This is a genomic window from Coriobacteriaceae bacterium (assembly GCA_025757745.1).
In the GTDB taxonomy this organism is placed as follows: Bacteria; Actinomycetota; Coriobacteriia; order Coriobacteriales; family Coriobacteriaceae; genus Collinsella.
In genome coordinates, this window is the sequence record CP107217.1 from 691,572 (window position 1) to 1,614,317 (window position 922,746).

The following is a 922,746-nucleotide window of genomic DNA, read 5'->3' on the forward strand; positions in this document are numbered from 1 at the left end:
GATGCCGCCGTTGTTGGCGACGATCGATTTCATGGTGTACATAGGGCTCGTGCCGATGTCGCCATAGACGACGCCGAGCGTTACGAGCAGCATGCCAGCGGAGAGGGGGATGGCTCCGTGCCCGCCTTGCCCGCGCTGGTCTTGGAGGTTTGCCTCCAGTTTGTTGTGTGCCACGAGGACTCCCTTAGACATCCGGTTATCTGTCTAGGACAAAAAACTTTATGCCGTCTTTATACATACAAGAGCAGTTTGGCACATCGGGTTATTTTAGACAATAATCCTCAGCTGGGGATTATTTATCTACGCAGGTAGCATTTCAAAGCAGGGGCTTTTAAGCACGTGCTATCTGGGCGATGCCAGCCTTGGCGTTTGCGCGTTTGCCGGCGAGTTCGCAAAAGAGCGCGCCGCCGATGATAAGCGCGGCGCCCATCAGGCGAACCGGTGTTATGGCTTCACCCAAAAGGGCGGCCGAGAACACGACCGCCGAAAGCGGCTCGAGGTAGCCGACGACGGCGACGGTCTGGACGGGCAGCTTGGCGACGGCGCTAAAGTAGAGCAGGCAACCAATGCCGGTGTTGACGACGCCGAGCATAGCGACGGCGCGCCAATCAATACTGGCGGCGACGCCGGCGGACAGGAATGAGGGAGCGCCCTGCGTGATGAGCGTGAGGGCCAGCGCGGTCACAAAGGCGGCGCTCACCTGGAGCGTGGAGTTCTCGAGGCCTTCGATGTGTGGCGCACCCTTGCTAGCGATGACCATCAATGCGTAGCAGAAGGCCGAGACGATGCCGCAGGCAATACCCGCAATGGGCATATTGCCGCCTAGACCTTGTGCCGCAATGAGAAAAGCACCGCAGGCGACGGCGATAAAGCCGGCAATTTTGCTGCCGGTCAGCTTTTCGCCAAAAATGAGCGGGGAGAGGGCCATAACGATGATGGGGCCACAGTAATACAACAGCGAGGAGATACCAACGCCGATCGTCTGATAGGCGCGGAACAGGAAAATCCAGCTGGCGCCCAGCGCGGCGCCCGAGACGATGAGCGCTGCGGCCTCGCGGGGGCGAGACGGAGCCTGCAGGTTATGGCGCTTGGTTATGAAGAGGATGGCGGCAAGGGTGAGAGCGCCCAAAAACGTGCGCAACAGTACGATATCGGAGCTCGGCAGCGCGATGGCAGCGGCGATGATGCCGTTGGAGCCAAACAATAGCAATGCTGCTAAGTACGTAAACAATCCGTTGTTCATGTGCTGACATCCCCTCTATATCCGAGCATGTTCACTATGGGTGAACTGGCTTTAGAAGAAAAGCGAATATAATGCATGGCTGACATGACAAAATCTCATGCAAGGGTGGAGGACTGCCGTGGAAACGAATATTCAAAAGATGCAGGTGCTGCTCGAGACAGTGCGCGCCGGAAGCTTTACGCGCGCCGCCGAGCGCCTGAGCTATTCGCAATCGGGCGTGAGCCGCATGGTGGCCGATCTTGAGGCCGATTGGGGCTTTAAGGTGCTCGACCGCAGTCGCGAGGGCGTGGCTCTTTCTGCTGACGGGCGGCAGGTCATGCCGGCTGTCGAGGCGCTCTGCGAGGAATTCGTTCGCTTGCAGCGACGCGTGGATGAGATGCGTGGGCTCATGCGCGGCAAAATCTGCATCGGTACGTTTTCGAGCGTGGCGACCCACGTGCTGCCGCCGGTGATTGCTCGTTTTCGTGCCGATTATCCAGACATTGATTACGAGTTGCTGATGGGCGACTATTCAGAGATTGAACAATGGGTGGCAGAGGGCCGCTGCGATCTGGGCTTTATCCCGCATGAGCCCCGAGAAAATGGCATGACGTCGCGGTCTTTGGCGCGCGACGAGTTGATGGCGGTGGTGCCGACAGATTCGTTGCTTGCCACGGCGGAGTTCGTCTCTCTTGCCGATTTAGCCAACGAGCAGTTTATTCTGCTGGAACGGGGTACCGATGATGAGATTACGCCGCTATTCCGTCGGGCGGGGCTGGCGGTGCGCTCAAAACTGTCGACTTGGGATGACTATGCGATTATGGCTATGGTCGAGGATGGCCTGGGCGTGAGCATCCTTCCGGCGCTCATCTTGCGTCGCTGCCAGTTCGATGTTGCTGTGCGTCCGCTCGAAGGGCATCCCCATCGGCAGATCAACGCCATATATCGAACGGCCGATGTTTCGCTTGCCGCCGCTCGTTTCCTCGAATACCTCTAAATGCGTGCACGTCGTTATCGCCTTGGGATAAATCTCGAGGTCTTGCTCATTTTATTTTTGAAATTGAACTTTTCGAAATAGCACGGCGTTATACTGCTGCCTAAATTGAACTCAGGTTCAATTCGTGTTGTATAAATTGAACTTTGCCAGCAAGGAGGTTCTAGTGGCCCAAGAGACGTTTAGCGATCGTCTGCGACAGGCTATGTCCGATCGCGACGTTCGCCAGTCGGACGTGATCCGCGCATCGGAGATGCTCAGCAAAAAACTCGGCAAGAGTCAGATGAGCCAATATGTGAGCGGCAAGACGATCCCGCGGCGCGATGTGGCAGAGCTGCTCGCTCGTATTTTGGAGGTCGATGTTTCCTGGCTGCTCGCCGGTGACGCCGATCAAGGCGAGGAATCATCGCCTCGCAACGTACCCAAGCCCGAACCCCATCCCTCAGCTCAAATTCCAAGGAGCACCACCATGCGTACTTTTTCAAAATCCACCAAGCTCGATAACGTCCTGTATGACGTGCGCGGCCCCGTCGTCGACGAGGCCGCCCGTATGGAGGACGAGGGCGAGCGTATTCTCAAGCTCAACATCGGTAATCCGGCGCCCTTTGGCTTCCGCACGCCCGATGAGGTCATTAAGGACATGCGCCAGCAGCTGCCCGACTGCGAAGGCTATTCCAACTCGCGCGGCCTGTTCTCTGCGCGCAAGGCAATCATGCAGTACTCGCAGATCAAGGGCCTGCCCAACGTTCAGATGGAGCACATCTACACGGGCAACGGCGTGTCCGAACTCATTCAGCTTTCGATGAACGCGCTGCTCGACAATGGCGACGAGATTCTGATCCCCAGCCCCGACTATCCGCTCTGGACGGCGTGCGCAACCCTTGCCGGCGGTCATCCCGTTCACTATCTGTGTGATGAGCAAGCGGATTGGTATCCCGACCTGGAGGATATGGAGTCCAAGATCACGAGCGCGACCAAGGCCCTCGTCATCATCAACCCCAACAACCCCACGGGTTCGGTCTATCCGCGCGAGGTACTCGAGGGCATCGTTGAGATCGCGCGCAGGCACCAGCTCATGATTTTTGCCGATGAGATCTACGACCGCCTGTGCATGGACGGCTACGAGCACGTCTCGATTGCCTCGCTCGCTCCCGACCTGCCCTGCGTCACCTTTAGCGGCCTTTCCAAGTCGCACATGATCGCGGGCTATCGTATTGGCTGGATGGTGCTTTCGGGTAACCAGCGCTGCATGAGCGACTTTATTATGGGCATCAACATGCTCTCGAACATGCGCCTGTGCTCCAACGTGCCGGCTCAGTCAATCGTCCAGACGGCGCTCGGCGGCCATCAGTCTGTTAACAACTACATCCGCCCCGGCGGTCGTGTCTACGAGCAGCGCAACTTTGTGTATGAGGCACTCAACAAGATCGACGGCATCTCGGTGGTCAAGCCGCGTGCGGCGTTCTATATCTTCCCCAAGATGGATGTTAAAAAGTTCAACATCACCGATGACGAGCAGTTCGCTCTTGACCTGCTGCACGAGAAGAAGATCCTGATCACGCGCGGCGGCGGCTTCAACTGGGCTGAGCCTGACCACTTCCGCATCGTGTACCTGCCGCGCATGGAAGTGCTCAAAGAGTCGCTCGAAGACCTCGCCGACTTCTTCGATCACTACCGCCAGTCGTAGGGGATTAAGTATCTGGCGCCGTAAGAATCGAGGCGTCGCAGGATAGACATACGACAGCGAGCGAGCCGCATTTGCGCCAAGGTGACGTGAAATGAGAGGGCGCTGACCTTCTGGTCGCGCCCTCGAAATTGAACGTCAGATTGGCGTGAATGCGACTCGCGCAGCGTCAAGTGGTCCGCCGTTCGTTAGAACGGCGGAACGATATAACGTCACCTTGGCGCAAATGCGGCTCGCTCGCTGTCGTGTGCTCAACCTGCATCGTTGCCCTGGCTGTCTAAATAACAATCCCGTTGCAGTGGTCGATTTCGTGTTGGATGATCTCGGCGGTGTAGCCCGAGAAGTTTTTGATGCGGTGGACGAAATTCTCGTCCAAATACTCAACCTTAATGCGGCGATAGCGAGTACAGGGGCGCTCGCCGGAAAGCGAGAGACATCCTTCGCTCGTCTGATAGGAATTGACCTGCTCAAGAATTTGCGGGTTGTACATGAGCAGCGACTTGCTGCCGTCCTTTACGCAGATGATGCGTTTGCGCACGCCAATCATGTTGGCGGCAAGGCCCACGCACTCGTGCTCATGCTCATGGAGCGTATCCAGGAGGTCCTGCCCGGTCGCGGCATCGTCGGGTCCCGCGTCTTCGGAAGGCAGGCGCAAAAAGAACTCGGATTTCATGATGGGCTTAATCATGGAGGGCTCCTCATGTCTCATGCTTTCGTGGACTTTCAATAATAGCGCGGAAGGAAAGCTGCGCGTTCGCGTTACAATCTTTCGACGTTGGACCATGTTGCCAGACTCGTCGCGTGCGGCGTCTGGCGTAAGTCTAGGGCTCATCCTCGCCCTGGACTGTTCCTCTGGGGCGATACGACTGTCGTTCCAAGAGGAAGGAAATGCATGGGGAGCAAATCTCAGCAACAAGTTCAAGTAGCGCCATCGGCCACTTCGGCGTTTCTCGCCGTAATGTATATCGCGGCCTTTGTTGCCGCGTTTAACGAGAACATCATTAACGTGGCGTTGCACGACATCATGGCGGCCTTTTCGGTGAGTGCCATCACGGCGCAGTGGCTTGTTTCGGGCTACATGATCGTGACGTCGATCTTTACGGCCATCATGGCCTTTCTTTCCGGTCGCTTCTCGACGCGCAAGCTGCTGTTTTTCGCATGTGGATGCCTGGTCGCCGGAGAAGTCCTGTGCCTGGTCCCCCCAACGTTTACCGTCTTGCTGCCAAGTCGCATTTTGCAGGCTGCGGGATCGGGCATCTTGTTTCCGCTCATGATGAATGTGGTGCTATCTTGCGCTCCGCGCGAGAAGCTCGGTCTGTATCTGAGTCTGGGCGGTGCCTGCATTACGCTGGGGCCGGCGTTTGGACCTGTGGTCAGTGGTCTTATGTGCACGTTGTTTGGCTGGAGGGCGGTGTTCGTAGTGCCGCTGGTGGGCGGTGTCGTGGTTGCCGCGGCGGCAGCAAAGCTCGTTCGAAATGTTGGAGAGCGCTCGAACACTACGCTTGTTATTCTGTCGGTTGCTTTGCTTGCGGCCGGCATTACGGCGTTTGTGTATTCCGTAGGCGAGTTCTCGACCAATGTGATGACCGGTATCGTGACGCTTTTCGCCGCTGTGGTGCTGCTTGGCCTGTTTGCGGTCCGCCAGCTCAAGCTCGGACATCCGGTGCTCAACGTGCGCCCCATGGCAAGCGTTCGTTTTTGGCCTGCGTGCCTGCTTGTGGTGGTGTCGATGATGACGACGTTCTCGATGAGCGTTTTGCTGCCGCTCTATTTTGAGGGCGCATACGGCATGACCGCTCTTGTTGCGGGCTTGCTCATTTTGCCGACGATTGCCTGCAACGCCGTGACCTCGATTGTGGGCGGACGCGTGATGGACGCCCGTGGCGCATGGCCGCTGCTGCCGGTCGGCTTTGCCCTGATTGCTGTGGGGCAGACTGCCATTTCGATGACAGCGGCAAGCATGAATATCGGCGTCGTCGTGGCACTGACCATTGTGGTGTATGCTGGCGTCGGTTTGGTGCTGAGCCCCTCACAGACGGCCGGCCTGGAGACGCTGCCCGCCGCCGAGCATCCTCACGGAACGGCATTGCTCAACACGTGGAACATGATTGCCGCGTCGTTTGGTCCATCGCTGTTTATCGGCCTGCTCTCGAGTTCTGCGGCGACTGCCGGCGCCGCTGGCGTTGCGGCGGACGTTGCCCAGGCTATTGGATTTGCGGCTGCCGTGCGCGTGGCGGCTGTGATTGCCGTGGTCGGTTTCGTGGCGTCGCTGGTGTACGCTCGTCGCGAGTCGCACATGTCGCATTAATGTGTGTACATAGATTCTGCAGCTAGATTGAATGGCGACACCATAAACTAATGGACGTTTTGCCGAGAGGCATGAATGTAAAGCGCAAAGAGTGCGCGACGGGCCCCGCGAATGGGGCGATGATGCCCGAGAGGGCCAAGAAGGAGTCTCATGTCTGAGAACGAAGAGATCATGAACGAGACCGAGAACGAGACCATGGCTGCCGAGGTCGAGGCAGTCGAGACCGTGGAGACCGAAGCTGCCGAGGCTGAGGCTGCTGACGAGGTTTCCGCCGAGGAGGAGGCCGAGGTTGTCGAGGCCGCCGTTGATTACGATGACGAAGAGCTGATGGACAAGATGCAGAAGGCCGCCCGCCTGCTGCGTAGCCGTCGCTTTGCTATTTCTAAGGAGGAGGAGGCCAAGGCCGAGCGCATGGCGAACATCGAGCGCGCCATCAAGCTACTTGACCTCAAGCCCAAGATGGAGCAGAAGGAAATGTCCGACCTGCTGGGCATGCGCCTTCGTGAGCTCGATGGCCTGATGGCCGAGGCCGAGGCTGCCGATCTGGTCGGCCGCATCGACGACGCCGAGGGCGATATGCGCAAGATTGTTGTCTTCGCCGCCGAGGATGCCGCTGAGGGCCTGGTCGAGCTTGCCAACAAGAAGGAGAAGCTCCTGCCCGAGCTTTCTTACGAGGAGGCCACCGAGCTGATGGCCGCTCTCGATAAGGTCATCGCTCCGCTCGTCGCCATGGGCCTGGACGAGGACCGCGGTCCTCGCGGCGGCCGTGACGAGCGCGGTGGCCGTGGCGGCGACCGTGGCGGTCGCGGCGGCTTTGGCGATCGCGGTGGCCGTGGCGGTGACCGCGGCGGTCGCGGTGGCGATCGCGGTGGCCGTGGCGGCTTTGGTGACCGTGGCGGTGACCGTGGCGGTCGCGGCGGCTTTGGTGGCAACCGTGGTGGCTATGGCGATCGCGGTGGCAACCGTGGTGGCTTCGGCGGCAACCGTGGTAACGACCGCGGCGGTCGCGGTGGCGACCGTGGCGGCCGAAACGGTGGCGGCTTCCGCGGCAACCGTTTCTAGGGGTTACGCGGTTCTACGAACCGCGTAACTAGTTGACGCTGCAAACCCGCGAGAGCGGCAATCTGCCTTTCAACTTCGGCGGCATGACCAGAAGGTCAATGCCGCCTCGTTTCAAGGCACCTTGCTCGCTCTGGCGGGTTTTCGCTCATATGACCCAATCCACTGTCAAGAGCCACAATGGCCCCGCCGACCGCTTGCAATCGGTCGGCGGGGCCTGCCGTTAACCCGTCCCGGTCCGCCCCCGGCATGTCATCGACGCCTTCGGCTCAGTCTCATATCCGCGGATACCGTTCTGTCGGCCCGCACTCCATTCCTTCGGCGGGGTTCCCCAAGTCTGTCGGGGCGTATGCGGAGGGCTCCGCGCGCACAGCGAAATAGGGGGTGTCCCCGAAGGCCGCCCGGCTCGCCGGGACGGGGGCTATGTCTATTCCGCGCCCTCCCGGCACATCATGCCGAGGGCCCAGAGCCACCTCACGAGCTCGGCCGCGGTGGCCGCGTTGGCCTTCGCCTGGGGCATGCCGCGGGCGAGCATCTCCTCGCGCCGCCGCAGGAGCCGCTCGGACCCCTTCCTCCCGTGCATCCTTATCTCGAGGGGCACGCCCGTGTCCCTCGGCATGAGCTTCGGCTGGTGCCGCGCCGCGGCGTAGCACCATGAGCCCTCGACGGCCAGCTTCCTCACGAGCGCGTTGCCCGCACCGCTGATGCCTCCGAGCCGCACGGACTCGCCGCTCGACCTCTGGCTCGGCGCGAGGCCGAAGTAGGCCGTGACCTGCCTTCCGGAACGGAACCTCGTGAAGTCGCCGACCTCGGCCGAGAAGGCTGCGGCCAGCGCGAAGGCGCAGCCCTTGATCGACTGGAGGGCGGCCACCTCCGCGGCGATCGGGCTGGCATCCACGGCCGCCCTGTACTCGGAGAGCAGGTCCGCCCGGGCCTCCGCCGCGGCCTCGACCTCGTTCCTCAGGGCGGCGAGCGTCCGGATCCCGCCATCGTCCTCCGGCCTGACCTTGTCGAGCCACCTCAGGAAGTCGTAGGTCCAGTACTTCCTCGGGTTGCCGGCGGGCGTGGTGCCGCCGTAGGCGAACCCTCGCTTTGCGAGGAAGGCGAGCAGCCGCTGCTTGGCGGTCGCCAGGCGCGCGGTCGCCCCGTCGTAGGCGCCGGCGAGGTCCCTGATGCCCTCGACCTCGGGGGAGGGGACCCACACCGGGGAGATGTCGTGGGCGAGTATCGCCTTGGCCATCCTGGCGGCGTCGTTCCTGTCGTTCTTGGAGGCCGAGTCGGCGGCCGACCTGGGGATCTTCGAGACCGCGGCGACGACACACTCGACGCCGAGCCCGGCGAGCTCCCTTTGCGGGGCGAAGCCGAGGTAGCCGCTCTCGTAGGCGGCGAGCGACGGGCCGGGAAACCCGTCCATCCAGGCGGCGATCTCGCCCCAGGGGTTGCCGGGGAATCTCCTCGTCACGGCCTCGCCGGTGTCCGCGTCGAGGGCGCAGACGGTGGTCGACCTCAGGTGGACGTCCATCCCGAACGCGGTAGAATACTTTGGCATGGGAGCCTCCCAACCTCGTTGCGGCGCGGCTGCGCCTATGGCACTTCAACATCATTGTCGCAGCCCCGACCCGCGGTCACGAGCGGGGGCTCCTATCTATTTAGTGCCCTCGGATTGGGTCATAGTGTCTGTCGGTGCCAAAACATCGGCGTTGCCTTGATTCAAACCTGCCAAAAAGGGACAGGTTTATTTTGGTCGGTATTATCTGGGCAAACGTGGCCGTCTATCGCGATGTAGTCGTTGGGGACGTTCTTGTTTGACTAGTCGTTTAAGAACGTCCCCAACGACTACATGGCATGAGAGTGGATAATCTCCCGGTTTGAGCCTGCATTCAAGCTCAAAGTGGGAGATTATCCACTCTCATTTGTTCTGTGTCCGGAAATCCACGCTCGTTTCTACTCTGCCTACATTTGCAGGAACAGTTCGTGGAGGCGGGTGTCTTCGTCGAGTTCGGGGTGGAAGGTTACGCCGAGCTGGTTGCCCTGGCGGGCGGCGACGATGCGCCCGTCGACTTTCGCTAAGGCCTTGGCGTCGCCGTGGACCTCGACGATGCGGGGCGCGCGGATAAACGTCAGCGGCACCTCACCGTCGATACCGCCTACCTGCCCCTTGGTGCGAAAGCTGCCGAGCTGTCTGCCGTAAGCATTGCGCTCAACGAGCACATCCATGGTTGCCAAGCGCGGCGTCCCCTTATCGTCGTGGGCGGCAAGATCGCGCGCCAACAGAATCAAGCCGGCGCAGGTGCCCAGGACGGGCATGCCCTCAACAATGCGGGTGCGAAGCTCATCGAGCATACCAAGCTCGGCAAGTAACTTGCCCTGAACGGTGGACTCGCCGCCGGGGAGGACCAGGCGGTCAAAGTTCTGCTGCAAATCGGCCGCCTGCCTCAGCTCGATACAACGTGCGCCCAGCTCGGACAGTCTTGCCTCGTGCTCGGCAAAAGCGCCCTGGACCGCCAGCACGGCGACCGTTTGGTCTGCATAATCGCTCATGTGCGATCCTTTCTGCTGGACTAGCGCCCGCGCTCCTCCATGATGATCTCGATTTCGTCGGCGTTGATGCCCACCATGGCCTCGCCCAGGTCCTCCGAAAGCTCGGCGATGAGCTTGGCGTCGGTGAAGTTTGCCACGGCCTTGACGATGGCGGCGGCGCGCTTGGCGGGGTCGCCGCTCTTAAAGATACCCGAGCCAACAAAGACGCCCTCGGCGCCCAGCTGCATCATCAGCGCGGCGTCGGCGGGGGTCGCGACTCCGCCGGCGGCAAAGTTTACGACGGGGAGCTTGCCCGTGGCATGGACCTCGCGCACCAGCTCGACCGGAACCTGCAGCTGCTTGGCTGCCTCAAAGAGCTCGTCGTCGCGCAGGGCAACAACGTCGCGGATCTGCTTTTGGATCTTGCGCATATGGCGCACGGCCTGAACGACGTCGCCCGTGCCCGGCTCGCCCTTGGTGCGAATCATCGTGGCGCCCTCGGCAACACGGCGCAACGCCTCGCCCAGATCGCGGGCGCCGCAGACAAACGGCACGTCAAACTGGGTCTTGTCGATGTGGTAGACATCGTCGGCGGGGGAGAGAACCTCGGACTCGTCGATGTAATCGATCTCGATGGCCTGCAGGACCTGCGCCTCGACAATGTGGCCGATGCGGCACTTGGCCATAACGGGGATGGAGACGGCCTCCTGGATGCCCTTGATCATCTTGGGGTCGCTCATGCGCGAGACGCCGCCTGCGGCACGGATATCGGCCGGAATACGCTCGAGTGCCATGACGGCGCAGGCGCCCGCCTCCTCGGCGATGCGTGCCTGCTCGGGCGTGGTGACGTCCATGATGACGCCGCCCTTGAGCATCTGCGCGAGCTCGCGATTGAGTTTGACGCGATCGGCCTTGCTGGTCTGTTCTGCCATGGTTGCTCCCTTGGTTGGCATGTGCATTGCTTGACGGAACATCCTATCGGGGAGCTGGGTATGGCGAAATACTCAGTTTTCGAGATAATAATAAGGTCAGACTAATACCAGATTGAATGACTTAATAAGGTCAGGTGATAGGCTCATGCTTGACTACAATTTGGAAAAACGCGGCGAAGCATCGCTCTATGAGTATGTTTACCAGCAAATTCGAGATGATATCGTAGTTGGACGCATTGCGGCGGGGGAGCATCTTCCGTCTAAGCGCGCCTTTGCCAGTCATCTGGGAGTCAGTGTCATTACCATCGAGAATGCATATAGCCAGTTGCTTGCCGAGGGCTATATTTGCTCAATGCCGCGTCGTGGCTACTACGCTTGCGAACTTCCGGATGCACCGGTTTTGGCTTCGGCTGCGGAGGGCATCGACCGAGATGCCGTCTCTGTGGGCCCCAGCGCGTATGATGTCAACGGACAGGTCGAGCGATTCGATGCGCTCTCTCCTTCCGCTTTGGAGGCGGCGCGGCTTTGGCAAAGCGCGCTACGGGCGACGCTGGCATCCGAAGACGAACGCGAAATCTTTTCGACCGCGCCGGCACAGGGCACCGCTCGGCTACGACGCGCAATTGCTCACCATCTGCGCGGGACAAGGGGCATGAATGTCGACCCCGACAACATCGTTATCGGTGCGGGCGCCCAGCTGCTCGATACCATGTTGGTTCAGTTGCTTGGCGCGGACAAGGTGTATGCCGTCGAGGATCCAGGCTATTTGCGCTTGACGCGCATCTATCAGGTCATGGGTTGCGAAGTGCGGCATGTCCCGTTGGATGCTGAGGGCGTGGACTTGAGCGCGCTGCAGAAAACCGGGACCGATGTCCTTCACCTGATGCCGTCTCATCAGTATCCGACCGGTCTTGTGACGAGCATTGCGCGTCGCTATGCGCTGCTGAGCTGGGCCGCCGAGCGACCAGGTCGGTATCTCATCGAAGATGACTTTGATTGTGAGTTTCGCCTTGCCGGCAAGCCGATTCCCGCGCTCGCGTCGATCGATGCCGCCCAGTCGGTTATCTACACCAACACGTTTTCGAAGAGCCTTTCATCGGCGTTGCGTTTGGCGTACATGGTGCTGCCCGATGAGCTAATGGAGAGGTTTAAACGCAACCTTGGTTTCTACGCCTCGTCGGTAAGTTCTGTTGATCAGGTTGCCTTGGCGCGTTTGCTGGAATCGGGTGATTACGAGCGACATGTGAACCGCGTGCGCGTTCGTGCTCGCGAGGCGCGTGATGGCCTGGCGGCGCTTGTACGGAAAGCGTTTCCGGCAGGGGAAGTCTCGATCGAGTACGCGGACGCCGGCCTTTACTGCGTCGTGGCCGTGGAGCGTGACGCGGGCGGAAGCTCTTTTGCACGGGCCCTCACGCGCTCGAGCATCCCTTTTATCGATATCGGTGACTGTTTTTGGTGTGCCGATGGCGCATCTGTCCCTGAAAACTCAACTCAAATTCTTGTTCAGTATGACGATCTGAGTCCAAAAGTACTAACTACCTTGGAATTGCAGCTAATGGGGGGCATTCTGCAACCTAAGTGAGTAGACTTTTAGCACTTTGGCGACCAGGCAGTTTTGTAACAAGCTATCTACCTGCGGTTTTGAAAAGCAGGATGACCGGCCTGCTCGGGATGTTCAAAAAAGTCTACTCACTTGCCGCGCAAAGCTCCTGCATGAGAAAAAAATGGGGTTTTCAACAGGGCTTCGTCCAGCTCTCGGCAAGCTTTTGGCCAGTTGGGGAGGGCTGTTGAAAACTTGGCAGTCCGTTCGGCGCCATTTTTGGTGCGTTCGCGCCAATGCGTGACTGACTGGGTTGAAATTCGTGTTTTCCTGTGCCTATGAAGGATTTACTTTGTGACATATCAGCTTTTAGGTACTGGCGTTTGCCTCCTCAAGTCCGCGCTTTGTGTCCGCCGCTTCCACGACCGGAAGAAGACCGGCAGCGATATGATCTCGCCCGCAACCCGACGGCTGCGGTCGCGCTCGGTTTTCCGTTGTATACATTGGTTCGGTCGAGAAACAAACGGACTTGTCCTGCCAGCATTAGGCAGCGGCTGTTTCTTGGTGAGCTTCCCAGGGAATCCGTGCTGGAAACGGAGCATGGGGTTTTGATTACGTCTCCTCTACTGACGGCATTCATCATGTTGCGGCATCTGACGGATCTTCAGCTTCTTTTGGTATTGGCGGAGATGTGTGGCTTGTTTGCGGTGTGTGCCCTGCCGGCGGCACTTGAGGCGGAGCTTTCGCGTGCAATTGATTCGGGCGCGATTTCGACAACGTTCGGTTGGGTGCGCTGCCCGTCCGAGGACGGCACCGCCTCAAATTTATGGCGTCGAGACGCTTTGGTTTTGGGCGGAGACCTTGACCGTTTTTGTTCAGATGTTTGCGGGATGCGTTACGGCAATAGATTTATAGCGGTATCGCAACTCGTTCCATTGGGCGCCGCGTCGCCTTTTGAGGTCGAGGCGTATTTGCTACTTGCACTGCCGCGATCCCTGGGAGGCGAAGGTTTTTGCGGCATAGAGCTTAATGTTGAAGTGATGCTAAGCACAAGTGCTCGAGCGATTGTGGGAAAGTCCCGTGTATATATCGACCTACTTCTTTCTTCGCCGGACGGCAGGCGACAGGTGGCCATTGAATGTCAGGGAAAGGCCTCGCACGGACGCGCAGGGGATGGCTTGCGTGACGCTGACCGCATGACGGCCCTTCAGGCCATGGGCTACGATGTACTTCTCCTGACACACAGACAGATATCCGATGAGGGTAGATTCCACGCGATCGTTAAGGCCGTATGCAGGATGCTCGATGCTGAATATCGTGATAAAAGCTCAGATGAGCAAAGGGCTGAGACATTACTCCGGTCTGAACTATTCGTTGACTGGACAAAATTGGGAGTAATTGACGGAAAGATGCCCGTTAGACACAAAACAGCTCGATCGTGGACGGCTGCGGTTCTAAGTGAGTAGGCTTTTGGCACTTTGGCGACCAGGCCGTTTTGAAACAAGTCATTTACCTGCGACTTTATAAAGCAATACGGATGGTCTGCTCGGCAAGTTTCGAAAAGTCTACTCACTTAGTTTTTGACGAGAAACCGATGCCGAAGATAGCTCTATTTCAGGGCGTTAACGAGTCCTCGAGACACAAAAAGGCCCGAACCAATACGGTCCGGGCCTTCTTCGAGCTAGAGGTTATGTCTCAGGCAGTTGGCTTAGCCAAAGTAGCGCTTGAGCAGGCCAGCGAAAGCCTTGCCGTGGCGAGCCTCGTCGCGAGCCATCTCGTGCACGGTGTCGTGGATGGCATCGAGGCCAGCGGCCTTGGCGCGCTTGGCAAGATCGGTCTTGCCGGCGGTGGCGCCGTTCTCGGCCTCAACGCGCATCTCGAGGTTCTTCTTGGTGGAGTCGGTCACGACCTCGCCCAGAAGCTCGGCGAACTTGGCGGCGTGCTCGGCCTCCTCGTGGGCAGCCTTCTCCCAGTACAGGCCGATCTCGGGATAGCCCTCGCGATGGGCGACGCGAGCCATGGCCAGGTACATGCCGACCTCAGAGCACTCGCCCTCAAAGTTGGCGCGCAGGTCGGCAACGATGTCCTCGGAGACGCCCTCCATCTTGGCGACGCCCACGACGTGCTCGGCAGCCCACTCGAGCTGGCCCTCCTCCTGCTTCAGGAAGCGAGAGCCGGGAACGCCGCACTGGGGGCACTTGAAATCCTCGGGCAGCTGGTCGCCGTCGAACTCTTCCACATAACCGCAAACGGGGCAAACAAACTTCATGATTCGATCCTTTCGATCGATGGCGATGGTGCGCTCGTCCGGTCCCGTAAGGGCCCTCTCCGGACGTGCGTCTTGACGAGTTCTATTATCCATAAATGAGACCGAATGTGAAGCCTATTAGGAATGATTTTTAATAAAACAATTTAAGCATGTGTAGATGTTGATTGATTAACGATTGCTAGACCTCGTGCGACCTCCGATGAGTACAATCGGTCGAGCAAATGTTGACCAATCAACAAATGAAGGAGCTTCCTTTATGCATCTAGCCCGCCGCGCCTGGTGCCGAACGTATCAAACGGTTTTTCGCATCGCATTGCCGGTGCTGCCCTATACCGAGCCACGCATTTTAGAGCACGCTGAGGAAGTGCCCGCAGTGCTTCAAAAGCGTTCAATACACCATGTTCTTATCGTGACAGATCCCGGCATTGCCCGTCTGGGGCTCACGGCACCGCTCGAGACAGCGCTCGCGTCCAAGGGAATTAGCGCTGCGGTCTATGCCGAAACACGTGCGAACCCCACGGTCTCAAACGTGGAGGAAGCGGCATCTCTGTATCGAGAGAGCACCTGGCAGGCCATTATCGGCTTTGGCGGCGGTTCGGCCATGGACTGCGCCAAGGGCGTGGGCGCGCGCATCGCGCAGCCAAAGAAGCCCATCAACAAGATGCGCGGCCTGTTGCGTATCCATCGTCGCCTGCCGCCGCTCATCGCCGTTCCCACCACGGCGGGCACGGGAAGCGAGGTCACGCTTGCAGCGGTAATTACCGACGACGAGACGCACTACAAGTATCCCATTAACGACTTTGTGCTGATCCCGCGCTTTGCGGTGCACGACCCCGAGTTTACGCGCGGCCTGCCCGCCTCCATTACGGGGCAAACGGGCATGGACGCCCTGACGCATGCCGTCGAGGCCTTTATCGGGCGCAGCACCACGCCCTATACGCGCAAGATGGCGCGCCAGGCGGTGCAGCTCATCCACGACAATTTGCTCGAGGCCTATGAGTGCGGTGGCAACATGCGTGCGCGCCGCAATATGCTTTCGGCGGCGTATAAAGCGGGCGTTGCCTTTACGCGCTCTTATGTTGGATACGTCCATGCCATCGCGCACAGCCTGGGCGGGCGTTACGGGATTCCCCACGGCTTGGCCAACGCCATCATCCTGCCGCACATGCTTCGCGCCTATGGCGAAGCTGCTGCTCCCAAGCTCGCCGATCTCGCCCGCATGGCCGGCATTGCGCCGGCTAATGCGCTGGACAACGTGGCTGCTGAGGCCTTTATCGATTGGGTCGACCGCATGAACGCCGCCTTGGGCATACCCAAATATGTGACGGGCATTCGCCGCTCCGATATTCCACAAATGGCGGCCCATGCCGATGCCGAGGCCAATCCGCTATACCCCGTTCCGCTTCTAATGGACCGTTTGGAGCTCGAGCGTATGTACGAGGTCGTCGCGGGTGGTATGTTTGAGGGCGAGAATTAGGAGGGTCCATGAACACCGAGGAAATTGCGCGCATCGTCGGCGATCAGCGCGCCTACTTTAAGACACACGCCACGTTTGATGTCGATGCTCGACGTCGTGCGCTCGTGAGTTTACGCGATGCGGTGCGGGCCCACGAGGCCGATATTGCCCATGCGCTCAAGACCGATTTGGGAAAGTCGCATGACGAGGCGTATATGTGCGAGATCGGCACCTCGCTTTCCGAGATTCGTTATCAGATTGCGCATGTGGCTCGATGGAGTCGCTCGCGCCTGCGTCCGTGTGACCTCGCCAACGCCGTGAGTGTGTGCAAGACGCAGTCCGTGCCCTATGGCGTCACACTCATCATGGCTCCGTGGAACTACCCGTTTTTGCTAACGCTCGAGCCGCTTGCCGGCGCCCTTGCCGCGGGCAATACCGTGGTCATCAAGCCGAGTGCCTATGCTCCGGCATCGAGCGCGGTGCTCAGGCAGATTTGCGAGGAAGCATTTGATCCGCGCCTGGTGACGGTTGTAGAAGGCGGCCGTGCCGAGAACGAAGCACTGCTCGATGAGTGCTGGGACAAGATTTTCTTTACCGGTAGCGTTCCGGTCGGCAAGCTCGTCATGGAGCGCGCAAGTAAAAACCTGACGCCCGTGACGCTTGAGCTGGGCGGAAAGAGCCCCTGCATTGTGGATGCCACGGCAAACTTAAAAGTCGCGGCACGGCGCATCGCCTTTGGTAAATGGCTCAACGTGGGGCAGACCTGCGTGGCGCCCGACTACCTGCTGGTCGATACGCGCGTACACGATGAGCTGTTGGGCCTCATCAGGGAGGAGACCCGTCGCATGTTTGGCGAGCATCCGCTCGACAACGAGGATTACGGTCATATCGTCAACGCCAAGCATTTTGCGCGCGTGCGCGGGCTGATCGATCCCTATAAGGTTGTGCTTGGAGGTACCGCGCGCGAGTCGTCGCTCAAGATTGAGCCGACGATTCTAGACGGCGTGACCCCCGATGACGCCGTAATGCAGGAGGAGATTTTCGGCCCCATCTTGCCGGTGCTGACGTTTGAGAGCCTAGACGAGGCAGAGACGTTTATTGCGGATCGTCCGACGCCGCTAGCTCTGTATATCTTTAGCCAGGACCATGCGGCTCAGCAACGCTTTGTGCGTTACGTGCCCTTTGGCGGCGGCTGCGTCAACGACACGATCATGCATCTGGCTACGAGCCATATGGGCTTTGGCGGCATGGGCGCGAGCGGTATGGGGCAGTACCATGGCCGCGAGAGCTTCGATACGTTTAGTCACAAGAAGAGCATCGTGAACAAGGCAACCTGGCTCGACGTGCCATTCCGCTATGCTCCTTACGCAAGCTGGAAGCACAAGTTCGTGCGCATGTTTGTGCATTAGAATCAGATGACATAGGGATAAACAAAGTGGCCGTCCCCGCGTAAGCGAAGACGGCCATTTCTCACGATGAAAACGTGTATCGGAGTTGGCAAGACCCGCTGTCACGGGTGCCATCCGTGTTCCTATCTTATCTGCAAGCGTTCCGTTGCGCAAGCGTTGCGGCAAACGATTGAAAGACACGGACGGGGTGAATTTGTGTCCGCACGAACCCGTAGACTTCTCAACTATGTGGTGGATACTCGCTAATCGGTGATGGAGGCGGTCATGTTTGATGACGATGACCTGTTCAATCTGGTAGACGATCCGTTTGAGTGGGATTCGCTGCTCGATGACGATGAGTTGGAGCAGGACCGCAAAAAGCAAAAGGATAAGAACGCCCGGGGTAAAGGTTCGAATAAAAAGGACAAGCGCCGCCGAGGTCTGTTCGGTGGGCTCTTTGGGTAATTGTCGCATCGCTGCGTCTGTATACTAGACAGGTCTTATACGCGTTGCGAAATGAGGACAGAGACGATGATGTGGTTTACCGCCGACCTGCACCTGGGCGATACGAATATCCTGCACGACATGGATCGACCGTTTGACTCGGTCGAGGAGATGAACCGCCGTGTCATCGATGCCATCAACGAGTGCGTGGCTGTGGACGACCGCCTTTATGTCCTGGGAGACTTTACGTATCGATTGCCCATGGTGGAGGCGGTGCGCCTGCGCGAGCGCATCGAATGTCAGAACGTAACGCTCATCTGCGGTAACCATGACGGCGACTGGGAAGATCCAGACGCGCCGCACATTTGGGATGAGGTGCGCGATTATCTGGAGGTCGCCCCCGGTTACGCTAAGGGCCATCGCCTGGTAATGAGCCATTACCCCATGCTCAGCTGGAACGGCAAGGCGCGTGGCGCCATCATGTTGCACGGGCATATCCACAGCAGGGGAGACCGCACCAACGCGCGCAACCGCGATCGCGAGCGCCCCATCTTTCGCTATGATGTCGGCCTCGATGCCAACGAGTACAAGCCCGTAAGCCGTGACCAAATCCTAGGCTTCTTTGGACTGTAGCTGTAAGTGCAGGTAGAATGAACGCGCCGCGCGGATGGTCTGTGCGGCGCGTTTCAGTAGGAGCGATGAATCCATGAGGGCTATCCAGCGCATTAACCATAACGCTGCCATCTGCGAAGACGGCGCGGGGCGTCAGCTTATCGCGCTGGGTCGTGGTATCGGCTTTGGCGATATGTCGCATGAGGTCGACCTGGATGTCATCACGCGTACCTTTTACGGCATTGATTCAAAGTACCTGGCGTTTATCGATGAGGTCGATCCCGAGGTGCTGGAGTTTTCTGCTCAGCTGGCCGATATCGCGACCGGACAGCTTTCGTACGAATTGAGTCCTAACCTTCCCATTACATTGGCAGACCATATTCAGTTTGCCATTAAGCGTGCCCGCGAACACATGGTGGTGTCGTTGCCGCTTGAGCGCGATCTTGAGCAGCTGCATCCCATCGAATACCGCTTGGGCGAGCTGGCTGTTCGCGGTATCCAGAAGAGCTTTCATGTGCGCATGCCCCGAAGCGAGGCCGCGGGCATTGCCATGTCGATTGTCAACGCATCGGTTAAGCCGAGCGAGCGGCGCGTGCTTGCCGAGCAGCACGAGGAGCGACTGCTCGATATGACGGTCGCGATTATTCAAGAAGAGTTGGGTGTGACGGTCGATCGCTCGTCGTTCGCCTTTGCCCGCTTTGCCACTCATGTGCGCTATCTGCTCGACCGCGTGGCAAAGAAAGAGCCGATCGATACCGAGAACTCCGGTCTTTACGACGTGCTCGTGGAGCAGTATCCGGCGGCATCGCGTTGCGCTCACCGTGTCGACGATCTGATTCAAGAGACCTTTGGCGAGCCATTGGCCCAAGAGGAGCTCGTCTATCTGATCATGCATGTGAATCGCGTGACTTCTGTCCACTCGGATAAATAGGCTCTCTGGTATTTCCTTTCCGTCATGGCGACCGTTCGCGGGTCGTTTGCTACCGTTCGTCGGTAATCTGAGCCGCAACGAACGCATCTGCCGCATATACTCGCCGTGTGTTGGGTGTTACTCACGGCGCAGCTCCGAGAGGCACTACCGATTCTGCCGAGGCCATAATTGGGTCTCTGTCGGTTGTGCGCGGGGCTTTTTCATGTCGATCCACCCGGGAATCACATGCAAATCAATCTCTTGCCAACTGATGTCGCGCGCTGCGCAGGCGCGAGCGGAATTGTGCGTCTTGGTGCCGTGAAGTCCCACGGCCTTTAGTTGGAAGAGAAGGGATTCGACATGGCTGTCGATAACAAGAAGATTGCCGAGGACGTGCTTGCTGCCGTCGGCGGCGCCTCCAATGTGACGAACGCGACGCACTGCATGACCCGCCTGCGTCTGAACCTCAAGGATCAGTCCATTCCCAATGACGATGAAGTAAAGAAGATCAAGGGCGTGCTGGGTGCACAGTGGTCTGGCGGCCAGTATCAGGTCATCATTGGCCAGAACGTGCCGAAGGTCTATGACGCCGCCATTGCGCTGGGCGTCAAGGGCGAAGGCTCCATTGACGAGAACCTCGATGACGGCATCAAGGAGCCACTGACGGTCAAGACTGCAGGCAAGAAGGCCCTTAACTACCTGTCCAAGACAATGTGCATGACGATCCCCATTATCATGGGCGCCGCCATGTTCCGCACACTTGCCGTACTTTGCGGCGACGGCATGCTCGGTATCTGGTCTGCTGATTCCGACATCTACAACTTCTTCTACAACTGGATTTACAACGCAGGCTATTATTTCCTCCCTGTTTATCTGGGTTGGGCTGCCGCAAAGCAGCTCGGCTGCAGCCAGCCGCTCGGCATGATGCTCGGCGGCGTGCTCATTGCCCCTGAGTTCATGACGCTGGTCAACGCTGCGGCGGATTCGGGTGCTACGACCACGATGGTTTACGGCGTGCTCCCGGCTCAGCTGAACAACTATTCTGCGACCGTGCTCCCCATGCTGCTGTCTATGCCGGTGCTGATGGTCGTCGAGAAGTTCATGAAGAAGATCATCCCCGACATGCTCTCCACGGTGTTTGTGCCCGTGTGCACCATGGCTGTGATGACCCCCGTTTCCCTGTGCGCCCTAGCTCCGATTGGTTCCATTCTGGGCGACCTGGTCGGCAACTTTATGTTCGGCCTCGGAAACGCTGGCGGCATCGTCACGATCCTCTCCCTCGTCGCCATTGCTGCGCTTTGGGAGTTCCTGGTTATGACCGGTATGCACCAGGTTCTGATTGCCCTCGGCATTGTGCAGGTGCTCACCTCAGGGTCTGACTCCTGCGTTATGGTCGCGGGTGCTATCGCTCAGTTCGCCACGTGGGGCATGGCCTTCGGTGCCTTCCTGCGCCTTAAGGAGGTCGACGAAAAGGGCGCTATGCTTGGTTTCTCGCTCTCCGGCATTGTCGGTGGCGTGACGGAGCCCGCGCTGTATGGCTGCGGCTTTAAGTATACTCGCTGCCTGGGTGCCATGGTCGCGGGCGGCGCTATCGGCGGCCTGATCGCGGCTCTCACTAATGTGACCACGTATGTTTTGGGCGCAACTAATATCCTTGGTATTACAGGTTATGTTGCAGGCGGAACTGCTAATCTCGTATGGGGCTGCGTTGCATCGGGCACTGCATTTGTTGCCGCCGCTGCCATCGCCTACTTCTTTGGCTTTACCAAGGAGCAGCTCGACGAAGACGCTGCTGCCGCCAAAGCCTAAAGCATCCGTTCGGTAGGACAATTATCTGGGGCACTTGGCTGCGCTTCAAGTGTCCCTTTCCGTAGATGGGGGTCAATATGAAGCAATTGCTCATTCGTGCCGACGATATCGGTTATTCGTATGCCGTTAACCTGGGGATTGCCCGCAGTATCAATGAGGGCCTGGTGCGCTCGGCGGGACTTATGCCCAATATGCCCGAGGCCGAGCGTGGCTGGTCGCTCGTGGCGGATGTCGGCATTGCGGTGGGTCAGCACACCAACGTGTGCCTGGGCAAGCCGTGTGCCGACCCGGCGCTCATTCCGAGCATGCTCAACGAGAACGGCGAGTTCCATAGCAGCCGTACCTTCCGCGATCATTTTAAGCGCGGCGAGGAGTTGATAGACTTCGACGAGGCCTGCATCGAGATCCGCGCGCAGCATGACCGCTTTGTCGAGATCGTGGGCCGCGAGCCCGATTACTTTGAGGCCCATGCCGTCATGAGCAAAAACCTTAACCGGGCGATCTCGGCGGTTGCTCAGGAGCTGGGCCTTAAGGAGCAAAAGGCGAGCTTCGACCCCGCGGCTGTGGTGCATTGCGGAGATACTGATCTGCGCATGGTGATGCGCTCGATGGAGCCGGGCTACGAGCCCAAAGAGGCAATCATGCAGACGGTTCGCGAGATGGTGGACGGCGAGACGGTCGTCTTTGTGTGCCATCCGGGCTATCTCGATCGTTTTATCCTGGAGAACAGCTCGCTCACTACCGACCGCACCAAGGAAGTCGATGCGCTGATCGACCCCGAGCTTCGCACTTGGCTTGAGTCTCAACCTGATCTTCGCCTGATCGACTACCGCGACCTGTAAGGACCCAAGTCACCACAAAGGGGACAGTCGCCTTTGTGGTGGTTCTGGCGCCGTTGCCATTATGGCGGCGGCGTCTTTTTTGTCCGTGCGGCGCGGTAGAGTGTAGGCGGTTGAAATTTGCGTCCATCGAGGAGCTGCCATGAACGAGATCAAGTGCCCGCATTGCGGCGAAGTTTTTAAGGTCGATGCGTCCGGTTATGCGGATATCGTCAAGCAGGTGCGCGATGCCGAGTTCTCGCGCGACCTGGATGAGCGCGTGAAGGCGGTCCAGCGCGAGGGCGAGCAGGCACTGGAGCTTGAGCGCTCGCGCTCGACGGCTGCTTTGCAAAAGGCAGAGTCTCAGCGCGACGCTCAGCTTGTCGAGCAGAAGAACGCTGCAGCTCAGCAGCTGGCACAAGAGGTTGCCAAGCGCGACGCTGAGCTTGCCGAGCTGCGCGCCAAGCTCGAAGGCGCTGCCGCAGAGCGCGAGAGTGCAAGTCAGCGCGCGGCGGTTGAGGCCCGTTCCGATGCTCAAAAGGAGAATGCCGAGCTTCAGCGCGAGATCGACAATTTACGTGCGCAGTTGGAGCGCAAAGATGATGAAGCCAGGCTTGCCGAGGCGGCGGCACGCAATGCTGCTCAAAACGACCTGTCCGCGCGCGACGCTCAGATTGCCGAGCTGCAGGCCAGGATCGCCGCGGCGGACAAGGCCCAGGAGATGGCGCTTGCCGCCGCCGCGGCAGAGTCGCAGCGTGAGCTCGATGCCGCTCGCAGCGAGGCCGAGCGCGCGCTTACTGACTATCGCGCGAAGGTGCAAGAGAAGTTTTCCGCCGCAAAGGCTCAGTCCGAGCAAGAGGCCGAGGGCCTGCGTGCCCAGCTGCGCGAGCAGGAACTGATGGCAAAAATGAACCTGTCAGAGGCGGTCGCCGCGGCGGAGCGAGAGCGCGACGAGGCGCGTGCGAAACTGACGAGTGAGTTGGCAGTGCGCGATTCGCGCGAGGAGCAGGCCAAGGCGGCGCATGAGCTCGAGCTTGCTCAAGCCAAGCGCGCGAGCGATGAACTGATCCGCTACAAGGATGAAGAGATTGAGCGCCTTAAGGACATGAAGGTCCGCCTGTCCACCAAGATGGTGGGCGAGTCACTCGAGCAGCACTGCGAGACCGAGTTCAATCGCCTGCGCATGACGGCGTTTCCTAACGCGTACTTCGAGAAAGATAACGATGCGTCCGAGGGTACCAAGGGCGACTTTATCTTCCGCGAGTGCGACGCAAGCGGCAACGAGGTCATTTCGATTATGTTCGAGATGAAAAACGAGAACGACGAGACCGCGACCAAGCATAAAAACGAGGACTTCTTTAAGAAACTCGATCACGATCGTCGCCAGAAAGGCTGTGAGTACGCGGTGCTCTGCACGCTGCTCGAGCCCGAGAGCGAGCTTTACAACGCGGGAATCGTGGACGTGAGCTATCGCTACGAGAAGATGTACGTGATTCGCCCGCAGTTCTTTATTCCCATGATCACGCTGCTGCGCAACGCCGCCATGGGTTCGCTGCGCTATAAGCAGGAGCTGGCGGAGTACAAACAGCAGAATATCGACGTCACGAACTTCGAAGCCAAGATGGAAAAGTTCAAGGACGGCTTCTCGCGCAACTATAACCTGGCGAGTAAGCAATTCGAGTCGGCGATCAAGGAAATCGATGCCGCCATCAAGCAGCTCGAGAAGACCAAGGACGATTTGCGCCGCAGCACCGAGAATCTGCGCCTGGCCCACAACAAGGCCGATGAGCTTACCATTCGCAAGCTCACTTGGGGCAACAAAACCATGAAGGCAGCGTTTGATGAGGCACGCGAGACCGCGTCGGAGACAGGCGATGAGCCCGCCGAGGCGGATTCGTATGAGGTCGAGGATGCCGAGTAGAGGATAGCGTATCGCGCAAAAAGCGGGGCCGCTGGCGATGTTGCCAGCGGCCCCGTTTTATTCCGTTCCAGTTTGTTTGGCTAGTTCTCGAGCAGGTCCTCGATAAAGCCGACGCGGTAGTTTTTGAAGATGACCTCGCCGCCGTCTTGCGTGGCGTCCAGATCGACATCGCCCATGATGCCAAAATCGTGGTCGCCATCCTCGTCGGCAAAGATCTGGTGCACGTGCCACACGTGTGCAGTCTTCTCGTCGGACTCATCGATGGAAAACATTGCGGCGCTGCGGGCATCTCCGTCGGTGAGAATCTCCTCATGCTGCTCATGGTAGGCATCGAGCGCCTTTTGCCAGCGGATCTCGCTCATGCCCCAGTCGTCGTCGAGCTCGCCCAGGTCGCGCACGTGCTCGCGGGCGGCAAGGGTCACGCGGCGGAAGAGCGCGTTGCGCACCAGCAGCGTGCAGCCGCGGCGATCCGCCACGACCTCGTCGATGCCCTGCGGCGGCGCGGCGTCGAGGGCTGCCGGGTTGCCGGCGTTCTCCCACTCGTCCACCAGGCTCGAGTCGACCGAGCGCACCACAAAGCCGAGCCACGAAATGATGTCACGCAAGCGCTCATCGCGCTTCTCAATGGGCACGGTGCGATCGAGGGAACGGTAGGCCTCGGCTAGGTAGCGCAGCAGAATGCCCTCGGAGCGGGCGATGCCGAGCTTTTGGATATAGCCCTTAAAGTCACTCGCGCTTTCCAGCATGTCGCGCAGGACACTCTTGGGCGAGAGCTGGTAGTCGTTGGCCCAGGGTACTTCCTGGCAGTACTTGTCAAAGGCGGCGTCGAGCAAATCCTCGAGCGGTTTTTCGTACGTGACGTCCTGAATACGCTCCAGACGCTCCTCATACTCAATGCCGTCGGCCTTCATCTCGGCCATGGCGCGGTCGCGCGCGGCGCGCTCCTGTGCGCGCAATACCTGCTTGGGGTCCTCGAGCGTAGCCTCGACCATCGAGATGAGGTCCATGGTATAGGTCTCGCTCTCGGGATCGAGCAACTCCAGCGCGGCAAGCAAAAACGGCGAGAGCGGCTGGTCGAGCGCAAAGTCTTCGGGCAGGTCGACCGTCAGCGCGTAGTCGATGTCCGGCGCGGCGTCAGCCGGAGCGTCGGGTGCGGGCGGCACTTCGGTGCGAACGACGACGCCGGAATCGATGAGCGTGGCGAAGATCTCGTCGGCACGAACCTCGAGCTTTGCCTTTTCCTCAGGGGTCTGCAGACTCGTCTCGATGAGGTCGTGTACGCGGGCTCGGGCATCGCCGCCCTGCTCGACCACGCTAATCACCATGGAGTGTGTGATGCGCAGGCGCGGCTTGAGCGTTTCGGGCTGCGTCTCGATCAGGCGCTCAAAGGTCTGCTTGTTCCAGGTGACAAAGCCCTCGGGGGCCTTCTTCTTTTTAATCTTGCGGAGTTTTTTGGGGTCGTCGCCCGCCTTGGCCATGAGCTTGGCGTTCTCGATCTCGTGCTCGGGTGCCTCGGCAATCACCATGCCCTCGGTATCGAAGCCCGAGCGGCCGGCGCGACCGGCAATCTGATGGAACTCGCGGGCGCGCAGGCGACGCATCTTGTAGCCGTCGAACTTGGTGAGCGCGGTGAGGACCACGGTGTGGATGGGCACGTTGATGCCGACGCCGAGTGTGTCGGTGCCGCAAATGACGGGCAGTAGGCCCTGCTGCGCCAGGCGCTCGACCAGCAGGCGATAGCGCGGCAGCATACCGGCGTGGTGCACGCCGACGCCGCAGCCGAGCAGGCGTTTGAGAATCTTGCCAAAGGCCGTCGAGAAGCTCGTGCCCTTAGCCGCCTCCTTAATGGCCTCGCGCTGCTCCTTGCTGGCAATGCCAAAGTTGGCGAGCGACTGTGCCGTCGCAAGGGCGGCGTCCTGGCTAAAGTGCACGATGTAGAGCGGGGCCTCGCCGCGGCGCATCGCGAGCTCGACGGTGCCCTCGAGCGAGGTCGTCACATAGTCGTAGCTCAGCGGCACAGGGCGTGGGGCATCGACGACCAAGTCGCAGGTAGCGCCGGTGTGCTCCTCGAGTGAGGCGGCAATCGCGGTGACATCGCCGAGCGTGGCGCTCATGAGCATGAATTGCGTGTGAGGCAGGGTGAGCAGCGGCACCTGCCAGGCCCAGCCGCGGTCGGGGTCGGCAAAGTAGTGGAACTCGTCCATGGCCACGCAGCCCACATCGGCGTCCTCACCCTCGCGCAGTGCGTCGTTGGCAAGGATCTCTGCCGTGCAGCAGATGACGGGCGCCTTGGTATTGATATGCGTGTCGCCGGTAATCATACCGACGTTGTCGCGGCCGAGTACCTGCACCAGATCGAAGAACTTTTCGCTGACCAGGGCCTTGATGGGCGCCGTGTAATAACAGCGCTTGCCCTGTGCCATGCCCATAAAGAGCATGCCCAGCGCGACGAGCGATTTACCCGATCCGGTCGGTGTTCCCAAAATGACGTGATCGCCGGCAGCCAGGTCCATGAGGGCCTCTTCTTGGTGATCCCACAGCTCAATGCCGCGATCGCTTGTCCATTCAAAGAAGCGTTCGAAGGCTTGGTCGGGCGTGAGCCACGGTTCGGGCTCACTGCCGTCCTCGGGCTCCCACCAGGTGGGGGAGAGCGCACCGAGCGAACCGAACTCTGCCTCGGTTCCCGTGCCGCCCGAGAACGAGCTGGCGGCGCCGGCGCCGGAAACGGTGCTGGCGGCGGTATCTGTCGTGGTCTGTGCCATGTGTTTGCTTTCTCTCGCGATTGTCCGCCAACTATTATGGCGTAGCGGCGGCGCGGGGTGCCAGCGCGCGAGAAAATGCAGGAAATGGGCGTTCTGCCCAGCCGTTTGGTGCAGTTGCCGGCTAAGTGAGTAGACTTTTTGCAATATCGCGAGCACATGGCTTTTGCGCAAGGGATTTACCTGCGGTTTTAGTTTTCGTTATACGGGTTGTGCTTGGCTATTACAAAAAAGTCTACTCACTTTAGGTTTTGAGGGTTGTTTGTTGGCGCCTATTTGCGCTTGTTTGCTGACGCCGCGACCATCAGAAGCCCTTGGGACTCTTGCGGCAGGCGCTTCTTGCCTTTGCGGGCGCGGTTCCTAAAGTTCTCGACGGCCTCTTCCATGCCCAGAGGTACATAGGTGAGCTCATCGAGGTTATCGGGCAGGTAGCACGCAAGGCTTTGCTCCTGCGCGCGGCCCGCCGCGAGCTGCTCATCGCTGGGCTGCGCACCGGGTGTGGCGCAAATGCCATAGACGGCGGCGCCCATCTCGCGCGTGCGGCATTCATATTCGGTCTCGGGATGCTCGGGATGGACGCGGCGTACGTCGTCACTTACCCAAAGCGTGTCGTAGCCGGCCGCGGCAATCTGCCCTAGGGCGTAGTCGCGCAGTGGTTTGCTGTCAGTTCGCAGTGTGACGGTGGCGACGGCTGCAAGGAGCGGGCGGTAGAGCATCAAATGGTCGACATGGACGAGTCGTTTTTTGGCGTACTTGGCCTTGGGCTGCGGCGTGGGAAAGTTAATGGTGATGGCATCGAGCTCGCCTGCGGCAAACAGCCGCGGCAGCGATGTGGCGCCTCGGGGCAGGACGAGTGCGTTGGACAGCTCCTGCTCGCAGATTTTCTGCGCGGCATAGGCGATGCAGATGGGCTCCTGGTCTATGCCGATAAAGAGGGTGTCGGGCTCACGGCGAGCGCGCTCAACCAGATAGGTGCCTTTGCCGCAACCCAGATCCAGATGAAGGTATTCGAAGGGCTTGCTGCTAACTGGCGCACAGGCCTTGCGCCAATCTCCGGCATAGGCCTCGGGGTTCGTCTCAATCGCATCGGCGTAGCGCTCCAGGCGCTCCTCGAGCACAAAGTTCTTAGGCGTGCGAACGTGGACGGCTCCCATGAGGCTCCTTGGTCATAAGTGGGGAACGCATAGCCGCGCGTTCCGTCAATGGGTTGAAATAGGGCGGGCATAGTTTGCCCGAAAGATGTGGTGCGACTCGGCGAAGAGTCGTCGGTGCCTACAGGCGCTTGAGAATCACATAGCGGTTGAGCTCACCGCTGCGACCGTCGGCATGGAAGCGCTCAAGCTCGCGCACGGGGACCTCGCCGCTCTTGTAGAACGTACGGACGCCGCGCACCAAGTCGGTGATCTGCTGATCGTCAAAGTGATGGCAATAGCGGTAGGCGTGGCGGTCGTTTTGCCAGCCAATGAGGTGGTCACCGGCTTCAAACAGCGCGGAATCGTAACCCTCAAACGGCGGGGTGAGCTCGGCGCGGGCCTCGGCGCGAACAGCCTTGCGCGCCATGCGCTCGTCGTTCATAAACTCCCAAAAGCTGATGGCGATGATGCCGCCCGGGCGCGTCTGGCGTACCAGGGCGTCGAGCACGCGTACGCGGTACTCGCACGACGGCACGTGGTGCATAAAGCCAAAGCAGACCGAGATGTCGGCGAGCGGGGCGTCGAAAAGCACGTCGGGTGTCTCGGCGGGGTTGAGCTTCATGAGGGCGTCGAGCACATCGAGTTCCTGGAAGTGCAGGTTGGGAATGCGCAGGGCGTGTCCATGTGCATCGATAGCCAAATCTTGGCACGAGTCGACACCGTAGAACTCAAACGGGCAGCTGGCATCTGCCGAGGGGTTTGCGCCGTCGACGCCCTTGGCGGCAAGTGCGCCGCCGGCGGCAAAGTTCTCGAATCGCATGTTGCCGCAGGCAAGATCGAAGACACGGACGGGATGCTCGATCGTGGCGACGTCGAGCTGCCCGAGCGCGATATCCATGGTGCGCACCCAGCCGGGCCACGGGGCCTGGCGCGTATCGGAGAAGGAGGCGGAGTGCTCGCGATAGAACGTATTGTTGAGCTGGATGAGCGATGAGGCGAAATCGCGGTTCACGGCGCGGGGCTCCCTCCGTTGGCGGTGCGAAATAAACAGTACGACCATACTACCGTTAACGCCGCAACGGGGACAACCAAGCTACGGGTCATTGCTTTGTTTGGACACATTTCCGCAGCTCATATGCACCCGCAACCGCCGGTTGTCAAAAATCTCACTAGAATAGGTGGCATGCTTTTGGCGGTGGCGGATACATTTTTAACTGTGCAAGGCGCCTTAAGAACAAAAACGGTCCGGCGGCACGGCTGGCATCACATAGGAGGAACCATGAATGTAGAAACTGCGCAGCGGCTCGCCGACCTTCGTCGCAGCAAGGGTTTTAGCCAAGAAGGGCTTGCACGAAAGCTGGGACTGTCGCGCCAGGCGGTCAGTAAATGGGAGCGTGCGGAGAGCTCGCCCGATACCGAGAATCTGATCTCGCTTGCCAAACTCTATGGCGTGAGCCTGGACGAGCTGCTCAATCCGAGCGATGAGATCGAGGACGATATCGAGTTTGAGAACGAGGACCGCGCCCGTCAGCGCGAGGCCGAGGCGGCGGAGCGCGCCCGCACCCATGAGGCGGCGGCACGCGCCACGGAGGCAGCTACGCAGGCAAGTGATGCCGCGGCCAAGGCGGCGCAGGCGGCAAGCTGGAGTGCGCAGGCCGCCAATGCCGCTACGGCGCAGGCGACGAGTGGCACCGCGGTTGGCTCGACTCCGGTGAAGGGCCCGTTCCAGTCGTTCCCGTATTGGGCCGTGTGCTGGCTGCTGTTCTTTTTGCTGATGTTCCTGTTTGGTGCCGGCCCCTTTGCCGCGCTGATCTTCTTTACGATTCCCATCTATCACTGGGTGGCGCGTGCGCTCGATGGTGATTGGGCGCGCGGGGATATCCAGGTTGGTCCGGCGCCGGCGGTCGCTAGGACTAAGGGGGAGGACGTTTCCACAGCGGTTGACGCTGACATGGCTGCCGCGACCACCGCTGAGTCGAGCGCCAAAGAAGGTGATGAATGATGAAGCTCTCGCATGAGTCTAAGAGGCGCTTGGGCATTGGCATCGGAGCGTTTGTGCTCATCATCGGGCTTGTCGTTGGCACTTCGCGGACTTTGATTCATTTTGATGGACCGTGGAATCTCAACGATGTTGTATCCGGCTTGTCTGGTATGGACGATGCGTTTGACGAGGACGATGTTTTTGATGACGGTATTTACTCCGCTCAGTCTCAAAAGCTTTCGAGTGAAACCTTCGATGCCGACTCATTCCAGTCCCTTGACCTGGATGTGACGTCGGGTACGGTCGATATTAAGTACGTTTCCGATGGACCGGTGCGTGTCATCGAGAGTGGTCGCGTTGCAAAAGGAGTAACTGCTTACGATGCTGCCACGCAAAATCTGGCCGAGATTAGGGGCTCTACGCTCAAGATTAACCAGTTCGACTGCGATGACGAGCGTGCGCTTGACCGTACGGTCACCATCGAGCTGCCGCGCGAGCTTGCCGATAACATGATGGACATTTCGGCGAATGTGGGGTCGGGGGATCTGACGATTACGGACATTGCGTGCCACGACTTCGATTTGACGTTGGACTCGGGAGACGTCGAGTTTACGGGTACCGTGACCGATACCCTGAATGCCGAGGTCGGTTCGGGCGATGTGACGTTCGAGCTCTACCAGGCCCCCGCGAAGTCGATGGACGTGAGCGTGGGCTCGGGCGATGTGGAGATGACGGTTCCGAACTCGACGGGCTTTAAGGCGAGCCTCACCTTGGGCAGCGGCGACTTCGAGAGCGATTTCCTTCCGCTTGGCTACGACGGCGAGACCGTTTTGAATCTTGAATTCGATAACGGCGATAAGTCTGCCACGTATCGTTTTGAGGTCGGTTCGGGCGACATGTCGTTTGATTCGGAGTAGTGAGGCAGACGAAGGCCTAGGCGAAGATATAGACGCGCTGTTTGATGAAGGCGCCGGAGCCGTGACGGGCTCCGGCGCCTTTGCCTTTACAATGGGGGCATGGAACAGATTATCTTGAACATACTTGAGACCCTGCGTCGCGGCGAGACCGTGGACGACAAGGCGCTCGTCAAACTGATACATGCCGAGGCGCGCCGTGAGGGTGCCGACAAACGCGATTTGGCCAAGCGCCGTCTGCTGCCGTTCTACCAGCGGGTTAAACGTGAGGAGCCGGCTCGGTGGGCTGCGTGGAATGTCGATACCGAGCTGGAACGTCGACTGCTGCAGGTGCTGCGCATGAAGCCTCGTCGCACGGCTTCGGGCGTGGCGACCATTACCGTTATCACCAAGCCCTGGCCATGCTCGGGCGATTGCCTGTTTTGCCCCAATGACCTGCGCATGCCTAAAAGCTATCTGCACGCCGAGCCGGCATGCGCCCGTGCGGAGCAAAACTGCTTCGACCCGTATCTGCAGGTGAGCGCTCGCCTGACCGCGCTTTCGCAGATGGGTCATGTGACCGATAAGATCGAGCTCATCGTGCTCGGTGGCACCTGGAGCGACTATCCGCAAGGGTATCAAACGTGGTTTATGTCGGAGCTTTTCCGTGCGCTGAACGATGACGCCGTTGCTGGCGTGGCAGCTAACCCCATGTTGGCGCGTCCGGGCATCAGTCGTGCCGAGGCGGGGCGCCTGCTCGATGACGCGCCCGCCGATGCCCTGCCGCCGGTGGTAGCAGGGCGCCGCGAGCGCTATCGGGCTGCCGGCATTGCGACCGACGAGGCTGAGCTTGCTGCCGGCGTTGCCGACGAGCAGGAGCGTGTGGATGCTGCCGTGGGCGGCTATAACCGCGCGGTGCGTCGTCTGTACGGCCCCGGTACGCCGTGGGGCGAGGTCACCGAGTGGCAGACGGCAACGATGGTGGAGCTCGAGCGCCAGCAGCGCATCAACGAGACGGCGAAGCATCGCGTGGTGGGGCTCGTTATCGAGACACGCCCCGATGCCGTAACGCCGCAGGCCCTCACACTTATCCGCCGCTTGGGCTGCACCAAGATTCAGATGGGTATTCAGAGTCTTGACCAGCATCTACTCGATATCAACGAGCGCCGCATTTCGGTGGCGCAGATCGAGCGGGCGTTTTCGCTCGCGCGCCTGTTTGGCTTTAAGATCCACGCGCACTTTATGCTCAACTTGCTGGGCGCCACGCCTGATGGGGACAAGCGCGACTACGAGCGCTTTATGACCGAGGGCGCCTTTATGCCCGACGAGGTCAAGGTCTACCCGTGCGCGCTCATCGAGGGCTCGCGTCTGGTGGGCTGTTACGAGCGTGGCGAGTGGCGCCCCTATACCGAGGACGAGCTGCTCGATGTGTTGGCCGACGACATCGTGGTGACGCCGGCGTTCTGCCGCATCAGCCGCATGATCCGCGACTTTAGCTCCGATGACATCATGGTGGGCAACAAGAAACCCAACCTGCGCCAGCTCGTTGAGAACCGCCTGGCTGCTCGGGGTGACGGTGCGACGGTGCGTGAGATTCGCTATCGCGAGATCAGCACGGCGGGTGCCGACCTGGACGAGTTGACCCTTGACGAGGAAGTGGCGTACGAGACGCCGGTGACGCACGAGCGCTTTTTGCAGAGGGTGACACCGCAGGGCAAAATCGCGGGCTTTTTGCGCCTGTCGCTGCCCGACCGCGCGTTTGTTGCCGCGCATGCGGACGAGTTGCCGACGGTGTCGGACGAGGCGATGATTCGCGAGGTTCACGTGTATGGCATGGCGGCGCGCGTGGGCGATCAAGGCCAGGCGGCGCAGCATCACGGGTTGGGGCGTTTGCTCGTAGAGCGTGCGTGCGAGATTGCCCGGGATGCGGGTTATGCGCGTATCAACGTGATTAGCGCGATTGGCACACGTGAGTACTATCGTCATCTTGGATTTTATGACCATGGCCTTTATCTGCAAAAGGAGCTCTAGATGAACAAGCCGAGTGTTTCTGCCGGCGTCGTTGCCGGCGTTGCTCTGGGGGCCGCGGCGCTTGGCGCGGCCGCTGTCGCTGTCCGTGCTGCCTGTCTGCAGGTTGCGCGAACCCGCAATGGGTTGGCGCGTGTGAAACGCGTGCACGATGAGGGCGGCGACGAAGTCCGTGTATTGGTGCAAGGCGGCGTTTACCAAAGCGCAAGCTACGTTGGCGAGCGTTGGGCGGAGCCCGTCTTTGCGTACTATCGCGCGTTTGACGACGTGTTTGAGGCTGAGGACGCAATGCGTGATGCTTACGGGCATGGTATCGACCGTATGCTCATGCTGGGCGGCGGCGGGTTTGCCTATCCCAAGTTTGCACTGATGTCGCACGAGAGCTTGCGCATGGACGTCGTTGAGTACGATGCCGAGATTACGCGCCTGGCGCGCCGTTGGTTCTACCTGGACGAGCTGGAGCGCACGGTGGGCGATCGCCTGCGAGTGATTACCGCTGAGGCTCGCTCGTATCTGGGTGTGACGAGCGTGGGCCATCGTCGCTACGACGTGGTCGTGAGCGATTGCTTTGGCGGTGCCGAGCCCGTACGCGAGCTGGCGACGGTTGAGGCGTTGCGTTTGGTGCGAGGTAGCCTGAACCCCGGGGGCATCTATGTTGCCAATATCGTGAGTGCGAACAGGGGGAGCGACGTGACGTTCCTGCGCGATTGCGTCGCCACGGCACTCGAGGTATTCGCCCGCGCCTGGGTGGTCCCATGTGGCGATACAGAGTTCGGCAGCGAGGAGAACTACCTGCTCATCGCCAGCGACGGCGACTATGCCTTTGCCGAAGCCGTGCCTTTTGACGTCGACTTCCTCGGCACTGCCCTTCACGACAAGTAAGTCTCCCCGTCCCAAAAAGACTGGTTTTATGCGTGGTCGCGCCAGCTGAGGACGCGCTGCTTCATGCCCTCGATGTCGAGCACGCCTTCGGCGAAGCCTTTGCGCACGAGCTCCTCGGGAACGTACTCGTCATAGCGATCAAAATAAGGCACCTCGCCGGGATAGACGAGCTCAATGGGATCAAAGTCCTTCTCGGCCTCGGCGGCGAGCACCTCAAAGAACGTCTCCTCGTCGGCCTTCATCTTGAACTGCATAAAGTATGGACGCGACGGATCGAGCCCGCGAAGGCCCAGCTCCGCGGCGCATTTAATTTTGAGCATACGTTCGAGCGCCAGAAAGGCGTAGCTGCCCAACCAGGGGAAGAGCACCCAGGTGTCGCCACCCAGGTTGATGAGCGGCTTGGTTCCCGCGCCCGAAATCTCGGCCGTATGACGAGCCTGCGCCAAGCGGGCCCGTGCGTTACCCATAAGGTACGGATATGCTGTGTGCTCGTTGAGCGCCTTGCGCATACGCTCGAGTACATGTGTGTTGATGTCACCGGGGCAGTCGCCAAAGTAGGCCGGCACACGGCCCTTGACCTGCGTGGCAAAGACGGCATGACGCTTCCAGTCCACTTCCTCGACAATCCAGCAGTGTCCGGCGATGGCGATGCGCTCACCAGGCGGTGGCGGATTGACGATCGTGCCCAACTCGGCCGACTCGCTGCGAACGGTGAACTCCTCGTTTTCCTGGAACACGGCGTAAAACTTAAAGTTGTTAATGATGCGCTCGCCCGCGAGGCCCACAATGAGCCCACCGCCCTCGGTGACCTGAATATGGTCGATCTTGATGAGGTGGCGCAGCAACGCGCGATAGTCATCGGCCGAGACTCGATGGAAATAACTGAGCGTGAGTACGCGCTGGGCAAGCTCTGCCGGCGTGAGTTCGCCGGTGCTGGCAAGCGTCGACATGGTCTGGTGATAGAGCAGACTGTAGGGGAGTCGATCGAGCTCAGGCGGCTCGACCCACTTTTCCTCGCGATAGAGCTGTACGAGCGCGATGCCCTGCAGGAGCTTCCACGGAATGGTCTCGGGCATCATCGTGCGCGGCTCGGGCTCTTCCTCGCGCATGACGAACCACATCTCGGGTGGAAGATCGCGGCGTCCCGTGCGGCCCATACGCTGCAAAAAGGAGCTGACGGTAAACGGCGCATCGATCTGAAACGCACGTTCCAGACGGCCGATATCGATGCCGAGTTCCAGCGTGGAGGTGGTGACGGTTGTCTGCGCCTGCTCCTCATCGCGCATGAGTTCCTCGGCCGTCTCGCGCAGCGATGCCGAAAGATTGCCGTGGTGGATGAGAAAGCGGTCGGGCTCGTGTCGGCTCTCACAGTAGCTGCGCAGCATGGAGCATACGGCCTCTGCCTCCTCGCGCGAGTTGGCAAAGACCAGGCACTTGCGCCCGCGGGTGTGTTCGAAGATATAGCCCATGCCGGGATCGGCGTTTTCGGGCGCGATGTCGGTGGGGTTGAGGAGCGCCTGCTCAGCGGCCTGGGGAATATCGACTTCGCCCTCGGGGGCCGAGGAAGTTTGGCGGTCCTTGGGAGCGGCCTTGCCCCGTGCCCGCTCACGACGTTGACGGCGCTCCTCTTGTGTGAGTTGTCCGCTGTGGCGCATGTCTTGGGTGTCGGCCGGCAGTGCCGCGGATGCCGCCGCCTCGATGCGCTCGCACGCAAGCACTTCGGCCTCTTGAGGACCCATGCTCTCGAATCCTCGCTGCTGTGCCTGGGGGCCCGAGTTGTAGAAGTGCTCCATGGAGATGCGCCACACGCGGCGCGGTTCTTCAAAGCGGGGGATAACGCAGTCGCGCCCCGTTCCCTGTGAGAGAAAAGCGCCCGTGCGCTCGGGGTCGCCGATGGTAGCCGAAAGGCCAATGCGGCGAGGCCGCACGCCGGCCATGCGCGAGAGTCGCTCGATAAGGCAGAGCGTTTGCCCGCCACGGTCGCCGCGCATGAGCGAGTGGACCTCATCGATGACCACATAGCGCAGGTCGCAAAACATGCGCGGGATCGCCATGTGCTTATGGATTAAGAGCGCTTCGAGTGACTCGGGCGTAATCTGCAAGATGCCGCTCGGTTTTTTGATGAGCTTGGCCTTGTGCGACTGCGAGACATCGCCATGCCAGTGCCAGACGGGGATGTCGGCTTCTTCGCAGAGGTCGTTGAGGCGGACGAACTGATCATTGATGAGCGCCTTGAGGGGGCCAATATAGAGGGCGCCCACGCTTGCGGGCGGGTTCTCCCAAAACTCGGTCAGGATGGGAAAGAAGGCCGCTTCGGTTTTGCCCGAAGCCGTTGATGCCGTTAGGAGCACATTGTCTTGCGTGTTAAAGATGGCATCTGCCGCCGCAACCTGAATGGAGCGCAGACTCTCCCAATCGTGGGAGTAGATGAAGTCTTGGATAAACGGGGCGTAGCGGTCAAAGGCGTTCACGGGACCTCCTTTCAAAAACGAATCTCTCAACGCGGTGGTCAGTGGCTTGCTGCATGGCTGCTTCAACGTTTGCCCAGATAAAACCTGCCAAAATAAACCCGTCTCTTTTTGGCAGGTTAGATGGTGAATTCGGCGAAGTTGCGGTCGCCGTCTGCGGTGCCGGTGTCGCCTGTTGCGGCTGCCGGCGCCAGCGCGTCACCGCCGACGCTTTGCAGCAACTCAGCCACGTTTGCATCGGGATTCTGACACAGGATATCGAGCAGCTCGATAAAGTCACGGATGACCTCACGCGGCGTCAAGTGCGTATCGGCTCCCACGCGGCCAAACTCAATCTTGAGGAAGTCTACCAAGTCGTTCTCGGTAAGCGTGGGCGTCCAGCCAAAGTAGCCAGCATGGATCTGCATGAGTTTTTCGATCAGCACCAGCAACTCCTCATAGGTGAGTGGCTGCAGGCGGATGATGGGCGCGAGCATGTCCTTAAGATCCTCGCGTGCAAAGCGGCCTTGAGCGAGTCGGCTACGCAGGGCCTCGTAGGAGAACACGCCACGGCGGCGGTCTTCGATGGAGGTTGGCGTGCCACCCATGATCACGCCCAGGTACTGCGCCTTGCCCTGGAGCGTGTCGTTGTACATGGTCAGGATCTTCTCGTAGTTGTATTGGCGTGTGATGGCGTTGGGAATCTTATATAGATTCACGAGCTCGTCGATGAGCACCAGCATGCCCTTGTAGCCGCTGCAGACCAAAAAGCGCGCAATGAGCTTAACGTAGTCGTACCAGTCGTCATCGCTGATGATGGTCGAGGAGCCCAGCTCGGCGCGTGCCTCACTCTTGGTGCGGTACTCGCCACGAATCCATTTGGTCACGCGGCTCATAGCTTCTTCGTCGCCCTCGGATACGGCCGCGCGGTAGCGGCGGAGCATACGGGCGAAGTCGAAGCCGTGGACCATTTCCTCGAGCGGGGCCAGTTGGGCATTGACGGCAGACTCATCGGCATCGGCACACGAGGCGACCCAGCGATCCAGGATAAGGTTGAGCGCGCCGCCCTCGGGGCGCGTTTTAGTCGATATGTTGCGGATGAGCTCACGGTAGGTGGCAAGGCCCTGTCCCTGCCCGCCCTGCAAGCGGCGCTCAGGGGATAGGTCGGCATCGGCCACGACGAATCCCTCGCCCATGGCGTGCGTGCGGATGGTCTGGAGCAAAAAGCTCTTGCCGGCGCCGTAGCGACCGACTAGGAAACGGAAGCTTGCGCCGCCATCGGCGATGAGGCTCAGGTCGGTGAGCAGAGCACGGATCTCGACCTCGCGCCCCACGGTGATATAGGGAAGGCCGATGCGCGGGACCACGCCGCCCTTGAGCGAGTTGAGAATGACGGCGGCGACGCGCTTGGGCACGCGGGGTGCTGCGGATGCGGTATCACTCATGGTCTAGGTATCCTCTCACGTCTGCTTCGTAGTCCTCGATAATCTGCGGTCCTGCCGCTCCAAACTCGATAACGGTGTCACCCACCAGGTCAAAGAGCGCCTCGTTGATGCTGTCGACGAGCATATCCTCGCTCTGGCCCGACTGTGCCACCGCCAATGTGGCCTGCGCCGTGTTCCGCTCGAGGAGCGCGCGAAGGAAGGCATCTGCGGCGGGCGCGAGTTTGTTCGCAGCTTCGGCAGACGCGGGCGTTACGGGCGCGGGCACAGACACGAGGAGCGGTGCCACGACGCCAAACTCTTCGGTGGAGACAGTCGGCTCGTCGGGTTCGTCTTGCCGTGTGGCCATCTCGCCAGGTCCGGCGGTCATGCTGGGCGCAGACTCGGTGTTCGGTTGCTCGACAAGCGTCGCCTCGGCTTCCATAGGCACATCATCCTCGCGCTCCTCATCAATCAAAAGCGCTTCACGCGTTTGCGCGGCGGCGCTCCGAATGTGCCCCAGCTGACTCAAATCGATATCGATCTTGACAGGCTGGTGCGCGGCGTCCCACGAAAGCCATGCCACGATCTCGTCATCGATGATCTTGGCCAGATATTTGGGGACCTTCTCCTCCTTTAGGGGATGGGTGGGGTCTAGGGCCAGGCGCAGGCGTTGGTCGCAGGCGCGCATCATCTCACCGAGCTTGCTACTTTTTTGTCTGCTGCCGTGGATGCGCATGCATTCCCAAAAGCCATTTTGGCAGCGGTAGATGTGAATGGGGTCCAGGCGATATTCGCAGTCCTCGTGGCGCTCGGGCGCAAAGAACACGGCCGAGGCAAACATGGTGTAGGGCATGGCCGTCTCCTCCCCAAACAAGCTCGCTACGATGCCGGTCTTTCGGTGCGTGTCATAGTAGCGCGCCATACGGACATACACGGCGCATGCCACGTGGCGCAGGTCGCGATGGTGGGAACGGTCGAGCCGTGAGTTATTCAGGTTGTACGTGGAGAGGGCGTTGATGGCGGTCATGAGTCGCTCCTCGCCTGCCTCGTCGGGCGGAAGGGGGAGCGTGGGCTCGGAGGTCTTGCGACGCGCAGGCGCCAGGTCTGGCGGCGTTGGCGCGGGCGCAAGGTCTCGCGCCGCACGCCGCAGCTCGATAAGGGCGTTATCGAACATGACGGTTTTAGAGTCGCGAAGCAGCTTGGGGTCGAGTCTGTGGAACACGGCGTAGTCCTGCAGCCACACGCGTGCGAACCGGTCGATGCCGGGTTCAAAGGCGCGATAGGCATCCCAAAAGGCCTTGATTTTGTTAAAACCATCGAGTGGGTCATCTACGCCAATGCCGCAGATCAGCTCATAGAGATACAGAAAGGCAAAGGACGTAGACGTTTCCTCGACGGTTCCGCGGCGCACTTGGGTGCGCCAGGTAAAATAGCCACGCAGCTGCCGATCGCTCATGGCGTTATAGGTGGGAAAGTACGACTTGAATGTGCCGTTGTAGGGGCAGTCGTCCTCAAAGTCGGCCATCAGCAGGCCTTGGCGGTAGAAAAGCTCGGCTTCCGAAAGCCAACGTCCCGCGCCACCCTTGGGGTCTTCTTGCCAACGCGATATCTCACGCATTTTGCGGTACTGGTCGGGAAGGAAGTTCTGCATCTGACGACCGGTTTTGAGAATCGGCTCGTCAGCATAGACTTCGTTTGAGAAGCGAGCAGACTGATGGGTCCGGGCCTCGGCCATAATGCGCTCGATGAGCATCTTGACGTCCTGGTCGGCCACCGTTTCTCCTCTCCTAACGCAGCTTCGGTGACCTCATATCATAGCACAGCATCAAACAGGTGTTCGAGATACCGCTACGTAGATAGATTTAGAACAGGAGGGCGTAGATGACGGCTATGACAACGGAGGGGAGCATATTGGCCGTGCGGAAGGTCTGAGGACGGATGAGGTTGACGCCGACGCAGAAGATGAGTATAGAGCCCACGAGCGATAGACTGTCGAGGGCGGCGGCGGTCATGATGGGGGAGAGCGCGCCGGCAAACAGCGTAATCGTTCCCTGGAATACGGCAACGGGCAGGGCGGAGAAGATGCAGCCGCGGCCGAGCGAAGCCGTCATGGTGCAGACGATGATGCAGTCCAACGCGCCCTTGAGGGCAAGCGTGGACCAGTCGCCGAGCAAGCCGTCTTGGATTGATCCCACGATAGCCATGGCACCGATGCAGACGGTCAGCGATGTCGAGACAAAGGCATTGGTGAACTCGTTGTCTCCCTCGCTGCCGGTTTTGCGCTTGAGCCATTCGCCCAGGTTTTCGATGCCGGCTTCCAGGTTAACGGCCTCGCCGATGAGCGAGCCGAGGGCAAACGAGACGATGAGCATGGTGGTGCCGGTGGTCTCCAGCGCTTTCCCGTCAATGACGAGCATCTTTTGCATGGTGCCGCCCAGTCCGATAAACAAAACGCACAGCCCCGACGCCTTCATGAGCGTGTCTTGGATGCGGGGTGTGATAAAGCGTCCGCCTATAAGGCCCAGCAGTCCGCCCGCAATCAAAAGTGCGACGTTGATGACCGTTCCCAAACCCGGCATGAACCCTCCCATATTGATGCCAACCTGGCAATCGTAGCAGAACGGGCTGCAGGGTGCGTCATGCCTCATCCTATACGTTATATAAGTGGTATTAATGACGGCATTTGATGCCCGAGCCTCAGCCTCCCATCACGACATAGGGGCTGTAATCGAAGCACAGCGTCATGAGTCGCTGCGGGGACTCAATGGCCGCGGCGATGATATCGGCATCTCGAGCTCGGTCAAATCCCACGAGCTCAATTTGATACGAGACGTCTTCCATTTTATGGAGTATCCGGTTATTCAGGAGATTCTCACCGTCGAATTCCTCGGTTTTGCCTCCGTCCGAGGTTACGGCATACAGGTGCAGTTTTGCGGTGGTCGCAGGGTCGGCTACCGTGAGGTTGTCGATTTGGTTGGCCGTGCCCTTTGCCCCAAGCAAGGTGAGCAAGGTGGGGGCTACGACCTCGCCCGATGGCAGAAAAACAACTTCGACGGTTTTAGGGAATGCGATAATGGCTGCTTTGCGGACGGGCTTATCGGCAGCGGTGACCTCAATGCTCGCGGCGTCGACGGTTTCCGTGCGGTCGAGCGCGACCATCATGCAACAATTGCCCTCGTCGATGTCTGCCGGCATGGGACACCCCAAGTTTTCGCCAGCTTGCGTGCCGCCCACTGCGGTGGCTGTTTCGCTTGGCTCGCTGAAAGTGGCTGAAGGACCGCTCGATGGCGGTGTTATGCCGCCTGGTGCGCCATTGTCCCCAGGCGCTATTTCACCGCTGCTCTCGCTGGAGTCGCTTGCGATGTCACCTGTCGAGGGGGCGAGTCCGACCGCTCCTACTCCGCTCCATTCCATCTCGAGGAGCGCCGGATCGACAAGGACGTGATGCACATCTTGCGTTTCGGTACTGATATCGACAGGACCGGGATCTGCCCCTCGCGTCAGGCTGAGCGATCCGGTCCGCTGTTTGCCCCGAATCTCCTGGCTTTCTGTGCCGCTCGCGTAGAACATTAGAGCGATCTCGCCATTTGCCGTGGCGTCGGTGCCCGCCTTGGTCATTTTCAGCGATGCGGTGAATGAGATAGCGGGCTGCGTGCCATCGGCGCTCGAGGGGACGCAGCCCAGGCATACACCCCCTCCGTTTTCGAAAAACGTGCTGTCGAAGGCGACTGTTGCCCCGTCCGCCGAGTCATCGGACAGGGTGATGTCGAGGCACAGCTCCACGTCGCAGGAATCGCCATCGGCATCAGTTGCAGCTGCGCGCCATGTGCAGATAACGCATCCCGTTAGGGGGCCGTCCGCTGTGCTCGAGTGCTCGGTATCCACGACTATCGAGCTGTTCGTGCAGCGACGGAGGCACCCCGAGGCCGAAATGCTTGCCTGCGCAAGCGAGAAGCGTTGGCGCGCGATGGTGCTCATCTGGTTTGTGGCGAGACAGTTGACGGCAGGTAAGGGGGCGTCCACGGCGGGTGTCGCTAGAGCGGCAACGGGCATGCCGGTGGCAAGCGCACTACAGAGCGCGGCAACGGGCAAAAGGTTCTTTGATGCCATGGGTTCTCCTTACCTATGCTGGACGGTCTCGATTCGTGTGGCTACCGGCTGCGTTTGATGTGCAGGCCAAGGCCGATGGCGCTAGCGCCTGCCGTGGCGATTCCTGCTGCCAGGAGCTGTCGCGTGTCGCTCGTTTGCGCGAGGGGTTCATGTTGGCCACTGCGTTCGAGTTCCGATAGATCGACAGTTACCTGCGTGGCAGCCTGCGCCTGCTCTTGTTGGGCAAAGGCGGCGATCGGGGCAAACGTTGCAACGCCGATGATGACGGCAAGGACAATTGCCTTAGGCCGTGTGCGCACCGGGCTCGACCGTCCACGTAATGGTTGCGACCTGGTCGCCCGTGCCGGTCACATGGAAGATGTCTCGCGTGACGCGGGCGACAGCGCCGCTCGTCTTAAGCTTAATCTTGTCCGTACCATCGGCGATGCCCTGGTAGCCCATGTCGAAGGATGCATTTTTGGAAAGGTCGAGGCCCGCTTCCTGCGTCGCGGCGTGGGCGTCTTGGAGTGCCTTGTCTGGGCCGACCTTAAAATCGATGGAGTTCTGGGCGGTCCCCGTCTTGGCGTCGGCGACGATGCTCCAGGACTTCTGGGCGGCAATCTTCATGTTGGTAACGTGGATGCCATAGGCCGAAAGATTGTCGATGGTGGTTGTATTCTCGGAAGGGCCCTGGAGCGTGCCGTCTGCCTTAGCGACGAACGGAATGACGGTCGGGGCTTTGAACTTGATGTTGTCGATTTCGGTCCTGATGGTCACGTTGGTGGTTCCAGTGCGTCCCTCCGCCAGGGCGGTGGTCGGCGCGGCGCCCATTGCGAGTGCGAGCGCCAGCCCTGCGCCCACGACGAGCACCCTGGCCCCATTCAAGTTCCTGGTGATGTCCATAATCGTTCCTTTCTATTCGTCACGGACCGTTTCCGTGAGGGTTAGACGAAAGCGGCACGGGTGCGCATTTTCATAACAGGTGGCAGGTCTAGTCTTCTGTCTGCGCAACTCGCACCTTGACGCGCGTGGGATTGCCATGGACGTCGTAGGTCTTGGCGTCGAGCGCTTGAATCTCGATATACGCCTCGCCTTCTTTGATGTCGCCTGCAGGGCAGGTCTCAACGGTCTTGCCGGTCTCGACCACGCCCGATTCATAGATGGTCTCGTCGTTTTGGATCACGCGGAAACGCTGGGGAAACTTGTTATCCTGGACGTTTTGCACGTTGACGCGCAGCTTGCCGCCTTTTTGTAGCTGGGCGACCGGTGCGACCGAGATCGTCATCATGTTGTCGCGGACGATGGCATCGAGCTCGTCCTGGATTTCCTGACGCGACTTACCCTCTGCCGCTGTGACCGAGGCACCCGTCTCGGCGACAGGCTTTGACTGCCAAGCGTAAAGGCCGACGGCGATAAGGGCGCAGGCGATGGCCAAACAGACGGCGCCGAGCCTTTTTCGATGTTTTGACCCTAGGGGGCTCGACTGCTTCCTTACGCTCATGCGGCATCCTTAGTGGTATAGACGCGCGCGAACGTGGACGGATCGGCGCCAAAGAGCATGTGGAGCATGAGGCGTCGCGAGTAGATGAGCTCGTCGAAGTTTGGGTCGAGTTTGATGTCGTGGATGTGGGCGATGTGGTGGGCGAGTGCCGAAAACGATTCGGGATCGCAAATCACGTCGGTGGTGACGTGATAGACAGCCGCATCGGGAAATGCCTCCTCATCGAAGGGCAGAAGATATGGGTCATCGTCAACTTCGATGGCGATGCCGTACTGGGGCCAGTAATATGCCATGGGAACCTCCCTGTTTTTGGGCCAAACCTTCTATTGGTTTTGGCTGTCGATGCCGACCGTATCAGCCACAACTTGACCAATTTCTGACCAAATGCTTGACGGGTTTACATCGCCGCAGGTGAGAGACGCTAAAAAATATCTCAAGTTTTTTCGAGCGCCAATTGTGTGCGTGGCTGCGATGGAAAGGAGCGCGTTAAATAGAGCGCCTGCCGAGAAAACGCCGCCGCTCGCCGAATTGCGCAAACGTAAAATTCGCCAATTATGGAGACGGTCTCAGTCACGTCGACGAAACGATGCGGTAACATCTCCCTGCAAACACTGTAGTTAACTAAAGGGGGAGTTCGCGTGTCTGCAGCCATCAAACCCTTCGGCGACGAGTTCGAAGAATATGGTCGCGATGAATCTCGCACATCGGGCGAGGCGTCGAGCATCTCGTTTCCGACAACGGAGGACGAAGTCCGCGCCATTCTGCGAAAGCTCCATGCCGAGCATGTTCCGATAACGGTCCAGGGTGCTCGGACCGGTCTGGCTGCCGGTGCCGTGCCTCACGGCGGGCATATCCTCAACACTTCTCGTATGAATCGCTACCTGGGTCTCCGCCGCGACGAGCGAGGCCGTTTTCTGCTGCGCGTGGAGCCGGGCGTCGTGCTTTCGGAGTTGCGCAAGCAACTGGGTAAGAAGGCATTGCCGACCGCTGACTGGGATCAGGTATCGCTTGAGGCCTATGAGGAGTTCCAGGCAGCTCCTGAGCAGTTCTTTCCCACCGATCCCACCGAGGCATCTGCCTGCCTGGGCGGCATGGCGGCGTGCAATGCCTCCGGTGCCCGCAGTTACGCCTACGGCCCCATGCGCCCGCACGTTACGGGGCTTCACGTGGCACTGGCGGACGGCGACCTGCTTGAGCTTCATCGAGGTCAGGCGCACGCTGACGCACGCCACTTGTCGCTCGTGACAGCGGAAGGCCGCGCGCTCGAGCTGGATCTTCCTGGCTATACCATGCCCAAGACCAAAAACGCGTCGGGTTATTTCGTTTCGGACGATATGGACGCCGTCGACCTCTTTATCGGTGCGTGTGGCACACTCGGCGTCATTACCGAGCTCGAGATCGCCTTGCAGGCGGCACCTTCGGTCGTATGGGGTGTGAGCTGCTTTTTCGACAGCGAGGACAAGGCGGTGTCCTTTACCGATTCCGTGCGCCCCGTGCTGTCCCATGCCGCCGCTATTGAGTATTTCGATGCCGGCGCCTTGGATATCCTTCGCCGCCAGCGCGAGCAGTCGACCGCGTTTGCCTCGCTGCCGGCACTCGACGATGAGGCAAAGGTCTGTGTTTACGTGGAACTCGACTGCGACGACGAGGCGCAAGCGACCGAGGAGCTGTACCACCTGGGATGGGTTTTGGAGCTTGCGGGCGGCCACGACGACGCGACCTGGGTTGCACGCACCGAGGTCGATCGCGAATGCCAGCGGTTCTTCCGCCACGCCGTTCCCGAGAGCGTCAACATGCTCATCGACGAGCGCCGCCGCACCGACCCCACCATTACCAAGCTGGGGTCGGATATGTCGGTGCCCAACACGCGCCTGGCCGATGTCGTTGCCCTCTATCGCCGCACGCTGGCCGAAAGCGGGCTTGAGTCTGCCGCCTGGGGACATATCGGCAACAACCATCTGCATGTGAATATCCTGCCTCGCGATGCGCAAGACTACCGTCGCGGTGGCGAGCTGTTTGCCCAGTGGGCTGCGGAGGTAACGGCTATGGGCGGCGCCGTCTCTGCCGAGCACGGCGTCGGCAAGATCAAAGCGGGCTTTTTGGAGACGATGTACGGCCACGAGGCCATGGTTGAATCGGCTCGACTCAAGCTGCAGCTCGATCCTGCCGGGCAGCTGGGCCGTGGCAACCTATTTTCGGAGAAGCTCTTGGATGAACTCGTCCAGAAAGGGGGCGCGTGAAGATGAGTGATTTCCATATGGTGGTGTGCGTCAAGGCGGTGCCGGGAAGCACCGAGGTCAAGATGGACCCCAAAACCAATACCATCGTGCGCGATGGCAAGCAGGCGGTCATTAATCCCTTCGATGCAAGTGCCCTCGAATGTGCGTTGGCGCTCAAGGACGACTTTATCGGCTTTGGCATGGATGTGCGCGTGACGGTGGTATCGATGGGTATCCCTGCAACCGAATCGCTACTGCGCGACTGCATCGCCCGCGGCGCCGACGATGCATTGCTGCTCACCGACCGTGCTTTTGCGGGTGCGGACACGTTGGCGACCACCTATGCTCTCAAATGCGGCATCGAGGCGCTCGACGAGCACTTCGACCTGCTCATCTGCGGCAAGATGGCGGTGGATGGCGATACTGCCCAGATTGGCCCCGAACTGGCCGGCGCCTTCGAGATTCCCTGCGTGACCGATGTGAGCTGCGTACAGAGCGCGGGCTTTACGACGTGCGGCTCGCTGGCGCTTGTCCACGGCTGTGACGCCGGCGAGGAGACGGTCTATCTGGAGATGCCGTGCGCGATGACGACCGCCAAGGAGATCGGCCAGCTGCGCATGCCGAGCATCGCCGGCATTCGCGCGGCCGAAGATGCGGATGTGCGGGTGGTCTGTGCTGCCGATGTGCATGCCGACCCTTTGCGCTGCGGCCTTACCGGATCGCCGACGCAGGTCGTGCGCTCGTTTGTGCCCGACCGTGACCAAACGTGCGAGGCCATCGAGGGCACGCCGGTCGAACAGGCGGCAAAGCTTGCCAAGATTATCGAGGGGATGGCATAGATGAGCGGACTGATAATCGATAGCGAGGCATGCGTTGGCTGTGGCCGCTGCGTTCGCGCCTGTGCCTCGGGTGGCATTGTGGTGGAGGGCGAGCGCCCCAACCGCTGCGCCCATGTGACCGACGGCTGCATCTTGTGCGGCGGGTGCGTCGACGCCTGTCCCGTCAACGCCATTTCGATCGAGCGCGACGAGGCCGCCGGCGCGGTTGACCTCGATGCGTATCGAGACATTTGGGTATTCGTTCAGACCGACGAGCACGATGACGTGGCCCCGGTGGCCTACGAGCTCATGGGCAAGGGCCGCGAGCTTGCCGATGCACGCGGCTGTCGCCTGGTGGCGCTGGTCGGCATGGGCCCCGAGGGCTCGCTCGGGGACCTGGAGCATCTGGTTTGCGCCGGTGCGGACGAGGTCGCGGTTTGCCGCGACGAGCGACTGCGCCAAAACGATGCGGAGGTCTATGCTCGCTTGATTTGCGATTTGGTGGCCGAGCGCAGGCCCGAGGCCATTCTGTACGGCGCGACCGCCTTTGGCCGTGAGCTGGCGCCAGGTGTGGCCGTTCGCTTGCGGACGGGCCTTACGGCCGACTGCACCGTGCTTTCGATGGATACGGAGACGGGCCTGCTGCAGCAGACGCGTCCGGCGTTTGGCGGCAACTTGATGGCCACCATTATCTGCCCCAACCACCGTCCCCAGATGGCAACGGTGCGCCCCGGCATCTTTAAGGCGCCCGACTTTGACTATAGCCGCTCCGGAACGATTACCCAGGTATTACTTGCGGAAGACGCCAAGGCTCGTGTCGAGATTTCGATTCCCGCCGAGGAATGGGGCCAGCAGGCTTCGATTGCCGATGCCGAGCGTCTAGTTGTTGTGGGTCGCGGTATTGGCTCCAAGAAAAACCTACCCTTGATGCGAAAGCTCGCCGAAGCCCTGGGTGCCGAGCTCGGCTGCACGCGACCCGTCGTGGAGGCGGGCTGGCTGGAGTATCGCCACCAGATTGGCCAGACGGGCGTGTCGGTTTCACCCAAGCTCCTCGTGAGCATTGGTGTCTCGGGTGCCATCCAGCATCTTGCCGGCATCGGTGGGGCGGAGTGCATCATCGCCGTCAACGAGGACCCGGATGCTCCCATCTTTGGCGTCGCCCAGTACAAGGTCGTCGGCGACGCCGTCGAGGTCGTTGAGGAGCTGCTGGCCCAGCTTGAGTGCTAGGCACTTGCCAGCCAGCTGCGCAGCTCGTCCTTTAGGCGCTCCCAGGTCGCTTGCGTGGCGGGATCGGTGAAGGGGCGCGTGATACCAAAGGGTGCGTCGAGCAGGCGGTAGATATCGCCCTGCCCGCGCGCCAGCGCGCGGCTTGCCGGATAGACGAGCTCAAACATAAAGCAGATAAGCCCCACCAAGTAGTCCGCGGGCTCATTGCGCTCATCGCGCGTGACGCAGCGGTGCTCGTCAAAGGCGGCCAGCGTCGGTGCCGAGAAGTGGCTGGCAAGAAACGCGTCCTCATTCACTTTGAGGATGGTGTCGACGGTACTGTCGGCGATGGTGCGCATGATGTCGATCTTGTCGCCATCGCGCACGATATCGCAGAAGCGCCGCGTGCGCTCGCCGAGCTGCGCGGGCAGACGGAAATTGCTGTGATAGGCAATGCTCGCTCGAATGAGTTCGTCTTCTACCGGATCGTCGATAAAGTCGCGGATACTTGTTACCGCGGGCGCATCTGCAGGTGTTTTGCCAAAGAGGACCTCGACGCCCAACGCCGCATGGCTCACGCTTTCGGCATCCTTAAACGTATCCCAGCGTCGCAGCTGTTCAAAGCGACCCATATCGTGCAGCAGGCCGCAAAGCCACGCTAGGTCAATGTCCTGAGGTGACCAGCCCTGTTCGCGCGCCACGGCATCGCATGCCTCGGCAACGTGGTACGTATGCTCGATTTTAAGCGCGATACGCGGATTGGCGGCATCGTAGGCATCGGTGTAGGTCTTGAAGGCCGCGGCAGCCCGCGTTCGATCGATAGCTGTCATAATGACTTCCTAAAAAGTTGTGTCTTTCTGTGTCTTTCGATCCGGTGGCAATTGTAGGTGAACTCGGTTGCCATCGGGCGATGGTTCTGCCGCGTCGTTGAATGCGGCTCGGAAATCTTGTCGGGACGAGGAACGTTATGGTGCTCAAAATCGTTAAAACCGTCTGGCCGGTGATGCTTACCTATGTTGCGATAGCCGCGCCGTGCGGAATGATTATGGCGCAGACGGGAATGGAACCCTGGATGGTTTTTGCCCTGAGCAGCACGTTCGTGACGGGCAGCGGGCAGTTTATGGTCTGCAACCTGTGGCTGGCAGGTGTGCCTGCGGCATCGATTGTCGCAAGTGTGGCCGCAATCTCCTCGCGCTTTGCGCTTTACTCGGCATCGATCGCACCGCATTTGAGGGGTGCTTCGAAGCGTCAGACGCTGGCTGTTGCCGCGACACTTACCGAGGAGGCATACGGCATTTCGCTTGCCAAGTTGGTTAAAGGGGAGGATTGGGGTCCGCTCGAGTCCTTTGTGCTCAACGTGATCCTCATCGCAACATGGGGCGTTTCGTGTACGACGGGCGCCATCGTCGGCGCCGTTGTTGATGTTCCCACCGCTATTGCGGGTTTTGTCTGCACATCGCTCTTTATCTGCCTACTCTTTTCGCAGCGACTGTCGCGCGGCAATGTCGTAGCTGCCGGTTTGGCTGCGGTGTCCGTCGCCATATGCAAGTTCTTGGGGTGGACGAATATCGCCGTGCCGGCAAGTGTGCTCGTCGGCGTTGTCACGGCACTCGCGTGCGATGTCCTCGCCGAGGGAAGGGGCGCTCGCGATGCCCGTTAATGAGTTTTTGGTTCTATGGCTGTCGTCATGGGCGGCCATCGCGTTTTTCCGCATTGCCCCGGCGTTTGCCTTGCGCGGGAGAACGCTGTCGCCCCGCGTTACCGAGGCCTTGGGTTATATTCCGCCTGCCGCCTTTGCGGCGCTGGTCGCCAACGATTTGATAAGCCCTGGCGCTTTCGACGCCGGCTTGTGGCAGGGCTTGATTCCCTGGATTGCGGCCGCCGGCGTCGTGGCGGTGGCAATCAAGACAAAGTCGATGTTGTGGTGCTGCGTCTCGGGCATCGTGTTCTATATCGTTTTGAGCTTCATATAAGAGCGGAGCACGTTTAGCGTCCCGGCACACGTATCGAATTTCTCACCGAGCCGGTCTGCTTCTTCTGGTACCATGGTCAAACTTTACTGTAGCAAAGTATGACGTGGGCTTTTGTTCTGCGTCAGCGGAAATGGGGGTTTCATGGCACAGGAAGCGACCGCCAACGAGCAAAAGAAATTCAAAGTCCCGCGTATCCCGGGTGACATCATGATCTACCCGATGATCGTTGGCCTTTTGCTCAATACCTTCTGCCCGCAGGTCTTTGAGATCGGCGGCTTCTTTACCGCCGCCTGCCGCGGTGGTTCCAACACCATCGTTGCCGCGATCCTGCTGTTTGTGGGTGCCGGCATCAGCTTTAAGTCCACGCCGGGCGCCATCAAGACCGGCATCGTCGTGCTGATTCCTAAGCTTGTGGTGGCGGCTGCGCTGGGTCTGGGCGTTGCGTATTTCTTTAACGACAACCTTCTGGGCCTGAGCTCGGTTTCCATCATCGGCGGCATTACGTTTTGCAACATGGCGCTCTACACGGGCATCATGGGCGAGTTCGGCGACGAGTCCGAGCAGGGTGCCGTGGGCATCCTGTTTTTTACGGCCGGTCCCGCCGTCACCATGATCATCCTGGGCGTTTCGGGTCTTGCCAACATCCCGTTGGGCACCATCGTCGGCTCCATCCTGCCCCTTGTCATCGGTATGGTTCTGGGCAACCTCTTCCCGTTCATCAAGAACCTGCTGGTTCCCGGCGCCAATCCTGCGATTGCCGTTATCGGTTTTCAGCTCGGTGCGTCCATGAGTCTTTCGAGCTTTATCACCGGCGGCATTTCGGGCATCCTGCTGGGCCTCATCACGCTCTTTATCGTCGGTCCCATTACCTTTGCCTTCGAGCGCCTGTGCGGTGGTAACGGCAAGGCGGCCGTTGCCTGCTCCACTATCGCCGGCACGGCTATGACCACGCCGGTCGCCCTCGCCGAGGTCGCTCCGCGCTACGCCGAGCTTGCGCCCACCGCGTATGCGCAGATCGCCACCGCCGTCATCATCACGGCAATCATGGCCCCGATTCTGACCGGCTGGGTCGACAAGAAGTTTTGCCAGGGCAAGGAGGATCTGTCGCCTGCCGGTGTCGAGGCCATCGAGGAGGCCGTCGCGACCGACATCGATGGCGAATAGCAATCGCTACCCATCAATGATGCCGGAGTGCAATTCGCGCCGTTTGAGCGCCCGAACGATGACTGTTTTGCAGTGACGTTCGGGCGCTCTGCTATGATTCCCCTTACCCCTGCGGGTAGGGGGTGTTTGTTGCCCAGACCAGAATCGGGCGATTCTGACCACTTGAATATTGAATGGATGGCGTCTAGTGGTTAAGGCACTCAAAATTGAGATATTCCTGCTATGCATGATTGTTCTTATCGGGCTTGCCGCACGAAGCCGCCGCTCCTTGTTCTCGAGCACCCAGCAGCTTCTGTTTAGCATGCTGGGCTACACGTCTGCAGCCTACATTTTCTTCGATATGATCTGGACGCTCTCGGACGGCGTGAGCACTCCTGTAGGCATCACGGCCAACTGGATTTCCAACGCGGTCTCGTTTTCGCTGTTCGTCATCGCGTGCCTCATTTGGTTTTTCTATTCCGAGACAGTGCAGGGCTCACGCCTTTTGACCGCGCGCTATAGGGTGGCGCTCGTGACGTTGCCAACCGTATTGGTGGTCGTGCTGGCATTTACCAGCTACTGGACGCACACTATGTTCTATATCGATGCACAGGGCGTATATCGTCGCGGAGCGCTTTATATGATTCAGCCTATCGTTAGCTACTGCTACATCATATATACGTCTTTGCATGCCTTTATTCAGACTCGAAAAGTCGAAAGTCTGCAAAAGAAGGCCATTTATCGCACCCTCGCCTTTTTTGCGGTTCCCGCTCTGGTGGGCGGTACCTTCCAGGTTTTGTTTTCGGTACCGGGCCTTTGTGTCGGTATAACGCTGAGCATCCTGCTGCTCTACATCATCTACCAGGAGCAGCTGATCTCGACCGACCCGTTGACTGGCCTCAACAATCGCAACCGTTTTGAGACCTATATGCTGTCGCTCTTTTCAAATGTGGATCAGGCCGAAGATGTATATCTGCTTATGATGGACGCTGACGGCTTTAAGCAGATTAACGACCGGTATGGACATGTTGAGGGCGATCATGCCCTCCAGGTCATATCTGCTACGCTCAAAGAGGTCTGCTCGGCGTCTGGTGGCTTTATCGCACGTTATGGCGGCGATGAGTTTGTGGTGCTTCAAAAGGCGACGGCGGAGCAGGACATCATGTGTCTGTGCGCGGCAATCAGCGACGAGCTCGCGCGCGCCGAGGTCCCGTATCTGTTGCGGATGTCCATCGGCTACGCACGGGTTGGTGATGGCGTCGATACCTGGCAAGACTTGCTTCGCGCTGCCGACGCGGAGCTTTACCGCGTAAAGCGCGAGAAGAAGAAAGCCGGCGTCCAGATACGCTAGAAAAAAAGGGCGAACGCTGGCGTGCGTTGCGGCCCTCAGCTCACCGATGTACTCCATTAAGCTAAAGCATGTGAATCTCCTCTACTAAATAAGGGCGGTTCGCTAGGCTTTTTTGGGTTTGTTGACGATGATGATGCCGCCGCAGACCAACAGCAGGGCAACAAGTACGGTAACGGGGCTCGTGCCAGCGCCCTCGCCGAGCAGCAGTGCGCTCAACAGCACGCCAAAGACCGGGTTCATAAAGCCAAAGACCGAAACGCGGCTGACGGGGTTGACGGCGAGCAGGCGGGACCACAGCGAGTACGCGACGGCGGAAATGAGCGCCATATAAATGATGAGCGCGATGGCGGGGGCGATTTTGGTGGGGGAAAACGTGCCGCCCATCAAAAACCCGATTGCGGTAAGGACCACGCCACCGACTAAAAACTGCCAGCCGGCGAGCAAGACGCCGTCATGCTCGCGCGAGAAGATGCCAATGAGGCAGGTCGACAGGGCGCCCGCAACAGTGGAAGCCAAGATAAATCCCTCGCCGTCGAGCGTAAAGCCAAAGGTGCCATCCGCGCCCGAAAGGTTGACGAGCGCGACGCCTGCAAAGCCCAGCACACAGCCAAGCACCTTGGGCGTATTGAGCCTCTCGGTGTGAAATGCCAAGGCGGCAAAGAGAATTGCGAGGAAGTTGGCGCTGGCCTCGATGATGGAACTCGACATGGCGCTGGCGCGCGAGAGTCCTAGGTAGAAAAAGAAGTACTGCCCGATAGTCTGGAAGAGTGACAAGACAAAGATGGGCTTGATGTCACGAGCCTGCGGAATGAGGGGGCGGCGTTGGGCCGCACTCATCCCAACGATAACCAGGGCGCCGGCAAGCGTGAAGCGCAAGCCCGCAAAGAGCAGCTGTGAGGCGCTATCGTGCGCGGGGATGCCAAAGAGCCCGTAACCGATCTTGATGCAGGGGAAAGCCGACCCCCAGAGCGCACAGCAGACGAGGCAGCCCAGGATGAGCCCGGGTAGGGTGGCGAGATACGGCTTGCGGCTTTCCATGATGTCCTTCCTGTATGCGCGAAGCAAAAAAGAACCCGCCACCGGGTGTGCCGGTGGCGGGTGTTGTTACCCGAGGGGATTGTACCCGATGGGACGCATTAAGCGAAGTAGGCCACGCCGCTCTCAAAGATCGGCATGAACTTATCGCTGGGGACATGCTCGGGCACGTTGCGGTACAGGTTGTCGCCACGACGCTCGGCATGGCCCATCTTGCCCAGGACGCGGCCGTCGGGGCTCGTGATGCCCTCAATGGCGAGTGCGGAGCCGTTGGGGTTGACGGAAAGGTCCATGCTGGGCTTGCCGTCCTCGCCCACGTACTGCGTGGCGACCTGGCCGTTGGCGATGAGCTGGGCGAGCACCTCGTCGCTGGCGACAAAGCGGCCCTCGCCGTGGCTGATGGCGACGGTGTAGGGGTCGTCCAGGCTGCACTGCGATAGCCACGGGGACAGGTTGGACGAGATGCGGGTGCGCACCAGACGGCTCTGATGGCGACCGATGGTGTTGAACGTCAGCGTGGGCGCATCGGGCGTGGCGTCGACGATGTCGCCGTAGGGCACCAGACCGAGCTTGATCAGGGCCTGGAAGCCGTTGCAGATGCCCAGCATCAGGCCGTCGCGGGCCTTGAGCAGGTCGCGGACTGCCTCGGTGACCTCGGGAGCGCGGAAGAACGCCGTGATGAACTTGGCGGAGCCATCGGGCTCGTCGCCGCCCGAGAAGCCGCCGGGGATCATGACGATCTGGCTTGCACGGATGCGGCGGGCAAGCTCGTGGGTGCTTTCGGCGACGGCCTCGGGCGTGAGGTTGTTGATCACGAAGGTGTCGGCCTCGGCGCCGGCGGCGCGGAAAGCGCGGGCGCTATCGTACTCGCAGTTGTTGCCGGGGAACACGGGGATTACCACGCGCGGGCGGGCGATCTTGGCGCCGCTGTACACGTGGATATCCTTGGCACGGAAGTCGATGGTCTCGACCTTGGCAGTCTCGCCGGCGCTGCGGTAGGCAAAGACGCCCTCGATGCCGCTCTCCCAGGCCTCCTGGAGCTCGGAGAGCTCGATGACCTCGGAGCCGGTATCGATGACATAGCCCTCGACGGTGGTGCCCAGGGGCTCGACGACAACGCCGTCGGCGACCTCGGGCAGCTCGGCATCCTCGGCGAGCTCGACGATAAAGCTGCCGTAGAGCGGGGTGAAGAGGCTCTCCACGTCCACATCTTCGGCAAGCTCGATACCGATCTGGTTGCCGACGCACATCTTAAAGAGGCTCTCGGCGCCGCAGCCGTAGCCGGGCGTGGAGACGGCCAGGGCGTCGCCGGCGGCGGTGAGCGCCTCGACGGCGTCAAATGCGGCGAGCAGCTGCTGGGCGTCGGGGCGGTAGTCCTGGCCATAGGTGGCGGGGGCGATGCGGACGACGCGGTGCGTGAGGCCCTTGAACTCGGGGGAGACAGCGCGGGCCGCCTTGCCCACGGCCACGGCGAAGCTGATGAGGGTCGGCGGAACGTTGAGCTCGCCGGCCTCGTCCTCAAACGAGCCACTCATGGAATCCTTACCGCCGATGGCGCCGGCACCCAGGTCGACCTGGGCCATAAGGGCGCCCAAGACGGCTGCCATGGGCTTGCCCCAGCGCTCGGCCTCGGTGCGCAGACGCTCGAAGTACTCCTGGAAGGAGAGGTAGGCGCGCTTGTGCTCAAAGCCTGCGGCCACGAGCTTGGCGATGGACTCGACCACGGACAGGTAGGCGCCCGCAAACTGGTCGGCCTCCATCAGATAGGGGTTAAAGCCCCATGCCATAGCGCTCGCCGTGGTGGTCTCACCGTCCACGGGGAACTTGGCGACCATGGCAGAGCTCGGGGTGAGCTGCGTCTTGCCGCCAAAGGGCATGAGCACGGTCGCGGCGCCGATGGTGGAGTCGAAGCGCTCGGAAAGGCCCTTGTTGGAGGCGACGTTAAGATCGGTGACGAGCGAGGTCATGCGCTCGGCAAGCGTGGTGCCGGCCCAGCTGGGCTGCCACACGCTGCGGGCGCAGACGTGGGCGACCTGGTGCTTGGGCGCACCGTTGGAGTTGAGGAACTCGCGGGACAGATCGACGATGGCGACGCCATTCCATGCCATGCGCATGCGCGGCTCGGCGGTAACCTCGGCGATGACGGTTGCCTCCAGGTTCTCCTCGGCGGCGTAGCCCATGAACTCCTCGACGTCACCGTCGGCGACGGCGCAGGCCATGCGCTCCTGGGACTCAGAGATAGCGAGCTCGGTGCCGTCCAAGCCGTCGTACTTCTTGGTCACGGTATCAAGGTCGACATACAGGCCATCGGCAAGCTCGCCCACGGCGACCGAGACGCCGCCGGCGCCAAAGTCGTTGCAGCGCTTGATCAGACGGCAGGCATCGCCGCGGCGGAACAGACGCTGCAGCTTGCGCTCGACCGGGGCGTTGCCCTTCTGGACTTCGGCACCCGAGGTCTCGATTGACTCGGTGTTCTGGGTCTTGGAGGAGCCGGTGGCACCACCGATGCCGTCACGGCCGGTGCGGCCGCCCAGCAGGATGATCTTGTCGGTGGGGGCGGGGCACTCGCGGCGCACGTGGTTTGCCGGGGTAGCGCCCACAACGGCGCCGACTTCCATGCGCTTGGCCACGTAGCCGGGGTGATAGAGCTCGTTGACCTGGCCGGTGGCAAGGCCGATCTGGTTGCCGTAGCTGGAGTAGCCGGCGGCAGCGGTGGTTACGAGCTTGCGCTGCGGCAGCTTGCCCTCGAGCGTCTTGGACACGGGGACGGTGGGGTCTCCGGCGCCGGTGACGCGCATGGCCTGGTACACGTAGCTGCGGCCCGAGAGCGGGTCGCGGATGGCGCCGCCCACGCAGGTGGCGGCACCGCCGAAGGGCTCGATCTCGGTCGGGTGGTTGTGGGTCTCGTTCTTAAACAGGAACAACCAGTCCTGGTCCTCGCCGTCGACATCGACCTTCACCTTGACAGTGCAGGCGTTGATCTCCTCGGACTCGTCGACATCGGTCATGACGCCGGTCTTCTTAAGGTACTTGGCGCCGATGGTGCCCATGTCCATGAGGCAGACGGGCTTGGCGTCGCGACCGAGCTCATGGCGCATCTCCATGTAGCGGTCGAAGGCCTGCTGCACCACGGCGTCGTCGATCGTCACGTCATCTAGGACGGTGCCGAAGGTGGTGTGGCGGCAGTGGTCGGACCAGTAGGTGTCGATCACGCGGATCTCGGTGATGGTGGGGTCGCGGTCCTCATCGCGGAAGTACTGCTGGCAGAAGGCGATGTCCGCCTCGTCCATAGCAAGACCGCGATCGGCGATGAAGGCGGCAAGGCCGGCCTCATCGAGCTCGCGGAAGCCGTCGAGCACTTCGACGGGCTGGGGCTCGGGGGTCTCCATGTACAGCGTCTCGGGCAAGTCGAGCGAGGCGATGCGCGCCTCGACGGGGTTCACCACGTAGTGCTTGATGGCCTCGATGGCGGCTTCGTCCAGAGCGCCCGAGATCATATAGACCTTGGCGGAGCGCACGGCGGGGCGCTCGCCCTGGCTGATGAGCTGCACGCACTCGCTGGCGGAGTCGGCGCGCTGGTCAAACTGGCCAGGCAGGAATTCGACGGCAAAGACGGCGCCATCGCTTGCGGGGAGCTCGTCGTAGGTCACATCGACCTGGGGCTCGCTAAAGACGGTCGGCACGCAGGAGCGGAAAAGCTCCTCGTCGATGCCCTCGACGTCGTAGCGGTTGATGATCCTCAGGGCCTCGATGCCCTTGATGCCGAGAATCTCGGTCAGCTCGCCCTTGAGCTGCTGAGCCTCGACGTCGAACCCGGGTTTCTTCTCCACGTAGATACGAGAGACCATTGGTTCCTGCCTTCCTGATCGGTTGGGCGTACGGTACGGTATGCGGCAGCGGTCGGTTTGCGGGGTCTGCCCTGCGGTCGCCTTGAGCCACATGTTTGTAAACCTCACTATGATACGACAGCTCGCGGCGCGTTGAGGACGGCGAGGGTGCTACAGTGATGCGCAAACAAGAGAAAGGCATCACATGGCATTCGTTTCACTCGCCATCATCGCGCTCGTGGCCTTTGCAAGCCCCTTCATCGCCTCGGCGATTCCCGGAAAGCCCGTTCCCGAAACGGTCTTTTTGCTCGTGTTCGGCGCGGTGCTGGGACCCCATATGCTCGGCGTCATCCATGTAGATGCCGAGGTCTCGCTCGTGTCAGAGCTCGGTCTGGCATTTTTGTTCCTGCTTGCCGGCTTTGAGATCGATCCCAAGAACATCACGGGCGTCGAAGGCCGCTACGGTATGGCCACGTGGGCTGTCACATTTTGTATCGCCTGGCTTGCCGTGCGCTTTACCCCGTGGTTCTCGGTCAGCCATTTCGACGGTATCGCCGTGACGCTCACCTTGACCTCGACGGCGCTTGGGGCGCTCATGCCCATCTTGCGCGAGCGGTTGCTTGCCGGAACGCGCGTCGGTGATTCGATTCTTGCCTATGGTACGTGGGGCGAGCTCGGCCCCGTGCTCGCCATGTCGGTACTGCTGTCTGCCCGTACGGGCATCGAGACGCTGCTGATCTTGGGCTTATTTGCCGCCGTGTGCGTGCTGCTTGCCGTGGTCCCCAGCCGCTCCAAACGCGTCGGCAGCCGCTTCTTTGCGTTTGTCGAGGAGCGCGCCGATACCACGTCGCAGACGTTCGTACGCCTGACAGTGCTTATTTTGGTCACGCTCGTGGCGTTCTCGGCCATCTTTAGCCTCGATATCGTATTGGGCGCTTTTGCCGCCGGCTTTGTCCTGCGCTATATCATCCCCGAGGGCAACCATACGCTTGAGACCAAGCTCGACGGCCTGGCCTACGGCTTTTTGATCCCGGTGTTCTTTACCGTGTCGGGCGCTAAGATCGACCTGACGGCCGTGGTGTCGCGCCCCGGGCTGCTCGTGGGCTTTATCTTGGCGCTGCTGATCATTCGTGCCGTGCCCATTCTCATCTCTATGAGCATTTGTCCCGTGACGCGCGATGTGTCGGCGTATGGCCGCATTACCGTGGCGCTCTACTGCACCACGGCGCTGCCGATCATCGTTGCCGTAACGAGCGTGGCCGTCAACGCGGGCGCGCTGTCGCAAGATATTGCGTCGGTCATGGTTGCCGCCGGTGCCATCACGGTGTTCTTGATGCCATTGCTCGCGCAGCTCTTCTACCGCGTGGTCGACGCCGCGCCGGTCGCCGCCGTGGCAGAAGTCGCCGAGCATCCATCCGATGCGCTCGACATCCTGCGTGCCCATCATGATTTGGCGAGCCTGCTCGCACGCGAGCACGAGCTACTGACCTCGCATGGTCATGGTCGCGTATTCGAGGGCCTGCCTACGCTCGATACGATTGCCGAGCGTCTTTCCGCCGAGGCGGCGAGCGGCCACATCGATGCCCGCATCGTGGACGCGGCGCGTCTTCTTGCCGATAAGACCTATGGTGATGAGGTTGACCCGTCCGAGCTGACTCCGCGTGAGCGCCGCCGCCTTGAGCGCGCCAAGCTCGCCGTACACGAATACCGCCGCCGCATGCTGGAGCTCTATGCGCGCGATGAAGCCCAGGACGACGACGGTAAGTAGTAAGGAATACCGGGATACGGGTTCCGTCCAAATAATAGAAGGCGCGCTGCCTGCGGTTGATGCAGACAGCGCGCCTTTTGCGTTGGGCCTCGTTGAGGTTCGAAGTCGTGGCTTGCGACCTTTAGGAGCGGGCGGCTCCGTCGACGGGGAGCACGGCGCCCGTGACATAGGATGACATGTCGCTCGCTAGGAAAACAAAGGCGTTGGCGACGTCCTCGGGCTCGCCCATGCGGCCGAGCGGAATAGTGGCGATGATGGGCTTAATAACCTCTTCGGGCAGGTTGGCGACCATGTCGGTCTTAGTCACGCCAGGGGCAACGGCGTTGACGCGGATGCCCATGGGGGCGAGCTCGCGCGAGAGCGACTGGACCATGCCGTTGACGGCAAACTTGGACGTGGGGTAACCGACGCCGGAGGGCTGGCCGTACTTGGCGACCATCGAGCTCGTGGTAGTGATGGTGCCGCCGTGACCGGCCTCGGTCATAATCTTGGCGGCCGCCTGGTGACCGTTAAAGACAGCGACGACGTTGAGGTCCATGACTTTGGCGAACTCCTCGGCCGTGTAGTTCAAAAGGGGTGAGCGCTGGGAGATTCCGGCATTGTTGACGACCGTATCGAGACCGCCCATATCGGCTGCAGCCTGGGTAAAGGCCTCGGTCACGGCTTCGAGTGAGGTGAGGTCGCAGGAGCGACCCCAGACCTTGGCGTCGGGATAGACGGCTGTCAGCTTCTCAACGGCCGCATCGGCGGTCTCCTGACGCGAGCCAAAGACGGTGACGGTGGCACCCTCCTCGATAAAGCGGCAGGCGATGGCATAGCCGATACCGCGCGTGCCTCCGGTGATGATTGCTTTCTTGCCCTCGAGCAACATGGTGCCTCCATTCTTCGGGGGTGGACGTACGCAGCACAGGATAGCGGCGGACAAAAGCAAACATGTCTGCTTATCGGTGAGCGGTATCCCTGGTTCACACCGAACGGTCAAATTGTTCAAACGCGGATCGCGTCAATGCGCCCCGAGCGTGCAAATAAAAGGGCTCCCGTCCAAGACCAGACGGGAGCCCTTCGAGCAAATGCGTTGTGGGGTGTAAACCGAACTAGTTGGCCATGACGCCTTCGGTCCAGGCCCCGACGTCCTCGATGCGCAGGACGTTGGCGACCTCGGCCACGCAGTCGACGCTGGCAAGCTCCGCGGCGGCAGCCTGGACGTCCTTCTCGAGTGCGCGGTGCGTCAGGAAGATGACCGAGCAGGCATCGCTGACGCCCGACTTGCCGTCCTCGACCTGGTTGATGAGCGAAATCGAGATGTTGTGCTTGGCAAAGATGTCGACCGTCTCGGACAGGGCACCCACGCGGTCGGCGACCTTCAGGCGCACATAGTACTTGGTCTGGAGCTCGTCCATGGGCTTAAAGGCGAGGTTGTGGCCATAGGGCTCAATCTCGGGCAGCGGAGCCACGCCGCGGCTAATCTGCTCGGAGAGCGACAAGATATCGCCCACGACGGCGCTCGCGGTGGGGAAGGAGCCTGCGCCGGCACCGTAGAACATGGTCTCGCCTACGGCGTCGCCTACCACGTAGACAGCGTTCATGGCGCCGTTGACCTTGGCAAGCATGTGGTCGGCGGGGATCAGCGTGGGATGCACGCGGACGTCGACGCCGGCGTCGGTGTTGCGGGCGATGCCGAGCAGCTTAATGGTGTAGCCGAGCTCGCGGGCCTGGGCGATGTCCTCGGCGCCGATGGTACGGATACCCTGCTGGTACACATCGTCGGTGGTAACGCGGGTGCCAAAACCGATGGAGGCGAGGATTGCCGTCTTGCTGGCGGCATCGAAGCCGTCGACGTCGGCGGACGGGTCGGCCTCGGCATAGCCCTTGGCCTGCGCGTCGGCGAGCACGTCGGCGTAATCGGCGCCCTCGGCGTCCATGCGCGACAGGATATAGTTGGTGGTACCGTTGAGAATGCCTGCGATGGTCAGGATCTTGTTGCCCACCAGGTCGTGCTCGAGCGTGCTGACAATGGGGATGCCACCGCCGCAGCTGGCCTCGCACTTAATCTGCACGCCGCACGCGCGTGCCTTCTCGGCGAGCGTCTCGACATGACGGCCCAACAGGGCCTTGTTGGCAGAGACGACGTGCTTGCCGTTCTCGAAGGCGGTGGTGAAGATCTCGGTCGCGGGGTGCTCGCCGCCGATCAGCTCGACGACGATGTCGACGGCGGGGTCGGTGACGACGTCGTGCCAGTCACTCGTAAAGGCCTCACGCTCAATACCGGCTGCCTCGGCCTGCTCCCAGGCAAGCGCGCAGGCGCGGGTTAGCTTAAGGTCGATGCCGTAGGCGGCCAGGTACTCATCGTGGTGGCTCTTAATCAGACGGGCCACGCCGCCGCCGACGGTTCCCAGACCGATGAGGCCGACGTTCACGGTGCGCAGGGGTTCGCTCATAGATAGCTCCTTCGTGCATCTTATAGATTGATTGGTCAAGTAATGTTGAGTGCATTCTAGCGTGAACCGAGGGCGCGTGCTCGCCAGGCAACAGGAGTCGCACAAAACGGCACCCCCGAAACGCTGCGGAAACATTGGAAACATGCTCGCTACAAACGGAACTCCGTAACAAACTGTCAACGTTTGCACCATAAGGTTTGCTTTACCGACCCCACCATGGGCACGAGCGCCGCTAAGTATTTGGCCGAGAAGTACGCGGATGCCAAGACCGCCCTGTTCTACAACTCCGGCGATACGTATGGCTCGGGCGTTGCCGATGCCTTTGCCGGGCAGGCCAAGGCATCCAAGCTCGACATCGTCGATACCGAGACCTTTAAGGACGATTCCGCCACGTGCTTTACCAATCAGCTCACCAAGGCTATGCGCAAGATCAAGATCGAGGGCCTGACGGGCGAGCTCACGTGGAACGACGAGGGCCAGGTCGAAAAGCCCGCTACGGCCTATGTGATTCAGGACGGCAAGTACATCTCCGCCTAAGTGCATATAACGAGACCGGTGGGGTCGTTATATTCAGGGCAAGGGCGCTTGTAACAGAACAGAAACATTACTTTCACATAATAAAGTGGCTAAACTGCATAAATCGATAGGAATACGCACAAAGATGGATAAATGGACAAAACAAAAGAAAAGTTGAAATAATCGCCACTTTTCTCAACTAAAGCGTCTACTATTTTGCGAACGCCGAACACGGCGAAGGATGGCCTGTCGGGTAACCGAAACCCGACGAGATTTGAGAGGAGAGCCGCATGTCGAGCCTCACCGGTAAGTCATTGAACCCTGTTATGAATCGCAGGAGCGTTATCGCGAGCGCAGCAGGTCTAGGGGCGATGTCCATTCTAGCTGGCTGCTCCTCCAACGGCGGCGACAGCGGTTCCGCGTCGGCCGACGGTTCCTTTAAGATCGGCACCATCGGACCGCTGACCGGCGCCAACGCGTCCTACGGCAAGTCCGTTACCCAGGGCGTCGAGCTTGGCTGCAAGGATTTCTCGACCAAGGAGCTGCCGCTTGCCAGCAAGGCCGAAGATGACCAGGCCGATGGCGAGAAGGCCGTCAACGCCTTCAACACCCTGCTCGACTGGGGCATGCAGGCCCTCGTCGGCCCGACCACCACGGGTGCGTCGGTTGCCGTTGCCGCAGAGTGCGGTAACGACCCCAAGACGTTCATGATCACCCCGTCCGCGTCCTCCGAGGACGTCACCGACGGCAAGGATTGCGTCTTCCAGGTTTGCTTCACCGACCCCAACCAGGGTGTCAACGCTGCCAAGTTCCTGGCGCAGAAGTATGCGGACGAGAAGTTCGTGCTGTTCTATAACTCCGGCGACGCCTATTCTTCGGGCATCGCAGATTCCTTTAAGGCCCAGGCCGCTGAGTCCAAGCTCGAGATTGTCGACGAGGAGACCTTTAAGGACGACTCCGCCACGAGCTTTACCAACCAGCTGACCAAAGCCAAGCAGGCCGGCGCCACCATGATCTTTGCGCCGATCTACTACACGCCGGCGTCCGTCCTGCTCAAGAACGCCAAGGACATGGGCTACGACGTCAAGATGATGGGCTGCGACGGCATGGACGGCATCTTGGGCGTTGAGGGCTTCGACACCTCTCTTGCCGAGGGTCTGCTGCTCATGACCCCGTTCTCCGCCGACGACGAGAAGAACGCCGACTTCGTCAACGCCTACAAGGATAAGTACGGCGATACTCCCGACCAGTTTGCCGCCGACGCCTACGACGGCGTGCACGCGGTGGCCGAGGCCGTCAAGGAGGCCGGTCTTGGTGCCGACGCCGACCCGACCGAGGTCGCCGAGAAGCTGTCCAAGGCTATGCTCAAGATTACCGTTGACGGTCTGACCGGCAAGCTCACCTGGAACGATAAGGGCCAGGTCCAGAAGGAGCCCACGGCGTACGTCATCACCGACGGCAAGTACGTACAGGCCTAATAGGCCGCCTTACATAGAGCGGTTTTGATCCCAAGCAGGGGAGGTTTTGGCCTTCCCTGCTTGCTTGGTATCTAGGGACGATGTAACGTCCCTGTTTCATACATCAACTGGAAACCTATTCGAAAGGGGGATGTGGAACATGACGGTCTTTATCCAATACCTGGTCAACGGCCTGTCCATGGGCAGTGTCTACGCCATCATCGCGTTGGGCTACACCATGGTCTACGGTATCGCCAAGATGCTCAACTTCGCTCACGGCGATGTCATCATGGTCGGTGCCTATGTCTCGTTCTGCGCCACGTCGTATCTCGGCCTCCCGGGCTGGGCATCTGTAGTTCTCTCTTGTGTGGTCTGCACGGTTCTCGGTGTTCTCATCGAGGGCCTGGCATACAAGCCGCTGCGCCAGGCGGGTCCGCTGGCCGTTCTGATTACGGCTATCGGTGTGTCCTACTTCCTGCAGAATGCCGCACAGCTTCTGTGGGGCGCCACGCCCAAGAACTTCACTTCGCTCGTCACCTTCCAGGTGCCGGAGTTCTTGGCCAAGTTCAACGTAAGCGCCGTCTCGCTCGTTACCATCGTCGCCTGCTTGGTTATCATGGCCGGCTTGATGTTCTTTACAGGTAAGACCAAGATGGGCAAGGCCATGCGCGCCGTGTCCGAGGACAAGGCCGCCGCTCAGCTCATGGGCATCAACGTCAACCGCACCATCTCGATGACGTTCGCCATCGGCTCCGCCCTTGCCGCCATCGCCGGTGTGCTCCTGTGCTCCTACTCGCCGGTGCTGCAGCCTACGACGGGCGCCATGCCTGGCATCAAGGCCTTCGACGCCGCCGTCTTCGGTGGCATCGGCTCCATCCCCGGCGCCTTTGTCGGCGGCATTCTCATCGGCATCATCGAGGCGATGGCGCAGGCTTACATTTCCACGAGCCTTGCCAACTCCATCGTCTTTGGTGTTTTGATCATCGTCCTGCTCGTCAAGCCTGCCGGCCTCTTGGGCAAGTACGTCCCCGAGAAGGTGTAGGTGAGCGCTATGAAGTTTCTTAAAGACAAGCAGACGCGTCACGATTTTGTCACGTACGCCATGTGCCTTGTGGCGTTCGCCATTGTGTTCTTTATGCAGTCTAACCACATGATTCCGCGCATGATCGCCGGTCAGCTGGTTCCCATCACGGCCTATATCGTCATGGCCATTTCCCTTAACCTTGTCGTCGGCATCGCGGGCGACTTGTCGCTGGGCCACGCGGGCTTTATGAGCGTCGGTGCCTATACGGGCATCGTTACCGCGGTCGCCCTCGAGAGCGCCGTTCCCTCCGACCCGATGCGTCTTGTCATCAGCATTGTGGTCGGCGCTATCGCCGCTGCCATTCTGGGCTTCCTGATTGGTATCCCGGTCCTGCGCCTGAGCGGCGACTACCTGGCCATCGTGACCTTGGCCTTTGGCGAGATTATCAAAGAGATCGTCACCTGCCTCATTGTGGGCGTCGACTCCCGTGGCCTGCATGTGATCTTTAACATCACGGGTAACTCCACGATCGACGACCTGCACCTGCTCGAGGACGGCACCGCCATCATCAAGGGGGCCCAGGGCGCCTCGGGCGTGTCGACGTACTCGACCTTCCTTGCCGGTGCCATCTTGGTCATGGTCGCACTCGTGATCGTGCTTAACCTGGTTCGCAGCCGTACCGGCCGTGCCATTATGGCCGTGCGCGATAACAAGATTGCAGCCGAGTCCGTAGGCATCTCCGTCACCGAGTACCGCATGATCGCCTTCGTGGTTTCCGCGGCCCTCGCCGGTGCTGCCGGAGCTCTCTTCGGCGGCAACTTCTCGCAGCTCTCCGCCACCAAGTTCGACTTCAACACGTCCATCCTCATCCTGGTGTTCGTGGTCCTGGGTGGTCTGGGCAATATGCGCGGCTCCGTCATCGCGGCGGCGTTGCTCACGGTGCTTCCCGAGCTGCTCCGTCAGTTCTCGGACTACCGCATGCTCATCTACGCCATCGTGCTGATCCTGGTCATGATCTTTACCAACAACCCGCAGCTCAAGGCTTTCTTCGGTCGCGTCAAGGATCGCTTTGCTTCCAAGAAGGAGGTGGCAGCTGATGCCCAGTAAATTTGAGTTCAACAAGGGCAAGATGGTTCCGTATCCTTCTGGCGCCATCGTTCCCGACCGCGACCTGGGCGAGCGCCCGGCGCTCGAGTGCATCCACCTGGGTATTGAGTTCGGTGGCCTTAAGGCAGTCGATGACTTTAGCCTGACTATCGGCAAGACCGAGATCGCCGGTCTGATCGGCCCCAACGGTGCCGGCAAGACCACGGTCTTCAACCTGCTCACCAAGGTGTATCAGCCCACGCACGGTACCATCCTGCTCGACGGTGAGGACACCTCGGGCAAGTCGGTCTATCAGGTCAACCGCATGGGTATTGCCCGTACCTTCCAGAACATTCGCCTGTTCAACACCATGACGGTGGAGGACAACGTTAAGGTCGGTCTGCACAACCAGGAGCGCTACTCCGGTTTTGAGGGCGTGCTACGCCTGCCGACGTACTGGAAGCACGAGAAGGCCGCCCACGAGCGCGCCATGGAGTTGCTGTCCATCTTTGATATGGAGCACCTGGCAAACGAGCAGGCTGGCTCGCTGCCTTATGGCGCCCAGCGTCGTCTGGAGATCGTCCGCGCGCTTGCCACTAACCCCAAGCTGCTACTGCTCGACGAGCCTGCCGCCGGTATGAACCCGTCCGAGACCGCGGAGCTCATGGAGAACATCGTCAAGATTCGCGACACCTTTGGCATTGCCATCATGCTTATCGAGCATGACATGTCGCTCGTCATGAACATCTGCGAGGGCATCTGCGTGCTCAACTTTGGTAAGGTCATCGCCAAGGGCACGGCCGAGGAGATCCAGAACAACGACGCCGTTATCGAGGCGTATCTGGGCAAGCAGGATAAGGGGGAGAACTAAATGGCAGAGCCGATGCTTTCCGTCTACAACATCAACGTCTGGTACGGCGCCATCCACGCCATCAAGGACATCTCCTTTAACGTCAACGAGGGTGAGATCGTTGCCTTGATCGGTGCCAACGGCGCCGGTAAGTCCACGACGCTTAAAACCGTCTCGGGCCTGCTGCGTTCCAAGACCGGCTCCATCAAGTTTATGGGCGAGGACATTACCCATACGCCCGCCGACAAGCTGGTGGGCAAGGGCTTGGCCCAGGTGCCCGAGGGCCGTCGCGCCTTTTTGCAAATGACGGTCGAGGAGAACCTGGAGATGGGCGCCTATACACAGCCCAAGTCTACGGTGGCTCCGGGCCTCGAGCGCGTCTACGAGCAGTTCCCGCGCCTTAAGGAGCGCCGTCGCCAGGTCGCTGGCACCCTTTCGGGCGGCGAGCAGCAGATGCTCGTTATGGGTCGTGCCCTTATGAGCAACCCCAAGCTGCTCATGCTCGACGAGCCTTCCATGGGCCTGGCGCCGATTCTGATTGAGCAGATCTTCCAGATCGTCGAGGACCTGCACAAGGCCGGTACTACGGTGCTCCTGGTCGAGCAGAACGCGCAGATGGCGCTTTCGATTGCTACGCGCGGCTACGTGCTCGAGACCGGCAAGATCACCATGACCGGCACGGGCCAAGAACTCCTGCACGACGATAACGTCCGCAAGGCATATCTGGGCGGCTAGGAGGTTCCGCCGTTCTACCGAACGGCGGACCAGTCGACGCTGCGCGGGCACCAGAACGACAACTTATCATTCAAAGAGGACGGCATGACCAGAAGGTCTATGCCGTCCTCTTTTCATGCCAATTTATTCGCTCTGGTGCCGCTGTCCGTCCTCTGCCTGCGGCGTTGGGGTAGTCGTTGGGGACGTTCTTGAATGACTAGTCGTCTAAGAACGTCCCCAATGACTAGGTCAAAAGGCCCCGAGCGCGGCGTGCTCACGCCCGTCGTGGTGTGCCCGAAGGGGGATGGCTGCTACGAGCTCGATCATTTGCGAGGAGAAGACGAACCAGTCGTTGCAGATCCAATATGGATCTCGCCAACCTCGGCAAGCTGCTCGATGAGTGGAAGCCCTGCCGGGTCGTCTATTTCAACACCACCCAGAATGATGGTGTCATCGCGCAGGTCGATCTGTGTGTTGAACACAGCGAGGTTAAAGCCGGAGGCTACAAATCCGATAGCAGCCAGGACGAGCCCCGTGGCAACAAGCCCACCCGCTACGGCAAGGTAAATCTTTTTTACGCTGGACATGTCTGCACTCCTTCCTATGCCGTAAGCGGCGCCGCTTCAGCGCCCCTGCGGCTCTTATTGCCTCGATCTTTCCAGAAGGGCGAAACGGCTTTCTTCGCCCAAAGGGCAGAGAGGCGCGCGATCTGCTTGGACGCCGTCCAGGCACCGGCTCCCGCGAGGAGCGCCACACCGATGGAAGCGAATCCCATTCCCATCGAGGTTAAAACGTACGGAACATGCCCGATAATGATGCCGTCCACGGTGAACAGGAGCCCCACCACGCCCGCGCCCCCGAATGCCGCGGCCACGATCCACACGCAGAGCGCAAGAACCCAAATGCAGATGTAGACTGTAGCGGCAACGGCGACGAACGCGAGCAGCAGCGGAATCCATACCGGAGAACCCACGATGGCGAGCGCCCATAGAAGCGCCGTGCTCTTGCGCTTGGTCCTCGCAATTGCGCGCGGCACGGCGGGCAGTTCGTCGAGCGTTGCCTCGGCGACCTCATCGAGCGTGCCCATGGCGGCCACAGCCTCGGCCTCCGTCATGCCGTCCTCCATACGGTCGGCGATGACCTCCGCGTAGAACTCCTGCGTTTCCTTTACCTGATCTGCCGGCAGGCAGGCCAGAAGCTCGCCCAGCCGGTTCAAGAACTCATCGCGCGTCATGGTGCGCCCCCTTCACGTAACGGTAGATCTCCTGCACGGATGGCCATTCGGCTAGGAACTCGGCGATACGCTCATGCCCGGTGTCCGTGATGCGGTAGTACCTTCGCAGCCGCCCGTTGTGCTCGGCGGAGCGCGCCGTGATGCACCCCGCCTTCTCCAGGCGCTTGAGCAACGGATAGAGCGTGGACTCCGTGAGCCCCATGCTCGCGGGCACGTCCTTCACGATCTGATAGCCGTAGGATTCCTCGCCCGAGACGGCCGCGAGCACGCAGGCCTCGAGGAAGCCGCGCTTCATCTGTGCCTCCATCCGCACACCTCCTTTCGTAGTATACTGTGCAACACCTACTATATGACACATAGTATATGATGTCAACAGTTGTCGTAGTCGTTGGGGACGTTCTTGAATGACTAGTCGTTTAAGAACGTCCCCAACGACTACTTCTATACAGCAAAAAGGGGTGCTGACCATTTCGGTCGGCACCCCTTTAAGTTGCGGTGAAATAGGGACTAAATGAGGGCATCGGAGGTCAAAAGAGTCCCTATTCCACCGCAACTTCATGGGGGCATGCGACAATGCCATCGGAAAACGTTTGCCATCCTTGGGGGCCTATCTATGCTGTACGAGTTTTGTGCCGAGAACTTTGAGCGGGTGCCGGCGGCCATTGCGGCCGGTGCGGGACGCATTGAGCTGTGCGACAACCTTGCCGTCGGTGGTACCACGCCCTCGGCCGGCGCTATCAGCGCTACGACCAACTATGCCCACGAGCACGATGCACGGGTGATGTGCATGATCCGTCCGCGTGGCGGCGATTTTCACTACAACCAGGACGAGCTGCGCATGATGGAGATGGACTTGGGCCTTGCCGTAAGCGCCGGCGTTGACGGCTTGGTCTTTGGCTGCTGCAAACCCTGTGCTGGCGGATGGGCACTCGACGAGCTCATGCTTGGCGCCCTCGTGATGGCTGCGGGCTGCGCGACCGAGGAGTGCAAGCGCGAGCCTGTCGACATTACCTTCCATATGGCATTTGACCAGCTTTCGCCCGAGGCTCAGCTCGATGCCATCGACACGCTTGTCGAGTGCGGCGTTACGCGCATCCTGACGCACGGTGGTGCGGCCGGCACGCCGATTGAGGACAACCTGGAGCACCTGTCGCGTCTTGTCGAGTATGCGGGCGACCGCCTGACCATCCTTCCCGGCGGCGGCATTTCTACGGACAACCGCGATACCGTGGCGGCGGCATTGAGCGTCTCCGAGCTCCATGGCACCAAGATCGTGCCGCTGGAGGCGTAACCCGTGGCGCTGGTATTTGACGTTCAGCAGGCGAACGGTAAGCCCGACGACAACCGGCGCCCTGGCACCGCGTGCCCCTTTTGCGATACCGAGGAACTTGCCGATATCATCCAGCGCGACGGCGACTGCATCTGGCTCGAGAATAAGTTCAAAACCCTGCGCGCCACCCGTCAAACCGTGCTGATCGAGTCGGCCGACCACGACGCAGACCTGGCGACCTATGAGCCGGATGAACTCCACCATGTGATGCGGTTTGCCCTGGGTTGCTGGCAGCAAATGATCGATTCACAGCAGTATCGAAGCGTGCTCATGTACAAGAACAAGGGCCGGCTCTCGGGCGGTAGTCTCGTTCATCCTCACATGCAGATTGTGGGTTTGGAGCAGGAAGACGGCTATGCTTCGCTGACTTCTGCCAATTTTGAAGGCATCAATGTCTGGCAACAGGGGAGAATCTCGGTCAACATCTCAACCGAGCCAATCATGGGATTCTTCGAGGTCAACGTCTCGGCTCCGCAGGGAATCGCCGCCAGCGATGACACGAGAGACCAAGCCGAGACGGACCTCTTCGCCGATGCGATTCAGGTGGCCCTGCGCTATATCCTGAACGAGCACCATGGTGGTCGCGCAGAGTCGTACAACTTGTTTTTCTATCACTTGGGCGGTCGGACCATTGCCAAGGCGCTTCCGCGTTGGGTGGTTTCGCCTTACTTTGTCGGCTATCGTTTGGCCCAGGTCAATGCCGAGACCACGCTCGATATCGATGCCGAGCGCCTGCGCGCGCATCTGGAAACGCTCGTATAGCAAGACTAGCCCCGCGTAATGCGGACAGTCTAGCGCGCCATGGCGTCGCGGCCGGCCTCGACCCGCTTGCGCTGGGCGGCGCGCTCCTCGCCGGTCAGACGTTCAAAGAGATGTCCGATAACCGAGGCGAGCACCTGCTGAAACAGCGTGCCGCACATGACGGGGAACACGACCTCGCCGGGAAAATACTGTGTGGCGATGACGGCGCCCGAAGAGATATTGCGCATGCCGCAGGTAAAGCACATGGTGGTCGTCTCGCTATACGGCAGGTGCAACGCGCGGGCGACCAGAATGCCCACGACAAAACCGCTGATGGCGAACACCAGAATAAAGAGGGCGACTTCAAGGCGCACCGCGTTCATGTGTAGCACGTACTCGCTCATGGCGGTGGAGTTGGACGCGATGACGCCCATCATCATAAATTTGCAGGCGGGCGAGAGCGCGGGGGAGAGCTTATCGTGCCCCCATCCGCGCGTAAGTTCGTTGATTACAATGCCGAGGATGGCGGGGATGGCGATCATAAAGGCCATGTTCTGCATCATGCTCGGAACATCGATTACGACGGTGGCGCCCAGCAGGAGCTTGAGCGTGAGCGGAATCGTCACAGGCGAGATAACCGAAGACGTCAGGATGATGGTAAGTGCGAGCGGGCCGTTGCCGCCGAACATGCCAATCCACATAAAGGCAGTGACTGCCACGGGTACGCTGTACTCGAGCACGATGCCGCAGACAAGGTTGGGGTTGGAGCCAAAGAACAGCGAGCCCATGACATACGCCGCGATGGGGATGAGCACGGCCGAGACAAATAACGCCAACATCAGATGCAGGGGACGGCGGAACACCTCAGCTACCTGGTGGAAGGTGTTACTGAGCGCGCCTTGGAACGTCATAAAGGCAAACAGGGTGGGAACGATGGGCTTGAGGACGCCGATCTGCTGAGGAAAGAACACGCCGAGCGCCACGCAAATCGGAACGATGACCTGCATGTGCCCCGCGAGAAACTTGCCCAGTCCAACCCATTGCTTCATATGCTCTTGTGACTCCCTTTGCCCGTGAATCCGTTATGAATGGATATGCTAGACGCTCGCATGCGTCCGTGCGCCAGAAACGTTCGATTATTTCGAGGCTATTACTGCCCTCGTTTATCGAAACCACGGCGTGCTGGACGTTGTGCGTCCGCGCTGCACGGTATAATAAATCCGTTCAACAGATCTGCCTGCCGAAGCGGGCATACACAGAGGACTCATCGCTATGAACCGTGAGAGGTATCGCGGCGACCTGCCCCTATCGGGGGTGGGCGCCTATGTCATCGCTTAAGACGACGCATCGCTGGGCGGTCGCTCAGCAAAACCCCGAGCTCGAAAAGGAGCTTTCGACTGGCCTGGGCATACCCGGGCTGGTGGCGCGCATTATGGTTGCGCACGGCATTGCATCCATCGAAGAAGGCCAGCTGTTTTTGACGCCTTCGCTCAATCGCGACTGGGCCGACCCACTCATTATCCCGGGCATGGCGGTCGTTGCCGACCGCGTCGAGCGCGCTATTCGCAACCACGAGCACATCGCGGTCTTTGGCGATTTTGACGTCGACGGCATTACGTCGACTTGTCTGTTGACCGAGGCGCTACGTTCGTTTGGCGCCAACGTCACGCCGTTTATTCCGCATCGCTTTGACGAGGGCTACGGCCTGTCGCGTGCGGCGCTCGACCGCGTCAACGAGCTCGCCCAACCCAACCTGATCGTGACCGTCGATAACGGCATTGCCGCCAAGGAGGAGGTCTCCTATCTGGAGAGCCTGGGGATCGATTTGGTGGTCACGGACCATCACGAGCCGTCCGACCAGGTGCCGCAGGGCGTGCCCCTGACCGACCCCAAGCTCGAGGACGAGGGTCCCTCGCGCGAGCTTGCCGGTGCCGGTGTGGCGCTCAAGCTGGTGCAGGTCCTGGGCGAGCGTTTGGGCAAGCCGTCGTATTGGCGTTCGCTGATCGAGGTCGCGGCGCTGGGCACCGTGTCCGACATGATGCCGCTCACGCCCGAGAATCGCGCACTGGTCGCCGAGGGCATCCAACAGATGCGCGTGACGGCCCGTCCCGGCTATATCGCGCTTGCCGCACTTGCCAAGGCCGACCTTTCTACCATTACGGCCGACGGCCTGTCGTTTTCGCTCATCCCTCGTCTGAATGCTGCCGGCCGCATGGCTGATCCCAAGCTGGCGCTCGACCTGCTGCTTGCCCGCGATCCTATCGAGGCAAGTGCACTGGCAGCCGAGCTCGAGGAAATCAACCGTCAGCGCCGCGAGATCGAGGCGGAGCTCACACGCGACGCCATGGCAAAGGTCGAGGAGACCTATGACGGCGGTCGCGCAATCGTCGTGGGTGGCGAGGGCTGGCACGAGGGCGTCAAGGGTATCGTAGCGAGCCGCCTGACCAACCGTTATCACGTGCCGGCGCTGCTCTTCTCGATTGAGGACGGCGTTGCGCGCGGATCGGGTCGCTCGGTGGGCAAGGTCAACCTGTTCGACGCCGTCGAGCGTTGTTCCGACCTGCTGATTCGTCGCGGCGGACATGCCGGTGCGGTGGGTGTGACCATCGAGGCATCCAAGCTCGATGAGTTCCGCCGCCGCCTTTCCGCCGTGCTATCGGAGCTTCCCGCCGAGGACTTTGAAGACACCGACGAGGTCGCCGCCACCGTCGACCTTTCCGAGCTGAATATCGAGACCATCGAGCAGATCTCCCGTCTTGAGCCGTTTGGCCAGGGCAACAAGGTGCCGCTGCTGGCTGCCGAGGGCGTGACGATGTGCGACCGCGCCGTGGTGGGCAAAACCGGCGAGCACATGCGCTTTGTGGCGACCGATGGCGCCGCGAGTGTGCCGGCCATTATGTTCCGCGTGCCGCAAATCGATAAGCTCATCAACTGCGATAGCGCTGTCGACTTGGTGTTCGAGGCCGTTGCCGAGCATTGGCAGGGGCGTGTGAAGCCCAAGCTCATGATCAAGGATGTTCTGGTCCGCGATACCGCGCTGCCCAGCGTCGACGATCCGGCATGCGAGCTTCGTCGTGGCGTGCAGCCGGCGGATTCCGGCCTGCGCCTGGAGTCGCGTAAGCGCGAGACGCTCGCCCAGCTTTCCTATACCGAGCTCACGCGCTCGCTTATCCATAGCTTTATCGGATCGAACCAGCCGCACCGCGCGCAGGTTGAGGCGCTCGATGCCTTGGCCGACCACCAGAGCGTCTTGGCCGTTATGGGAACGGGCCGCGGCAAGTCTCTCATCTTCCATGTACATGCTGCGCGCGAGGCTGTCCTTCGCGGACGTGCGAGCATCTTTGTCTATCCGCTGCGTGCGCTTGTTGCCGACCAGGCCTATCACCTCTCGTCGACGATGGCAGCGCTTGGCATTGGCGTTGGCGTGCTGACCGGCGAGACCGTGGAGGCCGCACGCGATGATGTGTTCGCCGGCCTAGCTTCGGGCCGCACCGGTATCGTGCTCACGACGCCCGAGTTCCTATCTATCCACCGTGACCGCTTCGCGCGTTCGGGCCGCATCGGCTTTGTCGTTATCGATGAGGCGCACCACGCCGGCCTTGCCAAGGGCGGCGACCGCAGCGCCTATCTCGACATGCCCGATATCCTCAAAGCCCTGGGCGACCCGGTTGTTATGGCTGCGACGGCCACCGCGACGGCTCCGGTCGTGGCCGAGCTTGCCCGCATGCTGCCGATTACTCGCACGGTGGTCGACGAGACGGTGCGCGAGAACCTGCAGCTCGAGGACGACCGCGACCTTGCGAGCCGCGAGAACCGTTTGGTGTCGATCGTGGCGACGGGGGAGAAGACCGTCATTTACGTCAATTCGCGCGACCAGTCCGTGGCGCTCGCCAAGACGTTGCGCAAGCGTGTGCCCGATTGCGCAACCCATATCGCGTTCTATAACGCGGGGCTTGCGCGCTCCGATCGCCGCCGCGTGGAGGAAGCATTCCGAGACGGAAGCCTCAGCTGCATCGTCTCGACCTCTGCCTTTGGCGAGGGCGTCAACCTTCCCGATATTCGCCATGTCGTGCTCTATCACATGCCGTTTGGCGCGATTGAGTTTAACCAGATGAGTGGCCGCGCCGGTCGCGATGGACAGCCCGCCGTGATTCACCTGCTCTATTCGTCGCGCGACGCCCGCATTAACGAGCGCCTACTCGACTGCTATGCGCCCGAGCGCGACGAGCTCGTCACGCTCTATCGCGCGCTGCAAACCATGTGGCGCTCCAACCGCGGCAAGACCGGGGACGATTCCTTTAGCGCGAGCGATATCGACATCGCGCAGATGTGCCTTGCCATCGATGCCCGCACGCCGGTCGACGAGCGCTCGGTGGAAAGTGGCCTGGGAATCTTCGAAGAGCTTGGCTTCTGTCGCGTTTCGGGGTTTGACGACACCCGTCGCATCGCGATGGCCGAAAACCCCGGCCGTGTGCAATTGAGCAGGTCAATTCGCTATTTGGAGGGCTTGCGTTCGCGCATGGAGTTCTCGGCTTTCCGGAGTTGGGCGCTCGATTCGTGCGCTTCTGATATGCTAGCCAAAGTTAACCGCCCGATCGTACCGCGGGCCTAGGGGAAGGGGACCTCGATGGATGCCGCAGCCCGTACCGCCCATGATTCCGCCCTCCAGCCGTTCTCGGAGATGGAGCACTATAAGCATGCCGATGAGCTGCCGCCCGAGATTATGGCGGACAGCTACGACAAGCTGGAGCGCCTGTGCCTCAAATATATGAATGAGGACGACTTTTCTAAGGTGGAGCAGGCCTATTGCTTTGCTGCCGAGAAGCACTGCAACCAAAAGCGCCGCTCGGGTGAGATGTACATCAACCATCCCGTCGAGGTGGCCATCATTTTGGCCGATCTCAAGATGGACTGTGACGTGGTGTGCGCCGCGCTGCTACACGATACCGTCGAGGATACCGAGACCTCGCTTGCCGATGTTTCCGACCTGTTTGGCGATACGGTGGCCGAGCTCGTCGATGGCGTGACCAAGCTCACCAACATCGAAGTCGACAGCATGGACGAGAAACAGGCCCTCACGCTGCGCAAGATGTTCCTCGCCATGTCCAAGGACATCCGCGTCATCATCGTTAAGCTTGCCGACCGTCTGCACAACATGCGAACGCTGGCAGCCCTGCGCGAGGATCGTCGCCTGTTTAAGGCGCGCGAGACCATGGACGTGTACGCGCCCTTGGCCGACCGCCTGGGCATGAGCTCTATTAAGTGGGAACTCGAGGACCTGTCCTTCTTCTACCTGGAGCCCGATGCCTACCAGCGCATCGCGCGCATGGTGGCTGAGTCGCGCGAGGTCCGCGAGCGCTACCTTGCCGAGACCATCAAGACGCTTACCGATGAGCTCAACCGCATTGGTCTAGAGGACTTCCAGATCAACGGCCGTTCCAAGCACTATTGGTCCATCTACCAAAAGATGAAGCGCAAGGGCAAGGAATTCTCCGAGATCTACGACCTGGTGGCACTGCGCGTCATCACGCATTCGGTGCGCGATTGCTACTCCACGCTCGGTGCGGTGCATACGCTGTGGCACCCCATGCCCGGGCGCTTTAAAGACTATATCGCCATGCCCAAGGTCAATAACTACCAGTCGCTCCACACGACGGTTATCGGCCCCACGGCTCGTCCGCTCGAGATTCAGATTCGTACCTACGAGATGCACGAGCAGGCCGAGTACGGTATTGCCGCCCACTGGCTCTATAAGAAGTCGGGCGGATCGTCTGCGTCTAAGACCAATGATGCCCAGCGTCTGGACGACCAGATTAACTGGCTCAAACATTCGCTCGATTGGGCTGCGTCTGATGAGATCACCGACGCCAAGGAATACCTGCATTCGCTGAAGGTCGATCTGTTCGATCAGGAGATCTTCGTCTTTACGCCCAAGGGCGAGGTCATGGCGCTTCGTGCCGGCTCCACGCCGCTCGACTTTGCCTATGCCGTTCACACCGAGGTGGGCAACCACTGCGTCGGCGCTAAGATCAACGGTGCGGTGGCCCCGCTCACGCACGAGATCAAGACGGGCGATCGCGTTGAAATCCTGACCAACAAGAGTTCCAAGCCGTCGCGCGATTGGCTCAAGATCGTTAAGACACCTTCCGCCAAGTCAAAGATCCGCCGCTATTTTGCCGCTGCGACCAAGGACGACGACGCTGCTGCTGGTCGCGATATGCTGGCCAAGGACCTGCGTAAGCGCGGGTATGGCATTTCTACGCCGCGTTCGACGCGTGCGCTCAACGCCGTGGCGGAGCAGTTTAACTTCAAGCAGCTCGAGGACCTGTTTGCCGCCGTCGGCGCCGGCAAGGTTGCCCCGCGCGCTGTGGGCAATAAGGTCGAGCAAATCTTGGACCCCAAGCCCGAGGAAAAGCTCACCAAGGCCGAGGCTATCGCCGAGGTCGTGAAGCAGCCTGCTCGCGGCTCCAACCGCAAGCCGCAAAAGCGCGGCAAGAGCGCCAGTAACGGCATTATCGTCAAGGGCGAGAGCAACAGCGGCCTACTGGTCCGTCTGGCTCATTGCTGCAACCCCGTGACGGGCGACGACATCGTCGGCTTCATCACGCGCGGTCGTGGCGTTTCGGTGCATCGCGCCAACTGTCCCAACGTCAAGGGTCTTATGGAGCATCCCGAGCGCATGATCGACGTGGAGTGGGACGGCGCTGCCGACACCCTCTTCCAGGTCGAGATCGTGGTCGAGTGCCTGGACCGCATGGGCCTTCTCAAGGATGTCACCATTGCCATTGGCGATGCGGGCGGCAATATCCTTTCTGCCGCCACGTCGACCAACCGCGAGGGTATTGCGACCCTGCGCTTTATGGTCGAGATCTCGGACGCGAGTGGTCTGGATCCGCTGCTGGCCTCCATCAGCAGCGTTGACTCGGTCTACGACGCGCGCCGCCTGATGCCCGGTGAGGGTGGAGCCCAGCTTAAGCGCCGCGTTTAGTCGCGACGAACGTGCCACATTATCGATATTCGCTACGCTCGAGGCATCGTTTGATGCCTCGAGTTCTATAGAGAGGAGAGGGACATGAGTGCTGTGTCCTTGGATTTAACTCCCAAGGGATCGGTCGAGATTGAGACGCTCGTAAACGGTCCCATTCAGACCAATAGCTATGCTGTTATTTCGGACAATGAGTGCGTGATTATCGACCCCGCATGGGAAGGCGAGCGTTTGGTGGAACATATTCGAGCCGAGCATCCCGATGTGCAGGTGCTCGGCGCCATTTGCACGCACGGTCACGCCGACCATGTTGGCGGTGTCGCTGAAGTTCGGGCCGCCGTTGGCGCCGACGCCCTGTACGAGCTGTGTGGCAAGGACGCAGCAGTGCCGCATGCGAATATCGAGGAGCAGCGAGCGATGTGGGGCATCGAGACGCCCGATCCAGGTGAGCCGACGCGGCTGCTTGCCGAGGGCGACACCATTGAGCTGGGCGACATTTGCCTGCAGGTAATTGAGGTGCCCGGGCATACGCCGGGCGGGATCGTCTTGTTCGCCGCCACCGAGCAGGGGAACATTGCCTTTGTGGGCGACACCCTATTCCCGGGCAGCCACGGCCGCACCGATCTTGCCGGTGGCGACGAGGCAGCGATTCTGCGCTCGCTCTCCAAGCTCGCCCACATGCTTCCACCCGATACCGTTTGTTTGACTGGCCACGGTCCCTCGACCACTATGGCGCGTGAACTCATGTGCAACCCGTTCATGCGCTAGACAGTTTCCGTTTCCACCCAAGAGACTTCCGACTTCTGGGGAAATCGAGATTGTGGAACACCTTTCATAAACCTTGTATCTTTCTAATTGTCGGATAGATACGGGGAGGTGAAACGCTGGTGTTAGATTCACAGGTTCAAAAAGTACTTGACTACATAGAGGCTAATCACGATGTTTCGCCCGCTCGTCTTTGCGAAGAGTTTGGCGTGAGCGATCGCACGATTCGTACTTATGTCAAGAAGCTCAACGCTGTCCTCGAGCCTCAGGCCCATATCCATAAACACCGTGGCGGGGGTTATACCCTCAATATCAGCGATTGCGACGCATACCGCTCGATCAAGGACGATGCATCCAATGGGGGTCTCAAGTCAATTCCCTCTACGAGCGAGGGACGCGTTGAGTACTTGCTGAACGACCTGTTGAGTCGCGTCGACTGGATCACCCTGGACGATCTTTCGGAGATCCTCTATGTATCCCGCAATGCTATTTCAGGCGATCTCAAGCGGGTTGAGGCACAGCTGGCCAAGTTCGATCTCAAGCTTGAACGGCGTCCTCATTACGGGATTCGCGTGAGCGGCTCGGAGATGTCGCGTCGCCTCTGCTTGGCAAGCATTACGCTCGACAAGCTTGCAGAGCATCGTGAGAGCGATTCTCAGAACCAGGTGACCCTCGACACGATTGCCACCTGTGTGAATGAGGTCATTGCCGAGGAAGGCTTCCAAATCAACTCAGCGGCCTATCAAAACTTGCTGGTTCATATCGCGGTCGCCATTTGGCGAATCCGCGAGCAGTGCTACGTCCCGCTCGAAGCCGAACATATTGAGAAGCTGCGTACAGCGCGCGAGTTTGCGGTGGCCGGTTGTGTGGCTTTGCGTATCGAGAAAGCTTTCGACATTCGGCTCCCAGAGGAGGAGGTTGCCTACATCGCCATTCACCTTGCGGGAAAGCAATCTCTGTATGCTAGTTCCGACGGTGCAGATGAAGGTCTCGTAATTTCCGACGAGGTTTGGGATGTGGTCACTGAGATGCTCGAGTGCATCTGGGATTCCTATCACTTTGATTTTCGCGGCGATCTTGAGCTCCGCATGAACCTCGCGCGTCATATCGTTCCGCTTGCCGTGCGTCTCAAATATCGCATGCATATCGATAATCCGCTGCTTGCCGATATCAAGGAGAGATTCGCGCTCGCGTATTCGATGGCACTCGATTCGTCGGTCATCCTTGCCGAGCACTACGGTAGTCGTCTTTCGGATGACGAGATCGGCTATATCGCACTCGCCTTCGCCTTGGCGCTTGAGCGCCAGAAGAGCGAGGTCCCGCGTAAGAATATCCTCGTAGTGTGCGCGAGCGGACAGGGAAGCGCCAAGCTCCTTGAGTACCGATACCGCCAAGAGTTCGGTGCTCTCGTGGACAAGATTGTGACCTGCGATGCCTCCCATGTCGACAGTATTGATATGACGGGTATCGATTACGTTTTTACCACGGTGCCCCTGCATCGAGCGCTTCCGGTGCCCGTGCGCGAGGTGAGCTTCTTTCTCGATGCCGATGATATGCACGATGTTCGTGAGATTCTTGCCGGTGCAAATGTTACCGGTGACCTTGCACCTTATTTTTCGGCTGACCTTTTTGTCTCCGATATGGTCGCTGCAGACAAGAACGAGGTCATCTCAATTCTATGCGAGCAGGTCGCCGCCATGCGTAACGTGCCTGACGAGTTTAAGCAGCTGGTCATGCGTCGCGAGGAACTCGCGCAGACGAGTTTTGGCAATCAGGTCGCCATGCCCCATTCGGTCAAGGCCGTGACGGACGAGACGTTTGTTTGCGTTGGACTGCTGCGCGAGCCGGTCGAATGGAACGGGCAAGCGGTGCGGGCGGTCTTTCTAGTATCAGTCTCAAAGGCTAAGGACAAGAAGCTTGACCGTTTCTACCGCAGTATGGCCAAGATGCTTACCAGCAAAGAGGCTATCCAGGAGCTTGTCGACAACCAACGATGGGAGACCGTCGTCAAGCTTTTGAATATGTATGGAAAAACAGACAACAACGAGTAGAAGGAGACACCGATGGACGAGAGCAAATATGAAAATGCCCTTCAAATCATCCTGCATGCGGGCAACGCCAAGTCCGCCGCGCTCATGGCAATCGACGCCGCCCATGATGGCGATTTCGAAGAGGCCGAGAAACAGCTCGCCGAGGCGCAGTCCGAGATGAGCGCTGCCCACAAGATGCAGTTCGAGCTCACTCAGGCTGAAGCGAACGGCAATACCGTCGATATCAACATCATCTTGATCCATGCCGAAGACCATCTGACGATGGCCATCATGGCGAGTGATTTTGCCGAGCGCTTTATCGAGCTTTATCGCGATAAGTACGAGGGCAAGTAGCCCTAAAATACCGAGTTTGGTCAATCGGGCGCCCAAGATGAGCGCTTTTGAAAGGAGTCCGTTATGAACATCATGTTGGCTTGCTGTGCTGGTATGAGCACCTCGCTCGTTGTGAGCAAGATGGAGGAGGCCGCTAAGGCCCAGGGCAAGGATGATTACAAGATTTGGGCCGTCGAGCAAGGCCAGGTTGCCGAGGAACTCGGAAACTTTGACGTTTTGCTGCTTGGCCCGCAGGTCCGCCATCTTCAGCGCAAGCTCACCAAAGTCGTTGACGGCAAAGCTCCCGTTGCCGTAATCGATCCGGTTGCCTACGGCAGCTGCGATGGCGCCAAGGTCCTCAAGCAGGCGGAGGACCTGGTCGCCAAGGCATAAGGGCTCAATAGCCCAAAATCGCCGCTGTGCGACTAGCACTCGACAGCGGTCTACATCCGAAAGCACATCATTAACTTTCGAAAGCAGGTACATCATATGGCTTTCTCCGAGAAATTCGAAGATGTGATGATGGTTGTCGCAGAAAAAGTAGGCGACAACGTATATCTCTCCGCAATTAAGGATGCCTTTACCGCGTTTATGCCCTTCGTTATCGTGGGTTCTATGGGCACGCTGCTCAAGACGTTGGTCTCTTCCACCACGACGGGGCTTGCACAATGGGTGCCCGCGCTCGCGGGGCTTGAGCCGGCATTTTCCGCTATCAACTACTGCACCATGTCCTTCATGACGGTGCCCATCACCTTCCTGATTGGCCTTTACCTGGCCCGTGCCAAGAAGGCTCCGGAGTATCCGACGGCGCTCGTCTCCGTGGCGGCCTACATCTCCATGATTTGCACCTCCATCAAGGTCGACGGTGCCGGCACGGCTCTCGAGGCTCCGGTGTCTGGTCTTCTTACCACTCAGATGGGCGCTCAGGGTCTTTTTGTCGGCATGATCACGGCCGTTGTGTTCGGTTCGCTTTTCTGCTGGCTCTCTAAGATCGACCAGATCAAGATCAAGATGCCTCCTTCGGTTCCCTCTGGTATCTCCCAGTCCTTCAACGTTATGATCCCGGTCTTTATTGTCCTCGTCGTGAGCGCTATCTTCGGCCTTGGCTTCCAGGCCCTTACCGGCTCCTATATCAACGATTGGATCTACGGCCTTATGCAGGCTCCGCTCGAGGCGGCCTTCAAGACTCCGGCTGGCGTTGTCATCATCGTTGTCGTGTCCCAGCTCTTCTGGGTTCTCGGTATCCATGGCGGTCTCATTGTTTCCCCGGTGCGCAACCCCATGTTCAATGCTGCAATCGCCGCCAACACCGCCGCCCTTGCCGCTGGCACCATGCCCGATTCTCCGTTCACCATGGGTTTTTGGAACTGCTTCGTTGCTCCCGGTGGCGCCGGTATGACCCTCTGCCTCATCATCGCTATTTTCCTGTGCTCCAAGCGCGATGAGGAAAAGGCTATCGCCAAGCTCGGTTTCCTGCCTGGCATCTGCGGCATCTCCGAGCCCGTCGTCTTCGGTATCCCTCTGGTCTTGAACCCGATCTACGCGATTCCGTTTGCCTTTGGTTCCGGTATCTGCGTCGCCATCGCCATGTTCGCCACCTCTATCGGCTTCCTTCCCTGCAACACCGTTGACGTGCCCTTTGGTGTGCCCATCCTGCTTAATGCCTTTGTTGGCCATGGCTGGCAGGGTGTTGTGGTCCAGGTCGTCGAGCTCGTCGTGGGCGTCCTTATCTGGATCCCCTTCGTCCTCGCCAACAGCAAGCTGGCCAAGAAGGAGCAGGAAGAGGCTGCTCAGGCCTAATGGCTACACCTATCGGCTGTCCGATAATATGCCTGTAACTTCGAGGGGCGCGGTGCACGGGAGCGCCGTGCCCCTCTTTTTAACTAAGGAGATAACTATGAGCTACGTGTTCCCCGAAGGCTTTTTGTGGGGCGGTGCCACTGCCGCCAACCAGTGCGAGGGTGCTTGGGATGTGGATGGCAAGGGCCTTTCGGTCGCCGACTGCACCACCTATAAGCCCAAGGTCGACAAAAAGGACTACGCGGCCCTTCACGGCATCACTGACGAACAGATCAAGGAGGCCGAGGCTTCGACCGATATCCACGTGTACCCCAAGCGTCACGGCATCGACTTCTTTCATCGCTACAAGGAGGACATTGCGCTTTTCCAGGAGATGGGCTTCAAGACGCTGCGCGTATCCATCCAGTGGACTCGCCTGTTCCCCACGGGTACAGAGGAAGAGCCGCTCCAGGCCGGCATCGACTACTACCGCGACCTGTTCCGCACCATGAAGGATGCGGGCATTGAGCCACTTGTGACGCTTCACCACTACGAGATGCCGCTCTATTTGGCAAACCACTACGATGGTTGGGGCAAGCGCGAAGTCATCGACTTCTTCTTGCGCTTCTGCGAAGTCTGCTTCCGCGAGTTTGGAAAGTACGTTACCTATTGGCTCACATTCAATGAGATCGACTCTGTGTTCCGCCACCCCTGGACCACGATCGGCGTTTGCACCGAGCGTTATCCCGAGGATAAGCGCGAGGAGCTTATCTACCAGTGCGTGCACAATCAGTTTGTGGCGAGCGCCCTTGCCACCAAGATGCTGCACGAGATGGTTCCCGGTGCTCAGATGGGCTGCATGGTCACGCGCACCCTCACCTATCCCGAGAACTGCAATCCCAAAAACATGCTGCTTGCGCAGAAGGACAACCGCGATAACTACTTCTATAGCGATGTCCAGGTACTTGGCGAGTATCCGCAGCATGTGCTCAACTATTGGAAGCGCAAGGGCATCCACGTCGAGTTCGGCATGGGTGACGAGGCCATTCTCAAGCAGTATCCGGTCGACTTCGTCTCGTTTTCTTATTACATGTCGATGGTTGACTCCATTGATGCGGACAAGCGCGAGAAAGTCGGAGGAAACCTTGCTACCGGCGTCAAGAACCCCTTCCTGCCCATTTCTGACTGGGGTTGGCAGGTCGACCCCGATGGCCTCACCTACGCGTTGATCGATATGCAGGACCGCTACCATAAGCCGCTCTTTATCGTCGAGAACGGTCTTGGCGCCTACGATAAGGTCAACGAAGACGGCACGATTGACGATGACTATCGCATCGACTACTTCCGTGAGCACATTAAGGCCATCGGCGCTGCTATCGAGGAAGGTGTCGACGTGATGGGCTATACCCCGTGGGGGTGCATCGACCTGGTCTCGATGTCGACGTGCGAAATGGACAAACGGTACGGCTTTATCTATGTTGACCTCGACAATGAGGGCAACGGTACCTATGCACGCTCTAAGAAGAAGAGCTTCGATTGGTACCAGAAGGTTATCGCCACCAACGGTGCTGACCTCGACTAGCTTTCATTCAACAAGTGTGAGGGCCGTCGCGATGACGGCCCGTTTCCTATAGAAAAGAGGACGACCATGGGTGTTTTTCCAAAAGACTTTCTTTGGGGCGGCGCGACTGCTGCCAATCAGTTCGAGGGAGCCTGGGACGTAGACGGCAAGGGTCCGAGTTGCATGGATATGGCCACTAACGGCAACCATCACCACCCGCGCGAGATCACGCCCGAGCTCGACCCCAACAAGCTCTATCCCTGTCACGATGGTGTCGATTTCTACCATCACTACAAAGAGGACATCGCCTTGCTCGCCGAGATGGGATTCAAGGTCTTTCGTTTCTCGATGAACTGGCCTCGCGTCTTCCCAACGGGATTCGAAGATGAGCCCAACGCGGCTGGCCTTGCGTTTTACGATTGCGTGATGGACGAGTGCCATAAGTACGGCATCGAACCGCTCGTGACGCTGAGTCATTACGAGATGCCTTTTGCCATGTGCCAGAAAGTCGATGGCTGGGCTTCGCGCGAGGCTATTGACTGCTACGTGAAGTATGCCAAGACCGTCATGGAGCATTTCAAGGGCAAGTGTCGCTACTGGCTCACGTTCAACGAGATCAATTGCGGCATGATGTCCCTTGGCAACTACATGAGTCTCGGCATTCTGAATCCGGGCTCCTTTGACCTTCGCCATCAGAAAGATGACCCGCAGAAGCGTTTGCAGGCGCTGCACCATCAGTTTGTCGCAAGTGCTCTTGCGGTCAAGGCGGGGCACGAGATCGACCCCGACAACAAGATGGGTTGTATGATTGCCTACATGCTGGCCTATCCGCTCACGCCCAATCCTGCGGACGTCGAGCTTGCCCGCGAGCGTAACCAGTATCGCAACTACTACTGTTCAGATGTCCAAGTGCGCGGCGAGTACCCCTACTTTGCCCAGCGCATCTGGGACGAGGAGGGCGTGACGCTCGATATCACCGACGAGGACCGTAAGATTCTCAAAGAGGGTACGGTCGATTTCTATACGCACAGCTACTATCAGAGCCAGTGCGCAAGCACTGACCCTGCCGAGGAGACGAGCGGTAACCTTCTCGGGGGCGCCAAGAATCCTTACCTCAAGGAGACTGCATGGGAGTGGCCAATCGACCCTATGGGTCTGCGTATCATGCTCAACCAGGTGTACGAGCGCTATCAAATTCCCATTATGGTGGTTGAGAACGGCCTCGGCTGCTGCGACGAGGTCAATCCGGATGGATCCATCGACGACGACTATCGTATCGAGTACTTGCGCGATCACATCAAGGCCATGGCCGAGGCCATCAAGGATGGTGTTGAGGTCTGGGGCTACACGCCTTGGGGCTGCATCGACCTGGTGAGCAATGCCGATGGAGAGATGGCCAAGCGCTACGGGTTTGTTTATGTCGATAAGCACGATGACGGCACCGGTACTATGGAGCGCTCGCGTAAAAAGAGCTTCTACTGGTACAAGAAGGTTATTGAGACCAACGGCGAGGAGCTGTAATGGGAGGAGCGGTTGCCGCGCTTATCAGTCAGATCGTCATCATGTTTATCCTGATGGCGATCGGCTATTTTCTCTACCGCATGAAGATTATCGACCGCAAGGGCACGAGCCAGATGGCCAATGTGGTCATCTATGTGGCGTATCCCTGCATTACGCTGAGAACCCTTATGGTCGACTTCGAACCCAACATGATCCGCGACGCGGGATTTTGCTTTGTGCTTACCGTTGTGGTCACACTAATTTCGATTCCGCTCACGCGTCTGTTTTTTAAAAAGGAGGATGGTGTCGCCCGTTACGGTGCCATCTTCTCCAACAGCGGCTTTATCGGGGTTCCCATTGTTATGGGCGTGTTCGGGTCCGAGTACGTCTTCTACCTCTCCATCGGAGTCTCATGCCTCACGTTTTTCATTTGGACGTATGGCGTATGGTTGGTTTCGGGTGATAAGAGCCAGATGTCCTTTAAGAACTGCATTACTAACCCCAATCTCATCATGATCTTGATTGGTCTTGTTTGCTTTTTCTTTTCAATCCATCCGCCCGCGTTGATGGCGACGATTCTCGATGACCTGGGTGCGCTCAATACGGGCCTTGTGATGCTTGTGCTTGGTGCCTATTTGGCGCAGAGCGATATGCGCGCTGTCGTTACGAGCAAAAAGGCCTATCTCGTTAGCTTGGTGAGACTCGTCATCATCCCGGCGATCGTTGTTGGCATATTGGCGCTCTTCCCGTGGATTGATGCCAAGGTTCGCCTCACGATGCTTATCGCTCTCGGTGCACCTGTCGCATCGTTCGCGGCCATCTTGTCCGAGAAATACGGCGGCAACTATAAGTTTGGAATCGGTTTGGTGACGCTGTCCACGATTCTGTCGCTCGTCGCCATGCCCATCATGCTTGAGCTCGCGTCTTTGGTGATCGTATAGCTGGTTGGTATTTGGGGGGTTGACAATAACGTCAACCCCCCAAACTCGTCAACGGCCGTTCTGAGGCGGCAGGCGGTATAAAAAATCGCTAAAGTACCCATATTCGTGAACAAACGAACGTTTATCTTGGGTATGCCGTGGTAAAATCTCAGGCGTTATCGGAGCAACCTTACAGGAGGTTTCTTTTATGCTCGTCAACGCAGCAGACATGCTCAAGAAGGCCGAGGCCGGCAAGTACGCTCTCGGTGCCTTCAACACCAACAACCTCGAGTGGACCCTGGCTATTCTCCAGGCCGCCGAGGAGGCCAAGTCTCCGCTGATCCTTCAGTGCACCGCTGGTGCCGCTAAGTGGATGGGCGGTTTCAAGGTCTGCGCCGACATGGTCAAGGCTGCCGTCGAGGCCACGGGCGTTACCGTTCCCGTCGCCCTTCACCTCGATCACGGTTCTTACGAGGACTGCTTCAAGTGCATCGAGGCCGGCTTCACGTCCATCATGTATGACGGCTCTCACGAGGAGACCTTCCAGCTTAACCTCGACCGCACCAAGGAGCTCGTTGAGCTTGCCCACTCCAAGGGCATGTCCATCGAGGCCGAGGTTGGCGGCATCGGCGGCACCGAGGACGGCGTGACCTCCAGCGGCGAGCTCGCTGATCCTGCTGAGTGCAAGCAGATCGCTGACCTGGGCGTCGACTTCCTCGCCTGCGGCATCGGCAACATCCACGGCGTGTATCCCGCCGACTGGGCTGGCCTTTCCTTCGAGCGTCTGGGCGAGATCAAGGCTCAGACCGGCGACCTGCCCCTCGTCCTGCACGGTGGCACCGGCATCCCCGAGGATCAGATCAAGAAGGCCATTTCCCTGGGCATCTCCAAGATCAACGTCAACACCGACCTGCAGCTCGTCTTCGCCAAGGGCGTCCGCGAGTACATCGAGGCTGGCAAGGATCAGCAGGGCAAGGGCTTTGACCCCCGCAAGCTCCTCAAGCCTGGTCGCGACAACATCGTTGCCCGCACCAAGGAGCTCATGGAGGAGTTTGGCTCCGTCAACAAGGCGTAAGTAGCGGTTTAACGTTCCCGCCGGAGGCCCCGTTTCCCCTACGCTGTTTCCCTCGCGCTCACCTGGCTTCGCCAGAAGTCGCGCGACGGAATCAGCTCCGGGGAAACGGGGCCTCCTTTGTTAACTCGCTACAGGGTTACTGGGCTGAATTAAAATGGCTACTGGCTTCGCCAGAAGTCGCGCCAAGGAAACAGCTCCGGGGGACGGGGCTTCCTTCGTTTAACGCCGCAGGGTTACTGGGCTGAATTCATTTTTTATAGGCACCGTTTATCAGTGTTGGGGGCTCCTTAATTGGGGCTTTCTTTTTTATCTCGCTACAATGGGCTTCAAGCGTTCTAGTGACTTGGAGTTTTGGTATGGCTGTTATTAATGTGCTGCCTTCGGATGGGAAGGTTATTGACGAGGGTCCTGTTGGCTGCTCTGTTGATGTTTGCAGTGATGATTTTCGCCATCTCGATATTGGACTGCCACCCGAGATTCTTCGTCTTAAGGATGCCGGGTATTTGACGCAGGCTGTTGCTGCCTGCGATCGCCTTTTGGAGCAGAACCCTGAGCCTTCGCTGGCTGCTTGTGTTCGTGCAGAGCGGTATCGCATGCTCGAGACGCCGCTTCATTTTTCGGTGTCGCGTGATCGGGCCATTGCGATGATTCGCGAGGAGTGGCCTGAGTTTACCGAAGAGCAGTTTGATGACCTGATTAATCGTAAGCGAATTGACTGGCGCTTTATCGATGGCGAGCTGTTTGTTCTCGATAACTTCCTCGATTCGCTTCGCGTGTACCCCAGGGAGGTTCCGGGTCTGCGTCCCGATTCTACGGACGGAATTGCGCTTCGCAACCAGATGCTCAAGGAGATGGAGTCGCAAAACGGGTTGAGTCGCCTCATCACGCTTAAGGCGTCCGTGTCTGTCCCTGGGGCTCTGGAGGGAGAGACTGTTCGCGCGTGGCTGCCCGTTGCCGCCGCCTGTCGCCAACAGTCTCATGTCGAGGTTCTCGATATGACGTCGGAGGGCACTGTTGCCTCTGAGAACGTTTCGGCTCGTACTGTCTCCTGGACATCTTCGACTGAACATTCATTTTCGGTGACCTATCGTTATCACATCGATGCCGCCTATTGCGATATCTATGGTGGCGCGCTCCCATCGCATCCCTGTATGGACGCGCCCCTGCCCGAGGACACCTCCGAGGACCGTCCGCACATTGCGTTTACGCCGTATCTGCGACAGGTGACGGAGCGTGTTATTGACGGACTCGAGGATCCGCTCGATCGCGCCCGTGCTATCTATGATTACCTGACGCAGCATATCGACTATCGCTATCAGCCGCCGTACTTGCTTTTGGGATCTATTGCCGATGACTGCGCGCATTCGCTCCGCGGCGATTGCGGCGTTATGGCGCTCACGTTTATCACCATGTGCCGTATCGCGGGCGTGCCCGCCCGTTGGCAGAGCGGCCTGTACGTTGCGCCCGATTCGGTGGGGTCGCACGACTGGGCAGAGTTCTATACGCCGCAGACCGGTTGGCTCAACGCCGATGTGTCATTTGGATCTTCTGCTCGCAGGATGGGGGAGGAGTGGCGCCGCCGTCACTACTTTGGCAATCTCGACCCGTGGCGTATGGTGGCCAACAATCGATTCCAGGCAGAGTTTGAGCCCTCTTTCGACGGCATGCGCGAGGACCCTTACGATAACCAGATGGGTGAGGCTTCGGTCGGCGGTCGCGGATGCCGTCAGCGTGAGATGCTCCGCACGGTCGAACTCATCGAAATGCTCGAAGTTCCATTTTCGGACTAATCGGTAGAAAGCTGTGATAAACTAACTCACGCATTACGTGCCCGAGTGGCGGAATTGGCAGACGCAGTGGACTCAAAATCCACCGTTGGCAACAACGTGCGAGTTCGAGTCTCGCCTCGGGCACCATACATGCAAGTGAGCGTTCGAGGGGGTCAAGGCCCCCTTTTTCGTGCCGAACTCGCGTGAGCGCGCGGAGCGTTAGGCAAACAGGCCTGTGGCCTGTTTGTAGCGGAGCGTGGCGAGGGCGCCGTGCGCCCGAAGCCCGGGGCTTCGCGAAGCGAAGGCCCTTCGAGTCTCGCCTCGGGCACCATACATGCAAGTGAGCGTTCAAGGGGGTTGCGGCCCCCTTTTTCGTGTACGTAATGTGATAACGCGCTGCGCGTGTTATTATCCACAAGGCGTTGTTACCGCAATGCCCTAAAGAGGAACCCGAGGGTTCCCACCTTTTGGCGCCAATGAGCAGCTGACTGGTCATACAACTTAGATTCACTTCCTCAAATCGAGGATGTCTATGTGTACGACCTGGTTGCTGAGAAGCGCCGGGTTATTTTTTTATGAATGGAGGTAGGGAAAATAGCTAAGTCTGATGACACCCGCATCAACGACGAGATCACTGCATCTTCGTGCCGTTTGATTGGCGTCGATGGCTCTCAGCTCGGCCTGTTCGCCATCCGCGATGCCCAGCGCGTCGCCGACGATCAGGGTCTCGACCTGGTCGAGATCGCTCCCAACGCGGAGCCGCCGGTCTGCAAGGTCATGGACTACGGTAAGTTCAAGTACCAGCAGGCCATGAAGGCCAAGGCTGCTCGTAAGAACCAGTCCAAGGTCGAGGTCAAGGAAATGAAGTTCCGACCCAAGATCGACGTTGGCGATTACGAGACCAAGAAGGGCCACGTTCTGCGTTTCCTCAAGAAGGGCGCACGCGTTAAGATCACCATCATGTTCCGCGGCCGTGAGATGGCTCACCCGGAGCAGGGTCTTAACGTTCTCGAGCGTCTCGCCGAGGATCTCAAGCCTTACGCTACGGTCGAGTCCAAGCCTAAGATGGAAGGCCGTAACATGCTTATGCTGCTCGCCCCGATTAAGGGCGCCTTCGATGAGGATAAAGCGGCAAGCGATACCAAGTAACTAGTGTTCTGTAACCGATTAAGGAGTATTTCATGCCTAAGATGAAGTCCCACAGCGGCACCAAGAAGCGTTTCCGCAAGACTGGTACCGGCAAGCTTATGCGCGCCAAGGCTTTCAAGAGCCACATCCTGAGCAAGAAGTCCACCAAGCGTAAGCGTGGCTTCCGTCAGGAGACCGAGATCGCCGCTGCCGACCGCAAGGTCATCAAGTCGCGTCTCGCCTAAGTTCGCGTTCCCGTTTTTCGTTTTACCGTCTAGGAGTTGATAGAACATGGCACGTATTAAGCGCGCTGTTGCCGCCAAGAAGAAGCGCCGTACCGTTATGCACCGTGCGAAGGGTTACTACGGTGCCGCTTCGCGTACTTACAAGCATGCTAAAGAGCAGGTCCAGCACTCCCTGCAGTATCAGTATCGTGATCGCCGCAACAAGAAGCGCGAGATCCGCTCTCTCTGGATCACCCGCATCAACGCTGCCGCTCGCCTGAACGACATCTCTTACTCTCAGTTCATGCACGGCCTGAAGGTTGCCGGCATCGAGCTCGACCGCAAGGTCCTGGCTCAGATGGCCTACGAGGACATCGAGTCCTTCAACGAGCTGGCTGCCATTGCCAAGAAGGCTCTCGAGGCTTAATTGCTTCTTGCATCTTAAAGGGGCGCTTCCAATCCGGAAGCGCCCCTTTTTGATTGATTAGGGATGTGATCGATTTGGGACGTAGCCAAACCGATCAATTCGATAGCGTCCGAGTTGCAAGAAAGAGCAGGTAGCGTATGTGTCAAAGATTTTTGACACTCTAATCTGCGCGCAGCCATCCGTATGGGTTTGATTTTGGGATTACGCTTTGCTTGCCGGCTTCCGTTGTGTAGCCGCCCAATAAGAGTTGAGATGCATTCGAAGGGAACGCCATGCAGCTGCCAAAACACCTTAAACAGTATCGACTCGATGCTGGTTTGTCCCAGGAGGATCTTGCAAGGCGCATTTTTGTAACACGTCAGACCATCAGTAATTGGGAGCGCGGTAAAACGTACCCCGACATCCAGAGTCTCCTACTGCTGTCTGAACAACTGGATGTAACGATTGACGAGCTTGTTAAAGGCGACATTTCAATAATTAGAGAAAGGGTTGAACGCGATAGGGGCACGCTCTATCGCTTGGGTGCGGGGATGTTGGCTGGGCTTCTTGCGTTTACCGTCTCTATGGCCTGGCTCATGTGGCAACAAAACCACGGGTGGGGGATGGTCCAGTGCGTTCCGACGATGGTGTTGGCAGGCGTCTTTGGTGCTGGCACAATGTGCTGCGCGCTTGCAGCGGAACATATCAAGAAGAAGAATGATTTGGTGACGTATCAAGAGATATCCGACTTCTTGGACGGAAAGAAGGCGGACAGCGAAGAGACGAGGACGGGCTGGGCTTATGAGCATCCACAGCTTGCGAATGCCATCAAGTTTGCCGCAGCGGCTCTTATTGGACTAATCGTTTTTGAACTCGTTAACGCTGCTATGTCCCATTTCTAATGGGTATACAGCCATTAATGCGGCCGAAGCTTAACCGTTGGAAAACCGAAAGGCCGCTCTAATAGGGGGCCGCGGCCCTGTTCTTTCTAGGCTCTCACAGAGAGGGCCCCATCCTCATTTGTGTAGGAACCGTGGAGTCCCAGATTCCCGCCCCCGGGGCCCCCTCCGGTCTGGCAATATATCTCCTTGCCGCGCGGCCCGGTGAGACCGGATCAGCCGCGGGGCGTGCACCTTGAGAACCGGATACTGCGAGGATGGACACACCAGATGTGTCGCATCCGGGCAGACATCGAACCATTTGAAATGGTCTAACTTGGATTTGTTTTTCGCAAGGCCGCCGAGAGGCGGCCCCGAGAAATTCCTTTTCCTATACTAAAACCATATGAATCGAACGGAACCGATCAGCGAATGACTGAGAGGACCGGACGGGCTCGAAGCCCAACATATTTGGACGGAGAGTTCGATCCTGGCTCAGGATGAACGCTGGCGGCGCGCCTAACACATGCAAGTCGAACGGCACCTGCCTTCGGGCAGAAGCGAGTGGCGAACGGCTGAGTAACACGTGGAGAACCTGCCCCCTCCCCCGGGATAGCCGCCCGAAAGGACGGGTAATACCGGATACCCCGGGGTGCCGCATGGCACCCCGGCTAAAGCCCCGACGGGAGGGGATGGCTCCGCGGCCCATCAGGTAGACGGCGGGGTGACGGCCCACCGTGCCGACAACGGGTAGCCGGGTTGAGAGACCGACCGGCCAGATTGGGACTGAGACACGGCCCAGACTCCTACGGGAGGCAGCAGTGGGGAATCTTGCGCAATGGGGGGAACCCTGACGCAGCGACGCCGCGTGCGGGACGGAGGCCTTCGGGTCGTAAACCGCTTTCAGCAGGGAAGAGTCAAGACTGTACCTGCAGAAGAAGCCCCGGCTAACTACGTGCCAGCAGCCGCGGTAATACGTAGGGGGCGAGCGTTATCCGGATTCATTGGGCGTAAAGCGCGCGTAGGCGGCCCGGCAGGCCGGGGGTCGAAGCGGGGGGCTCAACCCCCCGAAGCCCCCGGAACCTCCGCGGCTTGGGTCCGGTAGGGGAGGGTGGAACACCCGGTGTAGCGGTGGAATGCGCAGATATCGGGTGGAACACCGGTGGCGAAGGCGGCCCTCTGGGCCGAGACCGACGCTGAGGCGCGAAAGCTGGGGGAGCGAACAGGATTAGATACCCTGGTAGTCCCAGCCGTAAACGATGGACGCTAGGTGTGGGGGGACGATCCCCCCGTGCCGCAGCCAACGCATTAAGCGTCCCGCCTGGGGAGTACGGCCGCAAGGCTAAAACTCAAAGGAATTGACGGGGGCCCGCACAAGCAGCGGAGCATGTGGCTTAATTCGAAGCAACGCGAAGAACCTTACCAGGGCTTGACATATGGGTGAAGCGGGGGAGACCCCGTGGCCGAGAGGAGCCCATACAGGTGGTGCATGGCTGTCGTCAGCTCGTGTCGTGAGATGTTGGGTTAAGTCCCGCAACGAGCGCAACCCCCGCCGCGTGTTGCCATCGGGTGATGCCGGGAACCCACGCGGGACCGCCGCCGTCAAGGCGGAGGAGGGCGGGGACGACGTCAAGTCATCATGCCCCTTATGCCCTGGGCTGCACACGTGCTACAATGGCCGGTACAGAGGGATGCCACCCCGCGAGGGGGAGCGGATCCCGGAAAGCCGGCCCCAGTTCGGATTGGGGGCTGCAACCCGCCCCCATGAAGTCGGAGTTGCTAGTAATCGCGGATCAGCATGCCGCGGTGAATGCGTTCCCGGGCCTTGTACACACCGCCCGTCACACCACCCGAGTCGTCTGCACCCGAAGTCGCCGGCCCAACCGCAAGGGGGGAGGCGCCGAAGGTGTGGAGGGTGAGGGGGGTGAAGTCGTAACAAGGTAGCCGTACCGGAAGGTGCGGCTGGATCACCTCCTTTCTAGGGAGATAAATCTTCTAGAGAGATCAACTTAACTCGAATAGAGGGCAGGAGCCCGTCCGGCAGATGTCTTCCCGGTACGTCCCCGCAGCACCCGGTCCCCGGGGTCGCACCCGCGTACCTTGAGAGCCGCATAGCGATAGGAGAGAGATGGAAGATCCAATTCTTCCAGACTCGATTCTTTTCTGCGATTTAAACAGAGAATGATAGCAATCATTCATCCGATCCAAACAAGAAGAATTCACTTATATATGAGTGAGGAGCATCTGATCGCGAGCACAGTACATACACTGTGCCGCGGTATGAGATACCCGAATTGCGACATACGAGCGCTATTCATGATATCGATTAATTAATTTTAGCGACACGTGGATATCCCGCGGGCCCGATGCGGTCCCGCAAGATACCACGGGCGCACGGCGGATGCCTTGGCACAGGGAGCCGATGAAGGACGCGGCAAGCTGCGATAATCCCCGGCGAGGAGCACACATCCTTCGACCCGGGGGTCTCCGAATGGGCGAACCCATCCACAGCAGTGTGGATATCCCCGCCCCGAACACATAGGGGCGGGGAGGACGACCCGGGGAACTGAAACATCTAAGTACCCGGAGGAGAGGAAATCAATCTCGAGACTCCCCGAGTAGCGGCGAGCGAAAGGGGACCGATGGCCAAACCGTCGAGCGGGCATACCCGGCAGGGGTTCCGCCGACGGGGTTGCAGGGCCGCGCATCCGGGGGCTGCCGCCCCCGGGCGCAGGTCCGGCTGGGGAGCGGAACGGCATGGGAGGGCCGGCCGCAGCGGGTGACAGCCCCGTACGCGAACCCAGACCGGACGGCGCGACGCGGTCCCTGAGTAGGGCCGGGCACGTGAAACCCGGTCCGAACCTGGGTGGACCACCATCCAAGCCTGAGTACTACCCTGTGACCGATAGCGCACCAGTACCGTGAGGGAAAGGTGAAAAGCACCCCGGGAGGGGAGTGAAACAGTACCTGAAACCGTGCGCCCACGAGCAGTCGGAGCACCCTTTTAGGGTGTGACGGCGTGCCTTTTGTAGAATGAGCCAGCGAGTCGCTGGCGCGGGGCGAGGTTAACCGAAAGGGAGCCGGAGCGAAAGCGAGCCTTAACAGGGCGACTTGAGTCCCGCGCCGCGGACGCGAAGCCGGGTGAGCTATCCGTGGGCAGGCTGAAGCGGGGGTAAGACCCCGTGGAGGGCCGAACGCACGTCGGTTGAAAACGGCGGCGATGACCTGCGGATAGGGGTGAAAGGCCAATCAAACCCGGAGATATCTCGTTCTCCCCGAAATAGCTTTAGGGCTAGCGTCGCGCGTTCACCGCCGGAGGTAGAGCACCGGATGGACGAGGGGGCTTCGCCGCCTACCGAATCCAACCGAACTCCGAATGCCGGCGGCCCAGAGCGCGGCAGTCAGAGCATGTGGGCTAAGCTGTGTGCTCGAGAGGGAAACAGCCCGGACCGCCCGCTAAGGTCCCCAAGTTCCAGCCGAGTGGCAAAGGATGTGCGTCCGCCCAGACAACCAGGATGTTGGCTTAGAAGCAGCCATGCATTCAAAGAGTGCGTAACAGCTCACTGGTCGAGTGGACATGCGCCGACAATACACGGGGCTAAGCTGGACACCGAAGCGGCGGGATTTTATTCATTAGAATCGGTAGGGGAGCTTCCCATGGGCGGAGAAGCCGTCAGGGCGACCGACGGTGGAGCGCATGGGAGTGAGAATGCTGGCATGAGTAGCGAGAGACGAGAGAGTAACTCGTCCGCCGTGAACCCGAGGTTTCCTGGGCAAGGCTAATCCTCCCAGGGTCAGTCGGGGGCTAAGGCGAGGCCGGGAGGCGTAGCCGACGCGCAGCAGGCAGACATTCCTGCACCGCGCACGCGGCGCTACGACCGACGGGGCGACGGATGGGGGTGGCTCGGCGGGGTTCTGGACGTCCCCGTGATGGAGCGCGGCCCGCGGACCAGGGAAATCCGGTCCGCACGAGGGCGAGGCTCCGGACGAAGCGACTGAGCGAAGCGAGTGAGCCCGAGGTCCCTAGAAAAACCCCTAGGCAGGCGCGTGCGCGCCCGTACCGCAAACCGACACAGGTGGGTGGGTAGAACATACCGAGGCGATCGGGTCAACCATGGTCAAGGAACTCGGCACAATGGCCCCGTAACTTCGGGAGAAGGGGTGCCCGCGCGTACGTGAACGGACTTGCTCCGGGAGCGGAGGCGGGCCGCAGTGGAGAGGCCCAAGCGACTGTTTACCAAAAACACAGGACTCTGCAGAAGCCGCAAGGCGACGTATAGGGTCTGACGCCTGCCCGGTGCCGGAAGGTCACGCGGAGGGGTTAGCCGTTAAGGCGAGGCCCCGAAGCCAAGCCCCGGTAAACGGCGGCCGTAACTATAACGGTCCTAAGGTAGCGAAATTCCTTGTCGGGTAAGTTCCGACCTGCACGAAAGGCGCAACGACTTGGGCGCTGTCTCGACCATGGACCCGGTGAAATTGCACTGGTCGTGAAGATGCGACTTACCCGCGGAAGGACGGAAAGACCCCGTGAACCTTCACTGCAGCTTGGCATTGGCCGCTGGTCCCGCGTGTAGAGGATAGGCAGGAGGCATCGATCCGGAGGCGCCAGCCCCCGGGGAGCCGCCCTTGGAATACTGCCCTCGCGCGACCGGCGTCCTAACCCGAGGCCGTCAACCGGCTCGGGGACCGTGCCAGGCGGGCAGTTTGACTGGGGCGGTCGCCTCCTAAAGGGTAACGGAGGCGCGCGAAGGTCCGCTCGGGACGGTCGGCAACCGTCCTTTTGAATGCAAGAGTACAAGCGGGCTTGACTGCGAGGCCCACAAGCCGAGCAGGTGCGAAAGCAGGCTCTAGTGATCCGGCGGCCCCGAGTGGGTGGGCCGTCGCTCAACGGATAAAAGGTACTCCGGGGATAACAGGCTGATCTTGCCCAAGAGTCCACATCGACGGCAAGGTTTGGCACCTCGATGTCGGCTCATCGCATCCTGGGGCTGGAGCAGGTCCCAAGGGTACGGCTGTTCGCCGTTTAAAGCGGTACGCGAGCTGGGTTCAGAACGTCGTGAGACAGTTCGGTCCCTATCCTCCGTGGGCGCAGGAGAATCGATGGAGGCTGCCCCCAGTACGAGAGGACCGGGGTGGACGCACCTCCGGTGAACCGGTTGTCGACCAACGGCACGGCCGGGTAGCCGCGTGCGGCGCGGATAACCGCTGAAGGCATCTAAGCGGGAAGCCGTTCCAGGGATTAGTTCTCCTTCCGGTAAGGGCCCAGGTAGACTACCTGGTCGATAGACGGCAGGTGCAAGGACGGCGACGTCCTCAGCCGAGCCGCACTAATCGCCCGAGCTCTTCCGGAACCGCACCTCGCGGCCCGCGGGACAAGCGCCCATGCGCGGTCCGGGCACGAGGATGCCCCCGAGTCACCTTTCCTATACGCCATGCGGCCCCCAGGGCACGTGAGTGGACACCGGACACCGTAACGGTGGGCGCCGCCCACCGGTCAGCGGCCAGAGCATGGGGGGCACGCCCGGTCCCGTTCCGAACCCGGAAGCTAAGCCCCATCGCGCCGAGAGTACTGCGGGGTCAGCCCGTGGGAGGCCAGGGCGCCGCTGACCGGTGGACGGCACCGAGCCGCCATTGGGAATGTAGAAGGGGGAGGCCTCGCGGCCTCCCCCTTTTTTCGTTTGATAGAGAGCTGTAATACAAGAACTCGCCTTCGTTTAGCTTGTCTTACTGTTTGGCTGTATTTTGAGTCCTTCTTTTGTATTTGCGCGATAATAACTCCCATTGGCGTTAGGGAGGACTTGATGTTTACCGTTTTTGTCTTGGGCAATATTGCTTCGGGTAAGTCGACCGCCTGTCGCTATCTTGAGTCTCGCGGCGCCATGCTCATTGATTTGGATGATCTCGCAAAATCGTTATATGTTCCGGGTTCTGATCTCGTTGGCGCACTCGCTGAGGAATTTGGCTGGGACATTCTTGACGAGGAGGGCGGCGTTCGTCGCAGCGTTTTAGCCTCTCGAGCTTTTGTTTCTCCTGATTCCGTCGCTCGGCTCAACGGTATTGTCCATCCGGTCCTTATCGATCAGTTGTCGCTGAGGATTCTTGATCCGGTTTGCTGCACGGTTTCGTCCCCCCGTTATCCCTTTGCGGTTGTCGAGGTTTCTGCCCCGACTGGTTTTGAGGATGCTTTTGGCCTGGCTGATGAAATTCTGGTTATCAGCGCTCCTTTAGCAGTTCGTCGCGAGCGTGCCATTCATCGTGGTATGGGGTCCTCTGATTTTGATGCTCGCTCTGCATGCCAACCTGATGAGGCTTCGCTTTGCAATCTCGCTACGACGGTAATCGATAATGCGGCAGGCGATAATTCGCTCTATGAACAACTGGACGCATGGCTTGCGCGCCATGGCTTCGGGGATGTAGCGGATAAGGAGGATGCCGATGCCTAAGACACGTTTCTTTGCGTGGTATCGCGTGGCGCCACTTGCCGTTGTGTTCGTCTTCGGCCTTATTTCGCTCGTCTACTCGTATGCTCCTGCCGCCTTCTTTAAGCCTTTGTATCCGATTGACTACGAGGCGTATGTAAAGCAATCGAGCATTTCGCACAATCTTGATCCGTATCTGGTGTGTGCTGTTATAAAGTCTGAATCGAATTGGGATCCCGAGGCTGAGTCGACTCAAGGCGCTCGGGGATTGATGCAGCTGATGCCTGAGACTGCCCAGGATATGATTGCCTTGGGTCTTGTCGATGGTAGTGAGTATTCAGCCGACAACCTTAACGATCCCGCTACGAACATCGAGTTTGGCTGTGCGTATTTTTCGTATCTTCTAACGTATTTTAACGGGTCGACGGACAGCGCTATTGCTGCATATAACGCCGGCATGGGTAATGTGGACGGTTGGGCGCAGCAGGACACATCGCTTCACAACGCGATCACCTTTCCCGAGACGCAGGCTTATCTGATTCGCGTCAATAATGCCTGGGTTCGCTATAAGACTCTCTATCCTGATCGGTTCGTATAGGACTAAGCCCACCGCCTGCATATACTGCAGATGTATGAGTTAGGAGTATCCATGGCGGAATTTGAAGTAGAACGCGTTGGCGGTGAACTTAAGCGCTTTGGCGTTGAGGGCGCTGAGGTGCCGTTTGAAGTCGTTTCTCCCTATGAGCCTGCCGGTTCCCAGCCCAAGGCCATTGAGTCGCTTGTGCAGGGTGTGAGGGACGGAGACCGCTATCAGGTTCTGCTGGGTGTGACTGGTTCGGGCAAGACCTTCACGATGGCAAAGACTATTGAGGCCCTGGGAAAGCCGACGCTGGTCATGGCTCCGAATAAAACGCTCGCCGCTCAGCTTGCAAGCGAGCTCAAAGAGTTCTTTCCCAATAATGCTGTGGTCTACTTCGTCTCGTATTACGACTACTATCAGCCCGAGGCGTATGTGCCGCAAAGCGATACATATATCGAGAAAGACTCCTCGATTAACGAAGAGGTCGAGATGCTGCGCCATCAGGCGACCGCGTCACTGCTCTCTCGACGCGATGTAATCGTTGTCGCATCGGTCTCGTGTATCTATGGCATTGGCTCTCCTGAGGACTATGCGGGTCTGGCTCCAAACGTCGACAAGAAGGTGCCGCTCGAGCGCGATGACTTTATCCATGCACTTATCGACATTCAATATGACCGCAATGACTATGACCTGGCACGCGGCACGTTCCGCGTGCGCGGCGATGTTGTCGACGTGTATCCGCCTTATGCCGAGCATCCGTTGCGGTTTGAGTTCTTTGGCGACGAGGTCGAGCTGATTGCCGAGATCGATGAGGTCACCGGTGAGATGCTTCGTGAGTACGAGGCCATCCCCGTATGGCCGGCATCGCACTACGTGACCGAGAAGCCGAAGGTCAAGGCGGCTCTGAAATCGATCAGCGAAGAGTGCGAGAAGCGCGTGGCGGAGCTCAAGGCGACCGACAAGTTGCTCGAGGCGCAGCGTCTGCAGCAGCGCACCGATTATGATCTTGAGATGCTCGAGACGATGGGCTTTTGCAACGGCATCGAGAACTACTCGCGTCATCTGGACGGTCGCAAGCCGGGTGAGCCGCCGTTTACCCTAATCGATTACTTTCCCAAGGATATGCTCTGCATCATCGACGAGAGTCATGTGACGGTGCCGCAGATCCGCGGCATGCACGAAGGCGACCGCTCGCGTAAGGTGACGCTGGTGGAGCATGGTTTTCGTCTGCCTTCGGCACTCGATAACCGCCCGCTTCGTTTTGATGAGTTTGAGGCGAGGATTCCCCAGTTCATCTACGTTTCGGCCACGCCGGGCGACTATGAGCTGCGGGTTAGCCAGAACGACGTTGAGCAGATTATTCGTCCGACCGGTCTGCTCGACCCCAAGATCGACGTTCGTCCGGTTCGTGGGCAGATTGACGATCTTGAGGACGAGATTCGCGAGCGCGTGGCGCGCAAGGAGCGCGTGCTGGTGACCACGCTCACCAAGCGCATGGCCGAGGACCTGACCGACCATCTGCTTGATGCCGGCATTAAGGTCAATTACATGCACTCCGATACGGCGACGATGGACCGTGTCGAGATCCTGCGAACGCTGCGCGAGGGAAAGATCGATGTTCTCGTTGGCATCAACCTGCTCCGCGAGGGACTAGACCTTCCTGAGGTCTCGCTGGTGGCAATTCTCGACGCTGACAAGGAAGGCTTCTTGCGCAATCGCCGTTCGTTGATTCAGACGATTGGCCGTGCGGCCCGTAATGCCGACGGCGAGGTCATCATGTATGCAGACGTTGTGACCGATTCGATGAAAGAAGCCATCGAGGAGACGCAGCGCCGTCGCGAGATTCAGATGGCATATAACGAAGAGCATGGCATTGTTCCCAAGACGGTCCGCAAGGCCATTAACGACATTTCGAGCTTTATTGCCGAGGCCGAAAAGACTGTGGGCTCGAAGGGACGCTCGAGAGGCGATTCGCTGGGTCACGGTGCGTTCTATACGCCTGACGAAAACGGCGAGGGCGCCGCGCCGGAGACGGTGGCGCCCGAGCAGACACTTGCGGAGCAGTTGGAAGAACTGCCGCATGACGAGCTTGTGCGGATCGTCGAAACCATGGAAGAGGATATGCGCAACGCTTCTGCCGCCATGGACTTTGAGGAGGCGGCGCGCCTGCGCGATGCTGTCGTTCAGATTCGGGCGATGCTCGAGGGTGCGTCTGAGGACGAGACGATCGAGCGCTTACGTTCGCAGGCCCGCAAGGGTTCCACGTTCGCATCGGGCAGAAAACGCCAGGGTGCACGGTTTAAGAAATAGCGAACAGGCCCCGAGTTCCCTGTGGAGCTCGGGGCCTGTGTCTTTTGCGTGCTGGAATTCGTGCGCTAGAGGTCTGCGATCAGGGCTTCGGCGCAACGGATGCCATCGGTAGCGGCGCTCATGATTCCTCCGGCATATCCGGCTCCCTCGCCGCAAGGGTAGAGCCCCGGGGTCGATACAGCATGGCATTGCCGGTCTCGAGTAACGGTGACCGGAGAGCTCGAGCGTGTTTCAACACCGGTGAGGACGGCATCGGGATGGTCGTAGCCACGCAGTTTTTTGCCGAGCAAGGGAATTCCCAGACGAAGCGACTCGATGATATGTTGCGGCAATGACTCATCGATTGCTGTCCAAGTCACGCCGAGCGGATAGGTGGGCTTTACCTTGCCGCATGTCGTGCTGGCGCGTTCTGCAAGGAAATCGCCGACGAGCTGTGCCGGTGCGTTCCAGTTGGAGCCGCCAAGGCGATAGGCAGCCCGCTCGCAAATGCGCTGGAGTTCTACGCCTGCAAGAGGATCATCGCTGGGGAGATCATCGGGCGTGACGTTAACGAGGAGAGCGGCGTTTGCGTTGCGGCCGGCGCGGGCGTTGAGACTGGCGCCGTTGACGCACAGATGGCCGGGCTCTGAAGAGGCGGCGACAACCTGTCCGCCGGGACACATGCAGAATGAGAACACACTGCGGCCGTTGGGAAGATGGGCAACGAGCTTATAGGGGGCTGCTCCGAGCGCGGGATGACCCGCTGCGGGGCCATATTGCGCCCGATCGATATCACGCTGCGGGTGTTCGATGCGAACGCCCATGGCAAACGTCTTTTGAGCGAGGGCGACATGATGGGTTTTGAGAACCTCGAATACGTCGCGGGCAGAATGACCGCAAGCAAGGATGAGATGCTTTGTGTTGATTGACTCGCTTGTCGCGTCGTGGGACGACTGGATGTCGATACCGACAATGGTGCCAGACGCGTCGATGCGAATGTCGACGAGCTTCGTTCGATAACGGACGACACCTCCGAGCTGCTCGATGCGCTGGGATATAGCGGTGACAACTGTGGGAAGGATGTCGGAGCCAATGTGCGGCTTGGCATCCCACAGAATATCGCGGGGCGCACCCGCCTCGACGAAGGTTTCGAGGATAAGGCGATGGGCGGGATTTTTTGTTCCCGTATTGAGCTTGCCGTCCGAGAAGGTCCCCGCGCCGCCCAGACCAAACTGGATATTACTCTCGGGGTCGAGGATGCGCTCCTTTAGAAAGAGGTCGATCGCATGCGAGCGGCGAAATGCCGGGTCGCCGCGCTCGATGAGCAAGGGCTTAAGACCTGCTTCGGCGAGCGTAAGCGCAGCGAAAAGGCCGGCGCATCCGGCGCCGACAACGACAGGGCGTTCTTGAGGTGCGTCGGAGACGGGGGTGGGGAATGAAGACCCATCGTCTTCTATCGCGCGTACGCGCGAGCGGTCACGCTCGGCAACGCTGTCGACCGCTTCTCGCTCGAGGTGGGGACTAGTCAGCTCAACACGAAAGCTTAGGATAAAATGGACGTCTCGTTTTTTGCGGGCGTCGATTGACTTGCGGTGGAGCTCGATGGACTTGATCTCGGAGTCCTTGCAACGTAGGACGCGCTTGGCGACTCGCTTGCCAACAATGAGGCAGGCATTTTCATCGCCGGCTTCATCGAGCGACGCGTTGACTTGGGTGATTTCGATCATCGAGGTCTCCTTAGAGGCAAGAAAGAGGCCGTCCGGTATCCCAGACGGCCCGAATGCGTTTTTGATTATAGACTGCGCGGCTACAGGCTGCTTGCAGCGCGAATGCCCGAGAGCCAGGCCCACGCAAGGTTAAAGCCTCCGCAATCGGCGTCGATGTCGAGCGCTTCTCCGCAGACGTAAAGCGGGGCGCCTGTGGTGCTGTTCACGTAAAGATTGGGTGTCGAGACGCACTCGATAGATATGCCGCCACGCGTGACCTGTGCTGAGCGCTCCTCTGCCGTCCCTTCGACGGACAGTTTAAAGTGCTTGAGGATTGAGACCAGGTGGATGACATCGCGCGAGCCGGGATGGCACCGCTCGAATGCCGTACAGACGACGTGTGAGAGCTGCGGGGCGAGCATGCCGTCAAGCCAGTGGGAGTTTCGGGGCGAAAAATCGCCGAGCACGTTGACACGCTGCTCGAGCGTATCGAGCAGCTCATCTTTGGAGAAATCTGGAAAGAAGTCGATCAGAACAGTGTCGCCCTGGTTGATACGGCGAGAGAGATTGAAGGCGGCGACGCCTGAGATGCCGAAGGCACGGAACAGCACTTCGCCATCTTCTCGCCAGAGCTCTTCGTGGCTGCGCGAGAGCGTTAAGCGGGCTCGGACGCGCAGACCATCCAGAGTTCCGAGTGCCGTCCGGTCGCCGACGACTGATGCCGATACGGGGCACAGGACGGGGCGCAGGGGCGTCAAGGGAAGGCTAAACACCTCGGCGATGCCGGTGGGGTTGCCGCCCGTAGCGATAACCACGGCCCTTGCCTGCAGGGCATCGCTCGTGCGAGGAGTATCGGCTAACGCCTTTCGAAGCGAACGGAGCTCCGTCTTTCGGTCGCCGTGCTTTTTGGGTTTGAGTACATGAGCGGGACGGTCGATCTGAAGCGTCCAGCCTTCGGAAGCCTTATGAGCCGCAATGACGTTAGTCCCGCAGCGTAGGGTGATGCCCAAACGCTCGCATGCATTGAGGAGTGCATCGCGAACCGACTCGGCGCGAAGGGAGCGCGGGTATAGGCGGCCTTCCTCACGGATCGTCATGATGCCCAGCGAGGAGAAAAAACTCTCGAGATCTTGCTCGGGTTGGGGGCCCATGATGGATTCGACAAAGGCGGGGTGGTTATATCGCCGAATGTCGATGGATTCGTTTGAGAGGTTGCAGCGGCCGTTTCCGGTTGCAAGCAGCTTGAGACCGCAGGCGACGTCGCGCTCGACGACGCAGACGCTTTTGTCGACACGCGCCGCCGTAATGGCGGCGGCGAGGCCCGAGGCCCCGCCGCCGATCACCAAGACGTCATAGAAGGCGCTTGCGTTCACTTAGGCCTCGTCTGTCTTGTGCGGGGCGATGGCCTCAACGGCGGAGACGGCTTGGGGCAGCATGCCGGCGGGCAGCGCGGTTTCGACTTCTCCCTTGTCGCAGGCTTCGGCGAGCGCGGGATCGATGGGCAGCTGACCAAGGATGTCGAGATGATAGGTCTCGGCGACCTCGGGAAGATTGCTCTTGCCGAAGACCTCGATCTTCTTACCGCAGTCGGGGCATTCGATATAGCTCATGTTCTCGACAATGCCCAGAATCGGAACGTTCATCTTCTCGGCCATGTTGACCGCCTTGGCGACAATCATCGAGACTAAGTCTTGCGGGCTCGTGACGATGACGATGCCATCGACGGGCAGTGACTGGAAGACGGTGAGTGCGACATCCCCCGTTCCCGGAGGCATATCGACCAGCAGATAGTCGATGGGGCCCCAAGAGGTTTCGCTCCAGAATTGCCTGATGGCGCCGGCGATGACCGGACCACGCCAGAGGACGGGATCGGTCTCGTTTTGAAGCAGCAGGTTGGAGCTCATGACCTTGACGCCGTGCTCGGAGATCTCGGGCAGCATGAGGTTGCCGAGGGCATGGACATGGCGTCCGCTCATGCCGAACATTTTGGGGATGGAGGGGCCGGTGATGTCGGCGTCGAGAATGCCAACCTTGTTGCCACGGCGGGCGAGCTCGGTTGCGATGGCGCCCGTCACAAACGACTTGCCGACGCCTCCCTTGCCGGAAAGCACAGCGATAACGCGCTTGACCTCCGACAGCGTATTCTCTTCAAATTGCGACGGCGTTGATTGTCCGCCGGCTGCTTGTGCGTGCTCGCAACCCATGTATGACTCCTTTGTATATGTTGGGGCCGGGGCCCCGCGATGTGACACGAGCGTCATTGTACCCTCGTTTGCGAGCGGGAGTCATTTGCGATGCATTTGGGCCGAGCGTGCTTGCAATACGATGGGTCCAAGCGAATGGGCGGGCTTATTGAACTTTGCTGGCGAACTCGAGGTATTGCATGCGCTGCAGCTTGTCGATCGTCGAGGCGTATGGGCTGTCTTCAGATTCCAAGTCGTAGCGCAGCCCGTCGGCACCAAGATAGCCGGCGACATTGATGGTGGGCACATCTGACCTTGTTGCAAGCAGGGCCTTTTGATAGTCAGTGAGCGGGGCGCCGATCTTATTAAGGGTAATAGCTGCAATCTCGTTTGCCCCGACGGTGTCGTAGACGTTGAGCTCGGTATTGCCGGCGATTTCATAGTTAGCCCAGACGAAATAGGTCGACTGATAGATACGGAAAGCGTGGCTTGCCGTATCTTCCTGAGGGTACAGCTCGTCGTTGAGAGTCGTTGCGGCGCTCGGCTGATGGTCGCCAAAAAAGACAAGAACAACCGGTCTGCCGATATTGCGGAGCTCGTTGATAAAGTACTCGAGGTCCCGGTCGGATGCATTGATGCAGGTGAGATAGGTATTGAGCGCGCTATTGGCGCCCTCGCTGGCTCCCTCGACCCAATAGTTTGTCAGCTCTTCGACGGGAACGGTGCCATAGTCGTAGCCGCCGTGATTTTGCATCGTGACGTCAAAGATGAACTGCGGGGCTTCGTCGGTTCTGAGCAGGTCGAGTATCTTGTCGTAGGTGGCGTAGTCGCATACGCCGGCATGGTAATAGGGCGCACCTTCGAAATCGCCGATTGATAGAAAGTCTCCAAAACCCAGCTGCTGATAGATTTTATCTCGATGGTAGTTGACGGGGTTTTGCGGGTGCATAGCGGTAGTGGTATACCCGAGCTCTTTAAGGTCCTTTGCCAGGCTGTTGACGCCATTCATCTGATACAGCTGATAGGGGATTTTGCCTAATCCGACAAAGGCCGTTGTCGCTCCGGTCAAAAATTCGAATTCGGAGTTCGCCGTTCCGCCACCGGTGACCGAAGCGAGCATGGTGCCGCGAACAAGTGTGTCGGGAAGCGAGTTGTAGAATGCGGGACCGGTGTACCCGGCCGCCTGGAGCTGCTCAAAGCACGAAAGGTCGCTAAAACTCTCGTTCATGACGGCAACAATCGTCGGCTTGATTTCATTGAACTGGGCAACGGCCGCCGCGCGCTGCTCGCTCGAGCCATACGTGCTGTCGTAGGCGGCGGCGAGCTCCTGCTCGATGCTCTGCGCCTCATCGGGCGTATAGTCTTCGGGCTTTTCAATGGGCAACTCGTTGACCATTTCGGTGAACGAAGTGATAAAACCCTGAGACGCATACGTGGTGATGGGCTGCCAACGGTCAAATCCAAAATCCAGCGACTGCTCCAAGTCGATGTTGGAAAAGCCCAAGAGCCCCACAACGGTCACTAGCAGAAAAGCGCAGAGGTTAGCGGCGATTGCGGGGAAGACATGGGCGGGCGTACGGAGCTTTCGCGGTCGGATAAGCGAAAGAAGCCCCAGGGAAATCTCCAGCAGGGCGAGTGAGGTTACGATTCCTGCAGTGAAGGTGAACTCATATCCCTCACTTACTTCCATTGCGGTGCCCAATGCCAAAATGTCGCTCGGCAGGATGGCCTCGCCTTTAAACGTTATGACGAAGTGCTCGGCAATGCCAAGGGTACAACAGACGACGGGCACGAGGGCCATGACTCCTCCATGACGCTGTCCCAGCAAATAAAGGGAGAGCAGAACCGTCGCGAGCAGCCCAACGGAAAACCCGAATGAGTTGGCGGGAATGCGATAGAACGTTTCGTTGCAGGCAATTTCGAGTGAAACGAACGAGAGCGCTGAAACAGCGGCGACGACAAGGATGTCGCGGCAAATACAGGCAACCGTTCCCGTCGCAAGATCGGTTTGGTCGATAAGTCCCGAAACCAAGGGCTCGACAAGAAGTATGACGGCGGCAGCACCGAGCGCCGAATAAGAAAGGACCCATAGGGAACAGTCCTCATTTACGAGCAATTGATTCGTAATCCATGCAGCTACCATGCCGAGCGGGATGAGGAGCATCGCGCACCAAAAGACGCGGGCAATGGGCGGTTTTTCGTTGTGTTTGATTGAAAAATACACGCGCACGACGACGGCGGCCACGATAAGGACGGCGATGAATATGGGCAGATTGGCCATGCCACTCGAAGTGATTTCAAGGGGGATATCTTCGGTCATGGACGTTCCTCTGTTACAGCAAATTAAGTTCAGTTTTAGATTACTCTAACCTTTCCACGGCATTTCGAGAAACAAAGCACCCGACACGCAAAGCAAAAGGTCTGCGAATCTTGTATTACGAACATCTGTGCGCGTTGAGTGCGTTAAACTCATCGACAGTGTGATTTGAGGTTATAGGAGGCAAGGAGCTTCCATGTCTGATTCTTCTATCGTTATCCGTGGTGCGCGCGAACACAACCTGCGCAATATCGATGTTTCCATCCCGCGCGACGAGCTCGTGGTCATTACCGGTCTTTCGGGCTCGGGCAAGAGCTCGCTGGCGTTTGACACGATCTATGCCGAGGGTCAGCGTCGCTACGTGGAGAGCCTGTCGAGTTATGCGCGCCAGTTTTTAGGCCAGATGGACAAGCCCGATCTAGACTCGATCGACGGCCTTTCGCCGGCCGTCTCGATCGATCAGAAGACGACGTCCAAGAATCCGCGCTCGACGGTGGGTACTGTAACTGAGATTTATGACTACCTTCGCTTGCTTTTTGCACGCGTGGGCACGCCGCACTGTCCCGAGTGCGGTCGCGTTATCGAGCGCCAGACCACCGACCAGGTCGCCGATAAGGTCCTGGCAGCGGGAGAGGGTCGTCGTGCGTTTGTGCTGGCACCGGTGGTGCGCGGGCGCAAAGGCGAGTACGCAAAATTGTTCGAGGATCTTCGGGCTGAGGGCTTTAGCCGCGTGCGTGTCGACGGCGAAGTACGCTCGCTCGACGACCCCATCGATCTGGACAAAAAGTTCAAGCACGATATCGAGGTCGTAGTCGACCGCATCGTGATTCGGGAAAACTCTCTGGGCCGTATCGCCGAGTCGGTTGAACAGGCGACTGCCTTGGCACACGGCAATGTGAACGTGTACATGCTGCCCGATCGCGATGCTCCCGAGGGAACCGAGGGCGAGCTGCTGGAGTATTCGTTGGCTCTGGCGTGCCCGGAGCACGGGCACTCCATCGACGACCTACAACCCCGCGACTTTTCGTTCAACGCGCCCTATGGTGCGTGTCCCGAGTGCGATGGTCTGGGCTTTAAGAAAACGGTCGATGCCGAGGCGCTGATTGAGGACCCGTCGAAGTCGATTGCCGATGGGGTCTTTGGAAGCCTGTTCGGCAATTCGAACTACTACCCCCAGATCTTCGCCGCGGTCTGTAAGCACTTTAAGGTGAGCGCGGATACACCGTGGGAAGACCTACCTCCGCGAGTGCGCCGTGCATTTTTGGATGGCATGGGCGACAAGAAGATTTCGGTGGACTATCAAAAGCTCGACGGTCGTCGCAGCCAGTGGGACACCAAGTTTTCGGGCGTGCGCAATATCCTGTACGAGCGCTATACCGAGACGACCAACGAGAACACTAAGGCGCGCCTGGAGAAGTACATTCGCGAGGAGCCGTGTTCGAGCTGCCATGGTGCTCGCCTGCGCCCCGAGATGCTCGCCGTCACCGTGGGCGGCAAGTCCATTTATGAGGTTTGTTGCCTGTCGTGCCGCGAGTCGCTCGAGTTTTTTGAGGACCTTGAGCTCACCGAGCGTCAACAATTCATCGGCGGTCGTATCGTCAAGGAAATCCTGGAACGCTTGCGTTTTCTGGTTGATGTCGGCCTTGATTATCTGACGCTCGATCGTGCTTCGGCGACGCTTTCCGGCGGTGAGGCGCAGCGCATTCGCCTGGCTACGCAGATCGGTGCGGGCCTCATGGGCGTTCTCTATATTCTGGACGAGCCTTCGATTGGTCTTCACCAGCGCGACAACGAGCGGCTGATTAAGACACTCGAGCGCCTGCGCGATATCGGCAACACCGTTATCGTCGTTGAACACGATGAGGACACGATTCGCGCTGCCGACTATGTGATCGATATGGGGCCAGGCGCGGGCGTCAACGGCGGGCACGTGGTCGCCGCGGGAACGCCTGCCGATATCATGGCGTGCCCCGATTCCATGACGGGTGCTTATTTGACCGGCAAGCGGATGATCCGCGTGCCAGACGAGCGCCGCAAGCCCGGCCGCGGCTGCCTTAAGATCACGGGCGCCCGCGCCAACAACCTCAAAAACGTTACCGCCAAGATTGAGTTCGGTACGCTCACAGTCGTTACCGGTGTTTCGGGATCGGGCAAGAGCTCCCTGGTCACCGATACGATTGCGCCCGCGCTTACGAATGCCATCCACCGTTCGACGCGTCCCGTGGGTCCGTACAAGAAGATTGAGGGCATCGAGTGCATCGATAAGGTGATCGACATTGACCAGTCGCCGATCGGTCGCACGCCGCGTTCGAACCCTGCGACCTATATTGGCCTGTGGGATGATCTGCGCGCGCTGTTTGCGAGCACGCCGGAGTCGAAGGCGCGTGGCTACTCGCCGGGACGCTTCTCCTTTAATGTGAGCGGCGGACGCTGCGAGGCGTGCAAGGGCGACGGCCAGATCAAGATTGAGATGCACTTTCTTCCCGATATTTATGTTCCCTGCGAGGCTTGTGGCGGCAAGCGCTATAACCGCGAGACGCTCGAGGTTACCTATCGTGGCAAGACTATCTCGGACGTACTTGACATGAGCGTGGCCGAGGCACTGGCTTTCTTTGGGAATATTCCGCAGATCAAGCGAAAGCTTCAAACCCTGTATGACGTCGGCCTAGGTTATGTGAGCTTGGGCCAGCCCGCCACGACGCTCTCGGGTGGTGAGGCGCAGCGCGTAAAGCTCGCCAAGGAGCTTCATCGCCGTCAGACGGGTAAGACGTTCTATATTTTGGACGAGCCTACGACCGGTCTTCATTTTGAGGACGTTCGCCAGTTACTTGATGTGTTGCAGCGTCTAGTCGATGCGGGCAATACGGTGTTGGTGATCGAGCACAACCTCGATGTCATCAAGGTCGCCGACCGTCTGATCGATATGGGTCCCGAGGGTGGCAACGGTGGCGGAACTGTCGTGGTCTCGGGTACGCCAGAGCAGGTTGCGGCATGCCCGCAGAGCTATACCGGCAAGTTCTTGGCGCCGTTGCTCAAACGCGATAAGGAGCGTCAAGCGCAACTCGATGCCTAATACATAGGTGTTTTTGAAACATGAGCGCCGCCGATTCCTTGCGATTCGGTGGCGCTCTCTTTGTCGAGATAGCGTATGCCGCGCAAATGGACATATACTTAAAAATTGCGTTCTTATATGAGGGAAAGGATATGCCATGCCGAAGGCCGTGAAGACGCCAAAGACCAACGCCATGCGCGAGCTGGAAAGCGCCGGCATCTCCTATGTTCTCCATACGTACGAAGACGATGGCGACGAATCGTCGGGGCTGGGCGTCGCGATTTCCGAGCAGCTTGGCGAGGAGCCCGGTCAGGGATTTAAGACCCTGGTCTGCACGACGCCGTCCAACGACCATGTCGTGTGCTGCATTCCCGTTGCCGACGAGCTCGACCTCAAGGCCGCCGCGCGCGCCGCAGGCGAAAAGTCGCTGACCATGATGCATGTCAAAGATTTGCTTGCCGCGACGGGGTATGTCCGCGGCGGTTGCAGTCCGGTCGGTATGAAAAAACGATTCCGGACGCTGATCGATGAGACATGCGTCCTTTGGGATACCATTTTTATCTCGGGTGGCAAGCGCGGCTATCAGCTTGAGCTTGCTCCCGATGACTTAGTTGCATTTTGCGGGGCGACGGTTGCCCCGATCACGAGAGAGGACTGAGCGATGCCGCAGGAAGAATCAAAGCGCGGAGCTCACTTTGCAAAAGGGTCGGCTCCTCAGACGCCCGCGCCCGAGGCCGCTTCGTTCGATAACGAGATTCGAAACGCCTGGTCCGCTGCCGCTGACCCGGGCGAGACGGCCGTGTACTTGCGTGCCGCCGGTGCCGGCACGGCACTTCCCCGTACGGTTCTTTCTTCGGCTCGTCCCGATGAGACGGCTGTCTTTTTGGCCGCCGCTCAATCGAGCGCCAGCGTGATGCCGATCGCCTCCGAGGCTCCTCGTGCGCCGCGTCCCGATGAGACGGCGGTGTTTTTGATGGCAGCCCAGGGAAAGAGCACACCGCAGAGCGCTCCTGCCGCTCGTTCCGCCAAGCCCACGGCTCATGATGATGGCGAACCGCTTCTTTCGGATGACGAATGGTCGCCGCTTGGTTCGACCGATCCCGTCGAGGGCGTGGCCATCGACGGTGATGACGACTGGGACCCTCTGTCGTTTTCTGCCCGAACCGTCGCCGCCAATGAAGTTGACACGGTGTTTGGCGACCATGCCATATTCGATGATGATGCCGTATCCGGTAACAACATGCCGAACAGCGATGACGCCGCACCTGCTGATGACGCCGTTTTGGTTGACGATCCCTTTGCGATGACCGGCTCCTTTGCCGTCGTGGACGATTTGCCGCCACAAGATGAGGTTTATGAGGACTCTCAGGACGACGTAGACGATATGGGTTCGTCGGACTACTCCACGGTTGGTCGTTCTGCTGGCCTTATGACCGTGCTGACCATCGTGTCGCGTGTCACCGGGTTTATCCGCACGTGGGCCATGGCGGCCGCCATCGGTATGTCGCTGCTCTCGTCCTCCTATCAGGTTGCCAACAACCTGCCCAACATGCTCTACGAGCTCGTGATGGGCGGCATGCTCGTTACGGCGTTTTTGCCGGTGTATATGGGTGTGAGGCGCGAGCAGGGTCGCGAGGCATCGAACGAGTATGTCGGCAACCTGCTTGGTATTCTGCTTCTGCTGCTGGGCGGTATCTCGCTGCTGGGCACCGTGTTTGCTCCCGGCTTTATTTGGACGCAGTCGTTCCTTTCGGGCGATGGCGGCAGCATGGATACCGCTGCGTTCATGTTCCGCTTCTTTGCTATTCAAATTCTGTTTTATGGCTTGGGCTCGGTGTTCTCGGGCGTTCTCAACGCACATCGCGACTATTTCTGGTCGACGTTTGCCCCGGTTCTCAACAATGTCATCGTCATCGCCAGCTTTATGGGCTTTGCTTCCGTGTCTGCACAATTTGGCGAGCAGGCCGGTATTATCTTGATCGCAGTTGGTACGACCCTCGGCGTCTTTGTCCAGATGGCCTGCCAGATTCCCGCGCTTGGCAAGCATGGCGTGCATCCTCATATCCATATCGACTTTAAGGATCCCGCGCTGCGACAGACGATCGCGCTTGGTATCCCGACGCTGCTCGCCACGGTGTGCATGTTTGTCTCGACCTCCATTACCAATGCCGCCGCGCTGGTGGTGCAGCCCGAGACCGGCCCTTCCGTCATCGCATATGCGCGCTTGTGGTACACATTGCCCTATGCGCTGATCGCCGCCTCGCTTTCGACGGCACTTTATACCGAACTCTCTCACGATGCGCAGGAGAAGGATTACGACAGCGTCCGCACGGGCATTTCGCGCGGTGTCGCCCAGATGCTCTTCTTCCTGATTCCGTTTGCGATGTATCTGATCGTCTTCGCCCGTCCGCTCAACATGATCTACTGCGCCGGCAAGTTCGATGAATCCGGTGTGGCGCTGGTGTCGGAGTTCCTTATCTATCTGGCACTTTCCCTGCCGCTCTACGGCGTGGTCGTGCTCATGCAGAAGAGCTTCTCGGCCTTGCTCGACATGAAGCCCTACGGTCGTTATTGCCTTTACTCTGCCATTGGACAGGCCGGTTCGGTGCTGCTGTTTGGCGTGGTGCTGGGCTACGGTATGCCGGCAATTGCGCTTTCGTACGTCGTTGACTACGTAGTCTTGGTCGGATGCTCACTGTGGTGGCTGCGCCGTCGTCTGCATGGCCTTCAGGTCAAGTCTATCCTGCATGGCGGTTTCTTCGGCCTACTGTTCGGTGGCTTGGGCGCTGCCGCGGGTGCCGGCGTCATGTGGGCACTTGAGCACTTTGTCGGAGCGCTTGGCAGTTCGATCCTAATTACCCTGGGCTACGTTTGTGTTGCAGGCGTCGTCTCGCTCGCTGTAACTTTTGGTCTCGCCTTCGTCTTTAAGATGCCCGAGGTCTCGGCGCTGCTTCGTCGCAAGTAGGTGCGCGTGGCAGGTCACGACAACATTCCAACACTTGCCGAGCAGGTTTCGCGCGTTCCCACGCAACCCGGCTGCTACCTTTGGAAAGATGCCAAGGGTGATGTCATCTATGTGGGCAAGGCAAAAAACCTGCGTGCCCGTATGCGTCAATACGTGACACTGCAGGACGAGCGTCAAAAGATCCCGCTCATGATGCAGCTGGTGGCGAGTTTCGACTATATCGTGGTGGAGACCGAGCACGAGGCATTGGTGCTCGAGCGCAATCTGATTGGCCAGTACCATCCGTACTTTAACGTCGATCTCAAAGACGATAAAAGCTATCCCTTTATCGCCATTACCAAGAGCGACTTGTTTCCGGCTATTAAATACACGCGAGAGCGTCATAAACCGGGAACGCGCTATTTTGGCCCCTATACCGATAGCCGTGCGGCGCGTGAGACCATCGATACGCTACGCAAGGTTATTCCTATTTGCTCGGCATCCTGTGCGGAATGGCGCCGCTGCCGCCGCATCGTCGAATCTCATAAGGGCGAAGAAGACATCGTCAATATGATTTGCGCGCAAAACGGGCGTCCCTGCTTTGACTACCATGTCGGGCGCGGGCCGGGCGCATGCGTCGGCGCGATTTCCCCTGCCGACTATGCCAAGAACGTCAAACGTGTCGAACGTTTCTTGTCGGGCCATCGCAAGGATGTCGTTGACGAGCTTACGTCCGAGATGACGGAGGCAGCCGAGACGCTCGATTTTGAGCGTGCGGCGCGCGTCAAGCGTCGCCTGGAAGTCATTAGGGGCCTGGACGATCGCCAACAGGTCGTTTTTCCATCGAGCGTCGATATCGACGTCATCGGCTTCTATCGCGAAGAGACTATCTCTGCCGCCTGTGTCTTTGTCGTTCGCGAGGGCCGAACGGTTCGAACTTGTGAGTTCATCCTCGATAAAGGCCTGGATGTCGACGAGGAAGAGCTTCAATCGGGCTTTCTTAAGCGCTATTACGACGAGACGGCTGATATTCCAGCCGAGATCAATCTCTCTGTCGAGCTTGAGGATGCCGAAGCGTTGGGGGAGTGGCTTGCGGGCAAGCGCGAACGCTCTTGCCATCTCCATAGGCCGCAGCGCGGCGAAAAGCACCGCCTGCTCGATATGGCTTCCAAAAATGCGCGCCATGCCCTCATGCGCTACATGATGCGCACGGGGTATGCTGACGATCGCACCAATCAAGCGCTCCTGGAGCTCGAAAGCGCGCTGGCGCTGCCTGCGCCGCCGTTGCGCATCGAGTGCTTCGATATCTCGACGTTGCACGGCACCTTTACCGTCGCTTCGATGGTGGTATTTACCAACGGCCGTGCCGACAAGGGCCAGTATCGTCGCTTTAAAATTCAGGCCGAATTGGACGAGGCGAACGACTTCGTATCGATGTCCGAGGTTCTGGGGCGTCGCTATGCTCCCGAGCGCATGGCGGACGAGCGCTTTGGCTCGCGCCCCGATTTGCTCGTTGTCGATGGCGGCAAACCGCAATTGACCGCTGCAATTAAGCAACTTGAGGCGCTTGGCCTCGATATACCAGTTTGTGGCTTGGCAAAGGCCGATGAGGAAGTTTTCGTGCCGTGGGACGAGACCCCCGTCGTGCTGCCGACCGGCTCCGCTTCGCTTTATCTGATCAAGCAGGTTCGCGATGAATCCCACCGATTTGCGATTACGTTCCATCGCGAGTTGCGCGATAAGGCTATGACGGTTTCGGTGCTTGACGACGTTCCGGGCGTGGGACCCGCCAGAAAACGTGCCATTATGCGCCATTTTGGCTCGATGAAGCGTTTGCGCGCGGCAAGCGAGCAGGAGATTGCGGAAGTTCGAGGCGTTCCGGCCGATGTCGCCAAAGCGGTCCACGAGGCACTTGTTGCATGGAATGCCGAGCGCGCCCAAGCATCGGCCAGCCGTTCCGAAAACTAAACGCGCTTCTAAACAACTGATATACATGATTGGCTGATTTTCAATCATTTATTTCGCGGCGATTACCTGCTGATTTCGGGTTTTATTAACGCTAAAACGTTTGACTAGCCATGGCGAATAACCCTGCTATCCTGCGGGTTGACGAAGACTGATATCTCACCTCGTCGATACATACTGTCTGTCGAATCGTTTGTCAATGAATTCGGTGAACGGTAGTAAATACCGTTCAAGCGTATGTATGTATCGGTCGCCGAGCGCGGCACCCAAGTTGGGTTTGTCGGTAAGTAAGGTATATATCGTCCGCAAGTTGCGCGGGGGCAAGTCTAGGTGCTCCCGGGTAAGATTCTCTATTGATAGGAGAAGACATGGCCATCATCAACAAGGGTATGTCCAGGCGTTCGTTCCTCGGCCTCACCGGCAGCGTCGCTGCTGTCGCAGGGCTTGGTCTCACCGGCTGCGGTGGCAGCTCTAGCGACGAGGGTTCCGCTTCCGGTTCCACCGATTCCGCCAACCGTGGCGGCGGCGTGATCACCGCTGGTTCCGCTTACGCTCCGTCCAGCTTCGACCCCGCCAGCACCGGCTCCGCTGTGGGCCTGGGTGCTAACTGGCACGTCGTCGAGGGCCTCTACGGCATCGATTACCACGACTACAGCACCTTCAACGAGCTCGCCACCGACGACCCCAAGTCTGTGGACGACACCACTTTCGAGGTTACCATCCGCAAGGGCGCCAAGTTCTCCGATGGCACCGAGGTCACCGCTGACGATGTCGTTGCCTCCTACACCGCTTGCGCCGCTTCCGCTACCTATGCTCCGTTCTTCCAGCCCTTCGAGTCCATCGAGGCTAAGGACGCCAGCACCGTGACGGTCAAGACCAAGGTCCCCAACTTCTCTCTGCTCAAGGATCGTCTTGCCATCATCCGCGTTACCCCGGCCACCCAGACCGAGGAGGATCGCGCCAAGCAGCCGATCGGCTCCGGCCCCTGGATGTACGACTCTATCTCCGATACCGAGATCACCCTGGTTCCCAACCCCGAGTACAACGGTGAGTATGCTGCCGAGGATAAGAAGATCCAGTACAGCATCCTGACCGACCCCACCGCTCGCGTTACCGCTCAGCAGGAGGGCTCCACGCTCGTTATGGAGCTCGTTACCGCTGACGCCGTCGACCAGCTCGAGAGCGCCGGCTGCAAGATCGATAACGTTCAGGGTTTCGGCACCCGCTTCATCATGTTCAACGTCGCCAAGGAGCCTTGGAACAACGTCAAGGTCCGTCAGGCTGTCATGTATGCGCTCGACACCGAGAAGATGGTCAGCAACACCTTTGCCGGCCTTGCCACCGCTGCCAGCTGCTACCTGCCCAAGAGCTTCACCAATTATCATGAGGCTTCCACGGTGTACAAGACCGACGCCAAGAAGGCTAAGAAGCTCATCGAGGAGTCCGGCATCACCCCGGGTGCCATCACCCTGCGCACCACCGACAACGAGCAGATCAAGGGCATGGCCGCCCAGGTCAAGAACGACCTCGACGCTCTCGGCTTTGAGGTGACCATCCAGACCGATACCTCGCCGGCCACCTACGCTGCCATCGACGGCGGCGAGGCCTACGATATCCTCCTTGCCCCTGGCGATCCTTCCTGCTTCGGCGCTGACCCCGACCTGCTGCTCAACTGGTGGTATGGCGACAACGTCTGGATGCAGACCCGTTGCCCGTGGAAGGAGTCCGCTGAGTGGCAGAAGCTTCACGGTCTCATGGACGAGGCTCTTGCCGCCGAGGGCGACGAGCAGCAGAAGAAGTGGAACGAGTGCTTCGACATCATCGCCGACAACGCCGTTCTGTACCCCGTTGTCCACGTCAAGACCGTCTCCGCTTCCTGGGACGATCCGTCCACCGCGCCCAACGGCGAGGCTCTCGACGGCTTCAAGGGCATCGGCACGACGAGCATGTCCTTCAGGGGCGTTGCGACCGTCAAGGCGTAAGACTCGCTTGAGTCTGTATGCAGGATGTCGGCCGTTGGGACCGTATCCTCATAGTTGAAACAAAGACCCGGGCGGCAACGATGTCGCTCGGGTCTTGTAATGAGTATCCGTACTCATATACCAGTTGGTCCTACCGACAAAAGAAAGGGGAGAGAACGTGAACAACTTGCTACGTTTGATTGGAAGGCGTCTTGTGGCGCTGCCGATCATGGCATTGGGCGTCACCGTCCTGGTGTTCTTCCTTATGTCGTTCTCCAAGACCGACCCCGCCTACACGGCGTTGGGTGACGGTGCCTCGCCCGAGGCGGTTGCCGAGTACCATGAGAAGTATGGTCTGGACGACCCCTGGCCTGTGCGCTACGTGCGCTATATGGGCGATTTGATTCATGGCGACATGGGTACCTACGGCGCTGCCCGCAACTCCGTTGCCAAGCGCATCTCCACGGCCCTGCCCGTCACGATGCAGCTGACCTTCATCGGTCTTGCCATCGGTGCGGTCGTTTCGTTTTTGCTCGGCGTCATCGCGGCACTGTATCGCGACAAATGGCCGGACCAAGTGATCCGCGTCTTTTCCATCGCCGGCTTGGCAACCCCGTCGTTCTGGCTTGCCGTTCTGTTGATCCTGCTGTTCTCTTCCTACCTTAAGGTGCTCCCGGCATCGGGTGCTCTGCCTCACTTCACCACGAATCCGGTTGGCTATCTGGGACGTATGATCATGCCCGCTATCGCCTTGGCATTTCCGCTGACGGGCCAGATGACTCGTATCGTGCGTACCGCCATGGTCGAGGAGCTCGACAAGGACTATGTCCGTATGGCTCGTGGCGCCGGCGTTCCCGAGAAGGTCGTCGTCGGCATCAACGTTCTTCGCAATGCGCTGATCACCCCGGTCACCACCCTCGGTCTTAAGATCGGCTACCTCATGGGCGGCGCCGTCGTCATCGAGGTTATCTTCAACCTCCCCGGCATGGGCACTGCGATTCTGCAGGGCGTTCAGGGCAACGAGGCGAACCTGGTTCAGGGCGTCGTTATCGTCGTTGCTCTTGCCTTCATCATCATCAACATCGTGGTTGACATGCTCTACCTGCTCATCAACCCGCGCATCAGGACGGTGTAGATTATGGTAAAGATTCGAGAGAAGCAAACCGAGCAGCTCGAGAAGGCTGCCTCCAAGGGGCTCAAGCTCGGTGGCTGGAAGAAGATGACGCTGTCTTCTAAGATTGCCGCCGTCGTGCTGGTGCTGGTCGCCCTGACTGCGATTTTGGCGCCCCTTCTTGCCCCCTATAGCCCGGTCGAGATCTTTACGGCTCGCCAGGCTCCCGGCAACGGATTTATCTTCGGTACCGACGATAAGGGTCGCGACATTCTGTCGCGCATGCTCTACGGCGGACGTTACTCGCTGATTATCGGCTTTGGTGCTACCGCCATGGCTTTGGTCTGTGGTTCCGTTGTCGGCGCTCTTGCAGCGGTTTCGCGCAAGTCTATCTCTGAGGCGATCATGCGTATCCTGGACATCATCATGTCCATCCCGGGTATCGCCCTCGCAGCCGTTTTCGTTTCCATCCTGGGCAATTCCGTGCCGTCGATCATCTTTGCGATCGGCTTTATGTACACCCCGCAGATCGCCCGTATCGTGCGCGCCAACATCGTGTCCGAGTACGGTGAGGACTATGTCCGCGCGGTCATCGTGTCCGGCGCCAAGGCTCCGTGGATTCTGATCAAGCATGTTCTGCGTAACTGCATCGCTCCGATTATGGTCTTCACCGTTACCCTGGTCGCCGACGCCATTATCTTCGAGGCCTCGCTGACCTTCATCGGCGCCGGCATCCAGGAGCCCACCGCTACCTGGGGCAACATTCTCGCCGACGCACGCGGTGGCGTGCTCGCTGGCCGTTGGTGGCAGGCACTGTTCCCGGGCCTGGCCATCATGATCACCTGCCTGGCGCTCAACATCCTCTCCGAGGGCATTACCGACGCCATGGCCGCTGCTCCCTCCGCCGCCCTGGATCCGACCGATTCCTCCAAGCGCCGCGAGGCCGACCTGCTGGTTTCCGACCCCGTTCGTGCCTACAAGGAGCAGGCTCAGTCCCTGTCCGCCCGTCTTGGCGCACTGCGCGATGTCGAGCTCAAGCGTAACGACCGCCATGTGCCCGATGAGTCCGTTGAGCCGATCCTTTCGGTCCGCGATTTCTGCATCCAGTTTGAGCACCACGGTGATATCAACGTCGTCGACCACGTTAACTTTGACGTCCGTCCCGGCCAGACCATGGGCCTGGTAGGCGAGTCCGGCTGCGGTAAGTCCATCACCACGCTGGCCATCATGGGCCTGACCGACGATGACGAGCATCTTTCCGGCGAGGTTCTCTGGGAGGGCCGCGACCTGCTCAAGATGAGCAAGAAGGAGTGGTTCGGCCTGCGCGGTACCGATATCGCCATGGTCTATCAGGACGCCCTGTCCTCGCTCAACCCCTCCATGCTCATCTCTGCCCAGATGAAGCAGCTCACCAAGCGCGGCGGCACCCGTAGCGCCGAGGAACTCCTGGAGCTCGTGGGCCTCGACCCCAAGCGTACGCTCGAGAGCTATCCGCACGAGCTTTCCGGTGGTCAGCGTCAGCGCGTTCTGATCGCTATGGCCCTTACCCGCGACCCCAAGCTGGTTATCTGCGACGAGCCCACGACCGCTCTGGACGTTACGGTCCAGAAGCAGGTCATCAAGCTGCTCAACGACCTTCAGGCCAAGCTCGGCTTTGCCATGATCTTCGTTTCGCACGACCTGGCGCTGGTCGCCGAGGTCGCCCACAACATCACGGTTATGTACGCCGGCCAGGTTATTGAGCAGGCGCCCACCAAGGAGCTGCTCACCAACCCGATTCACGAGTACACCCGCGGCCTTCTGGGTTCCGTCCTGTCCATCGAGAGCGGTTCGGGCCGCCTGCACCAGGTGCCCGGCGCCGTTCCGAGCCCGCGCGATTTCCCCAAGGGCGATCGCTTCGCGCCCCGCTCGAGCCATCCGCGCATTGGCCTGGACACCCGTCCGGTCTTCAAGCGCGTGCCCGGCACCGAGCACTTCTATTCCGAGCTCCCCGACGAGGTGCTCAAGGCAAATGGTTTGACCCCTCACGCGGAGGTGATGTAGATGAGCGAGACCGCAGTCAACGGCGTCGAGCCGATCATCTTCCTTGATGACGTCCACGTCACCTTTAGGACCCGTACCGGCTCGATTCTGCACCCCAACCTGGTTCACGCCGTCCAGGGTGTAACGATTAAGCTCATGCCCGGACAGACCATCGGCATCGTCGGCGAGTCCGGTTGCGGAAAGTCCACCACGGCTAACGTCATGTGCGGCCTGCAGGCCCCCACGAGCGGCAAGGTCTACTTTAAGGGCAAGGACGTCACCAAGCGTACCGCCGAGGACCGTCGCCACATGGGTCGCGTCATCTCGGTCGTGTTCCAGAACCCGGCCACGGCGCTCAACCCCCGCATGGTCGTTCGCGAGCAACTGCTCGACCCCATGCGCGTCCACAACCTGGGTACCGAGGCCGAGCAGGAGAAGCGCGTCAAGGAGCTCTTGGAGCTCACCGGTCTGCCCTCCTCCGCCGCCGAGGTTCTTCCCGGCCAGCTTTCGGGCGGCCAGCGCCAGCGCGTCGCAATTGCCCGTGCCCTGTCGCTGAACCCCGATGCCATCATCGCCGACGAGCCCACCTCGGCTCTGGACGTTTCGGTCCGCGCGCAGATTCTCAACCTGCTGACCGACCTTAAGAAGGAACTCGGCCTGGCTATGGTGTTCATCAGCCATGACATCCAGACGGTCCGCTATATTTCCGACGACATCATCGTCATGAATGGCGGCAAGATCGTCGAGCAGGGCGAGGCCAAGCAGGTTTTCCAGCATCCTCGAGACCCCTACACTAAGATGCTGCTCGGCGCTGCGCCGTCGCTGCTGCATCCCAAGCTCGGCGAGTAACTTCGCTTTCCCTCCCGTGCGCCCGGTTCCCTTGCCGGGCGCACCTCCGTTGCGATTTCGAAAGGTTGGGTTCACGAGCCATGCCAAGTGCTCAGGAGCTACAACATCAATTTGGTGAATATCGAGGCGCTATGTCCCGTCCATCAGATTTCGATCTCTTTTGGAAGGATCGCATGGCCGAGGCTGACGCCGTCGGGCTTGACTATGCGATCGAGGCGGCATCGGTCACCGATGCCGTGACCTGCCAGCTTTTCGATCTCTGGTATACCGGCATGTGCGGCGCTCGCCTGCACGCCAAGTACCTTAAACCTGTCTCGGACGAGCCCGTGCCATTGGTACTTCAGTTCCATGGGTATCCGGGTGCAAGCCGCAGCTGGTTTGAGCAGGCGTCGTTTGCGGGCATGGGCATGGCACTCATCGCCCTCGACTGCCCCGGCCAAGGAGGTCCCTCCGAGGACATTGGTGGATTTGAGGGCACGACGGTCGCGGGCCATATCGTCGCCGGTATCGACGGCGACTCGGCCAACCTCTACTATGTCCGCTTGCACCAAGATATCCGCATTCTTTGCCGTATTGTTCGTGAGCTCGAGGGCATCGATCTTGCCCGTGTATTTGTGAACGGCGCATCGCAGGGCGGCGGTTTGGGCATTGCGACCTGTGCGCTTAACAGCGAGCTTATCAATCGCGCCGCCATCCTCTATCCCTTCCTGTCGGATTTCCGCCTGGTCTGGGATTTGGATGCCGACGACATTGCCTACGAGGGTCTGCGCTATTGGTCTCGCTGGTTTGACGAGGACTCGACTCGTATTGACGAGGCCTATGCCAAGCTGGCGTACTTCGATTCCAAGAACTTTGCCCCCATAGTCAAATGCCCCGTGCTGTTTGGCACGGGCACAGCCGATATCGTCTGTCCTCCGGCGACGCAGTTTGCAGTCTACAACAACCTGACCTGTGAAAAGCGTCATGAGTTCTTTGAAGGCTTCGGTCACGAGGAGATTCAGGATTTTGACGATCTGATCATTCCATTTTTCTGCAAGGGAGGGGAGGCTCATGTCTAAGTGCGAGAGCAATATCGATGAGCTGATTGTCCCCGAGCTTGCGGGAATTGCTGGGACGGTTTCGTCAAGGCTCTCTGATTTCCGGGATTGGCGCGGCGATGCTTCTGCGGATGTTTCCGAGTTGGAGACAGCCGCTTCGGACCTTGAGGTTTGCGGGCTGACCGTTACGGCGATTGATTTCGCCAATCCGTGCGCGCGCTACTCCGAGGTTTCCTTTGAGCTCGGCGGGTATGTCGTGCACGGCCGTTTGATTGAGCCCTCTGGTTGCGCCCGAAGATCCGAGCTTGTTCCGCTGTGTCTGATGTTCCATGACATCGACCGACCCGTGCGGGGATGGCATCACATGACGCGGTTTGCCGCCATGGGATATGCCGTGCTTGCGCTGGACGATGAGACTATTGGATCCAGCGATCTGCAGCAGGGGATTACCTCGCCTGCTTTTGTCGAGCGTGTCCGTTGGGGCTGCGCGTTGGCGAAGGTTGCGCGCAACCTTGATGGCATGGATCCCGACCGCATCTTTGCATGGGGCGAGGGCCTTGGCGGCGGTGTCGCGCTGGCGGTTTCTGCTCTGGACGAGCGGGGCCTTGCCTGCACGGCGCTTGCCAATCCGCTTCCCAGCGGTCTCGAGACGCTTTCGCCTCGGGTTCGTGGCTCGGTGCTCATGGGCACATCGCTCATGGATACCGTGAGTGATCCCAAGGGCCAGTTTGCCGTATTCAACGGTCTTGAGTGTGACCGGAGGCATATCATCTATGCCAAATACGCTCACGAGCGCATCAATGCGTTCGAAAACGAAGTCGTCGACTTCTTTAACCAAACGTTCTATTCGTGTTCTTTGGCCTAGACGGCCTGGACACCGCCAACAAGAGTGGGCGGCATAGGGCTGCCCGCCAGACAACTAAGGAGATTCTTGTGGCAACTCAGAAATTCACCGGCGTTATCCCTCCCGTCGTTGTTCCCGATACCGAAGACCACCAGCTTGACGTTGCCTCCTTTGAGCGCAGCATCAACCGCATGATCGATGCCGGCGTCGATGGCCTGTTCTTCCTGGGCTCCTCGGGCGAGGTCGTCTTCTCCACCGACGAGCGCCGTCGCCAGATTGTCGCAGAGGCCGTCCGTATCGTCGACCACCGCGTTCCCGTTCTGGTCGGCATCATCGACACCGAGACCGAGCGCATGATCGAGCACGGCAAGGTCGCTCAGGAGCTGGGCGCCGATGCGCTCGTCGCCACCTGCCCGTTCTATGCCCTGCAGGGCATGACCGAGGTCGAGGAGCACTTCCGCATCCTTCACGAGGAACTCGACCTGCCCATCTTCGCCTACGACATCCCCGTGTGCGTCCACACCAAGCTCCCCTGGAAGCTCCTTGCTAAGCTCGGCGCCGAGGGCGTCCTGGCTGGCGTCAAGGATTCCTCGGGCGATGACATCTCGTTCCGCTACCTCATTCAGGAGAACGAGAAGAACGGCCATCCGATGAGCATCCTTACCGGCCATGAGGTCGTCGTCGACGGTGCCTATCTCGGTGGCGCCGACGGTTCCGTTCCGGGCCTCGCCAACGTTGAGCCCGAGGGCTACGTTCGTCAGTGGAAGGCCGCTCAGACTGGTGACTGGGCTACCGTCAAGGCCGAGCAGGATCGCCTCAATGAGATTTCGCACATCTGGGATGTCACCTCGGGCGTCCAGGGCTATGCCGGTGGCGTCGGCGCCTTCAAGACCGCTATGAACCTCATGGGCATCTTCGACAGCCCGACCATGCCGCGCCCGGTGAAGGCCATGACCGGTGAGAACGTCGAGGCGATTCGCAAGGTCCTCCAGGACAACGGTCTCCTTTAAAGCTTTCCCAGGCACCCGACCTCGCCGTTCAACCGTGCGGCCATGACCCATTAGGCCAATGGCCGCACGGTTTCTCGGCGATCTCGGGCACCTGGAAAACCTTTACCGCGCTGTGACGGCTAGCCTGACGGCGCATTTCCTGTAGTTGTTTTGTCTCCGAAGGAGAACGACATGGAGAACAAGTACGTCTGCTCTGTCGATATCGGCGGAACTAAGATCGCGACTGCCATCATGGAGTACCCGGCTGACGGCGGTGTGCCCCATCCCGTTTTTGAGGCTGAGGTTCCCACCGAGGCCCAGGAGGGTGGCGAAGCGGTCTTCCAGCGCATCGAGGCGTCTATCAAGGCAGCTCTTGAGGCAAATCCCGATGTCGAGGTCCTCGGAGTTGGCATCGGCGCTGCCGGTGTCGTCGACCCCAAGACGGGCGCCATCGCGTATGCCAATGAGATTATGCCCGGCTGGTCCGGCGTTCAGTTGGGGCCGCGTCTGCGCGAGGACCTCGGCCTTCCCGTTGCCGTTGTAGGCGACGTGCAGGCTCATGCTCTGGGCGAGGCCCACTGGGGCGTCGGCAAGGGCAAGTTCTCCGTCTTGTGTTTGGGCATCGGTACGGGCATCGGCGGCGCATATGTCGAGAACGGCCGCGTGATGCAGGGCTTCCATGGTGCTGCCGGCCATATGGGCCACATCGAGTGCTCGGCTGCCGCCGGCATTCCCTGCGCCTGCGGGCGTTCCGGCCATCTGGAGTCGGTTGCTTCCGGAACATCAATCGGGCGCATGTACGATGAGCGTTTTGGCCGCGTCGACCCCAGCCGTCCTTCGGTCGGCCGTGACGTGAACGACCTGTGCCGCGCAGGCGACGCAAAGGCGACCGAGGTCATTCATGACGCCGGCTTTGCGCTGGGCGCCAGCCTGGGCTCGCTCGCTAACATCCTGGACCCTGAGGTCATCGTGCTTTCGGGCGGCGTGATTCACCAAGGTCCCGATTGGCGTTCACAGACGTGGAAGGACTCGGTGCACGAGGGCTATGCCAGCCAGGCGCTCGACCCGCTTCAGGACACGCCGATTCTCATCGGCTCTCTGGAGGGCGACGCGCCGCTCATCGGTGCCGCCGAACACCTTCTTGCATCGTTGAAGTAAACATAACTACCAAGTGCGCCTTCTGAGGTGCCGCAGATTGACGTGAAAGAGGAGCGAAGCGTACTTCGGTACGCGAGCGACGGTTTGAACGTCAAGGTGCGGTGTCTCAGAAGGCTGTTTTGAGAAAGGTTGAGTCGAACATGACCGTTGATCCTTTGATCCAGTCCCTGAAGGGCAAGCTCGTCGTGAGCGTTCAGGCGTATATGGGCGAGCCGCTTCGTACGCCCGAGACCATGGCTCAAATGTCTCGCGCTTGCGAGCTTGGCGGCGCCGCCGCCATTCGCTGCCAGGGCCTTGCCGACATTGCCGCCATTAAGGGTCGCTGTGAGGTTCCCGTCATCGGTCTGTGGAAGGACGGGCACGAGGGCGTTTACATCACGCCGACGCTGCGTCACGCTCGTGCCTGCGTTGCTGCGGGTGCCGATATCGTGGCGATCGACGCCACCGATCGTCCGCGTCCCGATGGCAAGTCGGTCGAGGATACCTTCCGCCCGCTGCACGAGGAGGGTGTGCTCCTGATGGCGGATTGTGCCACCATCGAGGACATTCGCCGTGCGGTTGATATGGGCTTCGACCTGGTATCCACCACACTCTCTCACGGTGTCGCCGCCATCGACTGCACCATGGCCGATGGCCCCGACCTGCCGCTCCTGCGTCAGGCGACCGAGGAATTTCCCGGCCTTCCCATCATTTGCGAGGGTCGCGTGCATACGCCCGAGGAGGCTCGCGCTGCAATCGACGCCGGCGCGTGGGCCGTTGTCGTCGGCACCGCTATCACGCACCCCACGAGTATTACAAGTTGGTTCAAGGCTGCGCTTGAGGCGTAAGACGGGCCTTGTATCCGCTTGGGGCGGTATACTCAATAAAGGCAATTGATCGCGCGGGATCCGCTGGCCGGGTCCCGCGCTTATTTTAGGAGGCACACATGCAAAAGGGAGATGCCATGGATGCGGCGGAGCGCTCGGAGCGTATCCCCGATATCGTTATCATCACCGGAATGTCCGGCTCGGGCCGAACGCAAGCCATGCATGTGTTTGAGGACATGGGCTATTTTTGTATCGACAACCTGCCCCCACGCCTGATTGCCCAGCTTGCTGAGCTCGTTGGCATCAATACGGGCGTGGGCAGGCACCTTGCCGTTACCTGCGACCTGCGTAGCCAGGGCTTGTTCGATGAACTGCTCGATGCTGTTGCCGCACTGGAAGAGCGCGAGATGAGCTGCGACATTGTGTTTCTCGAGGCGTCTGACGAGGTGCTGATTCGCCGGTATAGCGAAAACCGTCGTCGCCATCCCATTGCAAAGCCGGGGGAGACCACGGCCGACGCTATTCAGCGTGAACGTCTGCAGCTGCAGGGCGTTCGCGATCGAGCCGATATGATTATCGACACGAGCCGCTTGCGCACTTCTGCCTTGCGCAACAAGCTGCGCATGGCTTTTTCCGAGCTGTCCGACCAGCAGCTTATGGATGTCCACGTGTTCTCGTTTGGCTTTAAGCATGGCATGCCCATCGAGGCGGATATCATGATCGATGTTCGCTTCTTGCCCAATCCTTTCTACGATCCCGAGATGCGCACCATGACCGGTCTCGATAAGAAGGTCTCCGATTTTGTCTTGGACCACCCCAAGACCCAGGAGTTCTGGAAGGCCTGGACTCAGCTGCTCGATACGGTCATGCCGGGTTATATCGCAGAGGGCAAGCCGCAGCTTTCCATTGCTATCGGCTGCACAGGCGGACAGCACCGTAGCGTCGCCATTGCCGAGGCCACGGCCCGCTACCTGGAGGGTGCTCAGTATCATGTGAGCATCTCCCACCGTGACCTGTCGCGTGCCAACACGAAGGCATAGGTTTACATGTCGTTTACCGCTGAGGTGCGTGACGAGCTTGCGCGCTGCGAACCAGAATGCGAATACTGCGATTTGTCGACGCTTGCTGCGCTAACGCGTGTGAGCGGCACGCTTTCGCTGGCGGGCTCGGGACGGTACCGCTTGACGGTCGCGACCGAGACGGGTGCTGTGGCGCGCACGATGATTGCGCTGACGCATCGTATCCTTAAGCTCAAGACCGAATTCACGGTTCGTAAGTCGGTCCTGCACAAGGTACGAAACTATCTCATCACCTTGCCCGATCAGCCCGATTTGGATAAGGCTCTGGTGCTGCTGGGCATTCTCGACCGTAGGGGAGGGCTCGTCGCGGGTGTGCCGCGCCACATCGTCGCCCGTCCTTGCTGCAGGCTCGCCTATATTCGCGGTGCGCTGATTGCCGGAGGCTTTGTTGCCGACCCGCGTGGCGATTTTCATTTGGAGATCGCGGTTCAGGGCGAGGAGTATGCAAAGGGACTTTGCGACCTTCTGGAGCAGATTGGAGTTCACGCCCGCGTCAATGCGCGTCGCGGCTCGTATGCCGTGTACATCAAGAGTGCCGAGGAGATTAAACGTCTGTTACAGCTGATTGGCGCCAAGCGCAGCGTTGCCGAGATTGAAGAGGCCCGCGCGGTTAAGCTGGTGAAGAACGACGTGAATCGTCGCGTGAACGCAGAGCTTGCCAACCAGACCAGAAGTGCCGGTGCCGCCCAACATCAGCTTGCGCTCATCGATGAGCTTGATCGGCGCGGTTTGCGCGAAACGCTGCCGGACGCTCTGGCAGTTTTTTGTGACTTACGCGAGCGTTACCCCGATCTCTCACTGCGAGATTTGGGGGAAATGGCCGACCCTCCTTTGTCGAAGTCGGCCTTGTATCACCGTGTTTTGCGCCTTGAAAAGCTCATTGAAGCAAGCGGGTAGTTTAACGCAATAGCTTTTATGGTGGTTTAACTGCTGTTTTATACGTTAAAGCGTTTTAACGCAAATTTGATTTTCAATTTCGAGCATTCTCGTGAAATTCAAGCCAAAAAAAAGGTATATTAGGCGAGTGGTTAGTTTGTGGGCCTCAACGGCAGGCGCTGTAGCTTGCGGGGGCCTTACGAAAGGAGACACAATGGCAGTAAAGGTTGCTATTAACGGCTTCGGTCGCATCGGTCGTCTGGCCTTCCGCCAGATGTTCGGTCATGAGGGCTCCGAGATCGTCGCTATCAACGACCTCACCTCTCCCGATATGCTCGCTTACCTGCTGAAGTACGACTCCACGCAGGGCAACTATGCTCGCGATCACGAGGTCGTCGCTGGCGAGGATTCCATCACCGTTGACGGCAAGGAGATCAAGATCTACAAGGAGGCCGACGCCAACAACCTGCCTTGGGGCGACCTCGACGTCGACGTCGTTCTCGAGTGCACCGGCTTCTACACCAGCAAGGCTAAGGCTCAGGCCCACATCAACGCTGGCGCCAAGAAGGTCGTCATCTCCGCTCCGGCCGGCAGCGATCTGCCCACCATCGTGTACAACGTCAACCATGAGACGCTGACCGCTGAGGACAACATCATCTCCGCTGCTTCCTGCACCACCAACTGCCTCGCCCCGATGGCCAAGGGCCTGAACGACTTCGCTCCCATCGTCTCCGGCATCATGACCACCATCCACGCCTTCACCGGCGACCAGATGCCGCTCGACGGCCCGCAGCGCAAGGGCAACTTCCGTCGCTCCCGCGCCTGCTCCGAGAACATCGTCCCGAACACCACGGGCGCTGCCAAGGCCATCGGCCTGGTTCTCCCCGAGCTCAACGGCAAGCTCATCGGTGCCGCCCAGCGCGTCCCGACGCCGACCGGCTCGCTGACCAACCTCTACGCCGTCGTTGACAAGAAGGTCACCGTCGACGAGGTCAACGCTGCCATGAAGGCCTACGCCGAGACCATCCCCGATACCTTCGCCTACAACGAGGACCAGATCGTCTCCCGCGACATCGTCGGCGAGACCCACGGCTCCATCTTCGACGCCACTCAGACCATGTGCTCTGATCTCGGCAACGGCCAGACCCTCGTTCAGGTCACCTCTTGGTACGACAACGAGAACTCCTACACCTCTCAGATGGTCCGCACCATCAAGTACTTCGAGAAGTTCGTTGCTTAATTTAGCTTTTAGCGAATAGCTCGTTGAGCGTCTAAAGAAGGGCGCGGCCTCATAGGGCTTACACCCTAGGGTCGCGCCCTTTTTATAGGAAATCGTCTGCCGTAATGGGAGGCAGACACGTACGAAAGGTAGAAGCAAACATGGCCTTTACCAAGAAGACCGTCCGCGACATCGATGTCGACGGCAAGCGCGTTCTCGTCCGCGTTGACTTCAACGTGCCTATCAAGGATGGCGTCGTTGGCGACACCACCCGTATCAAGGCTGCCCTGCCCACCATCAACTACCTCGTTGAGCACAACGCTCGCGTCATCCTCATGAGCCACCTCGGCCGTCCTGAGGGCACTGGCTTCCAGCCCGAGCTTTCCCTCGAGCCTGTCGCCAAGAAGCTCGCTGAGCTCTCTGGCCTTGACGTTGCTTTTGTTGCCGACACGTATGGCGAGAAGGCCGCCGAGGCTGTCGCCGCCGTCGAGCCGGGCAAGGTCCTCGTTCTCGAGAACGTCCGTTTTGACAAGCGTGAGAAGAAGAACGATCCCGAGATCGCCAAGAAGCTCGCTTCCTATGGTGACGTCTTCGTTCTCGATGCCTTCGGCACCGCACACCGCGCCCAGGGTTCCGTCGTGGGCCCCGCCGCTTACCTGCCTGCCGTCGCCGGCTTCCTGCTCGAGAAGGAGGTCGACACGCTGACCGGCATCTTCGCCGAGCCCGAGCGCCCCTTCGTCGCCATCGTCGGCGGTTCCAAGGTTTCCTCCAAGATCGGCGTTCTCGATCACCTCATCGACTCCGCTGATACCCTGATCATCGGTGGCGGCATGGCCTACACCTTCTTCCTGGCTCAGGGCCTGTCCGTCGGTCAGTCCCTCAAGGAAGAGGACTGGGTCGAGCGCGCCGGTGAGATGCTCAAGAAGGCCGAGGAGAAGGGCGTCAAGATCCTGCTCCCCATCGACAACCGCGTTGCTGATCACTTTGGCGAGGATGCTGTCCCCGAGGTTGTCGCTTCCGACGCTATCCCCGACGACCGTGAGGGTATGGACATCGGCCCCAAGACCGAGGAGCTCTACGCCGAGGCTGTCAAGGGTGCCAAGACTGTGTTCTGGAATGGCCCCATGGGCGTCTTCGAGTTCGATAACTTCGCTCACGGCACCCAGGCTATCGCCGAGGCTGTCGCCGAGGCTGATTGCACCTCGATCATCGGTGGTGGCGACTCTGTCGCAGCCGTCAACAAGTTCAACCTGGCCGACAAGATGAGCTGGATCTCTACCGGTGGTGGCGCTTCCATGGAGCTCGTCGAGGGTAAGGCCCTGCCCGGAGTGGAGGCGCTTCTCGATGCCTAATCGCACCCTTCTTATCGCTGGTAACTGGAAGATGAACAACGACGTCGCCGAGGCCGCCAAGCTCGCCGACGAGCTGGCTCAGGCTCTGCCCGAGGTTCCGGCTGGCGTCGAGGTGCTCGTCTGCCCTCCGACCATCGACATCACCACGGTTCATGACCGTATTCAGGCTGCCCCCATCGCCCTCGGTGCACAGAACGTGTACTGGGAGGCCAAGGGTGCCTTCACCGGTGAGTCTTCTTGCGACATGCTCAAGTCCGCTGGCTGCACCTACTGCATCATCGGTCACTCCGAGCGTCGTGATTACTTCCACGAGACCGACGAGGATCAGAACAAGAAGGCCAAGGCCCTCGTTGCCGCCGGTCTTGTTCCTGTCTTCTGCTGCGGCGAGTCCCTTGAGGTCCGCGAGGCCGGCACCTATGTCGAGCACGTCGTGAACCAGGTCAAGGCTGGTCTCGAGGGTCTCGAGATCACTTGCCCCAAGCAGGTCGTCGTCGCCTACGAGCCCATCTGGGCCATCGGCACCGGCAAGACCGCTACCGCCGAGGACGCTCAGGAGGTCTGCGGCGCTATCCGTGAGACCCTCAAGGAGATGTTCGGTGAGGAGCTCGCCGACGGCATCCGCGTTCTCTATGGTGGCTCTGCCAAGCCCGGCAACATCGCCGAGCTCGTCGCCAAGCCCGACGTCGACGGCGCCCTCGTGGGCGGCGCTTCGCTCAAGGCTGCCGACTTCGCCTCTATGGTCGTCAAGGCAGGCGAGTAGGACATATGGCACAGCGTCATCTTCCTGCACTCCTGATCATCATGGATGGTTGCGGCCTGGCTCCGGCCGATGGCGAGAACGCCGTCGCCGCTGCCAAGACGCCCTTCCTCGATAGCCTGTACGAGAAGTACCCCCACACCACGCTCGGCGCTTCGGGCGAGGACGTGGGTCTTCCCGATGGCCAGATGGGCAACTCCGAGGTGGGTCACCTCAACATCGGTGCCGGCCGCATCGTGTTCCAGGAGCTTTCGCGCATCAACAATGCCATCAAGGACGGCTCCATCGCCAAGAACGAGGTCTTCGTCAAGGCTATGGACGACGTCAAGGCTGACGGCAAGACTCTCCACCTCATGGGCCTTATGAGCCCTGGCGGTGTTCATTCTCATATGAGCCACGTCGAGGCTCTGGTCAAGATGGCTGCCGAGCACGGTGTCAAGACCGTTCGCGTCCACGCCTTCATGGATGGTCGCGACGTTGACCCGCAGTCCGGTGCCGGTTACATGAGTGAGTTCTGCGCCTTCCTGGCTAAGATCTCCGAGGAGACCGGTTGCGACGCTCGCGTTGCCACCGTCTCGGGCCGTTATTGGGCCATGGACCGCGACAACCGTTGGGAGCGCATCCAGCGCGCCTACGATGTCATGGTCAACGCATCCGATGCCGATACCGACCCTGTTGCCGGTATCAAGGCCTACTACGAGAAGGATCCGCGCGGCGACGAGTTCGTCGAGCCCTTCGCTGCCCACAACGAGGGCATCCACGAGGGCGACGCGGCCATCTTCTTCAACTTCCGTCCCGACCGCGCTCGTCAGATGACTCGCGTGTTCACGGACAAGGAGTTCGACGGCTTTGAGCGCGAGCAGATCAAGCTTTCGCACTTTGTGACGATGACCGAGTACGACCCGACGTTTGACGTCGAGGTCGCCTTCCCCAAGACGTTCCCCGAGAACGTTCTGGCCGACGTTATCGCCGCCAATGGCCTGAAGCAGCTGCACACCGCCGAGACCGAGAAGTACGCCCACGTGACGTTCTTCCTCAACGGCGGCATCGAGGAGCCCAAGGAGGGCGAGGAGCGCGTGCTCGTCGCTTCTCCCAAGGTCGCTACCTACGACCTGCAACCTGAGATGAGCGCTCCCGAGGTTACCGAGAAGCTTGTCGCCGCCATCAACGAGGATCGCGCTGATTTCTACATCGTGAACTTCGCAAACTGCGACATGGTTGGTCACACCGGTGTCTTCGACGCTGCCGTTAAGGCCGTCGAGGCTGTTGACGATGCCCTGTCCAAGGTTGTCCCGGCGATTCTCGCTAAGGGCGGCTTTGCGCTGATTACCGCCGATCACGGCAACGCCGATCACATGTTTGACGTTGCTTCCGACGGTTCCAAGCATCCGTTCACGGCTCACACCACCAACCGCGTGCCGTTCATCATCGTTGATGAGAAGGCACAGCTCACCGGTATCGAGGACGGCCGTCTTTCCGATATCGCTCCGACCATGCTCACCATGGCTGGTATTGAGCCTTCCGCCGAGATGACGGGTCGCGTACTCGCCACCGAGGCCTAATAGAAAACAAATACCGTTTTCTAGTAAGGGGGTTGTCCACAACCGGACAACCCTCTTTTTTTGCGCTATTTCTACCTCGTCACCAAATGGCTGATGGGGGAGTGCTGGGGGTTGTGGTACAGTACTGGAGTTTGAATTGTTCTATTAAGGAGCTTATCTATGGGTCCGTTTCAGATTCTTCTGTTTGTCGTTTGGGCTGTCTCTGCCGTGGCGCTGACGATTCTCGTCCTGATGCACTCTGGTAAGGGCACCGGCGTTTCGGATATGATCGCTAGCTCGCTGTATAACTCCAGCTCTGCCACGGGCGTCATGGAGCAGAACCTCGATCGCCTGACGGTAATTATGGCCGTCGTTTTTGCCGTGTGTGTCGTCCTGTGCATGTTCTTCTTCCCGCAGGGTATCGTCGGCTACTAAGCACGAGCCACATAAATACTTGAAAAGGGTTCCGCAAGTGCGGGACCCTTTTTGTTTACATATTTGTAACAGAGCCAAAATATCCCCACATACTTCGCCCAACTAAAGAAATTCTCGACCGTTGACCGGAATTAGCCCCAAATCGTGCATAAAATGCGCTACTGTATTGAGAAACGTTGGTTCGTTGTGCATAACCAGCCATAGCAACGGGCGGCGTTTTGATGGTTCGGATCGGATTGTCTCGACATGTGTCCGACTGAACATTTCTTTGTCCTATCTCATAAGGAGGATGGCATGGCTGATTCTATGTTCCACCAGCCCGTTATGGGTCGTCGCGCCTTTGTCGGCGGTACCCTTGCTGCGAGCTCCATGGCTTTTCTTGCCGCATGCGGCAAGAAGGGCGGCGACGCTTCCGGTTCTGAGTCCGGTTCGAAGCTGAACTTCTACATCAACAACCCGGTCTGCATCGACCCCTACAATGTCCAGGAGGACCAGGGCACTCAGGTCGAGTACCAGCTCTTTGATGCTCTGACCTCTTATGACGCCGAGAAGGGCGAGATCGTTCCGCTGGCTTGCGAGTCCTTCGAGGCCAACGACGACGCCACCGAGTTCACCTTCAAGATCAAGAAGGCCAAGTTCCACAACGGTGACGACGTTACCTCCAAGTCCTTCAAGCTCGGTTGGGAGCGTCTGGTCAACACCAAGTCGGCTGTCGCTACCGAGTACGGCCCTTCCGAGGTCTCCTATCACCTTTCCATGGTCGAGGGCTATGACGATCTGCTTGCCGGTAACGCTACCGAGCTCAGCGGTGTTACCTGCCCCGACGATGAGACCCTCGTCGTCAAGCTGGCTTCCGCTTACGCCGACTTCCCCTTCGTCGCCTCTCACCCGGCTCTGGCCCCGGTTCCCGAGTGCGCCGAGTCCGATGTCAAGAGCTTCTACCTCGCCCCGGTCGGTAACGGCCCGTTCATGATGGACGGCAAGTGGGAGGATGGCCAGGAGATCAACGTCAAGAAGTTCGACGATTACTATGGCGACAAGGCCAAGATCGATGGCATCCACTTCCAGGTCATCAAGGACATGGAGACCGCCTACAAGGAGTTCCAGGCCGGTAACCTCGATGTCTGCGACGTTCCCGTCGCTCAGATCGACGCCGCCAAGAAGGATCGCGGCGTGTCCAAGGACGGCTACACCATGGGTGACGGCGAGCGCATGCTGCTCGGCGCCGAGCCTTCCACGTACTATCTGACCTGCAACACCACGGCCGAGCCGTTCAGCAACGCCGACCTGCGCAGGGGTATCTCCCTGGCCATCAACCGTGAGGCCATCTGCAAGACCATCTACAAGGGTACCCGTACTCCTGCCGACGGCATTGTTCCTCCGGGCATCGATGGCTACAAGGAGGGCGCATGGGAGTTCTGCGCCTACGATGTCGACAAGGCTAACGAGTACCTCGACAAGGTTGCTCCCGCTGGCGCTAACGGGGATCGTGGCATTAGCGTGACCCTGTCCTACAACCAGGACGGCGGTCACAAGGAGATCATGGAGTCCATCATCGGTGACCTCGCCAAGGTTGGCGTTACCGCTGTCTCCGATACCCCTGAGTGGTCTGCCCTGCTCGAGCAGTATCAGAACTTTAACTATCAGTTCGGTCGTCTGGGTTGGATTGCCGACTACCCGATCATGGACAACTTCCTGTATCCGCTGTTCCACTCCGACTCCCTCGGTGGCGACAACCGCTCCGGTTACAACAACCCCGAGTTCGACGCCAAGGTCGACGAGGCTCGTACTATTGTTGACGACGAGGAGCGCGTCGCTAAGATGCAGGAGGCCGACGCAATGGTCGCTGCCGACTGCCCGGTCATCCCGATTATGTTCTACACGCACACCATCGCCGGCTCCGATCGCATTAAGCACCTCTATGTCGATCCGCAGAAGCACGCCGATCTGGGTACCGCTGAGCTCGCCTAAGAGTTTGCAGCTTCCGTGAGGGTCAAGTATTTACGTAGACCTCATGGGAAACATACAGTTCTCCCTAACCTGGGGTAAACTGGCTGATGGTAATTTTGGGATGCCGGTCTGGCGATCGGCATCCCATTTAGGTTAATCCCTAGATAGGGGAGTGGTATGGGTAAGTACATCGTTAAACGTGTGCTTCAGTTCATCCCGGTGTTTTTGGGCGTTACGCTGATTCTGTTCGCCCTCCAGAATATCGTGCCGGGAGATCCGATCAAGCTGATCGGTGGAGACAAGGCTCTGTCCCCCGAGGTGGAGCTTCAGCTTCGCGTTCGCTATCACCTGGTCCAGACGGACGATGACGGCAACGCGATCCTTGACGAGAACGGCGACCCCGTTCAAACGTCGCTCGTGGACCGTTACTTGTATTACATGAACGGCCTGCTTCATGGCGATCTGGGCAATTCGTATCAGCGCAAGCTGCCGGTTACGGAAATCTTTGCCCAGAAGTATCCGTATACGGTCAAACTTGCCGCGTGCGCCATCGTGCTCGAGGCAATTATGGGTATCGGTGCGGGTATCATTTCGGCGGTAAAGCGTTATTCCTTCTGGGATATTTTGGTAACGCTCACCACGTCGATCCTCGTTGCGGTCCCGGCCTTCTGGCTCGGTATGTTGCTGCAGCTGTTCTTTGGCGTCATCCTCAAGGACGCCACGGGCGGTGCAATCTCCATGCCGATCTCGGGTGCCGGCGGTTCCAGCTCTCAGTATCAGGATTGGATGCACTATGTGCTTCCGACCATTACGCTGGCTTCGGTTTCGACCGCTTATGCTGCGCGCATTATGCGCTCGCAGCTGCTTGACGTCATGAACCAGGATTACATCCGTACGGCAAAGGCCAAGGGTCTCTCCAATCGTGCGATCATCGTCAAGCATGCGCTTAAGAATGCACTCATCCCCGTCGTTACCTATATTGGTGTCGACTTTGGCGGCATGCTTTCGGGCGCCATCCTGACCGAGACGGTCTTCAACTGGCCCGGTATCGGCTATGAGGTCTATCGCGCCATTAGCATGCGTGACTGGCCCATCGTTATGGGCGGCGTTACGCTCATCGTTGTCGTCGTCATGGTGATCAACCTGCTCGTCGACATTAGCTATGCATTCCTCGACCCGCGCATCCGCCTTGGCGGTCCGTCGGATAAGGCCTAAGGGAGGTACGTCTCATGCAGGAAACTGATTCTCAGTCTCAGGAGCAGGCTACCGCCACCAAGGTCGCATCTGCTCCCGCCAAGTCCCGCACGCTGTGGGGCGACGCTTTTAAGCGTCTTCGTAAGAACAAGCTCGCCGTTATCGGTGTCTGCTGGATCATCATCGTCGTTGTGGTTGCCCTGACCGCAGATCTGTGGGCTAAGCCCTGGCTCGGTTCGCCGACGGCTTCCGATTCGACCACCATGGCCGAGACATCGCTACTGGCTCCGTGTGCCGAGCACCCGTTTGGCACCGATGCCCTCGGTCGCGACATTCTCGTCCGCGTTATCTACGGTGCACGCGTTTCGCTTTCTGTCGGTATCATGGCCACCGCCATCTCCACATTGATCGGCCTGGTCATGGGCGCCCTGGCCGGTTTCTACGGCGGCATTTGGGATACGATCATCATGCGCTGTGCGGACATCTTCCTGGCGTTCCCGTACGTGCTGTTCGTTGTCGCCATGATCGCCGTTATCGGCCGTGGTCTTCAGAACGTCTTTATCGCCATCGGCATTCTTGGCTGGCCTTCGATTGCGCGCGTCTTCCGCTCTGCAATCTTGACGGTCAAGGAAAACGACTATGTTGATGCAGCGCGCGCGATGGGTGCATCTGATGCTCGTATCGTCGTGCGTCACATCTTCCCGAACTCCGTCGCCTCCATCGTGGTCTACGCGACCATGAACATTGGTGGCGCCATTCTGACCGAGTCCGCTCTGTCCTTCCTCGGCATGGGCGTTATTCCGCCTACGCCTTCGTGGGGCTCCATGATTCAGGACGGTCAGCAGTATCTTCTGACCGCTCCCTGGATGATGATCATGCCCGGTCTGGCAATTCTCTCGACGGTGCTCGCCTTCACCCTGCTGGGTGACGGTCTGCGCGACGCCCTCGACGTCAAGATGAAGGACGCATAAGGATGAAGAAGAACAAGAACTATGTGGACCTGAAGGATCAGCCGGTTCCTGAGGGCCAGCATCTGCTCGAGGTCGATGACCTTAAGATGTATTTCCACACCGAGGATGGCGTTGTTCGCGCTGTCGACGGTGTCTCCTACACGCTCGATCGCGGCGAAACCCTGGGCGTCGTCGGTGAGTCCGGCTCCGGTAAGTCCGTGACCGCCATGACCATCATGGGCCTCATCTCGATGCCTCCGGGAAAGATCGAGGGCGGTGACGTTCGCTATCGCGGCCGCTCCATCCTCGAAATGACCGAGGAAGAGATGCAGCACATTCGCGGCAACGATATCGCGATGATCTTCCAGGATCCTATGACCTCCTTGAACCCGGTCTATAAGATCGGCAGGCAGGTGGGCGAGGGTCTTCGTCTGCACCGTGGCTACTCCAAGCAGGAGGCGCTCAAGCGTGCCACCGAGCTTTTGGACCTCGTGGGTATCCCCGAGCCCGAGAAGCGCGTCAATGAGTATCCGCACCAGTTCTCTGGCGGTATGCGTCAGCGAGTCATGATTGCCATGGCCCTTGCCTGCGATCCCGATATTCTGATTGCCGACGAGCCCACGACTGCCCTGGACGTTACCATCCAGGCTCAGATTATCGAGCTCATGCAGGAGATGCAGGAGAAGAACGGCAACGCCATCATCATGATTACCCATGACCTGGGTGTTGTCGCCGATATGGCCGATAAGATCATGGTTATGTACGCCGGCCGCCCCGTTGAGTTCGGTACTGCTGAGGAAATCTTCTACGAGAGCCGCCACCCCTACACCTGGGGTCTTATCCGCTCCATCCCGGAGCAGGCAATCGAAGAGAAGAAGCCGCTGACGCCGATTCACGGCAACCCGCCTTCGCTCATGAACCTGCCTGAGGGCTGCGTCTTCTCTCCTCGTTGCCCCTACGCGACGGACAAGTGCCGCAAGCAGCGCCCTGAGCGCGTTGTCACCGAGTCCGGTCACTATTCTGCGTGCCACTATTCCGGTGACCCCGAGTTCCTCAAGAACGCTCCTGAGACGTCCCGTACGCGCAAGGATTCCAAGAAGGGAGGCGAGGCGTAAATGGCAGACAATAACGAGCGCACTCCACTGCTGAAGGTCGAGCACCTCTCCAAGGAGTTTCCCGCAGAGTCCGGCATGTTCGCCAAGCGTTTTTCCAAGCGCGTCGTCTCTGCTGTAAACGACATCTCTTTTGAGATTTATCCTGGCGAGACCTTTGGTCTGGTTGGCGAGTCTGGTTGCGGTAAATCCACCACGGGCCGCACTATCATGCGTCTGACCAAGCCGACCGCCGGCAAGGTGTTCTTCCAGGGCAAAGATGTTGCCGAGATGAGCAAGCATGAGATCAAGGACATGCGTCGTGAGATGCAGTTTATCTTCCAGGATCCTTATGCTTCGCTCAACCCTCGTATGACCATCGGTGAGATTGTCTCCGAGCCCATGACCATTCATGGTGTGGGTACCAAGGAGGAGCGCATTGAGCGCGTCCGTGAGCTTCTCGACGTCGTTGGACTGAACCCCGAGCACATCAACCGCTATCCGCATGAGTTCTCGGGCGGCCAGCGTCAGCGTGTCGGTATTGCCCGCGCTTTTGCGCTGAAGCCCAAGCTGATTATCTGTGACGAGCCGGTATCCGCTCTGGATGTGTCCATTCAGGCCCAGGTTCTGAACCTGCTCAAGGAACTGCAGGACAAGTTCGGTACCGCGTATCTGTTTATCGCACACGACCTGTCCGTCGTACAGCACATCTCCGATCGCGTTGCCGTTATGTATCTGGGTAAGATGGTCGAGGTTTCGGACTGGAAGACGCTCTATAGCGAGCCTCACCATCCGTACACGCAGTCGCTGCTGTCTGCCGTGCCGGTTCCCGATCCTGATATCCAGAAGACCCGCAAGCGCATCATCCTCGCTGGCGATCCGCCGTCGCCGCTGGATCCGCCGACCGGCTGCCGTTTCCACACGCGTTGCCCGATCGCGCAGGGTATCTGCTCCGAGAAGCTCCCCGAGTTTAAGGAAGTTGCACCGGGTCACTGCTGCGCCTGTCACTTCGCGGAGCCGTTCCCGATCAAGGAATCGCACATCGACCTGTAGTTGTTTGTTCTCGTCCGGGCCCGCCCTGGTGTTACTTTTCAGAACGTCCTCGGACATGCAAGAAACCCCCGCTGCGCACTTCGTGCGGCGGGGGTTTCTTGCGTCCTGCGGAGTGTTCTGAAAAGTAACACCAGGGCGGGCCCTACGTTAACTCGGCAAGGGGAGTGCGATTCCCTGATCGCTCGCTTAATCTGATAGGGAATTGTGTGAGGCCGGAGCCTTGGCTCCGGCCTCCCCATATAAGGGCTCGGCAAAGCAGAGCCACTAAATTTGCATCAGCCCTCAAAACATGTTTGAGAACGGTGCCTGGAGTACGTGCCCCTAGGGCAGGAATGAGGTTGCTTTCCAACGCATTCCGCAGGGGGCGGCATTATTTTGTAGCGCGAAGCGCGGATCAAAATAATGCCGCATGCCCGAGGACGCGTTGGAAAGCAACCTCATTCCTGCCCGAACAGGTCAGTCTACCTGCGCATTTACAAATTCGTAAACTTTTTTCAAAAAAGTGCTTGCGCAGTTCTCGAAACATAGGTTATTATCTTCTTTGTTGAACGCGCGGGTTCAACAAAGCGAACCGCGAATCAACAACATAGCATGTCGGAGTGGCGGAATTGGCAGACGCGCTAGCTTGAGGTGCTAGTGACCGCTTTTTGGTCATGCGGGTTCAAGTCCCGCCTCCGACACCATCGCATTCGAGAAGCCTCTTCGGAGGCTTTTTTGTTACCGATAGACGGTGAGGTTCACGATGGAAACGCTTGAGCGCAATGAGTGGGCGGACGTTGCCCAATTGGTCGAGATCACGAGCGATGCTGTCATTATCTGCGAGCTCGACGGAACCATTTTGCATGTAAATAATCGCTTGCTCGACTTGATGTGCGAGGAGCGTTCCGATGTGATCAACGGGGACGTTAAAGACCTCTTGTACTCGTCGGCTTTTGAACGCGCGACAGAGCATCGGCTTCCTTTTGAGACCAATGGAACAAAGAGCGAGTTGATGCTCAAGTTAAGTGACGGATCGTTTATTCCCGTCCTGGTTTGTGCCGGCTCGGTTACGCCGCCTCGAATCTTTGGCCGCCGTGCGCCGCGCGTTCTGGTGGCACTCCATAGCATCGAAGAACAGTATTCGCACGACCGTCAGCTCAAGCGTGCGCTTTCGGAGCTTAGAGTGGCGAATAAGCGTCTCTCGGGTACATTGTCGGTCATTATGAGCACGGTGGGCTCCGATGAGCTGCCCAGTTTGTTAGATATCGTTTTGAACCAGCTTGTAGGAACGCTCGATGCTTCGGGTGCCGCTATCTATTTTTCTGAGAGCGGCGGTTTTAAGCTTCGCGGTGTCTCCAAGGAGCTGCACGACAGCTACCTGCCCGAGTTTTTGCCGTATGGCGCTGGCATTCCGACGTATGTTCTTCGCGAGTCGCGTGCCTGTCGCTTGTCGATTCAACAGGACCTTGAGGGTGATAGGGCTGCCTCCGGTATGTTCATGGACCTGGACAATCGTTCTAAGCACCTGTTGCGCGTGCAGGATATGCCTCCGTACCGCAGCGAGATCTGTCTTCCCGTTTTTTACGGTACGCAGATCCTTGGCGTGCTGGAAGTTGGTTGGAAGCGCCCTCAGGCACCGCTCGCCTATGACGTTAATGTACTCGAGGTCATTTGCGATTACCTGTCTATCCAGCTGGTCGGCATGGCATCGAGCCTTCGCTCTCGTCGCACGGCCGAGCTTGGCCGCTCGCTCAATGTCTTACGTGATGAGTTGTTTACCTTTCTAGACGATTCCGCCGCGGCTACCCAGGCTATATCGTCCGAGATTTGCAATATGCTCAACTGTCATTTTTGCCCTGTTGAGTATGACGCCAGTCTGGGCTCCTATGTCATAGATTTTGAAGGCGGCAGTCGCGTTGCTTTGCCGGACGATCCCGAGAAACTTTTCTTTTCCACGACGGCGCCAGCGGCACGTTTGGGGGTTGGCTCTGATGGCTTTGAGGCGTCTGTTTTGGGCGGCACGAGTGCCGAGGATCTTAAACACGTCCGTATAACTCGCGTTGACGAATCGATGCCTATGGGAGGCTGGCTTAGGGCGCATGGTCTGCCTTGCCAGGGTCTCTACGTCGACACCGGCATCGAGGCGGGGCGCCCGCGCTCTGAGGGTGATGGCAAACACAGCAACGACGCGATCGTTCCTGCTTCTGTTGCGAAAGGCCCGACGACGCGCGCGCTTCTGCTTCGTGACGGTAGTCAAGAGCCGATTGATGACCTTGAATATGACTACTTGGTGCACTTGGCGCATGACTTTGAACTGATCTACGAGGGCGAATCTCAAAAGCGCGAGGAGCGCCATATCGCTCAGACCCTCCAGATTGGCATGAGAAATTCGCTTGGTGACGTTCCGGGTATCGCGACCGATTCGGTATACCTTTCGGCAACGAATTCGGCGTTGGTTGGCGGCGACTTCTATACTCTTGTCCGTCTTCCCGACGATTGCGCCGTTATGATTTTGGGCGATGTATCCGGCAAAGGAATCGAGGCGGCGTCGATGTCAGCGCTCGTCAAGACGGCGCTGACGGCCTATGCCTGGGAGGGTGCTGGGCCCGCCCGTATGGCCCGCTCGCTCAATAGCATGCTCATGGGCTTTTCGAGGGTCGAGACGTTCGTGACGGCGTTTATCGCCAAGATTGATCTTAAAGCGGGTCGCGCTACCTACTGCTCTGCGGGACATCCTCCCACTATGGTCATTAGACCGTCGTCGACGCCGCTTGGCGGCGGAGAAACCCGAGGGGGAGAAGTGGAGCTCCTTGGGTGCCAATCGGGCGTGATCGGTGCCTTTGAGAGCATGGTGTACGAGACAGGCGTGTTTACGTTCGCTCCTGGTGACATGCTATTCATGTATACCGACGGAGCAATCGAAGCACGTGATCGCTCGGGTGCTTTCTTTGGCGAGCAGCGCCTTCGTGACCTTTTGCTCTCTGTCTCGGGTGAGGGTGTATCGGGAATCTGCGGTAAGGTCTTGGGAGAGCTTGACCGCTTTACCGAGTCGGCGCTGGACGATGACATTGCGCTGGTTTCCCTTGAGTTTTTACGGGGTCGATCGTAGACCGCGATACTTGACGGGCAAAATCTGCGCAGCTGCAGATATGTATGCATCGAGCGAGCTCTTTTGGGGAACCATGGTCGTATGAATGAGTGGAATGACATAGCGGTTTTGACGCCACCGGGTGATGTCGACATCGCCTCGGTGTCCGTGCTGCGCCGACGGTTGGATAATCTGATCGACCGGGGCGTGCGTCGCGTTGTCATCAATTGCCAGGCCGTGGGCTTTATCGACTCGACGGGTTTGGCGTTTTTGCTTACACGTGCCAGAGAGCTCATGAGGCGAGAGGGCCTGCTTTCGCTCGTTAACGCCTCCGATGAGGTCATTCGCTTTTTGGAGATTGCCCGACTTGTCGACATCCTTCATGTTGCGGGTCCGGCGCGTGAGTCGATTCCCGCTATTCCGGTGGGAGAGTTGCCACGATGGAGCAAGAGCGTCGAGGTCCGACAGGGTATCGAGAATCTTCCATACTATCGACATCGCATCGCCGAACTCCTTGAATCGCTTCCGTTGCGCCGCGACGAGCGCTACGATGTCGCGTTGGCGTCGGGGGAGGCGCTGGGTAATGCCTATGACCATGCGGGCGGTATCGGGTGCGTCCTGACGGTTCAGGCCTATGGCGATCGCGTCGTGGTTGAGGTGCTTGATCGGGGTGCCGGCTATTCTATCGATGGAGCGAGCGAACCGGTCGCATCTGAGGAACGCGGCCGTGGTATCAAGCTTATGCGTATGCTTGTCGATAACGTGGAGGTTGCTCGTCGCACAGACGGCACCGGCACGCGCGTGCAGATGGTGAAGCTATTTAGCGGAGCACTGGAATCGCGTGCCTAGCCAATCGCTTTAGCGCGTTTAGCCACCAAGAACACGCGGCCGGCAACTTTTTTGAAAAAAGTACTTGCGTCTTTTGGATAACTCGCGTAAATTAATAACCCGCAAGCGGACATGGCTCAGTTGGTAGAGCACAACCTTGCCAAGGTTGGGGTCGCGGGTTCGAGCCCCGTTGTCCGCTCCATTGCATTTCCGGACCGTTTAGGCGGTCCTTTTTCGGCGAAGTGGCCAAGTGGTAAGGCAGAGGCCTGCAAAGCCTTTACCCCCGGTTCGAATCCGGGCTTCGCCTCCAGGCAACATCCGGGCGCTCCGGCGCCCGTTTTGTTTTACATATGCGGACATGGCTCAGTTGGTAGAGCACAACCTTGCCAAGGTTGGGGTCGCGGGTTCGAGCCCCGTTGTCCGCTCCAACTATCTTACGCGGTTCTAACGAACCGCGTTTTTTGTTGACGCTGCGCGAGCCCCGGGCACCCCATCTTGCCCCCTCAATCGTCGGTCGCGTACATAAAGTACGCTTCCCTCCTCTTTCGCGGCAACCTGGGGCACCCGGAGCCCGCTCGCTGTTGTGGCCGGGGGAGTGAGTCTTCCGTTCTTTTCACTAATCGATCGATTCGTCCCAGGAGGCTCGAGCCCGAGAGGGAGCGAGCGTTTTGGGGTGTGGCTGTGGCGTTGTTTGCCTCGAATGACAGCTTTGGGCGTATCATCGTGGGCATCTCGCAAAACCTCGTTGCAAGGGAGGCTCACCCCATGGCTGCAGAAAAGTCCTCTTCGCGCTCATGGATGTCCGATGCCGCGATCTATCAGATCTACCCGCGTTCGTTTAAGGATTCGACCGGTTCGGGTCTGGGCGATATCGCGGGCATTACCCAGCAGATGGACTATCTTGAGCGGCTGGGCATCGAGGCCATCTGGCTGAGCCCGTTTTACCCTTCGCCTCTTGTCGATGGCGGCTATGATGTGGCGGACTACTGCGATGTCGACCCACGTCTCGGCTCGCTTGACGACTTCGATGACATGATCGCTGCGGCTCACGCGCGCGGCATCAAGGTCATCGTCGATATCGTGCCCAGCCATTCATCCAACCAGCACCCCTGGTTCAAAGCCGCTCTTGCCGCCGGCCCCGGATCGCCCGAGCGCGCCCGTTATATCTTCCGCGATGGTCGCGGCGAGCATGGCGAGCTGCCTCCCACCAATTGGAATGCCAACTTTGGCGGCCCCGCCTGGACGCGTGTTGCGGACGGTCAATGGTATCTGCACATGTTTACGCCCGAGCAGCCGGACTTTGACTGGTCATGCCCCGAGGTTCACGCGTTCTTTTGCGACGTCCTGGCGTTTTGGAGCGATCGAGGCGTCGATGGCTTTCGCATCGATGTGGCGCACGGTCTCGCCAAGGATCTCGACCGCGATGACCTCGACCGGTGGCATCTCGCCGAGGGCGATGACATGGTTGACGACGGCACCCATCCGCTGTGGGACCGCAACGAGGTCCACGAGATCTATCGCGAGTGGCGCCGCGTGTTCGACCGCTATAATCCGCCGCGCAGCGCCGTTGCCGAGGCGTGGGTGCTGCCTGAGCGCCAGTATCTCTATGCGCGTCCCAGCGAGCTTGGCCAGACATTCAACTTTGAGTTTGCCAAGGCCACTTGGACCTATGATGACATGCACGCTGCAATCGAGGAGGGCTTGAAGGCAGCTATCGAATCCGATTCCGCCTCGACCTGGGTACTCTCCAACCACGACGTGCCGCGCGTGGCGACGCGCTATGCCCTGCCGCAAATCAAGGCGACGCGCTACCACCAGATTGCGCTCGACTGGCTCTTACGCGACGGGTCGTCTTATGACGAGGACCGTGAACTCGGCGAGCGCCGCGCGCGGGCGGCCCTTTTGCTTGAACTGGCGCTTCCGGGCTCGGCATACGTGTATCAGGGTGAGGAGCTCGGTCTTTTTGAGGTGGCTGATATCCCGTGGACTGCACTCGAAGATCCCAGTGCAACCAATACGCGCGGACCGAAGCGCGAGAAGGGGCGCGACGGCTGTCGTGTGCCCCTGCCGTGGGTAGCGGCGGACGATCCCGCGCAGGGCGGATCGTTTGGGTTTTCGCCGGCGGACGCTGATGCGGCGCCCCATCTGCCGCAGCCTGCATGGTTTTCCGATTATGCTGCCGATAGGGAAGAAACGGACCCGACATCGATGCTTGCGCTCTATCGTGACGCCCTCTGGCTGCGGCGCAAGCTGCGCGGGTGCGCCAACGATCTTGCGTGGCTCGATCTTGACGGGCGCACCGGTCTTGCGGATGGTGCCGAGGGCGCTGAGGGCGGCGTCATCGCCTATCGCCGCGATAACGGCTGGGCGTGCGTGACGAACTTCGGTGCAGCACCCGTGGAGCTGCCGGCGGGCAGGGTCCTGCTCACCTCATCAGCGCTTGCAGACGGCAGACTCGCGCAGGACAGCTCTGCCTGGATCATGCTCGGTGAGATGTAAGGGCCTCTTGCGGCGAGTTTGCGTTTGCCTGCGCCTTCCGTGGTGGCTGATGTCTTCGCGAGGTTCGCGAGGGCGTCGCAAAACTTTTCAAAAAAAGTTCTTGCATAGGATGCGGGCATCACGTAAGATTAATCCTCGTAAGCGGACATGGCTCAGTTGGTAGAGCACAACCTTGCCAAGGTTGGGGTCGCGGGTTCGAGCCCCGTTGTCCGCTCCATTTGGGCGTTTAGCTCAGGGGGAGAGCGCTTCCCTGACACGGAAGAGGTCAGAAGTTCAAATCTTCTAACGCCCACCAAATGTTCGCAGCTCAGAGGCTATGTCCTCTGGGCTGTTTTGTTTTTTGCCACCAAGCGCGCCGCCAAATAAGTCATCAAATATTGATCCAAGGTCCCTACGCGATGGTCTTCGCATCCCGTAGGGGTGCCGGCAGATTGCATGTGTCCTGGCCCATCATGACCGCAACATGTTGGTCAAGCATAATCTTTTGGATTCTTTTGGCGTGAGCGGCTTGGTTTTGGTGCTATTTGGCGGCGGCACGGTTGAGGGGGTTTCAAAACTGCTGTGCAGGTAGTTGGGTTGATAACGTTTTAGCAGTCTGCCAAGAGGCTTTCATTTATAATGCGTCTGCAAATTGACCAATTGCTTTGACCTGCTGAAACACTATATGTTGTGTTTGACCTAAAAAAAGAATACAGGATATAGATGCCTCTTTGTCGTATGATAGATGGCGGACAGAGAACGAGAACCTTATTCGCCCCATTTGGATAGATCTTTGGGCCCCTTGAATGGCTGCGAGGATTGTCCGCATGAGGGCCTATGGTTATCGAGAACACAGATTGCGCGACGGCGCCGCAAGACAGGGGCAAGCCCTGCCGGGCATCGTTTGGCCCTGAAGCGCAATGAGGCTACGATGCGAAAGAGGCAAGAGGATGAAGATCATCAAGCGCAGCGGCACCGAGGTTACCTTTGACATCGATAAGATCGTCAATGCGATCCGCGCCGCAAACTTGGAGGTCGAGGAAGGCTCTCGCCTTACCGACCGCCAGGTGATCTATGCGGCACAAAACGTCGCCGAGGCATGTGAGAAGGCCGGCCACACCGTATCGGTCGAGGAGATCCAGGATCTGGTCGAGGACGAGATTATGCGTCTCGACTGCTACGAGGTCGCTCGCCACTACATCATCTACCGCTATGTTCAGAGCCTGAAGCGCCAAAAGAACACGACCGATGACAAGATCCTGTCGCTGATTGAGTGCAATAACGAAGAGGTCAAGCAGGAGAACTCCAACAAGAACCCGACCGTCAACTCCGTCCAGCGCGACTACATGGCCGGCGAGATTTCCAAGGACCTGACGCAGCGCGTGCTGCTGCCCCAGGAGATCGTGGATGCCCACAACGAGGGCCTGATTCACTTCCACGATTCGGACTACTTTGCCCAGCACATGCATAACTGTGACCTGGTGAACCTGGAGGATATGCTCCAGAACGGCACCGTTATCTCGGGCACGCTGATCGAGAAGCCGCACAGCTTCTCGACTGCTTGCAATATCGCGACGCAGATTATCGCCCAGGTCGCCTCTTCCCAGTATGGCGGCCAGTCGATTTCGCTGACCCACCTGGCTCCGTTTGTCGAGGTGAGCCGTCAGAAGATTCGCGGCGAGGTTGCCCGCGAGCTCGAGGAGCTTGGCGTCTCTGCGTCTGCCGAGAAGGTCCGTGAGGTCGTTGAGGACCGTCTGCGTGACGAGATCCGTCGCGGCGTCCAGACGATTCAGTATCAGGTCGTGACCCTTATGACCACGAATGGCCAGGCGCCGTTCGTGACGGTCTTTATGTATCTCAACGAGGCCCGTACGCCTCAGGAGAAGCACGACCTTGCCATGATCGTGGAGGAGACGCTTCGCCAGCGCTACGAGGGCGTTAAGAACGAGGCTGGCGTGTGGATTACCCCGGCATTCCCCAAGCTTATCTACGTGCTCGAGGACGATAACGTTCACGAGAATTCCCCGTACTTCTACCTGACCCAGCTGGCTGCCAAGTGCACCGCCAAGCGCATGGTGCCCGACTACATCTCTGAGAAGAAGATGCGTGAGCTCAAGCTGTCTAAGGGTGAGACCGCCGGCAATGGCGATTGCTACACCTGCATGGGTTGCCGCAGCTTCCTGACGCCCGACCGTTCGGGCAACGGCTTTAACAATGTTGCCAACGCGCTGAACTATGACCCGACCAAACCTAAGTACTATGGCCGCTTTAACCAGGGTGTTGTGACCATCAACCTGCCCGATGTCGCACTGAGCTCGCATCAGGACATGGACAAGTTCTGGAAGATCTTCGACGAGCGCCTTGAGCTGTGCCATCGTGCCCTGCTGTGCCGTCATGAGCGCCTGATAGGCACGCTTTCGGATGCCGCACCGATTCTGTGGCAGTACGGCGCCCTGGCGCGCCTTAAGAAGGGCGAGACGATCGACAAACTGCTCGTGGGCGGCTATTCCACCATCAGCCTGGGGTATGCCGGTCTGTATGAGTGCGTCAAGTACATGACGGGCCACAGCCACACCGAGAAGGAAGGCACGCCGTTTGCCATGGCCGTCATGCAGCACATGAACGACAAATGCGCCGAGTGGAAGGCCGAAAGCGATATCGACTTCTCACTGTACGGCACCCCGCTTGAGTCGACGACCTACAAGTTCGCCAAGTGCCTGCAGCGCCGTTTTGGCATTATTCCGGGTGTGACGGACAAGGGCTACATTACCAACAGCTACCACGTCCATGTGTCCGAGGAGATTGATGCTTTCGATAAGCTCAAGTTTGAGGGCATGTTCCAGCAGCTTTCGCCGGGCGGTGCCATCTCCTACGTCGAGGTTCCCAACATGCAGGACAACCTTAAGGCTGTCATTCGCGTGATGCAGTACATCTACGACAACATCATGTATGCCGAGCTCAACACCAAGAGCGATTACTGCCAGGTGTGCGGCTATGACGGCGAGATCAAGATTGTCGAGGATGACGGCAAGCTGGTGTGGGAGTGCCCCAACTGCGGCAACCGCGATCAGGAGAAGATGAATGTCGCCCGTCGTACGTGCGGCTACATCGGTACTCAATTCTGGAACCAGGGTCGAACCGAGGAGATCCGCGACCGCGTGCTGCATCTCTAATACCGCTCCGGGGCTGAACCGAGAGGGCCGCTTGGGCATTTGCTCGCTATTTCGGACAGTCCTGCGCAAGACGAAGGCCACATTAAGTGGCCTTCTTTGCGTGCGGAACTCATATCGAGCAAAAGCCCAAGCGGCCCTCTCGGTTCAGCCAAGTTGACGTAGTTGAGATGCAGCATGCGGTCTGCTCACTTCTCGAAGTTCTTAGCGGAAATGAGTTGACTTGCAACAACGTTTTGCTTGCGATGACGGTTGGGCTGCAACAAAGTTTTTATTGGACCTCGAACCCTATACTCGATGTTCGCTTCGTTCATTGAGTTACCCTTTGCATGAGGCCGGGACATATCGTCCCGCCCGCAGTTTCGCAGGCCGCAGGTCGAGAATGTTTGAGGACGGGATGATATGTCCCGGCCTCCCGGGAGAGTTACCTATGAACTACGCGAACATTAAGTATTTCGACATTGCTGATGGGGAAGGTGTTCGTACTTCTCTGTTTGTGAGTGGGTGCCGTCGTGGGTGCAAGAATTGCTTTAACTCCGTCGCGTGGGACTTTGCCGCGGGTGAACCGTTCGACCGTGCCGTCGAGGACAAGATTATCGACAGTCTTGACCATCCCTTTATTGATGGCCTGACGATTCTGGGTGGCGAGCCCATGGAACCCGAGAATCAGGCGGGTCTCGTTGACTTTATCGAACGCGTGCGTGCGGCCTATCCTGTGGAGTCGGGGAAGACCATTTGGTGCTTTACCGGCGACGTGCTCGAGGAACTTATGCCGGGCGGCCGTCATCATACCGAGGTGACGGACCGTATCCTTGCCTGCCTCGATATGTTGGTGGACGGCCCGTTCGTTCAAGACCTGTACGATATCTCCTTGCGTTTTAGGGGTTCGAGTAATCAGCGGGTGATCGACATGAACGCCACGCGCACTCGTGCCGCGCGCGAGGGCGTTTCGCTTTGCGACGCTGTGGAGCTTTGGCGAGACGATCCGGTCTATTCGACCCATACTATGTAGCTTGTGGCCGATGCCGGAGGGCGTGGTACCATAGCGCGAACGCAAAATCGGAAGAGTGAGGCCTAGATGGTCGATCAGGAAAAAGTTGAGACCGCCATAAAGCTGTTGCTTGAGGGCATAGGCGAGGACCCAACTCGTGAGGGCCTGCTGGAGACGCCGGCACGCGTCGCCCGCATGTATGGCGAGATTGCCGGCGGCATGGACCAGAGCGCTGAGGAGCACCTGTCCAAAACTTTTGCCGTCGCTTCGAACGATTTAGTTATCGAGCGCGACATCACGTTTTACTCGCTGTGCGAGCACCATCTGCTGCCGTTTTATGGCAAGGCTGCGATCGGCTATATCCCTAACGGCCGCGTGGCGGGTCTGTCTAAGCTTGCTCGCACGGTTGAGGTCTATGCCCGTCGTCTGCAGCTGCAGGAGCAGCTGTGTACACAGGTTGCCGATGCCCTCATGGAATATCTTGCCCCCCAAGGGGCAATCGTGCTGATGGAAGCCGAGCATATGTGCATGACCATGCGCGGCGTGCAAAAGCCCGGTACCAAGACCGTAACGCTTGCTCGTCGCGGTGTCTTTGAGACCGATCCGTCGCTCGAGGAGCGATTCTTTAGGATGCTGGGCCGCTAACCATGAGAGTCGTCAACGACTTTGCATCGAAGACCGATGAAGGAACGTCGCGTCGCGGCTTTATGGCTTCGGGCCTGACTCCCTTTGGTGCCATGCCTTGCATTGATTACATCTGTGCCAACGGACTGTTCCGGCGGCATCTGGGAAACATTGCGCAGTTGGAATCGGGGCGCATCTTTTGCCGCCACGGTATCGACCATCTGCTGGATGTCGCCCGTATTATGTGGATCAAGAATCTCGAGGAAGAGCTCAAATTTGACCGCGAGGTCATCTATGCCACGGCACTTCTTCACGATATCGGCAAAGATGAACAGTATGAATCGGGTATATCCCATGATGTTGCAAGCGAACGCGTCGCCGATGCGATTCTCGGCGGCATGCCCGAAGACGTGGCGTTTGAGCCGGCAGATGCCGCAGCCATTAAGACGGCCATTCTGGGCCATCGAAAGCTGCGCGTGAACAGCCAGCCGCTTGAGCGTCTGCTCTATGCAGCCGACAAAGCGTCGCGCGCCTGCTTTGCATGCCCTGCGCGCAATGCCTGCAACTGGAGCGATGATAAAAAGAACCTGTCGATTCGCGTGTAGTCGGTATGCGCGGTCGGGGTTCTGAACGAAGGAGACGATCGCGATGACTAACAAAAAGCTGCCCGAGAATGCAACCAAGACCGAGGGTGCCGAGCTTGCCCGTCGTGGCAGGGGCGAGATTTCCGCCGCAACGGCGGTGCCCCATGTGAGCTATGACGACCTGCGCCATGCCGACCGCATTACTATCGATGATCTCGAGGTCTTTGCCAACCACGGCGTGTATCCCGAGGAAAACGCCCTGGGGCAGAAGTTTGTCGTGTCCTTGGTGCTCTATGCCGACCTGCGCGCGGCGGGGGAGCACGATAACCTGGATGCCTCTATTGATTACGGCTCGGTGTGCCACGATGTCGATGGCTATCTGCGCGAGCATACGTTTAAGCTCATCGAGGCTGCAGCCGAGGGTGTGGCCCAGATGCTGCTACGTCGTTATCCCTTGCTGCTTGGCGTGCGTGTTAAGCTCGATAAGCCTTGGGCGCCCGTCGGTCTTCCCCTGGCAAGCTGTGGCGTCGAGATCGAGCGCGTGCGCTAGCTGACGCTAAAGCTCGTTGGCGGGCGGTTTTTTGAGTCGCTGCGACAGAGCTCTATTGTTGGGGCAGTACGTGTCGAGCAGGGCGTGGAACCGCTGATTGTGGCTTGGCTCGAGCAAGTGGACGAGCTCGTGGGCGACAACCATGTCGAGGCATTCGACGGGGTAGGCGGCAAGTTCTCGTGCGATGCGAATGGCGCCGGTTTTGGGCGTGCACGAGCCCCAGCGCGTTTTCATGCTGCGTACGGAAACGCGGGAAACGGCGACACCCATTGCGATTTCGTATGCGTGCACAATATCGCGTAGCGCCGATGTGACCTCGGACGTATAGAGCTGGTCGATATGGACTTGGAGCTCGTCGGACGTTAGGCCGTCGAGGATTGCGCGCCGCTTGGCCTGTGGGCCTTCGTTCGATTCGTCGGTACCCATAAAACTTGCGAAGGTGACCTGTTTGGGTCGCGGTGCGGGTGATGCAAAGTTGTGATCGAGTGCGTCCTGTACCGTGATGGGCTTGCCCCAAAGCGCAATGATCGAGAGGGGACTGAGCGGTTCTCGCGCCGTCGCCTGACGTTGCTCGCGCTGGGCAAGTCGGCTGATAATCCAGCCGTTGTTGCGCTTTACAAACGCTTCGATACGCTCGCGGCTGGCGTCGAGCGTTGCGCTGGCGTGGACCTCACCGCTCGATGTGACGCGCAGGTTGAAGTTCTTGACGCGCTTTTTGGTAACGACGACGGGGATGGGCGTCCCATCCGGTCGGGGTAGGAAAATCGTAAATTGCTGCGTCAAAAGTTATCCTTTGGATTGGGGACGGGCCGGCATGTCGATCGCTCGGCATACCGGCCCGCTCAAGGGATGTGAAATTAATAACGCTCGAAGAAGGCAAGGGCGTTGTCGCTGCAGAGCTTTTGCATCACGGTCTTGCCAAAGTGCTTGGAAAGCATGTTCTGGAACTCGGGCATCTTGCTGGCATCGGAGAGGAAGTCGGGTACCTTGGCGCCGTCCCAGTCGCCGCCGAGCGCGATGACATCTTCGCCGCCCAGGTCGAGCCAGTGTTCGATATGGGCTGCCAGCTGGTCGAAGGTGACATCTGCGGCGGTCTCGTCGGTTGCTTCGTTGGAGAGGAACTCGCTGCAGTAGTTGAGGCCGACGATGCCGCCCATGTCGCGAATGGTACGGAACTGGTCGTCGGTGAGGTTGCGCTTGACGCCGCAAACCGCACGGGAGTTGGAGTGGCTGGCGACGAAGGGGCGCGTGGCGTGGGCGACAACCTCGTCAAAGCACTCATCGTTGAGGTGGGAGACGTCGAGTATCATGCCGGCGTGTTCCATCTGCGTAAGCGCCTCGATGCCGGCGGCGGTGAGGCCGGCGTGGGTGTCGTGGCCGCTCGCGAGCGGTCCCTGCGCGTTCCAGCTGAGCGATGACATGAGTACGCCCAGGCTCTTGAGCGCCTCGATCAGCGCGGGGTCCTCGGCAAAGAACGTGGCGTTTTCGATGGTGTGGATGCAGGCAACCTTGCCGTCTTTGAGTGCAGGGCGAATGTCAGCGGCGCTGCGTACGTTGACCATGCGGTCGTGGTTGAGCATTGCCTGGCCGCTCATATGCGCCATGATCTGTGCTTGGAAGCGTGCGGCGTGGGCGGTGGGAATCTCGTCGGGGACAAACGTGGCGAAGCACTGTGCCCACGGCGTGTTGCCGATCTTTGCGAGCGAGATGGCGCAGGCGTTGCCCTCGATGAGGTCGAAATCCTGCGGATGCGTTTCGTCGCCGGGGAAATAGCCGTCGGTGCCGGCGGTAAAGCGCAGGTCGAGATCGAGCGTGGCCCAGCCGATGCGGTCGGCGGTGTCGCAGTGTAGGTCAAATACGGGATATGCCATGGTTCCTCCGGTTGCAGCGTTTCTTTGCAAACTGTCTTTGAATTGTATGACTAGGGTATAGTTAGCGCCATATGTTCACGGCGGCCCGCGTTGTGCGCCGCCCTTATCACGGAGGTTACCATGTCCAACCAGGGCAAGAAGGTCAAGACCCATTATCGCGGCACGCTCGACGACGGCACGCAGTTCGATAGCTCCTACGATCGCGGCGAGCCGCTGGAGTTCACCTGCGGCGCCGGCCAGATGATCAAGGGCTTCGACGCCGCTGTTGTCGACATGCAGGTGGGCGAGAAGAAGACCGTGCACATTCCTGCTGTCGATGCCTACGGCGAGCGCAACCCCGAGATGGTTATCACCTTCCCGGCCGAGCAGGTTCCCAATATCGAGCAGATCGAGAAGGGCATGAAGCTCTTCCTGTCCACGCCGAGCGGCATGCCCGTCCCCGCCGTGGTCATCGATGTGACGGCCGAGGCCGTGACGCTCGACGCCAACCACGAGCTCGCCGGCAAGGACCTCAACTTTGATATCGAGCTCGTCGAGGTCGAGGACTAGTTGATGTCCGTGGACCTGGTAGCTACGGAGCGCTTGGGAAATCTCAACGACCCGTCCTATGAACTCCTGCTTCGTCGGGAGCTGGGTGGCGTCTTTGAGGTTGACGAGCTGCTACTCGATTGGGACCAGGCTGATGCGCGCCTGTTTGTGGGCGTGACGGAGCTGGGGCGCACGGTGAATGCCCGGCTGGATGCCACTGATGGCGAGCGTCTTGCCGACGGTGACGTGCTTGCTATTGACCGCACGGGCGCGGTGCCCGTAGCGGTTGTCGTGCGCCTGCGCAGCGCCGAGGTCTATTTGGTCGAAGTCGACCGCATGGATCCGATTGTGCTCGCACATGCGTGCTGGGAGATCGGCAACATGCATGCGCCGCTCTTCCGGGGTGACTCGGACGAGCATACCGTGCGCATGTATACGCCGGTGCAACCGGTTTTGGGTCGTATGCTCCGGGGCATTGGGGGCGTTCGGCTCTCGGTGGTCGCACGCGAGCTCGATGCCAGTCGACGCTTTGCATCGAGCGCGGCGGATGTTGTTGTGAGTATGGCTTCAGACTTTACGATCGTAAAAAAGACGCGCGGCTAAGCGCGCGTATGCGCAAGACGGGCTTTGAGGGATTGCCATTCAAAGTCCGTCTTGCTGTTGATGAGAGACTTTGGGGGAAGCATATGGGTCTTGAGGGAATCAAGCTGATCGCCTGCGATTTGGACGGCACGTTGCTGCATCCGGGGGAGCGCGAGCCGCGTTCCGAGGCCTTTGAGCTCATCGATGAGCTGCATCGTCGCGGTATCGTGTTTATGCCGGCGAGCGGCCGTCAATATGCGAGCTTGCGCTATCTGTTTGCCCCGGTGGCCGATGAGCTCGCCTATGTGTGCGAAAACGGAGCCCTGGTGATGAGCGAGGGGCATGCCGTTGTCAAGCGTTCCATGGAGCGTAGCCTTGCTATGGATATCGCGAATGCCGTGGTCGCCTTTCCCCATGCCGACGTGACCCTTTCGTGTGAGGGGCACCTCTATACCATGAGCGGCAACGATGCGTTCGTCGACCATTTGCGTTACGAGGTCCACTGCGATGTGGCGGTGGTCGACCGTCCCGAGGACATTGACGAGGATGTCATTAAGATTGCGTTTCAAACGCCCGAGACAGAGCAGCCGGCGGCGCTGGAGTATTTCGAGCGCCTCTTTAGCGACCGTGTCGACGTGATGACGTCGGGAACCGAATGGACCGATTTTATCGGCTTTGATTCGGGCAAAGGGTCCGCGCTTGCCGATTATGGTTGCGCGCTGGGGATCTCACCTAACGAAATGATGGCGTTTGGCGATAACGAAAACGATCGCGACATGCTCAACGTGGTGGGCCATCCCTATCTGATGGAGGACTGCAATCCCAGCATGCGCGGTGTCAATGACCGTGTCCGCTACGTGCGCGCGGTTGAAGAAGAGCTGCGTCGTCTACTTGCTGAGTAGGCATGTCCCAAAATCTACCTACAGTTGGGGCAGAGGCCCTCGAAGATGGTGTAGTGCGAGGTGACGTTCCAGCCGATTTGCTCGGACGCCTTGGCGTCGAGTTGGGCATCGAAGGGGAGCGGTACGTCGATGACGCGGCTGCACGAGGTGCAGATGATATGCGCATGCGGCTCGATGGTGCGATCGAAGCGGCTGCCGCCCGGTGTCTTGATGGAGAGGATCTCCCCGGCGTCGGCCAAGAGATTGAGATTGCGGTAGACCGTACCGCGGCTGATTTTGTCATCCTGCGCGCGCACGGCGTTGTAGATCTCATCGGCGGTGGGGTGGTTATAGCTTTGGCGCACGGCGTCAAGAACCAGCTTCCGCTGCTTGGTGTTTCTTCTTTGCACCGCCATGCGCCTCGCCTCTTTTCTGTCAACGGTCGTAGGTAAATGATACCGTATTTAGCACACAATACTAATAACGAGGACTGAAACCGTCTTCATTGGTAAGTGGGGCTCGGGCCTGGGCGTCTGCGAGGCGAAAACGCGTTCCCATGCGCTCGTAGGAGGCATGAAGCGCCTCGAGATGAGATAGGATGTTTGCCGGAGCCCCCTGTATCTCCATCTCGACGGAGCCGTCTTCCATGTTACGCACCCAGCCGGTGAGTGCGCGTGCCTGCGCGAGGTTGGTGTTGGTAAAGCGAAAACCAACGCCCTGGACTTGGCCCTCCCACCGCAGAAAATAGCGCTGCGGAGTGTCTTGAGTGGCCTCGTCGCTTGCGAGCACAGTAAGCCTGCGGCGCAGCTCGAGCTCGATGTTTGATGGTTTTTGAGGCTCTCGACTGCTGCCGGTGACGCTGGAGAAGAACGTATCGAAGAGGCCCATCGCTAGGCCTGCTTGACTGAATCGGCGGGGAAGGTAATGCCGGCCTGCTGACGCACGGCATCCATGATGCGGAGCGAGACGAGCGTGACATCGCGGTAGTGGCCGAGCTCGTGGCGTCCCGCTGGGGTCTCCCAGATCTCTTCCTTAACGTTATCGATGTTACCGATGGCGGTGACAAAGTCTATGAGTTCGTATTCCATAGTGTTGCTCGATTTGGGCAGATCGAGCGCACGGCCGTTGTCGTCCTGTTCGCGCGGTGCCTCGGTCGCCGAGCCGCGTACGACGTCGCCGCGATAGTCGATGCGGACGTTGCGGGGCGTGGACAGATGGTCGATCTGGATAGTGCCACGCTCGCCTTCGATCTGCGAGGGCAGCAGGTCATTCGTAATTTTGGAGTGCGCGAGCTCGACGGAGATACGGCCACCGCCATAGCTGGCGAGAATGGAACCGCAACCGTCGATGGGGCCATGGGTGAGCTCTTGCGTTGAGGAGTCGAGCAGCGTGGTCATGCTGGTGAGACCAGAGGGCATGCCGAAAATCTCGACCATGGGCTCGACGGCGTAGACGCCAATGTCCATGAGGGAACCCGATGCCATATTGCAGTCGAAGATATTGGTGGCGCGTCCAGCGAGGATTTCGTTGTAGCGTGAGGAATACTTGCCAAAGCGCAGTGAGGCGCGGCGAATGGGCGCAATCTCGCCCAGAGCGTCCTCAATGGCGTGGAAGGCGGGGTCGTGAAGCGGGCGCATGGCCTCGAGGGCCACGACGCCTGCTGCCTCGGCAGCGCGGAAGACTTCCAGTGCCTGCGCTTCGGTGGCGCAGAAGGGCTTCTCGACGATGACGTGCTTGCCACCGGCGATGCAGGCGAGCGCCTGCTCGTGATGGAGCGCGTTGGGGCTGCCGATGTAGACGGCGTCGACGTCGTCGGCGGACGCAAGCTCGTCAAGTGCGGTGAAGTTGCGTTCGCCGCCGTGTTCGGCGGTAAAGGCGGCGCCACGATCTGCGTCGCGCGAGAGCGTGCCTACGAATGTAGCCTGGTCGTTGGCATTGACGACTTGGATAAAGTCGTCGGTGATCATGGATGTGCCGATGGTTGCGATGCGCAGCATGTGTCCCCCTTGCGTTGTTTGGCCTACAGGACGAGTGTAGCGCGGGAGGACATAAAAGCGTGCGAAAACGCCGTTACAGGTCGCTCTCGCTAAAGCCGGTGTCGATATCGAGGTTGGCTCCGTCGGCCGCGGTGGTGGCGAGCTCGTCGCAGCGCTCATTGAGCTCGTGGCCGGCATGCCCCTTAACCCAGATGAACTCCACCTTATGCTTGCTCTTTGCGGCAAGCAGGCGCTCCCACAGGTCGCGGTTCTTGACGGGCTGCTTGTTGGCAGTTTTCCACCCGCGCTTTTTCCAGCCGTCGATCCAGTGTTTGTTGAAGGCGTTGACGACGTATTGCGAATCGGAATGGACCTCGACCTCGCAGGGGCGGTTAAGTGCCTCGAGCGCCACGATGACCGCCATGAGCTCCATGCGGTTGTTAGTGGTCTTGGCGTAGCCACGCGAAAGCTCGGAGGTGAAGGTCTTGCCGGCGGGGTTGGTGTACTTGAGCACGGCGCCGTAGCCGCCGCGTCCCGGATTTGATCGGGCCGAGCCGTCGGTATAGATGATGACCTTCACATGGTTCCTTTCGTTGGGTACGCTTCGTGTGAGTGACCATTGTAGCGCCATGCCTGCCGGGGGCTAGCAATTTACGATTTCTATCCCGTCTTCCGACAGTTAGTTGGCATGGATGATGCGGTTGAGCTCGTCGAGGTATTGCCGCAAGAGAGGAGAGGGCTTGCGCTCGTCGTGCATGATATATCCTACGTGCATCGTTGGGGCGTCTGCTAACGGGATCGATGCCATACCCCACTGCATTTCATTGGAAAGGACACCGGTCGACAGGGTGTAACCGTTCGACGTGATAAGTAAGTTAGTAAGTGTTCCGCGGTCCGAGATTCGTATGTTGCGGTCGCAAGGGATATAGCTAAAAGGTTCCTCGGCGTAATAGAAGGAGTTTGAGGTTCCCTGCTCAAAGCTGTAGCGCGTATAGGGCGTGAGGTCGGCAAGGGACAGCTGAGGGCGGCGTGCGAGCGGGTGGCGTTCGCTAACGAAGACGTGGACCGTCGCGTCGAAGAGGGGATGGAAGCTTGCGCGGGCATCGGCGAAGGCCTTCTGCAGAACCCGGGCGTTAAAGTCATCCAGATACAGAATGCCGATATCGCTGCGAAATGCGCGGACGTCATCGATGATCTGCGAGGTGGTGGTCTCGCGCATGATGAACTCGAACTTACTGTCGCGGCAGAGCTCGACGACGTTGACAAAGGCCTCGACCGAAAACGCGTAGTGCTGGGCCGAGACGGCAAGGCGGGCCTGAGGTGTGCCGCCGTCCTCGTAGCGGGCCTCGAGCATATCTGCCTGCTCTACGACCTGGCGCGCATAGCCCAAAAGCTCGGTACCGTCGTTGGTGAGCGTGACGCCGCGGCTGGAGCGCGTAAAGATTTCCAGATGGAGCTCCTGCTCGAGGCTTTTGACGGCGTTTGAGATGTTGGACTGAGCGGTATAGAGGCGCTGAGCTGCAGCGTTGATTGAGCCGGACTCTGCCACGGCAATCAGAAAACGAAGCTGCTGGAGGGTCATTGACGTCCATCCTCTCGATTGCTATCTATAAAACAGATAACAGATTAGCGCTTTTAAGTGATTGACCGAGGGAAACAATGCTCGTACTATTCAAAACACACAAAGGCGGTAGGTAATTAAGCCGACCACGGAACCGGGATGCGAAAGGAGGCCCGCATATGAATTGCTTACCAAGACGAATGCCGGGCTCCCGTTTGCGCCCGTCGGCGTGATCAGGAGACAGCGACTTACTTCTCTTACTCTTATTACTTTTGTTCGATCAAGGAGATCATCATGAGCCAGTTTATCAACAACCCCGAGCACACCTTTGGTTTCGATACCCTGCAGCTGCACGTTGGCCAGGAGAGCGCCGATCCTGCATCCGACTCCCGTGCTGTGCCTATCTATCAAACCACGAGCTATGTGTTCCGCAACTCCCAGCACGCCGCCGACCGCTTTGGTCTTGCCGACGCCGGTAACATCTACGGCCGTCTGACCAACTCCACCCAGGGCGTCTTCGAGGACCGTATCGCCGCGCTCGAGGGTGGCGTGGCCGGTCTTGCCGTCGCCTCCGGTGCCGCTGCCATCACCTATACCCTGCAGGCACTTGCCCAGGCTGGTGACCACGTGGTCGCCCAGAAGACCATCTACGGCGGTTCCTACAACCTGCTGGAGCACACGCTCTCCCAGTTTGGTGTCGAGACCACCTTCGTCGATGCTCATAACCTGGACGAGGTCGAGGGCGCCATCAAGGACAACACCACGGTCATCTATCTCGAGACGCTCGGTAACCCCAACTCCGACATCCCCAACATCGACGCCATCTCCGAGATCGCCAAGAAGCATGGTCTGCCGGTTGTCGTCGACAACACCTTCGGCACCCCGTATCTGTTCCGTCCGCTGGAGCATGGTGCCAACATCGTCGTCCACTCCGCAACCAAGTTTATCGGCGGCCACGGCACCTCGCTGGGCGGTGTGATCGTCGACAGCGGTAACTTCGATTGGAAGGCGAGTGGCAAGTACGCCCAGATCGCTGAGCCCAACCCCTCCTACCACGGTGTTTCTTTTGCCGAGGCTGCCGGTCCCGCCGCCTTTGCAACCTATGTCCGCGCTATCCTGCTGCGTGACGAGGGCGCCTGCATCAGCCCGTTCAACGCCTGGGTCCTGCTCCAGGGCACCGAGACTCTGTCGCTGCGCGTTGACCGTCATGTCGAGAACACCAAGAAGGTCGTTGAGTTCCTGACCGGTGACAGCCACGTCGCCAAGGTGAACCACCCGAGCCTGCCCGAGCATCCCGACCATGAGCTGTACCAGAAGTACTTCCCCAACGGCGGTGCCTCGATCTTTACCTTTGAGGTTAAGGGTGGCCAGGAGGCAGCTTGGAAGTTCATCGATCATCTGCAGGTGTTCTCGCTGCTCGCCAACGTGGCCGACGTCAAGTCGCTCGTCGTGCACCCGGCTACCACCACGCACTCCCAGCTCTCTGCCGAGGAGCTCGCCGAGCAGAACATCACGCCCTCCACGATCCGTCTTTCCATCGGTACCGAGAACGCCGAGGACATCATTTGGGATCTGAAGCAGGCCTTCGCCGCGCTGGACGAGTAAGGCGACTTGTGCAAGGACCCCTTGCGACTCGATGGTATAACTGCATTAAATGCCTGCTCAAGGCGCCTGTGCGAACAATGGTCGCACCGGCGCCTTTTTTGCATAGAGAGGGTGCAAAAACAGGGTTTTTGGCACGCTTTATGCAATCGAGATGTGGAAAACTCCTGTTGAGAGGATGTGAGTTTTACGCAAATGACGTGCGCCTTTTGAGAAAAACCGCAGGTCGCGATTTGCTCGGGGTACTATGCAGCGCGATCGAATCACACGCAGCTCAAACGCAGCAAAAACGCACTACGGAGGTTTCCAGCTACATGAGGATTGATTCACGAAAACCGAAAGCCGCCGCCCTTTCCGCCGCTCTGACCGTGGCACTTTTGACGGGCGCCGGCGCAACTGATGCCCACGCGGCAACACTATCCGATACGGTCGGATCCACGCCGTCCGAGGCGACGCTGATGCAGCCCGTCGACTATCGCGGCGACGGCTTTGGCTCCATGCAGGAGTGGAACGCCTCTATGGGGGCCAAGCGCGATTCCCTGGAGGTCCGCGCCCAGATCATCATGAACATGTACGGCGACTATGCCACCGATGACGAGCGCGCTGTACTGCAAGGTTGTATCGATGGTGCGGGCAGTCTTTTGACGATGGAGGAGGTCGACGCGAAGTCGGCCGAGCTCGACGAGCTTCGCTCCGCGCTCGAGGATGCTAAGCGCGAGGCGCTCGAGGCTGCGGCTGCCGAAGCCGAGGCCGCTGAGGCCGTTCAGGCTTCGTATTACAACGCCGGCTCCGGCTCGTCTTACGCGTCTGCTGCGTATTACGCGAACGGCTCGGGCCTGACGCGCTCGAGCGGCGTCAATAACTATAACGGTCGTCGTGAGACCTATTACAGCAGCAACGTGTTGTATCACCACCGCACGGGCGAGTGGACCCAGGATTCCGAGGGCTTTTGGCGCGATTCCGATGGTTACTACGTCGTGGCCGCGGGCGATAAGGCTCAGGGCTCCACGTTTACCGGATCCAAGGGCGAGTGCAAGGTCTATGACTCCGGCTGCGCTGCCGGAACCACCGACTACTACACTGGCTGGTAATTTTTCTGCATCACGGATATTTGGCGGACGGGCGTCTTTACCGAGCTTTAGGGCAACGTAAGGGCGCCCGTTCTATGTATGCATTTGAGTTAACAGAGCGCTTACCGTGGCAGTACGCCGCGCATATGGGCGCGGGGCACACTAAGTCACGAGAAACAAAGTCTTTCTCGTGGAGGAAGTGGTTCCATGAACGCTCGAGATGTCGCTATTGCCGTCGTTGCCCTTTTGATCGGATGCCTTGGTCCGACGGCGGCGTTAACTGCCGGCTTGCAGTCCGCTACGGGCGCCGCTCCTGTGATTGTGGGCGCCTTGATTGCAGCGGCGTTGCTGGGAAGCGCCGGCGTGCTACTTTGCCGCGATGACGAGGACGAGGTTCCGGAATCGCAAAATAAGCCTCAGTTTTAGCCTCGAGCTAAATGCAACAGGCCTTCGCGAATGACGGAATCCTCGCGAAGGCCTGTCTGCTTGTATTGCGCACGTCGCGATGCGGCCGAGGCTACCAGCTGCCTTCTATTTCGCGAATCCTCTGGTAGAGCCAATCGTTTTGCGGCACTTGGATATCGTGTTTGGCGGCCAGGCGGCAAATGGTGCCCGCGAACTCCTCGACTTCGGTCTTTCGTTGTGCGATGCGGTCCTGCGCCATCGAGGGCATACCGGTGGGGTCGATTCCCTCGATGAGGTGCACCATCTGCGTCAGGTCTGCCTCGGTCAGCTCAATGCCCTCGGCATTGGCGACCGCAAGTGTCTCTCGCATGGCGGAGACAAAGCAGCGGCGCTGCTCGGAGCCGGCCTCTGTGGCGCTTCCATACGTTCCGCCGTAGGCCATGCACGTCTGGTTGATACCATCGTTGAGCATGAGTTTGGCCCACATGCGGTGCGCAATGTCGCTCTCGACGGTATGGGCGATGCCGCAGCGTGTGTAGAGCTCGTCGATGGCGGTGACGGTTGCGGGCTCGGTGCCCGCTGCCGCGCCAAAGCGAATCTCGCCCGCATTGGTAAAGGTGAGCTCTCCGTCGAGGAACACGGCATCCATGCCCTGGCAGATGCCCAGGACGGTGTGCTTCCAGCCAAAGCGCTCGGCAATCTTTTGCTCGCTCGTAATGCCGTTGCACAGCGAGGCGATGAGCGTGTTGGGTCCCACGACGCGCTCCATAGTCTTGAGTGCTTGGTTGAGTCCCGTCGTCTTGACCGTGAGAATGACCAGATCGGCGGGCGTTGCCTCACTGACGCGCACGGACTTGAGTGCGCAGGGCTCGCCGTTGACCGTAAGGGCGTCGCCTGCGTGACGCTCGAAACGGGCGTCGTCCATGACGTATTCGACGGCATCGTCGCCGAGTGCCTGGGCGATCATGCTGCCGTAGAGTAGCCCGACGCCGCCCTTGCCGATAAAGGCAACCTTGTTGATCTGCACGTGAATCATCTCCTCACAAAAAGGCGCCCGCGTGCGGAGCGCCCGGTGGATTGTATGCCGCTGGAGCATGTAGCGTGCACCGGAGGCGGAATTTAGAAGAACAAACGCATGAGAACTTATGCCGCGGGGCAGATGGCAAAAACGCGTGCGGGATATCCAACGCCATCGCGCGCCTTGGGGAAGGTGCAGAAGATGACGGCGCCTGTGGCGGGAAGCTCGTCCAGATGGTCCATGATCTCGGTCTGGTAACAGTCGACCGAGAGGATGTATTGCTCGCCGGGATAGGGGTAGGCGTCCTCACGCGTGGCCACGCTTGCCTCCTTTCATCGGGCTTTTTGCTGATGTTAAAGCGGTGCCGTGACGGCCTGATTTCTGCTGCGTTACGATACGTTCTCGATTGCGATTCCGATGTGCTTCGATGACGTGACAGGTTTGTTTCGCCTTATCAGGGCTTCGATGGGGGAGGAGGGGCCGTGCAATATCGCGTTGACCCCAAAAGCGGTAACCGTATCTCGGCGTTGGGGCTGGGCTGCATGAGGTTTCCCGGTGCGCCGGGACGCCCGGATGCGAAGACAGCCGACGCCATCATCTCCCGTGCAGTGGAGCAGGGGATTAACTACCTGGACACGGCCTATCTCTATCCCGGCAACGAGGCTTGCGTGGGCGCTTCGCTTGAGCGCCTAGGCCTACGCGACCAGGTTTTGCTCGCGACCAAGCTGCCGCATGCTTCGTGCAAATGCGCGGAGGATTTCGACCGGTTCTTTGACGAACAGCTGCGTCGGCTGCGGACTGACCATATCGACTATTACCTTATGCACAACATCACCTCGCCCGCCCAGTGGAAACGTGTGGTGGCGTTGGGCATCGAGGACTGGATCGCGCGTCAAAAGGCGGCGGGGCGCATTCGCCAGATTGGTTTTTCGTATCACGGCAGCGCGGCGGATTTCCTGACGGTGCTTGACGCATATGACTGGGATTTTTGCCAGATCCAGTACAACTATGCCGGCGAGCGTTACCAAGCGGGAACGGCAGGACTCATGGCGGCTGCGGAGCGCGGTCTTGCGGTGTTTGTGATGGAGCCACTGCTGGGCGGTCGTCTAGCGGGCAAACTTCCGCCGCGGGCACGCGCTGTGCTCGATGGCGCCCGTGACCCGCATTTGCGCACTCCGGCCGCCTGGGGGCTTTCGTGGGTGTGGAACCATCCTCAGGTGACGATGCTGCTTTCGGGTATGACCGATATCGCGCAAGTGGATGAGAACGCGGCGTTGGCCGATCGGGCCCTGCCGGATTCGATGACGGCTGCTCAGCTCGATGCCATCGCACGCGTGCTGAGGGAGTTTGAAAAATCGAATCGCGTGCCCTGCACGGGATGCGGCTATTGCATGCCGTGTCCTAAAGGCATCAATATCCCTGGGTGTTTTGCTGCCTACAACGCAAGCTATGCGCACAGCTGGTTTACGGGGCTGTCTCAATACTTTACGGCGAGCGCGGTGCGGACGAACGAGCCCAAGCTGGTGAGCAATTGCGTCAAGTGCGGCAAATGCGCGCGGCATTGCCCGCAGCACATCGATATCCCCGGGCGCTTGGACGACGTACGCCGCCGTTTTCAGCCTGGCCCCGTGACGGCGGTGCTTAAGGCCTTCGGCAAAACGCGCTCCTCGTGACCCTTTTATAACTTGCGGTGGAATAGTTCCTGCTTGCGGCAGAATAAGGCATCGACAGGAACTATTTCACCGCAACTGAAGGGGGCTGTCGTGGGCCATCGGGATTCATGTGATGATTTACGTGAGGTTCGTTGGGGCGTTTTGGGCGCTGGACGCATTTCTCATCGATTTGCATCGTCGCTCAAGAAGGTCGACGGGGCACGGCTGGTGGCTGCGGCCGGCCGCACTCCTGCACATGTCGAGGAATTTTGCCGAGCGTTTTCGATTGATGCCGCGCACAGTTATGCCACGGCTGACGATAGCGGCGATGCGGCTTATGATGCGCTGATTGCCGACCCCGATGTCGACGCAATCTACTTGGCTCTTCCACATGGCATGCATGCGCATTGGGTCTGTCGGGCACTGCGCGCGGGAAAGGCCGTGCTGTGCGAAAAGCCGGCCGTTTTGAATGAAGAAGAGGCCCATGCGATCGCCTCCGTTTCCCGTGAGTGCGGTGTGCCGTTTATGGAGGCGATGAAAAATCGGTTTTGTCCGATGCATACTCGCGTGAAGGTCTTGCTTGCGTCGGGCGAGCTCGGCCGTATTGTCTCGATTGAAAGCGTGCAAAAACTCGATTATGGTGAGCCTCCTTCGAGTTATCTGCTCGACCCGTTGCAGGGTGGCTGTCTATATGACATGGGCTGCTATGCGGTCGGTTGGTTTGAGGATTTGCTCGCGGGCGCGTGCGAGGTTTCGTCCCGTGAAGTTCGCTGGCGTGACGTATCGGGCGGCCGCGTGGATTGGGCCGATGAGATCCATATGAGTGTCGGCGGTATACCCATTCATATGGTGGTCGACGGCAAAGCAGCATATGAAAGCCGCTTAACGATTGCCTGCGAGCGGGGCTCGTTGGAAATCGAGCGCCTTCATCGCCCCGAACTCGCCCATGTGAAGTGCTCCGACGGACGAATGCTCGAAATAAATGCCCCGTTTGAGGTCGATGATTTCTACGGCGAAATCCAGCATGCGACCCAGCTCATCCGGGCGGGGAAACTCGAGAGTCCCGTCATGCCCCTTGCCGCCACACAGCGCTGCGCGCGCATTATCGAAGCAATCCGTCTAGCCCTCTAGGACCTGGCGCTGACGCGTGAGGGATCATGACGCCGGCGCCCGTAGCCGTAGTGCTTGGTGCCCCGCATCTCTGATGCCCCTTTTATAACTTGCGGTGGAATAGTTCCTGTTTGCGGCAGAATAAGGCATCGACAGGAACTATTTCACCGCAACTGATGAGGGGGAGCTGGGGATGCTGACGATCGGGTGTCATCTATCCACGACGAAGGGCTATCGGGCGATGGGAGAGACGGCGCTGTCAATTGGCGCCAATACCTTTGCATTCTTTACGCGCAACCCGCGCGGCGGCAAGGCGAAAGATCTTGACATGGATGACGTGGCCGCCCTGCGCGAGCTTATGGCGCAAAATGATTTTGGCCCACTCGTGGCTCATGCCCCGTATACCTATAACCCCTGCTCAGCCAAAGAGCGGGCGCGCGAGTTTGCCCTGGAGGCCATGGCAGAGGACCTGCGGCGCATGGAGGCGCTGCCCGGCAACTACTACAACTTCCATCCCGGTGCGCATGTGGGGCAGGGCTCCGACGCCGGCATTCAGATGATCGTCGACACCCTGTGCCAGGTGATGTTTGAGGGGCAGCAGACGACGGTGCTGCTCGAGACCATGGCCGGCAAGGGCACCGAGGTGGGCCGCAGCTTTGAGGAGCTGGCGCTCATCATCGAGGGCGTTGCCGACAAGCGCCCCGAGCTGTCGGCCAAGTTGGGCGTTTGCCTGGACACCTGCCATGTGAATGACGCCGGCTATGACATCGTCCACGATCTTGACGGTGTGCTTGACGAGTTCGATCGTGTGGTGGGTATCGAACGCCTGCGCGCCGTGCATATCAATGACTCCAAGAATCCCTGCGGCGCCCATAAGGATCGCCACGAGTGTATCGGCAAGGGCTACCTGGGTAGTGAAGAGTTTGGCGGCGGTATGCAGGTTATGCAGAATATTGTATCGAATGGCCGCTTGCGCGCATTGCCATTCATTTTGGAGACACCGAACGAACTTGCAGGTTATGCGGCTGAAATCAAATTGTTAAGGTCATTGCAGCAGTGATGACTGTCATAAAGTGGAGTGCTCCATTCACGTTATGGGTTTGTTTCAATCAGTTTTCTAATTGCGGATTCTTCCAAGCGGGTGCATAATAACCCTCAGTTTTTGCAGACCCCTGAATCACGTGGGGTCTTTGGAAGGAGACTGATTATGAAGCTGAAGAAGCTTGGCGCATTTGCCGCCACGGGTGCTATGGCGCTCGCCCTCGCTCTGACGGGCTGCGGCTCGTCCAACGCCACCTCTGGTTCTGATGCCAGTTCCAGCAGCTCTGACGACGCTAAGGTCGAGAAGGTCGACGGTTCCAAGGAGTACGCGCTCGTCAAGGACGGCACGCTGACCGTCGGCACCTCTGCCGAGTACGCTCCGTTTGAGTACAAGGATGACAACGGCGATTATCAGGGCTTTGACCTTGAGCTCATCAAGGCTATCGGCGACAAGCTGGGCCTGGATGTCGAGTATGTCAACAATGACTTTGACACGCTGGTTCCGGGCGTCGCTTCGGGCGCCAAATATGACGTCTCCATCGCGGCTATCACCGACACGCCCGAGCGTGAGAAGGAAGTCACTTTCTCCGATTCCTACTACATGGACGATCAGGCTATCGTGACCAAGGTCGATAACACCGACATCACGGCCGACAACTACAGCGAGAAGCTCAACAATGCTGACGCCACGATCATCGTCCAGTCTGGTTCGACCGCCGAGGCCTTTGCCCAGGAGAACTTCCCCAAGGCCAAGATCGTCCCCTACAAGGACGCTACCGAGTGCTTCAGCGCCCTGCAGTCCGATAAGGGCGACGCCGTAGTCACCAACCGCTCCGTTGCCAGCCAGCTGACCGCCGAGCAGTTCAACACCTGCCAGACCATCAAGCAGATTAGCACCGGCGAGGAGTACGCCATCGCCATCAACCAGGGCAACACCAAGCTCAAGAACGACATCAACCAGGCCATCAAGGACCTGACCGACGACGGTACCGTTGACGCCCTCATGGCTAAGTACAACATCAAGTAAATAGATGCTTGATTGCGCGTAGGCCCTTTCCGTTTTGCGGAGAGGGCCTTTGCGCTTCTCTCGACGGAGAGCGTTTCCGTCTCGTTTTGCCGGCAACTCCTACGATAGGAGCCACCTTGTCTCGATTGAACGAAGGGGCCATGGGTCGGCGTTTTCCGCTGCCCTCGATGCTCCAAAAACTAGCCTGCGCCCTAGCTGTGGCGCTCGCTTTGTTGTGCGCGGGGACAGCCGCGCCTTCGACCGCCCAGGCGCTCGAGACCGCAAAGATCACCGCGCGTCCCAATACCGGTTCGGGCAGCGCTGTGGTCGGCGGCACTGAGACGCGCATTACCTGGGAGGTCCAGGCCGATGCCGACGAGGAGCTGAGCGGTCTTTCGCTGACGTTTGTCGACGGCACGACGTTTGGTACCGATGACACGCGATTGACGATGCTCTCGGGCGAGGACCTCATGGATCGTACGCCCATGAAGCCCACGTGCAAGGCTGACGGCCAGACGCTCAAGATCGACTTTGGCGAGACGGCGCCTGCCGGCGGCTTTTTCCGTGTCGAGGTTTACGGCGTGACGTTTCCCGTCGAGGGCGGCGATGAGGCCTTTAGCGGAACCTATACGCTTGCCGACGGTTCGACCAAGAAGATTTCCAAGATTCCTTCCGTCGAGATCAAAGGCGTGACGGCCTTTGACAACTTCCTGGCCGATCTTAAGGAACAGCCGTGGGTCGAGGCATGGAACTCCAATATGTTCCTGCGCCTGTTCTTGAACCCGGTCATTTTGGTCCAGAGTCTGCCGATCGTCTTTAAGGGCTTCCTTATGTCGCTCTCGATCGTGCTTGTGGCGTTTCCGCTGGCGATCCCCTTTGGCTTTGCCCTGTCGCTCATGCGCATCTCCAAATCGCGCATCTTGCGCTGCCTTGCCGGCATCTACGTGAATATCATCCGCGGCACGCCGGCATTCCTGCAGATCTATATCGCGTTCTTTGGCCTGCCGCTTGCCGGTGTCAAGGTTGACGACTACGTCTTGGGCGTTATCGTCATGGCCATGAACTCGTCTGCGTACCTGTGCGAGATCTTCCGCGCCGGTATTCAGTCGATCCCCAAGGGTCAAAACGAGGCTGCTCGCTCGCTGGGCATGAATGCCTTCCAGACGCTGCTCTACGTTATGATTCCGCAGACGTTCCGCAATGTCCTGCCTACGCTGACCAGCGAGTTTATCCTGCTCTACAAGGATACGTCGCTGCTCGCCGCCGTGGGCGTGGTCGAGATCGTCATGAACGCCCGCACCATCGTGGCAACGACGGGCTCCATTACGCCGTATGTGGTTGCCGCCCTGTTCTATCTGGTCATTACCCTGCCGCTTGCGCGCTTGGTGAGCGGTCTCGAGGCGAGGCTGCTGGGTACGGCCGAAACCAAAAAGAAGCGTCCCACCAAGAGCGCCGGACAGGTTGTCGCGACGCCCGCCGACCATATCGCTGGTCTGTAAGGAGGTTCTATCATGAGCGAAACCAATAACTCGAACGAGGTCGTCGTCAGCATCAAGAATCTCCAGAAGGCCTTTGGCGATAACGTGGTCCTGCGCGACATCGATCTAGATGTGCGCAAGGGTGAGGTCGTCGTAGTCCTGGGCCCTTCGGGTTCGGGCAAGTCGACGATGCTTCGCTGCATTAACCGTCTTGAGGAGCCCACGAGTGGTTCGATTGTCGTCGAGGGCGTGGATGTGTGCGCCAAGGGCGTTGACCTCAATAAGGTGCGTACGCACTTGGGCATGGTGTTTCAGCAGTTCAACCTGTTCCCGCACCTGTCGGTCAAAAAGAACGTCATGCTTGCGCAGCAAAAGGTGCTCAAGCGCAGCAAGGAAGAGGCCGAGAAGATTGCCATCGAGGAGCTGACCAAGGTCGGCCTGGCCGAGCGCATCGATTTTATGCCGAGTCAGCTTTCGGGCGGTCAGCAGCAGCGCGTGGCCATCGCCCGCGCCCTGTCGATGAATCCGCACGTGATGCTCTTTGACGAGGCCACGTCGGCGCTCGATCCTGAGCTTGTCCGCGATGTATTGGGCGTCATGCGCGACCTGGCACGCGACGGCATGACCATGATCGTCGTGACCCACGAGATGGGCTTTGCCCGCGATGTTGCCGACCGCGTTGTCTTTATGGACGGCGGCGTTATCGTGGAAGAGGGCACGCCGAGCGAGGTCTTCGACCACCCCAAGAGCGAGCGCACCAAGGCGTTCTTGGGCAATATCTCGTAGCCGCTTTATATGACTGACATAGCAGAAAACGGGAGCCGGATGTGATCCGGCTCCCGTTTTTGTTGGGACGCGAATGTGTTTTGGCGCAGAGCGCGTTACGGGCGGAGCTCATTGCCGCTAGGCGAGCTCGGCTCCAAGTGCGCGACAAGCCGCCTCGCCCTCATCGTCGGGGGCGTCGTAGCAAATGACGGAATCGACGACGTTGACACCTGCCTCGTCGGCATCCGCCTTCCAGTTGTCCATCCATTCGCCCTCGGCCCACGAGTAGGAGCCAAAAAGGACGACCTTCTTGTCGCCGAGGGCTTCCTTGACCTCATCCCACATGGGCTGGAACTCATCGTATTCAAGCTCCTCGGAGCCCATGGCGGGGCAGCCGAAGGCGAAGGCATCATAGTTTGTGGCCTTGCCGGCAGAGAAGTCGGCGCAGGGGATGACTTCGGCCTCGGCGCCCGCGGACGTGGTGCCTTCGGCGACAAAGTTTGCCATGGCCTCGGTGTTGCCCGTGCCGCTCCAATAGACGACGGCGATCTTGCTCATGTTGAGTCCTTTCGGTTGTGCGGCGTGCGGCCGCGGTTTGTACGTTCTATCGGGTCGCCTGGGCAAGTTGCGCCAAGCTGCAGCCCTGCTGATAGATATACGTGAGGTATTGCGTGCAGGCGCGATAGGAGTCGAAGGTCGTGAGCGCCTGCTCGACATTCGTGTAGACCTTCCAGGCGCCAAAGACCTTGTAGTTTTCGCCATGCTGGACGATAAACTGATGCACGTCTTCGTAGGGATAGCCCAAAAAGTAGCCAATTTCGTGGGGGAACTCGCAGGTGCAGCCGTTGTCGCAGTGTGCTTGATGGTCCAATGCGCATCGGGTTTGGCCGCATGCGCATTCCGCGGCGTTATTGCTTGCGAGCGTGATGCGCGATGCCAGATGCACAAGACATGCCGAGAGGTTGCCGGTGTCGTAGCCCTCCTTAGTGAGTGCCGTTTTGGCGCGCGGGTCAGCAAGATAAGTGGCGAGGCTATTGGGCCGACATGCGTATACGAGCGCCCCGCAGGGGCGCCAGACCAAAACGCTCAGATGGATGCCGAACGGATTAAGCTCGTGATTGCACTGAGCGATAACGTTGAGCAGATGTGCTCGGCGATCCTCGATCGCCGCAGTTGCACTCGAGCCGTTTTGATCGGCATAGACTCCTGGATAGGTAAAGAGCGATGCCGGCTTGATGCCCGCAAGCATGGGAGAGCAGTTGCGAACAACCGCCGCCTGAAACGTTGGAATGTCTATAGTTCGAGTCATGACGCCACTGCTGTCCTTTCCTGTTAGCCTAGGAAAACTTATACACGAAAGTAAGCCTTGGTCAACTAAAAAGTTTGAAGAGGGAAACTAATTGACTGAACTGACATGAGTTTGGAGTAAGATGGGGCACCCCACGGGGTATCTCTGAAATGGACCGTAAGGAAGGGGAGCGTATGAGTGACTTGCTCAACCCTGCGAATCTCATCGTGCTGGCCGTCATTGCCGTCGGCATGTTTTTTGGGCTGCGTCGCATTGCCGCATCGACACACGGGAAGAGTTGTTGCAGCGATGGTACGAGCGGCAAGAAGGCCAAAAAGGTTGTTGTGGTGGATACCGATGCGTCGCACTATCCCTATAGCGATGAGCTGCTCATCGGCGGCATGAGCTGTGACGGCTGCGCTCAGAACGTAGCCAATGCCCTCAATGCGCTGGACGGCGTGTGGGCAACGGTAACGTACGCGGACCACACAGCACGCGTACGCTCGAAGCGCCCGGTTGATCGCGACACACTCGAGTCGGCGGTGAGGGGCGCGGGCTATTACGTTATGAAAATGTAGGCGTTGCCCTCTCCGGTGGATACCGGCCTCCTGCCCATTGTGACTATCGGCATCCAAAAATTTGCGCAAAAAATAACCTTTAGATGCGGCAAAAGTGGAGTTTGGTGACGGTTCGCGCGGAATTCGCTACCAATCGAGCATCTATTAACCCGTCCAAAAAATTACAGGTGTATATTTATACGATGATTATCGCTGTGCTCAGATTGCAATTAGCCGTGGACAGAAATGAAGAATGCTAAAACTGGGCTTAAGGACAGGGGAGGCTATAGCCTTATGAGACGAGTGGGAACACTTGGCTTGGTGGCAGCGCTTGCCGCTATCTTGGTATCGCCGCTGCCGGCGCATGCCGAAGATGCTTCGGGTGCCGTTACCTACAATGCGGGAAATGGGTATTCCTTTGAGAAGCTCTCGCATCCTACGGTAGTAACGTCGCAGCCGGATGGTATCGTCGACTACCAGGGTAACGGTGCCGTTGCCGTTCCGGGCGCCGACGGTAACACAGCCAACAACGAAGGCGATCGCGGCCAGAGCTACACTTGGGCGGCTGCGAGCTATGGTGATTGGCTTTATGTGGGCACCTGCTATGCGGCGATGGGCAACACGCTGACGCTCATGAACGGTACGCTGGGCGATTCCTTTGATGCCGAGACCATGCGCCTGACGCTGGGGGCCATGTTTAACGGCACCTTCTTCTATGGACAGCAGAAGGAGGACGGCACGGCCGACAAGGACAGCGGCGGCATCTTGGTCAAGATCAATACCAAGACCGGTGAGACCAAGTTGCTGCTCTCTGAATCGCTCAACGGCGTCGGTCCTTTGTTCCGCAATGCCGTGAGCTATAAGGGTAAGCTTTATTTCTGCGGCAGCGTCAGGACCAATGGCGGCAAAAGCGGCCTGCCTGCTGTATATGAGATCGATCCTAAGACGGATGATTGGAAAGTTGTCTATCAGGGCCTTTCGAGCGCGGACGATTACCGCGATGCCTACAAGCAGGGCATTTCTACCGGTATCCGCGGCATGTGCGTCCATGATGGACAGCTCGTCATCAGCAATGTGGGTAAAGCGGGCAATGAGTTTGTGGCGACAATCCTGACGTCATCTGACCCCTCGAAGGGCCAGGCTAGCTTCACCGAGATTGCTAACTCGAAGACGCTGTTTGGCTATCCGGCGATTCACTATCAGGACAGCATCTACGGCGGCGCCATTTGGGATATGGTCTCGTACAATGGCCATCTCTATGCCACCATCTGCACCGGTACGCCCGAGAACGCTCCCGATGATAATTCCATGCGGTCGTTTGCCATGGTTCGTGGCGACAAGAACGCCGACGGCAGCTATGAGTGGACTTCCATTGTTGGCGATAAGGATGCGACCGATCCAAAGTGCCGTGCAAAGTACTGCTTTGGCATCGATCCTGCCCGCACCCGTTCTGGCGCTGCCAACCTCATCGTCTACAACGACTACCTCTATATCGGTGAATACAACGACGAGGAGATTGCTCTCGAGCGCATCCTGTTCAACAAATCCAACACCGAAGAGGGCGGCAAGAGCGGCATGGGCGGCGTTGACTGCTCGTTTGTGAATGCCAATCTTGAGCAGTCGGTTAACATCTATCGCATGGACAAGAACGAGAACATGGAGCTCGTCGTTGGCGATCCCACCGTCATGTTCCCCGAGGGCGGTATTTCCGGCCTGGCTTCGGGCTTTGGCCGAAACGAGAACCAGTACATTTGGCGCATGCAGAAGTTCGACGGCAAGCTGTATATCGGCACCTTTGATACCGCGAGCCTGCTTGAGCCGATCGGCCAGTTCTCCAATGGCGACATTATCGATATGACGCCCGAGGAGTGGGACTCTCAGGTTCAGCGCCTTAGGGACCTGCTCGATCACCTGCTCGACAAGAAATCGCCTGACGACCCCATCGTTCCCGTGAACACGCCTGCGGACGATGATTCAAACGAGGCCGTCGAGGTCGATGACGAGAAGGCTGAGGCCGTCGAGGCCGATGACGAGAAGACCGAGGTCGCTAAGGGCTTTGGCGACCTGAGCGATGCGCTGGAGGATGCCGCGGGCGATCTTTGCGATCAGGCCGCGACGATGTCCCAGGACGTTGAGGACGACGCCGCTTACGTCCAGAAGATCGATGGCGAGATCGCGTACTTCAAGTCCTTTGCCGACCAGTATCAGGACATGCTCGATAGCTATGAGAGCCTGAAGCAGCAGTACGAGGATGCCTATGGCACCGAGCTGCCGGGCGATATTCAGGATGCGCTCGATAAGCTGCTGAGCGAGGAGAACCTCAAGAAGCTGCAGAGCGTGCTTACGTGCATGTACTACCTGCGCGATGCCGAGCGCGGCTTTGATATGTATGTGACCGAGGACGGCGTGAACTTTACGACGCTGACGACCAATGGCTTTAACGATCCGTATAACCATGGTCTGCGCACCTTTGCGGTGACCAACCAGGGTCTGTGCCTTGGTACCGCCAACCCGTTCTATGGCTGCCAGGTTTGGATCCAGCGCAAGGAGAATTCGGAGAATCCGATTGATCCCGGTACTCCGGATCCGACGAAACCCACCAATCCTTCGCAGCCGGGTGGCGGCGATCAGCCTGGTGGCAGCCAGACGGGCGGCAACGACCAGTCGAGCAGCACCACGACCACCGTCACGACGGCCACTAAGAAGACTCCGAAGGACGGCTCGCTGCCTCACGCTGGCGACTCGACCCTCACGCTGGTCTTGGGATTGCTGGTTGCAGCTGCCGCGGTGCTTGGCATTGCCCTCGTCTTGCGCAAGCGTTCTTGTCGCTAGGCGCGTCCGCGCAGCTCGATGTTTTTGATATCGTCGAAGTCGATGGCGATATCCCTGAGTTTGAGCAGCTTGAATGCGGGTAACACTTCGTCGAGAATGCCCGTGCGGCTACGATAGCCGTACATATCGTAATAGGTGACGCGCACCAGGTCGCCGCGTTTGAGGCCCTCGAGCTTTTTCGAAAGCTCGAGGGCTTTTTCTTCCGTGAGTTCGCATTTGGGCTCAACAGTGATCTCTTGTTTGCGCACGAGCTCGTAGTATCCCGTGAGGGCGGCAAAGGGCATAAACTGTGCGGCACGGCCGGCGCGGACGGCGCCGTTGGCGGTGAGCTTGGGGTCGGCGGATCGACGTCTTCCCTCGGGGTCCGCTAGACGTTCAAAAGGCGTCGGTGGCCGCATCGGCTGTTGTTGGGACTTAGGCACGATGTCCTCCTACCTGATCGTTGCGTTCGCGTGCGGTGGCGCCGGCGGTGAAGCTTAATCCCTTGACGAGCGCGTTCTTGCCGTACTTGCCCTTCACGGCCAGGACGGCGCGCGCCAGGTCGCGCTCGCGCTCATCGGCCTTAACATCGCTGAACAGGTCGATAGTGGCAAATTCCTCGGGCACCAGATTGCCAAATCCCAGGTTGATGCGCTTGACCGGTCGTTTGGGATCGACAGTCTGCGCCCAGAGCTCATCGAAATAGCCCATGATCTTCTTAAACGAATTGGTGCGCTCGGGCAGCTTGCGCGAGGCGTTGGAGTGCGCAAAGAGCGCGGCATAGCCACCACGCGGCTTGCCGCCGTGTTCGCCCACAAAGATGCCGTCAATCGCCTGTGCCTCTCGCACCAAACGTCGGCGTTCGTCATCGCGCTGGACGGGCTTGGGCGCGCGGGGTGCGAGCTTGGGGCCGGCGGTTGCGGCGGGTTCGATGCTCGACGTGCTCGAACGCAAATGCCCGCATCCGTCTACATATTGCGCTGTGCCGCTGGCGTCGAGGCGGCGTATGTCGGCGCGCTCGCTCGCGTAGCCTACAAAGAGCGAGATGCTGTTGCACACCACGTGCTTATCGACTAAGTCCAGCACAGCGTTGTCGACCATCTCGCGCAACACGGTGTAGGCTTGCTCATAGGCATAACCCTTCGATAGCACTTGCCCCGTGGTTGTTGAGGTTGCCTGCGGGCGATAGGCCTGAATATCGGCGATAGTTGTCGGCTCGCGCCCAAAGGCGTGGTCGATAAGATACTCGGCATTGACGCCGAGCTCGTCGTAGAGCAGGTTTTCGTCGAGCGCCGCGACGCCCATCAGATCGTAGACGCCGTATTTTTCGAGTCGTGCTGCCACGCCGGGCCCAATGCCCCAGATGTCGGTGATGGGGCGATGGGGCCAGATCTCCTTGCGAAAGGTCTCGTCGTCGAGTTTGCCGATGCGGCTGGGTACGTGCTTGGCGGTAATGTCGAGTGCCACCTTGGCCTGGAATAGGTTGGGGCCGATGCCAACCGTTGCCGTGATGCCGGTGCGCGCCAGGACCTCGTCGCGCAACATGCAGGCGAAGCCTTCAGCGTCGGTGTGATAGAGGTCCAGATAGGGTGTCACGTCGATAAAGCATTCGTCGATGGAGTAGACGTGCACGTCTTGCGGACTCACGTATTCCAGATAGATACCGTAAATTTGCGCCGACACCTCCATGTAGTGCTGCATGCGCGGTATGGCCTTGATGTAGTCGATGCCGTCGGGAATTTCGAACAGACGGCAGCGATTGTGTATCCCCAGGTCCTTCATGGCCTGTGTGATGGCGAGACAGATGGTCGTGCGCCCGCGCGATTCGTCGGCAACGACCAGGTTGGTGGTGAGCGGGTTGAGCCCGCGGTCAACGCACTCGACGCTAGCGTAGAACGTCTTAAGGTCGATGCAGACATAGGTGTGACGCTCGTGCCCCACGCGTCCTCCCATCAAACACATGTTCTTATCGAATACATGTTCGATAATACCCGCTTGTGCGGACATCGTCAAAACCTGTCCCTTTTTGGTCGGTCGCCGTTTGAGGGCGGATTGGCAACGCTCGCTGATTGTAGTCTTGACCTGCGCTAGAATAGTGGCATCTGAATGTCCGGGCGCATGGAGACGTGCGCCCGTATGCTGAGGAGGACTTTATGGCAACTGTTGCCGCACCTATCGATGCTACGTCGACTGCCGCTTGGAAGGCGCTCGAGGCTCATCAGGAGAAGCTCGAGGCCGAAGGTATCGACCTCAAGGCCTGGTTCGCCGCCGATGCCGAGCGCGTGAACAAGCTGAGCTTTGACGCTGGTGACCTGCACCTCGATCTGTCCAAGAACCTTGTGACCGATGAGACCGTCAAGCTGCTGTGCGATCTTGCCCGCGAGGTGAAGCTCGAGGAGCGCCGCGACGCCATGTTCTCCGGCGAGCACATCAACACCACCGAGGACCGCGCCGTCCTGCACACCGCGCTGCGCCGCCCGGCAAGCGAGAAGGGCCAGCTCATCGTTGACGGCCAGGATGTCGTCGCCGACGTGCACGAGGTCCTCGACCGCATGTATGCCTTCGCCGAGCGCGTGCGCTCCGGTGAGTGGAAGGGTGTTACCGGCAAAAAGATCGAGCACCTGGTGTCCATCGGCATCGGTGGCTCCGACCTGGGCCCGGTCATGGCCTACGAGGCCCTGCGTCCCTACGCCGACGCCGGTATCGACTGCCGCTATATCTCCAACATCGATCCCAACGACCAGGCCGAGAAGCTCAAGGGTCTGGATCCCGAGACCACGCTCGTGATCATCGTCTCCAAGACCTTCACCACGCTCGAGACCCTCACCAACGCCCGCGAGGTCAAGACCTGGATGCTCGAGCAGCTCAAGGCTCAGGGCGCCATCGATGGCTCCGATGAGCAGAACGCCGAGGCCGTGGCAAAGCACTTCGTCGCCGTTTCCACCGCACTCGAGAAGGTCGAGGCCTTCGGCATCGACCCCGCTAACGCTTTTGGTTTCTGGAATTGGGTCGGCGGCCGCTACTCCGTCGACTCCGCCGTGGGCCTGTCGCTGATTGTCGTGCTCGGCCCCGAGCGCTTCCAGCAGTTCCTTGAGGGCTTCCATGCCATCGACGAGTACTTCTGCAACACGCCGCTCGAGAACAACGCCGTCGCGCTGATGGGCCTGCTCAACGTCTGGTACGTCAACTTCTTCGGTTCCAAGAGCCATGCCGTGCTTCCGTATTGCCAGTACCTGCACCGTTTCCCGGCCTACCTGCAGCAGCTCACCATGGAGTCCAACGGCAAGCATGTCCGCTGGGACGGCAGCGCCGTGACCTCCGACACCGGTGAGATCTTCTGGGGCGAGCCCGGCACCAACGGCCAGCATGCCTTCTACCAGCTGCTGCACCAGGGCACTGTGGTGGTCCCGGCCGATTTCATCGCCTTCGCCAATACCGCCAACCCTGCGACCGATAGCGGCCAGGACGTGCACGAGCTGTTCCTGGGCAACTTCCTGGCCCAGACCAAGGCGCTCGCCTTTGGCAAGACGGCCGACGAGGTTCGTGCCGAGGGCACGCTCGAGCAGATCGTCCCGGCCCGTTGCTTTGAGGGCAACCGCCCGACGACCTCGATCTTCGGCGACACGCTGACCCCGTTTGCGCTCGGCGAGCTCATCGCCCTGTACGAGCACATCACGTTTGTCGAGGGCACGGTCTGGGGCATCGACTCCTACGACCAGTGGGGCGTCGAGCTGGGCAAGCAGCTTGCCAAGCAGATTACCCCGGCCTTCCACGACGACGCCGCCAAGGCCGAGCAGGACGCTTCGACCCAGGCGCTCATCGAGTTCTACCGCGCGCATCGCAAGTAGTCGCTGCTGTTAACGCATCGCGCCTTATAGCCAGGGGCCCGTATCCTATCGGATGCGGGCCCCTTTGCTTTGCCGTGGTCCCGGGGCGCACGGCCTTTGTGGAACATTGCCGGGGCGCCGCGCGCTGCGAGAACCCTGCGCCTAGATCTCGGCCTCCGCATGGCCTCGCTGCGCCTCGGGCAGCTCCCCGTAGAGCGGATGGTCTTCGAGCCTAAAGCGCTCGACCTGTTCGGGAGTGCGACCGCGTACAAAGAGCCACGAGCGATCGATTGGCGTCGCCATGAGCGTGCTGGGCAGCGCGTCGGCGCGGTCGGAAAACACCCGGGCACTCTCGGGATCCTGGAACGCCAGCACCAGATGCGTGTCGCAGTTGCCCATGATGGAGCGTGCGCGTGCCTCGCCATAGAGCGCATCGAGCTGGTTGGTCGACTGCAGCAGCAGCGTTGCCCAGATGTTGCGGCTTCGGATAATCGAGAGCACGTTGTCGATCTGGGGGATCTGCAGATTTGCGAAGTCATCGAGCATAAAGCGCACGGGCACGGGCAGGCTGCCGTCGGGCTGCCTATCGGCCTCGCGAATGAGGCCCATAAACGCCTGCGAAATAAAGAGGCCGGTCAGCGGATCGAGATTGCGGTCAATATCGCTCACGGTTACAAACAGGGCGCAGGGGGTGTGTCCCATGGAAGCGAAGTCCACCTGATGGCACTCACGATAGAGCTGTGCCGCACCGTCGAACCCCAGACACATGACCTTTTCGGCAAGGATGCCGACGATGCTCGCGTGCATGCGCTCGGCATTTTGCGTAATGGCGTAGCGCCGCCATAGCGAGAGGGCATAGCTTTGGGGGTCGGTCGTGATCAGATCGTCAAACAATCGACCCGTGGCACCGTCCTGCAGGTGCTCGATCAGCTTGATGACCGAGCTGATCGTCTGCTCGTCGGCGGGTAGCTGTTCGGTGACGTAGGCGATAAGACACGACAGCAGGTTTGCCGCCGCATGATCCCAAAAAGGCTGGTTGTTGTCCTCGATGGGGCAGATGGCCTTTGCCACCGAGAGGATGTCCTGCTGGTTGGGCCTGCCGTCCGCCTTGCGGCGAATGTGCCTCAGGGGGTTGTAGCCGCAGCGCTCGATGCCGGGCGCAAGGGCCGGGACGGTGTTGAGGTCGGCGAAGTTGAGACATTGCACGCGGTAGCCGTGGGCTGCCAGCACGGGTCCCACTTCGCGACAGAGCGTGCCTTTGGTGTCGAGCACGATGTAGCTTGCGTTCATTTGCAGCAGGTTGGGCTTGAGGACGTTTCGGGTCTTGCCGGCTCCCGAGGGGCCGATCACAAGTGCGTTGTTGTTGAGTCCCGTTTGGCGGGTGTTGCAGGAAAGCGTTCGATCCTTGGCAAGGATGGTGGACGATGCGGACTCAGATGCGGCGAGGCGGCTGGCGAGGTTAGACATGGGCGACCTCCTTGGTGGCCGAGAGGATTTCGTTGGCAAAGCCGAGCTCGACGGCGCGCTCGGCCGAAAGGTAGGTGTCTTTTGCAGTGAGGGACTGGATGCGCTTGGGCGTGAGGCCGCTGCGGTCCGAGAGGATTTGCGTGAGGATCTTGCGGGTCTGCATGAGACGCCGGCTGGTTTCCTGCAGCGCAAGTGCCGAGCCGCCTGCCCCCTGGGGGATCAGCGGGTCGTGAATCATGAGCTCTGCATGGGGCGCCATACGGCGATCGTCGCCGCCCATAAAGATCACGGCGCCCATGGACGCGGCGAATTCCAGGCAGACGGTGCGGATGGGGCACGATGCGAGGCGCATGGCGTCATAGATCGCAAGGCCCGATCGCACGCTTCCGCCGGCGCTGGCGACAAATATGGTGATGGGGCGGCTGGGGTCGGTGGCATCGAGCAGGCGGATCTGCTGGCATAGGTCGTGGGCCATCGGGGTTTCGATGTTTCCCATGACGGAGAGCTCGCGACGGGCGAGCATCTCATCGTAAATGCTGGTGAGCGTGATACCTCGGGCGGATTCACGCATGGTGAGGGGACTGATGATGGGGGAATGATTGGTGTCCATGAGGACTCCTTTCTGTTGGTTGTGTTGTGGAATAGGATTGTTGCCCGCGGAGGGGCTGGCGGGCTACAGGGTTCGTCCGAGCCTGAGATCGAGCTCGGTTGTGGGGCAGGCTGCCTGTTCGTGCGGCTCGCAAGCGCCAAGGGCTCCAAAGCGATGGAGCGTTGCGGCGGGCGTGGTGTAGGCGAGCCGCAGCTGATGCTCGACAGGGGCACATCCGTCATTTTTGTAATGAGCCGCGTAGTACTGCGCGATGCTGGCGTTCATCTCGTTGCCATTGCGATGGCGCTCAAACTGGCGTCTGCAGGTCTCGATGATCTTTGCTACCGACTTGGGTGCCGTCGCGGGAACAAGGGCGAGATAGCCCTCAAATAGCTCGTTGATGCTCAGGAGGCACAGCAGGTCGATCAGCGTCCTTATGGCTGCTCCCTCGGCAGAAAAGTGCGCGGTCATGCGGTTATATCGGTTGCGGTCGACGATGGCCGCATGGGGTCTTGGAGTTTTCTGCCCCGTGATCCCGGGCTTTTGCCGCGCCTGTGTATTGAGCTCGACGTTGCAGCGCTTGAGGCCGTCCAACGGAAGGAACATTGCGGTGCGCAGGGTGTTCCGCTTGCTTTCGAGTTCATGACGCTCGTCGGGTTCCCATTCGAGTTTGAGTTTCGTGTCGAGCGCCGTAAGCATATGGGCTAGGCAGCCTACGGTAAGAACGTACGAATCGTTGTCGCGTTTTGGGGCATAGGGGTCTGTCAGCTTGCGAATGTCGGGGTCGCCCATGATCTTTGTGCAGCGCTTCAGCAGTTGAGGGTGGTCGGCCAAGATCGTCGCGAGCGGTAGCGACGCGTAGTTCTTGATGGTCGCGGCGGCAAAGGCGGCGTCATATTCGTTTGCATACGCTCGCTCAATGCGGGCATCCAGAATGCTTTTCTTATCGCCGTTTTCAGCGTGGTGGTTTGTCATAGCTTCTCCAATCGGTTGATGTTCGTGCTGTTTGTTGATGTGTTGGTTGTCGTGAGTGATGTGCTTGCCGTGGGTGATGTGCTGACGTTGGGGTGCTATGCGGTTTTCAATGAGCCCGTGAGGCAGTTGCTGCAGGGGCGGGATGGAACGGCCCATGCAAGGCGGAAGGCATCGTGCTCAAAATCGAGACAGCAATGCCCTGGGTGCCTCACATGTGGCAGTTACCTCATTAAGTTGTCATTGCGTTTGGGGTTGTACTTTGCCGATCTTCCTTCTCTTACACGCTGAAAACTGAAACTTCATATGCTCGATCTACTTAAAACCGCAACGGCGGTCTTTTATCAACTTATATGTCGGAACGCGTCTTTACAAGTACTTTTTTGCCTTTGTTTCAAATGGGGTGGTTTTGCAACCGTCATACGCGCGCTGTGCGAACGTGCCCGGCTCGGATAAGATAGTGCGCGATAAAAACGATGCAAGGAGGCACATATGGCAATCAAAGCCATCGCAATGGATATCGACGGTACGCTCACCAACGATCAAAAGGTCATTAGCCCGCGTACGCGCGAGAAGCTGCTCGCGGCGCAGGAGTCGGGCATTAAGCTCATCTTGGCTTCGGGTCGTCCCGCATGGGGGCTGCACGCCTTGGCGCAGGAGCTCGACCTTCAAAACCATGACGGTCTGCTGGTTGCCTTCAACGGCGCGCATGTGGTCGATGCCCAGACCGATGAGGTGCTGTTCGACCAGGCGATGCCGGTCGATGAATTGCATCGCCTGATTGATCATCTGCGCAACTTTGATGTGATCCCCATGATTTCGCTCGGGCGTGACCTGCATGTAGAGGACTCGTATCGCTGCATGATTACGCTGCCGGACGGCTCGCAGAAGAACATCGTCAAGTATGAGCGCGATGCGTGCGACCTTAAGATCCGTGAGGTCGAGAGCTTGCATGAGGTCGTGGACGCTTATCCCGTGGACAAGCTGCTGACGGCGGGCGACCCGGCCTACCTACAGGCGCATTACGAGGAAATGTATGCGCCCTTTACCCAGACGCTTTCGGGCATGTTTACGGCCGACTGGTACTTTGAGTACACGGCGCCCTGCATCGATAAGGCTCGTGCGCTCGAGGGTGCCCTGCCCAAGCTCGGTATCGATGCCAGCGAGGTCGTCTCGTTTGGCGACGGCCAGAACGACAAGTCCATGATTGAGTGGGCCGGCACCGGTGTTGCCATGGGTAACGCCGTCGATGAGGTTAAGGCTGTAGCCCAGATGGTGACCGCCGATAACAACGAAGATGGCATTGCGGTGGCGCTGGATAAGCTGCTGGGTTAGAATCGCCGATTAATGCATGGCTCGGGCGCCTGTTCGCGGGCGTCCTTTTGTTAGGGAGGGTGCCGTGTCCGCATTTCCGTTCGACGCCGTTATCTTTGACATGGACGGCGTCATTGTCGATACCGAGTATTACTACTTGGGCGAGACTGCCGCGTTTGCCAAGGAGCTTGGGCTTAATCTGACTCAAGAGGAGTTGAATGGGCAAGTCGGCACCTCGCATCAGTTCTTCCTGCATATGCTGGTCGATTGGTTTGAGCGCGCCGGTAAGGGGCATTTCACTGGCGAGGAAGCGTTGGCCCGTTGGGACGAGTGGGCGCATAAGCGTCCGCGCGACTATCAGGCTTTGATTAACCCAGGCGCCGTGGATACGATTCGAGAGCTGCCGCGCCGTGGCGTTCGCGTGGCGCTTGCCAGCTCGTCTCCCATGGATAGCATCGAGGAAGTACTCAATGCGTGCGGGCTGTCGGATGCCTTTGAGTATGTGGTGAGCGGCGAGCAGTTTAAGGAGAGCAAGCCCGAGCCCGACATCTACCTGCATGCGCTGAACCTGTTGGGGCTGCCCGCGAATCGCTGCTGCTGTGTTGAGGATTCCGTTCCGGGTATTACCGCGGGTAAGCGAGCCGGCCTGACGGTCATTGCCAAGCGCGAGGAGCGCTTTGGCTTTAGCCAGGACGCCGCGGACAAGATTATCGACCAGCTGCCGGAGCTGCTCACGCTTTCTTAGGAGCGCGGTAGTTGCGCGTTTTTCGGGTCTGATGAGTAAATAGCCGACATTTTGGTGCGACACCTAGCATACTTTAAGCTAATGCGGGCTTAAGGACTTGTTGAATGCCCTTAAGCCCGTTTTAGACGTAATTGTGCTGGGAGAGGGTATATGCCACCGACTGAAGGGCTAACTGACGGTAAAGCAGCGATACCGCTGTACCAACAGGTTATCGATATCATTAAAAACGAAATCAACTCCGGTGCCTACAAGGCGGGCGCGCGGATACCCAACGAATTTGAATTGGCTGAGAGCTATAAAGTTGGCCGCGTTACCGTGCGACGCGCTATTGAGGAGCTCGTCCAGCAGGGCTATCTAACGAAGCGACAGGGGAAAGGCACGTTTGTCAATGCCCCCAAGCTCAAGCGCAAGATTCGCCAGAAGGATGATGTCCAGAGTTTTTCGGACGCATGCCGCGTTAATGGAATGGAACCGGGGGCGCGCGTCATTTCGAGAAAGATACTGCCGGCGGATTCCACCGAAGCGCAGTTCTTTGGTGTTCCCGTTGGAACTGATTTGATTTGCGTTGAGCGTGTGCGTACTGCCGATGGAGTCCCCGTCATGCTCGAGAACAACATATACGTTTACGAGGACAACGCCTATCTATCAACAGCACCTCTATCTAACCAATCCATTTTTGAGTTCGTGCGCAACCGGACGGGGCGGACGCCTGCGTTTACCGACCCGTGCACGCTCGAGATCGCGTGCGCATCGCCCGAGGTCGCTCGGTTGCTGGCGGTTCCCGTTGGCGAACCCTTGTTTTATATGGAAGCCTTCTTTTTCGATGAGCAGCGACGGCCGTTTATCATCGGTCGTCAGCGGATCGTTGGGTCTCGCTACGTCTTTGACATCTAGGACATTGCGAATGGAGACGCCCGGTTGATCATCTCACCGGGCGTCTCCATACCGTTCACGGCGCGAACGCAACCGTTCAACCGCGTCGCGGCAATCAGTTTGAAATTATCTTGATGACGGGAAAAACTGCTGGTAATCTATGGAACGTCATAGAACGTTTGCCTTGCGCAGGCGTTGAAGCGAGATGCGATGCAGTCTCGAGTTCTTTGGAGGTATCTATGTCAGATACGAAGGCGAAGAAGACAAACAGACGTTTTAAGTTCAAATTACCGCATGTCTATACGATCATGTTCTTGCTGATCGTTGTCTTTGCGGTCCTGACTTGGATCGTTCCCTCTGGTCAGTATCAGCGCAAGACGATTTCGACAGCGGCGGGCGAGCGTGAAGTCGCCGTTGCTGGAACCTATGAACAGGTTGATAAGAACTACACCGATTCCGAGACCGGCGAGACCATCAATCTGGGCCAGGATATCTTTGCGGTCCTGCAAGCGCCTACTAAGGGCATCCAGGAGGCTGCCGACGTCGTTGCGTTCGTCTTATTGATTGGCGGATCGTTCGCAGTCATCACCAAGACCAACGCTTTGAATGCCGGCATGAGCCGTGTGATTAAAAAGCTCAAGAACAAGGACATCCTCATCATTCCCATCACGATGACGTTGCTGTCCATTTGCGGCACTACGTTTGGTATGTCTGAGGAAGCCCTGCCGTTCTATGCCATCTTCATTCCCATCATGATGGGTATCGGGTATGACTCGATGACGGCGTTTATCATCTGCTTCCTTGGTCCTAACCTGGGATATTGTGCTTCGACCATCGACCCGTTTAATGTTTTGATCGCCCAAGGCATCATTGGTATCGAGGGCAATCCTCAGCTGTGGCTGCGCGCCGTTTCTTGGGTCATCTTCACTGCCGTTGGTATCGCATGGGCCATGCGCTACGCCATGCGTGTCAAGAAAAATCCCGAGTCGTCCATTGTGTACGAGGACGATAAGCTCAAGCGTGTTGAGTTTTCCGTGACCGATGCCTCCATCGAGGAAGAGTTCACTACCCGTCAGAAGCTCGTGCTTATCGATTTTGCCTGCGGCATGGGCATTATCGTCTGGGGTCTTGTTACCCAGGGCTGGTACATGAATGAGATTTCCGCCGTGTTCCTTGGTATGGGCTTGCTTGCCGGTATCCTGGGCGGCCTTGACCAGCAGACGATCGCCGAGGAGTTCGTTAAAGGCATTGCCGACTTTGCGTATGCCGCTATCGTCATCGGCATCGCTCGCGGTATCTTGGTCATCGCAGAGGGTGGCATGATCATCGACACCATCCTCCAGGCGCTCGCTACTGCACTGGCCGGTGCACCTGCCGCCGTCTACACCACGTTTATGTATATCGTCCTTGGCCTGCTCTCTTTGCTGGTTCCCTCGAGCTCTGGACTTGCGGCGCTCACCATGCCCGTCATGGGTCCGCTGACCGAGCTTATGGGCCTCAATCCCGAAGCCGCCGTTACCGCGCTCCAGTTTGCTAATCAGACCATCAACACCATCAGTCCCGTGGCGGGCATGACGGTTGCCGGTCTTGCCGTGGCAAAGATCTCGTTTGGTCAATGGTGGAAGACCATTTGGAAGTTCTTCATTTTCATGGTCGTCTTTGGCCTGATCGTAACGGCAATCTCTGGCATGCTTCCGGCGTAGGTGGTTGTGATGTCTGATCGTTTGACGGTCCTGACGTCTAAGAGCGTCTTTACCGGTACGGGGGACCTGCCGTTTGAAGGTTTCGTAGCGGTCCGTGGCAATCGAATTGAGGCTGTTGGCACCAAGTGTGAGCTAGCTTCGTATTTGACCCAGGCGGACGAGGTAGTTGACCTGGGCGACCGCACCGTCATGCCTGGCCTGATCGATGTGCATACCTTCTATACAGGCTGGGCGCTGCGGACGTTGGGGCCTGATCTGTCCGACATCGCTGATGCCAAAGAGGCCGTGTCGCTCTTGCGTGCATGGAAAGAAGATCGTCCGGATTGCGCGGCGGCTTTTGGCCACAACCTACCCGAAACGTTGGCATCGGATGCCGAGAACGCAAATACAGCAGCTGTGTTTGACGAGTGTTTTGGCGATATCCCCGTCGTCTGCTTTACACCGGGCGCGGATACCTGTGTTCTCAATGCTGCCGCCAGTGCGCGATACGGCTTCACACCCCAGGCGTGCTATGCCGAGAAGATCTGGCGCATGATGAGCGATTTCCTCGCGCTGCCCGAGGTGCGTGCAGGGTATTCGGACTACATGAGCATGCTTAACGAACGCGGCGTTACCGCCATCAAGGAGATGGCGTTTGATGACTACTACGGCTTTGCCGACGAAATGGCTCGCCGTGAGGAATCTGGTGAGCTGACGGTTCGCGTCTCTATGATGTCGCAGCCGGTGGGTGCCGGTGCAAATCTTGCATATGCCCGCGAGGCACGAGAGCGCTTCCGGGGACCGTTCGTTCGTTTTTCTGGCTTCAACCGTATGACCGATCGCGGCGTATGGGCGGGGCTTGCCGAGATGATAGAACCCTATGAGGACTCGGCCGATGCGGGCGCTGCCGGCAAGACGGTCGTCGAGGAGCCAGAGTGGGATCTGATTGAGAACGAGCTGCGTGCAATTGATGCTGACGGATTCCGATATTCCTTGCATTGCCAGGGCGATGGCGCCGTTCGTCGCACCGTGGCGCTCTATGCCTCGCTGCCTCGAGACGAGCATGGACGGATGCTTCGCCGCCATGCGATTACCGATCTCGAGAACTCTGACCCGACCGATCTTGTCGAGTTTGGCAAGTTAGGTGGAATTTGCGAGGTCTATCCGCAGATTCTGACGCTGGACCGACGCGAGGATTGCCTGTCGATGATGCGTCGACAAATTGGCGAGACGCGACTTTTGCACAGCTGGAATCGCCGCGGCATGGAAGATTCCGGATGCACAGTGTGCTGTGGAACGGATTTGCCGCTGCTGATTCCGAGCCTGGGCGAGTCAATCTACAGCGCGTGCGGCGGATTCTTCGCCGACGGACTGCCTGTGAATGAGGTCAACACGCTGACGCTTGTCGAGCTCTTGCGCGCTTGGACTGCCGGGGGCGCGTACGATCTGATGCGCGAAGACGAGCTGGGTACGCTCGAGGTCGGCAAGCTTGCCGATATCTGCGTGCTCGATCGGGATGTGTTTGACCTCGATTATCGCGACGCACGCGATCTTGCGGTTGATATGACGATGTCGGACGGACAAATCGTGTTCGATCGAAATAAGGAGGCATAAGATGTCTGAATCCAAACCGACGCTGCGCCGCGAGCAGATTGCGGGCATGAATATCCACTACATCATGTGGTCGCTCGATTACTTCCTTGATGTGCAGCAGCGTTTGGGCTTTGAGTCCATTGAGCTGTGGTGCGCAGAGCCGCATGTGACGCTCGACCATACGGGCTACTTTGAGGCTGAGGTCCTGGCGAAAAAGGCTGCAGACCGTGGGCTTAGGTATCGTACTCTGTGCCCCGAGAACGTTGTCTATCCTTGGCAGTACTGCGCACGCAAGCCGCTGCATGAACAGCGCAGTCTGGCGTACTTTAAACACGGCATTGAGCTTGCCGAGGTACTTGGGTGCGACCGTATGTCCATCAACTCGGGCTGGGGCGACTGGGACGAGGACCGCGAGGAAGCCTGGAAGCGCAGCCGCGAGCACTTGTCCATTCTGGCGGAGTATGCCGGCGAGCACGGTCTGGTGCTCACGATGGAAAGCCTGCGTCCCGAGGAGAGCAACCTTGTGACGACGGTTTCCGATGCGAAGCGCATGATTGACGAGGTCGCGAGCCCGTACTTACAGCCCATGGTTGATACAACCGCGATGGGCGTTGCAGGCGAGACGCTCGAGGACTGGTTTGCCGCCTTTGGTGATGGGGCAATTCACGAGATGCACTTTATCGACGGTGACCCGTATGGCCATCTGGTGTGGGGCGATGGCAAGCACGATATGGACGCCTTCGTTGCCACACTCAACGCCCATGGTTTCGACGGCATGCTGGGCCAGGAAATCACGGACGGTCGTTACTACGATGACCCGGCGGCGGCTGATGCCAAGAACATGGCCGCATTCGAGAAATATCTGATTGACTAAAACAACTATCGGCCACGCAACCAACGTCATTGATTGCGGCCCAAACAAGAAAGGAACTGGATATGAACGCACACGATCTGATCAAAGAGGCAATTGCCGAGAAGGGCAAGTTCGACAGCGTCTACTGGATTGCTTGTGGTGGCTCCATGATCGATTTGATCCCGGCTCACGAGCTTCTGCAGCGCGAGGCAACCACCTTCACTTCGTATATCTATACGGCTCGCGAGTTCGATATCATGCGTCCGCGTCGTCTGGGCGAGAAGTCCCTGGTCATTGCTTGCAGCCACAGTGGCAACACCCCCGAGGTCGTTGAGGGCTGCGAGATTGCCCTTGCCGCCGGCGCTACGGTGATCGCCCAGACCGACAACGCTGGATCTAAGATCGACTCCGGCAAGTGGACCACGTGGGTCTACCCATGGGGCGAGGGCGTGCCGCAGGCTGAGGTCCCCGCTGGCATTTCGCTGTCGCTTGCGGCCGAGCTGCTCGATCAGCAGGAGGGCTACGCCGATCTTGCCGATATGTATGCCGGTATCGCCGAGATGGATAAGATTCTTCCCCCGGCACGTGAGAAGGTAAATGCCGAGCTGGGCGATCGTTTTGCCAAGCTTTGCCAGGAGCACGAGTTCTTCTATATTCTGGGCAGCGGTCCCAACTTTAGCCAGACCTACGGTTTCGCTATCTGCTCTCTTATGGAGATGCAGTGGCAGCACTGCAGCTACATCCACTCTGCCGAGTACTTCCATGGCCCCTTCGAGGCTACTCAGGATGGCGTTTTTTACTTCCTGCAGATGGGCTCCAGCGAGTGCCGTGCTATGGACGAGCGCGCCCTGGCGTTCCTTAAGACGCATACCGATACGCTGATGGTGCTCGATGCCAAGGAGTACGGTATGGAAGCCGTGCCGGCGAGCGTCCGTGCCTATCTGGACCCGGTGCTGTTCTACGCCATGAACTGCGAGCTGCGTGCTGCACGCGGCAAGGTGTTTGATCACGATCCCGATTTCCGTCGCTATATGGGTGTTGTCGAGTACTAGAAGGGACAAAGGCCATGGCATTTAACGTTAACGCGCTCGGATTTGGCGACAACGTCGTCGATCGCTACGAGCATATCCACACCATGTATCCTGGCGGCAACGCGGTGAACTTCGCCGTTTATGCCAAGAAATGCGGTGCCGCACGTTCCGCATACATGGGCATTTTTGGCAATGACGCCGCTGCCGAGCATGTCATTGCAAGCCTCGAGGATGAGGGTGTCGAGCTTGACAAGTGCGAGCAGATGATTGGCGAGAACGGAGCGGCTCGCGTGACCGTCGTTGACGGTGACCGTGTCTTCCTCGGCTCCAACGAGGGCGGTATCCGTGGCGATGCGCGCTATGTCCTCGATCGCTTTGACCTTGCGTACATGAAGCAGTTCGATGTGGTTCATTCGGGCAACTATTGCTTTACCGAGCGCGAGCTGCCCAAGCTGAAGGCTGCGGGCGTCACGGTCTCTTTTGACTTTTCGGACGACTCCACCGACGAGTACTACGAGCAGATTGCACCCTACGTCGATTTTGCCTTCTTTAGTGCGGCGGATGCCGCGAGTGAGGACGAGATTCGCGAGCGTCTGGCATGGGTGAAGGGCCTGGGTCCGCGTTTTGTGTCGGCTACGGCGGGTGCCGAGGGCTGCATTGCTTACGACGGCGAGCGTTATTACCGCCAGCTGGCTAAACCGGTAACGGACATGAAGGACACCATGGGAGCGGGCGACTCGTTCCTCACTTCGTTTTTGATGTGCTATCTCGATTCCGCCAAGCGTGGAGAGGATGGCGCCGAGGCTATCGAGCGCGCGCTCGACTTTGCTGCCGGGTTTGCCTCGACCGTGTGCGGCATGGAAGGTTCTTGGGGCCACGGAGCACCAATCGTCGAATAGCCGAGCGGTCCCGGGGAGGTGCAGGATCCTCCCCGGGACCTCGTGTGCAAAAAATGCCAAATATGAGTACTGTGACTAATTTAGTCGCAGCAAAATCAACCCCTTCAGACGTGATTTGAGCGTCTGGAGGGGTTTAAGATTTGCGAAAACGCAGGATGAATGACTGTAAAAGCTTTAATTAGCGGACAATCGAGGATTATTCTGGCGGTTGGAAAGTTAAAAGAAATGTATCCATTCCGGTAGCAGTACTCATATTTGGCATTTTTTGCACACCAGGGGTTAGCGAAGGTCAAAAAAAGAGCGCGCATTTGTTAAAACTATCGACTCGATGCGCTTTGCGTCGCAGTTTTTGAGCGAGGTGATGCGTTCTGAGGTCCTTGTGAGCGACCTGATGAGCGACTGCGCGCTTGTTTCTGTGTTTGGCTCGGCCGGCGCATCGGTCTCGAGCAGTAGGCGGTCGAGTGGAATCTGTCGTGCGTATTCGCGACCGCGCTTGGTCGCGAGCATGCGTTCGTTGACGGAAAAATAGCAGCCCGCATTACGCGCGCGGGCGAGTTCGTCCGAAGTGCCGCTAAACCAGTGGAAGATGATAGCGGGGGAGTCGGGGTTTGGGATGAGTAGTCCATGCGATTCGAGGACGTCCAGTACGGCTCCTGCCGAACGAACGGCGTGAATTGATATCACGCGCCCGGTAAGAGGATGCTGCACGAGCGCATCGCAGAGCCGGTTAAGTGCCTGTATTTGTAGCGGCTCACTTCCAGCAAAGCGCGCGGAAAAGTCGAGTCCGACTTCGCCGATGTAGCGTTCTTGGGCAGCAACTTCGCAAAGCAGATTGACTTCGGCAAAACCGCAGTGGCCATCGGCGAGCCACCAGGGGTGAAGCCCAACGCCGGCGATGATGCCCGGGTGGCGACGAGCGCGCTCGTTTGCGGCCGAAAAGTCGCGTGGATCGACGCCGCAATCAAATAGACCCAAGCCCAGCGCCGTTGCCTCATCGGCAACGGCGTCCGGGTGAGCCATTAAATCAAGATGGCAGTGTGCATCAAATAACCGGGGCTCCATCTCGGCGCGCTCCGCTAGTCCAAGCGCTGGCCATCGGCGCGCACGCGCTCGGTGCCGCGGCCACTGATCTGGCGGATAACCTCGCCGGCAATCATCTGGCCCATGATGGGCGGCATAAAGCTGGCGGTTCCGAGCTCGGTGCGCTCGTGGATATTGGAAGGGTCGCGGGGCTGTGTCTTAACCGATTCCTCGCAGCTAAACAGTACATGCAGACTCTTGATTCCGCGCTTCTTGCATTCTTTGCGCATGATGCGGCTCATGGGGTCACGTACCGTATCGAAAATGTCGGCAAAGCGGAGGCACTCGGGATGGAGCTTGTTGGCCCCGCCCATGGAGCTAACCAAACGAATGTCGTGGTCCTGAGCATATTTGGCAATGGTGAGCTTGGCCGAGATGGTGTCGATGGCGTCGACGACGTAGTCGAGCTTGCCGTCCGTCTGCTCCAAAACGCTCGCGAAGAACTCGTCGATATTGTCGCTCAACAGGTATTCGGTGCGCTTGATGACGGTAGCGGCTGGATTGATGTCGTGGATCATGGCTTCCATAACATCGACCTTGCGCTTGCCGATGGTGCTTTGAAAGGCGATGGCCTGGCGATTGATATTGCTGGGCGCGATGATGTCCTTATCCAGAATGACGAAATGACCAATGCCGCCGCGGGCAAGTGCCTCGCAGCAATTGGAGCCCACACCTCCGCAGCCGAGCACCAGCACCGTGGCGGCGGCGAGTTTGTCGAGTGCCTCGCGGCCCATGATGATCTCGAGCTTGGTGTCGCGTGTCTCGTTGGGGGTTGCGGCTGTGGTTTCGGTCATAGACATCCTCCGATGGGGAAGCGAATCGTGTTTTAGCTATCGTCATTATAGGTATTATCGCGATTCCATTTGAGCCCTAGGGGCTTGTTGAAATGAGGCAGTGATTCGCATAAGATGAAGCAGATGGCACCCGTTGCCGCGGGTTGGCCAACTCCCAAACACGTTTGTAGCGTGAGAAGTGGCCGTCTTCGCATTACGCGGGGGCGGCTATTTCATTCGACCTCCAATGTGGATGCCGAGCTCCACAGCCGCGATTACAAGCAATAACAACGTCAGGACATCGTCAATACTCATAGTCCATCTCCTTCTCGGGTAGAGGGAGCTGGCCCATCTGCTTCAACTTCCATTGTAGCTAAATACGAACGAATGTTCTATAGATGTTCCTGTATTAGATAGTTAGACAAACATCTAAATATCGAGTATAGTGTGCGCGTCATGAGAGATGATGAAAGGGGGTCTTATGCCGGGAGAGGGTTTTAAGGCGCTTGCCGATCCAACGCGACGGCGCATTTTGGAGTTGCTGCGCGAGGGCAATTGCACGGCGGGGGAGCTTGCCGAGCATTTCGATATCAGTAAGCCGTCGCTGAGCCATCACTTGGCGACGCTCAAAAACGCCGGGTTGGTAACCGACGAACGTCATGGTCAAAACATCGTATACAGCTTAAACACTACCGTCATGCAGGACTTGATCGGTTGGTTTATGGGCTTTACAAACACGGAAGGTGATAAGGATGAATAACGAAAACAAGGGCATTCACCCCACGGGGGTATCGTCGCGCGTGTGGATTGCGCTGGTCGCTCTGTGCGTCGCCAATGTCGTAGCGCATCTCATGGTGATGCCGAGCTTGCCTGGGCAGATTCCCACGCACTGGGGCGCGAACGGCGCCGTCGACGGTTGGGGTCCTAGCTGGATGGCCTCCGCGCTCGGCGCGCTGCCTCTGGCGCTTCTCGCAATGTTCTGCGTGGTGCCGCGCATCGACCCCAAAGGCGAGGCATATCGAACCTCGGGCAAGTTCTATCAGGGCTTCGTAATCGCCTTCACCTTGTTCATGTGCGCCATAAGCTGGCTGGGAGAGCTTACGGTCTGGGGCGTGGTGCCGGCGGTCGGTTCGGTTAACGTGCTGATTTCCGGTGTTGTCGGTTTGCTGTTCATCGGCGTAGGCAACTACTTGCCGCGTGTGAAGCAGAACTATACGCTCGGTATCAAGACACCTTGGGCGCTTGCCGATCCCGAGAACTGGCGCCGTACGCAGCGTTTTGGCGGCGCCTGCTTTATGGTGCTGGGTATTGGCCTGATTGTGATGGGCGTGGCAGGCAGCGTGCTTTCGAGTGAAGTCGTCGCCGCGGTGATTGCGGTTCTGGCGTTTGGTTCAGCTGGAGCCGTCTACGTCTACTCGTATCTGTTGTGGCGCAAATCGCAGCGAGCCGCTCGTTAAGGTTGCGGAAAACTAGCGTACGCAGTTCATAGTATATTCCGGGGGACTTTTCCCAGGTAGTATTAGGGGGTGTGGGCAACCATGCCCCTTTTTCGTTACGTTTCAGAGCTGGTTTCCTCATTTCGTTTCTACTAAAGCGAATCAAGAATAGGGAAACAGCAGGTAGAAAGGATAGAACAGGCAAATGGCAGAGTTTATCTACCAGATGTATCAGGCTCGCAAGGCCCATGGCGACAAGGTAATCCTTGACGACGTGACCCTGAGCTTCTACCCCGGTGCCAAGATCGGCGTCGTGGGTCCCAACGGCATGGGCAAGTCGACCCTGCTCAAGATCATGGCCGGCATCGAGGAGGTCTCCAACGGCGATGCCAGGCTCACCCCCGGCTACACCGTGGGCATCCTGCAGCAGGAGCCGCCGCTCGACGACGACAAGACCGTTATCGAGAACGTGCGCATGGCGTTTGGCGATATGATCGCCAAGGTCGATCGCTTCAATAAGATCGGCGAGGAGATGTGCGACCCGGATTGCGACATGGACGCCCTCATGGCCGAGATGGGCAAGCTCCAGGACGAGATTGATGCCGCCGACGGCTGGGATATCGATTCCAAGCTCGGCCAGGCCATGGACGCCCTGCAGCTGCCCGATTCCGACATGCCGGTTAACGTGCTCTCTGGCGGCGAGCGCCGCCGCGTGGCCCTGTGCAAGCTGCTGCTCGAGGCTCCCGACCTGCTGTTGCTCGACGAGCCCACGAACCACCTGGACGCCGAGTCGATCCTGTGGCTCGAGCATTTCCTGCACAATTACCAGGGTGCGGTGCTTGCCGTCACACACGATCGCTACTTCTTGGATAACGTTGCCGAGTGGATCTGCGAGGTCGACCGCGGTCACCTTTATCCCTACAAGGGCAATTACTCCACGTATCTGGAGACCAAGGCCGCGCGTATCGAGGCTCAGGGCAACCGTGACGCCAAGCTCGCCAAGCGCATGGAGGCCGAGCTCGAGTGGGTACGCAGCTCGCCCAAGGCTCGCCAGGCAAAGAACAAGGCCCGTCTGGCTCGCTACGAGGAGATGGAGGCCGAGGCCCGCGCAAGCCAGAAGCTCGACTGGACCGACATCCGCATCCCTGTGGGCCCGCGTCTGGGCAACAAGGTGCTCGAGGCCCATCATCTGCACAAGGAGTTCGATGGCCGCGTGCTCATCGATGATCTTTCGTTCACCCTGCCGCGCAACGGCATCGTGGGCGTCATCGGCCCCAATGGCGTCGGTAAGACCACGCTGTTCAAGACGATTGTGGGTCTGGAGCCGCTGACTTCGGGCGAGCTCGAGGTGGGCGAGACCGTCAAGATTTCTTACGTCGACCAGAACCGTTCCGGCATCGACCCCGACAAGAACCTGTGGGAGGTCGTCTCGGACGGCCTGGACCACATGATGGTCGGCGAGACCGAGGTTCCGAGCCGCGCTTATGTGGCGAGCTTTGGCTTTAAGGGCCAGGACCAGCAGAAGCGCGCTGGCGTACTCTCCGGTGGCGAGCGTAACCGTCTGAACTTGGCACTTACGCTCAAGCAGGGCGGCAACCTGCTGCTCCTCGACGAGCCCACGAACGATCTCGACGTCGAGACGCTGTCCTCACTCGAGGCGGCGCTGCTCGAGTTCCCGGGCTGCTCGGTGGTTATTAGCCACGACCGTATGTTCCTGGACCGCGTCGCCACGCACATCCTGGCGTGGGAGGGCACTGACGAGAACCCGGGCAACTGGTATTGGTTCGAGGGCAACTTCGAGGCCTATCAGGCCAACCGCATCGAGCGCCTGGGCGAGGACGCAGCCCAGCCGCACCGCGTGCATCGCAAGCTCACACGCGATTAGCAACAAGAAGAAAGGCCGCCAGCAAGGGCGGCCTTTCTTGTAGCAATTGCATTGCAGCTATGTCAAGGCTGCTGGTTTGATTCATAATCAAAGTCATCTCTTTGGGATTAAAGCCCGTTTTTGCTATGAGTGATTTTCTAATTCCGTTTAAAACGTAAAGACGCATTGGGTTACAAGGACATAAGCAAATCGAATTGAAATATAACCAGTGCTGTAACGTTACAAAAAAGGTTATAGAATAGGAGTATCTTATAAGTCGCTTCTCTAGAAAGAAGAACATATGCTTTCGCGTCGTCGTTTTCTGCAACTTGTCGCGTCTTCAATTGTCGCCTTAGCTGCACGTCCGAAAGAGGTTTTTGCCTCGACGGACAATATTGATGGTGAGCAGATACAATTTACTTCTGAAATTGCGCAAGAGCTTGCCGATAAATATATAAAGGGACTCCTCGGCTCTTCGTATACGCCTTCTGACCCTATTCCTTTTGTAGATGTTGATGGGTCCCCGCTTGGTTACATTGTTCCGGTTGTGACATCCAATAGAGCCGCGGGTTATTTGGTTTTAGATGCTTCAGATGATGAAATACTTACGGGATATCGTTTTGGAGACGGCTTAGTCAGCCCTATGGATCGGGGAGGAGATCTTGGTGTCGAGTCTTATTCTTTCAATAACCCAGTCGTAATGATCAATCCATTCGAATTTGGCGTGCAATCTTTGGATGGTTCAATAACAACAAATTGCGGAAGAACAATCCCGGCTGTTTCCATAGAAGGACGGCCTGTCGTTTTATCGAATAAACCTTCAAGCTGGAACGATGTTGTAATTTACGCAACTCAAATGCAGGATTACACAGTATCTGGATTTCGTTCCATTTCTCAGTTTATGTCATATGATGAAAGCGAGATTAAGAGGCTTACCGCCCACTATGCTTGTATGGTGACAGCTTTTTCGAACGTTGCGGAACTGTATGGCATTGCCAATTTATATAGCGACCCTTCGCAATATATGCAGATATGGAATTACACCAATACCCATGCTCTTTCCGATGAAGAACAGACTGTTCCCGGTGTTGTTTTGGGCGGAACGCCGATTTCAACCTGTGCAACGGGGTTTACAAATTACTGCGCAAGCAGAGGGAGTACTCTTATCGCCCGCACTGTCTCCTCCCCGGCTATCGCGAACATTCAAAATGAGATTAACTCTAATAGACCGAATGTTTTACATGCGAGTTTGTACAACGGATCAGCCCATTCTGTAACAGCAGAGGCTTACGCCACACTTACTGGTAAGAAAACTGGAGAGACAAGGCAGATGATTGGCATAGCGGACGGCTGGAATTCATCCTTATCCTTCCTGAAGTATGATCAGAGTTATTATGCGTGGACTTATGGAACGACTTTTTCGAAGTAGGACGATTCGTTTAGTCCTGTCTTTGGTGTTGATGCCTTTATTGGTGAGCTGTTCAACAAAAGAAGAGATGCCGCGCGGAGATTCCGGAGAAATGTCTGTGACAAACTCAGATTCATTGGAAATAGCTGGTGGGCATGCCGATGTGATATTGCAAGGTAAAGGCACGCTTAGGTCGATTGATGCTGAAGACGCTGTCTGCTCAATAGAGGAATTAAAGACAGGTGAAACTGCATCGTACCGTGTTTCAGATAATGCTGCGAATATGATTGAGTCGATACCGATTGGAGCACAAGTTTCTTTTAGATATTTTGCTCCGCAACTTGAGGAGGAGCTTGCTTCTCTGGTGTCTATATATGCTGATGACAGCCAAAAGATCTGATTTCAAACGGCCCTGGATGGTCAAATGGCTATCCAGGGCCGTTTGTCACTCGGCCGGGGCGTTGACTTTGTCGATGGCCCAGGTGGCTCCGAGACCGCCGGTGGTGTTGCGGCGGATGCGCACGGTAACCTCGCGGCGCTCGCCGGCCTGCGTGTAGCGCAGTGGGAAGCTTGCGCGGTTTCGCGCGGCCTCGATGGTACCGCGCTCGCGGGCGATCCAGTAGTACTCGCCGACGATGCCGAGCGTGTCGGCGCCGTAGGGGAGATAGGTCGACAGCTGGTGCAGAAGCGGGCCGGGACAGAAGACCTCGGTTGCGAAATCGACGGGGAAGTCCTCGGGGATGGCGGGCGCTGCGGGCGCGGGGGCCGGTACTACAGCGGGGGCCGGAGCCGCTGCAGGCACGGGAATCTGGTCATAGACGGGTGCGGATGTGGACTCGATGACTGGTGTAGGCTCAGGCACCGGTTCCGGCTTAACTGCGGAATCTGTCGGTTCCACGGAGACGGATGTGTCTTCAGTCTCGGTTTTGGCATCGGCTTGCGGAGCGTCCTCTGCCTCGACAGACGGCTTTGCCTCGATGGGCGTGGATGCCATGGTGGTGATGCCGGCGTTGGCGTTCTCGGGGTCATAGACGACCGTGAGCGAGATGGCGGGCTGCGGCGTCTCGGGCTCCGGCGCCGACTCGGTAGCGCCTTGATCGGCGGGCTCGTCGGACTGGTCGTCCTCGGCGTTGTCGCCAAAGACATCGCTGTTTTGGAACGCAGACGTCTCGGGTTGGTTGGCGGCTTCTTCGGTTGTCGACTTGGGGGCCTCGTTGAGCTCCGCAGCGGCTTCCTGCTCTGACATGACTTCGGGATCGGTCATGGCGGCGATTTCGGTTTTGGCTTCTGCTGTTACCTCAATAGCGACTTCGATCTCTGTCTCGGGCTCGGGTTCCGGAGCGACTTCGGCCACGGGCTCGGGCTCGGCGCGCTTAACGTGCTTGGGGCGCACAGCCTTCAGGTCCTTCTCACCGCGCTTTTTCTTTTTGTAGGACTGCTTGGCTCCCTTGGCTGCCTTGGGCTTGTCCTCGCCCTTGGCAAGGGCGGCATCCCAGGCATCGTTGGCGATGACGGTGGCATACAGACGACCGCCCTTAAAGACGGTCAGCTTAATGCAGTCGTCAAGCTCCTCGAGCAACTCGCGCGTGGACTCAAAGCCCAGGTCGTAGGCCGTCATATCGCCCGCGGCGAGTGCCTCCTCGACCTGCGTCATAAACGTTTGCTTGCCGCATCCAATCGCATCGCGTAGCAGGCGATACAGATAGATGTGGTTGCCCAGCGAAAGCGTGGGCTTAACTATTGTCTTGCTCATGGCAAATCTCCTCTTTACACACCAAAGCATCTTACCATCGCGCAGGGCTTGCCACCTCGGCGCCCAAAGCAAACGGGCGCGACCGTTGCCGGTTCGCGCCCGTTATGCAGGTCGGTTATCTGTGAGAGACGATCGTGCTTAGTTGCCCGATGTCGTGCCTTGGCTCGAGCTGTCGGATGCCGTGCCGGATGCGGTTCCGCTCGAGCTGTTGGTGTTACTGTTGTCGGTTGAGCCCGTGCTCGATGCATTGCCGCTCGTCTGGTCACCCGTGCTCGGCTGAGAGCCGTCGGTCGTTTGGCTGGAGTCGGTCGTTCCGGATTGTGTGCCGCCGCTGTTCGACGAGGAATCGGTGCCTTGCGACTGATCAGGGGTGGTCGAGGAAGAATCGGTGGGTGCGGAGTTTGCCTGTGAGTCGTTCTGCTGGCTTTGCGATTGGCCGGCGCTGTCCGCGTCTTGCTCGGTCGTGCGCGAGGAAAGAAATGGCTCGGGGCGCTCACCCAGACCCTCTCCAGCGGTGGTGATAAGGATGGCGCCGGCGCAGGCGATGACCGCGACGATGGCGATGGCGATCGAGAAGACGATGACCTTCTTTTGCGTCTGGCTGCGCTCTGCCGCTGCCTTGGCGCGCAGGCTGCTGGGGGCGACGCGCGCCGTGGCCGCGCGACCTGCAACCTGACGCATCTCCTGCGTGGTCGCAGCTCCGCCCAGGTGCTCGTCGGCGTTAAGCTCAACGGGCTCGTAAGCGCCGACGGGATAGTCGACGGCGGCGTGTGTGCCTTTGATGACCTCGGCACTGGCAGAGATAAAGTGGCGGTAGACCTGCGAGGACACAACGGTGATGACTGAGCTCACGGCGGCGCCGATCACCGAGCCGGCAATGCCGATCTTGGAAGCAAGCGCGACGCTCGTGGCAGCAGCTGCGGCGCCGGCGATGATCTGGGGAATGGAGATATCGTCGAACAGGCCCTTTTTGGGCGCGATAGCCATGGTCTGGCCGATGGAATGGTTCTCGTGCATGCCGTTGTTGAGCGATGCCGGCGTCATGACGCGCGTGCGCGGCGCGTCGGTGTACTTGGTTGTCATACGGGGTCCTCCCGGTGTAAATCTGCTTCGTTTCGTGTAGCCATCAGGGTACCCACCAGATGTGAATCGTACGTGACATTTAACAGATACCATCAACTCATCAAGGGGGCCTGTTGTCTTTGGTGCAATAGCTTGATGCTAAACTGGATTTATGATTGCGAGGTGATTTACGTGATGTACCCGTATATGACATTCGAAGATGGTACCGAGGTCATTCATTCTGACCTGATTACAGATGGCGATATCGAAAAGGTTATCGTGCATTTTGAACGACCGACGGCAGAGGGCTTCGACTCCGCTCGTTGTGAGTTGCCTTCCTGTTCGTGGACTGACTGGGAAGGGCATTTTACTCAGAGTGAAAAACGAGCTTTCGAAGAGTGTTGGGGGTGCGGACAGAAAGTTGGACCGCGGGACGGTCCGGACTGGAGGTTCGCATGTACAGCAGGGAGAAGGTCGAGCTCTTCCTCCTGGCCACGGAGGACGGCATGGGGCCCACTGCCGCCGCGGAGTTCGCGGGGGTCACGGTGAGCGCGGCCAAGAAGTGGGCGACGGGGCACCTCCCGCGCAGCTACACCGGCGGGGGCTGTAGAATCGTGGCGAGGGAACCGCCACGGAAGGAGGCCAGCTTGGGCCCCGACAAGTCGATCTACGCCCCGCCGGCGACCGGCCCGCTCGCCGGGCTCAACGAGGACCAGATAGAGAACCTGCTGCTCAGGGCGGTGTTGGCCGACCTAAAAGCGGAAGGGTGGGACCCGGCTTCGATCTCGAACAGGAGCAAGTGCGAGCTCGGCGAGAGATTGAGGCGGGCGACCGCCCTGCCCCTCCGCTCGATCACAGGTTTCTTGAGGATATCGAAGAGCTCCTATGAGTACTGGAGGCCCCGCGTCGCCGCGCCGCGCGACCGCGACGCCGACATACGCGACCGCGTGGTGCGCATCTTCCGCGAGGGCTCGGGGTGCTGGGGGTACCGCACCGTCTGGGCGCGCCTGCGCCGCGAGGGCGTCCGCGCCAGCGAGAAGCGCGTGGCCCGCGTGATGCGCGAGGAGGGCCTCGAGGTCGTCTACAACAAGAGGCGCGCCCGGGGCTACAGCTCCTACGCCGGCGAGGTCTCCAAGGCGCCGGAGAACCTCGTGAACAGGAATTTCCACGCCGACGAGCCCAACCGGCTGTGGCTCACCGACATCACCGAGTTCAGGCTCCCGGGCGGCGAGAAGGTCTACCTGAGCCCGGTCATCGACTGCTTCGACGGGATGCCCGTCGCCTGGTCGATCGGGCTGCACCCCGACAAGCGCCTCGCGAACTCGAGCCTGCTCAAGGCCTGCGCGGCGAGGCCGGCGGGCGCGCGCACGACGATCCACTCGGACCGGGGCGGCCACTACCGCTGGCCGGAGTGGATCGGGATCTGCGAGGAGAACGGCCTGGTCAGGAGCATGTCCGCGAAGGGATGCAGCCCGGACAACTCGGCCTGCGAGGGCTTCTTCGGGCGCCTCAAGAACGAGTTCTTCCGCTACAGGGACTGGGAGGGCGTGACGGCCGAGGAGTTCATGGGGAGGCTCGAGGCCTACCTCGTGTACTATCGGGACGGGCGCATCAAGAAGTCCCTCGAGTGGCTGAGCCCGATGGAGTACCGCAGGAAGCTTGGATACGCCTAGGCGCGGTCCAAGAAATCGTCCGCAGCCCCGTTTGAGCAAATAATTTAGATTAGTTCGAGTTTAGTTCGAATAAAGAAGCCGAATGCGATGACCTAAAGCGTATGCATTTTTAGTATTAGATGCGTATGAAATGGAGGATGTGAATGGATGAGCTAATAGACTTTAAAAAACGATTTCTCAAGAATGGCGAGCTGGTTTCAATTCCAAAAAAGGAAAGCTATAAAAGAATCATGCTGCTATGGGCCGTCTCTTTCTTTGAATTAAATACAAGTTATACGGAGCTTCAGGTTAATCGTGTGCTGTCACAGCTCTATCCTGATTATGCCGTGTTGAGGCGGTACTTGGTTGATTATGGATTCCTATTAAGGGATGAACGAGGCCTGAAATACGAGGTTAATCGTGATGTTCACGGTATTGAGAGCTAGCCGTCCGGTTCGGGTCCTATATATTGCTAGAGGGATAAGCGAAATAGGCAATTGGTGTGCGAATATTGCTTTGCCAATGCTGATTTACGAGGTAACTCACGATGTTTCTGCAACTGCTTTGATGGTCTGCTGCAGATTTGCCCCCTCTCTGTTTTCAGTTGCGCTCGCGCAGCTGCCTCAGAAGATGGGTATCGGGACACTGCAGGCCATGAGATTGGCAGACTTAATTCGCGCGGGATTATTCGTTTGCTATATTTTTGTTGATAGTAAATGGAGTATGTTTGCTATTACGTGCGCGGTATCGCTTTGCCGAACGGTAGAAATGCCCTGCTTTTACTCGTTGTTAAGAGCCAATACGAATAGTATCAATCGCGACGTAATTAATAATTCGTTTGGGTTCCTGCAGAATTTGATGATGGTTCTGGGGCCAGTTGCCGGCGGTTTTGTTGTCGCTCAATTTGGGGCGGAGGCTGTTCTTGCATTAGACGCGCTTTCTTTTGCCGCGTCGTTCTGGTTGCTGCGAGATGTTCCGTCGGTTATCGAGGTTAATGATAAAGAGGGAATAAGCAAAAATGAAAAAAACAGGACTGCATTTAGTGATCTTAGCGCGAAGCACTTGGCAATTGGTTTCCTATTAATCGATATTTCTAGTGGCGTGGCATTCGGCTCTCTGAATTCTCTTTTGCCAGCTATAGCGCAATTGCAATTTGACTCGTCATCGATACAATATGGATTCCTTCAGAGTAGTCTTACAATCGGACTGTTGTTCGGAAATACAATATACGGTCGTTTAATCAGTGGTTCCGATTGCGTTAAATCATATTGTTTTGTGACGTATCTTGCGCTCGGTGCGTATCTGGCGTTTGGCTATCGCTATGCGTCTGGGATATCGTTTATTTTCCTTTTTATCGTCGGTGCCGGAAACGCCATTCAAGATGTGCTTCTCATAACATCGCTGCAGGATTTGGCGAGAGACGGATCTGAATCGATAAGCCTGTTTTCAATTAGGGAGTCTTTGCAATCGGTTGCTGTTGTTATTTCAACACTTCTTGTTTCGCTGTTCACGAGCATCGCGATGTTCTCAATTCTCGTTACAGGACTTGGTGTATTTTCAATTATGATGGTAGTTGTGTTTCAATTGAATTATTTGCGAAAGATGTGACGTTGATATGCCTAAAACGCTTTTAGTATTTCCCCCAGGATGGAGTCCAGTGGGGCCGTATCTTGCCTTGCCTGTTTTGAAGTCATATCTTCAAGAGGTTGAACAATACAAAGTTGACATTGTTGACTTAAACGTGGAATTTTACGATGACCTCCTATCTTTTAGACATGTCGAAGAGTGCTGTAAAAGGTATCGGGAATCAAAGGATTCGTTTAGTTCGAATGTTCAATTAACAATCGAGTTGATACAAAAGTCGGCACTTAATGTTGACGAGGCAAAAGATATTTTCAGATCGAAGAGATAGTGTAATCTAAAAGAAAGACAATATGCTGAAAACATTTTTAGAAATGCACTCTATATCATAAATCACGTCTCATATGGAGTTAAATACACGTTCAACTCCATAGATCTGCCCTATGATTATTATTCGACACCAGAAATAATGAAATCGCTTGCGGATACCTTGCATAATCCGTTTATTTCCTTCTATGAAACTGCCTTTCTTAAGCGTATTCAGAGGGAAAAAATCGAGTTTATTGGGATTTCGGTGAGCGGCTGTTTCCAATTGATTTCTGCAGTTACGTTAGCGAAACTGATTAAAGAAGAATGTCCATCTGTTAAACACGTCTCATTGGGCGGCAATTACATTACTCGTTTAGCAGATGACTGCATGAAAGAATGGCATCCCTTTTTTGAATACATTGATTCGATAATGATGTATGACGGCGAAGAGCCGCTTGCACGTCTTCTTGAGGCTCTTGACTCTGGTGATGACAATCTCGACTGTGTTCCAAACCTTTGCCATGCTAAAGGTGGAAAGATATATAAAAACCATCGGATTGAGCAAACATTTATCAACGATACAGTTCCCGATTTCGATGGCTTCGCCCTTTCTAAATACTTCATGCCTGAGCTAATACTGCCGGTTTATTCCTCTAGGCAGTGTTTTAATCATTGCGCCTTCTGCACCATTCCCGGTGCTACCGGTGGTTGTTACCGAAAGATGCCTATATCGAGAGTATTTGAAATAATGTGTCGGTTAAATGAAAAATACGGCACGAGAGTTTTCTCTTTTGTGGATGAAACATTCGAAGGCAAAAGAATGGAGCAACTCGCGGATGAAATAAACGCATCGGGAAAAACGTTTTTCTGGCATGGAGAAACGAGGTTCTCTCCAACCCTAAGTACAGACGTTTTTAACAAGATATACCAAAGTGGATGTAGGCAGATTCAGTTTGGCCTCGAGTCATACAACCAAAGAGTTCTTGATCTAATGAAGAAGAACACGAGAGTTGATTGGATTGATCGCAATATCCATGATTGTCTCAATGCGGGTATTCCTGTTCATCTATTTTTTATGATTGGCTTTCCGACCGAAACTAAAGAAGAGGCTCTGAACACCTTAGCTTATACAGAGAATGTTTTGAATTATTCAAAACAGGTATGTGGTGTTCCATATTCCACGAGAGGATTTACGAATTTTGGTCTCGTTATGGGGTCGGATGTTTGGAATCATCCCGATAAGTATGGTGTCTCTGTAATGCCGAAGTCCCAATATGAGGATTTGCGCCTCGAAGTGGATTATGTTTCAGGCACTGGTTTAACTTTAAATGAAGCAAAATCCTTATCTGATGAGCATCATATTGATTTTTATATGCAAGAGGTCATAAACGGTAGCGACACAATTGACTTGCCCCAGCGGCTTCATATTTCAGAGGTGACCTGGATCCTAGATTCTATTCACGCTGTCAGGTATAAGGGACATTTGACCAAAGTAAAGCGACGGCTAACTAGTCTAAATCCAGCTGATCGAATCTGGCTGGATTCCAAGACCTCTGTCGTGCTCGTTGAGCCATTTGCCTACTTCTATAATTCTGAATACCATCATGTCTATGCTGTTTCCCAGTTGGTATACCTTAAGTTGGCCCGTTTATTGGAGGCCGATTGTAGCATTTCTCTTATTCTTGATCAGGGCGACCTCGAGCTGACAAGGGCGATAGAAGAACTGTTGCATTATGGATTGCTGAATACAAATATCGATGCCGATTATGTAATGCACGATAATGGTTTTCAATTGGTTAAAAGTTCGTTTGTTAAAGAAGTCGGACGCTCAAAAGAGGGGTTAAGAGTACTGCTGAGTTGTGCCACCCATAGAATGTGTGCGGTTAATGATTATTCGTTCGCTTTGCTTTCGTTGTTTGAAAAGCCGATTACTAAGAACGAGGTGCGCGACATTTTGAAAAAAGAGGGACTATCGGCAAACGAGGAGCAATTAAACAAGTTGGTTGATAATTGCATGAAAGCAGATATACTACAATTGATTAGATAGAGGAGGTTTCTGCATGGACGTTATTAACAAAGATCTCTTGGAGCAACTGAAAGAGTCTCAGGAAGAGGGCGTCGTGGTAGAAGTGTTCGACTTTGAGGACTACATAGATAAATTCTGCCATTAGTTTCGGAATTTACTTGCCTCGCTTAAAGGAGAAGTCGATTATCGATTTCTCCTTTTTTAATTAAAGATATTATTGGAATACATGCTCTTAGCACAGGTTGGCGTCTCAGTAAACTGGGAGGTTGCTTTGGCTAGTTAGAGATATGTGAACGTCCGTTAGACTGAATCTCAGGGTAGAAGGGGCCTCCAGTGTCCAGATCAACAAGGCAATGCTGCGTTTCGGCTAATAAGAACGACGGCTTTTTGCGTGTGGCGGCGGCCTCGCCCAAGATTCGCGTTGCCGATGTCGAGGGCAATGCCGAGGTTGCGTTGGCGGCTGTTCGCGAGGCTACCGAGCGCGGCGTTCGCGCGCTGGTGCTGCCCGAGCTTAACCTGACCGGCTATACCGCGGCTGACCTGTTCCATAACCGCACACTGCTGCATGCCTGCGAGGCGGCACTTGTGCACATCCTCGATGAAACCCGTGAGTTGCCGGTCGTCTTTACCATCGGTCTTCCCGTTGCAGTTGCCGAGAATATCTACAACTGCGCCGCCGTGTGCTGCGCGGGCGAGCTTTTGGGCCTCACGGCCAAGAAGTATCTGCCCAACTATGGCGAGTTCTATGAGCGCCGTTGGTTTGCTCCAGCGCCTGCGGATCCCGTGTGGGTTGAATTTGCCGGTCAGGGTCCGGTTCCGCTGGGTTCGGGGCTTGTCTACCGCTGCTGTGATGAAGGTGCCGAGGATATGGTGCTGGGCGTTGAGGTCTGTGAAGACCTGTGGGTGCCGGCGCCCCCTTCGACCGAGATGGCGCTTGCCGGTGCGACGGTGATTCTCAACCCGTCGGCCTCGGATGAGATTATCGGTAAGGCAGACTACCGCCGCAGCCTTATCTCCAATCAGAGTGCGCGCCTGTACTGCGCCTATGCCTATGCGGACGCGAGTGAGGGCGAGTCCACGACCGATATGGTCTTTGCGGGTGAGAACCTCGTCTACGAAAACGGCTCCAAGCTCGCCGCGACCAAGCTGCTTACCTGCGACATGGCCATCGCCGACGTCGATCTTGACCGCCTGGTTGCCGAGCGCCGTCGCTCGACGACGTGGACACGCGCGGACGATGCGCTGGAGGCCACGACCGTTGAGTTTTCGTTTGAGGGCGTGCTGGCCAAAGAGCCTGTTCTGCGCGATGCCTGCGATATCGACCGCGTTTTCCCTCGCGCGCCTTTTGTGCCGGCCGACCACGGTGATCTGGCCGAGCGCTGCGAGACTATTCTCAATCTGCAGACTGCTGGCCTCAAGACTCGCCTTGCCCATACGGGCACCAAGGCGGCCGTCATCGGCCTTTCGGGCGGCCTCGATTCCACGCTGGCGCTCCTCGTGACCGTGCGTGCGTTCGACGCCTTGGGCCTGCCGCGCACCGGTATCACGGCCGTGTCCATGCCCGGCTTTGGCACGACGCACCGCACCAAGTCCAATGCCGAGTCGCTCGCTCACGACCTAGGCGCGAGCTTTCGCGAAGTCTCGATCCATGCAGCCGTGGAGCAGCATTTTAAGGACATCGAGCACGATCCGACCGTCCAGGACGTGACCTACGAGAACAGCCAGGCCCGCGAGCGTACGCAGATTCTGATGGACCTGGCCAATCAGGCCGGCGGTTTTGTCATCGGCACGGGCGACCTGTCGGAGCTGGCGCTCGGCTGGGCTACCTACAACGGCGACCACATGAGCATGTACGCCGTCAACGCGAGCGTGCCCAAGACGCTTGTGCGCCATCTGGTGCGCTATGCCGCTGATGTTTTTGGCGGGCGTATTGCCGAGGTCTTGCTCGATATCCTCGATACGCCGGTGTCCCCCGAGCTTCTGCCGCCCACGGGCGACGGCGAGATTGCGCAGAAGACTGAGGATTTGGTGGGCCCGTACGAGCTGCACGACTACTTCCTCTACTACCTGCTGCGTTTTGGCTTTGAGCCGGGCAAGATCTACCGCATGGCGCTCAAGAGCTTCGAGGGCGCCTACGACGTCAAGACTGTCCACACGTGGTTGCGTACGTTCTACCGTCGCTTCTTTGCCCAGCAGTTTAAGCGCAGCTGCCTGCCCGATGGTCCCAAGGTGGGCTCGGTGACGCTCAGCCCGCGCGGTGATTGGCGTATGCCGAGTGACGCCAGCTCGCATCTGTGGCTTGCGCAGATCGACGCGCTCGATGCAGTTGACTAAGGTTGGCTAAATTGAACCAATGCGGGGGTTGCAAGCGTTACACTTTTGCAATCTGATGGCCCGTATCGCGCGGCGCTCTTGTCGGAGCGCCGCGTTTTTCATATCGAAAGGTGGCACCATGCAGGCATCGCAGCGTCTCGACCGCTTTGGCGCGGAGGTCTTCGCCTCGCTCAACAACAAACTGCTTGCGCTGAAGGCTCAGGGCAAGACCATTTACAACATGAGCGTGGGCACGCCCGACTTTAAGCCGTACGACCACGTGGTCGAGGCGCTCACGCAAGCGGCCCAGGACCCCGAGATGTGGAAGTATGCCCTGCGCGACCTGCCCGAACTCAAGCAAGCCGTGTGCGATTACTACGAGCGTCGCTTTGGCGTTTCGGGCATTACGCCGTCTATGGTGCAGTCGTGCAACGGCACGCAGGAGGGCGTTGGCCATTTGGGCCTTGCCCTGCTCGATCCGGGTGACACCATTCTGGTTCCCGATCCGTGCTACCCGGTCTTTGAGGCAGGTGCCAAGATCGCCGATGCCAAGCTCGAGTACTATCCGCTGGTGGCGGAGCACAATTACCTGCCCTATGTGGCGGGTATCGATCCCGAGGTGGCCGATCGTGCCAAGTACATGATTGTGTCGCTGCCCACCAACCCGGTGGGCTCGGTGGGCACGCCCGAGGTCTACGAGGAGATCATCGCTTTCGCCCGCGAGCACGACCTGCTCATCGTTCACGACAACGCATACTCCGACATCGTGTTCGACGGCGAGCCGGGCGGCAGCTTCTTGCAGTATCCCGGCGCGCTCGAGGTGGGCGTTGAGTTCTTCTCGCTCTCCAAGTCGTTTAACGTCACCGGTGCGCGTATCGGCTTTTTGGTCGGTCGCGAGGATGTGGTCTCGGCCTTTGCCAAGCTGCGCGGCCAGATCGACTTTGGTATGTTCTTCCCGATCCAGAAGGCTGCTATCGCCTGCCTGAACGGTCCGCGCGATGAGGTCGAGGCGCAGCGTCTGAAGTACCAGGAGCGCCGCGATGCCCTGTGCGACGGTCTTGAGGGCCTGGGCTGGGAGCGTCCCAACGCGCATGGCTCTATGTTTGTGTGGGCCAAGCTTCCCGGTGGTCGCACCGATTCCATGGCGTTTTGCGAGGAGCTCATGGAGAAGGCCGGCGTTGTGGTGACGCCGGGCGCGAGCTTTGGTCCTTCGGGCGAGGGGCACGTGCGCATGGCGCTGGTCTTGCCGCCCGACCAGATTGCTTTGGCTGTCGAGGCCATTCGCGAGGCGGGCCTGTATTAGAAAGGTATTTCGGCTCGTCAATAGCTCGAAACCGATTTCGTGCAGTTATTTTACGATTTCTGCAAACAATTTCGGTAAACGGTCGATTTTTGGCTGCGAATAGGAGCATAATCAAAGTCCCGATTGGATGTATTGGGATTACGGCAAGCCGCTCGGGTCGTTCCCGGGCGGCTTGCTTGTGGAGAGAGATGGGAGTTTCTAATGGTTAACGAGAAGAAGGTCGCTATTGTCGGCTGCGGTTTCGTTGGTTCGTCTTCGGCGTTCGCGCTGATGCAGAGTGGTCTGTTCTCCGAGATGGTCCTCATCGACGTGGACAAGAACCGCGCCGAGGGTGAGGCCCTGGATATCGCGCACGGCATGACGTTTGCCGAGCCGATGAAGATCTACGCCGGCGATTATTCCGATGTCGCCGACGCCGCCATGATCGTCGTCACCGCTGGCGCTGCCCAGAAGCCCGGTGAGACCCGTCTGGACCTGGTCAACAAGAACGTCAACATCTTTAAGTCCATCATTCCCGAAATTAAGAAGTCTGGCTTCGACGGCATTCTGCTCATTGTCTCCAACCCGGTCGATGTTCTGACCTATGCCGCCATCAAGATGTCCGGCCTGCCCGAGGGCCATGTCATCGGCTCCGGCACCGTGCTCGACACTGGCCGTCTGCAGCAGATGCTTGGTGCCCACGTCGAGGTTGACCCGCGCGATGTCCAGGCCTATGTCATGGGTGAGCACGGCGACTCTGAGTTTGTCGCTTGGTCCAGCGCCCAGGTTGCCGGCGTGCCGCTGAACACTTTCTGCGAGCTTCACGGTCATCTGGAGCATGAGGCTGCCGAGAAGCGCATCGCCGAGGACGTCAAGAACTCCGCCTACACCATCATCGAGAAGAAGCACGCCACCTACTATGGCGTCGCCATGGCCGTCAAGCGCATCTGCACCGCCGTCATGCGCGATGAGCAGACCGTTCTGCCCGTCTCCTCGCTCATGGTGGGCGAGTATGGCCTGTCCGATCTTGCCATCTCCATGCCGACGGTCGTTGGCCGCGACGGCGTCGTCTGTCGCGTCCCCGTGCCGCTGAACGATGACGAGCAGCATGAGCTCACCGCCTCCGCCAAGGCCCTCAAGGACATTATCGACAGCGTCGACTTCTCCTGCTAAATCAAGCTCGTTGGAGCGAAAAGCTACAATGAAGGCGTCCGAGTCCACACGGCCCGGGCGCCTTTTTGGTGCAAAGTAACCTGACCCCAATGCACCATAGTTGATGGGAGCGCCATGTCGGATTCGCCTAATTTTTTGACATATGCCCAGACGGTGTTTGATCCGTTTGAGGAGCGGTCGTTCTGCGCGGTGGATAGCCTGGTCTTTGCGTGGTTGTCCTATTTGCGTTTGCCGGGTGATATGGCGGAGCTGACGAACTGGCAGGGCCTAGACGTACGCGAACTGCTGCGTGCCGAGTGCTACCGGGACATGATTGACGACTTGTGGGATCCAGAGGGGAGCAGGGCCTTGTTGGAGGCCGTGGCAGCAAACCCTCGTTACCGTGGCGTGCACGTTTGCGGCTATCGTGCCGTGAGCGATGTGGTAGCGACAGAGCAGTTTGCAGCCATGGCGTTCCGGTTTCCGGCGGGGTTTAGTTATCTTTCCTTCCGGGGGACCGACAGCACGATTGTGGGCTGGAAAGAGGACTTTAACATGGCGTTCCGGTGTCCTGTGCCGGCCCAGGAATCCGCGGTACGTTATGTGGACGAGGCGGCGGATGCGATTGGCGGGCCGCTTTTGTGCGGAGGTCATTCCAAGGGTGGAAACCTTGCGGTGTACGGTGCGGCGATGTGCTCCGATGTCGCCCGCGAGCGAATCGAACGGGCGTATTCCCATGATGGTCCGGGCTTCGTCGAGGAGTTTCTGAGCGGCAACGCCTTCGCCGACCTATCCGGTCGAATCGACAAGACGCTACCTCGGTCGTCGATCTTTGGCATGATGTTCGAGACACAGGAGGACTATGCCATCGTTGAGAGCACCGAGTTCAGCCTGCTGCAGCACAATCCCTTTAGCTGGGTGGTTGATGGTCGCGACTTCGTGTACTGTGAGCGCCTGTCCGCCGGTGCTCGATACGTTGATGGCTCCATTCGCGAGATGCTGCTTGCAGTTTCGCCTAGCGAGCGCGAGCGTTTTGTAGATGCGTTGTTCTCCGTGTTTGAGGCTACGGGTGCTGAGCGGTTTGCGGATATCGCTGGGAATCTGCGCGAGAGCCTGCCCGTGATGCTCCAGGCTGCGCAAGGGTTTGACAAGGATACGCGACGCTTTGTCTCGCAGACCATCGTGGCAATTCTTAAGTGTGCGCTGCTGCCCAAACGTCCCGAGTTCAGCGTGCCTTCTAGTGGTAAGAGCCTGGCAGAACAGCTCGAGGTATGGCAGTCCGAGCTCCTGCGCTAGCCATTGGTGCAAAGCAACCTGTCCCCGATGCACCAATCTTCGATGCGCCTGGGGCGGGCTCGACCGCTATACTGGTTCGTGCCGAAATCGATCTAGAACGGAATGCCGTATATGAAAATCAATCACGCGATTCTGCATATCCTGGACTTTGACTCTGCCGTCAACGTTATGAGCCAGCGCGAGCTCGATATCGAGAGCCGTACCGTGCGCAACTTCGTGACCACGCATCTGCGCCGCGCACGTACCTCGGCCGACAATAAACGCGCCACGTTTGCCGAGAACTCTGCGTTTGGCGGCGAGCTCAAGGGCTATTTCTTTGGCGAGCGCGAGTTCGTGGACCTGTCGCAGCAGATTGCGGAGTTTATCTCCTCCGAGCTCACCAAAGCCGAGAAAGCCGAGTCAACCGACGTGCTCGTGGCCGATTTTGACGACGATGAGGATGCCCGCTGGTTTGCCGTGATGCTGCTGGGCTCCAAGCAGGCTTTTATGCACGAGGTGGGCCGCGAGGAGGGGGAGGTGCGCAACGACATCGCGCGCCACTACGCTATTCTGCCGAACCCTTCGCAAAAGGTGCCGAGCTATGCCATCGTGCGCGCGAGCACCATGGAGATCGGCTACGTGGACAAGAAGCGCAAGATTGCCGGCGAGGACCGTATGCTCATTCCCGATGGCCTGCTGCAGTGCGACACGGGCGTGTCGGGCAAGGAGGTCATCGACACCGTGACGCGTGTGGTCGAGGAAGTCGCCGAGGAGCACGGCGCCAACACGGCCGTGGCGCTCGCCAAGGTTAAGGCCGCTGTGGCCGAGAAGGTTGAGGATGACGAGGAGCTGCCGCCTTGGGATATCGTCGATGAGGTCTTTGAGGACGAGCCGGTCATCAAGGAAAGCGTGCGCGCGGCGCTGACCGAGGAGAAGGTTCCCGAGCGCGTGCCCGTGGAACGCAAGCAGGTCGAGCGCGCAGCCGTGCGCAATCATAAGATTCGTACCGACACGGGTATCGAGATCAGCTTCCCGGCCGAGATGGGTTCGAACTCCGAGTACATCGAGTTCGTTAACGAGCCCAACGGCCTCATCTCCATCGAGCTCAAGAATATCGGCAGCATCGAGAACCGATAAACTGCGCTCGGACGCTGCAGAAAACAAAGGCCGAAGCTCCGATGATGCTTCGGCCTTTTTTGCTTGGGATTGAATTGCGCCGCAGGTTGAGCATAAGTCAGCGAAAACGACCCAGAGCGAGCAAGGTGACGTGAAAGAGGAGGGCATTGACCTTCTGGTCATGCCCGACGATTGAACGTCAGATTGCCGCTCTGGGTCGTTTGCAGCGTCGGCTAGTTACGTGGTTTGGTAAAACCGCGTAACACTACAGTTGACGTAAGCCCTCTTCGAGGCCGGTCTTGCTGTCGGTCTTCTCGTCGCGCATCTTGATGACGCGGGCGGGGACACCGGCCACGACGGCACCGGCGGGGACATCCTCGACGCACACGGCGCCGGCGGCAACGACAGCGCCCTTGCCCACGCGCACGCCCTCCAGGACCACGGCGTTGGCGCCGATCATGACGTCGTCTTCGATGATGACGGGCGTGGCGCTCGCGGGCTCCACGACGCCTGCCAGTACGGTGCCGGCGCCGATGTGGCAGTTCTTACCCACGGTGGCGCGGCCGCCCAGCACGGCGCCCATGTCGATCATGGAGCCTTCGCCAATGACGGAGCCGATGTTGATGATGGCACCCATCATGATGACGGCGCGATCGCCGATCTCGACGCGGTCACGGATGATCGCGCCCGGCTCGATGCGGGCGTTGATGCCCTTGAGGTCGAGCATGGGCACGGCAGAGTTGCGACAGTCGTTCTCTACGTCGTAGTAGTCGATGGAGTCGGCGTTGGCGTCGAGGATTGCCTTGAGCTCATCCCAGTCGCCAAAGACGGTCTTGCCGTGGCAATCGCCGTAGATGTGCGCGTCGCCCCACTGGACCTCCATATCGGGCTTTTCGCGCACGTACAGCTTGACGGGCGTTTTCTTGGGCGCGGTGGCGATGTAGTTGATAATCTCCTGTGCATCCATCTCGGCTGCATTGCTCATTTGCTGGCTCTCCTTTGCGTGGGTACGGTAGATACCTGGTTAGGCAAACATGACCTGGTCGAACGTATAGAAGCCAGGCTCGTGGGTGACGAGCTTCTGCGCGGCTGCCAGGGCGCCGTTGACAAAGATCTGACGGCTCGTGGCGCGGTGCGTGAGCGTAACCTCCTCGTCCTGGCCAAAGAAACTCACTTCGTGCACGCCGGCGACAGTGCCACCACGCAGCGAGTGCATGCCGATCTCCTTGGGGTCGCGTGCTCCGCACATGCCCTCGCGGCCATAGACGGGGTGGTAACCTGCCTCGGGCTCGGCTTCAACGACGGCGTCGAGCAGCAACTTTGCAGTGCCGCTGGGGGCGTCGACCTTTTGGTTATGGTGCGTCTCGACGATCTCACAGTCAAAGCCGGGCAGCTCGTGTGTGGCCTGTGCCACCAGATGACGCAGGGCTGCGATGCCGATGGAGTAGTTGCCAGAGTGCATGACCCGGGCGTTCTGACCCAGCTCGCGCAGGCGATCCATCTGCTCGGGCGTATAGCCTGTGGTGCCCGAGACCAACGCCGCACCCGTGCGCTCGACATAGGCGACGACGGCATCGAAGGTCACGACGTTTGAGAAGTCGATGATGACGTCGGCTGCCGGGGCGTTCTCGAGCTCGGACAAGTCGAAGCCAATCTGGGCGACGATGTCGAAAACGGGCTGACCGGCGGCATTGACAATGCCCTCGGCGGCAGTGCGAATGAGCGAGCCCATGCGGCCCGTTCCCATAATGACGGTCTTAATCAAGCAGACCAGCTCCCTTCAGAGCATCGGTAAGTGCAGAGCGCGTGTCGTCTGCCATGGGGCACAGCGGCATGCGATAGTTTGCCTCGATCATGCCCATCTGGGCGAGTGCTTCTTTGACGGGGATGGGGTTGACCTCGCTAAAGAGGGCATTGATGAGCGGCTGACCGGCAATTTGGATATCGCGGGCGCGTGCCACGTCACCGTCCAGATAGGCGCGGCACATGTCATGCACGAGCTGCGGCTGAACGTCGGCCCACACGCTGATGGTGCCCGAGGCGCCCAGGCTCATGAGCGGCACGGTAAGCGCGTCCTCGCCTGAGTACATGCGGAAGTCGTCGGACAGCAGGTGGGCGATCTTGGCCGCGTAGGCGACGTTGCCCGAGGCTTCCTTAATACCCATGATGTTGGGGTGCGCGGCCAAGCGCTCTACGTTGCGCTCGCTGATGCCGCAGCCGCAGCGGCCGGGAATGTTGTAGAGGATGCAGGGGATGTCCACGGCATCGGCGACGGTCTTAAAGTGCTGATAGATACCCTCTTCATTGGACTTGTTGTAGTAGGGGGTGATGAGCAGCAGTCCGTCAGCTCCCAAGCCCTGGTAAGTGAGCGACTTGGTGAGCATGGTTTGCGTGGAGTTGGAGCCCGAGCCGGCGATGACGGGGACGCGTCCTGCAACTTGCTTGACCACGGCGGCGACAACGGAGTTGTCCTCGTCGTCGGTCATCGTGGCGCTCTCGCCGGTGGTGCCCAGGGTGAGGATGGCGTCGGTGCCGTTTTGCAGGTGGAAATCGATAAGGCGCCCGAGCGCGTCAAAGTCGACGCTGCCGTCCTTTTTAAACGGCGTAACAAGGGCGACGATTGAGCCTTCAAGATTGCGGATGTCCATGTTCTTCTCCTTCGCGTCCGCGATCTGGATGCGTTTGTTCCATTGGGCGGCGACGGCCAAGCGCTCGTCTTGGGCGCGACGGCGGGCACTTTCGGCGCGCGACTTGGCCAGCAGCTCTCGGCCGCTCGGCAGCACGTCGAGCGTGGCAAAATAATCGCCCGGGCGTTCGGCGCGGCGGATGAGCTCGGCCGAGCCATCGGGACGCAGCAGCACCTCGGCGGAGCGCAGACGGCCGTTGTAGTTATAGCCCATGGAGTAGCCATGCGCGCCGGTATCGTGGATCACGAGCAGGTCGCCCATATCGATATGTGGCAACTCGCGATCGATGGCGAACTTGTCGTTATTCTCGCATAGGTTGCCCGTGATGTCGTAGGTGTCCGTAACAGGTGCTGTGGTCTTGTCGGCGCCACCCGGCTGACCCATCACCGTAACGTGGTGGTAAGCGCCGTACATGGCAGGACGGATCAGATCGACGGCGCTTGCATCAACACCGATATAGTCCTTGTAGATCTGCTTCTCGTGGATAGCCTTGGTGACCAGGCAGCCGTAGGGGCCCATCATAAAGCGGCCCATCTCGGTGCAGATGGCCACATCGCCCATACCGGCGGGAACTAGGATCTCGTCGTAGGCCGCGTGCACCCCCTCGCCGATGGCGTGAATGTCGTTGGCCTGCTGCTCGGGCAGGTAGGGGATGCCGACGCCGCCGGACAGATTGATGAAGGCGACATGTGCGCCGGTCTCGCGCTCCAGGCGCACGGCAAGCTCAAAGAGGATGCGCGCGAGCTTGGGGTAGTAGTCGTTGGTGACGGTGTTGCTGGCAAGGAATGCGTGGATGCCAAAGTTTTCGCCGCCCTTGGCCTTGAGCAGGCGTAAGGCCTCGAAGAGTTGCTCGGTGGTCATGCCGTACTTGGAGTCGCCGGGGTTATCCATGATGCCGTTGGAGAGCTGGAACAGTCCGCCCGGATTAAAGCGGCAGCTGACCGTCTTGGGGATGGGCCCCGCAACGTGCTCAAAGAACTCGATGTGGCTGATGTCGTCAAAGTTGACGATGGCGCCCAGCTTGTCGGCGAGCTCAAAGTCCGCTGCCGGCGTGTCGTTGGACGAGAACATGATGTCGTGTCCCGTGATACCCAGCGAGCGGGCGATCATGAGCTCGGTATAGCTCGAGCAATCGCAGCCGCAGCCGTATTCGTTGAGAATGGAGATGAGCGCCGGGTTGGGATTTGCCTTGACGGCAAAGTATTCCTTAAAGCCCGGGTTCCATGCGAAGGCGTCGCGCACCTCTTGCATGTTGCGGCGGATGCCCGCCTCGTCGTATAGATGAAACGGCGTGGGGAACTGCTCGACGATATGCTCGAGCGCCTCCTTGTCCACAAACGGCTGCTTGGCCGCATATGCCTCGTTGGGGGTCAATGCCATGTCCCGTAAACCTCGCTATCCAGACGGCGCCACCTGCGCATCGAATCCGCATAGCGTGGACCCAATGTCCGGATAGCGCTCCCGCATTGCTGCAGACAGTCCTGCGGGTGTTTCCCGCAGGCCCACCAGGTTGTTCGTGCCCGAAAAGCCCAGTTCGGCGGGTTTCGCCTCCCCACGGGGTCAAAGCCTGCCGGCTCGCCCGCGGTTCTTCGTGCCCGCGCCTCTATCAAGTGGTAAAGACCCTACCACGTTGCACTTTACCAAACAAGAGTATTCGTATATAACGTTTAAAAAATGCAGGGACATGCTAGAAACAAGGGCTTCACAATTCTGCATCACAATAAGTGAAACTGATGTGTCTCACGAAAGGATCCTCTATGACCGAGCTCCAAGAACTCCGTCGCTATCGCCGCGATCTTCATCGCATTCCGGAGCTCGATTTCGATCTTCCTCAAACCATAGCCTATATCGAGGGCGTGTTGGCGCCGCTCACCTGCGAGGTGACCTATCCGTGCCCCAGCTGCGTCTGTGCTTTCTTCGACGCTGGCACGGGCGCCGCGCATGCCACGGCGATTCGCGCCGATATGGACGCGCTGCCCATCGCGGAGGCGACGGGTGCGGCCTTTGCCTCGACGCATCCCGGAAAGATGCACGCTTGCGGACACGATGGACACATGGCCATGGCACTTGCCGCCGCGACGTATGTCGACCGTACGATTCGCGAGCAGCCAGGTGCCATCAAACACAACGTGCTCTTTGTGTTCCAGCCTGCCGAGGAGACGACCGGTGGCGCCAAGACGGTATGCGAGAGCGGTGTGTTCGAGCGCTACGGGGTCGACCGCATTTTTGGCTTTCACGTGTGGCCCGATCTGCCTGCGAACACGTTGGCGAGTTGTTCCGGCCCGCTGCTGGCGCGCTCGAGCGAGACACATATCCACATTCACGGTACGAGTATCCATATTGCTAAGACTTATGGTGTGCCGGTCGAGGAGTCGCACGATGCGGCCTTGGCGGCAGCAAAGTTTTTGGTTGCCGAGCGCGAGCTGATGGACGAGCTGGGCGCCGACGAGCCCTGTATCGGCAAGTTTGGTCTGTTGCAGGCCGGTACCGTCTGCAACGCCGTGGCGGGGGAGGCCCATGTTGCCGGCAGCCTGCGCGTGTTTACGGACGACATGTTCGACCGTGCACGCGAGGGTGTGCACCGCGTGCTTGATGAGGCATGCGCTGCAACGGGCTGCACGTACGATCTCGACTTTGCCGAGGGCTATCCGCCGGTTGACAACGACCCCGAGCTATTTGCCAATGTCGCGCCTGCCTTGCCCGAGCTGCAGCTCGTGGATGAGCCTTTGCTGATTGCCGAGGATTTCGCCTTCTATCAGCGCCATCTGCCGGGCGTGTTCTTCCTGCTGGGCACGGGCGTGCCGGAGGGACAAGAAAACCCGATCGACGCAGACGGCTGCCCAGCCTATGCGATGAGCACTCTTCACACTGATACCATGCTCTTTGATGAGGAAATTTTGCTCAAGGGCCTCGATGTCTACAAACGATTGCTTGACTTGGAGTGATGATGAAGCGCCGACAGACTGCCGTGTATAGTCCTGGTGGGTGCGGGTGCGGCTTGCTGCTACTCCCGGTTATTGCTGTGAGCATTGGCGTGATGTTTGCGTTTGCTGGACTGGCGGCGGCGGCACTTGTACTGTTGATCGTGGCCATTGGCGTGACGATTTGGCTGTGCCGTTCTCGCGAGCAACGTCGTGCCGACGGCAAGACCAATGCCGGATGGGCCATCTTTTTGGTTGTCGCCTACCTATTGAGCATCAGTTATCTGGCGTTCTTTATCTTGTTGCTTGTGAGTACCTTTACCGGGGAATCCGTCATGGTGGGGTAGGCTTCGACGAGCCTCTTGAAGATGGAACAAAAATGGAGCCGGATGGGAAATACCCCCATCCGGCTCCATTGCTCAATATTGGCATGCGCTTCTACTCGGCTGCCTCGCGGCGAGCGACCTCGTCGATCAAGATAGCATCGCCGTGCTTGGCGGCGGCAATGCTTGCGGCCATAAACATGCCCATTGCCGTGATGTAGGCGAAGAGCATCGACGGCGCCACGTCCATAACGATGCCGGAGAGAATCGGTGTCGCCACCTGAGCCGCCATGCTCACGGTGTAGTAGTAACCGGAGTAGCGGCCCACGCTTTGGGAGCTGCAGCACTCCAGAATCATCGTGTACACGCACAAGTCCACACCGCCCAGCGCGACGCCCATCAGCAAAAAGACGCCGTACAGCACGGGTGAGAAGCCGGGTGCCAGCCAAAGAAACGCGGGGTACAAAACCATGATGACGGCGGTGCCCAGGGCGACCTTTTTGCGGCCGATTTTGAGCGAAAGGTTTGCCAGGGGTACGTAGCTTAGCAGCGCGCCTGCAATCGTCACGATATTGATGACGGCATAGGAACCGCCTTCCATGCCGTAGAACATATCGGCATAGCGGCTGATATTGGTGGTCATGGCGTTATAGCTCATGTAATAGAAAAACGTTGCGGCGAGCAGCATGATGATGGAGCGACGCACGCCGGTGTCTGCAACGCGTTCCTTGCCGCCAGCCTCGGGGGAGTCATCTTTGTCAATCTGATCCTCGTCGATGCCCATGGACAGCGATTTCTCGCGCATCTTTTCGACGAGGGCGGGCTCACGGACAAAGATGCCGTAGACAACGGCCGACACGAGGATAAAGGCGGCCTGCAAGATAAAGAGCGGAAGATAATCGGGCTTGTCGGCCTTGGGAACCATGACCGAGATGGCGACGAGCATAAGGCCCGTTCCCGCATAGCCGACGATCTTTTCGATCGAGTCTGCCTTGGTTCGAAGTGGGCGAGGCGTAATATCGGCCACGATGGCAACCGTCATGGTGCGGTAGGCGCATATTGCCAAAAGCGTGAGGATAATCGCGCCAATGAGCAGAGTTAGGCTGCCCATGTTGTTGGCGATCGCGATGAGCGGGACGGAGAGCATTGCCACCGCGGAGCCGCCCAAGATAAAGGGCGTTCGGCGCCCGAGGTTGCTTGCGCAGCGGTCCGAGAGGATGCCAAAGAGCGGAAGCAGGAACAGGCCAAAGACATTATCGATGGCCATGATCGCGCCGGTGAGCGAGTTGGATAGGCCAAAGGTCCCCGTGAGCATCTTAGGAACGATGCCGTCGTAGACCTGCCAAAAGCTGATCATGCCCATAAAGGGTAGGGAGGCGAGGGCGACGGCCTTGGTGTCGAGCCGGGCCGCCCGCTTAAGATTTGGTTGGGTCATGCTGGTTCTCCTGGTCGGTAAAAGCGGGGATAAAAGCGGGGAGGGGCGCTATCAGCCCTCCCGTCCTACAGTTGTTCAAGGTTGGCGAGAAACGCCACATAGAATTCGATGCCGCGCTTGTAGACGTCGACGCCGATGCGTTCGTTGGCGGCATGGATGAGCTTGCGCGCCTCGCCCGAGTAGATGAAGCCGCAGAAGCGGTAGACGCGATCGCAGATCTCGTTGAACTCGCGCGAGTCGGTGCAGGAGTTCTGCACGTAGGGAGCAAAGCCGGCCTCGGGATAGACACCCGACACGCAGCGATGGATGTAGTTAAAGGCGGCATCGTCTTCGTAAGGCGAGATGGGCGCGGGCTCGGTGTAGGGAATCGCCTCGTTGATTTCGACGGTGACATGGTCGGGGCTTACGCCCGAGGCGCGACACTGCTGGGCGGCGAGCTTGCGGGCGCGCTCAACGGCATCGGCGATGGTCTCGAACGGAGCGATGCGCACGTTGAAGTTGGCGCGAGCGACCGGTGGCAGCACGTTGTGCGCGTTGGAGCCTTCGAGCTGCGTGAGCGCATAGGTTGTGCGCAGCATTGCCGAGGTCTCGGGGCTGGCGGCCATGATCTTGGTAACTGCGGGGCGCGTGAGCCACAGGTTGCCAAAGACTGCCTGATACGTCGCGCTGCTACGGGCACCCAACTCGGTCAGTGTGGCCTCGACGGCGGGTGTGAGCTGCGGCTTGCCGGGGTTGGCCGAGATAGTCTCGCATACACGGCAGAGAAGACGGCAGGCATCGTTTGCCGCAGGCGTAGAGGCGTGGCCGCCGTCGGCGCGCGCCGTGACGGTAAGGTCGACATGGCCCTTCTCGGACACGCCTACCATGGCAACGGGTTCGGTGACACCGAGCGGGGCGTCGGTTGCCACGGCGCCACCCTCATCGAGCACCATATAGGGATGGATGTTGTGCTCGCGAAGCCACTGCACTGCATGGGTTGCAGTAGGCGCGGCGATTTCCTCGCCATCGCTCGAGAAGAACCAGACATCGCGCGGGGGAACGAAGCCCTGGGCAATCAAATGCTCGGCGGCCTCGAGAAAAGCAGAGACGATGCACTTGGTGTCGAGTGAACCGCGGGCCCAGATCTCGCCGTCGAAGATCTCGGCTCCAAAGGGATCGTGTTCCCAGTCCTGGCCCTCGACGGGCACGACGTCCTGATGCGCCATCATGACGATGGGGTCCAAGGCGGAATCGGCACCAGGCCAATGCAGGAGCATACCAAAATCGTCGATGCGTGTGATCTCGGCGATGTCAAAGAAACGCGGATAAAGCCGCTGGAGCGTGGGAATCCACTGGCCGAAGGGCTCGTCGTCGCGCTCGGCGATGTTCTCACGCGAAACGGTGGGAATGCGTAGCAATTCGCAAAAGCGCTCGACGGCTGCCTCGTCTGCCTTGTAGGTGCCTGCATCAAGAGGCGCACCCTGTGCGACCGATACCGATGCTCCCATGGTGGGACTCCTTTCGTGTTGTATATCGAATACGTCAAGATTATCGCCCGCACCGCGCGTGGGAAACGGCGAAACACGTTGTTCATCTGCGGGCGGCGGGTCGGATAGCCTTAGCCGACGATGACCGTGCCGTCTTCGGCCACGGTGATGGCGTCTCCCGTCGACACGGCATCGAGAAACTCATCGCCCAGGTTGTCAATGGTGGGCATGGGGGTGTCGGTCCATACACCCGAGAGGATCGCGCCAGCGGCGGCAAGGCTGTCAATGGGTTTGGAAAACAGCAGGCATGCGGGTTGGCGCCCCATTTTGGTGGCGCAGAAGAGCACCATGCCACCTGTGGTGGAGCCGATGGTCTGCGGAAGGCACAAGGCACATCCCGCCAAAGGTTTGCCGTACAAGTCGGGATTGTTTTGGTCGGAACACGTGGCCTTTTTGTCGCCAAACATCAGTGCCTTCTGAAACGATGCGAGTGTGTTGAGCCCTCCGTGAGAGACAAGTGCCTTGGCGTGGGCAGTTCCGGGGACAACGACGCGGCCGTGAAAGATTTTTTCCATGAGGAGTCGCCTTCCTATTTGACTGGTTTTCCGGTGGTGACGTAGGCGAGCACCTCGTCGTCGGTGTAGTAGCGCGATGCCGAGTACGTACGTAACTTGTTGGAGTTGGTGATGATGGGCATGCTGCCGCACAGCGGGTTGTTGGTGTACATAAGCGGGCAGATGCTCGAGACGACGGCGCCGGTAGTCGAGAGGCGTCTGTATGCCGCAGTCTTGCGGAAGGCGTCTGCCACGGATGGGGCGGCGGTCAGTACGGTGGGTACTTGCACGCGGCAGTTGCCGGAGGCGCTCAGCCCATCGCAGATGGCGTCTGCCCAATGGGCGAGTTGTGCAGACGAGAGGTGGGGGCAGCCGATGAAGGCAAGCTTGGGGCGCGCGCCCGGGTTCTTCCACATGACGGGGTAGCTCGAGCGGATGCGTTCCAGCTCGGCGTCGTCAATGCGATAGATTTGGGTGTCTGGTGCTATGAGTTGTTCGCCTTGCTCGACGGCCTCGGGCGTGATGCCGTCCACGTGGTAGAGCCCGACAGCGCCGTTCGATGCGCTGGCGGCGCCCATGTCCTTAAGGTAGTCCTGCGTGCCGGGTGTGAGCTCGCGGCCAAGCCAGCGGTCGAGGCCTTTAATGTAAGGGACGTCTTCCATCACCTTCATGCCAATGGCGCTGCCAAGCACTTGCGCTTCGGGCTTGCGCTTGCAGTCGACTTCGATGATCCAGGTCGCCTTGCGGCCCTCATCGGTGAGCAGGCCGAATTCCGGGACAAAGCCGGCAATTGAGCCGAACATCTCGATGATGCCGGAGTTGCGATTGCAGCGAGCGCCCAACACGGAGTTGGCAAAGACCACGGCGCTGCTTTCTGCCCAGCTTAGGATGTCGCCACGTCGAGGTCGATTGCCAACCTCGGGCTGGTAGCAGGTGCAGGTGAAAGCATCGTTGTCCAATAGGCCCATGCTGCGCAGCTGTGCCTCATAATCGTCTTGTTTGGAATACATAATCTTGAACAGCAGCTTTTGCAGCGGGTTGGCCGGGACGGCGGGGTCGAGGGGCCTCGGGTCGACCGAGAATGACTGACCGGACAGGGCGCCGTCTTTCAGCAGCTCATCCATAAGGTCATAGACTGGACCGAGCATGGAGAGGCCAAAACTTGTGACAAGATGACCGTTTGCGCCGGTCACGGGAACCATACGCTCGGCGCCAAAGCATTCGCCGTACATAACGAGGGTCTTGACCACTTTGGCCATGGCGGGGCCCTTGGCGCCGTCGAGCAGGGCTTGTTGTTGGGAGGTCAGGTTCATCTGTGAGCCCATCCTTTCGTGTTAGATATTGGTGCCGAGCCGGTATGCCGCACGGACCGCTTCGAGCACACGGCCGGGTGCAAACCCATCGCCGATGTTATGCAGCTCGTCTGCGGCGTGTGCCTGCTGCAGTTTGTAGAACAGCGCGTCGTCGGGGTGTCCGCCGCAGGCAATGATTACTAGGTCGCAAGTTAGCTCGAGTGACTTCCAGTCGTTGCCGATTTTGGGTGCAAGTGGGTTTTCGACGTTCTCGGGCAAGACCGGTGACCACGAGACGTAGGGGTCGGGAACGTTTTTGTGGCAGTTGCGACTCAAGTGGAGGCGCGCACACCTCGATGGGGCTCCAGACTCGCGTTTGCCGCCGACTTCCGCGCGCTCGACGCGTGTCATATTGAGGAGCCGCACATTGCGTCCCCTGAGCGCATGGAGTAGGTGGCCACGATTTGCCGTGCAGGCGCCCTGCATCATGTGAGGCAGCATTTCAATTACGCTGACCTGTGGTATGCCGTGTTCGACGGTGAGCCATTGGGCAACCTCGCAGCCCACGGCCCCTCCGCCAATGATGGCGACGGTTTTGGCGTTGCCAAGCAGCGCGGGTTGGCGCAGCAGCTGCGTTGCCTGTACGGCATGGCCTGATGCTGCAAGCTCCGTAAGGCCGGGGATGGGCGGTATCGCATTGGAAGTGCCTGTTGCGCACACGATTGCGTCGAAGCCTGCCTTTGCAAGATCTTCGGCGCGTGCTGCCCGCCCAAGTTCGAGTGTCAGGTTCCCGTTGGGTTTTTCTGCCTGCTCGCGCACCTGTCGAACAAGATATGATCGGTAGTTATCGAGGTCGAACTTGATTCGGGCGGCGCTGGCGGAGAGGAGTTTTCCTCCAAGTTCATCTTCGACGTCGATGAGCTTTACGTCGTGGCCACGACGCGCGGCGATTAGCGCACAGACCATCCCGGCGGGTCCGGCTCCTATCACCGCTATGCGTTTGGGTTCTATGGCAGGAGCGGGTGTCTGGGGCATGAGGTATTCAAAGCTGCAGCGTGGATTGACGGCGCACTGCGGGTGGCCTCCTTCGACAAACTCGTTGAGGCATCCTTCCTGGCATCCGATGCAGGGGCGAATATCTGCCACGCGACCGGCGTACGCCTTGTTGGGCCACTCGGGATCCGCAAGCAGCGGGCGTCCGAGCATGATCATATCGGCGTCGCCATTGCGAAGGGCGCGTTCGGCAATGTCGGGGTAGCCCAACTTACCCACCGCGACAACGGGTACGGGAAGGCCGGCATTGGATCGGATATTGTCGGCGGCAAAGCGCTCCCGAACGGCGCGCGCCACGGGAACGAAGCAGCCTGCGGGCATGCTCGCAGGCGGGTGGGGCATCCACCAGTTGTCATAGCAACCAAGGTCGACGTCAAAGATGTCTACTCCCGCCGCCACGAGCTCTTCCATATAGCACAGGGTCTGTTCGACGGTACGGCCGCCGCGCATGCGTCCCAGATAGGTCGAATTCATGACCTGCTCGTCATAGGTTTCCTCGAGTGCAAGCGAAAGGTCGATGCGGTACATGATGGGGTAGTCGGGCCCAACGCGGCGACGGATTTCTTTGACCATATCGAGGCCAAATTGACGCCAATCGGCATAACGTCCGAGCTTGCGATGGTTAAAGGCGGGGTTTCCGAGCTGCTCGATAAGATAACCTTCGTGTCCGTGCAAATAGACGCCATCGATGCCCATGGCATGGGCATCGGCCGCCGCTTGGCCGATACTGTTTACGATACGGCGCAGCTTTTGGTTCGAGAGGCGCATGCATGGAATGGCTGGGATGTAGTAGTTAGGCAAGAAACTCGCCGAGACCGGAAACTTCTTTTGCGTGATGAGGCATTGCGGGTTGCCCACGCGGCCGAGTCCAGCCGTAAGCTGGACAAAAATGCGCGATCCGAAGGCATGGACACCTTGGGCAAGGTCGCGCCAGCCTGCCATAACGGTTCGGCTTCGATCGATGCGCGGGAAATAGGTGAGCTTGTCCAGCTCGGTGACCGTGGTATCGATGCCGTGGCTTACCGGTACGAGTCCTGTTGTAATGAGGCCGCAGCCGCCTTTGGCGCGGGCGAAAAAGTACTGCAGCATCATGTCGCTGGGGCGACCAGTTTCCTCGCACATGTCGATATTGCCCATCGGCGCCATGACGATGCGGTTTTTGACGGTGAGCTTGTTAATTTTGATGGGAGAGAAGAGCTTGTCAAAAGGATAGAGCTCTTGTGTCATGCGGGACGATCCGCAACCGGAATTTGTGGCGGGCCAGCTGTCGAATGAGTCGACGAGTTGCTGCACCAGTACGTCTTTTCCCAATGAGGTTCCTTTCTGATGTTGACAAGGTAACAAAGCAGTTTACGTCTAAATGTTTAATAGTCAACAACAAAGGCATGAGTTCGGTGAAGGAAAAAAGGACTCGATGAGCGTCGGATGGCAAGCTGTGTTGCTGCATTAGCTGCCAGCTAATGAATTTGAGCTCGCTGCCTCCTACGATGTGCTGTGTGCCGGCGCGGTAGCCGGATCGTAGGAAGGATGCATAATGGCAAAAGAGGGAAAGAAGCCGATCGGCAAGATCGTATTGGGTGTCATCGTGGTGCTCGTTGTTGCCGGCGTCGTAGGGTCTATGGGCGGCAACTCGTCTGATTCGTCTACGGGTGATGCAGCAAAGTCTGCCGAACAGGCCCAGCAAGTCGAAGAACAAAAAGAGGCACAAGAGCCCTATACGGTTTCGGATGAGGCCGGTGATACGTCTAATCAGTTCGCGTATAAGATCACTGGCACGTTGACCAATAATACGGATAAAGAGCAAAGCTACATTCAGATTGAGTATGTTCTGTATGACGCAGACGGCAATCAGGTGGGAACGGCTCTTGCAAATACTAACCATCTCAAAGCGGGTGGCACCTGGAAGTTCGAAGCGATAAGCACGGTATCTCCCGACCAGGTTGCCAGCTGGGAACGTTCTGACGTGAGCGGCTTTTAACTAGAATTAAAAACATGGTTACTATGCGAGCTGGGGGTGAGGCCATATGCCCAATAAAAAGTTAACCGAAGAGTTGCTCAACGAGCTGCTTGATGCCCCGAGTATCGAGGGCTATATCAAAGAGCATGACTTTACCGCCCCGTCGCTTTCGGAGTATCTGAAACAGCTTTTGGAAGAAAAGGGGCTGGAGCGTTCGCGCGTGGTGCGTATGGCCGACCTCAACGAGACGTTTGGCTATCAGATCTTTACCGGTGCGCGGCATCCGAGCCGCAATAAGGTGCTGCAGATTGCCTTTGCCATGGCGCTGACGCTCAAGGAGACCGACCGCGTCTTGACGGCGGCGGGCGCCAATGTCCTCAACTGCAAGGACCGCCGTGACGCCATCATCATTTTCTGCATCGATCGTGGCTGCAGCCTGCAAAAGGTGAACGAGGAGCTGTATCGCTTTGGTGAGGAGACGGTGAGCTAACGGTTAGCTGACGGTGGAAGCGCCGTTCACGACATTTTGAACGTGCAGGGCACGGGCGTCATGGGGCGTCCGTGCCCTGCGTTATTATGGACGCTATGGATACTCAGAGCCCAACATATTCCGATGATGAGTTGACCGCTGCGCTCGCCGGACACCTGGCGTCACTTGAGCGTGATGACAGTTATCGCGTAGACCGTGTGCTCAAGCACTCCGACGTCGAGACGACCGAGCTCGTATACTTTGAGGGCTCTGGCGGGGGATCTCTTGGCCCCTTTGTTCGCAAGCGCATCGACGCGTCGGCCCAGATTGGCGGGGCGTATGAACGCCTGTTTGCGGCCCAGCATGCCGGGCGACGTTACGAGCACTTGCCTCGGATTGTCGATTGCCGCCGCGTGGGCGACGAGCTTTGCGTGGTCATGGAATATATCGAAGGCGAAACGCTCGGGGCCCTGGTGGGGCGTTTGGGTGCGACGCCCGATTATGCTTGTGAGCTGTTTGGCGCCCTTTGTGATGCAGTTGCGGAGCTCCATGCCGGCTTTGCGTCGGCGGGGGAGATGGCCGCTCCGGTGATCCATCGCGACCTAAAGCCCTCGAATATCATCGTGTCGGGCGCGAGCTATACGCCCGATACGGGCATGACGTTTTCATCGCTGGTGATTATCGATTTGGGAATCGCTCGCGTGTGGCGCGAGGGAGCCGATGCCGATACCGTTAAGTTTGGCACGCGTCCCTATGCGCCGCCCGAGCAGTATGGTTTTGGTCAGACGAGCGTGCGCAGCGATGTCTATGCGCTCGGTGCCCTGCTGTTCTTTTGTCTGACGGGGGCCGACCCCAAGCCGGGTCGGGGCATGCGCAAGCAATGCGAGGCATATGATATCCCCGCCTCGCTTGCCGATGTTATTTGCATGGCGATGGCGCTCGATCCGGACAAGCGCTTTGCAAGCGCGAAGGCGCTAGGGCACGCTGCGCGCGCATCGTATGCGTCGTGCGCGCCGACGCCGTCGTGCGCGCCGAATGCTGCTTCTTTCCAAGAGCCTCCCGAGCGGCGAGCCATGTGCCCTGCGCCCGTGCTCCCCACGGATCAGTCTCAGGGTGGATTGCCGTTGGTGTCTGAGCGCCCGAATTTACTCTCCCGCATTCCCGACACCGTTGGGCGCATTTGGAACGCATTCGTCTATCTTTCGCTACTTGTTTTCTTTGCCGGAAGCCATTTTGCCGTTTTTCATCCTACGGGCGCCAACCAAAACTACCCGATGTGGTTTCTCGCGATTGAGTATTTTATCTTCGTCGACGGTCTCGCAGTGCTCATTCATTTTGTGATGCTCGACAAACGCCGCCTTCGCCGGCGGTTTGAGCTACTCGATAGATACCACGGTAAAAAGCTTGCAAAGCTCTGGCTCAAGGCTATGGGTGTGCTCTTGTTGGCAATGATTATCATCGTTGCCATTGCAAACGCGACTGGCGTCGTCGATACCTCCGTCGCGTAAAAGAAAAAGGGCCCCAATTGGGGCCCTTTGACGTTGATCTTAGATGCGGTTCATCTGGGTTGCAACCTTGTTGTACCAGTCCTGCCACGTGGGCGGGCAGTACTTTTTGGCGGCTGCCGGGGTAAGCGTGGAGCCATAGTTGGCGCCCAGGTAGGCAACGTGGGCAGAGACGCCCTCGCTCCAGCTACCAAAGCTCCGCCAGCCGCCGCCGCGGGCGCTCCAGCCCCAGGCGTTATAGGAGCCGGCACAATAGAGGCCCTTGCTGCTCTCGATGCAGGCGATGGCGGGAGACCAGCGAGGGTCAACACCGGTGTTCCAGGCTGCCACGGCAAAGTTGTAACCCTGGCCTGCCATGGGGGAGCCGGCGAGGTAGTTGTCGATGCGACTCGTCCACTCGTTGATAAACGAGTCGTAATCGGAGTTGCCGGTATTGGAGTTGTTCACCGTGGTGTCGATAGTGGTGTTGGCGTTATTGGCCTGGCTGTTGGAGTTGTTGCCGCTCACGCCCTCGCCCGAGAGCTTCTCGGCGGCAGCGGCCTTGTCGGCCTCGAGCTTGGCCAGCTCGGCGGCATTCTCCTGCTCGGCCTTTGCCTGGGCTTCGCTGCGAAGCTGCTGGGCCTGTGCCAGTGCGTCCTCGGCGGTTTTCTGCTCGGTCTCGAGTTGGGACTTGGCCTGCTCGAGCTCGGTCTTGTTCTGCTCGAGTTCGGTCTGCATCTTGTTGAGCTCTTCGATCTCGTCGACGCTCGAGCTCGTGATCTGGTTGGTGTACTTGCAGGTGGTGATGAACTCGCCCAGGCTCTGCGCGTTGACCAGGAAGCTCACGATGGGGTTGGTGCCCTTCTGGTACTTATACAGATCGCGCATGGCGGAGCTCGCCTTGGCCTGTTGATCGGGAAGTTCGGCTTCGATCTTCTCGATGCTTGCCTCGTTAGTGTCGATTTGCTTCTGCAGATCCTCGAGCTTGGTGCGGGCTTCGTTGTAGGCACTCGTGGCGGTTTCGATTTTCTGCTGGGCAGCGGAAAGCTGATCCTGCGTTGCCTGCGAGGCGGCATAGGCTGCGACGGGGGAGAGCATCGGCGCGGCCGTCAGTGTAACGGCAAGCGCGGCGCTCGTGATGATACGAGCCGGCTTCGACGCGATGAGCGCTGCGGTGCGATGGTTCGAATGCTGCATCCAGTCCCTCTGCAATCAATCGTAGGTTATAATTCGAAAGGTATTCTACTACTGCTTTCGACCTCAACTTGAACCTTAAAGGTTCTAAAGGGTCAAGTTGAACTTGAGGTTTTGGTCTTGACCTGCAGTTATAGTGAATTGTTAAGAAACCATAGAGTTCAACTTTAACGTTACGGAACCCTGCGGGCTCGATCATAAGCGCCTGCTTGCCATAGATATGGTGGAACTTTGGGAAGCGGCAGTTTGGCACGCTAGAATAAACCAGTTGCATAAAGACCGCCCATCGTACGGGCAGTTGATGATAGGAAGTTTCCATGGCATTGCAGTTTACAGAGCGCGAGTTTATACCCGTGCTGCTCGGCGGCGATATCAACGCCTATTCGGTGGCGCGCGCCTTCTACGAGGAGTATCAGGTCAAGAGCCTGGTCTTTGGCAAGTATCAGACGGGCCCTGCATACCGCAGCCAGATTATCGACTATACGCCCAATGTGGATATCGACACTATGCCGGTCATGATCGAGACCGTCAACGGCATTGCACAGGCCAATCCCGATAAGAAGATTATCCTCATGGGCTGCGGCGATAACTACGTCGCGCTTGCCGCACAGGCTCAGGATGCCGGCCAGCTTGCCTCCAACGTCATCGCGCCCTATGCGCCCTACAGTATGCTCGAGCAGTGCCAGAAGAAGGAGATCTTCTACGAGCTGTGCGAGAAGCACGGTGTACCCTATCCGCACACGTTTACCTTTACCATGGCGATGCTCAACGCCCAGGGCGAGGCTTCCGCCGAGGTGCTCGACCAGATCGACTTTCCCTTCCCGATGATTCTGAAGCCCTCTGACGGCATCATGTGGTGGGAGCACGAGTTCGAGGGCCAGAAGAAGGCCTACGAGATTGCCGATCGCGCCGAGCTGGAGCAGGTCATTCGCGATGTGTACGCCAGTGGCTACACCGATGACCTCATCTTGCAGGACCGCGTGCCCGGCAACGACGAGTACATGCGCGTGCTTACCAGTTATTCCGACCGCAACGGCAAGGTTCGCATGATGTGCCTGGGTCACGTGCTGCTCGAGGAGCATCAGCCCCATGGTGTCGGCAACCACGCCTGCATCATCACCGAGCCCAACGACGAGCTCATGGGTGGCGTGCGCAAGCTGCTTGAGGACCTTAAGTTCACGGGCTTCTCCAACTTCGACGTCAAGTACGACCAACGCGATGGTTCGTTTAAGTTCTTCGACTTCAACACGCGTCAGGGCCGCAGTAACTACTACGTCACCAACAGCGGCTTTAACGTTGCTAAATACGTGGTGGATGAGTACGTGTACAACCGCCCGTTTGAGCCTGAGTTTGTGACGGCGCAAGACGAGGCGCTGTGGATGGTCGTCCCCATGGGCGTCGTTGACAAGTATGTCAAGGACCCCGAGCTACGTGCGAAGGCGCATCGTCTGGCCAAGGAGGGCAAGGCTGCCGATCCTTCGTTTATGAAGGGTGATTTTGTCTTTAACCGCTGGTTGCGCATGTGGCACACCAAGCTGCGTCACTTTAAGCTGTTCAAGACGTATTACAAGTAGATGAGCGCGGCGCCCGCCCGGTTTGCATCGGACGGGCGCGGGCATGATACGAGCAATTGCATGGGCGTCACCAAGGAGGCGGCGATGGAAAAGCTGGGAGTTATCGGCGGCATGGGCGCCGAGGCCACGTCGTATTACTACGACCAGGTCGTGCGTCATACGGCTGCTACCTGTGATCAGGAGCATATCGACATGGTGGTACTTTCCAAGTCGACCATGCCCGACCGTACGCTGGCCATCAAGACCGGCGAGCATGCCGAGCTGCTGGCGACCATGAAGGAATGTGCACGGGCACTCGAGGGGCTGGGCTGTGCTCATATCGCCATTCCCTGCAACACATCGCACTACTTCTACGACCAGATTCAGTCGTTTACCAAGGTGCCGATTATCCACATGCCGCGCGAGTCGGTGCGCTATGCCCTGGCGGGCGCGGTGATGGGGGAGTGCGAGTTCGATCCCAACCTGAGCATGCCGTCCGAGCCGGTGTGCAAGATCGGCATCATGGGCACCGACGGCACCGTGGGTGCAGGCGTCTATGGGCGCGAGTGCGAGGCCGCGGGCGTCGAGGTCGTCTATCCCAGTGAGAAGCGCCAGGCCGACGTGATGTCGCTGATTTATGATGACGTGAAGGCCGGACGCGAGCCCGATATGGACAAGTTTGACCGCGTGATGTGGGAGTTCGCCCGCAGCGGCTGCGACCGCGTCATTCTGGCCTGCACCGAGCTCTCGGTGCTGAAAAAGTACCGAGAGATGCCCGAGATTACCCTTGATGCCATGGACGTCCTGGTGCGCGAATCCATCATCCGCAGCGGCGCCCCCTACCGCCTGTAGCCCTCGACCTGCCAAAAAGGGACAGGTATATTTTGGTAGGTTTTATCTGGGAAAACAGTAAGGCCCCGGCTCGCTTGATGTGAGCTGGGGCCTTTTGCGTTTGTCGGTTGCCGGTGGCGATAGGTTAGAACAAGAAGCCAAAAACGATGAGGGCAATGCTAACAATAAGTATGGCAACGTCTAGGCCCTTGATGGGGTAGCGCTTGTACGAGCTCGCGCGCGTGCGCAGGTAGAAGCCGCGCTGCTCGGCCGCTAAGGCCGTGGAATCGGTTTTACCCACGCTCGAGATCAGTAGCGGCACGCACAGCGGCAGCATGAGCTTAAGCTTCTTGATGGGGTTCTTGGTGTCATACTCGACGCCGCGTGCGGTCTGCGCCTCCATGATGGCGTTCATCTCCTGGCCAAACACCGGCACAAAGCGCAGCGCTGTGGTAAAGGTGAAGGCGTAGCGATACGGCACGTGCAACACCTCCACGCAGGCGTTGGCAAGGTCGTTGAGCTTGGTCACCATGAGCATCAGGATGAGTGGAAGCGCCACGCCCAGCAGGCGCAGGCAGGCCTTGGAACCGGTGATGAGACCAGTGTCGGTAACGAAGCCCCACACCACGTTGCCATCGCGCATAAAAGCCAGCTGCAGTACCAGCATGATGAGCGCGAGCGGAATCAGTAGCTTGAGCAGCGCGAGCAGGCGGTCGACGACGCCGGCGTAGGCTCCCAGCGCGAGCGTGAGTGCCAGAAAGCCCAGCAGTGCCACATAGGTGTCGGACAAGAAAATGCCGATGATGATGGCGGCGGCGAGGCCCAGTTTGATGACGGGGTTCAGGCGGTGTAGCAGCGTGTCGCCCGGCATGTAGTCGATGACGTTAACCACGGCGGACCATCTCCTCGGTAATGCGAACGATATCAGTGACCTCACTCACCTGCGTAAAGGAGGGCGAGACGGTGGATGCCAGACGGCGCGAGAGTTCGATGACCTGGGGCGGCTCAACGTAGGCACGCTGCATGAGTTCGATGTTCGAGAATAGCTCGTGCGTGCGGCCGCGGTCGAGGATGCGACCGTTGGCCATCACCACGATGCGCTCGGCAAAGTCGGAAACGACTTCCATGTCGTGACAGACCATGATGACGGCGCAACCGCGCTCTGCCATGGTGCGCACCGTTTCCATGACGGTCATGCACTCGCGGTAGTCCAGGCCGCTCGTGGGTTCGTCGAGCACCACGATCTTGGGCTCGATCACTACAACGGATGCCAGCGCCACCATCTGGCGCTGGCCGCGTGACAGCGAGAACGGTGCCTCGTCGGCGGGCAGGCCAAAGCGGTCGATGACCAGCTGGGCGCGACGCAGGGCTTCGGCGCGGTCGATGCCGGCAAGCTCTAGACCAAAGGCGACCTCGTCGAGCACGGTGTCTTTGCAGATTTGGCGGTCGGGGTTCTGGAAAAGCGTTGCCACTTCGCGTGCGATGCGGCTCGTGGGAACCGATGCCGTGTCCAAGCCCGTAACGCGTACGCTGCCCGATGCGGGCTTGAGCAAACCCGTGAGCAGTTTGGTGAGCGTGGTTTTGCCGGCTCCGTTTTGGCCGACAATGCCCACGAGCTCGCCGGGGTAGAGCGTCAAGTTGAGGTCGTGGACGGCGGCGCCTCCATGGGGGTAGGAAAACTCGACATGGTCAAAGGTGAGCACCGGCTCGGCGTCTTTCGCATGCGGGCGCAGCGACGGCGCGTGCGGGGAGCCTGCGGGCGCCTGGGTATCGCTTGTCGCACGGTCGGGGTCGACGATTTCCGTTATCAGGCGTTCTGCCTCGTCGACATCCAGACAGGGCGTGCCGCTTACCAAGCCATCGGCCTCGAGACTGTTGAAGATGCGCGTGACGCGCGGACAATCGACGCCGATGGTGCGAAGCTCGTCGGTGCGTGCGAAGACCTCGTGCGGCTCACCTTGCAGCGCGATCTGGCCGTGATCGAGCACCAACACACGGTTGCAGTACTCCGAAAGCAGAGCGACCTTTTGCTCAACGACGACGATGGTGATGCCGAGCGCGCGGTTTGCCTCGCGCAGCGTCTCGAAGACCAAGGTGGAACTGGCGGGGTCGAGTGCTGCGGTTGGCTCATCGAGCACTAAGACGCGCGGACGCATGGCGAGGATGGCGGCGATAGCTACCTTTTGCTTTTGGCCACCCGAGAGGGTGGCGATCTCGCGGTCGCGCAGGTCGCTAATGCCGACGGTCTTAAGCGTCTCGCACAAGCGCTGCTCGATCTGGTCATGCGGAACGCCAAAGTTCTCGAGACCAAAGAGCATCTCATCCTCAACGACCGAAGCGACCATCTGCGTGTCAATGTCTTGCAACACGCTACCGACGATTTGCGATATGTCGGTGAGTGAGACCTCGCAGGTGTCGTGGCCGTCAACTAACACGGAGCCATAAAAGGCGCCGGTGTAGTGGTGAGGCACGGCGCCCGACAGGCAGGCGACAAGTGTGGACTTACCGGCACCCGAGGGCCCGATGATGCCGATGAAATCTCCCTTGTTCACGCTAAGCGAAACGTGGCTGAGCGCCTGCTCGGTTTGCGTGCCATAGGAGAACGAGACATCGTCGACATTGATGATCGTTTCCATGGATACCTTTCATAATCATTGGGGACGTTCTTACATGACTAGTCGTTTAGGAACGTCCCCAAAAGCTCGTTGTTTGGGACAGTCTTTGGTGGTGAAGCACGGATACGGCTTTACGAGGTGCCCCAGGTTGGCGCGAAAGAGGAGCGAAGCGTTCTTGGGTATGCGAGCGACGAATGAACGCCAAGATGGGGTGGCTCGTAAAGCCGAGCGGGTTAGTTGAGCTTCAGGGCCTTCTGGATGGGCAGGTAGAGGGCGCCGACCAGAATGGCGTTAAATACGGCGGTCATGGCGACGACGGGCAGCATGGCTGCGGCGAGCTCGCCCACCACGCCGAGCATGGCCATCTTGATGACCATGAAGATGACGCCCGAGACAAAGGTGGTCACGAATGTTGCGACGATGGCGACGACGGGCTTAACCTGGCCGTCCTTGGCGGCGGCGTTGACAATGACGGCCATGAGCATGGCGGCGATACCCTCGGCGGCAAAATCGACAAACGGCGAGGTGGTAGTGATCTGGATTACGGCCGCCGAGATGAGACCAATGACGAGCGCCTGGCCAATGTTGGGACGAATGACCAGGATGGTGAGGCAGAAGGCCGAGATAATGAACTCGGGGCTGATCATACCGCCCGAGATGCCCGAGATTGCCTTGCCGACGGTGAAGTTGAGGATGAAGCCGGCGGCAAGCAGAATGGCGAGCAGGACAAGGGCGCGAATATCGAGTTTACCGCGGTCGGCGGTCTGGACGGTGCGGGGCTGGGCGGTGGCGGTGGTGTTCTGAGACATGGTGAAAGTCCTTTCGGAAGGGAAGTACAAGAGAAGAAAGCGGAGGCGCGTGATGCGAACGCGATCGGGCTCGAGATAGAAAAAGGCCCCCGGTCGAAACCGGAGGCCTTCCAATCACCTAGAGCGCAAAAACAGGCGTGAGGGACTCACTGTCGACCGATCGTATTCGCATCACGCCACCACCAGTTGTTGAGGGACTTCATCGTGTTCATCATCTTGGTGGCTCCTTTCGTGATGCCTTGGCGCGGTCGCACCTCGTTGCTGTTGCGCTGCACTATAGCACAGCGAAGTGTGTGCGGGGAAATCTTTTTTGAAAAGATTTCGGCGGCGTTTCCTGCCGGTCAAAAGGGCAGGCTGAGCGGGCGGGATGACTCATGCGACCCCGCCCGTCTCTTGGAACGCAAGGGCCTTAGGCCTTCTTGCGACGATAAAGCACGAAGCCGCAGACACCGATGATGACGACGGCGCCAACGGCCATGGCGGCCATGTTGTTGCCCTCGGACTTCTCCTCGGTCGCCTCTTCCTCAGCCTCGGGCTCGGCAACGTCCTTATCGGAGAGAGCCTCGTCGGCGTAGGTGATGGACTCGACCAGGCAGTCGTTGTCGGCATCGTAGTCACTCGGGACGAACTCCTCGGAGAAGTCGCCCTCCTTGAGGTAGTCGCGCATCTCCTCGAGCATGGCCTTGCACTTGACGTAGGTGTTCTTGGTCGCTGCCTTGCCGGCCTTGTTGGCCAGGGCGGTGCGGGCCTCGTTGTCCTCGGCGGCCTGCATGGCCTCGTCGACGGTCAGGTTCTGTTCAATGAGCTCCTTCTGCAGGGCGTCGAGATAGGCGCGGACGCCGGTGGCGCAGCTGTCGCGGTTCTCATAGGCGAGCGTGTTGATGTCCATGAGGACGTAGTTGATGGAGTTCTTGGGCTCCTCGTTGTTCACGACGTCTTCCTCTTCACAGTGATCGAAGGAGACATCCTGATCGCTGAAGTAGGGGCTGACCTCGGTGAGCAGTGCGGAATAGAGGGGGATAGCGACGGAGAACTCGGCGTTGGAGAGCATCTCCCACTGGATGGTCGCGATTTCGGGGTCCATGCCGTGACGGATCTGGAAGGTGTGGATCTCGGTGTTGCGGTTGGAGCCGATGGCATAGGCGCCGTCGGTGTTGGCGTTGAGGCCGGCGACATTCTCGCCGCGAGCGGCGAAGGAACGAATCATCTCAAAGGTGTTCCAGTCGGACTTGCCGGGCTGGAAGAACAGCGGCTGCATCTCGTGGACCAGGGCGCCGGTCGTCGCACGAGCGTCTTCGCGCTCGTCCTTGACGATCTCATAGTCGGTGCCCTCAGCAAGCGGAGCCATGAAGTAATCGCGGCCCTGGACATAGCGCGACCACTGGTGCATACCGGCCTCGCTAATCTCCTCGCCGTAGGTCTTGGCGACGTCGAACTTGCCGTCGGTGTACTCGGCAAAGCCCTTCTCCTTAGGCATGGACTCGATGCCCTCGGAGTGGAGGCAGTTCTCGGTGTCGTCGAGGTCGACGTCATAGGTGAGGTTGCCGATGTTGGGGTTGAGTGAGGCAATATCGTCGGTGAGCCTCATAGCGATCCACTGGTGGCCGGAAAGCGCTGCAAACAACCAGGTCTCGTTGTTGTCGGCAATGATGATCTGGTCGTTGGAGCAGACGCCCTGCTCGTCAATCAGGCTGCCGAGGAGCTCGACACCCTCACGGGCCGTGGCGCTCTCGCCCAGAATGACGCTGGCGTAGTTGTACTCGCCGATGCCGGTCTCCTCGGTGACGGGGTCGGCTTCCTCTGCCTTCTCGTTATAGGAGGTGCTCAGCGTGGCAGAGCAGGAAACGCCCTTTTCGTTGATGCCAGCCTCGGAATATGCGTCGTAACGATCTTCCCACTGAGAGGGGTTGTCGCGAACGAAGGTGTAGCGGTAGGTTGCGCCCTTGGACTTGTACTCAAAGCCGGACTCGACCGAGGTGTACTTGCTGCCGTCCTTGTGTGCGGGCTCGATGCCAAAGTGCTTGATGTAGCGCGGGCCGAAGTCCTCGGAGCGTCCGTAGTACGTGTTGCCGTCTGCCGTGAGCTGGCTGCCCATGTAGATCTGGGTGCAAGCGAGCGCCGAAGTCGGCATGGCCATAATGGCCGCTGCTCCAAATGCAAGGCCGCAGCCGAGCTTCTTGAGCGTGTTGACAGGATGAGTAAACCTCATGATCCCTCCCAACTGTTGAAACCCCGCGAAACCGTACGGAGTTTCAGCTAATAAATACATCTACTAGCCTAAAGGAAGTGTAAAGAGTATTCATTCGACAACAGCTTTTACTCGATGAGCGTGAAGAAATATACGATGAGCGGATAATAATACTCATTTTATTGCTTTAGTTAAATAAAGGCACCCTGCATTTACTGTAGCTGAATAAAGCGCCAGACAATGCTCAAAAAGAAAACTCTCCCGCTGTTTAGGATTTGCATAAACAACGGGAGAGTCGATAACTGGATGAATATCATACCAGTGTGGATTTACTTCTTTCGGCGGTGGATCACATTGATGGCGTAACCAACGAGCATGGCCAAGACGATGACGATAAAGCCAATCAGGGGATTGTCGTTCATGGGGTCCTCCTATTTTCCGAGCGGTGAAAAATCGTCGACGATGAGGTCGAGACATTGCGGCAGCGCGCGAGCGCCAAAGACGCCGGAGTTGCTGGAGATGATCTCTCCATCGAACTGCATACCCAGCGATGGCGTGCAGGTGATCTTGGCTTCCTTGGTCTGGATGATCTTAAACTGCGGACGGCCGAGCACTTTGCCAGCGGGGTCGAGCGCGGCGGTAATTACCGTGGGGAGCAGCTGCATCGTGCGCACGGGCTCAATAACGACGATGTCGACCATGCCGTCGTCCATGCGGCAGTTGGGGAACAGGTTGATGTCGTTTTGGATGACCGAGGTATTGCCTGCCATGCAGCAGATGCCGTCGAGCTCCTCGACAATGCCGTCGTGCTCAATGGTAAAGTGCGCCACCGTGGGGTTGGGCGTGGCGAGCGCGGAGAGGAAGTAGGCGATCTCGCCAATGTCGTTTTTGGTGGGAGCGGCCTTCATCATGATCTCGGCGTCGAAGCCCGAGCCGGCGATGATGATAAAGCCGTGGCGCTTCTCGTTGCCGTTCTCGTCGAGCCAAAAGAGCTCACCCATGTCCACTTTGACCGTGCGGCCGTCGCGGCAAGCCTTGGCGAGTGCCGCCGCCTCGGGGGCATTGCCGATGTTGTTAAAGAACAGGCAGGCCGTGCCGGAGGGGAAGACAAGCGTGGGGACACCGCACCCGCGCATCTGGTCGAGCACGTTGGAGACGGTGCCGTCGCCGCCCGAAACGACCACGCGATCGAACTCGCGAACGTCCGCTACCGCGTCCTCGGGCTCCATGCCATCGCCGATAAAACGCATCACGACCTCGTCGCCGCCCTGCGCGAGGGCGTGCGTGAACGCGTAGATTTCATCTGAGCTGGGGCCCGATGCCGGGTTGTGGATGATAAGGCAGCGCATACTTACGTTCCCGTTCTGTGACTAACCGAGTATAGTTGTAGAGCAATGCCGATATCCTACCCGTGTTTTTCGGGCCTAACCTTATTCGATGGGTTGATATGTACATTTCCACACATCAGGCTCTGGTCGACTTTTGCCAGCGCGCCCGCGAGTTCGACGCGATCGCCGTCGATACCGAGTTTTTGCGCGAGCGCACGTTTCATCCGCGCCTGTGCCTGGTCCAGATTGCCACCCCCGCCGAGAGTGTCGCTGTCGATCCGCTGGTGATCGACGACCTGTCGCCGCTTGCCGAGCTTATGGCCGACGAGGGCGTGGTCAAGGTATTCCATGCTTGCTCACAGGACATGGAAGTTATGCTCCATACCGTGGGCGCACTGCCGCGACCGATTTTTGACACGCAGGTTGCCGCCGCCTTTTTGGGCGAGCGCCAGCAGATTTCGTATGGTGCGCTCGTTCAGACGTTCTGCGGCGTATCACTGCCCAAGACCGAGTCGCTGACCGATTGGTCGCGCCGCCCGCTGAGCGATAAGCAGATCGAGTACGCGATCGATGACGTCAAGTACTTAATCGTCGCCTATACCGAGATGATGAGCCGCCTGCGTGAGCTGGGCCGCGTGGACTGGGTGCTCGACGAGTTGCGTCCTTTGGCCGACGAGTCGCACTACCGCGCCGACCGCCATGAGGCATTCCGCAAGGTCAAACGCATCAACTCGTGTAGCCGTCATCAGCTGGGCATTGCGCGCGAGCTTGCCGCTTGGCGCGAGGACCGCGCCGAGCGTCGCAACATCCCGCGCAAGTGGGTCATGTCCGACGATACGCTGCTGGCCCTGGTTAAGCGCAATCCCGTGCGTGTCGAGGAGTTCCGTAGCATCCGCGGTACCGACCAGCTGGGGGAGCGCGACGTGGATGGCGCGTTGATGGCCATCAAGCGCGGCGCAAGCTGTCCGCACGATCGCCTGCCGCTCATGGTGCGCGGGCATCGCCAGATTTCGCCGGAGCTTGAGAGCGTGACGGATCTCATGTACGCGCTCATCCGCCTGGTTGCCGAGCGCTCGGGCGTGGCGACCTCGGTCATTGCCTCGCGCGATGACCTGGCCGACTACATTGAGCATCCTGAGCAAAGCCGTTTGCGCGAAGGTTGGCGTTTTGAGCTTGTGGGCTCGCGCCTGGACGATCTGCTTTCCGGCAACATGGGGTTGACGGTCAAAGATGGCAAAATTGAATTGCTGTAAGGAAGCCTAGCCGCTTGATTGGGTAGAATGCCTCCAACGTGTAATTCGATTCGGAGGAATTCGCATGCCCTATTACTATGGTTACGGCTTTGGCATCGACCCGCTGTACCTGCTGGTTGTCCTTGTTTGTACGGTGCTTGGTCTTGCGGCGCAGAGCTATATCAACTCGACGTACAAGACCTGGTCCAAGGTTCGCTCGGACGGCGACACGGGTGCCACGGTCGCTCGCCGCATGCTCGACGCCAACGGTTGCAACGCCGTGGGTATCAAGGGCGTTGCCGGTGAGCTCACCGACCACTACAACCCGCAGGATAACAACCTGTATCTCTCGGACGCTAACCGTTCGGGCGGATCGGTCGCAAGCGTTGCCGTGGCCTGCCACGAGGCGGGTCATGCCGCCCAGCGTCAGAGCGGTTACGCCATGATGAAGGTTCGCACCGCCCTGGTCCCGGTCGTCAACTTTACCCAGAACACCTGGACCATCGTGTTGCTCTTGGGCCTGTTTATGAACATCGCCGGGCTCACGACCCTCGCATTGATCTTCTTCTCGTTTAGTGTGCTGTTCCAACTCGTTACGTTGCCTGTCGAGATCGATGCCAGTCGCCGCGCCGTGGCGTATATCGAGCAGTCGGGCATGAGTTCCAAGCAGGTCAACGGTGCCAAGAAGGTGCTGACGGCAGCCGCGCTCACCTACGTGGCGGCGGCGCTCACCTCGATTATTCAGCTGCTCTACCTGATGGCCCGCTACAACAGAAACTCCAACCGATAACAAATTGGCTTGACAGGCGCCGCGGAGATTCTTGTCCCCGCGGCGCTGTACTATGTGTTGGACTTGAATCTGCGCAGGGTCGAAGCCCTTGTGCTCGATAACGAAAGGAGGCTGCGTGGCAGGCTGGAATCTAACCGGCAATGCCGTTTCCGCCGAGTTCGACGGTTCGGACGATCAGGAGCGCAAGGAGCTCAGCGTGAGCCAGGCAGTGGAGATCGCCGCCGGTGCGCTCGATGCCATTCCGCAGCTGAGCGTTCTGGGCGAGGTCACAGGTTTTCGTGGTCCTAACGCCCGAAGCGGTCACTGCTACTTCCAGATCAAGGACGACTCGGCCGCCGTCGACTGCATTATCTGGAAGGGCGCCTATCTCAAGCGCACCTTCGATCTGCGCGATGGCATGCAGGTGAGCTTTAAGGGCAGCTTCAATCTCTATAAGCCCACGGGTCGCATGAGCTTTGTTGCCCGCTCATTTTCGTTGGCGGGGGAGGGTCTGCTGCGTCAACAAGTGGCGCAACTGGCCGAAAAGCTACGCCGCGAGGGCCTGATGGACGAAGCGCGCAAGCGCCGCATCCCGGTGTTCTGCTCCCGCGTGGCGGTCGTCACCTCGCTTTCGGGTGCCGTAATCGACGACGTCAAGCGCACGTTGCGTCGTCGCAACCCGCTCGTCGAGCTCGTCTGCGTGGGCGCCAAGGTTCAAGGCGAGGGTGCGCCGGCCGAGCTCATCGAGGGCTTGCGCCGCGCCGCTTCCATTACGCCGGCGCCCGACTGTATTTTGCTGGTGCGCGGCGGCGGCTCCTTTGAGGACCTCATGACCTTTAATGACGAGGAGCTTGCCCGCGCAGTGGCGGCTTGTCCTGTGCCCGTGGTGACCGGTATTGGCCATGAGCCCGATACCTCGATTTGCGACATGGTGAGCGACCGTCGCGCCTCCACGCCAACGGCAGCGGCAGAATCGGTGGCGCCGGCTATGACGGAGTTGGCCGACGTGCTCGAGACGCGCCATCAGCGTCTGGGCGCCGCGATGGCTTCGATGATCGGGTCGGATCAGGTCGATCTGGAAATGCTCGACCAGCGCGGTCGTCGAGCCTGGGATGCCTATACGGCTCGTCTGGGCGACGCGCTCGATGCAGCCGCATGCCGCCCGTGCCTCAACGACCCCACGTTTATGGTCGAGCGTCGCGAGTCCGAGCTTGCCCTGACGGCCGATCGTCTGTCCGGCGCCATAACGCGTTCGGTTGGGGCCTTCCGCTCCAACTTCGAGCGTCTGCCCGAGCGCTTGATCGCAAGCACCTCAGGGCTCGATGGCAAGCGCCATGCGCTCACACTTGCGAGCTCCCGTCTGGAGCATCAGGGGCGCACGATGCTCAGCAAGCCTGCGTCCGACTTAGGCCGAGCTGCCGCGTCGCTCGATGCCCTGTCGCCGCTCAAGGTGCTTGCCCGTGGCTATTCCATCGCGTACAGCGATGATGGGGTGGCTACGACCGCCAAGACCTTTAAGCCCGGCGACGCCATCCGCGTGCGCATGGCAGACGGCAATGTGGCGGCAACGGTCGATGCGGTCGAGTAGGCCGCGTTACATAGCGATAAGCCTTTAGGAAAGGAAACAGATATGGCAGAGAAGACCCCGGTCGAGCAGCTTACGTACAAGCAGGCTTCGCAGGAGTTGGAACTCATCATCCGCAGCTTGGAGTCGGGCGATATGGAGCTCGAGGAGTCACTCGAGAGCTATACCCGCGGCGTCGAGCTCCTCAAGAGCCTACGCACCCGCCTGTCCGATGCCGAGCAGAAGGTCTCGGTGCTCCTTAAGGACGTCGACGGCAACGACGTGCTCGCCGACGGCGAGGCCGCCAACACCGACGACAAGCTTTCGTTCTAACCATCCCGACCAAATATAATTACCTTGGTCTGTGAGAAAGGAACCAGCCATGTGTGATTGCATCTTCTGCAAAATCGCCAACCACGAGATTCCCTCAACCGTTGTCTATGAGGACGACCAGGTCATCGCCTTCGACGACCTCAACCCCCAGGCGCCGGTCCACACACTCGTGATCCCCAAGAAGCACTACAGCGACATCGCCGACAACGTGCCCGCCGAGACCATGGGCGCCATGGCTCACGCCATCCAGGAGGTCGCCAAGGTCAAGGGCCTGGAGGACGGTTTCCGCGTCATCTCCAACAAGGGCGTCAACGCCGGCCAGACCGTCATGCACTTCCACATGCACGTCCTCGGTGGCAAAAACCTGGGCGAGAACCTCATCTGAGGACGCGTAGCCCGTCGACTTGGCTGCCTTTGGAGTAGTCTATGCAGCTTTCTCAACTCGAATACCTTCAAGCGGTAGCGAACTATGGCGGCGTGCGCAAAGCAGCTCGCGCCGTTCATGTGAGTCCGCAGGCCGTTTCGTCGGCAATCAAAAAGTTGGAATCTGAGTATCAGATTGTTTTGCTTGACCGATCGGCGGGTGAGGCTGTTTTGTCTTCGGCGGGCAGAGAATTTGCGCGTCGTGCACGCGTGATCCTGGCACAAGTCGACGATCTCAAAAAGTACGCTCAATCGAGGGACGACGGCGTCTCGCCCGACGGCCACTTTCGTCTTTACGCCCCCTGCCTTCATGGGCGGGGGCGACTTTTTGCCGAAAACTGGTATGACTCGTTTGAAAGCTCGCACCCTCATATTCACCTTGATGTGTGGCATCAGCCAACGGCTACATGCTTTGAATCACTTGTGCTTGGCATTTCGGATGCGGCCATCTCATTTGAGGAACCAAGGGATAGTGTCCTTTCTTCGAAATACTTGGGTGAAAAGGAGCTCAAGGTTCTTTCCTGCCCAGCGGGTCATCAATCCGTGGGCGCTATGACCGTTCGTGAGTTACTGGGCGGCAGGCTCGCTGTTCCCATTAATTTGTCACCCTGTCTCAATGCGATCAACCAATGCCCTGAAGCCCAGCTCGTCAATTTTCGCTTCCGTGATGTTGAATACGGAAGCAGGGCTCAGGCTGAGTTTCTTCAAGCCGGGGGATTGATATTGAGTTTGTCCGGGTCCTCTCTCGCATCGGATGGATCAGAAGTGAGTGAGTGCTCCATTGAAGGCTCGCGTGATGTAACCTTGCCTATCTACTTTTGCTATCGGCAAAATTCCTGGACTGATCGACACCAGACGGTTTTTCTGCACCTATTGCGTCATCTTGCTTCGCGAAATTAATTGGCTTCGAGACGTCAAGTGATTATTGACGCCTTGCAACACATAGCTGACAGCTTTGCCCTCATGCTTTTCCAAGATTCCGATTTAGATTGCTGACTCTTGGAGGGCGGAGCATGAAAAACCGTACGGTTTTGCTTTATATGACGTTCGTTTTTCTGTCGAACTTCAGCACCATTTTGTATTTTCTGACGGTTTACCTTGAATTCGTCGGATTCTCGATGGTGGCGATTTCTAGCATGATGATTGCATATCAAGTGAGCAAGTTCATCCTTGAAGTTCCTACTGGCTATATTGCTGATAGGTTTGGACGAAAGACAAGCGGTCTCGTTGGCGTCGTGGGGATGCTTGGATACTACGCCGCCCTGCTTCTCGTCCGTTCTCCTCTGCTTTTAATCGGTGCGTTCGCTCTCAAAGGTTTTGCCGTTGCATGTCTGAGCGGATCCATAGAAGCGATTTACATTGACAGCGTCTCTCAGGACCAGCTCGTAAGACTTAATGTCGTTGAGCGATTTGTTTTCTATGCCTCTTATGCCCTCTCCGCTTGTGTGGGCGGTTTCATTTCGTCCGCTGGCGCGTATCTCATTGGGCTTTCGGTCGATATCATCACAATGGTGCTGACATTGGTTGTCGTTGTCTGTATTCCTGAGGCGAGAAGAGAGGGCGCTGCGGTGACACCTGGGCATGGAATGAGCCCGAAGATGATCGGTGCTGCTATTGCGGGTAATGGCATTCTTCGGTCAGCGTTCATCATGGACTGTTCTCAGGCATTTGCCTTCGTCGCCCTGGAAGACTTCTTCTCACTGTTGCTTGCAGGCCGCGGAATGAATGCCGTCGCTTCGGGCGTGACCATTGCGGTCCAGCTCCTTGCCTCCGCCTCCATAGGATTTATTGTGCCCAGTGTGATTGCTCGTGTCGGCAAGGGCCGTTTTACGCGTATTTGCGGCATCATTCGCTTAGTATTGACAGCTTTGTTTTTGATTCCCCTTACTCCGGCTAATTTGCTGCCCGTGTTCTATGTGCTGCAGACGGTTGCGTACTCGTTGTTTGCCCCAATCAAATACTCGATTTTTCAAAATGCTGCCGATTCTTCGATGCGCTGTTCACTGATTTCGGTTCAAAGCCAGATGGTGGCGGTGGGTGCCATCCTTTTCTACCTGTTCAATGCTGCGTTGAGCAGCATCGCGGATATTCGAGTCATATTGCTTGTTGCGCTCGGGATTTCTTCTCTGGTGTATATCCCCGCGCTCTTTCGTCTTACAAGCCAAAGGCCATGAGTATTTAGGCACCGATAACTTATATATCAACGCAATAAACCCGAGCGCGAGGGCGTTTGGGTTTATTATTGAAGCGTATGTAACCTGGCGGCGCCACACCGCCTGTTAGTAGGGAGACACATGAACGTTCTGGTCGTCAACGCAGGATCTTCGACCCTTAAGTATCAGGTCATCGATACCAAGTCCCACAAGGTGTCCGCAAAGGGCTCCTGCGAGCGCGTCTGCTTCACCGGCGGTACCTTCACCCATGCTGCCAACGGTTCCAAGAAGGTGACCGAGAACATCGAGTTCCCCGACCACAAGGTCGCCATCGAGGTTGTCCTGAAGGACCTCGAGGCCAACGGCGTCAAGATTGAGGGCATCGGCCACCGCATCGTTCAGGGCGGTTGGTACTTTGGCGACTCCTCCCTCGTCGACGAGGACGTTCTCGCTAAGATCCGCGAGGTCGCCCCGCTCGCGCCGCTCCACAACAATCCCGAGGCCAACGTTATCGAGTTCTGCCTGGAGCAGTATCCCGACCTGCCCAACGTCACGGTCTATGACACCGCCTTCCACTTCAACATGCCCGAGGTCGCCAAGACTTACGCTCTGCCCAAGGACGTCTGCGACAAACTGCACATCCGTAAGTATGGCGCCCACGGCACCAGCTACCGCTACATTTCCAAGAAGGTCGCCGAGATGACCAACGGCGAGGCCCGCAAGGTCGTCGTGTGCCATATCGGCTCCGGCGCTTCCCTGTGCGCCATCGAGGACGGCAAGTGCATGGATACCACTATGGGCCTCACCCCGCTCGACGGCGTCATGATGGGCACCCGCTGCGGCTCCATCGACCCGGCTACCGTGTGCTACCTGCAGCGCGAGGGCGGCTACACCTTCGACGAGGTCGACGAGATGATGAACAAGAAGTCCGGCCTTTTGGCTGTGACCGGCGGCAAGACCAACGACTGCCGCAACGTCGAGGAGCTCGCCGCCGCTGGTGACCCCGAGGCTCAGCTTGCCTTCGACATGTTTGTCTACAAGATTGCCGCCAAGGCCGCCGAGATGGCTACTTCCATGTGCGGCATGGACACGCTCGTCTTTACCGCCGGCATTGGCGAGCACGCTCCGGCCGTTCGCGCCGGCGTGGCCGATCGTCTGGCCTTTATGGGTGTCAAGATGGATCACGCCCGTAACGCCCTGCGTGGCGACGGCGCTTGGTGCCTGTCCGCCAAGGATTCCAAGGTCAAGATTTTCGTCATCCCCACGGACGAGGAGTTCATGATCGCTTCCGACGTCGAGCGCATCGTCAACGGCAAGTAATTGCAAGAGGGGAGGGGCTGGACGACCGAGCGCCGTTCGGCCCCTCTTTTGTGCTCGTTGGGCGATATGCCTGATAGCTATTTATCAAGGTGTGATAACTTCTTATTAACATGCGGCCGCCTTAAGGGGTCTGCGCCGACCGTATCGCACTGCAAAGGAGTCTCATGAACGTACTTGTTGTCAACGCCGGTAGCTCAAGCCTTAAATATCAGCTTTTGGATACCGATACCCGCGAGGTTTTCGCCAAGGGCAACTGCGAGCGTATCGGTTCGGACATGGGCATCTTTGGCCACTCCGAGAACGGTGGCGCCAAGCAAACCGAGGAGGTTCCCTTCCCGGATCACCGTTCGGCTATCGCGCGTGTGCTCGAGGAGCTCGAGAAGACCGACTTTACGATCGATGGCATTGGCCATCGCATTGTTCAAGGCGGTTGGCACTTTAAGGATTCCGCGGTCGTCGACGACGAGGTCATGGCTAAGATTCTCGAGGTGGCCCCGCTCGCCCCGCTGCACAATTATGGCGAGGCCGCAGCAATCGAGTATTGCCGTGAGAAGTATCCGGAGCTGCCCAACGTGGCCGTCTTCGACACCTCGTTTCACATGACCATGCCCGAGGTTGCCTACACCTACGCCCTGCCCAAGGACGTGTGCGACAAGTACCACGTGCGCAAGTACGGCGCCCACGGTACGAGCCACCGCTACGAGTGGATGATGGCCAAGGAGATCCTGGGCTCGCGCTGCCACCGCCTGCTCTCGTGCCATTTGGGCAACGGCGCCTCGCTTGCCGCCATCGAGGACGGTGTATGCCGTGACACCACGATGGGGCTCACGCCGCTTGACGGCCTGATGATGGGAACCCGCTGCGGCTCTATCGACCCGGCTACCGTGTGCTACCTGCAGCGCGAGGGCGGCTACAGCTACCAGGAAGTCGACGACATGATGAACAAGCAGTCTGGTCTGCTCGCCATCTCGGGTATCTCCAACGACGCCCGCGACATTCGCACGCGCGCCTCCGAGGGAGATGAGCGCTGCCTGCTCGCCTTCGATATGTTCGCCTATAAGGCTATGCAGCAGGCCGGCTCCATGATCGCTTCTATGGCGGGCGTGGATACCATTACCTTCACTGCCGGCATCGGCGAGAACGACTGGTCGATCCGCAAGGCCTTCTGCGACTGCTTTGAGTGGTTGGGCGTGCGCATCGACAACAACAAGAACCGTGAGGCCGTGGGCAACGGCCCGCAGGTCATCAGTGCCGCCGGTTCCGCCGTCACGGTCATGGTCATCCCCACCGACGAGGAATACATGATCGCCCACGACGTCGAACGCCTGACCAAGAACAACTAACGCACCCGTTTGCATGTAAACGAAAGGCCTCCTGAGCAACAGCTCGGGAGGCCTTTTTGCTGGCATACGGAAATTCCAGTTCCAAAGTGATCATCGCCGGCAACGCCTGCACTTTCAGCAACGACACCCATCCGTTCAGATTTTTCAGACCCAGCTCGTAGCCAAGCCGCCGTCCACCCCAGATACCCTGATTACTACGTAGCGGTAGAAGGCCGTACGGGCTAACCCCTGAAAACACTCCGCAGACCAGAAACGCCCCCGTTCGTAGCTCCGAAGGAGCAGAACGGGGGCGTTTCATTGGTCGAGGACGTTTTCAGGGGTTAGCCCGTACGGCCTTCGGGCGAGTACGTCCGCTACTCAGCCATCTGAGCCTGGACGGCGGTGATGGCCACGACGCCCACGATGTCGTCGGCAGAGCAGCCGCGCGACAGGTCGTTGACCGGCTTGGCGATGCCCTGCAGGATGGGACCGTAGGCGTCGGCGCCGGCGAAGCGCTGGACGAGCTTGTAGCCGATGTTGCCGGCCTCAAGGTCGGGGAACACCAGCACGTTGGCCTTGCCGGCAACGGAGGAGCCGGGAGCCTTGAGCTGGGCGACGGTGGGGACGATAGCGGCATCGAGCTGCAGGTCGCCATCGATGGCGAGCTCGGGAGCCTTCTCGTGGCAGAACTTTACGGCCTCCTGGACCTTCTTGGCGACCTCGCCGCCGGCGGAGCCCATGGTGGAGTAGGAGAGCATGGCCACGTGCGGCTCAACGTTGCCCATGAAGGTGGACCAGGAGTGAGCGGAGGCGATGGCGATCTCGGAGAGCTCGTCGGAGGACGGGTTGATGTTGAGGCCGCAGTCGGCGAAGATCAGCGTGCCGTCGGTGCCGAACTGCGGGGTGTCGGTGCACATCACGAAGAAGGCCGAGACCAGCTTGGTGCCCGGGGCGGTCTTGAGGATCTGCAGCGCGGGGCGCAGGGTGTCGGCGGTGGAGTGGCAGGCGCCGGAGACCAGGCCGTCGGCATCGCCCATCTTGACCATCATGGTGCCAAAGTAGGTAGCGTCCATCACCTGGGCGCGAGCCTGCTCGATGGTGACGCCCTTCTTGGCGCGGAGCTCGGCAAACTTCTGCGCGTACTCCTCGTGCTTCTCGGCATTGCGCGGATCGATGACGGTAGCGCCGGGAACGTTGATCTCGTCGGGGTTACCCAGGATGACGATCTTTGCCAGGCCCTCCTCGATGATCTTGGTGGCTGCGACGATGGTGCGCGGATCCTCGCCCTCGGGCAGGACGATCGTCTTAAGGTCGGCCTTGGCGGCAGACTTCATACGGTTTAGGAAATCGCTCATGTTACTCCTTACAAGCGTTTCGCTAAGCTCCAGGCGCCCGGCTGTTCACGAATAAACCCGCTGCTAGCGGGTTTACCTTTCAATTATGTTCGCCGCGGTGCTTGAGCTTTCCTTGTGTGGCAAGCTCATTATAGGACGCATTAGCGCTATAATCGCTCTGATAAATATGTCTCGAAGAATGTTCGAGAAAAGCCCAGCTAACGAGCCCGTGGCTTTTGACAAGGAGTATCGATGCAGATTACCTCAGGCCTGCCTGAAGGCTTTAACGCCGGCGCATACGACATGATTGTCGTCGGTGCCGGTTATGCCGGTGCCGTTTGTGCCCGCCGTCTCGCCGAGACCATCGGCTATCGTGTTGCCGTTCTGGAGCGCCGTAGCCACATTGCGGGTAACGCCTACGACTGCGCTGATGAGGCCGGAATCCTGGTCCACGAGTATGGTCCGCACATCTACCATACCTTTAATGAGCGCGTCCACAATTTCCTGTCGCGCTTTACCAAGTGGACGGACTACCAGCACAAGGTGCTTGCCAACATCAACGGCACCCTCATGCCCGTGCCTTTTAACCACGCGAGCCTCAAGCTCGCCTTTGGCGACGAGCGCGGCGAGGAGCTGTATCGGAAGCTCGTGGAGACCTTTGGCAAGGACGTCAAGGTGCCCATCATGGAGCTGCGCAAGAAGAACGACCCGGATCTTGCCGAGGTCGCCGATTACGTCTACGAGAACGTCTTTTTGCATTACACCATGAAGCAGTGGGGCCAGACGCCCGACCAGATCGATCCCTCGATCACCGGTCGCGTTCCCGTCTTTGTGGGCGACGATGACCGCTACTTCCCGCAGGCTCCCTTCCAGGGCATGCCGCAGGACGGCTATACCGCGCTGTTCGAGCACATGCTCGACCACGATCTGATTGATGTGTTCTGCGACGTGGACGCCCGCGATCTCTTCGAGATCGACGAGACCACCGTCAAGATCGACGGCAAGGTCTATGGCGGCGAGATCGTCTACACCGGTCCGCTCGACGAGCTGTTCAACCTCGACTTGGGCGCTCTGCCGTACCGTACGCTCGACATGAAGTTCGAGACGCTCGATATGGACCAGTTCCAGCCCGTGGGCACCGTCAACTACACCACGAGCGAGGATTACACGCGTATCACCGAGTTCAAGAACATGACCGGTCAGGTCCTGCCCGGCAAGACCACCATCATGAAGGAGTACTCCAAGGCCTATACGCCCGGCTCGGGCGAGACGCCGTACTACGCCATTCTGGAGCCCGAGAACCGTGAGCTCTATGAGTGCTATCTTGAGCGCGTTCAGAACCTGACGAACTTCCACCCGGTGGGTCGCCTGGCCGAGTATCGTTACTACGATATGGATGCCGTGACCAACTCCGCCCTCGATCTTTCGGATGAGATTATCGCCTGCCATGCATAAAGTCATATCATTCGGTATTCCCTCGTATAACGCCGCCAAGGACATGGACCATTGCATCACCTCCATTCTGGAGGGGAGCAATTACGCCACCGATATCGAGATCATCATCGTCGATGACGGTTCCAAGGACGAGACGGCGGCCAAGGCCGATGAGTGGGAGACGCGTTACCCCGGAATCATCCGCGCGGTGCATCAGGAGAACGGCGGCCACGGCATTGCCGTCCTTTCGGGCTTGCGCGAGGCACAGGGCACCTACTACAAAGTTGTCGACTCGGACGACTGGCTCGATGGCGCAGCCCTGTCGACCATGCTTTCGATCCTTCGCGGTTTTGAGGAGCGCGACCAGCGCGTCGACCTCTTTATCTCGAACTATGTGTACGAGAAGGTTTACGAGGGTACGCACACCGCTATTGGCTACAAGTTTGCCCTGCCGCGGAAAAAGATCTTTACCTGGGACCAGATTGGTCATTTCCGTCTGGACCAGAATCTGCTCATGCACAGCCTGTGCTATCGCACGGATGTGCTGCGCGCGTCCAATCTGCCTATGCCGCCGCACACGTTCTATGTAGACAACATCTACGCCTACGTGCCGCTACCGCGCTGCAAGACCATGTACTACGCCGACATCGACCTCTACCGCTACTTTATCGGCCGTGAGGGCCAAAGCGTCAACGAGGCCACGATGGTCAAGCGTCTGGACCAACAGTTTCGCGTGACGCGCATCATGATGGAGTCGTTCCACCTGTACAGCGATGTCGAGTCGTCGCGTCTGCGCTCGTACATGATGGGCTATTTCACCATGATGATGGCAATCTGCTCGGTGCTCACTAAGCTTTCCGACGAGGATTGTGCCGACGAGCGCCTGAAGACGTTGTGGAGTGATTTAAAGGCCTATGACGAGCGTATGTATCGTCGTGCACGCTACGGTGTGGTCGGCTTCTTCACCAACCTGCGCGGTCGGGCTGGTGACAAAACCACACTCGGCCTATACCGTCTTGCCTCAAAGATCTTCAAATTCAACTAGCTGCTGAGTAATCGCTGCTGATGGGTTGACTGGGCCCCTTGGCCTTTAGTTTGCTACTGCGAACAGTCCTGCTCGCACGGAAAGCACATTAAGTGCTTTCCGGCTCGTGCGGAACTTGTATCAAACTAAAGGCCAAGGGGCCTCTGCTATAAGAATCGATTGTCAGGCAGCTGAATTTTGAAGATCTTAGACGCGCGGTACACAGGGGCCTGGGCTGAAAAGAATTAGGTTGGAAGTCGGTCGGAGACGGGCGGGCATTACGTTTGTCGCGAGTTCCGCATGCAAAGAAGGCCACTTAATGTGGCCTTCGTCTTGCATAGGACTGTAGAGCAGCAAACGTAATGCCCGCCCGCCTCCGACCGACGGTCGAGTGAGATTACTTCGCGGCGCCGGGGATGCCGTGGGAGGTTTTGGCGCTTTTGGCTCCGTTTACGATGGCGGTCTGTAGGGCCCTTACGGCGAGCATGCCCAGCAGGTCTAGGGGAACGGCGGCGCTTGCCTGGGCTCCCAGTTTGCCGCTGGCGAGGGTGTAGATGGTGTCGCCGTCGTTGGTGGTGTGTGTGGGGCGGATGGCGTGCGCGTAGGCGTCTGCTGCCATCTGGGAGACCTTGGTGGCCTGGGCCTTGGTGAGCTCCACGTTGGTGACGATACAGCTGATGGTGGTGTTGGTGCGGTCGAGCGGCATCTGCATAGAGCCGGCGGCGGCAAAGGCGGCGAGCTCCATGTCGACGATCTGGTCGCTATCGGCTGCGGCGCGCATGCCGGCGACCCACTCGCCGGTGAAGGGGTCGACGACGTTGCCGCAGGCGTTGACCGAGACCACGGCGCCCACCTTGACGGGGCCGAGCGCCACGGCGGCAGCTCCGAGACCGGCCTTCATGCAGGTGGCGGGCCCCATGAGCTTTCCGACGGTGGCACCCGTGCCGGCACCTACATTGCCCTGCTCGAGCGTGGTGGGGGTGTTGTCGAGTGCCTCATGCACGGCGGCGATGCCGGCCTCTATGTCGGGGCGCACGGTGGGATCGCCAAAGGCGAGGTCGAAGATACAGCTGGAGCACACGATAGGCACCTGCGTGGGGCCGACGGGAAGGCCGATGCCGCGGCTCTCAAGCTCGCGAGCGACGCCGCTTGCAGCCTCGAGGCCAAAGGCCGATCCACCCGAAAGGCAGACGGCGTGGACCTTATCGACGGTGTTTTCGGGGCGCAGCAGGTCGGTCTCGCGCGAAGCGGGAGCGCCACCGCGTACGTCAACGCCACCGGTGGCACCCTCGGGCGCCACGATTACGGTGCAGCCGGTGCCAGCCTCCTCGTCCGTATAGTTGCCAAAGCAAAAGCCATCGACGTTGCAAACATCGATGGCTTCGAGCAGTGTGTCCATATTATCTCCTATCGGTTTTCCGCCGGGCCTTATGCCCGGTCGGGATCCGTACGGTACGGCAAAATTGTAGGCGCTGGGGGATACCCAGCGCCAGATGCAATTACGAGAGTTTTTGAATCGCGCGTGCGACGCGGGCGATGGGCAAGCCCACCACGTTGTAGAAGTCACCCGAAATGTCGTGCACGAGCATGCGGCCGCCTGTGCCCTGGATGCCGTAGGCTCCGGCCTTGTCCATGGGTTCGCCGGAGGCAACATAGCGCTTGATCTGCTCCTCGGTAAGCTCATAGAACGTCACGTCGGTCACATCGACAAACGACAGGCTCTCGGCGGCATGCGGAGCTGTAGCGTCGCCGGCTTTAACGATGCAGACGCCGGTCGCCACCTGGTGCGTGCGGCCCGAAAGCTCGCGGAGCATGGTGCACGCCTCGTCCTCGTTTGCCGGCTTACCCAAAATCATGCCATCGAAGGTGACGATGGTATCGGCCGCGACGGTCAGTTCGTTGGGCTCGGCATGCTCGGCCGCGACGGCAGCAGCTTTGGCACGCGCCAAGCGCTCGACGAGCGTAAGCGGAGCTTCGCCATCAAAAGGCGTTTCATCGATGTCTGCGGGAATTACGCGAATGTTATAGCCCGCCTCGCGCATCAGCTCTATGCGGCGCGGCGATTGCGAAGCCAAAATCATAGTTGGATGCCCTCGGCGACCTTCTCGACGGCCTTTTCGCCGGCGAGCGTGCGCAGCAGCTCCAAGGCAAAGGGGAGTGACTGTGCCATGCCGCTAGCGGTGATGATATTGCCGTCTTGCGTGACCTTCTCGCCGGTATAGGTGCCCTCGGGGAAGCTCTTCTCAAAGCCGGGGAAGCACGTGGCGCGGCGTCCCTCGAGTAGACCAAGCTCGCCCAGGATAAACGGGGCGGCGCAGATGGCGGCAACGTGCTTGGTCGCGGCGAAATCGCAGACTACGTCGCAGACGCGCTGGTCGGCGCGCAGGTTGGTGGCACCGGGCAGGCCGCCGGGCAGCACGACGCAGTCGTACTCGTCAAAGTTGATTTCGTCAAAGAGCGCATCACAGGTTACGGGAATCTGCAGCGAGCTCACGACCTCGCGCGTGGGCATGATCGAGACGAGCGTGGCGCGCACGCCGCCGCGACGCATGACGTCGACCATGGTCAGGCATTCAATCGTTTCAAAGCCATCGGCGGCGAGAACGGCAACGCTGGGCATGAGAGTTCCTTTCGTAAGGCGGCATACAATTAGGCGTCTTATACCCCGAAGACATGCGCTTGCCACGCTCGATTTCCCAATGTTTAAAAAGGGACGGGGATTAAATAATCATTTGGTACAAATTGATTATTTAATCCCCGTCCCAGAAAAATCATCGGGCGTGGCCTTGGGCAAACAGTCTAGTTGCGCCTAAGGTGGACGACGGTCTCGCAGTGGAAGGTTTGTGGGAACAGGTCGACTGGCGTGATCTTTACGGGGAAGAAGGTGCCTTCTTCGACAAAGCGTTTGAGATCGCGCGCCAGGGTGGCCGGGTCGCAGCTCACGTAGGCGACATCGCGAGCACTCGTGCTGGCGATAAGGTCGATCGCCTCGGGGGCGAGGCCTGCGCGTGGCGGGTCGACCACCAAGACGTCGGCATCCTGGTCGGGGAACTCGCGCACCGCGTCTCCGCCAATGACGTCGACGTTATCAAGCTTGTTGATCTCCAGGTTACGGCGCAGGTCGCGCACGGCGGGGCCGTAGGCCTCGACGGCGGCGACAAAGTCGCAGCGGCGGGCGAGCGGCAGGGTAAAGGTGCCGGCACCACAGTACAGGTCCACGGCAAGCTCGTCTTCCTGCGGGTCGAGTGCTTCCATGACAAGCTCGATCAAAATCTCGGCACCCTTGGTGTTGACCTGGAAAAAAGACGGGGCAGACAAGCGCATCTGACCCTCGGCGATATTCTCGGTCCATGAGCCCTTTCCGGCGAGCATTTCGACCTTGGAGACACGGCGGGCCTTCTTTTCGCCCTTGCTCATCACGCGCACGATGCTCGTGGGGTGAGCGGCGTCCGCCAGCACGCGGGAGACCTGCGAGCGCGGAAAAGAGCCTGTGGGCGTCCAGAGTGCGACCTCGAGTGCCTTGGTGCGGCGTGATGCGCGAATGCCCACGCGTTCGAGCCCCAAGTCATGGCTGCCGCTTAGATAGTTGAGTGCGCCGACGACCGATTTGAGCGCCTTCGGGAAGCGCTTGTCGAACAGCGGGCACGTATCGACGGTCACGATTTTGCTGGGGTCGACACCGTGCATGCCAAGACGCACGCGACCGTTGACGACGGTCGGTTCGAGCTCGATTTTATTGCGGTAGCCCCAGTCGTCCTTGGTGTGGCAGATGGGCTGTACCAACTCATCGACCTGCTCAGGAGCGAACTTGCCGATGCGCTCGAGCGTGGAGCGCAGGTTTTGCTCCTTGGCGGCGAGCTGTGCCGTGCGTGAGAGATTGCCCCACGAGCAGCCGCCGCAGATGCCCACGAAGGGGCAGGGAGGCTGAATGCGATCGGGGCTTGGCTCCAGAATCTCGGTGGTGCGGGCACGCATGAACGACTTGCCGTCCTGTACGACCTCGGCCTCGACGGTGTCGCCTGCCACGGCGCCCTGCACAAAGACGGCCTTGCCGTTGTCGGCGTGCGCCAGCCCGTCGGCGCCGTAGGTCATCGATTCTATAGTGAGCTTCATATTCCTGCCTGTCATTCGCGTTGTTATTCGCACCATGGTAGCAGGGAAAAGCGCCCCGCATCCGAGGCTTTCCTCAAATGCGGGGCGCTTCTACAAACGACTATTTCGTCTTGCCGGTAATGAGCGTCTTTAGACCCAGGCCGATCAGGCCCAGGCCTATGCGCACGCGACCGGGGCGATGGCGCTCGATGGCCTTGGTCTTGCCGGCGGGCTTATCGCGACGGGCGCTCGTCTCGGGTGCGGGCTTGGTGACCTGCGGCTCGGGCTGAGGTGCAGGTGCAGGCTTGGGCTCAATGACGGTCGCCTGGACCTCTTGGACCTTGGGTGTGGCCGGCTGCGGCTCAGGAGCAGGGGCGGGCTTTGCCTCGGCGGCGGGCTCCGGAGTCGCAGTAGCGGCCTCGGGCGCTTTCTCCACGGCGGGCTCTGCGGCAGCCTCGGGCTCATTCACCGGGAGAGCGGCAACCGCTTCCGGTTTGGCAGCCGCCCCATGTTCAATCTCGTCCTGGATAACTTTTTCGGCCACACGTTCCTTCTCCTGTGCGCGCTGCTGCGCGGCGGCCTCGGCGTTGCGATACGCGCGCTCCAGCAGAGCTTCCTGCGAGTTGAAGGGTTTCTCGTCCTCTTTGCGCTCCACCGGAACCCAGGTGCCGTCACTCGTCAGGCTGCGTGCCTTCACGTTGTCGCGCAGCTGCATGCCCATGTACTCGTGCACCAGGGCGCGGCAGGTGGGGTCGAGCACGGGGAAGGCGATCTCCACGCGGTGCTCGGTGTTGCGCGTCATCATGTCTGCCGAGCTCAGGTAGATCATGTCCGAGTCCACGCCAAAGGCATAGACGCGCGCATGCTCCAAAAAACGTCCGACGATGGATCGCACGTGCACGTTCTCGGTCTTGCCCGGAACACCGGGCTTGAGGCACGAGATGCCGCGAATGATCATGTCCACGCGCACGCCGGCACACGATGCCTCGGCAATCTTGTCGATGACCTCGCGGTCGGTAAGCGAGTTGAGCTTAAAGAACACGCGGGCGGGCTCGCCGACAAGGGCGCGCTGAATCTCGCGGTCCAGGCCGCGCATGATGAGCGGCTTGAGGCCCACGGGCGCCACGCCCAGGAAGCGGTAGTCGCCGCGCAGGTTGCCCAGCGACAGGTTGCGGAAGAACAGGTTGGCGTCCTCGCCGATGCCGGGATGCGCGGTCATGAGCATAAAGTCGCTGTAGAGCTTGGCCGTCTTCTCGTTAAAGTTGCCGGTACCCAAAAGCGTCAGGCGGGTAAGCGCCATGCCCTCGCGATAGGTGAGCTGGCAGATCTTTGAGTGGCACTTAAAGCCCTCGGAGCCGTAGATAACGGTGCAGCCGGCCTCTTCCAGGCGCTCGGCCCATTCGATGTTGTTTTGCTCGTCAAAGCGGGCACGAAGCTCCATGAGCACCGTGACCTCTTTGCCGTTTTCGGCAGCATCGATGAGCGACTCGCACAGACGGCTCTGCTTTGCCACACGGTAGAGCGTGATGCGCAGCGAGATACACTCGGGGTCATAGGCTGCTTCGTGCACCAGGTCCAAGAACGGGTTCATTGTCTCGTAAGGGTAAAAGAGCAGCTTGTCGTGCTGCAGCACCTGCTCGCGGATGGAGCGGGCCATATCGATGGTGGGATTGGGCTGCGGCTTAAACGGCGTAAAGAGGAGCTCATTGCGCAGGTGCTCGGGAATCTTACCCTCAATGCCAAAGACGTAGCCAAGGTCAAGGGGGATATCGCAGGTAAAGACCGAGCGGCGAGAAAGCTCGAGCGCCTTGCGGATGGTCTTGAGCGTTGCCTTCTCGAGCGAGCCCGATACGGCGAGCACCACCGGCTGCAGGCGCAGGCGCTTCTTGAGGATGCGCTTCATGTGCTGGCGGTAATCCTCTTCCTCCTCGACGCCTTCGCCGTCCGGGTCGATATCGGCATTGCGGGTGACGCGGATCAGCGCGCGGTCCAGCGGCTTATAGGAGCCAAAGCAACTGTCCAGGCAGGCGAGGATGACGTCCTCGAGCAAGATGTAGGAGTAGGTGCCGGTGGGCGAGGGGATCTCGACCACGCGGTTCATCGAGGTGGGAATCTCGATAAGGCCCAGCAGGCTCTCCTCGTCGGTGACGCCGTCCAGGCCACAAGCCAGATAGAGTGCGCCGTTGCGCAGGTTGGGGAAGGGATGGCGCGGGTCAATGACCAACGGCGAGATGACCGGCGACACGTAGGCTTGGAAGTAGCGGGTTACGAAGGTGCGCTCCTCGGGCGTAAGCGAATCGATGCGGGCGCGGTGAACGCCCAGAGCGTCGAGCTTGTCCTCGATGCTCTTAAAGATGGACTCCCAACGGGTAAGGAGCCCGGGCAGCTCTGCCATGACAGCATCGACCTGTTCGGAGGCGGTCATATTGCTCTTGTTGTCGACAGGCTGTTTTTTGAGCTCTGCAAGATCGGACAGGCCGCCCACACGCACCATGAGAAACTCGTCGAGGTTAGACTCGAAAATCGACACGAACTTTAGACGCTCGAACAGCGGAACGGTCTCGTCGAAGGCTTCGTCAAGCACGCGGTTGTCAAAGCGCAGCCAGCTAAGCTCTCGGTTTTGCGTGTACGAGAAGTCGCGCGGCGGCTTGCGCAGCTTAGCGGCCTTTTGTTTCTTTTCGATTTTGCTCGGCATATGCATCTGTCCGTTCAGTCCCCGCAGGGGACGGTAGCCTAACTCTAATTCACTATTGTCTCAATTTAGTCGACCGCTGGCACGGACGTATCGCGTGAACGGTATCTTTACCTACTTCTTACGCTGACAAGCCGAAGCACTAACGTCCGGTGCTTTGAGCAAGCGATCTATATCCTCACTCAACTGGTGAGAATGTATGAATAAGAATGATAGCAAGCTGAATATAATCGAATGTAGGTCGAATCGAGGGCAAGCGTCATTTATATGCAGAAAACCGTTTTCACTATGCAATTTTGAATCATGGATAACTTTGAGTGTTCAAGCTTGATTTCCTAGAAAAATAACGTTTACCTAGGAAAATCTGCTTTACGAAACTGAAGTGCATCATGGGAAATCATATGCGATATACCGTTCATCGTACTTTGCTGACCGTTCGGGGGCGAGGTAGCATTACGAATGGAATTTGGATATAACTAGAGCTGTCAGCAAGCAGCGTCCCATATGGAGGGGCGCTGATACATTCGGCCAGTAAGGCCCGAAAGAAAGGTAGGAGGCCATGACGAAAGGTCTGCACGTGCCTTCCGAGATCGGCAAGCTCAGGAAGGTCTGCCTGCACCGTCCCGGCGACGAGCTCCTCAACCTGCCGCCCGACGAGCTCGAGCGACTCCTGTTCGACGACGTCCCGTTCCTGGAGGTCGCACAGCAGGAGCACGACACCTTCGCCCAGATCCTGAGGGACCAGGGCGTCGAGGTGCTCTACCTCGAGAACCTCGTCGCCGAGGTGTTCGACCAGGTCCCCGGCGCCCGCGCCGAGTTCACCGACCAGTACATCGCCGAGGCCGGCATCCGCGGCCAGCACATGCCGCAGATCGTCCGCGAGAAGCTGGACTCCATCGAGGACAACCTCGAGTTCGTCAAGAAGACCATGGCCGGCATGACCAAGGCCGAGATCGACATGCCCCTCACGGCGTCCACGACCCTCGACTCCCTGGTCAACTCCGAGTCCGAGTCCGACCTGATCATCGACCCGATGCCCAACCTCTACTTCACCCGCGACCCGTTCGCGGTCGTCGGCGAGGGCGTCAACCTCAACCGCATGTACTCCGTCACCCGCAACCGCGAGACCCTGTACGGCAAGTACATCTTCAAGTACCACCCCGACTACAAGGACGTCTCCCTGTACTTCCGCCGCGACTGCCAGTTCCACACCGAGGGCGGCGACGTGCTGAACATCAACGAGAAGACCCTCGCCGTCGGCATCTCCCAGCGCACCCAGGCCGCCGCTATCGACATCATGGCCCAGAACATCTTCTGGAACTCCGACTCCAAGGTCGAGCGCATCCTTGCCTTCGACATCCCGGTCTCGCGCGCCTTCATGCACCTCGACACGGTCTTCACCCAGATCGACGTCGATAAGTTCACGATCCACCCCGCCATCATGGGCACCCTGCGCGTCTACGAGCTGACCGCCGGCAAGAACCCGGGCGACGTGAACATCCGCCTGATCGAGGACACCCTCGAGCACGTCCTGGAGGACGCCACCGGCGTCGACCAGGTCAAGCTGATCCCCTGCGGCGGCGGCGACCCGATCGCGGCCTCCCGCGAGCAGTGGAACGACGGCTCCAACACCCTGTGCGTCGAGCCCGGCAAGATCTGCGTCTACGCCCGCAACACCGTCACCAATGACGTGCTGTACAAGGAGGGCCTGGACCTTCTCGTCGTGCCCTCCGCCGAGCTCTCCCGCGGCCGCGGCGGCCCGCGCTGCATGAGCATGCCCTTCTGGCGCGAGGACCTCTAAGGTTTTCATAGACCGTACGGGTCTTAATACAAACATCTAGCTGCCATTAGATGTCTCCCAATGGGGCGGTGCGGGTTTTTCGCACCGCCCCATTCTTGTCTAATAAGTTAAATTAGCATCAGATAAGGTGTCCATTATGTCTAGAGGCGGTCACGTTGATACCCCAACGGTGTCGGCTTCTTTGTCTTTTGGGCATCATCTCGATTCCCATGACCTTTGCCGGCATCATCCCCGTGTTCTAGCGATTGGAGCTTAGTCATGGATATCAAGACAATTGGCGTTGAGGAATGGCTCAACGTTTGGGAGAAGAGCGCTACGTGGGACATTGCCCAGTCGACGATTTCGTCGCTGACCATGGGCGAGCTTCGCGCGCTCGACGAGCAGGACGGCGCTACGTTCTACGAGCGTCTGGATCGCGAGAAGATGAACTACGGCTGGATCGAGGGTTCGCCGGAGTTTAAGGCCGAGGTCGCCAAGCTGTATCGTTGCGAGGTCAATCCCGATCACATTCTGCAGACCAATGGCTGCACGGGCGCCAACCTCAACGCCATCATTGCCGTTGTCGGGCCCAGCGATCACGTGATTGCCGAGTGGCCTACCTATGCGCCGCTCTATGAGATCCCGCGTACGCTTGGTGCCGAGGTCGAGTATTGGGAGCTTCGCGAGGAGCTCGGATGGAAACCCGATATCGAACAGCTCAAGCGCCTCGTTCGCCCCAATACCAAGCTTATCTGCATCAATAACGCATCGAACCCCATCGGTACGGTGCTCGATGCAGACATGCTCGGGCAGATTGCCGAGATTGCCCGCTCGGTGGGCGCCTACGTGCTGTGCGACGAGGTGTATCTGCCGCTCGAGAACACCGAGTCCTTTATGTCGATGGCAGACGTGTACGAGAGGGCCATTGTCACCAACTCGGTGTCCAAGACCTATTCGACGCCTGCAGCCCGCGTGGGCTGGGTCGTTGCGGATGAAGAGGTGTCCAACCGCATCCGCACCTACCGCGACTACACCATGATCTGCGGTGGCGTGTTTAACGATGCTTTGGCGACCTACGTGCTCGAGCACAAGGACAAGATTCTCGAGCGCAACCGCAAGATCGTGTTTGGTAACCGAGATATCGCACAGGCTTGGATCGATACGCAGCAGCGTGTCTCTTGGACGGCCCCGCAGGGCGTGTCAACCTCGTTTATCCAGCTGGATATTCCCGAGGATGACGAGGAGTTCTGCAAGCGCCTGCTGGCCGATAGGGGAGTGCTGTTGGTCCCCGGTAGCCGTTTTGAGCTTCCCTGCGGAGCGCGCCTGGGCTACTGCGCGAGCGAAGATGTTCTTCGCGAGGGCCTGAGGCTTCTGGGCGAGGCACTGGCCGAGCTCGATCGCTAGTCCCTTGAGGTTCTCGAAGGCCTAAACCTTGCTGGACCCTAGGTGTACCGAATGCAGACCCGCTCCCTTTTGGGGAACGGGTCTGTTTGTCTTTGCTGCCGAAAAAGTCAAGTTGTTACAAATGGAGACGCAAGATCGATCGGGTATTCGATGGGCCTTATACTGAGCTTCCGGTGAACGGTATCCAACGTCTGGTAAACGGTAATCTGTTTGTCAAAAATGAATAGGACGCACTTTTTTCTGAATAAAAATCAAAATGGTTGAGACACAGCGAGAATTGCGAATTATATTCATATCGTTGCGTGAAATATGCAATTTGGGGGTGGTTTAACAAAGGTTAGTTTCAATTGATCCTGCGGTTAAAAAGCGTTTAAGCACGTAAATCCACTTTATTTAATCAAAGTATGCCATGCGTGAAGTATATGTGTATGCCGTTCACCCCTCATATAAAACCGTTCGGGGGCGAGGTGGAAGTATGGATTGATTTTGGATATAAATATGTCGTCAGCAATAACGCCTCACACGGAGGGGCGCTAACGAATCGGCCCTGACAGGGGCCCGAAAGAAAGGTAGGAGGCCATGACGAAAGGTCTGCACGTGCCTTCCGAGATCGGCAAGCTCAGGAAGGTCTGCCTGCACCGTCCCGGCGACGAGCTCCTCAACCTGCCGCCCGACGAGCTCGAGCGACTCCTGTTCGACGACGTCCCGTTCCTGGAGGTCGCACAGCAGGAGCACGACACCTTCGCCCAGATCCTGAGGGACCAGGGCGTCGAGGTGCTCTACCTCGAGAACCTCGTCGCCGAGGTGTTCGACCAGGTCCCCGGCGCCCGCGCCGAGTTCACCGACCAGTACATCGCCGAGGCCGGCATCCGCGGCCAGCACATGCCGCAGATCGTCCGCGAGAAGCTGGACTCCATCGAGGACAACCTCGAGTTCGTCAAGAAGACCATGGCCGGCATGACCAAGGCCGAGATCGACATGCCCCTCACGGCGTCCACGACCCTCGACTCCCTGGTCAACTCCGAGTCCGAGTCCGACCTGATCATCGACCCGATGCCCAACCTCTACTTCACCCGCGACCCGTTCGCGGTCGTCGGCGAGGGCGTCAACCTCAACCGCATGTACTCCGTCACCCGCAACCGCGAGACCCTGTACGGCAAGTACATCTTCAAGTACCACCCCGACTACAAGGACGTCTCCCTGTACTTCCGCCGCGACTGCCAGTTCCACACCGAGGGCGGCGACGTGCTGAACATCAACGAGAAGACCCTCGCCGTCGGCATCTCCCAGCGCACCCAGGCCGCCGCTATCGACATCATGGCCCAGAACATCTTCTGGAACTCCGACTCCAAGGTCGAGCGCATCCTTGCCTTCGACATCCCGGTCTCGCGCGCCTTCATGCACCTCGACACGGTCTTCACCCAGATCGACGTCGATAAGTTCACGATCCACCCCGCCATCATGGGCACCCTGCGCGTCTACGAGCTGACCGCCGGCAAGAACCCGGGCGACGTGAACATCCGCCTGATCGAGGACACCCTCGAGCACGTCCTGGAGGACGCCACCGGCGTCGACCAGGTCAAGCTGATCCCCTGCGGCGGCGGCGACCCGATCGCGGCCTCCCGCGAGCAGTGGAACGACGGCTCCAACACCCTGTGCGTCGAGCCCGGCAAGATCTGCGTCTACGCCCGCAACACCGTCACCAATGACGTGCTGTACAAGGAGGGCCTGGACCTTCTCGTCGTGCCCTCCGCCGAGCTCTCCCGCGGCCGCGGCGGCCCGCGCTGCATGAGCATGCCCTTCTGGCGCGAGGACCTCTAAGTCTTTCCGTTTCCGGTGCGGTCCCCCTACAACCGCACCGGTTTCGCCCGTCAAACGGGCAACACTAATTACTTACGTAATTCATTTCTTCGAAAGGAAACGAACCATGGGTGTTAACCTCTCCGGCCGTAGCTTCCTCAAGCTCCTCGACCTCACCACCGAGGAGATCGAGTACCTGCTCAAGCTCTCCAAGAACTTCAAGGACATGAAGCGCGCTGGCGTTCCGCACCGCTATCTCGAGGGCAAGAACATCGTTCTGCTCTTCCAGAAGACCTCCACTCGTACCCGCTGCGCCTTCGAGGTCGGCGGCATGGATCTGGGCATGGGTGTCACCTACCTCGATCCGGGTTCGTCGCAGATGGGCAAGAAGGAGTCCATCGAGGACACCGCCCGCGTTCTCGGCCGCATGTATGACGGCATCGAGTTCCGTGGCTTTGCCCAGGACGATGTCGAGGAGCTCGCTGCTAAGTCCGGCGTGCCCGTGTGGAACGGCCTGACCACTGAGTGGCATCCCACCCAGATGCTCGCCGACATCCTGACCGTCCAGGAGAACTTCAACTACGACATCAAGGGCAAGACCCTCGTCTTCATGGGCGACTGCAAGAACAACGTTGCTCGCTCCCTCATGGTTGTCTGCTCCAAGCTTGGCATGAACTTCGTGGCCTGCGGCCCCGAGGAGTGCATGCCCGCTGACGACGTCATCGAGGCCTGCAAGCCCATCGCCGAGGCCAACGGCTGCACCATCAAGCTGACCACCGACGTCAAGGACGGCGTCACCGGTGCCGACGTTATCTACACCGACGTGTGGGTCTCCATGGGCGAGCCTGACGAGGTCTGGGCCGAGCGCATCGCTCAGCTCACCCCGTATCGTGTCACCTCCGAGGTCATGGCTATGGCCAACCCGGGTGCCATCTTCCTGCACTGCCTGCCCAGCTTCCACGACACCAACACCACGATTGGCGCCGAGAAGTGCGAGCAGTTCGGCATCACCGAGCAGGAGGTCACCGACGAGGTCTTCGAGAGCCCCGCTTCCAAGGTCTTCGACGAGGCCGAGAACCGCATGCACACCATCAAGGCCGTCATGTACGCCACGCTCAAGTAAGTGCATCTAGCATCTCGCTCGGGGTGTATTGTTGAACACCCCGAGCGGCTTTATCTGGTAAAAATCTCGATCGAGCGGCAGGCACGGCACGGAAGAGCCGCTTCGGGCGAGATCAGTAAATGATTTATGAAGGGGGGATGAGAACTATGACTGAGACCGCTAAGAAAAAGCGCGGTATGCCTTCATCGTTCACCATTCTTCTTGCTCTGCTGGCAATTGTTGCAGTGATTACCGTTATCGTCTCCGGCACGTCCGGCGGCGCGGTTACTGCCGCCCGTCTGAGCGATTTCTGCACCGCCCCGATCAAGGGCTTCGCTGACGCTCTGCCCGTCTGCCTCTTCGTTATGATCCTCGGCGGCTTCCTCGGTATGATGACCGAGACCGGCGCCCTGGACAACGGCATCGCCGTCCTGGTGCAGAAGCTTAAGGGTAACGAGATCATGCTCATTCCCGTGCTGATGCTCATCTTCTCCCTCGGTGGTACCACCTATGGTATGTGCGAGGAGACCGTTCCCTTCTACGCCCTGCTTGCCGCTACCATGATGGCCGCTGGCTTCGACCCGATGGTCGGTGCCGCCACCGTCCTGCTCGGCGCTGGCTGCGGCTGCCTGGGCTCCACGGTTAACCCGTTCGCCGTCGGCGCTGCCGTCGACGCTCTGACCGGCGTTGGCATTGAGGTCAACCAGTCCATCATCATCGGCCTCGGTGCCGTCCTGTGGATTGTTACCACTGCCATGTCCATCTTCTTCGTCATGAGCTATGCCAAGAAGGTCAAGGCTGACAAGGGTTCCACCATCCTGTCGATGCAGGAGCTCAAGGACGCCGAAGAGGCTCACGGCAAGGCTGCTTCCGAGGTTCACAATGAGGTCAAGCTCACTGGTCGTCAGAAGGGTGTTCTGATCGCCTTTGCCTTCACCTTCGTCGTCATGATCGTCGGCTTCATTCCGCTGGCCGACCTCAACGAGGGCGTCGCCAACTTCTTCGACGCTGGCGCTGTCTACGACGCCGACGGTAACGCCGTCGTCCAGGGCTGGTCTGCCCTGATCACCGGCCTGCCCATTGGTCAGTGGTACTTCGACGAGGCTTCCACCTGGTTCTTCCTCATGGCCGTCCTGATCGGTATCATCGGTGGCCTGTCCGAGAAGCAGATCGTTAACACCTTCATCACCGGCGCTGCCGACATGATGTCCGTTGTTCTCGTCATCGCCCTCGCCCGTGGTATCTCCGTCCTCATGGCTAACACCGGCCTCGACGTCTACGTCCTCGACGCTGCCGCCAATGCTCTGGCTGGCCTGTCCGGCGTGATCTTCGCTCCCATGAGCTTCCTGGTCTACTTCGGCCTGTCCTTCCTGATCCCCTCGACCTCTGGTATGGCTACCGTCTCCATGCCTATCATGGGACCGCTGGCTGTTAAGCTCGGCTTCTCGCCCGAGGTCATGGTCATGATCTTCTCCTCTGCCATCGGCGTTGTGAACCTGTTCACCCCGACCTCCGGCGCCATCATGGGCGGTCTCGCCCTGGCCAAGATCGAGTGGACGACCTGGCTCAAGTTTGCCCTTAAGCTCATCGTCGCTCTCTCCGTCGTCTGCGCCATCATCCTGACCGTCGCTTGCGTGATGCTCTAAGTACCCAACGGGTACCCCACGGAAACCTTGACGATCCTGTAAAGGATCACCTGGTCATCGTCTGTCCGGTGGGGTCAACCCACCGGTAGACTCCTACCTTTAGCCCCCTCCCGTTCCGTGCGCGGGAGGGGGCGCTTTTTTGTTCCGCGGTTTTACCAAACCGCGGAACCGGTCGACGCTGCAAACCCGCCAGAGCGGCAATCTGACGTTCAATCGTCGGGCATGGCCAAAAGGCCTATGCCCTCCTCTTTCACGTCACCTTGCTCGCTCTGACGGGCTTTCGCTGACTTATGCTCCACCTGCGACGTTCCCCTTGTTGGTGCAGGGGGAAGCTTGCTCGCTCTGGTGCCCGTTCGCTGGCTTCAGCTCTGCCTGCGACGTTTTCATTGTTGGTGCTGAGTGACTTGTTCCCCGTTCCAAACGAGCTGCCCCGGGTCCCCGGTGGTTGTGGTGAGCGTGTTTGGTTGGTGCCTGTTGATGGTCTGGGTATCGGGGAGGGCGGGCTCCGTTATAATCGCCTAGGACATTAAATGGAAACGGGACGGGAGCCACACATGCGCCAGGGTTTCGACAATGCGAAGTACATCGAGCTGCAGGCTGCTCACATTAAGGAGCGCATCTCGCAGTTTGGTGGCAAGCTCTATTTGGAGTTTGGCGGCAAGCTGTTTGACGACTATCATGCGAGTCGCGTGCTGCCGGGTTTTGAGCCGGACAGCAAGTTCCGCATGCTCAAGAGCATTGCCGACGACGTCGAGGTCATCATCGCAATCAATGCAAACCATATCGAGAAGAACAAGGCCCGTGGCGACCTGGGCATTACCTATGACGAGGACGTCTTGCGCCTGGTCGACCTGTTCCGCGGCAACGGTTTTGCTGTCGCGGCCGTGGTTATCACGCAGTATGCCGGTCAGCCCGCTGCCGACGTCTTCCGCAATCGTCTGAATGCACTCGGCATTCCCGCCAAGCTGCACTATCCCATTGAGGGCTATCCGCACGACGTCGATCTGATCGTTTCTGACGAAGGCTACGGCAAGAACGAGTTCGTCGAGACCACGCGTCCGCTCGTTGTCGTGACGGCGCCCGGCCCTGGCTCGGGCAAGCTCGCCACCTGCCTCTCACAGCTGTATCACGAGCATAAGCACGGCACCGCCGCCGGTTATGCCAAGTTTGAGACCTTCCCGGTCTGGAATCTTCCCCTGACGCATCCGGTCAATATTGCCTACGAGGCCGCCACGGCGGACCTCGACGATGCCAACATCATCGATTCCTTTCACCTTGAGGCCTACAACAAGACCACGGTCAACTACAACCGCGACGTCGAGGCCTTCCCGGTGGTCCGTGCCCTGATGGAAAAGATCCTAGGCAAGAGCCCCTACCAGAGTCCCACGGACATGGGCGTCAATATGGTCGGCTTTGCCATCACCGATGACGATGCCTGCCGCGACGCTTCCAAGATGGAGATCGTCCGCCGCTACTTTACCGCGGTCGAAAATGTGCGCCGTACCGGCGTGGGCGATGAGCAAGTCGACCGTCTCAAGATTATTATGAAGAAGGCCGGCATCGATAAGAACTACTCACCGGCGCGCTCGGCGGCCTTAACCAGGGAGCAACTGACGGGTGGTCCCGTGGGCGCCATGGTCATGCCGGACGGTTCCGTGGTGACCGGTAAGACCTCCACGCGCCTGGGCGCCGCAAGTTCGCTCATTATGAACGCTCTCAAGCATGTTTCGGGCGTCGACCTTGAGCTTGAAGTCATCAGCGACGAGGCGATCGAGCCCATCAGCAAGCTCAAGACGCATTTCCTGGGCAGCAAAAACCCGCGCCTTCACACCGACGAGACGCTTATGGCGCTGTCGATCACCTCGGCTACGAGCGAGACGGCCGCTCGTGTCCTTTCGGGCCTGGAGCAGCTGCGCGGTTGCGATGCCTTCTTTAGCGTGATTATCTCGCCGACGGACGAGACGGTGTTGCGTAAACTGGGCATCAACGTGTGCTGCGAGCCCAAGTTTGAGCGTCGTGGTTTCTTCCATCGCTAAGTTTGAAGTACCGCGGTAATTGCATCGCCTTTTGGCCGTATCGGGTTAGCGCCCGGTACGGCTTTTTGATCAATAAAGCGTCTATTTCGGCGAAAAATAGCCGTTTACCTGCCTAAAAACAATTTGGGCGGTATACAATAATCGTAACTGTTTCATCCTTAGCGGGATGCCGCATGATGGATATTACCTGCCATCGTGAGGTGTGTCGGTCGTGCACGGCGCGCTGGATGCTCGTGCTCGGTTAGAGGAGGCTGCCATGGCGGGCAAGGGTCGTGCGAGTGTCAACGATATGAAGCGTGTCGAAGTGCTGGTGTTGATGGAGATTGCCCAGCAATCCGAAAGTGGCGGGACATATGGCTTCTCGCGCAAAACGCTTGCGGAGCACGTTGGGGTGTCTCCGTATCGAGCCCGCGCCGCAATTGAGCGCTTGGATTCTGACGGTTTGATCGAGGTCGTTTCGCGTTATAGCGAGGATGGCGGCCAGCTTGCAAATGGTATTTGCCTTACCGAGCGTGGCGGGTGGTATCTGAAAGGCATCCGCGCGGGTATGCTCGTTCGGGATATGCTCAGGGACGAGCTTGCCGATCGGTAGCGATCTGCCGCCTAAGTTGTTGCTACGCCGCTCGGGTCCCGGGCGGCGTTTTGTTTCGAGATGGAGAAATGCAAGCACTTTGGTGAAAAATGGCGAACTGCTTCTTTCTCGAGTATTACAATGAAGACCCGTAAGATGTGTATGGACAACTTCTACGGGAAGCGCAGGTAATTCAATATGACTAAGCATGTGTTTGTGACCGGCGGCGTGGTTTCGTCTTTGGGCAAGGGCATTACCGCGGCATCGCTGGGCCGTTTGCTCAAGTCGCGCGGCTACAAGGTGACGATGCAGAAGGCCGACCCGTATCTGAACGTCGACCCCGGTACCATGAGCCCGTTCCAGCACGGTGAGGTCTTTGTGACCGAGGACGGCTACGAGTCCGATCTGGACCTGGGCCACTACGAGCGTTTTATTGACGAGAACCTGACCCGCGATTCTAACTTTACGACGGGCGCCATTTACAAGAGCCTGATTGCCCGCGAGCGTCGCGGTGACTTTTTGGGCGGTACCGTCCAGGTGATCCCGCATGTCACCAATGCTATCAAGGACAAATTCCGCCGCATTGAGGAGCAGACTGGCTCCGACGTTGTCATTACCGAGCTGGGTGGCACGATCGGCGACATCGAGTCGCAGCCGTTCGTGGAGGCTATCCGCCAGTACCGCAAGGAGGCCGGTCCCGAGAACGTCTGCTACATCCACGTATCGCTCGTTCCCTATATCGCCGCCGCCCACGAGGTTAAGACCAAGCCCACGCAGCACTCCGTCAAGGAGCTGCGCAGCTTTGGTATCCAGCCGGACATCATTGTGCTGCGCTCCGATCACCATATTGATGACGCTATCCGCGGCAAGATCGCGAGTTTCTGCGACGTCGACACCGACTGTGTCTTTACCAACGAGGATTGCGCGAGCATTTACGACGTGCCGCAGCTGCTCGCGGAGCAGGACTTTGACCTGCGCATTTGCGAGCGCCTTGGCCTCGATCCGCGCGAGCGCGATATGAGCGCATGGAATGAGTTCCTGCGCAAGCAAAACCATGCCAACCATCACGCCGATAAGGTTAAGGTTGCCGTCGTGGGAAAGTACACCCAGCTTCCCGATGCATATCTGTCGGTTATCGAGGCCCTGCATCACGCGGGCGTTTTCTACGATCGTCACGTAGATGTGCAGCTGGTCGATGGTGAGAGCCTCGATGCCGAAAACGTCAATGAGGTTCTGGGCGACGCATCGGGCATCCTGGTTCCCGGCGGCTTTGGCAAGCGCGCCCTGGAGGGCAAGATCCTTGCTGCCGAGTTTGCTCGCGAGCACAAGATTCCGTATCTGGGCATTTGCCTGGGTATGCAGGTTGCCGTGTGCGAGTTCGCCCGCAACGTTGTCGGCCTTGCCGGTGCCAGCTCCTCCGAGTTTGATCCGGACGGTCCGTTTAGCGTAATCGACCTGATGAGCTCGCAGGAGGACGTGACCGAGAAGGGCGGCACCATGCGCCTGGGCGCCTATCCGTGCAAGCTCGCTGCCGATACCCTCGCGCGTGAGGCGTATGGCGAGGAGCTTGTCTACGAGCGCCACCGTCACCGTTTTGAGTTCAACAATGCCTTCCGCGATCAGCTCGAGGACGCCGGTCTTGTCATCTCGGGTCTTTCGCCTGATGAGCGTCTGGTCGAGATGGTCGAGCTGCCGCGCGATGTGCACCCGTGGTTCGTGGCCACCCAGGCTCACCCCGAGTTTAAGAGCCGCCCCACCAATCCTCAGCCGCTATTCCGAGAGTTCGTGCGTGCCTCGATTGGCCAGCATGAGGGCGTCGATCGCCTGCAGGTGACGCCCATGAATCGTTCGACGGACTAAGGTTGCCGGCGAACCGGGAACATATCGGAGAAGCTCCTTCGCCGCTCGCTGTGGCGGCGGGGGAGTTTCTTGATTACCTTGCAGTCGAGCGGGGCTTGGCGCGTAACACGATTGCCGCCTATCGCCGAGACCTGACGACCTACTGTGCCTATCTGGAGCGGACGGGCATTGCGTCCTTTGAGGACGTGAGTCGGCGGGTCATTGAGGACTTTATCGCCGATCGGCGCGATGGGGGCTATTCCGATGCCTCGGTGGAGCGCGCGCTCGCTGCCGTCAAAGGCCTGCATGCCTTTTTGGTGCGCGATGGGGCCGTGACCCAAAATCCTACGGCGGCGTTGCGTTTGCCAAAAAAGGCCGAGCGCCTGCCGGAGTGCCTTTCGGTGGAGGATGTTTCGGCATTGCTCGACCAGGATTTTCCGGATGGTGAGATGGGTCTGCGCGATCGCGCTATCTTGGAAGTGCTGTATGGGTGCGGCCTGCGCGTGAGCGAGCTGGTGGGGCTCGATGTGAGTGATATCCATGCCGATGACGGCTTTGTGCTGGTTCGCGGCAAGGGCTCCAAGGAGCGTCTGGTCCCTTTGGTGGGAAGCGCGGCGCGTGCCCTGACGCACTATATATGTGATGGGCGCCGACTTCTGGCGGCTCATGCTCGTGGGACAGAGACGCCGGCGGTCTTTTTAAACAAGAACGGCGGGCGTCTGTCGCGTCAGGGTGTTCACGTCATATGCGAGCGCTACGGACGCCAGGTGGGGTTGGTGGGACTCCATCCGCACACGTTGCGCCATTCCTTTGCCACCCATATGCTCGCGGGCGGCGCGGACCTTCGCGTGCTGCAGGAGATCTTGGGACACGCCGATATATCGACGACGCAGGTCTACACGCATGTCGATCGTACGCAGCTGACTGAGGTTTACCTGGCGGCCCACCCGCTGGCACATCGCTAATACGCTGCTGAGCTGCGATTACATGCTATCCGAGGACGGACCCCCGATTGCTGGAACGTGCTGTTGCGCACGTTTTGGCAATCGGGGGTCCGTCCCATTTTGCGCCACCGGCCAATGGCGCGGCGGGGTGCACATGCCGCGCGTGGGAGAGTTTGGGGGCGATGTGAACGGGATGTAAAGGGACGTAAAAATCGCCTCAAGGTCAACTTGAAGGTTGAGGTTGAAAGGCGGGGTGCTACAGGTGGCATCCCGCCTTTGCGTTAAACACAACATATTGTGTTTTCGAACATATGCTCGGGGGTGGCGCCCAATAGTTAGGGGGTGGAGTGGTGGGGTAGGGTGGGGGAAGGGGTGGGGAAAGGTGTTGAAAAATGGGGCAGTTCCCCATATTATTAATGACGTCGACAGGCGGGGTGGTTCCCCGCGTACGTGCCATCTGAGTAACCGAGGGGAGGGCGCACATGGGAATGACTGGTGCATACGAGCGCAATCTCGATGCAAAAGGTCGTCTGTCCCTGCCTGCACCCCTTCGCGAGGAACTTGGAGAGCACGTTCGCGTGTTCAAAGCCCTGGATGTCGATGCTCTGTACGTGTTCTCTGCCGAGGCCTTCGATAAGTGGGTCGAAGGACTCTTCGCGGGTCGTGAGGGCCACGAGGGTTTTAACCCGCGTGACATCAACGACCAGAAGCTCATGAGGGCGATCAACAAGCGCACCACGTCGATGGATGTGGACAGCGCCGGTCGTATCGGTCTTTCTGAGTCTCTCCGCAAGCAGGCGAACCTTGACCGCGAGGTCACGGTTGTGGGCAACTACGACCACCTTGAGGTTTGGGACCGCGCCGCGGCCGATGAGGACGATGACGACGAGGTTCTGCTTGACCTCTTCTTCTCGTAAGGGCAAGGCACGAGTAACGGATGGAGCGTGGGATCTTGACACAAGAATATCGGCATGAACCTGTCATGCTCGGCGAAGTGCTTGAGTCGCTGCAGCTCAAGAGCGGCTCCGTTGTCTGCGATTGCACCCTTGGCGGTGCCGGTCATTCGGTAAAGATGGCCGCGCAGGTGGGGGAGACGGGCCTTTTGCTCGGCGTCGATCAGGACGACATGGCCCTCGAGGCCGCTGGCGCCCGTCTGGACCGCGAGGTTCCCGGCGTCCCGCACCAGCTGCTGAAGGGCAACTTCGGCGACTTGGACGAGCTGCTTTGCTCGGCCGAGGTGCCCGGGGTCGATGGCTTCCTGTTTGACTTGGGCGTTTCGTCACCGCAACTCGATATCCCTGGCAGGGGCTTTTCGTATAACGAAGATGCCCTATTGGACATGCGGATGGATCCGGGTAACAACACCCTAAACGCAGCTGAGGTCATCAACACCTATAACGAACACGACCTCGCCCGGATTCTACGCGTCTATGGCGAAGAGAAGTTCGCCTCGCAGATTGCGCGCGAGATCGTGCGCCGTCGCGAGCAAGAACCGATCGAAACCACCGGTCAATTTGTCGAGATCATCAAGGCTGGCATTCCGGCTGCCGCTCGTCGGCATGGTGGACACCCGGCCAAGAAGAGCTTCCAGGCCATTCGCATCGAGGTCAACCACGAGCTCGATGTGCTCGAGAGGGGGCTTGACGCCGCCACCAGGTGGCTCAACCCGGGCGGACGCATCTGCGTCATCTCGTATCACTCGCTCGAGGACCGTATCGTAAAGAACCACTTTAAGGAGATGAGCCAGGGGTGCACGTGTCCGCCGGAGATTCCGGTGTGCGTGTGCGGCAACGTGCCGATACTCAAGGTCATCACCCGCAAACCCTTGGTTGCCCAACCCGATGAGGTCGCGCGCAACCCTCGGGCGAGATCAGCCAAAATCCGCGTGGCGCAGCGCCTGTAGGCGCGACCGCGCGAAATTGGACCTCCCGCTCGCACCATAAACGAAGCTTAAACACACTACCAACGTACTCGGGATGGGAGGCGGCATATCATGGGCTATAACACCTCAAACGCAGCACTCGCCTATGATATGAACGCCATGCCCGCCTACCGCGAGGCACCGCAGGCGCCCGTTGCCCCTCGTGAGCAACGCACGCCGCGTTTTGATGTCTACACGGGCGCGGGCCGTCAGGCAAACCAGGCGGTAAGCCCGGTTTTCATGAGCGTTCTTAAAACGGTTTGCATCATTGCGGCTGTCTTCATGACGATCGGTGTCGCGCGCGTGGCGCTTGCCGGTGTTACGGCCCAGGTGCTTAACGGCAACGCAGAGCTTACCAACACGCTCGAGAAGGCGACCGACGAGAGTTCTAACCTTGAGGTCATGCATTCGGTCTATGGTGCCGACACGCGTATTCGCGATCTTGCGGGCGCCTATGGCATGGTGGAGCCCAGCGAGAGCGTTACGCTTGACTTTTCGCAGGATGCAGCCGCGGGCGCTAGCTCGACTGCGGCCGCTCAGTAAATAAGACGGTAGCTGAGTATGACAAATGACTATCGCCGCGGTTCCGACGGGGACCACGGGTCTGGACGTCCCTCCTCGCGGGGACGTTCTGGTTATCAAGGAACGGGTCGGCCATCTTACAACGCGGGGCCGTCCTATGGCAACGACCCTGCGTCGCGTCTTCGTGGTTCGGGCGGACCTCGGGTGCGCAATACGGGCGCGCGCAAGGGGTCGTCGTCTGAATGGGTTACGGGAACGCCGCTGCCTCGCCGCGATGTCGTTATGGGCTGTATCGGGGTTGGCCTTGCCGCGGGCGTCTTCCGTCTTGCCGAATACCAGATCGTGAATGCTGACAAGCTGCGCGAGCGCGCGGACGCGCGTCGTCTGCTTTCACAGACGCTCTATGCCAAACGTGGCACTATCTACGACCGCAACGGCAACGTGCTGACGTCGTCAGTCGAATGCCGCAATGTCGCCGTGAACCCTCAGCTTGTCGAGGACGTCGACAAGACGGTCTCGGCGCTGGTCAAGGCCACCGGTATCGATAAAAAGACCTGTCGCAAGCTGGTACTGTCTGATGGTTCCTGGGTGTATATCAAGCGCCAGGTCGACGAGGATGACGCTGCCGCCCTGGAAAAGAAGAATCTACCCGGCGTGCTCTTTGAGCAGGCGATGAAGCGGGTTTACCCGTATGGAAACCTGGCTTCTCAGGTGCTGGGCGTCGTGAACGTGGACAACGCTGGCCTGACTGGACTCGAAAAACAATACGATGAGCTTCTGACCGGAACGAATGGCTCTCTTGTGCGCGAGCGCGCAAGAGATGGCGGCTACATCGCGGGCGGTGCCTATAAAAAGGTTGCCGCGATTGATGGCGTGGATATCGTGACGACGATCGACGTCAACATTCAGCGCGCCGCGGAAGATGCCTTGGCCGAGGCGGTCGAGAAGACGAAGGCCAAAAACGGGTCGGCCCTGGTGACCGACCCGACGACTGGAGAGATCCTGGCCGCCTGCTCGTATCCGACCTACGACCAGACCAATTTGGAAAACGCCAAGACCGAGGACATGAACCTTCGTCTGGTGACGGATGCCTACGAGCCCGGCTCGGTCTTTAAGACGCTGGTTGCGGGCGCCGGATTTGATTTGGGCGTTGTGCGCCCGAGCACATCGTTTGAGGTTCCCGCGAGTATCAAGGTGGGCGACGATACCGTTACCGATGCCGACAAGCGTGACTACACCATGACAATGGACGTACGCGAGATGATGCGCCGTTCGTCCAATGTCGGTTTTGTCCTGGTGGGGCGCAAGATCGGTGCCGATGATTTTGCCACCTATGTGGACAAGTGGGGTATCGGTCATAGCTCCGGTGTCGATTTTCCGGGTGAGAGTCTGGGCATCGTCAAGGAGCGCGACCAGTACGATGGTGCCACCTTGGGTGCTATGAGCTTTGGCCAGGCGCTGTCCGTCTCGCCGATTGAGGTCGCACGTGCCGTGGGCGGCATCGCGAACGGCGGCGTGATGATGACTCCGCACTTCTATAAGTCGAGCAAGGGCGATGAAAAGGATTGGGGCGAGGGGGATCGCGCGATTTCCGAGGAGGCCGCCTCGCAGGTGACATCGTGTATGCAGACGGTCGTTGCCGAGGGAACGGGCGTTGGCGGCGCGGTGGACGGCTACGACGTGGCGGGCAAGACAGGTACGGCCGAGCGCGCCGATGAGAACGGCGGCTACCTCAAAGAGAACTACATGTCGTCTTTTATGGGGTTTGCCCCGGCGCAGTCGCCCAAGGTCCTGTGCTATATCACCCTTGACGGAACCCCGTCAGGCTCCGATGCCGCCGCAGTGCCGTTCCAGTCCATTATGGCCAGTGCGCTTGACGTGTTGGGTGTCCCGCGCACCAAGTAGGGGGTTACTATCTATGAAATGGCCAGTCGGTTAATCCGGGTTGTTCACACGCCCTGCACCACGCGTAGGCGGCGCTGGGATACAATACGCCGATAGCATTATTAGGTTTACAGGGGAGCTGCAATGATAGAGATCGCCGTCAACAATCTCGCGGCCGCAACAGGGGCCCGAACCGTGACGGGAGAAGCCGATCGGGTATGCCGCGGTTGCGTTATCGACTCGCGCCAGGTTGAGGAGGGCACGATATTCGTCGCCTTCCCGGGTGAAAAGGTCGACGGCAACGACTTTGCTTCCCGTGCCATCGAGTCGGGTGCCGGCGCCGTAGTGATGACGCGCGAGCCCGATGCCGAGCTGCTTTCGCTGGCCCATGAGAAGGGCTGCGCCATCCTGCATACCGATGACCCCGAGGAGTTTTTGCTGCGCCTGGCTCACGCTTATCGTTTGGAGCTTGGCTGCCTGGTAATTGGCATTACCGGCTCTATCGGCAAGACAACGACCAAGGACGTGCTCGCCGCGGTGCTCGCCAAGCGCTATCGCGTTTGGGCAACCAAGGGTAACTACAACAACCTGATCGGTATGCCGCTCACGGTGCTGGCGGCCCCTGCCGACACCGAGGTTCTGGTGCTCGAGATGGGCATGAACCATTTCCACGAGATTGAGCGCATGTCTCAGTCCGCCAATCCCAACCTTGCCATTGTGACCAAGATCGGCACCTCCCATATCGGTATTCTGGGCAGTCGCGAGAATATCGCTCGTGCCAAATCCGAGATTGTTGGCGGCATGTGCGCCGCCGGAGACCTTCTCCCGTTGCTGGTTTTGGGTGGTGAGGACGACTTTACTCCGTTCATCCGCGACACCTTTGCCGCGCCTGCGGGCGTCGACGTGATGCTTGCGGGCGTCTCGGACGACGATGAGGTCCGTGCGTGCGACATTCGCATTGATGACGAGGGGCGCCCGGTCTTTACGCTCGATTTTGGCTTGGGCGAGACTATCGACACACTGCTTGCCATTCCCGGCGCGCAGTCCGTTCCCAATGCCGTCAAGGCCGCGGCGGTTGCCTATCGTCTTGGCGTGACGCCCGAGCAGATCGATGCCGCCTTTAGGGGTCTTACGATTACCGGGCATCGCCAGGAAATCAAGCGCGCCAAGAGCGGCGCTCGCGTCATCGACGACTCATATAACGCCAGTGCCGAATCGATGGCAGCCGGCCTCGACCTGCTGTGTTCGCTTTCGTGCACGGGTTCGCGCATGGCGGTTCTGGGCGAGATGGGCGAGATGGGCGACGAGGCTCCTCGCATGCATGAGCTGGTGGGCGCCTATGCGGCGGCCAAGAAGCTCGATATGCTCGCATGTGTCGGCGGTGAGCTTGCCCAGCGTATGGCCGAGGCCGCGCGCATGATGGGTATGGATGAGGACCGCATTCAGGTGTTCTCCGACTATCAGCAGGTGCTCGACCGTATGGGCGGCGCTCTTGAGCAGCATGATGTCGTGCTGGTCAAGGGCTCACGCTTCGTTGAGCTCGATCGCTTTGTGGAAGGTGTGTGCTAGTCCATGTTCGGCAATCCTTCGTATCCTACGTACCAGGCATTTTTGGGGTTGGGCATCGCCGCCGTCATCGCGATGCTGCTTATGCCGTGGTGGATTAAGCTCCTGAAGGTCGAGGGCATCGGCCAGCAGGTTCGCGCCGATGGCCCCAAGCGCCATCTGATTAAGCAGGGCACGCCCACTATGGGCGGCGTCATCATCCTGGTCGCCGTTTCGCTGACGTGCCTTTTGATGGGTAAGCTCACCACCGAGCTCGTGCTTGTGCTGCTCGCCACGCTGGCAACCGGCGTTCTTGGCCTCATCGACGACCTGACTTCTGTCACGCACGGCCGCTCGCTCGGCCTGACGCCTCACGCCAAGATGATTGGCCTTACCCTCATCTGCGTTACCTTTACCGTGCTTGCTGTCAACTGGTGCGGCGTCGCCCCCGAGATTCGTTTCCCCGGTGGCCTGACGATCGACCTTGGTGTGCTCTCGACCACCATTTGCGGCCTCTCTTTTCCGTGGCTCTACCTTGTCTTTTGCTGGCTGATGATCGCGGGCCTTTCCAACGCCGTAAACCTCACCGACGGCTTGGACGGTCTTGCCGGCGGCACCTCCATGATCGCCATGCTGGCCATGGCCGCCATGGCGTTTTTGCACGGCGATGTGAACCTGTCCATCTTCTGCACGGCGTGCGCCGGCGCCTGCCTGGGCTTTTTGTGGTTCAACTGCTATCCGGCGAGCATCTTTATGGGCGATACCGGCTCGCTTGCCCTGGGTGCCGCTTTTGCCTGCACCTCCATCATGACCAACACCGAAGTCGTTTCCCTCATCATCGGCGGTCTGTTTATCGTCGAGACCCTGTCGGTCATGATCCAGGTTGTCTATTTCCACTTTACGCACAAGCGCGTCTTCCTTATGGCGCCCATTCATCATCATTTCGAAAAGAAGGGCTGGGCCGAGACCAAGGTCGTCATCCGTTTTTGGATTGTCGCCGCGGCCTTCGGAGCCCTGGGCCTCGCGTTGTTCTTCCAGTTGGGATAGTGGTCTTTCATGCCTCTTGCTGATGTCTTTAGCCTGCTCGTTTTGGGCCAGGGTAAGTCCGGTCTTGATGTCGCTCGCTGGGCGCTTGCACATCCCGAGCGTGTGAGTGCCGTTACCGTTTACGGTGGCGGCACGTCCGAGCCCAACGATGCCACGCGCTCGCTCGAGGCGCACGGGGCATCGTTTGTCTACGGAACCGAGCAGGTCGAGGGCGCGTTTGATGTATGCGTGACGTGTCCGGGCATCTCGGAGTTCTCGGCATTCTTTAAGGCTGGCCGTGATCACGCTGCCCAGATTATGGGTGAGCCCGAGTTTGCCTACCGTCTGTCTCCCCAAAATTGGATTGCCATTACGGGCACCAACGGCAAGACGACAACCACGTCACTGACCGATTACCTGCTTAAGGCAGCGGGCGAGGCGAGCGTTGCTGTCGGCAACATTGGCGAGCCTCCGGTGAACGAGATCGATGGCCGTGCGCATAACGAGTGGTTTGTGGCGGAGCTTTCGAGCTATCAGATCGCAACGACCCAGGAGCTTCACCCCCGTGTGGCGGTGCTGCTCAACATTACCCCCGACCATCTGGGCTGGCATAAGAGCCATAAGAACTATGCGCTCGCCAAGATTAAGCTCTTCGAGAATATGGTCGACGATGACCTGGTGATTGTTGACGTCGAGGATGCCGGTATCCACGAGATCGATGAGTACATCTATGTTCCGGGCCGTCGCATCTGCAAGGTTGCTTTTGACGAGCCTGCGGGCGAGGACGCCGCATTTGTGCGCGATGGCAAGATGGTCGTTCGTCTGAAGGGCGTCGAGACCCCGCTCGTCGATACGTCCGAGCTTAAGATTTCGGGCCATCACAATGTAATCAATGCCCTGTGTGCTGCCACGGCGGCCCTGACGGTCGGCGCCGATGTTGACGGTGTGTGTCGCGGCCTGGTCTCGTTCCAGCCGCTGGAGCACCGCGTTGAGCCCTGTGGCGAGATCGATGGCGTGCGCTATGTCAACGATTCCAAGGCAACGAACACCGATGCGGTCGAAAAGGCCTTGACGGCGTTTCCCGATGACGATGTGATCTTGCTGCTCGGCGGTCACGATAAGGGCACGCCGCTCGATTCCTTTGCCCGCGTTGTGATGGATAACGTTCGCTCGGTGGTCTGCTTTGGCGACGCGTGCGAGCGCTTTACCGCCGCTATGGACGAGGCGGATGTCGACGGTGATGTCGATATCGCTCAGGCCGACGACCTGCGCGATGCCGTGGACGTTGCCCGTTCGCTCTCGAGCCGCGGCGATGTGATCTTACTGTCGCCCGCCTGCTCTTCGTTCGATGAGTTCTCGGGCTACGAGGAGCGCGGTCGCGTGTTTAAGGACTATGTGGCCCAGCTTGCAGCTGCGTCCAATACGCAAATGGAATAGGGGTTGCCGGTGAGAGAGGAGAGCCCCCGACAGAATATGAGGAGGCCCGACTCGGACCGTGCTTCCTCGCAGCGCAGCACGCCGCGCGCCGGTCGTCGCACGCAGGGCATCGGCGAACGTTATATCGCTGGCGTCCCCGCACGTATCATGCGACCCCGCCTGGTCTTTTTGACCTGCCTGTTCTCGCTGGTCTGTTTTGGCCTGCTTATGGTGTACTCGGCTTCTTCAGTCGAGGCGCTTCACGAGAACGACTCCGCGACCTACTTTTTGTTCCGGCAGTTTATGTTCACTGTCGTCGGCGTTGCTGCCCTCGAGTTCATCGCGCGCGTTGCACCCGATAGCTGGTTTGGCGAAGGGGCGCTTAAACTTGCCCTTATCGCTATGATGATCTTGCTGCTTGCGGTGTTCCTCTTTGGTAGCGGCAGCCGTGGCGCTACGCGTTGGCTGAGCATTGCCGGCATTCAGTTTCAGCCATCGGAGTTTCTCAAGCCGTTTGCCATTGCCTATTCTGCCATCATGCTCGATCGCGTGTTTTCGCCCGGCGGTAACATCAATGAGTTCCTTAAGGGCATGGGCTTATATTTGGGCATATCGCTCGTCTTGATTTTTATTCAGCCCGACTTTGGCACCATCCTGATTATTCTGTTGACGATCATGTGCATGGCGCTCTTTGCCGGTCTTGACCCAAAATTCATTATCGGTGCGATTCTTGCTGGCGCCGTCATCATCGTGATCGCTCTTGTCGTCGAGCCGTACCGTATGGTGCGCATTCAGGTTCTCTTGAACCCTTGGGCAGATGAATATGGAGACGGGTATCAGGCAACGCTCGCCATTATGGCGTTTGCTTCGGGCGGACTGTTCGGCCGCGGTATCGGTAACTCAACCATGAAGTACTCGTATTTGCCCGAGGCACACAACGACTACATCCTGGCCATCATTGGCGAGGAGGTTGGCTTTTTGGGGACGCTGCTGTTTTTCTTGGTGTTTGCGATGCTGATCTACTCGGCGTTTCGAATTGCCGAGCAGGCCGCCGATCGTCGCGGGGCGCTCATGGCTTCGGGCTCTGCGGTTATCCTCGCGGTGCAGTTTTTGATCAACGCGCTGGGTATTCTCAACGTGTTTCCTATGACGGGTAAGCCGCTGCCGTTTATCAGCTATGGCGGCTCGTCGATTATCGTGTCGCTCATGCTCGCCGGGCTTATTTTACGCGTCTCGCACGAGAGCGCTCGACGCGATGAATACGATCGTCGTCGCGATAGCTTTGCCGTTATGGACGAGAGCACTGCCGGTGTTCCCCATACGCGTGGGGAGCGCTCGTCGCGTGGCGGTTTTACCGTCTTGAACGGTTTTGCTTCGGAGTCGGATGCTCGTCCGCGCTCGGTGCCGCAGAGTCGCCCGCAACGACCGACGCCGCGCAATACGGGTGGCGGATATAATCGGATCGACTTGAATTCGGACCCGTCGGCGCGCTTGCGCACCGACGACCAGGGGCCGCGCGTACGAAGGGACTACCATGACCGATAAGATGACCGTTGCTATCGCAGCCGGCGGCACGGCGGGACATATCAACCCCGCACTTGCCTTGGCCGAGGAGCTACGTGACCGTGGCCACCACGTTGTGTTTGTGGGTCAGTCGCATAAGCTCGAGGGTCGTCTGGTTCCCGAGGCAGGGTTCGATTTTGTGCCGATTACGGTTACGGGCTTCGACCGCTCTCGCCCTTGGACGGCATTGAGCTCGCTGTGGCGTGTCTATAAGGCGAAGCGCGCGCTCGGCAGCCATTTTTCTAAAGCCTGCAAGCCCGATGTCGCTATAGGTTTTGGCGCCTATGTCGAGGTCCCGCTTCTGGGCTGGTGCAAAGACTCGGGCATTCCGTATCTGCTGCATGAACAGAACTCCGTTCCGGGCCTTGCTAACAAGATGATGAGTTCGCATGCCGCCCGCGTTTGCATCTCGGTGCCGGCAGCACGTTCCGTGTTTGAGCGTGAGGGCGATCCTGACCATGTGCTCATGACCGGCAACCCCGTGCGCCGTTCTGTGATCGAGGGGGATCGGGTTCGCGGTCGCAGGGCTCTCGACGTGCCTGAGGACGCCACACTCCTGCTGGTTTTTGGCGGCTCACTTGGTGCTCAACATCTTAATGAGCGCGTGGCTTCGCTTAAAAACGAGTTGCTCTCGCGCGATAATCTCTATGTTTTGCATTCGACGGGCGCCGATGGCTTCGAGGACACCGAGCGTGCTCTTGCCCTGATGCCCGAGGAGGCGAAGCGGTATCGCGTCCAGCCCTACATCGACAATATGGGCGATATGCTGGCCGCGGCCGATTTGGTCCTCTCGCGCTCGGGCGCTTCGAGCGTTGCCGAGATCGCGGCCCTTGCCACACCTTCGGTACTGGTGCCGTATCCGCATGCGACGGCCGATCATCAGACCACCAATGCCCGCTATCTGGTCGATGCCGGTGCTGGCGTGCTCTGCGCCGATGCCGATATTGATACCCAGGCGTTTGCCGATGAGCTGCTGCATCTTATCGATGATGCGCAGGCGCGCGATGCCATGCGTCAGGCGGCTCGCGGTTTGGCCCAGGACCGCGCTGCCGTCCTTTTGGCAGACGCGGTAGAAGGATTGCGTTAGTTAGACGGGATATCGCGGGTCGCCCTCGCGCGGATGCGGTAGGTGCGGTACAGTAGACGGGTTACAGGCAGTGTTTACGCAAGGAGTACACGAGCACATGGCTGATTCCCAGACTGCAACCTCCGCGCCCGATTTCAAGAGCGCCCATTTTATCGGTATCGGTGGCGCCGGCATGAGCGGCATCGCCCTCGTCCTTCACGAACGCGGCTATGTCGTTACCGGCTCCGACCTTAAGACGTCGCGCTATATTCGCCAGCTTACCCGCGCCGGCGTGAAGGTGCATGTGGGCCATGAGGCCGCCACCATCGACGAGGTCAAGCCCGACGTCGTCGTGGTCTCTACCGCTATTCCCGAGTCCAACCCCGAGCTCGTCCGTGCGCGCGAGCTGGGTATTCCCGTGTGGCCTCGCGCCAAGATGCTCTCGGCTCTGGGCCACGGCTACACCACCGTCGCCGTCGCCGGTACTCACGGCAAGACCACGACCTCTTCGATGTGTGCCACCATGCTCGACCGCATGGGTCTGGACCCCAGCTTCCTGATCGGTGGCATTGTCGAGGGCTACGATACCAACGGCAAGAACGGCTCGGGCGACTATTTTGTCGCCGAGGCGGATGAGTCCGACAGCTCCTTCCTGTTCCTTAACCCCAATGTGGTCATCGTGACCAACGTCGAGGCCGACCATCTCGATCATTACTCGGGTATCGAGGAGATCGAGGCCACCTTCGCCAAGTTTATGAGTCTGGTGGGCGAGGACGGCACGGTCATCGTCTGTGGCGAGGAACCGCATCTGGTCGAGCTTGCCAAGTCGACGGGCCGTCATGTGCTTTCCTATGGCTTTGCCGAGACCAACGACATCGTCTGCGTGCATCCGGATGTCAAGGGCATCCAGAGCGACTTTATCGTTCGCTTTGAGGACGGCACCGAGCACGCTGTCGAGATTAAGAGCAACCCCGGTCGTCACAACATGCTCAACGCCACGGCCGTCTTGACCGTCGCCCATGTCCTAGGCCTCGATATCGACGCCGCCGCTAAGGCACTTTCGAGTTTTGAAGGCGTCCGCCGTCGCTTTACCCACGTGGGCGATATCGACGGCATCACGGTGGTTGACGATTACGGCCATCATCCCACCGAGATCAAGGCGACGCTCGCTGCTGCCTCTTCGCTGGGCTACAAACATGTCGACGTCGTGTTCCAGCCGCACCGCTATTCGCGCCTGCAGGCTCTGTGCGATGACTTTGCCGACGCATTCGCCAATGCTGACAAGCTGCTGTTGATTGACGTGTTCTCTGCCGGCGAGATGCCCATCCCGGGCGTCACGTCCAAGATGCTTGCCGATACCGTGCGCGCCAAGCATCCCGGCAAGGAGGTCGTGTACTGCTCGAGCCGTCTTGAGCTCAATGAGGAGCTCGAGAAGATGGTGGGCGAGGGCGATCTGCTGCTTACCATGGGCGCCGGCGACGTCACGACGGTCGGCCCCGAGTTCATCGAGTATCTGACTGCCAAGAAAGACGCTTAAACCCCATGGGTCTGTTTAACGCCGTCATGGCGCTTTCGGGCATGATCGATACGGACATAATTGAGGATGAACGCCTCGCGCGCCATACGAGCTATCGTATCGGCGGCAAGGCGGACCTCTTTGTGACGTGTCACAGCTATCATGCCTTGCGTCGCGCCGTGGCGGTGCTCGATCGTGAGCAGGTGCCGTGGGTCATTATCGGCAAGGGATCTAATCTGCTTGTTGCCGATGCAGGCTATCGCGGCGCCGTCATTTCGTTGGGGCGTGAGTTCCAGCGTACGGTTGTCACCGAAGACGGTTGTACGCTGACGGTCGGTGCGGGCGTGATATTCGCTCGCCTAGTCAACGACGCGCTGTCGCGCAGCCTTTCGGGCCTTGAGTTTGCGGTCGGTATTCCCGGCTCCGTTGGCGGCGCCGTGTCCATGAATGCCGGCACGCGAACCGAGTGGATTGGCTCGCTGGTCGAAGATGTCGTTACGTTTGACCCGAGCTCCGGCATCAAGCATTACGCGGGCTCGGAGATCGCTTGGGGCTACCGTGAATGCAGCCTGCCGCGTAACGAGATCATTCTGGAGTGCGTGCTCAAGCTCAAACCTGCGCCCAAGGCCGATATCCGTGAACGTATGGAGCGGTACCTGACGCGGCGTAAGCGCACACAGCCCATGGGCTGTGCATCCTGCGGGTCGGTATTTCGCAACCCGCCCGATGCGAGCGTGGGCAAGCTTATCGAGGATTGTGGATTAAAGGGTTTTTCGGTTGGCGGCGCGGAAGTTTCGCCCGTACACGCTAATTTTATCGTTAATAACGGAACCGCCTCGGCCGATGACGTGGCCGCGGTTATCAGACATGTGCACGGAAAGGTGAGGGAGGCGTATGGCATCGAGCTCAGACCGGAAGTTAAATTCCTCGGCTTCTAGAGCATCGAAACCAACCTTCCGCCGCGCCGGAGGGCGTTCCGGCGCACCGTCTCAGCCTCAACGTAAGTCCGTTATGCCTTCTAAGCCTGCTGGGTCCGTGCGGCCTGCCAAGCGTTCGACTGTCGGTTCGCAGCTTGGCGGACGCCCCGCGGCCAAAAATGTTGCTCGTCCGGTGGCACGTCCCTCGGTGACGCCCAAACCGGCGATGGGCGCCATACCTTCTCGCCCCATAGCGTCGCCCAAGCCCTCGTTGGGGGCAAAGGTGACGCGTCCCGGTCGCGCGCTGGGTGCATCTAAGCCACGTATGCTGACGTCGGTGTCGGCCTCCGCAAAACCGCAATCGGGCAAAAAGGGCTCTAATCCGTTGTCATCGATCGGCGCCCTGGCAAATCATGCGGCGGGTGCCGCTTCTGCCGTTAAGGGCAAGGGCAAAATCGCGGGCGGCATCCTTGCCGCTCTGGCAGCGCTTGCAGTCGTTGCCGTCGTCGTCATTAACTCTGGCCTGTTCGCCGCTACCGATATTCAGATCCAGGGCAGCGAGCATGTGACCAAGCACGATGCCATCCAGCTGATCGATCTGCCCGAGGACACGTCGCTGTTCAATGTGAATCCCGACCAGATCACCGAGGGCCTCAAGCAAAATCCGTGGGTTTCGGGCGTGGATGTTCAGCGTCAATTTCCCCATACGCTCATCATCACGCCGACGGAACGCAAGGTTATCGCAATTGCCTACATTAGCTCCGACGATCTTGCATGGGCGATCGGGGACGATGACACATGGATTGCACCGCTGTCTACCTCGGTCGATGTTGACGACCAGGGCAATGTCATCACAACGGGGGAGGGTGCCAACACCCTAAACGGCATCGATGCCGCCCTGGCGCTCGCCAAACATTACGGAGCCGTGCTGCTGACCGATGTCTCGGCCGATGTCGCGCCGGTTTCGGGGCAAGCGGTAAATTCCAAGGCGGTCAAGGCCGGCCTGGATTACGTCCGCGGTTTCTCGAGCGAGTTCCTGGGCCAGGTCAAGGATATTTCCACGCCCTCGGTCGAGGCCATCTCGGCGAATCTCGATAACGGTATCGAGGTGTCGCTCGGAGATTCGGACGACATTGCCAAAAAGGAGCGTATCGTGACCAAGCTGCTTTCGCAGGTGGAGGGCGTGACGTATATCAACGTTCGATCTCCTGGCAACTATACGTTTAGGAACGCACCGACCTCGTAGCGTTTTCTCGCCTTTGTTGACGGGGCATACCGCGCCGTTTATCTGGTTTGTTTGGTTTTCACCGTCAATTATTTGACTGATACGTTCATAATGTGCAAACATAATACGGTTTACCTTTGCATTTACTTTCAACTTGAAGGTTAATGTGCGCAGGGGTCAACCCATGCTATGGCAATAACCTTTGTTCGGAGGACCGACATGCACGAGACAGAGATCAACAACTACCTTGCCGTCATTAAGGTGGTCGGCGTCGGCGGCGGCGGTACCAACGCGGTCAATCGAATGATCGAAGAGGGTATCCGCGGCGTCGAGTTTGTTGCCATCAACACCGATGCTCAGGCACTCGCGATCTCTGATGCCGATATCAAGGTGCACATCGGCACCGACCTGACCCGCGGCCTGGGCGCTGGCGCCAACCCCGAGGTCGGCCGTAAGGCCGCCGATGAGTCCCGCGACGACATCGCCGAGGCGCTCGCTGGCGCCGATATGGTGTTCATCACCTGCGGCGAGGGCGGCGGCACCGGTACCGGCGCTGCCCCCATCGTTGCCGATATCGCGATGAACGAGGTCGGCGCGCTGACCGTCGCCGTCGTGACCAAGCCCTTTACGTTTGAGGGCCGCAAGCGCAAGAAGAGCGCCGAAGAAGGCATTAAGACGCTTTCCGACTGCGTCGACACCATGATCGTTATCCCTAACGACAAGCTGCTCGACATCGCCGAGAAGAAGACCACCATGCTTGAGGCCTTCGCAATCGCCGATGGCGTCCTTTCCCAGGGCACCCAGGGCATCACCGACCTCATCACCGTCCCCGGTATCATCAACCTGGACTTCGCCGATGTTAAGACCATCATGAAGCAGGCCGGTACCGCCATGATGGGTATCGGTACCGCTTCTGGGGACACCCGTGCCGTCGACGCTGCCCAGCAGGCTATTTCCAGCCCGCTGCTCGAGAGCTCCATCGATGGCGCTACGCGCGTCCTGCTTTCCATTGCCGGTTCCAAGGACCTGGGTATTCAGGAGATCAGCGACGCTGCCGACGTTGTCGCCAACGCCGTCGACCCCGAGGCCAACATCATCTTCGGTACCGTTGTCGACGAGTCCCTGGGCGATCAGGTGCGTATTACCGTCATCGCTACGGGCTTCTCCGACTCCAACGTCAACCGTCAGGACGAGCTCTTCGCTGCACAGCAGTCCCAGAGCAAGGCCGCTGCTTCTACCGAGCCGCAGCGCACCGCTCCTGCCACGAGCCCGGCTCAGGCTGCCCCGACTCGCAACGTCGGTGGTACCGAGCTCCCCAACTTTGGCAACGACCAGTTTGAGCTTCCTGACTTCCTCAAGCGCGGCAGCTTCTAGTTCGTTTTTCTCAGCGACCTGTATGGGGTGCGTCCGATTGGGCGCACCCTTTTTGTTGTGTTTTGCCTTTGTAAACGAAAGCCTCCAATCTCCTTACGTTCCCCTTACGTTTAGCCCCTACCGCTGCGGGTATCCTTTTGATGAAGTATGGCAGCCGTGTGGCACGGACTGCTGCGGCGTCGCCGCGATACTTGTGTTATTAGGAGGCTTTAGTATGGCAGCACGTGCGGACAGCGTTTCGCGTGTCGACCATGATGGAGTTACGTTGGTAGAGGGCGCGACGCACGATGTTCGCTTTGCTTTTACCGAACGCGCCGGCGGTGTTTCCGAAGATGCGTACTCCTCACTCAATCTGGGCTCGCATGTTGGCGATGACCCCTTTGCCGTTCAAGAAAATCGTCGCCGCGCACTCGAGGCCTTGGGTGCCGCCGAGTGCGAGCACAACCTGCTTGTTCCCAATCAAGTACACGGTGACCATGTCGTGACGGTGACCTCGAACGGTGCTGATGATCTCGAGAACATTCGCGAGCAGATTGCCGAGGGCTGCGATGCCATCGTCTGCATGGCCCGTGAGGTACCCGTGATGCTCTGCTTTGCCGATTGCGTTCCCGTGGTGCTGGTGGCTCCCGGCGGCTTTGCCGTGGTGCACTCTGGCTGGAAGGGCACGATTGCGCGCATTTCCGCCAAGGCGTGCCAAGCGCTCTGCGAGGCGGCTGGCTGCAAGCCGGACGACATCTCTGCCTACATTGGGCCCCATATCCTGGGCGACGAGTACGAGGTGTCCCAAGAACTTATGGATCGCTTTGCCGCCGAGTTCGCGTGCATCGATGCCTCTGCTTCTCGTATGCTCGATCTTTCCGCCGCCATTCGCGAGGCGCTGATGGACGCCGGCGTCGAGGCGAGCAGCATTGTGGACACCAAGCTTTCCACCGTTCGTCAGAACGACCGCTTTTATTCCTACCGCAACGAGGACGGCACCTGTGGGCGCCATGCTGCGATCGGCGTGATGCTATGAGAAAGATCGCATCGGTCCTGAGTGCAGCAGTGCTCACGCTCACGCTGTGCGCCTGTTCCTCGGGATCTTCTGCCTCTTCCATTACCGTTGCCGGCTCTACGACGTGCCTTCCCATTGCCGAGATTGCCGCCGAGGGCTTTAAGGAAGAGGCCGGCACCGATGTGCTCGTCTCCGGCCTTGGCTCCTCTGCGGGTATCGAGGCCGTCAGCAACGGCACGGCCGACATCGCCAGCTCGTCTCGTGGCCTCAATGCCGACGAACAAGACCTTGGCCTGACCCCGATCGTAATCGCGCACGACGGCATCGCAGTCATCGTGAACGACGACAACCCGGTCGACAATCTCTCGACCGAGCAGCTCCGCGATATTTACGCCGGCAAGATCACCAACTGGAAGGAAGTCGGCGGAGAGGACCTGAAGATTCAGGTTATCAACCGCGACGAGGCGTCCGGTACGCGCGAGGCCTTCCGCACTATCGTGATGGACGGCACGCCATTCGATCGCCGCTCGGCTGTTCTTTCGGGCACGGGCCAGGTGCGCGATGTCGTGTCTCGCTCGCGCGGTGCCATTGGCTACATCTCGCTGGGTTTTGTCGAGAGCCTCAACGCCAAGACCTCGGTCAAGGCCGTTTCGGTCAACCATGTCGAGGCATCCGAGAAGACGGTCGCAAGTGGCGGCTATCCCATCTCGCGTGACCTTTACTTCTTTGTGAAGGGGACGCCTCCGCAGCAGGCGCAGGACTACATTGACTATGTGACGTCCGAAAAGATGGACAAGCAGATTCGCGAGGCGGGCTTTATTCCCGTCACCAACGACGGAAAGGGGAGTGAGTAGCGTGGAAGCACAGGAAACCCCCCAGATTGAGCAGGAGACCCGGGTGCCCAAAAAGCGTGAGTTGGCGTTGGTGTCGCGCAGCACCTATCTTAAGGAGAAGGCGCTGCAGTGGATCTTCTTTGCCTGCGCGTTCTTGGCGGTCGTCACCGTCATCCTGATTTTTGTCTTTACCACGTACTCGGCGCTGCCGGTCTTTACCGACATCGGCCTGGCGGACTTCTTTAGCTTTACATGGGCACCCTCTGAGGGCCACTACGGCATTATGTCGCTGCTGGCGGGTTCTGGTCTGGTGACTGTCGGTGCGCTCGCCATGGGTGTGCCCCTGGGTGTGGGCACGGCTGTGTATCTGGTCGAGATCGCCAGCAAGCGCGTGCGCAGGCTCATCAGCCCCGCCGTCGACCTGCTGGCGGGCATCCCCTCCATCATCTACGGCTTCTTTGGCATGGTCATCATCCGTCCGTTTATCGCGCAGCTGACCGGCGGTCTTGGCTTTGGCGCGCTGACGGCGTGGTTTGTGCTTGCCATCATGATCGTTCCCACCATTACCACGCTCACGATCGATGCCCTCAATTCCATCCCCATGGGCATTCGCGAGGCGTCCTATGCCATGGGTGCCACCAAGTGGCAGACCATCTACAAGGTCGTGCTGCCTGCAGCCAAGCTGGGCATTGTCGATGCAATTGTCTTGGGTATGGGGCGTGCCATCGGTGAGACCATGGCCGTGCTGATGGTCGTGGGCAACGCCCCGGTCATTCCAGATAGCATCTCGAGCCCCATCTCGACGCTCACGAGCCAGATCGCACTCGACATGAGCTATTCCTCGGGCCTGCATCGCTCGGCTCTGTTTGGCATGGGCGTGGTCCTGTTTATCATCTCAGCTGCACTGGTGGGTATCGTTCGCCTGATTTCAAAGAAGAGGGGGTAGGCTATGTCCGATTCCGTTGACACGACGGTCGATGCGACCTCGTCGCGCGAGCTCATCAAGCGTGCCCTTTCCCATGGCAAGAAGGGCCGCATCAACAAGGACCTGTCCAACAAGATTATGCTCGGCGTGTTTCGCGCCGCGGCCTATATCACCACCCTGGTGTTGCTCGCCATCATCGCCTACGTGGTCATTAACGGTCTTCCGCATATCTCGCTCGACTTTATCTTCGGCTGGCCGCAGGGCGTAAACGCCGAGGGCGGCATTTGGCCCACGATCGTCTCGACTATCTACGTGACGGCACTCGCCATGCTCATCTGCACGCCGGTTGCCGTCTTGGCTGCGGTCTATCTGGCTGAATACGCCAAGCAGGGCAAGATTGTCGACATCATCCGCTATGCTGCCGATGCTCTGGCCTCGGTGCCTTCCATCGTTATGGGCCTCTTTGGTTACGCCTTGTTTGTTGAGGCCATGGGCCTGGGTCTTTCGATGGTTTCGGCCGCCCTGGCGCTGGCGCTTCTGATGCTGCCCATCGTCATGCGCACCACCGAGGAGGCAATCCGCGCCGTTCCGCGCTATATCCGTTGGGGCGCATATGGCCTGGGCGCCACCAAGTGGCAGGTCGTCTCCAAGATCGTGCTTCCTTCGGCCTTTGGCCGCATTGCCACCGGCATCGTCCTTGCCATCGGCCGCGCCATCGGCGAGACCGCGGTGGTGCTCTACACCATGGGTCAGGCCATCAACCTGCCCATATCGCCGTTCGATTCCGGTCGCCCCATGACCGTTCACCTCTATTTGCTTGCCAACGACGGCATCAACATGAACGCAGCCTACGGCACCGCGCTTTTGCTGATGGCGATTATTCTGGCCTTCAACCTGTTTGCGCGTTATCTGTCGCGCAAGCGCCGCTAGTTAAGGAGTCCCATGTCCGTCTATCAGTCCGCTCCCACGCCGGAGCAAGCGGCCATCACGGCCAAGGATTTCAACTTTTGGTACGGTGACTTTCATGCGCTGACGGGGCTCGACCTCAACATCGCCAAAAACGCCATCACCTCGTTTATCGGTCCTTCGGGCTGTGGTAAATCGACGTTTTTGCGCTGCATCAACCGTATGAACGACCTTATCGAGGGTACTCGCGTCGAGGGCACCATGACACTCGACGGCAACGATATCTATGCCGAGGGCGTCGACCCGGTCGACCTTCGTCGCCGCGTGGGCATGATTTTTCAGCAGCCCAACCCGTTTCCCAAATCCATCTACGAGAATGTCGCTTTTGGCCCTCGTCTGCAGGGCGTGACTAGCAAAAGCGACCTCGACGACATCGTGGAAGAATCGCTCAAGCGCGCCAACCTCTGGAAAGAGGTATCCAATCAGCTCAACAAGGATGGTTTGGCGCTCTCGGGCGGTCAACAGCAGCGTCTGTGCATCGCGCGTGTGCTTGCGGTGCAGCCCGATGTCCTTCTGATGGACGAGCCCTGCTCCGCCATCGACCCCACGTCCGTATCTAAGGTCGAGGATCTGATGGCCGAGCTGGCGCCCGAGATGACGATCATCATCGTCACGCATTCTATGCAGCAGGCCGCTCGCATTAGCGACTACACCGCATTTTTCTTGCAGGAAGTTGCCGGTGAGCCCGCCACGCTCATCGAGTATGGTCAAACCGACGCGATCTTCACCAGCCCGGTGGATTCGCGGACGGAAGACTATATCACCGGCCGCTTTGGCTGATCGGTGCGACTAGTCCCAAGCCGATCGGACCTGGTCCGGTGCGTATTCACTGTGCGGGCGGCATGACCGCACCCAACTGATTGGAGTGAACCATGCGCAAACTGTTTTCCCGTCAGCTCATCGAGGCCCGTCACGAGATGTTGAGCATCTACGAGGCCGTTGATCTTGCCCTTCACGACGCCGTGAAGGCCTATGTGACCGACGACCGCAAGCTCGCCACTAAGACCAAGAAGCGCACGCTTTCGATTGATGCTCGCTGCGCCAACTTGGAGGCCGTGTGCTACAACCTGATCGCTACGCAGTCGCCGGTCGCCTCCGACTTCCGTTTGCTGCAGACGATTATCTACGTCGACTTTAACCTGCAGCGCATGACCGATAAGGTTCGCCAGATCTGCCGCGCCACGCGTCACATGGTCAAGGCCGACATCTCGCTGCCTCAGGAGCTCGTCGGCACGGTTGAGGCCGAGGCCGAGGCCGTGTACCAGGTGCTGGGCTCGTCGCTGTCCGCGCTCGTCACCAACGACATGTCCATCATCTGCAACCTGGCCGTCGAGGACGAGCCGGTACATGCGGCGTACGAGAAGTTCTTCCGTACCTTTAACCGCATGGACACCGGCGATTTTATGGACGACGACAGCAACTATGACGACCTGCGCCGTGCCATCATGGTTTCGCGCTACCTCGATCGCATTGCCTCGATTTCCATCGATGCCGCCTGCCGTCTGACCTTCCTTTTGACCGGACAGCGTATGACTGCCGGCGATATCGCCCGTACGGATGAGGACGAGCTCGAGAGCATGCGCGTGCCTTCGGGCGAGGGCGTCATTATGAGGCCCGCCGTGGATGCACGCTTTGTTGCCAAGGTGCCCGCTAACGAGGTGAGCGAGGGTCTTCGCTACCTGTTGGATCATCTTGAGGACGAGGATGATGCCGAGGACGACGAGGACTAGGGCAGTCCCGTTCGTTGAGAGATTGTAAATACCTAAGGGTGCGCGGCCTTGCGGATGCGGGGCCGCGCTCTTGCGTTAGCATGGGACTACTTGTTGTGCTGTTAGCGGAGGCGATTGGCAATGGATAACTATTTGAATGTAATGCGCGCTCGCCGCGAGCAGATACTCGAGCGTTTCTATGCCGCGCTCGATCGCGCCGGGAGGTCCCGCGATGCCGCGCGTCTGATTGCCGTGTCCAAGACCGTCGGCGTCGATGAGACCATCACGGCCATCCAGGTGGGGTATCGCCATTTTGCCGAGAACCGCCCTCAAGAGCTCGTCCGCAAACTCGCAGGTTTGGCGGAGCATCCGGAGCTGCCCGAGGTACGCTTTGATATGATCGGCAACCTTCAGACCAACAAGATTAACGCGGTGTTGGGTTCGGCCGAGCTGATTCATTCGGTTGGTTCGCTTCATTTGGCGCAGGCGATCTCGAGCCGTGCCGTTCGCAAGATCGAAGCGGGCGAGCTTTCTGCTCCCCAACAGGTGCTGATCGAGGTCAACGTGAGCGGCGAGGAGTCCAAGGGCGGCTTTTCGCCCGATGAGATTCGTGGAGTTGCCGGCGAGCTTGCGGAACTTGAGGGAATTTGTGTGCAGGGCCTTATGACCATGGCCCCTCGCGGGAACAAGGATGTGGCACGTCGCACCTTTGCCGGGCTGCGAGAGCTGAGGGATGAGCTGGAGGCGGCGCATCCCGATCTGAGGCTGCCCGAGCTTTCTTGCGGCATGAGCGAGGACTTTGAGCCCGCCCTTGAGGAGGGCTCTACGCTCGTTCGCCTGGGCAGGGTAGTATTTAGCCCGGAGTTTGCAGTAAAATAGGGCTCTGAAGTGCGCACTGGTTTACAGAGCGCCTGCACTAAACCGTGAGAGGACACAACCATGGGCTTCCTTGACGAGATTAAAAATAAGATGCACCTGGGCGGCCAGCAAGGTTACGACCAGGGCTATGACCAGGATGACGACTACGGCTACGATGACGGCTACGATGATGGCTATCAGAACAACGGCTACAGCGGCGCCTCGGGCGAGGGCTTCTATACCCAGGACGAGCCGAGTAACGGCCTGCTGGGCCAGACACGCCGCGGTGAGGCCGAGTCGGTCGCCGTGTATACGCGCTCCGGCCAGCTGGTCGGCGATGACTCGCGTCATGCAACGACATACAATCCGCCGTCGCGTTCTCAGGATAGTGCCGCAGGCGGCTATCGCCCCGGCGCTTACGACACGCCGTCGAGCTATGCCGAGAGCGCCCGTGCTCGTGCCGCGGCACCTGCGCCCGCTTCTGCGCCGAGCGACGCCTCGGCCTATGCAAACAACATCATTAACGCCACGCCGCAGCTGCCTGCCTATGTCCTGCGCCCTGAGAGCTATGACGATGTCGAGACCGTTGTCCGCCGCGTGCGCACCAAGCAGCCCGTTGCGCTGATTTTTGTTGGCGTTCGCACCGAGGTCGCCAAGCGTGTCCTGGACTTTAGCTATGGCTTTGCCTGCGGCCTGGGCGCTACGGTCAAAGAGGTGGGCGATCGCGTGTTTATGGTGCTGCCCGCCGGCTGCGAGGTCAAGGATTCGGACCTCAAGAAGCTGCGCGCCGACGGCTACCTTAAGTAAACCCAAGACGAGGAGATTCTCATCAACATCTACACCATTGTCCAGCTGGTCAACACGCTGTTCAACTTCTACTCCACACTTATTGTGGTCTATTGCTTTATGACGTGGATTCCCATGAAGCAGGGCGGCCTGCTGCAGGATATCGCCGCGGTGCTCGATAGCGTCTGCGGTCCGTGGCTCAACCTGTTTCGTCGGTTTATTCCGCCGATGGGCGGCGTTGATTTTTCGCCGGTCGTTGCGATTATTGCGTTGCAGTTGGTGCAGAGGCTGATTCTGCAGCTTCTTATAGGTATACTCGTATAGTACTGGCTCAGTAACTTACGTCGGGCGCCCGGCGCCAAGGCGATGATAAAGGAGAACTTGTTATGGCTATTACCCCTGCTGACATCCAGGCTCAGACTTTCTCTGAGGCCAAGCGCGGCTATGATCCCGCCGAGGTCGACGTCTTTTTGGAGACGCTGTCCTCCGAGGTTGACGCTATGCTTGCCAAGATTGTCGATCTTAAGGGTCGTCTGACTGCCACCGAGCAGCAGCTTGCCGACACGCAGGCCCAGCTTGCCCAGGCTCAGGACGCTGCCGCTCAGGCCGTTCCCGCCGCTCCTGTGGCCGCTCCCGCACCCGACTTCTCCGCTCAGGAGCGCCAGATCTCCGCTGCGCTGATTGCTGCCCAGCAGACCGCCGAGGGCATCGTCAACGATGCCAACGAGAACGCTGAGCGCATCCGCAACGAAGCCGACGCCAAGGCCCGCGAGGTCATCCGTCAGGCCCTGACCGAGAAGCAGGCCGAGCTCGAGGAGATCGACCGTCTGAAGGCTTCCCGTGAGGAGTTCAAAGCCGAGTACCTCAAGCTCATCCAGCACTTCATGGACGATGCGCAGAATTCCTTCCCGTCCGACCTTATGGCCTCCACGCCGGTCGGTTCTGCGGCTTCTCCTGCAGTGACCGTTCCCGCCGCCGAGCCGCTGCCTGTCGCTGATCCGGTTGTCCCCGTGGCTGACCCCTTCGCCCCGATCGACAACTTTGCCGCCGACGACCTGGACTAGCGCCAGAGCTACAATCTCGTGTCCTTAAGAGGAGCTCGCACCTGCGGGCTCCTTTTTTGTGGCTGCATACGGGTTGGGAAACAAAACGCCGAGCTCTGCGTACGATAGGGCAGAACTCGGCGAAAGGGTGCGCGGTAAAAGGTAGATTTTAGGGCATGTGCCAAAAACTACTTGAGGAGGAAGTCGGAGAGGGGAATGGTGCGGGCATCGCGATGCTCGGGATCGGCGATGTGGTCGGCAGGATAGCCGCAGACGAGCATGTGATAGGGATAGACGCCCTCGGGCAGGTTGAACCGCTCTCGGGCTAGCTCGGGCTTAAAATGGCATACCCAACACGTTCCCAGACCCTGCTCCTCGGCCTCCATCATCATTTGATCGCAAACAATCGAGGTGTCGATAGCGCTGGAGTTCATCTGGTCATAGGGGCGAACCCAAGCGTCGTCGGTAACGCTGCAAATGAGGAAGATGAGCGGAGCGCCAAAGATGGACCCATCACGAGCAAACCGAGGCTGACAAGCAGCCGCCTTCTCCAAAAGCTCGGGCGTATCCAACACCATCACACGGGTTGGATGATTATTACAAGCAGAAGGAGCAATACGCCCAGCCTCAACAATGACATCCACCACAGCCTGCTCAACAGAACGATCCTCAAAAGAACGACAAGAATGCCGAGCCCGAGCCAAATCCAAATAACTCACAACCAAGCCCTCCAAATTCAACGAATCAAACCAAAGTAAATCAAAAGGTACCCAAAGCTACGCTCGGCCAAACGCTCAGTGCAGCCCCAAAGTATCCAATCGGGCATAAAAGGCCGTATCAGCCAGACCCCCATTGCATTCTAACCATCAGCCAAAGTTCCCAATGGTGGTACGTAAGGCGAAGGGCCGGCACCTGTTTACTTTCGAACGACTCTGCCGCGCAGCCGGAGTGAGAAAGCAAACAGGTGCCGGCCCTTCGCCGCCGGGACACGTACCCCCAATTAACTGTTCTTCATGACAATCGAATCCACGACATCAGCCACATTCTCGCAGCAGTCGGCGCAGTACTCCAGGAAAGCGTAGACGTCACGCCAGGCGATGACCTCGAGCGGGTCCTTGCCATTGACGTGCAGGTTGCGCATAGCGTTGATGTAGAGCTCATCGGCCTCGGACTCAATGGTGTTGATCTGGATGACCAGCTCGCGCAGGGTCTTGGACTTGCGGTAATTAGGCAGCTCGACCATAAGGTCCTTCATGGCGCGGCAGGCGTCGGTCACCTTGTGGGCGATGACAATGGCATCGGGGTGGATGCTCTGGATGTTGGTGAAGTAGACGCGCTGCACGACGCCCTCGATACGGTCAAGCACGGTGTCGAGCGAGCAGCTCATCAGGTCCAGATCCTCGCGCTCAAGCGGGGTGATAAAGGCAGTGAGCAGGGCATCCTCGAGCTCATGGTGCTTCTTGTCGGCCGCATGCTCAATCGCATGCATCTCTTCGAGCATGCCGTGGATCTGCGCGGGATCAAAGTTCTCAAAAATCCTGATGAGCAACTCTGCGGCCTGGACAGCAAGGTCGGCGCAGGCGACGTAGTTGTCAAAGTAGAACGAATCGGGTTTCTTTGCCATGAGTGGGTCCTTTCGAGGCGAAGACGGGTGGGCGAGGTATTGCGGTCCGGATGGCCGTTCGGTTTGACTAGATGAACATCATGAACAGCTTGGCCATGACAAAGCTGATGAGTCCACAAGCGGGGAAGGTGAAGAACCACGTGAACATCATGTCCTTGACCACGCCGAAGTTGATGGCCGAGAGGCGCTTGACGGCGCCGACACCCATAATGGCGCAGGTTTTGATGTGGGTGGAGGATACGGGGATGCCGGTAAGGGTGGCAAGTAGCAGGTTCGCGGCGCCCGCCAGGTCGGCGGAGAAGCCCTGGTACTTTTCGAGCTTGACCATGCTCTGACCGACAGACTTGATGATGCGCTCACCGCCCACGCTGGTGCCGATACCCATAGTGGCCGAGCACAGCAGCATAATCCAGATGGGGATGCCGGCATCGCCGACGCTCGTCTGGCCGCTGGCGAAGGCCACTCCTAAAAAGAGCACGCCGATGAACTTCTGTCCATCCTGCGCGCCGTGCATGAAGCTCATGGCCGCAGCGCTCGCGATCTGAGCGTATTTAAAGAAGACGTTGGCACGTCGCCTGTTGGCGGCGGCGAAAAGAATCGAGACGAGCTTGCACAGGACCCAGCCCATGACAAAGCCCAGGCCGATGGAGAGCGCCAAGCCGTAGATGACCTTCATCCACTCGTGGACGTTGACGCTGCTCGCGCCGCCGAGGGCGATTGCGGCACCGGTCAGGCCGGCGATAAGGCTGTGGCTTTGCGAGGTAGGGATGCCAAAACGCGATGCCGTGGCGCCGTAGACGACGATGGAGAACAGCGCCGCGCAGAGGCATGCGAGCGCCATGGTGCTGTTTCCGCCAAAGTCGACGATATGTGAGATGGTGTTGGCGACGCTCGCGTTAAAGTGCGTCATGATGAGCACGCCGAGGAAGTTGAATGCGGCGCTCATGAGAATGGCGGCGCGGGCGGGCATGCAGCGCGTGGTGACACAGGTCGCGATGGCGTTGGGCGCGTCGGTCCATCCGTTGACGAAGATAGCGCCGAGTGCGAGGATCACGGTGACGGCAAGGACTGGGTTCGACACAATTTGGCCGAGGAAGGCTGAGAACGTTACGTCCATATATGGGCTTTCTCGAAGTTTGCAGGCACGTTACAAAAACATGATAAATCGTATCACCTCCTGCGGGTTTCTTTACCGAGTTCTGATGGGAGAAGTGAATTTTTTGGCACTAACATTGAATATTTGCCCTGTTGACCGCGGGTGTTCTTTTTGCTAGCACGCCATGAGGACACGTGCGCGCCCCAACATCCCAAAACCACAGCCTGTTCGCTTTACAATGTGCAAACATGCGTTCGATAATAGGAGGCATGGAATATCGACAGACAGATGGTAAAACTCGACGCGTGCACAAGCAGTATGTGGACGTCGTGGCTCGCATCCTCGCGGGCGGACAGGTCGTGCCGGTTACCGTCTGCTGGGTCGATGGTCGTTGCTTTACGATTGACGAGATTGTCTCGTCCACCGGTTTTGGCCTGACGGTCCACGGCATTCGTACGGCGACTTATAAGGTTCGTTTTGGCGGACATGCGACCGAACTGTATCTGGAAGAACAGGCACGCGAGCGACCGGATGGCTCGCAGACTCATCTGATGCGTTGGTGGGTGTGGGCGTTCGACCGGACGCTCGAGAGCGAGCGTCGCAGGTAAGAACGCGTGGCGTTCGGGTACAATGGCAGGAAACTTGTCAGCTACGGCGCCGTCGCGGCGCTTTTTGAAAGGACGAAGTATGAACGATATCCAGGGCTATCAGAACGGCCCCATCGAAACCGGCGCAAGCCGTGCCAAGGAGATGTCGCCGCGCGCGTACAACCTTGTCATGTCTGCCCTGATCTTTTTGGGCTTTTGCGCCATGGGCGCCGGTGCCTACTTTACGAGCACCATGTCGTTTGCGCGCATGATGATGAGCGGCGCCGCTTTGCCGCTGGTCTTTGGCTCATTTATTTTGACCATCGTCGGCATGGTCATGATGTCGGCTGCTGCCAGCAAACAGTCCGTGGGCCTGTCGCTCGTGGGCTACGTGGTCTTTGCGAGCACCTTTGGCCTGACGGCGTCGTTTGGCCTTGCCAACTACGACCTGCCTACCATTAACACCGCCTTTATCGCCACGGCCGCCATCACCTTTGTCTTTGGTGCGCTGGGCGTAACCTTTCCCAAGTTCTTCCAGCGTGTGTACGGCATTGGTTTTGGCATCCTACTTGCCACGATTCTGGTCGAGATCGTGCTGATGTTCATGGGCGTCTCGCAGTCCATCACCGACCTGATCGTGATCGTGGTGTTCGCCGGCTTTATTGGCTATGACACCTATGTGGCCACGACGGTGCCGCCCACGCTGCCCAACGCCGTGCTCATGGCATCCAACCTGTTCGTGGACATCATCAACGTGTTCCTGCGCATCCTGAATATCCTTGGTCGTCGCGATTAAAGCGCGGCATTGCGACGCTTCCTGCCGGACACGGTAAAACGATGCGAAAGGCGGTCCTTCGGGGCCGTCTTTTTTGTGCGCGGCGGGGTATGATGGATGGGAAAAAGCCGATAGCGGCAGCGACAGGAAAGGTGGCCACGAATGGCAGATGTCGACAACAGGAACCGTAACCGCAGGTCTAACCGAGCGGGTCAGCCCAATCCCAAGCGCGAGGCACGTGCCAAGGCCGCCGAGCGCCATGTGGTGGCTGTGTCCGAGGCCTGCGCCAAGGACATCGAGCGTTCGATTGCCGGCGTGCGCGAGTTCGATGGTATGCCTGCCGGATTTGTCGCGGCGATGAAGGCCAAGGCCCAAGCGGCCGACGCTGCCGAGGAACAGGTTGCTGAGGAGTCTGAGGCCGCCGAGGAGCCCGAGGTCGAGGCCGCCGAGGTTGCATCCGCCGAGACCGAGGTTGCGGCCGAGCTTGCACCCGCCGAGGAGGCCACGGAGGCCGAGTCCGCGCCTGCCGCCGAAAAGCCCGCTCCGGTCCTGCCCGAGGTCACCGTGCTCGACGCCTCTGCCACGCAGGCCATTCTGGATAACGGCCGAGGCTACGCGCAGTTCTGTGACATGGCCGTGCTTGCCTTTGCCTCGTTCACCAACCCGGGCGGTGGCTACATCCAGGGCTATCTGGGCCAGGAGGCCACGCTCTGTGCCGATTCGTACCTGTACAACGTGCTCGATAAGCAGCGCAAATGGTACGGCGAGAACCGTCGTCGCAACATCAACTGCGAGCTTTACCGCAACCGTGCGCTGGTGGTGCCTGCGGTGCGCTTCGACCGCAATCACGTACATGCATATGCTGACGTGATCGTTGCCGCCGCGCCCAACGCCAAGCGCGCTCGCCAGGAGTATCGCGTGGGTGACGATGCCTTGCTGGATGCCCTGCGCGATCGCATCCGCTTTGTGCTTGCCATCTGCGATGAGCTGGGTCGCGAGAAGCTCGTGCTGGGCGCTTGGGGCTGCGACAACAACGGCTTTGACGCCGAGGCCGTGGCTGAGCTCTTCCGCAAGGAGCTTGCGTCGGGCGACTTCAAGGTCAAGCAGGTGTTTTTTGCCGTGCCCTCTACGCGCTGGGATGAGGACTTCGCCAAGTTTGAGCACGTGTTGGCAAGCTTCCCCGAGTGTAACGAGGAGTCCTATGCTCAGGTGGCCGCCCGCGCCGCGGCCGCCCGTGCCGCCGAGCAGGCTCAGGCCGCTGCTGAGGACGATGAGGATGACGACGACTGGCGCAAGTACCTGTAAACGGTGCGCGTGATGCGACATGCCGAGCCGACGGGGGCTGCTCCCGTCGGCTTTTTACTAAAGGAAGGGCTTACGATGAAAAACGTTCTGTGCTTTGGTGACAGCAACACCTATGGCTATGATCCGGCTGGTATGCGCGATGGCACCGCGGTGCGCTATGCGCAGGATGTGCGCTGGTGCGGCGTGGCGCAGCGTGACCTGGGCGAGGGCTGGCATGTGATTGAGGAGGGGCTTAACGGCCGCACGACGGTGCGCGACGATATGTGCCATCTGGACACTAACCTCAACGGCATTCGCGCGTTGCCGATGCTGCTCGAGGCCCATAAGCCGCTGGACGCCATTGTGATCATGCTGGGCACCAACGACTGTAAGACGGTCTTTAACGTGACAGCTTCCGATATCGCCCGTGGCGCCATGGCACTGATTCGCGCCGTCCGCGCGTTTCCGTGGACCGACGCTGCGCCTTGTCCGCGCATTCTGCTGATGGCGCCTATCAAGATTAAACCGCAGATCGTCGATGTGTACATGACCGACTTTGACGAGCGCTCCGTCGAGGCCTCGGAGCATTTTGCCGAATACTATGCGTATGCTGCTAAGCAGTTTGGCTGCGACTTTTTGAATGCCGCTGATTTTGCCGAGCCGGGCGATATCGATTATCTGCACATGATGCCCGAAAGCCATGAGAGCTTGGGCCACGCCGTGGCGGCCAAGCTCAAAGAGATGCTCGGAGCGTAGTGCGACCCAAAGCAGTACAAAAGTTCCCCTTGCGGTGGCTTGTTTCGTTGGTTTGTCTTGATCTGTAACAGCTGTAAGGCCGAAAACGGGCTAGATGTTACAGATTGAGATTATTTAGGTCGATATCGGTCGTTTGTCTCGATCTGTAACATCTAGGGTCGATTTTGCCGAGTTACTGTTACAGATCGAGATTTTCTTCTCAGTGGAATTTGAATGTCTCAATCTGTAACAGGTGGGCCGAAAAATGGACTCTAACTGTTACAGATCGAGATGTTTGTGGGAACCGCCACAAAGGTGCCTGTCCCCTTTGCGGTGGTTTTGGGCTGCGAATCTTAGTACTGCCACATGTGGTTGACGGGCCCGGAGCCTTTGCCCATGTCAAAGCCGGCGGCGAGAGCGCCCGTTAGGTAGGCCTTGCCGGCGTTGACGGCATCGGCAAGATCCATGCCCTGGGCCAGCGCGCAGGCGATGGCGGACGAAAGCGTACAGCCAGTACCGTGCGTGTTGCCGGTCTCGATGCGCTTGTGGCGGAACCACGTGGTGAGCGGATCGCCCAGATGGTTGCCCTCGTCATCGAGCGGCGCGGGCTCTGCTAGCACATCGTTGGCCTCGTTGACAAAATGCCCGCCCTTAACGAGAGACGCGCAGCCAAAGCGACGGGTGAGAAGCATGGCGGCATTTTGCTGCGTGCGCTCGGAATCGACCTCATAATCGAGCAGCGCCATGGCCTCGGGAATGTTGGGCGTGATAACGGTCGCCAGCGGGAACAGGCGGCGGGTGAGTGCCTCAGCGGCATCCTCGGCAATGAGGCGAGCACCCGAGGTGGCGACCATGACGGGGTCGACGACGATATTTTGTGCGTCCCAGGCGCTCAAGCGGTCGGCGATAACCTCGATAATCTCGGCAGAGGAAACCATGCCGATCTTGACGGCGCTGGGTCGAATATCGTCAAAAACGGCATCGATCTGCGCCGCGACAATATCCGGAGAGATGTTCTGCACGGCGGTAACGCCCAGTGTGTTTTGCGCTGTGATGGCAGTGATGGCCGTCTCGGCATACAGGCGGTGCGCCGTGATGGTCTTGATGTCGGCCTGAATGCCGGCGCCACCGCTGGAATCGGATCCCGCGATGGATAGAACGGCAGGTACCTTGCTGCGATCCATGTTCGCTCCCTTGTCTGGTCGGATTCAAATGGGTCTTTTACCCCGCATTATAAAGAGGCCCAGGCCGGCGATATGCCGAACCCGGGCGCGAGATGCAATTTTTACGCAAATGCAAGCAAATGTTCACAGGTTAACAATTGGCAGGTGCTGCGGCGAGCCCATAGGCGATAGCGGCGATAAGGCTAGTCCTCCATGCCGAGATCGATCGTCGTACCCTCGAACACCTTGTTGACGGTGCGGACGGCGCACATCTTGCCGCACATGGTGCAGGTGCCCTCGGTGGCAGCGGGGGATTCCTCGTAGCGCTTCTTACCGGTGACCGGGTCGAGAGCGCACTTCCACATGGCGTCCCAGTCGAGCTTGCGGCGTGCCTGGCCCATCTTGTCGTCCATGTCGCGGGCGTGGGGCACCTTTTTGGCGATGTCGGCGGCGTGTGCGGCGATCTTGGTGGCCATGAGGCCGTCGAGCACGTCCTGGGCGTTGGGCAGGCACAGGTGCTCGGCCGGCGTCACGTAGCACAGGAAGTCGGCTCCGGAGCTGGCGGAGATGGCGCCGCCGATGGCGGCGGTGATGTGGTCGTAGCCCACTCCGATATCGGTCACCAGCGGCCCGAGCACATAGAACGGGGCGTTGTGGCACAGGCGCTTCTGCAGTTTCATATTGGCGGCGATCTCGTCGAGCGCCATGTGACCCGGACCCTCGACCATGACCTGGACGCCGGCGGCCCAAGCGCGCTTGCACAGCTTGCCCAGCTCGATCATCTCGGCGGTCTCGGTGGCGTCGTTGGAGTCGTAGAGGCAGCCCGGGCGGCAGGAGTCGCCGAGCGAAATCGTCACGTCGTACTCGTGGCAGATTTCGAGCAGCTCGTCAAAGTACTCGTAGAAGGGGTTTTCGTTGCCGGTGACCTCCATCCAGCCAAACAGCAGCGAGCCGCCACGGCTGACGATGTTCATGAGACGGCCGGTCTCTTTAAAGGTCTTGGTGACCGACTTGTTGATGCCGCAGTGGATGGTCATAAAGTCCACGCCGTCCTCGGCGTGCGCGCGCACGACTTCGAACAGGTCGTCCTTGGTGAGCTTGACCAGCGGCTTTTCCATGTAGCCGATGGCGTCGTACATGGGGACGGTGCCCACCATGAGCGGTGTCTCGTCGATGAGCTGCTGGCGGAACTGGCGCGTCTTGCCCGAGTTGGAGAGGTCCATGATGGCGTCGGCGCCGTAGTCCTCGGCAATCTTGACCTTCTTCCATTCCTCGGCGGCATCGGCCTTGTCGCCCGAGATGCCCAGGTTGACATTGACCTTGGTGGACAGGCCCTCACCGACACCAAAGGCGCGCATGCCCTTTTTGATATGCACGATGTTGGCGGGGATGGCGATGCGGCCGTCGGCCACGCGCTCGCGGATGTACTCGGGGTCGCGATGCTCGCGCTCGGCGACCTCCTTCATCTGCGGTGTGATCTGCCCGGCGCGGGCGAAGTCGATTTGCGTGACGAGCGTGGGCTCGGTTTGTGTGCTCATTGGCACGGCTCCCTTCGTTGGCATTACCCATATCAGGTTTGCGGGTCAGGGCGGGCGCGCCCAGTCTCAGCCTGCCGTCTTGTCCTGCAAGCTCCCCGTTTATGTGGTGGGCTCAAGTATAGCTCGAATGGGTACGATTGACGCGATGAGCATGCCCGTGGGGAGGCGAACATGAAAGACAAGCATCTGTATCGGGAGACGCAGTGGGACGTGTCGGCCGAGGAGGGCCGTGCGCACCATGGCCTTGTCGCGATTGGTTTTGCGGTGCTTGCCGTGCTGGTGATTGCCTTTTGTATTTGGACGTTTGGCGGTCGCGGCGGCACTGCCTGGGAGTTTGAGGCCGATGATAGCCTACCGATTATGACGGTGAGGAGTACTGGCGGTAATGCCAATACGCTCGCCATTCCGGGCGATTATTGGTACCCGCGCGATGAGTTTGTGCAGTTGCAGCTGAGTGGTGGGTCCATTCCAGGCGAAGAAATCGAACGCGTGACGTTTGACGCGGCGCTCAAAACGCTGACGGTGAAGCTCAAAGATCAAGGAGATGTGCCCACGACCATGGATATCGCCCTGACGGAATGGCGCCTGGAGCCCCCGTCGGGCGTCAAGGCGTCCGATGTGGAGCATGTCAAGATTACCTATCAGGACGGCTCGACAAGCGAGATTGCCAAGGCAGACGGCTTGGCGGAATAGCGGGATGTTCACCGAATATCATGAAAGCATGCCGAGGTGGAGTTCGGCGCTGGCGACACGCATTTAGAATGCCTGCTCGTTGATGAAGACCAGGCTATCTGGGGACGAGAGCTCGGGGACATAGCGGTAGCCAAGGTTGAACTCGGTAAGACCAGCGGCGTCCTCGACCTTGTTTTCCGCCATCCAGCGCACCATGGAGCCGCGTGCCTTTTTGCTGGCGGTCGATCGCTGGATGGGCTTGCCGTTGCGGACACCTTCGCCAAAGAGACAAGTGATGGTTGTGGCGTCGCCTGCGAGATGGGGTAGAACGGCCTTGGCGTACTCCACGCTGGCAAGGTTGACGACCGTGGTGTTGGAGCCGGTCGGCGCAATGGCGCATGCAAGTTTGTCGCCCCAAAACGCATAGAGGTCACGGGCGTTGTCGACGGCGAGCTTGGCTCCCATTTCGAGCCGATAGGGCTCAACGCCATGGAAAGGCCGCACGCATCCGTACAATCCGGAGAGGATCAAGAGATGGTTTTGCAGCCAGTCGAGTTGTGCGGCATCCATCACCTCGGGCGCCATGCTCTGGTATTGAATGCCGTGATAGGACATGACGGCAGGGGAGAGGTGACGGGCGAGTGCGGGATTGTCGAGATCGCCGTTTTTCAGGATGGGCCCGAACTCATGCAGGGTGTTGAGGCAAGGCCCCAACAGTTTGTCACTCACGTTCCATAGCGCTTGCAGGCCGCCGCCTTCATTCCGCTCGATATCTAGCAGCGCGCGGTGGAGGCGAGCCGTCTCGCGCGCAAAGGGTGGAATGCCCAGGACTTCAAAAGCATCTTGGGCCGCGCGCATCTGCTTGGCGGGCGAAATGACGACCTGCAGCATGGACTCTCCTCTGCCAAAAAGGAAGTTGCGGTGGAATACGGTCTGTTTTGGCCGTTTATGGGCCAGTTTAGTCTGTATTTCACCGCAACTGATGAAGGGTTGGTTACGCGCGCTCGATGAAGGCCTTGTAGCCGCGATAGGCCTCGTAGATATCGGCCTTGTTAGCGACCTCCCACAGGGCGTGCATGGACAGGACGGCAACGCCAGAGTCGATGACGTTCATGCCGTACTTAGCCATGATGTATGCGATGGTGCCGCCGCCGCCCGCGTTGACGCGACCGAGCTCGCAGGTCTGGAAGTCCACGCCGGCCTCGTCCATGATGTCGCGGATGAGGGCCACATACTCGGCGTCGGCGTCGTTAGAGCCGCCCTTGCCGCGGCTGCCCGTGTACTTGTTAAAGCACAGGCCGCGACCCATGAAGGCTGCGTTCTTGGTTTCGAACTTGCCGGCGTAGCCCGGGTCGAAGCCGGCGGACACGTCGGAGGAGAGCATGCGGCTGCGGGCGAGCGCGCGGCGCAGGGCCAGCGGGCTATCCTCGCCGGCGAGCGTCATGATCTCGGCGACGGTGTTCTCGAAGAAGCGGCTCGTCATGCCGGTGGCACCCACGGAACCGATCTCCTCCTTGTCGACGATGAGTGTGATGCTCGTGCGCTCCACGTTGGCGACGTTGATCTGGGCGAGCATGGACGGATAGGCGCAGACACGGTCGTCGTGGCCATAGCCCAGAATCATGGAGCGGTCGAGGCCCATGTCACGGGCGGGGCCGGCGGGCACGACCTCGATCTCGGCGGAGAGGAAGTCCTCCTCCTCGACGTCGTACTGCTCCTTGAGGATATCCAGGAACATCTGCTTGACGGGCTCCTTGGGAGCGTCCTTGTCGTCCTCGTCAAACTTGACGGGGCGGCCGCCCACGATCACGTCGAGGATCTCGGCGTCGACGGCGTCCTTGGCGGGCTTGGCCATCTGCTCGCTCGAGAGGTGGATCAGCAGGTCGGAGATGGTAAAGACCGGGTCGTCGGCCTTGTCACCGATGTTGATGTCGACGGTGGTGCCGTCCTTTTTGCAGATGACGCCCACGAGTGCGAGCGGGGAAGCGACCCAGTGGTAGCTCTTGACGCCGCCATAGTAGTGCGTGTCGAGATAAGCCATGTCGCCGGCCTCGAAGGCGGGGTTCTGCTTGAGGTCCAGGCGCGGCGAGTCCACGTGGGCGCCCAGGATGTTAAAGCCCTGCTCGAGCGGGGCGGTGCCCAGGTTGACGAGCATGAGGTCCTTGCCGTGGTTGGCGGCGTACACCTTGTCGCCGGCCTTGAGCGCGCGGCCCTCGGCGATCACGGTCTCCAGATTGACGTAGCCCGCCTCCTCGGCCATCTTGATACCGGCCTTGACGCACAGGCGCTCGGTCTTGTTCTCACTCAAAAACTGCTTATAGCCGCGGCAAAGCTCCTCGAGCTCCTCGATCTGCTGTGGCGTGTACTTTTTCCATGCGCTGGGACGCTCCATGACGCAGGCTCCTTTCGGATCGATCGTGCTGGTTGATGTACCGTGAGCCATCGTATCACGCGCGGGCCCGCGGCGGCAGGGAAGCCTGATGTGCGGTGGCCGCGGGGCGGGGAGCGTGTAAACTGGTGTGAGCAAACCGTGCCCAGCCCAAAGCGAGGTATTCAATATGTCTGAAAAGCGCCGTACCTTTGCCGTCATCGACGGCAACTCGCTCATGCATCGCGCCTTCCACGCCGTGCCGCCGACCATGAACGCGCCGGACGGTCGCCCCACCAACGCGATCTTTGGTTTTCTGAACATGTTTCTTAAGATGATCGACGCCTTTAACCCCGACGGCGTCGTCGTGGCGTTTGACAAGGGCAAGCCGCGCGTGCGTATGGAGATGCTGCCGCAGTATAAGGCGCAGCGTCCGCCCATGGACCCCGATCTGCACGCGCAGTTCCCTATGATCAAGGAGCTGCTCGCCGCGCTCAACGTGCCGATTCTGCAGTCCGAGGGCTGGGAAGGCGATGACATCCTGGGTACTATGGCGCGCCTGGGCGAGCAGGCCGGCTGTGATATGCTGCTGGTGACCGGTGATCGCGACATGTATCAGCTTGTTACCGAGCACGTCAACGTGGTCTCGACCCGTAAGGGCCTGTCCGACGTGGCGATCATGACACCCGAGAGCGTGGACGATCTGTATCACGGCATTACGCCGGCGCTCGTGCCCGACTTTTATGGTCTGAAGGGCGACACGTCCGATAACATCCCCGGCGTGCCGGGCATCGGCCCCAAAAAGGCGAGCGCGCTCATTGCGCAGTACGGTAGCCTGGACGAGGTCATCGCACACGCCGATGAGGTTAAGGGCAAGATGGGCGAGAACCTGCGTGCGCACATCGACGATGCGCTGCTGAGCCGCAAGGTCGCGACCATCCGCACCGATGCGCCTGTTGAGCTCGACTTTGAGGCGACGTCCTTCCCGGCGTTTTCTGCCGACGAGGTGTCTGCGGCGCTGGGCACGCTCGGCATTACGGCCATGCAGAACCGTTTCTTGGCGCTGATCAGCGGCGAGGGCGGGGCTGCTGCTTCCAGCACGTTTGAGATGCCCGCCGTCTCGCGTGCCGCTGCCGACGATGCCGAGGCGCTTGCTGCCGCTGCCGTCGAGATCGCTCGCGCGATTGATGCGGGTGAGTGGATTGCCGCCGTGGTGGATGATGACAAGGAGGAGGGCGCGCTTTTTGGTCTGACGCGCACGCTGTGGCTGGCGACGTCCAAGGGGCTGTTTGCTCTTGAGGAGGGCGACGGCGGTGCGTCTGCCGTGGTCGATGGCTTTAACGTTGCCCACGGCCTGATCGCCGGCGTGCTTGCGCGCCTGTTTATGGAGGGCCGCGTGGCGAGCCCGGATATGAAGGCGCTGCTGCATGAGCTTTCGCCCATCGATTCTTCCGAGCCCGAGCTCATGGATCCGCTGGTCGTCGATTCCACGCGCATCTTCGATACCGTTGTCGCCGCCTACCTGTTGGATTCCGACCGCTCCGAGTTTGATGAGGCGTATCTGGCCGATACCTATCTGCAGATGACGCTGCCTGCGGCACGTGGCGCAGAAGGCGCTGGCGAGGACGCTCCTGCGCCCGCCGCTCGCACGGCGGCCTTGACGCTGGCGCTGGTCGCACCGCTGCGTGACCGCATGGCCCGCGAGAACGCCGCCAACGTGTTCGATGGGATCGAGATGCCGCTCGTGCCGGTGCTTGCCAAGATGGAACGCGCGGGCATGCTCGTAGACCCCGACCGTCTGCATAGTCTGTCCGAGGGACTTGCTACCCAGATCACCGATGTCGAGCGCAGTATTCGCGACCTAGCGGGTGACGAGACCTTTAACGTCGGCAGCCCCATGCAGCTCTCGCACGTGCTGTTTGATGTGATGGGGCTTCCGACCAAGGGCCTCAAAAAGACCAAGCGCGGCTATTATTCGACCAACGCCAAGGTGCTGAGCGACCTTGCCCGCGACCACGAGATCGTACGCCTTATTTTGGACTGGCGTGAGAAGTCCAAGATTAAGTCGACCTATCTGGACACGCTAGGTCCGCTGCGCCGTGGTGACGGGCGTGTGCACACCACGTACAACCAGACCATCACCGCGACGGGGCGTCTGTCTTCGAGCGACCCCAATCTGCAAAACATTCCGACGCGCTCGGAGCTGGGACGCACCGTCAAGACGGCGTTCTCGGCGGGCGAGGGCAGCGTCTTTTTGGCAGTGGACTACTCGCAGATCGAGCTGCGTCTGCTGGCGCATCTCTCGGGCGATGAGCATCTGGTGCGCGCCTTTAACGAGGGCGAGGACTTCCATGCCGAGACGGCCGCGCGCGTATTTGGCGTGCCGGTGTCCGAGGTGACGCCCGACCTGCGCAGCCGCGCCAAGGCCGTGAACTTCGGCATCGTGTATGGTCAGCAGGCTTACGGTCTGTCGCAGTCGCTGCATATCTCGATGGCCGAGGCGCGCGACATGATTGACCGCTACTACGAGGCATACCCGGGCGTGCGCACGTTCCTCGACAACGTGGTGGCGCGTGCCAAGCAGACGGGTTACGCCGAGACCATGTACGGCCGTCGTCGTCATATTCCGGAGCTCAAGGCCAAAAACCCACAGCTCCGCGGCTTTGGCGAGCGCACGGCCATGAACCACCCCATGCAGGGCACCGCCGCCGACATCATCAAGATCGCGATGGCCCGCGTAAGCCGCCGTCTGGAAGAAGAGGGCTTTGCCGCCCACATGATCCTGCAGGTACACGACGAACTGGACTTTGAGTGCCCGGTCGAAGAAGTCGAACGCCTGACCGCCATGGTTCAAGACGTCATGGAACACGTCGTAGACCTACGCGTACCGTTGATCGCCGAAGCCAGTACCGGCATAACCTGGGCAGACGCGAAATAGGAAAGCAACCACAGTTCCAAAGTAACCAAAAACAGAAGGACGCCCCTCATCAACAAGGAGCGTCCTTCGTTCAATAAATTCAGCCAAAGTATCTAGGCGCCAAGACGCTATCTTGGCGGCAAGCAAGTCACCGCAGGACCTGGCCGGGCGAGGCGGGTAAGTTTTTCGTAGATTCCGCACGAGCCGGAAAGCACTTAATGTGCTTTCCGAGCGAGCCCAGGACCTGACCGAGCGAAAAACTTACCCGCCTCGCCCGGCCAGGTCCGACGAGCCACGTTAACGAGCCGCCAAGATGGCGTCGATGAGCGTCAGTACGCCCCCGTCGTTGTTGCTCGGAATGCGCCATTTGGCATGCGCGTTCATATGCTCTTCGGCATTGTCCACGATATAGCTATGCCCGACGCGCTCCAACATGGGGATGTCGTTGTAGGTATCGCCCACGGCGGCGGCGTCGGCGATATCGATGCCCAGGCGCTCGCAGAGATGTGCTACGCCCGACCCCTTGTCGACGCCCAGGTTCATGAAGTCGATCCACTCGCGCCCGGCGTTCGTGACGTAGAGCTTGTCCGAGAACTCGGGGCTGTAGTCCTCGCGAAACGCTGGCTCGGCATCGTAGGCGGGGAAGAAGATCGAAATCTTGTTGGACTCGATATCAAGGCCCTCAAAGCTATCGACGTAGTTGATCGTGTTGTAGTACACGCTGATCTCGTCGTGGTACTGATGGTCGCGGGCGAGCACATAGAACTCGTCGTAGCAGCACAAGACGGGAACGGCACGCGGGTCCTCCGAGGCACGGGCGAGCACCTGCTGATACAGCGCCACATCGATGTTGCTCTTATAGATATAGCTGCCGCGATAGATGACGCAGGCTCCGTTGTCGGGACAAAAAGCAAGGCGGTTCTTAATGCTCTCGAACATTTCCTCGAGTTTGGGGGCGGGGCGTCCGCTGGCGGGGCAGAATACAATGCCTGCGTCGGCGAGCTTGTCCAGGCGCTCATCAAGACCCTGCGGCAACACGCGCTTGTCGGTGAGCAGCGTCTTGTCCATGTCGACGGCGAGAATCTTAATGTTTCCGATATTGGAGTCCGATTCGTAAGTTTGCATAAAAGCGCGCCTTTCGTTTCGAGATTGTTTCAGACGTTATAGTCATAAACTAGTAATCGGGCGTATTTTCGCAGGAACGAAGCCTGTTTGCATCACGATTCACAAAGTAATGAAAAAACTTTTCAGAAATTTGAATTTGTCGCTTGTACTGCGGGCACTTTAGCGTAATATAGCGACCATCGAAAACGGAGACGGAAAAACAACCGCTTACCGAGGAAAAGGTACCGTTTGCGATATTTGAATTGCGCCCGGCGATATGTGAAAGGAGAGGCAGATGCAGTTCGTAAAGATCATCACCACTGCAGACAATGCCATCCGACGCCAGCGCGCAATTTCCCGACGACGATAACAATCGTCTCTGTCCGCATGGGGCGAATTGCCTCAAGAGAGTCATTTTGAGGTCGTTGGGTTTTAGCACGACATTGCTGCATGTTTCTAGGGCATGTATGTGCTGATTTTTGCTTTTTAACCTGATATTGCACGGTATTTGACCTTGAAATGACTTGCAACTGACCGATGTTCTAACTAGCTACCAAGGGCGAAAGGAAACAGCCATGAGCAAGGAAAAAGTCGTTCTCGCATATTCCGGTGGTCTTGATACATCCGTATGTGTCAAGTGGCTCCAGGACGAGAAGAATCTCGATGTCGTTTGTGTCTGCGGCAACGTGGGTCAGGAAGAGACCGGCCTGGACGCCAAGAAGCAGAAGGCACTCGACCTGGGCGTTCTCGATTGCCAGGTGCTCGACCTGCGCGACGAATTCTCCGATGAGTTCCTGACTAAGGCCATCGCCGCCAACTCCATGTATGAGAACAAGTACCCGCTGCTCTCCGCCCTGTCTCGTCCGCTGCTCGCCAAGAAGCTCGTCGAGGTCGCTCACGAGTTTGGCGCGACCTACGTCGCTCACGGCTGCACCGGCAAGGGTAACGACCAGGTTCGTTTTGAGGCTGCCGTCAAGGCCCTCGACCCCGAGCTTAAGGTTATCGCCCCGGTTCGCGAGTGGGATCTGAAGTGCCGTCCCGACGAGGTCGCCTATGCTCACGCCCACAACGTGCCGGTTCCCGAGGGTGCCAATGACAACCCCTATTCCATCGACGATAACCTGTGGGGTCGTGCCATTGAGTGCGGCCACCTGGAGGATCCCTGGAACGAGCCGCTCGATGACGCCTGGGTTATGACCAAGAATCCCGAGGACACGCCCGACACCCCGACGTATACCGAGATTGAGTTTGAGGCCGGCAAGCCCGTCGCCGTCGACGGCAAGAAGATGAAGCTCTCCGAGATCGTCATCGCCCTCAACAAGATTTCCGGCGACAATGGCTTTGGCCGCCTCGATCTGGTCGAGGATCGCCTGGTGGGCCTTAAGAGCCGCGAGTGCTACGAGGTTCCCGGAGCCCTGACGCTCATCACCGCCCACAAGGCGCTCGAGGACATTTGCGTTGAGGGCGACCTGCTCAAGACCAAGATCAAGCTCGAGCAGGATTGGGCCACCGCCGTGTACAACGGCCAGTGGTACAGCCCGCTCAAAAACGCGCTCGATGCCTTTATGGCCGATACCCAGAAGTTCGTGACCGGCACTGTCCGTCTGAAGTTCTTTAAGGGCAACTGCCACGTTGTCGGCCGCAAGAGCCCCTTTAGCCTCTACGACTACGGTCTGGCTACCTACGACCGCGACACCACGTTTGACGAGAAGGCCAGCGCCGGCTTTATCGAGATCGATACGCTGTCGCTCAAGACGTGGGCAAAGGTCCAGGGCCCCAGCTCTGCTGCCGCCCAGGCCTAGCGCCTCCTTCCCTTGGTATCCGCGCGGCCCATCCGCGTGATACATAACGGGCGCACGGGGTCCCTACCTTTCGTTATGCTTGCTGACACTTCTTAACATCGGTGGCCCCTACGTTCCGCCCGCATATATGATGCCGCGTCTGCGGCTGAGTCCGAGCCCCGCCGGGGTTGTCCGGCGGGGCTCCTTCTATCAATTTGGCGGCTCTGCGCCTATATATATGAGGAGTATCCATTATGTTCAATGCTATCGCGCATGCTTTACTTGCCCTCGCGCCCGAGTTCGATGCTGCAAGGGTCGAGGACGTCCCTATGAGCCTGAAGGCCTGGATCGATGGTTCGCAGGGCAACATCCGGAGGGAGACGTTGGGCGCCAAGTGCCAGGTGCGTCACTTCTTTGCAAATTAGCTGCATGGACCCGCGCACGGTGGGGAATGTGCAAAACTAGCGGTTGATAAATCGCTTTAGCGACAGGGTGCCTTGCTTTGGGCGCTTGTTTAGGTATTTGATGAAAGGAGACGGTTCCATGGCTCTTTGGGGCGGTCGTTTTGAGGCGGGCGTGGCCGAGGTCACGCAGGAGTTTGGCGCGTCGCTGCCGGTCGACAAACATCTTTATAAGCAGGATATCGCCGGCTCTAAGGCACATGCCAAGATGCTGGCCGCCCAGGGCATCATCAGTGCCGAGGACGAGCAGGCGATCTCCGAGGGCCTGATCGGAATTGAGCAGGATATCGATGCCGGTAACTTCACCTTCGACATCAACGACGAGGACATTCATATGTCCATCGAGAGCGAGCTGACGCGCCGCATCGGCGAGGCGGGCAAGCGCTTGCATACCGGACGTTCGCGCAACGACCAGGTTGCGACCGATACGCGCCTGGGCGTCAAGGCGCTCGCCAAGGAGCTCATGGAGGCCAATCTTTCGCTTCGCCGTGTGCTGGTGGATGCCGCTAAGAAGTACGAAAAAGTGATTCTACCTGGCTACACGCACATGCAGCATGCTCAGCCCGTGCTGCTGTCGCATCACTTGCTGGCGTATTCCTGGATGTTCGCGCGCGACTTTACGCGCCTGAAGGCCGCCTTTGATGCCGCCGACAACTGCCCACTGGGTGCTGCCGCGCTTGCCGGCACGAGCTATCCGCTCGATCGCCAGATGACGGCTGCCGAACTTGGCTTTGCGGGTGTGATCCCTAACTCGCTCGACGCTGTTTCCGATCGCGATTTCCTGCTCGATCTGCATTACGCTGGCTCCGTTATGGCCATGCATCTGTCGCGTCTTTCCGAGGAGATCGTGCTGTGGTCGAGCTCCGAATTTGGCTTTATCACGCTTTCCGACTCTTACTCCACCGGCTCGTCCATCATGCCGCAGAAGAAAAATCCCGACTTTGCCGAGCTGATCCGCGGCAAGAGCGGCCGCGTCTACGGCAACCTGGTGCAGCTACTGGTGACCATGAAGGGCCTGCCGCTTGCTTATAACAAGGACTTGCAGGAGGACAAGGAGGGCGCGCTCGATACCGCCCATACGCTCATGCAGTGCCTGTCGGTTATGGCCGGTATGATTTCGACTTGGACCGTCAACGAGGATGCCATGGCGTGCGAGTGCGGCGTGGGACACCTTGCCGCCACCGATGTTGCCGATTACCTGTCTAAGCGTGGTCTGCCGTTCCGCGAGGCGCACGCCGTGGTGGGCCATCTGGTCCTGATGTGCGAGAAGCGCGGCTGCAATCTTGAGGACCTGCCGTTCGAGGTGTTCCAGGAGGCAAGCCCGCTCTTTGAGCGCGATATTACCGAGGCGCTCGATATCCCGTCGATTGTCGCTGCGCGCACGACCGAGGGCGGTACCGCTCCTGCCGCCGTTGCCGTCCAGCTGGAGCGTGCCGAGGTACAGCTCGTGGCCGACGAGCGCGTGTTTGGGTCGCTGACCAAGGTCGTCGAGATGGGCCACGGGGCAAAGTAAGGGTTTGCTTGAGGCTTATTGGCCATTTATTGATAAATCGTTTTTGCTTCTTACGGGCGTCTGCTGATGTGGGCGTCTGTATTTTGTTGTAATGGGGGAGGGGCTTGTCGAGAACTTCTGTAGGACCTTTGGACAGGTTGTGAAGGGGGGTACGTTCACAGGCGGCAACCGACCGTCCGCTCGGTTCGGTGCGGTTGATGGACAGTCGGATGGTACTCTAGTCGGGCTTCGAAACAGAAGTGACACATATAGAACGCTTCAATTAATTGCAGCGCTTCAATAAACAGTTTTTTGTTTAACTGCAGCTAAAACTCTGTTACGATGCAGTCCAGGCGAGTGCCGGAATGGGACTTGGGCACGCGCGAACCTACTTGAAAGGCTACCTTATGGCTATCGAGAAGACCTTCATCATGATTAAGCCCGACGCCGTGCGCGATCGCAAGATCGGCGAGATCGTTACTCGCATTGAGCGCAGCGGCCTTGTCATCGAGTGCATGGAGATGACCACGCTCGAGCGCGCTACCGTCGAGGAGCACTACGCTCATCTGGCCGACAAGCCTTTCTTTGGCGGTCTCTGCGACTTTATGACGAGCGGTCCGGTCGTCAAGATGGTCGTTTCCGGTCTTTCTGCTGTCTCCAAGATGCGCACCCTTATGGGCGCTACTAACCCGCTTGATGCTGCCCCCGGCACCATCCGCGGCGACTTCGCTGTCGATGTCAACGCCAACGTGATTCACGGCTCCGATTGCCTGGAGAACGCCGAGATCGAGATCAAGCGCTTCTTTGGCTAAACCAGCTTTGACTCCTTAAAGCTGTTAGCGTGTGGCTTAGGCGCAGCGGAACTCCATCCGCGGCGCCTTTTTATCCCAGTAGATTTTTGGGACATGGCTAGAAATCTACCTTTTGTCGCACATGGACTGCGAAAGGTAGATTTCTAGGTATGCACCAATAATCTAATAAAGAGCCCCCGCCCGGATTGCGTTCCGGACGGGGGTTTTCGTTGGCGTATGGCGTTGTAGGTCTTTAAGCTTCGTCGACGACCTTGAGGCCGCGGGTCTGGTCGATCTCGTTGAGGAGATTGACGCGACGCTCGTGACGGCCGCCCTCGAACTCGGCATCGAGCCACTCGTCGACGATCATCTTGGCGAGCTCGGAGCCCACGACGCGGGCGCCAAAGGCGAGCACGTTGGTGTTGTTGTGCATGCGCGAGAGCTTGGCGCTGAAGGGCTCGGAGCACACGACGGCACGAACGCCCTCGACCTTGTTGGCGGCCAAGCTAATCCCGACACCGGTGCCGCAGATCAGGATGCCCAGATCGACGTCGCCGTTGGCTACGGCTTTGCCCACCTTGTAGCCGGCGATGGGGTAATCAAAGCTCTCGGAGGTGTCGGTGCCAAAGTTCACGACCTCGCAGCCGCGCTCCTTCAGGTGCTCGGAAATGATGTTCTTGAGCTCGACGGCGGCGTGGTCGTTGCCGATACCGATCTTCATGAGTGGTTCCTCTCTGGTCCGTGCGGCGGAATTGCTAAAGGTTTTACCGCGTTCGACTGCATGATAGCGCGTCTTTTGCCTAAACACTCGGGCGTTTTTTGGTCAAACGCTTTAGCGGATGCGAACATCAGCCCATCACGAAAAATGCCGCCAATTTGCTTCTGGCGGCCGTCTGCCGGAACTCGACTTGCGGTTTTTGGTGCCTTGTTATCAAATGGAGAAGTTGATACTTGCGAGAGCAACCCGTTATACATGTAGGAGATACCTATGCCTACCGATTCCATCCGTGATACCGCGTTTTGTGATGTTTTGAACCGCGAGCTTGTCTGTGCGCTCGGCTGCACCGAGCCCATTGCCGTTGCCTATGCGGCGGCGCTGGCGAGCCAGACGCTCGGTTGCGAACCCGAACATATGGATGTTGCCTGCTCAGGCAACATCATCAAGAACGTAAAGAGCGTGACCGTGCCCAACTCGGGCGGTATGCACGGTATTGAGGCCGCGGCCGTGCTGGGTGCCGTGGGCGGTGACGCCGAGAGCGCGCTCGAGGTGCTCGAGAGTGTTGGCGATGCAGACCGTGCTCGCGTGACCGAGCTGCTCTCCGATGCCGACTACTGCGATGTGTCGCTTGTCGAGGGTGTGCCCAACCTCTACATTAAGGTGACTGCCACGGCCGGAGGTCACACTGCGGTCGTCGAGATCACCGACCATCACACCAATGTTACGTGCCATACACTCGATGGCATTCCGGTGTGTGGCAAGTCGGCGGGGGAGTGTGCCGCCTGCGCCGAGCGCGTCGTGGCCGAGCGTGCCGCCGATACGCCCATGTCGATTGAGTCTATCATTGACTTTATCGAGGACGGCGACATCGAGGGCGCCCGCGCTGCCGTTGAGCGTCAGATTGAGCTGAACGGCGCTATTAGCGCCGAGGGCTTGGCGAACGCTTGGGGCGCCGAGGTGGGCCGTACGCTGCTGGGCGCTCGCGCCGACGATGTCGCCTGCCGTGCGCGTGCGCGTGCGGCCGCCGGGTCTGACGCCCGTATGAACGGCTGTGCGCTACCGGTCGCCATTGTGTGCGGCTCGGGCAACCAGGGTATTACCTGTGCGTTGCCCGTTATGGAATATGCCGACTACCTGCGCTGCGACCACGAGCGCCTGGTGCGCGCCGTGATGCTGTCTGATCTTATTGCCGTGCATATCAAGAGCTATATTGGTGCGCTCTCGGCGTTTTGCGGTGCTATTTGCGCTGCGTGCGGTGCCGGCGCGGCGATTACCTGGCTGTGCGGTGGCACGCGCGAGCAGATCGGCGCGACGGTCTCCAATACGCTCGGTAACGTGGGCGGCATCGTGTGCGATGGCGCCAAGGCAAGCTGCGCCGCTAAGATTTCCGCTGCCGTTGATGCGGCGATTCTGGGCCACGATATGGCCATGCAGGGCCGCGGCTTCCGTGCCGGCGAGGGCCTGATTCAGGATACGGTGGAAGAGACGATCGCCAGCATGGGCTATGTGGGCCGCGTTGGCATGAAGGATACCGACGTCGAGATCCTCAACATCATGATCGGCAAGACCATCGTCGACTGCTAGGGGCTCTGGGGCACTGCATCTTGTTGTTGAAACTATCGCGCTTGTGGCTGTAAAGCACCTGTCTGCATTGCGGACAGCGAGGATCTCGCGGTATGTCACCAGGTCGTTCTCGCGCTTGATGCGCTCGAGGACGGTTGCGACAACAAGCGCCGCTATCGCCGGCAGGAACGCCGCAGCCGCGGCGACGCCGGCGCCCCAGGTGCCCTCCATCCAGTTAAACGCCGGCGACAGTATCAGTGCGAACGCCACCGCCAGCAACGCGAGCATCAGCACGGCCAGCCATAGCATCCGCGTTCCCATGCGCTTGCGATCTCTTTCGACTGCCTCTTCCATAACGGTCACGTCTCCCTTCACGAGCGTGTCTATGGAGGTGTCGAACAGGACGCTCAGCATGAGCAGGCTCTGGACGTCCGGATACGTCTTGTCCCGCTCCCGGTTCGAGATCGTCTGACGCGACACGTAGAGTTTCTCGGCGAGCTGTTCTTGGGAGAGCCCCATCGCCTCGCGCCTCGTCTTTGCTCACCGGCACGTCGAGCGTCTCACCGAGGGCGACGAGTATCTCCGCGTCGGGCACCGAGAGCCCGCGTTCCCATTTGGAAACCGTCTGCCTCACCACGTTCAGCTTGAGCGCGAGCTCCTCCTGCGATAGCCCTTTCGATTTCCTGAGGACCTGGATGTTCTCGTTCAGCATGGCGGATCCTTTCTCTCGCCCGGTTCCTACGTTACCGCAATGCTGCCCGCAGATGGCCCGTTGCCGCAAGCAACGGGTCGTAACATCGGCGGGGACCGTTTGAGTTCACAGGTGATGCAAGCTCCCAATAATTTGACGTCCATTCAATCTACCTGCGGTTTGCAACCATAGGGTGCCTGCAGGTTGCGTAAAATGAAGCCTCAAGTTGGTGGTTTCGGCCATGTGGCTACCGTAGTGTGTAAGTCGCCGGCAGGAAAGCACCGAACGCTGGGATGCCGCGCCCGCGCCGTCGCCGTGAGCCAAGATCACGACGCCCGCGTGCCCGCTTCCAGCCAACGAGAGGACCTACTATGAGCTTCCGTACCAACCTTCAGTATCTGCGCGCCGAGCGCCACATGACCCAGGAGCAGCTCGCCATGCTGCTTGGGGTATCCCGCCAGTCCGTCACCAAGTGGGAGGCCGAGAAGTCCTACCCGGAGATGGATAAGCTCATCAAAATGTGCCAGATCTTCGAGTGCTCGCTCGATGACCTGGTGCAGGGTGACGTGTCGCGCCGCGCGGCCGTGAGCCAGAGCGCCGCGGATGGCGTGCAAAACGATGGGAACGCCGTCGTCCGCGTCGAGGCTCCGCACGGGCGGAACTCGTTGTCCGACATCGGATCCGCCTTTGTGCCCGCGATCCCCGTCGGTCCCAACACGGATGTATGCGGCTATGACGAGCACATGGTCGCATTTGCCCGCAAGGTCGCACTCGGTGTGGCGCTCATCATCCTGGGGGTCGCCGCCGCGGTCTTCACCGATGAGGTCCTGCACTCAGACGGAATCGTCCTCATGGCGTTGTTCGCGCTCGTTGCCGCTGGCTTGGGATTCCTTATTCCATCCGGCATGGAGCACGCGGCTTTTGTGGAAGCCCATCCGTATGTTGCGGACTTTTACACCGCAGAGCAAAAGGCGGCAGAGCGTCGTCGTGCTTCGATCGCGATCGTTTCGGGTATCGCGATCATCCTTCTTGGCATCGCCGTATCGGCGCTGTTTGAGGTGGAGGCGAACGTCCAGGTATATGGCGACACGCTGATGATGGTCCTGGTCGCCGTCGGTGTTGGGGTGATTGTCCACTGGGGCATGCTGTGGGGCCGCATGGATGTCGCGGAGTACAACAAGGAGTGGCTCGAGACGGTCGAATTGAGTGCGGAGGAGCTGTCGCAGCTGGATCCCCAGAGCCGCGAGGCGTATCTGCGCGCGTGCAATCCCAAGTATCGCCGTACAGCGGCGCGCAAGAAGAGGGCTTGCGTCGTGATCATGCTCGCCTCCACCATCATCGCGCTCATCTGGCTGTTCGTCGGTGCTGCCATGGATGCGTCCGAGGGGATCGGCGGCCTGTTCTGGCTCCCGTGGGTCGTCGGTAGCTTGGGCTCCGCTATCGCCCTTATCGTTATCGACGATGACGATGAGAATGATGCGGCTGCATGCGGCGATAGGGAGTAGAGGCGTTCGAAGACATCCGTCTGAATGAAGCGGGCGGCCTCGGGTGTGCCGGGGCCGCCCGCATTTTGCTGGGTGGTGCTGTATTGCCGGCGTGGAGCGGGCCTCAAGCTAGTGCTTGCCGTCAATTTGAAGTCTTCGGCTGCGGGCACCTTCGAGTCCGCATCACGAGCGCAACGCCGCCGCCCAAAAGCGCTGATTCTTGACGCGCGTGATGCGGACTTCGGCAGATGCTGCCTCTAGTTCAGCAGCCCCCACACGGCAAAGCCGAGTGCTCCGCCGATGGCGGCCGCGGCGATGAAAGTCAGCAAGTCGTACGCCAGTCGATGCTTCGTCGGCCACGCGCGGCGGGGGAGTACCCGCGGATCGCGCTCGATGTTCGCCTCGCCGTTCATGAAGGCGAGGATCTCGCGGTATGTCACCAGGTCGTTCTCGCGCTTGATGCGCTCGAGGACGGTTGCGACAACAAGCGCCGCTATCGCCGGCAGGAACGCCGCAGCCGCGGCGACGCCGGCGCCCCAGGTGCCCTCCATCCAGTTAAACGCCGGCGACAGTATCAGTGCGAACGCCACCGCCAGCAACGCGAGCATCAGCACGGCCAGCCATAGCATCCGCGTTCCCATGCGCTTGCGATCTCTTTCGACTGCCTCTTCCATAACGGTCACGTCTCCCTTCACGAGCGTGTCTATGGAGGTGTCGAACAGGACGCTCAGCATGAGCAGGCTCTGGACGTCCGGATACGTCTTGTCCCGCTCCCAGTTGCTGATCGTCTGACGCGATACATAGAGCTTCTCGGCAAGTTGCTCTTGCGAGAGGCCCATCGCCTCGCGCCGCGTCTTGATCTGGTTGCTGATGTCCATCGTCACCTCCCGGTCGTGAAGGAGCGTCCCGCGAACACATCGGGTGCGCTATCGAATCTGTTGTACATCATATGCGGCATGGCTTGCCGGGCGCTGCTAAAATTGTTTTGCACGGGGTTTACCTGCATGATTGTTGCTGCGATGCGTGCCATCGCCGCGGGGAGATCTGGCTTGTGGAGGCTTGCGGGGCGATGGCTTAGCGATGTTGTCGAGCAATCGTCCAAGTGCGCAGGGCCATGGCGGCGTAGCCGATTGCAGCGTAGGCGATGCCGTAGAACGCGATATCCTGGCTGCCCTCGACCGCGGGGGGAACAGGAGGGCGAAGGCGGCCCCGAGCGCCGCGGGCAACCAGAAGAGCGTTCGCGCGGAGCCCGCGGCGAGCATGCCGAGGGCGACCGCGGTGATCGGGAGAAGGGCGTAGAGGAGCGCCATCATGGCGAACATCCCCGCATCGGGTGGGACGGCGCCGACCAGGAAGGCGGGGACCGCCCAACATGCGGCGGCGATGGCGGCTGCGGCGATGAGCAATGTGCGCGCGGTTGCGTTCATGGGGCCTCCTCAACGAGAATCGCCCCCATTCTGCCACGAGGGGCGGGAATGGGGGCGATCGTGCCGGCGAAAGGCCATCCGGTCTGCAGATCTACCTAGCTCAACATCTTGGCGAGCATGCCGATGCCAACACCCACGAGGCCGCCGGCGATGGCGCCGATGATGATCTGCACGCCGTTGCGGGCGCCCTTGACCCAAGGGTTCATCTCGCGTTCGCGACGTCCCTCGAGCGTGTCGCGCTCGACCTGCTCACCCCGGCTAAACGCCAACACCTCGCGGTAGGTGACGAGGTCGTGCTGCTTCTTCATACGCTCCAGATACACGAACGCCACGAGCATCACGACAAGCGCCACTGCGGCGAACGCCGCGGTGGGCGCGATGTGGGCGCCCCAGCCCCATTCGAACTGGAAAGCCGCCCACGCGCTCAGCGCCAAAAACACGACCGCGCTCACGACCGTGATCGTGGAGAGGGTGTTGTACTTCTTGACCGCTTCGTTCATTACCTGTGCCATGGTTTCCACATCTCCTTTGATGAGGGAGTCCACGGTCACCCCGAACACGTTGGAGAGCAAGAGTAGGCTCTGGACGTCAGGATACGTGCGGCCGCACTCCCAGTTGCTGATGGTCTGGCGCGACACGTAGATGCGCTCCGCCAGGTCGTCCTGGGACAGTCCGAGTTCCGTGCGATGCTCCTTGATGTGAGAGCCCAGCTCCATGCGCTTGCTCCTTGCGGATCGGGGTGACCCTTGTCGAGAGTCACCATGGCATTGACGGGCAAATCGTACCATCAAAGGTCTTTATACCGCGTCCCCGAGGGGTCAGATCGCGCTGCCAAAAGGCTTTATACACGCTTCTGATCTGCAGGTTTTACAGTCCACATTGTTCATCGGCTTTGGTGGCTTCGGAGCTCGATGGTGAGGCGGCCGCCATCCGCCTTCGCCTCGAGGGACATCCCCATGGCCTCGGCCAACTTCGCCGACGTCGCCAGGCCGAGCCCCGACCCCCCGCCGCGCCGTGCGGAGTCTGCCCTGTAGAACCGATCGAAGAGATGCTCCACATCCAGCTCATCGGGACGTTCGATGGGGTTCGAGATGGAGAGGATGGTCTGTTCGGGCGCCGCCGCGATGCGGAGCTCGGGTGCGCCGCTTCCATGTCTCAGCGCGTTCGCGACGAGGTTCTCCACGATGCGCCCCAGCGCCTGCCGGTCGGCCTCTGTGATGCGCGGAGCTCCGGTCCCCGTTACGACCGGCTCCCATCCGAGCCGTTCGAAATCCGGATAGTGGCCGAGCAGGCATTGCTCGACGATTTCGCGCACGTCGATGGGCTCGGCATTGAGAACGAGGTCGGGGTCGCTCGCCTTGGTGTAGGAGAAGAGCGCGTCAAGAAGCTCGGAGGTCCGGTCGATGCGCTCGACCGCGGCGTCGATGCGCTGCCGCTTGAGCGCGGGGTCCGCCTCGTTTGCGGCGAGCTGCAGGTAGCCCTTTGCCCCGGTGAGCGGGGTCCGTATGTCGTGCGAGAGCGCGGAGAGGTCGCGTTGGAAGTCCCGCTGGGCTCTCATGCCATCTATATGCGAGCGCATGGCGCAATCAAGCTCTCGGTTGATCGCCTCGGCGAGCTCGGCGACTCCTGGGGCGCGCGAGCCGATGGTGACGCGCGCGTTGGCGGACGCGCTGCCGTCCCGACGCGCGTCGAGCAGCCGCGAGATTCGGCGGAGCTCGGGTGCATATGCCGCAGTCGTGATGAGCGCGCCCGCGAGAACGCCGATGATGAGCATGAGTACGGCGAGTGCGCCTGGGGACACGGTGCCTCCTTGATGTCGTGCCGCCCCCCTGACGAGCAGGTGGGCGGCGGGGAGCTTAAAGATAGGATAGTCGGGTTTCGTCGCCGTCTCGGTGCGGACTCGAGGGCGGGCCTGAGCGGCGACTCATCGAGCACCCGCGGATCACAGGTCTCGCCTGCTTGCGGTGAGGAGAAGCGCGCCGCCGCCGATGGCGGTCCACATGAGGCCCGCCAACGCACCCCACAGCCACGTGGGGACGGCGCCGATGAGCGGCAAGGTCTGCGCTGGATCGAACATGGCTCCCGCCCCGAGCTTGAAGGCGGCGATGACCATGCTTGGCATCCAGTTCGCGATGCCGGTGAGGGCGGAGAACAGCGGCTCAAACACGGGAGCGGCCTGCACCCCCATATTGGCCGCGAACATGAGCGCGACGGGGACGACGCCCATGATCAGGATGAACGTGAGGGTGTAGGCGGGCAGCTTCTTGCGGAAGAGCAGGACGACGGAAAGCGGGATCACCGTGAGCGCCCACACGGCGAGCCAGCCTCCGAGCAGCCACAGCGCGAACTCGGCCGTCCCGTCGAACGAGGTGAAGGAGAGGCCCAGGGGAAGGGTGAGGAGCAGCTGCATGCAGATGAGGTGGCACACGATGCCCGCGATGAGCATCATGACCGCCCAGATGCCCGAGAACACGACCTTCTCCGTGAAATATGACAGGCGCCCGGCGAGCGATGAGACGAGCGATTTGACATAGCCGTCATTCAGATCGGCGAATATCCACTCGACCATGCCGTAGGCGCTCGCCAAGGCCACGACGGAGACGGAGCCGAACATGGACCAGTCCAAAAACACTGAGGGCGTGGCGAGGGATTCGTGTACGCTGATCGCTTCGAGTTCACCGAGTCCCTGAGAGATGGTGAGGGCGTTAAGCCCGACCTCGAGGATCGCGACGCCGAGGACGACGGAGAGATACTGCCACAGGGGTCCGCGTAACCCACGGAAGCGCGTGCAGCGATAGAGGTCCGAGCGAAGGAGATTCAACATGGTTTACCTGCCTTTCCGGGCGGCGACGAGGATGTAGACGAGGAACGCGACGAGCGCGATGTCGATGAGGAGGTTGATGGCTGGTGCGAGCCGACCAAGTGTCGGCGGCCATGCGGGCATGAGCGTGGACGGCGCAAAGGCGCTCGGGAGGGGCGTTGGACTAAGCATCCGGCCCGCCCATCAGCTCGACGAAGTACTCCTCGATGTCGCGTTCGACGTGACTGAGCTCGAGGATGAGCAGGCCATGCTCACTGAGGGCCCTTGCCACGTCCTCCGCGGAGGGCGCCATGGGGGCGACAGCGGCGCCCCCGAAGCTCATGGCGGCGTGGCGTACGGCTGCGCTCGCGAGAATCGACCCGTCCGGCTCCGCGCGCAGTGCCGTCCCCGGCAGCGCCTCCTCCAGTATCGCGAGCGTTCGTGCGGGGTCATTCGTCCTAATGCGGATGGAGTTGCCGCACTCCCGATGCAGGTCGTCCATGGAGAGCTCGCGCACCATGCGGCCCGACCTGATCACACCGAAACTCGTCGCCATGCGGTCGAGTTGGTCGAGGACGTGGCTTGAGATAACGATGGTCACGCCCCGTTCCCGGTTGAGACGTACAAGGGCGCCGCGCATGGCCCTCGTCGATTCGGGGTCCAGCCCGTTGAATGGCTCGTCGAGCAGGAGCAGGTCCGGTCCGCCCACGAGCGCGAGTGCGAGTCCCAGGCGCTGCTTCATGCCCAGGGAGAATTTCTTGACGCGCAGGCTTCCCGTGTCGGCAAGGCCGACAAGCTCCAGTAGTTCGCGACAGTGCGCATTGGGGCGGACGACGCCGAGGGCGAGCGCCTTGCACATGAGGTTCTCGAGTGCGGAGAACGTCGGCAGGATGCCGGGGTCCTCGATGAGTGCGCCGACGCGGGAGAACCCCTCGCGCGCTCGTCTCTGCGCTCCGAAGAGTTCTACGGAGCCCGAGGTCGGGCGCACGAGCCCCGCGATCATCTTCATCGCGGTCGACTTGCCTGCGCCGTTCTTGCCCACGAATCCGTATATTTCGCCGGCAGCGACGCACATGTCGAGGCTGTCGACGGCGCGCCTCTTGCCGTAGACGCGCGAGAGCGCATGGGTTTCGATGATGTTCATGGTGCCTCCTTGCAGTTCAGCATCAACTTGATTACAAGGATGCGGTCCATCTCTTGATAAAGTCCGAAGCAACTCTAAAGAAAGGGTAAAGTTCAGCGTGGTGGGTTAGCGCTCATCCTCGTCGAGCCTGAAGCCGATGCCCCAGACGGTTTTTATGTACGCGTCGGTGCCCGACGGCTTGAGCTTGGCGCGGATGTTGGATATATGGACCGTGACCGTGCTGTCATCGCCGGCATAGGGTTCACCCCAGGCCGCCTCAAAGAGATTCTGCTTCGAGAAGGCGCGCCTGGGCTGGCGCATCATGGCCTCGAGGAGGTTGAACTCGATGCGGGTGAGTTGAAGCGGGGAGCCCGCCACCAAGAAGGTACGTGAAGAGGGTTCGAGCATCCAGTCGCGAAAGACGAGCGTGCCGCTGGCTTTCTCGTGCGGCATTCTGCTCTCGTTCGTGCGTGGTCCGCGTTGCTTCGACCTATGCCGGAGTTGCACCTCGACGCGTGCTGCGAGCTCATCAAGGTCGAATGGCTTGGTGAGGTAGTCGTCTGCACCGAGCTTGAGCAGCTCCACCCGGTCGGCGGTCGAGGTCCTCGCCGAGATGACGATCACGGGCAGCGCGGAATCAGCCCCCCGCACGCTGTCGATGATCTGCTCGCCCGTGGCCCCGGGGAGCATGAGGTCGCATATGACGAGGTCGTAGGGGAGCAGGCCGCCATTGGGGTCGAGTCGCATGAGCGCCTCGGTCCCGGAGAACGCCTGCGTGCAGGTGTGCCCATTTCGTGAGAGCTGGGTGGAGATGATCTCGTTGATGTCGGCGTCGTCTTCGACGACCAGGATGTCCGCGGTCATGTTGGTCTCCTCGTCCGCGTCTGCCTTGGGTGCGTCCATTATTGTTCAGAGACGTAAATAATCCCCCTTGAAAGCGATGTGCTTTCGAGGGGGTGTACATCGATTGGCGGGTTGCGGCTACAGGCTGTCTACCTGCCCATCGGATGCATTGTGTGGTTTCTCCTTCTTTGGCAGTCTTCCCGCACGCTTGAGAGCGTCGCGTAAGATCCACTCCACCTGGCCGTTGGCGCTGCGCATCTCATCGTCCGCCCAGCGTTGGACGGCCTCCCATATGGCGGGGTCTATGCGAAGGGGGTATTGCTTGCGTGCCATGACGTGCTTTCTTATCGAGCTGAGATGCGTGTAACTGGAACGATTCCAAGCGTATCAAAACCTCAGTTTAGGGACTGTCCCTAAACTGAGGTTGGGTGGTTAGTACAGAGAACCTGCGTTCAGGACCGGGTGCGCCTCGGATTCACCGCAGAGCACCACCATGAGGTTGCTGGCCATCTGCGCCTTGCGCTCGTCGTCCAGCTCGATGGTGCCACCCGCGGCCATCTCCTTAACGGCCATGTCGACCATGGAGACGGCGCCCTCGACGATCTTCTTGCGCGCGGCGATGACGGCCTCGGCCTGCTGGCGGCGCAGCATCGCCTGGGCGATCTCGGGGGAGTAGGCGAGGTGCGTGAGGCGTGCGTCGTCGACCTCGACGCCGGCGGGCGCCAGGCGCATCGTCAGCTCGCGGCGCAGGGCCTCGGAGACCTCCTCGACGTTGGCGCGCAGGGTGATGGCGCCGGATGCGTCGGATTCGTCCTCAAGATGGTCGTAGGCGTACACGCTCGCCACATGGCGCAGCGCGGTTTCGGCCTGCATGGAGACGTAGCTCTGGTAGTCGTCCACGTCGAAGAGCGCCTTGGCGGTATCGGCGACGTGCCACACCACGACGGTTGCGATCTCGATGGGGTTGCCCATCTTGTCGTTGACCTTCAGGCGCTCGCCGTTCAGGGTGCGCACGCGGGTGGAGATGGTGGTGGGGTTGCCCTTGGCGGCCTTCTGCGCCGCGGCCTTGGCGGCCTTGGAATCGCTCATCTCGAGCTCGATCATATCGCCGATCCCGGCCGATCCGCCCATGCTCTTGCTAAAGAACGGGTTGGCCCAGAAGAAGCCCTCGTCGCGGACGGTGCCCACGTACTTGCCGAACAGGATGCACACGCGCGCCTGGCCGGGCTGCAGCGAGAAGAATCCGTTGAGCGGGATGAACCACAGGCAAAACGCGAGGATGCTGAGGCCGAGCCCCCATCCGTAGGCTGCGGGCGCGTCGACGCCGTCGGGTGTGCTCGCGAGCCCGATGGTGCTCCAGATAAAGAGGCCGATGATGGCGATGAGCGCCACCGCCACGGCGACGAGCATGCCGTAGCCCGACTTGGCCTTGAGTTGCTTTTCCACGCTCATTGTGAGTTCCTTTCATGACTGCGCCGGCGTTTGCGTGACGGCCCCGGCGCCGCCTCCAGATTGCGATGGGGAGGAGGCGAATCCCCGAGCAGTCCGTGCGGCTGCTGATTGCATTGTGATATCACATTGAGACCAAGTCAAGGAGAATCGGATGCCGTCTCTCATGGCATAAGTGGTTCGGGGCGCCCGGCATCTACGCTCCGTAGAGGTCTTCCTGTTGCATCTTGGCTCGCAAGTCCCTATAATAGCCCCACTCACGGCTGAAGGTTTACCTCGAGATTTGGAAAGGGGAGCTGCACCATGCTTGCTTCCATGAGGATTTGGCTCTAGCCACGGTCGCGTGAGCGACCGGTACTTCGCTGCATACCACCGATCGCATCAAAGGATTATTCCATGACACAACTGAATCCCTGCGCTTCTTGGAAGCGCTCGCTCGCCATCGTCTGGATCGGCGAGTTCTTCTCCGTGCTCACGAGCTCCATTCTGCAGATGGGTCTCATCTGGCACGTCACCCTCACCACCGGCTCCGCGAGCGCCCTGTCGTTCGTGAGCCTGGCGGCCTTCTTGCCCATGGCGCTCCTCGGCGCCTTCGCGGGCACCATCGTGGACCGCACGTCCATCAAGCGTCTCATGATCGGCGCCGATCTCTTCATCGCGGCCGTGAGCCTCACGCTTGTCTTCGGCTCGCTTCGGGGCGACCTCTCTGTCGCCGTTGTGGCGGCGGTGCTGTTCGTCCGTGCGCTGGGCAGCACGCTCCATACGCCCGCCTTCAACGCGCTCACACCGCTCATCGCCCCGCCCGAGGTGCTCGGCAAGCTGGCGGGCATGCTGCAGTTCATGCAGTCGGGTAGCTATATCATCGGCAACGCCATCGCCGCGGTGGTCTACCCGGCGTTTGGTCTGACCTTCATGATCGCGCTCGATGTCGCCGGCGCGGTGCTCGCGAGCATCGCGGTGGCGACCTCCGGCATCAAGACGCCGGCGCCCGAGCGCCATACGCCCGAGGAGAACGCCGAGGCGTCGCACCGCGCGGTGCGGGCCTTCCTATTGGAGACGGCCAACGGGTACCGCGAGCTCAAACGCCATCACGGTCTGTTCGCCATGCTCTGGATAGGCTTCGCCTTCTCGGTCCTGTTCTCGCCCATATCCGCGCTGTTCCCGCTCATGGTGTTCGACCATTTTGGGGGCACCACTACGCAGTCGGCTATCGCGGAGATCGCGTTCTCGGTCGGCATGATCGCGGCGAGCGGCTGGATCGGGGCGACGGGTGGCCTTAAGAACCGCGCGCTTTCGTGCACGCTGGCCATCGGCCTCTTCGGAGCGGGCACGCTCGCGGGCGGCCTCGTGCCCCCTTCCGCGCTCGTTGTGTTTCTGGGGCTTACGTTCGCGATGGGGGTCTCGAGTCCGCTGTACAGCGCGCCGCAGATGGCGCTCATGCAGGAGCGCGTCGATCCCGAGTGCATGGGCCGCGTCTTCGGTCTGTACGGAGCGGTCTGCAGCTGGGCTATGCCCGTGGGGCTCGTCGCATCGACCTTGTTCGCGGACGCCATCGGCGTAAGCGCGTGCTTCGTGCTCATCGGTGCTGCAATGGTGATCCTAGCAGGCATCACCTGGGCGATCCCGAGCATCCGCAAGATTGGGTAGCGCTCTGGCGGAGTGCGTTTCGTTTCGGACGGCTCGTAGGGTCGCTGCGACGTGAAGGGTGGTTGACGGTGCGCCTGCGAGGGCGCCGTCGACCACCCTTTTGTTTAATTCGTCTGGCCCGGCGCCGATCATCATCTGTTCGCCGGGCGATTGCGATGCCGCCGCTTGCCGATACGCGGCTCCTTACGTTGTGCGCATCCCATCGTTCTGGCAGCGTTTCCTGCAGTTAATCTCCAGAGCCCGAGGCGGTGGCCCCTATGAGTAATCTGCTCGAATCCATTCTGCGCGTCGGTATGACCGTGTTCATCGTCGGCCCGCTCACTGCATGGGTCGCCCGCCGCGGCGCGCGCGAGCGCAGCGAGGCAACGGACAGCCTCGATTGCTTCACGGTGCGCATGCCCGCAGCCATCCGCACGATCATCGCCTGCTGCGCCGTCGCGTTCGAACTGCTCATGCTGGGTGTCTACGTCTGGCAGGGCGTCTCGCTGGGCGAGTGGGACCACGAACTTGTGTGGTTCGGTCATGCCATGGCGCTCGCGGGTATGGCTATCTGGGCCTTGCTGAGCATCCCGCGTATCGACGTGGACGGTGGGCGCATTCTCTCGCGTAACGCCTTCGGCATCCGCAAGGAGACGACGTTTGGCAACATCACCCGTGCAACGCTTCACGCGCAGATGATGAGGATCGACCTGTTCGAGGGCGACCGGGAGTTCTGCTCGATAAGCCTCGAGGGGGTGTGCTCGCTCAACCTCCTCGCCCGTCTGGAGGAAGGGGGCATCGAAGTCTCGGACGCCGTCGACGGTCCCATGACCAAGGCGGGCCTGTGTTGGTCTGCCATCAAGCCGCTGACGATTGTTTTCAACGGCATGGCCCTCGTCTTCTCGTTCGTGATCGCCTTCATGGCTGTTTTCACCGAAGATGGAGCCCGCTTGCTCTTACTCGTCCCGTTCCTCTTCCTGTTCATAGGGGGGGGTTCCTGCCCCTGCTCATGCTCGGCATGCCCGCCCGCGGCATCCTCGAGATCGGCAGGCAGGAGCGCGAACTCAGTTTCTCCTTCTCCGAGGAGATGGCAAGCCGAGGTGCCACGGGCACTTCGCTTGTCGACGACGATTGGTTCATCGAGATCAGCAACGCCCGCGTCGTGGCGTTTCGCCGCGATTACCTCAAGAAGATCACGGCGCACGAGAACAGCGAGAGCGGCGACCGCTGCACGGTGACCACGAGGGGTGGTCGCAAAATCAAAGTGTATGCAGCGGGCAGCACGCTCGAGGACCTGCGCACGTGGTTCAAACAGGGCGCCAAGGCCAGAAGTACGGTCGACCGTGCAGAGGACGCGCTCGAGGCGACCGTCTGAGCGGGCTGCCTGTCATAGATTCAAATACGGGAAGGGGCGCAGTTCAGTTGGCGCCCCTTGTCATACCAGGCCTGCGGGCCAGCGAGAGGCCTGCAGGTCGACATGCCCATTGGCGAGGAAGGCAACGCCTTCATCCTCGATCAATGCACGCTGCACCTCGGGTCTGCCGAAGGCGAACCCCTCCGCGAGGCGTCCGTCGGCGAATACGATGCGATGACAGGGGATGGTGCCGGGTTCCGGATTGACGTGCAGGGCGTATCCCACATATCGAGCTCGACGGGGCTCACCAACGAGCTTGGCGATCTGACCATACGTGGCAACCATGCCGCAGGGCACCTGGCGCACCATGTCGTATACGCGGTTGAAGAATCCGTCGGTGTTCCGGTCCGCCATGCCATCCTCACTTTCGATCGATACCGCCATTGTAGTCAAGAAAGGCGCCTCACATGTGCGGGGCGCCTTTCCAAAGAGGTGTTGCGCGAGGGGAGGGAAGGCGCAACGTTCGTGTCGAAGGTCTTTAATTCGCCTGTGCCTTCGTTGAGTTAACTATAGCTAATTCTATGAGACCCAAGTCGTAGACCGACGAGCACACGGCCTCTTCACAAGTTAACCAAGGGTTACAAATAGAAAGACGCGGCGTCATGCGGGCGTTAGGGCTCGAGGAATCGCTCGACGAGCTCGGAGAACGCGCCGTCGGTCCCGGCCGTTTCAAGAACGACATCGCAATACGGCCGCACGCCGTCGGTGACATTCGCCACGCCGATGCCCAGTCCTGCCGCCTTGATCATGGAGAGGTCGTTTGCGGAATCGCCAACGGCGATGACCTCGGACATCGGAATTCCCAGCATATCGGCAAGGCGCGTGAGCCCCGTCCCTTTGTCAACGCCTGCGGGCATGAGTTCGAGGTAGCGCTTGGAGGAGAAGGTGATGTCAACGCCGAGTCGCTCGGCCATCGGCGCGAGCTTGCGGCCCAATTCCTGCAGCGCATCGAAGTCCCAGTCGACGTACAGGATCTTCACGATGCCACGGCCTTCAAGGAATGAGAGGTCGGGATGGTCAGATCCGCGAAAATGAGTGACCCCGGTGATCGATTCCAGATAGTCGCGCTCCCGTGTGGGTGCGTCATTCACGAACACGTGGCCGTCGGCGACGTTGACGTGCATGCAGAGTCCGAGTTCGAGCCCCTTTGCATAGATCGCGTTCGCGCATTCGTTGGAAAGGCCGCAGGTGGTGAGCGGGGTGGGGTCTCCCACGCGGTTGATGAAGCCGCCGTTATAGGAGAGCACATAGCCGTCTTCGATCAGCTCGCGGGCCTCCCCCGAGAAGTTGTCCATGATAGAGGAATACCATCGCCCGCTCGAAGGGACGAACAGCACACCGAGCTCCCTCATGCGTTTGAGTGCTCGGAGATTGGACGCCGGGATGGCGTGGTCGGCATCGAGAAACGTCTCATCCATATCGCTGGCAACAAGTCGGTACATGCAATCCCCCATACAACGTAAAAAACGAGGCGGGCTTATTATCGCCCACCTCGTAAGGCCTTGGCTATGTCGAAGGCGTGGACACGTGAAGATGGCCCATTCGCGTGTCGCGGCGCGTTTCCGCGAGCCGGATGGCTTAGTACACCATTCCCATGGCTTCGCGTACCTCGGCGAGCGTCGCCTCGGCGACCTCGTTGGCACGGCGATTGCCCTCGCGTAGGACGTCCTTGACGTAGTCCATATCCTGGACCAGTTCCTCGCGGCGGGCGCGGATGGGGGCAAAGTACTCGTTCACGCTTTCGGTGACGTACTTCTTGAGCTGGCCGGAGCCGCCCATGCCGATCTCTTCGGCGATCTCGACCTCGGAGCGGCCGGTGCAGATCGCGGCGGTGGAGAGCAGGCCGGATACGCCAGGGCGCGCCTCGGGATCGAACGTGATCATACGCTCGCCGTCGGTCTGGCTCTTCTTGATGCGCTTGGCGGTCTCCTCGGCGGTCATGGAGATGTTGATGGCGTTGCCGTAAGACTTGCTCATCTTGCGCCCGTCAAGGCCAGGCAGCAGCGGCGTATCGGACAGCAGAGCGTCGACCTCGGGGAACACCTTGCCGTAGCGGTTGTTAAAGCGGCGGGCGATGGTGCGGGTAAGCTCGATGTGCGGCAGCTGGTCGCGGCCGACGGGCACGACGTTGCCCTTGCAGAACAGGATGTCGCAGGCCTGATGCACCGGGTAGGTGAGCAGAAGGCCGGTGAGCTCGTGTCCGCTGGCCTCCATCTCGGCCTTGACCGTGGGGTTGCGCTGGAGCAGGGCCTCGGAGACGAGGGAGATGAACGGCAGCATGAGCTGGTTTGCCGCGGGCACGGCGGAGTGCGTGTAGATCATCGTCTTGTCGGGGTCCAGGCCGCAGGCCAGGTAGTCGATGACCATGTTGTAGACGTTGTCCTAGATGTTGTCGGTGCTGTCGCGGTCGGTGATGACCTGGTAGTCGGCGATGAGCACGTTGGTGTGGACGCCCATGTCCTGCAGCTCGACACGGCCCTTGAGGGTACCGAAGTAGTGGCCGAGGTGCAGACGGCCGGTGGGGCGGTCGCCGGTGAGCATGGTGTACTTCTCGGGGTGCTGCGGCAGGTCGGCGCGGATCTGGTTGCTGCGCTCGAGGCTGACCTCATAGCTGAGCTCGTTGGGCATGCTGTCTCCTTTTGGGTTGAGTGCCTGGCCGGCATTGTCGGTCTTGGTTGAAGATGAAGCTACCAGAGAAACGGCGTCTCTTGCCGGAATCAACGATGGTTTTCGCCGTGTCGTCCCGCAGGGTCGTTTCCCTTCTTGGGAAGGAGCCCCTCGATATGCTCGAGCCGCTCCTCATGGGCCACGTGCGCCGCGCGCTCCTCGGCGGCGAAAGCGGGGTCTTCGGGCGTGACGGTCTCATCTCGCTGTCGACTCCGGTACCACCGCGACGGCGCTCCTGAGCCTGCTCGTCGACAAGCCGGTGACTATCTACACCACCAACGGCTATGCATGTCGGTTTACGGGCGAGCTTGCTGCTAAGGTGGTGGTAATTGGCGGCGACTTCAACCCCGTTACCTGCTCGCTCACCGGTCCTATGGTTGAGAGCGCGCTGCGCGAGCTGTACTTTGACCGGGCGTTTATAGGTGTCAACGCGGTGGACGAGGACCGCGGTATCATGACGCCAGGTTATCCCGAGGCTATCAAAAAACGTATCGTGATGCAGAATTCCCAGGCGAGTTACGTACTCGCCGATAGCTCCAAGTTCCACGTGTTTTCAAATGTAAAGGTGTGCGACCTGGAGGGCTTTACTGTTATTTCCGACAGGCGCGACTCCAAAATCAGCGAACGCGTCAAAATGATCACGGCCTAGGACACTGGGGCATCGCATCTTGCCCTCAAGCCGTTGCCCACGTAACGAAGCGTGGGGCAAACGTGCGCCCCATTCCTGATTTGGGGACTAGCTTAGTTCGTCGGCTATTTGGTGCTCGTAGAAGGTTTCTACTACGGCGTTAAAGTCGCGGGCGAAGTCTTCCATGGTTCCACGCCAGGTGGCTCGGCCGGGCTTTCCTTGGCCCACATAGGCGGTTTGAATGCCGCAGGCGGGGCTGGGGAAATCGCGCTTGGGGTCGTTGCCCACCATGAGAACCTCATGTGGCTCGAGCCCCATGACCTGCAGCTGCTCTAGATAATATGTGGCATCGGGCTTGCAGCGCGTGGCGTTGCCCATGTGCGTTACGAGCTCGAAGGGCGCGTCTGTCAGCTCGCCCCAGCCCATGCGGCACTCGATGGCCCCTTGGGGAAAGCTGGGGTTGGTGAAGAGCGCACAGCGCAGCCCCGCGTCCTGTACGGCTTGAAGCGCGGCGTGCGCACCCGGCATGGCTTTTGCGTTGATCATGTCATCGTTCTTGTACGGCAGAACTTCGTGATCGTAGTAGGTAAACGCCTCGTAGATAAGTGGGTCCGAGAGGCAAATGCCGCACCGGCGCTCGACCTCGGTCTGGTAAAACTCAAGATTGGTGCGATTGTCCGTGCTGCTGCGGCGATTGGCGTTGAGGTCGACCAGGATGGTGCCGAGGCGCGCCATCGTGCCCCCGCGGCTGCGACGTCCGATATCCGCGAGCATCGACGAGACATCCTTAAAATAGCGAAGGATGAACGCGTTGAGGTTGATGCTAAGAAGCGTCTCGTCCATATCGAAAACGACTGCTTTGAGCACGCGGGCACCTTTCTCGAAAAATCGTTCCAGAATCGTATGTCTGGGATACTTTACCCCAAAGCAGTGTGCCTAGCTGCTCATCGTCAACTTGTGGAGACAGTCGTTCACAAGATTGCGAAAAAGTCTCCATACGAGTAAAAAATCGCAGTTCACGCTTGAAATCGAAGCGATTTCCCCGTAATCTATACGGATGTGATTGCATAAGCGTCACATCAGTATCTGTCGGCTCCCGAGTGTTCCTAAACGTTGTGTGCTTGTCGCACCCATCTGTAGGTCCTAGCAATCGGGGCCCCGTAGTTCGAAAGGGGTCCACCTTTGAGTGAGATTCAGAACTCGTCCATTTTCTCTCTTGACGATGTCAACGAGGAGGAGATGAACAACCTCATCGACGGTACGATTACCGACTTTGATGAGGGCGATCTCGTTAACGGCACTGTCGTTAAGATCGAGCATGACGAGGTACTCGTTGACATCGGATTCAAGTCCGAGGGCGTTATCCCGGTCCGCGAGCTGTCCATCCGCAAGGACGCTAACCCTGCAGACATCGTTGCACTCGGTGATCCCATCGAGGCCCTGGTTCTCCAGAAGGAGGACAAGGACGGTCGTCTGGTCCTGTCCAAGAAGCGTGCCGAGTACGAGCGTGCTTGGAACCGCATCGAGGAGAAGTTCAACTCCGGCGAGAACGTCGAGGGCGAGGTTATCGAGGTTGTCAAGGGCGGCCTGATCCTCGACATCGGCCTGCGCGGCTTCCTGCCCGCTTCCCTCGTCGACCTCCGTCGCGTCAAGGACCTCACCTCCTACATGGGCACCCGCATCGAGGCCCGCGTCATCGAGATGGACCGCAACCGCAACAACGTCGTCCTCTCCCGTCGCGTCGTGCTCGAGGAGTCCCGTAAGGCCGAGCGCTCCGAGATCCTGTCCAAGCTCAAGTCTGGCATGCGTCTCCAGGGCACCGTTTCCTCCATCGTCGACTTCGGCGCCTTCGTCGACCTCGGCGGTATCGACGGCCTCATCCACATCTCCGAGCTCTCCTGGAACCACGTCAACCATCCTTCCGAGGTTGTCAAGGTCGGCCAGGAGGTCGAGGTCGAGGTTCTCGACGTCGATCTCAACCGCGAGCGCATCTCCCTGGGTCTCAAGCAGACCACCGAGGATCCGTGGCGCGCACTGGTCAAGAAGTACCCCGTCGGCGCTATCGTCGAGGGCACGGTGACCAAGCTTGTCCCGTTTGGCGCTTTCGTCGACCTGGGCGAGGGCATCGAGGGCCTGGTGCACATCTCCGAGATGGCCAACAAGCACGTCGATCAGCCTTCTCAGGTCACCCACGTGGGCGACAAGGTTCAGGTGAAGGTCATGGAGATCGACCTCGACCGTCGTCGTATCTCCCTGTCCATGAAGTCCGCTGCTGAGACTCTGGGTGTCGAGATCGAGGTTACCCCGCTGCCTTCCGAGAAGAAGGACGAGGAGACCGACGCCGAGTAAATCGGTTTGACGATCACTTGTTTTAAGGGATCCGTCCGTAATGGACGGGTCCCTTTTTACATTTGGCACCGAGATGCGCAATGCTGCCGGGCTGTCCACAGGCTATTGGATTGTCGGTGCATGAAAAAAGCCGACATCCCGCCTCGGGGAGGAGGCGGGAACACACCGAGTAGACGGAGGGGTGCGGAGCGCGGTCGCGTCTCGACTGACGACGTTGCCCATCGACAGGATCATTGTAACGCATGGCGGTTCTTGGTTTATCGTGTCGAGCGTTTGCGTTGTGCCATTGCCTGCGGTAACGGTGTGTTACACTCTTGCACTGCTGAGTGGGCCAGACGGTCGCGCGATGTGCTGCTTGCAGTACGCGTGAGGAAAGTCCGGGCTCCAGAGGGCGGGATGCCGGCTAACGGCCGGGCGGAGTGATCCGACGGAAAGCGCCGCAGAAAAGAAGACTCCCACCTGCGCCGCAAGGCGTAAAGGGAAAAGCTGAAACGGTGGTGTAAGAGACCACCAGCGTCGTGGCAACATGGCGGCTTGGCAAGCCCCATCCGGAGCAAGCGCGAATAGGAACGCTATGGGCCGGCCCGGTCCGCGTTCGGGTAGCGTGCGTGGAGCTGCACGGTAACGTGCAGACAAGATAAATGACCGTTCACGACAGAACCCGGCTTACAGGCCCACTTGGCATTTTTGTTACCCTGACAATCGGTACGGCCTTTGCCGTATTATTGAGGCTGTTTGTTGCTGCGCTTTATTTTGTTGAGGGGCTTTGTTGGACAGCTATTTTACTCTGCAATCGAATATTGAGGCTTCGGGCGAGTTTGTGGACCGCAAGAGCCGGTTTATTGCCCAGCTGGTCCATATTGAGTCCGAGGACGAGGCGAATGCCTTTATCGAGATGGTTCGCAAGCGTCATTACGACGCTCGACACAATGTTCCCGCGTGGATTTTGGTCGATGGGCGTGAGCGCCAGAGCGATGATGGTGAGCCGAGCCGTACGAGCGGCATGCCGACGCTCGAGGTGCTGCGCGGAGCGGGGCTCAAAAATGTTTGCTGCGTAGTGACGCGCTATTTTGGTGGTACGTTGTTGGGACCTGGTGGCTTGGTACGCGCCTATACCGCGGCGACGCAGACGGCGGTGGCTGCGGCTCAGGAAGCCGGGCAGATCGTTGAGATGACGAGCGTCGTGCCGGTTGATGTGCGTGTGGCCTATCCACAGTATGAGCAAGTGCTTCGTTTGGCCCAGGATTCGGATGCCAAGGTTTCGGATACCGATTACGCGGATGCCGTGACGATTCATTTGGTGTTTAAGGCGGGGGAGCAGGAGCCGTTTTGCGCTAAGATGCGCGAGCTTATGGCGGGGCGTGAGGAGATTGAGGTCGGCGCTCCCGAATTTGCCGAGTTCTAACGACGACGGCCGGCGTGCTTTTGGATGAATCCCAAGCGCGCCGGCCGTCGTTTTATGTTGTCGCCGTTTACTCGGCGAGCTGCTTTAGCACATCGCAGGCGATGTCGACGGCGTCGTCGATGCAGCCGGGGCAGCTGCGGAGCGGACCCTGGTCCGATCCGACGCCTTTGAGCGTGCCGCAGACGGTCGTGGTGTTCTTCTCGCCAAAGCGCTTGGCAATCTCGCGCGACAGCTTGTAGGTCTGGCCCTTGGTCTTGGGGTTCTCCATACCGTCGCTCATCACAAAGCCCATGATGGCCACGGCGCCCGAGATGGCGCCGCAGGTCTCGGTCATGCCGCCCATGCCGGCGCCAAAGCCCTCGGTGAGGGTAAAGGCGATCTGGGGGTCGAGCCCCACAGCGGGCGCGAGCGTGCAAGCGACAGCCTGGGCGCAGTTAAAGCCGCGGGCGTGGTACTCGGCAGCCTGAGCCTGGCAGGCGGCAGTGTTGAGCTGGGTGGTATCGATCTGCTTCATCGTTGTCTCCTTGTTCATGGTGTACCCGCCTATGGTACCCTTGCCGGCGCATTCGCTTATCGAGACCGCAGTGCATATCTCATTGTTTTTCGCCATTGAACACTTTCTTAAGATTTGGGACAAATAAACCTGATTAATTTGTCCCATAACCTATCGGCGGGATGGGTTGAGAGGGGTGCGGGGTAGCGGTATCGTGAACCGAATAAAAACAAAACCCAAGTAAGGGAGTTGGATATGAGCGAGCAGACCATCGGTACTACATGTGTTCAGGGCGGCTATCACCCGGGCGACGCGGAGCCGCGCCAGGTGCCCATCTACCAGTCCACCACGTGGAAGTACGACACGTCCGAGCACATGGGCAAGCTGTTTGACCTGGAGGAGTCTGGTTACTTCTACAGTCGTCTGCAGAACCCCACATGCGATCTCGTTGCCGCCAAGATCTGTGAGATGGAGGGCGGCACCGCTGCGATGCTCACGAGTTCGGGCATGGCCGCGAACTTCCTCGCGATCTTTAACGTGGCCGGTGCCGGCGATCATGTGGTCGCTAGCTCTGCTATTTATGGCGGTACGTATAACCTGCTCGCCCACACCATGGGCCGCATGGGCGTGACTTGCACGTTTGTCGCCCCCGACTGCACCGATGAGGAGCTGGAGGCAGCCTTCCGGCCCAACACCAAACTCGTCTTTGGCGAGACGATCGCCAACCCCGCCCTTGCCGTGCTCGATATTGAGCGCTTTGCCAAGGCCGCACATGACCACGGCGTGCCGCTGATGGTCGACAACACCTTCCCGACGCCCGTGATGTGCCGTCCCTTTGAGTGGGGCGCCGACATCGTTACGCACTCCACCACCAAGTACATGGATGGACATGCTGCCTACCTGGGTGGCGTGATCGTCGACCACGGCCAGTTTGACTGGATGGCCCATGCAGACAAGTTCCCGGGTCTCACCACGCCCGACGAGAGCTATCACGGCGTGACCTATGCCGAGAAGTTCGGTCGCGAGGGTGCCTTCATTACCAAGGCAACCGCTCAGCTCATGCGCGACCTCGGCCCCATGCAGAACCCGCAGGCGGCGTTTTTCCTGAATAGCTCGCTCGAGAGCCTGCATGTGCGTATGCCGCGTCATTGTGAGAACGGCCTGGCCGTTGCCAAGTTCCTGCAGAGCCATCCCAAGGTGCGCTTTGTGAGCTATCCGGGCCTGGAGGGCGATAAGTACTATGACCTGGCTCAGAAGTACATGCCCAACGGTACCTGCGGCGTCGTGAGCTTTGGCTTTAACGGTGGTCGCGCGGCGGCCGAGACCTTTATGAAGAGCCTCAAGCTCGCCCAGATCGCCACGCACGTGGCCGACGCCCGCACTTGCTGCCTGCATCCCGCTAATGCCACGCATCGCCAGATGAACGATGAGGAGCTCATCGCCTGTGGCATCTCCGCCGACATGGTGCGCCTGTCGTGCGGCCTCGAGGATACGGCCGATCTGATTGCCGACCTTGAGCAGGCGCTCGAGCAGTGCTAGGCTAGCGTTCGCATAAGGCGCCGATGCTGGCAGAAAGCTTCGGCGATCTTTCGTTCCGATTCCGTAGGCGGGACCCCAATCGCGACTGTTTGTAGGCGATTGGGGCCCCGTTTTTGCGTTGCGCCACTCGAAAGGATGGATATGGAGAAAACCGCAGAGCAGCTGCGCCGCGAGCACATTGCCCTTGAGGGCGACACCCATGGCAAGAACAAATGGGCGATTCTGTTTACCGTGCTCATCATGACGTTTATGTCGTGTCTGGATTCGACCGTCGTGACCGTGGCGTTGCCCGTGATGCAAAAGGAGCTGGGCGTGGGCCTCGACCGCATCCAGCTGGTGAGCTCGGTGTACCTGCTTGCGACATGCGTGGCTATGCTGCCGTTTGGCCGCTTGGGCGACGTGCGCGGCAAGGTGGGCGTATTCCAGCTGGGCGTAATCGTTTTTACGGCTGGCTCGCTGCTTTGCGGCCTTTCGAGTTCGCTCGAAGTTCTTATTCTGGCACGCATTGTGCAGGGCGTCGGCTGCGCAGCGGCCATGGCCAACAACATGGGTATCATCACCGAGTCGTTTCCGGCGCGCGAACGAGGCCGTGCCATGGGTATTCTCGCGACCTTCGTGGCCCTCGGCATGATGTGTGGCCCCGTACTCGGCGGCGTGCTGGTGGCAAGCTTTCCCTGGGAGAGCATCTTCCTCATCAACCTGCCCATTGGCGTCATCTCGTTTATCGTGGGGTTCTCCACGCTGCCGCATGTTAAGCCGGAGGCCGGCGAGCGCCCCATGTCCCTGATCGAGGCTGCTCGTCGCTGCTTTGCAAATTCGGCCTTCACCATCAACCTCGCCTGCATGCTCATCGTGTTCGTTGGTATTGGCGCATCAGAGTTTATCCTGCCGTTCTATTTTCAGGACGCCCACGGATTTGGTTCCGACATTTCCGGATTGCTCTTTTTGGCGCTGCCGATGGTGAATGCCTTTATCGGCCCGCTTTCGGGTACGGTTTCGGACCGTGTTGGCTGCGAGGGTCCCACGGCGGTCGGCCTAGGCGTGTACGTATGCGGTCTTTTTGCGGTAAGCACGCTCGACGAGTACTCTTCCATCCCTGTGATCGTGTGCTGCGTCGCGTTTATGTCGTGCGGCACGTCGATTTTCCAGAGCCCCAATAACTCGCTGTATATGGGCTCGGCTCCGCGCGAGGCACTCGGCTTTGCAGGTAGCTTGGGCAGCTTGGCGCGCTATGCGGGCATGGCGCTGGGTATTACGGCAGGTTCGCATATCCTCTATGGGCAGATGAGCGTGGCGATGGGCGAGGCCGTGACCAGTTTTGTTGCAGGCCGTCCGGATGTATTCCTATTCGGCTTTCGCTCGGTGTTCTACGTGCTTATGGCTGTGGCCGCTGTGGGCTTTGCGCTTGCCATGGTGCGTTTGGTGAAGATGCGCGCCCGCCATTAGCGTGTTGGGAGGCTGTCTGCCACGATTCGCGCCGTCCCAAAAAGACTGGTTTGTGGTGCGATGCGGCTTGTGGGGCGGGCGGGGGTCGGTCCGTGGTAGACTATCGAACAACGTTTATTAATCGCGCGGTATCGTTGCCGCGAGAAGGGGTTGCGCCATGCAGGAGCTTGAGGATCGTATTCGCCATGACGGCATCGTAAAGGCCGGTAACGTCCTTAAGGTTGATGCCTTCCTCAACCACCAATGCGACGTTGAGCTGTTCGACCACATGGGCGCCGAGTGGGCCCGTCTGTTCGAGGGCGTCGAGATCAACAAGATCCTGACGATCGAGGCTTCGGGCATTGGCATGGCTTGCATTGCAGCCCAGCATTTTGGCGGCGTGCCGGTGGTCTTTGCCAAGAAGGCACAGTCCATCAACCTCGACGGCGAGCAGTATGCCACGACCATCTACTCCTTTACCAAGCAGAAGGAGTACCCGGTCATCGTTGGCAAGCGCTTCCTGTCCGAGGGCGACAAGGTCCTGATTATCGACGACTTCCTGGCCAACGGCTGCGCGCTTGAGGGCCTTATTAAGATTTGTGAGGCTGCGGGCGCCGAAGTTGCCGGCATTGGCATCGCCGTTGAGAAGGGCTTCCAGGGCGGCGGCGATAAGCTCCGTAAGCGCGGCTTCCGCGTTGAGAGCCTGGCCCGTATCGCCGATATGGACTGCGACACCGGCGAGATCACCTTCGCTTAAGCGCGTAACACAAGCGATTGGTATGCGATGTGACAAAGGGACTTTCCCTTTGTCACATTTTTTGTATGAGGGGAGGTGTTGATATGGATGAGAACAAGATGGGATGGCGCGAGTATGCGCGCTATGCCGAGATGTCGGTCGAGAGGTTGGCACGCGACTGCGAGGTTCAGGTGTTTCGCGCGACAGGTCCGGGCGGACAGGGCGTGAACACGACGGACTCGGCGGTGCGTATGAAGCATGGGCCCACGGGGATTGTTGTGACGGCGCGCGAGAGCCGTAGTCAGTTTCAGAATCGCGCGAGCTGCCTGCGTAAGCTGCGCGCTGAGCTGGAGCGTCGCGGGCGTCCACCGCGCCGACGCGTAAAGACTAAGGTGCCTCTGCGCTCTCGCCAGCGCAGGCTCAATGACAAGCACTTCAACGCGATTAAAAAGGCCAACCGTCGCAAGCCGGGGAGCGACGAGTAGCCGATTGTTTCGCTGGTCTTGCTAGCGGGTGGGGTGCCAGACTTGGAGGGCGCCGGGTAGGATGTCGACTTCGATGCGCGAGGCGACGATGGGCTCGCCGTCGGCCTGAATGGGGTAGTCGGGCTCCTCAAAGGTGAACTCGGCATGGCGGCAGCGGCGCATGCGAATCGGCGGCAGTTTGGTATGGTGGCCGTCTTTGGCCGAAAGGAACATGGGCAGGGCAACCGCGCGTGGGACGGGACCGCAGGCGTAGCAGACGTCGAGTATGCCATCGCAGGGATCGGCATCGGGGCAGATACGATAACCCGAGCCATACGTGGGCCCCAGCTGAATCGCCATGATAATCGCCCTCACGCGCTCGGCGGGCGTGCCGTCAAAGCTGGCTGTCATGGGGTAGTTGCGATAGCGCAGACCAAACTGCTCAAGTCCCGAGAGGGTGTAGAGAGGAGCGCCCGTCAAGCCGGTCTTTTTGCGCAGTTCGGTGGTGCCAAGGCCGATGGCAGCGTCGATGCCGACCGAGAGCGTCTGGTCGTAGTACTCAACGGTAGCCTCGCCGCTGCCGCTCGCAGGGCTCCACGAGCGAATGCGCCCGATGTCCTGACGCTGCAGCTCGCAGGTGAGCAGCGCGCCAAAATCCTTGCCGGAGAAATCGTCGATGCCGAGCGCCTGGGCAAAATCGTTGCCGGAGCCCACGGGCAGGACGGCAAGAGCGGGGCGGGCGTCCTCCTTTTGCGTCATAAGCCCGTTGACGACCTCGTGAATCACGCCGTCGCCGCCGAGTGCGATAACGGTGCGATAGCCCTGAGCCTGTGCGGCCAGCTCCTTGGCGTGTCCCATACGCTCGGTCAACACCAGGTCAAACTGGGATGCGCGTGCAGTCATGTCCAAAAAGCGTTGCAGACGTTCGGCAACTTCGCGTGCCGCACCCGACTGGGCGGCTGGGTTGGCGATGATGAGCGTGCGACCAAAATCAGTTGCGTGCATGGGGCGACTCCCGGCGTGTGACATGACGGTGCGGTCGCGCTCGGGTTACGTTGCCCCGATTGTGGCTGCACGGCGATTATTACATCTACTCTATCAGGTCGTTGTGGCGCTCGATAGCGTCCGCTACCGTACCGCCCTCATCCACAATAAGCGAACGGCGCTTGGGTGAGATGATGCGCTGGGCGGGGTACACGCCGCGGTGTCCGCCGGTTAGGTAGCTGATAAAGGCCACGATGACAAAGAACCCGGCGGCCGTTCCGTGGAACAGATCGATGGCCATCATACAGGTGGTGATGGGCACGTTGAGGCCGGCGCAGAACACGCCGAGCATGCCGAGAGCCGCCAGAAAACTGGGGTCAAGCCCGGTAAGGCAACCGATCCAGCCACCGAGTGCCGCACCGATGCCAAACAGGGGCGTGACCTCGCCGCCTTGGAAGCCCGCGCCCAGGGTAAGCGCTGTGACGACCAACTTGATGGCTGCGTCCGCCAGGGTGGTGTTGCCTGCAAATCCGGCGCCGGAAAGCCACGTGGAAAGGCCGGCGTAGTCCCAGGCGTCGAGGAGGGCATAGGCGGCCAAAACCACGAGTGCGCCTATGAGTGCGCGGACGAGGTAATTGGTGATAAAGCGACCGTACAGGCTTTTGACGGTTCGAACCGACCAGGCAAAGAGGCGTGCCGTCAGGCCGAAGATAATTGCGCTGATAACAACGATGACAACCGTCCGTGGTGTCATGTTGGGAACGCTGGCGATGACATTCGCCTCGTACTCGGTTCCCAAGGCAAGCGACGTAAAGTAGCCGGTAAACGAGGCGACCAGGCAGTAGATGCCCGCGGTGTAGTCGATCTTTCCGATAAAGCACATCTCCATGCCAAAGAAAGCTCCGGCAAGGGGCGAACCGAATACGGCGCCAAAGGCCGACGAGATGCCGGCGAGCATGAGGTCGTGGTGGTCATGCTTTTTGAGGTGGGCGAGGCTCGAGATGTTGCTGGCGATGGTGCCGCCAATCTGCACCGCGGCTCCCTCGCGACCGGCCGATCCGCCCGTTAGGTGCGTGAGCGTAGAGCAGACGAAGGTGAGGACGGCCATGCGCATATGGATGAGGCGTGTGCCCAGAGCGGAGTCGATGACCAGGTTGTTGCCTCGTTTGGCAGCAAGGCCGTGGTTTTTGTACACCCATGCGGTGGCAATGCCCACAACGGGAAGCAATGCGTAGACCCACGCGTGGTGCTCGCGATAGTCGGTCGCGATATTCAGTGAGGCCAAAAACGCCCAAGCGGCAACGCCCATGGCGAGCGAGACGATGACGACGAGCACGAGCAACTTGGCGCTCGCGAGTAGGTTGCGGGCGTTGCGGCGCGTGTCGGCAGCCAAGAGATGCTCGGAGCGGGTGAGCTGTTGCCTGCCTGCCATGATGACGTCGTTAAGGGAGAAAAGGCCGCCGTCGTCGAGCGGCTGGGAATGATCCTGCGCCTCGTTTGCGCTTTCGGGTTTGTCGGTAAAAGTCATACGTTCCTCTTTTTGGTTGCAACACGAGCATTATAAAACGCGGTAAACGCGACGAGCCGGTGGGTTGGTTTTGGTTTTGTTTCGCGGCTTGCGGCCGACAGATGTATTCGCGGCCGCGGGCCAGGTCTTGAGCAGGCGGCGAGGGATTATACTGAGATAAACATAAAGAATCGGCGTTTTTGTTGCGCGCCGCAGCATGCTAGAGGTGCATATGGCTGAGAAACTCATTCCGTTGGAGGACGCACAGGCGATCGTCTTGTCGCACGTGAATCGCACCGAAGTTGTCGAGATTCCCGTGTGGCAGGCCGCCGGTCTTCCCTTGGCCGAGGACGCGGTGGCCGATATCGACATCTCGCCGTTTGCCAACAGCGCTATGGACGGATATGCCGTGCGCTCGTCGGACTTGGCGCAGGCATCTGGCGAGGCGCCGGTGACGCTCGACGTTATCGGACACGAGGCCGCGGGCCATGTGTTTGAGGGCGCAATCGGCGCGGGTGAGACGGTCCGCATCATGACGGGCGCGCCGGTACCCGAAGGTGCCGATGCCGTGGTGAAATACGAGATCGTCGACGTGCTCGATGGCGACGGCAAAGAGGGCTCGCGTGTGAGGTTCTCGGCGCCCGCCAAGGTAGGGGAGAACGTTCGCTCTGCCGCCGAGGAGGCCCATGCCGGCGATGTCGTGATGCACGCCGGCGAGGTCGTGGCCCCGGCCGGCGCCGGCCTGTTGGCGAGTGCCGGTTACGCAAGCGTGAAGGTGCACGCCGCCCCGCGTGTGGGCATTATCTCGTTGGGCACGGAGCTGGTCGCGCCGAGTGAACTGCCGGCACGCGGACAGATTCGCGATTCCAACTCCTCGGCGTTAATGGCCGAGGCGCTCGACGCCGGTGCCGATCCGGTGTTCTACGGCATTGCGCCCGACGACGAGCGGGCAATTGCCGAACTCGTGCATCGCGCCGCGCAGGAGTGCGATTTTGTGATCACGAGCGGCGGCGCCTCTGCGGGCGACTACGACTACGTGACGGCGCTGGTCAAGCGCGAGGGCGAGGTGCTGTTCGATCGCATCTCGATGCGTCCTGGCAAGGCCATTACGTTTGGCTTGCTCGGGGGTAAGCCCTACCTAGGGCTTTCGGGCAATCCCGCGGCGGCGTATGTGGGCTTTGAGATGCTCGCCCGTCCGGCGATTCGCAAGATGCGCGGCTTTGCCGAGGGTACGCGTCCCGTGCAGCAGGCGATATTGACGCACGGTGTGAAGAAGCGCCAGTATCGCCGCTTCTTCGATCGCGCCACGGTTTTGCGCGACCCTGAGACCGATGAGCTGTTGGTGACCGAGGCCAAAACGCAGAATTCGGCGCTGCTCGGAACGATGCAGCGGGCCAACTGCCTGCTGCGTATTGACGAAGGACCGTGCGAGCTCAAGGTGGGCGACGTCGTGGATGTCGTGCGTGTCGACCTGCCTGAGGACACGGTGCTATAGGAGGAATGCTATGGAGTTGAAGGTTTCGATCGTGACGTGCTCAGATACGCGCGATCTTGCCCAGGACGAGGCGGGTGCTGCGCTCGAGGAACTCATCGTGGCGCAGGGCTGGACGGTCGCCTCACATGTGGTCGTGCGCGACGACGTCAGCGAGATTGGTGATGCCATCGTGGAAGCTGCCGATGAGTGCCACGCCAATGCCGTGCTCACCTGCGGCGGCACGGGTCTTTCGATGCGCGACGTGACACCCGAGGCGACGCGTGCCGTCTGCGACCGCGACGTGCCGGGTATTGCCGAGGCGATTCGCGCGTACTCGATGACCAAGACGCGCCGCGCCATGCTCTCGCGCGCTATTTGCATGCAACGAGGTCATACACTTGTCGTAAACTTTCCCGGTTCTACGAAGGCCGCCCGCGAAAGCTGGGAGGCCGTGAGCGATCAGCTGGAGCATGCGGCCCAAATGACGGCGGGCGGCGGTCACGCCAAATAAGCGCACTACCTGCGGCGGAGCGACCTTGCGAGTCACTCCGCCTTTGTTTTCCGCCGAAGCGACGCCGAGGTGCACGGTAACTCGAAACTATATTCTCTGGCGAGATTAATTTCTCACTATCATTATTCGCGCAGAAGTATAATCTGATTGCGATTAAAGCCCGCGGTGGGGTACCCGGGTACAAGATCCGAAAGGGTTGAATATGTTCGATATGGTTTCTCGCCGCGGATTCGTCTCGCTTTCTGCTGTCGCCGCTGCCGGCCTTGGCCTTGCCGGCTGCTCCGGCAACAAGACGTCTGGGCCGACTGGCTCCGATGCAGGTTCTGCTAGGGCATCTTCCAAGAAAGCTGTCGAGCTGCAGGTCTTTGCCGCCAACTCGCTCGAGAAGGCTCTGCCCAAGGTCCAGGAGCTCTACACCGAGCAGTTCGGCGCCACATTTGCAGACACGCAGTTTAAGGCTTCTGGCGACCTCGTTGAGCAGATGCGTGCCGGCGCCACGGTCGACGTGCTTATCACCGCTTCCAAGGGCACCATGGATGACGCCGAGGCCGCCGAGCTCGTCGATGCCGGCACACGTGAGGATATGTTCGTCAACGACCTTGTGATCATTCGTGCTGAGGGTTCCGACACCAAGATCGAGGCCATCGCCGACGTCGCGAATCTGGACGGCAAGATCGCCATTGGCGACGCCAAGACCGTCCCCGCTGGCAAGTACGCCAACCAGGCACTGGCTTCTGTGGGCCTCTACACCGGTACCGAGGGCGACGACGGCGAGTATGCTCCCGAGATCGCCGACAAGGTAGCGCTGGCCGACAAAGTTGGTACCGCTGCGGCCTACGTCTCTACGGGCGACTGCGTGGCAGGTTTTGTCTACAGCTCTGATATCTTCCGCTATGACGGCATCGAGGAGGCCTTCGTGTGCCCCGAGGACTCGCATAAGCCCATCGTGTATCCGGGTGCCGTTGCCGAGATCTCCGAGCATGCCGACGAGGCCAAGGCGTTCATCGACTTCTGCCTGTCCAGCAAGTCCGCCCAGAAGATTTGGGCTAAGTACGGCTTTGAGCTTTCCGCGTAGTGCGGCTTGGCGCGATAATTCCATCGTTTTGTGTTTCACTCCGTCCTTGTATTCGCTTGGAGCTTTTCGTGCTTAATAGATTTCGCATGCTTGTCGCCTGTGCTTTGACCTTCGCGCTTTGCTGGGTGCCGGGATTTGCGCTTGCTGGGGACGCTGAGGACGGGGCCCAGGTTGCTGCGACCACTCATGGGCTTTCCTATGGGATCGAGGGTTTTGAGCGGTTGGCCAAGGGGACCACTCGTGCCATGGAGGGCCAGCCTGAGGGCTACCGGTTTCCCGTTGACGAGGACGTGGACCTTGTAGTGGCGCCTGCTGCCGATCGCGTTGTGGTGTGGATATCGCCCAAGGCGGTCGAGAAGTATGGATTGGATCCGCAGGACAACGAGTGCGTATCGGGTCTCAAGGCCCTCGTCTGTAAGCTCGACAGCGCAAACTCCATGGGAGGTGCGCAGCTAGGGGACGTGGATCTTCCTTGGTATGTCACGGCGGAAACAACGTTTGATACCGGCGGGTATACCTATGGCTTTGACGAGCGCGGTGCGGATGGGGACCGCTATGTGGTGATTGCATCAGCCTCGGGTGATGCCAAGGGCGGCGCGCGTTGGCTTGATAGCGCTCAAATGGTAGAAGCATCGTCTGTCGTGTTGCGGGATGAGCAGGGGCCCTTGGCCTCTCTGGCCTCCTTTTTGGGCGACATCGACTATCGCCCGTTTTGGGTGTCCATTAAAACGAGCGGCCTTGCCCTGCTGATCTCCTTTGCGCTGGGCCTGTTCGCCGCGTGGAAGACTATGGGTACCTCGAGTCGCATCAAGGGCCTGCTCGATTCGGTCTTTACGATTCCTATGGTGCTGCCGCCCACGGTCTGCGGCTTTCTGCTCCTCATGCTGTTTGGCCGCTCGACCGGGGTGGGCCAGTGGCTCATCGAGCGCGGCATCTCGATCGTCTTTACCTGGCCCGCGGCGGTCATTTCGGCCGTCGTTGTGTCGTTTCCGCTGGTCTACCGCACGGCGCTCGGAGCCTTCGAGAGCCTCGACACGCAGATGCTCGATGCCGCGCGAACCTTGGGATGGTCCGAACGTCGCATCTTTGCCAAGCTCATGATGCCGCTCGGCTGGCCCTCAATCGCGGCGGGCACGGTGCTCGCCTTCGCTCGCGCGATGGGCGAGTTTGGCTGCACCCTGTTCTTTGCGGGCAACTACGCCGGCATTACCCAGACCATCCCCATCGCCATCTATTTTGAGTGGATGGGCGGCAATACGTCGGTGGCCCTCTTTTGGGTCGCCGTCGTGATCGTGTTCAGTTTCCTGGTCATTCTGTTCATCAATATGTACACGGCGCATTCGCAAAAGTACCGCGAGCGCGGCCTGTCCCGCGCGGAGCGCAAGCAGATCAAGCAGCTGGGCGACCAGACCGATTCGCTCGACCCAGTCGGCGGCGATGCGCTGCGTATCGATCGCGAGGCGCTGGCCGAGCTCATGCGCGATGACACGGTCGCAAAGGGAGGTCGTTAAGCTATGTCGTTCGTTTTGGATATTAAGAAACGTTATCCCGGGTTTGTTCTCGACATGCAGCTTGAGGCCGGCGAGGAGTGCGTGGCGCTGCTCGGCGCCTCCGGATGCGGCAAGAGCTGCACCTTGCGCTGTATTGCCGGCGTGGAGACGCCCGACGAGGGCAAGATCGTCGCCAACGGCGTAACCTTCTTTGACTCGGTGGCGGGCATCAATCTGTCGCCCCAGGAGCGCAAATGCGCCCTGCTGTTCCAAAACTATCAGTTGTTTCCCAACATGACGGTGGCCGATAACGTATGCGCCGGTGTAAAGGACGCGGGCGACGCCGCCGCACGCAAAAAGCTTGCAGAGCACTATCTGGGCATTTTCGGTCTGGCTGATTTTGCCGACCGCTATCCCGCGCGACTCTCGGGCGGCCAGCAACAACGCGTGGCGCTTGCGCGCATGGTGGCGGCGCATCCAGGCATTTTTATGTTCGACGAGCCCATGAGTGCGCTCGATTCCTATCTTAAGAGCGCGCTCGAGCAGAACATGCTCGACCTGTTCGATGTGTGCAACCGCACCGTGCTCTACGTGAGCCACGACATCGACGAAGCGTGTCGCCTGTGCCAGCGCATCTGCGTGATGCATAACGGGCATGTGGAGGAGATCGGCTCCGTCGAAGATGTAGTCCGCCGGCCGCAAACCTTGGCCGCGCTGCGCTTGACGGGCTGCAAGAACACAAGCCGGGCGCGCAAGATCGGACCCCAGGAGGTCGAGGCCCTCGATTGGGGCATGACCTTTAATGTAGGTCGTGAGGTGCCCGACGACGTGGCGTACCTGGGCATTCGCGCGAGCTACTTCCATGTTGACAATCGCGCCGAGCGGGGCCGCAACAGCTATGATTTGCACGTGGCCCGTGTGAGCGATTCGCGCTTTGAGCGGCTGGTGCTGCTGGACGCGCCGCGTGCCGATGCGCTCACGCGTCTGCAGTGGAAGGTCAACAAAGTGGGCATGCCTGTCGATGAGCTGCCGCAAGCAGGCGAGACGCTGCGCATGCATTTTGATGCCAGCAGGATCCATTTGGTTTGTCGATAATGTGACAAAGGGACAGTCCCTTTGTCGCATGCGAGGGGGGACGCCGAGGTTGGCATTGGTATCGACATCGGTTCGACGGCCGCGAAGGCCGCGGTGGTGAAAAACGGATGGCGCCATTGCGTGGACCTGTGTCATGCCGTCGGGCTGGTCGTCGGTCGGTGCGGCCATTCGTGCCCAGGCGCTCGCGTAGAGGGGGCTGCGATGCGTCGCCCGCTCTCGGCACCGCCATGCGTATACTGGGAGGAACTGATTGACCTATGAGAGGAGGAATCGATGGCTGACGATTTCATCAAGCTCACGCAGATGACCGCTGCCTCTGGTTGAGCCGCTAAGTTGGCTCCTGGAGCCCTCGCCCAGGTCCTGGGCGACTTACCCAATGTGCATAACGACAACCTGCTCGTGGGGTTCGATACCTCCGACGATGCGAGCGTCTTTCGCGTTGGCGAAAACCTGGGTCTCGTGCAGTCCATCGACTTCTTCCCGCCGATGGTCGACGACCCGTTCCTGTTTGGCCAGATCGCCGCGGCTAACTCGCTGTCGGACATCTACGCCATGGGCGGTCGGCCGAGCCATGCCATGAACCTCCTGTGCATCCCCAGTTGCCTGGGCGTTGAGGTTGCCGGGCAGATTCTGGCGGGCGGCGCCGACAAGTGCGTCGAGGCGGGTTGCTCCATCGCGGGCGGCCACACCATCAACGACGACGAGCCCAAGTACGGCCTGTCCGTGAGCGGCTTTGTCGCGCTCGACCGCATGCTCGCCAACAGCGGCGCGCGCGTGGGCGATGTCCTGCTGCTGACCAAGGCGGTTGGCTCGGGCATCATCACCACGGCCATTAAGGGCGAGCTCATCGAGCAGGATGAGGCCAGCCCGATGTGGAACTCGATGTGTACCCTCAACGAGGCTCCGATTCGCCTGGCCGAGGGGCTCGAGCTTCACGGTTGCACCGATGTCACGGGCTTTGGCCTGATTGGGCATGCGTGCGAGATGGCCGAGGGCTCGGGCGTGCAGATTGAGCTTGTGTCGGGAGTGGTGCCGCTCTTTGACCAGGTGCTCGACATGGCGCGTCTGGGCATTATCCCAGCGGGCTCCTGCCGCAACCAGGACTTCTTTGGTCCGCGCGTGGCGGCAGACGATGACCTGGAGCCGGGCATGTTGGATGCACTGTACGATCCGCAGACCTCGGGTGGCTTGCTCATTGCGGCGCCTGTTGCCGATGTGGATGAGCTCGCGCGTCGTCTGCATGCCGAGGATCGCATCGCCGCCGTTATTGGTCGCGTGTGCGAGGCGGTGCCGGGCGGTCCTGCCGTTCGCGTTGTGCGCTAAAGAAAACCGTTTATGCGACCGCCCGTCGTTTTGGGCGGCCGCATTCGAAAGGAATTTGCTATGTCTACCAAGATTGAAGTCAATGCCATGGGCGATGCCTGCCCGTTGCCCGTCGTCAAGACGCTCAAGGCTCTGAAATCACTCGGTGGCGAGGGCGTTGTGGTGACCTCGGTCGACAACGAGACCGCCGTCAAGAACATCTCCAAGATGGCGCAGGAAAAGAGCTGTACGGCCTCGGTCGAGAAGGTTGCAGATGCCGAGTGGCACGTGACCGTGGCGACCTCTGGTGCCGTTGCCGTGTCCGATCCCGAGCAGGATGGCGCTGCCTTCTGTGGTGCTGGCGCCGGTAAGGGCAAGCTGGTCGTATCCGTCTGCACCGACTGCATGGGTCGCGGTGACGACGAGCTGGGCCACAAGCTCATGAAGGCCTTTATCTTTGCCGTGACGCAGCAGGAGGAGCTGCCCGCCACGATGCTCTTCTACAACGGCGGCGCCAAGCTCACCGTTGAGGGCTCTCCGGTGCTCGACGACCTCAAGGGCCTGGCCGAGCAGGGTGTCGAGATTCTCACCTGTGGTACCTGCCTCGACCACTATGGCATTAAAGACCAGCTTGCGGTGGGCGAGGTCACGAACATGTACGTGATCGTGGAGAAGATGGAGCAGGCCGTGCGCGTTGTGCGCCCGTAGCGTATTGGTTGGAGTTGCCATGAGGCAGAAGCGCCCGGCGCTTGTCATCACGTTTCCCACCACGGCGGCCGCCATGGGCTGCGAGACCCTGTGCATCGAGCGCGGCCTTCCCGGGCGAACGATTCCCGTACCCGGGGAGGTCGCTGCCGGCTGCGGTCTGTCGTGGAAGGCGTCGCCTGCCGATGAGGAGCTGCTGCGCGCCGAGCTTGCCGCTGCGGGCATTCCCACCGAGGGCTATACCGTGATTGATATGTGGGAGGTCGTGCGATGATCTATCTGGATAACGCGGCGACGACCATGCACAAGCCGCAAGCGGCTATCGATGCCGTGACGCAGGCGATGTGCTCGCTCGGCAATGCCGGGCGCGGCGCCACGTCGGGTGCCCTCGATGCGGCGCGTACCATCCACGGCTGCCGCGCCAAGCTTGCGCGCTTGCTGGGCTGTCCGCGTGCTGACCATGTGTGCTTTACCCCCAACTCCACCGCGGCGCTCAACACCGTTATCAATGGCGTGGTGCGCCCCGGCGACCGTGTGGTCACGACGGTGCTCGAGCACAACTCCGTGCTGCGTCCGCTCAACCGTCTGGCGGCAGAGCGGGGCGTGACCGTTGAGCATGCGGGCTGCGACGTGAACGGCGTGCTCGACTACGACGAGCTCGAGCGGCTGGTCACGCTGGGTACGCGTGCCGTGGTGGTGACACACGCCTCCAATGTGACCGGCAACGCGGTCGACATCGCGCACGTGGCGGCCATGGCCCACGCTGCCGGCGCGCTTGCAATCGTCGACGCCTCACAGTCTGCCGGCACGGTGCATATCGATATGCAGGCCATGGGTCTCGACATTGTGTGCTTTACCGGCCACAAGGGGCTCATGGGTCCGCAGGGGACCGGCGGCCTGGCCGTGGCTGAGGGCATCGATGTGGCTCCGTGGGCTATGGGTGGCACGGGCGTGCACAGCTTCGATGCGCTGCAGCCGCTTGATTGGCCCACGCGCCTCGAGGCGGGCACGCTCAACGGCCACGGTATCGCCGGTCTTTCTGCCGGTCTCGACTTTATCGAGGTCCAGGGCGGGGTGGAGGCGATTGCGACTCACGAACGTGTGCTGGCCGAGCGCTTCCTCGCTGGCGTTCGCGAAATTCCTGGCATTGCGCTCTACGGTGCGTTTGACCAGCCGACGCGCTCGGCGATCGTCTCACTCAACGTGGGTGATATCGATTCGGCTGAGATTTCGGACGCGCTCATGCAAGGGTGGGGGATTGCGACGCGCCCCGGTGCTCATTGCGCTCCGCTCATGCACCGCGCGTTAGGTACCGAGCGCCAGGGTGTCGTCCGCTTCTCGTTTGGGTATTTCAACACGACCGAAGAAGTCGATATCGCGATTGACGCTTTGCGCGATTTAGCCTGCTAAAGCGTATATACTTGCGGGACGGGTCTTTTGCCCGTTTCGTTTTAGTTTCGACCCGAAAGGTGTGCCCATGGCTTCATCCGCCCCGCGCGGCTTGCGCTCCGACCATGTCGTCACGGTCGGCATCGCCCTGTTCTCGATGCTCTTTGGCGCCGGCAACCTCATTATTCCGCCGCTGCTGGCGCTGCAGGCAGGTTCTGCCACGCCGGTCGCCATGCTCGGCTTTCTGATCGCTGCCATCGGCCTGCCCGTCATGGGCTTTATCGCCGTGGCGCTTGCCGGAACGGCGCGCGAGCTTGCCGACCGCGTGCACCCCAAGTTTGGCGAGTTCTTTGTCGCGGCGGTGTATCTGGCCATCGGCCCGTGCCTGGCCATTCCGCGCACAAGTTCCACGGCCTTCGAGATGCTGGTTCCGCTACTGCCCGAGGATGTCTCGCTCGGCACGGCGCGCCTGGTGTTTGCCGTTGGTTTCTTTGTCGTCGCGTTTGCGCTCACGCTGCGCCCGGGCGTTATCACGCGCGTGCTCGGCCGCATTACGGGCCCCGCGCTCATCGCCCTTATCGTATTGGTCGTGGGCGCCGCCGTGGTCTCGCCGCTGGGTTCCGCTGCCGCGCCGCAGGCTCCCTATGATGACGGCGCCGCCGTGCAAGGCTTTTTGACCGGCTACCAGACCATGGACCTGCTCGCGTCGCTCGCCTTTGGCATCATTATCGCCGAGACCATCCACGAGCTGGGCGTTACCGATGACAAGCGCGTGGCCTTCGAGATTTCGCGTTCTGGTGTGATCGCCGGCGTGCTCATGGCCATCATTTACTGCGGCTTGGGCCTTGCCGGTATGCAGCTCGGCACCGTGATGCCCGACGCCACCAACGGCGCCGCCATCCTCGCCCGTTCGGCCTCCATGCATTTTGGGCTTGCCGGCACGGTCGTGGTCTTTGCGATCTTTTTCCTCGCCTGCATGAACGTGTGCATCGGCCTTATCAGCTGCTGCTCGCGTTACTTCTGCGAGACGTATGTGGTTAAAGGGGGAGCGGAGGCTTCCGAGGAGGCCATGCGCCGCCCCTTTGCGATTCTTGCCTTTGTGTTCGCGGCGTTTTCGTGCGTGCTCTCCAACGTTGGCCTCGACGTGATCCTCATGTTCTCGGTGCCCATGCTCAACGCCCTGTATCCCGTCGCCATCGTGCTGGTGCTTATGGGCCTGGTGCACGGTTTTTGCGATGCGCATCCGCAGGTGTGGGTTTGGGTCGGCGGCGTTGTCGCGGTGCAGAGCGTGATCACGTCGGTCCGCGATGCGTTCTTTGCTGGTGCGTGGCTGCCGTTCGATGCGTTACCACTGGCAGATATCGGTGCTGCGTGGGCACCGGTTGCTGTGGTGGCGTTTGTGATCGGCCTGGTTCATAGCCAGTTTGTCGCACATTCGAGGAGCTAGGGTTTCTGCGCTTGCACAGGCGGGGAGTCTCCCCTATAATTTCCTTCGCTTTGGGACACGCAAGGTTTAGACCTTAGCTGCTCAACACCTTCGGGACGTGGCGTAGTTTGGTAGCGCGCCTGCTTTGGGAGCAGGATGTCGCAGGTTCAAATCCTGTCGTCCCGACCATATCTTGCGGGCGTAGTTCAATGGTAGAACCCCAGCCTTCCAAGCTGATGACGCGGGTTCGATTCCCGTCGCCCGCTCCATATGAATTGTTTTAACGGCTTTGGTTTCCTTTGGGGACCAGAGCCGTTTTCGTTTACGCACCGGGCGACGGGAATCGAGCCCGCCAGGGTGCGGAGCTGAGAAAATGCGTGAGCATTTTCCAGCGCAGCACGCAAGGGCCGAAGGCCCGCAGCGAAACAAGGATTTGCGAAGCAAATCCTTGGACTTCCCGTCGCCCGCTCCAAGCTATATAATCGCAGGCCAATATGCTAATTTGGCTTGCGTTTATTTTTATTCCGTCCGACCTCGCGGGGCAAATGAACCAGGAGCGTTTGCCCCAAGTCGTAAGAAAGAAGTGGTTGCTATGGCACAGAGCAAGGCAGACTATCCCACCCCCGATTGCCTGGCGCCCGCCGCGATCGAGGCCAAGACCGAGGCCGCCGGCGTTGCCAAGGCCAGCCTGCCTGCCCCGAAGGCCTTTTTGCTCGCCATGTTCGCCGGCGCGTTTATCGCTTTCGGCGGCCTGTTCTTCACGGTCTTTCTGAGCGATGCGTCCCTTGGTTGGGGCGCCCAGCGCTTTGTGGGCGGCCTTGCTTTTTGCCTGGGACTGGTGCTCGTGCTCATTTGCGGCGCGGAGCTGTTTACCGGTAACTCGCTGATGGTGTGCGCGCTTAAGAGCAAAAAGATCACGTTTGTACAGATGCTCAAAGCCTGGGCCATTGTTTGGATCGGCAACTTTGTCGGCGCCCTGTTCGTTGTCTTTTTGATTTATATGGCAGCCATTTACAAGCTCAACGGTGAGGCGGTTGCCAACACCATGGTGAGCGTCGCCGCCGGTAAGGTCACGATCGATGCCGTCACCATCTTCTTCCGCGGTATTCTGTGCAACATCTTTGTGTGCCTGGCCGTATGGATCGGTACCGCCGGCAAGTCCGTGGTCGACAAGGTCGTGGGCATTCTGCTGCCTATTGCCGCCTTTGTGGTCTGCGGTTTTGAGCACTGCGTCGCTAACATGTACTTTTTGCCCATGGGCATTTTGATGCACTCCTGCGGCTATGGAGCCGATGTTGCCGGCGCCGCCGCTCTTAACGCGGCGGGTCTGGCGCTCAACCTTTCGGTCTCCACGCTGGGCAATATCGTGGGCGGCGCCCTGATCGTGGCGCTGGGTTACTGGTTTATCTACGCCAACAAGGAGGCCTAAAGGCCCCAGGCCATAACCGACCAAAGAGGGACAGGTTTATTTTGGCAGGTTTTGAACGAGGCGCTGCGCCGTCTTGCCACGAGCTGCCATAATGGACCTGTCCCTTTTGCGTACGCGTCGCCATTGTTTGGCAAATGACGACCATGGGGGACCTGCTTTTTATTGAATATGTCGAAAGGCTTTCCATGAGCGACTGCGAATCCATGCCCGCCGAGGTGCGCGACCGCCTGCGCTCCATTCCCGCTGTCCACGAGCTGCTGTCCGAGTGGCCGGTCATGAAGGCTGCCGGCGATGCGGGCGACACGATCGTGCGCGAGGCGATCGATACCGAGCTCGATGCCGAGCGCGCGGCGATTCGCTCCGGCTCCCCCGCAAGGAACAAACGTGAGCTTGCCTTAGCTATCGAGCGGCGGTGCCACCGCCTGTCCCTGCCGACCCTGCGCCCCGCCGTCAACGCGACGGGCGTTGTGATTCACACCAATCTGGGCCGCGCTCCGCTCGCTCCCGCGGCGGTGCAGGCGGTGACCGACGTCGCCCGTGGCTACAGCACGCTCGAGTATGACGTTGCGACCTGCGCTCGCGGGGGCCGCAAGGAGCATGCCGCGCGTTTGCTGCGCACGCTCACAGGGGCGCAGGACGCCTTGGTCGTCAACAATAACGCCGCGGCGGTGCTGCTGGTGCTTGCCGCGCATGCGTGCGGCAAAGAGGTCATCGTGAGCCGCGGCGAGCTGGTCGAGGTGGGCGGCAGCTTCCGCATCCCCGACATCATGGCGGCCTCGGGCGCCAAGCTTGTCGAGGTGGGCTCTACCAACCGCACGCATCTGGATGATTATCGAAGCGCCATTACGCCCAACACGGCGATGATCCTGAAAGTTCATCCTTCCAACTACCGTATCGAGGGCTTTCACGAGGAGGTCTCGGCGGCGGAGCTTTCTGCGCTGGCGCATGAACATGGCCTTTTGCTTTACGAGGACCAAGGCTCGGGCGCTTTGCTGGCAGATGGGGTACTCGCCGATGCGGGGGAAAAGCTCACGTCCGCCTCGCTTTGCGCCGGCGCCGACGTTGTCTCGTGCTCGGGGGACAAGCTGCTCGGCGCTTCGCAGGCGGGCATTATTCTCGGCAGCGCCCAGGCGATTGCCGCCTGCGCCTCTCATCCGCTTATGCGCGCGCTTCGCCCCGGCAAGCTCACGCTCGCGGCGCTCGAGGCCACCCTGCGCCTGTATGTGGCCGGCTCCGATACGGCATATCGGGAGATCCCGGTGCTCAACATGCTTTCCGGCGCGCCGGCTCCGCTCGAGCGTCAGGCCAAGCGCCTACACGACCGCATGCTGCGCAAACTTCGCGAGTTTCAGTGCGAGGACGCGGTGGAGCTGCAGGTTGTCGAGGGCGCCTCTGCCCCCGGCGGCGGGTCGCTGCCGACTGTCGAGCTCCCAACCTTTTGCGTTGCCGTCTGCCCCGTCGATGGGCGCCTATCCGCCGATGGCCTGAAGCGCGCCATGGTTCAGGAGCCCGACATGCCGGTCGTCACGCGCGTGCGGCACGAACAGGTGCTGTTTGACGTCCGCACGCTTTTGCACGATACCGACCTTGATCTGTGCGCATCTGCATTGGCCGCTGCCGTGCGAGCGGGTTTGCGTCGATGACCGCGTGCGAGCTTGTCGAATGTCCCGTTGTCGTTGGAACGGCGGGCCATGTCGATCACGGCAAGTCGGCGCTCATCGAGGCGCTGACCGGCAAAAACCCCGACCGTCTGGAGGTCGAACGGCGCCGCGGCATGACCACAGAGCTCGGCTTTGGCGAGCTGGTGCTGCCGAGCGGCAAGATTGTCGGCTTGGTCGACGTGCCCGGGCATGCGCACTATCTGCGCGCGATGGTGCAGGGCGCCACGGGCGTGGACGTTGCGTTGCTGGTGGTTTCTGCCGTTGAGGGCGTGATGCCGCAGACGCGAGAGCACGTGCACGTGTTGGAGCTTTTGGGTGTCACGCACATGGTCGTCGCGCTCACGATGCGCGATCTGGTCGATGACGAGACGGCGGAGCTCGCCGAGCTCGACGTCGAGGCTTTTCTTGAGGGCACCGTGTTCTCCGATGCCCCCGTGGTCCCCGTGTCGTCGCGCACGGGCGAGGGCGTCGAGGACGTGCGCGGGGCGATCGATGCCGCGATCGACGTGTTTCTGGCTGAATCCGCCGAGCGCCCCGAGCGTCCCGGCTTGGCCCCGCGTCTGCCCATCGACCGCTGCTTTTCCATCAAGGGCTCGGGCACCGTCGTGACGGGAACGCTCCACGACGCCCCCATCACGGTGGGCGACGAGCTCGTCTCGAGCCCCGCGGCCGTGCGCTGTCGCGTGCGCGCGATCCAGGTGCACGGCGACACGCCGCGCGCGCTTCCCGGCCAGCGCGTCGCCCTCAACATCGTGGGCGACGGTGCGGGCGACCTGCCCCGCGGCGAGGTCGTCTGCGGACCGGGCGCCGAGGGCTCGACGCTTAGGCTTATCGCGCGCTTCACCTATCTGGGGCGCGAGGGCGCCAAGCCCGTGCCCTTCGAGTCCGGCGCGCGCGTCCACGTGATGGCGGGCACGGCTGAGGTCATCGGGCGCATCATGCTCATGGAGGGCGATGGGCCGATCGCCCCGGGCGAGACGCGTACCGTGCAAATCCGCTTGGAGGAGCGCCTTCCCGTGCGCTCGGGCGACGGTCTCATCGTGCTTGCGTTCTCCCCGGTGGTACTTATCGGCGGCGGACGCGTGCTGCTTTCGCAGTGCCGCCGCTCGCGCGAGCTCACGGATGCTGAGCGCTCGCTTCTCGCGGCTCTCGATGCGGGCGACCTCGCATCGGCCGTCGCCGCGTGGCTCGGTATCCAGCGCCTGCCCGTGCCGGCAGCTGATGTCGCCCGTGCGATCGATCTTTCCGGTGCCGAGGCCGTAAGGCTCCTGCTCGCCGCGGCGGCGTCGGGCGATGCGGTCGCCCTTCATCCGGAGCACTCGACCGAGGAGCTCTATGCCGCCCCCGCCGTGCTCGATGCCGCCCTCACCGCGCTTGCCGACACGCTTGCCGCCATGCATGAGGCCGCGCCCAAGCAGACGGGTTTCACGCCGGGCGAGGTTGTGCATGTCGCCTGGCCGAAAGCGGGCGAAGATGTCGCCTCCGCGCTCATCCTCGAGGGCTGTGCGCGCGGCATCTGTGCCATCGACGGTGCCGAGGTCTTCGACTCGCATTCCGCCGCTGCGGCGTTACGCGTGGTGCGCGAGGCTAGCCATCGCATTGCGGCCCTGCTGGATGAGGCCGGCCTCGACGCGCCGACGCTGCCCGAGCTGGGACAGCAGCTGCAACTCGATCGCGACGCCATGACGCGTGCCCTGCGCGAGCTTTCGCTCAACCGCGCGATCGTTAAGATCGAACGCGACGTTGCCTTGTCTGCTGCCGCCGAGGTCCATGCGCGTGAGGTCGTCGCAGTGGCCATCGAGGCTGCGGGCGGCGCTGCCACCACGAGTGTGTTGCGCGAGGCCCTGGGCGTGTCGCGCAAACGAGCCATTAGCATCTTGGAGCACCTGGATGCGGTGCGTTTTACGACGCTCGACAAAGAGGCCGGCGGCCTCAGATCCCTGCGCTAGGGGTCGTCGTATTGCTAGTTTGGTAAAATACCGCCACGTTTGGGAGCGGATGGGCTCCGGTGGGCCCCGCGGTCCTCAAAACCGTTGCGAGGCGTGCAAAACGTCTTGGATGTGTTCGATTCACATACGTTCCCGCCAACGCATTTCGTCAAAACCACCACAAAGGTGCCTGTCCCCTTTGTGGTGGTTTCGAAACGTGCGAGAAACAGCTTCGAAACACGCAACTTGCACGTCAGGCGCTCAAAAACGCATCTACCTGCATCGTAATCAAAATGAAACATCCGCCCGCGATCTTATCCGTAACTTTGCCGCAACAGTGCGATATTATCCATACACGATAAAGCTCGCGGCGCATGGGGTGCCGCGACCGACACTTTTCGTTTCCCATCATTGGAGGAAGCATGAGCTACACGCAGAAAGTTCTCGACGAGCTCAAGGCCCGTTATCCCGAGCAGCCTGAGTTCATCCAGGCCGCGACCGAGATCCTCGGCACTATCCAGCCGGCGCTCGACGCCCACCCCGAGTACGAGGAGGCCGCCCTGCTTGAGCGCCTCGTCGAGCCCGAGCGCATCGTTATGTTCCGTGTTCCCTGGGTCGACGACCAGGGCAAGGTCCAGGTCAACCGCGGTTACCGCGTCGAGTTCAACTCTGCCATTGGACCCTACAAGGGCGGCCTGCGCTTTAACCCGACGGTCACCCTGGGTATGCTCAAGTTCCTGGGCCTGGAGCAGATCCTCAAGAACAGCCTGACCACCCTTCCCATGGGCGGCGGCAAGGGCGGTTCCGACTTTGACCCCAAGGGCAAGTCTAACAACGAGATCATGCACTTCTGCCAGTCCTTCATGACCGAGCTCTATCGCCACATTGGCCCCAACACCGACGTTCCCGCCGGCGACCTGGGCGTTGGCGGCCGCGAGGTTGCCTACATGTTCGGTCAGTACAAGCGCCTGACCAACGAGTGGACCGGCGTCCTCACCGGCAAGGGCCTCTCCTTTGGAGGCTCGCTCGCCCGTACCGAGGCCACCGGCTACGGCCTGGTCTACTTTGTGGACGAGTACCTCAAGAGCCGTGGCGACTCCTTCGAGGGCAAGAACGTTGTGGTTCACGGTTCCGGCAACGTCGCCATCTACGCTGTCCAGAAGGTCTCCCAGCTCGGCGGCAAGGTGCTGGCCTGCTCCGACACCCACGGCTGGGTCGAGGATCCCGACGGCATCGACTACACCGTGCTCGAGCATGTCTACAACAAGAAGCGCTCCGGCCACGACAAGGGCGTCACGCTCGCCATGTACGTCGACGAGAAGCCCAACGCCGTGTGGCACGAGGGCGACGGCCGCGGCGTGTGGCAGCTGCCCTGCGATATCGCGTTGCCCTGCGCTCGCGAGAACACGCTGCTGCTCGAGGACGCCCAGGCGCTCGTCGCCAACGGCTGCAAGGTGGTCGGCGAGGGCGCAAACATGCCCACGACCATCGAGGCCACGAACTACTTCCAGGAGAACGGCGTCGCCTTTATGCCCGGCAAGGCTGCCAACGCCGGCGGCGTGCTCGTGTCCGGCCTGGAGATGAGCCAGAACGCCGAGCACCTGTCCTGGACCTTTGAGGAGGTCGACGGCAAGCTCGAGCAGCTCATGCGCGGCATGTTCCACAATGTGGACGACACCGCCAAGGAGTATGGCCAGGAGGGCAACTTTGTCATGGGCGCCAACATCGCCGGCTTCCTGAAGGTCGCCGACGCCATGCTCGCCCAAGGCGTCTGCTAAATCCAGCTTGACATAGCTCCGTACAGCGCCAGCTGATGCGCTAAGGCTCCCGGCAATTCCTGCCGGGAGCCTTTTTCTATGGTGGCGAGGGTCGTGCGCCCTCGTTTGGTACACTTAGGGGTACTGGACAAGTAAAGAGATGGGGGAGAACGTGCTCAAGTTCGGTACCTACGTCCGTGTTGGAAACGCGGCCGAAGCCTATGAGCTCTTGCAGAAGAACCGCAACAACAAGATTGTGGGCGGCGGTATCTGGATGCGCCTGGGTTCGCGTCGTGTGGCGACGGCGATTGACCTTTCGGCCTGCGGACTCGATCAGATCGAGGAGACCGAGACCGAGTTTCGCATCGGTGCCATGTGCACCCTGCGCCAGCTCGAGCGCCATGCCGAGCTCAACGCGCTCGTCAACAATGTCTTTGAGTTTGCCGTCCACGACATCGTGGGTGTGCAGCTGCGCAATACCGCCACGGTGGGCGGCAGCATCTACGGCCGCTTTGGTTTCTCGGACGTGCTCTCGGCCTTTTTGGCGCTCGATTCGTACGTTGAGCTGACGGGTGCCGGACGTGTGCCGCTCGCCGAGTTTGTGAACATGGGCTACGTGCGCGACGTGATCGAGCATGTTGTGGTCGTTAAGCATGATTACCGTGCAAGTTACGAGGCCGTGCGCAAGGCCGCGACCGACTTTCCCTCGCTCAATGTCACCGCCGCCTGGTGGGATAACAGTTGGCATGTCACCGTGGGCGCCCGCCCGCTGCGCGCGACCCTGCTGCAGGGCGAGGCATGCGGCCTGGTGAACGAGCAGCCTTCCGAGGACGAGCTGCGCGCCCTGGCCGCGTCCGTACGCGCGCTGAGCTACGGCACCAACCTGTGGGGCTCGGCCGACTACCGCCGCCGCATCTCGGCGCCGCTGGCGATCCAGGCCGTGTGCCGCGCCGCCGGCATCGAGCTTTCGGCTGCGCTTGCCCGCGAGCTCGAGGGCGTGCAGATTCCTAAGTTTGCCACGGACGAGTATTCCTGCCGCCGCGTGCCCGGCGTCGATTCTAGCGAGGTGCGCTAATGGCTGCCAAACTCATCGATCTTTCCTTTACGCTCAACGGCCGCAAGGTCAAGGTTCAGATTGCCCCCGATACCATGCTCTTTTCGCTGCTGCGTGAGCAGGGCTGCGCGTCGGTGCGCTGCGCCTGCGAGACCACCAACTGCGGTCTGTGCACGGTGTGGCTCGACGGCGACCCGGTGCTGAGCTGCTCGGTTCCCGCCGCGCGCGTTGAGGGCCGCTCCATCACCACGCTCGAGGGTCTCAAGGCCGAGTCCGAGGCGCTTGCCCGCGCCATGGCCGCCGAAGGCGCTGAGCAGTGCGGTTTTTGCGCCCCCGGCCTCATCATGAACGTGCTGTCGCTTGCCCGCGCCGCCAAGGAGGACCCGAGCCTCGTTGCCACGCGCGAGGAGCTCTCGCGCCAGCTTGCCGGCAATCTCTGCCGTTGCAGCGGCTACGAGAGCCAGCTGCGCGCCATCGTGCGCTTCCTTAACGAGTCTGGCGTACAGGTGGGCTTTGAGATGCCCGAGCTGCCGGTCAACGACACCAGCTGCGACGGCGTCACCTACAAGCAGATCACCCACAAGCAGCCCAAGAAGGACTCTAGGGCCCTGCTCGAGGGCCGTCCCGTCTACACGGGCGATATGGTGCCCGCCGGCGCGCTCATCGTTAAGCTCAAGCGCAGCCCGTATGCCCGCGCCAAGATCCGCTCCATCGACACGTCGCGTGCCCTGAAGGTGCCCGGCGTGGTGGGCGTCTACACCTACGAGGACGTGCCCAAGCGCCGCTTTACCATTGCCGGTCAGAGCTATCCGCAGCCGAGTCCCTACGACCGCCTGATCCTCGAGAACCTCGTCCGTTACCAAAACGAGGAGGTGGCGATTGTCGCCGCCGAGACCGAGGAGGCCGCCGACAAGGCGCTCAAGCTCATCAAGGTCGACTACGAGGTGCTCGAGCCCCTACTCGACTTTACCCAGGCGCTCGATAACGACATCGTGGTTCACCCCGAGGGCGACGTGACCTTTATGTTCCCGCAGGGCGGCGATGTGCCCCGCAACCTGGTGTGCAGCGGTACCAGCGACTTTGGCGACCTGGACGAGGCATTCGCCCAGAGCGACATCGTCTTTGAGCGCACTTACACCAGCCAGGCCACGCAGACCGCGCCCATGGAGACCTTCCGCGCCTTTGCGACGACCGACGCGTTCGGGCGCATCTCGGTGACCACCTCTACGCAGGTGCCCTTCCACGTGCGCCGCATGGTCGCGCAGTCGCTCGACATTCCGCAGTCGCAGGTGCAAGTTATTAAACCGCGCATCGGCGGCGGCTTTGGCTCCAAGCAGACGGGCTGCTGCGAGATCTTCGTGGCGTTTGTGACGCAGCAGACCGGCCGTCCGAGCTACTGCTGCTACACCCGCGAGGAGACCATCACCGCGGGCAACTCGCGTCACCAGATGCAGATGACCGTTAAGCTGGGCGCCATGAACGACGGCACCATCACGGCCATCGATCTGCACACGCTTTCCAACGCCGGCGCGTACGGCGAGCACGCCACCACGACGATCGGGCTTTCGGGCCACAAGAGCCTGCCGATTTACAACCATGTGAAGGCGAGCCGCTTTAGCTGGGACGCCGTCTACACCAATACCAACCGCGGCGGCGCGTATCGTGGCTACGGTGCCACCCAGGGCCAGTTTGCCGTGGAGAGCGCCGTCAACGAGCTCGCCGACATGCTGCACATGGACCCCGCCGACCTGCGCCTTAAGAACATTGTGCGCGAGGGCGAGGTCATGCCGCAGTACTACAACGAGAAGCTCAACGCCTGCGCGCTCGACCGCTGCCTGCTGCGCGCGATGGACATGATCGGCTGGCGCGACAAGCCGCTGGCCGTGGACCTGGGCGATCGCGTGCGCGCCCTGGGCTGCGCGCTCACCATGCAGGGCTCGGGCATCTCCAACGTGGATATCGCCGGCATCGACATGCGCCTGGAAGAGGATGGTTTCATTACCATCGGCACCGGCGCCACCGATAACGGCATGGGCGTCGACACGATTCTGGCGCAGATTGCCGCCGAGGAGCTGGGCGTGGAGAGCTCGCTCATTGTGGTGCGCGGCGTGGACACCGATGTGTCGCCGTTCGACGCCGGCTCGTACGCGAGCTCGGGTACGTACGTGACGGGCCTGGCCGCCAAGAACGCCGCGACCGAGCTGCGCGAGAAGATTTGCGCCAAGGCAGCCCAGATGTGGGATGTGGACGCCGCCGACGTGGTTTTTGATGGCCAGTACGTGCGACTGTCCGACGAGCGCGCCGCGCGCGAGCAGAACCGCTACCTCACGCTGCGCGACTTTGCCAACCTGTGCGTCAAGAACATCGCGGGCGGCGACGCGCTCACCTCGCATGCCTCTGCCTGCCTGCCCGTTTCGCCTCCGCCGTTTATGGCCGGCATTGCCGAGGTCGAGGTCGACAAGGCCACCGGTAAGGTGACTGTTGTGGACTACGTGGCGGCTGTGGACTGCGGCACCGTGATCAACGAGGCGCTCGCACGCGTCCAGGCCGAGGGCGGCATTGCCCAGGGTATCGGCCACGCGCTCTACGAGATTGTCGAGCATGATGATCGCGGCCGCCTGCGCACCGGCAACTTTATGAGCTACAAGCTGCCCACGCGCCTGGATATCGGCAGCATTCGCGTGGCCTTTGAGCCGAGCTACGAGCCGACGGGCCCGTTTGGCGCCAAGTCGATCGGCGAGGTCGTCATCAACACGCCGCTCGCCGCCGTTGCCTCGGCCGTGGCGCACGCCACCGGTCACCAGGTTCGCTCGCTGCCCATCACGCCGGAGAAAGCGCTGCTGGGGGAGTAGCGGGTCAGCGAACAAGTCGTAATGGGCGGGGCGGGGCAACTCGCCCCGCCTTTTGCACTCGTGGTGAGGTCGTGAGCCTGTAAAACGTGTGCGTGCGCTTGCCGCTCGTATCTGCTATCATTCCTAATCTGTGCGCTCATGCGGGCGTGGCGGAATTGGTAGACGCGCCAGATTTAGGTTCTGGTGGGATTCCCGTGAAGGTTCGAGTCCTTTCGCCCGCACCAACGCACCCGCGTCGGCTTATGCCCTCGCGACGCTTGTTGCATAAAGGTACCAGCACCTCAGATAAGCTGGGCAGTATGAGGAGGAACGTGTTGAACATCACCGCTTCTGACGTCAAGGACGCCAAGCTCACCGCTACGGTCACCATCCCGGCCGCCGACGTCGACGCCGCGATCAAGAAGGCCTACAAGGACACCGCCAAGAAGTACCGCTTCCCGGGCTTCCGCGCCGGTAAGGCTCCCCGTCCGGTCATCGACTCTGCTCTTGGCGCCGAGGCTACCCTCGCTCAGGCCACCAACGACCTGATCGCCGCCAACGAGCCCGCCGTCCTCAACGAGCTGGACATCGTCCCCACCAAGAGCGGTGACTACAAGGAGCTCGACCTCGCCAAGGATCACGAGGACTACACCTACACCGTCGAGTTCTCCCTGCGTCCTGCCGCCGAGCTCTCCTCCTTCGACGCCGTCGAGATCGAGATGCCTCCCGCAGAGGTCACCGAGTCTGAGATCAACAACCAGGTCGAGATGCTCCTCAACTACCGTGCCACCTTCGAGGACGTCGAGGGTCGCGCCGTCGAGGCCGAGGACTACGTCACCGTCGACCTCAAGGCCGTCGAGAACGCCGACAACTTTGCCGCCGAGGGCCGCATGCTCATCGCCGGTAGCGACAGCAACCCCAAGGAGTTCAACGAGGCCCTGATCGGCGCTAACGTTGACGACGTCAAGACCGTTACCTGGACCGACGAGGTCGAGGAGGGCGAGGAGGCCGAGGCCCATACCGTCGAGGTCGCCGTCAAGGGCATCAAGGTCCGCAACACCCCCGAGCTCACCGACGAGCTCGTCAAGTCCGATTTTGGTTTCGATAGCATCGACGCCATGCGCGACGCCATCAAGATCGAGATCGAGCAGGACAAGGCTTCCCGCCTCCCGGCCGAGAAGGAGAACCGTTGCGTCTCCGCTCTCGCCGAGCGCCTGCAGCTCGACGAGATGGACGCCGACTACGAGCAGTCCGTCTTTGAGGAGCTTGGCCAGAACTTCCTGTCCAACCTCGCTGCCCGTGGCATGACGCTGGACACCTGGCTGCCCGCTTCCGGCCTGACCATGGAGCAGTTCATCGGCGACCTGCACAAGCAGGCCAACGACGTCGCCCGCGAGTCCCTGGCTCTCGACGCCCTCGCCCGCGAGCTCAAGATCGAGGTCACCGAGGACGACATCAACGCCGAGTTCGAGAAGGCCGGCGTCAAGGACGTCGAGGCTTCCAAGGCCGAGTTCATCGCCGATGGCCGCATGCCTGCCGTCCGCGAGTCCATCCGTCGCTCCAAGGCCGTCGACCACCTGGTCGAGAACGCCAAGGTGACCGAGGTCGACGAGACCGCCAAGGACGCCGAGTAATTCTCGCCACATTGCCCACGAGCGCATGCGTGTGCCCGTGATGGGGTAAAGTTATACACCGGTTATCCGGTTGCTTCGTACGGTGCCAGCCAATGCATAGCATGCGGGCACCGTACGTTTATCTAGAACCAATTTGGTCCGCAAGAGAGAAATGGAGATGCGTATGATCGCTAAGTTCGATTCCGCCCTCGTGCCATACGTTATCGAGCAGACACCGCGCGGCGAGCGCAGCTACGATATCTATTCGCGCCTGCTCAACGACCGCATCATCTTCTTGGGCGAGGAGATCAACTCCGTCAGCGCCAACCTGGTTGTTGCCCAGCTGCTGCATCTTGAGAGCCAGGATGCCGAGAAGGATATCTCGCTCTACATTAATTCGCCCGGTGGCGAGGTCTACTCCGGTCTGGCGATTCTTGACACCATGAACTTTATCAAGCCGCAGGTCTCTACCATCTGCGTCGGTATGGCCGCGTCTATGGCCGCCGTGCTGCTTTCGGCCGGCGCCAAGGGCAAGCGCTTCTGCCTGCCGCACTCCAAGGTCATGATTCACCAGCCCAGCGGCGGTGCTCAGGGTCAGCAGACCGAGATTGAGATCGTGGCCGAGGAGATCAAGAAGACCCGCCGCGAGCTCAACCAGATTCTGTCCGACGCCTCGGGCCAGCCTATCGAGAAGGTCCAGGCCGATACCGAGCGCGACAACTACCTGACCGCTGCCGAGGCCCTCGATTACGGCCTGATCGACCGTATCGTCACCTCGCGCGATCTCGCCGCGAAGGACGCCTAGGATGGCCGGTAACATGCAGGACAACTTTGACGAGAACGGCAACCCCATCCGCTGCTCCTTCTGCGGAAAAGAGCAGGGGCAGGTTCGCCGCCTTGTTAAGGGTCCGACCAACATCTTTATCTGCGATGAGTGCGTCGCCGCCTGCTCCGAGATCCTTGAGGAGTCGCTGGCTTCGGACTTTATGGACGCTGCCCGCAACGGCAAGCTGCCGGGCTTCCTCAACGATCACGGCCAGCCTGCGTCCCAGCCTGCCATGGATCCCGAGGCCGAGGGCTTTGAGCTCGAGGACGACGCCCGCCAGGTCATTACGCACGTGCCGACGCCGCACGAGATCTATGACGAGCTTTCGGCCTATGTCATGGGCCAGGAGGACGCCAAGCGCGCCATGTCGGTTGCCGTGTACAACCATTACCGCCGCGTGATCGAGGGCGGTGCCGCGCTTTCGGCCTTTGACGACGGTTTGGACTCGCAGCTTGACGATGATATGGACGAGGTGGAGCTCGCTAAGTCCAACATTTTGCTGCTCGGTCCCACCGGTACCGGTAAGACCCTGCTCGCCCAGACGCTCGCGCGCATCCTCGAGGTGCCGTTTGCCATCGCCGACGCCACCGCGCTCACCGAGGCCGGTTACGTGGGCGAGGATGTGGAGAACATCCTGCTCAAGCTCATCAACGCCGCCGATGGCGATATTGAGCGCGCACAGGTTGGCATCATCTACGTGGACGAGATTGACAAGATCGCCCGCAAGGCCGAGAACCTCTCCATCACCCGCGACGTTTCGGGCGAGGGCGTTCAGCAAGCGCTGCTTAAGATCCTTGAGGGCACGGTGGCAAGCGTTCCGCCCACCGGCGGCCGCAAGCATCCCCAGCAGGAGCTGCTGCAGATTGACACGACCAACATCCTGTTTATCTGCGGCGGTGCCTTTGTCGGTCTGGACAAGATTATCGCCGATCGCGTGGGCAACAAGGGCGTGGGCTTTAACTCCGAGATCGCCGGTCCCACCTCGGTCGACGAGAACGACCTGCTGCGCCAGGTGCTCCCGCAGGACCTCAACGCCTTTGGCATGATCCCCGAGTTTGTGGGACGTACGCCCGTCGTCACCCAGACGCAGGCGCTCGACGAGGACGACCTGGTGTCGATCCTGACCGAGCCCAAGAACGCCGTGGTGCGTCAGTACCGCAAGATGTTCCAGCTCGAGGACGTTGAGCTTGAGTTTGAGGACGCTGCCCTGCACGAGATCGCCCGCATGGCGCTCGCCCGCAAGACCGGCGCCCGCGGCCTGCGCTCTATCTGCGAGGACGTGCTGCAGCAGACGATGTTCGACCTGCCCAGTGAGGAGGGCGTCACCAAGGTCATCGTGACCGAAGCCTCCGTAAAGGGCGAAGAACAACCCCAACGCATCTACGGCTAAACCAGCCTAAAACGTGTTTGCAAATAGCCTCTGACCACCCGTGGTCGGAGGCTATTTTATATATGCGCAATAACCCCAACTACCTGTGCTATTCTGTGTGTTTGTTTAAGCCTCGGCGAAGTCATATCAGACTGAAGTAATCGATACCTAAGGGGAGGAATGTAGGCCCGATTTTCGTAGATTCCGCACGAGCCGAAGACCACTTAATGTGGTCTTCGAGCGAGCCTAGGACTTGACCGAGCGAAAATCGGGCCTACATTCCTCCCCGACGGGCAAGGGAGAGATATATGGAAGAGATGCCCAAGAACTACGAACCGTCGACCAACGAGCCGGCGATCCTGCAGAAGTGGCTCGACGGCGGCTACTACAAGCGCCGCGAGGGCGTGGGCGACTGCACCGTCACCATTCCGCCTCCCAATGTGACCGGCAAGCTCCACATGGGTCACGCCACCGATGACTCCATCCAGGATGCCATCGTCCGTATGGCCCGCATGCGCGGCAAGTCCACGCGCTGGGTGCTGGGCACCGACCACGCCGGTATCGCCACGCAGACCAAGGTCGACAAGAAGCTCAAGAGCGAGGGCATCAGCCGCCTGGAGATTGGCCGCGACAAGTTTGTCGACGCCTGCTGGGACTGGACCCACGAGTACGGCGGCATCATCGTCGAGCAGATCAAGCGCATGGGCTGCTCCGTCGACTTCGACAACGAGCGCTTCACCATGGACGAGGACTATGTCCAGGCCGTGCGCAAGGTCTTCTGCGACTGGTACCACGACGGCCTGATCTATCGCGGCAAGCGCATCGTCAACTGGTGCCCCAACTGCACCACCGCCATCTCGGACGACGAGGCCGAGTACAAGGACGAGAAGGGCCGCCTGTGGCACCTGCGCTACCCGTTGACCGAGCCGGTCAACGGCCAGGACTACATCGTCGTCGCCACCACGCGCCCCGAGACCATGCTCGGCGACACGGGCGTTGCCGTTTCCCCGAAGGATCCCGAGAAGGCCGCCTTTGTGGGCAAGACCGTCAAGCTCCCCATCGTCGACCGTGAGATTCCCATCTTTGAGGATTGGCATGTCGACGCCAACTTTGGCTCCGGCTTCGTTAAGGTCACCCCGGCACACGACCCCAACGACTACGCCATGGGTCAGGCCCATGACCTGCCGCAGATCAACATCTTCGACGAGCATGCGGTGGTCGTCGAGGGCTACGGTGAGTTTACCGGCATGAACCGCGACGAGTGCCGCGAGGCCGTCGTCAAGTGGTTCGACGAGCACGGTCTGCTCGACCACGTCGAAGAGCTCGACCACTCCGTCATGCACTGCTACCGTTGCGATTCCGCCCTGGAGCCGTGGCTGTCCGAGCAGTGGTTTGTGGCCGTCGACAAGCTCAAGGGGCCGGCGCTCGACGCCGTTAACTCCGGCAAGGTCACCTTCCACCCCGCGCGCTGGACGCAGACCTACACCACCTGGATGGAGAACCTCAAGGACTGGTGCATCAGCCGCCAGCTGTGGTGGGGCCACCGCATTCCCGTGTTCTACTGCGAGGACTGTGGCTGGGAGGACGCCCTGACCGAGGACACCGACGTGTGCCCCAAGTGCGGCGGCCATCACGTGCACCAGGACGAGAACGTGCTGGACACCTGGTTCAGCTCGCAGCTGTGGACCTTTGCCACGCAGGGCTGGCCGCAAAAGCCGGAGCTGCTCGAGGGCCATCACCCCACGACGGCGCTCGTCACCGCACGAGACATCATTGCGCTGTGGGTCGCCCGCATGGTCATGAGTTCGCTGTACTTCCTGGACGAGGTGCCGTTTAAGGACGTCGTCATCTACCCGACGATTCTGGCCAAGGACGGCAGCCGCATGTCTAAGTCCAAGGGCAACGGCGTTGACCCCATGGACCTCATCGGTATGTACGGCGCCGACGCCATGCGCTTCAACCTGCTGACGCTGTGCACCAACAACCAGGACGTCAAGTTCGACGCAAACATCGACAAGAAGACCAAGAAGCTCATCGACAGCCCGCGTACCGACCAAGCCAAGAGCTTTGTGACCAAGATCTGGAACGCCAGCCGCTTCCTGCTCATGAACATGGAGGGCTACACGCCCGGCGAGCCCGTTGTGGAGACGCCGGCCGACGCCTGGATGTTCAGCCGCCTGGCCAAGGCCGTGAAGATGGTTACCGAGGGCATCGAGAACTACACCTTTGGCGACATGGCCCGCGGCGTGCAGCAGTTCTTCTGGAACGAGGTCTGCGACTGGTACGTCGAGGTTACCAAGGCCCGCCTGAAGGGCGAGGGCCGTCTGCAGGCTCAGCGCAACCTGATTTTTGTGCTCGACACCTCCATTCGCCTGATGCACCCGCTTATGCCGTTTGTCACCGAGGAGATTTGGGACAACATGCCGGCGAGCGTGCTCGACCTGGACGCCGAGGGCAACGTGAACCGCGCCGAGGCGCTCATGATCGCCAAGTGGCCCGAGCCCGCCGACTACGCCAAGTACGTCGACGAGCCCGCCGAGCGCGCGTTTGAGCTGTGCCGTGCCGTCGTGTCTGCCGCCCGTGCCACCCGTTCGCGTTATCGCTTAAGCCCCAAGGCGGAGCTCGACGTTGTCGTGCGCGCCGGCGCCGAGGATATCGAGAAGCTCGAGAGCCTGCGCTCCACGATTGAGCCGCTGGCGAACACCGCTTCGCTGGTTATGGGTACCGACGTTGAGAAGCCGGCTGCGAGCATTGCCGTGGTCGACAGCGGCGTCGAGGTCTTTGTGGTGCTCGAGGGCAAGGTTGACCTTTCGGCCGAGAAGGCGCGCTTGGAGAAAGAGATTGCCGCGGCCCAGAAGGAGCTTGCCGGCTGCGAGAAGACGCTCGCCAACGAGGGCTTTGTGGCCAAGGCCGCGCCCGCGGTGGTCCAGAAGAAGAGGGACCGTGCAGCTGAGCTCAGGGAGATCCTGGCGGCTTTGACTGCTCAGGTTGCTGACTTCTCGTAAGGTTTACTCGGGGGCGCGTCCCGATGCTTTGCTCTCCGCTGCGGACAGTCCTGCGCAAGACGGACAGCACATTAAGTGCTGTCCTTTGCGTGCGGAACTTGCGGCGAGCAAAGCATCGGGCCGCTCCTAGTTCGTTTACGTGGTTGTTTGCATCTGGCGTGTTAGGGCCACTGGGTTGTGGCCTTGATCTTGCTGCAATCGGGTAAAGGCTGATATTGTCAACGTGAGGGGCTCATTCATTTTGGTGGGCCTCTTTTTCTGTTATGGGGGACTTTGGGTTATGGCTAAGCGTTCGGGGTCGTATGTCGTTCCTTTCTCGTTTGAGTTGCTTTCGTTTGGTGAGGCTGTGGGGCTTGCTGCCGATACGGGACGGATTTCTGGGGATGCTGGGCCTCTGCTTGAGACGGTTGTCGATATGCTCGATGAGCTGGGACGTCCGGACGAGTATTTCGATTGCATTCAGGTTGCCGGCACCAATGGCAAGACTTCGACTACGCGTTTTTCGGCTGCCATCCTTCGTGGTGAGGGGCTAAAGACCGCGCTGTATACATCGCCGCAGCTTGTGCGCTATCCCGAGCGCATGGAGGTCGATGGGCGCGTTGTGAGCGATGAGGCGTTTGCCCGTGGCGTTTCTGCCGCCGTCGAGGCGGGGCATCGCGTGAATGCTCGTCGTGTGGCGGCGGGGGAGCGCGCGTACACCATTACGCCGTTTGACCTGCTGACGGCTGCCGCACTGGTGGTGTTTGCCGAGGCCGCAGTAGATGTTGCTGTGCTCGAGGTTGGCATGGGCGGCCGTTGGGACGCGACGAGTGCGACCGATCCCGTCGCCGTTGCCATCACCGGCATCGGGCTCGACCACACGCGCATTTTGGGCGATACGCTCGAGGCCATTGCGGGGGAGAAGGCTGCGGTTATTAAGCCTGGGCGCCTGGTTGTTTTGGGCGAGGGTACGCATGAGGCGAGCGTTCAGCGTGTGATGGATGCGCGTTGTCGCGAGTGCGGCGTTGTGCCGCTCGTGGTGAGCCATGCCACGACTAAGGTGCCGGCGCATGTTGGCGACACGGTTGAGTTTAGCTGTACCACGCCGCGCGCGATCTATACGTCGAGCATGGTCAAGCCGGCCTACCAGCCGCAGAATGCCGCATGCGCGATTATGCTCTGCGAGGGTTATCTGGGTCGCGAGCTCGATCATGACAAGCTCGATGCGTCGCTTATGGGCTGCCCCACGCCGGGTCGCTTTGATGTGTTGGGAACTGATCCGCTCAAGCTGATCGACGCCTGCCACAACCCCCAGAGCTGCGAGAACTTTGTGAGCGCGCTGGACGAGATCGATCCGTGCGTGGGGAACCGCCCCACGCTGCTGTGTGCCGCGCTGGCCGATAAGGACGTGGCGGGTATCGTTGACGTGCTGATTCCGGCCTTCCCGCGCGTGATTGTGACCCAGACCGATTCCGACCGTGCACTGCCGGCGGAGGAGCTTGCTGCCCTTGTGGACGCTGACAAGCTTGCGGGCGTGTACCCCAGCGTGTCCGAGGCCCTCGCAGCCCTTGATGCCGCGGGCGAGCCCTTCGTAGCTGCCGGCACCATCACCCTAGCCGGCGAAGTAGCCGGCCTCTTGCGCTAACCCATCCCCTCAGCAGTTGCGGTGAAATACGGACTGTTTTACAAGCCAGAAGCCTCAAACAGTCCGTATATCACCGCAACTCAAAAGCAGTCAATTTGGGACGGGGTTTTGGCTGCCCTGTGCCCCGAGTTGACTCGCTTGCCACGAAATGGGCCTATCTACTACGTTTAATCGACTGCCCTCGACCACTCCGAGACTTGCGAGATTAAAACCGCAGGTAGATGTCTTGCCGATTTTCAAAAAAGACCCGCATGGTCGACCCATGCGGGTTAAACGTAGTAAATAGGCCGTTTTTGTGGCGGCATTAATGTAATGCGGCAAAGGGACTGGCCCTTTGCCGCATTGCCTAGTCTAGGTGGACTGGGTCGTGGGGGTAGGCGTTGAGAATCTCGACGCCGGACTCGGTAACCAGGGCTAGGTCCTCGATGCGGACGCCGGTGCGGTCGGGGAGGTAGATGCCCGGCTCGATGGAGAACGTCATGCCCGGCTCTATGACCTGTTCGTTGACGAGCGAAACGTCGCCCGGCTCGTGGTCCTGCAGGCCGATCGAGTGTCCCAGGCGGTGCGAAAAGTACTTGCCGTAGCCAGCTTGCTCAATCACGTCGCGCGCGGCGCGGTCCAGGTCGCACATGCGCACGCCCGGTGCGATAAGCGCCTCGGCGGCCTCGTTGGCGCGGCGCACGATGTCGTAGATGCGCGCCGTCTCCTCGTCCGGCTCGCCCCAAAAGAATGTGCGCGTCATATCCGAGCAGTAGTTGCGGCGGCGTCCACCAATATCGAACAGCACCACGTCGCCGCGCTTGAGAACGGTGTCGTCGGGCTCGTGGTGCGGATCGCCGGCGTTGGCGCCAAAGCTTACGATCGGCGGAAAGCTAAAGCCCTCGCAGTCGTGCTTGCGATACAGGCCGAGCATCTGGTCGGCGATCTCGCGCTCCGTCACGCCCTCGTGGACAAGCTTGATTGCGTCGGCCATCACGGCGTCGTTAGCGGCTGAGGACACGCGCATGAGCTCCTGCTCGGCTTCGTCCTTGTGGGTGCGCGCAGCGGTGACGGCAAAGTCGCCCAGGAAAAACTTGCTGGCGGCATGGCGTTCCATGAGCGGCATCAAAAAGCCGGAGCGCATGACAGTGTCGATGCCGAGCGGTTTGGTCGGATCGACCTCGCGAGCGATGGCATCGGCCACGACGTCGGTATCGGTGTGGTAGGCCACGCGGGCATTGTCGTACTCGGGCAGCTGATGCAGTGCGTTGACCAAGATCACGGGCTCGGCATCGCGTGCGAGCAGCACACCGCAAAAACGCTCGAACATATCGGCGTAAAAGCCGGTTAGGTAATAAATCGACCACGGGTCGTTCACGAGCAGCTGCGCGCCGGGGTGCTGAGCCTCGAGCGCATCGAGCACGCGCGCCACACGCTGGTCATCGACATGTGCCATACATCGTCCTTTCGCTAGGTTGCCACCATGGTATCCCCAATGCCAGGGTAGTCAATTTGGGACGGGGCTTTTTTAGCTGCGTCAAACATGCGGGCTGATAGGTAAAAGTAGTCAATATGGTCCCGTCCCAAATGGGCTGCTTTTAAAACTATGGCGGATTACGGGGCTGGACCTGTATTACTTGACAATGGGAAAAATCGCAAAATTAAAACCGCAGGTAGAGGGCTTATCAAAAATCGAAAATTGCCGGTATGGATGGGGGTCTCCGAATCAGCCCCGTAATCCGGCATAGTTTTGAAATGCCACTAAAGTAGGCACAGGCTAAATACCGATTCCAATGATAGTTGCGGTGGAATAGTTCCTGGATACCGGGGTTTTGGCGGAAATCAGGAACTATTTCACCGCAATTGAGGAGGGGCGGGGTGGATGGCGGGGTAGCTAAAAGAGCCCCGTCCCAAATGAGCTGCTTAGGCTGGGTCGATGTCCATGCTGGCGATGAGGTCGGTACCGGTGTCTAGGAAGTTGGGGAGGACTACATCGCCCATGCGGATGGGGGCTTTGACCACTAGGCCGCGGATGAGGTCCATCGCCTGGGCGTGGAGTTCAAGCGGGATGGCTTCGGCCGTGCGCACGGGCAGCAGCACTTCGTCGCCGCCGGATACCGCCACCGTGGTGGTGAGCATGCGCATGGGGCAGGTGAGCTCCTGATGTGCAAACTTATCACCGCGCGGGCAGCTGTTGCCGGTTGCGGAGCGCACCTCTACCACGGCGCCGTCTGCGCTGCGCTCGACCTCCACGGTCAGGAGGCACTCGGATGGGCAGGTGGTGCAGTTGAACTGCAGCGTCTCAGTCGCATTCGTGTTCATGACGTTATACCTCCTCGACGGGATCGACGGACAGGACTATCTCGTTGGCGCCCAGGTCAAGCGCTTGCTGAATTACCTTTGCCGGTAGTGGGAAGCTCTCCATTACGCTCGGTTTAAACGGGCGGACCTTGCCTGCAAACAGCTCCTCGTCGCCTGCCAGAATGCGCACGCGGGCGGCGTCGACGGGTCGGCGCACGCGGAAGTTAAGTTTAGTGAGCCCGACGGTCGTAATGCGCCCCGGCAGCGCGTAGCCCGCAATTCCGGCGGGGGAGACCGTGAGCTCGCAGCCCGCGTCCGCAGCGCCCGCATCGGCCCCAGCACCACAGCCCAGCGCGTACGCCGCCGCGGCTGCGCCGGCGCGTTCGGACTCGGTCGTCACGTTGTCGGCCAGGTCGTGCACGTGCAACACGTTGCCGCAGGCAAATATGCCCGGCACGCCCGTCTGCAGACTCTGGTCCACCACGGCGCCGCGCGTACGTGGGTCCAGCTCCACGCCCGCGGCAACCGAAAGCTCGTTCTCGGGTATTAATCCCACCGAAAGCAGCAGTGTGTCGCACGGAACAACGCGTTCGGTCCCCGGAATGGGCGCCAGGTGCTCGTCGACCTGGCTCACTTCGACGGCCTCCACGCGGTCGCGCCCGATCACGCGCGTGACCGTGGTAGACAGATGCAGCGGAATGCCAAAGTCGTCCAGGCAGTTCTTCACATTGCGGCGCAGGCCGTTGGCGTACGGCATGAGCTCGTACACGCCCTCGACCGAAATCCCTTCGAGCGTGCAGCGACGCGCCATGATGAGCCCGATGTCGCCCGAGCCCAAAATGACGGCACGCGAGCCGGGTTTGAGGTTTTCGATATTGATGTATCGCTGCGCCAAGCCGGCCGTAAACACGCCGGCGGGTCGGCTGCCGGGAATCTTGATCTCGCTGCGGGTGCGCTCGCGGCAACCCATGGCAAGGACGACCGCGCGTCCGGTGAGCTGCAACATGCCGGTGGGGCTCATGAGCGTGACGGTGTGGACCGCGGCATCTTCCGTGGACGCGCCCGAATCAATTCCAAGCACCATGCTGTCCAAGAACAGCGCAATGTTGGTCGCGCGAACCTGGTCGATAAAGCGCTGAGCATACTCGGGGCCGGTGAGCTCCTGCTTAAAGTGCGAGAGGCCAAAACCGGGGTGGATGCACTGGCGCAGGATGCCGCCCAAGTGCTGCTCGCGCTCCACGATGGCCACGCACGCGCCGGCCTTATGCGCGGAAAGCGCGGCCGCCATGCCGGCAGGTCCGCCGCCGATAACGACCACGTCGAAGGCCTGCGTCGGCACGGCGTCCGCGGCGCCGTCGGTCGCGCTCGCTGCATTCACTTCAAAGCTTGCCATCCTAGCGCACCCCCTTCAGCGGTCCCTCAACCAGCCAAGATCCGGCGTCCTCCAACAGTACCTCGCTGGGCTCGCAGCCCAGCTCGCGCGTTAGGATCGCCACCACGCGGCTCTGGCAAAAACCGCTCTGGCACCGACCCATGCCGGCACGGCAGCGGCGCTTGACGCCCTCGACCGAAACCGCGCCCGGGCGGCGTCGGATCGCGGCCACGATCTCGGCCTCGGGCACCGTCTCGCAGCGGCAGACGATCTGCCCCCACGCGGGGTCGGACTCAATGAGCTCTTCCTTGCGCGCAAGCGGCACACGGTCAAAGTCGTCCGGCGCGCGGCGAATCGGGTTCCAATCGGCCCGTTCGCGCAAAGCAACGCCCGCCTCGCGCATCACGCGCTCCATGCGCTCGGCAATTGCCGGTGCGCTCGCCACGCCCGGCGACTGAATACCCGTGGCTTGGAATAGTCCCGATACCACGGCCGACTGTCCAATAAAGAAGTCGTTCGTTCCCTTAATGACCGGACGACCGCCGGCAAACGCGCGCACCACGCGACGCGTGTCCAGGTCGGGCACCAGCTTGCGCGCGCCGCTCAGCAGCGCGTCGATATCGGTCGCGTAGGTCTGCGTGTCGCCGGGCTCGCGCTCGGCGGCCGTCGCTGTAATCACGGTGTTGCCATGCACGGTGCCTGTGACGATAACGCCTTTGGAAACCGGCGTGGGCACCGGGTAGAGCGGCATGAGCGCGCGCGGCTCCTTGTCTAGCACCACGATGTTACCCTGGCGCCAAACCATCCGGAACTCCTCGGCGCCTGCCATATGCGAGATTTCCGCGGCACCGTTGCCTGCGGCGTTAATCAGGTAACGGCAGCGCACGTCTCCGACGGGCGTCACCAGCGTAAAGTGCGCGGCTCCGTCATCCGAGCTGGCAACTTCAATGGCTTTCACCGGCGCTGACCGCATAAACGTCACGCCGTTGGTAGCGGCGTTTTCCAGCGCGGCGATGGCCACTTCAAACGGGTCGACGTAACCGGTCGAGGGACACCATAGCGCGCACGTCGCCTCGGCACTCGCGCGCGGCTCCAGCTCGTGGATGCGTTCGGGACCGATAATCGACAGCTCGGGCACGCCGTTGGCAAGGCCATTCTGGCGCAGCTTCTCCAGGTGCGCGCGGTCTTCATCGTTGAAGCCCAGCACCATCGACCCGGTGCGGCGGAACAAAAAGCCTAGCTCCTGGGCCCACGTGCCATATAGCTCGCAACCACGGGCGTTGACCTGCGCCTTTACCGTGCCCGGAGCCGGATCGTAGCCGGCGTGCACCAGGCCGCCGTTGGCCTTCGACGCGCCCAGGGCGATGTCGTTGGCCGCCTCGACCACGCAAATGGACAGGTCATAGCGCGCGAGCTGCCGCGCGATGGCGCACCCGGTAATGCCCGCGCCCACAATCGCGATATCAAACGTTTCCGTCACAGTGCCTCCCAGACGAGTTGACAGGCTGTCAATATGACTATCCTACGGTCTGCACACCCCCAGTGCGGCGGCAATGCGGCGAACAGCCCCGTCGCGTCCGCAAACGGCAGGCGAGGGGAGACTCAGGATCATCGGTGACCTCGTCTGCCGCCCCTGGCGTCAGAGGTTTGTCTCGCTCTGTAACAGTAAGCAGAAGAACTGGGTTCCAGATGTTACAGATCGAGACGTTTGCCAGACGGCCCCTCCGTTTGTCTTGATCTGTAACGGTAAGAGGGGAAAATCGGTCCTATGTGTTACAGATTGAGATTTAAAGTCAGGGAGAGATTCTTCTGTCTCGACCTGTAGCATCTAGGGACCGTTTTGGGGTCTAGATGTTACAGATTTAGATGAACCTATCAGACGGTTTCGAATGTCTAAATCCGTAACAGTTAGACCTGTTTTTGCCGAGTTGTTGTCACAAATTGAGATTTAAGTCGGGGAGAGAATGGTTTGTCTAAATCTGTAACATCTGGGGTTGTTTTTGCCGAGTAACTGTTACAGATTGAGACATTCGGTTCGGACGTTTTCCTTTGTCTCAATCTGTAACAGTTAGCTGATGATTTGGGTTGTAGATGTTACAGATCGAGACAAACCTTCCGACGGATTTTGAATGTCTCGATCTGTAACAGTAAGAGGGGTTTTGGGGCCCAAGATGTTACAGATCGAGATTGAAGTCGGGGAGGGATCCCTGTGTCTCGATCTGTAACAGCAAGATGGGAAATTTGTTCCCAGTTGTTACAGATTGAGACGTTTGCTCGGCGGCCCTCCCGTTCGTCTCGATCTGTAACATCTAGACCCGGATTTCGCCTCTACCTGTTACAGATTGAGATGTTTGTGTCTGTGGCGGCCGCCGGGCCCCACCAGGGTCCCGCTTGAACGACCCCCGTGTTAAACTAATCTGGACTGTAAATATTCCGAAAGGTACACCCCAATGTCCAAGTATATCTCCGAGCTCATGTCGCCGCAGCTTATGGGCGTCATCTATGCCTTTGTTGGCTTTATCATCGCCCTGTACGTGCTGTCGGTCGTCTATGTGTTCATCGACGCTCGCCGCCGCGGCGCCAGCGCCTACGTGGCATGGGGCATCATCGCCCTTATCCCGTTTGTGGGCCTCATCGCCTACCTGGTCCTGCGCCCGCACTCCTACGCGGCCGACCGCGAGGAGCAGGAGCTGGACATGGCCCTGCGCGAGCGCCAGCTTGCCCAGTACGGCACCTGCCCGCAGTGCGGCGCCCCCATCGAGAAGGACTTTGTCGTGTGCCCGGTGTGCGATACCCAGGTTCGCAACGTGTGCCCCAGCTGCCATCGCCCGCTCGACGCGCACTGGAAGGTCTGCCCCTACTGCCGAACTCGCATCCAGTAACGCATCCATCGCCGGGCCGGTCGTAAGCCACGGGCGCCGCACGCGCCGCAAGCACGCGCACCCCGCCCCCACACGATGAAGCATGCGTAGAAAATCGCCCGCCGTGCCATTAAGGTGCGGCGGGCGCTTGTATACCAAGGCAACCTGCCTATAATGATGCAAGTCAAAAATGCCGAGCGCATCGCACGCACTTGCACCAGGCATCCGAGAGGAGATAACATACCCATGAAGGCACTCTACAATGACGGTTCGGTGGCCGAGCTCCCGCAGGACGAGGTCACGCACGTCATCCGCCACTCCGCCGCGCACATTATGGCGCAGGCCATCAAGCGCCTGTACCCCGAGGCCGACTTTGCCTACGGCCCCGCGACCGACAACGGCTTCTACTACGACGTCGACCTGCCCGAGGGCGTCAAGATCAGCGAGGACGACTTCCCCGCGATTGAGGCCGAGATGAAGAAGATCGTCAAGGAGAACCTCAAGTTCTCCGTGTACGAGAAGCCCCGCGCCGAGGCCATCGCCCTTATGGAGGAGCGCGGCGAGAAGTACAAGGTCGAGCACATCGGCGACCTGGACGACGACGCTCGCATCACCTTCTATCAGCAGGGCGACTACATTGACATGTGCGTCGGCCCCCACATCTGCTACACCAAGGCGCTGAAGGCCTTTAAGCTCACCGGCGTCTCGGGCGCTTACTGGAAGGGCGACAAGGACAACAAGATGCTCACCCGCATCAACGGTGTCGCCTTTGCCACCAAGGAAGAGCTCGATGAGCACATGCACATGCTGGAGGAGGCCAAGAAGCGCGACCACCGCAAGATCGGCCGCGAGATGGACCTCTTTATGATGCGCGACGAGGCCCCCGGCTTCCCGTTCTTCCTGCCCAACGGCATGATCCTTAAGAACACGCTGCTGGACTACTGGCGCGAGATCCACCACAAGGCCGGCTACGTGGAGATCTCCACGCCGCTCATCATGAACAAGCAGCTGTGGAAGACCTCGGGCCACTGGGACCACTACAAGGACAACATGTACTCCACCGTCATCGACGACGAAGAGTACTGCATTAAGCCCATGAACTGCCCGGGCGGCGTGCTGGTGTACGCCTCCAAGCCGCACTCCTACCGCGAGCTGCCCATTCGCGCCGGCGAGATTGGCCTGGTGCACCGCCACGAGCTGCGCGGCGCCCTGCACGGCTTGTTCCGCGTGCGCTGCTTTAACCAGGACGACGCCCATCTGTTTGTGCGTCCCGACCAGCTGACCGACGAGATCGTGGGCGTGGTTAACCTCATCGACTCCGTGTACCAAAAGTTTGGCTTTAAGTACCACGTTGAGCTTTCCACCCGCCCCGAGGACTCCATGGGTTCGGACGAGGACTGGGCTCGCGCCGAGGAGGGCCTGCGCACCGCTCTGGAGAAGCTGGGCATGGACTACGAGGTCAACGAGGGCGACGGCGCCTTCTATGGCCCCAAGATCGACTTCCACCTGGAGGACTCGCTCGGTCGTACCTGGCAGTGCGGTACCGTCCAGCTCGACTTCCAGATGCCGCTCAACTTTGACCTGGAGTACGTGGACGCCGACGGCACCAAGAAGCGCCCCATCATGCTGCACCGCGTGTGCTTTGGCTCCATTGAGCGCTTTATCGGTATTCTGATTGAGCACTTTGCGGGCAAGTTCCCCACCTGGCTGGCTCCCGTGCAGGTCAAGGCGCTTCCGGTTTCCGAGAAGAGTCGCGACTACGCCCACGAGGTGTGCGCCAAGCTGGAGCAGGCCGGTATTCGCGTGGTCTGCGACGACCGCGACGAGAAGATCGGCTACAAGATCCGCGAGGCCCGCAGCATCGACCGCGTGCCCTATATGCTCATCCTGGGCGAGAAGGAGGTCGAGGCCGGCAACATTTCCGTCCGCGATCGCTCCAACGAGACCGTTCAGATGAGCGTTGACGAGTTTGTTGCGAAGGTGACCGAGGAGATTAAGACCCGCGCCTAAGGCAAGCTTCACAACAATTAACAAAGGCGACCGTCCACACAGGGCGGTCGCCTTTTTTCTTACCAAAAAAAGAAAAGCCGCTGGTTGAGCGGCTTTTTTTGTTGCACAAAAAGGTACAGGTTTTTGTAGAGGGGTATGGAGACGTGCCTACTTGCAGTACATTTTGCGTAATCTGGGCAAACGCTGATTAATTGCCCGTATAATGTCGTTTGAGAAAGATACAAAAACCTGTACTTTTGCGACTGCGCCTGCTGCGAGCGAGAAGCCTGTTCTAAACGCCCCTGCATTTGCGTACATCGCAAAGCCAAAAAGAGGGGGCGAGAACATGGAGCAGATGGCACGGCGCCAAGAGCAGCTGCCGGGCGCATTCAACGGTGCCACCACCAACCGCCTGCATGGCCGCGTCCGCTGGTATCTGGTCCACACCCCCAACGGTAAAGAGCGTGAGACCTGCGAAAAGGTCCGCTGCATTATCCCGCACGAGTTGATGCAGGACGCATTTGTAATGCAAAAGGAGTTCTGGTTTAAGCGGGATGGCGCTTGGTCGCTCCAAACCAAACCCATGTACAAGGAATATTTCTTCGTCGCCACGCACGATGCCGCTGCGCTCGATAGGGCTTTGGCCCAGTTGAGTTTTGGCTGTCGCATCGCCGGCAGTAGGGAGCGGGCGTACATGCCCATGCCGGACGATGCGCAGGATTGGTACCGCAGCGTGCTCGATGGCGACGGCGTGGTGCGTAACAGCATTGCGCGTATAGAAGACGGAGTGCTGCATATAGAGCAGGGGCCCTTGGTGGGGCAAGAGGCCCGAGTTAAAAAGATCGACCGTCATAAGCGCTGGTGCTTGGTGGACGTAGGCGAAGGCGACTCCGCATTTAGGGAGCTGCTTGCGCTCGACGTGCCCAGCAAAACGTAAGGGAGACGTTGCGCCGGCAAATTATTTGGTTTTTGGATTCATAGATGGGGGGGGGGGTTCCTGGGGACAGGAACGTGAGTTTGACTGTGGCTGCTAAAGAAGTAACTGAGAGCTGTGCACCAATGGGGGATGCACTGGTTTTCGATCAGATAAAGCCGAGCGGCACGCTTGGGTATCGCTTCATTAAGAGGCTGTTTGACCTTGTGTTCAGTCTTTTGATGAGTGTTCTGCTGCTTATTCCTATTGCTGTGGTGTGTGCACTCATTAGCCTTGAATCGCCTGGTAACCCTATGTATACACAAGAGCGCGTTGGCAAGGGTGGAAAGACAATCAAGATCTTCAAGCTTCGCAGCATGGTTACAGATGCTGGCGATGTTCATAAGTACTTGAGCCCCGAGCAGCTGCATCAGTGGGAAGTCGAGCGTAAGGTCGACGATGATCCCCGTATTACCAAGGTCGGTCAATTCATCCGTAAGTGCTCAATTGACGAGATGCCGCAGTTCCTGAACGTGCTGAACGGTGACCTTTCCGTCATCGGACCGCGTCCCATTACAAGAGACGAACTTGAGCAGCACTTTTCGGACGAGGAAAAGGCTGAGTTGCTTTCTGTCCAGCCCGGCATCACGGGTTTATGGCAGGCAACCGACCGCAATGCTGCGACGTTCGAGAGCGGTCTGCGTCAAAAAATTGAACTTCATTACGTGCGCAACCGCTGCTTTCGCATGGATTGGAAGTGCTTTACTGGCACCTTTGGCGCCATGTTCGGCAAGAAGAGGACGGGGCGATAGATGACCACTTCAGTCGCCACGACCGCTTATAGCGTATTAATGAGTATTTACAAAAAAGAAAACCCTACGTTTCTACGTCAGGCCCTCGACAGTATGCTCGCCCAGACCGTGCCTCCGACCGAGATTGTGATGGTTAAGGACGGTCCCTTGACCACTGAACTCGAGTCGGTACTTTTCGAATATAACTCGCAGTGGCCCGATCTGTTCAAATTTGTCTCCTATAGCGAGAACCATGGACTAGGATATGCTCTCCATAAGGGCGTGCTCTCCTGTTCTAATGAAATTGTTGCGCGTATGGACACCGATGACGTGGCGCGTCATGACCGTATGGAGAAGCAGCTTGCCGCTATTGAAAGTGGGCTCGATATGGTTGGTAGCGATGTCGTCGAGTTTATTGACTCTCCTGAGACGCCAATCGCTTCAACGAATTTGCCCAAGGGACTAGACAATATTCTCGCTTGCTCCAAGCGTCGAAATCCTTTCCGCCACCCACCTATGACGTTTAAAAAATCTAAGGTGCTGGAGGCTGGGAATTACAGCTCTGAATATCTTTATTTCGAAGATTGGGATTTATTTAACAGGATGCTAGCCAGTGGCTGCCGTGCAGATAACTTACCTGAACCACTTGTGGCGATGCGCGTGAGCTCCGATTTCTATGCTCGCAGAGGCGGCCCTTCGTATCTACCGCATATTTGGAAGTTCAAGTTTGCCCAATTGCGTACTGGCTGGTTTAGCCCTGTTGATTTTATTGCCTCATTTGTTCCGCATGCCGTTGTTTGCGCCATGCCTAACGGACTTCGCTCATTTGTTTATAAGAAATTACTCAGAAAGTAGGTTTGTGCATGTCTCGAAAAGTCGGAGTTATAACACTCCATAACTCGCCGAACTATGGTTCCTGCCTGCAGACCTATGCAACTCAGGTTGTTTTGGCTCGTGTGGGAGCGGATGCCGAAATAATTGATTACTACCGTAAGGATGCAATTCCCGAAAACGAAGTGGATCGTGCGCTTAACGGTCAGCTCGTAAAGAAGATGCCTATATTTAAGGTCCCTGGCGTCAAGCAGATTGCAAAAATACCTGTTTCTCGTATGGTTGCAAGGAGACGCGCCCCCCTTGATGAGTTTAGACATTCCAAGCTTGCGCTGACTGAGCGTTCGTACTATTCCGCAGATGAGTTGGACGCGAATCCTCCGGTAGCAGATATTTACTGCACTGGTAGCGATCAGGTTTGGAATAGCATTTGGAATAACGGTTTTGACCGTGCTTTCTATCTCTCCTTTGCTCCCGAGGGGAAAAAGAAGATTGCCTATGCTGCGAGTATCGGCAAGGCCACGCTCGAGGATTGGGAAGCTGAGCCGATGAGAAAGGCTCTCTCCTCTTACTCTTGTATCTCTGTACGCGAGCAAGAGGCGGCTGACCTTCTTGATTCTATCGGTGTCCATGGGGCTATGCCCGTTATCGATCCCACGCTCATGTTGAATCGTGATGATTGGGAAGCAATTGCAGATGGTTGGATTTCTCCGGAACCCTATGTTCTGGTCTATCAGCTCAACCGTAATGCCGAGTTCGATTCTTATGTACAAAGGGTCGCCAAGAAGACTGGTCTCAAGGTTATGCGAATTGCATACGGTGTGCATGAGAAGCGTTCTGGCGAGAATGCTGTTATCTGTCCTTCCGTGGGAAGGTTCCTTTCTCTGTTCCTTGGGGCCGAAATTGTCATTACGGACTCGTTCCATGGAACTGCCTATTCCGTAAATCTTGGAAAGAAGTTTGTCGCCATCAGCCCTGGTCGTTTTAACGGAAGAATTTCAAACCTATTAAATATGACTAATCTTGACAATCATTTGTTGGATGACTTTGGAAATCTGACTATTTCTGAACTTGATTACGACTCCAATTCGGTTCAGGCACAGCTTAATCTCAAACGAAATGAAGCCTTTTCTTTTATTGAAAAAGCCTTGGATATTTAGGAAATATGATGGGAAATATTTCGGTTTCTGCTTTAAAGGATCATTTGCCTGATCCTGTCATGGGGGTTGCGAGGGCCATTTTTAATGGCTATCCAAGTTTGCTCGCCGCTTCAATGCGGCAGGCGGCACGGTTCGGGAAGTCTTATTCTCGAAACAAGATCAAATATGCAGAGCAAGCAGAAGCTCATATAATTTATTGTACCCATCAGCTTGAAAAAGGGTTGAGCCACGAGGACTTTCGTGCTGGATTTGGAGTGAAGGTCCTCGCCGAACTCTCTCGCTACATGCATGTCTTTGAAGATATGGGTGGAAGTACGGATAGCCTGGCCTATCAATCCGCCTTGGGTGCGCTAATCGAATATCGTGACAGACATGAGAATAGTTCTGAATATACGCATATGTTTATGCAAGCAATTGGCGACCAATTGTTTTCTAAACTGGATTCAAAGCCTTTATATCCCGGTGGAAGCTGCAAAATCGCTCATGATTTTGCTGTGGCAGGCATTATTCCAGGTTCTGTTGACGAGCTATTAAGTAACCGTCATTCTGTTAGAGAGTATTCTGATACACCCGTTTCGTTGACAAAGGTCATTAATGCTATCGAGACGGCCACCAAAGCTCCGTCTGCATGCAATCGACAACCAACAAGAGTTCGGATTATCAATAACCAGGAACTCATCCATGAGACATTAGGAATTACAAGTGGATTCAGAGGCTACGCGATGCCTCCAATGCTCGTCGTGTTGACGGTTGATAATCGGGTTTACTTTGGACCGCAAGAACGTAACGAGGGCTTTGTTGATGGCGGCATTTTTGCAATGGCGTTATTGCTGGCACTTGAAGAGCAGGGTTTGGCTTCTTGTCCGCTCAATACAATGCTAAGACGAGGTCCTGAAAAAGCGATTCGCGGTCTATTGAAACTACCCTATTGGGAGGAATTGGTCATGCTGATTTCCATAGGGAATTATTCAAAGAATGCCCAATCATGCGTTTCTGCTCGTTTTCATGCCGACGCAATTGTTGCGGTGGTTGACTAGCTTGATTACCTCATCTCCAATTCATGTTCTCCAAGTGGTTCCCTCATTAAGTCGTTCTGCCGGTGTTTCTCAATTTGTTCATAACATGTCTTTGGGCATTGATGAGCATCGAGTTGTATTTGATTATCTACACCATGCAACATTGAATGGTAAACCCTTGCGTGACTGCACTTATGATCAGGAGCTTATTGCGCACGGTTCTCGTGTCTATACGGTGTCTTTCGCTTCTGCGGGGCTTGGCCAGTTCATTAAAGAAGTCGAAGAGTTTTTCGTTAAGCATGGACGCGAGTACGATATCGTGCATTGTCATATGCCCAACTCGGCTTTTTGCGTTCTCAGGGAGGCTAAGCGTGCCGGCATCGAACATCGTGTCCTACATAGTCATCTGAATAGTTCATCTGACAACGTTCTTCATCGTGTTCGAAATGCTCCGTTGATTGCGTGGGGCAAGAGGTATGCAACTGATGGGGTGGCGTGCTCTGATGAAGCTGGTAGATACCTGTTTGGAAATAAGCCGTTTGCTGTAATGAAAAATGGAATCGTACTCAGCAATTATGCATATGACGATAGCTCCAATGCTTCCCTGCGTGCTGAACTCTGCATTGGCAATAGTGACCCCGTTATTGGAAGTGTCGGTCGTTTTGTCAAGCAAAAGAACTTTGAATTTGGCGTCAAGGTGTTCGCAGAGCTGAAGCGCAGTATTCCTAATGTTAAGTGGGTGATTTTGGGCGCTGGAGATGGCATGGACAGAGTTAGGGCCATTGCTAAGGAGCTTGGTGTAAACGAATCCGTCGTCATGCCCGGCGTGCGCGTTGACGTCGCTCGTTTTTACTCGCTGTTCGACGTCTTCTTTATGCCTTCGCTATATGAGGGGCTTCCTGTCTCTGCTGTTGAAGCTCAAGCCTCTGGGCTTCGTTGTGTTTTTTCGACTGGCGTTCCTGAGGAAAGTGACATAACGGGCGTGAGTAGATTTGTCGGTTTAAATGAGCCATATGCTGTATGGGCCTCTGCACTTGCTGATGCTATGTCGGTTGGTCGTGATAGCGGAGCTGTTGAGAAATTAACCTCCGCTGGCTATTCGGCAGCGGCTAATGCAAAGAAATTGATGGAGTTCTACGAGGGGCTTGTTGCTCAGCGTTAGATGCGTTTTTCGATGCAACGGGTGTGGTTTTGGTTGAAGGACGTAGACATGAATAAAGACTATTTTGGAATTGCTGAACGGGTAATCAGAGAGAAAACTAACAGTCGTTTTTCTAAGGGTAGGCAAAATCATCTGACACGAAGCGATTTTTCTATTATTTCCAATAATTGTTGGGCCGGAACGGTCTATCGGTATTTCGGCTTACCGTATCAATCGCCTACAGCAGGGCTGTATTTTTTTGGAACTGAATACGTAAAGTTCGCGGGAGATTTAAGGCACTATCTGAATACGCCCATAGAATTCATCGATTCTTGTGATTCGGCTCATTACGAGACTTTGAAATCTCGCAATGAGCTGAGTAAGCCTGTTGGAATTATCGATGACGTTGAGATTGTATTTCTACATTATCCAACGCCTGAGGAGGCTAGAGCTAAATGGGAGCGACGGGTTGAAAGGGTGAACTGGGACAATCTGTTTATTAAATTCAGCCAGATGAATGATTGTCGCGAAGAAGATCTTAGGGCGTTTGATTCTTTGGAGCACACGAACAAGATTTGCTTTACGGCGATGCGACGCCCCGATATTGCATGCTCGGTTTATCATCCCGCCTCTGTTCGGGGGGGGGGGAAATAACAAATGATACGGATCGCTTTACACAAGGATTCAATTTAGTCGATTGGTTGAACTCGGAACCTGCAAAGTATTGCTGATGAAGGTAATTCTCTTATTGAGATGCATTGAGGGAAATGGATGTATAGAGTAGTTATTAAAAACAATGTAGATATGTCGCAGCCCGCACCTAAGGAGTAGGGTGACTATCTAAATGTTGGTATATTTGCAGCTTATTGTCTTTGCGGTAGTTTTTGGTTTTGTATTACGGCCTGAACGTTCCGCTTCCTTTAAAAAGACCTATCTTTTAGTCACTTTTTCAGCAATTTTCTTTGTTGCTTCAGTGCGATCAAGTTCAGTTGGTATTGATACTGAAATGCACTGTAGAGCGTTTTTAAGTGCCTCTCGTTTGCCGTTCTCTTCTCTTGTTGAGATGACAGACAGATTTGAGTACGGTTTCCTATTATTTTGCAAGGTTCTTTCACTCATCAGCGGTGATTTTCAGATTCTTCTCGTAGCATCAAGTGCGGTTATATGTCTCTGCACTGCATTATTTATTTTTAAGCTCGCTGATGAGCCTATTTTGCCCACTGTGCTATTTTTGTGCCTGCTGTTTCCGAGTTATCTGAACATCATGCGCGAGGCAATTGCTATTGCAATCGGTATGCTTGCAATAATTGTACTTAGGGATCGTAAGGTTCCTGTATTTATTCTACTCGTGTTCCTTGCCGCCTCATTCCATAGGTCCGCTCTCGTGCTGTTTGCTCTCATCCCTCTCAGCAAGGTTGAAATTAACTTAATGAGCATGACAGTTCTTATAATTGGAGCTATATTCAGCTTTCTATTTGTCAATCCACTCCTTAACGCGGTCGCGGCAGTCCTGGGCAAAAATAGTTTTTATGATGCGGACTTTATGGGGTCAAACTATTTTGGCGCTCTAATTTCACTTCTATTTAATGCCCTGCTCGTCGGCATATTTTTTAATTATCTAAAAGTTGCTGACCGCGCTGAGGGCGTGGCTCAAGGTAAGTCCGTCAGCCTTGCCTTGCGCTGGGGTGAACTGCTCTGGCTTGTCTTTTCCGCCGTCGGTATGAAAGTACAAATTGTTGCTCGATTCGGATACTATTTCGCGCCTCTTGTTCTTGTTGCTTTGCCTCTCGTTTTAAAGGCAGCTAATGACGGAGAAACGCGTTTCGTTCGGTTCTCATTGATTGCGATTTCTGTTATGTATTTCGTTGTTGTTCAATTATTTAGGCCTGAATGGTATGGAATCGTTCCTTATACGGCTGACTTGTCGCGGTTTATGTCTCTGTTTTACTGAGCCCTAAGTATTTAATTGTGCCGTGTGAACTCATTTTTCGTGATCCCGTCGATTCACTCTTGTAATTAATCGTTTACCACAGTAAATAAGTTCTTAGTTAGGATGTAATATGAATAATAAGCTGAAAATGGCTATTAAGTCCGTCCCCTTTGTTTCCGGTATCGCAAAAGGTGTAAATCGCACTGTGGGGATTACGGTGCGTACTGCTATGCATTATCCTGCGATGCGCAAGCTGAACAATGAGCTCGTTGATTCAATGGCTAGACTAGATAAGACTAGCGGCATGCGTATCTGGTATTTTGGGGTGCCCACTCACCCGAATTTGGGAGATCAAGCTCAAAAATTTGTTATTGAAAAATGGCTCCAAAATAATTATTCGGAAGCTGAAATTATTAAAATTCCAAGTAAGGCATTTAACGCCGGTACCAGCAGGATTGTCCGCATGATTCAGAATCTAATTCGCCCTAATGATCTGATTGTCATGCAGAGTGGTCATACGATGGACGGACTCCACGACGATGAGACGCCGCATAGGCTTGCTTCAACTTGTTTTCCCGATAACAGAATTGTTTTTTTCCCGACTTCAATTCGTTTTAACAGCAAACGTGGTAAAGAATTGGACCGTAAGGCAATAGGGTCACACGTTAATACTTTGTTTTTGGCTAGGGATGCCGTCTCTGCACAGATTGCTCGAGATTTGTATCCTCGACTTGATGTCCGTCTTTATCCTGACGTTGTGACCTCATTGATTGGGAAATATTCCTTTGATAACCAGCGCGAAGGTGTATTGCTTTGCGCTCGAAACGATGGCGAGAAGCTGTACTCTTATACGGCCATCGATAAGCTTGCTTCTGCTCTTTCCGGTCTTTGTGATGTTTCTCGGACTGACACCACCGTTAAATGGGATGGTATCGATCTGGACTCTCATGATGCTTGGACCGGAATCGAGGGCGTCATCGAATCTTATTCGCAAAAGTGCGTTATTGTTACCGATCGTTATCATGGCACGATATTTGCCCGTATTGCCGGAACGCCCGTTGTGGTTCTTAAGACCAATGATCACAAGGTTGTCTCAGGTGCCAAATGGTTTACAGATGCAGGGGATGAGGGGATTGTTGTTGCTGACAATCTTGAGGAGGTCCCAGGGCTTGTGTCCGCTTTCATGAAGCGCTTCCCGGATGGCGTTTCCGCTCCTGCTTTCGCTGCCGATTATTATGATGGTCTGAAATCCGTTATTGAGGAAATGTAATAAATGAAGAAAAGCTATAAGGCACTTGTAAGCGATGCTGCAGTTTTTGCTGCCGGCAACATGCTTACGAAATTGATACAGTTCCTATTGCTTCCGATGTATACCGCACTGCTTACTACTGAGCAATACGGTATTGGTGAGCTTGTAAACAATACTGCCGAATTGCTTTATCCCCTTTGCTGCCTCGGTGTCTATGAGGGCGTGTTTCGTTTCTCAATCGACCGGGACTCCGATAATAAGGCCGTATTCTCTACGGGTATCAGTATCGCTCTTTTCCTTTTGCCAGTTGTGGCAGCTGCGGGAATTTTCGGCTATTCATTTACTGGCTTTGATTACACATGGCAATTGGTCATTCTCTGCTTTATTACTTCCTTTAAAGTGATTTGCCTTCAATTTTCCAAGGGTATCGGTAAGACTCGACTTTATGCCTCATCGGGGGTTTTGGGTGCACTAACGTTGTTCTGTGCCGGTTACCTTTTCCTCGGCGTCTTTGGCATGGGCGTAAATGGCTACCTGCTGGCGCTGATTCTGTCGCAGGGCATTCAACTTTTACTTGTCTTTTTTGGGGCCAAAGTCTGGCGCTTTGCCAGTATGGGTGCATTTTCAAAACCACTGGCTCGAGACCTGCTGCGTTATAGCCTCCCAATGATTCCTAACGCCCTGGCTTGGTGGTTTGTTAATCTCTCCGGTCGTTATATCGTTATGTTCTCGCAAGGCGTCGATGTCGCAGGACTATACACAGCCGCTTCTAAGTTGCCTGCGGTGATGAATATGGTTGTTACCATTTTCCAGCAGTCGTGGCAAATTTTCTCAGCACGCGAATACGATGCAAGTGATTCTAGGAGTTCCTTCGGAACAGTTTTTAAGGTCTTTACTGCATTCCTTTTGTGTGCTGGTTCATTGGTTATTGCGCTGACCGTTCCACTTTCGCGCATTATGCTTAGCGGTGATTTTTTTGCCGCTTACGTCTTCGTTCCTTTTCTAATGCTCAGTTCTGTCATTAGTGGATATTCGACTTATTTCGGCACTCTATACAACGCGGCTAAGAGCAACGGCATGATATTTGTGACAACTATGGTTGGCGCTTTTGTTAATGTGGTGCTTGGCGCTTTGCTCTCTTTTGCGATCGGGGCATGGGGGCCCATCATTGCTGGTGTTGTTGCCTATGTTTTGATTTCACTCATGAGGGCTTATGACACAAAGAGACTAATTAACATTGATGTTGACATCCCATATCAGATCATTGGACTCGGGCTGCTGCTTGTTGAATGTGTCCTCATTTCATTTGGTTTTGCATTCGCAACTCTGGTTTCTGTCGTCTGCTCCCTCCTCTTCATGCTGTTCACGCTATATAGGTATCGCAGGATAGCTAAAACTCTCTTGAAATCATTGAAAGTAGGACATTAACGTGTGTAATGTAGAGACAATTGGTTTACCAGCTTCAGATAATTGCCTTGGTTGCTCGGCATGCGTGGCAGCGTGCGCTAGGGGAGCCTTGAATCTCGAACAGGATGAGCGCGGCTTCTATCGGCCGGCGGTTGATGATGGGCTATGCGTTGGTTGCGGCGCTTGCTCTAGGGCATGTCCCGTTGTTGGTTCGCCAACCTCACGACACAGGCCTTTAAAGACGATGGCTGCCTGGGACAAGGATCGGGGCCGTCGTTTGGCCGCAACATCTGGCGGTATGTTTATGCTTCTTGCTGATGCCTTTGTGCGTCAAGGCGGCTGGGTGTGCGGTGCGGTCATGAATGAAGATATGATTGTTGAGCACATTGTCTCTAACGATATTGATGTCATCGCCAAGATGCGCGGTTCGAAGTATGTTCAGAGTCGTATTGATGCGGCCCTGTCAGACTGTCTTGATTTGCTTAAACGCGGTGAGAGGGTTCTGTTTTCCGGAACTTCCTGCCAGGTCGATGCGATGCGCAGATTGGCGCGCGGCCGACTTTCCGCGAATCTTATGACGGTAGATGTTCTTTGCCATGGCGCTCCGTCTCCCAGGGTTTGGGGCGACTATGTTTCTTATCGTGAGAGGGAGGCTGGAAGTAAGGCTGTTTCTGCGCGATTTAGGAAGAAAGATCCTTCGTGGACAGTATTCAGCCTTGAAATGCTGTTTGAAAACGGGGATAGACGTTCTTGGTGCACTGTGGACGACTATTATCTCCGAGCTTTCCTCGGTGATTACATTACGCAAAATGCTTGCCATTCGTGTCCCTATACGGGGACTGACCGATTGAGCGATATCACGCTCGCAGATTTCTGGGGCTACGTTTCGGAGTCGCGCGCTGATAGAAATACCGAAGACGGTATTAGCCTTGTTCTTGTTAATTCTGATGCTGGAATGGGTTTGCTTAAATCCGTTGACGGTGTCCACTTGATTGACAAAGAGCTTGGCGAGGCGGTTAAGGGCAATCCCCCTTTGAGGACGGTGTTTCCCGCAAATGGCAGGTCCGATGAGTTTTGGGCCGATTATGAGAAAGGCGGTTTCGATTCTGTTCTTGACGAGTATTTGGGACCGCGTGCTTCTAGTAAAAAGCATCAGCTTAGTCTCTGGTTCAATGATCATGCCTATTTCTTCCCGGGTCCGCTGCGCCGCGCATTGGTAAGCGCGAGGGGTGGAAAATAGCCAGGTGGCTATTTGCTTATGGGACATGTATCGTGTCGGTTTGAGGGGTATTGGCGAAGGCCGGTGCCCCTTTTTAGTCGCGATGGCTCTAAAAGTCTTTGGCTTTCCGCTATACGGATCCTGCTATTTAAAAGTCGTCAAACGGTATACCTGCATTGTTTGCGCATGAAATGATGCCGTCAAGATTCTTTCGCAAATTGATTTAGCCGTCTTCGGCCCCGCCCTCTTCTAGCCCTCCGCCTTTTCCTTCAGCTCGTCCATCTCCTCCAGTTTGGACATGTCCAGGTACCTTCTCTTGCCCCACTCGTGCTCCACTATGTACTTCAGCCTCGCAGTGACCAGCATGAGGACCGAGTTGCCGTCCGGGAAGGTTCCGACGACCCTCGTCCTCCTCCTGATCTCGCGATTGATGCGCTCGATCCCGTTGTTCGTCCTGATCCGGCGCCAGTGATCGGGCGGGAATTCCGTGTAGGCCAGCGTCTCGGCGAACCCGTCGCGCACCGTCCTCGCGGCCGTCCCGCGGAGCTTCTGCACGCTGAGCTCGATTTCCCCGACGCCCGTGATGAGCCTTCTCGCGTAGTGGCCGCTGCGGTAGTTCTCCCGGCCCGCCGTCCTCTTGTAGCGTTCGGCTCTGACAAGCCCGGACGCCTCTTCGTCGAGTAGTGCGTCGAGCGGCCCCTCGTCGACCGATATGATGTTCGCAGACACGGTCCGCGGTCTCTTTGTCGGTAATTTCCTGTTTGGTTGCTGAAAATCATATGTCAGGGCGCGCGCCGTGTTCCGCTATTCGGTTGTCAATTTGCGAAAGAAATTTTGCGTCACCGCTGTGTTCCAAACAGTTCGATCATCAGGCTACCGTTTGGCGGAAAATAATAGACTGATGCGCTCTTCTAAAGTGTCGGGGAGTAATATTGTTCCAGGCGTTCACTGCCTGGTGCATGACGTTAACATCCACTTGTTGACCATTGAATTTAGTCGACTGATTATTGGGGGTTGTCGTGTCGCTAAACAATAGAGCTCTACAAAATACCGGAAGTAATAAGTTGGTTGTCGGCTCGTCCGATTGATTGCACAGATCGGCACACTGTTATCTTTTGAAATGGTGCCCCGGCATGCTTGTGCCTTTGAGAGACGCGTTACTCATATTGTTTGTTTTGCGTTAGGGGAGACAATGGCTGATAAAGATTCCATTTCTAAAGAGTCTCGATTTTATGCTAAACATCCGGTCATTTTCGGTATCCTGTTTGCAATAATTCCGTGCCTCCTGACAGCGTATCTTGGCGACTTGCATGGTCAGTCTGAGATAGTTGATGAGTTGTCCAAGCGCTTCGATTCCGTGGAAGAAAGCATGAGCCTTAATGATGCGCTCGAAAGCGCGTATAAAGATTATGCGAGTGTCGAGGCTGAACTAAATGCTCTTAAGGATGAGGAAGCGGGTAAACAGGTTCTTGCGAACGCTCGTGCTGCCTGGGATTCTGGTAAACATGAGGAAGCTTTGACTTCGCTGCAAAAGGCTTCTAAGAAATCTGGAGACTGTGCTGTTGCTTTTGCTGACTACTCTTCCGCTTACACCGATGAGGTTTTAGCCAAGGCTGACGAGCTGGTCTCATCAAAAAAAGTATGATGAAGCGAAGAGCGTTTTGAAAGCTGCTTCGAAGATTGTGAAAGATCCGGCAAGAATCAATGATCTCCTGGATGAACTTGATGGTGTTTCCGAAGTGGCGTTGACCTCTCTTACGGTTGCTTCTTCCGATCGTTTTGAGTTGATTGAAGGTTCCCAGAAAGACACTGCCGGGAATAGTTATTCATCCGACGATACTTGGGTTGGTCGCCCTCTTAGTGCCGATTTCCTTCGATCATATCATTTTATATCGGTAAGAAGTACCGTTCGTTGAATGGCAAAATTGCTGTTGAATACGTAGAGGACACGAGCATCTTGAAGGACTATGAGGCGAGACTTGAACTAAGGGGCTCTGTCGATGGGTCCGATTCAAAAGTAATTTGGCAAAAGGACCACATTACGATGAATACCGCACCTACTGACATTCCGTCGAATGAAATTGATCTATCTGATTTCGATTGGCTTGAGTTCAGGGTTTACTCCACTAAGGGATATACCGGTAATGGTATTCCGGTTTTGCTTAGTAACGTCAAGCTGATTAAAGAGTGAGTGGCCACTTGAACTGGCATTGCGTATTTGTTTATTTGAGTGACGTACCATATCGAGAAACGGCATCTTTAACATTGCTTGTGGGCACTGGGGCTAGCATGGGTTCCGGTGCCCATTCGTTTTTCTAGCTTCATGAGTCTATATCGACCTGGGCTTTACTTCAGTTTGTCGAATAATCGGAGTTGGCCTTGCCATTATTGCTTACCGCTTAAAGAAATCAACTACAAAAATCAGTTCTGCAATAACTAGCGATAGTAATATTTGAGATGACGTTCAGTGTCTGGAACATGGCGCCAATTGGAAACTTTTGCTGCTATCTGGATCCCGGATGGGGCCTCGGGGGCGTTTGGCTAACTGCGGGAGCGAGCCATCAGCTCAATGTGGTCGGCTGAGATCGGAAATCAATCTACAAAGTGCGTTAACATCTTTAGTGCGCACATTCAGATGAACCATAGTTTTACGCATTTCGATAATTGTGTAACTGTTTAGAAGAATTCAAAACTAATTGCCTATTTGGTACTTACGGGAATGAGTGGAATGCAGGCGTGAGCGCTTATTACCTGATGAGGGGAGACGCAATGAATGACTTACAAAATAACGATATCAAAGCTAATGCCCAGGCGGGCGCTGTAAATATTTCGACAAATGACGTGTCCTTTCAACCAACTGTTAACCTAGGCATTAATGGACGCGGTGATATTGCGTCGTTCCCTGCGCGATTTATTCGTAGCGCACGTAAGGCTCTTTACCCCATAGGGGCCGCTCGTGACGAGGCGGAGATACGGAATATCGAAGCGAGCTCTATAGCGGATGTTGCTGCAATCTATAAACGGGCGTTTCCGACTTTTACTGATGGTCAGCTATATTTAATGGCCCATGGTTATAACGCAAGCGCTTCTCAGGCAGATAATTTGCTAAATGTTCTTGAGCGCGCGGGAAGAATGTCAGATTCGAATAGAGTTGATGAACTATCGGAGTCCTGCATTGATCTTGATATTCATGGAGCTCAGACAGCGTATGACGATGATCTGAGGGAGATGTGGGCGAAATTGATTTCGCAGGAAGTATCATCAGGTCGCGCGCGCTCTAAAAGAACGAAGAAAATACTCGAACAAATGGATTCGGAAGAAGCAAATCAGCTGTTTTCAATTCTTCGGTGCTGTCTATGGGCGAAAGTGGGGCCCAATTCGGTACTTACTCCAATCCCGGTTCTCCTTAAAACCTCAGAAGATGATTCTTGGACATACAATGGGGGCACAATTTCATTTGAATCTGTCGTCGCCATGGATTCGCTGGGACTACTTTCGTCTAATGACTGGATAACGTTCACGCTTGAGCCTAAAGGCGGTTTGAATCTATTTTCTTCATCGTCTCATGTACTTCTTATAAATAATAAGGATGAGAAAATCAAAATTAATCTCGGCTATGCCAAATTTTTGAAACCGGGGATAGAGCTCATTGAGATTCTTGACGTGCCGATGGACGATCGGCTCATGTCCGTAATGGATGCAGTTCTGGAGACTGACGTTATTTATAAACCTTTAGACTAACTCAAGTAGATGCGCTGGTAGCTCTCGCAGGTGCCCTGGTGGCGCTTGAGGCCGCTTTCGGCCGAGCACCAGTTGAGGTTGTTGTCGTACTCCGGCTGGTCGAGCGTCCAGTCGTGGAGCCACAGCGCCATGTCGTATTCCGAGCCGTTTGTCTCTTGCCTGCACAGGTCCACGGTGTTGTTGACGATCTGCGTGACGCTTGGGTGGGCGGCGTCGTTTACGGTCACCTCCGCCGTGGTGCGCAGGTAGTAGATCCCCTTGTCGTTTTGGGAGTCGTTTCTGTCGTTGTCCATAAAGTAGAAGTGGATGCGGTACGTGCCCGATGCCGTGAAGTCAAAGGTAAAGTCGTGGCCCGCGGTGCCCAGGCTGCAGTAGCTGTCCCATGCCGGGCGCGACGGGTCGCAGACGCTTTCCTGGCTGCCGTCGTCCCAATAGGTGGGCACGTCCATGCGCGCCTTGGCCTGGGACGATCTGTTGGTCTGGGTTACGTGGGAGGTCGTCGCGGTGCCCGCCGGGGCGTCGTTCCACGAGACGGTGAAGGTGACGCCGTTTTGGATTGCGGTAGCGGAGTGGGCGTAGCCGGTTTCTGCCGCGGCGGAGATGGCCTCGGGCGTGCCGTTGGTTTGGGCGCGGAGGGATGGGGTGGGGGCTGTGGTGGCCGTGTTGGTTGCGGCGGCGGTGGCGTCAGCGCTTTCCGCATTGACGGCGTTGGTGCCGGTTGATGTTGTGGTGCTGTCCTCTTCGGTATCTGCTGTCGTATTTGTGTTGGTGCCGTCTTCAGCCTTGCCTGTGTCGATGCTCGTGGCGTCGGCTTGCGCCTGCTGCTCGGTTGTCGCTCGAGGCTGAATGGCTTCCGCAATGGCTGCCATGGGCATCGTCGCGCTGACCATAGACGTGCACGCGATCGCGCAGAGCAGGTAGTAAAGGGGTCGTTTCATAGCGGAGCCTCTCGGTGAGCAGCCAATAGGGTCCGAAGGCAGCTCCAGGCCAGCACTCCGCACATATTTTCTTGGGGTTAATTTTACGGGAACGCCAGTCAACATCAGCGAGCTTTCTGGGGAATGTTGGGGAGGGGTTGGTTGCCCGGTGACGTTGTGGATCGCGTTGGGTTGACTATGCCTGATGCGGCCACTCTAGCATGAGGCCGTCTCGCGCTTCTTCGAGACTCGCCACCGAGACCTTCCAGGTAAAGTCCGCGAGGCTGCTGCTTAGGTCAAGCTCTCCATGGTCGTATTCTTCAAATTTGCAGCCTGGGTGATACTCGTTTGGTAAAAGGCGACATTCGACCGGTCGCGACCCGATGATTCGATACTCCCTCTGGTATGCGTACTTGGGCGTTTTGATAACGAGATTGTGCGGGATGCCCTCAAAGATCTCGCGGATTAGTTTTGGCCCGGGGATGCCGTAGGAGATGGGACCGTGGGCGTAGATGTTTTCGTCGTCGGTGGTGTGTCTGTCGGCGAGGCGCGTGAAGCTGTCGTACTGCACGATGCCGATCCACCCGTCTGCGCACCCGAACTCCTGGATCATGCGTATCGGGATTTTCACGGCGTTGTCGACGATATCGTTCTCGCGGACCGTGTACATGCAGTAGATGGGGAGGCAAGTATATCCGTAGAGACACACCCCAGGAGCCATGGACGCCTCGAGCGGATCGCCCTGCTCGCCAGGCAGGCCATGGTAGTAGCCGGCCGCGTTCATGTAGAGACGACCGGTAATCAAGTTGTCTATGTAGGCTTCCTTGGGTGCGAACTTGAGTAGGTATGCGATGCCGTCTTTGAGCATAGCGGATCCTTTCTTGGGTGGAGGTGCCCCGGGCCGCCTTGTGCGCCCCGGTTTCTCATTGCCAAGATAAGGGATATTCTCAGAACCTTCGTGCCGGATTGACGTGGACCTGCGCCGCTTGGGTGTGCTGGCTCATTAGGACGTTAACGCTTGCGCAGCAAAGAGCTTCGGGTGCTATATTCCGACCCGCTACGAAATGGTCTGCTAGTAGATTGGTTATAGTGGCACGCCTCAGCTTGACTGTGCGATGTTCACTTCCTTGTTTGCTTCACGAGCAATACGATGCTGGTCTTCATATTCGAATTCAAGAGATACGCATGTCGATGCATCGAGGTCGAAAACGTAATTGTATCCAGGGACCGAGACGATAACAGATGCGAAGTGGCATGAGTGATCACTGGACTCTTTTTTCATGTTGGAGAGCGCTTCGCGAAGCATTTCCTCGTCAGCAAGAATATTGGACCTGACAAACAACTCGTTTCTCCTAACGGTTTCGTAGTCACCAGAGTCGAGTCTGTCCAGCTTTTTGCGAAGAGCCTCAATAACCGGCTCGAACGAATCAGAACCATTTGGGCCATACAGGACTTTTTTTTCGAAATGCGCTCCACATTGCTCAATAAGTTCGACTCGACGTTTTTCCTGAGAAGAATCATTCTCGTATAGGAGTTTGGAATAGAGGGATTCTGCCTTTCTGCTGTCTTGTGATTGGGAAGCTGTTACCTCTATGCCCAGGGACTGTTCCCGATCGATCAGATCCGGTTTGTCGCTGTAAGCCAAATTGCCGTATTTGTCGCTATCGATAAATTGCAGAACATGTCTCGCATAACACTCCCAGATATCAATCTTGGTCCTGCCAAGGATGGGCATGACGTAGCTTTCGCTATCAATGGGGCTATGCATATGGCTCACTTCTGGTACTCGAATCTCGGGGTTAATGCCTGCCATATTTTGCGATATTTTTTGTCCTCGCGGCGTCCTATCCTTTTAGAAAAAACTGACTGTTTGGAGGATAGCGATGGAAACAACCACTGAAGAGTTTGAAGAAAGGCGCAGGCTCTTACTGCAAGTAGCTGAGGCTTATGCAAATCTTTTATATACGTATAAGACGCAGCTCGTTGCGGCTGACAACGCCAACGGACTCAACAACCGTTTATCCGTAATGCAGACTGTTTTGACATCGGTTTCCGCTTGTGGCTTTGTAAGTATCTGGCTATCTGGAATGAAAATTGCGGCGCTGGTTGCCGCCGGCCTATCTGTGATCAGTCTAGCAATAATAATTTATCTTAAAGGGGCAAACTTGAGCGAGAGGGCGAATTGTCATGGCGCTACCGCAGATGCAATTTGGGTGATTCTTCAGGGGTATCTATCACTTCTTGCCGACAGCCGCTCATTTGATTTGGCGGAAATCAGGTCTCGTCGTGATTCTCTTCAAAAGGAAGTTTCTTCAATTTACACAAAAAGCCCTATGACAAATCCCAAAGCTTATTCAAAGGCCCGTGAAAGCATTAAGGCGGGCGACTGTGGGTTTTCTCCGATGGAGATAGAACAAATACTCCCTGTCGGATTGAGGGATTTGGTTAGATAACTGAAGGGAGCAACATGGACGAAAAACGTTCTTTTGAGAACTTCTTCGATTCAATTTCGTTGGATTCATTGAGTGAGTATCAATCGTCGATTGAGTCATTGACGAAATTATTGAACAAAAAATACTACGATTCGGATTCTGTCGATGACCATTGTCTTGTGGTTGGATCAGTTGGTCGGCAAACCGCTGTTTCGGAAACTAGCGATCTCGACCTTTTGTTTGTACTGCCACAGGAAGTCTATACGAGATTCAATGCCTATGACTCTAATGGGCAATCAGCGCTTCTCCAAGAAGTCAAAAAAACCATTAAAAGCCGTTACCCCAAGACTGACATAAAAGGTGACGGACAGGCTGTAGTGATTAATTTCACAGACAGGTTTTATTCGATTGATTTGGTTCCTGCTTTTGAGCAGGATGACGGTTCGTTTAAATTTCCCGATTCGAATGATGGAGGATCTTGGAAAAAGACGGATCCTATTCCTGAGCAAGATGCCTGTTCTGTTCTATTTGAAAGGACCGATGGAGATGGCAAAAGGCTCTGCAATGCTCTAAGGGTTTGGAAAAATACTCTTGGATTTCATTTTAAGGGCCTGCTCATCGATACTCTTGTTAATAGTTTTTATAACCAGAAAGACCGTTCCAGCGACCCGTATGACCTCTTGTCCGACCTCTTTAAATATTTGTCCGAGCAAGATCGCGAACAATCTTTTTGGCATGCTCTGGGCAGCAACCAACAGGTTACGAATGATGACAATGGGGCGTTTGTACCAAAAGCCAAGAAAGCTCATGGAAAACTAATCGATGCCACTAGCTCTGATGAAAAAGAGCAAGTTCTCATTGATTTATTTGGAAAGCCGTTTTCCGAAGCTGTTGTCGATGGATCTTCCGATAGTGAAGAAGCCCAATTTGCTTCCAAGTATGGAGTGGCCATTGATGAGCGATTTGTCGAGGATCAATTTAAGGTTGATATTCGTCGTTCGATGGAAATCGATTGCCAAGTTATACAGCATGGATTTAGGCCCTCATTACTTAGGGATATGTTGGCTGGACATTGTCCTTTACTACGAAAGCGCTCGCTTCATTTCTTTGTTGTCAATGCTGCTTCTTTTAGGGATTGCGCTTTTTACTGGAAAGTTCGCAACCGCGGTGAAGCGGCATTTCAGAGAAACTGCATCCGAGGCGAAATTCAACGTGGTAATAAAGATGGCTTCCATGACGAGAGGACTGATTTTGTTGGCCCACATTATGTCGAGTGCTATGCGGTTAGGAACGGCGTTTGTATAGCACGATCTAGAATTGAAGTCCCTATCAGCTAGCTTAAAGTACGAATTACGTTCTTTGATCTGGTTTGATTATCGCCCAGCTGGGTCGATAAGCGTCGCTGTAAGATGTTCTCAGTGATATAGCCGTCGTGGACTCTACGTGAGGCGATGACAAAGAAGGGTCGTTGTTCGGTTTTCCGGCAACGGCCCTTTGACGTTTTTGCGACAACTGGATGTTGTCGTGGGCTATCCGCAATCACTTTGCGCCATTTTACGGGGACTATTGTGGAACGAGATTACTTAATGCTAACCGCGTTTTTTGCGATGTTCTGTAATTTGAGGAAAGGCAGCGCTACGGTTTGCGTCCAATGACGGTTTCTGTGACCGGTTCGATATGTGCCATCGAGCTTGGATGGCTTTCTGGAGAGTACTGTTATTGGTCCGATTACAAAACGGTAGTATCCTGCCTGCTTGAAAATGATGCCAAAGGCGTCAAGCTGGTTAGCAAAAATGATGCGAGTAAAACCCAGATAACCGAGATGACCTTGAAGCTTAAGGAACAAGGCGTTTCCGTTCTTGAGCTCAAGTATGTGCCCGGCGCTTCGGCGACCATCGTGTGCAACGGTGATTCCTCAAAGATTTCGAGTACTGTCGGTAGTGATTGGACGGTTGTTGGCTAGGGAATTTAACTCCGATTTTTACAAATATTGGTATTGCTTTTGTAGACAGGGCGCATAAATGTGATGTTCACTTGATGGTGGAACTTGGCGCAACGTTGCGGCTCTGCTGATGTTTGATTCGGGCTTGGTTTAGGACTGTCGTTATTTGTGGTGACGACAAATATAGCCAAGAGCGAGCGCATATGCCTGCCGTGGGATTTAAAGACGGCCAATATCCAGCCTAAGACACAAATTGATGGTAAAGTTACTTGCGACAAGGTCGCAGCTAGTCATTGATTGCCCCGACTGGAGCGAGTCCTCTGTTAAAGATGGACTGAGACGTTTTCACCAATTTGGGTCCGTGCATATGGTCATTCCATAGCCACGGACCCGAATCCGCGCCTACGGAATGACCATATGCACGGACTGTGCGGCCTTGTCCTTATTGGAATCGAGGTGCAATGCTCTGCGACTGTATCAGTAAAACTGATTTGAATATCCTGAGAAATCATCTGAGGGTTTATCGTGACGTTAATAAACTGCCCTTGTTTATCTTTCCCTGCGGCGGTGATCAGAGTCTGCATTCCTCTCGACGATTCTTTAGAGCTTATGTGTCCAACAATCACACCGAGGCTTTAAAAAACGTTTTTTGTCTTACCGCCGAAGACGTAGCGGAGGAAATGGACGGTTCGAGACTTAATTTACTTCAGCAAGAGGCCATGCTTGCCGACATATCTGACTGGATATTGATTTTTGCAGAGAGCTGTGGATCTTTTTGCGAGTTGGGCGCTTTCTCCGCTTTGCCTCATGCTGCTTGGATTACCTCTGTTGCTGTTGGAAAGCAATATAAGGGCTCTCGGAGCTTCTTGATTGATGGGCCAGTGGAAGAAATAGCCACGGGCGACTCCTCGCTTAACAAAGTCTTTTACTTAGACTTAAATAACCCAATGTCTTCGCCTGACTTGTGCCGCTTTGTTTCTGAACTAAGACCCCTTATTGGTGTTAATGCTACTAAGCGGGGCAAGGCTAGCCAAAAGGCCGCTAGAAAGATGATCAATCTAGACGAGTCCAAGATTAACGTGGGCTCGCTCGTCCATGAGTTACTTGATTTGCTTCAATTATTGGGCCCCATGTCGGAGACCGATTTACGAACGATATACTGTGCGGCCAAAGGCTTCCGTGCTAGTAAGCTCAAAATATTCTCGCCCATTTTAAATGCAGACATGAAAAATGCCGGCGTTCCGATATCTTGGTCGGATGTTTGCTGCATGATGAGAGCTACCGGTCTTGTTTCTAAAGTGAGATGCAATAGGGGTCCGGATTATCTGATTAAAAGCACGATACACCTTGATTCCTATTTCATGTTTAAGAGATACGAAGACCGAGATTTCTTAAATATGAGGGCGCGGGTAATCCTTCGTAAGAGATCAATGGGGTATGGAGGCGTTGCCGGTGTCTATTGCGGATAGAATTTGCTTCGACCTTGGAATGACAAATCGTCAGCTATTGGGCCTTGTAAGCTCAACGACAGATAGGTATCACTGTTTTTCTGCCGGTGGGAGAAAGATTGTTGCGCCTCGGCCAGATTTGAAGCTCGTCCAATGTTGGATTTCGGATTATATAAATACGGAGTTTGATATAGATCTTCCTTACGCTACAGCCTACGAAAAGGGCTCAAGTGTCTGCCGTAATGCCGGGCTCCATGCTAAGAGTAGTCATTTTCTTCTGCTTGATATTCGTCATTTCTTTGAGTCCTGCACTCAGCAAATGGTTAGGAATTTGTTTTCAGGGGGAACGTATCGGTCGACGAACACTGAATCTCGCTCGCGTCTTACTGCAGACGATGTCGATCTTCTTGTAACTCTATCTTGCTATCGGGGCTCTCTTGCAACGGGCTCTCCGTGCTCGCCTTTTATCGCCAATCGCATAATGGCTTCGTTTGACCATGAGATTGCAGCTAGACTAGGCGATAGATTCGTCTACTCGCGATACTCTGACGACATCTGCATTTCATCAACTGAATGGATAGACTCCGCGGAGATTTCAGCCATTGTCGATGACCGCCTAAAGCAAAAGGGTTTTGATCTGAATAAGGACAAAACTCGTTGTTTTGGGCGAGGGCACCTTCGTAAAATCACGGGCATCTATCTTGACTGCAATGGCGTCCTTCGACTGGGGCCCCAAAGAAAAGCAGAGCTAAAGTGCTCGTTATACCAGGTGCTTATGCGCGAGTGCGATCGTAATTACGCCCATCGCGTTTTAGGCCACTTGAGCTTTTGCAAACAGGTTGAACCGGATTATTGCAATGCGCTTTTAGCCAAGTACGCGAGCTATGGTAAGGCTGTTTCTTGCGGAGGAGTTATGCCAGCGTTAGTAGAGCTCGCCTATGGGTGATTGGCGGGCGACTTGCTGGCGGCATGTGACGGTTGTGTTGGCTTGCTTTTTGAACCATTCTCGAATTGGTTGCATATTCTATTAAATTTTGGACAGTTAATACTTCGAGGGAGTCGAAGCGCTTTGAGTATTTACTGCTTGAGCACCGCTGAATATCGCGAATCAATGCCGCCGATATTGCGCTTTGGCACCGGGCCCGACACTGGTCCCGGTGCTTTTTTACTACCGTTTTCTTGCTAACGTCCGGTCCTGCTGCGCTGCCGCATGTTGACTTCGCTCATTGTTAGTACAGGTCGTATCATGCGCGTCTTTGTCCGTGATGGTTGTTTCTTCTCGGATGAAGTGGTCGAACGATCGGATTTTAAGCTAATGAACTGGGGCTATTTAATAAAATCCTTCCTCCTGATGCGACCAAGGTGGCGGTCCAGTTCGTATAAAGCGTCAATGTAAAGCTCGGCAGAATTGCGTATGTCTCGCATGTCGAGGCAGCATCTTTCAAAGTGCAGCTTGCCTTTTTGTTCTGTGGCGCTGCGGATATTGCGACATGTCATCAATGCGATGTCATTATCGCCCACGCAGCTGATTCTTGAAAATCCTTTTGGTGTGATGCGATAAATAACTGCCTTAGGAAAGGAATCAAGTAGGCTTTTCCCTCTTATATCAATGCAGATTCTCCCTTCTGGTCCAAAACCATAATCCTGATGTCTAGTTGAATTGAGGGGGTGGGCAATAACTACCGAACGAACAACTTGGAGATACTTGCTCGCGTCGTCGAGTTCGCTTTGTTTAGAGAACTCAAAATCGTTTTTGATCTCTTTTCTCAGACAGTTCTCTTAAATTTGCCAGAACGCATCTTTTATCCATGTAGCAAGTGCCACAAGATAAACGGTGTCCTTTGGGTTGGGCAAGAAGCCCCCGCCGATAGTGGAATTGAAATCTTGAATGCTGTATTTAGCCTTAAGGATGAGATCGGACATTAATTCAAAATGATCGGAGTCCTTCCAGGGCCATTTCTTCCATATGCCGCCTCCGTGTTCACCTAAATCATCGGTGGTCTTTATTTTTTCGATTGCTTGCATGTCTCTCCTGTCTATTCGATTTGCTGCAGCGCTCCTTTTATTGTCTTGATATCAACATGGTTCCCATTAATGGCTAAAATCTGCCTGCTACCCAAAGAATGAGTCCAAAGGTTGATTTGGAGGATTAGCGGCATAGGATTGATGGACCCCGAGCTTTCCCTTAAAGTAAGCCTTGTGATGAGGCCTTGCGACGGTATGTCCGGCTTGGTCCGTGGTAACCGCCGAAAGGCGGTTTTCGTGTTTAAGGGGCTGTTTACCGAGGGCATTTGTCCGTATCCGCTTCTGGGCAGTGGGCTTTTATCGCGAATTTCGGAAGTGCGGGGAAAATCGAAACTTGCCGCGCACACTCCGATTTTTGCCAACAAAATCGCAGGCCGCAAGAGTCCAAACCTGGGGCCTAGTCGACAGGTCCCATTTTTTACCGCACTTCCGAGTTCACCTGTCGATAATGTGCGGCGGCCTCTGGAACCTCCGAGAGCGTCGGCCTTTTAGCATAAAGCGCATCGCCCCCCCGGGGGGCTTCTGGGGCGCGGCTCTTCTGGTTAAACTACTCAATTCTTAATGCTCACCGTGCTTAATTCTCGATGACCATTCGGACTATTTTTAAGTGGGCATCAACAGGTTGAGTCGGGGAGGGGGGAGCTGAGGTGGATGAGGCGTATTTGTCCTGGCGTTATGTTCCGCACTTATTTGACCATGCGCGATACGGTAGCTTCAGCTTGCGGCTGTTTTGCGCTTCTTCGAGATCCCACACCGTACCTTCCAGGTCCGATTTATGTCCGCGCCAGTAGTTATGCTTTAAGCAAAGCGGCACGAGTGAACTTGCTGCAAGCCTCATGCTGTGAGCGCGTTAAGCAATCGGTCGTGAAGGTGAGGTGAGTATGAAAGGTAGAAACCAGCACGTTACGAAGCGGGCGGATGGCAAATGGCAGGTTAAGGGCGAGGGAGCGCGTCGCGCTTCCTTTGTTACGACGACCCAGGGCGAAGCTATAAAGCGCGGTCGTCAAATTAGTTCTAATCAGCACTCTGAGCTAATCACCCATCGTCCCGATGGCAGAATCCGCGCAAAGGATTCCCATGGGCACGATCCCTTCCCGCCGAGAGGATAGGGGCTTGACGCCATTGCGGCTGCGGGCATGGATTAGCGTGTCCGCAGCCGCAAACGCCTGCCGGAAGTATACGGCAAATTCTGGAACCCCCGAGCACAACGGCTTTTCCGCATAAAGGATCCGCAGGCAGAAGCATTGCGGCATTCCGGAGTGCTCGGCATGCTAGGGATTTGCCGCATACTTCCGAGTTTTGGCCTTGTACCCTTTGTTCTAGATGCTGCAAACACTTGATTGATGCTATTTAAGGTCTATAATCAAATAAAAACTCTGAAATATCTTTTCAAAACAATGAAAGGAATTTTGAGGACGATGCTTTGCCAGTTTACCTTCAGGAACTATAGATCCTATCGCGACGAAACTGAGCTTTCCATGCAGGCAACATCGATGAGGGAGTTCGAGCGCTCCCTTATAGAGTGCCCTGACGGGCAGAGCTTCCTTCCGGTGGCTGCGGTTTACGGGCCTAACGCTGGCGGCAAGTCTAACCTGCTCGAGGCTCTTGACTATATTCGTTCGGCGGTGGCAAGGCCGATCAGATTGTTGTCTGCCAGCACTGATGCGCCAGAAGGTAACCGATCTTCAATACCCCGTTGCTCTGCGTTCGAGTTCGATGACGTGTCGGCTGCTAAGCCCACCGAGTTCGAGCTCTACTATCGCGCGGGTGAGCATGAGTACCGCTATGTCCTGTCCGTGCATGCGGACGAGATCGTGTCCGAGGGACTGTGGCGGCGCAAATTGGGAGCTTCGCGTACGGCAATGTTGTTCGAGCGCGAGGGTGCTGAGGTCGAGCTCGGTCCCACGCTGCGCAAACTTGTTACGGCTGCGAGATTCAACCCGAGTCTGCCGTACCTGTCGTTCCTCTGTATCAACTTTGACGCGCCGGTGATCAAGGAGGCTGCCAGCTGGTTTCTTGATGGCGTGTTCCTGAACTACAACAGCTCTTACCTGGAGCGGATGCTCGAGCAATTGCTGGACGAGGCGGAGTCGCCCGAGGTCACGCGCTTTCTGCGCGCCGTCGACGTACGCATCGATGGCTTTAGGGTGGAGAAGGCCCCGGAATGGCGCGGCCAGCGCGTCTTTGTGAGGCACGAGGTGGACGGCAAGGGCTATGAGCTGCGCCTTTCTGAGGAGTCAGCCGGCACACAGAAGCTCATGGGGCTAGCTGCATATCTGATGGCTGCGCTCGAGCGCGGCACTACCGTTGTGGTCGACGAACTTGACGCCAAGCTTCATCCGAAGCTCCTGCGCTACGTGATTCTGTTGTTTAAGGATCCCGAGGTCAACAAGAGCGGCGCGCAGCTCATCTTCTCGTCCCAGGACGTGTCCACAATGCGAAACGACGTGTTCCGCCGCGACGAGATATGGTTCGCCGCACGCGGCGAGGGGGAGGCGAGCCAGCTATGGTCGCTCGCCGACATCCACGAGTCAAATGGCAACCTGGTCAGCAAGAACGCGGCATTCGACAAGCAGTACCTGTCTGGCCGCTATGGTGCCGACCCGTATCTCACGCGCATTGAGGAGTGGGATTAGTATGGCCGCGAAAAAGTCGAGGGACTGGCGCAGCGGCAAGCGCGAGGGACGCTCTCGCATGGTACAGATGACGCGCCATCTCGTGGTGACCGAGGGCAAGGAGACTGAGCCTCGCTACTTCGAGGGCGTGCGCGCCGCGTTGGGCGCAGCAAACGAGCGGAAGGTTGCCGTAGTCGTTAAGGGGACTGGCAAACATACTCTCGACCTGCTCGACTTCGCCGTCGAACACTGCCTCTATGCGCCCGAGACGTTCGACCACGTGTGGCTCGTGTATGACAAGGATGACTTCCCTGCGTCCGACTTCGACGCGATGGAACGTAAGTGCAACGAGCTCTCTGATGGTTCGAGGACCTTCCACGCGTTGTGGTCCAACCCCTGTTTCGAGCTGTGGCCGCTTTTGCACTTTCGCTACACGACCGCGCATATGTCCGCGTCCGACTGCCAGCATGCCCTCGCGCAGGAGATGTCGAAGAATTTGGGCATCGAGTACCGCAAGAACCTTGACGGGATGTTTGGGGCAGTGGATGATAGGCGAGGCGAAGCATTGCAGCGTGCTGGGCGCCTCGTCGCGTACCATAGGGAGCTGGGTAACATTAAGCCATCTGCGCAAAACCCTTCAACTAAGGTTGGCGAGATATTTGATGTGATTGGGCCGTATCTGGTTTGACGGTCAAGTTCGATCGGGCTTGATGGGACTGGAGATTCATGAAAGATGTTGTTTCGGGCTGCCTGCCGTCTTTAACTGGATTGACCTTTTGGGACCCGATAGGATACTAGGCCGAATCTAGCGGTATTGACGCAGTCAACCTACGGGCCTGCGTCCTGCGGGGGCGGCTTTTCTTTTGAATTACCGCCCCTTTTCATCATTTGTATGGATGTAAGATTCGGCCTGTCAAAATTTACATCTCAATAAAGAAAAGGCGAAATTGCGTGCGATTTTCTGCTCGTATGTAACTTTGCTGACGTGTTGTTGCTCAGTCTCCATTCGCTGTGGTTGCCGGTAAGGGATTGACCGGAATTGGGCTTTTCCTTACAGATCCAATTGTGATGAGGCCTTGCGACGGTATGTCCGGCTTGGTCCGTGGAAATCGCCGAACACAACCAGATTTTTCCCAACAAAACCGCTGGTAGAAGCGTTGTCGCTGTCCAGTGTGGTCTGCATGTCTAGATTTTGCCGCATGCTTCAGATTTGAGCGGCTCTCGCAGTAGGTTTTCACGGTTCGGATGGGCTCTGGTTACATGACGTTTCCCGTAGTGAAATAATTGATGCAGGTCTCCTATCTCTTGCCGTAATATAATTACGGCAAGAGATAGGAGACTCTCATGCTTAAGCGTTTTACTGTTGATGGCTATAGGAATTTTTCGACTCCGGTTTCATTTAATTTCGCAGCTTCTCGTGATTACCAGTTTGCAGAAAATAACATTAAAAACGGAACCGTGAAAACTGCACTTTTGATCGGCAGAAATGCGTCTGGTAAATCGAATTTCGGTTCAGCTTTATTCGACATTACACTCGGCTTTCCAAAGGCATTCGATTATTCTGACCAGGATGATCGTCTGTTTTTGAGTGCTGACTGCGGGCGAGGTACGGCACAGTTCACCTATGTCTTTGAATTTGACGGTCGCGAAATCAATTACTGCTATGAGAAGACTTCTCCGACTACTTGGCTTCACGAGACCCTATTGATTGATGGGGAACGAATTTTCGAATTCAATAATGCAAGCGGCGTTTTCGAAGAGAACCATCTTGAACGAATCGGTGCTGCTGGGATCAATTTTGAATTCTCCGATACCTCGTTGAGCCTTCTTTCATACATAACGAGCAGTCTTCCAACTAATGTTTTAGGCGTCTTGGCGGAGTTGCGCCGATTTGTCTCGCGCATGAGACTGATTCGCATGGACAGTTTTCGATTGAAAGGGTTTGAAACAAGAAAGGTAATCGACAAGATCATACGCGAGAACAAGGTCGCGGAATTCGAGTCATTTATTCGCAATTTTGGAGTCGATGAGTCCCTGATCGTTATTAAAGAGTCCGACGGCTTACCTGTTCTGTATTTCAATCATCCCATGCGTTGCATCCCGTTTGTCGAGGCATGTTCTAGCGGTACAAGAACTTTGGTTAAGTTGTTCTCTGAGCTTGAGCTTAACGAGTCGGCCAGCTTTTTGTTCATAGATGAGTTTGACGCTTTTTGTCACTTTGAGATGGCAGAGAGCCTTTTGAAGCTCTTTGCTTCCAAGGCATCGTGTCAGATACTGTGCTCGACCCACAATACCTCGCTTGTTAAGAATGGCGTAATGAGGCCTGACTGCGTTTATCAAATCTCAGCAAAAGGGGGCATTCGAACTTTGGCCGATTCCACCGATCGCGAGTTGAGGCTTGGCAACAACATTGAAAAGCTTCTCCGAGCCGGAGAGTTTGATTAGCCATGAACAATGTGTCCGAAAAGAACGTCCTGCTCATTGTCGAAGGTGCTAAACGCGAACCTCAGCTGATGGAGCGCATGTTTGAATCTTTTGGCCTCGCAGATGATCATCAAATTGTCCCTGTCGAGATTAATGTCCATGACTTTCTAGACAAACTCTTTCAAGAATACGGTTGCGATTTTGAGGCTGTTGATCTTAGGTCCTTTGTTGCCGAGCTTCTTCCGGATAAAGATGATGCGACAGAGCTTCTCGAATCCAGTTTTACTGACACCTTGCTCATATTTGACTTAGATCCTCAGGACAATCGGCACGATTTTAAGCGGCTTGAGCTAATGCAAGACTATTACTGCGATAGTACTGATATGGGTCAACTATATCTAAGCTATCCATCGGTTGAAGCATATCGTGATTTTGATCCCTCGAAGTTTTTCTCTCTGGATGATGCCTTTGTTCCTTCAGATGTGATTTATGGCCAGCGATCTTACAAGGACTGGGTTGCCAGGAGGGGAGATTCGCTTGCGGATATTGGGCGTATTGATGGCTATACATTTGCTTGCATTATTGCCGTTCATGCCCTTAGGTCGCTATGGTTAACTAATGAACAGGCGACGCAAAATGCAAACGAGTGTATGGCTGACTTAGCTGCGACTGTGGCGGACATCAATCATTCTGAACTTTTGCTCAACGAGATTGATCGTCTGAACAATGATTCATTTTGCGCATGCTGCACCTGTCTATTCTTTATTGTGAATTGGCCTAAGCGACTTAACGACGTTTTGAATAAGGCGATTAAGAGGGGTTTGGGTATTCGTTTGTTCTAAATCTATAACGGCAGCGACAAGATGATTAAGCTTGAGCGCAAAAAGAAGTACGGCAGCTGGATCTACAAGGAGGACGCGCCACTTACACGCGGTGAGTTTGAGCAGATTCTGGCTGGCGATTACGACTTTTTGCTGAGGAGCCCCTATCCGCTCTGTCGCGAGTTCTACATCGAGTGCATCTGCAACATGATGCGCCCGTGGGCCATCGTGGACTATGAGCGTGAGCCGTGGGTGATGGACGAAGGTACCGTGCGCATTACGTTTGACATGAACATGCACGCGGCGGTGGGAAGCTTTGACATTTTTGATGCAACGCTGTCCGCATTGCTCGTACTGGAGCCCGGCAAACTGGTGATGGAGGTCAAGTTTACCGAGTTTTGCCACAGCTGGTGCGTGATACGGTGCCGCCGAGTGTGGGTTTGGTCAGGTCGACCCTGCCAAGATTGGTCTGTCGATGTTCGTGGCGCTCGCCATGGGCATCCGGATCTATTACGTTTACAAGCGCTTTTTTACCGGCGTGGTGTATTCGCGCAGTTTTGCCGTGACGCTTGTGGGTATGTGCGTGCTCACGTGTATGGTGACGCTCGCGATCTCGACGAACGTGGTCATCTCGCTCGGTATGGTCGGTGCTCTGTCTATCGTCCGCTACCGTACGGCGGTCAAGGATCCGCTCGACCTGCTGTATCTGTTTTGGGCCATTACCACGGGCATTACGGCGGGTGCCGGCATGTATGCGCTCGTGGAGCTCGCAGCGGTGGTCATCATGGCGATGATTGCCGACTTTGCGAGCCACCAGGACAAGGCGCGCGTGTACATGATGGTCATTCACTACACGGGCCAGACCACCAGCGACGATATCGTGCGTGCGTTTGTGCGTACCAAGTTTACCGTCAAGTCCAAGACCATGCACGGCGACAAGGTCGAGATGGCTGTCGAGGTGTTCTCGGACGGTGTGGATATGCCCTATGCCGATGCCATCCGCGCGCTCGACGGCGTGGAAGATCTAACGCTCCTCCAGTACAACGGCGAGTACCATGGGTATAGCCCTAGCGAGCAGATTGCACAAAGAGGGGCGCTCCTGGTCGAGCATACGTCAGCGAGCGGGCGGCTGCCGTGGCGAGGTGCCGCGAAAGAGGAGCGACGCGTACTTCATGTACGCGAGCGACGGTTTGAGCGGCAGATCGCCCGGCAGATGTCCGCGCAGCGTCGAGCAGTCCGGCGTTCGTTAGAACGCCGGAACGAACAGGTATCATGGTGAAAGCGATTTCAATGACAGGGGTACTCGTGGTAAAGATGAAAGATGTGGCCGAGTTGGCGGGCGTTTCGAGCGCCGCCGTCTCGCGCTACCTCAACGGTGGATATATCTCGGCGGACAAGGCCGAGCGCATTAAGCAGGCGATTGAGCTGACCGGATACGTGCGGTCCAGCCAGGCTCGCGCGCTGCGCACCGGCTCCACCAAGCTCATCGGCGTCATCGTGCCCAAGATCAACTCGGAATCCGTGAGCCGCATTACCGCCGGCATCGGCCAGGTGCTCGGTCGTCGTGGCTACCAGATGCTGCTTGCCAATACTGACAATGCCCCCGATCGCGAGCTCGAATACCTCGATTTATTCCAAAACCACCCAGTCGATGGCATTGTGCTGGTGGCAACTATGATTACCGACGAGCACCGTCGGGCGATTGAGTCGTGCCGCGTGCCCATCGTGCTGATCGGCCAGAATGTTGAGGGCGCGGCGTGCGTCTATCACGACGATTACGAGGCCGCCTTTGAGCTGGGCCATGCGCTTGGGGGTCGCGTGGACGGCAAGATTGCCTATATTGGAGTTACCGAGGAGGATCGCGCGGCCGGTTATGACCGCCGTCGCGGTTTTGAGGCCGGCTTGCGCGCCGCGGGCAACCCGCTCGATGCCGCCTTGATTCGCCTGGGCTCGTTTACGCTCGATTCGGGCTATGGTGCGGCGCGTGAGCTGCTTTCCGTCGCTCCCGATGTTTCATTTATCGCCTGCGCGACCGACACCATGGCGGCGGGCGCGCTGCGTGCCATCGATGAGGTTCGCGGCATGGGCGAGGGCATACACCGCGTGAGTGGTTTTGGCGACAATGCGTTTTTGCGCGCGCTGACGGGCGGCATTCCCACCGTGCATTATGGCTACCTGACCAGTGGCGTCGAGGCGACCAATATGTTGCTCAACACGCTCGATGGCGTGGAGGGGGAGAGCGGTCTCAAGACACTCAAGCTCGGTCATCAGCTTATGAATGTCTAGGTCTTGGGCATGTCTGTCTGCCTCTGAGCCCTTATGTTTGTCTCAAAACTACCATTCACCGGCTTTTTCCTACTGTTCACCCTACTATGAAAACGATTGCAGACATATGAAACTGAAATCGATTACAGTGTAAGTGTCAAAGATGGCCGGGTGTAAATGCGCCCGTTGGAGGAAAGGGAAGTCATGGACTACCGCAAATCAGCCCAAGAGGTGCTCGACAACATCGGTGGCGCCGACAACGTTGTTTCGGCCGCGCACTGCGCCACTCGCCTGCGCCTGGTGATTGCCGATAACACTAAGGTTAACAAGGAGGCCCTCGAGAACGTCGACGGCGCCAAGGGCGTCTTTGAGGCCCAGGGCCAGCTCCAGATTATTTTTGGCACCGGCACCGTCAACAAGGTCTACGAGGAGTTCATCGCGCTCAGCGGCGTCGAGGCTGCAACCAAGGCCGAGGTCAAGGAGGCCGCGGCTCAGCAGCAGAACATCTTTATGCGTGCCATTAAGGTGCTCGGCGATGTCTTTGTCCCCATCATCCCCGCCATCGTGGCTTCGGGCCTGCTGCTGGGCATTATGAGCGCCCTCAACTTTATGGCCTCCAACGGCTTTATCGCGCTCGATACCAATAACTTTATCTACAAGATTGCCGACCTGGTCTCGGGCACGTCCTTTGGCATTCTGCAGATCCTGATCGGCTACTCCGCCGCCAAGGCCTTTGGCGCCAACCCGTATCTGGGCGCTGTCGTCGGCGGTGCGTTCATCAACTCCTCGCTGCAGAGCGCTTACACGGTTGCCTCCGAGGGCGTTCAGACCATGGTCACCGTCATTCCCGGCGTGTACAGCTTTGAGTGGGTCGGCTATCAGGGCCATGTGATCCCCATCGTCATCGCCTGCGCCATTCTGGCCTTCCTCGAGAAGCGCCTGCACAAGATCGTTCCCGAGATGTTCGACCTCTTTGTGACCCCGCTTGTCTCCGTGTTCGTGACCGTGCTCGTGACGCTCGTTGCCGTCGGTCCCATCTTCGTGTGGGCCGAGAACGCCATCCTCGGTCTGATCCAGGCCCTGCTGACCCTGCCCTTCGGCATCGGTTCCTTTATCGTCGGCCTGTTCTATGCTCCCACGGTCGTTACCGGTATCCACCAGATGTACACCGCCATCGACCTGGGCCAACTCGCCCAGTACGGCGTGACCTACTGGCTGCCCATCGCCAGCGCTGCCAACATCGCCCAGGGTGGTGCCGCGCTCGCCGTTGCCTTTAAGACCCGCGATGCCAAGATTAAGGGCCTGGCGCTTCCTTCGGCTCTGTCCGCCTTCATGGGCATTACCGAGCCTGCTATCTTCGGTGTGAACCTACGCTTCTTTAAGCCCTTCATCGCCGGCTGCATCGGCGGCGGTTGCGGTGCCCTGGTCTGCGCGCTCACCTCGCTTGCTGCTTCCGGCACCGGCGTTACCGGTATCTTCGGTATCCTGCTGTGCCTGGCCCAGCCCGTGCAGTACGCGATCATGTTTGCGGTCGCCGCGCTGGTTTCCTTTGGCGTCTCGTTTGTTCTGTACAAGGACGAGCCTAAGGCTTCCGAGCAGGCCTAAGAGCTTTTGATTGAGGGAATGCCCGCGGGCTGTATGCTCGCGGGTGTTTCCCGCATCTGGCGCCTTGTAACTTTCGATCCGTTAGGACTTTGATATGTCTAATGCACTTGGTCGCGACCTTGCAAAGCTGGTCGCCGCTGTTGACGCCGCCGCCTCTGAGTGCGGTCATGGCGCGTATGGCCAGCGCTTCCACATTATGCCGCCGGCGGGTTGGCTCAACGACCCCAACGGTCTTTGCCAGGCGGGCGGCGTGTTCCATGCCTATTTTCAGTATGCGCCGTTTGATGTCGAGGGTGGCGTTAAGGTCTGGGGCCATGCGACGAGCCGCGACCTTATGAAGTGGGAATATGTTGGAGCGCCGTTGCTTCCCGACGAGCCGTTCGACTGTCATGGCGTGTATTCGGGCTCCGCGCTTGCCGAGGACGGTCGCATTCGCGTGCTGTACACAGGCAACGTGAAGCTATCCGATGCGGACGGGACGTACGACTACGTCAATACCGGCCGCCGCGCCGATACTGTTTATGTCGAGAGCGTTGATGGCCTTGCCGGTCGGGAGTTCAGCCAAAAGCGCGTGGTGCTGGCGTCCGATGATTATCCCGAGGATTTGACCTGCCATGTGCGCGATCCCAAGGTATGGCGTGACGCGGACGGGCGTTATCACATGGTGCTGGGCGCCCGTCGTCGCGTGGATGGGCCGCATGTCGAGAGCCGTTTTTGTGCGATGCACGGCGAGGGTGCCGGGCGCGATGTGGGCGAGATCCTGGTGTATGGCTCGGCCGATATGCTGAGCTGGGAGCTCGAGACCCGTGTGTCTACGCCCGAGCGTTTTGGCTTTATGTGGGAGTGCCCGGGGTATCTTGAGCTTAAGGCCGATGACGGTGTGCCGGTGAAGTTCCTGTCCTTCTCTCCTCAGGGGCTCGAGGGCGGTCGTTGGGACCGCGGCAACGTATACGCTGCTGGCTACATGCCTGTAACGGGCGACATTACCGGTGGTGACGGTACCTATGAGCCGGGCGAATTCCGCCTGTGGGACGCCGGTTTTGACTTCTATGCGCCGCAGGAGTTCACGGCCGAGGACGGTCGCCATATTCTAATCGGCTGGATGGGTATGCCCGATGAGCCGACCTATGGCAACGCACCCACCGTGGCGTGTGGCTGGCAGCACTGCATGACGGTGCCGCGTGAGCTTACAGCCGGCGCCGGCGGCGTGGTGCTGCAGCAGCCGGTGCGCGAGATCGAGCGCCATTATGCCTCGGTGCGTGTGGGGGAGGGCTCGTTGGAGGTTGCCGGCGAAACCTGCTTTGACGTTGTTGTCGACGGTGTCGACGGCGCATTTACCGCGACCGTTGATGGCGAGCTGAAGCTGGCGTTTGTGCCCGCCAACGGCGAGCTACCCGCGCGCTTTGAGATGCGATTTGCCGATGAGGATCGCGCTTCTGCCGGCTGCGGTCGTACCGTGCGCTGGGAGCCCGTCGACGAGGTTCGTAACGTGCGCATTGTCGGCGATGTTTCGTCGGTCGAGGTGTTTGTGAACGATGGCGCGCTCGTGTTCTCGACGCGCATCTATCCCGAGGCCTATGGCGTGACCGTTGACGCTCCGGGCGCGAACGTGACCTATCACACGCTCAACATCTAGGCGATTGGTCGTCTATCGGCGCTATACTGCAGCCGTTGCCCACGATGCGGGGAACATCCGCATCGTGGGTTTTTGCTTATGAAGGGACGGTGTCGTGTGGATGTACAGCAGCTAGAAGAGGCCTGGGCTGCAAGGGCCGGCGCGCGTGAGGCGTGGTTGCTTGCGGCCTCGCATGTGCCGGCGGCGCTGTCGCAATTGGGTATTGTGCGTCCCGGTGACCGTCTGGTGGCCTTTGCGGATGACTTTGCCGATGCGTTTGCGCACGGCTTTGAAGGCTGTGATGTTGTGCTCGTGGACCCGCCGTCGGTTGCGGCGTTTACTGCCGCGTCCGAGGATTTTGATGCTTCGTTTGATGCCGAGGGACCGCATCTGTGGTGGTTCGTCAACTCTATCGGCGGGTTTGGTCTTCGTGTGCCCGAACTTCGTGCTCTGGGCCGCGCGGCTCGTGAGGCCCACGCGCTGCTGGTTGTGGACAACACCGTGGCGTCGGCTTTTGGCTGCAATCCGCTGCGGCTGGGTGCCGTGCTGTCACTTGAGGCGCTCGACCGTGTGTGCGCTGGTAAGGCTCCGCGCAAGTTGGTCGCCGCTTCGGTGGCGCGCTCGCAGCTCAAGCGCCATCGTATGGATGCCGCGGCTGAGTGCGCGCATGCCCTGCTTGAGGGCCGTGGCTTGGTTAAGCTTGATTTGCTTGCTGACGAGGCCGGTGTGCTGGAGTGCGGGCTGGACTCGCTCGATACCCGCATGCAGGCGCATTTCGACCGCGCCCGTGCGCTGGCCGAGTACTTGGCTGCGAATGAGATGGTGCGCAACGTGCGCTATCCCGGGCTGAGCTCGCATCCCGACCATGCGGTTGCAACGGGAATCCTCGAGCACGGCTTTGGTCCGGCAGTTGAATTTGACCTTATCGAGCGTAGCGCGGGCGAGCTGTTCGACGCTTTGCCGGGGGAGTTTCGCACATCGCCCGCCGGCGGCGCAACGACGCGCCTTTCGGCCCCACGCGGCAGGCAGGGGAGCACCATCCGCCTCTTCGCCGGTACCGACGATCCCTTGATCGTGGCCGCCACCCTAGATAATGCCCTCCGCAACTAGCTAAATCATCCTCAACTCCATAAGTTGCGGTGAAATATGGATTGATTTACGGCTTTAACCGCATAAACAGTCCCTATTTCACCGCAACTTAGGAGAAGGGGTTGTGTAGCTAAAAGCCCCAAATTGGCTACTCTTTGATGCTGGCGATGAGGTCGTTGGCTTTGGTGGCGATGACGTTGTTGATGTCGGCCTGCAGCTCCTCGTAGACCGCTATGGCTCGCTCGCCGGCGGGGGTGAGGGTGGATCCGCGGGCGCCGTCGCGCTCGATGAGCTTGCAGCCCAGCTGACCTTCGGCCTCGTTTACGATGCGCCAGGCCTTGGAATACGCCATGCCCATGCTCTTGGCGGCACGGTTGAGCGAGTGCTCGCGGGCGATGCCTTGCAGCAGCAAGACGCAGCCGTGGCCGAACACGCCCGGCAGATCATTGTCGCACGCTTGAATGACCAGCTTTGCCGTCGTCTTGTACTCCATGTGCTCCACGTCTCCCCGCTAAAGTGTTTGCTGGGTAAACGCAAAGCCTGCGTCAAACCCTCATGTGCTCTTCTTAAATCATGCATTGTAGCAGTCAAAGTGCGTTAAGATACTTCCCCAGTATTGGGCGCCCAAGGTTGGGCTGGGTCCTACGAGGCCTGCAGCCGACCGGTCGCATGGAAAAAGGAGAAACATGGCTACGTTCTTTCCCGGTGAGTCCCACACGTTTTCGGAGTATCTGCTGGTCCCTGGTTACTCGTCCTCGCAGTGCATCCCCAACAACGTCTCTCTTAAGACGCCGCTGACCCGCTTTAAGCGCGGTGAGAAGCCGGCAATCACCCTGAACATCCCCATGGTTTCCGCCATCATGCAGTCCGTCTCGGGCGTCGACATGGGTGTCGCGCTCGCTACCGAGGGTGGCCTGTCCTTCATTTACGGTTCCCAGAGCGCCGAGTCCGAGGCCGCTATGGTCAAGGCCGTCAAGGATCACAAGGCTGGTTTTGTTCAGTCCGATTCCACGCTGACCCCCGACATGACCATGGAGCAGGTCATCGAGCTCAAGGAGAAGACCGGTCATTCCACCATGCCGGTCACTGACGACGGCACTCCCAAGGGTAAGCTCCTGGGCATCGTCACCAGCCGTGACTATCGCCCCAGTCGCGATGACCACCAGACGAAGGTCTCCGAGTTCATGACCCCGCGTGAGCAGCTCATCGTGGGCGACAAGAACATCAGCCTCAAGGTTGCCAACGACGTCATCTGGGACAACAAGCTCAACGCTCTGCCCATCGTCGACGACAACGATCACCTCATGGGCATCGTCTTCCGCAAGGACTACGACAGCCACAAGACCAACCCCAACGAGCTGCTCGATAACGACAAGCGCTACATGGTCGGCGCCGGTATCAACACCCGCGACTATGCCGAGCGCGTTCCGCTGCTCATCGAGGCCGGCGCCGATGTTCTGTGCATCGATTCTTCCGAGGGCTTCAGCGAGTGGCAGAAGCGCACCATCGAGTGGATCCGCGCCAACTACGGCGAGGACGTCAAGGTCGGTGCCGGTAACGTCGTCGACGCCGAGGGCTTCCGCTTTTTGGCCGACTGCGGTGCCGACTTCATCAAGGTCGGTATCGGCGGTGGCTCCATCTGCATTACCCGCGAAACCAAGGGCATCGGCCGTGGCCAGGCCACCGCGCTGATCGACGTCTGCCGCGCTCGCGACGAGTACTACGAGGAGACCGGCGTCTACGTGCCCGTGTGCTCCGACGGCGGCATCGTCTACGACTACCACATGACGCTCGCCCTTGCCATGGGTGCCGACTTTATGATGCTGGGTCGCTACTTCGCCCGCTTCGACGAGAGCCCGACCGAGCGCGTCAATGTGAACGGCCAGTATATGAAGGAGTACTGGGGCGAGGGTTCCGCGCGTGCCCGCAACTGGCAGCGCTACGACCTGGGTGGCGCCGCGAAGCTCAGCTTCGTCGAGGGTGTCGACTCCTACGTTCCCTACGCCGGCTCCCTCAAGGACGGCGTGGGCGGCACGCTCTACAAGGTCAAGTCCACGATGTGCAACTGCGGTGCCCTCTCGATCCCCGAGCTCCAGGAAAAGGCACGCCTGACCCTGGTGAGCTCGACCTCGATCGTCGAAGGCGGCGCCCACGATGTTGTCGTGAAGGATTCTCAGCAGAGCGTTTCCTATCGATAAGCGGCTTTCCCAAGCACCGCACCTTGCCGTTCAAACCGTCGCTCGCGTACCAAAGTACGCGTCGCTCCTCTTTCACGGCAATCTGCGGCACTTGGAAAACCCGACCATATTTGGGCGGGTAACAATTAGCGGTTGATTCACAACCACGTTATTTAGATAAAGCGAGATGCCTGCAAGTCGCAGGCATCTCGCTTGTCGTATTTGCTATCATCAGTCAAGTTAACCTTAGGGTCGGTCGGCTTGGCTTTGTTCGCTACAAGTTCCGCACGCAAAGAAGAGCACTTAATGTGCTCTTCGTCTTGCGCAGGACTGTCCGCAGTAGCGAATAAAGCCAAGCCGACCGACCCCAGCTAAGATTAAAGGAGCTGATATGTGCGATTGCACAGATCATAAGGATGAGATCCCTGCCTACGACGCGCAGGCCATTGAGTCCAAGTGGATGAAGGCCTGGGAGGACTCCAACCTCTTTGCCGTCGACACCGACGACAGCAAGCCCAAGAAGTATGTGCTCGAGATGTTCCCGTATCCGTCGGGCGATCTGCACATGGGCCATGCGCGCAACTATACCATCGGCGATGCCATGGCCCGTCAGGCCCGCATGCGCGGCTACGACGTGCTGCATCCCATCGGCTTTGACGCCTTTGGCCTGCCCGCCGAGAACGCCGCCATCAAGCACAATACGCAGGCTGCCGCCTGGACGTATAAGAATATGGACCAGGCGCTCGCCACGATGAAGCGCATGGGCTTCTCCTACGATCTGGATCGCATGGTCAAGACCTGCAGCCCCGACTACTACCGCTGGGGTCAGTGGATCTTTGAGAAGCTGTGGGAAAAGGGCCTGGTCTATCGCAAGAAGAACCCGGTCAACTGGTGCCCTAACTGCAAGACCGTTCTGGCCAACGAGCAGGTCACCGAGGGCAAGTGCTGGCGCTGCGGCACCGAGCCCGAGAAGCGCGACCTGGAGCAGTGGTACTTCAAGATCACCGAGTACTCCCAGGAGCTGCTCGATGACCTGGAGAAGCTCCCCGGCTGGCCCGAGCGCGTCAAGCAGATGCAGGCCAACTGGATCGGCCGTTCCGAGGGCGCCGAGGTCGACTTTACCCTGTGCGACCAGGATGGCGAGCCCATCGAGGGCGACGAGGGCAAGATCACCGTCTTCACCACGCGTGCCGATACCCTCTTTGGCGTCTCCTTCTTTGTCCTGGCTCCCGAGTACGCCCGTCTGCACGAGCTCGTCGAGGGCACGGAGTATGAGGAGGCCGTCACCAAGATCGTCGAGGACTCCAAGCATATCTCTGCCGTGGAGCGTGCCCAGGGCACCCTCGAGAAGCACGGTGCCTTTACGGGCCGCTACGTGGTGAACCCCGTCAACGGCGAAAAGGTCCCCGTTTGGGTTGCCGATTATGTCGTTGCCGACTACGGCACCGGCGCCGTCATGGCCGTTCCCTGCGGCGACCAGCGCGACTTTGAGTTTGCCCGCAAGTACGACCTGCCGATCGTGCCGATCATCCTGGACGATGACGATCGCGCTGCCGTCGAGGCCAGCGGCGAGACCATCGATACCTTCCATGCCGAGACCGTCGACTGGGATTGCGCCCACGCTGCCGAGGGCACGCTCGTCCAGTCCGGCAAGTACACCGGCATGCGCGGCGGTAAGCACTCCGAGGGCGAGGCTGCCATCGTGGCCGACCTCGAGACCATGGGCTGCGGCCGTCGCAAGGTCGAGTTCCGCCTGCGCGACTGGCTCATTAGCCGCCAGCGCTATTGGGGCAACCCTATCCCGGCCATCCACTGCGAGCACTGCGGCATCGTGCCCGTGCCCGAGGATCAGCTGCCGGTGACGTTGCCCGAGAACCTGGACCTGGGCGCTGGCGAGACCCTCGCCGAGTGCAAGGATTTCTACGAGACCACCTGCCCGGTCTGCGGTCGCCCGGCCAAGCGCGAGACCGATACCATGGACACCTTCACCTGCTCCAGCTGGTATTACCTGCGCTATACCGATCCGCACAACACCGAGCTGCCCTTCTCCCGCGAGGCGGCCGACCGTTGGATGCCCGTCGATAACTACATTGGCGGCATCGAGCACGCCATTTTGCACCTGCTCTACAGCCGCTTCTTTACCAAGGCGCTGCGCGACCTGGGACTGCTGAGCGTGGACGAGCCCTTCACCAACCTGCTGTGCCAGGGCATGGTCAAGGACGAGAACGGCGACACCATGTCCAAGTCCAAGGGCAACGTCGTGCCCCCGAGCTCGGTTATCGAGCCCTACGGCGCCGACACCATGCGTCTGGCGATCCTGTTTATCGCCCCGCCCGAGAAGGACTTCGACTGGGATCCCAAGGCTGTCGAGGGCGCCAACCGCTTTATCAAGCGCGCCTGGCGTATCGTGTGGCAGCTCGTCCAGTCGGGTGACGCCAACGTGGCCTTCGACAAGTCCGTGCTCGACGAGGTCGCGATGAAGCTCTACCGCGAGCGTCACCGCACCATCGCCAAGTGCACCGAGGACTTCGACCGCGGCCAGTTCAACACCGCGATCTCGGCCGTCATGGAGCTCGTCAACGCGGCGAGCGCTTACCTCAACGCCACCGAGGGTGCTGACCGCGACAAGGCTCTGTGCTACGGCGTGGCCAAGGACATTGTGAGCGTCCTGGCGCCCATCTGCCCGTTCTGGGCCGACGAGCTGTGGCATGAGGCACTCGGCTGCGAGGACAACGCCTACACCGCCGCCTGGCCCGAGTTCGACCTGGCCGAGTCCATCGAGGACACGGTGCAGATCGTCGTCCAGGTGCTCGGCAAGGTCCGTGGCCGCATCGACGTGGCCCGCGATGCCTCCAACGAGGAAATGCAGGCTGCCGCCGAGGCTGCCGTCGCCAAGTGGCTCGAGGGCAAGACGGTCGTCAAGGCCATCTGCGTGCCCGGCAAGCTGGTCAACCTGGTGGTCAAGTAAGCGCTGCGAGCATAGCTGACGCATAAAAGACGAGGGACGATCCAGCTGGGTCGTCTCTTGTTTTGCACTGTGTGTTCCTTTTGGCTGGCGTCTAGCGCTACCCTCTACGGAATGTGTACCAAGTCCCTAAAGTAGACGTTGCCGGTTTGCTCCTCAAACATCCAGATATTGAGGTAGATGTCGTTGAGGTCGTTGTTCACGTCAAAATTTGGGTCGTCGAAGGTGCCTACAAAGGTGAGCATTGCGGTCGTTTCTTCGCCTGCGGCGACGGGCTGGCGCATGCGCACGTCGCGGACGACACCGTTGACGTAGGCATAAGCATCAACATCGCCAAACATCATGTCGACATCGGTGTTGTTTGTCACTGCAAAGACCAACACGGCGTCACCGTAGCCATCCGTGTCCTTGCCCACGCAGGTAACTTGGACGTTCTCGTCTGCCTCAAGGTCGATGGGGAACTGTTCTTGAGGGTCGGGACCTAAGCCCTGGGGGTCGACTATATCTTCGTCTATTTTGTCGAAGCGCTCAGAAGGCGTCGTCTTCTCGATGGCTTTTGTGCTGCCGAGATCCGGCTCACATGGTCCGGTTTTACCATCGATGTTGCTGCAGCCCGCCAGAGCGAACGAGCAGGCTGCAATGGCGAGCGCGATCGTGCAGAAGGTGCCTAGGCGTTTCATGGTGTCTCCTTGCCGTAGAGGATCCGGAAGGTTGTGCGGTCAATGCGTGAGTACGGCTTATCTGTTCCAGAATGTCCCTTACGTGCAGTCTGGCCGATGTGCGACCAAGGATGGAATGCTCATAGGGCCCGATTTGGCCGGTGCGCTGGGACGCATGGCCCGTTTTGGGGCTTTTGGGTGGGCGACGCGCAGGAGTCCTCGCCTAATTGTCCTATTCTTGTGGAGAAGCTGTGGGCGCGCTGACCTGCGAATTTCTTTGACGCTTGCACGTTTTCGCAGGTATTGGTATAGTTTGCTTGCAAATGAAGTAGTAATTGAAAGAAGTGGGGTTTCGGCCCCGCTTCTTTTTTGTATGGATGGAGGTGCCGCAATGGTCAAGACCAAGACCGAGCAGGCGATCATCGACGCGCTCGAGGCCGTCGCTCCCCAGCACGATGTCGATATTGTCGACGTTGAGCTCGTGGGCGCCACCAAGGCCCCCTGCGTGCGTGTGCGTATCGAGGGTTCCGAGGGTCAGAGCCTGTCGCTCAACGACGTCACGGCCAATACCAAGTGGGTCGGCGACGTGATCGAGGAGCTCGACCCGATTTCTTCGAGCTACACGCTCGAGGTGTCGAGCCCGGGTATGGCGCGCCCGCTGCGCCGCCCGCGCGACTTTGCCCGTTTTGTGGGCGAGGACTGTGAGCTCACCTCCACCGCTACCGAGGGCCGTCGCAAGTACTCCGGCAAGATCGCCGCCGCGACCGAGACGGACGTGACCCTCGAGCTCGAGGACGGCGAGTCCGTCACCCTCGATTTCTGTGATGTTAAAAAGTGCAAGTTGAAGCCCACCTATGACTTCAAGCCCGCGAAGGAAGGAAAGTAAGATGGCAGCATCCGACATGATGTCCGCCCTGATGGAGCTTTGCCAGGACAAGCACATCGACCAGCTCTACCTGATCGACCGCCTGGAGCAGTCGCTCGCCAAGAGCTACGCCGAGATCCTGCATCTTGAGTGGGGCGCCAAGGTGACCATCGACCGCACCACCGGCAAGATTTACGTCTACCGCCTGGAGCCGATCGACGATTCCATGGACGAGGAGGGCAACTTCACCGAGTTCGAGGAGATCGACGTCACCCCTAAGAACACGAGCCGCATCGCCGCCCAGCACGCCAAGGCCGAGATTAACGCCATCGTGCGCAACTCCGCCCGCGAGCAGATCTACGAGGAGTTCTCCGGTCGTATCGGTGACCTCATCAGCGGTACCGTGCTGCAGTCCACGCCCGACTTCACGATCGTAAAGATCCGCGATGGCGTCGAGGCCGAGCTGCCGCATTTTGACCAGCGCCGTTACGAGAACGAGCGCAACGAGCGTCCGATGGGCGAGCGCTATCTGCACAACCAGCACATCAAGGCCGTGATCATCGACGTCCGCGATCCCAACTCCAACCTGCAGCCGGTTCGCGGCGAGCACAGCCGTCCGCCGATCGTCATCTCCCGCACCCACCCCGAGCTCATGCGTCGTCTGTTTGAGCAGGAGGTGCCCGAGATCTATGAGGGCACCGTCCAGATTAAGTCGATTGCCCGCGAGCCCGGCCAGCGCTCCAAGGTCGCCGTCCACTCGCTCGACGACCGCCTGGATCCCGTGGGCGCCTGCGTCGGCCCCAAGGGCAGCCGCGTTCGCGCCGTCGTGGGCGAGCTCCGCGGCGAGCGCGTCGACGTCATCCTGTGGGATGCCGATCCGGCCGTCTACGTCGCCAACGCCCTGTCGCCCGCCAAGGTCACCCGCGTCCTCATCGACGAGGAGAAGGCCTACGCCGGCGTCATCGTGCCCGACGACCAGCTTTCGCTCGCAATCGGCAAGGAGGGCCAGAACGCCCGCCTCGCCGCTCGCCTGACCGGCTGGCACATCGACATCAAGTCCGAGACCCTTGCCGCCGACATCCTCAAGAACGTCCCCGTTCACGAGGAGCCCGCCGCCGACCTGATCGGTGACGAGGACGACGACGTCCGTCGCTGCGAGTACGTGTCCGAGGACGGCATTCAGTGCCGCAACCAGGCCCGCCCCGGCTCCCGTTTCTGCGGTGTCCACGACACCGACGCCTTCGATGATGCGGAGGACCTGATCTAGCGCGCGGTCGCGCCGGGCGGGTCCCGGCGCATCTCCCACGCTCGTTCAGTCTCTAGGCACCCAAGGTGCCAGAAAGGGTAGGTGAAGTCATATGGCAAAAGTCCGTGTGTCCACCCTGGCCAAAGAGTTCGGCATGACCTCCAAGGAACTGATGGGTCATCTCACCGAAATGAAGATTCCCGCTAAGTCCGCTTCCTCCGCTCTGGAGGACGCTTATGTCGCCATGGTCCGCAAGCAGCTCGCCTCGGTGATCGAGGCTCGCGCCAAGGAAGTCGAGGCCGCCAAGCAGGCCGAGGAGGAGGCAGCCGCCGCCGAGGAGGCAGCGCGCGCTGCCGAGGCCGAGCGTGAGCGCATCGCCGCCGAGAAGGCACGCGAGGAGGAGCGCCGCCAGTTCGCCGCCGCCCAGGCTGCCGAGGAGGCCGCCCGCGCCGAGGCCGAGGCCAAGAAGAAGGCCGAGCAGGAGCGCCTTGCCCGCGAGAAGGAGGAGGCTGCCCGCGAGGCCCAGCGCCGCGCCGTCCCCGCTTCCGACTCCGGTTCGCGCTTCCGTTCGCTGCTCGACCAGATCGCCGCACAGGAGACCGTGCTCAAGGAGAAGAAGGACGCCGAGGAGAAGGCCAAGGCCGAGCGCGCCTCCGAGCGCGGCAACCGTCGTGGCGGCAACAACGACCGTCGCGGTGGCCGTCGTAACGATCGCAACGCCTCCGACAGCAACTCCGAGCGTAACGCCTCCGAGAGCCGTCCGCACAGCCATCGCACCAACGCCAGCAACAACGTCGCTGCCGGTATGGACTTCCCCAACCCCGATAAGCAGGGCAAGGGTAAGAAGCGCAAGGGCGGTCACGGCAACGATGAGGACCACTACAGCCGCATGGCTCGTGAGGCCGAGGAGTACAGTCGCGAGAAGGTGCTCGAGGAGGCTCGTGCCGCCGTCGAGGAGGCCTCTCGCGAGTCCACTGGTCGCCGCAAAAAGCGCAAAGAGAAGCGCGAGCGCGAGGCCGCAAAGGCTCAGGAGGAGCGCAAGATTGAGGAGGCGCTGGCCCAGGGCGTGAACCCCGAGGAGCTCGACGCCATCAAGGTCTCCCAGGGCGTTACCGTCCAGGAGCTCGCCGAGGCGCTCGACGTTCCGGCCAACGACATCATCAAGCGCCTGTTCCTGCTGGGCTCGCCGCTTACCATGACGCAGTCCATGTCCGACGACCTCGTCGAGCTCGTTGCCGACGACCTGGGTCGCCAGATCAAGATCATCACCCCCGAGGAGGAGAACACCTTCTCGTTCTATGACGATCCCGCCGACCTTAAGCCGCGCGCCCCGGTCGTCACCGTCATGGGCCACGTCGACCACGGCAAGACGAGCCTGCTCGACGCCATCCGCCACACCGGTGTCGCTGCCGGCGAGGCGGGCGGCATCACTCAGGCCATCGGCGCTTCGCAGGTCATGATCAACGACCGCAAGATCACCTTCATCGATACCCCGGGCCACGCCACCTTTACGGCTATGCGTGCCCGCGGCGCCAAGGTGACCGACATCGTCATCCTAATCGTGGCTGCCGACGACGGCGTCATGCCTCAGACCATCGAGTCGATCAACCACGCCAAGGCCGCCGGCGTACCCATCGTCGTCGCCGTCAACAAGATTGATAAGCCGGGCGCCAACCCCGACCGCGTGCGCCAGGAGCTCACCGAGTACGGCATCATCCCCGAGGAGTGGGGCGGACAGAACATGTTCGTCAACATCTCGGCCAAGCAGAAGATCGGTATCGACGACCTGCTCGAGACCGTGCTGCTCCAGGCCGACGTGCTCGAGCTCAAGGCCAACCCCGACACCTTTGCCTCCGGTAACGTCCTCGAGGCTAAGCTCGACAAGGGCCGCGGTTCGGTTGCCACGGTTCTCGTGACACGCGGTACCCTGCACGTGGGCGATACGCTGGTCGCCGGCCTTACCTACGGCCGCGTCCGCGCCATGCTCGACCCCAAGGGCAATGCCGTCACCGAGGCCGGCCCCTCCGACGCCGTCGAGATCCTGGGCCTGCAGTCCGTGCCCAACGCCGGTGACGAGTTCCGCGTGTTCGAGGATGAGCGCGAGGCTCGCGCCCTGGCGGATGAGCGTTCGCTCAAGGCCCGTATCGAGGAGCAGAGCCGCGTGAAGCACGTCACGCTCGAGAACCTCTTCGAGACCATCGCCGATGCCGAGGTCAAGGAGCTCAACCTGATCATCAAGGCCGACGTCCAGGGTTCCATCGAGGCCCTTCAGGACTCGCTCGACAAGATGGATCAGTCCGAGGTCCGCATCAACACGATCCACTCCGCCGTCGGTGCCATCAACGAGACCGACGTCGTCCTGGCCGACGCCTCCAACGCCATCATCATCGGCTTTGGCGTGCGTCCCGACGGCAAGGCCCGCTCCGCAGCCGAGCGCGAGGGCGTCGAGATTCGTTGCTACGACGTTATCTATAAGTGCCTCGAGGAGCTCGACGCTGCCCGCATCGGCATGCTCAAGCCCACCGAGGTCGAGGTCTCCACGGGTACCGCGACCGTCCTGGACACCTTCAAGGTGCCCAAAGTCGGCATCGCCGCCGGTGTCCGCGTCGAGGAGGGCGAGATCGCCGCGACCGATTCCGTGCGCCTGGTGCGTGACGGCATTGTGGTCTTCAACGGCAAGATTGCCTCGATGCGCCACTACAAGGACGAGGCCAAGAGCCTCAAGAGCGGTTCCGAGGGCGGCATTGGCCTGGAGAACTTCCAGGACATCAAGCCCGGCGATCAGATCGAGGGTTACCGCATCGACCAGGTTGCCCGTACCGAGTAGGGGGTAGCGCTATGAAGCAAACGCAGGCAACCCGCCGTTTGGGCGAGCAGCTTCGCGAGAAGCTTGGTTATATCCTGCTCTTTGAGGTTTCCGATCCGCGTCTCGACCTGGTCACCCTGACTGCGGTCGAGGTCGCGGTGGACCGTTCGTTCGCACGCGTGTACGTGTCGTGCGATGCGAGCCGCTACGATGAGGTCATGGAGGCGCTTGCCAGCGCCAAGGGCCGTATTCGCAGCCTGTTGGCTCGCTCGCTCGATTGGCGCGTCACGCCCGAGCTCGATTTTCGCATCGATCGCTCGACCGATGAGGCCGAGCGCATCACGCGTGCGCTGGAAAACGTTCCGGCCACGCTTGCGATCGAAAAGGACGAGGACGGCTACCCCATAGCGGATGCCGCCCAGGAGGCAGCTTTAGATGACTAATTCCGCCGATCTCGCCTCGTGCGAGTCTGCAGATATTAAACGACGCATCCTCGAGCTCATCGAGGGTGCGTCCTCCATTGCGATCTCGGGTCACACCTCTCCCGACGGCGATGCCCTGGGCTCCGTGTTGGGCCTGGGCCTTTCGCTTATGAAGGTGTTCCCCGACAAGGACATCGCCCTGCTGCTGGCAGACGACGATCCCGTTCCGCGCATCTACCGTTTTATGGAGGGCGCCGATCTGCTGGTGCCGGCATCTGCCTACACCGGCAACCCGGACCTGTTCATTTCGGTAGACGTGCCGGTCGTCGAGCGCCTCAATAATTCCGCCGAGGTGTTGCGTCGTTCGGCTCACGTGGCGTGCTTTGACCATCACCCGGCACGCGAGGAGTTTGCCGAGGTCAGCCTTAGGTGTGTCAATGCCGCTGCTTGCGCCATGATCATCGACCGCTTTTTGGCCGATTGCGGTATTACCGCAAGCGACAGCATCGCCACCTGCCTGCTGTGCGGTCTGGTCACCGACACCGGTCGTTTTCAGTATCAGAACGCCGATGCTGCAGCGTTTCATGCCGCCTCGCGTCTGGTGGCGCACGGTGCCGATCCGGCGCGCGTCGCGCTCGAGGTCTACCAGAGCATGCGTGTCGAGTTCTTGCACCTCAAGTCCATCGTCATGGGTCGCATCAAGACGGTCGCGCGCGGGCGCGTGGCATATAGCTACGCGTACGAGAGTGACCTCAAGGAATGCGGCGTCACCTCGGATGAGTGCGACGGCCTGGTCGATGTGGTGCGCTCGGTGATGGGCGTCGAGGTCTGCCTGTTCCTTAAGGGCATCGAGGGCGATACTAAGGTGCGCGGCAACCTGCGCTCCAAGGGCGATCTTGATGTTTCCGAGATTGCGGCCAACTTTGGCGGAGGTGGGCACCACGCTGCCGCCGGCTTTACCAACGCCGGAACGATTTCCGAGACGCTCACCGCGGCACTTCCCATGCTGGCCGAGCTGGTAGGGGAGGATCCCGCTTCGGTGACCGTCGAGCTCTAACTTTTTGGATGGTACATGGCTCGTCGTACACCTTCTCAACTCAATATGCTGCTCGCCGTCGATAAGCCGGTGGGCTGCACGTCCCACGACGTGGTTTCGCAATGCCGACGCGCCCTCCATGAGCGGCGCGTCGGTCATGCCGGAACGCTCGACCCCATGGCATCGGGTGTCATGGTGGTGGGCGTAGGCCAGGCAACGCGTCTGCTGGGCATGCTCACGCTCGATACCAAAAGCTACGTCGCCGACATTTCGTTTGGCGTCGAGACCAATACCGATGATGCGGAGGGCGAGGCCGTCCGCACAGTGCCCATTGCCGCCGACTTGCGCGATCCGGCCTATGCCCGCGAGCGCCTGTGCGCCATGCTGGGCCCTCAGATGCAGGTGCCGCCGGCGTTTTCGGCCATTTCGGTCAACGGCGTGCGCGCCTATAAGTCTGCGCGCGAGGGCAATGCCGTGTCGCTGCCCCCGCGTCCGGTCGAGGTGTACTCCGCTAACCTGATTGCCGTGAGCGGCGAGGGCGAAGCGTGCGTTTGGACCGTGGCGTTTTCGGTGAGTAAGGGCACCTATATCCGTGCGCTCGCTCGCGACCTGGGTCGTGCCTGCGACAACGCGGCGCATATTTCTGCATTGCGCCGTACGGCCTCCGGTGTTGTTTCCATCGGTGCCTGTCATGCGGTCGAGGAACTTTCTGCCGAGTCCGCTGCCGGCTTTGCCCTGGATCCCATTGCGGCACTGGGCGCCACGCGCGTCGACTTGCCGGGTGATCTTGCCGACGATCTGCTGTGCGGACGTCGTATTCCTATTGAGCGCGCGCTTGCGAGCTTCGATGCGTCGAAGGCGCCGTTTGCGCTGGTGCTCGATGGCGGGCTCAAGGCGCTTGCCCGTATCGAGGGCGGCCGCTTTGTTATGGAGCATGTCTTTCCGCAGGCGATCGGCGGTGTTCGATGATGCTGGCCTCCCACGAGCTCGCGCGTATTTTTTTCGCGGGCGAGTCGGATGAGGCCCGCATCGTCGCCGCCGATGCATTTGATGATTGCGCGTGCCTGGGTGCCGCGTCGATCGCCATCGGCGTGTTCGACGGCGTGCATCGGGGGCATCGCGAATTGATCGACGCGGTCGTTCGCGATGCGCGTGACCATGGCTGCAAGGCGGTCGTGGTCACCTTCGATCCCGACCCGGACGTGGTGGTGAGCCCTACGCCCGCGCAAAAATTGATGACGACGGCTGACCGTCTGCATGCCCTGGCTCTCACCGGGGTCGATGCGGTCGTGGCCGTTCCCTTTACGCCCGCGGTGGCGGCACTCGACCACGTAGGCTTTCTTAAGCTGCTGTCGCGCGTCGTCGATATCCGCTCGATTCGCGTGGGTAGCGACTTTAGGTTGGGCCGCGGCGGTGCCTCGGGCGTTGCCGAGATGCAGGCATGGGGAGCCGAGCGCGGCGTTGACGTCTATGGCCACGAGCTGCTGTGCGTCGATGGGCAGACGATCTGCGCCACCCGTATTCGCCAGGAGCTGCGCCGGGGTCATGTTGAGCTTGCCGCCGAGCTGCTCGGCCGCCCGTATATGCTGCGAGGTATTGTTGCCGGCGGTCGTCACCAGGGCTCCGACATGGGTTTTCCCACGGCAAATATTCAGGTGCCCGAGGGCATTCAGGTGCCTGCCGATGGCGTCTACGAGGGCTTGGTGCTGGTCGACGATACCGTATGGCCTGCCGCCGTCAACGTGGGCCTGCCGCCGACGTATGCCGACGATGCCGCCTCGGCTCATCTCGAGGCCAACTTGATCGGGTATGCAGGCGACCTGTACGGCGCCTCGGTTTCGCTGGCGTTTACACGTTGGCTGCGCCCGTCGCGCGTGTTCGATTCGCTGGACGAGCTTATCGCGACCGTCGAGGGTAATATTGACGATATCCGTCATCATTTGGGTGAGCAGGGGGTGAGCATCCGTGATTAGCGATGAGGAAAAAGACCAGGTGCGCGCTGCGTCCGACCTGGTTGCCATCGTGCAGGAAACGGTTGAGCTCAAGCCCCGCGGCCATGAGTTTTGGGGTTGCTGCCCCTTTCATGGCGAAAAGACCCCGTCGTTTCACATTATCCCCGCCACGCAGGTGTGGCACTGCTTTGGCTGTGGCGAGGGCGGCGACGTCTTCACCTACATCATGAAGCGCGAGAACCTGAGCTTCCCTGAGTCGATTCGCTACCTGGCCGACCGTGCCGGCATTGAGCTGCACGATACCGGCGCCTATCGCGAGCGCGGCACCAAGCGTGCCCGCATCTACGACCTGTGCGCCGAGACCGCCCAGTTCTACCACACCATGCTCATGCGCGGTAAGGACAGCCGTCCGCGCGAGTATTTCGCCAGCCGCGGTATGGGCGGCGACGTCTGCCGCCGCTACTGCCTGGGTTTTGCGCCGGGTCGCAACGCGCTGGTGTCGCATCTGTCGCAGGCAGACTTTACCCCGCAGGAAATGATCGATGCCAACGTGGCCGTGAGCCGTGGGCGTGGGCAGCTTGCCGACCGTTTTTACGACCGCGTGATGTTTCCCATCTTTGATGAGCAGGGTCATAACATCGCCTTTGGCGGGCGCATTATGGGCGACGGCCAGCCTAAGTACCTCAACACCGCCGAGACGAGCGTGTTCCATAAAAAGCGAAACCTCTACGGCTTTAACTGGGCTAAGGAGTTTATCGTCGCGCAGGATACCGCCATCGTGGTGGAGGGATATACCGACTGTATCGCCTGCTGGGAGGCGGGGATCAAAAACGTCGTCGCCACGCTGGGTACGGCGTTGACGGAACATCATGTAAAGACGCTCACCCGTTTTGCCAAGCGCATTGTATATATGTTCGATGGCGACGCTGCCGGTCAAAAGGCCGCGCGCCGCGCGATTCAGTTTATCGAGCAGGATTCGATGGACCTGCGCTGCGTGGTGCTTCCCGACGGCAACGACCCCATGGAGTTCATCACCGCGCATGGTGGCGAGGCGTTGCAGGCGCGTATCGACGCCGCCGAGCCCCTCATGGACTTTGTGTACCGCTCACTGCAGGAGTCGAGCGACATTTCCACGCCGGGCGGTCGTGCCAAGGCGCTCGAGGATGCGCTGACGCTCATCTATCCGCTGCGCAATAGCTACATGATCGATACGTACTTTATCCAGATTGCCGACCTGCTGGGGTTGGACTTGGAGACGGTGCGTTCGAGCTCGGGCCGTGTGTTTCGCGATGTTGCCAAGCGCGAGGACGCCGAGCGTCGTCGCGAGCAGAACTACGAGCGCCAGCGGGCGCAAACCGAGCGTGCAGGCAGCGCGGGCGTTCGGGCATCAGGTTCGCAGGGGGTGTCTCGCGGTGTCTGGGCGTCGGGGGTGACGCCGCCGGTGTCCGCACCGGTCGAGGAAGAGCCGTATGACTATGTGCCGCTTGAGGCCTACGGGGCCGCGCCGGCCGAGGTCGTCGACGATATGCCGCCTATCGATGTGCCGGCTGGTATGGATGGCGCGGCGCCGGCCGCCGATGCTTCTGGCGCGTCCGCGCCGACGATGCCAATCGTGCTGACCGACCTGGAGCGAAAGTCTTTGGCGGGGGAGCGCGAGCTGCTGACGATGCTCACGAGCTATCCCGACCTGTTCCGCACGTATGCCGACCGCATCTGCTCGATCGAGTGGGTAGATCCGCGCCACGAGTCCATCGCATGGGCCGTGCTCGCGACGCCGCCGGGCACCGACCCCACGGCGTGTATGGATGCGGCGCGCGCGGTGTGTCCCGAGGCAGCGTCGCTTGTCAGCGCCGGACGCATTTCGTCGACGAGTAAGCATCCCACCGAGACGAACATCGTGTTTATGCTTGATACCCTTGAGCTCTACACCATCAAGCGCCGCATGCGCGCCGCGCAGGCAAAGCTTCGTCAGGACCGGTCGCTCGACGATGAGGCGCGCCGTGTGCTGACGATGCAGGCGATGCAAGATTCTCAGCGCCAGCGCGAGCTCCAAAAGTCGATCGGCGGCGTGGCTGACCCGTTCCGTTTGATCGGTTTGGAGACAACGGGTGCCGATCAGGCCTAGATGTTGTGGTCAACCAGCGTATTTGCGCCTATATCCAGTCTGATTTTTGGGTATAGACGTCAATGTGTGTGCTAAAGTAATGAGTCCTGTGGACTATGAAGGGAGAATCTGTGCCAAAAAAGAGTGAGAGCACGGGTACTGGGCTGGAATCCTACGTTGCAAAGCTCATGGGCAACGGCTCAAACAGGACTTCGGTAACCGAGGACGAGATTCAGGTCGCCCTGAAGGATATCGATGTGTCTGACGAGCAGCTCAACGCGGTGTATTCCGCGCTGCGCAACAGCGGCATCCAGATTATCTCCGCGAGCGGAAACGACGACGCCCCCATGGACGTCGACGATGACGATAACGATAGCGATACCGATGATTTCGATGACGACGAGCACGATTCCGGCTCGCTCGACGATCACGAGCTTAAGATGGCCCGTCAGGCCGACGCCGAGATGGGTTCTTCCAAGAGCAAGAAGAAGCGCACCGTGCGAACGTCCCGTTCGCGTTCGCGCGTGCGCGGCATCGATGCCTCCACGGTGATGCTGACCGGCGACCCGGTTCGTATGTACCTTAAGGAGATCGGTAAGGTCGACCTGCTGACCGCTTCCGAAGAGGTCGATCTGGCCATGAAGATCGAGGCCGGCCTTGACGCCACCGAGAAGCTCGAGGCTGCCGAGGCGGGCGAGATCGAGCTCACCCGCGTCGAGATGCGTCGCCTGACCCGTATCGAGAACGTGGGTCTCGAGGCCAAGCAGGCGCTCATCAGCGCCAACCTGCGCCTGGTCGTCTCCATCGCCAAGCGCTATGTCGGTCGCGGCATGCTGTTCCTGGACCTGATCCAGGAGGGCAACCTCGGTCTGATTCGCGCCGTCGAGAAGTTCGACTACCAGAAGGGCTTTAAGTTCTCCACGTACGCCACATGGTGGATCCGTCAGGCCATCACGCGTGCTATCGCCGACCAGGCCCGTACCATCCGTATTCCCGTGCACATGGTCGAGACCATCAACAAGCTCGTCCGCGTGCAGCGCCAGCTTCTTCAGGACCTGGGTCGCGACCCGACCCCCGAGGAGATCGGTGCCGAGATGGACATGAGTGCCGACCGCGTCCGCGAGATCCAGAAGATCTCGCAGGAGCCCGTGTCGCTCGAGACCCCCATCGGCGAGGAAGAGGATTCCCAGCTGGGCGACTTCATCGAGGACTCCCAGGCTATCGTTCCGCCCGATGCCGCCAGCTTCTCCATGCTGCAGGAGCAGCTCACCCAGGTGCTCGACTCGCTTGCCGATCGTGAGCGCAAGGTTATCGAGCTACGTTTTGGCCTTGTCGACGGACATCCCCGTACGCTCGAGGAAGTCGGCCGCGAGTTTGGCGTCACGCGCGAGCGCATCCGCCAGATCGAGTCCAAGACTCTGGCCAAGCTCCGCCATCCCAGCCGTTCCAGCAAGCTTAAGGACTACATCGAGTCTTAACCTCGCAAGCAAGAAGCGCCCTCAAGCACATCCGCTTGGGGGCGCTTTCATGTAGTCATTGGGGACGTCCCCAATGACTAGGTCGGAAAAATTCTCAAAAAAGTTCTTGCCCTAAGCTGATTCGTCCGTATAATAAACTTCGTTGCTTGAGAGCACGCACCTATTCCTCGGTAGCTCAATGGTAGAGCACGCGGCTGTTAACCGCGCTGTTGTAGGTTCGAGTCCTACCCGGGGAGCCAGATTTTTCAGCCCATTCCGTTGGGCTTTTAAATTCCTCGGTAGCTCAATGGTAGAGCACGCGGCTGTTAACCGCGCTGTTGTAGGTTCGAGTCCTACCCGGGGAGCCAGGTTGTAAAACCCGTCGCTTATGCGGCGGGTTTTTTCATGCCGCGATCTCCTAGCGCGAACGTTGCCATATCAACATTTCGTGTCGAGGATGTAATCCCGCGGCCCACCACCTCAACACGGCGCGGTCGTTGTAGAATATTGCAATGATTGCTCCCACGAGATGGTGCCGCGAGCACCAGATAAGGAGATTCTTGTGTCTGAGACCATTAACGGCAGCCTGAGCGTCTCGAACGACGTTATTGCCGATATTGCCGGTTATGCCGCGATGACGTGCTACGGCGTCGTCGGTATGGCCGAACAGCTCCAGGGCGCCGAGAGCGTGCGCCTGCTTGCCGGTCAGCGCCTCCGCAAGGGCGTGCTTGTCTCCGCCGACGAGAACGGCCTTACGGTCGATCTTCACGTCGTGCTCGAGAGCGGCGTCAACATGAAGTCCGTCTGCCACAATCTTTCGAGCTCCGTTGCCTTCACCCTGCAGGAGATCGCCCAGATCGATCCCGCCAGCCTTAAGATCGGCATCCACATCGACGCGCTCAAGAGCCGTCTGAACTAGCATCCGAAAACGGAGATTCAAATACCCATGATTGCAAAGACCATTCGCACCTGTTTTCCGATCGCTGCGGCTGCCGTTTCCGACAAGGCCGAGGAGATCAACAAGCTCAACGTCTTCCCCGTACCCGACGGCGACACCGGCACCAACATGTCGCTCACGCTCGCCTCGGTGACCAAGGAGCTTTCCGCCCTTCCCGCCGATGCCGATATGGAGGCCATCGCCGGCGCCATCACCCACGGCTCCCTGATGGGCGCCCGCGGCAACTCCGGCGTCATCACCTCGCAGATCCTGCGCGGTGTTGCCGAGGGTCTCGTTTCTGCCGATGAGCCCATCACGTCCGCCAACATCGCCTTCGCTTTCCGCCGCGCCGTCAAGGTCGCCTTCCAGGCCGTCCGCAAGCCCATCGAGGGCACGATTCTCACGGTCCTGCGCGATGTCTCGACCAAGGCCGACGAGTGCGAAAAGAAGAAGTTCTCGGCCGAGGACGCGCTCGACGCCATCGTCGTCGAGGCCTACCAGTCCGTCGCCCGCACGCCCGACCTGCTGCCCGTTCTGAAGGAGAACGGCGTGGTCGACTCCGGCGCCTTTGGCTTTGCCATCTTCCTGGAGAACTTTGTCGCCGCCGCGCTTGGCCGCAGCACCGTTGTCGAGGATTTCTCCGCCACGTTTGATTCCGCTGGCTCTGCCCGCGACGCGGCCCTCGGTCGCGTTGAGATTGAGGCCAACGACGATTGGGAGGGCTCGGAGTTCCGCTACTGCAACGAGTTCCTCTTTAAGGCCGACGCCCCGTTTGACGAGGACGAGTGCCTTAAGTTCCTGGGCTCCATGGGCGACTGCGAGCTGCTCGTGGGTGCCTACCCCGACTACAAGATCCACGTGCACTCCAACACCCCCAACCTGGTGCTCGAGCACATGCTGCAGCTTGGTCAGATCTACGAGGTCTTTATCCACAACATGGAGATGGAGGCCCACGACCGTACCGCCAAGATTCACGAGGACCAGGAAAAGGCCGCCGAGCCCGCCAAGGCGCTGGGCTTTGTCGCTGTTGCCGCCGGCTCCGGTGAGGCCGATATCCTCAAGTCCCTCGGCGTCGACGTGATCGTCTCGGGTGGCCAGACCATGAACCCCTCGACCGCCGACCTGCTGGGCGCGGTGGACCAGGTCAACGCGACCTCGGTCATTATCCTGCCCAATAACGGCAACATCCGCATGGCTGCCGAGGCCGCCGCTTCTGCTTGCACCGACAAGAAGGTCGCCGTCGTTCCCACCAAGACCGTCCCGCAGGCGTTCTCCGCACTGTTCGCGGTCCTGCCCGATTCCGAGCTCGAGGACGCCGTTGCCGCTATGGTCGACGCCATCAGCGAAGTTCGCGATGGCGAGGTTACCCGTGCCGTGCGCGATTCCAGTGCCTCTGACGGCTCTCCGATTCACTCCGGTGACGTCATGGGTATCATTGCCGGTTCCATCGACGTGGTCGGCTCCGATGTTAAGCAGGTCACGCTCGACTGCATCAACCGCATGCAGGAGGAAGAGGAGGGCGATGCGCTGACGATTCTGGCCGGCGAGGAGCTGTCCGATGAGGCCTTCCAGGAGATCGTCGACGCCATCGAGGAGGCTCAGCCCGACTTGGAGATCGACGCTCATCGTGGCGAGCAGCCGCTCTATCCCGTGATCTTCTCGATCGAGTAGGCATCTGCCCATGTCCGAGCTGTGCTCCGTGCCGCGCGTCTCGGAGCGCTTTGCCCAGAGCAATGCGCTCGACGAGGATATCGCGCGACTCAAATATGTTTCGGGTAAACGTGAGGAGGCCCTTCGCCGTCTGGGAATTCGGACGGTGGGGGACCTCCTTCTCCATATCCCTCACCGATATCTCGACTTTACGCGCTCCTGGTCCATTGAGATGGCGCCCATCGGTACCGTGTGCACGATTGTCGCCACGGTCGATCGTATCGTTCAAAAGCAGCCCCGTCCGCGTATGCAGGTGACCGAGGTCTCGCTGGTGGACGAGACGGGGGTGCTGCAAGTCGCCTTTTTCCGTCAGCCCTGGATTGCCCAGCAATTTAAGCAGGGCGACCGCCTGGCCGTGATGGGTAAGGTCGAGTTTGCCTACGGCTTTAAGCAGATGGCCTCTCCGCATTTCGAAAAGCTCGAGGAAGGACGTGCCGCGGGTACTATCCTGCCGGTCCATTACGTGAGCGATGGCGTGAGCCAGGCATGGATGCGCCGCATCGTTAGCGGTGCGCTCGAGGTTGTCGGCAATCCCTTCGACCCGATTCCCGCCCGCTTACGCGCCAAGCGCCGCCTGATGAGCAATGCCCGCGCGCTGCGCTCAATTCACTTTCCCTCGAGCATGGCCGAGCGCGATATCGCGCGCCGCCGCCTTGCCTATGAGGAGTGCCTCTGCCTTCAGCTGGCGCTGCGCCTGCGCAACGACGGCGGCTTGGTCGAAGTCGCTCCCTACGCCCATACCGCGGGCGAGCACCTGGCGGCGCTCAGGGAAGCCCTACCGTTTTCGCTGAGCGACGAGCAGGAGGGCGCGTTCCAAGACATCCTGAACGATATGCGTGATGGCGGGCGCGTGATGAACCGCCTGCTTCTGGGCGACGTCGGTACCGGCAAGACGGCCGTCGCCGCCTGCGCGCTGGCTGTCGCGGCCGATTCGGGCACCCAGTCCTGCGTTATGGCGCCAACGGGCGTGCTGGCGCGCCAATATGCCGATAAGACCGGTCCCTTGCTCTCGCAGGCTGGTATGTCCTGGGCGCTCCTGACGGGTGCCACGCCGGCGGCCGAGCGCGAGCAGATCCATGCGCAGTTGGAATCGGGCGAGCTTGACGTCCTCTTTGGCACTCACGCGGTCCTTTCGGATGACGTGGCGTTTAAGCATCTTTCGCTTGTCGTCATCGACGAGCAGCACCGCTTTGGTGTGGGTCAGCGCAATGCCCTGCGTGCCAAGGGCCCGGGTGCCGATCTGCTTGTTATGACGGCGACACCGATTCCGCGCACGTTGGCGCTCTCGGTCTACGGCGACCTGGACACGAGCATCATCCGCCATCGGCCTGTTCCGGGGGCGGGCGTTACGACGCGCGTGCTCACCGAGTCGAGCCGCGACCTTGCCTACGGCGCCATTCGCGAGGCGCGCGAAAAGGGCCAGCAGGCCTACGTGATTTGCCCGCTCGTGGAGCCGAGTGACTCGGCCGATGAGCTGGAAGACGTGCCCGGTATCGCCCGCGACGACGAGGGCCGCGTGACCGTCCCCGTGCCGCTGCACGATACGGCAACCGAGCTCGAACGACTGCGTCTGGCCCTGCCGGGACTTACCATCGAGCGCCTTCACGGCCGCATGCCGGCGGGGGAGAAGGACCGGGTCATCGATGCCTTTAAGCGTGGCGAGATTGATGTGCTCGTCTCGACCACGGTGGTCGAGGTGGGCGTCGACGTGCCCAACGCCACCGTCATGGTCATCGAGAACGGCGAGCGCTTTGGATTGGCGGCCCTGCACCAACTGCGCGGTCGCGTGGGCCGTGGCAGCGTGTCGGGCACCTGCCTGGTCATGACGCACTCCAAGGGCAATGGCGGCGCATCGGCGGCGCAAGACCGTCTCCAGTCGCTCGAAAAGACCTCGGACGGCTTTACGCTCGCCCAGATGGACCTGCGCCTGCGCCACGAGGGCGAAATCCTGGGCTACCGTCAGCACGGCGGCGTGACCTTGCGCTTTGTGGACCTGGACGCCGACGAGGATCTTATCGAATGGGCCCATTTGGACGCGGTCGAGCTCTTGCGGTATGCTTGCAACCTTGACTCCGTGGCGACACGCCCCTTGCGCGACGCGGTCGCCACACGCTATCGACATATCTTTAAGGAGGTCAGCGGAGGATGAGAATCATCGGCGGTGAATGGCGCGGCCGCAAGATCGAAGAGCCGCGTGGGCGCGATGTCACCCGTCCCACGACCGATCGCGTGCGCGAGGCATGTGCTTCCATGGTCATGTCGGCGTTCGACTTCGATTTGGACGAGGTCCGCGTGCTGGATGCCTTTGGCGGCTCCGGCGCCCTGGGAATCGAGATGCTCTCGCGTGGCGCCCGCTCGCTCACCACGTTCGAGATCGATCGCAATGCCGCTCGTCTGATCACCAAGAATATCGAGTCGCTGTGCCGCGACCGCTCGCGCTGGCGCGTCGTTACCGGCGATGTGCTGGCGAGCGCTTCGCGCGGCCGCGTGCCAGGTGGTCCTTTTGATCTGGTCCTGCTCGATCCACCGTATGCCTTTGGCGCCGAGCCGGTCGAGGAGCTGCTGCAAAATTTTTCCCAGCAGGGACTGCTGACGCCCGGGGCCTTTGCCCTGTTTGAGCATGCCGCAACCGATGCGGGCGCTCATCCAGCTGGTTTTGAGACTGTACGAGAGAAGCGCTACGGCATTACCTCGGTTGACTTGCTGCACTGGGTGACCGAGGACGAGAGCGACCATGCTGACGAGAACGAAAATGACGAGGATGCGCCTTCGGAGGACACCCATGAATGACACCATCAACCGCGTGATCGTCCCGGGCACCTTCGATCCCATCACCTTTGGCCATATTGACGTGATCCGCCGAGCCCGCCGCATCTTTCCCAGCGTGATCGTCGCCGTGGCCGAATCGCAGGGTAAAAACGGCGTGGGCACCACCTTTATGCTCGACGAGCGCGTGGCGCTGGCCCGCGAGGCCCTCGGCGATTTGGACGGCGTCGAGGTGCTGCCCTTCACCGGCCTGCTGGTCGACTTTGCACGTGAGCAGGGGGCAGGTGCCGTCGTTAAGGGTCTGCGCGCCATGACCGACTTTGAATACGAGCTGCAGCAGGCCGACCTCAACTATCGCCTGGATTGCGAGCTGGAGTCCATCTTTGTCATGAGTGCTCCGCAGTACGGGTACATCTCGAGCTCGGTGGTGCGCCAGATCGCTTCGCTTGGCAGCGATGTATCGACGTTTGTGCCGCCCAACGTGGTCGCAGCGCTCAAACATCGCTTTTCGTGACGTTTTTTATTGCCTGGTGGCATGTGGTAAACTAACACGATGATATGTTACCTATGAAAGGAGACCGGATGCCGGGCGAGAATTTTCCTGGCGACAGGATCGTGAGTCTTGTCGACGAGCTCGAGGGGCTCATCGAAGAGGCTAAGACGCCGTTCGGCAAGAACGCCCAGATGAAGGTTATCGACGCCGACGTCTTCTTTAACATCCTCGATGAGATCCGCATGAGCTATCCCGAGGAGTGGCAGAAGTCCCGCCGTATCCTCAAAGAGCGCGAGGAGCTTATGGCCTCCGCCGCCGCTCAGGCCGATTCCATCATTGCCGATGCTCAGCAGCAGGCGCTCACCATTGCCGGTGAGCAGGAAATTGTCCGCTTGGCACAGCAGCAGGCCGACGACATCCGCGACCGTGCCCAGCAGTACGAGCGCGAGACGCGCTATGCCGCCGAGGATTACGCCGAGCAGGTCTTTACGCACCTCGAGGAGAACCTTAAGAGCCTGACCGGCACCGTCACCCGTTGCCGTCAGCAGCTCAACGAGGGCGCCGCTCAGCAGAACGGTCAGTGGTAATGGCTGACTTCCCGAGCGTAACCGTCGATCTTTCCGAGCAGCTCGAGTTTCCCGGAGACTCATACCCGCTGACCGGCAAGGTCGATGTCGCCACCTACACGGTGGGCGAGAAGGAGTACCAGCTGCAGGACGGCATTGCCTACGACGTGGTCTTTACCAACGCCGGTACCGGTGTTCTGCTTTCGGGCATGGTCCGCGCTCACGCCACCGGCGAGTGCGATCGCTGCCTGGAGCCCGCCTCGTTTGATATCGCAGGCGAGATCGAGGAGTTCTACCTCTTTGAGGAGCCCGAGGACCCCGAGGCCTACGAAGACGGCTACGAGTTGCTGGGCGAGGATCGCATCGTCGATCTGGGTGAGCCCATCAACGACGCGGTCGTCATGGACACGCCGTTCGTTGTCCTGTGCAAGCCCGATTGCCGCGGCCTTTGCCCCACCTGCGGCATCAATCTCAACGTCGAGCAATGCGATTGCGCCGCCAAGGCGGAGGCCGAATGGGCCGCTGCCACGGAAAATCCATTTGCAGCATTGAAGAATCTCAAGCTTGACGAGTAAAACTGTGGTAGTATCGCTACTTGCGCGTAATCGCCACACTGGATAGTTCATAAGGAAGGTCACTATGCCCGTACCTAAACAAAAGCAGGGTCGTATCCGCACCCATACCCGTCGTTCCGCCAACATGAAGATCTCGGCTGCGGCTCAGTCCACGTGCCCCCGTTGCGGCGCTGTTAAGCTCCCGCACCACGTGTGCCCCAGCTGCGGTTTCTACAAGGACCGCGAGGTTATCGTTACCGAGTAACTGTATACTCTGGATACGATGCCGTTCCAACTGGAACCACAATGGCCGGCTCAATGAGTCGGCCATTTTTGTATAAGGAGCATATGAAATGAGTAACGTTCGCGTTTGTGTAGACGTTGTGGGCGGAGACGAGAGGCCCCAGGTTGTCCTCGACGGTATCGAGGCTGCGCTCGAGGCAGATTCCGAGATCGAGATTTTGGCCGTCGGTCCCGCCGAAATCGTCAACCCCTTTGCCGCAGCGCATGCCCGCGTGGAGGCTCTGGAGGCCCCCGATGTCATCAGCATGGAGGACGATCCCATCCGCGCCGTGATGACTAAGCGCAAGTCCTCGATCGTGCTTGCATGCCGTGCCATTAAGAAGGGCAATGCGGACGCGTTTTTCTCGGCCGGCTCGACCGGTGCCATGACCGCTGCCGCCACGGCCTACGTTACGCCGTTTAGGTATTTGGCAGAGGGTAAGAAGCAGCCGGTCCGTCCGTGCCTGACCAACGCACTGCCCAATCGCGCCGGCGGTCTGACGGTGCTGTGCGATATGGGCGCCAATCCCGATGTCACGGTGGACGACATGGTGCGTTTCGCCCAGATGGGCTCTGCCTATGCCCGCGTGGTTTTGGGCATTGAGCATCCCCGCGTGGGCCTGCTTGCCAACGGCACCGAGGACGAGAAGGGCTCCAACTTTACCAAGTCGTGCTTCCCGGCCATGAAGACCGCGGTTCCCGGCTTTGTGGGCAACTGTGAGGGTACCGACCTTACGTCGGGCAATTTTGACGTCGTGGTCGCCGACGGCATGTCGGGCAACATCGCGCTCAAGGCCACCGAGGGCGCTGCCAAGTTTTTGCTGCAGGAGCTCAAGGGTGCCTTTATGTCCTCGCTCGGCACCAAGATCGCCGCGCTGCTCATCAAAAAGCAGATGCGCGAGATTAAGGCCAAGCTTTCGGGCGACGCCAAGGGCGGCGCGATCCTGCTGGGCCTGCGCGGTGTCGTGTTGATCGGCCACGGCGCCACGTCGGTCGAGGCCGTCAAGAACGGTACGCTTGCCGCGGCCCAGGCCGTACGTGCCGGGCTTGTCCAGGACGTTGCCAATTCCATGGACGGTATCGTTTTGTAAGAGCCCCGTTACGTGGCTCAACCTGTACCGTGTGGGGTAGAATCGGAGCCGTATTGCAACGCGGCTCCGATTGCCGTGTTGTGTTGTGTTCCATGACATACGAGAGGAAGCGCTATGGACCGCTCCGAAATCTTCGATAAGATCGCCGAAATTGCCGCTGACGTGCTGGGCGTCGATGTCGCCGACATTAGCGACGAGACCACTTTTGACGATCTCGATGCCGATTCGCTCGAGCGTCTGCAGTTGGTGACGGCCATCGAGGACGAGTTCGACCTCGAAATCGATGACGAGACCCTGCTGTCGCTCAACTCTGTCGCCGACGCCGTCGACGCGATCGAAAACGCCAAGGAGGCCTAAGTCTTGGCTTTGTCTGAACGACTCACGCGTGCCCAGGAGATCCTGGGCCATGAGTTCAATAATAAGGTGCTGCTGCGCGCGGCGCTCACGCATCCCTCGGCCGTCGAGGGTCAGCCGGTCTCTGCCAGCTATGAGCGCCTTGAGTTTTTGGGCGATTCCATTTTGGGCGCCGTGGTGGCCCGTTCGCTCTTTGAGTCCTATCCCGAGTTTGACGAGGGTAAGCTCACGCGCCTGAAGGTGTCCCTTGTCTCGGGCGCTACGCTGTCCGAGGTGTCGCACGAACTGGGTATCGACGACATCATCATCTTTGGTGCCTCCGAGACCGGTACCGGCGCCCGCGGCCTGCATTCGGCGCTCGAGAACGTCTACGAGTCGCTCGTGGGTGCGTTGTATCTGGATGCCGGTTGGGATGCGGCGGCGGAGTTCATCCACCGTACGCTCAAGCCGCACCTGGCCTCCGAGCGTGCCGAGCACCCCGCGAACCCCAAGTCGTTCTTGCAGGAGTGCGTGCAGGCAGACGGCCACGAGCCTCCCGCGTATAAGCTGGTCGGCTCCGAGGGCCCCGCGCATGCGCCCACCTTTACCGCTGTGGTGCTCATCGACGGTATTCGTCAAGGCCGCGGCACTGGTTCCTCCAAGAAGGAGGCCGAGGGAGCCGCTGCGCTCGAGGCGCTCGACCGCATGGGCTACACCACCAACGGCGTGATTCTCAACAAGAAGCCTGTTTAAGCGAGGAACCGTGTATCTCAAGTCCCTCACGCTCAAAGGGTTCAAGTCGTTTGCCGACCGCGCCCATATGTCATTTGAGCCTGGCCTGACCGTCATCGTCGGTCCCAACGGCTCGGGAAAATCGAACATCTCCGACTCGATTCTGTGGGTCCTGGGCGAGCAGAGCGCCAAGCAGCTGCGCGGCCAGGCCATGGAGGATGTCATCTTCTCGGGCTCGTCGGCGCGCAAGCCGGTGGGTGTGGCCGAGGTTACGCTGGTGCTCGACAACTCGGACCATATGCTTCCCGTCGACTTTGAAGAGGTGGCTATCACCCGCCGCATGTATCGCTCGGGCGAGAGTGAGTACCTCATCAACTCGAGCCCGTGCCGCCTGATGGACATTCAGGACATCCTGCACGATTCGGGCCTGGGCAAGGATACGCATTCCATCATCAGCCAGGGCAAGCTCGATGCCATTTTGCAGAGCCGCCCCGAGGAGCGCCGCGCTCTTATTGAGGAGGCTGCCGGCATCTCCAAGCACAAGCGCCGTAAGGAGCGTGCGCTCAAAAAGATCAAGTCGATGGACGAGCACCTGACCCGTGCCCGCGACATCAATAAGGAGATCGCCCGCCAGCTGCGGCCGCTGGAGCGTCAGGTCGATCGCGCGCGCAAGTACAAAGAGCTGTCCTCGCGCGCGAACGAGCTTACGCAGATGCTGGCCGTCGACGAGCTTCGTTCGCTGCAGTCGCAGTGGAACGACTTGGAGAGCCGCTCTAAGGAGGGCGCCGCCGAGCTGGAGCTCGCGCAGTACCGCCTGGGTGAGAAAGAGCGCGAGCTCGAGAAGCTCCAGGTTATGCTCGAGGAAAAGGGCCTGTTTGTGGGCGATCTGGGCGAGCAGCGCCGCCATATGCAAGACGTGGTCGGCCGCATCAATTCCGATATGCGCCTGCTCGAGGAAAAGGGCCACAACATGGTGTCGCGCCTGTCCGACATGCGCGGCCAGATCTCGAGCTCCGAGCATCAGCGTCGTCGCGTTGTCGAGGAGCTCGAGGATGCACGTGCCCAGCTTGAGGAGGTGACCGGTGCGCACATGCAGGCCCAGTCCGACGTTGACGCCGCCGGTCCTGCTGCCGCCCAGCTCCACGAGCGTCGCGTTGCGCTTGACAATCAGATTTCGCAGCTCACGCGCGAGCAGCGCGATGTGCAGCGTGTGGCCGACAACGCCGCGCTCGAGCTTGCCAAGGTGAAGGACTCGCTGAGCAACGCCGAGGTCGAGGACAACATGTACGCCTCGCGCCTGGAGCAGATCGACGAGCAGCTCGAGGAGGTCACGGCCTCGCTCGAGAGCCGTCGCGACCGCGCTGAGGAGCTCGAAGGCGCGCTCGATCAGGCCCGTCAAGCCCAGGTCGATGCGCGTGAGGCCACCGAGGTCGCTCGTGCGGCGTTGAAGGACTTGCGTAATCGCGAGAGCGAGGCGCGCAACAAACTGTCCGAGGTTCGCTCTGAGCTCGCGAGCCAAAAGAAGCTCGATGCCCGCATGGCAGACAGCTCGCCGCTGGTGAGCCGTCTGATGGGTGCGCTGGGCGATGATGTCTCGGGTCGTCTGGGCGACGTGCTCGAGGCTCCTCGTGAGCTCGAGGGCCTGGTCGAGCAGCTGCTTTCTGGCGATATCGATGCTCTTTTGTTTGATGATGCCGCTACGCTTGAGCGCGCCGGTCGTGCGGCTCTGGACCAAAAGAAGGCCTCGGGCGAGGCGCTGCTGATGGCGCGCGGCGTGAGCGGCGGTGCTGCTGCTAAGGGTGCTGCCGGTTCGCGTCTGGTCGATCGTCTGTCCGTGCGCTCCGGTTATGGCCCGGTTGTCGAGGCCCTGCTCGGCGGCTATTACGTGGTCGATGACTTGGCCGCCGCGCTGGCGGCACCAGTCGTTGACGGTGTGACCTACGTGACTCCCGATGGCGCCCGCGTGAGCTGTGGCGGCCTGGTGCGCGTGGGGCTCGATGCCGGCGAGGCTTCGGGTGCCTTGGAGCGCAAGCGTCGCATTCGCGAGTTAGAGGGCCTGGAGCCCGATCTGGCTGCCGTGTTTGAGCATGTGTCAGACCAGGTCGTCGAGGCCAATGCGGCCGTCGAGGAGGCGCGTGCCGCCGAGGGCGATGCCGCCGGCGAGATCGCCCGTCTTGAGGGCGAGCGCCGCTCGCTGCTTTCCGAGATCGGCCGCTTGGAGCAAAGCGCCAACAATGCCGAGGTCGAGCGCGTGCGCATCTCGAAGCGCCGCGAGCAGGCCGCCGAGGCCGTCCGCGCTGCGCGTCCGCGCGTTGACGAGCTCACCCGTTCGCGCGACGAGGCCCGTGCGCAGGCAAGCGACCTTGGTCTTCAGATTGCCGAAGCCAACGATGAGCTCGATCGCGTGCGCCGTGACGATTCTGAGGCAGCCGGTAAGCTCGCCGATGCCAAGGTCCGCCTGGCTCAGACGAGCGAGCGCCTGCGTTCGCTGAAGGGCCGCGTGCCCGATCTTGAGCATCGTCTGGAGGGCATCGACCGCCGTATCCGCGGAACACGCCAGGCCTCGCGCTCGCTCGAGTTGCTGCGCCTGCGCGTCGACCCCATGCACGAGCGCTATTCGGCCCTGCTGGAGCGCGCGTCGGATTGGGCCGCGCGCCTGCGTGACCAGGCTTCGCTCGAGGAGGCGGACTCGGCCTCGCTCAAGAAGACCATCGAGGACGCCAAGGCCGAGGTCTCCCGCGCCAAGGAGCGGGTCGATGCCGCCACGGCGACGCAAAACGAGTTCAAGGTCGCACGCGGCAAACTCGAGGTGCAGGTAGAGGCGGCCATCAAGGCCATTACCGCCGATGGCACCACGGTGCTCGAGGAAGCTCTCATGCTTCCTGCGCCCACCGACCGCGACGCCGCCGAGCGCGAGCTCAACCAGCTCGTGCGTCAGATCAACAACCTGGGCCCTGTGAACCAGGTTGCGATGGAGGAGTACGAGCAGCTCAAGCGCCGCGCCGATTATATCGAGGAGCAGCTGGCCGATCTGGAGAGCGCGCGCAAGGCGCTCACCAAGATTACCGTGGCCATTGACCGTAAGATGCGTAAAGCCTTCCTGGTGACCTTTGAGAAGGTCGATGCGAACTTCCGCGAGATCTTCGCCATGCTGTTCCCGGGTGGCCAGGCGCATCTGGAGATGACCGACCCCGAGCATCCTGCCGAGACGGGCATCGAGGTCGTGGCGCAGCCGCGCGGCAAGCGCATCACCAAGATGATGCTCATGTCGGGCGGCGAGAAGAGCCTGACGGCGCTCGCCTTGCTCTTTGCCGTGTATCGCACGCGTACGGTGCCGTTCTATGTGCTGGACGAGGTCGAGGCGGCGCTCGATGACGCCAACCTGTCCAAGCTCATCGGCGCGCTCGATGTTTTGCGTTCCGATACGCAGCTCTTGGTTATCTCGCATCAGCGCCGTACTATGGAGGACGCTGACGTCCTCTACGGCGTCTCGATGCAAGCCGACGGCGTCAGCCGCGTCGTCTCGCAAAAACTCGATCGCGAAACCGGAAAGGTCGTGAATGCATAATGGGATTCTTCGATGCTCTCTCGCGCGGACTTGAGCGCAGCCGCGAGGCCCTCAACGAGGTCTTTTATTTTGGCGGCGAGGTCGACGAGGATTTTTGGGAGGACCTAGAGGACACTCTCGTCATGGGTGACATGGGTGCCGAGGTCGCGATTAAGGTGTCCGATGACCTGCGCGATGCCGCGGCCAAGAAGAACCTCAAGACCGCCCCGCAACTCCGTCGCGCCCTGGCCGAGCAGCTCGAGCAACATTTTGTGCCCGCCGAGCGAGATCCGTTCGCCGACACGCCGAGCTGCGTGCTGTTTGTGGGCATTAACGGTGCCGGCAAGACCACCACGGTCGGCAAGATCGCGAGCGCCATGGCTGCCCGCGGCAAGAATGTCGTGATTGGCTCGGCCGATACCTTCCGCGCCGCCGCCATCGAGCAGCTCGATGTGTGGGGCCAGCGCGCCGGCGTCCCCGTCATCAAGCGCGACCGCGGCTCCGACCCGGCGAGCGTTTGCTACGACGTGCTCGACGAGGCCGACAAGCGCGGCAGCGACCTGGTGCTTATCGACACCGCCGGCCGTCTGCACACGAGCCCCGAGCTCATGCGCGAGCTTGCCAAGGTGGTCAACGTGACGCGTAAGCGCGCCGCCAATATGGCCGCCGGCCCCATGCCCGTCTCGGTCGTCCTCGTAATCGATGCCGCGACGGGCCAAAACGGCCTGAACCAGGCGCTCGAGTTTAACGAGGCGTTGGGTCTGGACGGTATTATCATGACAAAGCTGGACGGCACGGCTAAGGGTGGCATCGCCATGGCCGTGGCCGAGAAGCTCAAGCTCCCAATCCTGCGCATTGGCGTGGGCGAGCAGGTCGATGACCTGCAGGAGTTCAATGCCAAAGATTTCTGCCGCGCCCTGGTGGGCGAGTCCAATTAAGGAGTGACTAGTGTTTGATTCTCTGAGCGATCGCCTCAACGACACATTTGACCGCCTGCGCGGCAAGGGTAAATTGACCGAGGCCGATATTACCTCGGCCATGCGCGACATTCGCATGGCGCTGCTCGAGGCCGACGTCAACTTCAAGGTCGTCAAGGAGTTCGTCGCCAAGACCAAGGAGCGCTGCATGACCGCCGAGGTCATGGAGTCGCTGTCGCCGGCGCAAAACGTCGTCAAGATTGTGCTCGACGAGCTCACCGAGATGCTCGGTTCCACCGAGAGCAAGCTCGTCTTTAGCAACCGCATTCCCAATGTCATCATGCTCGTCGGCCTGCAGGGCTCCGGTAAGACTACGGCTGCCGTAAAGCTGGCCTACCTGCTCAAGAAGCAGGGCCGCTCGCCGCTGCTCGCCGCGTGCGATGTCTACCGTCCCGCCGCTGCCGACCAGCTGGCCACGCTCGGCGGAGAGATCGGCGTGCCGGTCTTCCGCGGTGACGGCGAGCACCCGGTCGATATCGCCAAGGGCGCCATTCAGGAGGCCGTCGACCACCTGCGTGACGTGGTCATCGTCGATACCGCCGGTCGTTTGCAGATCGACGAGCAGATGATGCAGGAAGCCGTGGACATCAAGAAGGCCGTCAAGCCCGATCAGGTGCTGATGGTCGTCGATGCCATGACCGGCCAGGATATCGTCAACGTCGTCTCGACCTTTGCCGAGCGGACCGACTTTGACGGCGTGATTATCTCCAAGCTCGACGGCGATGCCCGTGGTGGCGGCGCGCTTTCTGTGCGCCAGGTGACCGGTAAGCCCATTAAGTTCGTGAGCATGGGCGAGAAGCCCGATTCGCTGGAGCCGTTCTACCCCGACCGCATGGCCAAGCGCATCTTGGGCATGGGCGATGTTGTCGGCATCATCGAGAAGGCCCAGGAGGCGGCCGACGCCGAGCAGCTCGAGGCTGCCGAGCGTATGCTGCGCGAGGGCTTTACCATGAACGACATGCTCGACCAGATGAAGGCCGTCAAGAAGATGGGCGGCATGAAGGGCATTCTGGGTATGCTTCCCGGCGGTCAGCGCGCGCTCAACCAGATGGGCGGCAACCTGGACGAGGGCATCTTCGATAAGAACGAGGCCATCATCATGTCGATGACCAAGGAGGAGCGCCTGCGTCCCTCCATCATCAACGGCCAGCGCCGCGCGCGTATCGCCAAGGGCGCCGGTGTGACCCCCACCGAGGTCAATAGCCTTATGAAGCAGTGGGGCGAGATGAACAAGATGATGGGCCGCATGCGCACGATGGCCAATCAGGCACAGGCCGGCGGCAAGAAGGGCAAAAAGGGCAAGAAGGGCAAAAAGATGCGCATGCCCAATATCCCTGGGCTGGACGCTATGGGTCTGGGCGGTATGGGCGGCCTGGGTACGGGCGGTCCCAAGTCCGATATGGAGCTGCTGCGCCAGATGGAAGCGCAGATGCGCAATAAGAAATAGGGCTGTAATTCCAGCTTGATATGGCAAAGGCCACTCGGAAGTTACCGGGTGGCCTTTGTTGTTGGCTTTGATAGTTGGGCTGCGTTCAGTGTCGCGCCCCGAGCTCGCGGTGCCGTGCCGTTAGTGGCAGCCGCAGCCCTCGTGGCCCTCGTGCTCGTGATGGCCGTGGCAACTGCAGGACTCGCCATGTTCGTGGGCGTGGTCGTGGTCATGGCCGTGGCAGTCGCAGGTGGCCTCGCCGGTCTGCGCGAGCGTACCGGCAATGAGGGCTTCGACGCAAGCGTCGCAGTTGCCCTGGGCTCCTGCATAGACCGTGATGCCGGCCTGGGCGAGCGCGTTGATGGCGCCGCCGCCGATGCCGCCGCAGATGAGCGTGTCAACGCCACCGTTGGCAAGCAGGCCCGCCAAGGCGCCGTGGCCGGTGCCACCGGTGTTTACGACCTGCTCGTTGAGCACCTTGCCATCCTGGATGTCGTAGATCTTGAACTGTTCGCTGCGGCCAAAGTGCATAAAGATATTGCCGTCGTCGTACGTCGTTGCCACCCTCATGGTGTCGACCTCCTTTGCTGGCCATGCGGCCGTCGTCGTGGTGATGGGGGAATACGCGATGTTGCCGCCTTCGATGACAATCGCCCGTCCATTGACCAGCGCGTTTGCCACCTTGCGATGTGCGCGGCTGCAGATGGCCGCCACGGTGGCGCGAGCGATACCCATTTGTTGGGCGACTGCCTCCTGATTGAGTCCTTCCAGGTCGCACAGTCGCAGGACCTCGAGTTCGTCGACCGTCATGTCGATGGCATCTCCGCTGGCAAGGCCGTCGGGGGTAAAACCGCGATATTCGGGGATGATCCCAACGCGGCGCAATTTTTCTCGTCTTCCTGCCATTCACTCTCCTTATCTGACATATGTCAACAATAGAATATCGAACGTGCGGATATGCGCAAGGAATTTCTGGCATATGTCAGAAAATGAGGGCTTATGTTTGGGCTGTGGGGTCGCGTGCGCCTAGGCTACAATGAATTTCGCTTATAGGCGACTGACAGGAGGGTCAATGAGCAAGGCTGATCAACAGTTTGTAACCATGTGCCGCGATATCTTGGACCATGGCACCACCACCGAGGGCCAAAAGGTCCGACCGGTGTGGGAGGACGGCACCCCTGCCTATACCATTAAAAACTTTGGCGTTACGGCTCGCTACGACCTGCGTGAGGAGTTTCCCGCGCTCACACTGCGTCGCACGGCGCTTAAGTCTGCCATGGACGAGATCTTGTGGATCTATCAAAAGAAGTCAAATAACGTCCGCGACCTCAACAGCCATATTTGGGATGAGTGGGCCGACGAGACTGGCTCCATCGGCAAGGCCTACGGGTACCAGATTGGGCAGAAAAGCCATTATGCCGAGGGTGACTTTGACCAGATGGACCGCGTGCTGTACGACCTTAAGAACACGCCGTACAGCCGCCGCATCATGACCAACACGTACGTGTTTAGCGACCTGTCCGAAATGCACCTGTATCCGTGCGCGTACAGCGTGACCTATAACGTCACGCAGCGCCCGCAGGACGATAAACCCACACTCAACATGATTCTCAACCAGCGCAGCCAGGACATTTTAGCCGCCAACAACTGGAATGTGTGCCAGTACGCCATTTTGCTGATGATGGTCGCGCAGTCGGTCGATATGATTCCCGGTGAGCTGCTGCATGTGATTGCCGATGCCCACATTTACGACCGTCATGTCGATATTGTCCGTGAACTTATCGAGCGTCCGCAGTTTGCGGCGCCCAAGGTAACGCTTAACCCCGACGTGCACGATTTCTATGCGTTTACGACCGATGACCTCATCGTCGAGGGCTACGAGCACGGCCCGCAGGTCAAGAACATTCCCATTGCGGTGTAGGTGGCGCTCATGACGTGTAAGCTTTCTGCCATCGTCGCCGTGTGTGACGACTGGGGCATTGGATGTGAGGGCGACATGGTGGTTTCCAATCGCGCCGACATGCGCCATTTTGTGGCCTGCACCAAGGGTTGCCCGGTCATTATGGGGCGCAAGACGCTACTGAGTTTTCCTGGTGGGCGTCCGCTCAAAAACCGCCGCAATATCGTGCTCACCCGCGACGAGAGCTTTGCTCCCGAGGGCGTCGACGTGGTGCATAGCATCGACGAGGCGCTCGCTGCGGTTGCCGATGAGCCCGTTGCGTGGGTGATCGGCGGCGGCGATGTCTATCGGCAATTTTTGCCGTACTGCGTGGAGGCCGAGGTCACGCATAACCACTGCGTCCATCCCGTGGACACGTATTTTCCCAATTTGGATGCCGATCCTGCATGGGAAGTTTCGCGGGCTGGCGGGGTTGCCACGATTGCCGCGGGTGAGGGCGACGAAGGTGTCGATTATGAGTTCGTGACGTATCGTCGCGTTGGGGCGTAAATCGCCTGGCGCGAACGGTATCATCGGGTTGATTGAATGCATGGGGCGGCGCTTAGCGTCGCCTCGTTTGGTATAGATGTGCTGTAAAGAAGGGTGCGGGCAGGCTGCTATGACTGATGCCGTTGAGGTTCTGCGAATTGATTCGCTCGAGGACGAGCGGCTCGATGCCTACGTGCGACTGACCGAGCGCGAGCTGCGCTGCGTGCTGGAGCCGCAAAAGGGCATCTTTATCGCCGAGAGTGCCAAGGTTATTGAGCGCGCGGTGCGTGCCAGATACGAGCCGGTGAGCTTTCTTTTGGGCGAACGCTGGCTCGACCAGATGACGCCGCTGTTTGAGCGCCTGGTTGTGCGCGAGGGCGCAGGTCCGGTTCCTGTGTTCGTGGCTTCCATGGAACTCATGGAGCAGCTGACGGGCTTTAACGTGACGCGCGGTGCGCTCGCGGCGTTTCGTCGCCCGCGACAGATTCCGGTTGATGAGTTCTTGGGTGGCGTCGTCGAGGCGGCGGGGGAGCGCCCGGTGCGCGTGTGCGTGCTCGAGGGTATTGTCGACCACACGAACGTGGGTGCGATTTTCCGCTCGGCCGCCGCGCTCAATGTCGACGGTATTTTGGTCAGTCCGACGTGCTGCGACCCGCTGTACCGTCGCTCGGCCCGCGTGAGCATGGGCACGGTGTTTCAGGTGCCGTGGACGCGTATTGGCAGCGAGGCTCGTGTGTGGCCGCACGATGGCCTGGCGGCACTGCACGAAGCCGGTTTTTCGTGCGCTGCGATGGCGCTGACGGACGACTCCGTTTCGCTGGACGATCCCGCGCTCCAGGAGATTGACCGCCTGGCAATCTTTATGGGCACCGAGGGTGCTGGCCTGGGCGCCAAGACCATCGCGGGCTGCGACCGGGCCGTGCGCATTCCGATGGCGCACGGGGTCGATTCGCTCAACGTGGCCGCGGCGAGTGCCGTCGCCTTTTGGCAGCTGTGCCCGCATGTGAGCAATGAGTATCACTACCAGCCGAGTTTGTATCACTAGCCGGGTGTGATATCCGAGTCGTGCCACGGGGGTGTTTCTATTATCTTCGCTTGGTGCTAGGCTGGTCATGAGTGTAACTTTTATCAGCTGGTTTGTCGGTTGACGTACGCTAGTGGGGAGGGCGTGTGGCTAAGAAATCTACGGCTATCGATGTAACGCAGGGCGTTATTTGGCATCAGCTGCTGTCGCTGTGCGTCCCCATCTTCTTTAGTTCGTTCTTTCAGCAGGCATACACGCTTATTGGTACCTATATCGTCGGTCAGTTTGGCGGCAAGCTCGCGCTGGGTGGCATTCAAGCCACGATGGTGCTCACCGAGCTCTGCATTGGCTTTTGCGTTGGCGTCGGCGCCGGCTGCGCGGTCATTACCGGTCAGTATTTTGGCCAGCACGATGATGAGCGATTGAGTCGTTCGGTCCATACGGCCATGACGCTCGCGCTGGTGGGCGGTATCGTTTTCTCGATTCTTGGCATAGTGTTCGTTGAGCCCATGCTGGTACTTATGAACACGCCGCATGAACTATTGGCCGAGGGCGTGGCCTATGCTCGTTGCTATTTTGCCGCCATGGTTGCGGCACTGCTGCTCAATATGGGAACGGCACTGCTGCGCGCCGTGGGCGACACACGCGGTCCTGCTGTGATCATCGCTTCCGGCTGCCTTGTTAATGCGGCGCTGGACGTCATCTTCGTTGCCGTGCTTCATATGGAGGCTCTGGGCTGCGGCATCGCGGTGGCGCTGACCATTTGCTCCAACGCCACGATGATCGTGATTCGCATGATGCACGCACCGGGTGCGTGGCGGCTTTCATTGTCCAAACTTGGCATTGATCCTGGCATTTGTAAGAGCATGATCTCGTGTGGTCTGCCGCTTGGCTTTCAGTCTGCTGCGTATTCGATTTCCAACGTTTTGATTCAGGTGTCGGTCAACTCGTTTGGCGCCGATGTCACTACGGCGTGGGGTCTTTCGGGCCGCTTAGATGGCATTGTCTGGATGGTTACCGAGGCGCTCGGCGTGTCGATCACCACGTTCTCGGCACAGAACTTTGGCGCGCGCAACTACGAGCGCATGCGCAAGGGCTACCATACGTCGCTCGTGCTGTCGTTTATGCTCATTGGTGGCCTGTCAGCCGTGCTGCTGGTGTTCTCGGGTCCGTTGTCGCGTCTGTTTGTCGACGATGCTTCGATTTCGGCGTACACCACGACGATTCTTCATTTCATCGCGCCGTTCTACGCGATTTTCTCGATTATCGAAAACGCGTCGGGCTCCATTCGCGGTGCCGGCGTGAGCTTGCAGCCCATGCTACTCACGATTTTTGGCACCGTCGTGCTCAGGGTGATCTGGGTGTTTGCGATCATGCCGTTTGATCCGTCTCTTGAGCACCTGCTGCTGGTTTACCCCGTAACTTGGCTCATCACGGCCACGATGTTTACCATCTACCACCACAGCGGCAACTGGCTCGGCCGCGCCACCGCCTAATGATCCGTAGGGGACGGAGGAAAACGGATCCTGGGCCCGGCGATAAGGCGAATTGATCCGTTTTCCTCCGTCCCCTTTGGATCATTAGTATTCGATGCCTTGGCGGGCTAGGAGGCCTTCGTCGAAGTAGTGTTTGATGGGGCGCATTTCGGTGACCAGGTCGGCAAGATCGGCCAGTGGCAGCAGACCTCGGCCGGTGAGCACGAGCTCCGTGGTGGCGGGCTTTATCGCGATCAACGCTTCGACATCCTTGCGCGTCACGAAGCCGCGGCGCATGGCTTCTCCTAGCTCATCCAGGATGAGCACGTCGACCTGCGAGATCTGTTCGCGTGCAAGTTCCATGATCTGCTCGGCGCAAGCCTCGGGTGTGTCGCGATCGGCCTGTATAATGCGCAGTCCCAGGCGCGGCGCGGCATCGTGTTCGGCGCAGTGCAGCTTCTTGGCAAACTGCAGCATGAGCACGTCGAGCCCATAACCCGTGGCGCGCATCGCCAGTCCCAGCGCAGCCGTGGTTTTGCCCTTGCCGTCGCCCGTATAGATTTGAACCTTGCCGACTTCCAGTGATGCCATCTCTGTCCTTTCGTGCCCGGCGTCGGTTTATCGCCGTCCGGGTTGGGTATTCTAGATAGCATTATCAACCCCAGTAGATGGAGTTCAAGCAGATGGAGATGGATGACAACAAACGTAGACGGAATATGATCCTCTACGTGCTCATCGCCTTCGTCGTCTACCTCGTGCTCTCGACCGTTCTGTTCCCCAACATCGGTCACACGCAGCAGATTACGAAGACCGATTACTCGACGTTTGTCAAAGCGCTCGATAAGAAGAGTGTCGACAAGGTCGAGTACAATACCGACGATTACACCATTTATTACACCAAGAAGGGCGAGGACGAGAACATCGCCTACAAGACGACCGGTGTGCCGAATGACGCGGGCTTTACCGATCGTGTGCTTGAATCCGGTGCGTCCCTGGAGTCGGTCGTTCCCGATAAAAACTCGGGTCTGATGACCTACTACCTGCTTACGCTTATTCTTCCCATGGCCATCTTCTTCCTGATCGGTTGGTGGCTCAACCGCCGTATGAAGAAGGCTATGGGCGATGACGGCCCGTCGATGAACTTTGGCGGCGGTGGCTTTGGCGGCGGTGGACTGGGTAAGTCCGGCGCTCGCGTTATCGCCTCCAAGGATGTGGGCGTGACCTTTAAGGATGTCGCTGGCCAGGAAGAGGCCAAGGAATCCCTCAAGGAGGTCGTCGACTTTCTGGAGAAGCCGCAGCGCTACGAGGAAATTGGAGCCAAGCTGCCGCGCGGTGCTCTCCTTGTTGGCCCTCCGGGTACCGGTAAAACCCTGCTCGCCAAGGCTGTTGCCGGCGAGGCGGGCGTGCCGTTCTTTAGCATTTCGGGTTCTGAGTTCGTCGAGATGTTCGTCGGCCGTGGCGCCGCCAAGGTCCGCGATCTGTTTAAGCAGGCCAAGGAAAAGGCCCCGTGCATCGTCTTTATCGACGAGATCGATACCATCGGCAAAAAGCGCGATGGCGGCGGCTTTAGCGGCAACGACGAGCGCGAGCAGACGCTCAACCAGCTGCTGACCGAGATGGACGGCTTCGATAACCACAAGGGTATCGTCGTCCTCGCTGCCACCAATCGTCCCGACAGCCTCGATCCCGCCCTGCTGCGCCCCGGTCGTTTTGATCGCCGCATCCCCGTTGAGCTGCCCGATCTGACCGGCCGCAAGAACATTCTTGAGCTGCATGCCAAGAGCGTGAAGACGGAGCCGCCGATTGACCTGACCGCGATTGCCCGCGCCACGCCCGGCGCCTCGGGTGCCGACCTGGCCAACATTATCAATGAGGGCGCCCTGCGCGCGGTCCGCGAAGGTCGCAAGCGAGCGACCCAGGACGACTTTGAGGAGTCGGTGGAGGTCGTCATTGCCGGTCAGCAGCGTAAGTCCACGGTGCTGTCCGACCACGAGAAGCAGGTCGTTTCCTACCACGAGATCGGCCATGCTATCGTCGCAGCCCGCCAGAAGGGCTCTGCGCCGGTCACCAAGATCACCATCGTGCCGCGCACGAGCGGTGCTCTGGGCTACACCATGCAGGTCGAGGAGGATGAGCGCTTCCTGACCACGCGCCAGGAGGTGCTGGACAAGCTCGCTGTCTACTGCGGCGGACGCGCCGCCGAGGAGCTCATCTTTGGCGAGATGACGACCGGCGCAGCCAACGATATCGAGCAAGCAACCAAGCTCGCCCGCAACATGGTGACGCGCTTTGGTATGTCCGATGAGTTTGGCATGATGGCGCTCGGTACTGTCCAAAATGCGTACCTCAACCAGGATACGTCGCTCACCTGCGCCCCCGGTACGGCCGAGCGCGTGGACGCAATTGTCGCCAAGCTGATCGAGGATGCGCACGACCGCGCCCTGCAGATCCTGAAGGAGAACAAGTTTAAGCTCCATGAGCTGGCTCGTTATCTGTACAAGAAGGAGACGATCACGGGCGAGGAGTTTATGAATCTCCTCACGCGCGAGAATCCGCTGATGCCTAAGCAGCAGTAGCGTTGCATTCGGGTCAGTAAATATCGACGCCCCATTTGAGTGCCTATCTCAAATGGGGCGTTTTGCTTGGGAGGGATATGTATGAAGATCGTGGTGAGTGCCTGTTTGATGGGCGAGAGCTGCAAGTATAACGGCCTCGATAATTACCACCGCGCGTTGGTCGAGGCTTGCGAGCGTACGGGGACCGAGGTACTCTTGGTGTGCCCTGAGGTCTTTGGCGGCCTGCCCACGCCGCGCAAGCCGTCCGAGATTGTGAACGGCGAGGTCCGTACCTGCGAGGGTACCTCAGTCGATCGCGAGTTTCGCCAGGGTGCTCAGCGCGCGCTTGATATGTGCGAGCAGGCGGGCGGCCCGGAAGAGATCGCCGCGTGCATCCTGCAGGACCGCAGCCCCTCGTGCGGGGCGGGCCGTATCTACGACGGCACCTTTAGTGGCACGCTCACTGCGGGCAACGGTGTTTTCGTCGACCTTCTACTCCGCCACGGTTACCGTGTGATTCCGGCTAGCGAGTTCGATCCCAGCATGTTGGAACATTGTCCACAGCACTCGAACCCAACACTTCCTCACGGGTGACCGTTTTGGCATCATCCGTGAAGTTGATATTGAGTACGACCAGGTCATCAAAGACGTAGACCGAGTTGACAGGCGCCGTACCCAGGCAGTCCCTCCCCGCGGCCCTCGCGCAGGAACGCGTACAAGGCCCTCCCGTCTCTTGCGCCCCTCCTGCCCCAAACCCTGCTAGGAGCGAGTGCAGCAAACTGGAAGTTTAAATTAGTCTTTGCAAATAACCTTTGAACCTTCACCATCAATTACAATTCCCTGACGATTGTTAATTGGGCATAGATTCAAATCCGAAAACTCAGTTATTATTTTCTCGGTAACTTTCTTAAATGGTGCTGTAAGAAAATGCGGAAGAACATAGAAATCAATCAAATTAAGCCCTGCATCATCTTCTTGTGAGTAGTCCTCCGGCTTTTCATCCATTTGCTCGATATATTGGATGCTTGGAGCGCATACAATCGCACCTGCCGATTCACCAATCATCAGTTTTCCCTTTGCCAATTCTTTCTTCAGCAGCTCATCCGTTCCCGTTTTACGGAGCTGGTCTATAAGGAAAAAAGAATTTCCGCCGGTAAAATAGATCACATCCGCATCTTCAAAAAGAGACTGTATCGTTGAATAAGCCTCCGTTGAAATATCAATTTCAGTTACGATTGCTCCCAACTTTTTGAATAATTTTCGAGCCGAGCCGACATAACCGGTGTAGCCTTCACGCAGCGAAGCTGTTGGAATAAATGCGACTTTTTTATTTTCAATTTCTTCCTTTATCAGACTTCCTACACTTGAAAAGTGCGAACATAAAAACATTTTCATCAATATTCTCCTTTATATATAAATTCTTATTTGTTGAACTAAGCCGTGTATACCATACTCACCAATGAAAGAAAGCCCTGATATAGCGTAATTTGCTGTTTTCCTGCGTACGTGCGTACACACTCCACAGGAATTCTAAGGGCCCTGCCCCCTTAGCACACGGACTTTGGAACAAAGTCTAGTGTGTTACGCCTTGCCAGAGGCGTACAGGCTCCCGGTACGCACGTACGCAGCAATTGCCATCAATGCGCCATATAAGTGGCGATCAAGTTCGCATAAAGCGACCTTGGTTCCGCAAAACAAAAGGCAGGATACCATCACCACGATGGTAATCTGCCTCTGTTCGTTTCTGTTTACCGTTCCGAGTGGTCCTTCCGCAGAATTACCGATAAACAAAAAACGTACCCGGACCCTTTCTCGTATAGAATCGGGTTTGAGTGCGAACTGAATGTTGGAGCAATAAAAAACCACCACAAAGGTGCCTGTCCCCTTTGTGGTGGTTTTGGGTTAGAGCTAGAGGGTGTGGCCGTAAGCGTCGGCGGCCTTGATGGCGGCGGCGAACTTCTCGTCGGTGAAGGGCTCAGGGTTGCCCTGCTTCCACTCGTTGGTGGCATGCGCGTACTCGCACAGGGCTGGGATATCGGACTCGGAAAGCCCGACCTGCTCAAGCGTCACGGGCAGCCCCATCTGCTTGTTAAAGGCAGCGTAGCGCTCAAGGTTCTCGGTGTCTCCCGTATAGGCAAACAGCGCCAGCACGCCCAGGCTCACGACCTCGCCATGCAGGTAGGAGCCCTCGCGCGGAATGCTGCACGTGGCGTTGTAGAACGCATGCGCCACGCTCGAGTTGTAGTAGTAATCGTTTTGGTTGGTCAGGTTGGAGACATAGCCCGTGTTGACCACGATATCGAGCGCGATCTGCTTGACGGCCTCGCTCGACAGGTTCTGCCGCACGTCCTCAAGACCCTGGACACCATAGGTAAACAGCGGCTCGGAGCAGGTGTGGGCGAGTGCCAGGCCAAGCCCGGCGGTGTGCTCCAGGTTGCCGGCGCTCGTGGCGTACTCGACCTCGGGCTGCTTAGACAGGGCATCGCCCACGCCGGCCCAGAAGTATTCTGCCGGTGCCTCGGCGATGATCTTGGGGTTGATGAAGATGTGAGCGGGGCGGTTGGGGTACGAATAGCCCTCGAGCGAGCCGTCGTCGTTGTAGACAACGGCAATGGCGGTCGCGGCGGAGCAGTTGGAACAGATCGTCGGGACCGTGAAGACGATCTTCTTGAGCTCGATGGCCGCCGTCTTCACGGTATCGAGCGCCTTGCCGCCGCCACAGGCAATGAGCACGTCGGCTTCCTGGCAGGCAGGGGAGTTCACGACCTTGGCGATATTGGCACGCGTACTGTTGGTACCGTAGACGCGCGTCTCCAGAATCTCGACGTCGGTACCTGCCAGCGCAGCTTCGATACCGGGAAGTGCTGCGGCCAGTGCCCGCTTGCCACCGATGATCGCGACCTTTGTCGTGCCGTACTCCGCCAGTGCGGCGGGCAGCTCGTCAAAGCAATCCTCGCCAACGGTGTAGTCGCTCATTCCAATCGTGCGCATAGCAACCTTCTTTCGTTCGATAGAGTGCTTTCAGGTATTTTGCTCCTAGAGCAGGGCTGTAATAGCGAGAAATTTCGAACGTATAAAACCAGTGTTGAGGGTTTTTCGCCGGCGCGGAACGTGCTAGCATACACCGCATAAGCGTTGATGGGGACGAGTAGTCGGCCGTCCGCATGCTACAGAGAGCGGGGAGCGCTGAGAGCCCGTGCATGCGACCGATGAAAATCACCCCGGAGCTGCGGTCCCAACGGACGAGCCGCATAGGCACGTCTTAGTAGACATCGCCGAGATGGTCGTCGATACAGGCCAGCCGAGTAACGGATGCGAGCGCGCGAATACGCGGGCGAGGGCATCTAAGCTGGGTGGTTAAGCGAAGAGCTTTTGCGGGCGCACAGCCCGTTTTGTGGCGCTTCGTCCCAGCTTGCAGGGACGGGCGCTTTTTTGGTGCCCAGAGGGCGTGCGCGCCCACGACATGAAAGGGGTACCGTGGCAAACGAGTACAAGCAGACGATGAATCTGCCCAAGACCGGTTTTCCCATGCGTGCCGGTCTTTCCAAGTCCGAGCCCAAGCGACTCAAGGACTGGCAGGACAACAAGGTCTACGAGCAGGTTCTGAAGAAGAACGAGGGTCACAAGAAGTTCGTGCTGCACGACGGCCCTCCGTACGCCAACGGTCCGATCCACATCGGCCACGCCATGAACAAGATCTCCAAGGACATGATCAACCGTTACTGGATGATGCAGGGCTATGAGGTTCCCTATGTCCCCGGTTGGGACTGCCACGGCCAGCCGATCGAGCATAAGGTCGAGGAGAAGCTCGGCACCGAGAAGTTCAACCAGACCCCCACGGCCAAGATCCGTGAGCTCTGCAACGAGTTCGCTGTCGAGAACATCGAGCTTCAGAAGGCCGGTTTCCGTCGTCTGGGCGTGCTCGGCGACTGGGACAACCCCTATCTGACGCTCTATCACCAGCATGATGCCGCCGACATCGAGGTCTTCAAGGCCATGTTCGATAAGGGCATGATCTATCGCGGTCACAAGCCGGTTCACTGGTGCAAGCACTGCCACACCGCGCTGGCCGAGGCCGAGATCGAGTACTCCGACGAGACGAGCCCCTCCATCTTCGTGCGCTTTGAGATGACCTCCAAGCCCGACGGCCTCGAGAACTTCGACGGCCCGGTCGACTTTATCATCTGGACGACCACGCCGTGGACCATCCCCTCTGACCAGGCCGTTTCCCTTAAGCCCGGCGCCGCCTATGTCGCCGTTGAGCACGATGGCCGTGCCGAGGTCATGCTCGAGGACCTGGCTCCCAAGTGCTGCGAGGAGTTTGGCTGGGAGTACACCCCGGTTATGGTCGCCGGCAAGCCCTATGTGGTTCCCGCTGAGACCTTCCACCACATCCACTACAAGCAGCCGATCTTTGACGGTGTTGAGGGCGTGGCGCTGCTGGCCGATTACGTCGGTGTCGACGACGGTACCGGTATCGTCCACAACTCGCCTGGCCACGGCGTCGACGACTACTTCGCCTGCCTCAAGGAGGGCATCACCGACATCTGCATGCCGGTCGATGACGACGGCAAGTTCTACACCGGCGAGGAGTTTGGCACCGGTGGTCCCTTCAGCGGCATGGATACCGATGAGGCCAACCCGCATATCATCGAGTTCCTGCGCGAGCGCGGCACCCTGGTTCTCGAGAAAAAGATCACGCACAGCTATCCGCACTGCTGGCGCTGCAAGCACCCGGTGCTCTTCCGTGCTACTGACCAGTGGTTCGTCTCGATGGACAAGACCGGTTTGCGCGAGCAGGCTGGCAAAGAGGTCCGCGAGAACGTCAAGTGGTATCCGGCCCACGCGGTCAACCGCATCGGTGCCATGGTCGAGCAGCGTCCCGACTGGTGCATCAGCCGTCAGCGCAACTGGGGCGTGCCTATCCCCAGCTACACCTGCGCCGACTGCGGCGAGAAGGTCATGAACGACGCCACACTCGATGCCGTCATCAAGCTCTTCCATGAGAAGGGCTCCGACGCCTGGTTCACCGACGCTCCCGAGAGCTACCTGGGCGAGGCCTGTGTTTGCCCCAAGTGCGGCGGTCATCACCTCAAGGCCGATAAGGACATCCTCGACGTGTGGTGGGACTCCGGCGTGTCTTGGAAGGCCGTCTGCGAGTATCGCCCCGAGCTTGAGTACCCGGCGGACGTGTACCTCGAGGGTTCCGACCAGCACCGCGGTTGGTTCCAGAGCTCGCTGCTCACCTCGGTGGGCGCCAACGGCCACGCTCCGTACAAGGCGGTCGTCTCGCAGGGCTTCACCCTCGACGGCCAGGGCCGTAAGATGTCCAAGTCGCTCGGCAACGTCATCGACCCCAACAAGGTCTGTGACGAGATGGGCGCCGACATCATCCGTCTGTGGGTCGCCTCCGTCGACACCAGTTCAGACGTTTCCATCGACCACGAGATTCTCGCTCGTACGTCCGATGCCTACCGTCGTTTCCGCAACACGCTGCGCTTCCTGCTCTCCGAGCTTGAGGGTCAGTTTGAGCCCGAGACTGACGGCGTCGCCTTTGCCGACCTGCTGCCGCTCGACAAGCTCATGGTTGCTCGTCTGACCCAGGTCCAGGCCGAGGTCGACGACGCTTACTCTTGCTACGAGTTCCCGCGCGCCTACCGTGCGCTCTACGACTTTGTTGTTACCGAGCTTTCCAACGTGTACCTCGACGCTCTGAAGGACCGTCTGTACTGCGACAAGCCCGGCTCGCTCGAGCGCCGCAGCGCCCAGACCGTGCTCGCCGAGCTCTTCTCGATGCTCATGCGCGACCTGCAGCCGATCCTGTCCTACACGGTCGACGAGGCCATGGCCTATGCGCCCGCCGGCTGCGTCGATCACCAGAAGTACGCCGCGCTGCTTGATTGGTACAAGTCGCCTATCACGGTCGACGAGGCCAATGAGTTTGAGGGCGTGCTCGAGGCTTCGCTCGAGCTCCGTAGCGCCGTGACCAAGGCCCTTGAGGATGCCCGTTCCGCTGGCACCTTCACCAAGAGCCAGCAGGTCCGCGTCAAGGCGGTCGTTCCCGCCGAGATGTACGCGCTGCTGACCGGTGACAAAGCCGTCGACCTGGCCGAGTTCTACATCGTCTCCGATGTTGAGCTGACCCAGGGCGAGGAGCTTTCCGTTGCTATTGAGGCTGCCGAGGGCGAGTGCTGCGACCGTTGCTGGAACTATCGCACCACCGTCGGCGAGTACAACGGCCACGCGCATATTTGCAAGCGCTGCGCTGATGCTTTGTAGGTTACGGCGTTCGTAGAACGCCGTAACCTACCGACGCTGTGCGGGCCGCATTTGGACAATCTGACGTTCAATTTCAAGGGCGCGACCGAAAGGTCAGCGCCCTTTCATTTCACGTCACCTTGTCTCAAATGCGACCCGCTCGCTCATTTATGCTCTACCTGCGGTGTTTCCGTTCTTGGGAGATTTGTCGCTTCTTGCTTGCGTCAATGTATGATTATCTACTGCGTTAAACGGAATTCGATTATCTGAGGGTTGGGGATTGATTTGGGTCGTACTGGGGATATGACGCCGCCTTTGCGTTGGCGGCTAGGTGTTGCTGGTGGGGTAGCGCTCGTTGTGTTGCTTGTTGACCAGCTGACCAAGCTTGCGGTTCGTTCCGTGGGCGATGCCCTGCATATGACCGTTATCCCCGGTGTGATCGATTTTCTGTTTGTCCGCAATATCGGAGCTGCCTTTAGTATGGGTGAGGGGCATGGCATCGCGTTTGCCGTGCTGGCGTTGGCGGTCATTATCGCTATTGCCGTGTACCTCGTTCGTGCGCCCCAGCTCGCCCATCTTGAGGTTGTAGGCATGGCTATGGTTGCGGGCGGCGCCATCGGTAACGCGATCGACCGCCTCGCCTTTGGCTTCGTGACCGATTTCATTGCCACCACGTTCATCGACTTTCCTGTCTTTAACGTGGCCGATATCGGCATTACGGTCGGTGTTGTGTTGGCGCTTATCGGTTACATGTTCTTGAGTCCTGCCGCTCGCGAGGTCGATGCGACCGCCGAGCTCAACGCCCGTGACGAGGCCCGCGCCAAACGCAAAGCCAAGCAGCGTGGGGAGCGTGCCCGCAAGATTCGCGAAAGGAATGAGCGCTAATGGCCGACATCCATATTCTCGTTGCCGACGATTCCGCTGGTCAGCGTCTCGACGTCTATCTGGGCGCCAACGATGGCTGTCCCACGCGCTCTGCCTGCGCACATCTGATCGAGGGCGGTGCCGTTGCCGTCAACGGCGAGACCTGCCTATCAAAAAAGTATGCTGTGCGCTCCGGTGACCGCATCTCGGTCGACCTGCCCGAGCCGCATGATCCCACCGATGTGATTCCCGAGGCCATCCCGCTCGACATTCGTTACGAGGACGACTACCTCATCGTGCTCTCCAAACAGCGCGGCCTGGTGTGCCATCCCGCCCACGGCCACGAGAGCGGCACCCTTGCGAACGCTCTGGTTTACCACTGCGGCATCGATCATCTGGGTACCGTGCAGGGTGAGGATCGCCCCGGCATCGTGCATCGCCTGGATCGCGATACCTCGGGCCTTATGCTCGCGGCAAAAGACGACGATACCCAGCGCGCGCTTCAAAATCTTATCCGCACGCGCACGCTCGACCGTCGCTATATCACGCTCGTTCACGGTCACATCGCCATGGACGAGGGCACTATCAACACCGGTATCGCCCGATCGACGCGCGACCGCGTGAAGATGGCGGTTTCCGATGACCCCTTTGCGCGCCAGGCCATCACGACCTTCAAGGTGCTCGAGCGCTTTGATTCCACGCGTTTCGACGACGGCTACACGCTTGTCGAGTGCCACCTGTTTACCGGCCGCACGCATCAGATTCGCGTGCATATGCGCCATATCAACCATGCTTGCGTGGGCGATCCGCTCTACGGCAAGTGCGATACGCGTGCCGATCAGGGCTTGACCAGGCAGTTCCTGCATTCTTGGCGCGTGGCATTCGACCATCCCGTGACGGGGGAGCGTATCGAGTGCCGTGACGAGCTGCCGTGGGACCTTGCGGCGGTTCTGGATGATCTGGCTCCACGTTCGCTCGGCCGCACTGCCGCCGGTGACGAAATTGTCCCGCAGCTCGGTCTGCTCGAAGCCTAGCCAGTATTAGGTGGTTTCTTGAACTCGGTAAGCCTGCGGTAAGATATACGGTTGTTTACGTAACGCGTTGCTGGGAGCCCGCATGCTCGCCTTTTTACAAACCAACACACCCATCGTGATCTTCAACCAGATTGTCGTCACGCTGCTCACGGTCTGCTTTCTGTACCAGGTGGTCTTCTTTGTCATTGGCGCTCTTCGTGGCGAGGTCGCGCCCCCTAAGGCCAATAAACTGCATCGTTATGCCTTCTTTATCGCGGCGCATAACGAGGAGGCCGTAATCGCCAACCTCGTTCGCTCCATCAAGGATCAGGATTATCCGTCCGAGCTTATCGAGGTCTTTGTGGTCGCCGACGCCTGCACCGACAACACGGCACAGCTTGCGCGTGAGGCGGGCGCCATTGTCTATGAGCGCAACGACCTGGCCCGTAAGGGTAAGAGCTGGGTCATGGACTTTGGTTTCGACCGTATCCTTAACGAGTATCCCGATACGTTTGAAGGCTACTTTATCTTCGATGCCGATAACGTCATCTCCCGCGATTACGTGTCCAAGATGAACGATGCCTTTGACCAGGGCTTCCATGTGGTCACGAGCTATCGCAATTCCAAGAACTTCGGCAGCTCGTGGATCTCGGCGGCTAATGCCACGTGGTACCTGCGCGAGGCGCGCTTTCTCAACAACGCGCGCAACATCTGCAAGACGTCTTGCGCCGTCTCGGGTTCGGGCTACCTCATCTCCGCCAGTGTTATCGAGGGCATGCACGGCTGGCAGTTCCACACGCTGACCGAGGATATTCAGTTCACCACGTTCTGCGCCATTCACGGCATTCGCATTGGCTATGCACCGGCGGAGTTCTTTGACGAACAGCCCGTGACGTTTAAGGCTTCCTGGAAGCAGCGTATGCGCTGGACCAAGGGCTTCTACCAGGTGTTCTTTACGTATGGAAAGCACCTGGTCAAATCGACCTTTCGCTACCATCGCTTTGCCGCCTACGACATGTTTATGACGATCGCCCCGGGTATGTTGCTATCGCTGATCTCGATGCTCGCCAATGCCACGTTCCTGATTGTGGGCGGTCTTTCGCACGGCTTCCTGGCCACCGAGGTTGAGATGCAGGCGTGCGCCGCTTCTCTCATTATGACCTTCGCCATGATGTATCAGACGTTCTTTATCCTGGCGCTGCTCACGACCATCTTTGAGTACAAGCACATTCACTGCGCGCAAAAGTGGCGTCTGGTGACCAACCTGTTTACCTTCCCGATCTTTATGTTCAGCTATATCCCCATTACGGTGGCAGCACTGTTCTTGAAGGTCGACTGGGTGCCGACGCAGCACGCCGTGAGCGTTACCCTCGACGAGGTCATGCAAGGCGCCAAATAACCACGATCAAAACCACCACAAAGGGGACAGGCACTTTTGTGGTGGTTTTTGCGTTTGAGCTGCTGCCCAAGGAGGTGTTAGATGGTCTATATTCCGTTTTGGATTTGCATCTTTGCCGGCGCGGCGATTGATGCCCGCGAGCGACGGTTTCCCAATCAGCTTGCCGGCGCGTGTGCGGTGGCGGCGTTTGCAGGCGTTTGGCTCGACAAGGGCGTTAACACGGCGCTTGACCATGCCGGTCTTGCTGCCATCGCCTACCTTGCCCTTATGCTTACTGAGTCGCTTTGGCGTCGTGTTCGCCACGCTCCCGGCATTGGTATGGGGGACGCCAAGGCGCTCTTTGCCCTTTGTACCTTCGATCTCTTGGGTGGTATCGTCGCGTTTGCGGCTGCGCTCCTGGCCCTTGCCGCCGCCTGTCTCATCATAAAATCACGCTCCTTGCCATTGCTGCCGTTTTTAGTGCCGATATTTGCCATAATCGAGGTCGTGGGTAGTACGCTGTAACCGTTTGCGCGCCCTTTTTAAGGAGCATGCCATGGCAACCAATCAACAGACAGCCGCCATTAAGGCGCGTATGGATCGCATTCCCGCGGCGTTGTCGCCCGAGTTGGTCGGGCGTATCGCCGCCGACCGCGCCTCGGGTGTCGTTAATCCCTATCGATGTGGTGACGACCAGGTCATTCGACGCTTCGATCGAGCCGCAGATGTGGGCACGCTCATGCGTCCGGCATTTATGCGCGATACCGAAAAGATTTTGCATCTGCCCGCATACACCCGTTATGCAGGCAAAACGCAGGTCTTTAGTTTTCGCAGCAACGACGACCTGTCGCGTCGCGGCCTGCACGTGCAGCTTGTTTCGCGCATCGCGCGCGATATCGGACGTGCCCTGGGGCTCAACTGCGATCTGATCGAGGCGATTGGCTTAGGCCACGACTTGGGCCACACGCCCTTTGGCCATGCCGGTGAGCGATTCCTCAACGATATCTATCACGAGCGCACGGGTCGTTATTTTTTCCATAACGTGCAGTCGGTCCGCGTGCTCGACGCGCTGTACGGCCGCAACGTGTCGCTCCAGACGCTCGACGGCGTGCTATGCCACAACGGTGAGTACGAACAGCGTGTGTTTGAGCTTTCGGACATGAGCTCCTTTGACCAGTTCGACCTTACGGTTGAGGATTGCATTGCCACAGGTTACAGCGCAATTGAGCACCTGCGCCCCATGACGCTCGAGGGCTGCGTGGTTCGCATCTCGGATATCCTTGCCTACGTGGGGCGCGATCGCCAAGACGCCATTTCGGCGGGTCTGCTGTCACCCGACGCCTTTGACGATGACCTGGGCGGGGCATACAACAGCTGGATCCTTACGCATGCCTCCATCGATATCGTCGAGCACAGCTATGGTAAGCCACGCATCGAGATGAGCGAGGACCTGTTTGAGGAGATCCGCCGAGCCAAGCGCGAGAACTACGAGAAGATCTATAGCAAGGGCGGCATTGAAGGCGACTCCGAAGCGGAGCTGCGCGAGGCCTTCGAAAAGCTCTACGACCGTTGCCTGCAGGATATAAACGAAGGCGACGAGTCTTCGTATATCTTTAAGCACCACATTTCTCGCATTGAGCGGCAGCTTTTCTACTACGATCGCACCTATGCCTGGCAGGACGACAAGGATCAAGCGGTGGTGGATTACATCGCGAGCATGACGGACGGCTATTTCTGCGAGCTTACGAGCAAGCTGTTCCCGGGATTGAAGTTTCCGCACCGTACCTATATTAACGAACGGTAGTTCGTATTTATTCGGTATACTGTTGGTGGAAAACGTTTTTGATTGACGCACGGGATGGCTATGGACGACCTTTTTTCTGCTTCGACGCGCGAGCGTTCCTTTCAGAATGCGCCGCTTGCGGTGCGCATGCGGCCCAATTCGCTCGACGAGTATGTGGGCCAGCAAAAGGCCGTCGGTAAGGGTTCGTGGTTGCGTGCCGCGATTGAGCACGACGTGCTGTCGAGTGTGATTTTGTATGGGCCGGCCGGTACGGGCAAGACGACGCTGGCACATATTATCGCCAACCATACTAAGAGCGAGTTTGTCGAGGTCAGCGCTGTGACGGGCACCGTAAAGGATCTTCGTCGCGTGATCGACGAGGCTAAGACGCGCCTGAATACGTACGACCGCCGCACCATTCTTTTTATCGATGAGATTCATCGCTTTTCCAAGTCGCAGCAGGATGCCCTGCTGCATGCAGTTGAGAACCGTACCGTCATTATGATTGGCGCCACGACGGAGAATCCGTACTTCGAGGTCAACTCGGCATTGCTCTCGCGCGGTCGCGTGGTGGAACTTGAGCATCTTAAAGACGAGGATATCGCCACGCTTATTGAGCGTGCGCTCGAGGCGCCGCAGGGTTTGAACGGTAAGTTCTCGGCCGATGAGGATACGGTTAAGACCATTTGCACACTGGCAGCGGGTGACGCTCGATCGGCGCTCACGACGCTTGAGCTTGCGAGCGAGATTGCCGTCACGCGCCCCGATACCGAGGGAACGCCCGCGCCGGCGGCGGGGGAGCGCTATCCCATCACTGTTGACGACGTGAAGATTGCCAATCCGCGCCGTGGCTTTTCGTACGACAAAAACGGTGACATGCACTACGACATCATCAGTGCGTTTATTAAGTCTATGCGCGGTAGCGACCCCGATGCCACGATTTATTGGCTCGCGCGCATGATTGACGCGGGGGAGGATCCTAAGTTTATCGCTCGTCGTATTATGATTCAGGCTTCTGAGGATGTTGGCAACGCCGACCCACAGGCGCTTTTGGTGGCACATGCCGCGTTTAAGTCTGCCGAGGTCATTGGCTATCCCGAGTGCCGTATTAATCTGGCTCAGGCTGCTCTCTATGTGTGCTTGGCGCCTAAATCGAACGCGTGCGAGGCTTCGATCGATGCGGCGTTGGCCGATATTCATTCAAGTGGGCTCCGCGAGGTGCCGAGTTATCTGCGCGATCGTCATCGCCCGGGCAGCGACGAATACGGTGTGTATAAGTATCCGCATGATTATCCCGAAGGCTGGGTCGATCAGCGTTATTTGCCCGAGGGGCTGGAGCGCGGTGCGTTTTGGCAGCCTGCGGGCCGTGGCTGGGAAGAGTGGCGCGTAGAGCAAAGCGAGCGCGACCGTAGCGGCAGAGCGCCCAAGTAGGTCCTTGGGACCTCGCACATTCCCTTTGGGTATCTTTCCCCTTCTTTGGGGTACCATGAACAGCGTCTGTATTTCGATTCCTTCGGGAGGCTTGTATGAGTCCCATTCAAATCGCCCTGCTGCTGCTCGCCGTTGCCGGTGTGTGGGCTGTTATCGAGCTCGCGCTCACGCTGCGAAAGACCCGCACCGTCGTTGATTCGCTCGATAAGACCGTGAGCGACCTTAACAACACCATCGCCGAGGCACAGCCGGTGGTAGCAAAGCTCGATGGCGCTGTCGATGAGCTCACCCCCGCGTTGGCTCAGGTTGAGCCGCTCCTCAAGTCGAGCAAGACCGCCGTCGACGCCCTTACCTCCAATCTCGTAGAGGTCGAAGCTGTGGTTCGCGACATTTCCGAGGTTACGGGCAGCGTGGCCGAGGCCAGCAATGCCGTATCGAGCGTGACTGATTCTGCTGCTGGTGCCGTGCAGAAACTCTTTAACAAGGTGAAGGCTCCCGCGGCCGACGCCGAGCGCACGCTTTCCGCTGCCGCCGAAGCCGAGCAGCCGACCGAGCGTGTCCTGATTGACGAAGCCGGGGACGATGCCGCTGCTGGTGACGATGATGCACAGAAGCCTGCTGCTAAAGCAGCCCAGTATTACACCTACACGCCCGCCGAGACCTCCGAGGAGTCCTGCGATGAGTAGCGAAGCAACTTGCCCCATCACGCTGACTGTTGCCGGGGATCCGCGTCTGGCACGCCTCGTACGTATGACGGCCGCCAACGTTGGTGCGCTGTGCTCCATGTCCGTCGATCGCATCGAGGACATTCGTATGGCTGCCGAGGAAGCCTTTATCTTTGGCTGCACGGCCGTTGATTCCGATGACATTTTGATCAAATTCGACGTCGACGAATCGCATGTGGGCATGACCTTTACCTTTGGCGATCAGGCGACTGTCGATGAGGATGACCAGGCTGCCGTGTATGCCGAGCTCATTCTGGCGAGCGTGTGCGATTCCTACGAAAAGACTGCGGCGCCCCTGACGCTTTCCCTCGACCTCAAGGCGGATATCTAATATGACCGAACGTTCCCGGAGCGGTAAGACCGCTTGGGACAAGGAGAAAACCCGCGAGCTGTTTCGTCGCTACAAAGAGACCGGTGATCCGGACGCACGTGAGCAGCTCGTCATGTCCCATATGAACCTGGTAAGGTTTCTTGCCAACAAATTTAAGAACCGCGGCGAGCCGCTCGACGACCTCATGCAGGTCGGCTATCTGGGTTTGCTCAAGGCTATCGACCGCTTTGATCCCGAGCGCGGACTCGAGTTCACGACGTTTGCCACGCCTACCATCCTGGGCGAGATTAAGCGTCACTTCCGTGATAAGGGCTGGAGCGTGCGCGTGCCGCGCCGTTTGCAGGAGCTTTCTGCCAAGGTTAACCAAGCTACCGACAAGCTCACTAACGAGCTGCAGCGCTCGCCTAAGGTTGAAGAAATCGCTGAGTACCTGGGTGTGACCGTCGACGAGGTGCTGGAGGCCATGGAATCGTCTTCGGCCTATACCTCGGTGCCCATCGAGGCTCCTGGCGCGTCCGATTCCGATGATGCCCCCTCGATTCTCGACCGCTATGCCGATGGCGACAACGAGCTCGATTTTACCGATGACCGCCTGGTGATCGAGGAAGCCATCCGTGATTTCTCGCCGCGCGAGCGCGAGGTTATCGAGCTGCGTTTTGTGAAGGGCATGACCCAGATCGAGATCGCAAAGAAGCTGGGAATCTCGCAGGTGCAGGTCTCGCGCCTGCTGCGCCGTACCCTTAAGAAGATTCAAGATAAGATTGACCCCGACGGAGTGATGGTTCGTTCATGAGTGAGCACCCCCAACAAACCGACCGCACGCTGCGCGATACCCGTATTCTGACGCTTCGCATTTGGGCTGTCGTCGGCTGCATTGTCATCGCCGCCGTCATCTTTAACCTTATGGGTATCCTGGCGCCGGTTATCGAGTTTCTCGCTGTCGGTTCCATCATCGCTTTTGTGATGTCGCCGATCACCAACTGGCTCGAGCATCACGGCGTCAACCGTGGCATTGGTTCGCTTATCGCGCTTATCGTCGTCGTCGCGGCGCTCGTTGGTGTCGTCTGTATCCTGTCGCCTATTTTGCTCGGTCAGATTATGGAAGTCCTGAGCCGTCTGCCTGAGCAGCTTCGCGTTGCGGGTGGCGATCTCAACGAGATGATTTCGCACGCCAAGACGCTCAACAACACGCCGCTCAAGGAGTATTTGGACGATAATCTGTCCTCGCTGGTTACTGTGGCGTCCAAGTACGTCTCGCAAATCGCTGCCGAACTCGGTCGCGGTGTGTTCCCGCTCATTACCAACACGGCCTCGCAGCTGTTCGTCATCTTCCTGGGTTTGGTGCTTGCCTATTGGTTGGCCTGCGATTACCCCCGCATGCACCACGAGGTCTGCACCATCATTGGCCAGGAAAAGGAGACCTCGTACCGCTTTATGGTCGCGATTCTTTCGCGCTCGGTCGGCGGTTATATGCGCGGCATGGTCGTGACGTCCATCTGCGGTGGCATCCTCGCCTTTATCGGCTTTACGCTCATCGGCCATCCCTACGCGGCGCTCATGGCCATTTTTACCGGCATCATGCATTTGGTCCCGGTTGTTGGCCCCTGGGTAAGCGCGGCGATCGCCACGGTGCTCGGCTTTATGTTCAGCCCCATGCTTGCGTTGTGGACGCTCGTTGTGACCATGGTGGCTCAAAACGTCACCGATAACGTCATTTCCCCCAAGGTCATGCAGAGTTCGGTGCAGGTGCATCCCGTCATGAGCCTGACGGCGCTCGTTATTGGTTCGGCACTCATGGGTCCCATCGGCATGGTCATCGCTATTCCGCTATGCGCGGCCCTCAAGGGCATTTTCGTCTACTACTTTGAGAACGAGACCGGCCGCCAGCTCGTGGCATACGATGGCGCCGTGTTTAAGGGCACGCCGTATCGCGATACCGAGGGTAACCCGGTCGCCGCCTATGACGCGCTTGGAGACGATACATTCATTTACGAGTCCGAGCTCATCGGCAACGAGACTGCGCCCGAGGCCCAGGCCATGCCCAAGCCCGAGCTCGAGAATCCCTGGATTAAGCTCTCGGGCCTGCAGCCCGATGCGACGGGTTTCTTCAAGAACCCCTTCGCCAAGGACGACGATTCCAGCATGGACGATACCAAAACCGGCATCGACGGCTCTATGGACGATTCGGATTCTAAATAAGTCCTATTAACGTTTCTTGAAGTTGTAAATGACAAGAAACACGAGCAAAGCGACTGATAAGGGGCCGGCTACATAGAAAAAAAGAACGTCAATTGCGCGTAGAGTGTAATAAGCCTTATCGCCGGACATTACTGCATACAATGCGTAGCCAAATGCTGGTTGGCTTGCGTACCAGCAGAAGAAGGCCAAAAGCGCTAAAAGTGCTACTACCAGAAGTGCATTCAGGAAAAATCGTTTGCTTTTCATCGATCGCTCCTTCCAGGTGACTCTTATATGTAATTCTACAGCAGCCTGTTTCAAAGGACCGTTCAGTCCTAAATAACGTGCACTTTCGCTGGAGGGTCGCTGTTTGGCGACCCTCTTTTTTGCACGGGGGCGGTTGGATGGTAATATCGTTACGTTAGAACTGTTTCGATGTGAAATCGAGGAGATTCCCTCTATGAGTGCTGACTACCCGTCAATGACTACGGCCGAGATCCGCTCCAAGTTCCTCAACTTCTTTGAGGAGCGCGGTCTTAAGCTCTATCCTTCTTCGTCCCTTGTTCCCGACGACCCCTCGCTGCTGCTTGCCAACGCCGGCATGAACCAGTTTAAGGAGTACTACCAGGGCAAGAAGACCATGAAGGAGATCGGCGCGATCTCCTGCCAGAAGTGTGTCCGCACCAACGACATCGACTGCATCGGCGAGGACGGCCGTCACCTGTCGTTCTTCGAGATGCTCGGTGACTTCTCCTTTGGCGGCGTCTCCAAGCAGCAGGCTTGCGCTTGGGCCTTCGAGCTCATCACCAAGGAGTTCAAGCTGCCGCTCGATCGCCTGTACTTTACCGTCTTTACCGAGGACGACGAGACCCACGACGTGTGGCGTTCTCTGGGCGTTGCCGAGGACCACATCTCCCGCCTGGGCGAGGACGACAACTTCTGGGCCGCCGGCCCTACCGGCCCCTGCGGCCCCTGCTCCGAGATCTACTTTGACATGGGCGAGGAGGTCGGCTGCGGCAGCCCCGACTGCAAGCCCGGCTGCGACTGCGACCGCTTCCTGGAGTTCTGGAACCTCGTGTTTACCCAGTACGACCGCCAGGAGGACGGCTCCATGCCGGAGCTGCCGCACCGTAACCTCGATACGGGCATGGGCCTGGAGCGCATGGCCGCCATCATGCAGCACAAGACCGCTAATTACGACGGCGATCTGATGCAGCATCTCATCAAGCTGGGCGAGAAGATCAGCGGCAAGACCTATGACGCCGACGATTACTCCGGCGCCAGCCGCTCCCTGCGCATCATCGCCGACCACTCCCGTGCCGTCGACTTTATGATCTCTGACGGCATCCTTCCCGGCAACGAGGGTCGCGAGTACGTCCTTCGCCGTCTGCTCCGTCGCGCCGTGTTCCACGGTCGCCTGCTGGGCATCGAGGGCGCCTTCCTGACCAAGTTCATCGACGAGGTCAACGCCCAGATGGGCGAGGCCTATCCCGAGCTGCTTAAGAACGTCGCGCTCGTCAAGGGTATTGTCGCCTCCGAGGAGGAGCGCTTCTCCACGACGCTCGACAACGGCCGCGTCTACCTGGACGAGGCCCTGTCCGCGCTCGCCGAGGGCGCTGTGCTCCCGGGCGATGTCGCCTTTAAGCTGCACGACACCTTTGGTTTCCCCATCGACCTGACCGTCGAGATCGCCGGCACCGCTGGCCATGACGTCGACATGGACGGCTTCACCGCCTGCATGGAGGACCAGAAGGCCCGCGCTCGCGCCAACGCCAAGGGCGACGCCTGGGGCAGCTTCAACGACGTGTGGGTCGAGCTTTCCGACAAGATCGCTGCGACCGAGTTCGATGGCTATGACAACGATGTGATCGAGGGCGCCAAGGTTGTCGCCATCGTTCTCAACGGCGAGTCCGTCGAGTCCGCTGCCGCGGGCGAGGATGTCGAGGTTGTGCTCGACCGCACCCCGTTCTACGCCGAGATGGGCGGCCAGCAGGGCGACGCCGGCGAGCTTTCCGCCGAGGGCGTTGCACTGACCGTTTCCGATACCAAGAACCACAACGGCCTGTATGCCCACGTCGCCTACGTCGCCGAGGGCACGCTGACCGTTGGCGCTTCCGTGATCGCCACGCTCGACGCCGAGCGCCGTGGCTTCCTGCGCCGCAACCACACCGCTACCCACCTGCTCGACGCCGCGCTTAAGCACGTTCTGGGCGAGCATGTCTCCCAGGCCGGCTCGCTGGTGACGCCCGAGCACCTGCGCTTTGACTTCACGCACTTCGAGGCCCTGTCCTCCGAGCAGCTCAAAGCTGTCGAGGACCTGGTCAACCAGCAGATCTTCGCATCCAAGCCGGTCGTGACCTGCGTTATGGGCATCGATGAGGCCAAGGCCGCCGGTGCTGTCGCCCTCTTTGGCGAGAAGTACGGTGACGTCGTCCGCGTCGTTTCCGTGGGTGCCGAGGACCAGCCGTTCTCTCGCGAGTTCTGCGGTGGTACGCATGCTGCCAACACCGCCGAGATCGGTCTGTTCAAGATCATTTCCGAGTCCTCTACGGGCTCCAACGTTCGCCGTATCGAGGCTGTGACCTCTAAGGGCGCCCTCGACTACATGGCCGACCGTCTGGCGCTCGTCGACGCCGCCGCCGCTGCGCTCAAGTGCCGCGTCGACGAGGTTCCCGCCCGCGTGGAGAACCTGCAGGCCGAGCTGCGCGAGACGTCCAATAAGCTCAAGAAGGCGCTCACCGGTGGCTCCTCCGATGCGATCTCCAGCGCCATCGACGGCGCTGTCGAGCTGAACGGCTACAAGCTCGTCGTGGCTGAGCTGCAGGGCCTTGAGGCTGCCGACCTGCGCAACGTCTGGGATACCGTGCACCAGAAGGTCGCCGGGCCCGTCGCCTGCGTCGTCGCCAGCGTGACCGAGAAGGGCACCCCAGCGCTGCTCGCCGCCGGCTCCGATGACGCCGTCAAGGCCGGTTTCCATGCCGGCAACGTGATCAAGCAGATCGCGGGCCTGGTCGACGGTCGCGGTGGCGGCCGTCCCAACATGGCCCAGGCCGGCGGTAAGAACGCCGCGGGTATCGCCGATGCCCTCGCGGCCGCCAAGACCGCGCTCGGCGCCTAAGTAGTCACCGTGGTCGCGCTCGCGCTGGACATAGGGGAGACCAGGATCGGCATTGCCGTCTCGAGCCGTGATGGCAAGATGGCAATGCCCGTCAAGGTGCTCCCGGCCGTCGAGGTCACCGGCATGGCCAAGACGTTTCGTTACCTGGTCGAGGACTATGAGCCCGACATCCTGGTAAGCGGACGTCCCCTGACCATGGCCGGCGAGCCCGGCCCCCAGGCCGAGCGTGTTGCCGCCGTGGCGCAAAAGATTGCCGACGAGCTCGATCTTCCGCTGGAGTTTGAGGACGAGCGCCTGTCTTCGCAAGAGGCCAAGCGTATCCTGCGGGAGCAGGGACTCAATGAAAAGCAGATGAGGGGCAAGATCGACATGATCGCCGCCAGCCTGTTCTTGCAGACATGGCTCGATCGCAAAAACGAGGAGGTTTCGCATGTCTAGCGCTTTCGATCCGCGCCAGCCGAATCGTACACGACAGTCTGCGCCACGCCCTGTATCGTCCGGTCAGCGTCCGATGCAACCGACTCAGCGCGCGGCCCAACCCGCCGCACGTTCGCCGCAGCCCTCTTCTTGCCCCACTCAGCCCACTCAGCGTCCAGGCCAGCAACCTGTTCGTCGTCCTGCTCAGCAGTCTGCTGCCCATACAGCCCAGCCCGCGGGCGGTTCCCGCTTTAAGCAGCAGGCTCCTGCCCAGCGCACGAAGGGACAGGCACCGCAATCACGCTCCCACGCACATCATGCTCATGGCTCGCACGGCGTTGCTCCGGCCACGCGCTCGAGCTATAACACGCGCTCTCGCCGTGGTGCCCAAAAGAAAAGCTCCCCGGTGCCTATGATTATCGGTGGCGTCGTCGCCGTGCTTGCGCTTGTCGCGATCGTTTTCTTTGTCGTGCCAGCTGTCAAGGGCTTTTTTGCCGGTGAGGATGCGAAAGTCACCGCTGGCCAGCAGGTTACCGTTACGATTCCCGAGGGCGCCTCGGGCGACACGATCGCCACGATTCTCTCCGAGAACCATATTGTCGAGAATCCCAAGGATTACTACGCGGCGGTCAAAAAGCTCAACGCCGACATGTCGCTCAAGCCCGGCACCTACTCGTTCACGACGCTCATGGACGCGACCAAGGTCGTTCAGCAGCTCATGGAGGGCCCCAATGCGGGCTCCGATGCACTGACTATCCCAGAGGGCCTGACGGTTGACCAGGTCGCCGATCGCGTGGCCCAGGCGTACGACAGTATCTCAAAAGAGGACTTCCTCAACCAGGCGAAGGCCAGCAATTATGTGAACGACTATCCGTTCCTAAAAGGCGCTGCAAACGATTCGCTCGAGGGCTTCCTATTCCCCAAGACCTATTCGTTGGGTAAGGACCCGTCTGCCGATGATGTGATTCGCGCCATGCTCGATCAATTCAACACCGAGTACAAGTCGCTCGATTTTGCCGGTTGCGAGGCCAAAATCAAGGAGCGCTACGGCGTGGAGATGTCTGATTACGACATCATCAATCTCGCTTCCATCGTTGAGCGCGAAGGCCTCAACGCCGAGCAGCGCGCGCATGTCGCCTCGGTGTTCTACAACCGTCTTGCCGGCAAGCTCGATGGTCTGCGCTACCTCAATAGCGATGCGACCATGATGTATGTCACCGGCGGCGAGGTTACCGCCGACGACCTGCAGAGCGATAGCCCGTATAACACCTATAAGCACGAGGGCCTGCCGCCCACGCCCATCTGCTCTCCGTCACTCGAGGCGCTCAAGGCAACCCTTGAGCCCACCGACTCCGATGATCTGTATTTTTACATTACGCAGGACGAGGAGTATTTCTCTCAGACCTACGAAGAGCACCAACAGTCTTGGAATTAAACATGAGGATTTTCAGCCCCAAACGATATGTTGCCTCGGTCGACCGCATCGACCTTGATACCCTGTGGGCCGACGGCAAGCGCGCCATTTTGCTCGACCGCGATAACACCCTGGTGCCGCGTGATACCGAGCAGGTTCCCGCTGCCGTCTCGGCCTGGCTCGACGCCGCTCGTGCCAAGGGCTTTAAGCTGTGCATGGTGTCGAACAACTGGCATCGCGACCAGGTCATGAGCTCAGCACGCGAGCTGGGGCTCGAGGCCATCAGCCATGCCATGAAGCCTGCACCGTTTGCTCTCAAGGCCGGTCTTAAGCGCTTGGGCGCCACGGCCGATGAGGCTGTGCTGATCGGTGACCAGCTGTACACGGACGTGTGGAGCGGTAACTTTGCCGGCGTCGACACGATCTTGGTAAAGCCACAGGCAACTCAGGACCTGTGGTATACGCAGATCTTCCGTATCTTTGAGCGCCGTGCCCTGCGCGACCTTCCCTGCGAGGAATAGGTTTCGTCATGTCCCAGCACACCAAGCACGGCTGCGACCATATCTTCTTTATCGGGTTTTTGGGTGCGGGCAAATCGACGCTTGCACGCAACGTGGGCACGATGTTCAAGCGTCGGTTTATTGATACCGACCGCCTTGTCGTGCGCCGTTGCGGCAAATCGGTAACCGAGATTTTTGAAACCGAGGGCGAGGAGCGCTTTCGCGAGCTCGAGACTTCGGCGCTCCGTTCGCTCCAAAGCGAGCGCAGCCTGTTGGTTTCGTGCGGTGGCGGCATTGTCGAGACGCCGGTCAATATCGAGCTCATGCACCAGATGGGTACCTGTGTGTACCTCGAGGGCGATTTTGAGGATTCGATGCGCCAGATCCGCCGCTCCGACACGCGTCCCGATTTCCGCTCGCCCGAGCACGCGGCGCTGCTCTTTGAGCATCGCCGTCCGTTGTATCGTCAAGCTGCCGATCTTACCCTTGATATTCGCCACAAGTCCTTCGAGGACGTTTCCTACCTTTGTGCCGAGATGCTTTTGGAGCGTGGACTGCTATGATTCGCCGTCAACTTATCAATTTCCAAAACCGCAGTGTCGATGTCCGCGTCGGATTGGGCGCGTTCGAGGAGCTGTCGCGCATGTTTGCCTCGGCTGTGGGCAAACCCAAGCGGGCGATGGTGGTTTGGAACAGCGCCACATCCGAGCGTTTTGGCGAGGTTGTCGAGCATGCGCTGGTCGACGCCGGTTTTGCCGTGTCGCCGCTTGTCCTCGAGGTTTCGCCTGCCGGTGCTACGCTGGCCGATGCCGATACCGTTTTTGGCGCCCTGTCGGCTAACGGCATTACCTGCGACGATCTCGTTGTCGCTGTCGGCGACACGGCGACCTGCTCGGTCGTTTGCTGGTGTGCCAATCAGTGGTGCGGTCGCACCGAGTGCGCCTTGCTGCCGACGACGTTCGACGCCATGCTCACGGTCGCGACGACTATGAAGCCACTCGTCGCCTCGTCGGCGAATGCGCTTCCCGCTATCGCGTTCCGTCCCGAGCCGGGCTTGGTCGTGTGTGACCTCGAACTTGTTCGCGAAGCGGACCCCGAGGACCTCAAGCTCGGTTATGCGGTACTTGTTGGCACCATGCTTTCGAGCAGCAAGTCCCGTTGGAATCAGTTTACTGAGACCGTCCCCGAGATTCTTGTCGGCGAGGAGGTCGCGCTCGTCAATGCCGTTCAGTGGTCCCAGACTGCGCGCAAAGACGTGCTCATGGCCACGAACCCGAGCGCTCGCCATGCGCTCGATTTTGGCAAGACGGGGGAGCGTACCCTGCGCGCCTGCTTGGGCGATGCCGCTTCGCAGGTCCCTGCCTACCAGCTGTTGTCCGAAGGTATGCGCTTTGAGGCGCGCCTAGCACATGATGCCTGCGACTTCGATATCGATTACGTCTTTGAGGTCGATGACTGCCTGGAGGACTTTGGTATCGAGGAGTTTGCCTTCGATCTGGAGCCCGGCGCATATATCGAGGAGTTCCGCAGGCAGCAGTTTATCCGCTCGAACCGCAGTATGTTGCCGCTGCCCGCGGCACTTGGCGCCATTCGTCTCACGAGCGTTGAGGACGAGGTTCTTGAGCGCCATGCTCACGCCTACTTGGCTTCTCGCAAAGAACTTCTCTAAGTTTTATTGACATCCATCGTCTTTCGTATCATGTTGAGGTGCGGGTTTTCAATCGGTTGCGGATCGCGTGCGAATCCGTCTTTCGATTGGGACCCGTCCCGCTTTTATGAGGACAACAAGAAAGGAATCTGCATGTCTGAGTTTGCTGCCGGTCCTGCCGGTCGTATCGAACGCGTCCGTGCCCTGATGGCCGAGCGCGGCTACGACGCCATCGTCGTGCGCGACGAGGCCAATCTCCGTTGGCTCACGGGCGTGAAGGGCGTCTTCGACTATACCTTCGAGTTTCCGCACGCCGCGTTTATTACGGCCGATCAGTGCCTGTTCCACACCGACTCGCGCTATCTCAACAGTTTTGAGGAGAACACGCCCGCCGGCAGCCCCTGGGTCTACGACATGGACGAGGGCACCATCCCCGGCTGGGTCGCCGGCAAGATTGCGGTCAACAAATGCCGCGTCTGCGCCGTCGAGGATGACATGCAGATTAACTTCTACCAGGGTATTCAGCGTGGTCTGGAGGACCGCTCCGTTGCCTGCATGCTGCCGCTGATGCATGACGACATCCGCAAGATGCGTGCCATCAAGGATGCAGAGGAGATCGAGCTCATGCGCCACGCGCAGTCGATCACCGATGCTGCCTTCCAGCACATGCTCGGCTTTATTAAGCCCGGCATGACCGAGAAACAGGTCCGCAACGAGCTCGAGAACTTTATGTTCGCCAACGGCGCCGACAGCCTGGCCTTTGGCTCCATCGTCGCGAGCGGTCCCAACACCGCCAATCCGCATGCCGTCCCGAGCGACCGCGTGATCGAGAAGGGCGACTTTGTCCTCATGGATTACGGTGCGGGCTACTGCGACTACCGCTCCGACATGACGCGCACTGTCGTGATGGGCGAGCCCACCCAGGAGCAGCTCGACCTGTACGCGCTCGTGCGCCGCACCCATGAGGAGTGCGTCGCCGCCATCCATCCGGGCGTCGAGGGCAACGACATTTTCAAGCTTTCCAAGAAGATCATCGGCGATGCCGGCTATGGCGATTACTACAACCATGGTCTGGGCCACGGCGTGGGCATCGACATCCACGAGCTGCCTAACTTCAACCGTAGCAAGAATATCATCGAGGTCGGCTCGGTTATCACCATGGAGCCCGGCGTGTACCTGCCCGGCGTGGGCGGCGTGCGCCTGGAGGACTACGGCGTCGTCACCGAGAACGGCTATGAGCCCTTCACCAAGACCCCGCACGACCTGCATATTATCGATTGCTAAACCATCCATTTGGGTTTTTGGAGGCGGGGCGTCCGGATCGATTCGGGCGTCCCGCGTTCTCTTTTTATGCGCTCGCCGCAGCCGCCGTCTGCAAGTGTATAATTTCGCTCGTATGTAATTTGGACGTTTGTGCGTCTAGCCAATAACAAGAAAGGTCGCTATGCCTACTATCTCTACCGCCGACTTCAAGAACGGCCTCGGTCTCCGCATTAAGGACAAGGTCTACACCATCGTCGAGTTCCAGCACGTCAAGCCGGGCAAGGGCGGCGCTTTCGTGCGCTACAAGACCCGCGACATCAAGAGCGGCCGCGTCGTCGAGAACACCTGCAACGCCGGCACCAAGTTCGAGAGCGTCATGCTCACCACCCGTGAGTTCCAGTACCTCTACAACGACGGCGCCGACTACATCTTCATGGATAACGAGTCCTACGAGCAGGTTCCCGTTCCCGAGGATATGGTGGGCGAGAACGCCAAGTGGCTGCGCGAGAATGACACCTGCCAGCTGCTCTTCGCCGACGACGAGCTCATGGGCGTGACCCCGCCGATGTTCATCGAGACCACCATCGTCCAGACCGACCCGGGCTTCAAGGGCGATACCGTCCAGGGTTCCACCAAGCCGGCCACCATCGACACCGGCGCTGTCATCCAGGTCCCCATGTACCTCAACGAGGGCGAGGTCATTAAGGTTGACACCCGCGACGGCAAGTTCGTCTCCCGCGTCTAGCAACCAACTCTTCTAGGAGGACTCATGCCCCAGGAAATCAAGATTGACGGCATCGGCATTTCGCCCGATGTTCTGACCGCCATCGTCTCGCGCGCCGTCACGGATGTCGAGGGCATCGCCTCCGTGGGCGTCAAGGACCTTGCCACCAACCTTGTCTCCATGATGCTTTCGTCCAAGGCCCCGGCTTCTGAGCCGGCGGTCGAGGCCGAGGTCATCGGCGACAAGCTCGCGCTTACCGTGCGCGTCGTGGTGTTCTTTGGCTATCCGTTCAAGAAACTCGCCGAGGCCGTTCGCGCCGCCGTGGTTGCCGCCATCGACGCCCAGGTGGGCGTCGAGGTCGAGCGCGTTGACGTTTGCATCGACGGCCTCGTTTTCCCCAAGGAGTAACCTTTGAGCCTTAAGGTTTATCGCGGGCGTACGCTTGCCCGCAGTCAGGCGCTGCAGCTGCTGTTCCAGGCCGAGGCCACGGACAGCCCGCTTGAGCGCGTCCTCGAGGGCGATTTCCTGATCTCGAAGGGTCCCCTCGACCCCTATGCGCTGGATCTGTGCCGCGGTGCCTACGAGCACATCGACCGCATCGACTGCGCCCTGCGCTCTGTCGCCAAGAACTGGGATCTTATGCGCATGCCCGGTGCCGACCGCAATCTGCTGCGCATCGCTGTCTATGAAATGCGCTTCCTCACCGACGAGGAGGTTTCGGACGCCATCGTGATTAACGAGGCCGTCGAGCTTGCCAAGGCCTATGGCACCGACCAGTCTGCGTCGTTTGTCAACGGCGTGCTGGGCAAGATCGCTCGTAGCGAGGAGCTGCCGGGCGAGGATTTGTATCAGGAGCTGCTGGCCGAGGACCGTGCCCGCGAGGAGGCCCAGGCTGCTGAGGCTGCCGCCAAGGTTGCCGCCGCTCAGGCTGCGGCCGGCGTTCTCGACGAGGATGCCGAGGCCGCCGAGGCCGAGACCGGTACCGTCGAGGAGTAGCCATGCCAGAGGGTTCCGTCCGCAACTTCGACGAGATCTCGGACCGCTTGGACCAGATTATTGCGACCGTTCGCTCCAAGGATACGTCCCTGGAGCGTTCGCTCGATCTGTTTGATGAGGCGATTGAGCTGGGCTCCCGTGCGGTCGATATGGTCGACAAGTTTGAGCTGACGCCTCGTGAGGCCGATAAGCTCGAGCAGGAATACGATGAGGATGCGGCAAACGAATCCCACGATAGCCAGGCCGCGTCCCCGGATACGAATGGTTGATGGCATTCATGAAACGTGTGCGTCTCGATGACGAACTGATTTCACAGGGCATCTGCGCCGATCGAGCGGATGCCCTTCGCACTCTTATGGCCGGCTTGGTCTCGAGTGGCGGCGAGCGTTTGACCTCGCCGGGCCTTAAGGTGACGCCCGGTCTGCCCCTGCACGTGAAGGGCCGTATTCCCTACGTGGGGCGCGGCGGGCTCAAGCTCGAGGGAGCGCTCAATGCGTTTGGGATTGATCCGACGGACCTTGCTTGCCTCGATGTGGGCTGTTCTACGGGTGGCTTTACCGATTGCCTGCTCAAGCGCGGCGCCGCTACGGTCGTTTCGGTCGATGTGGGTCGCGCCCAGTTTGATTGGTCGCTGCGCCAAGACGATCGCGTGACGCTCCATGAACGCACTAACGTCACGCAGCTGCCCGAGCTTGGCTACGGCAGCGCTATCGACTTGGCCGTGTGCGATGTGTCGTTTACGAGCATAGCGAATATCATCGATGCCGTGCTGGCGTGCCTGAAGCCTTCGGGTTCGTTCTGCACACTCGTAAAACCCCAGTTTGAGGCACCGGCTGCGCTGGTGGGCGAGGGCGGTATTGTGACAGACCCCGCTGTCCGCTGCGATACACTCGTGGCAGCGATTGAGCTTTTTGCCGCCAAGAGCCTGTTCCCGCTCGACGTGTGCGTGTCGCCCATCCATGGCGCCAAGGGCAACGTTGAGTTTTTCCTGTACGGCACGAGGTTTGCCCCCGGCGAGCGCACCGACGATGAGCTGCAATCCCAGGTATCGGTTTTGAGCGAGAAAGCTGCAACGCTATGAAGGTCTTTCTGGTTCCCAATTTCTACAAACAAGAAGCGGTCGAGAGCGGCCTGATGCTTGAGCTTTGGCTTTCGCGCCAGGGCTACGAGGTCGCATGGGCTGCCGACCAGCGCTCCAAGATCCAGAGTGCGCCCGATGTTGACGATGCCGACCTGGTCATTACGCTCGGCGGCGACGGTACGCTGCTGCGTGCCGCCCGTATTCTTAACTACCGTGAGATTCCCATTTTGGGTCTTTCTTATGGTCATTTGGGGTTTTTGACGGCCGCGAGCCCCGAGGAGCGCGACATTTTGCAGGTCGTGAGCGATGCCCTGTCCGGTGAGCTCCATGTGAGCCGTCGCGCCACCATCGCCGCCGATATCGTTTCGGTGCGCGAAGACGGTACGAAGGATGCCGTGCGCACGTTCGCTCTCAACGACATGGCGCTTACGCGCGGGCCCCTGTCCGATATGGTCGAGTTCGACATCACGGTGTCCGGCCATCATATCGACCGCCTGCGCGGTGACGGTGTCGTCGTTTCGACGGCGACCGGCTCCACCGGCTACGCGCTATCCGCTGGCGGCCCCATCGTCAGTCCCGATTACACGGGCATGGTCTGCGTGCCCATCGCTCCACATACCATTCAGGCTCGCGCCTTTTTGACCTCGCCGAGCGATGTCGTCGAGATCTTTATGTCCGATGATCGTCCGAGCGTGCCGGCGATTGCCATCGATGGACAGTTTATTACCTGCGATGGCACGGTCGAGAGCGTGGCTGTGCGTCGCGGTCCCGGAGATGTGCTGCTGCTGGATTACGGCCCCGAGAGCTTCTATAACTCGGTGAGCCGCGTGTTCTACGGAGTGCGTCATGATCGATGAACTGCAGGTTTCCAACATTGCACTCATTCGCGAGGCGACGTTGGTTCCGAGTGCAGGCCTAACAGTTCTGACCGGAGAAACCGGCGCCGGTAAGACCGCGCTGCTCTCGGCGCTCAAGCTCATTTTGGGTGAGCGCGCGGATTCGTCGACGGTGCGCGAGGGCGAGGCGGTTGCCAGCGTCGAGGCGCGCCTGTTTGACGGCCCGCACGACACGGAGGGCTTCACCGTGCAGCGCAGCCTTTCTGCCGAGGGCCGCAGCCGTGTAAAAATTGACGGCCGCATCGCCAGCGTGCGCGAACTTTCGGATCGCGTCGGCGTGATGATGGATCTTTGCGGTCAGCACGAGCACCAGCGCCTGCTCGAGCCGGCGCATCATGTTGCCATGGTCGATGCCTGGGCAGGACGCCCGGCACTTGAGGCGCTCGAGCACTACCGTGCTTGCTTTAAGGCATCGCGCGCGGCCGCCAAGGAGGTCCGTCGCGTCGAAGAGACCTCGCGTGCGCAGGGGAGTCGCGTTGAGGAGGCGCGCTTCGCCCTGGAGCGCATCGCCGAGGTCGACCCCAAGCCGGGTGAGTATGAGGAGCTCGAGGAGCTGCTGCCGCGTTCCGAGCATGCCGAGGTGCTCGTCGCCACGGCCAATGATGCCCATGCTTCGCTTGCAGCCGAAGGGGGAGCGCTCGATGCCGTGAACAGCGCCGTAGCAGATCTTTCCCGTATGGCGACCGTCGATCGCAAGCTGGGCGATATCGCCGATGCGCTTTCGGATGCTTGCATCTCTCTTGAGGATTGTGCCAATGAGTTGCGCGCCTATCGCGATGGGGTTGCGTTTGACCCTCGTGAGCTTGCTCGCATGCGCGAGCGCTATTCCGATCTTAAGGGGCTTCTGAGACAGTGGGGTCCCACCATGGACGATGTCTTTGCCATGCGTGATCGCTCACAAGAGCTGCTTTCCCTGGTCGATGATGGCGATGAGCAGATCAAGAAGGCACGCGAGGCACTCGGGAGCGCCGAACGCGAGCTTTTTGCTGCTGCCAAGGCGCTTAAACGCGCGCGGAATACGGCAGCCCCGCGCTTTTGCCACGAGGTCGGCCGTCAGATGGCGCGCCTGGAGATGGGCAGCGCCGAGCTCGTTTGGGAGTCGCGCGATCTTCCGCGTGCCGAATGGACGCCGGCGGGGCCTTCGAGCTATGAGCTTTTATATCGCAGCGGTGCCGGATTGACGCCGCGCCCCCTGCGCCGCATTGCGTCGGGCGGCGAGCTGAGCCGCGTCATGCTGGCGAGCAAGGCCGTCCTCGGCAACGCAGATGGCGTGGATACGCTGGTGTTCGACGAGGTCGATGCAGGTGTCGGCGGCTCTACCGCACGTGCCCTCGCGAGCGTGCTGGCAGATCTCGCCGCTACGCATCAGGTGATTGTCGTAACCCACCTGGCGCAGGTCGCCGTCATGGCCGATAAGCACTACGTGGTAAGTAAAGAGCCCGGCGACGTTCCCCAGACGCATCTGGATGAGGTGGCCGGGGACGCCCGCATCGCAGAGATCGCCCGCATGCTGAGCGGCGATCAATCGGAGGCAAGCCTGGCACACGCCATGCAGATGCTGGAAGAGGCTCGAGGCTAGAACGAGCCGACAGTGTTGGCGGGGACAAAATATCAGCAATTGTTGCACCGCCACTTGCTTGTCTGGCCCGACCGTCAAAAACTATGCCGGTTTACTACGATGAATCGGCGTAGCTCGAGCACAGCTAAAATTGTAAAAAGAAAACCGCAGGTAGAACCCCTGCGGTTTTCTTTTAAAACACGATGTGGTCGCGTATTCCGATTTCATCGTAGTAAACCGGCATAGTTTTATCGGAACGGTACATAACGACCCCTGATAAAACCTACTCCACGACCTTATCCGGCTGGATGAGCTCCTCGTAGTAGCTGATATGCTCGCGGGCGTCTTCAATCTCGGGCAGCAGGAAGTTATAGATAACCTCGATGATCATCGTGGCGCTCATCTTGGAGAACGCAAAGTCACCCGTGGTGAGCAGCGCCTCGTGGTTCACGGTATTAAAGGTGTAGTCGGCCAGGCGAGCAAGCGGAGACTTGCTGTCGCTGCTAATGACGACTACGGTAGCTCCGCAGTCGCGAGCCGCCTTTGCCATGCGATTGAGTCGACGCGACTTGCCGGAGTTCGAGATCAGCACGATGACATCGCCCGGGCGCAATGTGAGCGCAAAGCCAATCGAGGTCTCGCTGATAGTGCTTGCCATGCAGCGAAGGCCCAGCTGAGAGAACTTAAACGTCGCGTCGAGCGCGACGGCATTGGTGTTGCCTACGGCTGCAAACTCGATAGCCCCTGCGTTCTTAAACGCGCGCACGACGGCTGCCAGTGTGTCGTGATCAATGCCATCGATGGTCGCATTGAGCTCGCTGACCTTGGCGGCGAGGATATTCTTGAGGCTCTGTTCCATATTGTCGAGCGATACCTCGTCGGTGAGTCCTTCATTGCGCTGGCTCTCCAGATCGCGCGCCAGCGAAAACTGGAAACTGCGAAAGCTGCCAAAACCCAGTTTGCGGCAGAAGCGCGAGACGGTTGCCTCGGAGGTTGCGGCGGCGCGCGAGAGCTGGGCGGCTGTCAGACGCGGTGCCTCGGACTGGTGCTCTAGGATATAGTCGACAATGCGCTGCTCGGACTCGCTGTATCCCTTGTGCGTACTAATAAGGGAGAGTGCGCTCTTGCTGCTATCGGACATGGGATGGCTCCTGGCTGGCATAAAAATCGGACTTGTTTCGTAATGTCGTAGTATAAGGGCATTTTCAATTACAAGATACACCTTGCCGTTTCAATAGTTGATGGTAAACTTTCATCGACCGTTTACGGTAATGAAAGAACCTTTCACCGGAGAAATGAGCTGTATTACTTCTCGTACAAGCGGTGGCTTGGTATCTTTCAGATGTGGAAAAGCGCGCAAGGACGCGCGTGTAGGGGAGCGCCTGCGGGCGCAAAACTTAAAAAGGAGGGACACATGGCTAAGTTTGACATCATCGCCGCCACCGGTTGCCCGACCGGCATCGCGCACACCTTCATGGCGAAGGAGGCGCTGGAGAAGGCAGCTGCCGAGCGCGGTCTGACCATTAAGGTCGAGACCCATGGCCAGGTCGGTGTCGAGAACGAGCTCACCAAGGGCGAGATCGCTGGCGCCAAGGCCGTCGTTGTCGCAGCTGATAAGGATGTCCAGGCGGAGCGTTTCGCCGGTAAGCCCATGGTTTCCGTTGGTGTTTCCAAGGCCCTGTCCGTCGAGGCTGCCGGCAAGCTGATCGACCGCGCACTCGCCGCCAAGGGCGACGACACGGTTGCGGCTGCTGCCGATGTCGAGGATGAGGTCGAGGAGAAGGAGTCCATCGGCCACATCATCTATAAGCACCTCATGAACGGCGTCAGCCACATGCTGGTCTTCGTCGTTGCCGGTGGTGTTCTGACCGCCGTTTCGTTCCTGTGGGGCATCACGTCCTTCGATTCGACGGCGGCCGACTACAACAGCTTCGCCGCTATGCTCAAGATTATCGGCGGCATCGCCATGAACCTCATGGTTCCCGTGCTTTCCGCCTACATCGCCGAGTCCATCGGCAAGCGCCCGGCACTCGTCCCCGGCTTCGTCGCCGGTATGATCGCCATCCAGGGTCTGCCTGTCGTCGAGGGACCCGACGGTACCATGCTCATTGACGCCGGCGGCACCGGTGTGGGCTTCGGCTTCCTGGGCGGCATCGTCGGCGGCTTCCTCGCTGGCTATGTCATCTTGCTGCTCGAGAAGGTCTTTGCCGGTCTGCCCAAGAACCTGGACGGTCTCAAGGCTATCTTCCTGTACCCGCTGTTCTCCACGCTGATTGTCGGTCTCGTGATGCTCGGCATCTCCGGCCCCATGGCTGCCATTAACACCGCCATGATGGACTTCCTCAAGGGTCTGTCTGCCTCCGGCGCTGTTGTCCTGGGTCTTGCTATCGGCTGCATGTGCGCCTTTGACATGGGCGGCCCGGTTAACAAGGCTGCTTACGTCACCGGTACCGCCATGCTCACCGAGGCCCTGGCAGCTGGTGTTGGCACCGACACCTACAACTTCGGCACCAACTTCATGGCTGCCGTCTCCGCCGCTTGCATCGTTCCGCCGCTGATCACCACCTTCGCCGTCATCGTCGGCAAGAAGTACTTCAGCCAGGAGGATCATGACGCCGGTGTCGTCAACCTCATCCTTGGTTGCACCCACATCACCGAGGGCGCCATTCCGTTCATGACCAAGAACATCTGGCCCGTCATGCCCATCATGATGCTCGGTTCCTCCATCGCCTCGATCCTGACCATTATGTTCAACGTCCACGATCCGGCGCCCCACGGTGGCTTCCTGGTCCTGCCCGTTGTCGAGAACGGTCCGCTGTGGGTCCTCGCGATCCTCATCGGCGCCGTGGTCGGTGGCATCCTGTTCGTCGCCTTCAAGAAGTATGACTTCGAGAAGAACCAGAAGTCCGCTCCTGCCGCTCCCGCCAAGTCGGTTGAGGCCCCCAAGGCCGCTGCCGTCGAGGCCCCCAAGGCCGAGGCTGCCGACTTCGTGAAGGTCGAGAACGTCTTTGTCGCCGAGGACTTCGCTTCTCGTGACGAGGCTCTGAGCTTTGTCTCCAACCAGGCCGTCAAGGCCGGTATCGCCGGCGACGCCGACGCCGTGATGAACGCCTTCCTGGCCCGCGAGGCCGAGGGTACTACGGGCATGATGGAGGGCTTTGCCATCCCGCATGCCAAGTCCGATGCCATTTCCGAGGCCGCCGTCATCGTCGTCAAGGACGAGTCCGGCGTAACCGGTTGGGACACCATGGATGGCGCTCCCGTCAACGTGGCTATCGCCCTGCTTATTCCCGGTGCCCAGGCCGGCACCACGCACCTCAAGATCCTGTCCAAGGTCGCCGAGGCGCTTATGGACGAGGGCTTCCGTGCCACCGTCAAGGGTTCCACCGACGCCGCCGAGATCGCCAAGACGATCAACGCCCGTCTGGTCTAATCTCGCATCTCGCGAATAACATCGCCCCTTGTATATAAGGCGGGGACTCCACCAGGAGTCCCCGCCTTTTTCTACCCTTCCCACAAGTTGCGGTGAAATAGGGACTGTTTAAACGATTCAACCCCAAATTCAATCCATATTATCACCGCAAGTTAGAAGAAGGGGATAGCGCGGCCTGTCTATCGGATCGTCCGTGCGGATAAATATTCAGCCAGAATTCCGTTCTCACGATATTACTCTGGACCGACCAAGTTTCCGCAGCTTGCCTGCCGGGCGGGGCGGTTAAGTTTGTCGCGAGTTCCGCACGCAAAGGAAAGCACTTAATGTGCTTTCCGTCATGCGCAGGACTGTAGAGCAGCAAACTTAACCGCCTCGCCCGGCAGGCAAGCGGCCAGCAACGACATCCGTCCAATAATTCGTGCGAAACACAATGAAAAACAGTTTGATGTGAGTTAATATAAACAACGTCGTGAATATGGCTCCTGTCGCATGGCTGACAGGGGTTAAACACAAAAAGGAGTCAATTATGGTTTCTGAGAAGGCTACCCTCGTTAATCCTCAGGGTCTTCACATGCGTCCGGCTGGCCTCTTCGCCTCCACCATGGGCAAGTACGCCTGCGACGTGACGGTCGTCACCCCCGAGAAGGAGGTCAACGGCAAGTCCCCGATGGCCCTCATGGCTGCTGGTATCCCCTGCGGCACCGAGGTCGAGGTCAAGTGCGACGGCGCTGACGAGGCCGAGGCTCTGGCTGCTGCCATCGAGCTTATCAAGAGCGGTCTTGGCGAGTAGAACTCAAACGGGTCGCATGTTGAACAACTAAGTTCATATTTGGGGGCGCAGTGACCTGTTTTAAGGTAACTGCGCTCTTTTGTCATGGATATGGCAAAACGCTTTATCACATGACACGGAGAGAGGAATGGGAATGTATCAGGGAGTCAACGCTTCCGAGGGCATCGGTATCGGCACCGTTATGGTCGCCGTCGATCCCGACTTGACGTTTGAGCCGCACCAGGTTGCTGATTCGGCAGCAGAGAAGGAGCGCTATCAGTCCGCTCTTTCGGTCTTCTGCGAGAAGACCCAGGCTCAGGCCGACCACATGAAGGAGACGGTGGGCGAGGCCGAGGCCGAGATCATGAGCGGACACATCGTCCTGGCTCAGGACCCGGGCATGACCGACGCCATCAACGCCGCCATTGACGGCGGCACCTGCGCCGAGCAGGCGCTCATGGACACCTCGACCATGTTCGAGAACATGTTCCTGTCCATGGACGACGAGATGTTCCGTCTGCGCGCGGCCGATATCGCCGACATCCGCACCGGTATTCTGGCCGAGCTGCTGGGCAAGGAGGTCGTCGACCTTTCCGTCCTGCCCGAGAACACCGTCGTTGTCGTGCACGACCTTACGCCGTCCATGACCGCCACGATCGATAAGGCCCACGTTGCCGGTATCGTCACCGAGACCGGTGGCCGTACGTCGCACTCCGCGATTATCGCGCGCGCCCTCGAGATCCCGGCTGTCCTTTCGGTTTCCAACAGCTGCACCGCACTGCGCAACGGCATGACCGTTGTCGTCGACGGTGGCAAGGGCATCGTCGAGGCCGATCCCGACGAGGAGACGCTCGCCGCCTACACCGCCAAGGCCGAGGCCTTCGCTGCCGAGAAGGCAGCCCTCGAGGCCTTCCGCGGCAAGCCTTCTGTGACTGCCGATGGCATCAAGAAGATCATTGCCTGCAACATCGGTAACCCCGATGACGTGCCCAACGCGCTCGATCACGACGCCGAGGCTATCGGTCTGTTCCGCTCCGAGTTCCTGTTCATGGACTCTGCTGAGCTTCCTTCCGAGGAGGAGCAGTTCAACGCCTATCGCAAGGTTGCCAGTGCGCTCAAGGGCGCTCCCGTCATCATCCGCACGCTCGATGTGGGTGGCGACAAGGAGATTCCGTATCTGCACATGGTCAAGGAAGACAACCCCTTCATGGGCTTCCGCGCCGTGCGTTACTGCCTGGCAAATCCCGATCAGTACAAGGTCCAGCTCCGCGCCCTGCTGCGCGCCAGCGCCTTCGGTGACGTCAAGATCATGATCCCGCTCGTCACCTGCGTCGAGGAGGTCATGGCTGTCAAGGAGCTCGTCGAGCAGTGCAAGGCCGAGCTGACCGAAGAGGGTCGCAAGTTCAACGAGAACATCGAGGTCGGCATCATGGTCGAGACGCCCGCCGCTTCGCTGCTCGCTGACCGTCTTGCCGAGGTCGCCGACTTCTTCTCCATCGGCACCAACGACCTGATCGGCTACACCATGTGCGCCGACCGTGGCAACGACACCATCTCCAACCTGTACCAGGTGTACTATCCCGCCGTGCTCCGCTCGCTCAAGAACATCATCGAGAGCGGCGTGAAGGCCGGCATCATGGTCGGTATGTGCGGCGAGGCCGCTGCCGATCCGCTGCTCGAGCCGTTGCTGATCAGCTGGGGCCTGGAGGAGTTCTCGATGAGCGCTCCGTCGATCCTGCGCGCCCGCAAGACCATCAGCCAGTGGACCAAGGCCGAGTGCGACGAGCTCGCCGAGAAGGCACTCGCCTGCAACACTGCCGCCGAGGTCAAGGCGCTGCTCGAGTCCGCAGCTCGCTAATTTGGTATCAGAGGTAACCGCGTGGTTGGAATGGGCCGGCCACGCGGCCCTCACATATACAGGGGGTACTGTAAATGTTCTACACGCTAACCGCTAACCCGGCTGTCGACATGACGGTTTCGAGCTCTCCGCTCGAGCCCGACGAGAACGTCCGCACCGGCTCGGCCAGCTACACGGCCAACGGCAAGGGCCTCGACGTGTCCTTCGCCTTTAAGAAGATGGGCGTCGACACCGTCGCGCTCGGCTTCTTCGCTGGCTTCACGGGCAAGTTTATCGTCGAGGAGGTCATGAACCTGGGTTGCCTGTGTCGCCCGGTCTGGACCGATGGCATCACGCGTATCAACACCTACGTCAACGATGGCCAGCACGAGTACGGCATCCTGAACCCCGGCGCCCCGATTACGCCGGAGCATCAGAAGGAGCTCTACAACATCCTGGACACCGCGGGCGATCTTGAGTGTCTGATCGTCTCCGGTTCCGTGCCTCCCAAAGCTACGCCCGACTTCCTGGCTCAGGTCATGGAGCACGCTCAGGCCCGTGGCGCAGACGTCGTCCTTGACCTGTCCTCCGACAAGCTCAAGGAGCTCGCTCACAAGAAGCCGCTGCTCATTAAGCCGAACCATCACGAGATGAAGGCCATCTTCGGCGTGCCTGTCGACACCGACGACGAGGTCCGCGTTGCCATGAAGCTCGCCCACGACGCCGGCGTTCAGAACGTGCTGCTCACCCGTGGTAGCCGCGGCGACGCTTACTTCTCCAACGGCGAGGACATCTGGTACGCCAAGCGTGAGTTCAACATCAAGCTGGTCTCTTCTGTCTGCGCCGGCGACTGCACCCTCGCTGCGTTCCTGCACAAGTGGTACAGGGATCGCGACAACGTCGAGGAGGCCATGAAGCTCGCTATGGCTACCGGCGCTAACGTTGCCGAGTCCGTCGGCATCGGCGACTTCGGTCACGTCGATGAGTACAGCAAGCGCGTTGCTGTCCGCAAGCTCGACCGCAAGTAAGCGAAACTCATTATTTTCGCGTGTACGGCGCTCCGGTTTTGGCCGGGGCGCCATTTTTGTATATTGTGGGCGAGCGACAGGACAAGGACCCTGTTTCTTTTGCCCGTCATCCCGCCGCCCTGCACGCGTTCTACACCGTTCGCCGAGTCGCTATGGTCTTTTCCCGAAGCGTGGAATATACTTTCACTAACACGTTGCCTTGTGAAAGGAACTTACATGATTTACACGCTCACTGCAAATCCCGCCATTGACTACAACATTGCCTGTGACGGTCTTTCCGCCAACACCGTCACCCGCACTCGCAACGCGGTCTATACGCCCAACGGCAAGGGTCTTAACGTCTCGTTCACCCTCGATCACTACGGCGTCGACACCACGATCCTGGGCTTTTTTGCCGGTTTCTCGGGCGAGTTTATCGTCAAGGGCGCCGAGGCCCTGGGCGTGCCCGTCAAGCCCGTGTGGACCGATGGCATCACGCGCGTCAATGTCTTCCTCAACGCCGGTCCCGACACCGAGTACAACATGGTCAATGCAGGCGCTGCCATCAATGCTGCCAACGAGCAGGAAATGTTTGAGCTCATTGATTCGCTCGACGACATGACCTGCCTGGTCATTAGCGGCTCGCTGCCCCCCAACACCTCCGAGGGTTTCCTGGCCGAGGTACTTCGCCGTGTTAAGGCAAAAGGTGCCGAGTTCGTGCTCGATATCTCGAGCCATCAGCTGGCCGACCTCATTGCCATGGAGCCGTTGCTCATTAAGCCCAACGACGATGAACTGCTCGACATCTTTGGCATTAAGGTGAGCGGTGGCGACGACGAGTCCGTCAAGGGTGCGATGGCCGAGCTCCACGCCAAGGGAGCTAAGAACGTGCTGTTGACCCTGGGTGGCGCTGGCGCGTACTTCTCCAACGGAGAGCACATCTGGTTTGCCAACCGCACCTTTGAGGTCAAGCTGCTGTCGACGGTCTGCGCCGGCGACTCCTCACTTGCCGCCTTCCTGTCCGTGTGGCACGACGCTCCCGAGCGTGTTGAGGATGCCCTGCGCCTCTCGATGGCCACCGGCGCCAACGTGGTGGAGTGCCCCGGTCTGGGCGATTTTGCCAAGGTGGACGAATATAAGAAGCACATTGAGGTTCGCCAGGTCTGCTAGCCGCATCGATATGTCGTTGTCGAACACCCGCTTTGGATCTCCGAGGCGGGTGTTTTTTTTGCGTTCTGGCCGCATGTGGCGCTTACTGTCCCGTTCGTTCGAATCGACGATACGATTGCATGTGCGCGCATGCTCGTTTCTTGCTAGACTTCTTGAGAACCATCGATTAACGTTTGCAGGCGCAGGAGGCCATAGCTATGTGCAATGTTTCGCTCAACGGTACGCAGCCGACCAATGCCTCCATCCGTGTCCTGCGTGCGCTCGAGGCAGCCGGTCTTGAGGCTTGGTATGTTGGCGGTTGGGTGCGTGATGCCCTGATGGGGCGCCCCAGCCACGATGTTGATATGTGCTGCAGCGGCTTGTGGCAGGAGTCCAAGGCGGCGCTCGAGTCGCCTGACATTGCTGTGGTTGAGTCGGGCATTAAATTTGGCGGCATCACGGCCATTTGCGATGGCGAGCGCATTGAGGTCACGACGTATCGCTTGGACGGTTTTTACACCGATGGCCGCCATCCCCAGAGTGTGGAGCGTGCGGCTTCGCTTGAGGACGATCTGGCGCGCCGTGACTTTACCGTTAATGCCATGGCTTGGCATCCCGATCGTGGTCTTGTCGACCGCTACGATGGCCAAGGCGACCTTGAGCGTAAACTTATCCGTGCCGTCGGAGATCCCAAGCGTCGCTTTAACGAGGACGCGCTTCGCATGCTGCGCGCGGTGCGTTTTGCCTGCCGTCTGGATTTTATGATCGAGTCTAAGACCAAACAGGCGCTTGCCGAGTGCTCGCCGCTGCTCGATGCCGTGGCTCGCGAGCGCGTGGGCATTGAGCTCGAAGGCATTCTTTCGACCGGTCATGGGGGAGACGCGATGCTGCGCTACCCCGAGCTTATTTGTGCCGCCGTGCCCGAACTTTCGCCTGCTCGTGGGTTTGACCAGCGCAGCGTCTACCATGCCTTTAATGTCTATGAGCATATTGCTCGCGTGTTGACGGTGGCGGGGGAGCTGGCGCTGTGTGACGGCGTGGAGCCTTCGCCGAGCTTAATGTGGGCAGCGTTTTTGCACGACGTCTCCAAGCCCGACTGCTTTACGGTCGACCATGCGGGCAGCGGCCACTTTTACGGCCATCCCGAGCTTGGCGCCAAGAAGGCGCGCACCATTATGGATCGCCTGGCGCTTTCGCACGATTTGGTTCGCGACGTTTGCCTGCTTATCAAGTATCACGATAAGCCGTTGCGCCCTGAGCGTTCCTGTTTGCTCAATATGATGCGCTTGCTTTCGGGCGAGGGCGTCGACACGCAGCGCCTGATTGACGAGCTTATGGACCTTAAACGTGCCGATACGCTCGGTAAGGCGCCGTCGTGCTTCTATTACGTCGAGACGATCGAGGAGATGCGCTCACTCGCCCACGGACTGCTTGAGGCGGGGGAGCCCTATACGCTCAAGATGCTTGCCATCAACGGCGGCGACTTGATCCGCGCTGGCGTCAAGCCCGGGCCGGAGTTGGGGCAGCTGCTCAACGCCGCCCTCGACGCTGTGATCGAGGACAATGTTCCAAACGAGCGCGAAGCCATCCTGGCCCACCTCAACCTAGGATGATTTTTCTGGGACGGGGCTTAAAAAATCATAGGCTGTGGCTTTTAACTGCGCTTTCCATAACCTCCCGACAAAATTTGGGCAATTTGGAATTTCTTCTTGCGCTCGCGTTTTTTGTCCCGTAATATATCCTCGCAGCACGGCAGTGCAGATGTCATGTGGCCCGTTCGTCTAGCGGTTTAGGACGCCGCCCTCTCAAGGCGGAGATCACCAGTTCGAATCTGGTACGGGCTACCACTTCTTTTCTGCTGAGGCTTATGGCCCGTTCGTCTAGCGGTTTAGGACGCCGCCCTCTCAAGGCGGAGATCACCAGTTCGAATCTGGTACGGGCTACCATGTTTTAGATACCCGGTCTTTCGTATGAAGGCCGGGTTTTTTAATGCATGCGGGCTGGTCTGTTAATCCCATTTGCCTCATGGCTTTACGTTTTGCTCATCTCCCATACGGGTACAATAGGCCAGATACTTTGACGGTCAGAAGGAGCCTCATGACGGAGTCCTCTCAGCATGCGCCTAAGCCTCAGGTTGAGGTTTCTGGCGGCGATGACAACAAGAGCGCGCGTCGCGGCGCTATCTTCATCGGCGTTGTGCTAATCGGCTACATCGTCTATCTGGTCGTGACCGGGCAGATGGGGCAGTTTTGGGCCGCTATGTCCAGCGTTCAGATGCCCTGGCTCTTTGCTGCATGCTTTTGTATGTTTCTGTATCTTGTTTTTGGCATCGTGGCGTACGCAATTGCCGTTTGGCTCGACCCCGATTCGCCCGTCGGCATCCGCGACCTCATTTCGGTCGAGGCGAGCGGAATCTTCTTTGGCAACTTGACGCCCATGATGATGGGCTCTACGCCTGCCCAGATTTACCGCCTGACCAAAGCCGGCCAAAACGTGGGCGAGGCAGGTGCCACGCAGTTCACGCGCTTTATCGTGTACCAGTTTGGCCTGGTGGCATGGGGCGCCATTCTGCTGCTTGCCCGCATGCCGTTTTTCGCCGAGCGCTATGGCGACATGACGCTGCTGTGCGTCTTTAGTTTTGGCGGCCATTGCTGTATCCTGCTCGGCATCTTTGCCGTGGCGTTGATGCCCAAGACCGTCACGCGCGTCGCCCATTGCATCATCAATTGGCTCGAGCGAATGGGCGTCTCGGCTACAAAGATCGAGGGCTGGCGCACCTTTGTCGATGGCGAGATCTACTCGTTCTCCGAGAAATTCAAACTCTCTGCCGGTCATTTTTCGTCCATGCTGCTCACGGTCGTCATCACTATGCTGCAGCTTGCGTTTTTCTACCTGGTTCCGTACTTTTTGATGCTCTCCTTTGGCCACCACGAAGTTGACTTTTTCTCGGTCATGGCCGCGAGCGCCTTTGTCCAGCTGCTGAGCTCCGCCGTTCCGCTGCCCGGCGGCACTGGTGGCGCCGAGGGTGGCTTCGCACTTTTCTTGGGTCACTTTTTTGGCACGGCCTCTACTGCCGGCTATCTACTGTGGCGTCTGATCACCTTTATCGCGCCGACCATTTTGGCTGCCCCACTGCTGGGCCTTAAGAGTGCTCACAACGAGAGTATCCATGCGCGCTGGGATCGTGTGATGCGAAAGCTTGGACGCACGCCTCAGACGCCCTCTGCGCCCGTTAAGGCGCATCCTGCGTACCAGGTTACCGTGGACCCCAATCAGCGTGCTCAAAAGGCTGCTGTGGCCTCTAAGCCGGCTCGCAAGACCTACGTTCGTCAGACTGGCGACGGTATCCGCGTTTCCCCGTCGGCGCTCAATAAAAAGAAGCGGTCCTAGGGCCCGGTCGGCGAGTCGTGCGTTCTTGATGACGCTCGTCATTGCGATGTGAGTTGTAGGATAATCCTCTTACGTTGATTATCTCCCACATGTAGAGGACTTACAGGTGGGCTGTTGACATGAAGGGGACACGTCTATGGCTACCACCAAACCGCGCCTTGACCGTCGTATCGTCCGTAGTCGCAATGCGATTCTTTCGGCGTTTGAGCGACTGCTCATGGAAAAGCCTCTGGCCGATATTACGGTGAGCGCCATCGCGCGTGAGGCAAATGTCGACCGTAAGACCTTCTACGTGCACTTTGGCACGGTCGACGGCTTGCTCGACGCCATTGCCGTCGATGTGGTAGAGATGATTGTGGATTCGGTCGAGAAGACGCTTTCCTCCATGGGTGGCGACACCAACGAGCGCGCACTTGGCGCTGCGGCGTCCTTTTTCAAGACCGTTAACGAGGCACTGTGCAACAACCTGGTGCTCAATCGCCAGTTGATTGAAAACATTCCGCTCGACGACTTTATGGCTCGTCTGCGTGTGCCGCTCGAGCACGAGATCGCTGAGCGCGATCTGCTGCCCGAGGGTCTAAAGGATGAGATGTTCGATTACTACCTGGCGTTTTTGCTGTCCGGCATTATCGGCATCTATCGCACGTGGGCGTTGTCGGACGGCTCGGTTCCCATCGAGCGCGTCTCGGCGGTCGCCAACGACCTAACTCTCAACGGCCTATCCAGCCTGGAATCTCGTTTCGAATAGCACTAGCGCCTTATCCTCCCTGAGTTGCGGTGAAATAAGGACTGAATTGGTCTTCTAGCGGCCTAAAGGGGGTGCGGACGATTTCTTGGACCGCGCCTAGGCGTATCCAAGCTTCCTGCGGTACTCCATCGGGCTCAGCCACTCGAGGGACTTCTTGATGCGCCCGTCCCGATAGTACACGAGGTAGGCCTCGAGCCTCCCCATGAACTCCTCGGCCGTCACGCCCTCCCAGTCCCTGTAGCGGAAGAACTCGTTCTTGAGGCGCCCGAAGAAGCCCTCGCAGGCCGAGTTGTCCGGGCTGCATCCCTTCGCGGACATGCTCCTGACCAGGCCGTTCTCCTCGCAGATCCCGATCCACTCCGGCCAGCGGTAGTGGCCGCCCCGGTCCGAGTGGATCGTCGTGCGCGCGCCCGCCGGCCTCGCCGCGCAGGCCTTGAGCAGGCTCGAGTTCGCGAGGCGCTTGTCGGGGTGCAGCCCGATCGACCAGGCGACGGGCATCCCGTCGAAGCAGTCGATGACCGGGCTCAGGTAGACCTTCTCGCCGCCCGGGAGCCTGAACTCGGTGATGTCGGTGAGCCACAGCCGGTTGGGCTCGTCGGCGTGGAAATTCCTGTTCACGAGGTTCTCCGGCGCCTTGGAGACCTCGCCGGCGTAGGAGCTGTAGCCCCGGGCGCGCCTCCTGTTGTAGACGACCTCGAGGCCCTCCTCGCGCATCACGCGGGCCACGCGCTTCTCGCTGGCGCGGACGCCCTCGCGGCGCAGGCGCGCCCAGACGGTGCGGTACCCCCAGCACCCCGAGCCCTCGCGGAAGATGCGCACCACGCGGTCGCGTATGTCGGCGTCGCGGTCGCGCGGCGCGGCGACGCGGGGCCTCCAGTACTCATAGGAGCTCTTCGATATCCTCAAGAAACCTGTGATCGAGCGGAGGGGCAGGGCGGTCGCCCGCCTCAATCTCTCGCCGAGCTCGCACTTGCTCCTGTTCGAGATCGAAGCCGGGTCCCACCCTTCCGCTTTTAGGTCGGCCAACACCGCCCTGAGCAGCAGGTTCTCTATCTGGTCCTCGTTGAGCCCGGCGAGCGGGCCGGTCGCGGGCGGGGCGTAGATCGACTTGTCGGGGCCCAAGCTGGCCTCCTTCCGTGGCGGTTCCCTCGCCACGATTCTACAGCCCCCGCCGGTGTAGCTGCGCGGGAGGTGGCCCGTCGCCCACTTCTTGGCCGCGCTCACCGTGACCCCCGCGAACTCCGCGGCGGCGGTGGGCCCCATGCCGTCCTCCGTCGCCAGGAGGAAGAGCTCGACCTTCTCCCTGCTGTACATGCGAACCTCCAGTCCGGACCGCCCCGCGGTCCAACTTTCTGTCCGCACCCCCAAACAGTCCCTATTTCACCGCAACTTAGGGTTGAGGTTCTACTGGTAGCGCAGGCACTCCACGGGGTCGAGTTTCGCGGCGCGGCGGGCGGGGTAGAAGCCAAAGATCACGCCGATGCCGACCGATACGGCAAACGCGAGCAGCACAGTTGTAATGGAGAAGCTCGGCGTAATCGTCCCGGTGGCTCCGAACTCGCTCATAATGCCCGAGTTGGCGGCAAAGAACGTGAGCCCCCAGGCCAGCAGATAGCCAATCACGACACCTAAAATGCCGCCGGTGATGCACAGCGCCGAGGATTCGGCCAAAAACTGGGCGGTGATGTCACGTCGGCTTGCGCCCAGAGCGCGGCGAATGCCAATTTCGCGGATGCGCTCGGTCACGTTGGTGAGCATCATGTTCATGATGCCGATACCGCCCACAAGCAGCGATATGCCGGCAACCGCGCCCATGATGAGCGAGAAGGCGCCCATAAAGGAGTTGAGGGCATCGATAGCGCTCTTCATGGAGCTTGCCGACACGCTTTCATAATCGTCGTCCTCCGAGATACCCTTCATGCTGCGAACTTTGGATTCGATCGTCTTGCAGAGCTCGTCCATATCGGTGCCCTCGGCGGCGAGTGCCGTCACGCTGGGAAACGACGGATTGTCATCGCCGTAGAGCTCGGAGATCGTTGCTCGTGGCATGTACAGGCTCAGCGAACCCATGGAGTCGTTGCCGCCGTCGATGACGCCAATGATCTGTACGTCTCCGCTCGAAACCTTGATGGTCTTGCCAATCGCGTCCTGTTCGTTGCCGTACAGTTGATCGGCGCCGCCGCGGCCAATGAGCGCCACGTGCGCGCCGGATTTGGACTCGATGTCGCTATAGGTGCGACCGGCGACGATCTTGCTGGCGCCCACGGCGTCGAGCATGTCGCTATCGACGCCCTGTGCCATGACGGTATAGCTCTTATCTCCAACTCTGTACTCGGAATAGGCGCTGTCGACGATGCCGATCTGCTCAATTTGCGGCACCATTTTTCGTAGCTTTTCAACATCCGAATCGGTGAGCTCTTGGGACGAGTAGATCTGCACCATGCGGGCCGCGTTGAGGCCCAAGCTGTTGACCAGGCTGTTTTGGATGCCGCCGATGAGCGAGGTCATGGCTATGACCGAGGCGATGCCAATGACGATACCTAGGATAGTGAGCAGGCTACGTCCCTTGTTGGCCTCGAGCGAGTGCAGGGCTTCTTGGACAAGATCGCGGGTGCTCATGCCTTCGCTCCTTTCGACGGTGTAGAAGGTACATCAATCGCGGGTAGGTTGCTGATGGCGCCGCGTAGCGTATTCGGCGCATGCGCGATATATGCGCCGTCATGGATTCGCCCGTCGCGAATGGTCACGGCACGGTCGGCCTCGGCGGCAATGCCCGGGTCGTGCGTGATGAGTACGATGGTCTTGCCGCGCTCCTGGAGCTTGTGGAAGGTTTCCATGACGAGCGCCCCGGTTGCCGAGTCCAGGTTTCCCGTGGGCTCGTCGGCCAGGATGATGGGCGGATCGTTGACGAGGGCGCGCGCGATGGCGACGCGCTGCATCTGTCCACCCGAGAGTTCCGATATGCGGTGGTCCCAATGGTCGACCGGTAGCGTGACGGCTTGCAGTGCGTGCACGGCGCGCATCTCGCGCTGGTTGCGCGGCACATTGGTGTAGGACAGCGGCAGCATGACGTTTTCGATAACCGACAGACGCGGCAGCAGGTTGAAACTCTGAAAGACAAAGCCGATGCTCAGCGCACGCACCTCGGTGAGCTCATCATCGTCGAGTTCGGCGACATTGAGGCCCTGCAGGTAATAGTCGCCCGCCGTCGGTTTGTCCAAGCAACCCAGGATGTTCATGAGCGTCGACTTGCCCGAGCCCGAGGGGCCGGTGATGGCGACGAACTCACCGGGGTCCACCGCCAGGCTCACATTGTGCAGGATGTGAGCGCAACCGGCCTCGCTCTCAAAGATGCGGTGCACGTTGCGGATGTCGATGACGGGGCGCATTACATGCCCTCATCGGCAGGCATACTGTCGCCGCCGTCTGCCGTCATGCCCGCGCCGGTATCCACCACGATGGTGTCTCCATCGCGCAGCTTGGTAACCGGCACGTCGGGGTTGATCTCGTTGCCTTGCTCGTCGCGCTTGACCTGCGTCTTGCCGACCACAGCTTCGTTGTCGTTTTGCGTCACGACAGTTACCTTCACGCGGCGCGTTTCCTTGCCTTCGTCATCGGTGGCCAGATTGACGTAATAGTGCTCGCCATCCTCGGTCATGAGCGCCATGGTGGGCACCATGACTACGTCGTCAAGCTGCTCGGTCACCACCGAGACCTCGGCAGTCATACCGGGCTTAAGGCGGCTGTCGGGTGCTTCGATGAGGATGTCGACGTTAAAGGTTACGCTTCCGCCACCACCGTTGGCTGCGTCGGAGTTTGCAACCGATGCGATAGCCGTGACGGTGCCCTGGCTCACGATATCGGGAAACGCGGGATAGGTAACGTTGGCGCTCTGGCCCACGGCGATCTTGGCGATGTCCTTTTCGCCCACCTGAACCGTCACCTTCATCTTAGAGAGGTCGGCGATTTGCATGCACTGCTTGCCGCCGCTCGTGTCACCTTCGCCCATGACCATGCCTCCGGTCACCGTGGCGCCCACTTTGGCGTTGAGTTCGACGATGCTACCCGAGCTGGGGGCCTTTACGGTGCGTTCGGTCGCCTTGGCGTTTGCCTGGTCCAGGGTTGCCTGGGCCGAGGCGAGATTGCGCTGAGCGCTCGAGACGGCGCTGGCGTTGGCGGTTGCATCCGTCGGGGTGGTCACTCCGTCGGCATCCAGCGTCGGTGCTGCCTGTGCGGCAGCAAGTGTCGCCTGTGCGTTTTTCAGGTCTTCCTGGGCGGCCGCGACCGCGCGCTGCGCCTCGGCAACGGCATTATCGAGCTCATCGTTTTTAATGGTCATGAGCACGTCGCCCTCGTTGACGCTCTGACCGGCTTGCACGTTGATCGATGCTACCGTGCCGTCAACAGAAGGGGAGACCACTGAGGCAGAAATTGGCTTGAGCTGTCCTTTTGCCTCGACAGTCGTGGTAAAGGTGCCTTCCATGACCATGTCGGTAACAGGTTCACCTGCAGATTGCGGCTGCGAATTGAGGACAACGCTCACAATAATGGCAATTAGGACAATGCCGCCCACGATGCCGGCAGCGATGCCGCGGCGGACGAGCTTTTTGCGGCGCCGCTCCGCGCGCTTGGCCTTGAGCTTTGCGTAAGCCTCATCGTCGGATATTCCGGCGTTACCTTGCTCGTCGTCGTTTTGCTGTGCCGTGGGGGCGCTTGTGATGAGCGGTAGAGTTTCAGTTGCGCCTTCCGGCACGCGCCCGGTATCGTCGGGACCCGGGGTGATGGTGGGGACATTCGACATAGCGTCTCCTTTATAGAACTTACCGCGATAAGTATATGCGCCCACCGGTTGGGGCGGGCGCACAGGCGCGATTCTTTCAGCATCGAAAGGTAGGTGACGCTGAGCTTTGTTGTGACACGCGTGATGTGCTAGGAATGCACGACCACGCACAGACCGACTTTGATGCAGTCGTGGAGCGCCTTGGCATCGGCCAGGCGCAGATTGATGCAGCCGTGGCTACCGCACCATTTGTACGATTCGGCACTATCGAAACTCGAATCGTTTTGCCAGGTAGCGTCGTGGAAGCCAACCATGTTGCCCTCAAACGGCATCCAGTAGCTCACCGGGCTCTCGTATTTGGGCTTACCGGTCTTGGGGTCCTTGGCGCCGATAAGCTTGGTGGCGCCGTCGTTGCTGTTGATCTGCCACACGCCCTCGGGGGTGGCGTCTTCGCCCGGTTTGCCGGAAATAAAGTTGGCCTCCCAAACGATATTGCCGCTCTCGTCGTAGTAGCGCGCGTGCTGCTCGGACAGGTCGACGTCGATATACGCCTTCCAATCGGGCTCGCCCTTGGCGGTAAAGGTGTCGGCCTTCTGGGAGTAATTGATCTCAATCTCGCCGGTCTGCTTGTTGTTTATAGCATCCTCGACCTGCTTGGCAAGCGTGCTGCTATCGATAGACCAACCAAAGTCACCGCCTTCGACGGCACATTGCTTGCCATCGGCGCGCGTCCACCAACGAGTGGAGCCCACGGTGTTAAAGCCATTGGCGAGGTCTGCTGCCCAGTTGCTGATCTGGGAGGTGTCAAGTGTGGGGTTCGCGGGGTCGGCAAAACTGATCCACTGCAGCACCGAGCTGCCGTCGACCTTGCCGGCATCGTTGCCGTTGAGCTTAAGGGTCACGTTAACGCCCAGGAAGTTGTTGGCGGCATCGCATGCGGCCTGGATCTGGTCGTTGGTGAGTGTGCCGTTGAGCGGCTCGTAGGCATCGTTTCCGAGCTTCGTAAGATCGACGGTCTCGGACAGCGACGCGAGCTCGATCTCCGCATACTTAATGACATGCTCGCGGTTGAGCTTTTCGTTGGAGCGGGCCTTCTCGATCGTGAACTTGCCCGCCTTCTCGTCGTAGGAGCTCGATGCCTCAAAGGTACCCGTGCGGCCCTCGTTGAATGCGTCGATGGCGGCACCCAGATCCTCCTCGAACTGCTTTTGGTCAAAGGCGTCCGAGAGCATGGACAGGTCGACGTCCTGTTCCAGGTCGATGGTACCGTTTTTGGTCGCGCTAACGTTCTTGCCGCCGAGCGAGGCAATCAGGCGCGAAGGCCACAGCAGCGGCTCGTTGCTGCCGATAATCTCGTGGGCAGCTGCCTCGCCGTCGACGATGGGCTCGTCGGATTCGGGCTGATAGGTCCAGCTAAAGTCTTCACCCGAAACGGTGAGCTTGTAGTGCTTCCACGCTGAGTTGACCTTGGTAGCGGCGGATGAGGCGTTGGAAAACGAGATATCGACGCCGGCGATGGTGGTGTTGGGGTAGGCAATCTGCGAAAACGCCACGACGCCCACGATATAGACGATAGCGACAAGGCCGAGGACGACGAAGAACGCCGTCTTGCCGCCCGTCTTATTGCCCTTTGCGGATCGGTTGTCGGCGGGGCCGCGGTTGTTAGAAACTCGAGTGTGCGAAGGGCCCTGGTTGTGACCGGCGCCATGTGCGGAACGCTGCTGACGCTGCTGATGCTGGCCCTGATTGGGGCGCGGGGAGGTATTTGCCGCGCCGTGCTGTTGACCATGGGCTGGCGCAATGGGACGGGGCGATTGGATGCCTCCGGGCTGCCTGCTGGGCTGTTGCGGATCGGGGATCAGTTGGCTGCGGTCGAGTTGCGACATCGTGTATATTTCCTTCGAGTTTCGCTTTACGGCTCATCGTGTTTTAACTGGGCTTGAATTATAGCGATTACGCAATTGCTTGTGTTACGAAAACAGTGGCGATAAAGGATAGGTGGGACATATGTCCCACCTATCGTTCGCTTTTGCTCACTATCCGCATATTCCGCATTTTGCGCACGCCGAGAGTGCTGCCGGAGCCTGCGCGATGCCGCCCTTGGCCGTCTCGCGCAACGTGGCGGGCAGGGCGTGGCCCACCGAGAGCATCACGTGCGCCATCTGGTCAAACGGCACCAGGCTCTTGATGCCGGCGAGGGCGAGCTGCGCCGAGCTGAAGGCCGCGGCCACGCCGATGGCGTTGCGGTTTTGGCAGGGCACCTCGACAAGGCCGCCGACGGGGTCGCAAACGAGGCCCAACAGGTTGCTCAGTGCAATGGAGCTGGCGTCGAGCGCTTGCTCGGGCGTGCCGCCCATCATCTGGACCAGCGCGGCGGCGGCCATGGCGGCAGCGCTTCCAACCTCGGCCTGACATCCGCCCTCGGCGCCGGCGACGCAGGCGCTCGTGGTGAGGTTGAGGCCGATGGCGGCGGCGCAGTAGAGGGCATTCATGACCTGTTCCTCGTCGAGCTGGAGGTGATCGGCGAGCGCCAGCACGCAGCCGGGGACGACGCCCGCGGAGCCGGCCGTGGGGGCGGCAACGATCACGCCCATGGTGGCGGAGCGCTCAAGCACGGCCATCGCGCGGGCCACGGCATCGGTCTGAACGGGGCCCATCAGGCTTGCGCTCAAATCGTTGCGGCAGGTGGCATCGACGAGCTTGGCCTCTCCGCCGATAAGCCCGCCGAGCGATCGCTGCGGATTGGCGATGGGGGCCGTGGTCTCCTCGCGCATGACGTCGAGCACGCGGCGCATGGCTGCGATAGCATGGGCCTCGCCGGTCAGACGCGCCTCGCGCACGGCCATGACGGCGCCGATATTCAAACCGAGTTCGGCGCACGCATCGAGCATCTGCTCGCCGTCGTCGAAGATTTCCTTGGCCGAGACGCCGGGGGAGAGCGACGAGGCCGAGCCCGGGAGCTCGATAAACGTGGCGTAATCGACATTGTCGAGCTTGCGCAGCATGGGGACGACGGTGTCGTCGGGAGCGCCGTCGGTCTCAAAGACGGAATAGGCCTGGCCGCCCACCTCGGTGCGATAGGTGCGGCAGAAGGCGATGTTCACGTGTGCGTAGGCGAGCAGGTTCGTGAGCGCTGCGAGCACGCCGGGAACGTCCTGGTGCGCCACGAAGAGCGTGGAATACATGCCCGAGATGTCGACGCCGACGCCGTTGATGCGGCTGATGCGCATCTTGCCGCCGCCGAGGCTCTCGCCGCGGACCTGTGCCGTGGCGCCCGTGTCGTCGACCATCTCGATGTCGACGGTGTTGGGGTGGATGGAGGCGTCGTCGCCCTTGATGTCAAAGTGATAGTCGAGACCCTGCTCGCGTGCGAGGTTAAAGGCCTGCTTGATGTTCTCGTCGTCGGTATCGAGGCCCAAGATACCCGCGACGAGCGCGCGGTCGGTGCCGTGGCCGCGGTAGGTATGGGCAAAGGAGTTCCACAGGCCAAAGGTGACCTTGGTGATGCGGCCTTCCAGCAGGCTGGCGGCAACCTGGGCGCAGCGCAGGGCGCCGGCGGTGTGCGACGAGCTGGGGCCGACCATGACGGGGCCCAAGATCTCGAATGCCGAGGTCGTAGCTAGTGTTTGCGGCTTGCCTGCCATGGCTGCTCCTTCTTTATCTCGTCGTCCCGAGGGGCGGGGCATACTCTGTCCCGCCGTTCCGAGGGCTTTGGTATTTGGTCGCCTGCTCGGACAGTCCTGCTCGCACGGAGGCCACATTAAGTGGCCTCCGGCTCGTGCGGAACTCGCGATCGACCAAATACCAAAGCCCTCGGAACTTAGGATACATGGTTGGAGTCGCTCTGCTGCAAAATTTATCGGTCTGTGACCTATTCCATGTCCCAGGTCGGCTCATCTTCACCACCGTTTAAATAAAAAAGAAGTACCGGTTGGAGCCGGTACTTCTTTTGGTGCGTTTTTATTTGGCTGTGGCTTTTCTTGTTAGCTTACAGACCGCAGGCTGCTTTGAGTTCTTCGACTCGGTCGGTTTTCTCCCAGGTGAAGTCGGGGTCTTCGCGGCCAAAGTGACCGTAGGCTGCCGTCTTTTCGTAGATGGGGCGGCGCAGGTCCAGGTCGCGGATGATGGCGCCCGGGCGCAGGTCGAAGGTCTTCTCCACGGCCTCGACGATCTTGTCCTCGGCAACATGTGCGGTGCCAAAGGTGTCGACCATGATCGACAGCGGCTTGGACACGCCGATGGCGTAGGCCAGCTCGACCTCGCAGCGGTCGGCCAGGCCGGCAGCCACCACGTTCTTGGCGACCCAGCGCGCGGCGTATGCGGCGGAACGGTCGACCTTGGTGCAGTCCTTGCCGCTAAAGGCGCCGCCGCCGTGACGGCCGTAACCGCCGTAGGTGTCGACGATGATCTTGCGGCCGGTGAGGCCCGTGTCGCCCATGGGGCCGCCCACGACAAAGCGACCGGTGGGGTTCACGTAGATGTCGGCGTTGTTCCACGGCATGTTCTCGGCAGCCATGACGGGGGTGATGACGTGCTCGATGAGGTCGTCCTTGATCTTGCCCATGTCCTCAATTTCGGCAGCGTGCTGCGTGGAGATGACGATGGTCGTGACCTCGACTGGCTTGCCGTCCTCGTAGCGCACCGTGACCTGAGTCTTGCCGTCGGGGCGCAGATAGGGCAGGGTACCGTCGTGGCGCACGGCGGACAGGCGCTCGGCCAGGCGGCTTGCCAGGTAGTGCGGCATGGGCATGAGGGTCTTGGTCTCGTTGGAGGCGTAGCCGAACATCATGCCCTGGTCGCCAGCGCCGATCAGGTCGATCGGGTCGGTGGTAGCGCCGGTCTGGGTCTCGAAGGACTCGTCGACACCCTGGGCGATATCGGGCGACTGCTCGTGGATGAGGCTCATAACGCCGCAGGTATCGCAGTCAAAACCGAACTTTGCACGGTTGTAACCAATGCGGCGGATAACGCCACGGGCAATTTCCTGCACGTCGACGTAGGCCTGGGTGCGGATCTCGCCGGCAACGATGACGGTGCCGGTGGTCACGAGGGTCTCGCAGGCGCAGCGGACGTTTTCCACGTTGGCGGGCACGCCGTTGGGCGCAATATAGCCCTGCTCCTGCAGCTCTATTTCTTTGGCAAGGATTGCGTCGAGGACGGCATCGCTGATCTGGTCGGCGATCTTATCGGGATGACCTTCGGTCACCGACTCCGACGTAAACACAAAGGATCCGTGTTGGGGTGGGATGGAACGAAGCTCTTCTGACATGATTGTCCTTTCAAAAACGCGTCCCGGCGACCGTTACCATTCCGCCGGGCTCTGTATGCAAGGGGACATCATAGCGCGTAAATCCAACATTCACACCCTTTCCGCACCTACTCATTGGGGACAGACTTAAATGAGTAGGTCGGTGCTCATTGGGTGGTCATTTAAGTCTGTCCCCAATGACTGGGTCGGTGCCCTTTGTGCGGAGGTTGCTTTGTTGCTTTATACTGGTGCGGTTAGACATCCATCCTGCAATCGAGGAGATTTCCATGGCATCAGACGTTCGCGTCCGCTTTGCACCCTCACCGACGGGCAAGCTGCACATCGGCGGCGCCCGCACCGCTATCTATAACTGGGCTTTTGCCCGCGCAAACGGCGGCACGTTCATCCTGCGCATCGACGACACCGACCCCACCCGTTCCACCGAAGAGAACACGCAGATCATTCTGCGCGCCATGCGTTGGCTGGGTCTTGACTGGGACGAGGGTCCCGAGGTGGGCGGCGACTTTGGTCCCTATGCCCAGACCGAGCGCCTGAACCTGTACAAGCAGGCCGCCCAGCAGCTCTGGGACGAGGGCAAGGCCTATCCCTGCTTCTGCACCAAGGAGCAGCTCGAGGCCGATCGCAAGGCCGCTCAGGAGCGCAAGGACCCCTTCCAGGGCTATCAGCGCCGCTGCCGCGATCTTGATCCCGAGGAGGCCCGCCGCCGCATCGAGGCCGGCGAGTCCTACGTCCTGCGCATCAAGGTGCCCGAGGACCGCGGCGACGTCGTCATCCACGACGCCGTCCACGGTGAGGTGACCTTCGACGCCAAGGAGCTCGACGACTTTGTCATCTTCCGCTCCGATGGCACGCCCACGTATAACTTCGCGACCGTCGTCGACGACGCCATGATGAAGATCACCCATGTCATCCGCGGCGACGACCACCTGTCCAACACCCCGCGTCAGGTCATGGTCTATGAGGCCCTCGGCGCGCCCGTGCCTACGTTCGCCCATATCTCCATGATCTTGGGTGCCGACGGCAAAAAGCTCTCCAAGCGCCACGGCGCCACCTCGGTGGAGGAGTACCGCGACGCCGGTTACCTGTCCGATGCCTTCGTCAACTATCTGGCTCTGCTGGGCTGGTCGCTCGACGGCGAGACCACGATCATCCCGCGTGATGTCCTGGCCAGCAAGTTCTCGCTCGACCGCATCTCCAAGAACCCGGCGACCTTCGATCCCAAGAAGCTCGACTGGGTCAATGCTGAGTACATCAACGGCATGACCGATGCCCAGTTTGCCAACGAGATCATGGTCCCCGAGCTGCACGAGGCAGGCCTCATCGAGGGCAACGTCGAGTACGGCGAGGACTGGATCGACGCGCTCGCTGCCATCGTCAAGCCGCGCACCAAGATGCCGGCCGACGCCGTGACCGTCGCCGCTCCCATCTTCGCTACGGCCGATACGCTCGAGTATGATGAGAAGTCCGTCAACAAGGGGCTGGCCAAGGAAGGCATGAGTGCCATCCTGGATGCCGCCAAGGTCGCGCTCGAGGGTGTTACCGAGTGGACGGCTGCCAACATCGACGCCGCGCTTGAGCCGCTGCCCGAGCAGATGGACCTTAAGAAGCGCGTGGTGTTCCAGGCCGTGCGCGTCGCCGTTTGCGGCAACATGGTGAGCCCTCCGCTGGGCGAGACCATGGCGCTCGTCGGCCGCGACGACTGCCTGGCGCGCATCGACCGCGCCCGCACGATGGCGCTGTAGCAGTAGCGTAAACGCATGTATCCGAGCCCCGCTCACCCGAGCGGGGCTCTTGTTTCTAAAGACGTATGGGATGGGAGGTGCAGAGACCATGGCCGAGCAACTTTCGCTGTTTGGTTCGCCGGAACCTAAGGAAGCTCCGAAGTCCGCGGCCCCTGCTGCCGCCCCGGCGCAGCCCGAGCCCGCATCTGAGCCCGTCGCCGCCTACGCGAGCGTGGTTCTCGACATCCCGACCCGTGCGCTGTCCGAGCCGTTTGCCTACGGCATTCCGCAGTCACTCGCCAACGATGCCCAGATCGGCTCCACCGTCCTAGTCCATTTTGGCAACCGTGCGGCCGCGGGCTATATCGTCGACATCGCGCCCGAGCTTGCCAACCTACAAGGTAACGACGCCCTCGACCCCGCGCGCATCAAGCCTATCGAGGCTATCCTCAGCAAGCCGCTCTTTACCGCTGAGGCTGCACGCATTGCGCGCTGGATGAGTCGCGAGTACGTCGCAACTCTTTCCGAGTGCCTGCGCCTATTCTTGCCTCCGGGTGGAAGTCCGCGCGTGGTCAAGGGCGATGACGGCGTGTGGACCGTTGAGCGCCCCGCCGTCAAGCCTATCCAAAACCGCTGGGTGATGCTTACGCCCGATGGCTTTGACTATACGCCGCCCAAGACTGCCGTTCGCCAACGCCAGCTCATCGAGGCGCTTCAGTGCGGCCCCGTCACGACGCGCGATCTCAACCTGCTCTACAACAACATGTCGGCGACCATCAAGGCGCTCGAAAAACGCGGCGTCGTGGTGGTGGAGGAGCGCCGCGCCTGGCGTGGCTGCAGCGAGCAGACCACGTTGTCCTCGGCAAGCGGCAAGGCGCCGGTCGCGCTCACGAACGGCCAGCAGCAGGCGCTCGCGCAGATTGAGCGTGCTCGCCTGGACGCACACGGCGATGTGGTCCTTGTCGACGGCGTCACCGGATCCGGTAAAACCGAGGTCTACCTCTCCGCTATCGAGCGCGTGCTCGCGGCCGGGCGCTCAGCGTGCGTGCTTGTGCCCGAGATCTCGCTGACGGCTCAAACCGTCGGCCGCTTCCGTTCGCGCTTTGGCGAGACGGTCGCGGTCTTCCATTCCCGTCTTTCGGCCGGTGAGCGCCTGGACCAGTGGGATATGGTCGCAAGTGGCGCCGCCCGTGTTGTCGTCGGCGCGCGTTCGGCACTCTTTTGCCCGCTCAGCGACCTGGGCCTCATCATCATCGACGAGGAGCACGAGACCAGCTACAAACAGGGCTCCAGTCCGCGCTACCATGCGCGCGAGGTGGCGGCCGAGATGGCGCGCCGCTATCGCTGCCCACTCGTGCTGGGCTCGGCTACGCCTTCTGCCGAAGCGCTCGACCGCTGCCACCGCGGCACGTACGGCGGCGTCACGTGGACGCGCGTCGAGATGCCCGAACGCCCGGGTCACGCGGTCCTGCCTACGGTCCGCATTGCCGACCTACGTCGCGAGTTCTCGCACGGTAGCCGCTCAATGTTCTCAAAACCGCTGATGGAAGGCCTGGAGCGCGTTGTGGAGCGGCGAGAGAAGGCTGTGCTGTTGCATAACCGCCGCGGCTTTGCGCCGTTTTTGATGTGTCGCGAGTGCGGTTGCGTCCCCACTTGCAACCACTGCTCCACGGCGCTTACGTACCACGAGCGCACGCACACGCTGCAGTGTCACACCTGTGGTTCGTCCTGGCGCGTGCAGCCGTATCCCGCACCCACGAGTCGTTGCCCCAAATGCGGCAGCCGCTACCTGGCAAAAATGGGCCTGGGCACGCAGCAGATTGAGGACGCGCTGCACCAAATGCTGCCCGAGGACGTCGCCATCATTCGCATGGACGCTGATTCCACGCGTGGCAAGGACGCGCATAAAAAGTTGCTCGAGCAGTTCGATGCCGCCGATTGCGCGGTGCTGCTGGGCACCCAGATGATTGCCAAGGGCCTCGACTTTCCCGAGGTCACGCTTGTGGGTGTAGTCAATGCCGACTTTGCGTTAAAGCTGCCCGATTTTAGAGCGGGGGAGCGCGCCTACGATTTGCTGGAGCAGGTCGCGGGCCGTGCCGGACGCGGCGATCGCCCTGGCGAGGTCGTCATCCAGACCTATCTGCCCGAGGACCCAGTCATCCGCGCCGTCGCCGAGCACGACCGTTCGATCTTTACCGACTACGACCTGGACCAGCGCCGCGACGCACTGTATCCGCCGTTCGTTCGTCTGGTCAACATTTTGGTGTGGTCGGCTAGCCGCGACGATGCGCAGGATTATATCGGGCGCATCGCAAAGCTGCTCAAGCGCCGATGGCATGCCGCCGCTCCCGACTTTTTGCGGTCGGGCAGCGCGGTGCCGCAGGTGCTGGGTCCGGCTTCGTGTGTAATCGAGAGAGCAAAGGACCGTTATCGCTTCCACCTGCTTGTGAAGTCGCCCGTGGGGTACCATGTCTCTGATGATATCGATGCCTGCCTCAAAGAGGTGGGTTCCGTGCGTGGCGTGAGCGTGAGTGTTGACGTCGACGCCTATGATTTGATGTAACAACCCGAAAGGATGGCCATGGAAGCCAACGGAATCGTACTGTCGCCCGACCCTCGACTGCGCCAGGAGTGCGCCGTCATCGAGGAGATCACCCCGGCGATCGAGGCACTCGCCGAGAAGATGAAGAAGATGATGTTCGACAACGGTGGTTGCGGTCTGGCTGCCCCGCAGATCGGCGAGCTCATTCAGCTTGTCACCATCGACTGCGATTACAGCGACAAGAACGACTACGATCCGTACGTGCTCATCAATCCCGTCATTGTTGAGCAGAGCGACCATCTGGTGCCGTTTAGCGAGGGCTGCCTGTCCATCCCCGGCATTAGCTGCGAGATTGAGCGTCCCGACCATGTCGTCGTCGAGGCGTATGACCTGGATGCCAACCTGATTCGCTACGAGGCCTCGGGCGATCTGTTCTGCGTGTGCCTGCAGCACGAGATCGATCACCTGCACGGCAACACCATGTTCGAGCGACTCAAGCCCATGCAGAGGCTCAAGGCAGTCAAGGAGTACCAGGACGCCCTGGCCCGCGGCGCTCGACCGGGCGAGACGGAGTAGGTTTGTCCGTCCCCGGGGCTCCCGCCTATATCATCCCGTGCTCAAACATTCTCGCTGCGCTGCGAAACTGCGCGCGGGACGATATAGGCGGGCGCCCCGGGGACTACGTTGACGCTGCCTGTCTCGCTCGGGTGCCATCGGGCCAGGGAGGGGCGTCATCTCTGATAATTGCTTTGTTGGGAGGGCTGCTTTTATGCGGCTCTTTCTTTGTTTTGGGTATATTTGTTCTTGTTGAATTGTTATTGCGGATGGGCTTGGTAATTGGCTTTCCGCTGTTATTTGTAGCCGTCTCGGCTTTGGTTGAGGGGAGACGTCCTTTATGCGTATTGTGTTTATGGGTACGCCTGATTTTGCTGTGCCTTCGCTGACTTCGCTTGTTGAGGCTGGGAATGAGATTGCGCTTGCCATTACTCGTCCTGATGCTGTTCGTGGGCGTGGTAAGAAGCTTGAGCCGTCTCCTGTTAAGGTCAAGGCGCTCGAGCTTGGCCTGCCGGTTGTTGAGGCTAATCGTATGACGCCTGAGGTAGTTGATACTCTCCAGGCTGCGCGGGCTGATATTTTCTGTGTGGCCGCGTACGGTTGCATTTTGCCTGATGAAGTGCTGCATATGGCGCCGCTTGGTATTGTGAATGTTCATGCGTCCTTGTTGCCTCGTTGGCGTGGGGCTGCTCCCATTCAGCGTGCTATTCTTGCTGGTGATGAGGTTGCTGGCGTTTCCATTATGCGCATTGGGCATGGCGTGGATACTGGTGCTTATTGTGCTCAGGCTTCCACGTCGGTTGACGGTAAGCATGCTGAGGCGCTGACCATGGAGCTTGGTGAGCTTGGCGGCAAACTGCTTGCCGATACGCTTCCTTCTCTTGCCGATGGCACCGCTGTGTGGACCGAGCAGGATGAGTCGCTCGTCACGCATGCTGCCAAGATTTCCAAGCAGGAGATGCGTCTGGATCCGCAGATGGGGGCGCTCGATTGTGTGCGTCACGTGCTGGCTTCGTCCGACACTGCACCCGCTCGCTGCGTGATTGCCGGCAAGTCGGTTCGCGTGCTCGATGCTGCGCCAAGCGATGTGTCGCTTGGCGAGGGCGCTGTTGCCGTTAAGAGCAAGCGTGTTTACCTGGGCCTGTCGGATGGCTCGGTTGAACTGCTCGAGGTTAAGCCTGACGGCAAGCGTGCTATGGCTGCTTCTGCCTGGGCTGCCGGTCTGCAGGGTGCCAATCTGACGTGGGGTGTTTTGTCATGAGCAAGCTTTCCCCCGCGCGCAAGCTTGCGCTCGACGTGCTGATGGAGGCCGACCGTCGCGGCATGTATGCGCGTGACGTGCTCTCTGCCCGTGCTACGGCCAAGGCCATTGACCAGCGCGATTCCGCGTTTGCGGCTCGCTTGGCGCTGGGTGTTGCCGCGACGCAGGGCATTTTGGACGAACTGCTTGACCAGTTTCTCGATAAGCCCAAAAAAGTCGCGCCGCGTGTTCGCATGGCGCTTCGCATCTCGGCCTTTGAGATGCTCTACCTGCATACGCCTGGCCGCGTTGCGGTGAGTCAGGGCGTTGAGCTGGTGCGCAGCGGAGCTAAGTCTGCCGCCGGTTTGGCCAATGCCGTGCTGCATAAGGTCGCGGACAACGTCGAGGACTTTGCCACTGCGGCGGATGCCGATGAGTCCGAGCGCCGATTGGTTCGTCTGTCGCGCCTGTTGGGTCTGCCGCGTTGGCTGTGCGCTCGTATTATGGCTTCGTTTGACACACCGGAGGGCGCGCTTAGCTTTGCCGGTAATCTGGCCCCCGCTCCGCTGGCCCTGCATGAGAACGCCTTTGCGACCAAGCCCGATCCGTATATCTCGCAGTTTGTTGCGCCTGTGTTCCCGGGTTGCCATGCGCCGGTCGATGCACAGGCCACAGTTGCGTCGGGTGTGTTTGAACGCGCGGCGGCCGTGGCCTCGGACCTTAACGCTCAGCTCATCGCTACTGCGGCTACTCGTCCCGGGCGCTGCCTAGAGATTGGCGCCGGTCGTGGTACCAAGACGTATGTGATGATGTGCCAGGCTAAGCGTGCCGGCTACGACCGTCAGCACACTGCACTCGATTTGCACGATCGCAAGTGTGATCAGAATCTCGCGCGCCTGCATAAGGCGGGTATCTCGGGTGTTCGTACGGTGTCGGGCGATGCCTGCGAGCTCAATGAGGTGCTCACATCCTTCGACGCGATGCTTGGCGAGCCTGCCCTGTTCGACACGGTGTTTATCGATGCGCCGTGCTCTGGCACCGGCACCATGCGCCGTCATCCCGAGATTCCGTGGCGCCTGACCGAGAACGACGTTACGACTGAGCTGCCTCGCCTGCAGCTGACGATGCTCAAGGAAGCAGCCGCGCGCGTGGCTGCCGGCGGTGAGCTTATCTATGCCACCTGCTCGGTTTTTGATGAAGAGAACACGCAGGTCGTCGATGCTTTCCTGGCTTCTCCCGAGGGCGCCGGCTTTACCGTGGCACCGCTCTCAGAAGCCCAGATTCTGCAGCTGCCCGAGTTCGCACAAGCCAAGAAGCTCGTCTCCGTTCGCCAAAACGACCGCGGACTTTTCCAAAGCGTCCCCATAAACGCCGACTCCTACGACGGCCACTTCTGTGCCAGGTTGATTCGCAAGCAGTAAAGAAGTTGCGGTGAAATAGGGATTGAATAGCGGCCTCTACCCGCCAAACAGTCCCTATTTCACCGCAACACAGAAGGAAACTTGGGTAGTAAAAAGCAGCCCCGCGATCGGTGTCGGTCGCGGGGCTGATTGGTTTCTAGTGGTTATGCGGGCAGTTGGCGCAACAGCCGCTGGTGGCGCTGGTGCTGGAGCCGCCACTGCGCTGGTCGGTGTTGTAGAAACCGCTTCCGTCGAACTTAATGCCGCTGGCTGAGAACGTCTTGGATGCCGGGGCGCCGCAGCTGGGGCATACGACCTCGGGTGTCTCGGACATGGGGTGCTCAACCTCAAACACGTTGCCGCAGCTCGAGCACTTGTAATCGTAGCGCGCCATAATACTTCCTTTTCAGCACAAAGCGGGCAGATCGCTCTGCCCGCATAAATTCAAACAGCTGTAACTGTACCCTATATCGGGGGTTTTATCACGCTTCGCCCCAGAATCTATGGGTGCTGCGCAGGAGCTTCGCAGTTTTGCCCTCGGCTGCCGCAACGTCGGCCTCGTCAGCTTGCCAAGTCCAGTTGCCCGTGGCCACGCCCGGCACGTTCATGCGTGCATCGTCGCCCAGTCCCAGCACGTCCTGCAGCGGCATCATCACGAGCGGAGCATCGCTTGCCAGGGCGTTGCCCATGAGCTCCCTTGCCAATTCAATGCCGCTCGGCTCGTCGTCGCCTGCAGAGGAGTGCGTGCACCATCCGGCAAGCGTTGAGGTGTCGTGTGTCGAGGTATACAGGATCTTGTCTGGTGTGGGATGAATTCCGCAGCGAACGTCGTAATCGCTAAACTCCAGCACGTCCATGCCGGGGAAGCCGCAGGTCGAAGCCATCGCGCGAACGCCAGGCGTCAGATAACCCAGGTCTTCGGCGATAAAGTTGAGCGGACCCAGCTCGTCGTAGGCCGTTTGGAACAGGTCCTTGCCCGGACCCGCCAGCCAGCGGCCGTCGGCGCAGGCCTCGCCTGCGGGAATGCTAAAGTAGCTGTGGAATCCCAGGAAGTGGTCCAGGCGCACACGGTCGTAGAGTGAGAACGCGCGACGCAGACGGTCCATCCACCAGCGGTAGCCGTTCTCCTTCATGTAATCCCAGCGGAAGGTGGGGTTTCCCCACACTTGCCCCTCGGGCGCAAAGTTGTCGGGCGGCGCGCCCGAAATCTCAATCGCCTTGCCGGTGTCGGACAGCCAGAAGTTTTCGGGCTCGCTCCATGCGTCGGCCGAATCGTCTGAAACATACATGGGGATATCGCCGATGACCTCGATGCCCTTCTTGTGTGCATAGTTCATGAGCTCACACCAGGCAAGGTCAAAGCGGTACTGCATGTACGCCTGAAGCTCGGCCTCGTCGTGGAAGCGCTTGTCATCGATCAGATACTCGTTGTAGCGCGCGACATCTGCCGGCCAATCGTGGCGCGACTCACCTTTAAAGTACTTCTTAACGGCCATGTAGACGCAGTACTTCTCGAGCCAATCGGCATTGCGATGTTTAAACGCGGTGTACAGCGGATCGGCATCCTCGCCGCCGTGGGCCTTCCAGGTAGCAAAGTCGGCGGCCAGTTCCTCATGGCTCTCGGGTAGTAGGTCGATATTGCCTGCAAAGGCCGAGGGACCGGCGTAGGGGGAGCGGAAGAAGTCCGTCGGGTTGACGGGCAGAACCTGCCAGTAGCGCATGCCCATAGCGGCCAGGTGGTCGATAAAACGACGCGTGGGCGTACCGATTGTGCCGGGCTTGCCGTCATCGGTCGGCACCGAGGTGATGTGGCACACGACGCCCGCGCCGTGATCGAGCGGCTCCTGCAGGCGCTTCTCGGCATGGTGATAGATGATTGAAGAGCCCAACGGGTATAGGTCGAGCGTAACGGTGCCGTTGTGGATCTCGCACTCGTGGCCGCTGATCACATCGCTTGCACATTCGCCGAGCGCCGGGATCGTCACGCAGTGCGAATTGCGCAGGCTGCGGTTGATGATAACCGTTGCGGACTCGCCGTCTTTGCCTGTGCGAGTGTAGGCCAAGACTTCATCGTTGAGCGCAAAGGCCTTGATCTCGCCGTCGATCATAAAGGGCAGCGCGCGACGCACGGCAGACGCGTTTTTAACGATGGCCAGCGTATCGAAGTCGTGGAGTTGGTCCTTGGTCGGCAGGGTGCGTCGATTGCCCGGATCGGTGAGGCCCTCCAAGCCGTATTCGTCGCCGTAATAGATCGAGGGCACACCAGGGAAGGTCATCTGCATGAGCGTCGCCAACCAAAAACGGCTCTTGGCCAGGCCCATGGAGTTTTCGTCCAGGCGCCATTTGCTGCGCTCGCTCTCGGGCAGCTGCGACTCGTCGGGGCCACCGCCGAGCACCGAGATGATGCGCGGACGGTCATGGCTCGAGAGCAGATTGAGCGCGCAGGACAGGGCCTCGCGCGGATAGTTCTCACGCAGGGTTTCGATATCCTCGGCTGCCTGGTAGGCGTTCTTGTAGCCCATCAAAAAGCCGATGACCATGTCACGGAAGGGGTAATCCATAGCAGAGTCCAGCTCGGAGCCCTGCAGGTAGCGGCGCAAATGGCCATAGCTGATCTTGTTGGAGGCGTCTTCCCAGACTTCGCCAAGCAGGAGCGCGTCGGGCTTTTCGGCAAGTACGGCCTTCTTGATCTCGGCCAGGAAGTCATCGGAAAGCTCGTCGGCCACGTCCAGACGCCAGCCATGGGCGCCGGCACGCAGCCATTTGCGGATCACGCCGTCCTTACCCAGAAGTTTTTCACGGACAAGCTCGGAATTCTCGTTGATGGCGGGCATGTTGCCCACGCCCCACCAGCAGTCATACGAACCGTCCTCATGGAAGTAAAACGCATCGCGCCACGGCGAGTCCTCGCTCTGCCACGCACCGACGCCGGGGTAGTTGCCGTAGCGGTTGAAGTAGATCGAATCATCGCCCGTGTGGTTGAACACACCGTCCAGAATGATGGAAATGCCGAGCTTTTCGGCCGCCTCGCACAGCTCCGTAAAGTCCTGCTCGGTGCCCAGGATCGGGTCGATCTTGGTGTAGTCGGCCGTGTCGTAGCGGTGGTTGCTCGCGGCCTCAAAGATGGGGTTGAGGTAGATGGCTGTAAAGCCCAGCTCGGCAATGCGGGGCAGGTCATTTTGGATACCCTTGAGTGAGCCGCCGTAAAAATCCCAGGTCTTGATGGAGCCGTCTTCGGCACGCTGGTACACGGGCGGCTCGTTCCAGTCCTCGACCATGCGGCGCTGGATTCCGTTGCGCGGTTTTTCAACTTCGGCCAGTGTGCGCTCGCGCCAGTTTTCGTCGCGGGCATAGCGGTCGGGGAAGATCTGGTAGACCATACCGCGCTCGTACCAAGTGGGACGGTTCTCTCGGTGCTTGTAGACGGTAATCTGGAAGGACGGAACCTCGGCGTAGTTGTAGGTCACACCCTCGCCACCGGTGCGACCCTGCGGTGCACCCAGGCGTACCTCGGGCTGGCCCTCGATGTTGCAGATAAAGCTGTACCAGATAAGACAGGGCTCAGTGCACTCAAGCTCTACGGTAAATATGCCGTCGCCCTCGTGCGTCATGGGATACAGAGACTCACCGATTTCATCGACCCAGGTGCGCAGGGTGAGCGTTGCCTGGTTGGGGTCGGCATCCTCCAAAATCACCGATAGCGAAACGGAAGTTCCAGTGGTCACAGCGCCAAACGGAGTACGAAACTGCGGCAGACGGCTGTTGTGAATCAATCTCATAATTCGGTCCAGTTCAATAGAATCACGGCCTGCGGGCCATGGGCTTTACGCACTGGATGTAAGTATATCTTTTGTACACAGGCTGTATAAACAACATCCGTTTACCATCGGCGAACGGTTGTCCTAGAAAATCGTTTTACCAGCCAAATTATCGCGATATTCAAATGTGCCTATACCGATACTATTTGTAGCCAAACAAAAGTACCCCGGTTTACTACGACGAATTGAATGATCTCAACCACGGTCATTTTCGTGATATTAAAACCGCAGGTAGAGGCGTTGCCAATTTCGTAGATTACCCGCCGTGGTCGGCCGGAGCCATTTTGTCGTAGTAAACCGGCCCTCTTTTTAATGGAGAAGTTCAACGCAAAAGAGGGCGCCTGGTTGGGACGCCCTCTTTTGCTTTGAGGATTAAGTTTTAATCGTCCGGATTAGTGGCGCTTGCGGGTGGCCGTTGCCTTACGGACGGAGGTCTTCTTGGTCGGAGCCTTTTCCTCGGCCGGAACAGCGGGGGAGATCGGGGCCTCCTTGGCGGGCTCGGCCTTAGCCTCTGCCTTGGGAGCTGCAGCCTTGGTCGTGGTCTTCTTGGCCGTCGTCGTAGAGCGCTTGCGCGTGGTGGTCTTGGCAGCCGGCTTTGCCTCGACAGTTGCCTTGGCCTTGGGCTCGGAGGGCGCCTCCTCGACCTTGTCGGCGGGCTTTGCAGCAGCCTTCGGGGTCGTCTTCGCGGCGGCCTTCGTCGTAGCGGCCTTGGTCGTCGTCGACTTCGTAGCCGTGACCTTCTTGGCAGTCGTGGTCTTGGTCGCGGCCGTCTTCTTGGCAGCGGTCTTGGCCGGAGCCTTTGCCGCGGGCTCGGCCTTTGCCTCGGGAGCGGCCTCGGCCTCGGCGGCCTTCTTGGCAGCGGCGGTCGTACGCTTGCGCGTAGTCGATGCCTTGGCAGTAGTTCCCTTAGCGGCGCTAGTCTTGCTAGCAGCGGCCTTCGTGGTCGTGGCCTTCTTAGCCGTTGTCTTGCGAGTCGTCGTCTTCTTGGCGGCAGGCTTCGCAGCGGGCTTAACTTCGGCCTCGGCCGCCGGCTTCTCCTCGGCCTTGGGCTCCTCAACAGCAGCGGGCTCCTTAACGGTCGCCGCAGGTTCGGCCTCAGCGGCAGCGGGCTCCTTAACGGTCGCCGCAGGTTCGGCCTCAGCGGCAGCGGGCTCATCGACAGCTGCAACTTCAGCCACAGCCGCCGGCCTTTCAATCTCAGGGTGCATAAAGAAGTACAGGTCCAGATACTTATCGGCCGAGCGCGTCCAGCTAAAGTCCTGGCTCATGGCCTGCGTGACCAGCTTGTTCCATGCCTCACGGTTATCCCAGAACAGGCGCGCCGCGCGGAAGACCGCGTCGCCCATCTCGTCGCCATTAAAGTTGCTAAACGAGAAGCCCGTGCCCTCGCCGGTGAACTCGTTATACGGGATCACGGTGTCCTTCAAGCCACCGGTCTCGCGCACGATGGGTAGGGTGCCGTAGCGCATGGCGATGATCTGCGACAGACCGCAAGGCTCAAACTTCGAAGGCATCAGGAACATATCGGCGGCGGCGTACATGCGCTGCGACAGCGCCGGGTCGAACTCGATGCGCGCGGCCATGGTGCCAGGGTACTTGTCCTGGAAGTAGCGCAGGCCATCCTCGTAGTCGCGGTCGCCGGTGCCCAGCACGGCCACCTGAACGCCGCCGGCCAGGATGCGGTCGAGCGCGTACATGACCAGGTCCATGCCCTTCTGGCGCGTCAGGCGCGTGACCATCACCATAAGCGGGCGGTCGTCGCGAACCTCGAGGCCTAGCTCTTCCTGCAGCTTGGCCTTGCACACGGCCTTGCCGGAACGATCGTCAACCGTGTAGTTGGCGGCAATGCGCTTGTCGGTTGCCGGGTCAAAGCCCGCAACGTCAATGCCGTTGAGGATGCCCTGCAGCGCGTAGGAGCGCTCGCGCAGCACACCGTCCAGGCCCTCGCCAAACTCGGGCGTCTGGATCTCGCCCGCATAGGTGGGGCTCACCGTGGTGATGGCATCGGCATAGTGCAGCGCGCCCAGCATGTAGTTGATGCTGCAGGCGTCGCAACGCAGCTGCGAGGCGGCCGCGGGAATATGCGCCACACCCAGGATGTCCTCCATCACGGTGTCGCTAAACTGGCCCTGGAACGCTACGTTGTGGATCGAGAACACGGTCTTGACGCGGTCGTACAGCGGCAGGCCCTGGTAGAACTCGCGCAAGAACACGGGTGCCAGTGCCGTCTGCCAGTCATTGCAGTGCAGGATGTCGCACTCAAAACCGGCCGGCAGGTGCTGCAGGCTCTCTGTGATGGCCTTGGAGAAAAATGCGAAGCGCTCGCCGTCGTCAAAGAAGCCGTACGGATAGTCGCGCGCAAAGTAGCGCTCGTTGTCAACGAACATATAGGTGACGCCGTCGTGTTCGAGCTTCTCGAGCCCGCAGTACTCGTTGCGCCAGCCCAGGCTCACGTAAAAGTCGGCAAAGTGCTCCATCTGCGCCTTGTACTCGTCCTTGATGGTGGCGTACTTGGGCACCATTACGATAACCTCGGCGCCGGCGCGCACGAGTGCCGCAGGCAGCGAGCCCGCCACGTCACCCAGGCCACCGGTCTTTACAAACGGTGCGCACTCGGCCGAGGCAAACACGATCTGCATCTTTTTGCTGGAATCTGCCATATTGTCTCCCATGTTGCAATTCGAGAATAGCCGCCTGGCGCTAACCGGGCGGCTATTCTACATGTTACGAGCGATGTTGCGGTGCCAACGTTAACGCACGATGGTGGTGTCGGAAGTTAACGGAGCCTTGCCCAGCACCAGAATGTTCTCGGGCGTGCCGCGAAGCTCGGTATTGGTGGGGACCACGTTGTTCTTATCCAGGATGGCATTCTCAACGCGTGCGCCGCTCTTGATGATGCAGCTCTGGTTGATGATCGAGTTGGTCACCGAAGCGCCTTCCTCGACCACAACGCCGCGAGACAGGATCGAGTTGCGCACGGTGCCCTTGATGATGCAGCCGGCCGAGATGATCGAGTTGCACGCGTGGCTGCCGGTCGCATAGCGCGAAGGCGGCACGTCGTGAGCCTTGGTCAGGATCGGGCGCTCGGGGTCAAAGAGCTGATCGGCCACGGTCTGGTCGAGCAGGTCCATGCTGCGGCGGTACAGCGACTTCTCGCTAAACACGCCCACGACCTCGCCCTTGTACTCGTAGCTGCACACGTCGATGTTGCCAAAGTCGCCCTGGAGTGCCTCGAGCAGGTCCAGATAGTCGGCGGCCTGGTAGTGGTCGATAATCTCGAGCAGCGTCTCGCGGTTGACGATGCAGCAGTCCATAGAGGCGTTGTCGCCGTACACGACGCCGGCGCTCACGCCCGTCAGGCGGCCGTTCTCGTTAATCTCGAGTTTGGTCTCGTCATCGACGTTGCGCGTGGCCTTGCAGTACACCACGGTCATCTGAGCGCCGGAGTTCTCGTGTGCGCCGATGATGGTGTTGAGGTCCATGTTAAAGATGATGTTGGTGCCCATCATCACGACATAGGGCTTGTCCGAGCGCTGGAACAGCGTCTTGTTGGAGATGATGTCGCGCAGCAGGAAGCGCATGCCGCCCTTGGTGGTGCCATACGCGTTGCCGGGCACCATGAACAGGCCGCCCTTCTTGCGGTCCAGGCCCCAGTCCTTACCCGAGCCCACGTGGTCGATCAGCGAGCGGTAGTTTCCCGGCATGACGACGCCGACGGTCTTGATGCCGGCATTCATCATGTTGGACAGCGGGAAGTCGATCAGGCGGTAGCGGCCCAAAAAGGGAACGGACGCGATGGGACGGTCCTTGAGCAGCACGCTGCCGTAAGTCGAAGAGTAGTTAGCGGTGATATAACCGATGGCCTTGCGATTGATCATCGGATCATTCCCCCTTCCCGATAACGACGTCATTTCCAACGACGGCCGTATCCTTGGTGGTATCGACAGAGCCGAGCTTCACGCCCTCTTCGACCGTGGAGTTCTCGCCCAAAATAGCGCGGCAGATGTGCGCACCGCTCTTGACGTGCGCGCCCGGCAGCAGCACGGAGTCCTCGACCACGGCGCGCTCCTCGATGATGACATCGGTCGAAATGATCGAGTGGCGAGCGGTGCCGTAGATCTTGCAGCCGTTGGAGACCAGGCAATCGTCCAGGCGGCCGTCCGGGCCAATGTAGTGCGGCGGACGCGTGGTGATGTTGGACATGATGGGGAAGTGCTTGTCGAACAGATCGAACTCGGGGTTGTTGCCCAGCAGGTCCATCGAGGTCTCGTGGAAGCTGGCGATGGTGCCGACGTCCTTCCAAAAGCCGTGGAACTCGTAGCTGTACAGGCGCTTGCCCTCGCCGAGCAGCTTGGGGATGATGTCCTTGCCAAAGTCGTGGCTCGAGCGCTGGTCCAGAGCGTCCTCTTCGAGCGCCTCGATCAGCACGTCGGCCGAGAAGATGTAGATGCCCATGGACGCGAGGTTCGAATCGGGCTTATCGGGCTTCTCGGTGAACTTGGTGATGCGGCCGTCCTCGGGGTCGGTGGTCAGGATGCCAAAGCGGCTGGCCTCCTCCCACGGCACGGGCATAACGCTCACCGTGAGGTCGGCGTTATTCTCAATGTGCGTCTTGAGCATCTTGCGGTAGTCCATGCGATACAGGTGATCGCCCGAAAGAATCAGGACGTACTTGGGGTCGTTGGCCTTGATGTAGTCGAGGTTCTGCGTAATGGCGTCGGCCGTGCCCGCATACCAGGCGCCGCCGGTCTGCGTCTCGTACGGCGGCAGGATCGACACACCGCCGTCGCGGCTGTCCAGATCCCATGCCTCGCCGGAGCCCACGTAGGCATGCAGCAGGTAGGGGCGATACTGCGTCAGAACGCCCACCGTGTCGATGCCCGAGTTGGAGCAGTTGGAGAGCGAAAAGTCGATAATGCGGAACTTGCCACCAAAGCTAACCGCCGGCTTAGCGATCTTTTGGGTGAGTGCCCCCAATCGGCTGCCCTGTCCTCCTGCGAGGAGCATCGCGATGCATTCTTTCTTACTCATCGATTTCTCCTTCTGTCATCGATGTTCCTAAACCCATTAGCGACGGGCGCGGCGCAACGTCACGCCCGTCGAGTAATGCCGTGCTGGCATAGGGGAGCTCGCGCGCCTTTAAGCGTGCCAGATCTCGTCGCGGTACTCGCGAATGGTGCGGTCGCTCGAGAACCAGCCGCTCGAGGCGGTGTTGAGCAGCGCCTTGCGGTTCCAGGTCTCCTGGTCGCCATAGCTGCCGGTGAGCTTCTCCCACGCATCCACGTAGCTGCGGAAGTCTGCCATGACCAGGTCGGGGTCGTTGTTGTTCATGAGCTCGTTGTAGATGCTCTCAAAGTTGCCCGAAAGGCCGGCAAACGTGTTATCCTTGAGCTCGTCCATCACGCGGCCCAGGCGCTCGCGATCGTTGTTGAGCGTATCCCAAGCAAAGTAGTTGTTCGACGCCCAGAGCTGCTCGACCTCGGGGGCGGTTAGGCCAAAGATGGCCTCGTTCTCGCGACCGGCCAGGTCGGCGATCTCGATGTTGGCGCCGTCGAGGGTACCCAGCGTAATGGCGCCGTTCATCATGAGCTTCATGTTGGACGTGCCCGAAGCCTCCTTGCCGGCCGTGGAGATCTGTTCCGAGATCTCGGCGGCGGGGTAGATGAGCTGGGCGTTGCTCACGCGGAAGTTGGGGATAAAGCAGACCTTCATGACCTCGTTGACGCGCGGGTCGTTGTTGATGACGTCGGCCACGGAGTTAATGAGGCGGATAGTCTCCTTGGCAAAGGTGTAGCTCGAGGCAGCCTTGCCGCTAAAGATGAAGGTCGTCGGCGTCACGTGGAAGTTGGGATTCGCGATGCGACGGTTGTAGATGTCCATCACCTTCATGATGTTCATGAGCTGGCGCTTGTAGGCATGGAAGCGCTTAACCTGAACATCGAAGACGGTGTTGGGGTCGATGACCAGACCGGTCTCGGCCTTGACGTAGGCGGCCAGGCGCTCCTTGTTGGCGCGCTTGGAGGCACCCACGGCCTTCAGGAACTCGGTGTCGTTCTGGAACTCCTTGAGCTTCTCCAGCTCAAAGGCGTCCTTGAGCCAGCCGTCGCCAATGGCCTCGGTCACGAGTTTGGCGTAGGTGGGGTTGGCCTCGGCAAAGAAGCGACGGTGCGAGATGCCGTTGGTCTTGTTGTTGAACTTCTCGGGCGTCAGGGCATAGAAGTCCTTGAGCACGATGTTCTTGATGATGTCGGAGTGGATCTTGGCCACGCCGTTGACGCTGTGGCTGCAGATCACAGACAGGTTGGCCATGCGAATCTCGCCGTCCCACAGGATAGCGGTCTGGCGCAGGCGCTCCTGCCAGCCCTCTTGCGTGGTGTCGAACGACTCGTGCCAACGACGGCTGATCTCGTCGATGATCTGGTACACGCGGGGGAGGAGCTTGGAGAACGTGCCGATGGGCCACTTCTCCAGAGCCTCGGGCAGGATGGTGTGGTTGGTGTAGCTCACGACCTGCGTCACGATGTTCCAGGCGTCGTCCCACTCGAGCTTCTTCTCGTCGATCAGGATACGCATGAGCTCGGGGCCGCACATGGCGGGGTGGGTATCGTTGGTATGGATGGCCACAAACTGCGGCAGCAGCTCCCAGTTCTCGCCGTGCTCCTTCTCAAAGGTGTCGAGCAGGCTGTAGATACCGGCCGAAACAAACAGGTACTCCTGCTTCAGGCGCAGCAGACGGCCGTGCTCGCCGGCGTCGTTGGGGTAGAGGATGGCGCTGATGGCCTCGGCCTCGGCGCGCTCGGCGTCGGCCAGGGCGTAGTCGCCGCGGTTGAAGGCCTCCAGGTCAAAGTGCTCCTCGACCGGCTCTGCGGCCCAGACGCGCAGCTTGTTGACGGTCTCGCCGGCATAGCCCACAACGGGGATGTCGTAGGGGACAGCCAGGATGTCCTGCGTGTCCACCGTGCGGTAGAACGTGCGGCCGTTCTCCTCAAAGCCCTCGACGTGACCACCAAACTTAATGGTCACGGCTTTGTCCTGACGACGGACCTCCCAGGGATAGCCGTGGGTGAGCCACTCGTCGGTGGCCTCGACCTGGCTGCCGTTGACGATCTCCTGCTTAAACAGGCCGTAGCGGTAGCGCATGCCGTTGCCGTAGCCGGCAATGCCCTCGGCAGCCATGGAATCTAAGAAGCATGCGGCCAGACGGCCCAGGCCACCGTTGCCCAGAGCCGGATCGGGCTCCTGGTTCTCGATGACGGACAGGTCGAAGCCCATGTCGTCGAGCGCCTCGGCGACCATGTCGCGCACGCCAAAGTTGAGCAGGTAGTTGTCGAGCAGGCGGCCGATCAAAAACTCGATCGAGAAGTAGTACACGCGCTTCTTGCCCTCGGCGGCCACACGGGCGTCGCTGGTGGTGGCAACGGTGCGTGCCTTCTCGGCCACGAGCTTGGCCAGGGCGTTAAAGCGGTCCAGGTCGCTGGCGGCCTCAACACTCTTGCCGCTGATGCTCATGACAGCATCGCGATAGAGCTCGGTAAACTCCTGCTTGTTGTCGAAGATCTTATTCATACGTTCCTTTCCCCCGGGGATGTTTCTCCCGGAACGGTTTTGACTTGTATCCTACGCCCCCGCGGGGCGGGTGATTACAGCTGTAACGGCTTCGTTACGCATCCTTGCCAGATGCTTTAACAGCGCCTGCCTTAGCCTTGGGAGCAGCCTTTTTATTGGTTGCCTTCTTGGCCTTGGGCTTAGCCGTAGCCTTGGCAGCGGGCTTGGCGGTCTTCGCCTTAACCGGAGCCTTCTTAGCAGCCGCGGCCTTGGGCTTCATCGAGGACGTGCGCTTACGCGTCGCCTTCTTGGGCTCCTCAACCACGGGCGGTTTATAGCTGCTGGGGCCGCGGCGCTTAAGCACCACGCCTGCCAGGCCGGGCACCTTAATCTCGATGGAGTCCATCTGCCCGTTCCAGGGATAGGGCTCGCTCGAGCAGGTGTAGGGCTCCTCGCCGGCGTATCCGCTGCCGCCAAACTCGGGACGGTCGGAATCGAAGATGACCTCCCAGTCGCCCTCGCGCGGCACGCCCACGCGGAAGCTCTCGTAGCTCGCCGGGTCAAAGTTGATCAGGATCACCAGGTCGTCATCGACGTCCTCGCCCTGACGCACAAAGCTCACGATGGACTGCTTGGAGTTGTCCGCGTCGATCCAGGTAAAGCCGTCGTCGGTGTAGCCGCGCTCGTACAGGGCGGGCTCGGCGGTGTATAGATGGTTGAGCGCCTTGATAAACGCCTGATGGTGCTTGTGGGTCTCATACTCCTCGGTCAAGAACCACTGAATGGACTCGTAGTAGCGCCATTCAATAAACTGGCCGATCTCGTTGCCCATAAAGTTGAGCTTGGCACCGGGGTGCGTCATCTGGTAGAAAGCCAGCGTGCGCAGGCCGGCAAACTGGCGCCACCAGTCGCCCGGCATGCGGCCAATGAGCGAGCACTTGCCGTGTACGACCTCGTCGTGGCTCAGCGGGCAAATGAAGTTCTCGGTAAAGGCGTACATGATGGAGAACGTGAGCAGGCCGTGGTTACCGGGGCGCCACGGAAAATCGGTCTGCATGTAGTGCAGGGTGTCGTTCATCCAACCCATGTCCCACTTGTAGTGGAAGCCCAGACCGCCGTCCTGCGGCGGATAGGTCACGAGCGGCCACGCGGTTGACTCTTCGGCCATCATCATCACGTCGGGGTAGTGCGCCTCCACGGCGCAGTTGACCTGACGGATAAACGCACTTGCGTCCAGGTCCTCCTCGGTACCGTACTTGTTGAACTTCTTTTGGCCGGGATCGTCAATGCCAAAGTTGAGGTAGAGCATGCTGGACACGCCGTCCATGCGAATGCCGTCCACGTGGAAGTTCTCGAGCCAGTACAGCACGTTTGAGACCAGGAAGGAGCGGACCTCGCCGCGGGCGAAGTCAAACTTGTGCGTGCCCCAGTTGGGGTGAATCTCGTGCTCAAACAGCATGTGGCCGTTAAAGGTGGCAAGGCCGTGGGAGTCGGCGCAAAAACCGCCGGGCACCCAGTCCATGATCACGCCGATGCCCGCCTCGTGGCAAGCGTCGATAAAGTGCATGAGCTGCTGCGGGTTGCCGTAGCGCGACGTGGCGGCGTAGTAGCCGGTCGTCTGGTAGCCCCAGGAGCCATCGAAGGGATGCTCCATAAGCGGCATGACTTCGATATGCGTATAGCCCATATCGCGCACGTAGTCCACGAGCTCCACCGACAGGTCGTCGTAGGTGTAAAACTCACCGCGCTGCGCGGGGAAGGGGTCCATGGGGCCGGGGTAGTTGCCGTACTCGTCGGGCTCGCCCTGCGGCGCGTCGCCGTGGCGCTTCCACGAGCCAATATGCACCTCGTAGATGTTAAGGGGCTGCGACATGTGGTTATGGCTGGCGCGGCGCTTGAGCCATGCGGCGTCGTTCCACTGGTAGCCATCGAGGGCCCACAGCACGCTCGCGGTACCCGGAGGGCACTCGGCCTTAAAGGCGTATGGATCGGCCTTGTAGAGCTTTTCGCCCTCGTTGGTCTCGATAAGGTACTTATAGAGCTGGCCCTGCTCGGCGCCAGGAATAAAGCCTTCCCAAATGGCGCTCGTATGCACGGGCACCAGCGGGTTGGCCTGCTCATCCCAGTCGTTGAATTCGCCAATGACGTGGACGCTCTTTACATCGGGCGCCCAAACGCAAAAACGCCAGCCGCGCGTACGGTTCTGCGTGTCGGGGTGCGCGCCCATCTTTTCCCAGCTGCGCTCCCACGTACCGATGCCAAACAGATAGACATCGTCTTTGGTGAGCTCCGGCGCGTGCGGGGCGGCTTTACGGGTAGCAGGCTTTTTGGTTGCTGGCTTTAGCTTTGTATCGCTCACGTTTGATCCCATCATGACGCGGCAGCGTGTTGCCTTGGTGACTAGATGCGAAAGGTCCAAGGCTGCACGAATCGAAGGGACGGCGATAGTTCTATGATTCGTTCCACCTCGCGTGCTCGGTGGAACTTTCGGCAAAAACTACGATAACACCTGTACGTTACTTATATGAACGAAAGTGTTTTTGCGATGGCGTTTAATCGGTAAGCGCCATGTTTATACCACTGGCAGAATTGCGATGGTAAAACTCTTGACAGTTTTACCAATTAGGTTTTCAAGATAGTTGGGTTGACGTTTGGTAAAACGTTTTTAGCAGGTTGTTTACCCTTTGACATCGAAAGGCTCGTTTATGGACCACATCGCCGCCTCAAGTGTTGCTTTTATTTTCGATTGCGACGGCACACTGGTTAATAGCACCCCCGTTTGGGCCTATGCCCAGCCAGAGTTATTGCACCGTCACGGAGTTGACGTGACGGTTGACGATTTTGCCCAGTTTGAGCATTTGTCGCTCGAGGACGAATGCCAGGCCTACCACGACATCTGGGGCATTGGTGAAAATGGCGAGGAGCTGTATCGCGAGCTGAGCGACATCCTGATCGATGGCTATTCCAAGGTGCCGCCGCGCGAGGGTCTGCTTGCATTTTTGAATCAGGCGCAGGAGGCCGGTATTGCCATGTGCGTTGCCACGTCCACGCCGGCCGAGTTGGTTACGTCTGCGCTTGCGGGCGCCGGGCTTAATGCCTACATGGAGTTTATTACCACCACGGGCGAGGCGGGGCGCTCCAAGCAGTTCCCCGACGTATACGAGATGGCGCTGCGACGCCTAGAGGAGCGTCACGGGCATAAGTTTGAGCGTGCATGGGTGTTTGAGGACGCTGTCTTTGGCCTTAAGAGCTCTGGCACCGCCGGCTTTAAGCGCGTGGGTATTTATGACCCGCTCGGTCGCATGGAGCGCGACGAGGTTCGTGACAACTGCGATATCTTTATCGATAGCTATGAGGACCTGGATCTGGCCCGCGTGCTTGCGTTTAAGGGATAGGCGAGAGCTGTGGCTTGCAACGTATTGGTGGTCTGCGGCTCGCCTGTGGTGGCGAGCGCGGGTCTGCTACGTCAGCTGGCGGGGGAGTGCGACCACGTTGTCGCCGTGGACCGCGGGCTCGACGCGTTACTGGGCGCGGGACTGGGCTGCGACGTGTATGTGGGGGATGCCGATACGGTGAGTGATGCCGGCCGCGCGCTGGTGGATGCCGCCACGGAGTTTGAAGTTGAGCGCCACGACCCCTACAAGGACTATACCGATCTGGCGTTGGCGCTCGATTCGGTCCGCCGTCGCTGGCCGGGTGCCGAAGTGGTTGCGACTTGCGCCACCGGCGGCCGTCCGGATATGGCGCTTTCCGTACTGGGGCTGCTCGCGGGCTACGAGGATGCTCCCATCTGGATTGCCGAAGACAAAGTGGTCGCTCGCGTCCTTCACGCAGGCGAGTCGTGGACCATCGAAGGCGCCGAAGGTAAGACGTTTTCCATCATCGCCATCGCTTCCAACACCGAGGTAAGTGAACACGGTCTTGAATGGGAGCTAGATTACAGCCCCCTCGGCCTGTTAGCCGACACGGGCATTAGCAACATAGTCCGATCCACCGCAGAGATCGAAGTCCACACCGGCACCGCCATCGCTTACCTATACCAATAAAGATTTAGAGCGTGCCCAAAAAAAGTCCTTGCACGCCGCGCCAACTTCCCCTATAGTATCTCCTCGTCACGGGGGCGTAGCTCAGCTGGGAGAGCGCTTGACTGGCAGTCAAGAGGTCAGGGGTTCGATCCCCCTCGTCTCCACCATCGTGAATTCAAAAGGCCACCGGATATCCGGTGGCCTTTTTTCATGCCCATCAACCCCACAAACCAAAATGAAGCGTGCACCCGCGCCCACCCTGCAAAAAGTTGCGCAATTACCTTCCCGGTTTTGTACAAAGTTTGTTAGCCAAAGATAATAGTTTGAGCAATTCACGCCGCCATCAATACAACTCAGGCAGTGCTCACCAACCTACACACCCCCATAAACCTGCGGCAATGTGTGCAAGACGGCACAATATCCCCCATAACCACGGCAAATAAACAATATGTTGCTCAACACACCCCAAAACGTATGGGCCACCTGCTGTGCTAGGATACCTAACGTTACATGGGTTCAACTGCGCTCACGACTAACCGGTCGCGAAGCACAGGGCAGATCAGCATCCGGCCGTAACGGCGGTGCCAGAAAAACCACGAGCTCCAATAGTGCCGTCATGCGTATCGCATCGAATGTATCTGTTCTTGTTTATGTGCAGTCTGTTCATTCGATTCGTTATTTCATGACAAAACGCAGCAGTCCTACAGCTGTTTGCGTGCGGTTCAGTTTTGTTCCCGCTTGACTGGATCGCACGCAGCCAGCTGGGGACGCGGTCATTTTGCGATACACGTTCGCGTCTCTAGCCACTGCACTTATACATACCGTTCACGGTGGGGCAGAGCCACGTGCTTGTCTAACTGGGCTCAGGGTTTGAATATGGAGCGCCTTCGCGCACAAGCGCCCTGGCGAAGCCATACCCAAACCCCGTGAGCCACACGTAAGACAGCAAGGGGGTGGTGCTCGTGTGGTATGTGATCCAGGTCATTAACGGTCGCGAAGACGTAATGCGCGAGCGCATTGAGCGTATGGTGCCGGGTGGTGCCATGCAGGAGCTCTTTTATCCCCAATTTCAAACCGAGATCAAGGTTCACGGCGAATGGGTCAACACGACCAAGCCGCTCCTTCCCGGTTATCTTATCTGCGATACTGCAGATCCCCGCACCGTGCAACAGTATCTGCTGCGCATGGACGACTTTGCCCGGGTACTTTCCCAGGACGGTCAGTTTGTGCCGCTGGCAAAAGAAGAGGTCCAGCTTATTGGCAGCTTTACGCATGCGGGAGACCGCGTAGTGCCCATGAGCGAGGCCCTAAAAGACGGCGACCAGGTCGTAGTGACGGCAGGTCCGCTGTTGGGCCACGAAGGCCTTATCAAAACCATTAACAGACGCAAGAGCACTGCTTATTTGGAGCTCGACCTGTGCGGCCGACGCGTAACTACACGCGTTGGCCTCGCCGTGCTTTCGGCCAAGCAGCGCGCAATGCGAAACCTAAAAAAGGCGATCGCCTAAGTGCAGGCGACTGTTTAACGGGACAGGGGAGGATCCCCGGGTGCGGGGACGTAGGCAACGGGATCAATAGGGAAGAGTAGAACCAATTTTGAACACTGAATCTAAGAGCGCAAAGCAAAAGGGGAAGTTAAGCGCCTTCGAACCGTATGCGTTAATGGTGTACGACATTGCCGCAACTTTTATCGCGGTGTTTGTCGCATCGTGGGGAACGCAGCATTGGGCAACGTTTAGCGGGGCGGCCGGCGCATGTCCGGCTATTTTTGTACTCGCAGCCGTCAACGTTGTCGTCTTTTGGTTCTTCCACATGTATAACAGCCTTTGGCGCTATGCAAGTATCTCCGAGGCCGGACGTATTGTTGCCGCGGTGACCGTTGGGTCGATCATCGGTGATGTTATTTTTAATGCTATTTTTGGCAAGGGCATGTCGCTTCGCGAGGACGTTATGGCGTGGGCGATCATCCTCATAATCTGCGGCGGCGGACGTTTTGGCATTCGTGCCGTGTATGGCAGTCAGCTCTGGCGTTTCAAAAGCAAGTCTGACGCTCATCTGCCTCGCACACTCATCGTCGGAGCTGGCGAGACCGGATCGCTCACTATCAAGCGTATGCTCAACGGAGATCCGGACATGATCGGCGATCCCGTTGCCGTTGTGGATGATGACCCCAATAAACAGAACCAGCGCATTCACGACATTAAGGTGTGCGGCACCTGCAGGGACATCCCTGTTATCGCACACGATTGCGAGGCCGAGCAGATTGTCGTCGCCATACCGAGCTCCACGCGTGAAGAGCGTCAGCGCATCTACGACTTCTGCATGAAAACGGGTCTTAGGGTTCTCACGCTGCCCAATGTACGCGATATTCCGCAGGATGGTGTAGGCAGGGTTGCCCTTCGCGAGGTCGAAATCAGCGACTTGCTTTCTCGCGAGGAGAAGTCGCTTGACCTTAACCAGATGGGCTATGTTACCGGTAAGCGCATTTTGGTCACGGGCGGTGGCGGATCGATTGGCTCCGAGCTTGTGCGTCAGCTTCTTCCGGCTAAACCAACCCAAATCGTGTTGTTTGACATTTACGAGAACACTACCTACGAGCTGTATCACGACATCGTCAAGGCCGCTCATGATCAAGGCACTGATATCCAAGTCTATATCGGCTCCATTACGCATCTTCCAGCGATTACCAAGGTATTTGATAAATATCACCCCCAGGTCGTCTTCCATGCTGCGGCTCATAAGCATGTTCCCCTTATGGAGGGCAATGCACGCGAGGCAATCGAGAACAACGTCTTTGGCACGCTCAATGTCGTACGTCTTGCCGACAAGTACCAGTGCAGTCACTACGTACAGATTTCTACCGATAAGGCTGTTAATCCAACCAACGTTATGGGTGCAACCAAGCGTATGGACGAGATGATCGTTCAGTATTACGCAGCCAACAGCAAGACTATTTTTACCGCCGTCCGTTTTGGCAATGTTCTTGGAAGCCACGGTTCGGTTATTCCGCTGTTTAGGCGTCAGCTTCGCGAAGGCGGTCCCATCACCATTACGCACAAGGACATTACGCGTTACTTCATGACCATCCCCGAGGCAAGCAAGCTGGTCATTACTGCTGGTGCTTTGGCGCATGGCGGTGAGATTTTTGTTCTGGACATGGGTGAGCCGGTCAAGATCTACGACCTCGCAGTGAACCTCATCACGCTTAGCGGTCTTAAGCCCGGCAAAGACATCGAGATTAAAGAAGTTGGCCTGCGTCCTGGCGAAAAGATGTACGAGGAGCTTCTTATGGACAACGAACAGCTCCTGCCAACTAAACATTCCGAGATTCGCATCTCTACGGCCGAGGCAGACAAGATGGAAGAGATTAAAGACAAGCTACAGAAGCTTCATGACTGCCTCGACAAGGATAACGACGCGGTCAAGTCCGTGCTTGCTGAGGTTGTACCTACGTATCATCCGCAGTTTAACGATTAGGTGTCTATGACTGAAATTAAGACAATAGAGCAGGCCATGAACGCTGCTAACCTATCGCCTTCTGATGCGCCTGCAGTGTTTGCACTTACTTCCACTCCTGAATCAATTGCGAATGAGTTTGATCTTGATGGCAAACCTGGCTATCGATTCGTTAAACGTTTGTTTGACATTGTTTCAAGCGGTCTAGGGCTTATCGTGCTCAGTCCTGTTATTGCAGGCACCGCGCTTGCCGTAAAGCTCACGAGTCCGGGCCCTATCATTTTCAAACAGAAGCGTGTTGGAAAAGATAAGAAGCTTTTCGACATCTATAAATTTCGAACGATGCGTATTGATACCCCAGATTTGCCTAGTCATATGATCAATGCGAGTGACTGGTTGACTCCTGTCGGTCCTACCCTGCGCAAGCTTAGCTTGGATGAGCTGCCGCAACTTCTGAACATCTTCAAGGGCGATATGTCTGTCGTTGGACCTCGTCCTGCGTTGTGGAGCCAGTTTGACCTCGTGGCTGAGCGCGACGCTTGCGGCGCAAACAACGTACGTCCCGGGCTTACCGGTTGGGCTCAAATTAATGGACGCGATGAGTTAACCATTGATGCGAAATCCGCTCTTGATGGCGAATATGTTCGTCGTCGTAGTGTCGCCTTTGATCTCAGGTGTTTTTTCGGCACGTTCTCCAAGCTGTCTGGCTCTGAGGTGGTCGAGGGCAATCAATCAGAGTCCACGACCTCTGCTGTATCTATCGAAAGTACTAATGCCAATGAATAATTCCGCCACAAAATACAGCGTGCTGATGTCTGTCTACCGCAACGACAAGCCAGCTTATCTTGATGATGCCATTGAGTCCATGGCCAATCAGACGCTTCCTTTCAATGACTTGGTCCTCGTCTGCGACGGTCCACTAAATGATGAATTGGACTATAAAATCTCAATATGGCAAGACAAACTCGGAACGAGACTTAATGTAGTTCGCCTCAGCGAGAACCATGGTCTTGGTTACGCCTTAAATGCGGGCTTACCGGCCTGCGCGTGTGGCATAGTTGCGCGTATGGACTCCGATGACATCTCACGACCCGATCGCTGCGAGAGGCTAATCTCTTGCCTTATTGAAGATAAGCTGGATCTTGTTGGCGGAATGATTGAAGAGTTCGACAAAACTCCCGGAGACATGGGGTCTATCAGAAATGTTCCTCTTACACGAGAGGAGATCATTAAATGGGCCAGGAATAGGAATCCTTTTAACCATGTAACCGTTATGTTTAGACGTGACGCGGTCGAGTCCGCTGGAGGCTATCAGCCCTTCTCTTGGATGGAGGATTATTGGCTTTGGGTTCGTATGCTCTCTCATGGCTGCGCATGCGCGAATATTCCTGATGTTCTTGTTGACGTTCGAACCGGTGACGGCATGTATGCCCGACGTTCCAACATTGCTTACCTCAAGAGCAATGCCGCATTCTTCAGGGAGCTTCGTAAACTCGGTCTTACTTCGCGCTTTGGGGAGTTTTTCTCTGTTCTCCAGCGCGTTCTTGTCACTTTCATGCCTGCCGATCTGGTGAAGGTCGCCTATAACAAGCTCCTGCGTTCCAAGGCAGGTGGCAACATTGATCGGTAGTGGCTTGCCCCTTGTGAGCGTAATCATGCCGACGTATCGCAGGACCGACACTCTGGGCCGCGCTATTGGTAGCGTCTTGAGTCAAACCTATCGGAATCTCGAGCTCATCATTGTTAATGACAACGGCGGCGAAGATTGCTTTACACCCCGCGTGCACGAGATTGTTTCGTCGTTCTCCTCTTCAGATTCAAGAGTACGCCTTCTCGAACCTTCCATTCATAAGAACGGCGCCTTTGCGCGCAACAGGGGAGTCGAATCGTCGTCTGGCTCCTACCTCGCTTTTTTAGATGACGACGACTGGTGGGAGCCTGAGAAGATTGAACGTCAGGTTGAGGCGTTTACATCGCTATCCGATGATTGGGGAGTTGTTTCATGTCGCGTTAAACGCTTCAGGGGAGATGATCTGATAAGTGTTCTTCCCAAACATCCTGATGGGCATGTCTACAAGGACATCATGCTCATTGTCTCCGACTTTCCTACAGGCACGCTCTTGGTTCGCCGCGATCTCTTTGAGCAAGTCGGGGGGTTCGATGAGGAGCTCATTCGTCATCAGGACCTTCAGCTCCTTATCGAGCTCACTTTTCGAAAAAAGTTGTATCAACTCAATGAACCTCTTCATTGCTGTGATGTTAGTGACGGGCAGAATAGACTTGGCCCCGATGACCTCATTAAGGCAAAGAAGGCCCTCTTCACCTCGGTAGCTGACGTATATGGCAGCCTAACGCTATTCGAGAAACATGCAGTGGCGTCGGCTCAGCGTGCGGAGGTTGGTCGGATGAGGATCAAGAATGGTCAGAAACTGCAGGGGATTGTCGACATTCTTGGTTTGCTCTCAGCTCCTGAAGCTCTGTGGAAGACTGCAGAAAAGACGATGCTCAGGATGCGCGGAAATCATAACGCACGCAAGGCGGTCGATATCTCATGTTAGCTGACAAGGCCATGCGTGTTTCAAGGCGCATTGAGCTAAGGCGACCCAAGAATGAGGATGTGACCCTTGAGGCTAGAGTCATTGACTGCTTTCCTGCCATTGCTCTATTCATTTTCGTTTCTTACCACGGTCTTCGCGATTTCATTGCTTCGACCATCGGGATGTATGGGGCTGTCGTTTATACGCTAACCGGAATATCTTATCTTTTGCTTATTGTTTACTGGTTCCGTTGTGGGTTGAGGTTGAGCGGAAGGGTAATCCTGCCCGCTGTCGCTGTATTCGCAATCTTTTCTATATATATGGTGCTCTGCGACGTCGACTACTTCATCTTCGATGATTATGCCCTTCCGCAGGCAATCAACCCGATGGGAGGCATGATTGCGTTCCTATTTCTTGCTTCTCAGAACGATGCCAAACGCGCTGATGCGGCACTCAAGTTTGCATGCATCGTCATGACCTTGTACCTACAGGCCTCCCTGAGCTCAGTTATGCAGGCCACGACGCTATATGGCTACGACATGGGGCTTGGCTTCGAAGCTATGTTTTTCGCCTTGCTCTCTCTTCACTTCATCGTAGACGATGCAGACGGACTCAATATCCCCTCCTTTGTCCTTTGGCTCGCGTGTGCGCTTTCGAACATTGCGCTTATCCTTTCGTACGGCTCCCGTGGACCCCTTCTCGGCATTATCGCTTTTGCCGCTCTCAGGTTCCTGGTCTTTGTTTTCGGTTCAAAGACATCCGTCCTTAAGAAGTTCTTAATATCTGCCGCGATTCTCTGCGCTGCGTTGATTCTGGTATTTTCGCTCACCGATCTGGCTTTGGCGCTTAATCATCAACTTAATTCGATGGGCATAACCTCGCGCACCTTGGAGAAGTTTCTATACGCCGATGTTATGAGTGACAGTGGTCGTTCCGCCATCTGGAATGCCTTGACTCCGCGCATTTCGTTGTTCGGTCACGGGCCCTTTTCGGATCAGGCGTATCTGGGGCCCGGCAACTACTGCCACAACTTCTTCCTCGAGATCTTTTATGACTTTGGTATTCCGTTCGGAATTGTCATTTTGTGCGTTCTCGCCTGGTTCCTCGTTCTCTCATTTAGGAGCTGCAACGTGTCCCCCTGGTTCCCCATTTTCCTTACTCTTCTGGCGTTTTGCATCGGGCGTCTCGGACTTTCCGGCACTTTCTGGACGGAGACCTATTTCTGGGGGTTGCTAGCGGTTATGGGGCTTTGCATTGCCGACCTCAAAAAGAATGCAGCCGCCGCTTCGAAGGAGGTTGCTCGCTGATGGCATCCAGACGATACAACGCTGCCCGAAACATCGTTTGGGCAGTCATTAATAAGATTTTCGTAATCATCATGCCGTTCGCAGCGCGCACGGCTATGATTTATTACCTGGGTGTGGAGTACACTGGCCTGGGAAGCCTTTTCACTTCAGTCCTTACTGTCCTATCGCTTGCCGAACTCGGTTTCAGTAGTGCGATGGTCTTCAGTATGTACGAGCCCATCAACAAGGGCGACAGGCCGAAGCTTTGCGCGCTTCTTTCGTTCTACCGTCTCGTTTACCGCGTTATCGGTATTGCTGTACTCGTCGTCGGTGTTACGCTTATGCCATTCCTGCCGTCGCTCATCAAAGGCAGCGTCCCCGGCGGTATCAATATCTACCTCTTATATGGGGTCTACCTTTCGAACACCGTCATCGGTTACTTTCTGTATGCGTATAAGGTCTCCTTGCTCACCGCTTACCAACGCGGCGATGTGGTGAGCAAGGTGGGCTTGGTTACGAGCGTAGGAATGTACGCTTTTCAGATCGCCGCCCTCGTTCTCACCCAGAACTTCTACGTCTATGCGGTGCTTTTGCCCCTCTCAACTATCGTCAACAATATCGTCTGCAACGTTCTCTCGAACCGGCTTTACCCGGACATTGTGTGTGACGGCAAGCTCGATCGTGAGACCGTCCGCGACATTGCAAAGCGCGTCTCAGGCGTGTTCCTCTATAAACTCAGTTCTACGACCAGGACTTCATTCGACAGCGTCGTTATTTCTGCGTTCCTGGGCCTTTCGGTCCTAACGCAGTACCAGAACTATTTCATGATTGTCAGTTCGGTGTCAGGCATGCTCGCCGTTGTCATCAATGCTATTACCGCAAGCGTCGGCGACGGCATCGTTTCGAAATCTCGCGACGAAAACTATGAAGACTTCAGAGTATTTGTGTTTCTTTACATGGCAATTGCTGCCGTCTGCTCGTCTTGTCTTCTTTGCCTCATTCAGCCTTTCATGAGAATCTGGGTTGGTAGCGATCTGTCAATCGCGGACGGCCTCGCTGCACTATTCGTCCTTTATTTCTATGTCCAGACAATGGGGGATATCGTATATCTCTATAGGACAGCAGCTGGGCTTTGGTGGCAGGACCGCATACGACCGATTGTCGAATCTATCGCCAATGTCATCCTGAATCTGTTGTTCGTCCAACTCTGGGGATTTGCCGGTATCCTGCTGGCCACGATCACGACCCTCGTGCTCATCAACTTTGGCTGGGGTGCGTGCATCCTTTTCAAGCACTATTTTAAGCGTGGTATAGGTGATTACCTCGCCCTTCAGGCGCGGCAGCTCATTGCCATGATCGCCGCCTGTGCCGTCTCTTATTTCATTTGCGGCTTCATCGGTGTCGCTGGCGTCCCTGGGCTCTGCCTGAAGCTTGCCTGCTCACTTATGTTGTCATTGGCGGTCCTATGGGCCTTCAGCTTTAAGTCCGACCTTTTCAGTCAGAGCATGGACTTCATGAAGGAGACCCTGCGACTCCTATCCAGTAAAACAGTCTAAAGGAGGAAATAATGGAGTTTATCAACCTTAAGAAGCAGTATGAATTGCTCCGACCGAACCTTTCCGTAAGGGTCGACGAGATCATGGCCGGCGCTCATTTCATCGGAGGCCCAGAAGTGGGCGAGCTCGAGGAGAGGCTAGCTGACTACGTTGGACGATCTCACTGCCTCGGGTGTGGCAATGGCACCGAGGCGCTCCAGCTCGCTTATATGGCTTACGGAATCGGCGCTGGCGACGCAGTCTTCTGTCCCGCGATGACTTTTATTGCATCCGTGGAGCCCGCCGCGATGCTCGGCGCCACTCCGGTCTTTTGCGATATCGAGCCTGACACCTTCAACCTTTCGCCAAGCTCTCTCGTAGAACAGATAGAGATCGTCGAGCGCGAGGGCAAGCTTAGGCCTCGCGCGGTCGTCGCGGTTGACTTCCTTGGCAATCCTGCCCGCTTCGACGAGATCTCTAAAATTTGCGAAGACCACGGTCTTCTGCTGATCGAGGACGCCGCACAAGGTACCGGTGCCTCTTACAAGGGTTCCCGCTGCGGCTCGTTTGGCGACATCGCCTGCACGAGTTTCTTCCCCTCGAAGCCGCTCGGCTGTTACGGTGACGGCGGTGCCGTCTTTACCGATGACAACGAGATTGCCGGCCTAATCGCTTCTTTGAAGGTGCACGGCAAAGGGTCGAGCAAGTACGACAACGTCCGCGTTGGCATGAATTCGCGCCTTGACACTATTCAGGCGGCGGTCCTTCTGGCAAAGATGGACTTGCTCGACACCGAGATGGATAAACGTCAGGAAGTCGCAGCTCGTTATTGGAAGGCATTTGAGGGCAAGATTCAAACCCCGAAGATCACTGAGGATTCCACGAGCTCCTTCGCTCAGTTCGTGCTTATCGCAGAGTCCGAGGAGCAACGAGATCATGTTGTCGCTTCCATGAAGAAAGTGGGCGTGCCATCCCTCGTTTACTACCCGAAGCCCCTTCACCAGATGAAGGCCTTTGGCGGTCACGTTGCCCAATCGTTCCCAAACGCCGAACACTACGCGCGGTGCAACTTTGGCATCCCATTTTCACCCTACATTACCGAGGAGGAGCAGGACGAGGTCGTCTCTGCTGTCCTCGCAGCTCTCTAGACCAGCACGTATGGGAAGGAAGGAACATGAAATACGCTCTTATTGGCTGTGGAAGAATCGCAGTCAACCATATCAAGGCTGTCGCCAACAACAACTTGGATCTCGTTGCCGTCTGTGACATAGACCCTTCCAAGTTCGATACTATGTTCGAGAAGGCCGGCTTCGGTGACTTCCCCGGAACTGAGCGTTGCAGTGACTACTCCGCGATGCTCGACGCTCACCCTGAGATCGAGCTCGTTGGTATCGCGACCGAGAGCGGCGAGCATGCGAAGATCGCCCTCGACTGCATCGAGCGCGGCATCAACGTTATAATCGAGAAACCGATGGCAATGTCCATGCAGGACGCCGACCTGATCGTCGAGCGATCCCACGAGAAGGGCGTTAAAGTCTCCGTCTGCCATCAGAACCGCTTTAACCTCGCTATCCAAAAACTGAGGGGGGCACTAGACGGGGGTCGTTTCGGGACTATCTCCCATGGTTCGATCAATGTCCGCTGGAACCGTGGCAAATCCTATTACGAGCAGGCGCCCTGGCGAGGAACATGGGAGCAGGATGGCGGCACGCTCATGAACCAGTGCATCCATGGCATCGACCTGCTCAGATGGATGCTCGGAAACGAGGTCGAAGAAGTCTACGGTGCCACGCGCCAGCGTTTTCATGACTACCTTGAGGCCGAAGACGTGGGTGTTGCCGTCCTGAAGTTCAAGAACGGCGCCGTTGGCACCATCGAAGGTACTGCAAACGTTTACCCAAAGAATCTCGAGGAGACGCTCTACGTTTTCGGAGAGACAGGCACCGTCAAGGTCGGCGGCACCTCGACGAACAACATTGACGTATGGGAATTCGCTGAGGAGACCGGCGCCGATGCAGAGACGAAGAGACTTCATGAGGTCACGAGCAATGTTTACGGCAATGGGCACACCGCGCTCTATGCTGACATGATTGACGCCATCAAGAATGACCGCGCGCCCTATGTGGATGCCATTGCCGGTAGGAATGCACTTGAAATCGTGCTTGCGATTTACAAGAGTCAGAAGACCGACGAGCCTGTCAAGCTCCCTCTACAAAATTTTGCCTCCATTGACATGGCCGGCGAGTTCGGCAAATAGGAGCTAATTTGCCTATTCTGAAACATATCCAAACGTTGCGACACGTTGGAGTTGGACCATCTGCTAAATGGGCACGGGACAGGGCCGTTGCACCTCTAGTCCCCACTATCCACAAGATGCGCTGGTCGAAACACTCATCTGAGGCTGGGTATTCCGGGCTCTCCGCCGAGCACCACGAGGTTCCTCTCGTAATCTCGCTAACAACGTTTCCTGCGAGGACGAGGACTGTGCATATCGTTATCGAGTCATTGCTCATGCAGACCTGTAAGCCTGACGTTCTGGTACTTTGGCTCGCGCGCGAGCAGTACCCGGGCGGCGAGGCCGATCTGCCGGAGAGTCTGATCGGATTGAAGAGGTATGGCCTCGACATACGCTGGTGCAGTGACATGCGCTCATATAAGAAGCTCATACCGACGCTGCGCGAGTTTCCGGGGGCCGCAGTGATTACGGCGGACGATGACATCTACTACGGCCCGCATTGGGCCGGAAAGCTTTACCGTGCCTATATGGAGAATCCTAGGGCGGTGCATTGTCACCGGGTGACGAAGTTCTACAAGGACGAGGGTCAGTGGCGCACTTCTCCCGGCGGATACGATGTGTACCCGTTTCCGACCTACCTCCATAAGCTGACGGGGGTCAGTGGCGCTATCTATCCGCCCGCACCACTGCCCCCCGAGATGGTGGACGAATCGCTGTTCATGAAGATCGCCCCAACAAACGACGACATTTGGTTTTGGCTGATGGCGGCCCGTGCGGGTCTGCCCTGCAACGTGGTGCGGGGCAGCGAGCCCGCGCTCTTCTATGTGGAGGGGTCGCAGGAGCAGGCGCTTACCAAGGTTAACGATCAGGGGGAAAGGCTGTTCTGGAAGCAGTTTGGCGCGGTACTGGAGAAGTTTCCCGATGCAGCGAGGTTGCTCGACAATGAATGGTGCAGGGTCCGGGCTATTAACGGCGCGGGTGCCCTTAAGGAGGAATAAACTGTGACAATCAGCTCTAAGCTTAAGCGTCTGGCGGCAAGTGTCGATACATACGGGTTCGCCTATATTATCGAGCGTGCAAGAGCACCGCACAGCCAGATCGGAAGCCTTCCCTGCATGAGGAAGAGGCAGGAGCTATATGCCGGCATGTCGGTGGCGGAGCGCGCTGCCGAGCTCGAGAGGCTCTTCATGTGCGGCACGGGAAGGAGGCTCGACCTCTCCAATCCTAAGACATTCGACGAGAAGATGCAGTGGCTCAAGCTTTACGGGGAATCAGACCTCAGGGCACGCCTCATCGACAAGGTGACCGCCCGCGAATGGGTCGCCGAAAAGGTTGGCGAGAAGTACGTCGTGCCAATGCTTGGCGTTTGGGATTCCTTCGATGAAATTGATTTCGACACGCTGCCTGACCGGTTCGCTCTCAAGTGCAATCACGGCGCAGGTTACAACATTATCGTCCATGACAAGTCGAACCTTGACCTTGCCGATGCGAAGGTCAAGGTCGATGGATGGATGGGTGAGAACTACGCCTACGGCCAGATGATGGAGCTGCAATACGAACATATTGCGCCCAAGGTCTTTGCCGAGGAATACATGGAGAACGCCGGCGGCGACATTTACGACTACAAGATTTATTGCTACGACGGTGAGCCGCTCTATACCCAATTCCTCTGTGACAGAGCAACGGGCCTTCGCATGGCGTATTTCGACAACGAATGGAATAAGCAGACGTTCCGATATTCTCAGCATGCTCTCATTACTGAGAATATTGAGCGTCCTGAGAATTTTGACGAGATGCTCGACGTGGCCCGTGCACTCTCGGAAGGCTGGCCATTCGTGCGCGTCGACCTGTACCGTCTGGACGACGGGACAGTCAAGTTCGGCGAGATGACTTTCATTCCTGCCGGCGGCATGATCGACTGGGTCCCAGCGAGCACCGACCTGTTGCTCGGCGAGGGCATTGAGCTGCCGCTTGGCAAAGCCGGGAGGTAGCTCAATGCGCGTACTGATCATCGCCCCCTACTTCGCCCCGAACCCAGAGGTTGCTTCTGTTCGCATGGTGAGCCTGTCGTCGCAGCTCGTCTCTGACGGCCATTCCGTTACTGTGCTGTGCCTCTCTCGAAAGGGTCTGCTGCGCGAGAACACACCCGAGGAGCTGACTGCTAGCGTGCCCGACGGAGTGCGGACCATACGTTTCGATCTGGACTATTCGACCGCACCGCTGGTAGCCGATTACCTGAACGGCAAGCGGTTCGCTCGAGCCCTTTCGAGCTTGGTGGACCCTGCGAACTACGACGTCGTGCTCAATACCTGCGGGCCGTATTACCCGCTGGAGGCAGCATCGATCATTGGGCGCTGGGGAATCCCCTACGTTCTGGACTTCCGCGACCTGGGAGCTATCAACTATCGGCCTGCGATTGTATCAGGTTCCGGGGCCGGCGCGGCCAAAGACGCGCTCAAGCGGCTCTATGGCAAGCTCATAAAGCGCCGCGAGCGCAGGGCGGTGAGTCTTGCCGACCGCGTCATTTGCATCAGCGGCATCGACCTCGAGGCGATGGAGCGGGCCTACGGCCTGGGCTCGAAAGCGAGCGTCGCCACCAACGGCTTCGACGAAGCCAGGCTCGTCTCCATTCGTCCAAGTGGCGATAAGCCATTTGACCTCACCGCCGCCGTCTTTGGCAAGTTTATGTATTACGACAAAGACAAGGCGGCAGCTATCTTGGACGCCCTCTGCGAGATGCGGGCGGAAGGCGTTGATGCGGGGCTTGTCCACATCGGCAAAAAGTACGACTGGATTGCAGGGGTTATGGAGTCCAAGGGTATCGACCCGGCTTGTTATGTGAATCTTGGATTGATGGAGTACCAAGCAGGCATGGCACACCTGGGGGACGCCGATTTCTTCGTGGTAGAAGATACCTCGCCTGACGACGTGGGCACCAAGATCTACGACTACATCTTCTGGAACAAGCCGGTCGTTGCGGTGGTACCGCCCGAAGGACCGCTCGCAAAGTTGCTCTCGGGCTTTGCCAATAGCTTCGTTTGCACGACGAGTGATGAGGTCCGTGCTGCGGTGGAAAAAATCGCGGCTGAGCGATTGGACTGCCTTGACCCGAACCTCGACCGCGACCGGTTCTCGCGCAGACATCAAAACAAGATTATCGAGGGCGTCCTAGAAGACGCCGTCAAGGTGGCGCGAGAGAATTGATTCGCACCAAGGAAGACCTGCGCCGTTATATGGAAGCTGACAAGAGGATGCTCGAACGGGGGGGGTCGTCACGGTCCCGTGGATTACGTCTGGAAGTTCGAGCGGTTGCTGCGTCGGTCGGAGTACTGGCACAACCGGCCAAAGACGCCCCTCACCGTGTTTTGGGGCAAGTTCCTCTCGCTACGGCTGGCGCGTATGGAGGCTCGGCTCGGGTTCTCAATCCCGCTCAACGTCTTCGGCAGCGGGCTCAGCATCGCGCACGTTGGCCCCATCGTCGTCAGCCCTTATGCGTGCATCGGCAGAAACTGCAGGATCCACGTGGACGTGAACATCGGCACGCGGGCTGGCGTACCCAATGAGGCTCCGATCATCGGCGACGACGTCTACATCGGGTCTGGTGCGAAGCTATTCGGGCGCATCGAGGTGGCCGACCGCATCGCCGTGGGGGCGAACGCCGTTGTGAATAAGAGCTTCGGCGAGCCGGGCATCTCCATCGGCGGGGTACCGGCCAAGAAGATCAGCGACAAGGGAAACCCCGACTACAAGGGAGGCGATCCTGAATGATAAAGGAGCTAATCAAGAGAATCCTCTATCCGCATACCCACTCGTCTGAGGCGTTCGCGGACTACCTTAGGCGCAGGGGCGTCGAGGTCGGCGAGGGGTGCTACTTCTTCGACGCGCGGACCATCAACGTCGACCTACAGCGACCGCACATGCTTCGGTTTGGGAAGTACGTGAAGGTAACCGGGTATGTGCACATTCTCTGCCATGACTACAGTCGCTCGGTCGTATTGCAGTCGGGGGGGCACTTCGGAGAGGCTAGAGAAACGGTCATTGGAGATAACGTCTTCATTGGCGCTCACGCAATTGTGTTGATGGGTTCCAATATTGGCGCAAATTCAATTATTGGCGCAGGTGCGGTTGTCTCCGGATCATGGCCTGAAGACTCTGTAATTGCAGGCAACCCAGCTAAACTCGTTTGTTCTTTATCTGAATTTGCCTCGAAACGGGAAGAGCGAGAACTCGAGAGCGCCGTTGCTTATGCGAGCGCGTTTAAAAAACGTAATGGCTGTTGGCCAAGCGTTAATCAGATGTCAAATGCTTTTGCATGGCTTTATTTCCCGCATTCCGAAGAAACTCTTCATAAATGTCCAGGGCTTTTCACATTAAACGGAGTCGATCCAAATGTGCTCAAAAAGGAATTCCTTACATCTCAGCCCAAGTTTGATAGTTTTCAAGAATTTTTGGAATATTGCGCCAAGGATCCAGTTTGAAATCGAAGCCTTAGATAGTAATTCTGGGCTGCCAGCCTACGTCCCTGCTTAAGAGCGGCTTGGAGTCATCTAAATAATGTGCAGGTGTGACTTATGAACCATTACCTGCTGAAGTAGTCACAATTCGTATGAATTAATGTTCTTTGACAATTGGAGATTGATATGAAGATTGCTGTCGCCGGAACCGGCTACGTCGGCCTGTCCCTCGCCGTCCTGCTCTCGCAGCACAACGAGGTGCACGCGCTGGACATCGTGCCCGAGAAGGTCGAGAAGATCAACAACTTCGAGTCGCCCATCCAGGACGACGAAATCGAGCGCTTCCTGGCGGAAGCCAAGGCGGGGGAGCGCGAGCTCGACCTGAACGCCACCGTCGACGTGGCAGAGGCGTATACGGGCGCCGACTACGCCGTAATCGCCACGCCCACTAACTACGACAGCGACAGGAACTTCTTCGACACGAGCTCCGTCGAGGCGGCCATCGCCGCCGTTCGCTCGGTGAACCCGGACGCCTGGATCGTCATCAAGTCGACCATCCCCGTCGGCTACACCGCGGGCCTGCGCGAGAGGCTGGGCGACGACAAGATCTTCTTCAGCCCGGAGTTCCTGCGCGAGAGCAAGGCTCTATACGACAACCTGCACCCCAGCCGCATCGTGGTGGGCGCGCCGAAGGAGGACGCCGACGCCGTCGCGGCTGCCGAGCGCTTCGCCGGCCTTCTCGCACAGGGCGCCGACCCCGCCGAGCTGGAGCGCGTGAACGCCGACGGTACCGTGGGCATCCCGGAACTCGTGCTGGGCACCACCGAGGCCGAGGCCGTCAAGCTCTTCGCCAACACCTACCTGGCGCTTCGCGTGGCCTACTTTAACGAGCTCGACACCTACTGCGAGGTCCGCGGCCTCAACACCCGCGACGTCATCGACGGTGTGTGCCTGGAGCCGCGCATCGGCAGCCACTATAACAACCCCAGCTTCGGCTACGGCGGTTACTGCCTGCCCAAGGACACCAAGCAGCTGCTGGCCAACTACAAGGACGTGCCCCAGAACCTGATCGAGGCCATCGTGGAGGCCAACCGCACCCGCAAGGACTTCGTCGCCGACGAGGTGCTGCAGATGGTGTGGGACCGCGTGTACGAGGGCAAGCCGAAGCCGGTCGTGGGCGTGTACCGCCTGACGATGAAGTCCAACTCCGACAACTTCCGTGCGAGCTCCATCCAGGGCGTCATGAAGCGCGTGAAGGCCAAGGGCGTGCCCGTGGTGGTCTACGAGCCCACGCTGGACGCACCGGAGTTCTTCGGTTCCGAGGTCACGCACGACCTGGAGGCCTTCAAGGCCGGCTGCGACGTGATCGTCGCCAACCGCTGGAGCGACGAGCTCGCGGACGTGGCGGACAAGGTCTACACGAGGGATCTGTTTAAGCGGGACTAGGGGACAGATGGCCGCCTGGGTCGGGGCGGCCACAATCTATAAGTAGAAACTAATTTGGGCACGGGGTGTATCGGCTGCGCCGATACACCCCGTGCCCAGTTATTCTCGCTAAACACACTCACAGTCACTGCGGATTAAACCCAATGCCATTTGTTCTACGGTGTGCACGATAAGGAGTGACGCGTGAGCCGCAAACGGAATTGCTTCCCTATCGACGATCGTCTTCTCGCCAATGTGGCGTATGTCATATCATCAAGCTTGCCGTGGCGGTTTGAGGCGGCCTTTAGCCAAGGACGTTTGGATTGCCATAGAAAACGGAGGAGCGTACAACTTTGATGAGCAGAGAAATTGAAATCAGGGAAAGAATCGCCAGGCTCGATCCTGCTGCCTTTCAGAACCTCGCCCAGGAATTGCTTACGCAGCATTTTAGATATGATAAGCCCGTACACAGGGGGTCTGCCGCCCGCTCGGCGGCAACGGCCCCGGGGACGCCTGACACAATCTGGCTTTTGCCTCACAACAAATACGCCTATCTCGAATGCGGCCATTATCCGGATAGAGCTGAAGCGAAGAATAAAATCGAAAAAGATATTAGGAAGTGCCTGGAGACCGAAAGAATAGAACTCGAATCTGGGCAGCTGGTCAAGATAGTCATCGCACATTCATGTCGAAGGCTAGACAGTTCTGACCTCAGCTATCTAAGAGGCATTGACGATCGCGTTGAGCTTGTGGGCACGGATGAAATGGCGAGCTTGTTGGCACGTCGGTACCCAAATCTTGCGAGAGAGCATCTGGGCATCGAGGTGGGTACTGGGCAAATTATGTCCCCGGACGAATTCGAATCCGCAGTTGAAAAGAACAGCTTCGCCTCTACTCTGAAGGTCGATTTGCTTGGCAGGGATAAAGAGATTAACGAGCTTCTCGCTGCGCTCGAAGAGTATCAGTTTATCTTGGTGCATGGGCGCCCTGGATGCGGGAAGACCAGGCTCTGCGTAGAGGCCCTGCGTCGTTTTGCAGACTGTAGCGGAGCATATCCACTTGTCATTCTATCGAACAAGTTGCCCATTTGGAACGATTTAGCGAATGATGTCCCCAAAGAGGACCCTTCTATAATTCTGCTCGATGATGCCAACGAACTCACTGGCCTCGAAGGGTTTGCGAACTTCGTGTCTAACAGGGGCAATATAAAGGTCCTTATGACCGTAAGAAATTATGCGTTCGGGTTCGTGAACAACTCCGTTTCAAAGTTCTGCAAGCCTTACCTCTATAAGGTCAATCCGCTTGACGAGGAGACGGCCCTAAGCGTGGTCGAGAATGGATTTGGTATCGCGAAAGGAAGAGCCTCAGCGGATATTATCCGCTTGTCGAGGGGTAACATGCGCTTGGCCTGCGCGGCGGCCGAGGTCGCTAAGGAACGTGGGATCGAGGTATTCTCTACGATGCCGAGCCTCATAGAGGCTTGCTACGGAGAGAAGGCTTCTAGCCTGGGCGGTGACGCCAAAAGGGCGGCGACAATCGTCTCGGTTTTGGACGCGCACAGGGTAGAGGGAAACAAAGACCTGGATAAGCTGCTTGCCAAGTTTGGGATTTCTCATAACAGATACGTCGATGCTTGCGCCACTCTGTGCCACGACGAACTGGTGGATGCATGTCAGGACATGGTGGCGGTAGCGCCGGGCGAACAGGTTTTGAGGGATTATTTGCTCTACCAGGCTTTCATAGCCGAGAAAAGCTTGTCTCTTTTCGATATCAACGAGTTGGAGTGCGGCAATACACTATGCCCCAGGGTTGTCGACACCCTTGTGAACAATTTCTTCAGTGACGAGCTTGTCTCCTCCTTGAAATCGCAACTGGTCGACATTTGGTCGTCAGCGAATAATGAGACGCGATGGAGGATGGTGGAGGAATACCATATCCTTCTCGGCGAGAAGGGCCTTGGCCACATTCTCGAAGCAATCGAGGGCTGCGAACCTGGAAACTACGATTACCTTGACTTCAAATTCGACAAGAGCCGTGGATTCAACTCTCCGAAATCTCATATCCTCAAATCGCTCGCGTCCTTTCTGCATGCCCCTAAATTCAGCGAGCCGGAAGAGCTGTTCTTCATGGCGTTGGAGAAGAACATTCTGCCTCCAGGGGAGGCAAAGCAGACACTCACGAAGAGCATGTGCTTCAACGAGAACTCGCATTCGAACGGGTTTCGATACGAGAATGAGGTCCTCGAACGCCTTGCGTGTGAGTTTCGCAAAACAAAGGAGGATAGGTACGGGGTTCTACTTGCCTATTATGTTGAGACTTTACTGGCGGCAACGTACGACGGCCCGACAAGGATGGAGGGAAACAAGGTCACGTTCATCCATGGAAACCACGTCTACACCGAGGCGATGATCGGCTTGCGAAGGCGTGCGATCGCCTGCCTCAAGGAGCTCAGAGGCTGTTCGAAGTTGAGCCGGCTTTGCGATACGGTGATTGCAGGTGTTCGGGGTTTCGATGGTGACGACGGGGCTGGTCGGTTGTGGAAAGAGACCCTGGAGGAGTTATATAAAGGATATGTTTCCCAAATCGAGTCGATTGAGATTTGCGGCTTACCTGGGTTTGTCCAATTGGAGAAAGAGCTCATATCCCAAGGCGTCATCGCCAGAGAGGGGCTCCCGTTCCTCTCCACGTCGCCCGAAGTACGGATCGCAGCCCGGATTTTCTTTGACGATTCCCCTGGACATGTTATCTCGGGGGAACTGACCGAGCTTGTTCAAACAGCTAGCTCGGCAGAACTGGTGTCGGCAATCTCGATTGTGTGCTCTGCCGGCCGGCAGAGCTCAACTTACGTTCCTTACCCAATCCTGAGGAACGTCATGATTCTTGGTGCTGACACTTTGATCGAACGCGCAGGCTCGATCATTCTCTCTGATATCCCCTTGTATGCGCTTCCGGACGATTTGCTAATTCGCTGGATTGACCTATTCGGCATCGATCGGGTTCGCGGTCTTGCCCTGAAACGACAGGAGAATGAGATTCCCGAATGGCTAAGTTGGATGGACGAAGTCCGGTTTAAGAAGTTCGGATTCAGTCCCGATTTGGCAAGGGATATCGAGGGGGGAGCCGAGGAGTACGGCGAAACAATTTCGTATGAGGTGGCGATGGAGATCGACTCTGCAGCTTCGGGCTTTTTCGCTAGATATGTGGCCGGCGTCCTGCAGAAGCTGGACAGGGGTTCGTACGGCTTTTGCAGGCTTCTTCCCAGCAACATCAACAATGCCGAGCAGAAGGCGTTTGTCTCCAAGCCCGCAATGTTGCGCCTTGCGGAAGAAATCTTGCTTAATGACGTAAGCGGAACGAGCCCCCATTGGAATGAGGATCTTCTTCGTTTTATCGTCGCCAACGATGGTCAATTCCCCGAGAGGGCAATGCCCGTGCTCATGGAGTTCAATGCGACTTACGCGATGGAACAATTGGGCAAGGCAACTTGGAAGGAGGAGAACGGCGAGGCCGCAACCGACGGAACATGGAAAGCTATAGAAGGGTTTGAGGTAAATCTACAGCGCATGGTGAAGCCTTTCGCTTTGAAGCATTTTCTTAATTACGCTATTGAGCATCGCGGCGATGCTGTCGTGTCTTGGCTGGCATCGCGTTCGGTGCGTGACGGGAAACTTGCCGACCATCTGCCAGATGTTGCAATGGAGTTACCCAAGAATCTGAAGGTCAAGTACATAGTTTTACTGTGCCAAGAGGGACTTAGCCCAGAAGAACTCGAAAAGGTGCCTTTAATCATGTCTTCCTTCGGCGCATCGTGGAGTGGGAGCGAAATCCCTCTTCTTCAAGGGAAGATTGACTTCATTGAAGAGGCGATCGAAAATTTGCCCGGAGCTGCCCTGATAAGGCATCGTATGGTTTTGGAAGACGCGATAGCCTCGGTGAAGCGACGCATAGAATACGCTGAGGTTGACGAGTTCCTTCACCCATTTTAGCGTCTTGGTGCGCGCTTTGGGGGTTCTCAGGTATTCGCCGGAGCGCGAGCTGCCCTCTCAGTTATGAAACCGATCGTGAGTTTACTGGTTTTCCTGCGTTTTACAGAATAGGGACCCATCGCCAGTCTTCTCATGAACCAGAGGAACACAGTCCTGGAGAGCCTTTTGAGAAACGAGAGGGCCGCAATCGCGACGCTCTCCCGGGTCAGGTGACTGAATAGAGCGACGGCCTCTACGTTCATGCTGGCGCCACGGGACTAAGCCCGGAGTCGCAGATGTGGTCATTCTCGGCCGATTTGCTGTCAGTGCGAAAGTCAGGGTCCTCGATGTGCCACGCCGAGCGGTACGGTCTTTCGAGGCTGGAGAGGTTCGCTAGCATAGAGATTCGTGAAGGGCGGCTAGCCGAGTACACAGTAGGGGACGTCCTCGCTGCCCGGCTGTCTATCGACCCGGAGAGGCGCTCCGGCGACATCGCTAGCAAGGAAATGCTCGTTGGATGAGGGCGACGGCGGCGTGGCACTACGACGTCGGCAAGGTCGTTTCCTCGCCCTATGAGTCCTGCACGCCCGAGAGAAAGCAGGCCAAGTGCCCAAACCTAATCGCCAGGAAGCGCCGCCTTGAACCGAAGGATGCAGCGATTGTCTCAGCCATCCCGGCCCCAATGCCCTGGCTCAAGGAAGCGGGCCTGATGGACTCCGAGGAGAACCTGAATCTAGTCGCCAAAGTGCTCGAGGACACGCTTACAGGTGCCTCGTTAAAGACGAGTAAGGGTATGCTGAAGGGGTCAGACGAGCAGAGGAAGGTAAAACCCGGATCGCCGGCGGAAGCCAACCCGTACGATGTGCTAACTAGGAGGCGGAAAGAATGACGTGCGAGAACGACAGCAAGCTCGACATGGCCCCGCTAGGACATTGCCCAAGCCAAGGATAAAGACGTAATATGACCCTGAGCAGGGAAGTAAGGTAACCATCGTGAACGATTCTGATTTTCAAGAAATCCCAAACTATGCAATTCTAAGGTCACAGCTAAATGGCATTTCCGCATCAATAGACAAATATACCAGCGACGCACCCATTTCTTCCACCAGGAAACTATTGACGGAGTCATTAGAAACAAAAGACATGGATGGGGTGCTGTATGCATGCAGGGAAATTGCTTCATGGTATGAAAAGAATATTGACAGTATCAGGAGCAACGAATTCGTCTTCAATGTTGACACGCATGAAGACAATATGAGACGACTTCCTCACATCATGCGCACCATTGAGAATAACAAAGGATGGTTTAATTCGTCCGCCAGCCCCTACGACATTCCGACGCAAATCAGGCAAAAGCTTATCTTCATTAGTCATTCAACAAAAGATTCCGAATATGTTGCTTCACTTGTTGACCTGCTTCGCAAAATCGGCTTTACGGATAAGGATGTTTTCTGCTCCTCTTATCCTGGATACGGTATTCCGCTCGGAAAGAATATCTATGAGTTCTTGAAAGGCTGTTTTAAGGACTATGAGCTCTTTGTTCTGTTCGTAATTTCAAAAGACAACTACTACTCCAGTCCGGCTTCACTAAATGAAATGGGTGCGGCATGGGTCCAGGGTTCAAAGTCCATTCCGATCCTTCTTCCTGGAATGAGTCCCGCTAAACTGAAAGGAGTGGTGGGGCCCGACTCTCTTGCTCTTTGTCTTGATAGCGACAACGTAAGGTACGATCTCAATAGTCTGAAGAACGACTTACTTCTTTTCTTTGGAAAACAACAAATCAACGAAAGTACTTGGGAGCATGATAGAGACTCCTTTTTGGAATCTTGCTTCGCCATTACTCCGCTAAGCTCTGAAGAGATGAGTTCCATTGAATCAGCAGACGAGAATACGACTCTTGCCGATCTAGTTGAAGATAGGGTTTCCTTGGAAAAGTCTCTGTATCGTGCGCTTGTACTTGCAAAAGAAACTCAAAATAAGCCTTTGGAAGGTTGGATTAGAAGCGAACTAAGAGGTTACAAGAGCGATGACGATCTTCCGGACTACAGAAAAACAAAAAGCACCAATTTCAGATACAGCGGTATTAACGGAAATATGCGGGTAACAAAGGCTTCCTTGCCAGTGGGTTTCATAAGAGACGAAATTATTGACATGATTAAGAACGTTGAATATCGGGAAGGGATTAGGCAAATCGAGGATTTTGCTAATTCGTCTAGCGCTGGCGCGATTGATAGAAGTATGCTCGCAGGGGAAGTCGCTCGCAACACCCAAGGTGTTGTTCAGTGTGTTGCATTGGAGCAGTTGCTTCCCCCGTCATTTTTCAGCTCTATTGTCGCAGACGTAAAAGATCGACTGATAGAAGTATTTATGAATAACGGTGCTAGCTAGGCACTTGGTCTATTTTGTATGGTGTTGCTCTCAGCTTTTTCAGCGTATCAGGCCAAGTATTCGTAACGCTTATCTCACGATCCGAATAACGGCTAATTCGCCACCATTTCGATAATTTAGCCTGGTCAAAGAGTCGTCTTATCCGAGTCTTCGTCGAGGTTTAGTACACTTTGACCTGCGGCGCGCTTGTCAAACCGACAGGTCATCTCCTCTTGAAGGGGCCCTCATACTCCCACGTAATTGGCATCGCACCATAAAGTACTTATAAATCAAGCTGTATTATGTTAGTCAGCTCAAGCAGTTTCTAAATTGGTTTATTTAAAACCCTTTGCCCGTATCACTGGAGACCACTATGAGAAATTATTACCAGGTCAAGGCCGTTGCTTCAGCCCCTCCGAAAAGGCTTATTGCAGTTGGAAAGCTCGTCTGTGTTATTGGGCTCCTCATTACACTCGGGGGTCCATTTTTGGCTTGGCTGCTTAGCGTTGGTGTAAATCGCGTGCCGTCTTTCCCGTTTATATTTCTTGGGTTGTTCTTGTTTATCGATGGTCTGCTGTTGGTCTCGACCGCGTCGAGGCAGCAAAAGGAGCTAATATATCTACGTCAATCTCTCCTGGAAGATGGTTCGCAGTTCACCGCAAGTGCTGAAGAGTTTATGTCTCAGCGAAAGGCTCTGGTACAACAAGGCGAGGTTACAGGCATATTCATCGTTCATAATGCAACCAAAGATCTGTACTACGTAGGCCAAAGCGCAAAGGCGATTGACCGGGCAGCTCTTCAGTTTCTTGGAAGAGGTAATTGTGATGTGTACGCCGACTTCAAGTACGGCGATGCATTCAACGTGCGTATAGTTCCACTGTCTACAAGCGGCTATGAGAGCCTCATTGAGTTAAAGCGCACGGCAATAAAGGCGCTTGAGGCCGCTGGCGACAAGCTTTACTAAGGATGGGTCGCCTTCCCCGTTAAATGCGTCTTATGGTGATTCTATTGCGACAAATTGGCTTAGGGGAGTCGTGTCTGCTGCTTGTACTTAAACGGCAACGGCGATATCGTCACCAATCCGCCCTAGCATATGCGCCCCACCTTCCATAAAAATATTGCTGAGCTTTTCGCATCCTATCCAACTGCAGAGCCGTGGAGCAGCCGCATGGCGATTGCCTTCCATACAATCGAAAAGTAGAATTAAGACATGATTACTCTTGTCGACATATCAGCTGCTGTTTCTCGCGTACTGTCTCGTTATGACGTCCGTGAAGCCTATCTGTTCGGCTCTTTTGCCCGTGGCGAACAGACACCAGATAGCGATATTGACCTGCGTCTTGTTTGCGGAGACAGCATGACATTTGGCACGCTATACGAACTCTCCCTTGAACTCGAAGAGGAACTCGGGCGAGAGGTTGAGATTGTAACCAATCCGCCCGAGCACATGCGTCCGGCTTTTCGCAAAAACATTGAACAGGATGAGGTGTGTCTCTATGAGGCGGCGTAAGCGTGACACTGAGCTCATCGATGTCATCTTGTCTGATTGCGAGACGCTGACTAAACGTATCGACCATTTTGGCTCTACGGAGAGTTCCTTTGTTTGCGATAGAAGCGAGGAAGGCGAACTTGCCTACGACGCAATCATGAGCCCTGTTTACAGAATAGCCGAGGATGCGCTCCATCTTTCTGATGAGGTCCAATCAGCTTTTCCGGAGTACCCTTGGAATGATATTAGGGGTTTTCGCAACTTCGTAGCTCATGGTTATCGTGAGGTTGATCGATCCCTTGCTTGGAAAGTAATCGTCGATGATATTCCCGAGCTAGAGAAAGCTTTGCGAATCTTTAAGGAGCATCAGAGCTAATGCTTCCTTGGTGGCACGTTGTCCTCGACAGTCTACGGAGCTTCGTCGAACATGGCCTCCTTTCACCGACTGGCAAAACGATTTACACTTAATTTCGGGGGTTCGATCGCAGGTTTCCTCGTTGCCCCTTGCCCGATCTCGCTACACTAATAAATGCTGCTACCAGGTAATTTCCTGGCGCAGTCTCCATTGGCTCCTGCGAAGATCGGAGCGGTTATGTTTACTGCCGCGTTCCACACTAGCCGACACTACATCCTATTTACTGTCATGGCCTGCCTATGCGTTTTGCTGGGCGGGCCTTCTTATGCCGCGGGCGCGGACAGCCTGTTCATTGCGGGCTCCACGTACTACGAGCCAGGTGTGTCGGGTCCCGGGTGGGCTTGGACCGAGGCCGAACGTCTGGAACTCACCGGCTATACGGGCGAAGCCATCGGCGCCGACGGCGACTTGGTAGTGACGCTTGTGGGGCAAAACTCCGTGGTCGAGACGCATGCGCCCGATGCGGACATTTCCATGAGCGGCATGGAGGTGTGGGGAAACCTTACGCTTCGCGGCTCGGGCTCGCTCACGGCGACGGGTTCGCAATGCGGGATCCATGTGGCCCAGGCGCTGGTGGTGGACGGCTGCACGGTCGATGCCAGGGCCGACGGGGCAGGCGTTATTGACCAGACGGTGGCCGGTATTGCCGCAGGTAGCTTGACCGTACGCGCCGGCGGGCACCTTACTGCTGTAGGCGCGGGAACCGATGCGGGCTTGCGCTTTTATGGCGTGCGCTTGCTCGACGAGGGGTTTGGGGCTGACGTTGCGAGCGAGACGCTTGTCGTGGACGCGTCCTGGCTGGATGCAACCGGTACGGATGCCGGCGTTGCCTGCGATCGTGGGTCGCTCGTGGCTGCGCACTTTGCGACGCCCGTAGGCGGGGCCTTTGGCGCTGCCAGCGTGGTGGATGCTGACGGGGCCGTTGCCACGCATGTGATGATCGAGCCCGCTGGCGCCACCGCACCGGCGGGGGAGACTGAGTCGCCCGGCGGCGAGGTGCCGGGGGATGGCACGGGCGAGCCTACTGGTGGCGCCGACCCTGCTGCAGGTCAACCCGGTGCGAGACCGGCGACGGATCCTGCGGTGAAACCCGCGGCTACGTCGCCCAAGACAACGGCCACCAAGACAACAATCAGCAAGACGACCAAGTCCAAATCCACTATGGCAACAACATCGGCGCTTCCCAAGACCGGCGACAACCACTGGATAGCTGCCTCCTTAACGCTATTCCTGCTGGGGACAGTGCTTCTGAGCACCGCATACCGCTGCTGATGCGGTACGACGCACCTGGCAGCAATACAAAAGCTCTGTAGGAGCTTTAAGGGCAACGCTTTCGGCAAGGAAGCGTTGCTTTTGTCATTTTGGAGATACGTTCAGCTTGATGATGGCACCCAGGTTGCCTACTCAGAGACAAGAGAAGATGGAACCGTTCGCGTAGCCGTCGAGCGCCCGGTTGACTTTGGCTTTGACCATGCGGAATGCTTCTTGCCTGTGGTCAAATGGTTCAACGTCGAAGGATTTACTGCTGATGACCTCAATTTCTTGATAGAATTTATCATATCAAACGCCCCGTTTATCTTCGAGCTCGCCGAACGCCAAAAAGCCGGACCGGCGGTTTCGGCGCTGGCCCTCTGACGTTCTACTGTTGAACGGTAAATAACCCATGATTTCGCCTACCGACATATCCACCGCGGTCTCCCGCGTACTGGCTCAATACGACGTCAGCGAAGCATATTTATTTGGCTCGTTTGCCCGAGGCGAGCAAACGCCCGATAGCGATATTGACTTGCGCCTAGTCTGCGGCAACACCATGACGTTCGGCACGCTTTACGAAATCTCCCATGAGCTTGAGAAAGAACTTGGGCGAAAGGTCGATATCGTCACCAACCCACCAGAGCACATGCGCCCGACCTTCCGCAAAAGCATCGAACAGGAAGAGGTGCGCATCTATGAAGTGCTGTAAACAGGACGGGGAGCTTGCGAATACTAGCCCTCAAACTTTTCCTTCCAAAGAACCCAACCCGGAGACCCTCGAGGCCATCCGCGAAGGTGACGCATTCTTTGCAGCAAGGGAGTCCGGTCGCTTCGACAACGGCGCCGATCTAATCGATGCAGCTCTAAAAGCTCCTGAAGCGTGAGAGAATTTAACCACCGAAGAGACTGTCGTCTTGGAGGTGCCAGATCGGCGAGGTACGTACCTCGCCATTTTTGTACGATTTGATCAAATGTCTAAGCATTTGAACCTGCATATCGACGAGGTCGGCAATGCGGATAAGCCTTTTCTGCCTAGTGGCAGGCTTAATTCGCGATATCCTTCATGTGTTATACTTGAGCCATAAATTCTGTTTCAAGTATTCGAAAGGCTTGAGATGAAGTTGTTAAAGGTTTGCTTCGACCATCTCTCGATGTTCGAAGACGGGTTGTTCGAAATCGACCTGTTCGCCTCCGACCGCGTGACGGCCTCCGATGAGTCGGCTTTCGAACTGGCGGACCATCTCTACGTGAATAGCGTCGTTGCGCTGGCGGGCATTAACGCTACGGGCAAAACAACAGCACTGAACCTGCTGGAGCTCGCCTGCCGCATTGTTGACGGCTCTCCGGCGCGCGGCGGCGGGCTCCCATCAACGTTCCCCGCCGCGTTCGACGGCCCGTCCAAGCTCAAGTGCGTCATATGGCACGCAGATCGTCTTTACTTGCTCGAGTCGGTGCTGCAGACTGTCGAAGGAGGCGACGACGGTCCCGAGCTGACGTTCTCCGATGAGGTGATTTCTTCGCTGCCAGCCAAGGCCCTCAAGCGCTCGACCCTGGCATCCTGGGCCGAAATCGAGAAATTCGCGTCCCCGCTGTGCGACCGTGCTCAGATGCCGGACTCTTGGGCGGCGCTTACGCCGCCTGACGTTTCCGTCGCAGCCGCTGTGCTCGCCAAGGACTTCGGCCATCGCATCCGAGCGATAGCATTGCGCGACGGTGGCTTCCGCCTCACTGAGCAATTCAACGGTCTCGACGACGTGCTTCGTGTTTTCGACTCTGGCATCGAGCACCTCGAGGTCCGGGACTCCGGTCGCGCCTTCGTACTGACGTTTACAGGTCGCGAGCCCATCACGATCTCCGAGCGGGGGCTCACCGAGGTACTCTCCTCCGGCACTGTACGTGGCCTAGGGCTGGTGCAGCGCGCAATGAGGGTCCTGCGCTCCGGCGGCTACCTTTTAGTCGACGAGGTGGAGAACCACCTTAACCGCCAACTGGTTAACGTCGTGCTTGATCTGTTTGCCGCCCGCGGGACCAACCCCAACGGCGCGACGCTGGTTTTCACGACTCACTACCCGCAGCTCCTCGATCACGTGCACCGCAAGGACAACGTGTTCTTTCTCGCCCGACGCAACGGCGGTGCGCGCGTGGTGAAGTACGCCGACCGCGTGAAACGCATCGAGAACAAGAAATCGGAGGTATTCGCCTCGAACTTTGTGAAGGGGACCGCTCCGCGCTACGCCGACGTGCGCGCGCTTAAAGAGCTCGTCGCAGAGGAGGTGTCCGATGAGCGGTGATAACGGTTTTCGCTTTGCGGGATATCATCCGATCATCTCCTGCGAGGGAACAGCGGAACAGGTGGCCGTGGACATTCTCCTCGAGGCGGACGCGCTCGTCTTTTCAGAGGCCGACGTCGTGGACGTCACCCGCCTGCGCAAAGCCTCCGATATCCAAGATAACTACCTCAACTTAGACTATGACTGGCCAGTCTGCATCGTCAGGGTGCTGGACTCGAGGAAAGAACGCTTCAAACTCGGCAACCTGTACGCCGGCCGCTTCCCGGTGGTTAGCTACGTGACCCATCCCGAGATAGAGGTGCTGGCCATTATTCGAGAGGGCTCGTGGAGACGCTGGCACGGCGGACGCATGAAACCGAGCGACTTCTGCAAACAGGAGCTCGGCATGCACGAGGTAAAGAGGGAAGGCTTCCTCAAAAGTTATTGGGATGCCGATTCGCTTACGGCAGCCGCCAGGGAATACAAGCGACTTTCGAAGATCCCCAAGGGCGAGTTGTGCCTGGCAGACCTCATCCGGTAAAGGTTTGCAGCCACCGCAATACCCATAACGCTTCCCAAGACTACCGGCTGCCGCTTGATTGCCCTTTTCTCGGCGCTTTTCTTGCCGTGCACAACACAGCCATAACGCCCATTTCCGGAAGTGCGGGGAAAAATCGCAACCAGCCGAGCACAAACCAAATTTTGGCGTCAAAACCGCAGGTCACGAAAGGGTATAACCGGGGTCTGGTTGGCGGAACTCGGTCTTTCCCCGCACTTCCGAACTCGGAGAGTCTTAGAAGCCAGTATTGAATATCGGCAGCCACTTGCCGAAAACCCATTTGAGGGAATCCGTATCGTCAATATCATTCGAGAGGGGATGACGGGCGATGGCCCACGCCTACAGTGAGATGTATCTCGAGGATGCCATGAGAACGCTGGGCGAGGCGGTCGATTTTGCTCTCTGTGACAAAGGGCTGAGTCCTGTCGAGTTGACGGCGATCCTGTCGAACGCTCTTGAGATGAAACAGTTTGAGCGCGGTATGCCTCGCGTCGTCTGCGGCATGGCGGGCGACGAGCTCGCGCGCGATATTATCGCCCATGCGGGACTGACCCCCGTCAAATGTAGGGAGACCTATCCGTTCGACCGTTCGCCTCAGTATTGGGCGGGCTGGGTTTTGGCCTATGCGCAATGGATGAGCAGCTTGGGCTTTAATGAGCTACTCGAAGTCGCCCCGCTCGATTGGATCATCGGCTCGTACCATCCGCTTCACGAGGCCTCCGAAGACAAATTCGCCCAGATTGTCATTGATAAATGGAACGATGCCCAGGCAGACAAAAAGGGCCTCAAAGCGGCACGAAAGGCGGCCGGCCTAACGCAAAAACAGCTTGCCGCCCAATCGGGGGTTAAACTTCGCGTTATACAACTCTACGAGCAAAACCAGCTCGACCTACGCCGCGCCTCGGTCTCCTCGGCATTGGCGCTTGCAAATGCCCTAAACTGCGCCATCGAAGACCTCGTCTGGAAACCGGTTGCCCTGGAGTACGACTCGCGGGCTATTCCATCCATAGAGCTATAAAGGAGGCAGACATGCTTTGGAGCAATGTTCAACAAGATGACGGCGCTGATTGCGTTGCTCAAGAAGATCATTCAACTGCGCACGTGGCAAATTCAGCATCACTGATTTTGCGCGACGGGGCCACGTTAATCGACGAAGCTGTTCGGCTAACCATTGCGGGCATGCCCAACGCGCTCAGGCTCTTGGAGAACTCATGACGACGGTCGCGCCGCGCCGGGCACATCCGTTCGCACCGCTCGTGCTCGACGATGCCGGTTCGTTCGAAGCTATGGCCGCGGCCGTGATGCGTCTACACAGCACGCTGATGGCCGTCGGGCGCTGCTATACGACCGACGCCGCGGGCGACCGTGCCGCACTTGAGCTTGGACGCGTCGAGTCCGTACTTGCAGGTTCATTCTGTACGATATTCGGCCAATCGCCGGCCGATCGCTTCGCAGACATCTTTGACCAGGTCGCCTACGTGGCCGAGCACATGGTCAAGGACCACATCTTTGAGGACGGCAACAAACGCACCAGCCTTGTCTTTGCGTTGTCCGTCTTAAGGTTCGCCGGCACTCCGGTCGTGCTGTCCGATGGCCCCGAGCCCAAAGACAATCAATACTATGCCTGGATCCAGGACCTCGTTTCCAGTCGCCGCACGACCAGCGAGCTAGCCGAAGAGCTGCGCCGCGGTTGTGTTGTAGGCTCGGGAGACCCCTCGCGCGTATAGAATCTAAGCATCACCACGCCAGTTATTGAATGGATTGGACACCATATGGAAATCCCCAGCACCCTGTGCAGCAATGTCTACGACTTTGCGTTTTGCCCCGAGCCCTGTTACGACCGCCTGGTCGACCTCGCCGATCCCGAGGACTGGGGTCCCAGCAACCGCATCCTCAAAAACTACCTGTCGTTTTCGTTTAGCCGCGCGGTGTTTTTGACCGAGCGCGACGTGGACCAGACCGCACCGTCCAACCTGCCGCTGGTGTTCGATGACGACCGCTGCCTGTTTAACACCGGCCTGTATACACGCCGTTACGAGACCATCTACGGTCTGTTTGAGCCCAACACCAAGCCCGACGCACGCCAGCGCTGGTTTTTGAAGGGCTTCTTTAAGGAGAGCGACCCCATGCTGGTCTCGTTTGAGTACCTGCCGTGCCGCGTGCGCTTTGCCGAGGACCCCTCCGAGCTCGTCTTTGACTACCGCCTGCCCATCCGTTCCAACATCGACCACATTTTGGGCGACGAGGAAAACCTGACGCGCATCCCCGCCAGCCTGATGGGGGAGGACAACTCGCTGCTGCTGCGCCGCGCCTTTGAGGGCGCCGTCGTCGAGGCCGCCCGCCGCGCCGCAGCCAACTACACGCTCGCGGTGCCGCAGTTCTATGGCGGCCGGATCCAGCTGCTGCTGCCGCCGCGCCTAACCGGCGACAAGCCCGAGCTGGCGCTGACTATCCAGCGCGAGGACGGCTTTTACGCCGCGCGTACCTGTCTCACGCTCGACATGGCCTACAACAACGCGCGACTTATCTGCCGCCCCGAGACCTCGTGGATCAAGCGATAAAGGGTGGTTTAGCTGCTGGTTTGTCGGCTGCCCTGATTGCGGTGACGAGGTCTGCGCCCACGATTACGTCAACGATTTTAAAATCGGGGGCAAAAAGTTCTTGGTAAACCACGCGCGGCTATGATAGTATCTCTTTTGCCGAAAGGTGACGGGCGATTGGCTCAGGGGTAGAGCATATCCTTCACACGGATGGGGTCACAAGTTCGAATCTTGTATCGCCCACCATCAAAAGCACAGGTCAGAGGTGTTAAGCCTCTGGCCTTTTTCTTTTTGACACCAAGGGTGACACCAAAACTGACACCAAAAACAAATCGTAGTCGTCTATGGCGCCATTTTTTATCGCATCCTTTTTGCTGACGCCATTGCCCGTTTTGTATAAAACGCATGCGTATTTTCATTGAATTCCCCCTGTGATCCGAGCACAAATGTGGAGATAGGGACCACATGCCCAAAGCGCCTTCCAGCGGATTTCTATCACACGGTGGTTTTTCGGCAGAACTCGTCAAGCTTTTGGTTTGCTTCCGGTACTTACCCGCATGATGTCCCGGTAGATAATCGGCCATGCCCGCAATCCGCACGATCAACGGCCGATACCAGGGGAGGCACAAATGGACGAAATCGTCTGCGCAAACACAGCATTCCGCTACTGGCGCTGCCCACCGCAGGTGCGCAACCTCTACCCGCACCTACCCAACTCCGAAGACGGCTGGCGAGCTCTATCCCAATCGCCCTTTGTAGTCGACGTCCTCAAGACGCCAATCATCACAGCAGCATCAACACGAAGCAACCTGCATTCTGAGACAAGACGGACCATCCGATGGAACAGCGCCTATACAGAGAAGGTTTCCATCGACACGGGTATGGGCTTTAGCGTCACTGACCCTCTTAATACGCTATTCACCATGACTCGAAGCGTGTCTTCATGCGACCTGGTTCTGGCTATGTACGAGTTCTGCGGATGGTTCTCGGTTTTTAAACCATCGCCCGCGGTCGACATAGCACTTGAGCAGACAAAATCAGAAGAAGAGCAGTACACCACAGAAAGTTTGTTTGAACTAGACGAAACTCAAGATGAGATCCCATGGAAGCGAGTCCATGCTCGGGCGCACCAGAAGGACAGCAAGAATGATCAAAGTGAGCAGCAGGATAACGGATCCGGAAATACAGCTAGCGGAAAGGGCACATCGCTCTGGATGAGAAAGCCTCTTATTGAAATAGAAGAACTGCATAGATTTGCAGCGAAGGTTAAAGGCGAGATGTGGGGAAAGCAATTCTACGAAGCCGCACGGCAGGTAATGGGTATCGCTGCATCCCCGCTAGAAGTTGCTGGAATCATGTTACTGAGTCATCCGAGGCGTGCCGGCGGAGCGGAGTTTAAAAACATATTCGTCAACGACTTAACACCGCTGTCGAATTCAGCTCGGAAAATCGCAGGTCAGAAAATCTGTTACGGCGATATCGTCATCGTAAATCCAATAACAATGAAGGCTGTGATTATCGAACTTCAAGGAGAGGTTATCCATGGATCGGGCGCCGTGCTTGACCACGATGCCACCCGAATGACAGCATTGCAAAGCATGGGATACGACGTATTTCTTGTAACCCATGACATGCTCAATGATCACGATCAACTTGATGTCATCATCCACAGTGTGTGTGAGCGATTAGAGTTGCGCTATAAGCCAAAAACCGAAGCGATGAGATGCGCTGAGACCAGATTGCGGGCCAACGTTCTGTGCAATTGGCTCGGTATTGGTAAGTAATAATGGCCAAGTGAGCATTTTTAATACTTTATATGCTGCCAGTAATTAAGTGCCATTTTACAACCACGCCGGTTTACTACGTTGGATTGAGGGTGGCTGAGCACATCGAATTCGCCGCACGTAAAACCGCAGGTAGATCGCCTGCCCGTTTTGCGAAAGTAGGCGTGAGGTCGGTAATCCGGGAATCGGCGTAGTAAACCGGTCCGTTTATGAAGCGACCAGCTTGGGCGAGCTACGCACGGTTCCGTAAAATGGTCCGAAGGCGTGCGGAAGGGCTCAGGTCCCCGGAAGCACCGCGGATCGCTTTGGTCTGGCCGGCGGCACCTGGGGCGACATGCCGAGCCCCGGGAAGGAAGGCGGCGGGCTTGCCGCCGCCCGCGGGGCTTGCTCCGCGGGCTATGTCGGGCATCGTGGGTCCTCTCGGCCCCATGCCCGATCCACGTGCCGCATAATATTTTCCAAAATTGTCCTTGCATCGCCGTCCGAGTTCCCGTATAGTACTTTTTCGCATGGGGGCGTAGCTCAGCTGGGAGAGCGCTTGACTGGCAGTCAAGAGGTCAGGGGTTCGATCCCCCTCGTCTCCACCCGAGCATTGAATGAGGCTCCAACGCAAGTTGGGGCCTTTTTTCATATTTATCGATTTACGCCATGTATTGGCTGGGTAGCATCTTGGCGACATACCCATTGCTAATTACGAATATGAATGTTGATAACTTTACGTCTCTGGATGACAAAGCTAGTCTGCAGCCCAATAACAAAGAGGCCGGGCGTAATGCCCGGCCTCGAAATACTCTGGTGGGCCCTCCGGGATTCGAACCCAGAACCCAGGGATTATGAGTCCCCTGCGCTAACCGTTGCGCCAAGAGCCCTTATGAACGGTGAATGCAATTCTAACAAAGGCAACTCAGGCCAAATTTCTTCGCTTCACGTCGTGAAATACTACCATGCACGAGCAAGTCGCACAACGCAAGATCAAATCCGATGCTAAACAACAGCTAATCTAGGCGCATCGCAGAAAAGACGTGTTTTAGAAAAAGTTAAGGCCATTAATTCAGTGCTCCAACACATTTAACTGTGAAATCAACCTGATGCCATTTCAAAACCATGCCGGTTTACTACGACGGATCGGCGACCCCTGAGCACCGTGTGTTCTCCGTTTGCAAAACCGCAGGTAGGAAGCCTGCCGGTTACGCCAAAAGGCGTGTGTGGTCGGACATTCCTGATTCATCGTAGTAAACCGGCATGGTTCTGAAGCGCAGGGGAGGGGCGCTTCGCAATAAGACCCGATAATGGGACTGGCGGTGCACGGAAAACCCTGTTGCACGGGGAGAGTCGTGTTCCGCGCGCCAAGTCGGCCGGCGCACGGACCGTGCGTGGGCCGCTGCCCCCGCGGGCATCGCGCGCCCCTCGGCCCTGAGATGGCCCGCGCACCCGCACGTGCGCGCCGGGGCCCGCGAAAGTTTTTCCAAAATTGTCCTTGCATCGCCGTCCGAGTTCCCGTATAGTACTTCTTCGCACGGGGGCGTAGCTCAGCTGGGAGAGCGCTTGACTGGCAGTCAAGAGGTCAGGGGTTCGATCCCCCTCGTCTCCACCCGAGCATTGAATGAGGCTCCAACGCAAGTTGGGGCCTTTTTTCATATAGGCACACAAGGTCAAAGGCGGCACCATGATCCTTCTGGTCGACAAGATCGAAAAAAGCTTCGGCGCGCGCGTCCTCTTTAGCGGCGCGTCCTTCCAGATCAACCCCGGCGAGCGCTTTGCGCTCGTGGGACCCAACGGCGCCGGCAAAACCACCATGCTCAAGATCATCATGGGCATCGACAGCCCCGACGCCGGCCAGGTCCAGTACGCCAAGGACTGCCAGGTGGGCTACCTAGAGCAGGAAACCAACCTGGAGCAAAAGGACACCACCATCCTCGCCGAGGTCATGGCCGCCGCCAAGGAAATCCGCCGCATGGGCAAGCGCGCCAACGAGCTGCAGGCCCAGATCACCGAGCTCTCCGAGCAGGGCAAGGACGTCGACGCACTCCTGAACGAGTACGGCCAGGTCCAGGACCGCTTTGAGCACCTGGGCGGCTATGAACTCGAGAGCAACGCCCGCAAGATCCTGTCCGGTCTGGGCTTTAAGGTCACCGACTTTGAGCGCCCGTGCTCCGAGTTCTCGGGCGGCTGGCAGATGCGCATCGCGCTGGCAAAGCTCTTCCTGCGCCATCCCGACCTGCTGCTGCTCGACGAGCCCACCAACCACTTGGACCTCGAAAGCGTCCAGTGGCTGCGCGGCTTTATCGCTAACTACGACGGCGCCGTACTCATCGTCAGTCACGACCGCGCCTTCATGGACGCCTGCGTCGACCACGTCGCCGCGCTCGAGAACCGCCGCGTGACCACCTACACCGGCAACTACAGCAGCTACCTCAAGCAGCGCGAGGATAATCTGGAGCAGATGCGCGCCAAGCGTGCCGCGCAGGAGCGCGACATCGCCCACATGCAGGTCTTCGTCGACAAGTTCCGCTACAAGCCCACCAAGGCCGCCCAGGCGCAGGAGCGCATCCGCAAGATCGAGCAGATCAAAAAGGAGCTCGTCATCCTGCCCGAGGGCCACAAGCACATCGACTTTAAGTTCCCCGACCCGCCGCGCTCCGGCGATATGGTCGTGAGCCTGGAGGGCGTCTCCAAGTCCTACGGCGACAAGCACATCTACAGCGACATCGACCTCAAACTCTACCGCGGCGAGCACGTGGCGCTCGTCGGCCCCAACGGCGCCGGCAAGTCCACCCTCATGAAGATCATCGCCGGCCTGGAGCCGCCCACTACCGGCACGCGCGACCTGGGCACCAACGTGGGCGTTGCCTATTACGCCCAGCACGCGCTCGAGGGCATGACCGAGTCCAATACCGTCCTGCAAGAGATCGACACTGTCACGCCCAAGTGGACCGTACCGCAGCAGCGCAGCCTGCTGGGCGCCTTCCTGTTTAGCGACAACGATTCCATCGAGAAGCAGGTTCGAGTCCTCTCCGGCGGCGAAAAGGCGCGCCTGGCGCTCGCCAAGATGCTCGTGGCGCCCGAGGCGCTCCTGTGCCTAGACGAGCCCACCAACCACTTGGACATCGACTCGGTGGACATGCTCGAGAACGCTCTGCAAAACTTCCCCGGTACCATTGTGCTGATCAGCCACGACGAGCACTTGGTGCGCGCTGTGGCCAACCGCATCATCGACATCCGCGACGGCAAGGTCACGGTCTACGATGGCGACTACGACTACTACCTCTTCAAACGCGAGGACCTCGCTGCCCGCGCCGCCGCCGAGGCAGCAGGGGAGAGCGCACCTGCCGCGGCCAAGTCCACCAAAGCCAACGCCGCCCAGGCCAGCAGCCCAGCCGCGGCTCCCAAGCCTGCCGAGGGCAAAAAGACCAAGGAGCAAAAGCGCGCCGAGGCCCAGGCCCGTGCCGCGCTCAACAAAAAGCTCAAGGGCGTGCGCAACCAGCTCAAGAAGATCGAGACAGAGCTGGACAAAAAGCGTGCCCGCTATGACGAGCTTATGGAATTGATGGCAAGCGAAGAGCTTTATGCCGATCAGGACAAGTTCAACGCCGCGCTGGGGGAATATAACGGCCTTAAGCAAGAGCTGCCCAAGCTCGAGGACGAATGGCTGGAGCTTTCCACCCAGATCGAAGAGGAGACCGCGCGTGAACTCTCGTAAGGCCGCTGCCGTGGCGATGAGCATCATCGCCATCGCCTGTCGCATCTGCGGCATCTTTATGAGCGCGATGACCGTGCTGCTGTGCTTTAGCGGCCTCACCGCCAAGCTGCAGATCGTTGGCTTTGTCGTCGAGCTTTCTCGCGCGCTGCCGAGCGCCATCGCCGGCTATGGCGTCATCACCTCACCCTTTGGCGGCGTGTTCCGCCTGGATTACGCCATCGTGGCCGTGATTCTGTTTGTTGCCGACTACCTGCTCACGCGCGCCTCGCGTCGCGTCCGCTAGGGGGGCGCCGTGTCCAGCAGCTACCTCATGAACCTGCTCGCCAGCGCGGTCGCCGTCATCGTGGGCATCGTGATTCACGAGAGCGCGCACGCCGCGGCGGCCTGGGCGCTCGGCGACAAGACGGCCCGTTCGCGCGGCCGCGTCTCACTCAACCCGCTCAACCACATCGACCCGTTCGGCACCATTCTCCTGCCGCTGCTTATGCTCGCGGCCGGCGGCCCGGTATTCGCCTTCGCCAAGCCCGTGCCCGTCTACCTCAACAACCTTAAGCACCCCAAGCGCGACGAGGTTCTGGTGAGCGCGGCCGGCCCCGCATCGAACATCGCGCTCGCGTGTCTCGCAGCCGCTCTCATGCACGCGGCATACGGCAACCTCTACACCAGCATGTCCTTTGCCGTGGCCTCCCAAATCATGAACTTCGGCGCCACGTTTATTGTGGTCAACCTGTCGCTCGCGTTCTTTAACCTCATCCCGATCCCGCCGCTCGACGGCTCGTCGATTATCGTCCCGTTCCTCAAAGGCAAAGCGCTCTCTAACTACTACCGCCTGCAGCAATACGCCATGCCCATCCTCATCCTGGTGCTGTACCTGTTGCCTATGTGGACCGGCATCGACGTGATTGGACGGTATTTCGACGTTACCGTGTATCCGCTGGCCGAGTGGCTGCTCAACTTCGCAATCGCCGGCATCTAAGGTAAACTTACAGGTCGACCGTGCAAAACGGTCGCAACATGCACCCAAACCGCGCCGCGAAGGCGCCGTCAAAGGAGGTCGAAGATGTCGTATCGCGTGTCGACGCAGGTCTACAGCGGACCGTTCGACCTGCTGCTGCAGCTGGTAACCCGCCAAAAAGTTGACATCGGAGCCATCTCGATCAGCGAGGTGGCCGAGCAATACCTGGCCGAGGTCGAGCGCATCGAGGCGCTGGACCTGGACGTGGCGAGCGACTTTTTGCTGGTCGCGGCAACCCTTTTGGACATCAAGGCCGCCTCGCTGGTGCCCCAGGAGGCCCCGCGCAAGACAGACGACGATGACGAGGATGACGATGAGCTCGAGGAGCTCAGTGCGCTCGACGGCGACGCCCTGCGCGAGGTCCTGATCCAGCGTCTGATCGCCTACAAGCAGTTTAAGGGCGCGGCGGCAGCCCTTGGCGCGCGTATGCAGGCCGAGAGCCGCATGCATCCGCGCGTGGCCGGCCCCGACCCCGAGTTCCTAGGCCTTATGCCCGACTATCTGGCCGGCATTACCCTGCGCGGCCTCGCCGTCATCTGCGCCGACCTGGATGGCAAACGCCAGACCTTCCTGCTGGAGGCCGAGCACGTGGCACCGCATCGCGTGCCGCTCGACCTGACGGTGGCCTCGGTCGACCGCTTTACCATGGCACACCAAGCCTGCACCTTCCGCGAGCTGCTGGACGGCGACGCCACCACCGAGCAGCTCGTTGTCACCTTCCTGGCCATGCTAGAGCTTGCCAAGCGCGGCTCGCTTACGCTAAGCCAGGACGAGAACTTTGGAACCATTCAAATCAACCGCGTCGAGGGCGCCGAGGCATACGTGCCTGGCGAGGGCCCCGAGCTCACCGAATAGGAGCGGCAACCATGTCAACCCTTTCCACGCTGGAGGCAAACAGCCTCAAAGGCGCCCTCGAGGCGCTGCTGCTGGTGTCGAGCGACCCCGTGAGCGCACCCGCGCTGGCAGCTGCGCTGGATATCGCCCCGGGCGAGTGCGCGTCGCTTTTGGCCGAGCTCAAGGTTGAGTACGAAGAGGCCAACCGCGGCTTTCAGCTGCGCGAGGTCGCCGGTGGCTGGCGCCTGTTTACACACCCCGCCTACCATGATGTGGTCGAGGCCTACGTGCTGAGCTGGGACACGCAAAAGCTGTCTCAGGCGGCGCTTGAGACCCTGGCCGTCATCGCCTACCACCAGCCCGTCACGCGCGAGGTGGTCAAGGGCATCCGCGGCGTCAACTCCGACGGCGTCATCGCGTCGCTCGTGGATAAGGGCCTGGTGCGCGAACTCGGCCGCGACCCCGAGCGCGGTCAGGCCATCATCTACGGCACGACCAACGCCTTCTTGGAAAAGTTCGGCCTGCGCTCCACCCGGGACCTGCCCGATCTGGAGCAGTTTGCCCCCGACGAGCAGTCGCGCCAGTTTATCCGCGAGCGCCTGAGCGGCCGCAGCATTCAGTCCACGCTCGAGGAACAGGCCGAGGACCTGGACGAAGAGCGCGAACTGATCGATACCGATGTTGAGGACACCGATGGCGATGAGCTTCTGCCCACAGGTGTTACCTCGGAGGACATGCATGACGAGGACTAACGAAGCAGGGGAGACGCGCATCGCAAGCGTCGCGGGCGCCACAACGCCCGCAGGCGACGCCCAGCCCGTCTACCCGCACACCATGCGCCTGCAGCGCTTTTTGGCGCGCGCGGGCGTAGCGAGTCGACGCGGCTCGGAGGACCTGATGACCGCCGGCCGCGTGACCGTCAACGGCCAGATTGCGACCGAGCTGGGCACCAAGGTCGACGTCGACCGCGACCATATCGAGGTCGACGGCATGCCCGTCAAGCTCAACCAGGGTGCCGTGTACCTGATGCTCTACAAGCCGACCGGCTACCTCACCACCATGAGCGATCCGCAGGAACGCCCCTGCGTGGCCGACCTGGTCCCGCGCGACCGCTTTCCGGGGCTGTTCCCGGTTGGTCGCCTAGACCGCGACACCACGGGCCTTTTGCTCTTTACCACCGACGGCGACCTGTCGCAGGACCTGCTGCACCCCAGCAAGCACGTCTACAAGACCTACCAGGCGCTCGTTGACGGCCACCTGACCGATCGCGACTTGGAACCACTCCGTCACGGCATCGAGCTCGATGACGGCCTGTGCCAGCCGGCGATCTGCCGTGTCATTAACGCTCGTGAGGCCGAGGCCGTGGCTCCGCAAGGCGTAAAGCCCGGCACCACCGCCGTGGAGGTCATTATCCGAGAAGGTCGCAAGAACCAGGTTAAGCGCATGCTGAGCAAGATCCACCACCCGGTGATCCGTCTGCACCGCTGCAACTTTGCCGGCCTGGAACTCAGGGACGTGGCCAAGGGCTCGTGGCGCGAGCTCACCGACCGCGAGGTGCAAATCCTGAAGGCCGGCGGTATCCCGCCCAAGCAGGCCGGCTCCAAGCGCGGCGCCGCGCCGGCAACCAACACCGCGAGTCGCACGCGTCACCACGGCAGCCACGGCTCCGCGCCCAAGCGCAACACCTACCGCGAGCGCTACACGAGCTAGGCAACCCGCCAAGCTGCAGCGCCTGCGTCCCATACCAGCACGTTAACCACCGAAAGGAAGCATTGTATGATCGTCGCCATCGACGGCCCCGCCGGTTCCGGCAAGTCCACTATCGCCAAGGAGATAGCCCGCCAGCTGGGCTTTAACAAGCTCGACACGGGCGCTATGTACCGCGCCGTCACCTTCGCCGCGCTCGATCGCGGCATCGACCTGGACGACGAGGCGGCCATTGACGCCCTCGCCGAGCAAATCGAAATTCGCTTTACCAACGGCACCGGCGAGGACACGCGTCTGACCATCGACGGTAAGGACGCCTCGGCCGCCATCCGCACCCCGCAGGTCGACGCCAACGTGTCCAAGGTCTCGGCCTACCCGGGCGTGCGCGCGGCCATGCTCATCCACCAGCGCCGCGCCGCCGAGGACCGCGACATCGTCGCCGAGGGTCGCGACATCGGCACCGTCGTGTTCCCCAACGCACAGGTCAAGGTGTTCCTGACCGCCGACCCGCGCGAGCGCGCCCGTCGTCGCGTGCTGCAGCGCCACCAAAACGACGCCCAGCCGCTCACAACCGAGCAGCTCGAGGCCGAGGTCGATGAGACCCTCAACGCCCTCAAGCAGCGCGACAAGCTCGACAGCAGCCGCGAGGTCGCGCCGCTCGTGCCCGCCGAGGACGCGGTGCACGTCGACTCCACCGCCCACACCATCGACGAGGTCGTCCGCATTATCGAGGACCTCATCAACCAAAGGAGGTAGCCCATGCGCCTGTTTAAGCAGACGCCCGAGGATTACTACAACGCCCCCTACGACGAGTTCCCGGCGCTCATCCGCGGGACCGTCGCCGTGGTCATGGGCATCCTGTGGGTCTTCTCCAAGCTCATGTGGCGCTGGAAGGTCGAGGACAGCGACTTGCTGTTTGAGCGCCAGGAAGGCCGCGGCAGCGTGGTCATCTGCAACCACACCTCGATGGCCGAGCTGCTGGCCGTTGAGACGGCGTTGTTCTTCGGCGGCCGCCGCATTCGCCCCATCTTTAAATCCGAGTTCGCCAAGAGCAAGATTGTGCGCTGGGCCTTTAGCCGCGTCGGCGGCATCCCCGTGGAGCGTGGTACTGCCGATATGAAGTGCTTGCGCGCCGCCCAGCATGCGCTGCAGCGCGGCGAGGACGTTCTGATCTTCCCCGAGGGCACGCGCATCCGCTCGCGCGAGATCAAGCCCGAGGTCCACGGCGGTTTTGCGCTCATCGCTCAGATGGGCAAGGCACCTGTGAACCCGCTCGCCATTTGCGGCTGGTCCGACATCACGCCCGCGGGCAAAAAGATCATGCGTCCCAAGAAATGCTGGATCCGCGCCGGCAAGGCTGTCTCGCTTTCCGACGCACCGGCCGGGCTTAAGCGCACGGAGCGCCTGGAATGGTTTGAGTCCGAGGCCATGAACCGCGTCTACGCCATGCGAGACGAGCTGTGCGCCGAACATCCGGGCAGGTTCTAGCCATGAGCGAGAACGTGACGAACACCGCCGCGGCTGCGTCCGACCAGGCAACCGCGCCGACAATCGAGATCGCCACCCACGCCGGCACCTGCTACGGCGTGCAACGCGCGCTCGATATGGCATTGGCGGCCGCCCCGCAGGCGGGGGAGACCGCTCAGGTCCACACCTTGGGCCCGCTCATTCATAACCCCATCGTGGTGCGCGAGCTTGCCGAGGCGGGCGTCGGTCTGGCCGAGACCCTGGACGACGCCGCGTCGGGCACCGTGATCATTCGCGCGCACGGCGTGGTGCCACAGGTAATCGATGCCGCTCGCGAGCGTGGCCTCGACGTGGTCGACGCCACCTGCCCCTACGTGAAAAAGGTCCACGTGGCGGCGGAGCGCCTGGTACGCGAGGGCTACCACGTGATAGTCGTGGGCGAGCCGGGCCACCCCGAAGTCGAGGGCATCCTGGGCCATGCCGGCGATGACGCGCAGGTCGTGAGCTGCGCCGCCGATGCGGACGCGCTGCCGCTCAAGGGCAAGGTCGGCCTGGTTGTGCAGACCACCCAAACCGCGCAGAACCTGGCCGAGGTTGTGGCCTCCATCACCCCGCGCGTGCAGGAGCTGCGTGTGATCAATACCATCTGCGCCGCCACGAGCGAGCGTCAACAGGCAGCAGCCGCACTTGCCAACCGCTGCGACTGCATGGTCGTGGTGGGCGGCAAGAACTCGGGCAACACCCGCCGCCTGGCACAGATCTGCGCCGACGTCTGCGAGCACACACATCACATCGAGGAGGCGTCCGAGATCAAGGCCGCATGGTTTGTCAACGCACGCCACATCGGCATCACCGCCGGAGCCTCCACCCCGCAAGAACACATCGAGCGCGCCGTCAAGCGCATCAAGGAGCTTTGCCGCTAATCATGGACCAGACCGTACCCGCATACGCCGCCGAGGTGGCCGATTACGGGCGCAGCCGCGACCCCGAGCCGGGTGAGGGCGCGCTCGTTAAAAACGTGCATCCCGAATCGCCCGCGTGGGATGTGGGTATCGAGCCGGGCATGCGCGTGCTTACGGTCAACGGCGAGCAGCTTACCGACATGATCGTGTGGCTCTGGGAGGCCGATGACGACACCGTCGAGCTGGAGGTTTTCGACCCGCGCGACAACAGCGTCACCCCCGTCGAGCTCGACCGCTTCCCGGGAGAGGATTGGGGCCTTGAGTTCGATGGCCCCGTCTTCGACGGCATGCGCACCTGCGTAAACGCCTGCGTGTTCTGCTTTATGACGATGTTGCCCAAGGGCGGTCGCTCCACGCTCTATATTCGCGACGACGACTACCGCCTAAGCTTTTTGCAGGGCAACTTCGTCACGCTGACCAACCTCACCGACGAAGATGTGCAAAACGTCATCCAACGCAACATGAGCCCCATGAACGTGTCGGTCCATGCCGTAAGCCCCGACGTCCGCCGCCGCATGATGGGCCGCAACGCCCAGCGCGGCATGGACGTGCTCGAGGCCATCATGGATGCTGGGATCGAGATCCACGCCCAGATCGTGCTGTGCCCCGGCATGAACGACGGCGAGGAGCTGGAAAAGACCCTGCGCTTTTGCGAGGAGCACGAGCAAATCACCAGCCTGGGCATTGTGCCGCTCGGCTTTACCAAGCATCAGAACCGTTTTAGCTGGTCCTACAGCGACAAGCCCGAGCTGGCGCGCGAGACCATCGCCATGATCCGACCCTTCCAGGACCGTGCCTTCGAGCGCTTTGGCCGCCACACCTTCCAGATGAGCGACGAGTTCTATCTGGACGCCGGCATCGAGCCGCCCGAGGCCGACTTTTACGACGGCTACCCACAGTACTACGACGGCATCGGCATGATCCGCTCCTATCTGGACGAGACCGACGACGTGATCGACGCGAATGCCGAGCGCCTGTGCTGCGTTCGCGAGGCTATCGCCGCCCGTGGCCAGCGCCTGCTGTGCCTCTCGGGCGCCAGCGCGCGCGATACGGTGGCGCGTTTTGTGGAATCACCGCAGGGCCTTGCCGGTACCGTCACGGCCATCAAAAACCGCTACTTTGGTGGCAACGTGGATGTGACCGGCCTCATCGTCGCCTGCGACATCTTGGAACAGCTGCCGCAGGAACTGTCGGGGGTTATGCTCTTTGTGCCTAAGCTCATGTTCAACGCCGACGGTATGACCCTTGACGAGTATCATCGTGACGAATTACTCGCACGCCTTACCGGTCGCGGCGCCGAGGTTCATGTGGTATCGACTATGCCGCACGAGCTGCTCGATACCCTGGAGCACATCCTTGGCATAACGCCCGCCAATTCAACTATTCCCGCTGACCCTACCCAATAAAGGAGAGCAGATGAAACCTATCGTCGCCGTCGTCGGACGCCCCAACGTGGGCAAGTCCACGCTCGTTAACCGCCTGGCCCAGACCTCGGACGCCATCGTCCATGAGTCGCGCGGCGTCACGCGCGACCGCTCGTATCACACGGCCGACTGGAACGGCCGCGAGTTCACCATCGTCGACACGGGCGGCATCGAGCCGCTCAAGAGCGACGACGTCTTTGCCACGTCCATCCGCGACCAGGCGCTTGCCGCCGCCGAGGAAGCCGCCGTCATCCTGTTTGTTGTCGACGGCCGCACTGGCGTCACCGAGGAGGACGAGTCGGTCGCCCGCATGCTCAAGCGCTGCGACAAGCCGGTCTTTCTGCTGGTGAACAAGCTCGACAATCCCGATCGCGAGAATGACAACATCTGGGAGTTCTATTCGCTCGGCATCGGCGAGCCCACGCCGCTTTCGGCCCTGCACGGTCACGGCACGGGCGACCTGCTCGACGATATCGTGGCCCTGTTGCCCGAGGAGGAGGACGAGGTCACCGATGAGTTCCCCGACGCGCTGAACGTTGCCATCATCGGCCGCCCCAACGCCGGTAAGTCGTCGCTGTTCAACCGCATCCTGGGCGCCGACCGCTCCATCGTGTCCAACATCGCCGGCACTACGCGCGATGCCATCGACACCGTCGTCGAGCGCGACGGCAAGCATTACCGCATGGTCGACACAGCTGGCATTCGCAAGAAGAGCACCGTGTACGAGAACATCGAGTACTACTCCATGGTTCGCGGCCTGCGTGCCATCGACCGCGCCGACGTGGCGCTGCTTGTCGTCGACGCCTCCGTGGGCGTCACCGAGCAGGATCAGAAAGTCATGGGCTTGGCCATCGAGCGCGGCTGCGCCATCGTGGTGCTGCTCAACAAGTGGGATCTGCTCGACGACGACCGCAAGCGCGAGGCCTGCATGGAGACCGTTGACCGCCGCCTGGGCGTCATGGCTCCCTGGGCCCAGTACCTGCGCATTTCGGCCCTGACCGGCCGCAGCGTCGAGAAGATCTGGGCGATGGTCGACGCGGCCGAAAAGACGCGTTCGCAAAAGATCACCACCTCGCGCCTCAACACGTTCCTCACCGACCTGCGCGAGTTTGGCCACACCGTGGTGGACGGCAAGCGCCGCCTGCGTATGCACTATGTGACCCAGACGGGCGTCAACCCGCCGACGTTTACGTTCTTCGTCAACCACAGCGACCTGGTCAACGACACCTACCAGCGCTACGTGGAGAACCGTATGCGCTCGACCTTCGATTTTTCCGGCACGCCCATTCGACTCTTCTTTAGGAAGAAGGAGCAAAAGGATGCATAATCCGATTCTGCTGACCGCCATCTGCGCCGTGGTCTCGTTCTTTATCGGAGCGATTCCGTTTGGCCTGATCCTGGGCCGCGTGTTCAACCACACCGACATTCGCAAGGCGGGTTCCGGCAACATCGGCACCACCAACGCCCTGCGCGTGGCCGGCCCCAAGGTGGCCGCGCTCACGCTGCTGCTCGACTGCCTTAAGGGCGCTATCTGCGTCCTTATCGCGCGTCCGCTTATCGCGGGCGTGGGCTATGGCTTCCCTGTGAGCATCATGGCGCCTGGAGCCCCCGGCGACTGGATGCTCGGCGTCATCTGCCTGGCTGCTGTGTGGGGTCACATCTTCTCGCCCTACCTCAACTTCCACGGCGGCAAGGGTATCGCCGTGGGCTTGGGCGTCATCCTCGCCTGGTACTGGCCCATCGGACTTTCGCTGCTGGGCATGTTTATCGTGGCCGTCGCCATCACCAAGTTTGTGTCGGTAGGCTCGCTTGCCGCGGCCATCGGTCTTCCCATCGCCGTCTGCGCGGTCTTTCCGTACAGCAGCCTGGGACTCAAGTTCTGCATGGCGATGATCGGCATCACCGTGGTATGGGCCCATCGCTCGAATATCCAAAAGCTCATGACGGGTAAGGAGTCCAAGCTCTCGTTTACCAAGCGCGTCACCGAGCCCGACGATAAGTAGGAGAGAGTCATGAATGTTGCGCTGATTGGCTCCGGCTCCTGGGGAACCGCCGTCGCGGGCCTTGCTGCAGCGCGAGCCGAGCGCGTGACCATGTGGGCCCATAGCGAGCAGACGGCCGCCGGCATCAATGGCGAGCACCGCAATCCCCGGTATCTGGTGGACTACGAGCTGCCCGGCAACGTTGTCGCCACCACGGACCTGTCGCAGGCGCTCGACGGCGCCGAGGCCATCATCTTTGCCGTTCCTTCGACGCACCTTCGCAGCGTGTGCCACCAGGCCGCTCCCTTTATCGCCGCCGATACCCCGGCGCTCTGCCTCACCAAGGGCATTGAGCCCGAGTCCGGCCTGCTCATGAGCGAGGTCATCGCCAGCGAGATCGGCAACGAGTCGCGCGTGGCGGTGCTCTCGGGCCCCAACCATGCTGAGGAAATCTGCCGCGGCGGACTTTCTGCCGCCGTCATCGCAAGCAAAGATCCGCAGATAGGGGAGACCTTTAAGGAACTGCTCCTGTCCACGGCCTTCCGCATCTATCTGTCGCAAGACATGACCGGTGTCGAGGTCTGCGGCGCCATGAAAAACGTCATCGCCATCGTATGTGGCATCTCCGCCGGCACCGGTGCGGGCGACAATACGCTCGCCCTTATCATGACGCGCGGCCTGGCCGAGATCAGCCGTCTGGTGCATGCCCGCGGCGGGCAGGCTATGACCTGCATGGGGCTTGCCGGCATGGGCGACCTCATTGCCACCTGCACCTCGGAGCATTCGCGCAACCGCACCTTTGGCTACGAGTTCGCTCATGGCGTGTCGCTCGACGAGTATCAGACGCGCACGCATATGGTGGTCGAAGGCGCCGTCGCCGCCCGCAGCGTGAGCGAGCTCGCCCGTTCACTGGGCGTAGACATTCCGCTCACCTTTGCCGTGGAGCAAACGCTCTACAACGGTGTTACTTTGGATAGGGCGCTCGAGATTCTTACCGACCGCGTCCCTTCTCAAGAGTTCTACGGACTCACCGACTAGCGCAGAAAGGCTTCTACCATGGGTTCCATTAAAATCGCTCCGTCTGTCCTTTCGGCCGACATGGCCAACCTCAAGGGCGAACTCGACAAGATCGCCGGTGCCGACTTTGTGCACTTCGACGTTATGGACGGACACTTTACCGGCAACCTCACCTTTGGCGTCGATATCCTCAAGGCCGTCAAGCGCTCCACCGATGTACCGGTCGACGCGCACCTGATGGTGTCGAACCCCGACGAGACGGTCGATTGGTACGCCGACGCCGGTGCCGACATGATCACCGTGCACTACGAGGCCTCCACGCACCTGCACCGCACGCTCACCCATCTGCAGCAGCGCGGCGTCAAGGCCGGCGTGGTGCTCAACCCCGCCACCCCCGTGTGCGTACTCGAGAGCATCATCGACGTTGTCGACATGGTGCTGCTGATGAGCGTGAACCCCGGCTTTGGCGGCCAGAGCTTTATCCCGGGCACTCTGCCTAAGCTGCACGAGCTTACGGCCATGTGCGAGCGCCACGGCGTGTCGCCCTTGATCGAGGTCGATGGCGGTATCTCTTCCAAGAACATCGCCGAGGTCGTCAAGGCCGGCGCCAACGTGCTCGTAGCCGGCTCCGCCGTATTTAAGTCCGAAGATCCCGCCGCCGAGGTTGCGCTTCTGCAGAAGCTGGGCAACGAGGCTGCACAGGAGGCATAAACCCTTATGACCGCAGGTCAAAACCGCATACCCGTGAATCTTGACTATGCCGCCTCGACGCCCATGCGCGCCGAGGCGCTCCTTGCGCAGCGCGAATACGACGACAGCGAGCTTGCCGGCGTGAACCCCAACTCGCTGCATTCGCTCGGCCGCAAGGCCGCCGCGCGCCTGGAGGTGGCACGTCGCGAGATTGCCCGTAGCTTTGGCGCGCGCGTTCGCCCGTCCGAGATCATCCTTACCAACGGCGGCACCGAGGCCAACCAGCTGGCGCTCCTCGGTCTTGCCGAGGGCGCTCGTCAGCGCGACCGCAAGCGTAACCGCGTGATCGTATCTGCCATCGAGCACGATTCGATCCTGGACAACCTGCCGCTGCTGCGCGCCGCCGGCTTTACCGTCGACCTAGTGCAGCCCTGCCGTGCGGGCTACATCGAGCTTGCCGCGCTGAGCGACTTGCTCGGCGACGACGTCGCACTCGTGAGTATCATGGTCGCCAACAACGAGACCGGCGTGGTGCAGTCTATCCGCGAGCTTGCCGCGGCTGCGCACACCGCAGGCGCCCTGTTCCACACCGATGCCATCCAGGGCTATCTGCATATTCCGCTCGATGCCGCCGAGCTGGGTGTCGACGCCATGTCCGTCGCCGCCCACAAGATTGGCGGTCCCGTTGCCTCCGGCGCGCTCTACGTTAAGACTCGCACGCCGCTGCGCCCCCGCATCTTTGGCGGCGGACAGGAAGCCGGACGTCGCGCCGGTACGCAGGACCTGCGCGCGCAGCTGGCCTTTGCTGCTGCCGCCCGTACGCTGGTGCCCCATGTGGCCCAGGAGCGCGAGAAGCTGCAAGCCCTTTCTGACAGGCTCTACGCCACGCTTACGGCCCATCCGCGCATTCACGCCACCATGGGCGACTACGCGCAGGCAGATCGTCTGCCGGGTATGGTTTCGATCTACGTCGACGGCATGGACTCCGAGGAGCTCATCATCAAGCTCGACGCCGCCGGTTTTGAGGTGTCGGCCGGATCGGCTTGCTCGAGCGGCAGCATGGACCCGAGTCACGTGCTCAGCGCCATGGGCATTGGTCGTGAGCAGGCGCTGGGCGCACTGCGTATTTCCTTCGATGACCGCGTGAATCCGGGCGATTTGGACGACTTTGCCCAGACGCTGCTCTCGATCGTAGGTGCCGCATGATCGTCGCCGAACTCGAGCGCGCCCTGCTTGCACGCTATCCTAAGACGGACGCCGAACCCTGGGACCACGTAGGCTTATCCGTTGGCGACCCCGACGACGAGATCCGCGGCGTGGCCTGCGCACTCGACGCGACCGAAGCCAACGTGCACCGCGCCCAGGAGGCCGGTGCCAACGTGTTGCTCACGCATCATCCCGTCTACATCAAGGCGCCCGAGGCGTTTTGCCCGCCTAGCGCGACGCGCCCCCAGTGCAGTGCGGCGCTCTACGAGGCTGCCCGCTGCGGGGTGAGCATCATCTCGCTCCACACCAATCTGGACCGCTCGCATGAGGCTCGCGTTTGCCTAAGTACGCTGTTGGACGCCGCGCCCGCAAGCTCGCTGGAGCACGTGGACGACCCCGAGGCCTGCGGCCTGGGAGCCCTTGCGACATTCAACGAGCCCTGCAGCCTGCGCGACCTTGCCACTCGTGCCGCCACGGCCTTCGGGAGCGATCCACGCGTGTGGGGCGAGGCCGATCACCCGTGCCGTACCGTCGCCATTCTGGGAGGCTCCCTGGGCGACTTTGGAGAGCTCGCCATCGCCGCGGGCGCCGACGTTATTGTGACGGGCGAGGCGGGCTACCACGTGGCGCAAGACCTTGCCTTGCGCGGGCTACCGGTGATCTTGCTCGGCCACGACCGCTCCGAAGAGCCGTTCGTTGATATATTGATGAACTCTGCAGTTGATGCCGGGGTCGACCCCCGTCATGCGATTAAAATACTGAACCCTTGCCAATGGTGGACTGTGACAAAAGGAGAGAACTTATGAGCGCCGGCGCTACGCTACTCAAGCTGCAACAAATCGATTTGGAGCTCGCCCGCAACAAGAGCGAACTTGCCAATATGCCGGAGCTCAAGGAGCTCGCTTCCAAGCGTAAGACCTACGTTAAGCTCAAGGCCGAGATGACCAAGCTCTACGCCCAGCGCAAGGACCTTGATATTGAGCTCGACGACCTCAACACCACCGAGATTCAGACCAATAACGCCATCGAGGCCGCCAAGAAGCGCCACGTTGACGGATCTGACTACCGCGAGGTTCAGGACCTGGAGAACGAGCTCGCCACCCTGGCCAAGCGCCTGGACAAGATCGAGCACACCCGCAAGGACGTCGTCGTCGCCCATAAGGAAGCGCTCGACCGCGAGGCTCGCGCGCAGGCCATCATCGCCAAGTTCGAGGAGGGCGTGAAGGCCGATACCAAAGCCGCCCGCGCCAAGGCTGCCGACCTGCAGGCACAGATCGAAGCCGCCACTAAGGAGCGCACCGCGCTTGCCGCTACGCTTCCGACTGACGTGCTCACCGACTACGAGCGCCTGCTCAAGCAGTTCCGCGGCCTGGCCGTCGAAACCGTCCAGGGCAACATCCCCACGGTCTGCCACACCGCGCTGCAGGCATCGTCCATGAGCGACCTCAACCACGACGGTAGTGAGATTACGCACTGCCCGTACTGCCACCGCCTGCTCGTGCTCCCCAGCAAGGAAGCCTAACGATGACGGCGGCACCCAACAATTCAATGCAACTTGAGGGAAAAACGATCCTGCTGGGCATTACCGGCGGGATCGCCGCCTATAAGTCGTGCAATATCGTGCGCCTGCTGCAAAAGCGCGGCGCGCACGTCAAGGTCGTCATGAGCGAGCATGCCACTGAGTTCGTGGGGCCGCTCACCTTCCGCGCGCTCACCAATGAGCCGGTCGCGGTTGGGCTATTCGACGACCCGTCTGACCCCATCCACCATATCTCGCTGGCGCAGGAGCCCGACTTGGTGGTCGTGGCGCCCGCGACGGCCAATATCATCGCCAAGATGGCCAACGGCATCGCCGATGACCTCATCTCCACAACGCTGCTTGCCACGCCGCGGCCCATTGTGATCGCGCCGGCCATGAACAACGGTATGTGGAAGGCACCGGCCACGCAGGCCAATATAGCCTCGCTGCGCGACCGTGGCGTCCATGTGGTGGGGCCCGGCAGCGGCTACCTTGCCTGCGGCGATGTGGACACGGGACGCATGAGCGAGCCCGAGGACATCGTCGAGGCCGTCTGCGAGGTGCTCGACCCGGTACCCCAGGACCTTGCGGACAAGCGCATCGTGATCACCGCCGGCCCCACGCACGAACCGATCGACCCTGTGCGTTATATCGGCAACCGTTCATCGGGCAAGATGGGTATCGCTCTGGCGGGGGAGGCCACGCGCCGCGGCGCCGCCGTCACGCTCGTTCTGGGACCGACATCGCTCGACGTTCCCCGCGGCGTGGAGTGCGTGCGCGTACAGACCGCCTCAGAGATGCTCCAGGTAGCGCTAAGCGCCTTCCAGACGGCCGACGCGGCCATTTGCGCCGCCGCCGTCGCCGACTACACGCCTGAAGCCCCGGCGGACCACAAGCTCAAAAAGGCCAACGAGCGCCTGGATCGAATCGAGCTCGTCGAGACCGTTGACATCTTGGCCGAGCTCTCACGCCAAAAGGGCGATCGCCGCGTGATCGGCTTTGCGGCCGAGACCGATAATGTCGTCGAATACGCCGAGCGCAAATTGACCCGCAAGGGTTGCGATGCCATTATCGCTAACGATGTCTCGCGCGCCGATTCGGGCTTTGGGACCGACACCAACAAGGCCTGGATTGTGAGCACAGCGGGCACGCAAGAACTTCCTGTGCTTACAAAACACCAGCTCGCAGATACAATTTTAGACTTGCTCAAAAATAATTAAAAAAGTTCTTGCGCAAGGCCAAAGTTTCGGGTTAATATACTTCCTGTTGCGAGCGAGAGCAGAGCAACAAACAAAAGCTTCGGGACGTGGCGCAGCTTGGTAGCGCACTTGACTGGGGGTCAAGGGGTCGCTGGTTCGAATCCAGTCGTCCCGACCAGAAGTTTGCAGGTCAGGCACCTAGTGCCTGACCTTTTTTGTTTTAAGCAATTGCTTAATTTTGATTAATCAACAGGGTGCCAAAAATCTAGCTGCGCGATAATCGCCTTTTGCGGCTACTTGCGCGTTTTGCACACGCATGAGCCGATTTATTAACGCGATGCGATTCTACATACGCGCAGCAGGTACATGCCGAGAACGGGCGGCATTTATCGCGGCGATTTACGCAGATATAGCGACTGTAACGAACAAGCGTGTCGCTGTATTAATTCCGGTATTTCACTTGATCGGTGGACAAGTGGGCTGTTGCAACGAAACGCCAAGCGGGATGAACTCTATACGGTGACGCAGCTGAGGTAATGGCGGGGGAGTGCGGCGGGCGCTCTGAGAGCCGCTGTATGACCCCATTTCTCCTCAACCCGATAACTATGCTTCAAGACGAGAATCGTTCGTTTGGTTGCCAAATGAAAAGCCCGCGCAGAATCGCACGGGCTTTTCATTGGTTGCAGATGAGGCTAAAAGCAGAAGGCGGGGAACACGCAGTAGATGTTCGTCGCGCTGTAGTAGTCATAGCTGCCGTTGCTGTGGACACAGCGGAAGGACGCGGAGTTGCTCGGATGCACGGAGCGAGTCCAGTGATAGCTGCTCGACGAAGCACTGGAATAGTTCGATGTTGTCACGCCCTTGGATTTGTAGTACTCGTACTGGGCGCCGTCAGACTGGAGGTCACCGTAGACTTCAGTCATCGAGAGCAGGAAGGCCTTGTCAGTCGTGGCCGAGGGGGTGCCTGCCTCGCCGTCGCCCAGGTTGTCGGTCATCTTCGTGACGGACTTCACCTTGGACTGGAGTTCGCAAGGCAAAAGCGACCAGAGGTCGCCGGTATTGAGGAGGCCGCGGAGTTCGGACTTCTCCCAGCCGCCGGCGTGCGTGTTCGCGGCGTTTATTCTCTGTAGGGCCAGGGCATTGTTGGTCGCCTCGAACGTAAGCCCCGCCTTGCCTGAGCCATCAGCAAAAATTAAGATAATACCGTGTATGACGAATACGAACTTGAGCATATTCCGTCCGTATTCATACTGGATGATCAAGGAAACATCATCGGCTTATCCGAAGGAGAGGAAGAACCTCTTGCCTTATTAAAGAAATACGCCAAATACAACGGATATAAAGCGGAAGGAGGCGACATCGAGTAACTATCAAAGGCCAGATTAAGGAGCCGGCCATGAAGAAATGCCTACCCTCCATCGTCTCAGCAACTCTTTGCCCCTCCCTTGTCATGACACCATTTGTACCCGTTGCGGCAGCCCATGCCGACGAGGGATCTCCCGCCGAGAGCAACGATATCTACGTCGGAGTCAATTACGACGAAAATTACGATATATCCCTTTTTTGAGCGCGGGCGCTGCGCGGATTCATATTCCAAGGCGTGGTGTGATTCTCACGGATCTGCAAATAACCGCCCCGCCCCTCACAAGGTCAAGCTGAACGCGAAGGAGGAGGCTTGCCTGCGCGATCTCTAGCTTGTTGGCACCGCTGAAGTTATCGCCGGTCTCGTGACAACCGGTCCTAGCGGCGGCTTTTTTGCAACCGCAATGACATCGTACCGACTTTTCATTTGCATGTTCTGAAAGGAAGTTGCCATGTTGTCGCAAAATCAATCGAGATACTTGAACACAATCGGCTTTGCCCTGCTTGCATTACTCTTTGCTAGCGACCTTTTGCTGAAACCGCCCAAGGAACTCGTTTTGCTTGCCATAGACTGCATTTCCGCCCTTTACTTTACGGCAACCCTAATCGTCGGACTAAAGGAGAGGAAAAAAGGCGCAGTCGTTGCGTCCGCCGTAGGCGTGATCACAGCCATTGCATCATTCTTTATCTGACACATTGGTGATTTAGGGGCGATATCGTAGGAATACGACCGGGAGAGTCGGGACCAGATTGCCCGGGTTGCCCGGTCGGCTCGCGCGACGGCGCGGCGGTTCCACAGAAAGCTCTCCCGACTTCACGCCGTTTCTGATCGCATTGTAGACAGCCATCTCGTCTTCGCAGTCGGCGAGCACGCGGTGTGCGTCGTCGATTTGGATGTCCAGTAAATCTCGAAGGTCCTCCATGCACCAGCGTCCGAGATTTGGCCATGCGCGTTGCGCGAGCTGATAAGTGTCGATTGCGATGTTGTGGTTAAAGTCCAGGCCAAAGCCGTCCCAGGCAGAACAGCTTTGTTTCCTTGATTATCACCTTCATCCGGACACTTCCCGCATTCATCCGTGTGTGTACGGATGAATGCGGGGTTCAATACCCCGGCGGCCTAATCGGCAGACCGCCGGGAACTCTCACTCCTCGATAAAAGCCGGCACTCGGTTAGTCCTGCGCATCTTGAAATCGCCGGTCTCGTGGGAGACGTAGAGAATGCCGTCCATCCCATCTCGCGATGCATATGAAAGGTGAACAGAACCGCAATCCGCTCCATCATTGTCGAGAAGATCGAACGAATTCGGGTCGCTCGTTGCGGCCAAACGACCACTCAGACAAGAGCCATCGTCATTACAGATTTGCCATTCCATGTCTTCGCCTGCAAGAATCGCCATAGACGGCCTGGTCGCGCCATCGTTGACATACATCCCGTCTATGCCAAACCCATTTTCAGCGCCATCGATGAACGACTGCTCGGACCTATACCTCGCAAATGATGCACATAGCACCATTGCAAGACAAAGTACAAAGCCAACAATCGCTATCTTTGCATAGCTCTTGCCTATCATGTCATTCACCTCCCTCGTATGTATCGAGGTATTCCTGCTTGAGCGTCTGCGAGGACGACTTGATCTTTTCCACGAGCGTGCCGGCTTCGATGAAGTAGAACGAGTTGGTAAGGTCTGCCAGGTCGTCGAGTAGATGGCTTGAAATGAGCACGCTGCGTCCCCGCGCCACTTCGCTGCGCATCGCGTCGCAGGAGGTTTTCCGTTTTCCCGGATCGAGGCCGTTCAGCGGTTCATCGAGGATGAGGTACGGGCAATCGGTCGCTATCGCCATGGCAAGCTTTACCTGCTGCTTCATTCCTGTCGAGAGTTTACGGGTCGGCTTGTCGAGATATGGGGAGATTCCGAGGGAGTCGCAGAGCGAGTCGATGTCGGCGGCCGATTTCCACGCCTCCCTAACGAAAGCAAGGTGCTCGATGGCCGATAGCGTGGGATAGAGATCCGCGCTGCCCGAAGAGCTCAGGTAGACGAGTTCTGCAAATTCGGCTGATCGACGTTGGCAGATTCCGTCTGCCGCCAGGCTTCCCGAGCGGATGCGGGTGGGAAATTGGCCCGACAGCGCTTCAAGAAGGGTGGTTTTCCCCGAGCCGTTGGGAGCAACGAGGCCCGCCGCCGTTCCCGGGCTCAGGAAAAGCGACCCGATTGAAAGTATCGTCGTGCTTCCGTATCCCACGCTCGCGTCCAGAAGCTCGAGCCCACGGTGCTTTTTCGCGGGTCCAGGCTGTTTGGGCGAACGTGTCGCAACGGCGCCGACCGCAAAAAGAACCGCGACGTATGCCAGGGCCACGGCAAGCATCGATGCGCTGCCTGAACCGGAGCCAATGAATTCTGTCGGGAAGCATCCTACGTAGCCCGTTGCCTCGATAGGCGAGAACACGGCCAGCGGCAGGAGATTGAGCGCGGCGTTATGCCCCAGTGCCGAATCGGACAGCAACGGGAATGCCGGGGCCGCGACAAGCAGCGCGGAGGTAAGGGGGCCCGCGAGGACGCGCCTCGTTGCGGTCGATAGGACGGCGGAGCAAACGGATATCAAGGTTCCGCCCGCAAGCAGCGCGAGAAGCAGGGCTGTGAAGACGTTTCCCGCGGTCGTGGTGGTAAGCGCGCCGTCATGGAAGAAGGCGATCGGGTACCCAATTTGCCCGAAGCCGTTTAGGACCAAGGCGTAAATGCCCCCGGGTGCGAGGCCGGCGAGGAGCATCGCGGTCCCCGCGGCGATTATCGAAAACACGATCTGGATAAGGCGCCGGAATTTGGGCGCGGGCGCCTTTGCCGCCAGGGTCCCGGGCCTTGTGGCGCCGAGCACGAGTATCGACGAGAGAAGGAAGGGGATGAAGGGAAGGAAAGACGGCGCCGTGGCAATGGCGTAAGGCAGGAAGGAAAGGAATGGCAGGTCGTTTGCGGAGGCCGGGATATCCGTGATGCCGGAGCTGCTCAGGGCACGGCAATACGCGAGGTCTGCGTCATTGGTCTCTCGGTCTCCCACGATGGACCCGGATTGGAAGCCTTCGTCCATGAGCGCGTAGTAGCTCTCGGCAGAATCGAGAAAGGCGGCGTCGGTTTGAGCGGCAAGGGCGGCGTTCGCGTATCTTGCAAGCTCCGCGTCAGCTTGCTGCTCTGGCGATAGGTCTGTGCCGTTGGCCTGGGGTGCGCGCGTATTGAATGCGTCGACAAAGCTCTGCATGCCCTGCTTCATAAAGAAGGGCCCGTAGATGGGTGAATTGAACGCAATGGGGACGGAAAAGGCTGCAGCGAGAACGAGCGTACAAATCCATGCGGCCTTGTCTCTTAGGATCAGTTTGAGAAGAAGTCGACAGTACATTTGGAAGCACCTACGTTCCTCAAAGAATCGTTAGATTAAAAGTAACAGACCGGATGAAGATACGTGCGACGGGGGCGAGGCGAATGGCTGAGCGGTATCGATATGCGGGTTTAACGGTATTATATTGACCACATAGATTATTAACTTGCATTTCTAACAGTTAAGGAGACGGGTGCTTTCCAGCACACTCCTTCGATGATGCCTTCCGCTAGTTGCTATGCTGGTTTCAGCCAACAAAGAATGTGTCCGGGCGCTCAGGTTAACCGTTAGCGTTGGCAACATCACCGTTAGCGTTGGCAACATATGAGATGGGCCAGACCCTTGCCGCGCGCCGATTGCGCGAGAGATGTCGGGCTCCATGTTTATTCCACCTGCTTGTTATCAACCAGCTTCGTTCAACGTCAGACATTCAAGATGTCAGACGTTGAACCTGCGCCAAAGACGCAGCTGGGGCTACTAGATGCCTACAATCGCTCGCGAAGCTCGCCTGTTCGTGCGTGAATGTCTGACAGCTCCGTCAGACATTGTCGGACATTTGATTGTTCGACAAATGCGCACGTGGTCGCGTTCGCAAAGATTACTGAACGGTCGATGGGTGCGTTGAGACCGGAGCAAACGGCGGATGCCAGAAAAATGGCCTCACAGAATCGCACCCATGGTTGATAGAATTGACCGCCCGGGCGCAAATACCCGGGCGGTCAATTCATCCCCTCGTTCGCGATCCTGTGGGGTTTGGGGCTTTGACATGTTGTTGACGGATGGATCAGCCGTACAGCTTGATCTCCCGGGGTTCCATGCGGTCGTCCCCCAATAAGACGTCCCTGATGTAGCTCTGCGGCAGGAACTCGACGGGCAGCACTGGGTCGTCGACGTAGCCGGGCACGGGGAGTAGGCGTGGCCTTTGGACATAGCGTGGCCGCCTGCCGGCGGTCGGACTGCCACTTCAGCCAAAAGCTCAGGCGCGCGCATTAAAATAATGGATATATCGCTTGATGGGCTTTTGACCAAGCATGAACATCGCAGGTAAATCCGTGTACCAATTTTTGGTACACGGATTTACCTGCGGTTTGTTGAAAGCTCTGACATGCGCTGTAGACTTCATTAAAATCGATTGCCGATCAAGTCTTCCTATATATGCGAGCCCCAAGAAACTGCGCTGTGAACCTGAGTCCTCTATCGATCGGCCCGGTGCACCGGGCCGCTGTCCTCGAGCCGGCAACAGCTTGCCGGTCTCAAAACGTATACTTGATTTAAGGCGGAGTGGAATGTGGGCGCGCAAGGAGATGCGGAATCGATGAGAGCCTCAAAAAAAATTACTGCAGTGTTATCATCTTTCATCCTCTCTATTCTTCCATTTCTGATTCTATGGGCGGCTTGGTCAGTCCTCCCTGATACAATTCCCGCTCATTGGAGTGGGGGTGTGGTTGATCGATGGGGTAATAAGCTTGAATTGCTGGTTGTTCCGCTGTTTTCTCTGATTGGCTCTATTGCAATTTCTGTGTACCTTATTGTTTCCACGCGGCGAAGAGAGTTCGCGGATTTCTCTGTTCGAATGCGACGGGACTTTGTTGCGTGCTATATTTCTAGTCTTCTTTTATCGACAACCTGCTCAGTGATAATTGCCGTTTGGGTTCAGTTGATTCTTACGCAAAACACTGCGGTTGATGGGGGGCTTGGACTATCGATCCTGTATTCCCTTCCCGGGCTATATGTGATCTTGTGCGCTTTGCCGCCTTTTTATGCGAGCGGCGAGAGCAAAAAGGCAGAGCGCCTGATAACAGTTCTTATTGGCGGCGCGGAGATTGTTCTTTGTGGAATAGTGCTTGAAGGTTCGGCTGCCTCTTATGCGATGATTGGACTGATGATTCTGTTTTGTGCGTTTGAGATTGTGTCACAGGTAAGGGATAGCCGGTCCTTATGAGTTGAATTACGCGCGTGCGGATATAAAGGGTGGCATGTTAAATTTGTTGAAAACTCTGACATGCGCTGCCGACTTCATTAAAATCGATTGCCAATCAAGTCTTCCTATATATGCGAGCCCTGAGAAGCTGCGCTGTGAACCTGAGACCGCTATCGATCGGCCCGGTGCACCGGGCCGCTGTCCTCGAGCCGGCATCAGCTTGCCGGTCTCAAAACGTATGCCGTCCGGTACGACCAACAGCCGAGTCTTGCGCCCAGTTCGAGCAGCGCCAGAACCCCGTGCCGGAACCCACGCAGCCGATGGCAGGGGAATTCAGCCGCGGCCATCGAGGAGCCGACCCAGGGACGGCGCCCCCAGTCCTCGAAAGATTTCCACCGCCCCCTACAGGCCTGGATTGATTTAACAGTTGATTTAATCCGGCTGAACAAGCCGAGCATGGGCCGGTTGACAAAATGTAAGGTAAAAAAGCAGATACGACCGAACGCCGGTGCGGGGTTCGGGTGATGTGATAGAAAGTAATACACGTATTACATCTAACCGGGAGGTGCATCATGGCAACCGCCACCGCAGCCCTGAGAACCCCCGAGGACCTCGCGAACAGGTACGACCGCCTGACGAAGTCGACGGGCCGCACGAAAACCTTCTACATGACGGAGGCGCTTGCCGCAGAGATAGGCAGGCTCGAATACGAGTACGGCCTCATGAATTATCCGGGAAGCGTTTGGTTGCGAGGCACGCCGGTGTGAGGGCCTGAGTCGTCAGGCCCTCACAGGGGGACCGCGATGGTGGCCACCGCGCCGCCCGAGGGGCTGTTGGCGAGCGAGACGGAGCCCCCGTGGGCGCTCGCGGCCTCGGAGGCGGCGTGGAGGCCGAGCCCGTAGTGGCGCCCTCCGTCGCGCGAGGAGCGGGAGGAGTCGTCTGTGAAGAGGCGCTCGCAGCCGCGTTCGAGGGCGGCGGGAGAGAAGCCCGGCCCGTCGTCGGCCACCTCGATGACGAGGTGGCCGCCCTCGACGTCGCAGGAGACAGCCACGCGCGAGCGTGCGTGCTCGGCGGCGTTGGCCACGAGGTTCGCGGCGGCTCGCGCCAGGGCGGTTCGGTCGAGCGCGGCCTCGGGCGCGCCCGCGACAGCGGGGCCCGTGGCCGCGTCGAGCGTCACGCCTCGCGCCCGGGCGATCTGGGCGGCCTCGGCGAGGACCTGCTCGCAAAGCTCGGCCGGCCGCATGGGGGCCCTCTCCGCCCCGCCGGACCCGCGCGAGGCCTCGATGAGCAGGCGCACGTAGCCGTCGAGCCTTTCGACACTGCCGGCTATGTCGCGCGCGGCGGCCGCGAGGTCGGCGTCTTTCTCGTCTTCCAGCTCCTCCGCTACGAAGTCGGCGTTGGCGCGCAGCACGGTGAGCGGCGTCTTGAGGTCGTGGGCGAGCGACGTCATCTGCTCGCGCTGCCCCCGCTCCGCGGCCCAGCGGGCCTCGAGCGACTCGGCGAGGGAGGCCCGCATGGCGTCCATCGCGGCGAGGACGTCGTTCACCTCGCGCACGTTGGTGCTGCCGACCGCGAAGTCGAGCTCCCCCGCGCCGACGCGCCCCGCCGCCTCCGCGAGCGGCGCCATCTTGCGCGAGATCACGCGGCTCGCGCGGCGCGCGACGAGCGCAAGCGCAAGTGCGCTTCCCGCCGTGGCGCCGACGAGCATGAGGTTCTGCGGGTTGGGAAGCAGGCCGGCGAGGTCGCGCGAGACCCACTGCGGCAGATACTCGCTGACGAGCGCGCAGGCCCCGCCACCTTTGAGCGGGAACGCGGCGTAGGTAACGCCCGAACCCCCGCCCTCGATCTCCACTGTGCCCGGATCCGCGGCGAGTGCCGTACGAGCCATTTCCTTCGCGTCCTCGAGCCGCGTGCTCTCGAGGTCTGTCATCAGCACGTTTCCGTCCTTGTTCAGGATGAGGTAGCGGTACGCCGTCGGCACGTCCTGCTGCCCGCAGACGCCGTCGCGTGCCAGGCCCTCCGCGACCTCGCGCGCATTGGCCGGCCCCCAGCTTGCCTCGTAGACGAAGCCCGCGTTGATCGCCACAGAGAGCATCATGAACGAGGCGAGCCACGCCGTGGCGACTGCCGCGAACGCGTAGGCGAAGTAGCGCGCGATGACGAAGGAGAGCGGCATGCCCCCGCGACCTCGCGCCCCGATCCTCAGAGCTGCCACTTGTACCCCATCCCCCAGACGGTCGCGATCGGATCGGCGCCGGCCTCGGAGAGTTTCCTCCGGGCGCGACTGACCTGCATGGATATGGCCGCGTCGTCGGCGTCGCTCTCCCAGCCGAGCACCGCCTCGCGTATCTGCGCGCGGCTCATGACCTGCCCGGGGTGGCGGGCGAGGTACTCGCAGATGGCGTACTCGGTGGGCGTGAGCGGCACGGCCTCGCCACCCACGGCGAGGTCGCGCGCCCCGAGGTCGATCCGCACCTCCCCGAAGGAGAGGGCGTGCGAGCGCGGCCGGCGCTCACGGCGTAGATGGGCCGCGACCTTGGCGCGCAGTTCCGCGGCCCCGAAGGGCTTGCGGACGTAGTCGTCGGCGCCCAGGCCGTAGGCGGCCACGGCATCCTCCTCGGCCACGCGCGCGGTCAGGAAGACGATGGGCCCGTCGAAGTCCGGGCGGATCTGCCGCACGAGCTCGAAGCCGTCAAGCCCCGGCATCATAACGTCGCAGAGCACGAGGTCGAAGCGCGAGAGGTCCATCCCCGGGACCGCCGTCGGGTCCGCCGCCCTGACGACCTCATGGCCGTCGCGGCCGAGGACGCGCGCGAGCGCGTCGAGGATCGCCCGTTCATCATCCACTGCCAGTACCCTCGCCATGTTGACCTCCTGAAACTCTCGTCGGCATTGTACTTGCGCCGCGCTCAGCGGTCCAGAGCCCCGCGCGCAGCCGCGGGTGCCTCGGCCGCGTTGCACGCGCGGTAGCGCACGCCCGAGCCGCCGCGCGCCTCGATCTCGAGCCAGCCCTCGCCGTCCGACTCCCGCCCGAAGAAGATGAGCTGGAGCTCTCGGATATTGCCCCTGTCGTCCGCCGCGTCCACCAGGTAGACGTAGTTCGCCCCCGCCCCGGTGGCGTCGGCGTAGGAGCTCGCGTGGCTGCCGGGCTCGGGCGCGGGCGCCCACATGGCGATCTCAGGGTTGGGCAGCACGCGGTCGGCGATCGAGCGCAGCGCCGACCCCCAGCCGGCGTCGAGCAGGGCATTCCCGCCCAGGACGAGCGCTGCGGAGAGGAGGGCGAGCACGGCGGCGAGCGGCTTCCTACGCATCTGCCCTTCCGTCCTCGAAGCGGCAGAACCAGGCGAGAAGGACGGCGGCGGTTGCCAGGGTGAGCACGAGGCCAGCGAGCGCAGTCGTGAGGAGAGGGCCCGCCGCGCGTGCGGCGTCGATGAAGGCCTCTACCCCGAGCGACCCCAGGCGCGCGGGCCAGGCGAGCGGCACCCAGCTCAGGGGCGTCGCCAGGGCACCGGTGAGCTCGCCGGTCATGAGGCCGTGCGCAAGTCCGCCCACTGAGAAGAACGCGAGGAGCACCCCCGCCGCGCCGGCGCCGATGGCGGCGTTGCGGCCGAGGCGCAGGGCCACGCCGAGCCCCAGCGCGTAGAGGGGCAGGCTGCCCAGCACGATGCCCGCCCAGGCGGCCGCAAGCGGAGCGGGCCCGAGCGGCAGGCGCCCGGCGACGGCGAGCACGGCCCCGAACACGCCGAGCGCCACGGCCAGCGCGCCCGCGCCGAGCGCCGCAAGGGCGAGCAGCTTCGCCGCGACGGCGCGCCCGCGCGAGGGGACCGCCGTGAGGTTGGCGAGGCGCCCGGCAGCGCGCTCGTCGTCCACGGCGAGCCCGCAGACGATGGCGGACATGAGCGGCATGAGGGCGCCGAGGAACTGGGCGTAGGCGTCCGCGCCCAGCGCCGGGTCCCATCGGGCTACGGAGAAGTACTCGCCGCAGGCAAGACCGGCCGCCAGGCCGCAGACGAGGTGCACCGCCGCGAGCGGGGAGCGCGCAAGGCGCAGGGCCTCGGAGAGCAGGGCTCGCGAGAGAGTCATGCGCGGCGTCGGGTCGGAGAGTCGTGTCATGGCCATCACCTCTCCTCGGAGCGCGCGAACCAGGCCGCGCCCGCTGCCGTGAGCGCGGCGAACGCGAGCGCGCTGACCGCAAGGCCCGCCAGCGTGAGCATGCCGTCCGCCGCGAGCGCCCCGCCGAGCGCCATGTCCGCCGCGAGTGGCTCGCCGCTCGGCAGCACGGGGATGAAGCTCGTGGGGATGACCATGCTCGCCGACGGCGGAAAGAGCTGCGGCAGCGGCATCAACGACCAGGCGAAACCACCCACGAGCTGCGCGGCAAGCGGGCAGAAGATGCCCGCGAGCATGCCGAGCCGCGCCGTGAGGAAGAGCCCTGCGGGGATCATCCACGCCGCGGTCACCGTGTTGACGAGCGCGCAGAGGAGCATCGCGAGCGTGCCCGCGGCCGTGAGGCCCTGCGAGGAGAACGCCGATCCCGCGAGGTAGATGCCGAAGACCACGAGGTTCGAGAGCGTGCAGAGCGCGAGGCACCAGAGCGCCTTGGCCCACCAGGCGCGCCTGAGCGGGAAGCCCAGGCCCAGAAGCCCCCGCATCCGCGTGCGAGCGTCCGCCCGCGCGACGCACGCCACCACGAGCGAGAGAGACACGGGCAGGAAGAGCGCGTACCAGTAGTTCCACGCGCTGAAGATCTGCACGCCCCGATAGGGCATCGCGCCGAGCAGCGGCATCGGCAGCGCCATGAGGACGGCCAGGCGAACCGGTGCCGCGTGGCGCGACTTCAGGGCCTCGGCGCGCAGGCCCGCGAGCAGGCCGCCTTTCTCGCCCGTCATGCCGCCACCTCCCCACGCGCTCGTCGCCCTTCCCGGCAGAAGCTCATGAAGAGTTCCTCGAGGTCCTGCCCGGGCCGAAGCGCATCCTCGTAGGCGAGGCGCCCCCCGTAGATGATGCCGATGGTGTCCGCCATCTGCTGCACCTCGGAGAGGATGTGGCTCGAGACGATTACCGTCGTACCCGCCGCCGCGAAGCCGCGGATCTGGTCGCGCAGCTCCTCGATGCCGATGGGGTCGAGGCCGTTGGTGGGCTCGTCGAGCACGAGCAGGCGTGGCCGGGCGATCAGCGCCAGCGCGAGCCCCAATCGCTGCCGCATGCCCATCGAGAAGCGCCCGGCGCGCTTCTTCCCGGTGTCCGCGAGGTCCACGGCGGCGAGCACCTCATCTATGCGGCTCTCGGGAAGGCCCAGCAGCGTGGTGCGCACGCGCAGGTTCTCGCGCGCGGTGAGGTTGGGGTAGAGCGGCGCCTCCTCGATGAGGCTGCCGATTGCGTAGAGGTCCTCGCGGCGCCAGGCGTGCCCGGCAAAGAGGATCTCCCCGGCCGTCGGCCGCAGCATCCCGCAGATCATCTTGAGCGTTGTCGACTTGCCGGCGCCGTTAGGACCGAGCAGCCCGTACACCTCGCCCTCGCGGATATGAAGGCTCACGTCGGCCACGGCGTCCTGCGCCTGGTCGCCGCGGCCGAAGCGCTTGGTGAGCCCGCGCGTCTCGAGCATGTAACCCATGGGTTTATCCTTTCTCTTCCGGGCGCGCGGGCCGAGTCACCGTGCCCGCGCGCCTTACCTTTCGGGTTCACCATCCATGGTGGGGCGCGTTTCTAACGAAGCCGTAACGGCCGTTGGAGTCTTATATATGTCTGGACTCTCTATGCTCGCGCTGGATAGACATCGCCAGAACGGGTATAGTATCGAAAGTTTTGTCGTTTACCAGCGGGGGAGTCCTGTGGGCATCAAAAAGAAGATCAAAAAGGAGCTTATCGGCACTTCCGATTACCCGTCGAATAAGATCTTCACGATCTCCAATTTCATTACCTTCACGCGTCTGATCCTCACGCTGGTCTTCCTGTACCTGTTTGTGACGGACAACAACCGTGTCGTCGCCATCGTCATCTATGCCATCGCGGCCTCCACCGACTGGATGGACGGCCAGATTGCCCGCATGACCAAAACGGTCTCCTGGCTCGGCAAGGTTATGGATCCCATCTGCGACCGTGCGCTGCTATTTACCGGCGTACTGGGCCTGGTGGTCCGCGGCGAGCTTCCCATCTGGGTCTGCGTGCTCATCATTGGTCGTGATATCTATCTGGGCATCGGCACGCTCATCGTGCGCCACTATCACCGCCGTCCCATCGACGTGGTGTTTCCCGGCAAGATTGCCACGGCGCTGCTCATGACCGGCTTCTCGCTCATGCTGTTGGGCTTTCCCACCGTGGACGGCTGGCATCTGCTGCCCGCCACGTTCACGGCCTTCCCGGGCCTCAACGGCAGTCCGGTACCGCTTGGCATCTTCTTCGTGTATGGCGGCGTCATCTTCTCCATGCTCACCGCTGTCATCTATTCCATTAAGGGTGGAGCGGCCATTAAACAAGCCGTGGCGCATCCCGAGGACGAAGACATCGACTTTCTTAACCCCGAAATCGAAGACTAAGTCGTTGGGGTATGATTACGTACAGTTCATTCTTTGCGGCATGTCCGCGTTAAGTTAGGGGTTGTCATGGACAACATGGTTAACAATATGCCTCAGAACGATAAGGCCTCAGACGCCACCTGCGTTTTCCGCGTTCCTTCGAGCGATGTCACCGTTCCCGACCTCATGGCCAACGTGCACATCACCGCGCCCGTCTTATCTATCGTCAAAGGCCCGCAAACCGGCGCCGCCTTTGAGCTCGAGGATAATGTGACCACCATCGGCCGCGATCCCGCTAACGGCATCTTCCTCAACGACATGACCGTGTCGCGTAGCCACGCGCGCATTATTCGCGAGGGTCTGGGTGCCCGCATCGAGGACCTGGGCTCGCTCAACGGTACGTGGGTTGATGGCGCCATCGTCAACGGCGCACCGCTGCACGATGGCTCTTCCGTCCAGATCGGTACGTTTACGCTCATCTACCACGAGAGCACGCCGGAGCGCATCGAAACCGGTGAGTAGGGCATGGCCGAACGCAATTATCTGAGTATCGGCCAGGTCGTCAATCTACTTCGAGGCGCATACCCCGATCTTTCGAACTCAAAAATTAGATTTCTCGAAGATGAGGGGCTCATCACCCCTCATCGCACGCCTAAGGGCTATCGTCAGTACTCCAAGGAGGACGTTGACCGCCTGGAGGTCATTCTGCATCTGCAGAAAACTCGCTACATGCCGCTCAATGTGATCAAGCAGCGCCTGGAAAACGCCACGGACCTGTCTACGCTCGCCTACGAGGTGGGTCTGCTGTCCGATGTTCCGCTCAAGACGGAACCCAAGGAGACTAAGCAAAAGCTGCATCCCATCGAGACCATCCCCGATATGCTTGGCGTCGAGATCTCGTTTATCCGCTCCCTGGCCGAAAACGACCTTATTCGCATCATCAAGAGCCCGCAGAATCGCGAGCTTGTCGATGGCCGCGATTTCCCGATCATCCGCTATTGCTCCGAGCTTTCGCGCTTCCATATCGAGCCGCGCAACCTGCGCCAGTACGTATCGTCCGCAAACCGCGAGTCCTCGATGTTTGAGCAGGTGCTCGTAAGCATGCTCGGTATGGATACTTCCGACGACGAGCGCGATGCCAAGCTCGAGCGTGCATTTAAGAAGCTGCATGACCTCACCGAGGGCGTCCATACCGCTCTGCTCAAGAACCGTGTATTTGAGTCACTCAACGCCGTGGTGGAGGATGCCGATATCGATGCCCTCGACGAGGAGATCGCACGCTCCGAGTCAACCAAGGCCAAAAGCGAAGAGGCATCTACCTCCGCGGTCCCCGTGCGTGAGGAATCCCTCGTGCAGCCGCTCAAAGTTATTGCCCCCTCGCACGCCGCCACCGCCAGCGCGAACAAATAGACGCTGCCGCAAACCATCCTCCCCTGAAAGGTCACGTCATGTACGACTTCGAATCTCACATCGTCGACATCCCCGACTATCCCGAGCCCGGAGTCGTCTTTAAGGACATCACGCCGCTCTTTGGCAATCCCGAGGCCCTGAAGGCCATGGTGGATGCCCTGGCCGAGCATTTTGCCGGCATGGGCATCACCAAGGTCGTGGGTCCCGAGGCTCGCGGCTTTATGGTCGGCGTGCCCGTGGCCGTCGCCCTGGGCGCTGGCTTTGTGCCCGCACGCAAGCCGGGCAAGCTGCCTCGCAAGACGGTGAGCGAGAGCTACGATCTCGAATATGGCACCGACTCTATCGAGATCCACGCCGATGCCATTACCTCTAAAGATACCGTGTTGATTCTGGACGACTTGGTCGCGACGGGCGGAACCGTCGAGGCAACAGGTAAACTGGTGCGAGATATGGGCGCAAAGCTTGTGGGTTACGGTTGTATCCTCGAGCTTGCGTTTCTCAACCCGCGCAAGAAGCTCACGCCTTCCAACGAGGACGTCGAGCTCTTTAGCCTGGTAACGGTGAACTAGCCGCTACCCTTAGATACCGGAAAGGAAGCTCCATGCGCACAGCAAATACGCACAAAAACATGGCACGCTGCGCTGCTACGGCAACCCTCGCTTGTGTTTTGGGCCTGGGCCTCGCGGCTCCGGCCTATGCCGATACCGCATCCGACCTTGCCGCTGCTCGTACCAAACTCGAGCAGATCGGCACGCAGACCCAGCAAATTCATGAAGAACTCTCCGCACAGACGCAGGAGCTTGATCAGACTGCAGGCGAGATCACGCAAAAGCAGCAAGAGATTGCCGAGGGCCAGGCAAAGCTTTCGAGCTACGTTGCCGGTGAGTACAAGACCGGCGGTCTGAGTCTCCTTCAGGTTCTGACGGGCGTCGACGATCTGGGCGACATGCTCAATCGTCTGTTCTATTACGGCAAGGTTTCCGACAAGCAGGCCCAGACCATTCAGGATGTCAAGGACCTTAAGCAGCAGCTCACCGATAAGCAGGCCGAGCAGGAGAAGAACGTCGCCGCCACGCAAAAGAAAGTCGACGAGCTCAACGCCCAGCAGGCAGAAGCCCAGAGCATCGTGAACTCCCTAGATTCTCAGCTGCAGGCCGAGCTTGCCGCCGAGGCCGAGGCCAATGCGGCTCTGCAGGCCGGCATAAATGCCAGCACAGCCGAAAAGGCCACGGTAAGCAACGATACCGCCGGTACGACCGAGAACACCAACAATGGCGGCGGCACAACTAACAACGGCGGCAACACACCTGCGCCCGCTCCCGCTCCTGCTCCTACGCCGCAGCCCTCGACGCCCGCTCCGGCTCCGGCCCCTTCTGCGCCGAGCCAGTCTGTTGACGGTGGTTCCGTTGTTTCGCGCGCCTACAGCAAGCTTGGTTGCGCTTATTCCTGGGGCGGCATTGGACCGGACAGCTTTGACTGCTCCGGTTTTGTAAGCTACTGTCTCACGGGTCGCTACTGCCGTCTGGGCACCACCGGCACCTTCATGGGTTGGACCCGCGTGTCCGACCCGCAACCCGGCGATGTCGTGGTTAACTCCTACCATACTGGCATCTATATCGGTAATGGTCAGATGATCCATGCTTCCGACTACAAGACGGGCGTCATCATCAGCTCCGTCGCAGCCGGCATGAACAACAACTATATTTTCGTGCGCTACTAAGTCACTCTGTATAGCAAACGAATGTGAACCTCGTGGCCTTTGGGCTGCGAGGTTCATTTATTTGTGACCGTGCTCCATACATGATCCCAATGAGCTAGTTTTCAATACTAGATGCACGTTTCAAAGGTAAGCAAGATGGCTATAATAAATTAGAAACATCTAGAAAGGACCCTCTATGAGCTGGGCACTTATCTCCGATTCGAGCTGCAACCTCCGTGATTGGCAACCGACCGCGCCCCATACCACCTTTGCATATGCACCCCTTAAAATTCGAGTGGGGGAGCGCGAGTTCGTCGATGACCTCACGCTCGATGTTCGCGAACTCAATTGCGCCGTGCAGGCGGAGTCGAGCGCTTCTTCGAGCGCCTGTCCGAGCGTAGGCGAGTGGACCGAACTCTTTAGGCTTGCCGACAAGACAATTTGCATGCCTATCTCCGAGGGCGTCTCGGGAAGCTACAATGCCGCCGCCACGGCACGCGATTTGGTTCTTGCCGAGGATCCGAACCGAAAGATTCATCTGGTCAATTCTCGCGCAGCCGGCGGCAAAATGGACCTGATCTTCCTGCTGTTCGACCGCTATCTCGCAAGCAATCCCAACGTCTCTTTTGAGGAAGCCTGCAGCTATTTTGATGAGCTGGAACTGAACAGCAAGATTCTCTTTAGCCTGTGCAATTACGAAAATCTCGCCAAGGCCGGACGTATTCCCAAGGCAGCTGGGGTTATCGCCAATAAACTCAACATCCGAGTTTTAGGCACAGCAAGCGAGGAGGGGGAGATCAAGCTCGTTGGTCACACCCGTGGCGAAAAGAAGATGCTTGGCAAGATTGTCGATACCATGGAGGCCGAGGGCTTTACCGGCGGCGAGGTCGTTATCGACCATGTCGAGAATGAGGCGGGCGCCCAGACACTTGCCAGTCGCATTGTGGAGCATTGGCCCGGCTCCAAGACCATCATCATGCCTTGCAACGGACTGGATTCATACTATGCCGAGATGCACGGGCTCATTATCGGCTACGGCATGGGCGTAGCTTCGGGCCGATAAAGTCCAACTAAACAAAAACACGGGCGGGACAAAATGGCTTATAGCCTTTGTCCCGCCCGTCTTGTACGTCGGCTAGCTATTAAACCCATTGAACTTGAGGTAGCTCATTAGATACGCCTTCGATACAAAAGACGATACCGCACTGCGTACGAGCAGCGACTCGCGCGTAACCTGATGTGCGGTATCGGGCACGGGAGTCTGCTCGACGGAAAAAGCCGCACGAATCGATGCCTCGAGCTGATCAATCACATAATCAAAGGCGGTCGGTGCATCGTAGCTCAGGCGCTGAATGTTGAAGAGCGCCTGAACCGCAGCGATGGGCAGCACCTGCTTAAAGATACAAATGGAGATGAGACGCGCAATCTGCTCGCGGCCATATTGCTTTTTTACCGGAGCAGGAACGAGGCCGACCTTTACGTAGTTATTGATCATCGATGGCGTAATGACGGGGTGCTCCACACAAATTGAAAGCGGCTCCATCCACTGCGCAACATATTCGATAACCTGATCACGATAGAGCGATACGTTAGGCAGCTGGTCATAGCGCGGCAGGCTCAACGCGTTGAGTTTACGCACCGTATCGGACTGAATAAATGCATCCGGCAGCACCGTCGGCTGAATATCCTCCGGCTTAATGCCGACCGATGTATCGGACATCGGGATAACATGTTTGACGTGGTTCATCAGAGGCCTCCGTTCGTTTACTATATTGTATTCTAGATAATCTAGTTTTGCATACCACATTGCCGCTAAGTAAAAGTGGTTGGACAGCACATTGACGCACCGTCCAACCACTTTGTTTAAAGATAGCAACCTTACATAAGATATATTATCGTACTTATCAGCGTAGAAAAGCGTATGCGCTGGTAGCCGCTATGGCTCCGTCCGAAACGGCGGTCACAACTTGACGTAAACGCTTGGAGCGGATATCGCCGGCGGCAAATAAGCCAGGTGTGCGGGTGGCCATCGATTCGTCGGTCACAATACCGCCGTCGGGCGCCAGATCTACCAGATGCTCTACAAGCTCAGTATGGGGCTGCGTGCCAGCAAAGACAAAAATGCCAAACGAACCAGGATCAAAGGACTCGGAATAAGTGCCACCCGTAGCGTTGTCCTTAAAGGTGATAGTCGTGGGCATGGCCTCGCCCGAAAGTTCCACAATACTAGTTTGGTACCAAACTGAAATATTATCTTTTGCGAGCACCTTTTGAACTACGCCATCGGGAGCACGGAACTGATCGCGGCGCAAGACGATGGTCACGCTGCTGGCGATTTCTGACAAGAACAGGGCTTCCTCGCAGGCAGCATTACCGCCACCGATGACAAAGACCTGTTTACCGCGAAAGAACATGCCATCGCACGTCGCGCAATAAGAAACGCCACGACCGCGATACATATCCTCGCCAACAAAACCAGCAGATCGCGGCGTGGCACCCATGCAAGCGATAACGCTCGAGGCCAGCGTATCGCCCATATCGTGATGCACCGTAAACAGCGCCGCATCCGCATCGTAATCGATACCCGCAACCATGCTCCATGCAACCTGTGCTCCCAGGCCCTCTGCATGTTGCTGAAAACGCTCGCCGAGTTCGGCACCACTCAAGAGCGGAATGCCCGGATAGTTCTCGACCTCATTGGTTGTGGCGATCTGTCCTCCCGACATGCCCTGTTCAATCACAGTCGTCGTGAGGTTGGCGCGCGCCGCATAAATGGCTGCGGCATAGCCCGCAGGGCCGCCGCCGATAATAGCAACATCGATCGGCTGATGAGTAGTCATGAAGAGACCTCCTGTCGAAAGATTGGCGTTCTTTGCGCTCATACCCAAATTTATGCGAACGTGACACTCATGCACTACAATGATTCTCTGTGAAACAAAGATGAAGGGGAGATATCGATGGATCAGACGCAGACGAGCGACGACGCTCCCCTGCTCACGCACAGCACTCCCCAATCGGAACAAACCACGCTCTTGGCTCAGCAAAAACCTCTCGTGACTATCGTGCACGCCTCGGTCGGCTCGGGCCACAAGGCCGCCGCAAATGCGATTGCGCAGGCATTCGACCTCATCCGCGGCACCAATGGCATCCCAGAGGATGTTGAGATTGAAGTGCTCGATATCCTTGATTTTGGACGCATAAAATTCGACGGCAACAAAACGGCCGCCTCGTTTACCGGCGCCACGCGCCCAATCTATGACTTGACCTGGCGTTATACCCTTACCGGACACCTGCTTTGGGGCGGTGGCACGGCATGGTCGCGCATCATGTTCCCCGCATTTAACGAATACGTTCGAACTCGCAGGCCCATTGCCGTGGTAGCCACACACATCACGGCAGCCAACGTCGCCGTCGGCGCGCGCGTCATTACGGGCATCGACTATCCTGTCATTTGCGTACCGACCGATTACGAGGTCGAGGGTTGGTGGCCCCATAAGGACACCGACCTGTTCTGCGTGGCAAACGAGTTTATGGCCGAAACACTCCGACCCCGTAAGGTTCCCGAGGCAAAGATCCGCATTACGGGCATCCCCATTCGCGCCGGGTTTGATACGGACTACAACCGCGAGGAAGAACTCGAGAAGTTCAATCTCCCCACAGACAAGCTCGTTGTGCTGGTGATGGCCGGCGCCAGTTTGCCTCAACCGTACGTTCGCTTTCGCGCGGAGATGGACCGCACCCTCCCCTTCCTGCGCAGCTTCGAGGACATGCACTTTGTCTTTTTGCCGGGCAAGGATGCCGAATATGCCACCCGTCTCAAAACGCTCTTCGATGCCATGAAACTCGAGAACATCACGGTTCTTGACTACGTCGATGACATGGCAGCGCTTATGCACGGCTGTGACCTGGCAATTCTCAAATCGGGCGGACTCACTGTTACCGAATGCCTGTGCGCACACCTACCAATGATTCTGCTGGGCAAGTCCTATGGCCAGGAAAAGGCCAACACCACCATGCTCACCGGCATGGGCGCCAGCATGCATGTCACGACCGCACGCGAGCTCATCGTGACACTGCGCCATCTCCACGATCATCCCGAATCGCTCAAGGCACTACTCATTAACGGCGAAGTGCTGCGCCGTCCACGCGCAGCCGAGGATATCGCCATCGCAACCATGGAACTTGCAGGCAAGCCCCAAAAGCGCAAACGAGCCTTCTGCCGCTTCTACTGGGGCGAAAAACCTGCGCATATCCGCTAGCCGAAAGTTCGCTGCTCGGCGGGAGCCGCCCATATATCATTCCATGCTCAAACATTCTCGCTTCGCTGCGAAACTGCGCGCGGGACGATATATAGGCGGGTCGGGCCGGTCAGCGGACAGTACGTAAACGACTAGGATACGCCACTGGAGCCGAAGCCTCCGTTGCCTCGGTCGGTTTTGTCTAGTTCGTCTACTTCTACGAGATTGACCGTGGGGACTTCTTGGATGACGAGTTGGGCGATGCGGTCGCCTTTGTTGATCTGGATATTGTTGATGGGGTCCAGGTTGATGAGGATGACCTTAAGTTCACCTCGATAGTGGGCGTCGATGAGACCGGGCGTGTTGACTATAGACAGGCCCTGCTTAATGGCTAGGCCGCTACGGGGCTGGACAAAGCCGGCGTAGCCATCGGGCAGCGCAATGGCCAAGCCAGTGGAGACCAAGCGGCGCTCAAAGGGCTTGAGGGTGCAGTCTTCGTTGGCACGGAGGTCAAGGCCGGCATCCGTGGGATGTGCGTATTTGGGAAGCTCGACCGTGGGATCGAGACGCTTAATGTTAACGGTAATGTTGGACATGAAATCACCTTAGCTTGTCGAGCTCTTGCAAAAACTCGTCGACGTCTTTGAAATCGCGATAGACCGAGGCAAAGCGAATGTAGGCCACCTTGTCGATCTTGGCCAGGCGCTTGAGCACCATATCGCCCAGTTCGTGGGACGTAACAGCCGTCAGCGTACGCGAACGCAACTCCACCTCGATATCATCGATGATCTCGTTGAGCTTTTTCGTGTCGATATCGCGCTTAATCGTGGCGCGCATCAGGCCGACCAGCAGCTTGTTGCGATCGAACCGCTGCTTAGACCCGTCGGATTTGATAACCTCGATGGGATCTTCGCAGCGCTCGAACGTCGTAAAACGATAATTGCACGAACAGCATTCGCGACGACGCTTGATAGTGTTGTTCGACTCCTGCATACGGGAATCGACAACGCGGGTATGTGCCTTACCGCATTTGGGACAGCGCATGGAACCTCCTCTTAAACGATAACAAGGGTACCATGCGACCGACCCGAAATCTTACGAACGGGCCGGAACTTTCAGAACTGCACCAGCATCAAGAGAGCCGCGATCGAGGTGATTGACGCTACGAATCATGTCGGAAGTCTCCTGTGTGGAAAGGCCATCGATGGGATGCTCCTGGGCAAGCGACCACAGAGAATCGCCGGACTGCACACGAACCGTTTCGTAGGTGACGTTGGCTACGGAATCGGCATATGCTGCGTGACGAGCAGAAAAGACTGACGTGGCGAGCACAAAGAACAGGGTGAACGCTACAGCAACAGCAACAATCGTCGAGGCCTTCAGGGCAACAGGAGCCGAAGCAGCGACCGCACGCTGGGTGCGAACGGGTTTAGTGGCCACGGCCTGAAAATGAGAGCGTCCGCCCTTCACGACCGTAAAGGCAGGCGTGGCGGGCGCCTCGAGCTTAAGAGCGAGGTTTCCCTGGACCATATCCGCTGCGTTCATTCTGTTCTCCTCTCGTTTGTTTTGACGAGAACTGTTTTATCAAGCCGCGGGGACAAAAAAGTCTAGCGCGGGAACGAGTGTTCGGTTATTATTATCTTCGAACAGTTGTTCCTGTCAAGCAAAAATAGAACATTTGTTTGGTATGGGTAGAGAGGAATCCCTGATGGCTCGCAAAATTACCAAGCGTCAGCAGCAAATTTACGACTTCATCAAGGAATATCAGCAGGAGAAGGGCTATCCGCCCAGTGTACGCGAGATGGCTTCGGCTGTGGGCCTTTCCTCCCCTAGCACCGTACATGCGCATCTCTCCGCACTCGAAGCACGCGGCTTGCTCAAGCGTGACGCCACCAAGCCTCGCGCTCTCGAGCTCTTTGACGAGGACGGATCTTCCGTATCCATCTCAAAGTCCGATGAGCCCACGGCGCCCCGCGGAACCGTATCGCTGCCTCTCGTAGGCCGTGTCGCCGCAGGAATTCCTATTCTTGCCGAGCAGAATATCGAGGACACCTTTACCATCCCAACCGAGATCGCAACGGACCAGGGGTCCTTTATCCTCGAGGTCCACGGCAATTCGATGATTAACGTCGGTATCTATAACGGCGACTACATCATCGTTCGCGAACAGAAGAGTGCCATGAATGGCGAGATTGTCGTGGCCATGATCGATGGTTCCGCAACGGTCAAAACGTTCTATAAGGAGCAGGGGCGTGTTCGCCTGCAGCCCGAAAACGACACCATGGAGCCTATCTACGCGACAAATCCCACGATTCTGGGCAAGGTCGTCGGTTTGATGCGCCGGTTTTCGTAATGCAAAAACGCATCACGGTCTTTGATACCATTCGCGGGTTTACCATGCTGTCGATGGCGGGATTTCATGCCTGCTACGACCTTGCCTACCTATATGGTTGGGACATGCCCTGGTTTACCCAGACCATCTTCCAAGACATCTGGCGCGCTAGCATCAGTTGGGTATTTTTGCTTATTGCCGGCTGGATGTGCACCCTCTCGCGCAACAACATCAAGCGTGCCGCCAAATATGCCGCTGCCGCTTTAGTTGTATGGGTCGCAACGACGCTTGTCTCAGTCGATGACTCGGTGAACTTCGGCATCATTTTCTGCATGGCGGCATGCACTGCCATTGTTGCACTCGCGCGCCCGGTTCTCGATAGGGTGCCTGCAATATGGGGTATAACGATTTGCCTCATACTCTTTGCCTGTACCTGGAGCATTCCTAAAGCGGTCTACCCTATCCCCTATCTAGCTTGGCTGGGTTTCCCAGATCCAGACTTTGTCTCCGGTGATTACTATCCGCTCATACCCTTCTTCTTTATGTACCTCGCAGGCTTCTTTGCCGCTCGAACGGCACAAAAAGCAAACCGCAAAGCGCCAGCATGGGCCTATGCGAATCCCATCCCGGCGCTCGCGAGCCTCGGATGCCATGCACTACCGTTCTATCTGCTCCATCAACCGATTATCTTGGGTGTGCTGGAGCTGATTTATTCCGTTCGGTAACGCTCAAGACGTGGTGCGATACGGATCGGCAGCTTTGCCACAATACGAACGCCGCCCTCAAGATATTCCTCGTGCAGAAGGGTTCCCTGTTCGTGCACGAGCGTGATTAAAGCGCCCTCTCGATACGGAATATCGGCCGAGAGCAACACATCCGTAGCGGCCGCATCACGAGCGATGCGGTCGACTAAGTCATCAAGACCCTCACCCGTCTGAGCCGAGAACAGCACCGCCTCGGGATAGCGCCGGCGGAAGCTCAAGCGGTCGACGCTATCGAGCAGATCAATTTTATTGAACACAGTAAGCGTCAGGCGCTCACCGGCACCAATCTCGTCAAGGACACGATCAACCGCCTCGAGCTGACGCTCATAATCCTCATCGGAAGCATCTACAACTTTAAGAATCAAATCGGCGCCGAGCACCTCGGAAAGCGTAGATTTAAACGCGTCGACCAGGCCATGTGGCAGCTTTTGAATAAAGCCGACGGTATCGGTGATCGTCATGCCACGACCACCGGGCAAACGGTACGAGCGCGTTGTAGGATCGAGCGTGGCAAACAGCTTATCCTGCGAAAGTACCGTGGATCCCGTCAAACGATTAAGCAGCGTCGACTTGCCGGCATTGGTGTAGCCAGCCAACGCAACGCGAAACGCTGGCGATTCAATACGGCTTTTCGATTGCACATCGCGGCGCTGTTCAACCTGTTTCAGTTCGCGTCGAAGCGCAGCGATCTTATTGCGAATCAGACGACGGTCGACCTCGAGTTGGCTTTCGCCCTGGCCAAAGCGCGAGCCAATACCGCCACGCGTCTGTTCCTTGGCAAGGTGGCTCCACATACCTCGCAAACGAGGCAACAGGTACTGCAACTGTGCCAGCTGCACCTGCAAGCGGCCCTCACGCGTCTGGGCATGCAGACCAAAGATATCCAAAATCAACGCCGTACGGTCAATAATCTTGACCGGTTCGCCCACGGCTTTCTCAAGATAGGACTGCTGTGAAGGAGTCAGGTCGTCGTCGAAGATAACAACATCCGCATCCATGCGATGCACCAAACCGCACAGCTCCTCGACCTTTCCGGAGCCGATAAACGATTTGGGATAGGGCTTGACCAGGCGCTGAGACAAGCGTGCAACGCATTGGGCCCCAGCAGTGTGGGCTAGACGCTCGAGCTCGTCGAGCGAACGGTCGAGCGGCCAGGCGTTATCGCGCCACTCAACACCAACCAAGATGGCGCGCTCGGGTTCAGGCGCCGTGGGGACCAAAGGGAAACGAGCCATTAGGCAGCCTCGACGCGATGGTAAATATCATCAACGACCTCATCGATCGTAAACTCATCCATATCGAACCACACGATGCGATCGTCACGCTTAAACCAGGATAGCTGGCGCTTGGCATAGCGACGTGAGCGCATCTTGATAAGCTCACGGGCCTCATCCATGGTAATAGCGCCACGCAAGGCATCAATAATCTCTTTGTAACCAATTGCCTGCATCGACGTGAGCGCATCGCCCAGGCCCTGGTCCATAAGGCCACGGACCTCATCAACCAGTCCCTGCTCAAACATAAGGTCGACACGTAGGTTAATGCGCTCATACAGCACTTCACGGCTACGCGTCAGACCAAACCACAAGGCATGATAGCGCTCGCGCGGAACACTGAATTTCGACTTCTGCTGGGCATATGACACGCCGTCATCGTGCATCTCGAGCGCACGAATCACACGACGCACGTTATGGGGATGAATCACGGCAGCTGATTCAGGGTCGCGCTCGGCAAGCAGGGCATGCAATGCTTCCTCGCCAATGCGCTCGGCAAGCTCCTGATATCCCGCGCGGCGTTCGTCCTCAAGTTCTCCCGAAGGAAAATCCATTTCATCGAGAGCGGCCTTGAGATACAAGCCCGTACCGCCGCAAAAGACCGGAAGACGCTGCTCGCCAAGCAAACGCTCGACATGTGCTCGGGCGTCCGACTGGTAGAGCGCAGCAGAATACGCGACGCCGGGATCCACGATATCGATAAGGCGCAGAGGTGCCGAGCACTCCTCGGGCATCATTTTGGCCGTACCGATGTCCATGCCGCGATAGATTTGCATCGCGTCGCACGACAACACTTCGGACGATAGACGAGCGGCCAGGCGGTCGGCAACATCGCTTTTTCCGACCGCTGTCGGACCGACAATCGCTACAGCAGAAAGGCTTGCACCAGGAGAAATCATTAGCGAGGCTCGCCCACGACGGAGCCAGACAGATACCACGTCTTGGCGACATCAATATCAACATCGACGATCTTGCCGATAAGCTGATCGATGCTATAGCCAGCAGGAATCGGCGCATGCACCGTCTGGTTCTTAGGGCTCTTGCCCAGAAGGACAGCGTCGTTCTTCTTGCTCGTGCCCTCAATGAGCGCAGGCACCACAGTGTGAAGCTCGCCCTGGTTAAACTCGTGTGCCGTCGTCTCGATAACCTTGACCAGACGGTTAAAGCGCTCAAGGATAACCTCATGCGGGGTGGGATCATAAATCTCGGCGGCCGGGGTACCGGCGCGCTTGGAGTAAATAAACGTGTAGGCTTGGGCATAGCGCACCGTCTCGGCAAGCGAGAGCGTCTGCTCAAAGTCTTCCTCGGTCTCACCAGGGAAGCCCACGATGATGTCGGTCGAAAGCGCAATATCGGGCATACGGTTACGAATACGATCGACCAGGCCCAGATAATCCTCGCGCGTGTACCGACGATTCATCTCTTTAAGGATGCGCGTGGAACCCGACTGAACGGCCAAGTGAAGCTGCGGCATGACGGCAGGCGTCTCGGCCATAGCATCGATGGTCTCGGGCAGCAGATCTTTGGGATGCGAAGAGGTAAAGAAGATACGCTCGACACCCGTATCGCCCACAGCGCGCAGCAGATCGGCAAAACGCGGCTTGCCAAAGAGATCGCGACCGTAGGAGTTAACGTTTTGGCCCAGCAGCGTAATCTCGCGCACGCCCTGACGCACAAGCCCGGTAACCTCGTCGACAATCTCCTCGAAGGGACGACTCTTCTCACGACCACGGACGTACGGCACGATGCAGTACGTGCAGAAGTTGTTGCAGCCCGTCATGATGGGCACCCAAGCGTGATATTGCGTCTCGCGGTGCCACGGCATACTCATGGCGTCGGTATCCTCATGCTCATTCGTGCGGATATGGCGCTTGCCATCCAAAAACGCCTCGGCGATAAGCTCGGCCACGTGAGCAATAGAATGGGTACCAAAAATCACGTTGACGTTATCGACGTTGGTGAGCAAGCCCTCACCATCGCGCTGGGCGATGCAGCCGCCCACGGCGACCACACGCTTTCCCGAAGGCGAAGGAGGAAGGCTCTTACAGGAATTACACTGACCGTACAGGCGCGTATCGGCAGCCTCGCGAACACAGCACGTCATAAACACGACAATATCGGCATGCTCCGGATCGAGCGCCATAAGACAGCCATACGAATCGAGCAAGCCACTCACGCGCTCGGAGTCGTGCTGATTCATCTGGCAGCCGAATGTGCGGATAAAGTAGGTTTTACCGGCAAGAATATCGCGTACGGAACGCTGGTCCATGAGCTTACATCCTAACGATGGTGTCGACGGGGCGTATAGGTGCAACAAGCGTGCAGATGGCTCGTTTACGCAACAGGCTTAACGTCGTCCATGACGACGTTATCCATAGCAGCCCGATTAATCTGGTGAACGTAGATAGAGAGACGGATTGCCGTGCGCGACTCCCCGTTAATGAGGATGTCGGAGAACACCGGCGCGCAGGAGACATCAAAGCCGGTCGGAATCAGAAAGCCGCGCGCAATGGCAACGGCCTTGATGGCCTGGTTGACGGCACCGGCGCCGACGCACTGAATGTTGACGGGGACGCCATCTTTGACCATGCCGGCAATGGCGCCGGCAACGGACGCGGGCGATGATTTGCTTGATACCTTCAGGCAATCCATGAAGAAACTCCTGCGTTTAAAAGTACGTTTTAACTGCAATAACTGTATCGTACCGAGCGGACTCGGTAAAGATTTTATTCCTCTTTGGCAAGATCGAACGTCACCGTGATGCGATCACGCGAAACGCGAATCTTAGGGTCGCCGCACAGATTGAGGTAATACCGGGCAGCGAGGTCGTTAAAGTCACGCTCGACCGCACGCGAAAACTGCGCCATATCATCCTTGGCGATGCGAAGGCCTCGACGGTCCTTGGCAAGATCGACGGGAGCCGGCGTATGCGAGGTGGAATCGCGCTCGCGCAGCAGGCGCGCGGTCACGCCGCGAACGGGCTTAATCTGTCCCGACAGAATACGGTGGGCAGTGCGCTCGGACATCTCGAGACCCAACCCGGAGCAGATCCGGATAAAGTCCTCGGCATCCGAGGCAAGGCCCAAACGATCGATAACCGGAAGCTCGCACTCGTCGTCGATAAAGAGCAGGCGCGACGTATCGAGACGGCTCGAAGCCTGAGCGTACAGGGTCGCAGCGATCTCGGACGAAGAGCCCAGATACACATCGCAGCAACGCAGCTCCTCAAGGGCAAACTCACAGGCCGCGCGAATGATGTTGTGGGGGCCGCGAGCACATACATAGCGGCCGTCTTCGTCTTTAACCGCCTGAGGCCAGCTCGACTGGTCGGCGCGCTCACCCAAGCGATCGGTGGCAACGCAAACCTTAAACGCGGAGCCCAAATCGACGCCCGATGTAACAACGCGTGCCTCATCCGTGTTCTGCTTGATAGAGAACAGCGCCATACCACGACCGTGAACACCCCAACGGTCCATTTTCATGCTCTCGAGCTTGGAAGTGACACGGGCATCGAAGATACGCTCCTGCATATCCTGCGGCACACCCGAACCGTTATCCAGGAAGAGGAGGGTGCGAACACCCTCCTCCTTGGTCGTGGCAAGATAGACCTTATCGGCTCCGGCATCGCGAGCATTGCGCAGCATCTCGATGACAATGTCCTCTACATGCTGAATGTCATGCTTGGCTTGACGGCGCTCGGCCTCCGAAACGCGGAGGCGGACATACCCCTCGCCAAGGTTTTCCTCGACGCGAAGGTTGCCCTCCCCCGACATCGACGCGATAAATGAGATGAGCTCGTTCGCGTCGTTCATGTTATTTAGCGATATCGACGGCACGGCTCTCGCGAATCACGACAACGCGCACCTGACCGGGATACTCCATCTCTTCCTCGATCTGATGGGCGATATCGTGCGCAAGCACCGTGGACTGGGCATCGGAGATCTTGTCCGGCTGAACCATGACATGAACCTCGCGACCGGCCTGCATGGCATAGGTACGCTCAACGCCGTCGTGAGAATTGGCAATCTCCTCGAGCTTCTCAAGGCGCTTGATGTAGTTCTCGGCCGACTCGCGGCGGGCACCGGGACGAGAAGCGGAGACAGCATCGGCGGCCTGGACCAGAACGTCGAGCACCGTGTTGGGGTCGACATCGGCATGATGGGCCTCGATCGCGTGGACGATGACAGGCTTCTCACCATAGCGGCGGGCAAGCTCGGCGCCAATGACAGCATGCGGGCCCTCAACGTCGTGGTCGATGGCCTTGCCCAGGTCGTGCAGAAGACCGGCACGCTTGGCGGTCACAACGTCCAGACCAAGCTCGGAGGCCATAACGCCGCACAGGTCAGAGACCTCAAGCGAATGCTGCAGCACGTTCTGACCAAACGAGGTGCGGTAGCGCAGAGCGCCCAGGGTCTTGACGATCTCGGGATGCAGGTCGTGGATACCGGTATCGAAGGCGGCCTGCTCGCCGGCCTCGCGCACACGCTGCTGAACCAAGTCGGCGGCCTTGTGGTACATCTCCTCGATGCGGGCGGGGTGAATACGACCGTCGGCAATGAGGTTCTCGAGCGCCACGCGGGCAGTCTCACGACGGACCGGGTCGAAGCTCGAGAGTACGACGGTCTCGGGGGTGTCGTCAATCACGAGGTTAACGCCGGACACCTGCTCAAAGGTTCGGATGTTGCGACCCTCGCGACCGATGATGCGACCCTTGAGGTCATCGGAGGGAATATGAACTGAAGTAACGGTGACCTCGGCGGTATGGTCGGCGGCGCAACGCTGAATCGCCAGGGAGAGAATCTCCTGAGCGGTCTTGTGGCACTCGGCGCGGACCTGCTGCTCGGACTCGCGGATGATGGTGGCCGCCTCGTGGGTAACCTCGCCGCGGACCTTGTCGAGCAGCTCCTTGTGAGCGTCCTCGCGCGTAAGGTCGGCAATACGCTCAAGCTCGGAGGTCTGCTTGGCGCAGAGCTCCTCAAGCTCGCGAGAGCGCTTCTCGACCTGACCGGCCTGGCTGGACAGCTGATGCTCGCGCTTATCGAGCGCATCGTTGCGACGATCAAGCGATTCCTCGCGCTGCATCACGCGATTTTCGAGCGTACGAATCTCGCTCTTACGCTGCTTGTCCTCGGCCTCGGCGGCCTGCTTGTTCTTGATGATCTCTTCCTTAGCCTCGAGCAGAGCCTCTTTTTTGAGGGTCTCGGCCTGACGCTTTGCATCACCGATCAAGGACTCTGCCTGCGCGTGTGCCGACTGAATCTTTTCGTCGGCCTCGTGAAGACCACCCTGCTTGGCGGTGCGCATGTAGGCAATGGCGGCGATGGCACCCAAAACGATGCCAACGAGCGCTGCAATGATAGGCATGCTCACTCCTTTTTATGGATTCGTTACACAGCAAAGCGAACCGTCCTTACGAACGGCTCGCGACATTTGAGTAATATGGGCGCAGCTTATGCGGGTCGGATACAGATAAACATATAAACAAACTCATCACAGATGAGCACATATCACAAAGCAAATGACGGTATTTATCCTACGTTGAACCGCAACAACTGTCAAATAAACGCACCCGGCACGGCGCCAATCGAGCGGTGAACGGCAGGGGCGTAACGAGTGCTATGCTTACACGGCACACTCCTCGCTTAAGGCATCGAGACGTGCCTTAACGGCATCGGCGGCGATGTGATACGAGAAACCTTTACCCATCAAAAACCTGACGAGCTTTTCGAATGCACGGACCTCGGGGACGCGACGTTTAGCGAGCAAGGCCGAAGCGCGGGCCAAGTCGTCATCCACGGCAAAATATGCCTCGGGATACCCGGGGATATCGTCAAGCACGACATGACGACGCTTGAGCTCAACCTCGATCTTGCGCTGTCCCCAGCCGCGACGTTTGCGCTCTTCGATAAAGTACGAGCAAAAACGGTTCTCGTCCAAAAACCGATACTCGGTCGCTCGAGCAACCGCAAAATCGATCGCGGGCTGTCGAAAGCCATAGCGAGCCAACTTATCGCGCACCTCGCCCGTGGCATGATCGCGGCGCGAAAGCATCTCGGTCACCATGGTGAGTGCACATTTGCGTTCGATAAGCTGCACCGCCTCGCGAAAGTCATCCCAATCACAGGGAAGATCGGGGCGGTTCTTAACGTACAGGCGCGCCACGCGCACGGGAATCCAAATGGAACGTTCGAAACCGCCCTCAAAATCGCAATCGATATGCGCGCAGGGCTTTTTAGACGCATAACCGCTCGAGAACGAGGAGGCCGCTTTCTTATCGGGAAAGACGACCGTGGCCTCGGTCACCGTATACGACATGTCGGCATCCGCTACTCGTCGTCATCGTCGAGCATTGCGGAGCCATCGATGGCGTACAGCTCATCAAACTCCTCGGGGGCGGGCTGGTCGGTCAACTCAACCTCCGAGGGGGCATCATCGTCATACTCAAGACCGCAGGCAAGGCGAACCTTGTGCTCGATCTCGTCAGCGCAATCGGGATGCTCGCGCAGGAACGTCTTGGCGGCCTCGCGACCATTGCCGAGCTTATCCTCGCCATAGGCAAACCAGGATCCCATCTTTTTGCAGATGCCGCACTCGACGGCCATATCCAGAATCGAGCCCTCTTTGGAAATGCCGGTGCCGTACATGATGTCAAACTCAGCCGAGCGGAACGGAGCGGCCACCTTGTTCTTAACGACCTTGGCACGCACGCGATTGCCGATAACCTCATCCTTGAGCTTGATGGTATCGATTTTGCGAATATCGATTCGCACGGAAGAGAAGAACTTGAGCGCGCGTCCGCCCGTAGTGGTCTCGGGGTTGCCGAACATGACGCCGATTTTCTCACGCAGCTGGTTAATGAAGATGCAGGTCGTGTTGGACTTGGAAAGCGAGCCGGCAAGCTTGCGGAGTGCCTGGCTCATCAAGCGAGCCTGCAGGCCCACCGTCGTATCACCGATTTCGCCCTCGATCTCGGCACGCGGAGTCAAGGCGGCAACAGAGTCGACGACGATGGCGTCGATGGCACCGGAGCGCACAAGCATATCGACGATCTCGAGCGCCTGCTCGCCCGTATCGGGCTGGGAAATTAGGACCTCATCGATATCGACGCCGATGCGCGCGGCATAGGTGGGATCAAGCGCGTGCTCGGCATCGATAAATGCAACAACGCCGCCCATGGCCTGCGCCTCTGCAAGGATCTCGAGCGAAAGCGTCGTCTTACCGGAGGACTCGGGGCCATAAATCTCGACGATACGGCCGCGCGGAACGCCGCCGATACCCAAGGCGGCATCGAGCGCCAAAGAGCCCGTCGGAATAGCCTCGACCTCGAGCTCCGGACCGCCGTCGCCATACCTCATAATAGAGCCCTGGCCGAACTTCTTCTCGATCTCGGCCTTGGTGGTGGCGATCATCTCGTCGCGCTCTTTACCCGTCGTGCGTGCATGAACGGTACGTACGGGACCTGAATTCTTGGCCATGAATAGCCCTCCTCTTAACAACCTGAAACGATAATAAACGAACGGCTGTTCGTGGTCAACCGTTCAGATTCATCATATGCACCCGACCATTCCAAAACCCGACCAAACGCCGACCAATCACCGACCAAACGCTTGACCCCACCAATCACAAATACGGGTAATCGAACAAGTTTAGGTCATGTACCAGTGCAAACACCAATACCGTTAAAGGTCCCTATCTCCACAATTAAGGGGCCCTAAAGCCCCTTAAACCACGTCTATTCCATAGAATTGAGCACGCGGACAATGCGCTCCAAAGCCTCCGCGACCGCACAGGCACGAACGCACGACCGATCGCCTTCATAGTGACAGCGCGCAGACTCGACAACCGGCGCTCCCCCATCGGCCGCGCGATACGCCCAGCCAATATAGAACGTACCGGCGGGGTCTTGCTCAGTGCCACCACCGGGCCCAGCGTAGCCCGTTGCGCTTACGGCTACATCGCTCTGATAGAGGTCCAGCGAGCCCACGGCCATCTCGCGCGCCGTCTGGTGCGACACGGCGCTAAACCGATCGAGCGTCTCCTGCTCAACACCCAGAACACGATGCTTGATCTCATCGCAATAGGTCACCGCACCGCCGCGCAGCACCGCCGAGGCGCCCGGGATATCGGCAATCGTCGAGGCGATCATACCCGCCGTCAGCGACTCAGCCGTAGAAACCGTCACGCCCCGAGCGCTCGCGCGCTCGACAATATCGCGCGCCAGCTCCTCGTTATGTGCGGAAATCTGCTCAAAAGAGTCCGTCATACCCACCAGGACCTAGACCGAAAAGACGATCTTGCGGCAGTTCCAGAAGTACTGGGCGCCCGAGATAACGGTCAGGACAACGGCAACAGCGTACAGGAAGCGTGAGACGCCATAGACACCGAGCAGCAGCGACACCGGCCCCAGCTGAAGACCGGCCATCGCAAAGACGCACAGATAGCCGCAGATAGAGACCATCGTGGTCGCCGTCTTATACTTGCCGAGCTTATCGGCAGCAACGACCACACCGGCAGCGCTCGCGACCATACGAAGGGCGCTCACCAACAGCTCACGAAACAGGATAATGAACACGGACCACACGGTCACCGCGCCAAAATCCAGGAACAGCAGCAGGGCCGAGAACACGAGCAGCTTGTCGGCGATGGGGTCCAAGAACTTGCCGAAATCGGTGATCTCGTTGCGCGAGCGCGCCAGATAGCCGTCGACCTTATCGGTGCACGACAGGATCACATACAAAATGAAGGCAGCGGCGGCGAGCGGGCCGTCGAAGGTGCTCCAATCTGTACCGGCAACACTCGTGTGAGAAAGCGCCGAGACGATCATGAACACCGGGATAAAGACGATGCGAACGCACGTCACGATGTTGGCGGGCGTCCAAACACTCGTCAGTTCCTTATTGCTCTCGTTTGCCACGACGCTCTCCTACTCCACAACATGACCGATAAGCTCATAGCAGAAGCTATCGGTAAACTCGACAGTCAGAATATCGCCCACGGACGCCTCGCTGGCGTCCAGATGCACCGCGCCATCGGAATCGGGCGCCTGGAACCAGGCGTGACCGATCAGCTCGGCGCCGTCCTCAGTCTCCTCGATGCCATCGACGATCACCTGGGCACGCTCGCCCACATGGGCTGCCGTGGCGGCAAAACCGAGCGACTCGGCCAGATCCATGGCCTCCTGGGCGCGCTCGAGCTTGACCTCCTCATCGACCTGGCCCTCCATCTTGGCGGCCAGGCTGCCCTCCTCACGCGAGTAGGCAAAGACGCTCGTGTAGTCAAAGCCGACGGTGTCCATAAAGTCGATAAGATCGCGGAACTCGTCATCGGTCTCGGTCGGGAAGCCGACCATGGCCGTGGAGCGAATCACGATGCCGGGGATGCGCTCGCGAAGGTCGCGGAACAGATCCTCGAGCTCCTGGCGCGAACCGGAGCGACGCATGGCCTTGAGGATGCGCGCGTCGCAGTGCTGCACGGGGATATCGATATAGGGCAGTACCTCGGGCGTATCGCGAATCGTCTCGATAAGCTCGTCGGTCATGCCCTCGGGCTGCAGATAGAGCACGCGGACCCAGACGTTATGCGGGCGCACAGCCTCGGCGACGGCACGCAGCAGCTGCGCCAGATTGCGCGGCGAGCCCTCGGCGAAGTCCTCGTCGGCAAAGTCGGTGCCCCAAATGCCCGTGTCCTGGCCGATCAGCACGATCTCGCGCACACCGCCGGCAACCAGGTCGCGCACCTCGGAGATAATGCTCTCGGCATTGCGCGAATGATAGCGACCGCGAATGTAGGGGATCATGCAGAAGCTGCAAAAACGATTGCAGCCATCGGAGATCTTGACGTAGGCAACGGCGCCCTCGACGGTACGCTTGACCTGCGGGATATAGGCCGCGATCTCGCGCTCGAAACCCAGCACGCCATCGATGACCGCCACGATGCCGTCCTCCTCGTCGGCCTTCACAAAGGCAGCGACCTCAGGCAGCTCGTCAGGCAGGTCATCGCCATAGCGCGACGGCACACAGCCGCACATGACGATGGGGCAGGCGCGAACACCGTCCTGAACCTCATTGGCGAGCTCGAGCGTGGTCTCGATGCTCTCGGACGTTGCGGAGGCGAGGAACGAGCATGTATTGACGATGGCGATATCGGCATCCTGCGGGTCGAATGCCTCCTCGTAGCCCGCAGCGGTCAAAAGAGAACGCATGCGGTCGGTGTCAACCTCGTTCTTAGCGCACCCGAGGGTGATGTAGAGCACGGAGCCCAAAGGTGTATCCATGTTGGAGAGCGGTCCTTTCGAATGTTATTAGCGGTAGTTGGTGAACTGCAGCGGCTGGCCGTAGTCTTGGTCGCGCAGGAACTGGATCACCGTCTGAAGCGCATCCTTAGAGGCCGAGGTAACGCGCAGTTTATCGGCCTCGATGGTCACCTTGACCTTGAGCTTTTGATCCTTGATGTCCTTATTAATCTTCTTGGCGGTCGCCTGGTCAATGCCCTCGACGATATGGCCGAGCACGCGCACGGTACCGCCCGAAGCCGCCTGCGGCGCGTCCCAAGAGACAGCCTTAAGATCGATGCCGCGCTTGATGAGCTTAGAGCTCAGCACGTCAATGATCTGCTTGGAGACAAAATCGGCCGGGGCATTGATCGTAAAGAGCTTGTCGCCCTTCGAAAGCTCGATGGTGGCGCCGGAGTCCTTGAGGTCATAGCGCTGAGAGATCTCGCGGGTGGTCTGCTGGAAGGCGTTATCGACCTCCTGCATATTGACCTCGGACACAACGTCGAAGCTGGAATCTTTAGCCATGGTTCTTCCTTTCGGTACGGGGAGCCTTAGTAGCTGTCGTACGAATAGTCATCTGAATCGTTTGCAGTCTGGCCGTCGGATGCCGTGTCGGTGCCGTCGGTAGATTGGGCGTCGGTGCCGTCGGTAGACTGGGGGTCGGTGCCGTCGGCAGTATCGGTGCCGTCGGCACTCTCGCCGTCTTCGGAGTCAGTGGTCTCCTTCTTGGGAACGGTAATGGTCACGCGCGCCACGCCCGATGTCTTGGTGTCGTAGCGAACCTTTTCACCGTTCTTGGTAACCGTAACATCGGAGGGCTTGGACGTGGTGATCTCGATCGAGGACTCGGGCGTGTACTCCTGCTCAAAGGGACCGGTTGCCTGGGCGCCAAAGACCGATTTACCGTCGACCTTGACCTCGATCCAGGCGGTCTTGCCCTTGGCAACGGAGACCTTGACCTTGATGACCTCGTCCTCTTTCTTTTTCGCGTTCGCCTTGGCGGCATCGGAATCGGCAGAATCCGTCGCCTCGTCGGTGCCTTCATCCTCGTCAACAGATTCGGTCTTCTTGGAAGACTTCTTGGTCGTCGTCTTGGTGGCCGCGGGCGTCTCGGGCGTCGACTCGGGTGCAGAAGAGCCACAGCCACGCAGGAGGACCACGATGAGCAGAATCAACAAAAGCGCCACGGCACCGATGCCGGCGTAGATGATGCGCGGATCGAGTCCGTTGTTCTGGGAGACGCGCCCGCCGCTGCGTGCGCGACTGGAGCCGCCTCGCCCATTCCCCTGCGGCATACGGCCGCGACCGCTATCGGGACGACCACGATAGCCGCCTTGGCTCTGCGAGCCGCGCTGGCCAGAACGCGGCGCAAGCTCGCCACGGTTCTGATAGCCACGCTGGCCAGAGCGAGGCGCCGAAGAGCGCTGCCCGTAAGGCTGCGATTGCGAACGGAGGCGCGGCGTCACCTGCGTGGTATCGGCGTCGGCGTAACCACCGTGGGAACGCCCGGCAGAAACTCCGCGATAACCACGACCGGAGTAGCCACCGTCGCCGTAACCGGCGCGGGGATCGCGACTCAACCCGCGAGCGGCGGGAAGCGCACGGTCATCAGGCATGGGCGTACTGCGAAAGCGATCTCGCTGAGAACGAATCTCCTCGCTGGAGCCCGTCTCGGTGATATAGCCCGCCTGCGGAGGGCGCTGGCCGTACCGCGTCGAGCGACCACCCTGAACCATCAGAAAGCGTCCGTTATCGACAGACGAACGCGAGTTAACGTAGCCGGCAGCATCCTGAAAACGACCGCCCTGCTGCGAGGTCTCGCGTTCATATGCCATGAGGTCATCAAAATAAGCGTTGACGACCTCGCGCGGGTTAAGCCCCAAATAGCGAGCATAGCTCGAAATCATGCCCTGCGCATAGCCGCGCGGGGGCATCGATGCAAAGTTACCGGTCTCGAAAAACTCGATGATCTGCGGCCTGATTTTGATGGTGTTGGCGACCTGCTGGATGGAAAGGCCCATCCGGCGACGCTGCTCGAGCAGCATGTCACCAAAGCGTGCAGCCATCAGAATCCTCCAAACTCACGATCTTCACGTGCCATCTCGGCGTCGACAGACTCCAACGCGGCGAGCCCCTCCTCGTCCAACAGGACCTCGCGCGGCTTGGAACCATCGGGCGGGCCGACGACACCCTTTTCTTCCAGCATGTCCATAATACGCCCGGCGCGCGCATAGCCAACCTTGAGGCGGCGTTGCAGTCCAGATGTGGAGCCCAGCTGCGATTCCACCACAATATGGGCGGCCTCCCAGATAAGCGGGTCGTCATCTTGCGGATCGGCAACGCCCGTGCGAACAATGCCGCCACCAGCCATGGACATGGAAGCGGGCGCCACGGCAGACAGAATCTCCTCATGGTAGTCGGGCTCGCTTTGCGACTTAACGAACTCGACGATCTCGTTGATCTCGTCGTCCGAGACAAAACAGCCCTGGATACGGCGGGGTTTGCCCCAGTCGACCTTGGAGAACAGCATGTCGCCTAAACCGGTGAGCTTTTCGGCGCCCATCTGATCGATGATGACGCGGGAATCGATACCCGTAGCCACGTTAAAGGCGATACGGTTGGTGATGTTGGCCTTGATAAGGCCCGTCACCACATTGGAGCTGGGGCGCTGCGTAGCCACGATAAGGTGAATACCGGCGGCACGACCCAGCTGGGCGATACGGACGATCGAGGCCTCGACATCCTTGCCGGCGACCATCATCAGGTCCGAAAGCTCGTCGATGATGATGACCAGATAGGGCATCTTTTGCGGCGGGTTATCGTAATGCTCAAACTCGCCGGCGGCCTGCTTTTCGTTATAGGTCGAGATCTTGCGAACGTTGAGGCGCTCGAAGACCTTCAGGCGACGCTCCATCTCGGACACGGCCCACTGCAGCGCACTGGCCGCCTGCTTGGGCTCGGTCACCACGGGCACGTAGAGATGAGGCAGGCCGTTATAGCCCGCAAGCTCGACGCGCTTGGGGTCGACCATGATCAGGCGAACGTCCTCGGGAAGGGCGCGCATGAGCAGCGTCGTGATGATGGAGTTGATCATGACCGACTTACCCGAACCGGTGGTGCCGGCGATCAGCAGGTGGGGCATTTTGGCGAGGTCGGCGACAACCGGCGTGCCCTCGGCATCGCGACCGATGGCAAGCTCGAGCGGACCGCCCTTCACATAGGGAAGCACGTCGCCCAGGTTGACGTTCTGACGCTTACGATTGGGAATCTCGATACCAACGAGCGAGGTGCCAGGTATCGGCGCGAAGATGCGCACCGACTGGGCGGCAAGCGAAAGCGCGATATCGTCCTCGAGGCTCGAGATCTTGCTCACGCGCTCGCCCTCACCGGGCTGTAGCTTAAAGGTCGTGACCGTGGGGCCGGCAATCCAGCCGACAACGCGGGCGCTACGGCCAAACTCAAGCAAGGTGGACTGCAACGACTCGGCAGTCTGTTCCAGCTCCTTATCAGAAGACGCGGAGGACGCCGACTGCGGGTTGGCGTGCAGGATTTCGAGCGGTGGGAGCTTGAGGCCGTCCTCTTGTTCACCCTCGGCATCGGCAACGGTACCGTTCGCTCCCCCATCGCCGGCTGCAACAGGAACAGCAGAAGCCGTAGAGCTGGAGGCATCGGCAACCTTGGGATGCTTCAGGAAATCGGGGATCTGAGGAGCTGCCGAAACGGGATTCACGGCAAACGGCGGTTCGGACTCATCAGCCTTGTCCGGGTCGTCTTCCATCGAAAACTGTCCGGTGACCTGTCCTGCCTTGGCACGGCGACGCGGCAGCAAGGTTGTCTTGGCGGTCTCGAGCGGAGTCTCGTCGTCCTCGTCATCGCCCTCGGTGAGTTCGATTTCGCTATCGGACCAAGACGGGTCGGGCTCGCTCGTGTTGAACTTGGGCGCGGCCTTGCCCTTCTTGGCATGGCGACGCGGCAGCAGCGTGGTCTTGGCTCGCTCGGCCTCCACGGCCTCGGACACGTCGACAAACGGGTCATCGTCCTCGTCGTCATCCAAAACAGGATCAACATCACCACCCATGACCGTGGTCACGGCGGCGTCAGTTCCCTTCTGGCGCAGAATGCTCAGGTGCGGACGGGCGACACCGGGAACCGACAGGGCCTCTTCATCGCCCCACGGGCTCGCATTGACATCGGCACGACGGCGCTCGGCAAAATCGGCAGCGCGATCGCGTGCGGAGCGCAAAACGCCGCCCACCGAAAAGCCAATAATGACCAAACCTACGACGACAAGCCCCAACAAGACAACCATGGCGATGGGTTTACCCAGGGCGTTTTGCAAGGTACTTGCGATAAAGGCGCCAATGTAGCCGCCCGACGCGGAAAGGTTCTGCGGCGTAAACATAAGGTCGCACGAGTCGGTCGTACCCGGCACCAACAGCGACAGGATAGAGACAATGGCCACAAAGACTACGGCGCCGCCCGCAACCGAGCGAATATTGAGCGGCGAGTCCTCACCCAAAAAGAGTGTAGCGGCAAACAGCAAGATGACGATCGGCAGCACGTAGGCGCCCAGGCCAAAGCCAAGGTGGTAGAAACCGGCAACCGCAGCTGTCACGGGCGCCGTTGCCGGGGAAATCACGGCGATAAAGGACGCAATCGCCAAAACGGCAATGACCACGCCGGCGATATCGCGATTGGCCGAAGGCTCGACCAAGGGCTCGAACTCATCGAACTCCGACTCGTGGCCCTGATTGGCACGCAGATGGGAACCGGCACCCTTAGCAGATGCCGGTTGGTTACTGGCCTTATTGCCTTTGGCGTTTTGTGCAGATCCGCGCGCCAAACTAAACCTCCATGACGACCGGGATGATCATCGGACGGGTGCGCGTGCGGCTCCAGATAAAGTTGGAGAGCGAATCGCGCACGGCCTTGCGAATGGCATCGGAGCCACTGCTGGTAAAGCTAAACTTGCCCTTCTCGATCGTCTTCATGATGGCTGCTGAGGCATCCTCGGAGAACTGGTCGTCGATGGCAAACGAAACACCGCGGCCCGAGAACTCGATAGCCTCGATCTTCTTATGCTTGAGCGAGACGATGGCAACGGCCGTGACCATACCGTCGTTGGCGAGCTTTTGGCGATCGCGCAGGACGATGGGGTCGGTGTCGCCGATGCGCAGACCGTCAACATAGACGACGCCGGACTCGACAGGCGTACCGCGCTTGACGATACCGCCACGCATCTCGAGCGTGTCGCCGTTATCGAGGATAAAGATGTGATCATCCTTAATGCCCATCTTACGGGCAAGCTGGGCATGGGCACGCAGATGCACGGCCTCGCCGTGAACCGGCATAAAGTAGGTGGGCTTGGCCATGGCCATCAGAAGCTTGAGCTCCTCCTGGCTGCCGTGGCCCGAGACATGGACGAGGGCACGATTCTTATCCCACACGTCGCAGCCGAGCTTTGCCAGGCTGTTGACGACCTGCTGCACGGCCTTCTCGTTGCCAGGAACGGGCGTAGCGGACAGGATGACGGTATCGCCCTCGTGGATGGAGAGCGTCTTGTGCTCGCCGTTGGCCATGCGGGACAGGGCCGACAGCGGCTCGCCCTGCGAACCGGTGCACATGACGACGATCTTGTCGTCGGGTAGGTTATCGATATCAAAGGCATCGAGGATATCGGCATCGTCGATGTTGAGGTAGCCAAGCTCGCGCGCCACGCGAGTGTTGGTGAGCATGGAACGTCCTGTCACGACGACCTTGCGGCCGCACTTGCGGGCAGCGTCGCAGATCTGCTGCAGGCGATGGATGTGGCTCGAGAACGACGCGACGAACACGCGGCCCGGGGCGTTCTTGATGGCATGCAGCAGGTTGGGGCCAACCTCGGCCTCGGACTTAGTAAAGCCGGGAACCGTGGCGTTGGTGGAGTCGGAAAGCAGCAGGTCGATACCCTGCTTGGCAAAGCGGCTGATGGCGGCATAGTCGGGCGTGACGCCGTCGATGGGCGTCTGGTCGAGCTTAAAGTCGCCCGTGTGCATAACGGTGCCCTGGTTGGTGCGAATAAACACGCCCAAAGCACCCGGAATGGAGTGCGTCATGGAGAAGAAATCGAGCGAGATGCCACCGAGATTGACGTGGCTGCCGCCCTTGACCTCACGGAACTTGGGCGCGCGAATGCGGAACTCGGAGAGCTTACCCTCGATAAAACCGAGCGTCAGCTTGCTCGAGAAGATGGGCACCTTGTTGTTGAGGTCCTGCAGCAGGTACGGAAGCGAACCGGTGTGGTCCTCGTGGCCGTGGGTGACGACGATGCCGCGGAGCTTCTCCTCGTTCTCCAGGACATAGGTGTAGTCGGGAAGCACCAGGTCGATACCGGGCTGGGAGTCGTCGGGGAACATGAGGCCGGCGTCGACGAGCACCATGTCGTCGCCGCACTCGAAGACCGTCATGTTCTTGCCGATGCCGTCAAGGCCGCCGAGCGGAATGATCTTCAAGGGAGATGATTTTTTAGCTGCCATAGGTTCGTGTGGTTTCCTTTCTTCGAAACGGGTCTGGAACAACCGACGGGGCGCTTCTGGCAAACCGACCGCCGGGAACGTACAAACATGCATCGCAGAGTCGATGCAGTAACCACATCATCATACCCAATTGTCCATCAACAGACCACCCATGCATCAAAGCCCCATCTGAACCTGTGTATCCCGCCGGTCTGGGCTCAGCGGCCCCGGCACGGGCTAAGTTTCCTGCTCTACAGTCCTGCTCACGACGGAGGCCACATTAAGTGGCCTCCTGTTCGTGCGGAACTCGCGATAAACTTAGCCCGTGCCGGGGCCGCTGAGCCCAGACCTGCCAATAAAGGACAGGTTTATTTAAGTAGGTTTTATCTGGGGAAATGCTGCTGCATCTCTCTACAGATCCGAAATCTGACTGCTGAATAGACTGTCTAACTCAATGGCGAGCGGCACTAACTAGCCCTTTTGCTTGCGCCCGGGAGGGGCGCATATGAAGTTTATCGCAAGTTCCGCACGCAAAGGAAAGCACTTAATGTGCTTTCCGTCTTGCGCAGGACTGTAGAGCAGGAAACTTCATATGCGCCCCTCCCGGGCGCAAGCAAAAGGGCGACCCCTGTCCGGAGTCGCCCTTGTTGAGCTGCTTATGTGTAACTGTTACTCGGCGTCGTGGTGACGGCGGGGCTTGCGGCCTCCGTTGTCGCCGGGACGGCGCGGACGGTCGCTGCGCTCGGAGCGCTCGCGACGCGGACGCTCACGGCGCTGGAAGTGCTCGCCATCGCCCTCGGAGGCACCCTCGGCGCGAGCCGGTGCCTCGGGCTTGTCCAGACGGTCGAGCGAGATCTTGCCGCGATCGTCGACCTCGATGACGACGACCTTGACCTCGTCGCCCACGTTGAGAACGTCCTCGACCTTCTCCACGCGGCCCTTGGCGACGCGGGAGATGTGCAGCAGGCCGTCCTTGCCAGGCAGCAGGTTGACGAAGGCGCCGAAGGGCTGGATGGAGACCACGCGACCGGTGTACTCCTCGCCCGGCTCGGGAACCTTGATGATGAGCTTGATGCGCTCGACGGCCTGGTCGACGGACTCGCCGGTGCCGCCGACAAAGACGGTGCCATCCTCCTGGATGTCAACCGAAGCGCCGGTCTCGTCCTGGATACCGCGGATGACCTTGCCGCCGGAGCCGATGACGTCGCGAATCTTATCGGTCGGAACCTGGATAGAGACGATACGCGGAGCGGTGCTGCGCGTGGTGTGGCGCGGCTCGGGGATCACATCGAGCATCTTCTGCAGGATGAAGGCGCGACCTTCCTTGGCCTGCTGCAGGGCGCGGGCCAGGATGTCGAAGGTAAGACCGGTGGCCTTGTTGTCCATCTGCAGGGCGGTGATGCCCTCGGTGGTACCGGTGACCTTAAAGTCCATGTCGCCCAGGAAGTCCTCGAGACCCTGGATATCGGACAGGACCACGGTCTTGCCCTCCTCCTGGATCAGGCCCATGGCGATACCGGAGACCGGGCGCTTAATGGGCACGCCGCCGTCCATAAGGGCGAGCGTGGAACCGCAGGTCGAAGCCATCGAAGAGGAACCGTTGGACTCCATGACCTCGGAGACGACGCGGATGGCGTAGGGGAACTCGTTCTCGTCGGGGAGCACCGGAAGCAGAGCGCGCTCGGCCAGGTTGCCGTGGCCGATCTCGCGGCGCTTGGGGCTGCCCATGCGGCCGGTCTCGCCGGTGCAGAACGGCGGGAAGTTGTAGTGGTGCATGTAGCGCTTGCCCTCGGTGGGCTCGATGGTATCCAGACGCTGACCCTCGTTGAGCATGCCGAGCGACAGGACGGAAAGCACCTGGGTCTGGCCGCGCTGGAACAGGCCGGAGCCGTGAACAAGCGGCAGGTAGTTGTCCTTCACCATGATGGGGCGAATCTCGTCGGCAGCACGGCCGTCGACGCGCTCGCCGGTCTCGACGACCATGGTGCGCATGGCCTTCTTCTCGAGCTTCTTGAGCGCCACGGGGATCTCGCGCTCCCAAGCGGCCTGCTCCTCCTCGGTGAACTCGGCACGGATGGACTCCTTCAGAGCCTCGACCTTACCGATACGAGAGAGCTTGTCGGCGTCGCGCAGGGCAGCAGCCATCTCGTCGTAGTGGGCAAAGATGCGCTCCTGGACCTCCTCGACGGGCTGATCGAGCGGGTACTCCTTCTTGACGATAGCGCCGTTGACCTGCTCCCACTCGGCGACAAACTCGTCCTGAGCCTGGCAGAAGGCAGCAAGAGCCTCCTGGCCAAACTTCATAGCGGCGAGCATGTCGTCCTCGGAGATCTCCTCGGCGCCGGCCTCGACCATCGAGATGAAGTCGGCAGAGCCGCCCAGCTCCAGGTCCAGGTCGGAGTTCTCGCGCTCCTCATAGGTGGGGTTGACGATAAACTCGCCGGTCTCCACGTTGCGGCCGATGCGCACGCAGGCAAGCGGACCCTCGAAGGGCACGCCGCCGAGCGTCATGGCCAGAGAAGCACCCATGACGTTGATGACGTCGAAGGGGTTGACCTGGTCAGCGACGAGCGAGGTGGCGACGATGTGCACCTCGTTGCGGAAGCCGTCCGGGAAGCTCGGGCGGATCGGGCGGTCGATCATACGGGCCGTGAGCGTGGCCTTCTCGCTGGGACGGCCCTCACGCTTGAGGTAGCCACCCGGGATGCGGCCGGCGGCGTACATCTTCTCGTTGAAGTCGACGGTCAGCGGGAAGAAGTCGTAGTTCTTACGCTCCTTGGAGACGACCACGGTGTCGAGCATCGTGGTGTCGCCCTGCTTGACCAGACAGGCGCCGGTGGCCTGCTTGGCAAGCTCGCCGGACTCAAAGGTGTAGGTCTTGCCGTACAGCTCAAAGGTCTTGGATACGAGTGTCATTGTTCTCCTTTACCCCACAGGCCCCTTGCCTGCGGGCTTCTCATGTGACGCGGGCCCCCTGCCCCCGCCACGCTTCAGAGCGTGAGTGTTCACGCCCTTACACAAAAAGAGCGCCCCGCTGCGCAGGACGCTCTTAGCATGTACAAATCCTTACTGGATGTTGTCGCGGATGCCCAGAGCCTTGATGAGCTCACGGTACTCGACGATGTCGTTCTTCTTGATGTAGGAGAGAAGACGACGACGACGGCCGACGAGCATGAGCAGACCACGACGGGTGTGGAAGTCCTTCTGGTGGGACTTCATGTGCTCGGTCAGCTCCTTGATGCGCTCGGACAGGATGGCGACCTGAACCTTGGGGTTACCGGTGTCGACCGGGGTGTTACCGAACTGGGCAGTCAGCTCCGCCTTGCGCTCTTTGGAAACAGTCATTGTTTCACCTTTCGTTTTACGTCGCCCGCGGGCGACTCGATTCGCCTCGGACTGGGAAGCCGCCGGTGGAGCGAGCAACCAAGGTCGAGGTACCAACAGGTCGGTATGTTACCACAAGCAGCCTGTGCCTGCGCATCATCACCGACCCAACATGAATTCCATCGCACGGAGCCGCTGATCGGTATGTGTTGCCGCCCAGACATGCGAAAGCCCGAGCAAAAACGCCGCAGTATGCGGGTCGATCCTTTGATCCATAAGCTCGTCGAAGGTCATGGACATGAGGGCGCGCAGCCACGCGACCTCACCGGTCGACACCAGCTCGGCACCCGGAACGCTCGACGCGCACGACCCGCACATGAGCCCGCCCGCCCGGGGCGAAAAATACGACAGCATGGGGTCTCCGCACAGCACGCAGGCCGAAAAATCGGGTCGATAGCCAACGTGCGACAGCAGCTTAAAGACATATGCCGCCACAAGTAGATCCATATGCGCCGTGTCGAGCCCGCTGCCCACCAGGGCAAGCGCTCGCTGCGTTATGGCAAAGGTATACGGGTCCTCGGCGTCCTCGAACGAGCACACGCGCGCAACCTCGGCAATCGCGCTTGCGGCACAGGTCGTCTCGTAATCGGGCGCAGCGCCGAGCGGCGCCTCCATAAGCTCGGCCTGGGAAACCACGTCGAGCGACCGTCCATGCGCGAGCAGCATATCGACGGTGCAGAACAGCTCGCAGCGCGCAGCAAGGCGCCCACCGGGTTTGCGGGCGCCCTTTGCCACGGCGCGAACCTGCCGACCCCGCTCGTCAAGCATCGTCAAGATCAGGTCCGTCTCTTTGAGCTTCGTCTTATCGAGGACGAGCACCTTCGTGCGATATGTCCGGGAGCCTGCCATGCGCGCCGCGCGTCCTTAGTCCTCGGCGTTGTAGCCAAAGCGGCGAATCTGGGCCTCGTCGTCACGCCAGCCGGCCTTGACCTTCACGTCCAGCTCCAAAAAGACCTGCGTGCCAAAGATGCGCTCAAGATCGCGACGGGCGTCGATACCGATATGTTTGATCATCTCGCCGCCCTTGCCGATGATGATGCCCTTTTGCCCCTCGCGCTCGACGTAAATGGTGGCGTGCATGCGCAGCACCTTCTTGGTCTGCTCGAGCGCATCGCAGATCACGCCAACGGAGTGCGGGATCTCATCACGGGTGCGGCGCAAGACCTTCTCGCGCACAAACTCGGCAACGAGCGTCTCGTCGGAAGCGTCGGTACCCATGTCCTCGGGGAACCAACGCGGACCCTCGGGCAAAAAGCGTGCAACGGTCTCGATAAACGCATCGACGTTGAAGTTCTTGACCGACGACGTCACGATCTCATCGTCATATTCCATGAGCTCGTGGGCGGCCTTAAGCTGCTCCATGACCTGTGCGGGGTCGGCCTCATCGGCCTTGGTGAGCACCAGGACCTTCTTGGAACGGGCGTTTTTGACGCGCTCGGCAACCCAGGCGTCTCCCCTGCCGATCGGCTTGGTGGCATCAATCAAAAACGCGACGACATCGACATCGTTCAGTTCGAACAACGCGCTCTTGTTGAGCTCGGACCCCAGGCCGTCCTTGGGCTTGTGGATACCCGGGGTATCGACAAAGACCAGCTGGTAACCGGGACGATTGACGACGGCGCGCATGCGGCGGCGGGTCGTCTGGGCCACCGGCGAGGTGATGGCAACCTTTTTGCCATAGCAGGCGTTGAACAGCGTGGACTTGCCGGCGTTGGGGCGGCCGACCAGCGCCACGAAGCCGCTGCGGAAACCAGGCTCAACGTCGCCAAAGCCCGCGAGGCTGTCGCCCTCGTCGCACAGGGCGTCGAGTTCCTCGTCGCTCATGCCCTCAAACGGATCGAACTCCTCGACATCCTCATAGGCATCGTTCGCTTCGGCATCCACCGCATCCAGGGACTCGTCGTCCAGAGTTTCATCGATAAGCTGCATATTGTCGGACATGAAAATCCCTTTCTAAATAAAGTCGAGCGCGTGGGCAAATACCAGCAATCCCACAATCGCGGCGGTGATGGAAAGTACGTATACGGAGGCGGCGGCGATATCCTTCGCACGCTTTGCCAGCGGATGGAGCTCCTGGGTCGCCAGGTCGACGATCGCCTCCATGGCGGTGTTGCACAGCTCGCCGTGAATCACCAAGCCACAGCAGATGATAACCGTGGCCCACTCGGCAATGTCGAGCCCCACGATGCAGCCGGCAATGACGGTGCACACGCCCGCCACGAGCATGACCTTAATGTTGCGCTCGGTCTTAACGGCGGTGACGAAGCCCTCCATGGCGTAGGAGAACGACTTTAAGAAGGACGGATGGTCCTTGTTCGATCCAGGAATCATAGACGGCTCCTAGTCGTGGGCGTGGTTGGTGATGGGGCCGATGTGGACCAGCTTGGGGTCCTCGCCGCGCTCGAGCGCCAGATCGCGCAGGATGGCGTCCTCGCGGGCCTCCATGACCTCGGCCTCGTCGTCCTCGATATGGTCATACCCCAGCAGGTGCAGCATGCCATGCACGAGCATCAGGCGGCACTCGTCGGCAGGGCTATTACCAAAGCCGGGGGCCTGACGGGCAATGACCTCCGGGGCCAGGATAATATCGCCGAGCTCGAGCGTCTCGTCGGCGGGAATATCCTCGTCAAAGGCCGAGTCGCACTCAAACGAGAGGACATCGGTGGTACGGTCGATACCGCGCCACTCGTGGTTGAGCTCGTGCATCTCGTCCTCATCGACATACGAAAGGGAAATCTCAACTTCACGCTCAACGCCCTCGGCGACGAGCACGACCTCGCAGATGTGCTCTACCTCCTGCGCGTCGAGTAGCGTATCGAGCTCGGCATCGTTGCTGATCAATACACTCAACGGGACTCCTTTCGGTCGTGCACGCGCTTATCGCGTACATCATCATAAGCATCGTATGCCTCGACGATACGCCCCACCAAGGCATGGCGCACCACGTCGGCACGCTCGAGGTGAGAAAATGCGACATCGTCGACACGGCCTAAAATCCGCTCAACGTCGGCAAGACCGCCGCGACGACCCACCAGGTCGCGCTGACTCAGGTCGCCGGTAATCACAAACTTGGAGTTAAAACCCAGGCGCGTCAGGAACATCTTCATCTGCTCGGGCGTGGTATTTTGCGCCTCGTCGAGCACCACGAAGGCATCGCTCAGCGTGCGGCCGCGCATGTAGGCAAGCGGGGCGATCTCGATCATGCCGCGCTCCATGAGCTCATCGGTGCGCTCGCGATCCATCATGTCAAAAAGGGCGTCGTAGAGCGGACGCATATAGGGGTCGATCTTTTCCTCGAGGGTACCGGGCAAAAAGCCCAGATTCTCCCCCGCCTCGACAACCGGACGCGTCAAGATCAGACGGCCCACCTCGTGACGCTTGAGCGCGGCAACGGCGAGCGCCATGGCCAGATAGGTCTTACCGGTACCGGCGGGACCAAGGCCAAACGTGATGGTATGCGAGCGGATGGCATCCACGTAGCGCTTTTGGCCGAGCGTCTTGGGGCGAATGGCACGACCGCGATACGAAAGCAGCACATCATCGCGAAGCGACGTAGCCTCGTGCTCACCGTCGCGCAATACGGCCAGGCAGCGAGAGACATCGTCGGCAGACAGTGTGCGTCCGGCGGCCGCTTCGCGAAAAGCATGCTCGAAAAAACGCGCCACGAGCTCGACCTCGTCCGGGTCACCGCTCACGGCGATACTGTCGCCACGGGCGACCACATGGGCGCGAACCAAGCTCTCGAGCGCACGAAGGACGCCGTCACCGGCACCCAAAACGCGCGAAGGGTCAATACCCTCGGGAACGGTAAGTCTAATCTTCGAGGCTTCCATGAACCTCCCTGCGTGCATGGACCAAGCCGGAATCATCGACTCCGATGATAGCAACATCGAGCAGGCACGGGGCTGTGAGTCCACGGGTATCGTCAAGACGGGCATGATGGAACGAACCGAGCGTCAGGTTGTCGCCATATTCGAGCACGGCACGCTCGACGGTTCCCACGCGACGGCGAGCGTCGGCAATAGCGAGCTCCTGCGCCGCGGCTCGCATGCGGCGGCTGCGCTCGGCCATAACCTCGGGCGGCACCTGGTCGGGCATGTCGGCAGCAAGGGTACCGGGACGCTTGCTGTAGCGGAACACGTGCATACGCGAGAATCCCACACGGCGGCACAGCGCCAGCGACTCCTCAAACTCCTCGTCCGTCTCGCCGGGAAAACCGACGATGACATCACACGAAAGAGACGCCTGGGGCAAGTTGGTGCGAATCATGTGCACCGTCTCCTCGAAGGCCTCGGCGCTGTAGGGACGGCCCATGCGACGCAGTGTCCTGGTGCAGCCAGACTGCACGGGCAGGTGCAAAAACGGGGCGATGCGCTTCGGATAGCGCGCCATGACCTTAAGCAGGGACTCGGAGATATCCATGGGCTCGACCGAGGAAATGCGCACATGCGGAATGGACGTGCGCTCCATGATCGCCTCGAGCAGCTCATCGATCTCGACGTGTTCATCAGTCGCGCTCTTGCCATCGTAGGCACCCAGGTTCACACCGGTCAGCACCACCTCGGGCACACCGGCCTCCTGGGCCTCGCGAACTTGCTCGAGCACGGACTCGACGGGCACGGAGCGCTCGGGACCGCGTGCCTTCCACACGATGCAATAGGTGCAGCGATGGTTGCAGCCGTCCTGAATCTTCACGCCCAGACGCGAGCGACCGAGTGCGTCGACAACCTCGCCGTCGCTGCAGGCGGGAACGTCATCTGACTCAACGCCCAGCACCTCACAGACGCGTTCGGCGACATCGATCTTGGACGGCTCGGCGATCACGCGGTCCGAAAGCTCCAGCAGCTCCTCGGGATGCAGATTGACCACACATCCGGTCACGACCACATAGGGCTCGTTTGGATAGGCCAGCGCATGGCGAACGGCCTTACGGGTCTTGGCCTCGGCCTCGCCCGTAACGGCACAGGTGTTAATGACGATCAGCTCAGCATCCTGAGGCTCCACCATCGCAAAGCCCAGGCGCATTAAATCGGCAGTGATACGGTCGGACTCAACCCGGTTGACACGGCAGCCGAGGTTGACGACAGAGATATGAGGTGCGAGCACGCGGGCTCCTTAATCGAGGATATCGTCGAGGGCGCTCTTGATACGATCGGTCACGGATTTCTTACCGGATGCGACGTCATCGCCCATCTCGTCGGCAAAGGCGCGAAGCAGCTCGCGCTGCTTGTTGGAGAGATTGGTGGGGACGACCACGCGCATCTGCACGATCAGACGACCGCGCGAACCGCCACCGCCGATACGGGGCATGCCGTAGTTGCCAACGCTCACGGTGTCACCGTACTGTGTGCCGGCGGGAACCGTCACCTTGACGACCTCGTCAGGCATAATACCCTCGACCTCGATCTCGCATCCGAGCGCAGCCTGCGCAATCGAGATATCGCTCACGAGGTACAGGTCGTCGCCGTTGCGCTTAAAACGCTCGTGGTCGGCGACGCGCACGTTGACGATCAGGTCGCCCGAGGGCTCGCCACGAAGACCGGCCTCGCCAAAGCCGCTCACGCGCAGCTGGCAACCGGTCGAAACGCCGGCGGGAATATCGATGTCGATCTTTTCGTGCGAAGGCGTGCGGCCCTGACCGTCGCAGGTCTCGCAGGGATGGTCGATAACCGTGCCCTCGCCATGGCAGTCGGGACAGGGCGAAGAAGACTGAACCTGGCCCAGGAACGAACGCTGGACCGTCGTGACATAGCCCGTGCCGTGGCAGCGGCTGCACTGCTTTTCCCGTGCACCCTCGGCCCTGCCGGTGCCGTTGCAATCCTCGCAGGGGGCAAGGCGGTCATAGCTGATCGTCTTTTTGCAACCGAGCGCCGCCTCCTCAAGGGTCACCGAAAGGGAGATGGCCATATCGCGGCCGCGACGACGCTCACGGCGATTTCGGGCGCCACCGCCGGCACCGCCGCCAAAGAACGACGAGAACAGGTCGTCCATGCCCATGCCACCAAAGATATCGTTGATATCGACGTACCCCGAACCACCAGGGCCGTCCGCGGTGCCGTAACGGTCGTAGTTAGCACGCTTCTGCTCGTCGGAAAGAACGGAATACGCCTCGTTAAGCTCTTTGAACTTGGCCTCGGCCTCGGGGTCGTCCGAAACGTCCGGGTGTACGGTACGGGCCTTCTTTAGAAACGCGCGCTTAATCGTCCGCGCGTCGGCATCCTTGTCGACGCCAAGTACCTCGTAGTAATCCCTATTTTCCGACACGACCGAATCCTTCCGACTTTCATTTTTGTCACAGTGCGTCCTATACCCAAGCTGGGCCGGCCGCAAACAGAGGGCTAGATGTTATTGCATTGCGTAGGGCGAAAGCATGGCACGTTGCGAGCAACTCGCAAACCAAACCGACACGAGCGCAAACATAAATCCGTTGGCAAAACCGTTGGCAAACTGCATCGCGCCGCGCTTCCACCACAGCAGGCTGCGGTGCAGCACGCCGTCCGAGACCACCATAAACAGGCCCATGGCAAACGGAATAAAGCACATTATGGCAAAGGCCGAGAACACGCCCGAGATGGCCGACAGCACCAAAAACGGCGCCACGATGCCCATCAGGTAAAAACCTGTACGGGCCTTGCCTTCCAGGCGCTCGGCCTCGACATGGGCGCGGCCGACCAGATCGCCACCCGAGGCACCGTTGGTGCCGGCGTGACCCATGCCACTAATGCGAACCTCGTCACCATCGTGCGTGCCGGCGGGAAACTCAATCGTCTGCTCGGAGGTCACACGGACACGGCCGCTGCCGCCGCAATCGGGGCAGGGGTCGGCGACGACCTTACCGGAACCGCCGCACTCGGGGCAGACAGACTGAAACGTGCCGGCACCGAACAGGAAGGACAGGTCGACGTCGATGTGGCCGCGACCGCCGCAGCTCGGACAGGTATGTGCATGCTCGGACGAAACAGATCCCGAGCCTCCGCAGTGACCACAGGTATCGAAGCGCGTATAGCGGACGGTCTTGCGGGCACCGCCCTTGGCCTCCTTGGCGTCGAGCTTGATATCGACGACCACGTTGGCGCCACTCTCGGGGTTGTAGGCCGCCTGGCCGCGACGGGGCTGGCCCCAGGCGCCACCAAAGGGAAAGCCGCCCTCAAAGGGATTACCATAGCCTGCGCTGCCGGCGTAGCCGCCGCCATAGGGCGAAGCCGTGGGAGCGCCGGCGAAGGGATTACCCGAACGCATGGCGTCATAGCGCGCACGCTTCTGCTCATCCGAAAGCACAGCGTAGGCCTCGGAAACCTCTTTGAACTTTTCCTCGGCATCCGGCTCTTTGTTGACGTCAGGATGGAGCTTACGTGCCTTTTGCTGGAAGGCCTTCTGTATATCACGCGAGGTGGCGTCCTTGGAGACACCCAAAATCTCGTAGTAATCTTTTTCGTTCATCGTCGCCATGCGCGGCAACCTCCTGCTCACAGCAGCGTATATATTGCGGTAATTCTACCCGAGCGGCCTAAGCTAGACCCCAAAACAGCTCGAACAGCACATTTCCATCGAGCCAGCCCAAGTGGGTGGGCGCTAAGCGGGCACGGACGCGACCTGCGATAACGTCTTTTAAGGTGACGCTCCCAGCATGTCCTTCAACATGATCGGGCACCCAGGTGGCAAGGCCCAACTCGAGAGCACGGTCACAGGCCGCCGCCAACTCATCTGCAGCGATCACGCTTGCCGAGCGAACCAACAGGTCGGGCCCAATGCCACGCGTCATGCGGCAGGCGAGCATCAGATCCTCGGCCGCAGCCTCGCGCTGCGACAGATACTCGGCATCAAACGCCGTCGCATCATCGTCACGTTGCACCAAGCGCACGCGATACGCATCGCCGCGAGCAGGCACGTCGGGAAACAGCCCGGCCAAGCGATCGAAATCCTCGGCATCGAGCATACCGGCGGCAGAGCGGCCCAAGCCCAGATAGCCCTGTCCGGTCCAATAGGCAATGTTGTGGGCGCACTCATGGCCGTCGAGCGCGTAGCTTGCCACCTCATACGGGTGATAGCCGGCCGCACCCAGGCACTCACGCGCCGCATCCATGCACGCAGCCTGAAAATCCTCGTCGGGCTCAAGCGACTCGTCGTGACACGCCATGCGGTAAAGCGGCGTGCCCTCCTCGAGCGTGAGCGGGTAAACCGACACGTGATGCGGCGCCGCCGCCAACACGCCATCGAGCGTGCGCTGCCAGCTTACGGCGGTCTGCCCGGGAAGTCCGCACATCAGGTCGCAGGACACATCGAGCCCAGCGTCCCTCACCGCGGCGATGGCTGCAAGGGCGCGGTGCGAATCGTGGATGCGACCAATCGCGGCAAGCTCGGCGTTGTCGAGGGTCTGAACTCCCAGAGAAATGCGCGTGACGCCCACCCCGGCAAGCGCCGCAGCAAGCTGCGAAGTCAACGACTCAGGATTGGCTTCGCAGGTAAACTCAACTGGCTTGCAGCACGCAGAGATACGCCGGGCGAGTTCTACCAGGCGCTCCCCCGCCAGCGACGGCGTGCCGCCGCCAACATAGACGGTACGGATCTGCGCAAGCGCCCCGACGTCTCCAAAGGCATCAAGGCGCGCATACAACTGCTCAAAATAGGCATCGAGCGCAGCGCTCAGGTCGCACGGAGCAAAACTGCGCGAGTCAAAGTCGCAGTACCGGCACTTTTGGGCGCAAAACGGAACATGCACGTACAGCGCGGTAACGGCCACCGTTAGGCCTCCAGCGGATGAGCGGGCACCGACTCGCCGGCGGCAAGTGCGGCCTCGCAGGCCACCACATCGCGCTCGATATCATCGACCAATGCCATGAACTCCTCGTATGTGGAGCAACGCACCACTTGGGCGCGCCAGGCCGCAGCATGAGGCATCCCCTTTAGATACCAGCTTGCGTACGTACGGGCACGCGACATGAGCGGCAACAGCTCGTGCGTGAGCGTCAGGTGCTCGCGCAGGGCATCCAGGCGCTCGACCGAGCTACGTACCGGTACCGGCGTGCCATCGAGCGCAAGGGCGCGGGCATCGCCGAACACCCAGGGATTGCCATAGATACCGCGCGCGATGAACACGGCGCTGGCGCCGGAGTTGCGCAGATGCTCCGCGGCATCCTCGGCGCAGAACACGTCGCCCGAACCGATAACGGGAATCTCGACGGCGTCGGCCACCTCATCGACGACCGACCAATCGGCCTGGCCCGTATAGAGCTGCGTGGCACAGCGACCATGTACCGCCACCGCAGCGGCCCCTGCCCCCTCGAGCATCTGGGCAAACGTCGCGGCATTGCGGTCTTCGGCGTAAAAGCCCTTGCGGATTTTTACGGTCACGGGCACGTGCGCCGCGCCCACCGCTGCCTCAACGATCTTCTCTGCCAGATCGGGCGTGCGCATAAGCGCCGAGCCCTCGCCCTTGGTGACGACCTTGCGAGCCGGGCAGGCCATGTTGATATCAATGAGCGACAGGCGATCGCCCACACGCTCCTCGACGGCAGCGACAGCACCCGCAAACTGATCGGGCTTGGAACCAAAGAGCTGCACGCAGATCTGCTGCTCCTCGTCGGCCGGCAACACCAGGCGCCACGTCTTGTTGCTGGCATAGGCAAGGCCCGCAACGCTCACCATCTCGCTGTAGGCAAGGTTGGCACCGCGGCGGCGACACATGATGCGATAGGCGGGGTCGGTTACGCCCGCCATGGGAGCCATAAGGAACGGCTGCTCGGCATAGGCGCCCAGCAGCCGCTTGCTGTATTCAGAAAGCGCCATGGGACCTACTCGTCCACCTTGAGGATCGCCATAAAGGCCTCCTGCGGGACCTCGACCGAACCGATGGCCTTCATGCGCTTCTTACCCTCTTTCTGCTTCTCGAGCAGCTTGCGCTTACGCGAGATATCGCCGCCGTAGCACTTGGCAAGCACGTCCTTGCGGCGTGCCTTAACGGTGGAGCGGGCGATGATCTTGTTGCCGATAGCGCCCTGGATGGGCACCTCGAACAGCTGGCGTGGAATGATTTCCTTGAGTTTGTCGCACAGCCCGCGGGCCAGGCCATAGGCCTTGTCCTTGTGCACGATAAACGAAAGCGCGTCCACCTCATCGCCCGAAAGCAGGATATCGAGCTTGACGAGCTCGGAGGGACGATACTCGTTGAACTCATAGTCGAGCGAGGCATAGCCCTTGGTGCGACTCTTGAGCTGGTCAAAGAAGTCCAGGATGAGCTCGGCGAGTGGCATGTCAAAGCGCATCTCGACCGATTTGCTCGTGAGATGGATCATGTCGGTCGTAATGCCGCGGTGCTCGATAGCGAGCTGCATGACGGCACCCGTATACTCGGGCGGGCAGATAATCTTGGCCTTGAGGTAAGGCTCCTCGATGCGCTCGATGCGCGTAGCCTCGGGCAGATCCTGCGGGCTGCGAACATCAATCATCTCGCCGTCAGTCTTGTAGACGTGATAATCCACCGAAGGGCTCGTGGCAATCAGGTCCAGGTTGAACTCGCGCTCCAAGCGCTCCTTGACGACCTCCATATGCAACAGGCCCAAGAAGCCCACGCGGAAGCCAAAGCCGAGCGCCACCGAGGTCTCGGGTTCCCACACCAACGACGGGTCGTTGACATGCAGCTTATCGAGAGCGTCACGCAGGTTCTCGTAATCCTTGTTATCGATGGGGAACAGGCCTGTGTAGACCATGGGCTTGGCCTCGCGATAGCCGGGAAGTGGCTCGGGGCAGGGATTCGACGCCCACGTGAGGGTATCGCCCACGCGTACGGCCTCGGGATCCTTCAGGCCCGTGACCACGTAGCCCACCTCGCCGACCGTCAGCGCATCGACCGGGGTCTCGGCGGGACGCTTGACGCCCACGCCATCGACCAAAAAGTCGCCCTTGGCCTGCATCATTCGCAGGGTATCGCCCTTCTTGATGGAGCCGTCAAAGACACGGACCGTGGCAACGACGCCGCGGTACTCATCGAAATACGAGTCCAGGATGAGCGCCTTGAGCGGCGCGTTTGCATCGCCCTTGGGCGGTGAGATCAAAAAGACGATGGACTCCAGCAGGTCGTGGATACCCTCGCCAGTTTTGCCCGATACGCATACGGCATCGTCGGCGGGAATCGCCAGGTCGTCCTCGATCTCGGTCTTGACCTCGTCGGGGTGCGCCGAGGGCAGGTCGATCTTATTGATGGCGGGCACGATATCCAGATTGGCGTTCATGGCGAGCGTCGCGTTGGAGACGGTCTGCGCCTCGACGCCCTGCGTGGCGTCGACGACGAGCACCGCGCCCTCACAGGCGGCCAGCGAACGCGAGACCTCATAGGTAAAGTCCACGTGGCCCGGCGTATCGATCAGGTTGAACTGATACGTCTCACCATCGTCGGCGTCATAGGAAACGCGAACGGCATTGGACTTGATCGTGATGCCGCGCTCGCGCTCGATATCCATGGTGTCGAGCAGCTGCGACTCCATGTCGCGCTCGTCGACGGTATGGGTGAGCTCGAGGATGCGGTCACTGATCGTGGACTTGCCATGGTCGATGTGCGCAACGATCGAGAAGTTGCGGATGTGGGAAATGTCAATTGAAGTATTCATGCGGACTATCTTACCCGAGCGGTACAAAAAATGGAGCCTGTTCCATAAAACAGGCTCCTTTTATGCGCGTAATCTGTGTGGTGTGAAATTTACAACTTAGGCGTTGATGCTGTTCACGAGCTTGGCAAGACCGGACTTGCGGTTGGAAGCCTGGTTCTTGTGGATAACATGCTTGGCGGCAGCCATGTCGAGACGCTTGGTAACGGTCTTGAGGGCAGCCTGGGCCTTCTCGGCGTCGCCCTCGGCGACGGCGGACTGGACGTGCTTGGTCAGCGTCTTGAGCTCGGACTTGACAGCCTTGTTACGCATGCGAGCTGCCTCATTGGTGCGGATACGCTTCTTCTGAGACTTGATGTTTGCCACTTCTGGAGTTCCTTTCGAGTTCCTTGCAAAAAATGTATGACACCTCTGAGACACGGTGAGGTCATGCAAGCGCCTACTATAGCACGCTCCCCCTCAAAGGGATAGAACGAATTTGTCAAATAGGCAGGTATCATCACGATTTTCTCAAGATGTTCGTAATCCAGAGCAAAAGCGCGGTCTGGGAATCAGCCGAACCCTTGAGCGCGAGCTCCACATCGACGGCACCCTCGAGCGCAGCGACAAGCTCCGCCATCGAAAAGCGGCGTGCCCAGGTAAAGTGATTTTTGACCTGCCAGGCCTGAAGCTTAAGCGTCGCGGCAAGCTCACGACCCTGCCCACGCGCATCGAGCGCCTTGGCAACGATAAGCTCGCGAATGCGCCCGCACAGCAATGTGTAAGTCCACACGTAGCTCTTGGCGGGCAGTAGATTGAAGAGCTCAAGCGAGCGGCGCATGTCACGGGCCGAGACCGCATTGAGAAAGTCCCAGGGCTGGACTTCGGCCGTACGCACGATCCAACGCTCCACGTCGGCAAGTTCAATCTGGGGTGCCTCGACCATCTGGGCGAGCTTTGCCAAGTCGTTATCGAGCATGCGAGTGTTCTCGCCCGAGCGGGAAACGAGCTCCTCGGCAGCCGCCGTCGAAATGGACTTTCCGTGCTGCGTCGCCATCTGCTGCACGCGGCGCGGGAGCTCCCAGCGCTTGGTGCCCGAACAGTCGATCACGGCCTTCTTGTCAATCTTGGCGATTGCCTTGTACAGGCGCGTGTTCTTGGCAAGCGAATCGGCGATTATGAGGCAAACCGTCGTGGGGCTGGGACTCGCCAGATACTCGACAAGCGGCTCGGAAATCGCTTTGGCGAGTTTTGAGCAGCCGTCAAGGATTACCAGGCGAAACTCGCTGCCCATGGGAAAGGTGTTGAGCGATCCGATAATCGACTCGATATCGGGGTCTTTGGTCATATCGCGCTCGTCGAGGTTGAACTCGACCATGCCCGTCTTTTCCAGACGCGCCTTCATACGCGAGACGGCGTGGTCGCGTTTGACTCCGTCGGTACCGACAATCAGATATGCCGGCAGCAGACCGGTTTCGGACATCGCGCTCCCCTCCCGCAGGCTCTCGTGTTCGTACCGTGCCATTCTAGCCCACGGGCTTATCCCGCGCCAACGGCAGCATCACGGTCGCTGGCATCGCATGGCAAATCCGGTTACGGTCGGCGAGACGGTGATGTCTCCTTGTTCGATGGTGCATGCGAACGCGCCGCCCGCATCGCGAACGGCATCGATGCAGGCATCGGATGGATGGCCGTAGCGGTTGCCCTCGCCCGCACTCGCGATAGAGAGCTCGGGCTTAAGCGTTTCCAGCAGGTCTGTGTCGACAGAAACTTTTGAGCCGTGATGCCCCAGCTTGAGCACATCGATATCGCCCACCTCCTGTACAAACTCGCGCTCCTGATCGAGCTCGGCATCACCAGTGAGGAGCATACGCAGACTCTTACCTTCCTGAGCATAGGAGAGCAGCAAGACAAGCGAGTCCTCATTGCCCTCACCATCCACCGTGTCAAACGGCCACATCACACGAGCCCGAAATGCGCCGATATCGACCGCGTCTCCGCGGGCTACCTGCCGATACGTTACGCCGGGGCGATTCAGGACCTCAACAGGCGCGCCGTCCAGTGCATCGGCCGCGACCGCAATGGTTCCAACCGAAAACTGATCGAGTACGTCGGGAAGACCACCCCAATGATCTTCATCCCAATGCGTCACGAAGACGGCATCGATATGGTGAACGTTATTGCGAACCAACGCCGACACCACGCGCTCATCGAGCCCACAGTCGACAAGCGCCACGGCGCTACCCTGACGAACCAGAATCGCATCGGCTTGGCCGACATCGAGGACTGTTACCGAAGGCGGCGCACATCGATCCCAATAGACATACGGAACAGCCGCCGCAAGCATCAAACACAGCAGCCCCACTGCCATGGGCCGCGCGCGGGGACGTGGCCACCAGACCAAGAGGACCGCCAGCGCAAACGGCACCACGTATACCAAGGGCGCATCGGGCGGCACGCTTACGGATGCGCCCGGAACGGCAGCAAAGAGCTGCTCAAAGAACAGGGCGCAGCGAGCGACAATCATGGGCCCCACGAGCGCCCCGTGACGCAACAGCGGCACAAGCGAGCAGGGCACCAGCACAACCGATATAGCAAGCAGTACGCTTATCACCGGACCGATCACGGCATTTGCAAGCGGGGCAATGAGCGAAAACGTCCCGAATGCGGGAATGGTTACAGGAAGTGTCGCGAGTTGTGAGCACATCGTGACGGACAAAATACCGGCAACCCCCGATGGCACGCTCAGCTCGCACAAGGCGTAGGTAGCGTAGGGGCAAAAACAAAGGATGGCAAAAACACTGGCGCACGATAGTTGAAAACCCATCTCGAACAATACCGTCGGGCGCAGCAACACAAAGATTGCCATGGTGACAAACAGAGCCGAGAGGCCATGCCGACGACGTCCGGCGCCGTTGGCGACAAGCGTCGCCGCCACCATACAGCACGCGCGCACGGCCGAGGGCGAAGCGCCAGTAAAAACGGCATAGGCAGCGAGGGCCAGCACCAACAGCCCCCGCTGAAACCCACGAGAGAGACGCGTCTTTTGCAGGGCACTCTCAATCACAAACCCCACGATGGCAAGATGACTGCCCGAAACGGCGATGAGATGTGCGGTGCCCGTTACCGAAAACCATTCGCCCGCAGGCTGGGCGCGCAGCTCGGACGAGCGCCCACAGACAACGCCGGCGATGAGCGAGCGCGCTGGGTCGGTCGCGGGCGCGATAACGGCAAGGAGCTCGTTTCGAAGCCAAGACAACGGGCCTGGAGGGCCCTCGTCGATCGATACCAACCGGACGACTTTAACCTTTCGAAGCTCGCCCCGAAGCACGCGTGAGCGCCCATACGCATCATTCTCAAAGCGCGAAATTCGACCGATAGCACGTACATGCGAACCGGCGCCAAGCTCACGATCACACGACAGCCGTACCTGACCCAAACGCTTTTCGCCCGCATACGCATCACAGGTATAGGAGTACGCACCGTCATTGATGGACGGGTCGCCACACACAACAAACTCGAGACTGCTCGCAGCCCGATTATCCAACGCCCTCGAAGCGCGCAGCGCCCCTATCGCCCAACCCGCGGACACTACCGCTCCCGCCACGAGGCCGAGGGCCGCGGCATACAGCCATCGCCTCCACCGCACAAGGCGCATGCAGGACCGAGCCAATACGATGCACCCTGCTGCCGCAACGGGAATGGCCATAAGCAATGTGACGGGCGCCGCCCGCTCTCCCAGCAGCGCATCGGCCGCCATGTTAAGCACTAACCCACAGCTCGCACACAAGCCGGCACAAAGGGCTATCGTCCACGGCATCAATGGGCGCGGTGGCATCACATGCTCGCGCTCGGTCGCACTCATACGCAGATGCAATCTTTAATTTTGGCGAGTTTCTTCTCACCGATCCCCGATACGCGCATAAGGTCATCGACCGAGGCAAAGGCCCCGTTTTGCGTCCGTTCGTCGATAATTGACTGGGCCATAGAAGGCCCGATGCCCGAAAGCGTCTGCAGCTCCGCCGCACTTGCCGTATTGATATTCACAAGTCCCGACGAAGACCCTGTACCAGGGGTCGTGGAAGCACTGCTTTCGGCGCCGCCGACGGCCGCAGCCGTTTGTTGCTCCCCTACCGTCGGCACATAGATCTTTTGACCATCGGTGATCTTGGACGCACGGTTAAGACCCGTCACATCCGCCTCGGCCGTAAGCCCTCCGGCGGCATCAATCGCCTGGGACACCCGTGCTCCATCTTTGAGCCGGTACACGCCTGGCCTCACAACGGCGCCATCAACATCGACGTACACCTCGGCAGCAGAAGAGCTCTTGGCAGACGACTCATCAGCATCGTCGGGTGACGCATCCCCGGCCTCGCGCACATCCGAGGCGCTCGCCTCATCACTACGCTCAAACGACACGCCGCTGGAGCGGCTACTAAAACTTGCCATCGCCAAGCCGCTCGCGGCGGCAATGGCAACCAGAATCGCCACGACCACCGCCTTATGGCCGAGCAGCTTTTCTGCCAAGCGATCCATCCGTTTAACCCGTTCGTGTTGCTCGCGCTGCGCCATAGCAAACACCTCCCAACACCATCGTGTCAGGAAACGAGCGCTGCAGCCTCCACATGCCCACACCGGCTATCACGGTCAAACCAAAAGCTGACCAAAACCTTGCGAAAAAATGTCCATTAATTCAGGCACACGTCGATAAATGAACCGTTTATCGCCAAAAGTCCAGATAGAAAAAGACCGACGATGCAAAATCACCGCCGGTCTATACACAACATTATTCGTGATCTTGGTAAATCTCACGTGGAGCGAGCTCGGAATGTTTGCGTTTTAAGGTCTTAGGGGCCTTATACGTGTTGCTGGAGAAGTCGATGTACTCGGTCTGCTTAAGCAGGCGCTCGATCATCTCCTCGTGGTCGAACAGCTCCCAGGCCTCGTGCACGGCATCGAGTTTGGCGTGTGTCTCGGGACGACGCGGCATAAACAGCGTGCAGCAGTCGGGAGCAGCCTCGGTCGAGATACCGAACGTACCGATCTCCTCAGCGCGTGCAATGATCTCCTGCTTGTCCGAACCGATCAGCGGGCGGAACACGGGGATCTTGACGGCCTCGTTGACGGCCATAATGTTCTCGAGCGTCTGGGATGCAACCTGACCGAGCGATTCGCCGGTCACGATAGCCTTGGCGCCCTCGATATGCGCAATGCGCTCAGCAACCGAATACATAATGCGGCGATACATGATCACCCGCAGGTTGCTGGGGCAGGTCACCGAGATCTCACGCTGGCAATCGCCAAACGGCACCACGTACAGGCGGCCGATCTGGACACCCGGCTCAAGCGCACGGATGATGTCCTGCACCAAATACTCGCTCGTATCGGGCGTCTGAGGACGACCGGAGAAATGTACCGGCACGCACACCGCGCCGCGACGCGCGAGCATCCAGGTCGCCACCGGCGAATCGATACCCGAGGAAAGCAGCGTCACAACCTTGCCGGCAGACCCCACCGGAAGACCACCCACGCCGCGCTCAGAGCGCGCATACACATAGACGCTACCCTGGACCACCAGCACGTGCACCATCGCGTCGGGATCGTGCATCTGGACCTTTTTATCGGGAAACGCCTCGCACAGTACCTCGCCGACCTGTCGATTGATATCAATCGAGGTGAGCTCGTAGTCGGTGTTAGAGCGCTTGGCATGCACCTTAAACGACTCGAAGGGACCAAATTCGCGCAGCGCCTTCACGGCGGCGGCGCAGTATTCCTGCGGGTCGCGGTTCGTGTGATATGCCAGGGACACGCGGGCAACGCCGGGGACGGTGCGAATGACGCGCGCCGCCTCGTCGGCCTGATGCTCGTTAAAGGTCACGAGGATATAACCGGAAATTCGAGACACGGCATTCACGGAAAAGGCGGCCAAGGCCGCCTTGATGTTATCCATGAGGATATGCTCAAAATGTGCGCGGTTCTTGCCCTTCAGTCCAACCTCGTGATAGTGGACCAGGCAGACGCGAGCTGCCATTTAGGCTTCAGCGACCTTGTGGCCGAGCGCCTTCTCGTAACGGGCCTCGTCGTAGGAGATATCGCCGTCGACAATCTCGTCCATAGCCATCGAGATGGTATCGGCACCGGAGAGTGCAATGGTGATGTCGTCGACATCCTGGACGGCGAGCACGCGGTTGTGCTGACCACGCAGCATGCTGTTAATGTCGCAGGCGCGCTTGGAGGCAAGCGAGGCGAGCAGGAAGCGGTTGTGATCGGTCTTCTCCAGAAGATCGTCAATGCAAGGCTTTACAACGGACACGGACCTCAGATCCTTTCATGCATATCGAGAACGCGAACGAGCTCATCGGTCGCGCGGTCGAGATCGTCATTCACCACGACGTCGTCGTAGCGGTCGGCAAGGGCAAGTTCATCGGCGGCGTTTGCCATACGCAGCTCGATCGTCTCGGGCGTCTCGGTACCGCGACCGACCAGGCGATCGCGAAGCACCTCGAGCGAAGGAGGCTTGATAAAAATCAGCACGGCCTCGGGGAAACGCTCCTTGACCTGCAGGGCTCCCTGGACATCGATCTCCAAGATCAGAGACGAGCCAGAGGCGAGCTTGGATGTGACCTCGCTCACCAACGTGCCGTAGCAGTTGCCGTGGACCTCGGCCCACTCAACAAACTCACCGTTTGCCACGCGGCGGTCGAACTCCTCGCGCGTCAGGAAAAAGTAGTTGACGCCGTCGACCTCACCTTTGCGTGGTGCTCGCGTGGTAGCCGAAACCGTCAGGCCCAGGTTCGAGCGACGCTCGCGCACACGAGTGACGAGCGTGCCCTTGCCTGCACCTGACGGTCCAGAAATCACAAAGAGCTTTGAATCCTGAGCGCTCACTTATTTGGTCAGCTGCTCGAGGAGCTGCTCGCGCTGACGGACGCCGAGGCCCTGGACGCGACGGGTAGCGGAGATGCCGAGCTCCTCCATGATCTTGGCGGCCTTAGCCTTGCCATAACCGGGGAGAGACTCGATGAGGGTGGAAACCTTCATGCGGGAAGCGATGGGGTCATCGGAGTTGAGCACGGACTCGAGGGACTTCTCGCCCTTCTTGATCTGCTCGCGAAGCTCAGCGCGGGCGTGACGTGCGGCGGCAGCCTTCTCAAGAGCCTGCTTGCGCTGCTCGTCGGTAAGCTGAGGGAGTGCCATTCGAACCTCCAAATAGTTGGGTTATATCTGATGCAATAATTGGCATTTTAGCACGTCAAACGCACTAAATGCCCAATCGACGGCATCATAGGTTAGACGATACCTGCGAAAAGTGCAATATACGGAGGTCAAAGTTGAGCCCCTGACCTGCGATTCCACACAAAGGATGGGAAAGTTTTCGCAGGAACAGGGGCTAATTTGTGCTAATGAGACCTAAAAGTGGTGACTTGAGGGAATCTTTTAGGCGACGTTTTCGACCAGCTCGGCAACGATAGCGTCAAAGGCGGCAACCGGGTCGTCGGCACCGGTGATGGGTCGGCCAACCACGATGTGGCTCGCACCGCGCTCGATAGCCTGGGAGGGCGTCGCCACGCGGGATTGATCGCCCAAGGCGGCGCCCACCGGACGCACGCCCGGAGTCACGATCAGCGCGTCGGGACCGAGCAGCTCACGCATGTCATGGGCCTCCATCGGCGAGCACACGATGCCGTCGATGCCGTTGGCCTGGGCAAGCTTTGCCAGGCGGGCGGCCTCCTCGGCCACGGGCGAATCGACGCCAATCTCGGCCAGCGACTCCTGGTTCATGCTCGTGAGCACGGTAATGGCAACGAGTTTGGCGCGGTCCTCGCGCGCCTCCTCGGCACCCTCACGGCACGCAGCGAGCATGGCACCAGAACCCAAGCCATGGACCGAGAGCAGGTCGGCACCGGCAAGCGAGGCCGAACGGGCGGCACCGCGCACCTGATGCGGAATGTCATGGAACTTGAGGTCGAGGAAGACCTTAAAGCCCAGGTCCTTGAACGTCTTGACGATCTCGGGGCCCTCAGCGTAATAGAGCGTCATGCCGACCTTAAGCCAGGCGGCATGACCAGAAAGCTCGTGGGCGAGCTCGAACGCACGCTCACGGTCGCAGTCGAGAGCGACGATAACGCGGTCGCGGGCATCGGTCTCTAGCATTCGAAAGCACCTACCAGCTCGTTGATGTCCTTCACGCCCTGGGACTCGGCCCAGGCCTCGAGCTCGCGCGCAATCTTAATCGAAGCGCACGGATCGACGAAGTTGGCCATGCCGACCGATACGCAGGTGGCACCGGCCAGGATAAACTCGGCCGCGTCCTCACCTGTCATGACGCCGCCGACGCCATTGATGGGGATATCGACAGCCTGGGCGACCTCCCAGACCATGCGCACGGCGATGTGGTGGCACAGCGGGCCCGAAAGGCCACCCTTGGGCTTGGCCACGCGGGACTTGCGAGTATGAACATCGATGGCCATGCCCTGGATGGAGTTGATGACTGAAAGTCCGTCGGCGCCAGCGGCCTCGAGAGCCTTGGCAATCTCGGCAACGTTGACCGGAGCCATCTTTACGAACAGCGGCTTATCGGTTACCTTGCGGCAAGCAGCCATAACGGCAGAGGCGCCCTCGGGCGAGGAACCCATGGCGGCACCGCCGGCGGCGATATTGGGGCAGCTCACGTTGATCTCGTAGCCGGCAGCCCAGGGGCACAGCTCGACATACATCTCGAGCGCGCGCACAAACTCGTCAACGGAGTGGCCGGCGACCTGGCAGATGACCTGGCAGCCGTCCTTGGAAAGCTGTTCGAGCCACGGGCCGGACTCACGGGCAAAGGCGGCCACACCGGGGTTCTGAAGGCCCACGGAATTGATCATGCCGCCCGGGATCTCGGCCATGCGGGGCGCGGGGTTGCCGGGCCAGGGCTCGGCAGCACAACCCTTGGTGGTGATGGCGCCCAGCTGGGAGACATCAAAGAAGTTCTGGAACTGCCAACCGTAGCCAAAGGTACCGGCTGCGGTGTTGATGGGGTTCTGCATCTTGACGCCGCCGAAATCGACGGCCATGTTCACGGTACCCACTAGAAGACCACCACCTTGGAAGCATCGAACACGGGGCCGCACATGCAGGCGCCCTTCATACCGTCGACCGTCTCGACATTGCAGGTGTTGCAGGCGCCAAAGCCACAGCTCATCATGCGCTCAAGCGACACCTCGCAGTACGCACCGGCCTCGGCGGCAGCGGCGGCGACCTTCTTCATCATGACAGCGGGGCCACAGCTGGCCACATAGTCGTAGCCGCCCTCGCCGAGCAGCTCAGCTGCCGGGTCGGTGCAAAAACCGTGCGTGCCCAGCGTGCCATCATCGGTGCACACGTTAACTGTAGCGCCCAGCGCGCGGAACTCATCGATGCCCACGGCCTTGGACGCAGTGCAAAAGCCCAGGCACACGTCAACGGCCACACCCTGCTCGGCAAGCTTACCGGCAAGGCACAGCACGGGCGGAACACCGATGCCGCCCGCAACGAGTAGTGCCTTCCTGGTGCCCTCGGGCACAAGCCAGCCGCGGCCGCCAGGGCCCAGCAGATTAGAGGTGGAACCGGGGGCCATCTGCGACAGACGACGGGTGTCGTCGCCCACGACGGCGTACCACAGCTCGACGGTGCCGGCCTGGGCGTCGGCGCGATAGAAGCTCAGGGGCACGCGAAGCAGCGAGGACGCATCGCCGGGCACGGCAATGTTCACAAACTGACCGGGCTTGAGCGCACTTGCAAGCTTGGGGGCCGAGATGACGAGCGAGAAGATGCCGTCGGCGATCTCCTGGTTCGATACGACCTCGAAGTCGTGCATGCGTGCAGTGGAAGGTGTGGGCATAGACGCTCCAATCCCCCATGCGGTTGCATGGTCAAAACGAACAGAAAGCGCGGCACCGCAAGGGCACCGCGCACAAAAGCGATAAGGCTATGCTAGCAGATGCAGCCGTCGGCGAGCGTCTGCTTACCGCCGACAAACACATCGGTGGCACGACCGGTAAGCGTGCGGCCGGCGAAACCGGAGTTCTCGGCACGCGACTCGTAGCCGTCCTCGCCAACCGTCCAGGTTACGGTGGGGTCGAACACGGTCAGGTCGGCAACGGAGCCCGCCTTGACCTGAACCTGGTCGAGGCCCAGGATCTCACGCGGCTTGATGGCCATGAGCTCGACCATGCGACCCACGCTCATCTTGCCCGTGTTGACCAGCTCGGTGAGCACGAGCGACAGCGAGGTCTCGAGGCCAATCATGCCAAAGGGTGCGAGCTCGAACTCGCGGGCCTTCTCCCACGGAGTGTGCGGAGCGTGATCGGTGACGATAACGTCGACGGTACCGTCGATGACACCCTGACGGATGGCCTCGGCGTCCTCGTCGGTGCGCAGCGGCGGATTGACCTTGAGCGAGGTGTTGTAGGTCTCGTCCAGGTCGTTCTCGGTCAGGAACATGTGGTGCGGGGTAGCCTCGCAGGTAACCCGAACGCCAGCGGCCTTACCGGCGCGCACGATTTCCAGGCCATGGGCGGTGGAGATGTGCTGGATGTGCAGCTTGGCACCGGTCAGCTTAGCAATCTCGATGTCGCGAGCGATCTGGAGCTCCTCGCCGGCAGCCGGCCAGCCCTCGAGGGCCAGACGGGTCGAAACCTTGCCCTCGTTGATCTGGCCGTGGCCGACCAGGTCCTCGTCCTGGCAGTGGCTCATAAAGACCTTGCCGAACATCTTGCCGTAGTCCATGCAGCGACGGAGCATGCCCGCGCCCTGTACGCCGCGACCGTCGTCGGTAAAGGCGACGGCGCCGTGGGCGACCATATCACCCATCTCGGACATAGCCTCGCCCTTAAGGCCGCGGGTCATGGCGCCCGACGGATAGACGCGGCAGTGACCGACCTCGGCAGCGCGGGACTTGACGAACTCCACGACGGTGCCGTTATCGGTGACGGGATCGGTGTTGGGCATGGCGCACACGCCGGTGAAGCCGCCCTTGGCAGCTGCGCGGGTACCGCTCTCGATGTCCTCTTTGACCTCATAGCCGGGCTCGCGAAGGTGAACGTGCATATCCACCAGGCCAGGGACGAGGTACTTGCCGGAAAGGTCGCGGACCTCGGCTCCCTCGACGGCGAGATTCTCGCCGACCTCGGCGATCTTGTCGCCGTCAATCAGGACGTCAACGACACCGTCAAGCTCGACGGACGGGTCGACGACGTGGGCATTCTTAAGAAGCAAGGCCATTATCGGCACCTCCAAGCAGCAGATACAGGATAGCCATACGCACGCAGATACCGGCGTAGACCTGCTCCAGGATGACGGAGCGTTGCGGGTGGTCGGCCATATAGGAGTCGAACTCAACGCCGCGGTTGATGGGGCCCGGGTGGCAGATGATCGCATCGGGCTTCATGAGCTTCTCGCGGTCCTTGGTCAGGCCGAAGAGCTTGTGGTACTCGCGAATGGTCGGGAACGGGGCACCCTCGAGGCGCTCCTGCTGCACGCGCAGCATGTAGACGACGTCCAGCTCGGGCAGGACGGAATCGAGGTCGCTCGTCACGTGGTCGCAGCCCAGGACCTCGGGCGCCGGCGGCAGCAGCGTGCCGGGGGCGACGGCGTAGGTCTCGCAGCCCATGATCTTAAGGGCGGGGATCAGCGAGCCGCACACGCGGGAGTGGGCGATATCGCCGACGACGGCGACCTTCAGACCGTGGAAGTCACCCTTGTGCTCCCAGATGGTGTACAGGTCGAGCAAGGCCTGCGTGGGATGGTTGTGCTTGCCGTCACCGGCGCAGATGACGCTTGCGGGCGAGTTCTGCGTGACGATGTAGGGAGCACCGGCGTGCTTATCGCGAACGACGATGCAGTCGATCTTATAGGCGTTGAGGGTCTCGACGGTGTCGACGAGGCTCTCACCCTTGACCGTGGAGGTCGAGGAGCCGCCAAAGTTAAGACTGTCGGCCGAAAGACGCTTCTCGGCGAGCTCGAAGGAGCTGCGGGTGCGCGTCGAGGGCTCGTTGAACATGTTGACGATGGTCTTGCCCTTGAGCGTGGGGACCTTCTTGATCGCACGCTCGTTGACCTCGGAGAACGCCTTGGCGGTCTCGAGGATGAGCTTAATGTCCTCTTCGGAGTACTCGGTAATGTCGATCAGGTGCTTATGGTTGAACGCCACGGTACTACTCACCTCCCAGCGGCGCGGAGCCCACGTGGGAACCCGGCGCGACGTCGTTAATCTCGACGGCGGTGTGGCCGTCGACTTCCTTCATATATAGGTGCACGTTCTCCTCATGCGACGAGGGAACGTTCTTGCCGACAAAGTCCGGCGAGATGGGGAGCTCGCGGTGGCCGCGGTCAACGAGGACTGCCAGCTCAATACGGCTCGGACGGCCCAAGTCCATGACGGCGTCGAGAGCGGCGCGAATGGTACGGCCCGTATACAGGATGTCGTCCACCAGCACGACGCGCTTGCCGTCGACGCTAAAGGGAATGTTGGTGGCGTGGATCGCGGGAGCGAAATTGGTAGCGTAGTCATCGCGGTAGAAGCTGATGTCGAGGCTGCCGAGCGGAACGTCGACGCCCTCGATCTCCTTGATCTCCTCGGCGAGCTTCTTTGCCAGAAGGTCGCCGCGCGTGACGATGCCGACCAGAGCGAGGTCTTCACAGCCCTCGTTGCGCTCGAGAATCTCGTGCGCGATGCGGGTCATCGCTCGATTGACGGCGGTCTCGTCCATAATGACCGCCTTGGGGGAAGTCGTGCCCATCGATCTCCTTCCTCACATGTCTTGACTGCTGACACAGTCAAAAAAATAGATGCCCGACCGCTCAAAGCGGAACCAGACACCCACAGGAAGGGCTGCTCTTTGGCAGCTATGTAATTCCATGTGGGTATCTCGTACTCCTTTAATGGTCATGGGATAGTGTAGCCAACCTCAAGCTGAATTGCGAGCATAAATACAGAGCATTCCGTAAACGGAGCCCAATGCTCAATAAACCTATATATATTTATGGGACGAGCTTGAAAACGCACACACGAGCTGGCATAATCCCCTCTGCTGCACGCAAATCGGATCTACGTCCAGGGCCGTGGCGTGGGCACTATCGCCAAAAGAGAAATATCTCTGTGTAGATTACGCACAGGGAGCTGCTTCTGTGCTATAGTTCAGGCTTGTTTGTTAACGCGACATGTTCGTTTGTCGCCCAAGGAGGGTCAGTTATGTCCAAAGTTTGCGAAGTTTGCGGTAAGCACCCCGTTGCCGGTCGCTCCATCAGCCACTCTCACCGCGTCACCAACCGTAAGTTCCGCCCCAACATCCAGCGCGTCTACGTCGTCGTCGATGGTCACCGTCGCAAGATGAACGTTTGCTCCACCTGCCTCAAGTCCGGCAAGGTTGCGCGCTCCTAAATAAGGTCTTACCAACAAGTACCTCGGACTCTCCGGGTCAAAGACCTCGCGTTCACATAGAACTTACCAAAGGCGCTCTCCCCTACGGAGGGCGCCTTTTTGCACTCATTGGGGACAGGCTTACATGAGTGAAAGCACTCATGTAAGCCTGTCCCCAATGAGTGGGGCGATGCTATAGGATAGTTTAGTTAAAACGCTTCAGTATATTGAAGCGTTTTAGTGTGCCTTTTAGAGGAATCTGACCGTTCGCCGATTAATTTCTTGCTATCATGCAAGACGTAGGGTAAATCTCCGATCGCAAGGAGACACAAATGGTGAAAAAGTCACCGGAAAACACTACTCCCGCAATTGTGGACAACGTAGAGGCGCTTGAGGCTAAGCTCGCTCAGATGCGAGAGGCCCAGGCGCTTTTTGCTACGTACACGCAGGAGCAGGTCGACAAGATCTTCTATGAGGCCGCCATGGCTGCCAACAAGGCTCGTATCCCGTTGGCGAAGATGGCCATCGAGGAGACCGGCCGCGGCGTTCTTGAGGACAAGGTCATCAAGAACCACTACGCCGCAGAGTACATCTACAACGCTTACAAGAACACCAAGACCTGTGGTGTCCTGGAGCGCGACGAGGCTTACGGCATCACCAAGATCGCCGAGCCCATCGGCATCGTGGGCGCCGTCATCCCGACGACCAACCCCACTTCTACCGCGATCTTCAAGACGCTGATCAGCCTGAAGACCCGCAACGCCATCATCATCTCCCCGCACCCGGCTGCCGCCAAGTGCACCATCGCCGCCGCCAAGCTCGTGCTTGACGCCGCCGTCAAGGCCGGTGCCCCCGAGGGCATCATCGGCTGGGTCGATGTCCCCTCCATCGAGCTGACCAACATGGTCATGCGCGACGTCGACATCATCCTCGCCACCGGTGGCCCGGGCATGGTCAAGGCCGCTTACTCCTCGGGCAAGCCCGCCCTGGGCGTTGGCGCCGGTAACACCCCGGTCGTCATCGACGACACCGCCGACGTGCTGCTCGCCGTCAACTCCATCATCCACTCCAAGACCTTCGACAACGGCATGATCTGCGCTTCCGAGCAGTCCGTGACCGTCATCGACACCATCTATGACCAGGTCAAGGCCGAGTTCCAGAAGCGCGGCTGCTACTTCGTCAAGCAGGGTGCCGAGATGGAGGCCCTGCGTGCCGCCATGTTCAAGAACGGCGCTCTCGATCACCGCATCCCCGGCATGGCTGCCGCCAAGATCGCCGAGCTCGCCGGCATCGAGGTTCCCGCCAAGACCAAGATCCTGATCGCCGAGGTCACCTCTACCGACCCCGCCAAGGAGGAGTTCTCCCACGAGAAGCTCTCCCCGGTCCTGGCCATGTACCACGCCAAGGACTTCCAGGAGGCCGTCGACAAGGCCGAGCACCTGGTGCTCGCCGGTGGCCCGGGCCACACCGCCTCTCTGTACGTGCACCCCGCCCAGGCCGAGAAGATCAGCCTGTTCGAGCACGTCATGAAGGCCTGCCGTATCGTCATCAACACCCCGTCTTCGCACGGCGGCATCGGTGACCTGTACAACTTTGGCATGAAGCCGTCTCTGACCCTGGGCTGCGGCTCCTGGGGCGGCAACTCCGTCTCCGAGAACGTTGGGGTGAAGCACTTGATCAACGTTAAGACTGTGGCCGAGCGCCGTGAGAACATGCTGTGGTTCCGCGCTCCCGAGAAGGTCTACTTCAAGAAGGGTTCCACGCCCGTCGCCCTCGACGAGCTCGGTACCGTCATGGGCAAGAAGCGCGCCTTCATCGTCACCGACCAGTTCCTCTTCAAGAATGGCAACACCCGCGCCATCGAGGCCAAGCTCGACGAGATGGGCATCGCCCACGACTGCTTCTACGACGTCGAGCCCGATCCGTCGCTGCAGTGCGCACGTCGCGGCGCCAAGCAGATGGCTCTCTTTGAGCCGGACGTCATCATCGCCGTCGGCGGTGGCTCCGCTATGGACGCCGGCAAGATCATGTGGATGATGTACGAGCACCCCGAGTGCAAGTTTGAGGACATGGCCATGGACTTCATGGACATCCGCAAGCGTATCTTCACCTTCCCCGAGATGGGCAAGAAGGCCTACTTCGTCGCCGTCCCGACCTCTTCGGGTACCGGCTCCGAGTGCACGCCGTTCGCCATCATCACCGACAAGGAGACCGGCATCAAGTGGCCGCTCGCCGACTACGCGCTGCTCCCCAACATGGCTATCGTCGACGCCGACAACTGCATGACCGCCCCGCGCGGCCTGACCGCTGCCTCCGGCATCGACGTCATGACCCACGCCATCGAGTCCTACGTCTCCATCATGGCTTCCGACTACACCAAGGGCCTCTCCGAGCGCGCTGCTAAGCTCGTCTTCGAGAACCTGCCCTCCAGCTTCACGAACGGTGCCAAGGACCCGCATGCCCGCGAGGAGATGCACAACGCCTCCTGCATGGCCGGTATGGCCTTCGCCAACGCCTTCCTGGGCCTCAACCACTCCATGGCCCACAAGCTCGGCGCTTTCCATCACCTGCCCCACGGCCTCGCAAACGCCGTCATCCTGACCCGCGTTATGCGCTACAACGCCGCCGAGGCTCCCGTCAAGATGGGTACCTTCTCCCAGTATCCTTACCCCAACGCGCTGCACAACTACGCCGAGATGGCCAAGTACTGCGGCATCGAGGGCAAGGACGACAAGGAGGTCTTCGAGAACTTCATCACGAAGCTCGAGGAGCTCAAGGACTTCATCGGTGTCAAGAAGACCATCGCCGACTACGGTGTTGACGAGCAGTACTTCCTCGACACCCTCGACGAGATGACCGAGCAGGCATTCAACGACCAGTGCACCGGCGCTAACCCGCGCTACCCGCTCATGAGCGAGATCAAGGAGCTCTACCTGGACGCCTACTACGGCCGCGAGCCCCAGGACTACGCCGTCTGCTAGTTTTTAGCACGGTTATTTGCGGCGGGGGTGCACGGGTGTACGCACGCCCCCGCCGTTGCTTCTATCGCATCGTTGAAAGGATGCAATCATGCTGCTCCCCGATTCCAAGACCGAGCTCGTCCGTCGCGGCAACAAGGTCGTTTACGACCTGGGCGACAAGATCGTCAAGGTCTTTAACGAGACCAAGCCCGTCTCCGACGTGTTCAACGAGGCTTTGAATCTTGCCCGCATCAATGAGTGCGGCATCCGCAGCCCCAAGGCTCTCGAGGTTTCTCAGCTCGAGAACGCCAACGGCTGGGCTCTCGTGACCGAGAAGGTTCCGGGCACCACCCTTGCCGAGAAGATGACTGCCGAGCCCCAGCGCTTTGGTGAGTACCTCGAGATGTTCGTCGACCTCCAGATCGAGATCCACGGCTACACCTCCCCGCTGCTCAACCGTCAGCGCGATAAGTTCGCCCGCATGATCGACAGCCTCGATCAGCTCAATGCCACCACGCGCTACAACCTTCAGGAGCGTCTGGACGGCATGACCAAGGAGTTCAAGGTCTGCCACGGCGACTTCAACCCCTCCAACGTCATCGTCGGCGACGACGGCCAGCTGTACGTCTGCGACTGGGCACATGCCACCCAGGGCTCCCCTGCTGCCGACGTTGCCACCACCTACCTGCTCTTTGCCCTCAACAGCAAGGACCAGGCTGAGGCCTACCTGGAGCTCTACTGCGACCGCGCCGACATGCCCATGCAGGTCGTGCGTCAGTGGACGAGCATCGTCGCCGCTTCCGAGCTCGCTCGTAAGCGCAACGTGAACGATGAGTTCCTTAAGAACTGGATCGATGTCGTCGATTATCAGTAATATCTGAGCGATTCATTTCGCATCGGAGGCACAAAGGAAAACCCCGCAGCTCACATGGGCTGTGGGGTTTTCCTTTACCCGTCGAGCTTATTCACGCAACAAAATAGACTGCTCCGTATCTCATCCTAAGAGAGATACGGAGCAGTCCTGCAATTACATCTACTAGCAGAAATGTCGATTAACGACGTGCTGCCTTCACAAGCTCGACGACCTTGGCGACGACCTCATCAATCGCCACATCCTCGCGCTCGCCCGTAGCACGGTCCTTAAGCTCGACGGTGCCGTTCTTAAGACCACGCTTGCCGAGCACTACCTGATACGGGAAGCCCATAAGGTCGTTGTCGGCAAACTTAAAGCCAGGACGCTCATCGCGATCGTCGACGACGACCTCGATACCCTCGGCGCACAGACCTTCGACGATTTGATCGCAAACGGTAGCGCACTCCTCCTTCTTGGGATCGAGCGGAATCACCGCGACCTCGTACGGGGCAACGGAGACCGGCCAGACGATACCGTGCTCGTCGTTATGCTGCTCCACGACGGCAGCGAGCGAGCGAGACACGCCCACGCCGTAGCAACCCATGATGAGCGGCTTCTCCTTGCCATCCTCGTCCATAAAGGTGGCACCCATGGCCTCGGAGTACTTGGTGCCCAGCTGGAACACCTGGGAGACCTCGATGCCGCGAGCAGCAGAGAGCGGCTTGCCGCAGTGCGGGCAGGGGTCGCCGGCGACGACGGTGACCAGATCGGCCCACTCGTCGACGGTAAAGTCGCGCTCGGGGCAGGCACCGGTAAAGTGATAATCGACCTCGTTAGCACCACAGGCCCATTGCTTGGACTCGCGCAGACTCTCGTCGCACACTAGACGGATGCCCTCGGGCAGGTTAACCGGTCCGATAAAGCCCTTGTGCAGACCGTAGGTCAGGAGCTCCTCGTCGGTCATCATGCGATAACCCTTGCCAAAGACGTGCTCGGCCTTGCAATCGTTGAGCTCATGATCGCCCGGAACGATGGCCACAACAGGCTTGCCCTCGGCGTCGATGAGAGCCAGGGACTTGCGCGTACCGTTCTCGGGGAAGCCGAAGAACTTGGCAACAGCCTCGATGGTGCCCATGCCCGGAGTCTCGACCTTGGTGAGTGTGCCGTCACCGGGGCCCTCGGTCACAACGACCTTGGTGCTTGCCGCCTCGTCATCGGCAGCAAAGCCGCAATCGTCGCAGTAGACCAGCGAAGCCTCACCGGCGTCGGCCAGCGCCATGTACTCGACGGAGGTATCGCCGCCGATCTCACCGGAGTCGGCAACAACGGGCAGGGCCTTGATATAGCAGCGCTCGCAGATGTTGGCGTAGGCCTGCTTCATCTTGTCGTACTCCTCCTGCAGACTCTCCTGCGTGGCAGAGAAGCTGTAGGCGTCCTTCATGATGAACTCGCGGCCGCGCATCAGGCCAAAGCGGGGACGGAACTCGTCGCGGAATTTATCCTGGATGTGATAGAGATTCACCGGCAGCTGCTTGTAGGAACGCAGCTCGTTGCGCACCAGAGCAGTCACGGTCTCCTCGTGCGTGGGACCAAGCACGAACTCGCGTCCGTGGCGGTCATCAAAGCGCACGAGCTCCTTGCCATAGGCATCGATACGGCCGGACTCGCGCCACAGCTCGGCATCGACCATGATGGGCATCATGAGCTCCTGGGCGCCGGCAGCGTCCATCTCGTCGCGCACGATGTTCTCGATCTTGCGAATCGAGCGCCAAGCAAGCGGCAGATAGGAATAGAGACCGGCGGCCTCCTTGCGAATCATGCCGGCACGAAGCAGCAGGCGATGGCTCGCAAGCTCGGCGTCGGCCGGATCCTCTTTGAGCGTCGGAGCATAAAGCTTAGACATATACATTGCTCGAGTCATTTATTTCTCCTCAATAAGCTTGTCGACCTCGGCCATTAGCGCGTCGACAATTTGGTCCTCAGCTACTTTACCAATGATCTGGCCGTGCGAAAAGAGCAGGCCCTGACCTCGCCCGCAGGCAACACCCAAGTCGGCGTCAGAGGCCTCGCCGGGGCCATTGACTGCACAGCCCATCACGGCAATCGAAAGCGGCGCGGAGTAGTTCTTAAGCCGCTCGGTGACCTCCTCGGCGATAGGAATGAGGTTAACCTGGCAGCGAGCGCACGTGGGGCACGAGACGATCTCGGGACCACGGCGGCGAAGGCCGAGCGACTGCAGAATACCCCAGGCGACCGGCGGTTCCTCGACCGGATCGGCCGTGAGCGAGACGCGCATGGTGTCGCCAATGCCCTCGGAAAGCAAAATTCCCAGGCCCACAGAGCTCTTAATGGTGCCCTGGAGCTTGGTTCCGGCCTCAGTCACGCCCAAATGAAGCGGAACATGGGGGATTTCGCGCGACAGGGCACGATAGGTGTCAAGCGTCGTGGACACGCTATGAGCCTTGGCGGAAAGCACGATATTGGTAAAGCCGCGATCCTCAAAATGTTTGACAAAACGCTCGCTCGACATCACAAGCTTTTCGGGCTGCGTAAGGTCATCGCGCTCGGCGATATCCTGCTCAAGCGAGCCGGCGTTCACGCCAATGCGAATCGCGCACCCAGCGGCGCCCGCGGCATCGATCACGGCATCGACCTTAGCCCAATCGCCAATGTTGCCGGGATTGATGCGGAGCTTAGCGGCACCGGCCTTAACGGCGCCAATGGCGAGTTTATGGTTAAAGTGGATATCGGCAACGATCGGCACCGGAGACTCCGCACAAATCGTGCGAAAGCCCTCGAGCGCAGCCTCAGTGGGCACGCTCACGCGCACAACATCACAACCCGCCTGGGCGAGTGCACGAACTTGTGCAAGCGTTGCCTGCGCGTCGGCGGTATCGGTGCAGGTCATGGACTGAACCACCACCGGAGCGCCGCCGCCTATCTGCACGTCGCCCACAAACACGGGGCGCGTCAGCTCGCGCGGCAAAGGATGGGATAAAGACAATCCAAACACTCCCCTACAAAATAAATCGAAGGACGTCGGAACGAAGCATATAGACAAACAGCAGCGCAAAGAGCACGATGCCGACATAGCTGACGATCGTCTGCACCTTCAGCGGCAGCTCGCGACCGGCGACCTTTTGGATGATCTCGATAACCAGCTTTCCCCCGTCGAGCGGCGGAATGGGCAGCAGGTTCATAAAGCCCAGCGAGAACGAGATGAGCGCGGCAAATGTCAAGAACGTCGCGGGGCCGGCTGCCGCCGCCTGAGAGGACATGACGCTGATGCCAACAATCGAGCTGGACTGATCGAGTATCTCCATCGTATGCTGCGGCTGCAGCAGACGCATAACGCCCTCAGCAGTCTGCTGAACATAGGAGAACGACAGGCGCGCCGAGGTGATAGGGTCCAAATGGACCACCTGCGTAGAGGCGTAAACGCCCAAACGCTCGTCCTTCTTGAGCGCAACCGAGGTCGAAAGTTTCTTGCCGTCGCGCTGATACTCAATGGCGATATCGTCCTTTCCGGCGGCCGCTCCGATCGCATCGTACACGTCCATCCAGGAAGAGCAGGACACGCCGTCGACCGAAAGAATTGCGTCGCCGGCCTCGATACCTGCATTGGCTGCTATCGAGCCTTCTTCGACCTGACCGATCACGTTGCTATCGACCGGCACCGAAACGCCGGCGATAGAGTAGATGCTCATAAGCAGCAAAAAGCCCGTCAGAATATTGACGAGAATGCCAGCGAGCAGCATAAAGGCACGTTTGAGAAAACCTTGGCCCAGATAGGTATGTGAACGCTCCTGCTCAAGAAACTCCGAAGCGGCGACCGGGGGCTCCCACACATCTCCCTCGGCAGTTGCATGCTCTCGATCAAACCTGCGGCCGTCAAAAGTGGTATATCCTGCAGCGTCGCGCGGCAGCGTCTGGTACCTGACCGGATAGTAGCTAGGTGAAGGCTTCTCCCCTTCCTCGTACCAAGGCGCAATGGAACCCCAGCCCAAAAGCAAGACACAAGCCTCGAGAACATCCTCCTCGGGGAGCTCCAGCTCGACGGAAAGGTCTGCAACCGAAACGCGACCATGACGATAGATCGCCGCAAGCACACGGTCGGCGCACGAGACATCGGTCGGGTCCATACCGCAGATAGCGGCATAACCACCCAGCAGCAGCGGCGTCACACCAAACTTGGTACCAATGCGACGCGACGTACGATGAATGTCAAAGCGGCACGGCAGGCCCAAGAAAAACTCGGTGACGCGCACACCGCACGCACGAGCCGCTAAAAAGTGGCCGCCCTCGTGCAGAAACACGAGGACGGATAGCATCAAAAGACCCCAAAAGACCGAGGAGAGAACACTCAGAACAGTATCCATAAAACGAAAAGCAATCCTTACGATTAAGAGCGGGTTGCAGCAAGCACCTCGGCGGCCTTGGCACGAGCCCACGAGTCGATATCGCGAAGCTGCTCAAACGATGCGACCGCCTGTGTATCGTGTGCGTCCATGCACGACTCGACGATACGGTCGATATCGGTAAAGGTGCAGGCATCGTGCAGGAAGGCATCGACGGCAACTTCGTTGGCGGCATTCAGCACGCACGGCATGGTGCCGCCCGTTTTGCCCGCACGCTCGGCAAGCGCGAGGCAACGGAACGTTTCCATATCGGCCGCGTCGAAGGTAAGCTGCCCCAACTCACGAAAATCGATTCGAGGCGCCGGAGTATCCCAACGCTCGGGATACGAGAAGGCAAACTGAATGGGAATGCGCATATCGGAGGCGCCAAGGTGTGCCATCACGGAGCCGTCGGCAAACTCGACCATAGAGTGAATCTTGGACTGACGCTGAACGACCACGTTGATAAAGTCGAGGTCGCAACCGAACAGATGCATCGCCTCGATACGCTCCAGGCCCTTGTTCATAAGGGTGGCGGAGTCGATGGTGATCTTTGCCCCCATGGCCCACGTGGGATGCGCCAAGGCGTCATTGCGGGTCACGTGGTCGAGGTCCTCGCGCGAACGGCCAAAGAACGGACCGCCCGAACAAGTGAGCCAAATGCAGTGGGCCTCGCGCGGATTCTCCCCCAGATAGCACTGGTAGATGGCGGAGTGCTCAGAGTCGACCGGAATGAGCTGACCCGGCTGCGCCAACGGCATCAGCAGATCGCCGCCGACAACGAGGGACTCTTTGTTAGCAAGTGCAAGACGCTTGTTCGAGGTCAGGGCAGCATGGCTCGCTTCGAGCCCGGCAGCGCCCACAATAGCAACAAGGACACAGTCGACGTCATCGCGACGTGCGAGCTCGCAAACCGCCTGCGCACCAACACCGAGCTCGGTGCCCTCGGGCAACTCCTGCAGTACAGCGTCCGCACCATGGGCAACATCGGCCACGGCAACAGCCGGAACCGAAAACTCACGGGCAAACGCAACGAGCTCCGAGGTGCTGGAGTTAACGGACAGTGCCGTCACCTGCAGTCGATCGACATGCTGACGGCATACATCGAGTGCCTGCGTGCCGATAGAGCCCGTACAACCCAAAATTGCAACCCGCAGACGCCCGTCGGGGCCGCACGTCGTCTGAAAAGCCATTACAGCACGCCTCCGATCATCAAAAGCAACTGCGCGGTAATGCAGCCAAAGATAAGCGAGTCGCTACGGTCGAGCATGCCGCCATGGCCCGGAATCAGATTGCCGGAATCCTTGACGCCCACGCCGCGCTTGATGCGCGACTCGATGAGGTCGCCGATAACGCCCAAGATGGACACGACCACGCCGCACAGCAGTGCATAGGGCAAGCTCAGCTTATAGAAATGCGTTGCCCACAAAATGAGCCAGATGAGAATCGAGCCCAAGATGCCGCCGAAAAAGCCCTCCCAGCTCTTTTTGGGAGAAATCTTGGGAACCATCTTGTGCTTGCCGATACGGCTGCCCACGATGTAGGCAAACGAATCGGAGACCCAGAGAGACGCGCAAACGCCCACCGAAAGCAGGGCACCGGCAAAACCGGGCACGGCATCGCGCAGCAGTACGATGGCCGACAGCATAAAACCGGTGTAGATAGGACCCATGAGCGTCACAGCTACATCGGATATGCGGGTACGCGACGAACAGACATACCAAATGCCCACCGCAAGCATCAGAGCAAAAAGCAGGGCATTCAACAACAGCGAGTCGCCCAGCGCCGAGAGCGGAAAGAGCACGGCGGCAGCGATACCCAGGCGCTCGTTGGCCACCTTGCCATCGAGCTTCGTCATGCGGAAAAACTCAAAGCAGCACAGGCCGCTCATGACGGAGACGAAGATGGCGGTGGGAACGATACCCAAAACCAGGCAGAGAATAAATACAACGGCGTAGACGATACCTGCAGCGGCACGGGTAATAAAGCCGGCCAGCCACGAAGTCGCAGCCGCGCCGTTTTTGGCGGCAGGCGCCTTGGGAGCAGACGCCTTGGGACGATCGGACACGATTAAGCCTCCTCGGTCTTGCTCAGTCCACCAAACCTACGGTCGCGGCCCTGATAGGCCAAAATGGCGTTGACAAGACCCCAACGATCAAAGTCGGGCCAATAGGTATCGGTGATATAAAACTCGGAATAGGCAACCTGCCACAGCAGATAGTTCGAAAGGCGAAGCTCGCCGGAGGTTCGAATCACAAGCTCCGGATCGGGCAGCCCAGCGGTGTACAGGTGCGAAGCAACCATATCATCGTCGATAGCGGCGGGATCAATCTTTCCGGCGGCGGCATCGAGCGCGATCTGACGGGCAGCACGGGTGATCTCGGCACGAGCGCCGTAGTTGACGGCAAGCGCCAACGTCATGCCGGTGTGGTCGGCACACTCGGCAAGACCTCGCTCAAAGACATCGCGGGTCTTCTTAGGCAGTGCGGAAATATCGCCCAAAAAGACAACGCGAACGTTTTCACGCTTAAGCAGCGGCAGCTCATCGATAAACGTCTTGGCAAACAAATGCATCAAAACGTTGACCTCGTGCTGCGGACGATTCCAGTTTTCGGTGGAAAACGCATAGGCCGAAAGGACGTCGACACCCAAGCGCACGCATGCGGTAATGATCTCGCGCAGGGAAACGATACCGGCTTTGTGACCCTCGGTGCGGGCAAGACCGCGCGCCGTGGCCCAACGACCGTTACCGTCCATGATGCACGAAATATGATGCGGGATCTTATTGAGGTCAAGGTCGGAAAAACCGACGCCCGCAGGGGCGTCGGCAAAGTACTCGACCAGTTTGTTCTCGTCGTATTGCACCTTAGATCTCCATGACCTCGGCTTCTTTTTCCTTCAGAAGCTCCTCGACCTTGGCAACATACTCATCGGTATGCTTCTGGACCTTGGCCTGCTCGCGACGGACATCGTCCTCGGTGAGCTCTTCGTCGCGCTCGAGCTTGTTGTTAAAGTCACGACGGATGTTGCGGATGGAAACCTTGGCCTGCTCGGCATACTCGCGGCACTCCTTGACGAGCTCGCGACGACGCTCCTCGGTGGGAGCCGGGAACGGCAGGCGTACGACGGTACCGTCAGAGTTGGGAGTAATGCCCAGATCGGAAGCGCTGATGGCCTTCACAATGGCGTTGACGAGCGCCTTGTCCCAGGGCTCGATGAGCAGCATGTGAGCCTCGGGGGTCTTAACGGCAGCAACCTGGGTAACCGGCGTGGGAACACCGTAGTAATCGACCGATATGTCGGACAGAATGTTAGCGTTGGCGCGGCCCGTGCGAACCTTGGAGAAGTTGTGCTTGAGGGACTCGAGCGACTTGTCCATGTGGACGGTGATGTTCTCTGCCATGCTTAATCCTCCTGATAGACGAGCGTGCCGACGGGCTCACCCGAAAGCGCGCGCTTGACGGTGTCCTCGCCATCGATGTTGAGGACCAAAATCGGCATACGGTTATCCTGGCACAGTGCCGTAGCCGTAGAATCCATAACCTGCAGACCGCGGACGAGAACCTCGTGATAGGTAATCTTGTCAAAACGGACGGCATCGGCGCACTTGACGGGATCCTTGTCGTAGATGCCGTCAACCTTGGTGGCCTTAATCAGAATCTCGGCACCGATCTCGCAGGCACGAAGAGCCGCGGCGGTGTCGGTCGTAAAGTACGGATTGCCCGAACCGGCGGCAAAAATAACGACGTTGCCCTTGGAAAGGTGGTTGATGGCGCGACGGCGAATATAGGGCTCGCAGATCTCGTTCATCTGGATAGCGCTCATCACACGGCAGGGAACATCGTTGTGCTCGAAGGCATCCTGCAGGGCAAGCGCGTTCATAACGGTTGCCAGCATGCCCATGTAGTCGGCCTGGGCGCGCTCCATGCCACCGGCAGCGCCGGCCATGCCGCGGAAAATGTTGCCGCCGCCGACAACGACGCCGACCTCATGGCCAACGGCGAGCAGCTCCTTGACCTGCTTGGCAAGATGATCGGTAATCTTGGGGTCGATGCCATATTGGCCGTCGCCCATCAGTGCTTCGCCGGAAAGCTTCAGAAGCACGCGTTTATATCGGATGTCGGACAAAGCGATCCTCCTTTAATTAGACTCTCAATATGATATCAAAGGCTCTGATAAGAGCCATGAAAAAGCAGGCTGTGAGTAAAACCCACAGCCTGCTCATTACCAGCTACAAGAGCTTATTTACTCGCCACGGACCAGGCGGTCGAAGGCAACGACGGTAATGGTATCGCCGAGCTCCTTGGAGACCTGCTCAGCATACTTCTTGATGGTGAGGGAGCTGTCCTTGATGAACTCCTGCTCGGTGAGCACGGACTGCTTGTAGAACTTCTCCAGACGGCCAACAGCCATCTTCTCCTGGATAGCCTCGGGCTTGCCGGACTCGGCAGCCTGAGCCATGTAGATCTGCTTCTCGTGCTCGACGGTCTCAGCCGGAACCTGATCGCGGGTAGCGCAGATCGGGGCGACGGCGGCAACCTGAAGGGCGACGTCGTGAGCGAAGGTCTTGAAGGAGTCGGCCTGAGCGGTCTCGGCCTTCTCGAAGGCGAACTCGACGAGGACGCCGATCTTACCACCCATGTGGATGTAAGAAGCGAGAGCGCCATTCTCGGCCTTGCGGGCGGCGAAACGGGAGATCTTCATGTTCTCGCCCATGATGTGAATCATCTCGGTGAGCTCGGAGGAAACGGTCTCCTCGCCCATCGGCTTCTCGAGCAGCGCGTCGACGTCAGCCGGCTCGGTGGTGGCGACAACCTCGGCGACCTTAGAAGCAAAGCCGGTGAACTTGGCGTTGGAGCCGACGAAGTCGGTCTCGCAGGAGAGCTCGAGCAGAGCGCCGGTCTTGCCATCCTCGGAGACGAACGCGGCGACAGCGCCCTCGTTGGTCTCACGGCCAGCCTTCTTGGCAGCCTTGGCGAGGCCGTTCTTGCGCAGAACGTCGACGGCGGCGTCCATGTCGCCGTCAGCCTCGACGAGAGCCTTCTTGCACTCCATCATCGGGGAGTCGGTCATCTCGCGGAGCTGCTTGACCATAGCGGCAGTAATCTGGGCCATTGTGGTTCCTTTCAAAGAGATGAAAAAGACTTAAATAGGACTGATTTACTCGGCCTTGGGCTCGGCGGCCATCTCGGCCTCGGAGACCTGCTCCTTACCGGAGCCAGCGAGGCAGGCGTCGGCCATGAGCTCGCACATAAGGGTGACTGCGGAGATGGCGTCATCGTTGCAGGGGATGCCGTACTCGACCTCGTCGGGATCGGAGTTGGTGTCGATCAGGGCGACGACGGGGATGTTCAGGCGCTGGGCCTCCTTGATGGCGTTCTCCTCGCGCTTGGTGTCGATGACGAAGAGAGCCTGGGGCAGACCCTTCATGTCGCGGGCGCCACCGAGGTTGGTCTGGAGCTTAGCGAGCTCCTTGCCGAGCACTGCCTGCTCCTTCTTGGGCAGCACTGCCATGCGACCGTCCTCGACCATGGCCTCGAGCTCCTCCATGCGGTTGATGCGGGAGCGGATGGTGACGAAGTTGGTCAGCATGCCGCCGAGCCAACGCTGGTTGATGTAAGGCATGTTGGCGCGCTCAGCGGCGTTCTTAACGGCCTCCTGAGCCTGCTTCTTGGTGCCGACGAACAGCACGTTGCCGCCCTTGGCAACGTTCTTGACGAAGGTGTAGGCCTGGTCGGCGTCAAGGATGGTCTGCTTGAGGTCGAGGATGTAGATGCCGTTGCGCTCACCGAAGATGAACGGCTTCATCTTGGGGTTCCAGCGACGGGTCTGGTGACCGAAGTGGCAGCCGGCCTCGAGCAGGGTGCGGATATTAATCTTGGTAGCCATATTAAACCTCCTGTGGTTTGCCTCCGCGCGGGGTCATCCTCCAAAACCAACCCGGACATGTGCTACCAAAGCCCGGGCACCACGGTATGAAGTAGCCGCGCGTGCGTGATAAAAACCTGTTGCCGTGAAGCAACCCGATGAATGATAGCAGGATTGCCTCTTCCTGCCAACCCGCAATCAAAACCACACACCTCGGTGCGCGCGGGAGGCCCTTCTCCTACTCGCCGCGGGGGTGTGCCTGACTCACGGCGCGCTTTAGTCGGTCGGGCGTGAGGTGCGTATAGATCTGCGTCGTGGACAAGCTCGCATGCCCCAGCAGCTCCTGAACCGAGCGCAGATCCGCGCCGCCCTCGAGCAGGTCGGTCGCAAAGGTGTGGCGCATCGCATGCGGGGCGATGTCGGCAGGAATGCCGGCAAGTGCCGCAAGCATGTGGAACCGCCTTCTGAGCATGGCGGCACTCATGCGGTTTCCGCGCGCCGAGATAAACAGCGGATGCGCGCCGTTCGCACCGTCGTTACGCTTTGCCTGTGCAAGGAGCTGCGGCCTCCCTTCCTCAATATAGCGGCGGGTAGCCTCGAGAGCGCGCCGATACAGGGGCACGATACGCTCCTTGCTCCCCTTGCCCCAAAGTCGCAGCGTTCGCTCGGACCAACCAATAGACTCCACGTTGAGCGCCGCGAGCTCCGAGATTCGCGCGCCGGAGGCATAGAGCAGCTCGAGCATCGCCGCATCGCGCAGCCCCGCAGGCGTCGAGGTGTCGGGGGCCTTGAGCAACGACTCGACTTGCCGGGTCGTCAGCACACCGGGAAGATCGCGCGGCAGCTTGGGCGAGGATATCGCCGAGACCGCATCGCCCTCAACGATTCCCTCGGCAGCCATCCACCGATAGAGCGAGCGAATAGCAGACAGGTGTGCCGCAAGGGTCCGAGCCGCCACCTGGCCACGCGACAGCTCGGCCAAATAGGAGCGAACGGTCCGCACGTCGGCGGCGCGAGCGTCGATGCCCTCGCGGTCGCACCACGCGGCGAAGCGCTCGAGCCGCGAGGCGTAGGCGGTTACCGTATTGGGGGCAAGCCCTTCGACACGTGCAATGTAGGCAATGAACGAGTCGACGGCATCGTACAGGTCAAAAGCTATGACCTCTCGCCTCCAAACAGATCGGAGCGCGTTTCCAGATAGGCGTCCAGGGCCTTGAGGGCGCGATCCGCGTAGGCCTGGTAACGATCGCGCTTGCTGCGACGCTTACCGTCCTCGAGCGGCGGAACAAGGCCAAAGTTGACGTGCATGGGTTGATAGCCCACCGTAGCCGGATCGGTCGCATACCCCACGAGCGCGCCCAGGGCGCCCACGCGCGGCAGCTCGACGCCCGCGGCACCGATAGCCTCGGCATAGGTGTTGAGCGCGGCGAGCAGACCCGTCGCCACGGCCTCCATGTACCCCTCGGTACCGGTGATCTGGCCGGCAAGACGCACGCTCGTGCCGGGAACGGCAAAGGTGCCGTCGAGCACGTGCGGAGCATCGACAAAGGTGTTGCGGTGCATGACGCCGTAGCGGAAGAACTCGGCGTTCTCCAGGCCGGGAACCATATGGAAGACGCGCTTCTGTTCGCCGAAGGTCAGGTTGGTCTGGAAGCCAACCAGGTTATAGGCGGTCTTCTCCTTGTTCTCGGCGCGCAGCTGAATTGCCGCCCAGGGACGACGACCGGTGCGCGGGTCGGTGAGCCCGACGGGCTTCATAGCGCCAAAGCGGATGGCATCCTTGCCCGTGCGCGCAACCTCCTCGGCAGGCTGACAGGCCTGGAACAGGTCCCCGCCCTCAAAATCCTTGAGCACCACGCGATCGGCCGTGGTGAGCGCCTCGATAAAGACCTCGTACTCTTCCTTGTTGAGCGGGGCATTCAGATAGTCGCCACTCCCCTGCTCCTCGTAGCGCGACTGCGAGAACAGCACGTCCATATCGAGCGTCGAGGCATCGACAATCGGGGCGGCCGCGTCAAAGAACGCCAGGGCGTCACCACCGACAAGCTTCATGACCTCCTCGCTCAATGCCGGCGAGCACAAGGGACCCGCGGCGATAACCACATGACCCTCGGGGATCTGGGTGACCTCACCGTGGGCGACCTCGATATTGGGGCGGGCGGCAACCTCGGCCTCGACGAGCTCGGAAAACTTGACGCGGTCGACCGCCAGGGCGCCGCCAGCGGGAACGGCCGCACGATGAGCACAGTCGAGCAGCACCGAACCCATGCGCTCGAGCTCGGCCTTCAGCAGACCGGCGGCGGAATCGGGACGGGTCGACTTAAATGAATTGGAGCAGACGAGCTCCGCCAAGTGATCGGTATGGTGGGCAGGAGAGCTTACCTGCGGGCGCATCTCGCACAGCTTTACGGCGAACCCGCGATCTGCCAGCTGAATCGCGCATTCCGATCCCGCTAGACCGCCACCGATAACCGTCACCTGATCAAACAGCATCTGCAAACACCTTTCTAATTGACACGTTTTCCATTGTGACCGAAGGGCGTCTGGGCGTGAAGGGCAAACTTGGAGGGCGCATACCTTCCATCCATCATGCGCTCGATGAGGCCCTCGAGCTCGAGCGAGCCCAGGAGCTTGAGCACACCGACGGCATCAAGGGAGACGAGTGTGGCGATGTCTTCAACCTTGAGCGGCGAGGCGATGAGGGCATGCATCACGGCCTGCTGTGTGGGGTCCAGATCCGCGATACCGGGCGCATCGGGACGCGAATAGCGCAGGGTACCGTAGATTCGAGAGATGGCCATCTCGATGGACTCCTCGTCAATAATGCAGCAGGCCCCGTTGGCAATGAGATAGTTGGTCCCGCGCGACTCGGGCGACAAAATGGAGCCCGGTACCGCAAGCAGTTCGCGCCCCAGGTCCATGGCGGCCTCCGCCGTCGAGAACGTGCCCGAAGGCATGCCGGCCTCCGACACGAAGAGTGCCTGCGAAAGCGCGGCAATCACCCGGTTACGCCGCGGAAAGGCAAACTTACGCGGCCCCATGCCCCAAGGCGAGATGGACACGACCGCACCGCCCGTATCGATCGTGCGCGCGATAAGCCCCGCACTCGAACGCGGGTAGACCACGTCGGCGCCCGTACCCAAAACCAAGACGTGCCTGCCCCCGGCGTTGACCGCGGCCCAACCCGAGGCCTGGTCGCAGCCGACCGCACCGCCCGAGACCACCGTCACCCCCGCCTCGACCGCAACTTTCGCGGCCAGCTCTGCCACGGCAAGACCGTACGGCGAGGCCTTGCGCGCACCGATAATCGAGAGCGCCGGCGTCGAGAGCACCTCCGGGTCGCCACGGACGAACAACGTCTGCGGCACATCGGAAAGTTCCAGAACAGTAGCGGGAAACAGCCCATCACCGGGATGCAGTTCGTAGCGGACCTCACCCATCACTGATCCCTCCTTCCCTGATACATCGCGGCCTCGAGCACGTGGTCTTGCGTCACCCGCTCGCTTTCTGCGACATCGGCAATCGTGCGTGCGATGCGAACCAGACGCACGATGCCGCGTCCCGTGAGATGCGTGCGCTTCGACAGGCCGAGCACGCACGTTTCCGCCGCCTGATCAAGCGCAAAGGTCGATACAACACCATCGATAGAGCGGGGCTCGGCATCCTCGGCCTCGGAGTCTGCATCGTCCATATGGGTCTCGCGCCAGGCACGAAAAGCCCGACCGCGGACAACGTAGTCGCGCAGCTCGGCCGACGACATACCCTCGGCGCCCTCGATAATCACCTGCGGATCGGGGCGGGTCACGTCGAGCATCAGGTCGATGCGGTCGGCCAAGGGACCGCGCAGCTTGGACCGATAGCGCTCGACCATCGATGCCGAGCAACGACACGGAACCTCGCGATCGCCCAAAAAACCGCAGGGGCAGGGATTGCTCGCCGCAAGCAGCTGAAAGCGCGAGGGAAACGTGAAGGCGCCGTCGACGCGCACGATCCTGACATAGCCGCGCTCGATAGGCTGACGAAGCGTCTGCAGCACACCGGTGGGAAACTCGGCAAGCTCGTCCAAAAAGAGCACGCCGCCATGGGCAAGGCTGATCTCGCCCGGATGCACCGGGCGCCCTCCGCCAATAAGGCCCGCTGTCGAAATGCTGTGATGGGGGCTTCGAAACGGCCGATGCCCCGCAAGCAGGCCATCGATGTTCTCACCCAAGACCGAATGAATGCACAGCGCCTCCTGCTGATCCTCGACGGAAAGCTCGGGCAAGATACCCGTCATGCGGCGCGCAAGCATGGTCTTGCCCGATCCCGGAGACCCAATCATAAGCAAGCCCAGCTCCCCTGCCGCCGCAAGCGCTATGCCGCGCTTGGCGACCTCCTGCCCCAACACGTCGGCATAATCGAGCTCGGGCTCAAAGGTGGCCTCGAGCACTTCAGAATCCAGATAGTGCCGAGCTGCCTCGCCCATACCGCGGGCAAGCTGCGACAGATGATCGATAAAACCGCAATCGACCCCCGCGAGCGGAACATGCTGGTCGGACCTGCCGGCGATAAAAGACAGCCCCATGTCGCGAGCCAGCAGCTGGAACGCCACTTCGCCCTTGACGGGAAGCACCGTGCCATCCAAGCCGAGCTCGCCGGCAATGAGGCAGCGGTCGAGATTGTCGCGTGGAATCTGACCGTCGGCCGCAAGCACCGCAATGGCTATCGGCAGGTCAAAGCCGCTACCGGTCTTTCGGATATCGCCCGGCGCCAGATTGACCGTAATGCCCGAGCGCGGGATCTCGAATCCGGCAGAGCGCATCGCGCAGCGAATGCGCCCACGCGACTCCATGACCTCCATGCTCGGGATGCCGAGCATCTGGATGCCCGGGATGCCGCCCGCAAGCGAAACCTCGACCGTGACGGGAATCGCCTCAACGCCGCGGATACAGGCTGCGTGAACGGCAAACGTCTCGAACGCCATCACGACACCTGCCAATCGAACGCATTGTACTGGTGCTCGATCTCGGCGATATGCCCGCCGCGAATGGTGACGCCCACGGCATCGAAGCGGATCGCCTTGAGCGGATAATGCTCCATGAGATAACAACTCGCGATGCGACGATAGCGCCGCTGCTTTTGGGCGTTCACCGCTTCCTCGGGAAACACCCGCGTATCGCAATCCAGCGCAACACGCCTGGTCTTGACCTCGGCCATCACCACCACATCGTCGAGCTCATCGAGCAGCACCAGGTCGGCCTCGCCCTCCGAGCATCGATAGCCTTGTTCCAGCAATGCATAGCCGCGCTCGTTAAAGTAATCGATTGCGATAAGCTCGCCCAGCATACCGAGCTCGCGAGGACTGAGCCCCTTGATAAACTCGGGCGTGATCGACCCGCAATCGAGCTCCCCCTCTTCCCAACGCTCCTTGAGCTGCTGCGTCTTGCTCATTTTGGCTGCGGCACACATGGGGTCTCCTTTCCCACTTCCTGCATTGCCTCGATAATGAGGGCAGGTTTCATGCGGGTAAGTACCGGAAGCAAACCAAAAACCAACCAAATGCCGACAAATGAGGGGCCGCGCGCAACAATAGCGTTGCACACGGCCCCTACCAGCAGGTTTATGGAGCCCTTAAGGTCCCAGTCTTCACAATTGGCCTAAAAAAGGCGCTCAGTCTGCAGAAAGTTTCCGCAAAAGCTCACACGGTGCAGCGGACAAAGTCCATGTTTGCGAATCGCCTCGATGTGCTCGGGGCTTGCGTAGCCCTTCGACTCGGCCAAATGGTACTCGGGATATTCGGCATCGTACTCGACCATCATCTCGTCACGCGTGACCTTTGCCATGATGGATGCCGCGGCGATACAGGCGATCTTGGCATCGCCCTTGACCACGTCGCGCTCGTGGGGCACGGCGCCCAGGGGGTTACCGTCCATAAGCACGCAATCGGGCTCAAGCCCCGTATCTGCCACCGCACCCGCGACAGCGGCTCGAATGGCGCGGGCCATGCCCATCTCATCGATATCCGCAGGAGCGATATGGCAAAAGCCGATAGCAGTCGCCACCTCGGCAATCTTCACCGAAAGCAGCTCGCGGCGCGCCGGCGTGAGCTTTTTGGAATCGTTGATGCCCCAGATGCGCGGCTCCATCGGAAGACACACGGCACACACGGTCAGGGGACCCGCTACCGAGCCACGGCCCACCTCGTCGACGCCCACGACCACGCCATCACCGCCGAGCTCATGCATAAGCTCGTACATGCCGTTGACGCGCTCGCGTTCGGCAAGTTCCTTGGCATGGCGCTTAAGGGCACGTTCGCAAGCCTTGATCACCTGCTGGCGCGGATCCTCGCGATAATGCTCCACGAGGGCGGGAATCTCCTCGAACGTGGCGCTCGCCAGCTCGCCGGCAACCTGCGATGCCGAAACCGAGCTCGTCATATTGGCCATACCAGGCCCTCCTTGCATGCAAATCAGATAAAAAGAAGGGCCACCCGAAGGTGGCCCTTGTGTCCAAACGAGTGGACGGACGCTGCGATCTTCTTAGCGCTTCTCGGGGATGCGAGCAGCCTTGCCCACCTTGTCGCGGAGGTAGTACAGCTTGGCGCGACGGACGCGACCATGACGAACGACCTCGAGCTTGGCGATCTTGGGGCTGTGAAGCGGGAAGGTACGCTCAACACCGACACCGAAGGAAATCTTGCGGACGGTGAAGGTCTCGCGGGCACCGGCGCCGGCCATGCGGATGACGTCGCCCTGGAAGACCTGGATGCGCTCGCGGTCGCCTTCCTTAATGCGGTAGTGAACCTTGACGTTGTCGGCGACGCGAACCTGAGGAATGTCCTCGCGGATCTGCTGACGCTCGATTGCGCGGATGTAATCCATGTGCAATTCCTTACTCTTCTAGAGGTGCCGTTCCACCTAGGCCGGCACGTAGTTGAACAAACGTATTCGAGTATACACGCGCGGGTTTCTGCTGCAAGAACAATTTTTTACGCAGACAAAAAGACAAAACCCGCACATGATAACCGCCTGCCTCACGAATGAGACGGGCGGCGTGAAGGGGGCTACGCTAGGCGCCCAAACCCAAAACGTTAGGCGGAACGCTTGGCCTCGAGCTTGGCCTGGGCGGCAGCCAGGCGCGCGAGGGGCACGCGATAGGGCGAACAGGACACGTAGTCCACGTCGGCCACGTTAAACAGGGCCTTGATGGACTTGGGGTCGCCGCCGTGCTCGCCGCACACGCCAAAGTGCATGTCGGGGTTGGTGGCGCGACCTTTCTCGACGGCCATGCGCACGAGCTCCAGCACCGCCGAGTCGATGGTCTCGAAGGGGTTGTCCTTCAAGATCTTCTTGTGCAGGTACAGCGGGATGAACTTGGCCTCGGCGTCGTCGCGCGAGAAACCGAAGGTCGTCTGGGTAAGGTCGTTGGTACCAAAGCAGAAGAAGTCGGCGTGCTGCGCGATCTCGTCGGCAACCATGCAGGCACGCGGCAGCTCGAGCATCGTGCCCACGGGAATATTGAGCTCGACGCCCTCCTCGGCGGAAACCTCGGCGATCACGCGCTCGATGACCTCGCGAGTCTGAACGTGCTCGGCCGTAATGGAAACGAGCGGAACCATGATCTCGGGGCGCGGGTCGACGCCCTCCTTGATAAGGCGGGCAGCAGCCGTGGCCACTGCGCGAACCTGCATGAGCGGCAGATCGCTAAAGACGACGGACAGGCGCACACCGCGCAGGCCGAGCATCGGGTTGGACTCGACCATGCCGTCGATACGACGCAGACGGGTGCGCAGAGCGGCAAGCTCTTCCTCGTTGGCGCCAGCGGCTTCCTTCTTGGTGATGGCGACCTCGAGCTCACGCGGATTATCCAGGAACTCGTGCAGCGGCGGATCGAGCAGGCGAACGACCACATCGCGACCGGACATGGTCTTGAACATCGCCAGGAAGTCCTCGGTCTGAACCTTGAGCAGGTCGGCGAGGGCCTGCTGCTTCACGGCCTCATCATCGGACAAGATAAAGCTCTGGATGATGTTCTTGCGGTCGCCCAGGAACATGTGCTCGGTGCGGCACAGGCCAATAGCCTCGGCACCAAACTCGAGCGCGAGCTCGGCATCCTCGGGATTGTCAGCGTTGACGCGCACATGGTTGGCGTGGCCGACGGTCTCGTCCAGGCGAATCTCGTCGGCCCAGGACAGGATGGTGTCCAGGTCGCCGGTGAGCTCGGCCGAAACCAGATCAACGGCGCCGTCGACGACGATACCCTGGGTGCCGTCGATGGAGATGACATCGCCCTCGTGCAGCACACGATCGCTGCCTTCGATGCGTACAACCTTCTCAGCCGCGTCAATGTGGAAGCGCTCGACGCCGCAGACGCAGGGTGTGCCCATACCGCGAGCGATAACGGCGGCATGACTCGTCTTGCCACCGTGGCTGGTCAGGATGCCCTCGGCGGCAACCATGCCCTTCAAATCGTCGGGGTTGGTCTCCCAGCGAACCAAAATGACCTTGCGGCCCTCGTTGGCGCGCGCGACGGCATCGTCGCTCGAGAACACGACCTCGCCCACGGCGGCACCAGGGCTGGCGTTAAGACCGCTGGCCAGAGCCTCGTACTTCTTGGAGGCATCAAACTGCGGGTGCAGGAGCTGGTCGAGCTGCGCGGGATCGATACGGGCCACGGCCTCCTCGCGGGTGATCAGGCCCTCCTCGACCATTTCGATGGCGATACGCAGGGCGGCGGTGGCGGTGCGCTTGCCCACGCGCGTCTGGAGCATCCAGAGCTTGCCCTGCTCGATGGTGAACTCGATATCGCACATATCGCGGTAATGATCCTCGAGCGTCAGGAAAACGCGCTCGAGCTCCTCGCCCGCGGACTCGAGGCCCGGGGTGGTCTTGAGGTCGGCGATGGGCTCGGTGTTGCGGATGCCAGCAACAACGTCCTCGCCCTGGGCATTAACCAAAAAGTCACCGTAGAACTCCTTGGTGCCGTCGGCCGGGTTGCGCGTAAAGGCGACGCCGGTCGCAGAGGTCTCCCCCTTGTTGCCAAACGCCATGGCCTGCACGTTGACGGCGGTGCCGAGCTCGTCGGAAATGCCGTGCTGCTTGCGGTAGATGCAGGCGCGATCATTCATCCAGCTGCCAAAGACGGCCTGGATGGCAAGGCGCAGCTGGAGCTCCGGATCGTGCGGGAAGACGGGCTTGCCGTCGACGACCTCGAGCTCGGGATACAGGTCGGCCTCGACGTTCTCGGAGAAAATGCTCTTAAAGGTCTCGACGAGCTCCTGCAGGTCTTCGGCCGAAAGCTCGGAATCGACGCGAACGCCGGCGACCAGGCGTGCCTGGGTCAGCGCGTTCTCGAACAGGTCGGCGTCAACACCCATAACGACGTTGGAGAACATCTGGATAAAGCGGCGGTAGCTATCCCAGGCAAAACGCGGGTTTTGCGTCTGAGCAATGAGGCCCTGAACGGAGTCGTCGTTGAGGCCCAAGTTGAGGACCGTATCCATCATGCCGGGCATGGAGAACGGGGCGCCCGAGCGAACCGACACGAGCAGCGGATCGGAGGCGTCGCCGAGCTTCTTGCCGCAGCGGGCCTCGAGGTCGGCCTCGGCGGCAACGATCTCATCGAGTGCGCCTTCGGGCCAGACGTTGCCGGCGCCGGAGTACTCGACACAGGTCTGGCAGGTAATGGTAAAGCCACCGGGAACCGGCAGACCGATGCGGCTCATCTCGGCAAGGTTTGCGCCCTTGCCGCCAAGCACGAAGTTCATGGACTTGTCGCCCTCAGTGACACAGGTGCCCTGGGTGTCGGTTCCAAAACGGTAAACCCTCTTGCAATCGCTCACGATACTTCCCCTTCTATGCGCTCTCGCGCACGACCGTGGTGACGAATCGACCCGCCGGATGCGGGCCGTGAGGGAACTATACGGCGGACGTTGAGCGGGCTTGCGTAGAGGGTGCGGGGTTTGGTAAACGAGGTAAATGTGGCGGTAAACGGTAGGTAAAGGTGGTCACATTATGAAGATACCAATGCAAGAGAATTGCAGGTCAAATGCAAGTTCTTTGCTAAATCGCTTTACCAATATCGTGCATTATTTATAGGTAGTCTTTTTAAGACGGTGCATTTTTAGCTACCCCAAAGAGTTAGCTTTGCTGGGCTCGACGGGCGGCGCGGCGGGCACGGGCTTCTTGGATTTCCTCCAGGTGACCGATGATCTCGGAGGCACTCTCCTCGATCGCCTTGCCGTCGGTGCGCACCACAAAGCAGCCCAGACGCTTCATAAGGGCGCGGGCTTCCTCGAGCTCGCTGCGCACACTCTCGGGCTCGACATAGGAGCCGGCAACGGCGCGAGCATAGTCATCGCCCAAGCGGCTATCGCGAATTTCAGAAATAACGTCGACGGTCGAAATCAGGCCGAACAACCGCATCGGGTCGACCTCGTAAAATGACTTCGGCGGCTCCATGCCATGGGCCAAAGGAACATTGGCAACCTTGTAACCCTGATAGGCCAAATACATCGACAGCGGCGTCTTGGACGTACGCGACACACCCAGCAGCACGATATCGGCACCCGACAGATCGTCGCAACCGCGCCCGTCGTCGTGCTCAACGAAATACTCCATGGCCTCGATGCGATGGAAATAGCGGTCATCGGTCTTGTGAATCACGCCCGCGACGCCCTTGGGCGGCACACCGATGAGCGACGACAGCACGGCGAGCGCTGGGCCGATCAGGTCAACCGAACGAATATGCAGCATGCCCAGGTAATCGAGCACGCGGGCGCGAAGCGCCGGATCGACAATGGTGTGGAACACGGCAATATCGCGATGGTCCGCATCGACGCGCGGGCCCACAAACGACTTGACCTGCTCCACCGAGTTCACCTTGGGCAGGCGCAAGAGACGAAAAGCCCCTTCATCAAATTGCCCGGACGCCGCAAGCACCACCTCACAAGCGGTATCGCCGAGAGAGTCGGAGATAACGATAACGGTGGGACGAACGGCGACCGGGCAATCCATGCGGGGCTCCTTTTGCGCTTACGCGCAGGCTGGCTTACTTTTTGCGGGCAAGCTCACCGATGTTGGCGATGCCGGAGAAAACGGCCTCGAAGCGGTTGAGCAGCTTAAGGCGATTATCGCGAAGCTGCTCGTCCTTGTCCATGACCATAACCTCGTCGAAGAAGCGGTCGATGGGGGCACGCAGGGCGGCAAGGGCGGCAAATGCGGCCGGGTAATCCTCGGCAGCAAGGGCGTCATCGACAGCGGCCTGAGCAGCCTCGGAGGCGTCGGCGAGCGCGAGCTCGACCTCGCCCATCAGGCTGCGGTCGTACTCCGCACCCAGCTCGGGCTTGGAGATGTGCGCAGCGCGGGCATAGGCGGTAGCCAGGTTGTCGAAGGTCTCGGCATCGTTCTTGCGAGCCTCGTCGAGCGCGGCGCAGCGGGCGAAGAAGACGGACGGAGCGATGATGTGCACCGCGGAAACGGCGGCGACGGTGTCGGCCGGGATCTTCTCGTCGCGGGCCATGCTCACCAGGCGGCCATGGAAGAAGTCACGGACCTGTTGGGCGACCTCGGCGGAGTCGAACTCAATGCCTTGCTCGCTATAGAGCTCAAGGGCAAAGTCAATCAGCGACGTGGGGTCAATCGGCAGACGATCGCGCAGGATGTTGATGATGCCGATAGCGGCACGACGCAGCGCATACGGGTCGGACGAGCCGGTCGGGGGCTCGCCGATGGCAAAAATACCGGCAATGGTATCGAGCTTGTCGGCACAGGCCACGATGCAGCCAGCGGTGCCCTCGGGCAGCTCATCGCCGGCGAAGCGGGGACGATAATGATCGCGAATGGCGTGGGCGACCTCGTCGTTCTCCCCCATCGCGATAGCGTAGTAACCGCCCATCACGCCCTGCTGGCTCGTGAACTCGACGACGGCGTTGGATACCAGGTCTGCCTTGCACAGGTGCGCAGCGCGAGCAGCGTCTGCAGCAAGGTGGGCGCCCAGATGGGCCTCACGGGCGATGGCGAGCGCGAGCTGCTCAATACGCTCGGACTTGGCGAGCACGCTACCGAGCTTCTCCTGGAAGGCAACCTTGGCCAGACGCTCACGGAACTCATCGAGGGAGATCTTCAGGTCCTCCTCGTAGAAGAACTTTGCGTCGTCCAGACGGGCGCGCACGACGCGCTCGTTGCCGTCGATCACGCGCTCGGCATTCTCGGGTTTGCTGTTGGAAACGACCACGAACTCACGCGTGAGCCTGCCCTCGCCGTCATATATCGGGAAGTAGCGCTGGTTGGTGAGCATAGACTCGCAGATGATCTCGTGCGGGACCTTGAGGAACTCCTCGTCGAAGGTACCGACGAGCACCGTCGGCCACTCGCAAAGGTTGATGACCTCCTCAAAGACCTTCTTGGGCGTGTCGACATGGCAGCCGGGGCGAGCGGCCTCGACCTCGGCGATACCGGCAAGGATGGCCTCACGACGACGCTCGGCAGAGAGCACGCCGGCGTCCTCGAGCACCTGCTCGTAGACGGCGGGGCTGGCGACCACATGGTCACCGGGGCCCAGAACGCGATGTCCGCGCGTGGTGTTGCCACTCGTCACATCGGCAAAGGACACGGGCACGACATCCTCGCCCAAAAGGCAGCAGATCCAACGGACCGGACGAACAAACGTAGCGTGCTCGTGGCCCCAGCGCTGGCTGCGGTAGTTGGGCCACTGCAGGCCGGCGATGGTCTTCTCGCACAGAGCCGTCAGGATCGGGGCGGCCGGTGCGGAGGGAATGTTCTTCTCGGCGAACACGTACTCGCGGCCGTCGGTGTCCTCGCGACGGACCAGGTCCTCGGCAGCCACACCGCACTTGCGGGCAAAGCCCTGGGCGGCCTTGGTGGCGTTACCGTCGGCATCAAAGGCAATGTTTGCCGCGGGGCCGCGCTTGACCTCATGGACCTCATCGGTCGCAGTGGCGACGTTGGCCACGAGCGCAGCCAGTCGACGCGGGCTCGAGATCACGCGGACCTCGCCATGGGCCAGACCGGCCTCGTCGAGACCCTTGGCGATCATGGTGCCGAGCTGCTTGACGGCATTGTTCAGCGGTGCGGAGGGCATTTCCTCCGTACCGATTTCAAACAGGAAATCCTTAGCGTCTGCCATGGCTTACGCCACCTCGCCTTCCTGATCGGCATTCTCGTTGACTCCGGCGACCTCGGCCATATAGGCCTCGCAGCACGCCTTGGCGACGGCGCGGACGCGCAAGATGTAGTTGGCACGCTCGACCGCAGACAGTGCGCCGCGGGCATCGAGCAGGTTGAAAGCATGGCTGCACTTCATGACGCAGTCGTAAGCGGGCAGCGGCAGCTTGCGCTCAAGGCAGGAGTGGCACTCGGCCTCGTAGTCGTCAAACTTCTGACGCATCATCTCGACGTTGGCGACCTCAAAGTTGTAGGCACTGAACTCGCGCTCGTTCTCCAGGAACACGTCGCCATAGGTCATCGGCGTGCCGTCGGGCAGATAGCTCCACACCAGGTCATAGACGGAGTTGACGCCCTGGGCGTACATGGCGATACGCTCCAGGCCATAGGTGATCTCGACGGGCACGGGGTCGACCTCGATGCCGCCCACCTGCTGGAAGTACGTGAACTGCGTAACCTCCATGCCGTTGAGCCAGACCTCCCAGCCAAGGCCCCAGGCGCCCAGGGTCGGGCTCTCCCAGTCGTCCTCGACAAAACGGACGTCATGGTCGTTGGGGTCCAGGCCAATGGCAGCAAGAGACCCCAGGTAAAGCTCCTGGGCGTTGACCGGCGACGGCTTGATGAGCACCTGGAACTGATAGTAGTGCTGCATGCGGTTGGGGTTCTCGCCGTAGCGGCCGTCGGCGGGACGGCGGCAAGGCTGAGCGTAGCAGGTGCGCCACTCGGCGGGACCGAGCGAGCGCAGCGTGGTCGCGGTGTGGAAGGTACCGGCACCGACCTCGGAGTCATAGGGCTGCATAATGACGCAGCCCTGCTCGCCCCAGTACTGCTGGAGGCGCAGGATGATGTCTTGGAAGGAAAGCGATGAAGCGTTCATGCCTCTAATATCCCCTCGTCGAAACGATTACACGGTTAGGTACTGTACTATAGCGGTTTTTAGTCGATAGCGCCGATGCGGTTGAGCGGCCAGTAGCGCACAAGCGCCACGGCGATCAAATCAGAGCGATCGACGGGACCAAAGTAGCGTGAGTCGGCAGAGTTTTCGCGGTTGTCGCCCATCACCCACACGCACCCGTCGGGAACGGTGTAGGGATAGCTTACCTGAGCGCCGGGAGCCTGGACCGAAAGCGGCCAGCTCATGCCGGTCGTGTAGTCCTCGTCGAGCGCCTGGCCGTCAACGACCACCTTGCCGTCCCGAAGGTCGACCGTCTGGCCGGCCGTGGCAATAACACGCTTGACGAGAACATCGTGCTCGGAGGTGCCATCGGGGTTGTGGAACACCACGATATCGCCTTGGCTGACGGGCTGGCCGAGTTCAAGGCTCACCTTTTGCGCCAGGATCTGGTCGCCGATCTCGATCGTGGACTCCATGGAGCCGGTGGGCACCACAAAGGGTTCGACCACAAACGAGCGAATCAGGAAGGTGGCGACCAGTGCGATCGCGACGACCACGATCCACTCAAACGCACCCTTTAGCACGGAATGCTGCGATGGAACCATTCTCACTCCTTGCTCTGCGAATACGATGCGTCCAGGATGTCCTGCGCGTATGCGCGCTCCTCGGGCGTGAGCCGCGCCGTCTCGATCAGGTCGGGACGCCAGCGGCAGGTGCGCTCGATGGCATTCTTACGGCGCCAGGCGTCAACCTTGGCATGATCGCCGCTCACGAGCACCGGCGGCACGCCCTCGCCGTTGAACTCGGCGGGGCGAGTATACTGCGCGTACTCGAGCAGGCCACCGTCCTCGGCAGTCGAGAACGACTCATCGACGTTACTCATCTCGTCACCAAGGGCGCCGGGAATCAGACGCACGACGGCGTCGGCAACGACCATAGCGGGAAGCTCGCCGCCCGTAAGCACGTAGTCGCCGATCGATAGGCGCTCGTCGGCATACGCATACGCGCGCTCGTCGACACCCTCGTATCGACTGCATACAAACAGCAGGCGCTCGCTTTTGAGCAGGCGCTCGGCCACATGCTGCGTAAAGGGTTCGCCGCAGGGCGTAAAGAACACCACGGTGGGCTTGGGACCCTCAGAGCTAATAGCCTCGATGGCCTCGGCGATGGGCTCGACCTTCATGAGCATGCCCTGCCCGCCGCCGTACGGCTCGTCATCGACGGTACGATGGCGGTCGTGCGTCCAGTCGCGCAGGTTATAGGCCTTAAAATCAAAAAGGCCGGCCTTGCGGGCGCGGCCCAAGATCGATGTGGACATGACGGGCTCAAACATCTCGGGAAAGACCGAAAGGGTCTCGATCAGCATGTTGTCCTCCCTACTTGTCCATATCAATCAAACCGTCCATAACGTGGACGGAAATTGTCCCCTGATCGGGAAGATCGAGCACAACCTGCTCGATCACGGGAATCAGCACCTCGCCGTACCGATCGCCCTCGACAACCCAAACATCGTTGGCGGGAGTCGACATGATCTCGACAATCGTGCCGAGCAAGCCAAAGCGCTCGTCGACCACCTCGCGACCCATCAGGTCGGTATAGGCGGCATCGAGCGAATCGAGCTCAAAATCGTCACGGTTTGCCAGCACGTAGCATCCGGTGATGCCCTCGGCGGCCGTCAAGTCGTCTATGCCCTCAAACGAGACCAGATCGCCATCGCCCGTATCGATGACGGATACGACCGTGCAAAAACGGTCGCGCTTGAGCGCCGGTGGCGTCAAGGCGACGCGCATACCCGGCGTCAATACAGAAGGAAGCCCCCGCAGCGGCTGCGCGAGGACCTCCCCCTTCCTTCCGTGCGGCTTGACCACACGGGCGATGTTTTTGTACTGGGACCTCAAGGTCCTAGCCCAGAACCTCTACCTCGACTGCAGTGTCGAGGCGAGCGGCCAGTGCACGGGCGAGCGTGCGAATGGCCTTGATGGTACGGCCACGACGGCCGATGACCTTAGCGACGTCATCCTCGGCAACCGAAACCTCAATCGTGGAGGCGTCGTCACCATCGATGACCTCAAGGCTCACGGAATCCGGGTCGTCGACGATCTGAACAACGAGATATTCGACGAGATCGGCGATGCGATCTGAGAGCATTGCCTCACCCTCGAGCTGTGCAGCGTCAACCTCAGGCACGATTTACTCCTCGGCGCCCTCAGCGGCCTCAGCGGCAGCCTTAGCGGCCTCGGCCTCTTTGGCGAGCTGCTTCTTGGACTTCTTGACGACGGTCTCGGTCTTCTCGCCCTCGTTGGCGGCCTTGACCAGAGCAGCGACAGCGTCGGTGAGCTGAGCGCCCTTGGACTGCCAGTCGGCGATCTTCTCGAGATCGAGGTTGATGGTCTTGGGGGCGGTCATCGGGTTGTAGCGGCCAACCTCCTCGATGATACGACCGTCACGCGGGGCGCGGGAATCGGCGACGACGACACGGTAGTACGGACGCTTCTTAGCGCCGTGACGAGCAAGGCGAATCTTGACTGCCAAAGGAAACTCCTCCAACCAAGCAGCTTTAGGCTGCAACTACAAACAAACAGTTGAACATAATACGCCATCGACGCGGGCAGGTGAAGTCCGTGAGACCAACTTCTTCGGTGTAGTCGAAGGCAAATCCATATCTTAGACAAGAATTCGCGATTTGCAAGCACATCCACGCACCCCACATGAGCTGCGCGGTATACTCATGCCATGAAAAGACGCGAACATACATACGGTTATGAGGATGCTGCGGGCGTCACGCCTCCGCCCTGGACGGGACCGGCGGTGGGCCTCATGGATCTCGATGCGTTTTTTGCGAGCGTGGAGATGCTCGACCATCCCGAGTGGCGCGGCAAGCCGCTCATCGTGGGCGGCGATGCCGATTCCCGCGGCGTCGTGTCCACCTGCTCATACGAGGCACGTCGCTTTGGCGTGCACTCTGCCATGCCCTCGGCCGAGGCACGGCGCCTCTGTCCGCAGGCCATTTGGACGCATGGGCATTTCGATCGCTACCACGAGGTCAGCGCTCAGGTCATGGCGATTCTCGCCGACGAGACCCCGCGCGTTGAGCGCGTATCCATCGACGAGGCCTTTATCGACATCACGCCAGGTCGCTTTGCACCCGAGGACCCGCTGCTGGTTGCACGGCGCATCAGTGATCGTGTGGCGGCGCTGGGGGTGACCTGCTCCATTGGCGTGGGCTGTAACAAGACGGTCGCAAAGATCGCAAGCGAGCGGGACAAGCCATTTGGGCTGACCATCGTGCGCCCCGGAACCGAGCAGCGCTTTTTGGCAGCGCTGCCGGTATCTGCCATGAGCGGCATCGGGCGCTCGGCAGAAGAGCGACTGCGCCGCATGCGCATCTACACGCTCGGCGAGCTATCCCGCGCACCGAAATCCACCTTGGCCTCTATTTTTGGCATCAACGGCGAACGCATGCGCCAGCGTGCGCTGGGACTCGAACTCTCCGAAGTCACGAGCCTCGATGAAGAGCGCGAGGTCAAGTCGGTCAGCAATGAACGCACCTTTGCGAAAGATTTAACTGAGCGTGGGGACATCGAAGCGGCGATTGCGCTATTGGGAGAGTCAGTGGGACGCCGTCTGCGCCGTCAGGGACTAACGGGCGCCACGGTGACGCTCAAACTCAAGTATTCGTATGGAAGCGGTCGCTCGGCACAGCGCCGGCTGCCCCATCCGACCGACGATGAGAACATCTTCGTGGCAGTGGCGCTCGAACTGCTCGACAACATCTGGCAGGAAGGGATGCATGTGCGCCTGGCGGGCGTCGGCATGAGCGACTTCGACCATCAGGGCGGTATCCAGACCGACCTGTTCTGCGAAATCGACGACCGCGGAGCCCAATCCAGCGACCGTCGCGACCTCTCGGTCGCCATCGACGCCGTCCGAGACAAGTTCGGCGACACCGCTCTCTCCTTCGGCCGCCAATCCCGCTTCAACGATTAGTCCCTTAGACAAAAAGAAAGCCGGGCAGCTGCGAATGATGCAGCTGCCCGGCGAACGGTAAAGGTTAGCTAAAAAGCCCGTCCCAAATGAACTACTAAAGGAGGTCAAGGGAAAGCTGGGGGGCGTCACCCCAGAGCTTTTCGAGGCGGTAGAACTCGCGCGCCTCGGGAGTGAAGACGTGGACGACAACCGAACCGTAGTCCATGAGCATCCAGGTCTTCTGCTCGCGGCCCTCGATGGAGAACGGATGCTCGCCGCAAGCCTCGGCGACCTTCTCCTCGATCTCGTCAACGATGGAATCGACCTGGCGGTTGTTGGTGCCGGTAGCGATGACAAAGTAGTCGCACACATCAGAAAGCTCAGTCAGGTCGAGCACCTGAACGTCCTCGCCTTTCTTGTCGTAGGCGGCCTGCGCGGCGGCGCGGGCGACATCCTCGGCGGCGACACCGCTCGCGGACAGCGAGGCGGCAGTGCGGTCGGGCGTGGCAACGAAACTCTTGTGCTCCACGCTTTCAAGAATCTGCTCGTCGGTCATGGTCTCGTCGGCCATGGAATACCTCTTTCTAGACAGCCCGAGCTAGCGCAGCTGGGCGTAATGGTTGTAAATCGTAATAGCCGTGGGATAAAGATAACGCCCGGTCTGGATCACATAGACCAGACCCTGCGCAAAACAGGAGAAGAACAACTCGTCGAGCGAGGACTTCCCCACCATCTTGCGCAGCGCATGGGCATAATCGCCGTGGCGGTTGGGTTCGATGGCATCGGCCACAAAGACCACCATATCGAGCGGCGTCATGTCGCAAGCGCCCACGGTGTGACGGTCGACAGCCTGAAAGACCGCCGGCGACAGCTCGGGAAAAAGCTGCGGAAGCTCATAGGCGGCAACCGGGCCATGCAAAAGCGGCGTCGCGGCAGACGGAGAGCCGGCAATCTTAATGCCGTAATGCAGAGCGCGCGTGACCAGCTCGTCGTCGGAGAGCACCTTGTCCCAGTCATGGATCAGGCCGGCGGCAGCGGCATCAAAGCGGTCGACACCGTACACCTCGGCTAGGCGCAACGCAGTCTCGGCAACCCCGAGCGAATGCACGTAGCGCTTACGCTTATCCTTCATGCGAACATCGAGCAACTCGTGGATACGCGTCAAGAGCGCGCGCTCGTCGCCCTCAAACTGATCTTCTACCGACAACGTTCTCCCCCATCAATCAAAATCGTCTTGCCCAAGATCGGCATACAGGCCGCGTTTACGGATATAGCCGAGCACGGACTCGCTCGTAAGATAGCGCACGCTCATGCCGCGGGCAACCCGCTTGCGAATGTTAGTCGAGCTAATCGCCAACGCCGGAATCTGAATATAGCGCACGTCGAATGGCAGCCCCGATTCCTTAATCCGCGCCCGGGCCGTATCGATGTCAAAGCCAGGACGCGTCGCAGCAATAAAGGTTGCCAGTTCGGCAATCTCATCTGCATTGTGCCAGGTTACAATATCGATAATCGCATCGGCACCCGTAATAAAATAAAGCTTCACCTGTGGCGGGTAAAACTCGCGAAGGGCACGCAGCGTATCAGCTGTGTAGGTGACACCGGCACGATCGATCTCGAAGCGGCTTGCCAAAAAGGCCGGGTTCGCGGCGGTCGCGAGGACCGTCATGGCATAACGGTCCTCAGCAGGCGTCACCGGTTTGTCGAGCTTAAAGGCAGGCGAGCCCGCAGGCATAAAGAGCACGGCGTCCAAGTCAAGGGACTCACGCGCCTGCTCAGCGGTTACCAAGTGCCCGTAATGAATCGGGTCAAAGGTGCCGCCCATAATGCCAAGCCGAAACTCGTGTCCATCCTTGATGGGAAGTTCAGGCAATCCGATTCCACCGCGCAGCGACATGGCTTACTCGCCCTCCGGGGTCTCAACAACGTTGACTTCGGTAGTGCCTTCGGAGCCCTCGGTGGCATCAGCCACGTCCGCACCCTCGGCCGCTACGTCAATAACCTCAACGTCTGCATCCTCGAACTCGTCCTCGAACTCCGAGAAGTCCTCGGCGCCCTCAAAGTCAAAGGCGCGCTGGCAAATGCGAACCTCGTCGCCGGCACGGCAACCGGCCTTTTCGAGCGCATCGTCAACACCCATGCGGGAAAACTTATGCTGCAGATAGATGACGGCCTCCTCATTTTCCCAGTCGGTCTGGATAACCAAGCGCTCGATGGCGCGACCGACCACGCGGAAGGCATGAGGCTCTTCTTGGACAATACGGAACCGCTTCTCGCGCTGCAGGCGGCGACGCTCCCACTCCTCGTCGCGCAAATCGACCGGCTCATCAGAGACCGCCAGCTCAGCGCGGAGCTTGGCCACCTGCTCGCCCACGGCAAGCATCAACGTGTTGAGACCGGCACCCGTCACAGCGGACACGGCAAAGAACATATGCCCGTCGTCGAGCGCCGCACGCTTAAGGTCGGCAATCTTGTCGGCCGTGCCCGGCGCATCGCACTTGTTGGCGACGACGATCTGCGGACGCTCCGAAAGCTCAGCGCCATACTGCTCAAGCTCACGGTTAATAATGCGATAGTCCTCAACCGGATCGCGATCCTCAAACCCGCCCGTCATGTCAACGACATGCATGATCAAGGCCGTGCGCTCAATGTGGCGCAGGAACTGATGGCCCAGGCCACGACCCTCGCTCGCGCCCTCGATGAGACCGGGAACGTCGGCAACGACGTAAGAATATTCGCCGGCACGCACCATGCCCAGATTGGGCACAAGCGTGGTAAACGGGTAGTCGGCAATCTTGGGACGGGCAGCGCTCATACGCGCGATGAGCGAGGACTTGCCGACCGAGGGAAAGCCCACAAGCGCGGCATCGGCCATGAGCTTCATCTCGAGCTCGATCCAGTGCTCCTCAGCCGGCTCGCCGAGCTGGGCAAACGCGGGCGCGCGACGCACCGACGTCACAAAGTGAGTGTTGCCCAGACCGCCAGCACCACCGGGCGCCACGACAACGCGCTCGCCGTCGTGCACCAGGTCGGCAATCTCGAACATCGGGGTCTGCGTCTCGGGATCGAGCTCGCGGACTACGGTGCCCATGGGGACTTTCAAAATCAGGTCCTCACCGCTTTTGCCGTTGCGGCGGGCACCCTGGCCATGCGTTCCGCGCTCAGCACGGAAGTGATGCTTAAAGCGGTAATCGATCAGCGAGGACAGCTGAGCGTCGGCCTGAATGACGACGTTGCCGCCACGACCGCCGTCGCCGCCATCGGGGCCGCCCTTGGGAACAAATGCCTCGCGCCTAAACGACATGCATCCGGCTCCGCCGTCGCCGCCGCAAACGTTAATTCGGCTGATATCGGTGAACTGTGACAACAGAATCGCCTCCTACAAAAAAGAGGGAGACCCTTGAATCCTAAAACTCAAGTGCCTCCCACATATGTGCTCTATGAAGGGTGAATTACGCGTTCGCGAGCGGGCGTACGCTGACCCTGTGCTTGATACCCTTGTGGAACTCAACGGTACCGTCGACCAGCGCGAACAGCGTGTCGTCCTTGCCACGGCCAACGTTCTCACCCGGGTGGATGTGCGTGCCGTGCTGACGGACGAGAATCGTGCCCGTGGTTACCGTCTGGCCGGCATAGCGCTTCGTGCCAAGGCGCTGACCGCGGGAGTCACGGCCATTACGGGAGGAACCGAGTCCTTTTTTGTGTGCCATTGTGTATACCTACTCTTTCGTTACGAGTGTAATCTACTCGGCGACGGGAGCCTCGGCAACAGCCTCAGCCTCTGCCTTGACAGCCTTCTTGGCGCGGGAGGTAGCCTGAACCTTCACGATCTTCAGCTTGGTGAGCTGCTGACGGTGACCCTTCAGACGACGATAGCGCTTGCGCTTGTGGAACTTGAAGACCAGCTGCTTCTCGCCCTTGAACTGCTCAACGATCTGAGCGGTAACCTTGGCCTTGGCCAGCTTGTCGGGATCGGTGACGATCTTCTTACCATCGTTGAGGAAGATAACCGGCAGGGTGATCTTATCGCCCTCATTGCCCTCGATCTTCTCGACGGTGATGACATCGTCGGTGGCGACCTTGTACTGCTTGCCGCCCGTGTTAACGATTGCGTACATGTTTACTTGCCCTTCATGCATCAGTTAGTGCAACAGCCGAATATAGTAGCAGGCGATAATACCCCCGTCAACGAGTATGTGGAGCAAATCCACAAGTTCGCACAGGTATGGGGCTGACGAGTCGGCCCTCGTCGTCCTCGCATGCTTGATTCTGACGCTCGACATCGTAGGAGCAGATGGTCACGAGGTCTTGCATACCGGTGGAAACAATAGGTGCATCGACGCCCGGGGTCAAGCCCTGCAACAAAACATCAGCGGCGGAAAGCAAAATTTCCGGACGCATGGAGCCCTCATTATCGGCATGTGTGTCGAGCATGAGCACCAGATGGTCCGGGCGCTCCCCTGCCGTGAGCTCATAGCCCACGAGCGTATGATCCAAGTCCAGGCGTTTGCTCTTTTTGCCGCGTGCGTAGTCGATGCCGTGGCCCGCGCGCAGCATATCGATTGCGCGACGCACCTCGTCGGCGGACGCCGGCGCCTCGGGATTCAGATGCAAGTCGATACGATAGGACAGACGCGTGAGTTGCGCTGTCAGCGCCGGTGTGCGCACGTCGATGTATGCCGCCTCGATGGGGGCAAGATCGGCCGGAGATGCCGCCGCTAGGCGCTCAAACGCCTCGTCGAGTGCGACGAACTCGGTCATAAACAGGTCATACCACTCACAGGTCGACGACGTTCCCACCGGCAGCGCCGACGAAAAGCCCACGCGCATGTGCGGAGAGAAGCCCTGCGTCACGGCATAGGGCAGCCCCGCGCGACGCACGATGCGCTCAATGGTATGAATCACTTCGAGATGGCCCAGGTACTTAAGACGGTCACGCTTGCCATAGCGAACGCGAAGCCTAAAGAGCGTGGGGTTGTCGGTCAGGCGCTCACTCATGCGCGATCACCCACCAATACGTTCTTGGCATGGAGCGTGGGGCAGATTCCGCAGCCGGTGCACGAGGTGCGGGTACAGTCGGGTGTCGTGACGCCCTCCAGCGAGCGGCGGTATTCGCGCTCGAGGAAGCCGCGCGAGCAGCCGGGACTCACGTGCTCCCAGGGCAGGCGCCAGTCCAGTTCGTAGGGCAGGTGCACGAGCTCGTTGAGATCGATGCCGTTTTTGGCCGCCGCCTCTTTCCAGTTATCGAGCGAGAAATGCTCCACCCACGCGTCAAAACGCGAGCCCGCACGCCAGGCGTCGATGATGACCGGCGTCATGTCGCGACCGGCGCGAGACAGTGCGGCCTCGATAAGCGAGGTCTCGGCATCGTGGTAGTGCACGCGGACCGCACGGTTGCGAACGCTCGTGATGAGGAGCTTCTGACGGCGCTTGACGTCGTCGTAATCGAGCTGCGGGCACCATTGGAACGGTGTGGCGGCCTTGGGAATAAACACCGACACCGAGATGGACACCGAGATGGAGCCGCGGCGCGCCTTGGGAACCACGGAGCGGCCGAGCTCGAGCACATGGTCGGCCAGGTTGGCGATGGCCACGATATCCTCGTCGCGCTCGCCGGGAAGGCCCATCATAAAGTAGAGCTTCATGCGGTTCCAACCAGCCTCGAAGGCCGCCTTAGCCGCACGGTCCAAGTCCTCCTCGGTCACATTCTTGTTGATGATGTCGCGCATGCGCTGGCTGCCGGCCTCGGGGGCAAACGTCAGGCCGCCCTTCTTTTCGCCGGCGACCGACTCGGCCATATCCACGCCAAATGAATCCAGGCGCTGCGAGGGAATGGACACGCGAATGCCCGTATCCTCCAGGCGGCGGTTGAGCCTACCGAGCACATCACGGATGCAGGAGTGGTCGGTGGTCGAAAGCGAGGTGAGCGACACCTCGTCGTAGCCGGTCTTCTGCAAGCCCTGGATCACCGAGGACACAATCTGGTCGGCCGAGCGCTCGCGCACCGGACGATAGGTCATGCCGGCCTGGCAAAAACGGCAGCCGCGGGCACAACCGCGCAGAATCTCGATCGACAGGCGGTCGTGAACGAGCTGCGCGTAGGGCACGCACGACTGCGACAGCGGATTGGTAGCGCCAAAGTCCTCAACGACGCGCTTATAGACTACCGGAGGGACGTCCTTGCCTTCACGCGGCACGGTGTAGCCATGCGGAGAGCAGGGCTCGTCATAGCGCACCTCATACAGAGACGGCACATAGGTGCCACCGACCGTCGCGAGCTGCTCGACAATCTGGGCGCGCGAGACACCCTCATCGCGCAGGCGACGATGCAGCTGGCAAACCTCGAGCAGCGACTCCTCGCCCTCGCCGATCAGGATGGCATCGAAGAAGGCCGCATACGGCTCGGGGTTATAGACCGAGGGACCACCGGCAATGATGATGGGGTCGCCCTCGGTGCGGTCAGCCGCGAGCAGCGGAATGCCGGCGAGGTCGAGCGCCTCGAGGAAGTTGGTGACGGCCATCTCGTGCGGCACATGCATGCCGACGATATCGAACGAGGCCACAGGCGCCGCGCCCTCGAGCGACAGCAGCGGAATGTTCGCTTCGCGCATGGCGTCGCCCATGTCGGGCCACGGCACATAGCCGCGCTCGCAGGAAATGCCCTCGGCCTGATTAAGGATGTTGTAGAGAATGGCGATGCCCTGGTTGGGCAGACCGACCTCATACACGTCCGGATAGATCATGCAGCAGCGGTAGTCGGCATCGGCCTTGGAGAGCGTGCCCCACTCATGGTCGATATAGCGACTCGGCTTCTCGACCTTTGCGAGCAGGGGCTCAATCAAATGAAAACAGTCTTGGTACACAGCGCGCAAAAGAAACCCCTAAGCAGCGAGATCAGATGCGTCCTCAAAGGGACCCATGGGACGAGTAGCGCCGGCAACCGTGGTCACCAGGTCGCGGACGCGCGAGAACGTGGCGGCAGCCACCTCGTTGGCACGGCTGTAGTCGATGTCGCGTTCATACAACGACACGAGCGCACGGCCCATGCCATAGGTTCCCGCGGCGGCGGTCAGCGCCTTGACGGCAAACCCAATATGCGGCGTCTGCTTTACCAGGGCGCGGGTGACGGCGCGGAGCACCAAGCCGCCGGCAAGCACGCCCGCGACCTCATAACCGCGCTCGGGCTTAATACCGCGTCCAAAGATGGCCGCGAGCTCAAAGAGCATGCCCACCTGCGCCAGCGCCATAACGGGATAATCGGCCCCCGGCAAAAACACCAGCGCGCCCGTCGCCATATTGGTAAGCGCGCACGAGGTGATGATGCGGTTAGCGGCCGCAATACGCATAAAAACAAAGTTCGCCGCAAAGGCCGTCTCCTTGTCCGTGCGATCGAGAATCCAGCGGGCAAGCGTCTCGAGCAGATACGTCTTATCGGTGGCCGCCACCGCGCCGAGCATGGGCGTGGACTCCTGGATAAAAGGCACCTCGACAGCAGACTCGGCCAGCACGCACACGGGGGCGCCGGCAATCACAAGCTCCTGTACAGCGCTCTCCAGACGGTCGGATCCGCACGAAAGGACCAGCACCACGTCGGTATCGGTCTTGGGGACGATACGGTCCTCACCCAGGCGCTCAACGCGCACAATGCCAGACGTCGTCTGCGGCACGAAAGCATCGCGCACCGTCTCGACCAAAAAACGCGAGGCAGACGAATCGAGGTAGACGGACACGCGAACCGGCGTGTCGGAATCCTTCTTGGTGGTCGCGCCCATCTTAAAGACGCGGGTCAGCTTGTCCACGGGAATCTTCATAGCAAACCCCTCCAGCGGTTACGCGGCGCCCGAACGATGCCGCCATATGGATTGTACGATACCCACCGTCAGCAACTGGATCATCATCGAGGACGAACCGAAGCTAATGAACGGCAGCGGAATACCGGTAATCGGCATCATGCCGATGCACATGCCGATGTTCTCGAAGGTCTGGAATGCCCACATGCCGACGATACCCACGCATGACAAGCGTAGGAACAGAGACTCACACTTAAAGGCGACGCGAATCGTCGAGAACATGAGCAGCACGTACAGGCACAGCAGCAAAAAGGAGCCGCAGAAGCCAAAGGTCTCGGACAAAAAGGCAAAGACGAAGTCGGTGTGGAACTCGGGCAGAAAGCCACCGGCAGACTGCGTCGCATGGCCCAGACCTTTACCGAAAAAGCCACCCGATCCAACCGCGATGAGCGATTGCTGCAAGTTGTAGGCATCGTCCGAATCGGCATTATCGGGGTCGATAAAGACGGTCAGTCGGTTCATCTGGTACTGCTTGATCAAAACGTCATGGCCCAAAAGAGAATCGAGCACAGAATCGAGCGCCAGGATGAGCGCCACCAAACCCACGAGCAGAGCCAAGGTCGACAGCACCCATTCGCGGCGCGCACCGCTCATGCAGATCACAACGGCACCCGACACCAACACGACCAGGCCCGAACCCAGGTCGCCCATGGCGACGACGGCCAAAAACGGAACGGAAAGCATGCCGCAGAGCTTAATGTAGTCGCGGGCGGTATCGATGCGGCCGTTGTACTGCGAACCAAGCGTGGCGATAAAGAAGATCGTGATGAGCTTGGCGAGCTCGACCGGCTGGAAGGTAAGACCGATACCGGGAATCTTGATCCAGCCCGTCATGCCCAGACCGCCCGTATAGGACAGCCCCGGAATCTTGGGCGAGAAAATCACAATGAGGTCGATGACGAGCAGCGCCGTCGAGAAGTTAGAGATGCCGCGCAGATCGGTACGCCAGACGAGCACCGCAAGCACCGCACCGATGCCGATGCCCAACAGGTGACGTGAGAATGAGGCGTCGGCCTTAAACTGCGAGGCCGACCAAATGATGATGGCGCCATAGGCTACGAGCGCCAAGGCTGCCAGCAGCACGCCGATGTGCACCTTCTGGCGAAACGTGCCGCGCGAGGCCGAAAGCTGCTTGTTGACACGGTCCAGGCTGCTGCGGGAACCGGTTTTAGTTGAGCGGAACAGGTCCGCCGGCGAAAAATCCATCGCAACCTCCTATCGAACCGAAGAATCGCCCGTGGCAGAAGATGTGTCGGGCTCGTCATAGATGGCACCAAGGACATCGCGCACGACGTGCAGCGCGGTATCGGAGCCACCACCGCCCTGTTCCAAGACAGTAACAATCACGTACTTGGGCTCATCGGCCGGCGCGTAGGCGCAAAACCACGCGTAATCGTCCTCGCCGCTCTTCTCGCCCGTGCCGGACTTGCCGTAGACCGTGGGGGTCAAGGAGTTAAAGTGCGCGGCGGTCGAAGTCGACGCAGAGTAAATCACGTCATGCATGCCGTTGCGGACCAGCGCAAGATCAGCATCGTTGTTAATTTGAGCCTCAAGGCGCTTCTTTTTGCCCTTGCCGTTGTATTTGTAGGCATCGCCGTCGCCATCACGCGAGACAGCAGACAAGAACACATGCGGCACATACTGTTTGCCGCCGTTGGCAAGGCCCATGTAAGCGCAGGCCATCTGCAACGGTGTCACCAGAATGTCGCCCTGGCCGATAGCGATGTTCGTCATATCGCCGGCATTCCACTTGCGGTCCTCGGCCGAGGCGTCGGTAAAATACGACTCTTTCCACTTGGCGTCGGGAATGCGGCCCGTGCCCTCGCTTGGCAGATCGATGCCGCAGGTCTTGCCCAGGCCCCAACGGCGAAAAACCTCTTGCAGGCCCTCGGGATGCTGGTCGTTGTAGAAAAACGCCTTGCCCATATCGTAGAACACGGGGTCGCACGAGTTAGCAATACCCGATTGCAGCGTCATGGTGCCGTGGCCAGAATGCAGCCAGCAGTACTTACCCCATGACTTGCCCAGGCCCGTCCAATAGCCCGTGCAGTTCGTGGTCTGGCCTGAGGTATAGGTTCCAAACTCAAGACCGGCCAGAGCCGAGAGCGGCTTAATGGTCGAAGCCGACATATACTGGCCGCTAATGGCGCGGTTGAGCAGCGGATGCGAACCCTTGTCGTCGTTGAGCTCGGTCCACACGTCGTTGGAAACGCCGCCGATGAACACCGACGGATCAAACTTGGGCTCGCTCGCCATACCCAGAATCTCACCATTGTTGGGATCGAGGCACACCACGGCGCCGTTACCGGCGTCACTATGACCCGTGGTCTTGGCAAGCTCAATGGCATTCGCCAGAGCCTTCTCGCAGGCCTGTTGAATCTTAAGATCCAGCGTAAGCTTAATGTCAGAACCGGCCTTGGCGGGAACGGCGCCGGCTTGACCGGTCACGTTACCCGAGGCGTCAACTTTCACGGTCTGCTCACCACGAATGCCCTGCAGCAGATTTTCGTAGTAAATCTCTACGCCCGCCTGGCCCACAATATCGCCCGATTGATACGAGATCTGGCCAGCCGCGCTATCGTTGCCGTCCGACGACTTCTTATTCTGCGCCTCGAGCTGCTCGGAGGTAATGGTGCCGGTATAGCCCAAGATATGGCAGGCGGTCTCGCCATACGGGTACTGGCGCTCGGTGCGCTCGGCGATCTTCACGCCGGGAAACTCACCGGCGTGCTCCTGAATGTAGGCGACAGTAGAGCGGCGCACGTCAGTCGCGATCGTATGCAGGCTCTGCGCGCCTTCGGAATTGTCCTGGATGTTGCGCAGCACCGCGATATACGGCATGCCGAGCACGTTAGCAAGATGGCGCACCAGTACCTTATCGTCGGCAAGATCGCGATAGGCGACGACGGCGAGCGAGGGGCGGTTTTGCACCAGTGCGACGCCGTTGCGGTCCAAGATACGGCCACGCACGGCAGGCGTGGTAACGGTACGGGTCTGATTGCTCTTGGCCTGCTTGTCGTAGTAGTCCGACGAGACCATCTGCATGCCCCACAGCTTAACGGCAAGCGCGGCAAACATCGCACCCACGCCCGCGGTGAGGATGGAAAAGCGGCCCTTAAAGGCCGTAGCGGCCGTATTGCCCTCGCCCTCGGTGGCGCGCGGGGCCGTTCCGTGCTGCGTGTCGTAGGTAAAGCGGGAGTCGCCGCGGCGCATGATGACCAGGGCGACCACAATGGCCACGACAAGCACGATACCGGCGACAACAACCGTCAACTGGGAAGACATCTACAGGCCTCCCCTATTTGAGCTTACGGGTCTTGGGCTTAAAGCGCATGCCCGTCTGACGCCCACCGCGCGCGGAGAACCCATAGCCAGACTGCGGCGCGACGCCGGACATCAAAAACGGAACGGCGACCAGGCCGGTCAGAATCGAGGACGGCAGGGCGTGTCCAAAGATCGCCACGACAAAACTCGATTCCAGACCCATAAACAGCAAGATAATGCTGTAGATCACGTTAATGGCAAGCGCAAAGGCGCCCACCGTGATGCCGCGAGCGCTCGGGGTGCCGCCCGTCTGACCGGCGGCACTGTGTGTCAGGGCAAAGCTGCCCACTGTCAGCAACAGCGACATCACGCCCACCGGCACGGCTGCCGACAGGTCGTAGAACAGGCCACTGCAAAAACCGCAGATGACGGCCCGCGTGGGATCGACCGAAAACACACTCAGGCACACCAGGATAATCATAAAGTTGACGCGACCGCCCGCGATGGAGATCTGCGGCGCCAAGCCCGCCTGCAGCAGGACGCAGACAATGGCGGCAATCGCAAAAGTGCGGGAGCCAGTCCCCTGTTCGTGTAGATCCATGGACATGCCTCCCTATTCGCTCGAGCCCGAGTCAGTCGTGTCGGACGCATCGGAGTTTTCATCCGAGCTTTCATCTTTGGACTTGGTGGCCGCATCGCGCGAGGTGCCCTGCGGCGTACTGTTGGCGCTGCTCACATCCTCGTCCGAAGCCGACTGCTCATCGGTCAGCGACGTAATGACCAGCACTTCCTCGTTGTTTTCGGCCGTTGTCTGAGCGCGCACGACGATGGTGTAGTACACATCGTTGGCAGACTTCTCCACCGACGAGACCGTACCGAGCGGCAGGCCCTTGGGGAATACGCCGCCGATGCCCGAGGTCACGATGATATCGCCCACCTTCACGTCGGAGTCGACACTCACGTGCTCCAGGCGCAGGGTACCGTCGGGCTGCCCCTGCAGCATGCCCTGAGCACGCGTATCCTGCACCATGGCGGACACACCCGAGTTCTCATCACTAATCAGGCGGACGGTGGAGGTCTTGGCCGAAACCTCGATAATCTGACCGATGACACCGGCAGAACTCGTCACGGGCATGTTGATGGTAAGACCGTCGGCAGAGCCTTTGTCGATGGTAACGGTCGAGGTCCAGGCATCGCCCGACGCGCCGACAATGCGAGCCGCGGTGGACTTGAGGTTGTAGGTCGACTGAAGACCGACCAGGCTCTCGAGTCGCTCGGCGGTCTTTTGAGCCTCGGAGAGCTCGGCAACCTTTGACGTCAGGACCTCGTTTTGCCTCTTAAGCTCGTCGAGGGTGTCTTGCGAAGCCGTAAGGTTTGAGAACACGTTTCCGATTGCGTTAAAGGGCGCGGCCACAGCCGAGCCCACAAAACGCACCGGCGAGGTAATCGTCGTCACGCCAGAACGCACGGCATGAATCGGTCCCGCCTCACCCTCGCGAATGTAAAACGTAAGCAGCAGCACCGAAATTACGCTGAAAACAATCAACGGGCGCATACCCGTTGATTGTCGCTTGGTATTCAGATTTGAAGAGAAACCCGAAGATCGTGCCAAATGGAATCCACCTTTTGGAAATTAAGCATTGGTCTGGACGAAGCCACCGTCAAACGCGTTGGCCTCGAGCACGCGGGCGCAGCCGTTGACGACGTTGTCGAGCGCCGTAGGGCTGACGTTGACCGAAACGCCGGTCTCGTCGCGCAGACGCACGTCGAGGCCGCGCAGCAGCGCACCGCCGCCGGTCAACAGGATGCCGTAGTACATAAGATCCGAGGCAAGATCGGGCGGCGTGGCGTCGAGGGCGTCCTTGACGGCCTTGGCCATCTCGTCGAGCGGCTTATTGAGCGCGCGACGAATCTCCTCGCTCTCGATGCGCACGGTCTTGGGCAGGCCCGTGATCACGTCGCGGCCGTTGACCTCGACGTCGAGCTCGTCCTTGAGCGGCACGGCAGAACCGACCTTGATCTTGATGTCCTCGGCCGTGCGCTCGCCGATAGCCAGGTTATAGGCATCGCGAACGTGGGTAAGGATGGCCTGATCAAACTCGTCACCGGCAATGCGAATGGACTGCGACACGACGATACCGCCCATGGCGATAACGGCGACCTCGGTGGTACCGCCGCCGATATCGATGACCATGGAGCCGGTCGGCTCCTCGACAGGCAAGTCGGCGCCGATGGCAGCGGCCATGGGCTCCTCGATCAGGTATGCCTGGCGGGCACCGGCTTGGATCGTAGCCTCAAAAACGGCGCGCTTCTCGACCGACGTGACACCGGAGGGGACGCAGACGACAACGCGCGGACGCGGGGTCCACGGATAGCGCTTCTCGGACGCCTTGTCGATAAAATAGCGAAGCATGGCCTCGGTAACGTCGAAGTCGGCGATAACGCCGTCCTTAAGGGGACGCACAGCCACAATGTTACCGGGCGTACGGCCGAGCATGCGCTTTGCCTCGATACCGACAGCCAGGATGCGCTCATCGTTCTTGTCGATGGCGACAACGGAGGGCTCGCGAATGACGATGCCCTTGCCGCGCACGGAGACAAGCGTGTTGGCGGTGCCGAGGTCGATGGCAAGATCGCCCGCATAGCTACCGAAGAACATATCCATCAAAGAAAACAACGCAACTCCTGATGTGTTGGATGATTGCTGGAAAACTACTAGCCCATCATACTAGCGCAAGCCCGGCGCCTCACTTGCGGTGAAGCACCGGGCAGCGCCAAATCTCATAAGGTCACTACTGGTTGTCAGCGGCCGAAAGATCGATATCAAGCGAGGAGACGGCCCAACCGATATGGTTGTCGGAGCGCACGAACTTGACGGTGTACTCCTGCTCGCCGCCCTTGGACAGCGACGCCTTGACCTTGGCGGTGGTCTCGGTCATAGACTGATCCATGCCCTCGATGGAGACGGTGGCGCCCTGCGGGATCGAAGAGATGATCATCGCCTTGGCGTCCTCGGACAGGCTGGAAGCAAGACAGGACTCGGCCTTGGCGGTATCGCCGTCACCGGCGGCCTGGAACAGGTCGGTGACAACAGACTCCTGCGAGGGGAAGCCCAGGCCGCGCGTGTAGGCAAAGCCAAGACCGCCTGCGGCAAGGACAATCAGCAGAAGCAGAACCAAGAAGACCTTGAGGCCCGTGTGGCGATGGCGACGACGGACCTTGGCCTCCTTGCGGTCCTGCTGAACCATCTCGGACTCGGACAGGGTGAAGAAGCCGGTGTCCGAGGGGTCGGGCATAAACTGACCGGTAGCACCCGTGGGGTCGAGCGGGTCGACGGCGGGAGCATCCATCGCGGGAGCCGGCGCCGTGGCCATGGCCGTCTGGGCCGAAAGCGCAGCGAGGGAATCGTGCACGCGGGCAAGCTCGTCGGACTGCTCGGGCGTAAGCTGGTAGATGCCGTCGGCAGTGGCGGCGTTAAAGGCATCGAGCGCGTCAGAGGGACGACCGGCGGCGGAAAGCGCCTCGCCCATACCGGCGTTAAGCGCACGCGTGTCGTCGCGCGGACCGGCAAAGTCGATGGCCGTGCGGTAGGTCTCTACGGCGTCTGCCGGACGGCCGAGCTTAATGAAGCAACGACCGAGCTCGCCGAGTGCGGCGGCAGGAGCCGGGTTGGCGCCGTCGATGGCAGCCTGACGGAAGGCAGTACCGGCATTGGCATAGTCGCCCGACTGGAACAGCGCGTTGCCCAGACCCAGGTAGGCCTTAAACGGCGTGGCATAGGATGCATCCTGCGTTGCGGCAGAGAACGCCTGGGCTGCAGTCACATAGTCACCCACGGCAGCAAGCGCCTTGCCGCGGTTGGTGAGCAGCGCGCCGCGCTTGCCATAGGTACCGTCGTTAAGGGCGGCGGCGTAGGCCTCGGCGGCCTCGGCATACATGCCCAGGTGCATCAAGGCGTTGCCGCGCAGATGGTCGGCCTCGCCCATAATCTCACCGGGGGTCTTTGCCGCACCGAGCATCTGGGCGGCAGCGGAATAATCACCCGCGCGATAAGCGGCGCGGCCCTGTTGGATCAGCTGGCTATTCAAGGAAGTCCCCTTTACTCGTGAACGATCTCGACATGGACGATCTCGTCACCGGCACGCAGCTGCGAGATGACGTCGAGGCCCTCGACCGTGGTGCCAAAGACGGTATAGCCGGAGTCGAGGTTGTGCTGGGCACCCAGGCAGAAGTAGAACTGCGAACCTGCGGAATCGGGATCCATGGAACGTGCCATGGCAAGCGCGCCGTCGACGTGGCTGTTACGCGGGTTGGTAGCGAACTCGCCCTTGATGCAGTAGCCGGGGCCACCGGTACCGGGCATGCCGTCGGGGCCCTCAAGGCCGGCGGCGACATCGGCGCCGGACATATCGCGGGTATTGGGGTCGCCGCCCTGGATCACAAAACCGGGCACATAGCGATGGAACTTAAGGCCGTCGTAAAAACCCATCGTGGAAAGCTCACAGAAGTTCGCCACGTGGATGGGGGCGCCCTCGCCGTCAAACTTGACCTTGATGGTGCCCTTCGACGTCTCGATCACCGCGCACTCATCGCCGGCAAGCTGATACTCGGGCGTGTAGAGCTCTTTCTTAAAACCAAACATGTGGTTCCTTCCTCGTGCGTTTAAAGCATATTTGGTCAAATTGTAGCAATAAGCACGGGCTTCCATCAATTGCGCACGCAGGTTATGCCGCCGGAGGGCAACAAATTACGAACGTTGCTGCGGTCTCCATGCGCTCACGTTGGCGTCGTACTGGTTAAGCGCGCTGTTGCCGCCTTGTGCGATGGGCGCCAGGATCTCGCTCTGACGGGCGCTCAGCGACTCGCCGTCGGGAATGGACAGCGAGATATCCCAGCTCTGGCAGATCACGTCGACACGCTCGTACATCCACTGGGCAAGCTGCTTTAGATGATCGATGTCCTCCGCATAGACGGTGTCGTCCTGAACCTTGAGGTTATTGAGCTCATCCTGGGTCTTTTTAATCTGATCGCGCAGGGCATAAGCGCTCTGCGACAACTCCTGGCGGGTGGAAAGCGGCGTACGCAGATAGCCGTTATTAAACGAATCGATGACCTCGCCGATCTGATCATCGTCGCTGTACGACACGATGGTCTGGTACAGGCCATCGAGCCTGGCGTAGAGCTGGTCGTCGGTTAAGATGGTCTCCTCCTGAACGACCTCGGACGCATCCTCTTGCTTGGACTCTTTCTCGGTGGCCTCGCCCTTTTGGCGCGACGGGAAGGTGGTCTTGGCGGCCCGGCCAAACTGGTCGTAGAAGCCGGGCATGACGCCCATAGGATCGGCAGTCACAAACCAATACGCACCACCGCACACGGCGGCGAGCACCGCGATGACGATAAGCGGTTTGGGGATATGGCGCTTGTGCTTGTGATAGGCATCCTCGTCGGGATGGACCTTGCGCTTGGCCTTTTGCTTTTTGGGCTGGACATCATCGCGCAGGGACACCGGTGTGGGGATATCGACCTTGGGGATGCCAAAGTCCTTATCGAAGGCAGGCAGCACGCAGGTCTCGTTGGGGTCGGCGGCATCCGAGAGCACCGCGGCGGCAGAGGCCGGCGCATGGGGCACCTCGGTATCGATCTGCTCCTGCGTCAAGCGCGGAAAGCCGGCCGTGCGGCCTGCTGCCAGATCGGATGCAGCCGCGTCTTTGGAAAGGATGCCCGGGGCGGGGCGCCCGCACTTGGGACAGGTGCGATCATGCGGGGACAGGCGTGCGCCACAACCATCGCAGAATACGAACTCGGTATGCTCGGGACCGTCGCCCGGACCAACGTATGCGTTGCAATAGGGGCAGAACGAGGCGCCGTCCTCTATGGTCTTAAGGCAATGCGGGCAGATCACGGCTTCCTCTTTTCGGAGCAATTCATACAGTCGAAGTTAGAGCATAGCATCGCCACGCCCCCACAGGGGCAAGGCACCAATTCAACATCGCCAGGGTAGTCTTTTTGGGGGGATGATTTTTCTGGGACGGGGATTAAAAAATCATTGTGTACCTAATGATTTTTTAATCCCGTCCCAGAAAAATCATCCCCGGGGCAACTGGGGCTAGGCCTTCTTTGCAGGCTTTTTCTTTTTGCTCGGCATCGAGACCTTAATGCCCTGGGCGGACTTGGTCACCTGCGAACGTTTGGTGCCCGCAACTTTCTTTTTCTTGGGCTGGGCCTTTTCCACACCCTCGAGCGCGCGAACCTCGGCCTCGCGAGCGGTGCGCCCCTCACGGCGCTGCGCCATATCGGCGGCGACGCGCTTGGCAAAACGCTGGGCCGTCGAGCCCGTCGAGCTCACCTTGCCGCCACCGCGACCCAGACGGACGCGAACGCCACGGCCAAAGCCAGTGGCAGCATGGCGACGGCGCGGCTTAAGCGAATCCATCATCGTGGCGAGCTTAAAGAACACCGTGCAGGTAAAGACGACGATCGCCAGCAAGATAACGGCCTCGCCCGTCGAAAGATTAGCGATGGACAGCAGCTCCGGGAATCCGATAACACCCGCCAAGATGCCGACGACGACAAATACAAAGAGCACCACGCGCAAGGGAGTGAGCGGCTGTGAGATGCGCCAGATCAGGCTCACGCTCGCCGCACACGACGTAAGCAGGCACATGGTCGAAAGCGTGAGCTGGTTAAAGCCAAACACGCGCGCCACAAAGATATCGAGCGCCGCAGCCATAATAACCGCCAGCGACGCCGGCAGCGCACGCTTGAGCACGTTGGTCAAGAATGACCCCTTCACGCGGGCGTTGTTGGGCTCCAAACCCAGCACAAAGCCCGGCGCGCCGATGCAGAAGAAATTGATGAGCGTCATCTGGATCGGCTCGAAGGGATACGGCGGAAACGCGATACACAGTGCCGCCAAGCCCATCGAGAACAGCGTCTTGGTCAGAAACAGCGCCGCAGAGCGCTGCAGGTTGTTGATGGAGCGACGGCCCTCGGCCACCACGGCGGGCATCGAGGCAAAATCGTTGTCGACCAGCACGATTTCGGCCACGTTGCGCGCGGCATCGGAACCGGCGGCCATGGCCACGGAACAGTCGGCTTCCTTGAGCGCCAGCACGTCGTTGACGCCGTCGCCCGTCATGGCAACGGTATGGTCGCGACGCTTGAGCGCCTGCACGAGTTCGCGCTTCTGTTGCGGGGTCACGCGACCAAAGACGTGATAGCGGTCAACCGCCGCATCAATCTTGGACGGCGTATCGAGCGTCGTGGCGTCGACGTAGGCATCGGCCCCCGGAACGCCCACCACGCGCGCAATCGACGACACCGTGCGTGGGTCGTCGCCGCTGATCACGTTGAGGGTCACGCCCTGCTCGTTAAAGTAGCCGATGGTCTCGGCGGCCGAGGAGCGGATCTCATCGCGAATGGTCACAAAGCCCACAGGCTCTGCCTCGCCCAACATATCGCCGTCGGGCGTAAAGCCATCCACACGGGCCACCACAAGCACGCGGCAGGTATCGGCGAGCTCGGCCACACGGTTCTCGACCTGCGCAAAGGCGCGCTCCGAAAGCACAAATTGCGCCGCGCCCATCACATAGGAGCCCTGCGAAAACGACGCACCGCTCCACTTTTTGGACGACGAGAACGGAATGACAGACAGCGGCTCGGAAACCTCGACCGGGCGGTCAGCGTAATAGTTGAGCAGCGCCTGACAGGTCTCGTTGGCGTCTGCCGAGGTGGCACGCGCCACGTTGGCGAGCGCAAAATCCAGGACCGTGGTCTCGACAGGGACAGCTGCCTCGTCCGAGTCCGCGCCAAAGCCAACGCCCTCAACAGGCAGCGGGTAGGTACCCTCGACCTCCATACGGCCCGAGGTAATGGTGCCCGTCTTGTCCAGGCACAGCACGTCGACGCGCGCGAGCGTCTCGATACAGTAGAGCTGCTGCGCGAGTACCTTGCGGCGCGCCAGACGCACCGTGGCGATGGCAAGCACCGACGAAGTCAGCAGCACCAGGCCCTGCGGAATCATGCCCAAAAGAGCGCCCACCGTAGACAGCAGCGCCGACGAAGGCACGCGACCGGCAAGCAGCTCGGAAAAACACCACGAAAGCGCGCTATCGCCCGGCGTACCGGCGGCATCCCACAGCTCGCTCACACTCGAGGCAAAGAGCGCCAGGCCGAGCGGAATCATAATGAGGCTCGCAAAGCGCACGATGGCGTTGAGCGCATTCATGATCTCGGAATTGACCTTTTTGACGTACTTGGCCTCGTTGTTGATCTTGGCCACGTAGTTGTCGGCGCCAACATGGATCACGCGGGCGCGCAGCAGGCCCGAGTCGATAAAGCTGCCGCTCATGAGCTCGGAGCCGGGCTGCTTTTTGATGAGATCGCTCTCGCCCGTCAGCAGGCTCTCGTTCACGAGTGCCTCACCCGACACCACCACGGCGTCGGCGGGAATCTGGTCGCCGCGCCCCAGGCGAATGATATCGTCGAGCACGATCTGGTCCAGGTCGAGCTCTACCTCGGCGCCGTCGCGCACCGCGATGGCCTTCTTAGAGGTGAGCAGCGTAAGCTTATCGACCATCCGCTTGGAGCGCATGGACTGGATGACGCCAATTGCCGTGTTCAAGAACACCACGAACAGGAACGTCAGGTTCTTAAACGAACCGGTCAGCAACACCAAAATCGCCAAAACCACGTTGATCAAGTTAAACAGCGTGCAGAGGTTCTCGATGATGAGCTCGCGGACCGACTTGGTCTTGAGTTCCATGTTGCGGTTGATCTTACCGGCGGCGATGCGCTCCTCGACCTCGGCGGTCGAGAGTCCGAGCTCGATATCCGTTGCTGCCATACCTTGTCCCATCACGTCGCGTCGGTATAAGAAAACCGCCCGGACCATGCGAGGTTCGGACGGTCTTACGTTCGAGGGTGCCCCATGTTGGATTCGAACCAACGGCCTTCTGCTCCGGAGGCAGACGCTCTAATCCCCTGAGCTAATAGGGCGAACGGTTGGCATTATACCCAAGTGCGCCACGGGCTAACAAAAGAATAGAAAAAGCTTTGCAATTACGTGGGAGACACGGCGCAGAGGCTCACCTTAGAACGCAAAAGTGAAACAATTAGTATAAACTCTCATGCACATATATAACGGCTCGCGATGCGGGCCGTTTTTGCAAGAGCTATCCATCGAGGTGAGAGGCACACCATGATTGCGATTTTAAAGCAGAGCGCCAGCGACGAGGCCGTCGGCCATATCGTCAGCTGGATTGAGAAGAAGGGTCTCAAGACCGACGTCTCGCGCGGCGAGAACGAGACCATCATCGGCCTGGTGGGCGATACGACCAAGATCGACCCGTTCTTGCTCGAGTCCATGGATGTCGTCGAGCGCGTGCAGCGCGTCTCCGAGCCCTTTAAGCGTGCCAACCGCAAGTTCCACCCTGAGGACTCCGTCATCGACTGCGGCCACGGCGTCAAGATCGGCGGCGACCAGTTCCAGGTCATCGCCGGACCCTGCTCCGTCGAGGGCGAAAACCTCATTCGCATCGCACGCCGCGTAAAGGCCGCCGGCGCCACGATGCTGCGCGGTGGCGCCTACAAGCCCCGCACCTCCCCTTACGCCTACCAGGGCATGGGTCCCGCCGGCCTGGACCTGCTATGCGAGGCATCCGCCGAGCTCGACATGCCGATCGTCACCGAGATCATGGACCCGCGCGACGTGCAGGTCTTCTTGGATAAGAAGATCGACGTCATGCAGATCGGCGCCCGCAACGCGCAGAACTTCCCCCTGCTCAAGGAGGTCGGCAAGACCAAGACCCCGGTCCTGCTCAAGCGCGGCATGTCCGGCACCGTCGACGAGTTGCTCATGGCTGCCGAGTACATCATGAGCGAGGGCAACGACAACGTCATCCTGTGCGAGCGCGGCATTCGCACCTTCGAGACCCGCACCCGCAACACCTTCGACCTCAACGCCGTGCCGGTGCTGCACCACCTATCGCACCTGCCCGTCGTCGCCGACCCCAGCCACGCCACCGGCTACACCCGCTATGTCGAGCCCATGGCGCTCGCCGCGACTGCCTGCGGCGCCAACGGTCTGGAGATCGAGGTCCACGACGACCCGAGCCACGCTTGGTCCGACGGTGCTCAAGCCCTCACCCCCGACCAGTTCGACGACACCATGCGCCGCATCCGCGCCATCCGCGAGGTCGTCTGTCAAGAGACCGTTCAGGAGTAGCCCATGGGTACGGTGAGAAACGCACGCGTCAACCAGGGAGGCCCCAAGTGCGCCGGCATCGTGGGCCTGGGCCTCATCGGCGGCAGCTTTGCCCGCGGCTATGCGCAGGCGGGCGTTCGCGTGCTTGCCTGGGACCCCGACGATGACGTGATGACGGCCGCCAGCATGGGTACCGTCGCCGGCGAGCTCAACGACGAGACGCTCGGCGAGTGCGACATCATCGTCCTTGCCTGCTATCCCGAGGCATGCATCGAGTGGCTCGAGACGCACGCCCAGGCGCTCGCCGACGCCACCGACACCGATGCCATCATGGGTCCCGTGGTGATCGACACCGTGGGCGTCAAGGGCATTGTGTGTGAGCGGGCCTTTGAACTCGCACGAGAGCACGGCTTTTACTTTGTGGGCGCACACCCCATGGCGGGCACCCAGTTCTCGGGCTACGCGCACTCCCGCGCCGACCTGTTCCAGGGCGCGCCGCTCGTGCTCGTTCCGCCCGCGGTAGACGATGCCCTTAAGCTGGAGCTCTTGGGCCAGGTGCGCGAGATGGTGCGTCCCTTGGGGTTTGGCAAGTTCAGCGTGACCACCGCCGCCGAACACGACCGCGTGATCGCCTTTACGAGCCAGCTCGCACACGTGGTGTCCAACGCCTACGTAAAGAGCCCCACCGCCCAGGTCCACCACGGCTTTTCAGCCGGTAGCTACCGCGACCTCACGCGCGTGGCACACCTCAACCCGCAGATGTGGTCCGAGCTCATGATTGACGACGCCGACGCTCTCGCCTTCGAGATCGACCATCTGATCGATTCGCTCGGCGCCTACAGCCGTGCGCTCAAGAACCGCGACCAGCGTTATCTTGAGAATCTCCTTGCCGAGGGCGATCGCATCAAGCGCGCACTCGACGACGAGAGCGCCCACTAGACCACCTATCACGCCAGGTCGAAAGGACCATAGCTTATGGCGATTACCATCGATATCGACACCGCACGCCCCTACCAGGTACACGTGGGCACGTTTTTGCTGGAGCAGGCAGGGCCACTCGTTCGCGCCACCGCCGGAGGCACCCGCGCCGTCATCGTGACGGACACCAACGTGGGCCCGCTCTACCAGATGCCCGTTAAGCAGAGCCTGGAGGCGTCAGGCTATGAGGTAAGCATTTGCACCTTCGAGGCCGGCGAGGTACACAAGCGCGCCGAGACCTACGTTGCCATTCTTGAGTTTGTAGCCGAGCACGAGCTTTCGCGCTCCGACGTGATCGTGGCGCTCGGCGGCGGCGTCGTGGGCGACGTGGCCGGCTTTGTGGCCGCCACCTACATGCGCGGCTGCAAGTTTGTGCAGATCCCCACGAGTCTGCTCGCTATGGTGGACTCGTCGGTGGGCGGCAAGACGGCCATCGACCTGGCTGCCGGCAAAAATCTCGCCGGAGCCTTTTGGCAGCCGAGCGTGGTTATCGCCGACGTGGGATGCCTTGCCACCCTCACGCCCGAGCAGTTCGCCGACGGCTGCGGCGAAGTCGTCAAGCACGCCGTGATTGCCGATCCGGAGCTTTTCGCCGAACTGGAGAAAACCCCACTCACGCTGGAGCTGCTCAACCAGGACGTGGCCCGCGTGGCGCTCATAATCGCCCGCAATATCGACATTAAGCGCGCCGTGGTCGTTGCCGACGAACGCGAGACCAACCAGCGCAAGCTCCTCAACTTTGGACACAGCGCCGGACACGCCGTCGAGGCCTGCGAGCACTTTGAGCTGGGACACGGCAACTGCGTGTCGATCGGCATGGGCATCATCACGCGTGCCGCGGCCCTGCACGGCATTTGTAACGCCGAACTTCCCGGCCGCATCGAAGAGCTCTGCGCCCGTCATGGCCTCAAGACTCGCTGTGAGCTTTCGGCCGACGCCATCTTTGCCGAGGCGCTGCACGACAAAAAACGCGCCGGCGACACCATCGATCTGGTGATTCCGCACGGCATTGGCCGCTGCAGCATCGACCGCACGCCGCTTTCAACCCTCCATGATTTAATTGCCGAGGGCCTCGGCCAGAAGGGAGACGCATCAGCATGTTAGCCCGCATCACCCCCTCCCCGCTCAAGGGCACCGTTCCCGCCATCGCGTCCAAGTCGATGGCGCACCGCCTCATCATCTGCGCCGCACTTGCCAACGGCGAGACGCACGTGACCTGCAACACGACCTGTGCCGATATCGAGGCCACGGTGCGCTGCCTCACGGCGCTGGGCGCCCGCATCGAGACCGTCGAGGATGGCTTCCAGGTCCATCCCACTATGAAGAGTATTGAGTTTGGCCTGCTCAAGGCACTTGCCGGCGGCACGCTCGACTGCGGCGAGAGCGGCTCCACGCTCCGCTTTATGCTGCCCGTCGCCTGCGCGCTGGGGGCAGAGGCAACCTTTGTGGGCCAGGGCCGTCTGGGCGCACGCCCCCTCTCCCCGCTCTCCGACGAGATCATTGCCGCCGGCTGCGACCTGCAGGGTCTGGGCGGCTTTCCGCTCAAGACAAGCGGCCGCATGCGCCCGGGCACCTTTATCCTGCCGGGCAACGTGAGCTCGCAGTACATCTCCGGCCTGCTGCTGGCAGCCCCACTTCTGGCCCAGTCCTCCTGCGTGCAGGTGACCGGCCTTATCGAGAGCCGCCCCTACATCAATCTGACCATCCAGGCCATGAAGGCCTTCGGCGTCGAGGTCAACGTCGAGCGCATCCCCGCCAAGGACGGCCAGCCCGAGATCACGAACTTCCGTGTGAGCAGCGGCTCGTACCGCACGCCCGGCAGCGTGGCCGTCGAAGGCGATTGGTCCAATGCGGCCTTTTGGCTGTGCGCCGGCGCTATCGGCTCCGACCCCATCACCGTGGAAGGCGTGTCGCTGAGCTCTGCACAGGGCGACCGCAACGTGCTTGCCGCGCTTTCGCGCTTTGGCGCTCGCATCGTGCGCTCCACCAACGCCGCCACCGTCCAGTCCGACAAGCTCGCCGGCTTTGAAATGAGCGCGCACGACATTCCGGACCTGGTGCCCGTTATCTCTGCCGTGGCATCGTTGGCGCAAGGCCGCACGTTCATCCGCGATTGCGCCCGCCTGCGCATCAAGGAATCCGACCGTCTGGCCACTACCACCCGCGAGCTCACCGCACTGGGCGCGCAGATACGCATTGCCGGCGACGACCTCATCATCAAGGGCGTCGATGCCTTTACCGGCGCCGAGGTCGATTCGCACAACGACCACCGCATCGCCATGATGGCCGCCATCGCCGCGAGCCGTGCCACCGGCGAGGTCGTGATCCACGGCGCCGAGGCCGTCAACAAGTCCTATCCCGATTTCTTCGACCACTACCGCCTGCTGGGCGGCAAGGTCACGCTCGAGGAGGAATAGCATGTCCTCGACCTTTGGCAACGTTTTGCACTTAAGCATCTTCGGCCAATCGCACTCCCCTGCTATCGGCTGCTCGCTCGACGGTGTCCCCGCGGGCATCGCTGTGGACCAGGAGACGCTGCAGGCCTTTTTGGACCGTCGCGCCCCCGGCCGCGACGAGACCGCAACCAAGCGCCGTGAGGCCGACGCCGCGCATATCATAGCCGGTGTGGTCGACGGACACACCACTGGCGCACCCATCGCAGCAATTATCGAAAACACCAACACGCGCTCCAAGGACTATTCCGAGCTGCGCCGCAAGCCCCGTCCCGGGCACGCAGATTTTCCGGCGCGCGTGAAGTACCACAACATGCACGACGTCGCCGGAGGCGGACACTTCTCCGGCCGCCTGACAGCCCCCTTGTGCATCGCGGGCGGCATCGCGCTGCAGGCGCTCGAGGCCCGCGGCATTAACGTGATGGCGCACGTGGCGCAGATCGGTGGCATCTCCGATCTGCCCATGGACGACATGGTCTATCGCGAGGCCGACCGCAAGGCGATTCTTACGAACGACCTGCCGTGCATTGACGCCGCCGCTGCCGGTCGCATGCGCGAGGAAATCCTGGCCGCGCGCGACGAGCTCGACAGCATCGGCGGCATCGTGGAGTGCGGCATCTACGGGCTTCCCGCGGGCATCGGCGACCCCATGTTCGACGGCATCGAGAACCGCATCGCGCAGATCGCGTTTGGCATTCCCGCCGTGAAGGGCGTGGAGTTTGGCATGGGCTTTGCCGTGGCCGCCATGCGCGGCAGCGAGAACAACGATCCGTATCGTATTGATGCCGAGACCGGCGAGATTGCGGTCGAGTCCAACAACGCCGGCGGCATCCTGGGCGGCATCTCCACCGGCGCACCCGTCATGTGGCGTATGGCCGTGAAGCCGACGCCCTCCATCGGTCGCGAGCAGCAGACCGTGGACATGGACGCCATGGAAAACACCGAGCTCTCGGTCCACGGCCGCCACGATCCCTGCATCGTCCCCCGAGCCGTCCCCGTAGCCGAAGCAGCCGCCGCCCTCGCCATCTGGGACGCCCTCCTCGAGGACGCAGCCCAGCGCTAACTACCCACCCCTCAACATCCCCCGACACGTGAAAGGGGCCTCCATGGACCTTGCTGACATCCGCCAGGCCATCGATGACATCGACACCACGCTCCTCAACAGCTTTGTCGAGCGCATGGATATTGCCACCGAGGTCGCCAAATCAAAGATCAAGATGGGCAAGGCCGTCTTTGACCCCGCCCGCGAGCGCTCCAAACTCAACAACCTCGCCAGCCGCGCACCCGAGCGCTACGAGGCCCAGACCATCGCCCTGTTCCGCCTCCTCATGAGCATGAGCAAGGCCGAGCAGCAGCGCTACATCAACGAGCTCAAGGGCATCACGGTGTCGCAAAAGGCCCATGCCACGGCCGCAGCCTTTGACACACCCTTCCCCCAGACGGCCACCGTCGCCTGCCAGGGCGTCGAAGGCGCCTACAGCCAGATCGCCGCATGCAAGCTCTTCGACGTGCCCGATATCGCCTTCTTTGAGACCTTTGAGGGCGTTATGCGCGCCGTACGCGACGGCTTTTGCGAGTTTGGCGTGCTGCCCATCGAAAACTCAACTGCCGGATCGGTCAACGCCGTCTACGACCTGCTTGCACAGTTCGACTTCCACATCGTGCGCTCGTTGCGCCTTAAAATCGATCACAACTTACTCGTCAAACCCGGCACCAAACTCCAGGACGTTCGCGAGGTCTACAGCCACGGCCAAGCCATTGCCCAGTGCGCCGGCTTTATCGAGGGCCACGGACTGCATGCCACCAAGTACCCCAACACCGCTATGTCGGCCGAGATGGTCGCCAACTCCGAGCGCACCGATGTCGCCGCCATCGCCTCGCGCAGCTGTGCCGAGCTGTATGGCCTCGAGGTGCTGGAGCCCAACATCCAGGACTCGGACAACAACTACACGCGCTTCGTCGTCATCAGTCGCGAACCGCGCGTCTATCCCGGTGCCAACCGTACCTCGCTCATGATCACCACGGCCAATGAGCCGGGCGCGCTTTATCGCGTACTCGAGCGCTTCTACGCCCTCAACATCAACCTCATCAAGCTCGAGAGCCGCCCCATCCCCGGGCACGACTTTGAGTTTATGTTCTACTTTGACCTGGACTGCCCCTTTGGCAGCAAGGCCCTCGACGACTTGCTCGACTCAATCGACGACGTGTGCGAGAGCTTCACCTACTTTGGCAGCTATACGGAGGTGCTCTAGATGACCGATACCGCCGCAACCCGCCCCTACGGCGTACTGGGCCGCGTGCTGGGCCACAGCTACACCCCGACCATCTACAAAGAGCTCGCTGGGCTCGAGTACGTGCGTTTTGAGCGCGAGCCCGAGGATCTCGAGGCTTTTATGACGGGCGATGAATGGGAAGGCACCAACGTGACCATCCCCTACAAGCGTGCCGTCATGGAATACCTGGACGAGCTGAGCCCGCTGGCCGAGCGCATGGGCAACGTCAACACCATCACGCGCCTGCCCGATGGCCGCCTGCGCGGCGACAACACCGACTACTTTGGTTTTCAGTGTCTGGTCGAGGAGCTGGGCGTTGAAGTTGCCGACAAGAAGGTCCTTGTGCTCGGCGCCACCGGTGGCGCAGGTACCACTGCCAGCATGGTGCTCGGCGATCTGGGCGCCATCGTCGTACCCGTGGGTCGCACGAGCGAGGTCAATTACGACAACATCGCGCAGCAATCCGATGCCGCGCTGCTCGTCAACTGCACGCCTGCCGGCATGTTCCCCCACTGCCCCGACGCTCCCTGCACGCTCGAAGGCCTCGATGCGCTCGAGGGCGTCATCGACATTGTCTACAACCCCGCCCGCACGGGTCTGATGCTCGAGGCCGAGGGCCGCGGCATCCCCTGCATCGGCGGCCTGCTCATGCTTGTGGCACAAGCAGCACGGGCTGTTGAGCGCTACACCGGCAAAGCCACCCCGCGCGAGCGCATCCTGGACGTAACGGAGCGCCTGTCTCACCGCGAGCAGAACATCGCCCTGATTGGCATGCCAGGTTCGGGCAAGACCCGCGTGGGCGAGCAGATCGCCCAGCTCACGGACCGCGAGCACATCGACCTCGATCGCGCCCTCGAGGAGCGCCTGGGCATGCCCTGCGCCGACTTTATCGTCGAGCGCGGCGAGGCGGCCTTCCGCGAGCAGGAGACGGCGGCGCTAGCCGACATCTCCAAGCGCAGTGGCCTGGTGCTCTCCACCGGCGGCGGCGTGGTCACGCGCGATGAAAACTATCCGCTGCTGCACCAGAACAGCCAAATCGTGATGCTTAACCGCAAGCTCGACGAACTCGCTCATAAGGGACGCCCCATCACTGCCCGCGATGGCATCGAAAAGCTCGCCGAGCAGCGCATGCCGCGCTACCGCGCCTGGGCCGACCACATCATCGACTCGCGCGACTGCGCCGCCAACACCGCCCGCGCCGTCCTCGACACCCTCCCACCCGCTCTCTAACAAAAACCACCACAAAGGGGACAGGCACCTTTGTGGTGGTTTTTCGTTCCGCCTCACCGCCCGACCAACCGCAAAGGAAGCAACCATGAAAGCACTCGTCATCAACGGTCCCAACCTCAACATGCTCGGCATTCGTGAGCCGGGCATCTACGGCAGCGACAACTACGACCGCCTGGTCCAGATCTGCCAGGAGGCAGGCGCTGCACAGGGTTTTGACGAGGTCGAGGTCTTCCAGTCCAACCACGAGGGCAGCATCGTCGACAAGATTCAGGAGGCCTACGGAAAGGTCGACGGCATCGTTATCAACCCGGCAGCTTACACACACACCAGCGTGGCGATCCTCGACGCCCTCAAAGCCGTCGCCATCCCCGCCGTCGAGGTCCACCTCAGCGCCGTCGAGAAGCGAGAGGACTTCCGCCAGGTAAGCTATGCACGCCTAGCGTGCTTTGCCACCATCACCGGCGAGGGCCTGCAGGGCTACGCGCATGCGCTGGAGCTGCTGAGGGAACGTCTGCTACACTAATCTTTGAGACAAATGAGCCGGTGACGTTTGCCCTGAATCATTTGTAACTGTTCGATTGACATACAAAGGAGCATATCCATGTCCCAGTACGATTACCTTGTCGTCGGTGCCGGCCTTTCGGGCGCCGTCTTTGCCAATGCCGCCAAGCGCGCCGGCAAGTCGGTCCTGGTCATCGACCGCCGCGACCACATCGCCGGCAACGTCTACACCGAGGACGTCGAGGGCATCCAGGTCCACCGCTACGGCGCACATATCTTCCACACCTCCATGAAGGACGTCTGGAACTACGTCAACCGCTTCGCCGAGTTCAACAACTACGTCAACTCGCCGGTCGCCAACTTCCACGGCAACATGTACAACATGCCCTTCAACATGAACACCTTCGCCAAGATGTGGCCGGGCGTCGTCACGCCGGCAGACGCCAAGGCCAAGATCGCCGAGCAGGTGGCCGCCGAGAACATCGGCGAGCCGCAGAACCTTGAGGAGCAGGCGCTGTCGCTCGTCGGCCGCGACATCTTCGAGACGCTCGTGAAGGGCTACACCGAGAAGCAGTGGGGCCGTGATTGCAAGGACCTGCCCGCGAGCATCATCAAGCGCCTCCCCTGCCGCTTTACCTACGACAACAACTACTTCAACGACCGCTACCAGGGCATCCCCATGGGCGGCTACACCAAGATGGTCGCCAACATGCTCGAGGGCGTCGAGGTGCGCTGCGGCGTGGAGTACAAGGAGCTGATCGCCGCCGAGCCCGATATCGCCGCCAAGACGATCTACTGCGGCCCCATCGACGCGTTCTACGACTTTAAGCTGGGCACGCTGGAGTACCGCAGCCTGCGCTTTGAGACCGAGACGCTCGACGAGCAGGACCACCAGGGCGTGGCCGTGGTCAACTATACCGAGCGCGAGATCCCCTATACCCGCATTATCGAGCACAAGCACTTTGAGTTCGGCACGCAGGACAAGACCGTCATCACGCGCGAGTACCCGGCGGACTGGAAGCCCGGCGACGAGCCCTACTACCCCATCAACGACGCCAAGAACGAGGCCCTGTACAAGCAGTACGAGGAGCTGGCGGCGCAGGAGGGCGACGTGATCTTTGCCGGTCGCCTGGGCGGCTACAAGTACTACGACATGGACAAGGCCATCGCCGCGGCCTTCGAGCTCGTCCGCAACGAGCTTGGCGTGGAGCCCACGGAGGCGTAGGGGCGCAGCAGGCCAAAGCAGACAGCCTTAATTGCAAAAGCAGTAAGCCCGGTACAGCAATCGCTGTGCCGGGCTAATTTTGTGAAGCAATCAAAGTGCGCTACTTATTTTCAAGAAAACAGGGCCGCAAGTCATCCCCATGTCTTGCGGCCCTGTTTAGACAATACCAAGATTCAATATATGCCAAGCCTGAATTCAGAGTCTTAAATACAAGAATTGCGGCGCTGCTTTGCCTTGCAGACGGACTGATGATGCACGGGATTGGTCCTACTGAGCAAGCCTGCTTTTTACTTCTGTTGTAGAGATTCCGGGGGTTCGGTTCAAGTAGACAACATCGCAGATATCTTTTAGCGATTCGAAACGAGGGTCGCCAGCCCAATCCCCTCCCATACAAACAATATCGGCATGGTATATTTCGACGTCGCGCGTCTTCTGATTCCAATCATTTTCGGGAATGACCAAGTCAACATAGCGTAGAGCCTCAAGCATCTCGCGCCGAACTTCATAGGAGTAAAAGCTGGTCTTTCCTTTGAGTGCATTAAATTCATCAGTTGACAACCCTACGATTAAATAATCGCCAAGCTTGGAAGCCTGCTGAAGGAGACGAATGTGTCCATAATGCAGTAGGTCGAATGTTCCATAGGTAAGCACTCGTTTTAAGGAATGATGACCCTCCGCACCGACTAAACCAGTTTCAAACAAATCGGGGTTTGCTTCAATCCGAACAGAGGAAAGTGCGCCCATCAGCCGCTCCAAAAAGAAGAGCCGCCACATTGACGGCTCGGTAAATACGAGGTGCTCCATGGCGGATTCGAACCGTCGACCTTGGGATTAGAAGTCCCCTGCTCTATCCAACTGAGCTAATGGAGCATAAAGTCGCGTATCCAAGCAAGTGCAAGTTCACGCGGCTAATAAATTATAGCCTACTTGAACTGGTCGTGGTACGCCTTGCAGACCTCATCCACGGGGCCATCCATGCGCAGGTCGCCCTTCTCGATCCATACGGCACGCTGGCAAATGCGCTCAACCTGCTCCATGGAGTGAGAAACGAACAGAACTGTGACGTCGCCGCTCTCAATAAAGTGCTGAATGCGACGCTCACACTTCTGCTGGAAAAAGACATCGCCAACAGAAAGCGTCTCATCGACGATAAGGATATCGGGCTCGGTAATCGTGGCGATGGCAAAGGCGATACGCGCAACCATACCCGAAGAAAAGTTCTTCAGAGGCATATCAACGAAGTCTTTGAGCTCAGCGAATTCAATAATCTCGTCAAAACTAGCATCGATAAACTCTTTGGTGTAACCAAGTAGCGCACCGTTAAGGTAGATGTTCTCACGCGCGGTAAGCTCGGGGTCAAAGCCGGCGCCAAGCTCAATCAACGGCGCAATATTGCCGTGGACCTTGACCTCACCCTCGCTCGGCTCTAAAACGCCAGCGATAATCTTGAGCATCGTAGACTTACCGGAACCGTTAGTACCAACAAGGCCAACAACCTCGCCGCGATGCACGTCAAACGAAATGTGCTTAAGCGCACGGAACTCCTCAAAGAACAGCTCGTGCTTAGCAAGCTTAATAAAGTACTCCTTAAGGTTTGTAAGCGACTCAGACGCCATGTTAAAGATCATGGTGACGTCTTTGACCTCAACAGCAAGGGGCTGCTTGCTGTAATCAATAGCAGATACAGTCATAAACAGCACTCCTTAGATGTAGAGAATGAACTTGTGCTCGGTTTTGTGGAACACGGTATAGCCAATGGCAAGAGCAAAAACAGCCCAAGCAACGCACAGACCAAACGTAAGTGCAGAAGGCATGGTATTAAACAGGAAGATATCGCGCATAAACTGTAGATAGTTGTACATGGGATTCACAACCACCAGGACCTGAATCCAGTGAGCCATCTTGCCAATGAAGTCGGTCGTCCAGAAAATCGGCGTCAAATACATCCAAGCAGTAATGACAACACTCCACAGATGCATAACATCGCGGAAGAAGACCGCCAACGCCGAAAGCATCAAGCCCAAACCCATACAAAAGCACATGAGCAAAAGGAGGCAAACCGGCAACAGGATTAAATGCCAAGTAGGAACTACATGGAACCAGAGCATGACCAAAGCGACGGCAACCAGAGAGAAAGCGAAGTTAACAAGCGAGAACAACACCTTCTGCACCGGGAATACCCAGCGATGCACCTTGACCTTCTTTAGCAGTGAGGAAGCCCAAATGATGGACATAAGCGCTTGGTTCGTCGACTCGGACATGACGGAAAACGTCACGTTACCGACGATCAAATAAAGTGGATACATCTCAGGCGTGATGGAGCCATTACGACCTTGGGCAAAGATAGTCGAAAACACGATCGACATGACAATCATCATCAACAAAGGATTAAGCACGGACCAAGCTACGCCCAAAACGCTGCGACGATACTTAATCTTAAAATCCTTGGTAACCAACTGCCTGAGGATAAATTTGTCCTTCTCATAATCATTTTTAGCGTGAGAGGCCGGTTTAGCCACCGCTTTCTGACTCTCAAGATTGTCAGCCACGGACCATCTCCTTGTCTCGCAAAACATAACAGTGGAAAGTATAGCCCTCCCGCGTAGACGATAACTCACCGCAACAAATCTGGAGAACTAACCCATATCTAATCAAAGGGATAGGTGATGGTTATACTTTCGACCAGTTGAGTCATTAAAGGAGGTCCTATATGGACTATTCGAATATCGCCGTCATTATCCCTTGCTACAACGAAGCATTAACGATCGGCAAAGTTGTCGATGATTTTCACCGCGAATTGCCAGACGCAACAGTATACGTTTACGACAACAATTCCGCCGACAATACGGCACAGATAGCCAAGCAGCACGGGGCCACAGTGCGACATGAACCAAGGCAGGGCAAAGGCAACGTCTGCCGCCAAATGTTTCGCGATATCGACGCCGAGTGCTACTTGATGGTTGATGGAGACGACACGTACCCCGCCGAAGCCGCCAAATCGCTCTGTGAGCCCATCCTTAATGGCGAGGCAGACATGACCGTCGGCGATCGTCTCTCTAATGGCACCTATGCAGAAGAGAACAAAAGAGCATTTCACGGGTTCGGAAACAATCTTGTTCGCGCCATGATCAAGTGGATTTACGGCTATAGCTTCGACGACGTCATGACCGGCTACCGAGCCATGAGCAAGCCTTTCGTAAAGACCTTCCCCGTCTTGAGTGAAGGCTTCCAAATCGAAACCGAGCTCTCCATTCATGCCGTCGACCACCGCTGGCGCATAAAAGATGTGCCGGTGGAGTATCGCGATAGACCCGCAGGCTCCGAGTCCAAGCTCAACACAGTTAGCGACGGCATTAAGGTAATCGCAATGATCGGAACACTCTTTAAGGACTATCGTCCGCTCAAATTCTTTAGTCTTATTGCATTCATCTTTGCCATCATAGGTCTCACTCTCGGAATCCCAATTATTGCGGAGTACTTCCAAACCGGCTTAGTCCCCCGCTTCCCCACAGCCATGCTCGCGGTCTCATTCATGTTTCTGTGCGGGCTGAGCCTGGCAACCGGCCTCATCCTCGACTCAATAGCAAAAGTTGAGAAAAAGCAATGGGAACTGCAGGTGTATAGCAAAACAGAATGCAATCACTAGCGAGGCAACAAATTAAAGGGCGGTATATATATATTTTGTTTAGCATTTAACCATGCTATCCACCGCTTAGTGGGAGCCGGGCTCCACTCATCCAGATTTAATCAGTCGTCGCAAAACCATCGAACTACGTAGGCTATATTAAACAGAACTCTATTCTCAACACGAAGGATACAGAATGGGCATCCTGTCACGCATCGCCGACCATCTTCCCGCATCAAAGCGAGCAATTAGAGATCTTCGCTCAGATGTCAATGAACTCTATGAACTCAACCGATCCATCAATGCGAGGATCGAGCAGGCCGACAACGGTATTAACGACAACCTGAATTTTAGGGCCGAGTGGCTTAAAAGTGATAACGACGGCGTTTCGATGAGAATCGAAACGATGCTTTGGCAGCTTTACCGAAACGACAACGAAGATCTGCAAGACGCAAAGAAGCGTTTTTTCGCGTCGCTTCCGGAAGCCAACGGCGGGCTCAGGGCAATGCAGCTCGGATGTGCAAAGCTGCTTGGAGAGTTTGACTCATTATGTAAAGACAACGGTCTTCAATACTGGATTGCATTCGGAACGCTTCTTGGAGCAATCCGACACCAGGGCTTTATTCCTTGGGATGATGATAGCGATCTCGGCATGATGCGATCGGAGATTGACAGACTTATCGATATTGTCAGCGATGACGAACGGTATCGAATCTCAATCGTTTACGATGTCTGGAACTTCTGTAAGCAAGTTCGTTTTATGTACGCAGACATTAATAATCCCTGCTTTTTAGACTTGTTCATATTTGAAGAGAGCGGCAACGCCGATAAAAAGACGTTTGAAAAACAGCTAGAACTAAGAATGAAAATGATAGCTGAGATGAAAGACGCCCCCTACTACAGCGAATGGAAGGAAAAGGAATTCATTCCAGCATCCGATCCGCTTACAACCCAAATAGAAGAAACGTTTGCAAAATACCGCTCGATTGAAATCGATCAAGGAATAATAGATGCGCAGGCAACCAATGGAATGCTTTGGGGTATCGAGAATATCTACATTTTGTCTGAGTATCAATGGGCATGTTCAAAACAGGATGTATTCCCAACACAAACTATTTCTTTTGAACAGATTCCCTGCCAGGCACCGAATAATCTCAGAAAGTTCACCGAAGACGTATATGGAGATATCTACCGAGTGCCGAAAGATATTTCGACACACCGCGAACACATCAATAAAGAAAACCTTCGCGCACTAGAAGATCAAGAGTCATAGGATCCAATTATCAATGGGGTCGATATTTAATTAATAATACCGACCCCATAATTAAATTCAGCAAGAAGTTAACAGCCGCGCTATTAGACAACCCAATAACGCGGCTCAATCTTAATCACCAGAAACTCAACGAACAGAACGCGGACAAGTAACATCCATTAACGAAAGCGTCGAATCAGGGAAACCATCTTAAACATAACCCTATGTCGCCTTGTCCCAACTGGAAACAACGTCCGTTTTAATCCAAGCGGTCGGTATTCCGCAAGCATAACTAAAAGTGACTCATACGCATCCATACACCTGGCCAAACGCCAATAATCACGACAAAGTGCATTCGCCGGTTCAGAGAATGGAGTCGTATCCGATGAATAGAGCAACAATCCACTCTCATCGGAGGCCTTATACTCCTTTGCCGTGCACTCGTTGGCCCACATGCCAACTTCTTCAAAGGACACCACGGGCATACTGCTCGAATTCGGGATAAAGCTGAAATTTAGTTTGCGCATCATAAGGCTTCGAACCGCAAATACGCTTAGCGGGAAGCAGAAAGCATCTTTAGCGCTGCCCGGTTTCTTTTTATGCGACTGATACTTTTGAAACTCTTTAGCCAAATCGCCTCTTGGATCGATGCCCAGCTCAGATGCACAGGCACAGTACAACTCATATGGCTCAGGACAGATAGTAGAAAGCTGAGACAAATCAACTATAAGAGCGGACGCCTCGCTCATCTCCCAGCCACCTGCAGCAGCAAGATATAAGTCGCGCAAACGAGACGAAACGGGCTTATTAAGCTCTTTCTCGAGGAAAACGCTCTTTATAGCAGCGAGTGAATATACTGAACCTTCAATAATTACGGCTGGGTCTTTTTTAAAGAAAGCACACCCCTCAACCCAAAGAACTCGATGATGACTAGTCGAATCGGCATCCATGATGCGAGGAAGCATAAAAGGAAGGACAATATGCGCTTCAGCGGCATCCATAGAACCAAAGAGGTCGTTGGGTCCAACTACCGGGAAAGTTGCTTGTCTAATTTCAAGATTCTCCGGAATAGCCTCGAGTATGTTAAGGCAATTGGCAAAGTTAAACTGACAATTATGAATTAGAAGCAATCGATACTTTCGAGTCTCGTCAAGCTGACGAATTAAGCTCTCCAGCGCGACGGAAAATTTAATAGGCGTCGATTCCGCATAGCGCCATACGATATCAACCGTTTGGCTATCGACTACAGCAGCGTCAATCGGAGCAGGCGTCTCTTCAAAGAAAACAAGCGGACGCTCAGCGATCTTAATCCCCCTCTTAGAGATATGAGAAACGAATACGCTGTATAGGATCTCGCCCAAATAGCCACAAATACGTTTGTGAGTAGTCGTCTTGTTCTCATAGTCGTATTCAAAGTCAAACTGCTGAAGAATCGAAAACTCAAATGCACAGAGTTCATCGAAGAGGGTCTTCTTCATCACGAAGCAGTTATAGCCCAGATACTTGGAACCGTTAAGATATGCGACAAGCTCGTCTACATAATCAGGCTGAGCAATCTTGCAAATATCAACCATATGGTCTAGCTCGGCTTGAGTAACAAGGCCATAAGCACACATATGGTCCCTTATAGTTTTTTTAGGGCCGCAAGGGGTGGGAACTCCCCTCACGTCCCAATAAGGAGCACGTACAAGGTCGACCTTCTCGACACAGTCCCTAATCAAAGACTCGTTTGCTAGCTGATACTTTTTAATTGACAGTGGAGACAAACAGTCATCCTCAATCTGAGCATGATCGTTCGACTCATATTTCTTCTCATCAAAATTGAAAAAACGGCGGTAATGGCATTGGCCAACATAATCTGCCTCTAAGTTTTTCCAAGCCCAATACTGACCGCTCATTTCACAAAAAGTGAAATTCCGATCGGAGATATTCTCGCCGCAATCATCGCGCTGGCATCCAGGAATAGTCTCCTTACCCAAAGAGCCGACATGAACAGGTAGATACAGGTCGGAACAAGGAATGCAGACGGGCTTATGACACGAAACTAGAATCTTGATGTTGGGTTTAGACATATATCCCCCGGCTACGCCTTAAGTTTAAATTGGTCGCGATGATTGGCGTGGTACTCAACCATCGTCTTTGTTTGCGCGCCACCGTAACCAAGATGGCCCACAACAATGTTTTCATTTACAACCATCACTCGCCCAGTAAAGCATGCATAGTTGCAAATATGTTCCTCATCATCTCCAAGGCCATATGGACCTCCGACAAAGGTCAACGGGAAATGCCCAAACTCATTCCATGCATCGCGCGTGAACAGAATGGCACCGATGCTATAGCGAATCGGGCAAATTGAATACTGGAAACCTTCATTTTCAATCGAGAAGCGCTCTGTAAGCGCATCGATATCGCGCAATACAGGCTGAGACTCGCCCCACATATAAAGAGCAACCTTAGGGTCAGAAATGACCTGACGATTGTGGTGCAAGCCATCAGAATACTTCATATCCGTGAGTCCAGTTTGCCTGAAATCATCAAGAAGATTCAATTTATCAAGCAAGCGAAGGTGCCCATAGCAACTTACATTAATTAAAGGAGAGACAAACGCTGGCTTGTAAAGAGTATTTGACTCAAGCTCCTTGTAGGTATCAAGCATTGCCTCAAAAAAGCCCTTGGTCAGAAACATATCCTCATCGAGCTTATAAATCCACTTAGCCTTCGGATGGCATTCAATGGCAATGTTCTGAACAACAGAAAGATGGTTAACAGAAGTCGACAGATAGGACCAATCGTGATCAGCAGCAATTTGCTTAAGCTCTTCGTTCACAAGCCCGCTGGTCATTACGCACACATCAACATCGGAAGGCACATATGCCGCTATACGCCCAAAAACGTCTTCCCATAATGTTGGCTTATATCCAGCGAGAATAATGCAGAGCTTGTCGCTGCCCTTACTCCGATCGATAAAGTCATGAGTTCCGGATTGAATGGCCTGCACGGCCTCGTCGCCCCTAAGATCGCGACGAGCTTTTAAGAATGCCTTACCAAACTTATTTGAGTTAATGGCATCATAAACAGTGTTTTTAAGAGACATGCACTACTCCTACAAATCAGTACCATGAAAAATAATAAGCCACCCGCTTATCGACGAGTGGCTTATCGCGAAGCTCTAAAAATGAATAGAAACTGAACTTTGCCTCAAAGACTATTAAGAGGCTGCTTTGACTAAAACGAAAAGACTAATTAACTAAAAGTAGAATAGTCTATCTCATAAAGTCGCATATCGTCTTCCGACATAAGAAGCTTGAGCCCCGGAGTCGAATCTTTGATCGAATTAATGCCTTGCCATTTGTCCCAAGTATAGTAACCGTAGTAGCAACGCTCGTCGTTGATCTCACCACCATAGTCCAAATTAAGAATGTACTTAATACCATTCTCTTTAAGTACGCGTTGAACATCTCCATTTGTAGCAAGCTTGTCGAGATGCAACCTCAGCGTTTGGTTATCACTCGTCTCATTACCAAGCATCTCTGCAGCAGACCGACGGTAAAGAAGGTTTAAATCGTATAAAGGATATGCGAAAGAGCTGCCGTCATCTGCATTGTTATATATCAACCCATCATCATTTTCGAGAAACTCAGCTACACGCTTACAAAAAAGTCGCTCTCTGGGATCAAACAAGTTGTCGCGCTTCGAATCATTCGAAAGCACTGAACAGGTGTGATAATCACCCAAACCCGTGTATACACGTCCAAATCCGGGTAAATCAAAATCATTAATATAAAGGGCACACCAAATGAAAATAAGACATACAGCACAGGCTAAGAACTTCGCCCAAAGTTCGTATCCAAGTCTGTCAAATACCTTCACAGCAAGCGAAAAGAAAGTCGCAAGGCCAGCAGCAGCCAAAGGAATTGCCATAAGACCGGCACATGCGCCCAAACGGTACGGATCGGTATACCAAAAACCCGCAAGAAAGTGCTTTATAAAACCCGAAGATGATGCTCCGACTATATAAATGGCGGCAGCAATCAGATATGAGAAACAAAGCCACGAGCACTCGTTGTTCCGAAGCAAGACAAAGAAACCAATTGCCACGAATATAGCAAGAAGATAATTACCAGCCGGAAGTCGAAAAGAAAGCGACAGAACATTAACTATGGCCTGTAAATGCGAGGCGGTTATACCCCAAGTAAAAGAAACGGTGTTACTTAAAGCTGGATTAATAAAACAGACGATCCAAATAACCAGAATAAACAAAGAGGGAATCGCGAGGGAGATTAATCTCACAGAAAGAGACACGACAGAATCCTCATGTTGTTTCTTTCGAATATACCAACTCGAAAACAGCAAAACAACATAAGGCGCAAGAAGGACAGCCATTGTAAATACTGCATTTGGATGAGAAAAATAAAGCGTAAGTACGCCAACTAAAAACGCAAAGACATAACTCAGGGTGAACTGCTTCGTGCATCCACTGAAGAAATTAATAAATATGGCTGCACAAGCCGGTACGAACATGAGGCCCAAAGTGTTAGGGAACAAAGGGCCCGACACTGAAATTAAAGTACCCCAGGGAAAGCTATTAAATGCGAACAGAATCAGCGCCCCCGCAATAACAACACCAAGGTCATCGCGAAATACAGTTTTTAAAAACAACAACACGCTTGACGGAAAAACGAAAAGCACCATTACATAATTAGTAACGTTAGCCGCAAACGCAACATCCTGTCCAGAAAAGCTTGCGACAAGAGCAGCAAGCAAATGCCAAGCCGCAGGATAAAAGCCGTTAGCAATTGAAAGAATAGAGCTAGACGGCACATCATGATATAGACCGACATTGAAAGTCGAAAAATCACCGACATCTAAAAAAGATCGAATAACTGCGAGATGAAATGAGTTATCAGAATCTTGAATGAAAGATGATGGCCCGTCCAGTGGAAGTAGAAAAAATTTCGTTGCAACAACAAAAGCTACGCCACAGTACAGAAACAGAATGAGCCAATTTGAATGACCAAAAAAGGACTCTGTCATAGCAGCTTTTCGAGAGCAATCGATTAATTTGCAAGACAAGAATATTGCAGCAAGAATAAAACAGATAAGACACAGGTTCACCCAAGTGGCGAATATTCCAAGCTTTGAAATAACAATACTCACTATTTCAAGCAAGGCGATTGAAAACAACGGTGCGATTAAGATCGAATCAAGTCGACAGAATCGCATCATGCGTGAAAGCGTAAAACCTGGAACCTCTAAGAGAAGCAAGAGAAATAGTGAGGAGATAAAGAAAGGTATCCACATAAAAATTTACCAGCCTAGCAATGCATACGTTAGACGACACGTTTTCATGATTAGAGTCAACGAGAAAGACAGTTTGGCTTACCGAATATAAAACGAAACACTCGTTATTAATAAGACAATACTAAGAATCATCGCTATCAAGCGCAATTGACTGGGCCAGGCCATTAATGCGCTCCTCCTGCTTCGAAAGGCGAAGACAATTCGAAAAGTCCCTTACCACGAGGACGGCAATAACATAAAGAAATACAAAATTTGAAGCTGACACAAAGCCAAGTTCAGAAGAAATAAAAAGCGCTATCTCAGGAAAAATGCCAAATATCACAAAGCTAAAGCTGAATAAAAGCCAGAACATGGAATCAAGAACCCGCATCTGGGACCTCTTCAATTTGCGGATAACGAAAAAGAACACCAGGGCAGCAAAAAAAATCAGCAGCGCCCGCAATGTAAGAGTCATTTTCTATCACCTAAACCATTGAACTACTAGCAGCGTAGCAAACACTCGAAGCATATACTGAATCGACTTGACTGGATTTAAATAGCTTTCGCCACCTTGGCGCTCACGCATTGATACTTGAACCTCGGAAACCAGGTACCCCTGCTTTAAAAACAACGCGATTGATTCTGGCTCAGGATTGAGAGTGTTGTCGTAATAGTATTCTTTGAGTACAGAACTACTAAATAACCTAAAACCTGATGTGGGATCACTGATACGACGACCGGTCAACATCTTGATTAACACGGTAATCATTCGCGAACCTATCATACGCATCGATTTGTCTTTGCGAACAGTTAGGAACCTCGAGCCAATAACAATATCGGAACCAGATGTTTCGGCTTTCTCAACTAAAGCAGCTATATATTCCGGTCGATGTTGCCCATCTGCATCAAACTGAATCATATAGTCGTAACCATGATCGATGGCATATCGAGCCGCAGTCTGAAAACCAACGGTCAGCCCGCAGTTAATTGGCATTGTAATAACCTTACAGTTCAACGAACCACAAATCTCACCCGTTCGATCGCGTGAACCATCATTGATAATAATGAAATCAAACCCTGAAGCAACCGAACGGAGCTCATTAACCGTGCTTTCAATGCACTCCTCTTCATTATATGCAGGAATCGCAATAAGCACATTCGATTTAGACGACAATCGAACACCATTCTCTCGTGACAAATCAATAGAACCTGAACATCCATTCAATATATCTCATGAGAAACCAAGTCATACGATAATTATAAAAAGGTGGAGGCTGCATTGCACCGACGAAAGGATGCACACGGACACCCGCATAGTAGACATCATCTCTTCGCCTCACTTACATATGCCAGGCTAGAATCAAAGAGATTCCGAACAAGCACTCAAAGATGGCTACAGGGTGGCCATCCGAGTTTAAAGAACATGCGTAACAGCAAAGCGCTGGCACACTAACATAATTCGAGTGGAAGATAATTTTCAATTAGCGAATAGAACTACTAATTGAAAATTAGCAACAATCTGTTAGATTGCTAGAAACTGTTTTTACGCAGAAGAGAGTGATAGACAGAGAAACCTGGAAAACATAAACGCTGATGAATATCCACAGCTCGGTTCACTAACCATTTAGAGCGGCTTGACCAAGGTTTATATCATGCCCGACCACAACAAGAGCCATGAATTACTTGAATAGAATCGGGTGAGATCGCATCGTTGAACAATCAATTTAATTCGCACTATAAAAATTGGTATAGGGGCGAGCCGGCCTCATCCCTATACCAGAAGTTCAAGATAATCGAAATGTCAAACTAACACTACTTGAGATACTCCCCCAGCTCTTCCTCCCAGTCGGGCATGTGGAAGCCGACCGACTCGAGTCTGGACAGGTCGAGCGCGGAGTGGACCGGGCGCGGTGCGATTGGGCCGGCGGCGCCGGCGTAGTAGTCGGCGGTGCTGACCGGCACGACCTTCTCGCCGTTGCCGTTGGCGGCCTCGAAGACGGCGCGGGCGATGTCCGCCCAGGACTTGACGGCGCCGGAGCCGGTGCAGTCGTAGGTGCCGTAGGGGGCGTGCGTCCCCAGCACGTGGAAGATGGCCTCCGCCATGTCGCGCGTGAAGGTCAGGCGTCCCAGTTGGTCGTCCACGACCGTGACCTGCGTGAGCTTATCCTCCGGATCGGCGACGCGGTCGGACAGCCCCTTCATGGTCTTCACGAAGTTGTGGCCCTCGCCGATGACCCAGCTGGAGCGCATGATGTAGTGGCGCGGGCACCCTGCCACGGCGATGTCGCCGGCAGCCTTGGTCTGGCCGTAGACGGAGAGCGGGCTGAGGGGCTCCTCCTCGGTATGGACCTCGGCCGTGCCGTCGAAGACGTAGTCGCTGGACACGTGGACCAGGGTGATGTCGTGCCCGGCGCAGGTGCGAGCGAGCAGCGCCGGGCCGGTCGCGTTGGCCTTCCAGGCGGCGACACGCCCCTCGGGGGTCTCGGCCCTGTCCACGGCGGTGTAGGCGCCGCAGTTGATCACGGTGCCGTAGAGCGACCAGTCGTATTCGGAATAGGCCTCCGGGTCGGACATGTCGAAGGTGTCGATGTCGCAGAAGTCGAAGTCCTTGGCGACGCCGCGCTCCTCGGCGAGCTCTCTTACCGCATGCCCCAGCTGGCCGTTGCAGCCGGTGACGAGGGTGCGCTTCGGCGCCATGGGGACGACGTCGGCGAGCATCGGGTGGTTGAGGTCGGCCTCGGAGACGGTGGCCTGGTCGAGCGGGATCGGCCACTCGATGGCGAGCTCGGGGTCGGCGAGGTTCACGAACGTGTAGGTCTTCTTCAGCTCCAGCGACCAGTGGGCGTCCACCAGGTAGGTGTAGGCGGTGCCGTCCTCGAGCGCCTGGAAGGAGTTGCCCACGCCGCGTGGGACGTAGATGGCCCTAGACGGGTCCAGGGTGCAGGTGAACACCTTGCCGAAGGTCTCGCTGCCCTCGCGAAGGTCGACCCAGGCGCCGAAGACCGAGCCGCGCGCCACGGAGATGAACTTGTCCCAGGGCTCGGCGTGGATGCCGCGGGTGACGCCGCGGCTGTCGTTGTAGGAGATATTGTTCTGGACGACCTTGAGGTCGGGGATGCCCAGCGCGGTCATCTTGGCGCGCTGCCAGTTCTCCTTGAACCAGCCGCGCGAGTCGCCGTGGACGGCGAGGTCGACGACCTTCAGGCCCCCGATGCCGGTCTCGTTGACGGCGAGGTCCTTCTCGAATGCGATGTCTGCCATGTCTCTCCCCTCCTACTGGCCCTGCGCGCGGTACCTGGCCTCGGTGGCCTCCTTGGCCGGGCGCCACCAGGACTCGTTGGCGACGTACCAGTCGATGGTGGCCCTCAGGCCCTCGGCGAAGTCGGTGTGGGCCGGCCTCCAGCCGAGCTCGCGCTGGAGCTTCGTGCTGTCGATGGCGTAGCGGCGGTCGTGGCCGGGGCGGTCGGCGACCCAGTCGAAGTCCTCGGGGTCGCGGCCCATGGCCTCGAGGATCATGCGCAGGACGGTGATGTTGTTCTTCTCGCCGTCGGCGCCGATGAGGTAGGTCTCCCCCATGCGGCCCTTGGTCAGGATGTCCCAGACGGCCGAGGAGTGGTCCTCGGTGTGGATCCAGTCGCGGACGTTCTCGCCGCGGCCGTAGAGCTTGGGGCGGACGCCGTCGACGATGTTGGTGATCTGCCTGGGGATGAACTTCTCCACGTGCTGGTAGGGGCCGTAGTTGTTGGAGCAGTTGGAGATCGTGGCGCGCAGGCCGTAGGTGCGGGTCCATGCGCGCACGAGCATGTCGGAGCTCGCCTTGGTCGAGCTGTACGGCGAGGACGGGTGGTAGGGCGTCTCCTCGGTGAACTTCGCCGGGTCGTCGAGCGCCAGGTCGCCGTAGACCTCGTCGGTGGAGACGTGGTGGTAGCGGATGCCGTACTTGCGGACGGCCTCCAGCAGGCGGAAGGTGCCCTCGACGTTGGTGCGGAGGAACGGCTCCGGGTCGGCGATGGAGTTGTCGTTGTGGCTCTCGGCGGCGTAGTGCACGATGGCGTCGTGGCCCGGGACGAGCTCATCGAGCAGCCCGGCATCGCAGATGTCGCCCACGACGAGCTCCACGCGGTCCGCCGGCAGCCCCGCGATGTTCTCGGGGTTGCCGGCGTAGGTCAGCTTGTCCAGGACGGTGACGTGGACGCCCGGGTGGTTGTCCACGACGTAGTGGACGAAGTTGCTGCCGATGAAGCCGCAGCCGCCCGTGACGATGATGTTCCTGGGGGAGAAGGTCTCCTCTGCCATATGTATGTCTCCTCAGTTCCTAGTACTCGCGCGGGCTGTTCACGATCTCGCCGGCGGCGACCTTCTTGAGGTGCCGGCCGTAGACCGACTTGCCGTAGGCCTTCGCGGCCTCCTCCAGCCCGGCGGTCGTGATCCAGCCGTTCTCCCAGGCGATCTCCTCGGGCACGGACACCGGCAGGTCCTGGGAGTGCTCCACGGCGCGGACGAACTCCGCGGCCTCGTGCAGGCTCTCCATGGTGCCGGTGTCCAGCCACGCGTAGCCGCGGCCGAGGGTGACGACCGACAGCGTCCCCTCCTCCAGGTACATCTGGTTGAGCGTGGTGATCTCCAGCTCGCCGCGGGCCGAGGGCCTGACCTCGTGGGCCTTGGCGGCCACGTCGCCCGGGTAGAAGTACAGGCCGGTGACGGCGTAGGAGCTCTTGGGGCGCTCGGGCTTCTCCTCGATGGAGACGGCCCTGCCCTCGCCGTCGAACTCCACGACGCCGAAGCGCTCGGGGTCGTCCACGTGGTAGCCGAAGACCGTGGCGCGGCCCGACTCTGCGTTCTGGACGGCGCGCGTCAGGTGGCGCGACAGGCCGTTGCCGTAGAAGATGTTGTCGCCGAGCACCAGGGCGCACGGCTCGCCGGCGATGAAGTCCTCGCCGATGGTGAAGGCCTGGGCCAGGCCGTCGGGGCTCGGCTGCTCGGCGTAGGAGAGGTTCACGCCGTAGCGCGAGCCGTCCCCGAGCAGGCGCTCGAAGTTGGGGAGGTCGGTCGGCGTGGAGATGACCAGGATGTCCCGGATGCCCGCCAGCATGAGGGTGGACAGCGGGTAGTAGATCATGGGCTTGTCGTAGACCGGCAGCAGCTGCTTGGAGGTCACGAGCGTGAGCGGATACAGGCGGGTGCCGGACCCGCCGGCGAGGATAATGCCTTTCATATAAATACCTCCGCTGGAACAATTTTATAAAGTATTACTATTTTGGCCTTTCGAGTATAAAACATTGATTAGACGCGCGATCTTATCTGGCCAAAACTTTCGAAGCATCAAATAATCTTCTGTAGTGCGCGTATTATCTTTAATAAGTGCAGACGTTTCAGATCCAGAATGTATTCTATGCCTTGTGAGCTTTTCTGAACAATAGCAGAAGTCTCCATCCAGTTGAGATATTTGTTCCCATGCTTCCCAATCCAAATTCGATTTAAAGCCTTCCTTAAAAATCGGAGTTTTTAAATTGGGCAGGACTAAGGTCACCGATGGACAACAGATTGATGACCCAAAAGAAAGAGAAAGGCGTTTTACGAACTTTTTTGAAGATAATTGTTTACTTTTCAGGGGAAACAATAAAATCCTTTTTATGTTTAGGAGCAAACTCGAAGAACAGACCGAGCCATCGCGAAGCTCCTCATAATCCGTAAAAAAAATCAAAGGTTTGCGGCTCTGGTTCACTCGCTCGAGCATACTTTCGACATATGAGCAAGAGTAAACATCGTCTTGATGCGCAATAGTAATTAGCTCAGTTGGACAATGATTGACAGCGCAATTCCAGTCATGAGCTATACCCGCAGCACCTTCATTGATAAATAAAGGCAAACCGTAACGATCGGCAACCGAAGCGATTAGATCGTTAGGAGTGCTTGTCGAGATAATGACATTAGATTGTATGGATTGATTTAAAAGTGATTCAACGCAGTCAATCAAATAAGGCGATTTTCCATACGCGCAAACAACAAAGGTATGATTGTATTTGCTATACAATTCCGCTCCCTGAAAGTCTAACAACTGTAAAATATTCTAGAACAACTATACAAGTGTTATTGGAGATAACTAGATGAATCTCGTTTATACGATTGATAACAATTTTGTTCCTCAATTGGCCGCGAATATTCAATCGGTAAAACAAAACAACCCTAATATCCAATTGAATTTCTATATATTATCGATGGGTTTAAGTAAAGCAAATGTTGACTATTTAACAGATTTTTTCTCAGATAAGCTATGCGATGTAATCATCATTGACATCAGCGATTTTAAAGACAGGATTGCATTTGAATTCGACACAACGGGATGGAATGAGATTGTCCTTGCACGACTCCTGCTAGACAATTATCTTCCAAATGAAATTGAAAGGGTCATATACTTAGATGCTGACACAATTTGCAGGTCATCTTTAAGGGAGTTCTGGCAAGCTGACCTAGATGGAAAGACTATCGCCATGGCGCCGGAGCCCACAGCAGACAGAAATAGAAGAACAAGCCTCGGCATTGCCTCCTATCCATACTGCAATGCCGGTGTCGTTCTCTTTAATTTGAAAAAATGGAGGGATAACGACATTGAGAAAGGAATACTGAATTTCTGCAAACAGAATAAAGATAAGTTGTTCGCAAACGATCAGGATGCCTTAAACGTCTATCTCAAGGACGACATCAAAGTGATGTCAATTTCTTACAATTATTCAAATATTTTCGATTACTATCCTTTTGAATATTTAAATAAACTTATGCCAAACTTCTGCAACAAAATAGAATTCGAACATGCCAGAGCGAATCCGGCTATTGTTCATTTTCTCGGAGAAGATCGTCCTTGGCGAGCTGGAAACACCCATCGATTCTCTTCAGACTATTTCTATTATCTTAGACAAACCCCTTGGTCTAAAGCTCCAATCGAATATGGCTGGGAGCATTACTACAAGGCATGGCGTTTGTTCAATACAATTACTTCGCCCTTTCCTTCCGCGAGATACAAAGCCATCACCTCGTTTATTCCTTTTTTCATGAAAGTTCGAGCAAAGAAAAGGAGGCAAGATGAATCCCGATAAGAACAAGGCTTGCGTCATTTTGCCAACTTATAACGGAGCTAAGTTTATCAATGAGACTCTAGCCTCGATTAGCAATCAGTCCTACAACAATATAGATGTATTTATCAGAGATGACGGATCCACGGATAGCACCGTTGAATTGATTAAGTCTTTTATTAAAGACAAAAATAACTTCACATTACTAGAAAGCAACAATCAAAATCTCGGAGTTCCCGGCAGCTTCTATGAGATTTTGCGGAGGATTCCGTCTACTTATGGCTATTATTTCTATGCTGATCAGGACGATTACTGGGAGAAACAAAAAATAGAGTATGCAATCAAGTTATTAAATGAACAGCACAATAATATTCCTAAGGTGTACTTCTCTTCTTTTGAGTATTGCGACTCCAATTTAAATCACATCCGCTATTCTTCCGACCAAACTAAGAACTGCGATTTTTATCACAGTTTGTTTTACACACTTGGACTTGGTTTCACTATTGCATTTAACCGTGAAGCATTTATCCAGTTTATTAAAAATGTTAATCCAGGCGACGAAATGCACGACAGATGGATAATTCGCTGTGCCTGCGCACTAGGCCAACTGGTTTACGATAAAAGACCTACAGCAAAGCATATCAGGCATGACGCAGCGGTAACCGCTTCTGATAACCACATGATTGATTTATTCAAATATTTTATTAAAGAAGAGCTGTTTGGCACAAAGGCACAAAGTGAGGCAGAAAAACTTTCACATTTTAAGTATTGTTTTATCGATAAATTAACTAGCGATGAACTGGAAGCGCTAAACCTGTTCACTGAAGCAAAAGGCATACCCAGCCAGCTCAAAAAAGCGTTGTTTCCACATCGACTAAGACCAACATATATAAGTGAAATTTGCCTCAGGTTCCTATTTTTGATTGGAAAAATTTAAGTTGCAAATACAAAATCCTCCCCAAGTTCAGATCGTAATGGCCGTTTATAACGGATCTCTCTATTTGAAAGAACAAATAGAATCGATTATCAACCAGGATTATAAAAACTGGCAACTACTCATTTCAGATGATAATTCAAATGATGACAGCGTAGAAATCATTAATCGCTACGCTGCAAAAGATAATAGAATCAAGGTTGTATTAAAAGATTCAGCCTTCGGTAATGCAGGCACACATTTCTTATCGCTATTAAAGATAACTACCAGCAAATACGTCATGTGTTCCGATCAAGATGACGTCTGGGATTCAAATAAAATAACCACATGCCTCAGCGCTATGATACAGGAAGAGGCGATGTCCCCTGATACCCCGATCCTCATTCATACTGATTTAAGAGTAGTTGACAGTAAATTAAATCGCATTGCCGATTCTTTCTATAAGTATTCAGGTATTAATCCAAACACCTCAACCTTCGAATTTCATATTGCAACGGCAAATGTTACTGGATGCACTATGCTAATTAATGACAGTCTAAGAGACCTGATCAAATTAACGAATGATGATCGCTACATTTGCATGCATGATTGGTGGTGTTCGTTAATCGCATCGGCATTTGGACGTATCGGCTTCATAGACAATCAAACAATTTGTTATCGTCAACACGAAAACAATACTCTTGGTGCACAAGAAAAATCTTTATGGAATTCTATACATCAGATTAAAAAGCTTAAAGCCGATACGATTAAAACTATTGAGCAGGCTGAGTCTTTCAAAGAAGTTTATGGCTCCATGTTAAGTAAAAAACAAATAACTCATCTCGATAGCTACATTCAATTAAAAAGCTGCAACACCATTCAAGTACCAATTAATTTAAATAAGGCAAGGGTATGGAGACACAACCTGCGTGGTAATCTTGGGCTCTTAGTGACCTTTATCTTAATATCAGTAACTGGTTCTGAAATAGATTCATAACGATTCAAAAATTGAGCAATTATTTAGTTTTTAACCAATCAGGAGTATAGGGCATATTATATTTCCCCTGCTTAATATGCCTCAATACTTTTAATGCGCTAGGCTCCTCCGTATTGATCATGGGAAACGTTTTGACGGTATTCTGATTTTTAATTAGCCAGACATTCAATAAAATCTCTGAGACATACCCAAAAATACGTTTTTGTGACTTTGAATAATCACTAAGATCAACAATATCCTCGAATTCAAAGAGAATCTTAAATAGCCATTCGCAGTACGAGTCAAATAGTTGCTTAGAACAAATCAACATATTGCAATAATAAGCTGATCCTGAATTTAGAACAGCATCATATGTTTCAACATACTCCTTCGATATATTAGATATCGTGTCTCGCAAAACACCTAAATCAGTCTCATGACCGACACTAAGTGCATAATTTGAAAATACAGTTCTATTTTTCCAAATATACTGCTCAGGCAAAACGAAATCGCAACAACTTAGCGCAGAGAGAACATCATCTTCCTTTAAAAAATACTTATAGCTATTCGAAAATCGATTAGTCGATAAGTACCTACGGTAATGTTCAATGCCGATAAAACCATCAGAAACTATATTCTTCCATAACCAATATACGGCAGTTAATTCACAGAATGTACTGTTTTTTGCAGAGATGTTGTCACCGCTGTTATCCCTAATTATTGGAGCATCGTTCCAAAAAAGCTCATTTCCAAAACCAACCTGAATAGGGCAATAGAGCGGATTGCAGGGAAACTCTGCCTGTTTATGCGTTACGACATAGATTTTATTGTTCACGAACATCCCCTATAACAAGAAAACGGACTGTTTTATAGTACAGAACACTAAAGGATAAATAAATGAAAGCGCCGAAGAGTATCAGACTGAATAAATAGACCCACGAATAACCCAAATACGTAATGAATACAGGAGAAATAATTGCAACCAAAAAGAGCATTAATAAACCGATAATCACATAGGGAAGCGCACATACAACCATACGGCATAAATTAAGCTGCTTTTTTACGTAACAACCCTGAACAAACAAGACGGTTAGTTCCGTGAGAACAGTGGCGATTCCAGCACCAATGGAGCCATAAGGTTTTAATAACAAACAACACAGTAATATATTTGCAATTGCTCCGAAAACAACAGACTTAGTATATTGTTTATCCATGTTCTTAGGCAACATATATTGAACACCCAGGACATTGCTTGCAGCAATGATTGGAATCATAATTGCTACGATAGGAAGAACAATGAAACACTTTCCAAAGCCTGGCCCAAAATAGATATCAGCAATCGGCTTGGCAACCGCAACAATCCCAAAAGCAAGTCCAAGAGAAATAAACTGCATTATTTCAAAGGAGCTCTGGAGAAGAGATTCAGACTCTTTCCCATTACTTGAGCAACTCATAGATTCAGTCATATGAGGAAGCATCACGGTACCCAAAGCAGTAACAACTGCCAAGGGCATTCTTGCCACTTTGTCGCTGTATTCAAACAGTCCAGCCTCATTCATACCAGAAACCAAACCTAAAAGAATCTTATCAAAAGACGAATAGAGCGATATAGCGATTACAGGTGCAAACAACCTGAGATTCGGAACAAAATGTCGCTTAATCTCTGCCCAGGGACAGCTAATGAAATCGACATATCGATTTAAAAATGGGAACAGCATGAGGGCATTCAAGAAAAAGGGGAGCGAAATCCCCAAAACGTATGCCCACAAATCGTCAGAAGTTCTACAAAATACAAAAATGATACAGGTACCGACTAATTTCGTGATAACACTTCTGACGGTTGGAACAGCGAACTCCTCAACCCCGAAATACAGCCAAGAAATATCAAGGGAGCTTGACGCCACCCAAAATAGCCATAAAAATGAGCTGACAATATAGTCTCTATTGCTGAAAGCAATTATATAAACTATATATACGCATACAATCGGAAGAGAGACTAAGACTTGCGCGGCCCAAGCGGAGCAAAATACTTTGGATCTCCGCTCTCTGTTATTACCACATTTAGCAATCTCTCGAACTCCATATTGAGCCATTCCAAGCGTGGCAAACAATACAAAGTAGTTTGCTATCGAGTATGTATATGAATAAACTCCAACACCGTCCGTTCCAAGCACACGCGACACATAAGGAATGGTAAGTAAGGGAATTAGTAAAGATAAAACCTGATACGTGGTATTCCACACCATATTTTTTACTAATTTACTGCGAGATGACACTCCGAAACTCCAATTAATACCTAGCCAATATAACAAGACAGCTCTCTCGCAATTAAAGTTATATGCTCACCATAACCTTTACCAGGAACAGCCCATTTCCCATTCAGCTGTGTTAAATATTGAGCTGAACCCCTTTTAACCATAGAAAATCTTGGATCGACGCAATCCCCAAGAAGTGGATCCGTTGATGCATACGCTTTTAGATGCTGGGTCTGGGCTCGTAAACCAATACCCACCGAATCAAAAGAAGCACCAGCTACACCGCTTCCAGTTGATCCCAAGCCTCCAAAATTACACTGCCCCGCGGAAACACTGCCTCCAAATCGAAGCCACCCAGTCTCAATCATAACTTGCGCAAAAAGCACTTCAGGACGAACTCCCTCAAAAGATGCTTCGGCTATCAAGGTTTTACAAAATTCATTAATGGTGCCGGCGCCCTTATCTTTATAAATATCAGAAGGGTAAACACCCATGCCAACCTTAGACAGATAATAACTTGCCATTTGATCATATTTTACAAAAGAGACTCCCATAATCAGCTCGTCATTTGAAAAGGGAGCGCCGGAACGGCCTTCATGAAATCCGAAAGTAAGGTAATGCAAATAATACAAATCGAGTCGATTTCCATAAGCAATTTGTAAATCAATATATCGATTTTTATAGCTCTGGACGTCGAACGCCTCGTTGCCGCGGCGGCCCTCGGCCATGCCGCAGCTGACGAAGTGGCCGATGACGCCCGTGTCATCGAGGAGGACGAGCGACCCGACCGACCTCGAATAGAAGGACCTGACGTCAGCGTTGTGCTCGAGATAGTAATCCGGGTCGTAGACGGCAGAGTAGTCCGTGCCGCCGAGGGACGTCCGCATGCCCTTGATCGACGCGCAGCCGGAGGGGTGGCGGCCCTCCCCCTTGCCGAAGGTCGCGTAGTGCTCGTAGAACCTGACGATGTCGGTGCCGAAGGCGGCCCTCAGGTCGGGGTACTCGTTGTAGTAGCTCTGGACGTCGAACGCCTCGTTGCCGCGGCGGCCCTCGGCCATGCCGCAGCTGACGAAGTGGCCGATGACGCCCGTGTCATCGAGGAGGACGAGCGACCCGACCGACCTCGAATAGAAGGACCTGACGTCAGCGTTGTGCTCGAGATAGTAATCCGGGTCGTAGACGGCAGAGTAGTCCGTGCCGCCGAGGGACGTCCGCATGCCCTTGATCGACGCGCAGCCGGAGGGGTGGCGGCCCTCCCCCTTGCCGAAGGTCGCGTAGTGCTCGTAGAACCTGACGATGTCGGTGCCGAAGGCGGCCCTCAGGTCGGGGTACTCGTTGTAGTAGCTCTGGACGTCGAACGCCTCGTTGCCGCGGCGGCCCTCGGCCATGCCGCAGCTGACGAAGTGGCCGATGACGCCCGTGTCATCGAGGAGGACGAGCGACCCGACCGACCTCGAATAGAAGGACCTGACGTCAGCGTTGTGCTCGAGATAGTAATCCGGGTCGTAGACGGCAGAGTAGTCCGTGCCGCCGAGGGACGTCCGCATGCCCTTGATCGACGCGCAGCCGGAGGGGTGGCGGCCCTCCCCCTTGCCGAAGGTCGCGTAGTGCTCGTAGAACCTGACGATGTCGGTGCCGAAGGCGGCCCTCAGGTCGGGGTACTCGTTGTAGTAGCTCTGGACGTCGAACGCCTCGTTGCCGCGGCGGCCCTCGGCCATGCCGCAGCTGACGAAGTGTTGGAGGGCCTTGTCCTTATCGTTGTTGGCCCATTTAGCAACATCAGGATTATTCTTCAAGTAATAGTCCGCATCAAATACAGCGGAGTAATCCATCCAACTAGAGCGCGGGAATTGAGCGATGATCGCGTCGGCATCCGCTTCACCCAGACGCTTGCAGCCGGCATCGCTAAAGTAATTCCAAACATCACCCGAATTAGAAATAAAGCCATGCTCAATCAAAATACCGGGGATTCCCTGCTCGCGAGCACAACGAATAACTGCGAACTCATCACCGAGCTTCATTTGAAACACTCCGCGATAGCTAAGGCCAAGAGCATGTAAGTTATTCATTACTTTCTGAGCAAGTTCAACGGATGCCTGGGTATAACCAGAACCGTTTGCCGTGGGGGCATACACCTCAGCTCCGTGCGCACCGGATCCACCTGAGTTGATATGAAAACTAACAAATGCCTGAGCGCCCTGGCTCACACAGCGCTGAACACGGTACAGGAAGTCGTTGCCACTATATGAGCCATATTGATCGCGTGACATAACCACTTTAAAGCCGTACCGCTCAAGCTTAGCCTTACAAGCGACCGCGATCTTCCAAGTTAAGTCGGCCTCACTCTTACCATTGCCCTGCGCACCAGGATCCATACCGCCGTGCCCGGGATCAAGAGCAATCACATAAGCACCGTTGACGCCGGTACTTGCAAGAGATAACGATTGCTCCCCATTTGCAGCAACAAGTGCATCACTAATTGAGGCAGCCTGAATCGCGTTACCAGAATCGTCTGAATAATATACGAACGCATCGGAACCGCCTTCAACAAGGCCGTCATCCACAACAGCATTAGCATCGACGTCGAAAGCATATCCGCACTGCATCAAATCGATATCGTGCTCTGTGGCATCGCCTTGCAGATGATAGGAAATCGAAATCAAATCATATCCGCACTCGGCATAATCCTTACCGAACTTGAAAGCGGCTGTATTGGCATTAACTGCTGAAGATTTAACGAGGAAGGTGTGGCCAGTCGTCGACTCAAGTTTGAGCGTTGCGTCAACAATGACATCAGAATCATTTGGAGTAGCAAAAGCAATCACCTGATCAACGCCGACCGGCAGTTGAGGGTAAGCGATATAGAGATACTGATACGAGTCTGTCGAAACGTGGCCGCCCCTATCCGATGCAACGGAAGAACCAATTTCTTCTTCTGCAAGATTGTCAAACTCGTCCCAGCTCCCAACTGAGACAGAGGAGTCGGAGGCGCCAGCTGAGCCCGCATTGTTCGCGGAATCCGCAACGTCAGCAGACGGATCCTGTTGCGCAAGCTCCTCATTGATTGCATAGGCAGTAGTAACCGGCCCAATCATTGGATCAAGTCCAATAAATAACACCGCAACGAATGCCGCGAGTAGCTGCAGATGACGTTTCATTCCAACCCCCATCAGAAATAAGTGATGTTTTCGAAATTATAAGGCAGGTGGAACCCAAGATAATCCGTGCATCAAGTTCCTATCCAATGATGACTGGGCAAAGCAGCGGAACACAGCAGCTCAACAACTAGCAGTCCATGACTCACTATCTAAAAAATGATTATTCGAAAGGCTACTGTAACTTATGTCCTCGCAAGTAATTAACATAGAATTTGCAAGAAAAGATGATAACGAATGACATAACAATCGAACGGAGAGCCCATGAGCACCCAGTCTACTGCAAAAGCACTACCCGGAAAAACTGACCGAAGCAGATACCGTCCTGTCCATGGGACTGAACTACACAAGGGGTTCTATTGCGATAACAATAATTATGCGAATCTCAAAGAGATTGACTTCGATGGTCACCTGGCTCAAATTGACGACGATGAGGAACACCTAACATCAGCGGGCTGTCTTCTCGAAGGGTCATGTCAGGCATTTGCCATGCAAGTCGAAGAAATTCTCGGATACGAGGCATTCATCATCAAAGAATGCAACGGAAAGGGTCACCATGTATTTTGCCAAGCTACCTTGGATGGCAAAATTGCGTTAATTGACGCCCGAGGAGTAACAACAAGTTTCGACGAATTCATGGAGGTGGCCGGGGAGTTTGTCAAAGGACCTTTTGTCATAAGGCGCATAAATGAAAAAGACATTGCCGGATGGCAAAGTTCGAGCGACAATTCGCACGAAGAGCACCTCGCACTTGCCGAAGCGGTAATCAAAGCAAACATTGAGTGTTACAAAATTGATTGATTTGCACGCATAATAACCCACGCAATAAAAGCGAGCACATATAGGCGCTCAAAACCGCTCCACAAGGAGACATGTCTAGGATTGTGGCGGGAATGCTCGGGTACCACCCGAGAGGGCAAGCCTTGCAGCAATTACTTGGAACGGTCATCCCCGCTTGCGCCCACCGCGATATGGGAAATCATGGTCATAATCCATCCTTTCGTTGGCTGCTCAAGTAGAAGTGCCAATACTGATAAGGTTGGTTCAACCATTCCAAGCAATGCGCTTACAAGCTTGATTAATTATAATCAGAAATCGATTAACGGACTTCTCTCCAGGAACCAATTATTTACTTACTATTATTAATTTCAATATCGTCAAGAGATTCGTGAGCAGCAACGGCTAAACCCCGAAAGGCTAATCTGAGTCAAATTTAGAGACAAGCTTTCTAGCCACGAAAAGCTTGGCTCCCAAATACTCGTCCTTCATATCCGTTTGGCTTTCAAATTTCTTAAGGATTTTCAGACAAATCATCTTCTTAGCGCTGCGATTGTCCTCAATCCGCCTACGCTTGATTGTGCTGGCCACAACCTTTTCAATTGTCCTCATGGACTCAAAGCGATCAGCACAAAGGTTGGTGTGGGAATTATTGAGACCAAGCGTTATCTGAATATCGTGCTGAACGGATTCATCTTTAGCATCAATACGCCCGTCGCGGTGGTAATAAATAGTTTCAAGTGTATGGCGCCTGGTCGGATCAACCGTCATTGATGCATTGCCACGTTGCTTGTCGCACGTCTTCCCACCCCTGCCGTCGCAGACAGCGACCATATTACGATATGAAAGGCTCAGCTCTCCATCTGCCGCAGAATCAGTAGGGTGCTGAGGGATTAGATGCTCGATCGTAGCCGGATGCCCATCCGTACCGATCCTGCACATACAGTAGGCGCAAAGATGCCCCTGTTCGGCAAGCAACGCCTCAAGAAGCTTGCGCTTTGACTCCCCTCGAAGTGATTCGTAACAAAAAGTTGCATCCGGAGTATTGCGGATGATCCTCTTCGCCTCAGCAAGTGCCGCAGGCTCGCATCCCTTTACGATTGGAATCACGACAGCAGCTCCTCAAGTTCAAGGGTTGTCCTTGCTGCAACCACATCCGGGTCGTCCGCCCCAACGAATGCCTCAAGTTTCTCGAGCTCTACCCTAGCGTCGGCGTGGCGCCCCTCGTCTACGGCACGGTTAAATGCATCGAACAACTGGACCGCTTCCTCGGGACGCGAGGAAGCATCTAAAACAGTGTTGAGAATGTCTCCCGCATCACGTCCGCGTGTCTCCGTCGCAGGAACCGACACGGCCTCGCCGTCAAGGACGCGAATGTTGCCGCGAGGCACTGATGCCACAACGACCGGTGAATGCGTGGTCACGATAAACTGCACGTTGGGGAAGATGCGAACGAGGTCCTCCAGAATTCGTGCCTGCCAACGAGGGTGCAAATGAAGATCGATCTCGTCAATCATTACCACGCCCGGCGTCTCGAGCACACGATCTCCTAGTGCGGGATTCAGCATCGCCATGCGATATGCGATGTCCGCAAATAGGCTCAACGTGCCACGATATCCGTCGCTCATTGAATGAATCCTATCGCGATGGTAACTACCATCGGCAGTGCTATATGTAAACACCAGCTGGCCGAGTTCGGCATCAAAATCGACCATCGCATCCACGGTAGAAGCAGCGGCATCAAAACATGAGGCCAGTGCCTTTTTAACCGCAGAGAACAGTGCGCTGTCACGCCTATTCTGCCACTCCCAAATGGATTGAGATTTAAACCATGCATTCATACGTGCATCGTTCGAAGATGCCTGTAGGGCACCTTCGTACCCACGCGTCCTGTTGGGCAACGATTGGTCTTTAGGTTCAGTCCGCATCCACAATCGATCGGTCCTATAACGAGCAAGAATGGGAAGGACAACCGTCTCGCCACTGCGGACAAGTTTTTGCAGCCGAGCGCCGGCATCCACCACAGCCGCAGCATCTGCAATAGTAGTGCGGCCCTTGGCAGTATTAAGCGAACGCGACCAGTGCACGTTCTTGCCAAGAACAATTCCGTCAGCACCTATCGTCACCGGGTACCGCGACTGAACGTCAAACATGTCTCCTTGCTTAATAACGGCACCGCGGGCATCGTCAGGCGTAATGCCAGGTGCTTTCGCATTCTCAATCTTTTGGAATAAAGTGCCCAGAGCAATGCTTGCGGCATCAATAAGAGTACTTTTTCCCACACCGTTATCGCCAACCAAAACCGTTAGTTGACGCTCAAAACTAACTGAGATGGATTCAAACTTGCGAAAGTTGCAAACTTCGAGCTTGTTAATCAAGTAGCTATTATTAGCAAACCCCACAACAGTCTCCTCAAATTGCATATCAACAGGAAAATCGATACGTTTATTACCTTATAAAGAATTCTATTCCGATGCAATCAAATCAAGTTGGACGAATATCCCGCTAAGACGTAACGCAGCCGTTAGAGCTCTTTCAAGAAATCATCATGCATTGATTAGCAACCCTTACCGTTGCCTTCACCCAAATGCAACTAAAACCGTTGCAAACGCAATTAGGTATAATTCTTCCAAATCGCCTAGAGAAAGTGTTTGAATGCTGACCGTAATCGTGCCTACTTACAATGCCGAGCCGTATCTTTCTCAGGCTATAGGCAGCCTATTAAACGAAAACAAAATCAACCTGGAGATCCTCGCCATCAACGACGGATCCACCGACAACTCGCTCGCCGTTATGCAAGATTTCGCTGCGCGCGACTCACGCGTTCGAGTGATCGATAAGGCAAACCAGGGTTACGGCGCAACCTGCAATCTGGGCATTCGCGAGGCAAAGGGCGACTGGATTGCCATCCTCGAGCCCGATGACTGGATCGAGCCCGGAATGTACTCCGACATGCTTGCCTTTGCCAAGCGCGAATTTGGCGATCCGAACAAGCTCGATATTATTGAGACCCCGTATTGGATCATTCGCAACCCCGATACCCCCCAAGAGGTCAAACTTCACTGCGCATATCGCGGTCGCATTAAACCGCCTCGGCAACCGTTCACCATTCACGACGCTCCACACCTGCTGGCCCATCATCCGTCCATTTGGTCGGCAATCTATCGTCGCGACTTCCTGTTGCAAAACAATATCTGGTTTAAGGAAATCCCCGGTGCGGGCTGGGCCGATAATCCATTCCTTGTCGAAACGCTCTGCCAGGCAAAGGCGATCGCTTACTGGCCCAAGCCGTATTACTGCTACCGCGAGGAAACACCCGAAAAGGCAGCCACTCTGGCCAAGCGCGACCCCTTGATGCCGTTTAATCGCTGGAACGACATGGTCGATATTCTTGAGCGGCTCAACGTCACCGACCCCGCCGTTTGGACACCGCAAATCACACGCGGCTTCACCTATATGGGCATCATGATCGAGCACACCGGAATTGAGGGGCACCCCGAAATCGAGCGGGCGATCCACAGGATGTTCGAACGCATGCCGCAAGAGCTGGTATTTGCCAATCCTCGCGTTACTCCCGCGGCCAAAAAGCTCTATGCCGAGTATATGGGCATCGCCGACCCTAAAATCAGCTACTGCGCATACGCCAAGGACCTCGTGGGCGAGGGCTTGTATAACGTATGGAACAAGGGCCCCAAGCAGACTCTAAAAATGATCACATCGCACTTTGGTTCATACAACGCGCGCGCTGGAAAATAGTCTGATGGGCAGAAAGGCAAGCAGAAATACCTCCATCGAAGCGCTGCGCTTATTCGCGGTCGCCGGGATTGCCATATTCCACACGTTTCAGTGGACCTTCCAGGCGACCTGCGTCGGCTTGCCGGATTACGCGACTCTCGCCCTCTTCCCTTACTCCGGCGCGCTCGGCTTTATCAACCTGCTGGGCTGTTGGGCCAACGAGGTCTTCTTTATGATCTCGGGCTACTTCCTTATCCCTTCGGCGGTTCGTTCCCTCCAAAACGGTTCATCCGCGCTGGACCTCGCTAGTAAATCGTTTACGCGGTTAAAGAAGATCGTCTTGCCCACGCTCTTTTATTGCGCCACCTGCCTTTTTGTTTCGATGTACGTGTATCCCCTACCAGAAATCTCGCTGCATGAGATTGGCTGGCTCACGTTGGGCATCGAGTTTATCTGGGTCTACGCGGCATCAGTATTGCTCGTCCCAGTGATTGCGTTGATGCGGCAGCGAATCGGCAGCAAAAGAGCCCCGTTTGTCGTAGCACTTCTTGTGCTCGCAACATTTGGAATCAACTGCTACATCGCGGCGACGGCAAACGAAGCGGCCGGTATCATTTTGTGGCGCAAACTCATGAGCGCCGTTACCTACCTGGTCGCGTTTATTGCAGCTGGAGAAATGCGCTTTGTCCTCGAATGCCACGGCAACGCATCCGGCGCTCAAAAATCCAAGATCGTACTCATCGGACTCGTTGCCGCCACCATCGCGCTCGAGCTTCTGCTATCGGCAAACAGCCAGTACAACACGCTCTGGAAGCTCTCCTACAAGTCCACTTCCGTCATATCCTTTATCTTGGCCGCCGCATCCGTTGCCGCCGCAGCACTCCATCAGCCGCGCCACAAAGTCACTGCTGCAGACGAGACAATCATATCTCTCGCCGCAGGAACGCTCGCTTTCTACGCCGTGCAGTCGTTTACCTGCAACGTCTGGCGACCCATCTTCGACAATGCAATCTACACCATGGCAACAGGCATCCAAACGGGAACGCCCCGTCCAGCCGCCGCCATTTTGCTCGGAATCCTTATGAGCCTTTGCCTCGCGCTTTCCCTGCTCCTCGTGGACATCGTGCGCAGGGCCGTAGTCGAGGCCATCAAGGCCCGTATGAACGGCTAAGCGACCTTCTGACTCCTCAGACCACGAAGCGCGCTTACACCCGAAACAAATAAAATCGCAAAGACAATCGCCCAATTCTTGCAGCCAAATACCGGAATATGAACGATCGCATGGTCATGCATAACAACGAAATAACCCAGAACAACAACCAAGGGCAGCGCCATGAGCAGCGACTGGATCAACACCTTTCGACGACGACCGCCTTGTGCGCCGCCCCGTATCGAGCAAACGAGCACGGCAATCCAAATCGCCAATACGGCAGCAAGCGAAACAAGGCAAACGACGTTCGAGATCATCGCATAACCGGCAGTTGAGCAAATGGCGAACAGCTGCGGGCTCATGCAATAAAACTCCTTCAAAATCTGAGGCCAGTCAGCCTGGGGCAACAGTGACGAAGTCCCATGCGCAGACCAAAGGCCCATCTCGCCCAGAACGTTCGAAAAGACCTCGTCCCAGCCCAGCACAAATACCGCGACAACCCATTTCATCGCCCAGGTAAACACAAACGAAAGCCCAAACCCAAAGAGCGCCTGCAGCATCGTGACGACGCAACGCTTGGGGCGCTCACCCTTGGGGAGCGCAATGAAGGCGAAAAAGCAATGCAGGGCGACAACTGCGGCAGGAATCGTTAAAAAGTCAAGAAACGAAAACACGGCGCCCGTCGCTATCGACCAAAGGACAAGGCGGCTTGTGAAAACCCGTGCGTTCGGGGCCGAGCCCAAACGAAGGCTCATGCAAGACATCATGATGAGCGCCACAAAGAACGAGATGCACAGCAGCAGATCACCGATAAAATTGAAAAACAGATTGGTCGAGAACAGCAGGATTGCAAGGAAACCCAACGTCACTGGCTTTGAAAACCGCTTCCGCAAGGCAACGTAAGCGCAAGCGGAGCCGACAATCGCCAGAGCGGCCGCAGGCACCACGACAACGTCGATACCGCCAATAAACAGGCAGGCATTCGTAAGTAGCTGCCATCCATGCCAATACCGGTAGTACTGCTGATGCGTAATCCCACCGGCTTTCGTAACGTCATCAATCTCGGCAACAGTCATCGTCTTAAACGGAGAACCTTGGTCCTTTTGCTGTGCGACTTCAATGATAAAGCGATTGTTATCAAAGCAAACAGGACCAGCTGCAACACGGTGGTCGTAGACATACATGTCAGACAACAGGGCAGAGGACTCCGAACCCTGCACATGCGACTCGATGACGGGCCTCGGCAGACAATTTGCCGCGGTATTGCTCAGGACAAATGCGGCCTGAAGAACCAAAAACAGCAACATGACCTTGACGGGAAGGCTATCGGCAAAGGAAGCTAAACGAGTTTTATTCACAGGGCATCCAAACACAAAGATCGCGTCCACAGGAATCGGCTCCTATGTAATACCACAATGCGCGGTTGCAATCTCGCCACACGTCAACCAGGCTTGTAGCAAACGTTCTTGGTGATTAGCGGAACATTACTCGCGAGCGCCCGCCTACGCTTACAATAGTCGTGTCCCATGGGACACGTTGTTTATTCCGCAGGGCCGATATACTGCCCACGCGAAAGGATATTCTCGTTCATGACTTCCACCCTTCCCGCTCCCATCGATAAGCTCGCCATCGTTGTCGTTACGTACAAGCGCCAGGAGCTCTTGGCCAACCTGTTCGAATCTATGACCGAGCTCACGGCCGCGCCCTGGCGCATCGTGATTGTCGACAATGAGAATTCGCGCGAGACCGAAGCCATGTGCGTCGCATTCAACGAGCGCCTCGCCAAGCTGTGGGGCATCGACACCGACCAGCCCGACGCAAAGGGTGGCACCGACCGCGTCATCTACGCCCCGCAGCTCGAAAACGGCGGCGGTGCGGGCGGCTTTTCCGCCGGCACCAAATGCGCCTATGACCTAGGCGCACAGTGGTTCTGGGTGATGGACGACGACGTGCTCGTCATCCCCGAGGGCATTGAGCGCCTGGCCAAGTGGACCGACCGCTACGACGTTATCCAGGGTTCGCGCCTGGACTTCGACGGCGGTGCCTTCTTTTGGCAGTACCAGCTCATCCTTTCGCTTGGTATCCCCAACCCCATCGCTAAGTGGGACCTGGGCCCCGAGGGCTACCGCGCCATGAACCAGCTGTGCTTTGAAGGCGGCCTGTTCTCGCGCCGCGTAGTCGACAAGATCGGCCTGCCCGATGCACGCTTTTTCATCTACGGCGACGATGCCTGCTACGGCTATGTTGCGAGCCAGCACTTCCCCGCCGCCGTGGTTGCCGACGTGGTGCTCAGGCGCGCCCGCGCCGTCTCTAACTGGGACATCGCCGGCAAACGCCAGCTCAACTCCACGAGCGACACCAACCGCTACTACATCATGCGCAATCGCGGCTTTTTGGCCCGCTACATGCAGATCTACGGTGACTACCACCCCATCCTGTTCCGTCTGGGCAATGCCGCGACCTTCTGCAAGGAGTTCATTCGTCTGGCAGCGGTCGATAAGTGCTTTAAGACCGGCATCCCGGCGCTGCGCCGTGGCATGAAAGATGCTCGCAAGATTATCAAGGATCCCGACTGGGAGCCCATGCCGCCCATGAAGGACGCAGAGTAGCTGACACCCCTACAGCCGCTGGCACACCGCTGCCACACGACACCCGTCAAACCCGAATCCCCAGCGCATGCGGCCCACACCGGGTCGCGGTACGCGAATCTTGTCGATACCGTCGCGCTCTATGTCGAGCAGCGCCTGAACGGCCAGTAGCTCTAGGCCCAGCGCGTTCACACCGGGGTCAAACATCATATTGACCGTTATCAGCGGACGCTCGTCGAGCATGCCGACCGTGTCTGCCACGTCAAACACGGTGCCCGTAGGAAATACCTGGATGTCCCAGCGATCCGCGCCACGCTTTCGCCTCGAGGCAGGATTGGCATAGCCCGGCAATCCAAAGCAGAGTCCCTGCAAGAGCAGGTGATATGGCAGCTGCGCATCTGGGTTGTTCGCACCGATTCCCGCATCTCCCAGGATGCGTTCTAACGCCCGCTTCACCGCATCCTCATCCCCACGGCACAACCCGTCGCGAAACGCATCAACGTCTCGAGTGTCTTCGGCAACACACTCAAACCACTCAATAATTACCAGACGCAAGGCTTGGCGAAGCTCATTATTGGGCAACCGCAGAGCACGGAGGCGATTGCCATGTTCCGGCTCCTCAGTCATATCCGTCGTCAGGAAACCGGACAAATACAGCGCCGTCCACAGGCCATCATCAGACGAGGCCTCTGGCCCCGCAGCGCCCAAACAAAGCGGGACCTCAACGCATCCATGGGCCTCGAGCAAATTGAACAGAGCCGAAAGGCAGTCAAGATTCCAGTCACAAACTACCCTACTTAGGCAATCGGCATACCCATACAGGTCGGCACGCACAGGCGCCGTGCAGCCTCGGTCCAGAAAACCGATCACACGCGCCGGACTCGAGCAATAGGTCCTGCCAAACCGATATCCCTCGAGCCATTCACGCGCCTCATCCAGGTATTCCTCGCGTCCGGCATGACTCAACAGAGCCTCGACCTCGGCATCCGAAAAGCCGAACCAACGGTCGCACCACGTCGAAAGGGGCGTCGAAAGACGATACGAGCAGCTGCGCGAAGAAAGCGCCTCCTCGGCAGGACCGGGACGCTCCCCCATCAGACACGTCAACCGTAGCGAATGGCCCGCGGTGGCAATGGCGTCGAACAGCACGCGATCGAGCAGCTCCGCCGGACCGGCGCCGGAAGCGTCCCTCGCGCTCGCACTGGGCGACCACGCCGCGTCGTACCCATCAACGAGCAATACAACCTGCTCATCGCAGGCCATCTCCAGCAGCTCAATGAGTACACCGAGCACCGAGTCAACCTCGTCCGCGCTCGCCACGCCACGCGCAACGCGTTCGATGTGACGTACCTTGTCTCGTGCTAAATCCGGAGCTTCCAAGAGTGGCATCAAGCGAGCGCATTCGCCCGAAAGAGCATCACGCACGACGCCGACAACAGAGGCACCACGCCTCGCAGCGCCAGAAAAGTCCAGCGATATCACCGGATAGCAAGCGTACTCGTTCCTATAGCGCCCGCCGTCCGCATCCCAAATCTGGGAACCAGCAAACAGGCCCCGATCGACCTGCCCGACCACGGGACGCTCCAGAAAAGCCTTGAGCATCGACAAGTTCATGCTCTTGCCAAAACCCTCGGGTCGGCAGCACGCCATAACGGGCGCTTCGCAATCCAGCACATCGGCAATAAGCATCGTCTTGTCGACCAGTGTGCAGCAACCAAGAGCCTCCGCATAGCCGTGCATGCTGATGGGCAAAACCGCATCGTCGGTACAGCCGATTAGACGCACGCCAAAGTCGGCAGCACAACCATTATTTGCCTGTTCAGACATCGCAACGTTCCCCTTAAATCGCAGCATGATGCCAATTGTAATGACCGCCTCGCGCGTACCGACGACGCCGCGCGAACATATCGGGCAACGGTAGCAACAAGAGGTATGAGGGGGCATAACTAATCGTTGCACAACAAAACGGGGCCCGATGCATTCGCACCGGACCCCGTCCCAACTCTTTAGTTATCTAGCAACCAAGAGGCTACTCCTCCGAGCCGTCCTCCCCAGAAGCCTTCTTCTGCTGATCGAGCTTATGCTTACCACTTACGATAGACGTAGCGCCCAGTGTGGCCAAGCTTGCACTGGCAAGGCTCGCCATAACGATAAGGTCGCCCGTCTTGGGCATGTTACCGCCAGATGACTTGGTCGTTGTAGTCGTCGTGGTTGTAGTGGTCACCGTCTTGGAGTCATTTTGCTCTTGGGCCTGGTTGTCAGCACCGCTCTTGTCGTCGTCTTCGGGCTGTTTCTTTTCGCCCTCGGTCTTGCTCTCGTCCTTCTTCTGAGCAGATTTGTCGTCCTTCTCCTCAGAGCTAGAACCCTTATCAGATTCGGTCTTCTCGGAAGCCTTGTCCTTGGAGTCGCCCTTTGCGGCCTCGGTCTTTTCCGTGGAAACCTGATCAGAGTTGTCCTTGTTCTGGGTCGAGCCGTTATTGACGCCAGCCATCAGCGAAGAACCCAGCGTAGAACCAAGCTGCTCGGAGAAAGAGGGCTTCTTGTCCGGCGAAGCAACGGGAGCGTCCGGCGCTTTATTCGAGTCGCCCTTGGAAGCATCGGAATCAGGGGTTGCGTCAGAGCCGGAGCCGTTGTTAGAGCCGGTGTCAACGAACGAATCGCTCGAGCCGGTGGATGAGTTAGAGGTGTCAGCGTCGGTCGAACCAGAAGCGTCGCTGTCCGTATTGCCGACAGAGCTTGAAGACGAATCGCCCGCAGCAGAGCCGTTCGAATTGGAGCCGTTCGAGGTAGAGCCGTCGTTGGTAGTGCCACCAGCAGAGCCATTACCGTCAGCATCGGTCGAGGGCGCATCCATCCTGTCATCGTTGGCATCGTCACTCGAGTCGTCATTCGAATCAGGTGTCGGCGAGGGCGCCGGTGTGGGCTCGGGCTGCACGGGCGTCGCGGCGGCAGCCTCGTCCTCAGCGATATAAACCAAGCAGTCCTTTAGCTCGTTGCGGTAGCGGTTCTTCCAGCCTTCATGATACTGGGGCTGGCTCGAATACTTGGTCGCCACGTTGTTGACCACGCTATTGGAGAGCGCCGTCACAAACTCGCGGTCGGACATATCGTTGGAAAGATTTGCCCAACGGAAGAAATCCCTGCAACCACCGGTGCCGCACATATTGGTGATGCTCCACACCATGCCCTTGACGCAATCGGCGCGGCCGGAGATGTCAATGCCAAGAGCGCTCTTGAGCCACGCCTCGGTCACCGCATAGTACGAGTTGTACGCATAAGCGTCCTGAAGCGCCGAGAACTCGACAGGATCGGTGTTATAAGCGCCCTGGAAGGCCTCCTGCGCAATACGGCCCAGCTCGGTAAGTTGGCCCTTCTCGTACATGGCATTGCTCGCGTTGGAAATCTCGCCGCCGAGATCAATCGCATCCTTGAGCATGCTGTACTTGGCAGAATCGTAGTTGTAAACCTGCTTCATAAACGGAATGAGCGACCAGCGGCGATCAAACTGATAGTAACCCAGTGCGTTATAGCCGTCACCATACGAAAATCCCTGGTTGTAGTTACCATGGCTCTCGTACTTGGTAAAGTACTTCATCTCGGGAGTCACGTTGACAAACGAAACGCCCTGGACCGACCTCAGCACGCCCGAGAAGGACTGCTGGGTGTAGAGACCCTTATCGATATCGGTGGCATCCGAGGCAACGCCCGGCGTGGGCTCCTCGGCAGCGGCGGGTGCCGGCGCGGAAACGGCGCCAAACGAAAGCGCCAACGTCAGGCCCGCGACAATCGCGGAATGCTTGGGCTGCATAAGATCCTCCCTGCATTGGTGTAGTTAAAGTGCAGTTTGCAAAGATGAATCTAAGTATCCCAGCTCGCCCGTTGTTGCACAACAACCCCTCGGTAAACGGCAACAACCCTCCGCGAAATCTTAAGGAATTAAACAAACTGGTCGTCAGGCGCCAACAGAAGCTCGCCGTAACGCTCCATCAGCCCGTCCCTCAACTGGCAGAAAGCAGGGATATAGACGTCCAAGATGCGCTGAATCAAATCTTGAGCGAGCTTGTTGTCGTAGATATGGACGTTCGTATTGCGGTCTCTGAGCATATCTAGCCAGGCTGCCTCATCAATAAAGTCGTAGAATCGGTAGGACTCCTTCAAGATGGCACGAGGAGACCCCGACGCGGCAAGCGTGGCACCCTCATACTCGAGCAGACGCTTAAGGAGCTTCCAGCTCAGTTCAAATTGAAGATTGAACTTATTAATCAATCCACTCTGAACAAAATCATTGTTGAGATCCTGATTGGGCGCATCCTCAAGATTCGCCAAGGCGCTGGCAAAGTTCTCATATTTTTTCATACAGAATCACACCATCCCTGGCAATTTCATCGAGCAATTGCTGCGATAAGGACTCATCGAGATTGACGACATCTACATCTAAAAGAGTATCAAGACGCTCCTCGATCAAATATGAGAAACGGCCGAAATCCCGGCAACCTGCTACGGCGATGTCAATATCGCTCTTAGGCAAGTTGTTGCCTCGAGCGCGAGACCCAAACAGCACAACTTTCTCGGCGTCACATTCCCGAGCAAAATCTTCGATTTGCTTGTACACCTTGTCGAGAGATGCCATTTGCAGCCCTACAGCTTAATCTCAAAGTTGATCTCGGGGACGGCGGCTAGGTCGGCCAGGGTCACGCCGTCGACATACTTTTCGATCACGTCGTCCAGACCGCGCCAGAACTTGACCGTTGAGCACAGATCACTACGGGTGCAGCTGTTGTCGATGCCGTCGCACGCCACCGGAGCCGTGCTGCCCTCGACGGCGCGCAGGATGTCGCCGGCACGCACCTCGGCCGGGTCCTTGGCCATCATGTAGCCGCCGCCCTTGCCGCGCACGCTCTTAAGCAGGCCCGCCTTCATAAGCGGACGAACCAGCTGCTCCAAATACTTTTGCGAGATATGCTCGCGGTCGGCAACCTCGCGCAAGGCAATCTTGCCCTCGGCATCACCGAGCGCCGCGATATAGATCATCAGCCGGAGGGCATAGCGGCCCTTGGAAGAAATGAGCATACCTACCCTCCCATCGCATCTGGGACAACATAACCAGCTTTGTTTGTCCCAAATCTTAAGTAAATGGGACAAACACAACAGGTTATTTTGTCCCAGAATTTGAAAAGTCGAGTGGATTAGTCGGGTTTTCCCTTGACTAACGCCGAACCCATAGTAACTTTATTCCGAGAAGATTCCTAGGGTTTAGTACACCTATGAGTACACCATATACAGAGAGGGACAGCATGAGTGCGAATCCGCTGCTTTCCATCGAAGGTCTGACCGCCTCCGTGGACGAGAAGACCATCCTCCACAACGTCAACCTCAACGTCGCCGCCGGCGAGACCCACGTGCTGATGGGACCCAACGGCGCCGGCAAGTCCACCCTCGGCCACCTGGTCATGGGCGACCCTGTCTATACCGTCAACGACGGCCGCATCGTCTTTGACGGCCAGGACATCACCGAGCTCACCACCGACAAGCGCTCGCGCGCCGGCCTGTTCCTGAGCTTCCAGGCCCCGGTCGAGATCCCGGGCGTGCCGCTGTCGAGCTTTTTGCGTGCCAGCATCGCCGGCCGCCCCGGCCTGGAGATGAAGGGCAAGGAGTTCCGCCGGCGCGTCAAGGAGCTCGCGGCAGAGCTCAACATGGACACCGCCTACCTCAACCGCGAGCTGGGCGTGGGCTTCTCGGGCGGCGAGAAAAAGAAGGTCGAGATGCTCCAGCTTCTGCTGCTGCAGCCCAAGCTCGCCATCCTGGACGAAACCGACTCCGGCCTGGACGTCGACGCCCTGTCCACCGTCAGTCATGGCATGGACGCCTACCGCAAGAGCTGCGACGGCTCCATGCTCATCATCACGCACAACACGCGCATCTTGGAGCACCTGGATGTCGACCGCGTCCACGTTATGGTCAAGGGCCACATCGTGCGCGAGGACGACGCCTCGCTCATCCCCTGGATCGACAAGAACGGCTTTGAGACCTTCGAGCGCGAGGCCGCCGAGCAGCGCGCCCAGGCCGAGGCCGCCGCTGCCGAGCAGCAGGCGTAAAGGGGCGACGCAATGACCAAGAACCGCACCGAGGTCGCGGACATCGACCGCAGCCTCTACGACTTCACCTATGGCGAGGAGGGATTTGAGCGCCTCGACGCCGGCATCACGCCCGACATCGTGCGCGAGATCAGCGCCAAGAAGGACGAGCCGCAGTGGATGCTCGACCTGCGCTTAAAGTCCCTCGAAATCTTCAACCGCTTCCCCGACCCGACGTGGGGCCCCTCCATCGAAGGCCTGGACATGGACAACATCGTCACCTACGTCAAACCCAACACCGACCAAAAGCACGACTGGGAGTCGGTGCCCGACAACATCAAGAGCACCTTTGAGCGCCTGGGCATCCCCGAGGCCGAACGTAGCTACCTGGCGGGCGTCGGCGCGCAGTACGACTCCGAGCTCGTCTACCACAACATGCAGGACACGGCGTCCAAGATGGGCATCGTCTACTCCGGCATCGAGGAGGCCCTGCACGACCCGCAGTGGGAGCCGCTCATCCACGAGAAGTTCATGACACTTATCCCGCCCACCGACCACAAGTTTGCGGCACTGCACGGCGCCGTGTGGTCGGGCGGCTCGTTTGTCTACGTGCCCCGCGGCACCAAGCTCGATTTTCCGCTGCAGAGCTACTTCCGCCTCAACGCCAAGGGCGCCGGCCAGTTTGAGCACACGCTCATCATCGTCGAGGACGACGCCGACCTGCACTTTATCGAGGGCTGCTCCGCGCCCAAGTACAACGTGGCCAACCTCCACGCCGGCGCTGTGGAGCTTTTTGTGGGTAAGCGTGCGCACCTGCGCTACTCAACCATCGAGAACTGGTCCAAGAACATGTACAACCTCAACACCAAGCGTGCGCGCGTGGACGAGGACGGCGACATCGAGTGGATCAGCGGCTCTTTCGGCAGCCACGTGGGCTACCTCTACCCCATGAGCGTGCTCAACGGCCGCCGCGCCCGCTCGAGCTTTACCGGCATCACCTTTGCCGGCGCCGGCCAGAACCTCGATACCGGCTGCAAGGTCGTGCTCAACGCGCCCGACACTTCGGCAACCGTCGAGACCAAGGGTATCTCCAAGAGCGGCGGCATCCAGACGTTCCGTAGCTCCATCGTGGCCACGCCTAAGGCCGAGGGTTCCAAGGCAACCGTGAGCTGCCAGTCGCTGATGCTCGACGACCAGAGCCGCTCCGACACCATCCCCGCCATGGACATCCGCGCCAAGAACGTCGACATCGGCCACGAGGCCACCATCGGCCGCATCGGCGACGACAAGGTGTTCTACCTGATGAGCCGCGGCATATCGGAGGAAGAGGCCCGCACCATGATCGTCAACGGCTTTGCCAACCCGGTCTCCAAGGAGCTGCCGCTTGAGTACGCCGTCGAGATGAACAACCTGATCAAGCTCGAGATGGAAGGAGCGATCGGATAATGAAACAGGAAACCAACACCGCTGCTACCACGCTCGAGCAGGTCAACGCTATGCCGGCCGCCACTTGGGGTTGGCTCAAGATGAACCAGACCAAGCTCGAGCTTTCGGACGAACTTGCCGCCGCTCCCGCCGAGGCCGTTGAGGTCGAGGGCCTGGACGAGCAGTTTGCCGGCTCGGCCGACGCCTTCGATACCGCCATGGACGCCATGGCCGAGCGCTTCCCCGAGCGCCGTGCCTCCGCCCCCGGCGACGCCGTCGACCGCGCCCGCATCACGCCCGAGACCGAGCTCGACGTGCCCGCCACCTCCGTCTACCAGGCCGGCGCTATCAAGCTCGAAGAGGAGCTCTCCCCCGCTGAGGCCTTCGAGACCGGCATGGGCGAGGCCGCCTACACCTATCTGGCCGATCACGCCACCAAGCGCGTCGTCATCGATGTGCCCGCGTACGGACGCGCCACGGTTACCGTGCGCGTGAGCGGTGTCGACGCCGCCACGGCCATCGCCGCTATCGACGTCGTCGCCCGCCCGCAGGCAACGCTCGACCTGCAGATCGCCCTAGACTCCCCCGTCAACGGCCAAGGCGTCGTGGGCTCCGTGCTACGCGTGTGCGCTTACGAGTACGCCACTGTCAACGTAACCTGCACGCAGACGCTCGATGACAGCTGGATCGCGCTCGACGACACCGGTCTGTTCCTGGACGAGGGCGCGCGCGTCAACGTGCAGCACACCGTCCTGGGTGCCGGTGCCAGCGCCACCGGCCTTGCCGGCGACCTGCTGGGCGACACCGCCAAGGCAACGATCGATACCGATTACCTTGGCGCCCGCGAGCAGGTGCGCGACTTTAACTACGAGCTGCGCCACCGCGGCCGCAAGACCGAGTGCGAGATCGACGCCAACGGCGTGCTGACCGGCACGTCCAAGAAGGTCTACCGCGGCACCATCGACCTCGTGCACGGCTGCAAGGGCGCAACCGGCACCGAGCGCGAAACCGTGCTGCTGGCCAACAAGGGCGTCGACAACAAGACCGTTCCCGTCATCCTCTGCGACGAGGACGACGTCGCCGGCAACCACGGCGCCACCATCGGTCACGTCCGTGACGAGCAGCTGTTCTATCTCGCCTGCCGCGGCCTTGACCAAAACGCCGCCGAGGACCTGTTCATCCGCGCCAAGCTGGAGGACGCCGCGCTTTCCGCCACTGACGAGCGCACCCGCGCTGCCGTCGTCCGCTTGGGCAATAACCTGATCGACAACTTTGAGGAGGAGCTCGCATGATCGACACCGAGCACGTTAAATGCGACACCTGTACCGCACCGGAGCCTATGGAGCTCGACGCCAGCGACGAGGCCTCGCGCGGCTGGCCTACCGTCGACATCGAGACCAACCCCTACAAGGCGCAGTTCCCGCTGTTCCAGCAGCACCCCGAGATCGCCTTCCTCGATAGCGCCGCCACCGCGCAGCGTCCCGCCTGCGTGCTCGACGCCGAGCGCGACTTCTACCAGCGCATGAACGCCAACCCCCTGCGTGGCCTGTACTCGCTGTCCGTCGAGGCCACCGAGGCCATCGCGAAGGTGCGCCAGCAGATCGCCGACGTCATCGGCGCCCCCCAGGCCAACGAGGTCGTCTTCACCCGCAACACGAGCGAGTCGCTCAACCTGGTCGCCAAGAGCTTTGCGCCCACGGTCCTCGAGCCGGGCGACGAGGTCGTCATCACCATCATGGAGCACCACTCTAACCTGATCCCGTGGCAGCAGGTCTGCCGCGAGACCGGCGCCAAGCTCGTCTACCTCTACCCCACCAAGACCGGTCAGCTCACGACCGAGGAGGTTCTGTCCAAGGTGGGCCCCAAGACCAAGATCTTGGCTGTGGGTCAGGTCTCTAACGTCCTGGGCGTCGAGAACCCGGTCAAGAATCTCGGCAAGCTCGTGCACAAGTACGGCGGCTATCTGGTCGTCGACGGCGCGCAGTCGCTGCCGCACATGCCGGTCGATGTGGCCGATCTGGGCGCCGACTTCTTTGCCTTTAGCGCGCACAAGGCCATGGGCCCCATGGGCATCGGCGTGCTGTGGGGCAAGATGGACCTGCTCAACGCCATGCCGCCCATGCTCACCGGCGGCGAGATGATCGACTCGGTCACCGAGCAGGACGCCGTCTGGGCGCCCGTCCCCGAGAAATTCGAGGCCGGCACGCAGGACGCCGCCGGCATCTTCGCCACGGGCGCGGCGCTTGACTACCTGGTCAACACGGTAGGCTACGAAAACATCCAGACCCGTGAGAAGGCACTCGTCCACTACCTGATGGGCGAGCTCATGCAGCTCGACTTTGTCCAGATCATCGGCTCCATCTATTGGGACAACCACCACGGCGTCGTCAGCTTTAACGTCAAGGGCATCCACCCGCACGATGTCGCGAGCATCATGGACATGGACGGCGTTTGCATCCGCGCCGGTCACCACTGCGCGCAGCCTCTGCTCACCTGGCTGGGCGTCGAGAACCTTGCCTGCTGCCGCGCCAGCGTGGCCTTCTACAACGACAAGGCCGATATCGACAAGTTCATCGCCGGCCTGCATCACGTTTGGAGCACGTTCAATGGGTAATCTGTACACCTCTACCACGTTTATGGAGCACAACTCGCACCCCGACTACAAGTACGAGATGGATGCCCCCACGCACGAGCACGACGGCATCAACCCCAGCTGCGGCGATGAGCTCACTCTGCAGCTGCGTGTCGAGAACAACGTGATCGAGGAGGCCTCCTTTACCGGTCACGGCTGCGCCATCAGCCAGGCCAGCGCCGATATCATGGCCGACCTCATCACCGGCGAGACGGTCGAGGAGGCTCGTCGTCTGGCAGGGCTTTTCCTCGCCATGATCCGTGGCGAGCAGCTCTCCGAGGAGGACCTGGAAGACCTGGACGAGGCCGCCCAGCTCCAGGACATCTCGCACATGCCTGCCCGCGTCAAATGCGCCGAGCTCGCCTGGCGCACCCTCGACGGCATGCTCGAGGGGCAAGCTAACCAGTAGCGAATGCCCCAAATCCAAGGATTTTGATTGCCGAGTCGCCCGATACGGGCGGCTCGGTTTTTCATAACGAGCGCACACGCAGCTCATGCGTCCGCGCCCCGTCTGTCATTTATCGCACGGCCAACCGCAAACACGAGCGTTTTTCACCGTACCAAAGGCTTGCGCCAGAGCCACGGGCACCCCAAGCAACGCCCCATGCCCAGTCCTGCTGGGCTCCGGTTCGCTTCGCGCCCGCCACAGACGGGTCCCATAGGGTGCGGCGTGCATTTTTGCGAGTTTTCAGCACGCCAAGTTGCGTGTATACGCATTGAAAGCGTTAATCAACGTCTCCAGGCACCCTTTTATATCGTTTTAGAACAAGCATCGTGGTCTCAGGGGTCACAAGCATGCGCTTTGGAGGCACATCGGCAGGCATAAATGGCTTCGGGACCCATATATTTCAAGATTACGACGGTGCCGACAGCACCACGATGCTGAAAACTCCGCTTTTTGCACGGTGTGGACGGGGGTAGGCGCGGGTGAAACCGGACTGAGCCGTATTTTTATGCAAGACGGCAATCGTTCTATGCATATCAAGAAGCGCAGTCAGCGTACCAAGCATTTAGAACGCAGGTTGCGGCGCATGAACGACCCCAGCCGCGGTGCACAGGCAGCCCTACATCACGTTTCCGCCAGCCCGCATCGCCGCCCCCGTACGGGTCCGCACAATACGAGAAACCGTACTTTTGCCAATCCCGGTATAGTGCTCAATCTGGCGCACCGTGAAACCGGCATCGTGCAATCCAACAATAACGGTATCACGCTGCGCAGGCGGTGCGGCTTTAACCCCGTGTAGCGGAGCCCCGAGGCTCTTCGCCAACCTGTCGGCAAAGGCGTGGCGTTCCCACTCCGTCTCTTCCAGATCGGGCATCGCCGACTCGCCGTCGTCGAACGTCGAAAGCGAATAGGCAATAAAGGCCTTGGCAGAACCAAAAAGCTCAAGCACGCAAGAAGGATCGGAAAATCCCCTCTTGGCATCGCCCGCATCACTGTCGTAAGCGCGCAGATGCTCCGCAAAGCTGCTCCAGGGATAACGCTCGATTAGGCTAATGCCCGCCACCTGCGGATTGGCGCACACGGAGCGAATAGCCTCCATCACCTGCCAGTCGGTATCGAGCGAGCGGCGCTCAAAACGCTCACGAAATAGGCAGCCCGCGCGCCCAGTACGCTTATTGAACCGACGAGCATACGTCAACAGTAGCCGCTGCATAGCAGCGCTCATTTTGTCCTCGTAATCCAAAAGCACCAGATCCACGTAGTCGCTCATGAGACACCACGCCACAATCGTCACCTGGGCATCGCGGCAGCAGTCGCGCATCAGTTCCAAAAACTCCCACCGGTCCTCGTCGCTCTCAAAGATCAACTGCCCGCCCATACCGCGGGCACAAACATGGTAAAAACCGGTGATCGTTTTCCAAACGCGCTGCACGGCACCCCCTTCAGCGGAATCAACTTGCGCCTTCCAATACACCACGATTGAAGCGTGCAATCAAAACAAACACGTAAAATGGCATCTGCGCACGGCAAATGGCAGTAAACAACCGGCGAACGGCACTTCAGCGCAGGTCGAACAATGCAACGTTTCCGCAAGCTGACCAAAAACGACAAATATGAGACACGCACTTCTGATGAATATATCTCATTTAAATCGTTTCAATTGAAAGTTCCGCGCTTCTCGCTACGAAAACTGAGCCGTTCGCCGAATATTCCGTGCATTTCGCGGTATTATAGGGGCTGCATGTCATGTCCCTTTCGAAGGGTCGCCCGGCAATCGCCAGCCACGACCCCCAGACGGGACGCCAACACGATAGAGAGGAGAGGCATGCAGTACTCACAGGAAGTGGAGAACATGTGCCCCGTTGCCAAGGGTGCATACCACGGCCCCGCACCCATCCCCGAGGAGGGCAAGTGGGTCCAGGCTAAGGAGATTTCCGACATCTCCGGTCTTACGCACGGTGTGGGTTGGTGCGCACCTCAGCAGGGCGCCTGCAAGCTCACGCTGAACGTCAAGGACGGCATCATCGAGGAGGCCCTCGTTGAGACCATCGGCTGCTCGGGCATGACCCACTCTGCCGCCATGGCTTCCGAGATCCTTCCCGGCAAGACCATCCTCGAGGCCCTCAACACCGACCTCGTCTGCGACGCCATCAACGTTGCTATGCGCGAGATCTTCCTGCAGATCGTTTACGGCCGCAGCCAGACCGCGTTCTCCGAGGGCGGCCTGCCCGTGGGCGCCTCCCTCGACGACCTCGGCAAGGGCCTTCGCTCCCAGGTCGGCACCATGTTCGGCACCAAGGCCAAGGGCGCTCGTTACCTCGAGCTCGCTCAGGGCTACGTCACCCGCATGGCTCTCAACGACAAGAACGAGATCATCGCGTTCGAGTTCCTGAACCTCGGCAAGTTCACCGACGCCGTCAAGGCCGGCAAGACCCCCGAGGAGGCCATCGCTGGCGCTATGGGCCACTATGGTCAGTGGGAGAACGCTGCCAAGTACATCGATCCGCGCACCGACGAGGAGACTCACTCCGTCGCCAGCGTGTTCCCGGTTCACGAGTAGAAAGGGAGGGAAATAACTATGACTGTTACGTTCGAAGGTTACGAGCGCCGCGCTGACAAGATCAACAAGTGCCTCGCCGACAACGGCATCGCCTCCCTCGAGGAAGCTCTGCAGATCTGCACCGACAAGGGCTTCAACCCGCGTGAGATCGTCAACAACACCCAGTCCATCGCCTTCCAGAACGCCGAGTGGGCCTACACCCTCGGCTGCGCTCTCGCTGTCAAGCGTGGCGCCAAGTCCGCTTCTGAGGCTGCTGCCATCATCGGCGAGGGCATCCAGGCCTTCACCGTTCCCGGCTCCGTCGCCGAGGACCGCAAGGTCGGTCTGGGCCACGGCAACCTGGGCGCCATGCTGCTCTCCGACGACACCGAGTGCTTCGCCTTCCTGGCTGGCCACGAGTCCTTCGCTGCCGCTGAGGGCGCTATCGGCCTGGCTCTGAACGCCAACAAGGCTCGCAAGAAGCCGCTGCGCGTTATCCTCAACGGTCTGGGCAAGGACGCCGCTCAGATCATCGCCCGCATCAACGGCTTCACCTACGTGAAGACCCAGTTCGACTACTTCACGGGCGAGCTCAAGGTCGTCGAGACCATCCCCTACTCCGATGGTCCCCGCGCCGCCGTCAACTGCTACGGCGCCGACGACGTCCGCGAGGGCGTTGCCATCATGTGGCACGAGAACGTCGACATCTCGATCACCGGTAACTCCACCAACCCCACGCGCTTCCAGCACCCCGTCGCTGGCACCTACAAGAAGGAGCGCCTCGAGGCTGGCAAGAAGTACTTCTCCGTCGCTTCTGGTGGCGGCACTGGCCGTACCCTGCACCCGGACAACATGGGCGCCGGCCCTGCCTCTTACGGCATGACCGACACCATGGGCCGTATGCACTCCGACGCCCAGTTCGCCGGTTCTTCCTCCGTGCCTGCGCACGTCGACATGATGGGTCTCATCGGCATGGGCAACAACCCCATGGTCGGTGCCACCGTTGCCTGCGCTGTCGCCGTCGAGGAGGCCCTCAAGGCCTAATCGCGCCCGCGCGATGCTCGTATAGTTGAGCTTTAGAGCCGCTACCCACCCGGGTAGCGGCTCTTTTTTGTCCCTCCCTCAGTTGCGGTGAAATAGTTCCTAAACAGCCGCCCCATCCTTCCAAACAGGAACTATTCCACCGCAACTTCTTAGCGGTCCTCCCGGTATACCAGTTGCGAGTAAATACAGGCCATCTGACTGCTCCAGAAGCCTTGTGAGTCCCAATTTCACCGCAACTTATTGAGAAGACTATGTTGGGCGATAAAGCATCGGTAACGCCCACCTTCCATTTTGGCCCTTTACCGAATACCTATGTCTTCACGATACCTTTGCCGATCACCCGTGCGACAATGCGCGAACGAGAAAGGAATCCTATGGAATCAACTGATGTACTGGTAATCGGATCGGGCATCGCGGGCCTTTGCGCCGCCATAGAAGCAGCACGCGCGGGCGCGACCGTTGCCATCGCATGCGCTGGCAAGACCATGAGCGGATCGAGCTTCTTCCCGGGCACCTGGGGCCTCGGGCTTATTGGTCCCGTCGACAAAGACGACGAACAAGACCTTATCGACACCATCCAAACCGTCGGTGGCGGCGTTGCCGACCCCGAACTCGTCCAGACGTTCGTCCACGGCATTCCCCAAGCGATTGACTGGCTCGAACAGGATCTGGGCGTAGAACTCCAGCGTCCGCAAAGCGCCGAAAGCGCCCAGCAAAAGCAATTTATCCCCTGCTTCGACCACAAGACGAGAATGTGGCGCGGCCTCACCCGCAAACCCCTCGAAGACGCGTGTACGGCCCAGATCGACTCGCTCGGCATACGCCTGCTCCCCCGCCACGAGCTTATCGATCTTGTTGAGGATACGAACGGAAAAATTGTCGGCGCCATGCTCTTCAACCAAACGGACGAGCGCATTGTGACCTTTACAGCCAAGGCCACTATCATCGCCGCCGGCGGTACCGGCGGTCTATTCGAGCGCAGCCTCACTTCCGCCGACGTGCTCAGCTCATCACAAGCCATCGCGCGGTCGCACGGTGCGTCCCTTACTAATATAGAGTTCATGCAGATGATGCCCGGCTTCATTGAGCCTAAGTGCAACCTTGTCTTTAACGAAAAGACCTGGCGCTATGTCAAGTTCGACCAACCGGTCGACATTGCCGACGAAGAGTTAGACGATCTGCTTGAGCAACGCTCAGGATATGGCCCCTTCACTTCGCGCTTGGCTTCTCGCGCCATCGATCTTGCCATCGATCAAGCGGGTGTCGAAGGTCTGGCGCTCCACTACGACTTCCCTCGCGAGGATGTTCCCGAGTTCGTGCAGACCTTTGCCACCTGGCTGCAAGACGAGCACGGTATCGCGCCGAGCGACGAGATGCGCGTGGCGATGTATGCCCACGCCGCCAACGGCGGCATCAAGATCGACAAGACCGCGTACACGGGCGTTGAGGGCCTCTACGCCTGCGGCGAGGCAACAGGCGGCATGCACGGCGCTGACCGCATCGGAGGCCTGTCGAGCGCCAATGGCATCGTATTCGGGCGTATCGCGGGCGCATCGGCGGCTCGAGCAGCACTGGACGCTCCCGAGGCTGACGCACCGGTGGATGTCGCCCTCCCCGAGCATGGCATCGCTACAGCAGTCGCCGAGCGCCTAACCCGCTGCCTCAAACACACAATGAGCACCTACTGCATGATCAACAGGACCGAACCAGGCCTATCCGAGGCGCTTCAAGAGCTTGAAAGCCTACAAGACGAGGCGACGTCGCTGCATAAGCCGCACGCCAATGACAGCGAAATCGCTGCCCTCGCCCGCCTAAAGTCGCAGATTCAGCTGGCTGCGGAGATGGTCAAAGCCATGCGCAAACGGACTGAAAGCCTCGGTTCGCACTATCGAGCGAATTAAACTGGACGCCTATCTAACGCAGAACACAACTAATCGATATCCATGGGTCCCGTGAGCTCGAAGTGACACGGGGCCCATTCGTGTCCGCACGACAGCGTATCCTTATTCTGAATACAGAGCGGGCAAAGCCCGCATGGACAATAGGCCAGCGAGGAGGAGATATGGATAGTAGAGATATCGAGAAGTGGCGTGTCGAACTTGATAGCTACGCCAATGTGGAAGACGGGGTTGAGTATTGGCTCGCACGCGATTTAATGGAACCCATGGGATACACTCGATGGGAGAACTTCGCCGAAGTTGTTAAGAGGGCAAAAGTCTCGTGCGAAACAAACAAAACTCCAGTTGATTCCCATTTTCGTAACACCACGAAAATGGTAACTGCCGGTGTCGCCGCTCGCGCGGTTAAAGACTACAAACTTACGCGCTATGCATGCTATTTAATCGCCCAGAACGGAGATTCAAACAAGCCAGAGATCGCACTCGCCCAGGCATACTTTGCCGTGCAGACGCGCCGCCAAGAGCTCATAGAGCAGCGCTTCGCAGAGATTCAGCGCTTGCAGGCGCGCCACTCGCTATCCGATTCAGAGAAACAGCTCTCGGGTATTGCGTTCAAACGCGGCGTGGACTCCAAAGGATTCGCGATCATCAAGTCGAAGGGCGATGAAGCGTTATTCGGCGGCAGAAGCACGGCGGAAATGAAGCAGCAGCTCGGCGTACCCAAGAGCGCGGCATTGGCGGACAGGTTAGCCGATGTCCTCATCAAAGCAAAGGACCTTACGAACTCGATGACTGCTTTCAACGCAGAGGAACACGACCTGTACGGTCTGGACCAGATCAAGCAAGAGCACGTCGAGAACAACACAAGCGTGCGTGGCAGCCTCATCGACCGCGGAATTGTCCCCGAAAATCTACCACCTGCCGAGGACACAAAGAAGCTCGAGCGTCGCGTGAAGGCAGACGAGAAGAAACTCAAGGAGGGTACTGACGGCTTTGCCGATCCACAGGGTAGACTCGATTTGTAAATATTCCGGGTTACTTTGGTGGGCCGTCAGGGGGTCAGCTTGTTGCGCAGGCGGCCGCTGCGGCGCCAAGGCGCCTTGCGCGCTGCGCTGGCAAACGCTTACGCGTTTTCTAAGCTCCGCGCCCTTTCGGGTTCGACCCCATGTGAGGTCAACAAAAAAGACGGCCAACTTTCGTTGACCGTCTTACATGCTTTGGTGGGCCGTCAGGGGGTCGAACCCTGGACCTTGGGATTAAGAGTCCCCTGCTCTACCAACTGAGCTAACGACCCAAAGCTAAAGTCCGTTGTCCGGACTTTAGAGGAGATATCGTGTGGTGGGCCGTCAGGGGGTCGAACCCTGGACCTTGGGATTAAGAGTCCCCTGCTCTACCAACTGAGCTAACGACCCGATATCAACACGAAGCAAGAACTGGGGTGGGTAAAGGGACTCGAACCCTCGACCTACGGGACCACAACCCGTCGCTCTAGCCAACTGAGCTACACCCACCGTGTCCCGTGCGCTTCGCGCTCGACTATTATTGCAAGGAACGCCATGCGATGCAAGCCCCAATTTTCAAGAATTTTGAAAAGAGTTTTTCGAGTGCGTTTCGAGCAATTCCCACCCTTTTCATAGGAGTAAACTTGCCCCACCCAGATGTTCGAAAGGACAAGCATGAAAGAACTCTCCAATCGCACGGCAAAGTTTACCGATTCGGTCATCCGCCGCATGACACGCATCTCCAATAAGTACGGCGCCGTCAACCTCTCGCAGGGCTTCCCCGACTTCGATCCCCCGACGCAGCTGCTCAATAGCCTGAGCTCCATCGCCACCGACCCCAAGCCGCTCTACCACCAGTACTCCATCACCTGGGGCTCCCAGGCCATGCGTGAGGCGCTTGCCGCCAAGCAGGAGCACTTTATGGGCATGCCGGTCGACCCCAACCAGAATATCGTGGTCACTTGCGGCTCCACCGAGGCCATGATGGCCGCCATGATGACGGTCACGAACCCCGGCGACAAGGTCGTCATCTTCTCGCCGTTCTACGAGAACTACGGCGCCGACACGATCCTTTCGGGTGCCGAGCCCATCTACGTGCCGCTCAACCCGCCCACATTCGACTTTGACCGCGAGACGCTCGAGGCCGCCTTCCGCGACAACGACCCCAAAGCCATCGTCCTGTGCAACCCGTCCAACCCCTGCGGCAAGGTCTTTACGCGCGAGGAGCTCACCTTCATCGCCGACCTGTGCAAAAAGTACGACGCCTACTGCATTACCGACGAGGTATACGAGCACATCGTCTACGCGCCCCACGAGCACGTCTATATGGCCACGCTACCCGGCATGTTCGAGCGAACCATCAGCTGCAGCTCGCTGTCTAAGACGTACTCCATCACCGGTTGGCGCCTGGGCTACACCATCGCCCCGGCCCAGATCACCGAGCGTATCAAGAAGGTCCACGACTTTCTCACCGTGGGTGCCGCCGCTCCCCTGCAGGAAGCCGTTGTCACCGCCCTCAACTTCGACGACAGCTATTACCAGGAGGTCCTCGACCTCTACGCCGCCAAGCGCGACCTGTTCTGCCAGGGGCTCGATAGCATCGGTCTTGTGCATAACGTGCCGCAGGGCGCCTACTACGTCATGATGGACATCTCTGAGTTTGGCTATGACAGCGACCTCGAATTCTGCGAGGATCTCGCGTCTAAGGTGGGCGTGGGCGCCGTGCCCGGCTCGAGCTTCTTCCGCGAGCCCGTCAACCATCTGATTCGTTTCCACTTTGCCAAGCGAGACGAGACGCTCAACGCAGCGCTGGAGAACCTCAAGTCGTTACGTGATAAAATCAAGCCGCGCGGGTAAGGACGGCCCAGCAACTAAAGCAACCAAAGAAGCCTCGCACCGCCCGCCGCGTTGCGAGGCTTCTTTTTATAGCGCTTTCTTAAATGGTTTAGAGCTCTATACTTTAGTCACGGAGCAACTCGTCCCAGAGAGAGGAATACTATGGCAGAGCAGCAGCTTATCGGAGCGCTCGAGGCTGGCGGCACCAAGATGGTCTGCGCCACGGGCTATGCAGACGGTACGGTCCTGGAGCGCGAGCAGATTGCGACCACGACCCCGCAGGAGACCGTTGAGGCCGTCAACGCATGGTTTGCCGACAAGGGCATCGCCGCGCTGGGCATTGGCGCCTTTGGCCCCACGGCAGTCAACCCTGCCTCGCCCCAATACGGCAAGATCCTGGAGACGCCCAAAACGGCATGGCGCTACTTTGATCTGCTGGGCACCATTCAAAACGAGCTCAATATTCCCTGTGGCTACGACACCGACGTCAACGTCGCCTGCTTGGGCGAGGTCACCTTCGGTTGCGCCCAGGGCCTCACCGACGTGGTCTACCTGACCATCGGCACCGGCGTGGGCGCCGGCGTGCTCTCGGGCGGCCAGCTCGTGCACGGTATGATGCATCCCGAAGCCGGCCATATCCTGGTCACGCGCGATCCGCGCGACACCATCGGCGAGCATAGCGCCTGCCCCTTCCACGACAACTGCCTCGAGGGCCTCATCGCCGGCCCCGGCGTTAAAAAGCGCTGGAATGGCAAGAGCGCCGGAGACATGGCCGAAGATCCGGAGGCCATGGACCTGCTCGCAGGCTACCTGGCACAGGCGCTCATGACCTACACGCTGTGCTACGCGCCGCAAAAGATCATCATCGGCGGCGGCGTGGCCGACCACACCCCCATCGTGCCGCTCGCACGCAAAAAGTGCGCCGAGATGCTCAACGGCTATATCGTCACGCCCGAGGTCAACGACATCGAAACCTACATTGTCAATAACAGCCTTGAGGGCAAGCAGGGCATCATGGGTTGTCTGGCCCTTGGCGCCCAGGCGCTCCAGTAAAGGACACATCAACGGGGCACGGCGTAGCCAAACTCGTAAAACGCCCGGACAACGCCGTCACGCCCCGCAGGAGCCCTCAAACGCATAAGGCCGCCTAGGACCAAGCAAACGTCCTAGGCGGCCTTTTTGGTGTAAATCAGCGACCGTAAGAGATATCGGAGCACGACGCCTGTCGTCGCCCCGCAGCAGTCGATCATCACATCGGTAATCATGCCGGCGCGACCGGGCACAAAAAGCTGGATCGTCTCGTCGATAGAGGGAACAAGCAGCAAGAACACCGCCGTGGGCAGCAACACATCAAACGTGCGCCGGCCTTCGAGGTCAAAGGCGTGCGTCGCCAAGATGCCAAGCACCATGTACTCGGTAAAATGAGCGCACTTGCGCACGACGAAGTTGGTCACCCACTCGTATGGAAGCCCCAGGGCCTGCAAAAAGCCGCGAATGGATTCCATGATCGACAAGCTCAACGAACCAGACCCCGTACCGGGAACCAGCGAATTGCCCCAAATGACGAGCACCATGGCGCAGGCGGCAAGCGCCCATTTTCGATCGAGCTTAACCATGAGGCAATTATGCCTCCGCGCGCAGCGGTGTAAAGCTGGCGGTACCGCCCTCGATAACGCTCAGATAGGCACGGCCCGTGCGCTTGACGGCCGCAGACTGTAGACGGTTGATCTCTTCCTCGAGAATCTGATTGACGCGCTCATGGCGACGGTTTTCCATAACGCCGGCAGCGATAGCCTCGGCACGCTCGATACCCTCGCGCGAGATACGCGCGGTATCCTCGGGAAGCACGGAACTGTGGCGACCGACATAGACGGGAGCAGCCGAGACAGGTGAGGCTGCAGGCGTGGGCACCGCCACGGGGGCGGGCTCGGCAGCCTCGGCCATGATCGCCATAGCGGCGGCCCACATGTCCTCGTGGCCCGAATAATCGGCCATGGGGATATCTTCCTCAAGAGAGGCATCGGGGAGACTGCCGGTATCCACGCGATCCTGGGCATCGATAGACGCAGTGATGGCGGCAGGCTCGTCCAGATCGGAGAGATCAACACCCTTGGCATCGGAAATGATGGGCATGCTGGCGAGCTTGGCGTTGTACGGCGCCGCCTCCGCGGCCTGCATTTGGGCCGAAGCGCCCCAAAGCGAGCTTTCGGCAGCTCGGCGAGCGGCAATGGTTTCCTCGTCGACAGCCAGGGGCTCATCGGCAAAGGGGTCGGCGACAGGAGCCGCCTGAGCTGCGCTCTGTTGGCCGGCCGAAGCAGCCGACGCGGCAGAGGCGTACGCAGCCGACGACGCGCCGTTATAGGCGGCATTGTTGGCTGCGTTGGCTACAAGCGCCACGAAGGCTGCGGTGCTGCCCGCAGGGGCTGCATGAGAGCCCGAGACGGCGCGTGCGGCAGCGGCAATGTCATCGCGATTGTAAGAACCGGTCTTTCCACCGTTGGTGAGCTCATCGATTGCGACCTGGTAGACATCGCGCGAACGCACGGGATCGCAGCTGACCGGGGAATCGTCATCGAGCATGCTGTCGATCATAGACCAGGCCTCGGCCTCATCCATGGCGTTAGCCGCGCGCGCGATAGTGGGAACGCCATCGTCGGCGTGACGGCGCTGGAACGCACCGGTCAGGCCGGAGAGAAATGCGGAAGAAGGCTGTGCGGCATTGGCCTGATCAGCCGGAGCCGCAGGCTGAGGCGCCGCCCCCTGCTGCTGTGCGGGAATCGAGGCGGTCTTGAACTCGTTGTGGGTCCGGCCAAACTGAGCGGCGCCGCCCACGGCATCGGGCTCAAACAGGCGGCCATCGTGCTCGGCACGATACTCGGAGATGCCCAGCGAGGCTGCGTAGATGCCCACGCCCGCCACCGCACCAACGGCGAAGGGAACCGCGCCCGCGACAACCGTCTCGTTGACCGACGAGAACGGCAACGTCGCGGCATACATCACCACGGGGGCGGCAAGGCCGATCCCGCAGGAAAGTCCGGCAAGGACTGCTCGTTGTGTTGCATCAGAAGAAGCCATGAGCTCTCCCCATCTTCCAGCACCCAAATCGCATCATTTAGTTGGCTGCGCGAGAGAAGATGAAGCGGGACATGTGTCCCAAAGCAACGGTATATGGTTCGTTTCATCTGCGTTTTCCGTCGCGAAGCTTAAGAGTTATTATGCGAAACCGACCCTCCGATTGCAAGCGATGCTGCCGGATTGTGACTCGAAATCCGCTGCTCGTCGGTCATAAGGTCAAAAATTGTGCCCGAGTGGCGCCATAAAGAAAGGGCCGGGGCATAAACCCCGGCCCGATTGCCCTTTCTTATGGCGATATAGCGTGCGGCTTATGGTCTAAAACGTCTGCTCGTAGTCGCTGTGCTTTTTGGCCGAACGCACCAGGAACTCCTGGTTGGTGTTGGTGCCCTTAAGACCCTTAATAAACGACGCCGCCGCGCGCTCGGTGTTGTTCATACCGGCGAGAATGCGACGCAGGCCGAAGACAAACGGGCGCATCTGCTCGTCGACCAGCAGGTCCTCGTTGCGCGTACCGGAGGCAACGGGGTCGATGGCCGGGAAGATGCGGCGATCGGCAAGATCGCGGTCGAGCTTGAGCTCCATGTTGCCGGTGCCCTTGAACTCCTCAAAGATGACCTCATCCATCTTGGAGCCGGTGTCGATAAGGGCGGAGGCGAGGATGGTGAGCGAGCCGCCGTTTTCGATATTGCGGGCTGCACCCAGGAAACGCTTGGGCGGATAGAGAGCTGCCGAATCGACGCCGCCCGAAAGGATACGACCCGAGGCGGGTGCCGCCAGGTTGTAGGCGCGGGCAAGACGCGTGATGGAGTCGAGCACCACCACGACATCGCCGCCCAGCTCCACAATGCGCTTGGCGCGTTCGATGACGAGCTCGGCCACGCGGGTGTGGTTCTCGGCAGGCATATCGAAGGTCGAGGCCACGACCTCGCCCTTGATGGAGCGCTGCATATCGGTGACCTCTTCGGGGCGCTCGTCGACGAGTAGGCAGATGAGGTGCACCTCGGGGTTGTTGATCGAGATGGACTGGCAGATCTTCTTAAGGATCGTTGTCTTGCCGGCCTTGGGCGGCGACACGATCAGGCCACGCTGGCCCTTGCCGATCGGTGACACGATATCGATAGCGCGACCGGTAATGGAGTCCTTGCCGTGCTCCATACGCAGCGGCTCGTTGGGATAGACCGGGGTAAGGTCGCCGAACTTGGGGCGGTTGCGGATCTGCTCGGGATCCATGCCGTTAACGGTCGTGATCTTGGCGAGGCCGGCTCGCTTGTCGCCGCCGCGCGAGGGGCGCAGCGAACCCTCGATGACATCGCCCGTGCGCAGGCGTGCGGAGCGGATGAGGTAAGCGGGGACGAAGGCGTCTTCGTTGGACTTCATGTAACCGTGGGCATGGATGATGCCGGAGCCGTCCGGGCGAATCTGCAGGATGCCCTTAATATCGCGGAAGCCCTCGGCCTTCGCGGCGGTCGTGTAGATCTCCTCGACAAGCTCGGCCTTCTTCTTGCCGGTCGTCTCGATCTCGAACTCTTTTGCCTTCTCGCGCAGCTCGGCGACCTTCATGGCCGCAAGCTCCTCGCGCGAAAGCGTGGGCTCGGTGGGGGCGGCGTTGCGCTCCTTGTTGCGCTGCTTGCGGTCGCGCTGACGGCTGCGGCGGTCGTTGTTGCGATCGTCCTTGCGGTCGTTGCGCTCGTCGTTGCGCTTGTGCTGACGGCGGCCGGGACGGACACCCGCTTCGGCCTCGGCGCCCCCGTCAGCCGCGGCTGCGGGCGTATCGGTGCCGGACGGGGCCTCGCCCTCTGCCTTGGCATCGGCGTTGGCATGGGCGCTGGGATCGGCGTCGCCCTGCTGCTCGGCAACCTTGGCCCTTGCGGACTTCTTGCGCGTACGCTTTGGCTTCTCAGTTGCCGGCTGATCGGCGCTCTCGGCCTCGGAAGCGGCATCGGCGGTTACCTCCGAGGACTTATCGTCGACGGGCTTGGCCTCAGCCTTGACCTTCGCCTTCGTCGAGCGCTTTGCCGCGGTGCGACGGCTGCGGCCGGGACGGACATCGACGGGCTCGGCATCGGCAGATGCGGGAGCCTCGGTGGACGGAGCGTCCTGGACCAGGGCATCGACCGTGGCCGTAGGCTCGGCCGTCACCGCTGCGCCCTGGGCAGCAGCTGCTGCGGCAGCGGCTTTCTCGGCCTCAACATACGCCTTGGGCTTGCGGCCGCGACGATGCGGGCGCAGAGCCGGATCAACGACGGGAACCTCGTTGACCTCAGCGTGCACGACGGGCTCAGCGGAGGAAGCGCCCTCCCCTGCCGCAGAACGAGCCGGAGCTTCAGCGACCTCAGGAGTCAGCTGCTCGACGGGCTGCTGCGTCTTGGCTGCCGCACGGCGACGCGTGCGCGGTGCCGTCTTCTCGGCCGACTGTTCGGCAGCAGGAGCCTCGGGGGTGACCGGCGCAGCGAGCTCAGTCAATGCCGCGGCCTCGCGCTCGGCAGCGCGACGGCGGGCACGCACAACCTGGGCCTCGCTAATCTGCGCCAGTGCACGGGCCTGCGCGACCTCATCGGAAATGGGGGCCGAAGCATCGGTGGCAACGGGGCGCTTCGCGCGCGTGGTGCGCGTCGTACGACGCTTGGGCTTTTCGGCATCCTCGCCGTCCGCAGCAAGCTTGGCCAAACGACGCGTGCGCTTAGGCTTAGCGGGAGCAGCCTCCTCGCTAGCAACGGGCGTGGTGGGCGCGGCGGCCTTAAGCGCCTCGGGAGCCGAGACCTGCGCCGGCGCGGAAAGCACGGCCTGGTCCGACGTAACCGGTGCAGCGGGAGCCGTTTGCGTCGTCGTTATTTCGTTTTCTTGTTGTTGATCAGACACAGTGTTTGCTCAACTTTCTTTTCAAGCCCTGTGATCACATGCTCCCTGCATAAACCTTCAGGGCGGCTAAACAGTCTAGCTCCGTCAAATACCGACGGACATCATTGATCTGTATAGAGATGATTGCGTTATATACGCAGCGTTAGTGTAACACAACCGCAACCACCTGCAACTTAGTCATCGGGAACGTTCTTAAACGACTAGTCAAAAGGGATGCTCTTTACAAAGTTCCGGCGTACACCATCGCCACATCAAAAGCTGCGGTGAAATAGTTCCCAAATCCCGGCCGGCACCCCTCAAGCAGGAACCATTCCACCGCAACTCATAAGAAGAAGGCAGATCAAGCCTCAAGCATCGAGAAAACGGAACAGCTAAGGGACAAGGGCATCGGCCCCAAGATCGATGTGCCACGAATCGCGCCCATCTACTACGTTTGCCCCCGCACCCCTGACCATACTCACTATTTTTCGAAAGTCGCAGACCTGCTACCTGCGGTTTTAATATTGCGATTTTCGGCGTGGTTCGGGGTACGCACTTAAACGTAGTAGATGCCCCCGATTCTTGGCAGAAGGTATCCCACCGCTCCTCCACGGGACAAAAATGATCCGTTTTCCTCCGTCCCCTAGGGTCATTTTCAAAACTATGGCTGTTTACTACGATGAATCGCTCAACCACGACCACGCCAAAAACCGAAAAAATAAAACCCCAGCTAGATGGCTTGCGCTTTTCGCTGAAAAGCCCGTGTGGTTGGATTCCCCAAATTCATCGTAGTAAACCGGTATAGTTGCGATTTGATAGCATTTTCCAGCAAACCAAACAGTCTCGAAAAATGCAAAAAACCCGACCTCCGCATGGGAGATCGGGCTTAGAAGGCTCAGTTAAACCAAACCAACGCAGTCAAACGACCAGCGCTTACATCTGCTCGGGAGCAGAAACGCCAACGAGGGTAAGCACCAGGGCGAGCGTCACGCGGACGGCGTCGCAAGCGGCCAGACGGGCGCGCGAGAGCTCGGGGTCGACGGGACGGCCCTCGCTCGGCAGAACCTGGCAGGCAGCGTAGAAGCTGTGGAAGTCGCCGGCGAGCTCCTCGGCAAAGTGCGTCAGGCGGAACGGGGCGCGATCGCGAGCGCAGCTACCGATGAGGTCGGTGAGCTCGTTGAGCTTACGCGAAAGGGCAAGCTCGGTCGGGTCGGTCAGCAGCGAGTAATCGACGTTCTCGCCGATGGCCTTCTCGGCGACGGCCTTCATGCCCATCTCAGCGGCCTGCTCGGCGGTAACGTCTGCGGCACGACGCAGGATGGAGCACACGCGGGCGTGAGCGTACTGCACGTAGTACACCGGGTTGGAGTTGTCGCGCTTCTTGACGGCCTCGATATCGAAGTCGACCATCTGGTTGGAGCTCTTGGAGATGAGCGTGTAGCGAGCGGCGTCGGAGCCGACCTCGTCGACGAGCTCCTGCAGGGTCACCATGGTGCCCTTGCGCTTGGACATACGGACGGGCTTGCCGTTGCGTAGCAGGTTGACGAGCTGGCCCAGCAGAACCTCGAACTTGCCGGGGTAACCGAGAGCATCGCAGACGCAGCGGACGCGCTCGATGTAGCCGTGGTGGTCGGCGCCCCAGATATCGATGACGTGGTCGACGCGCTGGAACTTATCCCAGTGATAGGCAACATCGGAGGCGAAGTAGGTGTACTCGCCATCGGACTTGATCAGGACGCGGTCCTTGTCATCGCCCAGGTCGGTGGAGCGGAACCACAGGGCACCGTCCTTGGTGTAGAGATAGCCCATCTTGTCGAGCTTCTCAAAAGCGCGGTCGACGGCGGAGGTGCCGGCGGTCTCGCCCTCGGTGTCCTTCACGTACAGAGAGCGCTCGGAGAACCAACGATCAAAGTCGCAGTTAACGGCGTGGCAAAGGTCGCGCATGTTGTCGACCATCTTTACGTAGCCGCGCTCACGGAAGCTCTCCATGCGCTCCTGCGGATCGGCGTTGACCCACTTATCGCCGTCGGTGCGCCAGAACTCGGCAGCCTCGTCGATGATGTAGTCGCCGCCGTAGGAGTCCTTGCCCAGAGTCTCGGCAAAGTTGTCCTGATACGGATGGGTCTCGGGATGCTCGTCGCTCTCGTCGGCAACAAAGGCATCGCGGTCGGCGATCAGAAGCTTGTGAGCCTCGTCGATATCCACGCCCTGCTTGGCGATGATGTCGGCAAGCTGCATATAGCGCGTACTGATGGAGTTACCGAAGGTGTTCATCTGAGAGCCGTGGTCGTTGATGTAGAACTCACGCTGGATGTCGTAACCGGCGTGGTCCATCACACGACAAAGGGAGTCGCCCAGAGCGGCCCAGCGACCATGACCGATGTGCATGGGGCCGACGGGGTTAGCGGAGACGAACTCGACCTGGGTCTTCAGGCCGCCACCGACGTTGGACTTAGCGAAGTCCATACCCTTCTCGCGGACCTCGCCAAAGATGGCGTTCTTGACGGCGACGGAGAGGTAGAAGTTGATGAAGCCAGGACCGGCGATCTCGACCTTCTCGATTGCGGGGTCCTCGGGCATATGGGCGACGACGGCCTCGGCGATCTTGCGCGGGGCGCAGTGAGCCAGCTTGGCGGACTTCAGGGCCATGGTGGAGGTCCACTCGCCATGAGAAGTATCAGCCGGTCGCTCGATAGCGCAATCGTCAAGTTCAAATGCGGAAAGGTCGCCGGCCTCCTGGGCCGCAGCAAGCGCAGCGCGTACCAGCTCTTCAATCTTCTCGGGCATAGATCCTCCTTGTGTTAAAGCCCCCGAGCTCTTGATCACTCGTAGGGCAAAAGCCAGAGTTTGTAGCACTCTATCACAAGCGGTAACTACTGTCGCAGGGTAAAGCTAATAGATATTGCATATGCACAAAAATGACTACCGCTTGTATGGAGTCACTCAAAGATGCCGGTCTGCCTGCAGATTATGCAGGCGTTGAAAATGCATAAAGGTGTGAATGAGCTGCGTCTGTTATCGAATACTCTTACCTATCGGAGTTGTGTGCTTTTCCTGCATAAAGTGATGGTTTGCGCACGTCAGCGTGGTATTCTTAACATACGTAAATTCGTATAAGTTGGAGGTAGCATGTTCTCAATCGGTCAACACGTCATTCATCCGGGTCAGGGAGTCTGCACCGTCGTCGGCTTTAGGGACGACACACCGCAGCCCATGTTGTTGCTCGAGACCAAACAGGGACATGCGCAGACGATTCTCATGTACCCCGTGGCGCAGGCCGACCGTCTGCATGCCGCTATCTCCCAGCAAGATGCAGAGCACCTGCTGAGCCACTACGATGAGCTGGAGTGCGACACCTTTACCGAGCGCAATAGCTCGCTCGAGGAGACGCACTTTAAGCAGCAGCTCAAGCTGGGCGCGCCCGAGACGGTTCGCGTGGCAAAAACCATGATGCACCGTATTCGCCAGGCCGAGGAAGCAGATAAAAAGCCCAGCTCCTACTACATGCGCGTACTCAAGGAAGCCAAGCGCCGCTCCATCGAGGAGTTCGCCGTGGCCCTGGGCGTCACCGAAGAGGCCGCCGAAGCCCGCCTAGCCCAAGCCGCCCTCAACTAACCTGCCCACGCCAAAACCACCACAAAGGGGACAGGCACCTTTGTGGTGGTTTTTTCGTTCTAGTCGTTCTAGTAGTATTCATTCTTAGCGATACCTACGAACACAAGGAGTCTTTTATGGCAGAGCTGCTTTCCGCCGGAATCACCCGCGACCGTGCGTTCGAATTGCTCAACGAGCACAACAAAGACCCGTTCCACATCACCCACGGCGAAACGGTCGAGGGCACCATGCGCTACTTTGCGCGCGAGTTCGACCCCGAGAACGAGGAGTTTTGGGGCATCGTCGGCCTGCTACACGACCTGGATTGGGAGGAACATGAGGACGACCCCATGAACCACACCATCTATGCGGCCGAGATCCTCGAGGGCGAGGGCGCCTCTCCCGAACTCATTCGCGCTATTCAGACGCACACGTCCGATTTCAATACCTCACTGCCCAAGCCCGAGCTGCAGATGGAAAAGATCTTGTTTGCCTGCGACGAGCTCACCGGCCTGATCGGTGCTGCCGTGATCATGCGTCCGAGCAAGAGCGTCATGGACTTTACGACTAAGTCGCTCAAGAAAAAGTTCAAGGACAAGCGCTTTGCCGCCGGCTGCTCGCGCGACGTGATTTCGCAGGGCGCTGAGATGCTGGGTTGGGAGCTCCCCGAGCTCTTCGACCGTACCATCGCGGCCATGCAGTCCTTCGCGCCCGATCGCGATACCTCCCAGGCCTAACCGCCCACGCCACCTATAACCACCACAAAGGGGACAGGCACCTTTGTGGTGGTTTTTCGTTTACGAGAGGTCTAGGGGCGGACCTGACCGGTGCCGCGGAGCTTGTATTTATAGGTGGTGAGGGCCTCGGCGGCAAAGGGGCCGCGGGCATGGAGTTTTTGGGTCGAGATGCCAATCTCGGCGCCCAGGCCAAACTCGCCGCCGTCGGTAAAGCGCGTGCTGGCGTTGGCATACACGGCCGAGGCATCGATCTCATCCAGGAAGCGCTCGCAAGCGTCCACGTCCTCGGCAACGATGGCCTCGGAATGCATGGTGCCATAGCGGTTGATGTGCGCGATGGCCTCGTCCTCGTTCGCCACGACCTTCACGCTCATCTCGAGCGCCAGATACTCGCGGCCCCAGTCCTCCTCAGTCGCGGCAACATAGTCGTCGCCCTCGGCAAGACCGGCATCGGCGCATACGGCGCACGTGGCCTCGTCACCGTGAATCAGCACACCGTGGTCGTGCAGCACGGCCACGGCCGCCGGCAAAAACGAATCTGCCACGGCGCGGTCGAGCAGCAGCGACTCGGCGGCATTACACACACCCACGCGCTGGGTCTTGGCATTGACGATAATGTTGAGCGCCTTGTCAAAGTCGGCGGATTCATGCACGTAGATGTGGCAGTTACCCGTGCCCGTCTCGATAACCGGAACGAGCGACTCGCGCACGCAGCGCTGGATCAGGCCCGCACCGCCACGCGGAATGAGCACATCGACGATGCCACGAAGCTTCATGAGCTCGCCGGTTGCCTCGCGGTCGGTAGACTCGATCATCGAGACGGCTTCGCGCGGGAAACCCTGGGCCTCAAGCGCATCGGCCAGCAGCTCGGCAATCATGGCGCACGAGTGATACGCCAGCGAACCGCCGCGCAGAATGCAGGCGTTGCCGGTGCGGATGCAGATGCCCGCGGCGTCGGCCGTCACGTTGGGGCGCGCCTCGTAAACCATGGCAACCAGACCCAGCGGCACGCTCACGCGGGTCAGGTCCACGCCGCTTGCAAGCACGCGGTGGTCGAGCACGCGACCGACGGGATCGGGCAACTCGGCGAGCTTCTCCAAACCGGCGGCCATTCCCTCGACGCGCTCGGGCGTTAACAGCAGGCGGTCGAGAAGCCCCGCCGAGATGCCCGCATCGCGCGCGGCGGCCATATCGAGCTCGTTGGCGGCAATGATGGAATCGGCGCCATCGCGAAGCGCCGCGGCCATGGCGCGCACGGCCTCCTGGCGTTGGACGTCACTCGCCGTGGCAAGCGCGCCCGAAGCGGCCTTGGCCTCGACGGCAAGATCGTGGACATACGTGGCTATATCGACCGACATGGACGGCCCTTTCTCTTAGATGTTTGCCAACCATGGTAGCCGATTTGCACGCATCCTCGCCGACGGCGGTAGAATTGGTCAACCCGAAACACCGCAACGAATGGAAGCATCACATGGCGCTCATCACTTCGTACCACGTCCCCGGCCTCTACGTCGAGGACCACAGCATCGACGTCCCCCTCGACTGGCGCGGCCTGGAGCCCATGCTTTTGGCCGTCGGCAGCTCCATGCGCCGCGGCGCAATGCCGGCGCCCATCGCCGGTGCACCCGAAAGCATCAAGCTCTTCTACCGCGTGGTTTGCGCGCCCGACCGCATTAACGACGACTTGCCGCTCCTCCTCTTTTTGCAGGGCGGCCCCGGCGGCGAGAGCCCGCGTCCGCTGTCGCCCACAAGCGATGGCTGGATCGAGGAGGCCGTCAAGCACTTCCGCGTCGTCCTGCCCGACCAGCGCGGTACCGGACGCAGCAGCTGTGTAGACGGGCGCACGATTGCCGCCTTGGGCGATCGTGCCGAGGCAGCAGGAGCCGATGCGGCCCGCTCACAGGCGGACTTTCTCAAACGCCACCTCGCCAGCTCCATCGTGCGCGATTTTGAGTACCTGCGCCTGGTGGGTTTTGGCGGCAAGCCCTGGGTCACACTCGGGCAGAGCTACGGCGGCTTTTTGACGTTGAGCTATCTATCGCTTTTCCCCGAGGGCGTAACGGCAAGCTTTACCTGCGGCGGCATTCCGCACGTGCCGGCGAGCGCCAGCGAGGTCTACGCGCACACCTTCCCGCGCATGGCGGCCAAGACCCAGCAGTATTACAACCGCTACCCCGCCGACGTCGAACGCGTGGCGGCCCTGGCAGATGCCCTCGAGGAGCAAAAGCCCGCACTGCCCGACAGCTCGCCGATGACGGTAGAGCGCCTGCAGCTCATGGGCAGCGACTTTGGCATGAAGCCGAGCTTTGAGCGCATGCACTGGATTATCGACCACGCGTTTGTTGATGGCGACGGTACGCTGAGCTGCGGTTCCTCGGTATCCGACAGCTTTTTGATGCGCGCCTTCGAGCGCACCAACACGCGTACAAACCCGCTGTACTGGACGCTGCAGGAGTTCATCTACGCCGATGGCGACACCATGCCCATCCGCTGGGCCGCGGCAGAAGAGAAGGCCCATCGCGCCGAGTTCGACACGCTCGCGCGCCCGCTCATGTTTACCGGCGAGGCCATGTTCCCGTGGATGTTTGAGCAGATGCCCGAGCTCAAGCCCTTCAAGCCCGGCATGGATCTGCTGATGGAGGACACCAGCTGGGACAAGATCTACGACCCGCAGCGCCTGGCCTGCAACGAAGTACCACTCCAGGCTGCGGTGTACTTCGACGACATGTACGTGGATTCGGGCCTGCAGCTCGATACGCTCAGCCGCATTGGCAACTCGCATGCCTGGGTGACCAACGAGTTTGAGCACGATGGCCTGCACGGCAGCGCGGTGTTCAAGCACCTCTTCGACGAAGCCCTCAACCGCGGAGACCTGCGCCGAATCTTCTAGCAAAGGAGTGTCCCCAACTGCCGGCACAAAAGGAACGTCCCCAGGTGCCGGACAAGTACCGGCAATGACGATGCCGCAGGAAGAGGACGGAAAGCGAAAACGCCCCTAAGCGAGCAAGGTGACGTGAAAGAGGAGAGCATTGACCTTTTGGTCATGCCCGACGATTGAACGTCAGATTGCCGCTTAGGGGCGTTTGCAGCGTCAATTGGTTAGGCGAAGACCTGATGGTCATGCCTCACCTTTTGAATGACAAATTGTCGCTCTGGGCGGCGCGCAGCGTCGACCCGTTAGGCGAAGACGATTAAATTATCTCGATGAATCGCGGGCTTCTCGGCCAGGTCTGCCAGCAGGCGGTTGCCGGCAATCTGGTCCTGGCGGCGTCCGGCTGCAAGCTCCAGCACGTCCGAATCGGCCTCGGCAATACCACGCGCGACAACCATACCGCTCGGGTCGCACACATCGAGCACATCGCCCTCGGCAAACGTGCCATCGACCTCGCGAATACCCACCGCGAGCAAGGACGAGCCACGGCTGACCAGCGCCTTCGCGGCGCCGTCATCGACCGTCACCGAGCCATGCGCCTTGTCGCCCAGCGCGATCCACAGCTTGCGGGGCGCAATGTCCAGACGCTCCGCCGGCGGATCGAACAGCGTGCCCACACTCTCGCCGCGAGCGAGGCGCACGAGCGCATCGGGCTCCTCGCCCGAGCATATCACGCTCTGAATGCCCGCCGTCATCAGAATGCGGCTCGCGCGGATCTTGGTAATCATGCCGCCCGTGCCCACCGATGTGGAAGAATCGCCCGCCGAGGCGATGATCTTGGCATCGATCTTATGCACGACCGGGACAAACTCGGCCGTGGGGTCCTCATGCGGATTGGCGGTATAGAGGCCATCGATGTCCGAGAGCGTCACGCACAGATCGGCAGAAACCAGGCAGCTCACAAGCGCCGCCAGCGTGTCGTTGTCGCCAAACTTGATCTCATCGACGGTAACGGTATCGTTCTCGTTGACGACCGGCACCACGTCAAGCTCCACAAGGCGCAGCAGGGCGTCGCGCGCATGCAGGTAGGATGTGCGGCGGGCCGTGTCGTGGCGTGTGAGCAGCACGAGCGAGGTGAGCAGGTCGCGCGCATGAAACTCCTCGTCGTAGGCCGACGAGATGATACACTGACCGGCCGAGGCGCAGGCCTGCAGGCTCGGCAGGTCGCCGACCGGCTTGCGGTCGAAGCCCAGCACGGGATAGCCACAGGCGATAGCGCCCGAGCTCACCACGACCAGACGCCAGCCGAGCTTGCGCAGGGCTGCGGCCTGGTCGGCAAGCCCGCCGATAAAGGCGCGGTTGACCTTGCCGTCGGCACCCACCACCGTGGACGAACCGATCTTTACCACCATCGTTTTATAATAAGTCGTCATACGTCAAACCAATCGAATGTTGAGCAGGCGGGCGAGAAAATGATCCGTTTTCCTCCGTCCCCTTCGGATCATTTTGCCCAGGGGAAGGCCGAAGCCGCGGCCATGTTCTTGCGCACGAGCTCGTCGCGCACCTGTGCCAGGCCCTGCTCCATGCCCACCACATAAGTCTGCGGGTACAGGAAGCGCTTGTAGACCGGATCCAGATGGTCCAGTGCCCAGGTGCAACGCTCGCGTGCGTCCTCAATGCTCTCGCGCGGGGCAACGGCACTGCCATCGCGCACGATCGGCGCCAGCAGCTCGCGATACTCAAGCTCGGAAACGTCGGTCACCAGGGCGGCATCGTTCACGGCCACGAGGGTATTGCCACGCGCGGCGCCCTCCCCCGCCAGATGATCCTCGTCATAGATCATGTCGCAGATCGGGCCGCCAAAGCCGTCGTAATAGCGGCGCACGCGCTGCACGCCCGGGATCGTGCGCTTGTAGGGCTGCTCGGAGAGCTTGACCACCGGCGTCCACGGGTCAGTCTCGCTCGCACGGCGGGCGGAAAGCTTGTACACGCCGCCCAGCGCCGGCTGGTCATAGCAGGTCGCGAGCTTGGTGCCCACGCCAAAGCTATCGATAGGCGCACCCTGGTCGAGCAGTGACTGAATCGTGTACTCGTCAAGATCGTTGGAAACCGAGATCCCCACATAGGGCAGGCCCTCGGCATCAAAACGGCCGCGCACATACTTGGAGAGCTTGGCGAGGTCGCCCGAGTCAATGCGAATAGCCGACAGGCGCTCGCCCACCGCCTCCATCTCCTTGGCAACCGTAATGGCATGCTCGCAGCCCTCACGCACATCGTAGGTGTCGATGAGCAGCGTACAGTTCTTGGGGCTCGACTTGGCAAAGGCGCGGAAGGCCTCGAGCTCGGAATCGAAGCTCATCACCCAGCTGTGCGCATGCGTGCCAAAGACGGGAATACCGTAGCGGCGACCGGCGAGCACATTGGACGTAGAGGAACAGCCGGCCACATAGCTCGCGCGCGCGACGGCCAGGCCGCCATCGGGACCCTGGGCGCGGCGCAGACCAAACTCGGCCACGGGACGACCGTCCGCCGCCAACACCACGCGCGCCGTCTTGGTGGCGACAAGTGTCTGGAAGCCGACGATGTTGAGCAGCGCTGTCTCGAGCAGCTGGCACTCCAGCGCGGGGCCGGTGACGCGCACCATGGGCTCGCGCGGAAAGACGAGCTCGCCCTCAGGGACGGCATCGATATTTACATGCGCACGAAAAACGCGCAGGTAGTCGAGAAATCCAGGCTTGAACATCGCGCCGCCGGCCGGGGCCTGGAGCGAGGCGAGGTAGTCGATATCCTCGGGCGTAAAGCGCAGGTTCTCGACCAGCTCAGGCAGCTCGGCGGTGCCGCACATGACGGCGTAGGCGCTACCAAAGGGATGGTCGCGGTAAAACGCGGTAAAACAACCCTGCTCATTGGCCTTGCCGCTCTCCCACAGGCCCTGGGCCATAGTGAGCTCGTACAGATCGGTGAGCATTGCGATGTCGGTGGGATGCGAGATGTCGGTCAAAGCCATGGGGCGACCTTTCGGATGCGTTGTGCAGAAGTTGAGGGTTGGACGAGGCGGACGTGCGGGCATGGAGCCCGGCACGAACAGGTTAGTGCAGGCCCATGCTGCCCGTGATCGTGTAGACCATAAAGACGATAAACGCGATGAGGGCGAGCACAATGATGATTTTTTGAGCCGGAGCCATGCCGGGGATCTCATTCTCACCCGTAGGCTCCTTGGAGGTGACCATGCGCTGGGCAAAGGTCATCTCGTCACGGCTCGGCTTGGGCTCGGCGGGCTTGGGATGAGCCACCTTTTTAGGTTGAGGTTTGGGTGTGGCAGGCGCAGGCTTCGCAGTGGCGGGCTTGGGCGCGGGCGCGGGCTTGCGCTCGGATGCGGCCCTCGTGGCGGCTTCCTCGGCCTTTGCGCGCTCGGCACGCAGGGCAGCCAGCTCCTCACGCTCGCGACGAGCCTCTTCCTGAGCCTCGCGGCGGGCCTTCTCGGCGCGGAGCTCTTCCAACTCGGCGCGCTCCTCGTCGGACAATGGTTGGAACTCAAGCTCGGCCATAGTACCGCCCTTTCTTTTTAAAAAAAGCCGCCGACACAATGTCAGCGGCTTATCAAATCCAAGGGTGGAGACGAAGGGAGTCGAACCCTCGGCCTCTGCCATGCGACGGCAGCGCTCTCCCAACTGAGCTACGTCCCCAGGACAAGTTGTTATTTTACCTACGGCTCGCCAACTGTCAACGCCCAATACCCAGTCTTTTTGGGACGGAGCCATTTTGACTACTTTTCGAGCAGGCAATCCTCTCAATGATTTTTTAATCCCCGTCCCAGAAAAATCATCGGTGAACGCGCTACTTTGCGCTGGTGAGGACACCGGTGGTGTCGAAGGCCGGGGTAAAGCTCTCGTCTACCGCGCCGCCCTCTTGCCAGAACATCGTCGTAAAACCCAGGTCATCGGCATGGTCGAGCACCTGCTCGTACTCCTCGCGCGTCACAGCACGCGCCAGGTCGCCGCCCTGCTCGCGCATGAGCGCATTGGGCGTGTACTGGTTCATGACCGAAATCGGCACATCGCCCACCGTCTGCCACACCAGGTCCAGCACGCGACACGAATCGTCTGCATGTCCCGGCAGTACCAGATGGCGCACGATCATGCCGCGCTTCATGAGCCCGTCCTCGTCCACCAGCTCTCCCCCGCGGCGCTCAATCTCGCGCGCCATTTGCGCTAAGCCCGACACGGCCACGCGCGGGTAGTCCTGAATATGAGACAGTGACTGCGCAAGCGCCGCATCGGCATATTTAAAGTCGGTAAGCCACACATCGACCAGATCGCCGAGCGCCGACACGGCACTCGCACGCTCATAACCGCTCGTGTTGTAGACGATTGGGATGGCCAGCCCGCGCGCCCGTGCCGCGGCAATCGCAGCAGGCAGCAGGTGCGCGTAGTGTGTCGCCGTCACCAGATTAATATTGTTCGCACCCTGGTCCTGCAGCTCCAACATAATCTCGACCAGACGCTCGGGCGAAATCTCAAGCCCAAAATTGCCCGTCGAGATCTCGTGGTTCTGACAATAGACGCATTTGAGCGAGCAGCCGCTAAAGAAGATTGTGCCCGAACCGGCCTCGCCCGAGATAGGCGGCTCCTCCCACATATGAAGCGCGGCGCGGGCCACCTTGAGCGTGTCGTTAGCACCGCATACGCCGTGCGCGCCCTCATCGCGCGCCGCACCGCAGCGGCGCGGACACAAATGGCAGGCGGGCGAAAAAAGTTCGGTCAACGACGTCGGCATAAAAACATGCTCCAAAACAACGATTCAGCAGCTCAAACGCAAAAGGGCCAACCGCACAGACGGCTCGAGCCCAAGGCGCCGTAATCGTCCGACACGATTTTTGTAATGTCAAGACTGGAATCCACAAAGTGCCGCTTTATGATGTAGGTATTCCGCCCCCCGCGGAGCAACTGGGTGAACCGTCGCGTTTATTTAGGGAGCCCACACAGTCGTACCTAGTACAGGTATCCTTCGTTGTTAAGGACGCTGGAACAGTCGATGAGGGCACCCACCTGTTTTAGGTGGGTTCATTTTCGTAACGTGGGGGGTGGTTTTCTTTTGCCGAAAATCGCCATTGCAAATCCCGCCATGATTCCCAAAAGGCACCAGGCAGAGCCCCACTATCACTCGAATATCTGGTAAGCGCGTGATTATCGCCCCGTGCAATTCCTCACACCCTCCTTGGTCGAGTATCATGGGTCAGCTATACCCTTTGCGGCATGGCATCCTTTGACCTTTTCCTTCGACGCTTGGCGGTTTATCGATTCATGGCTTCCTCCACGAGCTTCATACCGTACCTTTGCGTGGCGGTCGCGGCTTTTATCACGACCTTCCTTGCGGTGCCCCTGGTCAAGCGCCTGGCAATCAAGCTCGACGCCGTCGATTATCCTTCCAAGCGCCGCATCAACACTAAACCCATCCCGCGCATGGGTGGCACGGCAGTCTTTTTGGGCCTCGTCGTCGCCTGCATTGTTCAGATCCTAGGCACCTGGTACCTGGGCTGGCCGCCCGCTTTGGTGCCCCACCCCCGTCTGCACATCAGCTACCCCATACTTGCGCTTTCTTTTACCGTCATCTTTGCGACCGGCGCGATCGACGACGTCTTCCAGCTCAAGCCCAAGCAAAAGCTCGCCGGCCAGGTCCTCGCCGCGCTCATCGCCTGCGTGGGCGGCCTGCGCATCGGCGTCATCGTCAACCCGTTTGCTCCCGGCGAGATCATGCTCGGCTGGCTCGCCTACCCCATCACTGTGGTCTACCTGGTGGCGTTCACCAACATCATCAACCTTATCGACGGCCTCGACGGTCTGGCCACGGGTATCTGCGGTATCGCGTCGTTCACCATGTTTTCGGTCGCGGTGCTCTCGGGCCGCATCGACGCCGCCGCGCTCTCCATCGCGCTCTTTGGCTCGTGCCTCGCCTTCTTGCGCTATAACTTCAACCCCGCGAGCATTTTCTTGGGCGACTCGGGATCGCTGCTTCTGGGCTTTGCGCTGGGTTCCATCTCGCTGCTCAACGTGAGCCGCACCGCCGCGCTCACCTCGCTCATCATCCCGCTCATCGTGGCCGGCGTGCCCATCATCGACACGTTTAGCGCCATCGTGCGCCGCAAGCGCGCCCACATTAGCATCGGGCAGGCCGACAAGGGCCACATCCACCACCGCCTCATTCAAGAGGGCTACAACCAAAAGCAGGCCGTACTGCTCATCTACGCCTGGTGCATTATGCTTTCGGCCGGCGCCGCCGCCATCAATCAGGTCGAGGTCCCCATGCGCGTGCTCATCTTTACCGTGCTCGCCATTGGCTCGGCGGTCTTCGCCAAGCGCCTGCATCTGTTTGAGCCCGTGCTGCGCCACCATTACAACAAGCGCACGCACGAAGACGAGCTGGTAACCCCCGACGACCCCGCCTTTAAACAGGAGGAGCTGGCAGCCGAGGAACGTAAAGAAGAGCGCCACCACAAGCTCTAGGATAAGCTGCCGAGGATGTGCCCAGGTGCCGCTGGCCAAGCGCAGCCGCGCCGCACCCATCGCACAAGCCGCCCCTCTCCCGCCCCTCGCTTTCTTACGTCTCGCCCCTGCAATAAACGCGTTATCATCTTGACCCATGAACATACGTTAGGAGCAATCATGCCAAACGAGAACAGCTACGAAGTCGCGCTGCAAAAGAGCAACGCCATTCGCGAGGGCCTGGCCAAGACGCCCGAGAAGTTCACCATGCTTACCGGCGACCGCCCCACCGGCCGCCTGCACCTGGGCCACTACTTTGGCACCCTCAAGGGCCGCGTGGAGCTGCAGAACATGGGCGCCAAGACCAACGTGCTCATCGCCGACTACCAGGTCATCACCGACCGCGACACCACCGAGCACATCCAGGACAACGTGTACAACATGGTCATGGACTACCTTGCCTGCGGCATCGACCCCGACAGGACCATGATCTACGCGCACTCCGCCGTGCCCGCCGCCAACCAGCTCATGCTGCCGTTCCTATCGCTGGTCTCCGAGGCCGAGCTCGCGCGCAACCCCACCGTCAAGGCCGAGATGGAGGCCTCGGGCCACGAGCTCACCGGCCTTCTGCTCACCTACCCGGTGCACCAAGCCTGCGACATCCTGTTCTGCAAGGGCAATGTGGTACCCGTCGGTCGCGACCAGCTGCCGCACATCGAGCTCACCCGCACCATCGCCCGCCGCTTTAACAACCGCTACGGTAAGGTGTTCCCCGAGGTCGACGCGCTGCTGTCCGAGACCCCGCTGCTGCCCGGTCTGGATGGTCGCAAGATGAGCAAGAGCTACGGCAACGCCATCAACATCTCGATGACCGCCGAGGAGACGGCCAAGCGCATCAAGAAGAGCCAGACCGACTCCGAGCGCATGATCACGTTTGATCCCGAGAACCGCCCCGGCGTGTCCGGCCTGCTTTCGACGGCCGCCATCTGCACCGGTCGTTCCGAGGTCGAAATTGCCGAGGAGATTGGCATGGGCGGCTCCGGCCAGCTCAAGAAGTACGTAACCGAGGCCGTCAACGAGTACTTCGCGCCGATCCGCGAGCGTCGCCAGCGCTACGAGAACGACCTGGATTACGTTAAGGACGTCCTGCACGAGGGTAACCGCCGCGCCAATGAGATCGCCGAGCAGACCCTTGCCGAGGTTCAGGACGCCATGGGCATGGTGTACTAGACCGATCTGCTGACTTGAACTTCCGATTGCTATAGGGCGGGCGCTACGGCGTCCGCCCTTTTTGTGCCTGACCGGCTTGGCCCCGCCCATTGCACTCCCCCCGACAAACAGGAACGGGCCCGCCGACAGTCAGTTGCCAGCGGGCCCGTTCCCGAAGTACACCGTTGAATCGCACAGAGGGGAGGAATGCGAATCAAACTCAACAGGGCAGGCTTTTTCATCGCCTATTGCCTGCTCCGTTGCTGAAAACAATATAGTTCACCGTGGTTTACTTTGTAGCCTCAAACCGCGCCGTCATACGTTCTCCATAAGTTAGCCCCGGTAAACCTACAACGGAAAACCGCCGCAAAGGGGACAGGCACCTTTGTGGTAGTTTTGGCCACGGCAGATCTGTTAGAGTCCGGCGGGCCAGCGACAGGCGCCCAGATCGACGTGCATGGGGTCGACAAACGTCACGCCCTCCCCTAGCAAAAGCTCACGTTGAGCATCGGGACCGCCAAAAGCAAAACCCTCGCATATGCGCCCGTCGGCAAACACCACGCGATGGCAGGGTATCTCGCCGGGGCGCGGATTGCTGTGCAGGGCATACCCCACGTACCGCGCACTTCGTGGACGACCGGCAAGCAGCGCCACCTGACCATACGTGGCGACCATCCCTTCGGGGATCTGCTCGACCACCTCGTACACCCGTTCAAAAAAGCCCTCAGACGCCATCGCTCGCTCTCTTCTCCACATTAACAGCATAAAGAAATGATCCCTTGGGGACGGAGGAAAACGGATCATTCGCGGCCTCCGTGCGGTCGATGATCCGTTTTCCTCCGTCCCCAAGGGATCATTTGTTGGCAGGTTGGTTAGTTGGCGGGCTGGAAGAAGGCTACGGCTACGGCACCGGGGCCTACGTGGGTACCGATGGTGGCACCGATGGTGTGAACGGGCAGCTCGCCCTCGGTGTGGCCAGCCCACAGTGCCGCGCTGTCCTCGATATACTTCTTGAGCACCGCATCCGAAAGGCCCGTATAGCCGAGCGCCAGCGGCATGGAAAAGTCGATGCCGCCCGCCTTTTCGACCTTTTGGTTCAGCAGGTTGCGGCCGTTCTTGGAACCGCGCGCCTTTCCCAGCTGCACAATCAGACCGTCCTCGGCAGCTACCACGGGCTTTACGTTGAGCAGCGTACCCACGGCGCCGGCAGCAGCAGACAGGCGACCGCCGCGCACCAGGTACTCCAGCGTCTCGAGCAGGCCGATAACCACCACGCGGTCGCGCACGGCCTCGACCGCCGCCGCGATCTGGGCCGCGCTACGGCCCTCGTCCACCAAGCGCAGCGCATACTCAACCAGAATGCGTTCACCCAGGGTGACGTTGTTGCTATCAACCACGTACACATCGCCGCCCGGCGCCTCGGCTAGTGCGGTACGGGCGCTCTGATTGGTGCCCGACAGCTTAGCGCCCACGGTAATAATCACAGCCTCATCGCCGGCTTCGCGAATCTCGGCGATAGCCTGCGAGAACGCGTACGGGTTGACCTGGCCGGTCTTGGGCAGCTCATCGCGCTCCACGAGCATCTCGTAAAAGCGCTGGTGATCGATGTCGACGCCATCCATGTACACATCGGTGCCAAAGGTGACGGACAGCGGCAAAACGTCCAGTGCCGGGTGCTCGGCCGGCGACATATCGCTTGCGGAATCGGTAATAATGCGGACGGACATAGCGAATCCTTTCTTGCGCAGGTCCCGCGCAGGGAATTTTGACAGCAATGCCCCGGCACGGTATACGCGCTCAAACGGGACGATGCAGTTGTTAATGGGAAGCAAATGCCTAGGCGGCCCTACAGCTCGCGCAAGGTGTTGAGAATCGTACGCAGCGACGCATACATCTGCTCACGCTGCTCCACGCCCATGGCCTTGCCGGTGGTGTCGAGCACTTCACGAATAATGCAATCGGCCTCGTTCATGCTCTCGCCGCCCAACGTGGTCAGGCGAACCGGGGCGCGATACTTAACGGCGGCATCGCCCGAATCGTCGACTTCGACGTAGCCGCCCTCCTCCAGATGCGCCAGCGTGCGCGAGACGGCAGCGCGGGTCACGCCAGCCATGCGGGCGAGGTCGGCACCAGTCAGGCCGTCCTTGCTGCGCTCAAGATAGTACAGGCACATGATGTCGGAGCCCTTAAGGCCCAGCCTTGCGCCCTCAGATGTCTTAATGCGCTGGATCTCCTTGTAGAGTCCACTGATCAGTCCGACAAAGTCCTCGAAACGTGTCTCGTCGCTCTGTTGCATGGGAGACGACCGCCTTTCGCTTGCATAATGCTAACGGGTAAACATCTTAGCCGTACCCAGCGACCGCAAGCCCCGCACGCCCTATTTGTTAACTCATCAACATAAAAACCACCACAAAGGGGACAGGCACCTTTGTGGTGGTTTTGACCGGCGAGTATGATTTGCAGAAGTTGCTACAGCTCCACGCGGGGATTGTCGCGGGTCACAAGCGTCTTAACGACAACCGTCGCTCCCAGATAGCGCTCGAGCAGATCGGCAAGACGGTCGATGGCGGCCTGGCAGTCCCCCATTCGCTCGGGCTCTACGCACTCAATCGCCAGGAATGCGTCGGCCGAATCGTCGGATAGAGCCGTTCGAACGCCGTCGCGCCAGTTCCAGCAGCGGCACACGGCGCCCGCATCGTCAATGTAGGCGAGCTCGCCGGGCAGCGTCGGGTCGTCCGCTTCCTCGCCAAGCGGCAGGAACGCATCCCCGCCGTCGGTCACCTTCAGGCGAAGGTCCCCCTCAATCGCATGCAGATCCTCGCCTCCCACGGGCAGTGCATAGGACAGCGACACCGTGTTATAGATATCCACCGCGGGCGTAATGTGGCCCACCGGCTTGCCCTTGAGCACACGCTTGAGCAGGTTCTCGATTGAACAGCGCGCGCCCTTTTTGGTCTTGAACAGACGATAGGCCTCGCGCCATGCCTTGACCGGTGCGTTCTCGCTGATTGTATCGCTGGTCAGATGACGCTCCGCATCGATATTGGCACGGTCGAGCAGCGCCGCTATCGCGTCCACATCCTCTTGAGGTATCTGGGCCGCGGGCTTCATACCCTCCACGACCACAACACCGACCGCCGCCTGAGGAAACAGCTCCCAAAATGAATCCTCGGCAATAAAGCTCTTCATACATGCTCCCTTCACGATTCGCGCCCGAGCGAGGGCACCCAAACAAAAAGCGCCCTTACGACGGCCACCTTCAAAGTCCTACGGTGCCGCCACAAGAGCGCTTACGCTGCCCCCATCCGGAGAAGGGGGCGAGATGTCAGGCGTATTGTAACCCGAGTCATCCGCGCGAGCAAAACCACCACAAAGGTGCCTGTCCCCTTTATGGTGGTTTTGGGTCTGAGGCGACGCTAGCGGCGGAGTCCCAGCAGGCCGCGGCCGCGATGACGGGCGTCGGCGGGCACTTGAGCGTGCGGGCCGGCGGCCTTGACGGACTCGGGCAGGTGCGAGTACTTCTTCTCGAAGTTCTCCTCAAACATCACCGCCAGGTTGTGCGCTGCCTCGTCGTAGCGAGCGGTGCTCTGCCAGTACTGGCGCGGCACCAGGATGCCATCGGGCACACCGTGGCACGTAGTGGGAATGTCAACGTTAAAAATATCGTCGTGCACAAACTCGCTGTCCTCGATGGTACCGTCGAGGGCGCGGGCCACCAGGGCGCGCGTGTAGGCAAGCTCGATGCGATGGCCCACGCCATAACCGCCGCCAATCCAGCCGGTGTTGACCAGATAGACGCGCGTGCGACCGTCGGCGATACGCTCACCGAGCATCTTGGCATAGACCATGGGGTCGAGCGGCATAAACGGCTCTCCGAACAGCGAGGAGAACGTGGGCGTGGGCTCGGTGACGCCGACCTCGGTGCCGGGGATCTTGGCCGTAAAGCCCGTCACAAAGTGATACATGGCGGCGTCGGCCGTCAGGCGCGAGATGGGCGGCAGCACGCCAAAGGCATCACATGTCAAAAACAGCACAACGCTCGGGGTGGTGCCCATGCCCTTGGTCCACGCGTTGGGAATGTGCTCGACGGGATAGGCCACGCGCGTATTGTGCGTGATCGAGATGTCATCATAGTTAGGCTTGCGATTCTCATCGAGCACCACGTTTTCGCAGATGGCGCCAAAGCGAACAGCGTTGAAGATCTCGGGCTCGTGGAACGCATCCAAGCCCTCGCACTTGGCGTAGCAGCCGCCCTCGACGTTAAAGATGCCCATGTCGGACCAGCCGTGCTCGTCGTCGCCGATCAGCAGGCGCGTGGGGTTGGCCGAAAGCGTGGTCTTACCCGTGCCGGAGAGGCCAAAGAACACCGCGGTCTCATGCGTGACGGGATCCATGCTGGCCGAGCAGTGCATGGGCAGCACGTCGTCCTCGACAGGCAGCAGGTAGTTCATAACGCTGAAGATGGACTTTTTGATTTCGCCGGAGTAACCGGTGCCGGCAACCAGAATCACGCGCTCCTGGAAGTTGATGACCACGGCAGCGCTGGAGTTGAGGCCCTTGATGGCGGGGTCGCACTGGTAGCCAGGTGCCGCGAGCACGCAAAAGTCCGGCTCGCCGGTGCGCGCAATTTCGCGGGCAAGCGGACGAGCGAGCATTTGCTTAATAAAGAGCGCCTGGCTGGCACGCTCGCAGGCGACGAGCAGGCGACGCGTGTGGTTGCGGTCGGCGCCCGCCATGCCGCGCGTGACAAACACGTCGCGCTCGTTGAGGTAGTCGACGATACCGGCCTTGATGGTCTCGTAGCTCTCAATCGAAAGCGGTCGGTTGACGGCGCCCCAGGCGATCTTGTCGTGAACATCGGGGGTGTCAACGATAAAACGATCGTTGGGTGAACGGCCGGTGCGCTCCCCCGTCTCGATCACCAGCGCGCCGTTGGATGCCATGCGGCCTTCTTCGCGGCGGATAGCGTACTCGACGAGCTCCGCGGCGGGTAGATCAACCAGCAGGCGGGGCTGATTATCGGCGGGATCTTCGACCAGCGTAATACCAAAGTTGGACAGAACTTCTGCAGGGGTAACACCAGGCATGGGGCCTCCTTTAAAAACGCGACACGCGGACGCAGCGCGCACTTTACTCACGTAAAGCCCGTTGTACCCGATATGCAAAAACGTTTTTGCGGCAACGGCGAAGCGCCCGCCCAACGGTCAAAAATCACAGGCAAGCGGCCTGGTCATTGGGGACGTTCTTAATCGACTAATCGTTGGGGACACTTATGGACCAGTCGTTGGGGACACTCTTAAACAGGCAACAACCAAGGAGTGTCCCTAGATGCCGGCACTTAGGGACGTTCCCAAAGTGCCGACTACAGCGGCAGGCCTTGGCCGAGCATGGCGATGACGCTCATGAGGATCAGCATGCCGGCGGCGTAGGGCAGCACTGCGCCCAGGAGCTCGGCGTCCTTACCGCGCACGTGCACGGCAGCGAGGCCAATCGCGAGCGTCTGCGGCGAGACCATCTTACCGGCGGCGACACCCAGGGCGTTCAACGCAACCATCCAGTAGTCGCTCACGCCCAGCGCCGAAGCGGCCTGGCTCTGAATGGGACCAAACAGCATGCCCGACGATGTGCCCGAACCGGTCACGAACGCACCGACGGCACCGATCCACGGGGCCAGAATCGGGTACAGACCACCGGCGACGGCAATGCAGAACGCACTGATCGAAGAGATCATGCCCGCATAGCCCATCACCTTGGCACAGCCCAGCACCGAAAGCATCGTGATTACCGTCGGCATCATCTGCTTCACAGTCGCGGCCAGCACCTCGCCCATCATGCGCGGCGAAGCCCCCTGAATGGCGCCGCCGATAAACGCGGCCAGGAAGATCCAAACACCCGGCGTGTTAATCCACGAAAACGTGAGCGTGCCGGGGTTCTCGCCGCAATACACCTGCACGTGACTCGCAAAGGGCGCAAGCGCGGCATGCACGGCGGGCACCAGGTTGGACGTACCCAACAGCAGTACAAAAATCAGGATGAAACACGACCAGGCAGAAAGCGCCGACTTAGCGGTGAGCTGCTCACCGGCCTCGATATTCATGTGAAAGCGCGCGTCCAGGTGACCGGACTTCTCGGCGCGCATGGCAAGCGCGGCGGTCAGCGCGAGCGACACGATGGAGCCCACGACCACGGCAAGCTCGGGGCCCACAAACATAGCGACGACCAGGGCAGCGCCGACAAAGGACGCGCCAGAGAGCAGCGCGATACCGGCCACGCCGTGCAGGCGCTCGCCTACGCTCGCAACATCGCCTTGATCGTCGGTCACGCGGCCCGCAACCAACACGATGAGCAGCGGCATCACCACAAAGAACGGTGCGAGCTGCACCAGCTGAACGGTCGCCAGGTGCAGGGAATCCAGACCCACCAGGTCGGCAACGGACACCGTGGGGATGCCGATGGAGCCGTAGGGCGTGGGCACGCCGTTGGCCAGCAGGCAGATCAGCACGGCAGGCACGGCCTCAAAACCAAGGCCCGCGAGCATGCCGGCGGGAATGGCGACAGCGGTACCAAAGCCAGCCATGCCCTCCATAAAGCCGCCGAAGCACCACGCCACGAGCAGCGCCAGCAGACGGCGATCGCTGCTGATGGAGGTGATCATGCTGCCGATCACGTCCATGGCGCCCGTGCGAACGCAGAGGTTATACGTAAAGACGGCGGCGATAATCACCAACACGATGGGCCACAGCGCCATCAAAAAGCCCTCGAGCGAGGCCGTGGCTATCTGCGCCACCGGCAAATGCCACCACGCAAAGGCGAGCACGCACGAAAGAACAAACGAACCAATCGCGGCTTTCCAGGCCGGCCATTTAAAGCACAGCAGCATCACGACAAGCCAGATGATAGGCACAAGAGCCAGCAAAAATGCGGCGACGTCCATGGGTAAAAGCTCCTTGGTACCGCGAGGGCGGCATCGGGGGTGTCATAAAACTTGAACAGGATAACGCACGCTTACCGACAATTTTCTGCCGCCTGCCGAAATATTGAACAATCCGTTCAAAAACACGAGCAAACACCGCCGCGTCTATACTAGAGCGCAGCAATAGAAAGGACTCCGCCTTGAGCATCACGCCCCTCGATAGCATCCGCCGCGCCATCGCCCGCCGCAACGGCGTCACCGACCCCACCGTATCGGGCGGGGCGCACGGGCAGGGCGGACGCATCGAGAACGGCCTGTTCCCCGCATCGCACACCGCCGAGGAGCTCGCACGAATCCAAGAGCTAAGCCAGCGTAACGCCGGCGGTCCCGACAGCAACCAGGCCACACGCCGTCGCCGCGAGCGCGATCGCCAGCCCGGCCCCATCCACCGCATGGTCAATGCCTGGTGGAACCGCCTGCTCGGAGCCGTCTACGGCGGCGGCTTCTCCACGCAAGAAGCCGAGTACGAAGATCATGCCACCCGTCGCGACTACCTTTGGAATACCCTGGGCACCGCCGTATGGGGCATGGCGTTTCCTCTGCTCACCATCGTGTCCACGCAGCTCGTGGGCGCCGAGGAAGCCGGCAAGTTCTCCATTGCGTTTGTCACCGGCACACTCATCATGATCGCGTGCAACTACGGCGTGCGCAATTTCCAGGTCTCGGACATCGACGAGAAGACGTCCTTTGCCTCTTACCAGCTCAATCGCTGGCTTTGCGGAGCGCTCGCCCTAGGCTGCGGCCTCATGTACAGCAGCGCCCGCGGCTACGATGCGCAGATGGCCACGATCGGCCTGGGCGTCTACCTGTATAAAGTGATCGACGGCGTGGCGGACGTGTACGAGGGCCGCCTACAGCAGGCCGATAAACTCTACCTGGCCGGCATGAGCCAAACGCTACGCTCCGCCGGCGTCATCGCGGTCTTTAGCGTGGCGCTGTTCCTTACGCGCAGCATGCCCATCGCGGCGATGGCCATGGGTGTCACAGCCATCGCCTCGCTCGTGCTGGTCACCGCGCCGCTCGCCCTGCTCGAGACCGAAAAATCACGCCGCGTGAGCCTGCGCGAGGTCGGCCACCTGTTTGTCCAGTGCGCTCCGCTCTTTGGCGCGCTCTTTTTGTTCAACCTTATCGAGAGCATGCCCAAGTTTGTTATGGAAGGCACGCTGGCCTACAAATACCAGCTGTACTTTAATGCCCTGTTCTTTCCGGCGCAGGCTATTTTGCTGAGCATCGGATTTGTCTATAAACCGCAGCTTTTGCGTCTGTCGAGCATTTGGGCGAACCCGCGCAAACGCCGCCGTTTTGACTTGATTATTATTGCCGTTATGGCGCTGATCGTGGCCATCACCGGCGTATGCGCCGCATTTATGGCCGGCCCCGGCATTCCCCTCATGAGCTTTATGTACGGCCTCAACTTTGAGCGCTACCGCACATTGGCGCTGCTGATGGTCGTCGCCGGCGGCGTAACCGCGGCCATCGATTTTATCTACGCCATCATCACAGTGCTGCGCCACGCTGGAGACGTCACCAAGATCTACCTGACCTGCTTTGCCGTGAGCGTAGTGCTCCCGGTGATCCTGATCAACCTGCTGGGCCTGATGGGTGCCGTCGTGAGCTACCTGGCTATCATGGCCCTACTGCTGGTGCTGTTGATTGTCGAATACGCCCACATTCGCCAACGCATAGAACGCGACCGCAACCCGTACGGCGCCTAATTAGCTGCCCCGGTCACCGGAATTTGCGATGGAATCTCCCCGACTGGGGTCTCGTTGCGAACAATATGCATCACGCAAAACTAAGTGAGTAGACTTTTACCGAATCCCCGACCACGCCAGCAAAGCACAAGTCTGTGACCTGCAGTTTTATTGAGGCAAATAAGTTGGGTGCTCGGCATTTCCAAAAAAGTCTACTCACTTAGCCAGCGGGCAGCCAAATGATTATTTAATCCCCGTCCCAGAAAAATCAATTAGCGGGCAGAAGGGCAAAAGTAGTCAAAAAGGCCCCGTCCCAAATTAGCTACCCTTTGCAGCGATTATTCGCCCGGGTTGATGTTCGCATAAAACTCCGCCCCGTCGTCCAGGCGCAGGATGCCCACGCGGCCGAACTCGGAACCGGTGGCCGCCGCACAGTCGATATCGATGCGATCGGGCACGCCGGCGGTATCCTCGCCACCCAAGCGCACCATCCGCCCGCGGCCCGACTCCTCATCGAGCCCTGCCAGGCCGCCAACCTCGCAATAACGCCCCAGCGACACCGTGGGCGTGTGGCCGCTCACCACGACCGGGCCCTTGCCCTCGGCAGAAAGCAGCCCCGTCGGGGCATCCCAGTAGCCGTGACGAATCCACAGCAAGTCATCGGACGACTGCACGGCGAGCATTTGCTGCAGCAGCTCGCTATCGGCATCGACCGCTCCCCTGCCGTCGCCGCAATCGACACCATGCTCAAGCAAAAACGCACGCGCCGCCTCGGTCTGAACGCCGGCGTGCACCAGCAGATACGGTCGCTCGGCAGTCTCGACCACCGCGTAGAGCGGCAGGGCGGCAGCCCAGCGCACCAGCCCCTCGTATGCCTCAAATTCCATTTCGTTGAGCTGCTGACGCGTGGTCCAACCGCCATTGATATCCCAGGTCTCGGCATCGAGCGGGTCCTGGCCAATGATCGCGTCGAGCATGATCTGCTCGTGGTTGCCCTTAAGCACGCGAGCGTTGGGCAGCGACCGTACCAAGTTAATGACGCCGACCGGATCGGGACCGCGGTCGATCATGTCGCCTAGCACGTACAGCGTGTCGTCGGACGTCAGCGAGATCTTGGAAAGGGCCTCGTCCAGCGCGCGCACGTGCCCGTGAGCATCAGATGTCACATAGATCGCCATGGAACGCCTTTCCCTGCATTACGGCCGAAGCCCGATGCCACGACTAAAACTTCAAGTTGAACTTAAACGTTACCCATTGTACTCCGTTGCAATAAAGCTGGAAAGTGCCACCGCTGCCAACGGTCACAAGCGGCCGCCCGCACGCCCCGAAAACACCGCGCCACCAGCACCAACGCCCCAACCAGCACCGCCCGCGCCCCCCCGCCTCGTGTCGATAATGCGAACGCCCGCGGCTCGGCCCCATAAACCCACCATCTTTGGGTACAAATAACCGCAGACAACTGACCGTGCCACGCCAACCACCCAGGAGCGGACACTACCCATGAACCAGATACTTCTCTTTATCGGCCTCGTCATCATTTTGTGTCTGACCATCAAACCCGTCGGCAAAAAGCTCCCCTTCCCTACCCTGCTCATCTTTATCGCGCTCGGCATGCTGCTGGGCGTCAACGGGCCGGCGCACATCGACTTTAGCGACTACGCGCTTACCGAAACCGTCTGCAGTACGGCGCTGCTGTTCATCATGTTCTACGGCGGCTTTAACACCAACATCGACCGCGCCAAGCCCGTCGCCGCGCCCGCGGTACTGCTGAGCACGCTCGGCGTTATCGCCACCGCCGGCATCACGGGCGCCTTTGCGCATTTTGCACTAGGCTTCGACTGGATCGGCGGCCTGCTGCTGGGCTCGGTCGTGGCGTCGACCGATGCGGCGAGCGTCTTTAGCGTGCTGCGCGAGCACAACCTTTCGCTAAAGGGCGCGACTGACTCGCTGCTCGAGGTCGAATCGGGCTCCAACGACCCCGTCGCCTACATGCTTACCGCGGTGCTCGCGACCCTCGCGGCGGGCGGCGACATCGACATTCCCGTGCTGTTGGCCAAGCAGATCACCCTGGGCGTGGGACTGGGCCTTGCCATCGGCTGGACATCCAGCCGCCTGATTGAACGCGCGCACGCAACGGCCGAGGGCGCGCAGACCATCTTTTTGTTCGCCGTGGCGATCGTCGCCTACGCATTGCCGAGCTATCTGGGCGGCAACGGCTTTTTGGCCGTGTACCTGGCCGGCATTGTGCTGGGCGCGAGCGACATCACCGGCAAGGTCGAGATGGCGCACTTTTTTGACACCCTCACCGAGATGGCCGAGATGACCATCTTCTTTTTGCTGGGCCTGCTCGTCACGCCCGCGCGCCTGCCGCAGATGCTGCTGCCGGGCCTGGCGCTCATGGCGTTTATGCTCTTTGCGAGCCGCCCCATCGCCGTCGGTCTGCTGCTGGTGCCCTTTAAGACGAACCCTCGCCAGGTTGCACTCGTAAGCTGGGCGGGCTTGCGCGGCGCGGCTTCGGTCGTCTTTAGCCTCTTTGCCGTGGTAGCCGGCGTTCCCGGCGGTCACGACCTGTTTGACCTGGTGTTTGTGATTGCCGTATCGAGCATTGTGGTGCAGGGCTCGCTGCTACCGGCGGTGGCAAAGAAGCTCGACATGATCGATGCAGAAGGCGACGTGCGCCGTACGTTTAACGATTACCGCGACGAGGACGGCATGTCGTTTGTCAAGCTCAAGGTGGGCGCGGGCCATCCGTTTGCCGGGCGCTCACTCGCGGACATCGGCAGCGTCACGGACATGCTCGTGGTCCTGGTACTGCGCGACGGCGCGCACCCGGTGCTGCCCAACGGCGATACCGTCATCGAGGAAGGCGACCTTCTGGTTATGGCCGCTCCAACGTTTGAGGAGCGTGCCGAGGTTACGCTGCGCGAGGTCACCGTGACGCCCCACGGCCGCTTAGCTGGACAGCGCCTGCGCGATGTACCGCAGGGCAAGCACCCCTTTATCGTGGTGATGCTCAAGCGCGACGGCCAAACGATCATCCCCGACGGCAACACCCTCATATATGCCGGCGACGAAGCCGTCATCGCCACGCTGGCGTCGTAGCCATCCCCACCCATAACTTGCGGTGAAATAGGGACTGAATAGGCCTTCTAGCAGCCTAAACAGTCCCTATTTCACCGCAAGTTATTGAGGGGATGGGGTTGAGGGGTGGCTATGGCTACCAGCCGTCGTCCGTATCATCGCCTGTGGCGAAGGCACGGAGGTCGAGGCCTTCGCGTTCGGCTCGGGCTAGGAGCTCTTGGGGCGACTCGTCCTCGATATCCATCACGTCGAGCATGGCGGCCGGAAAGCCCACGCCCGCCGCAGACCCCACGCGGTCGAGCAGGCTCTCGCGCAGCTGACCTACGTCAACTTCGATCTTCATGGTGAAACCTCCTACCGGCCAATCGCGACCGAACAAACCGCACACCCCAAATGATGTGCAATAAATACCAGATACGGCCATAATAAAACAATGAACATCAGGGAGGTTGCGGACGATGGATAAGCTCGATGCCATGACGAAACAAGTCAGGGACTTTTGTGATGCACGCGACTGGCGCAAATAGCACACGCCAAAAGAGCTTGCCATAGGCATGGCAACTGAGCCCTCCGAGCTCCTTCAGCTCTTTCGTTTTGTGAGCGACGAGCGCATTGCAGAAATGTTCGAAGACACCGAGCAACGCCAAGCTATCGAAGACGAAGTCGCCGACACGCTTCTTTTCCTTCTGCGTTTCTCAGATTTAAATGAAATCGACCTGCCAGCGGCGCTTTCGTCCAAGCTCAAGCGCAATGGCGAGCGCTACCCCGTCGATGCATCATCTAACGAATACAGAAAGGCGGACCATCATGAGTAATGAGTTCGCCCTTCGGCAATACACGCTTCCCCTACCCCAGCCCTTTGAGACAAGCGAATCGCTTCAGGACTTTGGCACGCCAAAGCCCGGGACCCATCATGACGAGAGCTGGCCCGTCCTTTACATTCTTACCAACAGCAAAAACAAGACGGCATACATCGGCCAAACAACCAATTACCAGCGCCGTATGAAACAACACGCTGCAAACGTGGACAAGGACTTCGACCGGACCCTTCTGATCGACAATCCCACCTTCAACCAATCCGCAACGTTCGAGTTCGAGAATCGACTTATTGAGCTGTTCTGTGCCGACGAAAAATACCAGGTCACCAATGCCAACAACGGCTATGCCCAATTCGATTATTTTGAGCGGCCTCAGTATCGCCAGAGGTTCCGAGACCTCTGGACAAAGCTTCGCGAAGAAAACTACGCGATTCATCCGATTGAAGAGCTCGAGAACTCCGATCTGTTCAAGTTCTCGCCTTTCAAGACGCTTACGCCCGACCAATACGAAACGATCGAGACGATTTTTAAACGTCTCGAACAGGAGCATGAAGACGTAAAACATGGCGGCTCAAAAAGAGAACGTATAACCGTCGTGAATGGCGCGCCGGGAACAGGTAAAACAATCCTCGCCATCAGTCTCATGTTCAAAATCAAAAATGAGCCCAACCTTTCCGGCCTGCGAGTCGGTTTTGTCACCCCCATGGATTCCCTGAAAAAGACCCTCAGGAAACTCACGCACTTCCTTCCAGGGTTAAAGCCTGGCGATATCTTGAGCCCCAGTGACGTAACCAAAAATGATCGTTATGACATCCTACTTGTCGATGAAGCACATCGACTGGGTAATTATCTAAGCATGGGCTCCGGCATCAAGGCCTTCTATAGCACTTGTGATCGTCTTGACCTTCCGCACACAAGCAACCAAGTTGACTGGATATTCAAATGCTGCGACAAGGCATATCTGTTTTATGACCCCAAGCAGCAAGTCAGGGCATCCGGCCTCAATCGAGACGGTCTTGAGCGGCGACTTAACCAACTCGAAGAAGAGGGCATTGAAACTGAAGAGTTCAGCCTAAGCACGCAAATGCGAGTACGCGGCGGCGATGAGTATCTCGACTTTGTATATGATCTACTCGATAACAAAGCGTATATGCATGCCGGCATGAAATTCAAGGATCTCTTTTCATCGGAGCCTTACGATTCGCGAGCCGGGGATCCGGACAGCGATATCCCCAGATACCAGTTTGGAATCGTCGACCGATTTGAGGATTTCTGTTCCCTGCAGCAAGCCAAGGAAGAAGAAGTTGGTCTATCCCGCATGACGGCAGGCTTTGCGTGGAAGTGGGAAACCAAGACCAATAAAGATACGTTCGATATCGTCATCGAGGGCATTCATAAACGCTGGAATTCAACTCAAAAGGATTGGGTCAACTCTGCCAACGCCGTCAATGAGGTTGGTTGCATTCACACAGTGCAGGGCTACGACCTCAATTACGGATTCGTAATTCTGGGTCCCGACATTTACTACAACACCGATAAAGGAGCTGTCTGCGTTAACAAGGCGAATTTCAAAGATGCCGTCGCAAAGAAAAAGGCAAGCGACGACGACCTACGAAAGATCATCGTCAACGCCTACTATGTCCTCATGACGCGTGGCATGCTGGGAACGTTTCTTTATGTATGCGACCCGGCACTCAAGGAGTATTTGTCACGGTATATCCCGGTGATATAGACCTAACGACCGCCCTCCCCCATGTAACCATCCTGTAAATCATAGCGGCGCACTCGAGTTTTACCGTGATACGGTCGCGCCTGGCGCTCCACTGTGCTAAAGTATCCCGAACGTTCAAACGACTACGAGGGGAACTAGAAGATGGCACGTGTGCACAACTTCTCAGCTGGCCCGGCCGCGCTGCCCACAAGCGTGCTCGCCGAGATCGCCGACGAGATGATGGACTACCGCGGTTGCGGCATGTCCGTGCTCGAGATGAGCCATCGATCTAGCATGTACCAGCAGATCATCGACGACGCCGAGGCAACCCTGCGCCGCCTGCTGAGCATCCCCGACAACTACCGTGTCCTGTTTTTGCAGGGCGGCGCCACGCTGCAGTTTGCGGGCATCCCCATGAACCTCATGCGCCGCGGCCGCGCCGGCTACGTCGTGACCGGCAACTTCGCCAACAAGGCGTACAAGGAGGCCGCCAAGTACGGCGAGGCCGTGCTGCTCGCGAGCTCCGAGGACACCAACTTCGACCGCATTCCCAACATGGCCAATATCAACGCGCGCATTGCCGCCGAGGCCGCGAGCGATGGGCTCGACTACGTCTACACCTGCCAGAACAACACCATCTTTGGCACCATGTACCACGAGCTACCCGCTTGCGGCGATGTGCCGCTGGTCGCCGATGTCTCGAGTTGCTTTCTGTCGCAGCCGCTCGACCTCGAGCGCTACGGGCTCATTTACGCCGGCGCGCAGAAAAACGCCGGCACCGCGGGCGTCACCGTGGTTATCGCGCGCGACGACCTGATCGCCGAAGGCCCCGCCTTTGCGCAAACGCCGCAGTACATGGACCTTAAGACCCAGGCCGCCAAAGGCTCCATGCTCAACACGCCCAACACCTTTGGCATCTACGTGTGCGGCAAGGTGTTCCATTGGGTGGAGGAGACCGGCGGACTTGCCGCCATGGCCGAGCGTAACTGGGCCAAGGCCAACCTGCTCTATGACCTGCTCGAGCACAGCGAGCTGTTCCATGGCACCGCGCAGGCCGACAGCCGCTCCATCGCCAACGTCACCTTCCGCACCGGCGACGCCGAGCTCGATACGGCCTTTGTCACAGGCGCGACCGAACACCAGATTCAAAACGTCAAGGGCCATCGCCTGGTGGGCGGCATGCGCGCCAGCGTCTACAACGCCGTCACCATGGAGGACGTGCAGGCGCTGGCCACGTACATGAAGGACTTCGAGGCGCAGCATAGTTTGAGTCCGCGATCTAACTAGCCCGCAACGCGCGGGCCGACCAGCCACTTCAAACCACCTGTTTAAACCAAACCTGCTAAGGAGTTTTCCATGCGCAAGATCAAAACCATCGACGACATCACCAAGGACGGCAAGGTCGAGTTTGGCGAGGGCTACGAGTTTGTGAGCACCGCCGAGGAGGCCGACGCTATCCTGATGCGCTCCACCGACCTGCACGGCTACGAGCTGCCCGAGGGCATCCGCGCCATCGCCCGCTGCGGCGCCGGCGTCAACAACATCCCCGTCGAGGAGTACGCCAAAAAGGGCGTCGTCGTCTTTAACTCCCCCGGTGCCAACAGTAACGCCGTCAAGGAGCTCGTCCTGGGCATGCTGGTGCTTTCGAGCCGAGGCGTGGTGCAGTCGATGAATTGGGTGCGCGACAACGCCGACGACCCCGAGATTCAGGTCGACGCCGAAAAGGCCAAGAAGGCCTTTGTGGGCCGCGAGCTCAAGGGCAAGCGCATCGGCGTTATCGGTCTGGGCAACGTGGGCTCCAAGGTCGCCAACGCCTGCGTCGACCTGGGCATGGACGTCTACGGCTACGATCCGTTCATTTCCGTCGAGCACGCATGGGTGCTGAGCCGCGAGGTGCAGCGCGTCGGCACGCTCGAGGACCTCTGCCGCGGCTGCGACTACCTCACCGTGCACGTGCCCAGCAAGGCCGACACCATCGGCATGATCAGCACCGAGCAGATTAACCTGCTGGCGCCCGACGCCGTGCTCATCAACTACGCGCGCGAAACCATCATTGACGAGGACGCCGTCGACGCTGCCCTGCGTGAGGGCAAGCTGAGCTGGTTTAGCTGCGACTTTGCCACGCCCAAGACCGTCAAGATGCCCAACACGTTTATCACCACGCACTCGGGCGCCGGCACTGGCGAGGCCGAGGCCAACTGCGCCGACATGGCCATCAGCGAGCTCAAGGATTACCTGGAGAACGGCAACATCGCGCACAGCGTCAACTACCCCGCCTGCAGCATGGGCAAGGCGCGCGCCGCAAGCCGCATTGCCTGCCTGCACGCCAACGTGCCCAACATGATCGGCCAAATCACGGCCATCCTGGCCAAGGACAATGCCAACGTGCGGCGTATGACCAACGAGTCCGCTGGCGAGAACGCCTACACCATGTTCGACACCGACGAGCACCTGGACAGCAGCACCATCGAGGCGCTCAAGCAAATTCCGTCGATGTATCGCGTGCGCGTGATCAAATAGCGCCGGCGCCAAGCCTGCCAGGCAGACCATGAAGCCCATTCGGCCCCCGTTTTCACGAAACGGGGGCCGATTTCGTTGCTCCGGCTGGTTTTGAAAATGCTACCCATAATAAGTTTTTTCGGATAATCGACAGTGAGGCCCTAGTCGCTAAGCACAACTGCTTTTACAAACAGCTTTATCAGGGGTTTTAGTAGGTAAAAATCGATCTCTATATGCCAAACTAAAGTTGACTGTCCATTTTCCGAAATAACTTGCTCTAGGTAGCACTTTTCAAGCCAATTCCAAGGAGCAATTGAAGGCTATTCGCAACTAAAACCCTAGCTTCCGCGACCGTTTTCCACCCGCGCGGCTACATTCCCGCCCAATCGATAAAAATCTCCTCACGAAGTCGCCGTTCGAGCTCTTGCTGCCGCGGCGTCTTGTCTTTCAGTGGCACATCGAGATAGGACATGATGAGTTCCGTCACCACGCGGAAGGCATCGGAGTCGACCAGCTGACCATAGGTCATCAGAACGACGGGATATCCCATCGTCTGCAGGGCCGTCGTTCGATCGGAGTCCGAGATCTTGGATTCTATGGATCCGTGAATGGCTTTACCCTGGCATTCAACCAGACACTCTCGGCTGCCATCCTTATTTGACAGCAAGATATCGGCGTAGCGCCTATCAAGCCCCGAAATCAGGCGGGCGCTGCGCGTCATGCGAATCTCGACGTTATTGGTAAGGCGCAGCCCTTCGCCGCCGCGCAGCCTCGAAAGGCCAAACAGCATCGAAGCTTGGACCTCAAGCGGCGATGCCACAACCCCCGTAATGCATTTCGCGGCACGTGTGAATGATTTAGCACCGCGGAGTCCCTGGATCTTATTGGCGAACTCCGTAAGGTCAGAGAGCTCGATCAAGGGAGGTCGTTTCCACAAGTCCGTTGGATTCCCCGAGGCATCCTTTACGTTTTCCCAGCCCGACCGTGCGTCACCCCACCGGCTCCCATATGCCTGCTCAAGCGCCAACTTTACTTGAGGTGCAATCTTGCACACGGCAAAGGTGCCGCACATCTCAAACATGCACATGATCAGACGCTCGTTTGAAACCGAGGAAGCCAGGGTCAGCAGGGTAAAGAGCGGGGACGCGACATCAAGGCCAAACTCCGTCTGCTGCACGGAGCCAAACGGCCTCTCCCCGTTCCAAACATGTCTGACAATGCGACCGCCCTTACGTCCGCAGCCGCCCTGCGCCAACACATGTAACGGAGTGCGCAGGAAATGCTTGACGAGTGGATGTTCACAAAGGCGCTCCCTGCGCGGATCGTCCGCAGAATCGGGCAGGTCCGGCATTATCGCCAAGACCTGTGGGGGTATCCGGTGATACCGAAAGGCAGATATGTCGCACAGCATGTCGTCCATGGAGAATACGTACCCACTGCGTCGTTTGTAAACCCGCCCGGACGGCAAACGCGATGGCTCGGCCTGCGAACGGTAAATGCTGCTACGTGCACGTCGCGAATCTGCAGGTGACTTACAATCGGTTTGCAAAGCAAACTGATTCTGAGGTTTCATATGGTTGATGATGACGAGGGCGGCTATCGCCCCTTTGTCGTGCCCGACCACGCCAAGGTCTGGGTCGACATGCGCCTGACGCCGCCGACCGATACGGCCGCCGCGATCAACATGGTCGAGCAGGCCACTGCCACCGCCGAGGCCGCGGTTCCCGGTTGCCATGGCAGTTTCGCCGTGACGGGCGATCGCCCCGCCATCGAGCGCGACCCGAACTCTCCCCTTCTAGCTGCGCTCAAGCGCGCCGCCGATGACGTGACGGACGCGGACACGACCGTCGGCTTCTTTACCGGCTGCACCGATACCGCCGTCATTGCCGGCAAGACGGGTAACCGCAATTGCATGAGCTACGGCCCCGGCTCGTTGGTGCTCGCGCATAAGCCCAACGAGCCGGGGCCCATGCCGATATCGTTCGCTGCCAGAACGTGCTCATCGCGCTTGTTGACAACACGCTCTGGGACGCAAGCGTCCAAGTTGGGGCATAATAAGCCGCGAACAAACCGACTCGCGCGTTAGGATCGCCCATGAAAGCACTTCCGTTTCCCTGCATCCGCCCAGCTCAGGATCGCGTGCTCGAAGCGCTGCCGCAGATGGGCGGTATCCTGAGCAGCAACGACGCCCTGCGCGACGCCATCGCCGACGGGCTTATACTCAAAGATCCGGGCGCGGCGTATTACGTGTACGAGTGCTCGGGCGAACCGGGTCGTGTGACGGGTGTCGTGGCGATTTGCCCGGTCGGCGTACTGGCGGGCGACGGCGCGACCCCCGCAGGTGCGACCGCAGCCGCCCGCGCAATCGCCGAGCTTAAGGTCCAGCCGCGCCCTGTGTCGCTTACCTACGAGGCGTCGCCCGTCATGGATATCATCCTGGGCGCCGCCAAAGAGGGTGCGTCGCTCTATGCCGTCACCGACCCCGCCGGCATTACGCACCGCGTGTGGGAGGTCAAGCGCGAGGACGCCGTTGCCGCCATCCGAGCCATGCTCGACCAGGCACCAGAGCCAGCGCCGGCTGACGACCCCACCTATGCCGCCGCGCTGACAGGGGCGGCGCAGCTCCTGGCGGACGAGGCCCGCACAGCCGGCACCTACACGGGCAAAGAGCCGTTCAACTTTACCGTTGCTGCGTTATTCCCCGCCGCACAGGTCGCCGGCGGCGCGCCGCAGGTTCCGACGGGTCTGCTCACCCACCAGATCGCACGGTTCTAACAGGGTCTAAACGCCCAGCACAAAGACTCGGCAGCTCAACAAACAAGGGGCGGGGATACATGCGCATGCATCCCCGCCCCTTTCACATTGAGCAATGATGTCGGCAATCCACGTCGCCACGCCCAGGCTACCCGCGCTGCGGACCCGCTGCCGCCACCAGCGGCTCAAGACCCAGCTCGCGCGCATAATCTTCCTGCGTAAAGACTTCGACCAAGTCAAACGTATCGATCGCATCGTCAAACACGAAATGCAGCACCGAGCAGTTGCCCGGCACACGGTCGCGCTCGTCTGCCGCCGCGCCCTTCACGTAATCCATAAACTCCTTGATAGCCGAGCCATGGCTTACCGCGAGCACGCACGAATGATCCGGGCGTCGCATAAGATCGGTCAACGTCGCCACCATGCGCTCGCGCACCTGCATCTGCCCCTCGCCGCCGAACTGGCGGTAAAAGTCACGCCACGGACGTTCGGGCATCAGCATCACGCGCTCGGCCTCGAAGTCGCCAAAGAACCACTCGCGCAGGCCATCAAGGCGCTCGTAGGCAAGACCCGGCCACAGGCTGGCGATAGTCTGCTCGGTGCGGTGCAGCGTCGAGGTATAGGCATGATCGGGCTCAATGCCGCGCGCACGCAAGAACATGCCGGCGCGCGCCGCCTGGTCGCATCCCAGCTGCGTGAGAGGCGAGTCACTCCAGCCCTGGATAATGCGCTTAAGGTTGAATATCGTCTGTCCATGACGGACCAGATACAGATCCTTGTTCATAGGGGGGTCCTTTCGCTCGTTACCAATCAAGGAGCGAAAACGCCCCATCACAATAGCTAAAATGAAGCACGGCGCCGTTGTCGGGCTGTTCTCCCCCGCCGGCCACATACTCAAGAAACTCCTGGCAGGCTGAGCCGTGGGAAACGGCCAGCACGCAGTTGTGCTGCGGTCGGGCCATAATACGAGACAGCGCCGCGACCATACGTGCGCGAAGCTCACTTTCCGACTCGCCACCAAAGGCCACCGGATAATCGCCCCAGGGTTGCGCCGGCATCTCGCGGTTTGATGTGCCCTCCAGCGAGCCCAGGCGCCACTCGCGCAGGTCGTCGACCGGCTCTATGGGAAGGCCCTCACCAACAATAAGCTCGGCCGTGTGGCGTGCCCGACCCAACGGAGACGAATACGCATGGTCAAAGGAGATGCCACGCGCCTCAAACGCCGCGCGCGTCGCCAGCGCCTGCTCGAGCCCGCGCGCCGTAAGCGGCGAATCGTGCCAGCCCTGCAAAATGTTCCGCACGTTGAGCTCGGTCTGCCCATGCCGTACCAAATACAGATCGGCCACATGCCCTCCCCTCGCAGCACCACAAAGGGGCCAGGCACCTTTGTGGTGGTTTTGCCGCCGGATCGCGCCGCGACGACGCAGCTACACCAGCACGTCGGCAAGCGGGCGCTTGGGTACGTGGTGTACCTGTGCCTCATCACGCCAGTAATTGATAGAGCCATCCGGGTTGGAATCAATTGTATCGATCACCTGTGTCTCGGCGGGAACGCCAAAGACCATAATCAGCTTGACCTCGTACTTGTCGCCGTCAAGTCCCATGACATCAATCGCACGAGGCGGAAAGGCTTTGAACATGCACGCCGCCACCTCGGGCGTAGCGCTGCGGGCGGCGAGCATCATCGTCTGCGCGGCGATACCAGCGTCTGCCTCGGTAATTGGCGCGGCAGGCATGCCCGGAGCGGGACGCTCGGCAAGGATCGCGATATAGCCGGTCGGGCGCTCGCCCTCGACAGGACCCGACCAATCCTTGAGCGCACCAGCCCATGCGAGCTTTTCAAATAAGCTCGAACACTCCTCGGCGTCGCTCACCACATGAAAGCGTAGGCGCTGAGCATTGGCGCCGCAGGGAGCCAGGTGCGCCAGCTCTGCCAGCTCGAGCAAAAACTCGCGCGGCACGCGCATGGACTCGTCAAAGCGACGGCATGTGCGAGCACGACGGACCAGCGCGTCAAACGATTCCAGACCGAGCTTTTCGCAGCCCTGCTTTGCCATCGATTCGACACTCGACGGTGCCTCGGGAACTGCTTCGTTCATAGGAACCCCCCAATACAAGCCAATTGTTCTTAGGAAAATCTAACCTAAAACGCAGGCAATAACGAACAGAGCCGCAATGTTCTACACCTGTTGAATAGAAAAACGCGACATGGGGAACAACGAGAACAAATCGGGACCTTTGGGTTACACTTCGCCCTCCCCGACCCATACGCCGGTGCCTTTAGGCGATACTTGTTGTAGCAACTGCGGCATACGCCGCAAAAACAACAATGACGGCAAACGCCGCGCGGAAAGGAGACCTCATGGGCATCTTTAAGAACGACGACCAGCAGTCGAACCTGTTTGGATTTGACGAGAAAAGCATGGCAGGCAAGGCAATCAAGGCCGTGCGCTGGATCTACGCCGTCACGGGCGTCATCGCGCTGCTTGCCGGCATCGCGCTGCTGTTTGCGCCCGCCAAGTCCCTCGTCTTTTTGACGACCGTCCTGGGCTTCTACTTTGTGATCACGGCTGGCGTCAGGCTGTTCACCGCCATTTTTGAGCCGCTACTGCCCGCCGGCTGGCGCGTGACGAGCATCATCTCCAACCTGCTCATCATCCTGGGCGGCGTCATAATCCTGCGCAATCAGGCTTTCTCGACCGCGACGCTCACCACGCTCGTGGTGGTCGTGGCTGGCTTTGGCTGGATCGTCGAAGGCGTCATGTCCATTCTGGAGTCCGAGCTTTCGTCTAACCGCGCCCTTGCCATCCTGAGCGGCGCGCTCTCCATCATCGCCGGCATGTTCGTGTTTATCTATCCACTGTGGTCGGCAAAGATGCTCGTCATCTTTAGCGGCGCCGCGCTCCTGGTGTTTGGGGTGACGCTGATTATTCGCGCTATCCGCTTTGGCAAGCTGGTGCGCTAGATGCCGCGAACGCTGTTTATTGATGCTGACGCCTGCCCGGTCACGCGTGAGTCGATCGACTGCGCGCGGCGGGCGGGCGTCGCCGTGGTGATTGCCGGCAACAGCACGCAGAACCTGGAGCGGCACATTCGCCGCGACGATCCACGTGATGCCGAGCACGCGCGACGCGGCTTTTGGGTCACCACGCTCGATGTGAGCGTGGGCGCCGATAGTGCCGACTTTGCCATTGTCGAACGTCTGCAGGCGGGCGACGTGGTCGTGACGCAGGACATTGGCCTGGCGAGCATGGTGCTCGGCCGCGATGCCTCCGCCATCGGCGTGCGCGGGCGCGTGTACGACAAGGCGACCATCGACATGCAGCTGTTTATTCGTCACGAAGAAAAGAAGGTGCGCCGCGCTGGCGGTCGCACCCGCGGGCCAGCAGCCTTCACCAGCGAAGACCGCGCCCGCTTTAAGCGCAACCTCACCGAGCTGCTGCGCTAACCAAGGTAGATTTTTGGGACATGCCCGGAAATCTGCCTTTTTGTTTTGGACGGTGTGAGCGCTCAGGATCCGTGGCTCAACAAAAAAACGGGCTTCAAAATGCCATGCGTCGCCGCATTGTGCAGACGCCGTGCATGGCTATTTTGAAGCCCGTTTTGTTAGGCCTACTTAGAGGCCGAAGGCAGATAGGGCGAGGCCCCAGCCCACGCCGATGACGTACATCATGACCAGGAACACGGCATTTTCGCGAGCGCTGCGGTTGGTGCGGAACAGGACCAGGTAGCCCACGCCGGCGGAAATGAGCGTGCCGGCGAGCATCGGTGCCAGTTGCAGTGCGCCTTCCAGATACAGCTGCGTAATGACCACGCTCGCCGAGCAGTTGGGGATCAGGCCGACAAGCGCCGAACCCAGGACGGCGAGCGTCTCGTTGCCACGCAGGAACTGCTCGATCGCAGATTCGCCAAAGGTCTCGAGCACGGCGACCAGAATCAGCGTCACTAGGAAAATGAATACCGATACCTGCACGGTATGCGAGATGGCGCTGCGGATAATCGACAGGACGGGCGCACCTTCGTGTGAGTGAGAGTGACCATGGCCATGATGGTGTTCATGCTCGCCCTCATGACCGTGATCGTGGACATGTCCATGTTCGTGCTCGTCCTCGTCTTCATCACAACCGCAATGGTCGCGCTCGCACAGCTCATGGATGTGATCGGCACTCACGCCAGCCTCGGCCACCTCGTCGATGATGTCACCGCCGCTGTGATCGTCATGCGCGCAGTTAACGTGCGCCGGATTGACAGCGGTTCCCAACACGGTACGGCGAATCGCCACATGCGCACGGGCGTTGCGACGCAGGCCGCGAATGGCAGCATCCACGATAAAGCCCGTGACCAGCGCGATCAGCGCCTTCGAAGCCAAAAGCATCGCCATAGTCTGCACGGGAACCTGCTCGGCAAGTAGCAGCGGCAGCATCTCGTCGGAGGTCGAGAGAAACACCGCCACCAGGGTGCCCAGCGTCACGACGCGACCGGCGTATAGCGTTGCCGCCATGGCCGAAAAGCCGCACTGCGGCACCATGCCCAGCAACGAGCCAACCACGGGGCCAGCGGCGCCGGCACGCTTAATGGCGCCGTTAACGCGGTCGCCCGCAACATGCTCAAGCGTCTCGAGGACCAGATATGTCACCAACAAGAACGGCACCAGCGAGAGCGTGTCCTTGCCGGCGTCGAGCAGAATATCAATCAGCAAATCCATGACGGATGGAACCTTTCGTGTCTTTCGGCAGCATTGTAAAAGTCCTAGCGGTCAACTAGGGTATTGTAATTGTCCTAGGCGTGATGCCAATAGTTGCCCATGGTAAACTATCATCTCGCCATAACTCGACAAACCCGAGCCGCGCGACGCGGCCCGTCCAAGGAGCAGCATATGAACGTTTCGCAAGCACTCGAATACGAGCGCCAGCCGTTTATCCCCATGTTTATCTACGGCGACCACGGCGCCATGGAATCCGAGCGTCAGAAAGGCGAAGAGGCCCTCAAGGTGCTCGAGACTGAGTACTTTACCGCCGAGGACGACCCCGGCTTCGACTTTGCCACCGTGCGCGACCTAGCCGACCGCAACCGCGACCTGTGCGACCAGATTGGCGAGGCGCGCCTGCGCAACGTGACGCCCGCGACGCTTTCGCGCGGCCTGTCCGACGCCGACACCTGCGCTGCCATCGGCAAGATGCAAAAGCGCACCGCCGCGTCCGTCATGCGCGAGATCCGCGGCGACCGCGACGCGCTCGGCGTCGCCTACGCCCGCAAGCCCATTCAGGGCACGGTGCTCGGCATCGACATCGAGACCACCGGCCGCGCACCCGAGCGCGGCTATATCATCAACGTGGGCTGGGAGATCATGGACCTCACCAGCGACGCCGTCCCGCACGACGCCGAGGCGCACTACTGCGGCCTGCCCGATATCTACCGCGGCGAGGATGTGCCGTTGTCGAATATCCACCACATCACCTGGGACGACATCGACGGCAAAACGCCCTTCCGCGAGAACAAAGAGCTGCAAAAGCAGCTGCTCAAGCTTATGAAGAAGTACCCGTACATGGCGCACAACGCCGCCTTTGAAGACAGCTGGTTCAAGATCCACTTGGACGGTTACGCCGAGGCACGCCGCGCGGGTAAGATCATCGTCATCGACTCGCGCCAGATCTGCCGCAGCCTGGACGCCGATGTGCGCTCGCTCCCCCGCGAGTCCGCGCCCGCCGCGCTCGAGAACTGGGCGCGCCGCCGTGGCACCCTCGCCGCCGACGCCAACGAGCAGCACCTGGGCCTCGACGACACCGACCTCATGCTCCGTACCGTCCAGGCCGAGTTCAACCTCAAGAACCTATTTGCCAAGTAGATTGCCAAGCAGAGGCGCCATTCGCGAGCGATACTCGTCGGGCCATAACGCCCCGCGCAAAAGCGACACGCCGAGGCGTCCCTCTCAAGCAACGCAATGCGGGCCGATAACCAAGTGGATATCGGCCCGTTTTTGCACGTCGCTAAGGTACCCACGTTGGCATCAGCGGCCTTATTCGCGCCCACCGATGCCCTTAGCCGCCTTTGGGAGCATTCGATAGCAAAATATTTCACGAATTATATTGACATATGAACATGCGCTCATATACTCGAAAGTAAGTTATATGAGCGCATGTTCATATGAAAGGATATTGCAATGAGCGAACAAGCTGATGAAATGAAGTCCGGCATCGACACCAGCATCGTGCCCGACGTCCCCACCACTTGCTCGCCCGAGGACCTTCCCGACGAGGAGCTGCTGTACGACCTTGCCGACCTGTTCAAGGTCTTTAGCGACACCACGCGTATCAAGATCCTCTATGCCCTCATGGGTCGCGAGCTCTGCGTGGCCGACATCGCCGAAGCGACCGCGACCTCGCAGTCTGCGGTGTCGCACCAGCTGCGCACGCTCAAGCAGTCGCACCTGGTTAAATTCCGACGCGACGGGCGCAACATCCTCTACTCGCTTGCCGACGACCATGTCTACACCATGCTCAACCAAGGCATGAGCCACATCTGCGAATAGCGACCAACCACGGTACCAGCGCGGCCTGCACCCAAGCCGCAAAAACGGGGAAAGGAACCCACCATGAAAAAGCAGTTCAAGCTCGACGAGATCGACTGCGCCAACTGCGCGCGTAAGCTTCAGGACGAGCTGGCCAAGCTCGATGGCGTCAAGTCCGTTTCGGTCAACTTTATGACCCAGAAGTTAACGCTCGAGGCCGATGACGCCGAGTTCGACGAGGTCCTCGACCGCGTCGTGGAGTTTACCGCCGACGCCGAGCCGGACTGCGAGATCATTCTCTAGCCCAGATTACGCCAACCTGCAAGGTCGCGCTTGCCGCGGCCTTTGCTCGCGAAATTATATGAGCGAGTGTTCATACATTCAAATGGGAGGATTGAATCATGGCAACCGCCGATCCCAAGAAGAAAAAGAAGAAGCGTAAGAAGAAAGAGTCCCTTGAGCATAAGCGCAACCGTATCCTGGTAGCGCTAGGCATTTTTGCCGTTGTTTATGCCCTCGACGAGCTCGGAGCTCTCACTATCGCATTTGGGGAGCCCGGCAACGTCTACGCCAGTTTCGTGCTGTTCCTCGTGCCGTTTTTAATTGCCGGCTACGACGTGCTCCAAAAGGCATACAACAACATCCGCCGCGGCAAGGCCTTCGACGAAAGCTTCCTCATGGCCGTCGCGACCATCGGCGCGTTTGCCATGGTGCTCTTCCCCGATACCGATCCGCACATGGCCGAAGGCGCCGCTGTCATGCTGTTCTACCAGGTCGGCGAGCTGTTCCAGGCATACGCCGTGGGCAAGAGCCGCAAGTCGATCAGCGCCATGATGGACATCGCACCCGATTATGCCAACGTCGAGCAACTCGACGGCACACTCGAGCAGGTCTTTCCCGATGACATCGCCGTCGGCACCGTCATCGTCGTCAAGCCCGGCGAGCGCGTGCCCATCGACGGCGTCATCGTCGAAGGCGAGACGCAGCTCGATACCGCCGCCCTTACCGGCGAGTCGGTCCCCCGCCCGGCCAAAACCGGAGACGATATCATCAGCGGCTGCATCAACATGACGGGTCTCATCCACGTGCGCACCACCAAGCCATTTGGCGAGTCCACCGTCGCGCGCGTCCTGGAGCTCGTAGAAAACGCCAGCGAAAAGAAGGCGCGTACCGAGAACTTCATCACGCGCTTCGCCCGCGTCTACACGCCCGCCGTCACCGGCGCGGCCGCGGTACTCGCGCTCGGCGGCGGCTTGGTCACCGGCGCCTGGTCCGACTGGATCCTGCGCGGCCTGACCTTCCTGGTCGTCAGCTGCCCGTGCGCGCTCGTGATCAGCGTCCCGCTCAGCTTCTTTGGTGGCATCGGCGGCGCGTCCAAGCTGGGAGTTCTCATCAAGGGCTCCAACTACCTCGAGACGCTCGCCGATGTGGATACCGTCGTCTTTGACAAGACCGGCACGCTCACCAACGGCACGTTTTCGGTCGTGGCGGTACACCCCGAGACCGGCTATACCGAGCAGTCACTGCTTGAGGTCGCGGCCCTTGCCGAGTCGTTTTCCGATCACCCCATCGCGCAGTCGGTACGCACCGCCTTCCAGGGCGAGCTCGATCCCAAACGCGTAAGCGACTCCACCAATGACGCGGGCCATGGCGTGACGGCGAATATCGACGGCAAGCGCGTCATCGTCGGCAATGCCAAGATGCTTGCTGCGGCCGGTATCGACGCCCCCAATTGCGAGGTCGTCGGTACGATCCTCCATGTACTGGTCGATGACACGTACGCCGGCCATATCGTAATTGCCGACACCATAAAGGCCGATGCCAAGCAGGCGATTCGCGACTTGCACACTGCCGGCGTCAAACGCACCGTCATGCTCACGGGCGACCGTGAGGAGGTTGCAGCGTCTGTGGCCAAGCAGCTGGGGCTCGACGAGTTCCACGCGCAGCTCATGCCAGGCGATAAGGTCGAGCGCGTCGAGGCATTGCTGGCAGTCGAATCGAGCAAGGGCAAGCTCGCCTTTGTCGGTGACGGAATCAACGACGCACCCGTGCTCACGCGCGCCGACGTCGGAATCGCCATGGGCGCCATGGGCTCGGACGCCGCAATTGAAGCTGCCGACGTGGTGCTGATGGACGACAAGCCGTCCAACATCTCCCGCGCGATCCGCGTGGCGCGCAAGACCATGACGATTGTTTGGCAGAACATCATCTTTGCGCTGGGCATTAAGCTGCTGATCCTGGTGCTCGCGGCGCTCGGCATCGCCAACATGTGGCTTGCCGTCTTTGGCGACGTGGGCGTGGCGATCATCGCCATCCTGAACGCCATGCGCGCGATGGGTGTCAAGAACCTGTAGCACTCGTGGTCCCTCCGGCCGGGGCCGGGTTTGGTTTTGAAAACGTCCTCGCGCATGAGGCCCGTCTTTCCTGCTCCTACGGAGCAACGGAAAGACGGGCCTCGCGCTGCGGAGTGTTTTCAAAACCAAACCCGGCCCCGGCCTGCGGTGACGTTGCTGGTGGTTCTTGGGCATCGCTTGCTGGCGGGGTTCCTTGTCTGAGTTGGACTTAGTTGGTGGGGCTACTGGTCCCGGTCGCTGGTTCGCGCTTTGCGCGAACTCCGCGCTACTGGGGATCAATTAGGCTTCCGTTGCTGGGCCCGCCACATCTTCCCGCCCCAACATCGATCTTAGCTTCTCAAAGCTCTCCTCGCTCAGGCAATGCTCCATGTGGCAGCCCTCTTGCGAGGCAACCTCGGGCGCTACACCTGCGTCCTCTAGCAGCCCCACAAAAAAGCAATGGCGCTCCCACATTTGACGGGCAACCTCAATACCGCGTTCCGTCAGATGAACATCTCGTTTTCCCATTTCGACATAGCCGTTGCTTTCCAGCGTCGCCATGGCTTTAGAGACACTTGCCTTGGTTACGCCCAGGTATTCGGCGACGTCAATTGACCGAACGATGCCCTGGCGCTCCGAGAGCACATAAATAGATTCGAGATAGTCTTCTCCAGATTCACGCAGGGCCATGGGCCGCCTTTCGCGATGGCTTCTAGTTAGCCTTTGGATACTTTTGCTTGAATTACTTTACCGCAAAAGTTGCCCATGTCTTACTACATTGTCTAAAAAGTTAACCGTGTTTCACAAAATGCGCGGAGCAAGCAGGGCGACACGACACGCAACGCGCAGGGAGTGTCCCCAGCTGCCGGCAGAAAAGGAGCGTCCCCAAGTGCCGAGCCGCAGCTATAACAGGCCAAAGTGCTTCGCGGCGTTGTAGATGCCGTCATCGTCCACGGCGGTCGTTACGTAGGTCGCCGCGGCCTTCACGGCATCCTGCGCGTTGCCCATGGCCACACTTGTGCCCACGGCCGAGAACATCGACAGGTCGTTCTCGCCGTCGCCAAAGGCAATCGCTTCACTCGCGTCGATGCCCAGGCGCTCCAGCGTCGCCGCCACGCCCAGGTCCTTGCCGCCGTTGGCCGGAATAATGTCGCAGAACAGGTCGCACCAGCGCGTGGTTGTAGAATGCGACAGGACATCGGTAACTATGCCCTGGTCGACCGGGTCCACAAAGGCGCAGAACTGGTAAACCGGCGCGTCGAAAGCATGCTCAAAAGGCTCCTCGTGATACGAGATTCCGGCATTGTCGGCAGCCGCCACCACGCGCTTGGACAGACGGTTCACAAACGAATTCTCGCCCTGCATGCACAGTGAGTCGTAGCGTCCCTGCGCCACCTGGTCCACAATCACCGCAACGTCGTCCGGATCGATCGGGCAGCTGCGATAAACGCCCTTGGCATCAAAACAGTGCTGACCCGAAAGCGTAATGTACGCATCCCAACCCAAGTCGAACAGCCAATCCGGCATCTGGTAGGTCGGGCGACCCGTGGCGATTATGCACGCAATCCCCTGCTCGCGAAAGCTGTCGAGCGCCTGCTGCGCCGACGCCGGAATCCGATGGGTCTTAAAGCTCAGCAACGTGCCGTCGATATCGAAAAATGCGGCCTTGATCATCCTTGCCTACTCCTCGCCCTCGAGCTTCTCGCTCGCCTCGAGCCACGCCATCTCCAGCTCGTCCATGGCGGCGTGAGCCTCGTCAATCTTTGTCTGCTGCTCGCCCAGCGCCGTGTAGTTGGTGGGGTCGACCTGGGCCATCGCGGCCTCGGCCTCCTCCACGCGAGCGCGCTGCGTCTCCATTTTGCGCTCAAGCGAGCTCACCTCGCGGCGGAGCTTCTGGCGCTCGGCGTTGGAAAGACCATTGGGCTGGCCGCTCGACTTGGGCTTTTCGGCCGCAGTTGCCGCGGCACCGGTGTCAAACGTGCCGGTCTTGGCGCTCGGCGCACCCACGGGCTCGCCCTCGGCGGTGGCGTTGCACAGGCGCAGGTACTGGTCGACGCCGCCGGGCATATGCGTCAGATGGCCGTCAAGCAGCGCCCACTGCTGGTCGGTCACGCGCTCCATCAAGAAGCGGTCGTGCGTCACCAGGATCAGCGTGCCGGGCCAGCCGTCGAGCAGATCCTCGACAATCGCGAGCATGTCGGTATCCAGGTCGTTACCGGGCTCGTCCAGGATAAGCACGTTGGGCTCGTCCAGGATCGTCAGCAACAGCGACAGGCGACGGCGCTGGCCGCCCGAAAGATCGCCGATGCGGCTCCAGAGCTGCTGGGTCGTAAAGCCCAGGCGCTCGCAGAGCTTCTCGGGCGAAGTCTCCTTGCCGTCGATGACGTAGTACTTCTTATAGTTGCCGAGCACCTCGCGGATCGTATCGCCCATGTAGGGCTCGAGCTCCTCGAGCTGCTGCGACAGCACGCCAAAGCGCACCGTCTGGCCAATCTTCACGCGACCGCGCAGGGGCGCGATCTTGCCCTGGATCACGTCGAGCAAGGTCGACTTGCCGGCGCCGTTCTCGCCCAAAAGACCATAGCGGTCGCCCGCGCCGATAAGCCAAGTCACGTCCGAGAGCACCTGCTTGGGCGCGCCATCGGTATCCGCATAGCCGGCGTCCACGTCGACCACGTCGATAACCTGCTTGCCCAGGCGGCTCACCGCCAGGCGCTTGAGCTCCAGCTCGTCGCGCACGGGCGGCACGTCGGCGATGAGCTCGCGAGCGGCATCCACGCGAAACTTGGGCTTGGTGGAGCGCGCCTGGGCGCCGCGGCTCAGCCACGCGAGCTCCTTGCGCGCCATGTTGCGACGGCGTTCCTCGGTAACGGCGGCCATGCGGTCGCGCTCCACGCGCTGCAGGATGTAGGCCGAGTAGCCGCCCTCGAAGGGGTCGACCTGTCCGTCGTGGACCTCCCACATGCTGGTGCAGACCTCGTCCAAGAACCAGCGGTCGTGCGTGACCACGAGCATGGCGCCCTGACCGCGCTGCCAGCGGGCATTTAAGTGGCGCGCGAGCCAGTTGATGGTGCGCATGTCCAGGTGGTTGGTGGGCTCGTCGAGCATAAGCACGTCGTAGTCGCCAATCAGCAGGCGCGCGAGGTCCACGCGACGGCGCTGACCGCCCGAAAGCTCGCCCACCGTGCCCTCCCAGGGCACATCGCTAATAAGACCGGCCAGAATCTGGCGCGTACGCGGGCTCGAGGCCCACTCGTACTCGGGCGTGTCACCGACGACGGCATGATGCACGGTGTCGGTATCGACCAGGTTGTCCTTTTGGCCGAGCAATCCGATCGTCGTGTCGCGGCGATGCGTCACGCGGCCGTCGTCGGGCTCCAACGTGCCGGCGAGTACGCTCAGCAGCGTCGACTTTCCATCGCCGTTTTTGCCGACGATACCAATGCGGTCGCCCTCGCCCACGCCGAGCGTCACGCTATCGAAAATATGCTTGGTGGGAAACTCTAGGCTGACGGAATCGCATCCCAAAAGAATCGCCATATGCCCTGCTCCTTCGTAGAAATTCAACGTTGTCCATGATAGCAGCGAAAAGGCGGGCCGCACACGACACAAAAAGGCGGGCCATCTCACGCAAGAGATGACCCGCCTCTCCAATCAGTCCCGCGGCAACCGTGGCCGCCGCGGGCCTCAAGCATGTCCCGGACTAGGAGAACATGCCGGTGAGGTAATCATTCAGCCGCTTATCCTTGGGCCGTTGGAAAATCTCGTCAGTCTCGTCGTACTCGACCATATCGCCCATGTAGAAGAACGCCGTGCGGTTGGACACACGCGACGCCTGCTCCATGTTGTGCGTCACGATGACGATGGCGCGGTCGGCAACGATCAATGACATGAGGTCCTCGATCGCCAGCGTCGAGATGGGGTCGAGCGCCGAGCAGGGCTCGTCGAACAGAATCACGTCGGGGTTGAGCGCCAGCGTGCGTGCAATGCACAAACGCTGCTGCTGGCCGCCCGAAAGCGCGTAGGCACTCTTGTCGAGCTTGTCCTTGACCTCGTCCCACAGCGCCGCACCACGCAGACTTTCCTCGACCATACGATCAAGCTCGTCGCGGTCGGTAATGCCGTGACGCCTGGGCGCAAACGTAATGTTGTCGCGAATGGACTTGCGGAAAGGGTTGGGCTGTTGGAATACCATGCCAATGGAGCGACGCAACTCGTAGGTGTTCTCGGTCTTGGTGTTCACGTTGCGCCCGCGGTAGTTGATCTCGCCCTCCACGCGGCAGCCGCGAATCTCGCGATTCATCAGGTTGAGGCTGCGTAAGAAGGTCGACTTACCGCAGCCCGAAGGCCCGATGAGCGCCGTGATCTCGCCCTTATGGAAGTCGAGCGACGTATTGTGCAGCGCATGGCGGTCGCCATAGTACACGTTGACGTCCTTGGTGGAGAGCACGACCTCGTCGCTCACGGCCTTGCCGCTCACGCGCACGCGCCTCTCGCTCTCCCCCACGCTCGACAGAAAGTCCTGGGTGTCGGACGTGGCCGCCTCGGTTGCGGGCGTTGCATTCATATCGCTCATTCGGCCGTCATCTTCCTTGCCAGTTGCTTGCCCACGATACGGGCGACTACGTTAAACAGCAGCACGCAAATCATCAGCAGTGCCGCGGTGCCCCAGACGATCTGCTGGGCCTCGGGGCTGCCCTCGCCATAGATCTTGTAGATGTGCACGGCCAGCGACTCGCCGGGACGGAACACGTTCCAGGCGCAGGTGGGGCTCGACAGGTTAAAGCTCAAGAAGTTCAGGCGAACCGGCGAGCTCATGCCCGAGGTAAAGAGCAGCGCCGCGGCCTCGCCAAACACGCGGCCGGCCGAAAGCACGATGCCGGTCACGATGGCGGGCATGGCCTCGGGAATCAGGATGTGCAGTGTGGCCTCCCAGCGAGTGAGGCCCATGGCCAGGCACGCATCGCGCTGGGCCTGCGGCACGTCCTCGAGCGCCTGCTGAATCACGCGCACCAGGATGGGGATGTTGAACATGGTGAGCGCGACGGCGCCGGAGATGATGGAGTACTTCCAGCCCAGCTGCACTGAGAACACCAGAAAGCCGAACATGCCTACGACGATGGAGGGCAGCGAGGACAGCGTCTCGATGGCGGTCGAGGCGATGTCGCGAATAGGCCCATCGGGCGCGTACTCAACCAAAAAGACCGCGCCGCCCAGGCTGATGGGCACCGAGATGATCAGGGTGATCAGCAGCAGATAGAACGAGTCGAACAGCTGGTAGAGCACGCCGCCCTGCGTTCCGTTGGCGCGTGCGGGCTGCGTGAGAAAGCCTGGCTGGAACAGCGTCGAGATACCCTCGAACAGGATGTAGGCCACCATGGAGACGACGATAAGCATGACGATGGCGACAATCGCCGTCAGCACGCCCGTGGCGATGCGGTCCTGCTTTTGGACACGCCCGAGTCTCGCCTCGTCGATGTGGATGCGCGTGCTAGCCACGAGCCTTCGCCCCCTTGCGGCCGATAAGGTGGATGATCAGGATAAAGATGAGGCTCATGCCCATCAGCAGCAGACCGAGCGCCCACAGAACGTCGTCCTGGGCCGAGCCCTCGGCATAGACCGCCATGGACGTGGTGAGCGTGGTGGTAATGGTCGAGGCAGGCGACAGCAGCGACGTCGGCATGGCCTCGATGCCGCCGATAACCATGCGCACGGCGAGCGTTTCGCCAAAGGCGCGGGTCATGCCAAGGATGACCGCGGTCATGAGCGACGGCATGGCGGACTTGAGCACCACGTGCCAGATGGTCTGCCAGCGGGTGTAGCCCAGCGCGAGCGAGCCCTGACGGTAGCTGTCGGGCACAGCGCGCAGGCCATCGACCGAAAGCGTGGTCATCGTCGGCAGAATCATGACTGCCAGCACGATAGCGCCGGGCAAGATACCCAGACCCGTGCTCACGTGGAAAACGCTCTTCATAAGGCCGACGACCACGTGAAAGCCGATCAGGCCAAAGACGACCGAGGGAATACCGGTCAAAAGCTCAATGAGCGGCTGAAAAACCTTGGATCCAAACTTAGGCTGAATCTCGACCGCAAAGATGGCAGAGCCGATGGCGATGGGCAGTGCGATGAGCGTGGAGAGCACCATGACCGCAAACGAGGTGACGATCAGGGGCAGGGCGCCAGTGTAGGGCAGGCCGTTTTCGGCCGTGTTGGCCAGGTCCCACTTGGTACCGGTAAAAAACTCGACGATCGAGACGCCGTCCTTGAAAAAAGCCGAGAGGCCCTTTTGGGCGACCATAAAGATGAGCGCGGCAACGACAAGCGTCACGAGCGCTACGCACGCACCCGTGACGCCCAGGCCCACGTTCTCAAGCTCGCGCTTTGGCAGCTGTTTTGCCATTGCAAACCTTTCCGGGGGCGATTACTTATTTAGCGGAGACCTTGCCACTGGCGTCCTTGACGACCTTCATGGCAGAAACGGGAATAAAGCCCTGCTCCTCGACGAGCTTGCCCTGGACGTCGTCAGAAAGCATGAACTCCAGGAAGGCCTTGGTGGCTTCGTCGGCGTCCTTAGCACAGTACATGTGCTCGGTCGCCCAGATCTTGAAGGAGTCGTCGGTGACGTTTGTGCTCTTGGGCTCGACCCCCTCGACCATGATGGCGTTGAACTTGGAGTCATCGAAGTGCGAGAAGTCGAGGTAGGAGATGGCGTTGTCGGTGCTGCCCATCTGAGTCTGGACATCGCCGGACTTGTCGAGCTCGGCGTCGCCCTTAAAGTCGACGGCCTCGTCGCCAAAGACGGCGGCCTCGAAGGTGGCGCGGGTGCCGGAGCCGGCCTTGCGGTTGAGAACGACGATCTTGGCGTCGTCGCCGCCGACCTCCTTCCAGTTGGTGATCTGGCCGGAGAAGATACCCTTGAGCTGCTCGAGAGACAGGTCGTCGACCTTGACGTTCTTGGAGACGACGGGGCCCATGCCCACGACGGCGACCTCGTGGTCGACGAGGTTCTTGACCTGGTCGGCCTCGAGCTTGGTCTCGGCGAAGACATCGGAGTTACCGATGGTGACTGTGCCGGCGGCGACAGCGGTCAGGCCCTTGCCCGAACCGTTACCCGAGCCAGAGACGGAGACGTCCGGGTTGGCATCCATGAACTTCTCGGCAGCAGCCTCGACGAGAGCCTGGAACGAGGAAGCGCCGTCGTAGGTCACCTCGCCCGAGACGGACTCGGCGGCAGCGGCGCTACCCTCAGCAGCGGTGTTGGCGGCGTTGGAGCCACCGCAGCCAACGAGGCCGAGACCGACGATGCTGGCAAGACCACCAGCGAGGCCGAGGAACTGACGACGAGAATAAGCCTGATCGAGCATGATCTTCCTTTCATACAAGCGACTCGCGGGCACCCTGCCCGCTTTGCTGTTTGGAAAGATACGGTCTCGATCGGGCAGCGCTCGCGCCAACTGCGGTTTCTTACGGGCATCTGATAGACCCTTACCGCAAGCGCGGCTCGGCTTTACAAACGAATAACAAATTCACCACCAAGCATGACCCGCCTTTTACACCAATAAAAACGAAGTTGCGGTGAAATAATTCCTGTTTGGCCATCAAATGGCCCATTCTAGGAACTATTCCACCGCAACTTAGATTAGGAAACCGCGTAACCTTAAAGCTCCAGTTCGTTTAGACGAAGGATTGCCACGATATAGATCTTGAGTGCTTGCTTGAGCTGCTCCTCGTTGGCGCACTCGTTGGGGCCGTGCATCTGGCCGCCCCATGCGGGCAGCTCCAGGCCGGTCTCCTCTGGGCCAAACGAGACGGCGCGGGCAAAGTTGCGCGCATACGTGCCGCCGCCCATGGCAAAGGGCTCGGCATGCTTGCCCGTGAACTCGTTATAGGTATCGATAAGCGCCTTCACGGCCGGATCGTCGGCAGAGACCGAGAACGGCACCTTTGCACGACCCACACGACACGTCACGCCAAAGCGCCCCACGAGCGGGTCGAGCTGCTCGCGGATGGTATCGGCACTCGTGCTGTCGGGGAAGCGCACGTCGATGACCTGCTCAATATGGCCATCCGCCACGCGAATGACGCCAGCGTTGCAGGTAAGCGGGCCAAACGCCGGACTCGTCGCATCGATACCCAGGCCGCGGCCATAGGCATCCGCATGCACAAAGGCCAGGAACTTGACGAACTCGTGCTCGGCAGGCGTCAGCAGGCGCTCATCGCGTGCACCAAACGCGTCCTCGGCCTCGCGCAGATACGACACGATCAGGCCGACGGCGTTGATGGTGCCCTCAGGCATCGAAGCGTGGCCGCCAACACCGTGGGCGAAAATCTGCGCATGCCCGTTATCAAGCGCCGTGATCTCCAGGCGGTCGACGTTCTCAACGGGCGCCGGCAGCTCATCGGCGGCAATTGCAAGCTCGCAGATGGACTGCGACGGAATGGCATTGCTCGCCTCGGAGCCGCTCCACGACACGATGCGCCCGCCGTCGATCTTGGGGCTCACGAACGTCGCCCCAAACTGGCCCTTCTCGGCATTGCAGACCGGGAACTCGGCATCGGGCGTAAACAGAAAGTCGGGGTCTGCGTGGTTCTCCAGATAATGGTGAACGTCGGACATGCCCACTTCCTCATCGCAGCCCAGCAGCGCGCGGAAGGTATAGCGCGGCACAATGCCGTGTTTGAGCAGATAAGCGCCAGCGTAGAGCGACAGCACAGCCGGACCCTTGTCGTCGATCACGCCGCGACCGAGCAGCCAGCCCTCGCGGCGCTCCATCGCAAACGGATCGGTATTCCAACCGGGACCGGCGGGCACCACGTCCACATGGCAGATGGTCGCGAGTTGCTTGTCGCCGCGGCCAGGGATATCGGCAATGCCCACATAGCCCTCGTCGTCGCTCGTCTGGTAGCCGAGCTTTTGCGCAATGCCGAGCGCGCAATCGAGCGCATCACGGACCGGGCGGCCAAACGGCGCGCCGGGCTCCGCATCGGCAGAAACTGCCACGGACGGATAGCTCACCAGCTGCTCGATATCGGCGACGACATCTTCCCAGACCTCGTCGACATACTCGGCGACGCTCTGCTCCACCTGATTCATGGACGACCTCCTTACCAATGAGGGGCGAGCGTGCCCGCCCCTCACATCACATACTTATATAGCGAAAAGTTTAGCAAGCTCGGCCACCGAGTGCACCACCGCATCGGCACCCGCGGCCTCGTGCTCCCCCGGCGCCGCCGCGCCCGAATAGATGCCGATACACGGCACACCCATCGCGTGCGCGCCCTCCACATCGTTAAAGCGGTCGCCGATCATCACGGCCTCGTCGGCCGTCGCACCGAGCGCCGCCAGCGCATCGCGGACCGAATCTGCCTTGGTCTCGCGCCCCTGCGGCGGATTCATGCCGACCACGGCTTTGAACTGGCAAAGCCCCAGCTCATGCACCATATCGATGCACTTCGCCTCCATGCGCGACGTCGCCACCGCCATGCGATGACCCTGGGCCGCCATCCCATCGAGCAGTTCGGGGACCCCGTCGAACACGGGATATTCCTCCGGTCCCAGCTCATCAAAAAAGGCGCGGTACTCATCGGCCACCACAAGCGACTCCTCGCGGGAAAAGCCATAAAAGTCGTGAAAGCTCTTCCACAGCGGAGGCCCGATCATGCGGCGCAAGTCACCCATCTGCGCCTCCGAAAACCCGCGCGCAGCCAGCGTCTTGCGCGTCGAGGTCATCACTGCCCGACCCGTATCGGCCACCGTGCCGTCAAAATCGAACAGCACAACCGGCCGCTCGCAAAGTTGCAATGCCGCCATCGGCACCCCTCTTCCCCAGTTGATGATTTCCACACCACCGCTTCAAACTGTTGACTATTCAACAATTGAACCTAGCAATGTAGAGCAACTCCACTATACTTGACGCACTTTGCTCTCTGAAGGCGACGCGCAGGCGTCCCAACGAAAGGTGCAATTATGTCTTTTGCCATCATAACCGACTCCACGTCGGACATCTCCCCCGCCCGTGCCCAAGAGCTCGGCATTTACGTGATTCCACTGCATGTGATTATCGAGGGCGAGGACCTGCTCGACCAGGTGCAGATCACCGCCGAGGAATACGTCGCCCGCATGGCCGGCTCCGAGCAGCTGCCGCACACCTCGCAGCCGAGCGCCGGCGAGTTCAAGGCACTCTTTGACCGTGTGCTCGCCGACGGCCACGACAGCGCCATCTTTATCTCGCTGTGCAGCGAGTGGTCCGCCTGCTACGCCAACGCGTGCCAGGTGGCCGACACCCACGAGCTCGACGTGCGTTGCATCGATTCGCGCACCGGTTCGGGTGCCGAGGGCCTGCTCGTGGAGTATGCGCTCGCCATGCGCGAGGACGGCCGCAGTCTGGACGAGACCGAGGCGCAGATCCGAGCGACCCTGCCCGACGCCCACCTGCTGCTGATTCCCCGCACGCGCGAGAACCTAGTCAAAAACGGCCGCGCCCCCAAGCTCGCCGGCCAGCTCACGCAGATGCTCAACATTCGCCTGGCCGTTTCGCCGGAGTGGAAATCGGGCGAGATCAAAGCCATCAAAAAGGGCCGCGGCGCCAAGCGCATCGTTGCGAACACCATGGCTGACTGCCTCGCATTTTTGGCGGAGCATCCGGGCTCAAGCGTGCGCGTGCTCACGACCGGCGCCGCCGAGGAGCAGGAACTTGTTAACCAGGCGCTCGCAGGCCGGGACTACGTAGACGCCGGCACCGGCCCCATCGGCTGCACCATCGCCACCCACGTAGGCGTCGATGCCATCGCCATCAGCTACTGCCCCCGCTATCAGCCCATCCACTAGGGGCACCTTTATCAGTTGCGGTGAAATAGGGACTGTTTTTGGCTTATCAGACGCAAATCAATCCCTATTCCACCGCAACTTAGAAATCGGCAATCAGCCCAGCGGACCTTGGAACAGCTCCTCGTGCGAGCCCATCCTGACCAGTCGAATCACCGGATTAGTCTTATGCGACAAGTAGAGAACGACCACATCGACCAAGCCATCGGATAGATGGAAATCGATGTGGCCGTTGTAGTTGCCGCCCGGGTTTGAAAGCTCGTGGGCACCATATTCCGCGGGAAGCGATCCGTGAGCCGCAGGCTCTGCGACTGCCGCCTTAAACTCGGTTTTTAGCTGCGGATGGATGCGCATCGTCCGCTTGTAATCCGCCTTAAACTGAGCCTCGACCTTAATCTCAAACATCGCTAGTCCTCATCGAGGAACGACATCAGATTATCCACGCTGTCGAACGACGGGCTGTCGTCTGGCAGAATCCCCAACTCACGAGCCTCGGCGATCACCATGGCACGTCTCGTTGCCTCGTTGGGAACTTCGGACCGGCCCACAATCTCAAACGGAATCTTCCGCTGATTTACAAGCTGCCGAACAGCAAGGTTGAGATACGAATTGAGACTCAGGCCAACCGAATCCAAGAACTCTGTCGCCTGCTCTTTGAGTCCCTCTTCGATGCGAACCGTCGTAGGCTTAACCGTTGCAGTAGACATACGCGACCTCCTCGCCTCGTCTTTTGCATCAGTATACCCAATTTGGATGGCATCCTGATGTTAGATAGCATCAGATTGCCGTTCACATTACTTTAACCCACATTGCCGCAACGCCAGGAACGCTCGCCCTATATCAACCCGCTCAGAGCGATGTCGACGGCCTCGTTGAGGTCATCGGTGATGTGCACCAGCTCCGGATCGAGCGGGCTGATCATGCCGGCATCCATCACCGGGCCGTTGAGCCAGTCGAGCAGGCCCTGCCAGTACTCGCTGCCCACCAGCACGAGCGGCATGCGCTTGACCTTGTGCGTCTGCACCAGCGTGAGGACCTCGAACATCTCGTCGAGCGTGCCAAAGCCGCCGGGGAACACGATGGCGCCCGAGCTGTATTTGACGAACATAGTCTTGCGCACAAAGAAGTAACGGAAGTCCATACCGAGGTTCACGTATTTGTTGAGCCCGTGCTCGTGCGGCAGCTCGATACCCAGACCGACCGATTTGCCGTTGACGCTCGCCGCTCCCCTATTGGCCGCCTCCATGATGCCGGGGCCGCCACCGGTGATGACCGCCACGCCTCGCTGGGCGATCTTGCGCCCGACGGTGCGCGCCGCCTTGTAAAGCGGATCGGCCTTGGGCGTGCGGGCGCTGCCAAAGATGGTCACCGCGGGTCCAAGCTCGGCAAGCGCGCCAAAGCCATCGACAAATTCGGCCTGAATGCGCAGCACGCGCCAGGGGTCGGCGTGCAGCCAATCAGTCGATTCTTCGGGCGCCAGCAAGTTGGCGTACGTATTGTCCTTAGGAATCATGGGGCCGCGCATGACCACAGGGCCGCGGCGGTACGTCTCGTCGTAGGCCGGCTCGCCCTCGACGTTATCATTCTTCATCATGGGCACTCCTATCGAAAAGAGAAACGGGCGGGGTCGACGCCATGCGTCAAACACCCGCCCGAACATCAACCATTCGGTATGGTACCCACGATGCATCAAGCGCTTGCAAGCTATCGGTCAGCGGTCGCGCAGACGGTGTTAGCGAACGTGATGACCGGCCGGCGCTCGCCCCTTGCCGTTGCCCGCGCTCTGCAAGCGCCCGCGCCGCTCTTAGTAATCCACCGCCGCAGGGCTGTTCATCCAGTCGTTCACGAACGCACCGTAGCGGCCCTCGATAATGGCCTGACGCGCCTGCTTCATAAGATTGAGCAGGTAGTAGATGTTGTGCATCGAAAGCAGGATGCCGCCGAGCATCTCCTTCTGCGTGACCATGTGGCGAATGAGTGCACGGCTGTAGCCGCCCGTGCACACCGGGCAGGTGCAGGTTGGATCGATGGGGCCGTCGTCGTGCGCAAAGCGGGCGTTACGGAAGTTGAGGCGACCCTCGCTCGAGAACGCCGTGCCCATGCGGCCGGTGCGCGTCGGCAACACGCAGTCGAACATGTCGATACCCACGCCCACACCACGCACGAGCGTAGTCGGGTTGCCGACACCCATCAGGTAGCGCGGCTTGTGCTTGGGCATGTACTCACTCGCGAGCGGCGCCAGCGTCTCGAACATGGTCTCGTGGTCCTCGCCCACCGAGTAGCCGCCGATGCCGTAACCGGGGAAGTCGCCGCACTCCTCTAGATGGCGCAGCGAGCGCAGGCGCAGGTCCAGATGCATGCCGCCCTGGACGATGCCAAAGAGCGCCTGGTCATCGCGGGTGTGAGCCTTATAGCAGCGCTCGGCCCACATGCTCGACAGCTCCACCGCGCGCTCGACGTAGGCACGCGTGGCGGGATAGCCCGGGCACTGGTCGAGCTGCATGCAGATGTCGGAGCCGAGCTTCATGGCGATTTCCATGTTGTCCTCGGGCGTCCAGAACACGTGGCGGCCGTCGTAGTCGTTGACGATAAAACGCACACCCTCGTCGGTAAGCTTGACGGCGTCGTTGTGGCTGAACACCTGGAAGCCGCCCGAATCGGTGAGGATGGGGCCGTGCCAGTTCATGAACTTGTGCAGTCCGCCCAGCTCGGCGATGGTGTCCTCGCCGGGACGCATGGACAGATGGTAGGTATTGGCGAGCACGATCTGGGCGCCGAGCTGCTTGACAGTCTCGGTGGGAATGCCCTTGACGTTTGCCTTGGTGCCCACGGGCATAAAGATCGGCGTCTCGATGTCGCCGTGCGGGGTGTGCAGCACGCCGGCACGCGCATGCGTCGTCGGATCCTCGGCGATCAGGTCGAATTTAAAGAGGCTCTGGTCCATAAACTGGAACTCCTTGGTTGCGGTTCATACGCAAACCATTATACGGGCAACCCGCAAGAAGCACCGACTCGACAGAAACTGGCGCGAGGAGGATACGGCAGGGACACGGCAAATGAGCGTGGATTTTTGGACGCTTACCGGATGAGCGTGGATAATCTCCCACTTTTGCCCAAAGCACAGCCCAAAAACGGGAGATTATCCACTTTCATTCTGCGGGCACTCATTTAAGTACGTCCCCGATGAGTGGAGCTATTTACCAGCCACGGCAACGCCGATATTTTGGCAACGTCAGCGAGCGGGTCGCATTTGAGACAAGGTGCCGTGAAATGAAAGGGCGCTGACCTTCTGGTCGCGCCCTTGAAATTGAACGGCAGATTGTCCAAATGCGGCCCGCGCAGCGTCGGCCGGTCCGCCGTTCGGTAGAACGGCGGAACCCCTAAGGACGCTGGCCCATGCCACCCTCGAGGGTGACGGTCTCGCCGTTCATATACTTAAAGTCGGGACCGCAGAGCTGAACGACGACGCGGCCGATCTCCTTCTCGACGTCGCCGTAGTGGCCCGCCGGCGGCATGTGGACGTTGGCCTTGAACGCCTCGGGATAGGCATCCTGGAAGTTCTCGAGCGCAGTGGTCCAAGCAAGCGGGCAAACGATATTGACGTTGATGCCGTCCTTGCCCCACTCGTTGGCGGCAACGCGAGTCAGGCCGCGGATGCCCTCCTTGGCGGCAGCATAGCTGCACTGGCCGTAGTTGCCAAACAGGCCGGCGCCCGAAGCAAAGTTGACCACGGAGCCCTTGGTCTCTTTCAGGTGCGGATAGGCCTTCTGCATGTACAGGTAGGTAGCATACAGACCGGAGTAAATGGCCAGGTTAAACTGATCCATGGTGTGATCGGCAATGGTCACGCCCGAGGCGCTGGCCTGAGCGTTGTTGACGACGGCGTCGATGCGACCGAACTCCTCAATCGCCTTGTCGATAACGTTCTGCACGACGGCCTCGTTGTCCTGGCTGGCGGAGACATCGGCCTGAACAGGCAGAACCTTGACGCCGTACTCAGCCTCGAGAGACTCCTTGGCAGCCTCGAGCTTGGCGACGTTGCGGCCGGTGATGACGAGGTTCGCGCCCTCCTTGGCAAAAGCGATATCGATGCCGTAGCCGATGGAGCCGGCGGAACCGTCCTTGAGCGTGGCCTTGCCGCCGCCGGTGACGATCACGGTCTTACCAGTGAAAAGTCCCATACAAAGTCCTTTCAAATCGCGACGGGCGAACCCGCCGACTGCGCGCATCCAAATAAACGCGCCAAAAGCTGAGATGCAACTTTAGCGTGTTCAAGCGAAAATAAAAGACCACGGTAGGCGAACGGCACCACGTCGTTCGGCGAAGGGATTGTCAAGTACAAACTGGATATAGCGACCGAGTTATTGTTATCAGATCGAGCCATCGAACACGTTTTGAAACTTTGCTGCGGCGCGCGGGATGTCGGCGCGAGACTTTATCATAGGGTGACAAACAACGATGAGGAGCACATGCCTATGACAGACGAGCTGGACCCCCAGACTCAACAGCATATTGATGATTCCGCAGACGTCACCGCAGATACTGACGCTGTGACCTGCGATGGTATCGACATCGACGACCCCATCTTGGACGAAAGCGCTACGGCGGAAACCCCCGAAACAGAAAACGCCGATGAGCAAAACGACGATGCGCCCGCTCAGGACGACGCCCCTGTACAGGACGACGCCCCGCAAGCAGCGGGCCCCATCGAGGTGTCTTCGGAAGAAGAGCTCGATGCCGTCATGGACTCCATGATGGATGCTGTCAAAGCGATGAAAGACGCCGTCGCCGATGCCGATATTGATGCCGAGGAAGAGGAGGCCGCCGAGGCGGCCTCGACCTTTGTGCCCGGAGAGACTCCGGTTGCCGACCAGGGCAGCACCATGCCCTCGTTTCTGCAGCTCGAGCACCCCACGATTGGCGCCGATGCGGTCGATCCGCACGCAGCAGGCTTTTCTGTGGTCGAGGGCGGTACCGGCAATATCGCCGCGCCGCAGGCTGCCGATGCGGACGCCGCCGACACCGCTCGCCCGACCGCCCCGCACTCCCCCGCCGCGAGCCGCGATCTGGGTACCGCCGTCTCGAACACTGCGAACGCCGTGGGCACCTTTATCGCCCAGGGTGCCTCGGCCATGCGCGAGATGAACGCCGCGAAAAAGGCACTTGCCGATGCCCGCACCCACCTGGCCGAACTTGAGCAGCGCATTGCCGATCAGGCCGAGGAACTCGAGACGCGCCAGGATATCGCAGGCCGCTACGACCAGATCGTCGCCGACCAGCGTCAGGCGATCGCCACAGCGCAAAAGACCGCTGCGGCAGCCGAGATTGACCGTGATGCCCACGCCGCCAAAGCGACAGAGCTCAAGGGTCAGTTCGAACAAATGAAGACAGAGGATGACGCGACTGAGCTCCGCTTGAAGGCCGCGCTCGATGCCGTGGAGGCCCGCGAGGCGAGCTCGCGCGAGACCGGCAACCGCCTCGTTCGACGTCTTGAGGATTCCAAGCGCATCCGCGACAAGGTGCAGGCCGAGCGAGACGCCGGCATTGCCGCCGCACAACAAACCGTCGACGCCACGCGCGCCCAGCTCGAGACGCTGCGTCATGAGTATGCCGAGCTGCAACGCAATCCCTCGGCAAATCCCGCCAACTATACGGTGCGCACCAGCGAACTCTCGATGCAGATCTCCGACACGGCAGATGCCCTGCGTAAAGCCGAAGAAGATGTCCCGCGCATCACCGCCGACCTTGAGCACTCGCTTGCCGCAGCCGAGCAGGCCGTCGAGCAGGCTCAAGCCCCCATTGCCGAAGCCAAACGCGCGCATCAAGCCGTGACGGCTGAGGCCGATGCCGCGCGCGACGAGCTGCAGACGGCGAAAACCGCCGCTGCAACGCGCCAGCGCGAACTGCGCGAGAAGATCGCCGCCGAGGACAAGGCACGCCGCGACCAAGAGCAGAGCATCGCCAACGCCCAAGCAGATGCCGCACATGCGCAGTCGATCATCGAACAGGCGAACGAAGTACACGACCACCCAGAGATTACTGAGTCGCTTGCAGGATCCTTGGCCCGAGACAAAGCCGAACACGCCGAGACCGAGCGAGAGGTTACCCAGCTCGAAGCCACCGAGGACGCGGTGCGCGAGCGTACCCGCGACTCACGCATCAAATTCACCGGCGCCATCGTCTGCATCGTCGCCGCAATCCTGGCGATCATCCTGATCTGGCTGTTCGCGAGCAAGTAAACCAGCTGCCAAAAAACGCTCAACGCAGTTGCGGTGAGATAGTTCCTGTTTAGCCCCAAAAAGGCCAATTCAAGAACTATCTCACCGCAACTTATTTAGATCGACGCAAGGCAACCTACCCCTCTTGCACCAATCTCTTGGACATAAGGAGTGTCCCCAGGTGCCGGCACATAAGGAACGTCCCCAAGTGCCAACAACGGCAACGCCAATGTTTTGGCGAAGTCAGCGAAAACGCCCCTAAGCGAGCAAGGTGACGTGAAAGAGGAGGGCATTGACCTTCTGGTCATGCCCGACGATTGAACGTCAGATTGCCGCTTAGGGGCGTTTGCAGCGTCGACCAGTTACGCGGTTCGTAGAACCGCGTAACTTACAAAATCAGCATCGCGTCGCCAAAGCTGAAGAAGCGGTAGCGCTCCTCGATGGCGGCGGCGTAGGCATCCATGATCTGGTCGCGGGTGGCAAGCGCGCTCACGAGCATCATGAGCGTGGAGCGCGGCACGTGGAAGTTCGTGATCAGCGCGTCGACCACGTGATAGGTCGAGCCGGGCATGAGGTAGAGCTGCGTTGTCGCGTTCTCGCGCACCACGATGTCGCCGCGGCCGAGCGTGTCGGCCCCGTCCTCGCGGCCCTCAAAATAGCGCGCCGTCACAGCCGGATCGGACACCGGCGCGTCCGCGTCAAACGCGCTCTCGAGCGAGCGCACCGCGGTGGTGCCGACGGCGATCACACGATGACCCTCGGCCTTGGCCTTGTGCACGGCATCGACAACCTCCTGCGACACGTGGTAGCGCTCGGTGTGCATCACGTGCTGCGTGGGGTCGTCCTCCTCCACCAGACGGAAGGTATCGATACCCACCTCGAGCTCGACGGCGGCAAACTTCGCACCCTTGGCCTCGATAGCGGCCATGAGCTCGGGCGTGAAGTGCAGACCCGCCGTAGGAGCGGCAGCCGAGTGCTCCTCCTTCATGGCGTAGACGGTCTGGTACTTCTCGGGATCGCCCTCGTAATCGGTAATGTAGGGCGGCAGCGGCACGTGGCCGGCAGCGTGGATGGCCTCGTCGAGCGTGCGCGGGTCGCCGGCGGCATTGCAACCGGCCGGCTCAAAACGCACCAGACGGCCGCCGCGGCTATCGGTGACAAAGTCGACGACCTCGGCCGTCAGCACCACGGGAGCCCCCTCGGGCGCATGGGCGCCACCGGCGCGATACTCAATATGAGCACCGGGCTTCAGGCGCTTGCCCGGCTTGACCAAGCACTCCCAAACATGGCCCAGCGGATCCACGTCCTCGCGGCGCTTGAGCAGCAGCGTCTCGACCACGCCGCCCGAGCCGGCTTTGCGACCGATCAGGCGAGCCGGCATCACGCGCGTCTGGTTGATGACGAGCACGTCGCCCGGCTCGATATAGTCGATGATGTCGCGGAAGATGCGGTGCTCAACGGTACCGCCGTGCTCCAGCGGCGTTCCCGCCTGGGAGCCCTTGCGATCCACCACCAGAAGGCGGCAGGAGTCGCGCGGCTCGGCAGGAGCTTGGGCAATCAGTTCCTCGGGAAGGTTGTAGTCAAAATCATCGGTACGCATAGACACGTCGGATACTCCTTATATAGCTAAAGTCCGCTCTACATCCTAGCAGGCTGACGTCCCAAATGAACTACTTTTTGGCGGCTTTGCGCTCGTCGCGGATGCGGGCGCGGTCCATGGCCGCCTCGACGGCCGAGAATCGGCAGCCGCAGTAATTCTGCCGATACATACCCAGCTCGCGCGAACGACGTGTCGCCTCGGGGTAATACGGACGAAAATCGCGAATCACCGGAGTGAGACCGCGGGCGGCAGCCAGACGCTCCAACACATCATTGCAGGTTTCGAACAACTGATACGGCGAGACGGCGAGCGTCGTACCCACAGACTCAAACCCGCGTTCCTGGGCCACACGACATGCCTCGGCCAAGCGCAGGGCATAGCACGCGCGACAGCGACGGGGTCGATCGGCGCCCAGCGGGGCCACGCCGGCCTCCCAGCGCTCCCGGTCCTCCCCCGCCTCGATAAGCTCGATGTCGCCATCGGCACACCACCGGCGCAGCTCGTCCAAACGCCGCTGCCATTCATCGTGCGGCTGAATATTGGGGTTGGTCCAGCAGATTGTGGGCTCAAACCCTTCCTCGCGCAGCAGGCGGACCGGCTCAAGAGAGCACGGCGCACAGCAGGCGTGCAACAACAACGGCTTCATCGACATCTCCTCACCCGAAAAAGCGCACGCCGAAGGACGTGTCCTCGCAGGCGACAATGCGGCGGTCGCGCAAAATGGTCCGCACGTAATACCAATCGCCCACGCAACCCGATAAATGCAAGCCGGTCGCCAGGTAGCACAGCAGCGGATAGCCCGAAAACGCAAACCCCAGGGCAAACGCCGACGTCACAACAACCGTCGGCGCCAGGCAAACCACCATGTACCGCCGGCGCGAATACACAACGCCCTCGGCGCAGGCATAGATCATCGCCGTCTCGCGATTCGCCCCAAAGGTCACCTGCGCGCCCGCAGGCGCCAGCAGCTTAAAAAACACACCGTGCACCAGCTCGTGCACGGCGAACGACGCCATTGAGATCGCAGCCAAGCCGACTATCCATCCCAAGACGGCCATCCAGCCGCCCGCGTCAGCCGCATCCAAGTCCGCAGGCCCGCCCAGCAGCATAAACACCGGCACCAGACACACGGCAAATGCGCCAAGCACGGCCATCCCCCACACAAAGCAGGCGTGCAGAAAATCCTCGTCCTCAAACGCATGTATGTTGGAAATCTCATTCATAGCATCTTAGGATAGCGCCCCTGCCACGCACCCGCCCGCATGTGCGATAATGTCGAACGATATGCACGAATTGACCACCGCGCCGCCGAGCCCCGCGCCCGGCCGCGCCCTCACCATATGCGAAGGAGTCCCATGGCATCCAAATACTCCATGAACGACCGTCCCAGCTGGCCTCGCCGCGCCATCGTTACCGCCGGCGAGCCCTACGGCAACAAGGGCCTTCACTTTGGCCACGTTGGCGGCGTCTTTGTCCCTGCCGACTTCTTCGCCCGCTTCCTGCGCGACCGCCTGGGCCGCGAGAACGTCATCTTCACCTCGGGCACCGACTGCTATGGCTCGCCCATCATGGAGAGCTACCGCAAGCTCAAGGAGAACGAGGGCTACGACAAGTCCATTAGCGAGTATGTCGAGTCCAATCACTCCCGCCAGGCCGCGACCCTCAACAACTACAACATCAGCTGTGACATCTACGGCGGCTCGGGCCTTGAGCCGGCTGCGCAGATTCACAACGAGGTGACCACCGAGATTATCGAGCGTCTGCACGAGCAGGGCACCATCTCCAAGCGCTCCACGCTGCAGTTCTACGATGCCAAGGCCGGCACGTTCCTCAACGGCCGTCAGGTGATCGGCCGCTGCCCCATCCAGGGCTGCAAGTCCGAGAAAGCCTACGCCGACGAGTGCGACCTGGGTCACCAGTTTGAGCCCGAGGAGCTCATCGCGCCCAAGAGCCAGCTCACCGGCGAGGTGCCCGAGCTGCGCCCGGTCGACAACCTCTACTTTGACCTGCCGGCCTACCTCGACTTTATGAAGACCTATACCGCCAAGCTCGCCCAGAACCCGCAGGTTCGCTCCGTGGTCTCCAAGACCATGGAGGAGTGGCTGCTGCCGGCCCAGCTCTACATCCAGAACAAGTTCCGCGAGGCCTTCGATGCCGTCGAGGATCAGCTTCCCGAGCACACCGTGCTGGAGCCCGAGGGCAACAAGAGCAGCTTTACCGTCACCTTCCCCAGCTGGAAGGAGCGCGACGATGCCCACGCGGTGCTCGCCAACGGCGGCGTGCGCTTCCGCAGCGGCAAGGCGCTCGTACCCTTCCGCATCACCGGCAACATCGACTGGGGCGTTCCGGTGCCCGAGGTCGATGGCGTCTCCGACGTCACCTGCTGGTGCTGGCCCGAGAGCCTGTGGGCTCCCATCAGCTATACGCGCACCGTGCTCGCACGCGATGCCAAGGCCGCCGGCGTGACCGAGGGCGTCGCCGCCCAGGATGCCGCCCTCATGGGCGAGCCCGCCGCCGATTCCACGCAGGTCCCCGCGCCCACCTACCAGCACAGCTCGCTCGACTGGCGCGACTGGTGGTGCTCGGATGACGCACAAATCTACCAGTTCATTGGCCAGGACAACATCTACTTCTATTGCATCGCGCAGACCGCCATGTGGGAGGCCCTGGGTTGGAACCTCACGCAGAGCACCGTCAGCGCCTGCTACCACCTGCTCTACATGGGCAAAAAGGCAAGCTCGTCCTCGCAGACGCCTCCCCCGCCGGCAGACGACCTGCTCAACCACTACACCTGCGAGCAGATGCGCGCGCACTGGCTGTCGCTCGGCCTGTCCGAGAAGCCGGTGAGCTTTAGCCCCAAGGCATACGACACCCGCGTGACCGGCAAGGACAAGGACGGCAACGAGGTGCACGCCTGCGACGACAAGCGCGTCATCGATCCGGCCCTTAAGGAAAGCGCCCTTTTGACCGGCGTCTTCAACCGCCTGGCCCGCAGCTGCTTCTACGGCGTCGCCGTCAAGGAGGGCGACGAGAGCCCCTATCGCAACGGTTGCATCCCCGCCGGCGCCGCCTCGGCCACCGTGGTGGAGGCCGCCGAGCAGGCCGCCCTCGCGTTTGAGCAGGCCATGTACAAGTTCGAGACGCACCGAGCGCTCGCCGTGTGCGACGACTACCTGCGCGCCGCCAACAAGCGCTGGAGCGACGCCTCCAAGGCCGCCAACAAGCTCGAGGGCGAGCCAGCCAACGCCGCCATGACGCAGGCCCTCGTCGACGCCTTTACCGAGCTGCGCGTAGCGACCGTGCTCATGCACGGCATCGTCCCGGCCGGCTGCGAGCTCATCTGCGAGTACTTCGACGTCGATCCGGTCGCCTTCTTTAGCTGGGACAACATCTTTGCCTCCACGGACGAGTTCGTGGAGAGCCTGGGCGAGAAGCCCGGTGAGCACCGCGTGAAGCCGCTGCCCCCGCGCTTCGACTTCTTCAGCAAGCACGAGAGCCAGTACTAAAACAACACTCGACATGTAATGGAATGGGAAGGAAAGACGGATGTCCAAGCCGCGTCGTCGTAAGCAGAAAAAGCAGGTCAAGGCCGAGCTCAAGCTTAGGCAGTTTGCTGCTACCGAGCTTTCCGACCAGCTTGCCGCCCAACACTCCGCCGCCGACCTGCCGCGCTTTATGGTCGACACGGTCGCCGGTGCTTATGCCCCCTCCGATGCCGAGCTCATGATCGAAGGCTTTGGCGCTGCGGCCACACGCCCGGTCACGCTGCGCGCCAACACGCTCAAGGCGACTGCCGAAGACATCGCCGCCGCACTCGACGAGGCCGGCATCGCGCACCAAACCGTTACCTGGTATCCGGACGCCTTCATCCTGCCCGAGGCCCAGGTTTCCGACCTGTGGGACCTCGACATCTACCGCGACGGCAAGATCTACTTGCAGAGCCTGTCGTCCATGATGCCACCGTTGGTCCTGGGCGCTCAAGCCGGCGAGGACATCCTGGACATGTGCGCGGCCCCCGGTGGCAAGACGACGCAGATCGCCGCCCTCACCCAGGGCCAGGCACACCTCACGGCCTGCGAGATGAGCAATCCCCGCGCCGAGAAGCTCGAAGCCAACCTCCACCGCCAAGGCGCAAAAAACGTGCCCGTCATGCGCATCGACGCACGCGAGCTCGACGAGTTCTTCCGCTTTGACCGCATCCTGCTCGACGCTCCCTGCACCGGCACGGGCACCGTCATCAGCGGCAACGAGAAGAGTCTGCGCGGCCTCACCGAGCAGTTGCTCGGCAAGTGCGCCCGCTCGCAGCGAGCACTTCTGGACCGCGCCATGGGAGCCCTCAAACCGGGCGGCACGCTCGTCTATTCGACTTGTTCGATCTTGCCGCAGGAAAACGAGGACGCCCTGCAAGAGGCCCTCGACAAGCACATGGACTGCGAGCTTATCCCCCTCGACGGCACGCCGAGCGAAAGTGAAACGCGCCGTGCTCAGGAAGCTGGCGAAGAGCCGCGCGTCGAGTGCAACGCCCTCACCGAGGCCATCGCCGCCGGCCACGTCTCGTCCGTCGCCAACGGAATGCCCGGCACGCTGACCATTCCGCCCAGCCGCGACTTTGAGGGCTTCTACATCGCCCTGATCCGAAAACGCAGCTAGCGCACGGATTCAAAACTCAACAAACTATCTCTGTGCGCGCTTGTCCTGCTGGTCACGGTGCTGCTTAAGCGCCTCGCGTTCCTTGCGCTCGGCTCTTTTGCCCTTAATGGCCGTGACCACCAAGTAGATGATCGCGGCGGCAACGATTGCGCCCACACACAGGCCAATCGAGCCCAACATTGCTGTGAATTCCATACCGCGTCACCTCTCTTTTAAACGCGACATTCAAGATAGCACCTCAATACCCGCCACCACAGCTCCTTCACGTTCGCCGGTCCTTCGGTCTAACGGATGGCGCGGCGGGGAAAAATCAACTCGTCAAACGATTTAGCAAGTACAACGCTGTCGGCACCCTGCCAGCCACCATCGCATAGAATCGAGCCCCCATGGATACTCTCAACGATTTGAACGAGCGCGTCGACGCCTTTGTCGGCACCAGCTCCTTCGAGACGCCTGCCGCGACTAACGACCAAGCCCCCATCGATGTTCCCGCCGAGGTTCACGAGGACATCGTCGCCTCGGTCGACTTCTCCGAGGTTAAGCTTGCAGACGAATTTACTGAGCCCCAGGTGGCCGTAACTCCCAACGGCCTTTTGCCCATGGAGCCGCTGCCCATCGACGGGCGTCTGCGCAAGGCAGCCCTCCGTATGCCCGATGAGATCGAGGAGGCCAGCGGCTTTACGCTCTTTGGCCGCCGCATCAAATCGCTCATCTACACCACCGACGTGGCGGTCATCCGCAACTCCAATGCCGACGCCGTGTTTGCCGTCTACCCCTTCACGCCGCAGCCCGCCATTACGCAGGCGCTGTTGACCGTCGCCGAGTGCCCGGTCTTTGTAGGCGTGGGCGGCGGAACTACGACCGGCAAGCGCTCCGTACAGATGGCAGCCGTCTCCGAGATGCAGGGCGCGGCGGGCTGCGTGGTCAACTCCCCCGCTACCGCCGAGATGGTCGAGCACATCACCAACATCGCCGATATCCCCGTCATCGCCACGGTCGTTCGCTGCGACGATGATGCGCATGCCAAAGTGCGCGCCGGAGCCAAGATCCTCAACATCGCGGCCGGCAAGAACACGCCCCAGGTCCTGCGTGAACTGCGCGAGCACTATCCCAACTTGCCGCTCATCGCACCGGGCGGCAAGACGCCCGAGAGCATCCGTGAGACCATCGCCGCCGGCGCCAACGCCATCATCTGGACGCCGCCTTCGGCCCAGCAGCTGCAGACCGACATGATGCAGCGCTACCGCAAGATGAAAGAAGACGCCACGCCCGTCATCTCGCGCGACGATGTGCCCATTATCGACCAGGTCGCCGCCGCCGAGGTCAGCCAGGTCGAGAACATGAATCCCGACGTGCCGATTCCCGACGAAGTCATCGAACGCGTCGCTTCGATCCACGATCATATCGAGGAGCGTCGCGCCAACCGCGGACTCAAGCCCTCGCTGCACGGTTTCTTCTTCCGCGGAAAGAAACGCTAGCTGCAACAGCAAGGCCCGTCCCGCAAACAACGGGACGGGCCTTTTTCGCTTGAGCAATCATGCAGCGACGTGATGGGCCAAGTTAATCCACGCGCTTGTCGCCCATAAAGAAGAGCGCCACCGTACCAGGTCCGGTGTGCGAACCGATCAGAGCACCGATGCTATTGATTTCAATCTTGCCTTTGAGCTGCGGAACCTGTTCCTCAATCAGCGCCGCAACGGCCTCGGCATCCTCGCGGCACGCCGAATGGGACAAGATGCACTTACCCGAATAATCCACACCATCCTGCACGTGTGCCATCATGGTCTTGGCCATCTCGGATATCGCGCGTTTCTTGGTGCGGATCTTCTCACGTGGCGACAGCCCACCTTCGCAATCTACCGTCATAAGTGGGCAAATCTTAAGCGCCGTGCCGATGATCGCGCTCGCGGCCGAAATGCGACCGCCACGCAGGTAGCTCGACAGATCGGTCGAGAAGAACCAGTGGTGCAGGTTGAGTTTATGCTCCTCAATCCAAGCGGCCGTCTCATCGAGCGAAGCGCCGCTATCGCGAACGTCGGCGGCATATTCCAGCAATAGGCCAAAGCCCGAAGACGCCCCCAGTGAATCGATGACACGCACCTTGCCGCCCTCGGGATAGCGATCCGCGAGCATCTGTGCCGCAACGCAAGCCGAACCATACGTACCCGAAATACCCGACGACAACGTCAGGTGCAGCACGTCTTTACCCTCGGTAACAAACGGCTCCCAAAACTCCTCGTACTCACCCACGCTCACCTGAGACGTCTTGGGCATGGCGCCCGCGGCAATCAGGGCAAAAAACTTGTCCGGCGTAATCGACTGATACAGATCGTCCGTATAGACAACATCGTCGATCTCGTAATGAAAACACACGACAGGGATATTGCGCGACGCAAAGAACTCACGGGTTCGGTCGGCGGCGGATTCACAGGTCAGGACAAAATCACTCATATGAGGCTCCTTACTCATTGTTGCGCAAATTATCGCACAGTGAGCCTAAATGCGGTACATATGTCCACTATTTACCAATTCGAACCATTTGCATTGAATATCTTTATCATGAACACCCCCATCCCCGCTATGGGCCCATATGGGCAAAATCACCCCCTTCGTCTCCACCCAACCGACACATCAACCTCAACTAAATCGATTTACCAAACCGTTCAGCCGACAATTCAGCCGCCGGCGCAAAATCGAAACAAAAGCGGCGCATACTGATAAACGTTTGACGCTGTTTATCAGTTTTACCAGCCCCATCGGAAGGTGTTTCATGGTCGCATTCGATCGCAACCCGCAAGACTTTAAGTATCTGCGCCTGCTGTCGAGACAATTTCCTACCGAGCAATCCGCGTTTACCGAGATCATCAATCTCTCGGCCATTCTCAACCTGCCCAAAGGCACCGAGCATTTTATGAGCGACGTGCACGGCGAGTACGAAGCCTTTATGCACATCCTCAACAACTGCTCGGGTGTCGTGCGCGAACATGTCGACGAGATCTTTGGCGACACGCTCTCCTTTGACGAAAAGGGCGAGCTGTGCACGCTCATCTACTACCCGCGCGAGAAGATCGAGCTTGTCCGCAGCCGGCGCGAGGACTCCCCCACCTGGTACAAGACCATGCTCGACCAGCTCATCATGGTTGCCCGCTCGCTTTCGAGCCGCTATACGCGCTCCAAGGTGCGTAAGGCCATCCCGCGCGATTACGCCTACATCATCGACGAGCTGCTGCACACGCATCCGGACGAGAACAACTATCGTGTGCGTTATCACGAGCGCATCGTGGAGTCCATCCTAGAGACCGCCAGCGCCGACGACTTTATCGAGTCGCTCGCCTCGCTCATCAAGCGCCTGGCCGTCGACCACCTGCACCTGGTGGGCGATATCTTCGACCGTGGCGGCGGCGCTGCCAAGATTATGGACCGCCTGCTCACCTACCATTCGCTCGACATCCAGTGGGGCAACCACGACCTGCTGTGGATGGGCGCCGCTGCCGGCGAGCCCGCCTGCATCGCCACGGTGCTGCGCAACAACCTGCGCTACGACAACTACGAGATCCTCGAGGACGACTACGGTATCTCGCTGCGCGAGCTCGTCGCCTTCGCCGACGCCACCTATACCGCCGGTGAGTCCATCACCCCGCTGATCAAGGCCATCAACGTGCTGCTCTTTAAACTCGAGGGCCAGATTATCCAGCGCCACCCCGAGTTCGACATGACCGACCGCCTGCTGCTCGACAAGATCGACCACGACGCCGGCACGGTCACGCTTGCCGACGGCAGTGTATGGCCGCTCACGACCAACGATTTTCCCACCGTCGATCCGGCGGACCCCTACACGCTCACGCCCCAGGAGCAACACATCATCGACAAGCTTGTGTCCGAGTTTGTCACCGCCGATCATCTGCATCGCCATATCGATTTCCTCTACACCCACGGCTCGATGTACAAGGTCACCAACGGCAACCTGCTGTTCCATGGCTGCGTGCCGCTCAACGAAGACGGCACCTTTAGCAGTATGAACTGCCTGGGTACCTGGCACGCCGGCCGCGATTATCTCGATTTTTGCGACCGCATCGCCCGCCGCGCCTGGCGCGTGGGCGACCGCGACGCCCTCGACTGGATGTGGTACCTGTGGATCGGCTTTAACTCACCCGCCAGCGGACGCCTGGTGCGTACCTTTGAGCGCGCCTATATCGCCGATAAGAGCACCTGGGTCGAGCCGATGGACCCGTACTTTACGCTTACCAAGTCGCCCTCGGTCTGCGACGACGTCATGCGCGAGTTCGGCGTTGCCCCCATGGCATGTTCGCCGACCGGCCACATCATCAACGGCCACACACCCGTTAAAACCACCAAGGGCGAGCAGCCCATCCGCGCCGAGGGCAAGCTGCTGGTCATCGATGGCGGTTTCTGTCGCGCCTATCATCCCAAAACGGGTATCGCCGGCTACACGCTTATCTCGAGCTCACGCGGCTGCCGCCTCAAGTCGCACCGGGCCTTTACCACGGTTGCCGAGGCACTCACGCGCAACGTGGACATCGAGAGCGAGACCAACCGTTTTGACCAGGCCGACCGTCGCCGCATGGTGAGCGACACCGATACCGGTGCCAAGATCCGCAGCCAGATCCAGGACCTACGCCGACTGCTCGATGCATATAGAAACGGTGCTATCGAGGAGCGCGCCTAGCCCCGCCTGCGGGGATTAGCTAAACTTGCTGAGTTCGTCATCCCCGCGGCGCTCCGGCGCCACCCTAAGGCAGGTACCATGCAAAAGCTCCTTGCGCAGATCATGAAGTTTGGCGTCGTCGGCGTCGTCGCCACGGTCATCGACTTTGGCATCATGAATCTGCTCCACTACGGTCTGGGCCTTAACATCTTGATCGCCAACACTAGCGGCTTTATCGTCTCGCTCATCTTTAACTATGTCGCGAGCATGAAGTACGTGTTTGCGCACAAGGAGGGCATGAGTCGCCGCCGCGAGTTCATCATCTTTGTCGTGCTGTCCGTTATTGGCTTGGCCCTCAACGACGGCATCGTGCTGGCGCTCAACGCCGGTCTGGGACTCGAGGCCAATATCGCCAAGATTTGCGCCACCGCGCTTGTCATGGTCTACAACTTTGTGACCCGAAAAATCTTCCTGGAAGGCGACGAGACCAAATAGCCTGGCCTCCCCGTTGCACTACGGGGCCCACGGATGACGCACGTCGAGCGCTGCGTTGTTCGTGGGCCTTGCTCGTTTACGGTAAGATTTGCAACGTTTGCGGATTACCTCTTGAATATTTGGCGAGTTCGTATAGTTCTTGCCAAAGACCTTACGTTTCCCATGCAAAAGCCCTAAAGTATCTCGTTGCTCGATTCATCAACGCATTGGATGTGATTACGTGCGCAAGGCACTGGCACAACCTCATACTAAGCAGTTCCTCAAGTTCGCTGTCGTGGGTCTTATCTCCTTTGGTATCGACTGGGGCATGCTCATTGCGCTCGTCGAGCTGTTCCACCTCGACTTTTTGATGAGCACCACGATCTCGTTTACCACGTCCGTCGTGGTTAACTACTGGCTCAGCATGAAGTACGTGTTCGACCATCGCGAGGGCATGAGCCGCAAGCGCGAGTTTACGATCTTCACCATCCTGTCGGTGATTGGTCTGGGTCTCAACGACCTGTACATGTTTGTGGGCGTCACGTTTTTGAGCATCGGCTACCAGGCCATGAAGGCCATCGCCACGTTCCTGGTCACCTGGTATAACTACTTTAGCCGTCGCTTCTTCCTCGAGGGCGCGCAGTCGTAGTTTGCTCGACATTAGCTTGAAGGTATCACCGGTTGGAATTCTCGTTCCAACCGGTTTTTTGTTTGCCGAGAGACCCGGCGACCCAGTCCTCTACGCATGAAAAACGGGCGGCCCGGATGTTTGTCCGAACCGCCCGTTTGGCGCGTTATGTCGAGGTATCTAGCCCGTTACGTAATACCAGACTACGCTGTCGCCATTGGAAAGAACGTAACTGCTGCAAGCCATTTTGGGCGGTACGCCGTTGACGGAATACATCCAGCCGCTCGTGCTGCCGTGCTCCTTCTCAGCCAAGCCGCCGATAGCTGCGACATACGTGCCATACGGCGAACCATGCGCATTCACGGAAAGGCCCAGAGCGCACAGGGCATCGTAGACCGTAGCGCCCTCGTTAAAGGTGAACGTGCCGCCAGACGAGACAGGATTGCCCACGGCGCTCGAAGTTACCGAGACCGTCACTGTGACATAGCCATGCTGCTGCGAGCCGCCCTGATTGCCCGCAGAGGCGCTGCCGCCGTTGGATGCAGACCCACCGCCAGACACCGAGCCGCCGCCCGAAGAAGAGCCGTCAGAAGAACTCGATCCACCGGTGGATTCAGAGCCCTGTCCAGCAGATGCGTTGTTGGACGTCTTGCCGTCCTTGCTTTCGGACTTCTTCTCCTTCGAATCCTTTTTTGAGTCCTTCGACCCGTCCTTCGCATTGTCCGAAGATTTGGAGTCCTTGGGCGCAGCCTTGCCCGAAGCGGTAATCGAGCCGGAAACCGACGCATCCTTGGCAACGACGCTCTCCCCTGTCACAGCCTGAGCGATCCAATCGATGGACCATGCACCGCTGGAAGAAGGTTGGACAAAACCCAGCGACACAACGATCAAGACGATGCAGACGGCCGTCAGAGCGCCAAGCAGCGTCCTGCGCCGAGAGGCGGACGCCGCCGAGGCGGCGCCCTTTTTCTTTGCATCGTCGAGTTGAATGAACGACGAGTCGGGCTGCTTGGAGTCGGCGTCCTGAGGTTTATTGGACACAGTCCTCACCTACCGACGCTTGGTGAATACGAACACGCCGATGACGGCGAGACCGATCACGCCGGCCGCCACGCCAGCGATGGCGAGCGGATTGAAGCCAGACTGCTGCACAGGAGCCTCAGCGGACTTCTTATCAGACTTCTTGCTGTCCTTCTTGTCGGACTTGTCGGAATCCTTCTTGGAATCCTTGCCGTCCTTGGTTTTGGTCTCGGTCGTGGTCGACGACACAGGCTTCTGCCCAGGCGAAACAGCGCCGCCGCTCTGCTGGCCGTTTGTGCCGTTACCGGAGCCAGAACCAGCACCGGCATTACCCGAGCCGCCATTGGAGCCAGAGCCACCGCTACCGCCAGGGTTAACGGCATTCTTGATCCACTTGGCGTAGAGCGTCATATCGGCCGTCACGACGTCCTTGGCGAAGTCCCACTTCTCGCCTTCGGCAGTGTACCAGCCGAGGAACGTATATCCGTCGCGGGTAGGGGCGGCCGGCTCGGAAACCATCTTGTTCTTGGCAACATAGCGCGGTGCGACGTACGAACCGCCCTGTGCATCGAACGCAACTCTCCAGGACTCGGCACCCGCTAGCTTAAAGAGACGTCCCGAGTCATTGGCGTAGTACAGGTTGCCCTTCTCATCACAGATGATAGAAGCGGTGCAGTATTCACGATACTTTGCGTCGGGCGTGAATATCATTTGCGCCGCATCGTCGCCCAGTTTATAAGCGTAAACGCCACCGGGCAGAGCGTTGCAGGTGAAGTACACGTACGTGTCGTTACCTTGAACCGAGACGAGTGGGGTACTCTTGGACTCGCCCTTGTCTGCGCGGATGCTCTTTTTAACGCTCATAGTGCTCAGATCGATGACAGAGAGCGTTCCGTAACCCTCGATGTCCATGCCACAGACATACGCCAGGCCGTTGCTCACTGCCGGCGTAGAGGTGGAGATGGCAGCGAAGGCAACGGGCTTGCCCTCGAGGGTCAGCTTGTCCCCGCTGCGACGAATCTTGTAGAGCGTTCCGTTATCGCGGGAGACCGCGAGATACGTGCCGTCGCCGTTCTCGCCAACCTCGACGGCAATGATGCCGGAGCGAACGGGCGTGCCTACGCTTACGCTCGAGAGCTCTTTGCCGTTGGAGCCATCAATGAGGGCAACCTTACCGGACTCGTTACCGATGATGATGTCGTCACCGGAGGCCGCAGCGCCCGCCCAGTAGTAGCCCTCGTTCTCGTTGGTCTCGGACTTCTTTTTGTCTGTTGTCCAGTCCACTTTGCCGGAAGCCAGGTCAACGCACACGAGCGCACCTTCTGAACCGTCGACAACAGTGAAGCCTGCGTAGGCCTTGCCGCCGGAGATGGTCACGGACGTGAGAGCTTGGGTATCTTTGATCCCGAGCGAAGGGGTCTTGTATCGACAGGCTATCGAGTACTGCCCATCCTTCTTGTCCAGAACAAAAATGCCGAGCGAGCCGTCCTCAAAAGGAACAACCAGATAGCCGTCTTTATAGGCGGGACGGCAGAAGTAGCCAATGTTCGCGCCAATAGAGCAGCTCGCAAGCTCCTTCTTTCCGGTTTCAGAATCTATGAGCACAATGCGGTTGCCCTTAACCGCGCAAATATTACCGTCGATAATGAGCAAGTCCGAAACGCCTTTTGCATCGCCCTTGATATCCGCGGGCTCATCCCACGCAGATTCAGCCGCACCAGACGGAGTCGGCACTTCGGCAACCGAGCCATTGACTTTGCCGCCGGCAAACGCAGGCCAGGCAGAGTCGAAGTTAGACTTAGGCGCGTTGGGGTCGGTCGTGAGGGCATCGGGGTCAGGCAGCTTGTCGCCAGCCGTATAGACCCAGGCGATAGACTTCGCGTCCTTCAGCTGGACGCCGCCCGCGCCCAAATCGGAAGGCTTGCCATCGATAAAGAGCTTCCAGTAAGCCCCAGTCGTGGAGTCCCAAGCGAGCGTTCGCCCATCAAACGGCGATGTAATTGAGTTGAGGAACCAGCCCCATGCACCCGTACCATAATCCGCAGAGATGCCACTCTGCTTGAAGGCAAGTTCAGTCGCATCAGCCACGGTCGCGGTATCAACCATGGTGTAGTCAGCTGCAGGCGCCCACGTCTGAACATTACCGCCGCTGTCAACACCGATAATCTGCAGGGAAGCCTTTGTCTGCCCAGGCATAGTACCGTCAGAGCCGTAGACCCAGGAAACTTTGTCACCGGCCTTGAGCGTGTAGTTACCGGCGCCCACATTTGCGAGCTTGCCGTTGACAAAGAACTGCCAGTAATTCCAAGTGGAAGCGTCAACCTTTTCGGTCGAGAGCTTTACGTCCTCATCAAACGGAGAGGTGAGCGAGTTGAGGTACCAGCCGTAGGAGCCCGTCCCGGTGTCGGCGCCAATGCCAGCCTGCTTGAACACCTGCTCAGAGAGCTCAGCCGCGGTCGAGCCCTCCTTCACTTGGATAGTCGTGGGCTGAGCCCAGGTCTGCTGGCTACCGTCCTTAGCCTGGCCAACAACCTCGCAGCTCACGGAGAGCTGGTCGGTGGGCGCCGGGTCGCCGTACTTGGAGTAGCACCAGACGACCGAGTCGCCGGCCTCGAGCACGTAGCCGCCCGCACCAACCGATGCGGCCGTGCCGTTGATGAAGAGCTGCCAGTACGCTCCGGTCTGCGAATCATAGCCAAGCGTTCGGCCCGCGTCGACAGGCGAGGTGATGGAATTGAGGTACCAGCCCCAGGTTCCCATGCCGTAATCGGCGGTGAGGCCGTGCTTCTTGAAGAGCGCCTCAGAGAGGTCGGCGGCGGTAGACCCCGTTTTTAACGTGTACGGATCGGCGGCGGTCCAGGTCTGCTGGTTGCCATCGGCATCGATGCCGATAACCGAGCATGTTGCTGTAACCTCAGGAGCGACCTGACCACTCGTTCCAAGCACGGTCACTGTCGCAGAGACGTCCTGGTTGGCGAGCTTTGCGTACGTGGCATTATCCGGATAGCGCTTGGCGTAACGCGCGTACTTCTCACTGGAAAGGCGAGAAGTAATGGTGACCTTGGTGTTGTACTCAGGCTGCGTGACAAGAAGGTTCTCCGCAGAGACGACACCAGTGTCGCTCGACTTGAAGAGGCGCCACTGCTGGCCGCTCATGTCGTCGTAGCCCTCGAGCTCAACCGGGACGATGCCCGAGCCCGCAGCGTCGGTAGACGCCTTGTCGTAGCTCCACGCGAGCTTACCATCGGCGTCGAGATACGCCTTCTGGAAGGCATGCATATTTGCGGTCACGCCGGCGGCGTCCTGGCCGTCGAGGATGGCCTCGGCGTAGCCCGCCTTGGCGGCCTCCATGAGCTTAAGCTCATTGTCGAGGTCGGCCTGATCCTGCGGCGCAACCGTGAAGTCAAGCGTCTTTGTGGCAGTGACCTCAGCGTTGTTCTTATCCGTAACCGTGCAGGTGAGTTTCGTGGAGACGGCGCTCTTACCGGCCTCGGGACGGAAGACCGTGCCCTTATAGCCGTTGAAGGTCACGTCATCGGTGCTCGCGGAGTACTCGACCTTATAGTATTTTCCGTCGACGCCGAGCGTGCTCGTGCGCGGCATCTGGAGGTCATCGGTCAGGCCGTCCTTATTGGCAACCGCATCGGTACCGGAGTACTTGATGTTGTTGTAAATAAACGCCGCGTCGACCTTTTCCTGCAGTGCCTTCTTGTCGGCGGCGACCTTCTCGGGATCGCCCTTGACGGTCACCGTGAAGTCGTGCGCGCCCTTAACGTCAGACGGGCCACCGCTCACAAACGAAACGGTCGCGGTCAGCGTTACGGCGCGATCGCTCGAAACGCGCGTCACCTTGCCGGTGTAGTCGTCCCAGCCATAACCGGAAGGCCAAATGACATCGCCGTCGGAACTCTTCCATTCAACCTCGAACTTGCTCTTGGAGCCCGCGCGGTACGGAAGTGTGAGATTCGACGTGACGGACTCGGCCGAATCGCCCGAAGCGTAGCCTATGGCAATTTGCTCGGCAGCATCGTCGAGCATCTGCTGCACACGAGCCTCGTCCCAAGCAACCTGCACTGTCTTGCTGGGCTGATAGTATTCGGTTTCGTCGCCGCGTGACAGCTCAAACACGACGTCGGCGCTGCGCAGGCCGTCGATGTTGTAGCCGGTGTAATCGTTGGGATCGATGTAGAAGAACGTCACATCGCCGTTGGTCTTATCCTGGGCGTCGGAGATACCGACCGTGGCCTTGTCATCCTCTGCATTAAAGGCAACGCCGCCCTCAGAGATCTTGACGTCGATATCGGTAAATCCCAGATCGACAAGCTGCGCCTTCAGAACATCGTTGACGTTGCCGCCCTTGGCGCTGTAATCAACAGCGATCTGTTTGTTAGCATTGTTGAGCTTTTGGACTGCAGCCTCAAGCGAGCCTGCGGCGATAACCTTGTTGGTGGAGACGAGCTCGACCGTCGAGCTTCCGCTCGTGGCGACAGCCTTCAGATACTTGCCAGCAGCAGATGCCGAGACCGTCGCCTCGGCGCCCGACATATCGGACAGAAGCGTCCAGTCGGCCGCGGGAGCCTTCGCGTCGTCGGCCGCATACCAAGCAACAGTCGCCTGACCGGTGACGTCGATACCGTTAGTGGCCGAACCGTCGGCGCGCTTGGCCTGCGCCGTCGCCTTAACGCTATCGCCCGCGACGAGATGGGTCGAATCGCTATTGATCTGCGGCGCAGTGGTCACACGCAGCAGGTTATACTCCCCCGCCGCGGTAACACTGTCGGGCGAAACCCATTCAACCGTGTTGTCGAGAGCGCTTGCCGTAACTTTGATGCGCTTGCCGACAAGCGCATCCGTAATAGTCAGGCTGCCATCAGTCGTATCGACGCCGTCGGTGAGCTCGGTCCAATCGGTACCGTTCTCGCTCGCGTACCACGCCATGGTGAGGTCGGCATCATCGGGCACGTCCTTGGTCGAGCCCGACCAAGGACCCGGAACCTGCACGCTCGGTGTGATCTTTGAACCCACGCTCAGCGTAACGTTCTTATCGGCAAGCTCAATGCCCGCCAGCTTGTACTGGCCCTTAAGCGTCACGGGGCCAAGCGGAGCAACAGACTGCGTGCCGCCGGAGGAGCTCTTCTTCTGCGTGCTGAAAACGGTATTTTCGCTCGTCACCTTTACGCGCAGATACTTGCCGGCATAGGCGGCGTCAACGGTATAGGTGGCCTCGGTGGCACCGGGGATATCGGTGTAAGCGGAGTCGGAGCTCGAACTGCTATTTGCATACTGCCACTGGTAGGTCACATTATCGGTGCGGTCGATATAGCTGTACTTCGAGCCGTCCTTTTTGCGCACCTTGGTCTTGAGCTTATCGCCCACGTGCACGCCGTTGGTGGCAGGAGAGCCCTCAAACTGCACGTCGTAAAGCTCAACCTGACCCGCAACCGAGACAGGACCTGCCGCATAGTAGGGCTTCTCCTCGCCATAGCCGCCATTGGCCTTAGCCACTACGTAGTAGCCCTTAAGGGCGGCGGTCACCGTCAGGGTGTTACCGGTCTCACCCTCGATAGGCGTGTTGCACGAGCTCGCGTATTTCGCGGTGCCCTTATACCACTGCCACGTGACATGCGAATCGGTGGTAACGTCGGTGGAACCCGCCTTGGCGGTCGCCGTAATCGTGGAGCCCACCTCGACTTTGCCCGAAGTCGGGCTCATAGTCACGCTCGAGACATTAATTAAACCGGCGGCTGCAACGAGAGCGCCCGTCGAGTTGGTCGTGCTCGAAGAGCCGATCTTCGAAGACACCTTGCACTTGAGGTACTTGCCGCCCAAAGCATCGGTTAGCTCGAGGGTCTCACCCGTGGCACCCGCAATGTCGATATACTTGCCACTCTTGGTGCCAGAGCACTGCCACTGATAGTTGAGCTTGCTCGCGTCGATAAACGTCGAGGCGCCCTTCTCCTTGGCGCGAGCCTGGGCGGTATCGCCAACCGCGAACACGGAGTTGTTGGTCTTGGGATTGATGAGCGAAACCGCGTAGACGTCCACCGCACCGGCCTGTTTGACCTTGTTGGAGGTGGTCTTGCTCACCGTATTTACGCCAGCAGTAGCCTCGACTCTGATGTACTTGCCCTCGAGGTCACCGGTCACCGTGAGGGAAGCGCCCGTCTCGCCCTCGATCTTGGTAAAGCCCGAGTACTGCGAGGTAGATGCGGACCAGGTGTAGGTGACCTTGGCGTCGGAGCCCGCGGGGCTCGACCAATCCTTGTACGGCGTCGCCATCAGAGTATCGCCTATGCTCGGCGCGTCGCTACTCAGCTTGACGCTGTAAAGCTCCATTTGGCCGGCGCCCAGCACGGGGCCGGGGATGCTGTTAGGATTAATGCCCGAGCCGTACGAAACAGAGGGGCCGTAGTGGTCCTTGCCGTCTGCCGTCACCTTGCAGATGAAGTATTTGCCCTCCATCGCGTCAGTGATGGTGAGCGACTGCTCGTGGCCTACGACCTCGGTGTAATCGGCGGCGTCACTGCTGGCCTTGACCGTGCCGGCGAGCCAGGTATAGGTCCAGGCGCCGGGGTTAGCGACCGATTTGGTCTCGGTCGTAGGGTCGCCCCAGTAGTCCTCGGTCTCGACCTCATCGTACATATTGGCCCAGAGCGTATCACCCACATTGAGCGCGCCGGACTTCGTGGAATACGAGTTGTCTTTATCCTTGGCGTCCTGAATGAAGACCTTTGCCTCACCGGAAAGCGTTGTGGCGGATGCGGCGGCAACGGCGTTCTTCTGCTCCGAAGCAGCAGGCGCCGCCGCAGAGTTCTCGGACTCAGTTGCGTTGTCTGCGGCGGTGTCAGCACTATTCGCGGAACTCGCAGTTGCGCCCTGATCTGCGTCGGCGCCATCGTCAGCAGCGCTCGCCGGCGCACTGTTCGCGCCGGCATCGGCGGCAGTAGTGCCCTCGTCGGCCGTCGCGCCCTCGCCACCCGTCGTAGCCTGAGCCACGGCATCGGCAATGCCCTCAGCGCCCTCGGCCCAAAGTTGCGCCGGCGTGGTGCCAAAAGCCATGGCAAAAGCCAGGAACGCCACCAGACCGCGCTTGGCTACGCCACGGGCAATCGCTCCATGACGACGCCACGAGGCGCGCTGGCACTCGTCCTCAAACATATCCATTTGTCTCCTACTGTCTGCACTGGGAGCATTGCCCAGCGGCTGCCCCACATCATCGCGCATATTGCGCTTGAGTACCCCCATCGGGGTCCCCCTTCCCTCCAGAGCCCAACGCGTACCGGCGGCATGCGCCGCGCCCGCGTGCAAGATGGGAGGCGATCCGACTTAACCTTACCGACCCGGGCGCGTCGTCCGATCTGCGACGCGAACAACCCGGGCCAAGAGGAATTACGGTTACTGGTACAGCCGGGGACTTGCACCCCGATTCTCCCAAACGCGCAGGAAAACCGCGCATTCGTGCGTCTCCGCACCACCATCTAGGCCATCGATTATTACTGTCAGTATGGTATCACGCAAAAAGGCCCCGCACACAGGCGAAGCCCAAGGTAAAAGCTATGGTTTGCGATAGAAAAGGGTGAGGATGGAATGCCGAGCAAAAGGATCCGTCTTCCTCTGATCCCGCGAAATCGTTACCGCTTGCCGCCGTGACTGTTGCGCCAAATCTCGCGGCCCAGCATCAGCGCCAGCACCAGCGCGCTCAGGTAGCCCATAAAGCCAATGACCGGGATACCGAACACAACCGGCTCGATGCGCGCGTAGTACACCACCGACGAGCCGATAAACAGGCCGGCAATCACAATTGCCATCGACATGCGGTCGATAATTCCACCCAGCTGTCGCAGCGCCTTATCGCTGCTCATGATCTGCGTGTTTACCTTAAGCTGACCGCGCGTGAGCATACGCGACGCCAAGCCCAGATACTCGGCCGCCTCGAGCGAGCCTTTTGCCGCGCGATAGCTGCTCGCGGCAAGATCGCGCCCCATTTCGCGGACGCGCGCATAGGCGCTCTTCTCGTTTTTGATGTGCGCTTGGATGATCTGGATCATGTTGACGTTGGGCATGTACTCGGTCAGCAGACCCTCGAGCGTCACCATGCCGCGGGCGAACATCGTCACCACGCTCGGCAGCTCAACGTCGTTTTTGCGCGCCAGGTTTAGCAACGAGGTCAAAAACTCGCCGATATCCAGGTCCTTAAGATCGAGTCCTGCAAAGTCGGCTACGATAAAGTCCAAATCGGACAAAAAGGCCGAATGATCGAGCTCGGCCGAATCACCGCGCGTCACGGCAAAACGCATGAGCGAATCCTTGAGCTTGGGCACATCGCCCTCGGCCACGGCGAAAATCATATCCTTGACGATACCGCGGTCGTGGCTCGACATGCGCCCGACCATGCCCAGGTCAATAAAGTAGACGATGCCGTCCTTGAGGATGATGTTTCCCGCATGAGGGTCGGCATGGAAAAAGCCGTCATCGAGCACCTGCGTCGAATAGTCCTCGACAATCGCCGAGCCGATCTTTTCCAGGTCATAGCCCTCGGCCACCAGGCGCTCGGGATCGGCAATCGAGATGCCGTCAATGTAGTCCATGACCACGACGTGTTCGGTGCAAAGGTCCAAGTAGGATTTGGGACACGACACACCATGCACGCTCTTATGGAAGTCATAGAAATCGTTGAGGTTTTTGGCCTCAGCCAAAAAGTTGGTCTCCTCGCGAAACGAGGCCCACAGCTCCTCGACGACGGCGTGTAAGTCAACAAACTGGTCGGTGTTGACGAACTTGGAAACGATGCGCACCACCGAACGGATGATGTCGATGTCCTGTGCCATGACCTGTTGCGCGCCGGGGCGCTGTACCTTAACGGCCACGTCCTCGCCGGTCACCAGACGGGCGCGGTGCACCTGCGCGAGCGACGCACTTCCGAGCGGGTTGGGGTCGATTGCGTCGAACATCTGCCCCAGACGCTGGCCGTATTCCTCTTCCAGACAGCGAAGCACTACCTCATACGGCACCGGGTCTACGTCGGAGCGCAGGCGACGCAGCTCGTCGCAAAACCGCTGCGGCAAGATCTCGGACCGGTTGGCCAGAATCTGTCCCATCTTGACGAACATGGGACCGAGCTCTTCGAGCAGACGACGCAGGCGCACCGGCGTGAGGTTATCCCACACGCGGTACTTTTTGACCAGACGAACGATCTGCCCAATGCGTTCGCGGCGGCCTGCCGGCGTGAGCTGGTATTCCTCGTCCGGCGCCATCGCGTCGGGCTCTTCGGGAACCATATCGACAGCGCGCGGCTTCTTGCGAGCGCCCGAGACGGCGGCATCGACCTCATCGACAACCGCCGCCTCGTCACCCAAGGGATCTAGATTGTTGTAATCGGTAGTGGAATCTGCCATCTGCGCTGCTACTCGGCCTCTTCGGTGTCCTCTGCATCGTCGGGCTCAACGGACTCGACGGGCACCGAGGTCACGTTGTCCTCGACCGAATCGACAATGTCGCGCACATGGGCCAAAAAGGCCGTGCGCTCGGGGGCGGTCATAACGCGGACGCGAGCCAGGATGAGCTCGTCGAGCACACGCTGTGCCGCAGTTTCGCCCTGCATGCCCAGGCGCTCGGTGAGGTCGGAGATGGTGCCACCGGCCTGCTCGAACATATCGGACACACTGCGGGCGATATCGGGGGTGCCGGCATCCTTGCGGACCTGCTCGCCCTTGGTATTGAGGTCGTCGAGGACCTTCTTGCCGCCCTCGACGGCGACGGCAGCGGCGCCGAAGCCCACGTTGATAGCACCGTTAACAAGCTGATCGAGTTTCATAACCATGGTTGGCTCCAATCATGAACAACTACATTGGCCTTCTTGTACCCAAGATTGGGTGAACGACACAAAATCGTTTGTCGCCGGGATAGAAATCGAGCGGGGCAAAACCTTTGACGGCGTTTGCCCCGCTCACTCGTTGCAAGGTTGTCTTTACCTTACGTTATCGTTCATCGCGAAGGAGTTCTTCATGGCACAGCTCGTGGTGTAGAGCACCTTGCCCAACAGAGCATCGGTCTCCACGCGCACGAGCTCGGCAAAGGCCTCGTTGGCGCGGGCGAGCTCGGCAGGCACCTCGGCCTCGGGCAGTGCGGCTACGACAGCGTCAACGTCGTGAATCTGCTTGTGGCCCATGCCGCCGACCTTCTCCTGATAGTCCTCGACCGCGCGACCGCACTCGTGGAAGCGAACATCGGCCAAGGCACCGATCAGGCGATTTGCCCAATAGAAATTCTCGGACGTCACGCGAGCCTGCGTGTCGGCGTAGTACTCGGGCATGGTCTCGACATTGGCGTACAGCGGCACGAGCGCGTTAAACGAGTTAGAGCCAAACGCCATCCACTGCACGGCGCGATACGCCGGCTGCGCATAGGGGCGCAGCTGCAGCACGGCAAGCTGGCTGTTGCGGTTGATGCCGATGGGACGATAGGCGCCGCGCGTGGCGGGCGTGCCCTTGCTGCCGTAGCAGTCGTACTCCGTACCCTGGTAGTGGCTCGAAAGCACGTACTTGATATCCTCGATGGTCACCTTGCGCTCGGGCACGCGGCTCCAGGGGATATCGTCGCTCTCGGGCGTGTAGTCGGTGTCGGGGCCGTCCCACACATCGCTGGGGTTGAGGCAGCGCTGCATGTACCAGGCGCGCGGCGTGTTGTAAACGTGGTCGCTGTCACTGTGCGAGCCAAAGGCCTCGCGCGGGTTAAAGACCGCGGCGGGACCGTCGCCCTTAACACCCAGCGTAAGGTCCAGATGCCACTCGGCCATCCAGGAGCGCAGGTCGGCGGAGCACATGTGGTCGGCCTGGGCGCCCTCGGCATCGTCCAGGTCAAAGCTATCGATACCCAGCTGGTTGGGCATGGTCACATAGGCGTCGTCGGGCACGCGCTTGGCGATCCAGTGGTGGCCGCCGATGGTCTCGAGCCACCAGATCTCGTCAACGTCACTAAAGGCGATGCCGTTGTTCTCGTAAGTGCCGTAGCGCTCGAGCAGGTCGCCCAGGACACGCACGCCGTCGCGGGCGGACTTGGCATACGGCAGCACCAGGGTCACCATGTCCTCCTCGCCCAGACCGCCGGGCTGCGCTGGCACATAGCCGTCCTCGCCCTCGTTGCCCTTGGCGGGCACGTAGTCCACGAGCGGATCGGCGCCGCAGACGCGCTCGTTGGTGGTAAGCGTCTCGGTTGCGGACATGCCAACGTTGAGCTCGTTGAAACCGGCCTCGGCCCAAATGCCATGACCCGGGACAACGTCGGGGACGCTTGTGTAACGCATGGGATTGTCGGGCAGCTCAACGGTCAGGTGGCTCAGGACGCTCGTGTAGACGCGCGGCTGCTCGTCGGGATGCACCACGCGCATGCGCTTGGGCTCAAACACCCCGTTGGACGAGTCCTCGTTGCGGGCGACCAGCGTCGACCCGTCATAGCTCGCGTTCTTACCAACCAAAATCGTTGTGCACGGCATGTGCATCCTCCTTGAGCGAAGAAATCAAACGACAACAGTGTATCGCTTCGGCACGAAAAGGGCGAAACCGCGACCCCTCGGGACCCCCTCGGGACCCCTGCGTGCAAAAAATGCCAAATATGAGTACTGCCACCAATTTAGTAGTAGCAAATTTCCTTGTAACGAGTGCCAGAAATCCCCATTTGTCCAAAAGCAAGACAACGTTATTCCCCATAGGTTCCATAAAATGGGCTCCCTAGCGATAATTAATATCGCTAGGGAGCCCAAATCTCATAAAACATATGTAACTATCTTGGCAACAGTACTCATATTTGGCGTTTTTTGCACAGCGGGTATATAACTAGCCCCTCAAACAGCCCAAAACGCCTATTTCGATGCGCGCTCCGCCGCCTCGATCACGTGCTTGGCGAGAATCGCGGTGGTCACAGCCCCCACGCCGCCCGGCACGGGAGTAATTGCGCCAACAACCGGCTCCGCAGCATCAAAATCGACGTCGCCGACCAGCTTGCCGGCGGCCTCGTCCCAGTTGATGCCCACATCGACGATCGTCTGGCCCTCGCGGACCGCATCCGCGCCAATCGTGCGCGCACGTCCAACCGCGGCAACAACAATGTCGGCAGAACGACACTCGGCAGCCAAGTCGCGCGTATGCGTATGGCACGTCGTCACTGTGGCATTGCGAGCCGTAAGCATGGCGGCAACGGGACGACCAATCACCAGCGACCGACCGACGACCGCGACCTTGGCCCCATCCAACTCAACGCCGTAATGATCCAGCAACGCCAACACGGCCTCGGCCGTGCAGGGAGCAAAGCCCTCGCCACGACCCGAAAGCGTGGTAAGCAGCGAGGCCGGCGTCATGGAGTCAACATCCTTGGCGGGATCGAGTGCCGCGGCAACTGCATCCTCGTCAAGCCCAGCGGGCAACGGGCGAAACATCAGGCAACCGTGAACAGCGGGATCGGCATTGATGTCCTTAATAGCCGCCAGCAGCTCATCCTGCGAAACATCGACAGGAAGCAAAACGCGGCGAGCCTCGATGCCAACCTTCTCGCAGCGCTTGAGGGCGCCGCGCTCGTAGGATAGATCGTCCTCGCGCTCGCCCACACGAACGATGGCCAGTGTCGGAACAACGCCGCGCTCGCGCAGGGCGGCGCAACGAGCGGCAAGTTCCTCGGTCAAAGCACGGGCAACGGAAGCACCCTTGAGCAGCTCGGCCATGGCTATCCCCTCTTCCTGGCGGCGTCGGCGGCGCGGCGCGCCAGCGCATCGGCGCGCGGCAGCCACGTATCCAGCAGCTCATCGCACGCCGCCTCGAGCTCCTCGGCGCGCGCCCGGTCTTTCATAGACGTGGTATTGGCAAAGAGCGTCAAACTCGCGCCCTGCATGGCGGCGCGGCAGAACACGGCGCCGCAGGCCACATCGGACAACAGCTGGCGCGAACCCTTGTCGGCCATGTCCTCGAGCAGCGCCAGCGCGCGCCCGCAGGCATCCATGATCCGATACGGTGGCATGGCCGCCACGTGCAACGCGTCCTGAATCGCAGCCGGTCGAGCCGGGTCCTCGCGCGGAATACCGTATGCCGCAGACACCTGGCCGTACGCACGAACGTCCTCGGCGACCAGGTCCACAAGTTCCTGTGCCAACTCGTCTGCCTGGGCAAATGCGCGCGTCAGATCGTCTGCGCGATCAGCAAGCGCGGGATTGGTTGCCCCGTAGCGAGCGACCATCCCGCACAGCGAAGCTCCCAGCGCGCCCACAAAGGCGCTTGCGCTACCGCCGCCGGGAACAGGCTCGCGCGCGGCAAGCGCCTGGGCAAACTCGCGACAGGTTTTATCCATCATCTCTTGGCTCATACGTATGCACCTTCAAGTCATATAGATCGGTCGGGCGGCAACTGCCGACCAACCGCATCAAACACGTAATGATGCTAAGTCTAGCCCATAAGCACATGAGCGTCAGCACACCTGGCCATCGCGGATTTCTATGACGAACGATAGGCGTCGGCGCCGCAAACATGGGACACATGGCCCACCTTTCGAGACTCCCGAACGGCACAAACTGGGGCATATCTATAAGTAAGGAACCCGTTGGGGCACGGCCGCGCAACGGCCACAAGCGATGAACGGAGGCATAAGCCGCACAGTGCACAGAGACATCCGCCGCCAGCGCAATCAGTACCCCAACAGCATGCGGCGCCGTGATGTCATCGGCAGACAAGGAGGACGCCACCATGAAGAAAAAGACCCTATCGATCCTTTCCCTGTGCATCGCCCTCTTTGCCGCGTTTGCCCTTGTCGGCTGCGGCGGGAGCGCATCGGGCGTGGGCGGCAGTACCTCAAAGAGCGAAGGCAAGGAAAAGGCCCCCGTTGCCGAAAAGACTGACTTTATCTGGTTTAAGGTCGAGATGCCCGAGGGCGTTGGCGTAAGCGACTCCGCCGGCAAGAACGTCGACAGGGTCCAGCTCACCTTCCCCGAAGACGAGAACGGTTCGGCCGATCGCTTTATCCCCGTTTGGAAAAAAGCGCTGACGGCAGAGGAATCCCACGCCGACCAGGCAGAAAAGAAAGGTGATACGTTCCAGTGGAAGGATGGCGGGTCCGTCGAGTATAACGGCAGGACGTGGCTCGTCGGAACGTACGAGGACAACAGCGGCGTCTCAACCCTCCTCTTTACCGACGTTGAGCCGGGAAGTGTCTACGTCCTCATCTCGAACTTCGATCTGCATAAGAAAGAAGCCGAGGCGCTCCTCAACTCCATCGAGTTTCCCGATGACATGGCGAAGGCAGTTGCCGAGGCACGCGAAGTCGAGATTTCGAGCATCGAGATCAAGTAACGGGACACCCGCACGCGCCTACGCGCACCTGCTCACATGCGCCCCATTAAAGCAACGGGCACCCAACCCCGGGGAGAGCCGGCAGCACCGGCCCTCCCCTCTTTTGCGCCCGAGCATATTGCCACTTAACGGCGCAAATCCAGCCATCAGAATGGGACACATGGCCCACCCTTACGAGTCACTCGCGCGTACAGTAAAGGCAGGTAATCCATGGGCGGTTACAGATCGAGGAGGACACGACCATGAAAAAGAAGGCCTTTGCGATTCTCACCCTCTGCATCAGTCTCTTTGCCGCGGTTGCCCTGGTGGGTTGTGGCGGAAGCGGCGGCGCCACCGGCAGTGGCGGTGGCCGCGGCGCGGAAAAGCCAGCCGTGGATATGAGGACCGACTTCATTTGGTTTAAGGTCGAGGTCCCCGAGGGCGTCGAGATCACCGACGTCGCAGGCGACACGGCCGACAGGGCCCAGTTTAAGTTCACCGAGAGCGAGCACGCGAGCGACCGCTTCATCCCCGTCTTCGACCCTGACAAGAACGCCGATGAGCTGTTCGACTACGAGGCAAAGTGGAAGACCGACTTTGAGTGGACCGAGAATGATCCTGTCAAGTACAACGGCAAGTCCTGGCGTAACGCTTCCTACACGCACACTGGCGGCGTAACGACCGAGTACTTCACCGACGTTGACGGCGGCAGCGTGTATGTGCGCATCGACAATGTCGAAGAGCACAAGGACGCCGTCGAGACCATGATGAAGTCTCTGGAGTTTGCCGATGATATCGCCAAGGCAAAGACCGAGGCCATGGACGTCAAGCTCGAGGATATCGAGATTAAGCGCTAAGCGGCTCGCGAGCGCAACGGGAAACACGAGCGCAGTGCAAACAAGCAACGGTACCCCAGCGTTTCGTACTAAGGGAGGGCCGGTAAACCGACCCTCCTTTTCTTATGCCGGTAGCTGACGAACGCGAGGGATGTCGGACGGCAAAACCACCCCCAGCGCGGTAGCAGCACAAATAGACAAGCGTCCCAACGCGTCCGCCCGCCGATTTATAGCGCCGCGCAGACAATTAAGCCAACACGTTTAGACATCTGGGCAGTATAGTGAACAAAATGAGTGCATAACCGCACCCTGCGAACGGAGGAGTTATGACCGAACACCACGCCATCAGCCGTCGAGCATTCACGTTGGGCCTAGGACTCGCAGCATTGTCGCCATTTGTAAGCCTGCCCGAAACCGCGGGATTGGGCCTTCCTGTGCGCGCGGCATTTGCAGACGACGCTGCCACAGCGTCGGTCAGCCTCGACAATTTCGTCATTCGCCTTCGCCCCGCGGGCTATTTTCGCACCGCGAGCGTCAACGAAGATGGCAACGTCATCGGCAACGTCTGCCACCTGTTTAATGACGGCACGTCCAACAAGCTCATCCTCGAGCACGTGGCGACCGATACAGATAATACAAATTGGTATGCCATCCGCACCCTGCTCAATTTCGAAGAGCACAAGAAGACGGGCTACAGCATTTGGTCGGTCGATGGCGACTCGGACAAAGATGGAAAGGTCATCCACGTATGGAGTGGCGAGCATGACGGCAAGCCCAGCCGCTCTTTTGCGTTCGACCGCCAGCAAAACGGAACCTACATCATCCGAGACCGCACAAACGAGAAAAAAGACATTAATTACCTGGCCATAGAAAAGGACGGCAAAGACCAAGACAACAACAAGATCTGCCACAAGAGGAAGAGCATTCCGTGGGAGCTCGAGCCTGTCGGCTACAGCATGGACAAGACCAATGCCACAGTTAGCAGCATCGACTGGACCACGTATAGCAGCTACGTCGACGGACCATGTTGGATGAGCCACGTCGATGGCAGCAAGTACCTCGACGAGCTGAGCATCCCGGGAACTCACGATTCGGGCACCTGCAGCGTCGACAACGACACCGAGCCCCAAACCTCGCTTGCAAAGTGCCAGCAGGATTACATCCCCACGCAGTTGCTCGAAGGCATTCGCTATTTTGATATCCGACTTGGAAAGAACAACGATAAAGGCGACCCCGGCATCGACCATGGAATATGCTACTTGCTCAAAAAAGACGGGGGCTTTATACATCTCTCCGATGTCATCGGTTACTTCAAAACATTTTTGAACGAAAACCCGTCAGAAGCGCTCATCATGCTTGTGTCACGAGGCAACGACGAAGCTACCGACGAAAGCGTTACGACGGCTTTCGCCAATGTTATGGACAATAACTCCGATCTGTTCTATACGTCGAGCCATGTCCCCACACTGAACGAGGTGCGCGGAAAGATCGTCCTGCTGCGTCGATTTAGGCTCGCCGGCGACAGCGTAGACGGCCACACGTGGGGCCTCGACCTCACCGAATGGGACGACAAAATCAAGGCGCATTCCGGAAAGTCCATGTGCCTCGTGAAATACGAGCAAGGCTTTGAGGCTGCGGGCAATACGGGCGACAAAGAGCCCTATAGCACAGCGGTATATGCCCAAGACCATTACAACTGCACGGGGTCCAGTAAAATCGACTGGGTCGATATGGCCCTGAAGGCGGCGGCCGAGTTCAAGCGCGGCACCGTAGATATCACTGCCGCGGACGGGACAACGGTGCAGGCAACGGAGCGCTGCTGGTTTATCAACTACACGAGCTGCACGCAAAACAACCCTTTTACCGCGGCGCGAGTGGTCGACGAGCACCTGTACAAGAGCTCGTACATCAATCCCAGCGGCACCGGGGATACAAAGTCAGATTACCTCAAGCACATTGGCATCATCGCATCCGACTTTGTTGATGCGGCGCTGGCCCGGAGCATCTATCAGCGCAATTACGATACGGAGCACAAGCAGACGGCTTCGTACTATCTCCCGTACTATCTCCCGACCCGCATGCGCATGACGTACGGCGACTCGCTGAGCGATGCCTCGCTCCAGGATGGCAAGACCGTTGGCGAGGGTCATTTCCGCCTTGCCGACAGCAGCAAAGCGCTCAACGCGACAGCTTCGGGCGATGCGTTTGACATCAAATATGTGGATGTCGACGCCCTGGGCAACGAGACCGTTACGGGGCTGCAGGGCTCTGTGCCCATCGATATCGATCGACGCGCGCTGACGCCCCATTTTGAGGGACTCGAAGGCCTTAAGGCCGGCGAAGACGTGCGCGCCAAGATTGCGGCATCACTCGAGGGCAAGCTCGAAACCGATGCCTGCACGGCCCAGCTCGAGTTTACGCACGACGCGAACGGCGCTCCGGGCACGGCAATGGCCGAGGGCGAAACATTTGCCGCAGGGACGTACTGGGTGCGCGCGAAAGGCCTTTTGGGCGACGCGGAACAAAACTACATACTCGCCAGCGATGGAGCCGTAAGCTTTACCGTAGCGGCCTCGGGCAGTGCAGGCGGCACGGACGGTGGCACGGGTTCCAACGCAGGCAGCGCCGACAAGAACGGCAAGGGCAACAAGAGCAAGGGCTCGGGCGGAAAACTCGCCGGCACGGGCGACGGCTCTGGCATCGCCGCCGGGCTCGCCGCTGCCGCCGTGGCGACGACAGTCGCCGGCGCAGCAATGCTTGCCAGTGACCGCGAAAACGCTGGGGACGACAACGAATAGGCAAGCCCGCCTTTTAGACACATCGACTCAATCGGGGGCGCAGGACACCGTTCTGTGCCCCCGATTTTTACCTCGGCCCGAACGCCGACGTCGGCTACATCACCATGTTCAGCGCGTTCACAAATTCCTGGGCCTGGGAGCGGCTGCTCAGGCTAAAGACACAGGCAGTCAACAGCCTGTTGCGCAGAAAAACGTCGCGACCCTTGATCCTGCTGACCCCCGTGATGTCCTTAAGGTAGACAATCTCGGTGTGCTTGCCGCCGAAAGTGCCCTTCTTGAGCACCTCGATGCGGTTAGGGTAGATCTTGACGTCTTTAAACCCGCCCGAACCTTTGTCCTGGAACAGCAAAGTGTTGTTGTCCATGCGTGTCACTCCCATGGGGTTCGCAAAACCTGCCTCTATGGTCACATTTTAGTCACCGAAAGGCTCCCATGCGAAGGTGCCAGACAGCACAGCAATTCGTGTCCGCGCGAGGCTTTAAACTAAATACGATAAAGATGCATTCCACAAGAGGAAAGTGGGGCGACAGTGATGGGCGAACTGGTAAACCGTGGAGAATCGGCAATCGTGCCAGAAGTTTTTTACAAGCAGGTTTCCTCGATTCTCAACGCCGCTCGCGACAAGGCCTATACCGCCGTTAACTTTGCGATGGTTGAGGCGTATTGGGAGATCGGCAAGAGCATTGTTGATGAACAGGGCGGAGAGGAGCGCGCAGCATATGGAGAGGCATTGATTGCAGGCCTCTCCAGAAGGCTTACCGCGGATTTCGGAAGAGGCTTTGGCATCGCAAACCTTCGCAATATGCGTCAGTTCTTTCTTGCGTTTCCAATTCGCGACGCACTGCGTAGCGAATTGAGCTGGACTCATTACCGCAGGTTGATGCGCATTCCCGACCCTGATGCTCGCGCCTGGTACATGAACGAATGCGCCGATTCTCGTTGGAGCACGCGTCAGCTCGAGCGCCAGATCAACACCATGTTCCGTGAGCGCCTGCTTGCCAGCAAGGACAAGGAGGCCGTCACCCAGGAAATCCAAAAGAGCGCCCCGGCTCGTCGCCCCGAGGATATCATCCGCGACCCATATGTACTGGAGTTTTTAGGTTTCTCGGACGATACTGCGTTCCGCGAGAGCGATCTAGAGCAGGCGCTCATCACGCATCTTCAGAAGTTCCTGCTGGAGCTTGGCCGTGGTTTCGCTTTCGAGGCGCGCCAAAAGCGCATCACCTTTGACGGGCGCCATTTCTATATTGACCTTGTGTTTTACAACTATCTGATGCGCTGCTTCGTGCTCATCGACCTTAAGACCGATGACCTTACGCATCAGGACCTGGGCCAGATGCAAATGTACGTGAACTACTACACGCGCGAGCTCATGAACGAAGGCGACAATCCGCCTATAGGCATCGTGCTCTGCGCGGACAAAAGCGACTCGATTGTCGAGTACACGCTGCCCGAAGACAACGACCAAGTGTTTGCCGCCAAATACTTGCCGTATCTTCCAAGCAAGGAAGAGCTGGCGCGCGAGCTGAGTGCCGAGTACCGCGCCATCAACGAAGCGACTAATGGCGAAGCACAAGGATAGCAATACGTTGCGACCGACACCACCGATGGCGCTCCACATCACCCGGGATAAGAGGAGCTTTCCATGACAGACAGACCGAAAACAACACTGCGCGACTGCATCTATGGGCTCGCCGTCGGCGACGCACTGGGCGTTCCTTACGAGTTCAGGCCCCGCGGCACGTTTGAATGCGCGGACATGATTGGCTACGGCACGCATGGGCAGCCCGACGGCACCTGGAGCGACGACACGTCCATGACGCTTGCTACCTGTGACTCGATTAGGGAGCTCGGGCACATCGACACCGCGGACATGCGCGACAAGTTCGTCGGCTGGATTGCCCGTGACGAGTATACAATCGACGGCGTTTTCGATTACGGCGGCACGACCGCCCGCGCCTTGCACACCGGCAAAGGAGGCTCCGGCGAGCGCGACAACGGCAACGGCTCGCTCATGCGCATCGCGCCCCTGGCGTTCACCGATGCGACAGACGAAGAAATCCGTGAGGTCTCTGCAATCACCCACGCTCATAGAACATCGACCGAGTCATGTGTCACGTTCATCGAGCTGTTGAGGTCCGCGATGGACGGAGCGCTCCCCGAATGGGTACTCTGTCTGAAAGATGTACCCGAGCATGAAATCAGATCCGGTGGCTTCGTGCGCGACACGCTTAAGGCAGCCACCTGGTGCTTCGTCAACACTAACAGCTACGAAGAGTGCGTGCTTGCCGCCGTCAACCTAGGCGACGACACCGACACCACCGCAGCCGTCGCAGGCGCCCTCGCCGGCACGGCCTACGGTATCGACGCAATTCCGCAGGAGTGGATCGATACCCTGCGCGGTAAAGAGTTGATAGAGCAGTGTTTGTTTTAGGACACGCCTTTAACGAAGACAATGTCAGTCAACGCAAATGATTAAGGGACCGCATAAATGATGATTACAGAGCGCGCCGTCATGGGTCCGTTCGTCACAGAGCAAAGTACCGTGGGGCCGTACACCGTGTTGGTATTCGAATCCCCGCTGCCGCAGAAAAGGGCCGGTTGCCCCGGCCCTTTAGACATTAGCACCTGCGTTGCCCGCGCTTCCAAAGTTGACCGACTGAGGAGCGGGTTCCGCGGCACACCTTGATTTTGCCCGGTGGGGCGGCTCTTTTGCAGCCGCCCCACCGTTTATTTAGATCTACCACGACGGACAGCTCACACTACTGCGCACTGTCCCGTACCGTTCCCCTACTTCCCAAAGATCGCTGCAAGCAGCCCCTTGCGTTTGGGCTTTTCTTCTCGGTAGGAACCCTCGGCAACCGCTGCCACCTGACGCGCCTGCTCACCGTCTCCACGACGCACGATCTGGTACAGGAACGGCGACTTGACGTATTTGACCTCGATGGGCGTAGCGTGCACGGTGCTTTCTCCGGACAGATGCAGGCTTGGGTTGAGCGGCGCCACAATATGTGTTTCGTGCTTGTCGCTAAACACCACCGCGACCGCGCGGCCCGTCTGGCCGTTTACGGCAATGCGCACCTGCTCGCCATCGCGGCTGTCCGTCGCCGGGCGATCGACAAAATAGACCGGCACCATCACCAGGCCGTCCTTATGCTTGCGGGCCTTGCGCGCCCAGGTGCGGATGCTCTTTTTATTGAGCCCCAGCACCGCCTCGGCATCGTTGCCGGCAACGTCGAGCGCCAGCTTATCAATGACCACCTGGTCCTTGGTAGACGCATCGACGGAGACAACGCGGAAGTCGCCTTCCTGCATGGCCGGGTCAAACGGCCCAACCTTGGCAAAGTCCCACGGCTCCAAAATGCCCATAAGGCGAACGTCCAGGTAGTTTGCCCGCGGATACGCCCAGTCGAGCACCTCGTAGTACACCAGGGTCTCCTTGCTCAGCCCCTTGCCTGGGAAGGACGCCATCATGCGCAAATCCGCGAGCGCCATGGGGAAGTAGAAGAGCATCATGTCATTTTGAATCGCGTCTTCCACGTCGTGCCCGGCAAAGGCATCGGGATACTGGCGCACCAGCTGCAGCGCGTTGGCACGTGCCTGCTGCGGCGTTATCTCGCAAGGAATACCCTGCTCAGGCACGTACTCGGCACCAACGCCCATGGTCAGACGCTTGCTAAAGGTACCGGGCTTGAGTAGGTCGGCAACGCCGATCTTATTACCGCAGGACGGGCACTCAAACACGCGCTGGGTCGATGACCCCTCAAAGGACGCACCGCAGAAGGGGCAGGGAATGCTCACGTGCGTAGCTTCTTGGAACTCCTGAGCCGTACCGCGGTCCTCCCACAGCAGATGCTCCAGAACCGACTGGTTGCGCCAGTACGCATTGAAGAAATACCAGTCCGGGTCCTCCGGGCGCTCGAGCTGCGACACGTGGGTGAGCTTAAGCAGTCCATCGACAACCGTCAGCGGCGTATGGCGAATGCCCAGGGCGCTCTTGGGCTCCCCCGCATCGGCCTGCCACGGAACGACCGTGCCGCAATAGGCGCACTCAAAGCTGCGTTTAGCCTGGTGTGAGTACATAGGGCCGCCGCAGTTTTGGCATTTAATGGCAAACATCTCGTCCATGGATACGTCCTCCTTTGCGCAGGGGCTGTCGACATTAAGTATGTCGGGCAGGCAGGTACATGCCCATACCCATGTGGCCCAAAATGGAGCACCAGGTCGGACAAGAAGGGCCGCTCGTTAGCTCCAGCAGACCATTGCTGCATTTTCTGAGCATCGGCACACGGTGCGCCCATGCGAGCTACACTATCCCCTTAACCATGATTGTGAGGACGATTGCCATGCTGTTTGTAAATCGGCTGGTACATACGCTTGTTCCCGGCAGCGACGGCGAGCCGGTCGATACATCTTGCCGCACCAACGCGGGCTTTGCCGCAAGCCTCATTTGCATTGGCCTCAACATTGCCCTGTGCCTAGCCAAGGGCATCGCGGGTCTGCTCGCCGGCTCCGTCTCGCTCATCGCCGACGCCTTCAACAACCTCTCCGATGCTTCGAGCAACATCGTGAGTCTGCTCGGGTTCCGCCTTGCCAGCCGCCCGGCAGACGAGGGCCACCCTTACGGCCACGGCCGCTACGAGTACCTGGCCGGTCTGTTTGTCGCCGTCCTGGTTTGCGCCGTCGGCATCAACCTGGTGCTCGAGTCCGTTACCAAGATCATCAAGCCCTCCCCCACCGCTTACACACTCGTTTCCCTTGCGGCACTGGCTACATCCATGCTCGTCAAGTTCTGGATGGCGGCGTTCAACCGCACGCTGGGCAACCGCATCGACTCGGAGACGCTCATCGCCACGGCGCAGGATTCCAAAAACGACGTCATTGCCTCGGGCTCGGTCTTGGTGGCAGCGCTTATTTCGCAAACGACAGGCTTTGATCTCGATGGCTGGGCGGGCCTGGGCGTGGGCATCTTCATTTGCATCAGCGGCATGGGCCTGGTGCGCGACGCCATCAGCCCGTTGCTGGGGCAAGCGCCCGACCCCAAGCTCGTTCAAGCGATTCGCGACAGGATCATGTCATACCCCCAGGTCCTGGGCACGCACGACCTCATGGTGCACGACTACGGCCCCGGCCGCCAGTTTGCCAGCGCACACGTGGAAATGCCCGGCGAGGGCGATGCCTTTGAGCACCACGAGATTCTGGACACCATCGAACACGACATCAAACGCCAGATGGGCATCGGTATCACGCTGCACTGTGACCCCATAGCCACCACCGGTGACGACCTGCGCGGCTGGGTCAAGCGCGGCGTAGCGCAGATCGACCCCACGCTTTCCATCCACGACCTTCACGAACACGACGGGTTCGTTTCGTTTGACCTGGTGCGTCCCGACGGCTTTGACATATCCGACGAGGAGCTGCTTGAGCTCGTCACGCGCATCGTGCACGAGCGCCGGCCCGATGCGTCATGCGTCGTCACGTTTGACTCGGGCTTTAGCTCGCCCGACCGTCCGGCAGAGCAACTGTAACCGACAGCAAAACGGGACGCAGGACTGCCGACCAACGCGCCTATGCGCCCGGTCACGCGATCCTGCGTCCCGTTTTTGTTTGCACTGCTAAGGCTCTAGCCGCTCGACCGCTAGTTTCCCTGTGCGCCCGAAATGCCGTTTTGTAGGGCGTTCCAGGCATCCGTCGCCATGTCTCCCAAGTTCTGCGCGGTATCGCCCAGGTTTTGTGTCGTATCGCCCAGCTCTTGCGCCTTGTCTCCCAATTCCTGCGCCTTGTTGCTCAGGTCCTCCAGCATGTTGGAGCTCGAGCTGTCGGTGCCGCTTTGGCCGTCGGACGAGTTGCCCGAGCTGTTCTTGTGCGTGAGTTGAATTTCAAGGTTACCGTTGTCGTTATAGTAGGCAGATGTGACGACCCAGTTGGCATCGACGACGGGCGTTGAGCCATCATCAGTCAGGACCACGGCATTCGAAAGATCGGCACCGCGCGACTTGAGGAGCTTCTTGGCGTTGGACCAGTACTGCCCCGGGATATCGCTCAGATCGACGGTGCTAGACGAGGCGGACTCGGTTTGCCCGGCAGTGGTATCGGCCGTTGAACTCCCCCGCTTGTTGAGCATGCCCGACACAATGGCGAACACAATCGAGAGGGCAAAGAAGATCGCCAGCACAATCAGGATTTTCTTGATCACACTCGACGAACGCGACGGCGCCTCTTCCTCGTCCTCACCATACTGCGGAATCGATTTGGGATAGTCGCGATAAGGTTGGCGCGCATACGGATCGCGCGACTCATATCGAGGCTGGGCCTGTGCCGTGCGCGGCATATACGTCGTCTGCTGAGGCTGCGGAATGGGATTTTGCGGCAGGTTATTATAAGCGCCTGCCGCCGCATTGCCATACGGGTCCGGCGTCGCATTGCCATACGGGTCCTGCGGTGCATAATCAAACGGATCCCGCGGTGTATCGCCATAGCCCATAACTCGTGTGGGTTCGGCGGACGCCTGCGTCGCATCGGGGGCAGCATTGCCGGGGTTCGACACAATGCGGGTCGCATCGGCGCTGCCGCCAGCCTGCGCGGAACCATATCCGCCCATCACGGTCGTCTTGTCCTGGTCCATGCAACGTTTCCTCTCCGTCGCCTGTAAACATCAAGTTATCCATGCATTCTACCCGCGCAAAAGCCTATGATGGGCAAAGCCCGCCGGTATCTACAAGACATGCGCGTGCCTAAGGATCAAAAAGCCCCGCCGGGCCTTGGTAGGCGCGGCGGGGCGGGCAAGCGGCTATGAGCAGCAGACTTAGAACAGGCCGGTGATGTTGCCGTCGTTATCGACGTCGATGTTCTCGGCCGCGGGGACCTTGGGCAGGCCCGGCATGGTCAGAACGCTGCCGGTCAGCGCGACCACAAAGTGGGCACCGGCGGAAACCTTGAGCTCGCGCACGGTGATGCGGAAGCCCTCGGGAGCGCCCAGCGCCTTGGCGTTGTCGCTAAAGCTGTACTGCGTCTTGGCGACGCATACCGGCAGGTTGCCAAAGCCGTTCTCGCGCAGCTCGGCGAGCTGGCGCTTGGCAGCCGGCGTAAAGTCGACACCATCGGCGCGGTAAACCTTGGTGGCGACGGCCTCGAGGGCGTCGGCCACATCGGCACCGTCCTCGTAGGCAAACTTGAGCTCGCTCGGCTGCTCAATCAGGCGCATGACCTCATCGGCCAGCTCGAGCGCGCCCTCGCCGCCCTTGGCCCAGACCTCGGAAAGCTTAACGTTGACGCCGAGCTTCTGGCACTCGGACTCGATGAGCTCGAGTTCGGCCTCGGTGTCCGTCGGGAAGCGGTTGATGGCGACCACGCAGGGAAGACCATAGACGCTCTGGATATTGTCGACGTGGCGCAGCAAGTTGGGCATGCCGGCCTTGAGGGCATCGAGGTTCTCGTCGTTAAGGTCGGCCTTGGCAACGCCGCCGTTGTACTTAAGCGCACGGGCGGTGGCGACAATCACGACGGCGCTGGGGCGGACGCCCGTCATGCGGCACTTGATGTCGAGGAACTTCTCGGCACCCAAATCGGCGCCGAAACCGGCCTCAGTAATGGCGACATCGCCAAAGCGCATAGCCATGCGCGTAGCCATGATGGAGTTGCAGCCGTGGGCGATGTTGGCGAAGGGGCCGCCGTGGACAAACGCGGGCGTACCCTCAAGCGTCTGCACCAGGTTGGGCTTGAGCGCATCCTTAAGCAGCGCAGCCATGGCGCCCTGAGCCTTGAGGTCGCGGGCGCGGACGGGCTCGCCGGCAAAGCTGTAGCCGACGACGATCTCGCCCAGGCGCTCCTTGAGGTCATTGATACTCGTGGACAGGCACAGGATCGCCATGACCTCGGAGGCAACGGTGATGTCGAAGCCGTCCTCGCGCGGCACACCTTGGGCCTTACCGCCAATGCCATCGATAACATGGCGCAGCTGACGGTCGTTCATGTCGACGACGCGCTTCCAGGTGATGCGCTTAACGTCAATACCGAGCTGATTGCCCTGCTGGATGTGGTTATCGAGCATGGCGGCCAGCAGGTTGTTGGCAGCACCGATGGCATGGAAGTCGCCGGTAAAGTGCAGGTTGATGTCCTCCATGGGAATGACCTGGGCCCAACCGCCGCCAGCGGCACCGCCCTTGACGCCAAAGACGGGACCGAGCGAAGGCTCACGCAGGGCCACGGCGCTCTTGATACCGCGACGACGCAGGCCATCGGCCAGACCGATGGTCGTGGTGGTCTTGCCCTCGCCCGCGGGCGTTGGGTTGATAGCGGTCACGAGGACGAGCTTGGCCTGGTGATCAGTCGGCTCGTTGAGCAGTGAATAGTCGACCTTAGCCTTGTCGAAGCCGTACGGAATAAGGTGCTTAACGTCGACGCCGGCGTTCTTGGCCACCTCGGTAATAGGCAGCGGCGTGACAGAACGTGCGATTTCGATGTCAGTAGGCATGGGCGGTCCTTTCGTTACCGAATGAGAAAAAGACCAATTCAGCATAGCACGGGCGCGCAATAGTAAAACGCCCATAACCGATGAACGGCGATATGTTTACCCGATGCCCAGCGATAGTCCAACAGCCCGCCAAAACAAAACGCCCTAAACGGTAGGTTCAATCCCCAGGTGCTCAAAGGTGCGGAGGGTTGCCTGACGGCCCTGCGGCGTACGAATCATCAATCCGCACTGCAGCAAATAGGGCTCATAGACATCCTCGAGCGTGCCCGGGTCCTCGCCCACCGCGCTGGCAAGGGTCGTAAGTCCCACGGCGCGACCGGAGAACGTCTTGGCGAGCGTCTCCAAAATGCGAATATCCATCCAGTCCAGACCGAGCTCGTCGATCTCGAAGAACTCGAGCGCCTGGCGACAGATATCGAGCTCGATGGGGCCGTTGCCGCGCACCTGTGCGTAATCGCGCACGCGCTTGAGCAGACGGTTGGCAAGACGTGGCGTGCCGCGCGAACGCGAGCCGATCTCGAGTGCACTGGGATGGTCGATCGTCACGCCCAGGATAGTCGCCGAGCGCGTCACAATCTGCGCGAGCTCCTCGACCGTGTAGTAATCCAGGCGATATGAAATGCCAAAGCGGTCGCGCAACGGGCCGGTCAACATGCCTGAGCGGGTCGTTGCCGCCACCAGCGTAAACTTGGGGATATCCAGGCGAATCGAGCGCGCCGCCGGACCCTTGCCAATCACGATATCGAGGGCAAAGTCCTCCATCGCAGGGTACAGGACCTCCTCGACCGAACGGTTGAGGCGGTGGATCTCGTCGATAAACAGCACATCACCCGGCTGCAAGTTAGTAAGGATGGCCGCCAGGTCGCCCGTGCGCGCGATGGCAGGGCCACTCGTGGTCTTGATCTGAGCGCCCAGCTCGTTGGCGATAACGGTGGCCAGCGTGGTCTTGCCCAGGCCCGGAGGACCCGAGAAGATCACGTGGTCGAGCGTCTCGCCACGGCTCTGCGCCGCTTCGATCAACACGCGCAAGCTCTGCTTGATGTGCTCCTGGCCGCAGTAATCGTCCAGGCGCTGAGGGCGCAAAGTGCGGTCGACATCGAGATCCTCGGCCGTCAGCTCCGAGCCCACCATGCGCTCGCCGTGCGCCATGGATGCCGCCGGCGAGTTACCGGGCGTCGCCCACAAGTCCTGAGAGTCATCGGCTTCCCACATCACGCATCCATTCCGAGTCGCTTAAGCGCCGCGCCGAGCAGATCCTCGACACGCATATTCTGCCCATCATACCCGCTCAGGGCAACATCGGTCTCCTGCGGGCTAAAGCCCATGGAAAGGAGCGCCGCACGGGCATCATCGATCACCGAGGGAGCGGCAGCGGGCACGGGCATCGCAACCTGGCCGGGAATCACGTCGACCGGCACAAAGCCCTTGTCCTTGGCAAAGGTGCTCTTGAGCTCCAGGATCAGACGCTGCGCGGTCTTTTTGCCCACACCGGGAACCTTGGCCATACCCTTGTCGTCCTCGGCCATCACCAGGGAATACAGCTGTCCCACGGTATAGGTGGAGAGCACGGCAAGCGCCAGGCGCGGGCCAACGCCCGACACGGACACGAGCCGGTCGAACATCGTGCGCTCGTCCTTGGAGGCAAAACCAAAGAGCGTCATGGCGTCCTCGCGCACCTGCATACGGGTATAAAGGCGCACCTCGCCGCCGGGCGTCGGCAACGTGGCCGCAGTGCTGCCCGAAATACCGAGCTCAAAGCCCACGCCCGATACATCGACAACGGCCGAGCTCATCGTGGCCTCGACAAGCGTTCCATGGAGCTGGGAGATCATCAGTATCCGGTTCCTCTCTGTTGATAGAACTCGCCGCCGGTAAGTGCCCGGGTGCGGCTGAGGTTAACGTGGCAGATGGCGCAGGCCAGGGCATCGGCGGCGTGGTCGGGATGCGGGTCGTGGTCGAGCTGCGTGAGCGTGCGAACCATATACGCGACCTGGCGTTTGTCCGCGGCACCCGTGCCCACGACGGCCTGCTTGATCTGCATGGGCGTGTACTCGCCAATCTCGAGCGCGCATTCCGAAAGCGCCACGAGCGCGGCGCCGCGGGCATGCGCCGTAGGAATGGCCGAGCGAACGTTGGCGCCAAAGTAGATACTCTCGATGGCGGCGGTATCGGGGCGGTAGCGCTCGACGACATCCTTGAGGTCACGGGCGATGTGAGACAGGCGCACCGCGAGCGGGCTTCCGGCGCTGGTCTCGATACAACCGTAGGCACGGCAGCGAACCTCGCCGCGCCGCTCCTCGATAATCCCCCAGCCCGTATGGGCCAAACCGGGGTCGATACCCAAAATGACCAAGCCAACCTCCCCTCGCCACAAGCACGACGCAAGACAAGGCCCCGCGCACTATTCACGAACGTCTGTTCTAGAATAACACAACGGGGCCAAGATGCTTAAAGCAAGATAGATTCGGCAGAAGCAATGTGTGTGAGGGAATCCCTCGCACAATGTTTCCGTCTGTACTAGTTCTGGCTAAAGAACGGGAACTGCCTCGGATCCACCGGCGGTTGCGGCATCGGCGTGCCCTGGGGCCCACCCTGCGGGCCACCCTGGCCGCCCATCATCTTATCGATGGCGTCCTGAACCTCGCCCTCGAACTTTTTCATTCCCTCGTGTAAACGACGCTGACCGTCCTCAGAGCGCAGCTCCTCCATTTGCTCGGGCGAAATACCCAGTAGCTCGCCCAGCACGCCCATCATCTCGTTTCGCACGCGCTCGCTCGTATCCTCGTCAGCAAAACGGCGCACCTCGGCGCGCGCCAGCGAATCGACCGTCATACGCTCCTTGCCGTTAAGCCCCAGGTCGGACCACGCGAGCATATACGGCCAGGCACGCTCGGCAAACGAACGGGCCGAGACGATCGGCGCCATCGGCAACATGCGGCGGGCGGCCTCGCCCTGGCGCACGAGCATCAGCAGCAGCGAGCAGACCTCGGGCTTGGCGGCGGCCATCGGGATGTCGTCGAAAGGTCGATTGCGGTCTACGTGCGACTCAAGCGCACCATCGACCTCGCCCGGCTCAAGCCCGCCAAGCAGCTGTGCCGCACGATCGAGCATGTCAACCGGACCGGCGAGCGTCGAGAGCGCCTGCGCCAGCACGCGATCCATGCAATCCTCTACCGCGTTGAGCGTCACGAGCTCTTGGGGCACCACGGCCGAGGCGCGGTTGCGCACGCGCGCCACAAACTCGAGCGTCGACAGATACACATCGCCAAAGGGCGCATAATCGCCCTGGTAGCCACCGCAAAGCGCGGGCGCCGCCAGCGCGTACTCGGTCTTGGAAAGCGGGCTCAGCGCCATAGCGCCCAGCTCGAGCGCCGTATCCTCGAGCATCAGGCCCAGCGCACGCGAACGCAGGCGTTCGGCATCGCCCGCCGACACGTCGCGATCGAGCACGCGCGCCGCATCCGGCGCATCGCGCTCGACAGTGCGAATGTGCAAGCGCTCGGCGATTGAGCGAACAACGGAACAACGGGCGGCCTCGGCCTCCTCCTGCGCCGGCGTAAAGATGCGATTGCGCCCCAGCACCAGGCCAATCACATTACGCGGACCCAAGGCATCGACGGCAAGTGCCGCCAACAGGGACGACGGCAAATCGCCCTCGAGCGCCACCACGGCACGCGACGCACCGCGGGCGCGGGCATTGTCGCGCACGGCAAGCACCAGCGCCTGCCACAGCCACTCCTCGGAGCGAAACTGGGGCAGCTCATGGTCCTCCAGGGCATCGAGCATCACCCCGCGCTGAATCTCCTGAACCAGCAGGCTCTCCTCAAAACACGGCGCCTGGGCCACCACGCGACCGCAGTCGTCGAGCACAAACGAACCGCCGGTATACACCGACTCGTCATAGGCACCGATCGGCGCCATGCAGGCAAACCATACGCTGCGCTTGGACGCGATCTTGCGGTAGGCGCCGCTGCGAACGGCAGCAATGGCGGCAGTCTCGCGGTCGGTCATGTCAAACGCGTTGAATTGGAAATACGCAATGAGGTCAACACCGGTCGGCAGCATCTCGAGTTCGCGGTCCAAGTCAAAAATCACGGCGATGCGCACGCCGTCCACGTCGAACACCGGCGGCGCCCAACGTGTGTCGTTGTTCTCGCCACGCTGCAGGGCAATGCTCGAACGCGCCGGCACCACATGACCGTCCTTGAGCATCATGTAGTCGAGCAGGGGCTGGCCCTCAAACGAAACCGCAGCGGGCACGATGCAGATCATGTCGAGCTCTTGGATGCGCTCGGCAACGCCCGTCAGACCCGTCAGCATATCGTGCTCAAAATCGGCAGCGCCCACCAGGCCACCGGGCATGGCGCCCATAAAGAGTGGAGCCGGAACGCACAGCATGCGCGCGCCGCGCTCATGAGCCAGGCGAGCCTGGTCCTCGATGCGGCCGCAGATGCCCTCAATATCACCCAGGCGCATATCGATCTGTGCAAGTGCGAGCTTCATGGCCCAGCCCTTTCCGTCGTAAATCGTCGTTGTCGTAGTAAAAGCGCCGGCCGCATAATGCAGCCGGCGCTCGCATGTGCATATGCTAGCTATGATACCCCGAGCGGGGGCGTGCTCCTAGAACGTCGCGGACCACAGCCCATGCAGGTTGCAGTAGGCATAGACGGTACCGGCCTTGGAACCGCCAGCGAAAAACGTCGTGGGCTTCATGCCGGGCTCAAGGTAATGGATCTCCAGGCGGCCCTCGGCCTCAAGCGCGATCCACTCGATGTAGTGCTCGGGCAGCATGGGGTGCTCCGTCGAGCCCACGCGCGCACGAATAACGTGGCCGTCGCGCTCGATCTCGACAACAGGCACGTGCTTCTCGTGCGCCGCATCCTCGGTGTTTGCCGTCAGCTCCGTGCAGCCGGCAGGGGTCGCAACGCCGTCGCCAAGGGCGGCAATGAGCTTGCCGTCGGAGTCCTTAAAGAATTTCGCCATGATGTTCTCCTTTGCTGATGTGCCGATGTTCTCGATGGTTCTTATGCCCAAAGGCAGGCGAACCATCCACGGCATGGCAAATGAACACATAACGGGCGGGAACGGTGGGGCGGCGCGTACTATCCGCCCCGGCGGCCCCACCCGAGCGGGTTAACGCCCGTCGCCGCCGAGCAGCGCCAGAACATCCTCGCGGGCAAACAGCGCCGAGGAGATGCCGTCGCCGCCGAGCACGCTGTTGACCAGGTCGCGCTTGGACTCCTGCATCTGCATGATGCGCTCCTCGATCGTGTCCTTGGCGATGAGCTTGTACACGGTCACGGTATGTTGCTGGCCAATACGGTGCGCGCGGTCGGTCGCCTGGTCCTGCGCGGCCACGTTCCACCACGGGTCGTAGTGGATGACCACGTCGGCCGCCGTCAGGTTGAGGCCCACGCCGCCCGCCTTGAGCGAGATCAGAAACACCGGCACCTCGCCCGCCTGGAACTGCGCGACCATCTTGGCGCGGCTCTCCTTGGACGAAGTGCCCGTGAGCTTAAGAAAGCCGATGTCCTCCTTGGCCAGGCGCTTGCCAATGATATCGAGCATGCCCGTGAACTGGCTGAACAGCAGAATGTGGTGCCCGCCGTCGAGCGCACCGTGCACGAGCTCCATGCAAGCGTCGAGCTTGGCGCTCCCTGCCTTGTAGTCCTCGTAGTGTAGATGCGGGTCGCAGCAGATCTGGCGCAGCTTGGTGAGCTCGGCGAGCACCTTGAGCTTGTCTTTCTTAAACTCGGATGCCTCGCGATGCTGCACCTGCTGGGCGATACGGTCTTGGTTGGCCAGGTAGAGCTTGCGCTGCTCGCCGGTGAGCTGTGCCATGACGGTGTCTTCGATCTTCTCGGGCAGGTCGGCCACCACGTCTTCCTTAACGCGGCGCAGCACAAACGGCGACACGAGCGCTTGCAAGCGAGCGGCGCTGTCACCCTCGGCGTGCTCGACCGGGCTTTCGAAGCGCTTGGCAAACGACTCGCGCGAGCCAAGCAGGCCCGGCATCAAAAAGTCGAAGATGCTCCAGAGCTCGGACAAGCGGTTTTCGATGGGCGTGCCCGTCAGGGCAAAGCGCACGCCGGCAGGCAGACGCTTGGCGGCGTGCGCCACCTGCGTGAGCGGGTTTTTAATGTACTGGGCCTCGTCGAGCACCACGCGGGCAAAGTCCTGCTCGGCATACTCGTCGATATCGCGCCGCATGAGGTCATACGACGTTACAACCACGTTATGCTCGTCAGCGCCGGCTATCTGCACGCGGCGCTGCGCCTTGGCGCCCACGATAGTGCACACGTCGAGCGAAGGCGCAAAGCGCTCCAGCTCGGCGGTCCAGTTATACACGAGCGACGCAGGGCACACCACGAGCGTGGGCTTGGCATCCCCCGCCTCCACGCGCGCCAGGATATGCGCGATCATCTGCAGTGTTTTGCCCAAGCCCATATCGTCGGCCAAGATACCGCCGAGGCCCAGATGCTCAAGCGAGCCGAGCCACTGGTAGCCGTCGACCTGATAGCCGCGCAGTGTGGCCTTGAGCGAGACCGGCACCGTAAAGTCCATCTTGCCGAGCGTATCCAAGCGCTCGACGGTGCGACGGAACGCAGCGTCGCGATCGGCTTCGAGCGCGGGCGTGCGCGCAAGCATGCTGTCGACAAACAGGGTACTCGACGCGGGAAGCGACACGCCGTCGAGCAGGTCGACGGCACCGACGCCCAAGTCCTCGGCAAGGCCAAACGCGGCACGAGCGCCCTCGTCCAGGCGAACGATGTCGCCGGATGTAAGGCGCGCAAACGTCTGGTGACGCTTGTAGGAGTCAAGGTAGATGGCAAGGTCTGCCGCCGAAAGCCCGCTCGCACCCAGCTCGACGTCGAGCAAGTTGCTCTTGACGGTGGCGCGCACCGAGAGCTTGGGCGCAGGGCGTACCGAGATCTGGCGCAGGCGGTCGCTGAGCATGACCTCGCCCAGCTCGGACAGGGCAGACAGGCCCTCGGTCAGCAAGTGGAACAGGCGGGCGTCGTCGCGCTCCTCAAACGCCAGGCCGCCCTCGCAGAAATCGAAGTACAGGGCCGCCGTGTCCATAACGCGAAACTCCGCCACGGCATCGCGGAGCGGAACGCCGGGGCGTTGCTCTTCGAAAGGACTGCCCGGAGCACCAAGACTAAAGAGATCTGCCGACCAATCGCCGTAGGTCACCGTAATCTTGCAGGTCACAAGACCATCGTCGACGCCAATCGCCATGGCAAAACTCGGCTCGGGTGCCACGGCGCCGAGCGCGGCGGGAGCGGTCAGGTCGGTATAGTCGCGCAAGATAGGCAGCGCCATGCGGCAGAACTCGCCCACCTGGTCGGCGGCGATATGGACCGGCGTGCGGCAGGGCAACAAGTGCGAAAGGAACGGCGCCGCATGTTGGGCAAACGCCGTGTCGGTACGGCGCGCGCGGCGCGTATCGACCAGATAGGCTGCGTCGCCCGCGACAAAGCAGTACATATCGGCCGGAAGGCGCAAGTCGTAGCTGCCTCCCGCCGCCGGTGCAATCTTGGCGGCAAGGAGCAGCGGGCGCTTAGCCGGGACTTCGCCCTCCCCCTGCGGCGACGGCTCGACTGCCACCTCGTAGGAGCGATGCGTCGTCGTCCCCCGCGACCAAGCGGGCTCAAAGGACATGGTCCTGCCGCGCAGCAGGTCCAGCACGGACACGACGGAATACTCGGATACCGGCAACTGACGCTCGGCGACAAAGCCGCTGCGGGCAAAGTCATACGATGCCGAGCGCGAGCTCGTAATATCGCCTAGGTAGGCGACCGTCATTGCGATAAAGTCGAGCAGCTTTGTCGACACGTCATCGAAAGCCTCGGGCACATGGGCAAACGTAAGCTTCTTGCCATAGGAGAACGTACCGCCGCGCACATAGGCATCGGCCATGCCGTCGATATCCTTAACCACGTAGGACACCGAACCGCAGCGAATGCGAAACTCGAGCGCCCAGTTAAAGCGATCGACAAACAGCGGATTGTAGTACGGCACCAGCGAGGGCTCCAGCACCGCTTTGGGCGCATCGGGGGCAATGGTGCCGGCGAGCTTGCGACGCATGGCCACGAGCTCGTCCATGCGCGCGTCCGAAAGATCGGAAAGCGCCGCCACAAGGCTCGGGCTCGTGGGGACGGGCGCCGGGAAGGGAAAGTTGGGGTTGACCGCAGATGCGGTAGGCGCGGGGCGTGTGGGCTGCTTGGACTGTGCGGGCGGTACCGTAAACGTGCGGACCGGCGTGCGCAAACCCTCGACGGGCTCGGCGCCGCTGGCATCCAGATACGCCAACGCCGTGGCGATGGCGTGCTTGCACATGCCGGAATAGCGGAAGGCGGCGGGGCAATCGCAGTTGTAGTCGATAACCTCGTGCTCGTCCATATCGAGCGCCACGTGTGTCTTATACAGGTCGCCGCGCGAGCCGCGCACCGTGCCCTCGATAGTCACATTTTTGGAGAAGCGCGAGCCGGAGTCCTCAAACGACAGCACGGCGCCGTTGAGCATGAGCGAGCGCCCCTTCATAAAGGTACTGCTGAGCGCCGCCTCCTTACGGAGCGCCTGCGCAAACGTCCCCTGTGCCATCACTTCCTCCAATCTCGCGCGGACCAGCAAGGTCGCCCTTAGATCACCGTCACGCGACCCTGGTTACCCACGATGGCTTTTGCCTCTGCCAACAGCGGAATCGAGCGTGCGTTGACCTTGGCCGGCACCTCGGCACGCAGCACACGCCCGTCCACCTGCTCGATAAAGATCTCCACGCGGTCGCCGCCCGGGTTGGCGGTAAGCACCGTGGCAAGACGCGCCATATTGCCCTGGCTAAAGCGGCTGTTGGGCACCATGACCTCAAACACCTTGGGCTTGTTGTTCTCCTCATTAAGCTCCAGTGGCACGATCTCCTGCGCGATGATCTGATCGCCGCGGTCCGAGCGCTCAAGCTTGCCCTTAATGCGCACAAACGCATCGGACAGCTGCGCGCCGGTCTCGGGATCGACCTCGCCGTACAGGTACCCCTCGGCCTCCTTGTAGGTCTTGGGGAACACCACGACCGTGGCCTCACCTTCCATGTCCTCGAGCTGCACGATGCCCATGGGGTCGCCGTTTTTGGTCACGCGCTTGGACACGCTCGAGACCATACCGGCCCACCACAGCGCCTTGCCCTCGGGAATCTCCTGGTTGATGGTACCGCCCGTGGGGTTTTGCACCTCGTAACCGGTGTCGATCTGCGAGAACGAGAAGTCGCGCGCCTTGGCTAGCGCATACTCAAACGGGCGCAACGGGTGGTCCGAGACATAGATGCCCAGAACCTCCTTCTCCTGGCTCAGCTTAAGGTGGCGGTCCCACTCCTGGCCGTCCGGATCGGGCACGCTCACCTCAAAGCCCGAGCCCTCAACGTCGCCGAACATATCGAAGAACGACGTCTGGCCGCTCGCGCGATCCTTTTGGCGCTTCACGGCGGCATCGATGATGTTCTCGGGGTTGTTCTTATCCACAAAGTGCATCATCTGGCGACGCGGATACCCCGTGGAGTCGAAGGCGCCTGCCTTGATGAGCGATTCGATCACGCGACGGTTGGCCTGGCTCGAGTCCACGCGCTCGACAAAGTCGTGCAGCGTCTTAAACGGGCCGCCCGCCTCGCGCTCGGCGATAATCGCCTGCGCCACGCCGGTGCCCACGCAGCGGATGCCGGCCAGACCAAAGCGCACGCCCTCCTTGGTAGCCGTGAACTCGGTACCGGACTCGTTGACATCTGGCGACAGCACGGGGATGCCGTCGTGACGGCATGCCGAGACGTAGTGCACGATCTTGTCGGTCTTGCCCGTATAGGACGTCAGAACGGCCGCCATGTACTCGTGCGGATAGTGCGCCTTGAGCCACGCCGTCTGCATAACCAGAATGGCGTAGCCGGCGGAGTGCGACTTGTTGAAGGCGTAGGACGCGAACTCGAGAACATCGTCCCAAATCTTCTGGGCGACCTCGCGCGTGTAGTTGTTCTTGATGGCGCCGTTCATCCAGTGGTCGTAGGTGGTCTCGTCGGAGCCATCCTCCCAGTGGAGCACCGTCGACGTGAGCAGCTTGATTTTCTTCTTAGCCACGGGCTTACGGATACGCGAGTCCGATTCGCCCTTGGAGAAGCCGCACATCTCGACGGAGATGAGCATAACCTGCTCCTGGTAGACCATGGTGCCGTAGGTTTCGCCCAGGATGTCGTCCAGGCGGTCGTCGTAGGAGACCGCCGGCTCCTTGCCGTTCATACGGTTGATGTAGGACGAAACCATGCCGGCGCCCAGCGGGCCCGGGCGGTACAGGGCGATCAATGCTACGACGTGCTTGTACTCGGTGGGCTTCATGTTCTTGATCGTGGCCGTCATGCCTGCGGACTCGACCTGGAAGACGCCGGCGGTGTGGCCGGAACCCATGAGCTTAAAGATCTCGGGGTCGTCAAAAGGAATCTCTTCCTCTTTGATGTCGATGCCGAAGTTCTTTTTGATGTTTGCCTTGGCCTTGGAGATAACCGTCAGCGTGCGCAGGCCCAGGAAGTCCATCTTGAGCAGGCCCATGTCGGCAACGGTATGACCCTCGTACTGGGTAATCTCGACGCCGCCCTTGGTATCGAGCTTGGTGGGCACATGCTCGTTGACGGGATCGCGGCAGATCAGGACGGCGCACGCGTGCACACCCTCGCCACGGGTGAGGCCCTCGATCGAGAGCGCCGTGTCGATGATACGGCGGGCGTCGTCATCCTTTTTATAGGCCTCGGCAAAGTCGGGGTTAAACAGATCCTCTTTGCCGGGTTGCTTTTCGAGCACCTGCTTGAGCTTGACCTTGGGGTCGCTCGAAACCATCTTGGACAGGCGCTGGCCCATGTAGACCGGGTAGTCCAGAACGCGTGCGGCGTCGTTGATGGCCTGCTTGGCCTTAATGGTCGAGTAGGTGATGACGTGGGTGACCTTCTCGGGGCCGTAGAGCTGGCGAACGTGCTCCACGACCTCGAGGCGCCGCTCATCGTCGAAGTCCATATCGATATCGGGCATCTCGGTACGCTGCGGGGACAGGAACCTCTCGAACATCAGGCCGTTCTCGAGCGGGTCGAACGCGGTGATGTTCATGGCGTAGGCGACGATAGCACCGGCGGCCGAGCCACGGCCGGGACCGACGCCGATGCCGTTGTCCTTGGCCCATTGCACGTACTCGGCGACGATCAAAAAGTAGGCGGCAAAGCCCTTGTCGCAGATGACCTTGTATTCGTACTCAAAGCGCTCTTTGATGTTGACGCCACAGATCTCGCGCGTGGCCCAGTCGTCACCGTAGTGTTGGCGCAGGCCCTTCTCGCACTCGCGGCGGAACTGGCTCTCGTGCGTCTCGCCGGGATCGAGCAACGGGAAGCGCGGCAGGATGATGGAATCCCAGTCCAGCTCCACATAGCACTTGTCGGCAATCTCGAGCGTGTTGTCGCAGGCCTCGGGGCAATACGGGAACATCGCCCGCATCTCCTCCTCGGTCTTCATGTAAAACTCCGAGCCGGTCATGCGCATGCGGTTGGGGTCGTCGACCTTGGCGTTCATGCCAATGCACATGATGACGTCCTGCACGGGCGCGTCCTCGCGGCGCAGGTAGTGGAAGTCGTTGGTGGCGATGACCTTGACGCCCACCTGCTTGGCGATGTCGATGAGCGTGCGGTCCATCTGCTCGTCGGTCAGGCCGTTGTCGGTGGTGATGCCGTGTTCCTGGATCTCGATATAAAAGTCGCCGGGCTCGAAGGTGTCACGGAAAGTCTCGGCCCACTTGATGGCGCCCTCCATATCACCGCGGTCGATGTACTTGGGAATGATGCCGGCGATGCAGGCGCTGGTGCAGATCATGCCCTTGGCATGGCGGCGCAGGTTGTCGAGCGTCACGCGCGGCTTGTAGTAAAAGCCCTGCACGGCGGCCTCGGAGACCGTCTGCATCAGGTTGACGTAACCCTCCTGGTCCTTGGCCAGAAGGATCATGTGGTAGAGCTCGGGCTTATGGTCGCGGGCGAGCGTCTCGTCCGGCGTAAAGTAGACCTCGCAGCCAAAGATGGGTTTGATGACCAGGGGTGGCTTGAGCTCGTCGATATTGCCCTTCTCGTCCCACATGGCCATGTCCTTCACATACTGGGCATGCTCGCGCGGGTTTTCCTCGGGATCGGGCTCCACCAACTCGTCGCGGCGATCCTTTTCCAAGAAGGCCTTGTCGTGGCTCCAGGTTTTGTACTCGGGCGTGTTGTGGTTGACGGCGTCGCAGGCCAGCGCCAAGTCGGGCACGCCATACATGTAGCCGTGATCGGTAATGGCCACGGCGGGCATGCCCAGCTCTACGGCGCGATTGACCATATCCTGGATACGGGTTGCGCCGTCGAGCATGGAGAAAACAGTGTGATTGTGCAGATGGACAAATGCCATGTGATGAGCTCCGATGCGGGTTCGTGATCTTAGGGTTACGATTCTACCGCACGGCGCGGACGGCACCCGAACCTAGCCCAAACCCACACGGCTCCTATTGAGTTGCGGTGAAATAGTTCCCGCTTGGGCCACCTGGGCCGCAATACAGGAACTATTCCACCGCAAGTTATCTGAGGACTAGAAATTGTAGGTGACCACCTGAGGCTCGGCGGGTTCGACGAAGATGGTTGGATCCGGCTGCTCCACGCGGACGAACTTGACGGTCACGGCCTCAAAGCCCGCCTTGTGCAGGACATCCGAATAGACACGTGCCTGCAAGGCGTGCTTCTCGAGCAGCTGGTCCGGCGTCTCGTCCGGCGTGCCGCCCGTCTTGTAGTCGATGACCAGCGCGCATGACGAATCCGCCGGGTTCGTCGCCAAAGCGTCGATGGCGCCCTCGGCATAAGCACCGTAGCGAGCGATGTCCTCGTCCTCGCAGCCCAGTGAAAAGAACGGCACCTCGGCGCGAACGCACGGCCACGCGAGCAGGTCGGCACGAACAGCCGACTTGAGCCAGCGGTCCAGGGCAACGTCGAAGCGTTCACACTGCTCCGGCGTCAGGCACCACAGGCGCGCCAGCGCATCGGCACGCTCAGCGGGCAGCGCATCGGCACCCATCTCGATCAGCCACTGGCAGGCGGCATGGAACGCCGAGCCCAGCGCCATGGGGTTGCCGGCGGGCTCAACGGCGGCCACGTCTGCATCCGTCATCTCCGATCCATCCGACTCCGCATCATCGCCGGCCTCGTCCATGGGAACACGCGCCTCGGCGGAACGATCTTCCGCCTCGGCATGGAGCGCCGCGGCGATTGACGAGTAGCTATACGAATCACGCATCGGATACGGACAGATGCCCATGCGCACGCCCACTGCCTGGGGATACACAAGCTCAAACGAATCGGGCTTGGGGTCGGCAGGACCGGGAACGATTGTACTGGCCGAATCGTCGGCAGTATCTGTATCGACATCGCCGCGAACAAGCCTGCCCTCGGCATCCAGCGAAGCGTTAGCCTCAAACGCCTGCTCACCAAACGTAAAGTCCGCCAGCGAGATGAGCTCGTAATCGCCCGGCTTGGAGTTGTCGAACACCAAACGGTCACTATCGAGCTGCGGCATGTCCAGGCTGCCGGTCGGCAGGATGCGGCGCAGCACGTCGTAGGTCAGATCGGTCTCGACATCGAAGGTCGGCGCCGTCACCTTGCCGCGGCTCACGCCGGCATCCATCGCCAAGATCACCAGCTCGCGCGCTCGCGTCATGGCGACATAGAGCAGACGAGCCCGCTCCTCGAGCGAAAGCTGCAGGTCGTCGTTACGCAGGCGGGCAAATGCCTCGGCGGGAGAGCCCGTCGCGCATACGTCCTCCATAAGCTCTGGCGGCAGCCACAGCGACGTGCCCTTGCCCTTAAACGCGTGTTCAAACTGCTTTTTGACGTCATCGCCCTTCACGAAGGTTCCGTCGGCAAGCTTAACGCCATCGAAGCGCGCCGGCAGCGCCACGACTTGCGCTCCGCCCTCGACGCGACCCATCTGTGCCGCACCGGACGATTTGCGCACGCCAAAACACTCGGCAACCGCCACGACCGGATACTCCAGGCCCTTGGACGCATGCACGGTCATGATGCGCACCGCGCCGTCGCCCTCCTCGTTGAGGGCGCCCGGGGCCTCCTTGCCCGCCAAGAAGCGGTCGAAGGCGAGCGCGATGGAGCGCGGAGAATTGCCGAGCTCGGCCTCTGCCTCGGCCACGGCGTCGAGCGCCTTGAGCACGTTGGCGGCAATGGCCTTGCCCTCGGGGCCGCGCTGCGCCAGACGCACGAACCAGCCGGAGGCATTGACCACATCGCGCGCGATGGCGGCGAACGAATCGCGTCCCACGCGACGAAGCGCGTAGCGCAGCACCTCGCGGGCACGCGTCACGAGCGGCAGGTTCTGCAAACCCGGCACATCGGAATCGCTCATGATGCCCACATCGATATTGCGGCGCGACGTCTCGCCCGTCTGCTCGTCGAGCTTGGTCGCCAGCGCCAGGAACTCCTGGGCGCCGAGTGCAAACATCGGCGAGGCCAGCAACGGCATAAGGCCTTGGGCCGTATCGGCCGGATTGGCGAGCGCGCAGACCAGGGCACGCACCGTCTGCACCTCGGCCGCCTGGGCAAAGACCGAGCCGCCTGCGATGACGCAGTCGAGTCCTTGGTCGCGGAAGGCCTGCGCGTAGACGCCGGCATTGGTCATGCGACCCAGCAGCAGCACCATGCCGCCCTGGGGCTGGCCGGCATCGGCAAGCGCATGGAATCGCTCGGCGATCGCACGGGCCTTGGCCTGCGTGCGCTCCTGCATACTGCCGCCGGCAACAAAGAAGGCCTGGCGGCGCGAGGCGTCCGCCACCAGCGTGTCCTTGTGGCCGTCGCTCGCCTCAAGATCCAAAAAGCCCTGCATCAGGCCGCCGTCATCGCCGTCGAAGACGCGTGCCACATAGCGCAGCACCTCGTCGTGGCTGCGGAAATTGCGCACGAGTTTGACGAGTTCGCCGGCAGGGGCATCGGATGCGACGGACGTCTCGGGCGCAGCAGAGGAGCCCACCTTGCGCTCCTGGCGACGGAACACCTCGACCTCCGCCCCGCGGAAGCGGTAGATCGACTGCTGTGCATCGCCTACGGTACACAACGCGCGCTCCCCCGCACCCGTCAGGTAACGGATCAGGTCGACCTGCATCTGATCGGTATCCTGGAACTCATCGATCATGACCATCTTAAAGCGACCCTCGTATGCCGCTCGGATGGCCGGGTAATCGCGCAGGGCCTCGTAGGCCATGCGCAGCAGATCGTTGTTGTCGAGGGCAGACTGGCCGGCCTTGAGCGCGCGGTACTCAGCCTCTACAGCACGGGCAAGCCCCACCAGTGCCTCGAGCGCGGGACCGCCGCAGGCCAGCACGATATTGATAAACGCATCGGCGGCCTCTGCCTTGAGTAGCTCCACCTGCTCCTTAGGGAATGCCTTGCTCGCGCGCGGCATGGTGCACGACATCATGAGTCGCGCCGCATCGGCCATGGTCTTGCCGCTCGCCTCGAACGCGTCGATGGCATCGAGCGCCGTCTGCGCTTTTTCGGTCGCGGCCTTGCTTGCGCCCAACGCCGATCGATAGGCATCGGCAAGGGCCGAGGTGTCGGCCTGGCCGCGCGCCACGCGCACGTCGTCCATACCGCCCGGCAGCTGGCTCGAGAGCTCCAGCAGGTCGCGCACCAGACCCTTGATGGTCGTGCCGGCGCCAAAGGGACCGCCCTCGCCCGCCATGGGATACCAGGCGTAGAGGGCCTTGAGCGATGCCGCGAGCTCGGGGGCGGCATCGGGCGCCGTCGCGCGGGCCAGCACATGCTCAACAGCCTGATCCATAAGCTCATCGGTATCGGTAAGCACCGTGAACTCGGGATCGATGCCCAGCTCCAACGCATGCGCGCGCAGGATGCGCGAACACATACCGTGAATGGTCGAGATCCAAGCGTCGTCGACGGTCAGGGCCTCCTCGTCCATACCCTCTTCGATAAGCGCGCGACGCACGCGGTCACGGATCTCGGCCGCGGCATCTTTGGTAAAGGTAATGGCGAGCACCTGGTTCAGATGCTCAACGAACGGACCGGATTCGGGCGAGAGCGCGTAGACGATGCGGCGCGTGAGGGTAAAGGTCTTGCCCGAACCGGCGCCCGCCGAGACAAACAGCGGACGGTCGAGCGTCTTGACGATCTGCAGCTGTTGCGGCATCAAGGTCGAAAGATCCATGGTCTACACGTCCCTCCTTACAAACGTTCCTTCATGGTTATACGAGCAGCGCGCATGCGCGGCCTGCGTCGACGCCGGGTCGACAGCAGCCACGTTGCCCGCCTCGAGCTCGCGCAGGCGCTCGGCGATGCCGGCCTCCACGCGGTCGAGCAGCGCATCGAAGTCCATGTTGCCGCCCTCGCCGGGAAAGCCCTTCTTAAGCCCCGGGATGCGACCGTCGCCGCGCTCTTCCTCGAGCAACTCGGCACTCGCCGCGCCGCGCAGCGCGGGCTTGCCGCCCTTGGTCGAGAAATAGAGCGCAGCACGGGTATCTAGGCCCAGCGCCCGGCGCATGGCCTGGGCGTAGATGAGCGTTTGGGTATGTGGCGGTAGCCACCGCGGGTCGTCGATGGCAGCCTCACCCGATTCCTCGTCGCGCACCGTAGGGTCGGCGAGTTTAAACTCCTCAACGCCCGTGCGATGCTTGTAGTCGATTACCACGGCGCGATTCTCGGCGTCCACGTCCACACGGTCGATGCGCCCGCCAAGCGGCCAGCCGGCATACTCAACGTTAAGATCGTTAAAGGCAAACTCCAGGTAGCGCGGAACAAAGGGGGTCAGCGCCTCGGCTTCATAGGCAAGCACGCCCTCCAGCTGCGGCAGAATCTCGGCCACCTGGCGCTCCTCCACCGGAGAGAGCGGCACGAGCGGGCCCTCGTTGCCACGCTTGGAGGCATGCTCGGCCAAGGTCTCGTCAAAGACCTTGCGCAGCAGCTCCTGGGCACGTGGCAGGTTCTCGGGCGTCACGCGCTCCATGCCCTCTTGGGGCAGACGGGCGTGCAGGTGCTCCAGCACGTCGTGGACAAAGTTGCCCTTCTCCATATTGCCAAAGCCGGCGTCGATCGACTGGGGCTTCACGCGGTACGAGACGAACCAGCATAGCGGGCAGGTCGAATAGGCCTCGATCTGCGAGGCAGACGTCAGGCGCGGCACCAGCGGCGCATCCTCGCCCTCGCCATCGCGACGGCGCAGGACCAGATACGGAATGGCCTCATCGCTCAGATGCTGAGGAGCTTCGCAGGTCACGCGCTCGCGCCTAAGACCTTCGCCTGCAGCGGGATCAAAGTCGGCGATAATATCGCCCTCGCCCACGCACGTAACCTTGGCGGCGCCAGCGGCCTCGGCATGCGCCCGCAGCTCGGTCCATACGGCTGCCGGGTAGCACTCGCGTGCCTGGCGATCGTGCGTCACGCGGGCGAGCGCAACCGGACCGCTCGCCGCCTGCATTGCACGGCCAAAGCGCACGCGCAGCAGGGCGGCGGGCTCCAAAGACACGCCGTCGCGACGCAGCTCGGCCGTCAACGTGGCAAGCGGGCCCTCTTCGTGCGAAAGCGGGTAGCTGTCCAGGTCGACATCGGCAAACAGCACGGCATCGTAGTCGCCGGGACGCAGGACCGACGCATCGGCAAGCGACGCGAAGCGTACTTGCGCCCGTGGCGTGCGATCGACCTCGTAGGTCACGTAATCGTAAGCGGTACTGCGCTTGTCCACCTTGGTTCGAACGCCGTCGAGAACTGGCACGGTCGCGGCCTGCGACACGTCGAGCGCGCGAGCATCGTTCATAAGGATGTCGATGGCATGGCGCAGCAGAGCCGTCTCTGCCTGGCGACGGGCCTGGCCGTCAAGGCCGCCTAGAGCGCGATCGGGCAGCGCCTCGGCAACGGCGAGCATGGCCTTGAGCGCCGTCACGGGCTTGTCGCGCCACAGCGCCTGAAACACGTCCGAGACCACGCATGGCACGTTCTTAAACCAGTTTTCTTCGCTGGCGGCCTTGCGAGCGCCCCTCACCTGACCCTGCACGCTCTGCAGCAGGCTCTTGACGCCCGCCGTGGTCTTGTTGCGCGACAGGCGCATGTTCTTGTCGAAGCCGCGGGCGCTCGCGGCGTCGGCACCCGAAAGCGGACTATAAATCCAGTCGGCAAGCTCTGGAGCGGGCCACCACTCGGTCTTGGAAGCGGTACCCTCGTCGGCGGCTTTCATACGCTCGATCAGGTTGGCGAGCGCCGTAAACTGCCTGCCCGCGATGGACTGGGAAAACGCCGTAAACTCAGTCATCTCGGCCGCAATGTGACGCGCCGCCAAACGAGCAGAGAGTTCGCCGAACAGCTGGGGTGCCCGGGCGGACACCACGAGTACGCGCACGGGATCGACGGGTGCGGAGGCGGCATCGTTGACCTTGGACTCCTTGCGCGCTTTCACCATCTTATCGATGACGTCCGCATAGACACGGGCACGGGCATGGGGCCCGGCGACTTCCACAAAGGCAGGACGTACGACGGACTTTGGAGCAATCGCGGGAGCGCCGGCATCCTCGTCCAGCGGCGCGATCTCAAACAGCACACCGCGGACATCAAATGCCGCGGCAAGCTCCTCGCGCATCGCCGCTTGCTCGCGAGCAAGCAGCACGACAACCTCTCCCCCGTTGTTTGCCACGGCGGACAGCAGCTCGAGCAGGCTATACGTAAATGACGTGACGCTGCGCACGCAAACGGCGCGGGCGCACCCCGGCAGGTTGTCGGCCAAAGCGCCGGCCATAATGTCAGCCGCCTCGCAGGGCTCGACCATATCTCGACGGTCCAAACCGCGCGCATAGGCGCACAAAAGTTCAAACACGCGAGCCTCGGCGTCGCTTCTGGGCTTGGGCTTGCAAACGTTGTCGCAGCAACGCTCGGCACCTGTCCCTGCCACACCCGGCAGCACATCGCGAGCCATACGCGCGAGCATACGCACCGTGCCCTGGCTGCGCGAAAGCGGCTGCAGGTCGGCGTCGTCGAGACGCGCTACCATGTCCGAAAACAGCATCTGGCGCTGCAGGTTGTCGACGAAACCGCGCCCGTCGCCCAAAAGCTCCCAAAGCGAGCGAAGCCACGATGTAGGCGTCTTGTAGTCAATACCCAGCGAAACGCCGGCTTCCGCCGCATCATGACGGCACAGGTCGAGCTCGGCAAACGTTGGCGCCAGCAGCACGGCACGCCCGTGGCGGGCAATAAGGTCGGCAAGCAGCGCCGCCTCGGCATCGCTCAAATCCGCGCCGGCGTTGGTGGTATAGATTCGAACAGGCATGGTCCTCCACTCAAACCGTTCGCAATATTCAATGCTTCCATCCTACCCGCCCACGCGGACAGATTGCTACCTCAGCTCCATGTTTTGGTGCAAAGCAACCTGACCCCAACGCACCAGCCGATTGCGGGCATATAAAAACCGCCCCCGAAGGGACGGTTCTGCACAATTCGTTTGTTGTCGCTGGCCTACTCGCCATCCTCCAGCTTGATGAGGATCTTGCGATAGCCGCCGTACTCGCCGTTCAGCGCCTTTGAAACGCGGCTCACCGTAGTGGACGAAGCGCCGGTGCGGGCCTGAACCTCAACATAAGGCTCGCCCTCATCCAGATAGCGCGCAACCTGCAGACGTTGCGAAAGATCGCAGATCTCGCGCGGCGTGCAGATATCGGTCAAAAACGCTTGGATATCCTTCTCGTCATCCAAAAGACTAAATGCGTGGACCAGCTGCTTGACATCAGGCTTGTCAAACATGTTCTCGATATTCATCGATCACCGCCAAACCCGCCATAAGGCATCGAAGTTGATACTGACATCGGGCATCGTTCGCCCGTTCTATGCAATAGGGCAACGCCTGTGGCTTTTGCCCGTAGCAGTTTAGCACACCACCAAACTAAAGCGACAAAACTCTCTGCCAGCGGCGCGTTTTCTAGGACGAACGCCGTTTTGAAACCGAATGCGCACGTAAGCTCCACGAATATCTGAGACAATGGGCGGCCGAACAAGGCGGCACACCCGAGCGGCCGTCCAAGCTGCCGCAGCAAACCGCTTCACGCGACACCGACGCACCCTGCGCAAGAAAGGATTCACACCATGCGCTTTATGCTTAACTGGCTCTTTACCTCGATCGCCATCGCGATTGCCACGTTCCTCGTCCCCGGCATCCAGCCCTTCGGTTTTGCCGAGGCCTGGGTCTGTTTCGCCTTCGTGGGACTGTTCCTGAACATCGTCGATTCGCTCGTCAAGCCGTTCCTGACGGTTATCTCGCTGCCGCTCACGATCATTACGCTGGGTATTTTTCAGCTCGTAGTCAACAGCTTTATGCTCGAGCTGGCCAGCTATCTGTCGGTCAATCTGCTGGGCGCGGGCATCTCCATCGCCAGCTTTGGATCGGCCTTTATGGGCAGCATCCTGGTGTCCATCATGCGCAGCATCCTCGACAGCATCGCCGAGGGCTAAAACGGCCATTCCGGCCGCGCCCGTCTCAACAGCCCAAAACGAAGGCCGCCCATCACAAAAATGGGCGGCCTTCTTATTTGCCAAGTCTCAAAGGGCGAGAGAATCTGCCATTTCCACCCCGTCCCCAAATGGCAGGTGGGCTAGATCACGTAGTCGTAGCCTTCGTTGGGAGCGACAAGTTGATCGAGCGTCACACCGTCGAGGTAGTCGTTGATAAGCTTGTCCAGGTTCTTCCACACGTCGAGCGTGGGGCACTCGTCAGAGCGCGAACAACCCTTGCAGTCGCCATCCAGGCAGGCGACCGGCGCCAGGCTGCCCTCGGTCAGGCGCAAGATCTCGCCCACCGTGTACTGCTCGGGCGGGCGCGTGAGCACATAGCCGCCGCCCTTGCCGCGCATGCCCGAGAGCATGTTGGCGCGCACGAGCGTAGCCAGAATATTCTCGAGGTACTTCTCCGAAATACCCTGACGCGCCGCAATCTCTTTAAGCGGGATACGGCCTGTCGCCTGGTGCTCGGCCAGGTCGACCATAACGCGCAGGGCATATCTGCCCTTTGTGGAAACCAACATATATATAGCTGCCTTTCGGTCTTTTAATTCGTAGAAATTCTAGCCGAAAAATTGGTTTTGAAAATACCTATTCCCGTCAAGATGGTTAATCGACTCGTAATAATCTTCTATTTCCTATTGCGTTACTAGGCTTTGGTGTCTACTATGCTTGCCAACAGCAAAACGAACAACCTATAAGGTTTGTGGGTTTCGCTGCCACACACACCGTGAAACCACACGGCAACCAGCAACTTGAACACTTTGGAGGTTCACCATGAGCAAGGTTTACACGTCCATCGATCAGCTTATCGGCCACACCCCGCTCCTGGAGCTCACTCATTTTGAGGCCGACGAGGACCTCAAGGCTCGTGTGCTCGTCAAACTCGAATACTTCAACCCCGCCGGGTCAGTTAAAGACCGCGTCGCCAAGAACATGATTGACGAGGCCGAGAAGGCAGGCAAGCTCGTGCGCGGCGGCGACTACACCATCATCGAGCCCACGAGCGGCAACACCGGCGTCGGCATCGCCTCGGTGGCGGCCGCCCGCGGCTACAAGGTGATCATCACCATGCCCGAGACTATGTCCGTCGAGCGCCGCAAGCTTATGCAGGCATACGGCGCACAGCTCGTGCTCACCGACGGCTCCAAGGGCATGAAGGGCGCCATCGCCAAGGCTGAGGAGCTGCAGAAGGAGACCCCCAACAGCATTATCGCCGGCCAGTTTGTGAACCCCGCCAACCCCGCCATCCACAAAGCCACGACCGGCCCCGAGATCTGGGATGACACCGACGGCAAGGTCGACATCTTCGTCGCCGGCGTCGGCACCGGCGGTACCGTGACCGGCGTGGGCGAGTTCCTCAAGGAGCAGAACCCCGAGATTCAGGTCGTCGCCGTCGAGCCCGCCACCTCCCCGGTGCTCTCCAAGGGCCAGGCCGGCCCGCACAAGATCCAGGGCATCGGCGCCGGCTTTGTGCCCGACGTCCTCGACACCCGAGTCTACGACGAGATCATCCCCGTCGAGAACGAGGACGCCTTTGCCACCGGCCGCGCCGTGGGCCACAAGGAGGGCGTGCTCGTGGGCATTTCGTCCGGCGCCGCCGTGTGGGCCGCGCTACAGCTGGCCAAGCGCCCCGAGAACGAGGGCAAGACCATCGTGGCGCTGCTCGCCGATACCGGTGAGCGCTACCTGTCCACGGCACTCTTCCAGGGCTAGGGCCCGTCGCCCATAGGTTGAGCCCAGGGCGAACCGGTCTCCCCTCTCCCGGTAGCCTGAGCCCATCCCATCAGGGTGTCCCACGAGACGTCCGAACTTGCTACGATGTCTGCGGCGCGGAACCAGCCTCCCGCGCCGCTTTTCTTTTTTGGCCACATGCCACCAAGGAGAACCTCCCCATGCACAACAAGCGCGTGCTCGTCGCCATGAGCGGCGGCGTCGATTCCAGCGTGACTGCGTACCTGCTCAAAAGCCAGGGCTACGAATGCGTCGGCGCCACCATGCGCCTCACCTGTCCCGCGCCCGATCCCGTCACGGGCATGGGTAAGGTCGATCGCGACATCGCCGATGCAAAGGCCGTCGCCGAGCGCCTGGGGATACCCCACCATGTGCTCGACCTACAGCAGACCTTCGACCGCAATGTTATCGAGCGCTTCGTGACCGCCTACCAGGAGGGGCTGACGCCCAACCCGTGCATCATCTGCAACCGCCATATTAAGTTTGGCGCGCTGCTCGATGCGGCACTCGATATGGGCTGCGACTACATCGCCACGGGTCATTACGCCAAAACGAGCCAGGCGTCCGACGGAACCTGGCAGCTGCACCGCGGCGAAGATCTCAAAAAGGACCAAAGCTACTTTTTGTATTCGCTCACACAAGAGCGCCTGGCACGCACGATCTTTCCGCTGGCTGGGCTGGACAAAGAGCGCGACGTGCGCCGCATTGCCGCCGAGCAGGGCTTCATCAACGCCAAGAAGGCCGAGAGCGAGGATATCTGCTTTATCGCGGACGGCGACTACGCGGGCTATATCGAGCGCCGCTGCGGACATGCCGCTGCACCGGGCGACATTGTGTGGCGCGACGGCAGCGTGGTCGGACGCCATAACGGCGCGTTGCGTTATACCATCGGCCAGCGCAAGGGTCTGGGCGTCGCGATGGCGCATCCCGTGTACGTAACGGGCGTCGATGCCGCCAACAACATTGTGCATCTGGGCGAGGCCGAGGACCTGACGGCCACAGCGCTCACGGCCAACGACTGGATCTGGAGCGCCCCCGCCGACCGCATGGAGGCAGAGCTCAATGCCGGCGGCATTCGCGTGGGCGCCAAGTACCGCTACCGTCAGAAAGACCAGGCAGCGACCCTTACGCGTGACGAAGACGGGCAAATGCTGCTAACTTTTGACGAGCCGCAACGAGCCATCGCCCCCGGCCAGGCCGTTGTAGTCTACCACGGCGACATCGTCCTCGGCGGCGGCACGGTGACCGGCGCACTTAAGTAGCCCCATCCCCTTCATAAATTGCGGTGAAATAGGGACTGTTTAAGCGTTTAAAACCGCCAAACAGTCCCTATTTCACCGCAACTTAGAGAGGACGGCCTCGGTCGGTACTGCCGTATCAGCCGAGGCCGCTGCATCGTTAGCGCTGAACGTAGGCTCGGACCAGCTCGTAGGTGTTGCGCACGCCGTCCATGTGGCTGCGCTCGTAGTTGTGGCTCGCGTACACGCCGGGGCCGATCAGGCCATGGCGAATGTCGTAGCCAGCCGAAAGCGTGGCCTCGACGTCCGAGCCGTAGTGCGGGTACACGTCGATGGCGTAGTCAAGTTCAAGCTCGCGCGCGATATTGGACAGCGTGGTCACCAGGTCGTAGTTGTACGGACCGCCCGAATCCTTGGCACAAATCGAAACCATGCGCTCGGTGCAGCCCAGATCATCGCCCACGCAGCCCATGTCAGCGCTGATCATCTCGCGCGTGTCGGCCGGCACAAAGGCACCGCCGTGGCCGACCTCCTCGTACACCGTAAAGAGCAACGAAACCTTGCGCGAAAGCGTCACCTCGCCTTCGGCGACGGCGCGGGCCAAACCCAGCAGAATCGACGCGGACAGCTTGTCGTCAAGGAAGCGACTCTTGATGTAGCCGCTCTCCGTCACCGTGGTGCGCGGATCCATAGCGATGATGTCGCCGGTTTGAATACCCAGCTCGAGCACATCGTCCTTGCTGTCAACGTTCTCGTCGAGCAGGATTTCCATGTTCTTCTCGATGGTCTTGACCGGCTCATCGGCCACGTGCGCCGAAGGCTCGGTATTGAGGACCACACCCGTGTAGACATTGCCATCGCGCGTATAAACGGTGCAGTTCTCGCCATCGGCCGTAGACCACTGATGCCCGCCGAGCGTCGTGGGGCGCAAGCGGCCATTGTCCTTGATGGAGCGCACCATGGCGCCCAGGGTATCGACATGGCTCGCCAACACGAGCGGCTCACCCTCACCACCAAGCTCAACGAGCACATTGCCCTTGTTAGAACGCTCGGGCCCAAAGCCCATATCGCGCAACGTCTCCATCAGATAATCAGTCGCCGCACGGGTATAGCCCGTAGGCGAAGCGATAGAAGTCAGCGCCTTAAGCTGTCCCGCGATATAGGAGAGTGTCTCCTCTAGAGAAGCATCAATATTAGAAGCCATATGCGTCCTTCCAAGTAAAACTAAGACCGAGTCCCGATTTTAACCGTTCTGCACGGTCAATGCCCTAGGAGCCGAGCCGCCTCCCGACGTCCCCGCACCGGTTTTGTGCACGCGCACGTCTTACAATCCCAATCTTGCATAAATCCTATCGGTATCTGCATAGAAATGAGGAATCTTTTTGCTTCGTCTCAGGGTACCCCACCTTGGGCCGTGCAAAAAACGGAGTATTCAGCACCGTGGGCCCCAACGACCCCATCGCGAACGACAAAACGACGTGGTTACAGCAGTGTTGCAGGTCGTCGCAAAGCAGAAACTCAGTAACAACCCCCTCCACTCATCGATAGCCCGCCCACAATGGCTGTCGATGAGCGCCTGCGGGCCACTCGGCCCATTCACAACGTTATGCATTTTTAAGAGCTTGCTGAATACTCCCAAAAATGCACGCGGGAAAGTGCACCACCTATCCGTAGCGGGCAGTACGCCTTGGTTTTGCCCGTCTCAGAACATTGACGCAGCACAAAAAGCCCCGCCGTGCGTAGCACGGCGGGGCCAGCGGCAAGTCAAAAGACCATACGCCTACGGGCGAAGGACCACCAAACTGGGTTAGGCAGCCGGGCAAATCTTCTTGAAGAGCTCGATGACGTCGTCGAGCGTCGCCTCGCGCGGGTTACCCGGGAAGCAGGCGTCGGCCATGGCGTCCTTGGCCAGGACCTCGATCTCGTCAGCCTTCATGGCCTCGCAGACGTGCGGGATGTTCACGTCGGCGGAAAGCTGCTTGACGGCGGCGATAGCGGCGTCGGCAGCCTCGTCGGTGCTCATGCCCGTGGTGTCAACGCCCATGGCAACGGCAACCTTGGCCAGGCGCTCGGTGCAAACCGGCTTGTTGAACTCCATGGCGATCGGCAGCAGCATGGCGCAGGCGACACCGTGCGGGGTATCGTAGTGAGCGGACAGGGTGTGAGCCATGGCGTGGTCGATGCCCAGGCCGACGTTGGAGAAGCCCATGCCGGCGACATACTGGCCAAGAGCCATGCCCTCGCGGCCGGAGCCGGGCTGACCGGACTTGGCCTCGGCGACGGAGTCACGCAGGTTCTCGCTGATCAGCTTAATAGCCTCAAAGTGGAACATGTCGGAGAGCTCCCAAGCACCCTTGGTGGTGTAGCCCTCGATGGCGTGGGTCAGAGCGTCCATACCAGTGGAAGCGGTCAGGCCGGCGGGCATGGAAGCCATCATGTCAGGATCGACGACGGCGACCTCGGGGGCGTCGTTGGTGTCGACGCACACGAACTTGCGAACCTTCTCGGGGTCGGTGATGACGTAGTTGATGGTCACCTCGGCGGCGGTACCGGCGGTCGTCGGCACGGCGATGGTGAACACGGCGTGGTTCTTAGTCGGAGCAACGCCCTCGAGGCTGCGGACATCGGCGAACTCGGGGTTGTTGATGATGATGCCAATGGCCTTAGCGGTGTCCATGGAGGAGCCACCACCAATGGTCACGATAGCGTCAGCCTCGGCGGCCTTGAAGGCCTCGACGCCGTCCTTGACGTTCTGGATAGTGGGGTTGGGCTTAATCTCGGAGTAGAGGCTCCAAGCGATGCCGGCGGCGTCGAGCTCGTCGGTCACCTTAGCGGTAACGCCAAACTTAACCAGATCGGGGTCGGAGCAGACGAAGATCTTCTTGTAGCCGCGACGCTGGAGCTCGCCGGGGATCTCCTTGATGGCGCCGGAACCATGATAAGAGATGGTGTTGAGAACGAAACGATTAGCCATTGATAGCCTCCCATCGTGTGCGGGGCATCCATTACGCCCCGCGCTATAAGTCCCATCCTAACGCTTTTGAAACAAAAAACGCGTGAGAACGTCAAAAGTGTTAAAGCGTTTCAACAGAATAACGGAGCCCTAGTCCTTCCCTCCCGACAGCAGCGAAGGCTAGATTATGGGAGCAATCGCCCAAAGAATACGACCGACTCAGTCTATAAATTGTTTCTGTTTTAGCAATATATGTTTGACAATACGTTTATAAAAAGATACTTTGTAGTGAATAACATGCATGCAGCAAATAACGTCATTCATTTTGTTAGAAATTGCCCATGCGGTTATTGCAGCTGCATCTACTGCAACGTACAGCGTAATTCTCCGCACGAAGCAGAAGACGGTTCCAATTCGATCGAGGCGATGACACATGGTGGCTAGTTGTCCTAAATCGAGCAAGACGGCTACAAACGAATATCAAATCTCAATTGAAGGTAACCCTTATCCGCATACTCTGGCTCTCATCAACCCAGCAGGAGACAACCTCAACATCAAAAAACATGGGTTCACGGGTCCACTAGGACAGCTATTGAGTCTTAAATATACCGTTTATGACGATGCAAATGAAAAACTCTTCACTGTCGTCGACGGTGGTTTTAGCAACATGCCCAGGGTTGCGCTCATCATCGAACACAAGGAAGTTGCGGTGTTTGATTATGGCCTAAACAGACTTGAGATGAAGTGCGTAACGAACATACCGAATTACACAATAAAAGGTAACTTCCTATTTGGAGATTACGATATATTCAGCCAACGGGAAGTGAAACTATCTTCAGTTATCGTCCTTCAATGTGATAAACAATCGTGCTTTAGCATACAGGTTTTGGATAAAGCCGATTTAGCCGCCGCAATTGGAATACCTACAGCCATTGCCCTTCTTAGGGCTCGGATTGAAGAGCATCTCGAATAAATCGCAAAAAGCAGTTCGTAGCAACATTCAGGAGCTGGATAGTTTTTTCTGGCTCCTGAATGTTGTTACGAACATGCACCTTAGCGCTTAAGACTCGCGGTCTGCCAGTCAGCTATGATGCGGGCCCATTTCCTGTGCAAATCGCGCTCGCGGTCGATAAACATGATGGCAAACGCGACAAACAGCAGCAAGCTCGCCACGACGATGGCATGCAGGCCCATGCGCTCAATACACCAGTTGCCCAGCACGGCGCCAAACACAAAGGTAAAGATCACGCCAAAGTACAGCACGCCGTTTTCCAAAAAGCCGCGCTTGTGGGTGATGATGTAGTCGTCCACGTTTTGCAGCGCGTTGCGCAGGTTACCGATGCACATGGTCGTGGCGATGCCGTGACCATGTATCTTGCGGAAGCTCTCGACCTGCATGCCGCAGGCAAACGAGGTGAGGCAGTTGGCGAGCAGGTTGTAACCGCCACCGGGGATAAAGCTCACGCCCAGCAAGATGACGGCTTCAAAGAACACCGTCACTTGGCGCCAGTGAATCACGCTGCCAAACCGCTCGTGTACCAGGTCGGCAAGCATAATACCCACAGCAAACGACACCACAGGGAAGAAGTAGCGCCCCGCAAGTGCCCAATTGCCCTCCGAGATGCTCACGCCCACGAGCAGGATGTTGCCCGTCTGCGCGTTGGCGAAAACATGATCGCGCCCAATGTACGAATACACATCCATAAAGCCACCGGCGAGCGCCAAGATGATGCCCAGCTCGATGGACTCCGATATCTGTTTGGCACGCTGCATCGTCGTGCATCCTCCTTGTTGACGACTCTCTCGTGCGTTGGCGGAAACATAGCCGCCGTTCATACTGTAACCCATTGACAACATGGCATGCGCGCGAGACGGGTTCTCCAACGCGCAGATACACAGTCTGGAAACAAACGGCGGGTGCGACACACGCATCGACGTGCCGATCCGCCAGCCCATGTACTCCACCAGTCTTTTTAGCGCCGTCCCAAAAAGACTGGTTACAATTACGTGCAGCATACTAACAACGGGAGGAATCGTGGCAAAAAAGCCCCAGGACGCTCAGCACAACCAGCACGGCAAGCATGCCCAGCGCGGCCAGCAGCAAAAGCGCGGCGGTAAGGCGCAGGCCACGGCCTCCCCCGCCACCCGGGTCGCGCACACTCCGGCTGCGCCCACCCGTCCCTGGCGACCGGGCCGCGATAAGTTCCTCCCCGTCAGCCGCGCCGACATGGATGCGCGCGGCTGGGACCAGTGCGACTTTGTCTACATCTGCGGCGACGCCTACGTGGACCACCCTAGCTTTGGTATGGCCATCGTCAGCCGCGTGCTCGACGCACACGGCTACAAAGTGGGCATTATCTGCCAACCCGACTGGACTGACCCCGCCAGCATCACGGTGCTCGGCGAGCCTCGCCTGGGCTTTCTCGTCAGTGCCGGCAACATGGACTCCATGGTCAACCACTATTCGGTGACCAAGCACCGCCGCCACACCGACGCCTATACCCCCGGTGGCGAGGAGGGGCGCCGTCCCAATCGTGCCGTCACGGTCTACGGCAACCTCATTCGCCAGACGTTCAAGGACGCTCCCATCATTATCGGCGGCATCGAGGCAAGCCTGCGTCGCCTGGCCCACTACGACTACTGGCAGGACAAGCTCAAGCGCTCGGTACTGCTCGACTCGGGCGCCGACATCCTCATCTACGGCATGGGCGAGCACGCGATCGTCGAGATCGCCGACGCGCTCGACGCGGGACTGCCCGTCGATCAGATCACCTATATCAACGGCACCGTCTACCGCACAGGCTCGCTCGACGAGGTCTACGACTACGACCTGTTGCCCAGCTGGGACGACCTTGCCGCCGACAAGCTCAACTACGCGCGCAGCTTTAACGTGCAGCAGCAGAATATGGACCCCATCACCGGGCATCGCCTGGTAGAGCCCTACCCCAACAGCGTCTATGTGGTGCAGAACCCGCCATCGGCGACACTCACCACCGATGAGATGGACGAGGTTGCCGAACTCCCCTACGCACGCGATTGGCATCCCGACTACGACGCGGCGGGCGGCGTGCCGGCCTTTGCCGAGATCAAGTTTTCCATTAGCTCCAACCGCGGCTGTTTTGGCGAGTGCTCGTTTTGCGCCCTCACCTTCCACCAGGGTCGCGTGTTGCAGATGCGCAGCCACGACTCGATCATGCGCGAGGCCGAGCTGCTCACGCGCGATCCCGAGTTTAAGGGCTACATCAACGACGTGGGAGGGCCGACGGCCAACTTTAGCCGTCCTGCCTGCGACAAGCAACTCAAGCACGGCGTATGCAAGAACAAGCGCTGCCTCTGGCCGAGTGTATGCAAGAACATGGTGGTCGACGAGAGCGGCTACACGCAGTTGCTGCGCGACCTACGCCAGCTGCCGGGCGTCAAGAAGGTCTTCGTGCGTAGCGGCATCCGCTTTGACTACACCATGGCCGATGCCTCGGACGAGTTTTTACGCGAGCTGCTGGAGCACCATGTCTCGGGCCAGCTGCGCGTAGCGCCCGAGCACGTGAGCGATGCGGTGCTGTCCGTGATGGGCAAGCCGAGCCGCGCTGTCTACGACGCGTTCTGCCGTAAATTTGAACGTTTGAATCGCGAATACGGACTCAAGCAGTACGTGGTGCCGTACCTGATCTCGAGCCACCCCGGTTCAACGATGAAGGAAGCCGTGGACCTTGCCGAAGCCGTGCGCGACATGGGCTACATGCCCGAGCAGGTGCAGGACTTCTACCCCACCCCGTCCACCATGTCGACCTGCATGTACTACACCGGCGTGGACCCGCGCACCATGGAGCCGATCTATGTAGCGCGCGACCCGCACGAAAAGGCCATGCAGCGCGCGCTGATTCAGTATCGCAAACCCGAGAACTACAAGCTCGTGCGCGAGGCGCTGGAAAAAGCCGGCCGCCGTGATCTGATCGGCTACACCAAGCATTGCCTGATTCGCCCCGTGCCCCCGCGCCCGGGCGAGACATCGGCCAGCGGCGGACACGGGACCGGCAAGAAGGGTGGCAAGGCCCACGGTGGCGCTGGCGGCGCCGGCAAGGGGCCCAAGGGCAGCAAGGGCCACGGCGGTATGTCCCGCGCGCAGAACACTGCTGGTCGCAATCGCGCGGCCCAGGGACGACAGGGCGCCAACGGCGGCGGCAGGCGCAACTAGCGCGGCGAGGGCCAGCCGGCGTCTCATGGCCAGCCGGCGTCCTTTCATCGGCCAAGCGTGTTTTCCCTAGGGGGAACACGCTTGGGCTGACTCCAGTCATGTTTTCCCTAGGGGGAACACGCTCAGACACACCTAGTCGTGTTTTCCTTAGGGGAATCACATTTACTGACGGGAGCGAGCCAGCTGGCACGTCAGCTTGAGCGACCGCATCGCCTCTATCAGCACAAAGCCGGCGATGGCAACCGTGACCGCCACGTCGAGCGGCGTGTTCACAAACCAGAGCAACGTCATGAGATACGACCCGGCGTTAAAGGCAAAATGCAGCAGGATCGTGTAGCGGAGCTTTCCGGTGGTCACGAGCACCCAGCCAAAGACCAGACCGGCGGCACCGGCGTAGCAGCCCTGCACCCAGTTCATGTGCATAAAGCCAAAGATGGCCGCTTGCAGCACAATCGCCGCGGCGATGCCCCAGGTACTCGGGGCCGCCCAGGGCACTATGGCGCCGTCCTGAGCGCTCGCACGACGCCGGCGCTTCCAGAGCGGACGGCACTGCGGGTTAAACGCTCGGAGCGAAAACTCAAAAATGATACCGCGCACCAGCAGTTCCTCGCAAAACGGAGCGCCGAGCACCGTGGTCAGGACGGCCAGATAGCTCGTGTCGCCCATGCCCGTCTCCTCGACAAGTTCGCTGTAATCGGCCGCCGCCTCGGGCAACAGCGACAGCACAGCGTCGGTCACGTAGCCAACGACCACCTGCAGGGCAAGGCCGATCACGATAACGCAGGCGATGCGCTTCCATGCAGCATTTGCTCCCCCACCGAGCGGGCGCTCACCTTGCCGGCGCGCCAGAAAGGAGCGCGGCCACAGATAACGCCACCACAGCAGCGCCATCAAAAACGACGCCGCCTGAGCAGCAGCCTGAAGCAATTGAATGTCGAGGTCATCGATTGAAAAACCCATGAACACCGATGCGACGCCAAGGGCGGAGAACAAAACGACGCTCAGGGCTATATCGGCAGCGACAACGCCAAAACAGGCAAGCGCCCAAATCATCGCATTGAGCATGCCAACCTCCTCAAAACCGTTCCCTAGTTCTACCACAACTCGGCAGAGAGCTGATTCCATGGGGACGGAGGAAAACGGATCACTTATTGATAAGAATCGGGCGCAGTGCCAAAGGCCCCGCTGGGCGAGATGTCGAACGGGAAGGTGCCGCAGCGATTGAACGCGGCGATAAACATGCGGATGGCGTTGGACGGCGTGGTGCCCACGAGCTGGGTTGCCGCCGCGAAGGCTGCCTTCTCCTCAGGCAAGACCTTCGCGACTACGGGGGTCATGTGTTCTGCCATGGCGCTTCCTTTTTGAAACGACGGTAGTGCGGATAGATGCGGGCCACGCGGCTGGGCGACGGGCTGTGAAGGCAACCCGATTGGCCCACATCTGGAGTTTGTTTCTACGGCGTTGGTATTACTTGGTATTCCTAAGTATTACCCCGCAGATAGAATACCATACCCGACCCCATGGGGACGGAGGAAAACGGATCATTTTGTTGCTGAGTTAGCATTTAGAGCGTGATGATATCCGAGATATTGAAGGCCCGAGCGTCGACGGCATCGTGCGTGGCAAGCAACAGCATGCGGCCGTCGAGCAAGTCGAGCACGACCTCGGCGCACGCATCGCGCGCGGCGGCATCCAGGCCGGTAAAGGGCTCGTCCAGAATCACCGCGTCGCCTGGGCACAGCAGGGCTCGGGCAATCTCGACGCGACGGCGCTGCCCGCCCCCATATCAGCCCTTTGCGCAAAACGGCAATGTCCCGCCCACGCAATCACGTGGACGGGACATTGCTCCAGGCATGCGGTCAGCGGCTCTTTTGTGCCAGCGACCTTCTGTCTTTAGCTAAGCTCGGGCCAGTAACCCTTGTTGGCCTCGATCATGTCGTCGAGAACTTCCTTAGCAACCTTCATCGAAGGCACGGTCTTGTTGAGCGTAAAGGCCTTGAGCGCCTTCTCGTACGAACCCTCGATCGTAGCCTCGACCACGAGCTTCTCGGAGTTCAGCTGCTGCATCATAAGACCCTGCTGGAACAGCGGAATGTTGTCGCGGCTGATGACCTCGGGGCCGTTCTTGCCAATGTAGGCAGGCAGCTCGACCATGGCGTCATAGGGCATGTTGGGGATGGCGCCCTTGTTCTCGCAAATGACCAGGAAGCGCTGCTTGGTGTCGTTCTTCAGAGCGATGGCCAGGTCGGCAATCCAGTCGCCGTGGCTGCCCGCATAGAACGTGCTCTCGTCGATCTCGCCGGTCTTCTCGTAGTGATCGATACCGTCGAAGAGGTTCTTCTCGCGCGTCTCCTCAACCTCGTTAGCACGGGTGCGCTCGGGGTTGGAATGCTCGACGAACTCCTTCTGCTGCAGGTAGTAGTTCAGATACGTGTTGGGCAGGTACTCCGGGAAGCACTCCATGATCTCGTACTCGCCCTTCCAGACGTAGTACCAGCTGCCCTTGGTGTGACGGTTCTGCTCGGGGTGCTCGTCAGTGGCCTCCTCGGGCTTCTTTGCCATGAGCGAGCCCATACCCTTGAGGTAGGAATCGGGCAGCAGGATCTGGTGCTCCTTGATGTACTCGCGCAGCTGCGGGAGCACCTCCTCGCCCTTGTGGCGGATCGAGGTGAACCAACCAAAGTGGTTGAGGCCAAAGTAATCGTACTCGACATCCTTCTTGTCGATATCGAGCGCGGCGCAAACCACGTCGATGATCGCGATCGGCATGTCGCAGATGTTGATGATGCGAGCGTTGGGACGCAGCACACGGCAGCCCTCGGAGACGATGGCAGCAGGGTTGGAGTAGTTGAGAATCCAGTAATCCTTCTTGGCGTACTTCTCAACGTCATCGATCAGCTCGACCATGGGGAAGATGGTGCGCATGCCGTAGGCAAGGCCGCCGCAACCGCAAGTCTCCTGGCCCACGCAGCCGTGACGCAGCGGAATCTTCTCGTCCTGCTCGCGCATGGCGTAGCCGCCCACGCGCATCTGGGCAAACACGAAGCTCGCGTCGGTAAAAGCCGTCTTTTTGTCGGTGGTCACCGTGAGCTTGATGTCCAGGCCGAGGTCCTCGTGCAAAATCCAGTCCACGAGCACGCCGACCTTGCGCTGGCGCTCCTCGTTGATGTCGTACAGACGAATCTCGTCAACGTCGAGCTCGTCCTTGCGCAGGGCGATGGACTTGACGATGCCGGGGGTAAAGGTGGATCCGCCACCACACAGAGTAATGATCATTGTTTACTGCTCCTTCTCAATTGCGTTTTCGACCTTGTCGCGCATCTCGGCGACCTTCATGCCAAAGATGATCTGGATATTATTGCCGTTGCGGTTGATGCCGCTGTTGGGCACGTGGTTGATGAGGTCCTCATTGATGAGGTCCGGGTTCTTAACGTTCACGCGGAGACGCGTAAAGCAGTTCTCGAGCTCCTCGATGTTGTCCTTGCCGCCAAGACCTGCGACCAGGTCGGCAATACCTGCATCGACGCCCTCTGCGGGAGCCGCGGCAACGGCGCCCTGCTTCACCGCGACAGACGCGGCGGCCTCGCCCTCGGCAACGGACTCGGCGAGCTCGGACTCCTCCTCGCGGCCAGGCGTGTGGAGGTTGAGCTTCTTAATAAGGAAGGTGAAGAGGAAGAAGTACAGAGCGGCGTTTACGACTCCAAGCACCAGCATAACCGGCCAGTTGGTCTTGTCGACACCGAGGACCAGGTTGGAAACCACGATGTTGATGATGCCGCCTGCAGTCGAAGCGGGCACGGAGAGGACCTTGAGCAGAACCAGGAAAATACCGGAAAGAATCGAGTGAACGACAAAGAGCACAGGAGCGGCAAAGACAAAGAGGAAGTCCATGGGCTCGGTGACGCAGGAGAGCACGGCGGTGATGATCAGCGGGATGATAACTGCCTTGGTCTTGTCCTTGTTCTGCTTGTAGGCGGTGAAGATAAAGGCGAGACCGATGCCGATGTAGGGCCACAGGTTGTTGAAGGTGTAGCTGTTGAAGTAGGTGCTATCGGAGAAGGGCTGGCCCGTCATTGCCATCTCGGCGACACGGATGGGATAGGCGCCGGCGATAACCTGATCACCCAGCGTAAGGGTGCCACCCACATCGGAGAACTGGAACGGGGTGTAGATGAGGTGGTGCAGACCGGTGGGAACGAGCAGCTTGTTGAGCATGCCGTAGATAAACAGACCGATGTTGCCCGACTCCTTAATGATGCCGGCAACGGAGGAGATGGCACCCTGAACCGGAGGCCAAACGATGCAGAAGCCAGCGCCCATGATCCAGGAGATGATGATCATGATCAGGAACGGGAAGCGAACGCCCGAGAACATCGAAAGAGCAATGGGGAACTGCTTGTTCGAGTACTTGTTGAACACGGCACCGGTGATGCAACCAAGAATGATGCCGCCAAACACGCCGGTATCGAGCACCTGAATGCCCATAACGGTGCTCTGGCCGGTTCCGGTAAGGCCGAGCATGCCGCTCGCTTCGGCAAGAGAGCCGGTGGCGTTGAGCACGATGTTGTTAGCCTGTAGGAACAGGAAGAACGACATCAGGGCAATCAGCGAAGCATGGCCCTTGTTCTTCTTTGCCATGGCGCCGGCGATGCCCACGCAGAACAGAATCGAGAGGTTGTTGATGATAAACATCAGCGACTGATAGACAACGGCGCCCACAAGCTGGAACGGGCCGGAGCCCAGCACGGGGACCACGGCGCAGATGGTCTTGTTGGTCAGAATGATGCCCACGATGAGCAGGATGCCGGCAACCGAGAGATACATCATCGGCTGAACGATCGACTTCGCGAACACCTCCAACGGCGCTTTGAAATTGAACTTCTTTTTTGCGGTCATAGCGGTACTCCCCTTCCTTTTCCGCAAATTGAGATAGGTGTGCCTGGACAAGACCGTGAGCCTTGCCTTATATCAATCGATGTGTGGGCACGTTATGCCTAGAGACCAGGTTCTCCAAGCAGGTTAACAATGTGATATGCGAGATAACTCTTCTCGGCATCGGTAACGACAACGTTATAGGTAGACGACAAGTGGGCGGCTATGGCGTCCGCGCACGAGAATGCACACGGATACGCCGTTTCATCGATTCGGAACAGCGCGTCGCCATTGATTTGCCCGGCCGCGGGATCGAGCGCTCGCTGCGCGAAAAACTGCAGATGGCGAACGAAACGCTCATAGAGCAGCGAGGTGTTATCGAGGGTCGTAGCATAGCGCTCGGAAACAATCGCGAGCACATCGCGAACGAGCTGGACCGAGATGATGAGACGGTCGGAGCGTTGCGGCATGGTGGCGTTGACGATATGCAGCGTAATAAAACCCTGCTCTTCTTCGCTCATCTGGATGCCCATATACTCCTTGACAATCTGCAGCGCACGGCCCGCAAGCGCATACTCCTTGCGATAGAACTGCTGGATCTCGAGCAGCAACGGATTCTCGCAGGGGACGCCCTTGCGCTCGCGCTCCAAAGCAAGGCTGATATGGTCTGCGAGAGCAATGAGAATCTTGTCGTTGATATCAACATTGAGCTCTCGACGAAGCATCTGAACGATATCCTCGGAAATCACGAGGTTGACGGTGGGGATGGACTCTAAAAGATGTGCCAAGCGGTCAATCGTACGCGAATCCTGAGAAGTTCCCTCCTGCAACGCGTAGGTCTTTTCGACCGATGCCTCGTCGATGGCATCGCCGGCATGACGGCCAAAGCAGAGGCCTCGACCGATGACGATGAGCTCAGAGCCATCGTCCGAAGTGACCATTGCGACGTTGTTGTTGAAAACTCGCTTGATAACCACGGTACCCACCACAAGAATTTACTCGGAAAGCCAGACGACAGGCTCTTTAACAGCAACAGGGCCGGAAGCGTGCTCACGAAGAGTCGAGTTCTCCGAACGCTCGCACACGATAACGAAGACCGTGGGATCGAAGCCGGCGGCGCGGACCGCGTCGAAATCGACCTCGACGAGGGGCTGGCCCGCGTCGACATGGTCACCCTGGGCAACAAGCGCATGGAAGCCCTTGCCCTCAAGCTTAACAGTGTCGATTCCGATATGCAGCATCACCTGAGCAGAGCTGTCGTCGGACATGATGCCCAGCGCGTGCTCAGTCGGAAACAGCGCCGCGACGGTGCCGGAAACAGGAGCGCACACCGTTCCCTCTTGGGGAACCACGGCAACGCCATCGCCCACGGCACGGCTGCTAAAAGCGGGGTCATTGGTATTTTCTAGATGAACAAGCTCGCCGGCAACGGGAGCGAGGATTTCGAACTCGGAAGCTGCAGTCTTCTGCTCATCCGAACCGCCCATCAGGCGAGAAAAGAAACCCATGGTGGCATGTCCCTTCATAAATATAGCCCAACCAAAATCAATCGAATGCGCCCCTTGAGACGCACGCGATCAAAGACTTTGGTTAGGCCCACGTCCAAGGGACTCGGTAACCTTCCGCATTTCTTTTCACTGAGGTTATTGTAGACAAGCCCAAAGCCGGAACAATCATTATGACCGGCGAACGGTATTTTTTCTCCGATAAACGGTATTTATGCGGCACTTAGGGACGTTCCTTTTCTGCCGGCACCCAGGGACACTCCTTGCTCTGGCCCCTTTGCACCAATCATGAGTTGCGGTGAAATAGGGGCTGAAAAGCCGCTCAAAAGGCCAAAACAGTCCGTATTCCACCGCAGCTTCAAAACGTTGGTGCATATGAACCTGTCCCCCTTGCACCAAAAAGGGCCCCGAGCAAAACATGCCCGGAGCCCTCTGGTCGCCTCGACTTACCGCGCGACACGTGTGTTACTTGCGCTTGCCGCCGCCGTCGCCGGGACGACGGGAGCTGCCGCCGCGCTTGCCGCCGCCGTCACCGGGGCGACGGGAGCTGCCGCCGCGCTTGCCGCCACGATTGTTACCATAGCTGCCACGGTTATCGCGACCGCCGGCACGACCGCCGCGGGAGCCGGCCTGGTTGCCGCCACGCCCGCCGCGATAGCCGCCACGGCGCTCCTCGCGGGTGTCGTCGTAGTTGCGCCAGTCATCGCGACGATCGCGGCTGGCACGCGGGTCGCGACGATCGCGCGACTCATTCGAACGACCGGCGCCGCTGCGGCCACCGTTGCCACGAGCGCCCTCGCGACGCTCACCACCGCGGCCGCCCTCGCGGCCTCCGCGCTCGTCAAAACGCTTGCCACCGCGGGACTCGCCGCCGCGGGTACCACGCTCGTCACGCGAACCACGGCCTTCGCCGCCGCGGCGCTCATCGCGCCCGCCTCGTTCGCCATCGCGACCGGAGCGACGACGGTCACCCGATCCGCGCTTGCCGCCACGCGAGCCACGGCCCTCGTCCTCGCGCTCGACACGGCGACGACCGCCGCGGTCCTCGTCCTCACGGCGACGGCGGTGTGCCTCGCCCTGGAACTGCTTGGCACGACGCTCGGCGCGGTTGCCGCGCGGGGCCTGCTCAACGGCACCAGCACTGACGCGCTCCTCGGCAGCCACCTCGCGGGCCACGCTCTCCACAGCCTCGTCCACGCGAGCCTGAACGCCCTCGCGCACGCGGGTCTTGCCGCCACGCTTGGGACGGCTCGGACGCTCGCCGTCGCCGCGACCACGGTTGGAACGACCGGCCACATCGCCGTAATCGTCGCCGTTGCGCTTGCCGTCGCGACGCGCCTGCTCAAGCTTCTTCTTGCTCTTGGACTTGCCGCGCTTGGTCTTCTTCTTCACCTTAAAGGCCGCAGGGTCGCGCTCGGGGTCAACCGCGGGCGGATTGGGACCCACATGCAGGTCGCCGGCCTCGTAGATGTCGGCCGTCTTGTCCATGAGCTTCTCGATCTCGTAGAACTCATCGACATCCTGCTCGGTCACAAACGTAATGGCCCAGCCCAGCTCGCCGGCGCGGCCCGTACGGCCAATGCGGTGGATGTAGTCGGTCGGCTCGGCCGGCACGTCAAAGTTCACGACGTAGCGCACGTCGCTAATGTCGATGCCGCGGGCGAGAACATCGGTCGCCACCAGTACGTCGACGGTGCCGTCGCGGAAGGCCGAAAGTGCGCGCTCGCGCTGAGCCTGGCTGCGGTTGCCGTGGATCGCGGCGGCCTTGATGCCCTTACGCTCCAGACGACGGCAGCAGCTGTCGGCGCGGTGCTTGGTGCGCATAAAGACGATAGTGCGCTCCGGGCCCTCCTTCTTGAGGAACTCGGGCAGCAGGTTGTTCTTGGCCTCGATGGACACCGGGAACACAAACTGATCGACGGTGTCGGCAGTCGACGTGGCGGGCGCAATCTCCACGCGTGCCGGGTCGCTCACCAGGTCGGTGATCTCGCCCACGGCCTCCTCGTCGAGGGTCGCCGAGAACAGCAGCGTCTGACGCTCGGCCGGCGTCTCGCGCACAATGCGGCGGACGGCGGGCAAAAAGCCCATGTCGAGCATGCGGTCGGCCTCGTCGAGCACCAGCACCTTGACCTCGTCCAGGTGGCAGGCACCCTGCTCGATCAGATCGACCAGACGGCCCGGCGTGGCGACCAGGATGTCGCAGCCGTACTTGAGCGCCGCGGTCTGGGGCTTGTAGCTCACGCCGCCCACGACGGTCACGGCGACATGACCGGTGACGTCGGCGATTTTGCTCGCGACCTCGTCGATTTGCTGGGCAAGCTCACGCGTGGGGGTGATGACGAGCATCACAGGGCCACGGCCGTTGCCCTCGGGCTTTTTAGCACCGCGACGACGGTTGCGACCGCCGCGCCCACGCACGGGTTTGGGCGGAGCGATGTGTTCCAGGTTGTTCATGGTCGGCAGCAAAAAGGCGGCCGTCTTGCCGGTGCCGGTCTGAGCGGCGGCAAGCAGGTCGCGGCCCTCGAGCACCACGGGGATGGAGCCAGCCTGGACAGGCGTGGGTGCCGTGTAGCCTAGGTTCTCGATGGCACGAAGCATCTCGTCCGAAAGTCCCAGCTCGTCAAAGGCGGGCAGGTTCTCGGTCGCGGACTCGACGGTCTCGGCGGCGCTGGCCTCGTCGGCAGCATCGAAGGCAGCCTGGGTCATGGTCTCGCGGATCTCGTCCAGAATCTCGGCGTCCGTGACGTCGGATACAGAATTACGCATATGTTGTTGTTCCTTATCTGCACGCGCAATGGGCGCGGCATGAGGCCGCGCGGGCGTGCTTGGTAGTGCGCTAATACATACAAAACAGGTGCGCACAGAGAGGACGTTGCTCAGCACGCTGGCGATCGCTTTGGCAGCCTTTCACGCGCCGTCCAGACGCAGCGGCCCTAAGCGATGGAGCAGATTCGCCGCCGGTTAGTATACCCTCGGTTCGCATGACCCCACGTAAACCACAGATGACGGGGCGGATGGAGCGGGCCTGCCTTGATTCTCATTTTCATTGCAACAGCCTCAGGACTCAGCGCAACGCGTTGCGCTGAGTCCTGAGGCGCGAATCCGGGTAGGCAACCCCAGAGGGGCCGGAATCCCCCGGCCCGCGATGGAGGGAGGCCGGCATGTCCAGACCCAAGCCGTCCGGAAGGTCGTACGGGAGGCTCACGAGGCACGAGAGGAACACGGTCGAGAGGATGCTCGACCGCAACCGCAGCGCCCGCGAGATCGCCGCGGAGCTCGGCAGGTCGCCATCGACCGTGACCAGGGAGGTGGCGGCGCACCGCTACGTCACCGCGCCGCGCTCGCGCTACGGCGAGCCCGCGCCCGCGGACCTCTCGGGGGCCTGCCCCAGGCTCTCCGCGTGGCCGAGGTGCTGCAACGGCTGCTCGCACAGGAGGGGCTACGGCTGCTCGAGGAGGCCCAGGGTGTTCTACAGCGCCAGGAGGGCGCAGGAGGCGGCCGACGCCGAGCTCTCGGCGAGCAGGTCCGGGATCGACGAGACCGAGGAGGGCGCCGCCGCCAAGCTCGCGGCCATCAGGGACGGGCTCGCGCGCGGGCTCTCCCCGCAGCAGATAGCGGCGACGACCCCCGGGCTCAGCGCCTCCACCGTCTACAGGTGGGTGGACGCCGGCTACGACGGCATGACGAACATGGAGCTCAGGCGCAAGGTCGGCTACAGGCCGAGGTCGCGCCGGGCCCCGAAGAGGGCGACGTCCCACTCGTCGCGCAGGTCGCACGCGTCGTTCCTCGCGCTCGGCGAGGACGCCTGCGCCGCGGCCTGGGAGATGGACACCGTCGAGGGCCCCAGGGGCGACTCCGCCAGGCTCCTCACGCTCCTGCACCGCCCGAGCCACTTCCAGCTGGCCCTGCCGCTGCCGGACGGCACGTGCGCCTCGGTCCTGGCGGCGCTCTCCTCCCTGCGCGGGGTCCTCGGCGAGGACGGCGCGAGGCGCGCCTTCGGCGCCGTGCTCACCGACAACGGGAGCGAGTTCGCCGACGAGGGCGCCATCGCGGCGCTGATCGGCGAGCGGGACGGCGAGACCAGGCTCTTCTACTGCGACCCCCGGCAGAGCCAGCAGAAGGGCGCGTGCGAGAAGAACCACGTGGAGATCAGGAAGCTGCTGCCCAAGGGCGCCGGGGCCAGGTTCGACCGGCTGACGGCGGCGGACTGCGCGCTGCTCATGTCGCAGGTGAACTCCGAGCCGAGGGGGGCGCTCGGGTTCCTGACGCCGGCGCGCGTGCTGCGGATGGCCCTCGGGGAGGACGCCTCCGCCCTCATGGACGCGTTCGGGATAGAGGAGCTGGCGCCCGGCGAGCTGGACCTCACGCCCGGCTGCATCGACAGGGCCAGGGCCGCGAGGAGCGAGGGGCCGCTGGCGGGATAGGCGGCGGGCCGGGACATGGGCCGGAGGGCCCGTTGCGCTGAGTCCGGAACGGCTGCGCGGCGGGCTGGCGGAGCATGCGGCGGCGGCATGGGGGCACCGGCCTCCATAGCCTCTCCACCTGCGGAAACGGTGCGACGGCCAGGTGCCGGGGGCTATTCCCGCGTTGCGCTAGCTGCGGAAACGCGAGGCCCGTTCAGGCTGTTGCGTTGAGATTGAAAATCAACCATTTACAAAAGCGACTCATAGAATTATTTCCTCCCGTTAAATAATAGATAACTATTAAAAATAGACAATACTTGCTCATAAGTAACGGTACTTAAATTGTTTACTTTGGCGTGTTTCATTGCTTGATGAAACTGATTTTTAGTAAACAGTTGACGATATTCTCGATTGACCCATTTTGAAACAAAGTACGTATATAGCTTCCAATATTTATCTGGAACATCTGTGGTATGGCGGGTAAGTTTTATTAAGACACTGTTTACTTTTGGTTTAGGATGAAAGCATTCCGCTGGCAGCTTAAGCAATTGCTGAATCGAGACTTGAGTGTGCAAGAGCAACCCTAGTGTTCGGTGAATATCCAAGGTACGCTTGTAGAATCCTTCTTCAACAATCAGATAGATGTCAGACGCATGGCTTTCAAAAACCACTTTTTTAATAATTTGTGTGCTTAAATGGTAAGGAATACTCCCAACAATTTTATACCTCTGTTTGTTAGGGAATTGAAACTGTAGAATATCTTGGTGAATTAAAGTGACACGAGTATTCAGTTTTAATTTTTCTGACGATAAGTTGAATAGATGACTGTCTAATTCAATAGACGTTACCTGTTTACTTATTTTAGCCAGTTTCGTCGTTAAATGCCCTTTACCTGTTCCAATTTCGTAAACGGTATCGGTTTCTTTTAAATTCAATTGTTTTATTATTTGGTTGAGTACTTTTTCACTCGTTAAAAAGTTTTGAGAATATTTTATATTTTTGTTCATGTAATCACTCCTTCTTAGTATGTGATACCGGAAAGACCTATCCGGATGTCCAAAGCCTGCTGCTTCTAAGCGACCTCTTCGGCGTCTCCATCGATGAACTTGTGAAAGGAGACGTGGTTTCAATGAAGGAAGTCGTAAGCAAGGATGCGCTCGAGATGGAGCGATTGGCGATGGGGTCTGCTGCCCTGCTGCTCGCGGGGATTGCATGCATGGCAGGCATCTACGCACTACTGCCCGAGCCATCGTTCATCCCGCATATGTCCACAGGCGCGCTGATCGGGATACTCGTGTTTGTTGCATCCTGGATCCCGTCGCTCGTATGCACGTCGCGCATCGAGAGGATCAAACGCGAGCATGACCTTGTGACGTTCCGTGAGATCAGCGCGTTCATGGACGGCGAGGAGGCTCCGAGCGAGACCGATGCGCTTTCCAGACGCAGGTCACGGCTCAGCCCTGCGCTCAAGATGGCCTGCGGTGCGGGGTTCGGCTTCCTCATCGCGTTCCTGATCACGGCACTAGTGAATGCCTTGCACTAGATGCACGCCTCTTTGACGGACTCAAAGCCAGCTAGGATTCCGGGGGCATGTAGGTCTTTAGGTACTCCAGCACCGTTTCGAGATATTGCCGATAGACTGCGCTGTCGTTCTGGAGCCCGTGACCCGAGTGCTCCGCCACAAAGCAGTCGTGGGGGACGCCGTTTTCGGTAAGCGCCCTATCGAGGCGTACCGATGCCTTGAAGGGCTGCATAGTGTCGTGAGTGCAGTAGGCCATGACCGTGGGTACCGCGTCCTTCGTCACCCAGAGAAGCGCCGAGGCGTCCTTGACGGCGGCGTCGTAGGCGGGCGTACCGAACATGTCCGGCGTGAGCTTGGCACCCGTCATAACGCCGAACAGGCCCGCCGCTTCTGCTTGGGCTTCCGGCTTGTCCAGCCCGTAGTTGTCCCAGTCCTCGGGGTAGAAGCTGGAAGGCCCCACGGCTTCGAACACGAACCTCACCGGCACCGGCGATTCCGCAGTGTCGCGGTAAGCGTACAGCAGGGCGAGGCACCCGCCGGCCGATCCGCCCCCGATGGCCATCTCGTTCACGGGGTAGCCCAGCTTGGCCGCCTCGGCGACCACCGCGTCCATGCTCTCTTGATTTCCAGAGACTGCGTGAGGATGTTCGCCCCGGGGTGCTGCTCGCTGAAAAGCGTGTAGTTGATACCCGCAGCCACGTAGCCCTGAGCGCAGAGCCAATGGAGGGTCCGCGCGTCGTCGGCCTTGTCACCGCTGGTGAACCCGCCGGAGTGCAGGTACACGACCAACCCGTAGTGCTGCCGCGACCGGTCGGCGGGTACATAGAGGTCGAACTTGTTCGCGTCGCCGTCGCCGTAGGGGATGTCGGCATAAACCGTTCCCACCGAGTCGTTCCAAACGACGGAGAAATCGTCGCCGAGGGGATTGCTCACCAGCTTGATGGCCGCCGAAAGCGTGAAGACGGCAATGAATATCCCCACGTAGAGGAAGCCCCAGAGAATGCGGTGGCGCTTTTTGGATGGCTGCTCTGGCGCATCGGTGGCTTGGAGAGGAATCGCAGGATCTCTAAAGCCCATTGACAAGCCACTCGCTCCAATTCATCCAACTCTTAGCGCGTGACCATCAACGAGCTGTTCGATCAGCCATCTCGTTTGCCCTACAGCTTCCGCCAACCGGATATCGTGCGTGACCAGAAGGATCGCCCCGGGGAATCCAACGAGCAGTCTCTGCAATGCCTCTATCGAGCCGATATCGAGGTGATTGGTCGGCTCGTCGAGCACGAGGAAGTTGGGTTCCGCAACCAGCTTCTCCGCGAGCATCAGCTTTCGGAGCTCACCGGGGCTCAGGTCGTCGCCATCGAGCAGTCTATCGGGGTCGGAGTTCAGGCGTGCCACGATGGACAGGATACGCCCCTTTTTCTCTTGCGTATGCTTGCGCAGCTGCTCAAGGGCACGCTCTCGCTCGACCGACGCAACAACCTGAGGAACATAGGCAACCTTTATATTCTCGGGGACGGAATCGATGATGGCACGCACCAATAGACTCTTGCCCGTCCCATTTGCTCCGGTCAACACCACATGGTCTGTTGGAGAGACCCAGAGCTGAGGCACATTCAAGCAGAACTCGCCCGCTAAGAGCCGAGTAGGACCAACGCGCGCAACGATACTCGATCTGGCGGCTTCTCCGAAATCGCTAATGCAGTGGTCGTAGCGCTTCGGCACAGAGTTCTCCGATAGCGTCGACTCCGCCCTCGCAAGACGTTCATCCATGGCGGCTGATAGTTTACCGGCTACACCGTCCTTCCCAGAGACTATGGCGCGCCCGATCCGCGCGCGCCCGTCGCTATCTCTCTTGTCCAGACCGCGCTTGCTGCGCTTGCCCTTCTGACGTGCCGCCTCCTCGCTCCTGCGCTGCGCCTCCGCCTTCAGCCGCTTCACTTCGCGCATAGCCTTCTCTCGGTCGCGCAGCGCGGTGGCACGTTCGCTTGCCGCCTGATCGCTCGCCTTCGAATAACCGCCCGGGCGCATGATCCAGCGTGCGCCGTCGCACAGGAGGCTCTGATCGACGAGGCCATCGAGCAATTCCCTGTCATGGGAGATGAGGATGCCGACTCCATCGAATGAGGCTAGCGCCTCGCTCACGATTTCACGCGTCGGGGCATCAAGATCGTTCGTCGGCTCATCCATGACAAGCACGTCGGGGCGAGCATAGAGCGCGCATGCGATCTGGAGTCGTTTCTGCTGGCCGCCTGAGAGCGTGTCGTAGCGCCAGGGCCAATCGTCTCCGATATGCAGAAGCGCCTTTGCGCGCTGCGCTTCTTGGTTCCAGTCTGACGCGAAGTCTATGAGGTTCCCAGGTTCGAGCGAAGAATCCTGCTGGCAGTACACGGAGAACAGCTTCGAGCCCACCGTTCCGGAATCGGGCTCGATAAGGCGCGTGGCGATTCTCGCTAGCGTGCTCTTCCCGCATCCGTTGTCACCGATCACGGCAGTCCATCCTGAGGAAAACGTGACGCCGACATCCCTTACAGCGGGAGAGACCGCACCAGGATAGGTGTAACTAATGTTTGTGAGATTCAACTGCATGGCGAGCTCCTTCGAAAGGAGACCGCGCAGGGGTTAGGCACGCGAGGTGTGGAATCAAGACGAGAAGATACTGAAGCGACGCGGAACCCTAACGAGCGATCGAGCGTACAAAATGGTCGTTTGGGACCCTTAGCGGGCATCGCTAGTTCTTCATCTAACCTAACCTAACTCGAAGCGTCGCATGGCAAAGGCTCCGCTGATTGAATGATATTCAAATTATAGCACGCGTATTGAATTATAGCACGCGTATTGAATTATAGCGCGCGTGTTGAAAATAGGTTTGAACCACGAACAAGCTGGGATAATGCATCATCGCCCACAAACCACCTGAAATTCTGCCAGCGAGTAATTCTAGGAAACG

At 59.3% G+C, this 922,746-nt stretch carries 778 protein-coding genes, 27 tRNA genes, 3 rRNA genes, 1 other RNA gene, 4 pseudogenes and 2 riboswitches (1 of these 815 cut by a window edge); of the genes and pseudogenes, 473 read left to right on the forward strand and 340 right to left on the reverse strand.

The features are described from left to right. Both OGM60_02860 and OGM60_02865 read right to left on the reverse strand, forming a co-directional pair. Positions 1-93, reverse strand: the 5' portion of a protein-coding gene (locus tag OGM60_02860) for a KUP/HAK/KT family potassium transporter (GenBank protein ID UYJ00145.1). 2,055 nt of this gene lie to the left of the window's left edge; only the first 93 of its 2,148 coding nucleotides appear in the window; the start codon lies at positions 91-93; its stop codon lies off the left edge, out of view. Between the two features lie 238 nt (positions 94-331). After that, positions 332-1,243 (reverse strand): DMT family transporter, encoded by a 912-nt coding sequence (locus OGM60_02865; protein ID UYI99750.1) that lies wholly within the window; start codon positions 1,241-1,243, stop codon positions 332-334. Between the two features lie 118 nt (positions 1,244-1,361). Here OGM60_02865 and OGM60_02870 point away from each other — a divergent pair, with 118 nt between their 5' ends. Then, entirely contained in the window at positions 1,362-2,219 is an 858-nt protein-coding gene (locus OGM60_02870) for a LysR family transcriptional regulator (protein ID UYI99751.1), read from the forward strand. A gap of 466 nt (positions 2,220-2,685) precedes the next feature. Continuing rightward, complete coding sequence (locus OGM60_02875; GenBank protein UYJ00146.1) at positions 2,686-3,903, forward strand: aminotransferase class I/II-fold pyridoxal phosphate-dependent enzyme; 1,218 nt, start codon at positions 2,686-2,688, stop codon at positions 3,901-3,903. A 274-nt stretch (positions 3,904-4,177) separates the two neighbouring features. Here the strand turns inward: OGM60_02875 and OGM60_02880 are convergent, their stop codons facing one another. Continuing rightward, positions 4,178-4,588: a peptide deformylase gene (locus OGM60_02880; protein UYI99752.1), complete on the reverse strand. Its 411-nt coding sequence runs from the start codon at positions 4,586-4,588 to the stop codon at positions 4,178-4,180. 204 nt (positions 4,589-4,792) lie between these two features. Here OGM60_02880 and OGM60_02885 point away from each other — a divergent pair, with 204 nt between their 5' ends. Beyond that, complete coding sequence (locus OGM60_02885) at positions 4,793-6,208, forward strand: MFS transporter (GenBank protein ID UYI99753.1); 1,416 nt, start codon at positions 4,793-4,795, stop codon at positions 6,206-6,208. Between the two features lie 150 nt (positions 6,209-6,358). Beyond that, on the forward strand, positions 6,359-7,270 hold the full coding sequence (locus OGM60_02890; GenBank protein ID UYI99754.1) for a hypothetical protein: 912 nt from the start codon (positions 6,359-6,361) through the stop codon (positions 7,268-7,270). Positions 7,271-7,694: 424 nt separating this feature from the next. On the opposite strand, the gene OGM60_02895 is transcribed toward OGM60_02890, so the two are convergent. From OGM60_02895 to pdxS, 3 genes are all read right to left on the reverse strand, one after another. Next, the gene (locus OGM60_02895; protein ID UYI99755.1) at positions 7,695-8,816 is read right to left on the reverse strand and encodes an IS110 family transposase; all 1,122 of its coding nucleotides are present in this window, start codon (positions 8,814-8,816) and stop codon (positions 7,695-7,697) included. A 404-nt stretch (positions 8,817-9,220) separates the two neighbouring features. Next, positions 9,221-9,808 (reverse strand): pyridoxal 5'-phosphate synthase glutaminase subunit PdxT, encoded by a 588-nt coding sequence (pdxT, locus tag OGM60_02900; protein UYI99756.1) that lies wholly within the window; start codon positions 9,806-9,808, stop codon positions 9,221-9,223. 20 nt (positions 9,809-9,828) lie between these two features. After that, positions 9,829-10,719, reverse strand: a complete 891-nt coding sequence (gene pdxS, locus OGM60_02905; GenBank protein ID UYI99757.1) for a pyridoxal 5'-phosphate synthase lyase subunit PdxS — start codon at positions 10,717-10,719, stop codon at positions 9,829-9,831. Positions 10,720-10,864: 145 nt separating this feature from the next. On the opposite strand from pdxS, the gene OGM60_02910 reads away from it, so the two are divergent. Together OGM60_02910 and OGM60_02915 are read left to right on the forward strand one after the other, a co-directional pair. Next, entirely contained in the window at positions 10,865-12,301 is a 1,437-nt protein-coding gene (locus OGM60_02910; protein UYI99758.1) for a PLP-dependent aminotransferase family protein, read from the forward strand. Positions 12,302-12,843: 542 nt separating this feature from the next. Then, a complete protein-coding gene (locus OGM60_02915) occupies positions 12,844-13,725 on the forward strand; it encodes a hypothetical protein (GenBank protein UYI99759.1) in 882 nt (293 codons plus the stop codon). Positions 13,726-13,967: 242 nt separating this feature from the next. Here the strand turns inward: OGM60_02915 and OGM60_02920 are convergent, their stop codons facing one another. Then, positions 13,968-14,531, reverse strand: coding sequence for an NADH peroxidase (locus OGM60_02920; GenBank protein UYJ00147.1), 564 nt, complete (start codon positions 14,529-14,531; stop codon positions 13,968-13,970). A gap of 253 nt (positions 14,532-14,784) precedes the next feature. On the opposite strand from OGM60_02920, the gene OGM60_02925 reads away from it, so the two are divergent. From OGM60_02925 to OGM60_02960, 8 genes are all read left to right on the forward strand, one after another. Continuing rightward, on the forward strand, positions 14,785-16,005 hold the full coding sequence (locus tag OGM60_02925; protein UYI99760.1) for an iron-containing alcohol dehydrogenase: 1,221 nt from the start codon (positions 14,785-14,787) through the stop codon (positions 16,003-16,005). 8 nt (positions 16,006-16,013) lie between these two features. Beyond that, the gene (locus OGM60_02930) at positions 16,014-17,393 is read left to right on the forward strand and encodes an aldehyde dehydrogenase (protein UYI99761.1); all 1,380 of its coding nucleotides are present in this window, start codon (positions 16,014-16,016) and stop codon (positions 17,391-17,393) included. A 264-nt stretch (positions 17,394-17,657) separates the two neighbouring features. Further along, the gene (locus tag OGM60_02935; GenBank protein UYI99762.1) at positions 17,658-17,837 is read left to right on the forward strand and encodes a hypothetical protein; all 180 of its coding nucleotides are present in this window, start codon (positions 17,658-17,660) and stop codon (positions 17,835-17,837) included. A 66-nt stretch (positions 17,838-17,903) separates the two neighbouring features. Further along, a complete protein-coding gene (locus OGM60_02940) occupies positions 17,904-18,449 on the forward strand; it encodes a metallophosphoesterase family protein (GenBank protein ID UYI99763.1) in 546 nt (181 codons plus the stop codon). Between the two features lie 73 nt (positions 18,450-18,522). Further along, the gene (locus tag OGM60_02945; protein UYI99764.1) at positions 18,523-19,359 is read left to right on the forward strand and encodes a PRD domain-containing protein; all 837 of its coding nucleotides are present in this window, start codon (positions 18,523-18,525) and stop codon (positions 19,357-19,359) included. A 339-nt stretch (positions 19,360-19,698) separates the two neighbouring features. Beyond that, positions 19,699-21,147 carry a PTS transporter subunit EIIC gene (locus OGM60_02950; protein ID UYI99765.1) on the forward strand — a complete coding sequence of 483 codons (1,449 nt, stop codon included), beginning with the start codon at positions 19,699-19,701 and terminating at the stop codon, positions 21,145-21,147. A 77-nt stretch (positions 21,148-21,224) separates the two neighbouring features. Continuing rightward, positions 21,225-21,989, forward strand: coding sequence for a ChbG/HpnK family deacetylase (locus OGM60_02955; GenBank protein ID UYI99766.1), 765 nt, complete (start codon positions 21,225-21,227; stop codon positions 21,987-21,989). Between the two features lie 139 nt (positions 21,990-22,128). Then, positions 22,129-23,886 carry a DUF2130 domain-containing protein gene (locus OGM60_02960; GenBank protein UYI99767.1) on the forward strand — a complete coding sequence of 586 codons (1,758 nt, stop codon included), beginning with the start codon at positions 22,129-22,131 and terminating at the stop codon, positions 23,884-23,886. 80 nt (positions 23,887-23,966) lie between these two features. On the opposite strand, the gene OGM60_02965 is transcribed toward OGM60_02960, so the two are convergent. From OGM60_02965 to OGM60_02975, 3 genes are all read right to left on the reverse strand, one after another. Then, on the reverse strand, positions 23,967-26,648 hold the full coding sequence (locus OGM60_02965; protein UYI99768.1) for a DUF3516 domain-containing protein: 2,682 nt from the start codon (positions 26,646-26,648) through the stop codon (positions 23,967-23,969). 269 nt (positions 26,649-26,917) lie between these two features. After that, on the reverse strand, positions 26,918-27,799 hold the full coding sequence (locus OGM60_02970; GenBank protein ID UYI99769.1) for a methyltransferase domain-containing protein: 882 nt from the start codon (positions 27,797-27,799) through the stop codon (positions 26,918-26,920). Positions 27,800-27,917: 118 nt separating this feature from the next. Next, positions 27,918-28,790 carry a class I SAM-dependent methyltransferase gene (locus OGM60_02975; protein ID UYI99770.1) on the reverse strand — a complete coding sequence of 291 codons (873 nt, stop codon included), beginning with the start codon at positions 28,788-28,790 and terminating at the stop codon, positions 27,918-27,920. Positions 28,791-29,057: 267 nt separating this feature from the next. Between OGM60_02975 and OGM60_02980 the strand changes: the two genes are divergently transcribed. The 4 genes from OGM60_02980 (at position 29,058) to OGM60_02995 (ending at position 33,562) form a co-directional block, all read left to right on the forward strand. Next, complete coding sequence (locus OGM60_02980; GenBank protein ID UYI99771.1) at positions 29,058-29,780, forward strand: helix-turn-helix domain-containing protein; 723 nt, start codon at positions 29,058-29,060, stop codon at positions 29,778-29,780. Next, entirely contained in the window at positions 29,780-30,676 is an 897-nt protein-coding gene (locus OGM60_02985) for a DUF4097 domain-containing protein (GenBank protein UYI99772.1), read from the forward strand. Before OGM60_02980 ends, OGM60_02985 begins: the two co-directional genes overlap by 1 nt. 99 nt (positions 30,677-30,775) lie before the next feature. Next, on the forward strand, positions 30,776-32,683 hold the full coding sequence (locus OGM60_02990) for a tRNA uridine(34) 5-carboxymethylaminomethyl modification radical SAM/GNAT enzyme Elp3 (protein ID UYI99773.1): 1,908 nt from the start codon (positions 30,776-30,778) through the stop codon (positions 32,681-32,683). Continuing rightward, the gene (locus tag OGM60_02995) at positions 32,684-33,562 is read left to right on the forward strand and encodes a fused MFS/spermidine synthase (protein UYI99774.1); all 879 of its coding nucleotides are present in this window, start codon (positions 32,684-32,686) and stop codon (positions 33,560-33,562) included. It abuts the gene before it with no gap. 26 nt (positions 33,563-33,588) lie between these two features. Here the strand turns inward: OGM60_02995 and OGM60_03000 are convergent, their stop codons facing one another. The 9 genes from OGM60_03000 to OGM60_03040 form a co-directional block, all read right to left on the reverse strand. Beyond that, complete coding sequence (locus tag OGM60_03000) at positions 33,589-36,033, reverse strand: DEAD/DEAH box helicase (GenBank protein ID UYI99775.1); 2,445 nt, start codon at positions 36,031-36,033, stop codon at positions 33,589-33,591. A gap of 116 nt (positions 36,034-36,149) precedes the next feature. Further along, entirely contained in the window at positions 36,150-37,454 is a 1,305-nt protein-coding gene (locus OGM60_03005) for an ATP-binding protein (GenBank protein ID UYI99776.1), read from the reverse strand. Next, positions 37,447-39,207: a TerB N-terminal domain-containing protein gene (locus OGM60_03010; GenBank protein ID UYI99777.1), complete on the reverse strand. Its 1,761-nt coding sequence runs from the start codon at positions 39,205-39,207 to the stop codon at positions 37,447-37,449. Before OGM60_03010 ends, OGM60_03005 begins: the two co-directional genes overlap by 8 nt. A gap of 88 nt (positions 39,208-39,295) precedes the next feature. Beyond that, on the reverse strand, positions 39,296-40,012 hold the full coding sequence (locus tag OGM60_03015; protein ID UYI99778.1) for a DUF554 domain-containing protein: 717 nt from the start codon (positions 40,010-40,012) through the stop codon (positions 39,296-39,298). Positions 40,013-40,130: 118 nt separating this feature from the next. After that, complete coding sequence (locus tag OGM60_03020) at positions 40,131-41,543, reverse strand: hypothetical protein (GenBank protein UYI99779.1); 1,413 nt, start codon at positions 41,541-41,543, stop codon at positions 40,131-40,133. A 41-nt stretch (positions 41,544-41,584) separates the two neighbouring features. Beyond that, positions 41,585-41,842 (reverse strand): hypothetical protein, encoded by a 258-nt coding sequence (locus tag OGM60_03025; GenBank protein UYI99780.1) that lies wholly within the window; start codon positions 41,840-41,842, stop codon positions 41,585-41,587. Next, on the reverse strand, positions 41,826-42,425 hold the full coding sequence (locus OGM60_03030; protein UYI99781.1) for a hypothetical protein: 600 nt from the start codon (positions 42,423-42,425) through the stop codon (positions 41,826-41,828). The genes OGM60_03025 and OGM60_03030 overlap by 17 nt, the downstream gene beginning before the upstream one ends. A gap of 88 nt (positions 42,426-42,513) precedes the next feature. Further along, on the reverse strand, positions 42,514-43,023 hold the full coding sequence (locus tag OGM60_03035; GenBank protein UYI99782.1) for a hypothetical protein: 510 nt from the start codon (positions 43,021-43,023) through the stop codon (positions 42,514-42,516). Next, positions 43,020-43,316: a hypothetical protein gene (locus OGM60_03040; protein UYI99783.1), complete on the reverse strand. Its 297-nt coding sequence runs from the start codon at positions 43,314-43,316 to the stop codon at positions 43,020-43,022. The genes OGM60_03035 and OGM60_03040 overlap by 4 nt, the downstream gene beginning before the upstream one ends. 345 nt (positions 43,317-43,661) lie before the next feature. On the opposite strand from OGM60_03040, the gene OGM60_03045 reads away from it, so the two are divergent. The 3 genes from OGM60_03045 to OGM60_03055 are packed head-to-tail and all read left to right on the forward strand — an operon-like array spanning position 43,662 to position 47,287. Continuing rightward, positions 43,662-45,263, forward strand: coding sequence for an FAD-binding oxidoreductase (locus OGM60_03045; protein UYI99784.1), 1,602 nt, complete (start codon positions 43,662-43,664; stop codon positions 45,261-45,263). Between the two features lie 2 nt (positions 45,264-45,265). After that, a complete protein-coding gene (locus OGM60_03050) occupies positions 45,266-46,081 on the forward strand; it encodes an electron transfer flavoprotein subunit beta/FixA family protein (protein UYI99785.1) in 816 nt (271 codons plus the stop codon). Beyond that, entirely contained in the window at positions 46,082-47,287 is a 1,206-nt protein-coding gene (locus OGM60_03055) for an electron transfer flavoprotein subunit alpha (protein UYI99786.1), read from the forward strand. Here OGM60_03055 and OGM60_03060 read toward each other — a convergent pair. Continuing rightward, positions 47,284-48,096 (reverse strand): HD domain-containing protein, encoded by an 813-nt coding sequence (locus OGM60_03060; protein UYI99787.1) that lies wholly within the window; start codon positions 48,094-48,096, stop codon positions 47,284-47,286. The two genes, OGM60_03055 and OGM60_03060, sit on opposite strands and share 4 nt — an antisense overlap. A gap of 137 nt (positions 48,097-48,233) precedes the next feature. Here OGM60_03060 and OGM60_03065 point away from each other — a divergent pair, with 137 nt between their 5' ends. The 4 genes from OGM60_03065 to OGM60_03080 all read left to right on the forward strand — a co-directional run bounded on the left by OGM60_03065 (position 48,234) and on the right by OGM60_03080 (position 51,733). Further along, on the forward strand, positions 48,234-48,926 hold the full coding sequence (locus tag OGM60_03065) for an AzlC family ABC transporter permease (protein ID UYI99788.1): 693 nt from the start codon (positions 48,234-48,236) through the stop codon (positions 48,924-48,926). Next, positions 48,916-49,239: an AzlD domain-containing protein gene (locus tag OGM60_03070; protein UYI99789.1), complete on the forward strand. Its 324-nt coding sequence runs from the start codon at positions 48,916-48,918 to the stop codon at positions 49,237-49,239. Before OGM60_03065 ends, OGM60_03070 begins: the two co-directional genes overlap by 11 nt. A 141-nt stretch (positions 49,240-49,380) precedes the next feature. Next, on the forward strand, positions 49,381-50,403 hold the full coding sequence (locus tag OGM60_03075; GenBank protein UYI99790.1) for a 2-keto-3-deoxygluconate permease: 1,023 nt from the start codon (positions 49,381-49,383) through the stop codon (positions 50,401-50,403). 226 nt (positions 50,404-50,629) lie between these two features. Next, positions 50,630-51,733 carry a GGDEF domain-containing protein gene (locus OGM60_03080; GenBank protein ID UYI99791.1) on the forward strand — a complete coding sequence of 368 codons (1,104 nt, stop codon included), beginning with the start codon at positions 50,630-50,632 and terminating at the stop codon, positions 51,731-51,733. Positions 51,734-51,835: 102 nt separating this feature from the next. Here the strand turns inward: OGM60_03080 and OGM60_03085 are convergent, their stop codons facing one another. Both OGM60_03085 and OGM60_03090 read right to left on the reverse strand, forming a co-directional pair. Then, the gene (locus OGM60_03085; protein ID UYI99792.1) at positions 51,836-52,771 is read right to left on the reverse strand and encodes a DMT family transporter; all 936 of its coding nucleotides are present in this window, start codon (positions 52,769-52,771) and stop codon (positions 51,836-51,838) included. 98 nt (positions 52,772-52,869) lie between these two features. Further along, complete coding sequence (locus OGM60_03090; protein ID UYI99793.1) at positions 52,870-56,616, reverse strand: phosphoribosylformylglycinamidine synthase; 3,747 nt, start codon at positions 56,614-56,616, stop codon at positions 52,870-52,872. 184 nt (positions 56,617-56,800) lie between these two features. Here OGM60_03090 and OGM60_03095 point away from each other — a divergent pair, with 184 nt between their 5' ends. Beyond that, positions 56,801-58,363: a cation:proton antiporter gene (locus OGM60_03095; GenBank protein UYI99794.1), complete on the forward strand. Its 1,563-nt coding sequence runs from the start codon at positions 56,801-56,803 to the stop codon at positions 58,361-58,363. Between the two features lie 121 nt (positions 58,364-58,484). On the opposite strand, the gene OGM60_03100 is transcribed toward OGM60_03095, so the two are convergent. Both OGM60_03100 and OGM60_03105 read right to left on the reverse strand, forming a co-directional pair. Continuing rightward, entirely contained in the window at positions 58,485-59,234 is a 750-nt protein-coding gene (locus tag OGM60_03100) for a glucose 1-dehydrogenase (protein UYI99795.1), read from the reverse strand. Between the two features lie 223 nt (positions 59,235-59,457). Next, positions 59,458-60,801 carry a homoserine dehydrogenase gene (locus OGM60_03105; protein UYI99796.1) on the reverse strand — a complete coding sequence of 448 codons (1,344 nt, stop codon included), beginning with the start codon at positions 60,799-60,801 and terminating at the stop codon, positions 59,458-59,460. A gap of 183 nt (positions 60,802-60,984) precedes the next feature. Between OGM60_03105 and OGM60_03110 the strand changes: the two genes are divergently transcribed. From OGM60_03110 to OGM60_03135, 6 genes are all read left to right on the forward strand, one after another. Further along, complete coding sequence (locus OGM60_03110; GenBank protein ID UYI99797.1) at positions 60,985-61,338, forward strand: hypothetical protein; 354 nt, start codon at positions 60,985-60,987, stop codon at positions 61,336-61,338. A 269-nt stretch (positions 61,339-61,607) separates the two neighbouring features. Then, positions 61,608-62,795, forward strand: a complete 1,188-nt coding sequence (locus OGM60_03115) for an ABC transporter substrate-binding protein (protein ID UYI99798.1) — start codon at positions 61,608-61,610, stop codon at positions 62,793-62,795. A 139-nt stretch (positions 62,796-62,934) separates the two neighbouring features. Continuing rightward, positions 62,935-63,816, forward strand: coding sequence for a branched-chain amino acid ABC transporter permease (locus OGM60_03120; GenBank protein ID UYI99799.1), 882 nt, complete (start codon positions 62,935-62,937; stop codon positions 63,814-63,816). 9 nt (positions 63,817-63,825) lie between these two features. After that, the gene (locus OGM60_03125; GenBank protein UYI99800.1) at positions 63,826-64,905 is read left to right on the forward strand and encodes a branched-chain amino acid ABC transporter permease; all 1,080 of its coding nucleotides are present in this window, start codon (positions 63,826-63,828) and stop codon (positions 64,903-64,905) included. After that, positions 64,895-65,755, forward strand: coding sequence for an ABC transporter ATP-binding protein (locus OGM60_03130; GenBank protein UYI99801.1), 861 nt, complete (start codon positions 64,895-64,897; stop codon positions 65,753-65,755). The genes OGM60_03125 and OGM60_03130 overlap by 11 nt, the downstream gene beginning before the upstream one ends. After that, positions 65,756-66,469, forward strand: a complete 714-nt coding sequence (locus OGM60_03135) for an ABC transporter ATP-binding protein (GenBank protein ID UYI99802.1) — start codon at positions 65,756-65,758, stop codon at positions 66,467-66,469. Positions 66,470-66,771: 302 nt separating this feature from the next. On the opposite strand, the gene OGM60_03140 is transcribed toward OGM60_03135, so the two are convergent. From OGM60_03140 to OGM60_03150, 3 genes are read right to left on the reverse strand one after another with little or no spacing between them, the layout of a single operon-like run. Further along, on the reverse strand, positions 66,772-67,035 hold the full coding sequence (locus OGM60_03140; protein ID UYI99803.1) for a hypothetical protein: 264 nt from the start codon (positions 67,033-67,035) through the stop codon (positions 66,772-66,774). 14 nt (positions 67,036-67,049) lie between these two features. Beyond that, positions 67,050-67,682, reverse strand: a complete 633-nt coding sequence (locus OGM60_03145) for a DUF1700 domain-containing protein (protein ID UYI99804.1) — start codon at positions 67,680-67,682, stop codon at positions 67,050-67,052. Continuing rightward, entirely contained in the window at positions 67,669-67,989 is a 321-nt protein-coding gene (locus OGM60_03150; GenBank protein ID UYI99805.1) for a PadR family transcriptional regulator, read from the reverse strand. The genes OGM60_03145 and OGM60_03150 overlap by 14 nt, the downstream gene beginning before the upstream one ends. Positions 67,990-68,295: 306 nt before the next feature. Here OGM60_03150 and OGM60_03155 point away from each other — a divergent pair, with 306 nt between their 5' ends. Together OGM60_03155 and OGM60_03160 are read left to right on the forward strand one after the other, a co-directional pair. Beyond that, the gene (locus OGM60_03155) at positions 68,296-68,973 is read left to right on the forward strand and encodes a copper homeostasis protein CutC (GenBank protein ID UYI99806.1); all 678 of its coding nucleotides are present in this window, start codon (positions 68,296-68,298) and stop codon (positions 68,971-68,973) included. A gap of 3 nt (positions 68,974-68,976) precedes the next feature. Further along, positions 68,977-69,774, forward strand: coding sequence for a DUF4931 domain-containing protein (locus OGM60_03160; GenBank protein UYI99807.1), 798 nt, complete (start codon positions 68,977-68,979; stop codon positions 69,772-69,774). Between the two features lie 29 nt (positions 69,775-69,803). Here the strand turns inward: OGM60_03160 and OGM60_03165 are convergent, their stop codons facing one another. Next, positions 69,804-70,802, reverse strand: coding sequence for a bile acid:sodium symporter family protein (locus tag OGM60_03165; GenBank protein ID UYI99808.1), 999 nt, complete (start codon positions 70,800-70,802; stop codon positions 69,804-69,806). 275 nt (positions 70,803-71,077) lie between these two features. Between OGM60_03165 and recJ the strand changes: the two genes are divergently transcribed. The 23 genes from recJ to uvrB all read left to right on the forward strand — a co-directional run bounded on the left by recJ (position 71,078) and on the right by uvrB (position 100,415). Next, positions 71,078-74,365, forward strand: a complete 3,288-nt coding sequence (gene recJ, locus OGM60_03170) for a single-stranded-DNA-specific exonuclease RecJ (protein ID UYI99809.1) — start codon at positions 71,078-71,080, stop codon at positions 74,363-74,365. A 15-nt stretch (positions 74,366-74,380) separates the two neighbouring features. Next, the gene (locus tag OGM60_03175; GenBank protein ID UYI99810.1) at positions 74,381-76,741 is read left to right on the forward strand and encodes a bifunctional (p)ppGpp synthetase/guanosine-3',5'-bis(diphosphate) 3'-pyrophosphohydrolase; all 2,361 of its coding nucleotides are present in this window, start codon (positions 74,381-74,383) and stop codon (positions 76,739-76,741) included. A gap of 84 nt (positions 76,742-76,825) precedes the next feature. Next, positions 76,826-77,506, forward strand: coding sequence for an MBL fold metallo-hydrolase (locus OGM60_03180; GenBank protein ID UYI99811.1), 681 nt, complete (start codon positions 76,826-76,828; stop codon positions 77,504-77,506). Positions 77,507-77,625: 119 nt separating this feature from the next. Beyond that, positions 77,626-79,554 carry a PRD domain-containing protein gene (locus OGM60_03185; GenBank protein UYI99812.1) on the forward strand — a complete coding sequence of 643 codons (1,929 nt, stop codon included), beginning with the start codon at positions 77,626-77,628 and terminating at the stop codon, positions 79,552-79,554. A 12-nt stretch (positions 79,555-79,566) separates the two neighbouring features. Next, complete coding sequence (locus OGM60_03190; GenBank protein UYI99813.1) at positions 79,567-79,887, forward strand: PTS lactose/cellobiose transporter subunit IIA; 321 nt, start codon at positions 79,567-79,569, stop codon at positions 79,885-79,887. 63 nt (positions 79,888-79,950) lie between these two features. Then, positions 79,951-80,259, forward strand: a complete 309-nt coding sequence (locus tag OGM60_03195) for a PTS sugar transporter subunit IIB (protein ID UYI99814.1) — start codon at positions 79,951-79,953, stop codon at positions 80,257-80,259. Positions 80,260-80,355: 96 nt separating this feature from the next. Further along, a complete protein-coding gene (locus OGM60_03200) occupies positions 80,356-81,666 on the forward strand; it encodes a PTS transporter subunit EIIC (protein UYI99815.1) in 1,311 nt (436 codons plus the stop codon). 97 nt (positions 81,667-81,763) lie between these two features. Beyond that, positions 81,764-83,227 (forward strand): glycoside hydrolase family 1 protein, encoded by a 1,464-nt coding sequence (locus tag OGM60_03205; protein ID UYI99816.1) that lies wholly within the window; start codon positions 81,764-81,766, stop codon positions 83,225-83,227. A 66-nt stretch (positions 83,228-83,293) separates the two neighbouring features. Then, positions 83,294-84,727, forward strand: coding sequence for a glycoside hydrolase family 1 protein (locus tag OGM60_03210; GenBank protein ID UYI99817.1), 1,434 nt, complete (start codon positions 83,294-83,296; stop codon positions 84,725-84,727). Next, positions 84,727-85,647, forward strand: a complete 921-nt coding sequence (locus OGM60_03215) for an AEC family transporter (GenBank protein ID UYI99818.1) — start codon at positions 84,727-84,729, stop codon at positions 85,645-85,647. Before OGM60_03210 ends, OGM60_03215 begins: the two co-directional genes overlap by 1 nt. Before the next feature lie 187 nt (positions 85,648-85,834). Next, positions 85,835-86,701, forward strand: coding sequence for a class II fructose-1,6-bisphosphate aldolase (gene fba / locus OGM60_03220; protein ID UYI99819.1), 867 nt, complete (start codon positions 85,835-85,837; stop codon positions 86,699-86,701). 356 nt (positions 86,702-87,057) lie between these two features. Next, entirely contained in the window at positions 87,058-88,491 is a 1,434-nt protein-coding gene (locus OGM60_03225) for a transglutaminase-like domain-containing protein (GenBank protein ID UYI99820.1), read from the forward strand. A gap of 39 nt (positions 88,492-88,530) precedes the next feature. Then, positions 88,531-88,617: transfer RNA gene (locus tag OGM60_03230), tRNA-Leu, on the forward strand. Between the two features lie 432 nt (positions 88,618-89,049). Beyond that, positions 89,050-89,619, forward strand: coding sequence for a translation initiation factor IF-3 (infC, locus tag OGM60_03235; protein UYI99821.1), 570 nt, complete (start codon positions 89,050-89,052; stop codon positions 89,617-89,619). A 32-nt stretch (positions 89,620-89,651) separates the two neighbouring features. Beyond that, entirely contained in the window at positions 89,652-89,843 is a 192-nt protein-coding gene (gene rpmI, locus OGM60_03240) for a 50S ribosomal protein L35 (GenBank protein ID UYI99822.1), read from the forward strand. A gap of 46 nt (positions 89,844-89,889) precedes the next feature. Further along, positions 89,890-90,249: a 50S ribosomal protein L20 gene (gene rplT, locus OGM60_03245; GenBank protein ID UYI99823.1), complete on the forward strand. Its 360-nt coding sequence runs from the start codon at positions 89,890-89,892 to the stop codon at positions 90,247-90,249. Between the two features lie 272 nt (positions 90,250-90,521). Further along, entirely contained in the window at positions 90,522-91,130 is a 609-nt protein-coding gene (locus tag OGM60_03250; GenBank protein UYI99824.1) for a helix-turn-helix domain-containing protein, read from the forward strand. Between the two features lie 448 nt (positions 91,131-91,578). After that, positions 91,579-93,084 (forward strand): 16S ribosomal RNA (locus OGM60_03255). Between the two features lie 396 nt (positions 93,085-93,480). Further along, a 23S ribosomal RNA gene (locus tag OGM60_03260) occupies positions 93,481-96,457 on the forward strand. Positions 96,458-96,599: 142 nt separating this feature from the next. Continuing rightward, positions 96,600-96,715 (forward strand): 5S ribosomal RNA (rrf, locus tag OGM60_03265). The 16S, 23S and 5S rRNA genes sit together here, the layout of an rRNA operon. A gap of 192 nt (positions 96,716-96,907) precedes the next feature. Continuing rightward, positions 96,908-97,549: a dephospho-CoA kinase gene (gene coaE, locus OGM60_03270; GenBank protein UYI99825.1), complete on the forward strand. Its 642-nt coding sequence runs from the start codon at positions 96,908-96,910 to the stop codon at positions 97,547-97,549. Further along, on the forward strand, positions 97,542-98,123 hold the full coding sequence (locus OGM60_03275) for a lytic transglycosylase domain-containing protein (protein ID UYI99826.1): 582 nt from the start codon (positions 97,542-97,544) through the stop codon (positions 98,121-98,123). Before coaE ends, OGM60_03275 begins: the two co-directional genes overlap by 8 nt. Positions 98,124-98,174: 51 nt before the next feature. Further along, positions 98,175-100,415 (forward strand): excinuclease ABC subunit UvrB, encoded by a 2,241-nt coding sequence (gene uvrB / locus OGM60_03280; protein ID UYI99827.1) that lies wholly within the window; start codon positions 98,175-98,177, stop codon positions 100,413-100,415. Positions 100,416-100,480: 65 nt separating this feature from the next. Here uvrB and OGM60_03285 read toward each other — a convergent pair whose 3' ends face one another. From OGM60_03285 to OGM60_03300, 4 genes are all read right to left on the reverse strand, one after another. Then, positions 100,481-102,121 (reverse strand): FAD-binding protein, encoded by a 1,641-nt coding sequence (locus OGM60_03285; GenBank protein ID UYI99828.1) that lies wholly within the window; start codon positions 102,119-102,121, stop codon positions 100,481-100,483. A gap of 80 nt (positions 102,122-102,201) precedes the next feature. Continuing rightward, on the reverse strand, positions 102,202-103,473 hold the full coding sequence (locus tag OGM60_03290) for an NAD(P)/FAD-dependent oxidoreductase (GenBank protein ID UYI99829.1): 1,272 nt from the start codon (positions 103,471-103,473) through the stop codon (positions 102,202-102,204). Then, on the reverse strand, positions 103,474-104,304 hold the full coding sequence (locus tag OGM60_03295; GenBank protein ID UYI99830.1) for an Mrp/NBP35 family ATP-binding protein: 831 nt from the start codon (positions 104,302-104,304) through the stop codon (positions 103,474-103,476). Positions 104,305-104,449: 145 nt separating this feature from the next. After that, a complete protein-coding gene (locus OGM60_03300; GenBank protein UYI99831.1) occupies positions 104,450-106,603 on the reverse strand; it encodes an LTA synthase family protein in 2,154 nt (717 codons plus the stop codon). Positions 106,604-106,796: 193 nt separating this feature from the next. On the opposite strand from OGM60_03300, the gene uvrA reads away from it, so the two are divergent. The 39 genes from uvrA (at position 106,797) to folB (ending at position 151,127) form a co-directional block, all read left to right on the forward strand. Continuing rightward, entirely contained in the window at positions 106,797-109,673 is a 2,877-nt protein-coding gene (uvrA, locus tag OGM60_03305) for an excinuclease ABC subunit UvrA (protein ID UYI99832.1), read from the forward strand. Between the two features lie 136 nt (positions 109,674-109,809). Then, positions 109,810-110,310, forward strand: coding sequence for a Cys-tRNA(Pro) deacylase (ybaK, locus tag OGM60_03310; GenBank protein UYI99833.1), 501 nt, complete (start codon positions 109,810-109,812; stop codon positions 110,308-110,310). A gap of 3 nt (positions 110,311-110,313) precedes the next feature. Beyond that, positions 110,314-112,617, forward strand: a complete 2,304-nt coding sequence (locus OGM60_03315) for a murein biosynthesis integral membrane protein MurJ (GenBank protein UYI99834.1) — start codon at positions 110,314-110,316, stop codon at positions 112,615-112,617. Next, complete coding sequence (uvrC, locus tag OGM60_03320; GenBank protein ID UYI99835.1) at positions 112,618-114,564, forward strand: excinuclease ABC subunit UvrC; 1,947 nt, start codon at positions 112,618-112,620, stop codon at positions 114,562-114,564. It begins immediately after the preceding gene. Between the two features lie 365 nt (positions 114,565-114,929). Next, a complete protein-coding gene (locus OGM60_03325; GenBank protein ID UYI99836.1) occupies positions 114,930-116,543 on the forward strand; it encodes an ABC transporter substrate-binding protein in 1,614 nt (537 codons plus the stop codon). A gap of 157 nt (positions 116,544-116,700) precedes the next feature. Next, on the forward strand, positions 116,701-117,657 hold the full coding sequence (locus OGM60_03330) for an ABC transporter permease (protein ID UYI99837.1): 957 nt from the start codon (positions 116,701-116,703) through the stop codon (positions 117,655-117,657). A gap of 3 nt (positions 117,658-117,660) precedes the next feature. Then, entirely contained in the window at positions 117,661-119,676 is a 2,016-nt protein-coding gene (locus tag OGM60_03335) for a dipeptide/oligopeptide/nickel ABC transporter permease/ATP-binding protein (protein UYI99838.1), read from the forward strand. Then, positions 119,677-120,504 (forward strand): ATP-binding cassette domain-containing protein, encoded by an 828-nt coding sequence (locus OGM60_03340; GenBank protein ID UYI99839.1) that lies wholly within the window; start codon positions 119,677-119,679, stop codon positions 120,502-120,504. Between the two features lie 80 nt (positions 120,505-120,584). After that, complete coding sequence (locus tag OGM60_03345; protein UYI99840.1) at positions 120,585-121,562, forward strand: acetylxylan esterase; 978 nt, start codon at positions 120,585-120,587, stop codon at positions 121,560-121,562. Next, positions 121,555-122,406, forward strand: coding sequence for an acetylxylan esterase (locus OGM60_03350; GenBank protein ID UYI99841.1), 852 nt, complete (start codon positions 121,555-121,557; stop codon positions 122,404-122,406). The genes OGM60_03345 and OGM60_03350 overlap by 8 nt, the downstream gene beginning before the upstream one ends. A 68-nt stretch (positions 122,407-122,474) precedes the next feature. Then, positions 122,475-123,395 (forward strand): dihydrodipicolinate synthase family protein, encoded by a 921-nt coding sequence (locus OGM60_03355; protein ID UYI99842.1) that lies wholly within the window; start codon positions 122,475-122,477, stop codon positions 123,393-123,395. A gap of 171 nt (positions 123,396-123,566) precedes the next feature. After that, positions 123,567-124,532, forward strand: a complete 966-nt coding sequence (locus OGM60_03360) for an ROK family protein (GenBank protein UYI99843.1) — start codon at positions 123,567-123,569, stop codon at positions 124,530-124,532. Positions 124,533-124,672: 140 nt separating this feature from the next. Beyond that, positions 124,673-125,359 (forward strand): N-acetylmannosamine-6-phosphate 2-epimerase, encoded by a 687-nt coding sequence (locus OGM60_03365; protein ID UYI99844.1) that lies wholly within the window; start codon positions 124,673-124,675, stop codon positions 125,357-125,359. 98 nt (positions 125,360-125,457) lie between these two features. Beyond that, positions 125,458-126,378 carry an RNase adapter RapZ gene (gene rapZ / locus OGM60_03370; GenBank protein UYI99845.1) on the forward strand — a complete coding sequence of 307 codons (921 nt, stop codon included), beginning with the start codon at positions 125,458-125,460 and terminating at the stop codon, positions 126,376-126,378. A 6-nt stretch (positions 126,379-126,384) separates the two neighbouring features. Then, the gene (gene whiA / locus OGM60_03375) at positions 126,385-127,314 is read left to right on the forward strand and encodes a DNA-binding protein WhiA (GenBank protein ID UYI99846.1); all 930 of its coding nucleotides are present in this window, start codon (positions 126,385-126,387) and stop codon (positions 127,312-127,314) included. 193 nt (positions 127,315-127,507) lie between these two features. Beyond that, positions 127,508-128,533 carry a type I glyceraldehyde-3-phosphate dehydrogenase gene (gap, locus tag OGM60_03380; protein ID UYI99847.1) on the forward strand — a complete coding sequence of 342 codons (1,026 nt, stop codon included), beginning with the start codon at positions 127,508-127,510 and terminating at the stop codon, positions 128,531-128,533. 140 nt (positions 128,534-128,673) lie between these two features. Then, positions 128,674-129,864: a phosphoglycerate kinase gene (locus OGM60_03385; protein UYI99848.1), complete on the forward strand. Its 1,191-nt coding sequence runs from the start codon at positions 128,674-128,676 to the stop codon at positions 129,862-129,864. Further along, entirely contained in the window at positions 129,857-130,624 is a 768-nt protein-coding gene (tpiA, locus tag OGM60_03390) for a triose-phosphate isomerase (GenBank protein UYI99849.1), read from the forward strand. Before OGM60_03385 ends, tpiA begins: the two co-directional genes overlap by 8 nt. 5 nt (positions 130,625-130,629) lie before the next feature. After that, positions 130,630-132,183, forward strand: coding sequence for a 2,3-bisphosphoglycerate-independent phosphoglycerate mutase (gene gpmI / locus OGM60_03395; protein ID UYI99850.1), 1,554 nt, complete (start codon positions 130,630-130,632; stop codon positions 132,181-132,183). A 159-nt stretch (positions 132,184-132,342) separates the two neighbouring features. Beyond that, entirely contained in the window at positions 132,343-132,597 is a 255-nt protein-coding gene (secG, locus tag OGM60_03400) for a preprotein translocase subunit SecG (GenBank protein UYI99851.1), read from the forward strand. A 294-nt stretch (positions 132,598-132,891) separates the two neighbouring features. Further along, positions 132,892-134,568 (forward strand): ABC transporter substrate-binding protein, encoded by a 1,677-nt coding sequence (locus OGM60_03405; GenBank protein ID UYI99852.1) that lies wholly within the window; start codon positions 132,892-132,894, stop codon positions 134,566-134,568. 156 nt (positions 134,569-134,724) lie between these two features. Beyond that, positions 134,725-135,762: an ABC transporter permease gene (locus OGM60_03410; protein UYI99853.1), complete on the forward strand. Its 1,038-nt coding sequence runs from the start codon at positions 134,725-134,727 to the stop codon at positions 135,760-135,762. 14 nt (positions 135,763-135,776) lie between these two features. Beyond that, positions 135,777-136,712, forward strand: coding sequence for an ABC transporter permease (locus OGM60_03415; GenBank protein UYI99854.1), 936 nt, complete (start codon positions 135,777-135,779; stop codon positions 136,710-136,712). 2 nt (positions 136,713-136,714) lie between these two features. Continuing rightward, a complete protein-coding gene (locus tag OGM60_03420; GenBank protein UYI99855.1) occupies positions 136,715-137,806 on the forward strand; it encodes an ABC transporter ATP-binding protein in 1,092 nt (363 codons plus the stop codon). After that, positions 137,807-138,835, forward strand: coding sequence for a dipeptide ABC transporter ATP-binding protein (locus OGM60_03425; GenBank protein ID UYI99856.1), 1,029 nt, complete (start codon positions 137,807-137,809; stop codon positions 138,833-138,835). Between the two features lie 593 nt (positions 138,836-139,428). Further along, a tRNA-Leu gene (locus tag OGM60_03430) sits at positions 139,429-139,518 on the forward strand. A 59-nt stretch (positions 139,519-139,577) separates the two neighbouring features. Next, positions 139,578-141,923, forward strand: a complete 2,346-nt coding sequence (locus OGM60_03435; protein ID UYI99857.1) for a SpoIIE family protein phosphatase — start codon at positions 139,578-139,580, stop codon at positions 141,921-141,923. An 81-nt stretch (positions 141,924-142,004) separates the two neighbouring features. Next, the gene (locus OGM60_03440) at positions 142,005-142,751 is read left to right on the forward strand and encodes an anti-sigma factor antagonist (protein ID UYI99858.1); all 747 of its coding nucleotides are present in this window, start codon (positions 142,005-142,007) and stop codon (positions 142,749-142,751) included. Between the two features lie 105 nt (positions 142,752-142,856). After that, positions 142,857-142,932: transfer RNA gene (locus tag OGM60_03445), tRNA-Gly, on the forward strand. A gap of 34 nt (positions 142,933-142,966) precedes the next feature. Then, positions 142,967-143,040 (forward strand) — tRNA-Cys (locus OGM60_03450). 42 nt (positions 143,041-143,082) lie between these two features. Then, positions 143,083-143,158, forward strand: a tRNA-Gly gene (locus OGM60_03455). A gap of 337 nt (positions 143,159-143,495) precedes the next feature. Further along, positions 143,496-145,229 (forward strand): glycoside hydrolase family 13 protein, encoded by a 1,734-nt coding sequence (locus tag OGM60_03460; protein ID UYI99859.1) that lies wholly within the window; start codon positions 143,496-143,498, stop codon positions 145,227-145,229. 141 nt (positions 145,230-145,370) lie between these two features. Beyond that, positions 145,371-145,446, forward strand: a tRNA-Gly gene (locus tag OGM60_03465). 3 nt (positions 145,447-145,449) lie between these two features. Next, positions 145,450-145,524, forward strand: a tRNA-Val gene (locus OGM60_03470). A 634-nt stretch (positions 145,525-146,158) separates the two neighbouring features. Next, entirely contained in the window at positions 146,159-148,381 is a 2,223-nt protein-coding gene (gene nrdD, locus OGM60_03475; protein ID UYI99860.1) for an anaerobic ribonucleoside-triphosphate reductase, read from the forward strand. A 427-nt stretch (positions 148,382-148,808) separates the two neighbouring features. Beyond that, positions 148,809-149,390 (forward strand): anaerobic ribonucleoside-triphosphate reductase activating protein, encoded by a 582-nt coding sequence (gene nrdG / locus OGM60_03480; protein UYI99861.1) that lies wholly within the window; start codon positions 148,809-148,811, stop codon positions 149,388-149,390. Between the two features lie 66 nt (positions 149,391-149,456). Continuing rightward, entirely contained in the window at positions 149,457-150,014 is a 558-nt protein-coding gene (gene folE, locus OGM60_03485; GenBank protein ID UYI99862.1) for a GTP cyclohydrolase I FolE, read from the forward strand. Positions 150,015-150,016: 2 nt separating this feature from the next. Further along, positions 150,017-150,598, forward strand: a complete 582-nt coding sequence (locus OGM60_03490; GenBank protein ID UYI99863.1) for an HD domain-containing protein — start codon at positions 150,017-150,019, stop codon at positions 150,596-150,598. 43 nt (positions 150,599-150,641) lie between these two features. Then, positions 150,642-151,127: a dihydroneopterin aldolase gene (folB, locus tag OGM60_03495; GenBank protein UYI99864.1), complete on the forward strand. Its 486-nt coding sequence runs from the start codon at positions 150,642-150,644 to the stop codon at positions 151,125-151,127. Positions 151,128-151,133: 6 nt separating this feature from the next. Here folB and OGM60_03500 read toward each other — a convergent pair whose 3' ends face one another. Both OGM60_03500 and OGM60_03505 read right to left on the reverse strand, forming a co-directional pair. Beyond that, entirely contained in the window at positions 151,134-151,910 is a 777-nt protein-coding gene (locus OGM60_03500) for a M48 family metallopeptidase (GenBank protein ID UYI99865.1), read from the reverse strand. 74 nt (positions 151,911-151,984) lie between these two features. Next, the gene (locus tag OGM60_03505) at positions 151,985-152,998 is read right to left on the reverse strand and encodes a dipeptidase (GenBank protein UYI99866.1); all 1,014 of its coding nucleotides are present in this window, start codon (positions 152,996-152,998) and stop codon (positions 151,985-151,987) included. A 120-nt stretch (positions 152,999-153,118) separates the two neighbouring features. Between OGM60_03505 and OGM60_03510 the strand changes: the two genes are divergently transcribed. The 3 genes from OGM60_03510 (at position 153,119) to OGM60_03520 (ending at position 155,010) form a co-directional block, all read left to right on the forward strand. After that, entirely contained in the window at positions 153,119-153,547 is a 429-nt protein-coding gene (locus OGM60_03510) for a peptidylprolyl isomerase (protein ID UYI99867.1), read from the forward strand. Positions 153,548-153,550: 3 nt separating this feature from the next. Beyond that, positions 153,551-154,129 carry a hypothetical protein gene (locus OGM60_03515; protein ID UYI99868.1) on the forward strand — a complete coding sequence of 193 codons (579 nt, stop codon included), beginning with the start codon at positions 153,551-153,553 and terminating at the stop codon, positions 154,127-154,129. Between the two features lie 83 nt (positions 154,130-154,212). After that, positions 154,213-155,010, forward strand: a complete 798-nt coding sequence (locus tag OGM60_03520; GenBank protein UYI99869.1) for a Cof-type HAD-IIB family hydrolase — start codon at positions 154,213-154,215, stop codon at positions 155,008-155,010. 14 nt (positions 155,011-155,024) lie between these two features. Here OGM60_03520 and OGM60_03525 read toward each other — a convergent pair whose 3' ends face one another. The 5 genes from OGM60_03525 to OGM60_03545 all read right to left on the reverse strand — a co-directional run bounded on the left by OGM60_03525 (position 155,025) and on the right by OGM60_03545 (position 158,547). Then, positions 155,025-155,405, reverse strand: coding sequence for a transcriptional repressor (locus OGM60_03525; protein UYI99870.1), 381 nt, complete (start codon positions 155,403-155,405; stop codon positions 155,025-155,027). A 61-nt stretch (positions 155,406-155,466) separates the two neighbouring features. Next, positions 155,467-155,877 (reverse strand): acylphosphatase, encoded by a 411-nt coding sequence (locus OGM60_03530; GenBank protein UYI99871.1) that lies wholly within the window; start codon positions 155,875-155,877, stop codon positions 155,467-155,469. Between the two features lie 2 nt (positions 155,878-155,879). Then, the gene (locus OGM60_03535; protein ID UYI99872.1) at positions 155,880-156,986 is read right to left on the reverse strand and encodes a Gfo/Idh/MocA family oxidoreductase; all 1,107 of its coding nucleotides are present in this window, start codon (positions 156,984-156,986) and stop codon (positions 155,880-155,882) included. Between the two features lie 73 nt (positions 156,987-157,059). Next, on the reverse strand, positions 157,060-157,596 hold the full coding sequence (gene rnhA, locus OGM60_03540; protein ID UYI99873.1) for a ribonuclease HI: 537 nt from the start codon (positions 157,594-157,596) through the stop codon (positions 157,060-157,062). 48 nt (positions 157,597-157,644) lie between these two features. Next, positions 157,645-158,547 carry a LysR family transcriptional regulator gene (locus OGM60_03545; protein UYI99874.1) on the reverse strand — a complete coding sequence of 301 codons (903 nt, stop codon included), beginning with the start codon at positions 158,545-158,547 and terminating at the stop codon, positions 157,645-157,647. Positions 158,548-158,820: 273 nt separating this feature from the next. On the opposite strand from OGM60_03545, the gene OGM60_03550 reads away from it, so the two are divergent. From OGM60_03550 to OGM60_03560, 3 genes are all read left to right on the forward strand, one after another. Then, on the forward strand, positions 158,821-160,131 hold the full coding sequence (locus tag OGM60_03550; protein UYI99875.1) for an O-acetylhomoserine aminocarboxypropyltransferase/cysteine synthase: 1,311 nt from the start codon (positions 158,821-158,823) through the stop codon (positions 160,129-160,131). A 311-nt stretch (positions 160,132-160,442) separates the two neighbouring features. Continuing rightward, complete coding sequence (locus OGM60_03555) at positions 160,443-161,219, forward strand: hypothetical protein (protein ID UYI99876.1); 777 nt, start codon at positions 160,443-160,445, stop codon at positions 161,217-161,219. 186 nt (positions 161,220-161,405) lie between these two features. Next, the gene (locus OGM60_03560; GenBank protein UYI99877.1) at positions 161,406-161,624 is read left to right on the forward strand and encodes a hypothetical protein; all 219 of its coding nucleotides are present in this window, start codon (positions 161,406-161,408) and stop codon (positions 161,622-161,624) included. A gap of 91 nt (positions 161,625-161,715) precedes the next feature. Here the strand turns inward: OGM60_03560 and OGM60_03565 are convergent, their stop codons facing one another. Continuing rightward, positions 161,716-162,639 (reverse strand): 2-dehydropantoate 2-reductase, encoded by a 924-nt coding sequence (locus OGM60_03565; GenBank protein UYI99878.1) that lies wholly within the window; start codon positions 162,637-162,639, stop codon positions 161,716-161,718. 107 nt (positions 162,640-162,746) lie between these two features. Then, positions 162,747-162,941, reverse strand: coding sequence for a hypothetical protein (locus OGM60_03570; protein UYI99879.1), 195 nt, complete (start codon positions 162,939-162,941; stop codon positions 162,747-162,749). A gap of 162 nt (positions 162,942-163,103) precedes the next feature. On the opposite strand from OGM60_03570, the gene OGM60_03575 reads away from it, so the two are divergent. The 6 genes from OGM60_03575 (at position 163,104) to OGM60_03600 (ending at position 169,694) form a co-directional block, all read left to right on the forward strand. Next, positions 163,104-164,294, forward strand: a complete 1,191-nt coding sequence (locus OGM60_03575; GenBank protein ID UYI99880.1) for an aldo/keto reductase — start codon at positions 163,104-163,106, stop codon at positions 164,292-164,294. 33 nt (positions 164,295-164,327) lie between these two features. Then, positions 164,328-165,404 (forward strand): Gfo/Idh/MocA family oxidoreductase, encoded by a 1,077-nt coding sequence (locus tag OGM60_03580; protein UYI99881.1) that lies wholly within the window; start codon positions 164,328-164,330, stop codon positions 165,402-165,404. A 172-nt stretch (positions 165,405-165,576) separates the two neighbouring features. Continuing rightward, positions 165,577-166,443, forward strand: coding sequence for a deoxyribonuclease IV (locus tag OGM60_03585; protein UYI99882.1), 867 nt, complete (start codon positions 165,577-165,579; stop codon positions 166,441-166,443). Positions 166,444-166,590: 147 nt separating this feature from the next. Further along, a complete protein-coding gene (locus tag OGM60_03590) occupies positions 166,591-167,451 on the forward strand; it encodes an ABC transporter substrate-binding protein (protein UYI99883.1) in 861 nt (286 codons plus the stop codon). Positions 167,452-167,591: 140 nt separating this feature from the next. Beyond that, entirely contained in the window at positions 167,592-168,929 is a 1,338-nt protein-coding gene (locus tag OGM60_03595) for an ABC transporter permease subunit (protein ID UYI99884.1), read from the forward strand. Between the two features lie 12 nt (positions 168,930-168,941). Next, a complete protein-coding gene (locus OGM60_03600) occupies positions 168,942-169,694 on the forward strand; it encodes an amino acid ABC transporter ATP-binding protein (protein ID UYI99885.1) in 753 nt (250 codons plus the stop codon). A gap of 117 nt (positions 169,695-169,811) precedes the next feature. On the opposite strand, the gene OGM60_03605 is transcribed toward OGM60_03600, so the two are convergent. Continuing rightward, a complete protein-coding gene (locus tag OGM60_03605; GenBank protein UYI99886.1) occupies positions 169,812-170,231 on the reverse strand; it encodes a flavodoxin in 420 nt (139 codons plus the stop codon). Between the two features lie 46 nt (positions 170,232-170,277). Beyond that, entirely contained in the window at positions 170,278-170,982 is a 705-nt protein-coding gene (locus OGM60_03610; GenBank protein ID UYI99887.1) for a DUF3793 family protein, read from the reverse strand. A 173-nt stretch (positions 170,983-171,155) separates the two neighbouring features. Between OGM60_03610 and OGM60_03615 the strand changes: the two genes are divergently transcribed. Together OGM60_03615 and OGM60_03620 are read left to right on the forward strand one after the other, a co-directional pair. Beyond that, entirely contained in the window at positions 171,156-171,539 is a 384-nt protein-coding gene (locus OGM60_03615) for a heavy-metal-associated domain-containing protein (GenBank protein ID UYI99888.1), read from the forward strand. Positions 171,540-171,812: 273 nt separating this feature from the next. Further along, positions 171,813-174,350 carry a hypothetical protein gene (locus tag OGM60_03620; GenBank protein ID UYI99889.1) on the forward strand — a complete coding sequence of 846 codons (2,538 nt, stop codon included), beginning with the start codon at positions 171,813-171,815 and terminating at the stop codon, positions 174,348-174,350. Here the strand turns inward: OGM60_03620 and OGM60_03625 are convergent. After that, positions 174,347-174,772 carry a hypothetical protein gene (locus OGM60_03625; GenBank protein ID UYI99890.1) on the reverse strand — a complete coding sequence of 142 codons (426 nt, stop codon included), beginning with the start codon at positions 174,770-174,772 and terminating at the stop codon, positions 174,347-174,349. The two genes, OGM60_03620 and OGM60_03625, sit on opposite strands and share 4 nt — an antisense overlap. Further along, on the reverse strand, positions 174,765-176,336 hold the full coding sequence (locus OGM60_03630; GenBank protein UYI99891.1) for a DNA repair protein: 1,572 nt from the start codon (positions 176,334-176,336) through the stop codon (positions 174,765-174,767). Before OGM60_03630 ends, OGM60_03625 begins: the two co-directional genes overlap by 8 nt. Before the next feature lie 146 nt (positions 176,337-176,482). Here OGM60_03630 and pgi point away from each other — a divergent pair, with 146 nt between their 5' ends. Next, a complete protein-coding gene (gene pgi, locus OGM60_03635) occupies positions 176,483-178,177 on the forward strand; it encodes a glucose-6-phosphate isomerase (protein UYI99892.1) in 1,695 nt (564 codons plus the stop codon). A gap of 141 nt (positions 178,178-178,318) precedes the next feature. Here the strand turns inward: pgi and OGM60_03640 are convergent, their stop codons facing one another. From OGM60_03640 to OGM60_03650, 3 genes are all read right to left on the reverse strand, one after another. Next, positions 178,319-179,623, reverse strand: a complete 1,305-nt coding sequence (locus tag OGM60_03640; protein UYI99893.1) for a type IV secretory system conjugative DNA transfer family protein — start codon at positions 179,621-179,623, stop codon at positions 178,319-178,321. Beyond that, a complete protein-coding gene (locus OGM60_03645) occupies positions 179,616-180,233 on the reverse strand; it encodes an ATP-dependent Clp protease proteolytic subunit (GenBank protein ID UYI99894.1) in 618 nt (205 codons plus the stop codon). The genes OGM60_03640 and OGM60_03645 overlap by 8 nt, the downstream gene beginning before the upstream one ends. 63 nt (positions 180,234-180,296) lie before the next feature. Next, on the reverse strand, positions 180,297-181,187 hold the full coding sequence (locus OGM60_03650) for a hypothetical protein (protein ID UYI99895.1): 891 nt from the start codon (positions 181,185-181,187) through the stop codon (positions 180,297-180,299). 489 nt (positions 181,188-181,676) lie between these two features. Here OGM60_03650 and OGM60_03655 point away from each other — a divergent pair, with 489 nt between their 5' ends. The 8 genes from OGM60_03655 (at position 181,677) to OGM60_03690 (ending at position 190,174) form a co-directional block, all read left to right on the forward strand. Then, positions 181,677-182,519, forward strand: a complete 843-nt coding sequence (locus OGM60_03655) for a Cof-type HAD-IIB family hydrolase (GenBank protein ID UYI99896.1) — start codon at positions 181,677-181,679, stop codon at positions 182,517-182,519. 16 nt (positions 182,520-182,535) lie between these two features. Then, entirely contained in the window at positions 182,536-183,243 is a 708-nt protein-coding gene (locus OGM60_03660) for an HAD family phosphatase (GenBank protein ID UYI99897.1), read from the forward strand. A gap of 150 nt (positions 183,244-183,393) precedes the next feature. After that, complete coding sequence (locus tag OGM60_03665) at positions 183,394-184,137, forward strand: GntR family transcriptional regulator (protein UYI99898.1); 744 nt, start codon at positions 183,394-183,396, stop codon at positions 184,135-184,137. A 218-nt stretch (positions 184,138-184,355) separates the two neighbouring features. Further along, a complete protein-coding gene (locus OGM60_03670) occupies positions 184,356-185,819 on the forward strand; it encodes a YfcC family protein (GenBank protein ID UYI99899.1) in 1,464 nt (487 codons plus the stop codon). A gap of 9 nt (positions 185,820-185,828) precedes the next feature. Then, a complete protein-coding gene (locus tag OGM60_03675) occupies positions 185,829-187,412 on the forward strand; it encodes an amidohydrolase family protein (protein ID UYI99900.1) in 1,584 nt (527 codons plus the stop codon). Between the two features lies 1 nt (position 187,413). Continuing rightward, positions 187,414-188,265: a sugar phosphate isomerase/epimerase gene (locus OGM60_03680; GenBank protein UYI99901.1), complete on the forward strand. Its 852-nt coding sequence runs from the start codon at positions 187,414-187,416 to the stop codon at positions 188,263-188,265. A 62-nt stretch (positions 188,266-188,327) separates the two neighbouring features. Beyond that, a complete protein-coding gene (locus OGM60_03685) occupies positions 188,328-189,296 on the forward strand; it encodes an SIS domain-containing protein (protein UYI99902.1) in 969 nt (322 codons plus the stop codon). A 14-nt stretch (positions 189,297-189,310) separates the two neighbouring features. Next, on the forward strand, positions 189,311-190,174 hold the full coding sequence (locus tag OGM60_03690) for a PfkB family carbohydrate kinase (protein ID UYI99903.1): 864 nt from the start codon (positions 189,311-189,313) through the stop codon (positions 190,172-190,174). 279 nt (positions 190,175-190,453) lie between these two features. Here OGM60_03690 and OGM60_03695 read toward each other — a convergent pair whose 3' ends face one another. Next, the gene (locus tag OGM60_03695; GenBank protein UYI99904.1) at positions 190,454-191,236 is read right to left on the reverse strand and encodes a TatD family hydrolase; all 783 of its coding nucleotides are present in this window, start codon (positions 191,234-191,236) and stop codon (positions 190,454-190,456) included. Positions 191,237-191,250: 14 nt separating this feature from the next. After that, positions 191,251-192,048 (reverse strand): tRNA threonylcarbamoyladenosine dehydratase, encoded by a 798-nt coding sequence (locus tag OGM60_03700; protein UYI99905.1) that lies wholly within the window; start codon positions 192,046-192,048, stop codon positions 191,251-191,253. A gap of 460 nt (positions 192,049-192,508) precedes the next feature. Between OGM60_03700 and OGM60_03705 the strand changes: the two genes are divergently transcribed. The 5 genes from OGM60_03705 (at position 192,509) to OGM60_03725 (ending at position 197,135) form a co-directional block, all read left to right on the forward strand. Further along, positions 192,509-192,787, forward strand: coding sequence for an autorepressor SdpR family transcription factor (locus OGM60_03705; GenBank protein UYI99906.1), 279 nt, complete (start codon positions 192,509-192,511; stop codon positions 192,785-192,787). After that, positions 192,780-193,484 carry an SdpI family protein gene (locus OGM60_03710; GenBank protein ID UYI99907.1) on the forward strand — a complete coding sequence of 235 codons (705 nt, stop codon included), beginning with the start codon at positions 192,780-192,782 and terminating at the stop codon, positions 193,482-193,484. The genes OGM60_03705 and OGM60_03710 overlap by 8 nt, the downstream gene beginning before the upstream one ends. Positions 193,485-193,668: 184 nt before the next feature. After that, a complete protein-coding gene (ettA, locus tag OGM60_03715; protein ID UYI99908.1) occupies positions 193,669-195,348 on the forward strand; it encodes an energy-dependent translational throttle protein EttA in 1,680 nt (559 codons plus the stop codon). A gap of 280 nt (positions 195,349-195,628) precedes the next feature. Then, positions 195,629-196,756 (forward strand): hypothetical protein, encoded by a 1,128-nt coding sequence (locus OGM60_03720; GenBank protein UYI99909.1) that lies wholly within the window; start codon positions 195,629-195,631, stop codon positions 196,754-196,756. Then, positions 196,734-197,135: a hypothetical protein gene (locus OGM60_03725; GenBank protein UYI99910.1), complete on the forward strand. Its 402-nt coding sequence runs from the start codon at positions 196,734-196,736 to the stop codon at positions 197,133-197,135. The genes OGM60_03720 and OGM60_03725 overlap by 23 nt, the downstream gene beginning before the upstream one ends. A gap of 45 nt (positions 197,136-197,180) precedes the next feature. Here the strand turns inward: OGM60_03725 and OGM60_03730 are convergent, their stop codons facing one another. Both OGM60_03730 and OGM60_03735 read right to left on the reverse strand, forming a co-directional pair. Beyond that, the gene (locus OGM60_03730) at positions 197,181-198,488 is read right to left on the reverse strand and encodes a hypothetical protein (protein UYI99911.1); all 1,308 of its coding nucleotides are present in this window, start codon (positions 198,486-198,488) and stop codon (positions 197,181-197,183) included. Positions 198,489-198,626: 138 nt separating this feature from the next. Then, positions 198,627-199,571 (reverse strand): hypothetical protein, encoded by a 945-nt coding sequence (locus OGM60_03735; GenBank protein UYI99912.1) that lies wholly within the window; start codon positions 199,569-199,571, stop codon positions 198,627-198,629. A 434-nt stretch (positions 199,572-200,005) separates the two neighbouring features. Here OGM60_03735 and OGM60_03740 point away from each other — a divergent pair, with 434 nt between their 5' ends. The 9 genes from OGM60_03740 to OGM60_03780 all read left to right on the forward strand — a co-directional run bounded on the left by OGM60_03740 (position 200,006) and on the right by OGM60_03780 (position 212,277). Next, entirely contained in the window at positions 200,006-201,223 is a 1,218-nt protein-coding gene (locus OGM60_03740; GenBank protein UYI99913.1) for an IS3 family transposase, read from the forward strand. 143 nt (positions 201,224-201,366) lie between these two features. Next, complete coding sequence (locus OGM60_03745) at positions 201,367-201,648, forward strand: DUF2087 domain-containing protein (protein ID UYI99914.1); 282 nt, start codon at positions 201,367-201,369, stop codon at positions 201,646-201,648. Next, positions 201,626-202,810: an MFS transporter gene (locus OGM60_03750; protein ID UYI99915.1), complete on the forward strand. Its 1,185-nt coding sequence runs from the start codon at positions 201,626-201,628 to the stop codon at positions 202,808-202,810. The genes OGM60_03745 and OGM60_03750 overlap by 23 nt, the downstream gene beginning before the upstream one ends. Positions 202,811-203,252: 442 nt before the next feature. After that, positions 203,253-205,139 carry a B12-binding domain-containing radical SAM protein gene (locus tag OGM60_03755; protein ID UYI99916.1) on the forward strand — a complete coding sequence of 629 codons (1,887 nt, stop codon included), beginning with the start codon at positions 203,253-203,255 and terminating at the stop codon, positions 205,137-205,139. A gap of 312 nt (positions 205,140-205,451) precedes the next feature. Further along, entirely contained in the window at positions 205,452-207,452 is a 2,001-nt protein-coding gene (locus OGM60_03760) for an NAD(+) synthase (protein ID UYI99917.1), read from the forward strand. A 118-nt stretch (positions 207,453-207,570) separates the two neighbouring features. Then, a complete protein-coding gene (locus OGM60_03765; protein ID UYI99918.1) occupies positions 207,571-208,734 on the forward strand; it encodes an aminotransferase class I/II-fold pyridoxal phosphate-dependent enzyme in 1,164 nt (387 codons plus the stop codon). Positions 208,735-208,935: 201 nt separating this feature from the next. Continuing rightward, complete coding sequence (locus OGM60_03770; protein ID UYI99919.1) at positions 208,936-209,886, forward strand: L-lactate dehydrogenase; 951 nt, start codon at positions 208,936-208,938, stop codon at positions 209,884-209,886. A 114-nt stretch (positions 209,887-210,000) separates the two neighbouring features. After that, positions 210,001-211,161, forward strand: a complete 1,161-nt coding sequence (locus OGM60_03775) for a DUF2974 domain-containing protein (GenBank protein UYI99920.1) — start codon at positions 210,001-210,003, stop codon at positions 211,159-211,161. A gap of 111 nt (positions 211,162-211,272) precedes the next feature. Then, positions 211,273-212,277 carry a nucleoid-associated protein gene (locus OGM60_03780; protein ID UYI99921.1) on the forward strand — a complete coding sequence of 335 codons (1,005 nt, stop codon included), beginning with the start codon at positions 211,273-211,275 and terminating at the stop codon, positions 212,275-212,277. A 244-nt stretch (positions 212,278-212,521) separates the two neighbouring features. Here OGM60_03780 and dapD read toward each other — a convergent pair whose 3' ends face one another. From dapD to dapA, 3 genes are read right to left on the reverse strand one after another with little or no spacing between them, the layout of a single operon-like run. Then, positions 212,522-213,241 (reverse strand): 2,3,4,5-tetrahydropyridine-2,6-dicarboxylate N-acetyltransferase, encoded by a 720-nt coding sequence (gene dapD / locus OGM60_03785; GenBank protein ID UYI99922.1) that lies wholly within the window; start codon positions 213,239-213,241, stop codon positions 212,522-212,524. Positions 213,242-213,280: 39 nt separating this feature from the next. Continuing rightward, the gene (dapB, locus tag OGM60_03790; GenBank protein ID UYI99923.1) at positions 213,281-214,021 is read right to left on the reverse strand and encodes a 4-hydroxy-tetrahydrodipicolinate reductase; all 741 of its coding nucleotides are present in this window, start codon (positions 214,019-214,021) and stop codon (positions 213,281-213,283) included. Further along, positions 214,014-216,323, reverse strand: coding sequence for a 4-hydroxy-tetrahydrodipicolinate synthase (dapA, locus tag OGM60_03795; GenBank protein ID UYI99924.1), 2,310 nt, complete (start codon positions 216,321-216,323; stop codon positions 214,014-214,016). Before dapA ends, dapB begins: the two co-directional genes overlap by 8 nt. A 65-nt stretch (positions 216,324-216,388) precedes the next feature. Continuing rightward, positions 216,389-216,557, reverse strand: a riboswitch (Lysine riboswitch). A gap of 143 nt (positions 216,558-216,700) precedes the next feature. Here dapA and OGM60_03800 point away from each other — a divergent pair. Together OGM60_03800 and OGM60_03805 are read left to right on the forward strand one after the other, a co-directional pair. Continuing rightward, positions 216,701-217,888 carry an amidohydrolase gene (locus OGM60_03800; GenBank protein ID UYI99925.1) on the forward strand — a complete coding sequence of 396 codons (1,188 nt, stop codon included), beginning with the start codon at positions 216,701-216,703 and terminating at the stop codon, positions 217,886-217,888. 2 nt (positions 217,889-217,890) lie between these two features. Beyond that, positions 217,891-218,211 carry a hypothetical protein gene (locus tag OGM60_03805; GenBank protein ID UYI99926.1) on the forward strand — a complete coding sequence of 107 codons (321 nt, stop codon included), beginning with the start codon at positions 217,891-217,893 and terminating at the stop codon, positions 218,209-218,211. 91 nt (positions 218,212-218,302) lie between these two features. Here the strand turns inward: OGM60_03805 and OGM60_03810 are convergent, their stop codons facing one another. The 5 genes from OGM60_03810 to OGM60_03830 form a co-directional block, all read right to left on the reverse strand. Next, positions 218,303-219,622, reverse strand: coding sequence for an MFS transporter (locus OGM60_03810; protein UYI99927.1), 1,320 nt, complete (start codon positions 219,620-219,622; stop codon positions 218,303-218,305). A gap of 65 nt (positions 219,623-219,687) precedes the next feature. After that, the gene (locus tag OGM60_03815; GenBank protein UYI99928.1) at positions 219,688-221,109 is read right to left on the reverse strand and encodes a M20/M25/M40 family metallo-hydrolase; all 1,422 of its coding nucleotides are present in this window, start codon (positions 221,107-221,109) and stop codon (positions 219,688-219,690) included. A 110-nt stretch (positions 221,110-221,219) separates the two neighbouring features. After that, on the reverse strand, positions 221,220-221,663 hold the full coding sequence (locus OGM60_03820; GenBank protein UYI99929.1) for a DUF126 domain-containing protein: 444 nt from the start codon (positions 221,661-221,663) through the stop codon (positions 221,220-221,222). Positions 221,664-221,677: 14 nt separating this feature from the next. After that, positions 221,678-222,955, reverse strand: a complete 1,278-nt coding sequence (locus tag OGM60_03825; GenBank protein UYI99930.1) for an aconitase X catalytic domain-containing protein — start codon at positions 222,953-222,955, stop codon at positions 221,678-221,680. 21 nt (positions 222,956-222,976) lie between these two features. Next, positions 222,977-225,298 (reverse strand): NAD(P)/FAD-dependent oxidoreductase, encoded by a 2,322-nt coding sequence (locus tag OGM60_03830; GenBank protein ID UYI99931.1) that lies wholly within the window; start codon positions 225,296-225,298, stop codon positions 222,977-222,979. Positions 225,299-225,521: 223 nt separating this feature from the next. On the opposite strand from OGM60_03830, the gene OGM60_03835 reads away from it, so the two are divergent. The 3 genes from OGM60_03835 to OGM60_03845 all read left to right on the forward strand — a co-directional run bounded on the left by OGM60_03835 (position 225,522) and on the right by OGM60_03845 (position 227,921). Beyond that, positions 225,522-225,965: a DUF3426 domain-containing protein gene (locus OGM60_03835; protein UYI99932.1), complete on the forward strand. Its 444-nt coding sequence runs from the start codon at positions 225,522-225,524 to the stop codon at positions 225,963-225,965. Positions 225,966-226,011: 46 nt separating this feature from the next. Next, complete coding sequence (locus tag OGM60_03840; protein UYI99933.1) at positions 226,012-226,434, forward strand: XRE family transcriptional regulator; 423 nt, start codon at positions 226,012-226,014, stop codon at positions 226,432-226,434. A 71-nt stretch (positions 226,435-226,505) separates the two neighbouring features. Then, on the forward strand, positions 226,506-227,921 hold the full coding sequence (locus OGM60_03845; GenBank protein UYI99934.1) for a protein kinase: 1,416 nt from the start codon (positions 226,506-226,508) through the stop codon (positions 227,919-227,921). A gap of 39 nt (positions 227,922-227,960) precedes the next feature. Here the strand turns inward: OGM60_03845 and OGM60_03850 are convergent, their stop codons facing one another. Next, positions 227,961-229,094 (reverse strand): glucosaminidase domain-containing protein, encoded by a 1,134-nt coding sequence (locus OGM60_03850; GenBank protein ID UYI99935.1) that lies wholly within the window; start codon positions 229,092-229,094, stop codon positions 227,961-227,963. 314 nt (positions 229,095-229,408) lie between these two features. Here OGM60_03850 and OGM60_03855 point away from each other — a divergent pair, with 314 nt between their 5' ends. Continuing rightward, the gene (locus OGM60_03855) at positions 229,409-230,665 is read left to right on the forward strand and encodes an ATP-grasp domain-containing protein (GenBank protein UYI99936.1); all 1,257 of its coding nucleotides are present in this window, start codon (positions 229,409-229,411) and stop codon (positions 230,663-230,665) included. An 84-nt stretch (positions 230,666-230,749) separates the two neighbouring features. After that, entirely contained in the window at positions 230,750-231,496 is a 747-nt protein-coding gene (locus OGM60_03860) for an aspartate/glutamate racemase family protein (GenBank protein UYI99937.1), read from the forward strand. 124 nt (positions 231,497-231,620) lie between these two features. Here OGM60_03860 and OGM60_03865 read toward each other — a convergent pair whose 3' ends face one another. The 5 genes from OGM60_03865 to OGM60_03885 form a co-directional block, all read right to left on the reverse strand. Next, positions 231,621-232,367 (reverse strand): energy-coupling factor transporter transmembrane protein EcfT, encoded by a 747-nt coding sequence (locus OGM60_03865; GenBank protein UYI99938.1) that lies wholly within the window; start codon positions 232,365-232,367, stop codon positions 231,621-231,623. Beyond that, positions 232,360-234,111, reverse strand: a complete 1,752-nt coding sequence (locus tag OGM60_03870; protein ID UYI99939.1) for an energy-coupling factor transporter ATPase — start codon at positions 234,109-234,111, stop codon at positions 232,360-232,362. The genes OGM60_03865 and OGM60_03870 overlap by 8 nt, the downstream gene beginning before the upstream one ends. Positions 234,112-234,323: 212 nt before the next feature. Then, positions 234,324-234,899, reverse strand: coding sequence for a hypothetical protein (locus OGM60_03875; protein UYI99940.1), 576 nt, complete (start codon positions 234,897-234,899; stop codon positions 234,324-234,326). Between the two features lie 409 nt (positions 234,900-235,308). Then, positions 235,309-237,108 (reverse strand): C69 family dipeptidase, encoded by a 1,800-nt coding sequence (locus OGM60_03880; GenBank protein UYI99941.1) that lies wholly within the window; start codon positions 237,106-237,108, stop codon positions 235,309-235,311. Positions 237,109-237,518: 410 nt separating this feature from the next. Then, positions 237,519-238,436, reverse strand: a complete 918-nt coding sequence (locus tag OGM60_03885) for a diacylglycerol kinase family protein (protein UYI99942.1) — start codon at positions 238,434-238,436, stop codon at positions 237,519-237,521. Between the two features lie 98 nt (positions 238,437-238,534). On the opposite strand from OGM60_03885, the gene rnd reads away from it, so the two are divergent. The 9 genes from rnd (at position 238,535) to OGM60_03930 (ending at position 247,552) form a co-directional block, all read left to right on the forward strand. After that, entirely contained in the window at positions 238,535-239,668 is a 1,134-nt protein-coding gene (gene rnd, locus OGM60_03890) for a ribonuclease D (protein ID UYI99943.1), read from the forward strand. Between the two features lie 64 nt (positions 239,669-239,732). Then, positions 239,733-240,437: a zinc metallopeptidase gene (locus OGM60_03895; GenBank protein UYI99944.1), complete on the forward strand. Its 705-nt coding sequence runs from the start codon at positions 239,733-239,735 to the stop codon at positions 240,435-240,437. A gap of 196 nt (positions 240,438-240,633) precedes the next feature. Then, the gene (gene xseA / locus OGM60_03900) at positions 240,634-242,004 is read left to right on the forward strand and encodes an exodeoxyribonuclease VII large subunit (protein UYJ00148.1); all 1,371 of its coding nucleotides are present in this window, start codon (positions 240,634-240,636) and stop codon (positions 242,002-242,004) included. Between the two features lie 42 nt (positions 242,005-242,046). Beyond that, a complete protein-coding gene (xseB, locus tag OGM60_03905) occupies positions 242,047-242,313 on the forward strand; it encodes an exodeoxyribonuclease VII small subunit (protein UYI99945.1) in 267 nt (88 codons plus the stop codon). Between the two features lie 49 nt (positions 242,314-242,362). Beyond that, positions 242,363-242,698 carry a histidine triad nucleotide-binding protein gene (locus OGM60_03910; GenBank protein UYI99946.1) on the forward strand — a complete coding sequence of 112 codons (336 nt, stop codon included), beginning with the start codon at positions 242,363-242,365 and terminating at the stop codon, positions 242,696-242,698. Positions 242,699-242,739: 41 nt separating this feature from the next. Next, positions 242,740-243,636, forward strand: a complete 897-nt coding sequence (locus tag OGM60_03915; protein UYI99947.1) for a LysR family transcriptional regulator — start codon at positions 242,740-242,742, stop codon at positions 243,634-243,636. Between the two features lie 113 nt (positions 243,637-243,749). Then, complete coding sequence (locus OGM60_03920) at positions 243,750-244,910, forward strand: MFS transporter (protein ID UYI99948.1); 1,161 nt, start codon at positions 243,750-243,752, stop codon at positions 244,908-244,910. A 120-nt stretch (positions 244,911-245,030) separates the two neighbouring features. Next, complete coding sequence (locus OGM60_03925) at positions 245,031-246,209, forward strand: acetate kinase (GenBank protein UYI99949.1); 1,179 nt, start codon at positions 245,031-245,033, stop codon at positions 246,207-246,209. 164 nt (positions 246,210-246,373) lie between these two features. Continuing rightward, the gene (locus tag OGM60_03930) at positions 246,374-247,552 is read left to right on the forward strand and encodes an acetate kinase (GenBank protein UYI99950.1); all 1,179 of its coding nucleotides are present in this window, start codon (positions 246,374-246,376) and stop codon (positions 247,550-247,552) included. A gap of 353 nt (positions 247,553-247,905) precedes the next feature. Here the strand turns inward: OGM60_03930 and pta are convergent, their stop codons facing one another. Further along, positions 247,906-248,886: a phosphate acetyltransferase gene (gene pta, locus OGM60_03935; protein UYI99951.1), complete on the reverse strand. Its 981-nt coding sequence runs from the start codon at positions 248,884-248,886 to the stop codon at positions 247,906-247,908. A 231-nt stretch (positions 248,887-249,117) separates the two neighbouring features. On the opposite strand from pta, the gene glf (OGM60_03940) reads away from it, so the two are divergent. Then, positions 249,118-250,320, forward strand: coding sequence for a UDP-galactopyranose mutase (gene glf / locus OGM60_03940; protein ID UYI99952.1), 1,203 nt, complete (start codon positions 249,118-249,120; stop codon positions 250,318-250,320). Next, complete coding sequence (locus OGM60_03945) at positions 250,313-251,344, forward strand: glycosyltransferase (protein ID UYI99953.1); 1,032 nt, start codon at positions 250,313-250,315, stop codon at positions 251,342-251,344. The genes glf (OGM60_03940) and OGM60_03945 overlap by 8 nt, the downstream gene beginning before the upstream one ends. Before the next feature lie 376 nt (positions 251,345-251,720). Here OGM60_03945 and OGM60_03950 read toward each other — a convergent pair whose 3' ends face one another. The 5 genes from OGM60_03950 to ppk1 all read right to left on the reverse strand — a co-directional run bounded on the left by OGM60_03950 (position 251,721) and on the right by ppk1 (position 258,110). Then, on the reverse strand, positions 251,721-252,722 hold the full coding sequence (locus OGM60_03950) for a P1 family peptidase (protein ID UYI99954.1): 1,002 nt from the start codon (positions 252,720-252,722) through the stop codon (positions 251,721-251,723). A gap of 100 nt (positions 252,723-252,822) precedes the next feature. Next, complete coding sequence (locus tag OGM60_03955) at positions 252,823-253,404, reverse strand: Maf family protein (GenBank protein ID UYI99955.1); 582 nt, start codon at positions 253,402-253,404, stop codon at positions 252,823-252,825. Continuing rightward, positions 253,401-253,943, reverse strand: coding sequence for a DJ-1/PfpI family protein (locus OGM60_03960; protein ID UYI99956.1), 543 nt, complete (start codon positions 253,941-253,943; stop codon positions 253,401-253,403). Before OGM60_03960 ends, OGM60_03955 begins: the two co-directional genes overlap by 4 nt. A 179-nt stretch (positions 253,944-254,122) precedes the next feature. After that, positions 254,123-255,451 (reverse strand): 23S rRNA (uracil(1939)-C(5))-methyltransferase RlmD, encoded by a 1,329-nt coding sequence (gene rlmD / locus OGM60_03965; protein UYI99957.1) that lies wholly within the window; start codon positions 255,449-255,451, stop codon positions 254,123-254,125. 85 nt (positions 255,452-255,536) lie between these two features. Next, the gene (gene ppk1 / locus OGM60_03970) at positions 255,537-258,110 is read right to left on the reverse strand and encodes a polyphosphate kinase 1 (GenBank protein UYI99958.1); all 2,574 of its coding nucleotides are present in this window, start codon (positions 258,108-258,110) and stop codon (positions 255,537-255,539) included. 556 nt (positions 258,111-258,666) lie between these two features. On the opposite strand from ppk1, the gene arcA (OGM60_03975) reads away from it, so the two are divergent. The 32 genes from arcA (OGM60_03975) to OGM60_04130 all read left to right on the forward strand — a co-directional run bounded on the left by arcA (OGM60_03975) (position 258,667) and on the right by OGM60_04130 (position 295,339). Next, positions 258,667-259,908 carry an arginine deiminase gene (arcA, locus tag OGM60_03975; GenBank protein ID UYI99959.1) on the forward strand — a complete coding sequence of 414 codons (1,242 nt, stop codon included), beginning with the start codon at positions 258,667-258,669 and terminating at the stop codon, positions 259,906-259,908. A gap of 258 nt (positions 259,909-260,166) precedes the next feature. Beyond that, a complete protein-coding gene (locus OGM60_03980; GenBank protein ID UYI99960.1) occupies positions 260,167-261,291 on the forward strand; it encodes an aminotransferase in 1,125 nt (374 codons plus the stop codon). Between the two features lie 579 nt (positions 261,292-261,870). Continuing rightward, positions 261,871-263,112, forward strand: a complete 1,242-nt coding sequence (gene arcA, locus OGM60_03985; protein UYI99961.1) for an arginine deiminase — start codon at positions 261,871-261,873, stop codon at positions 263,110-263,112. Positions 263,113-263,218: 106 nt separating this feature from the next. Continuing rightward, the gene (argF, locus tag OGM60_03990) at positions 263,219-264,214 is read left to right on the forward strand and encodes an ornithine carbamoyltransferase (GenBank protein ID UYI99962.1); all 996 of its coding nucleotides are present in this window, start codon (positions 263,219-263,221) and stop codon (positions 264,212-264,214) included. Positions 264,215-264,360: 146 nt separating this feature from the next. Then, on the forward strand, positions 264,361-265,839 hold the full coding sequence (locus OGM60_03995; GenBank protein ID UYI99963.1) for a YfcC family protein: 1,479 nt from the start codon (positions 264,361-264,363) through the stop codon (positions 265,837-265,839). 554 nt (positions 265,840-266,393) lie between these two features. Beyond that, on the forward strand, positions 266,394-267,875 hold the full coding sequence (locus OGM60_04000) for a DUF1846 domain-containing protein (GenBank protein UYI99964.1): 1,482 nt from the start codon (positions 266,394-266,396) through the stop codon (positions 267,873-267,875). Positions 267,876-268,131: 256 nt separating this feature from the next. Next, positions 268,132-268,467 (forward strand): hypothetical protein, encoded by a 336-nt coding sequence (locus OGM60_04005; GenBank protein ID UYI99965.1) that lies wholly within the window; start codon positions 268,132-268,134, stop codon positions 268,465-268,467. A gap of 177 nt (positions 268,468-268,644) precedes the next feature. Beyond that, positions 268,645-270,306: a CTP synthase gene (locus tag OGM60_04010; protein UYI99966.1), complete on the forward strand. Its 1,662-nt coding sequence runs from the start codon at positions 268,645-268,647 to the stop codon at positions 270,304-270,306. Positions 270,307-270,329: 23 nt separating this feature from the next. Beyond that, positions 270,330-271,250 carry a site-specific tyrosine recombinase XerD gene (gene xerD / locus OGM60_04015; GenBank protein ID UYJ00149.1) on the forward strand — a complete coding sequence of 307 codons (921 nt, stop codon included), beginning with the start codon at positions 270,330-270,332 and terminating at the stop codon, positions 271,248-271,250. Between the two features lie 461 nt (positions 271,251-271,711). Next, the gene (locus OGM60_04020) at positions 271,712-272,146 is read left to right on the forward strand and encodes a division/cell wall cluster transcriptional repressor MraZ (protein UYI99967.1); all 435 of its coding nucleotides are present in this window, start codon (positions 271,712-271,714) and stop codon (positions 272,144-272,146) included. A gap of 20 nt (positions 272,147-272,166) precedes the next feature. Further along, on the forward strand, positions 272,167-273,132 hold the full coding sequence (rsmH, locus tag OGM60_04025; GenBank protein ID UYI99968.1) for a 16S rRNA (cytosine(1402)-N(4))-methyltransferase RsmH: 966 nt from the start codon (positions 272,167-272,169) through the stop codon (positions 273,130-273,132). 90 nt (positions 273,133-273,222) lie between these two features. After that, positions 273,223-273,693: a hypothetical protein gene (locus OGM60_04030; GenBank protein ID UYI99969.1), complete on the forward strand. Its 471-nt coding sequence runs from the start codon at positions 273,223-273,225 to the stop codon at positions 273,691-273,693. 261 nt (positions 273,694-273,954) lie between these two features. Continuing rightward, positions 273,955-275,577, forward strand: a complete 1,623-nt coding sequence (locus OGM60_04035) for a penicillin-binding protein 2 (GenBank protein UYJ00150.1) — start codon at positions 273,955-273,957, stop codon at positions 275,575-275,577. Positions 275,578-275,700: 123 nt separating this feature from the next. Next, entirely contained in the window at positions 275,701-277,125 is a 1,425-nt protein-coding gene (locus tag OGM60_04040) for a UDP-N-acetylmuramoyl-tripeptide--D-alanyl-D-alanine ligase (GenBank protein UYI99970.1), read from the forward strand. 3 nt (positions 277,126-277,128) lie between these two features. After that, positions 277,129-278,148 carry a phospho-N-acetylmuramoyl-pentapeptide-transferase gene (mraY, locus tag OGM60_04045; GenBank protein ID UYI99971.1) on the forward strand — a complete coding sequence of 340 codons (1,020 nt, stop codon included), beginning with the start codon at positions 277,129-277,131 and terminating at the stop codon, positions 278,146-278,148. Between the two features lie 9 nt (positions 278,149-278,157). After that, complete coding sequence (gene murD, locus OGM60_04050) at positions 278,158-279,564, forward strand: UDP-N-acetylmuramoyl-L-alanine--D-glutamate ligase (GenBank protein UYI99972.1); 1,407 nt, start codon at positions 278,158-278,160, stop codon at positions 279,562-279,564. 9 nt (positions 279,565-279,573) lie between these two features. After that, positions 279,574-281,088 carry a putative lipid II flippase FtsW gene (gene ftsW, locus OGM60_04055; GenBank protein ID UYI99973.1) on the forward strand — a complete coding sequence of 505 codons (1,515 nt, stop codon included), beginning with the start codon at positions 279,574-279,576 and terminating at the stop codon, positions 281,086-281,088. Further along, positions 281,078-282,193 (forward strand): undecaprenyldiphospho-muramoylpentapeptide beta-N-acetylglucosaminyltransferase, encoded by a 1,116-nt coding sequence (gene murG / locus OGM60_04060; protein UYI99974.1) that lies wholly within the window; start codon positions 281,078-281,080, stop codon positions 282,191-282,193. Before ftsW ends, murG begins: the two co-directional genes overlap by 11 nt. Before the next feature lie 97 nt (positions 282,194-282,290). Next, entirely contained in the window at positions 282,291-283,709 is a 1,419-nt protein-coding gene (gene murC, locus OGM60_04065; protein ID UYI99975.1) for a UDP-N-acetylmuramate--L-alanine ligase, read from the forward strand. 5 nt (positions 283,710-283,714) lie between these two features. Then, the gene (gene murB, locus OGM60_04070; protein UYI99976.1) at positions 283,715-284,626 is read left to right on the forward strand and encodes a UDP-N-acetylmuramate dehydrogenase; all 912 of its coding nucleotides are present in this window, start codon (positions 283,715-283,717) and stop codon (positions 284,624-284,626) included. Positions 284,627-284,888: 262 nt separating this feature from the next. Then, entirely contained in the window at positions 284,889-285,851 is a 963-nt protein-coding gene (locus tag OGM60_04075; GenBank protein UYI99977.1) for an FtsQ-type POTRA domain-containing protein, read from the forward strand. A 198-nt stretch (positions 285,852-286,049) separates the two neighbouring features. Continuing rightward, positions 286,050-287,204, forward strand: a complete 1,155-nt coding sequence (ftsZ, locus tag OGM60_04080) for a cell division protein FtsZ (protein ID UYI99978.1) — start codon at positions 286,050-286,052, stop codon at positions 287,202-287,204. A 214-nt stretch (positions 287,205-287,418) separates the two neighbouring features. Further along, entirely contained in the window at positions 287,419-288,219 is an 801-nt protein-coding gene (locus OGM60_04085) for a polyphenol oxidase family protein (protein ID UYI99979.1), read from the forward strand. Continuing rightward, entirely contained in the window at positions 288,216-289,052 is an 837-nt protein-coding gene (locus OGM60_04090; protein UYI99980.1) for a phosphate ABC transporter substrate-binding protein, read from the forward strand. The genes OGM60_04085 and OGM60_04090 overlap by 4 nt, the downstream gene beginning before the upstream one ends. 1 nt (position 289,053) lies before the next feature. Then, positions 289,054-289,977, forward strand: coding sequence for a phosphate ABC transporter permease subunit PstC (gene pstC, locus OGM60_04095; protein UYI99981.1), 924 nt, complete (start codon positions 289,054-289,056; stop codon positions 289,975-289,977). Between the two features lie 3 nt (positions 289,978-289,980). After that, entirely contained in the window at positions 289,981-290,886 is a 906-nt protein-coding gene (pstA, locus tag OGM60_04100; protein UYI99982.1) for a phosphate ABC transporter permease PstA, read from the forward strand. A gap of 12 nt (positions 290,887-290,898) precedes the next feature. Continuing rightward, positions 290,899-291,702, forward strand: a complete 804-nt coding sequence (gene pstB / locus OGM60_04105) for a phosphate ABC transporter ATP-binding protein PstB (protein UYI99983.1) — start codon at positions 290,899-290,901, stop codon at positions 291,700-291,702. Positions 291,703-291,794: 92 nt separating this feature from the next. Then, complete coding sequence (locus tag OGM60_04110; protein ID UYI99984.1) at positions 291,795-292,652, forward strand: phosphate uptake regulator PhoU; 858 nt, start codon at positions 291,795-291,797, stop codon at positions 292,650-292,652. Positions 292,653-292,772: 120 nt separating this feature from the next. Then, positions 292,773-293,510: a YggS family pyridoxal phosphate-dependent enzyme gene (locus OGM60_04115; protein ID UYI99985.1), complete on the forward strand. Its 738-nt coding sequence runs from the start codon at positions 292,773-292,775 to the stop codon at positions 293,508-293,510. A 60-nt stretch (positions 293,511-293,570) separates the two neighbouring features. Then, positions 293,571-294,296 carry a cell division protein SepF gene (locus OGM60_04120; protein ID UYI99986.1) on the forward strand — a complete coding sequence of 242 codons (726 nt, stop codon included), beginning with the start codon at positions 293,571-293,573 and terminating at the stop codon, positions 294,294-294,296. A 57-nt stretch (positions 294,297-294,353) separates the two neighbouring features. Then, entirely contained in the window at positions 294,354-294,599 is a 246-nt protein-coding gene (locus OGM60_04125; protein ID UYJ00151.1) for a YggT family protein, read from the forward strand. 62 nt (positions 294,600-294,661) lie between these two features. Continuing rightward, positions 294,662-295,339 (forward strand): DivIVA domain-containing protein, encoded by a 678-nt coding sequence (locus OGM60_04130; protein UYI99987.1) that lies wholly within the window; start codon positions 294,662-294,664, stop codon positions 295,337-295,339. 167 nt (positions 295,340-295,506) lie between these two features. Here OGM60_04130 and OGM60_04135 read toward each other — a convergent pair whose 3' ends face one another. From OGM60_04135 to OGM60_04145, 3 genes are all read right to left on the reverse strand, one after another. Next, on the reverse strand, positions 295,507-296,037 hold the full coding sequence (locus OGM60_04135) for a nitroreductase family protein (GenBank protein UYI99988.1): 531 nt from the start codon (positions 296,035-296,037) through the stop codon (positions 295,507-295,509). 281 nt (positions 296,038-296,318) lie between these two features. Then, on the reverse strand, positions 296,319-296,942 hold the full coding sequence (locus tag OGM60_04140) for a DUF47 family protein (GenBank protein UYI99989.1): 624 nt from the start codon (positions 296,940-296,942) through the stop codon (positions 296,319-296,321). Positions 296,943-297,009: 67 nt separating this feature from the next. Beyond that, positions 297,010-298,059, reverse strand: a complete 1,050-nt coding sequence (locus OGM60_04145; protein UYI99990.1) for an inorganic phosphate transporter — start codon at positions 298,057-298,059, stop codon at positions 297,010-297,012. Positions 298,060-298,307: 248 nt separating this feature from the next. Here OGM60_04145 and OGM60_04150 point away from each other — a divergent pair, with 248 nt between their 5' ends. The 4 genes from OGM60_04150 to OGM60_04165 all read left to right on the forward strand — a co-directional run bounded on the left by OGM60_04150 (position 298,308) and on the right by OGM60_04165 (position 301,440). After that, positions 298,308-298,646: a hypothetical protein gene (locus OGM60_04150; GenBank protein UYI99991.1), complete on the forward strand. Its 339-nt coding sequence runs from the start codon at positions 298,308-298,310 to the stop codon at positions 298,644-298,646. A 79-nt stretch (positions 298,647-298,725) separates the two neighbouring features. After that, positions 298,726-299,421: a Bax inhibitor-1 family protein gene (locus tag OGM60_04155; protein UYI99992.1), complete on the forward strand. Its 696-nt coding sequence runs from the start codon at positions 298,726-298,728 to the stop codon at positions 299,419-299,421. Positions 299,422-299,562: 141 nt separating this feature from the next. Then, complete coding sequence (locus OGM60_04160; protein ID UYI99993.1) at positions 299,563-300,705, forward strand: TIGR02452 family protein; 1,143 nt, start codon at positions 299,563-299,565, stop codon at positions 300,703-300,705. Between the two features lie 75 nt (positions 300,706-300,780). Next, complete coding sequence (locus OGM60_04165; GenBank protein UYI99994.1) at positions 300,781-301,440, forward strand: SGNH/GDSL hydrolase family protein; 660 nt, start codon at positions 300,781-300,783, stop codon at positions 301,438-301,440. Between the two features lie 332 nt (positions 301,441-301,772). On the opposite strand, the gene thiD is transcribed toward OGM60_04165, so the two are convergent. After that, the gene (gene thiD, locus OGM60_04170; GenBank protein ID UYI99995.1) at positions 301,773-302,603 is read right to left on the reverse strand and encodes a bifunctional hydroxymethylpyrimidine kinase/phosphomethylpyrimidine kinase; all 831 of its coding nucleotides are present in this window, start codon (positions 302,601-302,603) and stop codon (positions 301,773-301,775) included. 182 nt (positions 302,604-302,785) lie between these two features. Next, a complete protein-coding gene (gene thiC, locus OGM60_04175; protein ID UYI99996.1) occupies positions 302,786-304,120 on the reverse strand; it encodes a phosphomethylpyrimidine synthase ThiC in 1,335 nt (444 codons plus the stop codon). Continuing rightward, a riboswitch (TPP riboswitch) is annotated at positions 304,113-304,228 on the reverse strand. Its footprint overlaps the gene before it by 8 nt. Positions 304,229-304,291: 63 nt before the next feature. Here thiC and OGM60_04180 point away from each other — a divergent pair. Next, positions 304,292-304,813, forward strand: a complete 522-nt coding sequence (locus OGM60_04180) for a hypothetical protein (GenBank protein UYI99997.1) — start codon at positions 304,292-304,294, stop codon at positions 304,811-304,813. Positions 304,814-304,876: 63 nt separating this feature from the next. Here OGM60_04180 and OGM60_04185 read toward each other — a convergent pair whose 3' ends face one another. Beyond that, positions 304,877-305,683, reverse strand: a complete 807-nt coding sequence (locus OGM60_04185) for a YaaA family protein (protein UYI99998.1) — start codon at positions 305,681-305,683, stop codon at positions 304,877-304,879. A gap of 103 nt (positions 305,684-305,786) precedes the next feature. Then, positions 305,787-307,184, reverse strand: coding sequence for an aminopeptidase (locus OGM60_04190; protein ID UYI99999.1), 1,398 nt, complete (start codon positions 307,182-307,184; stop codon positions 305,787-305,789). 166 nt (positions 307,185-307,350) lie between these two features. On the opposite strand from OGM60_04190, the gene polA reads away from it, so the two are divergent. Further along, positions 307,351-310,098, forward strand: a complete 2,748-nt coding sequence (gene polA, locus OGM60_04195) for a DNA polymerase I (protein ID UYJ00001.1) — start codon at positions 307,351-307,353, stop codon at positions 310,096-310,098. 276 nt (positions 310,099-310,374) lie between these two features. Here the strand turns inward: polA and OGM60_04200 are convergent, their stop codons facing one another. Beyond that, entirely contained in the window at positions 310,375-311,202 is an 828-nt protein-coding gene (locus OGM60_04200; protein ID UYJ00002.1) for a Cof-type HAD-IIB family hydrolase, read from the reverse strand. A gap of 554 nt (positions 311,203-311,756) precedes the next feature. Between OGM60_04200 and OGM60_04205 the strand changes: the two genes are divergently transcribed. From OGM60_04205 to ndk, 4 genes are all read left to right on the forward strand, one after another. After that, positions 311,757-312,983, forward strand: a complete 1,227-nt coding sequence (locus OGM60_04205; GenBank protein UYJ00003.1) for an argininosuccinate synthase — start codon at positions 311,757-311,759, stop codon at positions 312,981-312,983. 233 nt (positions 312,984-313,216) lie between these two features. Next, positions 313,217-313,387: a hypothetical protein gene (locus OGM60_04210; protein ID UYJ00004.1), complete on the forward strand. Its 171-nt coding sequence runs from the start codon at positions 313,217-313,219 to the stop codon at positions 313,385-313,387. A 118-nt stretch (positions 313,388-313,505) separates the two neighbouring features. Next, complete coding sequence (argH, locus tag OGM60_04215; GenBank protein ID UYJ00005.1) at positions 313,506-314,936, forward strand: argininosuccinate lyase; 1,431 nt, start codon at positions 313,506-313,508, stop codon at positions 314,934-314,936. Between the two features lie 386 nt (positions 314,937-315,322). Beyond that, a complete protein-coding gene (ndk, locus tag OGM60_04220; GenBank protein UYJ00006.1) occupies positions 315,323-315,727 on the forward strand; it encodes a nucleoside-diphosphate kinase in 405 nt (134 codons plus the stop codon). A gap of 232 nt (positions 315,728-315,959) precedes the next feature. Here the strand turns inward: ndk and rpiB are convergent, their stop codons facing one another. Further along, entirely contained in the window at positions 315,960-316,427 is a 468-nt protein-coding gene (gene rpiB, locus OGM60_04225) for a ribose 5-phosphate isomerase B (GenBank protein ID UYJ00007.1), read from the reverse strand. A gap of 267 nt (positions 316,428-316,694) precedes the next feature. Between rpiB and OGM60_04230 the strand changes: the two genes are divergently transcribed. After that, positions 316,695-318,008 (forward strand): L-serine ammonia-lyase, iron-sulfur-dependent, subunit alpha, encoded by a 1,314-nt coding sequence (locus tag OGM60_04230; GenBank protein ID UYJ00008.1) that lies wholly within the window; start codon positions 316,695-316,697, stop codon positions 318,006-318,008. A 366-nt stretch (positions 318,009-318,374) separates the two neighbouring features. Here the strand turns inward: OGM60_04230 and OGM60_04235 are convergent. Further along, a pseudogene (locus OGM60_04235) lies at positions 318,375-318,512 on the reverse strand (helix-turn-helix domain-containing protein). 25 nt (positions 318,513-318,537) lie between these two features. Continuing rightward, positions 318,538-318,699 (reverse strand): annotated as a pseudogene (locus tag OGM60_04240) (helix-turn-helix domain-containing protein). 350 nt (positions 318,700-319,049) lie between these two features. Between OGM60_04240 and OGM60_04245 the strand changes: the two are divergent. Further along, positions 319,050-320,183 (forward strand): helix-turn-helix domain-containing protein, encoded by a 1,134-nt coding sequence (locus tag OGM60_04245; GenBank protein ID UYJ00009.1) that lies wholly within the window; start codon positions 319,050-319,052, stop codon positions 320,181-320,183. Positions 320,184-320,419: 236 nt separating this feature from the next. On the opposite strand, the gene OGM60_04250 is transcribed toward OGM60_04245, so the two are convergent. The 8 genes from OGM60_04250 to OGM60_04285 all read right to left on the reverse strand — a co-directional run bounded on the left by OGM60_04250 (position 320,420) and on the right by OGM60_04285 (position 327,807). Then, the gene (locus tag OGM60_04250) at positions 320,420-321,040 is read right to left on the reverse strand and encodes a helix-turn-helix domain-containing protein (GenBank protein ID UYJ00010.1); all 621 of its coding nucleotides are present in this window, start codon (positions 321,038-321,040) and stop codon (positions 320,420-320,422) included. A 96-nt stretch (positions 321,041-321,136) separates the two neighbouring features. After that, a complete protein-coding gene (locus OGM60_04255) occupies positions 321,137-321,589 on the reverse strand; it encodes a hypothetical protein (GenBank protein UYJ00011.1) in 453 nt (150 codons plus the stop codon). Positions 321,590-321,684: 95 nt separating this feature from the next. Beyond that, entirely contained in the window at positions 321,685-322,305 is a 621-nt protein-coding gene (locus tag OGM60_04260; GenBank protein UYJ00012.1) for a helix-turn-helix domain-containing protein, read from the reverse strand. A gap of 167 nt (positions 322,306-322,472) precedes the next feature. Further along, positions 322,473-323,390, reverse strand: coding sequence for a HAMP domain-containing histidine kinase (locus OGM60_04265; GenBank protein UYJ00013.1), 918 nt, complete (start codon positions 323,388-323,390; stop codon positions 322,473-322,475). 141 nt (positions 323,391-323,531) lie between these two features. Then, positions 323,532-324,413 carry a hypothetical protein gene (locus OGM60_04270; protein ID UYJ00014.1) on the reverse strand — a complete coding sequence of 294 codons (882 nt, stop codon included), beginning with the start codon at positions 324,411-324,413 and terminating at the stop codon, positions 323,532-323,534. A 160-nt stretch (positions 324,414-324,573) separates the two neighbouring features. Beyond that, positions 324,574-325,533, reverse strand: a complete 960-nt coding sequence (locus tag OGM60_04275; GenBank protein ID UYJ00015.1) for an ABC transporter ATP-binding protein — start codon at positions 325,531-325,533, stop codon at positions 324,574-324,576. Positions 325,534-325,638: 105 nt separating this feature from the next. Next, positions 325,639-326,376 carry a response regulator transcription factor gene (locus tag OGM60_04280; protein ID UYJ00016.1) on the reverse strand — a complete coding sequence of 246 codons (738 nt, stop codon included), beginning with the start codon at positions 326,374-326,376 and terminating at the stop codon, positions 325,639-325,641. A 411-nt stretch (positions 326,377-326,787) separates the two neighbouring features. Continuing rightward, a complete protein-coding gene (locus OGM60_04285) occupies positions 326,788-327,807 on the reverse strand; it encodes an SPFH domain-containing protein (protein UYJ00017.1) in 1,020 nt (339 codons plus the stop codon). A 393-nt stretch (positions 327,808-328,200) separates the two neighbouring features. On the opposite strand from OGM60_04285, the gene OGM60_04290 reads away from it, so the two are divergent. The 3 genes from OGM60_04290 (at position 328,201) to OGM60_04300 (ending at position 330,805) form a co-directional block, all read left to right on the forward strand. Then, a complete protein-coding gene (locus OGM60_04290; protein UYJ00018.1) occupies positions 328,201-329,451 on the forward strand; it encodes an MFS transporter in 1,251 nt (416 codons plus the stop codon). A gap of 257 nt (positions 329,452-329,708) precedes the next feature. Then, positions 329,709-330,668: a hypothetical protein gene (locus OGM60_04295; protein UYJ00019.1), complete on the forward strand. Its 960-nt coding sequence runs from the start codon at positions 329,709-329,711 to the stop codon at positions 330,666-330,668. Continuing rightward, on the forward strand, positions 330,665-330,805 hold the full coding sequence (locus OGM60_04300; GenBank protein ID UYJ00020.1) for a hypothetical protein: 141 nt from the start codon (positions 330,665-330,667) through the stop codon (positions 330,803-330,805). Before OGM60_04295 ends, OGM60_04300 begins: the two co-directional genes overlap by 4 nt. Before the next feature lie 60 nt (positions 330,806-330,865). On the opposite strand, the gene OGM60_04305 is transcribed toward OGM60_04300, so the two are convergent. The 3 genes and pseudogenes from OGM60_04305 to trpS (OGM60_04315) form a co-directional block, all read right to left on the reverse strand. Further along, on the reverse strand, positions 330,866-331,198 hold the full coding sequence (locus OGM60_04305) for an MGMT family protein (GenBank protein ID UYJ00021.1): 333 nt from the start codon (positions 331,196-331,198) through the stop codon (positions 330,866-330,868). A gap of 257 nt (positions 331,199-331,455) precedes the next feature. After that, on the reverse strand, positions 331,456-332,286 hold the full coding sequence (locus OGM60_04310) for a Cof-type HAD-IIB family hydrolase (protein UYJ00022.1): 831 nt from the start codon (positions 332,284-332,286) through the stop codon (positions 331,456-331,458). 136 nt (positions 332,287-332,422) lie between these two features. Then, positions 332,423-333,472 (reverse strand): annotated as a pseudogene (gene trpS, locus OGM60_04315) (tryptophan--tRNA ligase). Between the two features lie 250 nt (positions 333,473-333,722). On the opposite strand from trpS (OGM60_04315), the pseudogene OGM60_04320 reads away from it, so the two are divergent. Next, a pseudogene (locus OGM60_04320) lies at positions 333,723-334,160 on the forward strand (DeoR/GlpR transcriptional regulator). Positions 334,161-334,247: 87 nt separating this feature from the next. Here the strand turns inward: OGM60_04320 and OGM60_04325 are convergent. After that, the gene (locus tag OGM60_04325; GenBank protein UYJ00023.1) at positions 334,248-335,006 is read right to left on the reverse strand and encodes an HAD family hydrolase; all 759 of its coding nucleotides are present in this window, start codon (positions 335,004-335,006) and stop codon (positions 334,248-334,250) included. A gap of 315 nt (positions 335,007-335,321) precedes the next feature. On the opposite strand from OGM60_04325, the gene rpsA reads away from it, so the two are divergent. The 3 genes from rpsA (at position 335,322) to OGM60_04340 (ending at position 337,893) form a co-directional block, all read left to right on the forward strand. Then, positions 335,322-336,488 (forward strand): 30S ribosomal protein S1, encoded by a 1,167-nt coding sequence (rpsA, locus tag OGM60_04330; protein UYJ00024.1) that lies wholly within the window; start codon positions 335,322-335,324, stop codon positions 336,486-336,488. A gap of 323 nt (positions 336,489-336,811) precedes the next feature. Beyond that, positions 336,812-337,173: RNase P RNA component class A (rnpB, locus tag OGM60_04335), an RNA gene on the forward strand. Positions 337,174-337,254: 81 nt separating this feature from the next. Next, positions 337,255-337,893 carry a YigZ family protein gene (locus OGM60_04340; GenBank protein ID UYJ00025.1) on the forward strand — a complete coding sequence of 213 codons (639 nt, stop codon included), beginning with the start codon at positions 337,255-337,257 and terminating at the stop codon, positions 337,891-337,893. Positions 337,894-337,960: 67 nt separating this feature from the next. Here OGM60_04340 and OGM60_04345 read toward each other — a convergent pair whose 3' ends face one another. Continuing rightward, positions 337,961-338,407, reverse strand: coding sequence for a C-GCAxxG-C-C family protein (locus tag OGM60_04345; protein ID UYJ00026.1), 447 nt, complete (start codon positions 338,405-338,407; stop codon positions 337,961-337,963). 234 nt (positions 338,408-338,641) lie between these two features. Between OGM60_04345 and OGM60_04350 the strand changes: the two genes are divergently transcribed. The 4 genes from OGM60_04350 (at position 338,642) to OGM60_04365 (ending at position 342,571) form a co-directional block, all read left to right on the forward strand. Next, positions 338,642-339,925, forward strand: a complete 1,284-nt coding sequence (locus OGM60_04350; protein UYJ00027.1) for an O-acetylhomoserine aminocarboxypropyltransferase/cysteine synthase — start codon at positions 338,642-338,644, stop codon at positions 339,923-339,925. A 141-nt stretch (positions 339,926-340,066) separates the two neighbouring features. Next, entirely contained in the window at positions 340,067-341,371 is a 1,305-nt protein-coding gene (locus tag OGM60_04355) for an MFS transporter (protein ID UYJ00028.1), read from the forward strand. A gap of 157 nt (positions 341,372-341,528) precedes the next feature. Then, positions 341,529-342,107, forward strand: coding sequence for a xanthine phosphoribosyltransferase (locus tag OGM60_04360; protein ID UYJ00029.1), 579 nt, complete (start codon positions 341,529-341,531; stop codon positions 342,105-342,107). 98 nt (positions 342,108-342,205) lie between these two features. After that, a complete protein-coding gene (locus tag OGM60_04365) occupies positions 342,206-342,571 on the forward strand; it encodes a peptide chain release factor-like protein (GenBank protein UYJ00152.1) in 366 nt (121 codons plus the stop codon). Positions 342,572-342,592: 21 nt separating this feature from the next. On the opposite strand, the gene OGM60_04370 is transcribed toward OGM60_04365, so the two are convergent. Continuing rightward, complete coding sequence (locus OGM60_04370; protein UYJ00030.1) at positions 342,593-343,555, reverse strand: diacylglycerol kinase family protein; 963 nt, start codon at positions 343,553-343,555, stop codon at positions 342,593-342,595. 85 nt (positions 343,556-343,640) lie between these two features. Continuing rightward, positions 343,641-345,062, reverse strand: a complete 1,422-nt coding sequence (locus OGM60_04375; GenBank protein ID UYJ00031.1) for a chloride channel protein — start codon at positions 345,060-345,062, stop codon at positions 343,641-343,643. 211 nt (positions 345,063-345,273) lie between these two features. Between OGM60_04375 and OGM60_04380 the strand changes: the two genes are divergently transcribed. The 25 genes from OGM60_04380 (at position 345,274) to OGM60_04500 (ending at position 374,605) form a co-directional block, all read left to right on the forward strand. After that, positions 345,274-346,536 (forward strand): molybdopterin molybdotransferase MoeA, encoded by a 1,263-nt coding sequence (locus OGM60_04380; GenBank protein UYJ00032.1) that lies wholly within the window; start codon positions 345,274-345,276, stop codon positions 346,534-346,536. Between the two features lie 10 nt (positions 346,537-346,546). Next, the gene (locus OGM60_04385) at positions 346,547-347,026 is read left to right on the forward strand and encodes a MogA/MoaB family molybdenum cofactor biosynthesis protein (GenBank protein ID UYJ00033.1); all 480 of its coding nucleotides are present in this window, start codon (positions 346,547-346,549) and stop codon (positions 347,024-347,026) included. Between the two features lie 202 nt (positions 347,027-347,228). After that, complete coding sequence (gene modA, locus OGM60_04390) at positions 347,229-348,101, forward strand: molybdate ABC transporter substrate-binding protein (protein ID UYJ00034.1); 873 nt, start codon at positions 347,229-347,231, stop codon at positions 348,099-348,101. A 68-nt stretch (positions 348,102-348,169) separates the two neighbouring features. Continuing rightward, entirely contained in the window at positions 348,170-349,612 is a 1,443-nt protein-coding gene (modB, locus tag OGM60_04395) for a molybdate ABC transporter permease subunit (protein UYJ00035.1), read from the forward strand. A 3-nt stretch (positions 349,613-349,615) separates the two neighbouring features. Beyond that, positions 349,616-350,686, forward strand: a complete 1,071-nt coding sequence (locus OGM60_04400) for an ATP-binding cassette domain-containing protein (GenBank protein ID UYJ00036.1) — start codon at positions 349,616-349,618, stop codon at positions 350,684-350,686. 333 nt (positions 350,687-351,019) lie between these two features. Next, positions 351,020-352,009 carry a selenide, water dikinase SelD gene (gene selD / locus OGM60_04405; GenBank protein ID UYJ00037.1) on the forward strand — a complete coding sequence of 330 codons (990 nt, stop codon included), beginning with the start codon at positions 351,020-351,022 and terminating at the stop codon, positions 352,007-352,009. 60 nt (positions 352,010-352,069) lie between these two features. Next, positions 352,070-352,696: a sulfurtransferase-like selenium metabolism protein YedF gene (yedF, locus tag OGM60_04410; protein ID UYJ00038.1), complete on the forward strand. Its 627-nt coding sequence runs from the start codon at positions 352,070-352,072 to the stop codon at positions 352,694-352,696. Between the two features lie 19 nt (positions 352,697-352,715). Beyond that, a complete protein-coding gene (locus tag OGM60_04415; GenBank protein ID UYJ00039.1) occupies positions 352,716-352,967 on the forward strand; it encodes a DUF3343 domain-containing protein in 252 nt (83 codons plus the stop codon). Continuing rightward, a complete protein-coding gene (locus OGM60_04420) occupies positions 352,964-354,103 on the forward strand; it encodes an aminotransferase class V-fold PLP-dependent enzyme (protein ID UYJ00040.1) in 1,140 nt (379 codons plus the stop codon). The genes OGM60_04415 and OGM60_04420 overlap by 4 nt, the downstream gene beginning before the upstream one ends. A gap of 67 nt (positions 354,104-354,170) precedes the next feature. Beyond that, positions 354,171-355,529 carry a branched-chain amino acid transport system II carrier protein gene (brnQ, locus tag OGM60_04425; GenBank protein ID UYJ00041.1) on the forward strand — a complete coding sequence of 453 codons (1,359 nt, stop codon included), beginning with the start codon at positions 354,171-354,173 and terminating at the stop codon, positions 355,527-355,529. 91 nt (positions 355,530-355,620) lie between these two features. Next, positions 355,621-355,697: transfer RNA gene (locus tag OGM60_04430), tRNA-Pro, on the forward strand. Positions 355,698-355,703: 6 nt separating this feature from the next. Further along, positions 355,704-355,777, forward strand: a tRNA-Gly gene (locus OGM60_04435). Between the two features lie 323 nt (positions 355,778-356,100). Continuing rightward, the gene (locus OGM60_04440; GenBank protein UYJ00042.1) at positions 356,101-356,937 is read left to right on the forward strand and encodes a formate/nitrite transporter family protein; all 837 of its coding nucleotides are present in this window, start codon (positions 356,101-356,103) and stop codon (positions 356,935-356,937) included. A gap of 185 nt (positions 356,938-357,122) precedes the next feature. Next, positions 357,123-358,580: an L-seryl-tRNA(Sec) selenium transferase gene (selA, locus tag OGM60_04445; protein ID UYJ00043.1), complete on the forward strand. Its 1,458-nt coding sequence runs from the start codon at positions 357,123-357,125 to the stop codon at positions 358,578-358,580. Then, positions 358,577-360,547, forward strand: a complete 1,971-nt coding sequence (gene selB / locus OGM60_04450) for a selenocysteine-specific translation elongation factor (protein ID UYJ00044.1) — start codon at positions 358,577-358,579, stop codon at positions 360,545-360,547. The genes selA and selB overlap by 4 nt, the downstream gene beginning before the upstream one ends. Before the next feature lie 41 nt (positions 360,548-360,588). Beyond that, positions 360,589-360,685, forward strand: a tRNA-Sec gene (locus OGM60_04455). Positions 360,686-360,948: 263 nt separating this feature from the next. Further along, a complete protein-coding gene (gene gdhA, locus OGM60_04460) occupies positions 360,949-362,304 on the forward strand; it encodes an NADP-specific glutamate dehydrogenase (protein ID UYJ00045.1) in 1,356 nt (451 codons plus the stop codon). A 151-nt stretch (positions 362,305-362,455) separates the two neighbouring features. Continuing rightward, positions 362,456-363,358: an FAD binding domain-containing protein gene (locus tag OGM60_04465; GenBank protein ID UYJ00046.1), complete on the forward strand. Its 903-nt coding sequence runs from the start codon at positions 362,456-362,458 to the stop codon at positions 363,356-363,358. After that, positions 363,358-366,189 (forward strand): molybdopterin-dependent oxidoreductase, encoded by a 2,832-nt coding sequence (locus OGM60_04470; GenBank protein UYJ00047.1) that lies wholly within the window; start codon positions 363,358-363,360, stop codon positions 366,187-366,189. Before OGM60_04465 ends, OGM60_04470 begins: the two co-directional genes overlap by 1 nt. Positions 366,190-366,329: 140 nt before the next feature. Beyond that, positions 366,330-366,413 (forward strand) — tRNA-Leu (locus tag OGM60_04475). An 87-nt stretch (positions 366,414-366,500) separates the two neighbouring features. Beyond that, complete coding sequence (tig, locus tag OGM60_04480; GenBank protein UYJ00048.1) at positions 366,501-367,802, forward strand: trigger factor; 1,302 nt, start codon at positions 366,501-366,503, stop codon at positions 367,800-367,802. A 163-nt stretch (positions 367,803-367,965) separates the two neighbouring features. Continuing rightward, positions 367,966-368,586, forward strand: coding sequence for an ATP-dependent Clp protease proteolytic subunit (locus OGM60_04485; protein UYJ00049.1), 621 nt, complete (start codon positions 367,966-367,968; stop codon positions 368,584-368,586). Position 368,587: 1 nt separating this feature from the next. After that, positions 368,588-369,997, forward strand: a complete 1,410-nt coding sequence (gene clpX / locus OGM60_04490) for an ATP-dependent Clp protease ATP-binding subunit ClpX (protein UYJ00050.1) — start codon at positions 368,588-368,590, stop codon at positions 369,995-369,997. A 287-nt stretch (positions 369,998-370,284) separates the two neighbouring features. Further along, positions 370,285-372,981, forward strand: coding sequence for a valine--tRNA ligase (locus OGM60_04495; protein UYJ00051.1), 2,697 nt, complete (start codon positions 370,285-370,287; stop codon positions 372,979-372,981). A gap of 280 nt (positions 372,982-373,261) precedes the next feature. Then, positions 373,262-374,605 (forward strand): Mur ligase family protein, encoded by a 1,344-nt coding sequence (locus OGM60_04500; GenBank protein ID UYJ00052.1) that lies wholly within the window; start codon positions 373,262-373,264, stop codon positions 374,603-374,605. A 346-nt stretch (positions 374,606-374,951) separates the two neighbouring features. Here OGM60_04500 and OGM60_04505 read toward each other — a convergent pair whose 3' ends face one another. The 4 genes from OGM60_04505 to OGM60_04520 all read right to left on the reverse strand — a co-directional run bounded on the left by OGM60_04505 (position 374,952) and on the right by OGM60_04520 (position 379,737). After that, a complete protein-coding gene (locus OGM60_04505; GenBank protein ID UYJ00053.1) occupies positions 374,952-376,040 on the reverse strand; it encodes an aminopeptidase P family protein in 1,089 nt (362 codons plus the stop codon). Positions 376,041-376,507: 467 nt separating this feature from the next. Beyond that, positions 376,508-376,906 carry a DUF1667 domain-containing protein gene (locus OGM60_04510; protein ID UYJ00054.1) on the reverse strand — a complete coding sequence of 133 codons (399 nt, stop codon included), beginning with the start codon at positions 376,904-376,906 and terminating at the stop codon, positions 376,508-376,510. 4 nt (positions 376,907-376,910) lie between these two features. Then, positions 376,911-378,278, reverse strand: coding sequence for an NAD(P)/FAD-dependent oxidoreductase (locus tag OGM60_04515; protein ID UYJ00055.1), 1,368 nt, complete (start codon positions 378,276-378,278; stop codon positions 376,911-376,913). Between the two features lies 1 nt (position 378,279). Further along, a complete protein-coding gene (locus OGM60_04520; GenBank protein UYJ00056.1) occupies positions 378,280-379,737 on the reverse strand; it encodes an NAD(P)/FAD-dependent oxidoreductase in 1,458 nt (485 codons plus the stop codon). Between the two features lie 970 nt (positions 379,738-380,707). On the opposite strand from OGM60_04520, the gene OGM60_04525 reads away from it, so the two are divergent. The 13 genes from OGM60_04525 to OGM60_04585 all read left to right on the forward strand — a co-directional run bounded on the left by OGM60_04525 (position 380,708) and on the right by OGM60_04585 (position 394,785). Then, positions 380,708-381,139 carry a zinc ribbon domain-containing protein gene (locus OGM60_04525; GenBank protein ID UYJ00057.1) on the forward strand — a complete coding sequence of 144 codons (432 nt, stop codon included), beginning with the start codon at positions 380,708-380,710 and terminating at the stop codon, positions 381,137-381,139. Positions 381,140-381,364: 225 nt separating this feature from the next. Beyond that, positions 381,365-383,128: a threonine--tRNA ligase gene (gene thrS / locus OGM60_04530; GenBank protein ID UYJ00058.1), complete on the forward strand. Its 1,764-nt coding sequence runs from the start codon at positions 381,365-381,367 to the stop codon at positions 383,126-383,128. A gap of 325 nt (positions 383,129-383,453) precedes the next feature. After that, positions 383,454-384,044, forward strand: a complete 591-nt coding sequence (locus OGM60_04535) for a hypothetical protein (GenBank protein UYJ00059.1) — start codon at positions 383,454-383,456, stop codon at positions 384,042-384,044. Between the two features lie 74 nt (positions 384,045-384,118). After that, a complete protein-coding gene (locus OGM60_04540; protein UYJ00060.1) occupies positions 384,119-384,832 on the forward strand; it encodes a sugar transferase in 714 nt (237 codons plus the stop codon). Then, positions 384,833-385,666: a glycosyltransferase gene (locus OGM60_04545; protein UYJ00061.1), complete on the forward strand. Its 834-nt coding sequence runs from the start codon at positions 384,833-384,835 to the stop codon at positions 385,664-385,666. Positions 385,667-385,674: 8 nt separating this feature from the next. Further along, the gene (locus OGM60_04550) at positions 385,675-386,802 is read left to right on the forward strand and encodes a polysaccharide pyruvyl transferase family protein (GenBank protein ID UYJ00062.1); all 1,128 of its coding nucleotides are present in this window, start codon (positions 385,675-385,677) and stop codon (positions 386,800-386,802) included. Positions 386,803-386,810: 8 nt separating this feature from the next. After that, a complete protein-coding gene (locus tag OGM60_04555; protein UYJ00063.1) occupies positions 386,811-387,839 on the forward strand; it encodes a nitroreductase family protein in 1,029 nt (342 codons plus the stop codon). Further along, complete coding sequence (locus OGM60_04560; GenBank protein ID UYJ00064.1) at positions 387,778-388,980, forward strand: glycosyltransferase; 1,203 nt, start codon at positions 387,778-387,780, stop codon at positions 388,978-388,980. The genes OGM60_04555 and OGM60_04560 overlap by 62 nt, the downstream gene beginning before the upstream one ends. Before the next feature lie 48 nt (positions 388,981-389,028). Further along, the gene (locus tag OGM60_04565; GenBank protein UYJ00065.1) at positions 389,029-389,613 is read left to right on the forward strand and encodes a DUF1919 domain-containing protein; all 585 of its coding nucleotides are present in this window, start codon (positions 389,029-389,031) and stop codon (positions 389,611-389,613) included. Between the two features lie 190 nt (positions 389,614-389,803). Continuing rightward, positions 389,804-390,910 carry an EpsG family protein gene (locus OGM60_04570; protein UYJ00066.1) on the forward strand — a complete coding sequence of 369 codons (1,107 nt, stop codon included), beginning with the start codon at positions 389,804-389,806 and terminating at the stop codon, positions 390,908-390,910. A 109-nt stretch (positions 390,911-391,019) separates the two neighbouring features. Continuing rightward, on the forward strand, positions 391,020-392,159 hold the full coding sequence (locus tag OGM60_04575; protein ID UYJ00067.1) for a polysaccharide pyruvyl transferase family protein: 1,140 nt from the start codon (positions 391,020-391,022) through the stop codon (positions 392,157-392,159). A 3-nt stretch (positions 392,160-392,162) separates the two neighbouring features. Then, positions 392,163-393,566 carry an oligosaccharide flippase family protein gene (locus OGM60_04580; protein ID UYJ00068.1) on the forward strand — a complete coding sequence of 468 codons (1,404 nt, stop codon included), beginning with the start codon at positions 392,163-392,165 and terminating at the stop codon, positions 393,564-393,566. Between the two features lies 1 nt (position 393,567). Continuing rightward, positions 393,568-394,785: a Coenzyme F420 hydrogenase/dehydrogenase, beta subunit C-terminal domain gene (locus tag OGM60_04585; protein ID UYJ00069.1), complete on the forward strand. Its 1,218-nt coding sequence runs from the start codon at positions 393,568-393,570 to the stop codon at positions 394,783-394,785. A gap of 228 nt (positions 394,786-395,013) precedes the next feature. Here the strand turns inward: OGM60_04585 and OGM60_04590 are convergent, their stop codons facing one another. Next, a complete protein-coding gene (locus OGM60_04590) occupies positions 395,014-395,493 on the reverse strand; it encodes a transposase (GenBank protein ID UYJ00070.1) in 480 nt (159 codons plus the stop codon). 463 nt (positions 395,494-395,956) lie between these two features. Here OGM60_04590 and OGM60_04595 point away from each other — a divergent pair, with 463 nt between their 5' ends. Together OGM60_04595 and OGM60_04600 are read left to right on the forward strand one after the other, a co-directional pair. After that, positions 395,957-396,409, forward strand: a complete 453-nt coding sequence (locus tag OGM60_04595) for a hypothetical protein (protein UYJ00071.1) — start codon at positions 395,957-395,959, stop codon at positions 396,407-396,409. Between the two features lie 1,091 nt (positions 396,410-397,500). Continuing rightward, entirely contained in the window at positions 397,501-398,505 is a 1,005-nt protein-coding gene (locus OGM60_04600; protein ID UYJ00072.1) for a DUF2806 domain-containing protein, read from the forward strand. On the opposite strand, the gene OGM60_04605 is transcribed toward OGM60_04600, so the two are convergent. The 3 genes from OGM60_04605 to OGM60_04615 all read right to left on the reverse strand — a co-directional run bounded on the left by OGM60_04605 (position 398,502) and on the right by OGM60_04615 (position 401,235). After that, positions 398,502-399,443: a hypothetical protein gene (locus OGM60_04605; protein ID UYJ00073.1), complete on the reverse strand. Its 942-nt coding sequence runs from the start codon at positions 399,441-399,443 to the stop codon at positions 398,502-398,504. The genes OGM60_04600 and OGM60_04605 overlap by 4 nt on opposite strands. Positions 399,444-399,618: 175 nt before the next feature. Then, on the reverse strand, positions 399,619-400,290 hold the full coding sequence (locus tag OGM60_04610) for a hypothetical protein (protein ID UYJ00074.1): 672 nt from the start codon (positions 400,288-400,290) through the stop codon (positions 399,619-399,621). A 231-nt stretch (positions 400,291-400,521) separates the two neighbouring features. Beyond that, positions 400,522-401,235, reverse strand: coding sequence for a hypothetical protein (locus tag OGM60_04615; GenBank protein UYJ00075.1), 714 nt, complete (start codon positions 401,233-401,235; stop codon positions 400,522-400,524). Between the two features lie 70 nt (positions 401,236-401,305). Between OGM60_04615 and OGM60_04620 the strand changes: the two genes are divergently transcribed. From OGM60_04620 to OGM60_04635, 4 genes are all read left to right on the forward strand, one after another. Next, positions 401,306-401,875 carry an SLATT domain-containing protein gene (locus OGM60_04620; protein UYJ00076.1) on the forward strand — a complete coding sequence of 190 codons (570 nt, stop codon included), beginning with the start codon at positions 401,306-401,308 and terminating at the stop codon, positions 401,873-401,875. Positions 401,876-401,889: 14 nt separating this feature from the next. Beyond that, positions 401,890-403,191 (forward strand): hypothetical protein, encoded by a 1,302-nt coding sequence (locus OGM60_04625; protein UYJ00077.1) that lies wholly within the window; start codon positions 401,890-401,892, stop codon positions 403,189-403,191. 314 nt (positions 403,192-403,505) lie between these two features. Then, entirely contained in the window at positions 403,506-403,817 is a 312-nt protein-coding gene (locus OGM60_04630; protein ID UYJ00078.1) for a hypothetical protein, read from the forward strand. Between the two features lie 440 nt (positions 403,818-404,257). Continuing rightward, complete coding sequence (locus tag OGM60_04635) at positions 404,258-405,265, forward strand: retron St85 family effector protein (protein UYJ00079.1); 1,008 nt, start codon at positions 404,258-404,260, stop codon at positions 405,263-405,265. Between the two features lie 1,305 nt (positions 405,266-406,570). On the opposite strand, the gene OGM60_04640 is transcribed toward OGM60_04635, so the two are convergent. Together OGM60_04640 and OGM60_04645 are read right to left on the reverse strand one after the other, a co-directional pair. Beyond that, positions 406,571-406,765 carry a hypothetical protein gene (locus OGM60_04640; protein ID UYJ00080.1) on the reverse strand — a complete coding sequence of 65 codons (195 nt, stop codon included), beginning with the start codon at positions 406,763-406,765 and terminating at the stop codon, positions 406,571-406,573. A gap of 258 nt (positions 406,766-407,023) precedes the next feature. Next, entirely contained in the window at positions 407,024-407,269 is a 246-nt protein-coding gene (locus OGM60_04645; GenBank protein ID UYJ00081.1) for a hypothetical protein, read from the reverse strand. A gap of 1,493 nt (positions 407,270-408,762) precedes the next feature. Between OGM60_04645 and OGM60_04650 the strand changes: the two genes are divergently transcribed. The 9 genes from OGM60_04650 to OGM60_04690 all read left to right on the forward strand — a co-directional run bounded on the left by OGM60_04650 (position 408,763) and on the right by OGM60_04690 (position 419,724). Next, on the forward strand, positions 408,763-409,905 hold the full coding sequence (locus OGM60_04650) for an ATP-binding protein (GenBank protein ID UYJ00153.1): 1,143 nt from the start codon (positions 408,763-408,765) through the stop codon (positions 409,903-409,905). Position 409,906: 1 nt separating this feature from the next. Next, positions 409,907-410,572 carry an RloB family protein gene (locus tag OGM60_04655; GenBank protein ID UYJ00082.1) on the forward strand — a complete coding sequence of 222 codons (666 nt, stop codon included), beginning with the start codon at positions 409,907-409,909 and terminating at the stop codon, positions 410,570-410,572. A gap of 656 nt (positions 410,573-411,228) precedes the next feature. After that, entirely contained in the window at positions 411,229-412,329 is a 1,101-nt protein-coding gene (locus OGM60_04660) for an AAA family ATPase (protein UYJ00083.1), read from the forward strand. A gap of 2 nt (positions 412,330-412,331) precedes the next feature. After that, a complete protein-coding gene (locus OGM60_04665; protein UYJ00084.1) occupies positions 412,332-413,150 on the forward strand; it encodes a hypothetical protein in 819 nt (272 codons plus the stop codon). A gap of 472 nt (positions 413,151-413,622) precedes the next feature. Next, positions 413,623-414,408: a DUF4956 domain-containing protein gene (locus OGM60_04670; GenBank protein ID UYJ00085.1), complete on the forward strand. Its 786-nt coding sequence runs from the start codon at positions 413,623-413,625 to the stop codon at positions 414,406-414,408. Positions 414,409-414,443: 35 nt separating this feature from the next. Beyond that, positions 414,444-415,415, forward strand: coding sequence for a LacI family DNA-binding transcriptional regulator (locus OGM60_04675; protein UYJ00154.1), 972 nt, complete (start codon positions 414,444-414,446; stop codon positions 415,413-415,415). A gap of 183 nt (positions 415,416-415,598) precedes the next feature. After that, positions 415,599-416,999 carry a PTS transporter subunit EIIC gene (locus tag OGM60_04680; GenBank protein ID UYJ00086.1) on the forward strand — a complete coding sequence of 467 codons (1,401 nt, stop codon included), beginning with the start codon at positions 415,599-415,601 and terminating at the stop codon, positions 416,997-416,999. A gap of 94 nt (positions 417,000-417,093) precedes the next feature. Further along, positions 417,094-418,635, forward strand: a complete 1,542-nt coding sequence (locus OGM60_04685; protein ID UYJ00087.1) for a glycoside hydrolase family 32 protein — start codon at positions 417,094-417,096, stop codon at positions 418,633-418,635. A 96-nt stretch (positions 418,636-418,731) separates the two neighbouring features. Then, positions 418,732-419,724 (forward strand): PLP-dependent transferase, encoded by a 993-nt coding sequence (locus tag OGM60_04690; GenBank protein UYJ00088.1) that lies wholly within the window; start codon positions 418,732-418,734, stop codon positions 419,722-419,724. 127 nt (positions 419,725-419,851) lie between these two features. Here OGM60_04690 and OGM60_04695 read toward each other — a convergent pair whose 3' ends face one another. Then, positions 419,852-420,196 (reverse strand): LysR family transcriptional regulator, encoded by a 345-nt coding sequence (locus tag OGM60_04695; protein ID UYJ00089.1) that lies wholly within the window; start codon positions 420,194-420,196, stop codon positions 419,852-419,854. A 193-nt stretch (positions 420,197-420,389) separates the two neighbouring features. Here OGM60_04695 and OGM60_04700 point away from each other — a divergent pair, with 193 nt between their 5' ends. Together OGM60_04700 and leuS are read left to right on the forward strand one after the other, a co-directional pair. Next, on the forward strand, positions 420,390-421,901 hold the full coding sequence (locus tag OGM60_04700; protein ID UYJ00090.1) for an IMP dehydrogenase: 1,512 nt from the start codon (positions 420,390-420,392) through the stop codon (positions 421,899-421,901). Between the two features lie 370 nt (positions 421,902-422,271). Next, positions 422,272-424,848, forward strand: coding sequence for a leucine--tRNA ligase (gene leuS / locus OGM60_04705; GenBank protein UYJ00091.1), 2,577 nt, complete (start codon positions 422,272-422,274; stop codon positions 424,846-424,848). A 104-nt stretch (positions 424,849-424,952) separates the two neighbouring features. Here leuS and OGM60_04710 read toward each other — a convergent pair whose 3' ends face one another. Continuing rightward, positions 424,953-425,525 (reverse strand): hypothetical protein, encoded by a 573-nt coding sequence (locus OGM60_04710; GenBank protein UYJ00092.1) that lies wholly within the window; start codon positions 425,523-425,525, stop codon positions 424,953-424,955. A 370-nt stretch (positions 425,526-425,895) separates the two neighbouring features. Between OGM60_04710 and OGM60_04715 the strand changes: the two genes are divergently transcribed. From OGM60_04715 to ffh, 25 genes are all read left to right on the forward strand, one after another. After that, complete coding sequence (locus tag OGM60_04715; GenBank protein ID UYJ00093.1) at positions 425,896-426,390, forward strand: ribosome maturation factor RimP; 495 nt, start codon at positions 425,896-425,898, stop codon at positions 426,388-426,390. 1 nt (position 426,391) lies between these two features. Further along, entirely contained in the window at positions 426,392-427,636 is a 1,245-nt protein-coding gene (gene nusA, locus OGM60_04720; GenBank protein UYJ00094.1) for a transcription termination factor NusA, read from the forward strand. Between the two features lie 91 nt (positions 427,637-427,727). Beyond that, on the forward strand, positions 427,728-430,442 hold the full coding sequence (gene infB, locus OGM60_04725; protein UYJ00095.1) for a translation initiation factor IF-2: 2,715 nt from the start codon (positions 427,728-427,730) through the stop codon (positions 430,440-430,442). 11 nt (positions 430,443-430,453) lie between these two features. After that, complete coding sequence (gene rbfA, locus OGM60_04730; protein UYJ00096.1) at positions 430,454-430,864, forward strand: 30S ribosome-binding factor RbfA; 411 nt, start codon at positions 430,454-430,456, stop codon at positions 430,862-430,864. Further along, positions 430,857-431,900 (forward strand): DHHA1 domain-containing protein, encoded by a 1,044-nt coding sequence (locus OGM60_04735; protein ID UYJ00097.1) that lies wholly within the window; start codon positions 430,857-430,859, stop codon positions 431,898-431,900. The genes rbfA and OGM60_04735 overlap by 8 nt, the downstream gene beginning before the upstream one ends. 15 nt (positions 431,901-431,915) lie before the next feature. Further along, positions 431,916-432,848 (forward strand): tRNA pseudouridine(55) synthase TruB, encoded by a 933-nt coding sequence (truB, locus tag OGM60_04740; GenBank protein ID UYJ00098.1) that lies wholly within the window; start codon positions 431,916-431,918, stop codon positions 432,846-432,848. Next, positions 432,845-433,852: a riboflavin biosynthesis protein RibF gene (ribF, locus tag OGM60_04745; GenBank protein UYJ00099.1), complete on the forward strand. Its 1,008-nt coding sequence runs from the start codon at positions 432,845-432,847 to the stop codon at positions 433,850-433,852. The genes truB and ribF overlap by 4 nt, the downstream gene beginning before the upstream one ends. Then, positions 433,845-435,956 carry a DNA primase gene (gene dnaG, locus OGM60_04750; protein UYJ00100.1) on the forward strand — a complete coding sequence of 704 codons (2,112 nt, stop codon included), beginning with the start codon at positions 433,845-433,847 and terminating at the stop codon, positions 435,954-435,956. The genes ribF and dnaG overlap by 8 nt, the downstream gene beginning before the upstream one ends. 110 nt (positions 435,957-436,066) lie before the next feature. After that, complete coding sequence (rpoD, locus tag OGM60_04755) at positions 436,067-437,413, forward strand: RNA polymerase sigma factor RpoD (protein UYJ00101.1); 1,347 nt, start codon at positions 436,067-436,069, stop codon at positions 437,411-437,413. A gap of 164 nt (positions 437,414-437,577) precedes the next feature. Continuing rightward, positions 437,578-437,652: transfer RNA gene (locus OGM60_04760), tRNA-Asn, on the forward strand. Positions 437,653-437,685: 33 nt separating this feature from the next. Beyond that, a tRNA-Asn gene (locus OGM60_04765) sits at positions 437,686-437,760 on the forward strand. Between the two features lie 161 nt (positions 437,761-437,921). After that, positions 437,922-438,311: an Asp23/Gls24 family envelope stress response protein gene (locus OGM60_04770; GenBank protein UYJ00102.1), complete on the forward strand. Its 390-nt coding sequence runs from the start codon at positions 437,922-437,924 to the stop codon at positions 438,309-438,311. Between the two features lie 27 nt (positions 438,312-438,338). After that, positions 438,339-440,000, forward strand: a complete 1,662-nt coding sequence (locus OGM60_04775; GenBank protein ID UYJ00103.1) for a DAK2 domain-containing protein — start codon at positions 438,339-438,341, stop codon at positions 439,998-440,000. A 10-nt stretch (positions 440,001-440,010) separates the two neighbouring features. Beyond that, positions 440,011-442,188, forward strand: a complete 2,178-nt coding sequence (gene recG / locus OGM60_04780; GenBank protein UYJ00104.1) for an ATP-dependent DNA helicase RecG — start codon at positions 440,011-440,013, stop codon at positions 442,186-442,188. After that, positions 442,185-442,829 carry a 16S rRNA (guanine(966)-N(2))-methyltransferase RsmD gene (rsmD, locus tag OGM60_04785; protein ID UYJ00105.1) on the forward strand — a complete coding sequence of 215 codons (645 nt, stop codon included), beginning with the start codon at positions 442,185-442,187 and terminating at the stop codon, positions 442,827-442,829. The genes recG and rsmD overlap by 4 nt, the downstream gene beginning before the upstream one ends. Next, positions 442,822-443,319: a pantetheine-phosphate adenylyltransferase gene (coaD, locus tag OGM60_04790; protein ID UYJ00106.1), complete on the forward strand. Its 498-nt coding sequence runs from the start codon at positions 442,822-442,824 to the stop codon at positions 443,317-443,319. The genes rsmD and coaD overlap by 8 nt, the downstream gene beginning before the upstream one ends. 68 nt (positions 443,320-443,387) lie before the next feature. Further along, positions 443,388-443,885 carry an ATPase gene (locus OGM60_04795; GenBank protein UYJ00107.1) on the forward strand — a complete coding sequence of 166 codons (498 nt, stop codon included), beginning with the start codon at positions 443,388-443,390 and terminating at the stop codon, positions 443,883-443,885. Next, positions 443,885-444,439, forward strand: coding sequence for a DUF177 domain-containing protein (locus OGM60_04800; GenBank protein UYJ00108.1), 555 nt, complete (start codon positions 443,885-443,887; stop codon positions 444,437-444,439). Before OGM60_04795 ends, OGM60_04800 begins: the two co-directional genes overlap by 1 nt. Before the next feature lie 64 nt (positions 444,440-444,503). After that, entirely contained in the window at positions 444,504-444,683 is a 180-nt protein-coding gene (gene rpmF / locus OGM60_04805) for a 50S ribosomal protein L32 (protein UYJ00109.1), read from the forward strand. Positions 444,684-444,771: 88 nt separating this feature from the next. After that, complete coding sequence (gene plsX / locus OGM60_04810) at positions 444,772-445,791, forward strand: phosphate acyltransferase PlsX (protein ID UYJ00110.1); 1,020 nt, start codon at positions 444,772-444,774, stop codon at positions 445,789-445,791. Between the two features lie 114 nt (positions 445,792-445,905). Next, entirely contained in the window at positions 445,906-446,148 is a 243-nt protein-coding gene (locus OGM60_04815; GenBank protein ID UYJ00111.1) for an acyl carrier protein, read from the forward strand. A 3-nt stretch (positions 446,149-446,151) separates the two neighbouring features. After that, a complete protein-coding gene (rnc, locus tag OGM60_04820; protein UYJ00112.1) occupies positions 446,152-446,877 on the forward strand; it encodes a ribonuclease III in 726 nt (241 codons plus the stop codon). Positions 446,878-446,887: 10 nt separating this feature from the next. Next, positions 446,888-450,424 carry a chromosome segregation protein SMC gene (gene smc / locus OGM60_04825; GenBank protein ID UYJ00113.1) on the forward strand — a complete coding sequence of 1,179 codons (3,537 nt, stop codon included), beginning with the start codon at positions 446,888-446,890 and terminating at the stop codon, positions 450,422-450,424. Next, a complete protein-coding gene (gene ftsY, locus OGM60_04830; GenBank protein UYJ00114.1) occupies positions 450,424-451,341 on the forward strand; it encodes a signal recognition particle-docking protein FtsY in 918 nt (305 codons plus the stop codon). The genes smc and ftsY overlap by 1 nt, the downstream gene beginning before the upstream one ends. Positions 451,342-451,351: 10 nt before the next feature. Then, entirely contained in the window at positions 451,352-452,827 is a 1,476-nt protein-coding gene (gene ffh / locus OGM60_04835; GenBank protein UYJ00115.1) for a signal recognition particle protein, read from the forward strand. Between the two features lie 120 nt (positions 452,828-452,947). Here the strand turns inward: ffh and OGM60_04840 are convergent, their stop codons facing one another. Further along, positions 452,948-453,712: a DUF134 domain-containing protein gene (locus OGM60_04840; protein UYJ00116.1), complete on the reverse strand. Its 765-nt coding sequence runs from the start codon at positions 453,710-453,712 to the stop codon at positions 452,948-452,950. 166 nt (positions 453,713-453,878) lie between these two features. Here OGM60_04840 and thyA point away from each other — a divergent pair, with 166 nt between their 5' ends. The 4 genes from thyA to OGM60_04860 all read left to right on the forward strand — a co-directional run bounded on the left by thyA (position 453,879) and on the right by OGM60_04860 (position 457,754). After that, entirely contained in the window at positions 453,879-454,727 is an 849-nt protein-coding gene (thyA, locus tag OGM60_04845; protein ID UYJ00117.1) for a thymidylate synthase, read from the forward strand. 9 nt (positions 454,728-454,736) lie between these two features. After that, positions 454,737-455,255, forward strand: coding sequence for a dihydrofolate reductase (locus OGM60_04850; GenBank protein ID UYJ00118.1), 519 nt, complete (start codon positions 454,737-454,739; stop codon positions 455,253-455,255). Between the two features lie 109 nt (positions 455,256-455,364). Next, entirely contained in the window at positions 455,365-456,279 is a 915-nt protein-coding gene (locus tag OGM60_04855; protein ID UYJ00119.1) for an RNA methyltransferase, read from the forward strand. Between the two features lie 125 nt (positions 456,280-456,404). Then, on the forward strand, positions 456,405-457,754 hold the full coding sequence (locus tag OGM60_04860) for an MATE family efflux transporter (GenBank protein UYJ00120.1): 1,350 nt from the start codon (positions 456,405-456,407) through the stop codon (positions 457,752-457,754). An 84-nt stretch (positions 457,755-457,838) separates the two neighbouring features. Here the strand turns inward: OGM60_04860 and OGM60_04865 are convergent, their stop codons facing one another. Next, positions 457,839-458,324, reverse strand: a complete 486-nt coding sequence (locus OGM60_04865) for a cob(I)yrinic acid a,c-diamide adenosyltransferase (protein UYJ00121.1) — start codon at positions 458,322-458,324, stop codon at positions 457,839-457,841. 92 nt (positions 458,325-458,416) lie between these two features. Here OGM60_04865 and ftsH point away from each other — a divergent pair, with 92 nt between their 5' ends. Continuing rightward, positions 458,417-460,309 (forward strand): ATP-dependent zinc metalloprotease FtsH, encoded by a 1,893-nt coding sequence (gene ftsH, locus OGM60_04870; GenBank protein UYJ00122.1) that lies wholly within the window; start codon positions 458,417-458,419, stop codon positions 460,307-460,309. An 81-nt stretch (positions 460,310-460,390) separates the two neighbouring features. Beyond that, positions 460,391-460,882: a DUF523 domain-containing protein gene (locus tag OGM60_04875; GenBank protein ID UYJ00123.1), complete on the forward strand. Its 492-nt coding sequence runs from the start codon at positions 460,391-460,393 to the stop codon at positions 460,880-460,882. Positions 460,883-461,080: 198 nt separating this feature from the next. Here the strand turns inward: OGM60_04875 and OGM60_04880 are convergent, their stop codons facing one another. Further along, complete coding sequence (locus OGM60_04880) at positions 461,081-461,683, reverse strand: peptidase E (protein UYJ00124.1); 603 nt, start codon at positions 461,681-461,683, stop codon at positions 461,081-461,083. 513 nt (positions 461,684-462,196) lie between these two features. Further along, positions 462,197-463,279 carry an iron-containing alcohol dehydrogenase family protein gene (locus OGM60_04885; GenBank protein ID UYJ00125.1) on the reverse strand — a complete coding sequence of 361 codons (1,083 nt, stop codon included), beginning with the start codon at positions 463,277-463,279 and terminating at the stop codon, positions 462,197-462,199. Between the two features lie 486 nt (positions 463,280-463,765). Between OGM60_04885 and ileS the strand changes: the two genes are divergently transcribed. The 11 genes from ileS to OGM60_04940 all read left to right on the forward strand — a co-directional run bounded on the left by ileS (position 463,766) and on the right by OGM60_04940 (position 476,270). Next, positions 463,766-466,567 (forward strand): isoleucine--tRNA ligase, encoded by a 2,802-nt coding sequence (gene ileS, locus OGM60_04890; protein UYJ00126.1) that lies wholly within the window; start codon positions 463,766-463,768, stop codon positions 466,565-466,567. A gap of 336 nt (positions 466,568-466,903) precedes the next feature. Continuing rightward, the gene (lspA, locus tag OGM60_04895; GenBank protein ID UYJ00127.1) at positions 466,904-467,431 is read left to right on the forward strand and encodes a signal peptidase II; all 528 of its coding nucleotides are present in this window, start codon (positions 466,904-466,906) and stop codon (positions 467,429-467,431) included. Beyond that, positions 467,431-468,444: an RluA family pseudouridine synthase gene (locus OGM60_04900; protein ID UYJ00128.1), complete on the forward strand. Its 1,014-nt coding sequence runs from the start codon at positions 467,431-467,433 to the stop codon at positions 468,442-468,444. Before lspA ends, OGM60_04900 begins: the two co-directional genes overlap by 1 nt. 82 nt (positions 468,445-468,526) lie before the next feature. Next, positions 468,527-469,822: a glycosyltransferase family 2 protein gene (locus OGM60_04905; GenBank protein ID UYJ00129.1), complete on the forward strand. Its 1,296-nt coding sequence runs from the start codon at positions 468,527-468,529 to the stop codon at positions 469,820-469,822. A gap of 81 nt (positions 469,823-469,903) precedes the next feature. Continuing rightward, complete coding sequence (locus OGM60_04910; GenBank protein ID UYJ00130.1) at positions 469,904-470,326, forward strand: prepilin peptidase; 423 nt, start codon at positions 469,904-469,906, stop codon at positions 470,324-470,326. A 31-nt stretch (positions 470,327-470,357) separates the two neighbouring features. Then, complete coding sequence (locus OGM60_04915) at positions 470,358-471,605, forward strand: HD domain-containing protein (protein UYI98254.1); 1,248 nt, start codon at positions 470,358-470,360, stop codon at positions 471,603-471,605. A 60-nt stretch (positions 471,606-471,665) separates the two neighbouring features. After that, positions 471,666-473,015: a replication-associated recombination protein A gene (locus tag OGM60_04920; protein ID UYI98255.1), complete on the forward strand. Its 1,350-nt coding sequence runs from the start codon at positions 471,666-471,668 to the stop codon at positions 473,013-473,015. Positions 473,016-473,110: 95 nt separating this feature from the next. Continuing rightward, positions 473,111-473,701, forward strand: coding sequence for a hypothetical protein (locus tag OGM60_04925; protein ID UYI98256.1), 591 nt, complete (start codon positions 473,111-473,113; stop codon positions 473,699-473,701). Beyond that, on the forward strand, positions 473,694-474,071 hold the full coding sequence (locus tag OGM60_04930; GenBank protein UYI98257.1) for an ATP-binding protein: 378 nt from the start codon (positions 473,694-473,696) through the stop codon (positions 474,069-474,071). Before OGM60_04925 ends, OGM60_04930 begins: the two co-directional genes overlap by 8 nt. 1 nt (position 474,072) lies before the next feature. Beyond that, positions 474,073-474,864, forward strand: a complete 792-nt coding sequence (locus OGM60_04935) for an RNA polymerase sigma factor SigF (protein UYI98258.1) — start codon at positions 474,073-474,075, stop codon at positions 474,862-474,864. After that, positions 474,861-476,270: an AI-2E family transporter gene (locus OGM60_04940; protein ID UYI98259.1), complete on the forward strand. Its 1,410-nt coding sequence runs from the start codon at positions 474,861-474,863 to the stop codon at positions 476,268-476,270. The genes OGM60_04935 and OGM60_04940 overlap by 4 nt, the downstream gene beginning before the upstream one ends. A gap of 6 nt (positions 476,271-476,276) precedes the next feature. Here OGM60_04940 and OGM60_04945 read toward each other — a convergent pair whose 3' ends face one another. Beyond that, entirely contained in the window at positions 476,277-476,516 is a 240-nt protein-coding gene (locus OGM60_04945; GenBank protein ID UYI98260.1) for a hypothetical protein, read from the reverse strand. Positions 476,517-476,709: 193 nt separating this feature from the next. On the opposite strand from OGM60_04945, the gene alaS reads away from it, so the two are divergent. The 14 genes from alaS to OGM60_05015 all read left to right on the forward strand — a co-directional run bounded on the left by alaS (position 476,710) and on the right by OGM60_05015 (position 489,885). Further along, positions 476,710-479,367, forward strand: a complete 2,658-nt coding sequence (gene alaS / locus OGM60_04950) for an alanine--tRNA ligase (GenBank protein ID UYI98261.1) — start codon at positions 476,710-476,712, stop codon at positions 479,365-479,367. Positions 479,368-479,376: 9 nt separating this feature from the next. Then, positions 479,377-479,805, forward strand: a complete 429-nt coding sequence (ruvX, locus tag OGM60_04955; GenBank protein ID UYI98262.1) for a Holliday junction resolvase RuvX — start codon at positions 479,377-479,379, stop codon at positions 479,803-479,805. A gap of 391 nt (positions 479,806-480,196) precedes the next feature. Beyond that, positions 480,197-481,219 carry an endolytic transglycosylase MltG gene (gene mltG / locus OGM60_04960; protein UYJ00155.1) on the forward strand — a complete coding sequence of 341 codons (1,023 nt, stop codon included), beginning with the start codon at positions 480,197-480,199 and terminating at the stop codon, positions 481,217-481,219. Between the two features lie 2 nt (positions 481,220-481,221). Then, entirely contained in the window at positions 481,222-481,719 is a 498-nt protein-coding gene (locus OGM60_04965) for a YqeG family HAD IIIA-type phosphatase (protein ID UYI98263.1), read from the forward strand. Between the two features lie 8 nt (positions 481,720-481,727). After that, the gene (locus OGM60_04970) at positions 481,728-482,261 is read left to right on the forward strand and encodes a shikimate kinase (GenBank protein ID UYI98264.1); all 534 of its coding nucleotides are present in this window, start codon (positions 481,728-481,730) and stop codon (positions 482,259-482,261) included. Beyond that, on the forward strand, positions 482,258-483,367 hold the full coding sequence (locus OGM60_04975; GenBank protein UYI98265.1) for a hypothetical protein: 1,110 nt from the start codon (positions 482,258-482,260) through the stop codon (positions 483,365-483,367). The genes OGM60_04970 and OGM60_04975 overlap by 4 nt, the downstream gene beginning before the upstream one ends. A 132-nt stretch (positions 483,368-483,499) precedes the next feature. Beyond that, the gene (locus OGM60_04980) at positions 483,500-484,630 is read left to right on the forward strand and encodes a Xaa-Pro peptidase family protein (GenBank protein UYI98266.1); all 1,131 of its coding nucleotides are present in this window, start codon (positions 483,500-483,502) and stop codon (positions 484,628-484,630) included. Positions 484,631-484,790: 160 nt separating this feature from the next. Next, the gene (gene efp, locus OGM60_04985; protein ID UYI98267.1) at positions 484,791-485,354 is read left to right on the forward strand and encodes an elongation factor P; all 564 of its coding nucleotides are present in this window, start codon (positions 484,791-484,793) and stop codon (positions 485,352-485,354) included. A gap of 24 nt (positions 485,355-485,378) precedes the next feature. After that, a complete protein-coding gene (locus OGM60_04990; protein UYI98268.1) occupies positions 485,379-485,741 on the forward strand; it encodes an Asp23/Gls24 family envelope stress response protein in 363 nt (120 codons plus the stop codon). A gap of 3 nt (positions 485,742-485,744) precedes the next feature. Next, positions 485,745-486,329 (forward strand): transcription antitermination factor NusB, encoded by a 585-nt coding sequence (gene nusB, locus OGM60_04995; protein ID UYI98269.1) that lies wholly within the window; start codon positions 485,745-485,747, stop codon positions 486,327-486,329. Positions 486,330-486,331: 2 nt separating this feature from the next. Next, positions 486,332-486,598, forward strand: coding sequence for an exodeoxyribonuclease VII small subunit (locus tag OGM60_05000; GenBank protein UYI98270.1), 267 nt, complete (start codon positions 486,332-486,334; stop codon positions 486,596-486,598). Positions 486,599-486,606: 8 nt separating this feature from the next. After that, entirely contained in the window at positions 486,607-487,410 is an 804-nt protein-coding gene (locus OGM60_05005; GenBank protein UYJ00156.1) for a TlyA family RNA methyltransferase, read from the forward strand. After that, on the forward strand, positions 487,407-488,267 hold the full coding sequence (locus OGM60_05010) for an NAD(+)/NADH kinase (protein ID UYI98271.1): 861 nt from the start codon (positions 487,407-487,409) through the stop codon (positions 488,265-488,267). The genes OGM60_05005 and OGM60_05010 overlap by 4 nt, the downstream gene beginning before the upstream one ends. After that, entirely contained in the window at positions 488,257-489,885 is a 1,629-nt protein-coding gene (locus tag OGM60_05015; GenBank protein ID UYI98272.1) for a DNA repair protein RecN, read from the forward strand. Before OGM60_05010 ends, OGM60_05015 begins: the two co-directional genes overlap by 11 nt. Positions 489,886-490,147: 262 nt before the next feature. Here OGM60_05015 and OGM60_05020 read toward each other — a convergent pair whose 3' ends face one another. Then, positions 490,148-491,005 (reverse strand): MurR/RpiR family transcriptional regulator, encoded by an 858-nt coding sequence (locus tag OGM60_05020; protein ID UYI98273.1) that lies wholly within the window; start codon positions 491,003-491,005, stop codon positions 490,148-490,150. A 273-nt stretch (positions 491,006-491,278) separates the two neighbouring features. Between OGM60_05020 and OGM60_05025 the strand changes: the two genes are divergently transcribed. The 10 genes from OGM60_05025 to OGM60_05070 all read left to right on the forward strand — a co-directional run bounded on the left by OGM60_05025 (position 491,279) and on the right by OGM60_05070 (position 502,197). Next, complete coding sequence (locus OGM60_05025; GenBank protein ID UYI98274.1) at positions 491,279-493,297, forward strand: fructose-specific PTS transporter subunit EIIC; 2,019 nt, start codon at positions 491,279-491,281, stop codon at positions 493,295-493,297. 526 nt (positions 493,298-493,823) lie between these two features. Further along, a complete protein-coding gene (locus OGM60_05030) occupies positions 493,824-494,087 on the forward strand; it encodes an HPr family phosphocarrier protein (protein UYI98275.1) in 264 nt (87 codons plus the stop codon). 133 nt (positions 494,088-494,220) lie between these two features. After that, a complete protein-coding gene (gene ptsP, locus OGM60_05035) occupies positions 494,221-495,924 on the forward strand; it encodes a phosphoenolpyruvate--protein phosphotransferase (protein ID UYJ00157.1) in 1,704 nt (567 codons plus the stop codon). A 74-nt stretch (positions 495,925-495,998) separates the two neighbouring features. Then, complete coding sequence (locus OGM60_05040) at positions 495,999-496,931, forward strand: 1-phosphofructokinase family hexose kinase (protein UYI98276.1); 933 nt, start codon at positions 495,999-496,001, stop codon at positions 496,929-496,931. Positions 496,932-497,147: 216 nt separating this feature from the next. Continuing rightward, entirely contained in the window at positions 497,148-498,080 is a 933-nt protein-coding gene (locus OGM60_05045) for a hexose kinase (GenBank protein ID UYI98277.1), read from the forward strand. 197 nt (positions 498,081-498,277) lie between these two features. Further along, a complete protein-coding gene (locus OGM60_05050) occupies positions 498,278-499,672 on the forward strand; it encodes an HD domain-containing protein (protein UYI98278.1) in 1,395 nt (464 codons plus the stop codon). Positions 499,673-499,829: 157 nt separating this feature from the next. Further along, positions 499,830-499,906, forward strand: a tRNA-Glu gene (locus tag OGM60_05055). Positions 499,907-499,928: 22 nt separating this feature from the next. Further along, positions 499,929-500,005: transfer RNA gene (locus tag OGM60_05060), tRNA-Glu, on the forward strand. 151 nt (positions 500,006-500,156) lie between these two features. Then, complete coding sequence (locus tag OGM60_05065) at positions 500,157-501,449, forward strand: flippase-like domain-containing protein (protein ID UYI98279.1); 1,293 nt, start codon at positions 500,157-500,159, stop codon at positions 501,447-501,449. A gap of 136 nt (positions 501,450-501,585) precedes the next feature. Next, positions 501,586-502,197, forward strand: coding sequence for a TetR/AcrR family transcriptional regulator (locus OGM60_05070; GenBank protein UYI98280.1), 612 nt, complete (start codon positions 501,586-501,588; stop codon positions 502,195-502,197). Positions 502,198-502,293: 96 nt separating this feature from the next. Here the strand turns inward: OGM60_05070 and OGM60_05075 are convergent, their stop codons facing one another. From OGM60_05075 to metK, 7 genes are all read right to left on the reverse strand, one after another. Beyond that, positions 502,294-503,511, reverse strand: coding sequence for an IS3 family transposase (locus tag OGM60_05075; GenBank protein UYI98281.1), 1,218 nt, complete (start codon positions 503,509-503,511; stop codon positions 502,294-502,296). A gap of 90 nt (positions 503,512-503,601) precedes the next feature. After that, positions 503,602-504,816 (reverse strand): ABC transporter permease, encoded by a 1,215-nt coding sequence (locus OGM60_05080; GenBank protein UYI98282.1) that lies wholly within the window; start codon positions 504,814-504,816, stop codon positions 503,602-503,604. Beyond that, a complete protein-coding gene (locus OGM60_05085; protein UYI98283.1) occupies positions 504,813-505,586 on the reverse strand; it encodes an ABC transporter ATP-binding protein in 774 nt (257 codons plus the stop codon). The genes OGM60_05080 and OGM60_05085 overlap by 4 nt, the downstream gene beginning before the upstream one ends. Further along, positions 505,586-506,998, reverse strand: coding sequence for an efflux RND transporter periplasmic adaptor subunit (locus tag OGM60_05090; protein UYI98284.1), 1,413 nt, complete (start codon positions 506,996-506,998; stop codon positions 505,586-505,588). Before OGM60_05090 ends, OGM60_05085 begins: the two co-directional genes overlap by 1 nt. 128 nt (positions 506,999-507,126) lie before the next feature. Further along, the gene (locus tag OGM60_05095; protein ID UYI98285.1) at positions 507,127-508,863 is read right to left on the reverse strand and encodes a L,D-transpeptidase; all 1,737 of its coding nucleotides are present in this window, start codon (positions 508,861-508,863) and stop codon (positions 507,127-507,129) included. Between the two features lie 150 nt (positions 508,864-509,013). Next, positions 509,014-510,621, reverse strand: coding sequence for an L-serine ammonia-lyase, iron-sulfur-dependent, subunit alpha (sdaAA, locus tag OGM60_05100; GenBank protein UYI98286.1), 1,608 nt, complete (start codon positions 510,619-510,621; stop codon positions 509,014-509,016). A 344-nt stretch (positions 510,622-510,965) separates the two neighbouring features. Beyond that, a complete protein-coding gene (gene metK / locus OGM60_05105; GenBank protein UYI98287.1) occupies positions 510,966-512,246 on the reverse strand; it encodes a methionine adenosyltransferase in 1,281 nt (426 codons plus the stop codon). A 266-nt stretch (positions 512,247-512,512) separates the two neighbouring features. Between metK and gltX the strand changes: the two genes are divergently transcribed. The 5 genes from gltX to OGM60_05130 all read left to right on the forward strand — a co-directional run bounded on the left by gltX (position 512,513) and on the right by OGM60_05130 (position 519,725). Then, complete coding sequence (gltX, locus tag OGM60_05110) at positions 512,513-513,988, forward strand: glutamate--tRNA ligase (GenBank protein ID UYI98288.1); 1,476 nt, start codon at positions 512,513-512,515, stop codon at positions 513,986-513,988. An 88-nt stretch (positions 513,989-514,076) separates the two neighbouring features. Continuing rightward, a complete protein-coding gene (priA, locus tag OGM60_05115; protein UYI98289.1) occupies positions 514,077-516,530 on the forward strand; it encodes a primosomal protein N' in 2,454 nt (817 codons plus the stop codon). An 18-nt stretch (positions 516,531-516,548) separates the two neighbouring features. After that, on the forward strand, positions 516,549-517,085 hold the full coding sequence (def, locus tag OGM60_05120) for a peptide deformylase (protein UYI98290.1): 537 nt from the start codon (positions 516,549-516,551) through the stop codon (positions 517,083-517,085). A gap of 319 nt (positions 517,086-517,404) precedes the next feature. Then, positions 517,405-518,325, forward strand: a complete 921-nt coding sequence (gene fmt, locus OGM60_05125) for a methionyl-tRNA formyltransferase (GenBank protein ID UYI98291.1) — start codon at positions 517,405-517,407, stop codon at positions 518,323-518,325. After that, a complete protein-coding gene (locus OGM60_05130) occupies positions 518,322-519,725 on the forward strand; it encodes a hypothetical protein (GenBank protein UYI98292.1) in 1,404 nt (467 codons plus the stop codon). Before fmt ends, OGM60_05130 begins: the two co-directional genes overlap by 4 nt. 136 nt (positions 519,726-519,861) lie before the next feature. Here OGM60_05130 and OGM60_05135 read toward each other — a convergent pair whose 3' ends face one another. From OGM60_05135 to glgB, 7 genes are all read right to left on the reverse strand, one after another. Further along, positions 519,862-520,098 carry an FmdB family transcriptional regulator gene (locus OGM60_05135; protein UYI98293.1) on the reverse strand — a complete coding sequence of 79 codons (237 nt, stop codon included), beginning with the start codon at positions 520,096-520,098 and terminating at the stop codon, positions 519,862-519,864. Between the two features lie 88 nt (positions 520,099-520,186). Next, positions 520,187-523,483 carry a 4-alpha-glucanotransferase gene (locus tag OGM60_05140; GenBank protein UYI98294.1) on the reverse strand — a complete coding sequence of 1,099 codons (3,297 nt, stop codon included), beginning with the start codon at positions 523,481-523,483 and terminating at the stop codon, positions 520,187-520,189. A 431-nt stretch (positions 523,484-523,914) separates the two neighbouring features. After that, positions 523,915-526,182: a glycogen synthase GlgA gene (glgA, locus tag OGM60_05145; GenBank protein UYI98295.1), complete on the reverse strand. Its 2,268-nt coding sequence runs from the start codon at positions 526,180-526,182 to the stop codon at positions 523,915-523,917. A 90-nt stretch (positions 526,183-526,272) separates the two neighbouring features. After that, a complete protein-coding gene (gene glgD / locus OGM60_05150) occupies positions 526,273-527,400 on the reverse strand; it encodes a glucose-1-phosphate adenylyltransferase subunit GlgD (protein ID UYI98296.1) in 1,128 nt (375 codons plus the stop codon). 4 nt (positions 527,401-527,404) lie between these two features. Then, entirely contained in the window at positions 527,405-528,553 is a 1,149-nt protein-coding gene (locus OGM60_05155) for a glucose-1-phosphate adenylyltransferase (protein ID UYI98297.1), read from the reverse strand. Between the two features lie 108 nt (positions 528,554-528,661). Next, a complete protein-coding gene (locus OGM60_05160; protein ID UYI98298.1) occupies positions 528,662-531,088 on the reverse strand; it encodes a glycogen/starch/alpha-glucan phosphorylase in 2,427 nt (808 codons plus the stop codon). A 94-nt stretch (positions 531,089-531,182) separates the two neighbouring features. Further along, on the reverse strand, positions 531,183-533,441 hold the full coding sequence (gene glgB, locus OGM60_05165) for a 1,4-alpha-glucan branching protein GlgB (protein UYJ00158.1): 2,259 nt from the start codon (positions 533,439-533,441) through the stop codon (positions 531,183-531,185). Positions 533,442-533,772: 331 nt separating this feature from the next. Between glgB and OGM60_05170 the strand changes: the two genes are divergently transcribed. The 36 genes from OGM60_05170 (at position 533,773) to OGM60_05345 (ending at position 569,247) form a co-directional block, all read left to right on the forward strand. Then, positions 533,773-534,462 carry an HAD family phosphatase gene (locus OGM60_05170; protein ID UYI98299.1) on the forward strand — a complete coding sequence of 230 codons (690 nt, stop codon included), beginning with the start codon at positions 533,773-533,775 and terminating at the stop codon, positions 534,460-534,462. A 9-nt stretch (positions 534,463-534,471) separates the two neighbouring features. Further along, positions 534,472-535,113, forward strand: coding sequence for a thiamine diphosphokinase (locus tag OGM60_05175; protein UYI98300.1), 642 nt, complete (start codon positions 534,472-534,474; stop codon positions 535,111-535,113). Positions 535,114-535,183: 70 nt separating this feature from the next. Then, positions 535,184-535,259, forward strand: a tRNA-Ala gene (locus tag OGM60_05180). Positions 535,260-536,054: 795 nt separating this feature from the next. Next, the gene (gene loaP, locus OGM60_05185) at positions 536,055-536,600 is read left to right on the forward strand and encodes an antiterminator LoaP (GenBank protein ID UYI98301.1); all 546 of its coding nucleotides are present in this window, start codon (positions 536,055-536,057) and stop codon (positions 536,598-536,600) included. 304 nt (positions 536,601-536,904) lie between these two features. Further along, on the forward strand, positions 536,905-538,569 hold the full coding sequence (locus tag OGM60_05190) for a polysaccharide biosynthesis protein (protein ID UYI98302.1): 1,665 nt from the start codon (positions 536,905-536,907) through the stop codon (positions 538,567-538,569). Between the two features lie 6 nt (positions 538,570-538,575). After that, a complete protein-coding gene (locus tag OGM60_05195; protein UYI98303.1) occupies positions 538,576-539,334 on the forward strand; it encodes a sugar transferase in 759 nt (252 codons plus the stop codon). Beyond that, on the forward strand, positions 539,327-540,178 hold the full coding sequence (locus OGM60_05200; GenBank protein ID UYI98304.1) for a glycosyltransferase: 852 nt from the start codon (positions 539,327-539,329) through the stop codon (positions 540,176-540,178). Before OGM60_05195 ends, OGM60_05200 begins: the two co-directional genes overlap by 8 nt. 25 nt (positions 540,179-540,203) lie before the next feature. Further along, entirely contained in the window at positions 540,204-541,106 is a 903-nt protein-coding gene (locus OGM60_05205) for a glycosyltransferase family 2 protein (GenBank protein UYI98305.1), read from the forward strand. Continuing rightward, the gene (locus tag OGM60_05210) at positions 541,100-542,392 is read left to right on the forward strand and encodes an O-antigen ligase family protein (GenBank protein UYI98306.1); all 1,293 of its coding nucleotides are present in this window, start codon (positions 541,100-541,102) and stop codon (positions 542,390-542,392) included. Before OGM60_05205 ends, OGM60_05210 begins: the two co-directional genes overlap by 7 nt. Next, positions 542,392-543,927, forward strand: coding sequence for a hypothetical protein (locus OGM60_05215; protein UYI98307.1), 1,536 nt, complete (start codon positions 542,392-542,394; stop codon positions 543,925-543,927). The genes OGM60_05210 and OGM60_05215 overlap by 1 nt, the downstream gene beginning before the upstream one ends. Before the next feature lie 11 nt (positions 543,928-543,938). Next, complete coding sequence (locus OGM60_05220) at positions 543,939-545,054, forward strand: DegT/DnrJ/EryC1/StrS family aminotransferase (protein ID UYI98308.1); 1,116 nt, start codon at positions 543,939-543,941, stop codon at positions 545,052-545,054. Between the two features lie 26 nt (positions 545,055-545,080). After that, positions 545,081-546,163 carry a Gfo/Idh/MocA family oxidoreductase gene (locus OGM60_05225; protein UYI98309.1) on the forward strand — a complete coding sequence of 361 codons (1,083 nt, stop codon included), beginning with the start codon at positions 545,081-545,083 and terminating at the stop codon, positions 546,161-546,163. 227 nt (positions 546,164-546,390) lie between these two features. Beyond that, positions 546,391-547,140, forward strand: a complete 750-nt coding sequence (locus tag OGM60_05230) for a hypothetical protein (protein UYI98310.1) — start codon at positions 546,391-546,393, stop codon at positions 547,138-547,140. A gap of 3 nt (positions 547,141-547,143) precedes the next feature. Next, entirely contained in the window at positions 547,144-548,133 is a 990-nt protein-coding gene (locus tag OGM60_05235; GenBank protein UYI98311.1) for a hypothetical protein, read from the forward strand. A 4-nt stretch (positions 548,134-548,137) separates the two neighbouring features. Then, the gene (locus OGM60_05240) at positions 548,138-549,346 is read left to right on the forward strand and encodes a glycosyltransferase (GenBank protein UYI98312.1); all 1,209 of its coding nucleotides are present in this window, start codon (positions 548,138-548,140) and stop codon (positions 549,344-549,346) included. Positions 549,347-549,424: 78 nt separating this feature from the next. Next, positions 549,425-549,910, forward strand: coding sequence for a hypothetical protein (locus OGM60_05245; protein UYI98313.1), 486 nt, complete (start codon positions 549,425-549,427; stop codon positions 549,908-549,910). A 170-nt stretch (positions 549,911-550,080) separates the two neighbouring features. Further along, positions 550,081-550,620: an acyltransferase gene (locus tag OGM60_05250; protein ID UYI98314.1), complete on the forward strand. Its 540-nt coding sequence runs from the start codon at positions 550,081-550,083 to the stop codon at positions 550,618-550,620. 162 nt (positions 550,621-550,782) lie between these two features. Beyond that, positions 550,783-552,042: a nucleotide sugar dehydrogenase gene (locus OGM60_05255; protein UYI98315.1), complete on the forward strand. Its 1,260-nt coding sequence runs from the start codon at positions 550,783-550,785 to the stop codon at positions 552,040-552,042. Positions 552,043-552,377: 335 nt separating this feature from the next. Continuing rightward, on the forward strand, positions 552,378-556,007 hold the full coding sequence (locus OGM60_05260) for a hypothetical protein (protein ID UYI98316.1): 3,630 nt from the start codon (positions 552,378-552,380) through the stop codon (positions 556,005-556,007). A 496-nt stretch (positions 556,008-556,503) separates the two neighbouring features. Further along, positions 556,504-556,875, forward strand: coding sequence for a hypothetical protein (locus OGM60_05265; protein ID UYI98317.1), 372 nt, complete (start codon positions 556,504-556,506; stop codon positions 556,873-556,875). Positions 556,876-556,978: 103 nt separating this feature from the next. Next, positions 556,979-558,373: a TIR domain-containing protein gene (locus OGM60_05270; GenBank protein UYI98318.1), complete on the forward strand. Its 1,395-nt coding sequence runs from the start codon at positions 556,979-556,981 to the stop codon at positions 558,371-558,373. Between the two features lie 352 nt (positions 558,374-558,725). After that, entirely contained in the window at positions 558,726-559,316 is a 591-nt protein-coding gene (locus OGM60_05275; protein UYI98319.1) for a hypothetical protein, read from the forward strand. Positions 559,317-559,562: 246 nt separating this feature from the next. Then, on the forward strand, positions 559,563-559,862 hold the full coding sequence (locus OGM60_05280) for a nucleotidyltransferase domain-containing protein (GenBank protein ID UYI98320.1): 300 nt from the start codon (positions 559,563-559,565) through the stop codon (positions 559,860-559,862). Continuing rightward, the gene (locus tag OGM60_05285) at positions 559,849-560,217 is read left to right on the forward strand and encodes a DUF86 domain-containing protein (protein ID UYI98321.1); all 369 of its coding nucleotides are present in this window, start codon (positions 559,849-559,851) and stop codon (positions 560,215-560,217) included. The genes OGM60_05280 and OGM60_05285 overlap by 14 nt, the downstream gene beginning before the upstream one ends. Positions 560,218-560,433: 216 nt before the next feature. Then, positions 560,434-561,528 (forward strand): hypothetical protein, encoded by a 1,095-nt coding sequence (locus OGM60_05290; protein UYI98322.1) that lies wholly within the window; start codon positions 560,434-560,436, stop codon positions 561,526-561,528. Positions 561,529-561,609: 81 nt separating this feature from the next. After that, positions 561,610-561,891, forward strand: a complete 282-nt coding sequence (locus OGM60_05295; GenBank protein UYI98323.1) for a hypothetical protein — start codon at positions 561,610-561,612, stop codon at positions 561,889-561,891. A gap of 28 nt (positions 561,892-561,919) precedes the next feature. Next, positions 561,920-562,219, forward strand: a complete 300-nt coding sequence (locus OGM60_05300) for a nucleotidyltransferase domain-containing protein (protein UYI98324.1) — start codon at positions 561,920-561,922, stop codon at positions 562,217-562,219. Positions 562,220-562,625: 406 nt separating this feature from the next. Then, positions 562,626-563,801 (forward strand): ATP-binding protein, encoded by a 1,176-nt coding sequence (locus OGM60_05305; protein ID UYI98325.1) that lies wholly within the window; start codon positions 562,626-562,628, stop codon positions 563,799-563,801. Further along, the gene (locus OGM60_05310) at positions 563,791-564,321 is read left to right on the forward strand and encodes a hypothetical protein (protein UYI98326.1); all 531 of its coding nucleotides are present in this window, start codon (positions 563,791-563,793) and stop codon (positions 564,319-564,321) included. Before OGM60_05305 ends, OGM60_05310 begins: the two co-directional genes overlap by 11 nt. Positions 564,322-564,667: 346 nt before the next feature. After that, a complete protein-coding gene (locus tag OGM60_05315; protein ID UYI98327.1) occupies positions 564,668-565,357 on the forward strand; it encodes a helix-turn-helix domain-containing protein in 690 nt (229 codons plus the stop codon). Positions 565,358-565,368: 11 nt separating this feature from the next. Beyond that, positions 565,369-565,554, forward strand: a complete 186-nt coding sequence (locus OGM60_05320) for a hypothetical protein (GenBank protein ID UYI98328.1) — start codon at positions 565,369-565,371, stop codon at positions 565,552-565,554. Continuing rightward, a complete protein-coding gene (locus OGM60_05325; GenBank protein UYI98329.1) occupies positions 565,551-566,066 on the forward strand; it encodes a Fic family protein in 516 nt (171 codons plus the stop codon). Before OGM60_05320 ends, OGM60_05325 begins: the two co-directional genes overlap by 4 nt. Positions 566,067-566,111: 45 nt before the next feature. Next, positions 566,112-566,900 carry a DUF3825 domain-containing protein gene (locus OGM60_05330; GenBank protein UYI98330.1) on the forward strand — a complete coding sequence of 263 codons (789 nt, stop codon included), beginning with the start codon at positions 566,112-566,114 and terminating at the stop codon, positions 566,898-566,900. A 150-nt stretch (positions 566,901-567,050) separates the two neighbouring features. After that, positions 567,051-567,125, forward strand: a tRNA-Val gene (locus OGM60_05335). A 383-nt stretch (positions 567,126-567,508) separates the two neighbouring features. Beyond that, a complete protein-coding gene (locus OGM60_05340) occupies positions 567,509-568,663 on the forward strand; it encodes a hypothetical protein (protein UYI98331.1) in 1,155 nt (384 codons plus the stop codon). A gap of 511 nt (positions 568,664-569,174) precedes the next feature. Then, a tRNA-Ala gene (locus tag OGM60_05345) sits at positions 569,175-569,247 on the forward strand. A 209-nt stretch (positions 569,248-569,456) separates the two neighbouring features. Here the strand turns inward: OGM60_05345 and OGM60_05350 are convergent. Then, positions 569,457-569,532, reverse strand: a tRNA-Ile gene (locus tag OGM60_05350). Between the two features lie 649 nt (positions 569,533-570,181). On the opposite strand from OGM60_05350, the gene OGM60_05355 reads away from it, so the two are divergent. The 20 genes from OGM60_05355 (at position 570,182) to OGM60_05450 (ending at position 587,563) form a co-directional block, all read left to right on the forward strand. Next, a tRNA-Ala gene (locus OGM60_05355) sits at positions 570,182-570,254 on the forward strand. A gap of 75 nt (positions 570,255-570,329) precedes the next feature. Beyond that, positions 570,330-572,363, forward strand: a complete 2,034-nt coding sequence (locus OGM60_05360) for an ABC-F family ATP-binding cassette domain-containing protein (protein ID UYI98332.1) — start codon at positions 570,330-570,332, stop codon at positions 572,361-572,363. Then, entirely contained in the window at positions 572,350-572,646 is a 297-nt protein-coding gene (locus OGM60_05365) for a hypothetical protein (GenBank protein UYI98333.1), read from the forward strand. Before OGM60_05360 ends, OGM60_05365 begins: the two co-directional genes overlap by 14 nt. A 9-nt stretch (positions 572,647-572,655) precedes the next feature. Continuing rightward, positions 572,656-573,339, forward strand: a complete 684-nt coding sequence (locus OGM60_05370) for a site-2 protease family protein (protein ID UYI98334.1) — start codon at positions 572,656-572,658, stop codon at positions 573,337-573,339. Between the two features lie 84 nt (positions 573,340-573,423). After that, positions 573,424-574,233 (forward strand): segregation/condensation protein A, encoded by an 810-nt coding sequence (locus OGM60_05375; GenBank protein UYI98335.1) that lies wholly within the window; start codon positions 573,424-573,426, stop codon positions 574,231-574,233. A gap of 11 nt (positions 574,234-574,244) precedes the next feature. Next, positions 574,245-574,964, forward strand: coding sequence for an SMC-Scp complex subunit ScpB (scpB, locus tag OGM60_05380; protein ID UYI98336.1), 720 nt, complete (start codon positions 574,245-574,247; stop codon positions 574,962-574,964). Next, positions 574,951-575,922 (forward strand): rRNA pseudouridine synthase, encoded by a 972-nt coding sequence (locus tag OGM60_05385; protein ID UYI98337.1) that lies wholly within the window; start codon positions 574,951-574,953, stop codon positions 575,920-575,922. The genes scpB and OGM60_05385 overlap by 14 nt, the downstream gene beginning before the upstream one ends. Before the next feature lie 66 nt (positions 575,923-575,988). Continuing rightward, positions 575,989-576,675 carry a (d)CMP kinase gene (gene cmk / locus OGM60_05390; protein ID UYI98338.1) on the forward strand — a complete coding sequence of 229 codons (687 nt, stop codon included), beginning with the start codon at positions 575,989-575,991 and terminating at the stop codon, positions 576,673-576,675. A 3-nt stretch (positions 576,676-576,678) separates the two neighbouring features. Beyond that, positions 576,679-577,407 (forward strand): 1-acyl-sn-glycerol-3-phosphate acyltransferase, encoded by a 729-nt coding sequence (locus OGM60_05395; GenBank protein UYI98339.1) that lies wholly within the window; start codon positions 576,679-576,681, stop codon positions 577,405-577,407. A gap of 2 nt (positions 577,408-577,409) precedes the next feature. Then, entirely contained in the window at positions 577,410-578,309 is a 900-nt protein-coding gene (locus OGM60_05400) for a 4-hydroxy-3-methylbut-2-enyl diphosphate reductase (GenBank protein UYI98340.1), read from the forward strand. A 2-nt stretch (positions 578,310-578,311) separates the two neighbouring features. Beyond that, positions 578,312-579,754: a DUF512 domain-containing protein gene (locus tag OGM60_05405; protein UYI98341.1), complete on the forward strand. Its 1,443-nt coding sequence runs from the start codon at positions 578,312-578,314 to the stop codon at positions 579,752-579,754. Between the two features lie 10 nt (positions 579,755-579,764). After that, positions 579,765-581,099, forward strand: a complete 1,335-nt coding sequence (gene der, locus OGM60_05410; protein UYI98342.1) for a ribosome biogenesis GTPase Der — start codon at positions 579,765-579,767, stop codon at positions 581,097-581,099. Further along, positions 581,092-581,775 (forward strand): glycerol-3-phosphate 1-O-acyltransferase PlsY, encoded by a 684-nt coding sequence (plsY, locus tag OGM60_05415; GenBank protein ID UYI98343.1) that lies wholly within the window; start codon positions 581,092-581,094, stop codon positions 581,773-581,775. The genes der and plsY overlap by 8 nt, the downstream gene beginning before the upstream one ends. Positions 581,776-581,784: 9 nt before the next feature. Further along, entirely contained in the window at positions 581,785-582,792 is a 1,008-nt protein-coding gene (locus OGM60_05420) for an NAD(P)-dependent glycerol-3-phosphate dehydrogenase (protein ID UYI98344.1), read from the forward strand. 18 nt (positions 582,793-582,810) lie between these two features. Beyond that, entirely contained in the window at positions 582,811-583,482 is a 672-nt protein-coding gene (rpe, locus tag OGM60_05425) for a ribulose-phosphate 3-epimerase (GenBank protein UYI98345.1), read from the forward strand. A gap of 6 nt (positions 583,483-583,488) precedes the next feature. Further along, on the forward strand, positions 583,489-584,667 hold the full coding sequence (locus tag OGM60_05430; protein UYI98346.1) for an aminotransferase class V-fold PLP-dependent enzyme: 1,179 nt from the start codon (positions 583,489-583,491) through the stop codon (positions 584,665-584,667). Beyond that, on the forward strand, positions 584,664-585,473 hold the full coding sequence (locus OGM60_05435; GenBank protein UYI98347.1) for a Nif3-like dinuclear metal center hexameric protein: 810 nt from the start codon (positions 584,664-584,666) through the stop codon (positions 585,471-585,473). The genes OGM60_05430 and OGM60_05435 overlap by 4 nt, the downstream gene beginning before the upstream one ends. Next, positions 585,470-586,189: a hypothetical protein gene (locus tag OGM60_05440; GenBank protein ID UYI98348.1), complete on the forward strand. Its 720-nt coding sequence runs from the start codon at positions 585,470-585,472 to the stop codon at positions 586,187-586,189. The genes OGM60_05435 and OGM60_05440 overlap by 4 nt, the downstream gene beginning before the upstream one ends. A gap of 2 nt (positions 586,190-586,191) precedes the next feature. Then, positions 586,192-587,406 (forward strand): bifunctional phosphopantothenoylcysteine decarboxylase/phosphopantothenate--cysteine ligase CoaBC, encoded by a 1,215-nt coding sequence (gene coaBC, locus OGM60_05445; GenBank protein ID UYI98349.1) that lies wholly within the window; start codon positions 586,192-586,194, stop codon positions 587,404-587,406. An 80-nt stretch (positions 587,407-587,486) separates the two neighbouring features. Next, positions 587,487-587,563, forward strand: a tRNA-Pro gene (locus OGM60_05450). A 514-nt stretch (positions 587,564-588,077) separates the two neighbouring features. Here the strand turns inward: OGM60_05450 and OGM60_05455 are convergent. After that, the gene (locus OGM60_05455; protein UYI98350.1) at positions 588,078-588,647 is read right to left on the reverse strand and encodes a DUF6273 domain-containing protein; all 570 of its coding nucleotides are present in this window, start codon (positions 588,645-588,647) and stop codon (positions 588,078-588,080) included. A gap of 552 nt (positions 588,648-589,199) precedes the next feature. On the opposite strand from OGM60_05455, the gene OGM60_05460 reads away from it, so the two are divergent. Then, positions 589,200-589,439: a hypothetical protein gene (locus OGM60_05460; GenBank protein ID UYI98351.1), complete on the forward strand. Its 240-nt coding sequence runs from the start codon at positions 589,200-589,202 to the stop codon at positions 589,437-589,439. A 12-nt stretch (positions 589,440-589,451) separates the two neighbouring features. Here OGM60_05460 and OGM60_05465 read toward each other — a convergent pair whose 3' ends face one another. The 3 genes from OGM60_05465 to OGM60_05475 form a co-directional block, all read right to left on the reverse strand. Continuing rightward, positions 589,452-589,670, reverse strand: a complete 219-nt coding sequence (locus OGM60_05465; protein UYI98352.1) for a hypothetical protein — start codon at positions 589,668-589,670, stop codon at positions 589,452-589,454. A gap of 219 nt (positions 589,671-589,889) precedes the next feature. After that, positions 589,890-590,318 carry a hypothetical protein gene (locus OGM60_05470; protein UYI98353.1) on the reverse strand — a complete coding sequence of 143 codons (429 nt, stop codon included), beginning with the start codon at positions 590,316-590,318 and terminating at the stop codon, positions 589,890-589,892. A 1-nt stretch (position 590,319) separates the two neighbouring features. Then, positions 590,320-592,008 (reverse strand): ABC transporter ATP-binding protein, encoded by a 1,689-nt coding sequence (locus OGM60_05475; GenBank protein UYI98354.1) that lies wholly within the window; start codon positions 592,006-592,008, stop codon positions 590,320-590,322. 1,420 nt (positions 592,009-593,428) lie between these two features. Here OGM60_05475 and OGM60_05480 point away from each other — a divergent pair. After that, complete coding sequence (locus tag OGM60_05480; GenBank protein ID UYI98355.1) at positions 593,429-594,055, forward strand: DUF1648 domain-containing protein; 627 nt, start codon at positions 593,429-593,431, stop codon at positions 594,053-594,055. A gap of 551 nt (positions 594,056-594,606) precedes the next feature. After that, entirely contained in the window at positions 594,607-594,801 is a 195-nt protein-coding gene (locus OGM60_05485) for a ribbon-helix-helix domain-containing protein (protein ID UYI98356.1), read from the forward strand. A 20-nt stretch (positions 594,802-594,821) separates the two neighbouring features. Here the strand turns inward: OGM60_05485 and OGM60_05490 are convergent, their stop codons facing one another. The 6 genes from OGM60_05490 to OGM60_05515 are packed head-to-tail and all read right to left on the reverse strand — an operon-like array spanning position 594,822 to position 599,648. Beyond that, complete coding sequence (locus tag OGM60_05490) at positions 594,822-596,210, reverse strand: HAMP domain-containing histidine kinase (GenBank protein UYI98357.1); 1,389 nt, start codon at positions 596,208-596,210, stop codon at positions 594,822-594,824. A gap of 26 nt (positions 596,211-596,236) precedes the next feature. Then, entirely contained in the window at positions 596,237-596,899 is a 663-nt protein-coding gene (locus tag OGM60_05495) for a response regulator transcription factor (protein UYI98358.1), read from the reverse strand. Positions 596,900-596,943: 44 nt separating this feature from the next. After that, positions 596,944-597,345: a hypothetical protein gene (locus OGM60_05500; protein UYI98359.1), complete on the reverse strand. Its 402-nt coding sequence runs from the start codon at positions 597,343-597,345 to the stop codon at positions 596,944-596,946. Further along, the gene (locus OGM60_05505) at positions 597,338-598,153 is read right to left on the reverse strand and encodes a lantibiotic ABC transporter permease (GenBank protein ID UYI98360.1); all 816 of its coding nucleotides are present in this window, start codon (positions 598,151-598,153) and stop codon (positions 597,338-597,340) included. Before OGM60_05505 ends, OGM60_05500 begins: the two co-directional genes overlap by 8 nt. Beyond that, positions 598,153-598,923 carry a hypothetical protein gene (locus OGM60_05510; protein ID UYI98361.1) on the reverse strand — a complete coding sequence of 257 codons (771 nt, stop codon included), beginning with the start codon at positions 598,921-598,923 and terminating at the stop codon, positions 598,153-598,155. The genes OGM60_05505 and OGM60_05510 overlap by 1 nt, the downstream gene beginning before the upstream one ends. After that, the gene (locus OGM60_05515) at positions 598,920-599,648 is read right to left on the reverse strand and encodes a lantibiotic protection ABC transporter ATP-binding protein (GenBank protein ID UYI98362.1); all 729 of its coding nucleotides are present in this window, start codon (positions 599,646-599,648) and stop codon (positions 598,920-598,922) included. The genes OGM60_05510 and OGM60_05515 overlap by 4 nt, the downstream gene beginning before the upstream one ends. A 217-nt stretch (positions 599,649-599,865) precedes the next feature. Between OGM60_05515 and OGM60_05520 the strand changes: the two genes are divergently transcribed. The 6 genes from OGM60_05520 (at position 599,866) to OGM60_05545 (ending at position 604,721) form a co-directional block, all read left to right on the forward strand. Then, entirely contained in the window at positions 599,866-600,570 is a 705-nt protein-coding gene (locus OGM60_05520; GenBank protein ID UYI98363.1) for a CDP-alcohol phosphatidyltransferase family protein, read from the forward strand. Between the two features lie 66 nt (positions 600,571-600,636). Then, positions 600,637-601,071, forward strand: a complete 435-nt coding sequence (locus OGM60_05525) for an FHA domain-containing protein (protein UYI98364.1) — start codon at positions 600,637-600,639, stop codon at positions 601,069-601,071. Between the two features lie 3 nt (positions 601,072-601,074). After that, complete coding sequence (locus OGM60_05530) at positions 601,075-601,959, forward strand: MerR family transcriptional regulator (protein ID UYI98365.1); 885 nt, start codon at positions 601,075-601,077, stop codon at positions 601,957-601,959. 38 nt (positions 601,960-601,997) lie between these two features. Then, entirely contained in the window at positions 601,998-602,528 is a 531-nt protein-coding gene (locus OGM60_05535; protein UYI98366.1) for an adenine phosphoribosyltransferase, read from the forward strand. A 32-nt stretch (positions 602,529-602,560) separates the two neighbouring features. Next, entirely contained in the window at positions 602,561-603,679 is a 1,119-nt protein-coding gene (locus OGM60_05540) for an NlpC/P60 family protein (GenBank protein ID UYI98367.1), read from the forward strand. 175 nt (positions 603,680-603,854) lie between these two features. Next, entirely contained in the window at positions 603,855-604,721 is an 867-nt protein-coding gene (locus tag OGM60_05545) for a DegV family protein (GenBank protein ID UYI98368.1), read from the forward strand. Positions 604,722-604,793: 72 nt separating this feature from the next. Here OGM60_05545 and OGM60_05550 read toward each other — a convergent pair whose 3' ends face one another. Both OGM60_05550 and OGM60_05555 read right to left on the reverse strand, forming a co-directional pair. Further along, positions 604,794-605,405, reverse strand: coding sequence for a DUF1836 domain-containing protein (locus OGM60_05550; protein UYI98369.1), 612 nt, complete (start codon positions 605,403-605,405; stop codon positions 604,794-604,796). A 157-nt stretch (positions 605,406-605,562) separates the two neighbouring features. Continuing rightward, entirely contained in the window at positions 605,563-606,498 is a 936-nt protein-coding gene (locus OGM60_05555) for an FAD-dependent oxidoreductase (GenBank protein ID UYI98370.1), read from the reverse strand. A 117-nt stretch (positions 606,499-606,615) separates the two neighbouring features. On the opposite strand from OGM60_05555, the gene OGM60_05560 reads away from it, so the two are divergent. After that, positions 606,616-607,917, forward strand: a complete 1,302-nt coding sequence (locus OGM60_05560) for a UDP-N-acetylglucosamine--LPS N-acetylglucosamine transferase (protein UYI98371.1) — start codon at positions 606,616-606,618, stop codon at positions 607,915-607,917. 131 nt (positions 607,918-608,048) lie between these two features. On the opposite strand, the gene dut is transcribed toward OGM60_05560, so the two are convergent. Genes dut through OGM60_05575 form a run of 3 tightly spaced genes read right to left on the reverse strand, consistent with a single transcriptional unit; the run spans position 608,049 to position 609,441 of the window. Beyond that, a complete protein-coding gene (gene dut, locus OGM60_05565) occupies positions 608,049-608,492 on the reverse strand; it encodes a dUTP diphosphatase (protein ID UYI98372.1) in 444 nt (147 codons plus the stop codon). A gap of 4 nt (positions 608,493-608,496) precedes the next feature. Next, positions 608,497-608,940 carry a transcriptional regulator NrdR gene (gene nrdR / locus OGM60_05570; GenBank protein ID UYI98373.1) on the reverse strand — a complete coding sequence of 148 codons (444 nt, stop codon included), beginning with the start codon at positions 608,938-608,940 and terminating at the stop codon, positions 608,497-608,499. Positions 608,941-608,991: 51 nt separating this feature from the next. Beyond that, a complete protein-coding gene (locus OGM60_05575; GenBank protein UYI98374.1) occupies positions 608,992-609,441 on the reverse strand; it encodes a LysM peptidoglycan-binding domain-containing protein in 450 nt (149 codons plus the stop codon). Positions 609,442-609,604: 163 nt separating this feature from the next. Here OGM60_05575 and lexA point away from each other — a divergent pair, with 163 nt between their 5' ends. Together lexA and OGM60_05585 are read left to right on the forward strand one after the other, a co-directional pair. Next, entirely contained in the window at positions 609,605-610,249 is a 645-nt protein-coding gene (lexA, locus tag OGM60_05580; protein ID UYI98375.1) for a transcriptional repressor LexA, read from the forward strand. Beyond that, a complete protein-coding gene (locus OGM60_05585; protein UYI98376.1) occupies positions 610,249-610,953 on the forward strand; it encodes a DUF1624 domain-containing protein in 705 nt (234 codons plus the stop codon). Before lexA ends, OGM60_05585 begins: the two co-directional genes overlap by 1 nt. On the opposite strand, the gene hflX is transcribed toward OGM60_05585, so the two are convergent. From hflX to pyrR, 42 genes are all read right to left on the reverse strand, one after another. Then, positions 610,938-612,227, reverse strand: coding sequence for a GTPase HflX (gene hflX / locus OGM60_05590; protein UYI98377.1), 1,290 nt, complete (start codon positions 612,225-612,227; stop codon positions 610,938-610,940). The genes OGM60_05585 and hflX overlap by 16 nt on opposite strands. Continuing rightward, the gene (miaA, locus tag OGM60_05595) at positions 612,227-613,165 is read right to left on the reverse strand and encodes a tRNA (adenosine(37)-N6)-dimethylallyltransferase MiaA (GenBank protein ID UYI98378.1); all 939 of its coding nucleotides are present in this window, start codon (positions 613,163-613,165) and stop codon (positions 612,227-612,229) included. Before miaA ends, hflX begins: the two co-directional genes overlap by 1 nt. Next, positions 613,165-614,535, reverse strand: a complete 1,371-nt coding sequence (gene miaB, locus OGM60_05600) for a tRNA (N6-isopentenyl adenosine(37)-C2)-methylthiotransferase MiaB (protein UYI98379.1) — start codon at positions 614,533-614,535, stop codon at positions 613,165-613,167. Before miaB ends, miaA begins: the two co-directional genes overlap by 1 nt. Positions 614,536-614,600: 65 nt before the next feature. Next, complete coding sequence (locus OGM60_05605; protein ID UYI98380.1) at positions 614,601-614,918, reverse strand: stage V sporulation protein S; 318 nt, start codon at positions 614,916-614,918, stop codon at positions 614,601-614,603. 74 nt (positions 614,919-614,992) lie between these two features. After that, positions 614,993-616,078, reverse strand: coding sequence for an ATP-binding protein (locus tag OGM60_05610; protein ID UYI98381.1), 1,086 nt, complete (start codon positions 616,076-616,078; stop codon positions 614,993-614,995). Position 616,079: 1 nt separating this feature from the next. Continuing rightward, positions 616,080-617,630 carry a ribonuclease Y gene (gene rny, locus OGM60_05615; protein UYI98382.1) on the reverse strand — a complete coding sequence of 517 codons (1,551 nt, stop codon included), beginning with the start codon at positions 617,628-617,630 and terminating at the stop codon, positions 616,080-616,082. 258 nt (positions 617,631-617,888) lie between these two features. Further along, positions 617,889-618,581, reverse strand: coding sequence for a recombination regulator RecX (locus tag OGM60_05620; protein UYI98383.1), 693 nt, complete (start codon positions 618,579-618,581; stop codon positions 617,889-617,891). A gap of 11 nt (positions 618,582-618,592) precedes the next feature. Continuing rightward, entirely contained in the window at positions 618,593-619,675 is a 1,083-nt protein-coding gene (gene recA, locus OGM60_05625; GenBank protein ID UYJ00159.1) for a recombinase RecA, read from the reverse strand. 323 nt (positions 619,676-619,998) lie between these two features. Then, the gene (locus tag OGM60_05630) at positions 619,999-620,529 is read right to left on the reverse strand and encodes a CinA family protein (protein UYI98384.1); all 531 of its coding nucleotides are present in this window, start codon (positions 620,527-620,529) and stop codon (positions 619,999-620,001) included. 12 nt (positions 620,530-620,541) lie between these two features. Beyond that, on the reverse strand, positions 620,542-621,180 hold the full coding sequence (gene pgsA, locus OGM60_05635; protein UYI98385.1) for a CDP-diacylglycerol--glycerol-3-phosphate 3-phosphatidyltransferase: 639 nt from the start codon (positions 621,178-621,180) through the stop codon (positions 620,542-620,544). Between the two features lie 9 nt (positions 621,181-621,189). Then, positions 621,190-622,539 (reverse strand): 30S ribosomal protein S12 methylthiotransferase RimO, encoded by a 1,350-nt coding sequence (rimO, locus tag OGM60_05640; protein UYI98386.1) that lies wholly within the window; start codon positions 622,537-622,539, stop codon positions 621,190-621,192. A 27-nt stretch (positions 622,540-622,566) separates the two neighbouring features. Beyond that, a complete protein-coding gene (locus OGM60_05645; protein UYI98387.1) occupies positions 622,567-623,064 on the reverse strand; it encodes a YajQ family cyclic di-GMP-binding protein in 498 nt (165 codons plus the stop codon). A 26-nt stretch (positions 623,065-623,090) separates the two neighbouring features. Then, positions 623,091-624,605, reverse strand: coding sequence for a helix-turn-helix domain-containing protein (locus OGM60_05650; GenBank protein ID UYI98388.1), 1,515 nt, complete (start codon positions 624,603-624,605; stop codon positions 623,091-623,093). Then, on the reverse strand, positions 624,605-627,382 hold the full coding sequence (locus OGM60_05655) for a DNA translocase FtsK (GenBank protein UYI98389.1): 2,778 nt from the start codon (positions 627,380-627,382) through the stop codon (positions 624,605-624,607). Before OGM60_05655 ends, OGM60_05650 begins: the two co-directional genes overlap by 1 nt. Before the next feature lies 1 nt (position 627,383). Further along, entirely contained in the window at positions 627,384-629,054 is a 1,671-nt protein-coding gene (locus OGM60_05660; GenBank protein UYI98390.1) for a ribonuclease J, read from the reverse strand. 648 nt (positions 629,055-629,702) lie between these two features. Beyond that, complete coding sequence (locus tag OGM60_05665) at positions 629,703-631,949, reverse strand: polyribonucleotide nucleotidyltransferase (GenBank protein UYI98391.1); 2,247 nt, start codon at positions 631,947-631,949, stop codon at positions 629,703-629,705. Between the two features lie 150 nt (positions 631,950-632,099). After that, the gene (gene rpsO, locus OGM60_05670) at positions 632,100-632,378 is read right to left on the reverse strand and encodes a 30S ribosomal protein S15 (protein UYI98392.1); all 279 of its coding nucleotides are present in this window, start codon (positions 632,376-632,378) and stop codon (positions 632,100-632,102) included. Between the two features lie 138 nt (positions 632,379-632,516). Beyond that, positions 632,517-633,266 carry a DNA repair protein RecO gene (gene recO, locus OGM60_05675; protein UYI98393.1) on the reverse strand — a complete coding sequence of 250 codons (750 nt, stop codon included), beginning with the start codon at positions 633,264-633,266 and terminating at the stop codon, positions 632,517-632,519. 15 nt (positions 633,267-633,281) lie between these two features. Further along, the gene (gene era / locus OGM60_05680; GenBank protein UYI98394.1) at positions 633,282-634,358 is read right to left on the reverse strand and encodes a GTPase Era; all 1,077 of its coding nucleotides are present in this window, start codon (positions 634,356-634,358) and stop codon (positions 633,282-633,284) included. 12 nt (positions 634,359-634,370) lie between these two features. Further along, positions 634,371-634,748 (reverse strand): diacylglycerol kinase family protein, encoded by a 378-nt coding sequence (locus tag OGM60_05685; GenBank protein ID UYI98395.1) that lies wholly within the window; start codon positions 634,746-634,748, stop codon positions 634,371-634,373. A gap of 9 nt (positions 634,749-634,757) precedes the next feature. Next, on the reverse strand, positions 634,758-635,267 hold the full coding sequence (gene ybeY, locus OGM60_05690; protein ID UYI98396.1) for an rRNA maturation RNase YbeY: 510 nt from the start codon (positions 635,265-635,267) through the stop codon (positions 634,758-634,760). Beyond that, positions 635,264-636,250, reverse strand: coding sequence for a PhoH family protein (locus OGM60_05695; GenBank protein UYI98397.1), 987 nt, complete (start codon positions 636,248-636,250; stop codon positions 635,264-635,266). Before OGM60_05695 ends, ybeY begins: the two co-directional genes overlap by 4 nt. Further along, positions 636,231-637,523, reverse strand: coding sequence for a MiaB/RimO family radical SAM methylthiotransferase (locus OGM60_05700; protein UYI98398.1), 1,293 nt, complete (start codon positions 637,521-637,523; stop codon positions 636,231-636,233). Before OGM60_05700 ends, OGM60_05695 begins: the two co-directional genes overlap by 20 nt. A gap of 9 nt (positions 637,524-637,532) precedes the next feature. Then, positions 637,533-638,681, reverse strand: coding sequence for a molecular chaperone DnaJ (gene dnaJ / locus OGM60_05705; protein ID UYI98399.1), 1,149 nt, complete (start codon positions 638,679-638,681; stop codon positions 637,533-637,535). 81 nt (positions 638,682-638,762) lie between these two features. Further along, positions 638,763-639,866, reverse strand: coding sequence for a DnaJ domain-containing protein (locus OGM60_05710; protein UYI98400.1), 1,104 nt, complete (start codon positions 639,864-639,866; stop codon positions 638,763-638,765). Positions 639,867-639,924: 58 nt separating this feature from the next. Continuing rightward, positions 639,925-641,157, reverse strand: a complete 1,233-nt coding sequence (locus OGM60_05715) for a coproporphyrinogen III oxidase family protein (GenBank protein ID UYI98401.1) — start codon at positions 641,155-641,157, stop codon at positions 639,925-639,927. A 2-nt stretch (positions 641,158-641,159) separates the two neighbouring features. Further along, a complete protein-coding gene (gene dusB / locus OGM60_05720; GenBank protein ID UYI98402.1) occupies positions 641,160-642,203 on the reverse strand; it encodes a tRNA dihydrouridine synthase DusB in 1,044 nt (347 codons plus the stop codon). A gap of 5 nt (positions 642,204-642,208) precedes the next feature. Next, positions 642,209-644,020, reverse strand: a complete 1,812-nt coding sequence (gene lepA, locus OGM60_05725; protein UYI98403.1) for a translation elongation factor 4 — start codon at positions 644,018-644,020, stop codon at positions 642,209-642,211. Positions 644,021-644,116: 96 nt separating this feature from the next. Beyond that, complete coding sequence (gene rpsT, locus OGM60_05730; protein UYI98404.1) at positions 644,117-644,383, reverse strand: 30S ribosomal protein S20; 267 nt, start codon at positions 644,381-644,383, stop codon at positions 644,117-644,119. A gap of 133 nt (positions 644,384-644,516) precedes the next feature. Further along, the gene (gene holA, locus OGM60_05735; GenBank protein ID UYI98405.1) at positions 644,517-645,479 is read right to left on the reverse strand and encodes a DNA polymerase III subunit delta; all 963 of its coding nucleotides are present in this window, start codon (positions 645,477-645,479) and stop codon (positions 644,517-644,519) included. Positions 645,480-645,557: 78 nt separating this feature from the next. Continuing rightward, complete coding sequence (locus OGM60_05740) at positions 645,558-647,654, reverse strand: DNA internalization-related competence protein ComEC/Rec2 (GenBank protein ID UYJ00160.1); 2,097 nt, start codon at positions 647,652-647,654, stop codon at positions 645,558-645,560. 203 nt (positions 647,655-647,857) lie between these two features. Then, positions 647,858-648,532 carry a helix-hairpin-helix domain-containing protein gene (locus OGM60_05745; GenBank protein UYI98406.1) on the reverse strand — a complete coding sequence of 225 codons (675 nt, stop codon included), beginning with the start codon at positions 648,530-648,532 and terminating at the stop codon, positions 647,858-647,860. A 250-nt stretch (positions 648,533-648,782) separates the two neighbouring features. After that, complete coding sequence (gene thiI / locus OGM60_05750) at positions 648,783-650,027, reverse strand: tRNA 4-thiouridine(8) synthase ThiI (protein ID UYI98407.1); 1,245 nt, start codon at positions 650,025-650,027, stop codon at positions 648,783-648,785. Continuing rightward, a complete protein-coding gene (locus OGM60_05755) occupies positions 650,028-650,309 on the reverse strand; it encodes a DNA-directed RNA polymerase subunit omega (protein UYI98408.1) in 282 nt (93 codons plus the stop codon). Positions 650,310-650,314: 5 nt separating this feature from the next. Beyond that, the gene (gene gmk / locus OGM60_05760) at positions 650,315-650,884 is read right to left on the reverse strand and encodes a guanylate kinase (protein UYI98409.1); all 570 of its coding nucleotides are present in this window, start codon (positions 650,882-650,884) and stop codon (positions 650,315-650,317) included. Further along, on the reverse strand, positions 650,885-651,193 hold the full coding sequence (locus OGM60_05765; GenBank protein UYI98410.1) for an integration host factor: 309 nt from the start codon (positions 651,191-651,193) through the stop codon (positions 650,885-650,887). Between the two features lie 240 nt (positions 651,194-651,433). Then, positions 651,434-652,150, reverse strand: a complete 717-nt coding sequence (gene pyrF / locus OGM60_05770) for an orotidine-5'-phosphate decarboxylase (GenBank protein ID UYI98411.1) — start codon at positions 652,148-652,150, stop codon at positions 651,434-651,436. Next, positions 652,144-653,052: a dihydroorotate dehydrogenase gene (locus OGM60_05775; protein UYJ00161.1), complete on the reverse strand. Its 909-nt coding sequence runs from the start codon at positions 653,050-653,052 to the stop codon at positions 652,144-652,146. The genes pyrF and OGM60_05775 overlap by 7 nt, the downstream gene beginning before the upstream one ends. A gap of 14 nt (positions 653,053-653,066) precedes the next feature. After that, positions 653,067-653,834 carry a dihydroorotate dehydrogenase electron transfer subunit gene (locus tag OGM60_05780; protein UYJ00162.1) on the reverse strand — a complete coding sequence of 256 codons (768 nt, stop codon included), beginning with the start codon at positions 653,832-653,834 and terminating at the stop codon, positions 653,067-653,069. 116 nt (positions 653,835-653,950) lie between these two features. Continuing rightward, positions 653,951-655,240, reverse strand: coding sequence for a dihydroorotase (locus OGM60_05785; protein ID UYI98412.1), 1,290 nt, complete (start codon positions 655,238-655,240; stop codon positions 653,951-653,953). Further along, the gene (locus OGM60_05790; GenBank protein UYI98413.1) at positions 655,224-656,168 is read right to left on the reverse strand and encodes an aspartate carbamoyltransferase catalytic subunit; all 945 of its coding nucleotides are present in this window, start codon (positions 656,166-656,168) and stop codon (positions 655,224-655,226) included. Before OGM60_05790 ends, OGM60_05785 begins: the two co-directional genes overlap by 17 nt. 4 nt (positions 656,169-656,172) lie before the next feature. Next, complete coding sequence (pyrR, locus tag OGM60_05795; GenBank protein UYI98414.1) at positions 656,173-656,757, reverse strand: bifunctional pyr operon transcriptional regulator/uracil phosphoribosyltransferase PyrR; 585 nt, start codon at positions 656,755-656,757, stop codon at positions 656,173-656,175. 452 nt (positions 656,758-657,209) lie between these two features. Here pyrR and rpmB point away from each other — a divergent pair, with 452 nt between their 5' ends. The 3 genes from rpmB (at position 657,210) to OGM60_05810 (ending at position 661,211) form a co-directional block, all read left to right on the forward strand. Then, positions 657,210-657,398, forward strand: coding sequence for a 50S ribosomal protein L28 (gene rpmB, locus OGM60_05800; GenBank protein UYI98415.1), 189 nt, complete (start codon positions 657,210-657,212; stop codon positions 657,396-657,398). Positions 657,399-657,709: 311 nt separating this feature from the next. After that, on the forward strand, positions 657,710-660,358 hold the full coding sequence (adhE, locus tag OGM60_05805) for a bifunctional acetaldehyde-CoA/alcohol dehydrogenase (protein ID UYI98416.1): 2,649 nt from the start codon (positions 657,710-657,712) through the stop codon (positions 660,356-660,358). Positions 660,359-660,446: 88 nt separating this feature from the next. Then, a complete protein-coding gene (locus tag OGM60_05810) occupies positions 660,447-661,211 on the forward strand; it encodes an aminoglycoside phosphotransferase family protein (GenBank protein ID UYI98417.1) in 765 nt (254 codons plus the stop codon). Between the two features lie 178 nt (positions 661,212-661,389). On the opposite strand, the gene OGM60_05815 is transcribed toward OGM60_05810, so the two are convergent. The 26 genes from OGM60_05815 to rpsP all read right to left on the reverse strand — a co-directional run bounded on the left by OGM60_05815 (position 661,390) and on the right by rpsP (position 688,045). Beyond that, positions 661,390-663,111 carry a proline--tRNA ligase gene (locus OGM60_05815; GenBank protein ID UYI98418.1) on the reverse strand — a complete coding sequence of 574 codons (1,722 nt, stop codon included), beginning with the start codon at positions 663,109-663,111 and terminating at the stop codon, positions 661,390-661,392. Then, positions 663,112-664,194: a flavodoxin-dependent (E)-4-hydroxy-3-methylbut-2-enyl-diphosphate synthase gene (gene ispG / locus OGM60_05820; protein UYI98419.1), complete on the reverse strand. Its 1,083-nt coding sequence runs from the start codon at positions 664,192-664,194 to the stop codon at positions 663,112-663,114. It abuts the gene before it with no gap. Between the two features lie 13 nt (positions 664,195-664,207). Then, on the reverse strand, positions 664,208-665,569 hold the full coding sequence (locus OGM60_05825) for a M50 family metallopeptidase (protein ID UYI98420.1): 1,362 nt from the start codon (positions 665,567-665,569) through the stop codon (positions 664,208-664,210). Positions 665,570-665,592: 23 nt separating this feature from the next. Further along, positions 665,593-666,780 carry a 1-deoxy-D-xylulose-5-phosphate reductoisomerase gene (gene dxr, locus OGM60_05830; GenBank protein ID UYI98421.1) on the reverse strand — a complete coding sequence of 396 codons (1,188 nt, stop codon included), beginning with the start codon at positions 666,778-666,780 and terminating at the stop codon, positions 665,593-665,595. Continuing rightward, complete coding sequence (locus OGM60_05835; protein ID UYI98422.1) at positions 666,780-667,655, reverse strand: phosphatidate cytidylyltransferase; 876 nt, start codon at positions 667,653-667,655, stop codon at positions 666,780-666,782. The genes dxr and OGM60_05835 overlap by 1 nt, the downstream gene beginning before the upstream one ends. A gap of 2 nt (positions 667,656-667,657) precedes the next feature. Next, positions 667,658-668,452 carry an isoprenyl transferase gene (locus tag OGM60_05840; GenBank protein UYI98423.1) on the reverse strand — a complete coding sequence of 265 codons (795 nt, stop codon included), beginning with the start codon at positions 668,450-668,452 and terminating at the stop codon, positions 667,658-667,660. Position 668,453: 1 nt separating this feature from the next. Beyond that, positions 668,454-668,990, reverse strand: coding sequence for a ribosome recycling factor (frr, locus tag OGM60_05845; GenBank protein UYI98424.1), 537 nt, complete (start codon positions 668,988-668,990; stop codon positions 668,454-668,456). Positions 668,991-668,992: 2 nt separating this feature from the next. Beyond that, positions 668,993-669,715: a UMP kinase gene (gene pyrH, locus OGM60_05850; protein ID UYI98425.1), complete on the reverse strand. Its 723-nt coding sequence runs from the start codon at positions 669,713-669,715 to the stop codon at positions 668,993-668,995. A gap of 117 nt (positions 669,716-669,832) precedes the next feature. Beyond that, positions 669,833-670,702 (reverse strand): translation elongation factor Ts, encoded by an 870-nt coding sequence (tsf, locus tag OGM60_05855; GenBank protein UYI98426.1) that lies wholly within the window; start codon positions 670,700-670,702, stop codon positions 669,833-669,835. Positions 670,703-670,747: 45 nt separating this feature from the next. Continuing rightward, complete coding sequence (rpsB, locus tag OGM60_05860) at positions 670,748-671,476, reverse strand: 30S ribosomal protein S2 (GenBank protein ID UYI98427.1); 729 nt, start codon at positions 671,474-671,476, stop codon at positions 670,748-670,750. A 217-nt stretch (positions 671,477-671,693) separates the two neighbouring features. Continuing rightward, on the reverse strand, positions 671,694-672,614 hold the full coding sequence (locus OGM60_05865) for a tyrosine recombinase (protein UYJ00163.1): 921 nt from the start codon (positions 672,612-672,614) through the stop codon (positions 671,694-671,696). Then, on the reverse strand, positions 672,611-673,948 hold the full coding sequence (gene trmFO / locus OGM60_05870; protein ID UYI98428.1) for a methylenetetrahydrofolate--tRNA-(uracil(54)-C(5))-methyltransferase (FADH(2)-oxidizing) TrmFO: 1,338 nt from the start codon (positions 673,946-673,948) through the stop codon (positions 672,611-672,613). The genes OGM60_05865 and trmFO overlap by 4 nt, the downstream gene beginning before the upstream one ends. Before the next feature lie 14 nt (positions 673,949-673,962). Further along, on the reverse strand, positions 673,963-674,895 hold the full coding sequence (locus OGM60_05875) for a DNA-protecting protein DprA (GenBank protein ID UYI98429.1): 933 nt from the start codon (positions 674,893-674,895) through the stop codon (positions 673,963-673,965). Continuing rightward, positions 674,895-676,418 (reverse strand): YifB family Mg chelatase-like AAA ATPase, encoded by a 1,524-nt coding sequence (locus tag OGM60_05880; protein UYI98430.1) that lies wholly within the window; start codon positions 676,416-676,418, stop codon positions 674,895-674,897. The genes OGM60_05875 and OGM60_05880 overlap by 1 nt, the downstream gene beginning before the upstream one ends. Next, positions 676,418-676,903 (reverse strand): YraN family protein, encoded by a 486-nt coding sequence (locus OGM60_05885; GenBank protein UYI98431.1) that lies wholly within the window; start codon positions 676,901-676,903, stop codon positions 676,418-676,420. The genes OGM60_05880 and OGM60_05885 overlap by 1 nt, the downstream gene beginning before the upstream one ends. Positions 676,904-677,091: 188 nt before the next feature. After that, positions 677,092-677,880 (reverse strand): ribonuclease HII, encoded by a 789-nt coding sequence (locus OGM60_05890; GenBank protein ID UYI98432.1) that lies wholly within the window; start codon positions 677,878-677,880, stop codon positions 677,092-677,094. A gap of 93 nt (positions 677,881-677,973) precedes the next feature. Further along, on the reverse strand, positions 677,974-678,315 hold the full coding sequence (rplS, locus tag OGM60_05895) for a 50S ribosomal protein L19 (protein UYI98433.1): 342 nt from the start codon (positions 678,313-678,315) through the stop codon (positions 677,974-677,976). A 209-nt stretch (positions 678,316-678,524) separates the two neighbouring features. Continuing rightward, the gene (ppdK, locus tag OGM60_05900; protein ID UYI98434.1) at positions 678,525-681,275 is read right to left on the reverse strand and encodes a pyruvate, phosphate dikinase; all 2,751 of its coding nucleotides are present in this window, start codon (positions 681,273-681,275) and stop codon (positions 678,525-678,527) included. A 298-nt stretch (positions 681,276-681,573) separates the two neighbouring features. Beyond that, complete coding sequence (locus tag OGM60_05905; GenBank protein ID UYI98435.1) at positions 681,574-682,449, reverse strand: kinase/pyrophosphorylase; 876 nt, start codon at positions 682,447-682,449, stop codon at positions 681,574-681,576. Between the two features lie 34 nt (positions 682,450-682,483). Continuing rightward, the gene (gene glyS / locus OGM60_05910; GenBank protein UYI98436.1) at positions 682,484-684,580 is read right to left on the reverse strand and encodes a glycine--tRNA ligase subunit beta; all 2,097 of its coding nucleotides are present in this window, start codon (positions 684,578-684,580) and stop codon (positions 682,484-682,486) included. 3 nt (positions 684,581-684,583) lie between these two features. Further along, complete coding sequence (locus OGM60_05915; protein UYI98437.1) at positions 684,584-685,495, reverse strand: glycine--tRNA ligase subunit alpha; 912 nt, start codon at positions 685,493-685,495, stop codon at positions 684,584-684,586. A gap of 59 nt (positions 685,496-685,554) precedes the next feature. Next, positions 685,555-686,118 (reverse strand): signal peptidase I, encoded by a 564-nt coding sequence (gene lepB / locus OGM60_05920; GenBank protein ID UYI98438.1) that lies wholly within the window; start codon positions 686,116-686,118, stop codon positions 685,555-685,557. A gap of 2 nt (positions 686,119-686,120) precedes the next feature. Then, positions 686,121-686,879 carry a tRNA (guanosine(37)-N1)-methyltransferase TrmD gene (gene trmD, locus OGM60_05925; protein ID UYI98439.1) on the reverse strand — a complete coding sequence of 253 codons (759 nt, stop codon included), beginning with the start codon at positions 686,877-686,879 and terminating at the stop codon, positions 686,121-686,123. Positions 686,880-686,889: 10 nt separating this feature from the next. Continuing rightward, complete coding sequence (rimM, locus tag OGM60_05930) at positions 686,890-687,411, reverse strand: ribosome maturation factor RimM (GenBank protein ID UYI98440.1); 522 nt, start codon at positions 687,409-687,411, stop codon at positions 686,890-686,892. Between the two features lie 4 nt (positions 687,412-687,415). Continuing rightward, positions 687,416-687,661 (reverse strand): KH domain-containing protein, encoded by a 246-nt coding sequence (locus OGM60_05935; GenBank protein ID UYJ00164.1) that lies wholly within the window; start codon positions 687,659-687,661, stop codon positions 687,416-687,418. Between the two features lie 42 nt (positions 687,662-687,703). Further along, on the reverse strand, positions 687,704-688,045 hold the full coding sequence (gene rpsP, locus OGM60_05940) for a 30S ribosomal protein S16 (protein ID UYI98441.1): 342 nt from the start codon (positions 688,043-688,045) through the stop codon (positions 687,704-687,706). A 201-nt stretch (positions 688,046-688,246) separates the two neighbouring features. On the opposite strand from rpsP, the gene dinB reads away from it, so the two are divergent. Continuing rightward, on the forward strand, positions 688,247-689,500 hold the full coding sequence (gene dinB, locus OGM60_05945) for a DNA polymerase IV (GenBank protein ID UYI98442.1): 1,254 nt from the start codon (positions 688,247-688,249) through the stop codon (positions 689,498-689,500). Positions 689,501-689,594: 94 nt separating this feature from the next. On the opposite strand, the gene rsfS is transcribed toward dinB, so the two are convergent. The 19 genes from rsfS to OGM60_06040 form a co-directional block, all read right to left on the reverse strand. Beyond that, positions 689,595-690,050, reverse strand: coding sequence for a ribosome silencing factor (gene rsfS / locus OGM60_05950; protein UYI98443.1), 456 nt, complete (start codon positions 690,048-690,050; stop codon positions 689,595-689,597). Between the two features lie 27 nt (positions 690,051-690,077). Then, positions 690,078-690,611 (reverse strand): bis(5'-nucleosyl)-tetraphosphatase (symmetrical) YqeK, encoded by a 534-nt coding sequence (gene yqeK, locus OGM60_05955; protein ID UYJ00165.1) that lies wholly within the window; start codon positions 690,609-690,611, stop codon positions 690,078-690,080. Positions 690,612-690,698: 87 nt separating this feature from the next. Next, complete coding sequence (gene nadD / locus OGM60_05960) at positions 690,699-691,376, reverse strand: nicotinate-nucleotide adenylyltransferase (protein ID UYI98444.1); 678 nt, start codon at positions 691,374-691,376, stop codon at positions 690,699-690,701. Positions 691,377-691,379: 3 nt separating this feature from the next. After that, positions 691,380-692,846 carry a GTPase ObgE gene (gene obgE / locus OGM60_05965; protein ID UYI98445.1) on the reverse strand — a complete coding sequence of 489 codons (1,467 nt, stop codon included), beginning with the start codon at positions 692,844-692,846 and terminating at the stop codon, positions 691,380-691,382. Between the two features lie 85 nt (positions 692,847-692,931). Beyond that, positions 692,932-693,189 carry a 50S ribosomal protein L27 gene (gene rpmA / locus OGM60_05970; GenBank protein UYI98446.1) on the reverse strand — a complete coding sequence of 86 codons (258 nt, stop codon included), beginning with the start codon at positions 693,187-693,189 and terminating at the stop codon, positions 692,932-692,934. Positions 693,190-693,222: 33 nt separating this feature from the next. Next, positions 693,223-693,597, reverse strand: coding sequence for a 50S ribosomal protein L21 (rplU, locus tag OGM60_05975; GenBank protein UYI98447.1), 375 nt, complete (start codon positions 693,595-693,597; stop codon positions 693,223-693,225). A gap of 67 nt (positions 693,598-693,664) precedes the next feature. After that, positions 693,665-694,477 (reverse strand): TIGR03936 family radical SAM-associated protein, encoded by an 813-nt coding sequence (locus OGM60_05980; protein UYI98448.1) that lies wholly within the window; start codon positions 694,475-694,477, stop codon positions 693,665-693,667. Next, entirely contained in the window at positions 694,474-696,351 is a 1,878-nt protein-coding gene (locus tag OGM60_05985; protein ID UYI98449.1) for a TIGR03960 family B12-binding radical SAM protein, read from the reverse strand. The genes OGM60_05980 and OGM60_05985 overlap by 4 nt, the downstream gene beginning before the upstream one ends. Before the next feature lie 9 nt (positions 696,352-696,360). Next, a complete protein-coding gene (locus OGM60_05990; protein UYI98450.1) occupies positions 696,361-697,290 on the reverse strand; it encodes a hypothetical protein in 930 nt (309 codons plus the stop codon). An 18-nt stretch (positions 697,291-697,308) separates the two neighbouring features. Next, positions 697,309-698,535 (reverse strand): FtsW/RodA/SpoVE family cell cycle protein, encoded by a 1,227-nt coding sequence (locus OGM60_05995; GenBank protein ID UYI98451.1) that lies wholly within the window; start codon positions 698,533-698,535, stop codon positions 697,309-697,311. A gap of 9 nt (positions 698,536-698,544) precedes the next feature. Further along, the gene (gene mrdA, locus OGM60_06000) at positions 698,545-700,614 is read right to left on the reverse strand and encodes a penicillin-binding protein 2 (protein UYI98452.1); all 2,070 of its coding nucleotides are present in this window, start codon (positions 700,612-700,614) and stop codon (positions 698,545-698,547) included. Between the two features lie 13 nt (positions 700,615-700,627). After that, positions 700,628-701,194, reverse strand: a complete 567-nt coding sequence (locus tag OGM60_06005) for a hypothetical protein (protein ID UYI98453.1) — start codon at positions 701,192-701,194, stop codon at positions 700,628-700,630. Positions 701,195-701,206: 12 nt separating this feature from the next. Next, entirely contained in the window at positions 701,207-702,148 is a 942-nt protein-coding gene (mreC, locus tag OGM60_06010; GenBank protein ID UYJ00166.1) for a rod shape-determining protein MreC, read from the reverse strand. 78 nt (positions 702,149-702,226) lie between these two features. Beyond that, positions 702,227-703,258 carry a rod shape-determining protein gene (locus OGM60_06015; GenBank protein UYJ00167.1) on the reverse strand — a complete coding sequence of 344 codons (1,032 nt, stop codon included), beginning with the start codon at positions 703,256-703,258 and terminating at the stop codon, positions 702,227-702,229. A gap of 127 nt (positions 703,259-703,385) precedes the next feature. After that, the gene (locus OGM60_06020) at positions 703,386-704,681 is read right to left on the reverse strand and encodes a tetratricopeptide repeat protein (GenBank protein ID UYI98454.1); all 1,296 of its coding nucleotides are present in this window, start codon (positions 704,679-704,681) and stop codon (positions 703,386-703,388) included. Positions 704,682-704,692: 11 nt separating this feature from the next. Further along, complete coding sequence (locus OGM60_06025; GenBank protein ID UYI98455.1) at positions 704,693-705,235, reverse strand: peptidylprolyl isomerase; 543 nt, start codon at positions 705,233-705,235, stop codon at positions 704,693-704,695. Positions 705,236-705,340: 105 nt separating this feature from the next. Further along, a complete protein-coding gene (locus OGM60_06030) occupies positions 705,341-706,495 on the reverse strand; it encodes a zinc ribbon domain-containing protein (GenBank protein UYI98456.1) in 1,155 nt (384 codons plus the stop codon). 204 nt (positions 706,496-706,699) lie between these two features. Next, positions 706,700-709,438: an HAD-IC family P-type ATPase gene (locus tag OGM60_06035; protein UYI98457.1), complete on the reverse strand. Its 2,739-nt coding sequence runs from the start codon at positions 709,436-709,438 to the stop codon at positions 706,700-706,702. A gap of 78 nt (positions 709,439-709,516) precedes the next feature. Next, positions 709,517-709,590, reverse strand: a tRNA-Arg gene (locus OGM60_06040). 202 nt (positions 709,591-709,792) lie between these two features. Here OGM60_06040 and aroF point away from each other — a divergent pair. From aroF to glf (OGM60_06085), 9 genes are all read left to right on the forward strand, one after another. Continuing rightward, positions 709,793-710,818 (forward strand): 3-deoxy-7-phosphoheptulonate synthase, encoded by a 1,026-nt coding sequence (aroF, locus tag OGM60_06045; GenBank protein ID UYI98458.1) that lies wholly within the window; start codon positions 709,793-709,795, stop codon positions 710,816-710,818. Between the two features lie 3 nt (positions 710,819-710,821). Further along, entirely contained in the window at positions 710,822-711,736 is a 915-nt protein-coding gene (locus OGM60_06050) for a prephenate dehydrogenase/arogenate dehydrogenase family protein (GenBank protein UYI98459.1), read from the forward strand. Between the two features lie 36 nt (positions 711,737-711,772). Beyond that, positions 711,773-712,879, forward strand: a complete 1,107-nt coding sequence (aroB, locus tag OGM60_06055) for a 3-dehydroquinate synthase (protein UYI98460.1) — start codon at positions 711,773-711,775, stop codon at positions 712,877-712,879. Further along, entirely contained in the window at positions 712,873-714,192 is a 1,320-nt protein-coding gene (aroA, locus tag OGM60_06060) for a 3-phosphoshikimate 1-carboxyvinyltransferase (protein ID UYI98461.1), read from the forward strand. The genes aroB and aroA overlap by 7 nt, the downstream gene beginning before the upstream one ends. A gap of 1 nt (position 714,193) precedes the next feature. Continuing rightward, positions 714,194-715,291, forward strand: coding sequence for a chorismate synthase (gene aroC, locus OGM60_06065; GenBank protein UYI98462.1), 1,098 nt, complete (start codon positions 714,194-714,196; stop codon positions 715,289-715,291). A gap of 43 nt (positions 715,292-715,334) precedes the next feature. Next, positions 715,335-716,480, forward strand: a complete 1,146-nt coding sequence (pheA, locus tag OGM60_06070) for a prephenate dehydratase (protein ID UYI98463.1) — start codon at positions 715,335-715,337, stop codon at positions 716,478-716,480. Next, positions 716,481-717,731: a hypothetical protein gene (locus tag OGM60_06075; protein UYI98464.1), complete on the forward strand. Its 1,251-nt coding sequence runs from the start codon at positions 716,481-716,483 to the stop codon at positions 717,729-717,731. It abuts the gene before it with no gap. 85 nt (positions 717,732-717,816) lie between these two features. After that, positions 717,817-718,254: a type II 3-dehydroquinate dehydratase gene (gene aroQ / locus OGM60_06080; GenBank protein ID UYI98465.1), complete on the forward strand. Its 438-nt coding sequence runs from the start codon at positions 717,817-717,819 to the stop codon at positions 718,252-718,254. 78 nt (positions 718,255-718,332) lie between these two features. Beyond that, a complete protein-coding gene (gene glf / locus OGM60_06085) occupies positions 718,333-719,457 on the forward strand; it encodes a UDP-galactopyranose mutase (protein UYI98466.1) in 1,125 nt (374 codons plus the stop codon). Positions 719,458-719,724: 267 nt separating this feature from the next. On the opposite strand, the gene OGM60_06090 is transcribed toward glf (OGM60_06085), so the two are convergent. The 4 genes from OGM60_06090 to OGM60_06105 all read right to left on the reverse strand — a co-directional run bounded on the left by OGM60_06090 (position 719,725) and on the right by OGM60_06105 (position 722,006). Further along, complete coding sequence (locus tag OGM60_06090; GenBank protein UYI98467.1) at positions 719,725-720,201, reverse strand: adenylyltransferase/cytidyltransferase family protein; 477 nt, start codon at positions 720,199-720,201, stop codon at positions 719,725-719,727. A gap of 52 nt (positions 720,202-720,253) precedes the next feature. Continuing rightward, positions 720,254-720,327 (reverse strand) — tRNA-Arg (locus OGM60_06095). A 53-nt stretch (positions 720,328-720,380) separates the two neighbouring features. Next, the gene (locus OGM60_06100) at positions 720,381-721,148 is read right to left on the reverse strand and encodes an ABC transporter ATP-binding protein (protein ID UYI98468.1); all 768 of its coding nucleotides are present in this window, start codon (positions 721,146-721,148) and stop codon (positions 720,381-720,383) included. Between the two features lie 12 nt (positions 721,149-721,160). Continuing rightward, the gene (locus OGM60_06105) at positions 721,161-722,006 is read right to left on the reverse strand and encodes an ABC transporter permease (GenBank protein ID UYI98469.1); all 846 of its coding nucleotides are present in this window, start codon (positions 722,004-722,006) and stop codon (positions 721,161-721,163) included. Positions 722,007-722,167: 161 nt separating this feature from the next. Between OGM60_06105 and OGM60_06110 the strand changes: the two genes are divergently transcribed. Together OGM60_06110 and OGM60_06115 are read left to right on the forward strand one after the other, a co-directional pair. Then, positions 722,168-723,103 carry a glycosyltransferase family 2 protein gene (locus OGM60_06110; GenBank protein UYI98470.1) on the forward strand — a complete coding sequence of 312 codons (936 nt, stop codon included), beginning with the start codon at positions 722,168-722,170 and terminating at the stop codon, positions 723,101-723,103. A 175-nt stretch (positions 723,104-723,278) separates the two neighbouring features. Further along, entirely contained in the window at positions 723,279-724,355 is a 1,077-nt protein-coding gene (locus tag OGM60_06115; protein UYI98471.1) for a LicD family protein, read from the forward strand. 158 nt (positions 724,356-724,513) lie between these two features. On the opposite strand, the gene OGM60_06120 is transcribed toward OGM60_06115, so the two are convergent. From OGM60_06120 to OGM60_06160, 9 genes are all read right to left on the reverse strand, one after another. Then, the gene (locus OGM60_06120; GenBank protein ID UYI98472.1) at positions 724,514-726,406 is read right to left on the reverse strand and encodes a DUF4422 domain-containing protein; all 1,893 of its coding nucleotides are present in this window, start codon (positions 726,404-726,406) and stop codon (positions 724,514-724,516) included. 11 nt (positions 726,407-726,417) lie between these two features. After that, the gene (locus OGM60_06125) at positions 726,418-727,428 is read right to left on the reverse strand and encodes a hypothetical protein (GenBank protein UYI98473.1); all 1,011 of its coding nucleotides are present in this window, start codon (positions 727,426-727,428) and stop codon (positions 726,418-726,420) included. Positions 727,429-727,577: 149 nt separating this feature from the next. Beyond that, positions 727,578-729,368: a hypothetical protein gene (locus OGM60_06130; protein ID UYI98474.1), complete on the reverse strand. Its 1,791-nt coding sequence runs from the start codon at positions 729,366-729,368 to the stop codon at positions 727,578-727,580. Between the two features lie 388 nt (positions 729,369-729,756). Then, positions 729,757-730,089 (reverse strand): DUF2304 domain-containing protein, encoded by a 333-nt coding sequence (locus OGM60_06135; GenBank protein UYI98475.1) that lies wholly within the window; start codon positions 730,087-730,089, stop codon positions 729,757-729,759. Between the two features lie 6 nt (positions 730,090-730,095). Continuing rightward, a complete protein-coding gene (locus OGM60_06140) occupies positions 730,096-730,788 on the reverse strand; it encodes a glycosyltransferase family 2 protein (GenBank protein UYI98476.1) in 693 nt (230 codons plus the stop codon). Between the two features lie 638 nt (positions 730,789-731,426). Further along, entirely contained in the window at positions 731,427-732,875 is a 1,449-nt protein-coding gene (locus tag OGM60_06145; GenBank protein UYI98477.1) for a sugar nucleotide-binding protein, read from the reverse strand. Positions 732,876-732,887: 12 nt separating this feature from the next. Then, positions 732,888-733,910, reverse strand: coding sequence for a dTDP-glucose 4,6-dehydratase (rfbB, locus tag OGM60_06150; GenBank protein UYI98478.1), 1,023 nt, complete (start codon positions 733,908-733,910; stop codon positions 732,888-732,890). A 19-nt stretch (positions 733,911-733,929) separates the two neighbouring features. Further along, positions 733,930-734,829 carry a glucose-1-phosphate thymidylyltransferase RfbA gene (gene rfbA, locus OGM60_06155; GenBank protein ID UYI98479.1) on the reverse strand — a complete coding sequence of 300 codons (900 nt, stop codon included), beginning with the start codon at positions 734,827-734,829 and terminating at the stop codon, positions 733,930-733,932. A gap of 24 nt (positions 734,830-734,853) precedes the next feature. Beyond that, positions 734,854-735,648: a glycosyltransferase family 2 protein gene (locus OGM60_06160; protein ID UYI98480.1), complete on the reverse strand. Its 795-nt coding sequence runs from the start codon at positions 735,646-735,648 to the stop codon at positions 734,854-734,856. 73 nt (positions 735,649-735,721) lie between these two features. On the opposite strand from OGM60_06160, the gene OGM60_06165 reads away from it, so the two are divergent. From OGM60_06165 to OGM60_06175, 3 genes are read left to right on the forward strand one after another with little or no spacing between them, the layout of a single operon-like run. Then, positions 735,722-736,708, forward strand: a complete 987-nt coding sequence (locus OGM60_06165) for a glycosyltransferase family 8 protein (GenBank protein UYI98481.1) — start codon at positions 735,722-735,724, stop codon at positions 736,706-736,708. After that, complete coding sequence (locus OGM60_06170) at positions 736,695-737,621, forward strand: glycosyltransferase (protein UYI98482.1); 927 nt, start codon at positions 736,695-736,697, stop codon at positions 737,619-737,621. Before OGM60_06165 ends, OGM60_06170 begins: the two co-directional genes overlap by 14 nt. A 1-nt stretch (position 737,622) precedes the next feature. Then, the gene (locus OGM60_06175; protein UYJ00168.1) at positions 737,623-738,594 is read left to right on the forward strand and encodes a glycosyltransferase family 2 protein; all 972 of its coding nucleotides are present in this window, start codon (positions 737,623-737,625) and stop codon (positions 738,592-738,594) included. Positions 738,595-738,613: 19 nt separating this feature from the next. Here the strand turns inward: OGM60_06175 and OGM60_06180 are convergent, their stop codons facing one another. The 3 genes from OGM60_06180 to OGM60_06190 are packed head-to-tail and all read right to left on the reverse strand — an operon-like array spanning position 738,614 to position 743,986. After that, positions 738,614-739,408 carry a DUF4422 domain-containing protein gene (locus tag OGM60_06180; GenBank protein UYI98483.1) on the reverse strand — a complete coding sequence of 265 codons (795 nt, stop codon included), beginning with the start codon at positions 739,406-739,408 and terminating at the stop codon, positions 738,614-738,616. Next, entirely contained in the window at positions 739,398-740,849 is a 1,452-nt protein-coding gene (locus tag OGM60_06185; protein ID UYI98484.1) for a flippase, read from the reverse strand. Before OGM60_06185 ends, OGM60_06180 begins: the two co-directional genes overlap by 11 nt. 20 nt (positions 740,850-740,869) lie before the next feature. After that, positions 740,870-743,986: an N-acetylmuramoyl-L-alanine amidase gene (locus tag OGM60_06190; GenBank protein ID UYI98485.1), complete on the reverse strand. Its 3,117-nt coding sequence runs from the start codon at positions 743,984-743,986 to the stop codon at positions 740,870-740,872. Between the two features lie 261 nt (positions 743,987-744,247). Here OGM60_06190 and OGM60_06195 point away from each other — a divergent pair, with 261 nt between their 5' ends. Then, positions 744,248-744,784 (forward strand): hypothetical protein, encoded by a 537-nt coding sequence (locus OGM60_06195; GenBank protein ID UYI98486.1) that lies wholly within the window; start codon positions 744,248-744,250, stop codon positions 744,782-744,784. A 396-nt stretch (positions 744,785-745,180) separates the two neighbouring features. Here OGM60_06195 and OGM60_06200 read toward each other — a convergent pair whose 3' ends face one another. Together OGM60_06200 and OGM60_06205 are read right to left on the reverse strand one after the other, a co-directional pair. Next, positions 745,181-745,870: a hypothetical protein gene (locus tag OGM60_06200; GenBank protein UYI98487.1), complete on the reverse strand. Its 690-nt coding sequence runs from the start codon at positions 745,868-745,870 to the stop codon at positions 745,181-745,183. Further along, on the reverse strand, positions 745,867-747,162 hold the full coding sequence (locus tag OGM60_06205) for an AAA family ATPase (GenBank protein UYI98488.1): 1,296 nt from the start codon (positions 747,160-747,162) through the stop codon (positions 745,867-745,869). Before OGM60_06205 ends, OGM60_06200 begins: the two co-directional genes overlap by 4 nt. A gap of 253 nt (positions 747,163-747,415) precedes the next feature. Here OGM60_06205 and OGM60_06210 point away from each other — a divergent pair, with 253 nt between their 5' ends. Next, complete coding sequence (locus OGM60_06210; protein ID UYI98489.1) at positions 747,416-748,516, forward strand: glycosyltransferase; 1,101 nt, start codon at positions 747,416-747,418, stop codon at positions 748,514-748,516. Positions 748,517-748,520: 4 nt separating this feature from the next. Further along, positions 748,521-749,666 (forward strand): acyltransferase, encoded by a 1,146-nt coding sequence (locus OGM60_06215; GenBank protein UYI98490.1) that lies wholly within the window; start codon positions 748,521-748,523, stop codon positions 749,664-749,666. Here OGM60_06215 and OGM60_06220 read toward each other — a convergent pair. Then, complete coding sequence (locus tag OGM60_06220) at positions 749,663-751,003, reverse strand: hypothetical protein (GenBank protein UYI98491.1); 1,341 nt, start codon at positions 751,001-751,003, stop codon at positions 749,663-749,665. The two genes, OGM60_06215 and OGM60_06220, sit on opposite strands and share 4 nt — an antisense overlap. 231 nt (positions 751,004-751,234) lie before the next feature. Here OGM60_06220 and OGM60_06225 point away from each other — a divergent pair, with 231 nt between their 5' ends. Then, a complete protein-coding gene (locus OGM60_06225; GenBank protein UYI98492.1) occupies positions 751,235-752,254 on the forward strand; it encodes a glycosyltransferase in 1,020 nt (339 codons plus the stop codon). A gap of 9 nt (positions 752,255-752,263) precedes the next feature. Here the strand turns inward: OGM60_06225 and OGM60_06230 are convergent, their stop codons facing one another. From OGM60_06230 to OGM60_06250, 5 genes are all read right to left on the reverse strand, one after another. Then, complete coding sequence (locus tag OGM60_06230; protein ID UYI98493.1) at positions 752,264-754,060, reverse strand: AAA family ATPase; 1,797 nt, start codon at positions 754,058-754,060, stop codon at positions 752,264-752,266. 202 nt (positions 754,061-754,262) lie between these two features. Beyond that, positions 754,263-756,041, reverse strand: coding sequence for a hypothetical protein (locus OGM60_06235; protein UYI98494.1), 1,779 nt, complete (start codon positions 756,039-756,041; stop codon positions 754,263-754,265). Between the two features lie 128 nt (positions 756,042-756,169). After that, on the reverse strand, positions 756,170-756,589 hold the full coding sequence (locus tag OGM60_06240) for an HI0074 family nucleotidyltransferase substrate-binding subunit (protein ID UYI98495.1): 420 nt from the start codon (positions 756,587-756,589) through the stop codon (positions 756,170-756,172). Continuing rightward, positions 756,576-756,863 carry a nucleotidyltransferase domain-containing protein gene (locus OGM60_06245; GenBank protein UYI98496.1) on the reverse strand — a complete coding sequence of 96 codons (288 nt, stop codon included), beginning with the start codon at positions 756,861-756,863 and terminating at the stop codon, positions 756,576-756,578. The genes OGM60_06240 and OGM60_06245 overlap by 14 nt, the downstream gene beginning before the upstream one ends. Before the next feature lie 8 nt (positions 756,864-756,871). Further along, positions 756,872-757,303 (reverse strand): Rrf2 family transcriptional regulator, encoded by a 432-nt coding sequence (locus tag OGM60_06250; GenBank protein UYI98497.1) that lies wholly within the window; start codon positions 757,301-757,303, stop codon positions 756,872-756,874. 224 nt (positions 757,304-757,527) lie between these two features. Here OGM60_06250 and sufC point away from each other — a divergent pair, with 224 nt between their 5' ends. The 5 genes from sufC to OGM60_06275 are packed head-to-tail and all read left to right on the forward strand — an operon-like array spanning position 757,528 to position 762,773. Beyond that, the gene (sufC, locus tag OGM60_06255) at positions 757,528-758,328 is read left to right on the forward strand and encodes a Fe-S cluster assembly ATPase SufC (protein ID UYI98498.1); all 801 of its coding nucleotides are present in this window, start codon (positions 757,528-757,530) and stop codon (positions 758,326-758,328) included. Positions 758,329-758,340: 12 nt separating this feature from the next. Beyond that, positions 758,341-759,753 carry a Fe-S cluster assembly protein SufB gene (gene sufB, locus OGM60_06260; protein UYI98499.1) on the forward strand — a complete coding sequence of 471 codons (1,413 nt, stop codon included), beginning with the start codon at positions 758,341-758,343 and terminating at the stop codon, positions 759,751-759,753. Beyond that, on the forward strand, positions 759,753-761,024 hold the full coding sequence (locus tag OGM60_06265) for a SufD family Fe-S cluster assembly protein (protein UYI98500.1): 1,272 nt from the start codon (positions 759,753-759,755) through the stop codon (positions 761,022-761,024). Before sufB ends, OGM60_06265 begins: the two co-directional genes overlap by 1 nt. Beyond that, entirely contained in the window at positions 761,021-762,346 is a 1,326-nt protein-coding gene (locus tag OGM60_06270) for a SufS family cysteine desulfurase (protein UYI98501.1), read from the forward strand. The genes OGM60_06265 and OGM60_06270 overlap by 4 nt, the downstream gene beginning before the upstream one ends. Continuing rightward, positions 762,339-762,773 (forward strand): SUF system NifU family Fe-S cluster assembly protein, encoded by a 435-nt coding sequence (locus OGM60_06275; protein UYI98502.1) that lies wholly within the window; start codon positions 762,339-762,341, stop codon positions 762,771-762,773. Before OGM60_06270 ends, OGM60_06275 begins: the two co-directional genes overlap by 8 nt. Before the next feature lie 655 nt (positions 762,774-763,428). On the opposite strand, the gene OGM60_06280 is transcribed toward OGM60_06275, so the two are convergent. Beyond that, positions 763,429-764,241: a transposase gene (locus OGM60_06280; GenBank protein UYI98503.1), complete on the reverse strand. Its 813-nt coding sequence runs from the start codon at positions 764,239-764,241 to the stop codon at positions 763,429-763,431. Between the two features lie 393 nt (positions 764,242-764,634). On the opposite strand from OGM60_06280, the gene OGM60_06285 reads away from it, so the two are divergent. The 4 genes from OGM60_06285 (at position 764,635) to dinD (ending at position 769,315) form a co-directional block, all read left to right on the forward strand. Next, positions 764,635-765,369: a hypothetical protein gene (locus OGM60_06285; GenBank protein UYI98504.1), complete on the forward strand. Its 735-nt coding sequence runs from the start codon at positions 764,635-764,637 to the stop codon at positions 765,367-765,369. A gap of 18 nt (positions 765,370-765,387) precedes the next feature. Beyond that, positions 765,388-766,392 carry a GGGtGRT protein gene (locus tag OGM60_06290; protein UYI98505.1) on the forward strand — a complete coding sequence of 335 codons (1,005 nt, stop codon included), beginning with the start codon at positions 765,388-765,390 and terminating at the stop codon, positions 766,390-766,392. 374 nt (positions 766,393-766,766) lie between these two features. After that, positions 766,767-768,293, forward strand: coding sequence for an FAD-binding protein (locus OGM60_06295; protein ID UYI98506.1), 1,527 nt, complete (start codon positions 766,767-766,769; stop codon positions 768,291-768,293). 161 nt (positions 768,294-768,454) lie between these two features. Further along, positions 768,455-769,315, forward strand: coding sequence for a DNA damage-inducible protein D (dinD, locus tag OGM60_06300; GenBank protein ID UYI98507.1), 861 nt, complete (start codon positions 768,455-768,457; stop codon positions 769,313-769,315). 193 nt (positions 769,316-769,508) lie between these two features. Here dinD and OGM60_06305 read toward each other — a convergent pair. The 3 genes from OGM60_06305 to OGM60_06315 form a co-directional block, all read right to left on the reverse strand. Beyond that, positions 769,509-769,584, reverse strand: a tRNA-Lys gene (locus OGM60_06305). A 42-nt stretch (positions 769,585-769,626) separates the two neighbouring features. Beyond that, positions 769,627-769,702: transfer RNA gene (locus tag OGM60_06310), tRNA-Lys, on the reverse strand. 22 nt (positions 769,703-769,724) lie between these two features. Beyond that, positions 769,725-769,801 (reverse strand) — tRNA-His (locus tag OGM60_06315). Positions 769,802-769,966: 165 nt separating this feature from the next. On the opposite strand from OGM60_06315, the gene OGM60_06320 reads away from it, so the two are divergent. Together OGM60_06320 and OGM60_06325 are read left to right on the forward strand one after the other, a co-directional pair. After that, positions 769,967-771,148, forward strand: coding sequence for an aminotransferase class I/II-fold pyridoxal phosphate-dependent enzyme (locus OGM60_06320; GenBank protein ID UYI98508.1), 1,182 nt, complete (start codon positions 769,967-769,969; stop codon positions 771,146-771,148). 141 nt (positions 771,149-771,289) lie between these two features. Next, a complete protein-coding gene (locus OGM60_06325; GenBank protein UYI98509.1) occupies positions 771,290-772,180 on the forward strand; it encodes an ROK family protein in 891 nt (296 codons plus the stop codon). 113 nt (positions 772,181-772,293) lie between these two features. Here the strand turns inward: OGM60_06325 and OGM60_06330 are convergent, their stop codons facing one another. The 4 genes from OGM60_06330 to argS all read right to left on the reverse strand — a co-directional run bounded on the left by OGM60_06330 (position 772,294) and on the right by argS (position 779,827). Next, positions 772,294-772,743, reverse strand: coding sequence for a VanZ family protein (locus OGM60_06330; protein ID UYI98510.1), 450 nt, complete (start codon positions 772,741-772,743; stop codon positions 772,294-772,296). A gap of 7 nt (positions 772,744-772,750) precedes the next feature. Beyond that, entirely contained in the window at positions 772,751-774,202 is a 1,452-nt protein-coding gene (locus OGM60_06335; GenBank protein ID UYI98511.1) for a hypothetical protein, read from the reverse strand. A 315-nt stretch (positions 774,203-774,517) separates the two neighbouring features. Further along, positions 774,518-777,061, reverse strand: a complete 2,544-nt coding sequence (rho, locus tag OGM60_06340; protein UYI98512.1) for a transcription termination factor Rho — start codon at positions 777,059-777,061, stop codon at positions 774,518-774,520. Between the two features lie 912 nt (positions 777,062-777,973). Next, entirely contained in the window at positions 777,974-779,827 is a 1,854-nt protein-coding gene (argS, locus tag OGM60_06345) for an arginine--tRNA ligase (protein UYI98513.1), read from the reverse strand. Between the two features lie 342 nt (positions 779,828-780,169). On the opposite strand from argS, the gene OGM60_06350 reads away from it, so the two are divergent. Further along, positions 780,170-780,655, forward strand: a complete 486-nt coding sequence (locus OGM60_06350; protein UYI98514.1) for a CarD family transcriptional regulator — start codon at positions 780,170-780,172, stop codon at positions 780,653-780,655. 116 nt (positions 780,656-780,771) lie between these two features. Next, positions 780,772-781,371: an HD family phosphohydrolase gene (locus OGM60_06355; GenBank protein ID UYI98515.1), complete on the forward strand. Its 600-nt coding sequence runs from the start codon at positions 780,772-780,774 to the stop codon at positions 781,369-781,371. Positions 781,372-781,442: 71 nt separating this feature from the next. Here OGM60_06355 and OGM60_06360 read toward each other — a convergent pair whose 3' ends face one another. Next, positions 781,443-782,729 carry a glutamate-5-semialdehyde dehydrogenase gene (locus OGM60_06360; protein UYI98516.1) on the reverse strand — a complete coding sequence of 429 codons (1,287 nt, stop codon included), beginning with the start codon at positions 782,727-782,729 and terminating at the stop codon, positions 781,443-781,445. 113 nt (positions 782,730-782,842) lie between these two features. On the opposite strand from OGM60_06360, the gene OGM60_06365 reads away from it, so the two are divergent. Continuing rightward, complete coding sequence (locus tag OGM60_06365) at positions 782,843-784,261, forward strand: alpha/beta hydrolase (protein UYI98517.1); 1,419 nt, start codon at positions 782,843-782,845, stop codon at positions 784,259-784,261. Positions 784,262-784,548: 287 nt separating this feature from the next. Here the strand turns inward: OGM60_06365 and proB are convergent, their stop codons facing one another. The 5 genes from proB to OGM60_06390 all read right to left on the reverse strand — a co-directional run bounded on the left by proB (position 784,549) and on the right by OGM60_06390 (position 789,019). Continuing rightward, positions 784,549-785,676 carry a glutamate 5-kinase gene (proB, locus tag OGM60_06370; protein ID UYI98518.1) on the reverse strand — a complete coding sequence of 376 codons (1,128 nt, stop codon included), beginning with the start codon at positions 785,674-785,676 and terminating at the stop codon, positions 784,549-784,551. 68 nt (positions 785,677-785,744) lie between these two features. Beyond that, a complete protein-coding gene (locus OGM60_06375) occupies positions 785,745-787,250 on the reverse strand; it encodes a nicotinate phosphoribosyltransferase (GenBank protein ID UYI98519.1) in 1,506 nt (501 codons plus the stop codon). 82 nt (positions 787,251-787,332) lie between these two features. Then, positions 787,333-787,791, reverse strand: coding sequence for a hypothetical protein (locus tag OGM60_06380; GenBank protein ID UYI98520.1), 459 nt, complete (start codon positions 787,789-787,791; stop codon positions 787,333-787,335). A 65-nt stretch (positions 787,792-787,856) separates the two neighbouring features. Then, positions 787,857-787,929: transfer RNA gene (locus tag OGM60_06385), tRNA-Ala, on the reverse strand. 151 nt (positions 787,930-788,080) lie between these two features. Continuing rightward, complete coding sequence (locus tag OGM60_06390) at positions 788,081-789,019, reverse strand: radical SAM protein (protein ID UYI98521.1); 939 nt, start codon at positions 789,017-789,019, stop codon at positions 788,081-788,083. A 527-nt stretch (positions 789,020-789,546) separates the two neighbouring features. On the opposite strand from OGM60_06390, the gene OGM60_06395 reads away from it, so the two are divergent. Both OGM60_06395 and trpS (OGM60_06400) read left to right on the forward strand, forming a co-directional pair. Then, positions 789,547-790,746, forward strand: a complete 1,200-nt coding sequence (locus tag OGM60_06395; GenBank protein UYI98522.1) for an undecaprenyl/decaprenyl-phosphate alpha-N-acetylglucosaminyl 1-phosphate transferase — start codon at positions 789,547-789,549, stop codon at positions 790,744-790,746. A 159-nt stretch (positions 790,747-790,905) separates the two neighbouring features. Continuing rightward, positions 790,906-791,955 carry a tryptophan--tRNA ligase gene (trpS, locus tag OGM60_06400; protein ID UYI98523.1) on the forward strand — a complete coding sequence of 350 codons (1,050 nt, stop codon included), beginning with the start codon at positions 790,906-790,908 and terminating at the stop codon, positions 791,953-791,955. Between the two features lie 393 nt (positions 791,956-792,348). On the opposite strand, the gene OGM60_06405 is transcribed toward trpS (OGM60_06400), so the two are convergent. From OGM60_06405 to OGM60_06430, 6 genes are all read right to left on the reverse strand, one after another. After that, positions 792,349-792,669: an MGMT family protein gene (locus OGM60_06405; protein ID UYI98524.1), complete on the reverse strand. Its 321-nt coding sequence runs from the start codon at positions 792,667-792,669 to the stop codon at positions 792,349-792,351. Positions 792,670-792,806: 137 nt separating this feature from the next. Continuing rightward, entirely contained in the window at positions 792,807-793,661 is an 855-nt protein-coding gene (locus tag OGM60_06410; protein UYI98525.1) for a DegV family protein, read from the reverse strand. Positions 793,662-793,780: 119 nt separating this feature from the next. After that, positions 793,781-794,230, reverse strand: a complete 450-nt coding sequence (locus OGM60_06415; protein UYI98526.1) for a MarR family transcriptional regulator — start codon at positions 794,228-794,230, stop codon at positions 793,781-793,783. A 173-nt stretch (positions 794,231-794,403) separates the two neighbouring features. Further along, positions 794,404-795,123: a phenylalanine--tRNA ligase beta subunit-related protein gene (locus OGM60_06420; GenBank protein UYI98527.1), complete on the reverse strand. Its 720-nt coding sequence runs from the start codon at positions 795,121-795,123 to the stop codon at positions 794,404-794,406. A 227-nt stretch (positions 795,124-795,350) separates the two neighbouring features. After that, entirely contained in the window at positions 795,351-797,021 is a 1,671-nt protein-coding gene (gene pckA, locus OGM60_06425; protein UYI98528.1) for a phosphoenolpyruvate carboxykinase (ATP), read from the reverse strand. 275 nt (positions 797,022-797,296) lie between these two features. After that, positions 797,297-798,868, reverse strand: coding sequence for an L-lactate permease (locus OGM60_06430; protein UYI98529.1), 1,572 nt, complete (start codon positions 798,866-798,868; stop codon positions 797,297-797,299). 179 nt (positions 798,869-799,047) lie between these two features. Here OGM60_06430 and OGM60_06435 point away from each other — a divergent pair, with 179 nt between their 5' ends. Continuing rightward, positions 799,048-800,622 carry a lipopolysaccharide biosynthesis protein gene (locus OGM60_06435; protein UYI98530.1) on the forward strand — a complete coding sequence of 525 codons (1,575 nt, stop codon included), beginning with the start codon at positions 799,048-799,050 and terminating at the stop codon, positions 800,620-800,622. A 317-nt stretch (positions 800,623-800,939) separates the two neighbouring features. Here OGM60_06435 and OGM60_06440 read toward each other — a convergent pair whose 3' ends face one another. Further along, positions 800,940-801,779, reverse strand: a complete 840-nt coding sequence (locus OGM60_06440) for a fructose-bisphosphatase class III (protein ID UYI98531.1) — start codon at positions 801,777-801,779, stop codon at positions 800,940-800,942. 322 nt (positions 801,780-802,101) lie between these two features. Here OGM60_06440 and OGM60_06445 point away from each other — a divergent pair, with 322 nt between their 5' ends. Then, positions 802,102-803,703, forward strand: coding sequence for a potassium/proton antiporter (locus tag OGM60_06445; GenBank protein ID UYI98532.1), 1,602 nt, complete (start codon positions 802,102-802,104; stop codon positions 803,701-803,703). Positions 803,704-803,818: 115 nt separating this feature from the next. On the opposite strand, the gene OGM60_06450 is transcribed toward OGM60_06445, so the two are convergent. Beyond that, positions 803,819-804,025, reverse strand: coding sequence for a hypothetical protein (locus OGM60_06450; protein UYI98533.1), 207 nt, complete (start codon positions 804,023-804,025; stop codon positions 803,819-803,821). A gap of 211 nt (positions 804,026-804,236) precedes the next feature. Here OGM60_06450 and OGM60_06455 point away from each other — a divergent pair, with 211 nt between their 5' ends. The 4 genes from OGM60_06455 to OGM60_06470 all read left to right on the forward strand — a co-directional run bounded on the left by OGM60_06455 (position 804,237) and on the right by OGM60_06470 (position 808,731). Further along, positions 804,237-804,497: a hypothetical protein gene (locus OGM60_06455; protein ID UYI98534.1), complete on the forward strand. Its 261-nt coding sequence runs from the start codon at positions 804,237-804,239 to the stop codon at positions 804,495-804,497. Next, entirely contained in the window at positions 804,490-806,232 is a 1,743-nt protein-coding gene (locus OGM60_06460) for a DUF2075 domain-containing protein (protein UYI98535.1), read from the forward strand. Before OGM60_06455 ends, OGM60_06460 begins: the two co-directional genes overlap by 8 nt. 141 nt (positions 806,233-806,373) lie before the next feature. Beyond that, the gene (gene serC / locus OGM60_06465) at positions 806,374-807,498 is read left to right on the forward strand and encodes a 3-phosphoserine/phosphohydroxythreonine transaminase (GenBank protein ID UYI98536.1); all 1,125 of its coding nucleotides are present in this window, start codon (positions 806,374-806,376) and stop codon (positions 807,496-807,498) included. 69 nt (positions 807,499-807,567) lie between these two features. After that, positions 807,568-808,731 carry a phosphoglycerate dehydrogenase gene (locus tag OGM60_06470; GenBank protein ID UYI98537.1) on the forward strand — a complete coding sequence of 388 codons (1,164 nt, stop codon included), beginning with the start codon at positions 807,568-807,570 and terminating at the stop codon, positions 808,729-808,731. Between the two features lie 349 nt (positions 808,732-809,080). Here OGM60_06470 and OGM60_06475 read toward each other — a convergent pair whose 3' ends face one another. After that, positions 809,081-810,061, reverse strand: coding sequence for a hypothetical protein (locus OGM60_06475; protein ID UYI98538.1), 981 nt, complete (start codon positions 810,059-810,061; stop codon positions 809,081-809,083). A 222-nt stretch (positions 810,062-810,283) separates the two neighbouring features. Between OGM60_06475 and OGM60_06480 the strand changes: the two genes are divergently transcribed. Both OGM60_06480 and OGM60_06485 read left to right on the forward strand, forming a co-directional pair. Next, on the forward strand, positions 810,284-810,796 hold the full coding sequence (locus OGM60_06480) for a hypothetical protein (GenBank protein UYI98539.1): 513 nt from the start codon (positions 810,284-810,286) through the stop codon (positions 810,794-810,796). 8 nt (positions 810,797-810,804) lie between these two features. Continuing rightward, entirely contained in the window at positions 810,805-811,485 is a 681-nt protein-coding gene (locus OGM60_06485; GenBank protein UYI98540.1) for a DUF1015 domain-containing protein, read from the forward strand. A gap of 127 nt (positions 811,486-811,612) precedes the next feature. On the opposite strand, the gene OGM60_06490 is transcribed toward OGM60_06485, so the two are convergent. From OGM60_06490 to OGM60_06500, 3 genes are all read right to left on the reverse strand, one after another. Beyond that, positions 811,613-812,248, reverse strand: coding sequence for a histidine phosphatase family protein (locus tag OGM60_06490; GenBank protein ID UYI98541.1), 636 nt, complete (start codon positions 812,246-812,248; stop codon positions 811,613-811,615). A 19-nt stretch (positions 812,249-812,267) separates the two neighbouring features. Continuing rightward, positions 812,268-812,810, reverse strand: coding sequence for a histidine phosphatase family protein (locus OGM60_06495; protein UYI98542.1), 543 nt, complete (start codon positions 812,808-812,810; stop codon positions 812,268-812,270). An 81-nt stretch (positions 812,811-812,891) separates the two neighbouring features. Further along, the gene (locus OGM60_06500; GenBank protein UYI98543.1) at positions 812,892-813,563 is read right to left on the reverse strand and encodes a nitroreductase family protein; all 672 of its coding nucleotides are present in this window, start codon (positions 813,561-813,563) and stop codon (positions 812,892-812,894) included. Positions 813,564-813,826: 263 nt separating this feature from the next. On the opposite strand from OGM60_06500, the gene OGM60_06505 reads away from it, so the two are divergent. Continuing rightward, positions 813,827-814,429, forward strand: coding sequence for a DUF308 domain-containing protein (locus OGM60_06505; GenBank protein ID UYI98544.1), 603 nt, complete (start codon positions 813,827-813,829; stop codon positions 814,427-814,429). Continuing rightward, a complete protein-coding gene (locus tag OGM60_06510; protein UYI98545.1) occupies positions 814,430-814,912 on the forward strand; it encodes a DUF188 domain-containing protein in 483 nt (160 codons plus the stop codon). A 168-nt stretch (positions 814,913-815,080) separates the two neighbouring features. Here the strand turns inward: OGM60_06510 and OGM60_06515 are convergent, their stop codons facing one another. Next, the gene (locus OGM60_06515) at positions 815,081-816,169 is read right to left on the reverse strand and encodes an arsenic efflux protein (GenBank protein UYI98546.1); all 1,089 of its coding nucleotides are present in this window, start codon (positions 816,167-816,169) and stop codon (positions 815,081-815,083) included. A gap of 171 nt (positions 816,170-816,340) precedes the next feature. Between OGM60_06515 and OGM60_06520 the strand changes: the two genes are divergently transcribed. From OGM60_06520 to OGM60_06535, 4 genes are all read left to right on the forward strand, one after another. Then, on the forward strand, positions 816,341-817,309 hold the full coding sequence (locus OGM60_06520; protein ID UYI98547.1) for a 3'-5' exonuclease: 969 nt from the start codon (positions 816,341-816,343) through the stop codon (positions 817,307-817,309). 336 nt (positions 817,310-817,645) lie between these two features. Beyond that, entirely contained in the window at positions 817,646-817,993 is a 348-nt protein-coding gene (locus OGM60_06525; protein ID UYJ00169.1) for a metalloregulator ArsR/SmtB family transcription factor, read from the forward strand. Between the two features lie 63 nt (positions 817,994-818,056). Beyond that, positions 818,057-818,275, forward strand: coding sequence for a heavy-metal-associated domain-containing protein (locus OGM60_06530; GenBank protein UYI98548.1), 219 nt, complete (start codon positions 818,057-818,059; stop codon positions 818,273-818,275). A gap of 98 nt (positions 818,276-818,373) precedes the next feature. Continuing rightward, positions 818,374-820,326: a heavy metal translocating P-type ATPase gene (locus OGM60_06535; GenBank protein ID UYI98549.1), complete on the forward strand. Its 1,953-nt coding sequence runs from the start codon at positions 818,374-818,376 to the stop codon at positions 820,324-820,326. A 279-nt stretch (positions 820,327-820,605) separates the two neighbouring features. Here the strand turns inward: OGM60_06535 and OGM60_06540 are convergent, their stop codons facing one another. From OGM60_06540 to OGM60_06580, 9 genes are all read right to left on the reverse strand, one after another. Beyond that, positions 820,606-820,995 (reverse strand): metal-dependent transcriptional regulator, encoded by a 390-nt coding sequence (locus OGM60_06540; protein ID UYI98550.1) that lies wholly within the window; start codon positions 820,993-820,995, stop codon positions 820,606-820,608. A 213-nt stretch (positions 820,996-821,208) separates the two neighbouring features. After that, on the reverse strand, positions 821,209-821,979 hold the full coding sequence (locus OGM60_06545; GenBank protein UYI98551.1) for a Cof-type HAD-IIB family hydrolase: 771 nt from the start codon (positions 821,977-821,979) through the stop codon (positions 821,209-821,211). 6 nt (positions 821,980-821,985) lie between these two features. Beyond that, positions 821,986-823,845: an ATP-binding cassette domain-containing protein gene (locus OGM60_06550; GenBank protein UYI98552.1), complete on the reverse strand. Its 1,860-nt coding sequence runs from the start codon at positions 823,843-823,845 to the stop codon at positions 821,986-821,988. A gap of 163 nt (positions 823,846-824,008) precedes the next feature. Continuing rightward, positions 824,009-824,881 carry a phosphate ABC transporter ATP-binding protein PstB gene (gene pstB / locus OGM60_06555; GenBank protein ID UYI98553.1) on the reverse strand — a complete coding sequence of 291 codons (873 nt, stop codon included), beginning with the start codon at positions 824,879-824,881 and terminating at the stop codon, positions 824,009-824,011. Further along, entirely contained in the window at positions 824,878-825,804 is a 927-nt protein-coding gene (gene pstA / locus OGM60_06560) for a phosphate ABC transporter permease PstA (protein UYI98554.1), read from the reverse strand. Before pstA (OGM60_06560) ends, pstB (OGM60_06555) begins: the two co-directional genes overlap by 4 nt. After that, positions 825,797-826,705 carry a phosphate ABC transporter permease subunit PstC gene (pstC, locus tag OGM60_06565; GenBank protein ID UYI98555.1) on the reverse strand — a complete coding sequence of 303 codons (909 nt, stop codon included), beginning with the start codon at positions 826,703-826,705 and terminating at the stop codon, positions 825,797-825,799. Before pstC (OGM60_06565) ends, pstA (OGM60_06560) begins: the two co-directional genes overlap by 8 nt. Before the next feature lie 25 nt (positions 826,706-826,730). Then, positions 826,731-827,669 (reverse strand): phosphate ABC transporter substrate-binding protein, encoded by a 939-nt coding sequence (locus tag OGM60_06570; GenBank protein ID UYI98556.1) that lies wholly within the window; start codon positions 827,667-827,669, stop codon positions 826,731-826,733. A gap of 293 nt (positions 827,670-827,962) precedes the next feature. Then, positions 827,963-829,399: a M20 family metallopeptidase gene (locus OGM60_06575; protein ID UYI98557.1), complete on the reverse strand. Its 1,437-nt coding sequence runs from the start codon at positions 829,397-829,399 to the stop codon at positions 827,963-827,965. Between the two features lie 54 nt (positions 829,400-829,453). Further along, a complete protein-coding gene (locus OGM60_06580) occupies positions 829,454-830,116 on the reverse strand; it encodes an HAD hydrolase-like protein (GenBank protein ID UYI98558.1) in 663 nt (220 codons plus the stop codon). Between the two features lie 156 nt (positions 830,117-830,272). On the opposite strand from OGM60_06580, the gene OGM60_06585 reads away from it, so the two are divergent. Continuing rightward, positions 830,273-831,133, forward strand: a complete 861-nt coding sequence (locus tag OGM60_06585) for a DegV family protein (GenBank protein ID UYI98559.1) — start codon at positions 830,273-830,275, stop codon at positions 831,131-831,133. 93 nt (positions 831,134-831,226) lie between these two features. Here OGM60_06585 and OGM60_06590 read toward each other — a convergent pair whose 3' ends face one another. From OGM60_06590 to OGM60_06610, 5 genes are all read right to left on the reverse strand, one after another. After that, the gene (locus OGM60_06590; protein UYI98560.1) at positions 831,227-831,535 is read right to left on the reverse strand and encodes a type II toxin-antitoxin system YafQ family toxin; all 309 of its coding nucleotides are present in this window, start codon (positions 831,533-831,535) and stop codon (positions 831,227-831,229) included. A 2-nt stretch (positions 831,536-831,537) separates the two neighbouring features. Further along, positions 831,538-831,837 carry a type II toxin-antitoxin system RelB/DinJ family antitoxin gene (locus tag OGM60_06595; protein UYI98561.1) on the reverse strand — a complete coding sequence of 100 codons (300 nt, stop codon included), beginning with the start codon at positions 831,835-831,837 and terminating at the stop codon, positions 831,538-831,540. Positions 831,838-831,965: 128 nt separating this feature from the next. Further along, positions 831,966-832,724 (reverse strand): TIGR00730 family Rossman fold protein, encoded by a 759-nt coding sequence (locus tag OGM60_06600; protein ID UYI98562.1) that lies wholly within the window; start codon positions 832,722-832,724, stop codon positions 831,966-831,968. 210 nt (positions 832,725-832,934) lie between these two features. Further along, complete coding sequence (gene tgt / locus OGM60_06605) at positions 832,935-834,074, reverse strand: tRNA guanosine(34) transglycosylase Tgt (GenBank protein UYI98563.1); 1,140 nt, start codon at positions 834,072-834,074, stop codon at positions 832,935-832,937. 436 nt (positions 834,075-834,510) lie between these two features. Further along, complete coding sequence (locus OGM60_06610) at positions 834,511-835,311, reverse strand: SDR family oxidoreductase (protein UYI98564.1); 801 nt, start codon at positions 835,309-835,311, stop codon at positions 834,511-834,513. Positions 835,312-835,605: 294 nt separating this feature from the next. Here OGM60_06610 and OGM60_06615 point away from each other — a divergent pair, with 294 nt between their 5' ends. Further along, positions 835,606-837,369: a hypothetical protein gene (locus tag OGM60_06615; protein ID UYI98565.1), complete on the forward strand. Its 1,764-nt coding sequence runs from the start codon at positions 835,606-835,608 to the stop codon at positions 837,367-837,369. Between the two features lie 367 nt (positions 837,370-837,736). Here OGM60_06615 and queA read toward each other — a convergent pair whose 3' ends face one another. From queA to OGM60_06630, 3 genes are all read right to left on the reverse strand, one after another. Next, positions 837,737-838,948 carry a tRNA preQ1(34) S-adenosylmethionine ribosyltransferase-isomerase QueA gene (queA, locus tag OGM60_06620; protein UYJ00170.1) on the reverse strand — a complete coding sequence of 404 codons (1,212 nt, stop codon included), beginning with the start codon at positions 838,946-838,948 and terminating at the stop codon, positions 837,737-837,739. A gap of 70 nt (positions 838,949-839,018) precedes the next feature. Further along, entirely contained in the window at positions 839,019-839,594 is a 576-nt protein-coding gene (locus OGM60_06625; protein ID UYI98566.1) for an epoxyqueuosine reductase QueH, read from the reverse strand. Between the two features lie 10 nt (positions 839,595-839,604). Then, positions 839,605-840,171 (reverse strand): DUF3267 domain-containing protein, encoded by a 567-nt coding sequence (locus OGM60_06630; GenBank protein UYI98567.1) that lies wholly within the window; start codon positions 840,169-840,171, stop codon positions 839,605-839,607. 132 nt (positions 840,172-840,303) lie between these two features. Between OGM60_06630 and OGM60_06635 the strand changes: the two genes are divergently transcribed. Together OGM60_06635 and OGM60_06640 are read left to right on the forward strand one after the other, a co-directional pair. Further along, positions 840,304-842,454, forward strand: coding sequence for a class I tRNA ligase family protein (locus OGM60_06635; GenBank protein UYI98568.1), 2,151 nt, complete (start codon positions 840,304-840,306; stop codon positions 842,452-842,454). A 40-nt stretch (positions 842,455-842,494) separates the two neighbouring features. After that, positions 842,495-843,598: an RsmB/NOP family class I SAM-dependent RNA methyltransferase gene (locus tag OGM60_06640; protein ID UYI98569.1), complete on the forward strand. Its 1,104-nt coding sequence runs from the start codon at positions 842,495-842,497 to the stop codon at positions 843,596-843,598. 24 nt (positions 843,599-843,622) lie between these two features. Here the strand turns inward: OGM60_06640 and OGM60_06645 are convergent, their stop codons facing one another. Next, the gene (locus OGM60_06645) at positions 843,623-843,793 is read right to left on the reverse strand and encodes a hypothetical protein (protein ID UYI98570.1); all 171 of its coding nucleotides are present in this window, start codon (positions 843,791-843,793) and stop codon (positions 843,623-843,625) included. A 191-nt stretch (positions 843,794-843,984) separates the two neighbouring features. Here OGM60_06645 and OGM60_06650 point away from each other — a divergent pair, with 191 nt between their 5' ends. Continuing rightward, positions 843,985-845,076 (forward strand): hypothetical protein, encoded by a 1,092-nt coding sequence (locus OGM60_06650; protein ID UYI98571.1) that lies wholly within the window; start codon positions 843,985-843,987, stop codon positions 845,074-845,076. Positions 845,077-845,158: 82 nt separating this feature from the next. Here OGM60_06650 and OGM60_06655 read toward each other — a convergent pair whose 3' ends face one another. Continuing rightward, positions 845,159-846,049, reverse strand: a complete 891-nt coding sequence (locus OGM60_06655; GenBank protein UYI98572.1) for a DegV family protein — start codon at positions 846,047-846,049, stop codon at positions 845,159-845,161. A gap of 319 nt (positions 846,050-846,368) precedes the next feature. Between OGM60_06655 and OGM60_06660 the strand changes: the two genes are divergently transcribed. From OGM60_06660 to OGM60_06670, 3 genes are all read left to right on the forward strand, one after another. Further along, the gene (locus OGM60_06660) at positions 846,369-848,285 is read left to right on the forward strand and encodes a fructose-1,6-bisphosphatase (protein UYI98573.1); all 1,917 of its coding nucleotides are present in this window, start codon (positions 846,369-846,371) and stop codon (positions 848,283-848,285) included. 78 nt (positions 848,286-848,363) lie between these two features. Next, the gene (locus OGM60_06665; GenBank protein ID UYI98574.1) at positions 848,364-848,759 is read left to right on the forward strand and encodes a GtrA family protein; all 396 of its coding nucleotides are present in this window, start codon (positions 848,364-848,366) and stop codon (positions 848,757-848,759) included. A gap of 220 nt (positions 848,760-848,979) precedes the next feature. After that, complete coding sequence (locus tag OGM60_06670) at positions 848,980-849,387, forward strand: GtrA family protein (protein ID UYI98575.1); 408 nt, start codon at positions 848,980-848,982, stop codon at positions 849,385-849,387. A 159-nt stretch (positions 849,388-849,546) separates the two neighbouring features. Here OGM60_06670 and OGM60_06675 read toward each other — a convergent pair whose 3' ends face one another. The 7 genes from OGM60_06675 to OGM60_06705 all read right to left on the reverse strand — a co-directional run bounded on the left by OGM60_06675 (position 849,547) and on the right by OGM60_06705 (position 863,733). Further along, complete coding sequence (locus OGM60_06675; GenBank protein ID UYI98576.1) at positions 849,547-850,407, reverse strand: DUF4430 domain-containing protein; 861 nt, start codon at positions 850,405-850,407, stop codon at positions 849,547-849,549. A gap of 9 nt (positions 850,408-850,416) precedes the next feature. After that, complete coding sequence (locus OGM60_06680) at positions 850,417-857,550, reverse strand: DUF4430 domain-containing protein (GenBank protein ID UYI98577.1); 7,134 nt, start codon at positions 857,548-857,550, stop codon at positions 850,417-850,419. A gap of 467 nt (positions 857,551-858,017) precedes the next feature. Then, the gene (locus OGM60_06685; protein ID UYI98578.1) at positions 858,018-859,781 is read right to left on the reverse strand and encodes an AarF/UbiB family protein; all 1,764 of its coding nucleotides are present in this window, start codon (positions 859,779-859,781) and stop codon (positions 858,018-858,020) included. Between the two features lie 8 nt (positions 859,782-859,789). Beyond that, positions 859,790-860,206: a hypothetical protein gene (locus OGM60_06690; protein UYI98579.1), complete on the reverse strand. Its 417-nt coding sequence runs from the start codon at positions 860,204-860,206 to the stop codon at positions 859,790-859,792. A 147-nt stretch (positions 860,207-860,353) separates the two neighbouring features. Then, positions 860,354-861,877: a C69 family dipeptidase gene (locus tag OGM60_06695; protein UYI98580.1), complete on the reverse strand. Its 1,524-nt coding sequence runs from the start codon at positions 861,875-861,877 to the stop codon at positions 860,354-860,356. Between the two features lie 366 nt (positions 861,878-862,243). Then, positions 862,244-863,098, reverse strand: coding sequence for a bifunctional 5,10-methylenetetrahydrofolate dehydrogenase/5,10-methenyltetrahydrofolate cyclohydrolase (locus OGM60_06700; GenBank protein ID UYI98581.1), 855 nt, complete (start codon positions 863,096-863,098; stop codon positions 862,244-862,246). 2 nt (positions 863,099-863,100) lie between these two features. Further along, a complete protein-coding gene (locus OGM60_06705; protein UYI98582.1) occupies positions 863,101-863,733 on the reverse strand; it encodes a cyclodeaminase/cyclohydrolase family protein in 633 nt (210 codons plus the stop codon). A 377-nt stretch (positions 863,734-864,110) separates the two neighbouring features. Here OGM60_06705 and OGM60_06710 point away from each other — a divergent pair, with 377 nt between their 5' ends. The 3 genes from OGM60_06710 (at position 864,111) to OGM60_06720 (ending at position 868,326) form a co-directional block, all read left to right on the forward strand. Beyond that, complete coding sequence (locus OGM60_06710) at positions 864,111-864,713, forward strand: hypothetical protein (GenBank protein UYI98583.1); 603 nt, start codon at positions 864,111-864,113, stop codon at positions 864,711-864,713. A 242-nt stretch (positions 864,714-864,955) separates the two neighbouring features. Continuing rightward, the gene (locus tag OGM60_06715; GenBank protein ID UYI98584.1) at positions 864,956-865,549 is read left to right on the forward strand and encodes a hypothetical protein; all 594 of its coding nucleotides are present in this window, start codon (positions 864,956-864,958) and stop codon (positions 865,547-865,549) included. A gap of 305 nt (positions 865,550-865,854) precedes the next feature. After that, positions 865,855-868,326 carry a phosphatidylinositol-specific phospholipase C gene (locus OGM60_06720; GenBank protein ID UYI98585.1) on the forward strand — a complete coding sequence of 824 codons (2,472 nt, stop codon included), beginning with the start codon at positions 865,855-865,857 and terminating at the stop codon, positions 868,324-868,326. Between the two features lie 94 nt (positions 868,327-868,420). Here the strand turns inward: OGM60_06720 and OGM60_06725 are convergent, their stop codons facing one another. Beyond that, complete coding sequence (locus OGM60_06725; protein UYI98586.1) at positions 868,421-868,690, reverse strand: hypothetical protein; 270 nt, start codon at positions 868,688-868,690, stop codon at positions 868,421-868,423. A 204-nt stretch (positions 868,691-868,894) separates the two neighbouring features. Between OGM60_06725 and OGM60_06730 the strand changes: the two genes are divergently transcribed. Then, complete coding sequence (locus tag OGM60_06730) at positions 868,895-869,908, forward strand: PDDEXK nuclease domain-containing protein (GenBank protein UYI98587.1); 1,014 nt, start codon at positions 868,895-868,897, stop codon at positions 869,906-869,908. 63 nt (positions 869,909-869,971) lie between these two features. Next, entirely contained in the window at positions 869,972-870,760 is a 789-nt protein-coding gene (locus OGM60_06735; protein UYI98588.1) for an ADP-ribosylglycohydrolase family protein, read from the forward strand. Between the two features lie 356 nt (positions 870,761-871,116). Here the strand turns inward: OGM60_06735 and OGM60_06740 are convergent, their stop codons facing one another. Further along, entirely contained in the window at positions 871,117-872,454 is a 1,338-nt protein-coding gene (locus tag OGM60_06740; GenBank protein UYI98589.1) for a transposase, read from the reverse strand. Between the two features lie 218 nt (positions 872,455-872,672). Between OGM60_06740 and OGM60_06745 the strand changes: the two genes are divergently transcribed. Continuing rightward, the gene (locus tag OGM60_06745) at positions 872,673-873,854 is read left to right on the forward strand and encodes a cation diffusion facilitator family transporter (GenBank protein UYI98590.1); all 1,182 of its coding nucleotides are present in this window, start codon (positions 872,673-872,675) and stop codon (positions 873,852-873,854) included. A gap of 110 nt (positions 873,855-873,964) precedes the next feature. Here OGM60_06745 and OGM60_06750 read toward each other — a convergent pair whose 3' ends face one another. The 12 genes from OGM60_06750 to OGM60_06805 form a co-directional block, all read right to left on the reverse strand. Continuing rightward, the gene (locus OGM60_06750; protein ID UYI98591.1) at positions 873,965-874,951 is read right to left on the reverse strand and encodes a hypothetical protein; all 987 of its coding nucleotides are present in this window, start codon (positions 874,949-874,951) and stop codon (positions 873,965-873,967) included. 180 nt (positions 874,952-875,131) lie between these two features. Continuing rightward, positions 875,132-876,799 carry a formate--tetrahydrofolate ligase gene (locus tag OGM60_06755; GenBank protein UYI98592.1) on the reverse strand — a complete coding sequence of 556 codons (1,668 nt, stop codon included), beginning with the start codon at positions 876,797-876,799 and terminating at the stop codon, positions 875,132-875,134. A 144-nt stretch (positions 876,800-876,943) separates the two neighbouring features. Then, the gene (gene ruvB / locus OGM60_06760; protein ID UYI98593.1) at positions 876,944-878,011 is read right to left on the reverse strand and encodes a Holliday junction branch migration DNA helicase RuvB; all 1,068 of its coding nucleotides are present in this window, start codon (positions 878,009-878,011) and stop codon (positions 876,944-876,946) included. Then, on the reverse strand, positions 878,011-878,631 hold the full coding sequence (gene ruvA, locus OGM60_06765) for a Holliday junction branch migration protein RuvA (protein ID UYI98594.1): 621 nt from the start codon (positions 878,629-878,631) through the stop codon (positions 878,011-878,013). Before ruvA ends, ruvB begins: the two co-directional genes overlap by 1 nt. Then, positions 878,631-879,152 carry a crossover junction endodeoxyribonuclease RuvC gene (gene ruvC / locus OGM60_06770; GenBank protein ID UYI98595.1) on the reverse strand — a complete coding sequence of 174 codons (522 nt, stop codon included), beginning with the start codon at positions 879,150-879,152 and terminating at the stop codon, positions 878,631-878,633. Before ruvC ends, ruvA begins: the two co-directional genes overlap by 1 nt. A 164-nt stretch (positions 879,153-879,316) precedes the next feature. After that, on the reverse strand, positions 879,317-881,302 hold the full coding sequence (locus OGM60_06775; GenBank protein UYI98596.1) for a hypothetical protein: 1,986 nt from the start codon (positions 881,300-881,302) through the stop codon (positions 879,317-879,319). 117 nt (positions 881,303-881,419) lie between these two features. Next, positions 881,420-881,782, reverse strand: a complete 363-nt coding sequence (locus tag OGM60_06780; protein UYI98597.1) for a desulfoferrodoxin family protein — start codon at positions 881,780-881,782, stop codon at positions 881,420-881,422. Between the two features lie 150 nt (positions 881,783-881,932). Further along, a complete protein-coding gene (locus OGM60_06785; protein UYI98598.1) occupies positions 881,933-885,406 on the reverse strand; it encodes a DEAD/DEAH box helicase in 3,474 nt (1,157 codons plus the stop codon). A gap of 38 nt (positions 885,407-885,444) precedes the next feature. Next, positions 885,445-889,248: a DNA polymerase III subunit alpha gene (gene dnaE, locus OGM60_06790; GenBank protein UYI98599.1), complete on the reverse strand. Its 3,804-nt coding sequence runs from the start codon at positions 889,246-889,248 to the stop codon at positions 885,445-885,447. A 177-nt stretch (positions 889,249-889,425) separates the two neighbouring features. Next, the gene (locus OGM60_06795; protein ID UYI98600.1) at positions 889,426-893,058 is read right to left on the reverse strand and encodes a UvrD-helicase domain-containing protein; all 3,633 of its coding nucleotides are present in this window, start codon (positions 893,056-893,058) and stop codon (positions 889,426-889,428) included. A gap of 3 nt (positions 893,059-893,061) precedes the next feature. After that, a complete protein-coding gene (locus OGM60_06800) occupies positions 893,062-896,160 on the reverse strand; it encodes a PD-(D/E)XK nuclease family protein (protein UYI98601.1) in 3,099 nt (1,032 codons plus the stop codon). A gap of 185 nt (positions 896,161-896,345) precedes the next feature. After that, the gene (locus tag OGM60_06805; GenBank protein UYI98602.1) at positions 896,346-896,645 is read right to left on the reverse strand and encodes a YerC/YecD family TrpR-related protein; all 300 of its coding nucleotides are present in this window, start codon (positions 896,643-896,645) and stop codon (positions 896,346-896,348) included. 324 nt (positions 896,646-896,969) lie between these two features. On the opposite strand from OGM60_06805, the gene OGM60_06810 reads away from it, so the two are divergent. After that, the gene (locus OGM60_06810) at positions 896,970-897,335 is read left to right on the forward strand and encodes a phage holin family protein (GenBank protein UYI98603.1); all 366 of its coding nucleotides are present in this window, start codon (positions 896,970-896,972) and stop codon (positions 897,333-897,335) included. Between the two features lie 140 nt (positions 897,336-897,475). On the opposite strand, the gene OGM60_06815 is transcribed toward OGM60_06810, so the two are convergent. Further along, positions 897,476-897,904 carry an Rrf2 family transcriptional regulator gene (locus tag OGM60_06815; protein ID UYI98604.1) on the reverse strand — a complete coding sequence of 143 codons (429 nt, stop codon included), beginning with the start codon at positions 897,902-897,904 and terminating at the stop codon, positions 897,476-897,478. 253 nt (positions 897,905-898,157) lie between these two features. Between OGM60_06815 and cysK the strand changes: the two genes are divergently transcribed. Further along, positions 898,158-899,096, forward strand: coding sequence for a cysteine synthase A (cysK, locus tag OGM60_06820; GenBank protein ID UYI98605.1), 939 nt, complete (start codon positions 898,158-898,160; stop codon positions 899,094-899,096). 17 nt (positions 899,097-899,113) lie between these two features. Beyond that, positions 899,114-900,376 (forward strand): tRNA 2-thiouridine(34) synthase MnmA, encoded by a 1,263-nt coding sequence (mnmA, locus tag OGM60_06825; GenBank protein UYI98606.1) that lies wholly within the window; start codon positions 899,114-899,116, stop codon positions 900,374-900,376. 136 nt (positions 900,377-900,512) lie between these two features. Here the strand turns inward: mnmA and OGM60_06830 are convergent, their stop codons facing one another. Continuing rightward, on the reverse strand, positions 900,513-901,556 hold the full coding sequence (locus OGM60_06830; protein ID UYI98607.1) for a M42 family metallopeptidase: 1,044 nt from the start codon (positions 901,554-901,556) through the stop codon (positions 900,513-900,515). A gap of 603 nt (positions 901,557-902,159) precedes the next feature. Then, a complete protein-coding gene (gene fucO / locus OGM60_06835; GenBank protein UYI98608.1) occupies positions 902,160-903,326 on the reverse strand; it encodes a lactaldehyde reductase in 1,167 nt (388 codons plus the stop codon). A gap of 412 nt (positions 903,327-903,738) precedes the next feature. On the opposite strand from fucO, the gene OGM60_06840 reads away from it, so the two are divergent. Then, entirely contained in the window at positions 903,739-904,278 is a 540-nt protein-coding gene (locus OGM60_06840; GenBank protein UYI98609.1) for a hypothetical protein, read from the forward strand. Positions 904,279-904,358: 80 nt separating this feature from the next. On the opposite strand, the gene OGM60_06845 is transcribed toward OGM60_06840, so the two are convergent. Beyond that, positions 904,359-905,078, reverse strand: a complete 720-nt coding sequence (locus tag OGM60_06845; GenBank protein ID UYI98610.1) for a DUF1275 domain-containing protein — start codon at positions 905,076-905,078, stop codon at positions 904,359-904,361. Positions 905,079-905,340: 262 nt separating this feature from the next. Here OGM60_06845 and OGM60_06850 point away from each other — a divergent pair, with 262 nt between their 5' ends. Then, positions 905,341-907,497: a YgiQ family radical SAM protein gene (locus OGM60_06850; protein ID UYI98611.1), complete on the forward strand. Its 2,157-nt coding sequence runs from the start codon at positions 905,341-905,343 to the stop codon at positions 907,495-907,497. A gap of 162 nt (positions 907,498-907,659) precedes the next feature. Here the strand turns inward: OGM60_06850 and OGM60_06855 are convergent, their stop codons facing one another. The 8 genes from OGM60_06855 to OGM60_06890 all read right to left on the reverse strand — a co-directional run bounded on the left by OGM60_06855 (position 907,660) and on the right by OGM60_06890 (position 916,640). Beyond that, positions 907,660-908,562 carry a CPBP family intramembrane metalloprotease gene (locus OGM60_06855; GenBank protein ID UYI98612.1) on the reverse strand — a complete coding sequence of 301 codons (903 nt, stop codon included), beginning with the start codon at positions 908,560-908,562 and terminating at the stop codon, positions 907,660-907,662. Positions 908,563-908,645: 83 nt separating this feature from the next. Further along, positions 908,646-908,846: a type II toxin-antitoxin system RelB/DinJ family antitoxin gene (locus tag OGM60_06860; GenBank protein ID UYI98613.1), complete on the reverse strand. Its 201-nt coding sequence runs from the start codon at positions 908,844-908,846 to the stop codon at positions 908,646-908,648. 215 nt (positions 908,847-909,061) lie between these two features. Continuing rightward, complete coding sequence (locus OGM60_06865; protein UYI98614.1) at positions 909,062-909,220, reverse strand: ABC transporter ATP-binding protein; 159 nt, start codon at positions 909,218-909,220, stop codon at positions 909,062-909,064. A 170-nt stretch (positions 909,221-909,390) separates the two neighbouring features. Beyond that, a complete protein-coding gene (locus OGM60_06870) occupies positions 909,391-910,773 on the reverse strand; it encodes a 6-phospho-alpha-glucosidase (GenBank protein UYI98615.1) in 1,383 nt (460 codons plus the stop codon). Between the two features lie 3 nt (positions 910,774-910,776). After that, complete coding sequence (locus OGM60_06875) at positions 910,777-912,393, reverse strand: PTS transporter subunit EIIC (protein ID UYI98616.1); 1,617 nt, start codon at positions 912,391-912,393, stop codon at positions 910,777-910,779. A gap of 98 nt (positions 912,394-912,491) precedes the next feature. Next, positions 912,492-913,346: a PRD domain-containing protein gene (locus tag OGM60_06880; GenBank protein ID UYI98617.1), complete on the reverse strand. Its 855-nt coding sequence runs from the start codon at positions 913,344-913,346 to the stop codon at positions 912,492-912,494. 18 nt (positions 913,347-913,364) lie between these two features. Continuing rightward, a complete protein-coding gene (locus tag OGM60_06885) occupies positions 913,365-913,877 on the reverse strand; it encodes a PTS glucose transporter subunit IIA (protein UYI98618.1) in 513 nt (170 codons plus the stop codon). 462 nt (positions 913,878-914,339) lie between these two features. Further along, a complete protein-coding gene (locus OGM60_06890; GenBank protein ID UYI98619.1) occupies positions 914,340-916,640 on the reverse strand; it encodes a DEAD/DEAH box helicase in 2,301 nt (766 codons plus the stop codon). A 395-nt stretch (positions 916,641-917,035) separates the two neighbouring features. On the opposite strand from OGM60_06890, the gene OGM60_06895 reads away from it, so the two are divergent. Further along, on the forward strand, positions 917,036-918,298 hold the full coding sequence (locus tag OGM60_06895; GenBank protein UYI98620.1) for an IS30 family transposase: 1,263 nt from the start codon (positions 917,036-917,038) through the stop codon (positions 918,296-918,298). A gap of 248 nt (positions 918,299-918,546) precedes the next feature. Here OGM60_06895 and erm(B) read toward each other — a convergent pair whose 3' ends face one another. Next, positions 918,547-919,491: a 23S rRNA (adenine(2058)-N(6))-methyltransferase Erm(B) gene (gene erm(B) / locus OGM60_06900; GenBank protein ID UYI98621.1), complete on the reverse strand. Its 945-nt coding sequence runs from the start codon at positions 919,489-919,491 to the stop codon at positions 918,547-918,549. Between erm(B) and OGM60_06905 the strand changes: the two genes are divergently transcribed. Continuing rightward, entirely contained in the window at positions 919,407-919,820 is a 414-nt protein-coding gene (locus OGM60_06905) for a hypothetical protein (protein ID UYJ00186.1), read from the forward strand. The two genes, erm(B) and OGM60_06905, sit on opposite strands and share 85 nt — an antisense overlap. Positions 919,821-919,851: 31 nt before the next feature. Here OGM60_06905 and OGM60_06910 read toward each other — a convergent pair whose 3' ends face one another. The 3 genes from OGM60_06910 to OGM60_06920 are packed head-to-tail and all read right to left on the reverse strand — an operon-like array spanning position 919,852 to position 922,385. Further along, complete coding sequence (locus tag OGM60_06910) at positions 919,852-920,412, reverse strand: prolyl oligopeptidase family serine peptidase (GenBank protein ID UYI98622.1); 561 nt, start codon at positions 920,410-920,412, stop codon at positions 919,852-919,854. After that, positions 920,367-920,876 carry an alpha/beta hydrolase gene (locus OGM60_06915; GenBank protein ID UYI98623.1) on the reverse strand — a complete coding sequence of 170 codons (510 nt, stop codon included), beginning with the start codon at positions 920,874-920,876 and terminating at the stop codon, positions 920,367-920,369. The genes OGM60_06910 and OGM60_06915 overlap by 46 nt, the downstream gene beginning before the upstream one ends. Positions 920,877-920,897: 21 nt before the next feature. After that, the gene (locus OGM60_06920) at positions 920,898-922,385 is read right to left on the reverse strand and encodes an ATP-binding cassette domain-containing protein (protein UYI98624.1); all 1,488 of its coding nucleotides are present in this window, start codon (positions 922,383-922,385) and stop codon (positions 920,898-920,900) included. Between the last annotated feature and the right edge of the window lie 361 nt (positions 922,386-922,746).

Excerpts from the sequence above, each read along its gene's own strand:
- OGM60_04485 (UYJ00049.1), top strand. The coding sequence starts at position 367,966 with ATGATCGCTAAGTTCGATTCCGCCCTCGTGCCATACGTTATCGAGCAG.
- OGM60_06810 (UYI98603.1), top strand. The coding sequence starts at position 896,970 with ATGCGCTTTATGCTTAACTGGCTCTTTACCTCGATCGCCATCGCGATT.
- OGM60_04370 (UYJ00030.1), bottom strand. The coding sequence starts at position 343,555 with ATGCACGCAACTGATTTTGGTCGCACGCTCATCATCGCCAACCCAGCC.
- OGM60_04910 (UYJ00130.1), top strand. The coding sequence starts at position 469,904 with ATGGTCTATATTCCGTTTTGGATTTGCATCTTTGCCGGCGCGGCGATT.
- OGM60_03820 (UYI99929.1), bottom strand. The coding sequence starts at position 221,663 with ATGGAAAAAATCTTTCACGGCCGCGTCGTTGTCCCCGGAACTGCCCAC.
- OGM60_06225 (UYI98492.1), top strand. The coding sequence starts at position 751,235 with ATGACTTCCACCCTTCCCGCTCCCATCGATAAGCTCGCCATCGTTGTC.
- aroQ (UYI98465.1), top strand. The coding sequence starts at position 717,817 with ATGAAAGCACTCGTCATCAACGGTCCCAACCTCAACATGCTCGGCATT.
- OGM60_03880 (UYI99941.1), bottom strand. The coding sequence starts at position 237,108 with ATGAGGTTTACTCATCCTGTCAACACGCTCAAGAAGCTCGGCTGCGGC.
- OGM60_06235 (UYI98494.1), bottom strand. The coding sequence starts at position 756,041 with ATGCAGCCCAAGCATTCCGCGATTGTCGCGGGCCTGACGTTGGCGCTT.
- OGM60_06145 (UYI98477.1), bottom strand. The coding sequence starts at position 732,875 with ATGGCAGACATCGCATTCGAGAAGGACCTCGCCGTCAACGAGACCGGC.
- OGM60_05265 (UYI98317.1), top strand. The coding sequence starts at position 556,504 with ATGAGGGCGACGGCGGCGTGGCACTACGACGTCGGCAAGGTCGTTTCC.
- recA (UYJ00159.1), bottom strand. The coding sequence starts at position 619,675 with ATGATCGCCACCACCAAGGCCGAGATCGAGAAGAAGTTCGGCCAGGGC.
- tsf (UYI98426.1), bottom strand. The coding sequence starts at position 670,702 with ATGGCCCAGATTACTGCCGCTATGGTCAAGCAGCTCCGCGAGATGACC.
- rbfA (UYJ00096.1), top strand. The coding sequence starts at position 430,454 with ATGAAGCAAACGCAGGCAACCCGCCGTTTGGGCGAGCAGCTTCGCGAG.
- trmD (UYI98439.1), bottom strand. The coding sequence starts at position 686,879 with ATGCTGATCGAGACCCTTTCGGTCTTTCCCGAGATGTTTGAGCCCGTC.
- OGM60_06780 (UYI98597.1), bottom strand. The coding sequence starts at position 881,782 with ATGGCGAAATTCTTTAAGGACTCCGACGGCAAGCTCATTGCCGCCCTT.
- OGM60_03850 (UYI99935.1), bottom strand. The coding sequence starts at position 229,094 with ATGCAGCATTCGAACCATCGCACCGCAGCGCTCATCGCGTCGAAGCCG.
- OGM60_06110 (UYI98470.1), top strand. The coding sequence starts at position 722,168 with ATGGACTATTCGAATATCGCCGTCATTATCCCTTGCTACAACGAAGCA.
- OGM60_04550 (UYJ00062.1), top strand. The coding sequence starts at position 385,675 with ATGTCTCGAAAAGTCGGAGTTATAACACTCCATAACTCGCCGAACTAT.
- OGM60_03385 (UYI99848.1), top strand. The coding sequence starts at position 128,674 with ATGGCCTTTACCAAGAAGACCGTCCGCGACATCGATGTCGACGGCAAG.
- OGM60_06830 (UYI98607.1), bottom strand. The coding sequence starts at position 901,556 with ATGGCTTCTAATATTGATGCTTCTCTAGAGGAGACACTCTCCTATATC.
- OGM60_02885 (UYI99753.1), top strand. The coding sequence starts at position 4,793 with ATGGGGAGCAAATCTCAGCAACAAGTTCAAGTAGCGCCATCGGCCACT.
- OGM60_02985 (UYI99772.1), top strand. The coding sequence starts at position 29,780 with ATGAAGCTCTCGCATGAGTCTAAGAGGCGCTTGGGCATTGGCATCGGA.
- fucO (UYI98608.1), bottom strand. The coding sequence starts at position 903,326 with ATGGCTAATCGTTTCGTTCTCAACACCATCTCTTATCATGGTTCCGGC.
- OGM60_04635 (UYJ00079.1), top strand. The coding sequence starts at position 404,258 with ATGCTCTGCGACTGTATCAGTAAAACTGATTTGAATATCCTGAGAAAT.
- OGM60_03420 (UYI99855.1), top strand. The coding sequence starts at position 136,715 with ATGAAGAAGAACAAGAACTATGTGGACCTGAAGGATCAGCCGGTTCCT.
- OGM60_03105 (UYI99796.1), bottom strand. The coding sequence starts at position 60,801 with ATGAGCGAACCCCTGCGCACCGTGAACGTCGGCCTCATCGGTCTGGGA.
- mrdA (UYI98452.1), bottom strand. The coding sequence starts at position 700,614 with ATGTCTTCCCAGTTGACGGTTGTTGTCGCCGGTATCGTGCTTGTCGTG.
- OGM60_05620 (UYI98383.1), bottom strand. The coding sequence starts at position 618,581 with ATGTCGTATACGGTGACCGAGGCCACGGTCGTCTTTCCCGATAAGAAA.
- OGM60_03505 (UYI99866.1), bottom strand. The coding sequence starts at position 152,998 with ATGGCATATCCCGTATTTGACCTACACTGCGACACCGCCGACCGCATC.
- OGM60_05990 (UYI98450.1), bottom strand. The coding sequence starts at position 697,290 with ATGAAGATTCCCGTGGACAAGCTGACCCGCGTCTTTAAGATGGGCGCG.
- OGM60_04515 (UYJ00055.1), bottom strand. The coding sequence starts at position 378,278 with ATGGCAAGCTTTGAAGTGAATGCAGCGAGCGCGACCGACGGCGCCGCG.
- aroA (UYI98461.1), top strand. The coding sequence starts at position 712,873 with ATGTTAGCCCGCATCACCCCCTCCCCGCTCAAGGGCACCGTTCCCGCC.
- OGM60_04380 (UYJ00032.1), top strand. The coding sequence starts at position 345,274 with ATGGCTGAGAAACTCATTCCGTTGGAGGACGCACAGGCGATCGTCTTG.
- OGM60_04920 (UYI98255.1), top strand. The coding sequence starts at position 471,666 with ATGGACGACCTTTTTTCTGCTTCGACGCGCGAGCGTTCCTTTCAGAAT.
- OGM60_04940 (UYI98259.1), top strand. The coding sequence starts at position 474,861 with ATGAGTGAGCACCCCCAACAAACCGACCGCACGCTGCGCGATACCCGT.
- OGM60_04660 (UYJ00083.1), top strand. The coding sequence starts at position 411,229 with ATGCTTAAGCGTTTTACTGTTGATGGCTATAGGAATTTTTCGACTCCG.
- OGM60_06860 (UYI98613.1), bottom strand. The coding sequence starts at position 908,846 with ATGGCAGAACACATGACCCCCGTAGTCGCGAAGGTCTTGCCTGAGGAG.
- OGM60_05665 (UYI98391.1), bottom strand. The coding sequence starts at position 631,949 with ATGACACTCGTATCCAAGACCTTTGAGCTGTACGGCAAGACCTACACC.
- OGM60_04710 (UYJ00092.1), bottom strand. The coding sequence starts at position 425,525 with ATGAAACGCCTAGGCACCTTCTGCACGATCGCGCTCGCCATTGCAGCC.
- OGM60_02955 (UYI99766.1), top strand. The coding sequence starts at position 21,225 with ATGAAGCAATTGCTCATTCGTGCCGACGATATCGGTTATTCGTATGCC.
- rpmB (UYI98415.1), top strand. The coding sequence starts at position 657,210 with ATGTCCAAAGTTTGCGAAGTTTGCGGTAAGCACCCCGTTGCCGGTCGC.
- OGM60_06785 (UYI98598.1), bottom strand. The coding sequence starts at position 885,406 with ATGGCACAGGGGACGTTTGCGCAGGCGCTCCGTAAGGAGGCGGCGCTC.
- OGM60_06725 (UYI98586.1), bottom strand. The coding sequence starts at position 868,690 with ATGGACAACAACACTTTGCTGTTCCAGGACAAAGGTTCGGGCGGGTTT.
- OGM60_04680 (UYJ00086.1), top strand. The coding sequence starts at position 415,599 with ATGGACTACCGCAAATCAGCCCAAGAGGTGCTCGACAACATCGGTGGC.
- OGM60_05550 (UYI98369.1), bottom strand. The coding sequence starts at position 605,405 with ATGAACCACGTCAAACATGTTATCCCGATGTCCGATACATCGGTCGGC.
- OGM60_04545 (UYJ00061.1), top strand. The coding sequence starts at position 384,833 with ATGACCACTTCAGTCGCCACGACCGCTTATAGCGTATTAATGAGTATT.
- sufB (UYI98499.1), top strand. The coding sequence starts at position 758,341 with ATGACCAAGAACCGCACCGAGGTCGCGGACATCGACCGCAGCCTCTAC.
- OGM60_03005 (UYI99776.1), bottom strand. The coding sequence starts at position 37,454 with ATGAGTGATACCGCATCCGCAGCACCCCGCGTGCCCAAGCGCGTCGCC.
- OGM60_06090 (UYI98467.1), bottom strand. The coding sequence starts at position 720,201 with ATGGGCGCACTTTCCTCTGTTCGGATTGAAGCAAACCCCGATTTGTTT.
- pstB (UYI98553.1), bottom strand. The coding sequence starts at position 824,881 with ATGAGCGATATGAATGCAACGCCCGCAACCGAGGCGGCCACGTCCGAC.
- OGM60_05005 (UYJ00156.1), top strand. The coding sequence starts at position 486,607 with ATGAAACGTGTGCGTCTCGATGACGAACTGATTTCACAGGGCATCTGC.
- OGM60_03150 (UYI99805.1), bottom strand. The coding sequence starts at position 67,989 with ATGGAGGCACAGATGAAGCGCGGCTTCCTCGAGGCCTGCGTGCTCGCG.
- OGM60_06885 (UYI98618.1), bottom strand. The coding sequence starts at position 913,877 with ATGGGTTTCTTTTCTCGCCTGATGGGCGGTTCGGATGAGCAGAAGACT.
- OGM60_04150 (UYI99991.1), top strand. The coding sequence starts at position 298,308 with ATGGAATATCGACAGACAGATGGTAAAACTCGACGCGTGCACAAGCAG.
- OGM60_05015 (UYI98272.1), top strand. The coding sequence starts at position 488,257 with ATGATCGATGAACTGCAGGTTTCCAACATTGCACTCATTCGCGAGGCG.
- OGM60_06870 (UYI98615.1), bottom strand. The coding sequence starts at position 910,773 with ATGATCATTACTCTGTGTGGTGGCGGATCCACCTTTACCCCCGGCATC.
- OGM60_06335 (UYI98511.1), bottom strand. The coding sequence starts at position 774,202 with ATGGCTTCTTCTGATGCAACACAACGAGCAGTCCTTGCCGGACTTTCC.
- OGM60_04415 (UYJ00039.1), top strand. The coding sequence starts at position 352,716 with ATGAGGCAGAAGCGCCCGGCGCTTGTCATCACGTTTCCCACCACGGCG.
- serC (UYI98536.1), top strand. The coding sequence starts at position 806,374 with ATGGCACGTGTGCACAACTTCTCAGCTGGCCCGGCCGCGCTGCCCACA.
- pgi (UYI99892.1), top strand. The coding sequence starts at position 176,483 with ATGGCAACTGTTGCCGCACCTATCGATGCTACGTCGACTGCCGCTTGG.
- OGM60_02880 (UYI99752.1), bottom strand. The coding sequence starts at position 4,588 with ATGATTAAGCCCATCATGAAATCCGAGTTCTTTTTGCGCCTGCCTTCC.
- OGM60_05605 (UYI98380.1), bottom strand. The coding sequence starts at position 614,918 with ATGGATTGCCTGAAGGTATCAAGCAAATCATCGCCCGCGTCCGTTGCC.
- OGM60_03285 (UYI99828.1), bottom strand. The coding sequence starts at position 102,121 with ATGATCGAAATCACCCAAGTCAACGCGTCGCTCGATGAAGCCGGCGAT.
- OGM60_03215 (UYI99818.1), top strand. The coding sequence starts at position 84,727 with ATGGGAGGAGCGGTTGCCGCGCTTATCAGTCAGATCGTCATCATGTTT.
- OGM60_05135 (UYI98293.1), bottom strand. The coding sequence starts at position 520,098 with ATGGCGCGCTACGATTACAAGTGCTCGAGCTGCGGCAACGTGTTTGAG.
- OGM60_06395 (UYI98522.1), top strand. The coding sequence starts at position 789,547 with ATGGCTTCCTCCACGAGCTTCATACCGTACCTTTGCGTGGCGGTCGCG.
- OGM60_03745 (UYI99914.1), top strand. The coding sequence starts at position 201,367 with ATGGATGAGCTAATAGACTTTAAAAAACGATTTCTCAAGAATGGCGAG.
- OGM60_02950 (UYI99765.1), top strand. The coding sequence starts at position 19,699 with ATGGCTGTCGATAACAAGAAGATTGCCGAGGACGTGCTTGCTGCCGTC.
- OGM60_03805 (UYI99926.1), top strand. The coding sequence starts at position 217,891 with ATGAAGCGCCGACAGACTGCCGTGTATAGTCCTGGTGGGTGCGGGTGC.
- OGM60_05470 (UYI98353.1), bottom strand. The coding sequence starts at position 590,318 with ATGATAGGCAAGAGCTATGCAAAGATAGCGATTGTTGGCTTTGTACTT.
- selB (UYJ00044.1), top strand. The coding sequence starts at position 358,577 with ATGACCGCGTGCGAGCTTGTCGAATGTCCCGTTGTCGTTGGAACGGCG.
- OGM60_05340 (UYI98331.1), top strand. The coding sequence starts at position 567,509 with ATGGACGAAATCGTCTGCGCAAACACAGCATTCCGCTACTGGCGCTGC.
- OGM60_06375 (UYI98519.1), bottom strand. The coding sequence starts at position 787,250 with ATGGCTTTGACCGACATCTCGCATCCCACCGACATCGCAATGCTCACC.
- OGM60_03605 (UYI99886.1), bottom strand. The coding sequence starts at position 170,231 with ATGAGCAAGATCGCCGTCGTCTATTGGAGCGGCACGGGCAACACCGAG.
- alaS (UYI98261.1), top strand. The coding sequence starts at position 476,710 with ATGAGTGCTGACTACCCGTCAATGACTACGGCCGAGATCCGCTCCAAG.
- OGM60_04915 (UYI98254.1), top strand. The coding sequence starts at position 470,358 with ATGGCAACCAATCAACAGACAGCCGCCATTAAGGCGCGTATGGATCGC.
- OGM60_06455 (UYI98534.1), top strand. The coding sequence starts at position 804,237 with ATGGCAACTGAGCCCTCCGAGCTCCTTCAGCTCTTTCGTTTTGTGAGC.
- miaB (UYI98379.1), bottom strand. The coding sequence starts at position 614,535 with ATGGACCAGCGTTCCGTACGCGATATTCTTGCCGGTAAAACCTACTTT.
- OGM60_06165 (UYI98481.1), top strand. The coding sequence starts at position 735,722 with ATGAATCTCGTTTATACGATTGATAACAATTTTGTTCCTCAATTGGCC.
- OGM60_06360 (UYI98516.1), bottom strand. The coding sequence starts at position 782,729 with ATGTCGGTCGATATAGCCACGTATGTCCACGATCTTGCCGTCGAGGCC.
- OGM60_03200 (UYI99815.1), top strand. The coding sequence starts at position 80,356 with ATGGCTTTCTCCGAGAAATTCGAAGATGTGATGATGGTTGTCGCAGAA.
- OGM60_03690 (UYI99903.1), top strand. The coding sequence starts at position 189,311 with ATGGCATTTAACGTTAACGCGCTCGGATTTGGCGACAACGTCGTCGAT.
- OGM60_03250 (UYI99824.1), top strand. The coding sequence starts at position 90,522 with ATGCAGCTGCCAAAACACCTTAAACAGTATCGACTCGATGCTGGTTTG.
- OGM60_06380 (UYI98520.1), bottom strand. The coding sequence starts at position 787,791 with ATGGCCGAGCTTGAGTTCCAACCATTGTCCGACGAGGAGCGCGCCGAG.
- OGM60_05890 (UYI98432.1), bottom strand. The coding sequence starts at position 677,880 with ATGGCCAATATGACGAGCTCGGTTTCGGCATCGCAGGTTGCCGGCGAG.
- OGM60_06610 (UYI98564.1), bottom strand. The coding sequence starts at position 835,311 with ATGGGACTTTTCACTGGTAAGACCGTGATCGTCACCGGCGGCGGCAAG.
- OGM60_06210 (UYI98489.1), top strand. The coding sequence starts at position 747,416 with ATGCTGACCGTAATCGTGCCTACTTACAATGCCGAGCCGTATCTTTCT.
- OGM60_04505 (UYJ00053.1), bottom strand. The coding sequence starts at position 376,040 with ATGGCACATGTCGATGACCAGCGTGTGGCGCGCGTGCTCGATGCGCTC.
- ndk (UYJ00006.1), top strand. The coding sequence starts at position 315,323 with ATGGCTATCGAGAAGACCTTCATCATGATTAAGCCCGACGCCGTGCGC.
- OGM60_05710 (UYI98400.1), bottom strand. The coding sequence starts at position 639,866 with ATGGCGACGATGAACGAAAAAGATTACTACGAGATTTTGGGTGTCTCC.
- OGM60_05515 (UYI98362.1), bottom strand. The coding sequence starts at position 599,648 with ATGGGTTACATGCTCGAGACGCGCGGGCTCACCAAGCGCTTCGGCCGC.
- OGM60_03665 (UYI99898.1), top strand. The coding sequence starts at position 183,394 with ATGCCACCGACTGAAGGGCTAACTGACGGTAAAGCAGCGATACCGCTG.
- OGM60_06625 (UYI98566.1), bottom strand. The coding sequence starts at position 839,594 with ATGAAGCCGTTGTTGTTGCACGCCTGCTGTGCGCCGTGCTCTCTTGAG.
- glgB (UYJ00158.1), bottom strand. The coding sequence starts at position 533,441 with ATGATGGGATCAAACGTGAGCGATACAAAGCTAAAGCCAGCAACCAAA.
- OGM60_06230 (UYI98493.1), bottom strand. The coding sequence starts at position 754,060 with ATGTCTGAACAGGCAAATAATGGTTGTGCTGCCGACTTTGGCGTGCGT.
- OGM60_03770 (UYI99919.1), top strand. The coding sequence starts at position 208,936 with ATGGTTAACGAGAAGAAGGTCGCTATTGTCGGCTGCGGTTTCGTTGGT.
- OGM60_03725 (UYI99910.1), top strand. The coding sequence starts at position 196,734 with ATGGAACGACTTTTTCGAAGTAGGACGATTCGTTTAGTCCTGTCTTTG.
- OGM60_03650 (UYI99895.1), bottom strand. The coding sequence starts at position 181,187 with ATGACAAACCACCACGCTGAAAACGGCGATAAGAAAAGCATTCTGGAT.
- OGM60_03945 (UYI99953.1), top strand. The coding sequence starts at position 250,313 with ATGCATAAAGTCATATCATTCGGTATTCCCTCGTATAACGCCGCCAAG.
- OGM60_05255 (UYI98315.1), top strand. The coding sequence starts at position 550,783 with ATGAAGATTGCTGTCGCCGGAACCGGCTACGTCGGCCTGTCCCTCGCC.
- OGM60_03700 (UYI99905.1), bottom strand. The coding sequence starts at position 192,048 with ATGACCGAAACCACAGCCGCAACCCCCAACGAGACACGCGACACCAAG.
- OGM60_06505 (UYI98544.1), top strand. The coding sequence starts at position 813,827 with ATGGGCATCTTTAAGAACGACGACCAGCAGTCGAACCTGTTTGGATTT.
- OGM60_05240 (UYI98312.1), top strand. The coding sequence starts at position 548,138 with ATGCGCGTACTGATCATCGCCCCCTACTTCGCCCCGAACCCAGAGGTT.
- OGM60_02980 (UYI99771.1), top strand. The coding sequence starts at position 29,058 with ATGAATGTAGAAACTGCGCAGCGGCTCGCCGACCTTCGTCGCAGCAAG.
- OGM60_06755 (UYI98592.1), bottom strand. The coding sequence starts at position 876,799 with ATGCCTACTGACATCGAAATCGCACGTTCTGTCACGCCGCTGCCTATT.
- OGM60_03655 (UYI99896.1), top strand. The coding sequence starts at position 181,677 with ATGGCAATCAAAGCCATCGCAATGGATATCGACGGTACGCTCACCAAC.
- OGM60_05090 (UYI98284.1), bottom strand. The coding sequence starts at position 506,998 with ATGTCGAATGTCCCCACCATCACCCCGGGTCCCGACGATACCGGGCGC.
- OGM60_03340 (UYI99839.1), top strand. The coding sequence starts at position 119,677 with ATGAGCGAGACCGCAGTCAACGGCGTCGAGCCGATCATCTTCCTTGAT.
- OGM60_05785 (UYI98412.1), bottom strand. The coding sequence starts at position 655,240 with ATGGCCTTGCTTCTTAAGAATGCCCACGTCGTCGACCCGTCCGTCGAG.
- OGM60_05545 (UYI98368.1), top strand. The coding sequence starts at position 603,855 with ATGAGCTGGGCACTTATCTCCGATTCGAGCTGCAACCTCCGTGATTGG.
- OGM60_06805 (UYI98602.1), bottom strand. The coding sequence starts at position 896,645 with ATGAATATCGAGAACATGTTTGACAAGCCTGATGTCAAGCAGCTGGTC.
- OGM60_03915 (UYI99947.1), top strand. The coding sequence starts at position 242,740 with ATGCAGCTTTCTCAACTCGAATACCTTCAAGCGGTAGCGAACTATGGC.
- OGM60_06660 (UYI98573.1), top strand. The coding sequence starts at position 846,369 with ATGGTCGCATTCGATCGCAACCCGCAAGACTTTAAGTATCTGCGCCTG.
- dxr (UYI98421.1), bottom strand. The coding sequence starts at position 666,780 with ATGGCTTTTCAGACGACGTGCGGCCCCGACGGGCGTCTGCGGGTTGCA.
- rfbA (UYI98479.1), bottom strand. The coding sequence starts at position 734,829 with ATGAAAGGCATTATCCTCGCCGGCGGGTCCGGCACCCGCCTGTATCCG.
- OGM60_02960 (UYI99767.1), top strand. The coding sequence starts at position 22,129 with ATGAACGAGATCAAGTGCCCGCATTGCGGCGAAGTTTTTAAGGTCGAT.
- OGM60_06480 (UYI98539.1), top strand. The coding sequence starts at position 810,284 with ATGGTTGATGATGACGAGGGCGGCTATCGCCCCTTTGTCGTGCCCGAC.
- OGM60_06265 (UYI98500.1), top strand. The coding sequence starts at position 759,753 with ATGAAACAGGAAACCAACACCGCTGCTACCACGCTCGAGCAGGTCAAC.
- OGM60_03080 (UYI99791.1), top strand. The coding sequence starts at position 50,630 with ATGATTGTTCTTATCGGGCTTGCCGCACGAAGCCGCCGCTCCTTGTTC.
- OGM60_05460 (UYI98351.1), top strand. The coding sequence starts at position 589,200 with ATGTTGTCGCAAAATCAATCGAGATACTTGAACACAATCGGCTTTGCC.
- OGM60_06910 (UYI98622.1), bottom strand. The coding sequence starts at position 920,412 with ATGGACGCGGTGGTCGCCGAGGCGGCCAAGCTGGGCTACCCCGTGAAC.
- pstB (UYI99983.1), top strand. The coding sequence starts at position 290,899 with ATGTCCGTCTATCAGTCCGCTCCCACGCCGGAGCAAGCGGCCATCACG.
- OGM60_03145 (UYI99804.1), bottom strand. The coding sequence starts at position 67,682 with ATGACGCGCGATGAGTTCTTGAACCGGCTGGGCGAGCTTCTGGCCTGC.
- OGM60_06685 (UYI98578.1), bottom strand. The coding sequence starts at position 859,781 with ATGGCAGATTCCACTACCGATTACAACAATCTAGATCCCTTGGGTGAC.
- recG (UYJ00104.1), top strand. The coding sequence starts at position 440,011 with ATGTCCGAGCTGTGCTCCGTGCCGCGCGTCTCGGAGCGCTTTGCCCAG.
- OGM60_04290 (UYJ00018.1), top strand. The coding sequence starts at position 328,201 with ATGACACAACTGAATCCCTGCGCTTCTTGGAAGCGCTCGCTCGCCATC.
- OGM60_04275 (UYJ00015.1), bottom strand. The coding sequence starts at position 325,533 with ATGAACATCATCGAAACCCATGCGCTCTCGCGCGTCTACGGCAAGAGG.
- truB (UYJ00098.1), top strand. The coding sequence starts at position 431,916 with ATGGCTCGTCGTACACCTTCTCAACTCAATATGCTGCTCGCCGTCGAT.
- polA (UYJ00001.1), top strand. The coding sequence starts at position 307,351 with ATGTCTGAAAAGCGCCGTACCTTTGCCGTCATCGACGGCAACTCGCTC.
- OGM60_04715 (UYJ00093.1), top strand. The coding sequence starts at position 425,896 with ATGGTCAAGACCAAGACCGAGCAGGCGATCATCGACGCGCTCGAGGCC.
- OGM60_06015 (UYJ00167.1), bottom strand. The coding sequence starts at position 703,258 with ATGGATATGTTCTTCGGTAGCTATGCGGGCGATCTTGCCATCGACCTC.
- OGM60_04305 (UYJ00021.1), bottom strand. The coding sequence starts at position 331,198 with ATGGCGGACCGGAACACCGACGGATTCTTCAACCGCGTATACGACATG.
- OGM60_05475 (UYI98354.1), bottom strand. The coding sequence starts at position 592,008 with ATGAAGCAGGGCATGCAGAGCTTTGTCGACGCATTCAATACGCGCGCA.
- OGM60_06245 (UYI98496.1), bottom strand. The coding sequence starts at position 756,863 with ATGGCATCTCTCGACAAGGTGTACAAGCAAATCGAAGATTTTGCTCGG.
- OGM60_04140 (UYI99989.1), bottom strand. The coding sequence starts at position 296,942 with ATGGCAAAGAAACCCGATTCGTTCTACTTTGACAACTACGTCGCCTGC.
- OGM60_06050 (UYI98459.1), top strand. The coding sequence starts at position 710,822 with ATGGGTACGGTGAGAAACGCACGCGTCAACCAGGGAGGCCCCAAGTGC.
- OGM60_03040 (UYI99783.1), bottom strand. The coding sequence starts at position 43,316 with ATGGCATATTACTGGCCCCAGTACGGCATCGCCATCGAAGTTGACGAT.
- OGM60_06430 (UYI98529.1), bottom strand. The coding sequence starts at position 798,868 with ATGGACGTCGCCGCATTTTTGCTGGCTCTTGTGCCTATCATCTGGCTT.
- OGM60_05025 (UYI98274.1), top strand. The coding sequence starts at position 491,279 with ATGGCTAAGTTTGACATCATCGCCGCCACCGGTTGCCCGACCGGCATC.
- OGM60_06270 (UYI98501.1), top strand. The coding sequence starts at position 761,021 with ATGATCGACACCGAGCACGTTAAATGCGACACCTGTACCGCACCGGAG.
- OGM60_04945 (UYI98260.1), bottom strand. The coding sequence starts at position 476,516 with ATGAAAAGCAAACGATTTTTCCTGAATGCACTTCTGGTAGTAGCACTT.
- OGM60_05885 (UYI98431.1), bottom strand. The coding sequence starts at position 676,903 with ATGTGTGCCGCAGCCAAAATGAGCAAGACGCAGCAGCTCAAGGAGCGT.
- OGM60_04800 (UYJ00108.1), top strand. The coding sequence starts at position 443,885 with ATGGCTGACTTCCCGAGCGTAACCGTCGATCTTTCCGAGCAGCTCGAG.
- OGM60_05275 (UYI98319.1), top strand. The coding sequence starts at position 558,726 with ATGAGAAATTATTACCAGGTCAAGGCCGTTGCTTCAGCCCCTCCGAAA.
- tpiA (UYI99849.1), top strand. The coding sequence starts at position 129,857 with ATGCCTAATCGCACCCTTCTTATCGCTGGTAACTGGAAGATGAACAAC.
- OGM60_03765 (UYI99918.1), top strand. The coding sequence starts at position 207,571 with ATGCAGGCATCGCAGCGTCTCGACCGCTTTGGCGCGGAGGTCTTCGCC.
- OGM60_06285 (UYI98504.1), top strand. The coding sequence starts at position 764,635 with ATGCAGTACTCACAGGAAGTGGAGAACATGTGCCCCGTTGCCAAGGGT.
- OGM60_02940 (UYI99763.1), top strand. The coding sequence starts at position 17,904 with ATGATGTGGTTTACCGCCGACCTGCACCTGGGCGATACGAATATCCTG.
- ftsH (UYJ00122.1), top strand. The coding sequence starts at position 458,417 with ATGGAGATGGATGACAACAAACGTAGACGGAATATGATCCTCTACGTG.
- OGM60_03410 (UYI99853.1), top strand. The coding sequence starts at position 134,725 with ATGGGTAAGTACATCGTTAAACGTGTGCTTCAGTTCATCCCGGTGTTT.
- OGM60_05815 (UYI98418.1), bottom strand. The coding sequence starts at position 663,111 with ATGACTCGAGCAATGTATATGTCTAAGCTTTATGCTCCGACGCTCAAA.
- OGM60_06005 (UYI98453.1), bottom strand. The coding sequence starts at position 701,194 with ATGGATCTACACGAACAGGGGACTGGCTCCCGCACTTTTGCGATTGCC.
- dnaE (UYI98599.1), bottom strand. The coding sequence starts at position 889,248 with ATGGCATTTGTCCATCTGCACAATCACACTGTTTTCTCCATGCTCGAC.
- pdxT (UYI99756.1), bottom strand. The coding sequence starts at position 9,808 with ATGAGCGATTATGCAGACCAAACGGTCGCCGTGCTGGCGGTCCAGGGC.
- rpsB (UYI98427.1), bottom strand. The coding sequence starts at position 671,476 with ATGGCTACCAAGATTAATATCCGCACCCTGCTCGAGGCCGGCTGCCAC.
- lexA (UYI98375.1), top strand. The coding sequence starts at position 609,605 with ATGGCTCGCAAAATTACCAAGCGTCAGCAGCAAATTTACGACTTCATC.
- OGM60_04400 (UYJ00036.1), top strand. The coding sequence starts at position 349,616 with ATGTCGTTCGTTTTGGATATTAAGAAACGTTATCCCGGGTTTGTTCTC.
- fba (UYI99819.1), top strand. The coding sequence starts at position 85,835 with ATGCTCGTCAACGCAGCAGACATGCTCAAGAAGGCCGAGGCCGGCAAG.
- OGM60_06815 (UYI98604.1), bottom strand. The coding sequence starts at position 897,904 with ATGTTGGTTTCCACAAAGGGCAGATATGCCCTGCGCGTTATGGTCGAC.
- OGM60_04000 (UYI99964.1), top strand. The coding sequence starts at position 266,394 with ATGCGCCAGGGTTTCGACAATGCGAAGTACATCGAGCTGCAGGCTGCT.
- OGM60_06100 (UYI98468.1), bottom strand. The coding sequence starts at position 721,148 with ATGACTGTATCTGCTATTGATTACAGCAAGCAGCCCCTTGCTGTTGAG.
- nusA (UYJ00094.1), top strand. The coding sequence starts at position 426,392 with ATGGCAGCATCCGACATGATGTCCGCCCTGATGGAGCTTTGCCAGGAC.
- plsX (UYJ00110.1), top strand. The coding sequence starts at position 444,772 with ATGAGTAACGTTCGCGTTTGTGTAGACGTTGTGGGCGGAGACGAGAGG.
- OGM60_06735 (UYI98588.1), top strand. The coding sequence starts at position 869,972 with ATGACAGACAGACCGAAAACAACACTGCGCGACTGCATCTATGGGCTC.
- OGM60_04735 (UYJ00097.1), top strand. The coding sequence starts at position 430,857 with ATGACTAATTCCGCCGATCTCGCCTCGTGCGAGTCTGCAGATATTAAA.
- OGM60_06025 (UYI98455.1), bottom strand. The coding sequence starts at position 705,235 with ATGTTTGGTTTTAAGAAAGAGCTCTACACGCCCGAGTATCAGCTTGCC.
- OGM60_03810 (UYI99927.1), bottom strand. The coding sequence starts at position 219,622 with ATGACCCAACCAAATCTTAAGCGGGCGGCCCGGCTCGACACCAAGGCC.
- OGM60_04270 (UYJ00014.1), bottom strand. The coding sequence starts at position 324,413 with ATGTTGAATCTCCTTCGCTCGGACCTCTATCGCTGCACGCGCTTCCGT.
- OGM60_03885 (UYI99942.1), bottom strand. The coding sequence starts at position 238,436 with ATGCGCTGCCTTATCATCCACAACCCGGCATCGGGCCCCAGCTCAGAT.
- OGM60_06520 (UYI98547.1), top strand. The coding sequence starts at position 816,341 with ATGAACGTTTCGCAAGCACTCGAATACGAGCGCCAGCCGTTTATCCCC.
- fmt (UYI98291.1), top strand. The coding sequence starts at position 517,405 with ATGCGTATTGTGTTTATGGGTACGCCTGATTTTGCTGTGCCTTCGCTG.
- OGM60_03705 (UYI99906.1), top strand. The coding sequence starts at position 192,509 with ATGCCGGGAGAGGGTTTTAAGGCGCTTGCCGATCCAACGCGACGGCGC.
- OGM60_03120 (UYI99799.1), top strand. The coding sequence starts at position 62,935 with ATGACGGTCTTTATCCAATACCTGGTCAACGGCCTGTCCATGGGCAGT.
- OGM60_03870 (UYI99939.1), bottom strand. The coding sequence starts at position 234,111 with ATGGAAACGATCATCAATGTCGACGATGTCTCGTTCTCCTATGGCACG.
- OGM60_04700 (UYJ00090.1), top strand. The coding sequence starts at position 420,390 with ATGGCTACGTTCTTTCCCGGTGAGTCCCACACGTTTTCGGAGTATCTG.
- OGM60_06545 (UYI98551.1), bottom strand. The coding sequence starts at position 821,979 with ATGATCAAGGCCGCATTTTTCGATATCGACGGCACGTTGCTGAGCTTT.
- OGM60_03960 (UYI99956.1), bottom strand. The coding sequence starts at position 253,943 with ATGCCCAGCGTTGCCGTTCTCGCCGCCGATGGCTTTGAAACGATTGAA.
- dusB (UYI98402.1), bottom strand. The coding sequence starts at position 642,203 with ATGGCGCTTTCTGAATACAGCAAGCGGCTGCTGGGCGCCTATGCCGAG.
- OGM60_06855 (UYI98612.1), bottom strand. The coding sequence starts at position 908,562 with ATGCTCAATGCGATGATTTGGGCGCTTGCCTGTTTTGGCGTTGTCGCT.
- OGM60_04665 (UYJ00084.1), top strand. The coding sequence starts at position 412,332 with ATGAACAATGTGTCCGAAAAGAACGTCCTGCTCATTGTCGAAGGTGCT.
- OGM60_06710 (UYI98583.1), top strand. The coding sequence starts at position 864,111 with ATGAAGAAAAAGACCCTATCGATCCTTTCCCTGTGCATCGCCCTCTTT.
- OGM60_04615 (UYJ00075.1), bottom strand. The coding sequence starts at position 401,235 with ATGGCAGGCATTAACCCCGAGATTCGAGTACCAGAAGTGAGCCATATG.
- OGM60_04020 (UYI99967.1), top strand. The coding sequence starts at position 271,712 with ATGGGAATGACTGGTGCATACGAGCGCAATCTCGATGCAAAAGGTCGT.
- OGM60_06130 (UYI98474.1), bottom strand. The coding sequence starts at position 729,368 with ATGACAGAGTCCTTTTTTGGTCATTCAAATTGGCTCATTCTGTTTCTG.
- OGM60_05510 (UYI98361.1), bottom strand. The coding sequence starts at position 598,923 with ATGACGGGCGAGAAAGGCGGCCTGCTCGCGGGCCTGCGCGCCGAGGCC.
- ppk1 (UYI99958.1), bottom strand. The coding sequence starts at position 258,110 with ATGCCGAGCAAAATCGAAAAGAAACAAAAGGCCGCTAAGCTGCGCAAG.
- OGM60_04685 (UYJ00087.1), top strand. The coding sequence starts at position 417,094 with ATGTCTAATGCACTTGGTCGCGACCTTGCAAAGCTGGTCGCCGCTGTT.
- OGM60_03325 (UYI99836.1), top strand. The coding sequence starts at position 114,930 with ATGGCCATCATCAACAAGGGTATGTCCAGGCGTTCGTTCCTCGGCCTC.
- dinD (UYI98507.1), top strand. The coding sequence starts at position 768,455 with ATGGATAGTAGAGATATCGAGAAGTGGCGTGTCGAACTTGATAGCTAC.
- OGM60_05825 (UYI98420.1), bottom strand. The coding sequence starts at position 665,569 with ATGGATACTGTTCTGAGTGTTCTCTCCTCGGTCTTTTGGGGTCTTTTG.
- OGM60_05560 (UYI98371.1), top strand. The coding sequence starts at position 606,616 with ATGGATCAGACGCAGACGAGCGACGACGCTCCCCTGCTCACGCACAGC.
- OGM60_04595 (UYJ00071.1), top strand. The coding sequence starts at position 395,957 with ATGGCTGATAAAGATTCCATTTCTAAAGAGTCTCGATTTTATGCTAAA.
- OGM60_03950 (UYI99954.1), bottom strand. The coding sequence starts at position 252,722 with ATGGACACACTGCTCGAAGCCATCGATGTTTGCAACGTCGATGGCTTT.
- OGM60_05020 (UYI98273.1), bottom strand. The coding sequence starts at position 491,005 with ATGTCCGATAGCAGCAAGAGCGCACTCTCCCTTATTAGTACGCACAAG.
- OGM60_06890 (UYI98619.1), bottom strand. The coding sequence starts at position 916,640 with ATGCGTAATTCTGTATCCGACGTCACGGACGCCGAGATTCTGGACGAG.
- OGM60_04795 (UYJ00107.1), top strand. The coding sequence starts at position 443,388 with ATGCCGGGCGAGAATTTTCCTGGCGACAGGATCGTGAGTCTTGTCGAC.
- OGM60_06460 (UYI98535.1), top strand. The coding sequence starts at position 804,490 with ATGAGTAATGAGTTCGCCCTTCGGCAATACACGCTTCCCCTACCCCAG.
- OGM60_03755 (UYI99916.1), top strand. The coding sequence starts at position 203,253 with ATGAAATCGCTTGCGGATACCTTGCATAATCCGTTTATTTCCTTCTAT.
- OGM60_05555 (UYI98370.1), bottom strand. The coding sequence starts at position 606,498 with ATGACTACTCATCAGCCGATCGATGTTGCTATTATCGGCGGCGGCCCT.
- OGM60_03460 (UYI99859.1), top strand. The coding sequence starts at position 143,496 with ATGGCTGCAGAAAAGTCCTCTTCGCGCTCATGGATGTCCGATGCCGCG.
- OGM60_06615 (UYI98565.1), top strand. The coding sequence starts at position 835,606 with ATGACAGACGAGCTGGACCCCCAGACTCAACAGCATATTGATGATTCC.
- dut (UYI98372.1), bottom strand. The coding sequence starts at position 608,492 with ATGTCCAACATTACCGTTAACATTAAGCGTCTCGATCCCACGGTCGAG.
- trmFO (UYI98428.1), bottom strand. The coding sequence starts at position 673,948 with ATGCTGTTTGATCAGGTGACGGTTATCGGTGGCGGTCTAGCGGGATCG.
- trpS (UYI98523.1), top strand. The coding sequence starts at position 790,906 with ATGCCAAACGAGAACAGCTACGAAGTCGCGCTGCAAAAGAGCAACGCC.
- OGM60_04035 (UYJ00150.1), top strand. The coding sequence starts at position 273,955 with ATGGGCTGTATCGGGGTTGGCCTTGCCGCGGGCGTCTTCCGTCTTGCC.
- OGM60_04085 (UYI99979.1), top strand. The coding sequence starts at position 287,419 with ATGGCAGCACGTGCGGACAGCGTTTCGCGTGTCGACCATGATGGAGTT.
- yqeK (UYJ00165.1), bottom strand. The coding sequence starts at position 690,611 with ATGAAGGATAAGCGTAAGCGCTACGTGCATTCGCTCGGGGTTGCCGAG.
- OGM60_05315 (UYI98327.1), top strand. The coding sequence starts at position 564,668 with ATGGCCCACGCCTACAGTGAGATGTATCTCGAGGATGCCATGAGAACG.
- thyA (UYJ00117.1), top strand. The coding sequence starts at position 453,879 with ATGAGCAAGGCTGATCAACAGTTTGTAACCATGTGCCGCGATATCTTG.
- OGM60_04360 (UYJ00029.1), top strand. The coding sequence starts at position 341,529 with ATGCAGGAGCTTGAGGATCGTATTCGCCATGACGGCATCGTAAAGGCC.
- OGM60_04420 (UYJ00040.1), top strand. The coding sequence starts at position 352,964 with ATGATCTATCTGGATAACGCGGCGACGACCATGCACAAGCCGCAAGCG.
- coaD (UYJ00106.1), top strand. The coding sequence starts at position 442,822 with ATGAATGACACCATCAACCGCGTGATCGTCCCGGGCACCTTCGATCCC.
- rapZ (UYI99845.1), top strand. The coding sequence starts at position 125,458 with ATGCAAAAGGGAGATGCCATGGATGCGGCGGAGCGCTCGGAGCGTATC.
- OGM60_06170 (UYI98482.1), top strand. The coding sequence starts at position 736,695 with ATGAATCCCGATAAGAACAAGGCTTGCGTCATTTTGCCAACTTATAAC.
- OGM60_04180 (UYI99997.1), top strand. The coding sequence starts at position 304,292 with ATGAAAGACAAGCATCTGTATCGGGAGACGCAGTGGGACGTGTCGGCC.
- OGM60_06125 (UYI98473.1), bottom strand. The coding sequence starts at position 727,428 with ATGTCTCTTAAAAACACTGTTTATGATGCCATTAACTCAAATAAGTTT.
- rny (UYI98382.1), bottom strand. The coding sequence starts at position 617,630 with ATGCCTATCATTGCAGCGCTCGTTGGCATCGTTTTGGGTGCCATCGCC.
- OGM60_03180 (UYI99811.1), top strand. The coding sequence starts at position 76,826 with ATGAGTGCTGTGTCCTTGGATTTAACTCCCAAGGGATCGGTCGAGATT.
- OGM60_04260 (UYJ00012.1), bottom strand. The coding sequence starts at position 322,305 with ATGGAGCTGGGCTCTCACATCAAGGAGCATCGCACGGAACTCGGACTG.
- OGM60_06500 (UYI98543.1), bottom strand. The coding sequence starts at position 813,563 with ATGAACGAAGCAGTTCCCGAGGCACCGTCGAGTGTCGAATCGATGGCA.
- OGM60_04250 (UYJ00010.1), bottom strand. The coding sequence starts at position 321,040 with ATGGACATCAGCAACCAGATCAAGACGCGGCGCGAGGCGATGGGCCTC.
- OGM60_05285 (UYI98321.1), top strand. The coding sequence starts at position 559,849 with ATGAGGCGGCGTAAGCGTGACACTGAGCTCATCGATGTCATCTTGTCT.
- OGM60_04675 (UYJ00154.1), top strand. The coding sequence starts at position 414,444 with ATGAAAGATGTGGCCGAGTTGGCGGGCGTTTCGAGCGCCGCCGTCTCG.
- dapA (UYI99924.1), bottom strand. The coding sequence starts at position 216,323 with ATGGCATTGACCCCCAACGAGGCATATGCGGCCAAGCAGCCGTTTGTG.
- OGM60_03415 (UYI99854.1), top strand. The coding sequence starts at position 135,777 with ATGCAGGAAACTGATTCTCAGTCTCAGGAGCAGGCTACCGCCACCAAG.
- OGM60_05130 (UYI98292.1), top strand. The coding sequence starts at position 518,322 with ATGAGCAAGCTTTCCCCCGCGCGCAAGCTTGCGCTCGACGTGCTGATG.
- OGM60_06365 (UYI98517.1), top strand. The coding sequence starts at position 782,843 with ATGGCGCTCATCACTTCGTACCACGTCCCCGGCCTCTACGTCGAGGAC.
- OGM60_02895 (UYI99755.1), bottom strand. The coding sequence starts at position 8,816 with ATGCCAAAGTATTCTACCGCGTTCGGGATGGACGTCCACCTGAGGTCG.
- OGM60_04930 (UYI98257.1), top strand. The coding sequence starts at position 473,694 with ATGAGTAGCGAAGCAACTTGCCCCATCACGCTGACTGTTGCCGGGGAT.
- OGM60_02965 (UYI99768.1), bottom strand. The coding sequence starts at position 26,648 with ATGGCACAGACCACGACAGATACCGCCGCCAGCACCGTTTCCGGCGCC.
- OGM60_04840 (UYJ00116.1), bottom strand. The coding sequence starts at position 453,712 with ATGGCAGGAAGACGAGAAAAATTGCGCCGCGTTGGGATCATCCCCGAA.
- OGM60_03545 (UYI99874.1), bottom strand. The coding sequence starts at position 158,547 with ATGACCCTCCAGCAGCTTCGTTTTCTGATTGCCGTGGCAGAGTCCGGC.
- OGM60_05880 (UYI98430.1), bottom strand. The coding sequence starts at position 676,418 with ATGGCGTTCGAGACGTTTGCCGTTCACGCAGCCTGTATCCGCGGCGTT.
- OGM60_06585 (UYI98559.1), top strand. The coding sequence starts at position 830,273 with ATGTCTTTTGCCATCATAACCGACTCCACGTCGGACATCTCCCCCGCC.
- sdaAA (UYI98286.1), bottom strand. The coding sequence starts at position 510,621 with ATGGCAGGCAAGCCGCAAACACTAGCTACGACCTCGGCATTCGAGATC.
- OGM60_05305 (UYI98325.1), top strand. The coding sequence starts at position 562,626 with ATGAAGTTGTTAAAGGTTTGCTTCGACCATCTCTCGATGTTCGAAGAC.
- OGM60_06640 (UYI98569.1), top strand. The coding sequence starts at position 842,495 with ATGTCCAAGCCGCGTCGTCGTAAGCAGAAAAAGCAGGTCAAGGCCGAG.
- OGM60_06590 (UYI98560.1), bottom strand. The coding sequence starts at position 831,535 with ATGTTTGAGATTAAGGTCGAGGCTCAGTTTAAGGCGGATTACAAGCGG.
- infB (UYJ00095.1), top strand. The coding sequence starts at position 427,728 with ATGGCAAAAGTCCGTGTGTCCACCCTGGCCAAAGAGTTCGGCATGACC.
- ribF (UYJ00099.1), top strand. The coding sequence starts at position 432,845 with ATGATGCTGGCCTCCCACGAGCTCGCGCGTATTTTTTTCGCGGGCGAG.
- thiD (UYI99995.1), bottom strand. The coding sequence starts at position 302,603 with ATGGATCGCAGCAAGGTACCTGCCGTTCTATCCATCGCGGGATCCGAT.
- OGM60_03190 (UYI99813.1), top strand. The coding sequence starts at position 79,567 with ATGGACGAGAGCAAATATGAAAATGCCCTTCAAATCATCCTGCATGCG.
- OGM60_02995 (UYI99774.1), top strand. The coding sequence starts at position 32,684 with ATGAACAAGCCGAGTGTTTCTGCCGGCGTCGTTGCCGGCGTTGCTCTG.
- whiA (UYI99846.1), top strand. The coding sequence starts at position 126,385 with ATGTCGTTTACCGCTGAGGTGCGTGACGAGCTTGCGCGCTGCGAACCA.
- OGM60_04535 (UYJ00059.1), top strand. The coding sequence starts at position 383,454 with ATGGAGCAGATGGCACGGCGCCAAGAGCAGCTGCCGGGCGCATTCAAC.
- pheA (UYI98463.1), top strand. The coding sequence starts at position 715,335 with ATGGACCTTGCTGACATCCGCCAGGCCATCGATGACATCGACACCACG.
- OGM60_06875 (UYI98616.1), bottom strand. The coding sequence starts at position 912,393 with ATGACCGCAAAAAAGAAGTTCAATTTCAAAGCGCCGTTGGAGGTGTTC.
- OGM60_04970 (UYI98264.1), top strand. The coding sequence starts at position 481,728 with ATGTCCCAGCACACCAAGCACGGCTGCGACCATATCTTCTTTATCGGG.
- OGM60_03980 (UYI99960.1), top strand. The coding sequence starts at position 260,167 with ATGGATATCAAGACAATTGGCGTTGAGGAATGGCTCAACGTTTGGGAG.
- OGM60_05875 (UYI98429.1), bottom strand. The coding sequence starts at position 674,895 with ATGGGTGAGGTCCGCTACGAACTGCATCCCGGTGATGGGCTGTTTCCC.
- OGM60_05780 (UYJ00162.1), bottom strand. The coding sequence starts at position 653,834 with ATGCACGACTTCGAGGTCGTATCGAACCAGGAGATCGCCGACGGCATC.
- glf (UYI98466.1), top strand. The coding sequence starts at position 718,333 with ATGTCCCAGTACGATTACCTTGTCGTCGGTGCCGGCCTTTCGGGCGCC.
- OGM60_03740 (UYI99913.1), top strand. The coding sequence starts at position 200,006 with ATGTACAGCAGGGAGAAGGTCGAGCTCTTCCTCCTGGCCACGGAGGAC.
- lepA (UYI98403.1), bottom strand. The coding sequence starts at position 644,020 with ATGAATACTTCAATTGACATTTCCCACATCCGCAACTTCTCGATCGTT.
- OGM60_06295 (UYI98506.1), top strand. The coding sequence starts at position 766,767 with ATGGAATCAACTGATGTACTGGTAATCGGATCGGGCATCGCGGGCCTT.
- OGM60_04205 (UYJ00003.1), top strand. The coding sequence starts at position 311,757 with ATGAGCAAGGAAAAAGTCGTTCTCGCATATTCCGGTGGTCTTGATACA.
- rsmD (UYJ00105.1), top strand. The coding sequence starts at position 442,185 with ATGAGAATCATCGGCGGTGAATGGCGCGGCCGCAAGATCGAAGAGCCG.
- murD (UYI99972.1), top strand. The coding sequence starts at position 278,158 with ATGCCTCTTGCTGATGTCTTTAGCCTGCTCGTTTTGGGCCAGGGTAAG.
- OGM60_04155 (UYI99992.1), top strand. The coding sequence starts at position 298,726 with ATGAACGATATCCAGGGCTATCAGAACGGCCCCATCGAAACCGGCGCA.
- thiC (UYI99996.1), bottom strand. The coding sequence starts at position 304,120 with ATGAGCACACAAACCGAGCCCACGCTCGTCACGCAAATCGACTTCGCC.
- OGM60_06775 (UYI98596.1), bottom strand. The coding sequence starts at position 881,302 with ATGAAGCTCGCACTTGCACAGATCGATATGCGCCTGGGTGATATTGAG.
- OGM60_05360 (UYI98332.1), top strand. The coding sequence starts at position 570,330 with ATGATCCTTCTGGTCGACAAGATCGAAAAAAGCTTCGGCGCGCGCGTC.
- OGM60_03920 (UYI99948.1), top strand. The coding sequence starts at position 243,750 with ATGAAAAACCGTACGGTTTTGCTTTATATGACGTTCGTTTTTCTGTCG.
- OGM60_05395 (UYI98339.1), top strand. The coding sequence starts at position 576,679 with ATGCGCCTGTTTAAGCAGACGCCCGAGGATTACTACAACGCCCCCTAC.
- OGM60_04770 (UYJ00102.1), top strand. The coding sequence starts at position 437,922 with ATGGTGCCGCGAGCACCAGATAAGGAGATTCTTGTGTCTGAGACCATT.
- OGM60_05080 (UYI98282.1), bottom strand. The coding sequence starts at position 504,816 with ATGAGCACCCGCGATCTTGTCCAAGAAGCCCTGCACTCGCTCGAGGCC.
- OGM60_06705 (UYI98582.1), bottom strand. The coding sequence starts at position 863,733 with ATGAGCCAAGAGATGATGGATAAAACCTGTCGCGAGTTTGCCCAGGCG.
- OGM60_06535 (UYI98549.1), top strand. The coding sequence starts at position 818,374 with ATGGCAACCGCCGATCCCAAGAAGAAAAAGAAGAAGCGTAAGAAGAAA.
- rplU (UYI98447.1), bottom strand. The coding sequence starts at position 693,597 with ATGTACGCAATCGTTAACACGGGCGGCAAGCAGTACAAGGTCGCCACC.
- OGM60_06115 (UYI98471.1), top strand. The coding sequence starts at position 723,279 with ATGGGCATCCTGTCACGCATCGCCGACCATCTTCCCGCATCAAAGCGA.
- OGM60_03895 (UYI99944.1), top strand. The coding sequence starts at position 239,733 with ATGCCCTATTACTATGGTTACGGCTTTGGCATCGACCCGCTGTACCTG.
- dinB (UYI98442.1), top strand. The coding sequence starts at position 688,247 with ATGAAAAGACGCGAACATACATACGGTTATGAGGATGCTGCGGGCGTC.
- OGM60_04610 (UYJ00074.1), bottom strand. The coding sequence starts at position 400,290 with ATGCTCAAAGACGGCATCGCATACCTACTCAAGTTCGCACCCAAGGAA.
- OGM60_04645 (UYJ00081.1), bottom strand. The coding sequence starts at position 407,269 with ATGCAAGCAATCGAAAAAATAAAGACCACCGATGATTTAGGTGAACAC.
- OGM60_05045 (UYI98277.1), top strand. The coding sequence starts at position 497,148 with ATGATTTACACGCTCACTGCAAATCCCGCCATTGACTACAACATTGCC.
- OGM60_05650 (UYI98388.1), bottom strand. The coding sequence starts at position 624,605 with ATGGCTGCACGCTTTGGTGACATGCTGCTCGAGCAGCGTCGCCGGATG.
- OGM60_06695 (UYI98580.1), bottom strand. The coding sequence starts at position 861,877 with ATGCCGTGCACAACGATTTTGGTTGGTAAGAACGCGAGCTATGACGGG.
- arcA (UYI99961.1), top strand. The coding sequence starts at position 261,871 with ATGACGAAAGGTCTGCACGTGCCTTCCGAGATCGGCAAGCTCAGGAAG.
- OGM60_03640 (UYI99893.1), bottom strand. The coding sequence starts at position 179,623 with ATGTCTAACCTCGCCAGCCGCCTCGCCGCATCTGAGTCCGCATCGTCC.
- rnd (UYI99943.1), top strand. The coding sequence starts at position 238,535 with ATGTACATTTCCACACATCAGGCTCTGGTCGACTTTTGCCAGCGCGCC.
- era (UYI98394.1), bottom strand. The coding sequence starts at position 634,358 with ATGTCCGACAATATGCAGCTTATCGATGAAACTCTGGACGACGAGTCC.
- OGM60_06190 (UYI98485.1), bottom strand. The coding sequence starts at position 743,986 with ATGAAACGTCATCTGCAGCTACTCGCGGCATTCGTTGCGGTGTTATTT.
- OGM60_06580 (UYI98558.1), bottom strand. The coding sequence starts at position 830,116 with ATGGCGGCATTGCAACTTTGCGAGCGGCCGGTTGTGCTGTTCGATTTT.
- OGM60_02910 (UYI99758.1), top strand. The coding sequence starts at position 10,865 with ATGCTTGACTACAATTTGGAAAAACGCGGCGAAGCATCGCTCTATGAG.
- OGM60_04040 (UYI99970.1), top strand. The coding sequence starts at position 275,701 with ATGATAGAGATCGCCGTCAACAATCTCGCGGCCGCAACAGGGGCCCGA.
- OGM60_03775 (UYI99920.1), top strand. The coding sequence starts at position 210,001 with ATGTCGGATTCGCCTAATTTTTTGACATATGCCCAGACGGTGTTTGAT.
- OGM60_03695 (UYI99904.1), bottom strand. The coding sequence starts at position 191,236 with ATGGAGCCCCGGTTATTTGATGCACACTGCCATCTTGATTTAATGGCT.
- cysK (UYI98605.1), top strand. The coding sequence starts at position 898,158 with ATGAGCAAGGTTTACACGTCCATCGATCAGCTTATCGGCCACACCCCG.
- OGM60_03645 (UYI99894.1), bottom strand. The coding sequence starts at position 180,233 with ATGGACACCAATCATTCCCCCATCATCAGTCCCCTCACCATGCGTGAA.
- OGM60_06275 (UYI98502.1), top strand. The coding sequence starts at position 762,339 with ATGGGTAATCTGTACACCTCTACCACGTTTATGGAGCACAACTCGCAC.
- modA (UYJ00034.1), top strand. The coding sequence starts at position 347,229 with ATGTTCGATATGGTTTCTCGCCGCGGATTCGTCTCGCTTTCTGCTGTC.
- OGM60_04980 (UYI98266.1), top strand. The coding sequence starts at position 483,500 with ATGTCTGAGTTTGCTGCCGGTCCTGCCGGTCGTATCGAACGCGTCCGT.
- dapD (UYI99922.1), bottom strand. The coding sequence starts at position 213,241 with ATGAGCAATGCAGCCGAGATGGATGCACAGGAGATTATCAACTACATC.
- OGM60_04470 (UYJ00047.1), top strand. The coding sequence starts at position 363,358 with ATGGCTGCCAAACTCATCGATCTTTCCTTTACGCTCAACGGCCGCAAG.
- OGM60_04160 (UYI99993.1), top strand. The coding sequence starts at position 299,563 with ATGGCAGATGTCGACAACAGGAACCGTAACCGCAGGTCTAACCGAGCG.
- OGM60_06215 (UYI98490.1), top strand. The coding sequence starts at position 748,521 with ATGGGCAGAAAGGCAAGCAGAAATACCTCCATCGAAGCGCTGCGCTTA.
- OGM60_06440 (UYI98531.1), bottom strand. The coding sequence starts at position 801,779 with ATGGCGATCTATGTGACATCTGATGCTCACGGGCACGTGCGCGCGCTG.
- yedF (UYJ00038.1), top strand. The coding sequence starts at position 352,070 with ATGTCTACCAAGATTGAAGTCAATGCCATGGGCGATGCCTGCCCGTTG.
- OGM60_03060 (UYI99787.1), bottom strand. The coding sequence starts at position 48,096 with ATGACAGCTATCGATCGAACGCGGGCTGCCGCGGCCTTCAAGACCTAC.
- OGM60_06745 (UYI98590.1), top strand. The coding sequence starts at position 872,673 with ATGCTGTTTGTAAATCGGCTGGTACATACGCTTGTTCCCGGCAGCGAC.
- OGM60_03800 (UYI99925.1), top strand. The coding sequence starts at position 216,701 with ATGACCGAGCTCCAAGAACTCCGTCGCTATCGCCGCGATCTTCATCGC.
- OGM60_03085 (UYI99792.1), bottom strand. The coding sequence starts at position 52,771 with ATGGAAAGCCGCAAGCCGTATCTCGCCACCCTACCCGGGCTCATCCTG.
- OGM60_03825 (UYI99930.1), bottom strand. The coding sequence starts at position 222,955 with ATGAACCTGACCTCCCAACAACAAGCCCTGCTCGACGGCGCCAAGGGC.
- OGM60_03610 (UYI99887.1), bottom strand. The coding sequence starts at position 170,982 with ATGACTCGAACTATAGACATTCCAACGTTTCAGGCGGCGGTTGTTCGC.
- OGM60_05485 (UYI98356.1), top strand. The coding sequence starts at position 594,607 with ATGGCAACCGCCACCGCAGCCCTGAGAACCCCCGAGGACCTCGCGAAC.
- argF (UYI99962.1), top strand. The coding sequence starts at position 263,219 with ATGGGTGTTAACCTCTCCGGCCGTAGCTTCCTCAAGCTCCTCGACCTC.
- OGM60_05330 (UYI98330.1), top strand. The coding sequence starts at position 566,112 with ATGGAAATCCCCAGCACCCTGTGCAGCAATGTCTACGACTTTGCGTTT.
- OGM60_03630 (UYI99891.1), bottom strand. The coding sequence starts at position 176,336 with ATGTCCGCACAAGCGGGTATTATCGAACATGTATTCGATAAGAACATG.
- OGM60_06450 (UYI98533.1), bottom strand. The coding sequence starts at position 804,025 with ATGAAGATCGAAGTTGACGTAGGTCAGCTGCGCGAGAGCCTGCTCGAC.
- OGM60_06355 (UYI98515.1), top strand. The coding sequence starts at position 780,772 with ATGGCAGAGCTGCTTTCCGCCGGAATCACCCGCGACCGTGCGTTCGAA.
- OGM60_06390 (UYI98521.1), bottom strand. The coding sequence starts at position 789,019 with ATGCCGACGTCGTTGACCGAACTTTTTTCGCCCGCCTGCCATTTGTGT.
- aroB (UYI98460.1), top strand. The coding sequence starts at position 711,773 with ATGGCGATTACCATCGATATCGACACCGCACGCCCCTACCAGGTACAC.
- rfbB (UYI98478.1), bottom strand. The coding sequence starts at position 733,910 with ATGGCAGAGGAGACCTTCTCCCCCAGGAACATCATCGTCACGGGCGGC.
- OGM60_03065 (UYI99788.1), top strand. The coding sequence starts at position 48,234 with ATGGTGCTCAAAATCGTTAAAACCGTCTGGCCGGTGATGCTTACCTAT.
- OGM60_05220 (UYI98308.1), top strand. The coding sequence starts at position 543,939 with ATGGAGTTTATCAACCTTAAGAAGCAGTATGAATTGCTCCGACCGAAC.
- nrdD (UYI99860.1), top strand. The coding sequence starts at position 146,159 with ATGAAGATCATCAAGCGCAGCGGCACCGAGGTTACCTTTGACATCGAT.
- OGM60_05995 (UYI98451.1), bottom strand. The coding sequence starts at position 698,535 with ATGGATTTTTCGCCGGCGGACCTGTTCCGCTCAACTAAAACCGGTTCC.
- OGM60_06320 (UYI98508.1), top strand. The coding sequence starts at position 769,967 with ATGAAAGAACTCTCCAATCGCACGGCAAAGTTTACCGATTCGGTCATC.
- OGM60_04855 (UYJ00119.1), top strand. The coding sequence starts at position 455,365 with ATGACTGATGCCGTTGAGGTTCTGCGAATTGATTCGCTCGAGGACGAG.
- glf (UYI99952.1), top strand. The coding sequence starts at position 249,118 with ATGCAGATTACCTCAGGCCTGCCTGAAGGCTTTAACGCCGGCGCATAC.
- OGM60_04185 (UYI99998.1), bottom strand. The coding sequence starts at position 305,683 with ATGCTGCAGGTCGTCATTTCGCCCGCCAAGCAGATGCGCGCGGCCCAA.
- OGM60_03735 (UYI99912.1), bottom strand. The coding sequence starts at position 199,571 with ATGACAACCAAGTACACCGACGCGCCGCGCACGCGCGTCATGACGCCG.
- OGM60_05610 (UYI98381.1), bottom strand. The coding sequence starts at position 616,078 with ATGAACGACGCGAACGAGCTCATCTCATTTATCGCGTCGATGTCGGGG.
- OGM60_05170 (UYI98299.1), top strand. The coding sequence starts at position 533,773 with ATGGACCACATCGCCGCCTCAAGTGTTGCTTTTATTTTCGATTGCGAC.
- efp (UYI98267.1), top strand. The coding sequence starts at position 484,791 with ATGCCTACTATCTCTACCGCCGACTTCAAGAACGGCCTCGGTCTCCGC.
- OGM60_06800 (UYI98601.1), bottom strand. The coding sequence starts at position 896,160 with ATGCCTGTTCGAATCTATACCACCAACGCCGGCGCGGATTTGAGCGAT.
- OGM60_03720 (UYI99909.1), top strand. The coding sequence starts at position 195,629 with ATGCTTTCGCGTCGTCGTTTTCTGCAACTTGTCGCGTCTTCAATTGTC.
- OGM60_06915 (UYI98623.1), bottom strand. The coding sequence starts at position 920,876 with ATGGGCTTTAGAGATCCTGCGATTCCTCTCCAAGCCACCGATGCGCCA.
- queA (UYJ00170.1), bottom strand. The coding sequence starts at position 838,948 with ATGCGTACCGATGATTTTGACTACAACCTTCCCGAGGAACTGATTGCC.
- ftsZ (UYI99978.1), top strand. The coding sequence starts at position 286,050 with ATGCACGAGACAGAGATCAACAACTACCTTGCCGTCATTAAGGTGGTC.
- OGM60_03350 (UYI99841.1), top strand. The coding sequence starts at position 121,555 with ATGTCTAAGTGCGAGAGCAATATCGATGAGCTGATTGTCCCCGAGCTT.
- OGM60_03875 (UYI99940.1), bottom strand. The coding sequence starts at position 234,899 with ATGTCTCAGAACACCACCGCCACCGCCCAGCCCCGCACCGTCCAGACC.
- OGM60_06720 (UYI98585.1), top strand. The coding sequence starts at position 865,855 with ATGACCGAACACCACGCCATCAGCCGTCGAGCATTCACGTTGGGCCTA.
- OGM60_05320 (UYI98328.1), top strand. The coding sequence starts at position 565,369 with ATGCTTTGGAGCAATGTTCAACAAGATGACGGCGCTGATTGCGTTGCT.
- OGM60_03620 (UYI99889.1), top strand. The coding sequence starts at position 171,813 with ATGAGACGAGTGGGAACACTTGGCTTGGTGGCAGCGCTTGCCGCTATC.
- OGM60_04110 (UYI99984.1), top strand. The coding sequence starts at position 291,795 with ATGCGCAAACTGTTTTCCCGTCAGCTCATCGAGGCCCGTCACGAGATG.
- OGM60_05375 (UYI98335.1), top strand. The coding sequence starts at position 573,424 with ATGTCGTATCGCGTGTCGACGCAGGTCTACAGCGGACCGTTCGACCTG.
- OGM60_06840 (UYI98609.1), top strand. The coding sequence starts at position 903,739 with ATGGTGGCTAGTTGTCCTAAATCGAGCAAGACGGCTACAAACGAATAT.
- OGM60_03335 (UYI99838.1), top strand. The coding sequence starts at position 117,661 with ATGGTAAAGATTCGAGAGAAGCAAACCGAGCAGCTCGAGAAGGCTGCC.
- OGM60_03125 (UYI99800.1), top strand. The coding sequence starts at position 63,826 with ATGAAGTTTCTTAAAGACAAGCAGACGCGTCACGATTTTGTCACGTAC.
- OGM60_05575 (UYI98374.1), bottom strand. The coding sequence starts at position 609,441 with ATGAACGCAGCGGATATGGTCCAGGGAAACCTCGCTCTTAAGCTCGAG.
- OGM60_05210 (UYI98306.1), top strand. The coding sequence starts at position 541,100 with ATGTTAGCTGACAAGGCCATGCGTGTTTCAAGGCGCATTGAGCTAAGG.
- OGM60_04285 (UYJ00017.1), bottom strand. The coding sequence starts at position 327,807 with ATGAGCGTGGAAAAGCAACTCAAGGCCAAGTCGGGCTACGGCATGCTC.
- frr (UYI98424.1), bottom strand. The coding sequence starts at position 668,990 with ATGGCAGAGAACATCACCGTCCACATGGACAAGTCGCTCGAGTCCCTC.
- OGM60_03070 (UYI99789.1), top strand. The coding sequence starts at position 48,916 with ATGCCCGTTAATGAGTTTTTGGTTCTATGGCTGTCGTCATGGGCGGCC.
- OGM60_05215 (UYI98307.1), top strand. The coding sequence starts at position 542,392 with ATGGCATCCAGACGATACAACGCTGCCCGAAACATCGTTTGGGCAGTC.
- OGM60_04230 (UYJ00008.1), top strand. The coding sequence starts at position 316,695 with ATGCCTACCGATTCCATCCGTGATACCGCGTTTTGTGATGTTTTGAAC.
- OGM60_03585 (UYI99882.1), top strand. The coding sequence starts at position 165,577 with ATGCTGACGATCGGGTGTCATCTATCCACGACGAAGGGCTATCGGGCG.
- OGM60_04565 (UYJ00065.1), top strand. The coding sequence starts at position 389,029 with ATGAATAAAGACTATTTTGGAATTGCTGAACGGGTAATCAGAGAGAAA.
- OGM60_05140 (UYI98294.1), bottom strand. The coding sequence starts at position 523,483 with ATGAGATTGATTCACAACAGCCGTCTGCCGCAGTTTCGTACTCCGTTT.
- recJ (UYI99809.1), top strand. The coding sequence starts at position 71,078 with ATGTCATCGCTTAAGACGACGCATCGCTGGGCGGTCGCTCAGCAAAAC.
- OGM60_06410 (UYI98525.1), bottom strand. The coding sequence starts at position 793,661 with ATGTCCGTCCGCATTATTACCGATTCCGCAAGCGATATGTCGCCGGCC.
- OGM60_04500 (UYJ00052.1), top strand. The coding sequence starts at position 373,262 with ATGGCTAAGCGTTCGGGGTCGTATGTCGTTCCTTTCTCGTTTGAGTTG.
- OGM60_04605 (UYJ00073.1), bottom strand. The coding sequence starts at position 399,443 with ATGAAACGACCCCTTTACTACCTGCTCTGCGCGATCGCGTGCACGTCT.
- OGM60_06405 (UYI98524.1), bottom strand. The coding sequence starts at position 792,669 with ATGGCGTCTGAGGGCTTTTTTGAACGGGTGTACGAGGTGGTCGAGCAG.
- OGM60_04190 (UYI99999.1), bottom strand. The coding sequence starts at position 307,184 with ATGGAGCGTCCCAGCGCATGGAAAAAGTACACGCCACAGCAGATCGAG.
- OGM60_03680 (UYI99901.1), top strand. The coding sequence starts at position 187,414 with ATGTCTGAATCCAAACCGACGCTGCGCCGCGAGCAGATTGCGGGCATG.
- glgD (UYI98296.1), bottom strand. The coding sequence starts at position 527,400 with ATGATCAATCGCAAGGCCATCGGTTATATCACCGCTAACTACTCTTCG.
- OGM60_04495 (UYJ00051.1), top strand. The coding sequence starts at position 370,285 with ATGGAAGAGATGCCCAAGAACTACGAACCGTCGACCAACGAGCCGGCG.
- OGM60_05000 (UYI98270.1), top strand. The coding sequence starts at position 486,332 with ATGCCAGAGGGTTCCGTCCGCAACTTCGACGAGATCTCGGACCGCTTG.
- OGM60_06415 (UYI98526.1), bottom strand. The coding sequence starts at position 794,230 with ATGCAACAGAGCGACGAGACACGTTTCGAGGACTTTGTCGGACTGATC.
- OGM60_06135 (UYI98475.1), bottom strand. The coding sequence starts at position 730,089 with ATGACTCTTACATTGCGGGCGCTGCTGATTTTTTTTGCTGCCCTGGTG.
- adhE (UYI98416.1), top strand. The coding sequence starts at position 657,710 with ATGGTGAAAAAGTCACCGGAAAACACTACTCCCGCAATTGTGGACAAC.
- OGM60_06895 (UYI98620.1), top strand. The coding sequence starts at position 917,036 with ATGTCCAGACCCAAGCCGTCCGGAAGGTCGTACGGGAGGCTCACGAGG.
- OGM60_03225 (UYI99820.1), top strand. The coding sequence starts at position 87,058 with ATGGCTGTTATTAATGTGCTGCCTTCGGATGGGAAGGTTATTGACGAG.
- OGM60_03750 (UYI99915.1), top strand. The coding sequence starts at position 201,626 with ATGTTCACGGTATTGAGAGCTAGCCGTCCGGTTCGGGTCCTATATATT.
- OGM60_05585 (UYI98376.1), top strand. The coding sequence starts at position 610,249 with ATGCAAAAACGCATCACGGTCTTTGATACCATTCGCGGGTTTACCATG.
- OGM60_06655 (UYI98572.1), bottom strand. The coding sequence starts at position 846,049 with ATGAGTGATTTTGTCCTGACCTGTGAATCCGCCGCCGACCGAACCCGT.
- OGM60_06630 (UYI98567.1), bottom strand. The coding sequence starts at position 840,171 with ATGAATGAGATTTCCAACATACATGCGTTTGAGGACGAGGATTTTCTG.
- OGM60_03590 (UYI99883.1), top strand. The coding sequence starts at position 166,591 with ATGAAGCTGAAGAAGCTTGGCGCATTTGCCGCCACGGGTGCTATGGCG.
- OGM60_04345 (UYJ00026.1), bottom strand. The coding sequence starts at position 338,407 with ATGAAGCAGATCGATACCACCCAGCTCAACACTGCCGCCTGCCAGGCT.
- OGM60_05420 (UYI98344.1), top strand. The coding sequence starts at position 581,785 with ATGAATGTTGCGCTGATTGGCTCCGGCTCCTGGGGAACCGCCGTCGCG.
- rpmI (UYI99822.1), top strand. The coding sequence starts at position 89,652 with ATGCCTAAGATGAAGTCCCACAGCGGCACCAAGAAGCGTTTCCGCAAG.
- OGM60_06540 (UYI98550.1), bottom strand. The coding sequence starts at position 820,995 with ATGGCCCTGCGTGAATCTGGAGAAGACTATCTCGAATCTATTTATGTG.
- OGM60_04630 (UYJ00078.1), top strand. The coding sequence starts at position 403,506 with ATGACGGTTTCTGTGACCGGTTCGATATGTGCCATCGAGCTTGGATGG.
- nadD (UYI98444.1), bottom strand. The coding sequence starts at position 691,376 with ATGTCGCTGCGCGGTGGAATCGGATTGCCTGAACTTCCCATCAAGGAT.
- OGM60_04695 (UYJ00089.1), bottom strand. The coding sequence starts at position 420,196 with ATGGAGTACAAGACGACGGCAAAGCTGGTCATTCAAGCGTGCGACAAT.
- murG (UYI99974.1), top strand. The coding sequence starts at position 281,078 with ATGACCGATAAGATGACCGTTGCTATCGCAGCCGGCGGCACGGCGGGA.
- OGM60_06240 (UYI98495.1), bottom strand. The coding sequence starts at position 756,589 with ATGAAAAAATATGAGAACTTTGCCAGCGCCTTGGCGAATCTTGAGGAT.
- OGM60_06680 (UYI98577.1), bottom strand. The coding sequence starts at position 857,550 with ATGGATATGTTTGAGGACGAGTGCCAGCGCGCCTCGTGGCGTCGTCAT.
- OGM60_05200 (UYI98304.1), top strand. The coding sequence starts at position 539,327 with ATGAATAATTCCGCCACAAAATACAGCGTGCTGATGTCTGTCTACCGC.
- OGM60_05195 (UYI98303.1), top strand. The coding sequence starts at position 538,576 with ATGACTGAAATTAAGACAATAGAGCAGGCCATGAACGCTGCTAACCTA.
- OGM60_02935 (UYI99762.1), top strand. The coding sequence starts at position 17,658 with ATGTTTGATGACGATGACCTGTTCAATCTGGTAGACGATCCGTTTGAG.
- glyS (UYI98436.1), bottom strand. The coding sequence starts at position 684,580 with ATGGCAGACGCTAAGGATTTCCTGTTTGAAATCGGTACGGAGGAAATG.
- OGM60_03600 (UYI99885.1), top strand. The coding sequence starts at position 168,942 with ATGAGCGAAACCAATAACTCGAACGAGGTCGTCGTCAGCATCAAGAAT.
- OGM60_06795 (UYI98600.1), bottom strand. The coding sequence starts at position 893,058 with ATGGATCTTTCGACCTTGATGCCGCAACAGCTGCAGATCGTCAAGACG.
- OGM60_03095 (UYI99794.1), top strand. The coding sequence starts at position 56,801 with ATGGCATTCGTTTCACTCGCCATCATCGCGCTCGTGGCCTTTGCAAGC.
- OGM60_05495 (UYI98358.1), bottom strand. The coding sequence starts at position 596,899 with ATGGCGAGGGTACTGGCAGTGGATGATGAACGGGCGATCCTCGACGCG.
- OGM60_03115 (UYI99798.1), top strand. The coding sequence starts at position 61,608 with ATGTCGAGCCTCACCGGTAAGTCATTGAACCCTGTTATGAATCGCAGG.
- OGM60_06330 (UYI98510.1), bottom strand. The coding sequence starts at position 772,743 with ATGGTTAAGCTCGATCGAAAATGGGCGCTTGCCGCCTGCGCCATGGTG.
- pyrR (UYI98414.1), bottom strand. The coding sequence starts at position 656,757 with ATGGGCACGACTTCCCCCAAGGCGGTCATTATGGACGAGACCGCCGTC.
- OGM60_06650 (UYI98571.1), top strand. The coding sequence starts at position 843,985 with ATGGATACTCTCAACGATTTGAACGAGCGCGTCGACGCCTTTGTCGGC.
- pta (UYI99951.1), bottom strand. The coding sequence starts at position 248,886 with ATGAGCGATTTCCTAAACCGTATGAAGTCTGCCGCCAAGGCCGACCTT.
- OGM60_03100 (UYI99795.1), bottom strand. The coding sequence starts at position 59,234 with ATGTTGCTCGAGGGCAAGAAAGCAATCATCACCGGAGGCACGCGCGGT.
- pstC (UYI98555.1), bottom strand. The coding sequence starts at position 826,705 with ATGGCAAAACAGCTGCCAAAGCGCGAGCTTGAGAACGTGGGCCTGGGC.
- OGM60_05260 (UYI98316.1), top strand. The coding sequence starts at position 552,378 with ATGAGCAGAGAAATTGAAATCAGGGAAAGAATCGCCAGGCTCGATCCT.
- OGM60_05325 (UYI98329.1), top strand. The coding sequence starts at position 565,551 with ATGACGACGGTCGCGCCGCGCCGGGCACATCCGTTCGCACCGCTCGTG.
- glgA (UYI98295.1), bottom strand. The coding sequence starts at position 526,182 with ATGGCAGATTCCAGCAAAAAGATGCAGATCGTGTTTGCCTCGGCCGAG.
- OGM60_04310 (UYJ00022.1), bottom strand. The coding sequence starts at position 332,286 with ATGTACCGACTTGTTGCCAGCGATATGGATGAGACGTTTCTCGATGCC.
- OGM60_04570 (UYJ00066.1), top strand. The coding sequence starts at position 389,804 with ATGTTGGTATATTTGCAGCTTATTGTCTTTGCGGTAGTTTTTGGTTTT.
- OGM60_06325 (UYI98509.1), top strand. The coding sequence starts at position 771,290 with ATGGCAGAGCAGCAGCTTATCGGAGCGCTCGAGGCTGGCGGCACCAAG.
- mraY (UYI99971.1), top strand. The coding sequence starts at position 277,129 with ATGTTCGGCAATCCTTCGTATCCTACGTACCAGGCATTTTTGGGGTTG.
- OGM60_06475 (UYI98538.1), bottom strand. The coding sequence starts at position 810,061 with ATGCCGGACCTGCCCGATTCTGCGGACGATCCGCGCAGGGAGCGCCTT.
- rpiB (UYJ00007.1), bottom strand. The coding sequence starts at position 316,427 with ATGAAGATCGGTATCGGCAACGACCACGCCGCCGTCGAGCTCAAGAAC.
- leuS (UYJ00091.1), top strand. The coding sequence starts at position 422,272 with ATGTGCGATTGCACAGATCATAAGGATGAGATCCCTGCCTACGACGCG.
- OGM60_03090 (UYI99793.1), bottom strand. The coding sequence starts at position 56,616 with ATGGTCTCTCGTATCTACGTGGAGAAGAAACCCGGGTTCGACGTCGAG.
- OGM60_03165 (UYI99808.1), bottom strand. The coding sequence starts at position 70,802 with ATGAAGCAATGGGTTGGACTGGGCAAGTTTCTCGCGGGGCACATGCAG.
- OGM60_03910 (UYI99946.1), top strand. The coding sequence starts at position 242,363 with ATGTGTGATTGCATCTTCTGCAAAATCGCCAACCACGAGATTCCCTCA.
- cmk (UYI98338.1), top strand. The coding sequence starts at position 575,989 with ATGATCGTCGCCATCGACGGCCCCGCCGGTTCCGGCAAGTCCACTATC.
- ptsP (UYJ00157.1), top strand. The coding sequence starts at position 494,221 with ATGTATCAGGGAGTCAACGCTTCCGAGGGCATCGGTATCGGCACCGTT.
- rsmH (UYI99968.1), top strand. The coding sequence starts at position 272,167 with ATGGAGCGTGGGATCTTGACACAAGAATATCGGCATGAACCTGTCATG.
- OGM60_03925 (UYI99949.1), top strand. The coding sequence starts at position 245,031 with ATGAACGTTCTGGTCGTCAACGCAGGATCTTCGACCCTTAAGTATCAG.
- OGM60_03075 (UYI99790.1), top strand. The coding sequence starts at position 49,381 with ATGGCACAGGAAGCGACCGCCAACGAGCAAAAGAAATTCAAAGTCCCG.
- OGM60_03210 (UYI99817.1), top strand. The coding sequence starts at position 83,294 with ATGGGTGTTTTTCCAAAAGACTTTCTTTGGGGCGGCGCGACTGCTGCC.
- OGM60_02865 (UYI99750.1), bottom strand. The coding sequence starts at position 1,243 with ATGAACAACGGATTGTTTACGTACTTAGCAGCATTGCTATTGTTTGGC.
- OGM60_03050 (UYI99785.1), top strand. The coding sequence starts at position 45,266 with ATGAGTGATTTCCATATGGTGGTGTGCGTCAAGGCGGTGCCGGGAAGC.
- pdxS (UYI99757.1), bottom strand. The coding sequence starts at position 10,719 with ATGGCAGAACAGACCAGCAAGGCCGATCGCGTCAAACTCAATCGCGAG.
- OGM60_04525 (UYJ00057.1), top strand. The coding sequence starts at position 380,708 with ATGTCCAAGTATATCTCCGAGCTCATGTCGCCGCAGCTTATGGGCGTC.
- OGM60_05765 (UYI98410.1), bottom strand. The coding sequence starts at position 651,193 with ATGGCACTCCCTCAGCTTACCGACGAGCAGCGCAAGCAGGCTCTTGAG.
- OGM60_06750 (UYI98591.1), bottom strand. The coding sequence starts at position 874,951 with ATGGACCAGGACAAGACGACCGTGATGGGCGGATATGGTTCCGCGCAG.
- OGM60_03175 (UYI99810.1), top strand. The coding sequence starts at position 74,381 with ATGGATGCCGCAGCCCGTACCGCCCATGATTCCGCCCTCCAGCCGTTC.
- OGM60_04355 (UYJ00028.1), top strand. The coding sequence starts at position 340,067 with ATGGAGAAAACCGCAGAGCAGCTGCGCCGCGAGCACATTGCCCTTGAG.
- priA (UYI98289.1), top strand. The coding sequence starts at position 514,077 with ATGGCCGAGCAACTTTCGCTGTTTGGTTCGCCGGAACCTAAGGAAGCT.
- OGM60_04625 (UYJ00077.1), top strand. The coding sequence starts at position 401,890 with ATGGACGAAAAACGTTCTTTTGAGAACTTCTTCGATTCAATTTCGTTG.
- OGM60_05465 (UYI98352.1), bottom strand. The coding sequence starts at position 589,670 with ATGGAGGACCTTCGAGATTTACTGGACATCCAAATCGACGACGCACAC.
- OGM60_04295 (UYJ00019.1), top strand. The coding sequence starts at position 329,709 with ATGAGTAATCTGCTCGAATCCATTCTGCGCGTCGGTATGACCGTGTTC.
- OGM60_05745 (UYI98406.1), bottom strand. The coding sequence starts at position 648,532 with ATGGATCGCTTGGCAGAAAAGCTGCTCGGCCATAAGGCGGTGGTCGTG.
- OGM60_03295 (UYI99830.1), bottom strand. The coding sequence starts at position 104,304 with ATGGGTTGCGAGCACGCACAAGCAGCCGGCGGACAATCAACGCCGTCG.
- OGM60_05980 (UYI98448.1), bottom strand. The coding sequence starts at position 694,477 with ATGAGTGAGCGCCTGACCGACAACCCCACGCTCTTTAGGCTTCGCGTT.
- OGM60_05490 (UYI98357.1), bottom strand. The coding sequence starts at position 596,210 with ATGCCGCTCTCCTTCGTCATCGCGCGCTACTTCGCCTACGCGTTCGCG.
- OGM60_05905 (UYI98435.1), bottom strand. The coding sequence starts at position 682,449 with ATGGATTGCCCGGTCGCCGTTCGTCCCACCGTTATCGTTATCTCCGAC.
- OGM60_04905 (UYJ00129.1), top strand. The coding sequence starts at position 468,527 with ATGCTCGCCTTTTTACAAACCAACACACCCATCGTGATCTTCAACCAG.
- nrdR (UYI98373.1), bottom strand. The coding sequence starts at position 608,940 with ATGCGCTGTCCCAAATGCGGTAAGGCACATACCCGCGTTGTCGATTCC.
- OGM60_05225 (UYI98309.1), top strand. The coding sequence starts at position 545,081 with ATGAAATACGCTCTTATTGGCTGTGGAAGAATCGCAGTCAACCATATC.
- der (UYI98342.1), top strand. The coding sequence starts at position 579,765 with ATGAAACCTATCGTCGCCGTCGTCGGACGCCCCAACGTGGGCAAGTCC.
- gap (UYI99847.1), top strand. The coding sequence starts at position 127,508 with ATGGCAGTAAAGGTTGCTATTAACGGCTTCGGTCGCATCGGTCGTCTG.
- OGM60_06920 (UYI98624.1), bottom strand. The coding sequence starts at position 922,385 with ATGCAGTTGAATCTCACAAACATTAGTTACACCTATCCTGGTGCGGTC.
- OGM60_03360 (UYI99843.1), top strand. The coding sequence starts at position 123,567 with ATGGAGAACAAGTACGTCTGCTCTGTCGATATCGGCGGAACTAAGATC.
- gpmI (UYI99850.1), top strand. The coding sequence starts at position 130,630 with ATGGCACAGCGTCATCTTCCTGCACTCCTGATCATCATGGATGGTTGC.
- gdhA (UYJ00045.1), top strand. The coding sequence starts at position 360,949 with ATGAGCTACACGCAGAAAGTTCTCGACGAGCTCAAGGCCCGTTATCCC.
- OGM60_03855 (UYI99936.1), top strand. The coding sequence starts at position 229,409 with ATGGCATTGCAGTTTACAGAGCGCGAGTTTATACCCGTGCTGCTCGGC.
- murC (UYI99975.1), top strand. The coding sequence starts at position 282,291 with ATGGCTGATTCCCAGACTGCAACCTCCGCGCCCGATTTCAAGAGCGCC.
- OGM60_04990 (UYI98268.1), top strand. The coding sequence starts at position 485,379 with ATGCCCCAGGAAATCAAGATTGACGGCATCGGCATTTCGCCCGATGTT.
- OGM60_04670 (UYJ00085.1), top strand. The coding sequence starts at position 413,623 with ATGGGCATCCGGATCTATTACGTTTACAAGCGCTTTTTTACCGGCGTG.
- folE (UYI99862.1), top strand. The coding sequence starts at position 149,457 with ATGGTCGATCAGGAAAAAGTTGAGACCGCCATAAAGCTGTTGCTTGAG.
- rplS (UYI98433.1), bottom strand. The coding sequence starts at position 678,315 with ATGGATTACATCCGCGCAATCGAGCGTCAGCAGATCCGCGAGGACATT.
- OGM60_05405 (UYI98341.1), top strand. The coding sequence starts at position 578,312 with ATGGACCAGACCGTACCCGCATACGCCGCCGAGGTGGCCGATTACGGG.
- OGM60_03955 (UYI99955.1), bottom strand. The coding sequence starts at position 253,404 with ATGATTTTGGCTTCGCAATCGCCGCGCCGCATAGAGCTGATGCGCGAG.
- OGM60_03835 (UYI99932.1), top strand. The coding sequence starts at position 225,522 with ATGGCAAAAGAGGGAAAGAAGCCGATCGGCAAGATCGTATTGGGTGTC.
- OGM60_03710 (UYI99907.1), top strand. The coding sequence starts at position 192,780 with ATGAATAACGAAAACAAGGGCATTCACCCCACGGGGGTATCGTCGCGC.
- def (UYI98290.1), top strand. The coding sequence starts at position 516,549 with ATGGAAGCCAACGGAATCGTACTGTCGCCCGACCCTCGACTGCGCCAG.
- OGM60_06350 (UYI98514.1), top strand. The coding sequence starts at position 780,170 with ATGTTCTCAATCGGTCAACACGTCATTCATCCGGGTCAGGGAGTCTGC.
- OGM60_05915 (UYI98437.1), bottom strand. The coding sequence starts at position 685,495 with ATGAACGCTTCATCGCTTTCCTTCCAAGACATCATCCTGCGCCTCCAG.
- tgt (UYI98563.1), bottom strand. The coding sequence starts at position 834,074 with ATGGACCAGAGCCTCTTTAAATTCGACCTGATCGCCGAGGATCCGACG.
- metK (UYI98287.1), bottom strand. The coding sequence starts at position 512,246 with ATGTCAGAAGAGCTTCGTTCCATCCCACCCCAACACGGATCCTTTGTG.
- OGM60_04210 (UYJ00004.1), top strand. The coding sequence starts at position 313,217 with ATGTTCAATGCTATCGCGCATGCTTTACTTGCCCTCGCGCCCGAGTTC.
- OGM60_04510 (UYJ00054.1), bottom strand. The coding sequence starts at position 376,906 with ATGAACACGAATGCGACTGAGACGCTGCAGTTCAACTGCACCACCTGC.
- OGM60_06250 (UYI98497.1), bottom strand. The coding sequence starts at position 757,303 with ATGCTCATTTCTTCCAAGGGCCGCTATGCCCTCCGGCTGATGATCTAT.
- pstA (UYI99982.1), top strand. The coding sequence starts at position 289,981 with ATGTCCGATTCCGTTGACACGACGGTCGATGCGACCTCGTCGCGCGAG.
- OGM60_06075 (UYI98464.1), top strand. The coding sequence starts at position 716,481 with ATGACCGATACCGCCGCAACCCGCCCCTACGGCGTACTGGGCCGCGTG.
- OGM60_06845 (UYI98610.1), bottom strand. The coding sequence starts at position 905,078 with ATGCAGCGTGCCAAACAGATATCGGAGTCCATCGAGCTGGGCATCATC.
- OGM60_03510 (UYI99867.1), top strand. The coding sequence starts at position 153,119 with ATGTCCAACCAGGGCAAGAAGGTCAAGACCCATTATCGCGGCACGCTC.
- OGM60_04200 (UYJ00002.1), bottom strand. The coding sequence starts at position 311,202 with ATGCAAACTTACGAATCGGACTCCAATATCGGAAACATTAAGATTCTC.
- OGM60_05400 (UYI98340.1), top strand. The coding sequence starts at position 577,410 with ATGAGCGAGAACGTGACGAACACCGCCGCGGCTGCGTCCGACCAGGCA.
- OGM60_05810 (UYI98417.1), top strand. The coding sequence starts at position 660,447 with ATGCTGCTCCCCGATTCCAAGACCGAGCTCGTCCGTCGCGGCAACAAG.
- OGM60_06525 (UYJ00169.1), top strand. The coding sequence starts at position 817,646 with ATGAAGTCCGGCATCGACACCAGCATCGTGCCCGACGTCCCCACCACT.
- OGM60_03675 (UYI99900.1), top strand. The coding sequence starts at position 185,829 with ATGTCTGATCGTTTGACGGTCCTGACGTCTAAGAGCGTCTTTACCGGT.
- OGM60_04010 (UYI99966.1), top strand. The coding sequence starts at position 268,645 with ATGACTAAGCATGTGTTTGTGACCGGCGGCGTGGTTTCGTCTTTGGGC.
- OGM60_04865 (UYJ00121.1), bottom strand. The coding sequence starts at position 458,324 with ATGGCATCACTGGAAGTCGGCAAGGTTCAAATCTATACGGGCGACGGC.
- infC (UYI99821.1), top strand. The coding sequence starts at position 89,050 with ATGGAGGTAGGGAAAATAGCTAAGTCTGATGACACCCGCATCAACGAC.
- murB (UYI99976.1), top strand. The coding sequence starts at position 283,715 with ATGGGTCTGTTTAACGCCGTCATGGCGCTTTCGGGCATGATCGATACG.
- OGM60_02930 (UYI99761.1), top strand. The coding sequence starts at position 16,014 with ATGAACACCGAGGAAATTGCGCGCATCGTCGGCGATCAGCGCGCCTAC.
- OGM60_05685 (UYI98395.1), bottom strand. The coding sequence starts at position 634,748 with ATGATTCCTGGATCGAACAAGGACCATCCGTCCTTCTTAAAGTCGTTC.
- OGM60_05740 (UYJ00160.1), bottom strand. The coding sequence starts at position 647,654 with ATGCGCCTTGTGCGGTGGAGGCGATGGCTGTATGCCGCGGCCCTCGGC.
- OGM60_03525 (UYI99870.1), bottom strand. The coding sequence starts at position 155,405 with ATGGCGGTGCAAAGAAGAAACACCAAGCAGCGGAAGCTGGTTCTTGAC.
- OGM60_03530 (UYI99871.1), bottom strand. The coding sequence starts at position 155,877 with ATGGGCCTCTTCGATACGTTCTTCTCCAGCGTCACCGGCAGCAGTCGA.
- OGM60_03660 (UYI99897.1), top strand. The coding sequence starts at position 182,536 with ATGGCTCGGGCGCCTGTTCGCGGGCGTCCTTTTGTTAGGGAGGGTGCC.
- OGM60_05040 (UYI98276.1), top strand. The coding sequence starts at position 495,999 with ATGTTCTACACGCTAACCGCTAACCCGGCTGTCGACATGACGGTTTCG.
- OGM60_06470 (UYI98537.1), top strand. The coding sequence starts at position 807,568 with ATGCGCAAGATCAAAACCATCGACGACATCACCAAGGACGGCAAGGTC.
- OGM60_05290 (UYI98322.1), top strand. The coding sequence starts at position 560,434 with ATGTTTACTGCCGCGTTCCACACTAGCCGACACTACATCCTATTTACT.
- OGM60_03195 (UYI99814.1), top strand. The coding sequence starts at position 79,951 with ATGAACATCATGTTGGCTTGCTGTGCTGGTATGAGCACCTCGCTCGTT.
- aroC (UYI98462.1), top strand. The coding sequence starts at position 714,194 with ATGTCCTCGACCTTTGGCAACGTTTTGCACTTAAGCATCTTCGGCCAA.
- ruvA (UYI98594.1), bottom strand. The coding sequence starts at position 878,631 with ATGATCTCCCAGCTCCATGGAACGCTTGTCGAGGCCACGATGAGCTCG.
- OGM60_06905 (UYJ00186.1), top strand. The coding sequence starts at position 919,407 with ATGAAGGAAGTCGTAAGCAAGGATGCGCTCGAGATGGAGCGATTGGCG.
- OGM60_02890 (UYI99754.1), top strand. The coding sequence starts at position 6,359 with ATGTCTGAGAACGAAGAGATCATGAACGAGACCGAGAACGAGACCATG.
- thiI (UYI98407.1), bottom strand. The coding sequence starts at position 650,027 with ATGGCAGCTCGCGTCTGCCTGGTCCACTATCACGAGGTTGGACTGAAG.
- OGM60_04975 (UYI98265.1), top strand. The coding sequence starts at position 482,258 with ATGATTCGCCGTCAACTTATCAATTTCCAAAACCGCAGTGTCGATGTC.
- OGM60_06420 (UYI98527.1), bottom strand. The coding sequence starts at position 795,123 with ATGAAGAGCTTTATTGCCGAGGATTCATTTTGGGAGCTGTTTCCTCAG.
- OGM60_04900 (UYJ00128.1), top strand. The coding sequence starts at position 467,431 with ATGGCCGACATCCATATTCTCGTTGCCGACGATTCCGCTGGTCAGCGT.
- OGM60_04815 (UYJ00111.1), top strand. The coding sequence starts at position 445,906 with ATGGACCGCTCCGAAATCTTCGATAAGATCGCCGAAATTGCCGCTGAC.
- OGM60_06690 (UYI98579.1), bottom strand. The coding sequence starts at position 860,206 with ATGGTTATGAAACTCGATCAGCTTGTTAACGGTGCTATCAACGTGGGC.
- rpsO (UYI98392.1), bottom strand. The coding sequence starts at position 632,378 with ATGACTGTTTCCAAAGAGCGCAAGGCGGAGCTGACTGCCCAGTTCGGT.
- OGM60_03685 (UYI99902.1), top strand. The coding sequence starts at position 188,328 with ATGAACGCACACGATCTGATCAAAGAGGCAATTGCCGAGAAGGGCAAG.
- OGM60_06490 (UYI98541.1), bottom strand. The coding sequence starts at position 812,248 with ATGAACAAGGATCTGTATCTGGTCCGTCATGGACAGACGATATTCAAC.
- OGM60_06530 (UYI98548.1), top strand. The coding sequence starts at position 818,057 with ATGAAAAAGCAGTTCAAGCTCGACGAGATCGACTGCGCCAACTGCGCG.
- OGM60_05695 (UYI98397.1), bottom strand. The coding sequence starts at position 636,250 with ATGGAAGCCTCGAAGATTAGACTTACCGTTCCCGAGGGTATTGACCCT.
- OGM60_04620 (UYJ00076.1), top strand. The coding sequence starts at position 401,306 with ATGGAAACAACCACTGAAGAGTTTGAAGAAAGGCGCAGGCTCTTACTG.
- OGM60_05205 (UYI98305.1), top strand. The coding sequence starts at position 540,204 with ATGCCGACGTATCGCAGGACCGACACTCTGGGCCGCGCTATTGGTAGC.
- OGM60_03490 (UYI99863.1), top strand. The coding sequence starts at position 150,017 with ATGAGAGTCGTCAACGACTTTGCATCGAAGACCGATGAAGGAACGTCG.
- OGM60_02970 (UYI99769.1), bottom strand. The coding sequence starts at position 27,799 with ATGGGAGCCGTCCACGTTCGCACGCCTAAGAACTTTGTGCTCGAGGAG.
- OGM60_05280 (UYI98320.1), top strand. The coding sequence starts at position 559,563 with ATGATTACTCTTGTCGACATATCAGCTGCTGTTTCTCGCGTACTGTCT.
- OGM60_03440 (UYI99858.1), top strand. The coding sequence starts at position 142,005 with ATGAATGAGTGGAATGACATAGCGGTTTTGACGCCACCGGGTGATGTC.
- OGM60_04965 (UYI98263.1), top strand. The coding sequence starts at position 481,222 with ATGAGGATTTTCAGCCCCAAACGATATGTTGCCTCGGTCGACCGCATC.
- OGM60_06515 (UYI98546.1), bottom strand. The coding sequence starts at position 816,169 with ATGGATTTGCTGATTGATATTCTGCTCGACGCCGGCAAGGACACGCTC.
- rnhA (UYI99873.1), bottom strand. The coding sequence starts at position 157,596 with ATGGCGCTACAATGGTCACTCACACGAAGCGTACCCAACGAAAGGAAC.
- OGM60_03315 (UYI99834.1), top strand. The coding sequence starts at position 110,314 with ATGCCGCAGGAAGAATCAAAGCGCGGAGCTCACTTTGCAAAAGGGTCG.
- OGM60_02990 (UYI99773.1), top strand. The coding sequence starts at position 30,776 with ATGGAACAGATTATCTTGAACATACTTGAGACCCTGCGTCGCGGCGAG.
- OGM60_03140 (UYI99803.1), bottom strand. The coding sequence starts at position 67,035 with ATGTCCAGCGTAAAAAAGATTTACCTTGCCGTAGCGGGTGGGCTTGTT.
- OGM60_05070 (UYI98280.1), top strand. The coding sequence starts at position 501,586 with ATGGCTACCACCAAACCGCGCCTTGACCGTCGTATCGTCCGTAGTCGC.
- OGM60_03555 (UYI99876.1), top strand. The coding sequence starts at position 160,443 with ATGAGGATTGATTCACGAAAACCGAAAGCCGCCGCCCTTTCCGCCGCT.
- rpmA (UYI98446.1), bottom strand. The coding sequence starts at position 693,189 with ATGGCACACAAAAAAGGACTCGGTTCCTCCCGTAATGGCCGTGACTCC.
- OGM60_05310 (UYI98326.1), top strand. The coding sequence starts at position 563,791 with ATGAGCGGTGATAACGGTTTTCGCTTTGCGGGATATCATCCGATCATC.
- OGM60_06445 (UYI98532.1), top strand. The coding sequence starts at position 802,102 with ATGAACCAGATACTTCTCTTTATCGGCCTCGTCATCATTTTGTGTCTG.
- OGM60_04575 (UYJ00067.1), top strand. The coding sequence starts at position 391,020 with ATGAATAATAAGCTGAAAATGGCTATTAAGTCCGTCCCCTTTGTTTCC.
- ruvB (UYI98593.1), bottom strand. The coding sequence starts at position 878,011 with ATGTGGGAAGCCGATGACTCTCAGGACTTGTGGGCGACGCCCGGTAAC.
- OGM60_03565 (UYI99878.1), bottom strand. The coding sequence starts at position 162,639 with ATGATTCACGTGCAGATCAACAAGGTTGCCTTTATCGGCAAGGGCGGC.
- OGM60_03020 (UYI99779.1), bottom strand. The coding sequence starts at position 41,543 with ATGGCATCAAAGAACCTTTTGCCCGTTGCCGCGCTCTGTAGTGCGCTT.
- OGM60_06550 (UYI98552.1), bottom strand. The coding sequence starts at position 823,845 with ATGGCGATTCTTTTGGGATGCGATTCCGTCAGCCTAGAGTTTCCCACC.
- OGM60_04245 (UYJ00009.1), top strand. The coding sequence starts at position 319,050 with ATGAGCTTCCGTACCAACCTTCAGTATCTGCGCGCCGAGCGCCACATG.
- OGM60_04655 (UYJ00082.1), top strand. The coding sequence starts at position 409,907 with ATGGCCGCGAAAAAGTCGAGGGACTGGCGCAGCGGCAAGCGCGAGGGA.
- lepB (UYI98438.1), bottom strand. The coding sequence starts at position 686,118 with ATGGTTCCATCGCAGCATTCCGTGCTAAAGGGTGCGTTTGAGTGGATC.
- OGM60_03550 (UYI99875.1), top strand. The coding sequence starts at position 158,821 with ATGAGCCAGTTTATCAACAACCCCGAGCACACCTTTGGTTTCGATACC.
- OGM60_03535 (UYI99872.1), bottom strand. The coding sequence starts at position 156,986 with ATGCTGCGCATCGCAACCATCGGCACATCCATGATCACCGACGACTTT.
- OGM60_05385 (UYI98337.1), top strand. The coding sequence starts at position 574,951 with ATGACGAGGACTAACGAAGCAGGGGAGACGCGCATCGCAAGCGTCGCG.
- OGM60_04350 (UYJ00027.1), top strand. The coding sequence starts at position 338,642 with ATGAGCGAGCAGACCATCGGTACTACATGTGTTCAGGGCGGCTATCAC.
- hflX (UYI98377.1), bottom strand. The coding sequence starts at position 612,227 with ATGGCTCGTTTCCCTTTGGTCCCCACGGCGCCTGAACCCGAGCGCGCC.
- OGM60_06715 (UYI98584.1), top strand. The coding sequence starts at position 864,956 with ATGAAAAAGAAGGCCTTTGCGATTCTCACCCTCTGCATCAGTCTCTTT.
- OGM60_04385 (UYJ00033.1), top strand. The coding sequence starts at position 346,547 with ATGGAGTTGAAGGTTTCGATCGTGACGTGCTCAGATACGCGCGATCTT.
- OGM60_05190 (UYI98302.1), top strand. The coding sequence starts at position 536,905 with ATGTATAACAGCCTTTGGCGCTATGCAAGTATCTCCGAGGCCGGACGT.
- OGM60_04255 (UYJ00011.1), bottom strand. The coding sequence starts at position 321,589 with ATGAACGCAACCGCGCGCACATTGCTCATCGCCGCAGCCGCCATCGCC.
- OGM60_03030 (UYI99781.1), bottom strand. The coding sequence starts at position 42,425 with ATGGACATCACCAGGAACTTGAATGGGGCCAGGGTGCTCGTCGTGGGC.
- sufC (UYI98498.1), top strand. The coding sequence starts at position 757,528 with ATGAGTGCGAATCCGCTGCTTTCCATCGAAGGTCTGACCGCCTCCGTG.
- OGM60_05075 (UYI98281.1), bottom strand. The coding sequence starts at position 503,511 with ATGTACAGCAGGGAGAAGGTCGAGCTCTTCCTCCTGGCGACGGAGGAC.
- OGM60_04560 (UYJ00064.1), top strand. The coding sequence starts at position 387,778 with ATGCCCAATCATGCGTTTCTGCTCGTTTTCATGCCGACGCAATTGTTG.
- OGM60_03300 (UYI99831.1), bottom strand. The coding sequence starts at position 106,603 with ATGACCGAAGATATCCCCCTTGAAATCACTTCGAGTGGCATGGCCAAT.
- holA (UYI98405.1), bottom strand. The coding sequence starts at position 645,479 with ATGTCCGAAACCGGTCTGCTGCCGGCATATCTGATTGTCGGTACCGAC.
- OGM60_06120 (UYI98472.1), bottom strand. The coding sequence starts at position 726,406 with ATGTCTAAACCCAACATCAAGATTCTAGTTTCGTGTCATAAGCCCGTC.
- OGM60_03730 (UYI99911.1), bottom strand. The coding sequence starts at position 198,488 with ATGAGCAAGACAATAGTTAAGCCCACGCTTTCGCTGGGCAACCACATC.
- OGM60_03615 (UYI99888.1), top strand. The coding sequence starts at position 171,156 with ATGAGTGACTTGCTCAACCCTGCGAATCTCATCGTGCTGGCCGTCATT.
- OGM60_05535 (UYI98366.1), top strand. The coding sequence starts at position 601,998 with ATGTACGACTTCGAATCTCACATCGTCGACATCCCCGACTATCCCGAG.
- coaBC (UYI98349.1), top strand. The coding sequence starts at position 586,192 with ATGACGGCGGCACCCAACAATTCAATGCAACTTGAGGGAAAAACGATC.
- OGM60_06510 (UYI98545.1), top strand. The coding sequence starts at position 814,430 with ATGCCGCGAACGCTGTTTATTGATGCTGACGCCTGCCCGGTCACGCGT.
- scpB (UYI98336.1), top strand. The coding sequence starts at position 574,245 with ATGTCAACCCTTTCCACGCTGGAGGCAAACAGCCTCAAAGGCGCCCTC.
- OGM60_04440 (UYJ00042.1), top strand. The coding sequence starts at position 356,101 with ATGGCACAGAGCAAGGCAGACTATCCCACCCCCGATTGCCTGGCGCCC.
- OGM60_05645 (UYI98387.1), bottom strand. The coding sequence starts at position 623,064 with ATGGCTAAAGATTCCAGCTTCGACGTTGTGTCCGAGGTCAATATGCAG.
- OGM60_04115 (UYI99985.1), top strand. The coding sequence starts at position 292,773 with ATGGATAACTATTTGAATGTAATGCGCGCTCGCCGCGAGCAGATACTC.
- OGM60_05630 (UYI98384.1), bottom strand. The coding sequence starts at position 620,529 with ATGACGGACTCTTTTGAGCAGATTTCCGCACATAACGAGGAGCTGGCG.
- OGM60_06635 (UYI98568.1), top strand. The coding sequence starts at position 840,304 with ATGGCATCCAAATACTCCATGAACGACCGTCCCAGCTGGCCTCGCCGC.
- OGM60_05540 (UYI98367.1), top strand. The coding sequence starts at position 602,561 with ATGCGCACAGCAAATACGCACAAAAACATGGCACGCTGCGCTGCTACG.
- arcA (UYI99959.1), top strand. The coding sequence starts at position 258,667 with ATGACGAAAGGTCTGCACGTGCCTTCCGAGATCGGCAAGCTCAGGAAG.
- OGM60_03055 (UYI99786.1), top strand. The coding sequence starts at position 46,082 with ATGAGCGGACTGATAATCGATAGCGAGGCATGCGTTGGCTGTGGCCGC.
- OGM60_04555 (UYJ00063.1), top strand. The coding sequence starts at position 386,811 with ATGGGAAATATTTCGGTTTCTGCTTTAAAGGATCATTTGCCTGATCCT.
- rlmD (UYI99957.1), bottom strand. The coding sequence starts at position 255,451 with ATGACAGGCAGGAATATGAAGCTCACTATAGAATCGATGACCTACGGC.
- coaE (UYI99825.1), top strand. The coding sequence starts at position 96,908 with ATGTTTACCGTTTTTGTCTTGGGCAATATTGCTTCGGGTAAGTCGACC.
- OGM60_04650 (UYJ00153.1), top strand. The coding sequence starts at position 408,763 with ATGAGGGAGTTCGAGCGCTCCCTTATAGAGTGCCCTGACGGGCAGAGC.
- OGM60_05065 (UYI98279.1), top strand. The coding sequence starts at position 500,157 with ATGACGGAGTCCTCTCAGCATGCGCCTAAGCCTCAGGTTGAGGTTTCT.
- OGM60_03035 (UYI99782.1), bottom strand. The coding sequence starts at position 43,023 with ATGAGCGTAAGGAAGCAGTCGAGCCCCCTAGGGTCAAAACATCGAAAA.
- OGM60_03345 (UYI99840.1), top strand. The coding sequence starts at position 120,585 with ATGCCAAGTGCTCAGGAGCTACAACATCAATTTGGTGAATATCGAGGC.
- OGM60_04145 (UYI99990.1), bottom strand. The coding sequence starts at position 298,059 with ATGGACGTAACGTTCTCAGCCTTCCTCGGCCAAATTGTGTCGAACCCA.
- OGM60_03780 (UYI99921.1), top strand. The coding sequence starts at position 211,273 with ATGAAAATCAATCACGCGATTCTGCATATCCTGGACTTTGACTCTGCC.
- OGM60_04880 (UYJ00124.1), bottom strand. The coding sequence starts at position 461,683 with ATGAAAATGTTTTTATGTTCGCACTTTTCAAGTGTAGGAAGTCTGATA.
- OGM60_04775 (UYJ00103.1), top strand. The coding sequence starts at position 438,339 with ATGATTGCAAAGACCATTCGCACCTGTTTTCCGATCGCTGCGGCTGCC.
- OGM60_04925 (UYI98256.1), top strand. The coding sequence starts at position 473,111 with ATGAGTCCCATTCAAATCGCCCTGCTGCTGCTCGCCGTTGCCGGTGTG.
- OGM60_03435 (UYI99857.1), top strand. The coding sequence starts at position 139,578 with ATGGAAACGCTTGAGCGCAATGAGTGGGCGGACGTTGCCCAATTGGTC.
- folB (UYI99864.1), top strand. The coding sequence starts at position 150,642 with ATGACTAACAAAAAGCTGCCCGAGAATGCAACCAAGACCGAGGGTGCC.
- selA (UYJ00043.1), top strand. The coding sequence starts at position 357,123 with ATGAGCGACTGCGAATCCATGCCCGCCGAGGTGCGCGACCGCCTGCGC.
- OGM60_06700 (UYI98581.1), bottom strand. The coding sequence starts at position 863,098 with ATGGCCGAGCTGCTCAAGGGTGCTTCCGTTGCCCGTGCTTTGACCGAG.
- OGM60_05525 (UYI98364.1), top strand. The coding sequence starts at position 600,637 with ATGGACAACATGGTTAACAATATGCCTCAGAACGATAAGGCCTCAGAC.
- OGM60_02925 (UYI99760.1), top strand. The coding sequence starts at position 14,785 with ATGCATCTAGCCCGCCGCGCCTGGTGCCGAACGTATCAAACGGTTTTT.
- OGM60_03130 (UYI99801.1), top strand. The coding sequence starts at position 64,895 with ATGCCCAGTAAATTTGAGTTCAACAAGGGCAAGATGGTTCCGTATCCT.
- OGM60_05500 (UYI98359.1), bottom strand. The coding sequence starts at position 597,345 with ATGCGTAGGAAGCCGCTCGCCGCCGTGCTCGCCCTCCTCTCCGCAGCG.
- OGM60_05480 (UYI98355.1), top strand. The coding sequence starts at position 593,429 with ATGAGAGCCTCAAAAAAAATTACTGCAGTGTTATCATCTTTCATCCTC.
- OGM60_03595 (UYI99884.1), top strand. The coding sequence starts at position 167,592 with ATGGGTCGGCGTTTTCCGCTGCCCTCGATGCTCCAAAAACTAGCCTGC.
- OGM60_05095 (UYI98285.1), bottom strand. The coding sequence starts at position 508,863 with ATGTCGCAACTCGACCGCAGCCAACTGATCCCCGATCCGCAACAGCCC.
- OGM60_03365 (UYI99844.1), top strand. The coding sequence starts at position 124,673 with ATGACCGTTGATCCTTTGATCCAGTCCCTGAAGGGCAAGCTCGTCGTG.
- OGM60_06035 (UYI98457.1), bottom strand. The coding sequence starts at position 709,438 with ATGGCAGCAACGGATATCGAGCTCGGACTCTCGACCGCCGAGGTCGAG.
- OGM60_05010 (UYI98271.1), top strand. The coding sequence starts at position 487,407 with ATGAAGGTCTTTCTGGTTCCCAATTTCTACAAACAAGAAGCGGTCGAG.
- OGM60_05030 (UYI98275.1), top strand. The coding sequence starts at position 493,824 with ATGGTTTCTGAGAAGGCTACCCTCGTTAATCCTCAGGGTCTTCACATG.
- OGM60_05935 (UYJ00164.1), bottom strand. The coding sequence starts at position 687,661 with ATGCTCTCAGATCGCATCGCCGATCTCGTCGAATATCTCGTTGTTCAG.
- gltX (UYI98288.1), top strand. The coding sequence starts at position 512,513 with ATGGCATCAGACGTTCGCGTCCGCTTTGCACCCTCACCGACGGGCAAG.
- OGM60_03930 (UYI99950.1), top strand. The coding sequence starts at position 246,374 with ATGAACGTACTTGTTGTCAACGCCGGTAGCTCAAGCCTTAAATATCAG.
- proB (UYI98518.1), bottom strand. The coding sequence starts at position 785,676 with ATGACGACTTATTATAAAACGATGGTGGTAAAGATCGGTTCGTCCACG.
- OGM60_06195 (UYI98486.1), top strand. The coding sequence starts at position 744,248 with ATGAGCACCCAGTCTACTGCAAAAGCACTACCCGGAAAAACTGACCGA.
- OGM60_05660 (UYI98390.1), bottom strand. The coding sequence starts at position 629,054 with ATGGCAGCTAAAAAATCATCTCCCTTGAAGATCATTCCGCTCGGCGGC.
- OGM60_03560 (UYI99877.1), top strand. The coding sequence starts at position 161,406 with ATGAACGCTCGAGATGTCGCTATTGCCGTCGTTGCCCTTTTGATCGGA.
- OGM60_04120 (UYI99986.1), top strand. The coding sequence starts at position 293,571 with ATGGGCTTCCTTGACGAGATTAAAAATAAGATGCACCTGGGCGGCCAG.
- OGM60_06575 (UYI98557.1), bottom strand. The coding sequence starts at position 829,399 with ATGAATCAGGTGGAGCAGAGCGTCGCCGAGTATGTCGACGAGGTCTGG.
- OGM60_04875 (UYJ00123.1), top strand. The coding sequence starts at position 460,391 with ATGAAGATCGTGGTGAGTGCCTGTTTGATGGGCGAGAGCTGCAAGTAT.
- OGM60_03425 (UYI99856.1), top strand. The coding sequence starts at position 137,807 with ATGGCAGACAATAACGAGCGCACTCCACTGCTGAAGGTCGAGCACCTC.
- OGM60_03135 (UYI99802.1), top strand. The coding sequence starts at position 65,756 with ATGGCAGAGCCGATGCTTTCCGTCTACAACATCAACGTCTGGTACGGC.
- OGM60_03520 (UYI99869.1), top strand. The coding sequence starts at position 154,213 with ATGGGTCTTGAGGGAATCAAGCTGATCGCCTGCGATTTGGACGGCACG.
- OGM60_04935 (UYI98258.1), top strand. The coding sequence starts at position 474,073 with ATGACCGAACGTTCCCGGAGCGGTAAGACCGCTTGGGACAAGGAGAAA.
- OGM60_05440 (UYI98348.1), top strand. The coding sequence starts at position 585,470 with ATGAGCGCCGGCGCTACGCTACTCAAGCTGCAACAAATCGATTTGGAG.
- OGM60_03205 (UYI99816.1), top strand. The coding sequence starts at position 81,764 with ATGAGCTACGTGTTCCCCGAAGGCTTTTTGTGGGGCGGTGCCACTGCC.
- OGM60_04005 (UYI99965.1), top strand. The coding sequence starts at position 268,132 with ATGGCGGGCAAGGGTCGTGCGAGTGTCAACGATATGAAGCGTGTCGAA.
- OGM60_04850 (UYJ00118.1), top strand. The coding sequence starts at position 454,737 with ATGACGTGTAAGCTTTCTGCCATCGTCGCCGTGTGTGACGACTGGGGC.
- rsfS (UYI98443.1), bottom strand. The coding sequence starts at position 690,050 with ATGGCCGACGAGACCATGACCGACGAGCAGATTCTTGAAAGCGTGGAG.
- pckA (UYI98528.1), bottom strand. The coding sequence starts at position 797,021 with ATGCCTGGTGTTACCCCTGCAGAAGTTCTGTCCAACTTTGGTATTACG.
- argS (UYI98513.1), bottom strand. The coding sequence starts at position 779,827 with ATGCCCGAGAAGATTGAAGAGCTGGTACGCGCTGCGCTTGCTGCGGCC.
- OGM60_03015 (UYI99778.1), bottom strand. The coding sequence starts at position 40,012 with ATGCCGGGTTTGGGAACGGTCATCAACGTCGCACTTTTGATTGCGGGC.
- OGM60_06665 (UYI98574.1), top strand. The coding sequence starts at position 848,364 with ATGCAAAAGCTCCTTGCGCAGATCATGAAGTTTGGCGTCGTCGGCGTC.
- OGM60_04885 (UYJ00125.1), bottom strand. The coding sequence starts at position 463,279 with ATGCGCACGATTGGAATGAGCGACTACACCGTTGGCGAGGATTGCTTT.
- OGM60_04280 (UYJ00016.1), bottom strand. The coding sequence starts at position 326,376 with ATGACCGCGGACATCCTGGTCGTCGAAGACGACGCCGACATCAACGAG.
- uvrB (UYI99827.1), top strand. The coding sequence starts at position 98,175 with ATGGCGGAATTTGAAGTAGAACGCGTTGGCGGTGAACTTAAGCGCTTT.
- thrS (UYJ00058.1), top strand. The coding sequence starts at position 381,365 with ATGAAGGCACTCTACAATGACGGTTCGGTGGCCGAGCTCCCGCAGGAC.
- OGM60_03515 (UYI99868.1), top strand. The coding sequence starts at position 153,551 with ATGTCCGTGGACCTGGTAGCTACGGAGCGCTTGGGAAATCTCAACGAC.
- OGM60_05160 (UYI98298.1), bottom strand. The coding sequence starts at position 531,088 with ATGAATAAGATCTTCGACAACAAGCAGGAGTTTACCGAGCTCTATCGC.
- secG (UYI99851.1), top strand. The coding sequence starts at position 132,343 with ATGGGTCCGTTTCAGATTCTTCTGTTTGTCGTTTGGGCTGTCTCTGCC.
- OGM60_02945 (UYI99764.1), top strand. The coding sequence starts at position 18,523 with ATGAGGGCTATCCAGCGCATTAACCATAACGCTGCCATCTGCGAAGAC.
- OGM60_03405 (UYI99852.1), top strand. The coding sequence starts at position 132,892 with ATGGCTGATTCTATGTTCCACCAGCCCGTTATGGGTCGTCGCGCCTTT.
- OGM60_06570 (UYI98556.1), bottom strand. The coding sequence starts at position 827,669 with ATGCTCGATCAGGCTTATTCTCGTCGTCAGTTCCTCGGCCTCGCTGGT.
- mltG (UYJ00155.1), top strand. The coding sequence starts at position 480,197 with ATGATTATCGGTGGCGTCGTCGCCGTGCTTGCGCTTGTCGCGATCGTT.
- OGM60_06290 (UYI98505.1), top strand. The coding sequence starts at position 765,388 with ATGACTGTTACGTTCGAAGGTTACGAGCGCCGCGCTGACAAGATCAAC.
- OGM60_04375 (UYJ00031.1), bottom strand. The coding sequence starts at position 345,062 with ATGACTTTTACCGACAAACCCGAAAGCGCAAACGAGGCGCAGGATCAT.
- recO (UYI98393.1), bottom strand. The coding sequence starts at position 633,266 with ATGGCAGGCTCCCGGACATATCGCACGAAGGTGCTCGTCCTCGATAAG.
- OGM60_05505 (UYI98360.1), bottom strand. The coding sequence starts at position 598,153 with ATGGCCATGACACGACTCTCCGACCCGACGCCGCGCATGACTCTCTCG.
- ettA (UYI99908.1), top strand. The coding sequence starts at position 193,669 with ATGGCAGAGTTTATCTACCAGATGTATCAGGCTCGCAAGGCCCATGGC.
- xseB (UYI99945.1), top strand. The coding sequence starts at position 242,047 with ATGGCAGAGAAGACCCCGGTCGAGCAGCTTACGTACAAGCAGGCTTCG.
- OGM60_05430 (UYI98346.1), top strand. The coding sequence starts at position 583,489 with ATGACCGCAGGTCAAAACCGCATACCCGTGAATCTTGACTATGCCGCC.
- rimO (UYI98386.1), bottom strand. The coding sequence starts at position 622,539 with ATGGATACACCTTTGGGCTCCGTGCTCTACATCACCCTCGGGTGCGCT.
- OGM60_06740 (UYI98589.1), bottom strand. The coding sequence starts at position 872,454 with ATGGACGAGATGTTTGCCATTAAATGCCAAAACTGCGGCGGCCCTATG.
- OGM60_04030 (UYI99969.1), top strand. The coding sequence starts at position 273,223 with ATGGGCTATAACACCTCAAACGCAGCACTCGCCTATGATATGAACGCC.
- nrdG (UYI99861.1), top strand. The coding sequence starts at position 148,809 with ATGAACTACGCGAACATTAAGTATTTCGACATTGCTGATGGGGAAGGT.
- ftsY (UYJ00114.1), top strand. The coding sequence starts at position 450,424 with ATGGGATTCTTCGATGCTCTCTCGCGCGGACTTGAGCGCAGCCGCGAG.
- OGM60_04090 (UYI99980.1), top strand. The coding sequence starts at position 288,216 with ATGAGAAAGATCGCATCGGTCCTGAGTGCAGCAGTGCTCACGCTCACG.
- miaA (UYI98378.1), bottom strand. The coding sequence starts at position 613,165 with ATGATTTCTCCTGGTGCAAGCCTTTCTGCTGTAGCGATTGTCGGTCCG.
- plsY (UYI98343.1), top strand. The coding sequence starts at position 581,092 with ATGCATAATCCGATTCTGCTGACCGCCATCTGCGCCGTGGTCTCGTTC.
- OGM60_05085 (UYI98283.1), bottom strand. The coding sequence starts at position 505,586 with ATGCGCCCCGTCATCGACATCCGCAACGTGCACCGCATCTTTGAGAGC.
- OGM60_02875 (UYJ00146.1), top strand. The coding sequence starts at position 2,686 with ATGCGTACTTTTTCAAAATCCACCAAGCTCGATAACGTCCTGTATGAC.
- OGM60_05155 (UYI98297.1), bottom strand. The coding sequence starts at position 528,553 with ATGAGTAAGAAAGAATGCATCGCGATGCTCCTCGCAGGAGGACAGGGC.
- OGM60_05530 (UYI98365.1), top strand. The coding sequence starts at position 601,075 with ATGGCCGAACGCAATTATCTGAGTATCGGCCAGGTCGTCAATCTACTT.
- OGM60_05300 (UYI98324.1), top strand. The coding sequence starts at position 561,920 with ATGATTTCGCCTACCGACATATCCACCGCGGTCTCCCGCGTACTGGCT.
- OGM60_05435 (UYI98347.1), top strand. The coding sequence starts at position 584,664 with ATGATCGTCGCCGAACTCGAGCGCGCCCTGCTTGCACGCTATCCTAAG.
- uvrA (UYI99832.1), top strand. The coding sequence starts at position 106,797 with ATGTCTGATTCTTCTATCGTTATCCGTGGTGCGCGCGAACACAACCTG.
- clpX (UYJ00050.1), top strand. The coding sequence starts at position 368,588 with ATGGCCGGTAACATGCAGGACAACTTTGACGAGAACGGCAACCCCATC.
- OGM60_06645 (UYI98570.1), bottom strand. The coding sequence starts at position 843,793 with ATGGAATTCACAGCAATGTTGGGCTCGATTGGCCTGTGTGTGGGCGCA.
- OGM60_03860 (UYI99937.1), top strand. The coding sequence starts at position 230,750 with ATGGAAAAGCTGGGAGTTATCGGCGGCATGGGCGCCGAGGCCACGTCG.
- OGM60_03840 (UYI99933.1), top strand. The coding sequence starts at position 226,012 with ATGCCCAATAAAAAGTTAACCGAAGAGTTGCTCAACGAGCTGCTTGAT.
- brnQ (UYJ00041.1), top strand. The coding sequence starts at position 354,171 with ATGGCTTCATCCGCCCCGCGCGGCTTGCGCTCCGACCATGTCGTCACG.
- OGM60_03670 (UYI99899.1), top strand. The coding sequence starts at position 184,356 with ATGTCAGATACGAAGGCGAAGAAGACAAACAGACGTTTTAAGTTCAAA.
- rplT (UYI99823.1), top strand. The coding sequence starts at position 89,890 with ATGGCACGTATTAAGCGCGCTGTTGCCGCCAAGAAGAAGCGCCGTACC.
- mreC (UYJ00166.1), bottom strand. The coding sequence starts at position 702,148 with ATGCGCCCGTTGATTGTTTTCAGCGTAATTTCGGTGCTGCTGCTTACG.
- OGM60_06485 (UYI98540.1), top strand. The coding sequence starts at position 810,805 with ATGAAAGCACTTCCGTTTCCCTGCATCCGCCCAGCTCAGGATCGCGTG.
- OGM60_03995 (UYI99963.1), top strand. The coding sequence starts at position 264,361 with ATGACTGAGACCGCTAAGAAAAAGCGCGGTATGCCTTCATCGTTCACC.
- OGM60_03815 (UYI99928.1), bottom strand. The coding sequence starts at position 221,109 with ATGGGAGCATCGGTATCGGTCGCACAGGGTGCGCCTCTTGATGCAGGC.
- OGM60_04365 (UYJ00152.1), top strand. The coding sequence starts at position 342,206 with ATGGGATGGCGCGAGTATGCGCGCTATGCCGAGATGTCGGTCGAGAGG.
- OGM60_04580 (UYJ00068.1), top strand. The coding sequence starts at position 392,163 with ATGAAGAAAAGCTATAAGGCACTTGTAAGCGATGCTGCAGTTTTTGCT.
- rpmF (UYJ00109.1), top strand. The coding sequence starts at position 444,504 with ATGCCCGTACCTAAACAAAAGCAGGGTCGTATCCGCACCCATACCCGT.
- OGM60_06595 (UYI98561.1), bottom strand. The coding sequence starts at position 831,837 with ATGTCTACTGCAACGGTTAAGCCTACGACGGTTCGCATCGAAGAGGGA.
- OGM60_05050 (UYI98278.1), top strand. The coding sequence starts at position 498,278 with ATGTGCAATGTTTCGCTCAACGGTACGCAGCCGACCAATGCCTCCATC.
- argH (UYJ00005.1), top strand. The coding sequence starts at position 313,506 with ATGGCTCTTTGGGGCGGTCGTTTTGAGGCGGGCGTGGCCGAGGTCACG.
- OGM60_03275 (UYI99826.1), top strand. The coding sequence starts at position 97,542 with ATGCCTAAGACACGTTTCTTTGCGTGGTATCGCGTGGCGCCACTTGCC.
- pyrF (UYI98411.1), bottom strand. The coding sequence starts at position 652,150 with ATGCTAGAGACCGATGCCCGCGACCGCGTTATCGTCGCTCTCGACTGC.
- OGM60_05775 (UYJ00161.1), bottom strand. The coding sequence starts at position 653,052 with ATGGCCGTCGATTTCGGCGGCGTCAAGATGCAGAACCCCATCAACACC.
- OGM60_06600 (UYI98562.1), bottom strand. The coding sequence starts at position 832,724 with ATGATGAAGAATGATAACGTCGAGGGCGAGCCGGCCTACGACGAGACG.
- aroF (UYI98458.1), top strand. The coding sequence starts at position 709,793 with ATGATTGCGATTTTAAAGCAGAGCGCCAGCGACGAGGCCGTCGGCCAT.
- OGM60_03155 (UYI99806.1), top strand. The coding sequence starts at position 68,296 with ATGCTGTACGAGTTTTGTGCCGAGAACTTTGAGCGGGTGCCGGCGGCC.
- OGM60_04130 (UYI99987.1), top strand. The coding sequence starts at position 294,662 with ATGGCTATTACCCCTGCTGACATCCAGGCTCAGACTTTCTCTGAGGCC.
- ybaK (UYI99833.1), top strand. The coding sequence starts at position 109,810 with ATGCCGAAGGCCGTGAAGACGCCAAAGACCAACGCCATGCGCGAGCTG.
- rpe (UYI98345.1), top strand. The coding sequence starts at position 582,811 with ATGGGTTCCATTAAAATCGCTCCGTCTGTCCTTTCGGCCGACATGGCC.
- OGM60_04165 (UYI99994.1), top strand. The coding sequence starts at position 300,781 with ATGAAAAACGTTCTGTGCTTTGGTGACAGCAACACCTATGGCTATGAT.